The organism is Pleurocapsa sp. FMAR1, assembly GCF_963665995.1.
GTDB lineage: Bacteria > Cyanobacteriota > Cyanobacteriia > Cyanobacteriales > Xenococcaceae > Waterburya.
Map to the genome: position 1 here is coordinate 4,381,099 of NZ_OY762512.1, position 922,746 is coordinate 5,303,844.

General features: G+C 39.4%; 821 protein-coding genes, 11 tRNA genes, 3 rRNA genes, 39 pseudogenes and 2 riboswitches (1 of these 876 only partly in view). Of the genes and pseudogenes, 445 read left to right on the forward strand and 429 right to left on the reverse strand.

What is annotated here, in order from left to right:
* Positions 1-87: 87 nt before the first annotated feature.
* Positions 88-863, reverse strand: a protein-coding gene (locus SLP02_RS21370; RefSeq protein ID WP_319422736.1) for an IS1 family transposase whose coding sequence is annotated in 2 segments (ribosomal slippage) — positions 88-563 and positions 563-863 — 777 coding nt in all. Because the reading frame shifts where the segments join, the coding sequence is not laid out codon by codon here.
* A gap of 775 nt (positions 864-1,638) precedes the next feature.
* Between SLP02_RS21370 and SLP02_RS21375 the strand changes: the two genes are divergently transcribed.
* From SLP02_RS21375 to SLP02_RS21390, 4 genes are all read left to right on the forward strand, one after another.
* On the forward strand, positions 1,639-2,379 hold the full coding sequence (locus SLP02_RS21375; protein ID WP_319422737.1) for a hypothetical protein: 741 nt from the start codon (positions 1,639-1,641) through the stop codon (positions 2,377-2,379).
* A gap of 123 nt (positions 2,380-2,502) precedes the next feature.
* On the forward strand, positions 2,503-3,327 hold the full coding sequence (locus SLP02_RS21380; protein ID WP_319422738.1) for a hypothetical protein: 825 nt from the start codon (positions 2,503-2,505) through the stop codon (positions 3,325-3,327).
* 375 nt (positions 3,328-3,702) lie between these two features.
* Positions 3,703-5,112 carry a site-specific integrase gene (locus SLP02_RS21385; protein WP_319422739.1) on the forward strand — a complete coding sequence of 470 codons (1,410 nt, stop codon included), beginning with the start codon at positions 3,703-3,705 and terminating at the stop codon, positions 5,110-5,112.
* 425 nt (positions 5,113-5,537) lie between these two features.
* Positions 5,538-6,023, forward strand: a complete 486-nt coding sequence (locus SLP02_RS21390) for a hypothetical protein (RefSeq protein ID WP_319422740.1) — start codon at positions 5,538-5,540, stop codon at positions 6,021-6,023.
* A gap of 83 nt (positions 6,024-6,106) precedes the next feature.
* On the opposite strand, the gene SLP02_RS21395 is transcribed toward SLP02_RS21390, so the two are convergent.
* Genes SLP02_RS21395 through SLP02_RS21405 form a run of 3 tightly spaced genes read right to left on the reverse strand, consistent with a single transcriptional unit; the run spans position 6,107 to position 9,622 of the window.
* The gene (locus tag SLP02_RS21395; RefSeq protein ID WP_319422741.1) at positions 6,107-8,488 is read right to left on the reverse strand and encodes a hypothetical protein; all 2,382 of its coding nucleotides are present in this window, start codon (positions 8,486-8,488) and stop codon (positions 6,107-6,109) included.
* A gap of 12 nt (positions 8,489-8,500) precedes the next feature.
* Positions 8,501-9,247, reverse strand: coding sequence for a hypothetical protein (locus SLP02_RS21400; RefSeq protein ID WP_319422742.1), 747 nt, complete (start codon positions 9,245-9,247; stop codon positions 8,501-8,503).
* A complete protein-coding gene (locus SLP02_RS21405; RefSeq protein WP_319422743.1) occupies positions 9,248-9,622 on the reverse strand; it encodes a hypothetical protein in 375 nt (124 codons plus the stop codon).
* Positions 9,623-9,675: 53 nt separating this feature from the next.
* On the opposite strand from SLP02_RS21405, the gene SLP02_RS21410 reads away from it, so the two are divergent.
* From SLP02_RS21410 to SLP02_RS21485, 16 genes are all read left to right on the forward strand, one after another.
* On the forward strand, positions 9,676-10,479 hold the full coding sequence (locus tag SLP02_RS21410) for a hypothetical protein (protein ID WP_319422744.1): 804 nt from the start codon (positions 9,676-9,678) through the stop codon (positions 10,477-10,479).
* A gap of 116 nt (positions 10,480-10,595) precedes the next feature.
* The gene (locus SLP02_RS21415; RefSeq protein ID WP_319422745.1) at positions 10,596-11,159 is read left to right on the forward strand and encodes a hypothetical protein; all 564 of its coding nucleotides are present in this window, start codon (positions 10,596-10,598) and stop codon (positions 11,157-11,159) included.
* A gap of 2 nt (positions 11,160-11,161) precedes the next feature.
* The gene (locus SLP02_RS21420; protein WP_319422746.1) at positions 11,162-11,398 is read left to right on the forward strand and encodes a hypothetical protein; all 237 of its coding nucleotides are present in this window, start codon (positions 11,162-11,164) and stop codon (positions 11,396-11,398) included.
* A gap of 6 nt (positions 11,399-11,404) precedes the next feature.
* A complete protein-coding gene (locus SLP02_RS21425; RefSeq protein WP_319422747.1) occupies positions 11,405-12,139 on the forward strand; it encodes a hypothetical protein in 735 nt (244 codons plus the stop codon).
* Positions 12,136-12,636 (forward strand): hypothetical protein, encoded by a 501-nt coding sequence (locus SLP02_RS21430; RefSeq protein WP_319422748.1) that lies wholly within the window; start codon positions 12,136-12,138, stop codon positions 12,634-12,636. The genes SLP02_RS21425 and SLP02_RS21430 overlap by 4 nt, the downstream gene beginning before the upstream one ends.
* The gene (locus SLP02_RS21435; RefSeq protein ID WP_319422749.1) at positions 12,617-12,970 is read left to right on the forward strand and encodes a lysozyme; all 354 of its coding nucleotides are present in this window, start codon (positions 12,617-12,619) and stop codon (positions 12,968-12,970) included. Before SLP02_RS21430 ends, SLP02_RS21435 begins: the two co-directional genes overlap by 20 nt.
* Positions 12,963-13,268 carry a lysozyme gene (locus SLP02_RS21440; protein ID WP_319422750.1) on the forward strand — a complete coding sequence of 102 codons (306 nt, stop codon included), beginning with the start codon at positions 12,963-12,965 and terminating at the stop codon, positions 13,266-13,268. Before SLP02_RS21435 ends, SLP02_RS21440 begins: the two co-directional genes overlap by 8 nt.
* Entirely contained in the window at positions 13,265-13,666 is a 402-nt protein-coding gene (locus SLP02_RS21445; protein WP_319422751.1) for a hypothetical protein, read from the forward strand. Before SLP02_RS21440 ends, SLP02_RS21445 begins: the two co-directional genes overlap by 4 nt.
* A 402-nt stretch (positions 13,667-14,068) precedes the next feature.
* On the forward strand, positions 14,069-14,380 hold the full coding sequence (locus SLP02_RS21450) for a hypothetical protein (RefSeq protein ID WP_319422752.1): 312 nt from the start codon (positions 14,069-14,071) through the stop codon (positions 14,378-14,380).
* On the forward strand, positions 14,380-14,904 hold the full coding sequence (locus SLP02_RS21455) for a hypothetical protein (protein WP_319422753.1): 525 nt from the start codon (positions 14,380-14,382) through the stop codon (positions 14,902-14,904). The genes SLP02_RS21450 and SLP02_RS21455 overlap by 1 nt, the downstream gene beginning before the upstream one ends.
* 251 nt (positions 14,905-15,155) lie before the next feature.
* On the forward strand, positions 15,156-15,875 hold the full coding sequence (locus tag SLP02_RS21460) for a hypothetical protein (protein ID WP_319422754.1): 720 nt from the start codon (positions 15,156-15,158) through the stop codon (positions 15,873-15,875).
* Positions 15,876-15,877: 2 nt separating this feature from the next.
* Entirely contained in the window at positions 15,878-17,071 is a 1,194-nt protein-coding gene (locus SLP02_RS21465) for a hypothetical protein (protein WP_319422755.1), read from the forward strand.
* A gap of 7 nt (positions 17,072-17,078) precedes the next feature.
* Positions 17,079-17,411 (forward strand): hypothetical protein, encoded by a 333-nt coding sequence (locus SLP02_RS21470; protein WP_319422756.1) that lies wholly within the window; start codon positions 17,079-17,081, stop codon positions 17,409-17,411.
* On the forward strand, positions 17,389-17,640 hold the full coding sequence (locus tag SLP02_RS21475) for a hypothetical protein (protein ID WP_319422757.1): 252 nt from the start codon (positions 17,389-17,391) through the stop codon (positions 17,638-17,640). Before SLP02_RS21470 ends, SLP02_RS21475 begins: the two co-directional genes overlap by 23 nt.
* A gap of 57 nt (positions 17,641-17,697) precedes the next feature.
* Positions 17,698-18,006: a hypothetical protein gene (locus SLP02_RS21480; protein WP_319422758.1), complete on the forward strand. Its 309-nt coding sequence runs from the start codon at positions 17,698-17,700 to the stop codon at positions 18,004-18,006.
* A gap of 153 nt (positions 18,007-18,159) precedes the next feature.
* Positions 18,160-18,423, forward strand: coding sequence for a hypothetical protein (locus tag SLP02_RS21485; protein WP_319422759.1), 264 nt, complete (start codon positions 18,160-18,162; stop codon positions 18,421-18,423).
* Positions 18,424-18,749: 326 nt separating this feature from the next.
* Here SLP02_RS21485 and SLP02_RS21490 read toward each other — a convergent pair.
* Together SLP02_RS21490 and SLP02_RS21495 are read right to left on the reverse strand one after the other, a co-directional pair.
* Positions 18,750-18,835 (reverse strand) — tRNA-Leu (locus SLP02_RS21490).
* A 259-nt stretch (positions 18,836-19,094) separates the two neighbouring features.
* Positions 19,095-20,294, reverse strand: coding sequence for an HhoA/HhoB/HtrA family serine endopeptidase (locus SLP02_RS21495; protein ID WP_319422760.1), 1,200 nt, complete (start codon positions 20,292-20,294; stop codon positions 19,095-19,097).
* 386 nt (positions 20,295-20,680) lie between these two features.
* On the opposite strand from SLP02_RS21495, the gene SLP02_RS21500 reads away from it, so the two are divergent.
* Positions 20,681-24,613, forward strand: coding sequence for a hypothetical protein (locus SLP02_RS21500; RefSeq protein ID WP_319422761.1), 3,933 nt, complete (start codon positions 20,681-20,683; stop codon positions 24,611-24,613).
* Between the two features lie 245 nt (positions 24,614-24,858).
* Here the strand turns inward: SLP02_RS21500 and SLP02_RS21505 are convergent, their stop codons facing one another.
* A complete protein-coding gene (locus SLP02_RS21505; protein ID WP_319422762.1) occupies positions 24,859-25,011 on the reverse strand; it encodes a hypothetical protein in 153 nt (50 codons plus the stop codon).
* 665 nt (positions 25,012-25,676) lie between these two features.
* Positions 25,677-26,159 carry a glutathione peroxidase gene (locus tag SLP02_RS21510; RefSeq protein ID WP_319422763.1) on the reverse strand — a complete coding sequence of 161 codons (483 nt, stop codon included), beginning with the start codon at positions 26,157-26,159 and terminating at the stop codon, positions 25,677-25,679.
* Positions 26,160-26,188: 29 nt separating this feature from the next.
* On the opposite strand from SLP02_RS21510, the gene SLP02_RS21515 reads away from it, so the two are divergent.
* The 4 genes from SLP02_RS21515 to hppD all read left to right on the forward strand — a co-directional run bounded on the left by SLP02_RS21515 (position 26,189) and on the right by hppD (position 30,054).
* Positions 26,189-26,989 carry a glucosamine-6-phosphate deaminase gene (locus tag SLP02_RS21515; protein WP_319422764.1) on the forward strand — a complete coding sequence of 267 codons (801 nt, stop codon included), beginning with the start codon at positions 26,189-26,191 and terminating at the stop codon, positions 26,987-26,989.
* Positions 26,990-27,121: 132 nt separating this feature from the next.
* On the forward strand, positions 27,122-27,982 hold the full coding sequence (locus tag SLP02_RS21520; protein WP_319422765.1) for an alpha/beta fold hydrolase: 861 nt from the start codon (positions 27,122-27,124) through the stop codon (positions 27,980-27,982).
* Between the two features lie 111 nt (positions 27,983-28,093).
* On the forward strand, positions 28,094-28,951 hold the full coding sequence (locus SLP02_RS21525) for a methyltransferase domain-containing protein (RefSeq protein ID WP_319422766.1): 858 nt from the start codon (positions 28,094-28,096) through the stop codon (positions 28,949-28,951).
* Between the two features lie 32 nt (positions 28,952-28,983).
* Entirely contained in the window at positions 28,984-30,054 is a 1,071-nt protein-coding gene (gene hppD / locus SLP02_RS21530) for a 4-hydroxyphenylpyruvate dioxygenase (protein ID WP_319422767.1), read from the forward strand.
* A gap of 238 nt (positions 30,055-30,292) precedes the next feature.
* On the opposite strand, the gene SLP02_RS21535 is transcribed toward hppD, so the two are convergent.
* Positions 30,293-30,646, reverse strand: coding sequence for a hypothetical protein (locus tag SLP02_RS21535; protein WP_319422768.1), 354 nt, complete (start codon positions 30,644-30,646; stop codon positions 30,293-30,295).
* Positions 30,647-30,703: 57 nt separating this feature from the next.
* Here SLP02_RS21535 and rppA (SLP02_RS21540) point away from each other — a divergent pair, with 57 nt between their 5' ends.
* The 8 genes from rppA (SLP02_RS21540) to SLP02_RS21575 all read left to right on the forward strand — a co-directional run bounded on the left by rppA (SLP02_RS21540) (position 30,704) and on the right by SLP02_RS21575 (position 40,284).
* Positions 30,704-31,378 carry a two-component system response regulator RppA gene (rppA, locus tag SLP02_RS21540; protein ID WP_319422769.1) on the forward strand — a complete coding sequence of 225 codons (675 nt, stop codon included), beginning with the start codon at positions 30,704-30,706 and terminating at the stop codon, positions 31,376-31,378.
* Positions 31,365-31,727 carry a Type 1 glutamine amidotransferase-like domain-containing protein gene (locus SLP02_RS21545; RefSeq protein WP_319422770.1) on the forward strand — a complete coding sequence of 121 codons (363 nt, stop codon included), beginning with the start codon at positions 31,365-31,367 and terminating at the stop codon, positions 31,725-31,727. Before rppA (SLP02_RS21540) ends, SLP02_RS21545 begins: the two co-directional genes overlap by 14 nt.
* 203 nt (positions 31,728-31,930) lie before the next feature.
* On the forward strand, positions 31,931-33,286 hold the full coding sequence (locus tag SLP02_RS21550) for an efflux RND transporter periplasmic adaptor subunit (protein WP_319422771.1): 1,356 nt from the start codon (positions 31,931-31,933) through the stop codon (positions 33,284-33,286).
* Between the two features lie 82 nt (positions 33,287-33,368).
* The gene (locus tag SLP02_RS21555; protein ID WP_319422772.1) at positions 33,369-33,836 is read left to right on the forward strand and encodes a DoxX family protein; all 468 of its coding nucleotides are present in this window, start codon (positions 33,369-33,371) and stop codon (positions 33,834-33,836) included.
* Between the two features lie 66 nt (positions 33,837-33,902).
* Positions 33,903-35,276: an APC family permease gene (locus SLP02_RS21560; protein ID WP_319422773.1), complete on the forward strand. Its 1,374-nt coding sequence runs from the start codon at positions 33,903-33,905 to the stop codon at positions 35,274-35,276.
* Between the two features lie 93 nt (positions 35,277-35,369).
* Positions 35,370-36,035: an SAM-dependent methyltransferase gene (locus SLP02_RS21565; protein WP_413467412.1), complete on the forward strand. Its 666-nt coding sequence runs from the start codon at positions 35,370-35,372 to the stop codon at positions 36,033-36,035.
* 292 nt (positions 36,036-36,327) lie between these two features.
* Positions 36,328-39,510, forward strand: coding sequence for an efflux RND transporter permease subunit (locus SLP02_RS21570; protein ID WP_319422775.1), 3,183 nt, complete (start codon positions 36,328-36,330; stop codon positions 39,508-39,510).
* A gap of 57 nt (positions 39,511-39,567) precedes the next feature.
* Positions 39,568-40,284 (forward strand): aspartate/glutamate racemase family protein, encoded by a 717-nt coding sequence (locus SLP02_RS21575; RefSeq protein WP_319422776.1) that lies wholly within the window; start codon positions 39,568-39,570, stop codon positions 40,282-40,284.
* 175 nt (positions 40,285-40,459) lie between these two features.
* Here the strand turns inward: SLP02_RS21575 and SLP02_RS21580 are convergent, their stop codons facing one another.
* Complete coding sequence (locus tag SLP02_RS21580) at positions 40,460-40,933, reverse strand: hypothetical protein (RefSeq protein WP_319422777.1); 474 nt, start codon at positions 40,931-40,933, stop codon at positions 40,460-40,462.
* A gap of 110 nt (positions 40,934-41,043) precedes the next feature.
* On the opposite strand from SLP02_RS21580, the gene SLP02_RS21585 reads away from it, so the two are divergent.
* On the forward strand, positions 41,044-42,324 hold the full coding sequence (locus SLP02_RS21585; protein ID WP_319422778.1) for a sensor histidine kinase: 1,281 nt from the start codon (positions 41,044-41,046) through the stop codon (positions 42,322-42,324).
* A gap of 159 nt (positions 42,325-42,483) precedes the next feature.
* Positions 42,484-42,657, forward strand: a complete 174-nt coding sequence (locus SLP02_RS21590) for a hypothetical protein (RefSeq protein WP_319422779.1) — start codon at positions 42,484-42,486, stop codon at positions 42,655-42,657.
* Positions 42,658-42,709: 52 nt separating this feature from the next.
* Here the strand turns inward: SLP02_RS21590 and SLP02_RS21595 are convergent, their stop codons facing one another.
* The 3 genes from SLP02_RS21595 to SLP02_RS21605 all read right to left on the reverse strand — a co-directional run bounded on the left by SLP02_RS21595 (position 42,710) and on the right by SLP02_RS21605 (position 44,380).
* The gene (locus SLP02_RS21595; protein WP_319422780.1) at positions 42,710-42,898 is read right to left on the reverse strand and encodes a hypothetical protein; all 189 of its coding nucleotides are present in this window, start codon (positions 42,896-42,898) and stop codon (positions 42,710-42,712) included.
* Between the two features lie 125 nt (positions 42,899-43,023).
* Positions 43,024-43,431: a hypothetical protein gene (locus SLP02_RS21600; protein ID WP_319422781.1), complete on the reverse strand. Its 408-nt coding sequence runs from the start codon at positions 43,429-43,431 to the stop codon at positions 43,024-43,026.
* A 58-nt stretch (positions 43,432-43,489) separates the two neighbouring features.
* Complete coding sequence (locus SLP02_RS21605; RefSeq protein WP_319422782.1) at positions 43,490-44,380, reverse strand: alpha/beta fold hydrolase; 891 nt, start codon at positions 44,378-44,380, stop codon at positions 43,490-43,492.
* A gap of 85 nt (positions 44,381-44,465) precedes the next feature.
* Between SLP02_RS21605 and speB the strand changes: the two genes are divergently transcribed.
* The 4 genes from speB to SLP02_RS21625 all read left to right on the forward strand — a co-directional run bounded on the left by speB (position 44,466) and on the right by SLP02_RS21625 (position 50,171).
* Positions 44,466-45,350, forward strand: a complete 885-nt coding sequence (gene speB, locus SLP02_RS21610) for an agmatinase (protein ID WP_319422783.1) — start codon at positions 44,466-44,468, stop codon at positions 45,348-45,350.
* 173 nt (positions 45,351-45,523) lie between these two features.
* A complete protein-coding gene (locus tag SLP02_RS21615; RefSeq protein ID WP_319422784.1) occupies positions 45,524-46,060 on the forward strand; it encodes a redoxin domain-containing protein in 537 nt (178 codons plus the stop codon).
* Positions 46,061-46,373: 313 nt separating this feature from the next.
* Entirely contained in the window at positions 46,374-48,581 is a 2,208-nt protein-coding gene (locus SLP02_RS21620) for a phosphoketolase family protein (RefSeq protein ID WP_319422785.1), read from the forward strand.
* A gap of 183 nt (positions 48,582-48,764) precedes the next feature.
* Complete coding sequence (locus SLP02_RS21625; RefSeq protein WP_319422786.1) at positions 48,765-50,171, forward strand: S1C family serine protease; 1,407 nt, start codon at positions 48,765-48,767, stop codon at positions 50,169-50,171.
* Between the two features lie 111 nt (positions 50,172-50,282).
* Here the strand turns inward: SLP02_RS21625 and SLP02_RS21630 are convergent, their stop codons facing one another.
* Entirely contained in the window at positions 50,283-51,290 is a 1,008-nt protein-coding gene (locus tag SLP02_RS21630; protein ID WP_319422787.1) for a sll0787 family AIR synthase-like protein, read from the reverse strand.
* Positions 51,291-51,588: 298 nt separating this feature from the next.
* Between SLP02_RS21630 and SLP02_RS21635 the strand changes: the two genes are divergently transcribed.
* On the forward strand, positions 51,589-52,329 hold the full coding sequence (locus SLP02_RS21635) for an LmeA family phospholipid-binding protein (RefSeq protein ID WP_319422788.1): 741 nt from the start codon (positions 51,589-51,591) through the stop codon (positions 52,327-52,329).
* A gap of 122 nt (positions 52,330-52,451) precedes the next feature.
* Here SLP02_RS21635 and SLP02_RS21640 read toward each other — a convergent pair whose 3' ends face one another.
* From SLP02_RS21640 to SLP02_RS21665, 6 genes are all read right to left on the reverse strand, one after another.
* The gene (locus SLP02_RS21640; RefSeq protein WP_319422789.1) at positions 52,452-54,212 is read right to left on the reverse strand and encodes a putative 2-aminoethylphosphonate ABC transporter permease subunit; all 1,761 of its coding nucleotides are present in this window, start codon (positions 54,210-54,212) and stop codon (positions 52,452-52,454) included.
* A gap of 63 nt (positions 54,213-54,275) precedes the next feature.
* Positions 54,276-55,445: a putative 2-aminoethylphosphonate ABC transporter ATP-binding protein gene (locus tag SLP02_RS21645; protein ID WP_319422790.1), complete on the reverse strand. Its 1,170-nt coding sequence runs from the start codon at positions 55,443-55,445 to the stop codon at positions 54,276-54,278.
* 78 nt (positions 55,446-55,523) lie between these two features.
* Positions 55,524-56,645, reverse strand: a complete 1,122-nt coding sequence (locus tag SLP02_RS21650) for a putative 2-aminoethylphosphonate ABC transporter substrate-binding protein (RefSeq protein WP_319422791.1) — start codon at positions 56,643-56,645, stop codon at positions 55,524-55,526.
* 179 nt (positions 56,646-56,824) lie between these two features.
* Positions 56,825-57,544, reverse strand: a complete 720-nt coding sequence (gene phnF, locus SLP02_RS21655; RefSeq protein WP_319422792.1) for a phosphonate metabolism transcriptional regulator PhnF — start codon at positions 57,542-57,544, stop codon at positions 56,825-56,827.
* Positions 57,545-57,757: 213 nt separating this feature from the next.
* Positions 57,758-58,609, reverse strand: coding sequence for a NotI family restriction endonuclease (locus tag SLP02_RS21660; protein ID WP_319422793.1), 852 nt, complete (start codon positions 58,607-58,609; stop codon positions 57,758-57,760).
* Positions 58,602-59,702 carry a DNA-methyltransferase gene (locus SLP02_RS21665; RefSeq protein WP_319422794.1) on the reverse strand — a complete coding sequence of 367 codons (1,101 nt, stop codon included), beginning with the start codon at positions 59,700-59,702 and terminating at the stop codon, positions 58,602-58,604. Before SLP02_RS21665 ends, SLP02_RS21660 begins: the two co-directional genes overlap by 8 nt.
* Positions 59,703-60,171: 469 nt before the next feature.
* Here SLP02_RS21665 and SLP02_RS21670 point away from each other — a divergent pair, with 469 nt between their 5' ends.
* The 3 genes from SLP02_RS21670 to SLP02_RS21680 are packed head-to-tail and all read left to right on the forward strand — an operon-like array spanning position 60,172 to position 62,710.
* A complete protein-coding gene (locus SLP02_RS21670; protein WP_319422795.1) occupies positions 60,172-60,897 on the forward strand; it encodes an HAD family hydrolase in 726 nt (241 codons plus the stop codon).
* A 30-nt stretch (positions 60,898-60,927) separates the two neighbouring features.
* Positions 60,928-61,536: an HD domain-containing protein gene (locus tag SLP02_RS21675; protein ID WP_319422796.1), complete on the forward strand. Its 609-nt coding sequence runs from the start codon at positions 60,928-60,930 to the stop codon at positions 61,534-61,536.
* Between the two features lie 10 nt (positions 61,537-61,546).
* Positions 61,547-62,710 (forward strand): TIGR03364 family FAD-dependent oxidoreductase, encoded by a 1,164-nt coding sequence (locus SLP02_RS21680; RefSeq protein WP_319422797.1) that lies wholly within the window; start codon positions 61,547-61,549, stop codon positions 62,708-62,710.
* A 95-nt stretch (positions 62,711-62,805) separates the two neighbouring features.
* Here SLP02_RS21680 and SLP02_RS21685 read toward each other — a convergent pair whose 3' ends face one another.
* The 5 genes from SLP02_RS21685 to SLP02_RS21705 form a co-directional block, all read right to left on the reverse strand.
* Positions 62,806-64,032, reverse strand: a complete 1,227-nt coding sequence (locus tag SLP02_RS21685; RefSeq protein WP_319422798.1) for an SUMF1/EgtB/PvdO family nonheme iron enzyme — start codon at positions 64,030-64,032, stop codon at positions 62,806-62,808.
* Positions 64,004-64,795 carry an ergothioneine biosynthesis protein EgtC gene (gene egtC / locus SLP02_RS21690; protein ID WP_319422799.1) on the reverse strand — a complete coding sequence of 264 codons (792 nt, stop codon included), beginning with the start codon at positions 64,793-64,795 and terminating at the stop codon, positions 64,004-64,006. The genes SLP02_RS21685 and egtC overlap by 29 nt, the downstream gene beginning before the upstream one ends.
* A gap of 344 nt (positions 64,796-65,139) precedes the next feature.
* Entirely contained in the window at positions 65,140-66,480 is a 1,341-nt protein-coding gene (locus SLP02_RS21695) for an FAD-dependent oxidoreductase (RefSeq protein ID WP_319422800.1), read from the reverse strand.
* A 170-nt stretch (positions 66,481-66,650) separates the two neighbouring features.
* Entirely contained in the window at positions 66,651-67,979 is a 1,329-nt protein-coding gene (locus tag SLP02_RS21700) for an AAA-like domain-containing protein (RefSeq protein ID WP_319422801.1), read from the reverse strand.
* 401 nt (positions 67,980-68,380) lie between these two features.
* Entirely contained in the window at positions 68,381-69,598 is a 1,218-nt protein-coding gene (locus SLP02_RS21705) for a DUF4336 domain-containing protein (protein WP_319422802.1), read from the reverse strand.
* A gap of 356 nt (positions 69,599-69,954) precedes the next feature.
* On the opposite strand from SLP02_RS21705, the gene SLP02_RS21710 reads away from it, so the two are divergent.
* Positions 69,955-72,462, forward strand: coding sequence for an ATP-binding protein (locus tag SLP02_RS21710; protein ID WP_319422803.1), 2,508 nt, complete (start codon positions 69,955-69,957; stop codon positions 72,460-72,462).
* A gap of 230 nt (positions 72,463-72,692) precedes the next feature.
* A complete protein-coding gene (locus SLP02_RS21715) occupies positions 72,693-74,510 on the forward strand; it encodes a putative bifunctional diguanylate cyclase/phosphodiesterase (protein ID WP_319422804.1) in 1,818 nt (605 codons plus the stop codon).
* A 280-nt stretch (positions 74,511-74,790) separates the two neighbouring features.
* Here SLP02_RS21715 and SLP02_RS21720 read toward each other — a convergent pair whose 3' ends face one another.
* The 3 genes from SLP02_RS21720 to SLP02_RS21730 form a co-directional block, all read right to left on the reverse strand.
* Positions 74,791-75,075: a hypothetical protein gene (locus tag SLP02_RS21720; RefSeq protein ID WP_319422805.1), complete on the reverse strand. Its 285-nt coding sequence runs from the start codon at positions 75,073-75,075 to the stop codon at positions 74,791-74,793.
* An 87-nt stretch (positions 75,076-75,162) separates the two neighbouring features.
* Positions 75,163-76,212, reverse strand: a complete 1,050-nt coding sequence (locus tag SLP02_RS21725; RefSeq protein ID WP_319422806.1) for an ABC transporter permease — start codon at positions 76,210-76,212, stop codon at positions 75,163-75,165.
* Positions 76,213-76,256: 44 nt separating this feature from the next.
* Complete coding sequence (locus SLP02_RS21730) at positions 76,257-76,928, reverse strand: DUF3120 domain-containing protein (RefSeq protein ID WP_413467413.1); 672 nt, start codon at positions 76,926-76,928, stop codon at positions 76,257-76,259.
* Positions 76,929-77,216: 288 nt separating this feature from the next.
* Between SLP02_RS21730 and SLP02_RS21735 the strand changes: the two genes are divergently transcribed.
* Positions 77,217-77,501: an RNA recognition motif domain-containing protein gene (locus tag SLP02_RS21735; RefSeq protein WP_319422808.1), complete on the forward strand. Its 285-nt coding sequence runs from the start codon at positions 77,217-77,219 to the stop codon at positions 77,499-77,501.
* 247 nt (positions 77,502-77,748) lie between these two features.
* Here SLP02_RS21735 and SLP02_RS21740 read toward each other — a convergent pair whose 3' ends face one another.
* Positions 77,749-77,961 carry a hypothetical protein gene (locus tag SLP02_RS21740; RefSeq protein WP_319422809.1) on the reverse strand — a complete coding sequence of 71 codons (213 nt, stop codon included), beginning with the start codon at positions 77,959-77,961 and terminating at the stop codon, positions 77,749-77,751.
* 208 nt (positions 77,962-78,169) lie between these two features.
* A complete protein-coding gene (egtD, locus tag SLP02_RS21745; protein ID WP_319422810.1) occupies positions 78,170-79,228 on the reverse strand; it encodes an L-histidine N(alpha)-methyltransferase in 1,059 nt (352 codons plus the stop codon).
* Between the two features lie 162 nt (positions 79,229-79,390).
* Between egtD and SLP02_RS21750 the strand changes: the two genes are divergently transcribed.
* From SLP02_RS21750 to SLP02_RS21760, 3 genes are all read left to right on the forward strand, one after another.
* Positions 79,391-80,500 (forward strand): S-(hydroxymethyl)glutathione dehydrogenase/class III alcohol dehydrogenase, encoded by a 1,110-nt coding sequence (locus tag SLP02_RS21750; RefSeq protein WP_319422811.1) that lies wholly within the window; start codon positions 79,391-79,393, stop codon positions 80,498-80,500.
* Between the two features lie 485 nt (positions 80,501-80,985).
* On the forward strand, positions 80,986-82,419 hold the full coding sequence (locus SLP02_RS21755; RefSeq protein ID WP_319422812.1) for a 2-succinylbenzoate--CoA ligase: 1,434 nt from the start codon (positions 80,986-80,988) through the stop codon (positions 82,417-82,419).
* A 54-nt stretch (positions 82,420-82,473) separates the two neighbouring features.
* Positions 82,474-83,322 (forward strand): Tab2/Atab2 family RNA-binding protein, encoded by an 849-nt coding sequence (locus SLP02_RS21760; RefSeq protein WP_319422813.1) that lies wholly within the window; start codon positions 82,474-82,476, stop codon positions 83,320-83,322.
* A 15-nt stretch (positions 83,323-83,337) separates the two neighbouring features.
* On the opposite strand, the gene SLP02_RS21765 is transcribed toward SLP02_RS21760, so the two are convergent.
* A complete protein-coding gene (locus SLP02_RS21765) occupies positions 83,338-84,519 on the reverse strand; it encodes an aldo/keto reductase (RefSeq protein WP_319422814.1) in 1,182 nt (393 codons plus the stop codon).
* Positions 84,520-84,601: 82 nt separating this feature from the next.
* Between SLP02_RS21765 and rppA (SLP02_RS21770) the strand changes: the two genes are divergently transcribed.
* Positions 84,602-85,291, forward strand: coding sequence for a two-component system response regulator RppA (gene rppA, locus SLP02_RS21770; RefSeq protein ID WP_319422815.1), 690 nt, complete (start codon positions 84,602-84,604; stop codon positions 85,289-85,291).
* A gap of 93 nt (positions 85,292-85,384) precedes the next feature.
* Here the strand turns inward: rppA (SLP02_RS21770) and SLP02_RS21775 are convergent, their stop codons facing one another.
* From SLP02_RS21775 to SLP02_RS21785, 3 genes are all read right to left on the reverse strand, one after another.
* Entirely contained in the window at positions 85,385-87,592 is a 2,208-nt protein-coding gene (locus SLP02_RS21775) for a two-component system response regulator (RefSeq protein ID WP_319422816.1), read from the reverse strand.
* Positions 87,592-88,284 carry a response regulator gene (locus tag SLP02_RS21780; RefSeq protein ID WP_319422817.1) on the reverse strand — a complete coding sequence of 231 codons (693 nt, stop codon included), beginning with the start codon at positions 88,282-88,284 and terminating at the stop codon, positions 87,592-87,594. The genes SLP02_RS21775 and SLP02_RS21780 overlap by 1 nt, the downstream gene beginning before the upstream one ends.
* A 130-nt stretch (positions 88,285-88,414) precedes the next feature.
* Positions 88,415-90,517, reverse strand: coding sequence for a lytic transglycosylase domain-containing protein (locus SLP02_RS21785; RefSeq protein WP_319422818.1), 2,103 nt, complete (start codon positions 90,515-90,517; stop codon positions 88,415-88,417).
* A 289-nt stretch (positions 90,518-90,806) separates the two neighbouring features.
* Between SLP02_RS21785 and SLP02_RS21790 the strand changes: the two genes are divergently transcribed.
* Positions 90,807-92,060 (forward strand): Zn-dependent hydrolase, encoded by a 1,254-nt coding sequence (locus SLP02_RS21790; RefSeq protein WP_319422819.1) that lies wholly within the window; start codon positions 90,807-90,809, stop codon positions 92,058-92,060.
* 11 nt (positions 92,061-92,071) lie between these two features.
* Here the strand turns inward: SLP02_RS21790 and asnB are convergent, their stop codons facing one another.
* The 3 genes from asnB to SLP02_RS21805 form a co-directional block, all read right to left on the reverse strand.
* Entirely contained in the window at positions 92,072-94,081 is a 2,010-nt protein-coding gene (gene asnB, locus SLP02_RS21795; protein ID WP_319422820.1) for an asparagine synthase (glutamine-hydrolyzing), read from the reverse strand.
* A gap of 164 nt (positions 94,082-94,245) precedes the next feature.
* A complete protein-coding gene (locus SLP02_RS21800) occupies positions 94,246-94,644 on the reverse strand; it encodes a type II toxin-antitoxin system VapC family toxin (protein ID WP_319422821.1) in 399 nt (132 codons plus the stop codon).
* The gene (locus SLP02_RS21805; protein ID WP_319422822.1) at positions 94,644-94,835 is read right to left on the reverse strand and encodes a type II toxin-antitoxin system VapB family antitoxin; all 192 of its coding nucleotides are present in this window, start codon (positions 94,833-94,835) and stop codon (positions 94,644-94,646) included. Before SLP02_RS21805 ends, SLP02_RS21800 begins: the two co-directional genes overlap by 1 nt.
* A gap of 238 nt (positions 94,836-95,073) precedes the next feature.
* Between SLP02_RS21805 and SLP02_RS21810 the strand changes: the two genes are divergently transcribed.
* Positions 95,074-95,805: a DUF1028 domain-containing protein gene (locus SLP02_RS21810; RefSeq protein WP_319422823.1), complete on the forward strand. Its 732-nt coding sequence runs from the start codon at positions 95,074-95,076 to the stop codon at positions 95,803-95,805.
* Between the two features lie 32 nt (positions 95,806-95,837).
* Here SLP02_RS21810 and SLP02_RS21815 read toward each other — a convergent pair whose 3' ends face one another.
* Positions 95,838-96,248, reverse strand: a complete 411-nt coding sequence (locus SLP02_RS21815; protein WP_319422824.1) for an allophanate hydrolase-related protein — start codon at positions 96,246-96,248, stop codon at positions 95,838-95,840.
* A gap of 8 nt (positions 96,249-96,256) precedes the next feature.
* Positions 96,257-96,946 carry a GntR family transcriptional regulator gene (locus tag SLP02_RS21820; RefSeq protein WP_319422825.1) on the reverse strand — a complete coding sequence of 230 codons (690 nt, stop codon included), beginning with the start codon at positions 96,944-96,946 and terminating at the stop codon, positions 96,257-96,259.
* 251 nt (positions 96,947-97,197) lie between these two features.
* Between SLP02_RS21820 and SLP02_RS21825 the strand changes: the two genes are divergently transcribed.
* Both SLP02_RS21825 and SLP02_RS21830 read left to right on the forward strand, forming a co-directional pair.
* The gene (locus SLP02_RS21825; protein ID WP_319422826.1) at positions 97,198-97,779 is read left to right on the forward strand and encodes a thioredoxin family protein; all 582 of its coding nucleotides are present in this window, start codon (positions 97,198-97,200) and stop codon (positions 97,777-97,779) included.
* A 148-nt stretch (positions 97,780-97,927) separates the two neighbouring features.
* Positions 97,928-99,307, forward strand: a complete 1,380-nt coding sequence (locus SLP02_RS21830; protein WP_319422827.1) for a M10 family metallopeptidase C-terminal domain-containing protein — start codon at positions 97,928-97,930, stop codon at positions 99,305-99,307.
* A 271-nt stretch (positions 99,308-99,578) separates the two neighbouring features.
* Here the strand turns inward: SLP02_RS21830 and SLP02_RS21835 are convergent, their stop codons facing one another.
* The gene (locus SLP02_RS21835) at positions 99,579-100,859 is read right to left on the reverse strand and encodes a serine/threonine protein kinase (protein ID WP_319422828.1); all 1,281 of its coding nucleotides are present in this window, start codon (positions 100,857-100,859) and stop codon (positions 99,579-99,581) included.
* 452 nt (positions 100,860-101,311) lie between these two features.
* Between SLP02_RS21835 and SLP02_RS21840 the strand changes: the two genes are divergently transcribed.
* Positions 101,312-101,788, forward strand: coding sequence for a response regulator (locus SLP02_RS21840; RefSeq protein ID WP_319422829.1), 477 nt, complete (start codon positions 101,312-101,314; stop codon positions 101,786-101,788).
* Positions 101,781-103,529, forward strand: a complete 1,749-nt coding sequence (locus SLP02_RS21845) for a GGDEF domain-containing response regulator (RefSeq protein WP_319422830.1) — start codon at positions 101,781-101,783, stop codon at positions 103,527-103,529. The genes SLP02_RS21840 and SLP02_RS21845 overlap by 8 nt, the downstream gene beginning before the upstream one ends.
* Before the next feature lie 154 nt (positions 103,530-103,683).
* Here the strand turns inward: SLP02_RS21845 and SLP02_RS21850 are convergent, their stop codons facing one another.
* The gene (locus SLP02_RS21850) at positions 103,684-105,216 is read right to left on the reverse strand and encodes a hypothetical protein (RefSeq protein WP_319422831.1); all 1,533 of its coding nucleotides are present in this window, start codon (positions 105,214-105,216) and stop codon (positions 103,684-103,686) included.
* A 130-nt stretch (positions 105,217-105,346) separates the two neighbouring features.
* The gene (locus SLP02_RS21855; RefSeq protein WP_319422832.1) at positions 105,347-105,985 is read right to left on the reverse strand and encodes a TetR/AcrR family transcriptional regulator; all 639 of its coding nucleotides are present in this window, start codon (positions 105,983-105,985) and stop codon (positions 105,347-105,349) included.
* A 319-nt stretch (positions 105,986-106,304) separates the two neighbouring features.
* Between SLP02_RS21855 and SLP02_RS21860 the strand changes: the two are divergent.
* Positions 106,305-107,833: pseudogene (locus tag SLP02_RS21860) on the forward strand (M16 family metallopeptidase).
* Positions 107,834-108,002: 169 nt separating this feature from the next.
* On the opposite strand, the gene SLP02_RS21870 reads toward SLP02_RS21860, so the two are convergent.
* Together SLP02_RS21870 and SLP02_RS21875 are read right to left on the reverse strand one after the other, a co-directional pair.
* The gene (locus SLP02_RS21870) at positions 108,003-110,180 is read right to left on the reverse strand and encodes a tetratricopeptide repeat protein (RefSeq protein ID WP_319422835.1); all 2,178 of its coding nucleotides are present in this window, start codon (positions 110,178-110,180) and stop codon (positions 108,003-108,005) included.
* Positions 110,181-110,638: 458 nt separating this feature from the next.
* Positions 110,639-111,673: a ribonucleotide-diphosphate reductase subunit beta gene (locus SLP02_RS21875; protein WP_413467414.1), complete on the reverse strand. Its 1,035-nt coding sequence runs from the start codon at positions 111,671-111,673 to the stop codon at positions 110,639-110,641.
* 334 nt (positions 111,674-112,007) lie between these two features.
* Here SLP02_RS21875 and SLP02_RS21880 point away from each other — a divergent pair, with 334 nt between their 5' ends.
* Entirely contained in the window at positions 112,008-112,700 is a 693-nt protein-coding gene (locus tag SLP02_RS21880) for a DUF4230 domain-containing protein (RefSeq protein WP_319422837.1), read from the forward strand.
* A gap of 122 nt (positions 112,701-112,822) precedes the next feature.
* Here SLP02_RS21880 and SLP02_RS21885 read toward each other — a convergent pair whose 3' ends face one another.
* Complete coding sequence (locus SLP02_RS21885; RefSeq protein ID WP_319422838.1) at positions 112,823-113,557, reverse strand: 2-phosphosulfolactate phosphatase family protein; 735 nt, start codon at positions 113,555-113,557, stop codon at positions 112,823-112,825.
* Between the two features lie 197 nt (positions 113,558-113,754).
* Between SLP02_RS21885 and SLP02_RS21890 the strand changes: the two genes are divergently transcribed.
* The 4 genes from SLP02_RS21890 (at position 113,755) to pheT (ending at position 118,794) form a co-directional block, all read left to right on the forward strand.
* On the forward strand, positions 113,755-115,329 hold the full coding sequence (locus tag SLP02_RS21890; RefSeq protein WP_319422839.1) for a DUF1565 domain-containing protein: 1,575 nt from the start codon (positions 113,755-113,757) through the stop codon (positions 115,327-115,329).
* 158 nt (positions 115,330-115,487) lie between these two features.
* Complete coding sequence (locus SLP02_RS21895) at positions 115,488-115,787, forward strand: type II toxin-antitoxin system HigB family toxin (RefSeq protein ID WP_319422840.1); 300 nt, start codon at positions 115,488-115,490, stop codon at positions 115,785-115,787.
* Positions 115,771-116,169 carry a helix-turn-helix domain-containing protein gene (locus tag SLP02_RS21900; RefSeq protein WP_319422841.1) on the forward strand — a complete coding sequence of 133 codons (399 nt, stop codon included), beginning with the start codon at positions 115,771-115,773 and terminating at the stop codon, positions 116,167-116,169. Before SLP02_RS21895 ends, SLP02_RS21900 begins: the two co-directional genes overlap by 17 nt.
* Before the next feature lie 192 nt (positions 116,170-116,361).
* Positions 116,362-118,794 carry a phenylalanine--tRNA ligase subunit beta gene (gene pheT, locus SLP02_RS21905; RefSeq protein ID WP_319422842.1) on the forward strand — a complete coding sequence of 811 codons (2,433 nt, stop codon included), beginning with the start codon at positions 116,362-116,364 and terminating at the stop codon, positions 118,792-118,794.
* 9 nt (positions 118,795-118,803) lie between these two features.
* On the opposite strand, the gene SLP02_RS21910 is transcribed toward pheT, so the two are convergent.
* The 3 genes from SLP02_RS21910 to SLP02_RS21920 form a co-directional block, all read right to left on the reverse strand.
* Entirely contained in the window at positions 118,804-119,190 is a 387-nt protein-coding gene (locus tag SLP02_RS21910; RefSeq protein WP_319422843.1) for a type II toxin-antitoxin system PemK/MazF family toxin, read from the reverse strand.
* Positions 119,168-119,431 carry a DUF2281 domain-containing protein gene (locus tag SLP02_RS21915; protein ID WP_319422844.1) on the reverse strand — a complete coding sequence of 88 codons (264 nt, stop codon included), beginning with the start codon at positions 119,429-119,431 and terminating at the stop codon, positions 119,168-119,170. Before SLP02_RS21915 ends, SLP02_RS21910 begins: the two co-directional genes overlap by 23 nt.
* A 246-nt stretch (positions 119,432-119,677) precedes the next feature.
* The gene (locus SLP02_RS21920; protein ID WP_319422845.1) at positions 119,678-120,016 is read right to left on the reverse strand and encodes a cupin domain-containing protein; all 339 of its coding nucleotides are present in this window, start codon (positions 120,014-120,016) and stop codon (positions 119,678-119,680) included.
* 221 nt (positions 120,017-120,237) lie between these two features.
* Between SLP02_RS21920 and SLP02_RS21925 the strand changes: the two genes are divergently transcribed.
* A complete protein-coding gene (locus tag SLP02_RS21925; protein ID WP_319422846.1) occupies positions 120,238-120,543 on the forward strand; it encodes a hypothetical protein in 306 nt (101 codons plus the stop codon).
* Positions 120,544-120,636: 93 nt separating this feature from the next.
* Positions 120,637-120,951, forward strand: a complete 315-nt coding sequence (locus tag SLP02_RS21930; protein ID WP_319422847.1) for a hypothetical protein — start codon at positions 120,637-120,639, stop codon at positions 120,949-120,951.
* A 39-nt stretch (positions 120,952-120,990) separates the two neighbouring features.
* Here the strand turns inward: SLP02_RS21930 and SLP02_RS21935 are convergent, their stop codons facing one another.
* From SLP02_RS21935 to SLP02_RS21945, 3 genes are all read right to left on the reverse strand, one after another.
* Positions 120,991-121,188 carry a hypothetical protein gene (locus SLP02_RS21935; protein ID WP_319422848.1) on the reverse strand — a complete coding sequence of 66 codons (198 nt, stop codon included), beginning with the start codon at positions 121,186-121,188 and terminating at the stop codon, positions 120,991-120,993.
* A 91-nt stretch (positions 121,189-121,279) separates the two neighbouring features.
* A complete protein-coding gene (locus tag SLP02_RS21940) occupies positions 121,280-121,591 on the reverse strand; it encodes a hypothetical protein (RefSeq protein WP_319422849.1) in 312 nt (103 codons plus the stop codon).
* Positions 121,557-121,793 (reverse strand): GNAT family N-acetyltransferase, encoded by a 237-nt coding sequence (locus tag SLP02_RS21945; protein ID WP_319422850.1) that lies wholly within the window; start codon positions 121,791-121,793, stop codon positions 121,557-121,559. The genes SLP02_RS21940 and SLP02_RS21945 overlap by 35 nt, the downstream gene beginning before the upstream one ends.
* Before the next feature lie 145 nt (positions 121,794-121,938).
* Here SLP02_RS21945 and crtO point away from each other — a divergent pair, with 145 nt between their 5' ends.
* Together crtO and SLP02_RS21955 are read left to right on the forward strand one after the other, a co-directional pair.
* Positions 121,939-123,633: a beta-carotene ketolase CrtO gene (gene crtO / locus SLP02_RS21950; protein ID WP_319422851.1), complete on the forward strand. Its 1,695-nt coding sequence runs from the start codon at positions 121,939-121,941 to the stop codon at positions 123,631-123,633.
* Between the two features lie 308 nt (positions 123,634-123,941).
* Positions 123,942-124,145, forward strand: a complete 204-nt coding sequence (locus SLP02_RS21955) for an alpha-amylase family glycosyl hydrolase (protein WP_319422852.1) — start codon at positions 123,942-123,944, stop codon at positions 124,143-124,145.
* 159 nt (positions 124,146-124,304) lie between these two features.
* On the opposite strand, the gene SLP02_RS21960 is transcribed toward SLP02_RS21955, so the two are convergent.
* The 6 genes from SLP02_RS21960 to SLP02_RS21985 all read right to left on the reverse strand — a co-directional run bounded on the left by SLP02_RS21960 (position 124,305) and on the right by SLP02_RS21985 (position 129,500).
* Positions 124,305-124,526 carry a hypothetical protein gene (locus SLP02_RS21960; protein WP_319422853.1) on the reverse strand — a complete coding sequence of 74 codons (222 nt, stop codon included), beginning with the start codon at positions 124,524-124,526 and terminating at the stop codon, positions 124,305-124,307.
* A 399-nt stretch (positions 124,527-124,925) separates the two neighbouring features.
* Positions 124,926-125,375, reverse strand: coding sequence for an SRPBCC family protein (locus SLP02_RS21965; RefSeq protein WP_319422854.1), 450 nt, complete (start codon positions 125,373-125,375; stop codon positions 124,926-124,928).
* 37 nt (positions 125,376-125,412) lie between these two features.
* Positions 125,413-126,870, reverse strand: a complete 1,458-nt coding sequence (gene zds / locus SLP02_RS21970) for a 9,9'-di-cis-zeta-carotene desaturase (protein ID WP_319422855.1) — start codon at positions 126,868-126,870, stop codon at positions 125,413-125,415.
* 51 nt (positions 126,871-126,921) lie between these two features.
* Entirely contained in the window at positions 126,922-127,620 is a 699-nt protein-coding gene (locus tag SLP02_RS21975; RefSeq protein ID WP_319422856.1) for a hypothetical protein, read from the reverse strand.
* Between the two features lie 255 nt (positions 127,621-127,875).
* The gene (locus tag SLP02_RS21980) at positions 127,876-128,406 is read right to left on the reverse strand and encodes a DOMON-like domain-containing protein (protein ID WP_319422857.1); all 531 of its coding nucleotides are present in this window, start codon (positions 128,404-128,406) and stop codon (positions 127,876-127,878) included.
* A complete protein-coding gene (locus tag SLP02_RS21985) occupies positions 128,403-129,500 on the reverse strand; it encodes a phosphotransferase enzyme family protein (protein WP_319422858.1) in 1,098 nt (365 codons plus the stop codon). The genes SLP02_RS21980 and SLP02_RS21985 overlap by 4 nt, the downstream gene beginning before the upstream one ends.
* Before the next feature lie 1,165 nt (positions 129,501-130,665).
* On the opposite strand from SLP02_RS21985, the gene SLP02_RS21990 reads away from it, so the two are divergent.
* The 4 genes from SLP02_RS21990 to SLP02_RS22005 all read left to right on the forward strand — a co-directional run bounded on the left by SLP02_RS21990 (position 130,666) and on the right by SLP02_RS22005 (position 136,912).
* Positions 130,666-131,670, forward strand: a complete 1,005-nt coding sequence (locus SLP02_RS21990; RefSeq protein ID WP_319422859.1) for a serine/threonine protein kinase — start codon at positions 130,666-130,668, stop codon at positions 131,668-131,670.
* Positions 131,661-132,653, forward strand: coding sequence for a hypothetical protein (locus SLP02_RS21995; protein ID WP_319422860.1), 993 nt, complete (start codon positions 131,661-131,663; stop codon positions 132,651-132,653). The genes SLP02_RS21990 and SLP02_RS21995 overlap by 10 nt, the downstream gene beginning before the upstream one ends.
* On the forward strand, positions 132,646-133,896 hold the full coding sequence (locus SLP02_RS22000) for a hypothetical protein (protein WP_319422861.1): 1,251 nt from the start codon (positions 132,646-132,648) through the stop codon (positions 133,894-133,896). Before SLP02_RS21995 ends, SLP02_RS22000 begins: the two co-directional genes overlap by 8 nt.
* A 505-nt stretch (positions 133,897-134,401) precedes the next feature.
* Positions 134,402-136,912 carry a diguanylate cyclase domain-containing protein gene (locus SLP02_RS22005; RefSeq protein ID WP_319422862.1) on the forward strand — a complete coding sequence of 837 codons (2,511 nt, stop codon included), beginning with the start codon at positions 134,402-134,404 and terminating at the stop codon, positions 136,910-136,912.
* 327 nt (positions 136,913-137,239) lie between these two features.
* Here the strand turns inward: SLP02_RS22005 and SLP02_RS22010 are convergent, their stop codons facing one another.
* From SLP02_RS22010 to SLP02_RS22020, 3 genes are all read right to left on the reverse strand, one after another.
* Positions 137,240-138,193 (reverse strand): glycerate kinase, encoded by a 954-nt coding sequence (locus tag SLP02_RS22010; RefSeq protein WP_319422863.1) that lies wholly within the window; start codon positions 138,191-138,193, stop codon positions 137,240-137,242.
* Between the two features lie 390 nt (positions 138,194-138,583).
* On the reverse strand, positions 138,584-139,339 hold the full coding sequence (locus SLP02_RS22015; protein ID WP_319422864.1) for a DUF1995 family protein: 756 nt from the start codon (positions 139,337-139,339) through the stop codon (positions 138,584-138,586).
* A 94-nt stretch (positions 139,340-139,433) separates the two neighbouring features.
* Complete coding sequence (locus SLP02_RS22020) at positions 139,434-140,522, reverse strand: ATP-grasp domain-containing protein (protein WP_319422865.1); 1,089 nt, start codon at positions 140,520-140,522, stop codon at positions 139,434-139,436.
* A gap of 124 nt (positions 140,523-140,646) precedes the next feature.
* On the opposite strand from SLP02_RS22020, the gene SLP02_RS22025 reads away from it, so the two are divergent.
* From SLP02_RS22025 to SLP02_RS22035, 3 genes are all read left to right on the forward strand, one after another.
* Positions 140,647-141,177, forward strand: coding sequence for a YraN family protein (locus tag SLP02_RS22025; RefSeq protein WP_319422866.1), 531 nt, complete (start codon positions 140,647-140,649; stop codon positions 141,175-141,177).
* Positions 141,178-141,330: 153 nt separating this feature from the next.
* The gene (locus SLP02_RS22030) at positions 141,331-141,525 is read left to right on the forward strand and encodes a pentapeptide repeat-containing protein (protein WP_319422867.1); all 195 of its coding nucleotides are present in this window, start codon (positions 141,331-141,333) and stop codon (positions 141,523-141,525) included.
* A 39-nt stretch (positions 141,526-141,564) separates the two neighbouring features.
* Entirely contained in the window at positions 141,565-141,690 is a 126-nt protein-coding gene (locus SLP02_RS22035) for a hypothetical protein (protein WP_319422868.1), read from the forward strand.
* Positions 141,691-141,709: 19 nt separating this feature from the next.
* On the opposite strand, the gene ltrA (SLP02_RS22040) is transcribed toward SLP02_RS22035, so the two are convergent.
* The 3 genes from ltrA (SLP02_RS22040) to SLP02_RS22050 form a co-directional block, all read right to left on the reverse strand.
* The gene (gene ltrA / locus SLP02_RS22040; protein WP_319422869.1) at positions 141,710-143,491 is read right to left on the reverse strand and encodes a group II intron reverse transcriptase/maturase; all 1,782 of its coding nucleotides are present in this window, start codon (positions 143,489-143,491) and stop codon (positions 141,710-141,712) included.
* A 581-nt stretch (positions 143,492-144,072) separates the two neighbouring features.
* The gene (locus SLP02_RS22045; protein WP_319422870.1) at positions 144,073-144,654 is read right to left on the reverse strand and encodes a single-stranded DNA-binding protein; all 582 of its coding nucleotides are present in this window, start codon (positions 144,652-144,654) and stop codon (positions 144,073-144,075) included.
* Between the two features lie 112 nt (positions 144,655-144,766).
* Positions 144,767-147,283 (reverse strand): mannose-1-phosphate guanyltransferase, encoded by a 2,517-nt coding sequence (locus SLP02_RS22050; protein WP_319422871.1) that lies wholly within the window; start codon positions 147,281-147,283, stop codon positions 144,767-144,769.
* A 325-nt stretch (positions 147,284-147,608) separates the two neighbouring features.
* Between SLP02_RS22050 and SLP02_RS22055 the strand changes: the two genes are divergently transcribed.
* Positions 147,609-147,803, forward strand: a complete 195-nt coding sequence (locus SLP02_RS22055; protein ID WP_319422872.1) for a hypothetical protein — start codon at positions 147,609-147,611, stop codon at positions 147,801-147,803.
* Between the two features lie 93 nt (positions 147,804-147,896).
* Positions 147,897-148,667: a cobalt-precorrin-6A reductase gene (locus SLP02_RS22060; protein WP_319422873.1), complete on the forward strand. Its 771-nt coding sequence runs from the start codon at positions 147,897-147,899 to the stop codon at positions 148,665-148,667.
* Between the two features lie 207 nt (positions 148,668-148,874).
* Here the strand turns inward: SLP02_RS22060 and SLP02_RS22065 are convergent, their stop codons facing one another.
* A complete protein-coding gene (locus SLP02_RS22065; RefSeq protein WP_319422874.1) occupies positions 148,875-150,107 on the reverse strand; it encodes a DHH family phosphoesterase in 1,233 nt (410 codons plus the stop codon).
* Positions 150,108-150,278: 171 nt separating this feature from the next.
* Positions 150,279-150,776: an HNH endonuclease gene (locus SLP02_RS22070; RefSeq protein WP_319422875.1), complete on the reverse strand. Its 498-nt coding sequence runs from the start codon at positions 150,774-150,776 to the stop codon at positions 150,279-150,281.
* 349 nt (positions 150,777-151,125) lie between these two features.
* Here SLP02_RS22070 and alr point away from each other — a divergent pair, with 349 nt between their 5' ends.
* The 4 genes from alr (at position 151,126) to SLP02_RS22090 (ending at position 154,756) form a co-directional block, all read left to right on the forward strand.
* The gene (alr, locus tag SLP02_RS22075; protein ID WP_319422876.1) at positions 151,126-152,316 is read left to right on the forward strand and encodes an alanine racemase; all 1,191 of its coding nucleotides are present in this window, start codon (positions 151,126-151,128) and stop codon (positions 152,314-152,316) included.
* A 24-nt stretch (positions 152,317-152,340) separates the two neighbouring features.
* Positions 152,341-152,859, forward strand: coding sequence for a hypothetical protein (locus SLP02_RS22080; protein WP_319422877.1), 519 nt, complete (start codon positions 152,341-152,343; stop codon positions 152,857-152,859).
* 157 nt (positions 152,860-153,016) lie between these two features.
* A complete protein-coding gene (locus SLP02_RS22085; RefSeq protein WP_319422878.1) occupies positions 153,017-153,892 on the forward strand; it encodes a 6-carboxytetrahydropterin synthase in 876 nt (291 codons plus the stop codon).
* Positions 153,893-154,321: 429 nt separating this feature from the next.
* Complete coding sequence (locus SLP02_RS22090; RefSeq protein WP_319422879.1) at positions 154,322-154,756, forward strand: CAAD domain-containing protein; 435 nt, start codon at positions 154,322-154,324, stop codon at positions 154,754-154,756.
* A 71-nt stretch (positions 154,757-154,827) separates the two neighbouring features.
* Here the strand turns inward: SLP02_RS22090 and SLP02_RS22095 are convergent, their stop codons facing one another.
* Together SLP02_RS22095 and SLP02_RS22100 are read right to left on the reverse strand one after the other, a co-directional pair.
* Positions 154,828-156,132 (reverse strand): GspE/PulE/PilB domain-containing protein, encoded by a 1,305-nt coding sequence (locus SLP02_RS22095; RefSeq protein ID WP_319422880.1) that lies wholly within the window; start codon positions 156,130-156,132, stop codon positions 154,828-154,830.
* Between the two features lie 161 nt (positions 156,133-156,293).
* Positions 156,294-156,857 carry a Uma2 family endonuclease gene (locus tag SLP02_RS22100; protein ID WP_319422881.1) on the reverse strand — a complete coding sequence of 188 codons (564 nt, stop codon included), beginning with the start codon at positions 156,855-156,857 and terminating at the stop codon, positions 156,294-156,296.
* Between the two features lie 111 nt (positions 156,858-156,968).
* Here SLP02_RS22100 and dapB point away from each other — a divergent pair, with 111 nt between their 5' ends.
* Both dapB and SLP02_RS22110 read left to right on the forward strand, forming a co-directional pair.
* Positions 156,969-157,796, forward strand: coding sequence for a 4-hydroxy-tetrahydrodipicolinate reductase (gene dapB, locus SLP02_RS22105; RefSeq protein ID WP_319422882.1), 828 nt, complete (start codon positions 156,969-156,971; stop codon positions 157,794-157,796).
* 30 nt (positions 157,797-157,826) lie between these two features.
* Positions 157,827-158,528, forward strand: coding sequence for a phosphate ABC transporter permease (locus tag SLP02_RS22110; RefSeq protein ID WP_413467274.1), 702 nt, complete (start codon positions 157,827-157,829; stop codon positions 158,526-158,528).
* A 32-nt stretch (positions 158,529-158,560) separates the two neighbouring features.
* On the opposite strand, the gene SLP02_RS22115 is transcribed toward SLP02_RS22110, so the two are convergent.
* The 5 genes from SLP02_RS22115 to SLP02_RS22135 form a co-directional block, all read right to left on the reverse strand.
* Positions 158,561-159,178, reverse strand: coding sequence for a precorrin-8X methylmutase (locus SLP02_RS22115; protein ID WP_319422884.1), 618 nt, complete (start codon positions 159,176-159,178; stop codon positions 158,561-158,563).
* Positions 159,179-159,404: 226 nt separating this feature from the next.
* Positions 159,405-159,902, reverse strand: coding sequence for a DUF29 family protein (locus SLP02_RS22120; RefSeq protein ID WP_319422885.1), 498 nt, complete (start codon positions 159,900-159,902; stop codon positions 159,405-159,407).
* 255 nt (positions 159,903-160,157) lie between these two features.
* Complete coding sequence (locus SLP02_RS22125; RefSeq protein ID WP_319422886.1) at positions 160,158-161,141, reverse strand: phosphotransferase; 984 nt, start codon at positions 161,139-161,141, stop codon at positions 160,158-160,160.
* 356 nt (positions 161,142-161,497) lie between these two features.
* Entirely contained in the window at positions 161,498-161,725 is a 228-nt protein-coding gene (locus tag SLP02_RS22130; protein WP_319422887.1) for an indolepyruvate ferredoxin oxidoreductase subunit alpha, read from the reverse strand.
* Between the two features lie 44 nt (positions 161,726-161,769).
* Positions 161,770-162,720: a S66 peptidase family protein gene (locus tag SLP02_RS22135; protein ID WP_413467415.1), complete on the reverse strand. Its 951-nt coding sequence runs from the start codon at positions 162,718-162,720 to the stop codon at positions 161,770-161,772.
* 229 nt (positions 162,721-162,949) lie between these two features.
* On the opposite strand from SLP02_RS22135, the gene SLP02_RS22140 reads away from it, so the two are divergent.
* From SLP02_RS22140 to SLP02_RS22160, 5 genes are all read left to right on the forward strand, one after another.
* A complete protein-coding gene (locus tag SLP02_RS22140) occupies positions 162,950-163,429 on the forward strand; it encodes a DUF4079 domain-containing protein (RefSeq protein WP_319422889.1) in 480 nt (159 codons plus the stop codon).
* A 179-nt stretch (positions 163,430-163,608) separates the two neighbouring features.
* The gene (gene hemE / locus SLP02_RS22145; RefSeq protein WP_319422890.1) at positions 163,609-164,670 is read left to right on the forward strand and encodes a uroporphyrinogen decarboxylase; all 1,062 of its coding nucleotides are present in this window, start codon (positions 163,609-163,611) and stop codon (positions 164,668-164,670) included.
* 835 nt (positions 164,671-165,505) lie between these two features.
* The gene (gene katG, locus SLP02_RS22150) at positions 165,506-167,794 is read left to right on the forward strand and encodes a catalase/peroxidase HPI (protein WP_319422891.1); all 2,289 of its coding nucleotides are present in this window, start codon (positions 165,506-165,508) and stop codon (positions 167,792-167,794) included.
* A 41-nt stretch (positions 167,795-167,835) separates the two neighbouring features.
* Positions 167,836-168,903, forward strand: coding sequence for a two pore domain potassium channel family protein (locus SLP02_RS22155; protein WP_319422892.1), 1,068 nt, complete (start codon positions 167,836-167,838; stop codon positions 168,901-168,903).
* A 28-nt stretch (positions 168,904-168,931) separates the two neighbouring features.
* The gene (locus SLP02_RS22160; protein WP_319422893.1) at positions 168,932-169,573 is read left to right on the forward strand and encodes a cyclase family protein; all 642 of its coding nucleotides are present in this window, start codon (positions 168,932-168,934) and stop codon (positions 169,571-169,573) included.
* Between the two features lie 83 nt (positions 169,574-169,656).
* Here SLP02_RS22160 and SLP02_RS22165 read toward each other — a convergent pair whose 3' ends face one another.
* Positions 169,657-173,415: a beta strand repeat-containing protein gene (locus tag SLP02_RS22165; RefSeq protein WP_319422894.1), complete on the reverse strand. Its 3,759-nt coding sequence runs from the start codon at positions 173,413-173,415 to the stop codon at positions 169,657-169,659.
* Positions 173,416-173,704: 289 nt separating this feature from the next.
* On the opposite strand from SLP02_RS22165, the gene SLP02_RS22170 reads away from it, so the two are divergent.
* On the forward strand, positions 173,705-174,325 hold the full coding sequence (locus SLP02_RS22170; RefSeq protein ID WP_319422895.1) for an alpha/beta hydrolase: 621 nt from the start codon (positions 173,705-173,707) through the stop codon (positions 174,323-174,325).
* Between the two features lies 1 nt (position 174,326).
* Here the strand turns inward: SLP02_RS22170 and SLP02_RS22175 are convergent, their stop codons facing one another.
* Positions 174,327-174,668 carry a hypothetical protein gene (locus tag SLP02_RS22175; RefSeq protein ID WP_319422896.1) on the reverse strand — a complete coding sequence of 114 codons (342 nt, stop codon included), beginning with the start codon at positions 174,666-174,668 and terminating at the stop codon, positions 174,327-174,329.
* 306 nt (positions 174,669-174,974) lie between these two features.
* Here SLP02_RS22175 and SLP02_RS22180 point away from each other — a divergent pair, with 306 nt between their 5' ends.
* From SLP02_RS22180 to SLP02_RS22190, 3 genes are all read left to right on the forward strand, one after another.
* Complete coding sequence (locus SLP02_RS22180; protein WP_319422648.1) at positions 174,975-175,391, forward strand: four helix bundle protein; 417 nt, start codon at positions 174,975-174,977, stop codon at positions 175,389-175,391.
* Positions 175,392-175,622: 231 nt separating this feature from the next.
* Positions 175,623-176,555 (forward strand): tRNA epoxyqueuosine(34) reductase QueG, encoded by a 933-nt coding sequence (queG, locus tag SLP02_RS22185; protein WP_319422897.1) that lies wholly within the window; start codon positions 175,623-175,625, stop codon positions 176,553-176,555.
* Positions 176,556-176,606: 51 nt separating this feature from the next.
* Positions 176,607-177,272, forward strand: coding sequence for an HAD-IA family hydrolase (locus SLP02_RS22190; protein ID WP_319422898.1), 666 nt, complete (start codon positions 176,607-176,609; stop codon positions 177,270-177,272).
* Positions 177,273-177,292: 20 nt separating this feature from the next.
* Here the strand turns inward: SLP02_RS22190 and SLP02_RS22195 are convergent, their stop codons facing one another.
* Entirely contained in the window at positions 177,293-177,697 is a 405-nt protein-coding gene (locus tag SLP02_RS22195) for an NIL domain-containing protein (protein WP_319422899.1), read from the reverse strand.
* Between the two features lie 62 nt (positions 177,698-177,759).
* Here SLP02_RS22195 and SLP02_RS22200 point away from each other — a divergent pair, with 62 nt between their 5' ends.
* From SLP02_RS22200 to SLP02_RS22235, 8 genes are all read left to right on the forward strand, one after another.
* Complete coding sequence (locus SLP02_RS22200) at positions 177,760-178,323, forward strand: thioredoxin family protein (protein WP_319422900.1); 564 nt, start codon at positions 177,760-177,762, stop codon at positions 178,321-178,323.
* A 115-nt stretch (positions 178,324-178,438) separates the two neighbouring features.
* Positions 178,439-178,873: a hypothetical protein gene (locus SLP02_RS22205; RefSeq protein WP_319422901.1), complete on the forward strand. Its 435-nt coding sequence runs from the start codon at positions 178,439-178,441 to the stop codon at positions 178,871-178,873.
* Positions 178,874-179,198: 325 nt separating this feature from the next.
* Positions 179,199-179,519 carry a dynamin family protein gene (locus tag SLP02_RS22210; RefSeq protein WP_319422902.1) on the forward strand — a complete coding sequence of 107 codons (321 nt, stop codon included), beginning with the start codon at positions 179,199-179,201 and terminating at the stop codon, positions 179,517-179,519.
* Positions 179,520-180,361: 842 nt separating this feature from the next.
* Complete coding sequence (locus SLP02_RS22215; RefSeq protein WP_319418706.1) at positions 180,362-180,955, forward strand: hypothetical protein; 594 nt, start codon at positions 180,362-180,364, stop codon at positions 180,953-180,955.
* 630 nt (positions 180,956-181,585) lie between these two features.
* Positions 181,586-182,065: a hypothetical protein gene (locus SLP02_RS22220; RefSeq protein WP_319418707.1), complete on the forward strand. Its 480-nt coding sequence runs from the start codon at positions 181,586-181,588 to the stop codon at positions 182,063-182,065.
* Between the two features lie 5 nt (positions 182,066-182,070).
* Positions 182,071-184,209, forward strand: a complete 2,139-nt coding sequence (locus SLP02_RS22225; RefSeq protein ID WP_319422903.1) for a hypothetical protein — start codon at positions 182,071-182,073, stop codon at positions 184,207-184,209.
* Positions 184,210-184,211: 2 nt separating this feature from the next.
* Positions 184,212-185,105, forward strand: coding sequence for a hypothetical protein (locus SLP02_RS22230; RefSeq protein WP_319422904.1), 894 nt, complete (start codon positions 184,212-184,214; stop codon positions 185,103-185,105).
* 15 nt (positions 185,106-185,120) lie between these two features.
* On the forward strand, positions 185,121-186,353 hold the full coding sequence (locus SLP02_RS22235) for a hypothetical protein (RefSeq protein ID WP_319422905.1): 1,233 nt from the start codon (positions 185,121-185,123) through the stop codon (positions 186,351-186,353).
* 113 nt (positions 186,354-186,466) lie between these two features.
* On the opposite strand, the gene SLP02_RS22240 is transcribed toward SLP02_RS22235, so the two are convergent.
* Together SLP02_RS22240 and SLP02_RS22245 are read right to left on the reverse strand one after the other, a co-directional pair.
* Positions 186,467-186,538 (reverse strand) — tRNA-Val (locus tag SLP02_RS22240).
* Positions 186,539-186,706: 168 nt separating this feature from the next.
* On the reverse strand, positions 186,707-187,888 hold the full coding sequence (locus tag SLP02_RS22245) for a hypothetical protein (protein ID WP_319422906.1): 1,182 nt from the start codon (positions 187,886-187,888) through the stop codon (positions 186,707-186,709).
* A 507-nt stretch (positions 187,889-188,395) separates the two neighbouring features.
* On the opposite strand from SLP02_RS22245, the gene SLP02_RS22250 reads away from it, so the two are divergent.
* Entirely contained in the window at positions 188,396-188,821 is a 426-nt protein-coding gene (locus SLP02_RS22250; protein ID WP_319422907.1) for a hypothetical protein, read from the forward strand.
* Positions 188,822-189,010: 189 nt separating this feature from the next.
* Positions 189,011-190,039: a type 2 isopentenyl-diphosphate Delta-isomerase gene (gene fni, locus SLP02_RS22255; protein ID WP_319422908.1), complete on the forward strand. Its 1,029-nt coding sequence runs from the start codon at positions 189,011-189,013 to the stop codon at positions 190,037-190,039.
* 17 nt (positions 190,040-190,056) lie between these two features.
* Here fni and SLP02_RS22260 read toward each other — a convergent pair whose 3' ends face one another.
* Positions 190,057-192,033 (reverse strand): HpaII family restriction endonuclease, encoded by a 1,977-nt coding sequence (locus tag SLP02_RS22260; protein ID WP_319422909.1) that lies wholly within the window; start codon positions 192,031-192,033, stop codon positions 190,057-190,059.
* Between the two features lie 30 nt (positions 192,034-192,063).
* Complete coding sequence (locus tag SLP02_RS22265) at positions 192,064-192,534, reverse strand: YchJ family protein (RefSeq protein WP_319422910.1); 471 nt, start codon at positions 192,532-192,534, stop codon at positions 192,064-192,066.
* Between the two features lie 145 nt (positions 192,535-192,679).
* On the opposite strand from SLP02_RS22265, the gene ileS reads away from it, so the two are divergent.
* Together ileS and SLP02_RS22275 are read left to right on the forward strand one after the other, a co-directional pair.
* Positions 192,680-195,598: an isoleucine--tRNA ligase gene (gene ileS / locus SLP02_RS22270; protein ID WP_319422911.1), complete on the forward strand. Its 2,919-nt coding sequence runs from the start codon at positions 192,680-192,682 to the stop codon at positions 195,596-195,598.
* A gap of 129 nt (positions 195,599-195,727) precedes the next feature.
* Positions 195,728-195,931, forward strand: coding sequence for a hypothetical protein (locus SLP02_RS22275; protein ID WP_319422912.1), 204 nt, complete (start codon positions 195,728-195,730; stop codon positions 195,929-195,931).
* Positions 195,932-196,177: 246 nt separating this feature from the next.
* Here SLP02_RS22275 and SLP02_RS22280 read toward each other — a convergent pair whose 3' ends face one another.
* A complete protein-coding gene (locus SLP02_RS22280; protein WP_319422913.1) occupies positions 196,178-196,663 on the reverse strand; it encodes a hypothetical protein in 486 nt (161 codons plus the stop codon).
* 300 nt (positions 196,664-196,963) lie between these two features.
* Here SLP02_RS22280 and SLP02_RS22285 point away from each other — a divergent pair, with 300 nt between their 5' ends.
* The 4 genes from SLP02_RS22285 (at position 196,964) to SLP02_RS22300 (ending at position 200,252) form a co-directional block, all read left to right on the forward strand.
* Positions 196,964-197,419, forward strand: a complete 456-nt coding sequence (locus tag SLP02_RS22285) for a hypothetical protein (RefSeq protein WP_319422914.1) — start codon at positions 196,964-196,966, stop codon at positions 197,417-197,419.
* A gap of 272 nt (positions 197,420-197,691) precedes the next feature.
* Entirely contained in the window at positions 197,692-199,413 is a 1,722-nt protein-coding gene (locus SLP02_RS22290; protein WP_319422915.1) for a DUF6909 family protein, read from the forward strand.
* Between the two features lie 55 nt (positions 199,414-199,468).
* Positions 199,469-199,825 carry a hypothetical protein gene (locus SLP02_RS22295; protein WP_319422916.1) on the forward strand — a complete coding sequence of 119 codons (357 nt, stop codon included), beginning with the start codon at positions 199,469-199,471 and terminating at the stop codon, positions 199,823-199,825.
* Between the two features lies 1 nt (position 199,826).
* Complete coding sequence (locus tag SLP02_RS22300) at positions 199,827-200,252, forward strand: HNH endonuclease (RefSeq protein ID WP_319422917.1); 426 nt, start codon at positions 199,827-199,829, stop codon at positions 200,250-200,252.
* A gap of 51 nt (positions 200,253-200,303) precedes the next feature.
* Here SLP02_RS22300 and SLP02_RS22305 read toward each other — a convergent pair whose 3' ends face one another.
* Both SLP02_RS22305 and SLP02_RS22310 read right to left on the reverse strand, forming a co-directional pair.
* Entirely contained in the window at positions 200,304-201,812 is a 1,509-nt protein-coding gene (locus tag SLP02_RS22305; protein WP_319422918.1) for a UbiD family decarboxylase, read from the reverse strand.
* Between the two features lie 67 nt (positions 201,813-201,879).
* Positions 201,880-202,047, reverse strand: a complete 168-nt coding sequence (locus SLP02_RS22310; RefSeq protein ID WP_319422919.1) for a hypothetical protein — start codon at positions 202,045-202,047, stop codon at positions 201,880-201,882.
* A gap of 530 nt (positions 202,048-202,577) precedes the next feature.
* On the opposite strand from SLP02_RS22310, the gene SLP02_RS22315 reads away from it, so the two are divergent.
* Positions 202,578-203,627: a TIGR00341 family protein gene (locus SLP02_RS22315; protein WP_319422920.1), complete on the forward strand. Its 1,050-nt coding sequence runs from the start codon at positions 202,578-202,580 to the stop codon at positions 203,625-203,627.
* Positions 203,628-203,836: 209 nt separating this feature from the next.
* Here SLP02_RS22315 and SLP02_RS22320 read toward each other — a convergent pair whose 3' ends face one another.
* Positions 203,837-204,622, reverse strand: a complete 786-nt coding sequence (locus SLP02_RS22320; RefSeq protein ID WP_319422921.1) for a carbonic anhydrase — start codon at positions 204,620-204,622, stop codon at positions 203,837-203,839.
* 160 nt (positions 204,623-204,782) lie between these two features.
* Here SLP02_RS22320 and SLP02_RS22325 point away from each other — a divergent pair.
* Positions 204,783-206,174: pseudogene (locus SLP02_RS22325) on the forward strand (Rieske 2Fe-2S domain-containing protein).
* A gap of 21 nt (positions 206,175-206,195) precedes the next feature.
* Here the strand turns inward: SLP02_RS22325 and SLP02_RS22335 are convergent.
* Positions 206,196-207,230 (reverse strand): DnaJ C-terminal domain-containing protein, encoded by a 1,035-nt coding sequence (locus tag SLP02_RS22335; protein ID WP_319422924.1) that lies wholly within the window; start codon positions 207,228-207,230, stop codon positions 206,196-206,198.
* 239 nt (positions 207,231-207,469) lie between these two features.
* Positions 207,470-208,759 (reverse strand): glucose-1-phosphate adenylyltransferase, encoded by a 1,290-nt coding sequence (locus SLP02_RS22340; RefSeq protein ID WP_319422925.1) that lies wholly within the window; start codon positions 208,757-208,759, stop codon positions 207,470-207,472.
* Positions 208,760-209,001: 242 nt separating this feature from the next.
* Here SLP02_RS22340 and SLP02_RS22345 point away from each other — a divergent pair, with 242 nt between their 5' ends.
* Positions 209,002-209,445: a SufE family protein gene (locus SLP02_RS22345; RefSeq protein WP_319422926.1), complete on the forward strand. Its 444-nt coding sequence runs from the start codon at positions 209,002-209,004 to the stop codon at positions 209,443-209,445.
* 35 nt (positions 209,446-209,480) lie between these two features.
* Here the strand turns inward: SLP02_RS22345 and SLP02_RS22350 are convergent, their stop codons facing one another.
* Positions 209,481-210,014, reverse strand: coding sequence for a transcriptional repressor (locus SLP02_RS22350; protein WP_319422927.1), 534 nt, complete (start codon positions 210,012-210,014; stop codon positions 209,481-209,483).
* Positions 210,015-210,182: 168 nt separating this feature from the next.
* Positions 210,183-211,490, reverse strand: a complete 1,308-nt coding sequence (locus SLP02_RS22355; protein ID WP_319422928.1) for an ABC transporter substrate-binding protein — start codon at positions 211,488-211,490, stop codon at positions 210,183-210,185.
* A 342-nt stretch (positions 211,491-211,832) separates the two neighbouring features.
* On the opposite strand from SLP02_RS22355, the gene pilM reads away from it, so the two are divergent.
* The 8 genes from pilM to tmk all read left to right on the forward strand — a co-directional run bounded on the left by pilM (position 211,833) and on the right by tmk (position 222,177).
* Positions 211,833-212,933, forward strand: a complete 1,101-nt coding sequence (gene pilM, locus SLP02_RS22360; RefSeq protein WP_319422929.1) for a type IV pilus assembly protein PilM — start codon at positions 211,833-211,835, stop codon at positions 212,931-212,933.
* 88 nt (positions 212,934-213,021) lie between these two features.
* Positions 213,022-213,852: a PilN domain-containing protein gene (locus SLP02_RS22365; RefSeq protein WP_319422930.1), complete on the forward strand. Its 831-nt coding sequence runs from the start codon at positions 213,022-213,024 to the stop codon at positions 213,850-213,852.
* Positions 213,849-214,670 carry a type II and III secretion system protein gene (locus tag SLP02_RS22370; protein WP_319422931.1) on the forward strand — a complete coding sequence of 274 codons (822 nt, stop codon included), beginning with the start codon at positions 213,849-213,851 and terminating at the stop codon, positions 214,668-214,670. The genes SLP02_RS22365 and SLP02_RS22370 overlap by 4 nt, the downstream gene beginning before the upstream one ends.
* Before the next feature lie 49 nt (positions 214,671-214,719).
* Positions 214,720-217,443, forward strand: coding sequence for a secretin N-terminal domain-containing protein (locus SLP02_RS22375; RefSeq protein ID WP_319422932.1), 2,724 nt, complete (start codon positions 214,720-214,722; stop codon positions 217,441-217,443).
* A gap of 809 nt (positions 217,444-218,252) precedes the next feature.
* Entirely contained in the window at positions 218,253-218,537 is a 285-nt protein-coding gene (locus SLP02_RS22380) for an HU family DNA-binding protein (protein ID WP_319422933.1), read from the forward strand.
* Between the two features lie 21 nt (positions 218,538-218,558).
* On the forward strand, positions 218,559-219,698 hold the full coding sequence (cobD, locus tag SLP02_RS22385; RefSeq protein WP_319422934.1) for a threonine-phosphate decarboxylase CobD: 1,140 nt from the start codon (positions 218,559-218,561) through the stop codon (positions 219,696-219,698).
* Positions 219,699-219,940: 242 nt separating this feature from the next.
* The gene (locus SLP02_RS22390; protein ID WP_319422935.1) at positions 219,941-221,389 is read left to right on the forward strand and encodes a dihydrolipoyl dehydrogenase family protein; all 1,449 of its coding nucleotides are present in this window, start codon (positions 219,941-219,943) and stop codon (positions 221,387-221,389) included.
* Positions 221,390-221,550: 161 nt separating this feature from the next.
* Complete coding sequence (gene tmk / locus SLP02_RS22395; protein WP_319422936.1) at positions 221,551-222,177, forward strand: dTMP kinase; 627 nt, start codon at positions 221,551-221,553, stop codon at positions 222,175-222,177.
* 73 nt (positions 222,178-222,250) lie between these two features.
* Here tmk and SLP02_RS22400 read toward each other — a convergent pair whose 3' ends face one another.
* A complete protein-coding gene (locus tag SLP02_RS22400) occupies positions 222,251-222,469 on the reverse strand; it encodes a DUF167 domain-containing protein (RefSeq protein ID WP_319422937.1) in 219 nt (72 codons plus the stop codon).
* Positions 222,470-222,687: 218 nt separating this feature from the next.
* On the opposite strand from SLP02_RS22400, the gene SLP02_RS22405 reads away from it, so the two are divergent.
* Positions 222,688-228,276: a translocation/assembly module TamB domain-containing protein gene (locus SLP02_RS22405; RefSeq protein WP_319422938.1), complete on the forward strand. Its 5,589-nt coding sequence runs from the start codon at positions 222,688-222,690 to the stop codon at positions 228,274-228,276.
* 132 nt (positions 228,277-228,408) lie between these two features.
* On the opposite strand, the gene SLP02_RS22410 is transcribed toward SLP02_RS22405, so the two are convergent.
* Positions 228,409-228,744: a winged helix-turn-helix transcriptional regulator gene (locus SLP02_RS22410; RefSeq protein ID WP_319422939.1), complete on the reverse strand. Its 336-nt coding sequence runs from the start codon at positions 228,742-228,744 to the stop codon at positions 228,409-228,411.
* A gap of 108 nt (positions 228,745-228,852) precedes the next feature.
* On the opposite strand from SLP02_RS22410, the gene SLP02_RS22415 reads away from it, so the two are divergent.
* From SLP02_RS22415 to SLP02_RS22430, 4 genes are all read left to right on the forward strand, one after another.
* Complete coding sequence (locus tag SLP02_RS22415) at positions 228,853-229,038, forward strand: CDGSH iron-sulfur domain-containing protein (RefSeq protein WP_319422940.1); 186 nt, start codon at positions 228,853-228,855, stop codon at positions 229,036-229,038.
* Positions 229,039-229,484: 446 nt separating this feature from the next.
* Positions 229,485-230,120 carry a glutathione S-transferase family protein gene (locus SLP02_RS22420; protein WP_319422941.1) on the forward strand — a complete coding sequence of 212 codons (636 nt, stop codon included), beginning with the start codon at positions 229,485-229,487 and terminating at the stop codon, positions 230,118-230,120.
* A gap of 107 nt (positions 230,121-230,227) precedes the next feature.
* Positions 230,228-230,692, forward strand: a complete 465-nt coding sequence (locus SLP02_RS22425; protein ID WP_319422942.1) for a YbhB/YbcL family Raf kinase inhibitor-like protein — start codon at positions 230,228-230,230, stop codon at positions 230,690-230,692.
* A 43-nt stretch (positions 230,693-230,735) separates the two neighbouring features.
* Positions 230,736-231,860 carry an alkene reductase gene (locus SLP02_RS22430; RefSeq protein ID WP_319422943.1) on the forward strand — a complete coding sequence of 375 codons (1,125 nt, stop codon included), beginning with the start codon at positions 230,736-230,738 and terminating at the stop codon, positions 231,858-231,860.
* A 559-nt stretch (positions 231,861-232,419) separates the two neighbouring features.
* Here SLP02_RS22430 and SLP02_RS22435 read toward each other — a convergent pair.
* Positions 232,420-232,971 carry a PadR family transcriptional regulator gene (locus SLP02_RS22435; RefSeq protein ID WP_319422944.1) on the reverse strand — a complete coding sequence of 184 codons (552 nt, stop codon included), beginning with the start codon at positions 232,969-232,971 and terminating at the stop codon, positions 232,420-232,422.
* 210 nt (positions 232,972-233,181) lie between these two features.
* Between SLP02_RS22435 and SLP02_RS22440 the strand changes: the two genes are divergently transcribed.
* From SLP02_RS22440 to SLP02_RS22460, 5 genes are all read left to right on the forward strand, one after another.
* Positions 233,182-234,489, forward strand: a complete 1,308-nt coding sequence (locus SLP02_RS22440) for an efflux RND transporter periplasmic adaptor subunit (protein ID WP_319422945.1) — start codon at positions 233,182-233,184, stop codon at positions 234,487-234,489.
* A 52-nt stretch (positions 234,490-234,541) separates the two neighbouring features.
* Positions 234,542-237,754 (forward strand): efflux RND transporter permease subunit, encoded by a 3,213-nt coding sequence (locus SLP02_RS22445; RefSeq protein WP_319422946.1) that lies wholly within the window; start codon positions 234,542-234,544, stop codon positions 237,752-237,754.
* Between the two features lie 326 nt (positions 237,755-238,080).
* A complete protein-coding gene (locus SLP02_RS22450; protein WP_319422947.1) occupies positions 238,081-238,404 on the forward strand; it encodes a DUF6883 domain-containing protein in 324 nt (107 codons plus the stop codon).
* 7 nt (positions 238,405-238,411) lie between these two features.
* Complete coding sequence (locus SLP02_RS22455) at positions 238,412-238,660, forward strand: DUF4926 domain-containing protein (RefSeq protein WP_319422948.1); 249 nt, start codon at positions 238,412-238,414, stop codon at positions 238,658-238,660.
* Between the two features lie 185 nt (positions 238,661-238,845).
* Positions 238,846-239,826, forward strand: a complete 981-nt coding sequence (locus SLP02_RS22460) for an MBL fold metallo-hydrolase (protein ID WP_319422949.1) — start codon at positions 238,846-238,848, stop codon at positions 239,824-239,826.
* Positions 239,827-240,093: 267 nt separating this feature from the next.
* Here the strand turns inward: SLP02_RS22460 and SLP02_RS22465 are convergent, their stop codons facing one another.
* Complete coding sequence (locus SLP02_RS22465; RefSeq protein WP_319422950.1) at positions 240,094-241,518, reverse strand: cation:proton antiporter; 1,425 nt, start codon at positions 241,516-241,518, stop codon at positions 240,094-240,096.
* 350 nt (positions 241,519-241,868) lie between these two features.
* On the opposite strand from SLP02_RS22465, the gene SLP02_RS22470 reads away from it, so the two are divergent.
* Together SLP02_RS22470 and SLP02_RS22475 are read left to right on the forward strand one after the other, a co-directional pair.
* The gene (locus SLP02_RS22470) at positions 241,869-242,069 is read left to right on the forward strand and encodes a hypothetical protein (RefSeq protein ID WP_319422951.1); all 201 of its coding nucleotides are present in this window, start codon (positions 241,869-241,871) and stop codon (positions 242,067-242,069) included.
* Between the two features lie 74 nt (positions 242,070-242,143).
* Positions 242,144-242,211, forward strand: a riboswitch (Glutamine riboswitch).
* A 30-nt stretch (positions 242,212-242,241) separates the two neighbouring features.
* Positions 242,242-242,379: a hypothetical protein gene (locus tag SLP02_RS22475; protein ID WP_319422952.1), complete on the forward strand. Its 138-nt coding sequence runs from the start codon at positions 242,242-242,244 to the stop codon at positions 242,377-242,379.
* Between the two features lie 126 nt (positions 242,380-242,505).
* Here SLP02_RS22475 and SLP02_RS22480 read toward each other — a convergent pair whose 3' ends face one another.
* The 7 genes from SLP02_RS22480 to SLP02_RS22510 form a co-directional block, all read right to left on the reverse strand.
* Positions 242,506-243,294, reverse strand: a complete 789-nt coding sequence (locus tag SLP02_RS22480; RefSeq protein ID WP_319422953.1) for an amino acid ABC transporter ATP-binding protein — start codon at positions 243,292-243,294, stop codon at positions 242,506-242,508.
* 41 nt (positions 243,295-243,335) lie between these two features.
* On the reverse strand, positions 243,336-244,100 hold the full coding sequence (locus SLP02_RS22485; protein ID WP_319422954.1) for a sulfite exporter TauE/SafE family protein: 765 nt from the start codon (positions 244,098-244,100) through the stop codon (positions 243,336-243,338).
* 179 nt (positions 244,101-244,279) lie between these two features.
* A complete protein-coding gene (locus SLP02_RS22490) occupies positions 244,280-245,821 on the reverse strand; it encodes a dicarboxylate/amino acid:cation symporter (RefSeq protein WP_319422955.1) in 1,542 nt (513 codons plus the stop codon).
* A gap of 435 nt (positions 245,822-246,256) precedes the next feature.
* Complete coding sequence (locus tag SLP02_RS22495) at positions 246,257-247,159, reverse strand: transporter substrate-binding domain-containing protein (protein ID WP_319422956.1); 903 nt, start codon at positions 247,157-247,159, stop codon at positions 246,257-246,259.
* Positions 247,160-247,170: 11 nt separating this feature from the next.
* Entirely contained in the window at positions 247,171-247,824 is a 654-nt protein-coding gene (locus tag SLP02_RS22500) for an amino acid ABC transporter permease (protein WP_319422957.1), read from the reverse strand.
* 5 nt (positions 247,825-247,829) lie between these two features.
* The gene (locus SLP02_RS22505; protein ID WP_319422958.1) at positions 247,830-248,504 is read right to left on the reverse strand and encodes an amino acid ABC transporter permease; all 675 of its coding nucleotides are present in this window, start codon (positions 248,502-248,504) and stop codon (positions 247,830-247,832) included.
* 607 nt (positions 248,505-249,111) lie between these two features.
* Positions 249,112-250,080 carry a DMT family transporter gene (locus SLP02_RS22510; RefSeq protein WP_319422959.1) on the reverse strand — a complete coding sequence of 323 codons (969 nt, stop codon included), beginning with the start codon at positions 250,078-250,080 and terminating at the stop codon, positions 249,112-249,114.
* A gap of 550 nt (positions 250,081-250,630) precedes the next feature.
* Here SLP02_RS22510 and SLP02_RS22515 point away from each other — a divergent pair.
* From SLP02_RS22515 to SLP02_RS22525, 3 genes are read left to right on the forward strand one after another with little or no spacing between them, the layout of a single operon-like run.
* The gene (locus tag SLP02_RS22515) at positions 250,631-251,749 is read left to right on the forward strand and encodes a DUF1611 domain-containing protein (RefSeq protein WP_319422960.1); all 1,119 of its coding nucleotides are present in this window, start codon (positions 250,631-250,633) and stop codon (positions 251,747-251,749) included.
* Between the two features lie 35 nt (positions 251,750-251,784).
* Positions 251,785-252,849: an alanine/ornithine racemase family PLP-dependent enzyme gene (locus SLP02_RS22520; protein ID WP_319422961.1), complete on the forward strand. Its 1,065-nt coding sequence runs from the start codon at positions 251,785-251,787 to the stop codon at positions 252,847-252,849.
* Positions 252,850-252,869: 20 nt separating this feature from the next.
* Positions 252,870-253,085 (forward strand): DUF3134 family protein, encoded by a 216-nt coding sequence (locus SLP02_RS22525; RefSeq protein ID WP_319422962.1) that lies wholly within the window; start codon positions 252,870-252,872, stop codon positions 253,083-253,085.
* A gap of 129 nt (positions 253,086-253,214) precedes the next feature.
* Here the strand turns inward: SLP02_RS22525 and SLP02_RS22530 are convergent, their stop codons facing one another.
* Positions 253,215-253,370 (reverse strand): hypothetical protein, encoded by a 156-nt coding sequence (locus SLP02_RS22530; RefSeq protein ID WP_319422963.1) that lies wholly within the window; start codon positions 253,368-253,370, stop codon positions 253,215-253,217.
* Positions 253,371-253,515: 145 nt separating this feature from the next.
* On the opposite strand from SLP02_RS22530, the gene SLP02_RS22535 reads away from it, so the two are divergent.
* Positions 253,516-254,940, forward strand: coding sequence for a circularly permuted type 2 ATP-grasp protein (locus SLP02_RS22535; RefSeq protein WP_319422964.1), 1,425 nt, complete (start codon positions 253,516-253,518; stop codon positions 254,938-254,940).
* Between the two features lie 126 nt (positions 254,941-255,066).
* Positions 255,067-256,491 (forward strand): uracil-xanthine permease family protein, encoded by a 1,425-nt coding sequence (locus tag SLP02_RS22540; RefSeq protein WP_319422965.1) that lies wholly within the window; start codon positions 255,067-255,069, stop codon positions 256,489-256,491.
* A 178-nt stretch (positions 256,492-256,669) separates the two neighbouring features.
* Here SLP02_RS22540 and SLP02_RS22545 read toward each other — a convergent pair whose 3' ends face one another.
* From SLP02_RS22545 to SLP02_RS22560, 4 genes are all read right to left on the reverse strand, one after another.
* Positions 256,670-257,098: a hypothetical protein gene (locus SLP02_RS22545; protein WP_319422966.1), complete on the reverse strand. Its 429-nt coding sequence runs from the start codon at positions 257,096-257,098 to the stop codon at positions 256,670-256,672.
* Between the two features lie 143 nt (positions 257,099-257,241).
* Positions 257,242-258,342, reverse strand: coding sequence for a peptidase M42 (locus tag SLP02_RS22550; RefSeq protein ID WP_319422967.1), 1,101 nt, complete (start codon positions 258,340-258,342; stop codon positions 257,242-257,244).
* Between the two features lie 140 nt (positions 258,343-258,482).
* Positions 258,483-259,019 (reverse strand): GrpB family protein, encoded by a 537-nt coding sequence (locus SLP02_RS22555; RefSeq protein ID WP_319422968.1) that lies wholly within the window; start codon positions 259,017-259,019, stop codon positions 258,483-258,485.
* Between the two features lie 52 nt (positions 259,020-259,071).
* Positions 259,072-259,644, reverse strand: a complete 573-nt coding sequence (locus tag SLP02_RS22560; RefSeq protein ID WP_319422969.1) for an antibiotic biosynthesis monooxygenase — start codon at positions 259,642-259,644, stop codon at positions 259,072-259,074.
* 179 nt (positions 259,645-259,823) lie between these two features.
* On the opposite strand from SLP02_RS22560, the gene SLP02_RS22565 reads away from it, so the two are divergent.
* The 5 genes from SLP02_RS22565 to uraH all read left to right on the forward strand — a co-directional run bounded on the left by SLP02_RS22565 (position 259,824) and on the right by uraH (position 265,590).
* Positions 259,824-260,816 (forward strand): aromatic ring-hydroxylating dioxygenase subunit alpha, encoded by a 993-nt coding sequence (locus SLP02_RS22565; protein ID WP_319422970.1) that lies wholly within the window; start codon positions 259,824-259,826, stop codon positions 260,814-260,816.
* Between the two features lie 35 nt (positions 260,817-260,851).
* Positions 260,852-262,291, forward strand: a complete 1,440-nt coding sequence (locus SLP02_RS22570) for an NCS2 family permease (RefSeq protein ID WP_413467416.1) — start codon at positions 260,852-260,854, stop codon at positions 262,289-262,291.
* Between the two features lie 86 nt (positions 262,292-262,377).
* Positions 262,378-263,778: a uracil-xanthine permease family protein gene (locus SLP02_RS22575; protein WP_319422972.1), complete on the forward strand. Its 1,401-nt coding sequence runs from the start codon at positions 262,378-262,380 to the stop codon at positions 263,776-263,778.
* A gap of 161 nt (positions 263,779-263,939) precedes the next feature.
* Positions 263,940-265,103 (forward strand): FAD-dependent urate hydroxylase HpxO, encoded by a 1,164-nt coding sequence (hpxO, locus tag SLP02_RS22580; RefSeq protein WP_319422973.1) that lies wholly within the window; start codon positions 263,940-263,942, stop codon positions 265,101-265,103.
* A 127-nt stretch (positions 265,104-265,230) separates the two neighbouring features.
* Positions 265,231-265,590, forward strand: coding sequence for a hydroxyisourate hydrolase (gene uraH, locus SLP02_RS22585; protein WP_319422974.1), 360 nt, complete (start codon positions 265,231-265,233; stop codon positions 265,588-265,590).
* A gap of 51 nt (positions 265,591-265,641) precedes the next feature.
* Here uraH and SLP02_RS22590 read toward each other — a convergent pair whose 3' ends face one another.
* The 5 genes from SLP02_RS22590 to SLP02_RS22610 form a co-directional block, all read right to left on the reverse strand.
* Entirely contained in the window at positions 265,642-265,980 is a 339-nt protein-coding gene (locus SLP02_RS22590) for a type II toxin-antitoxin system PemK/MazF family toxin (protein WP_319422975.1), read from the reverse strand.
* Positions 265,967-266,176 (reverse strand): hypothetical protein, encoded by a 210-nt coding sequence (locus SLP02_RS22595; protein WP_319422976.1) that lies wholly within the window; start codon positions 266,174-266,176, stop codon positions 265,967-265,969. Before SLP02_RS22595 ends, SLP02_RS22590 begins: the two co-directional genes overlap by 14 nt.
* A gap of 146 nt (positions 266,177-266,322) precedes the next feature.
* On the reverse strand, positions 266,323-267,360 hold the full coding sequence (locus tag SLP02_RS22600; protein WP_319422977.1) for a threonine aldolase family protein: 1,038 nt from the start codon (positions 267,358-267,360) through the stop codon (positions 266,323-266,325).
* A 243-nt stretch (positions 267,361-267,603) separates the two neighbouring features.
* On the reverse strand, positions 267,604-268,584 hold the full coding sequence (locus SLP02_RS22605) for an NmrA family NAD(P)-binding protein (protein WP_319422978.1): 981 nt from the start codon (positions 268,582-268,584) through the stop codon (positions 267,604-267,606).
* Between the two features lie 100 nt (positions 268,585-268,684).
* Complete coding sequence (locus tag SLP02_RS22610) at positions 268,685-269,341, reverse strand: HEAT repeat domain-containing protein (RefSeq protein WP_319422979.1); 657 nt, start codon at positions 269,339-269,341, stop codon at positions 268,685-268,687.
* 106 nt (positions 269,342-269,447) lie between these two features.
* Here SLP02_RS22610 and SLP02_RS22615 point away from each other — a divergent pair, with 106 nt between their 5' ends.
* The 3 genes from SLP02_RS22615 to SLP02_RS22625 all read left to right on the forward strand — a co-directional run bounded on the left by SLP02_RS22615 (position 269,448) and on the right by SLP02_RS22625 (position 271,370).
* Positions 269,448-270,023 (forward strand): phycobilisome protein, encoded by a 576-nt coding sequence (locus tag SLP02_RS22615; RefSeq protein ID WP_319422980.1) that lies wholly within the window; start codon positions 269,448-269,450, stop codon positions 270,021-270,023.
* A gap of 376 nt (positions 270,024-270,399) precedes the next feature.
* On the forward strand, positions 270,400-270,801 hold the full coding sequence (gene queF, locus SLP02_RS22620; RefSeq protein ID WP_319422981.1) for a preQ(1) synthase: 402 nt from the start codon (positions 270,400-270,402) through the stop codon (positions 270,799-270,801).
* Between the two features lie 392 nt (positions 270,802-271,193).
* Positions 271,194-271,370, forward strand: a complete 177-nt coding sequence (locus tag SLP02_RS22625; RefSeq protein WP_319422982.1) for a hypothetical protein — start codon at positions 271,194-271,196, stop codon at positions 271,368-271,370.
* A gap of 75 nt (positions 271,371-271,445) precedes the next feature.
* Here SLP02_RS22625 and hemF read toward each other — a convergent pair whose 3' ends face one another.
* The 3 genes from hemF to SLP02_RS22640 all read right to left on the reverse strand — a co-directional run bounded on the left by hemF (position 271,446) and on the right by SLP02_RS22640 (position 275,392).
* Complete coding sequence (hemF, locus tag SLP02_RS22630) at positions 271,446-272,480, reverse strand: oxygen-dependent coproporphyrinogen oxidase (protein WP_319422983.1); 1,035 nt, start codon at positions 272,478-272,480, stop codon at positions 271,446-271,448.
* A gap of 560 nt (positions 272,481-273,040) precedes the next feature.
* On the reverse strand, positions 273,041-274,771 hold the full coding sequence (locus SLP02_RS22635) for an ABC transporter ATP-binding protein (protein WP_319422984.1): 1,731 nt from the start codon (positions 274,769-274,771) through the stop codon (positions 273,041-273,043).
* A gap of 312 nt (positions 274,772-275,083) precedes the next feature.
* Positions 275,084-275,392 carry a hypothetical protein gene (locus SLP02_RS22640; RefSeq protein WP_319422985.1) on the reverse strand — a complete coding sequence of 103 codons (309 nt, stop codon included), beginning with the start codon at positions 275,390-275,392 and terminating at the stop codon, positions 275,084-275,086.
* Positions 275,393-275,583: 191 nt separating this feature from the next.
* Here SLP02_RS22640 and SLP02_RS22645 point away from each other — a divergent pair, with 191 nt between their 5' ends.
* Positions 275,584-276,645 carry a hypothetical protein gene (locus tag SLP02_RS22645; RefSeq protein WP_319422986.1) on the forward strand — a complete coding sequence of 354 codons (1,062 nt, stop codon included), beginning with the start codon at positions 275,584-275,586 and terminating at the stop codon, positions 276,643-276,645.
* Between the two features lie 19 nt (positions 276,646-276,664).
* Here SLP02_RS22645 and SLP02_RS22650 read toward each other — a convergent pair whose 3' ends face one another.
* From SLP02_RS22650 to SLP02_RS22660, 3 genes are all read right to left on the reverse strand, one after another.
* Positions 276,665-278,839: a tetratricopeptide repeat protein gene (locus tag SLP02_RS22650; protein ID WP_319422987.1), complete on the reverse strand. Its 2,175-nt coding sequence runs from the start codon at positions 278,837-278,839 to the stop codon at positions 276,665-276,667.
* A gap of 63 nt (positions 278,840-278,902) precedes the next feature.
* Positions 278,903-280,366: a tetratricopeptide repeat protein gene (locus SLP02_RS22655; protein WP_319422988.1), complete on the reverse strand. Its 1,464-nt coding sequence runs from the start codon at positions 280,364-280,366 to the stop codon at positions 278,903-278,905.
* 156 nt (positions 280,367-280,522) lie between these two features.
* Complete coding sequence (locus SLP02_RS22660) at positions 280,523-283,222, reverse strand: tetratricopeptide repeat protein (RefSeq protein ID WP_319422989.1); 2,700 nt, start codon at positions 283,220-283,222, stop codon at positions 280,523-280,525.
* A gap of 471 nt (positions 283,223-283,693) precedes the next feature.
* Between SLP02_RS22660 and SLP02_RS22665 the strand changes: the two genes are divergently transcribed.
* The 3 genes from SLP02_RS22665 to SLP02_RS22675 all read left to right on the forward strand — a co-directional run bounded on the left by SLP02_RS22665 (position 283,694) and on the right by SLP02_RS22675 (position 286,913).
* Entirely contained in the window at positions 283,694-284,704 is a 1,011-nt protein-coding gene (locus SLP02_RS22665) for a glycosyltransferase family 2 protein (protein ID WP_413467417.1), read from the forward strand.
* Positions 284,705-284,790: 86 nt separating this feature from the next.
* A complete protein-coding gene (locus SLP02_RS22670; protein WP_319422991.1) occupies positions 284,791-286,128 on the forward strand; it encodes a TrkH family potassium uptake protein in 1,338 nt (445 codons plus the stop codon).
* Between the two features lie 95 nt (positions 286,129-286,223).
* Positions 286,224-286,913: a potassium channel family protein gene (locus SLP02_RS22675; protein WP_319422992.1), complete on the forward strand. Its 690-nt coding sequence runs from the start codon at positions 286,224-286,226 to the stop codon at positions 286,911-286,913.
* A 115-nt stretch (positions 286,914-287,028) separates the two neighbouring features.
* Here the strand turns inward: SLP02_RS22675 and SLP02_RS22680 are convergent, their stop codons facing one another.
* Entirely contained in the window at positions 287,029-287,811 is a 783-nt protein-coding gene (locus tag SLP02_RS22680; protein ID WP_319422993.1) for an ABC transporter permease, read from the reverse strand.
* A gap of 166 nt (positions 287,812-287,977) precedes the next feature.
* On the opposite strand from SLP02_RS22680, the gene SLP02_RS22685 reads away from it, so the two are divergent.
* The 4 genes from SLP02_RS22685 to SLP02_RS22700 all read left to right on the forward strand — a co-directional run bounded on the left by SLP02_RS22685 (position 287,978) and on the right by SLP02_RS22700 (position 290,160).
* A complete protein-coding gene (locus tag SLP02_RS22685) occupies positions 287,978-288,352 on the forward strand; it encodes a hypothetical protein (protein ID WP_319422994.1) in 375 nt (124 codons plus the stop codon).
* A gap of 133 nt (positions 288,353-288,485) precedes the next feature.
* Positions 288,486-289,046 (forward strand): hypothetical protein, encoded by a 561-nt coding sequence (locus tag SLP02_RS22690; protein ID WP_319422995.1) that lies wholly within the window; start codon positions 288,486-288,488, stop codon positions 289,044-289,046.
* Positions 289,027-289,398, forward strand: coding sequence for a hypothetical protein (locus SLP02_RS22695; protein ID WP_319422996.1), 372 nt, complete (start codon positions 289,027-289,029; stop codon positions 289,396-289,398). The genes SLP02_RS22690 and SLP02_RS22695 overlap by 20 nt, the downstream gene beginning before the upstream one ends.
* A gap of 9 nt (positions 289,399-289,407) precedes the next feature.
* Positions 289,408-290,160 (forward strand): hypothetical protein, encoded by a 753-nt coding sequence (locus SLP02_RS22700; RefSeq protein ID WP_319422997.1) that lies wholly within the window; start codon positions 289,408-289,410, stop codon positions 290,158-290,160.
* Positions 290,161-290,188: 28 nt separating this feature from the next.
* Here SLP02_RS22700 and SLP02_RS22705 read toward each other — a convergent pair whose 3' ends face one another.
* From SLP02_RS22705 to SLP02_RS22720, 4 genes are all read right to left on the reverse strand, one after another.
* Positions 290,189-291,859, reverse strand: a complete 1,671-nt coding sequence (locus SLP02_RS22705; protein WP_413467418.1) for a peptide ABC transporter substrate-binding protein — start codon at positions 291,857-291,859, stop codon at positions 290,189-290,191.
* A 470-nt stretch (positions 291,860-292,329) separates the two neighbouring features.
* Positions 292,330-293,562 (reverse strand): BaiN/RdsA family NAD(P)/FAD-dependent oxidoreductase, encoded by a 1,233-nt coding sequence (locus tag SLP02_RS22710; protein ID WP_319422999.1) that lies wholly within the window; start codon positions 293,560-293,562, stop codon positions 292,330-292,332.
* A 458-nt stretch (positions 293,563-294,020) separates the two neighbouring features.
* Positions 294,021-294,905 (reverse strand): YHYH protein, encoded by an 885-nt coding sequence (locus SLP02_RS22715; protein ID WP_319423000.1) that lies wholly within the window; start codon positions 294,903-294,905, stop codon positions 294,021-294,023.
* A gap of 92 nt (positions 294,906-294,997) precedes the next feature.
* Positions 294,998-295,492, reverse strand: a complete 495-nt coding sequence (locus SLP02_RS22720) for a Spy/CpxP family protein refolding chaperone (RefSeq protein WP_319423001.1) — start codon at positions 295,490-295,492, stop codon at positions 294,998-295,000.
* A 163-nt stretch (positions 295,493-295,655) separates the two neighbouring features.
* On the opposite strand from SLP02_RS22720, the gene SLP02_RS22725 reads away from it, so the two are divergent.
* The 5 genes from SLP02_RS22725 to SLP02_RS22745 all read left to right on the forward strand — a co-directional run bounded on the left by SLP02_RS22725 (position 295,656) and on the right by SLP02_RS22745 (position 301,029).
* Positions 295,656-296,933 carry a sensor histidine kinase gene (locus tag SLP02_RS22725; RefSeq protein ID WP_319423002.1) on the forward strand — a complete coding sequence of 426 codons (1,278 nt, stop codon included), beginning with the start codon at positions 295,656-295,658 and terminating at the stop codon, positions 296,931-296,933.
* A gap of 15 nt (positions 296,934-296,948) precedes the next feature.
* Complete coding sequence (locus SLP02_RS22730) at positions 296,949-297,596, forward strand: response regulator transcription factor (protein WP_319423003.1); 648 nt, start codon at positions 296,949-296,951, stop codon at positions 297,594-297,596.
* Between the two features lie 553 nt (positions 297,597-298,149).
* Entirely contained in the window at positions 298,150-299,022 is an 873-nt protein-coding gene (gene bchL, locus SLP02_RS22735) for a ferredoxin:protochlorophyllide reductase (ATP-dependent) iron-sulfur ATP-binding protein (protein WP_413467277.1), read from the forward strand.
* 181 nt (positions 299,023-299,203) lie between these two features.
* On the forward strand, positions 299,204-299,626 hold the full coding sequence (locus tag SLP02_RS22740; RefSeq protein WP_319423004.1) for a DUF5331 domain-containing protein: 423 nt from the start codon (positions 299,204-299,206) through the stop codon (positions 299,624-299,626).
* Positions 299,623-301,029, forward strand: coding sequence for a ferredoxin:protochlorophyllide reductase (ATP-dependent) subunit N (locus SLP02_RS22745; RefSeq protein WP_319423005.1), 1,407 nt, complete (start codon positions 299,623-299,625; stop codon positions 301,027-301,029). Before SLP02_RS22740 ends, SLP02_RS22745 begins: the two co-directional genes overlap by 4 nt.
* Positions 301,030-301,082: 53 nt before the next feature.
* On the opposite strand, the gene SLP02_RS22750 is transcribed toward SLP02_RS22745, so the two are convergent.
* The 4 genes from SLP02_RS22750 to cimA form a co-directional block, all read right to left on the reverse strand.
* Positions 301,083-301,451: a hypothetical protein gene (locus SLP02_RS22750; protein ID WP_319423006.1), complete on the reverse strand. Its 369-nt coding sequence runs from the start codon at positions 301,449-301,451 to the stop codon at positions 301,083-301,085.
* A gap of 29 nt (positions 301,452-301,480) precedes the next feature.
* Positions 301,481-302,626: a GIY-YIG nuclease family protein gene (locus tag SLP02_RS22755; protein WP_319423007.1), complete on the reverse strand. Its 1,146-nt coding sequence runs from the start codon at positions 302,624-302,626 to the stop codon at positions 301,481-301,483.
* Between the two features lie 331 nt (positions 302,627-302,957).
* Complete coding sequence (locus SLP02_RS22760) at positions 302,958-304,562, reverse strand: DUF6930 domain-containing protein (protein WP_319423008.1); 1,605 nt, start codon at positions 304,560-304,562, stop codon at positions 302,958-302,960.
* A 21-nt stretch (positions 304,563-304,583) separates the two neighbouring features.
* Positions 304,584-306,212 (reverse strand): citramalate synthase, encoded by a 1,629-nt coding sequence (cimA, locus tag SLP02_RS22765; RefSeq protein WP_319423009.1) that lies wholly within the window; start codon positions 306,210-306,212, stop codon positions 304,584-304,586.
* 70 nt (positions 306,213-306,282) lie between these two features.
* Here cimA and SLP02_RS22770 point away from each other — a divergent pair, with 70 nt between their 5' ends.
* Positions 306,283-306,828, forward strand: a complete 546-nt coding sequence (locus tag SLP02_RS22770; RefSeq protein ID WP_319423010.1) for a hypothetical protein — start codon at positions 306,283-306,285, stop codon at positions 306,826-306,828.
* 191 nt (positions 306,829-307,019) lie between these two features.
* Here the strand turns inward: SLP02_RS22770 and SLP02_RS22775 are convergent, their stop codons facing one another.
* Both SLP02_RS22775 and SLP02_RS22780 read right to left on the reverse strand, forming a co-directional pair.
* Entirely contained in the window at positions 307,020-308,054 is a 1,035-nt protein-coding gene (locus SLP02_RS22775; RefSeq protein WP_413467419.1) for an aldo/keto reductase, read from the reverse strand.
* Between the two features lie 206 nt (positions 308,055-308,260).
* On the reverse strand, positions 308,261-308,908 hold the full coding sequence (locus SLP02_RS22780) for a DUF2834 domain-containing protein (RefSeq protein ID WP_319423012.1): 648 nt from the start codon (positions 308,906-308,908) through the stop codon (positions 308,261-308,263).
* A 392-nt stretch (positions 308,909-309,300) separates the two neighbouring features.
* Here SLP02_RS22780 and SLP02_RS22785 point away from each other — a divergent pair, with 392 nt between their 5' ends.
* The 3 genes from SLP02_RS22785 (at position 309,301) to SLP02_RS22795 (ending at position 313,602) form a co-directional block, all read left to right on the forward strand.
* Positions 309,301-311,292: a type I polyketide synthase gene (locus SLP02_RS22785; RefSeq protein ID WP_319423013.1), complete on the forward strand. Its 1,992-nt coding sequence runs from the start codon at positions 309,301-309,303 to the stop codon at positions 311,290-311,292.
* 61 nt (positions 311,293-311,353) lie between these two features.
* Positions 311,354-312,805 carry a DNA phosphorothioation system restriction enzyme gene (locus tag SLP02_RS22790; RefSeq protein ID WP_319423014.1) on the forward strand — a complete coding sequence of 484 codons (1,452 nt, stop codon included), beginning with the start codon at positions 311,354-311,356 and terminating at the stop codon, positions 312,803-312,805.
* A gap of 248 nt (positions 312,806-313,053) precedes the next feature.
* Complete coding sequence (locus tag SLP02_RS22795; RefSeq protein ID WP_319423015.1) at positions 313,054-313,602, forward strand: Uma2 family endonuclease; 549 nt, start codon at positions 313,054-313,056, stop codon at positions 313,600-313,602.
* Positions 313,603-314,295: 693 nt separating this feature from the next.
* Here the strand turns inward: SLP02_RS22795 and SLP02_RS22800 are convergent.
* The gene (locus SLP02_RS22800) at positions 314,296-314,541 is read right to left on the reverse strand and encodes a hypothetical protein (RefSeq protein ID WP_319423016.1); all 246 of its coding nucleotides are present in this window, start codon (positions 314,539-314,541) and stop codon (positions 314,296-314,298) included.
* Between the two features lie 287 nt (positions 314,542-314,828).
* Between SLP02_RS22800 and SLP02_RS22805 the strand changes: the two genes are divergently transcribed.
* On the forward strand, positions 314,829-315,791 hold the full coding sequence (locus tag SLP02_RS22805) for an NAD-dependent epimerase/dehydratase family protein (RefSeq protein ID WP_319423017.1): 963 nt from the start codon (positions 314,829-314,831) through the stop codon (positions 315,789-315,791).
* 34 nt (positions 315,792-315,825) lie between these two features.
* Here SLP02_RS22805 and SLP02_RS22810 read toward each other — a convergent pair whose 3' ends face one another.
* Complete coding sequence (locus tag SLP02_RS22810; RefSeq protein ID WP_319423018.1) at positions 315,826-316,512, reverse strand: hypothetical protein; 687 nt, start codon at positions 316,510-316,512, stop codon at positions 315,826-315,828.
* Positions 316,513-316,834: 322 nt separating this feature from the next.
* On the opposite strand from SLP02_RS22810, the gene SLP02_RS22815 reads away from it, so the two are divergent.
* Both SLP02_RS22815 and SLP02_RS22820 read left to right on the forward strand, forming a co-directional pair.
* Positions 316,835-317,803, forward strand: a complete 969-nt coding sequence (locus SLP02_RS22815) for a lysylphosphatidylglycerol synthase transmembrane domain-containing protein (RefSeq protein WP_319423019.1) — start codon at positions 316,835-316,837, stop codon at positions 317,801-317,803.
* A gap of 1,024 nt (positions 317,804-318,827) precedes the next feature.
* A complete protein-coding gene (locus SLP02_RS22820; protein ID WP_319423020.1) occupies positions 318,828-319,814 on the forward strand; it encodes a DMT family transporter in 987 nt (328 codons plus the stop codon).
* Positions 319,815-319,857: 43 nt separating this feature from the next.
* Here the strand turns inward: SLP02_RS22820 and SLP02_RS22825 are convergent, their stop codons facing one another.
* A complete protein-coding gene (locus SLP02_RS22825) occupies positions 319,858-320,730 on the reverse strand; it encodes a YihY/virulence factor BrkB family protein (RefSeq protein ID WP_319423021.1) in 873 nt (290 codons plus the stop codon).
* Between the two features lie 389 nt (positions 320,731-321,119).
* Between SLP02_RS22825 and SLP02_RS22830 the strand changes: the two genes are divergently transcribed.
* Complete coding sequence (locus SLP02_RS22830) at positions 321,120-321,803, forward strand: hypothetical protein (RefSeq protein WP_319423022.1); 684 nt, start codon at positions 321,120-321,122, stop codon at positions 321,801-321,803.
* 294 nt (positions 321,804-322,097) lie between these two features.
* On the opposite strand, the gene SLP02_RS22835 is transcribed toward SLP02_RS22830, so the two are convergent.
* Positions 322,098-323,825 carry a diflavin flavoprotein gene (locus tag SLP02_RS22835; RefSeq protein WP_319423023.1) on the reverse strand — a complete coding sequence of 576 codons (1,728 nt, stop codon included), beginning with the start codon at positions 323,823-323,825 and terminating at the stop codon, positions 322,098-322,100.
* A gap of 410 nt (positions 323,826-324,235) precedes the next feature.
* On the opposite strand from SLP02_RS22835, the gene SLP02_RS22840 reads away from it, so the two are divergent.
* Both SLP02_RS22840 and SLP02_RS22845 read left to right on the forward strand, forming a co-directional pair.
* Positions 324,236-324,985 carry a YebC/PmpR family DNA-binding transcriptional regulator gene (locus tag SLP02_RS22840; protein ID WP_319423024.1) on the forward strand — a complete coding sequence of 250 codons (750 nt, stop codon included), beginning with the start codon at positions 324,236-324,238 and terminating at the stop codon, positions 324,983-324,985.
* A gap of 76 nt (positions 324,986-325,061) precedes the next feature.
* Entirely contained in the window at positions 325,062-325,343 is a 282-nt protein-coding gene (locus SLP02_RS22845) for a hypothetical protein (RefSeq protein WP_319423025.1), read from the forward strand.
* Positions 325,344-325,485: 142 nt separating this feature from the next.
* Here SLP02_RS22845 and SLP02_RS22850 read toward each other — a convergent pair whose 3' ends face one another.
* The 3 genes from SLP02_RS22850 to SLP02_RS22860 all read right to left on the reverse strand — a co-directional run bounded on the left by SLP02_RS22850 (position 325,486) and on the right by SLP02_RS22860 (position 328,194).
* Positions 325,486-326,229, reverse strand: a complete 744-nt coding sequence (locus SLP02_RS22850; protein WP_319423026.1) for a type 1 glutamine amidotransferase — start codon at positions 326,227-326,229, stop codon at positions 325,486-325,488.
* A 121-nt stretch (positions 326,230-326,350) separates the two neighbouring features.
* Entirely contained in the window at positions 326,351-326,752 is a 402-nt protein-coding gene (locus tag SLP02_RS22855) for a hypothetical protein (RefSeq protein WP_319423027.1), read from the reverse strand.
* Between the two features lie 44 nt (positions 326,753-326,796).
* Positions 326,797-328,194, reverse strand: coding sequence for an ammonium transporter (locus SLP02_RS22860; protein ID WP_319423028.1), 1,398 nt, complete (start codon positions 328,192-328,194; stop codon positions 326,797-326,799).
* A gap of 244 nt (positions 328,195-328,438) precedes the next feature.
* Between SLP02_RS22860 and SLP02_RS22865 the strand changes: the two genes are divergently transcribed.
* A complete protein-coding gene (locus tag SLP02_RS22865) occupies positions 328,439-328,954 on the forward strand; it encodes a pentapeptide repeat-containing protein (RefSeq protein WP_319423029.1) in 516 nt (171 codons plus the stop codon).
* Between the two features lie 286 nt (positions 328,955-329,240).
* Here the strand turns inward: SLP02_RS22865 and SLP02_RS22870 are convergent, their stop codons facing one another.
* On the reverse strand, positions 329,241-329,906 hold the full coding sequence (locus tag SLP02_RS22870; protein WP_319423030.1) for an urea carboxylase-associated family protein: 666 nt from the start codon (positions 329,904-329,906) through the stop codon (positions 329,241-329,243).
* A 260-nt stretch (positions 329,907-330,166) separates the two neighbouring features.
* Here SLP02_RS22870 and SLP02_RS22875 point away from each other — a divergent pair, with 260 nt between their 5' ends.
* Positions 330,167-330,337, forward strand: a complete 171-nt coding sequence (locus tag SLP02_RS22875) for a hypothetical protein (RefSeq protein WP_319423031.1) — start codon at positions 330,167-330,169, stop codon at positions 330,335-330,337.
* A gap of 27 nt (positions 330,338-330,364) precedes the next feature.
* Positions 330,365-331,264, forward strand: coding sequence for a metallophosphoesterase (locus tag SLP02_RS22880; RefSeq protein WP_319423032.1), 900 nt, complete (start codon positions 330,365-330,367; stop codon positions 331,262-331,264).
* On the opposite strand, the gene SLP02_RS22885 is transcribed toward SLP02_RS22880, so the two are convergent.
* From SLP02_RS22885 to SLP02_RS22895, 3 genes are all read right to left on the reverse strand, one after another.
* Positions 331,261-331,830, reverse strand: coding sequence for a DUF3611 family protein (locus SLP02_RS22885; RefSeq protein WP_319423033.1), 570 nt, complete (start codon positions 331,828-331,830; stop codon positions 331,261-331,263). The two genes, SLP02_RS22880 and SLP02_RS22885, sit on opposite strands and share 4 nt — an antisense overlap.
* Before the next feature lie 112 nt (positions 331,831-331,942).
* On the reverse strand, positions 331,943-332,347 hold the full coding sequence (locus tag SLP02_RS22890; RefSeq protein ID WP_319423034.1) for a hypothetical protein: 405 nt from the start codon (positions 332,345-332,347) through the stop codon (positions 331,943-331,945).
* A gap of 550 nt (positions 332,348-332,897) precedes the next feature.
* Positions 332,898-334,340, reverse strand: coding sequence for an acyl-CoA dehydrogenase family protein (locus tag SLP02_RS22895; RefSeq protein ID WP_319423035.1), 1,443 nt, complete (start codon positions 334,338-334,340; stop codon positions 332,898-332,900).
* A gap of 334 nt (positions 334,341-334,674) precedes the next feature.
* On the opposite strand from SLP02_RS22895, the gene SLP02_RS22900 reads away from it, so the two are divergent.
* Complete coding sequence (locus tag SLP02_RS22900; RefSeq protein WP_319423036.1) at positions 334,675-335,472, forward strand: MOSC domain-containing protein; 798 nt, start codon at positions 334,675-334,677, stop codon at positions 335,470-335,472.
* Here the strand turns inward: SLP02_RS22900 and SLP02_RS22905 are convergent.
* A complete protein-coding gene (locus SLP02_RS22905; RefSeq protein WP_319423037.1) occupies positions 335,456-335,953 on the reverse strand; it encodes a hypothetical protein in 498 nt (165 codons plus the stop codon). The two genes, SLP02_RS22900 and SLP02_RS22905, sit on opposite strands and share 17 nt — an antisense overlap.
* A gap of 1,123 nt (positions 335,954-337,076) precedes the next feature.
* On the opposite strand from SLP02_RS22905, the gene SLP02_RS22910 reads away from it, so the two are divergent.
* Both SLP02_RS22910 and SLP02_RS22915 read left to right on the forward strand, forming a co-directional pair.
* The gene (locus tag SLP02_RS22910) at positions 337,077-337,865 is read left to right on the forward strand and encodes an AzlC family ABC transporter permease (protein ID WP_319423038.1); all 789 of its coding nucleotides are present in this window, start codon (positions 337,077-337,079) and stop codon (positions 337,863-337,865) included.
* 104 nt (positions 337,866-337,969) lie between these two features.
* On the forward strand, positions 337,970-338,302 hold the full coding sequence (locus tag SLP02_RS22915) for an AzlD domain-containing protein (protein ID WP_319423039.1): 333 nt from the start codon (positions 337,970-337,972) through the stop codon (positions 338,300-338,302).
* Positions 338,303-338,320: 18 nt separating this feature from the next.
* Here SLP02_RS22915 and SLP02_RS22920 read toward each other — a convergent pair whose 3' ends face one another.
* The gene (locus SLP02_RS22920; protein ID WP_319423040.1) at positions 338,321-339,721 is read right to left on the reverse strand and encodes a pyridoxal phosphate-dependent decarboxylase family protein; all 1,401 of its coding nucleotides are present in this window, start codon (positions 339,719-339,721) and stop codon (positions 338,321-338,323) included.
* 96 nt (positions 339,722-339,817) lie between these two features.
* Here SLP02_RS22920 and SLP02_RS22925 point away from each other — a divergent pair, with 96 nt between their 5' ends.
* Positions 339,818-340,579 (forward strand): FadR/GntR family transcriptional regulator, encoded by a 762-nt coding sequence (locus SLP02_RS22925; protein ID WP_319423041.1) that lies wholly within the window; start codon positions 339,818-339,820, stop codon positions 340,577-340,579.
* Positions 340,580-340,588: 9 nt separating this feature from the next.
* On the opposite strand, the pseudogene SLP02_RS22930 reads toward SLP02_RS22925, so the two are convergent.
* The 6 genes and pseudogenes from SLP02_RS22930 to SLP02_RS22955 all read right to left on the reverse strand — a co-directional run bounded on the left by SLP02_RS22930 (position 340,589) and on the right by SLP02_RS22955 (position 345,992).
* Positions 340,589-341,527, reverse strand: a pseudogene (locus SLP02_RS22930) (carbon-nitrogen hydrolase family protein).
* Between the two features lie 43 nt (positions 341,528-341,570).
* Complete coding sequence (locus tag SLP02_RS22935; protein WP_319423042.1) at positions 341,571-343,028, reverse strand: glutamine synthetase family protein; 1,458 nt, start codon at positions 343,026-343,028, stop codon at positions 341,571-341,573.
* 231 nt (positions 343,029-343,259) lie between these two features.
* Positions 343,260-343,772, reverse strand: coding sequence for a RidA family protein (locus SLP02_RS22940; protein WP_319423043.1), 513 nt, complete (start codon positions 343,770-343,772; stop codon positions 343,260-343,262).
* 18 nt (positions 343,773-343,790) lie between these two features.
* Positions 343,791-344,540, reverse strand: coding sequence for a flavin monoamine oxidase family protein (locus SLP02_RS22945; protein ID WP_319423044.1), 750 nt, complete (start codon positions 344,538-344,540; stop codon positions 343,791-343,793).
* 12 nt (positions 344,541-344,552) lie between these two features.
* Positions 344,553-345,374, reverse strand: a complete 822-nt coding sequence (locus SLP02_RS22950) for a flavin monoamine oxidase family protein (RefSeq protein ID WP_319423045.1) — start codon at positions 345,372-345,374, stop codon at positions 344,553-344,555.
* 402 nt (positions 345,375-345,776) lie between these two features.
* A complete protein-coding gene (locus SLP02_RS22955; RefSeq protein ID WP_319423046.1) occupies positions 345,777-345,992 on the reverse strand; it encodes a helix-turn-helix transcriptional regulator in 216 nt (71 codons plus the stop codon).
* A 20-nt stretch (positions 345,993-346,012) separates the two neighbouring features.
* Here SLP02_RS22955 and SLP02_RS22960 point away from each other — a divergent pair, with 20 nt between their 5' ends.
* Positions 346,013-346,303, forward strand: a complete 291-nt coding sequence (locus SLP02_RS22960) for a hypothetical protein (RefSeq protein ID WP_319423047.1) — start codon at positions 346,013-346,015, stop codon at positions 346,301-346,303.
* Between the two features lie 220 nt (positions 346,304-346,523).
* Here SLP02_RS22960 and SLP02_RS26845 read toward each other — a convergent pair.
* Positions 346,524-347,089 (reverse strand): annotated as a pseudogene (locus tag SLP02_RS26845) (NAD-dependent epimerase/dehydratase family protein); the annotation flags it as partial.
* Here SLP02_RS26845 and SLP02_RS22975 point away from each other — a divergent pair.
* The 6 genes from SLP02_RS22975 (at position 347,088) to SLP02_RS23000 (ending at position 353,366) form a co-directional block, all read left to right on the forward strand.
* Entirely contained in the window at positions 347,088-347,405 is a 318-nt protein-coding gene (locus SLP02_RS22975) for a hypothetical protein (RefSeq protein WP_319423050.1), read from the forward strand. The pseudogene SLP02_RS26845 and the gene SLP02_RS22975 sit on opposite strands and share 2 nt — an antisense overlap.
* A 257-nt stretch (positions 347,406-347,662) precedes the next feature.
* A riboswitch (TPP riboswitch) is annotated at positions 347,663-347,759 on the forward strand.
* 8 nt (positions 347,760-347,767) lie between these two features.
* Complete coding sequence (thiC, locus tag SLP02_RS22980; protein ID WP_319423051.1) at positions 347,768-349,150, forward strand: phosphomethylpyrimidine synthase; 1,383 nt, start codon at positions 347,768-347,770, stop codon at positions 349,148-349,150.
* 285 nt (positions 349,151-349,435) lie between these two features.
* Positions 349,436-350,752 (forward strand): RNA ligase family protein, encoded by a 1,317-nt coding sequence (locus tag SLP02_RS22985; protein ID WP_319423052.1) that lies wholly within the window; start codon positions 349,436-349,438, stop codon positions 350,750-350,752.
* Between the two features lie 177 nt (positions 350,753-350,929).
* A protein-coding gene (locus SLP02_RS22990) for an IS1 family transposase (RefSeq protein WP_319423053.1) occupies positions 350,930-351,648 on the forward strand; the annotation gives its coding sequence in 2 pieces (ribosomal slippage) (positions 350,930-351,218 and positions 351,218-351,648; 720 coding nt in all).
* Entirely contained in the window at positions 351,606-352,571 is a 966-nt protein-coding gene (locus tag SLP02_RS22995) for a nucleotidyltransferase domain-containing protein (RefSeq protein ID WP_413467420.1), read from the forward strand. Before SLP02_RS22990 ends, SLP02_RS22995 begins: the two co-directional genes overlap by 43 nt.
* Positions 352,572-352,601: 30 nt before the next feature.
* Positions 352,602-353,366: a nucleotidyltransferase domain-containing protein gene (locus SLP02_RS23000; RefSeq protein WP_319423055.1), complete on the forward strand. Its 765-nt coding sequence runs from the start codon at positions 352,602-352,604 to the stop codon at positions 353,364-353,366.
* Between the two features lie 92 nt (positions 353,367-353,458).
* On the opposite strand, the gene SLP02_RS23005 is transcribed toward SLP02_RS23000, so the two are convergent.
* A complete protein-coding gene (locus tag SLP02_RS23005) occupies positions 353,459-354,400 on the reverse strand; it encodes an aldo/keto reductase (protein ID WP_319423056.1) in 942 nt (313 codons plus the stop codon).
* A 268-nt stretch (positions 354,401-354,668) separates the two neighbouring features.
* Here SLP02_RS23005 and SLP02_RS23010 point away from each other — a divergent pair, with 268 nt between their 5' ends.
* Together SLP02_RS23010 and SLP02_RS23015 are read left to right on the forward strand one after the other, a co-directional pair.
* Positions 354,669-355,877 carry an HhoA/HhoB/HtrA family serine endopeptidase gene (locus SLP02_RS23010; protein ID WP_319423057.1) on the forward strand — a complete coding sequence of 403 codons (1,209 nt, stop codon included), beginning with the start codon at positions 354,669-354,671 and terminating at the stop codon, positions 355,875-355,877.
* Between the two features lie 43 nt (positions 355,878-355,920).
* Positions 355,921-357,426, forward strand: coding sequence for a helicase C-terminal domain-containing protein (locus SLP02_RS23015; RefSeq protein ID WP_319423058.1), 1,506 nt, complete (start codon positions 355,921-355,923; stop codon positions 357,424-357,426).
* Between the two features lie 6 nt (positions 357,427-357,432).
* On the opposite strand, the gene SLP02_RS23020 is transcribed toward SLP02_RS23015, so the two are convergent.
* The 7 genes from SLP02_RS23020 to SLP02_RS23050 all read right to left on the reverse strand — a co-directional run bounded on the left by SLP02_RS23020 (position 357,433) and on the right by SLP02_RS23050 (position 363,236).
* Positions 357,433-357,873, reverse strand: a complete 441-nt coding sequence (locus tag SLP02_RS23020; RefSeq protein WP_319423059.1) for a DUF29 domain-containing protein — start codon at positions 357,871-357,873, stop codon at positions 357,433-357,435.
* Between the two features lie 6 nt (positions 357,874-357,879).
* Entirely contained in the window at positions 357,880-358,674 is a 795-nt protein-coding gene (gene trpA, locus SLP02_RS23025; RefSeq protein WP_319423060.1) for a tryptophan synthase subunit alpha, read from the reverse strand.
* A 161-nt stretch (positions 358,675-358,835) separates the two neighbouring features.
* Positions 358,836-359,141, reverse strand: coding sequence for a DUF3007 family protein (locus tag SLP02_RS23030; RefSeq protein WP_319423061.1), 306 nt, complete (start codon positions 359,139-359,141; stop codon positions 358,836-358,838).
* Positions 359,142-359,151: 10 nt separating this feature from the next.
* Entirely contained in the window at positions 359,152-359,382 is a 231-nt protein-coding gene (gene ndhL / locus SLP02_RS23035) for an NAD(P)H-quinone oxidoreductase subunit L (protein ID WP_319423062.1), read from the reverse strand.
* Positions 359,383-359,734: 352 nt separating this feature from the next.
* On the reverse strand, positions 359,735-361,822 hold the full coding sequence (locus SLP02_RS23040; RefSeq protein ID WP_319423063.1) for a glycoside hydrolase family 10 protein: 2,088 nt from the start codon (positions 361,820-361,822) through the stop codon (positions 359,735-359,737).
* Between the two features lie 194 nt (positions 361,823-362,016).
* Positions 362,017-362,169 carry a hypothetical protein gene (locus SLP02_RS23045; RefSeq protein ID WP_319423064.1) on the reverse strand — a complete coding sequence of 51 codons (153 nt, stop codon included), beginning with the start codon at positions 362,167-362,169 and terminating at the stop codon, positions 362,017-362,019.
* A gap of 410 nt (positions 362,170-362,579) precedes the next feature.
* Positions 362,580-363,236 (reverse strand): pentapeptide repeat-containing protein, encoded by a 657-nt coding sequence (locus tag SLP02_RS23050; RefSeq protein WP_319423065.1) that lies wholly within the window; start codon positions 363,234-363,236, stop codon positions 362,580-362,582.
* A gap of 285 nt (positions 363,237-363,521) precedes the next feature.
* Between SLP02_RS23050 and SLP02_RS23055 the strand changes: the two genes are divergently transcribed.
* The 7 genes from SLP02_RS23055 to SLP02_RS23085 all read left to right on the forward strand — a co-directional run bounded on the left by SLP02_RS23055 (position 363,522) and on the right by SLP02_RS23085 (position 370,366).
* Positions 363,522-364,814, forward strand: a complete 1,293-nt coding sequence (locus tag SLP02_RS23055) for a homoserine dehydrogenase (RefSeq protein ID WP_319423066.1) — start codon at positions 363,522-363,524, stop codon at positions 364,812-364,814.
* A gap of 42 nt (positions 364,815-364,856) precedes the next feature.
* Positions 364,857-365,867, forward strand: coding sequence for an NAD(P)/FAD-dependent oxidoreductase (locus SLP02_RS23060; protein WP_319423067.1), 1,011 nt, complete (start codon positions 364,857-364,859; stop codon positions 365,865-365,867).
* 239 nt (positions 365,868-366,106) lie between these two features.
* Positions 366,107-367,450: a cytochrome P450 gene (locus SLP02_RS23065; protein WP_319423068.1), complete on the forward strand. Its 1,344-nt coding sequence runs from the start codon at positions 366,107-366,109 to the stop codon at positions 367,448-367,450.
* A gap of 36 nt (positions 367,451-367,486) precedes the next feature.
* Positions 367,487-367,771: a ribbon-helix-helix domain-containing protein gene (locus SLP02_RS23070; protein WP_319423069.1), complete on the forward strand. Its 285-nt coding sequence runs from the start codon at positions 367,487-367,489 to the stop codon at positions 367,769-367,771.
* Between the two features lie 12 nt (positions 367,772-367,783).
* Complete coding sequence (locus SLP02_RS23075) at positions 367,784-368,065, forward strand: type II toxin-antitoxin system RelE/ParE family toxin (RefSeq protein ID WP_319423720.1); 282 nt, start codon at positions 367,784-367,786, stop codon at positions 368,063-368,065.
* 138 nt (positions 368,066-368,203) lie between these two features.
* A complete protein-coding gene (locus SLP02_RS23080) occupies positions 368,204-370,054 on the forward strand; it encodes an ABC transporter ATP-binding protein (protein WP_319423070.1) in 1,851 nt (616 codons plus the stop codon).
* Positions 370,055-370,162: 108 nt separating this feature from the next.
* Entirely contained in the window at positions 370,163-370,366 is a 204-nt protein-coding gene (locus SLP02_RS23085) for a hypothetical protein (protein ID WP_319423071.1), read from the forward strand.
* Between the two features lie 2 nt (positions 370,367-370,368).
* Here SLP02_RS23085 and hrcA read toward each other — a convergent pair whose 3' ends face one another.
* Positions 370,369-371,445 carry a heat-inducible transcriptional repressor HrcA gene (gene hrcA, locus SLP02_RS23090; RefSeq protein ID WP_319423072.1) on the reverse strand — a complete coding sequence of 359 codons (1,077 nt, stop codon included), beginning with the start codon at positions 371,443-371,445 and terminating at the stop codon, positions 370,369-370,371.
* A 287-nt stretch (positions 371,446-371,732) separates the two neighbouring features.
* Positions 371,733-372,083 carry a rhodanese-like domain-containing protein gene (locus SLP02_RS23095; RefSeq protein ID WP_319423073.1) on the reverse strand — a complete coding sequence of 117 codons (351 nt, stop codon included), beginning with the start codon at positions 372,081-372,083 and terminating at the stop codon, positions 371,733-371,735.
* Positions 372,084-372,217: 134 nt separating this feature from the next.
* On the opposite strand from SLP02_RS23095, the gene SLP02_RS23100 reads away from it, so the two are divergent.
* Both SLP02_RS23100 and SLP02_RS23105 read left to right on the forward strand, forming a co-directional pair.
* Complete coding sequence (locus SLP02_RS23100) at positions 372,218-373,360, forward strand: DUF3352 domain-containing protein (protein WP_319423074.1); 1,143 nt, start codon at positions 372,218-372,220, stop codon at positions 373,358-373,360.
* A gap of 54 nt (positions 373,361-373,414) precedes the next feature.
* Positions 373,415-374,797 (forward strand): sensor histidine kinase, encoded by a 1,383-nt coding sequence (locus SLP02_RS23105; protein ID WP_319423075.1) that lies wholly within the window; start codon positions 373,415-373,417, stop codon positions 374,795-374,797.
* A 24-nt stretch (positions 374,798-374,821) separates the two neighbouring features.
* Here SLP02_RS23105 and SLP02_RS23110 read toward each other — a convergent pair whose 3' ends face one another.
* On the reverse strand, positions 374,822-375,343 hold the full coding sequence (locus SLP02_RS23110) for a hypothetical protein (protein WP_319423076.1): 522 nt from the start codon (positions 375,341-375,343) through the stop codon (positions 374,822-374,824).
* 257 nt (positions 375,344-375,600) lie between these two features.
* Positions 375,601-376,683, reverse strand: a complete 1,083-nt coding sequence (psbA, locus tag SLP02_RS23115; RefSeq protein ID WP_319420297.1) for a photosystem II q(b) protein — start codon at positions 376,681-376,683, stop codon at positions 375,601-375,603.
* A 654-nt stretch (positions 376,684-377,337) separates the two neighbouring features.
* Here psbA and SLP02_RS23120 point away from each other — a divergent pair.
* Together SLP02_RS23120 and acs are read left to right on the forward strand one after the other, a co-directional pair.
* Positions 377,338-377,799 (forward strand): PPC domain-containing protein, encoded by a 462-nt coding sequence (locus tag SLP02_RS23120; RefSeq protein WP_413467421.1) that lies wholly within the window; start codon positions 377,338-377,340, stop codon positions 377,797-377,799.
* Positions 377,800-377,897: 98 nt separating this feature from the next.
* Positions 377,898-379,862 (forward strand): acetate--CoA ligase, encoded by a 1,965-nt coding sequence (acs, locus tag SLP02_RS23125; protein ID WP_319423078.1) that lies wholly within the window; start codon positions 377,898-377,900, stop codon positions 379,860-379,862.
* 103 nt (positions 379,863-379,965) lie between these two features.
* Here the strand turns inward: acs and SLP02_RS23130 are convergent, their stop codons facing one another.
* Complete coding sequence (locus SLP02_RS23130) at positions 379,966-380,814, reverse strand: universal stress protein (RefSeq protein WP_319423079.1); 849 nt, start codon at positions 380,812-380,814, stop codon at positions 379,966-379,968.
* Positions 380,815-381,400: 586 nt separating this feature from the next.
* On the opposite strand from SLP02_RS23130, the gene SLP02_RS23135 reads away from it, so the two are divergent.
* Positions 381,401-383,026, forward strand: a complete 1,626-nt coding sequence (locus SLP02_RS23135; RefSeq protein WP_319423080.1) for a peptide ligase PGM1-related protein — start codon at positions 381,401-381,403, stop codon at positions 383,024-383,026.
* A 14-nt stretch (positions 383,027-383,040) separates the two neighbouring features.
* Here the strand turns inward: SLP02_RS23135 and SLP02_RS23140 are convergent, their stop codons facing one another.
* Positions 383,041-383,742, reverse strand: a complete 702-nt coding sequence (locus tag SLP02_RS23140; RefSeq protein ID WP_319423081.1) for an ROK family protein — start codon at positions 383,740-383,742, stop codon at positions 383,041-383,043.
* A 278-nt stretch (positions 383,743-384,020) separates the two neighbouring features.
* Here SLP02_RS23140 and SLP02_RS23145 point away from each other — a divergent pair, with 278 nt between their 5' ends.
* The gene (locus SLP02_RS23145) at positions 384,021-384,608 is read left to right on the forward strand and encodes an alpha/beta hydrolase (RefSeq protein ID WP_319423082.1); all 588 of its coding nucleotides are present in this window, start codon (positions 384,021-384,023) and stop codon (positions 384,606-384,608) included.
* 35 nt (positions 384,609-384,643) lie between these two features.
* Here SLP02_RS23145 and SLP02_RS23150 read toward each other — a convergent pair whose 3' ends face one another.
* A complete protein-coding gene (locus SLP02_RS23150; RefSeq protein WP_413467422.1) occupies positions 384,644-385,324 on the reverse strand; it encodes a cupin domain-containing protein in 681 nt (226 codons plus the stop codon).
* Positions 385,325-385,515: 191 nt separating this feature from the next.
* Positions 385,516-386,595 carry a class I fructose-bisphosphate aldolase gene (locus SLP02_RS23155; protein WP_319423084.1) on the reverse strand — a complete coding sequence of 360 codons (1,080 nt, stop codon included), beginning with the start codon at positions 386,593-386,595 and terminating at the stop codon, positions 385,516-385,518.
* A gap of 324 nt (positions 386,596-386,919) precedes the next feature.
* Between SLP02_RS23155 and SLP02_RS23160 the strand changes: the two genes are divergently transcribed.
* The gene (locus SLP02_RS23160; RefSeq protein ID WP_319423085.1) at positions 386,920-387,996 is read left to right on the forward strand and encodes a glycoside hydrolase family 10 protein; all 1,077 of its coding nucleotides are present in this window, start codon (positions 386,920-386,922) and stop codon (positions 387,994-387,996) included.
* Between the two features lie 321 nt (positions 387,997-388,317).
* On the opposite strand, the gene SLP02_RS23165 is transcribed toward SLP02_RS23160, so the two are convergent.
* On the reverse strand, positions 388,318-389,253 hold the full coding sequence (locus SLP02_RS23165; RefSeq protein ID WP_319423086.1) for a hypothetical protein: 936 nt from the start codon (positions 389,251-389,253) through the stop codon (positions 388,318-388,320).
* A gap of 634 nt (positions 389,254-389,887) precedes the next feature.
* On the opposite strand from SLP02_RS23165, the gene dacB reads away from it, so the two are divergent.
* The 4 genes from dacB to SLP02_RS23185 all read left to right on the forward strand — a co-directional run bounded on the left by dacB (position 389,888) and on the right by SLP02_RS23185 (position 393,308).
* Positions 389,888-390,772, forward strand: a complete 885-nt coding sequence (gene dacB / locus SLP02_RS23170) for a D-alanyl-D-alanine carboxypeptidase/D-alanyl-D-alanine endopeptidase (RefSeq protein ID WP_319423087.1) — start codon at positions 389,888-389,890, stop codon at positions 390,770-390,772.
* Positions 390,773-390,900: 128 nt separating this feature from the next.
* A complete protein-coding gene (locus SLP02_RS23175) occupies positions 390,901-391,248 on the forward strand; it encodes a hypothetical protein (RefSeq protein WP_319423088.1) in 348 nt (115 codons plus the stop codon).
* Between the two features lie 63 nt (positions 391,249-391,311).
* On the forward strand, positions 391,312-392,823 hold the full coding sequence (locus tag SLP02_RS23180) for a stress-responsive protein Ycf46 (RefSeq protein WP_319423089.1): 1,512 nt from the start codon (positions 391,312-391,314) through the stop codon (positions 392,821-392,823).
* Between the two features lie 134 nt (positions 392,824-392,957).
* Complete coding sequence (locus tag SLP02_RS23185) at positions 392,958-393,308, forward strand: DUF1257 domain-containing protein (RefSeq protein WP_319423090.1); 351 nt, start codon at positions 392,958-392,960, stop codon at positions 393,306-393,308.
* A gap of 74 nt (positions 393,309-393,382) precedes the next feature.
* Here the strand turns inward: SLP02_RS23185 and SLP02_RS23190 are convergent, their stop codons facing one another.
* Positions 393,383-393,739 (reverse strand): phage holin family protein, encoded by a 357-nt coding sequence (locus SLP02_RS23190; protein ID WP_319423091.1) that lies wholly within the window; start codon positions 393,737-393,739, stop codon positions 393,383-393,385.
* Between the two features lie 527 nt (positions 393,740-394,266).
* On the opposite strand from SLP02_RS23190, the gene SLP02_RS23195 reads away from it, so the two are divergent.
* Complete coding sequence (locus tag SLP02_RS23195; RefSeq protein ID WP_319423092.1) at positions 394,267-395,709, forward strand: cytochrome ubiquinol oxidase subunit I; 1,443 nt, start codon at positions 394,267-394,269, stop codon at positions 395,707-395,709.
* A 190-nt stretch (positions 395,710-395,899) separates the two neighbouring features.
* Here the strand turns inward: SLP02_RS23195 and SLP02_RS23200 are convergent.
* Positions 395,900-395,971, reverse strand: a tRNA-Asn gene (locus tag SLP02_RS23200).
* Positions 395,972-396,116: 145 nt separating this feature from the next.
* Here SLP02_RS23200 and SLP02_RS23205 point away from each other — a divergent pair.
* A complete protein-coding gene (locus tag SLP02_RS23205; RefSeq protein ID WP_319423093.1) occupies positions 396,117-396,593 on the forward strand; it encodes a hypothetical protein in 477 nt (158 codons plus the stop codon).
* A gap of 45 nt (positions 396,594-396,638) precedes the next feature.
* On the opposite strand, the gene lysS is transcribed toward SLP02_RS23205, so the two are convergent.
* Complete coding sequence (gene lysS, locus SLP02_RS23210) at positions 396,639-398,366, reverse strand: lysine--tRNA ligase (RefSeq protein WP_319423094.1); 1,728 nt, start codon at positions 398,364-398,366, stop codon at positions 396,639-396,641.
* A gap of 280 nt (positions 398,367-398,646) precedes the next feature.
* The gene (locus tag SLP02_RS23215; protein WP_319423095.1) at positions 398,647-400,572 is read right to left on the reverse strand and encodes an ABC-F family ATP-binding cassette domain-containing protein; all 1,926 of its coding nucleotides are present in this window, start codon (positions 400,570-400,572) and stop codon (positions 398,647-398,649) included.
* Between the two features lie 132 nt (positions 400,573-400,704).
* Between SLP02_RS23215 and SLP02_RS23220 the strand changes: the two genes are divergently transcribed.
* Positions 400,705-401,379: a glycerophosphodiester phosphodiesterase gene (locus SLP02_RS23220; RefSeq protein WP_319423096.1), complete on the forward strand. Its 675-nt coding sequence runs from the start codon at positions 400,705-400,707 to the stop codon at positions 401,377-401,379.
* A gap of 235 nt (positions 401,380-401,614) precedes the next feature.
* On the opposite strand, the pseudogene SLP02_RS23225 reads toward SLP02_RS23220, so the two are convergent.
* The 11 genes and pseudogenes from SLP02_RS23225 to SLP02_RS23275 all read right to left on the reverse strand — a co-directional run bounded on the left by SLP02_RS23225 (position 401,615) and on the right by SLP02_RS23275 (position 415,082).
* A pseudogene (locus SLP02_RS23225) lies at positions 401,615-402,566 on the reverse strand (IS630 family transposase).
* A 407-nt stretch (positions 402,567-402,973) separates the two neighbouring features.
* A complete protein-coding gene (locus tag SLP02_RS23230) occupies positions 402,974-404,299 on the reverse strand; it encodes an MFS transporter (RefSeq protein ID WP_319423097.1) in 1,326 nt (441 codons plus the stop codon).
* A 177-nt stretch (positions 404,300-404,476) separates the two neighbouring features.
* Positions 404,477-405,283 carry an alpha/beta fold hydrolase gene (locus SLP02_RS23235; protein ID WP_319423098.1) on the reverse strand — a complete coding sequence of 269 codons (807 nt, stop codon included), beginning with the start codon at positions 405,281-405,283 and terminating at the stop codon, positions 404,477-404,479.
* Between the two features lie 157 nt (positions 405,284-405,440).
* Entirely contained in the window at positions 405,441-406,625 is a 1,185-nt protein-coding gene (locus SLP02_RS23240; RefSeq protein ID WP_319423099.1) for an aspartate aminotransferase, read from the reverse strand.
* 85 nt (positions 406,626-406,710) lie between these two features.
* Positions 406,711-408,159, reverse strand: a complete 1,449-nt coding sequence (locus tag SLP02_RS23245) for a folate/biopterin family MFS transporter (RefSeq protein ID WP_319423100.1) — start codon at positions 408,157-408,159, stop codon at positions 406,711-406,713.
* Between the two features lie 253 nt (positions 408,160-408,412).
* Complete coding sequence (locus tag SLP02_RS23250; RefSeq protein WP_319423101.1) at positions 408,413-410,440, reverse strand: NAD(P)H-quinone oxidoreductase subunit 5; 2,028 nt, start codon at positions 410,438-410,440, stop codon at positions 408,413-408,415.
* Positions 410,441-410,614: 174 nt separating this feature from the next.
* Positions 410,615-411,445, reverse strand: coding sequence for a class I SAM-dependent methyltransferase (locus SLP02_RS23255; RefSeq protein WP_319423102.1), 831 nt, complete (start codon positions 411,443-411,445; stop codon positions 410,615-410,617).
* A 58-nt stretch (positions 411,446-411,503) separates the two neighbouring features.
* A complete protein-coding gene (locus SLP02_RS23260) occupies positions 411,504-412,511 on the reverse strand; it encodes a hypothetical protein (RefSeq protein WP_319423103.1) in 1,008 nt (335 codons plus the stop codon).
* A 220-nt stretch (positions 412,512-412,731) separates the two neighbouring features.
* The gene (gene tsf / locus SLP02_RS23265; protein WP_319423104.1) at positions 412,732-413,391 is read right to left on the reverse strand and encodes a translation elongation factor Ts; all 660 of its coding nucleotides are present in this window, start codon (positions 413,389-413,391) and stop codon (positions 412,732-412,734) included.
* 112 nt (positions 413,392-413,503) lie between these two features.
* Positions 413,504-414,316, reverse strand: a complete 813-nt coding sequence (rpsB, locus tag SLP02_RS23270; protein WP_319423105.1) for a 30S ribosomal protein S2 — start codon at positions 414,314-414,316, stop codon at positions 413,504-413,506.
* Positions 414,317-414,488: 172 nt separating this feature from the next.
* On the reverse strand, positions 414,489-415,082 hold the full coding sequence (locus SLP02_RS23275; protein ID WP_319423106.1) for a DUF2808 domain-containing protein: 594 nt from the start codon (positions 415,080-415,082) through the stop codon (positions 414,489-414,491).
* A gap of 174 nt (positions 415,083-415,256) precedes the next feature.
* Here SLP02_RS23275 and SLP02_RS23280 point away from each other — a divergent pair, with 174 nt between their 5' ends.
* The 3 genes from SLP02_RS23280 to SLP02_RS23290 all read left to right on the forward strand — a co-directional run bounded on the left by SLP02_RS23280 (position 415,257) and on the right by SLP02_RS23290 (position 416,871).
* A complete protein-coding gene (locus SLP02_RS23280; protein ID WP_319423107.1) occupies positions 415,257-415,544 on the forward strand; it encodes an RNA recognition motif domain-containing protein in 288 nt (95 codons plus the stop codon).
* A 95-nt stretch (positions 415,545-415,639) separates the two neighbouring features.
* The gene (locus SLP02_RS23285; RefSeq protein ID WP_319423108.1) at positions 415,640-415,876 is read left to right on the forward strand and encodes a hypothetical protein; all 237 of its coding nucleotides are present in this window, start codon (positions 415,640-415,642) and stop codon (positions 415,874-415,876) included.
* Positions 415,877-416,076: 200 nt separating this feature from the next.
* Positions 416,077-416,871 carry a YdcF family protein gene (locus tag SLP02_RS23290; RefSeq protein ID WP_319423109.1) on the forward strand — a complete coding sequence of 265 codons (795 nt, stop codon included), beginning with the start codon at positions 416,077-416,079 and terminating at the stop codon, positions 416,869-416,871.
* A 63-nt stretch (positions 416,872-416,934) separates the two neighbouring features.
* On the opposite strand, the gene SLP02_RS23295 is transcribed toward SLP02_RS23290, so the two are convergent.
* Positions 416,935-417,165, reverse strand: coding sequence for a DUF4327 family protein (locus SLP02_RS23295; protein WP_319423110.1), 231 nt, complete (start codon positions 417,163-417,165; stop codon positions 416,935-416,937).
* Positions 417,166-417,407: 242 nt separating this feature from the next.
* A complete protein-coding gene (locus SLP02_RS23300) occupies positions 417,408-418,526 on the reverse strand; it encodes a Gfo/Idh/MocA family protein (RefSeq protein WP_319423111.1) in 1,119 nt (372 codons plus the stop codon).
* A gap of 257 nt (positions 418,527-418,783) precedes the next feature.
* Between SLP02_RS23300 and SLP02_RS23305 the strand changes: the two genes are divergently transcribed.
* On the forward strand, positions 418,784-419,332 hold the full coding sequence (locus SLP02_RS23305; protein ID WP_319423112.1) for a (2Fe-2S) ferredoxin domain-containing protein: 549 nt from the start codon (positions 418,784-418,786) through the stop codon (positions 419,330-419,332).
* A 158-nt stretch (positions 419,333-419,490) separates the two neighbouring features.
* Here SLP02_RS23305 and SLP02_RS23310 read toward each other — a convergent pair whose 3' ends face one another.
* Positions 419,491-419,760: a YciI family protein gene (locus SLP02_RS23310; protein WP_319423113.1), complete on the reverse strand. Its 270-nt coding sequence runs from the start codon at positions 419,758-419,760 to the stop codon at positions 419,491-419,493.
* 231 nt (positions 419,761-419,991) lie between these two features.
* Positions 419,992-420,456 carry a PFE-CTERM domain-containing protein gene (locus SLP02_RS23315; RefSeq protein ID WP_319423114.1) on the reverse strand — a complete coding sequence of 155 codons (465 nt, stop codon included), beginning with the start codon at positions 420,454-420,456 and terminating at the stop codon, positions 419,992-419,994.
* Positions 420,457-420,804: 348 nt separating this feature from the next.
* Here SLP02_RS23315 and SLP02_RS23320 point away from each other — a divergent pair, with 348 nt between their 5' ends.
* Genes SLP02_RS23320 through SLP02_RS23330 form a run of 3 tightly spaced genes read left to right on the forward strand, consistent with a single transcriptional unit; the run spans position 420,805 to position 423,034 of the window.
* Positions 420,805-421,575: an HpsJ-like protein, cyanoexosortase A-associated gene (locus SLP02_RS23320; RefSeq protein ID WP_319423115.1), complete on the forward strand. Its 771-nt coding sequence runs from the start codon at positions 420,805-420,807 to the stop codon at positions 421,573-421,575.
* A gap of 2 nt (positions 421,576-421,577) precedes the next feature.
* A complete protein-coding gene (gene crtA / locus SLP02_RS23325) occupies positions 421,578-422,417 on the forward strand; it encodes a cyanoexosortase A (RefSeq protein ID WP_319423116.1) in 840 nt (279 codons plus the stop codon).
* On the forward strand, positions 422,414-423,034 hold the full coding sequence (locus tag SLP02_RS23330; RefSeq protein ID WP_319423117.1) for a hypothetical protein: 621 nt from the start codon (positions 422,414-422,416) through the stop codon (positions 423,032-423,034). The genes crtA and SLP02_RS23330 overlap by 4 nt, the downstream gene beginning before the upstream one ends.
* Positions 423,035-423,342: 308 nt before the next feature.
* Here the strand turns inward: SLP02_RS23330 and leuD are convergent, their stop codons facing one another.
* The 4 genes from leuD to SLP02_RS23350 all read right to left on the reverse strand — a co-directional run bounded on the left by leuD (position 423,343) and on the right by SLP02_RS23350 (position 426,457).
* Complete coding sequence (gene leuD, locus SLP02_RS23335; protein WP_319423118.1) at positions 423,343-423,939, reverse strand: 3-isopropylmalate dehydratase small subunit; 597 nt, start codon at positions 423,937-423,939, stop codon at positions 423,343-423,345.
* Positions 423,940-424,060: 121 nt separating this feature from the next.
* A complete protein-coding gene (locus tag SLP02_RS23340) occupies positions 424,061-425,368 on the reverse strand; it encodes a hypothetical protein (RefSeq protein ID WP_319423119.1) in 1,308 nt (435 codons plus the stop codon).
* Positions 425,369-425,549: 181 nt separating this feature from the next.
* Complete coding sequence (locus SLP02_RS23345; RefSeq protein WP_319423120.1) at positions 425,550-426,176, reverse strand: CPP1-like family protein; 627 nt, start codon at positions 426,174-426,176, stop codon at positions 425,550-425,552.
* Between the two features lie 65 nt (positions 426,177-426,241).
* A complete protein-coding gene (locus SLP02_RS23350; protein ID WP_319423121.1) occupies positions 426,242-426,457 on the reverse strand; it encodes a DUF2839 domain-containing protein in 216 nt (71 codons plus the stop codon).
* Between the two features lie 100 nt (positions 426,458-426,557).
* On the opposite strand from SLP02_RS23350, the gene SLP02_RS23355 reads away from it, so the two are divergent.
* The 6 genes from SLP02_RS23355 (at position 426,558) to SLP02_RS23380 (ending at position 433,387) form a co-directional block, all read left to right on the forward strand.
* Positions 426,558-427,208: an HAD-IB family phosphatase gene (locus SLP02_RS23355; RefSeq protein WP_319423122.1), complete on the forward strand. Its 651-nt coding sequence runs from the start codon at positions 426,558-426,560 to the stop codon at positions 427,206-427,208.
* A gap of 178 nt (positions 427,209-427,386) precedes the next feature.
* Positions 427,387-429,045, forward strand: coding sequence for a CTP synthase (locus SLP02_RS23360; protein WP_319423123.1), 1,659 nt, complete (start codon positions 427,387-427,389; stop codon positions 429,043-429,045).
* A 203-nt stretch (positions 429,046-429,248) separates the two neighbouring features.
* Complete coding sequence (locus SLP02_RS23365) at positions 429,249-430,925, forward strand: acetolactate synthase large subunit (protein WP_319423721.1); 1,677 nt, start codon at positions 429,249-429,251, stop codon at positions 430,923-430,925.
* Between the two features lie 260 nt (positions 430,926-431,185).
* On the forward strand, positions 431,186-431,707 hold the full coding sequence (locus tag SLP02_RS23370) for a photosystem I assembly protein Ycf3 (protein ID WP_319423124.1): 522 nt from the start codon (positions 431,186-431,188) through the stop codon (positions 431,705-431,707).
* A gap of 105 nt (positions 431,708-431,812) precedes the next feature.
* Complete coding sequence (gatC, locus tag SLP02_RS23375; protein WP_319423125.1) at positions 431,813-432,109, forward strand: Asp-tRNA(Asn)/Glu-tRNA(Gln) amidotransferase subunit GatC; 297 nt, start codon at positions 431,813-431,815, stop codon at positions 432,107-432,109.
* A 483-nt stretch (positions 432,110-432,592) separates the two neighbouring features.
* A complete protein-coding gene (locus SLP02_RS23380; RefSeq protein WP_319423126.1) occupies positions 432,593-433,387 on the forward strand; it encodes a hypothetical protein in 795 nt (264 codons plus the stop codon).
* 17 nt (positions 433,388-433,404) lie between these two features.
* Here the strand turns inward: SLP02_RS23380 and pruA are convergent, their stop codons facing one another.
* Positions 433,405-436,404 carry an L-glutamate gamma-semialdehyde dehydrogenase gene (pruA, locus tag SLP02_RS23385; RefSeq protein ID WP_319423127.1) on the reverse strand — a complete coding sequence of 1,000 codons (3,000 nt, stop codon included), beginning with the start codon at positions 436,402-436,404 and terminating at the stop codon, positions 433,405-433,407.
* 248 nt (positions 436,405-436,652) lie between these two features.
* On the opposite strand from pruA, the gene SLP02_RS23390 reads away from it, so the two are divergent.
* From SLP02_RS23390 to SLP02_RS23405, 4 genes are all read left to right on the forward strand, one after another.
* Positions 436,653-438,050 carry a glycoside hydrolase 100 family protein gene (locus SLP02_RS23390; protein ID WP_319423128.1) on the forward strand — a complete coding sequence of 466 codons (1,398 nt, stop codon included), beginning with the start codon at positions 436,653-436,655 and terminating at the stop codon, positions 438,048-438,050.
* A gap of 444 nt (positions 438,051-438,494) precedes the next feature.
* Complete coding sequence (locus SLP02_RS23395) at positions 438,495-439,025, forward strand: LabA-like NYN domain-containing protein (RefSeq protein WP_319423129.1); 531 nt, start codon at positions 438,495-438,497, stop codon at positions 439,023-439,025.
* Positions 439,026-439,429: 404 nt separating this feature from the next.
* The gene (gene dprA / locus SLP02_RS23400) at positions 439,430-440,536 is read left to right on the forward strand and encodes a DNA-processing protein DprA (protein WP_319423130.1); all 1,107 of its coding nucleotides are present in this window, start codon (positions 439,430-439,432) and stop codon (positions 440,534-440,536) included.
* 236 nt (positions 440,537-440,772) lie between these two features.
* Positions 440,773-442,485 (forward strand): ShlB/FhaC/HecB family hemolysin secretion/activation protein, encoded by a 1,713-nt coding sequence (locus tag SLP02_RS23405; protein ID WP_319423131.1) that lies wholly within the window; start codon positions 440,773-440,775, stop codon positions 442,483-442,485.
* A 122-nt stretch (positions 442,486-442,607) separates the two neighbouring features.
* Here the strand turns inward: SLP02_RS23405 and SLP02_RS23410 are convergent, their stop codons facing one another.
* Positions 442,608-443,210, reverse strand: a complete 603-nt coding sequence (locus SLP02_RS23410) for a peroxiredoxin (RefSeq protein WP_319423132.1) — start codon at positions 443,208-443,210, stop codon at positions 442,608-442,610.
* Between the two features lie 158 nt (positions 443,211-443,368).
* Positions 443,369-444,154, reverse strand: coding sequence for a TIGR01548 family HAD-type hydrolase (locus SLP02_RS23415; RefSeq protein ID WP_319423133.1), 786 nt, complete (start codon positions 444,152-444,154; stop codon positions 443,369-443,371).
* Positions 444,155-444,227: 73 nt separating this feature from the next.
* Here SLP02_RS23415 and SLP02_RS23420 point away from each other — a divergent pair, with 73 nt between their 5' ends.
* On the forward strand, positions 444,228-444,536 hold the full coding sequence (locus SLP02_RS23420; protein WP_319423134.1) for a 30S ribosomal protein PSRP-3: 309 nt from the start codon (positions 444,228-444,230) through the stop codon (positions 444,534-444,536).
* A 265-nt stretch (positions 444,537-444,801) separates the two neighbouring features.
* On the opposite strand, the gene atpC is transcribed toward SLP02_RS23420, so the two are convergent.
* The 3 genes from atpC to SLP02_RS23435 form a co-directional block, all read right to left on the reverse strand.
* Positions 444,802-445,212 (reverse strand): ATP synthase F1 subunit epsilon, encoded by a 411-nt coding sequence (gene atpC, locus SLP02_RS23425; RefSeq protein ID WP_319423135.1) that lies wholly within the window; start codon positions 445,210-445,212, stop codon positions 444,802-444,804.
* 145 nt (positions 445,213-445,357) lie between these two features.
* Positions 445,358-446,812, reverse strand: coding sequence for a F0F1 ATP synthase subunit beta (gene atpD / locus SLP02_RS23430; RefSeq protein ID WP_319423136.1), 1,455 nt, complete (start codon positions 446,810-446,812; stop codon positions 445,358-445,360).
* A 219-nt stretch (positions 446,813-447,031) separates the two neighbouring features.
* Complete coding sequence (locus tag SLP02_RS23435) at positions 447,032-447,811, reverse strand: PD-(D/E)XK nuclease family protein (protein WP_319423137.1); 780 nt, start codon at positions 447,809-447,811, stop codon at positions 447,032-447,034.
* 76 nt (positions 447,812-447,887) lie between these two features.
* Here SLP02_RS23435 and SLP02_RS23440 point away from each other — a divergent pair, with 76 nt between their 5' ends.
* The 6 genes and pseudogenes from SLP02_RS23440 to lhgO all read left to right on the forward strand — a co-directional run bounded on the left by SLP02_RS23440 (position 447,888) and on the right by lhgO (position 454,825).
* The gene (locus tag SLP02_RS23440) at positions 447,888-448,664 is read left to right on the forward strand and encodes a DUF1350 family protein (protein ID WP_319423138.1); all 777 of its coding nucleotides are present in this window, start codon (positions 447,888-447,890) and stop codon (positions 448,662-448,664) included.
* Positions 448,665-448,932: 268 nt separating this feature from the next.
* Positions 448,933-449,787 (forward strand): glucose-1-phosphate cytidylyltransferase, encoded by an 855-nt coding sequence (rfbF, locus tag SLP02_RS23445; RefSeq protein ID WP_319423139.1) that lies wholly within the window; start codon positions 448,933-448,935, stop codon positions 449,785-449,787.
* The gene (locus tag SLP02_RS23450; protein WP_319423140.1) at positions 449,765-450,757 is read left to right on the forward strand and encodes an NAD-dependent epimerase/dehydratase family protein; all 993 of its coding nucleotides are present in this window, start codon (positions 449,765-449,767) and stop codon (positions 450,755-450,757) included. The genes rfbF and SLP02_RS23450 overlap by 23 nt, the downstream gene beginning before the upstream one ends.
* 152 nt (positions 450,758-450,909) lie before the next feature.
* Positions 450,910-452,139 (forward strand): class I SAM-dependent methyltransferase, encoded by a 1,230-nt coding sequence (locus tag SLP02_RS23455; protein WP_319423141.1) that lies wholly within the window; start codon positions 450,910-450,912, stop codon positions 452,137-452,139.
* 147 nt (positions 452,140-452,286) lie between these two features.
* Complete coding sequence (locus SLP02_RS23460) at positions 452,287-453,513, forward strand: class I SAM-dependent methyltransferase (protein WP_319423142.1); 1,227 nt, start codon at positions 452,287-452,289, stop codon at positions 453,511-453,513.
* 122 nt (positions 453,514-453,635) lie between these two features.
* Positions 453,636-454,825 (forward strand): annotated as a pseudogene (gene lhgO, locus SLP02_RS23465) (L-2-hydroxyglutarate oxidase).
* A gap of 127 nt (positions 454,826-454,952) precedes the next feature.
* On the opposite strand, the gene SLP02_RS23475 reads toward lhgO, so the two are convergent.
* The 5 genes from SLP02_RS23475 to SLP02_RS23495 form a co-directional block, all read right to left on the reverse strand.
* A complete protein-coding gene (locus tag SLP02_RS23475; RefSeq protein ID WP_319423145.1) occupies positions 454,953-455,405 on the reverse strand; it encodes a DUF3531 family protein in 453 nt (150 codons plus the stop codon).
* A gap of 72 nt (positions 455,406-455,477) precedes the next feature.
* The gene (locus tag SLP02_RS23480; protein ID WP_319423146.1) at positions 455,478-455,741 is read right to left on the reverse strand and encodes a DUF3146 family protein; all 264 of its coding nucleotides are present in this window, start codon (positions 455,739-455,741) and stop codon (positions 455,478-455,480) included.
* A 234-nt stretch (positions 455,742-455,975) separates the two neighbouring features.
* Positions 455,976-456,704 carry a response regulator gene (locus tag SLP02_RS23485; protein WP_319423147.1) on the reverse strand — a complete coding sequence of 243 codons (729 nt, stop codon included), beginning with the start codon at positions 456,702-456,704 and terminating at the stop codon, positions 455,976-455,978.
* A 178-nt stretch (positions 456,705-456,882) separates the two neighbouring features.
* Positions 456,883-457,032, reverse strand: coding sequence for a hypothetical protein (locus SLP02_RS23490; protein WP_319423148.1), 150 nt, complete (start codon positions 457,030-457,032; stop codon positions 456,883-456,885).
* An 18-nt stretch (positions 457,033-457,050) separates the two neighbouring features.
* The gene (locus SLP02_RS23495; protein ID WP_319423149.1) at positions 457,051-457,386 is read right to left on the reverse strand and encodes a cupin domain-containing protein; all 336 of its coding nucleotides are present in this window, start codon (positions 457,384-457,386) and stop codon (positions 457,051-457,053) included.
* Between the two features lie 111 nt (positions 457,387-457,497).
* Here SLP02_RS23495 and SLP02_RS23500 point away from each other — a divergent pair, with 111 nt between their 5' ends.
* From SLP02_RS23500 to smc, 3 genes are all read left to right on the forward strand, one after another.
* Positions 457,498-458,103 (forward strand): TetR/AcrR family transcriptional regulator, encoded by a 606-nt coding sequence (locus SLP02_RS23500; protein WP_319423150.1) that lies wholly within the window; start codon positions 457,498-457,500, stop codon positions 458,101-458,103.
* Positions 458,104-458,118: 15 nt separating this feature from the next.
* Complete coding sequence (locus tag SLP02_RS23505; protein WP_319423151.1) at positions 458,119-459,510, forward strand: VanZ family protein; 1,392 nt, start codon at positions 458,119-458,121, stop codon at positions 459,508-459,510.
* 242 nt (positions 459,511-459,752) lie between these two features.
* Positions 459,753-463,523: a chromosome segregation protein SMC gene (gene smc, locus SLP02_RS23510; RefSeq protein ID WP_319423152.1), complete on the forward strand. Its 3,771-nt coding sequence runs from the start codon at positions 459,753-459,755 to the stop codon at positions 463,521-463,523.
* Between the two features lie 85 nt (positions 463,524-463,608).
* Here the strand turns inward: smc and SLP02_RS23515 are convergent, their stop codons facing one another.
* Positions 463,609-464,094, reverse strand: coding sequence for a hypothetical protein (locus SLP02_RS23515; RefSeq protein ID WP_319423153.1), 486 nt, complete (start codon positions 464,092-464,094; stop codon positions 463,609-463,611).
* Between the two features lie 545 nt (positions 464,095-464,639).
* Positions 464,640-464,713 (reverse strand) — tRNA-Val (locus SLP02_RS23520).
* A 272-nt stretch (positions 464,714-464,985) separates the two neighbouring features.
* Here SLP02_RS23520 and SLP02_RS23525 point away from each other — a divergent pair.
* Positions 464,986-465,852 (forward strand): alpha/beta fold hydrolase, encoded by an 867-nt coding sequence (locus tag SLP02_RS23525; protein WP_319423154.1) that lies wholly within the window; start codon positions 464,986-464,988, stop codon positions 465,850-465,852.
* A 176-nt stretch (positions 465,853-466,028) separates the two neighbouring features.
* On the opposite strand, the gene cysE is transcribed toward SLP02_RS23525, so the two are convergent.
* Both cysE and SLP02_RS23535 read right to left on the reverse strand, forming a co-directional pair.
* The gene (gene cysE, locus SLP02_RS23530) at positions 466,029-466,802 is read right to left on the reverse strand and encodes a serine O-acetyltransferase (RefSeq protein WP_319423155.1); all 774 of its coding nucleotides are present in this window, start codon (positions 466,800-466,802) and stop codon (positions 466,029-466,031) included.
* 145 nt (positions 466,803-466,947) lie between these two features.
* Complete coding sequence (locus tag SLP02_RS23535; RefSeq protein ID WP_319423156.1) at positions 466,948-469,281, reverse strand: IMS domain-containing protein; 2,334 nt, start codon at positions 469,279-469,281, stop codon at positions 466,948-466,950.
* Between the two features lie 72 nt (positions 469,282-469,353).
* Between SLP02_RS23535 and SLP02_RS23540 the strand changes: the two genes are divergently transcribed.
* From SLP02_RS23540 to SLP02_RS23580, 8 genes and pseudogenes are all read left to right on the forward strand, one after another.
* Positions 469,354-469,479, forward strand: coding sequence for a hypothetical protein (locus SLP02_RS23540; protein WP_319423157.1), 126 nt, complete (start codon positions 469,354-469,356; stop codon positions 469,477-469,479).
* A 36-nt stretch (positions 469,480-469,515) separates the two neighbouring features.
* Positions 469,516-470,854, forward strand: a pseudogene (locus SLP02_RS26850) (four-carbon acid sugar kinase family protein).
* An 83-nt stretch (positions 470,855-470,937) separates the two neighbouring features.
* Positions 470,938-471,777: a septum site-determining protein MinC gene (minC, locus tag SLP02_RS23555; protein WP_319423160.1), complete on the forward strand. Its 840-nt coding sequence runs from the start codon at positions 470,938-470,940 to the stop codon at positions 471,775-471,777.
* A 30-nt stretch (positions 471,778-471,807) separates the two neighbouring features.
* On the forward strand, positions 471,808-472,605 hold the full coding sequence (gene minD / locus SLP02_RS23560; RefSeq protein ID WP_319423161.1) for a septum site-determining protein MinD: 798 nt from the start codon (positions 471,808-471,810) through the stop codon (positions 472,603-472,605).
* A gap of 52 nt (positions 472,606-472,657) precedes the next feature.
* Positions 472,658-473,059: a cell division topological specificity factor MinE gene (minE, locus tag SLP02_RS23565; protein WP_319423162.1), complete on the forward strand. Its 402-nt coding sequence runs from the start codon at positions 472,658-472,660 to the stop codon at positions 473,057-473,059.
* Between the two features lie 312 nt (positions 473,060-473,371).
* Complete coding sequence (locus SLP02_RS23570; protein ID WP_319423163.1) at positions 473,372-473,947, forward strand: Uma2 family endonuclease; 576 nt, start codon at positions 473,372-473,374, stop codon at positions 473,945-473,947.
* Between the two features lie 56 nt (positions 473,948-474,003).
* Positions 474,004-474,612, forward strand: coding sequence for a thylakoid membrane photosystem I accumulation factor (locus SLP02_RS23575; RefSeq protein WP_413467282.1), 609 nt, complete (start codon positions 474,004-474,006; stop codon positions 474,610-474,612).
* A gap of 169 nt (positions 474,613-474,781) precedes the next feature.
* Positions 474,782-474,925: a hypothetical protein gene (locus tag SLP02_RS23580; protein WP_319423165.1), complete on the forward strand. Its 144-nt coding sequence runs from the start codon at positions 474,782-474,784 to the stop codon at positions 474,923-474,925.
* A gap of 169 nt (positions 474,926-475,094) precedes the next feature.
* Here SLP02_RS23580 and SLP02_RS23585 read toward each other — a convergent pair whose 3' ends face one another.
* Positions 475,095-475,448 carry a hypothetical protein gene (locus tag SLP02_RS23585; RefSeq protein WP_319423166.1) on the reverse strand — a complete coding sequence of 118 codons (354 nt, stop codon included), beginning with the start codon at positions 475,446-475,448 and terminating at the stop codon, positions 475,095-475,097.
* A 255-nt stretch (positions 475,449-475,703) separates the two neighbouring features.
* Between SLP02_RS23585 and SLP02_RS23590 the strand changes: the two genes are divergently transcribed.
* From SLP02_RS23590 to SLP02_RS23600, 3 genes are all read left to right on the forward strand, one after another.
* Positions 475,704-475,868 carry a hypothetical protein gene (locus SLP02_RS23590; RefSeq protein WP_319423167.1) on the forward strand — a complete coding sequence of 55 codons (165 nt, stop codon included), beginning with the start codon at positions 475,704-475,706 and terminating at the stop codon, positions 475,866-475,868.
* A complete protein-coding gene (locus SLP02_RS23595) occupies positions 475,859-476,035 on the forward strand; it encodes a hypothetical protein (protein WP_319423168.1) in 177 nt (58 codons plus the stop codon). Before SLP02_RS23590 ends, SLP02_RS23595 begins: the two co-directional genes overlap by 10 nt.
* A 222-nt stretch (positions 476,036-476,257) precedes the next feature.
* Positions 476,258-476,803, forward strand: a complete 546-nt coding sequence (locus tag SLP02_RS23600; protein WP_319423169.1) for a DUF2231 domain-containing protein — start codon at positions 476,258-476,260, stop codon at positions 476,801-476,803.
* A 62-nt stretch (positions 476,804-476,865) separates the two neighbouring features.
* Here SLP02_RS23600 and SLP02_RS23605 read toward each other — a convergent pair whose 3' ends face one another.
* Complete coding sequence (locus SLP02_RS23605; protein ID WP_319423170.1) at positions 476,866-477,810, reverse strand: SDR family oxidoreductase; 945 nt, start codon at positions 477,808-477,810, stop codon at positions 476,866-476,868.
* A gap of 276 nt (positions 477,811-478,086) precedes the next feature.
* On the opposite strand from SLP02_RS23605, the gene SLP02_RS23610 reads away from it, so the two are divergent.
* On the forward strand, positions 478,087-478,596 hold the full coding sequence (locus SLP02_RS23610) for a four helix bundle protein (protein WP_319423171.1): 510 nt from the start codon (positions 478,087-478,089) through the stop codon (positions 478,594-478,596).
* 76 nt (positions 478,597-478,672) lie between these two features.
* On the opposite strand, the gene SLP02_RS23615 is transcribed toward SLP02_RS23610, so the two are convergent.
* The 3 genes from SLP02_RS23615 to pstS form a co-directional block, all read right to left on the reverse strand.
* Positions 478,673-479,371 (reverse strand): Crp/Fnr family transcriptional regulator, encoded by a 699-nt coding sequence (locus tag SLP02_RS23615; protein WP_319423172.1) that lies wholly within the window; start codon positions 479,369-479,371, stop codon positions 478,673-478,675.
* 275 nt (positions 479,372-479,646) lie between these two features.
* Positions 479,647-480,624: an endonuclease/exonuclease/phosphatase family protein gene (locus SLP02_RS23620; RefSeq protein WP_319423173.1), complete on the reverse strand. Its 978-nt coding sequence runs from the start codon at positions 480,622-480,624 to the stop codon at positions 479,647-479,649.
* Between the two features lie 710 nt (positions 480,625-481,334).
* Positions 481,335-482,411, reverse strand: coding sequence for a phosphate ABC transporter substrate-binding protein PstS (gene pstS / locus SLP02_RS23625; RefSeq protein WP_413467283.1), 1,077 nt, complete (start codon positions 482,409-482,411; stop codon positions 481,335-481,337).
* 599 nt (positions 482,412-483,010) lie between these two features.
* On the opposite strand from pstS, the gene SLP02_RS23630 reads away from it, so the two are divergent.
* Positions 483,011-484,315, forward strand: coding sequence for a Glu/Leu/Phe/Val family dehydrogenase (locus tag SLP02_RS23630; RefSeq protein ID WP_319423175.1), 1,305 nt, complete (start codon positions 483,011-483,013; stop codon positions 484,313-484,315).
* Positions 484,316-484,721: 406 nt separating this feature from the next.
* On the opposite strand, the gene SLP02_RS23635 is transcribed toward SLP02_RS23630, so the two are convergent.
* Together SLP02_RS23635 and SLP02_RS23640 are read right to left on the reverse strand one after the other, a co-directional pair.
* On the reverse strand, positions 484,722-486,695 hold the full coding sequence (locus SLP02_RS23635) for a DUF6745 domain-containing protein (protein WP_319423176.1): 1,974 nt from the start codon (positions 486,693-486,695) through the stop codon (positions 484,722-484,724).
* Positions 486,696-486,712: 17 nt separating this feature from the next.
* The gene (locus SLP02_RS23640) at positions 486,713-487,261 is read right to left on the reverse strand and encodes a Uma2 family endonuclease (protein WP_319423177.1); all 549 of its coding nucleotides are present in this window, start codon (positions 487,259-487,261) and stop codon (positions 486,713-486,715) included.
* 189 nt (positions 487,262-487,450) lie between these two features.
* Here SLP02_RS23640 and SLP02_RS23645 point away from each other — a divergent pair, with 189 nt between their 5' ends.
* The gene (locus tag SLP02_RS23645) at positions 487,451-488,026 is read left to right on the forward strand and encodes a DsbA family protein (RefSeq protein WP_319423178.1); all 576 of its coding nucleotides are present in this window, start codon (positions 487,451-487,453) and stop codon (positions 488,024-488,026) included.
* Positions 488,027-488,084: 58 nt separating this feature from the next.
* Entirely contained in the window at positions 488,085-489,425 is a 1,341-nt protein-coding gene (gene gorA, locus SLP02_RS23650) for a glutathione-disulfide reductase (RefSeq protein ID WP_319423179.1), read from the forward strand.
* A 339-nt stretch (positions 489,426-489,764) separates the two neighbouring features.
* On the opposite strand, the pseudogene SLP02_RS23655 reads toward gorA, so the two are convergent.
* From SLP02_RS23655 to SLP02_RS23690, 8 genes and pseudogenes are all read right to left on the reverse strand, one after another.
* Positions 489,765-490,716 (reverse strand): annotated as a pseudogene (locus tag SLP02_RS23655) (IS630 family transposase).
* 227 nt (positions 490,717-490,943) lie between these two features.
* A complete protein-coding gene (locus SLP02_RS23660; protein ID WP_319423180.1) occupies positions 490,944-492,545 on the reverse strand; it encodes an NAD(P)H-quinone oxidoreductase subunit 4 in 1,602 nt (533 codons plus the stop codon).
* 225 nt (positions 492,546-492,770) lie between these two features.
* Positions 492,771-493,613, reverse strand: coding sequence for a YaaW family protein (locus SLP02_RS23665; RefSeq protein ID WP_413467423.1), 843 nt, complete (start codon positions 493,611-493,613; stop codon positions 492,771-492,773).
* Between the two features lie 264 nt (positions 493,614-493,877).
* Entirely contained in the window at positions 493,878-494,276 is a 399-nt protein-coding gene (locus SLP02_RS23670) for a HaeII family restriction endonuclease (protein ID WP_319423182.1), read from the reverse strand.
* Between the two features lie 16 nt (positions 494,277-494,292).
* Positions 494,293-495,360, reverse strand: a complete 1,068-nt coding sequence (locus tag SLP02_RS23675) for a DNA cytosine methyltransferase (protein WP_319423183.1) — start codon at positions 495,358-495,360, stop codon at positions 494,293-494,295.
* 101 nt (positions 495,361-495,461) lie between these two features.
* Positions 495,462-498,473: an efflux RND transporter permease subunit gene (locus tag SLP02_RS23680; protein ID WP_413467284.1), complete on the reverse strand. Its 3,012-nt coding sequence runs from the start codon at positions 498,471-498,473 to the stop codon at positions 495,462-495,464.
* A 33-nt stretch (positions 498,474-498,506) separates the two neighbouring features.
* On the reverse strand, positions 498,507-498,665 hold the full coding sequence (locus tag SLP02_RS23685) for a hypothetical protein (RefSeq protein WP_319423184.1): 159 nt from the start codon (positions 498,663-498,665) through the stop codon (positions 498,507-498,509).
* Positions 498,666-498,946: 281 nt separating this feature from the next.
* Positions 498,947-499,020: transfer RNA gene (locus tag SLP02_RS23690), tRNA-Arg, on the reverse strand.
* A gap of 70 nt (positions 499,021-499,090) precedes the next feature.
* Between SLP02_RS23690 and moaC the strand changes: the two genes are divergently transcribed.
* From moaC to SLP02_RS23705, 3 genes are read left to right on the forward strand one after another with little or no spacing between them, the layout of a single operon-like run.
* On the forward strand, positions 499,091-499,594 hold the full coding sequence (moaC, locus tag SLP02_RS23695; RefSeq protein ID WP_319423185.1) for a cyclic pyranopterin monophosphate synthase MoaC: 504 nt from the start codon (positions 499,091-499,093) through the stop codon (positions 499,592-499,594).
* A 55-nt stretch (positions 499,595-499,649) separates the two neighbouring features.
* A complete protein-coding gene (locus SLP02_RS23700; RefSeq protein ID WP_319423186.1) occupies positions 499,650-499,901 on the forward strand; it encodes a 2TM domain-containing protein in 252 nt (83 codons plus the stop codon).
* Positions 499,901-500,200 carry a DUF3181 family protein gene (locus tag SLP02_RS23705; RefSeq protein WP_319423187.1) on the forward strand — a complete coding sequence of 100 codons (300 nt, stop codon included), beginning with the start codon at positions 499,901-499,903 and terminating at the stop codon, positions 500,198-500,200. Before SLP02_RS23700 ends, SLP02_RS23705 begins: the two co-directional genes overlap by 1 nt.
* Positions 500,201-500,235: 35 nt before the next feature.
* On the opposite strand, the gene SLP02_RS23710 is transcribed toward SLP02_RS23705, so the two are convergent.
* The 3 genes from SLP02_RS23710 to psaA form a co-directional block, all read right to left on the reverse strand.
* A complete protein-coding gene (locus SLP02_RS23710) occupies positions 500,236-502,041 on the reverse strand; it encodes an ABC transporter ATP-binding protein (protein ID WP_319423188.1) in 1,806 nt (601 codons plus the stop codon).
* 152 nt (positions 502,042-502,193) lie between these two features.
* A complete protein-coding gene (gene psaB, locus SLP02_RS23715) occupies positions 502,194-504,392 on the reverse strand; it encodes a photosystem I core protein PsaB (protein ID WP_319423189.1) in 2,199 nt (732 codons plus the stop codon).
* A gap of 303 nt (positions 504,393-504,695) precedes the next feature.
* On the reverse strand, positions 504,696-506,957 hold the full coding sequence (gene psaA / locus SLP02_RS23720) for a photosystem I core protein PsaA (protein ID WP_319423190.1): 2,262 nt from the start codon (positions 506,955-506,957) through the stop codon (positions 504,696-504,698).
* A 429-nt stretch (positions 506,958-507,386) separates the two neighbouring features.
* Here psaA and SLP02_RS23725 point away from each other — a divergent pair, with 429 nt between their 5' ends.
* The 3 genes from SLP02_RS23725 (at position 507,387) to prmA (ending at position 512,176) form a co-directional block, all read left to right on the forward strand.
* Entirely contained in the window at positions 507,387-508,925 is a 1,539-nt protein-coding gene (locus SLP02_RS23725) for a hypothetical protein (protein ID WP_319423191.1), read from the forward strand.
* Between the two features lie 282 nt (positions 508,926-509,207).
* The gene (serA, locus tag SLP02_RS23730) at positions 509,208-510,797 is read left to right on the forward strand and encodes a phosphoglycerate dehydrogenase (RefSeq protein WP_319423722.1); all 1,590 of its coding nucleotides are present in this window, start codon (positions 509,208-509,210) and stop codon (positions 510,795-510,797) included.
* Positions 510,798-511,240: 443 nt separating this feature from the next.
* Positions 511,241-512,176 carry a 50S ribosomal protein L11 methyltransferase gene (prmA, locus tag SLP02_RS23735; protein ID WP_319423192.1) on the forward strand — a complete coding sequence of 312 codons (936 nt, stop codon included), beginning with the start codon at positions 511,241-511,243 and terminating at the stop codon, positions 512,174-512,176.
* On the opposite strand, the gene map is transcribed toward prmA, so the two are convergent.
* Both map and SLP02_RS23745 read right to left on the reverse strand, forming a co-directional pair.
* Positions 512,173-512,949 (reverse strand): type I methionyl aminopeptidase, encoded by a 777-nt coding sequence (gene map / locus SLP02_RS23740; RefSeq protein ID WP_319423193.1) that lies wholly within the window; start codon positions 512,947-512,949, stop codon positions 512,173-512,175. The two genes, prmA and map, sit on opposite strands and share 4 nt — an antisense overlap.
* 152 nt (positions 512,950-513,101) lie before the next feature.
* Positions 513,102-515,336: a hypothetical protein gene (locus SLP02_RS23745; protein ID WP_319423194.1), complete on the reverse strand. Its 2,235-nt coding sequence runs from the start codon at positions 515,334-515,336 to the stop codon at positions 513,102-513,104.
* A gap of 430 nt (positions 515,337-515,766) precedes the next feature.
* On the opposite strand from SLP02_RS23745, the gene grxC reads away from it, so the two are divergent.
* From grxC to SLP02_RS23765, 4 genes are all read left to right on the forward strand, one after another.
* On the forward strand, positions 515,767-516,021 hold the full coding sequence (gene grxC, locus SLP02_RS23750; protein WP_319423195.1) for a glutaredoxin 3: 255 nt from the start codon (positions 515,767-515,769) through the stop codon (positions 516,019-516,021).
* Positions 516,022-516,087: 66 nt separating this feature from the next.
* Positions 516,088-517,056: a glutathione synthase gene (gshB, locus tag SLP02_RS23755; RefSeq protein ID WP_319423196.1), complete on the forward strand. Its 969-nt coding sequence runs from the start codon at positions 516,088-516,090 to the stop codon at positions 517,054-517,056.
* A 56-nt stretch (positions 517,057-517,112) separates the two neighbouring features.
* The gene (locus tag SLP02_RS23760; protein WP_319423197.1) at positions 517,113-517,454 is read left to right on the forward strand and encodes a DUF2499 domain-containing protein; all 342 of its coding nucleotides are present in this window, start codon (positions 517,113-517,115) and stop codon (positions 517,452-517,454) included.
* The gene (locus SLP02_RS23765) at positions 517,447-517,737 is read left to right on the forward strand and encodes a DUF3593 domain-containing protein (protein ID WP_319423198.1); all 291 of its coding nucleotides are present in this window, start codon (positions 517,447-517,449) and stop codon (positions 517,735-517,737) included. Before SLP02_RS23760 ends, SLP02_RS23765 begins: the two co-directional genes overlap by 8 nt.
* Positions 517,738-517,972: 235 nt before the next feature.
* Here SLP02_RS23765 and SLP02_RS23770 read toward each other — a convergent pair whose 3' ends face one another.
* A complete protein-coding gene (locus SLP02_RS23770) occupies positions 517,973-518,737 on the reverse strand; it encodes a ferritin-like domain-containing protein (protein ID WP_319423199.1) in 765 nt (254 codons plus the stop codon).
* A 91-nt stretch (positions 518,738-518,828) separates the two neighbouring features.
* Positions 518,829-519,479, reverse strand: coding sequence for a PD-(D/E)XK nuclease family protein (locus SLP02_RS23775; protein ID WP_319423200.1), 651 nt, complete (start codon positions 519,477-519,479; stop codon positions 518,829-518,831).
* Positions 519,480-519,905: 426 nt separating this feature from the next.
* Here SLP02_RS23775 and SLP02_RS23780 point away from each other — a divergent pair, with 426 nt between their 5' ends.
* From SLP02_RS23780 to SLP02_RS23800, 5 genes are all read left to right on the forward strand, one after another.
* Entirely contained in the window at positions 519,906-521,105 is a 1,200-nt protein-coding gene (locus tag SLP02_RS23780) for a response regulator (protein WP_319423201.1), read from the forward strand.
* Positions 521,106-521,183: 78 nt separating this feature from the next.
* Positions 521,184-521,849: a sigma-70 family RNA polymerase sigma factor gene (locus SLP02_RS23785; protein ID WP_319423202.1), complete on the forward strand. Its 666-nt coding sequence runs from the start codon at positions 521,184-521,186 to the stop codon at positions 521,847-521,849.
* Between the two features lie 16 nt (positions 521,850-521,865).
* Positions 521,866-522,252, forward strand: coding sequence for a hypothetical protein (locus tag SLP02_RS23790; RefSeq protein WP_319423203.1), 387 nt, complete (start codon positions 521,866-521,868; stop codon positions 522,250-522,252).
* Between the two features lie 61 nt (positions 522,253-522,313).
* Positions 522,314-522,799 (forward strand): Spy/CpxP family protein refolding chaperone, encoded by a 486-nt coding sequence (locus SLP02_RS23795; protein ID WP_319423204.1) that lies wholly within the window; start codon positions 522,314-522,316, stop codon positions 522,797-522,799.
* A gap of 51 nt (positions 522,800-522,850) precedes the next feature.
* Positions 522,851-522,932 (forward strand) — tRNA-Leu (locus SLP02_RS23800).
* Between the two features lie 936 nt (positions 522,933-523,868).
* Here the strand turns inward: SLP02_RS23800 and SLP02_RS23805 are convergent.
* The 4 genes from SLP02_RS23805 to SLP02_RS23820 form a co-directional block, all read right to left on the reverse strand.
* Complete coding sequence (locus SLP02_RS23805) at positions 523,869-524,048, reverse strand: hypothetical protein (protein ID WP_319423205.1); 180 nt, start codon at positions 524,046-524,048, stop codon at positions 523,869-523,871.
* Positions 524,030-525,877: a biosynthetic-type acetolactate synthase large subunit gene (gene ilvB / locus SLP02_RS23810; RefSeq protein ID WP_319423206.1), complete on the reverse strand. Its 1,848-nt coding sequence runs from the start codon at positions 525,875-525,877 to the stop codon at positions 524,030-524,032. Before ilvB ends, SLP02_RS23805 begins: the two co-directional genes overlap by 19 nt.
* A 261-nt stretch (positions 525,878-526,138) precedes the next feature.
* Positions 526,139-526,690 carry a hypothetical protein gene (locus SLP02_RS23815; protein ID WP_319423207.1) on the reverse strand — a complete coding sequence of 184 codons (552 nt, stop codon included), beginning with the start codon at positions 526,688-526,690 and terminating at the stop codon, positions 526,139-526,141.
* A gap of 29 nt (positions 526,691-526,719) precedes the next feature.
* Entirely contained in the window at positions 526,720-527,346 is a 627-nt protein-coding gene (locus SLP02_RS23820) for a TetR/AcrR family transcriptional regulator (protein WP_319423208.1), read from the reverse strand.
* A 109-nt stretch (positions 527,347-527,455) separates the two neighbouring features.
* Between SLP02_RS23820 and SLP02_RS23825 the strand changes: the two genes are divergently transcribed.
* The 5 genes from SLP02_RS23825 to SLP02_RS23845 all read left to right on the forward strand — a co-directional run bounded on the left by SLP02_RS23825 (position 527,456) and on the right by SLP02_RS23845 (position 531,562).
* Complete coding sequence (locus SLP02_RS23825; RefSeq protein ID WP_319423209.1) at positions 527,456-528,661, forward strand: ABC exporter membrane fusion protein; 1,206 nt, start codon at positions 527,456-527,458, stop codon at positions 528,659-528,661.
* 72 nt (positions 528,662-528,733) lie between these two features.
* Positions 528,734-529,900: an ABC transporter permease DevC gene (devC, locus tag SLP02_RS23830; RefSeq protein WP_319423210.1), complete on the forward strand. Its 1,167-nt coding sequence runs from the start codon at positions 528,734-528,736 to the stop codon at positions 529,898-529,900.
* A gap of 49 nt (positions 529,901-529,949) precedes the next feature.
* Complete coding sequence (locus SLP02_RS23835; protein WP_319423211.1) at positions 529,950-530,357, forward strand: PIN domain-containing protein; 408 nt, start codon at positions 529,950-529,952, stop codon at positions 530,355-530,357.
* An 11-nt stretch (positions 530,358-530,368) separates the two neighbouring features.
* Positions 530,369-530,695 carry a toxin-antitoxin system HicB family antitoxin gene (locus tag SLP02_RS23840; RefSeq protein WP_319423212.1) on the forward strand — a complete coding sequence of 109 codons (327 nt, stop codon included), beginning with the start codon at positions 530,369-530,371 and terminating at the stop codon, positions 530,693-530,695.
* A gap of 117 nt (positions 530,696-530,812) precedes the next feature.
* The gene (locus SLP02_RS23845; RefSeq protein ID WP_319423213.1) at positions 530,813-531,562 is read left to right on the forward strand and encodes a DevA family ABC transporter ATP-binding protein; all 750 of its coding nucleotides are present in this window, start codon (positions 530,813-530,815) and stop codon (positions 531,560-531,562) included.
* A gap of 323 nt (positions 531,563-531,885) precedes the next feature.
* Here the strand turns inward: SLP02_RS23845 and SLP02_RS23850 are convergent, their stop codons facing one another.
* From SLP02_RS23850 to SLP02_RS23900, 11 genes are all read right to left on the reverse strand, one after another.
* Positions 531,886-533,781, reverse strand: coding sequence for a pentapeptide repeat-containing protein (locus tag SLP02_RS23850; RefSeq protein ID WP_319423214.1), 1,896 nt, complete (start codon positions 533,779-533,781; stop codon positions 531,886-531,888).
* 119 nt (positions 533,782-533,900) lie between these two features.
* A complete protein-coding gene (locus SLP02_RS23855; RefSeq protein WP_319423215.1) occupies positions 533,901-534,662 on the reverse strand; it encodes a sucrose-phosphate phosphatase in 762 nt (253 codons plus the stop codon).
* Positions 534,663-534,804: 142 nt separating this feature from the next.
* Positions 534,805-535,590 (reverse strand): ABC transporter ATP-binding protein, encoded by a 786-nt coding sequence (locus SLP02_RS23860; RefSeq protein ID WP_319423216.1) that lies wholly within the window; start codon positions 535,588-535,590, stop codon positions 534,805-534,807.
* 35 nt (positions 535,591-535,625) lie between these two features.
* Positions 535,626-536,453 (reverse strand): ABC transporter permease, encoded by an 828-nt coding sequence (locus SLP02_RS23865; RefSeq protein WP_319423217.1) that lies wholly within the window; start codon positions 536,451-536,453, stop codon positions 535,626-535,628.
* A 204-nt stretch (positions 536,454-536,657) separates the two neighbouring features.
* The gene (locus tag SLP02_RS23870) at positions 536,658-537,695 is read right to left on the reverse strand and encodes an ABC transporter substrate-binding protein (RefSeq protein WP_319423218.1); all 1,038 of its coding nucleotides are present in this window, start codon (positions 537,693-537,695) and stop codon (positions 536,658-536,660) included.
* Positions 537,696-537,872: 177 nt separating this feature from the next.
* Positions 537,873-538,481 carry a glutathione S-transferase family protein gene (locus SLP02_RS23875; RefSeq protein WP_319423219.1) on the reverse strand — a complete coding sequence of 203 codons (609 nt, stop codon included), beginning with the start codon at positions 538,479-538,481 and terminating at the stop codon, positions 537,873-537,875.
* Positions 538,482-538,499: 18 nt separating this feature from the next.
* Positions 538,500-540,314: a signal peptide peptidase SppA gene (sppA, locus tag SLP02_RS23880; RefSeq protein WP_319423220.1), complete on the reverse strand. Its 1,815-nt coding sequence runs from the start codon at positions 540,312-540,314 to the stop codon at positions 538,500-538,502.
* 377 nt (positions 540,315-540,691) lie between these two features.
* Positions 540,692-541,999, reverse strand: coding sequence for an aromatic ring-hydroxylating dioxygenase subunit alpha (locus SLP02_RS23885; protein ID WP_319423221.1), 1,308 nt, complete (start codon positions 541,997-541,999; stop codon positions 540,692-540,694).
* Positions 542,000-542,027: 28 nt separating this feature from the next.
* Positions 542,028-544,982 carry a DNA polymerase I gene (polA, locus tag SLP02_RS23890; protein ID WP_319423222.1) on the reverse strand — a complete coding sequence of 985 codons (2,955 nt, stop codon included), beginning with the start codon at positions 544,980-544,982 and terminating at the stop codon, positions 542,028-542,030.
* A 1,120-nt stretch (positions 544,983-546,102) separates the two neighbouring features.
* Complete coding sequence (locus SLP02_RS23895; RefSeq protein ID WP_319423223.1) at positions 546,103-546,387, reverse strand: RNA recognition motif domain-containing protein; 285 nt, start codon at positions 546,385-546,387, stop codon at positions 546,103-546,105.
* Positions 546,388-546,770: 383 nt separating this feature from the next.
* On the reverse strand, positions 546,771-547,814 hold the full coding sequence (locus tag SLP02_RS23900) for a response regulator (RefSeq protein ID WP_319423224.1): 1,044 nt from the start codon (positions 547,812-547,814) through the stop codon (positions 546,771-546,773).
* Between the two features lie 464 nt (positions 547,815-548,278).
* Between SLP02_RS23900 and SLP02_RS23905 the strand changes: the two genes are divergently transcribed.
* The 6 genes from SLP02_RS23905 (at position 548,279) to SLP02_RS23925 (ending at position 552,260) form a co-directional block, all read left to right on the forward strand.
* Complete coding sequence (locus SLP02_RS23905; RefSeq protein ID WP_319423225.1) at positions 548,279-549,862, forward strand: cation:proton antiporter; 1,584 nt, start codon at positions 548,279-548,281, stop codon at positions 549,860-549,862.
* Between the two features lie 498 nt (positions 549,863-550,360).
* On the forward strand, positions 550,361-550,561 hold the full coding sequence (locus SLP02_RS23910) for a type II toxin-antitoxin system HicB family antitoxin (protein WP_319423226.1): 201 nt from the start codon (positions 550,361-550,363) through the stop codon (positions 550,559-550,561).
* A gap of 337 nt (positions 550,562-550,898) precedes the next feature.
* Positions 550,899-551,252 (forward strand): nucleotidyltransferase family protein, encoded by a 354-nt coding sequence (locus tag SLP02_RS23915; protein ID WP_319423227.1) that lies wholly within the window; start codon positions 550,899-550,901, stop codon positions 551,250-551,252.
* Positions 551,215-551,541, forward strand: a complete 327-nt coding sequence (locus SLP02_RS23920) for a HepT-like ribonuclease domain-containing protein (RefSeq protein ID WP_319423228.1) — start codon at positions 551,215-551,217, stop codon at positions 551,539-551,541. The genes SLP02_RS23915 and SLP02_RS23920 overlap by 38 nt, the downstream gene beginning before the upstream one ends.
* Positions 551,542-551,692: 151 nt before the next feature.
* The gene (locus tag SLP02_RS26855) at positions 551,693-552,025 is read left to right on the forward strand and encodes a DUF6883 domain-containing protein (protein ID WP_413467424.1); all 333 of its coding nucleotides are present in this window, start codon (positions 551,693-551,695) and stop codon (positions 552,023-552,025) included.
* A 13-nt stretch (positions 552,026-552,038) separates the two neighbouring features.
* On the forward strand, positions 552,039-552,260 hold the full coding sequence (locus SLP02_RS23925; protein WP_319423229.1) for a DUF4926 domain-containing protein: 222 nt from the start codon (positions 552,039-552,041) through the stop codon (positions 552,258-552,260).
* 130 nt (positions 552,261-552,390) lie between these two features.
* Here SLP02_RS23925 and SLP02_RS23930 read toward each other — a convergent pair whose 3' ends face one another.
* Positions 552,391-553,833 (reverse strand): O-antigen ligase family protein, encoded by a 1,443-nt coding sequence (locus SLP02_RS23930; RefSeq protein WP_319423230.1) that lies wholly within the window; start codon positions 553,831-553,833, stop codon positions 552,391-552,393.
* A gap of 150 nt (positions 553,834-553,983) precedes the next feature.
* Complete coding sequence (locus tag SLP02_RS23935; RefSeq protein ID WP_319423231.1) at positions 553,984-554,352, reverse strand: endonuclease domain-containing protein; 369 nt, start codon at positions 554,350-554,352, stop codon at positions 553,984-553,986.
* 2,261 nt (positions 554,353-556,613) lie between these two features.
* Here SLP02_RS23935 and SLP02_RS26860 point away from each other — a divergent pair.
* The 6 genes and pseudogenes from SLP02_RS26860 (at position 556,614) to SLP02_RS23960 (ending at position 559,434) form a co-directional block, all read left to right on the forward strand.
* Positions 556,614-557,192 (forward strand): annotated as a pseudogene (locus SLP02_RS26860) (type IV pilin protein).
* A gap of 110 nt (positions 557,193-557,302) precedes the next feature.
* A pseudogene (locus tag SLP02_RS26865) lies at positions 557,303-557,531 on the forward strand (prepilin-type N-terminal cleavage/methylation domain-containing protein); the annotation flags it as partial.
* 566 nt (positions 557,532-558,097) lie between these two features.
* Positions 558,098-558,457, forward strand: a complete 360-nt coding sequence (locus SLP02_RS23945; RefSeq protein ID WP_319423233.1) for a hypothetical protein — start codon at positions 558,098-558,100, stop codon at positions 558,455-558,457.
* Positions 558,441-558,656, forward strand: coding sequence for a hypothetical protein (locus SLP02_RS23950; protein WP_319423234.1), 216 nt, complete (start codon positions 558,441-558,443; stop codon positions 558,654-558,656). Before SLP02_RS23945 ends, SLP02_RS23950 begins: the two co-directional genes overlap by 17 nt.
* A gap of 182 nt (positions 558,657-558,838) precedes the next feature.
* Positions 558,839-559,084, forward strand: coding sequence for a ribbon-helix-helix domain-containing protein (locus SLP02_RS23955; protein ID WP_319423235.1), 246 nt, complete (start codon positions 558,839-558,841; stop codon positions 559,082-559,084).
* A complete protein-coding gene (locus tag SLP02_RS23960; protein WP_319423236.1) occupies positions 559,084-559,434 on the forward strand; it encodes a type II toxin-antitoxin system PemK/MazF family toxin in 351 nt (116 codons plus the stop codon). The genes SLP02_RS23955 and SLP02_RS23960 overlap by 1 nt, the downstream gene beginning before the upstream one ends.
* A 94-nt stretch (positions 559,435-559,528) precedes the next feature.
* Here SLP02_RS23960 and SLP02_RS23965 read toward each other — a convergent pair whose 3' ends face one another.
* Positions 559,529-559,657 carry a hypothetical protein gene (locus tag SLP02_RS23965; protein ID WP_319423237.1) on the reverse strand — a complete coding sequence of 43 codons (129 nt, stop codon included), beginning with the start codon at positions 559,655-559,657 and terminating at the stop codon, positions 559,529-559,531.
* A 218-nt stretch (positions 559,658-559,875) separates the two neighbouring features.
* Positions 559,876-560,442, reverse strand: a complete 567-nt coding sequence (locus SLP02_RS23970; protein WP_319423238.1) for a Uma2 family endonuclease — start codon at positions 560,440-560,442, stop codon at positions 559,876-559,878.
* 156 nt (positions 560,443-560,598) lie between these two features.
* Between SLP02_RS23970 and SLP02_RS23975 the strand changes: the two genes are divergently transcribed.
* On the forward strand, positions 560,599-561,069 hold the full coding sequence (locus tag SLP02_RS23975; protein ID WP_319423239.1) for a DUF29 domain-containing protein: 471 nt from the start codon (positions 560,599-560,601) through the stop codon (positions 561,067-561,069).
* 69 nt (positions 561,070-561,138) lie between these two features.
* Here SLP02_RS23975 and SLP02_RS23980 read toward each other — a convergent pair whose 3' ends face one another.
* A complete protein-coding gene (locus SLP02_RS23980) occupies positions 561,139-561,957 on the reverse strand; it encodes an alpha/beta fold hydrolase (RefSeq protein WP_319423240.1) in 819 nt (272 codons plus the stop codon).
* A gap of 526 nt (positions 561,958-562,483) precedes the next feature.
* Between SLP02_RS23980 and SLP02_RS23985 the strand changes: the two genes are divergently transcribed.
* The 3 genes from SLP02_RS23985 (at position 562,484) to SLP02_RS23995 (ending at position 566,369) form a co-directional block, all read left to right on the forward strand.
* Entirely contained in the window at positions 562,484-563,758 is a 1,275-nt protein-coding gene (locus SLP02_RS23985) for an O-antigen ligase family protein (protein WP_319423241.1), read from the forward strand.
* Positions 563,759-563,785: 27 nt separating this feature from the next.
* Complete coding sequence (locus SLP02_RS23990) at positions 563,786-565,894, forward strand: nucleotide-binding protein (RefSeq protein ID WP_319423242.1); 2,109 nt, start codon at positions 563,786-563,788, stop codon at positions 565,892-565,894.
* Between the two features lie 121 nt (positions 565,895-566,015).
* The gene (locus SLP02_RS23995) at positions 566,016-566,369 is read left to right on the forward strand and encodes a hypothetical protein (RefSeq protein ID WP_319423243.1); all 354 of its coding nucleotides are present in this window, start codon (positions 566,016-566,018) and stop codon (positions 566,367-566,369) included.
* Positions 566,370-566,391: 22 nt separating this feature from the next.
* Here SLP02_RS23995 and SLP02_RS24000 read toward each other — a convergent pair whose 3' ends face one another.
* Positions 566,392-567,666 (reverse strand): flippase, encoded by a 1,275-nt coding sequence (locus tag SLP02_RS24000; protein ID WP_319423244.1) that lies wholly within the window; start codon positions 567,664-567,666, stop codon positions 566,392-566,394.
* 477 nt (positions 567,667-568,143) lie between these two features.
* Between SLP02_RS24000 and SLP02_RS24005 the strand changes: the two genes are divergently transcribed.
* The 3 genes from SLP02_RS24005 to SLP02_RS24015 are packed head-to-tail and all read left to right on the forward strand — an operon-like array spanning position 568,144 to position 571,063.
* Entirely contained in the window at positions 568,144-569,460 is a 1,317-nt protein-coding gene (locus SLP02_RS24005; protein ID WP_319423245.1) for a glycosyltransferase family 4 protein, read from the forward strand.
* The gene (locus SLP02_RS24010; protein WP_319423246.1) at positions 569,414-570,220 is read left to right on the forward strand and encodes a PIG-L deacetylase family protein; all 807 of its coding nucleotides are present in this window, start codon (positions 569,414-569,416) and stop codon (positions 570,218-570,220) included. The genes SLP02_RS24005 and SLP02_RS24010 overlap by 47 nt, the downstream gene beginning before the upstream one ends.
* Before the next feature lie 12 nt (positions 570,221-570,232).
* Entirely contained in the window at positions 570,233-571,063 is an 831-nt protein-coding gene (locus SLP02_RS24015) for an FkbM family methyltransferase (protein WP_319423247.1), read from the forward strand.
* Positions 571,064-571,306: 243 nt separating this feature from the next.
* On the opposite strand, the gene SLP02_RS26870 is transcribed toward SLP02_RS24015, so the two are convergent.
* Complete coding sequence (locus SLP02_RS26870; protein ID WP_413467425.1) at positions 571,307-572,443, reverse strand: sensor histidine kinase; 1,137 nt, start codon at positions 572,441-572,443, stop codon at positions 571,307-571,309.
* Between SLP02_RS26870 and SLP02_RS26875 the strand changes: the two genes are divergently transcribed.
* Positions 572,425-572,493 carry a hypothetical protein gene (locus SLP02_RS26875; protein WP_413467426.1) on the forward strand — a complete coding sequence of 23 codons (69 nt, stop codon included), beginning with the start codon at positions 572,425-572,427 and terminating at the stop codon, positions 572,491-572,493. The genes SLP02_RS26870 and SLP02_RS26875 overlap by 19 nt on opposite strands.
* A gap of 55 nt (positions 572,494-572,548) precedes the next feature.
* On the opposite strand, the pseudogene SLP02_RS26880 reads toward SLP02_RS26875, so the two are convergent.
* The 7 genes and pseudogenes from SLP02_RS26880 to SLP02_RS24050 all read right to left on the reverse strand — a co-directional run.
* Positions 572,549-573,397, reverse strand: a pseudogene (locus tag SLP02_RS26880) (response regulator); the annotation flags it as partial.
* Positions 573,398-573,441: 44 nt separating this feature from the next.
* Complete coding sequence (locus SLP02_RS24025; RefSeq protein WP_319423249.1) at positions 573,442-574,338, reverse strand: YihY/virulence factor BrkB family protein; 897 nt, start codon at positions 574,336-574,338, stop codon at positions 573,442-573,444.
* 116 nt (positions 574,339-574,454) lie between these two features.
* Positions 574,455-574,676: a hypervirulence associated TUDOR domain-containing protein gene (locus SLP02_RS24030; protein ID WP_319423250.1), complete on the reverse strand. Its 222-nt coding sequence runs from the start codon at positions 574,674-574,676 to the stop codon at positions 574,455-574,457.
* The gene (locus tag SLP02_RS24035) at positions 574,657-575,181 is read right to left on the reverse strand and encodes a DUF4385 domain-containing protein (RefSeq protein ID WP_319423251.1); all 525 of its coding nucleotides are present in this window, start codon (positions 575,179-575,181) and stop codon (positions 574,657-574,659) included. Before SLP02_RS24035 ends, SLP02_RS24030 begins: the two co-directional genes overlap by 20 nt.
* Before the next feature lie 81 nt (positions 575,182-575,262).
* Positions 575,263-575,817 (reverse strand): DUF6658 family protein, encoded by a 555-nt coding sequence (locus SLP02_RS24040; protein ID WP_319423252.1) that lies wholly within the window; start codon positions 575,815-575,817, stop codon positions 575,263-575,265.
* Between the two features lie 105 nt (positions 575,818-575,922).
* Positions 575,923-577,629 (reverse strand): mechanosensitive ion channel family protein, encoded by a 1,707-nt coding sequence (locus tag SLP02_RS24045; RefSeq protein WP_319423253.1) that lies wholly within the window; start codon positions 577,627-577,629, stop codon positions 575,923-575,925.
* A gap of 160 nt (positions 577,630-577,789) precedes the next feature.
* On the reverse strand, positions 577,790-579,058 hold the full coding sequence (locus SLP02_RS24050; protein WP_319423254.1) for an aspartate aminotransferase family protein: 1,269 nt from the start codon (positions 579,056-579,058) through the stop codon (positions 577,790-577,792).
* 159 nt (positions 579,059-579,217) lie between these two features.
* Here SLP02_RS24050 and SLP02_RS24055 point away from each other — a divergent pair, with 159 nt between their 5' ends.
* From SLP02_RS24055 to ccsB, 3 genes are all read left to right on the forward strand, one after another.
* A complete protein-coding gene (locus tag SLP02_RS24055) occupies positions 579,218-580,288 on the forward strand; it encodes a potassium channel family protein (RefSeq protein WP_319423255.1) in 1,071 nt (356 codons plus the stop codon).
* Positions 580,289-580,304: 16 nt separating this feature from the next.
* On the forward strand, positions 580,305-580,979 hold the full coding sequence (locus tag SLP02_RS24060) for a response regulator transcription factor (protein ID WP_319423256.1): 675 nt from the start codon (positions 580,305-580,307) through the stop codon (positions 580,977-580,979).
* Positions 580,980-581,288: 309 nt separating this feature from the next.
* A complete protein-coding gene (ccsB, locus tag SLP02_RS24065; RefSeq protein ID WP_319423257.1) occupies positions 581,289-582,278 on the forward strand; it encodes a c-type cytochrome biogenesis protein CcsB in 990 nt (329 codons plus the stop codon).
* 32 nt (positions 582,279-582,310) lie between these two features.
* On the opposite strand, the gene SLP02_RS24070 is transcribed toward ccsB, so the two are convergent.
* On the reverse strand, positions 582,311-582,796 hold the full coding sequence (locus SLP02_RS24070) for a DUF4347 domain-containing protein (RefSeq protein WP_319423258.1): 486 nt from the start codon (positions 582,794-582,796) through the stop codon (positions 582,311-582,313).
* A 283-nt stretch (positions 582,797-583,079) separates the two neighbouring features.
* Complete coding sequence (locus SLP02_RS24075; protein WP_319423259.1) at positions 583,080-584,078, reverse strand: adenosine kinase; 999 nt, start codon at positions 584,076-584,078, stop codon at positions 583,080-583,082.
* 201 nt (positions 584,079-584,279) lie between these two features.
* On the opposite strand from SLP02_RS24075, the gene phnM reads away from it, so the two are divergent.
* From phnM to SLP02_RS24090, 3 genes are all read left to right on the forward strand, one after another.
* The gene (phnM, locus tag SLP02_RS24080) at positions 584,280-585,422 is read left to right on the forward strand and encodes a phosphonate metabolism protein PhnM (protein WP_319423260.1); all 1,143 of its coding nucleotides are present in this window, start codon (positions 584,280-584,282) and stop codon (positions 585,420-585,422) included.
* 16 nt (positions 585,423-585,438) lie between these two features.
* A complete protein-coding gene (locus SLP02_RS24085) occupies positions 585,439-585,987 on the forward strand; it encodes a hypothetical protein (RefSeq protein ID WP_319423261.1) in 549 nt (182 codons plus the stop codon).
* Between the two features lie 443 nt (positions 585,988-586,430).
* Positions 586,431-587,417 carry a tyrosine-type recombinase/integrase gene (locus SLP02_RS24090; RefSeq protein ID WP_319423262.1) on the forward strand — a complete coding sequence of 329 codons (987 nt, stop codon included), beginning with the start codon at positions 586,431-586,433 and terminating at the stop codon, positions 587,415-587,417.
* Positions 587,418-587,438: 21 nt separating this feature from the next.
* Here SLP02_RS24090 and SLP02_RS24095 read toward each other — a convergent pair whose 3' ends face one another.
* The 3 genes from SLP02_RS24095 to sbcD form a co-directional block, all read right to left on the reverse strand.
* The gene (locus SLP02_RS24095) at positions 587,439-588,788 is read right to left on the reverse strand and encodes a metallophosphoesterase (RefSeq protein WP_319423263.1); all 1,350 of its coding nucleotides are present in this window, start codon (positions 588,786-588,788) and stop codon (positions 587,439-587,441) included.
* A gap of 71 nt (positions 588,789-588,859) precedes the next feature.
* Positions 588,860-589,105 carry a hypothetical protein gene (locus SLP02_RS24100; protein WP_319423264.1) on the reverse strand — a complete coding sequence of 82 codons (246 nt, stop codon included), beginning with the start codon at positions 589,103-589,105 and terminating at the stop codon, positions 588,860-588,862.
* A 146-nt stretch (positions 589,106-589,251) separates the two neighbouring features.
* Positions 589,252-590,469: an exonuclease subunit SbcD gene (gene sbcD / locus SLP02_RS24105; protein WP_319423265.1), complete on the reverse strand. Its 1,218-nt coding sequence runs from the start codon at positions 590,467-590,469 to the stop codon at positions 589,252-589,254.
* A gap of 175 nt (positions 590,470-590,644) precedes the next feature.
* Between sbcD and SLP02_RS24110 the strand changes: the two genes are divergently transcribed.
* Entirely contained in the window at positions 590,645-591,037 is a 393-nt protein-coding gene (locus SLP02_RS24110) for a LemA family protein (protein ID WP_319423266.1), read from the forward strand.
* Positions 591,038-591,108: 71 nt separating this feature from the next.
* On the opposite strand, the gene SLP02_RS24115 is transcribed toward SLP02_RS24110, so the two are convergent.
* The 3 genes from SLP02_RS24115 to SLP02_RS24125 form a co-directional block, all read right to left on the reverse strand.
* Positions 591,109-592,344 (reverse strand): LL-diaminopimelate aminotransferase, encoded by a 1,236-nt coding sequence (locus SLP02_RS24115; RefSeq protein WP_319423267.1) that lies wholly within the window; start codon positions 592,342-592,344, stop codon positions 591,109-591,111.
* A gap of 692 nt (positions 592,345-593,036) precedes the next feature.
* A complete protein-coding gene (locus tag SLP02_RS24120) occupies positions 593,037-594,047 on the reverse strand; it encodes an alpha/beta fold hydrolase (protein WP_319423268.1) in 1,011 nt (336 codons plus the stop codon).
* Between the two features lie 64 nt (positions 594,048-594,111).
* Positions 594,112-595,206 carry an aliphatic amidase gene (locus SLP02_RS24125; RefSeq protein WP_319423269.1) on the reverse strand — a complete coding sequence of 365 codons (1,095 nt, stop codon included), beginning with the start codon at positions 595,204-595,206 and terminating at the stop codon, positions 594,112-594,114.
* A 276-nt stretch (positions 595,207-595,482) separates the two neighbouring features.
* On the opposite strand from SLP02_RS24125, the gene SLP02_RS24130 reads away from it, so the two are divergent.
* Positions 595,483-596,274 carry an SAM hydrolase/SAM-dependent halogenase family protein gene (locus SLP02_RS24130; protein ID WP_319423270.1) on the forward strand — a complete coding sequence of 264 codons (792 nt, stop codon included), beginning with the start codon at positions 595,483-595,485 and terminating at the stop codon, positions 596,272-596,274.
* A gap of 2 nt (positions 596,275-596,276) precedes the next feature.
* Positions 596,277-596,921: a DUF2301 domain-containing membrane protein gene (locus SLP02_RS24135; RefSeq protein WP_319423271.1), complete on the forward strand. Its 645-nt coding sequence runs from the start codon at positions 596,277-596,279 to the stop codon at positions 596,919-596,921.
* Positions 596,922-596,929: 8 nt separating this feature from the next.
* Here the strand turns inward: SLP02_RS24135 and uppS are convergent, their stop codons facing one another.
* The 3 genes from uppS to lysA all read right to left on the reverse strand — a co-directional run bounded on the left by uppS (position 596,930) and on the right by lysA (position 600,272).
* Complete coding sequence (gene uppS, locus SLP02_RS24140) at positions 596,930-597,685, reverse strand: polyprenyl diphosphate synthase (protein WP_319423272.1); 756 nt, start codon at positions 597,683-597,685, stop codon at positions 596,930-596,932.
* Between the two features lie 117 nt (positions 597,686-597,802).
* The gene (gene cdaA, locus SLP02_RS24145) at positions 597,803-598,717 is read right to left on the reverse strand and encodes a diadenylate cyclase CdaA (protein ID WP_319423273.1); all 915 of its coding nucleotides are present in this window, start codon (positions 598,715-598,717) and stop codon (positions 597,803-597,805) included.
* Between the two features lie 145 nt (positions 598,718-598,862).
* Complete coding sequence (gene lysA / locus SLP02_RS24150; RefSeq protein ID WP_319423274.1) at positions 598,863-600,272, reverse strand: diaminopimelate decarboxylase; 1,410 nt, start codon at positions 600,270-600,272, stop codon at positions 598,863-598,865.
* Positions 600,273-600,400: 128 nt separating this feature from the next.
* On the opposite strand from lysA, the gene rimI reads away from it, so the two are divergent.
* Both rimI and SLP02_RS24160 read left to right on the forward strand, forming a co-directional pair.
* A complete protein-coding gene (rimI, locus tag SLP02_RS24155; RefSeq protein ID WP_319423275.1) occupies positions 600,401-600,955 on the forward strand; it encodes a ribosomal protein S18-alanine N-acetyltransferase in 555 nt (184 codons plus the stop codon).
* 119 nt (positions 600,956-601,074) lie between these two features.
* Positions 601,075-603,546, forward strand: coding sequence for an ATP-dependent Clp protease ATP-binding subunit (locus SLP02_RS24160; protein WP_319423276.1), 2,472 nt, complete (start codon positions 601,075-601,077; stop codon positions 603,544-603,546).
* Between the two features lie 273 nt (positions 603,547-603,819).
* On the opposite strand, the gene hflX is transcribed toward SLP02_RS24160, so the two are convergent.
* Complete coding sequence (gene hflX, locus SLP02_RS24165; protein WP_413467427.1) at positions 603,820-605,526, reverse strand: GTPase HflX; 1,707 nt, start codon at positions 605,524-605,526, stop codon at positions 603,820-603,822.
* A 300-nt stretch (positions 605,527-605,826) separates the two neighbouring features.
* Here hflX and SLP02_RS24170 point away from each other — a divergent pair, with 300 nt between their 5' ends.
* On the forward strand, positions 605,827-607,167 hold the full coding sequence (locus SLP02_RS24170) for a helix-hairpin-helix domain-containing protein (protein WP_319423278.1): 1,341 nt from the start codon (positions 605,827-605,829) through the stop codon (positions 607,165-607,167).
* A 283-nt stretch (positions 607,168-607,450) separates the two neighbouring features.
* Positions 607,451-607,972, forward strand: coding sequence for an FHA domain-containing protein (locus tag SLP02_RS24175; protein WP_319423279.1), 522 nt, complete (start codon positions 607,451-607,453; stop codon positions 607,970-607,972).
* A gap of 36 nt (positions 607,973-608,008) precedes the next feature.
* Here the strand turns inward: SLP02_RS24175 and SLP02_RS24180 are convergent, their stop codons facing one another.
* Positions 608,009-608,473: an ATP-binding protein gene (locus SLP02_RS24180; protein ID WP_413467285.1), complete on the reverse strand. Its 465-nt coding sequence runs from the start codon at positions 608,471-608,473 to the stop codon at positions 608,009-608,011.
* A 703-nt stretch (positions 608,474-609,176) separates the two neighbouring features.
* Here SLP02_RS24180 and SLP02_RS24185 point away from each other — a divergent pair.
* The 3 genes from SLP02_RS24185 (at position 609,177) to SLP02_RS24195 (ending at position 612,025) form a co-directional block, all read left to right on the forward strand.
* Positions 609,177-610,310, forward strand: coding sequence for a PP2C family protein-serine/threonine phosphatase (locus SLP02_RS24185; RefSeq protein ID WP_319423281.1), 1,134 nt, complete (start codon positions 609,177-609,179; stop codon positions 610,308-610,310).
* Between the two features lie 161 nt (positions 610,311-610,471).
* Positions 610,472-611,332 (forward strand): M48 family metallopeptidase, encoded by an 861-nt coding sequence (locus SLP02_RS24190; protein WP_319423282.1) that lies wholly within the window; start codon positions 610,472-610,474, stop codon positions 611,330-611,332.
* Positions 611,333-611,359: 27 nt separating this feature from the next.
* Positions 611,360-612,025 carry a bifunctional 4-hydroxy-2-oxoglutarate aldolase/2-dehydro-3-deoxy-phosphogluconate aldolase gene (locus SLP02_RS24195; RefSeq protein ID WP_319423283.1) on the forward strand — a complete coding sequence of 222 codons (666 nt, stop codon included), beginning with the start codon at positions 611,360-611,362 and terminating at the stop codon, positions 612,023-612,025.
* A 58-nt stretch (positions 612,026-612,083) separates the two neighbouring features.
* Here the strand turns inward: SLP02_RS24195 and psb30 are convergent, their stop codons facing one another.
* On the reverse strand, positions 612,084-612,224 hold the full coding sequence (gene psb30 / locus SLP02_RS24200; protein WP_319423284.1) for a photosystem II reaction center protein Ycf12/Psb30: 141 nt from the start codon (positions 612,222-612,224) through the stop codon (positions 612,084-612,086).
* A 410-nt stretch (positions 612,225-612,634) separates the two neighbouring features.
* Positions 612,635-613,129, reverse strand: a pseudogene (locus SLP02_RS24205) (ABC transporter ATP-binding protein); the annotation flags it as partial.
* 438 nt (positions 613,130-613,567) lie between these two features.
* Between SLP02_RS24205 and SLP02_RS24210 the strand changes: the two are divergent.
* The 4 genes from SLP02_RS24210 (at position 613,568) to SLP02_RS24225 (ending at position 616,457) form a co-directional block, all read left to right on the forward strand.
* A complete protein-coding gene (locus SLP02_RS24210; protein WP_319423286.1) occupies positions 613,568-614,128 on the forward strand; it encodes a COP23 domain-containing protein in 561 nt (186 codons plus the stop codon).
* A 422-nt stretch (positions 614,129-614,550) separates the two neighbouring features.
* On the forward strand, positions 614,551-615,129 hold the full coding sequence (locus SLP02_RS24215) for a TerD family protein (protein ID WP_319423287.1): 579 nt from the start codon (positions 614,551-614,553) through the stop codon (positions 615,127-615,129).
* A gap of 122 nt (positions 615,130-615,251) precedes the next feature.
* Positions 615,252-615,827, forward strand: coding sequence for a TerD family protein (locus SLP02_RS24220; protein ID WP_319423288.1), 576 nt, complete (start codon positions 615,252-615,254; stop codon positions 615,825-615,827).
* Between the two features lie 39 nt (positions 615,828-615,866).
* Positions 615,867-616,457 carry a TerD family protein gene (locus SLP02_RS24225; protein ID WP_319423289.1) on the forward strand — a complete coding sequence of 197 codons (591 nt, stop codon included), beginning with the start codon at positions 615,867-615,869 and terminating at the stop codon, positions 616,455-616,457.
* Between the two features lie 79 nt (positions 616,458-616,536).
* On the opposite strand, the gene SLP02_RS24230 is transcribed toward SLP02_RS24225, so the two are convergent.
* Entirely contained in the window at positions 616,537-618,153 is a 1,617-nt protein-coding gene (locus SLP02_RS24230) for a dynamin family protein (protein WP_319423290.1), read from the reverse strand.
* 692 nt (positions 618,154-618,845) lie between these two features.
* Positions 618,846-624,458 carry a HEAT repeat domain-containing protein gene (locus SLP02_RS24235; protein ID WP_319423291.1) on the reverse strand — a complete coding sequence of 1,871 codons (5,613 nt, stop codon included), beginning with the start codon at positions 624,456-624,458 and terminating at the stop codon, positions 618,846-618,848.
* A gap of 385 nt (positions 624,459-624,843) precedes the next feature.
* Here SLP02_RS24235 and SLP02_RS24240 point away from each other — a divergent pair, with 385 nt between their 5' ends.
* A complete protein-coding gene (locus tag SLP02_RS24240; RefSeq protein ID WP_319423292.1) occupies positions 624,844-626,868 on the forward strand; it encodes a hydantoinase/oxoprolinase family protein in 2,025 nt (674 codons plus the stop codon).
* Positions 626,869-626,930: 62 nt separating this feature from the next.
* On the opposite strand, the gene SLP02_RS24245 is transcribed toward SLP02_RS24240, so the two are convergent.
* The gene (locus SLP02_RS24245) at positions 626,931-627,554 is read right to left on the reverse strand and encodes a DNA-3-methyladenine glycosylase family protein (RefSeq protein ID WP_319423293.1); all 624 of its coding nucleotides are present in this window, start codon (positions 627,552-627,554) and stop codon (positions 626,931-626,933) included.
* A 65-nt stretch (positions 627,555-627,619) separates the two neighbouring features.
* Between SLP02_RS24245 and SLP02_RS24250 the strand changes: the two genes are divergently transcribed.
* Positions 627,620-629,308, forward strand: a complete 1,689-nt coding sequence (locus tag SLP02_RS24250) for a M3 family oligoendopeptidase (protein WP_319423294.1) — start codon at positions 627,620-627,622, stop codon at positions 629,306-629,308.
* Between the two features lie 599 nt (positions 629,309-629,907).
* On the opposite strand, the gene SLP02_RS24255 is transcribed toward SLP02_RS24250, so the two are convergent.
* Complete coding sequence (locus SLP02_RS24255; protein WP_319423295.1) at positions 629,908-631,593, reverse strand: transglutaminase family protein; 1,686 nt, start codon at positions 631,591-631,593, stop codon at positions 629,908-629,910.
* A gap of 210 nt (positions 631,594-631,803) precedes the next feature.
* On the opposite strand from SLP02_RS24255, the gene mazG reads away from it, so the two are divergent.
* Positions 631,804-632,628, forward strand: a complete 825-nt coding sequence (gene mazG, locus SLP02_RS24260) for a nucleoside triphosphate pyrophosphohydrolase (protein ID WP_319423296.1) — start codon at positions 631,804-631,806, stop codon at positions 632,626-632,628.
* Positions 632,629-633,798 carry an NAD(P)/FAD-dependent oxidoreductase gene (locus tag SLP02_RS24265; protein WP_319423297.1) on the forward strand — a complete coding sequence of 390 codons (1,170 nt, stop codon included), beginning with the start codon at positions 632,629-632,631 and terminating at the stop codon, positions 633,796-633,798.
* Between the two features lie 220 nt (positions 633,799-634,018).
* Here the strand turns inward: SLP02_RS24265 and SLP02_RS24270 are convergent, their stop codons facing one another.
* The 3 genes from SLP02_RS24270 to SLP02_RS24280 all read right to left on the reverse strand — a co-directional run bounded on the left by SLP02_RS24270 (position 634,019) and on the right by SLP02_RS24280 (position 636,047).
* A complete protein-coding gene (locus SLP02_RS24270) occupies positions 634,019-634,315 on the reverse strand; it encodes a DUF2288 family protein (protein WP_319423298.1) in 297 nt (98 codons plus the stop codon).
* A gap of 108 nt (positions 634,316-634,423) precedes the next feature.
* A complete protein-coding gene (locus SLP02_RS24275) occupies positions 634,424-635,302 on the reverse strand; it encodes a metal ABC transporter permease (RefSeq protein WP_319423299.1) in 879 nt (292 codons plus the stop codon).
* Positions 635,283-636,047, reverse strand: a complete 765-nt coding sequence (locus tag SLP02_RS24280) for a metal ABC transporter ATP-binding protein (protein WP_319423300.1) — start codon at positions 636,045-636,047, stop codon at positions 635,283-635,285. Before SLP02_RS24280 ends, SLP02_RS24275 begins: the two co-directional genes overlap by 20 nt.
* 139 nt (positions 636,048-636,186) lie before the next feature.
* On the opposite strand from SLP02_RS24280, the gene SLP02_RS24285 reads away from it, so the two are divergent.
* Both SLP02_RS24285 and SLP02_RS24290 read left to right on the forward strand, forming a co-directional pair.
* Positions 636,187-636,375: a hypothetical protein gene (locus SLP02_RS24285; RefSeq protein WP_319423301.1), complete on the forward strand. Its 189-nt coding sequence runs from the start codon at positions 636,187-636,189 to the stop codon at positions 636,373-636,375.
* A gap of 52 nt (positions 636,376-636,427) precedes the next feature.
* Entirely contained in the window at positions 636,428-637,408 is a 981-nt protein-coding gene (locus tag SLP02_RS24290; RefSeq protein WP_319423302.1) for a metal ABC transporter substrate-binding protein, read from the forward strand.
* A gap of 53 nt (positions 637,409-637,461) precedes the next feature.
* Here the strand turns inward: SLP02_RS24290 and SLP02_RS24295 are convergent, their stop codons facing one another.
* Together SLP02_RS24295 and SLP02_RS24300 are read right to left on the reverse strand one after the other, a co-directional pair.
* Complete coding sequence (locus SLP02_RS24295) at positions 637,462-639,393, reverse strand: hypothetical protein (RefSeq protein ID WP_319423303.1); 1,932 nt, start codon at positions 639,391-639,393, stop codon at positions 637,462-637,464.
* Positions 639,394-639,871: 478 nt separating this feature from the next.
* Positions 639,872-640,267, reverse strand: a complete 396-nt coding sequence (locus SLP02_RS24300; protein ID WP_319423304.1) for a hypothetical protein — start codon at positions 640,265-640,267, stop codon at positions 639,872-639,874.
* Between the two features lie 227 nt (positions 640,268-640,494).
* Between SLP02_RS24300 and SLP02_RS24305 the strand changes: the two genes are divergently transcribed.
* A complete protein-coding gene (locus tag SLP02_RS24305; protein WP_319423305.1) occupies positions 640,495-641,274 on the forward strand; it encodes a photosystem II S4 domain protein in 780 nt (259 codons plus the stop codon).
* Positions 641,275-641,305: 31 nt separating this feature from the next.
* Positions 641,306-641,968, forward strand: a complete 663-nt coding sequence (locus SLP02_RS24310; RefSeq protein WP_319423306.1) for an HAD-IA family hydrolase — start codon at positions 641,306-641,308, stop codon at positions 641,966-641,968.
* A 9-nt stretch (positions 641,969-641,977) separates the two neighbouring features.
* Here SLP02_RS24310 and SLP02_RS24315 read toward each other — a convergent pair whose 3' ends face one another.
* The 6 genes from SLP02_RS24315 to SLP02_RS24340 all read right to left on the reverse strand — a co-directional run bounded on the left by SLP02_RS24315 (position 641,978) and on the right by SLP02_RS24340 (position 645,344).
* Positions 641,978-642,244, reverse strand: coding sequence for a DUF7219 family protein (locus SLP02_RS24315; RefSeq protein WP_319423307.1), 267 nt, complete (start codon positions 642,242-642,244; stop codon positions 641,978-641,980).
* Positions 642,245-642,654: 410 nt separating this feature from the next.
* Positions 642,655-642,834 (reverse strand): hypothetical protein, encoded by a 180-nt coding sequence (locus SLP02_RS24320; protein WP_319423308.1) that lies wholly within the window; start codon positions 642,832-642,834, stop codon positions 642,655-642,657.
* Positions 642,835-642,957: 123 nt separating this feature from the next.
* On the reverse strand, positions 642,958-643,539 hold the full coding sequence (locus SLP02_RS24325) for a hypothetical protein (RefSeq protein ID WP_319423309.1): 582 nt from the start codon (positions 643,537-643,539) through the stop codon (positions 642,958-642,960).
* Between the two features lie 88 nt (positions 643,540-643,627).
* Positions 643,628-644,068 (reverse strand): CsbD family protein, encoded by a 441-nt coding sequence (locus SLP02_RS24330; protein ID WP_319423310.1) that lies wholly within the window; start codon positions 644,066-644,068, stop codon positions 643,628-643,630.
* A 96-nt stretch (positions 644,069-644,164) separates the two neighbouring features.
* On the reverse strand, positions 644,165-645,001 hold the full coding sequence (locus SLP02_RS24335; RefSeq protein ID WP_319423311.1) for a carbohydrate ABC transporter permease: 837 nt from the start codon (positions 644,999-645,001) through the stop codon (positions 644,165-644,167).
* 91 nt (positions 645,002-645,092) lie between these two features.
* Positions 645,093-645,344 carry a TIGR03643 family protein gene (locus SLP02_RS24340; protein WP_319423312.1) on the reverse strand — a complete coding sequence of 84 codons (252 nt, stop codon included), beginning with the start codon at positions 645,342-645,344 and terminating at the stop codon, positions 645,093-645,095.
* Between the two features lie 142 nt (positions 645,345-645,486).
* Here SLP02_RS24340 and SLP02_RS24345 point away from each other — a divergent pair, with 142 nt between their 5' ends.
* Both SLP02_RS24345 and SLP02_RS24350 read left to right on the forward strand, forming a co-directional pair.
* Complete coding sequence (locus tag SLP02_RS24345; protein WP_319423313.1) at positions 645,487-646,350, forward strand: ABC transporter permease; 864 nt, start codon at positions 645,487-645,489, stop codon at positions 646,348-646,350.
* Between the two features lie 91 nt (positions 646,351-646,441).
* Positions 646,442-647,803 carry a nicotinate phosphoribosyltransferase gene (locus tag SLP02_RS24350; protein WP_319423314.1) on the forward strand — a complete coding sequence of 454 codons (1,362 nt, stop codon included), beginning with the start codon at positions 646,442-646,444 and terminating at the stop codon, positions 647,801-647,803.
* 50 nt (positions 647,804-647,853) lie between these two features.
* Here SLP02_RS24350 and SLP02_RS24355 read toward each other — a convergent pair whose 3' ends face one another.
* The 3 genes from SLP02_RS24355 to SLP02_RS24365 all read right to left on the reverse strand — a co-directional run bounded on the left by SLP02_RS24355 (position 647,854) and on the right by SLP02_RS24365 (position 650,072).
* Positions 647,854-648,093 (reverse strand): 2Fe-2S iron-sulfur cluster binding domain-containing protein, encoded by a 240-nt coding sequence (locus SLP02_RS24355; protein ID WP_319423315.1) that lies wholly within the window; start codon positions 648,091-648,093, stop codon positions 647,854-647,856.
* Between the two features lie 19 nt (positions 648,094-648,112).
* On the reverse strand, positions 648,113-649,606 hold the full coding sequence (cobQ, locus tag SLP02_RS24360) for a cobyric acid synthase CobQ (protein ID WP_319423316.1): 1,494 nt from the start codon (positions 649,604-649,606) through the stop codon (positions 648,113-648,115).
* A gap of 70 nt (positions 649,607-649,676) precedes the next feature.
* Entirely contained in the window at positions 649,677-650,072 is a 396-nt protein-coding gene (locus SLP02_RS24365; RefSeq protein ID WP_319423317.1) for an Npun_F0494 family protein, read from the reverse strand.
* 114 nt (positions 650,073-650,186) lie between these two features.
* Between SLP02_RS24365 and SLP02_RS24370 the strand changes: the two genes are divergently transcribed.
* The 3 genes from SLP02_RS24370 to SLP02_RS24380 all read left to right on the forward strand — a co-directional run bounded on the left by SLP02_RS24370 (position 650,187) and on the right by SLP02_RS24380 (position 652,034).
* Complete coding sequence (locus tag SLP02_RS24370) at positions 650,187-650,504, forward strand: ArsR/SmtB family transcription factor (protein ID WP_319423318.1); 318 nt, start codon at positions 650,187-650,189, stop codon at positions 650,502-650,504.
* A 126-nt stretch (positions 650,505-650,630) separates the two neighbouring features.
* The gene (locus tag SLP02_RS24375; protein WP_319423319.1) at positions 650,631-651,179 is read left to right on the forward strand and encodes a CAP domain-containing protein; all 549 of its coding nucleotides are present in this window, start codon (positions 650,631-650,633) and stop codon (positions 651,177-651,179) included.
* A 108-nt stretch (positions 651,180-651,287) separates the two neighbouring features.
* Positions 651,288-652,034 carry a DUF429 domain-containing protein gene (locus tag SLP02_RS24380; RefSeq protein WP_319423320.1) on the forward strand — a complete coding sequence of 249 codons (747 nt, stop codon included), beginning with the start codon at positions 651,288-651,290 and terminating at the stop codon, positions 652,032-652,034.
* Between the two features lie 94 nt (positions 652,035-652,128).
* Here the strand turns inward: SLP02_RS24380 and SLP02_RS24385 are convergent, their stop codons facing one another.
* The 3 genes from SLP02_RS24385 to speD form a co-directional block, all read right to left on the reverse strand.
* Entirely contained in the window at positions 652,129-653,007 is an 879-nt protein-coding gene (locus SLP02_RS24385) for a branched-chain amino acid ABC transporter permease (protein WP_319423321.1), read from the reverse strand.
* A gap of 146 nt (positions 653,008-653,153) precedes the next feature.
* Positions 653,154-653,522, reverse strand: a complete 369-nt coding sequence (locus SLP02_RS24390; protein ID WP_319423322.1) for a DUF6464 family protein — start codon at positions 653,520-653,522, stop codon at positions 653,154-653,156.
* Positions 653,523-653,692: 170 nt separating this feature from the next.
* A complete protein-coding gene (speD, locus tag SLP02_RS24395; RefSeq protein WP_319423323.1) occupies positions 653,693-654,073 on the reverse strand; it encodes an adenosylmethionine decarboxylase in 381 nt (126 codons plus the stop codon).
* Positions 654,074-654,131: 58 nt separating this feature from the next.
* Between speD and SLP02_RS24400 the strand changes: the two genes are divergently transcribed.
* From SLP02_RS24400 to sodN, 4 genes are all read left to right on the forward strand, one after another.
* Positions 654,132-654,263 (forward strand): hypothetical protein, encoded by a 132-nt coding sequence (locus SLP02_RS24400; RefSeq protein ID WP_319423324.1) that lies wholly within the window; start codon positions 654,132-654,134, stop codon positions 654,261-654,263.
* Between the two features lie 84 nt (positions 654,264-654,347).
* Positions 654,348-654,436, forward strand: a tRNA-Ser gene (locus tag SLP02_RS24405).
* Positions 654,437-654,559: 123 nt separating this feature from the next.
* Entirely contained in the window at positions 654,560-655,873 is a 1,314-nt protein-coding gene (locus tag SLP02_RS24410; protein ID WP_319423325.1) for an ABC transporter substrate-binding protein, read from the forward strand.
* 195 nt (positions 655,874-656,068) lie between these two features.
* The gene (gene sodN / locus SLP02_RS24415; RefSeq protein ID WP_413467428.1) at positions 656,069-656,542 is read left to right on the forward strand and encodes a superoxide dismutase, Ni; all 474 of its coding nucleotides are present in this window, start codon (positions 656,069-656,071) and stop codon (positions 656,540-656,542) included.
* Between the two features lie 137 nt (positions 656,543-656,679).
* On the opposite strand, the gene SLP02_RS24420 is transcribed toward sodN, so the two are convergent.
* Positions 656,680-657,876: a GNAT family N-acetyltransferase gene (locus tag SLP02_RS24420; protein ID WP_319423327.1), complete on the reverse strand. Its 1,197-nt coding sequence runs from the start codon at positions 657,874-657,876 to the stop codon at positions 656,680-656,682.
* Between the two features lie 910 nt (positions 657,877-658,786).
* Here SLP02_RS24420 and SLP02_RS24425 point away from each other — a divergent pair.
* Positions 658,787-658,996, forward strand: a complete 210-nt coding sequence (locus SLP02_RS24425; RefSeq protein ID WP_413467429.1) for a hypothetical protein — start codon at positions 658,787-658,789, stop codon at positions 658,994-658,996.
* Positions 658,997-659,130: 134 nt separating this feature from the next.
* On the opposite strand, the gene ftsH is transcribed toward SLP02_RS24425, so the two are convergent.
* Positions 659,131-660,888: an ATP-dependent zinc metalloprotease FtsH gene (ftsH, locus tag SLP02_RS24430; RefSeq protein ID WP_413467430.1), complete on the reverse strand. Its 1,758-nt coding sequence runs from the start codon at positions 660,886-660,888 to the stop codon at positions 659,131-659,133.
* A gap of 427 nt (positions 660,889-661,315) precedes the next feature.
* Between ftsH and SLP02_RS24435 the strand changes: the two genes are divergently transcribed.
* Together SLP02_RS24435 and SLP02_RS24440 are read left to right on the forward strand one after the other, a co-directional pair.
* The gene (locus SLP02_RS24435) at positions 661,316-661,801 is read left to right on the forward strand and encodes a sterol desaturase family protein (RefSeq protein ID WP_319423330.1); all 486 of its coding nucleotides are present in this window, start codon (positions 661,316-661,318) and stop codon (positions 661,799-661,801) included.
* 82 nt (positions 661,802-661,883) lie between these two features.
* Positions 661,884-662,300: a hypothetical protein gene (locus SLP02_RS24440; RefSeq protein ID WP_319423331.1), complete on the forward strand. Its 417-nt coding sequence runs from the start codon at positions 661,884-661,886 to the stop codon at positions 662,298-662,300.
* A gap of 147 nt (positions 662,301-662,447) precedes the next feature.
* Here the strand turns inward: SLP02_RS24440 and SLP02_RS24445 are convergent, their stop codons facing one another.
* On the reverse strand, positions 662,448-662,765 hold the full coding sequence (locus SLP02_RS24445; protein ID WP_319423332.1) for a DUF1825 family protein: 318 nt from the start codon (positions 662,763-662,765) through the stop codon (positions 662,448-662,450).
* Positions 662,766-663,026: 261 nt separating this feature from the next.
* On the opposite strand from SLP02_RS24445, the gene SLP02_RS24450 reads away from it, so the two are divergent.
* Positions 663,027-663,692 carry a hypothetical protein gene (locus tag SLP02_RS24450; protein WP_319423333.1) on the forward strand — a complete coding sequence of 222 codons (666 nt, stop codon included), beginning with the start codon at positions 663,027-663,029 and terminating at the stop codon, positions 663,690-663,692.
* Between the two features lie 9 nt (positions 663,693-663,701).
* Here SLP02_RS24450 and SLP02_RS24455 read toward each other — a convergent pair whose 3' ends face one another.
* The 8 genes from SLP02_RS24455 to SLP02_RS24490 all read right to left on the reverse strand — a co-directional run bounded on the left by SLP02_RS24455 (position 663,702) and on the right by SLP02_RS24490 (position 668,132).
* Positions 663,702-664,364 carry a Na(+)/H(+) antiporter subunit B gene (locus tag SLP02_RS24455; protein ID WP_319423334.1) on the reverse strand — a complete coding sequence of 221 codons (663 nt, stop codon included), beginning with the start codon at positions 664,362-664,364 and terminating at the stop codon, positions 663,702-663,704.
* Entirely contained in the window at positions 664,361-664,921 is a 561-nt protein-coding gene (locus SLP02_RS24460; RefSeq protein WP_319423335.1) for a DUF4040 domain-containing protein, read from the reverse strand. The genes SLP02_RS24455 and SLP02_RS24460 overlap by 4 nt, the downstream gene beginning before the upstream one ends.
* Positions 664,914-665,192 carry a monovalent cation/H(+) antiporter subunit G gene (locus SLP02_RS24465; RefSeq protein WP_319423336.1) on the reverse strand — a complete coding sequence of 93 codons (279 nt, stop codon included), beginning with the start codon at positions 665,190-665,192 and terminating at the stop codon, positions 664,914-664,916. Before SLP02_RS24465 ends, SLP02_RS24460 begins: the two co-directional genes overlap by 8 nt.
* A gap of 67 nt (positions 665,193-665,259) precedes the next feature.
* Positions 665,260-665,511 (reverse strand): hypothetical protein, encoded by a 252-nt coding sequence (locus SLP02_RS24470; RefSeq protein WP_319423337.1) that lies wholly within the window; start codon positions 665,509-665,511, stop codon positions 665,260-665,262.
* Between the two features lie 172 nt (positions 665,512-665,683).
* Positions 665,684-666,097, reverse strand: a complete 414-nt coding sequence (locus tag SLP02_RS24475) for a Na+/H+ antiporter subunit E (protein ID WP_319423338.1) — start codon at positions 666,095-666,097, stop codon at positions 665,684-665,686.
* Positions 666,070-667,557 (reverse strand): cation:proton antiporter, encoded by a 1,488-nt coding sequence (locus SLP02_RS24480; RefSeq protein WP_319423339.1) that lies wholly within the window; start codon positions 667,555-667,557, stop codon positions 666,070-666,072. The genes SLP02_RS24475 and SLP02_RS24480 overlap by 28 nt, the downstream gene beginning before the upstream one ends.
* Positions 667,554-667,889: a cation:proton antiporter subunit C gene (locus SLP02_RS24485; protein WP_319423340.1), complete on the reverse strand. Its 336-nt coding sequence runs from the start codon at positions 667,887-667,889 to the stop codon at positions 667,554-667,556. Before SLP02_RS24485 ends, SLP02_RS24480 begins: the two co-directional genes overlap by 4 nt.
* A gap of 30 nt (positions 667,890-667,919) precedes the next feature.
* On the reverse strand, positions 667,920-668,132 hold the full coding sequence (locus SLP02_RS24490; protein WP_319423341.1) for a hypothetical protein: 213 nt from the start codon (positions 668,130-668,132) through the stop codon (positions 667,920-667,922).
* Positions 668,133-668,554: 422 nt separating this feature from the next.
* Between SLP02_RS24490 and SLP02_RS24495 the strand changes: the two genes are divergently transcribed.
* Positions 668,555-669,535 (forward strand): ABC transporter ATP-binding protein, encoded by a 981-nt coding sequence (locus tag SLP02_RS24495; RefSeq protein ID WP_319423342.1) that lies wholly within the window; start codon positions 668,555-668,557, stop codon positions 669,533-669,535.
* A gap of 150 nt (positions 669,536-669,685) precedes the next feature.
* Positions 669,686-670,606 (forward strand): ornithine carbamoyltransferase, encoded by a 921-nt coding sequence (gene argF, locus SLP02_RS24500; protein WP_319423343.1) that lies wholly within the window; start codon positions 669,686-669,688, stop codon positions 670,604-670,606.
* A 60-nt stretch (positions 670,607-670,666) separates the two neighbouring features.
* On the opposite strand, the gene SLP02_RS24505 is transcribed toward argF, so the two are convergent.
* Positions 670,667-671,506, reverse strand: coding sequence for a prohibitin family protein (locus tag SLP02_RS24505; RefSeq protein WP_319423344.1), 840 nt, complete (start codon positions 671,504-671,506; stop codon positions 670,667-670,669).
* Positions 671,507-671,815: 309 nt separating this feature from the next.
* Complete coding sequence (locus tag SLP02_RS24510) at positions 671,816-672,082, reverse strand: YciI family protein (RefSeq protein ID WP_319423345.1); 267 nt, start codon at positions 672,080-672,082, stop codon at positions 671,816-671,818.
* A 223-nt stretch (positions 672,083-672,305) separates the two neighbouring features.
* Between SLP02_RS24510 and SLP02_RS24515 the strand changes: the two genes are divergently transcribed.
* The gene (locus tag SLP02_RS24515; RefSeq protein ID WP_319423346.1) at positions 672,306-673,469 is read left to right on the forward strand and encodes a hypothetical protein; all 1,164 of its coding nucleotides are present in this window, start codon (positions 672,306-672,308) and stop codon (positions 673,467-673,469) included.
* 214 nt (positions 673,470-673,683) lie between these two features.
* Complete coding sequence (locus SLP02_RS24520) at positions 673,684-673,905, forward strand: hypothetical protein (RefSeq protein WP_319423347.1); 222 nt, start codon at positions 673,684-673,686, stop codon at positions 673,903-673,905.
* A gap of 110 nt (positions 673,906-674,015) precedes the next feature.
* On the opposite strand, the gene SLP02_RS24525 is transcribed toward SLP02_RS24520, so the two are convergent.
* Positions 674,016-674,948 carry a VOC family protein gene (locus SLP02_RS24525; protein WP_319423348.1) on the reverse strand — a complete coding sequence of 311 codons (933 nt, stop codon included), beginning with the start codon at positions 674,946-674,948 and terminating at the stop codon, positions 674,016-674,018.
* Between the two features lie 584 nt (positions 674,949-675,532).
* A complete protein-coding gene (gene lepB / locus SLP02_RS24530) occupies positions 675,533-676,129 on the reverse strand; it encodes a signal peptidase I (protein WP_319423349.1) in 597 nt (198 codons plus the stop codon).
* 188 nt (positions 676,130-676,317) lie between these two features.
* Here lepB and SLP02_RS24535 point away from each other — a divergent pair, with 188 nt between their 5' ends.
* Entirely contained in the window at positions 676,318-676,533 is a 216-nt protein-coding gene (locus tag SLP02_RS24535; protein WP_319423350.1) for a cold shock domain-containing protein, read from the forward strand.
* Positions 676,534-676,585: 52 nt separating this feature from the next.
* On the opposite strand, the gene SLP02_RS24540 is transcribed toward SLP02_RS24535, so the two are convergent.
* Together SLP02_RS24540 and SLP02_RS24545 are read right to left on the reverse strand one after the other, a co-directional pair.
* Entirely contained in the window at positions 676,586-676,915 is a 330-nt protein-coding gene (locus SLP02_RS24540; protein ID WP_319423351.1) for an HPP family protein, read from the reverse strand.
* A complete protein-coding gene (locus tag SLP02_RS24545) occupies positions 676,902-677,153 on the reverse strand; it encodes an HPP family protein (protein ID WP_319423352.1) in 252 nt (83 codons plus the stop codon). Before SLP02_RS24545 ends, SLP02_RS24540 begins: the two co-directional genes overlap by 14 nt.
* A 379-nt stretch (positions 677,154-677,532) precedes the next feature.
* Here SLP02_RS24545 and SLP02_RS24550 point away from each other — a divergent pair, with 379 nt between their 5' ends.
* Positions 677,533-677,808 carry a cyclic nucleotide-binding domain-containing protein gene (locus SLP02_RS24550; RefSeq protein WP_319423353.1) on the forward strand — a complete coding sequence of 92 codons (276 nt, stop codon included), beginning with the start codon at positions 677,533-677,535 and terminating at the stop codon, positions 677,806-677,808.
* 231 nt (positions 677,809-678,039) lie between these two features.
* Here the strand turns inward: SLP02_RS24550 and SLP02_RS24555 are convergent, their stop codons facing one another.
* The gene (locus SLP02_RS24555) at positions 678,040-678,297 is read right to left on the reverse strand and encodes a hypothetical protein (protein ID WP_319423354.1); all 258 of its coding nucleotides are present in this window, start codon (positions 678,295-678,297) and stop codon (positions 678,040-678,042) included.
* Between the two features lie 64 nt (positions 678,298-678,361).
* Between SLP02_RS24555 and SLP02_RS24560 the strand changes: the two genes are divergently transcribed.
* A complete protein-coding gene (locus tag SLP02_RS24560) occupies positions 678,362-679,051 on the forward strand; it encodes an IS1 family transposase (RefSeq protein WP_319423355.1) in 690 nt (229 codons plus the stop codon).
* A gap of 241 nt (positions 679,052-679,292) precedes the next feature.
* Here SLP02_RS24560 and SLP02_RS26885 read toward each other — a convergent pair whose 3' ends face one another.
* The 6 genes from SLP02_RS26885 to SLP02_RS24585 all read right to left on the reverse strand — a co-directional run bounded on the left by SLP02_RS26885 (position 679,293) and on the right by SLP02_RS24585 (position 684,927).
* Positions 679,293-679,427: an IS1 family transposase gene (locus SLP02_RS26885; RefSeq protein WP_413467286.1), complete on the reverse strand. Its 135-nt coding sequence runs from the start codon at positions 679,425-679,427 to the stop codon at positions 679,293-679,295.
* A 202-nt stretch (positions 679,428-679,629) separates the two neighbouring features.
* Positions 679,630-679,747: ribosomal RNA gene (gene rrf, locus SLP02_RS24565) — 5S ribosomal RNA — on the reverse strand.
* 114 nt (positions 679,748-679,861) lie between these two features.
* Positions 679,862-682,692: ribosomal RNA gene (locus SLP02_RS24570) — 23S ribosomal RNA — on the reverse strand.
* A gap of 399 nt (positions 682,693-683,091) precedes the next feature.
* Positions 683,092-683,167 (reverse strand) — tRNA-Ala (locus tag SLP02_RS24575).
* Positions 683,168-683,197: 30 nt separating this feature from the next.
* A tRNA-Ile gene (locus SLP02_RS24580) sits at positions 683,198-683,274 on the reverse strand.
* Between the two features lie 159 nt (positions 683,275-683,433).
* Positions 683,434-684,927: ribosomal RNA gene (locus SLP02_RS24585) — 16S ribosomal RNA — on the reverse strand.
* Together the 16S, 23S and 5S rRNA genes with 2 tRNA genes alongside form the textbook arrangement of a ribosomal RNA operon.
* 348 nt (positions 684,928-685,275) lie before the next feature.
* Here SLP02_RS24585 and glyQ point away from each other — a divergent pair.
* The 3 genes from glyQ to SLP02_RS24600 all read left to right on the forward strand — a co-directional run bounded on the left by glyQ (position 685,276) and on the right by SLP02_RS24600 (position 689,224).
* Positions 685,276-686,154 (forward strand): glycine--tRNA ligase subunit alpha, encoded by an 879-nt coding sequence (gene glyQ, locus SLP02_RS24590; protein WP_319423356.1) that lies wholly within the window; start codon positions 685,276-685,278, stop codon positions 686,152-686,154.
* Between the two features lie 128 nt (positions 686,155-686,282).
* Positions 686,283-687,356, forward strand: coding sequence for a Fe(3+) ABC transporter substrate-binding protein (locus SLP02_RS24595; protein WP_319423357.1), 1,074 nt, complete (start codon positions 686,283-686,285; stop codon positions 687,354-687,356).
* Positions 687,357-687,379: 23 nt separating this feature from the next.
* Positions 687,380-689,224, forward strand: coding sequence for an N-acetylmuramoyl-L-alanine amidase (locus SLP02_RS24600; RefSeq protein ID WP_319423358.1), 1,845 nt, complete (start codon positions 687,380-687,382; stop codon positions 689,222-689,224).
* 63 nt (positions 689,225-689,287) lie between these two features.
* Here the strand turns inward: SLP02_RS24600 and leuS are convergent, their stop codons facing one another.
* Entirely contained in the window at positions 689,288-691,855 is a 2,568-nt protein-coding gene (gene leuS / locus SLP02_RS24605; RefSeq protein WP_319423359.1) for a leucine--tRNA ligase, read from the reverse strand.
* Between the two features lie 135 nt (positions 691,856-691,990).
* Between leuS and SLP02_RS24610 the strand changes: the two genes are divergently transcribed.
* Both SLP02_RS24610 and SLP02_RS24615 read left to right on the forward strand, forming a co-directional pair.
* Positions 691,991-692,281, forward strand: coding sequence for a hypothetical protein (locus SLP02_RS24610; protein ID WP_319423360.1), 291 nt, complete (start codon positions 691,991-691,993; stop codon positions 692,279-692,281).
* Positions 692,282-692,354: 73 nt separating this feature from the next.
* The gene (locus tag SLP02_RS24615; RefSeq protein WP_413467287.1) at positions 692,355-693,143 is read left to right on the forward strand and encodes an MOSC domain-containing protein; all 789 of its coding nucleotides are present in this window, start codon (positions 692,355-692,357) and stop codon (positions 693,141-693,143) included.
* Between the two features lie 99 nt (positions 693,144-693,242).
* On the opposite strand, the gene SLP02_RS24620 is transcribed toward SLP02_RS24615, so the two are convergent.
* Positions 693,243-693,611, reverse strand: a complete 369-nt coding sequence (locus SLP02_RS24620; RefSeq protein ID WP_319423361.1) for a VanZ family protein — start codon at positions 693,609-693,611, stop codon at positions 693,243-693,245.
* A gap of 301 nt (positions 693,612-693,912) precedes the next feature.
* On the opposite strand from SLP02_RS24620, the gene SLP02_RS24625 reads away from it, so the two are divergent.
* From SLP02_RS24625 to SLP02_RS24640, 5 genes and pseudogenes are all read left to right on the forward strand, one after another.
* Entirely contained in the window at positions 693,913-695,118 is a 1,206-nt protein-coding gene (locus tag SLP02_RS24625) for a glutathione S-transferase family protein (RefSeq protein WP_319423362.1), read from the forward strand.
* A 311-nt stretch (positions 695,119-695,429) separates the two neighbouring features.
* Positions 695,430-695,597 carry a hypothetical protein gene (locus tag SLP02_RS24630; RefSeq protein ID WP_319423363.1) on the forward strand — a complete coding sequence of 56 codons (168 nt, stop codon included), beginning with the start codon at positions 695,430-695,432 and terminating at the stop codon, positions 695,595-695,597.
* A gap of 3 nt (positions 695,598-695,600) precedes the next feature.
* The gene (locus SLP02_RS24635) at positions 695,601-695,954 is read left to right on the forward strand and encodes a type II toxin-antitoxin system PemK/MazF family toxin (protein WP_319423364.1); all 354 of its coding nucleotides are present in this window, start codon (positions 695,601-695,603) and stop codon (positions 695,952-695,954) included.
* A 14-nt stretch (positions 695,955-695,968) separates the two neighbouring features.
* A pseudogene (locus SLP02_RS26890) lies at positions 695,969-696,115 on the forward strand (four helix bundle protein); the annotation flags it as partial.
* 501 nt (positions 696,116-696,616) lie between these two features.
* Complete coding sequence (locus tag SLP02_RS24640) at positions 696,617-697,003, forward strand: four helix bundle protein (protein ID WP_319423365.1); 387 nt, start codon at positions 696,617-696,619, stop codon at positions 697,001-697,003.
* Between the two features lie 502 nt (positions 697,004-697,505).
* On the opposite strand, the gene SLP02_RS24645 is transcribed toward SLP02_RS24640, so the two are convergent.
* The 7 genes and pseudogenes from SLP02_RS24645 to nuoH form a co-directional block, all read right to left on the reverse strand.
* Positions 697,506-697,742: an IS1-like element transposase gene (locus tag SLP02_RS24645; protein WP_319423366.1), complete on the reverse strand. Its 237-nt coding sequence runs from the start codon at positions 697,740-697,742 to the stop codon at positions 697,506-697,508.
* 304 nt (positions 697,743-698,046) lie between these two features.
* Positions 698,047-698,119, reverse strand: a tRNA-Arg gene (locus SLP02_RS24650).
* Positions 698,120-698,216: 97 nt separating this feature from the next.
* Positions 698,217-699,331 (reverse strand): annotated as a pseudogene (locus SLP02_RS24655) (IS4 family transposase).
* A gap of 243 nt (positions 699,332-699,574) precedes the next feature.
* Positions 699,575-699,880, reverse strand: a complete 306-nt coding sequence (gene nuoK / locus SLP02_RS24660; protein WP_319423367.1) for an NADH-quinone oxidoreductase subunit NuoK — start codon at positions 699,878-699,880, stop codon at positions 699,575-699,577.
* 173 nt (positions 699,881-700,053) lie between these two features.
* Positions 700,054-700,671, reverse strand: coding sequence for an NADH-quinone oxidoreductase subunit J (locus SLP02_RS24665; protein ID WP_319423368.1), 618 nt, complete (start codon positions 700,669-700,671; stop codon positions 700,054-700,056).
* A 108-nt stretch (positions 700,672-700,779) separates the two neighbouring features.
* On the reverse strand, positions 700,780-701,397 hold the full coding sequence (ndhI, locus tag SLP02_RS24670; protein WP_319423369.1) for an NAD(P)H-quinone oxidoreductase subunit I: 618 nt from the start codon (positions 701,395-701,397) through the stop codon (positions 700,780-700,782).
* Between the two features lie 84 nt (positions 701,398-701,481).
* Complete coding sequence (gene nuoH, locus SLP02_RS24675) at positions 701,482-702,600, reverse strand: NADH-quinone oxidoreductase subunit NuoH (RefSeq protein WP_319423370.1); 1,119 nt, start codon at positions 702,598-702,600, stop codon at positions 701,482-701,484.
* A 140-nt stretch (positions 702,601-702,740) separates the two neighbouring features.
* Between nuoH and SLP02_RS24680 the strand changes: the two genes are divergently transcribed.
* A complete protein-coding gene (locus SLP02_RS24680) occupies positions 702,741-704,165 on the forward strand; it encodes a carotenoid oxygenase family protein (protein WP_319423371.1) in 1,425 nt (474 codons plus the stop codon).
* A gap of 8 nt (positions 704,166-704,173) precedes the next feature.
* Here the strand turns inward: SLP02_RS24680 and SLP02_RS26895 are convergent.
* The 4 genes and pseudogenes from SLP02_RS26895 to SLP02_RS24705 all read right to left on the reverse strand — a co-directional run bounded on the left by SLP02_RS26895 (position 704,174) and on the right by SLP02_RS24705 (position 706,278).
* A pseudogene (locus tag SLP02_RS26895) lies at positions 704,174-705,020 on the reverse strand (IS630 family transposase).
* Positions 705,021-705,099: 79 nt separating this feature from the next.
* The gene (locus SLP02_RS24695) at positions 705,100-705,789 is read right to left on the reverse strand and encodes a class I SAM-dependent methyltransferase (protein WP_319423372.1); all 690 of its coding nucleotides are present in this window, start codon (positions 705,787-705,789) and stop codon (positions 705,100-705,102) included.
* Between the two features lie 82 nt (positions 705,790-705,871).
* Positions 705,872-706,075 carry a type II toxin-antitoxin system HicB family antitoxin gene (locus SLP02_RS24700; protein WP_319423373.1) on the reverse strand — a complete coding sequence of 68 codons (204 nt, stop codon included), beginning with the start codon at positions 706,073-706,075 and terminating at the stop codon, positions 705,872-705,874.
* On the reverse strand, positions 706,072-706,278 hold the full coding sequence (locus SLP02_RS24705; RefSeq protein ID WP_319423724.1) for a type II toxin-antitoxin system HicA family toxin: 207 nt from the start codon (positions 706,276-706,278) through the stop codon (positions 706,072-706,074). Before SLP02_RS24705 ends, SLP02_RS24700 begins: the two co-directional genes overlap by 4 nt.
* Before the next feature lie 332 nt (positions 706,279-706,610).
* Here SLP02_RS24705 and SLP02_RS24710 point away from each other — a divergent pair, with 332 nt between their 5' ends.
* Positions 706,611-707,498, forward strand: a complete 888-nt coding sequence (locus SLP02_RS24710; RefSeq protein WP_319423374.1) for a LysR family transcriptional regulator — start codon at positions 706,611-706,613, stop codon at positions 707,496-707,498.
* A 201-nt stretch (positions 707,499-707,699) separates the two neighbouring features.
* Positions 707,700-708,905, forward strand: a complete 1,206-nt coding sequence (locus SLP02_RS24715) for a 4-hydroxy-3-methylbut-2-enyl diphosphate reductase (protein ID WP_319423375.1) — start codon at positions 707,700-707,702, stop codon at positions 708,903-708,905.
* A gap of 42 nt (positions 708,906-708,947) precedes the next feature.
* On the opposite strand, the gene SLP02_RS24720 is transcribed toward SLP02_RS24715, so the two are convergent.
* The gene (locus tag SLP02_RS24720; protein WP_319423376.1) at positions 708,948-711,554 is read right to left on the reverse strand and encodes a GumC family protein; all 2,607 of its coding nucleotides are present in this window, start codon (positions 711,552-711,554) and stop codon (positions 708,948-708,950) included.
* A gap of 383 nt (positions 711,555-711,937) precedes the next feature.
* On the opposite strand from SLP02_RS24720, the gene SLP02_RS24725 reads away from it, so the two are divergent.
* Both SLP02_RS24725 and SLP02_RS24730 read left to right on the forward strand, forming a co-directional pair.
* Positions 711,938-712,072, forward strand: a complete 135-nt coding sequence (locus tag SLP02_RS24725) for a hypothetical protein (protein ID WP_319423377.1) — start codon at positions 711,938-711,940, stop codon at positions 712,070-712,072.
* 181 nt (positions 712,073-712,253) lie between these two features.
* Complete coding sequence (locus tag SLP02_RS24730; protein WP_319423378.1) at positions 712,254-713,231, forward strand: ABC transporter ATP-binding protein; 978 nt, start codon at positions 712,254-712,256, stop codon at positions 713,229-713,231.
* Between the two features lie 119 nt (positions 713,232-713,350).
* On the opposite strand, the gene SLP02_RS24735 is transcribed toward SLP02_RS24730, so the two are convergent.
* Both SLP02_RS24735 and SLP02_RS24740 read right to left on the reverse strand, forming a co-directional pair.
* Entirely contained in the window at positions 713,351-713,713 is a 363-nt protein-coding gene (locus tag SLP02_RS24735) for a DUF1815 family protein (RefSeq protein ID WP_319423379.1), read from the reverse strand.
* Between the two features lie 130 nt (positions 713,714-713,843).
* A complete protein-coding gene (locus SLP02_RS24740; protein ID WP_319423380.1) occupies positions 713,844-714,620 on the reverse strand; it encodes a hypothetical protein in 777 nt (258 codons plus the stop codon).
* 189 nt (positions 714,621-714,809) lie between these two features.
* Here SLP02_RS24740 and SLP02_RS24745 point away from each other — a divergent pair, with 189 nt between their 5' ends.
* The gene (locus SLP02_RS24745; RefSeq protein WP_319423381.1) at positions 714,810-715,568 is read left to right on the forward strand and encodes an ABC transporter ATP-binding protein; all 759 of its coding nucleotides are present in this window, start codon (positions 714,810-714,812) and stop codon (positions 715,566-715,568) included.
* 335 nt (positions 715,569-715,903) lie between these two features.
* Here SLP02_RS24745 and SLP02_RS24750 read toward each other — a convergent pair whose 3' ends face one another.
* Positions 715,904-719,086 (reverse strand): aminotransferase class I/II-fold pyridoxal phosphate-dependent enzyme, encoded by a 3,183-nt coding sequence (locus SLP02_RS24750; protein ID WP_319423382.1) that lies wholly within the window; start codon positions 719,084-719,086, stop codon positions 715,904-715,906.
* Between the two features lie 232 nt (positions 719,087-719,318).
* On the opposite strand from SLP02_RS24750, the gene SLP02_RS24755 reads away from it, so the two are divergent.
* Positions 719,319-720,122, forward strand: coding sequence for a response regulator (locus tag SLP02_RS24755; protein ID WP_319423383.1), 804 nt, complete (start codon positions 719,319-719,321; stop codon positions 720,120-720,122).
* A gap of 43 nt (positions 720,123-720,165) precedes the next feature.
* On the opposite strand, the gene SLP02_RS24760 is transcribed toward SLP02_RS24755, so the two are convergent.
* The 3 genes from SLP02_RS24760 to SLP02_RS24770 form a co-directional block, all read right to left on the reverse strand.
* A complete protein-coding gene (locus SLP02_RS24760) occupies positions 720,166-722,223 on the reverse strand; it encodes a DUF3769 domain-containing protein (protein ID WP_319423384.1) in 2,058 nt (685 codons plus the stop codon).
* A 240-nt stretch (positions 722,224-722,463) separates the two neighbouring features.
* On the reverse strand, positions 722,464-723,180 hold the full coding sequence (locus SLP02_RS24765) for a Crp/Fnr family transcriptional regulator (protein WP_319423385.1): 717 nt from the start codon (positions 723,178-723,180) through the stop codon (positions 722,464-722,466).
* Between the two features lie 266 nt (positions 723,181-723,446).
* Complete coding sequence (locus SLP02_RS24770; protein WP_319423386.1) at positions 723,447-723,719, reverse strand: hypothetical protein; 273 nt, start codon at positions 723,717-723,719, stop codon at positions 723,447-723,449.
* 282 nt (positions 723,720-724,001) lie between these two features.
* On the opposite strand from SLP02_RS24770, the gene SLP02_RS24775 reads away from it, so the two are divergent.
* From SLP02_RS24775 to SLP02_RS24785, 3 genes are all read left to right on the forward strand, one after another.
* Entirely contained in the window at positions 724,002-724,124 is a 123-nt protein-coding gene (locus tag SLP02_RS24775; RefSeq protein ID WP_319423387.1) for a hypothetical protein, read from the forward strand.
* Between the two features lie 348 nt (positions 724,125-724,472).
* Positions 724,473-726,041, forward strand: a complete 1,569-nt coding sequence (locus SLP02_RS24780; protein WP_413467431.1) for an ISL3 family transposase — start codon at positions 724,473-724,475, stop codon at positions 726,039-726,041.
* 167 nt (positions 726,042-726,208) lie between these two features.
* On the forward strand, positions 726,209-727,858 hold the full coding sequence (locus tag SLP02_RS24785; protein WP_319423388.1) for an MBL fold metallo-hydrolase: 1,650 nt from the start codon (positions 726,209-726,211) through the stop codon (positions 727,856-727,858).
* Positions 727,859-728,165: 307 nt separating this feature from the next.
* Here the strand turns inward: SLP02_RS24785 and SLP02_RS24790 are convergent, their stop codons facing one another.
* Both SLP02_RS24790 and SLP02_RS24795 read right to left on the reverse strand, forming a co-directional pair.
* Complete coding sequence (locus SLP02_RS24790) at positions 728,166-728,477, reverse strand: DUF6679 family protein (protein WP_319423389.1); 312 nt, start codon at positions 728,475-728,477, stop codon at positions 728,166-728,168.
* A 128-nt stretch (positions 728,478-728,605) separates the two neighbouring features.
* On the reverse strand, positions 728,606-729,421 hold the full coding sequence (locus SLP02_RS24795; RefSeq protein ID WP_319423390.1) for a hypothetical protein: 816 nt from the start codon (positions 729,419-729,421) through the stop codon (positions 728,606-728,608).
* 748 nt (positions 729,422-730,169) lie between these two features.
* On the opposite strand from SLP02_RS24795, the gene SLP02_RS24800 reads away from it, so the two are divergent.
* From SLP02_RS24800 to SLP02_RS24820, 5 genes are all read left to right on the forward strand, one after another.
* The gene (locus SLP02_RS24800) at positions 730,170-731,699 is read left to right on the forward strand and encodes a group II intron reverse transcriptase/maturase (RefSeq protein WP_413467320.1); all 1,530 of its coding nucleotides are present in this window, start codon (positions 730,170-730,172) and stop codon (positions 731,697-731,699) included.
* A gap of 478 nt (positions 731,700-732,177) precedes the next feature.
* Entirely contained in the window at positions 732,178-734,436 is a 2,259-nt protein-coding gene (locus SLP02_RS24805) for a ribonuclease R family protein (protein ID WP_319423391.1), read from the forward strand.
* A 359-nt stretch (positions 734,437-734,795) separates the two neighbouring features.
* Positions 734,796-736,097, forward strand: a complete 1,302-nt coding sequence (locus SLP02_RS24810) for a TldD/PmbA family protein (protein WP_319423392.1) — start codon at positions 734,796-734,798, stop codon at positions 736,095-736,097.
* Between the two features lie 46 nt (positions 736,098-736,143).
* Complete coding sequence (locus SLP02_RS24815; RefSeq protein ID WP_319423393.1) at positions 736,144-736,896, forward strand: DUF3153 domain-containing protein; 753 nt, start codon at positions 736,144-736,146, stop codon at positions 736,894-736,896.
* Between the two features lie 34 nt (positions 736,897-736,930).
* Positions 736,931-738,004, forward strand: coding sequence for a RuBisCO accumulation factor 1 (locus SLP02_RS24820; protein WP_319423394.1), 1,074 nt, complete (start codon positions 736,931-736,933; stop codon positions 738,002-738,004).
* A 272-nt stretch (positions 738,005-738,276) separates the two neighbouring features.
* Here SLP02_RS24820 and sufU read toward each other — a convergent pair whose 3' ends face one another.
* The 3 genes from sufU to SLP02_RS24835 are packed head-to-tail and all read right to left on the reverse strand — an operon-like array spanning position 738,277 to position 740,478.
* A complete protein-coding gene (gene sufU, locus SLP02_RS24825; RefSeq protein WP_319423395.1) occupies positions 738,277-738,708 on the reverse strand; it encodes a Fe-S cluster assembly sulfur transfer protein SufU in 432 nt (143 codons plus the stop codon).
* Positions 738,705-739,301: a nucleotidyltransferase family protein gene (locus SLP02_RS24830; RefSeq protein WP_319423396.1), complete on the reverse strand. Its 597-nt coding sequence runs from the start codon at positions 739,299-739,301 to the stop codon at positions 738,705-738,707. Before SLP02_RS24830 ends, sufU begins: the two co-directional genes overlap by 4 nt.
* A 37-nt stretch (positions 739,302-739,338) precedes the next feature.
* The gene (locus SLP02_RS24835; protein WP_319423397.1) at positions 739,339-740,478 is read right to left on the reverse strand and encodes an XdhC family protein; all 1,140 of its coding nucleotides are present in this window, start codon (positions 740,476-740,478) and stop codon (positions 739,339-739,341) included.
* 105 nt (positions 740,479-740,583) lie between these two features.
* Between SLP02_RS24835 and SLP02_RS24840 the strand changes: the two genes are divergently transcribed.
* Complete coding sequence (locus tag SLP02_RS24840) at positions 740,584-740,865, forward strand: helix-turn-helix domain-containing protein (protein WP_319423398.1); 282 nt, start codon at positions 740,584-740,586, stop codon at positions 740,863-740,865.
* 312 nt (positions 740,866-741,177) lie between these two features.
* On the opposite strand, the gene SLP02_RS24845 is transcribed toward SLP02_RS24840, so the two are convergent.
* From SLP02_RS24845 to SLP02_RS24860, 4 genes are all read right to left on the reverse strand, one after another.
* Positions 741,178-741,250, reverse strand: a tRNA-Glu gene (locus tag SLP02_RS24845).
* A gap of 115 nt (positions 741,251-741,365) precedes the next feature.
* Positions 741,366-741,923, reverse strand: a complete 558-nt coding sequence (locus tag SLP02_RS24850; RefSeq protein ID WP_319423399.1) for an NYN domain-containing protein — start codon at positions 741,921-741,923, stop codon at positions 741,366-741,368.
* Positions 741,924-742,142: 219 nt separating this feature from the next.
* The gene (locus SLP02_RS24855) at positions 742,143-742,838 is read right to left on the reverse strand and encodes an energy-coupling factor ABC transporter ATP-binding protein (protein WP_319423400.1); all 696 of its coding nucleotides are present in this window, start codon (positions 742,836-742,838) and stop codon (positions 742,143-742,145) included.
* Positions 742,838-743,113, reverse strand: a complete 276-nt coding sequence (locus tag SLP02_RS24860) for a hypothetical protein (protein WP_319423401.1) — start codon at positions 743,111-743,113, stop codon at positions 742,838-742,840. The genes SLP02_RS24855 and SLP02_RS24860 overlap by 1 nt, the downstream gene beginning before the upstream one ends.
* A gap of 268 nt (positions 743,114-743,381) precedes the next feature.
* Between SLP02_RS24860 and psbD the strand changes: the two genes are divergently transcribed.
* From psbD to SLP02_RS24905, 9 genes and pseudogenes are all read left to right on the forward strand, one after another.
* A complete protein-coding gene (psbD, locus tag SLP02_RS24865; protein ID WP_319420893.1) occupies positions 743,382-744,440 on the forward strand; it encodes a photosystem II D2 protein (photosystem q(a) protein) in 1,059 nt (352 codons plus the stop codon).
* A 252-nt stretch (positions 744,441-744,692) separates the two neighbouring features.
* A complete protein-coding gene (locus SLP02_RS24870) occupies positions 744,693-745,625 on the forward strand; it encodes a phosphate/phosphite/phosphonate ABC transporter substrate-binding protein (RefSeq protein WP_319423402.1) in 933 nt (310 codons plus the stop codon).
* Positions 745,622-746,467, forward strand: a complete 846-nt coding sequence (gene phnE / locus SLP02_RS24875; RefSeq protein WP_319423403.1) for a phosphonate ABC transporter, permease protein PhnE — start codon at positions 745,622-745,624, stop codon at positions 746,465-746,467. The genes SLP02_RS24870 and phnE overlap by 4 nt, the downstream gene beginning before the upstream one ends.
* Before the next feature lie 134 nt (positions 746,468-746,601).
* The gene (gene phnC, locus SLP02_RS24880; protein WP_319423404.1) at positions 746,602-747,330 is read left to right on the forward strand and encodes a phosphonate ABC transporter ATP-binding protein; all 729 of its coding nucleotides are present in this window, start codon (positions 746,602-746,604) and stop codon (positions 747,328-747,330) included.
* Between the two features lie 414 nt (positions 747,331-747,744).
* Positions 747,745-748,668: an NAD(+) kinase gene (locus SLP02_RS24885; protein WP_319423405.1), complete on the forward strand. Its 924-nt coding sequence runs from the start codon at positions 747,745-747,747 to the stop codon at positions 748,666-748,668.
* Between the two features lie 111 nt (positions 748,669-748,779).
* Positions 748,780-749,463, forward strand: a complete 684-nt coding sequence (nblR, locus tag SLP02_RS24890; protein WP_319423406.1) for a response regulator transcription factor NblR — start codon at positions 748,780-748,782, stop codon at positions 749,461-749,463.
* The gene (locus tag SLP02_RS24895) at positions 749,464-749,958 is read left to right on the forward strand and encodes a DUF192 domain-containing protein (protein WP_319423407.1); all 495 of its coding nucleotides are present in this window, start codon (positions 749,464-749,466) and stop codon (positions 749,956-749,958) included. It abuts the gene before it with no gap.
* A gap of 708 nt (positions 749,959-750,666) precedes the next feature.
* Positions 750,667-750,876, forward strand: coding sequence for a DUF2949 domain-containing protein (locus tag SLP02_RS24900; protein WP_319423408.1), 210 nt, complete (start codon positions 750,667-750,669; stop codon positions 750,874-750,876).
* A 281-nt stretch (positions 750,877-751,157) separates the two neighbouring features.
* Positions 751,158-751,400 (forward strand): annotated as a pseudogene (locus tag SLP02_RS24905) (DUF4158 domain-containing protein); the annotation flags it as partial.
* 9 nt (positions 751,401-751,409) lie between these two features.
* Here the strand turns inward: SLP02_RS24905 and SLP02_RS24910 are convergent.
* Complete coding sequence (locus SLP02_RS24910) at positions 751,410-752,687, reverse strand: ISAs1 family transposase (RefSeq protein WP_319423409.1); 1,278 nt, start codon at positions 752,685-752,687, stop codon at positions 751,410-751,412.
* Between the two features lie 236 nt (positions 752,688-752,923).
* Between SLP02_RS24910 and SLP02_RS24915 the strand changes: the two genes are divergently transcribed.
* Both SLP02_RS24915 and SLP02_RS24920 read left to right on the forward strand, forming a co-directional pair.
* Positions 752,924-753,262 carry a hypothetical protein gene (locus SLP02_RS24915; RefSeq protein WP_319423410.1) on the forward strand — a complete coding sequence of 113 codons (339 nt, stop codon included), beginning with the start codon at positions 752,924-752,926 and terminating at the stop codon, positions 753,260-753,262.
* A 164-nt stretch (positions 753,263-753,426) separates the two neighbouring features.
* Positions 753,427-754,767: pseudogene (locus SLP02_RS24920) on the forward strand (transposase); the annotation flags it as partial.
* Between the two features lie 30 nt (positions 754,768-754,797).
* Here SLP02_RS24920 and SLP02_RS26900 read toward each other — a convergent pair.
* The 4 genes and pseudogenes from SLP02_RS26900 to SLP02_RS24935 all read right to left on the reverse strand — a co-directional run bounded on the left by SLP02_RS26900 (position 754,798) and on the right by SLP02_RS24935 (position 757,385).
* A complete protein-coding gene (locus SLP02_RS26900) occupies positions 754,798-755,082 on the reverse strand; it encodes a GNAT family N-acetyltransferase (protein WP_413467432.1) in 285 nt (94 codons plus the stop codon).
* A protein-coding gene (locus SLP02_RS24925) for an IS1 family transposase (protein WP_319418853.1) occupies positions 755,040-755,758 on the reverse strand; the annotation gives its coding sequence in 2 pieces (ribosomal slippage) (positions 755,040-755,470 and positions 755,470-755,758; 720 coding nt in all). Before SLP02_RS24925 ends, SLP02_RS26900 begins: the two co-directional genes overlap by 43 nt.
* 150 nt (positions 755,759-755,908) lie before the next feature.
* Positions 755,909-756,618 (reverse strand): annotated as a pseudogene (locus SLP02_RS24930) (IS1 family transposase).
* A 299-nt stretch (positions 756,619-756,917) separates the two neighbouring features.
* Positions 756,918-757,385, reverse strand: a complete 468-nt coding sequence (locus SLP02_RS24935; RefSeq protein WP_319423411.1) for a tyrosine-type recombinase/integrase — start codon at positions 757,383-757,385, stop codon at positions 756,918-756,920.
* On the opposite strand from SLP02_RS24935, the gene SLP02_RS24940 reads away from it, so the two are divergent.
* Positions 757,385-757,627 (forward strand): hypothetical protein, encoded by a 243-nt coding sequence (locus SLP02_RS24940; RefSeq protein ID WP_319423412.1) that lies wholly within the window; start codon positions 757,385-757,387, stop codon positions 757,625-757,627. The genes SLP02_RS24935 and SLP02_RS24940 overlap by 1 nt on opposite strands.
* Before the next feature lie 250 nt (positions 757,628-757,877).
* On the opposite strand, the gene SLP02_RS24945 is transcribed toward SLP02_RS24940, so the two are convergent.
* Positions 757,878-758,105, reverse strand: coding sequence for a hypothetical protein (locus SLP02_RS24945; protein ID WP_319420020.1), 228 nt, complete (start codon positions 758,103-758,105; stop codon positions 757,878-757,880).
* A 318-nt stretch (positions 758,106-758,423) separates the two neighbouring features.
* Here SLP02_RS24945 and ltrA (SLP02_RS24950) point away from each other — a divergent pair, with 318 nt between their 5' ends.
* Positions 758,424-760,196 carry a group II intron reverse transcriptase/maturase gene (gene ltrA / locus SLP02_RS24950; protein WP_319420019.1) on the forward strand — a complete coding sequence of 591 codons (1,773 nt, stop codon included), beginning with the start codon at positions 758,424-758,426 and terminating at the stop codon, positions 760,194-760,196.
* A gap of 282 nt (positions 760,197-760,478) precedes the next feature.
* The gene (locus tag SLP02_RS24955) at positions 760,479-761,393 is read left to right on the forward strand and encodes a competence protein CoiA family protein (protein WP_319423413.1); all 915 of its coding nucleotides are present in this window, start codon (positions 760,479-760,481) and stop codon (positions 761,391-761,393) included.
* A gap of 526 nt (positions 761,394-761,919) precedes the next feature.
* Here the strand turns inward: SLP02_RS24955 and SLP02_RS24960 are convergent.
* From SLP02_RS24960 to SLP02_RS24975, 5 genes and pseudogenes are all read right to left on the reverse strand, one after another.
* Positions 761,920-763,433 (reverse strand): annotated as a pseudogene (locus SLP02_RS24960) (reverse transcriptase domain-containing protein).
* Between the two features lie 681 nt (positions 763,434-764,114).
* Complete coding sequence (locus SLP02_RS26905; RefSeq protein WP_413467288.1) at positions 764,115-764,297, reverse strand: helix-turn-helix domain-containing protein; 183 nt, start codon at positions 764,295-764,297, stop codon at positions 764,115-764,117.
* 45 nt (positions 764,298-764,342) lie between these two features.
* Complete coding sequence (locus tag SLP02_RS24965) at positions 764,343-764,576, reverse strand: hypothetical protein (protein ID WP_319423414.1); 234 nt, start codon at positions 764,574-764,576, stop codon at positions 764,343-764,345.
* A complete protein-coding gene (locus tag SLP02_RS24970; RefSeq protein ID WP_319423415.1) occupies positions 764,573-764,986 on the reverse strand; it encodes a hypothetical protein in 414 nt (137 codons plus the stop codon). Before SLP02_RS24970 ends, SLP02_RS24965 begins: the two co-directional genes overlap by 4 nt.
* Positions 764,987-765,163, reverse strand: a complete 177-nt coding sequence (locus tag SLP02_RS24975; RefSeq protein ID WP_319423416.1) for a hypothetical protein — start codon at positions 765,161-765,163, stop codon at positions 764,987-764,989.
* 1,363 nt (positions 765,164-766,526) lie between these two features.
* Here SLP02_RS24975 and SLP02_RS24980 point away from each other — a divergent pair.
* The 5 genes from SLP02_RS24980 (at position 766,527) to SLP02_RS25000 (ending at position 772,163) form a co-directional block, all read left to right on the forward strand.
* Entirely contained in the window at positions 766,527-768,305 is a 1,779-nt protein-coding gene (locus SLP02_RS24980) for a CHAT domain-containing protein (protein ID WP_319423417.1), read from the forward strand.
* Between the two features lie 84 nt (positions 768,306-768,389).
* A complete protein-coding gene (locus SLP02_RS24985) occupies positions 768,390-769,307 on the forward strand; it encodes a c-type heme family protein (protein ID WP_319423418.1) in 918 nt (305 codons plus the stop codon).
* 127 nt (positions 769,308-769,434) lie between these two features.
* Positions 769,435-770,859 (forward strand): hypothetical protein, encoded by a 1,425-nt coding sequence (locus tag SLP02_RS24990; protein ID WP_319423419.1) that lies wholly within the window; start codon positions 769,435-769,437, stop codon positions 770,857-770,859.
* Positions 770,860-770,886: 27 nt separating this feature from the next.
* Positions 770,887-771,933, forward strand: a complete 1,047-nt coding sequence (locus tag SLP02_RS24995) for a DUF1822 family protein (RefSeq protein ID WP_319423420.1) — start codon at positions 770,887-770,889, stop codon at positions 771,931-771,933.
* Positions 771,934-772,037: 104 nt separating this feature from the next.
* Positions 772,038-772,163: a hypothetical protein gene (locus tag SLP02_RS25000; protein WP_319423421.1), complete on the forward strand. Its 126-nt coding sequence runs from the start codon at positions 772,038-772,040 to the stop codon at positions 772,161-772,163.
* Between the two features lie 354 nt (positions 772,164-772,517).
* On the opposite strand, the gene SLP02_RS25005 is transcribed toward SLP02_RS25000, so the two are convergent.
* The 5 genes and pseudogenes from SLP02_RS25005 to SLP02_RS25025 all read right to left on the reverse strand — a co-directional run bounded on the left by SLP02_RS25005 (position 772,518) and on the right by SLP02_RS25025 (position 775,165).
* Positions 772,518-772,751: a winged helix-turn-helix transcriptional regulator gene (locus SLP02_RS25005; protein WP_319423726.1), complete on the reverse strand. Its 234-nt coding sequence runs from the start codon at positions 772,749-772,751 to the stop codon at positions 772,518-772,520.
* A pseudogene (locus SLP02_RS25010) lies at positions 772,745-773,542 on the reverse strand (IS4 family transposase); the annotation flags it as partial. The pseudogene SLP02_RS25010 and the gene SLP02_RS25005, both read right to left, overlap by 7 nt.
* A 21-nt stretch (positions 773,543-773,563) precedes the next feature.
* Entirely contained in the window at positions 773,564-773,935 is a 372-nt protein-coding gene (locus SLP02_RS25015) for a hypothetical protein (protein ID WP_319423422.1), read from the reverse strand.
* A gap of 163 nt (positions 773,936-774,098) precedes the next feature.
* Positions 774,099-774,755: a transposase gene (locus SLP02_RS25020; protein ID WP_319423423.1), complete on the reverse strand. Its 657-nt coding sequence runs from the start codon at positions 774,753-774,755 to the stop codon at positions 774,099-774,101.
* The gene (locus SLP02_RS25025; protein ID WP_319423424.1) at positions 774,734-775,165 is read right to left on the reverse strand and encodes a helix-turn-helix domain-containing protein; all 432 of its coding nucleotides are present in this window, start codon (positions 775,163-775,165) and stop codon (positions 774,734-774,736) included. The genes SLP02_RS25020 and SLP02_RS25025 overlap by 22 nt, the downstream gene beginning before the upstream one ends.
* Before the next feature lie 297 nt (positions 775,166-775,462).
* Here SLP02_RS25025 and SLP02_RS25030 point away from each other — a divergent pair, with 297 nt between their 5' ends.
* Positions 775,463-775,621, forward strand: a complete 159-nt coding sequence (locus SLP02_RS25030; protein WP_319423425.1) for a hypothetical protein — start codon at positions 775,463-775,465, stop codon at positions 775,619-775,621.
* A gap of 437 nt (positions 775,622-776,058) precedes the next feature.
* On the opposite strand, the gene SLP02_RS26910 is transcribed toward SLP02_RS25030, so the two are convergent.
* The 3 genes from SLP02_RS26910 to SLP02_RS25040 all read right to left on the reverse strand — a co-directional run bounded on the left by SLP02_RS26910 (position 776,059) and on the right by SLP02_RS25040 (position 776,818).
* The gene (locus SLP02_RS26910) at positions 776,059-776,238 is read right to left on the reverse strand and encodes a GIY-YIG nuclease family protein (RefSeq protein ID WP_413467433.1); all 180 of its coding nucleotides are present in this window, start codon (positions 776,236-776,238) and stop codon (positions 776,059-776,061) included.
* Positions 776,239-776,482: 244 nt separating this feature from the next.
* Positions 776,483-776,617 (reverse strand): hypothetical protein, encoded by a 135-nt coding sequence (locus SLP02_RS25035; RefSeq protein WP_319423426.1) that lies wholly within the window; start codon positions 776,615-776,617, stop codon positions 776,483-776,485.
* A 12-nt stretch (positions 776,618-776,629) separates the two neighbouring features.
* Positions 776,630-776,818, reverse strand: coding sequence for a hypothetical protein (locus SLP02_RS25040; RefSeq protein WP_319423427.1), 189 nt, complete (start codon positions 776,816-776,818; stop codon positions 776,630-776,632).
* Between the two features lie 1,112 nt (positions 776,819-777,930).
* Between SLP02_RS25040 and SLP02_RS25045 the strand changes: the two genes are divergently transcribed.
* The 3 genes and pseudogenes from SLP02_RS25045 to SLP02_RS25055 form a co-directional block, all read left to right on the forward strand.
* Positions 777,931-778,278, forward strand: a complete 348-nt coding sequence (locus SLP02_RS25045; RefSeq protein ID WP_319423428.1) for a hypothetical protein — start codon at positions 777,931-777,933, stop codon at positions 778,276-778,278.
* Positions 778,279-778,432: 154 nt separating this feature from the next.
* A pseudogene (locus SLP02_RS25050) lies at positions 778,433-778,549 on the forward strand (IS1 family transposase); the annotation flags it as partial.
* Positions 778,550-778,575: 26 nt separating this feature from the next.
* Positions 778,576-778,902: pseudogene (locus SLP02_RS25055) on the forward strand (hypothetical protein); the annotation flags it as partial.
* On the opposite strand, the gene SLP02_RS25060 reads toward SLP02_RS25055, so the two are convergent.
* The 11 genes from SLP02_RS25060 to SLP02_RS25110 form a co-directional block, all read right to left on the reverse strand.
* Entirely contained in the window at positions 778,862-780,124 is a 1,263-nt protein-coding gene (locus SLP02_RS25060) for a lipopolysaccharide biosynthesis protein (RefSeq protein WP_319423429.1), read from the reverse strand. The pseudogene SLP02_RS25055 and the gene SLP02_RS25060 sit on opposite strands and share 41 nt — an antisense overlap.
* 57 nt (positions 780,125-780,181) lie before the next feature.
* Positions 780,182-781,138, reverse strand: coding sequence for a glycosyltransferase family 2 protein (locus SLP02_RS25065; protein ID WP_319423430.1), 957 nt, complete (start codon positions 781,136-781,138; stop codon positions 780,182-780,184).
* A gap of 125 nt (positions 781,139-781,263) precedes the next feature.
* The gene (locus SLP02_RS25070) at positions 781,264-782,247 is read right to left on the reverse strand and encodes a glycosyltransferase family 2 protein (protein WP_319423431.1); all 984 of its coding nucleotides are present in this window, start codon (positions 782,245-782,247) and stop codon (positions 781,264-781,266) included.
* 69 nt (positions 782,248-782,316) lie between these two features.
* Positions 782,317-783,429, reverse strand: a complete 1,113-nt coding sequence (locus SLP02_RS25075; protein WP_319423432.1) for a glycosyltransferase family 4 protein — start codon at positions 783,427-783,429, stop codon at positions 782,317-782,319.
* A gap of 180 nt (positions 783,430-783,609) precedes the next feature.
* Complete coding sequence (locus tag SLP02_RS25080; protein ID WP_319423433.1) at positions 783,610-784,719, reverse strand: hypothetical protein; 1,110 nt, start codon at positions 784,717-784,719, stop codon at positions 783,610-783,612.
* A gap of 72 nt (positions 784,720-784,791) precedes the next feature.
* On the reverse strand, positions 784,792-785,754 hold the full coding sequence (locus tag SLP02_RS25085) for a sulfotransferase (RefSeq protein WP_319423434.1): 963 nt from the start codon (positions 785,752-785,754) through the stop codon (positions 784,792-784,794).
* A gap of 50 nt (positions 785,755-785,804) precedes the next feature.
* Positions 785,805-787,241: an O-antigen ligase family protein gene (locus SLP02_RS25090; RefSeq protein ID WP_319423435.1), complete on the reverse strand. Its 1,437-nt coding sequence runs from the start codon at positions 787,239-787,241 to the stop codon at positions 785,805-785,807.
* The gene (locus SLP02_RS25095) at positions 787,238-789,952 is read right to left on the reverse strand and encodes a polysaccharide biosynthesis tyrosine autokinase (RefSeq protein ID WP_319423436.1); all 2,715 of its coding nucleotides are present in this window, start codon (positions 789,950-789,952) and stop codon (positions 787,238-787,240) included. Before SLP02_RS25095 ends, SLP02_RS25090 begins: the two co-directional genes overlap by 4 nt.
* 52 nt (positions 789,953-790,004) lie before the next feature.
* On the reverse strand, positions 790,005-791,171 hold the full coding sequence (locus SLP02_RS25100) for a glycosyltransferase family 4 protein (protein WP_319423437.1): 1,167 nt from the start codon (positions 791,169-791,171) through the stop codon (positions 790,005-790,007).
* A gap of 30 nt (positions 791,172-791,201) precedes the next feature.
* On the reverse strand, positions 791,202-792,425 hold the full coding sequence (locus SLP02_RS25105) for a glycosyltransferase family 4 protein (protein WP_413467289.1): 1,224 nt from the start codon (positions 792,423-792,425) through the stop codon (positions 791,202-791,204).
* Positions 792,426-792,541: 116 nt separating this feature from the next.
* Positions 792,542-792,670 (reverse strand): hypothetical protein, encoded by a 129-nt coding sequence (locus SLP02_RS25110; protein ID WP_319423439.1) that lies wholly within the window; start codon positions 792,668-792,670, stop codon positions 792,542-792,544.
* Between the two features lie 102 nt (positions 792,671-792,772).
* On the opposite strand from SLP02_RS25110, the gene SLP02_RS25115 reads away from it, so the two are divergent.
* Complete coding sequence (locus tag SLP02_RS25115; protein WP_319423440.1) at positions 792,773-795,001, forward strand: VPS10 domain-containing protein; 2,229 nt, start codon at positions 792,773-792,775, stop codon at positions 794,999-795,001.
* 151 nt (positions 795,002-795,152) lie between these two features.
* On the opposite strand, the gene SLP02_RS26915 is transcribed toward SLP02_RS25115, so the two are convergent.
* Positions 795,153-795,398, reverse strand: coding sequence for a DDE-type integrase/transposase/recombinase (locus tag SLP02_RS26915; RefSeq protein WP_413467290.1), 246 nt, complete (start codon positions 795,396-795,398; stop codon positions 795,153-795,155).
* 214 nt (positions 795,399-795,612) lie between these two features.
* On the opposite strand from SLP02_RS26915, the gene SLP02_RS25120 reads away from it, so the two are divergent.
* On the forward strand, positions 795,613-795,825 hold the full coding sequence (locus SLP02_RS25120; RefSeq protein ID WP_319423441.1) for a hypothetical protein: 213 nt from the start codon (positions 795,613-795,615) through the stop codon (positions 795,823-795,825).
* 321 nt (positions 795,826-796,146) lie between these two features.
* On the opposite strand, the gene SLP02_RS25125 is transcribed toward SLP02_RS25120, so the two are convergent.
* From SLP02_RS25125 to SLP02_RS25135, 3 genes are all read right to left on the reverse strand, one after another.
* Positions 796,147-801,057, reverse strand: a complete 4,911-nt coding sequence (locus SLP02_RS25125) for an AAA family ATPase (RefSeq protein WP_319423442.1) — start codon at positions 801,055-801,057, stop codon at positions 796,147-796,149.
* Positions 801,058-801,068: 11 nt separating this feature from the next.
* Entirely contained in the window at positions 801,069-802,274 is a 1,206-nt protein-coding gene (locus SLP02_RS25130; RefSeq protein ID WP_319423443.1) for a hypothetical protein, read from the reverse strand.
* A 110-nt stretch (positions 802,275-802,384) separates the two neighbouring features.
* Positions 802,385-803,740: a serine/threonine protein kinase gene (locus tag SLP02_RS25135; protein WP_319423444.1), complete on the reverse strand. Its 1,356-nt coding sequence runs from the start codon at positions 803,738-803,740 to the stop codon at positions 802,385-802,387.
* 554 nt (positions 803,741-804,294) lie between these two features.
* On the opposite strand from SLP02_RS25135, the gene SLP02_RS25140 reads away from it, so the two are divergent.
* Positions 804,295-806,190: a tetratricopeptide repeat protein gene (locus tag SLP02_RS25140; protein WP_319423445.1), complete on the forward strand. Its 1,896-nt coding sequence runs from the start codon at positions 804,295-804,297 to the stop codon at positions 806,188-806,190.
* 124 nt (positions 806,191-806,314) lie between these two features.
* Here the strand turns inward: SLP02_RS25140 and SLP02_RS25145 are convergent, their stop codons facing one another.
* The 8 genes and pseudogenes from SLP02_RS25145 to SLP02_RS25180 all read right to left on the reverse strand — a co-directional run bounded on the left by SLP02_RS25145 (position 806,315) and on the right by SLP02_RS25180 (position 811,772).
* Complete coding sequence (locus SLP02_RS25145; RefSeq protein ID WP_319423446.1) at positions 806,315-806,542, reverse strand: DDE-type integrase/transposase/recombinase; 228 nt, start codon at positions 806,540-806,542, stop codon at positions 806,315-806,317.
* A 950-nt stretch (positions 806,543-807,492) separates the two neighbouring features.
* Positions 807,493-807,838, reverse strand: a pseudogene (locus SLP02_RS25150) (IS1 family transposase); the annotation flags it as partial.
* A 526-nt stretch (positions 807,839-808,364) separates the two neighbouring features.
* A pseudogene (locus SLP02_RS26920) lies at positions 808,365-808,661 on the reverse strand (IS1 family transposase); the annotation flags it as partial.
* Between the two features lie 560 nt (positions 808,662-809,221).
* A pseudogene (locus tag SLP02_RS25160) lies at positions 809,222-809,596 on the reverse strand (IS630 family transposase); the annotation flags it as partial.
* A gap of 148 nt (positions 809,597-809,744) precedes the next feature.
* On the reverse strand, positions 809,745-809,921 hold the full coding sequence (locus SLP02_RS25165; RefSeq protein WP_319423448.1) for a hypothetical protein: 177 nt from the start codon (positions 809,919-809,921) through the stop codon (positions 809,745-809,747).
* Between the two features lie 50 nt (positions 809,922-809,971).
* Positions 809,972-810,175, reverse strand: a complete 204-nt coding sequence (locus SLP02_RS25170; RefSeq protein ID WP_319423449.1) for a helix-turn-helix domain-containing protein — start codon at positions 810,173-810,175, stop codon at positions 809,972-809,974.
* The gene (locus SLP02_RS25175; RefSeq protein ID WP_413467291.1) at positions 810,159-810,320 is read right to left on the reverse strand and encodes a hypothetical protein; all 162 of its coding nucleotides are present in this window, start codon (positions 810,318-810,320) and stop codon (positions 810,159-810,161) included. Before SLP02_RS25175 ends, SLP02_RS25170 begins: the two co-directional genes overlap by 17 nt.
* Before the next feature lie 733 nt (positions 810,321-811,053).
* Positions 811,054-811,772, reverse strand: a protein-coding gene (locus tag SLP02_RS25180) for an IS1 family transposase (RefSeq protein ID WP_319418853.1) whose coding sequence is annotated in 2 segments (ribosomal slippage) — positions 811,054-811,484 and positions 811,484-811,772 — 720 coding nt in all. Because the reading frame shifts where the segments join, the coding sequence is not laid out codon by codon here.
* Positions 811,773-811,878: 106 nt separating this feature from the next.
* Here SLP02_RS25180 and SLP02_RS25185 point away from each other — a divergent pair.
* The 3 genes from SLP02_RS25185 (at position 811,879) to SLP02_RS25195 (ending at position 812,964) form a co-directional block, all read left to right on the forward strand.
* Complete coding sequence (locus tag SLP02_RS25185; protein WP_319423450.1) at positions 811,879-812,112, forward strand: hypothetical protein; 234 nt, start codon at positions 811,879-811,881, stop codon at positions 812,110-812,112.
* 99 nt (positions 812,113-812,211) lie between these two features.
* Complete coding sequence (locus tag SLP02_RS25190) at positions 812,212-812,373, forward strand: hypothetical protein (protein ID WP_319423451.1); 162 nt, start codon at positions 812,212-812,214, stop codon at positions 812,371-812,373.
* A 198-nt stretch (positions 812,374-812,571) separates the two neighbouring features.
* The gene (locus tag SLP02_RS25195) at positions 812,572-812,964 is read left to right on the forward strand and encodes a hypothetical protein (protein WP_319423452.1); all 393 of its coding nucleotides are present in this window, start codon (positions 812,572-812,574) and stop codon (positions 812,962-812,964) included.
* Between the two features lie 24 nt (positions 812,965-812,988).
* Here SLP02_RS25195 and SLP02_RS25200 read toward each other — a convergent pair whose 3' ends face one another.
* Positions 812,989-813,912, reverse strand: a complete 924-nt coding sequence (locus SLP02_RS25200) for an AraC family transcriptional regulator (protein WP_319423453.1) — start codon at positions 813,910-813,912, stop codon at positions 812,989-812,991.
* A 174-nt stretch (positions 813,913-814,086) separates the two neighbouring features.
* Here SLP02_RS25200 and SLP02_RS25205 point away from each other — a divergent pair, with 174 nt between their 5' ends.
* From SLP02_RS25205 to SLP02_RS25240, 8 genes and pseudogenes are all read left to right on the forward strand, one after another.
* Positions 814,087-814,941: an oxidoreductase gene (locus SLP02_RS25205; RefSeq protein WP_319423454.1), complete on the forward strand. Its 855-nt coding sequence runs from the start codon at positions 814,087-814,089 to the stop codon at positions 814,939-814,941.
* Between the two features lie 21 nt (positions 814,942-814,962).
* Positions 814,963-815,124, forward strand: a pseudogene (locus tag SLP02_RS25210) (3-oxoacyl-ACP reductase); the annotation flags it as partial.
* Between the two features lie 41 nt (positions 815,125-815,165).
* Positions 815,166-815,894: an SDR family oxidoreductase gene (locus tag SLP02_RS25215; RefSeq protein ID WP_319423455.1), complete on the forward strand. Its 729-nt coding sequence runs from the start codon at positions 815,166-815,168 to the stop codon at positions 815,892-815,894.
* Between the two features lie 358 nt (positions 815,895-816,252).
* Positions 816,253-816,987 carry an SDR family oxidoreductase gene (locus SLP02_RS25220; RefSeq protein WP_319423456.1) on the forward strand — a complete coding sequence of 245 codons (735 nt, stop codon included), beginning with the start codon at positions 816,253-816,255 and terminating at the stop codon, positions 816,985-816,987.
* A 96-nt stretch (positions 816,988-817,083) separates the two neighbouring features.
* Positions 817,084-818,073: an aldo/keto reductase gene (locus SLP02_RS25225; RefSeq protein WP_319423457.1), complete on the forward strand. Its 990-nt coding sequence runs from the start codon at positions 817,084-817,086 to the stop codon at positions 818,071-818,073.
* Positions 818,074-818,112: 39 nt separating this feature from the next.
* Positions 818,113-819,462, forward strand: coding sequence for an MFS transporter (locus SLP02_RS25230; protein ID WP_319423458.1), 1,350 nt, complete (start codon positions 818,113-818,115; stop codon positions 819,460-819,462).
* 277 nt (positions 819,463-819,739) lie between these two features.
* A complete protein-coding gene (locus tag SLP02_RS25235) occupies positions 819,740-820,231 on the forward strand; it encodes a nuclear transport factor 2 family protein (RefSeq protein WP_319423459.1) in 492 nt (163 codons plus the stop codon).
* Positions 820,232-820,589: 358 nt separating this feature from the next.
* A complete protein-coding gene (locus tag SLP02_RS25240; RefSeq protein WP_319423460.1) occupies positions 820,590-820,739 on the forward strand; it encodes a hypothetical protein in 150 nt (49 codons plus the stop codon).
* Between the two features lie 660 nt (positions 820,740-821,399).
* Here the strand turns inward: SLP02_RS25240 and SLP02_RS25245 are convergent.
* The 5 genes and pseudogenes from SLP02_RS25245 to SLP02_RS25265 all read right to left on the reverse strand — a co-directional run bounded on the left by SLP02_RS25245 (position 821,400) and on the right by SLP02_RS25265 (position 826,117).
* Positions 821,400-822,351: pseudogene (locus SLP02_RS25245) on the reverse strand (IS630 family transposase).
* A 733-nt stretch (positions 822,352-823,084) separates the two neighbouring features.
* Positions 823,085-823,803 (reverse strand): IS1 family transposase gene (locus SLP02_RS25250; RefSeq protein WP_319418853.1). Its coding sequence is split into 2 segments (ribosomal slippage): positions 823,085-823,515 and positions 823,515-823,803, totalling 720 coding nucleotides; the frame shifts between segments, so codons are not numbered across the junction.
* Between the two features lie 230 nt (positions 823,804-824,033).
* Positions 824,034-824,606, reverse strand: a complete 573-nt coding sequence (locus SLP02_RS25255; RefSeq protein WP_319423461.1) for an HAD family hydrolase — start codon at positions 824,604-824,606, stop codon at positions 824,034-824,036.
* A gap of 374 nt (positions 824,607-824,980) precedes the next feature.
* Positions 824,981-825,511, reverse strand: a complete 531-nt coding sequence (locus SLP02_RS25260) for an NAD(P)/FAD-dependent oxidoreductase (protein WP_319423462.1) — start codon at positions 825,509-825,511, stop codon at positions 824,981-824,983.
* Between the two features lie 153 nt (positions 825,512-825,664).
* On the reverse strand, positions 825,665-826,117 hold the full coding sequence (locus SLP02_RS25265) for an HdeD family acid-resistance protein (protein ID WP_319423463.1): 453 nt from the start codon (positions 826,115-826,117) through the stop codon (positions 825,665-825,667).
* A 670-nt stretch (positions 826,118-826,787) separates the two neighbouring features.
* Between SLP02_RS25265 and SLP02_RS25270 the strand changes: the two are divergent.
* The 3 genes and pseudogenes from SLP02_RS25270 to SLP02_RS25285 all read left to right on the forward strand — a co-directional run bounded on the left by SLP02_RS25270 (position 826,788) and on the right by SLP02_RS25285 (position 829,486).
* Positions 826,788-827,612, forward strand: a pseudogene (locus SLP02_RS25270) (SDR family oxidoreductase).
* A gap of 353 nt (positions 827,613-827,965) precedes the next feature.
* Complete coding sequence (locus tag SLP02_RS25280) at positions 827,966-828,742, forward strand: ISL3 family transposase (RefSeq protein WP_319423727.1); 777 nt, start codon at positions 827,966-827,968, stop codon at positions 828,740-828,742.
* A gap of 330 nt (positions 828,743-829,072) precedes the next feature.
* Positions 829,073-829,486: a transposase gene (locus SLP02_RS25285; protein ID WP_319423728.1), complete on the forward strand. Its 414-nt coding sequence runs from the start codon at positions 829,073-829,075 to the stop codon at positions 829,484-829,486.
* Between the two features lie 14 nt (positions 829,487-829,500).
* On the opposite strand, the gene SLP02_RS25290 is transcribed toward SLP02_RS25285, so the two are convergent.
* The 10 genes and pseudogenes from SLP02_RS25290 to SLP02_RS25330 form a co-directional block, all read right to left on the reverse strand.
* A complete protein-coding gene (locus tag SLP02_RS25290) occupies positions 829,501-830,193 on the reverse strand; it encodes a YncE family protein (protein WP_319423466.1) in 693 nt (230 codons plus the stop codon).
* Positions 830,177-832,531 carry an Ig-like domain-containing protein gene (locus SLP02_RS25295; protein ID WP_413467292.1) on the reverse strand — a complete coding sequence of 785 codons (2,355 nt, stop codon included), beginning with the start codon at positions 832,529-832,531 and terminating at the stop codon, positions 830,177-830,179. Before SLP02_RS25295 ends, SLP02_RS25290 begins: the two co-directional genes overlap by 17 nt.
* Positions 832,532-832,633: 102 nt before the next feature.
* Positions 832,634-832,828, reverse strand: a pseudogene (locus SLP02_RS26925) (Ig domain-containing protein); the annotation flags it as partial.
* Positions 832,825-833,223, reverse strand: a complete 399-nt coding sequence (locus tag SLP02_RS25300; RefSeq protein ID WP_319423467.1) for a hypothetical protein — start codon at positions 833,221-833,223, stop codon at positions 832,825-832,827. The gene SLP02_RS25300 and the pseudogene SLP02_RS26925, both read right to left, overlap by 4 nt.
* A gap of 183 nt (positions 833,224-833,406) precedes the next feature.
* The gene (locus tag SLP02_RS25305; RefSeq protein WP_319423730.1) at positions 833,407-835,557 is read right to left on the reverse strand and encodes a CARDB domain-containing protein; all 2,151 of its coding nucleotides are present in this window, start codon (positions 835,555-835,557) and stop codon (positions 833,407-833,409) included.
* Positions 835,541-835,984 (reverse strand): hypothetical protein, encoded by a 444-nt coding sequence (locus SLP02_RS25310; RefSeq protein ID WP_319423468.1) that lies wholly within the window; start codon positions 835,982-835,984, stop codon positions 835,541-835,543. The genes SLP02_RS25305 and SLP02_RS25310 overlap by 17 nt, the downstream gene beginning before the upstream one ends.
* Positions 835,985-836,052: 68 nt before the next feature.
* Positions 836,053-836,934, reverse strand: a complete 882-nt coding sequence (locus SLP02_RS25315) for a CARDB domain-containing protein (protein ID WP_319423731.1) — start codon at positions 836,932-836,934, stop codon at positions 836,053-836,055.
* 63 nt (positions 836,935-836,997) lie between these two features.
* Positions 836,998-837,744, reverse strand: a complete 747-nt coding sequence (locus SLP02_RS25320) for a CARDB domain-containing protein (RefSeq protein ID WP_319423469.1) — start codon at positions 837,742-837,744, stop codon at positions 836,998-837,000.
* Positions 837,745-837,828: 84 nt separating this feature from the next.
* Positions 837,829-838,068: a hypothetical protein gene (locus tag SLP02_RS25325; RefSeq protein WP_319423470.1), complete on the reverse strand. Its 240-nt coding sequence runs from the start codon at positions 838,066-838,068 to the stop codon at positions 837,829-837,831.
* Positions 838,029-838,202 (reverse strand): hypothetical protein, encoded by a 174-nt coding sequence (locus SLP02_RS25330; RefSeq protein ID WP_319423471.1) that lies wholly within the window; start codon positions 838,200-838,202, stop codon positions 838,029-838,031. Before SLP02_RS25330 ends, SLP02_RS25325 begins: the two co-directional genes overlap by 40 nt.
* A gap of 13 nt (positions 838,203-838,215) precedes the next feature.
* Between SLP02_RS25330 and SLP02_RS25335 the strand changes: the two genes are divergently transcribed.
* Positions 838,216-838,557, forward strand: coding sequence for a hypothetical protein (locus SLP02_RS25335; protein ID WP_319423472.1), 342 nt, complete (start codon positions 838,216-838,218; stop codon positions 838,555-838,557).
* A 334-nt stretch (positions 838,558-838,891) separates the two neighbouring features.
* On the opposite strand, the gene SLP02_RS25340 is transcribed toward SLP02_RS25335, so the two are convergent.
* The 5 genes and pseudogenes from SLP02_RS25340 to SLP02_RS25360 form a co-directional block, all read right to left on the reverse strand.
* Positions 838,892-839,230 carry a YybH family protein gene (locus tag SLP02_RS25340; RefSeq protein WP_319423473.1) on the reverse strand — a complete coding sequence of 113 codons (339 nt, stop codon included), beginning with the start codon at positions 839,228-839,230 and terminating at the stop codon, positions 838,892-838,894.
* Between the two features lie 311 nt (positions 839,231-839,541).
* A pseudogene (locus SLP02_RS25345) lies at positions 839,542-839,850 on the reverse strand (ATP-binding domain-containing protein); the annotation flags it as partial.
* A 123-nt stretch (positions 839,851-839,973) separates the two neighbouring features.
* Positions 839,974-840,925 (reverse strand): annotated as a pseudogene (locus tag SLP02_RS25350) (IS630 family transposase).
* 63 nt (positions 840,926-840,988) lie between these two features.
* Positions 840,989-841,288 (reverse strand): hypothetical protein, encoded by a 300-nt coding sequence (locus tag SLP02_RS25355; protein WP_319423475.1) that lies wholly within the window; start codon positions 841,286-841,288, stop codon positions 840,989-840,991.
* Between the two features lie 110 nt (positions 841,289-841,398).
* Positions 841,399-842,622 (reverse strand): annotated as a pseudogene (locus tag SLP02_RS25360) (helix-hairpin-helix domain-containing protein); the annotation flags it as partial.
* A 270-nt stretch (positions 842,623-842,892) separates the two neighbouring features.
* Between SLP02_RS25360 and SLP02_RS25365 the strand changes: the two are divergent.
* The 3 genes and pseudogenes from SLP02_RS25365 to SLP02_RS25375 all read left to right on the forward strand — a co-directional run bounded on the left by SLP02_RS25365 (position 842,893) and on the right by SLP02_RS25375 (position 845,222).
* Entirely contained in the window at positions 842,893-843,384 is a 492-nt protein-coding gene (locus tag SLP02_RS25365; RefSeq protein WP_319423477.1) for a DoxX family protein, read from the forward strand.
* Between the two features lie 977 nt (positions 843,385-844,361).
* Positions 844,362-844,923 (forward strand): annotated as a pseudogene (locus SLP02_RS25370) (IS1 family transposase); the annotation flags it as partial.
* A gap of 158 nt (positions 844,924-845,081) precedes the next feature.
* Positions 845,082-845,222, forward strand: a complete 141-nt coding sequence (locus SLP02_RS25375; protein WP_319423478.1) for a hypothetical protein — start codon at positions 845,082-845,084, stop codon at positions 845,220-845,222.
* 144 nt (positions 845,223-845,366) lie between these two features.
* On the opposite strand, the gene SLP02_RS25380 is transcribed toward SLP02_RS25375, so the two are convergent.
* Complete coding sequence (locus SLP02_RS25380) at positions 845,367-846,407, reverse strand: expansin EXLX1 family cellulose-binding protein (RefSeq protein ID WP_319423479.1); 1,041 nt, start codon at positions 846,405-846,407, stop codon at positions 845,367-845,369.
* Between the two features lie 476 nt (positions 846,408-846,883).
* Here SLP02_RS25380 and SLP02_RS25385 point away from each other — a divergent pair, with 476 nt between their 5' ends.
* Positions 846,884-847,141: a hypothetical protein gene (locus SLP02_RS25385; RefSeq protein ID WP_319423480.1), complete on the forward strand. Its 258-nt coding sequence runs from the start codon at positions 846,884-846,886 to the stop codon at positions 847,139-847,141.
* A gap of 1,877 nt (positions 847,142-849,018) precedes the next feature.
* Here SLP02_RS25385 and SLP02_RS25390 read toward each other — a convergent pair.
* Positions 849,019-849,243, reverse strand: coding sequence for a tyrosine-type recombinase/integrase (locus SLP02_RS25390; protein WP_319423481.1), 225 nt, complete (start codon positions 849,241-849,243; stop codon positions 849,019-849,021).
* Between the two features lie 97 nt (positions 849,244-849,340).
* Here SLP02_RS25390 and SLP02_RS26930 point away from each other — a divergent pair.
* Both SLP02_RS26930 and SLP02_RS25400 read left to right on the forward strand, forming a co-directional pair.
* A pseudogene (locus SLP02_RS26930) lies at positions 849,341-849,777 on the forward strand (ParA family protein).
* Positions 849,774-849,926 carry a hypothetical protein gene (locus tag SLP02_RS25400; RefSeq protein ID WP_319423483.1) on the forward strand — a complete coding sequence of 51 codons (153 nt, stop codon included), beginning with the start codon at positions 849,774-849,776 and terminating at the stop codon, positions 849,924-849,926. The pseudogene SLP02_RS26930 and the gene SLP02_RS25400 overlap by 4 nt, the downstream one beginning before the upstream one ends.
* Here the strand turns inward: SLP02_RS25400 and SLP02_RS25405 are convergent.
* A pseudogene (locus SLP02_RS25405) lies at positions 849,923-850,659 on the reverse strand (IS1 family transposase); the annotation flags it as partial. The gene SLP02_RS25400 and the pseudogene SLP02_RS25405 overlap by 4 nt on opposite strands.
* Before the next feature lie 1,324 nt (positions 850,660-851,983).
* Here SLP02_RS25405 and SLP02_RS25410 point away from each other — a divergent pair.
* The 6 genes and pseudogenes from SLP02_RS25410 to SLP02_RS25435 all read left to right on the forward strand — a co-directional run bounded on the left by SLP02_RS25410 (position 851,984) and on the right by SLP02_RS25435 (position 859,467).
* Positions 851,984-852,313 carry a DUF3854 domain-containing protein gene (locus tag SLP02_RS25410; RefSeq protein WP_319423484.1) on the forward strand — a complete coding sequence of 110 codons (330 nt, stop codon included), beginning with the start codon at positions 851,984-851,986 and terminating at the stop codon, positions 852,311-852,313.
* Positions 852,314-853,878: 1,565 nt separating this feature from the next.
* Positions 853,879-854,316: pseudogene (locus SLP02_RS26935) on the forward strand (transposase); the annotation flags it as partial.
* A 96-nt stretch (positions 854,317-854,412) separates the two neighbouring features.
* The gene (locus tag SLP02_RS25420) at positions 854,413-854,838 is read left to right on the forward strand and encodes a GPW/gp25 family protein (protein ID WP_319423486.1); all 426 of its coding nucleotides are present in this window, start codon (positions 854,413-854,415) and stop codon (positions 854,836-854,838) included.
* A complete protein-coding gene (locus SLP02_RS25425) occupies positions 854,828-857,038 on the forward strand; it encodes a putative baseplate assembly protein (protein ID WP_319423487.1) in 2,211 nt (736 codons plus the stop codon). The genes SLP02_RS25420 and SLP02_RS25425 overlap by 11 nt, the downstream gene beginning before the upstream one ends.
* A 3-nt stretch (positions 857,039-857,041) precedes the next feature.
* A complete protein-coding gene (locus tag SLP02_RS25430; protein ID WP_319423488.1) occupies positions 857,042-858,163 on the forward strand; it encodes a phage tail protein in 1,122 nt (373 codons plus the stop codon).
* Positions 858,164-858,282: 119 nt separating this feature from the next.
* Entirely contained in the window at positions 858,283-859,467 is a 1,185-nt protein-coding gene (locus SLP02_RS25435) for a DUF4159 domain-containing protein (protein WP_319423489.1), read from the forward strand.
* A 149-nt stretch (positions 859,468-859,616) separates the two neighbouring features.
* Here the strand turns inward: SLP02_RS25435 and SLP02_RS25440 are convergent.
* Together SLP02_RS25440 and SLP02_RS25445 are read right to left on the reverse strand one after the other, a co-directional pair.
* Positions 859,617-859,883, reverse strand: a pseudogene (locus tag SLP02_RS25440) (hypothetical protein); the annotation flags it as partial.
* Positions 859,884-860,172: 289 nt separating this feature from the next.
* A pseudogene (locus tag SLP02_RS25445) lies at positions 860,173-860,307 on the reverse strand (IS982 family transposase); the annotation flags it as partial.
* Between the two features lie 97 nt (positions 860,308-860,404).
* On the opposite strand from SLP02_RS25445, the gene SLP02_RS25450 reads away from it, so the two are divergent.
* On the forward strand, positions 860,405-861,268 hold the full coding sequence (locus SLP02_RS25450; protein ID WP_319423490.1) for a DUF928 domain-containing protein: 864 nt from the start codon (positions 860,405-860,407) through the stop codon (positions 861,266-861,268).
* Positions 861,269-861,347: 79 nt separating this feature from the next.
* Here SLP02_RS25450 and SLP02_RS25455 read toward each other — a convergent pair whose 3' ends face one another.
* The 4 genes from SLP02_RS25455 to SLP02_RS25470 all read right to left on the reverse strand — a co-directional run bounded on the left by SLP02_RS25455 (position 861,348) and on the right by SLP02_RS25470 (position 867,732).
* Positions 861,348-863,954, reverse strand: coding sequence for a CHAT domain-containing protein (locus SLP02_RS25455; RefSeq protein ID WP_319423491.1), 2,607 nt, complete (start codon positions 863,952-863,954; stop codon positions 861,348-861,350).
* Between the two features lie 481 nt (positions 863,955-864,435).
* Positions 864,436-866,331 carry a sensor histidine kinase gene (locus SLP02_RS25460; protein ID WP_319423492.1) on the reverse strand — a complete coding sequence of 632 codons (1,896 nt, stop codon included), beginning with the start codon at positions 866,329-866,331 and terminating at the stop codon, positions 864,436-864,438.
* Between the two features lie 54 nt (positions 866,332-866,385).
* Entirely contained in the window at positions 866,386-867,051 is a 666-nt protein-coding gene (locus SLP02_RS25465; protein ID WP_319423493.1) for a response regulator transcription factor, read from the reverse strand.
* A gap of 51 nt (positions 867,052-867,102) precedes the next feature.
* Positions 867,103-867,732 carry a hypothetical protein gene (locus SLP02_RS25470; protein WP_319423494.1) on the reverse strand — a complete coding sequence of 210 codons (630 nt, stop codon included), beginning with the start codon at positions 867,730-867,732 and terminating at the stop codon, positions 867,103-867,105.
* Between the two features lie 391 nt (positions 867,733-868,123).
* On the opposite strand from SLP02_RS25470, the gene SLP02_RS25475 reads away from it, so the two are divergent.
* The 6 genes from SLP02_RS25475 (at position 868,124) to SLP02_RS25500 (ending at position 874,658) form a co-directional block, all read left to right on the forward strand.
* On the forward strand, positions 868,124-868,303 hold the full coding sequence (locus tag SLP02_RS25475) for a DDE-type integrase/transposase/recombinase (RefSeq protein WP_319423732.1): 180 nt from the start codon (positions 868,124-868,126) through the stop codon (positions 868,301-868,303).
* Between the two features lie 501 nt (positions 868,304-868,804).
* Positions 868,805-869,602, forward strand: coding sequence for a ShlB/FhaC/HecB family hemolysin secretion/activation protein (locus SLP02_RS25480; protein ID WP_413467293.1), 798 nt, complete (start codon positions 868,805-868,807; stop codon positions 869,600-869,602).
* Entirely contained in the window at positions 869,559-870,233 is a 675-nt protein-coding gene (locus tag SLP02_RS25485) for a ShlB/FhaC/HecB family hemolysin secretion/activation protein (protein ID WP_319423495.1), read from the forward strand. Before SLP02_RS25480 ends, SLP02_RS25485 begins: the two co-directional genes overlap by 44 nt.
* A 157-nt stretch (positions 870,234-870,390) precedes the next feature.
* Positions 870,391-872,307, forward strand: a complete 1,917-nt coding sequence (locus tag SLP02_RS25490; protein WP_319423496.1) for a pre-peptidase C-terminal domain-containing protein — start codon at positions 870,391-870,393, stop codon at positions 872,305-872,307.
* Positions 872,308-872,503: 196 nt separating this feature from the next.
* Positions 872,504-873,436, forward strand: coding sequence for a filamentous hemagglutinin N-terminal domain-containing protein (locus tag SLP02_RS25495; RefSeq protein ID WP_319423497.1), 933 nt, complete (start codon positions 872,504-872,506; stop codon positions 873,434-873,436).
* 532 nt (positions 873,437-873,968) lie between these two features.
* Positions 873,969-874,658: a hypothetical protein gene (locus SLP02_RS25500; protein WP_319423498.1), complete on the forward strand. Its 690-nt coding sequence runs from the start codon at positions 873,969-873,971 to the stop codon at positions 874,656-874,658.
* A gap of 163 nt (positions 874,659-874,821) precedes the next feature.
* Here SLP02_RS25500 and SLP02_RS25505 read toward each other — a convergent pair whose 3' ends face one another.
* On the reverse strand, positions 874,822-875,082 hold the full coding sequence (locus tag SLP02_RS25505) for a hypothetical protein (RefSeq protein ID WP_319423499.1): 261 nt from the start codon (positions 875,080-875,082) through the stop codon (positions 874,822-874,824).
* A 124-nt stretch (positions 875,083-875,206) separates the two neighbouring features.
* Here SLP02_RS25505 and SLP02_RS25510 point away from each other — a divergent pair, with 124 nt between their 5' ends.
* Together SLP02_RS25510 and SLP02_RS25515 are read left to right on the forward strand one after the other, a co-directional pair.
* Positions 875,207-875,590, forward strand: coding sequence for a hypothetical protein (locus SLP02_RS25510; protein ID WP_319423500.1), 384 nt, complete (start codon positions 875,207-875,209; stop codon positions 875,588-875,590).
* 721 nt (positions 875,591-876,311) lie between these two features.
* On the forward strand, positions 876,312-876,617 hold the full coding sequence (locus SLP02_RS25515; RefSeq protein WP_319423501.1) for a hypothetical protein: 306 nt from the start codon (positions 876,312-876,314) through the stop codon (positions 876,615-876,617).
* 17 nt (positions 876,618-876,634) lie between these two features.
* On the opposite strand, the gene SLP02_RS25520 is transcribed toward SLP02_RS25515, so the two are convergent.
* Positions 876,635-877,012: a hypothetical protein gene (locus SLP02_RS25520; protein ID WP_319423502.1), complete on the reverse strand. Its 378-nt coding sequence runs from the start codon at positions 877,010-877,012 to the stop codon at positions 876,635-876,637.
* A gap of 211 nt (positions 877,013-877,223) precedes the next feature.
* On the opposite strand from SLP02_RS25520, the gene SLP02_RS25525 reads away from it, so the two are divergent.
* A complete protein-coding gene (locus tag SLP02_RS25525) occupies positions 877,224-881,039 on the forward strand; it encodes a two-partner secretion domain-containing protein (protein WP_319423503.1) in 3,816 nt (1,271 codons plus the stop codon).
* A gap of 17 nt (positions 881,040-881,056) precedes the next feature.
* On the opposite strand, the gene SLP02_RS25530 is transcribed toward SLP02_RS25525, so the two are convergent.
* A complete protein-coding gene (locus tag SLP02_RS25530; RefSeq protein WP_319423502.1) occupies positions 881,057-881,434 on the reverse strand; it encodes a hypothetical protein in 378 nt (125 codons plus the stop codon).
* Positions 881,435-881,645: 211 nt separating this feature from the next.
* On the opposite strand from SLP02_RS25530, the gene SLP02_RS25535 reads away from it, so the two are divergent.
* Positions 881,646-885,443 carry a two-partner secretion domain-containing protein gene (locus SLP02_RS25535; protein WP_319423504.1) on the forward strand — a complete coding sequence of 1,266 codons (3,798 nt, stop codon included), beginning with the start codon at positions 881,646-881,648 and terminating at the stop codon, positions 885,441-885,443.
* Between the two features lie 342 nt (positions 885,444-885,785).
* On the opposite strand, the gene SLP02_RS25540 is transcribed toward SLP02_RS25535, so the two are convergent.
* Positions 885,786-886,504, reverse strand: a protein-coding gene (locus tag SLP02_RS25540; protein WP_319423053.1) for an IS1 family transposase whose coding sequence is annotated in 2 segments (ribosomal slippage) — positions 885,786-886,216 and positions 886,216-886,504 — 720 coding nt in all. Because the reading frame shifts where the segments join, the coding sequence is not laid out codon by codon here.
* A 206-nt stretch (positions 886,505-886,710) separates the two neighbouring features.
* On the opposite strand from SLP02_RS25540, the gene SLP02_RS25545 reads away from it, so the two are divergent.
* The 5 genes from SLP02_RS25545 to SLP02_RS25565 all read left to right on the forward strand — a co-directional run bounded on the left by SLP02_RS25545 (position 886,711) and on the right by SLP02_RS25565 (position 891,868).
* The gene (locus SLP02_RS25545; RefSeq protein ID WP_319423505.1) at positions 886,711-886,884 is read left to right on the forward strand and encodes a hypothetical protein; all 174 of its coding nucleotides are present in this window, start codon (positions 886,711-886,713) and stop codon (positions 886,882-886,884) included.
* Positions 886,885-887,243: 359 nt separating this feature from the next.
* Positions 887,244-888,443: a sensor histidine kinase gene (locus SLP02_RS25550; RefSeq protein WP_319423506.1), complete on the forward strand. Its 1,200-nt coding sequence runs from the start codon at positions 887,244-887,246 to the stop codon at positions 888,441-888,443.
* Entirely contained in the window at positions 888,437-889,129 is a 693-nt protein-coding gene (locus SLP02_RS25555) for a response regulator transcription factor (RefSeq protein ID WP_319423507.1), read from the forward strand. The genes SLP02_RS25550 and SLP02_RS25555 overlap by 7 nt, the downstream gene beginning before the upstream one ends.
* Positions 889,130-889,181: 52 nt before the next feature.
* Entirely contained in the window at positions 889,182-891,311 is a 2,130-nt protein-coding gene (locus tag SLP02_RS25560) for a substrate-binding domain-containing protein (protein WP_319423508.1), read from the forward strand.
* Between the two features lie 14 nt (positions 891,312-891,325).
* On the forward strand, positions 891,326-891,868 hold the full coding sequence (locus tag SLP02_RS25565; RefSeq protein ID WP_319423509.1) for an FHA domain-containing protein: 543 nt from the start codon (positions 891,326-891,328) through the stop codon (positions 891,866-891,868).
* A 410-nt stretch (positions 891,869-892,278) separates the two neighbouring features.
* On the opposite strand, the gene SLP02_RS25570 is transcribed toward SLP02_RS25565, so the two are convergent.
* On the reverse strand, positions 892,279-892,470 hold the full coding sequence (locus SLP02_RS25570) for a hypothetical protein (RefSeq protein WP_319423510.1): 192 nt from the start codon (positions 892,468-892,470) through the stop codon (positions 892,279-892,281).
* Positions 892,471-892,817: 347 nt separating this feature from the next.
* Here SLP02_RS25570 and SLP02_RS25575 point away from each other — a divergent pair, with 347 nt between their 5' ends.
* The 3 genes and pseudogenes from SLP02_RS25575 to SLP02_RS25585 all read left to right on the forward strand — a co-directional run.
* Entirely contained in the window at positions 892,818-893,657 is an 840-nt protein-coding gene (locus SLP02_RS25575) for a hypothetical protein (protein WP_319423511.1), read from the forward strand.
* 194 nt (positions 893,658-893,851) lie between these two features.
* A complete protein-coding gene (locus SLP02_RS25580) occupies positions 893,852-894,223 on the forward strand; it encodes a hypothetical protein (RefSeq protein ID WP_319423512.1) in 372 nt (123 codons plus the stop codon).
* Positions 894,224-894,244: 21 nt separating this feature from the next.
* Positions 894,245-895,042, forward strand: a pseudogene (locus tag SLP02_RS25585) (IS4 family transposase); the annotation flags it as partial.
* Positions 895,043-895,112: 70 nt separating this feature from the next.
* On the opposite strand, the gene SLP02_RS25590 reads toward SLP02_RS25585, so the two are convergent.
* From SLP02_RS25590 to SLP02_RS25620, 7 genes are all read right to left on the reverse strand, one after another.
* On the reverse strand, positions 895,113-895,361 hold the full coding sequence (locus tag SLP02_RS25590) for a hypothetical protein (protein ID WP_319423513.1): 249 nt from the start codon (positions 895,359-895,361) through the stop codon (positions 895,113-895,115).
* A gap of 600 nt (positions 895,362-895,961) precedes the next feature.
* The gene (locus tag SLP02_RS25595; protein ID WP_319423514.1) at positions 895,962-898,010 is read right to left on the reverse strand and encodes a VgrG-related protein; all 2,049 of its coding nucleotides are present in this window, start codon (positions 898,008-898,010) and stop codon (positions 895,962-895,964) included.
* 100 nt (positions 898,011-898,110) lie between these two features.
* The gene (locus tag SLP02_RS25600; protein ID WP_319423515.1) at positions 898,111-898,611 is read right to left on the reverse strand and encodes a CIS tube protein; all 501 of its coding nucleotides are present in this window, start codon (positions 898,609-898,611) and stop codon (positions 898,111-898,113) included.
* Between the two features lie 36 nt (positions 898,612-898,647).
* Positions 898,648-898,791, reverse strand: a complete 144-nt coding sequence (locus tag SLP02_RS25605; RefSeq protein WP_319423516.1) for a hypothetical protein — start codon at positions 898,789-898,791, stop codon at positions 898,648-898,650.
* 23 nt (positions 898,792-898,814) lie between these two features.
* Positions 898,815-899,348: a phage tail protein gene (locus SLP02_RS25610; protein WP_319423517.1), complete on the reverse strand. Its 534-nt coding sequence runs from the start codon at positions 899,346-899,348 to the stop codon at positions 898,815-898,817.
* 1 nt (position 899,349) lies between these two features.
* Positions 899,350-899,571 carry a hypothetical protein gene (locus SLP02_RS25615; protein WP_319423518.1) on the reverse strand — a complete coding sequence of 74 codons (222 nt, stop codon included), beginning with the start codon at positions 899,569-899,571 and terminating at the stop codon, positions 899,350-899,352.
* An 11-nt stretch (positions 899,572-899,582) separates the two neighbouring features.
* Positions 899,583-900,671, reverse strand: coding sequence for a hypothetical protein (locus SLP02_RS25620; protein WP_319423519.1), 1,089 nt, complete (start codon positions 900,669-900,671; stop codon positions 899,583-899,585).
* A 615-nt stretch (positions 900,672-901,286) separates the two neighbouring features.
* Here SLP02_RS25620 and SLP02_RS25625 point away from each other — a divergent pair.
* Together SLP02_RS25625 and SLP02_RS25630 are read left to right on the forward strand one after the other, a co-directional pair.
* Positions 901,287-903,488, forward strand: a complete 2,202-nt coding sequence (locus SLP02_RS25625) for a hypothetical protein (RefSeq protein ID WP_319423520.1) — start codon at positions 901,287-901,289, stop codon at positions 903,486-903,488.
* Between the two features lie 327 nt (positions 903,489-903,815).
* A complete protein-coding gene (locus tag SLP02_RS25630) occupies positions 903,816-906,050 on the forward strand; it encodes a COG1470 family protein (RefSeq protein ID WP_319423521.1) in 2,235 nt (744 codons plus the stop codon).
* 231 nt (positions 906,051-906,281) lie between these two features.
* Here the strand turns inward: SLP02_RS25630 and SLP02_RS25635 are convergent, their stop codons facing one another.
* The gene (locus SLP02_RS25635; RefSeq protein ID WP_319423522.1) at positions 906,282-908,435 is read right to left on the reverse strand and encodes a CHASE2 domain-containing protein; all 2,154 of its coding nucleotides are present in this window, start codon (positions 908,433-908,435) and stop codon (positions 906,282-906,284) included.
* Positions 908,432-910,072, reverse strand: coding sequence for an NB-ARC domain-containing protein (locus tag SLP02_RS25640; protein WP_319423523.1), 1,641 nt, complete (start codon positions 910,070-910,072; stop codon positions 908,432-908,434). Before SLP02_RS25640 ends, SLP02_RS25635 begins: the two co-directional genes overlap by 4 nt.
* A gap of 254 nt (positions 910,073-910,326) precedes the next feature.
* Between SLP02_RS25640 and SLP02_RS25645 the strand changes: the two genes are divergently transcribed.
* The 3 genes from SLP02_RS25645 (at position 910,327) to SLP02_RS25655 (ending at position 912,920) form a co-directional block, all read left to right on the forward strand.
* Entirely contained in the window at positions 910,327-911,529 is a 1,203-nt protein-coding gene (locus SLP02_RS25645; protein ID WP_319423524.1) for a PAS domain-containing sensor histidine kinase, read from the forward strand.
* A gap of 182 nt (positions 911,530-911,711) precedes the next feature.
* The gene (locus tag SLP02_RS25650) at positions 911,712-912,095 is read left to right on the forward strand and encodes a response regulator (RefSeq protein WP_319423525.1); all 384 of its coding nucleotides are present in this window, start codon (positions 911,712-911,714) and stop codon (positions 912,093-912,095) included.
* 45 nt (positions 912,096-912,140) lie between these two features.
* A complete protein-coding gene (locus tag SLP02_RS25655; RefSeq protein ID WP_319423526.1) occupies positions 912,141-912,920 on the forward strand; it encodes a response regulator transcription factor in 780 nt (259 codons plus the stop codon).
* Between the two features lie 112 nt (positions 912,921-913,032).
* Here SLP02_RS25655 and SLP02_RS25660 read toward each other — a convergent pair whose 3' ends face one another.
* The gene (locus SLP02_RS25660; RefSeq protein ID WP_319423527.1) at positions 913,033-913,320 is read right to left on the reverse strand and encodes a hypothetical protein; all 288 of its coding nucleotides are present in this window, start codon (positions 913,318-913,320) and stop codon (positions 913,033-913,035) included.
* Between the two features lie 348 nt (positions 913,321-913,668).
* On the opposite strand from SLP02_RS25660, the gene SLP02_RS25665 reads away from it, so the two are divergent.
* Positions 913,669-913,860, forward strand: coding sequence for a hypothetical protein (locus SLP02_RS25665; RefSeq protein ID WP_319423528.1), 192 nt, complete (start codon positions 913,669-913,671; stop codon positions 913,858-913,860).
* Between the two features lie 160 nt (positions 913,861-914,020).
* Here SLP02_RS25665 and SLP02_RS25670 read toward each other — a convergent pair whose 3' ends face one another.
* The gene (locus SLP02_RS25670) at positions 914,021-914,632 is read right to left on the reverse strand and encodes a Uma2 family endonuclease (protein WP_319423529.1); all 612 of its coding nucleotides are present in this window, start codon (positions 914,630-914,632) and stop codon (positions 914,021-914,023) included.
* Positions 914,633-914,964: 332 nt separating this feature from the next.
* Between SLP02_RS25670 and SLP02_RS25675 the strand changes: the two genes are divergently transcribed.
* A complete protein-coding gene (locus tag SLP02_RS25675) occupies positions 914,965-915,243 on the forward strand; it encodes a Nif11-like leader peptide family RiPP precursor (RefSeq protein WP_319423530.1) in 279 nt (92 codons plus the stop codon).
* A 123-nt stretch (positions 915,244-915,366) separates the two neighbouring features.
* Here SLP02_RS25675 and SLP02_RS25680 read toward each other — a convergent pair whose 3' ends face one another.
* Positions 915,367-917,760: a S8 family serine peptidase gene (locus SLP02_RS25680; protein ID WP_319423531.1), complete on the reverse strand. Its 2,394-nt coding sequence runs from the start codon at positions 917,758-917,760 to the stop codon at positions 915,367-915,369.
* A gap of 274 nt (positions 917,761-918,034) precedes the next feature.
* On the opposite strand from SLP02_RS25680, the gene SLP02_RS25685 reads away from it, so the two are divergent.
* The 7 genes from SLP02_RS25685 to SLP02_RS25715 form a co-directional block, all read left to right on the forward strand.
* Entirely contained in the window at positions 918,035-918,307 is a 273-nt protein-coding gene (locus SLP02_RS25685) for a Nif11-like leader peptide family natural product precursor (protein ID WP_319423532.1), read from the forward strand.
* A 149-nt stretch (positions 918,308-918,456) separates the two neighbouring features.
* Positions 918,457-919,503, forward strand: a complete 1,047-nt coding sequence (locus SLP02_RS25690) for a hypothetical protein (RefSeq protein ID WP_319423533.1) — start codon at positions 918,457-918,459, stop codon at positions 919,501-919,503.
* Between the two features lie 96 nt (positions 919,504-919,599).
* The gene (locus SLP02_RS25695) at positions 919,600-920,673 is read left to right on the forward strand and encodes a radical SAM protein (RefSeq protein WP_319423534.1); all 1,074 of its coding nucleotides are present in this window, start codon (positions 919,600-919,602) and stop codon (positions 920,671-920,673) included.
* Positions 920,674-920,806: 133 nt separating this feature from the next.
* A complete protein-coding gene (locus SLP02_RS25700; protein WP_319423535.1) occupies positions 920,807-921,319 on the forward strand; it encodes a hypothetical protein in 513 nt (170 codons plus the stop codon).
* 227 nt (positions 921,320-921,546) lie between these two features.
* Positions 921,547-921,741, forward strand: a complete 195-nt coding sequence (locus SLP02_RS25705) for a hypothetical protein (RefSeq protein ID WP_319423536.1) — start codon at positions 921,547-921,549, stop codon at positions 921,739-921,741.
* A 192-nt stretch (positions 921,742-921,933) separates the two neighbouring features.
* Complete coding sequence (locus SLP02_RS25710) at positions 921,934-922,440, forward strand: NHLP leader peptide family RiPP precursor (RefSeq protein ID WP_319423537.1); 507 nt, start codon at positions 921,934-921,936, stop codon at positions 922,438-922,440.
* Positions 922,441-922,471: 31 nt separating this feature from the next.
* On the forward strand, positions 922,472-922,746 hold the start of the coding sequence (locus SLP02_RS25715; protein WP_319423538.1) for a hypothetical protein. The gene runs 409 nt beyond the window's last position; 275 of the gene's 684 nt are visible here — the first part of the coding sequence; the start codon lies at positions 922,472-922,474; its stop codon lies off the right edge, out of view.

Sequence of the window (922,746 nt, forward strand, 5' to 3'; positions counted from 1 at the left end):
AAATTTATTGAAATAGTAGGAACACGAGATAGACTTTTATTGCTAATGGTTGCTTTTAGCCTTTATGTACATTAACAAATGGTAGTCCTAAACAGGTAAGGACGCATTATAGTGATGAACAAAATTCCAAATAGCACCAACATGATTTTCTATCTTTTTAGAAAATGAAAGAGTTTTCCTAACTAATCGAGAAACTCTTTGACGTAGAGTGCAATTAAATCTCTCAATGTAGTTAGTTTTTCCTGTTTCTTCTTGGTGCGCATTCCCTTGCGCCTTGCGTCGACGCGGGGTCGCATCCGCTTTTCCTACTGCTCGATGGCGTTTCGAGGGAATTACCTGTTCATATGCTTCCCAGAAATCACTATAACAAACGGCGCATTGTCGATAGACTGGTGGCAAAGACTGCCAGAGCTTTTTTGCTCCATGACGACTGCGATCGCCAATATAAACACCGACGATTTCTCTAGTTTTGGCATCTAAAGCTAGCCAAATCCATTGTTTATTAGCTTTCTTAGTTACAAATGACCACATTTCATCACATTGAATTGTCAATTTGCCTTTTTTTTAGTTCTCACTTGAACTTGTTGCGAAATTGATTCATATTTAGTGTTAACGTAACTTTGAAGCCACGGTTCTGAAACTTCGGTAACTCTAGCGATACCAGCTAAAGGTATTTTCTCTAGCAACAACTTGTCAACTAAATCTTTGGTCTGTTGACTGATAATTTTATTTTGTGGATCTTGTACAAATTGTCTCCTACAACTTCGGCACTTATAGTTTTGTTTACCGTTGTGGATGCGACCGTTTTTGACAATTCGATTTGAATCACATGATGGACATGAAGGCAATACAGTTGCTGACATATAAACTAAATAATCTGCTTATTTATTTTATATCCTTACCTGTTTAGGACTACCTAACAAATTACTTGTCATCTTAACAAAATAATGTCATTAGCTATTCAATAGCTGGTTGACTGACAAAAGATGAAGAGAAAAACCTGAGAATAGAGATTCAGTAAAGAGTTGAGGGATTGACACAAAGCAAGGGGAGTCAGCACTCTGAGATTAGATACCACTCATAATTTCAGAATACTGTGAATCAAAACTCCCGTCTCTACAATGCCTTGAATCAATGGATGAGTCAATAGAAGTTTGAAGACAGAAGTATGAAGGCGCGAAGTTTCAAGTTTGTTCGAGGGCTTGTACCTCATACGAAGTCCTTCGGACGAAGTTTGAAGTTTGAAGGAAGAAGGAATGTAGGAGGAATTCGGGAAGGATTTTTTGTAGCTCATACCTCACACCTCATACTTCGCGCCTTCATACCTCATACACAGGGCTATCGCCCAGATCGTCCGTCCTTCGGACGACTTCGATGCTTCGCATCGTGTAGGGCGAAGCCCTGGTACCTCTACCAAACTAAGAGCGATCGTGAACGACGGGGCTTGCAACGATCGTGAACGACGGGGCTTGCAACTATAGTGGAACAAAGGACTTGTCCGCATGTAGGAGGAAGTAGCTGTTTACGAAGTTTGAAGGAAGAAGTTTGAAGGAAGAAGGAAGAAAGATTTTTTGTACCTCATACGAAGGAAGAAGTAGCTGTTTTACTTCATACTTCATACCTCATACTTCATACTTCATGCAGCTGTTTTACTTCATACACGGACTCTCTGTCCGTCGCCGTTCCCGGAAGGAGACGTCGGAACGCAGAGAGCGTTCACCTCACACTTCGCGCCACAGGGCTATCGCCCAGATCGTCCGTCCTTCGGACGACTTCGATGCTTCGCATCGTGTAGGGCGAAGCCCTGGTCAACCTAAAAACTTTCACTTTCATTTAGCAGAGGCAATTTGCTTACACAACGTACAGATTCACAAAGGTGAATTTTCTGGCAAAGTTCATGTGATTCTTGGTCGCAACAACGTTAACGGCGAACTATGGGCAATTGTCAGTAATGAAAAAACTACTCTACAAACCTTTGCTGAATATGGATTACGTTTTGATATCGAAGCGAATTTTTTAGATGACCAATCTGGTGGTTGGAATGTTCAACGCTCGATGATTCGAGATGTATGCGCTTTGTCCCGTTTGTGGTTTATCTTATCTGTGGCTACTCTCTACGTTAGTGCCCAAGGTGTTGAGGTAGTTCGTATTGGCAAACGAAGATGGGTTGATACTCATTGGTTTCGTGGTAATAGCTATTTTAGGATTGGTTGGGATTGGGTCAAAGCTGCACTCATTAATGGTTGGAATTTACTTCATTGCGTGACTTTCTCTAGTAATCAAGATCCCTCACCTGCAATGGCATCACGATCGCAATATCAAAAACGAGCAGATCAGTTGGAGTTCAAAGTTTTAACTTATTCCTACAATATTTCTTGAAAGTTTTGTCAGTCAATCAGATATGAGCCTCTTATTTGGTCTATAAACGTAGTAGAAACTTGTTCCCTACACCAAACTCCTCTCGCAAATCTTTGTCATTATTGCGCTCGAGAACTTTCTCCCTTGGCTTCAAACTCCAGAGTAGGTTTTTGTTTAAAATGTGGGAAATGGCTTGGTAACGGTTTAAAAAAGAGAACTCAAAATCAGCAAAGCTCAAACAAATATAAAACACAATGGCATATATACGTTAATGAAAATATTGAAAAGCTGATTTCAATCTCACATAGTTTAGACAAACCAATATCTAGAAACTTAGTTTCAAATTCTTTTAATTTGTGCATCAATCAAGTTACACAAGGTAATATTGCTGATTTTGCCAAAATATTCCAGATTCCGAAGAACACTGTATGGATGTGGTCTAAAGGCAAATCGATTCCACAAATAGATACTTTGCTGAGTATTTCTTATCATCTCAATCTTTCTGTTATAGAATTTTTGGCAATTGATAAATCGCATCTAATCTGTTCAAGGCTCATAAATTATGATGAGGTTTTTCATAGACATTTAGCTCGATCAAGTAAAAATAAAGCCAAAATAGACTCTCAGTTTGTAGACAAATATTTACTAGATATTTTGATTGACAAAACAAGAACTCCTCCTGTGACCGAAATAGCAAATGAACTTGGATATGACAGACGAGTCCTCACCAGAAAGTTTCCCGAACTATGCCAAAAAATTTCTCAAAGATATATTGCCAACAAAAAACAATATTCTCAAGAAAAAATTAAATCCTACTGCCTTGAGGTTGAAGCCATTGCCAAAAAATTGTACTTACAAGGCATATACCCCAGTGAAATGAGTGTTTCACAACATTTAGATAAGCCTGGATATTTTAGATATAAAGAAGTAAGAAATGTTTTAAAGCATTTTCAGAATAATCATGTTTAGTATTATGTGAATTTACTTAAAAATATTTTCTTGTATTTTTGATTTATGATTACGCTCCTCCACTGAGAACAAATCGCAATTGACGTATTACATTCTATTTTGCTAAATGTTTAAAGCTTGCTGCATATACAGAAGACTTTTACTATTCCATCCCTATAAAGTTTGTTTTTCAAGCATAAGCTTGCCAAAGTCATTTTCAAGCATAAGCTTGCCGAGGTGGCAAAGTTATGGTTTAAGTCACAAAAGTCTTTTGAAGACTGAGCGATAGCGAAGTGGGGGTAGGGAGACTTGAACTCCCACTAGACCGTCCAACCAACCTATTAACATTGGCTCAACCCCTTATTTATTAACCATTAGAACTAAAGTGAGCAAAAAGTGAGCAAAGATTATAACTTTGAAGTTGGTTACGAAACTTTACGAAAAGACTGGGAAGTCTATAAGAAGCAAACGCCTAGAGGGGTAACGCTTGTCAAAGGTAGTAACAATATCTATCTTCAGTTCAAGACTCCTAACACACCTAGAAGCAAGCATAAGTGCAATTGTACTTTTAGTATCGACGGGATGAACGATGCCGTTAGGAAGGCTAATAAAGTCAAAGAGAAATTAGATAGTCTTAAAAGCGAGACTGAGTTTTGGGACTGGTATAAAAAAGAAGTAGAACAAGAGTCTCAATTGATTGACGACAGGCTAACTTTTGAAGAAGCTATAAAAAAAGTAGAAAATGACTTTTGGGAGAGGCTGAGTAGAACCAAACGCAAGAGAGACAAAAGTAATCACAGTGACCAAACTAGCTGGAATGATACTTACTATCGCTTTTACAAAAAGCTTCCTTTAGGCAAGCCTTTTGAGCTAAATAGTATTGAAACCGCTTTGAGTAGTTGGGAAAAAGGCAGCAAAACTTATGAAGGAGCGGTTTCGGCTATGAAGCATCTTTCTAGAACAATTCGCAGAACGGATATTTACGATTGTTTGTGTGAAATAAACGCTGTTCAAACTAAGTTTAAAGAACTACAAAACGCTGACTTAGAAAGTTTTCTTGTCTGGAGAGACGAAATACTTGGTGTAACCAAAGAGTTAAGCAAATTGTCAAATACAGATGCTCGAGAAGCTTGGATGTGGGTGTTCTCTATGCAGGTAACCTATGGCTTGAGAATAAGTGAAGTCTTTGCTATCAAGAATCTATTTGAGGCTTACATTACTAAGGACGGTGTATCTATACCTGCTCTTAATGATGCTAGTAATATCAAAAACCTAATTTACATAGGAGATAAAACAGCGATTGATACTACTGTTAAAACAGGAAACCGTATCGCTCGTCCAATGATTCCACCTAAGTATCCTGACTTGATAGATAAACTGAACCTTAAATCTCCTGTTGTACCAACAAACAAGCCTAAAAGCAATAACTCGAAATCCATAAGCAACTTTTACAATAAGACCGCCTACAAATGCTTAACGAGATGGAATGGTACAACCACAGAAACACACGCTTTTAGGCATCTAGCTAACATTAACGGGATGCAAGCGGGTATTTCAAAAGAGGTTAGGTCACAATCCCTTGGTCATACAGAAGCAATGAATGATGGCACGTACAAGAAGCGTCAATCTACACAGACGACTATCGATTTACTACTCGATTCAAACGTACAGGCAATTGACTTTGTTACCGCTCTAGCGTCCGTTAAGAGGCTCTGTACCTCTTCCCCTGAAGACAAAGAGATATCAGCTAAGATACTCTCAATCATCTATCAGAAAGACAAAGACGAAATTATTACGCTACTATAAGCATATTACTGGACTAGGTATATATTTACTCAATATGCTTATCAAAAAGGGACTCTGTAACAGGAGTCCTTTTTATTGTTTATAAACAAGCAAAAAAAAGGAAGCCCTGGCATGCAGGACTAACTCTTCTTACACAAAAGCAATGGTAAAACCAAATAATCAAAACGTCAACAAGAAACCTACAGGTCTTGAGTCAGCCCTAATCAGCAAGCCCTGGTATTATACCTCTTCACCTGCGAACGTAAACTGTTTTTACTGCGTAAAAAACCTTCGGTCAAGCAGTTGACATTCTTCGGCTTCGAGCCATTTTGTAACCATCGCTGATTAGGGTGTTCTGTGACTGTTTTTGTGAGCAATGGAAACAGAAGACAGGCTAGTAAAGTTAGTACAAAAATACTTAACAGCAAAGGCTGAGGAACGAAGCTATGACAGAAGATAAAACAGCAATTACGGGGTATTTCGATATTACGGAAGAGGAACTGATAACGGCTTACGCAGACAAGCATCGGGTAACTGAGTCAAGAGTGGTGGAGGCTATGACAAAGAAAGGGATAAGACATGATAAAGAGGCATCGAAAGGAATTGCTAACAGTTCTCTATTAGAAGAAAGATTAAAGAGGTTGGAAAGGGCATTAGATGACTGGGTGGATATTCATTTTAGATGCGCTGAGAAGACAGAGAAACTAGAAGAACAAATAGCTCGCTTAGAGCAGGAGTTAGAAGAACTCAATAAGACCATAAAGATGGAAGAACCGCAGAAGCTGACAGATGAGATGATGGCAGCCGTTACAGGTCAAAGTGAATGGAAAGTTAAGCTGTGGAGGCATGGCATCCAAAAGCCTAGAGGGAAAATAATCAAGCAAAAGCTAGAGGCTTACAAAATAGTTGATGGTGTTTGGATGAAGAGGTAGGTAGGCGTATTCTAAAAGTGTGCCACAGAACGTGGCACACTCTCTGGAAATGCCTATAAACTCGTTGATTTAATTTAGCTAATTTAGCTGTTTTCAGACGGAGCGGGGTCAAAATCAATATTATTGACTTCCGTTTTAGCGAGAACATCTTTTTTCGCTAAGTCTTTTTCTTCTTTTTTCAGGTCTAGGGCTAACTTAACCTCATGTTCAAGTACTTGTCTTTCTGACTGAAGTTCTGCATAGCTCTCCTTGATTTCTATAACCCCTCCACTCATTTCTCCTATTCTATCTGCTTTCTCTGCAAAATCCTGTACGTTCTCGGTAAGTCCTGATAGCTTGCGCATGGCTTTATTTTGAGGACTGTACTTTTCAGACATCTCTCCGTAAGCATCTTCATAGACTGCTCCTGCCTCTCTTAAAGCGTTGCCTATCTTACCCGTGTTAACGGCAGAAGATTCAGCGATGTTTCTAGCCGAATCAAACAGACTAAAGGTTAAGTCTGCTAGGTTAGCTGCCGACTGGTAAACACGGCTGTAAGAAGCTATTTTATCCGTCAGTGCTTTGTGCTTTTCTTCCCCTATAGCAAAGTCTATTAATTGAGTCAACTTAGCACTAAGTATCGACTGAACATCGAACGGCTTATCGTCCGAGTCGTGTACTCCCATAGCTTGAAATGTGATAGTGGCGACATCGGCTAGAGTATTGCCTAGTCCCCTGGACAACATTACACCATTGTGAATAACTACGGCCGTAGTAATAGCATTAAGTATCTTGTCCCCATGTGTAGCCTTCCAAGCGGTAGAAGCAAAACTTTGTACTTTCTTTAGTCCATAATCACGATGACTAACAATGTCGTTAGTGCTTTGGGCAATGGTTCTTAGCCCGTTGTTTTGAGTAATTATTGTAGCGTTTAAACCTGCATTTAGCACATCTTGCCCCCCTAAAAGCTTGCTCATCATCGCCCCTAGTCCTTGAGTGGGGTTAAGATTACCTGGAGAGACGGGACAACCACCTCCATTAAGACTGTTACAAATACCTGACTGTGCGCCTTGACTAAGAGCCTGTGGCGTAGTTTGGTTTTGAATAGTAACTAGCCCTGGTAGTAATAAAGTTCCAATAGCTAGACCGAGTTCTTTTTTAAAGTCTGTACTAATATCTGTTTTCAGTTCTTCTATTTGTTGTTTTTGCACTTTCGGGCTCTCTATGTTGGGTAATAAATCTTCAAATTGCTGTTTGAACTTTTGAGAATTGTTGTCTAGGTCATAGTCATGAATAGTTTCTGGCTCTGTTTGTGTACCTGTAAGTCGATTAGCAAGCTCAAGCAAGCCGTTTTGAGTAGAAGCTACTTCTTGTTTGACAGAAGCAGAAGTTCCTCCACCACTTTTGACGCTGTTTCTGTGTTCAAGAATAATTAACCTTGCTTCTGTCAATTTAGCCTTAGCATTAGCTAACTCCTTATCTTCAGTTAAATCTTGCTTTAGCTGGTCGAACTCAAACTGTAGAATATGTAATCGCGCATCTAATACGCCTACTGTAAAACCAAGGTCGGCTACTACCGTTTCTAGTGCCTCTATTCTGGTTTCAAGCTCCGTAATCGTTACCTTTTGCTCAGCAATAATTGCTGCTGCTTCAAGCAACTGAGTTTCGATAATTGTTACGGTATTGTCTAGACTAACTATTGCCTCGGTAACTTCTGGCTTAAAATTACTAAGTTCATCTCTGAGAGATTGGGTTTGTTGCTGTAAATCTGCTATAGAAAAGTTTGCCTCTTGTAGCTTCTCAGAAACACTTTCAATAGCAAACCTGTTTCTTCGTACGTCTGCTTCTACGGCAGAAACCTTGTTTTGATTTGTAGTTAAATCAGCACGAACACCGTCTATTTCAGCGTTAGCAGCATTAATATCACCTTGGTTTTTTTGGTACAGCCTAAGCATTCCAGCGTTAACACTATCTACTGCCACTTGAGTTCCTTTTGCTTCAGCGTCGATTCTAGCGTCTAAAACGTTGATGGTTGCAATGTTTAAACCTAGTGATGCAGCTATATTTGCTAAGTTAGACAATAACAGAACGCCAGCCGACGCAGTTACGGCTGTCTTAGCTGCTAATTCGGTAGCTACCGCTCCTTCTGTTGCTACTTTGCTGACCTTCGTCAGGTCAGGCAGGGGAAGCTTAGTACCATTGCCTCTAACATTAAACCAGTTAACCTTAGACGGGACAGACTGCAAAGGAGGCGCAGTACTAGTAACAGGTTCGGCTATAAGATTGGTTATAGCTTCTGCTGCTCTAAATCTAGTTGAACCTAAAAAAGTTCCTCCTATTAAAGTTGCTGATACTAAAGGGTTTTTACCTGCTTCAAAGATGGATACAGACCCCCCTTCTTCTTTCTCTCCTATCACTGCATTTAGCTGGTCGCGCAACTCTTGTAATTCTGCTTTAGTTACCAAGTCTTCACATGGCGTTGGCATACTTTTGTCCTCCTACGGCTTTGGATAATTAAAAACTGATATTCCTTTTGAGTTGTAACAGCAAATAGTGTCACCACACATAACGTCGCAAGTATTTTCTGGACAAGCTTGGTTTATACACGAAACTATTGGACAATTGCCACTTATCTGTCTGTAAATTTGTGAATTGTTTTTATACGCTGTAAACGTACAATTCCTTACACAGTCAGATGGCTCTGGACTCAAAGGAATACAAGTGTCAAGCACAACAGAATTATTTAAAAAAAGTCTAGCGTTATATCTCTTCCCAGATACAGTATCATAGTCCGCTTGAGACTGAGAAGGGATATAGAAATCAGTAGTTCTATTAACACCTTTTGAACTTCCCGTTGAAGTAACTCCTGTCATTGCAATAGAGTACGAACCTTTCCAGTCGGCTAAGGTTTTTATAGAACCGTCAAGACGTTGAACGGTCGGTTGATGCGAACTGACGTTAAACGGGAATTGAGAAATTTTAAATTTTCCTGAAATGGTTAAACTACCAGATACAGTCTTGTCTTTGTAAGCTCTGATAAAATAATCAGTAACACAGTCTCCTTTGCTATCACGGTCACAATCTATAAGATATTCTCTGATTACAATCATAAAATTTACTTGGTAGCCGACAAAACATTGTCCTGAGAGGTAACCTACCTCGTAAGAATCAGCGTCAAGCAATGTCCATGAATCTGATTCGTTATACTTAAACTGAACTCCACTTGGACAGTTTTCAATTGTCATTTACAAGTTGCCCACTAAGTTTTTTGGATTGAAACTACTATTGTCCTGCGTGTAAACAGAAAAGGTAAAATCATGCTTTACTTGAGTTTCGTTGCCTCTAGTCACCAAAACTCTTCTTATGGTGTCTAAATTTGATACGAAAGGTATGTTTTTATCTACAGACAATCTTGTGCCAGTTGCGTTATCAATATAATTATTTTTATGCCAGTAAGCCAACAATGCCGTAACTATTCCTTCTGGTGGCATACTAGCAACGTTGTAACTTTGATACGAATCTGTCGCAAACGCCATAACTTCAGAAACGTCAATAGTCAAAAGATTGTCACTTGCAACATGGTTGTTACCAAAAAAATCAGTCAGTGTTTTTTGAGACATAGTTATTTAAATTAGTATACTTGTACTTAATAAGATAACAGGTAGTTAATCAAATGAGTAAACCAGATGTAGAAACGTTTCAAAGTTACTGTAGAACCTACTTTAATAGGGCTATAAACAAGCATTTTAGAGACGTTGACGGTAGTGATGACGCTAGCCTTAGTACGGCTGCGCCTAGACAACTAATTAAACGGATTTGTCTGCATAAGGATACGGATACGATGACTCTTACTTTAGCTAGGATGTTGACTTGGTGGGTAGAAGCGGGGAACTTGTTAGATGAATATATCTATGGTATTCCTAGTACTGACTTTGAGATATCCAACACCTATTATCCTCAAGTAAAGCTTCACTTCAGAGAAGATAAATACGAGGCTTCTGATAATAGTAGAAGACCCGCTAGAAGCGAGGTAAGTTTTCGCTGGAGGGAAGAAGATTATACGACTACAAACATCAATCTATTGGCTACAAAAATACTAAATGACTTTGCCAAGCCAGTATTTTTTTATCGCAAAGGAAGAAAAGCTTTTACTTATTGGGATAAAGAAAAAACGTATAGATTTACGGTTTATACAGACGATGAAACAGATGCAAAAAAAATAATTGAACAAGTGATTAGAATACAGGACGATAGCGAGCCAGACTGGGATACAAATCTAAGAGAACATATTGACGGGAAAAATTACAACGTACCTGGAACAGTTAGAGTTATGGGACAATTGATTCAAAAACCAAAGAAAAGACCACTGGCAACGGTTAAATTTTCTTATGCAGAATTATTTATCCCTGGTATTACCAAACCACTGGTTTTAGTAGACAGAACGGGAACTAAAGCAAGAGCTTTTAAAATTGCTTAAAAAAGTGTGCGCCCCATAGGTCGAATCTCTAAAGAATGCGCCTTAAAAGCTGATTTTGTGCGCTACAAAGGAAACACGAATCATTATCAAAAACACATATTCAAAGTTAAATAAACATGGCTAAAAGATTTAGTAGGCTAAAGTACGGACTAGAAATGCTTCGTGCGCCTAATTCCACAGCACCAACTCCTGATGCACCGACGGGGACGGTAGCCAAAAAGTTTCAAGACTTCGTTGGGAAGAAAACTAGACTTGTTTACCCTAGAGCAGCCGATAGCAAGCCTGGGGAAATTAACAAAGTGAGTGTACTGCCTTTTTATTTTAATGGTGCAGCGGGGAAAGAAACTATTGTTGCTCAGTCAAAACGTGCCGATGAGGCTGCTCCTTTAGCAGGAGTACAGACTCAGTGCAATCAGATAACCGTTGATTTTGAAAATCACGTTAAGTTAGCTGGGTTTATTCCTGCTAAGGTAACTGTGTTTGACTACGGAACAGCTTCAACGTCAACATTGAGTCAAATTACAGGTGAAAGATACGACAAGAAAAACGGGAAATCCTATACTTTCCCTTATGGTGCGTCGGCTACTGAAAAGGCAGAGGCAGAAGTACGCAAAGGGATAAGTGCTGCTGTTGTCACTTTAGGAACAGCTTCAGTTAGTTTTTCCAGGGAAAAGTATTAAAAATGCTTGATAGGGCATTAGAGCTAGTTATCCCTAGTGGAAGTACTAGGGACATGAACGATAGTGATTTAGATGGACTAATGAAGACTTACTCTATTGTCGAAATAGCCAAAGATGATTTTTTAGCTCAAAAAATTAGCTTTCAGGAGTACATCGATTTACTTGAAACGGCTCAGGTGAATATTGACGGCTATTTAGAAACTGTTGAAGGTAACCTAGAAGAAATGAGGCTAACATAGTCAGCTATGCCAGCAGGTCAAGACTTAATATTCTTTGATAACTCTGAAGATTGGCAGGTCGTAGCGAATATTAACAGAACAGCTACTATTGTCAATGAAAACTCTCATACCCCTATACTTCCTATCGACCTCGGAGTTAGTCTGTTTTCCGACTACATAGCCGTTATAGCAGGAACAACAAGAGGCAAGCCTAGCTGGCAGTTTGCAGGGGATATCAGACAGGTTTACAACTTTGCTCCTGGGGGGAACAATCCTGTTACAGGAGTTCTTCAAAGTCTACCGACACGCTTGTTTATTAATAGGTTACAGATAGTTGAAACAAATCGGATTAGTCCCGATAGGTTTAGACTTAGATACACTCCACCGTTTTGGTTTAAAGACTGTAGCGTACGGGTCTACGAGTATACAGGAGATACGCTTAACTTTGTTAAAGATGCTCTTTTTAGTATTGGCAATGCACTAGGCGTTGACCCAAATCAACCGAGTGGCTTAATAGAGGCTCAGTTAACAATCATTGAAGAGTTGATAACCGATAAGTTTGCAGAATTGCAAACTAGAGAAAGCTCTCAGGTACAACTTGATGACTTTAGAGAATCGCAACTCAGTACTCGCATCAGCCAGACAAATGCTGGGGTTTACACCTTAGCTGAGGGACTGGCTGCGATACTGCCACCTGAACAAGGAGAAGCTTTGAGACGAGCGGTAAGTAACAGATTACAATTAGATTTAGGATTTTTATGATGGAAAGTTCAATAAAAAAAGATATTATTTTAAACGGTACAGATTCGATTGCCGTATTTAAAGAAGATGGCTTAGTTTACAGGGCAAAGGATTTAGAAAGCTATACACCAATAGTACTTGGAAAAATTGAACCTAACACATCTCGCGAGTTTAAATTGCTCTCGGCTATTTCTAAAGATTATCTTGTTTTAGAAATGAATACCGATGTTGTAGCCGACGACAATCCGAACGCTATGGACGAAAATACGGCAAACAATTATAACTACGCAAACGTCAATTTTACAATTTTAAGAGAAGGAAAAAGAGTTTTAAGCCAGATAATATCTCTTAACGCTGGGAACATTTCTACGAGGACTTTTTTGATTTCACCCTTAGACACTTTGAAAATTACCTCAAGTCAAGCTCTAAATTCGATTACACTTATTTGTCAACCTGTTTACTTAGAAAAAACAATATTTGTACCAGAGGTGATAACAGATGAGCCTGTCATTTCATAAGGCGAGAGAACGAGCGATACAAATAATATCTAGTAAAAAGAATGAGGATGGGTATCTGGATGTAGATTATTTAATCGATGATGAAGCAAGAAAAGTCTTAAACCTGCCTTCTAGACCAAAAGATGCGTTACCTTACGTTGGCTGGATGACTCAACCCAAAGAAGTCAAAAATGAACAAATGCGAACATCTAAAGTTGGCTTTATGTTGATAAAGAAGTACGAGGGATTGAGGACTAATGCTTACCTGTGTCCTGCGGATGTCTGGACGATTGGCTATGGGCATACCAAGGGAGTTAAGCAAGAAAAACTACAATTCACAAAGACAAATGATTAGCCATAGCCATCTTGAAGCAGAGAGATTACTAAAAGAGGATTTAAGTATTTTTGAAAAAGCTGTAACTCGATTTGTAACTGTGCCACTGAATCAGAATCAGTTTGACGCGCTAGTCAGTTTTACTTTTAACGTAGGCGTTGGTGCGTTTAGTAAGTCCACTTTACTTAAATTGCTTAATTACAAAGACTATCAAAAAGCAGCTAACGAGTTTAGTCGTTGGACACGTGGTGGGGGAAGAATTTTACCAGGGCTAATTAACCGCAGGAAAGACGAACACGAGTTATTTGTAAAACAATGATTACTAGGAATTTTTCTAGATTGCCTCCACTATCGTTAAACTTACTTTCTGGAGGTGCTTTTGTGTTTATTGTTTGTTTGGGTATACGAGTTGCCCGTGCGCCTGAAGTTGGCTTAAGAGTAGCTAATACGCAGTTAATTATCGGTAGCAGTGCAAACAAGCTTTCTGAAGTAGCCGTTAAGTTAGATACTCAAGCTGAGATTATCAAACAAAAAGATGAAGCTTACGAAAATTTAAGAGCAATATACGAAGAGTCTTTGAAAGGACAAGAAGGATACGGAAGACTTCAAGGAGCGATAGAAGAGATTCAAGATTTACCAGAAGTTAAAGACACAAGAGAACTGCAAACAGAAATATCGGCTACCAAGAAAATTATCAAGCAAGTGACTAGTGAGTAGATGTGTATCTGAAAAGTGTGGCACAGAACGTGGCACGCTTTTAGAAGATGCTCTTAGAAGAGAGAACAAGTAAAGCTTTTATATAAGTACTTATTTCCCTGTGGCTACGCCCACCCACCCCTAGTATACTTTCCTTGGAGCGTAGCGGAATAGGGTTATTAATATAATTGCTTTTGAAATCGCTAACGTCAATAGTTAGTAAACAATTATTTACATTTAAAATATTAATTTCAAGTATTCAACAAATAAACTAATTTTTATCTAAAATTTACGTATTTTCGCTGATGCTAAAGAAAAAAAAGGATAGTAGATGAAGTTTAAAAAGTCAAATTTACTCACCTTTAGATTAAAGCTCTGAGAGATTACTTTTGAAACTTTGATTAACAATTTAACAGGAAAATTATGCCTGATATAGAAACTATTAGCTGGCAAGAAATGACGGGCAATAAGTATGCTAAAGCTTTACACCCAGCGATGGTTAGCAAAGCTGGATACGAGACAGTTAGAAGTATTCGACGAATTGGCGACGCTGTACCAACCGTATTTAGGGTTATCTATGACCGTCAGTATGTTCTCGACTACGTAGGCAATGGAATATGCAAGACACTTTTTGTTTTAGGGAAACAGGGTGTACTAAATCTTGTCAGTGAGGCATGGGACAATTACTACGGAGTTTTGGATATTAAAGAGTCTTCTTCTGAGGAGTCTGTTTAATGTCAGTGAGACCAAAGTACAAAGCAAAGCCTGTTGTCTGGAACTCAAATACTTGTTCCGTGGAGTCTCCTGAAACAATAGAGCAATTTCGAGTAAGAGAAAGATTTAAGCTACCTTCTCATATCTGGAGATTTGATTCCCAGCATGAGTTTAAAGTTTATCTAGAACTCAAAAGAATGTATGGCGAACACAAGATTTCAAGGCAAGTCCCTGTATTGGTAATTGCACCTGGGTTTTCTTATCCAAAAGGCAAAACATGGAAGGTTGACTTTGTAATCTCTAGTGGCGCTGAAGGGGTTAAGCCTTTTCTTTACGTAGAGGCTAAGGGTGCATTCTTAACCGAGTTTGCTCTAATTTTAGGCATTTTAGAAGAATACCAGTTTGACGTTTTTCGTAAGCTTAAAATTATTTTTCCTGAAAGGCTGCCAGTCGGCAACAAGGTAGTAAAAGCACTGCTTGAGTCAGATTTTAGAAAGAACTTGCTTACGTTAAAAGAATTAGAGAAATTTAGAGTATTGCCATGACACCAATAGAATCACCTTACGATGTTTGACTTGTTACCTTAATCGGTTTAGCTATCAACGCAGTTGAAACGTTAGCACTCGAACAGGATAGAGACCCAGAGACAATCATAGCAGAGTTGCTATATGTAACGAACAAGAGGCTACACGAAACAGGAGAAAAAGACTATCTGAGAAAACTATCTTCTCATTATTCTATCCTCTCAGAAGCAATCTATTAATCGTTTTAACGCAAACATATACCGAGAACAGTAATGACAGTAAAGTATTTAGACCCCTACAAAGACGACCCCTATGGCAAACTCAGAGGAGACAAAGCAGAAGCTTACTTTAAAATCTCGTTTGACGAGGCTAAGGTTTACTCTACAGATGATGCTTACATTGTGGCTGCTTTTATCACTAATTATTCTGGGGTCGTTAGGAGCTTCAAAGCAAGCGACGCGCTACTGCCAGGACTATGCGCCATCCCTATCTACGGACGAGAATACGAGATAAGAGGAAAAGATGCTAACGGTAACTGGCAGGGAGTTAAACATCAACCCTCTGTGTTTGAGAAGGCTTTGTATGACCATATTAAGGTGCATGAAGCTTTCTTTATTCCTCCTTCTGGTGGTATTAAAGGGGAACTTACTTTTGTACCTAACGGGATATGTGCGTCGATGGACGAGGCTGCTTTAAATGCCTTGGTGGCAACAAATGTAAGCACTCAGGTCATTGACTTAAGCGGAAAACTACCAGAGTACTCAGTGCCGTTTAGTGGGGGTTTCAAGAAGGGTGGTAGCGATAGCAAAGTAATATCTATTGAGGATAAACTTGCTTTTCTTAAAAAACAAATGGCTGTTGATATTAACGATACCTCTTTCACAGAAGAAAGTTCCTTGTTTAGTCTTACGAGACAAATACACTGTAAAGACGAAGAAGGTGACGGGTTTGCTGAAATCTACTTTGAAATGTTAATGGCAATTATTAGATAACTATGGCGTACGATTATTCGGAATTATTCAAGTCTGAAGACGGGATAGGCGACACCTGGGAAAGTTTCTATAACGACGAATTAACTTTAGCTCAAAACCTGTTAGTCGTTTTAAAGCAAACAATATTTCTGCCTTATGACTTTTACGATATTATCGCTGCTTACTTCATGCTGCCTTCTGCTTTGTGTAAGGTTGTGCCTTATCTATTCCTCAATGGACAATCGGGAAGCGGTAAGTCAACAGTTGCTAAAGTGGCTAGCTATTTACATGGCAGTCCAATTAATTCTAGTAGTGATACTTTTGCTGCAATAAGAAATAGTCTCTCAGGAAGGAAAAAAGCATGGGCATACAGGCAAGGAGCAGAACCAGGAGAAGTAGGTAGCGCGGTAGCCGTCGAAAGTAACATTTGTATGGTTTGGGACGACGTTAGCGCGAGTACTTTTACTAATAGCCCTGAACTTTATAATATGTTCAAGTTTGGCTATGACAAAAGTACAGACAAGATAATTGTTTCTTCTAGGGAAACAGGGATAAACATAGAGTTTAGATGCTTTTGTCCAAAGATATTCTCTAGCATTACACCACTACACCTAGATGACCGTTTTAAAGAGCTAAAAAGACGATTGATAGTAATCCCTTGTAAACGAGTAGAGGAACTTACGGATGAGCGTAAAAGCGAGCTAGGGATAACTGATGGCAATTGGCAGAGTAAACTACTAGATTTACACGGTCTTAATTGGAAGGGCTTCTCTAAGCTGTTTGAGGATTTCTGGGATGTTGAGCTAGCCCATAGCTTTATTACGACCAGAGGCATCTTGAGTAAATCGGTACAAGGGCTAGGTTCTCAGTACAGAACTATTAGCCTTGACCTGATGGCTTGTGGGATTGCCTCTGGTGTCTGGAGCGATGACGCAGAAGCGGTTAGCAGAATGAAGGACTATTGGGATTGGTTCAAGAAGGAAACAGAAAAAAGCGCGGGACTTAGTAACTTGCTTAGAGACTTTGTAAATACTGAAGCTAGGAACGCTAAAAGTGCGGGGATAGGTCTGCAACTTTATACCGCACAGATACGTAGTCAAGTAGATATATGGGTACAACAAGAATGGCTGTTTGAAGCACCTAGACCAAAAGATATCAAAGAGTGCCTGCTTGATTTGGGACTGAGATTGCAAAAAGGAAAATGGAGCAAAGGGTAGGAAAGCTATGGAACTTACGGAACTTGAAGCTATAAATTGCTATAACGCTTTAGCTGTTTATGCAACTCGTGAATTTGAAGCGTTTGAATATTTTCAAAACAAATATCCCGAAAACGATACCTTTTTCAAAAAACACAAAAAAACATTGCCTAAGTGGATAGGAAACCAAAAAGCAATGTACACTGCTCAGTTTAAAATCTTATCTAGTCTAAAACCAAAAAAATGGATAAAAAAACACACAGTTCAGATTGCAAGCAATCTTGCTGAACTAGACTTGCTGGAACACGATATGTCTGTTCTTTTGGCGGCTACATCTGATGAAACAACAAGATGCGATTAAGTTCTGGGAACTTAAGCACGCGATAGATGACGAGGTGGCTATTCTAGGTTGGTCTGTTACAGCCTGTAGGAATGTTATCAATAAACGCTATCAGAAGCGTTCTAGGTTGCTTTTGAGCGATGAGCAGCTAGAAGACTTGTTGGCTTATTTACAGGGTTTGAATGCTGGGACAGATGCTCAAGAATTAGCTGCCAGAAAAGAGAAGCGTAGAAAGCGTAGGCGTAAGTAGAAAACGTGCAACGAAACGTGCCACGTTTTTAGAATATACAGACATTAAAGGAGGCTTATGAAGAGATCGTTTAGGCAACAGAAGGGCTTTAGCTTGGATATTAATACAGTAGAGATAATAGAGGCTAAAGCTTTAGAAGATAAAACCAGCTATAGCAGAGCCTTAGACGTAATCGTACAGGACTGGGAAAAATACGAAACGGTAGTAGTAGACCCAAAGGACGGAACAGTAACCATGCACGAAGCGACAGAGCTAATGTGGGCAAAAATACTAGGTTTTATTTGTGCTTTTGACGATGAGATGCTTGAGGTACTGCTCAAAGTCAGAATTAAAAAAAGAAAAGAGATGGGAGAAGAGGCTAATTAGCCTCTATTATACATTGCTTGGCTGCAATTCAACTAAGCGACCCTAAGGTCAAAAAGGGGTAGTAGAAACAGACGCTTTAATATTCCGCTTGAATTAAGCGGTTTTGGGTAGTTTTGGGGATTTGGGGAATTATTGAAAATACAGGAGAATTTCATGGATAGAGATAAGGTACTAGACTTGATTGCTCTTTCACTTGAAAGAGACGTGTTGAAGGTTGAAGAACTAGCAACCGAATGTGATGTAAATTTTGATTGGGCTTTGAGGTTAGTTGTAAAAAACTGGTTTGACTACCAAGAAAAAAAGAAACTAGAAGACGAAACAATAATAGCTAGTTTGAGGGAAGTAATAAAGTCTCAAAAAATGACAAGAGTACTAGTAGATAGAATATTAGAAAAGCTAGAAAGCGATAGAAAATAGGCTAATAGAGACAAGGGAAAATAGAAATAATAAGGTACTCGCATGACAGGATGCGATTTTAGTCTTATGCACATCCTGTCATGCGAGTAGATGTTAGAGTAAATTTCAATTAATAGATTTGACAGTTTGACGGTGTTGTGATATTTTACAGCCCGTCTTTTTTGTGTCTTTGATTAACCGCTCGATAAATTGGGGTACATAAGTACTCGTTGCACTCATCACAAACTTGTTGCTATATTCAGTTTTGAGCAGGATTTGAGCAAAAAACGGCTGATTGTAAAAGGTCGTTGCGATGAAAGTCGGTTGAGATGAGGCTTTGAGCCGAATGGGGGTAGGGAGACTTGAACTCCCACGACCTTTTACGGTCAACGGATTTTAAATCCGCAGCGTCTACCAATTCCGCCATACCCCCTGGCATGGATTATGTTAAAAAGTAGCTTTTTTCAACAAAGACTAATATATCATACAGTGTTGAGATATTGAGCGCAATTTAGGCTTTTAAATAATTAGATCGGCATAAAAGCTAAAGTTTACTAGCGTTTTCGAGTAAATTTCAAGAATTGAAGGGTTTGAAATTAGCAAAAAAAAAGCAATGAGCTAGAAATATAATGTAATCTAACTTATTGCTTTGGTGGTGTGAGTAAACTTATAAATCTAATTGAAATAAGAAGTTATCGACTAGCTTTATGAGGTTCAGGTAATACGCCAACTTTTACCTCAATTTGTCGCTGTTTGCCGTTGCTCTGTAGAGTTAAAGGTAGTCGATCGCCTACTTGAGTTTTGGCAACTATCTGCTGCACTTCATCAGCTTTGCTGACAGGGCGATCGCCAATCTTTTGAATTATGTCTCCCGATCGCAATCCTGCATTATCTGCGGGAGAATTGGGGACGACACCTACAATTAAAATGCCTTTGTTTGCGCCTATGTCTATATTTCTTTGGCTTTTAAGCTGTTTTCTTAGGTCAGGGGTAATTTCTGCCATTTGGATGCCTAAAAATGGATGATCTGCTTTGCCTTTAGCAATTAATTCTTCAGCTATATCTCTGGCGGTATTGATAGGAATCGCAAAACCAATTCCCTGGGCGTTTTGAATAATAGCGGTATTGACCCCAATCACTTCACCTTGGGCATTGAGCAATGGTCCTCCAGAGTTACCAGGGTTAATGGCAGCATCAGTTTGGATAAAGCTAACCTGTTTGTCAGCAACTCCGATTTGCGCGCTGGTTCTACCTGTAGCGCTGACAATACCAGTAGTGACGGTGTTATCTAAGCCTAAAGGATTACCGATCGCGATCGCCCATTCTCCAGGCTGTAACCGATCGGAATCTGCAAAAGTAACGGCGGGTAAACCGTCTGCCTCTATTTTGATTACCGCTACATCAGTCAAGGAGTCTGTCCCCATAACTTTTCCTTTGAATGTGCGACCATCTTTGAGCGTCACCTCTACTTTGTCACTACCGTCTACCACATGAGCATTAGTAACAATCAAACCATCAGAGCTAACTACAAATCCAGAGCCAACGCCTCTTTGAACCTGTTGACTGGGTATATTGGGTATCTGCGAGCCAAAAAATTGACGGAAGACGGGATCTTTGAGCAGAGGAGAGGCATTTGTTGGGACAGTACGAGATGCGTCAATACGCACGACTGAATCTCCTACCTGTTGTACTACATTACTGACGTAATTTTGGGGTAGAGCGATCGCTGCTTGACCAGATTCATCTTTAGTGACTGTCGAAGATTCTGCTGATTCGTTAGCAACACTGTGAGGAGAATTGATTAAATAATTGCCACCCAGGGCTATTCCACCGCCTAACAGAAGTAGAGAAGCAGAAGCCGTTGCTGTTTGCCAAGGTGATAGTTTTGTCATTAATTAATTTAGCTTTATGTTTAGTGTTTAATTTAGTTATTGATTAGATATAAATAAAATTAAATGTTGATTTCTGAATTAAACTATAATGTCTATCTTTCTAATTTAGATAGATGATGTGTCTTTGGTGTGACAATGTTTTGAATTTTGAATGATATTTTACGCTTAATGTGAATTAATAATCGTTTAGATTTGTTGGTTTTTAGCTCTTAGCTTTTAGCTTTTAGCTTTTAGCTTTTAGCTCTTAGCCACTAAGAACAAATATAAAGTCAGACTTTTTTTCCGTCTACTTTTAAAATCTTGAAGCTACCAAGCCTAAACATATGCTCAACCGAACTAGCGTTAATTAAGATATAAAAGGAGCGTAAGTTGATTGTGCTAGTTTTATGTCCCACAACGATGACTACATTGACGCAGTGAATCCTCAAGCTAATTCTTGGTTGAGCTTAGAAATATACGTTCAAGCTAATCAGCCTAATTTATTGCAGGGTTTAGATCAATGGTTGCAGTTGGATTTGATTAGCGAAGCACAAGTTAAAAAGATATGTCGCCATCATTTAAGCTGTCCTTTACCTGAGATAGAAGTTGCCAGTAATTTAGCAGCAACTCAATCAGATTCTTTAGTAGCTGCCAAAACTTTAGTTAAAGCTGCACCCCAGCCTAATATTATTACGCAAGTATGGCTAAGGTTCTTAGATGAATTAAGTATTCGCTGGCTATTATTTTTAGGTATATTTTTGGTTGTTATTTCTTCTGGTGTGCTAGCAGCAAGTCAGTGGAATAATTTTCCTAAGTTTGGACAATATTTAATTCTTTTAGCCTATACTCTCTGCTTCTGGGGTTTTGGATTTTGGTCAAGTAAACAGAATAATTTAAAGTTAACTTCCCAAACATTAAGGGCGAGCGCAACTTTATTAATTCCGATTAACTTCTGGGCTATTAATCACTTTGGTTTGGGTAGTAATATCTGGGAATGGATAACTATTGCTATTGCTTTTGTTACCTTGACAGCTACGATTTATTTTAAGTTTCAACTAAGAAAAACAGACACAAACAAGTTTTTTGCACCGTTCTTTTTAATACTTAGCTATCTACATTTAGGCTGGAAGTTGCCTATTTTGCCACTGATTGCGGTATATAGCGGTATTATTGCCATTAGTTTAATTCACTACAAATTCTTCTTACCACGACCAAAATATCCTAGAAATAATTTATTATTTTTATTTGCTGCATGGTCATTACTATTAGCTAGAGGATTAATAGATAGCACCTATACAAACTATAACTTAGCGATCGCTTTATTCGCTTGGCTACTAGGGACAATTTATTTAACTCAAGATCGAACTAAGTTAGAAATAATAAATACTACAGCAATATTTCTAAGCCGTATCTGGCAGTTTATTAGTCTGCTTATCTTAAGCTTGGCTTGGATAATGTCCATTGTCTCAGGAGTTACGGGGGCAAATTCTTTTTACTGGCAAACTATTGGGATAAGCGTTTTGGCTATTCATTTATTTAATCAAAGGCTAACTCTTTATTGGCGTAAACGAGATTTAACCGCCATTTTTCTAGTTGGCTTGCAGACTTTATATATCTCTAAAGAATTAATCCCTAGTAGTTTACGCAGCCAGGCTTTAGATCTGTCTGTGGCGGTTAGCAAAACTGAATATTTTCCTGAGTCAGTATTTGGGATAACTCTTTTTCCCTATGTAATTCTGTTTGTTTTTATTGCCAGTTGGTTGTATCGTCGGCAAAAGCTTCAGTTAGCTTTATACGCTGAATGGCTTACCTTAATTTTAGGTATGGTCTTAACCTGTCTTAGCTTATCTAATCCTACTTGGCGATCGCTAAATTTACTTTTGTCTACGGCTACTTTAGGCTATGTCGCTTATATTCGTCAGCCTTTGAGAAACTCGCTAGTTTACCTAACTCACCTGTTGGGTTTAGTTACCGTAATTAACGCAATTGCCGTTAATTTACCTAATTTGAGTCAGTCAGCGTGGGGCAGTATTTTAGTTTTACTCCTGGTTGGCGAGTGGGGGATATATCTGCGTCAAATAAAGCAGCCAAGAATTATTACTTTTACTTTTAGATCTCGACTACAGCAAAGCTTTTGGTATTTTGGTTTGTTATTAGCTGCTGTTAGCTACACCTGTTTTTTGTCGTCAGTAAAAGGGTTAGCGACTCCTACAACTTCTTACTGGGGTTTAGTTTGGTTAATTATCCCTGGGATGTTGACTCTAATTGCCAAATATACTCGCAATATTCAACAGCGTCGGTTAGCAACTTCTCTTAGCTGCATAGCTTTAATCTTGGCTCAATTATTATTTGGGCAAGGCGAAACTAGATTTATTGCCTTGGCGATCGCGATTTGCTTAATGTACATTAATACCTTTAACCTGCGTCGCACTATAATTACCGCAATTCATTTAGGTTTTGTTTTAAGTCTGACTGCCAACTTACTGAGTAGTTTTGTAAGCAATTGGAATTGGCTACCAGTAGGTGTAGTCATTCTCTTTTGCGTATATCAGTTTCGACTATATCTAAAAAAAGCGCTCGCCACTCCCAAATTCGACTATATCTCTCAACGTAATGCCCACGGAATTTTGGGAGTCGGGGTGGAAGCCAAAAACTATAAGCTGATGGGTAAATATATCCAGGCAGCAGACTATTGGGCGATCGCTTTAATTGCTACCGAATTAGCTGTTGTTAGCATTATCTACCTCAATTTACAAGATTTTGGGCAATATTCTCAATATTTGCTCACCACTATTTTACTTATAGGGGCTATTTTTTGGCGTTATCGTCAGCAACCTAATAACCTAGTTTTATATACTCTGGTTTGGTTAGGGGAATTATTAACGGTAGGTGTAGCTGGGCTTTTGGGAGGTAATGGTTTAGTCTGGGCGATCGCTAATGTTATTCTCGGATTATTATGTTTAATTATTATTGCTTGGTTAGCTCAAACCGATTCACCCTGGGCAAGATTGAATTTAGCCTACGTGCCTTTGGTTTATGCTGCTTTGGGCATAATCTGGCGACTTACCTACTTTGACTCTTATACAGGATTATTAACTCTGGGGGCAGCCTTGACTCTAGTTAATACTCGCCAGAATAATAATCAAATTAATAAACTAATTAACTATCTCGGTTTGGCAGGGATTTCTGTTGGGATCTATGAATTAGTTATTTATCGACTGTTGCAGTCATCAGGAGGAAGTGTAGCCGATGGCTTAACTGTATTAGCTTTAGTAGCTGCTGCGATCGCCTTTACTTATCGTTTAATGGCCTGGTGGTATCGTCAACGCCGTCAAACAACGATGTTTAATCTTAGCTTGTCTAAGGTTATTTTGATTGCTCATCTGCACTGGGCAATGAGCAGTATCTTTAAAATTATGGCTGCGGGTATTGCTCTAGAAAGTGCTGCACCTCGTTTAACTTTTATTAGTATTGCCACTAGCTTTTGTCTTGGCGCTTATGCTCTTATTCAGGGTAGACGCGATAAAGCAACAGCAAATAAAGCAAACGACTGGTGGGTATATATAGGCTTGGTAGAAATAGTGGCTACTTTAGTTTACAGCCGTCTAATTATCACTCGCTTAAGCTTATTCGATCCTTGGCGAGTTATATTTACCTGTGCCGTTGCCCTTTTGATTTATCAAATACCCTGGCAAAACTTGGGCTGGCGTAAAACTCCTTGGCAACGCACGGCTTTGATTATTCCTGCGCTGATGACTCTAATTACAGCCGAGGATGTTTCCTATCTCAGCTTGATAATTGTGGCAGCTTTTTATCTACGCATTGTCTACTACCAAAAGAACTTACGCTGGAGCTATATTAGCTTAGGATTTATTAACTGGGGCATCATTAGACTGGTTTGGCAATACAACACGGAATTGATTTGGATTGCAGGAATTATTAGTCTGTCTATTCTTTACGTTGCCCAGTTCGATCCTTATTTTAAGTCTTATCGCCGACAACGCCATTATTTACGTATAGCAGGCAGTAGCTTTGTTTGTGTAACTGCCTTATTTTACCCAGATTGGGGGCTTATTCCTGGCGTTATTAGCTTTAGCTTAATTTTCGTCGGTTTAGGATTTAAGATTAGAGCCTTTTTATTTGTGGGTACAGTTACTTTAATATTGACGACTATTTATCAGTTAATTATTTTGGTTTTAACTTATTCTTTTTTAAAGTGGATTGTGGGCTTAGTAACAGGAATTTGCTCAATTATAATTGCAGCAGGCTTTGAGCAAAAGCGCGATCGCCTAAACAATCAATTAAAAAGCTATGAAGATAAATTAAAAACTTGGCAATAAAAGTAAACAGCGATGCCTACTGCTAGCTGAATCTAAAAAACATTATCCCACGAAGATAAGAATTGCTTGGCGATCGCATATTTGCCAAAGTTACTGATGATTAATTCCCATTCCTTAGCAACTGTGAACTAACAATTAATCGGTACACGGGCAGAAACAAATACTGTATTTAATAGTTTCCAACTCTTGATTATCTAAAAACATGACAAATCGCCTCAAGACTTCTCTAGAGACTAACTGTTTAGCTAGGGATTTAAAAAGGCAACGCGATGCAAAAATGTTGGAACTGTCTCTTTTTGGGCATCAAAAGATGGTGTCTTAGATGATTTGCCACCCAAATTTAAAAACAAATAAATGCAGCACGTTATGACTGCTGCTAACATTATTCTTTCCAACATCGTTAATTCCTCTACCGCCTATCCCTACAAATATTAGTATGTCTTATTATGCTCGAATCATCTAGAGACAAATATATAAATTAGCAATTCTAAATCAAAACTTTAAAATTGCTTCATAAAAACAAAATAAATTTTATACATTGGTTAAAATAGAATATGTATTATCAAGTTCTTAACCGAGTTTTAAGTATGTAAGTTAATTCATAAACATTCATATATTTCATTTTCTATCGATCTAGATTTTAGATAACCTTGGAACAAAAATACATAAAAGCTGGGATTATTAATTTTAGCGTCAAGATAAAGTTAATCTCTAATGGAGAAAAGAATATGCTCCTAAATCTGGATCAAAAACTCCGCCGACTATAGGTACAAGCAAGAGAAAGGAGTTTCCAGCTTTTTTTTATTGCCAAGCTTAGAGCTTTTTGAATAGAAAAGCGATCGCCTAAAAAACATTTATTCTAATAGCGGCGTTGCACAATCGGACGATGATCTATAAAAAGTCTCAAATCACAAGTAAGTTTGAAAAGCTGATAGCTAACAGCTAATAGCTAATAGCTACGAACAGAAACACTTTGAGCAAGGAAGCCCGCGTCGCCGAAGGGCGCAAGGGCAAGTCTTGCTGTTGTACGTCATACGTTAAATTAGCAACGCCCTAATAACATTTACTTTGCCAATTCTGCTTCAATAGCTTGAATCAATTCAGAAGAAGTAGGAGTAACGCCACTACCAAATCTCGCCACTACCTCACCATCTTTATTAATCAAAAACTTTTCAAAGTTCCAGGCGACATCTCCTTGAGGTTCAACAGAATTAGTTAGAATTTGGTATAGAGGATGTTGCTTAGAACCCTGGGCATGAACTTTATCAAACATATCGAAGCTGACACCATATTTAGTTTCACAAAATTCGGCAATCTCTTCGTTTGAACCTGGTTCTTGAGAGCCAAAATCATTACAGGGAAAACCCATAACTCGCAAACCTTTATCGCCATATTCTTGATTCAACTCTTCCAGTCCTTGATATTGAGGAGTATAACCACAGTAGGAAGCAACGTTAACAATTAACAACACCATGCCTTTATAGTCGGCAAATTTTTCCTGATCGCCATCGATGTTTTTTATAGCTATATCGGATATATTACTCATGTTCTGCTTTGGAATCAGATTTACTAAATATGACAGATCGTACTGTACCATCTCTCCAAAACACTCAGGTTATTAAAGTTGATGATTTATCTGTCAGAATCGCTGCTTCTACTGCTGAGTTTACTCAAGATGCAGCTAATCAAGCTCAAAATTATCTGCGATCGCTGTTGGCACAACAAGAAACAGTAAGTATTATTTTAGCAACGGGTAACTCTCAGCTACAGTTTTTGAGTGAAATAGCTGTTCAAGATAAATTAGACTGGTCACGGATAATTCTGTTTCATCTGGATGAATATTTAGGCATTACAGCAGATCATCCTGGAAGTTTTCGTTATTATTTGCGCCATAAGGTAGAACAGCAAGTTCAGCCTTATATGTTTCACTATATTCAAGGTGATGCACCAGAACCCTTAAGCGAATGTCTGCGTTATGCTAATTTATTACAGCAGCAGGAAATTGACCTTTGCTTGTTAGGCATTGGCGACAATGGACACATTGCTTTTAATGAGCCTAACGTTGCCGATTTTAACGATCCTTATGTAGTCAAGCTAGCCCAGCTAGAAACCAAAACCCGTCAGCAACAGGTTAACGGTGGTTATTTTGCCAATTTAGATGCTGTACCAAGTTATGCCTATACTCTGACTATGCCGACAATTTGTGCGGCTAAGAAGATCTTTTGTTTAGCGGGGGGAAGTCATAAAGCAGGAGTAGTTGAGAAAACTTTAACCAAAGCGATCGCGCCTAATTTTCCTGCAACTATTTTACGCCAACAACCCCAGGCAACTTTATTTTGTGATTTGGATTCAATTAGTTTGTTTAAATTACAATAATTGCTAAAAGCCTATTTTTTGTAGTTCCCATGTTTAATATCTTTAATGTTAAGACAATTAAAACAACTAGAAATATCCTGACCCTAAGTCATAGACTAAATATCAAGCAGCCAAAAGTTTATTAATAATCATATGCCTACAGTAGTCGTTCGTGGAGTAAGTCATCATTATGAATGGATTCGTCACCAGCAAGCTAACTCTAAGCCAGTAATGGTGTTTGTTCATGGCTGGGGAGGTTCGGCAAGATATTGGCGTAGCACCGCCGAGGCTTTAGCAGATGATTTTGATTGTCTACTTTACGATCTGCGTGGTTTTGGTCGTTCTTCTTTACCTCCAGAACCTGTATTGGGTTACGATATGGAGGACTATGCAGCAGATTTGGCAGCTTTATTAGATGCTTTAGGACTTGAGCGGGTATATATCAACGCTCACTCTATGGGAGCATCGATCGCCACTCTGTTTCTCAATCGTTATGGCGATCGCGTCCAGGCAGCAATTCTTACCTGTAACGGTATTTTTGAATATGATGCCAAAGCCTTTGCTGCTTTTCATAAATTTGGCGGATACGTGGTTAAGTTTCGCTATAATTGGTTTCTGAAATTTCCTTTTGCCGATCAAATGTTTATGGCGCGATTTCTTCATCGTCCGATTAACAAAAGCGATCGCCTAGCATTTTTAGAAGATTTCCTGTTGGCTGATTATGATGCAGCAGCAGGAACAATCTACACCTCCGTCAGCCAAAAGGCTGTAGAAATTATGCCCCAAGAGTTTGCTCAAATCAGCGTACCAACTCTGATGGTGTCTGGAGAAAAGGATATTATCATTCCTGCAAAAATGGGTAAACAGGCAGCAGCCTTAAACGACAACATTAAATATGTCGAACTACCTAAAACTTCTCATTTCCCCATGCTAGAAGATCCCGCAGCATATCTAAAAACCGTCAGAGAATTTTTACAGCCTCATAATAACCTTTCTTTAACAACTAATAACTAAAAGCTGCGCTCCTTTATTGATGGTTTTTTACTTAATGCCATTATTTTTAGCGAAAAACAAGAGATTCAGGTAGAGTGTAACAAGCCCGATCGCATAGCTGTACCAGAATTAATGAGTAACAACTTATATCAAGATATTCGAGAATTTTATGATGCCTCTAGTGGACTGTGGGAAGAAATCTGGGGAGAACATATGCACCATGGTTACTATGGTAAAAATGGTAACTACAAATTAGATCGTCGTCAGGCGCAAATAGAATTAATTGAAGAGCTATTAATTTGGGCTGGTTATGCTGAAAACAATGCGCCAGAGAACATAATTGATGTCGGCTGCGGTATTGGTGGCAGTACCTTGCATTTGGCACAGAAGTTTGGCAGCAAAGCGACTGGGATTACTTTATCTCCTGTGCAGGCATTTAGAGCCAGGGAAAGAGCAGCAGAAGCAGATTTAGAAGATCGCGTTAGGTTTGAAGTGGCAAACGCTTTAGAGATGCCTTTTGAGGACAATACTTTTGATTTGGTATGGTCATTAGAAAGCGGTGAACATATGCCCGATAAGACTAAGTTTTTGGCAGAATGTTATCGTGTCTTAAAGCCAGGCGGAAAAATAATTTTGGCTACCTGGTGTCATCGGGAAACTGACTCTTTAGCTGGGAATCTAACTGTTAATGAAATTGCTCACCTCAAAGAAATTTATCGTGTATACTGCCTACCCTATGTTATCTCTTTGTCCGAGTATAGAGCGATCGCCTTTGAATGTGGCTTCAATGAGCTTAAATCAGATGATTGGTCGATAGCGGTTGCACCTTTTTGGGATGTAGTAATCGACTCGGCTATTACACCCCAGGCAATTGTGGGTTTATTTCAAGCAGGTTGGCAAACAGTTCAAGGAGCATTATCTTTGAATCTGATGAGTCGCGGTTATGCTAGAGGATTGATTCGCTTTGGGTTAATTTGTGCTACGAAATAGATAGGCTTAACAGTTACGTCAGTAATAACTTTATGAAGATCGATCATGTTCATTTCTACACTAGGAATGCAGCAAGAACTAGAGACTGGTTTATCCACAATGTCGGCTTTCAAGCGATCGCCAGAAGTATTAATAAACACACTCATACTGAGGTAATTGGCTTAAATTCGGCTTTTTTGGTAATTTCTTCGCCCTTAAATACTACTAGTTCAGTTGCCAAGTATCTTGAGTTTCATCCTTCGGGAATAGTAGATATTGCCTTTAGAGTAGATGATCTTAAATCAGTTGTTAGTCAGGCAAAGCACTTAGGAGTAAAAATATTACAGCATCCTCAAACTTATCAATCGTTACCAGGGAAATTTAAAGCTGCCAAAATTACTGGCTGGAATTTTATCCAACATACTTTAATTGAAGCGACTTCAGATAAATTTGATTATTGCTTACCAGATATAGATCTTGAGCCATGTTCGCTCAAGGCTAATTTCAAGACAAATATTACTCACATCGATCACGTTGTTCTCAACGTTGCTGCGGGTAAATTAGACTCGGCTGTAAGTCTATATCAGTCTCTATTTGGATTTAAAATACAGCAGAGTTTTAATATTCAGACTGAAAAATCGGGATTAAGCAGTCAGGCTTTAATCGATGATAGCGGTGAAGTGCAGTTTAATATTAATCAGCCAACTTCAACTAATTCTCAGATTCAAGAATTTATCAATCTTAATGGTGGATCGGGTATTCAACACCTAGCATTGCGATCGCAAAACTTGATTGCTGACGTGGCTTTGATGCAGCCTCATCTTAAATTTTTAACCGTACCCCAGTCCTATTACAGTCTGCTAAAGCATAAATCATGGTTAAGTACGCAAGAGTGGCAAGCGATCGCCAATAACCAAATTTTGGTCGATAGCGATCAAGGAAATTTAAAACATCAGCCTGTTGCTAAATCTTTGCTGATGCAGATTTTTACTCAGCCCATTTTTGAGCAACCAACTTTTTTTCTTGAATTTATTGAACGTAGACAAGAAGCAAAAGGTTTTGGTCAAGGCAACTTTAAAGCCTTGTTTGAAGCAGTGGAAAGGGAACAAGTTAAGCGAGTTTGAGAATTGACCAACGGTGACAGCAGCGCGAAACGCGCCTTGGCTTTCCCCCATAAGCGACACAGAGCCTATCGGCTCAAAGTCCCTTCTTACGAAGTTTGCTCAACGGAGGAAACCTCCGCAACGCAACTTCGCGCTTCGGGACGCTGGCGCGAATGCGCCGTTCAAGACAATGTTTAGAGATTTAAAATTTGGTGGCTATAATCTAGAAATTACTCAGGTTAGCGATCGCTAATCTGTTCTATTCTTTAATCTGATAGCGTAGTAGTTGACTAAGTTGTTCAGCAGGCAAACCGAGCTTTTGAGCGATCTCTGTTTCTATTTGGGACAAATCAGCACTATCTAACTCAAACTCTTGTTTTTGATAAACTTGAGTTGCCTGTTTTACTTTCACTCTTGAAGTATTGCGGTCGCGGTTGACTATAACTTTGATATATAGAATTTTATTACCCGATAGTGCTTCGTTGGCAGTAATTTCATAAGACTTTACAGACTGGTGAGAGTATTTTAAACTATGGTCGGTTATTAATCCGCTCATCAGCCAAAAAGCTAGTCCCAATAGAGGTAAAGGCAACCAAAACTCTAAGCGCAACATTTATTGTTTACCATTGATCGTTTATCATTTATCTATCTTATTCAATGCCTAATAAAGATGTTGATTTTGTTAGTCGAAGATGACCCCGCGCAGCTAGAGCCTTTACAGGCAGCCTTATCACAAGTGGGACATATTGTTGATGCGGTAGAAGAAGGGGCAACGGCACAATGGCTAATTAAAGAAAAAGGCTATGACCTACTAATCTTAGACTGGATGTTACCTCAAGTTAATGGGGTTGAACTTTGCCGACAGTATCGTAACCTGGGTAATACTTCACCAGTGCTAATGCTAACTGCCAAAGATACTACAGTGGATAAGGTTGATGGTTTAGATGCTGGTGCGGATGACTATATTGTCAAACCCGTAGATGTTTTAGAGTTATTAGCAAGAGTAAGAGCTTTAGGCAGGCGATCGCCTTTATGGACGGGAGACACACTAACTTTAGCAGATCTACAGTTAGATTTAACCAGCCTGAACCTAGAAAAAGGAGAACAGAAAATACAGCTTTCCGTCAGAGAATTTCAACTGATGGAATATTTGATGCGTCATCCTCAACAAGTATTATCTCGCGATCAAATCGAGCAGGCACTTTGGAGTTGGGGTAGCGAGCCTGAAAGCAATGCGGTAACAACTTTAGTTAGAAGATTGCGACAGCGGATGGCAGCAATTGGCGCAAAAGATTGGTTAGAGACGGTTTACGGCATGGGTTATCGTTTGGATGTTCGAGATTAAATTTGTTTTCTTTCTCAAGCAAAGAGTTATACCATTCATTCACCAAAAAAGTCGGAGTTCTTTCTACTGTGGTAAATTGAGTCCCTTGCTAAGTTTAGGTTTAATTTATGGTAGCTGTACGCCACACTACGACGGCGAATTAAATCGTAGACCTAATTTTCACTCGTTAATAAAAAATGGTCAGCTTCCCCCAGGAATTGGGATTGATGACGGAGCAGCAGTACTTTTTGAAGGACAAAAAATTGTTGAGGTTGTTGCTTCCAGACCACAAGCAAAGGCTTATAAAGTCAAGTTAAATAATGAAGAAATAGTTGAAGAACCTATATCAGCAAGGTATTTAGGTCAATAGACTTGCTGGTAAAAGGCATCGGCACTAAAAAATAGTTCTGTCATTTCTGTGTCATATTTGCGAGTTAAGAATAAATATAAGAAGGTTAATTCAAACAAATAAAACAAACAGCCCAAATAGCAAATAAATATACTCAATAAAGTGTAATTAAATTTTTTGTTCTTCTCCAAGAGAATTCTCGACCGATAAACCCATGTAAAATCATGAAATCAGCTAACATTCCACCTAATCAGCCTTCAGAATTAGAATACAAGCCAGAAGAACAGCAGGCAGAAAAATTCCCAAAATCCAGCAAAAAAAAGATTACACTACCTAGATGGTTATGGGCAATTCTGCTTTTAGGAGGAGTTGCAGCTTTGTGGCAAGTATCTACGCTTTCCCCCGCACCAACAGTAGAATCTAGTACCCAAGAACCACCACCTAAATCCGTTAAAACCATAGCCCTAAAAACAGGTACAGGTAACAGGGAGATTGAATTATTAGGACAAGTAGAAGCAGGAGAAAGGGCAACTTTAAGTCCCCAAATAGATGGCAGAGTACAACAAGTTTTGGTGAGAGAGGGCGATCGCGTAAGGACTGGAATGACGGTAGCAATTCTTGATGATGCCGATTCTAGATTGGCTCTAGCCGAAGCACAGGCAAGACTGGCTCAGGAAAGAGGCAATTTGGCTAGGTTGCAGGTAGGTACTCGCCCCGAAATTATGGCTCAAAGACAGGCAGAGTTAAATGCAGCTAAAGCCAGAGAATTAGAAGCACAAGATAATTTATCAAGAGTGTCAGGTTTAACTGAAGAAGGGGCGTTATCCCAAAGAGCTTTGGTAGAAGCCAAAGCGGAAGCTGACACTGCAACCAGCGAGAAATTCCGCGTTCAAGCCTTTTTATCCGAAGCACAAGCAGGCCCGACTCAAGAAGAAATCGACGCACAGCAAGGTTTAGTAGCTGCTGCTCAAGCTGCCGTAGAGCAAGCAGAACTGGGGATGCAGCGCACCCAAATCAAGGCAGTTTTTTCAGGAATAGTGCAATCGCGGGATGTCGATCCTGGAGATTATGTGGAGATAAGTGACCCTGTATTGAGTTTAGTAGGCGATCGCTCCTTGGATATCTTTTTAGAAGTGCCAGAAAGTTTAAGCGGACAAGTTGCACCAGGAATGAAAGTAACCCTAAATGCTAGAGCATTACCTAATTGGCAACAAGAGACTGAAATTACCGCAGTAGTACCCACCGCTAATACGGCTTCTCGCCGACAATTAGTTAGGGTTAGCTTGGATAATCCATCTCAAGAATTGTTACCAGGGATGGCAATTCAAGCAAATCTAGCCGTACCAGTAGAAAATACTGATACCTTTATTGTGCCTCGCGATGCTTTAACCAGACGCAGAAATGAATGGTTATTGTTTGCTGTTAATGATAATCGAGCAGAACAGCATCAAGTAGAGATGGTTGGAGATTTGGGAAAGGAAGTAGTTATTGCCAATCCAGAATTAGAAGCAGGACAGGCAATCGTCGTCACAGGTGGGGATGGACTTACAAATAGTGCTGCGGTGCAGGTGGTTGAGTAAAGAGTAATTTTAAAAGACTCACTTCCCATCGCAGTAGTGAGAAGCTATCGATTGTATATACGCACTGAACTATGTCTTAACTATGCTGGAAAATAAACCCAATATTAAAAATCAAACTAATCTTAGTTTAAAAACCAGAGATATTGTTGCTGCTTATACTCTACTGCGAATCGTAGTTGGGATTAATTACTTCAATCACGGCGCAACTAGAATTTTCAATATTCCTGGCTTTATAGATTCGATGGTAAGTACTATGCAGGGTTCTTGGATTCCCGAATTTCTAGTCAGAGTCAATGCAGCTTTAGTACCACCAGTCGAACTAATAGTCGGAATTTTGATAACTATTGGTTTGTTTACGCGCTCGGCATTAATCGCCTGTTTTATTTTGATGGCTGTTTTGATGTACGGCATTACTATCATTCAAAACTGGGACGGAGCTAGCGGTCAACTGGCTTATAACATTGTTTTATTTATTCTTCTGGCAGGATTGAGTTTTAATCGCATTTCTGTAGATGCTTGGTTAAAAAATAAACGCGATCGCTCTGACTAAAAATCATACTTTAATACCAATGCCAAAATTATCAGCTTTAACATTGCAAATTATAGGAGAAGCATTTTGAAATTAGCTGTTCGTTCGACAATCGCCCTAAAGCCTACTCTATCTCTGATTGATACTGTTGCCATAATTGTCGGCATAGTAGTCGGGGCAAGCATTTTTGAAACGCCTTCGTTGGTAGCTGCCAACGCGGGTAGTACAGCTAATGTCTTATTGACTTGGGGACTGGGCGGAGTGATATCTTTGATAGGTGCGTTGTGCTATGCCGAATTAGCCACCAACTATCCCCATCCTGGTGGTACTTACTACTATCTCAAACGTTCTTTTGGCAAGGCGATCGCCTTTTTATTTGCCTGGACGCGCCTGAGCGTGATTCAGACAGGTTCAATTGCTCTACTTGCATTCGTCTTTGGGGATTATGCCTCGCAGTTATGGCGGTGGGGAGATTTTTCTTCTGTCATCTATGCGGCGATCGCCATTGTCTTTTTAACTGGATTGAATTTACTGGGAGTTCGACAGGGTAAGCAGACACAAACTTTATTAGCTTTTCTTCAGGTTACAGGACTAATTGTCATTTCGGCGATCGCCCTCGCTATTTCTTTCTCCTTGATTTCGGTTTCAACAGTCGAACCGACTGTTATTACTACCAATCTCATTCAGTCTGATTCAGCAATTCCCCGTAATTTTGGTCTGATGATGGTGTTTATATTGCTCAGTTATGGCGGATGGAATGAAGCAGCCTATATCTCTGCCGAAGTCCGCAATGGTCGGCAAAACATTGTCAAAGCTTTAGTTTGGAGTATTGGTATCATTACTACACTCTATTTACTGATCAACTGGGCATTAATCAGAGGATTAGGACTGACCCAAATGGCAGAATCTCAAGCAGTCGTCGCCGATCTGATGCGATTAAGTCTGGGAGAAACAGGAGCAGTATTAACCAGTCTTTTGGTAGCGATCGCTACAATCTGCTCTCTCAATGCCACCATTATTACAGGGGCAAGAGCCAATTACGCTTTAGGGCAAGATGTGACTATTTTTGCCTTTTTAAAGCGCGGACATGGAAATACTCCAGCCAATGCCCTAATTTTACAGGCTGCGATCGCACTTCTACTAGTGGGAGTGGGAACATTTACCCGTCAGGGTTTTGAGACGATGGTAGATTTTACCGCGCCAGCCTTTTGGTTTTTCTTTTTACTGAGTGGAATATCGCTTTTTATCCTGCGAAGGCGCGATCGAAACGTCGAGCGTTATTTTAGCGTGCCTTTTTATCCCCTGACCCCCCTAATGTTTTGTGGCATTTGTGCTTATATGCTGAGGGCGAGTTTAGTTTATACCGGTTGGGGCGGTTTGCTTGGTGCGATCGTCCCGCTACTGGGACTGCCTTTGCTGTGGTGGAATTTGAGGCAGTCAGAAAAGGTAACGATTAAGTAGTTTACTCCCTACCTATCACTTTCAAGTCACTGATTACTAGACAACCCCTAATTATCTATCGCTAACTTTAATTAATTTTTTTAGGAGATTATGATGATTCCATTTCAACGTACTATTGCTTTATTGGCGATCGCCCTTAGCTCGATTGCCACTGGATGCGCTTCAACTATTGGTGCATCAACCAAAGCAGATTCCATAGCTACCGAATCTCAAACATCTGCTTCCACTACGGCACAGTCTCCAGCATTAAAAGAACCAGATGTAATTTATGTTCCAACTCCATCAGAAGTGGTAGAGCGAATGTTAGCCTTAGCTAATATCGACCAAAACGATGTCCTTTACGATCTCGGCAGTGGAGATGGACGCATTCCCATCACAGCAATTCAAAATTACGGTATCAGTCGTGCTGTGGGTATAGATATAGATCCGCAGCGCATTCAAGAAGCTAATACCAATGCCAAAGAAGCTGGAGTTAGCGATCGCGTTCGTTTCCTCAACCAAGATTTGTTTCAAAGTAATTTTAGCGATGCTACTGTCGTGACGCTATACCTTTTGCCCACCTTGAATGTTCAACTTAGACCACAGTTACTCAGCCAATTAAAACCTGGAACGCGCATCGTTTCTCATGATTTTGATATGGGTGAATGGCAACCTGAACGAACAGAACAGATAGAAGTCGATGGTCAAACGCATACAGTTTACTTGTGGACTGTACCTGAAAAACCCCCCGCTAATTTAGTTGACCCGAATTCGATTTAAGCAGAAGTAGTAAGGCGAACAAGAAAATCTGGCACTCTTTCAACAAGTGTATGACATACAAAGTATTTTTGTTCGTCCTAAAGGATTCCTAAAGAATTAGCTTCGTGTCCGTCACCGCTACGCATATAGCTATAATCTCTAAGCCATAAGCTATAAGCTTTTTAAAGAGTATAAAATATAACACAACTTCAGGCAATCATACCTCGATTCACCAAAGCCGAAAACCTTACAGGTAAGGGTGAACGACCCTTCGCCCCTACCAATTCGATAACAACTAAGCACTAAGCATACAATGAGTTTAATTAGAACCGCCGTTCGCTGGCGACATGGTACGGGTGTTTTATTTTGTCTACTGGCATTATTTGGGGTTTTGGCACTATTTCAATTACCGCTAGAATTACAGCCTGGAGGCGATCGCCCTGAAATAAGTATTACTACTCCCTATTTGGGGGCTTCTCCTGCCGAAGTAGAAGATTTGGTAACTCGTCCGATTGAAGAAAGATTAGAAGAAGTTCAAGGGATACAAGAAATTACCAGCACCAGTAGTTCGGGAGTTAGTACTATTAATGTTGAGTTTAACTGGAATAGCGATATCGATCGCTCTTTGGTGGATGTTCTCAATAAACTACAGCAGGTTGAAGCGTTGCCGACAGAAGCCGATGAATCGGATGTGGAAGTGGTAAGCGGTAGCAGCGACCCTATGATGTGGGTTATTTTGACACCCAAAGAAGGTTTTACTGCCGATGATTATCGCTATCGGGATTTGGTTGATGATGTAATTGTGCCTCGCTTCCGACAGGTGCAGGGTGTGGGACAGTTTTTAGTCTCTGGCGGTAGAGAACGAGAAGTAGAAGTAATTGTAAATCCTAAAGCTTTAGCCGATCGCAATCTTACCATTGGCGATGTCGCTAACACTCTCCGCAACAATAACCAAGATATTCGCGGTGGTCCTTTAGTGTTGGAACGCAGAGAGTATCGGGTTAGAACCGTTAGTCGGATCGAAGATGTCGAACAACTAGAAGGATTTGTGCTGCGTCGGGATGAGTCGGGGATAGTTTATCTAGGGGATGTAGCTCAAGCCCGCATGGGTCGGGCTATCCAAGACCGAGCCTTAATTAGGGAAAACGAACCAGCCGTAGCTACGGGAATTATTCGTCAGATAGGTGGTAATGTACCCGAAATTTCGGCAGGAATCAGGGAAGCTTTACTAGAACTAGAAGCGAGATTCGATCGCGAAGGGGAAGGTATTGCCTTTGACATTACCTATGATGAAAATGACTATATTAATGAATCGATTTCTTTTGTCCAGAGTAATCTAATTATCGGTGCGATACTCGCAGCTTTAGTATTACTGTTGTTCCTCGGTTCGTTAAGGACAGTTGGCGTAATTGCGATCGCCATTCCCACGACTTTAATTACCGTCTTTATTGTCTTCTACTTATTAGGTCGTACCCTAAACGTAATTAGTTTGGCGGGGTTAGCCTTTGCGGTGGGGATGGTAGTAGATAATGCGATCGTCGTCTTAGAAAACGTCTTTACCCATATGCAGCAGGGTAAAACTCCTATGAAAGCTGCGATCGATGGTACACAGGAAGTAGGTGGTGCGATGCTAGCTTCTACCCTAACCACCGTTGCCGTATTTGCGCCTATCGTATTAGTTACAGGGGAAGCGGGACAACTATTCTTTGATATTGGGATTGCCCTTTCGGCTTCGGTACTATTTTCCCTATTTGCAGCCCTAACTCTAATTCCCATGTTAGCGGGACTGTTTCTCAAGCGGACAGAAGCAGAACAAATGCTTGCAGGGGCAGAATATAGAGGTGGTAATTGGCTAGAGCGTTCTGTTGCCAAAATTTCGGCGATTTTTCGTCTAGGAGAGAGTAAATTAGAGAACTTTCTTTTAAAAACCGTTCGCTGGTCGTTGGGCAGAGGTAAATTAAAACGTCGGCTATTGGTTCTCGCACTCCCCATAGTTTTGTTACTCGTCAGTTTCCCACTATTACCCCCCGCCGATTATCTACCAGAAGGAAACCGCAACCAAGTTTTGTGGCTGGCTGAACCCTTTCCAGGTACGAGTATTCCCGAAGCAATAGAACTTTCTCAAGCACCTAGAGATTTTGTCAGCAAACAACCAGAGGTAATGCGTACTGTTTACGTACATCGTCCAGGGCTAAGGGTGATTGCTGCTTTTATTAAATCTGAAGAAGCTACGGGTAATAATTTAAATGGTCTAGTCAACCGTCTGCGAGAAGCCAGCGCGAATTTCCCTGGTTATCGTTTTCTCATACCCAGACGCGCTTCTATTTTCCAAGATCCTGGTAAAGAATTTGAGGTGCAGGTAATTGGAGAAAACTTACCAGAAATAGACGGATTACAACAACAAATTTCTCAACAAATAAGCGAGTTACCAGGAATTCAAAATGTTCGTGCCGATTTTGTGACGGGTGCGCCAGAATTACAGGTAATTCCCAACCGCGAACGGCTAGCAGAAGCAGGATTATCAGAAGGGGAAATAGGGGAAATGGTACAGGCTGCTTTGGGCGGTGTTAGAGCCTCGGAATTTGTCGATGGTAAACGCGAACTAGATGTTAGCGTTGAATTGCAAGATACCTTTGTCGAAACTCCCGAACAACTACGCCAACTAGCTATCTTTAACGGTGATGGTCAAAGGGTGCAGCTAGCCGATGTGGCAGAAGTATTAGAAACCACAGGCGCAGATACGATTAACCACGTCGATTTAGAAAGGTCGATTACCCTAACTGCTAGTGTGGCTAGTGACGCTCCTTTAGGTGCATTAATCGATCGCACCGAACAAGAAATTCTCGCTCCCCTACGTCAAGAATTACCCCCAGGCGTGCGAGTTGAGTTAGCAGGATCGGCAGATATTTTAGCTGAAACTTTACTTCAGTTAGGCTCTACTTTCTTACTGTCTTTAGTAATTACCTATTTACTGTTAGTCGCTTTGTATCGCTCTTTCATCTACCCATTATTAATCATGGCAACGGTACCAATGGGAATGACTGGCGGATTATTATCTCTATTAATTGCTAATGTTATCCCTGGTGTAGTTGTTCCTCTAGATATGATTACAGGTTTGGGTTTTGTCATCCTCACAGGGGTAGTAGTAAACAATGCTATTCTTTTGGTCGACCGCGCTTTACAACTTCAGTCAGAAGGGATGGAATACGATGCTTCTCTTTATTCTGCCGTCGGCGATCGCTTGCGTCCTATTTTTATGTCCGCAGGAACTAGCGTACTGGGTATGCTACCATTAGCGATTCTTCCAGGAAAAGGTGCAGAACTCTATCAGGGTTTAGGTATTGTCTTAACGGGTGGTTTGGCTCTCTCTACTTTCTTAACTCCCACAGTAATTCCTGCTTTGATGGGATTGTTAGAGGATTTTCAACCTAGAAGAAGTAAACAAGAGCATGAGGGTGAGGTAAAATCAAGGAAATTGGTAAAGGATAAAAGTTAGAAAACAATAGCAATCAGCAAAAACAAGTATTTACTAAATTATTACTAAATTATTTTTATGACCAATCATCAAGTCATTCCTCTGAAAACTATCGGCATTTTAGGTGGTATGAGTAATATAGCTACCGTCAATTATTATAAAGGAATTAATCAACGTGTGAATGAGTTAATGGGTGGCTACAATATTGCTGAAATTGTTATGCACAGTGTTAATTTTGCTAATATTGAAGCCTTTGTACGAAGTAACCAATGGGATGATTCAGCAGATTATCTTGTTGATAAAGCTTTGAAACTAGAACGAGCAGGTGCAGACTTTATACTTTGCGTTTCTAATACAATGCATCGGGTTGCACCTCAAATTGAAGCAGCTATCAAAGTACCTTTTTTGCATATCGCCGAACCGACAATAGAAGCAATTAAATCTGCAAAAATTGATACTATTGGGTTGCTAGGTACATTACCTATCATGGAAGCTAACTATATGCGCGATTACTATATTCAGCGTGGCATTGATGTCGTTGTACCGAAGAAGGAAGACATGAATCTGGTTGATCGCATTATCTTCGATGAGTTGGTCAAGAATATCATCAAAGACACATCTAAACAACAATATGTCAGGATTGCTCGCCAGCTAGAAGCTTTGGGCGCACAAGGCATTGTTTTAGGTTGTACTGAAATTGAAACGTTGCTCAAGCCAGGTGATGTCTCAGAATTACCATTATTTGATACTACTGCGCTACACGTTGACAAAGCCGCAAAGTTGGCTGTTTGTTAATATGAGTACGGATATTTATTTTAGTAGTTATTCTTTAGGCGATCGCTATTTTAAAATTATGCGGTGAAGTGCTATCGCTCAACAAATAGGATGGTAAGTTTGCTTTTCATTGAGATAAAGACATTACTACCGATCTCTTGGTTAAGACAGCTAACTCATTTATCGATTTTAAGAACTAGCGATCGCGTTTGAGATCGTAAATGACTTTTTCGGCTAACCAATTGGCAGAACGATCTCGATGACTGTTAAAAGTACCAGACAACAGGCGATCTGCTGTCTGCTGATTATGCACTAACCTCAATAATTCTCGACGTAGTTTGGGACTGACGCGGGTAAGCAAAGAGGTACTGCTGTTATTTACAGTAGGTAATGAGTTAGCCAAAGAAAGCTTGTAGGCGCGGGTTAAATGATAGCCCACAACACCAGTACCTATTGCTAAACCAGTCAAACCAATGATGTTTTTAAAATTATAATTATCTGAAGGTTCAGTATAATTACGTTCTCCATCAGAAACTTGGCTTAAAATTAAGTTGCTTGTTGGTTCAATCAAATTATCCTCGCTAGCGCGAACGGGTAAAGCTACTAAACTACCTACAATACCTGTACCAATCAGAGTTGTGACGATGGTTTTTAAGGAAAATTTGTTCATATCGTTATTTAATTCGTTTTAATATTTATTGTGACGCTTAAATATGACAAAGAAGTGTCAAGAAGACAATCGATGCTTTGCCTCAAAATTCTTCAATCATATTTTACTAAATGTTCGATCTCTCTCGTCGTCGTCTGGCTTATTGGTTTACTCTCTCAATGGGAAGTATTCTAATTTTGTTTGCCTTCACGGTTTATCAACGTCAGGTAACAGAACAAATGCGAGAATTTGACAAAGAAGTATACGCTCAAGCCAAGGAAATTGCCTCTCTCACCAGCTATGAACAACAAGGAAAAAGCTGGCAGATAAACACCGAAAACGTATCTTTACCAAGTCGTGTAGTTGCTACTGAATCAAAAATAATCTGTACTCGCTGGTATGACGCTCAAAAACACCTGAGCGAGTTTATTGGTAAATGTCCTGGTAGTCAAACTTTAGTGTCACGTCAATGGCAGACTATAGAATACGATTGCAACCATCAGGATATGACTTATCAAACAAAGCTGCGTATTTTATCTCTGCCTTTAAAGAAAAACAAATCTTTAATTGGCTATTTACAGGTTGCGGTGTCCTTAGAAGCTGTTAATAATTCTTTAGCGCGATCGCGTTTACTCTTATCTCTGGGTATCCCAATTACTCTCGGCTTTACAGGTATAGTAGGCTGGTTGCTAGCTGGCTTGGCGATGCAGCCCGCAAGACAATCCTACGAACAATTACAGCGTTTTACTGCCGATGCTTCCCATGAGCTACGCGCCCCCGTAGCAGCAATTCTTAGTAACGCTCAAGTCGGTTTACTTACACCCGCAGAAGATACGATTCAACCCCGTCAGCGTCTAGCAAATGTAGTCACTCAGAGTAAATACATGAGCGATTTAATTACTAATTTACTATTTCTAGCTCGTCATCAAGGCAAGTTGAAGCCCCAAGACGTTGGTAAGTTCGATGTTGCAAAATTATTAAATTCTCTGGCTATTGAATACCAGACTTTTGCCATAGACAAAGGGATCGTGTTTAATTCGGATATACCAACAAAACCTGTAGAGATATACGGCGATCTCGATTTACTACAGCAAGCTGTTCGTAACTTATTAGATAACGCTATTAAATATACTCATAGTGGGGGCATGGTTGCATTGTCGCTGCTTGTTAAACACCGCCAGATTTTTTTGATTACGGTCAAAGACACAGGTATTGGCATTCCCGCCTCCGATTTGCCTTATATCTTCGATCGCTTTTACCGCGTAGATAAAGCCCGTACCAGACAAACAGGTGGGTTTGGTTTGGGACTAGCGATCGCACAACAAATTATTCAGGCTCATGATGGCAAGATTACTGTTGAAAGTGAGCTAGGACAGGGAACAGCATTTCAAATTTGCCTCCCAAATAATTGAGAAAGGCGTGAATTTGCGAGCCAAATTCACATCAGACGTATCGATTTAGAGCTAGCTGGAGGTTTCTTGGCTAAGACACGAATTGCTGTCATGTCTGTGTCATATTTATTTTTCATACTGATTAATGACAATACAATTAACAATATCAAGAGGTAATAAATGAAGCTCAAATCTACATCAATTTTCGCAGGTATTCTAACTCTAGCTTTGATTGCTGCTCCTTTAACAGCGCAGGCTTGTGGTGGCAATAAAGACAAAGATACTTCTGGGTCTAATGCGCCCGATCGAAATGAAACCAGCTTAACTGTAGAAGAAAATAGTTTTTCCTCTTAGTTATTTGCGATCGAGATCACTAAAATATTTGTTATTACCGACTTTTTGGTAATTAAAGAACGAGGGGAAGAAAACTTATTTGTTTAGGTTTCTTCCCTTTCCAGGTGGGCAAATTAAAGACATTATAAGTCATGCTAATTATTGATTTTTTGCCCACCTGGAAAGGGCGATCGCCTTGATAATTTAGAGTGGCGATCGCAATTAAAGAAAATTTCTCCTGGAATTTATTAAGCGTAGACAAGAAGCAAGTTTTGCTCAAAACAACTTTAGAGCTTTGTTTGAGGCAGTAGAGCAGTCTAGAGGAGTTTAGGCATTACCAAGTAATTATTGATTACTTCTTCGTATACTACCCAAAAAGAATAGCCATTATTTATAATGTTGAGGATGAATAATTTCTCGTCTTTGACGGTTTATTTCTTGCTGTCTTCTAAAGTCGTTTTCCTGGCGAACTCTTTCTAGATTTTGTCTTTGTTGATTTTCTAGCTGTTGAATTCTGTTTTTATTTTTCCATTCTTGCTGTCGTTGATTCCATTGTTGTTGATACCGTTCTTGGAATTGCTGTTGTCTGTCTCTTAATAATTGTTCTTGTGTTTCAAATTGTTGATTTTGTGCCTGTTGTAGCACGGGATTAACTTGAGGTTCGGTGCTTGATAATACTTGTGCGATCGCAAAATTACTCTTCGAGCTTTGAAAGGTTAAATTACTAAAACAGGTAAATATGAATAGATAAGAGAATATTTTGCTCATTGAGCAAATCCAGATATTTTCACGCATATTAGGCTTATTTTCTGTTGATTAATGTTCGATCTAGCGGTTTGTTCAAAATTAATTGTTACTGATGCTGTTGAATCCATTTTAATAAAATAGGATTAACTATTTCTGGGGCTTCATCTTGAGGGCAATGACCTAAGCCTTCTAAGGCAACAAACTCATCTACTGTGGATATTGCAGCTAATTCTCTACCCATAGCCACAGGTTCCCAAGGATCTTCTGTTCCCCATAATAAAACCGTAGGACAAGTAAGACGGGGAAGCAAATCTTCTGGTAAAGGACCTTGTGAATAACGAGTAAATGCCAGAAAAACAGAGGCTGCACCTTTGTCTTGGGCAGGTTTCATCAAAATATCTATTAGTTCATCGGTGACTGCTTCAGGGTGACGATAAGCCTGTAATAAAATCTTGCGTACTACCTTGGGTTTAGCAATCTGCTTAAAAAAGAAGCTACCAATTTGCCTATTACCCAGTACTTGCTGCATAACTAATGAACCATAGTTACGATACCAGGGCAAGGTAACTCGTTTGCGATCGTGTAAAAGCCTAACCGAACAATTAATCGCTGCCACACCTAAAGCTAATTCAGGATGATCTACCGCCGTTTGCATGACTACAATACAGCCAATAGAATTACCAATTAAAAAGGCAGGGCTACCAACCACTTCACGACAAAAATCAGCTAGCTGTTCTCCCCAGGTTTCAAAGGTGTATTTAATTTCTGCACTTGGTTGAGGCTTATCAGAACCACCAAAGCCAATCAGATCGATCGCATAACAACGAAAAGATTCTCCCAACACGGGCAAATTTTTGCGCCAGTGTCCCCAAGATGCCCCAAAACCATGTACCAAAACTACTGCTGCGCCAGTTTCTCCTGCTTGCTGATAAGTAATATTGTGTCCTTTCCAGTTCCAGGTTTTAGGTGTTTGAGTTATTGCGATCGCCGATATCATAAGCTTAAATATAAAAGTTGTATCTTTAATTGTCTTTCTTAAATTTTAGCTTTTTCCTTGTCCCTCATCGCTTATCCCTTAAAAAATGATTGCCAAACAGTTTATTGGTTCAGAAGCGCAAACAACCTACGAGGAAGCAAAAGTAGTCATTTTGCCTATTCCTTATGAAAAAACCACTACCTACCGTAAAGGATGTCAAAATGGTGCAGCAGCAATTATCAAAGCCTCAGATCAGCTTGAAGCTTATGATATTGAGTTTGAACAAGAAATATGTCACGAAGTGGGAATTTTTACTGTAAATGCGATCGCCAGTACCATAACAAATCCCGATTTAACTCCAGAAGCGATGATGGATCTTGTTACTGCTAGAGTATCTAAGTTAATTGCCAATGGTAAATTTGTCATTGCTTTAGGAGGAGAACACAGTATTACCGCAGGTATAGTTAAGGCTTATCGACAGCTTTTGAGTGAGCCGTTTACGGTGATTCAAATTGATGCCCATGGAGATCTGCGCCATAGCTACGAAGACTCAATCTATAATCATGCTTGTGTCATGCGCCGAGTGTTAGATATGGGGTTGCCGACTTTGCCTGTGGGTATCCGCAGCATCTGTTTAGAAGAAGCGCAGTTAATTAAAGAAAAGCAAATTCCTGTAGTTTGGGCAAAAGATATCTATCAAAATTTAGACTGGATTGACAAAGCACTTTCTCACATCACTACTGAAAAAGTATTTATTACCATCGATCTTGATGGACTAGATCCTAGTTTAATGCCTGGAGTAGGAACTCCAGAACCTGGAGGATTAAACTGGTTTGAATTAACTAAATTTCTGCGAACGGTATTTAGCAAGCATCAAGTGATAGGCTGCGATGTCATGGAGCTTGCACCGACTTCAGATTCTGTAGTATCGGAGTTTACTGCTGCAAAACTAGTTTACAAATTAGTTAGCTACATTACATTATCTTGCTAAAATAATCGAGTTCAAAAGAGAAAGCATTTTTATTTAAGCGATTAAATTCTTGCTTATTTTCGATGCAGCCCAAAATATTGCCAAAAAGACCTAGCTCACACTCAGATTCAAAATAAAATTGATAAAATTAGGTATTTGCAAAATATGTAAGACTTTTATAGGAAATAGTATTTATGAACACAATAGGTAATTATGCTCCTGATTTTGAAATCCCAGGCATCGATCGAGAAGTTTATCATCTTGGTAGCTACCGCAAAAAATTAAAAGCGATCGCCGTGGTTTTCATGAACAGCGAAAGTCCTGAAGTTGAGCAATATCTCGAACGTCTTAAACAGCTTCAAGCTGACTTTAGCAGCCAGGGTTTTACAGTCATGGGCATCGACTCTAACCATCGCTCAGAAGCGATCGCCGACAGCATGGAAGGCATGAAGCAATATGCTCATGGGCATGAGCTTAATTTTCCTTACCTACGCGATACCACTCAAGATGTGGCAAAAGCTTTTAAAGTCAAAGTTATGCCGACTGTATATTTATTAGATAGTGATGCTGTCATTCGTTATCAGGGCAGAATTGATGATTGTGCAGAATCAATAGATCGAGTTAATCATCATTATCTTCGTGATAGTATTTCTACAATGCTTTCAGGCAGAAAAATTGCTAAAGATTACGTTGAACCCGCAGGTACTTCTATTAAGTGGCGCAATTTTTAGTACTACTTTGCTCTTTGTAATAAGTTAAATATTGTTACTAGTTTCAAGTTGGAATGATACGTTTATTTACGTTCAAGTCTACTAAATAGTTTTTACATGACTGAACAATGGGAAAAACCAGAGCAAAGAAAGAAGAGCAAATAATTATTGAAGTTTTTTTCTTACGCTTCTTTTACTATTTTTGCTCTCGATCGATTAACTTAAGCTTTTAGCATCAGTTAGAATTACTGATATATATTGTCGTTTTCAGACCGCTTAAAATTGTAAGATTTACCTACATACTTGCAGTTTGATAAACGAAGGATATATTTTTATGACCGTTGCCACTAATATTCCCGCTTTTTGTCAAGGGATTAAACACTTTAAAGAACAGTTGCCTGGTTTTGAGCAATACGGGCAGTCATCAGCAATTGCAGAAGGACAAACTGCGATCGCCTCGCCTACAGATAAGACAGCAGTATATCAAACTATATTGGCAGCAGATGCTTTACGCTATCTAACTCTACACATTACTGCCAGTAAGCAGTCAGGACACCCAGGCGGTTTTGCTAGTATCGCTGATACTATTGCTGCTTTGGTAATGTTAGGACATAAAAATATTGTTACCGAAGTCGGTCATCATGCCCCAGGATTTTATAGCAATGTCTTTTTAGATACTTCTCTAGAAACAATGGACATTAATAATGTTCAAGATCTCGGCGATCGCTTTCGAGAAATGCACGGGCTTTTAGGACATCTTTCAGGACAAATCCCTGGCTTACTTAGCCCCGCAGGACCTCTAGGACAAGGACAGCACTTTGCCATGGCAGGGGCAAAACTCCATCCTGGGGTCTTGTTTCCTGTAACTATTGGTGATGGTGGTTTGGGTGAACCCTATATCATGAGTAGCTTTGGGCATTTTAATACCGCCTTTCCCAAAGTGACTAACTTCTTACCTATTTTAGTTTGGAATGGTTATTCTCAAGAACATCACAGCATGGTTTCTACCAAAACCAATGAAGAGATGATTGCCTACTGGAAAGGTAACGGTTTTGCAGAAGTGATTTTCGTTAACGCCAAAGATTACGACGACACAAATCAGCCAGGAGACTATGTAAACAGCACTAGATTTTCTTTTGAAGCTAGAATGGCTTTTACTCAGGCAATCCTAGAGGCAACAGACAAAGCTGCCAAGTCGGCACTAGGCGGTAAGCTAACAGTTCTAATTGTCAAACAGCTTAAAGGTTCAGGAGTGCATAAAGATGGCGCACAGTCTCATAATCTTTACCCAGGAGATCATGTAGACAAAGATTATATTATGGCTGCCCTCCAACAAAGGGCTTTAACTCCCGAAGCCTGGCAGCTTGTACGTAATAATTATCTTCGTTCTAATGGTGGCGCAGCAGCCCATACAGCCGTTACCGAACAAGAATACTCTATACCAGATTTAAGTAATATTCCCTTAGAAGAATATGCCGTTGGTGGCGATAAACAGGTTGCCACTACAGCCATGGGGGCGATCGCTGTTTATGTCGGGCAACAAGACAAAAACTTCATTGTGGCAAATGCTGACGGGAATGCAGCCTCAGGCATCAAAAATATCAATACTGCTTTAAAAATTATTCACCCCACCACCGACGAAATCTATTTTCAACAGCCCGAAGGACAGGTTTACGAACCTCTTAGTGAAGATGCTTGTGCTGGATTGGCAGCAGCACAGGCTTTATTTGGGGCGCGGACTCTTTGGTGTTCCTATGAATCCTTTGCTGTTAATGGTTTACCTATCTGGCAGACGGTTACCCAAGCGATGACCGAATTACGCCGTACCACTCCCTCTACTATTACTTTATTTACAGCAGGGGCATTAGAACAAGGACGCAACGGCTGGACACACCAACGTCCTGAAATTGAGAACTACTTTGCAGGCATGATGCGTAATGGTAATATTTTTCCTCTTTTTCCCTGTGATGCTAACAGTATCCAAGCCTGTTATGAATGGGCATTAGGAACAAAAAACAAAGGTATAACTATCACTGCCAGCAAGTCTCCCTTAGCCATTCGCACGACTTTAGAACAAACACGGGAAGGATTAGCTAAAGGTGGCATTGTTCTCCAAGAAATAGATCCTCCCGAAGGTAAATGCGTTGTCTTTGCAGTAATTGGCGACATGACTTTAATTCCTACCTTTGAGGCTGCCGAACAGCTAAAATCTCAGGGTATTGGTTCAAGAATTATCTCTATAATTAATCCTCGTCGTCTATATCGTCCTACTGATGTGGCTTGGGACACTTGCACTCGTGAACAGGATGGTGATTTTCTCAATGATGCTGAATTTTCGGCGATGTTTGCTGGTAATGCCCTGATCGGGGTAACTGGTGGTTCGAGTGCCATGCTAGAACCTGTAATGTTGCGTAGTAATAGTAAACGAGACGTTTTTGCTTGGAAACGAGGAGAAACTGCTTCTAGTGCAACTCAAATTATGGAATTTAACGGCATTACTGCTGATAATTTTGTTAAACGAGCAATAGAGTTGATCGGCTAAATCGTAATATGGAAAAGGTGGGCATTTGCCCATCTCATAGCTATATACAACTTGAGAGAAATTAATAAATTGATGAATTTTGTTGAACATTAGAAGTGACTTAGATCAACAAAAGAAATATTTACGCTAACTAAGATTGTAGAGTAAATATTTATAGTGATTTGTCTAAATTACTCATCATACATGAATTTATATAAGAAAACTTTCACTATTTTTGGAGTAGTAAATATTGTACTTTTATTATCTCAATCTATTTCTAACTCTCAGGAAGTAAATAATTATGATGATTACAAACTATATTGTAGTCCAGGAGCATATCAGTATAAAGTTCAGAGTCCTGAATGTGATGTAAATCAATCCAAATATTCACACAGACTTGAAGATGAGCTATTGCCCAAAAAAAACATCAATTTTACTGATTTTAAGTCAGTTTCTATAAACGACTGGAGAAACCCTGACCCGAAAGTTCCTTGGTCAGAGCCAGTTTTTGTTGAATCAAAGTTTGGCAATTATCTTGCAGTATTTGATAAAAATTATAAAAAATATGGAGATGGTTTTTTTAGTCGGTTTGATGAAGAAGGAATTATATCTAAATGGACTGGTGAAGAATTATCAATTTTCTCTTATGAAAAATTAGCTTGTGATGCACTTTTAGGGTGTAAAAGAAAAAATATAACTCCTGTAGGAGATTCAATTGAAGTATTAGTGGATGGTTTGGCATTCAAAATATATGGAGACAATGGTATTTTTCCTATTCCAGGTGATTTAATACTCGCTTTACAAAAAGCAAGTGTTAATACAGATATTACACTTCGTATTAATGGTTCAGTTATTAGCGATATTGGAAAAAAAACCTCAAATAGTTTAAAGGTGCTTTATTCTGTTGAAAATAATAATGAAAAATCAAATAGTTTAATTGAAGAAAAAATATCCGCAGTTGAATCTTTAGATGAAAATAGCAATGTTCAAAAAATTGTAAGTTCAACAACTCCTGGAGTAGTTAAAATTCAAACCAATTCTGGCTCTGGTACTGGATTTATTATCAGCAAAACAGGTTTGATATTGACAAATAGGCACGTAGTAAGCGGTAACGATAAAGTCACTGTAAGTTTTTATGATGGAACAATTAAAGAAGCACAAATCTTAAAAAGAGATCGAATGGCTGATATTGCTATACTAAGAATCAATAATTACTCTGCTAATCTAAAACCACTACCTCTTTGTCATGCACAATATCCTATTGTTGGAGAAGATGTAGTAGCAATAGGAAATCCTTTATCGCTCAACTTTACAGTCACTAGAGGCATTGTAAGTGGTATTCGCCAAACTGAAAATCAATCATTAATTCAAACCGATGCTCCTATAAATCCTGGAAATAGCGGAGGACCATTATTAAATCAATATGGTGAGGTTATAGGAATCATAAACGCTAAAAAATTTGCAATGGGAATCGAAGGATTAGGTTTTGCTATACCAATAATTGAAGTGTTGAATAATCTAGGATTAGAAGTTGAAACTCATATTGATAATCACTTAAATCGTTGTGGCAATCCTATTCAACTATCCTCTAAAAGTGAATTTTTAAATTGAATATCACCCTATCTAAAGTTAAAAGGCGATCGCCCGATTAATTATTTTCCTAGTTTTTTAAAGCGATCGCCTTTTTTTTTACGATAAACTGATACCAACGCCAAAACAAAATTAGCTGAGGATAAAGTTATCTGTCTTAAAATCCCAAAATAGATGAGATTGCTGTTGTGACTTAAGGATTAATTGAGAGCCTTTGATAATTTCTCCAACTAAATTACATGAAATGTTTCTTTCGTTAAATTGTCTTTTGACTACATCTAAATTTTGGGGCTTAATTGATAGTAAAAATCCGTAACTAGGAAAGCAGAGTAACCAGGTTTCTAGATCTACATTGACGGGACAGACAATATTATCTAAATTTAAAACCGCACCACACTTAGAAGCTTCAATTAACATCAATAGAGTCCCGACAATTCCCCCCATGCTAATATCTTTACCAGCATTGCAGAGGTTATTCTCCGCTAAATAAGGAAAAATGGTCAAATTCTCTTGTAATTGACTTGCTTTGGCTTTGGTAGCAGCATTCCAAAAGGGAAATTTAGAGTGCATTTCCCCCTGCAAATCTATTGCCACAACTAGCAAATCTCCAGGTTGGGCTGCAAAACTACTAATCAACTTTTTTGCCCGTCCTAAAATAGACACGCCTAAAGCATTATAGACGCTGTGAAAATTAGTATGTCCGCCAACAATGGGGACATTAAAAGCTTCAGCAGCAGCCTTCATTCCTTCCAGCATTGGTATGGCTTTAGCGGTATCTTCTGTCCAGATCGTATCAACAATGGCGATCGCTTTTCCACCCATGGCTGCAATGTCGCTCACGTTGACCATAACTGCACACCAACCTGCAAACCAAGGATCTGTCTCTACTAATACGTGCCATATTCCTTCAGCAGCTAAAAGTAAATAACCATCGCCGTCGGGGATAGCAGCGCAATCATCACCAACCTGTATCTGATTATCTGTTTGTAAACCTAATATTTGGCTGACAACCTGAATATCTTGCTTTTGGATTATACCAAGTGACTGTTTGAGTTTTGCTGCTAGCTGTTCGAGATTTAGAGAAGAGAAATTGCTCATATAGAATAATATCTGCGATCGCCTAACTATAGTTACAGACATTTGTATTAAAGCAAAATGTATTTTGATAGCGAATGCCATGCGCCCCTACATTAGAAATTACGTCTTAACACTCTTGACCATTGCTATAATTAACGGCGATCGCCATAAACTAGTTCTTTCTAACTATACTGAATAAGCGAATTATTGAATAATCATTTGCTATTTTGCTCGATTCATTTTCTTTTCTGTTGAGAGCGTGCAAATTGTATTTCTGTCATCTGACAGAGACATAGCTTAAAGTTTCTTAATATATTTAAAGAGAGTAAAATGAGTCCACCAATAGCGATACGCAATAAATATGTTTGGAACAGAAAATCTTGGGGAGCAAGCACTCAACAAAATTGCCGAATTAGCTTTATCTTCTCAACTAGAAGATGCAGAGCGTCTAGAAGTCAAAGTTAATACTGCTCCAGAAAAACTAGCCAATGGCGAGTTAGAATCGCTTTTAATCAAAGAGGAAGGATTGATTATTGAAACCGATTTGCGGGTGGAAGCGCTAGAAATTGAGACAAAGGCGATCGCTGTCAATCCTTTGAAAGCTTTAACAGGCAATATCGAGCTTACCCAACCCACCGAAGGAACTGCCCGTTTAGTTTTAACCGAAACCGATCTTAACTGCGCTTTGAACTCACCAGAACTTAGAGCCAAAATTGATGTTTTAGACACATATTTAACAACAGGACAGGGAAAGCTGACAGTTCCCCAAAAAAAATGCCAGTTTCGCAAAGATGGAACAGTAGCGGTAGAAGCTCTAGTTGAGTTACAACCATCGGGCGAGACTAAAGAGGTGGCATTTACGGCAACCCCCAAAATTGCGCCAGGAAATAGAAGCGTCGTGCTAGAGGATATTCGATACGAGCCAGGGAAAGAGATATCAGAAGACTTAACCCAAGCGTTTCTAGATAAAGCTGAAAAAATGTTAGACTTGCGTAACTTTGAGAAACAAGGACTCGCTCTACGCATTCATCGCCTTACTGTAGAAGCTGGTCGGATAAAGCTTTTGGCGGTAGCGGATATTACTCAATTTCCCACCCTCTAATTCGTCTTGACAATCTTAAGTTTAAAACTGTTCGGGCGATCGCCTAAATCATGATAATTCAGCAACGCCCTACCTTTTCCCTTAAAAGTTTATTTTTATCTGCTACGATTTAAATTTAAAAATTATCTTTTAAGCCAAGCTTGAGTATTTTGCTGTAGCTTTTGAGTTAGCAACCAGTAAATAATCCTTACTCCAATGCTGGTAAATACAAGTAAAGTTGACATAGCTGCTGCTGGTGCAATATCTCCTGCATCATCCATATTCACGATCGCCACTGCTGCTAGAGGTAAATCCGAAGGGTAGATGAAAATGATTGCCGAAATGGTAATCAGAGCGTTAACAAAGTAATAAATGCCAATTTCTAAAATTGCGGGGAGAGACATCGGTACTGTAACTCGCCAGAAGGTTTTATAAAAGGGAACAGATAGAGATGCCGAAGCTGCTTCAAATTCGGGATCTAACTGTTTGAGGGCGGTATTGGCAGTTAGGAAACAAACTGTATAAAAGTGAACTACGTTACATAGTACCAAGATGCCCATCGTACCGTACAAAAAGTTGAAGGGATTGAGAAAAGCAAATTTAGTTATGGGAATGGGAATTAATTTTTGATTAAAGAAGAATACATAAGCAAGACCTAATACTAATCCTGGTAATGCGAGGGGAAGAGTAGATAGAAAATAGTTTATTCCTCTTAGCCACGCTACGCCTTTACCTTTTTCGACTAAATATGCACCGATAAATACGGCGACTGTTCCCACAACTGCCGTATAGAATGCCATGCGAATACTGTTCCAATAGGCTGCATAACCGCCACCGCCAACTCCACTAAAATCGTAATGGCGCAGACTAAGACTAAAGTTATAGGGCCATACTTTTATAACAGAGGCAAAAATAATTGTGCCAAAAACTGTTAAAGCTGCTGCAACCAATAGAGAGCAAAAAGCAAACATCGTCCAGTCGAGGAAAGCATTAGGTTTAGGTTTTAGAGGTACAGCTTTGGCAGTTACTAAGGCTGTTTGTTTTCTTTGAATAATGCGCTCGACCACAAAGGCAATTACCGTAGGTACTAACAAGAACACACTGATAGTTGCACCCATAGAAAAGTTTTGCTGTCCAATTACCTGTTTATAGATATCCGTTGCTAAAACGTTAAAATCTCCCCCGACAACTTTGGGAACGCCAAAATCGGTAAAAGCTAAAGTGAAACAGACAAATATCGCGCTAATTAAGCCATACTTAACGCCAGGAATAGTAACGGTGAGGAAGGTACGCCATTTGGGGGTACGTAAAACTTCGGCTGCTTCATACAGACGAGCATCAGTGAGGCTTAAAGCGGTAATTAGAATTACTAAGGCTTGAGGAAAACAGTAAAGCACCTCGCCAATAATAATGCCGTGTGAACCATAGAGATTGATGTCCCAACCAGTCAGGCGATCAAAAAACCCCGTGGTAACAATACCCTGATTACCAAATAGATAAATTAAGCCGATCGCATGAGCTAATGGGGGAATATAAAGAGGTAACATTGCCAAGGTACGAAATAAACCTGTGACTGGCATTGCCGTTCTAGTAATTCCATAGGCAAAGATAAATGCCAGCAATACTGCAATTAAAGTAGATGCGATCGCAATATATAAACTATTGGTAAATGATTGAGCCAGTGAAGGGGTAGTCAAATATTTGACGTAGTTTGCTAAACCAATAATATCGCCATTGCGGTTTTGAAAACTGCGAATCAGCATCGGGTAGAGAGGAAAAACCACCCCAACCAATAGAAATAGAGTGCCTAAAGCAATGAAGGCTCTCATGATCCAGTCTTCAGAGGTGATAGTATGACCCTTTTTCTGGGGTTTTACCGTTCTTGAATTAGTTACAGTAGTCATAATTACATTCTTTAGAGACGCAATATGGCGGTAGGGGCGATTCGCAAATCGCCCTTACAAAATTTATTCGGGAAATATTTGAATCAATTCTGGTGGAAGCTGAATCGTTAGAGTATTGCCAACGTTTAAATCTAAGTTTCTTACTTGATTGATCGATAAATTGATCGATAATTTTTCTTGAGAACTTCCTGCTAAATGTAGAATTACTAAATAAGAAGAACCTAAGAACTCTGACCCCTCAATTGTTGCTTGATACACATTTGGTAAATTAGCCATATTTTCATCACTTAGAGGCAAAATATCTTCTGGGCGAATGGCTACAGTTATATTGTCGCCAACATTGATGCCTCTTTGGGGTACATCAAAACTCAACGTGCCACAGCGCACCTTTCCAGGTTCAACTACTTGTCCTGGCAAAAAGTTCATCGTGCCAATAAAATCAGCTACAAAAGCAGTATTAGGCTGTTGATAAATAGCGTGAGGCGTACCTACTTGAGCAATATACCCCTTGTCCATGACCACAACGCGATCGCCCATTGCCAGGGCTTCTTCTTGGTCGTGAGTTACCATTACCGTAGTAATTCCCAGTCTTTTTTGTAGTTGAGCAATTTCTGTCCGCAGTCTGACTCTAACTTTGGCATCTAATGCTGACAAAGGTTCGTCTAGTAATAACAAACCTGGAGACTGTGCCAAAGCCCTTGCTAATGCTACTCGTTGTTGCTGTCCTCCAGACATTTGGGCAGGATATTTCTTCTCTAAGCCTCCCATGCCTACCATGTCTAATAATTCGCTAACTCTAGCTTTGATTTGTGGTTTAGACTGCTTGGCATTTTCTAAACCATAGGCAATATTTTGAGCAGCAGTCAAATTGGGAAATAAGGCATAAGATTGAAAGACAATGCCAAAATCCCTTTTTGAAGGTGGCAAATTAGATACATCTTTACCATCTTGAATAATACGTCCGCTACTATGTTCTTCTAAACCGGCGATAATTTTCAATAATGTGGTTTTACCACAGCCTGAAGGACCAAGCATACAGACAAATTCACCAGGATAAACATCTAAAAAGATTTCTTTAAGGGCGGTGAAGTTGCCAAAATTTTTGTAAACGTTTTCTACCTGTAAATAAGGTTGTGATAGATGCCTATTTTGAATTGCTACAGCAGAATGATGCGCTGTTTGGATATCGCTTTGCGTTCTAAAAGTTCTCTTTTTTTCTGAAGGATAAGTCATAGTTTTGAAGGATGAGGGATGAAGTAAGAACCAGTTATTAGTTATTAGTCCCTGCGGCGAGTACCCCTTGGCTAGTTATTACTCTTCTTTCGGTTCGGACTTGGAATCGTAACGGCTAGTCCATTCTTCAAGGATGCGATCGCGATTTTGAGCAGCCCAATTAAAATCATTTTTGATTAACTGGGCTGTAGGATCGGCTGGATACCCTTCTGGTGCTTTGACGTTAGTTTTTGTTCCTGTAATGGCAAAGTTTTCGGCGTATTTTTCGCTAACTTCAGGAGAAATTGCCCAGTTTAAGAACTGTTTCGCTTCAGGCTTAACGTTATCTTTTTTAACTAGGGCATTAGCTTCAATATCCCAACCCGAACCTTCTTTAGGAAATACTGCTTCAATAGGTTCGCCATCATTCTTTTGCTTGACTGCACGATAGTCAAAAGAAACGCCAATCGGATATTCTCCTGCACCTGCTGCTTTACAAGGTTTAGAGCCAGAGTGCATATATTGGGCTACATTTTGATTCAAAGCATCCAGATATTGCCAGCCTTTTTCTTCTCCTTTGAGTTGCAATATAGCCGATACGGAAAGAAAACCCGTTCCCGATGAGGCGGGATTAGACATGACTATCATGTTTTTATATTCAGGCTTGGTTAAGTCATCCCAAGATTGAGGAACGGGTACACCTTTTTTCTTTAACTCCACTGTATTCGCGCAGAAGGCAGACATCCAGGCATCAATTCCTACCCAGTGAGGCGGAGTGCGGTCGTCTTTCATTTTGGGTAATACTGTATCAACACCTTTTGGTGCATAAGGTTGCAGCATTCCCTCTTCGTCGGCAACTAGCAAACTAGAAGCTGCTAAACCCCAAACTACATCCGCTTGAGGATTACCTTTTTCTGCTATCAATTTAGCAGTGACAATTCCTGTAGAATCGCGCACGATATTGACATTGACATCAGGATTTTCTTGCTTAAATAATGGTAAATATTCAGAGATTTGATCGTCTTCCAAGGCAGTATAAACAGTAATTGAATCTTTACCTGCTTTGTCGCTTACTGCGGTGGCATCACTATTCCCCTCAGCTAAATCGGGCGTATTAGTTGATGCTTGCGGCTGTTGAACGCAACTAGTTATACCTACAGATAAGAATAAGGTCGTACTAGAAACAATACCTAAAATTACTTTTCTTCTATTACTAAACATAAATCAAGTTGAGATAAAGACCTTTTTTGTATAGTTGTCTAAACAGGATTATCTTAAGCCTGAATTATTAAGTAGGTTTTATTATTGAGTTAAGAGAGGTTTAATCTTTAAAAGAGATTTTTTTAACTTTTAAATATTAAAGAAAATACCTTTCAGTAATGCGGAATCAAAGATTATATTTAGCTAGTTAGTACCAGTTTCATATCATCACCACGAAACCGAGTTATACCGTACTCAATTACTCGTCCTTGTTGATCTTCATTGATAGATTCAACTAACAAAATCGATTGGTTTAATGCTATCTGTAACGTCCTGGCATCTTGTGGTCTAACTTGTCTGGCGGAAACATAAGTACTGCGACGAATATGTTCGCAGCCGTAAACTTCTTGCATTAATTTAGAAACAGACTCGATCGCCTCTAAATGCTGTAATAGATCGGGAAAAATAGTTAGAGGAAAATAGCTTGTAGTCAGAAGAAGAGGATGCTTGTCCGCAAATCCTAGCATTTGGACTATTGCTACTGGTGCGCCGATCGCTATTTCTAATTTTTTGGCAATGTCTGGTTCTGCTGGTATTTTAGCCGTCTTGAGTAGTTCGTAACTGCCTTTTTTCCCCTGTGCTTCTAAAGCTTCGTTATAACGTACCCGTTTACCAATAGGATACTCTAAAGGTGGAGTAGCAACGAAAATACCTCGTCCTTTGTCAGTTCTTAATAAGCCTTCATCTTTTAGTAAGGCGATCGCCCTTCGTAGAGTATGACGATTTACGCCAAAGCGATCGCTTAACTGATGTTCGCTAGGTAGTTTTTCTTCAGCTTGATACACTCCCTGCTGAATACTTTCTCTTAGCTTCTGAGAAATTTGAATATAAAGGGGTAAAGCCTCATAGTTCATTACCATTTTTGCTTTTTGAGTTCTTGACTAAAAACTAGATTTGTTGTCTAAATTAACTACTTTTGCTACGACTGATGTTTAGTATACCTATATAGACATCTAGATAGCAATTTCTATACAAATTTTTCTTATTGACCATTGATGATTGTTTGATCGAGCGTGGGAAGAGCGATTACTTTTTTCTGCTATCTTGGGGAAGATATCAAGCTGATGATATTTCTACACGATTGTTAAAAGTGTATTGTTTGAAAGTTTCGCTTCTATGCTTTTGATAATTTCAGCAAATTCGACTTTAGCTTCGGCTTGAAGACCTAAACAAGTAGAGATCCCCTGAGAATCGGTACTGAGTATTTCTGAAAGATTGAGTTTGAGATAGTCACTCTCTTTTCTGAGAGAGTAAGAATGTATATGCATAGAATCACCTAATTTACTTGGTTTTGATAAGTGACTAAAATTAAATTCTTTCTTCATATAGTCAAAAAAACAATCTTGAACAATAAGTACAAGATGCTTGCCTATATGCTCAAAAGTATCAATCTTGTGATGCAGTTGAACTAAAATAGTTTTTGCTGTCATTTTCCAGTTCATCCCAAATTTTTTCTTTGAGGCAACATCTTTTTCAGCAACATCAATTCCAAAAGATTTCAAGAGTCTTTGTCTTTCGGGATAGACAGTTCCAGTTGTGTCTAATGTTTGAAACTCAATGCCTACAAAACCTTTTACTTTGTTGTCTCTAGCAGATACTAAAAAATAATCAATACATCCACCAGGTATATTCACTTCAGAAACTACATGAAATTCATTTCCAGGCTCATGCTTAGTCAATAAGTGAACGCAATCAGTAAAAACTTGTTTTTTTTGTAGCAAACGCTTGGGACAAATAATAATGTCTCGTTTTTCTTTTCCATAATTTACAGTACAAGTTCCAATCGAAATCTCTGGCTCACTTTTTCTAACTTTAAAACACTTAGTGTTTGTGTAAACGCAAATCTGTTCCTCAACAATTTCCTTCCATTGTTCTTGTGGAACTGATGGAATATTATGTCCGAATAATTCAACAATTTTACTCATCAGCGATTTCTGCAAAATAACGTTCTTTTGATATTCCAATATATTCTTGAGATATATCAATACCAATGGACTTTCTTCCCAACCGTTTCGCTACCAGCATAGTAGTTCCTGTTCCTGCGAAGGGATCGATAATAATTCCGTCTTCTGGACAAGTCGCCAATATAGGAATCTTACAAATATCTTCAGGATAAGCCGCATAATGTTTTCTACGCTTTTGTGTATCCTCTGGAAGAATATCCCATACATCTCTTGGTTTACTTCCTTTCGGATGATATTTCAGAAAATAGTATCCTTGATCGCGTAGCTCTTTTGCTCTCCCTGATATCCGCTCTGATTCTGAATGCGTAGTACGCTGCTGACCTCTAATAATCATTCTAAAATCAGACAATTTATCTCGACGAATTTTGTTGAGAATTACTTCTAATGCTTTCAATGCATTTTCTTTTTCTTGTAGTGTTAACTCAGTTGATAATTCGATTTGCCGTTTATAGCGAACACCACTAACACCAGTAGCAGATATGACTTTTCCATTTACCACTTTGGACTCTGACGGTTTAGACCTTATAGCATCTGCATTGTAATAGTAGCCTTTGGGCTTTTTAACAAAGTGAAAAAGTTGCTCATGGACATTACCCAATCTATCTTTTGTGTTGTCTTGACCTCCTTTAACTTTGTTCCATATAATTTCGTTGCGAAGAATCCAGCCTTGATGGTCGATCATTTCAAGGGCTACTCTCCAAGGAATTCCTAACAAATGTTTAGCTTTGTAGGAATCACCAATATTAAGCCAGAATGAACCAGAATCTTTTAACACCCTTTGTACTTCGGCAAAGATGTAACAAAGATTCTTGATATAATCTCGATAATCTTTTTCAAGACCTATCCCGCCATTGGCATATTGTCTTTTTCCCCAATAAGGAGGCGAGGTCATAACAAAATCAATTGATTGATCGGGTAGCATACTAAGAACTTTCAAAGCATCTCCTTGCAACCATAGTGGATCAATACTGTCCGAAGTTAAATAAGAACAAAATAAGTTTTGAACATCTACCTCATCCACTAAATTGTTTAATTCGTATTTTTCTTTGAGCATTTCGACAGATAAATTTGACCCCCTAAAATAATAACTCTGTTAGAGCTTAAAAATTTTAAGACTACTTTCATATCCTGATAGAGATCGCCAATGAAGATTTTGTTAGTTGAAGATGAATCAGACTTAAAAGCTGCTTTAAAATAAAGTATAAAGACGTGAAGCAAAATCGGCTTTTCTCGCGATCACTACTGCTGACAATTTCTTTGGATTCAGAAATTTGATTGATTTTAAAAATTTATTTTGCTAATCTGTAAGAAAAGCTATCTAGACAACTAGACAAATATTTAATTCATAAGTTGGCGTTGCTGAATCGAGGTATGATTCTACAATTTTCACTACTGAGTAAATTAATTAAAAGCTAAGAGCTAAAAGCTGATGGCTAAGAGCTACGAACAGATTACTTTTTGGTTTCATACTTCAAATCAGCAACGCCAAGTTTTCATACCCATTAGATACAAAAATAATATCCATGTCTCCAATTCAGTTAGTCGTGTTTGATATGGCAGGTACAACGGTCAGAGATGAAAATGAGGTCTTTGACTGTTTTATGCAAGCTACCCAAAAGAGTGGTCTAAAAGCAGATCGAGATCGCCTTAACTCCATGATGGGATGGGCGAAAAAAAGAGTATTTGACACTTTGTGGACAGAACAAATTGGTCAAGATCATCCAGACTTGGAAACGAAAGTAGATGATACATACGCTGAATTTAAAAGAGTTTTAGAAAATCACTACCATACTCAACCAGTACAACCCACAGAAGGATGTTGGGAATTATTTGCTTGGCTTAAGTCTCAAGGGATTAATATCGCTCTTAATACGGGCTTTTATCGCGAAGTTACCGATATCATTTTGCAGCGACTTGGTTGGGATAAAGGTTTAGACAGTAACTATGTCGGTTCATCCGAATCGATTATTCAAGCGACCGTAACTCCATCCGAGATTTACAACAACGAAGGTCGTCCCGCACCCTATATGATTCAAAAAGCGATGTATAAATTGGGTATCAAAGATCCACAAAAGGTAATTGTCATTGGTGATACTCCTTCAGATATTCAAGCAGGAGTTAATGCTAATTGTGGTTGGTCTTTGGGAGTGACTAACGGTACGCATACAAGAGAACAACTGGAAACATCGCCTCATAATGGTTTATTGAATTCTTTGGCAGATCTAAAGCCACTCATAGCTAGTTTGTAATACCTATCTCAGTATTTTGCTCACAAGACCATGAATCTAACTATGCGAAGCGGTATTCCGTGGGACTCGCTTGTTGAAGATATCGTTACTATTTTTGAAAAAAAAGGCGATTGCCAGTATGGAGGCGAGTCCATTAGTCAACTAGAACACGCTTTGCAGTGTGCAACTTTAGCTGAAGCAGAAGGTTCAAGCCAAGAGTTAATTGTAGCTAGCTTATTACACGATCTGGGTCATCTTCTTTCAGACACGGAGGAAACTAGCCAGAATGACTTTCACGGGGCGTACAAGCCTCGCCCTTCGAGGACGAGGTCAGCCCCTCATGAATATAAAGCAATTCCCCAATTAAAGAAGCTTTTTGGCTTTGCTGTTAGTGAACCAGTCCGTCTTCATGTAGAAGCAAAAAGATATCTTTGTGCGATCGATTCTAACTACTGGGAATCTCTTTCGCCCGCTTCCAAACAAAGTTTAAAGTGGCAAGGTAGAATTTTTTCCGAAAAAGAAGCAAAAGCGTTTATCGCTCTACCTTTTGCCCAACAAGCTGTGCAATTAAGACATTGGGATGACGAAGCAAAAGTTGTTGACTTATCAACTCGCGATCTAAATTATTTTGTTCCTTTTTTAACTGCTTGTATCAAATAATTAATTAACTATGAATACAATTAATCAGACAGATATTATTGTTGTTGGGGCGGGTATTGTGGGTATGGCTCACGCTCTAGCTGCTGCTAAACGAGGCTATAAAGTAACTGTGTTTGAGCGCAATTCCTATGCTGTAGGTGCGTCAATCCGTAACTTTGGCATGATTTGGCCCATAGGACAACCCCAAAGTAAACTGCGTCAAAGAGCCTTAAAATCCAGGGAAATTTGGAAACAAGTAGCACCAAAAGCTGGTTTTCATCTCAACCAATGTGGTTCGCTGCACCTTGCTTATCGAGAAGATGAACTAGCTGTTTTGCAAGAATTTGTTAAGAGTGAAAAAGATAATTCTGATGTTGCTTTACTTTCCCCTAGTGAAGTAACTGCTAAAAGCCATGCGTTAAAGAGTGATGGCTTGTTAGGTGGGTTGTGGAGTGCCACAGAAATGATTGTCGATCCCAGAGAGGCAGTAAAAAAATTACCTAGCTTATTAAATCGAGAATACGGCATTGAATTTCATTTTAGTACTGTAGTTACTAATATTGAATATTCCAACCTCATTGCAGCAGGGGAAAAATGGAAGGCAAACAAGCATATTTTTGTCTGTAGTGGTGCAGACTTTGAAACTTTATATCCAGATGTTTATCAGAAAAGCAATATTACTAAAGTTAAGCTACAGATGATGCGGACTATACCCCAACCAGATAATTTTCGGATTGGTACATCTCTTTGTGGCGGACTAACCTTAACTCATTACAGTGCATTTAATGATTGTCCTTCTTTACCTGCCTTAAAAGACCGAATTTCGATAGAAACACCTCACTTTCCAGAATGGGGCATTCACGTCATGGTGTCACAAAATTCAGCAGGTGAATTAATTATTGGTGATTCCCATGAACATGGATTGAATCCAGAACCTTTTGATAAAGCAGAAATAAATCAATATATCCTCGATTACCTTAAAACCTTTGTTCGCGTCCCCTCATTAGAAATTGCTGAGACTTGGCATGGAGTTTACGCTAAATTACCAGGAAAAACCGAATTTATCGCTCATCCAGAATCAGGAGTAACTATTGTTAATGCTCTTAGTGGTGCAGGTATGACTCTTTCTTTTGGATTAGCTGAAGAAGTAGTAACTAATTTGCAAGAATCTATGAACTTGGTGGCTGTTGGTTAATTGTGAAGATTGAGCTACCAACGGTTAAAAAATCTGTTATGGATCGAGAAAAACGAGTGGCTTGTTGACTTTTTTTAGGTTACAGCAGGCTTTAATTATCGATCTTTGACACATCTAAATCCAGCAAAAATCTGTCTTACCTCTGGATAATACCAATTGCGAAAAGTAGTTCTTAGCACTGAATTATTAGTAGCCCAACTACCGCCCCGCAATACTCGGTGTTGATTGTCAAAATAAACTTCTGAATAACCAGGATAAGGATAATTATTAAAGTTTGGATAAGCAGCAAACCAAGAAGCTGTCCACTCCCAAACATTACCTAGCATATCTCGACAGCCATATTTACTTGAATCTAGATAAGCATCTACCGAGCTAGTATGTCCAATTATACGGTGATGATTTGAGTTTAAAGATGCTCCTGTTGCCGCTTTTTCCCATTCCGCCTCCGTAGGTAGTCTTTTGTCGATAAATTTTGCATAGGCTTCGGCTTCGTAATAGCTAACCCCACATACAGGATGATCGATCCAATCTAGGTTATCTGACCAAAATAAAGGCTGAGAAACGGGGTTTTGCTGTAGCCATTGCCAACCTTGTTCACTCCAATAATGACGCTTTTGATATCCTCCCGCAGCTATGAATTGATAGTATTGTCCACAGGTTACGGGATAACGATCGATCCAGTAGTCATCTAGGTGTACCAGATGAGCAGGATATTCATTGTCTAGAGCTTGAATAGCATTACTACCCATAACAAACTCCCCCGCTTTAACTTTGACCATTGCGTCTAATTTAGCCGTCTTGTCAGTCAAGCTTTGAGAGCCAAATTGGGAGGTTGAGTGACTAAAATTAATTATGTTGTGGCGCAAATCGTGGGCTTGCTGATGCAGTTGCCAAATAAAAGTAATAGTCTCGCTGTGTTGGCTTTCGTGTTGAATTAGCCACCGCCAAAGACGCTCTTGTTTGGCTACGGGGGCAATTTTTAAATAGTCAAATACTTTGGCTCTAACAGCTTGCAAATAGTCCTTAATGACCATCATGCTAGGTAAATGTTGACGCTCTTGTTTTGGTAGTCCATCGGCAGAGAATAAACGTTGATACTCAGGAAATAAAGGAGCGTATCCGCCAAGGTATTCTAAAATCCAGTAGGCTTCAATAAAAGCTATATGACCAAAGTGCCAGCCAATAGGACTAAACTCTGGATGAGCCTGATGAGAAAAAAAAGAATGATCGATTATGGACAGCAGATCTAAAGTATTCTGGCGAGTCTGGTATAGTTCTGTAGCAATAGATTGTTTATGAAAGGGAATTGAGGCTAATTTCAAGATTTTCTCCTACACCAATAATGCTATGTTCTGGGAAGCTAATCCAATTACCCTCAAACATAGGCTCTGAGGCGATAATTACTGCTTCTGGATAAGCTGAATCGTTTTTTATATAGTATAAGCTAGGACTAGTCTCACGGTTAGAATAGCGACAGGCTGCTAATTCTTTGCCATTACTCAAAACTATGTTGGCAGAAAAGCATATTTCATCTGGTTGGGCTAGTTTTGCTAAATGAGTAATAGTATTAGTTAAAGCCTGTTGAAGAGTAGTGTTTTGGTTATTGTCTAGCTCATTAACTACCAGGGCAAAAATATGTTCTGAATCTGTAGTGCCTTCAATACGTTGATAGGCAAAATCGTCTAGGCTATTGCGGATAGGTCGGTAAAGGGTTTTACGAAAATGATCGATAAAGCCATTGTGAACAAACAAAAGATTTTGATGGTTAAAAGGCTGACAATTTATCATATCTACCGAAAGATTGGAAGTCGCACTCCGCACATATCCTAAGTAACATTTAGATTCGATGTAGTTTGCCAACTGAGGTAAATTAGCATCATTCCAAATAGGTAAGATGTTTTTATAAGTGTATGGTCGATTTTGTTTTGACTGGTTGTACCAACCTATGCCAAAACCATCAGCATTTAATAACCCCGCAGTCATTTCGCGGGGTTGATAGCTTTGGACAATCAAAGAATGGTTTGGCTTAATTAATATACGGTCTAACTGAATCGATGAACCTAAATAGCCTAATAATCGACACATTAAATTTGTAAATACTCGGTTTTCTGTCTGTTATATTCAATCATGGCGTTGGAGATCTTGAGCTATAAAAGTTAGCTGGATTAGTTCAGCCCAATCAAATACATATAGAACTAATTCTAATTTAGCTTGAATAAATATTGGCACAAAACAACGAGGCTAGATTAATTTATCTACCCTCATTGCAAGGTCAAATTAATTGGGGGAATAGAATTAAAGCTTGATATGACAGATTGTCTTCTGTTACTATAATACTATTAATTCCCCTTAATAGTTTCAGAGGGTTGCAAACAAATTAAGGTTTATATTATTAGAATAATAACATATTTCCTGAATAAGATTAATATTTAAGCGATCGCCCTGTCAGAAGCTAAGTCTGTTAAAAACTGTTGACGATCAAACTGGTAGCCTTCAGCTAAAAAGTCAACTATTCTGGCTGTATCTTCTAAGGCGTTTTGCAAACAAGTAGAAGCTCCTGGGGAAGGAGTAATGTTAAAGATAATTTTATCGCCAATAATTTTGGCTTCTCCCATTTCTAAAGCCTGAGTATTAAGATTTACTACCTGTGGTCGAACGCCACCATATCCCTTAGCATAGCTAAGATCATTTAGCTTGATTGCGGGAATTATTTTCTTTACTTCTTTGATAAATAGTCTTTTGCCAATAACAGGAAAATCATAAATAAAATTAAGGGCAATATAGTTACGAATAACTGGATCTGCCAAGATTTTTAAAAAGCTAATCGCTGCTTTCATACTCATGCCTGCGGTTTGAAAATATTCCAGTATGCTGGAGTAATTATGACGTTCTAATAGTGGCAATACTTTGGCTGTTGGTCCAAAACGGGCGATCGCGCTATTATGGACTTCTGGATCGCCGTGAATTGCTGCAAAGGGTAGCTTTTGACGCTGTACAGTGTATACTTTGCCATTAAGTACCCCAGGCGCAAAGTAAAAACTTCCCGCCACACTAAGCAAAGCGTAATTTAGACCATAGCCCAAGGATTTGGCAAATAATAGACTATGCGCCCCTGCTGCTATGGCAACAGTTTTGGCTTGAATAATTTTATCTGCAATTTTGATTTGATATAGATCGTTTTTTTTAGTTATTTGCTTGACTTTAGTATTTAACAACAGGCTAATATTCTTATCTGATTTGTGCTGAGAATTAACTAAAAAAGAGCGAGCCAAAAGATTAAAGTCTACTGTATAACCTTCATCGGTAAATAGAGCTATAATCTCTTCTTCTGTAGACCTGTTTTCCAGAACTTTTGGTTCTTTGGCTGCTATATCTGCCTGATTCAACAATCTTAGATCAGGAAAAAGTTGTTTAAACTCTTGATATCTATCTTTTAATTTTTGGCACTGCTCTAGACCAACTCCTAAGACCATTTTATGATATTTGGTATAAATATCCTGCTGGCTATCGGTTTTTAATAAATAGTTTTTAACCAAGCTAGCTCCAGCATTAACCTTCTTAGCTTTGGCTAAAGTATAGTTAGTTTCAATATCACCAAAGTGAAGAGTTTGGCTATTACTATTAGTATAAGAATTAACTAAAGCAATATCAGATTCTTTTTCGATTAAAGCAATATTCTTAATATTGGTATAGTTGCTTAGGGTATATAGTAAAGCTGTGCCACAAATACCACCACCGATGATCGCAACTTCGTAGGTTTGATTATTCATAAAAATAAACTAGGGCAGCAGTTCGTTAGCTACAGAATACTTTTTCTTGGTTTAGTCAAATTTTGAGGCAAATTAATCACACTAATATCTTAACCTTAGCCATAGCCTAGAAAATAACATTTACAATTTTTTTTAGAACTAACTAGTACTGTTTCGCTCTTTGTAGCAACTTAGAAAATATCTTGAAGGCGATCGCGGAAGTAAAGACGATACAATTCACACAAAGGAGTGGTTTCATTTCCCTTTAACTTTACCAAACCTATACTTTCTAATTCATAAGCAGCGATCGGGTTTAAGATTACCGCCTCATCAGATTGAACTACCTGTTTATAAGCTGTAGCTAACTCAGGATGTTTTCCCAAAGCAGCTAAATGACTTCGTAAATGACCTCGATAGATTCCTGTATCGGTTGTAGCTTCTGCAATTAGTTTTTCTATATCGTTATTTTGAGTCACCAAATGGCAAAAAGCCAAATTGAGTAAATAAGGATGACCATCCACAATTTCTCTTAAAGACTTAAGTTGTTCTGGAAGTAAAGGAGGATTAATGCTATCTAAACCGTAGCGTTTGGCTAATTCTTGTACTTGTTCCCAATTAAAATCACTCAGCTTAAGAGCCAACCCAACGTTGAAGGATGATTGATTAAGATTAAGAAAAACACAAATTTCGGTAGAATAGGTAACAATCAGGCGAAATCTTTGCCATATAGGCACATTATTAGCCTCTTCGTGCCAAAAGCGTAATAAAGGCAGAAATTCCTGAGCAACTTGAGGATAGCGAAAAAGATGGTGAACTTCATCTAAAGCAACTACCAAAGGGCTATCTAGTTGACTTAAAATATATCCCTGTAGGTAGGTAGTACAGCTAACTTTAAAACCCAAATCCTCATCCCAGTAATCGTTGAGCCTGGATTCTACACCTAGCTGAAGGCTAATATTGGCACAAAACCAACGCAATAAACGTTCTAAATTGCTAATTACACTATCTTCTGCCTGTAAAAAATTTAATCTAACGGTATGATAACCACGAGACTGTGCCTGAGCTAGAATCCTCATCACCAGAGAAGTTTTTCCCATATGTTTGGCAGCTTTAATTCTAATTAAGGCTCCTGGTTTGACAATTTCTTCATAAGCTTGCTCCTCTATGGGAGGACGCTGAACATATAAGGCAGAATCTAAAGGAATAGGAGTTTGAGGTAGTTCTAAGGCTGTAATATATCCTTTGGTGCTGTCTTTCTCTTCTACTCTGCCAACTTGCTGTCGTAAAATTGAGCGAAAGTTATTTTTAGTAATCTTTTCTCCAAAAGAGTATGATAGAAGCTGCCAAAGTCTAGAACCAACTACTCTAATATAGTCAGGATCGTATCCTGAAGCATCAGCAATTTCTTGATAAGTTTTGCCAGACCAGCATTGAGTTAAAATAAGCTCCTGTACAGAGTTTAGCCTTTCAGGATTAATGCCATTATCGACCAAATGCAAAGCTTCTTCAATGGTTATCATATTATGTAGCTACTGTAGATAAAAAAGATATCTCTTAACTTAATTGTTACTTTTTTTTTGAAAATAACCAAATGCTAGATTGTCAATCTATTTCTTCAAACTAGCTTCTAACATTACTTACACTCAATGTCTACGAATTGAATTATTCGCTTTAGGCGCATATTAGTTAAAAAGGCTAGTCTGGGCAAGATTTTAGCAGTTGATTTAATGCTTTTGACTATAAATTACCTCGTAATTAGAAACAAGGTCTTTTTGTAACATAATCAAGTTGTTATTTGAGTTTTAATTTCAATGTTAATAAATAGATTAAGTTTGGCTAATGTTTAAATTTCTTGACTTAATCGACTTTAGAGCTTATTTATCAAAAGTTTTTACTTATTTATTGTTAATGGTTAACTTAGCTAAATTTTAGGAGGGGGAATAATACCTGGTTTGTATAGTAAAGCATCAATATTTTTCAAGGTTTGTAGGTCAGCCTTAGGAAACCGTGGAGAATTAGCAATATTGGATTCTAAAAAAGAAAATGCTTGGCGAAATTCTTGGGGAGTTGTGCTAATAGGTGCATCAAAGTGACAGGGAATAATTTGGGTAAAATTCCAAAGCGCGATCGCATCTGCCCAGGCTAAAGTTTCTTTAGGAGCGCGATTAAGAATTAGCGTCTGTAAAATCGGCGCAACTAGCAAACGTCCATCGCTACGTAAAGTATAAAATGCTTCCTCCCAGTTGACCTGCCATTGAAAAGGATACAGCCCCCAGTATGCTTGTGTCGACTTATTTGGCGATCGCACCGCATCAGTAACTGTTTTGCCTATACTGGGTATGTCTAGGACGCTAGAGCGAAAATACATGGCAAATAAACAGATTCTATGCCAACCTCGAAGACGATTGCCTTGAGTATCGGATATTGCTTCAATTGCACTGTCTCTGGCGTGAAACAGCAAAGGATAAAGATCCTGCTCAACAATTTCAGGAGGCTTTGCGGGGATAGAAACAATCGAGTCTGTGACTAAAAGAGTCTGCGATCGCTTGTGTAAAAAAGCAACTTCGGCAAATTGACCCAACCTTAAATCAATATCTCCTAAAATCGCGTAATCAAATTCATCACTAAAAGGAGTTTGGCTACTGTCTTGGGGCAATACCTTAGTCCGTTTACCAGGAAAACCCAGCCAGCTTAAGGGCAAATCGACAGGAAAACTCCATTGCTTAGGAGCAACATATACCGTCGCCTGGGGAAACTTACGGGCAAAAGGACCAACAACGTATTTATGTTCTAAACCTGAAATGGTCGGCAAAATAATATATTTGACATCTCCATGGTGTGCCACCAATTCTTGGACTAAACGAATACATTCAGGGGTAGGTGCAACAGGTGCGTATACTAATAGTCCGCCAGATTTTAGCTTAATGATGGTCATCCGAATGGGGACAACAACATAAAAAATGCCCTGGAGTTGGTCAAAAGTCCAAATAGTATCTTTGAGTATTTCTTTGCGGATAGTGCGCCGTTTGCTGTAAGGATAAATTGGTACGGTCGCCCAAAATCGCCAACGATGATCCTGAGAATTTTTTGGTTGACGAGGCAACTTTTGGCTTACTGTAATTTCGTCTTCTTTGTACATTTCATTTAATTTTCTCTCTTCACCTAATTTACTTTATGTTCTTCAGGAAAACCCTTAATTTTGATCTTTCTACCTTGAGCTAATTCTTTGTCGCTCCACTTCAAACTGTCTACTCTTTGATCTGAATTAACACCAGCAGATTCACTTGACGGTTATTTTTAAGAGGACAGTAGTATTGTTTATTTAGTGTTGTATAACTTAACTTCGCGAAGACTAAGAGTGCGGGCTAATTTTTGTTCAAAAACGGGAATACTAAGAATAAAATCAGTCCATAAGTTTTTGCTAAATGAACACAACTAAAAATTAGATTAGATTATCAATCTTTAACTTGCTTTAAAACTTGGCAAAAAAAAAGTATGAGTGATGTTTTAAGTAAACTTCTTTTTCCCAAATCTTACATACCACATGGTCACTGTTATTTGTGGCAAACCCCTTTAGTCGCGCTGCATGTAGTCAGCGACTTGCTAATTGCGCTCGCCTATTTTTCCATTCCCATCATGCTACTTTACTTTGTCTTCAAACGTAGTGATGTGCCTTTTCAAAGCTTTTTCATAATGTTTGGCGGGTTTATCGTTCTCTGCGGTACTGGGCATTTATTAGAAATTTGGACGCTGTGGCATCCTGCTTATTGGTTATCGGGAACCGAACAGGCATTTACCGCTCTAATCTCTTGCTACACGGCTGTAGAAATGGCAACTTTACTACCCCGTTTTTTATCCCTAAAAACCCCCGAACAACTAGAGCTGATTAATCAAGAATTGCAAAAAGAAATCGTCGAACGCCAAAAAGTAGAAGCCAAACTGCGTTTGGTTAATGAAAAATTGGAAATTAGAGTACAAAAACGCACTAACGAGCTACAACAGTCAATCGAAAGTAAGCAAGCGGTTAGCAGAATTGTCCAGCGCATGAGACAGACTCTGGATTTAAAAGTAATCTTCTCTGATACTACTGAAGAATTAAGACAGTCAATTAACTGCGATCGCGTCTTAATTTATCAATTTAACCCTGATTGGAGCGGTCAACTAGTGGCAGAATCGGTTGCCAAAGGATGGTCTAAGCTAGTTTCTCAAGTTGATAATCAAGCAGTAACTCAAATAGCCATTGAGCGAGACGACTGCGCGATCAAAATAATTCAAGATACATATTTGCAAGAATCTCAAAGCAACATTTTTAATCAGAAAAACAGCTATCGTGCCGTTGCTGACGTTTACGAAGCTAACTTTGACGAATGCTACCTAAAATTATTAGAAGAAGTACAAGCGCAAGCTTACGTAGTTGTACCAATTTTTTGCAACGATCATCTTTGGGGATTACTATTTGCCTATCAGCTTTCTACTCCCCGTCAATGGCAGTCAGGAATCATTCAAATTATGATTCAGGTGGGCAATCAACTAGGTGTAGCTGTACAGCAAGCAGAATTATTAGCACGGACTCAACAACAAGCACAGGAATTAAACTTAGCCAAAAATGAAGCAGAAAGAGCTAACCGAGCTAAAAGTGAATTTTTGGCAAACATGAGTCACGAACTCAGGACTCCCCTAAATGCCATTCTCGGCTATGCCCAAATCTTGCAAAGGTCTAAGCAACTTGCTCTGGAGCATCAATCATATATTAATATCATCGATTCTAGTGGCGAACATCTGTTGAGTCTGATTAATGATGTTTTAGAGATGTCCAAAATTGAAGCAGGGTATACTTTTTTCAACGAAACCAGTTTCGATTTATATAACTTGTTTACCGAGCTTGAAGATTTACTAAAACTCAAAGCACAAATTAAACAAATAGAATTATTGATTGAGTATGACAACGATGTTCCTCAATGTATCAAAAGCGATCGCCAAAAGCTCCGTCAGGTATTAATCAATATCCTGGGTAACGCGATTAAGTTCACCGAACAAGGCTCGGTTCAATTAAGGATATGGATCGAAGCAGAAACAATTTACTTTAGCGTTGAAGATACAGGGGTAGGAATTAGTCCCGAAGCAATAGAGCGTATATTTGTCGCCTTTGGACAAGCAGAAGCAGGATGGCAAACACCTGAAGGCACGGGATTAGGATTATCGATTAGTCGCGAGTTTATTCGATTAATGGGGGGCGAAATTACCGTGAGCAGTCAACTTGGGCAGGGAACAGCTTTTACTTTTACGATCCCTTTAATTACAGCACCAATATTATCGGAAAAATCATCAACATTTTCTGGTACGCCAATTGCGATCGCTGACGAGCAACCATTTCGGATTTTAGTAGTAGATGATAAAGTCAGCAATCGCGAGTTGATGGTTAAAATTATGAGTTCTGTTGGCTTTCAGGTTCGAGAAGCAACCAATGGTTCAGAAGCGATCGCAATTTGGGAAAGTTGGTCACCTCATTTGATCTGGATGGATATGCAAATGCCCGTTATGAATGGCTACGAAGCAACTAAACATATCAAGAAATCCTTACGGGGACAGGCAACGGTAATTATTGCCCTAACCGCTAGTGTCTTTGAAGAAGAACGTCGGAAAATTTTAGCATTTGGCTGCGATGACTTTGTGCGTAAGCCCTTTCGCATCCAGGAATTATTTGTCAAAATGGCTCAATATTTGGGAGTGGAATATATCTACCAAGAAGAAGAGCAGACCAAAAAATCAGCCCAAAACCACTCAACAGATTTTATCCTTAACAAGGAAAGCCTCCAAGTCATGTCTCCTAAATGGATTGATGAAGTTTGTCAGCGGGCTTCTGAAGGAGATGATTTACGTTTATTAGAACTGATCGAGCAAATTCCCACAGAACAAGAACAGCTAGCTACCATTTTAACTACTTTAATTGAAAGCTTTAAATTCGATGATATTATCAATTTAATTGCAATTACTGATATCTAAAGCTCAAATTATTCAATAGACTTCTTGTATGAATCGAGTGAAAATAAGAAAAATTAAGGTAATGATGCGATCGCGAACAAAAACATGACCTACGAACAAATCAAAAATTTGAGAGACAAAGGGCTTGCACGCATGTAAAGATTTAAGCATTTATGTGGGAGCAAATCACAAATATTTGAGGAGATGGTGAGTATCTTAGAGCAATAGTTACCCGCATCAGTTAAAAACCAATGAATGATCGCAATTTAAATACCAAATCAGCAATTAATCAAGATTTAGTATTAGAAGCCTTTTTACTGCAAGATATCTTAATTGTCGATGATACTTTAGAAAATTTGCGCTTACTTTCCAATATGCTTACCGAGCAGGGTTATAAGGTGCGTAAAGCAGTTAACGGGCAAATGACTTTAAAAATAGTACAAACTCTGCCACCAGATTTAATTCTGTTAGATATTATGATGCCCGACATGAATGGTTATGAAGTCTGCCAAAAACTCAAGGAAAATCCTGCAACCGCTGCTATTCCAATTATTTTTCTTAGTGCTTTAGGTGATGTCCTGGACAAAGTTAGAGCCTTTACAGTGGGAGGAGCAGACTATATTAGCAAACCGTTTCAGATTGAAGAAGTGCTGGTACGGGTGCAAAATCAATTGGCTTTAAAAGCAGCGCAACAAGAAATTCATCAATTAAACTCCCAGTTAGAAACTAGGGTCGCTGAACGCACTCAACAACTAGCAACTGCTAACGAAAGACTGCGAGAAATGGCGATCTATGATGGTCTAACAGGATCGATCAATCGCTCCGAGTTTATGGAGCAATTAGAAAAATCTCTCTATCGTGCCAAAATAGATTCTGCTTACCAGTTTGCCGTGTTGTTTCTCGATTGCGATCGCTTTAAAATCGTCAACGATTCTCTCGGTCATTTGGTAGGGGATGAACTTTTAAAAAAAGTTGCCGAACGTTTGCGCGCTATTGTCCGAGGAAAGGACATTTTAGCACGTTTGGGTGGAGATGAATTTGCTGTTCTTTTAGCTGCTATGGACAATATCGAGAAAGCGATCGAGGTAGCAGAACGCATTATAGATATTTTAAAACAGCAATTTTGTTGTAATGGTTATGAGATTTTTATTAATGTCAGCATTGGAATTGTCTTGAGCAACCCCGACTACGAACAACCAGAACATATTTTAAGAGATGCAGATACCGCCATGTATCGCGCTAAAAATTTAGGTAGGGGACAATATCAGATTTTTACTCCCACAATGTATCAAGCTGCTCATCAGTTGTTAAAGCTGGAAACAGATTTACATCGAGCCGTTCAACAACAGGAGTTTGTAGTTTACTATCAACCAATTGTCGATTTAAGTACGGAAAAAATTTCTGGTTTTGAAGCTTTGGTACGCTGGTTACATCCCCAACACGGATTAATTCCTCCCAATTCATTTCTTCCCGTCGCTGAAGAAACTGGTTTAATCTGTTCGATTGGTAACTCAGTCATGCAGCAAGCCTGTTATCAGCTTGCTCAGTGGCAACAGCAAGGATTTACTGACCTCAAAATTTATCTTAATTTGGCAGCGCAACAGCTAAATCAAGCTACTCTGGTTGAGGAAATCGATCACATCTTAGCCAAAACTCAAATACATCCCACATCGATCAAATTGGAAATTACCGAAAGTTCGATGATGCAAAACTTACAATTGACCAAAATTTTACTCCAACAATTACGAGAGCGGGGAATACAATTTAGTATTGATGATTTTGGCACGGGTTACTCTTCTTTAAGCCAACTACAAACCTTCCCTGTCAATACACTAAAAATAGATCGGTGTTTTATTCAAAACCTTGATGGAACGAAAAGTAATCTAGGTTTAGTTCCCGTAATTCTCAGTATTGCCCAAGTAATGAATTTAGATGTAGTAGCTGAAGGTATTGAAACTAAAGAACAATCTACTCAACTTCGAGAATTAGGTTGCCATTTTGGACAAGGATTTCTGTTTTCCAAACCTCTAACTGCTGAGGATGCGGGTGTTCTGCTGCTGGCTGCCTGACACATCTCATTAACTTTTACTGAGAATGACATTTAATTTCTTGAATACGGCTAAACCAAATAGCATCGTAGTAGTGTTCTTTCGCTTTTCGAGAAGCAAAGCAAGGTTGAACATCTTAAGAAAATAAAGTGGAAGGAAAGAGTAAAGTACGACCTTCTTTTTAGCTACTTCGTCTGGCAAAAATGAATTTTCTTACCATTGACACTCGTACAATTAACTTTAGACTCCTATTTTGTCATCTAAACAGTTAAATAGTCGGCTAAAGTTTGATTTTTAAGCTTTAAACAACGAATTGAATTTCTGGTAATAATGGATCTTTGACAATGCCAAAACCAGAATAGCCCCAACGTTGCCTTAATCCTTTAAGCTGAGTTGGAGATGCTGTTTCTACGGCAAGGTAATCCTTGTATTCTTGACCATGGGAGTTTATATAGCTAAGTGCGTCATAGTCTCGATTAAAAACTAGCAGATAGCTAACCTCCGTTCCATTTTGGTCTGGTAAACGAGCGACCAAATATTTACCATCTTTTTTTGAACGAATTAAATAATTTACTTGTAATAACATTCTCACTACTCGCTACAATAGCCCTCTCAAATAAAAACTAGGTAAATAAGTAAGAGCCAAAACAATTCACCTCTGACCTTTTACTTCTTACTTCAAGTCTGCCAGTTTTATTTTGGGATCTACGGCTTTTAAAAGTAAGTCTGCTAATAAATTACCAATAATTAACATAGCTGCTCCCATCATTAAACTCGCCATTACTAAATACTTATCTTGAGCCTGAACCGCCTGTAAAGTCAAGCGACCTAAACCAGGCCAGTTGAAGAAAAACTCGGCAATAAATGAACCACTCAGTAAACTGGCAAATTCAAAGCCAATGAGGGTAATTAGAGGGTTAATGGCGTTTCGCAGCGCATGAACATAAATAACCTTATTTTCTGGCAAACCTTTAGCGCGAGCCGTCTGAATATAGTCCTGTCGCAGCACGTCTAATAGCTGTCCTCTGGTTAAACGCTGTAGTCCAGCAAAACTAGTGATGCTCAAGGCAATAGTAGGTAAGATCATGTGCCAGCCAATATCGAGAATCTTGCCTACAAAAGATAGTTGGTCATGATTGATACTGGTCATGCCGCCTACGGGAAATAAAGGAGACAAAAACTGAGCAATAATCAAAAATATTAGGGCTGTGATAAAGCTAGGAAACCCTTGCCCAAAGTAACTTAATACCCGTAGCACCTTGTCGATCGCCGTATTTTGCTTGACCGCACTCAAAATTCCTAAAGGAATGGCGATCGCCCAGGTGACAATAATTGATGCCACGGCTAATAAAAGAGTGGCAGGTATACGTTCAAATAATAAAGATTTAACCGAACGAAAATAGACAAAGCTTTCACCAAAATCAAACTGAGTAACCACCCGCCACAGCCAACGACCATACTGAACTATGGCTGGCTTGTCTAACCCAAACTGCCGAGTAAGTTCAGCAATACGCTCTTGAGTAATTTGGGGATCTTGCTTGAGAATATCTAAATAGTCTCCTGGTGCTAACTCTGTAATTGCAAAGCAGAGAGCAGAAGCCAGAAGTAAAGTTAACACTGCTTGCAGCAGCCTTTTAAGTATATATAGGCTGGTTTCGCTATAGATAAAATTTTGGAATAAAGCTAATGGCGATCGCCTAGAGACATTATTACTTTGAGCCATAGATTTTTAATTAACTCATCAATGCAACAATAGCTGGTTAGCAACTAAGCTAAATAGGCTGCAATCCAAAATAAGCTGTCAACTAAAATGGTGCTTAAAACTGCTCCAGCAAATGCCCACCAGTGTAGCTCCATTTTCTTTAGAGACCACCAACTAACTGCCAGAAGGATGTTAACCAGCACTATTGCCCAACTGATTCCCCAGGGGGTTTGCACCTGAGTTAAGGCAGCCTTAAATATGGGTGAAGCTAAAGCTGGATCTAAATCTACGGTCATTAGCTCGCGCCAGTAAGGAATGACGTTAACCAGATAAAAATACAGGTCAGTGATAGCTGTACCTAACAAAGAGCCTAGATAGAAAAAATTACCAATTTTTCCCCAGCCTCGCCAAACACACCACAGAGCAAAAGGCAAACCAATAGCTTCAACAGGAAGATGAATTAATGGCTCAGACCGAAGCCAACCCCAATAAATTGACCCGGCTAACCAACTCCAGCTAAAGCCAAGAATAATATCCCCCCACCAGCGACTTTGGGGACGCTGATAGAGAAACCAACCTAACCCAACCCAGAAAAAAGTTAGCAGTAAACTAATTTCAGGAAATAGTCTCACAATTGGAGCTTGAAAAAAAACTGGTACTGAAACTAAAAACGAAGCGGTAAAAAATACTCGCCATGCTCTACGCTCTTGGTTGTGTTGAAGAGTTAAGCCGAGAATATTAGATGAGTTTAAGGAGGAGCGATCTGAACTAGAGGATGTCACAAGTAAAAAAATAAGTTGCTGGAGTGGACTATTTCTGGTTTTTGTTAAGTATCTTTACTTTTATTAAAATAACACAGTTCTTAATAAAAATGCTGGGGGGGGGGATTAAATTTGAACAAATTGAAGCTTGAATATAATGTTAGTATTGACGTCAGAAACTAATGTCAACCATTGGGATGAGCAAGGTAATCTAAGTAACTTTGCTCTCGATTTCTAAATTATTCAACACAGGAAGCAAGAGAAATGTCGATTTATGTCGGTAATCTTAATTATGAGGTTACACCAGAAGACTTACAGTCAGTTTTTGGCGAATATGGCTCTGTTAAGCGTGTCCATCTTCCCTCTGATCGCGAAACAGGTCGCAAACGAGGTTTTGGCTTTGTAGAGATGGAGACAGACGCTCAAGAAACAGCAGCTATTAACACTCTTGATGGGGCAGAATGGATGGGGCGTACTTTAAAGGTGAATAAGGCTAGACCTAGAGAATCTAGCGGGAATGATGGTGGTACTCGCAGATTTTCCAATTAAAGTTTTGGGCTTTTTTGTGTCTATGTAGCTAGATATAGAAAATCCTCAAATAACCAGCAATAAATACGGCGATGCTTAACGGCTAGTTAGGCGATCGCGAAGCTAGTCAAGCGCAAAGTTCCGTTGCGCGGGTTTCTCGCGTTGAGAAAACTTTGTAAAAAGACATCGCTCTTTTTTATTTTCTAGAGCATTACTCTTAGTTTTTCTTGGCATTTTTGCCTTAAATTAATTATTGAGCCGTTCAGCTTTAACCACGATTAGAAGCATCATGACGGCAATAATCGAGATTTTGAATTACAGACTTTCCTCTGTCTATAGCAATTTGCAACGTAGCATAAATTCCTTCAAAATTAATAATTGTTCGATCTTGCTCAATGATACTCAATTGATATGAATTTCCTGAACAATGACAGACAATCAAACTATAGCCATTAATACCCAATAACGCTTGAATTTTCATGACAATTATAGATATACTTTCACAGTTATACTTCCTAACTAATCGTCTTTTATAACTCTATTTTGTTATTTGTTCAACTTAAATTTATTAAATTAGCTTTTTACATTAATTAAGAAGTGTTATAAAATTACGCTGCTTAAGATGGCACTGACCGCGGAAGGCGGTCAGAGAGTTAGTTCAATTTTAATTTGCTATTCGCCGTTTTGAATTATGGGTTAGGCAACTGTTTTTGGCACAACAATAAGCCAAACCATTGTTGCTCATCAGTGTATGTTTGAATCAGATTTAAATTTTGTCCCTCAGCCTCTTTATCAGAAATATTACCTAGATACTGCTTCATTTGTTCTAGATTAAATTTACGGGATATCTCTGTTAAGATCTTTTCTCCTTTGTTTACTTTTAGAGTGAGATTGAGATCTTTTAAACTTATCAATTGATCTTGTTGAGCGATCAAATACATTTCAATTTGATGTTCATTTGAATTATATATAGCCTGATGTCTGAATAAATCCAGGTTAAAATTTCCTTGAAAGCGATGATTGAGATGTTGCAGCATATTGAGATTAAACGCTGCTGTAACTCCTTGAGAATCATTATATGCTGCTTCTAAAATTTTCTTAGGTTTTTGTAAGTCTATACCTAGTAAAAAATAGTCACCTGGATTTAAAACTGCGGTAACTTGGTTTATAAAGCGATCGCATTCTGAGTCCTTAAAATTGCCAATACTACTGCCCAAAAAGATAATTGTTCGTCTGCCTAACACATAAGAACTCATTTGTTCTAATGCTCGATCATAGGTGGCAACTTTTCCCTGTATTTTTAATTGAGGATAATCAGCTAATAATTTATAAGCACTATCTTTCAAGATGGTATCACTAACGTCAACAGGGCTGTAATATAAGGGAGTATGTAAATCTTGATAAGCGTCTAATAAATAGCGAGTTTTAGTTGAGCTACCGCTACCTAACTCAATCAATTCAATAGCTTTTGTTTGCTCAACAATTTCAGCAGCATACTGTTTTAAAATACTGGCTTCGGTACGGGTAGGATAATATTCTGGTAGCTGGCAAATTTGCTCAAACAATTGAGAGCCTTGGCTATCATAAAAATAACGAACAGGAATAGATTTGGGTGTATTTTGCAAGCCAGAAATTAAATCTTGAATATCGTTTTTTTCTGCTGTTTTTGCATCTAGTAGATAATCAATTTTTAATCTATCTTCAATAGAATTTGACTCGTGATTGGTCGAAGGGTAAACAGTTGACATTAATTTTCTAAAATTTAATAAATTCTGGAATTTGAGCGATAGTTTGACAATACAAATGAACTAATACTCAAATTTATTTATACGCTGTAACTTGAAAGAATTACCCTATCTTTAATAAGATAAACTTCTTAGACTATACACAATAAAGAGTAAAAAACAAGCATGGATGTCAAAGCAGCTATAGCTTTTGGTGCAAATAAACCTCTAAGTATTGAAACTGTTCAGTTAGAAGCACCCCAAAAAGGTGAAGTTTTAATCGAAATCAAAGCAACGGGCGTTTGTCATACAGATGCTTACACTCTAGGGGGTGCAGATCCCGAAGGTTTGTTCCCTACTATTCTAGGACACGAGGGGGGGGGGATTGTAGCAGAAGTTGGAGAAGGAGTTACTAGTGTTAAACCTGGAGATAAGGTGATTCCCCTTTACACCCCAGAATGTCGGCAATGTGAATATTGTCTCAGCCAAAAAACAAATTTGTGTCAGGCGATCCGCTCGACTCAAGGAAAAGGAGTTATGCCCAATGGTACAAGTAGATTTTCTTTTAACGGCGAAAAACTTTATCACTACATGGGTACATCTACCTTTGCTAATTATACTGTGTTGCCAGAAATCGCCGTAGCTAAAATTCGCGATGATGCTCCTTTAGATAAAGTGTGTTTGATTGGCTGCGGGGTAACTACAGGGTTGGGTGCGGTGATCAATACGGCTAAAGTTGAACCTGGATCTAATGTAGTGGTGTTTGGCTTAGGTGGTATTGGCTTGAGCGTCATTCAAGGCGCAAAAATGGTAGGTGCAAGTAAAATCATTGGCGTGGATATTAACCCTGATAAACAATCTCTGGCAGAGCTTTATGGTATGACTGATTTTGTCAACCCTAAAGAGATTGAGGGAGATTTGGTCGCTCACTTGGTAGAATTGACGGGTGGCGGCGCAGACTACAGCTTTGAGTGTATTGGCAATGTCAAAGTTATGCGACAGGCTCTTGAATGCTGTCATAAAGGCTGGGGAGTTTCTACCGTAATTGGTGTTGCGAGTGCGGGAGAAGAAATCAGTACTCGTCCTTTTCAATTAGTTACAGGAAGAGTCTGGCAAGGCTCTGCTTTTGGTGGTGCAAGAGGACGTACAGATGTTCCTAAAATTGTTGATTGGTACATGGAAGGAAAGATCAATATCGATGATCTTATTACTCATACTATGCCTATTGAGCAAATTAATGAAGCCTTTGATTTGATGCACCAAGGAAAATCGATCCGCAGTGTAGTTACGTTTTAAATTGTGCCTGATAAATTTTGTTGAGGGTGAATCATCAATAAAAAGAGCTTGATATTTACAGCCTTTAAAATATCAAACCCAAAAAATAATTAGCATTTTCAGACAATAGTTATCTAGTTTAAATTAGGTGACTATTGTTTTGTAAACGATGCCAAAGGAGCTTGGCTTTTTGATTCCATAAATTGATAGTATTTATGACCTATAGCACTAAATACTATAAACATAAAGATAGCCGAGAATATAGTGGCACGCTCAAACATAGTCTCAAACAATTTGTTTAGCAATATCAGTCGTTATATTTAACTATCAGCTATTTTCTATAGTTTGCCATTAGTCTTTTTACATAACTTTTTTAGCTGCTATTTTAGTTATTCTCGGTATTTATATGTATTAATAGTTATTTTCTCGTAATTATATTTATCATGATAATTAATTTAATTGTTTTTAAATTAAACGCTTAAAAAACATGATTTGATATATAAAAAATGAAACACGATTTATTGAAGCAATTAAAAAAGTACACTGAATCTCAATGGATACAACAGTATTTAATAGAATCAAACGGTAATATTTATATCAATAACAAAAAGAATATCGGTAGAAATTTATATCAGTTAACCGAGGCTAGATTAGCGGAAATATCGTCTTTATTAATTGAGCCAAAAAAGTTAAAAATATTTATTGTTGAAACTGAGCCAATCAAGTTTTTGGCTGCTTTTTTAGCAGGTGTAATTGCCGAGGTGGATATATTTCTCTGCGATCCTGCTTGGCAGCAGCAGGAATGGCAACAGGTATTAAGTTTAGTTAGTCCTGACTTAATATTTAGCGATCGCCATACGCATGATTTAATTGTTCAAGTGACAGCTAAGGTACAAAATTTAGCAGCTCAAAAATCTGATTTCCCTAAGCAGCCTTTAATTATGATTCCGACTGGAGGAACATCTGGTAAAGTTCGTTTTGCTATGCACACATGGTCAACTTTAACAGCTTCGGTAAATGCGTTTCAAAATTATTTTAACTGTCAAGAAATAAATTCTTTCTGTACTTTACCTCTATATCATGTCAGTGGTTTAATGCAGTTTATGCGCTCGTTTATTACTCAAGGAAAGTTATTGATATTTCCTTATAAAGCAGTTAAAACTCAACCAATTGCCGTAATTAATCAATCAGAATATTTCATTTCTTTAGTTGCAACTCAACTACAGTTTTTAATTGAATCTATTCCTGATTGGTTAAATCAGTTTAAAACAGTATTATTGGGTGGCGCACCAACCAGGCGATCGCTTTTAGAACAGGCTAGAATCTACAATATTCCAGTGGCACTCACCTACGGCATGACAGAAACCGCCTCTGGAATTGTAATCCTAAAGCCCGAAGACTTTCTAGCTGGAAATAACAGCAGCGGTCAAGTTTTACCCCACGCTCAAGTTACTATTGAACCTGAAAACAACCAGTCTTTTAATAATATTGGTTTGGTAAAAATAAACTGTGCTTCTCTTTGTTTGGGATACTATCCCCAGGTTTTCACTCAAGAGTTTATTACCGACGATCTAGGTTATTTTGATAGCAATAATTATTTATATCTAGTAGGCAGAAATAGCCAGAAAATTATTACGGGAGGAGAAAATGTTTTTCCCGCCGAAATTGAAGCTGTGATTTTGGCAACCAAATTAGTCAAAGATGTATGTGTGATTGGCATACAAGATCATCAATGGGGAGAGGTGGTGACGGCTATGTATATTCCCGTAAATTTAGATCATGACCTAAAGATAATTAAGCAGCAAGTCCAGTCACAATTGGCTAAATATAAACAACCTAAAAACTGGATTGCCGTTGATAGTTTATTCCGTAACGATAGAGGGAAAATTAACTATAAAAAAATAAAAGCGATCGCTGAATCAACGATTAATCAACAATAACCAATTTCACTTAAGCTATAAAGTAGCAACTAAGTAAGCTCTACAGCATTTTTCATGAATATTTGGCAGGCTGATTTTTATCATCTTCCGTCTCCAGCAGGACAAGATAGACAATGGGAATTAGTCATTTGCCAGTCTGGTATTGTTGTTTCAGATAGCTATAAAGAACAAATAATTCATACAGCACAATGTTTTTCAGCAGATGCCAATGCTGACTGGGTAGAAAAACAAATATTGCTAGCAGCAAACGGGAAGCTACCAGAAATAATTCAAATCTTTCGCCCTCAATCTCTTGGTCTAATAACTACTGCAAGCTCAAAGTTGGGTATCAAAGTAGAGGCTACTAGAAACACTGATGTTTTGAAACAAGTATTAACCCAGAGACATAAAAACATTCCCAACTATAATCCTCTAGCGTTAGATAAACCACCACCTCAAGCATTGCCTGAGAGTATTTGGGGAGATCAATGGCAAATAGCCAATATAGCTGCGGGACAAATAGTCGAGCTATTTGGCGATCGCCCTATCCCGATTCGTAGTTTACCAGAATCATTAACGCCAATCAATTTGGGGATTTCATCTAATATTCCTATCCCTGGCATAGTTGTTTATGGTGGCAGGAAATCAATGCAGCTTGCTCGTTGGATAGATCGACAAGTACCCGCTTTTGTCAACTACATTCCTACTGAAGTTGGTCAATCTGGAGGCTTTATTTTAGAAACTGGCTTAGTAGATCGTTGGATATTTAATACTTTTGAATCAGCACAGGCTGCATCCATTGCTAAAGCTTATGAACAAAAAAAGCTAGCTAGCAAAGGACTACATTTTTTACTGATTCAACCCGATGACTCTGGAATGACAACTACTGCTTTTTGGTTGTTACGTGAATATAGACAGCTATAAAAACCAAAATTAGCATTAGCTTTGAGAAAGACGCTTGACTGGCGCGCCTCCAAGTAGTTCGTCTGTTTCCATTAAAAGGTCAGGAATTTCTTGAGCATAGGGACTTGATGCTAAACAGGATTGCAAATTTACCTGCTTTACTCGATCTGCTTTTGCCCCAGGAAACCAATGACCCCCATTAGTAAGCAAATTATATCGCGCCTGACCATATTCAGTCATGTCGTAAGCCAAAGCCAAATTACGCAACCACAAAATTATCGGCAGATTAATATTGCCTGGAGTCTCTTCGTAACTAGGTAAACCAACCTGCCAATTATCTAGCCAATCTTTGCCCAATACGGCGATCGCTTCCTGTTCTAAACGCTCTAAAATAGGTGGTAATATTTCATCTGCCTTGTCAAGTAAAGGTAAAACTTTGAGGTGTTCATCAAAATCCTCTGGTTTTGCTGCACCCAAGCTTAGGGTATGCACTTGAGAATGGGATAGGCAAAACAAGTCATTAAAGACCATCGGGCTAAGAGGTTGGCACAATTCGACTAGCTTGGGCGGTGGGTTATAAAGATGCCCTCCCTTATCTGATGGGGAAATAATAAATACCCCCATATCTTGCCCTTGTGCTGCTTCTATGGCTGACCAATTCCATTGATTGATGTAATACCAGTGCAGATTAACATAGTCAAATTCACCAGTTTCAATCGCTTTAGTGATTATTTCTGTAGACCCGTGGGTAGAAAAGCCAATGTGTCTAACTTGACCTTCGGCCTTCAGTTTTTTGGCTTCGTCAAGACAGCCTCCAGGACGTACAGCTTGTTGAAATGTTTCTTCATTATTAATCCCGTGGATGCCCAAAAGATCTACATATTCCAATTGGCAAAAGTTAAGAGACTGCTGAAATTGACGACGAAATTCTAAAGGATCGCGATTTGGGGATACTTTGGTTTGAAAAATTAATTTTTCCCGTGAGAGCTGGGGTAGTATTTGACCCAACTGCATCTCAGAGCTACCATAACCCCTAGCCGTTTCTATATGATTAATCCCTAGCTCAAATGAACGCTGAATCGTCGCTTCAAGATTGCGCTGATTAGCTGCGGGTATTTGGGACTGGGGCAAATCTTGCCACTTATATTGATATCTCATGCCTCCACAGGAGAAAATGGGCATCTGTAACTCTGTACGACCAAATCGTCGATATTGCATAATCAAATCTTTATTCTTTTAACCTCTATCACTATTATTTTAGATATTATTTGCTGATGGCAGAAGTAATCAAGGAAGAGAAATGAAAATATTGTTGGTGGATGACGAAACTGAATTAAGCGATCCTTTAAGTAAAATCTTATTACAGGAAGGATATGAGGTAGATATAGCCAATGATGGTGCGGTGGGAATGAAGCTAGCATTGCAACATCAGTATGATTTGTTAATTTTAGATTGGATGCTGCCTGCTAAATCAGGGTTAGAAATTTGTCGTGAAGTGCGATCGCAATTTTTAGCAACTCCTGTACTATTTTTGACGGCTAAAGATACAGTAGACGATCGCGTTGCAGGCTTAGATGCAGGGGCAGATGATTATCTAATGAAGCCTTTTGAGCTTCGGGAATTACTGGCTAGAGTCCGCGCCTTGCTGCGTCGCTCAACTTTAGAAGGTTTTAGTAGCGATTTGTCTAGCGATCGCCTAAAAGTAGCAGATTTAGAATTAGACATTGTCAATCAGGTAGCATATCGTCAAGGCAAGGCGATCAATCTTTCGGAAAAAGAAATTGAACTGCTTAAATACTTTATGCAGCACCCCGATCGGTTATTAACCCACACAGAAATCTATAGTTATCTCTGGCAAACAGAAGAAGAACCGAGCAGCAATGTCCTGGCTGCTTTAGTGCGACTATTACGACGAAAAATTGAAATTAAAGGACAGGCACAGTTAATTCATACCGTTTATGGCAAGGGTTATCGTTTTGGTGTTAGCTGAAATTTGCAGCAAGATCATTTAACAATAGTTCAGACAAAATTTGAATGATGTACAAGCTTGAAAGGCTAAAAATTTTCAATTCTAACTGTTGGTCTAAGACTGACTAATTAATTGCTCGGCAGATTTACTATCTAATGCTTCAGAGAAAAGATATCCTTGTCCCAACTGACAATTAAAGGTTTGTAAAATTTTTAATTGCTTTAAATTTTCAACTCCCTCAGCAATTACGTCAATTTTTAAAGTTCTGGCTAAAGAAATAATCATCTTGACAATTTCAAAATTTTCCTTGTCTTTCAACATTCCTTCAATAAAGGAACGATCGATTTTAAGGGTGCTAATGGGAAAACGATTTAGGTACTGCAAAGATGAATAGCCAGTTCCAAAATCATCAATATTAAAATTAATTCCTCTAGCTTTGATTTGATTAAATAAAGCAATTGTTTCTGGCTGATGATCCATCAGGGTACTTTCGGTAATTTCTAAATTTAGACAATCGCCAGACAAGCGATTTTTCTTTAAAACTGCCTTTAACTGAGCTAAAAAATTAGGATTTTTGATTTGTTGATTAGTCACATTAACGCTCATTTTCAAATCTGCTGCACCAGAGTGTTTAAGCTGCCATCTGTACATTTGACGACAAGCTTCTTCTAAGACCCATTCGCCAATATTATTAATTAGTCCCGTTTCCTCGGCAATATGAATAAATTTGTCAGGAAACAAGCAACCTTTTGTCGGATGATTCCAGCGCAATAAAGCCTCAAAACCATATAAAGTGTTGTTGTCAAAAGAAACAATAGGTTGATAATGGAGAGTTAATTCATTTTGCGATAATGCTTGTCGTAAATCATTTTCAATCTCCAAAAGTTCTTTAGTCTCTGCATACATTTCTTGGTCAAATACTTCATGTCTTGCCTTACCTAAAGACTTAGCGCGATACATAGCAAGATCTGAATCACGCAAAATTTCGGAACTATCCTGATATTGATTATTGCCTATGACAATCCCAATACTGGCACTAGTAAAGACAGTATGACCTTGAAGACAAAAAGAGTAATTTAGCTTGGTTTGGATTCTAGCAGCGATAATACTGCCTGACTCTATGGTTTCAACTTGGTCTAGGAGGATAGTAAACTCATCTCCTCCCAAACGAGCAACAAAATCTTGAGAACGAGAACACTCAAGTAAAATTTCAGCCACAGTTATCAATAATTCATCCCCAACCAAATGTCCCAAACTATCGTTGACAATTTTAAAGCGGTCTAAATCAATAAATAAAACGGCAAACAGATAATTGGGATCTCTTTTAGATTGTGTTAAAGCTTCTTCAACTCGTTCAATAAAAGCTGCACGATTAGGCAATTTAGTTAAAGAGTCGTGTTTGGCTTCGTAACTTAATTCAGATTCAACCTGTTTTCTTTGAGTAATGTCACAGATAATTCCATCTCGGCGATGAGCCTTGCCAGTTTTATCAAAGATTAAGCGACTGCGTTCCCATACCCAGCGCACTTCGCCATTAGGTTGAATAATTCTGTATTCAAGATCGTTGCTAGGATTAAAAGAGCTAGCTAAAGACAACTCAACGCGATCGCGATCTTCAGGGTGAATTGACTCTAGGCGTAAATCAGGATTATTTAGTAATTCTGCCACTGAGCGACCATATACCTGCCTTGCTGCGGGATTGAGAAAAAGCAAATTACTAGTAGTCGCATCCGCCGACCAAACTACTTCTTCTAAAGAATTAAGAATACTTTCTAATCTGGCTTCACTTGCTTGGAAAAGCTGAGTAATTTGCTCGCGCTCTTTGATTTCGTGTTTTAATTCTTGATTGGCTTGTTCTAATTGTGCCGTACGCTCTTGAATCCGCTGCTCTAATTCTGCGTTGAGCTTTTGTATTTCTTGTTGAGCAAACTTAAGTTTTAGCTGATTATTGATCCGCAATAATACTTCATCGATTTGAAACGGCTTGTCAATAAAGTCTACTCCACCAGCACACAAGGCTTTGACGCGATCAACAGGATCGTTGCTGGCACTCAAGAAAATAATCGGAATATCTTGAGTAATGCTATTGGCTTTAAGCTGTTCACAAACTTGATAGCCATTTAGTCCTGGCATCATCAAATCTAACAAGATTAAATCGGGAATTACCGAATTAGCCACCCTCAATGCCATTTCACCACTAATTACTCCTTTAGCTTCGTAGTTTTCTTTAGTCAAAGCCTCTGACAGTAAATGAAGATTTTCAGGCTTGTCATCAACGATTAAAATCTTGGCTCTAGTCTGCTTTAAAGTGGAAACGCTCATTAGTTAACAGATTTAGCTAAATCAATAATTTTGTCACAGCGAAAATGCTCCACTAAAGTTTCTAATCCTTGAGCAAGGGATTCATATTCAGCGGGAATTTCTGCTAGTAGCTGGTAGATTTCCTGATTATTTACCTTCGTAGCTGCTTCATATAGTTGCGATCGCCATTTTAACGTCATTACCGTTAAATCTTCAGCGGTTAAATCCCGAAGTGATGACTGCTCATAGGTGGAAATTCCTTTGCCATCTTCATAAAGATACTCAACTTTTAGATACTGTCCTATTTTTGTTAATAATTCATGGTCATGAAATGGTTTACGCATAAAATCATCACATCCAGACGATAAAACTTCGACTTTTTCTTCTTCAAAAGCACTGGCAGTCAAAGCGATAATAATCGTTTTTTTGCCTAAAGGCTGGGATTTGATTTGTTTGGTTGCTTCATAGCCATCTATTACGGGCATTCTCATATCCATTAAAATTAGCTCTGGATGCCACTCCTGCCATTTTGCGATCGCTTCTTGACCATTGCTAGCTTTTTGGACAGCATAGCCAAAAATTTCAATTTTATTTAAAGATTGTTGACATTGAGCTAAATAATATTCTTCTATTGACTGTAGTTTTTCACTAAGATTAATTGATTCTATTTGGCTGTGACCGTTGGTCAGTTTTTTACTATCGAAAAATAGCAATTTTTAAATATGTTAAATCTAGTACTAAGAAAATATACTTTGATTTATGGGTGATCTACAAAATAACCTTTGCTATTAACAAGTGTAAATACGGGAATTCTCTGAAATTAAAACCATATTGCTTTACCAGTTATTCAGTAGGTAAATTCTTGAATAATTTTCCTACTTCTGGGTTATAAACCAGCATATAGTTCCAATAATTTTCAAATACAGATTCTACATAGCCTTTGGTTTCTGGGTAAGGAATCTTCTCTACAAATTCGTCCTCATCTTTCAAACCATAGCGATTAACCCATTTTGCTACTGCATTTGGTCCCGCGTTGTAGCTAGCAACTGCCAGCATCGAGTTGTTGCCGTATTTTTTATGGGTAAAATCGAGATAGTAAGTGCCAATATTGACGTTATCTTCGGGGTTGGTCATGGAGTAACTTGTTAAGCCAATATTCTTGGCTGCGCTTTTGGCAGTAGTCGGAATTACCTGCATTAAGCCTAATGCCCCGGCGGTAGACTCAATTTCTGGTTCAAAACGGGATTCTTGACGAATCAAAGAAGTTACCAATAAAGGATTAAGCCCACGATTTTTAGACCATTTAAGAATTGTTGATTCAAAGGGAAAGGGATATAAAGCCTGCCAATATTCAGGGGTTTGTCGTAGCTGATGCCATTGTTGTTTATCTTCTGGTTTATTTCTATCTTTTAAATACCAAATTTGATTGATACCTCGCAGATTTTTTCCTTGATATAGTTCGAGTAAACCATTGGTAAATTCATCAGCGATAGTCAACTCAGTTTTACCGCTAACTTCTGTCTGGAATTGCGCCCAGGCTTCTGGTTCTAAACCCAGTTTATATAGTTCTTGAAAGGTTTCTGAACCTCCTGGAGGAGTAATACGATTCACTTTGACTACTTCAGGCATTTTGTGCCGCACGGTGGTAAAGTCCCCCACATCCCAACCTAAAGCCACCGCAGATCGCCAAGCATAATATGAGCGAGGAAAACGAGCTAAAACAGATTGATAAGCTTTGGTTGCGTCTTGAGGGCGATTGAGCTTTGCTGCCCACTTGGCAATCCAAAAACCTGCTTTGGGTGCAATGGGGCTGTCTGGATTATCCGTCACAATAGGTTGCGCCCATTGCCAGGCTGTAATTAAATCTCCAGCTTCAGCTTTTTTGTTGGCAAAATTCCAACGGTATTCCGCAGCAGCTTCAGAATGTTGATATTTAGCTAAAAGGGTTTGTAGGGCTTGGCTGGCGGATTGTGGACTTTTAAGCGCGTCCAAAAATTCGGCTTTTTCTAATAGTGCTTCTGGTGCTTGTTCGGGAAATCTCTCAATTGTCATATTAAGATAAGCCAAACCTTCTCTTTGGCTGACAATCATTGCTAAACGACGCAAGCCCAAACCTGTGTCTGAACTATTTGGGTATTGCTTAATTAGCTGTAGATAATATTGTTTTGCCGTAACTTTATCATTGCCAATATCATATCCCCTAGCAGCACGATAGAGATTACGGGAAGTATTGGGGGATTTAGCGTAAGCTTTGCCTGCTTTATCGTAGTCCCATTTTGCCCAGTAGCTGTCGGCGATCGCCTCCCAGTCTTGAGGAGTTAACCCAGGGGCATATTCTGTGGCTAAACGATCTCTCATTTTGTCTACCCCTGGTGCATCGGGGGCATATTTGACCAAAATTGCCATTAGCTTTGGCTGATTGGGATTTTGACTTAACTGCTGGCGGATTATTTCTTGGGTACGAGGATGAGCGGGAAATCTGGCGATCGCCTGTTGCCAGTAAGCAGGATTTGATTTACCCAACAGATATAGTGCTTCTGCCGTAGCGGGGGAATTAGGATATTTATTTGCTAATTCCTGCCAAGTCGTTATGGCTTGGGGTTGATTTTGCTCTAGCTCATAAGCCTTTCCTTGAGCCAGCAAAACATAAGCAGCGAGTAAAGGATATTCTCGATCCAATCCCTGTAGTTTTGCTAATGCTTCTTTACCCTGTTGGCGATCTATTAAATCTGCTGCTAATAAAAAATTGTTACGAGTATTTTCTGAAGAATTGTGAAAATCAACTACAGGTTTGGTACCAAAAGTTTGCTGATTATGTAAAGAATCTAATGAGTTGTTAGTCTGGGGATCTTCTTGAGATATCAGAGCTGGTGATTTACAGCTTACTGTTAATATTAAACCAACACTAATCAATAAAAAACTTTTGTAATTAAATGATTTTTGCATATTAATTAATCAGTGAGATGAGTGTGGGCTGGTACTCTAATTATTCCCCTGAAATATTTTTTCTTAACATCTAAAAACTAACTCAGGAAAATTATTCATTGACATATATGCAAGCAACAGTAATTTTAGATACTTAAATAAAGTACGGAGATATTAATATTAATATTAATATTTTAGTTCCTGGAATTTCCTAACTGTACGTAGAGATACTAATGCCTTGAAAATCATGTGTTAGCTTTAAAATATTGTATACAGTATACTTACTTATTTACCTTCGGCTGCTTAATCTATGAAATCGACAACTACGGCTCAACTACAGGTAAATGGCGATCGCCTGAATCAAAGTATTACTAGTTTGGCGAGCATTGGTCAACTAGCTAACGGTGGTGTAAAACGTATTGCCTATAGTCAGCAAGACATTGAAGCCCGAAATTTAGTCCAGCACTGGATGAGGAAGCTCAAGATGCAGGTAAAAATTGATGCAGCAGGCAATATTATTGGTAGATATCCTGGTAAAAATATTAATATACCAGCTTTAGCCACAGGTTCGCATATTGATACTGTTCCCTGTGGTGGACATTATGATGGTGCTTATGGAGTCTTGGCGGGATTAGAAGTAGTACAAGTGCTTCTAGAAAATCAAATTAGGCTGGATCGCTCAATAGAAGTGATTGTCTTTACTGATGAAGAAGGCAGTATGATCGGCTCTAAATCAATTTCAGGCAGGACAATTCAAGATCCCCAATACTATCGTCGTCCTGAAGGTACAGATATTCAAACCTGTTTAGCCAGAGTTGGTGGTAACTGGGAGAATATTACTCAAGCTCGTCGTAATAACCAAGATATAGCTGCATTTGTCGAACTTCACGTAGAACAAGGACCTGTTTTAGAGTCTATGGGCAAAAAAATCGGCGTAGTTAAGGGAATAGTTGGACAAAGGCGTTTTAATATCACTGTTAAAGGTAGTGCTAATCATGCTGGGACTACGCCAATGCAGATGCGCTGTGATGCATTGGTTGCTGCTTCTCAGGTTGTTTTGGCTGTCAACAAAATTGGCAATACTCCTGGTCAACAAGTAGCTACCGTTGGCAAAATGGAGGTACTGCCCAATGCTGCCAATGTTGTCCCTGGCTGGGTAGAAATGAGCTTGGATATTCGCGACTTATCTAGTTTGCATATAAATAGTCTACTAGAACAGCTACGCACCCACCTAGAAGAAATTGCCGTTGCTACTAATACCCAAATTCGCTTAAATCCCTGTCTTCACAACGAACCAGCGTTAGCCGAACCCTATATTCAAAGAGCGATCGCCTTAAGCTGCGAAAATCTTGAGCTAAATTATACTTATTTACCTAGTCGTGCCAGCCACGATGCTCAAGAATTAGCTCAAATTACCGATATGGGGATGATCTTTGTTCCTAGCAGAATGGGAGTTTCTCACGATGCCAGCGAATACACCTCTCCTGAACTATGTACCCAGGGTGCAAATGTATTATTACAGACGCTGATCCAGTTAGATTTAGAACTATCATCAAAAAAATAAGAGCTTTTATACTAAATCCAACCAAGCTCGACGGCGAGATCGCGTGCTAATTGAGGAATATTGGTAGCAACAAAATGTTCGTGCATCATTTGTACACTCAAAAGATGATTAATTACCGCGTCTAGCTGCACCCGTTGGGAAATTGGCGTATTTTCATTTTCATGACGCAGTAGAATCTGATTTACCCCTTCACTATCTAGTAAACCACTGTCGGCGATCGCGCTTTTTGATAGATAAGTATCCGCTAGTCCTCGCATTGCCTTTTGCTTCTTAATATCGGTATGGGAAGGAGGAGCCATAAAAGCAAACTTTTGTCTTTCGTATAGTGATTTGGGCAGCAGGGGACGCATCATTTCTCGGAGAATATATTTATCCTGACGACCCCGCAAACGCATATTTATCGGTAGGGTAACGGCAAATTCTGCTAAAGGATGGTCTAAAAAGGCAGGACGAGCTTCAAGAGAGTTTGCCATGTCCACACGATCGCCTGCCCAACCAAGCACCTGAGACTCAAACTGGGTTTTGATCCAGACATACTGAGCTTTATCAAGAGGATGACGATTTTCTAATTGCTCTTTGTCTAAAGTTTGTGCGATCGCCGAACCTGGAGAGTAATCTTTAGTAGCTGCCCGATGTTCTGGATGCAGCAAGTTAGAGACGAGTGGTGCAGCAGATAGCCAAGATTGTAAACAACTAGGAGTAAAACCAATTTGCTTAGTTAGGGCGGGATCGTCTAGGGTATTTTCCGCTAGTAAGTTGCCTTTGAATAAACTATTGCTTTGCTGTAGCCAGGCTTGTAAATCTGCTTTTTCTTGGGGTGGTGCATCTTCCATGCCGTGCAGTATATAGTCAAGACGCAGTTGAGGATAGCCAGCAAAGAGTTCGTCCGAACCTTCTCCAGTAACTACCACCTTGTAACCAGAGTTATGCACATATTCGCTCATTAACATCTTGGCAACGGTAAAAGTATTATAAATACTGCGTTCAGTATGCCAAATAGCCTGCTTAAAGTGTTCGTAAAGCTGTCCACCTTTGACAGTCAAAATGTCTTGATCTGCGGACACCGCCTGAGCCATCTCTCTAGCGATCGCCGTCTCATCGTAATCTTGGTCGTCAAAGCCAATGGTAAAAGCCTTGACGGGCGACTGCTGACAGGCTGCTGCTACTCCCATAATCGAGCAGGAATCTATGCCTCCTGAAAGGTAACAGGCAACGGGTACATCTGCTTCTAGACGTAACTGAATTGCTTCGACAAAATGATGGCGTAACTGCTCGATATAAGCTTCATCCGACAAGGATTTACCCCGTTCTCTACGAAGAGGAAAATTTAAATCCCAATACTTTTGCTTACGAATTTGTAAGCGTCCGTCTCGACGCTCAAAAGCGATCGTTTGTCCTGGTTCTACGGCATATATACCCTCAAAAGCAGTTGTTCCAGGCACCATTAACTGCATCAGTTGGTGATAGAGTCCTTGGGAAGAAAAACGACACTTCACGTCTGGATGAGCCAACAAGACCTTGATCTCTGAGCCAAAAACTAAGCCTTCTGGGGTTAATGTCCAATATAACGGCTTAACTCCAAAGCGATCGCGCACCAGAGTCAGACGATCTGCTGAACGTTCATAAAGAGCAAAGGCAAATTCTCCGCGTAGATGGGGTAAAGCACCTTCTAACCCCAATCTATCGGTTAAGTGCAGCACTAGTTCAGAATCGCACTTACTGGCAAAGCGATAACCCCGCGAAGTTAAATCCGCCCGAATATATTTATAATCATAAAATTCCCCGTTGTGAATTAGAGCATACTGATTGTCAGCCGAGATAAAGGGCTGCTGCGCTCGATCGGGATCGAGGTCGATAATTGCCAGACGCGCCTGCCCAAAACCAACTCCACGGTCTTCAATCACCTTCCAGCCAGCTTTATCGGGCCCTCGATGGGATTGAATTGCTGCCATGGCGATCAGCGTTTCAGGAGCGACTGGTCGAGATGAATCATGATACATTACCCCAGCGATCCCACACATAGATTTTATACCTTTGATTCAAAACAACTTTAGAAGCAGTATAGTAGATTAGCTGGTGGGGTTTCTAAGATTGTCAGGCGATCGTCATTTTTTTCGCCCTTACAAGATGTGTCGCCTTCTATTTTATTATGATATCCAGCCATTTTCCATCTGCCGTTAGCAATTTAAAGTAATAGAGCAGATTTTAGTCCGAGGTATTCGGTAAACGGTTCAAAATCTTTGTCTGAGTAGAGTAAAGGCAAATTATTTTCGATACAATACGTTGCAATAATACAGTCAATAGTTTTCCGAATTGTAATTCCCTGCTTGCGAAGTTGGCGATAATTATCGGCAGATTTCATCCCGTAGGAAATATTGCATAAAGAAATAAGTTCGAGTTCTTGTAATAATTGTTTAGCTAGCCGATAATCTTTATCTGTTCTGAATCCTTGTAAAATTTCGGCAAGTACCAAATCGCCAACAATGACAATGGTTGAGGAAAGTAGAATATCTAATCTCTCAGTCTCTGGGGTAGTTGTTCCGTTAAAGAAATCAATCCAAACGCTAGTATCAACAAGCACCATTAATTAATTCTCATCTGTTCGAGATCCCCTGACCATTGAAGCTTACCTTTGTAATTTTTAAGCTTTTCTTGTTTTCTCAATTGAATCAAAGTTTTAAGTCCGAGTTCTACAGCCTCTTTCTTAGTCTTTAGTCCAGTTAGTGCCAAAGCTTCTTTCATTAATTGATCATCAATGACTATGTTGGTACGCATAAAGTTTATCTAATGTGTATTGTAAATATATATTATACACACAAAAATTTAAATTTAATATAGAAAGATTGTCAACAAAATAATCTGCTTCGTAAACACATTCTCAAATACACGCTCTAACCAAGAGCATCCCTCGCGGTAAAATCCATCACAATCGATCTATGTTTTTCTATGCTATACAAGAAGAACAAATACTTGTATACACAAGCTACATCAATAAATAAATTTAGCAAAATCTATGACATTCTCAATTGTGGCTTGGGATCCAACTACAAAAATGACTGGAGTTGCAGTGGCAACAAAGCATCTAGCCGTGGGCGCATTAGTGCCTCATGCTAAAGCTAATGTAGGTGCGATCGCAACTCAAGCACAAACTAATCCACTTTTGGGAATTAGAGGGCTTAAACTGTTAGCCAAACATAATTTAGGCAAAAATCAGACAGAAGCAATTACTACAGAAGCTATCATTACTAATTTGCTCGAAGAAGACGAAGATCGTCATTATCGTCAACTTCACCTTGTTGATCGCCAAGGTAGGACTGCTGCTTGGACTGGTTCTGAATGTATCGATTGGGCGGGACATCTAACTTTTGCTGATTTTTCCGTTGCGGGTAATATGCTAGTGGGTGAACGAACTTTAACCGCTATGGCAGATGCCTATCAGGAGAAAGAAGGCATGGAGTTCTGCGAAAGATTATTGCAGGCATTAGAAGCAGGAGAAGCTGCTGGAGGCGATAAGCGTGGTCGTCAGTCTGCTGCTTTATACGTAGTTCACCATGATGATTATCCTCATCTGGATTTACGAATCGATCACCATGACGATCCTATTGCTCAACTTCGCTATATATTTGAAGAGTCTCGTAAAGACTACTATCAATCTTTCCGTAAGTCTATGCCTACCAGAAGTCTACAAGATAAAATTAAAAACTTCCCCGTTACAACTGTGGTCAGGTCAGCAAAAAGTGCTTAATAATTACCGATATAATGATTAGTAGCGATTGTTCATTGTTCATTGCTAATTGATAATTGTTTATAAGCTGCCCAGCCTCCGAGATCAGAGATATCGGGCCAGTTATGCTTCTCGATTAACTCTTGAGGATAGAGCATAGCGATCGCCGTTTCTTTTTCTTCAAGATTTACCGTATCAGGATACATATGGGGAGGTTCGTTTGCCAACAGATATTCATACTGTTCGGTTGTCATTTCATAAATCTCACCAGGAATGCTAATTCCCCCTGTTTGGGTAGCATAAATAGCAGGATGCCAGCCGTCTTCCGCTGCATGAAGACGATATTGAGGAAGGGTTTTAGTCGTCTTGATAAACTTTGCCGATTGGAGATTTTGATGGTCTGGTTGTCCTTTTAAAGCTGAACCACAGATAAAAACTCGCTTGATACCTGATGCTGTTGTCATGATCTTATTTAAATGGATGTAATTTCTGGGTTGTTGATCGCCTCTAATTCACGCACTACCCTGGCTTTGCTGGCAATTAAATGTTCTTTAATAGTTGCTTGGGCTAAATCTGAGTTCTTTTCGGCGATCGCATTATAAACTTGTCTATGTTCTAAGCGAATTTCTAAAACTTGAGGATTGTGTTTGGTAGTTTGCACTCTTAAAAGTGACATTTGATCAAAAACCTGTTCCAGCAAGGTTAGCAGCCATTTATTACCCGAACTTTCGGCGATGAGATGATGAAATTGATAATCTATTTCCAGAAGTTTCAAGCTATCAGATTTACTAGACGGATGTGCTAACTTTTCTGCCAACAGCACATATTTTTCAAGCTGCTTTAGCTGCTTTGGGCTAATTTGCTCGCAAGCACTCACAATGGCAGGTTGTTCTAAAGCTAGACGACAATCATAAAGCTGAACTGCGTCTTGAACAGAAAGGGTAGTAACTCTTAAGCCACCTGTAGAATTAGCTACTATTAATTTTTCCTGCTGCAATTGACCAATTGCTTCGCGAATAGGAGTACGGCTAACCTGTAATTGTTTGGCTAACGTTGTTTCAACTATTCGTTCTCCTGAAGCCAAATCTCCTTTGAGGATAATTTGTCTCAGGGCTTGATATACTTGCTGCCGTAAGGACTGGTTTTTTTCAATAGCAATCATAGTTTGAGTTTTAACTCATGAGAGACTACTAATTATTTCGATGAATTACAAAATACAAGTATACAGTATACGATATTAAACTATAAATTTATGGCTTGAAATTACGAAAAATAGCTTTTTTGTTTTGATACAGACGCATAATATTATTTAATGAACGTACTATAAGAGTTTTGGCAGCAGCGACTATTTTAGGTTGGTTTTTGTCTTAAAATTAATTTTAATAAGATCTAAACATCAACCCGATTTTGATTATGGTAAAAACTGCTTCGACAATGCTAGCTCTAGGGACTGCTGCACCTGAGTTTGAGCTTCAGGATGTAGTGTCTGGTAAAACTGTTTCTTTAGCCGACTTTAGCGATCGCCAAGCTTTACTATTGATGTTTATTTGTCAGCATTGTCCTTTTGTTAAGCACGTACAGAATGAATTAGCGAGCATTGGTCAAGACTATGACCAGCAACCTTTAGGCATTGTAGCAATTAGTGCTAATGATGTAGCAAATTATCCTCAAGATGCTCCTGAAAAGTTAAAGCAAATGGCGCAAGAATTAAACTTCAACTTTCCTGTTTGCTACGACGAAAGCCAAGAGGTAAGTAAAGTTTATACTGCTGCCTGTACTCCTGACTTCTTTTTATTTGATGCAGACGCTAAACTGGCATATCGTGGTCAATTAGATGATAGTCGCCCTAGCACAAATATTCCCGTTACAGGCAAGGATTTACGTCAGGCGATCGATGCCTTGCTACAGGGTAAGACGGTCGATTTTGAACAAAAACCCAGCATTGGCTGCAATATCAAATGGAAACCAGGTAACGAGCCAAAGTACTTTGGCTAGAATAAACCAGACATTTTACGTAGTTTATATAGTTATTTTGACTCTATCTTTGTAGCATTTTTGAAGTAATCTTGTGTTAAATAAATTACTTAAGTGTTTTCAAAAACTGAAAATCTATTTTCTAGCTATCTAAAGACTTAAAATCTATATGGAAGATACAGAAACTCAAAACACTTTGTTTGTTCCTTTTTTGGGTCAGTCTAACGCTCAGCAAATGAGCTATATTTACGATCCATATCAGCCAGGAATGATCGCTAATGATACCTCTGGAGCGATTATTTTAGATCGAAATTTGACAGCCTTGATTGAAGGCAATGTGGTGACTAGCGATACGAGAGAAACCAATTTTGCCGTGGGCGGAAGTAAGGTCGACGGCAATGGTTATTTTCAAGATGATAGTACGGTCTGGTGGTATCCAGATTGGGGTCAACCAGGGGGAGCTTTACGCCAGGCTGAACAAGGTTTACAAGACTGGTTATCTGTCCAAGGAGCGCAGCCAACAGACGAGATTGCCATTGTTTGGTCTCAAGGAGAATCTGACGTAGGAGATATTTTGGAAGGAGATCCTATTGCTAGAGAAAAATATAAACAGTCTACTTTGGCAGTTTTTGATAATTTGCGCAGTCAGCTAAATTATGCTGATGTTAAGTTTTATCTTGTGCCAACGGGACGTTTTCAGGCAGATGGAGCAACTAATGCCGGTCTTTCTCCTCTAAACATTGAAACAATCAATGGTGGGTTAAAAGTAGTCCGTGAAGTCCAAGAGGAAATAGCTACCCAACGAGATGATGTCTTATTGGCAACAGATTATTCAGATCTTAATATGGTCTACGAAGAAGGTACATTATATGGTGCAAGCTACGATCTCGACTATAGTGAATGGTCTACTGATTTTTGGCATTTAGGTCATGATGGACTAAAGATTAATGGCGATCGCCTGGCGCAATATATAGCCTTGGATCGGGGAGAAAACAACGTTATTAGCTTTACTGATTCTTTTGGGAATCCTGCCCAGTCTACCTCGCTTGCTCGTGCTGGACTATTAGATATCAACGTTTCAGGCAACCCCAGCCTGGGGGTTATTCAAGGAACAAATAATCCTGATGTGATAGTCGGCACTTTGGCAGCCGATGTAATTATCGGAGGAGAAGGGAATGACATAATTATGGCTAGTCAAGGAGTAGATACTTTGACAGGATCTGCGGGAAATGATGTTTTTTTCTTTGACCCTTTAATATATCCTGGGGTGGCTAATAACTCTGATACGATCGCTGATTTTGAACTTGGCAGCGATCGCCTGGACGTATCGGAGCTTTTAAAGCTTACTGGCAACCCGCTTGCTGATACTATTGCTACTCAATACATTACTGTTAATCCCCTCAGCGAAACTAGTTTGGAGATTAAGTTTGATGTTGATGCCATAGGAGAACAGTCTGCTGAAACTTTGGCTATCTTAGAAAACGTCAGTCCTGGGGAATTTATCGCCGAAATTGGCACTCAGTTAATTGTTACGCCAACTGAATTTTGAATACTAAAGGAAAAAATTTCTAAAATCTTGACGAGCGATCGCCAAATGTGATTTAATTGAAATTGAAGCTTTCATAATGGGAACATTAGCAGTCAAGCGTTGAAGTCACCACTCCCATTATAAAAAAATTTTAGCATAAAGCGCGATCGCCAAGCAAATTTAAAAATTCTAAATTTTTAGTAATTTTGTACTTAAAAAAGTTTAATACAACTTCTTTCTTCTTTCTAAAGATCGCGATTGTTGCTATAAGGACATAACTATACTTTGTTGGTTAGATTAACTTTAACCCCAAACTAATTCCTAAAGCGATCGCACTTAATAAATAACCAATTTTTGCTAAAGGGCTATTTGTTTTGCCAATGGGTATTTGCCACCAAAAGTAAGCAAAAAGCACAATCTCCCCAACTGTAATCGCTGCTGCTATGCTTACCGCTTCTTGTATGCCCCAGAATATACCACTGAGGGTAACTAGCAAGGCGGGAGTGATTATGGCAAGAATAGCCCCCTGGGTTTTTGCCTGAGGGTCTATTTTGGCAATCTCAACTGCTCCCAATTCGGTAATACCAATGGCGATCGCGGCAACAGTGGCGATCGCTATGTTGACTAAAGTTGGTTCTGTAGAGCGATCGACAAAGCTCAAACTCCATGTGGCTGCGGTACTTAAACCAAAAATTCCTAATGTACCGATAATAATTGGCTTAGACTGGGTATTTAATTGAGAGTCATTAACTGCTAAAATACTACTAGATGTGGACATTAAATGTGATAACGCATCTTGAGCAGTTAAAGCATTGGGAAAACGCTTGCTTACTTTGGCATTAGTCATTTTTGCTAACCACTGCCTAAACTGTCGCTCTAACTCTGGCAATAAAGATTTTAAGCTCAATTGATAAGGGTCATCTGCCGATGTAAAGTCGCGAATCTCGGTAATACTTTTGTCTGATATCAGACAAACAAGAGTAACTCCTAAGCTATAAAGATCCGAAGCCAGAGTTGGTTTAATAATTTGCTCAGGAGCAATAAATCCAGGAGTTCCCTTAAAAACGCTGCTACCAGATGCTTCAATGCTACCTAAGCAAGCAAATCCAAAGTCGATTAAATACACCTGTAGATTTTCAGACAGCAAAATATTTTCAGGCTTAAGATCGCGATGTATTACAGAAGGATTTTGTTGCTGTAAATAAACCAAAATTTCAAGAATTTTACCAGCAATTTGCTGGATTTCAAATAATGATAATTGCCTAAAATTGTCCAAATTAGAGGCTGAAATGTATTCTTGGACTAAGCAGAAACCATCATCTGTTTCTATACTGCCTAAATATTTAGGAATCCCAGGATAATCTAGTTTTTCTAATACTTTGATTTCCTGTTCATAAGCTTTATATCCTGACCAAGTTGAGCCAGTCGTTGCAAAGCAAAATTGCTTGATCACTACTGAGCGTTGATTATTTAGAGCAACTCCTTTCCAGGTTATGCGCCCTCCTTCACGATTGCGCCCTAATTCGGCGTTAATTTTATATCCGTAAGGTATCAAATTAGGATAATCATTCATTTTTAGTTTTTAATACCCATAGTTGCTAATAATCTTAGTAAATTTTTGACACCAAATTGAAATATCTTGAGTAAAATTATTTATAGTAATTATTAGCCTGAGAACTTTAGGCTAGAGTAGCAAAAATAAAATAACTCTTAATAATATAAATTAACAATAGTTTGAGTTATCTTAGTTTTTCATAACCAGTTCCAAGAAAATATAATGTTCAAAATAAGATCGAGTTTTGGCAAACTTAACTGTAATAAATAAGACATCTATATCCCTTAGATATGCTGTGTTTTTATGTTACTAAAATATACAAAAATAATAAAGCTATAAACTAGAAATACTTGCACTTGCGTTCAAAAAATTTTATTTATTTTTAATTTATAAGCAGCATTAATCTTAATAATCAGTCAACCAAATAAATCAGTGGTTGACTGCCAAGAAGTATCGGCAGCATATATATAATGTCAATTAAAACTATCTTATTAGTAGAAGATAATCCTGATGATCGCGAGTTAATGACCCTTGCTTTCTCTCAAGGAGAAATCCCCCACAATTTGGTTGTCGTGTCCAACGGAATTGAGGCTTTAAACTATTTATTAGGGAATAATTCTAATAATGAGCCATCTGCATCGTTAAACGAGGAAAATTTACCTTCCATGCCAGCCTTAATCATGCTGGATCTCAATTTACCAAAAATGGATGGAATTGAAGTTTTAAAGCGTATTCGCGCTCATCCACAGACAAAATTAATCCCAACAGTCATTTTAAGCTCTTCAAATGAGCGACAAGACCTCATAGACAGTTATATTAATGGTTGTAACAGTTATATTCAAAAACCGATACACTTTACACAACTACAAAATTTTGTTAGAGAAATAAGTACGTATTGGTTGACTGTTAATCAGTTACCACCTGTTTTTGGAGTCCCAAATGAGTAAACTTCTGCGAGTCTTAATTGTTGAAGATTCAGAAGATGATGCCGAACTACTAGCCATTGAACTTGAACGAGGTAATTATGAAATAACTTATCAAAGAGTTGACACCAAAGCGGATATGCAGGCTGCTTTACAAAAATCCCAATCTTGGGATATTGTGCTGGCTGATTATTCTATGCCTCAGTTTAGCGCGATCGCTGCTTTAGAACTATTAAAAGAATGTGATCTAGATCTACCCTTTGTCATTGTGTCAGGCAAGATTGGCGAAGATACGGCAGTAGCAGCCATGAAAGCAGGCGCTCACGACTATTTAATCAAAGGTAAGCTATCTCGCCTAATTCCTGCCGTTGAAAGAGAGTTAAGAGAAGCAATACTGAGAGAAGAATATCGCGCTGCTCAAAAAAGACTTAAGTATCTTGCCTTTTACGATAAGTTAACCGATTTACCCAACAGGACTTTATTTTTTGAACACCTCAGCCGTGAAATAACTCGTCAGCAAGAACAAAAACAAGCCGATAATCAAAGTTTGAGCGGGCATAGATCATCAAGTACTTTAGCTGTTTTATTATTGAGTATCGATCGCTTTCGGTGTATAAAACATAGCTTAGGTTACGAAATTAGTGAGCAGCTACTAATCTCGGTGGCTCGTCGCCTAGAGGAATATATTAGCGAAAATGATTTTAATCTTGTTGCCAAAATTGGTGAGGACGAATTTGCCTTACTAATTACAAATATTATCGATCCTCAGGATATTATAAATCGGGCAGAACATCTTTATCGTCAGCTTATTAAGCCCTTTCAAATCAAAAGCAGCCTAATCTGCTCTACAGTCAGTATTGGTATTGCTCTTAATCAAGATCGCAACCAAAATCCTGCCCAGCTTTTGCAGTCGGCTGATACAGCTATGCAGTATGCCAAAGTAAACTTTGTCAAAACTTCGGTCTTATTTAATGACAGAATGCAGAGTAAGGCAGTCGAAAAGCTGCGGTTAGAAAACGATTTACAAAAGGCGATCGAAAACAAGCAGCTATATCTTAACTATCAACCTATAGTTTCTTTAGATACAGGAAAAATTAGTTGTTTGGAAGCCTTAGTCAGGTGGAAACATAGTTCTCTTGGCTCAATTCCTCCAGACAAATTTATTCCTATTTGCGAAGAAACTGGTCAGATTATTGCTTTAGGTCAGTGGGTGCTTTCTGAAGCTTGTTGTCAATTGGTAGCTTGGCAAAAGTTATTTATTGCCGACTCATCTTTGACAATGAGTATTAATTTGTCCCGCATCCAAGTTTATCATCCTGAGTTGATTCCTCAAATAGACGGTCTTTTGGATTCATTGAATTTAAAGGGCGAAGATCTAAAGCTAGAAATTACCGAAAGTACCCTGATGGAAAACACCTCATCAGTAAGAAAAGTTTTAAAGCAGTTAAAAGAACGAGATATCAAAATATGTTTGGATGACTTTGGGACTGGTTATTCTTCTTTGAGCTATTTACGCTATTTACCTGTAGATACGGTAAAAATAGACCGCTCATTTATTGGAGCAGAGATCAATGGTACTAATTACGATATTATCAAGGCAATTATTAACCTAGCTCATAGTTTAGGTTTAGATGTTGTTGCCGAAGGTATTGAAACCAAAGCTCAACTAGAAATATTGCGAGGTTTAGGCTGTGAATATGGACAAGGATATTTCTTTGCTTATCCTCTCGATAGTAAAGATGTTTTAAACTTAGTGCAGCAATAATCAATTATCAATTATCAATTAATAAAAAGGTTATCTACGCCTGAGTTGACCGAGCTTTAGACTTTTTCATAGTGGCTAAAAGCTAAGAGCTAAGAGCTAAGAGCTAAAAGCTAGAAACCAGTTAGTTTGAACGGAAGATAATTTACATTAAGCGTTATTTATGAGCTATATTACGTAAACTTCGGGTTTGTTCGAGAATATCTTCAATATCTTCTTGAGATAGGCGTTCAACATAATTAATTTTGATTTCTTCTAGTAAGTCTATTAGTAAAAGCTCAATTTTGTTCATGCTTTGTTGTGCCTGTAGCTCACTAGAAACCGATTTACCGATGTTATCTACCAGAGTTTCTAGTAAACGGTCAAACTGTTCATCTTCTGCCAGTGCTGCTTGTAAGGTACTGCTAAAGGCGCTGTAGATTTGGGAGACTAGCTGATGACTGAGGGTAGTCATAGTGCGATCGCCTCCAGGAAGCATTTTGATGCCTTGGTATGCTGGGCTTTGTCTTAAAGCTTTATCGATGCTGTATTTTAGTAGAGTTTCTGCTTCTGGTTGAATGGCAGGTAATACGCGATCGGCAAAGACTTTTGCTAAGATCCTGATAATTTCTGCGGTTTCATTAGTGTCATTGATGTCAATGTAGGGGTTAGCTGTTTGTTGAGATAGCAATCTGCTAAGACCACCGTTACGAATTGAAGCTTGTGTTTGATTGATTAGGCGAATAATTACTACTTCTGTCACGTCTTCGGCTATGCCTGCTACTAATCCTTGGCTTAACTGTTTCTGAATAGAATTAAGGTTAATAATTTGTGCCTGACTTAAACGAACCGTAACGGGAATGACCCGCAGCCAACGCCAAAAGGGAAGCAGAAAAAATATATCATACCAACGCCAAAGCATAGCATCTAGCCAGCTTACACCCACTCGACGACGGCTAATAAACCAAGTGCGTCCCAAAAATTCTAGGGCAAAAAGTACCCCAAAAGGGAAATCAATCACGCCAAAATAATCTATATAGCCACCATTATCGCCAACAGCGCGATAGTAGTTAGTCGCCATTAAAGGTTTGATTTCGCTATCAAAAAAGTTTAGTTCCTCAGTGACTTTGCCCTGAAAATTATTGGGAGTCCAATATCGCCAAAATGCTGCCTTAGCTGAATTATCTCGGCTAGGAAGATGCGATCGCATTCTATTTTTAATCCGTTCTAAATTCCCTGTTTTGTTTGCCTCAGAAAAGGCATTGGTTTGAATAATTTCAATACTGCGACGACGGAGATCTCCGAAAAGATTTTTGACAACAGGAGAATCAACGCTATTGACAGCTAATTCTTTTCTTAACTGCTCTACCTTGGCTAAATACTCTTGGGTGTCTCGGTTAGAAATTATGCCCTTAATGGCATCATAGCGAGTAATAAATGCAGATATATTCGCAGGAATCAGATCTAACTTTATGCCATCGTATTTGATGTAAGCCGTCTTAATACCGCCCAATGTAACTTGACCAGATAGCCAAAAATCTCTTAAAGGAATATAGCTAAGATCGAAAGCCACAATGGTTATGTTAATTACAGCCACTAAAGCCATTAACCTCTCAAACCAGAGATTAGGTCGATATTTTCTAGTTCTTCTTTTAGGTAATCTAGTGACGATAGTCATTTCATTTAACATTGACCATCGATCATTGTTCATTGTTCATTGTTCATTACTCATTTCAAGTACGGCACTTAGGGTAATGTAATAATTTTCTTAGCTTTAAGCTTTTATAAAGCAAAGATTAAATAGCAAGCTATATTTTCATTTTTTGATAAATGTTCAATGCTCAATGCTCAATGTTTAAGACTCCCCGTAAAAAGATATCAGAAATCCCTTCAGCCATTTCCTGCATAGCTTGAGGTGATGAATCAGGGTCAAGAATTGTTTCTTCAGAAAAACCAGCGATCGCAAATATACCTAAAAATACCTTGGCAACTATTTTAGGATTCATCTGACGATAAATTCCCTTTTCCATCGCGGTTTCAAAAAAAGCTTCTGCCACATCGGTCATCTTGTCAATTACTTCTGCTTGAATACTCTCTCTTAATTCTGGATGATATTGAGCCTCAATGAAGCAAACTCGCATCAAATCGCTATTTTTACGCATATTCAGCATTCTACGACGCATCACTTGCGATACTGCTTTATAGCTACCCATTTCGCTAAGTTCCATTAGTAAATCTGTCAGAATGTCAACCCATCCCGCAGTAGCCACTTCAATTAAAATTGCTTTTTTGTTAGTAAAGTGACGAAACACAGTTCCCTCAGCTACTTGTGCTGACTTGGCTAAATCTTTAGTGGTTGTGCCATCATAGCCTTGACGAGCAAATAGTTTTAGTGCAGCCTGTAAAATTTTAGTGCGGGTGTCCTTCTCTGTAGCAGGAGTTTGACGCATCTTCCAGGTTTGCTGAGAAAAAACTGGCATAGTAATTGTGATTGATTAGTAACTGTGATGGGCTTAATAATATAGCAATATTGCAAATATCTAGTTTTAGCTTATATTTTCAGTGGAATTGCTTAATATTCCACAATAATTTTCTTTGATTGCAATCAAGCATTATTTACTAAATTCTTAACAGAGACAGTAAGCATTAAAATCCAAGTAAAATATAACCGCAGTAAGATTGTACATAGCTAAATTGAGACACTTTTGGGTATATTGGATGAAATTAAGCAGATTAAATCGATTTTTTGCCCATTTAGATTACTTTTGTAACTATATAAAAGGGCGATGGGTGAGTCTAATGGCGACTCGTATAAGCGTATGCTTAATCGCTTTATTGTTCTGGAATTTTGCGGGGATGTCTGCTTTGGCTGCACCCCAAGCAAGCAAATCAAGTGCTTCAATTAAGCCTTACCTGAATCGGGTAATAGAACAGATAACGGAATTTACCCTAGATAATGGTTTAAAGTTTATTGTCTTAGAAAACCACGAAGCTCCAGTTATTTCTTTTGTCACCTATGCTAATGTTGGTGGTGTTGATGAACCTGATGGTAAAACGGGAGTGGCTCACTTTTTAGAACATTTAGCATTTAAGGGTACTAAAAAGATTGGCACAACTAATTACGCTGCTGAAGCTGAAGAATTAAATAAGTTAGATCGTTTATTTGCCGACATCAAACAGGCACAAAAGTCGGGAAATAATGCTAAGTTAGCTAAACTCACAGATGAGTTTATCGTCACTCAGGAAAAAGCCAGTAAGTACGTCAAGCAAAATGAATATGGCGAAATTGTCGATACAGCAGGTGGAGTAGGCTTAAATGCAGCGACTTCGGCTGACAGTACCACTTATTTTTATAGTTTCCCTGCTAATAAGCTAGAACTATGGATGTCTTTAGAATCAGAAAGATTTTTAGATCCCGTATACCGAGAATTTTATAAAGAAAAGCAGGTAATTTTGGAGGAAAGACGGTTGCGCACTGATAATTCCCCCATCGGTAAGATGATCGAGGAATTTTTAGATACTGCCTTCACGATTCATCCTTATAAACGTCCCGTAATTGGCTATCAAGAGGACATCGAAAATTTGAGTAGAGAGGATGTTCAAAAGTTTTTCCAGGCTTACTATGTACCTAAAAATTTAACTATGGCGATCGCTGGAGATGTCGATCCTGTTAAAGTTAAAGAATTAGCTCAAACTTATTTTGGACGCTTCAAATCTAAGCCTCAACCAAATAAAGTAGCTAAAGTTGAACCTCCCCAAGAGCAAACCAGAGAAGTTACCGTTAATTTTCCTTCCCAGCCTTTGTATTTAGAAGGCTACCATATCCCCGCCTTAAATGATCCTGACTATATAGTGTATGAAGTTATTTCTGAACTACTTAGCAGTGGTAGAACTTCTCGTCTCTATAAGTCTTTGGTAGAAGAAAAACAGGTAGCTTTATCGGCACAAGGGTTTTTAATGGTTTTCCTGGAGATAAATATCCTAATTTAATGTTAGTCTATGCCTTAACTGCTCCAGGTACAAGCATTGAACAATTAGCAACTGCTTTGCAAGCCGAGATCGAACGTTTAAAAACAGAAGCGGTCAAACCTGCGGAGTTAGAACAGGTGAAAACTCAACTCAAGGCTGGTTTGTTGCGAACTCTTGATTCTAATATGGGAATGGCAAGTATATTGGCAGAATACGACGCTAAAACAGGTAGCTGGCGCAATATTTTTGATGAGCTAACCAAATTAGAACAAATCACTCCCCAAGATATTCAGCGAGTAGCTCAAACTACTTTCACAGCCGAGAATCGCACCATTGGACGTTTATTAGCCTCTAGTTAAATAGGTATACCGTCTTCATTGCCTTTTAGCTAACAGTCTAACGAGGCAATGAAGCTATCTCTTTCTTCAATCGCGATCGCCAATTAGTCAGGTTTTTAAACAAATAGCGATCGCAAAATACAATCAACCAATAACCAAGTTAATCAGGTTCTTATTTTTTGTCAGAAGTTTACTCTTTTAAGGATGAGCTTGTTTTAGCAGGGTTGTCTGGGGATTTGTAATTTAGCTTTAATTTATTGGCTAAAGCGTGATTTAATTTTTCAGATGCACCAGGGTATTGTGCTTCTATCTGTAGCAATTTGCTATAAATTTTTACTGCGCCGTCCCAATTATCAACTAATTCTAACTGTTGACCTAAGCAAAAATAGGACTCTGCATTGTTGGGGTTATTGCTAATTTCCAGCTTTAAAAAATCTATTGCCTCTTGATGTTTGCCCTGATTACTTAAAATTTCACTCAGGCGATAATAAGACTGAGAAAATAGAGGATTTAAGATGATCGCTTGATAATAAAAGCTTAGAGCCTGTTGTAATTGACCCTTATCTGCTAAGGCATTGGCCAAATGAAAGCGATCCATAGCTGTACCGATTTCTGGTTCAAGAGCCAAAGCCAACTGCATTTCTTGGATAAATTCTTGTTGCTTACCTATTTTAAATAAGGTTCTAGCTAGATTTAGATGAGCCTTAGAATACTGAGGATTAAGGTCTATAGCTTGACGATAACAGGCGATCGCATATTGCCACTTTCTTTTTCTGCCATACAGGTTTCCCAAATCAGTATGAACTTTGGGGGAGTTAGGTTGCAGCTTAGATTGCTTATAATAGCGTTCGATTGCCTTATCTAGCTGGGTTGTAGAAGTATTAGTTTTGGTTTCCTGATAATCATGCTTTAATTGTTTTGACCAACGGTCAGACCCGCTAAAGAGTTCAACAGTTCCTATAACGGGACGGGGTGGCTTATGAACTGCCGAACCTGCGTCGTCAGATAGCCCCTTGCAAACCCGCGCAACGGACTGTCTCGCAATGGGGGAAACCTCCACAACGCGCTGACTCGCAACGGACTCAGATGCGGACGAAGCGTCCTTTCTCACCGCGTCGTTGTACGGCGGAGTAATCTCTAACTCTTGCTGAGAAAGCTTTGGCTGACTTGGTTTTGGTTTCATAGCTGCTGGTAGTGCAGGTTGAGCCATGCTTAAGTCTAAAGCTTTTCGATAGTATAATGCTGACTGTTTCCATTGATTTTGCTGCTCTAATTTTTCAGCGAGGAGACAGTATGTTTCTACTGAGGGTTTTGCATCAAATAAAGCCTTATCGTCTAAATCTGAACTAGCTGCTTGAGAAACTGTTTCTAATTCTCTTGCTCGATAAAGATTTAACTGAGCTTTATCAGAGTTCCCCAACTGCTGCCAAACTTCAGCTAAGTTGCGATAGATGGTTGCACTAGGTCTAATGATGATAGCTTTTTGATAATGTTTGACTGCCTGGTGCCATTTTTCTTGCTGAGTATAAATATCGGCAATTCCAGCATAAACTTCAGCTAGATTAGGTTCTATCTCTACCGCCTTGGCATAGCATGACATCGCCTCCCCAGTTTTGCCCATTCTTTGTAAAGCATTGCCCCAAACTTTGTAAGCCTCTGCCATATTAGGCATAATTTGGACTGCTTGTTTACAAGCTAGTGCTGAACCTTCCCATTCCTGCTTTTCTGAATGTTCTAATGCTTTTTGGAGATAAACCTGCGCTGTTTCCCAGTCAATGTCCCTAGATTGCTGTGGATTAATGGTTTTGAGAGGTTTTAAAAAAGAAGGAGATATATTATTACTTAGCTCAACTTCAACTTTAGAAAGAGGCGGTTGAGAGTCAGAAGTTTTGGTTAAGGCAGAATTGATCTTAGTTAGAGGCTGAAAAGAAAATGCTGTTTCTTTGAGAGTAGAAGTGGGAATAGGAGAGCTAGGAAGACTAGCTATGTTCGCTCTAAATAGCTGTTTTTTTGTATTCTCCGTCAAAGCTTTGAGATGAATAGCCTGACGATAGTAGTTAGCTGCTTGTTGGACGTTGCCATGATTTTTCAACCCTGTTGCTAGTTTTTCATAGGCAACTGCCAAATCTCCCTGTTGTTTTAAACGTTCTGCTAAACGTTGCTGAATCTCTATTAGATGAGGATATTGTTCTATTGCTAAACCGTAGATTGCTAAAGCTTCGCTTAATTTGCCTTGTTCCCAAAGAAGATCAGCCTGAGCAATTTGTGTTGACCATGAATCATTAACATTAAAGTCTGAAGAAACTGCTGAGTCAGATTGTTTTTTTCCAGTTTCAGATGGAAGCAGGTTTTGAAATAGCTTAAACATTAGCAAATTAAAATAGTATATATAGTATATAAATATTTTTACTTAGATCAATTTGATGCTAAGGAAAACCTACCACTGCAAACAGCCTGTATTCCGAAGTCACAGATTACTTTTTTTTGACCATCTCATATTTACAATAAAAAAAGATCAGTATTTATACATAGGTGTTTACTAAATTTTAAACCCATTATCAAAAAATTTACTTAATCTTTAATTTGTTAGGTATTTACATTTTATTTTTTTTAAGAAAAAATAGGCTTATATTTGTTAAATTCTGAGATTTGAGTGGGCGCAAGCACGAATTTATCTCGCGTTGATAACTGCCTAGTGTTTTTACACAAAAAAAGAGTGCCTTAACACTCAATATAAAATCTATATTTGCTTATTATTAAGCAAATATTGCTACGCATTTGGTCATTATTCCGCTAGATGAAACAACTGAACTTATTAAATTTAAGTTATATCTCGTCCCAACCACCAACTCCACTGGACATCACATAGCTAGTTACCCCAGCCTCAAAAAAATTAGCTTTAGTATGACCTTCTTTTTTGGTATCAGAAAATCTTTCTAGATGTCGGTAAGGACTTTTCTTGTATTGTTCATCGACATATAAAGCTTCTAAGCCAATCGATCGCAGACGCATATTAGCCATATACTTAGTGTATTGTTCGGTACTCGCTTCTGTAATGCCCAAAACGTTATCCCCGACTATATGATTTGTCCAAAGACATTCATGCTGTACTGCCGTGTCAAACATTTCGTAGATTTGTTCAACTGAATGGGGAAACAACTGCATTGCTTCGGGAAGTAGTTTTTGATAAAGTCGAACATGAGAAAGTTCATCACGGTTGATCATTTTAAAAATGTCAGCACTTCCTGGCATTAGCATTCGTGAAGCCAGATTATAAAAGTAAATAAAACCGTTATAAAAATAAATTCCCTCTAACAGATAATCGGCTAAAAGCGAAACAAAATAGTTTTCTGGGGTAGGATTATCGACATATTTTTGATAAATAGAGGCGATAAATTCACAACGGTCTGATAGTATTTTGTCCGTGCGCCAAAAATCGTATACTGTGCTACGGCGATCGCTAGGAATTACGGTTTCAATAATGTACTGATAGCTTTGATTGTGCATTCCCTCTTGAGCTATTTGTTCTGCCATACAAATGCTTACTTCTGGTGCAGTGACGCAACTTTTGATGTGGGGAATATTGCAGGTTTGGACTGAATCTAGGAAAGTTAAATAGCTTAAAATACCATCATAAGCACGACGTTCTTTGCTAGTCAGGTTCCAATAATCGGTTACATCTTGAGTAAGATCGAGTTTTTGGGGAATCCAAAAGTTCTCTCGCATCTGTTGATACAAGCCAATTGCCCAAGAATAACGCACATCATTTAGCTGCATTAAATTGGTAGTGTTACCAAACCAAATGGAGCGATTTTCTACCTTGTCATCTCCACTCTTATTAAAAATGCGGTTAGAAGACATAACATCGTCGGGTTTGGCTAAGAATGAAGTCATAAAATTTTATTTAAAGCTTAACGCTATATACGGTGTTATAGCCTAACAAAATTTATCGTAAAACACTAGTATTTTTACTTATAAGTTAAATGTCAGAATATTTGTACTAAATTTAAGATAGTATTTGACTGCTCACCGTCTTAAAAGGGTCGGTGATTCTAGTTATTAGTTATTAGTACTACGCACAAAGGGGATCTAATTATAAGTCTCGCATCGGGCGGTTTTCAACAAAACTAACGACTAAAGAAGTTGCTCTTTAGGGCAAGGCTTTAAACCCAGAACTTTGGTAATTTTAAATTTTATGAAAGCATCTAAATCCTACCCATTTTGGCAGCGTGTAATATTTTGGAGTGCTGGCGGTATTAATCTAGCCATTTTACTTATTTTATTGAGTATTTGGCGTACAGGCGATCGCGCCTTAAATTTCATGGGCAATATGTTTAAATTTCAGCCAGTTCAACCCAGGATTGAAAGCTCAAGTACAGTTGTGCAGCAGATTAGAAATATTCAAGAGTTAACCACCACTGTACAAACAATGGAAACTATTATGCCAGCCACCGCCGAGCGCAAATTAGGACAGATCCCCTTAGCGACAACCCGCTTATTGTATATCGCCAGAGGAGAAATTAGAGCGGGAGTTGATTTGAGCAAGCTTACGGATAGCAATATTAAAATCAGCGATAATATTATTGAAATTGATTTACCGCCAGCCAAAATATTAGATAGCAAAATCGACGTAAACAACTCTCGCGTCTATGATTATGATCGCGGATTTCTTAATTTAGGTCCCGATGTTGCCCCGCAGCTACAAACGCTGGCGCAAAGAGAAACCCTGACAGAAATTGTTGACACTGCCTGTAATGAAGGGATTTTAAATACGGCTAATGAGCGAGCAAAAACTAGCATTACTCAACTCTTAAACAGTACTACTAATAGTTATCAAAAAGTAAAGATAAATACAACCCCGCCTGATTCTTGTGGAACACTTAAGTAAGTAGGCAGAATTAAATATGAAACCAAATAAGCAAGATTTTATTCCCTACTTACTACTTACTTACTAAGACTATCTTCTAATTAATTTGTCCTACCTACTTACTTATTACCTATTACCTATTTTTAACGCTTAACCAAAACCCCTGGCTCTTTCTGAATTGGCAAAACATCCAAAATATCGGTTTGCGAACAGTACCTAAGATCTTCGTCTCCATCAAGCTTGAGAAGACGCTGCCCATGACTGCATAGACGGAAAAGATTTAACAGATTATCTTGCCATTGCGCGTAAAGTGCGATCGCGCCAATCACTTCATCATTACCAAATAGCTTAAGCTTAGATACATCACTTTGCTGTAAAATCGACTGAGCGATCGCTCCAGCGCAGGCTGTATCTTCTACAGAATAATCTCCCTGCCAGCCTGAACCTACCATCCACACTGTTTCTGGTTGAGTTTCGAGTAAATAATTAACTGCTGCTTGACGATTAATTTGGGCTGCGGTAATCACTTGGGGAACTTGTTCCACCCTTTGCAAAGCACGAGTGCCGTTGGTAGTGGTGAGAAATAATCGTTTATTTTTTACCACTTTAGGAGTGCAGGCAAGAGGAGAATTGCCCATATCAAAGCCTTTTACCATTTCCCCCCCACGCTCACCCGCTAGTAAACGCTTATCTGCTGACCATGAATTAGATTGACGCTTCAATTCTTCTATGTTACTAAATGCTTGGACAGCCTCTGCACCTGCATCAAGAGCAGTGGCAATTGTAGTGGTTGCTCGTAAAACGTCAATAACTACGGCACAGTCTGGCAATAGGTCGGTAGGAGTACTTTCAGGAGTATGATAAACAAATAATTTCACGCTCAGACAAATATTATATGTAGGGTCAATAAATTTAAACTTAGGCAATTATACGTTATTTACTATGTGCAGTCTTAAATTACTAAATAATTGAACAAAACTACTAAAAGCCAATTTATTATTGCTCAGATATAAGCACTCATATTTATTTTAATACTTCAACTCATAAGCAATATCCATTATTAAGGAGCTAGATTATGGAAAGCAGCGATCGCCAAAAAAGTTACCGAGACAGTTTGAGAAAACTAAAGCAATTTAGCAAGAATAAACGTTTTACTTGGATATTAGCGGTATTGACCTTTACTTTGCCTGTAAATGTTGTGCTGCAAGCTCAACCAAGTCTAGCTCAAGTTGTAACTGCTCAAATACCTGCTTTAGACAAAAATATCATTTACGTTAATCCTAAAACAGGAGATGACTCGCAAACAGGTGAAAAATTCGCCCCCTTCAAAACTATTACTCAAGCCTTAAAAGTAGCTACTTCTGGCAGCACGATTAAGCTGGCATCGGGGACATATAGCCAAGAGACAGGAGAAACTTTTCCCTTAGTTATTCAAGCTAAAATTACTCTCAAAGGTGATGCTGATAACCAAGGCTACAATACTGTTATTCAAGGCGGTGGCTATTTTATTAGCCCTACAGGTGCAGGACAGAATGTAGCGATCGCAGCTTTAAAAGATGCAGCAGGTATTACAGGAGTCACTGTAACTAATATCCAGTCGCGGGGACATGGTTTATGGCTTGAGTCTTCTAGCCCAGAAATAGTTAGCAATACTTTTACCCGCAATGGTAATACTGGAGTTTCAGTTAACGGAAATAGTTCTCCCGTCATCGCCAATAATTACTTTTATAATAATTCTGGCAACGGTTTACTTGTTTATGGCACTTCTCAACCGCAAGTTACAGATAACACTTTTAAAAACACAGGCTTTGCGGTTAGTGTCGTACAGAATGCTGGTGCTACTCTAACCAAAAACACCTTTGACGGCAATCGAATTGGTATTATTTTAGAAGGCAATTCTCAAGCTGTCTTGCGAGATAATGAGATCATCAATTCTATGGACTCTGGCTTAACGGCGATCGCCGATTCTCAAGTTGATTTAGGTACTAGTTCTGAACCTGGAAATAATGCTTTCCGTAGCAATAGAAAACTAGACATTCAAAACGCTACTAAAAATGAGATTGTAGCAGTCGGTACACAAACCAGTGGGCAAACCGAAGGTGACATCAATTTTGAGAGTGGCGAATTTACCGCCCTTAGTAACTCAACTCAAGACTTATCTCCTCTTTCACCCTTACCTAGTGCGGATAAACCCTCTGTTGCCCAGTTAGAGCTACCCGCACCTGTACCTGTATCCGCACCTGCACCTGTATCCGCACCTGCACCTCTACCTATTCCAACAATAGGTACTACCGCCAATCCTTCTTTACCTGCACCACCTCCTGTAACTGAGCCAAATACGGGCAACAAAGAATTGGTGTTTACTGCTGCTTCTTCTGTGCCGACTGCTGAAACTGCTCAACCTCAACCAGTACCATTCCCGCCGACAATCAGTAGTTCGTATAGCAACCCAGTTAAATATAAAGTTTTAGTTGAAGCCTTAGATAGCCATGAAGAAACCGAAGTGCGATCGCTCTATCCCGAAGCTTTTGAGACTGTATTCGAGGGACAATCTTTATTACAAATAGGAGCGTTTAATAATCGGGATAAAGCCAAACAAGCAGAGCGATCGCTGGCAAAAATAGGTTTAGCAACCTATTTTTTGGAATAGATTTGAGTTGAGTAATAATAAAGGCGATCGCTTCATTATATTAAAGCCTATTATTGGGAAAGCGAGATCGCACCAGCTCAAATCAAAAATAGTCTTGACATTTTGTTCTCAAATGGAGAATATATAAAAATAACCCTTTCTTAGTAAATAAAATAAATTTGCGTGTCATCAGCCGAAAGATTCTCCGCGATTATTGCCAATCTCATGCTGATGTCTGTGAATCTCTTTATAACTGGTATAAAGTCGCCAGCAAAGCCCAATGGAAAAATTTAACCGAAGTCCAAGCTACCTACAAAAATGCTGAAGCGGTAGGTAATTTTACCGTTTTTAACATTAAAGGTAATCGCTACCGTTTAATTGTCGATATTATCTACCACAGTCAGAGAATTTATCTCAAATACATTTTGACTCACGCTGAATACGATAAGGATAAATGGAAAAATGACCCTTACTACTAATCCCGAATCTTATGCTCAGTTATTAGCTAAGTATCAACCCAAAGTAATCGAAACAGAAGCAGAAAATGATCGTGCTATTGCTTTAGCCCAAGAATTAGAATATAGAGCAGATCGCACTCCCCAAGAAGATGCGCTCCTCGAATTATTGGTTACTTTGATTGAAAAATTTGAAGATGAGCAATATCCGATTCCATCAGGTACACCTCATTCAATGTTGCTACATTTAATGGAATCAGGTGATCTTAAACAAGAAAACCTAATCGGCGTAATAGGTTCAAGAGGAGTAGTGTCTGAAGTAGTGAATGGCAAACGCAGTATTAGTAAAGCCCAGGCAAAAGCTTTAGCTGAATTTTTCTCCGTTGATGTTGGATTATTTATTTGAAGCTATACCAAGACACACAGAAATTAAAGAACTTTTGGCGAAAAAAAATCCTCAAAAACTTAAATGCCAAATAGTAAAATAATTTTGGGAATGTGATGAAAACTCTGTTAAAGTGCGATCGCTCTATCAGCAATCAACGATTTAACGATAAAATACTTTAGCGGAATATATAAATCATCAACAAGGGCTTCGATGCGCGTCTCTCTAAACTGGTTAAAAGAATTAGTCGATATCAATATGTCTCCAGAAGAGTTAGGCAGAGTCCTAACCATTGCAGGATTTGAACTAGAAGAATTAATCGACCTGCGCGCCAACGCTGATGGGGTGGTAGTGGGGAAAGTAATAGAGCGATCGCAACATCCCAATGCTGATAAACTAAGCGTCTGTAAAGTAGATATAGGTGCGGACGAGCTTTTAGACATTGTCTGTGGTGCATCTAATGTCAAAGCCGATATATTTGTGACTGTAGCTACGGTAGGGACTTTTTTACCCGCAATTAATTTAAAACTTAAGCCGACTAAACTGCGGGGTGAACCTTCGGAGGGAATGATTTGTTCTTTAACGGAGTTGGGTTTGGAAAAAGAGTCCGACGGGATATATATATTTGCAGAAGAAGATATCAAGCCTGGAGATGATGTTCGTCCTTTGTTGGGTTTAGATGATGTAATTCTGGATTTGGCGACTACTGCTAATCGCGCTGATGCTTTGAGTATGGTAGGTATTGCACGAGAAGTTGCAGCTTTGACGGGTGTAGAGGCAAGATTACCTGAGATCAAAGAACAGGATATTGCTTCTAATAGTTCTCTGGTAATTGAGATTCAAGAACCAGCAGCCTGTATGGCATATATCAGTACAGTAATTGAAGGGGTAAAAGTTGCGCCTTCTCCTGACTGGTTGAAGTGGCGACTAGAAGCAGCAGGAACACGCCCGATAAATAACGTAGTAGATATTACTAACTATGTTTTATTGGAATGGGGACAACCACTTCATGCTTTTGATCGCGAGAAACTTCAGCAGGTTGCAGCAAACAACGATCTAACTATCGGCGTGCGTTTTGCTCAATCAGGTGAAAAATTAAAAACGCTAGATGAACAAGAGCGAAATTTATCTACTCAGAATTTATTAATTACCGCCAATAACAAACCTGTTGCATTGGGGGGAGTTATGGGAGGAGAATCAACAGAAGTTGACGAAAATACGAGCAATATTGTTTTAGAAGCAGCCCTATTCGATCCTGTGGCTATTCGTCGTTCATCTCGCGCCCAAAGTCTCCGCAGCGAAGCCTCTACCCGTTATGAAAGGGGCGTAAACCAAGTAGAATTAGAATCTGCCTGTAAAAGAGCGATCGCACTATTACAAGAATTAGCTAGCGGTACTCCTGTTGCTCAAGCTATGTCCGATCATCGTCTCGATTTTTCTAAGCTTGATGCTATTGAATTACGTCTGAGTAGAATTAATCAGATCCTAGGTACGGTAAACAATGAAGACGGTATTGGTTACATCAAAGCTGCTGACGTGGAATCAATTTTAGGTGCATTAGGCTGTAATTTACAACCAGTGACAGAGAAAGAAAATACTTGGCTGGTGAAAGTTCCTCCCTATCGTTATCGCGATTTAGAGCGAGAAATTGACTTAATTGAAGAAGTTGCCCGTTTGTATGGTTATGATCGCTTTTGTGATACTCTCCCTAACAAAACCGAACCTGGTTATCTTTCAACGGAATACGCAATTAAAAACAAACTCCGCGCTATTTTACGTGGTGTTGGCTTAACTGAAGTGGTGCAGTATTCCCTAGTAAAACCTACAGGTAAAGAAGTTACCTTAGCTAATCCTTTATTTGCGGAATATTCGGCATTGCGTAGTGAATTATTTTCTGGTTTATTGGATGCTTTTGTTTATAATCAGTCTCAGGGTAATGGCGCGCTCAATGCTTTTGAAATTGAGCGCGTATTCTATCAAGAAGATCGCTTACAAGAAAGAGATTCCGTTGCGGGAATTATGGGCGGTAATATTACCTCTCAGGGTATGTGGGTTGATGGTGGCAAAGGTACACCGATGACTTGGTATCAGGCGAAAGGAGTTTTAGAAAACGTCTTTAATAATTTGGGTGTTAGCGTTGAATACCGCCCAGCCAGCCATGAAGAAAGACTACATCCAGGGCGTACTGCTGCTTTATGGATGCAAGGCAAACGTTTAGGTGTCTTTGGACAAATTCACCCTCAACTGGCACAGAAGCGAGATTTGGCTAACGAAGTGTATTTGTTTGAACTGGATTTTAGCATTTTGCTGACAGCCTTAGATAGAGATGCCATTACCACACCCAAATTTAAAACTTATTCTACCTATCCAGGTTCAGCTAGAGACTTGGCTTTCTTTGCCCCACTAGATTTATCTGTAGCAACTATTGAAAAAGCAATGAGTAAAGCGGGTGGTAAATTACTACAACGGGTAGAAGTGTTTGATGAATACAAAGGTAAAAATGTCCCCGAAGGACAGCGCAGTTTAGCTTTTAACTTAGTTTATCAAGCAGGCGATCGCACTTTAACTGACAAAGATGTCGATCCTGTGCATCAAAAAGTTCGCGATACCTTAGTTAAAAAGTTTGATGTGACGTTGCGGAGTTAATTTTTAGCATCAATTTAGGATATCAATGATTTTATTGGTTACTTTCTTCATCTTATTTACTTTTAATTGACCTGCTGTGTAGAGAACTATTGCTTTATCGGCTGTGAACAATCGATTAGGGCGAATATTGCTATTAAGATTTAGTCCGCCACTAATAAAGTCGGCGTTAGTGACTGCAATAGCATAATTATCAGATTTAGCTTGACTGGTAATTTGACATAGAATTAAATCATCTCCTTGTAATTTAGCAGCAACTAAAGCTGGACGGCGTTTTGCTTGGCTCAGATCGGAGAAGCGGTCAGACCCCGCGTCGGCGAAAGACGCAAGGGAATGCTGACCAAGACAGGGAAGGGAACAATTACTACATCTCCCTTTACAAATGCTGCCACGCCTCATCCTCTTCTGGAGTTGACCAATCTTTGCTAAGTGCGGATTCACTCAGAGAGATAGTTTCTATTTTTTCATTTTGATTCGGGAGATCGGATAGTGTTGCTTCGGCAGCAATAACAGATTCAACACCTTTCTGATTTATTAATTTGTGTTTGTATTTAAGATATTGAACAAAATTTAGCGCTTCTGGAATTAGTGATTCTGGGATGCTGTCAATTTCATTCAAAAGAGACTTTTTAGCATTCATAACTGAGTGGTACTAAGTAACATTTTAATATTATTTTTATTACATAATTTGCATAACGCTACTTATAATGTATCTACTATCCTAATTAGATATTGTCAAAGTTGAAATGCGATCGCACTTTAACTGACAAAGATGATGTCTTGCTGCGGGGTTAATTTTTCCCAATCGAAAATTAAAGCGATCGCCCTGTACATGATGTTAACAGTTGAGATCGCCTTAATCTTGCCAATTAGTATTTATTGTTTATTACTCGTCGCGATCATCAACCCTGGCTGGAGGACTGGTAGCTTCAACAGCAGTAAAAGATTCGGTAATTTTATAGGTATGTGATGCATCTTTAGGTACTAACCAAGAATCTCCAGGTTCTAACTTGATTACCTGTTCCTCTATATGTAGTTCTGCTTTCCCAGCAATAACATAACCTACTGTTTCATATTCTCTAGATTGTTTGGGCTTGGGTTCTCCTGGCTGCTCCTGCTCCCAAAGACGCATAGCCATAGTTTTACCCGCAACTAGGTATTTTTGACCCATTTCACCTTTTGGTGAACTGTCAGAACTAACTTTTTTAACAGTAGTATCGCTCATAAGATTTTTGATAAATTTGAATGCTACTCGATGACTAGTTCTACTGTAGTACTATAGGCACGATCATTACTTCTGCTCAAAGATAGAGAAAATAAAGTGAATTGATTTACTGTTTTCTTAAGATATAAAAAGAAATAAAAAAATATATTTTGTTACTAAAGATAGATGTTTCTGACTATTGAGCCTACTAATCTGGTAAAAAACAAAGGAAAAAAACTAACATGGAAAATCAAGACAATCAAGACAAAAAAGTAGTCGCTAAAACCAATCCCGAAAAAGCAGAGCCAGGAAAAGGCGCACCAGGCAATCAAATTGGGGTACAGACAGCGCAGTCTACAGACGTTAATCCACCTGACATGATTATTCCTTCTGGTGTAGACGAAGAATTGAATAAAGAGCAAATTCAAGCAATGAAAGAGCAGGAAGCAGAAACTGGAGTCAGTACTACAGATGGCTACATCATTGATGAAGCTGGAAAAATGGATAATTTTGCCGTAGAACCAGAAATGTATATAGAAGACAAGTAAAAATTGATTAATTAAGAGAAAGTTAAAATCTTATTCCTCTTTAGATTAAGCAAATTATTAGCTTTTTTTAGTAGTAATCGACTTAAAAATATCATGCAGAAAAAAATTAATGTATTCAATTTGTTGCGTTCGTTTGCGATCGCCTTTATTTTTGGACTGGGAGTTATCATTCTAAATGTACAAACAACTTCACCAGCCTATGCAGGAGATAATTACAGCGCGCAAACAGATACTTATCAAGAAACTCGTAATCCTAATCGAGTTGACACCACCACTGAAGAGTTGTCTAACAGTAAATTAAATGAACCAGAAGAGAAAGGTAAATCTATTTACGAAAATTTGATCGATAAGGTAGATCAGCAAAAAGAATCTGCATTACAAGGTAAAAAAAGTAAAGATCTTCGTTGAATCAAAAAAGCGATCGCTTGATCGCTTTTTTGATTCATTTTAATTATCATGCTGGGTTGTCTGGCGATCGTTTTCTTCTGGTTCGCCAAAAACTAGTATTTGCACCATAGAACTTGAAAACCAGTAAACACTAGCAATCAAAATTGTTAGAAATAAAGGTGCAAAGCCAGCAAAGGGAGCTAAAACAAAAGTTAATACGAATCCTAAAAGGGCTATTTTGTACCAAATATTATTCATTTTTATATATCAGTTAACCTATATTTCTAACTTAGCCATAACTTAGTTTGTAATCACCTATCTTTAGCAATAGCTTTTGGCTTGTCTCAAATTAGAGAACAGAAATGGCAGTATCAAAAGCTAAATTATAATAATTATTGTTGTTAAATTCAAAGCGATCGATTACCGTCATCTTCAATTTTCGAGTGTGAGCTTCATAAGAACGTCGATTGGCACTGTTGATAAAAGTAATCCCCGTTGTGAACTTAGTTAAAAATTCTTGACGCATTACTTCAAATAGTTGTGAAAGTAAATTAGTACCTCTTTGGCACTTTTCAATACAAATTAGTCCGTATTGAAAAGTGCGATCGCGCTGTATTATTCGTCCTTTAAAACTGAGAAAAAAAATGCCAATCGCCAGCAAAAATATATCCTAACATTACGCTGTTGTCTTTGGCTACAAACACTCCTTTTTGATTTAGTAACTCTTTAATTTGTTGCTCATTAAACGGAGTTGTAACAAATCCAGCCCGCTGTTCGGTTGTTAAATTGTTATACAGGTTTTTCTCTTGCAAAGCCAATATACCTGATATATCTTCTACCTTTCCTAACCTTAATTCCATCATGTTATTAATAACATCTTAGTATTCAATCTTTTACCTCAATTTATTCTCATTCCTATCAAATATTATTTATAACTATCGACAGATAAACTAAATCGCCAAGTAATTTTAAGCTTTATAAAGCAATTATTAAATAAAATATCAAACAATGCCGACATACGATGTGGTAATTATCGGAGCGGGTCATAATGGGTTAGTATGTGCTGCATATCTACTCAAGGCTGGTTATAGCGTAGCTTTACTAGAAAAAAGAGCTATTCCTGGCGGTGGTGCAACTACAGAAGAGGCAATGCCAGAATCAGCACCAGGATTTAAATTTAATCTCTGCGCGATCGACCATGAGTTTATCCACTTAGGACCTGTAGTTGAAGAATTAGAATTAAATAAATATGGTTTAGAGTATCTTTATTGCGACCCTGTAACCTTTTGTCCCCATCCTGACGGTAAATATTTCTTAGCGCACAAATCTGTCGAGAAAACCTGTGCAGAAATCGCTCGCTTCAACAAAAGAGATGCTGAGAAATACGGTGAATTTATAGATTTTTGGCAACGTCTAACCAAAGGCATTACTCCTATATTTAATGCACCACCAAAATCCGTACTAAATATTGCGGGTAACTATGGTCTAAAAAACGTTCAGGATTTACTTTCTACTATAGGCGGTATAGATAAAACCCTAGACCTAATTCGTACTATGCTGACATCTCCTCAAGATAGTCTTCAGTATTGGTTCGACTCAGAGTTTCTTAAAGCACCTTTAGCTAGGTTAGCATCGGAATTTGGTGCGCCTCCTTCCCAAAAAACTATTGGCATTGGTTCAATGATGATGTCTATGCGTCATAACCCTGGTATGGCAAGACCTCGCGGTGGAACAGGAGCATTAACTCAAGCTTTGCTCGATTTAGTGAAAGAAAAAGGCGGGGTTGTCTTGTGCGATCGCGCTGTAGAAAGTGTTTTAATTGGTAATAATGGCAAGGCAGAAGGTGTAAGAACCAGCAACGGTGAAGAATATCGCGCCAATACCGCCGTAATTTCTAACATTGATGCCCGTCGTCTATTTTTGAATATGATTCCGATTGAAGCGAGTAATGCAGCCGATCCTAATTTACGAGAAAGACTAGATAGACGTATTGTTAATAATAATGAAACTATTCTCAAAATTGATTGCGCTCTTTCTGAAGCACCTCGTTTTGAATATCATAATCATAGAGAAGAGTTTAATATCGGTTCAATTTTAATTGCCGACTCTGTACACCATGTAGAAGAGGCTCACGCTCTACCCTCTATGGGTAAAATACCCGATGAAAATCCTTCTATGTATCTTGATGTACCCACCGTACTCGATCCGTCCCTTGCCCCAGAAAACAAGCATACACTATGGATCGAATTCTTTGCTCCATATCAGATTCACGGCAAAGAAGGAACAGGTTTAAACGGTACTGGCTGGACGGATGAACTCAAAAATCAAGTTGCAGATAGGGTAATTAATAAGCTGGCTGACTACGCACCCAATGTAAAAAACTCAATCATTGCTCGTCGTGTTGAAAGTCCTGCCGAATTAGGGGAACGTTTGGGGGCATACAAAGGCAACTACTATCATATTGATATGACCCTAGATCAGATGGTATTTTTCCGTCCTCTCCCAGAAATAGCTAACTACACTACGCCTATCGAAGGATTATATCTTACAGGGGCAGGAACTCACCCAGGAGGTTCAATTTCAGGGATGCCTGGACGTAACTGCGCCCGCGTTTTTCTTCAGCAGCAACAGCCTATTAAGCAACTGATCGAAGATACGAAAGGCACTATAAAATCTACTATTAAATCTACATTTGATAAGTGAGATTGTTGCCGAAAACAAAACAACCTTATAACTTGAGATAGATGCTATGAGAATGTGATTTTGTTAATGTTGTCAGGAGTATCTAAAAAATTTAGGAGTATTTATTTTATTCGCTAGTTAATAGATATTGGCTAAATTCTTCAGGAAAATTAAATTTAAAATGAAAACTAAAGTTGAGTAATGGCAAAACGCTCTAATTTGTTAAATTTGTCCTTCAAGCTTTCTAGATACCAATGGTGATGCTTTAGGCGATCTAAATGGGATTGTTGACAAACTTGATTGTATTACTGCTTTGGGGTAGATGTTATTTGATTTTCAAATCACCGATGAAAGACTTGGGATATGACATTACGGATATGCAGGCGATCAAGCCGATGTTTGGCAATATGGGAGACTTCGATCGCCTGTTGGCTTTTTGTCATGCTAGAGAATTAAAAGTAATGCTCGATTGGGTTTGGAATTATACCTTAAGGCATTATCATATTATCCCTGCGGGATGCAACGCCAAATGAGTCAAACTTCAAAAGTGAAATTAACAACAAATACCTAGTCACAGATTACTCCGCCCTAAACGGACGAAGCCTGCTGTGACCGTTGGTCAATCTAATCAACTTAGGCTCTATTATTAATTGACTACGAAGAGTAAACTCCGTAGCCAAAACAATCTATGATTACATTTTTCCTTTTTGCATTACTTTTATCAAATGCTCTTTAATCTTTTGCATTTGTTCTGAATCAGATTGCTTTAAATTTTCCAACAATTCAACACAGGGTTGAGAATCTGCTGTTTTTGCATCTTCAATATACTTATCGTATGCTTCTACAGCTTTGCCTTTCTCATGTAGCACAGTTACCCAATCATACTCTAGATCGCTAACGCCTTGAATAGACATAATTTTTGCTCCTTTTAAATTTGAATGTTTAATTTAATATCACGCAATTTCAAAGTAATAAACATCTATCAATATTCGTAAAAATAAATACGGTTTTTATATACTAAGTCGGATGTTCGATCGCCTCTATTGTGCAACATTAAACTCCTTCCACATTGAAAAGAGTTTTAATAAAAACGAAATAGTGTTAAATCAAAACTTGCTATATGCGAAGCGGTATCTTTTGGAACGCCCTAGATGCGGTTTAATAGATGCTTGACATTAAATCTTGGTAGTTTTGCAAAAAAGAAGAGCAAATCGCCGTGAAGGTTCATGCTTGAGAGATTTAACTCTCTATGTAAAAGGTAGGTTGAGCGAATATTCGAGAAATCAAAAATATGCAGAGCGTCTTGCTGAATCCTACTCAGATTCTGCATAAGCTTTAATAGCATATTCCTTAAAACGCTCAAGATCCGCCATAACGGTAGACTCAACAATGTTACCGATTAAGCTATCCATTAGTTTGCCAATAATGCCAGGTACAGCATAAGCAAAAGTCATTTTGACAATGCTAGTGTTATCTTTGCGAGCATAAAAACGAATAGCTCCTTTGTTCGGTAAACCATCAACAGATTGCCATTCGATAATCTGCTGTGGGACAACCTGAACAATACGAGACAGCCAAGTAAAATTGAAGTTTCCACTAGCTAATTTCCAACGAGATAGCTCAGGATTATCTTCTAAAATTTTAACTGACTCAATCCACTTCATCCAAATAGTCATCTGTTCGAGATCTGACCAGAGACTCCATACAAATTCTATGGATACGGGAACTTCTATTTGTACAGTGTGTTCTAGCCAGTCTGCCATTGTTTTGATTAAGTGTTTTTAACAGATTAAACTATGACTATACCATTACTGCCTTTAGCTGTTCTGCATTGGCTAAAATTGCCTTAGCTGCTTGCTTTCCTGATAAAGTCGCTCCTTCCATACTATCGATATAATCCTGTTGAGTATAGCTACCAGCAAGAAAGAAATTGGCTACAGGAGTTTGCTGAGGTGGACGATAAGGATCCATTCCTGGTGCTTCACGATAAAGAGATTCAGCTAGCTTGACCACACTATACCAGGTCATATTAAGTTCTCTAGAAGAAGGAAAAAGCTGATGTACCTGTTCTAAAATATGCTGGGCAATATCTTCATTCTTGGCTTTAATAAAAGGATCTCCTGGAGTTAAAACTAATTGCAGTAAAGAACCTTCTCCTGGTTTATAGTAATTTGCTGGACTTGTTAAAGCCAGATCCGCAAAACAAGAGAAGTCAGCATCAGGAGTATAAAGTAAATTATCAATGCCCACAGCTTGCTCTAGCTGCTGGCGATTAGCTGCATCGTTAAGCTCTGTAACCCAGCCATCAAAACGTAGCTGTACTGTCGCTACAGGCACGGCATCAAGCTTATAAATATTGTCAAACTCAGACCATTTACGCCACTGCGGGGGAATTACTTTTTTAATTCCTGGAACATCACAAGCGCAAACATAAGCATCAGCACGAATTGTTTCTTCTGTTTCTCCATTAGCCACCACAATTCCTGTAACTTGCGTGGTGTCTTGGGAATCTTCAAATAAAATCTCTCTCACCCGACGACGAGTGTGAATCTTAGCACCCCGTGCTTCTAAATAATCAACAATCGGCTTGTGTAAATATTCACTAGGAGAACCTTCTAACATTCGCAAAACGGAGGCTTCAGTTTTGGTAGCGAAAAACTGAAAAATAGTCAGCATACAGCGCGCCGAAATGTTTTCTGTATCAATGAAACCTAAAGCATAGGCAATAGGATCCCACATCTTTCTCAAGCTGCCGTTGTTTCCTCCATGACTACGAAACCAATCAGCAAAGCTAATTGAGTCCAAACCGCGAATAGTATTCATTGCGCCTTCAGAGTCAATTAAAGCTCGTACAATGGGACTTGTTCCTAGTGCCAAAGAGTTTGCCACTTTATCTGCTGCGGAAAGCTGAGAAGTAGTGAAAAAAGCTTTTAGACCATTGAAGGGTGCGCCTGTAAGGAAGCGAAAATCTAGCTCGCCGAGTCTACCACCTTTATTAATAAAGGTATGAGTATGTTGTTTAAGACGAAGATTATCGATCGCACCTACTTTTTCCATTAAGCCAAACAGATTGTAGTAGCAGCCAAAAAAAACGTGCAAACCCATTTCTAGGTGATTGCCATCTTTGTCAATCCAACTGCCAACTTTTCCGCCGACAAAAGGACGAGATTCAAAGATCTCTACTTCAGCACCTGCATCAACTAAATCTATAGCTGTTGCCATGCCTGCTAACCCTGCACCAACGATTGCTACACGCATCAAATTTATATTCCCGAAAAGCAGATTTGTCTTTACATATTGTAATATAAATTACTGCCCTTCTAACTTTTCTTCGCCAAATGTTTTTAGCTTGTTAAAAAAGGAAGACACATCTGGTAAAGGAATAAACTGGTGAATCATCTTATTGCCAATAGCAAATTCACGCCAATCAGATTTGCCAGGAAGTCTTAAAGTTGAAATTAGAGGAATATTGCTTGGCGAAGTATCTAAGCTATCTAAATCTCCAACAGCTTTTTTTGGGTTTAGAGTATCGTTGGTGAAAGTAGCGTTTTCTGGTTGGCTAATTTCTGGTTGAGTCGGCTTAACCTCAGTCAAAGATATAATTTGTTGGCGATTTAATTCTTTAGCGTCAGAAACAAGCTTGTCGTTAGCGGAAAAAGTGATTTTTGGCTGTTGGTCGCTGGTCTTAGTTTCGCCATCGATTATATCTCCTAGATCGCTTAAATGCTTTGGTAACTTACGGCAAATTAGTCTTTCAAATTCAAAGGTGAAGTGAGTATTAGGATTACCAATACGCAGCCAAACGTTTAAAATATGTTCGATAGAAATTGCTTTATAGCGTCCCAGATATAAAGCTTCAATAGTTGCCAATCTGATCCAGCTTGCATGATATATCTCTAACCAATACCCTAGCAGTTGTTCAGCATCATCACCTCCCAAATCAAAAGCGTAGCTATCAATTAAAGAGTGTGCTTGGGCTAAAGATAAATCTTGAGTTGGTTCAGTCATCGACCTTAATTGTTATATAACTATATTCTAAGTATGTATGTATTGCTTTTTTGCCAAAATAGCGACTGTTATATTCTAACGGCTAAATTTAGATGAATCTAGTTTTTTGTTATGACAGTAAAACTATTATGCAGTCTTGAAAATTAAGTGCGGTCTTATTCTGCCCAAAACTTTAAATAAAATTGCTGTATTTAATTTTTTTGCTCAAAAAACTTTTTATCTTCATCTATTTTTCTAATTTTTACCAAACATAAACTACAAATCAACAGCAAAACTAGCTCGAGCGTGAAAATCTGCTTTAGAGGCTGGATGATTTAATGCCCAATAACTAAGCTGATCATCTTGATTTTCAATTACGGCAGTAATACCAACCTCTAAAGCTTGTTTGGGGTCAATGATTTGATTAAGATTAACTTCTAGATCTAACTTTAATATGTTTATCTGTTGTAAGTTGGAAGGTAATGAATTAAAAACCGTCTCTTCAGCTATATTGTGGCGGTACTTCAAAAAGCGAAATACATTCCAATCTCCTGAAGGCGAGAGATTAAATTCCCAATACTTGTCAGTATCTTTTAGTCCTAAAAAAAACTCAAAACAAGTATGTTCCCAAAGATCGTATTGTCGAGTGGGATTCGCTTTCGAGACTGGAATTACAATTGTTGCCAAATTGCTTACAAGATATTTAATATTTAACTGATTATGATGCCGTGAGATATTGCCAGTGATGTCAATATTAGGTGCGGTATTTGCCGAAAATGGGATTAAAGAAAAACTAGACTTTTTCATCGCAAATGTTCAATTATGTTCCGTATTGCGGTTGCTTGAGTTTCTATACTCTCAGTAAGCTTAAACTGAACCAAAGCTCTAGCTAAATTGTGTTCTGCGTGTCTGACATTAAAATAAACGTTGCCTTCCAGGTAATCTGTAAAAAATCGCAACCCCAATTCAAAAGCCAGTAAACGAATTGAATCGTAAATATATTCATAATCATGGGCGGTAAGAAAATTCTGTGCCACCTTTAGATAGCCTCTTAAAATAGCCTCTGCCAAATCTGGATCAAATAATACCTTTTCCCAGTTATCGGTTTCTTCTCCCAATCGATTGCAGCCTGAGCGCAAACAGTCCCCAATATCATAATGAATCAAACCAGGTTTGACCGTATCTAAATCGATCATGGCTACTGATTGTTTGGTAGAACAGTCGAGCATAATATTGTTTATTTTAGGATCGCCATGGATTATCCTCAGCTTTAATTTTGCTGCTGCTTTAGCTTGTTCGAGAATATGAGGCAGAGTAGGGCGATCGCGAATAAATTTTAAGCAATAATTAATCTCAGGAGACTGTTTGACTTTAGCCGTAGCCAGCACAGAATTGTAATGTTCGAGATATCCAGGGGTAATGTGAAATCCTTCTAAAGTATCGGCTAATTGTTCTACTGGTAAGCTACTAACTATATGGTGAAACATACCTAACCCATAACCAATTTCTTGTGCGTGTTGAAGATCTTGAATGGTGTCAAAAGACTGGGAATTATCAACAAAGCTCATGGCACGCCAAAAAGAACCATCTGCTGCTTGCCAATGATTTTTTTGCTCTTTGGTTAACAAGACTTGAGGAAATAACCAACGGCGATTTTGGAGAATATTGTCAGGGTTTAATCTTTGACGAACATAGTCCGACAAAATACAAATATTGTCCATGACTAATTTCGGCTGAGTAAATACTGTAGTGTTCAACCGTTGGAGAATAAATGGTTTTTGGCTATTAAAGGTAACTAAAAAGGTACTGTTGATATTGCCACTACCATACTGCTGAATGTCTTTAATTGTACCTTTGGGCTTAAATTGATTGGCGGCAACCGTAATCAGATTATCTGTCATATCCTCCCCAGCCTTGATAAACAACCGTTGCTACGAGTCTCTTCCACAATTAGAACATCTTAGTGCCTGGGAGTAGGGTAGGTCAGGAGTATTACTACTCCCTTCCCCCCGTAGAACCGAACGTACAGGTTTCCAAGTATTCGGCTCAAGCATTTACTACGATTTTGTTGTAATACTAATTGACTATACATAGCTCTTTTTTATTTTCCTTTATTGTTAGGAGGTTTCTATATTCCATTTACTCCTTCAACCTTACTTCCAGGATATATATCAAGCTCTAAGTTACGTTTGGATTAAAAGGCAACCATCTAACTTTTCCTTAGATTTAATCTTTCGTATACTTCAAAATATAGTAGTTAACACCTGTGTTCACGTCAGCATCCTTTCAGATCGGGTATATACCCTATTCACCGAGTTATTGATTCCTCTTATCTTTCGATATAGTGACATTAGCTTTTTGAAGGTGAGGGGTGGCTCTGTTTAAGAGCCATACCCAATCACCTTGTTGAACTATCCTACTCCCTCTCAAGAATTACACCTTCCTTACGGTTGGTTTACTCCGAAGAGACTTGATAGGGTTTTTCCTGTTCCGCATTTTTGAGATACGACATATTTAGATTCCTGCTTTACTCCTATTAATCGATATTCGCGGTAGTCTATAATTTCCAAGTTCAGGGAAAATTATGTAAATTCAAATCAAAGGGTTGAATTTCTGAATATCTACACCCTAAACATCGTCATTGGGTGTTCTGTATTGTAGAAGCCTCATCACAGATTCACAAATGTTAATCATATATGTCTTACCCTAGCCCATAAACCAATAGATGTTTTATTGATATTGGTACATTTAACCTTCTAGCTGTGAGACATTTCTGTTACCAGTAATGCCCCTTCAGGCGGGTACAGCCTTGACTACTAGGCTGGAGTCTTTCTGAGGGACTCACTCTTAAATGCGACTTTCAGGTCGCACTGAACTTAATACACTGTAACTATAAAAAATTAAATATATTTGCAGTTATATGTAATCTTTAGCATAAATAGGTATTTATATTTAGATATAGACTAATCAAAAAACTAACTAGATTAGCTTTATGATGAAAAATTAAGTGTAAGCACTGATTTGGTCTACCAAAAAAATTGTGTAAGTGTTAGGGAGTAGGATTTTATGGCTGTATCTACCAGGGTTAATGGAGTGCTAAGTCCTGGTGCTTGTTTGGCAAGTGGTGAATATAGAATCAACAAACCTTTGGGACAAGGAGGCTTTGGCATTACTTACCAAGGCATCGACACCAGATTAAATCGCGCCGTAGCGGTAAAAGAATTTTTTCCCGAAGGCTGCTGGCGAGAGGGTCAAACGGTAGTATCCGCAGGTAAGTGGAACTATGATACTTACAGCAATGCTAAACAAAAATTTCTCCTGGAAGGTCAAACTTTAGGACAGTTTAATCATTCGGGAATTGTTCAGGTTTTCTATTATTTCGAGGAGAATAACACTGCCTACATGGTAATGGAGTATCTTCAGGGAAAAACTCTGGCGCAACTGCTCAAACAACGTCAGGGTAAACTACCCCAAGCAGAAGCTTTGAAATATATCGCCAAAATTAGCGCAGCCTTAGAAGTTTTACATCAGGCTCAATTTTTACATCGGGATATCAAGCCAGATAATATTATGCTGGCAAATGATGGCAGGGTCGTATTGATTGATTTTGGCGCAGCTAGGGACTTTACCGCCAGCAGCACCGATAAATATTCGACAATGTTGACTCCTGGTTATGCACCCCTAGAACAGTATGGGCGTAAGCTTAAGTATGGGGCATTTACAGATATGTATGCCCTAGGTTCAACTTTATACCATCTATTAACTGGAAAAGCTCCCGTTTCCGCCATTGAAAGAGCAGCAGGAGTTAAACTAAAAACTGTTAAAGAGATTGCCCCCCAGGTTAATTCTCATGTAAGTGAAGCGATCGCCAAAGCTATGATTATGGATGTAACTAAAAGATTACAGTCGGTTAGCGAATTTTTAGATTTATTATGTTTAGATAGTAAACTACCTGTAAAAATCAACTCCAACAATTTTTATCGTGCAGTAACAGATCCCTGGAACGCTTTTAATCATGCAGAGGCTGTTTATGCTCGGCAAGCTTATGCCAAAACCAGTAAATGGTTTTAGAGAATATGGAACTCGAAAATATCAAGATTGCAATGTTAGGCACTAGTGGTGCAGGAAAAACCAGCTATTTGCTGGGAATGTATGCGGTAATGCAAACGGGAATTCAAGGATTTACCCTTGCAGCCCAAGACATGGACTCAGATTTAGAACTAACCCAAAGATGGGAAAAATTAATTTCTCTTGAGGGAGAAGACCGTTGGCCCACACCTAATGCAGCGACCATAGAATACTATAAGTTTGACTTTAGCTACGGCTATCGTCCTTTGATGGGATTTGAATGGCTAGATTATCGGGGTTTAGCATTAAGCGATCGCTCTACAGAGCAAGATGTATCAGACTTGGTTCAGTATATAACTGAATCCGAGTGTTTATTTCTGTGCCTCTCAGGGGAACATCTAGTCAATGAAATTACTCCTAACACCGTGCGGGAATTAAAAAGCGATCGCCTGAATCAGTTTATTCAGCAATATGTGAGCGTCAAAAAAAATCCTAGCCTCCAAAAACCTTTTCCGATAGCGATCATCATCACTAAATACGATCTTTGCCATCATCGAGAAAGAGATGACATTATTAGCGACGTTAAAAAACTGTTCCAAGCACTATTTACTCCCAACTCAGGCTGGCTAGTTATGATTTGCCCTGTAAGTTTGGGACGAGAATTGTGTGACGATCCCAATGGGGGAAAAATTATTCCTGTCAATGCTCATCTGCCAATTGTCTTTGCTATTTATGCCCAGCTAAGAGCTAATAATTTAAAGTTAAAAGCACAGCTAGAGCATCAAACTGTAGCTGTTAACGCCCTCAAGCAGACAAACCCGATTGTCCAGCTATTAAAAGCCTCAGAATTAGAAGAACAGACTACCCAACTGCAAACCTTTGAAAGCGAAATTATTGCTATTGAAGAGAATATGAAGCTTTTGTCTCAGGAATTACAGCAGGCTTCTTTGTACTTTAACGGCAGCGAGGTAACAGCCGATGTCTAGACAAAATTGGGCAGCAATTGTTTATGGACGTAGTTTTCATCTAGATTTTCGCTATATTACTGTTCCCCATGATTTTACCGACCAAGACATCACCTGGGCATCAGCCTATATCTTAGCCACAACTCATCAGGCTCGTAACCTTGCCAATCACCCTCGTTGGTCATTATTCAAAAATAATTCTTACTGCATTGTTGGTGTTACCTGCATGGTAAGAGATTTGATGGAATTTGGACAAGATTCAGTCGAAGTGATGGCAAAAGATGACCAGGGTAGACCACTATATGTATTTGTTGGTTATGTTACTCCGTTGAGTAAGGGAAAAAATATCCTTAATTTTCCTGCCTATACAGAAAAACACCTGGGGGGTTTTAAACCTCTTTATCAACAAATGGAAAAGGTGTGGTTGGTTAAAGATTATGACCAGAAAAGTAGACAACCTCTGCTGAGTCAATATCAATCATTGAACTCTTCTGTAGAATTGATTCAGGTAGATACAAAAATTGATTCCATTCCCAGAATAAATAGTCTTCTAAAACAGCCTGACAAAATATATTCCTGGTGCAACTCAAACCAGCAAAATAATCAGCTATGGATGGCTGCTGCTAAATGTTCAGTTGAAACTTCTCTATGTTTAAACATCAAAGCAAAAGTTATTTCTAATAGTCCTTTTTTAAATCAGACTATCACTCAACTAGATGGTTTTACTATCAGCGATCGCTATCTTGATGCGCATTCCCTTGCGAGGCAGCGCGGTCTTGTTGGTTTCCGACAAAGAGCGACTGCCGAGGGCGCGCCTAACGGCGACGCGGTGAAGCAGTCCGTTGCGAGTCAGCGCGTTGTGGGGGTTCCCCCCATTGTAGCGACTGACGAGGGCGCGGAGGTTCCCTCCGTTGTAGGAACTGCTGAACCCTCTAGGGGGTCGCATCGCATTTCCACCCAAAAACTCCGTTTAGCTTCGACGCAAGCGAATCATCACAAGCAAACATTAAAGCCTAAACATCCTCAGACTCATCAGTCGTTGCCCCAGATAATTTCAACCAGGGCAAAAAAAGATTTTGACCTAACTTTAAAACAGGCTGCTAAAGTAACAACCGCAAGCCAGGAATTAATTAATAACTTTACCAATCAATTTGACCAACCCTCAGAGATTATTCCCAAAATAGATAAATCTAGTGATATAGAGAATTTTGGCTTCAAAACTAAAATACACTCACCCACTACAGTTAAGAAAGATTGGTTTTAATAACCTGAGTTCGACCAGAATAATCATGAGTGTTAACACGAGCCAACGTCTCACGGTTTTTCAGTATTTCTGATCTCTGACCTCTGACCTCTGACCCCCCATAATTAAGGTATTCATCGAACTCACATTTAATACTTAAATTCAGGGTAAGAAAAAATCTTGACAAATGAAGTCGTCGTTAATCATAGTCCGCGATCGCTATCTAAGCTAGAAGATTTACTGGTAATTCGGTGTCAAAAATTGTCAAAACAACAATATTTGGTGAAAGGATGAACTTATTATCATTGGTGAGCGATGACTAGAGCAATTTAATTTAACTATTCATCCGTACTTGATATTGGATCTAAATCACAGCTTTTTTATCAATCTGCTTTTAATTTATAAATACCGTATTAATTATTTGAGCAGTTGGATAAATTCCATTAAATGAAATTTATCCAGCTTAATAAAATCGCCCTATTTAATAAATTGTTAAACCAACTGCATATTGATTGGTAATTATAAAATGTTCTATGAAATGCAATTTAAGCCAGGGAAAATAGTTCAGCTAACTGAAAATAATTGTGACTCTAGCTCTATACTTTTATTAGAAAAAATATATGATGCAGCTATTATTTTTGATGATAGCCGTAATTGTATCTTCTTAAATCCTGCTGCTGAACAAGTATTAGGCGATCGCGCTGATATTTCTCTTATAGGAGACTGGATTCGCTCTAAAACTCAAGATCTCGTGCAGCAAGTTTTAAGTTTTAAGGTGGAAGAATTACCATTAAGAATTACTGCCCTTGAAGATAATCAGCATAATAAATTAGAGGTGAGTCTAAGTAAGCTAGATGTGTCAGAGGAGTTTTTGCAAGAGTTAAATCAGCAAAAATCTTTAGCTATTCGCGAACCAAAGGTAAAGCCTGAGTATGCACCGATAGAAGATATTATCGACTTGACCGCCACCAAAAGTGTCAGTTACGATCGCCTGACGGGCTTGCCTAGCTATAATTTATTATTAGAAAATATTGAACAAGAAATCTGTTTTGCTCAAGAAAAGCTGGGGTATGAGTTTGTAATTTTATTTGTTGATATTAATCGTTTCAAAGTAATTAATAGCAGCTTGGGGAGAATATTGGGCGATCGCCTGTTAATTGCCATTTCTGAAAGATTACAAGCTTGTTTACGTTCTCACGATTTTATTGCCCGTATGGGGAATGACGAATTTGCTATTTTACTGAGTAATGTTGAACATTTGAACTATGCTACTAATGTAGCAGAAAGAATCCAGCAAGAGCTAGGTGTACCTTTTAATCTGGATGGCTATGAAGTTTTTATTGAAGCTAGTATTGGTATTGCTCCAGGAAATAAAGATTATACTAAACCCGAATATTTATTAAGAGATGCTGAATTAGCGGTGTCTGATGCCAAAAGGCATAGTAAATCTCATTATCAAATATTTAATCAGTCAATGCGCGGTAAAGCGTTGACTTTGCTACAGCTTGAACATGATTTAAGAAGAGCAATTAAAGGAAAAGAATTCATTCTGCACTATCAGCCCATAATATCTTTGGGCAGCAATCAAATAAAGGGTTTTGAAGTACTGGTGCGCTGGCGACATCCAGAAAAAGGATTGATTCCCCCTGGCAAGTTTATTCCTCTAGCAGAAGACACGGGATTAATTGTTCCCCTTGGTTTTTGGGTACTAGAAGAAGCTTGCAGACAAATGTATGACTGGCAAGTTATGTTTGGTGGTTTAGCTGATTGGAAAGTTAGCGTCAACATATCAAGTAAACAGCTAGCTTTATCCAATTTTGTTGCCCAGGTTAAGCAGGTTTTACAAGAAACTAAGTTAAATCCTCATAACCTTAAGTTAGAAATTACCGAAAGCTCTTTAGTAGAAGACACTCAGCATACTATTGCCATCCTGAGAGAGTTAAAAGCGATTGGCATTGAATTTTCCTTGGATGATTTTGGCACAGGTTATTCTTCTTTGAGTTATTTACATCAGTTTCCCTTCGATACTTTAAAGATTGACCGTTCTTTTGTTAATAGTATTGGTGATAATGTTGAGAAATTAGGCATTGTGCGCGCAATTGTCACTTTAGCTCGTAATTTGGGCATGGATACTATAGCAGAAGGTATTGAAACAGTTAATCAATTGGCTCAATTAAAAGCTTTAAAATGTGAGTATGGCCAAGGATTTTATTTATCTAAACCTTTAGATAAAGATATCTTAGAAAGCATCATTGCTGCTGAAGTTACTAGTCCAACCCAAACAGAGATAGATGATTATAATTCGCTTTTAGATGAACAAGTAGCTAGAGAGCAATTATTCTTTCAAATTGAACACCTGCGTCAAGAGTTAGCCGAAGCTAAGTTAGAAAAGGCAGATCTAGAAATCATGTTGGAAACAACTACCGAACACGCAGACTTGGTAGAGGCACAGCTACATAATGAAATCTGCGATCGCCAAAAAGCACAAGCTGCCTTAAGTTTGGCAAATAGAGAATTAGAGAAACTAAGCGTTCTTGATAGCTTAACTCAGGTGGCAAATCGTCGTCGATTTGATGATTATTTAATTACTGAATGGCAGAAGCTCAAACAAGAAAAAGCTCCTTTGGCACTGATTTTAGGCGATATAGACTATTTCAAATTCTACAATGATACTTATGGTCATCCCATTGGTGACTACTGTTTGCAACAGGTAGCATTAGCGATTGAATGTGTAATTGAATCTACTCCTGGTTTGGTAGCTCGTTATGGTGGGGAAGAATTTGGAATTATTTTGCCTAATGCTAATAAGCAACAAGCCCTAAGAGTAGCTCAAAAGATCGCCGTTAGCGTTAGCCAACTGCATATTGCTCATCAAAATTCTTTGGTTAGTGAATATGTGACTATTAGTCTAGGTGTACATAGCCTAATACCTAACTTTGATACTGCACCCGATCTTATAGTTGCTTTGGCAGATAAAGCACTTTATGAAGCAAAAGAGCAAGGAAGAAATCAGGCTTGTTTGTATACTGCCGAATGATTTTACTAATTACTTAATTACGGTATTTGAGTAGCAAGTGTACAGATATGTCGTACCAAGTTAAATTAGCGGTGCGACCCCGCGTCGCCGACAGGCGCAAGGGAACGCTCGAATCAGAGTAATGAGTAACGAGTTTTAAGAAATGTCTTAACGTTTACTCGTTACTCATTAATTTTCTAAGGCTGAAAGTCTTTTTTTGTAAGCGTTATAGAACTATAGTCATTCTAATTAGTTGGCGTATAGTAGTTTTGTATTGATAACTAGGTTAAATACTAATCGTTACTCGTTACTCATTACTCGTTACTTTTTCCCAAAACCACTCGGTTGCTATTTAAAATAACTATATATTTTGCGATCGCTTTTGATCTCAACCCATAGATCGGCGGTATTTTTTAAAGGCTTAATAAACAATTCTGGATGAAGAGATTGCCAAAAATATTCTACAAAGCGATCTATTTCTGCATCACTCATGCCTGTTTTTCCTCTGGCAATCATTTTATGTTCTGCTTCCGTGCGCCACTGTTTGCTAAGACGATAATCTTCTGGATACAAGACAATTAGATAATCAAGTTTATCCCACAAAGGTAAATAAGCCTGTAGACGCTGATTACTATCTAAAGCAAACTGTTTATCTGTTGGGGTGATAATTGGTGCAGGAGAAAGATCGAAGCAACTTTCGGCAATCGGCTTCACGCCCACAAACCAGCCCTCAAATAGCAAAATATCTGGTTTGGTTATAGCTTCAGGAGTCGTGCTATCGCCTGAACCATTAAACGCCGATTTGTCAAAACGAGGCATTAAAATTGGCTCATCACTCGCCTGTAAACACTGTTCAATTATCTGTAACCCCAGGTTAACATCGTGAGTTCCAGGAGGTCCGCGCCAGATTAAACGAGGATCTTGCTGCTGTAATGCTTGTCTCTCAAGATAGGTAAGATACAGGTCATCAATAGAGAGATTGGCTACAGAAAAATCTAAAGCATTAAGAATAAATTTTAAGATGATGCAGAGAGTACTTTTGCCTGTTCCTTGACTTCCTAAAATGCCTGGAATTAATGTTCTGCCTAACTTCTGTCTGGCGATCGCTAAATTTAGTGCCAAAGGCAACCATAGTTTAGCTAGATTATCTAAAACCCGGTTTTTGTCTGTTAATCCCAAACCTTGACATAAAGAAATTACTTTAGAAGCTAAATCTTCTAAAAACGATGACTGCATTTCTTGAGATATAAAATCTGCTAATTTTTGGTTGTCAACCTGTAAGGATAAATTAAACTCAGACATTAATAATATTGTGCCTAAAAACAGCTTTGGTTAGCCAACTTACTTGCCACCTGATTTAAATATAATTTGCGTTGTCCACTGACAATATAAGGTTTAGTTGCCCCTTGGGTAAATTAAGAGTGTAAGGATCTTGGCTGTCATTAAGTTGACGTAGAAAGTCAGTCAGAAATACCACAGGGCGATCGCTATTCCCATAATTTTCTAATTCTGTCAAAAAGTATGGCGATCGCTATACCATCAACTAAAGCAATTACGATTCTCCAGCTATGTTGAGAATAACGGCTAGGTAAATGTAGCTTGAATAATAACAGGCGAGCTAAAAAAATAAGAAGCTAATAGCTTAAAGCTTAAAACTAATAAATTTGAAGGTTGCCAATTTATCTTGAACATTTATTGACTCAAAGCCTTTAAAAACTTTTGTAAATTACCTAGTAAGCTGGGCTTTTTTTGTTGCTGGGTAGCGTTACTATTTTCATCACCTTTAGGGCTAGTTAACTGTATCATCAGGCGGTCTAAATCTTCTCCCATCGGCTTAGTAGAAAGCTCTGTCGCCAATTCATAATTCAACTCTGCCGACTCATTTTCTAACCATACTTGCCAAGCAGAAGGATGACAGCGCAAAATTGCGCCATCGGCAATTGGACGCAGATAATAGCAAGTATAAATATTTTTAATAAAGCGATCGCGCAACTGTCTGGCTGCTAAACCAATTCCCACTACGGCTACATCTTCTAGCTGGGGAATGAGAAAGATTACAGGGCGATCGCCAGCTAGATTACTTAGCTTCTCCGCCCTCTCAACCTCTACCGAGGAAGGACAGGCAACGATGTAAATTTGATCTTCTGGGGACATTTGCGTTTCGATTGAGGTAAAACGACTACCCATATCCGTCACCTGAAATGGCTGTTCGCCCCAGTTGCGTTTTGCTAAAGCTGCTGCACCTGTATCAGGAAACATCACTTTTATCCCTGAATAGGTAGCAGTAAAGAGATTAGCAAATTCCAAAGCCAAAGCTTCAGACTGAAGGGCAATTTCGGGTACAACTAATTCTACCTGAATTAATTTATAGCCATCATTAAGGGCAGCTTGAGTAGCTTCTTTTGCTTGTTCTACTGCTGCATCTAAAGTTTCGGGAAAAGTATTCATTAATTATAATTTGCTTTCTTTAACCAGTATTGGGGATTAAATTCATTTTAGCGACGGATGTTCGCCTCAATTGCTAAATGTTTTTACGTTTTGATTATTTCAATCTTTGTTTTAAAAGCTGTCTAAGCTCATCTTGCTCGGCAATTGAGCCGGCAAGTAACACTCCAAGTTTGCCGACCAAGACGCTACCCCAGTTATAGATAATCGCTCCTGTTTGAGTAGCTGGGTTGTATTCCAATTCACCTAAATCAATCTCATCTAACGAGCGATATTTGGTGATAAAATTGTCGCTCGACCAACTTTCGATCTCAAGCTTTTGAGCTATTCCTGTAGGATAGGAAGCACCATTAAATCTAGGATTGCACTCGATCGCAAAATAATTTACTCGATCATCCGTATCTACCACCGCCACATCAAATGCAAAGATTTCTTTCATTCCCTTTTTAGCCATCCACTGTGCCATAGGCTCAACTAATTCCCAAGGTTGATAGGCAGTTGGATAACGATTACCCTGGTGAGCAAAACCATCTAATATTTGTTCTGTAGCTGCCAGAGATTGAGCTTGTTCATCTTTGATCTCATACTGCAAGTTAAGAAATTTATCAGCAATTATTTCTTGCTGTACCTGTACAGGTGTATGGTCATCTAACTTAGTTAGGGCATTATATAACTCTGCTTGATTTGCACAGCGATAAATGCCTACACCGTCTACTGAAACCGCAGGTTTAAGATAGCAAGGATAGGGAATATTATCATGCTTTTTAAGCTGTGACTGATTTTCAGCACAAAGGGTTCGAGGAATATTAACATTTAGCTCTTCTGCCAGGCTGATAAAGTTATTCTTGGAATTGATAAACTCAACAACATCTTGCCAATCTTGATGGAGATCGGCTTCTCCAGACTCATTAATAGCTTCGCTAAAAATAAACACTGATGGCTCATAATCTGGATATTGTTTCAATTTGCCAAAAGAGACATCCCAAATTGGATTTTGGCTATGACTCAAACCAATATTGCTATAGTGAGCCGTAATTGCCGTCCATTGAGATTTAAGCTCAGGATGTAGTTGAATTAGGTCATTGGGTTCACTTATGCCCAATACCCTACCAGAATAGAGGTAATTACCAATCACCGCATCATGGGTACAGTGCATGATATCGTGATTAAAAATTTTGTCAATCATGTTTAGCTCAGAGTCGCCGCTGTTAAATTACTATTTCAACTTCCCTCAAATATTTGCTTTAAACTGTAGCTAAACGAACATCTTTAAAAGACAAAAGCTGCGGGTAAACAATAAGATTGAATGAATGAAAGAAATTGGAATATGGGGTGAAAAACTAGTCGGGCGATGGTTGCAGATTCAAGACTATGAGCTATTACAGCAGAATTGGCGTTGTCGCTGGGGAGAAATCGATTTGATTGCTCAAGAACGAGTAAGTAAGGCGATCGCTTTTGTGGAAGTAAAAACCCGCAGCAAAAACAACTGGGACGAAAACGGGTTACTAGCTATTGATTCTGCTAAACAAGAGAAAATTATCAAAACAGCATCTTTATTTTTAGCTAAATACCCTCAACTAGCAGAATTACCCTGTCGCTTTGACGTGGCTTTAGTTAGTTATCAGAAATGTCTCGCGCTAAGAGGTCAGACCCCGCGTCGCCGTCAGGCGCAAACGAAGGCTTTAGACGCACGTAATGCTGACCTAGCCGAAGGCGCAAAGGAAAGAAAAAAGATAGATGTAAAAGAAATTGCTCGACTAACTATAGGTCAAGCAGTAGATATTGAGCAATGGCAGGTAACTATTGAAAATTATTTACAGTCTGCTTTTGATTTGTCTTAATTTTTGATAACAATAAGTAGCAGCGATCGCTTTTAGCTACCTAAATCTTAATTCATCATTAATTTAAGTATTTAGACTTATAATATCTGCTGGTTTTGTAAAGCAATGTAAAGAAAACTTTTCTGGCTTTATAGTCATTTACCATAATAATTAATGAATGCAAAAGAACTTTTGAGGCAATATCAAGCTGGAGAAAGAAATTTTCAACAGGTTAATCTTACTCAAGTAATTCTTAAAAACACCAGTTTACCTGAAATAAATTTTAGTCAGGCAATACTAGCCGAGGCTGACTTTAGCGACGGCAACCTTAAACAAGCAATTTTTTATCAAGCTTCCCTAAATCCCTAAATCCCTAAATCCCAACTTCCCTATTCTTAAAATAAGAGAATGAAACAGCCCCGCCTTACCTTTGCAGGAGGGCTTGCCACGCCCGAAAAAAAGTTTATATCGCCCTTCAAACTGCTGTGGTATTTTAGTGGCAGTATTCTTTCACTCCTAGATAAGCTTGATTAAGCATGGCTTTTTAGTTAACCTAAGCCTGAGAGTCACCTCTCAGACTCGGCTTCAAAACCGTGCGTGTTCCTTTCAAATCACACGGCTCCTCAATTGCTTGATGCTTGTCATGCAGACCTCTACTTCTATGGGCATTGTCATGGCAATGTCCATGAATTAACCGAAGATTTGTTTTGTCGTTGTTATCATGGTTTTTATCCGCATGATGTACCTCCAAAACTTCACCAGGCATAAAATAGTTTAAACATTGAGAACATTTTCCTTTCTGGATTTTCAGTAGCATTGCTACTTTATTTCTAACCATTGGGTGTTTTCCCATGCGTTGTGACCAGTATAGATAGTCTCCGTCGTATGGACTTTTGTCTCCTCGAACTTTTACATGATTTTTGATTTTGAGGTCACTATGGCGATACAAAAAATAACCATCGGAGTCCATAAATCTCCAATTATCATTTCCATGTCGTTTAAAGTATTTACTCTTAATCCACGTTAGTCCTTTATGAGCATGACGAAACTTTGCCCATTGCCATAGTTTTTGGTGAGTCTGATGGGCTGCTTTTGCAAAGACTTTTCGGGAAATAGCGGTACAGAAGTATTGACTCCAACCTCGAATGATTGGATTCAATTTTGATATTACTGCTGCTTGATTCGCTCCTCGCAATTTCCGCAAGCTTTCCTTAATGACTTTGAGATGTTTTTTCAAAGAATTGGAACTTGGTTTAATCAGGGTTTTGAAGCCTATTCGACTTTTTCCACAGTTATGTAGGCTGACATTTTGTTGACGTACATTAAACCCTAGAAAATCAAATCCAGGTTTGTCTCCATCAGATGTATGACAAATTCTAGTTTTGGAGTCTTTGAGTTCCAATCCTATATTTTGTAACCAGTGTTCGATGTATTCCTTACTTCTTTCGACAATATGTTTGTCCTCGTGTAATACAACAAAATCATCGGCATACCTGATGATGCTCATATTGGAAAGGAGAACTTTACGACTACTTGGATAATCTTTTGTTTTCTTCCAATGAGCTTTTAGCAGAGGTAACATAGCTTCCTTGGTATCTGTTTCCAGACCGTGAAGGGCTATGTTTGCCAATAATGGCGATATTACCCCGCCTTGTGGTGTTCCTGATTCAGTGTTGTAAAAGGCATTTTTATCGATTACTCCTGCTTTCAGCCAATTCCGTATTAATCTACGAAATGTTGGAAAGGTCTGAAGTTTTTCCAGTAGGGCATTGTGATTGATATTATCAAAGCATCCTGAGATATCTGCATCCAGAACATATGCTCTTTTCCTGCAAATAGCTTTAAAGATTGCTTCGATTGCATCGTGACAACTTCTTCCTGGTCTAAATCCGTAGGAATTTCCTTCAAATTTTGCTTCCCATTCAGGCTCAAAAGCCATTTTACCTAGAGCTTGTACAACTCTATCTGCAATTGTTGGTATACCCAGCGGACGTTTTTCCTTCTTTCCTGGTTTGGGAATCCAAACCCTTCTAGTTGGTTGTGGCTTCTTAGTTATATTTAGCTCTTGGGCTAGTTTTAATCTATCCTTTGGTTCAATGGCAACTTTGCCATCAATACCTGGGGTTTTTTTGCCACGATTGTCTTGGGTTACTCTTCTAATTGCCAGTAGTTTGGCACTATGGGATTTGAGTACTAGTCTTTGTAGTCTATGTACGAGTTGATTCTCACCATTTAAAGAGGCTTGATAGATTCGTTTTTGCAGCTTAAAAACTGTTTTCTCTAGCTTTCGCCAGGGAATAGTTTCCCATTCATACCTAAGCATTGCTTGGTTCATAACTTATTGACTGCTAATTACAACTCTATCTTTCAAATAACCGTACCTCTGTCTGCATATCCTTGACATTACTTAAGGCATTGGCTTCTGAGGTAATCCTGCTTCCTAGTAGCATACGGTTGACTCCCTACTTAGAAAATTTCTAAGAGCATACTAAGAAGTTACTCCGTTCCAGATTATCGTTTTACGCTGGACTTAGACTCCTACTTTCCACCGAGGCTAATTGTGTGACATCGATACCAACCCATTCAAATTGATATCTTACATTTCACCTAATACCATTTTGGTACAGGGCGAATGCCCAGATCGTCGTCTTACGACGACTGGCGACGCTACCGCGTCGCGTGTGTGTCATCCCATTTTCACTACGTCGAAATAACGATGGGTCAGATGTAGGTTTCTCGCGTAGTCATATCCAGCTATGCTTGGCGGGGTTCTAATTAGGGCTATCAGTTACCGCCTTTTATCCCATGCTGTACACTTTTTTTTGATAGTCAGTCTTAAAGTGTGGGATATGCTGTTACTCTGATGTCGAGAGAGGTAGAATTTCAATACCACAATAATCCAGTTAAACAATTTGATTAAACAAACTGTTTTACTCCGTCCCAATATCTGTTAGCTTGTAATTCCCAAGAGTCACATAGCTGTGAACCGAAATTGGTTCTGGAGTAAACGGGTCGCACGAAAGGAATTTCGTCCCAATCTTCATTTTCACTGCTTGCATCAGGTGCAGAACTAACTGGGGCAGGTTCAGAAGCAACGGTTGCAGCTTGAGGTTGAGGAGTGGGAGCAAAATTGACAAGATTATCAGAGTTACTGCCAGATGCTTGATAATTTTGATTGCTGGAGGAATCTAAGCTACTTCCACCCACAGGATAAATTTTAGAAGCAACAAGCTTGGCACGCTTTTCCTTGTAGCCTTCAGGCATTTCAAAGAGGTTCATCGACAACCTTCCTTCAATAATAATGCGATCGCCTGTGCTGTATGTATTTTTAATTTCTTCGGCTAAGTTTCCCCACCCTTCAACCTGTACTTTGCCTGGTTCTTCCCCTTCTCTAGTAGATTCAAACTCAACTATCATCGAAGATACGCTCTTTTGATCTTGAGTAGAACGTAATTCAGGATCGCTAACTATCTGCGCCATCAAAATACAGCTATTCATTTTACTACTCCTTAGATAATCAGATTATTAAATATGTGAACAATTGTACTATTTATTACTTGGACTTTCATCGATGACTAATTTTAAGCGCAATTTTAGATTAATCTCCAGATTAATCTGGCTCGCGGTCAACAAAACTTTGGATTCGTAGACGATATTCGGTTAACTGTTCCTCGACCCAGTTGCGATCGCTACTATTAGCATAGATATGAACTAAAGGTTCTCCAGCATCGGGTAAAATTAGCACCCAATTGTCATTTTGGTTATTAATTATTTTTACGCCGTCAATTAGCTCTAAATTTTCCGCAGGATGAGTTTCTACCAAATAACGCATCAAAGAGCCTTTAACCTTCCACGGACAGCGAACAGAACAGGATTTGTGACAGATATTGGGTAAATCACTACGAATATCAGCCAGCGATCGCTCTTGGATAGTTAACATTTCAATTAATTTGGCAATGCTAAACATTGCATCAAAGCCTGGATGGAGTTGGGGAAAAATAAATCCCATATCGCTATTACCTCCCAACACTACATTAGGATTATCTTGAGAAGCTTCCATCAGGGCGGTAGGACTAACTTTTGTCCGAATTACGTTACCGTCATGACGACGGGCAATTTCCTCCACTGCACTAGACGCATGAACAGGCACAACTACCGTACTTCGAGGATTGGCAGTAAAAATCGTGTTGACCATTAAAGCAGTCAAAGTTTCTCCGCGAATGGGCAAACCTGCTTCATCCACCAAAATAAACTGCTCTCCATTGGCTGATACCTGGACTCCAAAATTAGCTTTAAGAGCCTCTACCACCTGACCAAGCTGATCGATTAGCACTTCTTTTTGGTCAGCAACAACGGCGGTTTCCTTAAGACTGGCATTAAGCACTACCGCATCACAGCCAAACTTAATTAAAAGCTGGGGTAAGATTGCTCCTGATACGGCATAGACATAATCAATAATAATTTTTGAACTGCTATTTCGCACCGCCTCAATATTAATGTATCTTTCAAAGGTGCGACTGTAGGTATCTAAAATTCCACTAGGATAACTAACGCTGCCAATTTCTTGAATGCCAACTCGTCGCAAGTCTTCCTTAAAATAAGCCCCCTCAATTTTCTTTTCTTGAGACTTAGAAATACTAATTCCTTTTCGATCAAAAAACTCAATTAATAAATAATCTGGTTTATCTGGTTCAAGACGAATATGAATTCCCCCTGCTACATCCATAAGATTTGTCACCATCATGGTGCGGGCGATAGGAATAGCAGTCGCCTCTAGGTTTTGCACATGAACTCCCGCTGACATCAACCCCGCGATCATGGCTCGACCAATCATCCGCGAAACGCTACGCTGATCGCGAGAGACAATTACAGTTGAACCTAGCTTTAAGGTTGAGCCATAGGAAGCACCTAACTTAACTACAAATTCGGGAGTAAGGTCAACGTTTGCTAATCCTGTGACTCCTCTTTGCCCAAAAAGATTGCGTTGGGCAGTATTTCCCCAGATTAGATTGATATTAAGAATTGCACCAGATTCAATCCTTTTACTGGGCCAAACCCTAACCCCAGGAGAAATTTGAGCTTCTTCGCCTACAATAGATAAAGACCCCACTACCGAACCTTCTAAAGCCTGCGCCCGACGCTCTATTCTTGTCCCGCGAGAGATAATACAGGCACGTAAATGAGCTTCGTCTCCTATCGTAGCCCCATTCCATATAATAGGGCGTTTAAGGTCGGCATCTGCGCCAATGGTTACGTTGTCGCCAATAACCGTTCCCGCTTCAATTTTTACCCGCGCCCCGATGCGACAGTTATCACCAATTAAGGCTGGTGATTCAATTACCGCGCTAGAGTCAATATGAGTGTTGTTGCCGATCCAAATTCCCGCGGACTTTTCCTGATAAGGAAAATTTAGCTCAACTTTCTTATCTAATCCGTCGTATTGTGCTTCTCGATAGGCTTCTAGATGACCAACATCGCACCAATAAGCATCAGCAACATAGCCATACATTGGTTCTCCTTTGGCTAGCAGCAGAGGAAACAAATCCTTGGAAAAATCAGACTCTTCGTTTTCTGGCAGGTAATCTAAAATTTCTGGTTCAAGAATATATGTACCTGTATTAACCGTATCCGAAAAAATTTCGCTTAGAGAAGGTTTTTCTAAAAAGCGTTTAATCTTGCCGTCCTTATCGGTAATTACCACCCCAAACTCAACTGGATTAGGCACACGAGTTAAAATTAGAGTAGCTTTAGATTTTTTCTCGCGGTGAAAAGCGATCGCAGCTTGCAAATCAAAATCTGTAATTGCATCACCGCTAATGGTCACAAAAGTGTCGTCTAACCACTGTTGAATATTTTTAACACAGCCCGCTGTGCCTAATGGTTGTTCTTCTTCTACAGCATAGGTCATCTGTACTCCAAAATCGCTACCATCCTGAAAATAGTCACGCATAACGTCAGGAAGATAATACAAAGTAGCGATAATTTCAGTAATATGATGGCGTTTTAAAAGATTAATAATATGTTCGGCGATGGGACGATTGAGCATCGGCACCATCGGCTTAGGCAAATCGCAGGTTAAAGGACGTAATCTCGTCCCTGACCCGCCAGCCATTAGCACTGCACGCATGACACCTCCTTGCTTGTTAGTTGATTTTATGTTGACGGAAGGAAACGCGCCTTCGCAAGGCTCATGTTCCACTCTCGTGGCGTTTATATTTTTTGTATCTGGTAATTATTTAGTCTGCTAATCTTAACTTAAGTAGAAAGAAGCAGTTAATTAATATGACAGCAATATTATTTAGGTCACTCTCTCTGAGTATTCTAGAACAATGATCGGACAATTATATTACTAATCATCAAAATCTAAGATTTGAGGGACGAAATTTTTACAATTGTTACAATCAATAATATAGTTTGATATTAATTTAGTTGTTTAATTAACGGGTATTAAGATGCTACAGTTGATTGGTTTAATTTTAGTTGTAGTTTACGCTGGTGGGATTTGGAAGTTTTGGTCTGGTTATCGCCGTACAAACTTCGATTCTAGTTTACCTGGAAAAGTTGGTCTAGCTTTATTATGGCCAGTGTTATTGGTAAGTAATAAATCCTATCGTCGTAACTTTCAAAAAGCCTTAAAAGGAAGATAATTATTGGTTACTTGGTGGGCATTGATTGAGTATATTTTTGGTAATGAACAAAATTTTATTTTCTGCCCACCCTACTAAGATCTTGTAGAGTCTATGGTAGGGAAGGTTTGGCTGATTGGTGGAACAAGCGATAGTGCAGCGATCGCCAAAATCCTAATTACCTCTGAAATAGTATTTATTGTTACTGTTGTCACCCAGGTTGCTTTATCCTTATATTCTGTTGATTGTGAAACGGCAGTGGGATGTATGGATCGAGAAAAAATGCAGTCTTTTTGTCATGCAAATCAAGTAAAAGCCATTGTTGATGCTTCTCATCCTTATGCTGTAGAGGTTTCTCATCAGGCGATCGCCATATCTAATCAACTAAATATTCCCTATCTACGCTACGAAAGAAATAACTATCAAGCACAACCTGATGCGTTTACTAACACATCTGTAATTGAACTTGATAGCTTTGAAACTTTGCTGGCGACAGACTATTTAAAACAACAGCAAGTATTGTTGACGGTGGGATGTAAAGCTTTGCCTTTATTTCAATCTTGGCACAATCGAGCTACCTTGTTTGCGAGAATTTTACCTAAAGTTGCTTCTATAGATACAGCTTTGGTGGCTGGATTTACCAGCGATCGCTTAATTGCTATTCGTCCACCTTTTAACCTAGCTTGGGAAAAAGCCTTATGGCAACAATGGAATATATCTATGGTAGTAACCAAAGCTTCAGGAAAAGCGGGAGGAGAAGATATTAAACGTCAGGTTGCAGCGGATTTGAACGTTCCTTTAATTATAATTACTCGTCCTCAAGTCGCTTATCCTCAACAAACACACTTAATATCAGAGGTGTTATCTTTTTGCCAGCAGCTTTAGGCACTTGCTGTATTTATTTGAAAACAGTCAGGCTGGAATATTCAGAATAGAACAGATAATCAAAACGGCTGCGCTAACAAAACTTCGTAAAAAGTCCCATAATAACAACTGGTTAGAAAAGAGCGAACCTGTGAACTAGACTCTAGTAATCAACTCCGCTTCACCGTTTCTAACCTCAGTTAATTTCGCAAATCTTAAACGAGATTATTAATCGGCAGAAATTACGTTACCTTCTGGCTCAACTAAGCGCATTAATTTTTGTTTGATTTGAGTATCAAATACTTCCCATTTGAGCTTGGTGAATTCTGAATGATCGTTAAAGCCGTTAAGAAATCCTACAGGAATTTCAAATCCTCCCGCCATGTAACGACCACCACCAAAGAATCTTCCTTGAGCATCTTGACCCAATGTTTCTTTGATAAATTCGTCGGGGTCTAGAGTTATCTTGGTTGTTCTCAATGAGCCAATCACTAATTCTTTGTCATTGTCTTCATTATGGACAACGCCATAAACTACGGCAGTGTGAATATCTTCTTCGGTAACTAAGAAATCTGCTGCTTGAGGGATAGCGTCGCGGTCATCATAGCGCAAATAGCCAACTCCTGCGATGGAGAAGTTCTTTTTGATGATCCGGTTTCTCAGCGCACGTTCAATTACATCCATAACACGACGCGATCGCGCTGACTGTAATACGGCATTTAGTAGCTGAGAATCATAAAAACGACTTAAATAGGCAGCAGCAACAAAGTCTTCTTCTTTTGCCTGCATCAAGCGATTAGTATCAGAGCGCAAACCGTGCATCAAAGCAGTAGCGCATTTGACATGAACATCGCTGCTATTATCTAAGTCTAACATTCCCGCCTGAATATACTGAGTTAGAATAGTTGCAGTTGCTCTAGTCTGGGGACGTAAATCAATAAATTCAGCGTTTAGCTCTTTTTGTTTTGTGTGGTGATCGATCACTACAGCTAAGGGAATACCAGCCTCTTCTACCACAGGATAAAGCTGGCTGTTTGTTCCTTGACTATCAACCAAAACACACCCTTGATATGCAGATAAATCTTTTTCCTTTAAGGTTTGTTCGGTCAATCTTTGGGCTGATAAACCTGTTAATCTAACTAAAGCAATATTTTCTTGGTGGGATAGAGTGCCACCATAGACAATTTCGCAGCTAATATCATATTCAGCAGCAATGAGTTCATAAGCCCACGCACTTGATAGAGCATCGGGATCGGGAAAATCCTGAATGACTATGATTTGGTTTTCGCCCCTATGTTGGTCTAAAGTTTGACGTAACTTCTGTACTTTATTTTCTAAAACACTGTCCTTCTTATTTTCTGGCTGAAACTCAGTTTTTGTGACTGCTTCTAGCTGCTGTTTATTAGCTACCTGTTTATCAGCGAGACGACGTTCTAGAGAAGTATTAAGGTTTGAGGACATATTTTTGTGTTTATGGTAACTACGAAATCACCAAGTAAAAGAATATATATATTTCTTTGTATCCAGAGTTTTGAGTTTATCATCAACCGATATATTTAGCGATTGACCAACGGTCACAGCCAGCTCGATCCGTTTATATCGGACGTGGCGAAGTAATCTGTGACTTAAGAACTATATGCCAATCACATATTTTTTCCATTCTTGATTTGATTCGCCTCTGGTATACTTAACTAACTCAAAATGTAGGCTACTGTAGGGACGGCGAGGCTTAGTTTGTAGTAGCATATCTGCCTCCTTGGGGGTTCGGCTGCCTTTTTTGACATTACATCTAACACAGGCTGCTACTAGGTTTTCCCAGGTATCTACTCCGCCACGAGACTTAGGAATTACATGATCAATAGTTAATTGATCTCCTTTGGCTTTACAGTATTGACAAGTCTGACAATCTCTTTCTAGAATGTTACGGCGGGTTAAAGGAATCTCTTTATAAGGTACTCTTACATAGTAGCGTAGGCGAATCACCGTGGGTAAAGGAAAGTCTGCATAGATAACCGTACCCTTGTGTTCAAGCTGCTCTGCTTTGCCTTTGATCAGTAATACTACTGCTCTACGCCAACTAGTAATATTTAGGGGTTCGTAGGAGGCATTAAGTACTAAAACCTTACCCATAATAACAACTGATATTATTTATTAAGAAATAGTAACACAGACAAACTAATTAGTGTAGTTTGGTAATGATTATTTAATCCTTAGTGTTAATTAGGCTAGCTGATATTTCAGTTAGAAACTGTTTGTAAAGTAAACATTAAGGACAGGGGAGATGATGGAGATGGTGGAGATTGATTATTAACCTACTTTAAATACATCACTACCCTAAATACCCCAATATCTATAATCAATAGAAGAATTTTGTCCTTTGTTTCACCAACAATCTCTTAAAGTCTTGACCTTATCTATTTTTCGACTAACATTTGTGCATTATAGCAAGCAATAATTAGGTTTTAAAACCAATTTAAATATGGTGGGTTGGCAACAGCAAAGCAAAGCTTATTCGGCAGAAAAACAATTTAATTCCTTATCTCTGTTGGTAAGTCGTCAACGTGCCTGGATCGAGATAAATTTGTCAGCCTTAGCTCATAATGTCAGGACTCTAAAAGACTTTCTTGCTCCTCAGACAAGATTAATGGCGGTGGTAAAAGCCGATGCCTATGGTCATGGTGCGGTTACCGTGGCTAAAACAGCATTAGCCAACGGCGCAGATTGTCTAGCGATCGCCACTCTCTCTGAAGGTGTGGAATTACGCCAGGCAGGAATTACATCTCCTATTTTAATTTTAGGTGCAGTTAACGCCCCCGAAGATATTAAAGCGATCGCCGCCTGGGAATTAGAGCCTACTATTTGTAACCCAGAACAGGCACTAGCATTTGCTTCGACGATGACTGGCTTAGGTAAGTCTTTATTGGTTCATCTCAAGCTAGATACAGGGATGTCTCGTTTGGGTACTAACTGGCAAGAAGCAACCCCCTTTGTGCAGTTTGTACAAAAATTACCTAATCTAGAGATAGCCAGTATCTATTCTCATTTTGCCACGGCTGAAGAAAGCGATCGCAGGATCATGAACTTGCAGCATCAACGTTTTCGTCAGGTGATTGAACAATTAAAGGTAGAAGGTTTTGTGTCACCCTCAATCCACCTAGCCAATTCCGCAGCCACTTTAAGCGATCGCACTACCCATTACGATCGGGTTCGAGTAGGACTTGCTCTTTATGGTTTGTATCCTGCCGATCATTTACAGCAGGTGATTGAGCTTAAACCAGTTTTGCAGCTAAAAGCCAAAATTGCTCAGGTAAAAACGATTCCCGCAGGCGAAGGAGTAAGTTATGGTCGTAAATTTATAACGCAAAAAGATACTAAAGTGGCGGTTGTCGGTATTGGTTATGCTGATGGCATTCCTCGTAATTTATCTAATCGTTTACGGGCAATTGTATCTGGTCAATTAGTCTCACAAATCGGCTCAATTACGATGGATCAGCTAATGCTAAACGTCGATCATCTCACCGATGTTCAGCCAGGAGACACTGTTACTTTAATTGGACAACAAAACAAATTAAGCATTACAGCAGACGATTGGGCAAATGCTTTAGATACTATATCTTGGGAAATTCTTTGTGGTTTTAAACATCGATTGCCTAGAATAAATGTAAATTGAACTTATTCAACTCTTTAAATTACTATGCTCTCAAGACAGCTAGTTGCATTTGCTTTTCAGGATGCTATGGACAAAGTAACTTCTTGGGATGATCGCCTAGTAAATAACCTTGGCAGATCTGTAACCTCTTCTGTAAATAGCTGGTTAGTCAATCATCCTTTTTTTTACTGGCTGGTTAATCATCCTCTAATTAGCTTGCTCATTACTTTGGTCAGCATTGTCCTAATTGTTCGCTTAGCGATCACCATTTATCGAGCGATCGCCTCGATGATAGATCGGATGTGGTTATGGATTCTGCGATCGCCTTTTCTCTTGCTAAAGTTTCTATTTGGTTGGGAAGTAAAACCTAAAAACGTTCCCGTTAACTCTACTATCACTAATTACGAAATAACTAATAATCCCGAACAGCTACAGGAGATTATGACTCGTTTGGATACAATCCAGCAGCAACAGCAACAGATATTAGAGGATATTGCTCAACTCAAAGATTCTCAGGCTATTCCTAAACAGATTAAGTTAGTCGATCAAAAGCTAATAAGTTAGGACTTATTAAAGAGGCAAAATTTCTCCTAGGTGTTTAAAATAGGATTGGTTGGATATGCGATCGCCCAGTTCTCTTTACATTTTGAACAAACCTACCTTGCTATAATAGGATAATAATTTACTAAACTTTACATTTTAAGAGTATTAACTCAGTAGTATGAAATGCACTATTAATCGTCGCGCTCAGTTTTCCGCGAGTCATCGCTACTGGTTGCCAGAATTAGACGAAGCAGAAAACCAACGCCTTTTTGGTGCTTGTAGCCGTTTTCCTGGACACGGACATAATTATGTTTTATACGTATCTTTAGAGGGCGATTTAGACAGGTACGGCATGGTAGAAAACTTGTCCGTAGTTAAACAGGTAATCAAACGAGAAGTTACTAGCCAGCTACAATACTCTCATCTAAATGATGCCTGGTCAGAAGAATTTAAGCAAACATTACCTACCACAGAAAATATTGCTAGGGTAATTTGGAATAAGCTTAAGCCTCATCTACCTTTAGTTAATATTCAATTATTTGAACATCCAGAACTTTGGGCAGATTATCAAGGAAATAATATGGAAGCAACTTTAACAGTCAAAACTCACTTTAGCGCAGCGCATCGTTTAGCAATTCCTAGCCTCAGCTTTGAAGAAAACCAGGAAATTTATGGAAAATGCGCTCGTCCCAATGGACACGGACACAATTATCATTTAGAAGTTACCGTAGCAGGTGAGATTGATAATCGCACTGGGATGTTAGTGGATTTAGGTGCGCTACAGAATGCCATTGATGAATATGTAGTTGAACCTTTTGACCACACGTTCTTAAATAAAGATATTCCTTATTTTGCTGAAGTTGTCCCAACTGCGGAGAATATTGCCGTAAGAATTGCGGATTTATTGCGATCGCCGATTAAAGAACTTGGTGCCGAATTAGACAAAATAAAATTAATCGAAAGTCCTAACAACTCTTGTGAGATCGATTGTCGTTCAAGCAAAGAAGATGCTGAAACGACTAAATCAAAAAAGCCAGCAATGGTTTCACAGTAAGCAGTAGTTTTTGAGAAAATATTTAAATAGTTCTTTTGACTGATTTAAGCCGAAATCAAAATCGATATATTGTTTCTTAAGGTGAGGTATCCTTTTTAGATTAAAGTTAAACACTGGGCGGAGAGATACTGGTTTCGACTAAGTTATTATAAGCTCAATCTAAAGCGGGTGATTAAGATTAACCGAGCAGGTTGGGCTAAATAATCCTCGTAATCTGTTTAAAACCTGAAATATATCCTATTAATGCCTATAGACTGACCTAATATTAGGAATGATACTGTGTGAAGATTGTCGGGACTGTTAATTGCCTACGTAGTTTTTAGCTCAAGACTAAAAGCGTTTGGTACTATTAGCAGAAGTATAGTCATCACAGCAAATCTAAAGTAATAACAGACCAATACTCATTTAAACCTTAGGAGAGCATAAAATATGGAATCTAATACTACTCCAGAAGTTACAACCGATCCTCAGACAGCTACAGTAGATTTAAGAAGCGAAACCCCTGGTAAAATAACCGCGACCAAAACACCTCCAGCAGATGGACAGGTTCAAGAATATTTGAATGTAGGCTCAAAATTCTTAAGCAGAATTTTTGAATATATCAAAGAGTTTGTAGATAATAATCAAAAATCTCTAGTTAATCTGTTGCTGATTTTTCTAGGCATTATAGCAGTAAAAGTAACTTTAGCGGTTATTGCAGCTGTTAATGATATTCCTTTGCTCGCACCTACGTTTGAATTGGTAGGGTTGAGCTATAGTGGCTGGTTTGTTTATCGCTATTTACTAACGAAATCATCTCGCCAAGAATTGGTACAGGAGTTTGAATCTCTCAAGACTCAAGTTGTTGGTCAAGATGAATCATAGTTTTAATTAATTTGGTTCGTTAAATTCCTCAGAATAATCTTCTGGGGAATTTTATTTACAATTATTAGGTTTTAAATTTTATCCAATAGTCTTAGCTGATGATTAATTCTGCTTTGGACTGTTTGCAATTCTCTGAGGTTAGTTAATTCGGCAGAATCAAAACAAGCCTGAATTTTTCTGAGGGTTTTTTCCAACTGTTGGGCAAGCTGTAAAGCCTGTTCACTAATTCGATCCATCTGCTTTTGCTCATAGATTTGTAAAGAGCGATCGCGTAAAATTTGGACTATAATTATTTCGTCTTCACCTTCAACTAGAAACTCTAAGCGTAGCAAAATGCGCTCTTCTTCATAGATTCTTTCTAGGACAACTTTTTGGGGATGACTAGATGTATTTTGCGGCAGTCTTGCCATCCGTTTTATTTCGTCGATTAAAGAGCAAAAAGTTGGCAGGGGTAGCCGCTTGATACTAGATTGAGTCTTTTCATCTTTTTGAGCTACAATACCACCGCGATCGCTATGGCGAGTCAATTTAAGGCGATCGCTGTAGTGTCGAAAAGCTGACTCCAACAATTTTTGCCATGATAGCTGAGACTGTAACTGCGGTAGAAAATCAACGGTTTCTGGTGCTGCTCTTTCAATATCTTCAATTAAATCGGCAATTTCTATTTCAGCATCAGCAATTTGAGCCTGAGATTTTTCTAATGCTGATTGAGCCAAAAGTTCGGCGGGATTACCGTCGATAATGGTAGGTCGATCGTCAAGACGATTAGAAGTTTTTTGCTGGAGAAACTCTGGAGGAATTTCATAAAGAGTTGCTGCTAAATCCACCTGTGATTTTGCTGGTTTAGCTGGTGATGGAGACTCTAAATCTAAGTCTCTCAAAAAGTCTAAATCTGGAGGTAAATCTTCTAATCCAGCAGGCATATTTGATTTGGGAGAAAATGAATCTGATTCAGAATCGGCAAGTTTTCTTCTGTTAAGCTGCGCCTCATTCAAAGGGATTGCTCCGCCACTAAAATTAGTATCAATCACAGTCTTGTTTTGATCTTGTGGTGATTGCGACTGTTGCTGAGAATTTTGAGGATAGCTATTTAGAATTATTTCATGGGTTTGTATATCAATTACATTAAGAGTGAGATTGTAATGAAAAACCTTGGCGATCGACTTGACAAACTGTAATGATTCCTCGTCGCTAGGGTCTAACATACCCAAAGTTAAGTTATTATCTTCTAACTTTAAGGGTAAGACTTGGTAGTGCCGACATGAATCTACGGGAAACACGGTATCTATTAGCTGAAAAATTTCTTTACTATTGGCAAGACAATCAGCAAACATTGCTGCTTGAATATCATTAGAGAAGTAGGAATCATTATTCATAGGTGAGAGCCTGCCTAGCTTAAAAATTTGTTTAAATAATATTGTGTGTATTTAAAAATCCTAATAATCTTAAGTTACCCAAATCAGCCAGCAAGATTAGCAAAAACGATCAATTTACTGACCTCTGACCTCATTCGGTTTTCTGATTCGTGCAGGAGGTCTTATGAATCCATCTTCAACCAACTAAAAACTGTAGTCACCTCAAGTTGCAAATCAATATTTTCTAAGACAGACAGGCGATCTCTTTCGTACAACAAAACAGGTTGTCGATTAGGAAAGAAGATGAGAATTGAACGATCTTCTGGATCGATTAACCAACCTAACTGACAACCATGCTGTAAACAATAGAGAATATTACCTGTTACTCTATTTGCTCTTTGTTTGGGAGAAAGAATTTCAATTGTCCAATCTGGAGAAAGTAGAAAATCATTTGGTATTTCTCCATCAGCATCAAAGGGGATTCGCGACCAGAGAAATATTGCTATGTCAGGGACAAGGGAAGGATTATCAAAACTACAGCGTAGCTTTGGCAAAGCATAGGCTACTTTTGCGCTTTCTACCGCTTGATTAATACGATTACAAAGCTTTAGCTGCAATCGACTATGTTTGCCTTTTGGCATTGGCTTACAGATAATTTTGCCATCAATATATTCCTGAACAGGCTTTCCTTCTGGCAACAAAAGAAATTCATCTAGACTTATCGCTTTATTAGGAGAAGTAGTCATAATCTTTAAATCCTGCTTGGCGGGATAATTTCAGTGTAACAAAACGATTTTATTGTCCTTGATTTGATCTAAAATTACTTTTCTGAGGACTTTTGCTAAAAATAAATACAAATGACAGATAAATCGCCGATTCCCGTAGTTGTTAATGGTGCTTTGGGTCAAATGGGCAGAGAGGTAATCAAAGCTATATCTCAGGCTGAGGACATGATGTTAGTCGGCGCAGTAGATCTCAATCCTGATTATTTTGGTCAAGATATAGGAGAAATCATTGGTGTTGGGGCGTTAGAAGTTCCTATTTTGAATGATTTGCAGAGTGTTTTGGTCTTAGCCACTCAAGAAAAAGTACAGGGGGTAATGGTAGACTTTACCCATCCCGATAGCGTTTATGAAAATACTCGCAGCGCGATCGCCTATGGAGTGCGTCCAGTTGTGGGGACTACAGGTTTAACGGATAAACAATTACAAGATCTCACCGAATTCGCCGACAAAGCCAGTACAGGCGCACTAATTATTCCTAATTTTTCGATTGGCATGGTGTTGCTTCAACAAGCAGCCATTACCGCCTCTAAATATTTTGACCACGTAGAAATTATTGAACTGCATCACGATCGCAAAGCCGATGCCCCTAGTGGTACAGCAATCAAAACCGCTCAAATGATGGGGGAAATGGGTAAAGCCTATAATCCCCCAAAAGTTGAATCAAAAGAGACTATGGCTGGTGCTAGAGGTGGCACAGCAGAAGGTAATATTCCCATTCACAGCATTCGTTTACCTGGCTTAATTGCTCATCAAGAGGTGTTATTTGGTGCGCCTGGTGAACTTTATACCCTACGTCATGATACCAGCGATCGCTCTTGCTATATGCCAGGGGTGTTACTTGCCATTCGCAAGGTGACTGAACTGGCTTCTTTGGTATATGGTTTAGAAAAAATAGTGTAGCGTTGATTTAGATCTAGTTGAAAATTCCTTATGCTTAAGCCTATAACCAGGGAAAAAATGGAACAGTTAATTCCCTTGATTGCTACAGGAGAACAATATAAATATTATTGGGGTAAATGGTCAGATGTCTTAAATCGGCTACTAATTTCGGTGGTGGCTGTAGTTGTAGTTTTGATTTTAGGCTTGCTATTGGGAGATCAGGGACAAGCCTTGGTTTTGCTATTGGGTGGTGCTGCTTCTATATATTGGTTATGGTTTCCTGTATATCAGGCAAGTTTGCGTAATTCTGCCAACCGACGCTTCAAATACGCTGGTTTTTGGCGTGGTAAAGTTCTAGATGTTTTTTTGACGGAGGAATTAATTGGTGAAGAGGAAACAGTTAACAAAAGAGGCGAACTAGTAATTATTGAAAATCGCGAACGCTGGATAAACCTGATCTTGGGGGATAAAACAGGGTTTGAAGTCGCAGTTCAAGCACCTTTACAGCGGATTTACAAAGGCATAAAACCTGGAGAAACAGTTGAGTTATTACTGCTGTCCAATCAGCCAGATTTAGGTCGTATCAATAAGATTTCTGATGCCTATATTCCTAGACAAAATCTTTGGGTAGGACAATATCCTTATATCCAAAGAGATGTTTTTACTGAGGTTAGCCGTCAGTTGGGCGGTGTAACTCCCACAAGAGTAGATAAAAGAAACCGCAGTCGCAATATTAAACGTCGCGATCGCTAAAATGAGTACTCCCTGCGGGGGATACCCCTTGGCTACTTATCCTGCCCATATGCCCGCCAAGTCAGATCGACTAAGCTATTTAAAATTGCTGAAGCTACTGTAGCACTACCTTTAGAACCATCAACGTAAATACGAGGAAAAGAAGAGCCTGAGAACTTTTTCCTCTCTGGTTTAGTAAATACTGGCGCAGTTGCGATCGCTAAACTAGGATTAATTGTTTTACTCTCGATCAAATTTATTAAGGTTGTCAAAGCAATTTCACTTTGTCCGATGATAAAAATACCCTGGGGATGTTGTCTAGCTAATGCTTCTAATCCAGAAGCAATTTGGCTTTTATCATTTCGAGTTTCGCTGTTGATAGTGGCACAGCAATAAACAGGATTATAAAAAGTTTTCTGTAGCTCAGGAACAATACTAACTTGAATCTCTGGAACATCCACCACAATTGGAGTAGAAACTTTTAATGATGCTGCCCCTTTTGATAGTGCATCTTCAGAAAACTTCAATAAGGAAATATACTCAAAATCAGCCGTGTGGTAAATAACCTGACGAATTATTTCATATTGAGCAGGTGAAATATTTTGGTTATTACCGTTAACTTGGCGATCGATGGCTGCCAAAGAAGAAGCTTCTGTAAAATGTGGATTCATTTGTTTTGAGTTAGTTTTCAGTCAGCGCTACACTGCCGTGAAACGACGAAACCTACTGTAACGGTTGGTCAATACTTTAATCTAAAAAGTATTTTAAGTAGAATATTCTATTAGATTAGCTGAATTAAACTGTAAACAGCTAAATTTTATATTCAAACGACTCTGCTAAATTACAAAATAAACGCTACCAGGAAAAACAGACGATCGCAATATGTTGTTTTTTAGCTTATAGTTTTTCTCCCCCTGGAAGCTTTTGTAGCAAAGTATTCACTTTTTCCGACAACTGTTTTCCCGACACATCATAAGTCAATTCAAGTAAGTCAAGTACGATTGCTGAGATTTGTTCTTGATTCACCCTAGCTGAGACTGTTGAAGGCTTTAATGTACCGCCAAAAACCTCAATAGCTGCATCGTCAATAGCTGCCTCTAGTGCCTCTTCTAAATATTGCTGCCAATCTTGTTTCTTGATGTAGTAAGAGTTTTTGCTCATTAGATTGAGCTTTCTTATTTGTCTAATTGAGTCGCGAATTGAGGCAATCCAAGAATTAGTCAACTTTTCTTCCAACTGATTCTTAATTAAATGAGCAATTAGACGTACTAAGTAAGACTCTATTTTTCTAATTACATCTCGTCTGCTTATTTCTTCAAGTTCATCGATTATTGTTAACGCATCACTGTATTTACCTGTAATGATGTTATTTCTCAATTCGGTTAACTCTTCCATAGAGGTCTTATGCTCACTTGGTGTAACAATGCCAAGAAAAACCGATCAATCGGCTAGAGATAAGCCTAATCATAATCACTTTGTTTATTCTAGTTTAGCTACTCGTGAATATCTCGAAACACTTTTTTAATCGAAGCCTTCTGCTAAATTAGCATGATCATGATAGAAAAACGCGATCGCCAGAGGATTAAAAGGAAAATTTTTGAGCTTTGTTAAAAAAAAGGAAGAATATAAATAAAGCGTCGGATGTAAATCTTAGAACAATTGCCATTCGCCACTACCCAATCTTTTTAACTGATGCAGACGTTTATTCGTATAGAAATCATCTAGTCTAGACCAATTATGAATTGCAGCAGCATTAATACTGATTGCCCAATTCCATATATGAGCCATTTGAGTCAAAGCTTGCAAAGAAAACATTTCTGCATCAGTAAGCTCTTGCACTGACTGGTATCCCTTAAAAAAGGCATCTCTTACCTGGCAATTGATGCCCGCATTTAGAGAAACCTGTAAAAATTTAGCCAGATCGAAGACTCGCCACCCATAACCACACTGATCGAAATCAAATAGAGTTATCTGATTGTCCGCAGTAAAATGAACGTTGCCACTATGAGGATCGCCCCAGCAAACGCTCCAAAGAGGTGGCACTTGTTCAAGACAAGTCAACTGTTGTTTAATTTTATAGATCGCCTTGTTTAAGTAATGCAAATCGCTTACTCTATGACGTAAGTAAGGGCTTATTACAGCTAGTGAATCATTCAGCAAATATTTAATATCTAGAGGCTGACGAGGAGTCGAGTTATGAAAGTGTAAAGATGTTTGATGTATTTTGCCTAAAGTTTGACCTAAGATTTGGCTTTGAGCTAAATTTAGATCTCCTTGAGGCACTTCTCCTGGAGCGTAGGGAAAAAGAGCCGCATAGCGATCGCCTTCAACGGCATGAATAGTAACAAAGAGCTTGCCATCTGTAGTCTTCAAAGGATTAGCAACAGGAATTTCCTGCTCATGGAGAAAATCAAGAAACTCAAGCTCAAATTGAATTTCAGACTGAGAACGCCAATGATGGTGAGAAATTTTGAGGATATAGGATTGATTTTTAGCGTCTATCAAATAGATATCGCTTAAACCACGATTCCAAAATAAACACCGCTCAACCGCTCCTAACTCATATCTAGCTAGCACTTCCTCTATCAAAGCTTCAGGAGAAAGAGTAGAGTAGATAGCTGGAAAAACACCCATCGCTACCATTAGGAATTATGCCTTTTACTGAGTATAAGTTGACCTATCCTCAGTAGTGGTTGATTCAGGAGACAAAAGATTAAAAGTATGCGCTTTTTATCTAGCTAGATTCCTGCTGTTTACCAAAACTTTGTGGACAGATATACTAAGATTATCTGCTATCTGCCATGGTTTAAGTAGCCTTTGATACCAAAAGCTACAAATTACGAGCAGCGCAAATTGCATTAATGCACTCAGAAAATTACAGTCACCCCTATTTAAAATAGAAATACATTTTGGTTATTTTTAGCAAAAGAGAAAAGAGTCAGGGGAAAGATAAGCTTTTTACCCGCTCTTCTCTCCTCATCCCTCATCTCTTACTGCGGTGTTTTTTGGAGTTCTGGTCGTTCTTCAGGCAGTATTGCACCCTCAATGGGACAGACTTGTAAACAGATACCACAGTCGATACAGGTGGCAAAATCTATCCAATACCAGTCCGATCCTTGGCTATTTTTGCCAGGACCATCGTGAATACAGGCAACAGGGCAAGCGTCAACGCAATCAGCAACCCCTTCGCAAATTTCTGTAACTATAGTATGAGACAAAATGAATTCTCCTTTGAGTTCTGTTACATATTAGATTAGTCTGTTTATTTTGTGTCGGAAATTTCAGCCGAATTTATTTTCCAGCTTAAGACACCCGTATCGCCATCTATTTCGACAGGCTGTCCTACTGGCAAGGCTGCATTTGCCCCATCATGTCCAAACGGCAAATCATAAATCAAAGGAATATTTAAGTCTCCCAGGCGATCGCGCAATACTTCTTCAACTGTCCAACTACTAGCCCCTGGATAAGGTTCACAACGGCTAAAGCGACCTAAAGCAATGCCGCCAATTTTCTTTAGCACTCCCATCATGCGCCATTGGGTTAACATTCTATCAATACGATAAGGATACTCAGTAACATCTTCCAAGGCTAATATAGCCCCAGCAAAGTCTGGCTGAAGAGGCGTTTGAAGTAGATGGGTGGCTACGGTTAAATTTGCTGGCAGTAATCTGCCTAAAGCCTTGCCTCCCACATATCCTTTGCCCTGTAACTCATCAAGCTGACCTGTTTCTAGATAATCAAACATCCTAGCGATCGCCCATTCTGGTTCGCTTGCCAAACTTGTCAGTACTGGTGCATGAAGACCAGAAATACCTACTGTAGCTAAACTCCATAACAGGGTAGTAACGTCGGAAAATCCAATCAGCCACTTAATTTTTGATTGTGATTGTTGCCAACTCCAATCTTCTAATAATCTTGCCCCACCATAGCCACCTCTTATACAAAGAATGGCTTTACATTCAGGATTATGCCAAGCTGCTTTTAAATCTTCTCGACGTTGGCGATCGCTTCCTGCTAAATAACCAGAATAAGATTGATAATTGCTGCCTAATTCTACTCGATAACCGCGCTGTTGCCAGATTTCGATACCTTTGGCTAAAGCATCGGTTGTTTTTAGCGCACCAGAAGGCGCGATCGCCATAACTAAATCTCCAGGCTTAAGTAAGGGTGGTAGCTGACAGGATTTAATCAATGACTTTGGTGATGTTTCCATGACTAAACTAAACACATCTGCTTTAGTTTTAGCTTGCAAGATGTAAAACAAATTAGCCAAGCCAAGATATTTTGTAGTATTTTTATCCCTCATGCCTCTTGCAGAGCATTTTATGATCTAAGCAAATTCAGCCAAATAACTTTTAGTAGTCAATAGCTTTATAAAGTTACTATATGTTAAGTTGAATTTTATTAAAATTGAAGCTTATTTGAGTTAAAAGGAGAACACAATGGCATTAGAAGCTATTCCTGATGGGATTAAAACCTGGTCGCAGTTCGGTCATCCTATACTAATGTGGGTGTTGTTGGGTACTAGTGTTTACGCTTTGTACTTAGGAGTTCAAAGTTCTAAAATTCGTAGTGCTGACAAAGAAGTTAGAAAAGAATTAGTCAAGAAAAACTTTACTCAACGACACCACAGAATGGGGTCGATTCTTCTGGCTTTCATGATTTTGGGCAGTTTAGGTGCTATGGCAGTCACCTATATCAATAATGGCAAACTGTTTGTTGGTCCTCATCTGCTAACAGGATTGGGTATGACTGGCTTGATTGCTGTGTCTGCATCACTAGTTCCCTATATGCAAAAGGGTAATAGTCTGGCTCGCAATACCCATGTTTCGCTTAATATTGTGCTGTTGGGATTATTTGGTTGGCAAGCCATTAGCGGAATGCAAATTGTCCAAAAGATTTTAGACCGTATGATGTCATAAATAAAGCAGTAAATATTACTTCCGAGACGTAGAATTTATTTTACGTCTATTTTTTATTTAATAAAAGAATTTGATTGAAGGTAAAGATAGTTTAGCAGTATATTTTTCAAGGTAGCCCCAATGTTATTCTACGATCTAGCCAAAGAAATTTTAGTAAAAGATTAGAGAGAATTTATAAAATGAGCGAAGTAAATGAAACGCCATTGTTGTTAAGGGCAGCCCGTGGCGAAGTATTAGAACGTCCGCCTGTATGGATGATGCGTCAGGCGGGTAGATATATGAAAGCATATCGAGATATTAGAGAAAAATATCCCAGCTTTCGCGATCGCTCAGAAATTCCTGAAGTAGCCATTGAAATTTCTTTACAACCTTGGAAAGCTTTTCAGCCTGACGGGGTAATTATGTTTTCAGATATTGTTACTCCTTTGCCAGGCTTAGGGATCGATATGGATATTGCTGAAGGCAAAGGTCCAATTATAACTTCGCCGATTCGTAGCCAGAAACAGATAGATGAGCTACATCCTTTGCAGCCAGAAGAATCGTTACCTTTTATCAAAACTATCCTAGAAAGTTTGCGCTCTGAAGTAGGTAACAAATCCACTGTACTTGGCTTTGTTGGCGCGCCCTGGACGCTGGCTGCCTATACCGTAGAAGGGAAAGGTTCTAAAACATACTCCAACATTAAGGGGATGGCGTTTTCCGACCCGACTATTTTGCATCAACTATTGAGCAAGCTGGCTGATGCGATCGCTACTTATATCTGCTATCAAATTGACTGTGGCGCCCAGGCAGTACAAATGTTTGACTCTTGGGCTGGTCAACTATGTCCTCAAGACTATGAAATCTTTGCGCTGCCTTATCAACAGCAGGTATTTCGTAAGGTGAAAGAAACTCATCCTGACACCCCTTTGATTCTTTTAGTCAGCGGTAGTGCTGGTTTATTAGAGCGCATGACCAATTCTGGTGCAGATATCATTAGCGTTGACTGGACAGTAGATATGGCAGAAGCCAGACAAAGACTAGGAAAAGATATGAAGGTGCAGGGCAATATTGACCCTGGGGTGCTATATGGTTCTCACGATCTGATTCGCGATCGCATTTTAGACACTATCCGTAAAGCAGGCAACCAAGGACACATTCTAAATTTGGGACATGGTGTACTAGTTGGCACACCTGAAGATAATGTGCGTCATTTCTTTGAAACAGCTAAACAAGCAGATCAATTACTAACTCATGCTTAGTAGTTATCAGCGATCGGCATAAATTATTAGAAGTATTAGATTAGACAAAGACAGGCAAGAGAAATCTTTTAATTATAAAGACTCTTGCTTGTTTTAATTTTTAGCACTGAGTCTTATTTCTAACTGCTCCCCTCGCGCATTCCCTTGCTAGGTCAGCATTCCCTTGCGGAAAAGTGTGGTCTTTGTGAGAGGAAACGCCCCCGTTTAGGGGGCTTGTTCCACTCTCACGGCGGGGGTTTCCCCCATGAACAACTTTTTCAAGACGCGCCTTGCGTCGACGCGGGGTCTTCTCTCATTTCCGTGCAGCAAAGACCGCCTCGCTTCGCTCTTCGCGCTTGCCCGCATGTATCGCGCTGTTGAAACAAAGGGCCTGTCCGCATGTACTGTCGAACCATGCGCGGGGGTCGCTCGTCTAACTGTCCCAACTGCCCTGAGTGTTCCAACTATACTAAATTCTATTCTCAAAGAGAGCGCACTAAAAAGTCTCTATCTATTTGGAGTTAGACGCTTTCACTTAGGTTATTTAATTAGTATTTAGATAGAATAGTAAGCAAGACGATCGCTTTTAGAGAGAAAAATTTATCGCAGTAGATAATAATCAAGAAACATTGACCGATTAAGTCGATTCTAATTTGAATTACTCCTGGGAGTAATTCTTACGACGAACCGCAGACGATAAATACGCCCGAAAAATGTGTCCTTAGAAAGGAGTAGCAGCAGATCTAGCGATTGCTAAGACTTTAGCTATGAAGGCGCACTCGCCGTTCAAACCGGCGCAAATGGCGGCGCTCAATGCAATTTGACTAAAGAAAACTATTAGAAAGGATTGAACCTAATGAATAATGACCCTTCCACCGCTTCTGAACAATGTCCCTTCCGTGGAACCCGCATTGGCGGTGCGCTAGGCTCCAAGCCGCAAACTGATGATTGGTGGCCGAACCGACTTCAGGTCGAGCTGCTTCACCAAAATTCGCCCCAAGCCAACCCGCTGCAAGATTTTGATGGCAAGGAAGCCTTCAAGAAGATTGACTTCAAACAGCTAAAGAGCGACATTAAAGCGTTGCTAACCGATTCAAAGGAATGGTGGCCAGCCGACTATGGCAACTATGGACCTCAGATGGTTCGCATGGCGTGGCACGCCGCAGGCACCTACCGAATCGCAGACGGTCGTGGTGGCGCAGCGCGGGGTATGCAGCGTTTCGCACCTATTAATTCCTGGTGGGATAACGGCAACACCGATAAATCACGACGGTTGCTTTGGCCCATCAAGCAGAAATACGGTGCGGCACTAAGCTGGGCTGATTTAATGGTTCTAACTGGCAACTGCGCGCTTGAGATCATGGGTCTGAAGACCTTCGGCTTTGGCGGCGGTCGCATTGATGCTTGGGAAGCAGATCGCTCTACCTACTGGGGATCCGAGTTCTGGAACGGCAAGCCGATTGAAGAAGTTAAAGAACTGGTACATGCTGGTCATCCCGATCAGATGGTCACTCGCGAGATTCGCTGGGTTGGAAAGCCCGACGAAGAATACTACGACCTCGAGAACCCTCTAGCGGCCTCGCACCAAGCACTAATTTACGTCAATCCAGAAGGACCAAACGGCGAAGGTGACCCTCACGGTTCGGCGCGAGATATTCGCGAGACGTTTGCGCGGATGGCTATGAATGACGAGGAAACGGTAGCGTTAATCGCAGGCGGTCATGCCTTTGGTAAAAGTCACGGCATGGTTTCGTCGGACAAGATCGGTCCAGCACCAGAAGGTGCGCCAATTCAGGCGATGGGCATGGGGTGGCAAAACCCCGAAGGCACTGGGTTTGCCGAATATACGATGACGAATGGGATTGAAGGATCGTGGACGCCAAACCCAACCCAGTGGGATAACAATTACCTGATAAATCTTTTTAAATACGACTGGAAACAGACAAAGAGTCCATCTGGTGCTGTTCAGTGGACGCCGAGCAATCTTGATGCGCCGAAGACGCCAGACGCTCACAAGCCAGGCGTTGAACACGCATTAATGATGATGACTTCGGACATTGCGCTAAAAGTCGATTCAGCCTACAACGAGGTCTGTCAGCGTTTTTTAAATGACTTTGATTACTTTGGCGATGCCTTCTCTCGCGCCTGGTATAAGCTGACCCATCGAGACATGGGACCAAAAACGCGCTATCTTGGCCCGGAAGTCGCAGCGGAAGATCTGCCCTGGCAAGATCCGATTCCGGCGCTCGACCACGACGTCGTTGACGACGCTGATATCAAGTCTCTTAAGGACAAGATTTTGGCGAGTGGGCTTTCTGTTTCGGCGTTCGTATCGGCTGCTTGGGCATCGGCATCGAACTACCGCGACTCCGACAAGCGTGGTGGTGCAAATGGGGCGCGCGTTGGCTTAGATCCTCAGAAAGACTGGAAGGTGAACCGCCCGCAGGAACTTGGCGAAGTTCTATCGACCCTCGAGCAAATTCAGGCGGACTTTAACGGCGCTCAGTCAGGCAGCAAAAAAGTCTCGATGGCGGATCTGATTATCCTTGGAGGCTGTGCTGCGATTGAGAAAGCCGCGCAAGACGCTGGGCTTTCTGTTGCTGTCCCCTTCACTCCGGGTCGGATGGATACAACTCAAGAGCTAACAGATGTTGAAAGCTTTGAATGGCTGAAGCCAGTCTCGGACGGCTTCAGAAATTATCACAATGAGGCCGTTGGCTATAAAGTAAAGGCGGAGCGTATCTTCCTCGATCGCGCGCAGCTCCTCACGCTGACCGCGCCTGAATGGACAGTTCTTGTCGGCGGACTTCGCGCTCTCGATCAGAATTGGGATCATTCAAAGCACGGTATCTTCACCGATCGCCCTGGTGTCTTGACCAACGATTTTTTCCGTGTCCTGACTAGCATGGACTACGAGTGGAAGCCGATTGACAATCGCGAGATGCTCTTTGACATCTGCGATCGCCAAACGGGCGAAACGAAGTTCACGGCGACACGCTGCGATCTCATCTTCGGTTCGAACGCGGAGCTTCGTCAAGTCGCTGAAGTCTATGGCGCTGATGACGGTCACGAGCTTATGGTCAAGGACTTCGTTGCAGCCTGGAACAAGGTGATGATGCTCGATCGCTTCGACGTTCGCGGTTAAGCTGCGATTGTTGTATTGGTTGTTACATTAAGGGAAGTATCATGTCAGTTTTGCTGTTAATTTTGGGTTTTGCTTTATTAGCAGTTACATCTTCAGATGTATTATTAACCACCCTTACTTTAAAGGGTGGTGGTTTTTTGACTAATCGCTTTTCTTCTTGGATATGGCATTGGGCAATTAAGCTGCACAAAGCTAAACAAAATCACAAGTTATTAGCAGGGGTTGGATTGCTAATAATTGTTGGTATGGCTGTTTCCTGGTTCTTCTTGACTTGGGTATCTTGGTCGCTAGTTTTTTGTTCTTTTGACAATGCTGTACTCACTTCCTCGAACAAAGAACCAGCAAGTACTTGGGGTAGGATTTATTTTACTATTTATACTATTACTACTTTGGGACGAGGGGACTACCTGGCTGGAGGTTTAGTCTGGCATCTTTTTACAGGTTTGGCAGCAGCTAACGGATTTTTCTTAGTAACTCTATCGATCGCCTATTTCTTCCCTGTAGTTTCGGCTTTGACTGAGCAAAGAACTTTAGCAGTTTACATTTCCTCTTTAGGAGGTACAGCAGATGAAATACTGACTAAAGCCTGGAATGGTAGTGATTTTGGAAATTTAGATCAACATCTGATTTCTCTTACGCCCATGATTGCTGAAATGGGAGAAAAACATCTAACCTACCCAATTTTATATTATTTTCACACCAGTGAGCGATCGCGCTGTCTTCCTTTGAGTATTGCAGCTTTTGATGAGGCGATGACCTTGTTGCAGTATGCTTTACCAGCCAATTGTAAACCAGATCCCGCAGCGTTAAGCCCTGCTCGTCGTGCTAGTGCAGCTTTCCTAAACACCCTAAAGTCGGCATATCTCGAACCCAGTAACCACGAACCTGCTTCAACTCCTCTAGAATTACTCCGAGATCGAGGTATTCCTACGGTGAGCGATCGCAATTTTATCGAAGCTACTAGCCATATCAATCATCGACGTAGATTACTGGTGGCTTTAATCAAAAATGATGGCTGGACTTGGGATGCTATAGCTTCTAGTCTTACAACCAATAGAGCTACAAACTTAGATGATGAAACCGAAATGAATGATTTAGTTTTACATTAAATGATAACTCTCAAACATAAACCAAACTATGAGCAAATCAAATAGCTGGATTGATATTTCTTTAAGCATTCATCCAGGAATGCCTTACTGGCCCGACAATCCGCCTATAAATATTGAACCTAGCCAATGTTTGGCTCATGGAGATGTATGCAATGTTTCTAAGCTGACGATTGGGACGCATACAGGAACGCACGTAGACGGTATTAATCACTTCATTAAAGGCGGGATGGGTATCGATCAAATGCCTCTGGACGCTACCATTGGTAAAGCCAGAGTGATTGAGATTAAAGATCCTCAACAAATTAAGGTAGCAGAAATCGAGCCTCACAATATTCAGGCGGGAGAAAGAATATTATTTAAAACTATAAATAGCGATCGCGCTCTCAAATCCGATCGATTTGTAGAAGACTTTGTGCATATCTCCACGGGCGCAGCACAATATTTAGCTGAGAAAAAAGTTCGCACTGTTGGAGTAGACTATCTTTCTGTTGGTGGCTATCAAGGTAATGTAATTGAGGTGCATCACGCTTTATTAGGTTCTGGTATCTGGGCAATTGAAGGGCTGGATTTATCTCAGGTAGAACCTGGAGAATATGAGCTTATTTGTTTACCTATTAAGCTAAAAGATGGGGATGGTGGTTTGGCTAGGGCAATCTTGCGACCCATATGAACATTTAAAAATTTTTAATGTTAAAAAAAAAGCGATCGCTAGTTAGTTTTAAGCGATCGCTTTTTCTATTCAATCATTCTTACCTAAAAAACAAGCAAATCGCTGTTATAAGCAACTTCAGCAATGCTACTTTGAACGTCAAAGTTATTTGAGGAAAACAGATCTTGACCATAGTTTTCCAAAAAAGAACCAATTTGTTGTCCGTTGATTAGCATCCCATCCTTCAAATTATCGATAATAATATCTTTTCCTGAGCTATCAACAATTGTGTTGTTACCGCCTCCTCCAAAAATAATATCTTTACCTGCGCCACCGTCGATAGTGTCGTTTCCTTCTCCACCAAAGAGCAAATCACTGCCGTTACCACCACAAATTAAGTCATCTCCCCCGTCCCCAAAAATAATATCTTTACCATCATTACCATTAAGAGAATCATGACCATCCTTGCCAAGAATTAAATCGTCTCCTCCTAAACCACTAATAAGATCGTTGCCATCTGTACCTATGAGAGTATCGTTACCCTCGGTTGCAGAATTGTCTACTACCTCTTGAACTTCATAAGCACCAATATCAGTACCGTTGCCGACAGTGCGATTAAAGCCTTCTCCCCGCTGATCGGTTTCTAGATTATTAGGATTACTACCTGCATCAATTGCAGAACTACCATTTAGTAAAGCAAAAGTCTCAGTTGCACCGCCGTTATTTTGTAGTTCTCCTAATTGTGGATTGATAGGGTTATCGAGAGTACCTACAATATCGCTATCAACAAAACCTGTGGCATCATCACCGTTGCTAATTAAATTATTGCCACCACTAGTAAACTTTCCATTGCCAGATACATCTCCAATAGGAGTACTCTTAAGATTGCTGTTGCCGATAATACTACTAGTTACCGTAGCATTAGCATCATTGAAGTTAATCAAACCCCCTGCTCCTAAACCACCAGTATTGTTGGCTATAGTAGTGTTGGAAATCTCAGCCGTACCAGCATTCTCGATACCTGCGTTAGATCTGCCTTGGTTGTTGGCAATTGTACTGTTGCTAACATTTACCGTGGCATCACTACGAACAATAATTCCTGATTGAGCTTGAACGGCTTGATTATTAGCAATTGTACTGCGTTCAATGTTAGTTGTTCCTGATTCAACCAAAATGCCGACATTACCACCGCCATTATTATCACTTATAGTAGAGTCGCTGATAGTGGTTGTGCCTCGACTAATAATCGCGCTATTGTCTGAAGAACCAGGACGGCTAATTGTATGACTAATAGTGCTGTCAGCCAGAGTTAAATTACCAGAGCTGTCAATTTTACCGCCAGTGAGATTTAAACCATCAATAGCAACATTAGTATCAGCATTAGCAATATCAAAGATAAAGCCACCGTCTAAAGTTAGATTATCTTGACCCAAACCGTCAATGGAAACCGAGTCACTGATATTTAGATCGCGCTCTTGAGATTCTGCCAAAGCAATTGTGCCACCGCTTAATCCTGAGTCAAAGATAATCGTATCTTTGCCTTCTTGTTTATTGGATAATGCGATTGCTTCTCTTAAAGATAGATCTCCTGCGCTAAAATCCCCATCGTTTTCATCGACTAAGGTTGAGACAACTAGATCTGTAGGAGTTTGTCCACCATTACCATCTTGCACTTCATAAGCACCAATGTCAGTACCGTTGCCGACAGTACGGTTAAAGCCTTCTCCTCGCTGATCTGTTTCTAAGTTGTTAGGATTACTACCTGCATCAATAGCTGGAGAACCTTTTTGCAGTGCTTGAGTGGGAGTAGCACCACCATTGTTTTGTAATTCTCCGAGTTGTGGATCGATGGAATTATCTGCTGTACCTACAATGTCGCTATCTTCAATATTAGCTAAACCTCCCACCTGACCAATATCCAGGGATGATGTAGCTTCGCCACCAATCAGGTTATTACCACCACTGATAATATCGTCTCCTTGTAGATCGCTATTATTAGAATTACCTGCAACTATAGTACTGACAAGTGTAGCTTCACCATTATTGTCAATACCATCGCTATTACCACTAACAGTACTGTTACTAACAGTCAAATTTCCTTCATTACAGATTCCACCGCCAGGTGAACGCGCGTCAACATTATTATTGGCGATCGTGCTTTGAACGATCGTTGCCGTACCAGCGTTGGCAATTCCTCCACCAGGAGCACCACGACGTTGAGCAGAGTTATTATAGATAGCAGAGTTCTTAACGGTTAGTGTACCTTCAGAGAAGATTCCTCCGCCCCTAAGATCGGCAGTATTATCACGGATAATAGCGTTGTTAATTTCTAAATTTTCCGTATTATATATACCAGCACCAGATGGTTTATCAGTTCTACCTACAAAAGCACCACCTCCCGTGATGGTCAAGTCGTTAATCACAACTTGTGACTCAGCATCAGAATTATCATTGATGTTAAAGACGCGAATACCATCAAAAAAATTGTCAGAACCGCCTCCATCAATAATGATGTTCTCTGCACCCAAACCATTAATAGTTAGGCTTTTATCGATCGCCAATTCACCCTGGGTTAAGGTAATTGTGCCACCGCTTAGACTTTGATCGAAGGTAATAGTATTACCTAATTTAGCTTGCGCGATCGCTTCTCTTAAAGATAGATCGCCCGCGCTAAAATCTCCATCGTTCTCATCGACTAAGGTTGAAACAACTAAATCGATAGGAACTTCTCCGCCATCGTTTTCTTGAACTTCAAAAGCACCAATATCAGGACTACTGCCTACTCTGCGTGGAAAACCCCCTCCTCGCTGATCTGTGCTTAAATTAGTCGGGTCGCTGCCTGCATCGAGCGCAGGAGAACCATCAAGTAGTGCCAGTGTTTCAGTTGAACCGCCGTTGTCTTGTAGTTCGCCTAGTTGTGGGTCGATTAATAACTCGGTTTGTGGGTTACCAGGATCGTCACCGTTACTACCAACCAGATCGCCATTGACTCCATCGACAAAACCAGTAGCGTCATCGCCATTACTAATTAAGTTATTACCGCCACTGATGAATTCACCATCACCAAAAATATCGCCAATAAAACCACCACCAGTATTATTAGCCAGGACGGTGCTGGTTACGGTGACTGTACCTGAAGAATTCTGGATGCCTCCACTACCCAAACCGCCATTATTATCGGTTATGGTACTGCTAAGAATATTAACTCTGTCACTACCACCAGCATTAGCAATACCGCCCACAAATCTGTTTTGATTGTTAACAATCGTGCTATTTCTAATGTTTACCGTATCGTCGGTAAGTATGAGAATTCCCGAACCGCCTAATACGCCCTCATTGTTAGCGATCGTACTACGTTCGATGTTGGCTATTCCCGATTCAATCAAAATTCCAATGTTGTCACCACCACTATTATCTTTAATAGTAGAATCGCTAATAAATAGTGTTCCTCTACTTATAATCGAACTATTGTCCGAAGAACCCGAACGAGCAATGGTTTGACTAATAGCGCTATCGGTCAAACTTAAGTCGCCAAAGCTGTCTATTTTGCCTCCAACTAAGTTCAATCCATCAATTTCTAGATCGATATCTGATTCGGCAACGTCAAAGATAAAGCCACCGTTTAGAGTCAAGCTGTCTTGACCCAAGCCATCGATCGTAACCGAATCATTTATATTTAAATCACGTTCTAAAGATTCATCGATCGCAATTGTGCCACCGCTTAAACTAGAGTCGAAAGAGATCGTGTCTTCACCTTCATTGTCATTAGCTCGTGCGATCGCTTCTCTTAAGGACAGATCACCCGCGCTAAAATCACCATCATTTTCATCGACTAAGGTTGAAACTATAAAATCTTGATTCATGGCTTTTATTCTCCAAAAATTCAACAGTAAACTTGCCTATTGAAGTATCAATAGAGCAAGGAAAAGTAATCGAACTCACTAAATAGCAAATAGAAACGGCATTATTATTTGTTCCCTATGCTATCAATTTAAGCGTAATTCGATTGTAGCGCAAACTAATCTTAAAGACATGAAGTTTTAATGAAGTACAATTTGATTTATCAAGTTTTGATGAAGCATTAGAGAAGGAAAAGTTATATGCTGAAAGTTGTCGAGATAATAATTATGTGCAGCTCTGCCACTATTCATAATGCCAAACATCGAAGCTATTTCTGCCATGCCCAATGGCGAAAGACCAATTTATCTACTAGTTGTGCTGCACGGCTGGGGAGCTAATTATCAAGATTTTGTTCCTTTTGCCAAAGTGCTTAATTTGCCTGATTTTGGCTATATGTTTCCCAATGCTCCTTTCGATCATTTTCAAGTGCCTGGAGGGAAATCTTGGTATGCCTTAGAAAATAAAGAATTTACTGGTTTAGCTGAAAGTAGAAAGCTATTGCGTGAATGGCTTCTGTCTCTAGAAGTTTCTACGGGAGTACCTTTAAATAGAACAATTCTGGCGGGCTTTTCTCAAGGAGGAGCAATGACTTTAGATGTGGGCTTAACTCTTCCTTTTGCTGCCTTGTGTAGCTTTAGCGGTTATTTACACTATCAGCCTCAACCTCAAGAAAACAAGATTTTTCCGCCAACGATGATTATTCACGGCAGTCAAGATCTTGTTGTCCCAGTTGAAGCCGCCATAAAAGCTAAGGAGGAGTTAACTAAGATTGGTGTTTTGGTGCAGTATCAAGAGTTTGATATGGCTCACGAAGTTAAAGATGAGGCGATCGCTTTATTTAAACAGTTCATTACTAACGAGGTTTTAAAATAAACTACTGTTGCTCATATAAAATCTTTTCAAAACAAAGTTGTCCAACCTCAACCAAAGCAGTCTCTGCGGTTTGATCCTTTGCCGAGTTGTTAGTCAACTGTATAAACTCTGCTTGGCTATACTGTCGCTGAAACTCCTTGATGGTGCAGTTGCAAAGTTGTTTGGCTTCTGGCTTTTCTAATCCTTGTCCTTGAGAAGTTTGCAGACATTCCTGATTATAATTCTGGATAAATTCAGGGGAATATTTATTTTCTGGTTGAGGAGATATCTTGCCATAGGCAACTGCCACATTGCCTATGGCAAGTAAAGATAAGGTTAATAAAGAGGAGTAAAAATACTGCATAGCGATCGCGATATGATTAGATAAGACTGCAAGAGAAATAATAGATGTTTTTTGTCTTAAATATGTTCCTTTTTGAGCAAGTTTAAATATTTAATTTGTAGTTCGTAGTTCAATACCGTTCGGTTAAGCCCCCCAGCCCCCAACAGCAAGACTTGCTTTAGGCGAGGAAACCTCGCCAAGCTTCCTTGCTCAACTTTGGGGGAGCTAGATTTGTGAAAGTCCCCCAGAATTGGTAGGGCTGTTTCATTCTCAGAATTATTCTAAAATAATGGGGAATTGGGGAGATAGGGGAATAGGGAAATAAAAATGCAGCAAAATAAACCAAGATTCATTAGTAATCATGAAGATTTAGAAGTCTATAAAATTGCTTTCGATGCTGCTATGGAAATATTTAAGCTATCTAAAAATTTCCCCAAAGGGGAGAAATATTCTCTAATCGATCAAATTCGACGTTCTTCTCGTTCAGTATGTGCCAATTTAGCCGAAGCATGGACAAAGGGCTTGCCCGCATGTAGGAGACGCTATAAAGGTTCTTTTTTATCTAAACTCAATGATGCCGAAGCTGAAGCAGCCGAAACTCAAGTCTGGCTGAAGTTTGCGGTTAAATGCCAATACTTGGATTTAGATAAGGGAAGAGAACTTTATAGCCAATATAATCAGATTTTAGGATTAATTGTCGTTATGACGAATAGTGCTGATAAATGGTTATTAAAGAAGAACTAAATTATTAGTATTTTCTCTTTTCCCCAATCCCCTATTTCCCTAACTCCCTATTTCTCTTTATTTAACAAGAATGAAACAGCCCTACCCCAAAGTTGGGGGATTTAGGGGGCGGATGAAATAACTTAAAAGACTGACCGAACAGTATTGGTTCGTAGTTAGTCGTTTGTAGTCAAAGAAAACTACCCACCACCTAATAGTTAAGTAATCTACTTGAACAGGATTTAGTATGAAATGCCCTTAGATAGCTCCCAAATTAAAGCTGCCGCCATGGAGATCGGATTTCATTTGGTGGGTATTGCCTCGATAGACAACCATCAAGATAATGCGGTGGCACATCTTAAAAACTGGTTAGATTTGGGCTATCAAGCTGACATGGCATGGATGGCAAGCCCAAAAAGAGAAGATATTCGTTGCTGTCTGCCCCAGGTAAAATCGCTTATTGCTGTTGCTCTTAATTACTATACTCCTCATCAACACTCTAACGATCCACAGGTAGGCAAGATTTCTCGCTATGGCTGGGGTCGAGACTATCACAAGGTTATGGGCAAAAAGCTTAAGGCTTTAAACAACTGGTTGCGATCGCAAGATGAGTCGATTATTACTCGCTACTATGTAGATACTGCCCCTGTACAGGATAAGGTTTGGGCGCAACGGGCGGGCTTGGGTTGGATTGCTAAAAATGGTAATCTAATCAGCCCAAAATACGGTAGCTGGATGTTTTTGGGTGAAGTGTTAACTAATTTAGAATTAACTCCAGATACAGCCCATACCAATCATTGTGGTACCTGTACTCGCTGCTTAGAAGCTTGTCCCACTCAGGCTATTGTTACACCTTATGTAGTAGACGCTAATCGCTGTATTGCTTATCATACAATTGAAAACCGTGAGCCAGAATTACCTCAGGCGATCGCTAATAATTTATCAGGTTGGGTAGCTGGTTGTGATATCTGTCAAGATGTTTGTCCCTGGAATCAGCGTTTTGCTCAGTCAACAAACATTAATGATTTTCAGCCTTATCCTGATAATATTCGACCTCAATTAAATGAATTAGCATCTATTTCTGAAGTAGAATGGGATCGGCGATTTCGTGCTTCTGCCTTGAGAAGAATTAAGCCTAATATGTGGCGACGGAATGCCCGTGCTAATCTAAATGAAGAAAGTTAATTGTTTCTTGAAAATCACCTAATACAATATATTTTTAATAATTTTAATTTAATGTCTGCTAAGGTAATTTTATTTGATTTTGACGGTACGATCGCTGATACATATCAGGCAATTGTTGATATTACCAACAACTTGTCTACGGAATTTGGTTATAAAGCTTTAGCTCAAGAAGAGTTGTTATTAATTAAAAACTTAAGCTCTCGCGAAATAGTTAAGCGTTCAGAAATATCTATATTTAAACTACCTTTTTTGGTTAGAAGAATTAGAGCCGAATTAAGCAAAGAAATTGCCGAACTATTGCCAATTACCGATATGACCCAGACATTATTTGAACTACAAGACAGAGGATATATTTTAGGTATTGTAACTTCAAATATCAAAGAAAATGTCGAGACGTTTTTAGACAAGAACAAATTAAATTCTCTTTTTAGCTATATTTATTCCAGCACCTCTATCTTTGGTAAACATCGAATAATTAACCAAGTAATTAAAGCTAATAATTTGGATAGATCTAAGGTGATTTATGTGGGAGATGAAACCAGAGATATTAGATCGGCTCGCAAAAGTCATATTGGTATAATATCTGTTGGTTGGGGCTTTAATTCTAGAGAAATACTTCTAGACTATCAACCTGACTGTTTAGTCGATAGCCCTCAAGAATTGCTTAAAGCGATCGAGCTATATCATTTTCAAGGTACAAAAATTATTGCTAAATAGCTGTTGTGGGCAAGAATAACTTAAAGATTAGTGGAGATGGCAGCTACAGGACAAGTAGGAATGCACTGTTCACAAACGATGCAGCGCGATCGCTTGAATTCTAATCTAAATGTCTCTGGATTTAATACCAAAGCCTGGGTAGGACATACTCCCGTACATAAACCACAGTCTACACAGCTTTTTTCATCTATTATAATCTCGCCAATGGCAGAAAATACATTGATGTCTCGCATTCTCATCCACTCGATGGCAGCGTCAATTTGGTCGATGTCTCCCTGCAATTCAACAACTAACTTACCCATTTGGTTAGGGGCAACCTGAGCGCGGATAATATTGGCAGCCACATTAAAGTCCTTGGCTAAACGATAGGTAATGGGAATTTGCACCGCCGTTTTAGGAAAAGTTATCGTTACCCGTTTTTTCATGGAGAGTTATAGATTATAGATAGAATAAGAAACGCGAATATATAATATCTCTGAGTTTAATAATGAGCGAAACACAGCTAGAACCAAATACTAACAATTCTGTCAGAAATATAGTCATAGCGATCGCAGCAGTGGTCTTGAGCGTTGCTTTGTTCTTCGGTTTGCAAACTGAAACTAGTTCTTTATCTTTAGAGTCCCAGGTGAAAAAATCTACTTCTTTAGACGTGGCTCTAAACAATAATAAACCTACCCTGACGGAGTTTTACGCAGATTGGTGTACTAGTTGTCAGGCGATGGCCTCGGATTTGGGACAAATAAAACAGGCTTATGGCGATCGCGTTAATTTTGTGATGCTTAATGTAGATAATACCAAATGGCTGCCAGAAATGCTCCGTTACCGAATTGATGGTATTCCTCACTTTGTATTTATGGATAATGAGGGAAAAGCGATCGCCGAATCTATAGGAGAACAACCCCGCGGAATTTTAGAGGCTGATTTAGATGCTCTAATTGCTAACAATCCTATTCCTTACGCTAATAACCGAGGTCAAATTTCGCAAGTAGAATCAAAAGTTACGGTTACCGACAATAGCGATCCTCGCAGTCATGGTGCGGATGTTAAATAGGTAGCCAAGGGGTACCCCCCGCAGGGAGTAATAAGTAGATATTTAAAAGCTCAGAGCCTAGAGCCTAGAAATAATCTCAACTCAGATTTTAATAATAATAATAATTGCCAAAAAAATGACCACAATTGTTAAGCATAGAAGAACAGGAAATGAGTATATTTTGTTGGGCATAAATGGGGAAGTTGATAAAGTTAATCCGTCTCGTTTTATTAGTGAACTATTTGCCCAAGAAAAATCCAAATCTGAGGTATCCTGTTCAGCAACGGTTTGTGATGTTCAAGGGAATATCTTCTTGACTTATATTGACGATTTGACTGTTGTGGAAATAGACGGCAATAAGCCAGCAGATCTACTGCCAGAGCCTACTTTTAAGTCAGTTGATAATGATGTATATCAGCAGCAAACAGATGATTTTGATGATGAAGATTTAGAAGCAGAAAACTTTGATAACCCTGAAGATACATCGGCACAAACCCCAATATCTTCTACCTACAGTCAAAGTTCATCTCAACAAAGCGATCTTGATAATGACGATGAGGATTGGATCTAAAAGTTGGCTAGTAGCGTTTGTGTGACTAGAAGGATAACTTTGCCATAAGCGGAAGCATAACTCTGCCACAATAAGCTCGGAGAATGCCTATTATTACGTTGAGCAATTTTTATGACTTCACTTCATGAGGAAGCATAATATTGCCGTGAGTAATTCATAATGTTTTGTTTGCTGTAAGCACTGCTGTTGCATAGTTATATAATTATTACTTTTTGCCATATCTTCACTATCTAACAATGTAGCTTTTAATTTTCACTAGTTGTTTGGGAAGAATATAAATATAGCCTTTGGGTAAGGCTGTGTTCAATTCTCGCACCATAAATACATGACAACAGAAATTAACGGTATTTTTGAGCAAGTTCGCGATCGCTTGAAACAATTAGGCAACGGTATTGCTGACTTGGCTCAAAATCACGCAGATATTTTAGAGAGTCCGAATATTCAAGATTCTTTATCAAAGTTTAGACAGGCTTACGAAGAATCAGTAACTAGATTAGCCAATCCTAATTTTACTATTGCAACTATTGGTACAATTTCTTCGGGCAAATCAACCATTGTTAATGCTCTAATTGGACGTAAAATTGCCCCTATTGAAGCAGGAGAAATGAGTGGGGGAATACTAACTATTAGGCATCTGGTTGACTGACAAAAGATGAAGAGAAAAACCTGAGAATAGAGATTCAGTAAAGAGTTGAGGGATTGACACAAAGCAAGGGGAGTCAGCACTCTGAGATTAGATACCACTCATAATTTCAGAATACTGTGAATCAAAACTCCCGTCTCTACAATGCCTTGAATCAATGGATGAGTCAATAGAAGTTTGAAGACAGAAGTATGAAGGCGCGAAGTTTCAAGTTTGTTCGAGGGCTTGTACCTCATACGAAGTTTGAAGTTTGAAGTTTGAAGGAAGAAGGAAGAATTCGGAATTCGGGAAGGATTTTTTGTAGCTCATACCTCACACCTCATACTTCGCGCCTTCATACCTCATACACAGGGCTATCGCCCAGATCGTCCGTCCTTCGGACGACTTCGATGCTTCGCATCGTGTAGGGCGAAGCCCTGGTACCTCTACCAAACTAAGAGCGATCGTGAACGACGGGGCTTGCAACTATAGTGGAACAAAGGACTTGTCCGCATGTAGGAGGAAGTAGCTGTTTACGAAGTTTGAAGGAAGAAGTTTGAAGGAAGAAGGAAGAAAGATTTTTTGTACCTCATACGAAGGAAGAAGTAGCTGTTTTACTTCATACTTCATACCTCATACTTCATACTTCATGCAGCTGTTTTACTTCATACACGGACTCTCTGTCCGTCGCCGTTCCCGAGGAGACGTCGGAACGCAGAGAGCGTTCACCTCACACTTCGCGCCACAGGGCTATCGCCCAGATCGTCCGTCCTTCGGACGACTTCGATGCTTCGCATCGTGTAGGGCGAAGCCCTGGTCAAGCTACTGACTGGTTACATTTATGTCATCTTCAAACTTGTATTTGGATGATAATTGCTTTAATACACACGGGCAATGTCAACCTGACAAAATGGTCGATGTACATCCCTGGTCGAGGGAAGTTGGCTGGGGGTAGACAGAGACGTATTCAGCGTTGGCTAAACAATCCTCGAATCAATGTCCATCGAATCAGAAAGTCCTTGGTCAAAGCAGCACTTGATGATTGGTCAGAATCAAAAATATTTTTGGCATTAGACACTTCACTGTTCTGGGATGAGTATTGCCTTGTGCGGCTTTGGGTTATTCATCGAGGGAGAGCTTTACCGTTGGTGTGGAGAGTGATGAACCATGAAAGTGCTAGTATTTCAGTTACCGATTATCGAGAGATGATTAAGCAGGCACAAGTTAGGCTACGAGAATCAGTTAAGGTAATTTTACTCGCGGAGCGAGGATTTATACATACCGAATTGATGACCATGCTGACAACTCAACTAGGATGGCATTATCGTCTCCGAATTAAGAGTAATACCTGGATTTGGCGTGGAAGTTGGTGTCAACAGAAGTTTGAAGACAGAAGTATGAAGGCGCGAAGTTTCAAGTTTGTTCGAGGGCTTGTACCTCATACGAAGGAAGAAGTTTGAAGTTTGAAGGAAGAAGGAATTCGGAATTCGGGAAGGATTTTTTGTAGCTCATACCTCACACCTCATACTTCGCGCCTTCATACCTCATACACAGGGCTATCGCCCAGATCGTCCGTCCTTCGGACGACTTCGATGCTTCGCATCGTGTAGGGCGAAGCCCTGGTACCTCTACCAAACTAAGAGCGATCGTGAACGACGGGGCTTGCAACTATAGTGGAACAAAGGACTTGTCCGCATGTAGGAGGAAGTAGCTGTTTACGAAGTTTGAAGGAAGAAGTTTGAAGGAAGAAGGAAGAAAGATTTTTTGTACCTCATACGAAGGAAGAAGTAGCTGTTTTACTTCATACTTCATACCTCATACTTCATACTTCATGCAGCTGTTTTACTTCATACACGGACTCTCTGTCCGTCGCCGTTCCCGAGGAGACGTCGGAACGCAGAGAGCGTTCACCTCACACTTCGCGCCACAGGGCTATCGCCCAGATCGTCCGTCCTTCGGACGACTTCGATGCTTCGCATCGTGTAGGGCGAAGCCCTGGTCAACCTAAAAACTTTCACTTTCATTTAGCAGAGGCAATTTGCTTACACAACGTACAGATTCACAAAGGTGAATTTTCTGGCAAAGTTCATGTGATTCTTGGTCGCAACAACGTTAACGGCGAACTATGGGCAATTGTCAGTAATGAAAAAACTACTCTACAAACCTTTGCTGAATATGGATTACGTTTTGATATCGAAGCGAATTTTTTAGATGACCAATCTGGTGGTTGGAATGTTCAACGCTCGATGATTCGAGATGTATGCGCTTTGTCCCGTTTGTGGTTTATCTTATCTGTGGCTACTCTCTACGTTAGTGCCCAAGGTGTTGAGGTAGTTCGTATTGGCAAACGAAGATGGGTTGATACTCATTGGTTTCGTGGTAATAGCTATTTTAGGATTGGTTGGGATTGGGTCAAAGCTGCACTCATTAATGGTTGGAATTTACTTCATTGCGTGACTTTCTCTAGTAATCAAGATCCCTCACCTGCAATGGCATCACGATCGCAATATCAAAAACGAGCAGATCAGTTGGAGTTCAAAGTTTTAACTTATTCCTACAATATTTCTTGAAAGTTTTGTCAGTCAATCAGATTAGGCATTCCAAAGAGTTCAAATTATTAATAGAAGAAACAGAGGGAGCGCAATGGTTAGCGGGAGAGTGGAATAATATAGGTGAAAAGGAAATATACGCTCGTATTCGTAACGGGGTGATGTTTCCCTATCATCAAGCTCGACAAAAACAAGAATTGATTGCGCCACAAGTTACGGCTTATGTGCCGATTTTACCAGCCGAAGATTCTAGTTTATTAGGCTTACCCAAAGGGATAGGTATTGAATTTATCGATCTACCAGGATTAAAGTCGATTCAAGATCGAGACAATCTTAAGGTTATTCAACAACAGGTTCATAAAGCTTTTAGTTTAGTTGCCTTAGATTATTTACAAGTTGACGACCGCCATCGTAAGTGTCTGTTAGAAGAATTGAAAAAAGTAGTCGAGTATTTACAAGGACGTACTGACTCGATGATATTTATTTTAAATCGAGTAGATTCAAGGGGACAAGACGATATTACGCTCGCCGAAAGAATTGAACAATTGCAGTTAGAGATACAGGCAACTTTAAACTTAGATCGTTTACCTGACATTATTCCCTTAAGCGGCAGATTTCTTTATTATGCTCAGTGTGCTTGGGGAACAAATGCTAACAGCAGCAATTCTGCTGTAGATGCTGCTACTCGCCGTCATTACTTAAGCGGAATGCTTAAAGATTGTTCTAATTTGATTCACTCTCATGTTTGCGAAGATAAAACGTTAAAAAAGCGGTTTAGAGATATAGAAGATCGGGTGGGTAATGGCGAAACTATCGATGACGAAACTATGCGAAAAATTCTCTATCACGTCAATGATTGGAGTGGTGGCGATCGCCTTTGGAAGTGTATGCGCGATCGCGTCCAAGAGTCTTTTTCAGAATTGGTTATATTACCCGCACTATTCGATGTCCTCGAAAGCTACAGGTTGTTAGTCAACACAATCGATGTAGAAGTCAACATCAAAAAGATTGGTAAGAAAGAAGAACTAAAAAGCAAACAGCAAAACATTATCGATGGTAGCGAAAGACTAGCCAGAGAGGTTGAAAATATCCGCGATCGGTTTCAGCAAGAAATAAGAACAATTATCAACCTGCTAAAACAAGATAGTCAAAGCGATCGCAACAATCTCGATCAAATGGGTATTGAAAGCTTTGATTCTTTTTACGATACTGTCAGACAAGTTGAAGAAGATTTAGTAGTAGAACTCATTTTCCCTGTGACAAATGCTTTTGAACAAGATAAAGGAACTTACGAACTAGAAGAAGAATTAACTGAAGTTATTACTCCCCCTAAAGCTAAAGCGATCGCCAAAGCTTATGACTTAGTTAATCGTAAATTGAATGAATTTAAGCTAGATGATTCTGGTTATTTTATTAGACAAGTTCGCCACGACGATAAAGAAGAATTGCGTAGTACGGAACACGCTGAAAAAGCGATTCGTTCCCTCTACTATGCAATGCGTAAAGCCATTACCACTAGAGCAGAATTTACTTTACAAGGACAAACTAAACAATTTGAAACAGGACTGTTATCGTTGGTCAATAAATTAATTAAAGAACTAAAAATTGCTTGTGAGCAAGAACTTCCCGCTCTCGATCTCGATAAAGTAATCATCTCTGATTTTGAAAATCATATTGCTCAAAATCCGCCTCAATTACCAAAAGAACTATTTAACTTCTCAGATACTATTAAACAAAATACTACCAGCAAACGGGAAGTAGTAGGCAAGAAAAAAGAAACCCAACATTACACAGAAGGTAGTTGTTTTAAGCAGGAAAAAACTAGAACTGTTACTAAAAATGTCTATGAAGATATTGAGTATCAAGAATTAAAGCTACCAGATTACAAAAATATGGCGCGACAATGGGCAGAGGGAATTACCCAAGAAAAGCAAAAACTTTGGGATATTCTTGATCGTTGGATTAGTAATTATTTGGAGCAAATCGTTAAAGAGTGCGATCGCGCTATCGATAAGGCAACTAAGTCTACAGAACGAGCTTTTGATAAACAATTACAAGAGATTGAAAAAGATGGGGTTAAGCAAGAAGAATATTGGCAGCAATTTGAAAGAGAACTAAATGCTGTTACAGAAACTCATCAGCAATTACAACAGGAGTCTACCTAAAGATGAATCCTATTAATCGCCAAAATCCATTGACTCTTATAGATGAATTCATTCAAAGTTTAGACGAACTTGCAGGAAATGAAAATAATCGAGATCTAAATTGTGCTATTGATTCTTGGTGTAGGGAACTGTCTATTAATCAACACTTTCCTCAAGCATCTACAGAAATAATCAAAAATAAGAATCAATGGATACAAGATAATCGAATTTATCGCGAATTTCTGCCACTGTACCAAAATCTTCTAGTAACAACAGATAAAAAAATAATGGGAGGAATAGGAAATTCGTTTAACAGGCTGAAGAATATTTCCAATAAAGACTTTTATCACAATGTTCAGGAGACTAAAGAAGAAATGAATGTTAAATCAATCGTATTAATTGCATTTGTACTCACAGGAATAGGTTTATTACTTTATTTATTCAATAAAAAAGAAGATAGCAATAAATCTCAATATAATAATCAGTTAAATAATGATTTAGCTTATCAACCTTCGGTTGAAGAAAAGCAGGTCTTAGCTTTGTTAATTAAAAGCGATCGCTATCAAGAGTTAATTCATTCCTTAAACAAAAACAATGAGAAATTCTGGCAAACAGAAGATGCTTCTAAACTATATGGCGCAACTCAAGGTTTATGGATTGGAGCAAAAAGTAAGTTCGATCAGTCGAGAATCAAGCAAAAACTAAACAATTGCAATCCAGTTACCTCTACATCTGAATACGATGTTCATTTTGTCAAAATAGAACTAGATAAAAACGATTCTAGATTCCATTCTGATGTTAATCCAATGGATCGTCGGGATGCTTTTATGGAATTAGGAAATAAGTCGCCTCAAATCACAGTCTCTCCTAGATTGTCATGTAAAGCTTATGAAAATACAGAGTTTTACAGTCGCTAATTTGAGATAATTCCTATGATTATTAATCCTACTTTTTTAATTAAAGACCCTGCAATAATTCAAGGTTTAATTAATGCTACGATGACACGACATGGTGGTGTAATTAGGGAGGCTGCAACGGGTCAAATTGTCCGTCACTTAGTAGAATCTCCCGCACTAACGAGTAATTTAATGACTTTTGCTGCAAACCCATTATTAGGCGCAGTAAAAGTTGTTTCGGATACTGCTGGTCACGGTATTACTATTCACAAGCTGAATCAAGTCCAACAAATGCTGTCTCCTATATTAGGATTATCTCAGATAGCAGCAGGTGCTAGCGTACTTAATGTCGGTATTAGCCTCGCTGGGTTTGCTTATATGGGTTATAAACTCAATCAAATCCAAACTTCCTTGGGTAAAATGCAGCAGTCAATGGAAGCTGGTTTTAAAAATATTGACGAACGTTTTGATGTCTTATCTGGACAATTAGCATACCTGCATTTATTAGTGCAAGCAAATCGTCAAGGACAAATTCATCTCGCGGATGCGATTAATCAACTTCATCGGACAATTCTAATTAAAGAAATAGCCGAACTACGCGCCGAATTAATAGCGAAAGATCGCTTCCCAGATACATCCATTCAATCTGCTTTAAAAGTTGCTTCTAAAGTTCGGATGATAATGTCTGACCAAGTATTACAAATCACCCCTGAATTAGAACCTCAGAAGATGCTGTTAGCCGATGTTGCTACTCAAGGATGGGCGGTAGCTACAGCGACCGAAGCATATTTATTATTAGAAGTTGGGATGTTTGAGGAAGCACAAGAATTACTCAGTTTAGAAGTTCCCAAATTCAAACAAAATGCCGAACAATGGACAGACAACTTGTTAAATACTGAACGTCCCGAACTAAACACAGGTTATCGATTTACAGCACCAGTATTCAAACAGCACATTAGTCCAGAGAGAGTAGAGAGAATCGTTAATGTTTCTTCAGGCGATCGCAATTTATCTCTAGAGAAAAAACAAGAAAAGCAGGATGATATTGCTGTTGAGTTTCAGATGTCCTATACTTCACAGTATGATCGCAGTTGGATTTATCAGCAAGTAGCAGTAGCAGAATATCTAGATGCTTTTAGCGAATTATCTGCCAGATTAGAAACCTTACAAAATTTTGCTACCCTGTGCCAAGAAACTGGAGTCAAAAGTAGTCTTGAGCTACTATCGAGTGAACAAGAAGAGAATACTTGGTATACACTACCTTGTTGAGCAAAAAAAATAAGATCGAGTCAATACTGTTAGTTTTTACAGACTTTAAAGCTGATTAGCCATAAATATCATCATTGGTGGAAAGTCCTTTTAGACTGACACGTTAGTGGAAGTGGGCGATACTGGACTTGAACCAGTGACGTCCTGCTTGTAAGGCAGGCGCTCTACCACTGAGCTAATCGCCCTCAGTTACCTAATTTACAGATGCCCTTGAGAAAAGCTTTAAAATACCTGAAAACTCAGTACTTAGAAAATATAACAGTCTTTTGGTTTTTTAGCAAACTTTCAATTAAATCAATACAGCAACAAATTATAAATAACAATGCACCTCAGCCTATTCTTGTCTTGATAAGTTAAAAAGGAATTTCTAGACCAATTTTAGATTTAAAACTGCCATCTTGTTGAAGATCGGCATTTAAACCAATCGAACCCAATTTTGTCTGGGCTTTCCAGAAAGCACTGCCACCAGTAAAAGCAGTTTCTCGATCAACATTAGCTTTAACTCCCAGCAAACCCAAAGCTGTTTTAGCTGCAATTTTAATACTGCCACCAGCAAAAGTAGTATCATCATCAAACTCTCCACTTACTCCAACTCCAATATCAGAACCCAATAAACGATTTGTATTCCAAGAAGCATTGCCACCATTAAATCTAGATTGCTCATCAATTTTGACATTGGCAGTTAAAGAGCCAATCAAGGTATTGGTAGCAACATTAACGTTACCGCCAGCAAAGGTAGTATGGTTAAATTTACCCTTGACTGCTAGTGAACCTAACTTGGTTTTGGCATTCCAGGCAGCGTTTGCACCGCTAAATTGAGTTTGATCGTTAAAGTTGCTTTGTACTGCTAGTGAACCTAACTTGGTTTTGGCATTCCAAGCAGCGTTTGCACCGCTAAATTGAGTTCGATTATTAAAGTTGCTCTGTACTGCTATTGAACCTAACTTGGTTTTGGCATTCCAGGCAGCGTTTGCACCGCTAAATTGAGTTCGAGCGTTAAAGTTGCTTTGTACTGCCAACGAACCTAATTTGGTCTTAGTCTGCCAAGCAACAGTACTTTTAATCGGTTTAATTTGATTACTAATATTGATAGCTAAATTTATTGAGCCTAAATCTGTTTTAGTTTGCCAAAAAGCTTTGCCTTTTCTTAAATTTGCTTGAGAATCAAAATTGCCGTCGAATTTCAAAGAACCAATCTTGGTATCTGTTTTCCAAGATGCTACACCAGATTTAAAAGCAGATGCTCGATCCTCAGAAAAATCATCCTGAACTTCATTTAAATCAATACTATTTTTATTTACAGTGAAAGTACTGACGGCAGCAGGGAAAGTATTGTTTGCCTTTTTTTCAGCATTCAATACATAATTAGAAGATATTTTGCTAGTTCCTAAAATTTTAGCAGCCGAAAAAAGCTCTAAATTGCCTCGCATTACTTTGTTGTTAGTTGATGATTGTTTAAAATCACTTGGAAGTACAATTGGCTCTAAAAAATTGATCGATGTGACTAAAAACATCCCTGCTGCGGTTAACCACATAAATATATCTCTGAAATTTAAAAGGTTTTACGGCTGATCTCTAGTTTAAATTTCAGAGATATGAAAAGGGTGTGATCTGCAAACGAAGTTTTGATAAAATTCTTGTTTTGCGCTTAATATAGATTGTTTGGGACTTTTTGTGGCGATTGTAATTCTAATTGTAATTTTAAAATTGATTCTCTAAATATAAAAAAGAAGATGCGATCGCTCACAGCAGCGGACAGACCCCCGCGCATGGTTCAGCATCGGTTTAGGGCGGAGTAATTTGTGACTATTTTTTAATAATTGAAACAATTTCAAATAATTACAGTTAGGTTCAATGTTGATTTTTGCTTCAATTATTTCCGCATTTTCATTGACTATTAGCATTACTTATGTGTAAGATGATACTTATATATAATTAATCTTTAGTTATTTTCCGTAATCTAGTGCAGCGGAATTTTAATCTAAAAGTAATTATCAACATCATTAAATAATTATCAATAGAACAGGAGATATTTAAATATCATGGGAGATAAAGATTTTTTCTTAAGTACTGATGATGCTCAGAGTATGGGCGACATCAACTACATGAGAACTAGCAAAAGAACCAGAAGAACTTTCCCTAAAACCCTCAAGAACAAAGATGGTTTTTCGTTTGACAACGACGTTTCTTCGATGGATAACAGAAACAAACTTCCTAAAAATAGCAATACTAATCAGAATATAACTGAAAATACCGTTTTTAATCCTACTCCTAGCTCTCAGAATCAGGCTGGAACTGGCGTTTCAGCAGCTATCCAAAATAGTCAGGATAAGACTCAGTATGATTTTAAACCATCTCTATCCGCACCTGCACCTGCACCAACTCAACAATCTCCTGAGAAGCGTCGTCAGTCAGATAGTAGTATGGATATGTTCCGTAACATGGCTAAGAACATCGGTAAAAGATAGTAAATTAGTTCAAAACTAAAAGTTCCAGTTTAGATAACAAGAATACTTGAGGTAAATTATTACAGCTTACCTCAAGTATTCTGTTTTTTACTGTAAGATAATATTGCAAAAAGTAAATTACGATGTGTCTGGGACAGGCAAGAATAAGCCTACTAAACGTAAATTTATTTATTAGGGAGTTAAAAATTGATGACCAATACGCAAACTAGGAAAGCCGATCATCTGCGTATTTGTCTGGAGGACGACGTTCAGTTTCGTAATTTAACTAATGGATTAGATAAATATCGTTTTGAACACTCCTGTTTACCTGAAATCAACCTAAGTGAAGTTGATTTAAATATAAAGTTTCTTGATAAAACTTTAAATGCACCCATACTAATTTCTTCCATGACGGGAGGAACAGAACAAGCAAAAATGATTAACTCTCGTTTAGCTGTAGCAGCCCAAAAGCACGGTTTGGCGATGGGGGTAGGTTCACAACGGATTGCAGTAGAAAATCCTGATGTAGCGCATACTTTCGACGTGCGATCGCTTGCTCCTGATGCTATATTGTTCGCTAATCTGGGGGCGGTACAGCTCAACTATACCTATGGCATTGAGCAGTGTTTAAGAGTTGTAGATATTTTAAAAGCCGATGCTTTAATTTTGCATCTTAACCCTTTACAAGAATGTATCCAACCCAACGGCGATACAAAATTCAAAGGTTTGTTAGCTAAAATCAAACAGCTATGTCAGCAAATAAATGTACCTGTAATTGCTAAAGAAGTCGGCAACGGTATATCTGCAACCATGACAACTAAGCTAATCGAAGCAGGGGTAAATGTCATTGATGTAGCAGGTGCAGGAGGAACATCCTGGGCAAAAGTAGAAAGCGAAAGGGCAGAAACCAATTTACAGCGTAGATTAGGCAAAACTTTTGCAGATTGGGGAATTTCTACAGCCGATTGTATTGTCCAAATTCGCCAACAATATCCAGACTTACCTTTAATTGCATCTGGAGGCTTACGGGATGGTATGGAAGTGGCAAAAGCGATCGCCCTAGGTGCAGATTTAGCAGGATTGGCTTTTCCTTTTCTTCAGGCTGCATCAGAATCAGAATCAGCCATAGACGAGTTGATTGAGTTACTAATAGCCGAAATTAAAACAGTTATGTTTTGTACGGGAAATGTTAATTTATCCCAGTTAAAGCGATCGTCTTCTTTGCTCAAGGTTAAGTAAGGTGATTAGGTAAAAACTCAAAACCTTAACTGTAAATTGAGTTTGAAATATAGTTTATTATTACTTTCCATAATTATCTTGCCATATCTATGTCTAGTCGTAGAAGGAGTATCTAGTTTAATATTATTAAACAAGTATGACTTTAAACTTTCTATATCTATAATATGGAATGCAACTTGATCGCCAGATTGTTTAACTACTATAATTCCATTAGCTTCGTAAGTACCATCCCATTTGCTACCTGCAAAAAATCCTAATAAAACATCTACCAAAAGCTTCTTAACTTTACTAACCAGAAAAATTTTATCTTCATACTTTATTTGCTCGATTAAATCAGTATTATTATGAATATAATCAATAATATCTGAGATAGAATTTTTTCTATGTTTGTAAAAAGTAAGTAAAATACTACCGATAATTTCGGGCATCAAAGAGTCAACCATTTTCAAGTTATATTCCATAGTTTTCTTTTCTGGAGCAACATATTTAAATATTCCTCCATATTGTTCAATCAACTTAATACGATCTGTTAATTTAGTTCTAGTATCAATAGCATTTATTTCATCTACTTTATCTTTAGCTAGATTTTTGATTTCAAATATAAAATTGGTATTTCCCGAAGCATTGAGCAAGGTTGGTTTACTTCCCAAATAAGACTTTATACCAAAGCCTTCATTCTCTTTTGCTAAAATGTTATTTTGAATATTTAAAATAATATCAGCTTTTTGAAAGCTGGTTCCACCTTTAACAATAGTCAAACCTAAAATATCTTGAATAACTTGAAAGTCACCAATTATAAAAGTACCTTTTCCTGCTTTGATTTTAGCAACCAAACTTTTTATTGTATTACTATTTATTAGTTCGTTTATCTCAACTATTTTAATTGTATTATTATCTTTATTTAATACTTCTATTTGATTTTTGTTTTTTAATAAAAACTCTAAGTTAATATTTTGACCAGTGACTTTTGTGACTCGAAAATAATCACCCGTAGGATTAAGATTTTCATCTGATAGTAAAATTTGTTGCTCTGCTAAAATTTTGACAAAGGTTAATAGTTCTGACCATTCCCCTTTATTTTTAGTTTTTTTCATTGTTATTTTTTTACTATCTAAAGTGTTCATGTAGGCAATAATGTTTCTACCAACAGCTTTCACTGCATTAACTGCTACGCTATTACCTAATTGCTTGATAGCCTGGGTAGGACTTACTGGAAATTCAAAATTATCGGGAAATCCCTGCATTTTCTTTGCTTGAATATAAGTTAGTTGCCTAACTTCTCCGTTAACCAAATACGAATCCCAGTTACGACGATCATTAATATTTGAACCACGACCACCAACTCTCAAAGTAAACCCTATTTCACGACTACAAACCCCGCCCCAAACATCACTCATGTTAAATCTTAAGGGTAGTTTTTCAGGAAAATTAAATCCTTTGAAAAAATTTTCATCGCGAAATCCTACCATAAATATTCTTGGTCTTAATTGGGGTAAACCATAATCTGATGCTTTGACAACCTGATAATAGAATGAGTAGTCTAAATCTAGTTCTAAGATTTCTCGAATTACTTTAAAAGTTTTACCTTGGTCATGATTGACTAAACCTCTAACATTTTCTAAAAAAAAAGCTTTTGGTCGCTTAACTTTTATAATGTCGGCAATATTAAAAAACAAGTTACCTCGTTCTGAGTTATGAAAGTCATTAAATCCTCTTTTATAACCTGCTTGACTAAAAGGTTGGCAAGGAAAACCTGCACATAATAAATCAAAATCTGGAATTTCGTCGGCAACAATATGTCTTATGTCACTATTAAAAAGATCTTCTTGAAATAATTGAGGAGAAATATTTTTGAAGTTATGAATATATGTTTTTCTCGCATATGAATCAATTTCCGAAGCAAAAATGCATTTTCCCCCAAGCTCATGCATTGCCAGGTGAAATCCGCCAATTCCTGCAAATAGGTCAATGAATGTAAATCTTTTTTGCTCCATATCACTCTACCCATCCTACTTATTAAACCATCAAACTTGGTGGCAATCTTTATACTTTTTGCCACTACCACACCAACAAGCTTCGTTACGCTTGGGTACTGTTCCTGGTAAGATATCCCCTTCTACATAAAACCATTGACCATCAGTTTTAATAAACCTTGAACGTTCGTGGAGTTGTCCTGGTTCATTTACCTGATAAATTGCTTCAAACTCAACATACCCAGTCACGTCATTCTTTTTGCCTTTCTGGGTATCAATAACGGTCAAGCTTAACCACTGGGTATTGTTGATACTTTTGGTTAATTCTTGCTTGTCGCCAAGTTTTCTTTTGTCTGGATGCAGAGTAGCAAGGAGATAATCAACCTTACCTTGACTAAAAGCAGTATAGCGCGATCGCATTAATTTCTCAGCCGTCTCTGGTTTCTTTTTCCCAGATAGATACACCCCACAACAGTATGAATATTGCTTTTTGCTTCCACAAGGACATAGTTCTTTGGACATTTTGAAGTTAGCAAACCTTTTGTAGCTAAATATATTAGATATTATCTCAGATGGAAAAAATCTGAAATTGGTGGTGCGATCGGGTAATAATATACAGATGAGAAGATGAGCAAACCTCTAACTAAATTTAGATAGTTATATTACTGTGACAGAAGCAAAAAGCTACAAAGAAACCGTAAATCTGCCCCAAACAGCATTTAATATGCGGGCGAATGCCGTGCAGCGTGAACCAGAATTACAGCAATTTTGGGCGGAAAACAAAATTTACGAGCAACTGTCACAGAATAATCCCCAAGACTCTTTTATTCTCCACGATGGCCCTCCCTACGCTAATGGTGCATTGCACATGGGTCATGCGCTGAATAAAGTGTTAAAAGACATAATCAATAAATATAAGTTATTGCAAGGACACAAGATAGACTATATCCCTGGCTGGGATTGTCACGGGCTACCGATTGAGCTAAAAGTTTTACAGAAAATTAAGTCTAAAGAGAGACAAGAGTTAACTCCGCTTAAACTGCGCCAAAAAGCTAAAGAATTTGCACTCCAGGCGCAACAAGAACAGTGTGAAAGTTTTAAACGTTATGGCATCTGGGGAGATTGGTCACATCCTTATTTAACTCTCAAGCCTGAATACGAAGCAGCACAAATCGATGTTTTTGGACAAATGGTGCTTAAAGGGCATATTTATCGAGGTTTAAAGCCCGTTCACTGGAGTCCTAGTTCTCGAACTGCGTTAGCTGAGGCAGAATTGGAATATCCTGAAGGACATACTTCTCCTAGTATCTATGTGGCTTTTCCTGTAACTAAATTAGGCGAGGGCGCAGCAGAATTAGAAGAATATTTGCCTAACTTAAGCGTAGCTATCTGGACAACTACTCCCTGGACTATTCCTGGTAACTTAGCAGTGGCTGTTAACGGAGAATTAGAATATGCGGTGGTGGGGATAGATCCCCCCGCCTTCGGAACCCCCCTTGATAAGGGGGGTTGGGGGGTATCTAATTTAATAGTTGCTAAAGATTTAGTCGAGAAACTATCAACAACTTTAGGAGTAGAGTTAAAGGTTAAAACTACCCTGACAGGTAAAGCTTTAGAAAATACTGTTTATCGCCATTCTCTATACGATCGCGAAAGCAAAGTAGTAATTGGTGGTGACTATATTACGACCGAATCTGGTACAGGATTAGTACATACTGCCCCTGGACATGGACAGGAAGACTATATCACAGGACAAAAGTATGGTTTGCCAATTCTTTCGCCTGTGGATGATGGAGGAAAGTTTACCGAGGAAGCTGGTAAGTTTGCAGGGTTGCAGGTAGTAGCAAAAGGCAATGAAAAAGTAAGCGCAGGTAATCAGGCGATTATTGATGCGTTAACAGAAGCAGGTTCATTACTCAAGCATGAGGAATATGCTCATAAATATCCCTATGACTGGCGTACAGGAAAGCCTACTATTTTCCGCGCCACCGAACAATGGTTTGCTTCGGTAGAAGGCTTCCGCGATCAGGCATTAAAGGCTATTTCTGATGTAACTTGGATTCCTGCACAGGGAGAAAAACGTATTACGCCGATGGTGAGCGATCGCTCTGACTGGTGTATTTCTCGTCAACGGGCTTGGGGTGTACCAATTCCTGCCTTTTTTGATGAGGAAACAAACGAGCCTCTATTAACCGAAGAGACTATTAATCATGTTAAGGCGATCGTTGCTGAAAAAGGTTCTGATGCTTGGTGGGAATTATCGGTAGAAGAGTTATTACCCGAACAATATCGCCATAACGGACGCACCTATCGCAAAGGTACAGATACGATGGATGTCTGGTTTGATTCTGGTTCGTCTTGGGCTGCGGTAGCCAAGGGAAGATTGAAATATCCCGTAGATATGTACCTAGAAGGCAGCGATCAGCATCGAGGCTGGTTTCAATCTAGCTTACTTACCAGCGTGGCGACTAACGGTATTGCACCCTACAAGACTGTTCTCACTCACGGCTATGTGGTAGATGAAAAAGGCTTTAAGATGAGTAAGTCTAAGGGTAATGGTATCGCCCCCGAATTGATTATTGAAGGAGGCAATAACCAAAAACAAGAACCCGCTTATGGTGCTGATGTGCTGCGTCTTTGGGTGTCTTCAGTTGATTATACTTCAGATGTTCGTGTCGGCAAAAATATCATCAAGCAGACTTCTGATATGTACCGTAAGGTGCGCAATACGGCTCGTTTCTTGCTGGGTAACTTACACGATTTCGAGCCGAAAAAAGATGCAATTCCTTATGCAGACTTACCAGAATTGGATAAGTATATGCTGCACCGCATGACCGAAGTATTTGCTGAAGTTACCGAAGCTTATGAAAGTTATCAATTCTTCCGCTTCTTCCAAGCAATTCAAAACTTTTGTGTCGTGGATCTATCTAACTTCTATTTAGATATTGCTAAAGATAGACTTTATATCAGCAGCCTTGATTCTTTCCGTCGTCGTAGCTGTCAGACAGTATTGTCAATTGCCATTGAAAACATTGCCAAAGCGATCGCACCTGTACTGTGTCACATGGCAGAAGATATCTGGCAAGCCTTGCCTTACGATACGGGTTATAAATCTGTGTTTGAATCTGGTTGGGTGGAAACTAAAGAAGAATGGCGCGTAGGGGCAAACGGTCGTTCGCCCCTACAATGGGATACGATCCGTAACCTGCGGGATGAAGTAAACAAGGTAATGGAACAGGCAAGAACAGCCAAAGCGATCGGTTCTTCTCTTGATGCTAAAGTGTTGCTTAATGTTCCTGATGCAGAATTAAAAAACAAACTGGCTTCTTATAATTCATCTGATACTTTAAGTGAGAAAAACGTTGACGAACTACGTTATTTCTTTTTAGCTTCTCAAGTTGAGTTAGTCGATTCTCTTCCTGATGCGGAATATAAGAGTGAATCAAATATTGCCAATATTGCTGTAGTCAAAGCTGACGGTGAAAAGTGCGAAAGATGTTGGAATTATTCTTTGTCTGTTGGTAGTTTTGCCGAAGATCCGACAATATGCGATCGCTGTAACGCTGCGTTAAAAGGCAAGTTTTAATTCTTATTAGCTGTAGGGGTAATTAGTTTTATCCCTAGAATTATTGTATCGAGCAATTGAACAAGCCGATTTAACTATTAATGCTTTAGAAGTAAGTATTAAAAAGATTAAGAATAACTGGAATCTATCATGAATAGTAGAATACCTGACATTAAGACTAGAGAAAAATCAGTATCACGACTTAAAGAAGCTTGTTTGATGTTAGATGCACTTAACATGACCTTAGATGAAGCGATCGCTAGTGCTGAGTTTGATATTCGCAACAATGATATCAATCGTCGTCGTCAAAAAGCAGAAAATTTGTTTGCTAATTATAAAAAAGAAATTAGTTAAATAATGCGATCGCAGTTGGAATTATTCTCTTTCTGTTATTAGTTTTACTAACTCTAGATAAAGCGATCGCTTTTGGTTTACTAAGCTTCGTTTGTATAATAAGACAGCTTTTGATCTAGTCTTTGTTGAGCTTCTATCAACGACTCAAAAACTTCACATCCATTCACATTGCGATCGCCGGTCTACGAAAATTTATTCAAGGTGAGCAAGATTAAAATTGTCGTTTCTAAAGCAAATCAGGAGTTATTAAAACTTCTTATTTCGTTTATTATTCTTACTCCAATTACATACCTCTCTAGCAATAGCTTCTCCTGTTTTAGCTGCTTCTTTAGCTTGATATAAAAATAAGTCAATAGATTGAGTGGGTTCACTTGGTTTTGATTTAACTATGGCGTGTATGATTTGGTTTCTTGAAAGTCTCCATTGATCTACTTCATCTATCAGATTAGAATAATTACCTGATGACAGTCCACTGGAAAATTTTGAACGCCATTTTTTAATTAGTTTATTGAATGAAGGAAAGTTTTTATCATGTACCGAAAAGGTTGCTTCTTGTTTACTGTGTAAATAGCTTATAAGGCGGTCTGAAATAATACTCTCCTGAATTGCAATAGCCTCCAAATAGAAACCATGTTCTTGAGCCAATTTAATTCGTGACCATGCTTCACGATATGAATTATACTTTTCTGTATTTCCAGCTACTTCTTTTTGTAAGACTTGGCTTTTTCTCATAATCATGAGTTGTTGAATCTAATTTATTTCAAAATATTTAAAGTTAGAATAACTATTTGTTTAAGAATTGAGTGTGATTGTAGTCACACTCAATTCCTAGAGTAATTTTACTTTCGTAGCAATCAGCTTAACTTTTAAATTATCTATTACAAACATAAGCAAAATACAAATCGCAATCGTTACTTTAGTTTATTAGGCTTGCTTAAATGTGTTGTTTTAATGTGACATGAATCATAGTCAATAAAAATTTTCAATGTTAACTTAGTTACTTAATCATTTTACCGAACTTAATATATTATAATGAAAATTTTATTAACGGTTTTGAGTCTCATTTCTTTAGGCTTAGTAAGCTGTGGTCATAAAAAAATTACTAATAAAGACGTAATCCTTGCTAAGGAGAACCTTGAAGTGGCACAAAGCCTAGTTGAAGGATCTTTGTTCACCCCTCAAACTCTAAAACCTGGCTATTTAAAAAAATCTGAAAAATTATTGGCTTTATATGAGGAAAATGACTGTTATATTGATAGCTTAGGTGGATTTGAAAAGATTCATGAAAATGTAGATTGTCAAAAATTAGTTCCACAAATGGTTAAAGCTGATAAAGAGCTATGGAACATTTCTAAGAAATACCATAACGAAAAAAATATATGTAACAATCATTTGGACACAATAGGTGTAAAAACTAAAAAAGAGTGCAAAACTTATCTTAAGCAAAAAGAAGAAGGAATGAAAGAAGGGTTGAATAAAACAGACTAATTAATTAAAAGATTAAAGAAATAGATAATAAATGATCGCTGCGACTTTGATTGTTTAAATAGTGTCTTTTTCAATTTAGAACAGAAAAAACTAAACGAAACAGTCTTATTTTGCCGATATTCCAATTACTTTATAATTAGCTACTTATGAAAAAATTAGTGTAAGGATAAAATTGCTTTTTTGCTCAAATCGAGTTCGCATTATTAAATTGTTTAAATTAAAATTGAGTCTAATTTTAAAGCAATTATCTTGAGTTACTATTTATATAACCGATGACTATATCAGTGCCTTCTCGCACTCGCGCCCAAGAATCTAGAGCAGCGATCGAGCGAATTTATGTAATTATGCGCCATTTGTTTGTGCGTGGACACTATAAGCCTGGTGGTGTTTCGGGTTCGGCTTTGAGTGAGGCTTTACTAACTTTGCAGCCCGAAATTTATGGATCAATGGCTGACGGGGAAAAAGTAGAGCTAGACGGACTGGCTTATGTAACTGCTCGTTTACCAAAAGGGATTGAAAGGTGTCGTTTCATTAAGCTAATTGCAGCCGAAGGCTATAACAATTCCAGTTTTGAAAAAATTGTTCCTGCTAAACGTCGTCGCAACTGCTATCAAGTCGATGAAGAAACAATGTTGATTGAGGTGACTAGAGGGCGTAGCGAGATTTATGATATTCTTACTCATCTTACTTTTATTTATATCGAAGCCGACAAAATTAGGGCGCACGCTTTAGATGATGGTCATCCTACTCAAGAGTGGCTCAAGTTAGAAAAAATAGTTTTAGAGCATTCAGCAGGTTCTTCTATTGAGGAGGCTGAAATTAGAGAACAGGCTATTTCTTACACCAGCACTTTATTAGGTCGCACTTTTGAAGAGACGCTAGCAGCAGAGCGTCGGTTTTTTCAAGGCGAACCCTATAATAATAGTTTATTTCAAATAGTTTACTGGTTGGGAAGAGTCGCGATTGAAGAAATGCAGCATAATTGCGATCGCCAAGTTACCTTTAGTTCAGCATTACGAGAACGAATTGGTAATCATATCCATGGCGAAAAATGGGCAACGGAGGTAAAGAAGTTTCTCTGGTTACATAATTTATGGCAGCGTCCTTTACATATTATTAGTGCTAATTTGCACAGTATTCTTAATTGTCTTTATGCCTTTCCCGCATTAAAATACAGGCTAGAAAAGGAAGAAACCATCGAAAAAATTGCTCGTGAGCTTAGTCTGCCCGAAAATGCTACTCTCAATCAAGAAGTACTGGAATTTGCGCTACAGAAGGGAATGTATTTTCTTGAAGATCGAGCGGGGACAAATATTCATGTGCAGATTTTTGATATTTCTTTATTACCTCTAGATCTGCTTTCCCCTGAATTAAAAGTAAATCGAGCCTTGGTAGAAGCAGAACCAGTAATTCTAGTGATGGATTATGCTTTTGGCGAACAAGCCTTTGAGCTTTTTGATGAGTTGCTTAAGCCTTATAAAACTGAGGGAATATCTCAAAAACTAAATCTTTACTCAATTTCCGTGATGGGTAAAGCAGGAACTTTAGTCGGCAACAGGGGAGATTTAATGTTGCCAACAGCTCATATTTTTGAAGGTACAGCCGACAATTATCCTTTTAATAATGACATGAGCCAGTCAGACTTTGAACAAGTAGAAATCCCTGTTCACGAAGGAGCTTTGTTGACCGTTTTGGGAACTTCCCTGCAAAATGCCGATGTCTTAGAATATTTTAGAAGTTCTTCTTGGAATGTTGTCGGCTTGGAAATGGAAGGAGCGCATTTACAAAAGGCAATTCAAGCAGCAGCAAAAATTCGTAAGAGCATTAATGAAAATGTCATCTTGCGCTATGTTTACTATGCTTCGGATAATCCCTTGATGACTAACGCTACATTAGCATCAGGAAGCCTGGGACAAAGCGGAGTCAAGCCGACTTATGCGATCGCTCTAAAATTCCTGCAAAAGATTTTAGGTCATTCAAAGTCATGTTTATGAACTAGCTATTGTGAGAAAAGATTAATATAATAATATCCAAGTCAAACACTTTTCCATGCAGATAACTCTCGATCTCTCAGAAGAATTAGTATCTCGTCTTAATTTTATTGAAGATAAACTACCACAGGTCATAGAATTAGGATTGCGAGAGCTAAATGCCAGTTCACGAGATGGATTTAATGGTATTGCTGAAGTTTTAGAGTTTTTGGCTACTTTACCTACGCCAGAAGAAATCATTGCTTTACGTCCTTCAAAAGCATTGCAAACTCAAATTACTAGCTTATTAGAAAAGCATCGCGATCATGATCTTACTAGTGCAGAAGTTCAAATTTGGGAGCAATATCAATATCTCGAACATTTGATGCGAAAAGCTAAAGCTAAAGCTTATCTAAAACTCAAAACGCAATCATAAAATGAGCAGTAATTATATTCCTGCTGGATTAAAACGGGAGGTATGTAAGCGAGCTAATCATAGTTGCGAATATTGTTTGATTCCTGAAGCCTTTTCTTTTGCAGCCCACGAAATCGATCATATCATTGCCAAAAAGCATGGGGGTCAAACTACCTTAGAAAACTTGGCTCTTTCTTGCTCAATTTGTAATAAACATAAAGGAAGCGATCTAGCTTCTATCGATCCAGCCACAAATAAACTTACTGCTCTTTATAATCCCCGTAAAAATGAGTGGCAGAAACATTTTCATCTACAAGATATCAAAATAACCCCTTTAACTCCTCAAGCTAGAGTAACAGTTCGTTTACTACAGTTGAATCGCCAGGAAAGAATTGAAGAACGTAAATTATTGATAGAAGCAGGAATTTTAAAATCATTAGGAATCTAAAAGGGCGATCGCTCTAAAATTTCTGCAAAAGATCTTGGGTCAGAAAAATAATCACTTCATGTCGTAACCAAATAAATTAGCATCCACTTCTGTTAAATCAATATCTCCTAAACCGTATTCTTGCCAGCGTCTAGTTACCATCGCTCCCGTATCGGCATCAGATTCAAGTGGTTCACCCCATTCATGGTCAGTTTCAGGAGGAATTTTAGTAGTGGCATCTATACCCATGCGTCCGCCTAAACCTATTTTTTCACTGGCAAAATCTAGGGTGTCAAAGGGGGTATCTGGCAAAATAAAGACATCGCGGACAGGATCGACTTTAGAACTAATTGCCCAAACTACCTGACGAGGATCGCGGACATTAATATCTTTATCGACCACAATCACAAACTTAGTATAGGTAAATTGAGGCAAGGCACTCCAGAATGCTAGGGCTGCCCTGCGGGCTTGTCCTGGATATGCTTTATCAATAGAGATAATCGCTGCTTTGTAGCTTAAAGCCTCCATGGGTAGAAAGAAATCTACTATTTCTGAGACTTGCTGGCGCAAAATAGGAGTATAAATCCGATTAAGCGCGATCGCCATCATTGCTTCTTCTTTGGGGGGACGACCACTAAAGGTTGTTAAATAGATCGGATCTTTACGGTGAGTCATACAGTGGAAACGCACCAGGGGCGAATCTTCCACACCGCCGTAATAGCCCATGTGATCGCCAAAAGGACCATCAGGCAACATTTCTCCTGGGGTAATTGTGCCTTCTAAGACAAATTCTGAATCTGCTGGCACTTCTAAATCGACAGTTTTACATTTAGCTAGCTTGACCCCGCTACCGCCATACAACCCTGCAAACAACCACTCAGATAGATCGACAGGAATGGGTGTGGCTGCTGCCATGATAATCATCGGATCGACTCCCAAGGCGATCGCAACTTCTAATTTTTTACCTGCTTCGGCTGCTTTACGCAGGTGTCTTGCCCCACCCCGCACCGATAGCCAATGAACCGTCATGGTAGTTTTAGACTGTAGCTGGAGTCGATACACGCCCACGTTAGGCGTACCAGTTTCTATATCTTTGGTAATTACCAACCCCAAGGTGATAATTTTGCCTCCATCTCCACTATAAGGACGGATCATCGGCACTTTATTTAGGTCTACTTCTTCTCCTTCTAAAACTACCTGATGGCAGGGAGGAAAGAAATCTCGTCCTGGTTTAGCTTTTAAAACATCGAACAGCACCTTGCCAAAATCCACGGCTTGTTTAATTTTCTTAGGTGGCTTGGGTTGCTGTAGCATGGCTAGTTTTGACCCCAAAGTTTCTAATTCTTCTGGGGCTTCCATATTCATTGACCAGCAGATTCGCTCTACTGTACCCATAAGGTTTACTGCTACGGGAAAGGGAGAGCCTTTCACATTCTCGAACAGTAATCCAGGTCCACCAGCCTGTAACATTCGATTAGAAATCTCGGCAATTTCTAAATCTGGATCGACCAACGCTGAGATGCGTCTAAGCTGTCCTTTCGATTCTAAAATTTTAATAAATCCCCGTAAGTCTCTAGCCATGTTAAGAAATATAAAGTATTTACTATTAGTCTAGAAGAGTTAGGGATTAATCTCCAATTTCTTTGGGCTAGAGATTGGGTGCTATTTCTTTATTCATCGCATCAATGATGTTGTGTAGAGCTTCAATAAAAATTCGTTCAGATTTAGAATTCAAAGCGTTGAGTAAATAAATTCTGCCACCTTTAGGCTTGCAGAGAAACTGAAGCACTTGTTTTTCATTGCTTTGCTTGTGCATGAGAAAAGTTAACTTTAGTAAATGTTATTAATAATTTAGATAGTCTCAAATTATCTACTTTTATGAGTCATATTTCGTCAGCCATTTGGCTGAAATAAATCTCCAGTCAAAGCTACATTTTTTTATGTTATCTAACCCATAATAGGTGTTTAAACGAGCATTTTGCAATTTTGATTTAGCTGGCTTAATAAATTTATTAATGCTGCAAGATAATATCTGAATAATTTACTATAAATATGTGTCTTTAAGTTATAAATAAATACTATCGTTTGTTTTTAATAATGATTAATAGTATCTTAATCAAAAAAAAGCGATCGCAGCTTGCCTTCTAAAGCTTGATATTAAATAGATTGAGGCGACGATTCCTTTTAAGGCGATCGCTCTAATCATGGATACATTTTTGCCTCATTGGTATTGTCTTGCTAATATAAGAAACGCTATGGTGCAATAAAATCTAGTCTTTATATTCATTTTTAGCCAAACATACCTTATAACTACTTAATTATGGATACAATTTGATTTTGACGTTAATGAATCTGCGCTTAATTAAATTTTTCTTGCCCTTAGCTGAAGAAAAAAATATAAAACAATTGCTGTCTTCTTATCCTTGGTTAGAAACAGAATCTATTTTTAGATCGCAACATCAACTTTTGGTCAACATCTTGCTTGAGGAAGAACAGGTTGAGACGGTAGTTGCCGATTTGAAGCAAAAATTAGCACACCTTCCAGACCTTGAACTACTTCTATTGCCAGCAGAAACCATACCAAGTCAAGCAAATATTCAATCGCCGAAATCCTCCGACAAACATCAAGACAAGCCTATCTATCAGCACGAAGTTTACACTCAAATATTTGAAAGCACTTATCTTAACAGCACCGAAGTTTCACTAGTTATTCTGTCTACGGCGATCGCTGCTATCGGTTTAGTGGAGGGAAATCAAGTAGTAATTATTGGGGCTATGGTCATCGCCCCTTTGCTCAAACCCAACATGGCATTAGGCGTAGCTACTACTTTTGGCGATTTATCCTTGGCAGTTAGAACCATACGAGTTGGTTTGACACAAATTCTAATATCTCTGGTACTGTCAATTTTATTAGGTATGTTTGTGTCAGTGGATCTGGGGATGGAGGAAATTGCCATCAGAACTAGCGTAAATCTTTCTGATGTTGTTTTAGCTTTTGCTTCAGGAGTAGCTGGAGCAATTTCTTTGACAGCAGGAGAGCAAAAAGCAGTAGTAGGAGTTATGGTTTCAGTAGCACTGTTGCCTCCTCTAGTAGTTTTAGGAATGCTAATTGGCTCTGGGCTATGGGGATCTGCTATTGAAACATTTGTTTTGGTGTCTACTAATATTGTTTGTCTAAATTTAGCTGCGATCGCAACTTTTTGGGTACGGGATGTTCGTCCCCAGCAATGGTGGCAAAAATTTCAGGCTAATAAAATAACTGGAATTGCTACTGCTTTTTGGTTAATTATTCTAGCTTTATTAATTAGCGTTATTTTTATGTTTCAGTTTAACGAAGTAAATGCAAGTTCTTTTTTTTCTGAGCAAAGTACTGTTTACTATACGAACATTAAGTAGAAATTTATGAATTTATTTAATGCAATTTCTCAGCAAGACAAACTCGATCTTGAGAGTTGCTAACTTTTGCAATAAACAGACGATTTAGTCTACAAAATCATTGACAATCACCTACGGCATTACACAGTTACATAAATTGTGGGAATGATAGGGTGTGTTTTAGTCTAATAATATTTGTTAGTTACTAAAACACACCCTGCATATACTACTTAATCCTCATGTAGTTCTACTGAACGACCATTCAACGGTTGAATAGGTCTGGCATTGTAGGAATAAATGCTTTCAAAAGTTTCGATTTGTTCTGACGAAACTTCTATAGGCTTTGACAATATATTCCAGCTTACCTGTTCACTACAGGGGGGAGTTGTTAGCGAACCAGAATAACTGACAAAGGTTTTATCTTTTGGCAAGAGTTTGGCAGCATCAAGGGTGATTTTATTGCCTTTTTCTGCTTTATTATCGGTAGGTATGTCATCCCAAACGCTGGCAATTAGAGGATTTTCTGCTCCTGCATCCATCATTACACCGACTACAGCCAGTTTTCCCGCTTTATTTTTATGGACAAAGTGCAGTTCCATAGCAGCAGACTTGCCTTCAATTTCGTGTTCACTAGGAGTATGGAAATGAAACTGTAGTAAGTCGTAAACTTGTCCGTCGATTTTAACAGTACTACCAGGTTCGTAGTTGGCTTGAATAGTATGACCATTATTAATTACTTCTACAGTACTGGGGTGATAGTCAAATTCAATTGCAGCAGCTTTTCCTTTTTGAGTCGTGGTTATATTAATAGGAGACTGATTGCTACCTAATTCACAAGATTTGAATTCAGATGATAGTTCACTCCAGTGGGTTGGGTTATTAGATCCTCCGTATTCCCAATCTGGTTTATTTTCGTCTGCTAATGATAAACCAGGATTGACAATAATCATTAATGTAGCAGTTAGAAATATCGCACCAGCCAAAAGCTGACGTTGCCACAATTTACTCTTTTTCATCAGCTTACTTAATAGATTTGAATTAGTATTGACAATAATTTTTAAGTCAAAAATATCATAAAAAGTAGCATCAGAATCAATCGGTATTTCCTAGCCTTTGAGATACAGCTATTTCTAAAACTTATGTAACAATTATTTACAAGGCTAAATTATTAATAATATGCAGACGAGCGAAAATTTCAACATAGCAAAATTATTACCTGGTGGTAGTGACTCTACTGTTTTTGATCCGCAAGAAGCATGGTATCCCATTTACTATGGTTCAGATTTGGATAAGCATAAACTCACTCGATTTACTTTGCTAGAAAAAGATCTAGTAATTTGGTGGGATAAGTCGGCGCAGACATGGCAGGTATTTGAAGATAAATGTCCTCATCGTCTTGCACCGTTGAGTGAAGGGAGAGTAAATGAACAGGGACTACTAGAATGTCCTTATCATGGCTGGGCATTTGCGGGAGATGGTGAATGTAAAGTGATTCCGCAACAGCAGCCAAGAGGAGAGGCACATACTTCTGCTAGAGCTTGCGTTAGATCTTATCCTAGTGCGATCGCCCAAGGATTATTGTTTGTTTATCCTGGCATCAAAGAAAATGCACTTCATACCCCCGTACCAATTATCGAACCTATAGAAGAAGATAAAGATGATTGGGTTTGCTTAAATATTTTCCGCGATCTTTTCTATGATGCTCTAACTCTGCTAGAAAACGTAATTGATGCCAGTCATATTCCCTATACTCATCATAAAACCGTTGGCAATCGTTCTAATGTTGCGCCTGTGGAATTAGAGGTGACTGAATCGGGCAAACAGGGTTTTAAAGGTGTTTGGCAAGAAGGACCTCGTAAGGGTAAGTTAGGCACGCAATATACAACTTTTACTGCACCCTGCTTAATATGGCACGATCTTACTTCAAAACAGTTTGGACGTACTCTAACGGTAGTTTATGCAACACCAATTAGTAAGGGTAAATGTCGTCTGTTTGCTCGTTTTCCGTTCAAGTTTGCTTCTCCTTTTCCTCGCTTTTTTATTAAGCTTGCGCCTCAGTGGTATTCTCACATTAATCAAAATGGAGTTTTGGAAGACGATCAGATTTTTCTGCATCATCAGGAGCGTTATTTAGCAGCCTTGGGTGGGGTTGAAAAATATAGTCAGGCTTTTTATCTCCCTACCAAAGCAGACTTATACGTCTCGGAATTGCGTCAGTGAGTTAACTTATATCATAGCGATCCTTTTCCCAATCAAGATTTAGCGATCGCCTTATCAAAAGAACAATTACTAGACCGTTATTATTCCCACACTAAAAACTGCGCTAGCTGTAGTCAGGCTTTGAAGAATATCAAAAAGATTAAAATAATTGCGATCGCACTTGTCATATTAATTTGGGCAACTATTCCCCCGATCTCTTTATTTGTTGAGATACCTTCAACTTGGAGCGCAATAAGTTTATCTGCAAGCTTACTTATCTCCAGCCTAGCTTGGTGGCAACTCAATAAGTTGGAAAACAAATTTTATCATGGCGTAGAAACTCCACCACGTAATTTACCAGGAAGTTAACAATTGTTCATTGTTAATCGTTTAAAGGCTGATTCCTCGTAGACTGTCACGGGGTTTGTCGCTACGAATATCGCGAATTTTTTGATAATATTCTCTTTCTTGGTTAGTAATTTGTTTTGGAGTAGCAATAACAATACGTACTAGCTGATCGGTACGACTGCCTTGAGGAGAAGACCAACCCTTGCCTTTTAGTCGCAATACCTGACCTGAACGAATTCCCGCAGGAACTTTCATCCTGACTATGCCATCGGGGGTAGGAATGCTAATAGATGCACCTAAAACTGCCTCATCGGGGGCAATAGGTACTTCGCAAACTAAGTTATCGCCCTCAAAGCCAAAGAAGGGATGGGAATTTAACTTAACGTTGAGATACAAATCTCCTCTTTGTTGACCATAAGTACTCTTTTGTCCTTTTCCCGCTAAACGTATACGAGTACCTGGTTTAACACCAGCAGGAATCCGAGCCTCTAAAGACTCTGTGCCTAAGTTTAGACGTTTAATAGTACCTCTAAATGCTTCAGAGAAGGTTAGATTAATACTAGCTTCGCTATTGACTGGTTTAGATTGCTGATTGAAATCGTTAATGTCTTGATAAGTGCTATCAAAATTGCTGTTGGAATATGACCCCGTGGTATTACTTTTGTTAGAAGTTCGATAAGAATAAGTTTGATTGCCATTGTCTGTACCAGGAGTAGAAAAACGTCCCAAAAGCTCATTAATAAACTCTTCAAAGTTACCGTATTGGCTAAAATCTGTGCCACCAAAGTCAACTTGAGTATTAGTAGTGGATGTAGTGTTGCTAGAATACCCTGTAGCCGCACTATGTTCCCAATACTTGCCAAAGCGATCGTATTTGGCGCGTTTATCAGCATCAGAAAGCACTTCATAAGCTTCGCTGACTTCCTTGAATTTAGCTTCGGCTACTTTGTTTCCTTGATTGCGATCGGGATGATATTTTAAAGCTAGCTTACGAAACTTTTTTTTGATTTCATCTGCACTTGCTGTTTTTTGGATTCCCAAAATAGCATAGTAATCTTTAAATTCAGTGGAAGACATTAATGGCTATCTCCTGATAAAACTTTCTAGTCTGAATATCCTGGGCAATATATAGAAAAATAGTAATTTCAAATGATCTTACTTTAAAAGTTTAGCTTTATAATTACACATCAAAAAAAGAGTGTAGCTAATATAACTACACCCTCGCCAATATTTTAAAATTTTGCTAGCAGACTAATTACAGCAATTGTTGATTTCAAAACTAACTTTTCAAAAGTTGATGACTGCATTTTAAGTTCTTAGATAACCGTGTTATCTGCGATCGTTGCATTTTTGAGAATGACAACAATACCGCTACGAATATAAAAGCCTTCATCTTCTTTTTGAGATTCTTCAACCCGATCTTTGTTGATAATCTGCACATTACGACCAATACGTGCGTTCTTATCGACGATCGCATGACGCACCGTTGTTCCTTCGCCAATTCCTACAGGAACTCCTCCGCTTTGCAAACCAGAATTTCTTTCTGCAAAAGGCTCATAAAAATCAGCCCCCATAATCAGAGTATCTTCAATGGTGCAATTGCCCTCAATCCTAGTTCTCACACCAATTACAGAATGGTTAACATGACAGTTTTTAAGGATACATCCTTCGCCAATCATGGATTCGCTAATTTGACAATCAAGGAGCTTAGTTGGTGGCAAATAGCGAGAACGGGTGTAGATAGGATATTTCTCATCATAAAAGCTAAAATCAGGATGAGGCTGCTTGGTAAGAGCCAAATTAGCTTCGTAAAAAGATTCAATTGTTCCAATATCTTCCCAATATCCCTTAAATAAGTAAGCCTGAAGATTGTGGTCTTTAGCTGCACCAGGAATAATTTCGTTACCAAAGTCAGTTTGGTCTAAGTTACTTTCTAATAAATCGATTAAAACGTCTTTTTTGAAGACATAAATCCCCATAGAAGCAATATAAGGACTTTGTTTAGCTTTTTCAGATGTCAGACCTAATACGGTTGTATCTACCTGCATTTTTTTGAGGTCTTCCCCTTTGGGTTTCTCGGCAAAATCGATAATCCTACCCTGATCATCGATTTTCATCAAACCAAAACTAGAAGCTCTGCGATCGTCTATTGGCACTACGGATAAGGTAATATCCGCTTTGGTTTGCCGATGATGCTGGATAAAATGGCTGTAGTCCATACGATAGAGATGATCGCCTGAAAGAATGATTATTTCGTCAACATCCCAAGCCTTGATCGAATCAATATATTGACGAACAGCATCAGCAGTACCTTGAAACCAACCAGAATTGTCTTTGGTTTGTTGTGCTGATAATACCTCTACAAAGCCTTCTCTAAACCCAGAAACATTATAACTGCGGTTTAAATGTCGATTAAGAGAAGCTGAATTAAATTGAGTCAGAACATAAATTTTGAGAATCTCTGAATTTATACAGTTACTGACGGGAATGTCGATTAAACGATATTTACTGGCTAGAGGTACTGCTGGTTTTGCCCTTAACTTGGTCAGGGGATATAAACGAGTACCTGCACCGCCTCCAAGAATAATACCTAATACTCTTTTCACTTCTTATAACCTCTTGACTGCCTGTGCCTATCCAAATAAAGTTTATCCGAATGGGGGACAAATTCGGCAAAATGAAGTGGAAAACGATCTGTTTTGCTAAAGTAATAAGTGAATGTAATATAAGCGATGCCGACAGTTAACTACGTGACTTCAAGGCTAGGGTCGCTAATCCCCTGCCTTTGCAGCTAGAATTGTCAACTTATATTTTTATTTTTAAAAATATTTATTTACGAATAATGTCAATGTCATCAGCAGAAACATCATTACCTCCCAAGCTAGAGAAAATAGTTGAACGCTTTAAACGTCGCTCAAACCCCAAACAAAAATATGAGCAATTGCTTTGGTATGCTAAAAAGCTGCCAGCAATGCCTGAGGCAGCCAAAACAGATAACAATAAGGTCAAAGGGTGTGTATCACAGGTATATATCACTGCCAGCCTGGAAAATGGCAGGGTGTGTTATCAGGGTGATTCTGATGCTCAACTGGTTAAAGGTTTGGTAGCTTTCTTAATTGAAGGGCTAAATGATTTACCCCCCGAAGAGATTATGCAGGTAGAACCTGATTTTATTGAAGATACAGGGTTAAAGGTCAGTCTTACCCCTTCTCGCGCTAATGGTTTCTTTAACATTTTTCAAATGATGAAGAAAAAAGCTCTTGGTTTTAGTTTAGGCACCCTCGAACATTAAATTAAACAGTAGCTAAGAATATTCAGGGTGGCTAACTACTGAGTTAACTTTCTTGTCTCTTCTTTAGCTTCTCTTTCAGAAATTACACGAGTACAGCACCAGTCTGTAGGCAAAGCAGATGGCCATCCTTTGCGAATAGCTTCTGGGCAAATAGTCATCACCGTTAACTGACAATCAATAAGTTGAAATCCTTCTTTCTTACACTGCTTTAAACTGTGTTTTAAAATCGTATCGTCTCTAAATTCAATAGTGTTATTACATTGGATGCAGACAACGTGATGGTGATGATGAGGATAAGGTTGATTCAGTTCATAATGTTTGTGTCCTTCTGCTAGTTCTAATTCTCGCAGAATACCCATGCGCGCCATTAGCTTTACGCTGCGATAAATTGTAGATAAGCTAATAGACTCACTTCGCTGTTCTAGAAGAGCGTGTAACTCTTCTGCGCTCAAGTGATCGCCTTTAGGAAGATTTTGAAACAGATGGAGAATTTTTTCCCTTTGTGGAGTCATGCGCCAGCCTTTAGAGTTGAGTTCTGCTTTTAGGGAATCTGCCGTGTAGTAAGCCATACCAATCTTTTATCATTTATTTGTTGCTTATTGACAATGATAATGTTCTCACGCAAGCTTTGCAATAAAGTTTAGTTACAGTGATTTTCCTGAGAAAAGTTAGCAATTCAACCAAAATAAAAACGATTATTAGTATTTACCTCAGTCTTTGGCATTTGATCATCAACGCTAAAGACTTGATTGATTGTTCCATTCCTCAGCAGCATCTTTAACTGCTTGTTCTACAGTTTTGTCTTCGAGCATTGCTGCTTGAAGGTTTTCGTAAATTGTTTTTTGTAATATTTGAATATTTTTTCTCACGGGAATCAGCACTTCTGCATTTTTAAGTTGGGCTGCACTGACCTTTTTTGCCTGTTCTATTAAGGTGGTCTTTTGCTGTTCGATGTCATTTATATATTGATCAACGCCCTCAACTGTAGAGGGAAGAGTATTAGATGCCTGAGCAAAAGCTAACTGATTTTTGGTATTAGTTACAAACAAAGCATATTTAAGTGCCTGAGCAGATTTTTCGCTGTCGCGAGGAATGACCAAATTCATAATCGCAACACTTTTTTTGCCAGTTTTACCAGTAATTTGAGAGGTAGCTTGAGAAACTTCAGCAATACTAGGTGCATTATTAGTAATGCTTTCAATAAATTCGGCACCAGAAGATAATAAGGCTATTTCTCCCGCTTGATATAGCTCAATTCCGTAACGATGACCTTGAGTTAGTACTTCTGGAGGTAATAATTTTTGTTGATATAAATCTACCCAGTACTGAAAAGCAGCTTCCCCTGTGGGTGTATCAAAGGCTGCTTTGCCTGATTCATCAACCAACTCTACACCCATCTTGACAAAAGACTCTAATACGTCCCCTGAATCATTGGGTACAAAGCTGATAAAAAAAGCATATTTGCCCGTTTTTTCTTTGATAGTTTTGGCTGCTTCAGCTAGCTCTTGATATGTTTGAGGCGGATTTTTAATCTTGGCTGCTGTCAAAAGTTGTTGATTGTAGATGGTAATTGTAGTTGTCAGATACCAAGGAATTCCAAAAGCCAGATCTTTACAGTTGTCTTGTTGGCAGACTTCAATTGTGCTTGCCTGCCAAATTTTTGGTAAATAGGCTGCTTTAGCTTCAGGGGTAACTACTTCATTCAAATCTAACCAAGCGTTGCGAGTTGCTAATTGTGAAGCAAATTTAGGATTTAAATTGACTAAATCTGGTGCTGTTTTAGCAGAAATAGATGTCAGAATTTTACTTTCCATAGCAGACCAAGGAATATCTACCCAATCTATCTCTACTGGATTGTTTTGAGCTTCAAAAGTGGTATTTAAATCTTCAAAGTATTGGGTAAAGTTTGGTTTAAGCTGCATTGTCCAAAATTCAAGCTGGGAAGAATCATTATTTGCACTAGGATTACATCCCCATAGCCAGCTTATAATCACTCCTGTTAATAACCATAGGCAAAATCTGGTAATAAAAGTAGCTTTTTTCATTGTTTTGTCAAAAGTAAGGCAACAAAATAAACAATATTACTTATAAGTAAATATGGCAATGTTATGTACGTATTTATAACTATTTACTTATATATACATTCTGCTTTTTTCGGTAAAAGCACTTATCTATATATCTATTTATAGCAGCTACAATATCCAATGTGTCCAGCGTATTATAAAATCAAATCAAATATTTATTAACTGATACTTGGCTATTTGACAAGTTATTAATAAATGAAATGAAGGATAAATCTTAAAATGCTTTTGCTGGACAGCAATTAAATTATATCGTCATGTCCAAGAATGAGGTACAAGTTTGGAAATACTACTTAGGAAAAGGGTATGCTGAACACTTTAACTAATATCTTTGCCAAGAATGGCGACAGTGTAGGAATTGAAATAAATACCCAAAAAATTAACATTGCTCAAATAGTCAAACAAGGACAGCAATACAAATTGATGAAAAATGTCTCAGCAGATATTCCTGAAGGAGTATTTGAAGAAGGACAAATTGTTGATTCCTTGATTCTATCAGAACTAATTAAGGATACTCTTAAAGCCAATAAGATTAGTGCTACAAAAGTATTTACGGCAGTGCCGATGCGAGAGGCTATTATTCGTGTTATTCCTGTTCCCGCAGAACTAGATGAAGCAGAATTAAAAGATATGGTAATGGTACATGAAGCTGGAATGTATCTGCCTTATCCGCGAGAAGAGGTAGATTTAGATTATGTCAAACTTGGCTATTTTATGGATGAAGATGGTATAGAAAAGGTTAACGTTTTATTGGTAGCAACTAAGAAAGAAGTAACCGATCTTTATACTGAAGTTTTTGAGCAAGCACAACTAAAGTTAAGCGTTTTAGAAATTAATAGTTTTGCTTTAATTAGAACTATCAGGGAACAGCTACGACAGTTTGGTTCAAAAGAAGCTGTGGTATTAGTAGATTTAGAGTTTGATAGTACTGAAATTGCGATCGTAGTTGAAGGAGTACCTCAGTTTTCGAGAACGGTACCTATCGGTACTTATCAAATGTATACAGCATTCTCCCAGGCTATGAGCTTACCAGCTACAGGGTCAGCAGAAATGCTCTATGACATAGATATATTAAGCAGTAGAGATTCAACGGGCGTAGATTCATCGCAAATTGAGTCGGGAAAAGCAGCGTTGATTAAGATTTTGGGGGAATTAAGTGATGAATTAAGTCGCTCAATTAACTTTTATATTAATCAAAGTGAAGACTTAGAAATAGTTCAGTTATTATTAGCTGGTCCAGGAGCAGGTATTCGTCAATTGGATGAATTTTTTACTCAAAAACTAAATTTGCCCACCATAAAAGTCGATCCCATTGCAACTTTAGGACTCGATATAAATGAAGATATTGCGTCAGATAGTCGTCCAGGTTTAGGAATTGTCTTGGGACTAGGAATGCGGGATCTTTAAGTTTGCTTGAATATTGTTTATTTGGTGTTTATTGAGTTAAATAACGATTGTTTAATCTATTAATTATTATTGAAATTAGCGCGACTTTATGTATAACTTAGATATTAATTTTCTTAGAGATAGAGAGGGAGAACAATCTACTGACATGAGCAGTAGTATTGCTCAAAAAAGAGAACCCGCCATTGAAGACAAAGTCCCCATTGTGGTGGGAATAGCCTTGGCACTGATAGCACCAGCAATTACCTTTGGCTATTTACAAAGTGTTAAGGCTAAAACCGCTACCGTAGAAGAGGAAGTCACACAAATTGAAAGCGAAATTGCCGATTTGGGCAACCAAAACAAAAAGATTGAGGCAGCAAACGCTGAAATTCAGCAGACACAGCAAGAAACTGCTGCTTTGGTAGGTGTATTTGAGAAAATCAAGCCCTGGGCAGCGATTATGCAGGAAATTAGCGATCGCACTCCCCCAGGAGTTCAGGTAGATTCAATTCAGCAAACTAGTTCCGCTCCAGCAACTCCACCTGCGCCTCCACCAACTGAAGCCAAAGAAGGGGAAGCAGAAGCAACTCCACCACCTGTACCTAGTCCATCCATCGGGGTTAATTTAGCAGGGGTGGCACGTTCTTATGATGATGTGAATGACTTTGTTTTATTCTTACAGAGATCGCCATTTTTTGATAGCAAACAGGTTAAATTAAATGGTGCTAGCACCAGTGATTTTCCAGTCGAAGTAGAAAACACTGAAGATTTGCCAGAAAACGCTTCTTTGGAAATTCCCAAAGGAGTTAAATACGCAATTTCGGCACAGCTAAATAATGCTCCTTCCTCGCAATTAATTCAGGAAATAGCCAAAAAAGGTTCGATTGGGTTAGCAACCAGACTAAAAACATTAGAACGTAAAGGAGCGGTATTGAAATGACCTTTGCTGATGATTTCGCCACGGAAAAAGGGTTAGCCGAAGATTATCCCGTTGCCTTTGGGATTACCTTTACGCCTATGGTTACGGGAATTGCGATCGCCGTTGCAGGGATTGCTTTAGCTGCTTATGGCTATATTAATTTTGTCAATCCTGCTCAAGCAAAGTACAAAGAGGCATTAACCAAAAAAGTTGAGCTTCAAGGACAGTTAGAGAAAATCCAGACAGGGGATCTGCAATTAAAACTGATTGAATTAGAAGCAGACTTAGCTGACCAGAAAGTATTGAAAGCTCGTGTTCTAACGATGTTTACTAGCGAGGATGATCTCGAAACACTGCTAATTGACTTAAATAATTTTGTTGCTTCCAATCAAGGGACTTTAATTGATTACCAGCCTGAAGGGGATATTAGTACGATTGAGGATGCTTCTTTGGGTGCTGAAGTACAGGGAAAACTGAAGCGGAAAACCATTTCTCTGAGTATTAAGGGAACTTTCACTGAAACTAAACAAATTTTGCAGGATCTAGAACGATTGCAACCTTTATTAATGGTACAAACCATTAGCTCAACCGTAGAGGATAAACCCACAGCAATTTTGACTAGTAATAGAAGCGAGATTGTTCCTAAAGACCAAGCAGAGTTAAAAACTCAAATCAAGCTAGACGCTATATTGCCTCCGAGTCAACAAGAGCTAGAACAAGCTCAAAAAACCGACGAGGAAGCAGAGCTTACTGAGAGAGAAAAACGCCAAATCAGACGGGAAAGTAGAAAAAACAAAGATAGTGATAGTCAGTCACAACCTGATGCTACTAAAAAATAATAGTTCTACAAAAAATATATTTACTAATTATAGGTTGAGGATTAAAAGAGTGAAAAATTATTGCGATCGCCTGGGATTTTTGACAGCATTAACAGTTATGCTAATGGCTGCACCAGCTAATGCTGCGGAGCGAAACATTACCGATATTGAGCTTGATAAAGATAATAATCAACTAGAGTTAAAACTATCCGCAAATAAGAGGTCGTCTGAGAAGTCAAATTTACTACACAAAAGCCCCCTAAATTCCCCGCCCCTCCCTACCCCTCCCCAATTCTGGGGAGGGAACGATTGGTCTCCCCCAAGTTTGGGGGAGATTAGAGGGGGCTGGGACTTTAAATCACTCTCCCCCCAAGCTTGGGGGGCTGGGGGGGCAAAAGCTAGTGCGGATGCTTCTTTCTTCACGCTGCGTAAAGACAATCTTATTGAAGCAAATCTACTCAACACAAACTTAGATTTGCCCGCAGGAAATTCTTTTAAACAAGATAATCCGATTGCGGGGATTAAATCAATAGATGTTCATCAGGTTGACCGCGAACATACTCAGATTCTCATCTCTACCGAGCCAGATGTGCCTATTGAGCATTTACTAGAGCAACAGGGAGATAATCTTGTTCTTAGCCTCAACCGCGTTACCAAAGCTCAGTCTTTTCAAAGAGAGTTATCACAATTTGGCGATAAGACAGTTAAACAGATTAAGCAAACCTATAAATCTGCACTAGGTCAAAAGAAGACGAAAGACAATGAAAAACCGACTCTAGTTGCTCAAAAAACTGACTTAAAAAAACCTGATGTTTTAATTCCCAATCCTGAAATTGATATTGAGAACAATGGTTCTAATAATACCAAAGAACGGGTATATAAAGCCCAGGATGATCCAAGTTCCGCAGCCGATGCAACCCTTCCCAGAGCCGTTGCGCCTCCCGTAGGCGATATGGCGGTTTCCAATATTAATACTATGCCCGACATGGTAGATTTAGGCTCATCAGCCTCAGTTCCGCGCTTAGTGTTGCGGGATGCTCCAGTCAGAGAAGTACTTTCTCTCCTGGCTAAATCTGCTAACTTAAGCCTAGTATTTGCTGACAGTAATGCACAGGCACAAGGCGATCAAGGAAATCAAGGTGGTAATGGCGAAGAAACAGGTCCGACTATTTCTTTAGATCTAGAAAATCAGCCTTTACAGGAAGCATTTAATTCAGTTCTGCTTGTTTCTGGTTTAGATGCCAACCGTCGAGGCAATATTATCTATGTCGGTGAGCAACTACCCGCCCAAGCTCGTAACTTAGTCAGCCGTACTATTCGCTTGAACCAGGTTACTGTTGAAAACGCAGCTTTGTATCTAGCCAGTCAGGGTGCAACAGGAAAGAGACTAACTAACGATGTAGAAGAAATCATCGATCCTGAAACTGGTAGAGTCGTTCAAAGAAAAGAGGCAAGTCCAACATTAACCGATTTAGATGGCGGTAACGAAAACGATACTGGTTCTAAAGCACTAATGCTTAAAGGTCTACAGGTTTCTACTGATGGCAGATTAAACGCCATCACTCTTGTAGGTGAACCTCGCAAGGTAGAAGTTGCTACCACTTTTCTAACTCAGCTAGATGCCCGTCGTCGTCAGGTATCAGTCAACGTCAAGGTGATTGATGTGAACTTGCTTAATCAAGATGTCGTGAATAGTAGCTTTTCCTTTGGGATAAATGACAGTTTCTTTTCGCAAGATAATGGTTCTGCTAGCCTAAGATTTGGTGACTCTGCGCCACCAACAAGTGCTGAACTAAATAGTCCTACTGGTCGTTTGTCTAATCCGCCTATAGTCAATAATCCTTTTGCTGGTGCGAATACATTTCTTAATTTTGACGAAGGAACTATTGTTCCTGGTACTAGTAGTGGTATCGTTGATGCAGCAACTGGTTTTTTCGTTCCTGGACTTGAAAGAGGAGTAGGAATTTTTCCTGGTCGAGAAGCAGCTATTAGTTCTGACCCTTTTACGGCTGGTATAACTGATTTTACTCAAGCAACTGACGGTATAAGAACTGCAACTATAGATGGCAATAATGGTATTACAAATTTTACAACTACCCAGGGAACAGATGGTACAGCAACCTCGGCGCTGCCTAGTCTATTCCAATATCCTGATAAGTTTCTCGCATTACTGGAAGCACGCGTAACTAGTGGTAACGCCAAAGTTCTCACCGATCCAACTTTAACAGTGCAAGAAGGGCAACAAGCAACTGTACGCTTGGTACAAAAAATTGTAGAAAGTGTAAAAACCGAGATTGATGGGGAGTCGGGGACAAGAACTGTCACTCCAGAAATAGGTGAAGCTGGATTAGTACTAACCGTTAATGTAGAAGGGATTGACGATAATGGCTTTGTTTCGATGTCCGTCAGTCCTTCCGTTAGCTCTGTTGGGGCAACGCAAGCGTTTGATAGTGGGAATGGTGCAACTAATACACTTAATTTATTAAGTACGCGACAAGTAAGTTCTGGTTTGGTACGGATGCGGGATGGTCAAACTTTAATTTTGTCAGGGATTATTCAAGACCAAGAAAGAACTACTGTTTCTAAAGTACCTATTTTGGGTGATATTCCTTTGCTTGGTGCTTTATTTAGAAGTACCGACAAGACTAATGAACGAGCAGAAGTAATAGTTTTGTTAACTCCTAATATCGTGGATGAGGATGCAGGGCTGGCAAGCAACTTTATGCCTAGTAAAGAAAGCCGTGAAATGATTGAAAAATCTGGGGTTGACCCACTTGGAGAACCAGGTAAGTAGCCTGTTTTGGGACTCGATTTCGGTGGTTAAAATGGAAAAAATTGTTGAAATCTATGTTAAATAACGCTTTCAACGATCCATATTTGTCTTGTAGAGCTTAGAATAAGGCAGTGAAAAAACTGTAGCCTATGAAATACTGTGAGTTTTTAGAACTCAGATGCTATAAATTAGGCTGGTGAACTGTACTCCGTCTGATGAAGAGGATATCTAAAGACTAATATTGGCTAAATTTATAATGGTTTTTGCCCCCCTAGCCCCCCAACTCGCGCGTTCCTTGGCTGCTGAAACAGCAGCAGGGTCGCTCGTCAATTCTGGGGGGAAAAGATTTTAAAGTCCCAGCCCCCTCTAATCTCCCCCAAACTTGGGGGAGACTAATCGTTCCCTCCCCAGAATTGGGGAGGGGTAGGGAGGGGCGAGGGATTTAGGGGGCTTTTATCAAACTAATTAGGCTTCTCAGATAACCTTTTCAAACGACAGGACTTATGTTCACTTTATGTTGATTCATTTTCTAACTCTAAGAGGACATTTAAAAGGTTAATTCCTGCTATGTCTTTCCTGACTTTTGCCCCCCTAGCCCCCCAAAATTGGGGGGAAGAAGATTTTAAAGTCCCAGCCCCCTCTAATCTCCCCCAAACTTGGGGGAGACTAATCGTTCCCTCCCCAATTCTGGGGAGGGGTAGGGAGGGGCGGGGGATTATAGGGGGCTTCGATATAGCAAATTAAACTTTGAAGATAACCTCTAAGTTCTTAGATACCGAGAACTACATGACACACAAACCACAAATTCATATAAGAAGGAGACCACTAAAATGAATAAAGGTGAACTAGTCGATCGCATTTCGCAAAAAGCGACTGTAACTAAAAAACAGGCTGACGCTGTATTGTCCGCAGCCGTCGAAACTATTATGGAAGCTGTATCTGATGGAGATAAAGTAACCCTAGTTGGTTTTGGTTCTTTTGAGCGTCGCGATCGCAAGGAAAGAGAAGGACGTAACCCCAAAACTGGAGAAAAAATGTCCATTCCTGCTACTAAAGTTCCTGCTTTTTCGGCTGGTAAGCTATTCAAAGAAAAAGTAGCCCCTGCTAAAAAGTAGTTTTAAGATAGTTAATTTATCTTGAACAGACCACAACACGGTGGAAATTTGAATTGGGCAGCCAGCATTGCTGGTTGTCCAGTTTCTGCTTTAATCGATTTTTCCGCCAGCATTAACCCCCTAGGAACTCCCCCCAGCGCGATCGCTGCCATAGTTAATAGTACCAGTCAGTTAAATGCCTATCCCGACCCTGAATATCCAGAATTGCGATCGCATTTAGCCGAACATCATCAGATTGACCCTAAATTTATCCTGCCTGGAAATGGTTCGGCTGAGTTATTGACCTGGGCAGGCAGAGAACTAGCGCAACAAAATTTTACATATTTAATTACCCCCGCCTTTAGCGATTATGCCAGGGCTTTAAATGCTTTTGGTGGGAAAATATTATCCTGTCCTTTATCTTTAATAAGACTGACGCAGTGTGATAGAACTAGCCCCCCAAGCCCCCCAAATCTGGGGGGAAGAAGAATTAAAAGTCCCCCACTTGCACCAAGACACGCCCCTACGTTGCCAATTCCTGTAGATGTTCATCCCCAATCTGGACTCTTGCTCAACAATCCCCACAATCCAACGGGCAAATTATGGACGAGAGAGGAGATATTGCCCTATCTTGAGCAATTTAGCCTAGTGGTGATTGATGAAGCCTTTATGGACTTTTTAACGCCCTCTCAGGAGCAAAGCTTAATTCCACTAATTGAGGATTATCCCAATCTAGTTATTTTGCGTTCCTTAACTAAATTTTACTGTCTACCTGGATTAAGAATCGGCTATGCGATCGCCCATCCTGAAAGATTACAAAAATGGCAAAAGTGGCGCGATCCTTGGTCAGTCAATACCCTAGCAGCAGCAGCAACCGCAGCAGCACTACAGGATAAAAAGTTTCAGCAACAGACTTGGAACTGGTTGCAACCAGCGCGATCGCAATTATTTGAACAGCTAGAAGCCATACCAGGCATCCAGCCTTTAGCCAGCGCGGTTAATTATCTGCTGGTTAAAACAGAGTCGGCGACGGAATTACAGCAGAAGTTGCTAGTCAATTATCAAATTGTAATTCGAGACTGTATCAGCTTTCCTGAGTTGGGCGATCGCTATTTTCGCATTGCGGTACGTTTACCCGCAGAGAATGATCGCTTAGTCCAAGCCATTGCTGCTATGGTTTAATTTGGGTCATGACTTGTGACTTCCGATTCTTGTAAGGGCGATTTGTGAGGTAGCTATTTCATTCTTACTAGCCAGAGAATAAATTCTCTGTCTCATACCTTAAGTCCGTTTAAACGGACTTGACATCTTAGCCAAGCTCGCGCGTTCCCTAGATGAGTAAAACTCATCGGGGTCGCTCGCCAAATTGATTTCTTGGTGCATGATAATTTAGCATGAAATAGCCCTGCTTCTAACTTGACAACATGGCAGTAGACTATGATTTGGTAATAATTGGTAGTAGTTGGGCGGGTATATATGCTGCCCAAATTGCTGTGCAGCTTCAGGCACGTGTTGCTTTGGTGACTCAGGGTGCTACAAATTATTTACCTAATGACACTTTAGTCAATCAAAATCTGAGTGAGGTAGGACGTTTAAACTATCAACTGGCTAATAATCCCTTTGCCACGGCATCAGAAACGCAATTCCCTTATGTTTCTCTCGCTGAAGCTAGTAACTGGGCAAAAGGAATTAATCAAGTCCAAACCAGCAATTCGCTATCTAGCCTGTCTGCTTTAGGAGTTGATGTAATCCAAGGCAAAGGGGAATTTTGCCGTTTACCAAATTTGGCGTTTAATGTGGGTAAGAGAAAATTGCGATCGCGTAATTTTTTACTGGCTACAGGTTCTAATTTTGTCCCTCAATCCTCAGAAGCTAACATTATTAATGACTGTTTGACTCTACGAGACTTAGGCAATCAGGATTTATCTGAATTACCTGACAAGATAATTATTATTGGTAGCGATCCGACTGCTTTAGAGTTGACTCAAGCTTTAGCCCGATTTAAAAAGCAGATTACTTTAGTTGTTCAGCAGCCAAGAATATTACCTCAAGAAGATTTAGATATTGCCATCTTGATTCAGGCGCAGTTAGAAGCCGAAGGAGTTGAGATCTATACTAATTCTAAAATTAGCCAGATTAAGGTAATTAATGGGCAAAAATGGATACAGGCAGGCGATCGCGCTTTGTCAGCCAATGAGATAATTATGGCTGATTACCGTCAGCCTAATATTGCAGGTTTGAATCTAGCGGGAGTAAATGTTAAATATGATTTACAAAAGGTTTATGTCAATCAGAAGCTACAAACTACTAATCCCCATATTTATGCCTGTGGTGATTTAATTGGTGGTTATAGTTTACCTAATGTTGCCCAATATGAAGTTAATTTAGTTCTCAAAAATACTTTATTTTTTCCTTGGTATAAAACCAATTACAACTCTGTTCCTTGGGCTGTTTTAACCCAGCCTAATTTGGCTAGGGTGGGCTTGAACGAAAGTCAGGCAAAACAAGAATACGGAGAAGATATTTATGTAGTCAGAGAATATTTCAATAACCTGACTCAGGCGCAAATATTAGATAAGACCACAGGATTGTGTAAACTACTCGTAAGAGCCAATGGAGAAATATTAGGCTGTAGTTTAGTTGGCGATCGCGCTGCCGAATTGATTGCGATCGTTGCCTTAATGATCCAAAACAAAATAAGACTAGACTGTAATCCGATGCGAGGATTGACTTCAGTATCTATTCCCACTATTTATCCAACTATGTCTGAAATATTACATCAGGCAAGTAACAATTTTTATCTGCAAAAGTTACAGCGTCATCCTAAACTATTAAATCGTCTACGAACTTGGTTTTCTATCCGTAAACAGTAGACCTCTTGCACGAATCAGAAATTATCGGTTGACAATGAGGTCAGAGGTCAGAGGTCAGAGGTCAGAGGTCAGGAATTTAAAACCAGTATTGAATGAAAAAATACATTTATGCAAGAGGTCTATTAGGGGCGATTCGCGAATCGCCCCTAAATTAATTAATAATGAATAAAAGGCTTTTTATTGTTTTTGAGGGAATCGATAGTTCGGGTAAATCTACTCAAGCCCAAATGTTGAAGAGTTATTTTTTAGCTACAGAAGAAAAAGCTGAAATTAGTTCTGAACCTTCTAATGGCATTATTGGAAATATGATTCGCCAAGCATTAAAACAAAGAATTGTCTTTAATCGCGATCGCAATTTATTTGATGAACAAATGGCTTATCTCTTTGCTGCCGATCGCCACGATCATTTATATAATGAAATCGACGGCGTATTTAAGTTAATTCAAGATAACTATCACGTTATTAGTACTAGATACTATTTTTCTTCTTTGGCATATAATTGTGAAACTGTAGACAAGTTTAACTTTATCCAACAACTTAATGCTCGTTTTCCTAATCCCGATTTAACTATATATATTGATATTCCTATCGAAATTTCGGTAAAAAGATTGCAAGAACGTTCTCTAAAAGAAATATATGAAACTAAAAATAAATTAACTAAAGTTCGCTCACAATATCAGCAGATATTTTCTAAATATAAGGGAAGAGCGATCGCTGTTGATGGAACCAAAGAACCTGAGCAAATTTATCAACAAATAGTGGAGTTTATCCAGGCTAATTTTAATTAGTTAATGTTAGTTATTAATACTTATATTAGTATAAAAAGCAATTTTAGCGACTACAAACTGTTTAGATTCTGAATTATTCAATTTCAATCAGCTTTCGCTTGCTGAATAAACCAGATTTAATTGCAACTTGTGATTGAGTAACCTGATATTTTTTTGCCAGAACTTTAATTAGCTCTTGGTTAGCCTTGCCTTTTACTGGGGAAGATTTAAGGTGAACTACTAAACTACCGTCTTCTAACTGCTCTATTTCTTGCTTGCCAGAATTAGGTTTTACTTTGACCTTAATTTTCATTTTTATAAGCTTTAATTAGAAAAGTAATTGTATTGCCAAAAAAACAATATGATTTAAGGTTGGCTATACTTGTTCTTATTAAAAAAACTAATATTGTGCAACTAATTAGGAAGATTCATTTTCTATATTCATAGATTTAAAAAACCAACCTCACGGCATATTTATTCAAAATATAGCTTTCGCTATTGGCATCTTCAGCCAGAGAATATAACCATAAAATGAAGCAAAATTCAGATAAACCAGTCAATCTGAGCAATGGTACAGCAAACTCTCCTAATCGGTGGCGTAAAATAGTTATAATTACAGCTATTTTGCTTTTAGGTGGTGCAGGTGGTGGCTTAGTTTATGGTTGGTATTTTGTGCAGCGCAAGCTAATACCTTTAGTAGAAAAAGAAACAGGAAATTATCTTCATCGTCCCCTCGAACTAGGAAATCTAAAAAGCATATCCTTTGTAGGTGCCAATTTTGGCAATAGCGCACTTCCTGCAACAGAGGATAATCCTGATTTTGTCACGGTCAAAACAGTAAAGGTTAATCTTGCGCCACTTTATTTTTTACGTAAGCGCAAGCTAAAGCTAGACATTATTTTACAAAAGCCTAATGTCTATATTGAGCAGGATAAATCAAAACTATGGACTCCTACAGATTTTGGTTCAGATGACAATTCAAACAAGCAAATTGTTGAAGTACAGTCTATTCAACTTCAAGGTGGTCAACTTTCTTTAGCTGCTTACAATACAGAAAAAGCAGCCTTAAATCCAACTGTTACTGCCGACATAGATAATATTACCGTTCGCCCTATTAATGAGGTAATTCAGTTTAATGCTGTGGCGCAGTTGGTAAAAGGGGGAAGGTTTACTGTTGATGGTCAAGGAAATAATCAAACAGGAATTATTAATCTATCTGTATTAGCGCAGCACCTAAATGCTTCTGAAGCAAGCAATTTATTGGCTTTACCGATTGAATTAAATCAAGGAAATATTGACGGTAAAATTGACGTAACATTATCTAAAGCTCCTATTCCTGAATTACAAGGAAAGCTAGATTTAAATAATGTAAGTCTGCAAATCCCTAATTTGGTTAAACCTTTTAGTCATAGTAACGGTCAGGTTTCTTTTGCAGGTACAAAAATTGAATTAGATAATATTGCCACTAAGTTTGGTCAAGTATCAGGGAAAGCTTCTGGTTCACTCGATTTAGCAGATAAGGGAAATTATCAAATTAATACCAAGATCGAACCTGTAAAAGCCAAAAAGGTAATTGATGCTTTAGAGTTAGATACACCAGTACCAATCAAAGGCAAAATAAAAGGCAACGCTAGGGTTAGAGGAACATTAGACAACCCTGTAGTGCAGTTTGATATCGCTACTGCTAGTCCTAGTCGTATCGACAAAGTAGATTTTAAAAAGATTGATGCCAATCTAGAAATAGTCGGTACAACCCTATCAGTAAAGCAATTTACTAGCTTACCCAAAACTGGAGGCAAAATTGAGGGCAATGGCAATTTACAGCTAGACGGCTTACAAAACCTAGCTTTTAATATTTCGGCAAAAAACGTTTCAGGTAAAGCGATCGCCAAAGCCTATAATAATAAACTACCTGTAGATATTGGCTTAATTTCAGGTACAACCAAAATATCTGCTCAAGCAGGATTATCCACTCTGCAATTTCGAGATGGCAAGACTAATTTTACTTTGGGTAATGGTGTAGTTCAAGTAGATAACTTAGATTATGACCAGGGTAAGTGGACATCTAAGCTAAGAACATTGGGGGTAGAATTTGGCAGCTTACCGTTCGGTAAAGGTAGCGCAACTACGATTGCTAAAGGAAAGATTGATGGCGTGTTTGAAGTTTCAGGCACAAAGGATCTGGGTAATTTGAGTCAAGTTAAAGCCCAAGGTAAGGCTAATTTAACTACCGTTGGTGGTACGGTTGCTCTACCTAAAATTGCGATCGCTGATAATAGTTGGCAAGCAGACGCTAAAACTAAGAATTTAAAACTACGGCGTTTATTTCCTGATTTGCCCAACGAGTTTAATGACAATCTTAGCGGTGACTTTTCTCTGACAGGCAATATACCCGATCGCTCTCAACCTCAGACCTTAATCAATGGCTTTGGCGATTTAGCTTTAGCTAAAGGTCAAGTCAAGGTGGATGCCTTAAAAATAGTCGATCGAGATTGGACAGCCAACGTTCGAGGAATTGACCTCAAGCTTAAACAGTTGAGTTCTACTACCCCAGATCAGTTTGCCGGCTTAGTTAATGGCAAGCTTAAGTTAGCAGGGACTACGGATAATATTACTCCAGAAGGAATTAGAGCCAACGGCAAAGGTAGTTTAACCCTGCCTCAAGGAGTTTTTGAGGCGGACAAACTAGCGATCGCCAATGGTAAATTCAAAGCCTCTGTACTGCCCCTGGGAGTAGATCTAAGCCTTTTTGCCGATCCAAAGTCGGATGATTTAAAGCTCACTGGACAACTGGGAGGACAGCTAGTAGTAACGGGCAAAGTAGATAATCTCAGTCCTACCGCCGTCGCAGCCAAAGGAAATTTGACCTTTAGCCAAGGAATCGATTTTTTAGAACAACCTTTGGGGGCAGATATAGCTTGGGATGGCAAACGGTTAGACGTGCTACAGGCAAAAGGAGATGGTTTAGATGCCAAAGGGTATATCGTACTAGACAAGTCATTTTTTAGCGATATTGCCGATAAATTGGCAGCAGTAAATTATTTTGAATTTAAAATTCCCCAAGCGCGATGGATTAACATCAAAAAGTTACGCTTGCCCCTGCCTAGCTGGGCAGCTAATTTAGACTACTCAGGAAGGGGTGAGTTTTCAGGACAAATTAGCGGGACTCCCACCGCTATAAATATTGCTGGTGATTTGGGTTTAAGAAACTTTAAAGTAGAAAATGTAGAGTTCGATCCTTTTTTAGCAGGAAATATTCAGGTATCTCCTAAAACAGGAGTCAACTTAAAGCTAGATGAAGTTTTAACTACACCTTTATTGCCGAGTGGAGAAGACTTTGGTTCTGAACCTCAGGCTTTAGATAAGATTGAGCTAGTTCTAGATCGCAATTTTTCGCCTCAAGCTTTTGCGATCGCCCATGACGGCATATCCGTTAAAGGAGAAGGTAACCAAGAAACCTTAAAATTTACCACCCAAAATATTCCTTTAAAACTGCTTAAAGCCGCAGCCCTTAAAAGCAAAGATTTTAAAATCCCAGACAGTATAGCGACTCAACCTGTAGATGGCAAATTATCAGGAGATTTTAGCTTAAATCTTGCTACCCTGGCGACTTCAGGCAAAAATGTCGTCATCGATAACCCCGCTTTAGCAAGTATCAGAGGCGATCGCCTTCAGGGAAATTTTCAATATGCAGATAATTATTTTGCCATCCAAGATGCTGAATTTCAGCAAAGAAACAGCGTCTATAAGCTCAAAGGCAATCTGATTCAAAAGCCTGATGATATTGATGTTGATGGTCAAGTCTCAATTGACGGGGGACAGATTCAGGATATTCTAGTGGCACTGCAAATTTTTGAATTAACAGATTTTAGCCGTATTTTTAGCGATCGCCTTTATGGCGACGCAGCAGATTTATACCAGCCTACTATGCCACCTAATCAGCAACCAATATTTGACGTTGGCTTAAAAGATGCGTCTGTATTTGAACAGCTACAGTTACTATCAGCCATTCAAGCTTGGCTGGCTGATTTACAAAAACAACAGCAAAGTGCTTTGATTCCTCCCATTAGAAATCTCAAAGGGACTTTCGATGGCAAGATTAATGTGTCAGGCTCTTTAAGTAATGGCTTAGATTCTCAGTTTGAATTTTTAGGTGAAAAATGGCGATGGGGTAATTTAGTTGGTGAAAAAGTTATTGCCAAGGGTAACCTTAAACAAGGAATATTGACCCTACTACCGATTTCAATTCAGCTTGAAGACAATATCGTCAAAGACAAAGCTAAAAACAAAAATAGAACATCCACCCCTACTCTCTTATTCACAGGTACGTTTGGGGGAAAAACTCAATCAGGACAGTTTAAACTAGTAGAAGTTCCCGTTAAATTAATCGAGCAGTTATTTTCCTTACCTCCAGAATTAGAATTTAACGGCTTAATCAACGCCAGTGCCAGTATCGCCGGGACTACCGATGACCCTCAAGCAAGGGGTGAAATCACCATTGATAATGCTTCTTTGAAAGACACTTCAATTCAAACTACCAAAGGCAGTTTTAACTATCAAAATGCTCGTTTAAACTTTTTTGCCAGCAGTATTATTGCCGAAGATGCCGATCCTGTAACCGTTAAAGGAAACATTCCTTATAAGCTACCGTTTGCCAAAACTGAACCAGATAGCGATCGCCTTGAACTACAGTTAAACGTCAAAGACAAAGGTTTGGCTTTATTAGATATATTTTCTGGGGGAGAATTAAAGTGGATTGATGGTCAGGGAGAAATTGCCCTAGACATTTCGGGAATTCTCGATGCCCAACAAAACCTGCCCAGAAAATTAGTCGCTCAAGGCACGGCTACTATTAATAATGCTACTGTTGCTGCCAAAAGCTTACCTAAAAACTTAATTACTAATATTAATAGTAAAATCTTTTTTGATTTAGATAATATTCGCGTTAATAGTTTTGAAGGAGATTTTGGTGGAGGCGAAATTCTCGCTGCGGGAACAATTCCTTTTAACAAGGATGTTTCCAAAAATCCGCTCACCATTGATTTTAACAATATCAAAATAGATGTACCTAAGCTATACAACGGAGGAGTGAAGGGAAAACTACAAATATTGGGTAAAGCTACAGAACCAAATATTGCTGGCGATGTAACTTTATTTGACGGTACGATTTTTTTAGGTGGTGAAGATGAGCAAAACAAGACGGTAGATAATATAGAAAATATAAATAATCTCGATCAAAAACTTAATGCCATCAATCAACGTGCAGCAGCTGCGCAAAGTATGGCAGCCGTAACTCAATACAAGAATCTCAAGCTACAATTAGGAGAAGATATTCAAATTAGCCAACCGCCAATCTTTACTTTTCTTGTCACAGGAAATCTGAATATTAACGGCACTTTTCTAGAGCCTAGTCCCGAAGGCACGATTAATTTAAAACGTGGTCAGGTTAATTTATTTACGACTCAACTCAACCTTTCTAGAGACTATCAAAACACGGCTCGTTTTTCTAATAACAATGGTCTCGATCCTTTTGTAGATGTATTACTTATTGGTTCAGCCCTAGAAACCAGACAAAGACAAGTTCCTAGCGAAGTATTGCCGACAGAAATTCCTGAAGCTTTTAATGTGGGAACGCTAGAAACCGTAAGAATTTCTGCCCAGGTCAAAGGGCTTGCTAGTCAAATCAGCAATAATAAAATTGAACTTACTAGTAGTCCTCCCCGTAGCCAAGCAGAAATTGCTGCTTTGTTAGGCGGTGGAGTTGTCGAAGCTTTGGGAAATAGCAACGGTACTTTAGGGTTAGCTACCTTGGCTGGTTCAGCCCTTTTTGGTAGCCTCAATGGAGAATTTAACAATATTTTTCCCATTGGCGAATTGCGTCTTTTTCCCACTCAAATTATTGATGAAAATAGAGATAACGATCGCAATGATGCCCTAGCAGGAGAACTTGCTTTTGACTTAATTGATAATTTTTCCTTTTCTGTACTAAAAGTTCTCAATACCGATATTCGCGCTCAGTATGGTTTTCGCTATCGCCTTGACAATAATTTTGTGCTTCGGGGTTCGAGTAATTTCCAAGATAATAGTAGGGTCTTAATTGAATTTGAATCTCGTTTTTAGGCGTTGTTGATTTTATGTGTGACTTACAAAAGAAGGCGTTGCTGAAAAATAATGATAAATCTTGCAAGATAAAGTTGAAGTTATCTGCGCCGAAGCAACACTAAAATTGAAAAGAAAATTTAACAATAAATTCTAAGTAGGAACCTTTTGCCATTTCTGAGCAACTTTATCTATCAGCATTACCACTTGGGTAAGATCTTTTCCTTTATCTGCCAAACCATAGGTTACTTGTGGAGGAATAGTTGCTTTGTAGTCTCGATAAATAATCTCCTCTCCTTCTAACTTCCGCAATCGTTCCGTTAAAACTTTCGCCGATATACCATCAATTCTGCGTCTCAACTTTCCAAAGCGAGTCGGACCGTTGTTACTCAAAACCCACAAAATTTTTAGTGTCCATTGACCCGCTAACAAGACGAGAAGTTTCTCTGATGGACACTCTAAACACTCTAAATGTTCTTCTAATAACATAGCTAGTTCATTGATAGTTATCTAGTTACTTTAAAGTACCTAGTTGACTTTTAATAGTAGTAACTTATAGTAAGTAGTGCAAGCATTTATCACTATAAAGAAAACACAATGGCTGAAACTACAAAAATTACAACTTTAGATAACGGTCCATTTCTGGTTAATGGCTCAGTTGTCCTTACTGATGCTGAGGGAAATCAATTTGACTTAACAAACAAACCTGAAGCACCTGTAGCACTTTGTCGCTGTGGTGAAGCAGTGCGGTCTTGTTGGTTTCCAGCAAAGAGCAACTGCTGAACCCGAAGGGAGGTTCTGGCTCAAGTCCTTTTTGTGACGGCTCTCACGGGAAAATTGGCTTCTCCTCAGCAGAACGAGCAGGTCAGTAACATCTAAAATTAACTTCAATTGCTAAAGTAGTTTGGTAATTAAACAAAGCAGTTGTCACAGCTAATTCAATACAGGATAAAACTTTGTAACCTGGATTTTGTATGAAGTATGTACAACCGCAACCAAGGAGAAAATAACCAATGCAGTCAGCAAATGGAGAAAGGTTAGTCAAACAACTTCATCGCATTCAACCTAGCGTAAGCCGTCATTGGGGAGGAGACAAAAATTTTAGCCAGCGTTAAAAAGATTTGCTCATCAAAGCAACGTAGAAAAATAGCAATATTTATTACTTATTTCTTAAAATAAATATGTTTTCTTGCTATTACTGACCCCACTACTTATAGATTTTATCAACTATGCCCAGTCTAATTTTTTACGGTACGCCCCAAAGTACCTATGTCCGAACCGTGCGACTGTTGCTAGCAGAAGCTAATATCAATGACTATGAATTGAAAGATATTGGTATTTTTAATGGCGATAACAAAACAGAAGCATATCTGGCTAAACATCCCTTTGGCAAAGTGCCTACGGTAGAAATAGACGGTATAACAATCTACGAAACCACAGCGATTACCTATTACATTAACCAAAAGCTAGCTAAAGGTAAGTTTGCGCCCCCCGACCTTTTGATGCAAACTAGAATGTTGCAAATTATGGCAATCATTGATAACTATCTCTATACTCCTGCTGTTGGCACAATTGTAATTCAAAACCTGATTGTTCCTAGTCAGGGAGGTGAAACAGACCAAGAAGCAGTACAAAAAGCGATCGCGCCAACTCAAAAAGCTTTAGAGGCAATTGAAGACTTATGTGTCGGTAGTCCTTTCCTCGTAGGCAGCATGATTAGCATTGCTGATTTTTATTTAATTCCAATTTTTGTTTATCTCGAACAAACACCACAGTTTGCAGCCGTTACAGTTAACACGCCCAAGTTAAAAGCCTGGTGGGAGGAGACAAAAATTTTAGCCAGCGTTAAAAAGATTTGCGCCTAGAGTCAGTAAGTAGGGTGGGCAAACTAAAGTCGAACCCTTTAGGGGGTCTTCTCTCATTTTTGCCGACTAAATTTGCCCACCGTATTAAGTAATCAGTAATCAGTAAAATGAAATTAAGACTCAAAGATTTAGAGATCACCAGCCCTGTATTTTCGACTTTATCAGCTATCCCCAAACTTTATACCAGTGATGGAGAGAATGTTTCCCCTGCTTTGCAGTGGAGCAAAATACCGCCAGAAACTAAACAGCTTGCATTGATTTGTCACGATCCTGATGCACCTTTACCTTGGGGATTTACTCACTGGATTGTTTACAATATTCCCGCCGACATTACCGAAATAGAAGAAGCTGGGGGAGATCTATTTACCGCAGGGGTTAACAGTTCTGGCAGCAAAGGTTATACAGGGCCTGCACCTCCATCGGGACACGGTGTTCATCACTATTATTTCTGGCTTTATGCTTTGGATAAATCTTTAGACCTCAAGGCTGGATTAAATCGAGAAGAATTACTAGATGCGATCGCCGATTCAATAACAGCACAAGCCAGATTAGTCGGAATTTACGAACGTTAAACTATTCAATTTTGAAACCATTCACTAGACTTTATCGTTAATTATGACTTCAACAATAAACATTACTAATCTTCTCAGTCCTCTAAATGTAAATAAAGGTCTATCCCTAAAAAATCGAGTGGTAATGGCTCCCATGACTCGCTCGCGTGCTGGTGCAGAAAGAATGCCTAATGCTTTAATGGCAGAATATTATGCTCAAAGAGCAGGTGCGGGTTTGATTGTTACTGAAGCTACCAGCATTTCCCCACAGGCAGAGGGTTGGCAACATAGCCCTGGTATCTATACAGCAGAGCAAACTGAAGCTTGGAAACAAGTCGTCGATGCGGTACACGCTAAAGGTACGCCAATCTTTTTGCAGCTTTGGCATACAGGAAGATCCTCTCACAGCAGTTTCCAAGAAAATAACCAGCTTCCCGTAGCACCTTCGGCAATTAAAATTGAAGGGGATGGAACTCATACAGCAAAAGGCAAACAGCCTTATGAAACCCCTAGAGCTTTGGAGACTGGCGAAATTCCTCAAGTCGTAGAAGATTACCGCAAAGCAGCCGCTAATGCCAAAGAAGCTGGTTTTGATGGAGTAGAAATTCATAGTGCTAATGGCTATCTAATCGATGAGTTTTTGCAATCTAAAACCAATCATCGTACTGATAAATATGGTGGAAGTATAGCCAATCGCTATCAGTTTTTAAAAGAAATTGTGGAAGCTATTTTAACCGTATGGGATGCAGAACAAGTAGGAGTCAGACTTTCCCCCAATGGTGTCTATAACGATATGGGATCACCCGATTTCCGTGAGACTTTTACTTATGTTGCTCAACAATTAAACAGCTATGATTTGGCATATATACATTTATTAGATGGTTTAGCTTTTGGTTTCCACGAACTAGGAGAACCAATGACCCTAGCAGAATTTAGAAAGGTATATGATGGGGTGCTAATGGGTAACTGTGGTTACGATCGCAACTCGGCAGAAAAAGCGATCGCTTCTGGCGATGCTGACTTGATTGCCTTTGGTAGACCATACATTAGCAATCCCGATTTGGTTGCTCGTTTTGCTAACAATTGGGAGCTTAATCCTGATGCAGAGATGGCTATCTGGTATTCTTTTGATGCCGAAGGTTATACCGATTTTCCCACATATCAAGAGTCTAATTTTGTTTCAAGTTAATATAGGAACGTCTAATGTGAATTAGCGGTCAGACCCCCTAAAGGGTTTAGCAGTTCCTTCGCCCTCAGCAGTCGCTCTTTGTTGGAAACCAACAAGACCGCGCTGCTTCGCAAGTCGGGAAACCCGCCCAACGGACTGCTTCACCGCGTCGCCGTCAGAAGTCAGACCCCGCGTCGCTCGCCTGTTGGGGACGTGACGACCCTCCCCAAAGCCGAGGCAACGTGGGGCGAACCTCTTCGCCCCTTTAAGTGCCGTCTTCCGTAAACATTAATCATGATTTCACTCATCAGTTGATTTCTAATTATTTAGACGAAGAATTGAATCTGCTTGAGTTAAATTCTCAAAAAAATCTTTATTTCTCTTGAAATATTGGACTTTTTATAAGCTGATAGTCAAAAAGTCAATTCACATTAGGCGTATAGCAAGAGTATTGAACCTACATTCGGCTGTTTCTAGAACATCAGAAACAATTAAAAGTCTGGCGCAGGGATAAGATAGTAGCGACGGCAAGACTTGCTGAAAACTGCAAAATATGTCGTCCTAATTTATAGTTCGATTGCTATAAATAATTTACAGTAGAGTTTTCATTCGATTGTGTAGTGGGCTGTTCTTTGAGAATTTGTGCTTTTAACCATTCGATTTCAAAGCGGAGATTGGCTAGATGACGTTGTAAAGCGATCGCTTGATAGGGGTCTTCGGTATCTTGCTCAACCAATTGTGATTCGCGTTTTTCAAGCCGTAATTTACAGGTCATTAAACGAAACTGCATCAACTTAATTCGCTCCTTTGGTTCTAGTTGACTAAAGAAAAAGAATTTGATGATAAAACGAGAACGACTGTTAACCCAGCTTTCACGGGGATGCGCCAGCATTGCTTGTCGCCAGCGATCGCGTCCTGACTCAGTTATTTGATATACTTTACGATTTGAGTCACCATCTACCAATTTTTGAGTTTGAATATATCCCTGTTTTTCCAGTCGCTTAAGCAGTGGATAAATAGCACCGTAATTGACGCTGATACAGCCACTCATAAATCTTTCTAACTGTTGTTTTAAAAGATATCCGTGTAAAGGTTTTTTGAGTAATAGACCAAGCGCAGCTAATTCCAACATTTTTGGTTACTGTCAATACAAACAATACTTAATATAAAATTGATATAATTGCTAAGAATATCACTTTGATATAGTTTGATTCAACGATAACGAAATTGAATCGCTACTGCCTGCTTCAGTTTCGTAAAATTTATGTCTCTCAGATTTTCCGCAATTAAATATACTTATCAATTGCCATATTGGTCGATCTTGATACCTGGAATACTATTATTGCCTTCAAGTTGTGGTTTATTACCTCCTGGAGATGCCCAAATTGAATCTTCTAGTCCTCAAGAAAAATCTGCATCTGTTGATGTGGCGGTAGCTCGTCAAGGCTCATTAGAAAAAGATACCGAGTATGTGGGTACGACTTTTCCAGTACGAGAAGTTTCCTTGCGATCGCGCATTGAAGGACAAATATTAGATATGACAGCAGACGTAGGCGATCGAGTAGAGCAAGGTCAAGTAATGGTACGAATCGACGATTCAATTTCAGCATCTACGGTAGTGGAGGCAGAAGCCCAGGTTGCTGCCCTCCAGTCGGAAGTAGCCAGTTTAGAAGCAAATGTAAACGATGCCCGCGCCCAGGTCGAACAAGCACGACTAGAGCTAAAACAGACGCAGTCTGATGCTGCTAGAACCAGCCAGCTTTTTCAACAAGGGGCGATTTCCGAGCAAGAAGCAGAACTAGATAGAACAGCGGTAGGTACGGCAGAACAAGCATTACGCTCTGTCCAACAGCAAGTAGCCAATCGCTCATCTGCCGTAGTAGCTGCTCAACGTCGCGTGGCGGCACAGGAGGCATTAGTTGCCCAGGAGCAAAAAAGACAGTCATTTACCGTGTTGACTTCTCCTGTAACTGGTTCGGTATTGGAAAGAGTTTTAGAACCAGGAGATTTGGCACAGATAGGTGATGAAATACTGAGATTAGGAGACTTTAGCCAGATTCAGGTACAGGTACAGATTTCCGAATTAGAATTAGCAGAGATTCGGGCGGGACAGACGGCGCAGGTACAGTTAGATGCCTTTCCCAAACAATCGTTTAAGGGAAAAGTGACGCAGATTTCTTTGGCTGCCGATGCTACTGCCCGTTTGATTCCTGTGGAAGTGACTATCCCCAACAGCGATCGCCGTATTGGTAGGGGGTTACTGGCGCGGGTTAATTTTGGTCAACAGAGCGATAAAAGGGTAGTTGTTCCCGAAACAGCAGTTGCGAGACAGTCCGTTGCGGTGAAGCAGTTCGTTGGCGGGGTTTCCCCGCTTAAAGAAACTGTCGAGGGTCAGGTAGCCTCAGAAAAGGTAAAACAAAATAATTCCGACTCAGATACTGCAACCATGTTTATTCTCCAGCGAGAGGGAGAAAAAGCTATAGTTACAGCCCGCAAGGTAAAACTAGGCGATCGCGCTAATTCACGGATAGAAATTCTCTCTGGACTAGAACCAGGAGAAGAATTTGTTGTCCGTAGCAGTGGCGATTTACAGAATGGCGATCGGGTTCGTCTTAGCTTTATATCCGAATCACCACAATCTGAATTATAAGATTCCAGCTTCTAATTTTATGTACGGGCGAACGGTCGTTCGCCCCTTCGTTATGAAAACTTCTCCTCCCTCCAATGTTAGTATCAGTGCCGTTGCCATTCGCCAACACATCGGCACTCTGATGTTAACTCTAGCGGTAATTGTGGTTGGCGTATTTTTTATATTTAATCTTCAAGTAGACTTACTACCGTCTATTACTTACCCACGCATTGGCTTGAGAGTTAATGTACCTGGGGTTTCTCCCGAAGTTGCAGTAGATGAAGTAACTCGACCTTTAGAAGAAGGACTAGCTGCTACTGAAGGTGTAGTACAAATTTTTTCGCAAACTCGCGAAGGGCAGGTAAGTATAAACCTTTACTTTCAACCAGGGGGGAATATCGATCGCGCTTTAAACGATGCTACTGCTGCTTTTAATCGGGCGCGATCTAACTTACCAGATACAGTTGAAGAACCAAGGCTGTATAAAGTCGATCCTTCTCAATTACCTGTTTACGAACTGGCATTGACCTCTAAATCTTTAGATCCTTTACAATTACGTGTGTTTGCTGATGAAGAACTGGCGCGGGAACTGGGAGTCGTTGAGGGTGTAGCCGTGGTTGATGTCTCAGGAGGTGTAGAAGAAGAAGTAAGGGTTTTAATCGATCTCAGTCGGCTTCAGGCTTTGGGCGTAGGGTTAAATGATGTTCTCACCGAATTAGAAGAAACTAATCAAGATATATCTGGCGGACGAATTCTGGGAGGGCTTAACGAACCTTTGACTCGTGTAGTGGGAAGGTTTGAGGATGCCCAGGAAATTCTCGATCTCTCTTTTGAAGTGGATGATTCGACAGCAGCAGAGACGGACAATAACTCAATCTCTCCCCAGCGCGTATATCTACGGGATTTTGCCCAGGTTATTGATGGTCAAGCCGACCAGCGAATTTTTGTGTTTCTCAACGAACAGCCTGCCGTGAAACTCAGCATTCAAAAGCAGCCTGAAGCCAATACGATTCAGGTCGTAGAGGGAATCAAACAGCGAATTGAACAGTTACGACAAACGGGGATAGTTCCCGAAGATATGGAATTGGTTGCTACCCTCGACGAATCGGTCTTTATTCGTAATGCCATTAGCAATGTCGCAGGTGCTGGTTTGATTGGTGCGGGGCTAGCAGCGATCGCCGTTTTGCTGTTCCTCGGTTCACTCCGTCAAACGGTGATCGTCGTTTCGGCAATTCCTCTAGCAGCACTAGCAGCAATTATTTTGATGAAGCTGTTTGGCTTGTCTCTCAATGTGTTTAGCCTGGGCGGATTGGCAGTAGGAGTCGGTATTGTGGTCGATAACTCTATTGTCATGTTAGAAAACATCGCCGAGGGTGCGGGGATGACCCCAGGTAAAGATGCCAAGACGCGACTCAATTCTCAGCAGTTGATCGAGCAATCAATCTCTAGCAGTCAGGAGGTTGAATCGGCTTTGGTTGCTTCTACCAGTACTAACTTAGTTTCCGTTTTGCCTTTTTTGCTCATTGGTGGTTTTATTTCCCTGCTGTTTAATGAATTGGTGCTTACCGTTAGTTTTGCAGTGGCTGCCTCAATTTTGGTAGCAATAACAGTAGTCCCAATGCTTGCTTCTCGTTTGCTGGGGATTCGCAAATCGAGTAAAATTGGGCGTTTTTGGTTACTACAAGCCTTTAATCGTCAATTTGAGGCTGCTACCAGACGCTACGGCATAATGCTTAAACAAGTTTTGCAACGGCGGTTGCTAGTAATTGGCTTAACTTTCTTACTGCTGGGTGGCAGTAGTTTTTTAATTATCGGTCAAGTTCCTCAAGAGATTTTGCCTCGGATCGATACGGGACAGGCGAGATTGTTTGCCCAATTTCCTCCAGGAACTCCCCTAGCCACAAATCGCCGAGTTATGGCAAAAGTAGATCGGATTTTACTAGCGCAGCCAGAAACAGAATATGTCTTTACTACATCTGGGGGCTTTTTATTTGGTAGCAACACCAGCGAAAACTCCTTGCGCGGTTCTAGCACCATTACTCTCAAACCCGATACAGATGTCGAAGCTTATGTCTCGCGGGTATCAGCCGAATTTGACAAGCTCAACTTAGTTGATATTCGCCTGCGGGTTAGTCCTGGTGAAGTACGGGGCTTGATTTTAAGCAACTCTCCAGTTCGGGGTGATGTCGATATTATCCTTCAAGGAGACAATACTCAAGTTCTTGAAGGGGCAGGACAGCAGGTATTAAATACCTTAGAACAACGAGCAACCTTATCTAGCTTTCGTCCCGATGCCGATCCCCGCCAGCCCGAAATTCAAATTCGCCTAAATCGCGATCGCGCTGCCGAGCTTAACTTAAATGTTCAAGACATTGGTAATACTTTAGAAACGGCGATCGCTGGTTCTGTACCTACTCAACTGCAACGGGGTAATCGTCTGGTAGACGTACGAGTCGAGCTTGAAGAGGTTTTTATTCGTCGCCCTTCTCAACTGGCGCAAATCCCTTTATTTATCGAGGATAGTAGTAGCTTAGTTCGTTTAGGAGATGTTGCCCGCATTGAATTTGGACAAGCCCCTGGAGAAATTCAGCGCATCAATCAACGACAGGTATATTTAATTACAGGTAGCCTTAATGAAGATGCAGATTTGAGTCAAGCCCTGGCTGAACTAGAGCAAATTTTTCAAGCGATCGATCTACCAGAAGGAGTTAGTCGTCTGCCGAGTTCTGCTGCCCAAAGCAATCAAGAAATTCAGTCTTCTTTCGCTGTTTTAGGCGGACTGGCGGCATTTTTAGTGTTTGTAGTAATGGCAGTACTGTATAATTCCCTGGTCGATCCTCTGGTAATTATGTTTACTCTTCCTCTAGCATTAGCGGGAGGAATTTGGGGACTGTTTCTTACCCAAACGGCAATCGGCATAACTGTAATTGTAGGTGCAGTTTTATTAGTCGGCATTGTGGTTAACAACGCAATTATCCTAGTAGAGTTAGCCAATCAAATTCGAGAACGAGAACAATGCGATCGCGCTACGGCAATTTTACAAGCAGCACCACAAAGATTGCGCCCTATTCTGATGACGACTATCACCACTGTAGTCGGGATGTTTCCCTTGGCGTTAGGGCTGGGACAGGGAGGAGAATTTTTGCAACCATTAGGTATTGTGGTCTTTTCGGGATTGGCATTAGCAACCCTACTGACTTTGTTTATTATTCCCTGTTTTTATATACTGCTACACGATTTGGTGGACAGAATTTCGGGTAAAAAGCGATCGCCTATCAAATTTTAAGCCAGTGAATGTAAATAACGCTACTTTCGGGTTATGAACATGAAATGGTTGGGCTGTAACCTATAATCTATAAGCTATAAGGGAAAAGACTTTGAAAGATTTGTTGATCTTCCTAACTTAAAATTTTATCATCGAAAAACGGTTTTTCAATTATCTCTGTTTGCAATAGCTCTACTCTTCCACGCGAACTCACGTTAAATATCAAAAGCCAGAAACTATCGCGCAAAAGAAGTTTCTAACTCGAAGAAACCATTTATAGTTCTAGCAAAAGCGATCGCTTTTGGTAGTTACGACTTTTCCTTGTTCAACTTGTAAGAAATTCGAGAATGAAGATTCCTGTTGATGCCATTATTCCCGAAGCAAAACTAACTAAATACTTGCTTGTATTTAAACCCAGAAACGATAAATCTCAATTTTTAGCTCAAGCTGGCTTTACCTTAGACAACTGGCAAACATTAAAAACAGCCCTTCAACAACTCAATCAATTTGTAGAAGCAATAGCAGATAGAAGTAGCGAATACGGAACTTTCTATAATGTGAGAGGAGAGATACAGGGGGACAATGGGATTAATTTATCTGTAGTTACAATTTGGTTAGAACAAAAAAGCGATGGTAAATTTCAATTTATAACTTTGATACCAGGAGATTAAAATCGAGATGACCCTAGAACTATACTCAGAAGTAGCCCTGACTCAAAACATAGCCGAACACAATCTAAAAATTGGAGATGTCGCTACTATAGTTGATTTTGTTCCCCATCCCCAAGGTGGCGAAGAAGGATGCGTATTAGAAATTTTTAACGCCGTAGGAGAATCGATTGCAGTGGTTACTGTTCCTATCTCTGCGATTAAATCTTTGTCAGCCAGCGAAATATTAACTACTCGTCCATTGAAACAAGCCATTTGAAAAAATTTTTGTACTTAACTGGCGATCGCGCAAAAGAAGTTTCTAACGCAAATAAACCATCTACAGTTCTAGCAAAAGCGATCGCTTTTGGTAGTTATAACTTTTGCCTATTTTTATATACTGTTTCACTTAATGATATTTTATAGGTAATTTGCCAATACTCAATTAATGTAGATCGAATAAACATGAAAAAATGCTTATCAGGGTTAGTTACGTTGGCAATTGCTATTTTCACCACCTCTGCCAGTTATGCTTCTGAGGTAAAGATTACACCAGTAGGTAGTCATGATGGAGAATTTTGCGCTCGCGATCGCGCCTTAATCTTTGAAGATCCTAATGGTACGCGCCTCCTGTTCGATGCAGGGCAAACCGTTGCTGGAGGTCAGGATAAGCGTTTGGGCAATATAAATGTGGTTTTATTAAGTCACGTCCACGGAGATCATTTAGGCGATCGCCGTATCTCAACAGTCAATGCAGGTAAATGTGCCAAACCAGAAGCCAATGAAGATGTCACCCCTAGTTCTAATACCGTCGATATTGCCGTAGCCAAGCAAGCTAAAATTGTCGTCGGTAGTGAGATGGCTAGTTTTTTGGCGCATAAAGTTGAAGCTTCAGGCGGAAACCCTGATTCTGTAAAGCTTGTCCGTTTTGGTGCTTCTGTAGATGTTGGCGGGGTAAAAATTACCACTGTCCCCGCAGTTCACTCGAATGGATTGAGTGGTGAATTTATTGAAGGCGAGTTGGGAGAAAATTTAGAAACTGCTGGTCTTACTGCCTATGTTGGACCACCGACTGGTTATATACTCACATTTAGTAATGGTCTAGTAGTGTATTTATCAGGCGATACTGGTGTTACCGCAGAGCAAGAAACAGTGGTGCGGAATCAATATAGTGCTTCGTTGGCAGTAATTAATATTGGTGATACGTATACCACAGGACCAAAAGAAGCGGCATATGTAATTAATGAATTGATTCAACCGACTTCTGCGATCGCTTCTCATGCCAATGAAGCTGCTACACAAGATGGAATAGTTGTTCCAGGTACAAAGACAGATTTGTTTATCCAAGCTACCGATGTGCCTGTCTATGTTCCTTTAAGCGGTAAAACAATGGAGTTTGATGAAGTAGGACAATGTATCGCTGGATGCCAGGAATTAGCAAAGTGAGGAATTTACTACGCAAATATGCAATAAGCTATCAATTTTATCGGCAAAAACTGCTAGAAGTAAAACAGATATTATTCATGTTGTTTGAGATGATGGTAAGGATTGAGGGAAAAGGATATCTCTATTGAGTAAAATAATTACGGACAACTTTAAAGATGGCGATCGCCTCTGCGGAACGATTCTTCTAAAATAAACAGGGGATGGGAGTACTGAATTAGATATATTTTCAGCTTACTACTCCCTCTTCTTATCCCCAACTCAGGTTAATTACGAAGTAGTCTCAGCAACAGAAGGTATCTCTGACGAAGCTTCTACTGTCTCTTCATTCGACTTAAAGACAACCCGCAGCAAAGCAGGTGCTATAAAGGTAGTGGCAATTACCATGACCACAATTCCCGCTTCTAAAGCTGGAGATAAAACACCGCTAGATGCACCAACCGCCACAAACACTAAACCCACTTCTCCTCTGGGAATCATACCAACACCGATCGCCAACTTGTCTAAATCTGGCTGACCAAATACAGTAAATCCTGCCAAAACCTTACCAATAATAGCGACAGTAATTAGAAAAGCAGCGATAATTAAGCCTTCTCTATTCTCAGGGTTGATTGGATTCAACACGCCTAAGTTGGTTTTGGCACCCACCGCAATAAAAAAGATTGGCACGAGCATATCCGATACAGGCTCAACTAGACGCTGTAATTCTTTCCGTCTATCGGTTTCATCCAAAACCAGTCCCGCAGCAAATGCTCCCAAAATCGCTTCTAAATGAATTGCAGTTGCCAAGTATGCCATCACAAAAGCAAAGGTAATAGCAGGAACTATTAAACCTCCACGAGTTTTCAATAGCTCGACTATTTTGACAAAGCTTCTATTAAAGACATTACCTAATAAAATCGCCCCGACTAAAAATCCAGTGGCACTAATGATCAAATAAATAACGTTACCAACATCAACTTCTCCTGTTTTTGCTAAACTTGCTGCTACGGCTAAAACAATTACCCCCAAGACATCATCAATTACCGCAGCACCTAAAATTATTTGCCCTTCTTTAGAAGTTAGCTGTCCCATTTCCGAGAGTACTCTAGAAGTAATGCCGATGCTAGTGGCTGTAAGGGCAGCACCCGCAAAAATTGCAGGAATAGCAGGAATGTTAAAAATAATCATCAATCCCGCAGTACCCGCAGCAAAAGGAGCAATTACGCCAATAATAGCTACTGTAAGAGCCTGAGTACCTACCTCCATCAACTCTTTGAGGTTGGATTCTAAACCAATTTCAAACAACAGCACAATAACTCCAATCTCAGCCAGCAAAGAAATCACTTCAGACTGGAGATGAAAAGTAACAGCCACGTTTTCTGGACTTAAGTCCGTGGTCATTTGCAAAAACTGCATAATTAGGGAATCACCCGCTTCAATTCCACCTTCGGGAAACACCAAAAAATGTAAAACAGAAACACCGACAATGACACCAGCGATTAGTTCTCCCAAAACGGAAGGAAAATCAAAAGCAGCGCAAATTTCCCCACCCAGTTTGGCAGCAAAATAGATAGTAACGGCACTAAGCAACACCCCCGCCAAGACAATTGAAGGATCGGCTTGGGCGATTTCAGTTGTTAGCAACAGATGAGAATTTGACAATTGAAATATATCGGTGAATGCTAGTAAATCAATCGAATTTAGCAAAATCATCTGAATAGATTTGAACCGTAGTTAATATTTAATTAACTACAGGTTAATGAACCTGAAAAGACTATTTCAGTGTATTTAACTACCTTGTTGGTAATTAAAACAACATCAATATCAATAATAAATTAGTATTGACGACAATTCTAATTTATTATTTGGCGATCGCCACAGGTAGTTAACTTATAGCTTATAGCTTTTTAGCAAATGCCGACAAACCATACTGAGTAACCTTTAAACACTTAACAATATCTTGTACGGATGTTACCACCTTGGCTTTTAGATCTAGCTCAAGCTATTATTTAAATATATACAAAAGGTATATTTAGCTACAGAAAACAAAAAGGAGATCAGTTATGACTATCAACCGCAACGCAACATCTAACAATCAAGCTTGGAACAGCAAAAAATTGATCGAGCTTAGTGATAACCTAGGCAAAGCCTATAATCCAGGGCTAAATTCCGCCAAATCTGACAAAAAAGCAGATGTTTGGACTACAGAAAAATTCATCAACATGAGTAGACATTTAAGTTCTGCTTATGGTGTAGACTTCTAAGACTGGTTCATAATTAAGGCAAAAAAAGCGATAGGTATTAATCTTATCGATTAGTTACAAAATACAGAAACTAAAACGTTCATCCTCAAATTAAGTCAAGTAAATTAGGACGGAAGTAAGGAATAGCCCGAAGGAACGCGCCTCAAATCATTTCAGCTAAGGAGGCAATACAATGAGATTGTTTAAATCGTTTTCTAATCACAAAAATAAAACTGCTGCTGAGTCAGTTAATCCACAAACCGCAGCAATTCTAATGTCCTACGGATTTTCTGGCACTAAAAATTCCGCTCGACAAAAAAGCGCAAACTAGTTAGGGCGATTCGCGAATCGCCCCCAATACCGTTCGTTTAAGCCCCCCATCCCCCAACTTTGGGGGATTTAGGGGGCGGATGAAATAACTTAAGAGACTAACCGAACAGTATTGGAATCGCCCCTACTAATGCAAAATTTGAGAGAGAAACTTTTGTAAACGTTCTTCCTTTGGATTATTAAAAAATTCATCGGGCGTGGTGTCAGCAACCAGAGTACCATCTGCTAGAAAGATAATGCGATCGGCTACTTCGCGGGCAAAGCCAACCTCATGAGTGACGCAAACCATAGTCATCCCCGATTCTGCCAGACTCCGCATAACATCTAATACTTCTCTGACCATTTCTGGATCGAGTGCGCTGGTAGGTTCGTCAAACAGCATCACTTTAGGCTGCATGGCTAAAGCACGAGCGATCGCAACTCTTTGTTGTTGACCCCCAGAAAGTTGACCTGGATATTTATTGGCTTGATGGGCAATACCAACTTTTTCTAATAGTTCCATAGCACTTGCCTTGGCTTGGGATTTGGATAAGCCTCGCAGGTGAATTGGTCCTAAAGTAATGTTATTAAGCACCGTCAAATGGGGAAACAAATTAAACTGTTGGAATACCATGCCCACTTCTCGGCGTAATAGTTCGATTCCTTTATTATTGTGAGCGATCGCAGTACCATCAATGGCGATACTGCCTTTTTGATAGGGTTCTAAACCGTTAAAGGTGCGAATGAAGGTAGATTTACCCGAACCAGAAGGGCCCATTAGCACGACAACCTCACCTTGATTGATGGTTGTGCTTACGCCTTTGAGTACGTGAAAACCATTGTCATACCATTTCTCTACGTCACGGGCGAGAATAATTGGTTTTGTTTCTAAGGTAGCCGTATTTGATAGGTTTGATTGCGGTTGAAAGTTAGTCATTTTTTTACCTTCGATATTGAAAGTTATTTTTGAAATCTTGGTTAACGATAAAAATATTCCCACAGTAATTTGCCGACCAAAACTGTAGTAACGGTAATAAAAATCGGTTTAATAAACTTAGCTCCTTTTTTGGTAGCGAATGTCGAGCCAAAATAAGCACCAATAGCAACTCCAACCGCGCCAAAAATACCTTCGGGAAAACTAATTGCACCCAAAATCCAAAAAGATATGAGTGCAATAAGATTAGTCATAAGATTGATAACCTTAGCCGAACCAGTGCCACGCAGAAAATCTAATGACCAGATAGACACTAAGGCAAAGACTAAAAAAGTACCTGCCCCTGGCCCAAAAAAACCATCATGAAAACCAATAATTAAGCCGAAGAACGCTAATTTTATAATCTGGATTGAATCATGGGTTTTGGCGATCGCCATATCGGCTTTTTCTAAGCCAAAGTTAGGTTTAAAGACAACAAATAAAGTAATTGCCACCATCAATAAAATTACGATTGGTTCTGCCCAAGCTTTAGGTAAAAAACCAATCGAAAGACTACCAAACCAAGAACCAAAAACCGCAGGAATACCCATATAAATACAGGCTTGCCAATCAACCTGCTTGGCTTGAGCAAATTTAAAAGAGCTAGTCAGCACACCACAAGTTCCGCAGAGTTTGTTAGTGGCGATCGCCGTTGTTACAGGTAAGCCACTAAAGATTAAGCCTGGAATCATAATCATGCCTCCACCACCAGCGATCGCATCTACAAAGCCAGCTATAATTCCTGTGAAAAAGATAACGATTAGTATCATTTATAGTTCTTGGCTTGTTTTTATCGAGAATAGGCTACTTAAATTGGCGTTGCATAGCTGCGAGATGATTATGAACAAAAAAGATTAATGATTCTCCCAGTCCCCTAGTCCCCTAGTCCCCTAGTCCCCCAGTCCCCAAGTCAGCCTCTACCATCCCATGAAGGTGCAACGCCCTTAAATTAGATAGCAGTAGGGACTACTACTGGCTCTTCTACAGTAGCTGGTGTGCCTTTGCCTTTCTCCAGGCGATCGACTACGCCAGCACCGACACAATCGCCCCAGACATTAACCGTCGTGCGACAGCGATCGAGAAACCAGTCAATTACTAAAATTAGAGAAACACCTTCAATGGGAATATTAACCGCCCGTAGCACGATTACCATCGTCACTAAGCCCGCTTCAGGAATTCCTGCTGCACCGATAGCTGCTAAAGTCGCTGTCAAGAAAATAACCACTATTTGACCAAAACTTAATTCAATGCCGTAAATTTGGGCGATAAATACAGCAGCAACGGCTTCATAGAGAGCAGTTCCATCCATATTAATCGTCGCCCCCAAAGGCAAGACAAAATTAGCAATTCTAGAGGAAACATGGTTTTTTTCGATGACGCACTCCATCGATAAAGGCAGGGTGGCAGAACTAGAAGCGGTAGAAAAAGCCGTAGTTAAAGCGGGTAGCATCCTTTTGATATACGAAAAAGGATTGCGTTTGCCAACGAATTTTAAGATTAAAGGTAAAACTACCAAACCGTGAATTAACAAAGCAATAATCACCGTAAAGGCATATTTACCCAAACTGGCAAACTCGCTAGCAAAGCCAGTAAATCCCCCAGCTTCGCCCAAACGTCCTGCAATCAATGCACCGATGCCGAAAGGGGCGGTTAATAAAACCAAATCGATAATTCTCATTATCGCTTCGTTTAGCCCTTCTACCAGACGAATCACTCGTTCACCCATTTCCCCCAAGGTAGTTAAAACACCGCCAAATAGTAGAGAGAAAATAATTAATGGTAGTACATCATTATCGACCATTGCTCCAAAAAGATTTTGGGGTAATAAACCAACAATGACTTCTTTGAGAACTTCGCCAATAGAGCTTTGTTCTTTCCCTTTTACTTTGTCGGCAATTGCCAAATCTATTTGTATTCCCTGACCTGTAGCTTTTGGCGTTACTGTTTTTCCTGCTGGATTAGTCCAGCCAGTTACCGTTAGGCTATTGTTTTGAAATTTATCCTGGGGGGCAATTGTACCGCGAATATCGTTTTGATCTTTGAGAATCGCCATATAGCGATCGTCAAACGGTTTTTTGGCAGTTGCGCCATCAAGATTAATCGTGTTATTGCTTATGCTATAGTCAACATTTTCTAAAACTTGACCGCCTCTAAGAGCAATTCGATCTGCTTCAGTATTGGCAATTCCTGGCTGAATAATATTAACCAAAAGTAAACCTAATAAAACAGCTAACCCTGTGGTTATAGTGTAAAAAATGATTGTTTTACCGCCAATTCCTCCTATTTGACGAACATCTCCCAAACCTGTAATGCTAGTAATCATTGAGGTCATTACTAAAGGAATTACTAACATCAATAAGGCGTTAATAAATAGTTCCCCAATAAAAGAAACAGAAGTTCCCACTGCGGGAATTAATCCACCAATTAAGATACCGACAATGATTCCAATCAATATCGGTATTAATAATGATTTTTGTTGTGTTTGAGTCATTTTATGTAGTCAGTCAAATATTTTATAAACTGATTATCTAAGCAAAATACAGACTATGCAGTAGCTTTTGTTGCAATTCACCATAGATATAAATTATTGTTTATTATTTGTGTTCATTTAGTTTATGCACAGAAAAAAAACTTAACTGATTTAAACTGAAACAATTGATAATATAAAAACTTACTAACTGACGTTACGCAATACAACGAAAGATCGATACTTTCAACAAGCACGTGGAAGCAGAAAAATAAATACTACCTACTCTTCACAGATTAATTAGTGCGTAACATCAGCGACCGAAAAATTTTGATTCTTAACGTCAGAGAGAAACAATTTAATCTTTTCCCTTTTCCCCTTAACCCTTTCCCAGTCTCAACCGATTAATTTGCTTCTTAGGAGTAGAAGTTACTACAATTTTTGTTTACTTATATTTTGCTAAGTAGTAGCAGTAGCAAAATCTTTGGGCAGAGGTTCGCCAAACCACTCTATAGACAATTGATTTAATTTCCCAGATTGTTTGAGATTGGCAATAATATTATTTACCTGCTGTAAAAGTTTTGTATCCCCTTTACGAATGCCAACATAACAAGGAGAATTTTTGAGGATAAATTTATTCTCAATTTTTTGGTCGGGATTGTCTTGAATTAATTTGGCTGCTACTGCATTTGCTGTGGCAATCAAATCTACCTGTCCCGATACCAATGCCGAAGCTGTCAAACTATTGTTGGCATAGCGTTTTATGTCTACCTTACCTGGAGGCAGCTTAGAGATTTCCAGATCTTCTAAAGAACCTTGCGCCACACCTATAGTCTGCCCTTTAAGATCGTCAAGAGAACTAATTTCAATATTAGGTCTGCCGTAAACCCCAGAGAAAAAAGGTGCATAGGGTTGGGAAAAGTCAATAATTGCTGCTCTTTCTTCGTTTTTGCCTAAACTAGAAATTACTAGATCGACCCGATCTGTTTGTAGAAAAGGAATGCGGTAATTTCCGACCACCGTGACAAGTTCTGCTTTTACCCCCAATCCTTTAGCAATTTGATTTGCTACGTCGATATCATATCCCTGAGGCTGCATATTGACTCCTACCCCCCCAAAGGGAGGAAAGTCAGCAGGTACGGCAATATTGATTTCTCCCGACTTTTGGATTTCTTCTAAAGTCTTTCCTGTCGATATCTGGGCAATATTTTTGGGAGAGATATTTGCTTGGGATTTAACTGCATCTGAATCTCCTCCCGAACACGAAGCAATACCCACAGTCAGAAAAAAACTGGCAAAGAATAATGCTAAAGCTCTTTTAAAGCCATTGGGAAATAGTGCTTTGAGAAAATCTAAGGTCATGGCGATCGCTCTTAAGCCTCATAAGATAATTTCTTTTCTAAATGCTGACTCCAGATGGATAGGGGATAGCAGACTATAAAATAAATCAAACCTGCCAAACCAAATATCAGCAAAGATTGCAAAGTCACGTTATTAATCAAAGCTGCTGCCCTCGATAGTTCGGTAAAGCCAATAATTGAAGCTAGAGAAGTCCCTTTAATTACCTGCACTAAAAAGCCAACGGTAGGTGCGATCGCACTTCTTACTGCTTGGGGTAGGATAATTAGCTGCATTTGTTTTACGTAGCCAAATCCAATTGCCGAACCCGCTTCCCACTGTCCTTGGGGTAAAGATTCAATCGAACCACGCCAAATATCAGCCAAAAAGGCACTAGTAAATCCTGTCAAAGCCAAACTAGCTGCTGCTAAAGGAGATAAGTTGATGCCAAACACTACCGAAAGACCAAAGAACGCCAAAAATAGCTGTAGCAGTAAGGGTGTTCCCTGAAAGAACTCGACGTAGACAAAGCTAATACCTCTTAGCCATTTACTAGCAGAGATCCGCATTAGCATAACGATAAAACCGACAATGCCACCCCCAATAAAGGCGATCGCGCTTAGAATTAGTGTCCACTTAGTAGCAATGACCAAGTTAATAAATATACGCGAAAGTGTAAATCCGTCCATAGCAATTAACGTCTATATTTAGCAAACTTAAATGCCCGATCTTCAATTAGAAAAGCCACCCCTTTTATCAGCCAGACAATTACTAGATAAAGCAATGCCAGGGTAAAATAAATCTCAAAGCTGCGGAAGGTGCGAGAGTTTAAATAATCTCCTGCATAGGTTAAATCTTCGGCTGCAATTTGTGAGACAACGCTGGTAAACAGTACAGCTAGAATTACTTGACCGATTAAGGCTCGATATATATTGGCTAAAGCTGGCGGAATAATGATGTAGCGAAATATTGCCAGTTTCTTAAAGCCAATCGCCATCCCCGCTTCCCATTGTCCTTTGGGAATGCTTTCGACTCCAGCCCGCACTATTTCTGTAGAATATGCCCCAAAATTAACCGCCAAAGAAAGAATTGCCGCTTGTTCTGCCGATAGCTTGATGCCTAGATTGGGCAGACCAAAAAAGATAAAAAATAACTGAATTAAATAGGGTGTGTTGCGAATCACCTCTACATAAGCCAAAGCGATCGCATTAAGAATTTTATTGTCAGAAGTCCGACATAGTGAACCTAAAATACCAATAATCAGCCCAAAGGCGATCGCCAGGAACGAGATCTTTATAGTCAGCCAAGCTCCAGCCAGCAAGACATCGATATTTTCCCAGATTACGGAAAAATCAAATGTGTAGTTCATTTTTATGCCAAAAGATATAACTTCTGTTTGCCTGAATTACCTGTGTACCATATACATTAATTTGAATAAATACTGTATGGAAAAATACAAAGTGGCTGTAATCATTTGTAAGGGCGAACGGTGAGGTAGTAAAAACCATTTAAAGCCTAATGTGAATTAGCGGTCAGACCCCCTAAAGGGTTTAACAGTTTGCTCAACGGGTCACAGACCCGCAACGCAACTGTCTCACCGCGTCGCCGTCAGAGGTCAGACCCCGCGTCGACGCAAGGCGCAAGGGAATGCTGACCTAGCAAGGGAATGCTTATTCACGCTTTTAAATAAAATTGGTCTGTAAAGCCACAATTTGTTCCTGGGGGAACTTTCCCCCAGACCCCCAGCTGGGGACGTGACGACCCTCCCCAGACCCCTTCCGTAAACATTGACATCGATTCTTCCTATAATTTATTAGAGTCTAAATCAGCATAATACAGTTAAATTCGCCTCAGTTTAATTTAAACAAGAAATCTCTCTACTTACCGAGATATATAGGTTTTCTCTAAAATAAAAAAAGAAAGTTAATTCACATTAAACGTATTTAATTTGTTATTAAATCCTAATTCTGGGAAATCTATTTTTCGGCAATTAATTCTGAATTATTATTCTTTGCCGATACTGCTAAATAAATACCAAATAAAACTACGGCAAACGCCAACCAATTTAATAAGCTTAACTGTTCGGCAAAGATTACCATAGCTAAAATTGCTGCAATTAAAGGAATTGCTAACATTGATACTGCCACAAATCCTGAAGAAAATTTAGCCAAACTGTAGGTTAAAAGCCCTTGTCCCATCGCCTGAGAAATTAAACCCAAACCAACAATTGCTAACCAGCCAGTACTAGAAATCGGTAGTAATCGATCTTCTGTGAGCAACACCAGAGGTAACAGAAATAATCCCCCCGCCAAACTCGTCCACTGCATAATTATTGGGGTAGAAAACTGCACTCTTAATCGTTCTAAGCTCAAAATACTAATTGCAGAAAACATGGCTGCGGTTAAGGCTGCCCCATCTCCAATTAGACCACTATCTGCTACTTGCAAGTCCTCAATACCAATAGCTACTGCGCCGACTATTGCAACTGCCATGCCGACTAAAAACCGTGGCGAAAATTGCTGACGCAAGATTAGCCAGCCAAATAAAGTAGTAAAAATTGGCATCATGTTGTTGAGTAAAGTCGAATTAGCAATGCTAGTTTGACTTAAAGACCATGCCCAAAGTGAAAGCGAAATAGCAAAACTAATGCCTGCTATTAATAATAAAGAAATCGCCCTACTCGTATATACAGGTACAGGTTCAGACGGCAAATCTGGATCGAGATTGCTGGTTTTTTTTAAGTTATTCCAAGTTCCAAAGGCGATCGCAGCAATCAGCAAACGATCGCAAGTGATGGCATTGGGCTTAATTTCTGTAGAGGCGATCGCAATTAAAATAGAAGCAGAAGCAATTCCTAGTAGAGCGATACACAAAGCTATAGGTGCAATCCAATTCGCTCCTGATTCTAGTTCTTTGCCAATTTTACCGAGTCGAAATTGGTACATTTCTTAAGGTGTTGAGGAATTTAAGCATACTGTATTTAGTTAAAAGTTAAATTCTTAAAATTGATGCGATCGATGATACATTTTCTGACTAGTTTTCTCCACGGCGGTAAGTAGTCAATTTATTGATTCGATTATATTTGCGGCGAATGCGAGCGCAAGCCCTATAAGTCATTAAGTAAAATCTGTGATTAATAAGAGTTGTGTCTCAAGCTTATTTGTATCAAATTATACGTTATGCTATAAAAGTGTTAAGAAATATTTTCGGAATCTTGACTAAATTATAAAATTTCTCTCCGATTTTAAATCTTTATGCTCTTTCTCTCGAAGAGGTCTTATATTAATTTGTCTAAATAATATCTACGGATAGAAAATAATATTTACTGGCGTTGTAGCTACTCTTATCAAGAAATGCCAGCTTTTTAACCGATTACTCAAAGTTCCATTAGAACCTTCTGGTGGTGGTTGCTTTGAACAAGCTCAACTTATTTTAAATATGCAAATATCTCTAAATTGAGCATAATTTCCAAATTAACTAAGAAAAATAATTTTAATGTCGATTACAAAAAAAACAGCTTTGATTTACTGTGAAAAGCAATTTGGCTTAATGGACGGTAAAACCGCAGCAGGTTTAGTTAGACACTCCCAAACTTATAACATTGTGGGGGTGATTGATAGTTCCTTAGCAGGCAAAGATGCAGGAGAACAATTAGATAATAAGAAAAACAATATTCCCATCTTTGCTAACCTAAAGTCAGCTTTAGATAAACTACCAAACATTCCCGATTGCTATATTTATGGCAAAGCACCCTTAGACGCTTCTATACCTATTGCTGAAAGAGTCTTAGTCTTGGAAGCAATGACTAAAGGGATGGATATCATTAATGGTCTTCATGAGTTCTTTTCTGAAGATCCTGAATTTAGCGAGATGGCTATTCGGTGCGGGGTTAAAATTCAAGACATTAGAAAACCGCCGAAATTAGAAGACCTCCATGTCTTTACGGGGCAAATTGCTAAAGTTAATATTCCTGTGATTGCTGTCTTAGGTACTGACTGCGCCTGCGGAAAAATGACTACCGCAGTGGAATTAAATAAAGCCTTGAATAATTCAGGGATCAAATCAGTGTTGGTTGCCACAGGTCAAACAGGCTTAATGCAAGGAGCAACCTATGGTGTATCCATAGACGCGCTCGTGTCTCAATTTGTGGTTGGAGAAATAGAAAATGCCGTTGTCCAGGCCTTTGAACAAGAAAATCCCGATATTATTCTCGTAGAAGGTCAAAGTGCCGTCTCTCATCCCGCCTTTATGAGTTCTGTAGGTATTTTAAAAGGATGTATGCCTGACGGGGTTATTTTGCAACATCCTCCTAGCAGGAAATTTCGCTGTGATTTTCCCCTGTTACCAATGCCCAGCATTGTTAGTGAAATTCGTCTAATTAAAGCAATTTGCCAAACTCAGGTAATTGCGATCGCTTTAAGCCATGAAAATTTAACTGATATAGAAGTTCTAGAAACTATTAAAAGCTATGAAGACCGTCTTTTGTTACCAACTACAGATGTCTTGACCTATGGCTGTGCAAAACTTATTCGCGCTTTATATAATCTTTTCCCCTCTCTCGTACGGCAAAACAAACAAAATTCTCAGATGCCTCCTTTATTAATAAAAGGGTAAATGCTAAATGTTGCCCTAGATGTTGCCTTAAAAATATGAAAGCGTTTCTGCCAAGAATAGAAATTACTCTATCTAAAATAGAGCATAATGCTCGGATGTTATGCGAACTTTACGGACAAGGGGGTATTTCTTTGATGGGAGTCTCTAAAGCAGTATTGGGAGAACCTTTAATTGCCTCGGCGATGATTCGAGGAGGTGTCAAATTTATTGCCGACTCTCGTTTGGAAAATATTCAAAGGATGAGAAATGCCAGAATATCCGCTCAGTTTGTATTACTCCGCACTGCCCCAAGTCAAGCAGAATCGATTGTGGAAGATGTAGATATTAGCCTTAATACAGAAATTGAGACCCTTGAGAAGCTTAATTATTACGCATCCTTGCATAACAAAATTCACCAAATTATTTTAATGGTAGAAATGGGGGATTTGCGAGAAGGGATACTTGCCGACGATATTTTCTTGTTTATAGAAAAGATTATTCCCTTAGATCATCTCAAAATTATCGGACTCGGCTGTAATTTGGCTTGTTATGGAGGTATTAAGCCTGACAATCAAAAAATGAATCAATTATCAGCACTAACCGACGCGGTGGAAAGGAAATTTCAAATTAAATTACCCTTAATCTCTGGGGGAAACTCGGCTAACTATGAATGGTATAAATCCACCAAAAACGTCGGGCGAATTAACAATCTGCGCGTGGGAGAATCGATTCTTTTGGGCTGTGGAACGGTTAACCGCAAAGCCATTCCTCAATTACATACTAATGCTTTTAAATTGATTGGGGAAGTTATTGAATCGAAAATCAAACCTTCTCTGCCTTTTGGAGAAACTGGTCAGGATGCCTTTGGTAATATTCCCGTATTTCGCGATCGCGGTAGGCACACAAGAGCAATTATTGCTTTGGGAAAACAGGACACCCTGATATCTGGCTTAAGTCCAGATCGAGATTTAGAAATTTTAGGATCTAGTAGCGATCATCTGGTTCTCGACTGCAAAAACTCTTATTTAAAGGTGGGAGGGGGAGTAAATTTTAACCTGGATTATGGAAGTCTTTTGACAGCAATGACTTCGCCTTTTATCAAAAAGCAATTTATTAAATGAAGCCTGAAGCAATAACCAAAATGACCAAAAAATACAAAAATCCTGCACTACAAGAAGAACCGATAGACGAACCAGCATCGATTATTGCCCCTAGAGAAAATGAATCTCTTTTTAGATGGATTAAAAGTACTGGTCGGTTTATGCCTTATCAATCAGATAAATTTCACGATCATAAAAGAACGGATGAACTAGAAGATATCTTAAACGAAGATACACAAAAAGATGAAGAAGAATAGCTACTATCGCAATCTATCAAAAGCGATCTCAGATGTAGCAAAGTTATATTTGCAGGCAATAGAAAATGCTTTTGCTGGTTCGTTTTTCTATTTTGTCAATACTTAGACTGTGGGGTTTTAAATAAACAGTCATTTATGAAGATAAATAGCAAGTAAATGTATTGCTAAAACTCTGTCCTTGGTGGCTACAAGATTGGGCAATAAAGAGTTAAAGCTATAGGGAGATATGCGCGTTTTATTATCTTTGTCTCTAAGCGATCGCGCCAATACTAAATAAATGTTCATCTAGAACAAATTTTATATTTGACAAAGATCGAGAATAGATAGCAGGGATGTTTTCTTAGATATTCAACTTAGGTTATCTCAAGAAAGACACAACTTTTTCTATCCTCCGCTCTCAAAATAGTTTAACTAAGGCTTGTCTAAAATAATGAAACTAAGTCAGTACGATACCAAGGATTGCTATGACGAATATATTCTTGCTTCTGGAGAGCCGCGATCGCAAGTAACTCCTATAGTAGAGTGGTTGCAAGGACTGGCTGATGGAGAACTTCAACATCTGCAAGAAACTGCCCAGGAGCTTCTTGCACAGAGAGATGTTACTTTTAGAGTGGGAGAGGAAGAGAGAGTGTTTCCCTTCGATCTGATTCCGCGCGTTATTCCCGCAGCCGAATGGCACAAACTTGAAAGAGGACTCAAGCAACGAGCAACAGCACTTAATCTATTCTGTGCTGATATTTACGATCGCCAGCTTATAGTTGAAGACGGTAAAATTCCCCGTGAAATTATTGATTCTGCCGTCAATTTTATTCCTGAATGTCGGGGGATAAAACCACCAGGAGGAATCTGGTGTCACATCAGCGGGACGGATTTGGTACGCGATCGCTCTGGAGAATGGTATGTCTTAGAAGATAACCTGCGAGTTCCTTCTGGAGTATCCTATACGATGGAAAATCGTCAGATAATGCAAAAATTGCTGCCCCAACTCTTAGAAAAATTGGCGATCGCTCCTGTAGATGATTACCCTCAGCAGTTTTTGAAAGCTTTACTAAATTCTGCACCTAATGGAGTGAGTAAGCCTAATATAGCCATTCTTACCCCAGGAGAAAAGTCTTCTGCCTATTTTGAACACGCTTATTTAGCTAAACAAATGGAAGTTTCTCTAGTAGAAGCTAAGGATCTTATGCTGGAAGATGGCTATTTGCAAATGCATACTGACCAAGGACTAAAGAGAGTTGACGTTATTTACCGACGAGGAGATAAAGAACTGTTTGATTCTTTAGAATTGGGGGGAAACTATGCTTCTGGAACTGCGGCGATCGCCGATCTCTGTCAACAGGGAAAACTTGCCTTAGCTAATGCTCTTGGTACGGGAGTGGCAGACGACAAGGTCATCTATGCCTATGTTCCTGAGATGATTAATTACTATTTAGGTGAAGAACCAGTTTTACCCAATGTGCCTACCTATTTATGTTGGCAAGAAAAAGATCGCAACTATGTCCTCGAACATTTGGATGAATTAGTAGTAAAAGCAGCTAGCGAAGAAGGTGGACATGGAATGTTGATCGGTACTAATTCTAGTAAATCAGAACGAGAAGCATTTGCCGAAAAAATTAAATCCCAACCTCGCAGCTACATGGCGCAACCGACAATTTATCTTTCTACCATTCCTACTATATTTGGCGATCGCTTAGAAGGGCGACATACGGATTTACGTCCTTATATTGTTCATCAAGGGGAAGATATTTATGTCTATCCTGGTGGACTAACAAGAGTAGCAATGGAGGAAGGACAATTAGTAGTTAACTCTTCTCAAGGTGGTGGTAGCAAAGATACTTGGGTAGAAACTGAATAATCGAGGCTGAGTAAAGATGAGGTATTAGATACTAAACCAACAATGTATATCTAGGTACAGTAATTCGATCATCTTATTGAAATTATTGAAACAATAAACAGTATATTTTGATTGGGAAATAAAGTGATGAGCAACACCGAACTCACCAATTCAAACCAAAGTAACTTGATTTTGGGATTAGAAGATAATCCACCGTTTCAAACCGCTTTTTTGGTTTCTCTACAGCACGTCTGCGTGGTTTTTGTCCCTAGTGTAACCCCAGCCATTTTGATCGGTCGCGCCCTAAACTTAGATGCTGCAAGTATTAGCTATATCATTGGCATGACTTTATTGGTGGCTGGATTTGCCACCTTTGTTCAAGCAAGACGCATCGGTCCAATTGGTTCGGGTTTACTGAGTATTCAAGGACCAAGCTTTGCTTTTTTGCCACCTATTTTTAGCATTATTGCAGCAGGTAACGCAGCAGGAAAAACACCAGAAGAAACTCTAGCATTGATTCTGGGTGTAGGATTTTTTGGTTCGTTTATCCAGATTATTTTGAGTCGCTTTCTGCAATTTGCTCAACTTATTTTTCCCCCACTTGTGACGGGAACAGCCGTAACTCTAATCGGTTTGACTTTGATTCGTTTTGGAATGTACGATATGGCGGGCGGAGATGCAGCCAAGGAACTGGGTGATTATGGCAGCCTTCGTTATTGGGCAATTTCGATTCCCGTGTTTTTTACGGTAGCTGTTTGTAGTGCAACTTCAAATCGTTATCTTAGAATGGGTTCAGTGATTATCGGTTTAATTGTTGGTTCTATTATCTCCGTCTTTATGGGTATGACTGACTTTAGCCAGTTAGGAAGTATACCTGCTTTTAATATACCTATCCCGTTTCGGTTTGGTTTAGATTTTAATTTTGCTACCTTTATTCCCTTTGCGATTATCTACTTTGCTACATCTCTAGAAGTTATTGGCGATATTACTGCAACTTCGATGGTAACGGGAGAGCCAATTAGTGGTTCAAAATATATTAGACGGCTTAAAGGTGGACTGTTGGGAGATGGCTTTAATTCCTTTATTGCCTCTTGCTGTAGCACCTTACCTACAGTGACATTATCCCAAAATAATGGAATTATTCAGCTTACAGGGGTAGGCAGTCGCTATATCGGCTTTTATGTCGGGGGAATTTTGGCTTTTTTAGGATTATTTCCGATCATCGGCGGAATTTTAACCGCTATTCCTGCTCCTGTATTTGGTGCAGCGATCATGCTGATGTTTGGTACGGTTGCGGTGGCAGGGTTTAGTATTCTAGGTGAAATTGAGATGACCAATCGTTCTTTAATAATTGTCGGGGCATCATTAGCAGCAGGATTGGGAGTAACTTATGTCCCCGAAGCACTGGCGGGATTTCCCGAACAGCTACGTGGTGTCTTAGAATCAGGTATTTCTGTCGGTTCTCTTTGCGCCTTGATTCTCAATCTTGTCTTGCCCAAGTCAGCAAAAGATCGGATGGTTGAAGAGCCAGCGTCTTTAGAACCAGAAACAAGTCTTACAAAAAATAGCTGATTTAGATAACAATACAGAGCATTTGATGTAACTGGACGCTGATGTTACGCACTTGAGATCTGAAACTACTGGTATTTTGTTCTTAACCAACCAATGAAATTATTAAAATCTCTTTTAACTGCGTAACGTCAGTAATATATTTAAAGCATAACTACAATTCATCGAGCTTATTCGTACTCTATCTATATTCTTCGGCAACTGAGCTAAAAATGTTTTTACAGCTATCAGTATCGTTTGTAGATTCTGCAATTGCAATATAGTAATCTAAAACTTCTAAAACCGAATAATCAAAATCAGCTTGTTTGTATTTTTCAGAAGAGGTAAGGGCTAAAATTGCGATTTCTTTGCGACCTTCAAAACATTCTTTTTCAAGTTCATCAAGTAACTTTGAAGAGGATTCCTGGTTATCTAAATTTCCGTTATCTCGAAAAGCCAACAATTCTTCAGGAGGATCGTCTCCAAAGGTTTCTTCAGCTACCTTTAGGATCTGAGATTGTTTGTTAGATATAGTGACAGCCTTAAGCCCAATAGTACACCCTTTTAGAAGTACGATAGCTACAAAAGCAACCATACAGTATTTTTGAAGAAAAACAGTAAACTTATTCACTATGGTTATTTAACAAAAATGACTTTTCTAAAATGTCACAGTGAAAGAATGACTGGTGTGATCTAAATTTTAAGAAGTGAAGTTTAATGATGACCAGGGACAATAGAAACTGCTGTTTTGTCTTGAATAAAACTTATATCTCCTCAGACTACATAAGACATCAATAGCCTAATTACTGCATCTATCGATGACAAAGCAGCAGTTTCGTTAGGAGTATGGTATTCAGTGGAGGGAATTTGCAGAGTAGTGCCGTTGATCTTTCCTTCTGTTGCGGTGGCTAGTCGTCCTAACTCGGTTCTCCCCAAAGAATAGGATGTATTATTTATTTTGTTTTGAGCTTGGATGTAAGCATCTTTATAAGAATAAGAGATTCCCATTTCTTCGCACCTTTGCGCTAATTCGGCAGTTATTTCGTTAGCAAAAAAACCGCTGGCATCTTGATGACGCAATGTAATTTCTTGTGCTTCTGCTGCTTCGCGAGTTGGATAGGGACTGGTATCTAAAATTATCAAACGCTGTGTAGTTAGCCGTTGGCGTTGAAACCAAGAAAGAGCATAACGCCAGCTTTTTCCTGCTTCCTCTTGGGCGGTAAACATTGCTGTGCCTTGGAAACCCTGTCTAAACAGGTAGATTATCATAGCTGCGCTGACTACATTATCTATTTGAGCAGAAATACAGCCATTGTCTACTCTAAGGCGATCGAGAAAAGATATTGGTGTACCTGGCTGCACAAAATCTAAGCCGTCTAACTCAAAAATAAGGTTGTTTCTGGTAGGACAAATATAAGAGTTGACAATAGATCCCTGACCTAAATACGTTCCCACATAAGGTAGATGCGCCTGTACCTGCTGTCCTTGAAAGCGATTTTCAATGGTGTGCATCATCTGTTCGGAAACAGAATCTCCTGTCAAATCGCTGCGATTGCTGGCAATAAAAGCAGCATACTGAAACTCATTAGCTCCAGTACACAATAAGCCGTGGCGATCGATATGTGCCGAGAGAATCAAGTCATGAGGTTTGCTACCTTGTGCCACCAGAACACCATGATAGTATTCTACCTTAACCCCAATTTCTTCTAACTCTCGACTAAGTACCCGAAAAAAAGAGTCTTCGCAGCCAGTGACTGAAGGTTCGCGAATTAACAGGCGCAAGATATTTAAGAAACTATCTAGCTGAGGATAGGCTGGTGTAACTGGCTTGACCTGAGAAAGATCTTCTATAGCAGTTAGATTAGAAGCGTTCATAAGTTCAGACTTTGGCGCATCCTAAAGAACGAGATTAGATTGTGTCTTTAAGTATACAATTTTAGTTATTTGCTTTTCAGTACCGTTTGATACCAGATTGATAAATTAAATTCTTTTTATAATCTTATGGGCTTGTAATATTATAGGCGATCGCTTTGGTTCATGAAAGTCTGCGATCGCATCGCTTTTTTTTCCATTCTTTTGACAAACTCATTTTTGCCGTCCATGTAGCCTTCAATATTATATGGATGTTTTTGGGCTAATTCTTGCTTTAATTGACTGTATTGCTCTGCATTCTCAGGATGAGCAATCATGTAATCTCTAAACGCCAAATGACGTTTTATCTCTGGAGAATTGGTTTCGTATATGTGAACGTGATGAGTTCTAATTCCTGATGGATTTTCTTTACGGAAATAGCGACGACCACTAAGCCCAAACTCTCCCATTGCTTCGTAACCTAATTTTTCTATTGCCGACGTTTGCTCTGTTATCAAATCAATATTTTTAACCTCTATTAAAAAATCAATAATAGGTTTAGCGTGAATATTTGGTATGGCAGTACTACCAATATGGTGAATAAATACTAAGTTTTCAGCTAAAGCTGCTATTAATTTCTCAGACTCGGCATTAAATGCTTTTTTCCATTGTGGATTATAAGGAACAACTTCTACAAACATTGAATTATCAATTGAGGTTGAACTTAAGTATCTACTTCTTCTATACCAAATTTTATTTTCTTTTCGGATACAACCATCTTGAAAACAACCTAGTCATTCTGGGCATGGCTACATAGGTCATTAACAATACGAGTATAGCGGTAGTAATCAAACTTCGTAGCAATAAAGGTAAAGGAAATAATGCTAATAAACGTACAAGGGTTAAATTCGCCAGTTGGATTAAGGGAAAAAGAGTTAGCAAAGTTACCGTTGCCATCTTGTAGCGTGGCGGGGGAATGATTCGCCTGGGAAAAGGCAAGGTAAACCAAGTCTCTAAGCCTGTAATCATTTTAATTTTAGCTGGTTCTAGGCGCAAACTTTCTGCACGGGCTAACCACTGACGGCGACATTCTGATTCCTGCCAAATTTGCAAATTACTGACATGATCGAATTTAAAAATAATTTGATATTCGTTGTCTTCAGAACTACTCGGACGAAAAACATTAGCACCTAAATGTCCTTCAAAAGTCATAGCGGTCGCGGTAATACCAGAGACAAACTTCTCAAATGCCTCTTCACATCCTGGTTTAACTCGTCGTGAAATAACAACGGTGACTGGCGGATCGACTGAGTAATCGTGACTCATTCCCTTGTTTTTAAACTTTTAGATTAAGTGAAATCGGGATCAAAATCGTAGTTGTATGACCAATAGTAATTTTATGAAAAATAATTAATTAGTAGCTGAGGATACATCTTTATTGATTTTAACTGTATACAGTATGCAATATTAAGCAAAAAATTATTAATGACTAGGTTTTTACCTTTATGCTAGTCACAAAAGAAGAAATATTCAAAAGGTTTTGGTATCCTGTGATGCCAACCTCACAAATGTCAGAGCAACCTCAAGGATTTGAGTTATTAGGTCAAAAAATTGTCTTGTGGTTAGATGATTTGGGTCAACCAGCAGTGGCAAGCGATCGCTGTTGTCATCGTTCGGCACAGCTATCTAAAGGCAAAGTTATCGACGGCAATCTTGTCTGTCCCTATCACGGCTGGCGGTTTGACGGCTCGGGAGTCTGCGTTAAAGTTCCTCAGCTAGAAGACAATAGCCAGATACCTAAAACATATCAAATAAATACCTTTTTGGCTCAAGAACGTTACGGATATGTGTGGGTATGCCTGGGTGAACCTCTAAATGGAATTCCTGAAATAGCTGAAGCCAAAGATCCTAGTTTTCGTTTGATTCCCGAATTTTATGAAACTTGGCACTGTGCAGGCTTAAGAGTGATGGAAAACGAATTCGATCTAGCTCATCCTACCTTTGTCCACACTACGACTTTTGGGAGTGAAGCTCATCCTGTTCCTGACGCAATAGAAGTAAGGGAAACTGAATACGGTATTACTGGTACAGCTACTTTGGGGGTGGTTAACCCCGAACAGCAGCAGAAAAATCTCAAAATGGATGAAGGAATAACTACCAGAGTTTTAGATTTAGACTGGTATTTACCCTTTACCTGCAAGCTGAGGATCAATTATCTCAACGGCTTAGTCCATATCATAGTTAATACCACGACCCCAATTAACGATTCAGCTTCGCAAATTGTGCAGTTTTGTTTGCGAAATGATACCGAAGCTGACGTGAAAGCAAAAGACGTGGTGGCATTCGATCGGGCAGTAACCTTAGAAGACAAAGCTGTATTAGAGACTACTGATTATGATGTGCCTCTGGATATAAAAATAGAACAACACATGATGACAGATAAGCCAGGGATTTTGATGCGACGAAAGTTGAGCAAGCTTTTGGCAAGTAACAAGTAAAAGATAGGGGTGAACGAATGTTCGCCTGTACAGCAATGAATATTGACCAAGATGTTATAGATCGCCAGGACATAAATCGACCTAAAGGTGAACCGCCTCGTGGGGGTTGGCAAGGTGCGATCGCCAATTATTTTGAATTCGATTACTATCGCACTAACTTTCGCACTGAGATCGTAGCTGGTGTGACTACCTTTATGACCATGGCGTACATTTTGGTAGTTAACCCGTTGATCCTTTCTGATGCCATCTTTCTGAACGAACCAAAAGATTTATTTGCCGAGTTAGTAGTTGCCACAGCAGTATCGGCAGGTATTGGCACGCTGATTATGGGTTTATTAGCGAAATATCCCTTTGCCCTGGCACCAGGTATGGGAATCAATGCTTTTTTTGCCTATTCGGTGGTGCTGGGTTTGGGTATCGATTGGCGTCTAGCTTTGGCTTGTGTCTTTGTTGAAGGTTTAGTCTTTATTCTGCTCACTGTTACCGATATTCGTCGCCATCTAATTACTGCCGTACCTACTTCAATCAAATCAGCAACGACGGTGGGAATTGGCTTATTTTTAGCTTATATCGGCTTAGGTGGGGCAACAGCCACAGGCGGTGCGGGGCTAATTGTGGCTAATGAAGTTACCAAAACCAATTTTGGTAGTTTGGCACAGCCCCAAAGCTTGATGGCAATATTTGGTATTTTTCTGACGGCTTTTTTTATGGTGCGACGCATCAAAGGAGCATTACTTTGGGGAATTATCGGCACTGCTATTTTGGGCTGGGTATTTGGCGTAGCTAACGCACCTCAGGGATTTGCCTCGATTCCTGCCTTTCCCAAAGATTTATTTGGGGCAGCATTTATCGGCTTAGGAGGAATTAACGGTAGTAACTGGATTGACTTTCTGGCTGTACTGCTGGTATTTCTCTTTGTCGATATGTTCGATACCATCGGCACATTGGCTGGGGTGGGAATGCAGGCAGGATATATCGATGAGAATGGCGAATTACCAAGGGCTAATCGAGCTTTAACCGCAGATGCGATCGCAACTACGGCGGGGGCAGTCATGGGAACATCTAGCGTTACCACCTTTGTGGAGTCGGCTTCAGGGGTAGCCGAGGGAGGACGTACTGGCTTTACATCGGTAATAGTTGCGGGGTTATTCTTTATTTCCTTAATATTTACACCGATTTTTGAAGCTATACCAGCCTTTGCCACTACTCCAGCCCTAACTATTGTCGGCGTATTGATGATGGCAAGTATTACCAGTATTAACTGGGAGGATTTAACCGAAGCTATACCAGCGTTTCTGACTATCTTTTTTATTCCCTTTGCTTTTTCAATTGCAGCAGGCTTATCTATTGGCTTAATTGCCTATCCTCTATTAAAAACCTTTAAAGGTAAAGCTGAAGATGTTCCCATAGTCACCTGGATTCTGGCAGCTATATTTATCGCTCGCTTTATTTTTATGACCCTGCGCTTTGGATAACTGTAAGGGCTGTTCGCAAACAACCCCCACAAATTAATGCTTTGGCGAAATGCCTCTTTTGATAACTAACAACTAATAACTAAATTATGGTACAACCTACAAATCAAGAATTAACTTTAGAAGAAGATATTAAAACACAAGCACCTGCTTCGATTGAGTCCGATTTAATTTATGGTCTAGAAGCGCGTCCACCGTTTGTGGAATCAATCTTTGTAGCGTTGCAGCACGTATTTGCCTGTTTTGTCGGTATCATTACCCCTGGGCTGATTATCTGCGGTGCGTTAGAAGTGCCTCCTGCCGATACTACCTTTATTCTCAGTATGTCTTTGTTTGTCTCAGGTATTGCTACCTTTATCCAAGCCAAAAGATTTGGACCAGTAGGTTCAGGCTTATTAAGCATTCAGGGGACAAGCTTTGCTTTTCTCGGTCCAATTATCGGCGCGGGATTGGCAGTAAAAGGCTCTGGCGGTACTGTTGAAGATGCTTTAGGATTGATTTTTGGTCTTTGCTTTTTTGGTGCATTTATCGAAATATTTATCAGTCGCTTTTTACATTTAGCCAATAAAATTATTACGCCAATGGTGACAGGAGTAGTGGTCACTTTAATTGGTTTGACTCTGATTAAAGTCGGCATTACTTCCATGGGCGGTGGTGTAGTAGCCCAAAATAATGAAACTTTTGGTAATCCTGTTTATTTGGGAGTGTCACTCCTAGTCTTGGCGGTAATCGTTGGTTTAAACTGCACGACTAACAACTATCTACGGATGTCATCTATTGTCATTGGTTTAGTTGTCGGTTATGTAGTGTCAATACCTTTGGGACTAGTGGATTTTAGCAATTTAGCTGGCTTACCTGCAATTGCCTTGCCAATTCCATTTCGCTATGGCTTTAGCTTTAACTTCGGGGCATTTATTCCTTTTGCCTTTTTGTATGTAATTACCTCTATCGAAACTATTGGCGATCTTACCGCAACCTCGGCTATTTCGGGAGAGCCAATAGAAGGACCTGTATACTTTCGCAGAATTAAAGGAGGAGTCTTAGGAGACGGGGTTAACTCAATTCTTGCTGCCTGCTTTAATACCTTTCCCAATACTAGCTTTAGCCAAAACAACGGCGTAATTCAGCTTACGGGTGTAGGCAGTCGTTATGTAGGTTATTTTATCTCGGTAATTTTTGTCATTCTTGGTTTATTTCCGATTATTGCAGGAACTTTCCAAGCTTTACCCCAGCCAGTATTAGGCGGTGCAACTATTGTCATGTTTGGGACGGTAGCAGTAGCAGGAATTAAAATTATCTCCTGCGTTAATCTTACTAAGCGTAACTCAATTATTCTTGCCACTGCTTTAGGTTTGGGCTTGGGCGTTACCTTTGTGCCTGAAATTTTAGATAAGTTGCCAGCCTTGATCAAAAGTCTTTTCGCTTCTGGGATCTCTACAGGCGGACTCACAGCGTTAGTTCTTAATTTGATTTTGCCAGGCAGAGAATAATTTCATTGAGCATTAAACATTTATCAGATTTAGAAGTAGGGTGGGTTAGAGAGCTAATTTAAGATATCTAGCCAAGTCTTGAAACCTATCGTAACCTACCATCAAAAACTACTTATTTGATTAATTGACGATTAACTACTAGCAATCAAAAAATATTCAAAATGTATCAATTAAAAGCAATTGTGATTGGCGCGGGAATGGCTGGATTAGCTACAGGTATTGCCTTACGTCAGGCGGGATACGAGGTAGAAATCTATGAGAAGACTACAAAACTTCGTCCTGCGGGGGCGGGAATTTCTCTGTGGTCGAATGGAATTAAAGTTCTAAATAAATTAGGACTGGGTAAGGAAGTTGCTGCCATTGGCGGACAGATGAACCGCATGGAATACCGTAATCTTCAAGGAGAGGTTCTAAATGATGTCAACTTGATTCCTTTAATGGAACAGGTAGGACAAAGACCTTATCCTGTATCCCGTACTGATTTACAGCAGATGATGCTCGACGCCTTTGGCGAGTCTGATGTAAAAATGGGTATGCGCTGTGTAGAAGTTAAGCAAGATGTAGATAGTGCCACCGCTATCTTTGAAGATGGTAGTACTGCCACAGGAGATGTGGTTATTGGTGCTGATGGGATTCATTCAGTAGTGCGTACTTATCTTGCTGGTGGAAAAATAGAATCTCGCTATGCGGGTTATGTTAACTGGAATGGTTTGGTAGAAGCTAGTCCCGATTTAGCTGAAAATGATGTTTGGGTAATTTATGTTGGCGATGGCAAAAGGGCATCGATGATGCCTATAGGAGGCGGACGTTTTTACTATTTTATGGGTTGTCCAAAACCCCAAGGAACAAAAACCCCTCCTGAAGAAATTCGCGCTGAATTAAAAGAAACCTTTGCAGGATGGGCGCAACCAGTGCAAAACCTGATTGAAAAGCTCGACCCCGAACAGGTTAACCGCCTTGAAATTAGCGATATCGATCCTCTTCCTAGCTTAGTTGAAGGTAGAATTGCCTTAGTAGGAGATTCTGCCCATGCTACCACACCGACTTTGGGACAAGGAGGCTGTCAGGCGATGGAGGATGCGGAAGTGCTATGTCGCTATTTGATAACAACTAACATCAGCGTCGAAGATGCCCTCAAGCGTTATCAAGCAGAACGAAAAGAACGGGTAGCTAAGTTGGTTTTAAAAGCCCGCAAGCGCACCGACACTATTTATAATAAAGAACCAGATTTGACCAAGCAATGGTATGAGCAGTTAAAACAAGAACAAGCCGAGGATGTTACAGGTGCGATCGCCAAAATAATTCTTGGTGGACCATTGCATTAACGAGCAACCCCCTAAAGTAGTATGGTGGGCAAAAAATAAATTTGTTAGTAATTGAAAATCAATTATTTTTGCCCACCGCAATAACCAGTCTCATCTTCGCGGGATCTAAATAATTAGTAATCAATTTATGTCAGGTAAATTAACAACTCACGTTTTAGATACGGCAAATGGTTGTCCTGGTTCGGGAATTGCGATCGCACTTTGGAAGCTCGATCTAAACATAGATTCCAAAACCTTATTAAAAACCGTCAAAACCAATCATGACGGACGTACTGACGAACCGTTGTTAGTAGGGGATGAATTAGAAACTGGGGTATATGAGCTAATTTTCACTGTTGGTAACTATTTTGCACGCTATGGAGACTATCCTAATCCCTCTTTTTTAGATGAAATTCCCCTTCGTTTCGGCGTTAACGATATCAAGGCTCACTATCACGTTCCCTTGCTAGTTTCTCCTTGGTCTTATAGTACCTATCGTGGAAGTTAAATAAAAATCAAGGAACAATAGGCGATCGCACATAGGTTACAAAACTAACCTTTAACCCAAAACTAAGTCCATTAATTCTTCAAGTTTGTTGCGATCGCTTTTTTTCAATTTACCTAATTTTCTGATTATCAAGCTTTTCTCTGTAGTAGTGATTACAGGCTTGATAACAGAAGGTTTGAGCAAACCAGCACTCTTCCAATCAGCAATTATCATTTCTCCGAAATTAATAGAGGTATTAAACTGACTGGTAATTGCCATAATAATTAAGTCAGGCTTCTGAATATTGTATTTATCCGAACTAATGATAACAGTAGGTCTTTTCTTTACTAAAGTTTGATCTGTGAACGGAAAAGGGACAAGTAAAATATCGCCAAAACTATAAATTGTCATATTCCGCGTCTTCAGGGTTGTTCCAAACTCGCTCGAATGAATATTCGGCTAACTTTGATGAAGCAAATACTAATCCGTCATCTAAATTATCTGCTTGTAGCGAATCAATAAATTGTTCTACCTGCTGAATTTGCTCTACAGATAATTGATTTACCTTTTTGATAACCCTGTTTTCTAAATTACTTTTTACTTCCATTGAGATAAACGCATTGTTTAATTTTTTCTATAGCAATCGAGAGACTTATTATCTTATATATTACGCTTAGTGTGAATTAGCGGTGAGAAAAGGGTACTAGATGCGGACAAGTCCTTTCTCGCATCTGCCCCTAAAGAATTCAAAATTCATGAAAAATTAGCGATCGCATCTTTGATATCGCCGACTAATTCATCAATTCGAGATTTGGTAGTATCCCAAGCACAGACAAAACGAACTCCTTCAACACCAATAAAGGTGTAAAAATTCCAGCCTTTAGCTCTTAAGGCTTTAATCACTGTTTCAGGCATTTTAAGAAAAACACTATTTACTTCCCTAGGAAACATAAGCTCAAGTTGCGGTATTACGGATAATCTTTGTGACAAATACTCGGCGCATTCATTGGCATGACGAGCATTTCTTAGCCAAGCGCCTGTCTCTAATAAACCTAAAAAAGGTGCAGCAATAAAGCGCATCTTAGAGGCTAGTTGTCCAGCTTGCTTACAACGATAGGCAAAATCTTCGGCTAATTCTTTATTAAAGAAAATAATCGCTTCACCTAATGCCATGCCGTTTTTAGTGCCACAAAAACACAATACATCTACGCCACATTTCCAGGTTATTTCTGCTGGAGTTTTGTTCATCGCTACCAGCGCATTAGCAAACCTCGCACCATCCAAATGAATTTTTAATTGATATTTTTGGGCAACTTCCTTAATTGCCATTAATTCTTCAATTGTGTACAAAGTTCCTAATTCTGTTGCCTGAGTTAGGCTGATAACTTTAGGTTTGGGATAGTGAATATCCGTTCTTTTATTAATAATTGAAATAATAGCTTCGGTGGTTAATTTGCCATTTATTCCTTGACCCAACAATAATTTAGAACCATTGGAAGCAAATTCTGGCGCACCACATTCATCAGTTTCAATATGAGCTAATTCATGACAAATCACACTATGATAGGACTGGCAAAGAGCAGCCAAGGATAAAGAATTGGCGGCTGTACCGTTAAAGACAAAAAAGACTTCACACTCAGTTTCAAAAACATTGCGAAAATAATCGGTTGCTTTTTGAGTCCATTCGTCGTTACCGTAAGCCAAGGCACTTCCTTGGTTTGCCCTAATCATATACTCCATTGCTTCTGGGCAAATGCCAGAGTAATTATCACTGGTAAATTGTTCTAACATTGGCTAATAAGTCTCGGTATTTGATTAAAGGCAATGACTCTAGGCTAAGTTAAACATTCCTGAAAATATTCATTTGATTTAATTCCCCAAACCCTTCATAGTCCTAAACTTAAACTAGTTGAACATTTGTGGGATTGGTATCAAGTCCGTTTAAACGGACTTTGTTTGTTAGACAGAGAATTTATTCTCTGGAAGGGCGAGAATGAAACAGCCCTGCCCAACGAAAGTGTTTCTTTGTTCTGCTTAAAACTGATTACGATAAGGTATTTTGCCTTTCTTTTTCTTACCTTTATTTTTCTCGTAATCAATCTCTTTGAGCTTCTTCATGATGCGAGCGAAGTACTCTTTCATATATTCTTCTAAAGTAGTTGTTTCTTTTTCGTCTAAACCAAAGGTAGCGTAAACTTCTTCCATTGGTGCATTTAAAGGTTCTCCATTTGCTAATACTTCAGCAAAGGTTAAGCGGTCTGCGGTGTTTTGTCCCCATTCGCAAAAGCGCGTAATACGACGCATTAAACTTAATACACCTAAAGATACACGGGATATTTTTGACCTTTTATCACCCAGATTTTCACACAGGTTCATAATTTCCAAAGCAGTCCAGGCTTTAGATCCCACCACTGGAAAAGTCTTGTTTTCTGTGGCAGGTACGGATAAAGCGCGAACAGCAAACTTAGCAATATCTTGAGTATTCATATAGGCAATAGGAGTACTTTCTCCTGTAACCCAAACAACCTGATCTTCTAAAATCGGAATTGCATATTGACTAATTAAACCCTGCATAAAACCAGCAAGCTTTAAAACTGTATAGTCTAAGCCAGATTCAGCTAAAAAAAGTTCCGTACAGTGCTTAATGTTCATCAAAGGAACTTCAGGGTGCTTTTGGGCATTAATAATAGAGAAAAAGATATATCTATTAACACCAGCAGCTTTAGTTGCCTGGATTAAATTAACTTTGCCTTGCCAGTCAACTTCTTTCACGCTGAGATTATCGGTAATTCTGGCGGTAGCAGCATCGATAACAGCATCTACCCCTTCCAAAGCTGGAATCAGAGTCGATTTATCACATAGATTGCCTTTAACTAATTCTGCTCCCCATTCTTTGAGGAAAATCGCTTTGTTGGGGTTACGTACTAAACAGCGTACCTCATGATCTTCATCTAAAGCCTGACGAGCCACCTGTCTGCCCAAAGTGCCTGTCGCGCCAACTACCAATAATTTCATTTAAGGAATTTTGTAATATTATTTAATGTTTCTCTAATGATTTTATCAAAGAGTCCCTTATTTGTTTATTTTGATTAGGAAAATGCGTATTCTTTAAAGATTACAGTAGACTGTCTAATACTGCTCCCACTACCCGATGATCCCGATCCTGCTTGAGCTTATTTAAAGTCGTGATGGCTGTTTGAGCCTCAAATTGCTTCAAAGAAGTGGCTACCTGAAGCCGAATCCGCCAGGACTCATCGTCGGCTAATGATAAAAGTAATTTTAATGCTTCTGTTTGTTGTTCGGTTTTGGCTAAAAGACCTAAACCGCTAATACAAGATGACCTTACAGGTTCATCATCTCCTGATAAACCAATGGCACAGATTTCTAATAGCTCTTGGGGAGAATTTAAATCGGCGATCGCTGCAATGATACTTCGGCGTACTAGCCAATGATCGTCCTCTTCATACATTTTTCTTAAATGAGTTACTGCGCGATCGCCGTAAAATGATAAAGAATTGGCTGCTTCGGCTCTTACATTAGGATCTTTGTCTGATTTCATCATTTTTAATAAGGCGGTAAAAGCATCATCGCTTTTTTTTCTGCCTAATCCCATAGCTACAGAAGAGCGCACCAAAAATTCTTGATCGCCAACATGAGCCAAAAGTAAAGGAGCAGCAATGTCTGCTTCATAGTTGCGTAACTCTCTAATCCCTTTCATTCTTTGCTGAGGATTGGAGTCGTCTAAAGCGTCCTTAATTTGTTCTATATCCATAAACAAAAATCTAAATTACATCTTAACTTTACTTTACATTATGTTTAATAGTTGGCTATCAAAAGAAAGATATATATAGGTAAGTTATTATCCCTTGAATTTAAAAATGCTCAGTGACAAAGTAAAAGAACTAATCAAAAAATCTCGCATCGTTAACTTCGATAGTTGGCAAAATTATCCTACCGAAGTAGTTGAGATTTTTAAACAGGCGGATGATGAAGGGCGATATTTGACGGATGAAGACATAAAGCAGGTTCAAAAGGTACTACCAAACTTATCTACAAGTTTGGCACAGGGAAAACTATTACGGGACAATGTTGAAGAAATAGTTTCTCAAGCCAGAGGCGTGGTTTTGGCAGCAAATCCCCAAATTACTGAGCCTGGAGGTGGTTTGTATCCCCCTATGCGTGCTGAGGCTTGCTGGCGGGATTTTTGGCACTTTCTACGCTGCATTACCTATGGCATTAGTGGTCAATCAGTAGATTATACAAGCGATCGCGGTTTGAAATACATGGAGCAACTTTATCAAGAATTAGAAGTTCCTTTAGATGCCATGATTTTAGGCTTAGAGCAGTTAAAATTGTTTAGTCTGCAAAAAATTGCACCACCACAGCAAAATGAGCTTGAACCCTATTTTGATCGTCTGATTAATTCCATGAGTCAGTTTTCTCCTGTAGGTTAATTTTGATGTTATGAGTATTAGAATTAAATAACGTTCAATGTGAATTAAAAAATCTTAAAATCCATTACATTACGTTCTTTCTTATTAGATTTTTCTGTCTATCTAGCTAAAAAACTTAAATTTCTGAGTTTTCTTAAAAGCGACACAAAGCGAAGCAGCGCGGTCTTTGCAAGCGGAAATGCCCTGAGTTAAAGGGCATATTCCACGCTTGCGGTGAAGGTTTCCTTCTTAGAGCGACTGCTTCAAGAAGCGGTCTTGAGGGTTTCCCTCATAGAGCTATTGTGTCAAGAAGCTAAAAGCTAAGAGCTAAAAGCTAGTAAACTAGAACGAAGCTTATCCACATCAGGCGTAAATAAGATTTACTTAACAGTTTTTTATGACAACTTCTCCAGAATCAATCACCGTAGACGAAATGAAATATGGGGAAAGAGCGATCGCCGAAGGCGAATTAATTACTTTTCCCAACCCTAGAATCGGTCGTAAATACGATATAAATATTACTTTGCCAGAATTTACCTGTAAGTGTCCTTTTTCTGGCTATCCTGATTTTGCGACGATTCATCTTACCTACTCCCCCGATCAAACAGTAGTAGAACTAAAGGGCTTAAAGCTTTATATCAACAGCTATCGCGATCGCTATATTCCCCATGAGGAAGTAGTAAATCAAATTTTGGATGATTTTGTGGCTGCTTGCGATCCCTTAGAAGCAACTGTTAAAGGAGACTTTACTCCCAGAGGCAATGTCCATACTGTAATTGAAGTGCATCACCAAAAATAGCAAAAAGCTTGATGTAAATTAACCTTTGTACTGTAAATTAACTGAAGCTACTGATATTTTAGTGAATAAAAAGATTTTTTTTACAAGTTGAATTTGGGCAGATTTTACAATTTATTGTAGATAATGAGACTCCAGTTAATAGTACAGAATATCAAGGTTAATGTTTACGTCAGGGGTTTGGGGAGGGCGTAACGTCCCCAACAGGGGGTTTGGGGGAAAGTTCCCCCAGCATTAAATTATGGTTTTACAGATAAATTTCATTTAGAAGAGAGAGAATAAGCCTATTTCAATTCGCATTAGGCGTAGAAAAATCAAACTTGTTGCCTAGTTTATCTAAAGAAAAACTACTACAATACAAAGGTAAAGATTTGTTAACTGAATAAAACCAAGCAATGAAAACCGAAGATATTACACCTAGCGTAACACCTGAGTTAGAAGAGCCTAAATTTGGCTTCAACTCCTATGCTGAACGCTTAAATTCTCGTGCTGCCATGGTTGGGTTTGCAGCAATTATTATTATTGAATACGTAACAGGAAAAGGTCTTTTAGCCTGGCTTGGTTTGATGTAAGCTTTAATAGCTTAAAGCTTAGAGCTTAAAGCTTTAAGCTACCTCAACTTCTAATTATTTTCACCCAAATTGACGTTAAGAAGCTTGCCAATTTACCCAGTCTTGAGGCTTAAGAAAAGTTTCGTATAGTTCTGCTTCAGGACTATTTGGTTCAGGCTGATAGTTATATTGCCAACGAACCAAAGGAGGTAAAGACATAAGAATTGACTCAGTACGCCCATTGGTTTGTAGTCCAAAAATAGTACCGCGATCGTAGACTAAATTAAACTCCACATAACGTCCACGACGGTATAGCTGAAAGTTTCTTTCTCTCTCTCCGTATTCTAGATCTTTACGCTTTTTGATAATTGGAATGTAAGCAGGTAAAAAGCTTTTACCGCAGTCCTGAATAAAGCTAAAAATGTCATCCCAACTGCGATGTTTTATCTCTCCTAAGTTGTTGCTGTAGTCTGCTGCTGCCTTATCAGGATGAGGTCCTTTATAAAGTTCGCCTGTACCATCTTGATAATCAAAAAATAATCCGCCGACACCTCTGGTTTCTTGACGATGCTTTAAATAAAAATATTCGTCACACCAATATTTAAATACGGGATGATATTCAGGATGATGGCGATCGCAACTTGCTTTTAGGGTACGATGGAAGTGTGCCGCATCTTCGGCGAAAGGATAGTAAGGGGTTAAATCGACACCGCCACCAAACCACCAAACTGGACCAGCTTCAAAGTAACGAAAATTCAGGTGAACCGTTGGAATATAGGGGCTGCGGGGATGCAATACCATTGACGTTCCTGTAGCATAGAAACCGTGTCCTTCTGCTTCAGGTCGTTGTTTGAGAATGGAAGGGGGTAAATGGCTTCCCCATACCTCAGAAAAATTTACTCCGCCCTGTTCTAAAATACCTCCATCAGTCAAAACACGAGATCGCCCGCCACCGCCTTCTTCTCTTAACCAGCTATCTTCTTTAAATTTTCCTTTCCCATCAACTTCTTCTAAGCCAGCACAAATTTCATCCTGTAGCTGTTTCATAAAATGGCTAACTTGTTCTTTGGAGTCAGCAGGAGGGTTTGAAGGTTGAGATTTATTTGTTGAATTAGTATTTATAGCGGTCATCAGCTTATTAAAAAATAGAAAAAAACTGTCTTACTCAGACTATCTCAATTAGGTGTAATCGCACCACAAGTAGGTCGATGTAACAATAATATCTTGCTGAATCGGCAAAATTTATTAATAATGATTTAGGGCGTGTCATCAATTAGAAAAAAGTTTAGACCTCTTACATGAATAGACTTCTTGCATGAATATATTTTTTCAATACTAGTTTTAAATTCCTGACCTCTTTCGAGACCCCCTAAAGGGTTCAACAGTTTGACGGGCGGTATAAACGTCGCAGCAAAGCTACGACGACACGCCCTCCTCAACGGGGGAAACCCCCGCAACGCAACTGTCTCACCACGTCGCCGTCAGAGCGGGTGGAAACGGCTCTGTTCAAGAGCCTTGTTCCACACCCGCTAGCAAGGGAATGCTCGAATTGACCTCTGACCTCATTCTCAATCGATATTTCTGATTCGTAAAAGAGGTCTAATAAAGTATTAGATTCCTGATTACCTATTGGCAAAATAGTCTATAGTAATTTGTGCAAGAGGTCTGTAGACTGAGATGGATAACCATACTTACTTTTCGTAAAACTGTCGCGCATAAAACCGAGCATAAGCGCCATTTTGAGCGAGTAATTCTTGGTGATTACCCGTCTCCACTATTTGCCCTTTTTCTAATACCAAAATTCGATCTGCCCGTCGCACAGTAGCTAAACGATGAGCAATTACAAACACAGTGCGATCCTGCATAATTCTTTCTAAGGCTTCCTGTACCAATGCTTCAGATTCTGAATCTAATGCCGAAGTTGCTTCATCCAAAATTAGTATACGAGGATTGAGTAAAATAGCACGAGCGATCGCAATTCTTTGCCGTTGTCCACCCGACAGGTTAACTCCCCTTTCTCCCACATAGGTAAAATAACCTTGGGATAGCTCACTAATAAATTGATGAGCATTAGCAATCTTAGCAGCAGTTTCTATATCTTTTAGCTCAAAATTGGTTTTTCCAAAGGCAATGTTTTGAGCAATAGTACCAGAAAACAGAGTGTTTTCTTGAGGGACAATACCTATTTGTTGACGTAGGCTTTTGAGGGTAACATCTTGAATATTTACGCCATCAACCAGTATTTCTCCGCTATCAACATTATAAAAGCGAGGTAGCAAATTAACTAAAGTAGACTTTCCAGCCCCAGAAGAGCCAACTAGAGCAATAGTTTCCCCAGGGTAAGCTAGTAAACTCAAGCAATTAATTACGGGGATACCACTTTTATAGCTAAAGCTAACGGCACTATATTCAACTTTACCAGTTACTGCCTGTAAAGCGATCGCCTTTTCTTTTTCAATTACGGCAGGCTGAATTGCTAATAGTTCAAATATTTTATCTGCTGATGCCTGTCCTTCTTTAAATCTGTTGTAGTTACTAGTAGTATGGGTAATCGGGTCGATCAATAATGCTACTCCTGTAATGTAGCTAACAAAGTCTTTTCCTGTTAGATTACCCAGAGAAATCTGCCAACCTCCTAGAAAAAAAATAAATAAGACTGTCATTACCAACAAAAAACCTACCACCACAAACTGAAATGCTTTGGCTTTCTCTGCCTGATATTTAGCTTGCCTATTGGCTTCTGCTTCATAACTAAAACGCTTTAGTTCATAATTTTCGGCTGCAAAAGCCTGAACTAAACGAATCCCTCCTAACACTTCTGTTAATAAAGCAGACAGATTGGAGATGCGGTTTTGGCTACGCCGTGAATACTGTAAGAGTTTTTCACCAAATGCGCCAATAACCAAAGCCATTACGGGAGCTAATACCAACGTAGCTAGAGTCAATTGCCAATTAAGCCAAAGCATATAGCCTAGAACTACAATCAACTGTAGAATACAGGGAATAAAATCATGAAAAAACTGATTAATCACCTCGCCGATGCGATCTATATCTTCTGTTAAGCGATAAGTTAAATCTCCTGTTTTTGCTACTTCAAAATAATTTAAACTCAACCTTTGCAGATGACTATAAACAAACTTGCGCACATCCAAAGCAACATTTAAGGCAGCTTTTGCCATCAAAGAATCTTGCCCATATTGAGCAATACCCTGTAATAAAAAAACCAGCGCAACTAATCCCGCTAGCTTGGCAATACTGCTAGGATCTCCTTTGCCAATATATTGACTGACTTCTCCTGCCAACCAGGCTTTAATTGGCCAAAAAACGGTAAAAACCAAAGTACAAATAAAAGCCAACAGGATAGTCTGACTTTGAGGGCGAATAAAAGGAATAAGCTGCCAGTAGCTAGAGCGATTTTTCAAGTCAATCTTGGGGGTTGAATAATAGTCATTAGTCTACACCAGCCCCTATCGCTGTCAATTTATTTGAGGCTGACAAACATAAATCGGCAAAATCGACAAAAAAAGGGTGCGTTATGTTCAAACGCACCCTTCAAGATTGGTAAATAATAATGAATATCTAGTCTTATTTTTATTATTCCACAGCTTTTTGAGAATCAAGATCTGTTCATCTAATCTTGTTCAAATAGTAGCTATCTTCATCTAAACTTTAAACAGACTCTAAAGTAGCTCAATTTAGTCGATCGCTATGCCGATATCCAATATTTTCAGATTTTAAAAATCAGATTTGTCAATCCAACGTAAAGCTAAGTATACTAACCCAACAAATAGAGCCAAACCTATTAAAATCGATCCAACTAGAACATTGCCTGCTTGAATTACAGCTATAACTGCAATCAAGTAGGGAATAGTCAAAGCAGCTATAACTAAACCCAATTTTTTAGGAGTCCAGTTAATATCCTGTAAGTTGGTCATGATTGAGCCACTTGCACCAATCGTTTGAGGAGGTTTAGCTTCTTGAGATCTGTTAACTTTGCCCTGCCGCAGCATTTTTGGAAGATGACGATGATTGTTATCTGGCATGACCAATAAATTTCAATTAGTAAAAGTTGTCACCATAATAGTTTAGGACTTTTAATTGAGCCAGAAAATTTCGCTTTAAAGTCAGCTATATTCGGTTTTATTTACACTCTTTACTGTTTTGAACAGTCTCCAAAGCGCGGATAGATAGAATTAGCCACACTTGTAAACTAGATTTTTATCAATTATTTTATTTGGAGAATCGAAGCCAGATGGATAAAGATGCGATCGCTTTAGCTAAAAAAATCCAAATTCAGTTTGAAATATTCAAGCAGCAAAAGCAATATCAGCATATTGCTAAATTGATTAGTTATGCTTGGCAAGTAAACCCTAGTCATTTTAATCACCAGATTTTTGGCTATCTTCCTGGTATTTTTCGAGAGATTGAGCTTTTTCCTGCAAGCCAACCAATACAGCCAAAAGATTTATGTATTGGCGAACCAGTGATTTACAAAATCTATTATCCCCAAGCACAAAAACTATACAATATTCCTTTTTTTTATATCTTCTGCTATCTTAAAGAAAATTCTGATAATTTAAACGTTTATTTTCAAAGCGCACATCCTCAACATAAAAAATTAGCTCCTGATGACTACGATTTAAAACAAAAAAAGATTGCTTTTGAGGGGTGCGTATCGTCTTTTAATCAGGATGATATCTCAGTAATTAGCATCAGCGATCCTGGTCAATTTATTCCAGGTATTACCTCTAGTTATTATGTAGGTTCAGTCGAGTTTAATTTTGTCAAGTTTATTGCCCAAGTGCTAGAAAATATATGTGAAGCATCAGGAATAGACTGCAACAATACTATGCTTTTTGGTTCGTCAGCAGGAACATTTGGCGCATTACTTAGCAGCACCTATTTTAAACAAAAAGTTAATGTTTTAGCAGTAAACAGCCAAATATTATTACAGTATAGAAAGCAACTTATGACATTGTTCTTTGATACTAGCGAGCCAAAAAAACTATTAGAAAAATTTGGAGAACAAATTTCCTGTGTTTACAGATTTCAACAAGAACTAACTAGCATTCCCAATATCTATATTCTCGCTAATATTAATGACAACTTACATACACTAAATTGGAACTTCTATCAGCTTTATCTTGAAAACTTTACCCAAGCAGGAGCTAACAATCAGTCAGTTTTTGATAGCTATTATGGAGTAGAAGGTCATGGTCGTCCTGAGCAGTCTTCTCTCAAAACTAAAATTAGAATTGCTAGAGAAGTCTTAACAATGAAATCAAATTCAGAATAAACTAACGCAAAAACGGCTTCTATCGCCAATTAAACTTCATTCCCAGATATTTCTCTAGCTCTAGATTATGAGGAGCAAAATATTCAACCAAAGTTTCTCTGAGTTTAGAATCTATTTGGCTATAAGTTCCAGGATTAACTTGAGGATATTCTTTTAAGGAATAGTTTGGTAAACCTAAAAAATCAAATGTCTTAGCCATATTATCATGAGGATTGTCATAAAAGTCTTCGCTTTTAATAATTAAAAACTGTTCTCTACCTAAAAGTTCTATCCAAGGCTTGACCTTGTAAAGATAGAGGCTACTCAAAATATTATCTGGTTCGCAAAAGCCAGTGTTGACAATTTTCTCTTCACTGAGAGTAGCTATTTTTTTTATTTCCTCGGCTATAGCCGTTTCCAGGTTTTCATTGCTCAAGCCAGTATTTAATTTATGATAATGCCAAGAAATTGCTCTGTCAGCAGGATTTCTTAAAAGAATAATAATTTTAGTTTTAGGAAAAGTATCCTTAATTCTTTGAGCTACCTGGGGAAAACGCAGATAGTTGGGAGTAGCCTCTCCTGTAAGAAAATCTGGACTATCAGTAATAGTGGGAAAATTAGCTAAATACCAATCAATTCCTCTTTCAAAATGTTGCCAATAAAAATCTATTTCTTTCTTATGAGAAAGCAGAATTTGCGGGTGATGACCAAGATAATAATGGATAGAAGATGTTCCACTTTTAGATGCGCCAGCAATAATAAAATCAGGGCCACCTTTTTTTTTCTCCTGCCAATTTAATCTAGCCAAAGAGGGACGGCTTTTAATAGCTTGTTGGTAACAACCAGTACGATAACAATCAATAGCTTCATCAATACGATTTTGCTGGGTCAGAGCATCTCCCAAATTGCCCCAAGCAATAGTAATTTTAGGATGTTGAGCTACTATTTGACGATAAAATTCTATTAACTGAACTAATTGTTCTGAGCCAGTGGGGGTATATTGTAATTCAATGTAGGGAAATTGGTAATTAGGCTCTAGCTTAATAGACTTTTGATAGGCAGTAATTGCCTCTGGAAAGAAACTTCTAGCTCTCATGAATTTAGCAAATTGATAATACAAAGTTGCCAAATCTGCTCGAGAATATTTATTTGAGGTTTCTAAGTTTGCCAAGGTTTCCTGATAATCTGCAATCACCTCAGTTTCCAAGGCTGATTTTTCAGGATTACTCTTTATTGCTCGACGATAACAAGAAATAGCCAGCTCATAATGCCGTAAATTGCGGTTAACCAGTCCTAATTTAAACAAAACGGGAGAAAACTGCGGATTAATAGCTATGACTTTTTGATAAGTTGCGATCGCTTTTTGCCATTGCTGTTGCTCTTGCCACAACATACCTAGTTGATAATAAGCTTCCCAATATTCTGTTTGCATAGCGATCGCTTTTTGCCAGCATTCTTGCGCCTGAGAATCTTCTTGCAGTTTGTGTAGCGTTAGAGCCAAATGATAATAAATTTGCGAGTCGGACTTTAAATCTAGAGCTTGTTCAAAATGCTTTTGAGCTTGAACATATTCTTGAAGTTGATACAGTGCCAAACCCCAGTGATAATAAACTTTAGCTGACGGGTCTAATTTGGCTGCTTTTTTATAGTTTCTAGTTGCCCAAAGCCATTTTTCTTGAGCAGCTAAAGCCTGTGCCAGAGCGTAGTAATACTGGGCATTGTCAGGATTATTTCTGACTCCTAGACGGTATACTTCCAAGACAGGTTCGTATTTTTTTTGAACAGTTAAAAGTTCACCCAAAGCCTGATATGCCTCAAAAAAATCTGTTTGGGAATCGATCGCACTACGGTAACAGGAGATCGCTTTATCTGGCACTTGAGCAGCTAAAGTCTGACCAAGCTGATAAAGTTGTTCGGGGGTAAAAGAATCGGCTTTTAATTTAAATAATTTAAATAAATGATCAGCAGCTTGGCGATCCTTGCCTAATCGAGTCAGCGTTTGCGCCAGAGCGCGATGTAATCGGGCAGAATTAGGTTGCAGAGTCACCGCCTCTCGATAAGATTTTAGAGCCTTTTGCCACTGCCTTTGTTGAATATACAAATCTCCTAAATTAGCGCGATCTTCTGCCGATTCAGGATTGGCGGTTATTTTTTGACAACATTGGGCGATCGCCTGCTGAATTTGCTCGGCAGTTAATTGAGAAAGTTCTTTCATTGGCAGCTAGGGAATGCTTGATAAATACTTTTTTTTACTAACAGTCACAGCACAAAGGCTTACCTATAGTTTGCGGATAAATAATTGAAATGTTTGGGGCGATCGATAAACCTGTTGCCATCGATCTTTAACAGAGTTGAGAAATCGATCGATACCGACTTTAGGGTTTTGTTGAGCATTATGAGGATTACGCCAGCCATAAGAATTAAAAATCAGTAATCCGCCTGATTTTACTAACTTCCAGGCGAGAATGGCATTTTTCTCCGTGTGTTGACTCAATTTATTGCGATCCTGAAGATTAATTAAGTCAAAACTATTGGGAGTACAGTCTGCTAATAATTTACAGGTATCTCCTTCTAAAAAAGTTACTTTTGATTCTGAACCAGATTTAGCGATGTTTTCTTTAAAAGGAAGTTCAAACTTAGTGTCAATACAGGTAAGCTTATCTGACTCGTGGACTAAAATTTTATCTAGCATCCAACAAGAAGACATTCCTTGATAACATCCTACTTCTATGGCATTAACTCCTGGTGCGGTAATCAATGACTGTAAATGTTCTTCCCAGACAGAAATACGATAGCTAAAAATATCGCGAGTGAAAAAATAGTTATTGGCGACACATTGTTCCCAACCGCGATGTTTACAAGCCTGTTGAAAATTAGCCACTGCTTCGGGTAATCTGCCTTTTTCCCGTAGAGCATCTCCTAAATGTCCATATACCCAGGGATATTCTTCAACTAGATTTAAAATCGCGTAGCAGGTAGAAATAGCTTCATCCCATTTTTGCAGCATCAAAAAAGTTTTGACTAAATCTCGATAAGCCCAAGGGAAATCTGGAGCATTTTTAATGGTTTGATGAAAAGAGATAATTGCCTCTTCAAAATACTGCTTTTGCAGATAAATAGTGCCTAGTTTGTATTGCGCCCTAGATTCTGTGGGCTGCACGCTTAAAATTTTCTCGTAGATAGCCTGAGCTTTGTCTAACTGATGCTGCCGTTGATAAATATCTCCCAAATCATAAAAAGCCGCAATCAAGCCCTGCTCTCCGGCGATCGCCTTTTCATAACAGGCGATCGCCTCCTCTACTCTTCCTCTTTGTTCTAAGGCTTTGGCTAGCTTATAATAACCACTATTATTGACCAAATTAGGATTAATTTTAATTGCTTGATACCAGCAATCCACTTCCGCATCTTTACGCTGGAGGTAGCTATTGATCTGCGCCAGAGATGAATAGATGCGGTCAGAATTGGGGACAAGTTCTAAAGCTTTTTCAAAAGAGGCTAAAGCAGCCTGCCAATTTTTTTCTAAAATATAAAGTTCTCCTAATTGGCAATATACCTCCCCAAGATTAGTTTGGGCTTCTACAGCCAAAGAATGCCAAATAATAGCTCGATCAAATTCCCCCATACCCTGAAGCAAATTGCCCAGGTTCTTAAAGGCAGATTGCCGTTGTTCCTGGTTATTGTTGTCTGTTTTTACTGCCTGCTCGCACTCAACAATTGCCTGAATTAAATAGCTAGAATCCACGGGTAAAATTTAGTTAATTAATTGGTTTACTCCATCACCGACGGTCTATAAAATAGACTTCCAAGTCTCAGACTGTTTAATTATTGTCTATATATTCATTATTGTCCTACCTACTTTTATTATGGCTGGGAGATTTACTGGGATGGGGATATTTTCCTATTGAATGTACTTTAAAATTTGCTTAAGAGCATCAATATTAACCAAAATATCTTCGGTGAGGGCATTTTGATACATTAAGTTGCGCAAAGACAGACAATCAAAACTTTTTCCAACTAAATAATAATGCTCCAACTCTAACTGCTGACTAATCATCCAGTAATCAGTTCTCACATAATTAGGCGAGAAAAGCTCAATGACCTTAGTATCGGGAGAACAAAAAACTAAATTAGTTAAACCCGAACCATGACTAGCAACAATGATTTCAGCATTAGCAAATACTGCAACCTGCTCTAAGACTGACATTTCTTCGAGGAATATAGTTTTAAAACCTTCGCTATAAAGCAGTTCGCTTACATCTAATTCATTAACTAACTGTCTATTTTTTGCTTTTGCCCTGCTAACGTAAATTTTTTGCCCAATAGCAGTCTTTGATAAATTAATTTTGGGAATAAAAGCCTGGCGTAAAAATTTGATTGTTCCCTGGGGAATCCAGTCTAGATAGCCTGGAAAAGAAGGAACGATCAATTCTGTAGCCTGAATATGATTATGGCGATCGCTTTCGAGGATTTTTGCTTCAGGAATACCTAAAATTTGCAAAGTTTCTTTTTGGTAGGGTTTAGCAATGCTGTTGACCACAAACCAATCAATCTCCTCTAGCTCAATACCACTGTTTCTGATTAGTTCTAATCGCGGAATAATATCAAACATCCAATGATAATAAACATGACCAGCCAAACTAGATAGCAAAGCTACTTTGCCCTCTATTTTTTCGCTGGGCAGAATGCTATCTTGGGCAAAAATTTTGTGTTCGGCTCGTTCTTGATAGGGACATCCTGGTAAGAACCAGGGATAGTCTCTAGATAAATCTCCTAACAAATAATTATCAGGAGTAATAACCGCCACGGCATTACAAATAATCCATGAGTTTTTTTGTCCTGCAACCCAAGTTCTACCTTCGGGAATAGTAACAACAAAGGGCAATTTAGCCTTAACTGGGTTTGTTGACTCAAAAGAACATTTATAAGCATCTTTATCAATCTGCAACGGCTTAAAGTGTGTAATTAACTTTGCCATACAGCTATTGCAGTTGACTCCTCCGCAATCAGGATAAGATGTCTGACCAGGAGCGTTAATTTTAATTGTCTCTGGTTGTCTTGTGCCAGCTACTCTTTCAGGAGTATGATCGGTATTTCCCCACAATACCTGAATGTAGCTAAAATTTTTTAACTGACAATCCCTCGCCCAGTCTTGAGTGTAATGATAAATTTCTCTAGGCAGGGCGGATAATTGCTCTTCAACCGCAAATAAACCAGGCAAATTTTGCCAGCCAGTTGTGTAATCTATTTCTTGACTGAGAACGGCTTCATAATAATTTATTGCCTCTTCAGCAACTTGACTACGCTCTAAAACTTTACCTAACTGAAAGCAGATTTGCGCATGTTCTGGTTCAAGGCTCAAGCCAATCTGGTAAATAGCTACCGCAGCATCTAACTTTTTTTGCTTGGCAAGACAATTGCCAAGTTTTAGATATAGTTCTGCTTCTTTGGGTCTAATTTGTAAGGCTCTCTGATAGTAAAATTCTGCTTGATAAACACCCCCAAACTCAAACAGCACATCTCCCATCTGGCTATAGGTTAGCCATAGATAATGATAAGCATCTGCTCTTTGATTATCTTGAAGAGCTTGCAGAAATCGAGCGCAAGCCACCTTAGCCATTTCTAATAAATCTGCGGGTTGGGTTGCTAATATTCTCTGACAATAAGCAGTAACAAAATGAGGCTCTAGCTCAATTATTTGTCGCCAACAGTCTAAAGTAGTTTCCCAATTACCCATCTGTAGCTGTAGGTCAGCATAGTTGCTCAAAGCCAGAACATTTGTTGGCTCTAATTTAGTAACTTTGAGAAGACACTCTATTGCTTGGGGGTAATTAGCTTGCTGTTGCCATAGCTTACCTAAATTATGATGAGCTAAAGACATTTTTGGCTCTAAGGTGATGGCAGTTTGGAAACTACTATAGGCAAGCTTGTGCTGTTGATTAAACCAGTAAACCTGTCCTAAGTTATTGTGCAAAGTTGCCCAAGTAGGGTCAATATAAAGCCCTTTTCTAAAAATAGCGATCGCCCGAGCGTATTTTTTTTGTCTGGCAAAGATGCTGCCCAAATTACTATATGCTCTGGTAAAATTGGGCTGAATGGCAATAGCCTGCTCGTAGCTGGCGATCGCTGTCTCTAGTTCTCCTTTTTGATCGTAAAGGACTCCCAAGTTAAAATAAGCAGCAGCATAGTCAGGCTTGGCTTCAATGGCTTTATTGTAGGCAGCAATTGCTTCACTCCAGTTACCTAATTGGTGCAATACTACTGCCAGATTATATTTTAATTCTGCCCAATCAGGTTTAAAAACTAGAGCCTGTTCATAATTCCAGGTCGCTTTTTGATAATTATTTTGCTTGCTAAACAATAAACCCAACTCTGCGTATATTTCTGCTTGGTCAACTGGAGTACCCAGCAATTTTTTATAAGCATCAATGGCTTCGGGTATTTTTCCTAGTTGGGTATAGGCTCTTGCCAAATAGGGATAAAAGTTAATATCGTCAGGATCGAGGGAGATCTCTTTTTGACAGATATCTACAACCTGCTCCCAATCTTGGTTAGCTAGGAAAGATTTAAGATTTTTGATTGAAGATTCGCCTCTTCTCATTGATGTTAACGGGAATGACCCAAACTCAAATTACAAAATGACCCAAATAATCTGACGATTCAATCTAGAGCGTGTCATTAACATGGCGATCGCACTTCGGTGCTTGGCTTGACAGCGTGCCTCACTCTTAATTAGAAAAAAAGTACTATTTCCTCCCAAATAATGGCACGCCCTAATTCAATAATGAGAATTATAAGTTACTCTGTCTATAGGTGAGTCTACGTTAATTAAGCTTGGTTTGAGTACTCTTAACGAACGCGACAAAAACCTTATAGATCTTTGATGAATCTTGGATTTACCTACATTAGCCCATATTTCGCTAAATTTCATCTAATCTAAATTTTAAGCTGACTTTTTAAATACTAACTAAAACTAGTTTATCGTCATCAAGTTACAGCCTAATATGTAGAGAGTATGCTTAGACTGCCTTAAAATAAATAGCTGAGATTAAAATCTAACCGATTCTAAATGATGGAATTTGCTAAAGCAGAACCAACCGTCGGCGTAATTATTCCTGCCTATAATTGCGATCGCTATATTGCTCAAGCTATTGAAAGCGTTCTCCAACAAGAAGGCTGTACTTATGAAATAATCGTCATTGATGATGGCTCAACTGATTCGACTGAGCAGGTATTAAAGCCATACCGCGATCGCCTTCGCTATGTAAAGCAGAAAAATCAAGGTGTAGCAGCAGCCCGCAATCATGGTATTGCGATCGCTCAAGCCAATCTGATCGCCTTTCTAGATGCAGATGATTATTTTTTACCAGGAAAATTAGCATCTCAGGCAGAAATTTTAATCAAGCGTCCTGACCTAGGTATTGTCCATAGTGGCTGGCAAAGGGTAGACATAGAAGGCAACAAGCTATTAGATGTATGTCCTTGGAAGCAAATTCCTGAATTAGATTTAGAGAGTTGGCTACGTTGGAAACCAGTGCTACCGAGCGCGATGATGTTTCGTCGAGAATGGCTTCAATATGTTGGTGGTTTTGATCCTCGCTTTCCACCCGCAGAAGATACCAATTTAGTCCTTAAACTGGCTTTAAAAGGCTGTAAAACTGCATGGTTACGACAAATAACCGTGTGTTATCGTCAGCACGGAGAAAGTGCTATGCATAAAGGCTTGCCCCAAGCTCGCTCTTTAATGGCAGTTACCAACGATTTTTTTTCTCAACCAAATCTACCTCCAGAAGTTAAGCTAATGGAGCAGTCGGTTCGCTATGGTACATTGGTTTGGATTGCTTGGTATCTCCACTACACGGGACATCCACTAGAAACAACTCAATATCTTCAACAGGCTTGGTCATATCGCTCTAATTCAGGTATAGAAACTATAGTCACCTGGATTGAAAGCTTTGCCGAATTTTCTCGCAATTGGGGAGTGCAATTTAATGTCAGCAGCCTAACTAGTTCGAGAGAATGGCAGGAGCTAGTTCAATGGATCATTCAGACAACGAGTAAAATTGGATCACAAACATCTTAAAGCTTCCTCTTTTGGAGAGATCTATTAAACACCCTAATTAGGGTATGCTCCAGTAGAGATAGTTTTTCTTCAAGTAAATCAGACTTATGACTATTGCTCGTACAATTTGTCTAGGGTTTCTTGCTCTAATTGCGATTGGAACTCTTCTGTTGATGATGCCCTTCGCTACCGTTACGGGAACTTGGAACAGTTTTATTGTGGCTTTATTTACTTCTACTTCTGCCGTTTGTGTTACAGGCTTGGCGGTGGTAGATACAGGCACTTATTTTTCCTTTTGGGGACAGTTAACAATTCTATTGTTAGCTCAAGTTGGTGGTTTGGGCTATATGACCATGACTACTTTTTTACTGCTGCTTTTAGGCAGAAAGTTTGACCTAAGACAAAAATTTGCTATCCAAGAATCTTTTGATCGTCCTTTTTTGCAGGGTAGTAGCAGTAATTTAATGCGCTCAATTATTGCTACTACTATGATTTGTGAAATTAGCGGCATATTTTTATTACTGCTAGTTTTTGTTCCTGAACACGGTTGGTCAAAAGGTTTATGGTATTCTATTTTTCATAGTATCAGTGCCTGGAATAACGCAGGTTTTAGTCTTTTCTCTGATAGCTTGGTTGGCTATCATTCCTCTGGGGCAGTTAATTTAATTATTCCTGGTTTGATTATTTTTGGTGGCATTGGCTATCAGGTAATTATTGAAATGTATCTTTGGTTAACCAATAAAATTAAAAACAAGCAAGAAAGATTTTGCTTTTCCCTCAACTTTAAAGTTGTAGTCGGCACGACTATTTTGTTGTTAATATTAGGTACGATCGCTTTTTTATTGACCGAGTTAAACAACCCAGAAATCTTAGCACCTTTTAGCTTCAAAGATAAGCTTTTGGCTGCTTGGTTTCAGTCGGTGACTACTAGAACAGCAGGCTTTAATAGTATTGATGTAGGCAGTATGACCACGGCGGGTTTATTTATTACCATGGGCTTTATGTTCATTGGTGCTAGCCCTAGTGGTACAGGAGGAGGCATCAAAACCACAACCTTTAGAATTTTATACAACGCCACCAAATCAGTCTTACGAGGAAAAGATGAAGTGGTTCTCTATCAAAGGGAAGTTCCCAGTACTCTTATTTTAAAGGCAGTTGCAGTAGTATTCGGTACCGCAACGTCAATTATTCTAATGACCATCTCAATTTCTTCTTTTGATCCTGAATTGGATTTTCTACGTATTTTATTTGAGGTTATTTCTGCTTTTGCAACAGTTGGTTTATCTACAGGTATTACATCTAGTGTTTCAGTTGCTTCCAAAATAATTTTAGTATTATCTATGTATATTGGCAGAGTCAGTATTTTAATTTTAATAGCGGCAATTATTGGCGACCCTAGCCCCAGCAGTCTTAACTATCCAGAGGAAAATTTGCTGGTCGGTTAATTTATATTAGGATTGAATAAATAAAAAATAAAAGATAACTAATCTCCGATAGATTAAAATACTAGTAGTTAGTATATCTAGGTTAAGAAGTAAGATTGAAATCTCTCAATTTTTTAGCTAACTCCAATACTAAAAATCGGCAGTTTGCTGTAATTGGTCTAGGACGTTTCGGTAGAGCAGTCTGTGCTTCTCTACACAAAATGGGATATGAAGTTTTGGGAACAGATATTGACGAGAGACTAGTTAATCAAGCTTTAACTCAAAGAATTGCCTCCCATGCTATTCAATTAGATTCTACCGAGCCTGAATCTCTAAAAGAGGCTGGTATTTTTGAAATGGATACGGTAATTGTGGCTATTGGCAATTATCTTCAGGAAAGCATTATAACCACTCTCAATGTTAAAGAAGCTGGAGTTGAGCAAGTAGTCTCTAAAGCCTCCTCAGAAATTCATGGTAAAGTTCTGCGACGAGTAGGGGCAGATCGAGTTGTCTTTCCTGAATACGAAGCAGGTTGCGCCTTAGCTAGTAACCTGACTCAACCTGCTTTTCTAGACCGTTTTGAACTGGACATAGAAAATAGCATTGTAGAAGTGCTAGTGCCAAGAGAGTTTCACAATCAAACTTTATCTCAGCTAGATTTGCGCAAACGTTTTGGTTTAAATGTATTGGCAATCGGCAATGGAGAAAAGTTTATAACCAATCCTAATCCTTCACAAGTGTTAAAAGAAGGATTAGTAATGGTTGTTATTGGCAGTAACAAAAATCTTCAGCGTTTGCCGCTTTAATGATTATCTAGAGCCGACCAAGATGGAACTAATTAACCTAGTTGCTGGGCATTATCTAAATAGTCGTTGATGTTAGTTTCTGATGATGCCCACCCTACATCTGATTAACTTTAAGCTAACTTGAGGCACTGGTATAAAAACGGAGGGCAAACCGCCAAAAAAAGATTGAGAAACTAAACAAGATAAGAGCCAAAATAACTGCGCCAAAAGTCCAGATTATTTCACTCCGATTTAACATTGTTTGAGCAGGAATAGTAGTTAAAAATGCTACAGGAACTACAAAAGTAAAAAAGAAGCGATAAACGGCAGGATAAGCTACTATCGGATAGCGTCCCGCTTCTAGTAATCCTCGCAAAACTTCTGTGACGTTATAGACTTTGACAAACCAAATGCTGGTTGCACCCAAAATAAACCACAGGCTATAGAGAATGACAATGCCAAAGCTAAGAGGAATCAAACTAGCCAAGTAGTCATGCCAAGTCAAGCCTAGTTTGTTCCCTGCATAGACAATTAAAATTGTGCCAAAAAACAGATCGGGTAAACCCCAAGGAGAGATAGTTTTGGTAGATAGCCAAAATTGACTGCTAATGGGCTTGAGCAAGACAAAATCTAATGTTCCTTGTTCGACTTGTTTGACAATGCTATTGAGATTTGGCACTAAAAAAGTAGCAGAAAATCCTTGCAAGAGAGTAAACAGACCCAAAACAATAGTCGCTTCTGACCAACTCCAGCCTTCAAAAGTATAGCCAGTACGATAAAACAAGAATAGTCCAAATAAACTGCCAACTAAATTGGCAATGCTGGTTATAGTGGCAATAAGGAAATTAAGGCGATATTCTAGCTCTGTGGCGATCGCCGTACTCCAAAACAAGCGTAGAATTTTAAAATAACGCTGCATAGTTTATTAACAAGAAAAAAGATTATTATGAATATGGAAATTTGAGACTAACTACGAAAAAGTCTTGAAAATTTTCTGTTTTTAATTCTAGTTGTGAAAATATCTTTAATATCATTATTTTCTAATTTCATAACTTTACACTGTTCAATTAAATAAATATATCTTTATGGGTAGCAGGGCATTTATCGATAATAATTTTTCTAAAGGTAAAGAATTTCTTATACATTTTTTAGATAGTCCCGAATTTACCCTTGATACTCTGCGTCAAATAATGCCTTCAGGTTCAAGTAAAAGAAAAAAATTTGAACTAGCTCAAGATATTGCGATAGCTTTTGAAGAAGGTAAGTTGTCTTCTGAGCAAATTTTATTGCCCTATGTAAAACGTTCGAGACAATGGTTGAGCTTTAAATTAGGACAAGTAAAAGTTATACCCAAACAACGAGAAGCTCAATTGTTGCTTAATGAGTTTGGTGATGATGGATGGTACGGATCAATAGAAGATAATCAGGATCAAAGTAAATACTGTATTAGAACACTTTGAATTACTGATTACCATGGCAATAATATTAGATGGACTGTAATTGCAAAGATAGACTCTGACTGTATCGCTTTATCTTGGAACGGGTTTACACTAATTCCTGCAACAGATGAGAGAGTAGAAAGACAGGTTGCATTTGGTTGCTGGAAATTTATTCCTAGCTATTTTCAGGAAATTGCACTATTTTGCCAATCTAAATGGATTGAACCAGATCTACACACTTATTTTGCATGATATGTGGGATAAATACATTAGAAATAGTCAGTACCAATGGCATCACATAAGAATTCGGGCAGAGTCTTCAGGAGTAGCTTTGAATGCCCATAGTTCTGAAGTCAAAGAAATTAACGTTAAAGGGCTTAAAGCGTTATCTGGTAAGCTTGCTGAGTCTATTTTAGAGTCAGTAGGAATTACAGATGATTTGAATAAATCATTGGCAGAAGTTGCTGCACTTAGAACTTTGATAAAAGAATGGGGTACAAAATCTTATGAATTTAGTTTAGAAAAAGAGGACTTGAATAAAAAGTCAAGATACAATAGATTAATTAAAGCCCATTGTTATTTCGGGCTTAAACCTAATTCTTCTACTCAAGATTCTCTCCAACACCTAAAATGCGATTGTGGTGGCAGCACAGGCGCACTAAAATTTTTACTAGGGGAACTTGAGTCCTATAGTAATGAAAATATTGAGTTTTGATTACAAAAAACAGTTGCATTTTTTATCTGGCAGACAAAAAGCTGATTTGAGTCGGCATTTTAGTAAGCCAGGTGTAACTGCTATGCCACACCAACTTGCAGTTAGACTAGGAATAAATCTCCCAGAAGCTTTAGCAATTATTGCGATTCTTGAGGCACATGGTTTATCTAAAAATAAGCTGTTAATCTATCACGCCTGTGAACCTGAAGTGCCAGCGGGGGCAATATCTTATGGAGAGGGATTTCCTAATCTGCCATGGAAGTGTCCCCATTGCGGAGAGACAGTTGACAGCTATGATGAACTGGATTTTGACGTTATGGCAATAGCTCAAGACAGAATAGAATTTATTTAGTTAGGTGCAGTGCCGAGTCAAGAAGAGTTAGTCAATACAATTATTAAAGCCTCAGAACTTTTGGATAGTAACAGTTCTGCATTAGAAAAACTAGCTTCATATTTATATATTGCAGATCCTAGAATCCATAATTACTTAAATAAGTTTAACCAACTCTTAAAAATTGAAAGCCCAAAAAGTAGTCAATTGCAGGAGCGAGGCAAAATCTTAGAGCAAATTGTTTACTTAGTTTTCAATAGTTTCAAAGGAATTACAAGCTTTAAAAGTTTTCAATCTGCTAGTTCTCAATACGATTTAATTGTTAGTGGAGATGATGTAAATTGGCATCCAGTTTGCAAACATTTATACATGGATATTTCTCAGAGAGATATAATCATAGAAGCGAAAGCCAAAAATAGTAAATTGCCTGATAAAGACTTTGCAAGACTTTGTAGCATCATGCACGAAAATATTACTGGTGCAGGTTTAGGAATATTTTTCACACTCAAAGGAGCAACAGGTTTTCCAGATAGAAATTCTTCCTCCAGACAAAGAAAAATTAGCGATTGTAGACTGCGCCAAGCTTTATTTCAGGCAAAAACTGGCAAACATATTATTGTGTTGGACAAAGAAGATATTTTTGAGTTGGGAAAAAATGGTACTTTGCTTCAAATATTAACAAGAAAAATTCGAGATTTGAAAGAACTTAGTGGACTTCCTACAGTTCCTATAGAAAGATTTGTAGAGATAGATTTACCACCTCATTTAGAAGAACTAGTGTAGTTTGCGATCGCCGTACTCCAAAAATTGATTACTGTTCTTGACGTTTCCAGTTCATAATGTCCCAAGTTCGCATATCCCAGGCAGTCAAATGATAGCCAGTCAGACTATTACTAAAGGCAGCAACATCAGCCCGATGAACTAAGGGAATAACTGCTGCATCTTTAATCAACAGATCATTCATGGCAATAAATAATTGAGTACGCTTTTGAGGATCTAACTCCTGACTGGCTTCTTGCCACAGTTGATCGTATTCAGGATTACAGTAGCGAGAATTGTTGTCTCCTGACCAATTGTTAGCTTTTTGAGGAATTTGTTTACAGGTCATAAAATTCATATAGGCACCAGGATCGGGACTGGTATTGCCCGTAGTAAACATCTGTAAATCAGCATAAAAATGTTCTACCGTGTCGTTATTACTAGGATCGCTGGAAAAATAAACGCCAGGGTCAATGCTTTTTAGTTCGACTCCTACGCCGATAGACTGTAAACCTTGCTTGACTACCGTTTGTGTTTTTTGCCGTAGAGGATTGACGGAAGTTTGGAACACCATCTGCATCTCAGCACCATTTTTATCGCGGATGCCGTTACCGTTGGTGTCTTTCCAGCCTGCTTGGTCTAATAGTTTTTTCGCTTTTTCTGGATTATATTCATAGCTGGTATTGGCTGAAACATATTCTGGTGGGGCGACTAAAAAGTTAGGAGTGGCTTTACCCGTAACGCCATATAGCTGTTCGGCAATAATATCCCTGTCTATTGCTAAGTTTAAAGCTTGACGGACTTTGCGATCGCTTAAAAAAGGATGGGGAAACTTGATGCTTGAACGTTCTCCCGATGGGGCTACTTTATTAGGATCGCTGTGGTTAATAATAATTCGTTCCATCAGCGCGCCATAGTTGGAGACTACTGCCCCTTGTCCTGCTGCTTCAAGTTCTTTTAGTATGGGGGCTTCAACCTGGAGATTATAGGCAAAATCTGCATCACCTGTTTGCAGTACAGCCCTAGCTGCGGATGTGGCATCACCACCACCTTTAAGCTCAATTTTCTTGAAGCCTAGCCGATCTACCTGTCGAAATTCAGGATTAGGTTCATAAATCACCATATCCCCTGGTCTAAAGTCTACAACGCGATAAGCACCTGTCCCAACAGGCTTAAGATTGGCTGGTGCTTCCCTAGCGTTTGCACCATTGTAAGCTTGATAAATATGTTTAGGTAAGATCATTCCTTCTCCACCAACAAAAGCTAGTGACCAAGCGGGATTCACTTGCTTGAAGTTTACTTTAACCGTATAGTCGTCAACTGCTTCAACGCTTTTTACCACATCATAAGTACCAGAAGTGACTGCCCCCACCTTGGGGTTACTAAGAAATTGATAGGTAAAAACTACATCCTGAGCGGTAAAAGGTTGACCATCAGACCATTTGACATTTTGTTTAAGTTTCCAGGTAACAGACTTGCCATCAGCAGCCACTCCACCATTCTCAGTACTAGGTATCTCAGCAGCTAAAAAAGGAATTAAGTTGCCCTTATTATCAAAACTGGCTAGAGGCTCAAGGGTAATACGACTAGCTTCTGCGTCTTTAAACCCTGTGGAGAGATGGGGATTGAGAATAGTGGGCGCTTGCCAGTAAAGTAATTTGAGGGTGCTGCTTTGCTGAGTGCTAGATGAATTGGGGCGATTGCCACAGGCAGTAACAGCAATTGTTAAACCTAAAAATAAGCAAAATTGAGAAATAAACTTGGCAACCACAGACCACTCCTTAACCAGTTTTGATTATGGATGATATTGTATCGCAGTACGTTGATCGGTTAGGACAGAAGAATTGACCAACGGTCACAGCAGCGCGAGAAGCCGTTGCGGGGATTCCCTCCGTTGAAGCTATTGCTGAGGGCGAGGCTCCATACGCAAGAAGGCTTCGTCCGTTTAGAAGTCCCCGTGCTGTTCCGTTTAGGAACAGCTTCATGCGGGACGTGGCGGAGTAATCTATGACTGCTCGTAAGTAGCCAAGGGGTACCCCCCGCAGGGAGTAATAAGTTATAAGTGTCTTGATGCAAGTACGTATTGCTGTAGTCGGTATTTCTCCTCGCGCGCGACCTCTTTTTATTTATAGCAGTTTTTATTTAGGCGATCGCTCTTAGGCAAGCAAGAAGATTAAAATATTATAGAGTGAATTAAATAGTTGCGATCGCTTGACCTGCTAACCAAGAAGTCGTCCAGGCACTTTGAAAATTAAACCCTCCTGTCACGCCATCAATATCTAATACTTCTCCTGCAAAATATAGCCCAGGACATTTTTTGCTTTCCATAGTCTTAAAATTTACTTCTTTAAGACTTACTCCACCACAGGTAACAAATTCTTCTTTGAATACTCCTTTACCCTTAACCTCATACTGTCCTTGCACTATCTCCAACACTAGTTTATTTAATTCTTTTTTACTAATCTCTGACCAAATTTTGTCGGGTTTAATTTCTATATAGCTAACAAAGCTTTGCCAAAGGCGTTTGGGCAATTCTACAGGACAGTAATTAACTATTTTTTTCTTAGGATTAGTTTCTTTTACTGTGATTAACTTCTGCTTTAAAGTTTCTTGGTTATATTCAGGCAGCCAATTAATTTGTAAGCCAGAATCATATTTAAGATCGTATAAAAATCTGGCACTCCAAGCGGATAATTTGAGGATAGCAGGGCCACTTACGCCCCAATGGGTAATCAATAACGCCCCTGCTTGTTCTATTTTATGCTTGCCTGTACCCAGCTTAACTTGAGCATTGCTAACGCTGACTCCCGCTAGACCTTGCAAACGAGGATCTCTAACATTCAAGGTAAATAATGATGGGACTGCCGACTCAATTTTGTGTCCTAAGTTTTTTGCCCAACGATATCCTAAAGGATTACTACCTGTAGCGATTAGCAGGCGATCGCATTTTAATTCTTTGCCGTTTTTTAATTCAACCTGAAAATAACTTTTGTTTTCTTCGTCATGAAACTGCTTAACTGTCTTTACCCCAGTTCCAGTTAACAACTTCACATTTGCCTTATCTGCTGCTTGCATCAGGCAATTAATAATTGTTTGTGAATCATCAGTAACAGGAAACATTCTGCCGTCGGCTTCGGTTTTTAACTTTACCCCGCGTGACTCATACCACTGCACCGTATCTTTGGGTTGAAAACGGGTAAATGCACCCCGTAAAGCTTTTCCGCCTCTAGGATAATGCTCAACCAAACGAACAGGATCGAAACAGTTATGAGTTACATTACATCTGCCACCACCAGATATGCGAACTTTAGCTAAAGGCTTTTGTCCAGCTTCTAATAAAGTTACTTTAAGTTGGGGATTGGCTTCAGCACAGGCGATCGCACCAAAAAAACCTGCTGCACCACCACCAATAACTATTACCTTCAAATTATTCTTTTAATATTGTCAAATTAGACTATGAAAATAGTTTATCAAATACTGCTTAGAGCTTTTTCAATATCTTCTAGTTTTTGCAATACCCCATATCAAGCCAGATATAATCGCAGTCAGTAACAATATCATAATCACTCCTCCTGGTAGGAAGGTAATAAAACCGATTCCTCTGAGGATATATAGGGCAATAAAACCCATCAGGGAAATAAAGAATATGTTAAGTAACATGGCTTTTAAGCTTCCAATGATAAATTTAAACAACCATCATAGATTTCCCTCAAATATATAACACAATAGTTCGGACAAAATTTAGCTTGAAAGGCTAACTGATTACTAATTAGGGAATGGTGGGCATGACAAAGCAATACCAAACAAACCGAACGTCATTTTAGATCATGCCCACCCTACAATTTGCTGATTACTGCCCAACTGTCCTAGCTGATTATAAAGATTCATGGGGTGGTGGGGTGAGTGTCGGAGGATGACCTCTTTAGATCGCGCCTTGGTGGCATTCGATGCTGCTTAATAAAATCAGACATCTCTATACTCACTTTTCCCGTAAAGCAGCCAATCGATGAATTGACATCCTTGATATCTGGTAACACGTAGTGATAAATGCCCTGCGGAAATTCAGGGGTTGCGCTAGTTATGCCGTTACAGGCATCAAGCTGATCTACTGTAATCTTGCTGCCGTCTAAGGCGCGATCGCCATAAATAGGGAAGCCATCAAATGCCACACCAATAATATGTGAAGCCTCCCCCTCTGCATCCACTGTACGAGTAATACATTTGGGCAAACCGTGGTAATGATAGTCTCCCATCGGCGTGGGATGACCATTACAACTATCGAGGAAAGCTACATCCTGACCATTGGCAGACTTCATCGTAAAGTTGTCGCGTAGGGCAACAGTCTGGTTATCGCCTTCATATGGATTGAACATCGCCGCACCAGAGATCATCACTCCAATCGCTCCCAAATTAGTGCGGGTGGGCTTATCACTCTTCACAGGTTGCAGTGGAATAGTGAAATCATAATTCTGGGCAATCGTCGGATCGGAAACCACTTGAGCGGTACTCGGATCGGGAAGTATCATGCCAGCATTAGGCACGATATATTCTGCTTCGCGCTTATGGTTAGGAATACCATTCGAGACAAACCTAAAAGACTTATCTATGTAACTTATGGTGACATTATTGCCCCACTTTGCAGCCTGGACACCAGCAAGCGTAGAAGGTATTGACAATGATGAAACTAAATAGGTAGGCAATATGACCGCTAAAATAGTCAGCATTAAGGCGATCGCCAGCCAGAGATATTTGCGAAAAGAGCGATTCATGATCATATTCGTTTGTAAGGGCGAACGGCTGTTCGCCTTTACGAGATATTTGTAGTAAGAACTATTTAATTTGATGTTATCAGAAAGGTCTGTTAGCGAGCAGATCTTTTGCCTTTATGTTGTTCCATCAATGTAGCCATTTTTGCTCTTTGTTCGCTGGTTAATATTTCCCTTGTCCGCAGCATAGTCTCAAAGCGATTATTATCTGCTTGCTGATGGAGTTTTTCAGTTTTTTGGTGTTGTTGTCGTAATTGTTCGGTACTAGCATCACTGGCTAATAGCGATCGCATGGATTGGCGTTGTGACTGCATTTGCTCCCGCAAAGCCTCTTTGTCAGTTTTAGACTGGTTTTGTATTGCTTCGATTCTTTGCTTTTGTTCTGTACTGAGATCTAGCTGTTCGAGCAGTTTGTTCATTCTTTCACCGCGATCGCCTCTTTTTCCTCGTTGGTCGTGATTTTGTGCTATTTTTCCCATAGTTGTCATTGATTCTTGAGCGTTATTGTCTTGGTTTAAAGTCGCTGCATAAGTACCCAGAGGTAAAATTAATAAAGCTGCTGTTATTGCGGAAAAAGTTTTCTGGTTCATCAATTGAAATCTCCTCAAATAGCGAGAATTATTTAGTTATTACAATCCTAAGAAACCAAGTATTAAACCACCTCGATCTAAACTCCTAAATCTTTTTGGTACTTTAGGACTATTGCCATAACTCATACTAAGTAGATAAATTGAAAAATCATCCTGGTAATCAATGGCTAACTTCAAACATAAACACCCTTTTCGATTACTGCTCTATCTAGAATGGATCTTGTTGGGAATTGCCTTAATAACTTCATTTAGTGGATTAATTTCTCATCCTCATCCTCGGCATCTTTCGGGACTTCAGCCAACTTGGTTTAGTTTTTTGGGAATTTTCTGTATCGCCATTTTGGGCTTAATGGGTTGGAAATTGCCACGCAACTCTCAACTATTAAAACAAGTTCATATTATGTGTGGGTTTGTTCTCTGTTGGTTAATAACTTTGTTGGCAATCAGCGGAGAGAGAATTTTACCAGTTTTACTTTTAATAGTGGCAATTCGCGCCTGTTTATTATTTTCTTGGAGTGGCAGAGTTTGTGTTGCGATCTTTGCTTATATTTCGTTTTTAACCGTACAAATAATGTCTTTGATGAGAATTAGTCTGTGGGGCATGAGTTTGGGTAGACCATTACCTCCTATTCTCAGACGTTTACCACCAGATGAATTACGGCGAGTAATGTTTGGCTTGGTTTTTAATTCGGCATTGTTATTCGCTTTTGTCTTAGCATTTGTACTTTTATTAGTTGGTGCGCTATTGGCAGAGTATGAGAGTAGAGCTAAGTTAGTTCAAGCCAACCGTCGTTTAAGAGAATATGCGCTACAAATCGAAAATCAGGCAACCTTACAAGAAAGAAATCGCATTGCCAGAGAAATCCACGATTCAGTTGGTCATTATTTAACCGCTCAAAGTATTCAGTTGGAAAATACAGCGGTGTTTTTAACTCAAGATCCGCTCAAAGCCGCTAGTCATTTGGCAAAAGCCAGACAGTTAGGCAAAGATGCTTTGGCTAATATTCGTGCTTCTATAGCGACTTTAAGAAATGACCCAATCAAAGAGCGATCGCTCTTGACAACCATAGAAAAATTAATCCTAGAGTTTCAGTCTAATACCAATATCGCGATCGCTTCAGAAATTGATTTGATTTCTACATTACCCACTGAGGTTAATACCGCCTTGTACCGTATTGTTCAAGAAGCACTAACTAACATTAGCAAACATAGTCAAGCAACCAAAGTACACTTATCCTTAAAAGAAACGGCTGAGAAGATTTTGCTCTCCATACAAGATAATGGCTGTGGCTTTAATCCAAGCGATAATACTACTGGCTTTGGTTTACAAGGAATGAAAGAGCGTACCGCAGCGTTACCAGGAAAAATTGCGATTATAAGTAAATACGGTCAAGGATGTCTAATCGATGTGGAAATTCCCTTGTCTAAGCTTAATTATTAATAATTCATTAAAATTATGATTCGCGTGTTGTTGGTAGACGATCAAAGTATTGTGCGTGAAGGGTTATCCAGCCTTTTGCAGACTCATCCTGATTTGGAAGTTGTCGGTGAAGCAGAAAATGGTCAAATAGCAATAGAGCGATCGCTTTCTCTTCAACCTGATGTAGTATTAATGGATATCCGAATGCCAATTATGGACGGAGTAGCAGCAATTCGTATTCTTCAAGAACAAGCACCAGAAATTAAGATTTTAGTCTTAACTACTTTTGATGACGATGAATATGTTACTCAAGCAATAGCCTATGGCGCGCAAGGCTATTTACTCAAGGATACTCCTTCAGCAGAATTAGCTCAGGCAATTCGTTTGCTCAATAAAGGCTATAGTCAAATGGGACCAGGGTTGTTGGCTAAAGCAATGAATAACTCTTCTATTCAACAAAAACCTGATGCTATTGCCAATATCCCCGCAGAATTTGCCCTCTTAACCACCAGAGAAAAAGAAGTACTGCAACTAATTGCTACAGGACATAGTAACAAAGAAATTGCGGTTAAATTGTACATTACAGAGCGTACTGTAAAAAACCATGTTAATAGTATTTTACGCTCTTTAGATTTACGCGATCGCACTCAGGCTGCTATCTTTGCCAATAGTTTTCGACCCTAATTTTTAGCAAACTTTATATATGTTGATATTTAATGCCTAATTGCTAAAAAATTAACTCTTCGTTACTTAAAAAAAATCTCGATCTTTAATCAACCAGAAATTAGTGGGTATTTACCGAGATTACTAGTATTGCGATCGCTATAACTGCTCTATACTCAACAGCTTATTGAAGACTATAGGCTATATTTATCAAGGCTTTGAGCTAATTCTTATTTTAAAGCTGCTTTAGTTAGGGAGTTTGCCAATAATCTAGCTTTTTATTTAATAATTGGCTTTTTTGTCTTTTGTCTTTATTTATTATAAATAAGATCACAAAATATGCTTTTTAGTTTTTATTAGGTTTCTAATAAAGATTGAACTTATTAAAAACGAACATACAGGTATATAATCTTAAATACCCTTTACAAAGCCAGTTTTCAAAGAGAAACAGCCTTTATTTTCTGGTTCAATTAGCTCATAATGCAGACATGGACGTAAAACCAGATACAAAAATTACGCCAAGGGCGATCGAGCTTAAATAAACTCTTATATTAAAAAGCAAGGAGAAACAAACGTGGGTCAGATAAGATTAGCAGTTTACGGCAAAGGCGGAATCGGTAAATCTACAACTAGCTGCAACATTTCCGCAGCCTTGGCAAAGAGAGGCAAAAAAGTATTACAAATTGGCTGCGATCCTAAACACGACAGCACATTTACCCTGACAGGATTTCTCATTCCTACTATTATTGATACCCTTCAAGAAAAAGACTTTCACTATGAAGACATTTGGCCTGAAGACGTAATCTATGAAGGTTATGGCGGAGTAAGCTGTGTAGAAGCGGGTGGACCTCCTGCGGGTGCTGGTTGTGGTGGCTATGTAGTTGGCGAAACCGTCAAGCTACTTAAGGAATTAAATGCTTTTGATGAGTATGACGTTATTTTGTTTGATGTCTTAGGTGACGTCGTATGTGGTGGCTTTGCTGCACCGCTTAACTATGCTGACTACTGCATGATTGTGACTGATAATGGTTTTGATGCCTTGTTTGCAGCTAACCGCATTGCAGCCTCCGTTAGAGAAAAAGCTCGTACGCATTCATTGCGTCTGGCAGGTTTGATTGGTAATCGAACTTCCAAGCGGGATTTGATTGATAAGTATATTGAAAGCGTACCTATGCCTGTGTTGGAGATTCTTCCTTTAATTGAAGACATTCGCGTATCTCGTGTTAAGGGTAAAACCTTGTTTGAAATGGCAGAAAGCGATCCTTCCCTAGCTTATGTGTGTGACTACTATCTCAACATTGCCGATCAGCTTTTGGCTGCACCAGAAGGAGTTGTCCCCAACGAAGCACAAGATAGAGATGTATTCTCCTTGTTGTCTGACTACTACCTAAATCCTCCCGCAGCTAAAGCAGACAAAGAGGAAGAATTAGACATGATGATGGTTTAAATCAATGATCAATGAACAATTATCAATGAACAATGGATAATTAGCGATCGCAATTTAACTTAGAGATGCAATTTGTTGTGTCTCTAATAAGGATTAATAATAAATTAAGCCAGTTTTCAACTTCAAAGTCAATTCTGGGAAAAATAGATTTATCAACAAATTTATTTGGACTAGAAAAATCATGTCAGACATTCTTGCACAACCAGAAAAATTTAAAACTGAATTAAAAGAAAAGTGGTTGAATTACTACCAAGCAAACCGCAGTTGGCTACAGCACTATATGGATAATGATAGTGGCTGGAGTGATGATGTTGAATATGACAAAAAAGAGTTGAAAAGCTTGGAACTTGATAGAGATTATGATCCTCGTCGTCCAGAATGTTATTTCATTCTAGGCGTTGTTAGTGTCCTAGAGCCATCAATTCAGGGCTTATTGTCCTTTGCGGGAGGTTTGACTACCGAATCAGAACAATTAGTTGAAGCTTTGGGACTAAATTTTGACCCTGAATTGGAATTAAAAAAGCGATCGCAAAAAACAACAAATCAACAATTAAATTTAGATTCACAATATTTAGACCAAGTTAGAGAGGAAACCAAAACATGACCGTTGCCCAAGATCAACCCAGTGCATTAAATTTTGAATGTGAAACTGGGAATTATCATACCTTTTGCCCGATTAGCTGTGTAGCTTGGCTATACCAAAAGATTGAAGATAGTTTCTTTCTTGTCATAGGCACAAAAACCTGTGGCTACTTCCTGCAAAATGCTATGGGAGTAATGATTTTTGCCGAACCTCGCTATGCGATGGCGGAATTGGAAGAAGGAGATATTTCCGCTAAGTTAAACGATTACGAAGAATTAAAAAGATTGTGTGTGCAGATCAAACGCGATCGCAATCCTAGTGTAATCGTCTGGATTGGTACTTGCACCACCGAAATCATCAAAATGGATTTGGAAGGTTTAGCACCCAGATTGGAAGCGGAAATCGGAATTCCGATCGTTACCGCCCGTGCTAATGGTTTAGACTATGCCTTTACTCAAGGGGAAGATACCGTCCTTGCTTCCATGGCGCATAAGTGTCCTACCAAACCACCTAAATTAGAAGAAGAGAAAAAAGAGCGCAATGCTGTTTCTAGCCTACTCAACTTCGGGCGCAAAAAAGAGGATGTCACTCAGCAAGAATCTGAGTATAAAGACCATCAGCCTTTAGTATTGTTTGGTTCATTACCCGATCCTGTTGTAACCAACCTCACTTTAGAACTTAAAAAGCAAGGAGTCAAAGTATCTGGTTGGCTACCCTCCAAACGCTTTACCGAACTACCTGTAATTGAAGAAGGATATTATGTAGCAGGAGTAAATCCTTTTCTTTCTCGTACTGCTACTACCCTGATGCGTCGCCGTAAAACTAAGCTTATCGGCGCACCTTTCCCTATTGGTCCTGATGGTACAAGGGCATGGATTGAAAAGATTTGTTCTGTATTAAACATTGAACCTCAAGGATTAGATGAAAGAGAAGCTAAGATCTGGGAGGGTCTAGAAGACTACATCAAGTTAATTCGCGGTAAGTCTGTCTTCTTTATGGGGGACAACCTGTTAGAAGTATCTTTAGCACGTTTTCTTATTCGTTGCGGTATGACCTGTCCTGAAATTGGTATTCCCTACATGGACAAACGTTACCAAAAAGCGGAACTAGAATTACTAGAAAAAACCTGTAATGACATGGGTGTTCCTTTACCTACTATCGTTGAAAAACCTGATAACTATAACCAAATTCAACGCATTTACAACCTCAAACCAGATTTAGTCATTACTGGTATGGCACACGCCAACCCTCTAGAAGCCAGGGGTATTAATACAAAGTGGTCAGTTGAATTTACCTTTGCCCAAATTCACGGCTTTACTAACGCCCGCGATATTCTTGAGTTGGCAACTCGTCCCCTACGTCGTAATACTAACTTGAAAGAATTGGGTTGGGATAAGTTAGTTCAAGAAGAAGCAAAAGTTTAAGTAATAATTAAACAGTTTAATTCTAGGGGTATTTAATTCAATTACCCCTATTTTTATTTGGTGATATTTTCCTTTATGAACGTCAATTTCAATCCTGGTAAATCGGCTTCATTAAGTCTCCTTGTTATCTCTTGTTTTGCAGCTTCAAAAGTAGAATATTGCTCACTCATTCCAAAGGGAATCCAAACGCTATATTTCATTTTCTCCAGTTTAATATTAACTTTCGCTGGGGAAATAAATTTTCGTGGCGATACATAAAATTTTTCAACAGCACTTTCATCATTGTTTAAGCCCGTAGATGCTTTGGCAAAACCTTTTAAATATTCTTCTACTAATAACCAACCTTTTTTATCTACTCCAGCTAATAAATAAATAGTATCAAATTGGTCAAATGAAGTATTGATGATTTTACCGTTAACCATTCCATAGATAGAATTTTGACTAAAAAAAGTTAATTATCAATGGTTTGTTGAAATAAATATATTGCTTTTGTGCTAATATTAAAGCATCGAAGATATAGACCTATACGATTTTCATACCTCTGTTTATTATATATAATATTTCCTCTGTCGTATTTATTATTATCAATTCCTCTACTTATTAGCAATTCATCAATTGTAGTGAAATCAGAATCAATTGGTCTTGATTTGATTGGGCGAGAACGACTGCCTACTCCTCTTTTTCCTGTTTTATGATCTTCGCTAAATTTATAGAATTTTTGTTTTACAGCTTTAGTATCTACCGATTCATTAAACAGTAAAGGAATTAAATCTAAGGTGTAAGGTTTAATTCTTTGTAATCTTATTTTGTTTGATTGTTGTTCTGAATTGCAATTTTGAATTGTAAAAAGTGATTCTGGAGTTACAACTTTGAATGATTCTTTCGCAATTTTGGTATCATTATATTTTTGAGTATTTTCCTTTCCTAGCCAAACACTCAAATCATTCACTTCGATAACATGACCATTGACATTTAGACGAAACATAAAAGGATAGCCTTTAGGAAAACCTTCCCATTTACTTGCGTAAGCTTTGCGAGTACTAAATGCTTTTTTGATTAATGCTTGATGTTCGTTGACCGATTGAGGATTTAATGTGGTTTTAAAAGCATTTAAATCCAAACAGATATGAATAATTGGTAAATCTAATATTTGCTCTTGTATCAGCCATGCTATGCCGATTCTATCCTTTATTTCTCTTCGAGGTGGTTCAACTCCTAAGATGAAAGCGAAGTCAGATATAGTAGCAATTGTTTCTCTCAGTAAAGTTTCTGTAGGACGAACTTTTTTACTTTTAACAGGACTATTGTTGAGATGTGGATTATATTTTTTTATTTGTTGTTTTTCTCTTCGATCTAGTTCAGAGAAATTAATTTGTTCGTAATAAATATTAAAGTACTTATGTTTTAGATGTTTTAACTGATAAATTCGATGATGGGCTTTACCTTGCCAACGTTTACATATATTCTTAGCTTTTCCTATGTACCAAACTATTTGCTTTTCATCAACAACATAGTATATCCCCGAATATTCTGGTAATAACTCTTTCGTTTCCAAACTTACTTTCGGAAGATTTAAAATTTTAGAATCAGCAAGCAATATATTTTACTCCTACAAGCTCTGATTTACTAATTCTATTTTTTCATGTTATGTTCATTAAAATAAGCCATAAACTAAGCTGTTTATATAGTAGATAAAGGTAAAAATTAAGGATAAAACTAATTATTAGAAGAATTGAAGGAAGTACAAAGAGAATAATAGTAAATAAGTCAATATAGTATGGTTATTTAATGGTCGGATTAAGATCGATTATTTTTAGTCACAATACCAAAGTTGAGCGATCGCTTAGGTTATGTAGAATATCCAGACAACATGGCTAGCACTCAAATATCATTATTGATAAATAAATATATCAAGGTTAAAAAACAGACTATAATTCAAAATTAGGCATCAATTGTAAAACTCCCATGCCCAATTCTGAACCTTTAATGGACTTCAATTCAAATAAAGCCAATATATCTTTTGCTTGAGGATTACCACGGTTGACTCCCGTCACTCCCATGGCAATTACCAAACTACAGTATCCTTTTGTTTGTTGGCAGCGTTGATGCCATTTTTCTAGGGCTTTAACCTGCTGCGCTACATCATGAGAATATTCGGCAAATATAAATAGCTCATCACTTCCTGTTTGTAACATACCCAAATCATAAATTTCTCCGCTAAAAGGATCGTTACCAGGATTGAAGCAAACTGCTTTCAAGCCTCCAGCAGCGTGAATTTTGGTGATTAGTTCTTTGGCTTTAGGACGGGTAGTTTGAATAAAAATTGTCGGCAATGTTTTACCTTTAGATACAATTCCCAAAGATTGATAGTAAGTTTTTGACTGATGTTTTGCTTGTTCAATTAGCTCCCCAGAAATACTAGCAAGGCTAATCAAAGCACCATCAGGGATTAAATCTTCTTGGATAGGAATATCTATTTCTTGGGTTTGGTCGCGATCGCTCGTACCCAGATTTAATAATTCTTCTGCTAGTTCTGGCAAGGTAGAAACTGTAGTCGAGATGGTTTTCTTGTCCTTGGCAAATTCTGGTAAAGATATGCGATAGGATTTTGATATCGCCTTAATTGGCTCTGTCTCTAGTGCTTGACGATTGTTTCTACAAAAGCGCAACAAAGATTCTAGAGCAATATAAACTATTTTTGCTTCTTCCTCGTCCAAGAAAGGACGCATTCCCTCAAAAGGATGAAGGCTACCAAAAAAAGGTTCAATTTGAGTGATGTTTAATAAGTCTTCTTCTTCTAACTCTACCTCTTCGTAATTCAGAAACCAGCAGTCTTGAGCTAAGAAAGCCCGTTCTAATTCGGCTGCTGACTTGTTTTCTCCTAAAGCAGCAGAGCGAAAATTTTTCAGAGAATCTAAAGAGCGATATAGCAATACCCCATATTCTGCTGACATCATGCCCATAACGCACAAATATACCTGCTCGATTTCACAATCTTTAAATTCAATCTGCACAATATCGCTATCGGCTAGTAACTCCCAAGGAGAATTTTGCCAAATTTTGTCAGCTACCTCTTTAATCGGTTCTTCGTATAGTTTTGGCAAAGTAGATAGTTGACTATCATCCATCTCTGAAAATCCCTCAAACAGCCGATCGATTAAGGGAAGCTGAGGAGAATATTCAATATTTATCTCTAAATCCTGTAATACACCCCGCAAGAAAAACTGAAGTTCGCGATCGCGCACGATAATTTTTTGGGGACGATGGGGTTGTCCAGGATGATGAGGAGATTCAATGGCTCGTAATAAGGTTCTGGCGATCGCTTCAATACCTGTCTCTTCAGAAACGACATCCATTGCCCTAACTGCTCCTTCAGAGCCATCTACCCAAATTACGCACTCTTCATCGGCATTTTGATCGTTGTCTAAATGAAATGCCATATTTCCTAATGGACGACGATCGCCTTCCCAAACGCCTGGAACTTGGGCAATTTTTATTAGTCTACTTTTAGTTGTGGGAGGGAGAGTCGTCATAAATATTTTAAATTACCTTGCTTAATTAGTAATACCTACTTTATTTTTCTGGGCAGCCTGCAATAATAAACCATACTCTATACCTTCGACTAGTGCCTGATAAGAAGCATCTAGAATATTTACCGACACGCCGATAGTTGTCCACCGTTCTACCCCATTACTTGATTCTACTAATACACGGGTTTTAGCTGCTGTGCCTGCATTACCGTCCAAAATACGCACTTTATAATCTGCTAAATAGCAGTCGGCAATCTGAGGATAAAACTTAACTAATGCTTTGCGTAAAGCACTATCTAAAGCAGCCACAGGACCATTTCCTTCTGCCACCTCTAATAATTTTTTACTATCTACTTCTACTTTTATGGTAGCTAAAGCTTTGCTGGCTAAGTTATCTTCTTGATGAATATTGCAGTGAACTTGGAAACCCTTTAGCTGAAAAAGCTGTTTATGAGGATAAAGTATCGAACGCATTAGTAATTCAAAACTAGCCTCAGCAGCCTCAAACTGATATCCCTGGTTTTCTAAAGTTTTTAGCTTCTCTAAAATTTGACGGCAGGTAACGTCTTGTTTACTCAGGTTAATGCCAAACTTAGCAGCATAATGTAAAACATTACTTAAGCCTGATTGATCGGAAATAACAATACGTCTTTGATTACCAATTAATTCGGGTTGAATATGTTCGTAAGTTAAGGGATTTTTCTCAACGGCTGAAACATGAACCCCCGCCTTATGAGCAAATGCCGATCGCCCGACAAACGGCGCACAATCATCAGGAGCAAGATTGACTATTTCGCTAATATAACGACTGTTAGGACTTAGCTGTTCTAGCTGCTGCTCTCCCAAGCACTGATAGCCTAACTTTAGCTGTAGATTGGGAATTAGAGTGCAAAGATTAGCATTTCCGCATCTTTCACCATAACCGTTGATAGTTCCTTGTACCATCGTTGCCCCTGCTCTGACAGCAGCGATCGCATTGGCTACCGCCGTTCCTGAGTCATTGTGGGTATGAATACCAAGCTGCCCTACTTCACTGTTCTTTAATTCGGGAATTGCGCCTATTACCTCAGTTACAGTTTGACTAATTTCGTGAGGTAAAGTGCCGCCGTTAGTATCGCACAAAACTAGCCATTTTGCCCCAGTTTCCAAAGCTGTTCTCAGAGTTTTAAGAGCATATTCAGGGTTATGCTTATAGCCATCAAACCAGTGTTCAGCGTCGTATATTACTTTTCTACCTTGGCTACGAAGATACTCAATTGTATCGGCGATCATAGCTAGATTTTCTTCAAGGCTAGTTTTCAAAGTTTCTTGGACATGGAGATCCCATGACTTACCAAAAATAGTTACCCAAGAAGTTCCCGCAGCTAAAATCGCCTGAAGCATCTTATCTTCTACTGCATCCAAATTAGGACGACGAGTAGAACAAAAAGCCACCACCTGCGAGTTTTTTAGTGGTTCTTCTTTTAATCGCCAAAAAAACTGCACATCTTTAGGATTTGCTCCCGGCCATCCCCCTTCAATAAAGGGAACTCTCATTTGATCGAGCCTGTGGGCAATTTTGAGCTTATCATCTAAGGACAGAGAAATTCCCTCTCCTTGAGAACCGTCTCTTAAGGTGGTGTCGTAAATCCAAATTGGTGATTTTTGATTCATGAAGTCAATTATTACTCCAATCAGAGTTAAGAAATGTTAAATTACTCGCAGATAATCAGTAATTATATAAATGCACATTTTTAAAATTTCTCCTATTATTCGCATTACTCTTTCGTGTCTTTATATCGCTTTGACAGTTCCCCTACCTTTTTTAGCAGACTTTACTAATGCCCCTATTCCATCAAATGTCCTATGGATTGGTATTTTTATAGGTGCGATCGCTGTCTATGCTGCTCTTAGTGAAAGAGTAATTTTAGATGATGAGCAAATCAAAGTTGCTTATCCTCAGTGGGTACCCAGATTTTTTCGTAAGGGTTGGTCATTGACCTGGCAGGAAATTGACAATTTAAAAATGCGGACTACAGGACAAGGGGGGTTAGTTTATTATTTCACCACTAGTTCAGCAGAAAAAGCCTATCTTCTGCCCATGCGGATTGCTGGATTTAATAAAATGGTTAATTTAGTTGCCGAGAAAACGGGTATTAATACCGCTGATGTTCGTCCTCTAGCTCAACCCTGGATGTACCTGATTTTGTTCGTCTGCACTATGTTTTTATGGCTCATTGATGGTTGGACAATCTGGACTGCAACTCATTTTACTAGACCTCTTGCATGAATATATTTTTTCAACAACTCGATTGCCAGAGGGGGCAGTCTTAGCGGCAGATGCGAAAGTGCGCCTTTTTCGACAGTTGCTAATTTTAAATTTTTGACCTCTGACCTTTGACCTCTGACCTCTGACCTCTGACCTCATTCTCAACCGATATTTCTGATTTGTGCAAGTCTACTTGACGTAGCTCAATTTTCTCATCCCAACCACTGAGGATTTTGAGCCGTACCGTCAAATTTGCTAGTCGTTTTAAATAGTTCATACCGACCTGTTGCTGCTGCTTGGCGAGTGCGATCGAGCAGTGCATTGACTTGTTCTTCGCTCATGGGTTGAAAAGTCTTGACTGCTTTAAATGCTTGGTCTAAAATCGGCATTTTTTCAATGCCCGTAATTACGGTTGAGGTGGGTAAATTCATCGTGTAATGAAGGCATTCAATCGGAGTAACAGTTTTACTCTTAAGAATATAAGGATCGCCCATTGTTTTCATGCCTAATACGCCGATTTCGTTCTCGACGAGAACGGGTAAAACTTGACGTTCAAAACTTCTAAAATGAGCGTCCATTACATTTAAAGGCATTTGCACCGCATCAAAGCGGAAGTTGTTTTGTTTAGCAATGTCTAACATTCTCAGGTGAACCAAGGGATCTTTATGACCAGTAAAGCCGATGTAACGAACTTTGCCAGCTTTTTGAGCTTCTAGTACTGCTTCCATCGACCCACCTGGTGCAAAGACGCGGTCGGGGTCTTCTAAACGAATAATTTCATGATGTTGTAACAAATCGATGCGGTCGGTTCGTAAGCGTTGGAGGGACTCATCGATTTGTTTGGCAGCAGATTCTTTGGTTCGACCATCAATTTTAGTCATCAGGAATACGCGATCGCGATAACCATTTTGCAAGGCTTTGCCCATTCTCAATTCGCTACCGCCATCGTGATAATCCCAACAATTATCCATAAAATTAATACCGCGATCGATTGCCGTTTGAATAAGCTCGATCGCGAATTGTTCATTTTTAGGTCTGCCAATATGATGACCGCCCAAACCAATTACAGATACTTTTTCTCCAGTACGTCCTAGCTGACGATAAAGCATTTCCCCTTCAATTACTTCACTAGCTGGTGCATCTTGTGCCAAAAGAGGTTTAATAATTGGCTTTGAAGCTGCAAGACCCGCAGCAACTAAACCCGATGCAGAAGCTAACTTAAATACATCTCGTCTGCTAATATCCATAATTTCTGCTAATAAAAGTGAACTTTCAACAACTTTACTCATTCCATCATTGATAGAGCAATCAGTCTAAAGGTATAGCTAGGCTTATTGTTGACGACAATTCCTGCCAAATCTTTAACATAGTAATTTTGAATTAGTTAAGTAACAATCTATACATGGAATGATTTTTATACAAGAAAGTGCGATCGCGATCGAGTTAAGTGTGTTTATGATGTTGCCCTAATTGGCGGTCGCCAGCAAAGGTAAGCAAGAGAACCTAGTAACGGTATCAGTGCAATGAACCAAAACAATTGAGAATTTCTCAAGTAACCCCGACGAGCCATGTCATCTCCTAAAGCACTTGGAAATACCAAGCAAAATAAACCAAAAGCTAAACTCATCCCGTTGATAAAGCGATCGCTAGTGAAGAGTTGCCAGAATTCTCTCCAGTCTCCAGCAATCAGGGCATAAACGAGTAAGCCAAGAGTAAACAGCATCAACACTATCCCAGTCAAGCGAGAGTCTAATATAGATAGCCACGCATCTTTTGAACCAGAAAACTCGGTATTTGGTTCTCGTAAAGCTAGATAAGGAATCAACCCAACTATCCCCGAACCAAGAGAAGCCAAAGCAAATGGATAAAAAGGAATAGACTGCATTCTGCCATCGAAAAACAATAGGCTACTGTAAATTAGTATCCAAACTCCAACTAGACAAAATAAAGAAAAGATAACTGGATTAATAGCGTTCCATTGCAAAGTTAATAACTTGATAATTAGCGATTTGGTTGAGTCCCAGTGAAAAGGAGGAGCAAAAAACAATAGATAGACGATAAAGCTTGCTTTGATTAGCCAGAGGAGCAATTTTTGGCTCATGATAGTTTGGTTCACGTTCGATTTAAGGAGTCTTAAATTAAGGTAGACATAGATGAAGCCAGTCCCATCTGTCAGACGACCTAAATCTGCTTATTAATTGAACTGAAGACTAAATACTAAAAACTTTTTTAAAGGAGTGTTTGACAACTAACATATATAAAACATATAAAAGTAGGCTGTGATGAAAAAACCACCAAAGAATACGCTGGATATTGATGCGGGAACGATAGTCTTAATTGTCTCTGCCTTAATTTTATTACCTTTGCTATTAACGGGCTTTATTTCTCACTAGAAAATCATTTTTAACAAAAAACCCAGTTGCGAATAATCGTGACTGGGCTGAACTATTAATCCAACCTTACAAAAAAGGTGAATCGCAGTTGACGAGTGGAATGGAATTATCTCCCACAAAAAAAGCTTTACTGGCATTGAAACAAATGCAGGGCAAATTAGAAGCTCTCGAACAGGCTAAACATGAGCCGATCGCTATAGTAGGAATAGGGTGTCGTTTTCCTGGCGCAGATAATCCAGAAGAGTTTTGGCAGTTATTACAAAATGGTAAAGATGCGATTGTCGAGACTCCAGCAGAACGTTGGGATAAGTCTGATTATTATGCCCAACCAAGTACACTAGGTAAAATCTGCACTACCTATGGCGGATTTGTTCCCCATCTAAAGGAGTTTGATGCTAGTTTTTTTCGCATTGCACCAAGAGAAGCAGCTAGCCTCGATCCTCAACAAAGATTATTACTAGGGGTTAGTTGGGAAGCGTTGGAAAATGCTGCTATTCCCGCCGACAAAGTTCGAGGAAGTCGGACAGGAGTGTTTATAGGTGTCTCGGCTATAGACTATTGGCATCAGCTATTAAGCAGAAACAATACAGAAATTGATGCCTACCTGACTACTGGCAATACTCACAGCTTGGCATCGGGACGAATATCGCACTTTTTTGATTTTACTGGTACGAGCATCTCTTTAGACACGGCTTGTTCATCATCTTTAGTAGCAGTACATTTAGCTATCAAAAGTTTACGCGATCGCGAGTGTAATATGGCTCTTGCAGGAGGAGTTAACCGCCTAATTTCTCCTAAAATTAGCATTAATTTTTCTCAGGCAAAAATGCTTTCCCCTGATGGACGCTGCAAGACTTTTGATACGGGTGCAAATGGTTTTGTTAGATCCGAAGGTTGCGGAGTAGTAGTCTTAAAAAGACTGAGTGATGCGATCGCCGATCGAGATAATATTAGAGCTATCCTATTAGGTTCGGCTACAAATCAAGATGGACGCACCAGCAGCATTACTACTCCTAATAGCCTTTCTCAGCAAGCAGTAATTAAACAGGCTTTAGCTAATAGTCAAGTTGAACCCAGCCAAATTAGTTATTTAGAAACCCATGGTACAGGTACATCTTTAGGAGATGCGATCGAACTTGAGGCTTTGAGCAAAGTTTTTCAAGATAACGAGCAATTAATCTTAGGTGCGGTTAAAACTAATATTGGTCACTTGGAATCGGCAGCAGGGATAGCAAGTCTGATTAAAACTGTTTTAGCTTTAGAAAATAAGTTTATTCCCCCCAATTTACATCTTAATCAGCCTAATTCTAATGTAGAGTGGCAAAATTTACCTTTCAAACTGCCAGAGAAACCAATCAACTGGAATAAATCAGCGCAACCTCGCATTGCTGGAGTTAGTAGCTTTGGTTTTAGTGGCACTAATGCTCATGTTGTTGTTAAAGAGGCTGATGTATTGGTTAAGGAAGAAAGGGAAAAAGGGAGAGAGGGAGATGGAAAAAAATTGCATCTGTTTACTTTATCTGCCAGAAACCAAAAAGCTCTATTTCAACTAGCTGCAAATTACGTTGATTATCTAGAATTACACCCCAATCTTTTAATTGAAGATATTTGTTATACGGTTAATGTAGGGCGATCGCATTTTAATCATAGAATAGCTCTTACTGTTACTTCTATTGCGCAATTGCAAGCCGAGTTAGTCCAATACACTGCTCAAGAAACATCATCAAAATTGTGGCAAAGTAAGGTTAGTTTTAATCATAATCCTAAACTTGCTTTAATAGTTTCGACTCAAGTTAGTAGCGAGTTGAAAGAGTTAGCTGAATCTTTGATCGATAATCCCTTTGTTTCAAGCGATACAGCTAATATTTATTGGAAGATAGACAACTCTCAAACAATACCAAATAATAACCAAAAAACTATTGTTTCTCAAATAAAGCCAGATTTAAATAATTGGCAAATAATTATTTCTGAACTAGCTCAACTATATGTATTAGGAGTAAATATAAACTGGAAAGCATTAAGTAAAAATAGTGGTAAAAAAATTAGTCTTCCTACCTATCCATTTCAGCGACAAAAATATTGGTTAGACTAATAACTAATAACTAATAACTACGGCGCAGCCGTTTATTTTCTCATAAGACAAATTATATTTAATGTATTTATTAAACAACATACAATGGCAAGAATTAGCCTATATATACCGTCAAAAACACAGGCTTAATCGCTTAAAAGAAAGCAGCAAAAACTATCAATATAACTATAAAAATATAGGTGTTCCTGTATTACCTACTAGTTTAAAGCTGAGAGATTATCAACATCAGGCTGTAGGCAATTGGTTAGAAAACAAAGGCAGAGGAACTCTAAAGATGGCGACGGGTAGCGGTAAAACTATTATTGCTCTGGCGATCGCCGTAGAACTTTATCAACAAATAGGACTTCAGGCACTAATTATAGTCTGCCCATATCGGCATTTAGTAACTCAATGGTCGAGAGAATGTCAAAAGTTTAATCTCCAGCCAGTTATTGCCATGACGCGGGTAGACAATTGGCAAAGCGAACTATCTAATCAGCTATACAATTTAACAAACAATCCTCAATCTTTTCTAACAATTATTACTACCAACTCCACTTTAATAAGTGCAGGATTTCAATCTCAGCTTAAATATTTTCCTCCCAAAACTTTAATTATTGGCGATGAGGCACATAATTTAGGTTCAACTCGCATCGAGTCTAGTTTACCCAGAAATATTGGCTTACGTTTGGCTCTTTCTGCTACTCCAGAAAGACAATATGATGAACTAGGAACAGAAGCTTTACTAAGCTATTTTGGCTCAATAATTAAACCAGAATTTACCTTAGCTGATGCGATCGAACAAGAAGCACTAGTTCACTATTTATACTATCCTGTCTTTGTTGAATTAACTGCTACAGAAGCATCTGCCTACGCCAAGCTAACCAAGCGTATTGGCTGGAGTTTGAGCAAGAATCATAGTTTTGCCAACAACGATACTTTAACCTCTTTACTAACAAAGCGATCGCGTTTAATTGCCACAGCAGCTAATAAGTTAACTTGCCTTCAAGAATTAATGGCATCTAGACTTAATACTAGCCATACGCTGTTTTATTGCGGTGATGGATATTTAGATAGTGGTGTACGTCAAATTGATGCGGTGACTCATTTATTAGGCAAAAAGCTAGGCTATCGCGTCAATACCTATACTACCGAAACATCCTTAGAAGAAAGAGAGCTTTTATGCCGTCAGTTTGAAGCGGGAGAGTTACAAGGTTTGGTCGCCATTCGCTGTCTAGACGAAGGAATAGATATACCTGCAATCAAAACCGCAATTATTCTCGCCAGCAGCAGTAACCCCCGTCAGTTTATTCAGCGTCGCGGTCGAATTTTGCGTCCTCACCCTGGCAAAAAACAGGCAACTTTGTTTGACACTATTGTTATACCTCCAGATTTAGATCGCGAAACCTGGGAGGTTGAAAGAAACTTATTACGCAAAGAATTACTCAGATTTATTACTTTTGCTGAATTGGCAGATAACGCTGATGAGGCTACAAAGAAATTATTAAGATTGCAAGAACGATATGAACTTTAGTAGACCTCTTGCACGAATCATAAATATTGGTTAGGTATGAAGTCAGAGGTCAGAGGTCAGAGGTCAGAGGTCAGGAATTAAAAACTAACATCGAAAATATCTAAAAAAAATATTTATACAAGAAGTCTAGTCTTTAGTCGGTTAACAGTTAATAATAGTTAAAATCAGTAGCATTTTGATGAGCTAAAATTATTTTGTCTAGGTATGCGAACTATTAAAATTTGGTGATAGAAAAAAGATAAATTAATATGGCTTCAACTATTTACAAGTGGTCTATAGATGAATGGCACGAGTTAGTGGACTCAGGTGTATTAGAAGGAAAGCCTGTCGAACTTCTAGAAGGAAATATAGTTGAAATGAGTCCCGAAGGAGTTGAGCATAGCTATACGAATCAATCAGTCAGCGATTACCTTAGAAACTTGCTTAAGGGAAAAGCATCTATTAGAGATGCTCATCCAATCACCTTAGATAATAGTGAACCAGAACCCGATATTGCGATCGTTCAACTGCCAACAACTATTTATCGTCAACATCATCCTTTTGCAGAAAATATCTATCTGCTGATTGAGGTATCTAATAGAAGTTTGAAAAAAGATCTCGAAGAAAAAATCATCACTTATGCTCGTAACGGCATACCTGAATATTGGGTGATAGATTTAAAGAACAAAAAGCTGATCGCTCATACTCAACCACAAAAGGGTATCTATTCACAAATTATTGAATACCAATCGGGAACGATTACGCTTCAAGCCTTTCCTAATGTTAATGTCGATTTGAGTAAACTGCTGCTGTATTAATATTTTATTCTTGGCAAAATAGTTAATAAGTATTCCATTAATGTTTAGATCTCACGCAGAGAGGTCAGACCCCCTAAAGGGTTCGACATCGGAAAGCATTCCCTTGCGCCCTTCGGCGACGCGGGGTCTTTCCTCAGTTTGCTTATGCCGACGGGGCTTATAAAGGGCAAGGAAGCTCGGTCGGGTTCCCCGACCAAGAGCAGGTCTTGCCTGGGCGGACGCAGGTTCCGCCCACAGCCCCTTGGAAACCCGTCCACCGCAACTGTCTCACCGCGTCGTCCGAAGGCGCAAAGAAAGGCGCATAGTTCGCCGCATCTAATGCTGACAAGCGCAAAGACGCAAAAGAGTTAAATCTTATTTAGTGCATTGCATTGTCATAGAGAAGTGGTATCAGTAGAAAGAACAAGACATAGGATAATGGTGAACCACAAACATTAAGACATTGATTTAAAAATGATTACTAGTAACGAATTGGATTGGTTAGCAGTATGCGGTTATTTGGGTGTGACATTATTTGTGATGTGGCGCATTTTTACCAGCAAATAAAAATTAAGTCAGATAATATTAACTCGATTGAGATTATTGCAATCAACAATTAAGAGTATTTAGTTTTTTATAATCGGATGATTTTCACACAAGCTATCATTTCTTTATTGATAAGTAAAAAATAACATATTTTATAGTAAACAATAGCTATTTAGCTACATCGTAAAGCTGTCGGTTTAGCTTGGCAACGGCTTGCTCACAATACCATTCAATAGACTTGTTAGGGCTATAATACATTATCTGTTTGATGATTGCCATTGCTTTATTGCTATCATCGTTAACTAAAATCAATAACTCTGAAGCTAATTCTTGAGTTGCTTTGCTAGTAGGAGGGTTATCTCTTCTTGGCTGTGCTGATAAACAATTTTGAAAATCAGTATCCTGGTTGGGCATTTCTAATTTAATACATATATATATTCAAAATTATTTTAGTATGGCAAAATAGAGTGTGATTTTGATCATATTTTTAGCACTTTCTTACATATTCCTATAGTGGCATTCATCTTCCAGTTAACCACTAACAACCAAACCATAAACAGAAATATCAGTAGCTTTCAAGTAAACTGCTAAATGTTCTAAATTTCTTTGCAAAAATAAAAAAGTAAAGTAACCTGATTGTGAATTTAAAGACAATAGCAACAGTTGTCTGATAAGCTTCTTGGTAAGGAATTTATATGTATATGAAACGGATTTTTATTACTGGCGCAAGTGGTTGTATTGGTCACTATATAAGCGAAGCACTAATTCAAAATACTAACCATGAACTATATTTGCTAGTAAGAAATCCTGATAAGCTTCAGTTTGATTATCAAGCTCGCCCAGGAATCCATATCCTACAGGGAGATATGTATCGTATTGAAGACTATAGCGATTTGCTACTTAAAGAAATTAACGTGGCAATTTTAGCTGCTACTGCATGGGGAGGAGAAAGCGAGACTTACGATATTAATGTAGTTAAAACTTTGGAGTTAATCAATTTACTCAATCCCAAAGTTTGTGAACGAATTATTTATTTTTCTACCGCCAGTATATTAGATCAAAATAACCAGTTATTATTACAAGCCAATCAATTTGGTCATGATTACATTCGCACTAAGTATCAATGTTTTGCTCAACTTGCTCAACAAGCGATCGCCGATAAGATTATAGTCGTCTTTCCCACTCTAGTTTTTGGAGGTGATCGAGACAAACCTTATTCTCATTTGAGCGCGGGTATTACCGACGTAACTAAATGGATTGGCTTGATTCGCTGGTTTAGCGTCGATGGTAGCTTTCATTTTATCCACGCCCAGGATATAGCTGGAGTAATTAGCTATTTGGTAGAGCATCCTGAGTTTTCTCCATCACAAAAAGAAGACGCAGAAGTAGACTGCTTGGTAATCGGTAATCCAGCCATCACCGTAGATCGGGTGATCGCTGATATAGCTAAATATTTTGGTAAAAGAACTTATATCCGCTTCCCTCTATACATTTGGCTTGCTAATATTTTTATTCAAATTTTTCAGATTCAGATGGACTCCTGGAGTCGTTTTTCGCTTGACTATCGCCACTTTACTTATACTAATCCCGTCACTCCTGCCAGCTTTGGTATGACTAATTACTGTTCTACCGTAGAAGAATTAATGGATGTTTCAGGGGTTTAAAATTAACTAGCAATGGATTTGTGCAGAAATCTTTTTATAATTTTTGTTCAATATTTTTTTTGATTTCTTGCTGGCAAATCCACCAAAAGTAAATCGTCAGGTTAATTAAACCAATCAGCTTCGTCCCATCTTCTAACATGGCATGAATACCCCGACTGCTAATAGGCGCAATATCGATCGCGCTAGAAAAGCCAAATAAACAAAAAGATACTAGTAAGGGAATATAAGGAGTTCGACTAATGGTACGACGAAACCCCCGACCGTAGGTAATGAGCAACAAACCGTAGAGAAGATATACGCTTAACTTAACTAGTTTGCAAGTACCAAAAAAGGCACACAAAATCAAGGTTAAACGAAAGCGATCGTCAATGTAGAGTAATAACATTAATAACGCACTAGCACACAAAAAAATTTGAAAGCGTCGGTTTGCAGGAGGCAATAAAACTGCGGTAAAAAGGCTTATGGCGATCGCAGTACACCACATAAACTCAGAAACGCTGGTTAACCAGCCTAGATAGAAAATCCCAAAATAAAAAGGATCGCTAAACAGATTGTCTATTCCTGCCCCTTTGCTTTTAAGCTTGGCATAGATACTAAGTAAGCTCAAAATCACAATAGTGATGGCATTTAACCAAATTAAAACGGGAATGCTGTTAAAGTGCTGCTTGCTCTTACTTAGCCAAGATCTGAAAAATGGTAAAGAAGTAGATTTATTTTCCATAAATAGTAAATATAAAATTTTTGAGCTTACTTAAACAAACCAATATTATTCATCTCCATACTACAAAAAGAAAAACAAGTAATAGTAAATTGCGGTTGCGAAGCTAGAGCGGGTGGAAACGCCGAATTCAGTTCGGCTTGTCTTGGTCAGCGTTCCCTTGCGCCTGTCGGCGGCGCGGGGTCTGACCGCTGTTCCACATCCGTTAGCAGACATCGCTAGGCACAACTAGCAATAATCAAATATGAATTTAATTTATTATCTTTTCCTATACACTTTTAAAAGCTTACGGCTTAGAGCATAAAGCTACGAGCAAAAATCATCTATGAATTTCAAACGCTTTATATCCCTGGTAATTAGCGTCGCTATTTTGCTTTATATCTATACTCAAATTGATTTTGCTAATCTTTTGAAGGTTTTTCAGAATTGCGATCGCCTGATGTTATTGATTAGTTTAGCAATGGTGATTCCCATTACTTTGATTACCTCATGGCGGTTACAGCAGCTAGTACCACGGCGTACTTTGGGTTTTTTGGAGGCTAATCGTTTGATTTTGGGTGCTAGCGTGCTGAATATGATTTTACCCTCAAAGATGGGAGATCTTGCCAAGTCCTATTTTATGGCTGAACGTTCTAATATAAGTGGTAGCTTGGCTTTGTCTATTTCTATTTTTGAGAAGGCTTGTGACTTGCTTTCCCTGCTGCTGTGGTGCGTTTTTGGCTTAATTTTATATCCAGCCAAAGATAGCTTATTTTGGATCATGACCGCAGGTGTGGCGATCGGCTTAATTATGGGAATATTGCTATTAAGCTCGCAACAATTTGCCGAGTTATTTTTCAAATTAGGTATTAGAATTGCACCCAAATCTATCAAAACCAAGCTCCAAAAAATGCAGGCTGCTTGGGGAGAAATGCACGATTATTTTTGGCACAATAAGCAACAGCTATTGCTAATTACTAGCACTTCTATTTTTATCTGGTTTTTGCACTTATTACAAATTTGGCTGTTTATCTTAGCTCTTAAAGCCGTTACTCCTTTTATTATTAGTTTGGCTCTTTCTCCCCTGGCGATCCTGGCAGGATTACTCCCCTTAACCTTTGCAGGAATTGGTACTCGTGATGCAGCCATAATTTATTTTTACCAAGATTACTTTAGTCAAGCAACGGGGGCAGCATTAGGCTTGTTGTGTACTTCTCGCTACTTTATTCCTGCTTTAATTGGACTGCCTTTTTTAAGTCAAATGCTGGGCGCGGTTAATCAAAAAACAAAGGATAATTATACTAAATCCGATTGATAAAGGTAGTTGTCAACTTCCTGACTAGCTGCGGTGGGTACACCTTGCTGACCTCTTTCGAGACCCCCTAAAGGGTTCAACAGTTTGCTCGCCCTCGACAACCAAGGGGTACCCCCCGCAGGTACCTCAACGGGGGGAACCCCCCTTCGGGTTCAGCAGTTTCTTTAAGCGGGGTTTCCCCGCCAACGAACTGCTTCACCGCAACGCAACTGTCTCACCGCGTCGCCGTCAGAGCGGGTGGAAACGGCTCTGTTCAAGAGCCTTGTTCCACACCCGCTAGCAAGGGAATGCTCGAATTGACCTCTGAAATAAATAACGTCTGATGTGAATTAACTTTTTTTTTGTTTAATATAAAACTTTTACACTGCGATAAATAGAGAAATTTATTGTTTAAATTAAACCTGGACGAATTTAACTATAATTATGCCGACTCAGACTCTAGATAACTATAAAAAAAACTGAGGTTAATGTTTACGGAAGGGGTCTGGGGAGGGTCGTCACGTCCCCAGCAGGCGAGCGACCCCCTAAAGGGTTCAACAGTTTGCTCGCCCTCGACAATAACCTCAACGGGGGGAACCCCCGCAACGGTTTTGTCTCGCAACGGGGGGAACCCCCCTTCGGGTTCAGCAGTTTCTTTAAGCGGGGTTCCCCCGCCAACGAACTGCTTCACCGCAACGCAACTGTCTCACCGCGTCGCCGTCAGAGCGGGTGGAAACGGCTCTGTTCAAGAGCCTTGTTCCACACCCGCTAGCAAGGGAATGCGCGAGAGCGGGGTCTGGGGGAAAGTTCCCCCAGGAATAAATTCTGGTTTTTACAAACCAATTTCATTTAGAAGCGAGAATAAGCATTTTTTAATTCACATTAGGCGTAAATTACTCAATTTATACAAAGATTTAGTATAAATTGAGTAATTTTTCATAAAAACCAGAGAATTATTTATTTTTACCCAAGGTCTAACATGACAAAATGTTATGTTTAACATTAAGTTAAGTTACGATCAAGATATTGTTAAAATTCCATCAGCTTGAATAAGAATAGTTTACTAATCCCAGATAACCAAACTGAACAGATTTCCGCCAGGGATCTCTCTTCTGGGGAAAAAATAATTGCTAGTAGCATAAGCCTAGGAATTTTATTTATAGCGATAGTTGCTTTAGCTTTTTCGCCTATATTTACCAAACTCAGCGAAATAGAACTTCTTACCCCAACAGCAATTGTCTTTAATCGCCTATGGATTGCAACTATTATTATTAGTTGTTGGCAAATTATCAAGACTCCTCCAGAATTTAAGCAGATTCAATTTCTGGACAATATTCCTAATTACAAAGAGCGAAGTTTACTAATTCTGGCTAGCGTTGCGGCTACAGTTTCATCTTTGTTATGGGCAATGTCTTTAACTCAGACAAGCGTTGCTAGTTCTACAGTTTTGCGAAGTCTAACACCTTTATTTATTAGTTTAGGTGCATGGCTAATCTTAAAACAGCAGTTTAACCGTCAGTTTGTTACGGGTATGGCAATATCCATAGCTGGTGGGATGATAATTGGCTGGGATGATTTACAGTTAGGGACGGAGTATTTATCTGGTGACAGCCTTGCCTTACTGTCGGCTGCACTGCACGGAGTAAACTTACTTACGGTGGGCTATTTGCGCGATCGCGACTGTAATACGGCTAAAGTACTATTTTGGCGATGTGGTTTTGGTGCTTTAATTATTTTGCCCATAGTTTACTTAACGGACACCCCAATGTTTCCTACATCAACTCAAGGCTGGTTAACAGTTATTGCCCTGGCGGTTATTTGTCAGACTTTTGGACAGGGTTTGTTGGTCTATAGTTTAAAGCAATTCTCTTCAAGCTTTGTAGGCATATTTACTTTGCTCAAACCAATAATTACCGCCTTTCTTGCCTGGGTGATTTTTGCCGAAAATTTGAATTTAACTAGCTGTATTGCTGTAATTTTAATTCTATGTGGCATTTATCTAGCAAAGTCTAGTAATTCAGCTATAAACTAATGACTAGCAAGCGTGGTAATCCTCGCAGGGACTAAAAACTTTTTTAGTCAATTTGTGAATGTTTACGTGGTCGTATTTTTGAACCATACATTCGAGTATAAACATGAGTAAATTCTGCCCCAAATAAAATAATTTGAGCAGAATAGTATACCCATGCCAAAAAGACAATCAGCGAACCTGCTGCACCGTAAGCTGAACCCAAGCTGCCTTTACTGATATATAAACCTAACAAATACTTGCCAAACAGAAATAACAGTGCCGTAATTATTGAGCCGATAAAAACATCTTTCCAAGCAATTTTTATATCGGGAACATATTTAAACATCAGGCAAAACAGAAAGGTAATCAGCCCAAAAGAGACAATGAAGTCTAGGTTTTCCCAGAGAATCGCTGAACCAGGCAGAAAATCTGTTCTATAACGGCTTAGAGTAGCAACAACAGCACTTAATACCAAAGATAAAATCAATAATAGCCCGATCGCCAGCACCATTAGAAATGATGATAAACGTTTGCGTAGAAACAGCATAACTCCTTGCCCTGGTTGGGGTTTTACCTTCCAAACTGTATTAAGAGCATCCTGTAGCTGGGCAAAAATACCTGATGCGCCGATTATTAATACTCCAATACTAATTAAAGAGGCAAACCCCCTAATTTTAGGCTGGCTGATGTTGTTGAGTGCCTGCAAAATCGGTTTAACTCCATCTTGTCCTACCAAAGCAATTAGCTGATCTGTAATCTCTTTTTGAGCCGTCTGATCGCCAAAAATTGTCCCCGCAATCGCGATCGCAATTACTAGTAAAGGTGAGATCGAAAAAACCGTGTAATATGCCAAGGCTGCTGCAATCAGAGGTGCTTTATCTGCTTGCCATTCTGTAAAGGTTTCTTGAAACAATCGCCCGATTTTACGTAAATTCATTGATTTTAAGTTTCATTTACCAAAAGTTTTTGCTGCCCTTCAATTGAGCATTTTGTAAAGAATGTATCATCGCGCATCTAGTTTTTATCAAGACTTGGCTAATTTAGGGTAAGTATAATCTCTTAGGCAAAAATACGTAATAGCATAGATGTACATAAAAAGTTTCGGACAGCTATTTTGTAATGCAATTCCAGAATTCATTAAAAACTTTTACTTTTAGTGCTTTATTATCTACATTTGCGTCAACTACAGTTGGTATTTGCCAAACTAGCAAGGATTCCCCAATTAGTCACCAAGAATCTTTAGCAACGCTAACTCGCAGCACTCGAAACCATTCTTGCTCCGTCCCTAAGCTTCCTGAACGGAAGCCAGGGCGGTGCGCTTTTCGAGTGACCGAGTTAGTCGCCATAGATAATCTAGATTTTTTTTACAGTCAAGCAATCAAGCACAGGCTTGTTGGTTCAAGTATTATTACTCAGTTTGCTCCCAAAAACAGTCAAGGAAACAACATAAAACTCAGTCAATTAGCGATCGCTTTAGGCTACGATCATTTTAACTGGGTAAATTATGTGGAAAAAGATCCTTATGGCATACGGGATAATCAAGGACAACCTATGGTTACTCCCTACAATGATCCGCCAATAGGAGGTTATCAATACGACGGGGCAGACAATCTTCCTTTCTATTGGGATTTAGTCAAATGCAGTCTTTGTCAACAACGCTATTACTTCCAAGATCCAAATAACTCTGGGGAATTTGCCATAACCTTTCAAGACTCTCCCACTGATTATCGCCTCAAACCAGGGGAAGCAGTTGAGTTTATTACTAACTTAGTAGGGGTCAAAAATTATGACTCACAACAACAGAAGGCAGAATGGGAAGTTCTTTATACTTTTCGTTGGCAGCTAACCAATACTCGTAGCAACTACAGCCAGGTTTCTCTGATTGATGCTAATGTTAATTTGAGTAAAATAGCTCCTTCTCTCTTAACGAGAATGCAGCTAGATGGGGCAGTATTTCCCGCCTCTAGTTCGGTAGCCAACTTTACGCCCGATCTAAAATTAGCAAATTAACGGTGAGAAAGACGCAGAATGCGATCGAGGAGATTAAACATTTTTAATTCACATCAAACTTTTAAATACAGGTTGATTTGTTTGAGAAAATTATGCAGCCAGCAAAGGTTTGATTTCAGCGACTAAACGCTTGATTATTAGAAATATTAAAACTTAATATTTTATTTACGCAAGAAGTCTTTAAACAGAAATATTGTCCATATAAAGGGTTTTCAAATACTTTCGAGCGATTAAATATTCTACCCTAATTATTTAACTGATGTTACGCAGTTAAATAATTAGAATTAACAAAATTTAGTAATGATTACCTACTTTGCGATGATGGACTGCGGTTAAACCATCGGGGTTAGAAACTCGACCGAGATCGACGTGACTATAAACAATCCAGTGATCGTTACATTCCATCCTACTAGACACTTGACACTCTAGATATGCTAAAGCGTCTGTCAATATAGGTGAACCATTAGCTGCGGTTTGAGTTTTGATTCCTGCAAAACGATCTGCACCTGGCTTAAATCGTTTGAGAAAATGCTTCATCAATGGCTGATATTTGCCTTCTTCAAGTATATTTAAGACAAAGCGATCGCCTACCTGCATCAAGGACTCAATTGCCCGATCTTTGGCGACGGCGATCGTTAATCCAGGTGGTTCAAAGCTGGCTTGAGATACCCAAGAAGCTAACATAGCACTGCTCACATCTCCTTTAGTGGCAGTAATGATGTAAAGTCCACCGCTTAAACGACCAATTGCTTTATCTAAGTCAGTATCGAGGGCTTTCATCTGCTGGATCAGTTCTTTGCGGGTTAGAAGCTGTCCTAAATCTGTTCCAGACTCTTCGCATAGCTGATAGTCAGCCTCAGTAGGAGTGTCCTTAAGTTTAATTACAGGGAAAGCGGGTTTTAAGCCTGCTTCACGGAATTTAGTTAACATCGGATCGATGGGTTCGTCATCGTCACCATAGGATTCAAACATACCAACTAGCTGCTTTTCTGTGGCTGCTGCTAAGACTGTTCCTAAGTTAGTCGTAATCTCTGCTTGGTTTTTACTATTTAAGGGAGGCATTCCTAAAACAATACCTACAGAACGATTAACTATCTCCTGAATTTCGGTGTTGTCAGCCGAGCGCAAATCGACCATTTCCACTTCTACTCCTGTTTTGGTAATTCCTTTGGCGATCGCTTGACTCAGGCGATCGCTAAAGCCATAATCAGCAACATAAAATACGGCAACGTTCTTACCTGTCTTAGTCTGTGCCTTACTCCAGGTTCGATAGCGGTCTAATAGTTCCTCAAGGTTATGACGCAACAGAGGACCATGACCGTTAGCAACGATATTAATTTCACCTAACTTGTCCATGCGCTTCATAGCCGAAAGCACAGAACGGGCATTGGGACCCATGAGACAATCATAGTAAAAACGATAGTCTTTGGCGATCGCCTTTAAGTTTTCGTCATAGGTAGCATCAGAACAGTAGTGCATCCCGAAGGCATCGCAGGTAAACAAAATACCTGTTTTATGGTCGTAGCTAAAAATGGTGTCGGGCCAGTGTAGGTTAGGCGCGTTAACAAACTCGATTACATGACCTTGACCTAAATCAATCGTCTCACCGCTTTTAATTATTTGCTGCTTGAAAGGTTGATGAACTAAATCTTCTAAGAACTTAATCGCCATCTTAGATGCCACAACCGTTGCCTGGGGTGCAAGTTCTAAAAAGTCTTTTACTAATCCACTGTGGTCGGGTTCGGTATGACTGACAATTAGATAATCAATCTCCTTGGGATCGATCTCGCCTTGTAAAGTATCTAGATATAGCTGACGAAACTTAGCGTGGGAAGTATCAACTAAAGCAGTCTTATCGCCACGAATTAAATAAGAATTATAGGTTGTGCCGTTTTGTAGACCGAATTCAATGTCAAAGCGATCGCGTTCCCAGTCTAGAGAACGAATTGCTGTAGTATCAGCAGTTATTGCAGCAGTCTGAATAGTTAACCTTGGTTGGGTTTTGATTGGTGTTGCGACCATAGCCCCTCTTTTAACTTTTATTAAATTTTTTTACTCTTCTTTCATTGTGACACGACTTCTAGTTCTGTAATTTTTTAGTTATTTATGAGACTGTTTGACTTGATTAATAGTTGGTCAAAATTTGAGTATAGTTAGTTTAGCTAGACTTAGCCAAACTATTGTTAACCATCATGTTGCTATGAAAATAACCAATATTCATCAAGCTAAATCACAACTATCCAAGCTGATTGAAGCTGCCCTAGCAGGCGAAGAAATTTATTTGATCAATGTTAAATGCTAAATGTTAAATGTTAAATGCTAAATGCTAAATGCTAAATGAGTTGACTATTATTACTCGCGATCGCAAGTTTAATATTTATGATATTAATTTACTAAAGTGTTAGATAAATCTTTGAAATCTTGGCAAGATTATGGCAGGACATAGTAAGTGGGCAAATATCAAAAGGCAAAAAGCGAGAGTGGATGCTAAAAAGGGCAAAACATTCACTCAACTGTCACGGGCGATTATTGTTGCTGCCCGCAATGGTGTAGCCGATCCTGATGGTAATTTCCAGCTTCGCACCGCTATCGATAAAGCCAAAGCTGCGGGGGTTGCTAATGACAGTATAGAGCGATCGCTAGCCAAAGGAGCAGGAACATATCAAGATGACGATGCTACCCTCGAAGAAGTACGCTATGAAGGTTATGGTGCAGGCGGTGTAGCTGTGCTAATTGAAGCCTTGACGGATAATCGCAACCGTACTGCTGCCTATCTTCGCTCGGCATTTACCAAAAACGGCGGTAATCTAGGAGAAACGGGTTGTGTTAGCTGGATGTTCGCTCAAAAAGGAGTAGTTACTCTAGAAACTGCCGACGAAGAAAAGTTGTTAGAAGCTTCTATAGAAGCAGAGGCAGATACTTACGAAATATACGATGACGATAGCGTAGAAGTGTATACGATCGCGACTAACTTAGACAATTTAAATCAGACTTTGCTGCGGTATAACTTGGTGGTCAAAGATATGGAGTTACGCTGGATACCTAACAGTGATATTGAGATTACCGATGCAGAGCAAGGGCGATCGCTTTTAAAATTAATCGATACTTTAGAATCACTAGATGACGTGCAAAATGTTACCGCTAATTTTGTGGCTGAAGAATTAATGACTGTCATGAGCTAAAGACTGGTTGACACTTCTATTTTTTTAGGCTAAAACACTATGCAAAATAGCAAAATAAGAGTGAGATATCCTGAAGATGCGAAACTGTGGAGCAACCTGTAATATTTATCAACAGCCTATGCTGCCGTTCTTTGAGCCATTAGATTACAGACGACTCCAATCAGTAGATCCTCTACCCATCGGTCTCAAAATTAAATCTTATAAGCTCAAAGACATTAATATTTCTGGTTCATCTGCTGAAAAAACTTTAACCAGAACAAGTATCGAGCTACCTAACTTTGTCCATTTAAATTCAGGCTTACCAAACGCCAAAATGGAACAAGCAAATATATCTAATTGTCGAGCGTCGCGCAGCTAAAGGAAACTTTTCAGAAGCAATGGCAGCAGCATTAGTCCCTCAAGATTCTCCTTATTATCAAGCAGCCAAAATATCGATGAATATTTGGAAAAATCAGGCAAAAATAGTCAAATCTAGTTCAAGTAGTTAAGCTAATCTGTATTTACTCAATCATCTCATAGGCTTGCAACTTAACGAGATCTAACCAAGCATGGATAACTTTATGGCAAAAGAGATTCGATTGACTGAGGTAAAGATCGGCTTGATTTGCTAGTTGTTCTGGAAAGTTAGGATGATTGCTTTGCAGATAGTCTCTACCATTGGCTAACCAACCTTGTAAAATTGCTCGGTTCACTTCAAAGTGACATTGAAATCCATAAATATTATCGTCAAGACGATACGCTTGGTTTTGGCAATTGTCTCCCGTCATCAACAATTTTGCTTGGTCTGGTAAATCAAAAGTATCAAAGTGCCATTCCATTATGTGAACCGTCTCAGAATCAGATGGCAGTACCGATTTTAACAAAGGATCGTCAGCGATCGCCGTAGGAATTAGACGTAGTGGTGTAAATCCCAGTTCAACAACATCATGTTGATATACTCGACTGCCAAAGGCTCTAGCAATTAACTGCGCTCCCAAACAAATGCCGAGAATTGGCTTATGCTCTGTCGCAAACAGTTGCACTAGACGAACCACGTCCATTAGGTGAGGATATTGTGCATCATCTTCAGCATTCATCGGTCCACCTAAGATAATCAAACCATTATAAGCAGTAGAAATAGGCAGTCTTTCACCAGCTAAGGGAGTCAAAATTTCTACTGAAATATCGCGATCGCAAATAGATTGATTTAAAACACCCAGAGGTGCAGTAGGAGAGTTTTGAATTATTAAAAGCCTGTTAGTCATTAATTACTTTTTGGTTAAAATCTACTCTCTAGGGCAATAGTTAAAACAAATAATAAAAGCGATCGCGCGATCGCTTTTATTATTTAGAATTTAAGTTTAACTTGATTAATTAACGGTTTATTTAACCTCTACGAATTGTTTCGTCTCGATAACGAGATGAATAATAGTTTTGTCTAGTGCTATTGCTTCTCCTGGCTACTTTTCTTATCGGAGTATCTGTTTTTCGTCCCCAAGATACATTAGATTTGTTATTCTGCAAATAAGCCTCGACCGCAGTTGTCCCAGAAACATAAGCCGACTGAGCCAAAGAGATAAAGCCAGTCAAAATTAAAACACTCATGACCGCAGGATCGGAATGTGAGGACTCGCTGCTTTTAATTTTGTAGCTAGCGTAAATAAACCAAAGAAAAATTAAAACAGTAAAAACCAGAAAAAGTATTAGCCAAAAAGGACTGTTGGCAAAAGTATACATTGGACCTTTGACCTCTAAAAATTCTTGTGGCGTTTTGAAAGGACTGCTCATTTTATTGCTCCCTATTAATTAATAGTTGTCTTAAATGTATTAAGTTATGGGTAATTTACAGGACTACTCACTGAAGTTGTATTGTGAGTGTTTAAATTTGTTGATTGCCAAGCTGTGTTGTATTCTGGATAGCCTTCTACACCCATGTCAGCTATATCTAAACCTTCTATTTCTTCGGCACGAGAAACCCGCAATAAACCTAATTTTTTCAAGACAAAACTCGTTCCATATCCAGGAATAAAGCCCAGAATAATAATACAAATTAAGGTAGGAATAATCTGACCAATAGGATTGATTACGGGTATTCCTTCAGCTTGAGGATAACCGTAGGCAAAAAATCCTGGTAGGATAGCTCCGAGCATACCGCAAAAACCGTGTACCGCAAATGCTCCCACCGCATCATCAATTCCTGCTCTTTCCACAGCAGCAGCAACTTTAGGTATCATAAAAGCTCCTGAAAACGCCAAGGGAATGACAATCAGGGGATGATACAAATCTAAGCCTCCGCCGACGGTAATAATACCCGCTAAACCACCTGAAATTGTAAAAAAGGGTTCGGATTTACTAGAAATGTAAGCTCCAATAATCCCCGCAGCTAGAGCTAAAGTAGTGTTAACTCCAATCGAGGATAGAGTCATGGGTGTGCCATAAATGCTTGTCTCTACAGTTTGACCAGGAACAAAGATGACGCAAGCGGCTAAAAAGGCATAGAAGCCGACGAAAATCAGCATCAAACCCAACATAGTCAGAGGCAGATTATGAGGCAAAATTGCTCTGGGTTTACGATTTTCGTCAAACTTGCCTACTCTTGGTCCTAAGTTAATTAATACTCCTAGAGCAAAAAAGCCAGAAACTCCATGAACTACTGCCGAACAGCCAAAGTCATGATATCCAAAAGATGTTAAAAACCAGCCTTTATAATGCCATCCCCAAGCTGCTGCTACTACCCAGGTAAATGAGCCTAGAACAATAGAAAGAACAACGTAAGCTCCTACTTTAATCCGCTCTATGACCGCACCAGAAAGAATTGATGCAGTGGTCATGGCAAATAGAGCAAAGGCAAAGAAAAACACCCCTGTTAAATTATCGGCGGTATTGGGTCCCATAGCTGCCGACCAAGGATAAGAAGCGTCTGCCAAAGTTTTCAATTCGCCAATTAGTTCGCTCGTCTGGGGGTTAGTCCAAGGAAAAATTATTCCTCCCTCCACAGGAAACAAGGGAAAGGCATTGTAAACCCACCAGCCAAATAGAAAAAAGGAAATCCCGACGCTGGATAAGGTAAGCAAATTCTTGACCATTGTTGCCAGCACGTTTTTACAGCGAGACGCACCTCCCTCGTATGCCAGAAAACCAGCGTGAATAAGGAGCATGAACACAGATGCCCAATAGTAATAGGTTTCTGTGACAAATGTTCCTAAAAATTCTTGTGCTTCAGGGTTCATTAATTTAAGTTTGGTAATGTTTAAATTCTAAATTTGTTCCCTAAAAGATTTGCGATTGAAAACTTAATGTTTGCAGGGAATTTTACTTAATATGACAAGTTTGCAATTTATTATCATTTTCTTTTGTAATCTCAGCTACAAATCGATCGAGTTATTAAAAAAAATTTAAAAAGCTAGTACTATTAATGGTTAATCAAAAAGTTTTTTATAACTTAAATAGAATTATTCTGCTTATTTACGAATTATGTTCGATGACGTTAACGAAATCTTGAGAAGATACGCTGCTGGAGAGAGAGAATTCCCCAACGCCGACATTTGTGACTCCGAACTCGAAGGGGTCGATTTGAGTGGAATCAATTTGAGCGGGGCTGAGTTGGCTGATTCGGATCTTACTGGAATTAATTTGAGTGGGGCTAACTTGCATGATGCCAACATCAGTCAAGGCTCCCTCAGCGAAGCCAATTTGAGTGGGACTAATTTGAGTGAAGCTTTTCTCTGTCAAACTGGTTTCCAAAAAGCCAACCTTCGTGGGGCTAATTTGAGTGGGGCTAATTTAAGTGGAGTTCATTTTGGAGATGCCGACCTCACTGATGCCGACCTCACTGGTGCCGACCTTACTGGTGCCGTTCTTCGTCTTGCTAATCTTACCAACGCTGATCTCACTAATGCTGTTTTGGAAGAAGTTTCTTTAAGTTATAAGCCCCCCATCTTCTGCAATACTATTATGCCCGATGGAAGCATTAAAAACAGTGGTAGCTGATGCAGTACCCGTAAAATTATCGATATCTATATCGGCTAATAGAAAAGCATCAAACTGACATTAAGTACACTCCACCAAGATAAACTATTCTCATTCCGTCCGTTCACTTGATATGTAGGAGAGGGCGCGTGTCTTGAATTCATTTAGCAGAAGACAGGAAATTAATACCCAGAAAAACTAAGCAGAGGACTTACAAAGGTTCATTGATTGAAAGTAAAGCCATCAGAGGAGAGATTTTTGATGATTAGCTTGGTAACTGTCATTTTCTGTCTTTTCCTAATTCACATCAGACGTTATTTATTTGCTGATAAATACGAACGTGAATGGGAGTTAATTTATCTCCGTTGATCGAACTGATGTCGTCAGCACAAGATGAAGTAGCACAAAGTAAATCGTCACAAGAGCGCAAAACAACGTAGTCACCCGATCGCGATCGCGACTTTTGAGCCGTAATTACACCTTTAGGGTCTACACTGGTGTTATAAAAAAAATTAACCGCAGCCCATCCCTTTCTGGGTTTAATATTATAGGGTTTGAGTACCTGATTAAAATTTTCGCTACAGCTTGGATGTTGAGCATAGCCCAAAGCTTCGTAATAGCTACTGGTACAGGCAAGAAGCAAGCTGTCATGATAACCACAAGTATCAACAACCACCTGAGCTAGCGATCGCATTTTAGACGAGTAAAAATAACTGTTGTTGCCAACTTTGGGGACTGTAGTTTGATTAATCGTTCGAGTTACGGTGTTGTCTATTTCCTCTGTCAAATCTGAATTGTTGAAGGCGATCCAGTCGGCGCATTGAGAACCGTTTACATCAATAATCTGAATGTAGTGGTTCTTTTTTACTTGAAAAGCGATCGCGCTACCTGGCTTAATGCGATATTCGGCGATCGCATTTCCTAAAGCTGGCGGTAAATCCGCATATTTTTCGGTTTTAACAAAAGTTTTCATGGCTATCGAATTTAACAATTATTAATGATGGATTGAGTTATTTATCACGAACAGTTATTTCGAGCTTCGCTTTTCAGTATCCCTTAATTTTTTAGTATGCGTTTGCCTGAGCAGATTAATATAAACTGTGTTGTTAGTGCTACTTGGCATTAGTGTCATCTTGATTGCCGAGATATGCCCTAGCTTTGCTATTTGCAGCTACAACCATGCTTCTCAGCTTTGGCTTGTATAGAGTTAGTCGAAACTGGTATCGTTATAGTATGGGAACTGCAATTGTTTGGACAGTTTTAGCACCAATCTTTTTTTTTGTTCCTACTAATATAGATAGTGCTTATGAACGTTTCATTTCTCTAATTGCGATCGCCTGGCTCGCTGCTATGTCTTGGCTCTTGATTAGGAGGGGAAAAAGGCAATTGTTTATACGTCAGTAATGTATAGTTTATCAAGCTTTTCAACCTGTGAACAACATCTCCAATAAATTAAAATATACGACTCTGGGATTATTAGGCGCGATCGCACTGCTCGCAATTTGGAGCTTCATTGAACCAAAGGTTCTCAATACAGAAACCGAAACTGCCAAAATCCCCAATCTTCCCGCCTCCTGGCAGGGCAAACAAATCGGTCAAATCTCTGACTTTCAGATTGGAATGTGGGCTGGTAATCCCGACACTGCTCGTCGCAGCGTTAATAAGTTAATAGCGGTCAAACCTGCCGCAGTCTTAATCAGTGGCGACTTTATTTACCACGCCACTCCCAATCCCGAACCAAAAATCGAAACAGCTGTCAATTTAGTCAGTCCCCTCGTCGAAGCAGGTATTCCTACTTATGCAGTGCTGGGCAATCATGATTACGGTATGAGCAGTAAGTCCGCACAACCTAATACTGAATTAGCTGAACGTGTGGAAACAGCTTTAGAGTCTGCTGGTATACAAGTATTAAAAAATGAAGCGGTTAAACTGCAACTACCAGACAATGACGAGCCTTTATACTTGGTCGGAGTTGGTTCGCTGTGGGCAAATCAAGATGATGTACAGCAGGCTTTGAGTAATGTACCCGACAGCAGCTCTAGAATTGTGATGATGCACAATCCAGACTCATTTGAGAAACTTCCAGCCAACTCAGCCCCCTTAGCAGTATCAGGACACACTCACGGAGGACAGGTGCGTGTCCCAGGTATGCCTCAATGGTCGTGGTTGCGGTTTGTGGAAAAAGATAAAGTTTATGCCGATGGTTGGGCAAAAGGTTTTGGCAAACCTAATAATCAGCTTTATGTCAACCCGGGCATAGGCATGAGCATTGCACCTATACGTCTATTTTGCCCGCCAGAATTAACTTTTTTTACTCTTGAACTGGACTAAACTTCCTCTTTTGAGATCCAATTGAGTAATCCTAAAGAGTTTGCGCCACCAAAAAAATGTGCGCCCAGGATGTTGAGTTGCGCTAAGACTAATAATAAGTCAGCGATTTTGATTACCTGTTCCCTTTCATATACAGCAACCCCTTGTGGTCGGGCAATCGCACCTGCAACCAAAGAAATTAAGCTAATTTCAGTGGCGATCAAGGCTAACAGCAGTCCCCCAAAACTAACTAATAAGCCGATACGGAGCATCTGAATAATCTCCGTTCTACTAGGTTGAACACCAGGGTTAACTCGCTGTAATTTTTTGGCTAAACGACTATATCGCCAAGCCCAGTAGACTCTAAAACCTAAAGCCAGCAGGCTAAACATGGCGATAAAAATACCTGCCCCAGTACCGCTGTTAGTCGCGCCACGACTAAATACCACCAGTAATAATGTCACTCCCGATATAGTACCCAAAATTAGATGAATCCAGTAGCTAATACGGCTCAATATGCGAAAGGTACGGGCAAATTTTTGTTTGTTGGGTAGTTGTTTATTTGTTGATTCTACTGGCTCATACATATTTTTACACTAATCAAAAAGCGATCGCTCTTTTAGCCATTACTTTAAAAGACCTTCATTTTTGGCAGCAGGACAAATGCTATCCACCACTAAAACAGGCTTTTCATTATATTCAGCTTCTATTTGTTGCTGTACATCCAAATCCCAGGTCTAGTTCATAATCACGCTCGACATCAGCTAGGACTAAAGTTCTTAGTTTTCTGACCTGTAGCTGGAGATCGTCTGCATTTTCTGGAACAACTCGATCCCAGACATTGATAACTAGAACTTGATCGCCTTCCAAAAACCCTTCTTTTTCAATAACAAAAGATACTCTAGGATCGACCTTTTCTACTTCACCTCTGACGGTTACTTCTTCACCTGAAGTATTATTTTTATCCTCTGATATCTCTTCAATCGTTGTGTTTGCGTCTGTTTCCTGCGCTTTTAATTCTTTAGATTCGACAGTAGTAAAAATTGCAGCAGAAGCTGATAATAATACTGAACTTCTACTAATTAATAAATCAAATTTTGACATTTATTTCTTTATTCTTTATCAGCAAATATTAGCTACCTTATTAGATAATAAATAACCAATTTATAGAGTATATTCTCTTATTTCTGGATTTTATTTCTCTGCCTATTGATGGATATTATGCTGTTTCTCTAAAATAGCGAAAGACTTCGGTTGTGTTATGTTTCGGGGTTAGGGTGTTGGATATAGGTGTGATAAGAGGTATAGAGATTTTTACTAATTATAATGTATATTTTTATTTCTCTTACTTTTGAGAATTGGTATTAGTCTCATTTTTTCCAATATTTTTAACCAATATTCTAATTTTTGTTACTGTAATTGCATTAAGTTAGTTTATCCGCTAAACTAATTTGCATTTAAATTACATATATTGAGTATTTAGGGCGTGTCATCATTTGGGGGGCAAGATGCTTGACTTATGGCGATCGCTTTTTTAAATTTGAACTTTATTCTATTATTTTTAACCTTAAAGCTTTAAGCTCTGAGCTAAAGATTTAATCTTCTTGCTTATAAACATTTATTTCAAGTTTTATTTTTGGTATTCCTCAATTTTTTAGTATGCTTTTGCCCTGGAAGTTACAGCGACTTTTGGTGCTGACTCTTTTTCAGCAACTTCTGCTAGCAATTCTTCGGCTAACTGTTTTTTAGCTGCTGCATCCATTTTCTTAATCTCATTATGCAGGACTCGCTCATTTACTGATTGATTCCAGTAGTCGAGAGCTTCATAGCCATCAAACAGAGCAAACTTGCCCACAAATTGCCGTAAAACCTCATTGGTAGGACCCATAACCCAGCCAGCTTTGCCATCACGCAGATATCTTTCAATGCCTAATTCTTTTTTAAAACCCGTTCCGCCACAAGCATGAAGCATTTTATCCGTAACCTGAGCTACGTTTTTCGCTGCAATAAATTTAATCTGCCAATACCAGTGCAGATAAGCTGAACGAGGGTTAACAGAAGCATTCTGATGAAGTGTCCAATCACAGTTATCAGTCAAGTCATCCATCAGCTTTGCCATAGAGAATACAAAACTACGAGAGGCATTACTATCCATAATCGCTTCGCCAAAGTAGTCCTGAATTGTGGGATAGTCAGCCACGCGCATTCCCACATCAATATGCTTCTTCTTGGTTGTGTGACGTTTAGCAATATCGATCGCTCCCATGGCAATGCCATTCCAACAAGCCGAAGAACAAAGCAGGAAAAACGGATCGACTATTTCATCATTGGCGATCGCACCTTCTCCTATTTCACCGATCATTCTTTCTTGGGGAATTTTTACATTATCAACTAATAAAGTTCCCGACTGATTACCCCGCAAACCAAGAGCATCCCATTTTTTAGGTTCGGCTTGTACTTCGTCTGCATAAACCAAGAAACAAGATAAATCGGAGTAGTCACCATCAAAGTCGGGGCTAGTAGTTTGCACCACATACCAATCAGCAAAGCCCGCAGATGTCGTCCAGGAAGCTTTTTTCAAAACTTCCCATCCTCCAGCTACTTTTTTGGCTTTAGAAGAGAAGGGATACCAAAAGTGAGAACCAGTTTCAGGATCGGAAAAAGAAAGCGTGCCAATAAATACATCCGAGTCTAAACGCTTTAAAACCTGCTGTAGTTCCAAGTTGCGATTGGCACGAAACAAAGCCGTTGCTACTGCTGCCAAGTGCATCGTATAGCACATTGCCGTACTCGGACAACCATAGCGGGCGATCGTTTCAACCACCATTGCAGCACAAGTATGATTTTCGCCTAAACCGCCCCATTTTTTAGGTACTAAAAGCCCTAGTAAACCAAGTGATGCAAGAGCCTCAAAATTCTTACGGGGATAAATTAAAGCAGCATCGGATTCAATGGCGTTGGGACGTAAAGTAGTGGCGCAAAGCTCGATTAACTTGGTCTGTAATTCTTTTTGAGATGGAGTTAAAAGCCACTGCGGATCGAGATCGTAGCTTAAACCCCAAAACGGTTCTTTATTCCAGGTTTTGGTAGCAGACATAATATACTTTCTCTCTTAAAAGTTTTTTCGAGGCTGTATTTTGCACTTTGTTTTAATATAAAGGCGATCTAATTTGGCAAAAGTATAACTTGGCACACTTGTTATATCAAGTCCTGATAATCGCTATGAATAAAATATGCGTCCACGAAATATTAAAGCCGTGTCTAAAAAACTTGCGACTCGCTTGTTAGTCAGCTTCAGTTTTTGATAAATAGTTTTAAAAACTTCCTCTCAAGATTAGCGATCTATAGCGGGAAAGTAACACTGCTTACTATTGAACAAAGCCATTTCTACTATGCTGTGATGCAATATCTCTTGTAAATGAGGTCAGAAAATGTCCCCAATCGGTGAAATCGAAAGCATCTGGCGTTACCCAGTTAAGAGTATGAGGGGGGAAACCCTTGATGAAATCTTTGTCTCTTTCGCTGGCGTAATGGGCGATCGCCTATACGGAATTATTAACGGCGACGGTAATCGGGCTTTTCCTTGGTACACTATCCGAGACTATGAAGCACTTTTGCTATATCAGCCTCGCTATAAAAACCATAGTGCTACTCTACAACCAGAAAACTTAGCAGCAGCACAAAAAATGCCTCCAGGCATCAATTCTCTCTACCCCGATCAAAATCAGTTTAGCGTTGAAGTTGAAACTCCAGATAGTGATGTTTATAGCCTTGAGAACAATGATTTTTTAGACCATCTAAAATCTCTGACGGGTAATCAAAATCTCAGCCTGCACTTTAGCCAAAGAAGTCAGTATGATTGCCGACCATTATCTATATTTTCTGTGGAAATGCGAGATCTTTTGGTAGAAGAGCTTGGGATGAACATTGATAAACGGCAGTTTCGAGCCAATTTTTATGTCAAGTGGGATGACCAATCGATAGATGAAAATGACTTAGTTGGTCATCGCTTAAAGATTGGCGATCGCTTAGAAATCAACGTACTCGAACGCGATCCAAGATGCAAAGTAATCACCGTCAATCCAGATACAGCAGCAGTAGATTCTAAACTAATTAAGCATATTGCTCAGTCCCATGAAGGTTATGCAGGGGTGTATGGGGCTGTACTTGTCGAAGGCATGGTTAAAGCAGGCGATCGCATTGAACTTTTATCTAGATACCGTTTTTAACATATAAACCGCCACCAGAAGATGCTCCTTGATCGACTACAACAATTTTGTTGCTGTGAATGCTAGAGTTTACTACGTTCAGGTTTGCTCCTTCTACGTAAACTGCGCCACCACGTTTTGCAGTGTTGTTACCATAAAGTTGGCTATCAATAATAAATAGGTTTTCATAGCTGAAGATTGCTCCACCAGTCTCAACGGGTGAACCACCAGTTAATTTGAGGCTATTTAGAGTTACGTCGATATCTATTGCATCATTATTATCATTGATGTTGAAGATGCGATCGCGTCCAGTCTGAGTAATAACAGTACCTGCACCAGTAATATTTACTGAATCAGAGATTGTTAAAGCAGAGTTTAAAAATATGTTTCCTACTTCGATAGAAATATTGTCAAAACCTGGGTTTTCATTCGCTGCTAAGATAGCTGCACTTAAAGAACCGTTACCTGAAGCGTTCGAGTTTGTAACTGTAAAATTTTTCATAATTATTGTTGGCTTTTAATTTTTAGTAATTAATTTTTCATCAATTTGTGTAGCAAATAAGCCTTTTTATAAGAATTTTTTGCTACTTACTGCACTGTGAACCTTGATATTGCACAGACAGAAGGTTATTAAATTAAGGTAGTAATTTAGACTACTTAAATACTTTTAGGTGTTTCTACTTTGATAACACCAGCAAATTTCGATGTCTATGTTTTTGAAACGGCTTCATAGACTTTTCATTTGAAATTAAGCTTTATATAAAGCAACTATTAAATCTGAATATACCTGTGATTTAGAACAACATAACTGTTTGAGCAATACAGCGGTTTGCATATCGATATGAAACAATGATCTTCATGAATACAATCTAGTGTATTTGATAGCGATCGCGAGAGCAGAAAATTAGGCAAACAGTTCAAGGTAAGCAAAGGAATGGTATGAAATTTAATTAAACTTAAAAGAGAGAGAAATATTGGATTGCCAATTTCTGTTGCATAATACGTTCAGTTGACTGGGAAAAAAGTGTAGCATCGGCACGAGTGGAAATCGAAAACTGGCACGACCATACATATACAGATTTATTCACGCTTCTTGAACGGCGCATTCGCAAGGGGCTGTGGGCAGAAGCTGCGTCTGCCCTTTATAAGCCCCGCGCCAGCGTCCCGAAGCGCGAAAGTGTGGTCTTTGCCAGTGGAAATGCTCCCGTCTAGGGAGCTTATTCCACGCTGGCGGTGGGGGTCTCCCCCATGAACAACTTTCGTAAGAAGGGACTTTGAGGCGTTAGCCTCTGTGTCGCTACAACGGGTTACGAACCCGCAACGCGCTGCATCGCTTTTAAAAATTGAAGAACAGTGGCAAATTACTGGCAAAATCTTCGTGCAACATTGATGAAATTAAGTGGAGTTTGTATTTTAAAAATGAATAGTCTTTGACGAATGAAGTTCTAGAAGGCGATCGCACTTACATCTCCAACTTTTTCCAGAACTAATACAGCAAGTGAAAAAGATAGCTGGTAGTGATGAGTATGTTTCATTATGATGCAACTGCAAAAACGTACAAGAAATATAATTTAGGCTTCTCTAAACTTGAGTTTAGGTTAATTTCTAAATGTTGAGGAGCAAAATTGAATCAAAACCAGGTTGATCGCCATTCGCCATCAAAAGAGTTTATTTCTGGGGCAAAAGCTATTATACCTTTGGTTATTGGCGCAATTCCCTTTGGCATTATTTTCGGCACTCTGGCTCAAAGTAGTGGTTTGTCTTTTGGTGGTGCGATCGCTATGTCCGCCTTGGTTTTTGCTGGTTCGGCTCAGTTTATTGCGTTGGGGTTGTTAGCTACGGGAACACCTTTGCCGATAATTATCTTGACTACTTTTGTGGTTAATTTGCGCCATTTACTTTATTCTCTTAGCTTAGTGAGGTACGTTCAAGATTTATTGCCGATTTGGAAAATCATCCTCGGTTTCTGGCTTACTGATGAAGTATTTGCTGTAGTAATTAATCGTTATGCTGAAGGCGATTGCGAAGCTAGAGCGGGTGGAAACGCTTCTGTTCAAGAAGCTTGTTCCACACCCGCTAGTAGGCATCGCTCTAGGCACAAGCACTGGTATTACTTTGGTGCAGCTATATTTATGTACACCAACTGGCAGATTTGCACTCTGCTTGGTTTAACTATCGGTCATCTTATCCCAGATGCTACCAGTTGGGGTTTGGATTTTGCCATGTCGGTTACTTTCATTGGTATGGTTATGCCATATATCCGAAATAAACCAATTGCGATCGCCGTTGTTGTCTCAGGAATTACAGCTTTACTGACTCAGAATTTTCCCTATCAGTCAGGTTTAATGGTGGCAGCTACAGCAGGAATCATGGCTGGTATGGTTGCTAAAAAGATGGGCATTGCATCAGTATAGGATGGTTGAGTTTGACGGGGAGACTGGGAGATTTGGAGACTGGGGGAAAGATCGATCTTTATTTGTTCTAGCTTAATCCATAACGAAACAAAGCTAAAAAATTTATGTCTAAACAAGAATTTTATTTAATTGGGGCGATGGCGGTGGTTACGTTCCTGATTCGCTATCCTTTCTTAGCTTTTAGCAATCGAATCAAACTTCCCGCTCAACTAATTGACGCACTGGAGTTTCTTCCTCCTGCTATTCTTACGGCAATTATAGTTCCTGCGGTATTAATGCCAACGGGAGATAAAATTTTATTGAGTTATACTAACGCTAAACTAGTCGGCGCGATCGCAGCTATCCTCATTAGCTGGCGTACTAAAAATCTTCTCGCTACTATTATTGGCGGAATGCTAACGTTTTTAATTTGGCAATGGTTATTGAGTGTTGCCTGAATAAATCAAATTCGATAATTATGGTTCTGTAACACTGTCTCTAGCGGCGACAAAAGCCCGAACAGAACGGGTAATATCCTCCTCCGTCGTCGCCCACGAGCAAACGCTAACCCGAATGGCAGCTTTGTCGTCCCATTTTGTCCCACCTACCCAACATTCGCCAGATTTTTGAATATGGTGCATAGTCAGATTGGTCACTTCGTTGGTATCGCAAGCAACCAGCACCTGATTAAAAACAACATCATTTAAAATATGAAAGCCTTCTGCACTGAGTTCGCGACTCATTTGAACAGCTTTTTGATGAAGACCAAACACTAATTGATCGACACCCGTTTTACCCAGGTATTTCAAGCTCGCCCAAAGTTCTATGACCCGCGCGCGCCTAGACATCTCAAGCGTGTAGAGCATCCCGTCGCGATTTTCATTATAGGCAAGGTATGAGCCAGAAGCCTGTAGGGCATGACTCAAAGCATCTTGATCGCTGCACATTACAATACCGCTATCATAAGGCGTATTAAGGGTTTTATGACCGTCAACAGACCAAGAATTTGCCTTTTCTATTCCTTTTGTCAGGTGGCGGAGTTTCTTTGAGCTAGCTGCCCAAAGACCAAAAGCTCCATCAATATGAACCCAAGCATTTGCATTAATAGCGCGATCGCAAATTTCATCTATAGGGTCGAACGCGCCAGAATTTACGTGTCCTGTTTGTAGAGTAACAATAGTGCTTTTGTCTAGTTTAGGAACCTGAGATAGAACAATTTTACCTTGGCTATCAGTGTCTACCCATTCCACGTTGTCTGTGCCAAAGCCTAACAGTGCAACCGCTTTAGCGACCGTTGCATGAGCTTGGCGACCAGCGACTATTCTAATTTTGGGCGCATTATTTAGTCCTTGCTTGTTAATGTCCCAGTGGTTGTTTTGCAAGACTCGATATCGAGCCGCCGCTAAACCACAGAAGGTTGCTAAGGAAGATCCACTAACAAAACCAGCTACGGTCTGATTGGGCAAGCCCAGTAATTCTCTCAACCACGACTCAACAACTTCCTCAAGCTTTGAAGCAATGGGGGACATGACATAGAGTGCTGAATTTTGATCCCAAAAATCAGCCAGCCAGCGAACAGCCAGAGCCACTGGTAAAACCCCTCCGCAGACAAATCCAAAGTAACGTCCACCTATTTGTGAGGTCGTCGCAGGCGATCCATATTTGTGTAGCTGCTTTAAAATCTCAACGGTTTCTCCGACACTATTAGGTAAGTCTTCAGTGAAGTTCTCTAAGTTTGCGATCGACTCATCTGTGGGAAAAACCGTTCGCTCACAGGCGTTGTCTGCGTATTCAAAAGCATAGTTTTGGGCTTGGTTAAATATCTCTTTGCGTTCCATCTCTTGGAACATTTTTTTTTGAAAGGTATCAGTCATCATACTTTATCTTTATTTAAAACTATTCAATCAGGCTCATTTTATAAAGCAAACGCCATATACTAACAAGTGTTAGGTTCAAAACCGAAGTTTAGCTATATGGTAAACAATCTCGAGAACATTATCCTTTCGGCTAGCCAGCCTCTAAACTCTGCTGAAGCTCTTCTCAGAGGTTTAAAGCCGACCAGCAATATGTTTGAAGTCACAGTAGAGCGTTTAGGATCTACCATTAAGTTAGGACTTTATGAACCAGGCGATCGCTTACCCACTGAGCGTAGAATTGCCGAAATCATGAGGGTCAGCCGTGCGACTATTCGCGAGGCCATTCGGTTGCTGACAGAACAGGGCGTTCTGGTCGTCAAAAGAGGACGTTCGGGCGGTACATTTGTCTCAAAAGACTTAGCTTCTTCTAAAGTTCTGAGCATGAGACGTCGGATACAGGATACAGGCTTTTCTCTTTCTGAAGTTCTAGATCATCGCTTAGTTATTGAACTCGGAACTATTGAGTTAGCGGCTCAGAGGGCTAAACCTGCTCATATTGGCGAGATGCAAGGCTTGATCGATAAAATGAAGCAGGCGAGTAATGACTACAGTGCATATCGTCAGTTAGATGCTCAGTTCCATCTGGCGATCGCCAGAGCGACACAAACGAATAGACTCCCTATTGTAATGGCCGATATCCAGGCTGAATCATCAGATTTGCTATCTAGCGTTCCTCCCAGTAACAAGGCTCTTTTTAATTCAACTGACCAGCATCAAGATATGCTCAATTCAATCAAGGATGGCGATTCAGAGCTAGCTAGAGCCATCATGACAGAACACATCTTAGCCACAAAAAGCTACCTAATTGGGCTGCTTTAGCTTATCAAATCAGTCTTTAAACGATAGTGCTTCAAGACGCTGGCGATTTACCGTAAGCTCGAATACATCGGGTCTATTGTAATGCCCAGTTGGGTCGAAGTTGGTTCGTTCTTGTCTAACTATGTTGAGATCGATATCTGCGGTCAGTAGTTGTTCTTTGTGAAGCACGGGCGCGATAACATATTCTCCTGTCGGTGATATAACTGACGATCCACCATTGAATATAGTCGTGACTCCACGCTCGTGCAGAACATCTAACACAGGAAAGTCGGCGGGAATATCTTCAATTGAAAGAAGCCCATGAACGGCTATAGACCAGACCCGACCTTCCAGCGCAATCATCCGAGCGATGTCTGCCGAAATAGATGCATTTCCTGGCCATACGCTGACATGAACGTCTTCACCACCGCCATACATGGCAAAGCGCGCCAGCGGCATCCAGTTTTCCCAGCAGTTCAGTCCTCCAACTTTAGCACCGCAGATGTTATGCACTTTAAGTCCATTGCCATCACCTATCCCCCACACCAACCGCTCGTCCCATGTTGGCATGAGCTTGCGATGTGTACTGACGATACCTTTTTGAGGATCGATTGCAACTAGCGTACAGTACACGGTGCCTCTCGTCGCGCCTGCGCCTCTTTCTGTTATGCCTAAATAAACAAAAAGACCAAAATCTCTAGCTGCTTCTTCAATCAGTTGAAGCTCTGACCCTTTCGCCTCGATCGCCGCGTCCAGGTAATAGGCGTAGGCTTGCTTTTGCGAGATTTCGTTGAATTGAACCGCGTCTGTGCGTCAGATCCAAAAGGGATAGCCCGATAGAAAAGTTTCTGGAAACGCAACTAAATCAACGCTTTGCCCAGAGGCTTCCTTCATCAGTTGCAAAACCTTTTGGGTGGTTTTGACTTTGTTTAGCCAGATCGGTCTAGCCTGTGCGATCGCAATCTTCATGAAACCACCATTGAACAACCAGGATAATTTTACTTGTCAACCATCAATACATTTCAAAATACTCTTTTTGTTCCCAATCTGTAACAGTCGATAGAAAACGCCCCAGCTCATGCTCCTTAAGCTTTATGAAGTAATCCACAAAGATATCTCCAAGCTCTTCACGGAATAGATCGTCTGCTTTAAAAGCTGCGATCGCTGCCATCAGATTAGAAGGCAGCTTCTCTTTATCCGAGGTATAAGCGGCTTGAACAGGCGAAGCAGGATCGAGCTGATTGCGGATACCCTCTCGACCACTGATTATTTGAGAAACTAAGTATAAATATGGGTTGGCGGTGGGTTCTCTCACTCTATTTTCAATCCGAGAACTCGGCTCTTTTGGAGCTGCAATCACCCGTAGCATAGAGCCTCTATTTTCAATTCCCCAGCAGATGTTGTTGGGTGCAAAAGAGTCTGGACGATATCGCTTGTAGCCGTTGACTGTTGGCGTAGTCAGCAGCGAAGCTCCAGCAGCGTGCTTAAGCAATCCACCCATGTAGTTCATTCCAACGGGAGATAAAATACTAGAATCGTCTTCAGCAGTAAAGACATTCGTTTGACTGCTGGTTGACGTGACCGATTGATGCAGGTGCCATCCACTCGGAAAGAGATTGGGAATCCCTGGAATAGCCATAAAGGTTGCATGATAGCCATGCCGACGACAGATTTGCTTGACGGCACTGCGAAATAACAGCACCGTATCTGCGGCTTCGAGCGCTGACATCGGGTCAAACGTAAATTCGCACTGACCAGGCCCCCACTCATCTTCAACTGTTGCCAACGGTAAACCCAGCTCGAGAATGCTATCTTCTAAAAGGCGTAAAACATCGTCAACTTCGTCGCTGTGGTTGTCAGTTAGGTATTGGTAACCGTGGCTAAGAATCTTTACTTTGGGGGGTTCGGGTGGGTAGCCACAGTGTTCTGGCTCTAGCATAGGATCTTCAAGGCGAGTCACGTAAAACTCCATTTCCAGCCCTGCTACCAGTTCGTATCCATCCTGACGAAACGCTTCTACTTTGTCTTTTAAGAGCCTGCGGGTAGAGAAGGGTACGGGTTGCCCATTACTCAAATAGGCATCACTCAAAATCCAGCCCGTATCTTTAGCCCAAGGAAGAATTCGGAAAGTATTGGGGTCGGGAATGAGTATACCGTCTGGTAATCCTGTCATCTCAGGCACACCCAGGCTATCGACTGCAAAGGGAGAAACAATTGGATGATTAGTTGTATCAAATAGGGCAGTAACCATTTGAAAGTCTTTACCCTCTTTAAGCGTGCGGACAAACTCTGGAACAAAGATTGTCTTACTTCGCACAATACCGTGCTGATCTCCCCATCCCACGCGGATTCGGCGGATTCCTTTTTCTTCTATCATCGCCAGCACTTCCTGCGCTTTATCGATTTGTTGAGGTGTCCAAAGATTGTGACGTTTAATGAATGGAGACTTGATCGGATAAGTAGTAGCCATATAGTGCCTATTCAATCAGTATGCGTTTATTTAAAAGGTATGATTTCATACCTTTTAAATTATATTATCTATAAATTCAGTTCTGTAGCTAGCAACACAAATAGTTTTCAGAACAAGAGACTTTTGGGCGCTAGCTCTATTAAAAGTAGAGCTAGCGAGGATATTGTTGGCAAACGTTTTTTGTATGGCAGTGATTGTTGACCGTGCTTTAGAACGTTTTTAATCCCAACATCAAGACTTTACAGCCACTACTTCGATTTCTACCAACCAGCCTGGGTTGACTAAACCAGCAACCTGCATTGCCGATCTCGCTGGTAAATTTGGCTGTGTTTTTGTCCCAAAAAATTGCGTATAACCTTCCATAAATCCACCAAAATCCATTTGTCCCTCATTATCAGGATCGCCAACAATAAACGCCTGCATTTTTACCACATCACCCATAGTTAAATTGAGAGATTCGAGAATGCTTTGAATTTCTTTTAAAACATTAACGGTTTGAGTTTTCGTATTTCCGTAAGCTGCAATTGAGTCTGGTTTGGCACTCTCATCAACTACGGACGGAACTTGACCGCTTACATATATTAAAGTGGTTTCAGGTGGTACTTCCACTGATTGAGCGATGGGGAAATCTGAATCAGGAATGGGATTTCTGATTACTTGGGCGGAAGTAACCTTAAGACTGCCAATAAACAATCCTATTACTAGAATGAAAATTAAAGCTGCTTTTTGCCAAAATCGAAACATTTATTTTTTCCTTAGATGTTACGCTTGAGTCGCTTTTACTTTTTCGGTAATCTTGGCGATCGCTTGATATGCCGAAAACACTGCACCTTCTTGCCAACCCGTTAAATAGCTCAAATGTTCTCCAGCTAGGTAAATCGATCCTGACACCTCATTAAGTGTACGATAAGCGCGATCGCGATCTTCTTCTGACCATTCTGCCCAACCACCTAGACTGTAGGGCATTTTTTCCCAAGCGATAGTTACACCCATTGCAGGCTCGATAAACTCTCTGTAATTGGGGTGAATTTTTGAGCCATTAGCGATCTCTTTAGCAATGCGCTGGGCTGGCATCATTTTCCCCCAAGGATTACCAATCGGATTATCCCAGATATATGCACCGACTATAACACCTGTTTCCTGATGAAATCCGCTTGAAGGATACCAAATTTGAGTGATATCTTGATCTGTCCAGGAAATTCCGCCATAAATGTGGTCTTGTTGTTCCCAAAAGCGTTGGTTAGCTTGAAAACCGACTTTAACTGCATTGGTGTAATTCGTTCCTTTGGCGATCGCCTGCTTTATTTGTGGTGACAAGTTGGTATCGATCTTGTTTAAGACAGGTAAGGGAAAGGTGCAGATGGCATAATCTGCGGTCAACTCCTGTTGTCCATCCTGGTCTTGATAGACAATGCTGACTCCATTTCCAGTTTGGCGCATCTGCTTAACTACGGCGTTGTATTGAATGCGATCGCCCACTTTATTTTCAAACGCTTTAGCAATTCGATCCATACCGCCGACAGGTTAGAGCATTGTCGCTGCTTGATTGTAGCCTTCGGCGAAATTTAATTTGTATTCCCAAAAATCTGACTTGAGTAGCTCAGAAAAATCTAGTGGTTTGTAAAGCTTTCCTGAGGTTAACCCAGCCCCTGGTGGTGAAATGTATCCAGCAGAATCCGTTCCTTTGTAGCGATAGTCTTCACCGAGACTACCATAGCTACTGACAAACTCTAACAATCGTTCTCGATCTTCAGCCTGTATCTCTGTATCTAGAGCTTTTTGGTTAATTGCCTTTGCCAACAACTCCGCCATATATCCTCGACTGTCATTGACGACACGCCGATTGAGAATAGCTTGACCGCCAAAAGCCCGATCGTCCTGAAAATAAGCTGCTCTGTTTTCATTGATCCGTACCTGTAAGGGTACGCCAAATTCCCGACAATAACCTAAAATTTCTCGATGGTGGTAAGGAATTCGGGCAGGGCCAGGATTAAAATACAAATGTTCTTCAGAATCGAAAGGACAGGTTTGTTTGCTTTCTAGTTCTGCAATTTCTGTCCCAGCACGGATCGTCCAGCATCTACCACCAGCGCGATCGCGTGCTTCGAGAATTGTACAATTATATCCAGCTTTTCCTAACTCATAAGCAGCAGTCATTCCCGCAATTCCTGCCCCTAAAATTGCCACTTTGACCCCTTCTCCTGCTTCAGCAGTTAATTTGGGCTTAGTGATTGCTTGTGCTGGCGAATGGAGCAAATTCAAAGCTTTCATGGTGCTGTATACTGCTGCTACACCTCCTGCTCTTCCAACCAATTTCAACAGTTTGCGTCGTGTAAATTGACTCACAAAAAACTCCTTTGCACTTTAGCTTTATTGGTTCAATCAACAAGGTCTTTGCGAAATTTTCCCTAGATATGAAATTAGCTTTTATATCAAAAGTAGGATGTATTATTGGCTACTTTAACTTGCATCAGAGATCTGATGTTTCCTTTTCTTAAGTGTTCTGCGGTGGATAAGGCTTGGCAAAGGTGTCGGTTGGTTAAATCGCTACCGTCGTTTGAGCAAAGATTATGAAATGTATGTAGAGAACAGCGAAGCGATGATTTATGGCTCTCTAATTTGCTTGATGATTCCGTCGAATTGCTATTTAATATTTACTTTAGGAATTAGCTCTTAGTTCGCTTCTTGTTGGGTCATATTTTTTAATCTCGCCTTCAAACCATCATCTGAAGTAGCTAAAAATTGAGGCTAGTTTGTCTTGAATGATATTGACATTTGACGATAATAACCAGGCGTAATCCCGAACATTCTCTTAAAATGGCTCTGATCTGACATCCCTACCGCGATCGCTGTATCGGCAATCGACATTCCTTGACTCAGAAATTGCTTGGCTTTTCGCATCCGAATTTGGTTTAAATAAGTGTAAGGTGGCATCCCTACTGCTTGACGAAAGACGCGAATCAAATAACAACGATAGTGTTAAATTGAAAACACTCAAAAGAGGTAGACCCAAAAAAAGAGTTAAAGTTTTAGCAGCAGACAAAGGCTATGATTCAAAAGGACAGCGGGCTGCTCTTTTGAAAAATCGAGGCAGACCAATCAAAGTATCTGTTCCCAGATTTCAACAAGAGAGATGTTTTGCTTGGTATCAACGCAAATATCGCCGTCTCGTTATTCGATGGGAACGCCAAAAAACTAATTTTGATGCTTTTTTGTCTTTGGCTACCGTTCACATCTGGATTAATAAAATGTGGCGTTGCACAGTTGTGGGATGATTTAACAAAACCAAAGATTAATTACTCCCCAGTCTCCTAGTCTCCTAGTCCCCAAGTCCCTAGGTCATCCCATTATGATGCAACACCTAAAATGTTATTAGTGGGATAGGTTCATGTATGCGTTAAAACGGTTACTTAATTGCTTCTGATAGAATAGTGTAATGATCGTCTAGCTTGGTTATACATACCTCTTCTCCTATCTCGTGTAGTCTTTCATTAGTCAGGTGGTGCTTAAAATAATTTCTAAGTTGTTGTATTTAGGCTGCCAACCTAGGACTTGACAAAGGCGATCGCCACTGGAAATGACACAGGCAGGATCTCCTGCTCGTCTAGGAGACTCAACTACAGGGAAGTCTATCTCCGTAATTTTTTGGAGCTTGTTAAGTACTTTCCTAACGCTACAACCTTGACCATAGCCACAGTTAAGTATTTCGCTTTCTCCACCGTTGGCTAGATAGCCCAACGCCTTTATATGGGCTGCCGCTAAATCTTCGACGTGGATATAATCGCGGATTCCTGTACCATCAGGAGTATCAAAATCTGTACCAAATAACCCACCGCAGGAATGTTACCCAAAGCTGCATCACAGGCAACTCTCATTAAGTGGCTGGCTTTAGGAGAAGATTGACCAATTCTACCCACCAGATCTGCACCAGCTACATTGAAGTAGCGTAGAATCACATATTTAAAATCAGAACTAAATCCATAGTCACGAATCATGCGTTCGCTCATTAATTTTGACCAACCACAAAGATTAATAGGGTTGGTAGGACAAGCTTCACTTATGAACCAAAGATTCAGTGACTACCTAACAAATTTAATAATTAAACAAGGAATAGGATTTATAGCAATATTAACAATAGTTTTGGCATTTACCCTACTGCTGCGATGGGAACATCCTTTATTAGAACCAGGTGTAATCTTTATCCTACTGGGTTTGGGTTATTGTTTTGATGCCGACCAGCAGCGAAAAACTACTGTTTTCAAAGTTAGTCTTGTCCGTAGCATTTTTTTAATCGGAATGTCTACTCCACCGCTATTAATTTTAATGGCGATCGCACCTACGATTATTATCGCTCTGCTTCAGGACGAGCTAGTTTAGAGTTTGAAGCGTTACAAATGTGCCAAGCAGATCGCCAAAACCACCCAAAGAGCGAAGTTTATTTTGAAAATAATGAGCTGAGGATATATTGTTTTCCAGCAGTCTAAGTACTGCAAAATACGCACGCGGACGACTCTTTTTTATAGGTCATCTCGTCATTCTGTCAATGCGTAAGTCAGACAAACAATAGTTTGGATAAAGAAATAATTAATTTATCAGGGTCTAGAGCAATTATAACCAGAAAAAATGATATATTCTCAAATAGCTAGGGGTGCCTAATAAGGTAAGGCTGAGATATACCCTAAGAACCTGAGACTGGTTAGCACCAGCGGAGGGAAGCTGTTTATTAAGGAAAAAAAAATATGAGAACGGAATGGATTGCCAAGCGACAAGGACAGGGCAATGTATCTCAGATGCACTATGCGCGTCAAGGAATCATTACCGAAGAGATGCACTATGTAGCCACCAGGGAACGTTTACCAGTAGATTTGATTCGCGATGAAGTGGCTAGAGGCAGAATGATTATTCCTGCCAACATTAACCACGCCAACTTAGAGCCAATGTGTATTGGTATTGCTTCTAGCTGTAAAGTGAATGCTAATATTGGTGCTTCGCCTAACTCTTCTGACATCAATGAAGAAGTCGCCAAGCTCGATTTGGCTGTTAAATATGGCGCAGATACCCTGATGGACTTATCCACAGGAGGCGGTAATCTAGATGAAATTCGTACGGCGATAATTAATGCCTCGCCTATTCCCATTGGTACAGTACCAATTTATCAAGCACTGGAAAGTGTACATGGGGACATAGAAAAACTTTGTGCCGATGACTTTTTGCAGATCATCGAAAAACACGCCCAACAAGGTGTAGACTACATGACTATCCATGCAGGTATCTTAATTGAACATCTGCCCTTGGTTAAAAACCGTCTGACAGGCATTGTCTCTCGTGGCGGGGGAATTATTGCGCGCTGGATGCTGCATCATCACAAGCAAAATCCTCTGTATACTCATTTTGACGACATCATTGAAATCTTTAAAAGATATGATGTTTCCTTTAGCTTGGGAGATTCTTTACGTCCTGGTTGTACCCATGACGCTAGTGATAAGGCTCAGTTAGCGGAATTAAAAACTCTGGGACAGTTAACTCGCCGTGCTTGGGAACATGATGTTCAGGTAATGGTAGAAGGTCCTGGTCATGTACCAATGGATCAGATTGAATTTAACGTCAAAAAACAAATGGAAGAGTGTAGCGAAGCACCTTTCTATGTTTTGGGACCATTAGTAACTGATATTGCTCCTGGTTACGACCATATCACTAGTGCGATCGGTGCAGCAATGGCTGGCTGGTATGGAACTGCCATGCTTTGCTATGTAACTCCTAAAGAACATTTAGGCTTGCCTAATGCTGAAGACGTGCGTAATGGCTTAATTGCTTACAAAATAGCTGCTCATGCAGCCGATATTGCTCGTCATCGTCCTGGTGCTAGAGACAGAGACGACCAGCTTTCTAATGCTCGCTATAATTTTGATTGGGAGAAGCAGTTTGAACTTTCTCTCGACCCAGAAAGAGCCAAGGAATATCATGACGAAACTTTACCCGCAGATATCTACAAAACAGCCGAATTCTGTTCTATGTGTGGTCCCAAATTCTGCCCGATGCAGACTAAAGTTGATGCAGATGCGATAACTGAATTAGAAAAATTCTTAGCACAGGAAGAAAAAAAGGAAACTGTTAAAAGTTAACGGGCAATGATCTGGATAAATAACTGACAATAACGGCTCATTGTAATTATGGAGTAAGTAGTAATTAACTTGCTCTTTTTTATTGACAGAAATATTGTTTGCTATCAAAAATATCATTATCAATACTAATACCTATTCTCAAAAGTAACTAAAAACTCGTAATCCTATATTTATCCATACCCTACATCCTGACACAATCCAAGTCTCTCGCTATATTCGAGAATTGGTATTATTAATATTGCAACTTGCATAGTATTTTGTGCTACATTATATTTCCTAATTAATATGACAGGAGATATAAAATTCATGACCGTTATGGCAATGGAAGTTATTAGCGCGGAGAAACATCCCAACGCTGATGCTTTACGCCTATACACAATAAAAGCAGCAGAAAAAGAAGTAGAAATTATCGCTAACCTAGATTGTATCTATGAATTAGGAGATATTGTGGCGATCGCCTTAGTTGGTTCAACTTTAAAAGATAGTACAAAAATAAAGCCAACTAAGCTACGGGGAGTATATTCCTACGGCATGGCATTGGGCAAGGTTGAGGCAAAAATAGGACAGGATTTAGCCGATATTTATTGTCAGCCAGAAACTCCATCTACGACAAAGCAGTTACCCTTTATTAAGTGGACGAGTATCGAGCTGCTGCATAACGTTAAACGTGAGTTAGATGCAAGAAATCAAGCATTCCAACTTACTTATCGTGCAAAGGTCAAACTTCATGGTACCAATGCAGGGGTACAGATTACTCCTACGGGCGAAGTTGCTGCCCAAAAAAAGACTCAAATCATTACCTACGAAGCTGATAATGCTGATTTTGCTGCCTGGGTAGAACAAAATACTAAATATTTTAGTCAGTTAAAAGGAAATTCTAACATCACCATTTTTGGTGAGTGGTGCGGAAGCGGTATTCAAAGAGGAGTAGCAATCTCTCAAATAGAACGTAAAGTGTTTGCTGTCTTTGCCATCCAATATGGTGGTGTAGGAGAGGAAATTGCTGAATTAGAGATACGTCCCGAAGTAATCAGAGCAATATTGGCACCCAACGAAGATATCTTTGTGTTGCCTTATTATGGGCAACCAGTCAATCTTAATTTCGGCGATGCTAAACAACTACAGGCTGCTGCGGATACTATCAATCAAATGGTAGAAGCAGTAGAAAAAATAGATCCTTGGGTCAAAGATAACTTTGGTATTGAAGGAGTGGGAGAAGGATTAGTTATGTATCCCCAAGTTGAAGATATCGTGGCAAGGGATAGATATACACAATTAATTTTTAAAGCCAAAGGTGAAAAACACCAGGTAGTTAAAACTAAAAAAGCAGTCCAAATAGAGCCTGAAATAGCTCAGAATATTGCAGAATTTGTGGATTTATTTGTGACTGAAGCTAGATTACAACAGGCATTGACCGAAGCCTGTAGTGGTGAGCTAGACATGAAGCAAATGGGTCAATTCCTTCAGTGGATTTCGGTTGATATCCATAAAGAAAGCGAGGCAGAATTGGCAGTAGCAGACCTAACTTGGAAACAGGTTAATAAGTTTGTCAATAGTGCTGCTAGAAAATGGTACACCAACAAAGTGACCAACGTTTTTTAGTTAAAACTTTGAATTAGTCTCCTGTTTAGCGACGTGGAGGCTATTTTTTTGATTGCGAAAAAAGCAATACAATTTATTTAAAATACAAGTCGAGAATCTGACAACTCCATGAACCCTAATTGGTAGTCCTAAAGATGTAAGGATATAAAATAGGAAATTGTAGATCATTTGATTTCCATGCCAGTAGATTTGCCATCTTGTCCATCATGTAATTCAGAACAAATTGTTAAAAACGGTCACATTCACAATGGCAAGCAAAATTATAAATGTCGCGACTGTGGTAGACAATATGTGGAAAATCCACAGAATAAAATGATCGACCAACCAACCAAAAACTTGATTGACAAATTACTCTTAGAGAAGATTCCTTTAGCTGGAATTGCCCGAGTTACAGAAGTTTCAGAACCTTGGTTACAGAGTTATGTCAATGCTAAATACGAATCAGTTTCTCAGCAAGTTAAAGTGAGAACAAAAGAAAAGGAAAATTAACGATTCAGTGTGATGAAATGTGGTCATTTGTCGGTAATAAAGCCAATAAACAATGGATTTGGTTGGCTTTGGCTGCAAAAACTAAAGAAATAGTCGGGGTTCATATCGGCGATCGCCGTCGTCATGGAGCGAGAAAGCTATGGCAATCTTTGCCCTCAGTCTATCGACAGTGTGCCGTTTGTTATAGTGACTTCTGGGAAGCCTATGAACAGGTAATTCCTTCAAAACGCCATCAAGCGGTGGGAAAAGAGAGAAAAACCAATTACATAGAACGATTTAATTGCACAATGCGACAAAGAGTTTCTCGATTAGTCAGGAAGACTCTATCGTTCTCTAAGAAAATCGAAAATCAGATCGGGGCAATCTGGTATTTTGTCCATCATTACAACACGTCCTTACATCTTTAGGACTACCCCCTAATTTAATTATCCCAATTGGCACGCAGGTTGTTAGTCGAATTGAAGTTAAAAATAAACAGAACGAATCTGTCTGTCTTCAAGGAGAAGTCGGAGTAATTATTTATTCTCCTACAGATAATTCTCATGCTTACAAGATTCGTTTGACCAACGATTCAGAAATAATTTTGAATCGTCATGAGTTTAGTATTCGCAAGCACTATCAAAAACAAGAACTACAAGATGCTCGCGATATGTTGGACGAGTACAATCTTTATGATTATGTTATCTATCGTTGTGTAGTTGGTTCGAGAGCTTATGGTCTTGACAATAAAAATTCTGATACGGATTTGAGAGGAATCTATTTACCTCCTGCAAATTTGCATTGGTCTTTATATGGTATTCCCGAACAATTGGAAAATCATGATAGCCAGGAGTGTTATTGGGAATTGCAAAAGTTCATTCTTTTGGCATTAAAAGCTAATCCAAATATTTTGGAATGTTTGTATACTCCAATGATTAAAGATATAAATCCTGTTGCTGAAAACTTATTAGCTAAAAAAGAGATATTTTTATCACAATTAGTTTATCAGACCTACAATGGCTATGTTATGTCTCAGTTTAAAAAAATGGAGCAAGACTTACGCAATAAAGGAGAAATTAAATTAAAACACGCAATGCACTTAATTCGATTGCTATTATCTGGTATCACAATTTTGCAGTCAGGATTTGTCCCAGTAAAAGTTTCCCAGTACAGAGAAGAATTGCTGGCAATTCGTAATGGAGATATGCCTTGGCTGGAGGTGAATAAATGGCGATTAGATTTGCATCAGAAATTTAATCGTAGTTTCAACCAGACTTTTTTACCTAAACGTCCAGATTATGAACAGGCAAATACTTTATTAATAGAAGCCCGAAAAGGAATGGTTGAGTAATAACTATGCTTAAATTTTAAAGTCTTTATAATGGAAGTTAATCAAGAACTATTAGTAACAATAGCTCATTCACAACCTTATCCACTTCTATTTACAACTATTAGTGGCGCACATTTGTATGGATTTCCTTCGCCAGATTCCGATTATGATCTGCGCGGTATTCATATTTTGCCGACCAAAGAGGTAATTGGCTTGTATTCTGCGGCAGAAACTATTGAAGTTTCCGAGGTTAAATCAGGTCTACAAATTGATTTAGTAACTCATGATCTTAAAAAGTTTTTTATTTTATTACTCAAAAGAAATGGTTATGTTTTAGAGCAGTTATATTCCCCTTTAATAGTTCAGACTACTCCAGAACATAAGCAATTAAAAGCGATCGCGTCTAACTGTATTACTCGCAATCATTATTATCATTATTTAGGATTTGCAAAGAGTCAATGGCGATTATTTACGAAAGGAAATATTTATCAAATAAAGCCACTACTCTATATTTATCGAGTTTTGCTTACAGGAATTTATTTGATGAATACTGGAAGAGTTGAAGCTAATTTGCTCAATTTGAATCAAGAGTTTAGCTTACCTTATATTGGCGATCTAGTCGCCCAAAAATGTACAGAATCGGAAAAATCAATCTTAAAAGAAACTGATATAGAACACCATTTCCAAGAATATCAAAGATTGCAGCGTGAATTAGAAGCAGCTTTTGGCAATAGTCATTTACCAGATGACTCGTCTGCAAAACTAGAGTTAAATAGTTTATTAATAGATACAAGACAAAAGCTAACTAATTCTTAACTCTCTTCTTGTATGATTAGGTTAAGGCGATCGCAATAACTCAAAAATCACTTTCAAGGATTGTTAAGCTAATAAACTTTGCCAAAAGATTGTTAACTGCCTACTGATAAACCAAGCTGTTCAACATCTTCTGAACTCAGTTGCCAACCTATAGATCCTGCATTTTCCAGGGCTTGTTTAGCATTTTTTGCTCCAGGAATAGGAATTACGTTTCCTTGGGCTATTAACCAATTAAGAGCTACTTGTGCAGGTGTTTTTTGGTACTTTTCCCCAAGCTGTTTTAACTGGCTAATAACTGGTTCAATCTTACTTAATCCCTGAGTCGAAAATTTAGGATCTAGTTTTCTTGCTCCCTGTACTTTTTCAGTGTTCTCTGGAGTATACTTACCAGTTAGTAATCCTTGATCTAAGGGGCTATATGCCAGTATGGTAACTCCCAATTGACGAGCAGTAGCTAAAATACCATTTTGTTCAATCTTGCGAGTCAACAGAGAATAGCGAACTTGATTTACTGCCAGAGGCACATCATACTTTGCCAACAAATCATGAGCCTGCTGCATTTGTGTGGCGGAGTAATTGCTAACTCCCACCGTAAGAATGCGTCCTTGTTTTACCTCTTCTGCCAAAGCCTCCATTAAAGTTTCTTGCCCCATAAAAAAGTCAAAGGGCGAATGAACCTGATAAAGAGCAACTTGTTCAACCTGGAGTCGCTTAAGACTTTTACTCAAAGCATCGGCTACCGCCTGTTTATTAAATCGCCAGGGTAAAGGAAAATATTTAGTAGCTATTTGTACTGGCTGACTAGTTTGCTGGAGAAATTGCCCAATTAGCTTTTCTGAGTCCCCCAAACCATAAACTTCGGCAGTATCAAAAAAAGCTGCGCCATTGTCTACGGCTGTTTCAAAGGCTTGTTTTACTTCTGTCTCTCCGTAGTTTGAGCCATAACCCCAAAATAAACTATCACCCCAAGCCCATGTACCAATACCTAGAGGGGGAAAAGAAATATTGCCGACTGAAATCTTTGTTGCTTCCATGAGATAGACTGCCTTTTAAATGCTTTATGTTATTTTACAAAATTAACGTGAGCGTCCCCAGAAAATAGATTTTGTTCGTATTGAAGCTACTAAAATTAATAACAGTTTTCTTCTTGACAATGCCTTAAAATAAGATAGTAAAGTTTTGCATCAAGATTTGGATCTGATCGAGACAATGAGCTTATTGTGAATTTTAAGAAAGCTTTATTGATTGGTGTCTACGATAATTTGAATTAGGGATTTAGCCCAGCATAATTAAATAAACGATATGAAACTTTTATCTAATAAACTAGGTGTTTATTTGGGCGTACTTGCAGTTGGCGGTAGTTTGGGCTTTCTTGGAAGTCGTCAGTTTCAACAACCAACAGCAAGGAAACAAACTCAAGTTTATCCTACCGCCATACCAACTGAGGCTAATCCTGTTAATAGAAGCAACAACGATCGAGACGTTAATTTTATTGCCACGGCTGCACAAAAAGTTGGTCCTGCGGTAGTTAGAATTGATGCTTCGCGTCACATTTCGGCATCACCAGAAAATCTCAGAAATCCTTTACTAAAGCGTTTTTTTGGCGGTGATAAGAGTAAAAAATCTTCAAACTCCTTGCCTGAGCAGATAGAACGAGGAACAGGCTCTGGCTTTATTATTGGCTCTGATGGTCGTCTGATTACTAATGCTCATGTGGTAGATGGAGCAGAAAAAGTACAGGTGACCCTTAAAGATGGCAAAAGTTACCCAGGAAAAGTGTTAGGAACAGACCCTTTTACTGATGTAGCAGTAATCAAAATTAAGGCGGAAAACTTACCCACAGTTAGTTTTGGGGATGCAAAAAACTTGATGCCTGGGGAATGGGCGATCGCCATTGGTAATCCGTTAGGTTTAGATAATACCGTAACTGTGGGTATTATTAGTGCTATGGGTAGATCGAGTTCCCAAGTTGGCGTGCCAGATAAGCGAGTTAAATTTATCCAAACTGATGCAGCTATTAATCCTGGTAACTCTGGAGGACCTTTGTTAAATTCCCAAGGAGAAGTTATTGGGATTAATACAGCAATTCGCGCTGACGCTCAAGGATTGGGCTTTGCTATTCCCATTGAAACGGCTAACCGCATCGCTAATCAGTTATTTACCAAGGGACAGGCAGATCATCCTTATTTAGGGGTTCACATGATTAACCTAAATGAAGAAATTAAAAGCGAAATTAACTCTAGCCAAGAATTTGATTTTAAAATTCCTGAAGATAAGGGCGTGGTTGTAGTCAAAGTAATTCCTCGCTCTCCTGCTGCTAAAGGTGGTTTTGAGCCAGGAGACATGATTAATAAAGTAGGTCGTAGCCCTGTAAAAACCTCTGTTCAAGTACAAGAACAAGTTGACCTGAGTAAAATTGGTTCAGAATTAGAGGTGGAAGTTTTGCGAGATGGTAAGCTTAAAATCCTTAAAGTTCAACCAACTGCTTTTCCTAAAGGCGAATTTGAGTAATAGTGGAAACTACGGCAGTTTTTTTTAGTGGGATCATCTAAATTTGATTGAAGTAGAAGTTCATTCATCCCTGCGGGATTTTTTACGAGCGAATGGGGAGCGAAATTTTCCCCATCATTTAACCATGGCAAGGTTAATCGCTAGAGCTTTACGCCTAGGTCGCCCTGCGTTGATGCAAACTGGTAGTAGCGTCAGCAAGTATTGTCTTAGTTATTTAATGCCGATACTGATAGGAGATTGGTCGGTTGTTATAGTTGCCCCCCTGACAACGCAGCAATATTTAATCGATGTCGAAATTCCTAAATTACAAGCATGGTTAAAAACTAACAAAAAAGTCAGAATTGGCGATCGCTGGCAAGACGACGATCAGCTATTGCTCACTTCTCCTGCAAGCTGGTTAGGCGATCGCTTGGGAGGGCAAGGAAAATTTCCCCTGGCGATACCGACCATTATCGAACGAGCCGAAAGTCTCGAAGAATGGACAAGACAGCAACTAACTATTAGTATTACCGCTTCAGACTGGGAGGAGTTATTAGAGAATATTCCTGAGCATCAGGAATTGATTCGCGACACAAGAATCAAGTTAACCAAATCTATCTTTACTCGTCCTGAAAATCCTTATGGTAATTACATATTACTTAATTCAGAATTAAATATAATCAAGCAATTATGGGCAGTCTTAGCCGACCAAAAGCTGCTCAAAGGTAAATTTGAACAATTTGGGCAATACTTAGCTTCAGAACTAACTATAGCTTGGATATCTCGCGATCGCGATCGCGGTTTATTTACCGTTAATCTTGCCCCTGCTGAAGTTGGTACGAGGCTCAAACCAATTTGGCAAAAACAGCCAGTTGTAATAATTGGTGGCTTTTTAGATATTGAAGCCAAAGCAACCACTTATCGACAACAGTTAGGCTTAGACTCACAAATGTTAAGTTTAAAATTTACTCCCAACCGACAAAACAATCATATCCAGCTTTATATTCCAGATCGCTTTCCTTTGCCCAACACACCCGAATTTCAGCCAGCTTTAATCGAACAAAGTCTATTATTAGTCAGTCTTAGCAGTAGGCTTAATCGCCTAATTGTTTTGATTGTCGATGATGTACCGCTTCAAGGGCAGGTAGGTTCAGCATTGGCAGCCGAATTTGGTTCGCGGGTTAAAGTAGAAAAAACCAAGGTAAGCGATCGCAGTATCTTAATTTGTGGTTGGTCATTTTGGCAACAACATCAAGAAAAGCTACCAATTCCCAGTCTGTTGATTATTGCCACTCTCCCCATACCATCTTTAGAAAACCCCTTAGTTGCTAACCGCGTTGCTTACTACAAAAATCAGCGTCAAGATTGGTTTCGGGCTTACTTATTGCCGACAGCCTTAAAAACTCTCGAACAAACCGTAGTACCGTTGCGAGAATCACAAAGCATCATGGCTTTATTGGATAACCGCGTCAATTTCCGTAGCTATGGCAAAGAAATTTTATTAACTCTCGAACCCTGCGCTCGCATCAATTATATTGACCCTACCTGGTTTGGTTATCCTAATTCGTGAGTCATGCTAAATCTCTCCAAAATAATCATCTTGCATCAACTGCTCTAGCTCTATCTGCTCAGATGAAGGCATATCAAAGAGAATACCTTTTTGATATTTTTGGTAAGACTGTTCGTACCATTTACTATAGTTGTCTGCTAAATAATTCTTTAGACTAGGAGAGTCTTCTAAGATATTCATGATTTGAGTGCGAAAGTTGATCACTTCAACTTTCCAGCCGTTTAAAGCTCGCTTACGCTCACTTTCCCAGTACTTGATTTTAAATATATGCTCAATCAATCGCTGAGAATAGCTACGTAAAGCCCGTTTATCCGACTTGCCCATGTCATCAATTTCATCTAGCAAATTATCCCAGTCCATATTTTCTAGATTTCGATTGGCGATCGCTTTTTTAATTTCTTCTATCCAAAGGTTATAATCGCGCTCATGCAATAGTTTGATATCCATGATTTTTTAAGAAATCGCTTGTTTTAAAGCAGCACAAAATTCAGCGATCGCTTTTAGTCCCGCTTCTGGAGTTCCTTCTGCCAAGCGTTTAACTATAGCACTACCGACGATTACGCCATCTGCCCCCCAGTCCTTAATTTGTTTTGCCTGTTCGGGGTTAGAAATACCAAAACCAACGCCGATGGGTTTATCCGTCGTGCTGTGTAACTCTGCCAAGATATCTTTGACTCCTGCTGCCATTTCTGACCGTATCCCCGTTACGCCTGTTACGGATACTAAGTAAATAAAGCCTTGAGACTTAGTGGCGATCGCTTTTATTCTGGCGGTCGAACTAGTAGGTGCAACTAATAAGATTACCTCAATTCCTATTTCTGCTGCGGGCTTAAGCAGCACATCTGCTTCTTCTAGGGGTAGGTCAGGAACAACTAAACCTCTGACTCCTGCCTCTTTTACCTGTTTAAGAAAAGACTCGATGCCCCGATAGTGAATTGGATTGTAGTAAGTAAATAAAACAATCGGCACATCTATTTTTGGTGCAACTTGCTTAACTATCTCCAAAACAGCTTCTAACTTAACTCCTTTCTGTAAGGCTCTTGTAGCTGCTGCGTGAATTGTCGGACCATCTGCTAAAGGATCGGAATAGGGAACACCTAGTTCAATCAAATCTGCACCGTTTTCAGCCAAAACTTCGATTGCTTTAGCTGTTGTTTCTAAATCAGGATCGCCAGCGGTGATAAAGGGAATTAGAGCACATTGAGAATTTTGTTTTAGTTGTTGAAGACGATGGGCAACGGAGTTCATTTGGCTAAAGTTAATTTTAAGTTTTAAATTTAATGCTGAATAATTCAATAAAAGTTGCCACGATAAGTAGAGCGATATAATTAAACTGAAAATAGAATTTTCCTAGTCTCCCAGTCTCCCAGTCAATCTATACCAAGGTTTATTGTTTCCTGCCTACTTAGTTAAGCTTCTTTTTGTTGCTCAATCTCTTGCTGAAGCTTCTCTAGCTCTTCTGGAGACATCTCTTCAAGACGCTTTTGCATTACTGCTTCTTCATAATCTTTAAGCTGCTGGTTGTAAGTCATCTTCTTATTACCGACACGCAAAAAATAGGTTAGCGACCAACCTACCAAACCAATAACCAATAGGGTTTGAGTCCAAATTCCTGCATTGATACCGTCTAAGCCAACTATCTGCAAAATAAAATAGACTAGTCCAGCAGCTACAAATACACCGAGACTAATTGCGATCGCATCGATTCTCCGCATATAACTTATCCTAAGCTTTTAGATCGCGACGTTTGGGGCGAAAATTAAGAAACGGACTGAGTAAGATCATCCCAGGAAAGCTGAGAAACACAAATAAATACATAATTAACCGCTCGATAGAGCTAGCAACATACCAACGATTCTTGAGATAAAAATAAACTATTGCTGGTAGCACTACAAGATATGTGCCACTTAAAACTAGATATAACAAGGCAACTAAATTAGTCTCTGTAAGCAACATAATGTCTTCAATAGTTGGCTAATTCACGACACTGTTATTTTAGCAGGGCATACGTCCAGCTTTACTGATATTTAAGTTAGAACGGAAATTAATATTTAACGTCTGATGTGAATTGAAATTTGCTTTTGGAATAGCTTATGTTATAAAAATACTAGGTTTTTCGAGTTATGAGAGAGTAATCACTACGCTACGCTATTCGAGTTTTGCGTTTTTGCGTAGTTTCCAAAAGCTAAGAGCGCACACAGCAAAGCTGTGAAGTCGTCTTACGACGATCTGCGCGTTCGCGCTGCAGCTAACAGCTAAGAGCTAAAAACTAGTAAATCAGAACGAAGCATATTCACATCAAGCATATTTACCTGACCACCGTTTTCTGATGAGGACTAAGAATTTTGTTTTCTCCATAGCTCAACAAGCGATCTAGAGTATTCAAACGATTTTGCCAAACCGTTGCTTGATATGTATCAACGCTTTTTGTTTCTGCCATCCAATAGGGAAATTGACGACGTAAAGAATTCAAAGCTACTTGAGTCGAGAAAAAGTTACGATTCGAGGGTTCATCCACTAATGTTTGTAATTCCATCGCTACTCTGTCTGCTTGTTCTCCCCATGCTTGTAAAGTGGCATCATCAATCCCATACTCATTATTGGTTAGAAAAAAGTTCCACTCTCGCTGTAAATTTTGATATCGAGATAAAGTCACCTCAAAAGGTTGTCTCTGGGGTAGAGGTTGTTTGGGTTTAGCGATCGTACTGCCTTGAGTATTATGAAAAACGGTAGCGAAATCAGAATTTAAATTGTCGGCTGCAAAAAGAGCGTAACCTTCAGTAGACATACCTCGCAATAGCTGTATTTGGTCTAACGCTGCTACTTCAGATATGTTTAAAAGTCTAATTCCTGGCAAAAGTAAAGCTTGACCGCGATCGAATTCACTGAGTAGAGGATTAGCAATAATATTAAGTTGATCGCTATTTTGAGCGTAGGTCATCGGCACCAGCATATCAATCCATTCTTTATTCACCCATTTTTCCCAGTGCTGCTGAATTTTTGACAAACGATCTTTTTCTGGCATGGGAAATACGGCAGTCGAAAGAGTCAATTCAGGTCTTAGCTGCTTGAGATTTTGAGAAGCAGCAGCTACAAAATTGTCTATCTGTTCAATACGAAAGTTCGTCCATTTAGACCACAAGTAATGATTGGGATTAAGCGTGATCGGATCGAATCCTGTCTGTTCTTTAAACTGTTCTCTAGCAGCCTTACCATAGCCATAGGTTATTTTACCCGAAAGACTTTCGAACGGATAGCGAATATAGTCTAAATGAATACCGTCTACTTTGTAATTAGTAGCAATTTCTGTTAATAAAGATAAAAGATAACGCTGGACATCGGGATTAGCAGGATCTAAAAAAACCTTTCCCGAACTATAGTGAAAGCGACTACCTTCGTTATCTGTAGCTACCCAATCAGGATGTTTGGCTAAAACAGGACCTAAATAGTTACGAGGTAAATTGAGAATTTCATTATGACGTTGATTGACCGCAGCAAAAGTCCATACCCAAGCGTGTAATTCCATGCCTCTTTCATGAGCTAGTTTGACTGCTGCCTTCAGAGGATCCCAACCTTTGGTCAGAGGGTTTTGTTGAGGCGCAATCTTACTAGGATAGATAGTGTAGCCAGAATTAAGCGTTTCAAAGAAAATAGTATTTATACCCGCCTCAGCCATGCGGTCAAAAACTTTAGCCAAATCTGCTTCTGATTTAGCTTGGACAATTGTGCCGCGATCGAGCCACATTGCTCGTATTTCTGATTGTGCAATGGGTCTATCCATAGGATAGTTGTTCCACAGGGTTTGTTTAGCTACCGACCATTCTGCTTGGGCGAGATCGTATTGATTTTGCTCTATTAGATAAGCAAATTTCTTTAATCCCTCCTTCGCCTGTTTTAAAGCTAAGTGAGCATTTTGATATTCAAATTTTAGACTTGGCTTTTGAACTTGTTTTTTGGCTGTATTTTGCTGATTGAGTAAATGTTTAATTACTTCCCCTGTGGAAATGTCTAAATTACTATCCTGTGCCTCAGCAGTAAGTAAAGTTGTTTCAAAACGACCAATCAGTCCTTCTAATTCCTCCGTCATCAATCTAGCTTCCCCTGGAGAAATTTTTTGTTCAGATTGCAGCTTAAGGTCAGACGGTAAGGGAGGATGAATAGGCTTTAAAACGGGAAAAAAACTAGGTTTGGATAAATTATTGATTTCTGATTTTTGCACAGCATTCTCAGAGTCTTGTATAGCATCTGATTCTGGCTCGATCGCCATTACTGGCAAGGCAATTAAAGTACAAGGTAGTAAAGAGATAATTAATTTGGCAGCTATTTGAATTCTTAATTTAAGATCGATATTTTTTTGAAGGGCAAGCTGTTGCCAATGCCTGACATTTCTTAGCACAAAAATCTCCTAATTACTTTATATTTATCTTGTAAATAACTTATTAATTTTAAAATATCAATTAGTCTTTAATCAACCATTATAATCTTGATATTTTCTGCCACGTATCGGTAATAGTGACGATTAAATATGTTTTACTTTAAAAGCTATGCTAGATATTACGGCAGAGAAAATACTTTTACGGCAAAGTAACTTTAAGTAAAGATGGCATATATTTCGAGATAAACTGTTCTTAAATAAGTGTTAGCGATCGCTTTATCAATCTTGGCTAACTGAACATATTTTTTGATAATTTCGACGGTATTCTTTCTTACTATGCAGCACACTGTTGAATTGCTGCCAAACATAAGATTAAATTATAAAGTAATTTTTTTCTCACTATGGAAACTATCCTTTAAATGACGCACAAGACCTACTAGTTACAGATATTTTTGGTCAACAAGTAACTTTAGATGATGTCAATATCACCAATGGTTCTGATGCGGATATCGTTACGGGAGAACAGTTTTCTATGCTGCAATCTTTTGGCAATCTGATGTCAAGCTGGGGGGAATTTCAACTATATCTTCTCCCAGAAATAAGCATTGCTCATAGATCGCCGATCCTGTTTTGGTGGGCAAAGATCTTTACCTGAAACGCTTGTCGATCTCAATTATGTTCTGCCCACCCTACAAGGCTGGTATGGAATAAGTTGATAGTTTCGATAGTTTTTGGGTTTCGTCCCTCAACCCAACCGACAAGATCTTTTGACCCAGATTCAATCTCCCCAGAATTTCAAACCTTTTTGAAGAGTTCCATCGGGCATGATAGTGTCTTTAAACATAACAAAACGAACATCACTCAAAAAGTCGAAAAATCTGATACCAGTAAGATTGGCTTCAGTAAAATTAGTCCGATCAACTCTAGCCGCATAAAGGTTAGCCCCCATCAACTTAGCCTCAGTAAAGTTGACCTCAAAGAGATTGGCTCTCTCCAAATTGGCTCTTTCCAAAATAGCCCACTCCATGACAGCACATTTGAAATTGGCTTTGGTGAGATTGGCATCTCTAAATCTAGCACCTCTCAAAATAGCACCAATACAAATAGCTTCAGTGAGATTAGCTTTACTGAAGTCAGTAGCGTAGCTATCAACACCAATCAAGATAGCTTTAACAAGATCGACATTTCTCAAAATGGCGTTCATCAAGTTGGCATCTCGCAAATTAGCCCCACTCAAATCAGCTCCGCTCAAGTCAGCCCCACTCAAACTGGCATCTCGCAAATTAGCCCCACTCAAATCAGCGCAGATCAACTTAGCATCCCGCAATTTGATTCCAGTCAGTTGAGCATCGATCAAGTCAGTCCCACTCAAATCAACTTTGGTAAAATCTCTTTCGCCAGCAGCATATCTCCTGAGCAATTCTTCAGCAGTCATAATTCAACCCCCGAAATTACTAATGTATTAAATAATACCGCAACCAATATCTAGTCAGACTTACTCCAATCTAAAACCCAACTAAACATCGATTTCCAAATAATCGACCTTCCCAAAGGACAACTCTGGCAAACCCAACACAGAAACAATTCTCATCGACCACGATACAAATGATGTCGGTTGGTTCATTGATAAAACTCCTCTCGATAACAGCAAAAAAATTTAGCCAATATAACCTATTGCCGTTAATCTAGATAAGGTAAAGTTACGCTCAGGACAAAAGTTGTGGCTTTCAAAATTGGTTTATTAGGATACGGTACTGTAGGTACAGGCACAGCAGAAATTATTCTCGATCCAGCGGGAAGAAATAATTTGCTGAGGGAAATAGAAATAGCGAAGGTTGGGGTAAGATCCCTTGATAAACCACGATCGCCTGAGCTACCAGCAGGAGTTTTGACGACGGATTTAGAAGCTATTGTCAGCGATCCTGAAATTGATATTATAGTTGAACTTTTAGGCGGATTAGAACCCTCGCGATCGCTAATTCTCCAAGCCATAGCCAACGGTAAACATATTGTTACAGCTAATAAAGCCGTAATTGCTCGTCATGGCGCAGAAATATATACCGCAGCTAACAAGGCTGGAGTGTATGTTCTGTTAGAAGCAGCCGTAGGTGGAGGAATACCAGTAATAAAACCCCTGAAGCAGTCTTTGGGAGTCAACCGCATCCAGACTGTAACAGGAATTATTAACGGTACAACCAACTACATCTTGACCCAGATGACTCAAGAGGAAGCAGATTTTGCCGATGTCCTAGCTGAAGCACAAAAACTAGGCTACGCAGAAGCCGATCCCACTGCGGACGTAGATGGTTACGATGCTGCGGATAAAATTGCTATTCTGGCTGCGATCGCTTTTGGAGGCAGAATTAAACGGGAAGATATTCCCTGTGAAGGTATTCGTCAGATAAACGCTACAGATATTAGCTACGCTGACGATTTAGGCTTTGTAATCAAGCTACTGGCGATCGCTAAAGCAAGTCAAGATAACGATTCTCTACAGGTTAGGGTTAATCCTACTTTAGTACCCAAAGATCATCCTCTAGCCAACGTCAACGATGTTTATAACGCTATTCTGGTAGAAGGTGAACCTCTGGGACAAGTAATGTTTTTTGGTCCTGGGGCGGGCAAAGGAGCGACTGCTAGCGCGGTAGTATCGGATATTGTTAATATTGTTAGCATTTTGCAAACTAACGGTACTAATCAGAAACTAGATCCTTTGTTGCGTTGTTCCCACGAAGATTTTAAAGATCTTACTCCTATTGCAGACATTGAAACTCGTTTTTATGCCCGTTTTCTCTGCGAAGATGTTTCTGGAGTGATCGGTCATTTAGGTACTAGCTTTGGCAATCATAATGTCAGTCTAGAATCAGTAGTGCAGATTGGCTTCCGTGACGCTTTAGCAGAAATCGTCGTTGTTACTCATAATGTTCAAGAAGGCAACTTTCGTCAGGCATTAGAAGAAATTAAAAATTTAGAAGCGATTAACAGCATTCCTAGCATTCTTAGAGTATTGTAATCTTAATAAGCGACTGTTATTGAAATCTAGAAAGCCTAAAAAATGTTACAAAAAGGCGATCGGCAAAATAAAAGCAATGCAACCTGTATCGTTATTGGTGGTGGAATTTCAGGATTAATTACCGCTACAGTTTTGCAGCGTCAGGGAATTGAAGTAACGGTATTAGATAAAGGCAGAGGAATTGGTGGACGATTAGCAACTCGGCGAATTAAGTACTCAGAATCTATAGTTGGAGTATTTGATTATGGTACGCAGTATTTCAACGTTGAGCAGCCAGAGTTTCAAATTTGGGTAGATGATTGGTTACAGCAGGGAGTAATTAAAAAATGGTGTGAGGGGTTTGGTGAGGCAGACGGGAAACCACGCTATTGTGGTGTAAATGGCACTCGTGGCATTGCTAAATATTTAGCACAGGATTTAGATGTTCATGTGAATACGAAGGTAGTAAAGGTTAGTTATGATAAGCATTGGCTTGTGGAAACAGAAAATAAGCATTATCAGGCAGATATGTTGCTGATGAGTGTTCCTGTACCCCAAGCTCTAGAGTTATTAGATGCTTCTCTGATAGTTCTACCATTAGAAATTAGATTCTCTTTAGAAAGTATTAGTTATCATCGCTGTATTACTGTTTTAGCTCTGCTAGAAAAACCCAGCAATATACCCGCACCAGGGGGTATAACTTTAGAAGATGATTATTTAGTTTGGTTGGCTGATAATTATCAAAAAGGCATTTCTCCCCATGGTTATGCCGTGACGCTCCATGCTACCTCTAGTTTCAGTGATGACTATTGGAATAGTGACGATGCTGAAATTGCCTATAAATTGCTCAGCGCAGCAGCAGATTACTTGGATTCAGCTGTAATCACATATCAGATACATCGTTGGCGTTACAGCTTACCCAAGACTTTTTATTTTGAACCTTGCTTGGCTTTATTAGAATTACCTTTGGTATTTGCAGGAGATGGCTTCGTTGCGCCCAAAATAGAAGGTGCAGTCTTGTCAGGTATGGCAGCGGGGAAGTTAATTAGTCAACGGTTTGGCTTAAAGAGCTAGAAACTAATGATTAATGATTGATGTTATGCACTCATTGATCTGTGAGACTAGGAGAAAGATGAAGATTAAAACTCATGAGGATTTAGAAGTTTATCAAACAGCATTTAAGGCTGCTATGGAAATTTTTGAAAAGTAAATTTGCCCAGCTTATTTACACGACATTTACGCGACATACAAACTCGAAGAGAAAATTACTAGACTATAAACAATAGCTAGCTTAATCTTTCTTAATTGAGGTCATGAAATTAATTCCCAGGCTGAAACAATCATCTATTCAACAAAAATTTCAATGGGTTGCCAAACCAGATAAATATATGGACTCGGCAGTTAAACAAGCTCCTGATATGTTTATTGCAGATATTGCTGGCGAGGATGGCTATGTGTTTGTAAATCATCCTGAAGCGATGCGCCAGATAGTAACGAGCGATCGCCATAAGTTTTTTGCTTCGAGTAAGAATAACGATCTTTTAAGACCTTTAGTGGGAGATAATTCGCTAATTTTGATTGAAGGCGATCGCCACAAACAACGCCGTAAGTTACTTTTGCCACCCTTTCACGGCGAAAGAATGCAAACTTATAGCAAGTTAATTTGCGATCTTACCCATAATATAATTAGTCAGCTTGAACCCAATCAGCCTTTTATTGCTCGACAGGTAACTCAAGAAATATCTTTACAGGTAATCTTAGAGGCAGTTTATGGCTTACAGGACAATCAAAGATCGGCTGAATTAAAGCAGCGTATTGCTAAACTGGCAAACATATTTGAATCAACTCTTACTTCAGCTTTCTTATTTTTTCCCTGGTTACAGCAAGACTTGGGTGCATGGAGTCCCTGGGGAAACTTTGTCCGTCAACAAAAAGCCATTGATGAAGCGATTTATCAAGAACTTGCTACTAGAAGAACTCAGGATAATAGTCAACGTCAAGATATTCTATCTCTAATGATGTCGGCAAAAGATGAAGCAGGAGAAGGTCTAAAAGATATTGAATTGCGAGATGAACTAATGACCTTAATGCTGGCGGGACATGAAACAACAGCTACGGCGATCGCTTGGGCATTATATTGGGTTCATCGTCATCCAGAAATCAAGACAAAATTAGAGGCAGAAATAGCTAGTTTAGGTGCAGATCCCGCTCCTATGGAAATTGCTAAACTGCCCTATCTAGATGCTGTCTGTAAAGAAACTCTGCGAATTTACCCTGTGGCTATGCTTACTTTTCCCAGAGTGGTACAAGAACCCACAGAACTAATGGACTACAAGTTAGAAACTGGGCAAGTATTGATGGGCTGTATTTATCTTCTTCATCAACGAGAAGACGTATATCCTGAACCTCTTAAATTTAAGCCAGAACGCTTTTTGGAGCGGGAATTTGACCCTTATGAGTTCTTTCCTTTTGGTGGTGGCAAGCGTCGCTGCATTGGTGAAGCTTTAGCAAAACTAGAAATGAAGCTAGTTGTAGCTACAATTATTGCTCAATACGACCTAGAGCTAATTGACAGTAAGCCAGAAGTACCTGTCCGCAGAGGCGTTACTCTCGCACCCAAAACAGGGGTCAGAATGATGTTTAAAGGAAAGCGATAATAGATTAGCAATGGAAATAAAATAAGAATTAAAGAATTGAGTGAAAGTGAAGTGATGACAATTCAATTAAAACCAGAACAAGAAAAATTTATTCAAGCGCAAGTAACTAATGGAAAATACAATTCTTCAGAAGAAGCAGTTGATAAAATGTTTCAGGTTTTTGAAAGATTGCAGCTTGAATATGATGAATGGGTGAAAGAAACCCGTGACAAAATAGAAGCAGGTATTGAATCATTGGAAAAAGGTGAAGGCGTTGATGGAAAAGTGGTTCTTTCTAGGCTACAAGATAAGTTACATGAGAGCCGAAAAAATCGATTGTGAATTATATATATTATTTCTCAACTGGCAATAAAAGGTTTAGAAGAAATTATTGATTATTTTTCTGAGCATAATATTGAAGCTGGAGAAAAATTTCTTAGCGAATTTGAAAAGAAATGTAAGTATTTAGTTGATTTTCCTAGCATTGGGCGTGGTTATGACGATATCAAACCATCTCTACGAGGTTTACCATTGGCTAGCTACATAATTTTTTATCGTTCTATCAATGATGGAATTGAAATCGTTAGAGTGATTAGTGGATATAGAGATTTAGAATCTCTATTTTTAGAAGACTAATACATTTTTGCTAAATCGTAAAATGGAGAAGCGCAAAGTGAGGCAATAATCAATCCAGCAATTTTGTTGTATATTGACTAACTCTCGTTTAGCGATGTATCGGTTAAAATTTTGTTAACCTTTGACCAAAGCTGAAATATGTCTGAACCTGTTCTTGATGTTCGTCATCTCCAAGTCCAATTTACCACTGAGACTAAACCTGTTGTGGCAGTTGAGAATCTAAGTTTTCAACTGCGAAAAGGAGAAAAATTGGGCATTGTCGGGGAATCAGGTTCAGGGAAATCGGTTACATCTTTGGCAATTATGGGCTTAGTTCCCACTCCTGGACAAATTACGGCAGGAGAGGTTTATTTTACCCCTGAAGGTAAATCTAAAGTTGACTTGTTGCGGATAAATGAAGCAGAGCGCAGAAGCTATCGTGGCGGGGAAATTGCCATGATTTTTCAAGAGCCAATGAGCGCGCTCAATCCTGTATACAATATTGGTTTTCAGCTTACAGAGGCAATTTTACTACATCAAAAGGTATCATCTGCTGAAGCGAGAAGAAAAGCGATCGCACTATTACAAGAGGTTCAGCTTTTACCTGCCGATGAAGTCTTCAAACACCAGTATCTCACAGAAAATCCTGGTGCAGCTTTAGGAGAAAGGGAATTAGCCAGTCACATCAACCAGCGTAAGCAGGAAATTCTCAAACGTTATCCCCACGAGCTTTCAGGGGGACAACTGCAAAGAGTAACAATTGCTATGGCGATTTCTTGCAACCCTAGTGTTTTAATCGCTGATGAACCGACAACAGCCTTAGATGTCACAGTTCAGGCTACTATCCTCGATCTGTTGCGAGATCTTTGTCAAGAACGAGGCATGGCGTTGATTTTTATTACCCATGATTTGGGGGTAATTGCCGAATTAGTCGATTCTGTTGCCGTGATGTATCGTGGCAAGGTAGTAGAATCTGGAGATATTAAAACCGTCTTTACGAATCCTAGTCATCCCTATACTAGAGGCTTGTTGGCTTGTCGTCCTAGCTTGAAACGTCAGCTCAAGATTTTACCCACGGTGGCAGATTTTATGAATGAAGCTACCACTGAGTCTGGAGAAATTGAGATTAGCGAAAAACAAACAGATCTTGACCATAAGCTAAGTGAAGTTGTCACCGAAGCAGAACAGCAAGAAAGGCTAGATAAGCTACTTCAGCAACAGCCTATCATGACGGTTAAACAATTGCGTGTGGGTTTTCCCCAGAAGGGAATGTTTGGCACAACTAAAAAATATATGATGGCGGTAAATGATGTTTCTTTTGAGGTGTATCCAGGAGAAACCTTGGGCTTGGTGGGGGAGTCTGGCTGTGGTAAATCGACTTTAGCCAGAACCTTGTTACGGCTAATTCAACCCATGCAGGGAGATGTGATTTTTGATGGCGACAACATTACCAATTTATCTTTAAGAAGCCAAAAATTGCGATCGCTCCGTCGGCAAATGCAGATTGTCTTTCAAAACCCCTACAATTCTCTTAATCCTCGCATCAATATTGGCAAAGCGATCGCCGAACCTTTAGTCGTTCACAAGATCAAATGCGATCGCCAGAAGAAAGTCGCTGAATTGTTAGAGCGAGTTGGTTTAAACCCCAACATGAGAAACCGTTACCCTCACGAGTTTTCTGGTGGACAAAGACAACGGGTATGTATTGCTCGCGCCTTGGCTTTAGAACCTCAGTTTATTATCTGTGACGAGTCGGTTTCGGCTTTAGATGTTTCGGTACAGGCGCAGGTATTAAACCTTTTAAAGAAGCTCCAGGCAGAAATGGGATTGACCTACATCTTTATTTCCCACGATCTGAGCGTAGTTAAGTTTATGAGCGATCGCATTATTGTGATGAACCAGGGCAAGATTGAAGAGATTGATACCGCCGAAGAAATTTACCGCCATCCAAAAACAGACTATACGCGCAAATTAATTGAGTCTATTCCTACAGGGAACATAGCAAGTTGATCTAAGTTTATCGACAATCAGATGATATCGAGGCTTTAATAGGATAACTCTGTCTATAGAGCAATCAAATTAAGATTGATAAGCCAAAAATTAAGGAGAATATTTTCTGTGAATAGAATGTCAAATACAAGCTTGAAGCAAGCCCTAGGATTTTTTACGGCAGCAATAGTTGCAGCTTTTGTGTATAAATTTAGTTTAGATATATCTGACGTTAGGTTATTTGTTTTAAAAATATTATTAACTCTTTTTATTAGTGCGGGGGTTTGGCTAATAATTTGCTACGTAATCGACAAAATTGATACTGGTAAATAAATCTAAACCTGAAAAGGATTAGAAAGATAATCGGCGGTGTTTTCTACCAGGGCAATCGCATTTTCGTATAGCATTCTCTTAGGACCGAGAATACCTACGCTTCCCACTGCTACATCATCTCGATAGTAGTTAGCCGAAACTAAAGTGCAGGTACGCATGGGTTCTAAATGATTTTCCATGCCAATTTTAATACTCACTCGCTTGAGGGAATCTTCGATTGCGGGAAAAGTGAAAATAGCTGGCAAAAGCTGCTCTTGTTGTTCTTCTAATAAAGATAAAAGAGTTTGCACCTGCTGAAGCTGAGTAAACTCTGGCTGACGCAAAAATTCGGCTACACCATGAATGAATATTGGACTTGAGTAGCTAGTTTGCAAAGCCAGCTTAAGCTGCTTGAGCAATATACCCAAAAAACCTGCATATTGGGCAAAATCACGGTCTATTTCTGCCCAATCTAAAGTAACAATTTCTGTTAAAGAACGTCCCTTTAGTTCATGGTCAAGAAAATTAGACAATAATTGCAGTTCATGGTCAATAATTGACTCATCTGCTTCTTTATCTAGTATAGGAGATTCCATTAGGATTGATTGGGTTTGATAGGAATCTGTAACCACAATCAACATAACCTGATTGTCAGCCACCCGTACAAGCTGCAAATGGCGCAAAGTACTATTTTGGTTTTGAGGAAAGGTAATTAGAGCAATATAGCCACTTAAGGCAGCGAGAATTTTGGCAGATTGCTGCAATAAAGCCTCAAAACTGGCTCTTACTAACTGCAACTCTTGCTGAAGCAATTTCTGCACCATTGTATTAATTTTGTCGTCGGGAATGAGCAAATGATCGACGTAGGTACGATAACCTGAATCAGAAGGAACTCTCCCCGCAGATACATGAGGCTGGTAAAGTAGCCCTGCTTCCTCTAAACGCCCCATGATATTACGAATAGTTGCCGAACTGACGTTGAAGTCATATTCTTGCGCCAAAGTTTTAGAAGCTACTGGCTCTGCTGTGGCAATGTAATGTTTAATCGTCGCTTTTAATATATTTTGATATCTTGCACTCAGTTTAGATTGATGTGCCATTAAAGATAATTAATTATTGGGTTAACTATAATTTTCGCTAAAGTATAGCCTGTAAGTCAGACTCTTAAAAGTTAGGGCTGTACTAAATCCTATTCAAGTAGGTTATTTGACCGCGGAAGGCGGTCAACGCAGGCACCGTCGTTTTACGGCGGTGTATCGTTGACTTTTGGGTAGTAGATAACTGTTAATAGGTTTTAAATTTTAAGCTGCTTTTTCCAATCGCATTTAGGGTTATTTTGTCTTCAAATAAAAAAAGTCTGTGCCGATTATATTCGGCGATAAAAAGATCAGTAGCGGTAAACAGTCGAATCTATAGCAAGTGAATACGCATCTATACCTCCCATTACATTATAGATGTTGCTAAAACCTCTGATGGCTAGCCATTGACAGAGTTGAGCCGATCGCATTCCATGATGACACAGAACTATAGTTTCTGCTTCTGGCTGAAGGCTGGTTAGCATTTCTTCTGACCATTGTTCAAATTCACTCAAAGGATATAAATCAAATCCTTCAATCTTTGCCAAATCTGCCTCTGACCTTTCTCTCACATCAATCAATTGTAATGGTTGGTTGGCTTGTGCCAAACGCAGTGCCAATTGCTGAACATCGATTTCAGATATGGATAAATTATAATACACTTTTACTAATAATAATTTTACTATATTTTGATTTTCCCTTAAGTTCAAGGAAATTTATTGTTAATTTTTTTACCAACCGACAATACCTATAATATTAAACACAGTCATGATTGCTATTTATTAGCTTCTAGATAATGAAATTTCGTTCTTTTTTTTGGGTTTTAATTACAGGAGCAGTGGTCATATTTGCGATCGCTATAGGTAGTTTGGGTTGGATTGTCACTCAAAGCTCAATCAATTTGGCAAAAGGTGGAGTTAATAGTTTTCCCCAGGCAGCAATGTTTATGCCCAGACAAGCTCCAGCAATGGTTTCATTATTAACCAATCCAGAAAAATTATATGCTTGGAGAGAAGTTTCTTTACCTTTAAAAAATCGGATTAGCGATCGCCAGCAATGGCATGAATGGGAAACAAGCTTGCTAAATAAAATCGGCTTTGATTACCAGCAAGATTTTAAACCTTGGTTAGGAGATGAAATTACTTTTGGGATTACTAGTTTAGATTATGACCGTAATTCTACTAACGGCACACAACCTGGATATCTTTTAGCAGCAGCAACCAGAAATACCAATTTAGCTCAAGAATCTTTACGCAACTTCTACAGTCAGAAAAGTAACGTTAGCACCGAGCAGTATAAAGGAGCGAATATTATCTCTTTTCAGTCATCTGCCAAGCTTAAATCTAATAATACCCCGTGGGCAGGCGTGGTGGTGGGTAATTTTGTCTTGTTTGCTAACCAGCCTCAAATACTTAGAGAAGCTATCAATCAAGCTCAAGCAGTTAACTTAAATTTAGCCAACACAGATTATTATCAAACGGCTTTAAGTCAAGTCAAAAAGCCCCATGTAGGAGTAGCTTATCTAAATATATTGGGGACATCAGCATGGCTAGATAAATCATCAGCATTAACTAAGCCTAGTCCCGAACAAGTATTGAGCGTATCTTTAGCGATCGCTCGATCGGGATTAGCAGCCGAAACTGCCTTGATTGCTACAGATAAGCCTGGTACAAATCCTCAGACAGCCCAAACCTTTTTAGACAACCCTGAATTACAAAAGATTTTTGCTTCTCTTCCCTTCGATCGGCGAAATTTTGCCTATATAGACTTGCAGGAGAGAACATCGCTGTTAGAAGAACAAATCCCACTCTATAAAGTAACCAAGCTGGCAATTCAATCCTTGTTTCCGCGTTTGAAAGCGATCGCCATTCAGAATTTAGGTAATCAAGAAGATGTGAGTATCAGTCGCACCAATCTTGATTTAATTTTTAGAAAGTGAGAGAAAAGGGACATATTCACTAGTCCAGCAAAAAAGTTCTAATTATATTAGTAGATGAACTTACTATTTCAATCAACTCGTCGTCGTCTTGCCCTCTGGTATACGGCCGTCACGGCCGTTTTGCTGCTCATTTTTGCCACTGGAGTATATTTTTATGTCCGCAATACCTTAGTAGATCGCATAGACGACACTCTTAAACACGTTGTTGAGGTAGTAGATCGTTCTTTGGTTATTCAGCCATTAGCAGAAACCACAGGTAGATACGGAGTGAATGTTGATGCTAGCTTTAATCAAAATGTAGGTAGCCTAGAAGACGATCATATTGACTTAGAATGGTTCAATCCCCAACAAAATTTGCTTTGGTCTACTTTTGAGCAACCAATAGATTATCCTCTACATCCTAACCGCAGTGGGGAAACTGTTTATTTGAGTGGCGATCGCGTTCTGCGACAAATTGTTCAAAAAGTGGAGTTAGAACATCGTGTCTTAGGCTATTTACGGGTAAGCCATCCTTGGTTTGAGGTCACAAAACCGATTAACCAGCTAACTAGAGATCTGATTATTGGCATCAGCTTAATGATACTTTCTGTTGGTGGCATCGGCTGGTTTTTGTCGGGAATCGCAATCAAGCCTGTTCAAGTTTCTTATTCTAGCTTGAAACAGTTTACTGCTGATGCTTCCCATGAGTTACGCAATCCGATTGCCACGATTCAAACCAACGTCCAGATGGCATTAGCCTATCCTGAAGCTGAACCACAGCTACAGCAAAGGCAGTTGCAGATTATTGAACGCCTAACCCAAAAGCTAGGACGTTTGGTTAACGATCTCTTGTTTTTAGCTCGCGCCGATAGTGGTATGGCTCAGTTAGATTGGCAAACAGTACCTTTAGATGCTCTTTTGATTGATGTCATTGAAGAACAAAGGCTTGCTGCTACCCAAAAAGGCTTGTTTCTTTGCTTACGTATTGTTGAGCCTGAAATTGAAGCAGAATTTAATGAAGAAGACGTTTTTACTGTTAGGGGAGACTGGGACTATTTATCTCGCCTTTTTACTAACTTGATTGCTAATGCGATCGAACATACAGAACCGTCAGAAGAATCAACGGAAGCTTCGGTTGAAGTAGAGTTAGCGTTAATTAAACCTATCCCCAAAACTATCAGAGTTAGAGAATCTCATCGTCAATACGAGCTACAGGTAAAAGTTACAGACAATGGTAAAGGTATTGCTGAATCTTCTCTTCCCTATATCTTCGATCGCTTTTATCGTGGCGATCCTGCTCGCTCTTTTCAACGCCACGTTGACACACCTACAGGTGCGGGTTTAGGACTGGCGATCGCTAAAGCCATTGTCGAAAATCATCAAGGGCAAATTACGGTAGAGAGCATTCTAGAACAAGGTACGACCTTTACAATTATTCTTCCTCAACATACAGAATGACTTTAGAGATATCTATACTGAAACTTACTCAATTATATCTTTATGGATGTATTTATTAATTTTATTAGCTAGTACAATATTTTCTTCATTAGTAAATATACAGCTTATATCGTTTTCTTCTTCTTTTGTTACTATATAAAGCCTGGGATACATATTGTCTGGCTTGTTATTAGATTTTGAAATTCTCAAACTGACAATATCTTCAGTTTGGAACGAAAGAGGCTTTGTCGATTCTTTTTTAAAAGTATGAGAAATATTGATTTTTTCCGAGTTTACACTAATCAAAGTTTTATCTATAAACAATGCAATTAAAATGATATTGATTATTACACCAAATCCTAGCCAAGGTATGGAAAAAATTAATAAAGCTATTTTGTAAACCAGTTCTGCATAATAAAATCCATAAGCGATTAATAACAGAGGGAATAACAAAATAAGGTCGCATACTATACAAACAATAGTCATATGACTATGAAACCTTGGTGGTGGAATAATTATTTCAATACTTTCATCTGTTTCTGTGATAATTAATCTGCTTTTTTTCACTGTAAAAAATAGACTTGGAAACTTCTAATCAATTATAGTTACAGACACTTTTATTAGGACAAAATGTATTTTAATGGCGAATGCCATTCGCCCCTACATTAGAAAATACGTCTTAACACTCTTGACCATTACTATATATTAGGAGAAGTACAGGAAAATACATAATGTATCTAATAAAAAATAGCCAATAAAAAACGCCCTCCAGTAATGGAGAGCGTTCTTTATTCAATACCTACAAGATAGTAAGTAATCAATTCTTAACCGTTGATCGCAGGTGCAGTCAGTGCAACTGGTGCAATGTCGCCACTAGCTAAGTCAAGAGGGAAGTTGTGTGCATTACGTTCGTGCATTACTTCAAAACCTAGGTTGGCTCGGTTTAAGATGTCTGCCCAAGTGTTGACTACACGTCCTTGTGAATCCATTACCGACTGGTTGAAGTTGAATCCATTTAGGTTGAACGCCATGGTGGATATTCCCATTGCTGTTAACCAGATTCCAATCACTGGCCATGCTCCTAAGAAGAAGTGCAAAGCTCTGGAGTTGTTAAAGGACGCATATTGGAAGATTAGACGACCGAAGTAGCCGTGGGCTGCGACGATGTTGTATGTTTCTTCTTCTTGTCCGAATTTGTATCCGTAGTTTTGTGATTCGGTTTCGGTTGTTTCACGTACTAAGGACGATGTTACTAGTGAACCGTGCATGGCAGAGAATAATGCTCCACCGAATACTCCTGCTACTCCTAACATATGGAAGGGGTGCATCAGAATATTGTGTTCTGCTTGGAATACCAACATGAAGTTGAATGTTCCAGAGATACCCAGAGGCATTCCATCACTAAAGCTTCCTTGTCCTAGTGGATAGATTAGAAATACTGCTGTGGCTGCTGATACTGGTGCTGAGTAGGCTACACATATCCAAGGACGCATTCCTAAACGGAATGATAGTTCCCACTGACGACCGAGGTATGAGAATACGCCGATTAGGAAGTGAAAGACAATCAGTTGGTATGGTCCACCGTTATACAGCCACTCGTCAAGTGAGGCTGCTTCCCAAATTGGGTAGAAGTGAAGTCCAATGGCGTTAGAACTAGGTACTACTGCACCAGAAATTATGTTGTTTCCGTAAAGCAAGGAACCTGCTACAGGCTCTCTGATACCATCGATGTCTACTGGTGGTGCTGCGACGAAGGCGATTAGGAAACAGGTTGTTGCTGCAAGTAGTGTAGGAATCATCAAGACGCCGAACCAACCGACATAAATGCGGTTGTTGGTGCTGGTGATCCACTGACAGAACCTTTCCCAGCTATTCTGGGTTTGGGTTTGTTGTAGAGTGGTTGTCATTTGTTTTATGATTGCGTGTGTATATATATTAGTGTTCTATTTCTAGAACCAGACTTAGAAACGAGGTAAAAAATAATGTGTCTCTTTTATCTATGTAATCAATATAGCTAAGTATTAATACTTTATCAAGGTATTTTGCATTGTATTTGGTAATGTTAACCATAAGTTTTCTTTATATAAATTTATTCTTGGAGAAAAAAGGCGATCGCTTATGTATGTTTAAGAATTAATCTTAGTAGCCAATGAGCTTTTCGGGAAAACACTGTTTTTTTACTTTTTTAAACTATTTTGCTTAACTACCTACCTGTGTGTGAGCAATATATGCTCGAATTAATTAATCGCGTTCGTTTAAATCCCTAAGCAGAAGCAGATTTATCTAGAATTAATTTAAATGAATGATCAACTTCCAACACTATCTCTAATAGTGCCAAACAGCCTTTAGCTTTTAACTTATTATCGACAGATGCAGCTAATTCCTATAGCCAGTGGATACTAGATTCAGATACTTTCTCGCATACTGGAGTAGGAGGAAGCAGTCCAGGCGAGCGCCTTAAAAAGGCTGGTTATCAATAGGTGGTCAAGAAGAAATTTCATTCTTACCTCATCTGCCTATATATAATGTAAAAATTGAAGCTATCTAGATTACAGTTCGGTATGGTTATTAAGTTTGTTTTTTCTCATTGGTCAAACATATTAGCTGCTGCAACCGCTCTGGCTACATTGGGACTACAAACTCTGTCTGTTCAAGCCGAATCTAAGATATACGATCCACCTTCAATTACTTCAGACAAAGAAATATCTGATACACTCACGGAAAATGACATTCCTACAGGAGAAGGAGGTTTTGCCCGTGATTATAATGTGCAGCTAGAAAAAGGAGATCAGGTGGCGATCGATCTTACCTCGGATAACTTTGATTCGATGGTGATGTTAATTGCTGCTGATGGATCAACTGTTGCTGAAAACGATGATGGTCCTGATGGTACGACTAATTCTTTGCTTTTTTCGCGCATCACCGAAGCAGGAAAATATATTGTGCGAGTTAGAGCTTTTGGAGAAACTAGCGGCGGGAAGTTTACTCTTAAAGTTACCCGACTCGAACCCAACTCTAAATAATCGTTAAGAATTTACCTTAACTTTGCAAATATTAAGGTTACTCTGGCAAAATCGACGGTACAAATAACTGTAAGAAAGTTATACAGTTAAGAAAAATTATGTCAGAAGTAACTATAGAATCAATATTACAAGAGAAAAGAGTATTTAATCCCCCCGCAGAATTTGCTGCCAACGCATCTATTAAGAGTATGGCAGAGTATAAAAAACTCTATGCTCTGGCAGAACAAGACCCTTGTGGATTTTGGGAAAAATTAGCCGAAAAAGAACTGCATTGGTTTGAAAGATGGGGCAAAACTTTAGACTGGCAACCACCTTTTGCTAAATGGTTTGTCGATGGCAAAATTAATATTGCCTACAACTGTTTAGACAGGCATCTGACTACTCATCGCCGAGATAAACCAGCTTTGATATGGGAAGGAGAACCAGGAGACTCAAGAACTTTAACCTACTCTCAACTGCATCAGGAAGTTTGTCAGATGGCGAATGTAATTAAAGATTTGGGCGTAAAAAAAGGCGATCGCGTCGGCATATATATGCCCATGATACCCGAAGCTGCGATCGCTATGTTAGCCTGTGCCAGAATTGGTGCAGCACACAGCGTTGTTTTTGGTGGCTTTAGTGCCGAAGCTTTAAAAGCCCGTCTTCAAGATGCAGAAGCTAAGTTGGTTATTACCGCTGATGGTGGCTGGCGCAAAGATAAAATAGTGCCTCTTAAAGATGCAGTAGATCAGGCGATCGCTACTAATGTTCCCAGCGTGCAAAATGTCTTAGTGGTACAGCGCACTAAGCAGGATCTTGCCATGCAGCCAGGACGCGACCATTGGTGGCATGAACTTAAAGCTAATGCTTCTGATGATTGTCCCGCAGAACAGATGGACAGTGAAGATTTGCTGTTTATTCTTTATACCAGCGGTACTACAGGACAACCCAAGGGCGTAGTCCATACTACAGCAGGTTACAATCTTTACACTCACATGACCTTTAAGTGGACATTTGATATTAAAGACAATGATGTCTACTGGTGTACTGCTGATGTCGGCTGGATTACGGGACACAGCTATATTGTCTATGGGCCTCTTTCTAATGGTGCAACTACCGTAATGTACGAAGGCGCACCTCGTCCCTCTAATCCTGGCTGTTTTTGGGATGTAGTCGAAAAATACGGTGTAACTATTTTTTACACAGCCCCCACTGCCATTCGGGCGTTTATCAAGATGGGTGATAAACATCCCAATGGTCGCGATCTTTCTTCTTTGCGTATTCTTGGTACAGTAGGCGAACCTATCAATCCCGAAGCCTGGATCTGGTATCATCAAGTCATTGGCGGCGAACGTTGTCCGATTGTCGATACCTGGTGGCAAACCGAAACAGGTGGCTTTATGCTAACGCCTTTACCTGGGGCAACTCCTACTAAACCTGGATCGGCAACTTTACCTTTCCCTGGCATTATTGCTGACGTGGTGAATTTAGAAGGTAATCCCGTCGGTGAAAACGAGGGTGGCTATTTAGTCATCAAGCACCCTTGGCCCAGCATGATGCGAACTGTATATAAAAATGACGATCGCTTTCGCCGCACCTATTGGGAACATATTCCTCCTAAAGATGGCAAGTATGTCTATTTTGCTGGGGATGGCGCACGCAAAGACGAAGATGGCTATTTCTGGGTCATGGGTCGAGTTGATGACGTGATGAACATTGCGGGACACCGTTTGGGGACAATGGAAGTAGAATCAGCCTTGGTATCTCATCCTGCCGTTGCCGAAGCTGCGGTGGTATCTCGTCCCGATGAGGTTAAAGGAGAAGAAGTCTATGCCTTTGTTACCTTAGAAGATACTTATGCAGAAAGTGAGGAACTAAAGCAAGAGTTAAAACAGCACGTAGTTAAAGAAATTGGCGCGATCGCTCGTCCTGGAGAAATTCGCTTTGCTGATGCTCTGCCTAAAACCCGTTCTGGCAAAATTATTCGCCGTTTCTTGCGTAATTTGGCAGCAGGAGAAGAATTAGTTGGAGATATCTCCACTATGGAAGATCTCAGCGTTTTAGATAAGTTGCGTCAGGGTTGACCGCAGAAGGCGGTCACAGATTACTTCACCCGCTTATGCAGAACGTGGTGGAGTAATCGGCGATCGCAGAAACAAAACTCATCCTAAATTTTGTGTAAGAAGTCTAATCATATTCTTGTCTGGCTAATAACACAGGACAAGGAGCTTTAATCCGAATGTAATCAGATAAAGAACTACCTAATAAACGTTCTATATCAGGGAGATTTTTGGCAATTGAAGGACGGCGTTCGGGAGAGCCTAAAACCAGCAAATCAATATTTCTAGCTTCTGCCAAACTACAAATTTTCTGAGCGGGTCTACCTCCTGTAACTAAGCATCGATAATCAAGTCCCATTCTTTTGACTTTGGCGATCGCGGGAGCTAAGATAGGATTGTTTTCCATATCTTCTTTTGATAAATTGAGATTAGGATCGAGATCTGGATTAACGCGGGTTAAAAATATCTCTGCGTCTTTATAGCCTTGCAACAAAGATAAAGTAACGTCCAAGGCATATTGTGCGGCAGGGGATTTATCGATGGCGATCATTACCCGCTTGAGCTTTTTGATGTAGATGTCGTCTTTTACCAACAGCATAGAGCGATCGGTTAGTTGAAAAACATACTGGCTTACAGAGTTACTCAAGATAGACTGTAGTTTACCTAAACCCCGCGATCCCATAATTATTAGGTCGGCATCTATTTCCTGAGCTACCTTGAGAACGGTAGTTTTTGCCTCTCCTTCTTCAACCCTAATATTTACTTGACTATGATCTATGCCTAATTTGGCGATCAAATTATCTATTTTAGATTTAGCTTGCTCCTGTGCGTCAGACTCTTCTTGACTTGTTTTAGAAGAAACTACCCGCAATATTGATACTTGAGAACTTTTTGCAGTGGGAAGCTCTAACAATATCTTGAGCATATCTTGAGCGTTTTCTGCACCAGAGTCGGCATATAAAATTTTGTTAAGCATGGGAAAACTCTAATCTGCATCTAATTTCTAATGCTTCTAGATTACTGCTAATTTATACCCTCAATAATGTCAAAGCTTATAAAACTTAATGACTAAAGCTTAGAACAATAATTTATTCTAAAATTTGTTGATTTATTTTAAATCTAACCAACTGTTTTACTAGCCATACGTAAAGTTTCTTTAAGACAGAGAAAATATTTTGAGCAGTAAGTTAAACAGCAATTTTGAGCTTTTACCTTGAGAAAATATGTGTAGTGAATCTACATATATTAAACTCATGCTAGTTAATTTTATAATCCGCATCAAGCAAAAATATCAGATTATGTATCAGATTATGCCATTACAAGTGAGGTATATTTTGTTATCAAATTCTTTCAAGCATGGTTAAAAAGTGTCTATTTATACTTACTACGTGCTAATAAGTAAAATAGAACAGGCTACTTAATATCTAATGTTTTAGTCAAATAATTAGAAAACTAGGTTTAGGAGTTGTTAATTCTTAAAAACAGATTGAAAATTATTATTCTTAGCTTGCTACTATAATCCTTAGAGTTTTTTTCCGAAAGTATAGCTACTTGCAGTAAATATGGTAGACACATCTCATCCTGAATCAGCCGCGAGGTTTAGAAGGCTACAGAATCAGCTACGAGAATGGACAAAATCTCATGTAGAAGGTGAACTTTGGCAAAGTGTTGATATTTTCGATCAGGATGACTACGATATTTTAGTTATTCCTTCTTTTAGCGTCGATCAGCAGGTTGGGGATAAGATAGCAGGGTTTTTGCACTACGAAGAAAGACTACTTTTTTCTTTGATCCGCTTACGCAATCCTTTAACGCGGGTAATTTATATTACAGCATTACCCTTGTGTCCTATAGTCATTGACTATTATTTGCAACTACTACCAGGAATACCATTTTCCCATGCTCGCGATCGCCTGTTGTTAATTAGCACCTATGATGGTTCGCTCAAACCCCTAACCCAGAAGATTTTAGAGCGTCCTCGTCTAGTAGCCAAAATAGGGCGTGCCTTACGTCCTAATAAATCTTACATGGTTTGCTATAACTCTACGGATTTAGAACAGCAACTATCTTTAAAGTTAGGTATTCCTCTGCTGGCAGCTTCTCCAGAGGTACTTAGCTGGGGTTCAAAAAACGGCAGCCGTAAAATCTTTGCCGAAGCGGGTATTCCCCATCCAGACGGTAGCTACACTGTCACCAATGTAGCAGATTTGGTTGAGGAACTATTTGGTTTGTGGCAGAGACAACCAGACTTAAAACGAATTGTAGTCAAGCTAAACGAAGGCTTTTCAGGAGAGGGTAATGCTTTACTAGATCTTAGACCAATTCAAGATTACGCTCCCGATCGAGGCGATCGCCCTAAAACTATTGATGTTTTAACTAAACAGTTAGCCAGTATGAAATTTCAGGGTGTAGGAGAAACCTGGTCAACTTTTTCGGCGCGTATTCCTGAATTAGGCGCAATTGTCGAGGCTTTTGTCGAAGGAGAAGTAAAGCGATCGCCTAGCGTTCAAGGTTACATTAGACCATCGGGGGAAGTAGAAATTGTCTCTACCCACGATCAGATTTTGGGTGGTGAGCATGGACAGGCATATGAAGGGTGTTATTTTCCCGCTGATGCCGACTATCGCTGTGAATTACAAGAGCTAGGCTTAAGGGTGGGAGAAGCTTTGGCAGCCAAGGGAGCGATAGAACGCTACAGTGTAGATTTTATTGCCGTACAGCACCCTGAAACAAAAAAATGGGATATCGAGGCGATCGAAATTAATCTACGCAAAGGCGGTACAACTCATCCCTTTATGACTCTAAGATTATTAACCAACGGTGCTTTTGATTACGATACAGGAAAATTTTTAAGCCAGCAAAATCAAGAAAAATATTATATTGCCACGGATAACCTGCAAAAAGAGCAGTATCGAGGATTATTACCCGATGACTTGATGGATATTATTGCTCAAAAAAGACTCCATTTTGATAGCAGTAGTCGCACTGGGACAGTGTTTCATCTCATGGGCGCATTATCTGAGTATGGCAAACTCGGCTTAACAAGTATTGGCAATTCCTTAGAAGAAGCTCAGGAAATATACGATCGCGTCGAAGCGGTATTGGATCAAGAAACCGAAGTTCATCTTAATAGCGATAATGATGTCCAGGATACATCTTTACCTATCAATTGGAGTAGTAATCAATGATCGACGATCATTGTTCAATTCCAAAGTTTAATACCTCCAAGTAACCCCAGTATATTAGGAATAATCTTGGCGTTGCTAGGTAAATCAAACTTGATGTTGTCTGTTTCTCCTCCACCGATATAGAGAATGTCATAGTTAAAAAGATGACCTAAATGGGCGATCGCTTTTTGTAAACGATTATTCCATTTCTTTACACCTTCTTTGTCCAAAGTTGCTCTACCCAACTGTTCTTCGTAGGTTTCTCCTTTACGAAAAGGATGATGTCCCATCTCTAAATTAGGTACTAGTCTGCCATTAATAAACAAAGCTGAACCAAATCCTGTTCCCAAGGTAATTACTAGCTCTACACCCTGACCTGAAATTGCTCCAAACCCTTGAATATCCGCATCATTAGCTACTTTTACGGGCTTAGTTAGTAATTGAGTCAAGCTGGTAGCCAAATCATACTGTAGCCAGTCATCGTCTAGATTAACAGCAGTTTTAATCAAACCATTTTGCACAACTCCAGGAAAACCCACTGAAACACGGTCAAATTCTTGCTCTTTTGCCAGAGTCAGGATTGTATCGATCACATCTTTAGGTTTAGCAGGATTGGGTGTTTTTAGGCGCTGGCGATCGCTTATGGGATTACCTTTTGTGTCCAATACCATTACTTTAATTCCGCTACCACCGATGTCTACAGCCAGGGTACGCAGGGATTCATTGGATTGGTTCATAGTGCTTCTCGAAATTAGGTCTATCCAGATTATAGGAGTTTCCAGGGGTTTAACAAATTAAACAATTGTCAAGTGTTTATTGACACCCGCTTTTAATAGTTCCTGTTTTATAAACTACAAATATTTACTTACAAAGTATAAGTAAAGATCTTATAAAACGTAATTTCAACTATCGTTAATCGAAATAAAAACTGTTATAAAAGGACTACTGAACAGCTAAAAATAGATGTTTTTAACTGTTTATAATCAACTGATATTATTATTTTCAAAAAATACAGATGCCATTAAACTGCTTAATTAGTCATTCATATATTTCCAAAAACTTAATTAGTATTAGTTTGGGTCTATCAAGTCTCATATTAATAGCACAACCTGCCTTCAGTGCTGAAAAGGTAAAATTAATTTATGGTCCTTTTAACGGCAAAATATCCGTAGAATCTTTAGAAAAATATGCCGCCACAGGAGAAATGACCCAAGAGCTTCGTATGTATTCTAAGTTTTTAAAGAAAGAGGATTTAATCCAGCTAAAATACTGGTTGAGCAATCGTTTCGAGAGCGATCGCGTTGAAATGTATCAGTTTACCAATACTCCTGAAGGCGAAAAGTTTTTGCAAGAACTTGGTACAGCAATTAAAACTCATCCTCAACGAAATGGTTTTTATGCGATTCGTTCTTCTTTGATTGGAGCAGCAGATAACCCCGACCAATCTGATGGTTGGACAGTGATTGAGGCTATGTATAAATTTCCCACAGAAGATTTACAAATAAATACCAAGGAATTATTTGAATTGAGTAAGTTTTGGTCAGCCGACAAGCAAAAAAATCAGGCAGCTTTGGATATGTTTGCTCCCAAAGCAAAAAAATAATTTACCTATTAAAAATTTACTATTATTAACTTTATTTAAGTAGCTTTTGGCGCAGATACAAAAGGTAAGTGTCCTGTTTTTAGCCAAACTTTTGCGCCATTTGCACCTGCTTTAGCAACTATCTGACTGTTGATTGGAACTCGTAACCAAGATTGAGGGTGAAAATTATCTTTACCCTCGCTTATACTTCCTTCTAGCACAAATAACTCTGCACCATTAGGAGCATCAATCACAACTTCCGTGTCAGTTTGCCATTCTTCGATACGAACCTCTTCCCGTTTATCTTTAAACAGTGGCGTTACTAAAACACCAGGACGTTGAGGATCACTTATGGCAGACATTTGATGAACATCAATTCTTACACTTGTACGATCTTGTAAATCAAACTGCCACAGTTTTACAAAAATCGTACAGCCTGGTTCAGAACCAGGAGTATGATTAGACTGAGGCGGGTTACGAATATACGAACCTGCGGGATAATTTCCCTGCTCATCTTGAAATACCCCCTCTAAAACGATAAATTCTTCTCCTCCACCATGTATGTGAGATGAGAACTTACTATGAGGTGCATAGCGGACAATAGAGGTCGCTCTGGCTACTTCCTCGCCAATGCGGTCAAGCATTCGGCGTTCAACTCCTGCCATTGGCGAAGGCTGCCATGGTAACTGTTCGCCATGTAGCACAACTCGTTTAGTAAAATCGCTGTTTAGTTCCATGACTAGATGTAGGGTGGGCAAAAAATAACTCAAAGCTAGAAACATTACTAGAAAAGCCTTTTGCCCACCAAATTATAGATAATTAAATTATTTTACCTTTAGAATTGCGGTGGGCATGGCGATGATCATCTGTAGCGCGCGATCGCGCTACGGCAATGCCCACCCTACGATACTATTTAGATCGACAACGCCTAAGCAATAGTTACCTCATCAGACAAATAAACATCCTGTATAGCATGAAACAACTTGATCCCTTCTGCCATAGGACGTTGAAAAGTTTTTCTGCCAGAAATCAAACCACAACCGCCAGCCCGCTTGTTAATTACCGCAGTACGCACGGCATCAGCAAAGTCACTATCTCCAGAAGAACCTCCAGAATTGATCAAACCACTGCGCCCTGCATAACAATTAAGTACTTGATAGCGAGTCAAATCAATCGGATGATCGCTGGATAATTTACTGTAGACTAAATCATCAGTACGACCGTATTTTTCGCCTGTAGCTTTGGCAACTGCGGCATAACCACCGTTACATTCAGGCAGTTTTTGCTTAATAATATCGGCTTCGATGGTTACACCTAGGTGATTTGCTTGTCCTGTAAGGTCTGCTGCTAAATGATAGTCTTTATCCTGTTTGAAAGCGTCATTGCGCAGATAACACCAGAGAATAGTTGCCATACCTAATTTATGTGCCTGAGCAAAGGCTTTGCTGACTTCTTGTATCTGGCGAGATGATTCTGGCGAACCAAAATAAATAGTTGCACCTACAGCAACAGCACCCAAATTCCATGCTTGCTCAACGCTACCAAACATAATTTCATCTGACGGGTTGGGGTAGGTAAGCAACTCGTTATGGTTGAGTTTGGCGATAAAAGGAATACGGTGGGCGTATTTGCGGGACATCATGCCTAATACCCCTAAAGTAGTGGCAACAGCATTACAGCCACTTTCTAGAGCCAATTTAACGATGTTTTCGGGGTCGAAATAGATTGGGTTGGGGGCAAAGGAAGCTGCCGCAGAATGCTCTATTCCCTGGTCTACAGGTAAAATAGACATATAGCCAGTATTCGCTAGCCTCCCACTAGAATATAGCTGTTGCAGACTGCGAAGCACTTGAGAGTTGCGATCGCTATTGATAAAAATGCGCTCAACAAAGTCACCTCCAGGCAGGTGCAGCATATCTTGAGACACTTTTGCCTTATAAGTTAGTAAGTCGTCGGTTTCGTTACCTAATATAGACTCAAGATTGGAAGGAGAAAAAGTGGTAGTCATAGCTTTTTTTAAAATATTTACTTACTTACAGCTTATTGTTACTACTGCTGATAGTTTTTTTGTTCCTTCGTAAGATAGTTTTACGATTGTTGACTGCGTTTTTTTGCTATCGGCTTACAAAAGGGATGGCTTGAATATCAATTTAACTCTCGCCAATAAATTTAGTTTACGATCGAGTTATTAAAATATCTACTATCTAAAAAGTATTCAAAATGTCTAACTTACTTAATAGCATGACATCTTTATGAGCGACCCTCTCATAGTACCCTTATTTTTATTAGGCTTAATAGTAATTTCAGCTATATATTTTGCTAATCAAACCTAATGTCAGAAATACGCGGAGTTTGGATTGCTAATCGTCCTCATAGTCGAGTTTTAGAGTCACGGGAAAATATTGCCAAGGCGATGGATTTTTTACAAGCCTATGGATTTAATTTAATTTTTCCTGTGGTTTGGAATCGGGGTTACACTCTTTATCCAAGTCAGGTAATGAGTAAATATAATTTACCCGCCATCGAGCCTTTTTACGAACAACAGCAACGAGATCCTTTAGCAGAAATCATTATAGAGGCTCATCAGCGCAACATTAAAGTTATTCCCTGGCTAGAATATGGCTTTGCTGCTTCTCATCTGATCGACGGAGGGCATATTTTAAAACAATACCCTCAATGGCAAGCTATAGATAAAGATGGCGCAGGGGTAAGACAGGGTGGCTTAACCTGGATGAATGCTTTTAACCCCCAAGTGCAGCAGTTTATGCTGTCAATCATCACTGAAATTGTCAGTAATTATAGTGTAGATGGAATCCAAGGATGCGATCGCCTTCCTGCTTCCCCTGTAAATTCTGGCTACGATCGCGATACTATCAAGCAATATCAAACAGCCTTTAATAAACAACCACCCAGCAATTTTCAAGATCGACTTTGGCTAAAGTGGCGTGCAGATAAACTTACTGACTTTTTGGCTAATGTATATCAAGAAGTTAAAGCAATTAAACCCCAAGTAATTGTCTCTTTATCTCCTGCGGTATATCCTTTTTGTTTGAGCAACTTGCTGCAAGATTCTCCAGCTTGGATAGCCAAGGGTTTGGTTGACATTATTCATCCCCAGATATATCGCCCTAATTTCTTGGGCTACAGTCAAGAAGTAAAAAAAATATGTCAGACTTTTAAGGGCGATTCATTAGCCAAATTTGCCCCAGGAATTGCCTTTACTGCTAATGGCAAAGATGTTAGCACTAAAGATTTAATTAAGTGTATCAAAGCTAATCGCGATCGCCATTTAAGTGGACAAGTATTCTTTCATTATGAAGGCTTGAGGAAAAATAATGACCGAGTTGCGATCGCTTTATCTAATGCTGGTTATGATTCCATAACCAGTTTACCAAAATACTTTAGCTAAAGGTTCGTATACCTGTAAATTTGGGGGATCTAGGGTGGGTGGAAATGAGAAAAAACCTCGCGCCGAAGCAAAGCGCAAGACAAAGGCGCATTGACGCTGACCTAGCAAGAGAATGCTTTTTGATGTCTAACCCTTTAGAGAGACTATTTCATTCTGAATCTAATGTACCAAGAAATCAACTCGCGAGTTGGCTGAAATCTTAAGTCCGTTTAAACGGATTTTTTCTGTTAGACAGAGAATTTATTCTCTGCTTTAGGGAGTCTATTTTTGATAAAGATCTTACTATAGTTGTTCGCAAAAACAGATCTAAAACATCAGCGTTTACATAAACTTAGCCAGGCGTTTTTGATCTAAGCAGTTTTTTTGTCTTTGATTGATAGTGCTATCAATAATCTCCCACTGTTCTGGAGAGATTTCTCTACCATTCCAAACTACTTGAGGATTAGTGGATGTATAGCAGAAAGTTATTGAAAAACGTTCGTCCAAGGTAGGAGGTTGAGCGCGATGAAAAACACTAGCAGTATCACTAATGATGACAGTTCCTTTTTTAGCTAAACAAGTAGTCCAATCTGATTTTGCTACTGCCGTTGCCATTTTTTCATCAGATACATAGCCTGAATTATCATAATTTAGTTTCTTAACTGCTTGGGTGGTTAAGCTGCGACTAATGTATTCATAAGGGCCACCTCCAGCAACTACATCATTAAGATAAATAATTATTTTGATAGTGCAACGATCTTCAAAATCAATATGCCATCGTCTAACACCTGAGGGTTTACCATCGGCAATGCTTCTACGCATCGCAAAAAACTGATACAGTATCGGCAATCCAACATAATTTTCAATTATATTCAGTAGTTTCGGCTCTAATGCCCAAAATAATATTTCCAGAAATTCTCTTAAATCTTCTTGACTAGAGCCAACTTCACAGCTATTGCTCGAATGTGCATTAGATAGTGGATTTTGAAGATTGTTTGCCAAAGACAATGCTGTTCGCATCATTTCCTCTGTTGAAGGCAATGCTAAATCCTCTAAATGAATCATGCAAGAGCCTTCTTCCCGCAAAGTTTTCACAATTGAAAGACCTTGGTCATCAAGTTCAGGTAAAAACTGAGCATAAGTTTTAAGGGCATTTTGATATGCTTGTTCCTGTATCGTCTGTAAGAGAGGTAATTTATAAAATTCTCGCTTTAGCTTGCGAGGAATGTTTTTTACCTTATCAGAAATATAAGACAAGTTATTAGCAGATGTTTTCATGAGCATAAGTCAAGAATAAAAATAAATCTACGGGCTAATAGTTTGTGTTTTTTGGACTGTAATTAGTAACCATAAGCTGTTTAAGTAATTACAATACTATATTTTATATTTGAAAGATTTGCTTGATTTAGCTAATGCTTTACCAATTAATCTTGAAATAGTATTATTACCGTCCAGCTTTTTATCTCGATTGTTACATATTTTGTTTTGTAACAACTGCGACATCTCAAATATACAAATATTTCCCCTAATTTGTGAACCCTTTTACAAAAGCTTTGCCAACATCTTCATCAAGCCTATAAATTTGATTTTGATTTGATTGCTTGTATTTATGGTCAAGTAAATGTCTAAATCAGAAAATACAGGTACATTGTCTTGACGAATCTATTATTGATCGATTAAAACCTGGAAAAGAAGATGTTCTCGACTTTCACAATCAGTCTATTCTCCGAAGTGACAACTTGCTTGCCAAACAAGATAATCGATCTTTAAAACTGGATTTACATTGCTATTCAATTATTTAGAGTATCAAAATAACTAGTCGAATCAAGCAGCACTACAATACCACACCTTCTGAGATTTGGCGGTTATTTAAACTGCTTTTTTAGGTTTAACAAAGTTTAACAATCAATCTATGAAATTTATATCTTTGTCTCAATGCGCCTTCTTCTCCGCCAGCTTTCTTAGTTTGACTACTATTTTTTCACTGTTACCTGTTTTTGCTGATACAGCCATTAGTCGTGATAGTTTGAATTCAATTGAGATTCCTGTTACTCTGCCTAGAAATGATACTTCAGGTATTTGCTCTAATCAAATTGAGCCAGTAATCAACCAAATTATTGAACGTCCAGACATTGATAAGGGCAAATGGGCTATTTTAGTTCAATCTTTAGGAGGAACAAATATATATAGTCATAATCCCGATTCTTATATGGTTCCTGCTTCAAATATTAAGCTACTGGTTACTGCTGCTGCTTTACAGAAATTTAGTCTTAACGAGCAAATTGAATCTACGTCCATTCGGGATTGGATTACTGTTACTAACCAGAAAAGTAATAATGCTTATGCAAATGTGCTACTGGCTCACGTAGGTGGCTTCTCTTCGGTTGAGCAAGCTTTAACAAATTTAGGGATTGATGCTAATGGCTATCGTCTGCGGGACGGGTCTGGCTTATCCCATAATAATTTGGCAACCCCCAGAACTCTAGTGTCTACTTTAAGAGCCATGTCTTATGCACGAGGTAATGATGTTTTTTTGGCTTCTCTCCCTGTGGCAGGAATTAGCGGCACTTTAAAAAATCGCTTGCGCCATACTACCGCAGAAGGCACAGTAAGGGCAAAAACTGGAACTCTTAGAGGAGTAAGAGCTTTGTCTGGTTATATCGATCACCCAGAATATGGCACTCTCGTTTTTAGCATCATTACTAATCAATCAACTAGTCAACCTAGTTCTCCTGTTGTTCAAGCGATTGATGATATTGTTTTGAGCTTGAGTACTCTAACTAATTGCCAAGATTAATTTGAGCGAAAGTAGCCTTTATTAAGTTGTGTAACAATATTACCGTCAAACCGTCTTAGCATCTTGACAGAATAATTCTAAGTAGGTAAATTGACATATATACCTGGGTAATTATTAAACATAATGATATGCAAAGTAAGCAGAAAGTAACTCTATATATACCTCCAGAACTGCACAAAAAGTTAAAGATCAAGGCAGCTATAGACACAGAGTCTATGTCGGCTCTTGTAGAGAAGGCGCTCGCTTTTTATATGCAGTATCCTGACAAGATAGAGGAGATAGAAGCTTCAAGCCAGGGAAAAACCCACCAGGTTCATTTTTGTCCAGAATGCGAAGAGCCAATGGTAATGCGAAATGGAAAAGTGATGTCTTTAAATAATCAAGAAGCGGTAGTAAATGATGAAATCGCTCTTAAGGTAACTGGTAAAGCAAAAAGTGCTGACGAATCTAATGAAGAGCTAGTCTCCTGTTTGTAGAGAAGACTAGTTGGTAGCAGTAGGGAAAGGCTATTAAGGAATAAATTTCAGCAGGGTCGAATTATGAAAGAAGAGCTAAATATTCTCGTACAGGCTCAATATCCGTTAATCTACCTCATCACGCCCGAAGAAGAGCGTGCGGAGCAAGCGGTTTCTAAGATCGCAAAGGACAATGCTGAATACAGAAAGGTGTTTGTTTGGACTGTAACTCGCGGAATGGTTGAATATGGTCAGTCGCGTCAGGCAACGCAGCACAATACAGTTTCTCCCGAAGCAGCCATTGAATGGACAATCAGACAAAAAGAGGCAGGGGTTTATATATTTAAAGATTTGCATCCATTTATAGATGGACCAGTTATTACTAGATGGCTAAGAGACGCGATCGCCGATTTTAAAGATTCAGATAAAGTTATTATCTTAATGTCTCCCGTACAGACACTGCCAATAGAATTGGAGAAAGAGGCTGTAGTATTAGACTATCCTTTGCCTAACTTAGCAGAACTTAATCAGGTACTTTCTGCTAGATTGTCTAAAGGCAAGAAAAGCAATATAGATACTGAAACCAGAGAAAAGTTACTCAAAGCTGCCTTGGGTTTGACCAAAGATGAAGCTGAAAAAGTGTACCGTAAGGCACAGGTGAAGGCTGGTCGTTTAACAGAAAGTGAAGTTGACATTGTTCTTTCTGAGAAGAAGCAGTTAATTCGTCGTAACGGAATTTTAGAATATATTGAAGAAGACGAAACTATAAATTCTGTTGGTGGCTTAGAAGAGCTTAAAGGTTGGCTGAGACAACGTTCTAATGCCTTTACAGAAAGAGCTAGAGAATATGGTCTTCCTCAACCCAAAGGAATGCTAATTCTTGGTATTCCTGGCTGTGGTAAATCTTTAATTGCCAAAACTACGTCCCGTCTTTGGGGTCTACCCTTACTACGTTTAGACATGGGTAGAGTTTATGATGGTTCAACGGTTGGTCGCTCTGAAGCTAACCTCCGTAACGCACTTAAGACCGCAGAATCTATTTCTCCTGTAATTTTATTTATTGACGAACTAGATAAAGCTTTTTCAGGCGGTGGAGGTTCAGGCGATTCCGATGGCGGTACTTCTGGGCGCATATTTGGCTCTTTTCTAACCTGGATGCAGGAGAAGAAATCTCCTGTATTTGTTATGGCTACGGCAAATAGGGTAGAAAGATTGCCTGGAGAGTTTTTAAGAAAAGGAAGATTTGACGAAATATTTTTTGTAGATTTACCTAATTCCGCTGAAAGACAAGATATTTTTCAAATTCATCTTGGAAAAAGACGTTCAGATATCACTCGCTTCGATATTGAACAGTTAACCAAGGTATCAGATGGTTTTTCGGGTGCAGAGATTGAGCAAGGGATCATCGCCGCGATGTACGATGCTTTTGCTCAAGACAGGGAGTTTACGCAGTTAGATATTATCGCTGCCATAAAAGCTACCTTACCTCTGTCTCGAACAATGACTGAGCAGGTAACAGCCCTAAGAGATTGGGCTGGGCAAAGAGCCAGACCTGCATCAGCCTCCGTTGCTGAATATCAGCGACTGGAGTTCTAACAGGCTTTCTTCTATGGGTTATTCAAATCCATAGAAGCAGAGGCTAGCAATTGCTAGCAGTTTATAATAATCCGTCAGTGACGGTTATCGATTTTAAAGTTGTTGTTTACTTCTTTTCTACTGGAGAAAATCTTATGTCTCACTTTAGCACTTTACGCACTAAAATCAGCGATGCTGAAATTCTAGTTAGTTCTCTTCGTGATTTAGGTGTTAGTGTTCAAACTAACGCTGACGTTCGCGGTTACAACGGTCAAAGACTACGTGCCGATATCGTTGCTACCCTAGATGGTGAATATGATTTAGGTTGGTCTGAGAATAGTGATGGTACTTTTGATTTGATTGCTGACCTTTGGGGTGTTGCTAAAAAGCACAACCAAACCGAGCTAATCAACTCAATTAACCAAAAGTATGCTGTCAACAAGACTTTGGCTGAAGTAAAACAGCGTGGTTTACAGAATGCAAACGTTAAGTTAGTTCTTCAATAATAATAAGAATTTAATTTAAAGCGCGTTCCCAAGCATTGAGGGTTGACAACACTGTTCAACCCTTTTTTTTGTGCTTAGTTAGATGATTCCGTATTTAAAAAAAGCTGATGAATAATGCTAGATACCACAGTTAAAACAATTGAACCAAATACAGCAGGAAAAAACCCAGCTATGGTCAAGCCTGGAGTTAAATAACTGACTAACCCTAAAGCGATCGCATTTACTACCAGAAGGAACAATCCCAGAGTCAAAATTGTTAGAGGTAGGGTTAGCAAAACCAGTATCGGTTTGACAATGGCATTCACTAATCCTAGTATCGCTGCTCCAAATATCGCCGAGGAAAAGCTTACTACAGCAAAGCCAGGGACAACAAACGCGGTAATAATCAGTGAAACGGCTGTCGCTAGCCACGTTAGCAGAAATTGCAACATTTGTTTAATTGTCTAAAATAGTAAAGGTATTAAATCACCTCAATATTAATAAATTCTGGTTATCTATTTCCACCAGTAATAGTTCGGTATTTCAGGGCAACTTTGGTGCGAAAACTCACATTGACATCCCCAGCGTGTTGTTCTAGTTGCAAGAAAGGCGTTGGTTTTGCTTTTCAAAAATAACTAAGTACTTAGTATTTTTAAGATTTTACTTTTAATTAAAATTAATTTGACAACTACGGTAATTAGCGATCGCCTTTACTATTATCGAGCTTGTTATTCTTTAAATAACTCTGAAGCGAATTTTTTAGCAAATTTAAACAGACTCAATGTTTTCGATTGTCGATAAAATGTCTGTAAAACTAATGCTACACAGCTTTTTAAGACAAAAGGGAAAAGACATAATAGCAAAGCTCAACACGACTCGCTACACTAAAACAGATGATTGAAAATCCTGATCGTAATTAAAATTGATGACATCATTTCGTCACAAATTATTAGCTTAATCTATACAAACTAAAGTACTGATGGAATTTTTATCTGATACGGTAGTGTTGTCTCGTTTACAATTTGCTCTCACCGCAATTTTTCATATGTTGTGGCCAGTTTTGACTACAGGTATGGCAATCTACTTAATTGTAGTCGAGGGACTATGGCTAAAAACCCGCAACGAAAACTACTATTATCACGCCCGTTTTTGGTCAAAGCTTTACGTCCTCAATTTTGGCATTGGCGTAGCATCAGGATTGCCAATGGAGTTTGAATTTGGTACTAACTGGGCTCCTTTTTCCCAAGCTGTAGGCGATTTTTTTGGCAGTGTTTTGGGTTTTGAGGCTTCTATGGCATTTGCCTTAGAAGCTGGCTTTTTAGGCATTATGCTGTTTGGCTGGGAACGAGTTCCTCCAGTCATGCACTATTTTGCCACCATTATGGTTGCTATTGGCGCGAATTTATCTATTTTCTGGATTTTGAGCGCGAATTCTTGGCTACAAACCCCAGCAGGGGGAGAGTTTATCGATGGCAATTTTGTAGTCAGCGATTACTTTCAGGCAATTTTTAACCCTTTTATGCTCAATAGTGTTCTCCATATGTTTTTTGCAACGATGGAAACTTCTTTGTTTGTAATTGGGGGCATAAGTGCTTGGTATATTTTAAATCAGCGCAATTCGGAATTTTTTACCCTGTCTTTTAAAATTGTTTTGGCGATCGCCATTGCCGTTACCCCACTGCAACTCTACATTGGACATCTAAGTGGCGAACAAGTTTATCATTATCAGCCTACAAAGCTGGCTGCAATGGAGGCACAGTGGGAAACTATTCCTGCGGGCGAGTCTCCTTCTTGGAGTGCGATCGCCTTACCTAATGATAAGTCAGAACAAAACGACTGGGAAATCTCCATCCCTGGGTTATTGAGCTACATCCTCGAAATTAAACCTCAGCTATCTGAACCTGTTATCGGTTTAAAGGAATATGCCCCAGAAGATCGACCCCACCAAATTGGGTTGATTTATTATGCTTTTCGAGTCATGATTGCGATCGGCTTTCTTTTAGCTGGTTTAATGGCACTGACGGTTTTACAGTGGTTGCGAGGTAAACTGTCCGCCAAGAATATTACCCAACAAAGTTGGTTGCTTAGAAGCTGGGTATTGGCTGCACCTTTGGGCTACATTGCGGTAGAATCGGGCTGGATTGTACGTTGTGTAGGTAGACAACCCTGGACGGTTTATGGAGAGATTCGCACTGTGGATGCAGCTTCTCAAATACCTGCTAGTAATGTTTTAACTTCTTTGATTGCTTTTGCGATCGTCTACAGCATTTTATTTGTTTTTGCTCTTTACTCCGCTAGTCGTATCATTCGTACTGGTCCTAATTTAGACTTATCCATACCAGGAGAGCAAACAACTGGGCAATTAGACACTACCCCTGCCGAATCTATCCCTGATAGTCGTCCCGCAGAAGCACAACAATAAAGGAGCAAAGCTCCTAGCTGTAAGCTATAAGCCAATCAGACAATATTAGACCTCGCCTGATTGCATTATAAGTACATGGACAGAAAGAAGTACAGTTAATTATTACTGACTTTTGACCTCTGACCTCTGACCTCTGACCTCTGACTTTAAGTATCGACGTTGAATTTAATTTTGTCCAACTACTTATATACTCCCCAGGTAGGATTTGAACCTACGACCAATCGATTAACAGTCGACCGCTCTGCCACTGAGCTACTGAGGATTGCTTTAGTAACCATTAGCAATGATAACGAATACTCTTACAATTAGCAAGTTTTCCCAGCAAACTGATTTTGAGTCTACCGATTTGCTTAAGATTGGGTATATCCTAGAAACAAAGTGAGCTTTAGCTACTAGATATTCTCCTCATGCAAGTTAACCGCTACCAAACTGTTTCTCTTTCTCTAATTTCAACAGATTTACCAATCTGGAATGTAATTGAAGCAACTGCATCGTTATATCAAAAAGATCGAGAAAGATTTCATTTATTATTAAACCAGCAAAAACTGCCTCATTCCACTTCGCCTTTTGTTAATCATCAAAGTGAATCTGATCGAGGATTGTTTTGGCTAGAAATATCTCCTTATCGAGTAGTGATGACAATGCAGAGTAGAGGAAAGTTGAGCTATCGACACTTTTGGGAAAGAGGAGTGTATGGCGTGAGTCGATACTGTTTGAATACCGATCTTGAGCAACCAAGTCAATCCTTACGTTTTCGTAATTTTACACGTTACTTGAAAGTAAATAACGATCCTTTTCCTAAAAATTTACGCATTGAATACGAAATATGGTCGGTAAAAGTTCAGTTAGGTTCTTATATTCTGCATCTAGATATTCAGGCTTAGTTTTTTTAGCCATCTCCGCTAGATAAAATTCGCTCTTTACTACAATTAAACTTCACGGTCAAAGCCAAACTTATCTCGAATTTGAGAATTAAAGTATTGACCAACAGAGCTAGTTTCTTTTAGCTCCTTATAAACTGACTCAGGAACATCAGAATACTTATAAACGCTTCCGTTACCAAAGGTAATGCGGAGACTTTGCTTATCTGTATCATAATCAAAGTCTTTGACTACCGTACTTTGATTCTTCAGCAGCGGAAAGGCAATCACATCGCGAATACTGGGAGAGTCGGTAAGCAGCATAACTAAGCGATCTATACCAATGCCTAAACCAGCAGTAGGAGGCATTCCATATTCTAGTGCTGCTAAAAAGTCCTCATCGATATCATTTGCTTCTAAATCCCCTGCTGCTTTCTTGGCTGCTTGAGCCTCTAGTCTCGCTCTTTGATCTAAAGGATCGGTCAACTCCGAGAAGCTATTAGCGGTTTCTCTGCCCACCATAAATAGTTCAAACCTTTCTACCAGCCCAGGCTTATCGCGGTGAGGTTTGGCTAGAGGAGATATTTCTACAGGATAATCGATGACAAAAGTAGGCTGAATTAAAGTGGTTTCTACTTTTTGTTCAAAGGCTTCGTTGAGCAACTTGCCAATGGTTTGACAGTCTGCGGGTACTTCAATTCCTGCGTCTTTGGCTGCGGTTTTAGCTGAGTCAAAATCGGGAAACTGAGCAAAATCTACTCCAGTAGCATCTTCAACAACTTCGTGCATAGTTACTCTGCGCCAAGGAGGAGTTAAATCTATGTCTTGACCTTGATAAGTAACTTTAGTTGTGCCGAGAACTTCTTGCGCTACATCACTAATCATGTTTTCTGTTAACGCCATCATGTCATAATAGTCGGCGTAAGCCTGATAGACCTCAATAGAAGTAAATTCAGGATTATGACGGGTAGACACACCCTCATTGCGAAAGATTCTGCCCATTTCAAACACGCGCTCAAATCCACCTACAATTAGCCTTTTGAGGTGTAATTCTGTAGCGATGCGGAGATATAAATCCATCTCCAAAGTATTGTGATAGGTGATAAAAGGACGAGCTTCTGCACCACCTGCTTCGCTTTGTAAAACTGGGGTTTCAATTTCTAAAAAGTCTCTGGTTTCCAAATAACGACGAATTGCAGCGGTAATCTTGGCTCGAATGCGGAACGTTTGTCTTACCTGGGGGTTAACAATCAGATCTACATAACGCTGACGATAACGCTTCTCTGTATCCGTTAAGCCATGCCATTTATCGGGAAGGGGTAACAAAGATTTAGTCAGAATTTGAAACTCGCTGACATAAACTGAAAGTTCGCCTTTTTCAGTTCTTTTGATTGTACCTTTGACTCCTAAAATATCTCCCGTATCAGACAGCTTTTTTAGATGATTAAATGCCCCCACCAAGTCTTCTGACATGGTGTTGTTGATTCTTTTCTTGTCGAGATAAAGCTGAATTTTGCCTGTTTCGTCTTGCAGTTCAAAAAATGCTAGCTTACCAAAGACACGACGAGCCATAATTCTACCAGCGATCGCAACTCGATCTTCTATTTCCTCTCCACTGGCAAGATCCACATACTTTGACTGTAACTGGGCAGCATGATGACTTGATTCCCATTTATAAGCATAGGGATTTAGTCCTAACTCCTTTATCTGATCTACCTTCTCAATTCTGGTAGCACGAATTTCTTCTAAGTTAGAGGCACTCTGAGGCTTATTGCGGGAATTGTCTTCACTGTTCATCTTTAATACACTGCTTGTTTAATAATCGGTATAGCCATCTAGCTGCCTACCCTGTTGTCTTGCCAATAATTAACTTACCAAACTTTCGCTTCACCTGATACTTATTAAGTGACGTTACGTATTTAATCTGATTGCTGTGACGGAGTGACAGGGTGACGGAGTGACGAGGAGCGTAGTCTAGTTGAACCGTCCCCAAGTCCCCAAGTCCCTAAGTCCCTAAGTCCTTACAAATCGATGAGTGCGTAACATCAGTTATTAAGTGAACCGACACTAACGTTATTTATACTGCTCTTTCGGCTAATTCCAGCCAACGTTCGGTATTAGTATCAATTTCTTCGTTTAAGGTTGCCAATTTCTCTGATAGTTCTTGCACCAAATTAGAATTACTACAGTTAAGAGCTAGATCTTTTTCTAGTTTTTCCTTGTCTGTTTCCATCTGAACAATTTTAGCCTCTAGCTTTTCGTATTCTCTTTTTTCATAATTAGATAGAGATTTGGTTTTTTTATCGCTGGATGTCTTGCTGCTGGTATCTTGAGTTTTATTTACCTGGGGTTTTTCCTGATTTTTTGCTTGTTTTGCTTGTTTTTCTGCTTTCTTTTTATGCTCTAAATAGACAGAATAATTACCAGGATAGTTACGCACTTCTCCCCCAGCCTCGATCGCAAAAATAAATTCTACGGTACGATCTAAAAAGTAGCGATCGTGAGAAACTATAATTACACAACCATTAAAGTTTTCTAAATAGTCTTCTAAGATAGCTAAAGTCTGCACGTCTAGATCGTTAGTTGGTTCATCTAGAATTAAGACGTTGGGAGCTTCCATTAATACCTGTAATAAAAACAGACGACGCTTTTCACCCCCAGAAAGCTTATGTATGGGCGCGTACTGTTGAGCAGGGGGAAAGAGAAACTTCTCTAGCATCATAGACGCGCTGATTTGATCCCCGTTAGCAGTAGTAACGACCTCGGCTACGTCTTTGATATATTCAATGACTCTTTGTTCTTGATTGAGGGCATCCAAGATATTATCTGAATGCTGATCGAAATAGCCAATGTGAATTGTTTTACCAATCTCTATTTTTCCCCGATCTGGCTCAATACGTCCTGTAATAATATTTATTAGGGTAGTCTTGCCTGTACCATTACCGCCGATGATGCCAATGCGATCGCGCGGGGTAAATTCGTAGCTAAAATCTTTAATTAGGGTGCGCCCGTTGTAACCTTTGGTAATATTTTCTAGCTCAATAACTTTTTTGCCGATACGTCTACCAGGAGTATCAATGTCCACTTTGCCTTGAGCTTGTTTAAACTCTTTGTCCTGCATATCGCCAACGCGATCAATGCGAGCTTTTTGCTTAGTGCTGCGAGCTTTTGGACCTTTTTTAAGCCATTCTAGTTCGCGTCTTAATACCCCTTGATGTTTGCGATCGCTGCTGGCAGCAGATTCTTCTTGCAAAGCTTTCTTTTCTAGGTAATAAGAATAATTACCCGCATAGGTAAATAAATCAGCACGGTCGATTTCTAGGATACGAGTAGTAACATTATCCAAGAAATAGCGATCGTGAGTAATTAATAAAATAGCACCACCAAAACGACTCAAGTATTCTTGCAACCACTCTACTGACTCTGCATCAAGATGGTTTGTCGGCTCGTCCATCATCAATAGATCTGGTTCATTAAGCAATGCCGTAGCTAAGGCAATGCGCTTACGATATCCTCCAGAAAGATCTCCTACCCTAGCATCAAAATCTTCAATGCCTAATTTGCTGAGAATAATTTTGGCTTTAGTTTCTAGTTCCCAAGCTCCAAGGGACTCCATTTTCTCGTTGACCGTAGCCAAACGAGCCATTAGCGCATCTAGGTCATTTCCCTTGGCTTGAGCAATCTTGTGGGACAAATCTTCGTATTCCCGTACCAAGCTCATTTGTTCACTGCTATCAGCAAAAATCTGGTCGATCACGCTCAGGTTTTCGTCTACTTCTGGCTGTTGGGGTAAATAAATAATTCTGGCACCGCTTTTCACTAAACGTTGACCACCATCGGTAGGCTCAAATCCTGCAATCATTTTGAGTAAAGTAGACTTACCAGAGCCATTAACCCCAATTAACCCTACTTTGTCATTTGGTTCAATGCTAAAGCTAGCATCCCGCAGTATTTCTTTAATACCGAAATCTTTTTTGATGTTCTGTAGAGTTAAAATGCTCATTTATAATGCTTTTTGTAAAGTAACGACCTTGAGATTTACTAGTTTTGAGCTTTTTAGCTTTAGGTTGGACATCATGTAGCTAGTTTTTAAAGTAGATGCTAACTATTTATTATCCATCATTAATTATCAATCATGCTGTGTATTGGACATCGAGGAGCAATGGGACATGAGCCAGAAAATACGCTGCTGTCTATTAGAAAAGCTTTGGCTTTAGGAGTTGATGCTGTAGAAATCGATGTATATAACGTTGAGGATAACTTAATTGTAATTCACGATCGCACTTTATCAAGGACAACCAACGGCACTGGTTACTTAGAAGAATATAGCTTTGAGCAATTGCGATCGCTTGATGCTGGCAAAGGGGAAAAAATTCCGACTCTACAAGAAGTCTTTGACACCGTAAATCAACAAGCTATTATCAATATTGAATTAAAAGGAAGTAATACCGCCAGGCTAGTTAGCAACTTAATTAGAAAATACATTAACCAGGGATGGAGTGAAACAGACTTTGTAGTTTCCTCTTTCAATCATTATGAATTAATAAAAGCAAAAACGCTTTATCCTGCTCTGAAAACTGGGATGTTAATTTATGGTTTGCCTTGGGAATATCTAAAAATTGCTCAAAAGTTACAGACTGATATAGTTATTGCTGGTTTGGATTTTGTGACCCCAGACTTAGTAAACTCTATACATCAGCAAAACTTGTTGGCTTGGGTTTACACTGTTAATGAGCCTACTGATATTAGTCGTATGCAGGAATTAAAAGTAGATGGCATATTTACTAATTATCCTGAACAAGTTGTTTAAAAGTTTCTAGTTGAATACTTTATCGGCTCTTCTCTAGTGAAGCGATCGCTTCATAAATGCAGTCACTTCAACAGCGTGGTTGGACAAAAGGCTTCTTGCTACTTAAAACAGTTAACTGAAGAACTACAGGTTTCAACAAGTGCGGGGAATAGCGCAACAGCCTTGCAGGAGTGTCAGTTGCGGCTCACGCCTTACTCTCCGCAGACGAACGAAGGACTTGTCCTCACGTATAGCATTACGCATATACGTTAGGACATTTTTTGAAAGCTGTATCAACACATTCTCTAACAGTCTCAAATTCTTTAACTCTCTGCTTCATCCAAGTTTTGAGAACCGACCACCAACGCTCTATCTTGTTTAGATCGGCAGAATAAGAGGGCAAATACCAAATCTGGCACCCTGCTTCTTCTACTATTTCTTGAATACTTTGTCCTTTATGAAAAGTAGCATTATCAATAATAATGATATTTCCAGGTTGAAGTTGAGGAATCAAACTTTCTTTAAGCCATGTCTCAAATAAATCTCGATTACATGACCCTTCAAAAGTTAACGGAGCAAACACTTTTCCTTCTTTGAATGCAGCAATCCAACTTACTCTCTCATTTCTTTTACCAGATTTGAGTGCCTAACATCTTTCTCCTTTGGGGCTATAACCATAGGGATAATCGTCTCGGTTATCGAATCCTGCTTCATCCACATAAACTAGGTTATTTGCCTGTTGATGTTTTAGTTGCTCTTGAAATTCTTTTCTTTTCTCTTCATCTGTTTCTTGATATCCGTAAGTTTGTCTTGGTCAGCGTACATGCGGGCAAGCCCTTTGTCTTGCGCCTGTCGGCGACGCGGGGTCTGACCGCTTTTTTTCTGGTTATGCCTAACTTTTTAATTCCATCACTAATATTTTGCTGGGTAAGATTCTCTCCCCACAAATCTGCCATTTGCTGTTGTGTCTTATCTTTATGTTGTTTAACAAACTGTTTGAATCTCTCTAAATCCTGAATTTTTCGCTCTTCTCTGGTGGGACGCTCGGCGACCGCTTTAAAGTCTCCTGTTTCTTGTTCTCTTTTCAGCCATAGGTCTAAGGTGTTACGGCTTATTTTCATCAATCGACAAATAGTTCTCTTCTTTTCACCTCTAGAACAGGCATCTACGGCTTTTTTTCTTAAATCGTAGCTATAGGGAGCAGGCATTATTTTTCGGTTTTGGCGAGCGCTTTGATTTTAGCTAATTTTGTCCTAACCTAGCCACGTATTGCTATATAATGCAGGGTTCGCGACTCAGTATCAGTTGAAAATGTCCTAACATTTTCGCGTATTGCTATATAATGCAGGGTTTCAAGAACAGGGGTACTAAGACAGTTACGTTATACCCGTTGTCTCAGTGAAGCGATCGTGACTTGATCCCAGACAGAAACCGCCAAAATCTTCACCTAAAGTAGTTTAAGTTAAAGAGATATTTACTGACTGTACGTCAAGCAGTATGGCTTATTTTACAAAGCAAAGTGAATCTGAAATTAAGATAATTGAACTGTTAAAGAAACAACATCTTGAACTAAATACTGGGATTGAGTCATCAAAGTAGAAATTAGCTGAAATAGCTAGGCTATTGTGGTGTTTGTATTCGCAAATTGATTGCGATCGGGTAATTCTGTTTCTAAATGTCGTAGACGGGGTTGACGATAGGCGATCGCAACTATAAGCACATTAACAATTCCCAACAAGACCAATAATAACGTCACTCCTTGACCCATACCTGTGTTGACAAATTTGCCAAGTATTTGGGCAAACACTCCGCCTTTAGCCATCAACGGATTGAAAACATTATCTACTAAAGGCCCTGCCAATAAATAAGCACCAATAGCCAGGGATCTTTCTAAAGTCTGCTGCAAAGCAAAGACCCTCCCTTGCAAACGACTAGGAACTTTACTCTGCCAAATTGCCTGATTACAGCTAACGATAATTGGCTGAGAGAATAAATAGCCAAAAATACCAATTGCCAGAACAAAAGGCGATATTTTCATCCCGCCAATTAAAATAATTACGCTTTGTAATCCTGCAAAACAGATAATTGCTCTAACGCGGTTCTTAGGACCAGACCAAACGCTCATCAACACGCTGCCCAAAAGCATCCCGCAACCCCCAATAGAAAGCACAAACCCCAATTCATCAGTAGAATTTGGTTGGTAGAGCAAAGGCCAGAGAACAACTTCTAAGATTCCCATACTAAAGTAGCTAATGGAAATAAAACTAACCAAACGGATTAAACCAGGTCTGAGAACGATATAGTTCCAGCCAGCTAGGGCATCAGAAATTACTTGATGGACAACTTTTCTTTTAGCTTTAGTGCGTCGTTTGAATTCGGGAAATTTAACGCTAATTAGAGTGATGATGGCAATTATAAATGTAACAATATCTATAGATAAAATTGTTTTTAGACTAAAAAACTTCATCAGCAAACCAGCGATCGCTGGAGCTGCAATTTTGGCGATCGCAAAAGATGCCTGAACCATACCATTGGCACGACTCAAATTTTTAGCTGGTACTAGCTGGGTAATTGAGGCTGTATAAGCAGGCTGCTGAAAAGCACTCAGACTAGAAGAAATTATCAGAACAAGATAGATCTGCCAAATCGCCAAGGAATTTGACCAAACTAATAAAAGCACCCCCAAGGTTACTATTCCCGTTCCCAAATCACTCATGATCATAGCGTAACGACGATTCCAGCGGTCGACTAAAACCCCCGCCAAGGGAGAAATAATCACCTTGGGAAGATACATGAAAAATATAGTTAGGGCGAATTGAGTGATTGTCCCTGTATCTTGATAGGTCTGATCGAGGATCCAAAATGCTAAAGCAAACTCGGTTAATTTAGAACCTAGTAATGAGATAACTTGACCAATCCAGATTACGAAAAAAGTTTGCATATAATATTAAACATAGGATTACAACGGTATTCAGTCGATATAAGCAAATTTAATAAACTTACGCTAGTAATGATAAATGCTAGCAGCTAATAATTACGTTTATAGAAAGTTTAAATAGTATACCTTAGCTATCTTTGTGTAACAAAAGCTAGTCAAATCAAAACAGCAATACAGCTATTAAGTAAAGTTTTGCCCCAGCCATTGCTGAATATCTTTTAAAACTAGGTCTGGGATTTCCCAGGGGAAAAGATGAGCAACCTGGGGATAGTTTATATAGTGACAGTTTTGGAGATACTGGGCAGTTTTTTGACTAGCGTTGGCGGTAATATGGCGATCGCCTTCTCCTGATAGCATTAAACAAGGAACTTCTATTTGGTGTATGTCTTCTAGGCGATTGTAACCCTGTCGAATTGCGGTAGACAAAGCTATATCTGCTGCTTTTGATGTTTGAAAGTAAGCTGGTACTGCTTCGGTGGCTAAATAATAGTACGATTCTGGAGCATGATTACTAATTAAATAACGAAAAAGCGATCGCTTGCAAAAGGTATCTATATTCCATTGCCAACCTGGTTTGATGTAGTTGACGATTCCTCCAATACCAGTAAATAGCTGATCTTGCCAAGTAGGTTGAGGATGGCTGCTAAGGGGATGTGCAGCAGTAGCAATGAGAATTATGCCCTTAAACCTTTCGGGCATAGCTAAAGCCAATTCCAGAGCCAGAATACCTCCAAGAGACCAACCTAAGAGTAAACAGCTATCTATATTATATTTGTCTAGTAAGGCAGTGAGATCTATTATGTGATCCTGCATCTTAAAGCTTTGTTTACAGCGGCTTTTGCCATAGCCACGCAGATCGGGAGCAATTGTTTGATACTGCCGAGAAAGATAATTGGTAAATACAGACATACTAGCAGATGAACCAGGATGACCGTGTAAACAAAGAATAGGAGTTCCTTTTCCTTTAATTTCTGTATTTAAATCCATTTAAAATCCATAATAAGCTGGAGATAAATTAATTTTGATAAAATTGTTAATTGCGAGACAGTTACGTTGCGGGTCTGTGACCCGTTGCGAGACAAAACCGTTGCGGGGGTTCCCCCCGTTGAGGTTATTGTCGAGGGCGAGTAAACTGTCGAGGTTGTTAATTGTAAGTAATTCCTGCTTTTTTAAAGCGATTCAAGACTTCTCCCAGGCGATCGCAATCGGCAATTAGACTAATTCTAACGTAGCCTTCCCCTCCGTCTCCAAAGGCGTTGCCAGGAGTAATAACTACACCTGTTTGCTGCAATACATCAAGAGCAAATTCCGTTGAACCTTTGCCTACAGGCGTTTTTATCCAAAGATACATGGTTGCCTTAGAAGGAGGAATTTGCCAGCCTAATTCTCCTAGTCCTTTGATTAGAAAATCGCGTCTAGTACTATAACGATGCTGCACATTTTTGATATATTCATCGGGTAACTGAAGAGCGGTTTCTGCTGCCTTTTGGACTGCGGAGAAGATACCGTAGTCGAGATTTGTTTTAAGAGTTCGTAAACCCTGAATAATATCGGAGTTACCCACTACAAAACCTACACGCCAACCAGCCATATTGTAGGTTTTAGATAAAGTATGAAACTCAACCCCAATCTCTTTTGCTCCTGGTATTTCTAATAGCGACGTAGGCTGATAACCATCAAAAGCTAATTCGGCATAGCAAAGATCGTGAACTAATAATATCTCGTAGTGACGCGCAAACTTGACTACTTCCTCAAAAAATTCCCGTGGTGCAGTAGCGGTAGTTGGATTATTAGGATAGTTAAAATAAAGAATTTTGGCTTTTTGAGCGACATCTTCAGGAATAGAATTCAAATCAATTAGCCAATCTTGCTCTGCTGACAATTGTATTTGCTGAATCTTGGCTCCTGCAATTAATGGCCCGCGAAAATGTGCAGGATAGGAAGGACTGGGAACCAGGATAATATCTCCAGGATTGACGTAAGCCATTGCTAAATGACCTAAACCCTCTTTTGAACCAATTAAAGGCAGTGCTTCGCTATCGGGACTTAGTTCGACTCCATAGCAACGGTGATACCAATCCGTAATTGCTTGACGGAAACTAGCCGTACCTTCAAAAGGTGGATAGCCGTGATTGAGTGGATCTTGCAAAGCAGCGATCGCAGCATCAATTATAGGTTGAGGTGCTGCACCATCAGGATTACCCATGCCTAAATCGATTAAGTCTAGTCCTTGTTCTCTAGCACGGACTTTTAATTCGTCTAAACGGGCAAATACATAAGGAGGTAAGGCACTTAAACGCTCGGCTCGGCTAATCCAATCTAAACTCATATTCACAGCTAACAGTTGATTTAGCTTTTTATTCTCTCATTAATTGTTAGACACAACTTGGAAGGTTTTAAAATTTAGCAGATATTTAATCGTGTTTTTTTTCTAAACCTTGATCTATTGCAAATTCAGGTACAAGATTGGGTGTAATGCCAGATTCGGCTAACCCTCCTGCGCTATGAATAGGAGCTTCCCCAGGAGCTAGTTTTTTGGCTGATTCTGCTTGAGGATCTCCTGAAGGTAGCCAACCTAAAAACGGCAGTGGCAGCAGGGTAGACAGATTGGTAATAGTTACTAATAACCAAAGCTGATCGAAGTTGTTTTCTGTAATTCCTAGCCAAGCGGTAAGTAATGCACCTAATTCATGGGATAACAACCCCGATAAATTCCAAATAGACATCAAAAGAGCAAATAAAGTTGCTTCAACTCCTTCAGGACAAAGACGAGCCGATAATACTAATACAGGCATCCAGGTAATTTGCCCAACAACGGTTAAAATCAGACTATCTCCTAGACTAAACCAGCGATCGTCGATGCCTAAAGCACGATTAGTATGAGTTACGAGCAATAGGGTTGTCATTCCCAAAACTGCTGCAATAACTGTACTCCAACCCAAAATCTTTCTAAAGGGTACGGTTTTTAAATAACGTTGAAACAGAAAAATGCCGATTAGAGAAGCAAAGCTGGTGACTAGACGTATTCTACCGAGAAATTCTGGCTCAAATCCTAATTCGTTGGTGCTAAAAAAGAAAAATGCTGAATCAGCAGTAGGAGTGGCTTGCCAACAAAATAGAAAAGCAATGGGTAGCCATATTTGCTTTTGTTTAATTGCACCCCATAGCTGTGTGATTTGCTCTTTTACAGGAGAGATTTTTGGCTCAGAATCATCTTTGGTAATCTTTTCTTCTGCAATGAGCCAGGCTACGGAAGAAATAATTAAGGGAAAACTGGCGGTAATTTCAAATATTTGATTGCTGCTGAGATGCTGTAATAATAATCCACTAAAATAAGCTGTTAACAACCCTCCTAAAGCAGAAAATCCCCAGGACAGTGACTGTAGCGATCCTGATTTAGATAAAGATTCTTCTCTAGCTCTCTCAACGATTAAGGAATCGACGATCACATCACTGATTGCTACAGAAAGAGAGGTTAATAAAATTACTATAGTTGCTGTCCAAGCACTATCAACTAAAGTAGCTAAAGCCAACCAGGATATAGTGCCTAAAAATCCTGATAGTATTAGGTAGGGGCGACGACGATAGCCCAAAATGGGTAAACCATCAGATATAAAGCCAAACAGTGGTTTGATAATCCAAGGTAGAGAGGCAATACCCGTTAAGGCTGCAACTTCAGCAGGGGTTAAACCCAAATCGTCCTTGAGAAAAAAGCTAACGGCTAAACGAGCTAATCCCAATATTCCTTGAACAAAGTAAACCGTAAGGATGGCAAATAATTCTGGAGTTGGTTCATTGCCAAACAGAATTTTCTCTTTTAGTAGTTTCTTTAAGCTCTTGAATTCAGAGGAATCAGCAATCATGTATTTTATTAAAGTTTTATAACTACAGTTTAATAATAAGCAATAATACTTGCAACAATCGTTTCTCTTTGAGGCTGAATTCTAAAAATAGTGTTCAAACATCAGAAAAAAATTAGTCGAATATACATAGCTGGTATGGCTATAGTCATAAGTGTAAGTTAACTCAACATATTAAAAAAGCGATCGCTCTTCTCAAAAAAAAGCGATCGCTTTACACTAAGACTTGCCAAATTAATTAGAGGCTAAAAGCTAATTAGGCAACACTAAAAACAATAACAAATCCTAAAACTGCGCCAAAAACAATCAGGGCGTAGAATTGAGCGCGACCATTTTCTAGGTACTTTAAGCCCTCTCCACTGAGGACAGCAGCTAAACCAGTTAGGTTAACAGCACCATCAACTACGCGGTAATCTACCTCCATAATTTGTCTGGCTAGACGACGGATACCCATAACAAAGACTTTGTGATAAAGGTCATCGAAATACCATTTATTGAGGGAGAAACGATAGAGGGTAGGAACTTTTTTGGCGATCGCACTAGGATCGATTTTTTTCGTACGATACATTAACAGTGCCACGATAATTCCCGTTACGGCGATCGCCACAGACAACCCTGCCATAATCAGAAATTCATTCCAGTCAAAAGCGTGTTCGGCTGCGCCTGCTACTATTTCGCTTGGGGCGTGAATAAACTCTTCAAAGTAATTCTCCCAAGGGCGACCAAGCAAACCTATACCAATCGAAGGTATGGCTAAAACCAGCAGAGGTAATGCCATCGTTAGAGGAGATTCATGGGGATATTCACTATGTCCATGACTGTCGCCTTCTTTGGTATCCATTGCCCCAGGACCAAAAGCCATTCCTGCTTCAGACATCAACTGTTGTTTGACAGCATCATCGTTACCACGAAACTCACCTTCAAAGGTCATAAAGTACATACGGAACATATAAAAGGCAGTTAAACCAGCCGTAGCCCAACCGATAAACCAGAGGGCGGGATTGGCTTCAAAAGCCTGTCCTAAGATTTCGTCTTTTGACCAAAAACCTGCAAAAGGAGGAATCCCGCAGATAGCTAAATTACCGACGAAAAAAGCACCAGCGGTGATGGGCATATACTTTCTTAAGCCACCCATAAGACGCATATCTTGAGCCAGCAAAGGATTATGTCCTACTACATCTTCCATGCCGTGAATTACCGAACCAGAACAAAGGAACAGCATGGCTTTAAAATAAGCATGAGTCATTAGGTGGAATAAACCAGCACTATATGAACCGATACCCATTGCCATAACCATGTAGCCTAACTGAGAAACGGTGGAGTATGCCAAACCCTTTTTAATATCGTTTTGGCTTAAAGCAATACTTGCGCCAAGGAATGCCGTAAATGCCCCAGTCCAGGCGATAACTTCCATAGCTACAGGCACATTTTCAAAAACGGGATACATCCGCGCAATTAAAAACACTCCCGCAGCAACCATAGTGGCAGCGTGAATCAGTGCCGAGATGGGAGTAGGTCCTTCCATCGCGTCTGGTAGCCAAACGTGAAGGGGAAACTGAGCCGATTTAGCTACGGGACCTAAAAAGACCAAGATGGCAAATAAGGTGGCAAGGAACGCGCTAATAGCCCCAGAAGAAACCAATTCTCCCAGGCGATCGCCCATTAGGCCAAATTCAAAGCTGCCTGTTGCCCAATATAAGCCCAGCATTCCTAGCAATAAGCCAAAGTCACCGACGCGGTTAGTTACAAATGCTTTTTGACAGGCATCCGCTGCGGGTTGCTTTTCAAACCAAAAACCAATCAGGAGATAAGAACACATCCCCACTAGTTCCCAGAAGATGTATATTTGGACTAAGTTAGGACTAATCACTAATCCCAGCATAGAAGAGCTAAATATACTCAAATAGGCGTAAAAGCGCACGTAGCCAGGATCGTGAGCCATATAGCCATCGGTATAAATCATCACCAGAAAAGCTACGGTGGTCACGATTACCAGCATCAAAGCACTGAGATGATCGATGGTATAACCCATTGAAAGATGAAAATCTCCCGCCGAAGCCCACTCAATAGTGCGAGTAAAGGCTTCATGTCCATGAATTTGACTCCAGAGAATGGCAAAAGACAATACCATTGTTGCTCCAAGGATGGAGACAATAAAGACGGCAACTATCTGACGCAGATTGTTAGTTGCCTTGTTTAGGGAAATTAAACCAATCCCTACCAACATCGCCCCCAATAGAGGCAGTACGGGAATTAGCCAGGCATATTGATAAAGCGGTTCCATGTTTAGATCTAAGTGTAAATTGCTTAACTACTTTGATGAGTAACGCTAATTATTGTTACACACACGATTCTTTTAGGATATGTTTATAGATTACTTATTACTGCTTACTAAGTACATACAAGTCCCTTCTAATTACTTAATGAGCATTGGAATATTGCTAATAATATCTATAATTTATTTATCCATCCTACGGGCGATCGCCGATCTGCGTGCTTTAACATACAAATTTGTAGCAACTTGCCACTCTCCATGTTCTGCAATCAATTGGTCAACAGCTTTTTTGTATTCAGCCTGTAATAATTCTTTTTGTTCTGCGGATAAATTTGATAAAGGATTACCTTTGGGGTAAAATTCTTGCTCAATCCTTACAGAATCGTAATTTTTGTCAAGCTTATATTTGTTGTATTGGTGACTTTCAATCTCAATATTTTGAAAACCAGACTGTTGTAATAATAAACGGCATTTTTCAGAAGTCCACAGAGGTAGAATTAAATGAGGTAAATTGATGCCAAATAAATCTTGACAGACTTTAACTTTAATTTCTGCCAAGTAAGATGTTCGATCGGGAGTGTTAAAAGCAAGGCATCCTCTAGGCTTGAGCCAGTTATAGCACTTATTAACAATTGCCGAAATATCGTTAAAATAAACAATTGCCGAAGAGCAGAAAATAGTGTCAAACTGTTCTGCTTGAAAATTAATTGACTCTACATCCGCTTCAATTAATTCCAAATTGTATATTCTCTCGGCTGCAATTTTCTTTTTAGCTTGAGCTAACATACCTGATGATATATCAACACCAATCACAGAGCCTTGAGCTACTTTATTAGCAGCAGGAATTGCAACCAAACCTGTCCCCGTAGCAAGATCGAGAATAGTCTGTCCAGATTTGGGAGGCATATATGCTAATAAACGCTCTGCTTCTTTTGAATGAATATCTCCTTCATCATCGTATGTGGTTCGCTGATTAAAAGAATCAATTACCTTTTGCTTATAATCTTCTGCCATTACTTTTCTGGTTGCCAGTTGCTACGATATGAAAATTTCTTAACCCTAGCATGAGCAATTAATCTTCATACCAACTCGAACGCCATGCAGCTTGGGCTTCTGCGACATCAGATTCTTGCTTAATTATTTGATACTGGCTATTTAGTTTACTAATTTCGCCCATTAAATTACGCAGTTTTCCTCTTTGAGCATTGAGTAAAGGATCGCCAAACTCAAGTTCAGCTATACGCAAACGTAATAGGCTTACCTGAGCTATATTCTTAGGAGATTTAGACTTATTCTTGTCTTGCTCACTTTCAATTGCCAAGTGAATAATATTAGGAGAATTTTTTTGTTTGTTGCTGCCTCTTCCTCCATTGTTACTATCTGCCTGAATTGCCACATCAATAATTTTGCTGGGTATGCGATCGGGTATAATTCCTGAATCCTGCAAACATCGATTAGCTTTTTGAGAAGTGTAGTCTAATGTCTTTTTTACAGTTCGTTCAATTTGCTTATGCCACAAGACGAGATGTTCTGGATTTTTAAGGTCAATCTCTTGCTTCGGTAGTTTTTGTGAAGAAGTATTTTCTGGCTCTAATTCGTCTTCTGAAGAAGCTTCTAATTCAATAAACTCAATTTTCTCTAATTCAGCCTTGATTGAGGCAAAATCGACTTCTGCTGTCTTGTTTTCGTTTTCTTCACTAACGCTGTCTTCTTTTTCTTCTTTTCTGCGTTTAGGTTTAGGCAATTTTTTAATTAATTCTGCCATCAAATTTAACTCTTGTGGCTGTGGGTCTAGTTCTTTTTGCTCAATAATAAGAGACACAGCCGGTTCAATCTCAATGCCAATTTTTCTCAAAACTTGCTGTAGGTTTTGTCGATTGCTTAAAGATAGCCCTAGAAATGATTGAGGATAAAACTGAGTACAAATTTGATAGCTTGCCAAGACTAGCTGCTGTTTGGCTGAATGGCTAAGGGAATTTAAGTAATTTTGGTATAGATTTTCAAGTTCAACCGCTATTTTGGCTGTAGTTGATTCTAAATTGTTGAGGTCTTGTTTAATTTGCTGAATCGATTTTGTCATCCTATATTCAGTTATCCGTTGGGAGATTGGCTTAGGACTTAGGGAAAATCTCCTAGCACTTAGTTAGTTCATCTTAATTCTATCTTTTTAAAAAAGCAAAAATTATCAAGCAAGAAGATTATTAAAAAAGCCATAGATGCACTTGTTAAACTTTAGCAATCTAGCTGTTAAGTTATAGTGCAATCTACGACTAATCTAGTTTCTAATCTATTGAGCAAGGCTATTTTTGACCTGTTTGAGCAGCTACTTCATCAGCAAAGTTAGATTCTTCTTTCTCGATTCCCTCTCCGAGAACAAAGCGCACAAAACGGCGAACCTGAATATTTTCTCCCAGTTTGGCAATGCTTTCTTTTACTAGGTCTTCAACGGTGATAGTTTGATCGCGGATATAAGGTTGAGGTAGCAAAGCTATTTCATTTAAACGCTTGTCAATTCTACCAGAAACAATTTTTTCCTTGATGTTGTCTGGTTTACCTTCCAGGTCGTCTCGACCCATTTCAATCTCTTTTTCCTTAGCAGTTGTTGCTTCGGGGATATCTTTTACCCTAACAAATTCTACGTTGGGGCAAGCTGCAATCTGCATGGCAATGTTTTTTACCAATTCTTGAAACTCTTCGCGACGAGCTACAAAATCCGTTTCGCAGTTTACTTCAACCAATACTCCAATACGCCCACCAGTGTGTATGTAGCTTTCAACTAATCCTTCTGCTGCTACTCGACCTTGTTTCTTGTCAGCAGAAATAGTTCCTTTTTGGCGCAGCCATTCTGTGGCTTTAGTCATGTCGCCATCATTTTCTGTCAAAGCTTTTTTACAATCCATCATCCCCGCGCCAGTTTTTTCGCGGAGTTCCTTGACTAATTTTGCCGATATACCTGCCATATTCTTTTCGTTTTAATTTTGATTAACTTAGTGACGACAAAATAATTTAAAATTATGTTTGCGAGGGCTTAAAACTTTGCCCCCGACTTATAGTATCTAGCAAAGCAAGATTCTATTCTTCGCTATCGTCTCCAGATTCAGATTCAGGAACTTCTTCGGCTACTGCTTCTTCTTCAGCGGCAGGATAATCGTCCCCTTCAATGCCTTCATCTAGTTCATCATAGTCATTTTGATTATCTGGTTGACCATGACGACCTTCATAGATTGCATCAGCTAGCTTACCCACAATCAGCTTGATTGAACGAATAGCATCATCATTTGCAGGAATTGGTACATCAGCAACCAAAGGATCGCAATTAGTATCTAAGATAGAAACTACAATAATGCCTAATTTCTGACATTCGGCGATCGCATTATGTTCGCGTTTTTGATCGATAATGACTACAATATCAGGCACTTTACGCATTGATTTAATGCCACCTAGATATTTTTGCAGTTTACTCATCTCGCGACGTAGTACTGAACCTTCTTTTTTTGGTCTTTTGTCAAGCGCACCACTTTCTTCTAAATGCTCAAGTTCTTTGAGTCTTTCTACTCTAGTTTTAATGGTTTCCCAATTGGTTAGCATACCGCCCAACCATCTTTGGTTAACGTAGAAAGCTCCACAGCGAGAGGCTTCTTGAGCTATAATTCCTGCTGCTTGGCGTTTTGTACCTACAAACAATACTCGTCTGCCTTGCTCGGAAGAAGAACGCATATATTCATAAGCTTCTTCCATCAACTGTGCTGTTTGCACTAGGTCGATGATATGAACACCGTTACGAGCGGTATAAATGTACTGGGACATTCTGGGATTCCAACGGCGCGTTTGGTGTCCAAAGTGAACCCCAGATTCTAAAAGTTCTGCGAGAGAAACTACTGGCATATTATTTTTACTCCTTGTTTCGGGTTAATCCTCCATCCAGGGACATTTTCTCGATGCGAAAACACCCGAAATCCTGAATGTGTGAATTTTTAAAGCCTATATAGTGTAGCACTATTAGCCGTTAGGTTTTTTAAGTTTTTGGTCGGTACTTGGTCGGGAATTACCCTCTTTTTCAAAATAGAGAATCGCTATTCTGATAGAACTGTAACCTTCCTGCACCCAGATATAAACCTTGTGGCTTTGCGCCAGCGGGAAAAGCCGTAACGCCAAATAAATATGCTCCAGCAAAGTCAGGATTTTTTTTGGGCTTTAAGCCAATAGTTAGCTTGTTGCCAGGTTGGATAGCTTGCTTTAAGTTGACTGTAATTGCCCCTGTTGTTTCATCTTGGGAAGTAGTCACTTCCAGTTGTTCTTGCTTATCATTATGATTTCCGAGATAAGCTTTGGTTTTATCCAGCCTAAATCTTATCTCATCGCTCCCTGTTCGCTGTTTGATTTCTACCTTTTGCAGCGATTCTCCTGCATTCTTGGGTAATTCGAGATCAAAATAGTAAACTGCCTGTCTAATCCTAACGCCACTAAAAGTAGTATGACTATCTACTAGTAGAACAGCGGATTCAAATCCTACCGTTCCATTGGGAGATTGAGCAGCTTGAACTTGAGGATTAATTTTATTGGTAATAGCTATAGTAACTAAGCAAGCTAATAAGAATTGCCAGAAATATGCTATTTTTCGGTTTGAAATGTTTGGCGATCGCTTGTACATAACTTAATTATGTTAATACAAAAATTTATAAAGGTGTTAGTATAAATGCTGAGAAAAAGATATGAAAGATAGAATTTGTATTCAGTATTGCAGGGTTTAGCCACAATGTATTGATTTAGCTCTCTTCTAATTATCGTCTCTCAGCGCAACATCTAACAAGGAGACAATCAATTTATGTCAATTTATGTGGGCAATTTATCCTACGAGATTAACCAAGAAGACTTGAGTGAAGTCTTTGCAGAATATGGAACCGTAAAACGAGTTCACATTCCCACTGACCGTGAAACAGGACGGGTTCGCGGTTTTGCCTTTGTAGAAATGGAATCAGAATCAGACGAAGATAAAGCTATTGAAGCTTTAGATGGTGCTGAATGGATGGAAAGAAATCTCAAGGTCAACAAAGCAAGACCTCGTGAGAACAGAAATTCTTTTAGTGGTGGCGGTCGTAATAATCGTTTTTAAGCTTTAGTAGCATTGGGCTTAAACTGAAATTTAATTACGCTTCTGGGAGAGGATTAATTCCACAGGCTTTTCCTTGAGGCGTTTTTGTTGTTTAAATGGAGATTATTATACAGATGGCAAAACGCCGTAACGCTAAGAAAGAAAAAGCTGCTCGTAATAAAATTAACGCTCGCAAGTATCGCAAGCCAACGTCTCGGTACTCCAAAAAAGGCGGCAGAAGATGGTCTAATCAGAATAATCAAGATTCTGAGAAAAAGACTGATGAAAATAATTCTAGTCAAACTGGAGCTTCTGACATCAATTCCAGTGGAGATCGAGCTAGAGATCAATAGTTTTGATTTCTATTGTAATTGGTAAAAGGCGATGTTATTGAGGCATCGAGGAGATAAATCAATAATGCTGTTTATAGCTTCAGGCTGTTATGAAAGATCCAGAAGGTTGACCACTAAATTTTCTGGCTTTCATTCAGCAACATCATTATCTAAAGATGCTAGCCTCGTAGCTAATTGTTTTTCTGATTACTTGATGTTCGATGAGTTTTTTATTTTTATCTAAATTATTACCTTTATTTATTTATCCTTTAGGATTTTCCTGTCTTTTATTATTAGTAGCCTTATGGCTTTATTTTAAACGTTCTCGCTGGTCTTTTATTCCTGTTCTACTGGCTTTTTTAATTTTAGTTATCGCTAGTAATGTCAGAGTTAGCAATAATTTGACTAGATCCCTAGAAAGACAGTATCTACCCCAGAAAAATATGCCTTCGGCAGGGGCAATTGTGGTTTTGGGTGGAGCTACCAGAAACAATGAACCACCAAGAATATTGCCAGATATGAGCGATCGCGGCGATCGCCTGCTATATGCAGTTAAACTATATAAAGATGGGGTTGCTCCGTTGATTATCCTGACTGGAGGACGGATTCAATGGTATGGAGGCGAATCCTCCGAAGCTGAAAGTATGGCGACGATTTTAGAACTGATGGGTATTCCTCGCGATGTCATGCTCTTAGAGTCAAGAGCCTTAAATACCTACGAAAATGCTGTTTATACCAAAGAAATTTTAGAGCGTCGAAACATTAAGAAAATTATTCTTGTTACCTCTGCTGCTCATATGCCACGCTCTATGGGTATTTTTAAAAAGCAGGGTATGAATCCCATTGCTGCACCCACAGATTTTCTGATTAGCGATCGCAATTTAGTTGAGCATACATTTTCTGCCGAATCGCAAATACTGAGTTTTTTTCCCAATACAGAAAGCCTTGACCGCACCACTCAAGTTTTAAAAGAATACATTGGTATTGCTATTTATCGTTTGAGAAGATGGATGTAGTAAAGGATGAGATTTCCTTAAAAACCTTATCCTTCTGTTGAGTAAAAAAATAGTAATTAAGTTTTAATCACTTTCCCATTTCAGTTTACCAACCAGATCGATAATGCGATCGCGTAAAAGATAGTCGTGTTTTTCTAGTTCACATTCAATGTTCTTCCACTGTTGCGCTGGTAAATAATCGTACAAAATTTTTAGCGGCTGATTCTGGGTAATAATGCCACTCTCGATCAAGCTATGGACTTCTTCTTTAATCGTTTCTATGGAGTAGCGTTTAATTGATGTTACAAATGCCATGAGTGATATTTCACCTCGTAATACAATTTTACTGAAAATAAGAATAAATTGTTTTAAAGGAGTTATAAAAAGACCGAAACACCAGTCACTTTTTTTAGCAGAAAACAGTTTTGCTTTGCCAAAGCAAGTGGATAGTTAAAATTATTTGTTTCTTATACACAAATCATAATGGTTTTAGCAACGATTACTTGTTACTAAATGTTAAGAAAATGTCCTTATTTAGACATAATCATAAAATGTAATCAAGACTTCAAAAATGCTTCAATATCAGGTACGTCTACCCAACTCTGCTGTCGATCGGACTGATGAGTTAGATCCATTAATAATTGAGAGTATACTCCTTCTTTTAAAGAGGGAACAAGAGATGTGCCAGAATCAATAGCTGCTACTAAGCGATCTACGACGCGAATAAAAGGAGCTATTCTACCATCAGTAAATACCTGAGTAAAATCCAATTCCTTGGGAATAGATACTTTTTTTAAAGACTTTCCAGCAGGCGCAGCAAACAGTTCAAAGCCATGAACGTAATCTTTGAGGTTACTACTGCCTAAGACCAATGTTCCTTTTTCACCATATATTTCTACCCAGTGTCCTCTTCCTGCATAGGTAACCGAGCTAATAGATAGCTGTACGGGTGTTCCGTCTGTCAATTCCAGCATAATCAAGCAAGTATCGTCAGCATCAACAGGCTTCATTTTGCCATGATCATGGCGATCGCGACGTTCGGGAATTGCACAATTGAGATAGCCACTTAGGCGAGATACTGAACCAAATAGCCAGCTAATATAGTCAAAAGCATGGGAAGCTACAGCACCTAATGCGCCTCCGCCAGCCTCTTTTTGCGAATACCAGTTCCATTCCCGTTGCGGATCGGCGCGACTAGTTACTAGCCAATCAATTTTAATTAATCTTTTCTTACCTACATAGTCATCTTGCAGATGTTCGGCTAACAGTTGCCAAGCTGGTACATAACGAAATTCAAAATCAGCGATCGCGCAAACTCCTTGAGCCTCTGCTAAATGATATAGTTCTTTGACTTGAGTGGCATTCATTGCCATGGGTTTTTCTAGCAGCAGATGCTTTTTCGCTGCCAATACTTTTTTTGCCATTTCATAATGTAAAAATGGCGGAGTCGAGATACTTACTGCATCTACTTCAGGTAAAGAAAGAATTTTATCTAAATTATTGTAGGCATAATGAATTTTATTCGCGTCAGCAATTTCTTTGGCTTTATTCAAATCGCGATTATATACAGCTACTAATTCAGTGCGGGGATGATGCTTAAATCCTGGAATATGTATTTTTTGTCCAAACCCTGTACCAACTACGGCTACGCCAATCTGATCGGGAGTAGATGTCATATCAAAAAAATCTCTTGCTCAAAAATAACCCTACTTAAAAATATCAAATTTTTGCCAAACTACCATTTACTGTCATTCTTATACCAAATAGAAAATAGAATGCAACACATCTTGTAAGGGCGAACGGCTGTTCGCCCCTATCTAAATATCATCTGTCGCCAACTTTATTTCATCTGGTATTAGTTTACCTCAAGACAAGTAAACTCTTTTTGACAATTAAAATCAATTAGAATAAATTTAGTTTAGTAGAGATTTATATGATGGCATCAGTGCAGCCTCTAGTATCTGAGTTTACTATTGTGGGCAGGTTAGAAGATTTTGTAGTCAATTCTCATGGTTGCGTCAAACATCTCTATTTATCTACCCCAGAAGAAGACTATTCAATGGTCGTAGCTAAAGAACAAAAAAATGTTCTTAATAAATATCTCAAACCTGGCTGCTATTTAAAAGTAACTGGAATGCGTAAAAACAAGTTACATCAAGAAAAGGTTGAATACAAAGCTTACAGAATAGAGTTACTATCTAAACAAGCTATCACTAATACAATTTCCACAATCACTAAACCAAAAGTCAAGGTGCTAATTTGTCAAAGCTCAACCTGTTGGCAAAAAGGCGGAAAAGCAGCTTATGAAATGTTGCAGGCATTACAAGCTAAAGACATGACCAAGGAAGTAGAAATTATAACTACTGGTTGTTTGAAGCAATGTAAGCAAGCTCCCAATCTAGTGATTATGCCAGGCAGAAATCGCTACAGTAGAGTGCAGCCCAAACAAGTATCACAGTTAATCGCCAAACATTTGCTATAAAACCGATTAGTTAGGATCTTTTTGTCTCTTAGTTTTTCTGAGCTTATTTCTTTCTAACATTAAGAATTTAAGTTCTTTGAACGTTCACGTTACTTATTATCGGTAGAAGCGAAGATTTTTGGGAGCAGAATATATTCTGCTCCTGATTTTTTAGCTATCTAAAAAGCTTGAATCCATTCTTTTATTTGATACTCAGTCCAGATACCATTTTGCCAATAGGGGTCAGATTCTACTAACTGGCGAACAGTTTCTTGATTGTCGGCTTCGTAGATACCAAAAACCTGAGTATTGTCTTTGGTTGGTCCTAAAGTAACTAGTATTCCCTGTTCTTTTTGACTGCCAAGACCATCCAAATGTGCTTGACGGTGAGGACTACGCTTTTCTAAGGCGTTTTCGCAATAGCTTCCCCACATAATATATTTGGGCATAGTAGTTTCAATTTGATATTTCTATCCAGGGTAATACTCTACGCTGATTTTGTAAGGGCGTTTCGCGAAAGCGGTGAGACCCCGCGTCGCCGATAGGCGCAAGGGAATGCTCACCAAGACGCGCCCTTACGTTAAATGCACTGTCATAATCTATAGTTCGGTTGCTATACAATCTACAGAGATATTTTTCAAAGAAATAAAATATCCTCATAGCCTATAGATTTAGACCATTTACGTTGCTCGATCGCTATTAATAAGCTTGCGAGCAGCTATTTTATTGCGTAAGCGAGAAGCTCCAAACATTCCACCTAGAATTAAGATTCCCATATTAGGAGCAACACCAAAAGGAACGGGAGTCGCCCCACCTGTAACCTGAGAAAAAGTTACTGGAGTAATAAAAACAGGTTGGCTAGTTCCGCGATAAGAACCCTGTATATTGTCTGATGTATCAATAAATCGCAAATTAGGAATCGTCCCAGAGCGGTAAGTAACCCCAGTAATTGCTCCATTAGCTACGGTAAATGAATTAAGGTTTGGAGAATTAAAAGTTAGATTGCTAGGTGTGCTAAGAGATACTGATGATGAGCTTTGGCTGCTAGTATCATCATTCAAACCAAAAATAGTTCCCGATACATTACTGCCATTATCATTGAAAGAAAAATTGAAATCTAAAGCACTAGCGCTTTTGGCAAACATAGTTGACGATAGAAGAGCAGCTATAGTTACACCTGCTACTTGAAAATACTTATTAAGCATAAAGAAAAAATATAAAGTACATATAAAGGCTATCTTTTTTATCTAAAGATGACTTCAGTGAGATCTCTGTTTTTCCTTTCAGTATATTCTCGCATTGTCATATTTTTTAAATTTATTCCCCCAAATTTATTTCACGAAATAAGCTATTCATAATCTGACAGAAGAGAGATAGTCGTCGGTTTGCTGATGAATTAAGACTTAAAGCGATCGCGTATCTAAACGATTGCCATTAATAGTTTTCTAAGTTATAAAAAAACATAACTATCTCCTAACAATAGCTAAATCTGTATGCTGAAATATCGTCTTCGGCGACTACGTAAAAGCTTTCAGTCTAAACCTCGAACTAGTAGTCTTACCTATAAAAAAATTAATATAGCAGTTGAACAAAAATCTACACATATTATTAATCTAGTCGGCTACGTTATGTTATTTTTGGTATTATTAGATTATGCCTTTTTATTAGCCTCCAAACAAGTATTTGAGCCTGGTTTTGCCTACAGTACGGGAGGTAACTTGGTTGAGAAGGTTTGGGGTCTTTTGTTAGGATTTTTACTCATCTTTTATCGCCGCGACCAAGATTTGATTAAACCAGCTGAATTTAGGCTGTTGTCTTTTTTGTCATGGTTTGTTTTGGTTATTGGTATTAGTTACTTTTTAATTATTCCGATAATTGTTGGTAATGCCGTTCGCATTCATCGCCTAGAGCAAGCTCAAATGATGAATCAAGTTAATGTACAAAAGTCTCAGGTTCAACAATATTCTCAACAACTAAACCAAGCTAGCCCTAAACAACTCGATGATTTATTACAAAACTATCAACAGACTACCGATCTTAAAGTTACTTCAGTACAGCAATTAAAAAGTAATTTATTAGATCAAGCCAAACAAAAACAAGCAGCCACAAAACAAGAACTTCTAACTAAGTTTAGTCAGCAAAAAACTAGTCTTTTTAAAACTACGGTGAAGTGGTCAATTGGAGCAATTATTTCTGGTGTATGTTTTATTTTGATTTGGAAACATACAAACTGGACAAGAGCAAAGAGCAAGATATTAAACTAAAAATGATTCAGTTAAGAAATAAGCTTAGTTTTGACGATCATCGTTTTTGGCTTTTAACTATTGCTGGTTTATTAATCGCCTTCAATTTGTGTTTGGTAGATTATAGTTCGGTATATTTATTGTTTTGGTGTGCAGCACTATCAATTACTTGGCGCAGAAGAAATTGGCTTGATTTTGAGAGTGACTTTATTTCTACAGCTATTGGTTTGAGTTTAATTACCTGGCTGCTATTTCGAGGAGTTGTCAACAATCATTCAATTGATGTCATTACGCGAATGTATCCTATATTCTCAGCTGTAGCAATATATTTAGTCGCATCTAAAGCTAGCAAAATAAGTCAGTACTGGCGGGAAATTGTTATTGTCAGCTTAACTGGTATTCCTTGGGAGCATATCGCTGCGGTACTGTCCCCTATAGACAAAATTTCTATCCTAGATGCGAAGATTTCTTGGCTAATACTATGGTATCTCGGCTTTGATGTATCTCAAACCGATAACTTAGTTATTTTACCCACAGGAGCAATTAAAATTGCTGGGGCTTGTTCCAGCTTTGATTTGTTGGGATTGTTATGGCAATCATGTTTGGTAATGTGCCTCTACTTTACAATTCAGAAAAAACAGCAATTATTTCTGTGCTTATGCTCTACCTTTATTGCTTTAGGAGTTAATGGGATGCGCCTTTGTTTGATGGCTTTTTTGGTAGCTAGCAATCATAAATCAGCTTTTCATTACTGGCATGGTGGCGCAGGGGCAGAAATTTTTACGACACTGGCAATTTTATTATTAGCTTTGGTTTATTGGTTGCTAATTGAAAGAAAAAGGGAAGCTATAAACGAAGTATGATTCAATTAAATTGGCAAAAGTCACGACTGTTAATTCTGGGTAGCTATAGCTTTGCTATTTTGATATCAGCTATATTTGTCTTAATTAAACCCAATCAGAATAAATTTCCCAAAAGTATTGCCTTGAATCGTTGGGAGACAATTAAAACGGATAAATTGACTTATGAATATGAATTGACTGAAGGGAGAAAATATAAGGAAGAGAAACACAATTTGGGGATGGAGATATATTTTATTCCTAATAGTCGGGGAGAAACTTTGAGCTTAATGAATCAGTATCTAGAATTGCAGCTAAAGCCTGAAGATATAGCAGTTAAGTTAGATAGTCAGATTGGCTCTTATGGTTTGCTGAATAAAAACAATCAAACTTATCTTGATACCTGTATACATTCCAGTGGAAAAACAGCCTTTACTTCTCAACAGTTTAGCGAATTAGCCAACAATAATCTTTCTTCTCGTTTATTACCTTGGATTTTCGGCTTATCGGATTTAAGAGACTGGAGTTGTTTGTGGGTAAATATGTCTGTTTCAACGGATGATGTCACGGAAGAGGAAGCTGCTGGATTGTTAAAGCAAAAGTTGTTTACTCTATTGAGTGAAATTAAGTTTGACAAGTAGCTGGCTAAAATTAAATATGCTGATGTGAATTTGATTTTAGCCAGGAGTTACAGATTGAAAAGTTCAAACATCAATTTCAAGACATCTCGATCGCTATGACTGATTATAGTTGCACCATCTCTAACAACAGATTCAAGAACGCGATTGGTAGTATAGCCACAGGGTTACGTACCCCAAAAGCCGAAATAGCACTACTAGCACTATCGTTAAATTGATCGAGGGAACTAATATAGTAGTATCGGCAAAGTCAAAAGCAATCCCGCCAAAACCCTTTAAGACGAAGGTAGTGCGATCGCTAACAATCGAATCTACGCATTTTTCCAGTTAATATAGGGCAATTTTGCTGCTGTAGCTTTAATGCCTTGGGCATTACCAACCAACTGTCCACAATTATCCCATGTGCCTTCTAGAAACATTTGTTTTGAGCCTTTATTCATCTCAACTGGAACGGAAAAATTATCGCTCTTGACTTCCATTGTTTCTAAACTAAGAGTTAAATTAGCTTGAGGATTTTCGCTAATCAATGTCTGCAACCGTTTTATTTCTTTGGGGTAAGCGATCGCACAAGGAACACCTATCGCTACGCAGTTACCAAAAAAAATCTCGGCAAAACTTTGACCGACGATCGCCTTAATCCCCCATTTAGCTAAGGCTTGGGGAGCGTGTTCACGGGACGATCCGCAGCCGAAGTTATTATTTACGACTAAAATAGTAGCATCTTGATAATGAGGCTGATCGAACGGATGTTTGCCCTCAGTCTGGGCGCGATCGTCAGCAAATGCGTGTTCTCCCAAACCATCAAAAGTTACACAACGCAGAAAACGAGCGGGAATTATCCGATCTGTATCTATATCATCTCCTATCACCGCGATCGCTTTACCAGATATTTCTTTAATTTTATTCATGTTTTGATTATTAATTACTGTACGGGCCTTTCGTGAGGCACTTGCGTTGCGGAGGTATCCTCCGTTGAGCAAAGTGCCGAACCCGAAGGGCAAAACGCCCCTAACTGGCTATTGATTACTCCTATGAGCCTGATTCTAATTCTTTTTGCCAATCTCGATCTATTTTGTCAGCATTTCTAATATTTTGATCGAGAAGATCGTCTTCGGTAGTGTATGCCAGATCGCGATCGCTAATTACTTTTTGTTGAGCAAACTGACTAGCATAGGCTAGTTTCTGACGTAGAGATTGATCGGGCTGGTTGAGAGCGATCGCTCTTTGTTGTCGAGATTGATTGCGCTCAATAATCTTCGGGTTGCGCCCCTGAATCCAGAAATAGCGCACCAGAGGAACTAATAAATACAACACGCCGTAGCCAAACAGTAGCACTAGAATTGACTGTACAAATGCTACTATGCCACCTAATTCTGCTGCGATCGTACCATCCTGTAAAAGATTACCTAAGACTAAAGCCAAAACAATGTTTAACACACCCAAACCAGCAGCCATCGTAATTTGACCACTATTAGCCTGACTAAAACGCCAAGGTTTTTCCTCAAGATACCCCGCAGCCGAGATTTGTTCTGATTGTCTATCTTTTGCCGTTACTTGAAGTTCAGGGAAATAATAGATTATTTCTCCTTGAGGTGAAACTTCAGGATAGCCATTAAAGCGACTCAGTACAGGAAGCATATAGTCTTCATCTTGATCCATCTTGTCCACGTAAGGCGCAATTTGTTCTCCTGCTACTGCACCTCTTTGGCTACGAATTACCGAACCAATAGTTTGCCAGCGATGTTCTTCTAGATCGGCATTGGGGTTTCCATCTCCAAACAAAAAGGAAAAAACTGATTCTAGAAAATTCATCTGATAATTACTTGTCTGTCTTCTGCGCTGGCGACGACGACGATTGTAGCCAGGATCGAACAACCAAAAAATATCGCCAAACCAAAAATGAGGTACAAAAAAGCCTCCTCCGAAACCTCCGCCATAGCTTCTATTACTACCACCTTCTCTATCGTCATTACTCGAATTTGCAGCGACTATAATGGCAATGATTGCCACTGCCATCAATAAAATTGAAGCAATTAAAATAATTCCAAAAGAAATCCGAATTATATAAAACAAAACCCGCCAGATTTTCGACCAAGTTTTTTGCCAGCGCAGTCGCCAGTACTTATTCCGCAGAATTCCTTGAAAGTTTTTAGGAAACAGATAAACTACGTCTCCTGATTCTGCTACCTGGAGATGTCCCCCAGCCTCACTTGCCAGGGCTAATAATCCCTGCTGGGCAAAATTTAGTTCTAACCCTGCCTGTGCTGCTACATCGCCAACGGTAACACGATAATCTAGCTTTTCAATTGATTGAACAATTTTAGGGTTGGGGGTCATTATTGGTCACGAGAATAAAAATACTTACTTTTTCTATATTTTATCGTTTAAATTTTCTCTCTTGGATAAGTTTTGAGCAAAAGACAGCAAAAAGGCTAAATGCTATTTTTCAAGTATCAAAAACATTTAGCCCAAGATGAATTTTGTTTAACCCGTGCTGGTGTTGTCAAAAAATGAAAAGCTAGCGTAAAAAACAGCTTACTAGCCAAAATAGACATAAAGTTACCGCAGAAGCAAATTGATCTACACCTAAAACAGTTACACCACCCTGACCGAAAAGCAGGTTAGCCAAGCCAGTACCAAGAGCAATACCGACAAATAGAGCAATAAAACTGATTAAAAATGCGCGCCCTGAACGTCCCTCTTTACGATTGAGAAAATAGATATTGGCAATAAAGCCTAAAGCCATTAGGAGAGGAACGATAGAAGCTGCTGAATTTTGAGAAAAAACGGCGATCGCTGATAGAGTCAAGAAAATGCCTGTAGGCCAAAGAATATCAGCTTGAGAAGGGGTGTCTATTAGCTCTTGTAGCCAAACAGCAGAGTCTTCCTTAACAATTTGCGGTACTTTAAATGCTTTTTCTACACTGCGCTCAGGAAAGCGAATTTTTTCGGGTACTTTGATTTTACCTTCTTGACGTAAACGTAAGCGATCCATAATGATTGAGTCGTAAGCAATTTCTACTTGTTCGACGACATTACTATCATTGCTATGCTGCTCAAACAGGCGTTTTTTAGCAGCCTGTATTTCTTCAAAAGAAGAATTTTCTGTGACCCCAAGTTGTTCGTAGGGATTTTGTTCGCTCATCTCTTAACCTGCTCTTTATTTGTCTATCTTAATTTTAGTTCTTAAAATTTTACCCGAGGCTTTTTCTAATAAACTTCCCAGAAACCAAATGCTGGTCCAATAAATCTAACGGTAAACCAGACAGCAGCCATTATAGCTATACCTATCCAAGCACCTTTACTAGTTAGTTTAAGAAATTTTTCTGATTGAGCTTTGGTAATTGGTATCCAAGGCAAAATTCTTTCCGAGTTTTGCCCATATTGTTTTCCTAGCGATTCTTTACGACGTTTTGATTCTCCCATAATATTAACTATTGATTGTTAATTAGTCAGTCATGGGTCGATCATAACGTTTTCTGGTCAAGCAAGAAACCAGTTTAAGTTCTACTTTTTGTTAATAATAATGAAATCTTCTAGAGTTGTTTTCTGTGATTTTGATGGCACAATTACCACTGAGGATACTTTTGTCAGAATACTGGAAAAATTTGCCCCCGAAGTAGCTGCCGAACTTCTGCCTATAATATACAGCCGTAAAATGACTCTAATCGAGGGAATACGGCAAACTTTAGGCTCAATTTCTGCCATACATTATCCCCAAATTATTGAATATATTGCTTACCGTCCAGTGCGTCCTGGACTGAAAGAATTGATAGATTTTCTTAATAATTGTGAAGTGCCTTTTGTAGTCGTTTCAGGTGGACTAACAGATATAGTCAAAGCAGTATTAAAACATCAGCAGCTAATTGATGGCGTATCAGCAATCTATGCAGGAGATGTTGACGTTACAGGCGAATATCTGCAAGTTTATTCGGCAATTGGCAGTAAAACTGAATTAGTTGCCAAAGCAGAGGTAATGAAAAAATATCCAGCAGCAGAAAAAATTGCCATTGGTGATTCGGTCACGGATATTAATATGTCATTAGCTGCGGATTTAGTTTTTGCTCGCGATCGCCTACCAGCATATTTAGATGAAGAAAATAAGCCCTACGTTCAGTGGCAAGATTTCTTTGAGGTGCGCGACTACTTAGCTGCTCGTTGGCAAATTGATATTTAAGCAAAACTTGAGCCAAAAAACTTGTATTTGCTGTCCTTTTCCAGTATCATTATAAGTTTGTTATTTTTTACTTGATTACCTTAATCTACATCAAAATAAGCGAGTAAGCCTTAATACTTTGACTATCAAATTAATTTAGAACTCAAAAACCATTAGGCAGAGGATATGGGAAATTATTATGGCTAAATTTGTATTTATTACTGGTGGTGTCGTCTCCAGTATTGGTAAGGGAATTGTAGCAGCTAGTCTAGGCAGATTATTAAAGTCGCGGGACTATTCTGTATCTATTTTAAAATTAGATCCTTATATCAATGTTGACCCTGGCACCATGAGTCCCTATCAACATGGGGAAGTATTTGTAACTGATGATGGTGCAGAAACAGATCTAGATCTAGGACACTATGAGCGTTTTACTGATACTTCTATGTCTCGCCTCAATAGCGTAACCACGGGATCGATCTATCAGGCGGTAATTAACAAGGAAAGACGAGGCGACTATGAAGGAGGTACAGTTCAGGTAATTCCCCATATTACTAACGAGATTAAACAAAGAATCCATCGTGTCGCTAATAATACTAATTCAGACGTGGTGATTATTGAAATTGGCGGTACGGTAGGAGATATTGAATCGTTGCCGTTTATGGAGGCAATTAGACAGTTTCGTAAGGATGTCGGCAGAAATAATGCTATCTATATGCACGTTACCCTTATTCCCTGGATCGGCGCAGCAGGGGAAATGAAAACCAAACCTACCCAACACTCCGTCAAAGAATTACGCTCAATTGGGATTCAACCAGATGTCTTAGTCTGTCGTAGCGATCGCCCGTTGATCCCAGGAATAAAAGAAAAAATAGCCGAATTTTGCGATGTTGACGTAAATTCTGTGGTTACTTCCCTTGATGCCAGCACCATCTATGAAGTTCCTTTGATTCTCGAAAAAGAAGGGTTGGCACAACAGACTTTAGAATTATTGCACCTAGAACAACGTCAGCCCGATCTCCGAAAATGGCGTGATTTAGTTACTAAACTGAACTCTACGCGCCCGAAGATTAATATTGCTATTGTGGGTAAATACATTCAATTGAGTGACGCTTATTTGTCCGTAGTTGAAGCTTTGGGACATAGTGCGATCGCTGCTGATTGTGAAGTTAATATACGTTGGGTAAGTGCTGAAGATATCGAAACTCATGACGCAGCCAAATATTTACATGACGTTAATGGGGTAATTGTCCCTGGTGGCTTTGGTATTCGTGGCGTAGACGGTAAGGTGGCGGCGATTGAATATGCTCGTACTACGAATATTCCCTTTTTGGGCTTATGTTTAGGAATGCAGTGTAGTGCGATCGAATGGGCGCGCAACGTCGCTAAATTAAAGGATGCTAATAGTTCAGAATTCGATCCAAACAGTCCTAATCCAATTATTAATATCTTGCCAGAACAACAGGATGTAATTGACTTGGGAGGTACGATGCGCCTAGGAACTTATCCTTGTCGCTTACAATCTGGCACTGTAGCCTTTTCTTTATATGACAATGAGGTGATTTACGAGCGTCATCGTCACCGCTATGAATTTAACAATGCCTATCGTAGTTTGTTGCTAGAAACAGGTTACGAGATTAGCGGCACTTCTCCTGATGGACGTTTGGTAGAAATTATTGAATTGCCAAATCATCCCTTCTTTGTTGCTACTCAATTTCATCCTGAATTTCGTTCTCGTCCCAACAATCCTCATCCATTATTTTTAGGATTTGTTCGTGCAGCTTTTAAAAAGACTAATCCATTTACAGACAAATCTATTCCTGTTGCTTCTACACAATCTAAATTTCAAGATAACTAAATCCTAAACTAGCACGATCGTAATCAAAGCGATCGCATCAACATATTCCTAATCAAAATAAATCCCCAAATTCCCCCTTAAGGCATAAAGTTCAACTTACTGACATAGATCGAGGTATTGACCGTACCTTATTTAGAGTCAGAATAGCTATAGTTTGGTAAGAACAGAAAATTCTATATAGCGATAAGTTGGAAAGAGGCATGATGGGCGAATCAAATGTAGCAGAAGTTTTAGTTAGATGTTTAGAAAATGAAGAGGTAGAATACGTCTTTGGTTTACCAGGAGAAGAAAATCTGCATATCCTAGAAGCTTTAAGAGATTCTCCAATCCAGTTTATTACTACTCGTCATGAACAGGGTGCTGCGTTTATGGCAGACGTTTATGGTCGTTTGACAGGTAAAGCAGGTGTCTGCCTGTCTACTCTAGGACCTGGAGCAACAAACCTCATGACAGGTGTAGCCGATGCTAATCTTGATGGTGCGCCCCTAGTAGCAATTACAGGACAAGTGGGTACAGATAGAATGCACATTGATTCCCATCAGTATCTCGATTTAGTTGCATTGTTCGCCCCAATAACTAAATGGAATGCGCAAATTGTCCGCCCTGATACTACCCCCGAAATTATTCGCAAAGCCTTTAAAGTCGCTCAATCCGAAAAGCCTGGTGCAGTTCATATTGATTTACCAGAAAATATTGCTGCCATGCCTCTTAAAGGCAAACCTCTTCATCGTGATAACCGAGAAAAAACCTATGCCTCAACCCGTAGCCTGAATGCTGCTGCCGTTGCTATATCTAAAGCTAAAAATCCTTTGATCCTGGCGGGAAATGGTGTAATTCGTGGTCATGCAAGTGAGGCATTAACTGAATTTGCTACTCGGCTAAGTATTCCCGTTGCTAACACCTTTATGGGCAAAGGAGCAATTCCTTATACTCATCCTTTATCTTTATGGACAGTTGGACTACAACAGCGAGATTTAATTAGCTGTGCTTTTGATGAAGCGGATCTAGTCATTGCTGTGGGTTATGACCTAGTGGAATATTCCCCGAAAAAATGGAATCCTGATGGCGACACCACAATTATTCACGTCGACGAAAGCAGATCCGAAATTGATAGCAGCTATATTCCTTTAGTAGAAGTATTTGGCGATATCTCTGATTCACTTAATGATATCGTTAAACGTTGCGATCGCGAGGCATATCCTGGAAGTAATCGCAACGGCAAAGAAGCTACTTCGGCGGTAAGCTTGCGACATCAAATCAAAGAAGATTACGAACAGTATGCCAATGACGATGGTTTTCCCATAAAACCCCAAAAAATTATCTATGACCTTCGTCAGGTAATGGATCCAGAAGATATAGTCATTTCCGATGTGGGAGCGCATAAAATGTGGATGGCGCGTCACTATCACTCTGACTGCCCTAATACCTGTATTATTTCTAATGGCTTTGCCGCTATGGGCATTGCTATTCCTGGGGCAATGGCGGCTAAATTAGTCCACCCAGATCGCAAAGTTGTGGCAGTGACAGGGGACGGCGGTTTTATGATGAACTGTCAAGAGTTAGAAACCGCCTTAAGAGTCAACACTCCTTTTGTTACTCTGATTTTCAATGACAACGGCTATGGCTTAATTGAGTGGAAGCAAATTAGTCAATTTGGTCACTCTACTTCGGTTGATTTTGGAAATCCAGACTTTGTTAAATTTGCTGAGAGTATGGGACTAAAAGGTTATCGAGTCGAATCAGCAGCAGACTTGATTCCCACCTTGAAAAAAGCTCTGGCTGATGATGTACCAGCAGTTATTGATTGTCCTGTAGATTACAAGGAAAACTTACGCTTTTCGCAAAAATCAGGAGATCTAAGTTGTAAGATTACTATCTAGCTCAAGAAAAGCAGAGAATTGGCTGCTTGTTACTAAAAACTCTGGCTATAGGCTACAACGGCGTTGCTGAATTAGAATGTGCATCACAATAATTAATTTGAGGTGTCTTGTGAACAAGCTAAAAGCTAGCAACCTTACCGTTATGAGTTTTATATTTCAATTTAGCAACGCTGTTAAAACTATATTTAACTTATAGTTTTTAATTGGCATTTAGAGTTAATATCGAAAATAACTATGATTAATTAATTTTAAAATTTCCTATGCCACGTACCCAAAGAAACGATAACTTTGTAGATAAGACCTTTACTGTCATGGCAGACATCATCCTCAAAGCTCTGCCTACTAACAAAAAAGCCAAAGAAGCTTTTGCCTATTATCGTGATGGTATGTCTGCTCAAGGTGATGGAGAATATGCAGAAGCTTTAGAAAACTATGAAGAGGCATTAACCCTCGAAGAAGATCCTAACGATCGCAGCTATATCCTCTATAATATGGGCTTGATCTATGCCAGCAATGGAAATATCGATAAGGCGATGGAGCTTTATAATGAATCTATCGATCTTAACCCTAGAATGCCCCAAGCATTGAATAACATTGCTGTTATCTATCACTATGAAGGGGAAAAAGCCAAGGAAGTAGGCGACGTAGAAAAAGCAGAATCTTATTACGATAAGGCTGCTGAGTATTGGAAGCAAGCGATTAGAATTGCACCTAACAACTACATGGAAGCTCAAAATTGGCTCAAAATTACGGGACGTTCGGAAATGGATGTATTCTTTTAACAATAATCATCGATTAATTGTAGGGTGGGCATAAAACACAATTTTGTTCATTACCAAAAAATATTTATTAATGCCCACCAAATGAACAGTACACAGTAATCAAATATGATTGATCGCCAAGAAGTAAGAAAAGTTGCCAATTTAGCCAGACTAAATATTACTGAAGCAGAAGAAGAAGAATTTACCACCCAGCTTAATAGTATTCTTGAATACTTCGATCAGTTGAGTGAGCTAGATACTACTGGTGTTCCGCCAACTACCAGAGCTATTGAGACTAGTAATATTACTCGCGCTGATGAGCTTAGTCCTTTCCCCGCTAAAAAAGAGTTATTAAAGGCTGCTCCTGAACAACAGGGAGAATTTTTTAGAGTACCCAAAATCATTAGTACAGATGAAGGCTAGAAAAAATAGTTCAGCTTTGATTTAAGAAATGTCTTTCATCTTTGAGAGGCAATTTTTTTATGTTGTTTTAGTTTTTATAGCATTACGTATAAACATAATAGACATTTCTTAAAACTTATTAGTTATAGCATTACGGATTTACGCTCTTGACTGTTACTATCTACTACCTATTTATACGGCTATAAATGGCGATCGCTAAAGAAAAGTTATATTGAGAAACTTGAATTTGTCTAACCTCATTAGTAAATTTTCAAATAACTTTTTAGATAATCAATAAAGTTTTGATGAACTTGAAATATATAGTTTTATATCTACTAAATCTAAAAACGTTGATGTCAAAAGAAACGTAGTTTTTTAGACTACTTTTATTAATTTTTTTTGCCAAAGCGATGAGTTGCTATTGATGAGGTAAATGTATAGTATAAGTGTAATCTCTTAAGAGAATATACTGAATATCATATATTTTTTCCTGCTCAATTGAATATGTCGTTTACTTTTATCAAAAAAACTCTTAATTTACTGCCTGCATTTTTGCCCTTTATCTGTTTAGCAGGAATTGTAATCTTACAAGCTCAAGAATATAAACAATCAGTCCAAAAACTAAATCGTGTTAATTACCTTAGTCAAGAACAAGAACAAGCAAAACTAATTGAATTTCAAAAAGAAACGCCCCTTCTTGGCTTTGATAACATGGCTGCTGATTGGTCATATTTAAATTTTGTGCAGTATTTTGGCGATCGCCATGCCAGAGAAACAATTGGTTATAAATTAGTTCCCAATTATTTTGAAACCATTAGTCAGCTCGATCCTCGCTTTACTCAAGCATATCTTAGGCTATCAATTGCTAATTCCATGTATGCGGGATATCCCGAACAAACTATTACTTTGATGGAACAAGTTTTAGCTTCTGTAGAGCCAGATTCCGAACAGGCTGCATTACTTTGGACTTCTAAAGGTTTGGATGAACTATTATTTTTGGGAGATAAAGAAGCGGCGATTAAATCTTATAAAATAGCAGCCAAATGGGCAGCTTTAGAACCAAGTATTCCTGATAGTTTAACGATTAAAGACTTAGAAACATCTTTAAAATCAACCGATGAAATAGATTTAAAAGAAGCGCAAATTAGAGCCTGGTCTAGTGTTTTGGTTTATATTAAAGATAATCAGCGATCGCAAGAGATTGTTGCTAAAATTAATCGTCTTCAAGCAGAAGTTTTGACCTTAGAACAAAAAGCAAAACTACCAGCACAGTCAATTACCCCACCTGCAAAGGAATAGGGTAATTAACCTTTCAATTATTCAGCCCCTTCAATAGGAGCAAAGCCCTGACGCTGAATATTTTCTGTTACCACTCGCGGATCTAAAAACTGGACTAGATAATCTGGTCCTCCTGCTTTTGAGCCAACTCCAGAAAGCTTAAAGCCTCCAAAGGGTTGACGAGCAACGATCGCGCCAGTAATGTTGCGATTGATATAAAGGTTTCCTACTTCAAACTCTTTTGATGCCTGTTGGATATGACTAGGAGTACGGGAGTATAAGCCGCCTGTAAGAGCATAATCTGTACCATTAGCAATAGCTAAAGCCTCGTCAAAGCTATTAGACTTAATTATCGCTAAAACAGGACCAAAGATTTCCTCTTGGGCAATAGTATGATCTGCTGCCACATTGCTAAAGATAGTAGGGGAAATGTAATAACCACCATCGGGAATAGGCATTTCTAAAGCTAGTTCGCTTTGTTGTTTGCCTTGAGCAATATATTCTAAAATGCGATCGCGTGCTTGGAGATCGATTACTGGACCCATTTGGATATTAGGATCGTCCGTAGCACCAATATTCAAAGACTTAGTGGCTTCAACTAATCTATCTAGAAAAGCGTCATAAACAGGGGCTGCAACGATTACCCGCGAACAAGCCGAACACTTTTGTCCGCTATAGCCAAAAGCTGACTGCACTACCCCAACTACTGCCTGATCTAAATCAGCACTTTCATCGACGATGATGGCGTTTTTGCCTCCCATTTCGGCAATGACGCGCTTGAGGTGTTTTTGCCCAGGCTGTAGCTTGGCTGCGTCCGCATATATTTGACAGCCTACTTCTCTTGAGCCAGTAAAGGCAATTACGTGAGTGTCTTTGTGTTCGACTAAATATGAGCCGACTTCCGAACCTTTACCAGGAACATATTGAAATACCCCTTTGGGAATACCCGCTTCAACTAAAATTTCCGTCAACTTAGCAGCAATTATTGAAGATGTAGCAGCGGGTTTTAAGAGAGTACAGTTACCCGTAACTAGGGCAGCTACAGTCATGCCAGTGGCGATCGCAAACGGAAAATTCCAGGGAGATATTACTACCGCAATACCCTTTGGCTGATAGAAATAGCGGTTGTTTTCTCCAGCAATATCATAGGTTTTGCCAGTAGCAAGTCTTTCCATTTCCGAGGCGTAGTAGCGACAAAAATCGATCGCCTCAGAAACTTCCCCATCAGCCTGGGGAATAATTTTACCTACCTCTAAACAGATCCAAGCATTTAATTCATGTCGTCGCTGTTCCATAATATCGGCAGCTTTACGGAGGATATTTGCTCTGTCTGTTGCCGAAGTAGCTTTCCAAGAGTTAAAAGCCTCTTTAGCAGCGTTCATTGCTTGCTCTGCATGTTCGACAGATATTTGTCCTACTTTGCCGACTAACTCATTGGCTCTAGAAGGATTAAGGGAGTCGAGATAGTTGGATGTTTCAATATATTCACCGTTAATCAGAGGTAAATAAGTTTTGCCCAATTCTTGCTTGACTTTAGCTAATGCCTGTTCTGCTTTAGTCCGCTTGTCAGTGTCAGCGTAATCTGTATCGGGTGCATATTGAAAATTATTACCTGTAGGGGCGGACAGCCGTTCGCCCCTAGCACGATCATCGTTAGCAACAGGAGGAGCAATTAATTCGGCAATGGGTTTTTCTTCTTGATTTTGCTTGATAAAAGAGCTATTTGCCGTATTTTCCAATAGTCTACGAATTAGATAAGCCATTCCTGGTAGTAACTTACCGTAGGGAGAATACACTCGCACCCGATGACCCCGCTTGACCAAAGCCTGCGCCAATTTATCTCCCATGCCGTATAGTACCTGCATTTCAAAGCGACGAGGGGGAATATCTAAAGTTTCAGCGATCGCACAAGCCAAAGCCTGGGAGCGCACATTATGACTACCAATAGCAGCATATAGATATTCATGATTTTCCAGCAGCAGTTGCGTCATGCGCTCGTAGTTTAAATCTGTTGCTGCTTTTTTGTTGTATACGGGCTGCTGCCAATGATTTTGCTCAGATTTGATCGTTTCTTGATCCCAGTATGCCCCTTTAACTAATCGCACCGTCAAAGGATGACCACGTTCTTTTACCCACTCAATAATTCCCTGCAAGTCTTGATAAGAATCTCTTAGGTAAGCTTGAAGGGTAATGCCCAAATCTGTACGACTACGAAATTCCTCTTCTATTAGTAACTCTTTAAGGATCTGTAGCGTTAAATCCTTATAGCGATATTGTTCCATATCAAAATGGATTGCTGCCCCTACTTCTGCTGCCTTACGTAGTAAAATTCTCAGGCGATCGCATACTTGTTTTTTACTGCCTACAGGATTTAAAGGGTCAAACTGAGAATAAAAGGCAGTAAGTTTTACTGATACCTGTACCTGAGGTAATTCGATCCCATCAGCTAGATCGATACCCTCTTTCCTTTGCCAAGTTTGAGCTTTTTGAGAAAGCTGCTCAATTAAATTAATGTAGCGTTGTAGATAATCTTCTGCCTCAACTTCGGTAATTACTGCTTCACCTAAAAGATCGATAGTGAAGTTCATACCTTCTTTACGCAGGCGATCGATAGTTTTGATCACCTCGGCTATATTTTCTCCTGCAATATATTTATATGCCAGAGTTTCTACTGCCTTAGTAATGGTAGCTGCTGCGGTTTGTGCAGGAAAAGAATCAGCATCACTAAAGTTCAAAATGCCTTTGAGAGCATTTGGTAACTCGACTTCCTCCGTACTCATATATTGCTGAAAGTGGTTGGCAATTTCAGTTTTACTCTGAAGGGCAGGAATAGTATCAATAAAGCGAAACATCTGTACCCGCAGCCCTGGGTTAGCCATAGTCCAGTCCAAAACTTTATCATCCCAGCGCATCTGATCCCGCATCCGATTAAAGATGTTGTTCTTTTGTCTAGTACTTTTGATCAACTCTTGGGCAATAGACTGGGTTTTAGATTCGTAGCGGGTATCTAAGGTAATTTTATCTGCTTGAGCTACCACTGTGTAACAAACTCCTAAATACTGGGCGATAAATTTTAAACTGCTTATTATAATCTTTATTCTAGTTTTAAAGATTGTTTTTTGTAACAGCTTGACTGGCAAAACTAGACATACTTAAGAGTTTAGTAAAGTTTGAACTCAAAATAAACAAATATCAAGATACGATTACATAGTAAATTAGTCTCATTCATATATTTGGATTAAATATTCACCTTAGTTTTTATTTTTGTTTTAAAAGTTAGTTTTTTATGGTATTGATAGCAAAAGAAAGTATCGAACAACAGGCAAATCGGCTTCTAGAAGAATCGATTATTTATTACAATCAACAGCCTGTGGGAGCAGTAGCAGCTACAGACTCAGAAAGGGAAGCACTTAATTACGATCAGTGTTTTATTCGCGATTTTATCCCCGCAGCCTTGGTATTTCTGATTCAAGGCAAAACAGAGATTGTTTATAATTTTCTGATTGAAACTGTCGGTTTGCAAAAGCAAAAGAGGCGGGTTGACTGTTATCAGCCAGCCACAGGCTTAATGCCAGCTAGCTTTAAGGTCGAATCTCAGGGAAATAGTCAATACCTTCATGCCGACTTTGGTGATAAGGCAATTGGTCGAGTCACTCCAATTGATTCTTGTTTGTGGTGGATTATATTATTGCGGGCTTATGTCAAAGCAACAGGAGACAAAACTTTAGCACACAGCAGCAGTTTTCAGGAGGCTTTGACCTTTATTTTAGAAATTTGCCTGGGTCCTCAATTTGAAATGACTCCTACTCTTCTTGTTCCTGATGGTGCGTGCATGATTGATCGCCCGCTGGGACTAAGTGGTCATCCTCTAGAGATACAGTCTCTATTTTATATGGCTCTGCGGGCTGCCCGTGAAATGCTGGTTAAAAACGCAGCAGGTCGGGCTTTAGTTGACAGTATTAATAATCGTCTCGGCAGCTTGAATTTTCATCTGCGAGATTATTATTGGCTCGATCTTAAAAAACTAAATCAAATTCACCGTTATCGTGCAGAGCAGTTTGGTGAGTCGGTAGTTAATAAATTTAATATCTACCCTGAATCAATTCCTTATTGGTTAACAGAATGGATGCCCGACCAAGGAGGCTACTTAGCAGGTAATTTGGGACCAGGAAAAATGGATTTTCGCTTTTTTGCTCTGGGAAACTTGGCAGCAATTATGGGATCGCTGACTACCGAACATCAATCCCAAGAAATTTTGACCTTAATTGAACATCGCTGGTCTGATTTAGTGAGTAAAATGCCCATAAAACTTTGTTATCCTGCCATAGAAGGGCTAAGTTGGAAAATCATTACTGGCTGCGATCCCAAAAATACTCCATGGTCTTATCACAATGGCGGTAGCTGGCCTGTATTGTTGTGGATGATGATGGCTGCCTGTCAAAAAATGGGTCGGGAAGATCTGGCAGACCGAGCAATGGCGATCGCGGAAATTCGCCTGATGAATGATCAATGGCCTGAATATTATGATGGTAAAAATGGTCGTTTAATTGGTAAATCTTCCCGCAAATTTCAAACTTGGACGGTTGCAGGATGGCTACTAGCAAAATTATTAAGAGAGAATCCTCACTGTCTAAATTATGTTTGTTTTGAAGAAGATACAGAAGCGATCGCCTGCACTATATAACTATCACTATCACCCTGAAAAATACATCTTTTTTTAATTTGTTGATAATTAGGCGATCGTTATTAAGTAGAACGTTAACACTACTTTTTCTTATCAGATTTAATAAATTTATCTCAATCGCCTGCTCAGAAATTCACTTTTTGTTAGCTAGATTACAATCGGCGTATGTAAAAAAATCTTGCGCCAGCAAATTAAGTTGTTATCCAGGTTTTTTTTGTTTTAAACTGGTATGTGTGTGAAATATACCTAAATTAAATTTTATTCGGGTAATACCCTGTAGAAATCAACGCTTATTGCCAGATTTCTATTTAATAATATTTGGTCGTAGTTATTGCTACTGGTTTATTCATTTAATTGTTATGGCGTAATTTAATGTTATGGCTGTTGGTTGCGCTGCCAATTTGAGCCATTAAATATATTTAAGTTTTTATAGGTAAAAATTATATGGAATCTCATAACAAGTACTTGAGAGACCGTCTATCCATATTTGTAGACGGCAACAATATGTTCTATGCTCAACAGAAAAATGGCTGGTTTTTTGATCCTAGAAGAGTATTAGAATACTTCATTAAAGATCCTACTGTGGTTTTAATTAACGCCTTTTGGTACACAGGGCTAAAAGATGCCCAAGATCAACGTGGCTTTAGAGATGCTTTAATTAGTTTGGGCTATACGGTTAGAACTAAAATTCTCAAGGAATATTATGATGATGCCTCTGGTCGTTATTCTCAAAAAGCCAATCTGGATATCGAAATTGTGGTCGATATGTTTAACACCGTAGAACAATACGATCGCGTAATCTTATTTAGTGGTGATGGAGATTTTGAACGGGCGATCGAACTTTTGCGCTCAAAAAGTACTCACATTACCGTAGTCTCAACAGAAGGCATGATCGCCAGAGAACTACGCAATGCTACAGACCGCTATATAGACCTTAATGACGTTCGTGGTTATATAGAAAAAAGCGATTTTTGAAGGGATAAGGGACAAGGAAATAATACTAACTGATGTTACGCCATTTAATCTAACTGCGGTGACGGGGTGACGGGGTGACGAGGAGCGTATTCTAGTTAGACAGTCCCCAAGTCCCAAGTTTCCAAAGTCTCAAAGCCCTTACAGATCGATGAGTGCATAACGTCAGATACTAAATTAAACAGCCTTGTAGGGTGCGTTACATTATCATTAACGCACCCTACTTTACTTTTATCAACGGTCACAGAAGTAATCTGTGACTATTCAACAATGCCTAGTTTTATCCGTCAGGATGCTATTTAAAACCTGACTGATAAATTGACAATCAAAAAAAGGCGATTAATAATAATCTGTGACCGTTGGTCAATAATTGCAAAAGCGATCGCATCAGTAAACTTCAAAACTTTATGGAACAAGAACAAGCTTACTGGTTAGCATGGTCGCAAATTAAGGGTATTGGGGCGGTTTCTTTAAAAAAGGTCTATCAGCATTTTGGTTCTCTCAAAGAGGCTTGGCACGCCCCAGCGATCGCTTTTGGCGAGATTGACGGCTTGAGTAGTCAGTTTTTTAATGCTTTAAATCAGGGACGAGCAAAATTTGATTCAGCAGAACTTATATCTGAACATAAGAAGCAAAATCCTCAGTTTTGGATACCAGCAGAAGCAGCATATCCCAGACTGCTTTTAGAAACTCCTAGTCCACCACCATTACTATATTATTTAGGCGTAGTTGATTCTACCGAAAACCAAGGCATTAAGCCAACGATCGCTATTGTCGGCACTCGTAATCCGACTGAATACGGTAAACGCTGGACTAATAAAATTACCCAAGCTTTAGTAAATCATGGTTTTGGTATTGTTTCAGGTATGGCAGCAGGGATTGACGCAGTGGCTCATCATAGTTGCTTGGAAGTCAACGGCAGAACTATCGCTGTCTTAGGTACAGGAGTGGATACAATTTATCCTTACAGTAATCGCTCTTTATATCAACGTTTAAAAACTCAAGGCTTGATTGTTAGTGAATATCCAGCCCAAACTAAGCCAGATCGCAACCATTTTCCTGCACGCAATCGCATCATTGCAGGTTTATGTCGGGCTGTAATCATCATTGAAGCTCCTCAACGTTCTGGAGCATTGATTACGGCTCGCTTTGCTAATGATTTTGGTCGTGATGTATATGTATTACCAGGCTCTTTAGATAATAGCCAATCTTTAGGCTGCTTAGGTTTACTTAATTCTGGGGCGCACGTCATTTTGAGCATCGAACATCTGCTAGAAATGCTGGGGACAATGCCCTGTTTAGATCGTATCTCGTCCATGCCCAAATCAATACCTAATTTAGAACCAGAGCTAAAACAAATCTATAGTTTGCTCACTCATGAATCAATATCGTTAGATGCGATCGTTGAACAAACAGAACTAGACACCAGTAAAATTTTGGCAATTTTGTCTCAGTTAGAAATAATGGATCTCGTTTCTCAGCTACCAGGAATGCGCTATCAGATTAAACAGTAAGTATTTGCAACCATAACTTTTGCTCACTTCTCCGTGTATTCAACAACTTTTTTGTTTTTTACGTTATTTGCTACGTATTTTTGGGAATGTTAGGGCAACGGCTCTATTAAAACATACTTATAAATATGTTTACTCCAGGTACTTTTTGGTGTTTAGCATTAAATCTATTTAATCTCAGGAATATAAATCGATATACGTCTTATTTATTAGTTTTGCTACTAATTTCAATAGCAACCTTGACAGGATTACGCTCGGCAAATGCGGTTGAAATTGGCTCGACTCCAAAAGTCACAAAAGATAATTCAGAACTTCTAACAGTCTCTTTACCAGGGCTACAAACAACCAAGACTTTAGAAAGCGATCCCCAAAAAACTGCTGGTGATTTATCCTCTTTGCTATCTCAAGTTCAGACACCATCTGAAGTTAATAATCAGAAATCCTTTATCGCCAAACAATCTAATGTTCCAAAACAAATTGTCGTCAAGAAATTTCAGGTAGTTGGCAGTAGTATATTTAGTCAACAAGAGCTAAATAAAGCAATTAAATCTTATCGCGATCGCCCTTTAACCTTGCCAGAGCTATTTCAAGCCCGCAGTACAATTACCAAGCTTTATACTGACCAAGGGTACGTCAACTCAGGTGCTTATATTCCGCCTCAAGAACTAAATAATGGCACGGTAAAAATTGCAGTTTTAGAAGGAAAATTAGAAGGAATCAACGTCTCTGGTACAAAACATCTGTCGGACAAATATATTTCTTCTCGAATTGAAACCGCTGCTGGTACGCCAGTTAATGTGGAGTCTCTTTTGTCTGCTTTACAGCTACTCCGTCTCGATCCTTTAATCAAAAATGTTTCAGCCGAACTATCGGCAGGAATTCGTCCAGGAACAAGTTTGCTAGATATTCAGGTAACAGAAGCAGACGTATTTAATATTTCCACTAGTTTTAATAATAATAGATCTCCAAGCGTCGGCTCAAACCAACGTTCGGTAGGTTTGAACTACGGTAATTTGTTAGGATTTGGCGATCGCTTTAACTTTAACTACACCAATACTAGCGGTAGCGATAGTTTTGATGTGGCTTATGCCCTACCCATAAACTCCAAAAACGGGACGATTAAGGCAGGATTTAGTACTAACTCTAATGATGTTATTGAAGAACCTTTCAATGTCTTGGATATTCAGTCAAAATCTCGTTACTACGAGTTAAATTTGCGCCAGCCTTTAATACTTAAACCTAACCAAGAATTTGCCATTGGCGTGAGTCTTGCCCGTACTGAAAGTGAGACTTCTTTACGGGAAAATGATTTTCAGCTATCTCGTGGTGCCAATAAGGATGGAGAAACAAAAATCAGTGCGATTAGATTATTTCAAGAGTATGTCAATCGCAATGACAAAAAAGTTTTAGCGTTGCGATCGCAATTTAGCTTTGGCGTAGGTGCTCTTAATGCCACAATTAATAATGATGGTGAACCCGACAGTACCTTTTTTGCTTGGCGTGGGCAAAGCCAATGGGTAAGAAAACTTGGTGAAGATTTTCTATTTCTGTTGCGAGGGGATATTCAGTTATCAGGAGGTGCTTTAGTACCTCTTGAGCAATTTCGAGTAGGTGGTGTCAATAGTGCCAGAGGCTATCGCCAAGACTTGATTTTAGGGGACAATGGTATATTTACTTCCGCCGAGTTAAGAATACCCGTATTACGATTTAAAAAGATTGATGGTTTAGTTCAAATTGCCCCTTTCTTTGACTTTGGCACGGTTTGGAACAGTGATGATCTTGAGGTTAGCAATTCTGCTTTACCTTCTATAGGAGTTGGCTTAAACTTTTCTACTGGCACTAACTTTAATGCCCGTTTAGACTGGGGTATTCCTTTAGTTGATGTGAAGACTGAAGGAGATTCTCTACAGGAAGATGGGATTTATTTTTCTCTAGACTATAATTTTCTTTGATTTGACTGCTATTAGGGTCGAGGTGAGTGTTACCACTGCACCTCGACCGTCCGAAACCGAGCGTGAACCTTTTGACTTACTCGGCTACTCAACATATTTCCCATTTTGTCCTGACTGTTATTCTAGCCAACTGAAGAGAAATAAACTTTGGATTTTACTGGATCAGGATTCATGGTTTGATCTCCTTCTTGCCATCCCGCAGGGCAAACTTCATCAGGATTATTCTGTACGTGCTGAATTGCTTTTAGGGTACGTAATGTTTCATCGACGCTGCGTCCAAAGGAAAGGTTGTTAATCGTTGCGTGTTGAATTATGCCTTCTTTATCAATAATGAATAGACCTCTTAGGGCTACTCCAGCTTCAGGGTCTAAAACATTGTAAGCATTGCTAATTTCTTTTTTAATATCAGAAACCAAAGGATAAGCAATATCACCAATACCGCCTTGTTTGCGCTCAGTTTGAATCCAGGCTAGGTGAGAAAATTCACTATCTACGGATACGCCTAAAATTTCTGTATTTAAAGATTCAAACTCTGCATGGCGATCGCTAAAAGCGATAATTTCAGTAGGACAAACAAAAGTAAAATCTAAAGGATAGAAAAACAAGACAGTATACTGACCACGATAATCAGAAAGCTTTACAGTCTTAAATTCTTGATCGAATACAGCCGTAGCCATGAATTCAGGTGCTTCTTGCCCTACTCTTAAACATCCTTCTGTAGTCATATTTTTCATCTCCCTAAATACCAAGCAGGATTGGTTTACGATTTATATATTTTACGAATCTTAATCAATATACCATAGTCATACTTTAGACATCTTCTAGATACTTAAAGAAATTATTAACTAGTTCTAGGCAATTATTGCTTCACACAGTTGAGATTTTAATTACTCAAATCTTCAATCATTTGTAGCGTTAATTTTTCAACGTTACTTAAGACAATTTCCGCACCTGCTGCCATTAATTTTTGGGCATAATCAGCTTGTCTGTCGGCAGTTTGCACATGAGGCGGGAGTATCCCTACTCCAATCCATTTACGTTCTGGGGCAATCTCTCTGGCTTTTGCTACGGTGTACATATCAGCTACCGTGTCACCTAAATAAAATGCAGGAACAGTGCTTGGATTTGTTTCCACTTGAGATATAGCATCAAACATCCCTGTAGGATCGGGTTTGCTTGGCGCGTCTTCCATTGCTACCAAAATTGGATAATCTAGCTTCAATCGCTGTTTTAAAATATATTCTGCCGAACCTCTAGTTGCACCGCTAAAAAATCCCCAGCCAATTTGCTTGTCGCTCAACTGTTGCAAATATCTTTGGGATACGAGTAAAGGTTCGTGAGCAATGTAGCCATCGAAAACTTCTGGATTGTTACCTCGATAACGAGATTGGAAAAACTCAACAAGATGATCATAGTCTAACTGAACTTCTTGGCGGGTTTTATCCATCGCTTCAAAATAACGATAGGTTAATTCTTGAGATGCTTCCCAATCATTATTCCAAATTCCCTCTGATTTTAAATTGTCCAAGTCTTCCATGGTTGGTCGCCAACCACCATCAGTAAACTCTTCTACGGTATCGGCGATCGCTTTTCGATAAGAATTACCGACATCCCTAATTACCCCATCAATATCGAAAATAACAATTGCCTTGAATTGATTTTTATTCATGTTCGCAATCTTGTATAATTATCATTGGCTAAATATGTAAAATATTTTTTAATATAATTATTCGGAGGTTTAATTGGAGTCAGAGACAAGGTTTAAATTAAAAGTTTTGTGGTTAGATAAGAACGTGGCGATCGCAGTAGACCAGATAGTAGGCAAAGGTACAAGCCCTTTAACAGCTTATTATTTCTGGCCTCGTAACGATGCATGGCAACAGTTAAAAGACGAAATAGAATCAAAACACTGGATTGAGGAAGCAGAAAGCATTGAAATTCTCAACCAAGCTACCGAAGTAATCAACTTTTGGACAGAAAGGGGCAAGACTACTCCTATGACCCAAGCGCAGACTAAGTTCCCTCACATTGAATTTACTGGAACTAATTAATTAAATAGTTCTAAGCTTTAAGCCTGAGTTGTTTTGATGTTACGGCGATTCGCATCAAAAAAGCAAAATAATGAGATTACGTTTCGACTTCAAAATTTAACATTGTCGCTTCTTTTCTTTTCAATTAAATAAATCAGGGCAGAAAACCGATTTCTGCCCTTTTTTTACCTGCAAATTTTCCAAAATTATGAATTGTACAAACAGAGTTAGCTACATAATTATTGGCGTAGCTACTCATCCCTTACCTTTTATCATTCATCTCTTCCTAGACCTTGCCCCCAGCAGCTTGAAGACGCGCTCTAGCTTTTCGCATTGAGCTTTCAGCCTGAATTCTCTCCTGACGGTCTTCGCTATTTTCTACCTTCTGAAAACGAGACTGTGCCTGCTCATATTCAGAACGAGCAGTGTCTCGATCAATGTTATCTCCTAATTCTGCACCGTTAACTAAGATTTTGATTTCATCGTTTTCCACTTCGGCAAATCCACCCATCAGGGCAATGGATTTCCATTCTTTTCCAGGGCGAACACGCATTACACCAACTTCTAATGCAGTAAGTAGAGGCGCGTGACCTGAAAGAATTCCTAATTGTCCTGTGGTACTAGGTAGAATAATTTCGTCTACACTATCGTCCCAGACTGTTTTATCTGGAGTAATTACTTTTACAGTTAACGCCATTTTATCAATTATCGATTATCAATTATCAGTATCTAACTAGTACTAACCAGCAATCAATAAAAGCAAAGTGTTTAACGCTCAACTAGACCTTGGCAAGTTAATTCGCGTTCACTAATCACTGATTACTGGTTATTGATAGCTAAATTTATGCAGCAGCCTTTAGTTTTTCAGCTTTTGCTTTTGCTTCGTCAATGTTCCCTACTAGATAGAACGCTTGTTCTGGCAGATCATCTAATTCACCTTTTAAAATAGCTTGGAAACCTTGAATGGTTTGCTCAAGGCTTACATATTTACCAGGCGAACCTGTAAATACCTCAGCTACGAAGAAAGGCTGAGATAAGAAACGTTCGATTTTACGAGCGCGGTCTACTATGATTCTGTCGTCTTCTGATAGTTCGTCTAAGCCAAGAATGGCAATAATATCCTGTAGCTCTTTGTAACGTTGCAAAGTAGACTGCACAGAGCGAGCAGTGTTGTAGTGTTCTTCTCCAACAATATTTGCTTGCAGCATCGTACTAGTAGAAGCAAGCGGATCTACCGCTGGATAAATACCTTTGGATGCTAAACCACGAGATAGTACGGTAGTTCCGTCTAGGTGAGCAAAAGTTGTGGCAGGAGCAGGGTCTGTAAAGTCATCCGCAGGTACATACACTGCCTGAATAGAAGTAATCGAACCTTCCTTAGTAGAAGTAATGCGTTCTTGTAAGTCTCCTACGTCAGTACCTAGAGTAGGTTGATATCCTACCGCTGAAGGCATACGACCTAATAGTGCAGATACTTCAGAACCAGCTTGAATAAAGCGGAATATATTATCAATAAACAATAATACATCTTGCTTACTAACGTCACGGAAGTATTCAGCCATGGTTAGTGCTGATAGACCAACGCGCATTCTGGCTCCAGGCGGCTCGTTCATTTGACCATACACCAGAGCAATTTTCGACTCTTCAGGGTTGTCAGCATTAATTACGTTAGATTCGATCATCTCGTTATAAAGGTCATTTCCTTCACGAGTACGTTCGCCCACACCGCCAAACACGGATACACCACCGTGCTGAATGGCAATATTATTGATCAATTCCATCATAATAACGGTTTTACCCACGCCCGCACCGCCGAATAGACCAATTTTTCCGCCCTGGCGATAGGGAGTTAGCAAGTCTACAACTTTAATCCCAGTTTCAAATACTGTGGGTGCAGTTTGTAACTCAGTTAACTTAGGGGCAGATCTATGAATGGGAGAAGTATCTTCTGTGTTAACTGGACCTTTTTCGTCTACAGGCTCGCCAAGAACATTAAAAATTCTACCTAAAGTTGCTTTGCCAACAGGTACGCTTATAGGCGCGCCACTATCGACAATATCCATACCTCTGACTAATCCATCAGTACCACTCATGGCAACAGCACGAACCTGGTTGTCACCAAGCAGTTGTTGCACTTCGCAGGTAACTGAGACATCTTGTCCAGCAGGATTTTTACCTTCTACTTTTAAGGCATTATAAATACGGGGCATATTACCGCTGGGAAACTCAGCATCGAGTACAGGACCGATAATTTGAGTAATTTTACCAGTGTTTGTTTTATCTGTGGTGGCTACCATTTTCTAATATCTATTTGGTGGTTAGCTGTTTTATATGGCAGGTAAAATCTTAAAAAAAGTGTAAAATTTTGCCAACTTTAAGATTATCACTTTATCGATTCATCTGAAAACTTTCCTCTCATAGCTGTTGGGGCTTGTTTGATTAATATCTGTTCTTTTGAGTATTTAAACTGAAGCTAAATAAAACAATATTGCGATCGCCATTCTCTGAGATACTAATTAAATAGAAATTTCTTCAATCTCCTTAATCGATTTACTTAACTCTTGATGGCTATATTCGTTAGTCTCGTTTGCCAATAAAAATTGATGATAAGGACATTTTTGCTCGCAATTAGCTCTATGAGGCAACTTAGAGCCTAATTGTCGATAATCAGACAACCATGTTTTCAACTCATTAAGCAAATCTGCCAAATCTTGTTCTGTTTGCTGATGTTGCTGTTCACTATAGTCTAAAGTAACGCTTTGAGGTTTACCAGATTTGACAAACCAATAAACCATTTGAATTTGTTCGGGAGCATATTCAGAAGTTTCGGCTAAAACATAAAGATAGAGTCGCGTTTGCCAATTGTTAACTAAGTTTTTAGAGTCACGTGGTTGACGATATGTTTTCCAGTCGAGAATTATTGCTCTATCTATTTTAGCAATCAGCAAATCATAAATGACCGTGAGTAAAAAGCTACCCGAAGTGATGGTGCGACAATGTTCAGCTTCTCGCCAAATATCAGAATTTTGTTCTTGAAGATCGCGATTAGCTTGAACTAGAGCTTTAAAAGCGAGATCTAGCTCTGGATCAGTTGTTAGCAATGAATCAATAGGTAAAGTTAGCTCTCTTTGCTGCATCAATAAGTGAAATCGACTTCCCCACTGCATACTTTCCTGTTGCTCAGGTTCAGGTAGAGAAGTCAAGCCATCTAGATAAACTTGCTGAAACTTCGGAGGACAGATACTAAGAAGATTAAGATGACTTTGTGATAGTCGAATAAGATCTTTTTCAAACATTGGAGTACAGATTAGATTATTGCTAATCTAAAATTAATATACTGCGCACTAATAAATAACAAGAACTATAAAAGATATGGAGTGGCAAGAAATTTCTGGTAACTGGGTTTATCTTCCTCGTCAAGAAATAGTAGGAATCATTCATTTTTTAGGTGGAGCATTTGTGGCTACTGCGCCTCAAGTTTCGTACCGTTCAATACTAGAGCAGTTAGGCAAAGCAGGATATGGAATTATTGCCACTCCTTTTTTAAATACTCTAGATCATTTTGCGATCGCTCGTGATGTTTTGAATCGTTTTGAAACAGTTTTAGAAAGACTGCAAAAAAATAACAAATTGGGTAAAAGCTATTTACCGATATACGGTGTAGGACACAGTATGGGCTGCAAACTCCATCTGATGATCGGCAGCATATATGATATTGAAAGAGCAGGTAATATTCTTATTTCGTTTAATAATTATCCTGTCAACAAGGCAATTCCCTTTATGGAACAGCTTAATCTTGCTCCCATGCTGGAGGTGGAGTTTACCCCTTCTCCCTTGGAAACAACTAAATTAATTGCTGAAAATTATTGTATTCGCCGTAATTTGCTGCTGAAATTCAACCAAGATAACCTCGATCAGACAATTAATTTAAATTCTGTTTTAAGCGATCGCTTTCCTGATATGATCACCATGAAAACCATGACTGGAAATCATTTAACCCCCCTCAATCAAAAAGTTAAGTGGCAATCAAGCAGTTTTTTTACTCCAGTAGATGCGATCGGACAGTGGTTTAGTCAGGAAATGTCGCGAAATTTACAAAGTTTGCAGCAAGAATTAATCATTTGGCTCAATCCTCTGTCAGCTTTTTAAAGTTTTCATCAAGATGCCAAATTTATAATTACCAAGGCTTTGAGAGCAATAATGTATTTTTCTTGACCAATAAAATTCATCTAAAGCGGTTTACTCAAAACAACTTCACTAAATCTTCAAACCAAAGTCTCTACGGTATATTTACAATGAAGGTAATTAAAAGCTAACTTTTACACAATCAATAGTAAAAACTCATTTAGCTTATTAATAAAATTACAGATTACTCAATTTTATATAAGCCTCTATACGCTCAAAGCGGAGAAAAATTATGAAGGTAGCCTTTCTTGCTGGTGGATTAGGAACTCGAATTTCAGAAGAAACCGAAAATAAACCCAAGCCAATGGTCGAAATTGGTGGACAGCCTATTTTGTGGCATATCATGATGCACTATCATCAATATGGTTTTAAAGACTTTGCTGTTGCTCTAGGGTACAAAGGTGCAGTTATCAAAAAATATATGGTTGATTACTGTGCTTTAAATAGTAACCTTACTGTCGGTTTCCGTAACGGAGAAGTAAAGCCTCACGGTGGTTCTAAACTTGATTGGAACGTAGATCTTATTGATACTGGACTTACAACCAATACAGGAGGACGTATCAAACGTCTTGCTCCCTATGTCGGTCGAGAAACATTCATGTTAACTTGGGGTGATGGAGTTTCTAACATCGACCTGCACGAGCTTCTAGCTTTTCACCGTTCTCACGGCAAGCTAGCTACTCTCACTGCTGTTCGACCCCCTGCCCGTTTTGGTCACTTAGATTTGAAAGGGAATCAAATTTCTGAATTTTCAGAAAAACCCCAAACCAAAGAAGGTTGGATTAATGGTGCTTTCTTTGTTTTAGAACCTGAGATCTTTGACTATATAGATGGTGACGAAACCCAATGGGAAAAAGAGCCATTAGAAAGGCTTGCTAGGGATGGTCAGTTGATGGCTTACAAGCACGATGGTTTCTGGCAGTGTATGGACACTTTAAGAGACAAAAATCGTTTAGAAACTCTCTGGGCTAGTGGAAACGCACCTTGGAAAACATGGGAGGATCAAACATATGAAAATACTGGTGACTGGTCACAAGGGTTACATCGGAACGTTAATGATTCCAATGTTGCTAGACAAAGGGTATGATGTCGTCGGTTTAGATACTGATTTATATGCCAGAAGTACATTTGGAGCAGGGATTGTTGAAATCCCTGAAATCAAAAAAGATCTTCGGGACGTAGAACTTCAGGACTTGGAAGGATTTGAAGCAGTTTTACACTTAGCTGGTCTTTCCAATGATCCTTTAGGAAATCTTAATCCCAAACTAACAGAAGAGATTAATTATTTAGCTTCTGTAAAACTTGCCAAATTATCTAAACAGGCTGGGGTTAGTCGTTTTATCTTTTCCTCATCCTGTAGTAATTATGGTGCAGGGGGAGAAGATTTGCTCAACGAAGAGTCTGCTTTTAACCCTGTTACTCCTTATGGAGTTTCTAAAGTAAAAGTAGAGCAAGATGTTAGCCAATTGGCTGACGATAATTTTAGTCCTACTTTTTTACGTAATGCTACTGCCTACGGGGTATCACCTAGATTGAGATTTGATTTAGTACTCAATAATTTAGTTGCTTGGGCATTTACTAAGGGGTTAGTCTATATTAAGAGTGATGGCACTCCTTGGCGACCTATCATTCATATTGAAGATATTTCCAGAGCTTTTCTGGCTGTATTAGAAGCACCTAGAGAACTAATTCATAATGAGGCATTTAATGTAGGTCGCAATGAGGACAACTATCAGATTAAGGATCTGGCGGAAATTGTGATAGATACAGTTCCCAATTCCCGTATAGAATACGCTCCTGATGCTGGTCCTGATAAACGCTGTTACCGAGTTGACTGTAGCAAAATAACCAGAGTACTGCCGAGCTTTAAGCCTCAATGGGATGCCCAAAAAGGAGCAGTAGAGCTATACGAAATATATCAAAAAGTTGGCTTGACTTTAGAGGAATTTGAAGGTTCTAAATACCAAAGAATTGCTCATATTAAGTATTTAATTAGCAACGAACTGCTAAATGGGGAATTACGTTGGCAAAAAGAACAGCTTGCAACTATTGAATAACCTGCATGAAAAAACTTTGCTTGACATATATATAAATATAAGGCGAAGTTGATTTCAAAATGTTTAAATAGGAAAAAATTGGGGCAATCATTTGATGGTTGCCTCGATTAGTAGAGCCAACAATGTAAATTAAATAATAGATAAGCAATATTATGAATGCTTCTCAGCCAAGCTGTCTTTCATGCGGAAATTCTGACTTAAAGTCAATTATTTCCTTCGGTTATACTCCCCTTGCTGACAACCTTTTAACTAAAGAACAGTTAGCTTCTCCCGAATATACTGCTCCATTGGATCTAGCTTTTTGCCCTGACTGTAGTCTAGTACAAATTACGGAAATAGTTCCCCCAGAAATACTATTTTGTCGGGATTATCCTTATTTTTCTTCTGTCTCACCATCTCTATTAAAGCACTTTGGGGATAGTGCCAAAAATTTAATTAAAACTAGAAATCTAGATAATAATAGTTTTGTGATTGAAGCAGCTAGCAATGATGGCTATATGCTCAAAAACTTTGTAGAACGACAAATTCCTGTTTTGGGAATAGATCCTGCTTCGGGACAAGTAGAAGCTGCCAACAATGCGGGGATCTATTCCATCTGTACTTTCTTTGGTAAAGAGCTAGCGCAAAAATTGAAAGGCGAAGGAAAACAAGCTGATGTCTTTTTGGCAAATAATGTTTTGGCTCACGTACCAGATTTAAATGGCTTTGTGGCTGGCTTTTCCATCCTTTTAAAAGATACAGGGGTAGCAGTGATTGAAGCTCCTTATCTAGTTGATTTAGTGCAACACCGTGAATTTGATACTATCTATCATCAACATCTGTGTTATTTCTCTGTCACGGCTTTAGACAAGTTGTTTAGACAGCATTCTTTGTATCTAAACCATATTGAGCGCACCAAAATACATGGTGGTTCTTTGCGCCTATACATAGAGAAAACTGAAGCAGTTCAAGATTCAGTTAAGTCTTTGCTAAAAGAAGAGCAAGAATCTCAGGTGGATAACTTCAGCTACTATCAAGATTTCGCTGATAATGTAGCTGCCTTTAAATCTGCTTTGATGGATATCTTATGGGATTTGAAAAAGCAAGGAAAAAGAGTTGTGGGTTATGGTGCTGCTGCTAAAGCTACAACTATGCTGAGTTATTTGGGCATAGATAAAACTCTTCTAGACTACATAGTCGATCTGAATGAATTTAAACAAGGTCGCTTTATGAGCGTTAATCATTTACCTATTTTTCCTCCCAGCAAGCTTTTAGAAGACAAACCAGACTATGTGCTAATTTTAGCCTGGAACTTTGCTAAAGAAATTATGGAGCAACAGCAAGAATATCGAGCATCTGGAGGACAATTTATTGTTCCTATTCCCGATCCCAAAATTGTTTAGTTTTTGGATGGCAATAGTTAAACTGCCTCAATTTTAGAGGTTAATAAACCTAAAATTCTCTCTACTGCTATTGGCGAAGTGGAGAGAATTAAGTTATCACTAAGGAATTAATAATAGTCAAATAAATTTTTATAGGAGTATTTAATCATGTTGCAAAATTTAAGTTCTACTGATAAGCATTTAAAGTCAGAGCCTAAGAAAATAAAGCATTCTTGTCCTAACTGTGGACATCATGAACTGTCAGTTTTTTACGAAGTTCGCCAAGTTCCTGTACATAGTTGCCTGATGATTTCTAGCCAAGAAGAGGCTCAAGATTTCCCTTGCGGTGATGTTGTCCTGGGTTTTTGCGATCGCTGTGGCTTTATTACTAACACAGTATTTGATGCCAAATGGTCTGCTTATGCGCCTAACTACGAAGATCAGCAGAGTTATTCCCCTACTTTTAATAAGTTTTCCCTTAAGCTTGCTAATCATCTAATTGATAAATACGATTTACATAATAAAGATATTATTGAAATTGGCTGTAGCAAGGGTGATTTTCTTTTATTATTGTGCGAACTAGGCAATAATCGTGGCGTGGGTATAGATCCTAGCGTAGTTCCTGGAAGAGTAAACAGTGAAGCAGCAGACCGCGTTACTTTTATTCAAGATTACTATTCTGAAAAACACTCTGAGTATGTAGGCGATTTTATCTGTTGTCGTCATACTTTAGAACATGTTCAACCAACTTCTGAGTTTATCAAAACTGTCCGTAAGTCTATTGGCGATCGCGATACTGTAGTAGTATTTGAAATCCCAGATAATACTAGAGTCTTGAAAGAACAGGCTTTTGAAGATATTTATTACGAACATTGTTCCTACTTTAGCCCTGGTACCCTAGCTCGTTTATTCCGCGATAGTGGTTTTGAAGTAACCGATTTATATTGTGACTATGGCGATCAGTATCTTTTAATTGAAGCTAAACCCGTGGAAATGCCTTCAGACAAGGTTCATCCTTTTGAAGAGACTGTAGCCGATGTTGCTCAAGATGTGCAGCTATTTACGGACAAGATCACAGGCAAGCTAGAGTACTGGAAAAAGTATCTAGATGATGCTCAGGCGAAAGGCGAAAAAGTCGTAGTGTGGGGTTCTGGTTCAAAATGCGTAGCTTTCTTAACTACCCTGAAAACCATCGATAAAATTCAATATGCTGTCGATATTAACCCCCACCGTCACGGCAAATATATTCCTGGAGTAGGCAAGGAAATTATGTCTCCCGAATTTCTTAAAACCTATCAGCCAGATAAAGTAATTGTGATGAATGCTATCTATACAGAAGAAATCAGCAAAATGCTGAAAGATATGGGTGTATCGACTGAAGTTGTAGCACTTTAACATTCAACATTTATTATTTATCATTGGCTTTTTGTTGCCTTTGAATTAGGGGGGCGAAAACTTTCGCCTCCTTTATTATTTTTACTTTGAGAGATAAGGCTTGTATAAATTGAGTATATATTATGTATAACTATATTATTATTGGTGGTGGTATTGTTGGCTTGTCTACGGCAATGGCTCTTAGTCAGAAATTTCCTAACGCTAAAACTGCTTTATTAGAAAAGGAAGCGTCTTGGGCTGCTCATCAAACAGGACATAATAGCGGAGTGATCCATTCTGGTATCTACTACAAACCAGGTAGTTTTAAAGCCAAGCTTTGTCGTCAAGGCAATCGTTCAATGGTGAATTTCTGCGATAAATACGATATCAACTATCAAATATGCGGTAAGGTCATTGTCGCAACCGAGCCTCATGAACTACCGCTTTTAGATGAGCTTTATCAAAGAGGTTTGGCTAATGAGCTTGAGGTAACAAAGGTTACTCAAGAGCAGGTAAAAGAAATTGAGCCTCACGTAAATTGTTTAGCAGGAATTAGGGTCAAATCCACAGGAATTGTTGATTATAAGCAAGTATGTCAGAAATACGCCGCTCTTGCCCAAGAACATGGTGTAGAGTTACACAACAATACTCGTGTTCAGGGCATTAAATCCACCGCCGAAGGTCATGTTTTAGAAACTAACAATGGTGAATATCAAACCAAGTTTATAATTAACTGTGCTGGATTATATAGCGATCGCATTACAGAATTAGCTCAAGAAAAAGCACCAGCCAAGATAGTACCCTTTAGAGGCGAATATTACGAGTTAACCCCTGAAAAACGTTATTTAGTCAATGGAGCTATTTATCCTGTTCCCAATCCCAATTTTCCTTTCCTAGGCGTACATTTTACCCCTGGTATTGATGGCAGCGTTCATGCTGGCCCCAATGCAGTATTGGGCTTTAAACGGGAAGCTTACCGAAAATTTGATTTTGACTAAGAGACTTTATGGATACCATGACCTATCCTGGCTTTTGGAAATTGGTAGCTAAGTATTCTAAAGAAGGGATTGAAGAGATGATTCGTTCTTACAATAAAGCCATTTTTGTCCGTAGCTTACAAAGATTAATTCCCGAAGTCCAGGCTCAAGATGTTGTACCAACTCCCGCAGGAGTTAGAGCGCAGGCTTTGAAAAGCGATGGAAAAATGGTTGATGACTTTTTAATTCTTAATGGCAACAAAGCCATGCACGTATGTAATGCGCCTTCCCCTGCTGCAACAGCTTCAATCGAAATTGGGAAGCACATTGTGGCTCAATTGCCTAATCTAGTGTGAAAATTATCATAAACTCATGATAATTTGAGCGAAAAGGCGATCGCATGACTAAATGTTAAAAATATACTATTGACCCACTCCCCGAATAGCTGTTAATTTGATTAACGCGATTACGCTACACATAGCCTTATCGTTGTTCACTATAAAATTTTGAGGTGTTATTTTCGTTGATTGACCAATCTTCGTTTTCACCACCAATTATTAGTTTGTCGATTTGCACAAATTCTCTACTAAGCTGATTCATGGCATTGATCAAAATGTCGACCGCGATTAAATCACTTGTGCCAAGATCGAACCAACATCGACCCCATACTCCTAAATATTCAATTTCTCCCATGTTGTGCATGGGCGACATCAGAGCATTATCTAAACTTTCTTGGTCGTATTCCATATAGCTGATCTCTACACCCACATCCTGGACGAGCAAATTCTCAGCATTATAGCCTCCCAGCTTACCAAGATAAAACCAAGAATCAAATAGCTCTTCTATGTATTGTTGTTCCCTTCTCGAAGGCACTGTAGGAAACTCTAACCAAATCCATAAATCGAAAGGGTTGAATTCCCGAAATTGTATTTCCATGATTTTTAAGTAATAAAGAATTTTTTAGTAGAGTTGATTTGTTTCCATTTCCCAATTACTTTATATTTAACGCTACATTTTTGTCCGAACCGTAAAAGTATAGTCGCTACCTGCTTCAAGCTGGTAATCGCAACGCTCTAAAAATCTTTCCAAGGGTTCTCGAATCAAAGCTCTTCCCAAAGAAGGTTGAACAGATAGCCGACGTTGACGAAATCGCCAGCGAAATTGCCATTCGTATTCAGCAGCTTTGACCTCTCCTTCAATTTTTCCCATCGGTAAAGATTGTTGAGTAATTCGGACGTGAGCAATTGTTTCTGGTAAATAACTACAGTTCACAGTTTCTGACGGGAGAATTCAATTAGTAGATAATTTTTATAATTAATATAGCGACTCTTTGGTGAATAGGGTATAAATTTAGGCTTAATTAAGGTTACTTAGTGTTTACCGATACCAATTTTAATCGCTTTATTGATCGTTTATCCCTGCTAAAAATTAAAATTAGTATAGCTTTCTTGAATTTAAAAACATTAAGCTTATCGAACCGAAATTAAAACTATTATAACAACGTGATTATGAGTTAATAAGCCAATAAAATAGTATTATGAATAAAATAATTGCTTGGAAGAATAGCAATAAATAAAGTCTAAATTCTACCTTTCTGACATAGGCAAATAGCTGATTTTGTCTTTTTTTAGAGCTAAGTATTTTAAGCTCCATGTCCTGTTCAAAGTGTTGATTAATTTTTAATAATTTCGTTTCAACCAATTCATCCAACTGCTTATTAGTATCCTGCTTAAATTTTTTGAAGGCAACAATTAACTTTTGCTCTAAAGATTTATCATTAGCATCAGCCGAATTGCTCATAGAAATAACAAGTTTTTCCATTAAACCTGGTCCAAGCTGAAAATAACCTTTACTAAGGCTACGAACTGCATTGGCTAATTCTTGAGCAGGAGTTCCTTTGACTAAATATCCTTTCGCGCCAGCTTCAATTGCTTGATTAATATGTTGTCGATCGTCGTGGCTACTAAGAATTAAAATTTTAGTCTGTATAAAGCGATCGCGAATGATTTGAATCGTAGTCAAACCATCCATATCAGGCATTTCTAGGTCTACTATGGCTATATCAGGCTCTAGTATTTCAATTTGTTTTAAAGCTTCTGTTCCGTTTTCTGCATAGCCAATAATTTCTAGATCTGACTCTTGTTCTAAGTACATTTGTATAGTCTGACGAATTAGAGCTTGATCGTCAACTATTAAAATACGAACTGTAGTTAATTGAGTTTCAATAGTAGACATAAAAAAATTAAAAGTAATTCAATTTTCAATCAATAGAAAAGCAAGCGGTTAGCAAAAATTTACCACGGTTATGCCACAATTTAACTTAAAAATACGATAGTCTTTAAAGTTTTCGTGAGGATTGTGTATGAAGATAATTCGATTCCCAATCTAGATCGATTTTAATAGAAGTAAACTTTTAACAACTTTTTTTAAATATATCCGCAGGATCGGCTGATTGAAGTTTGCGAGTGGCGATCGCTGCTGAAATTCCGCTTTTTTTGTTATCTGGTTCATGGCTATCAAGTTCGCATATGACTAAACCGTTTAGTTTAGCTATTAAAATCACAACCAAGCTAGTATTTGATCAATTCTCAAATTTGCCCATTTTTCCTAAACGTATCGTCATCAGTTCAACATCGGTAATTGCTTTATGTTCTCCTTGGCGGGTATTGGCTGGTGTAATCCAAAATGTTCCCATACTATAGCGTTGTCCACTAGTTTCAATTTCTCCTTTTAAAACATAAACATATTCGTCACAAGGATGAGTATGAAACGGAATTATTGTACCTGCTTTCATCCGTAATCGATGAATTGAACCATGTTCTATAGGTTCAGCTAAAGGTAAAAATTGTGTTCCTGGAAACTGTTCTAAATCTTGCCACGGTTCATGGTTTGTCTGAATAAAAATTTGCGAAGTCATAATAAATAAAATAGATGCTTTGATTTGATAGTCTAAATGCAAAAATGAATAATATTCACTCGTTTAGCATATCATCGAAAAAGCTATTCTTGCCAAATCTAAATTTAAGCTATGAACAAAACTCAACCTAGATATAATGTGGCGCAAAGATATGCTGCTTTATTAAATGCGGGAGAAATATTATTTTGTCAGGGATACGATCAAGCACAGCCAAAGCTGATCGCCGAAAAAGCAAATGTATCTGTCGGTTTGTTTTATCGACATTTTAAAAATAAAAGAGAAATGCTGACTGAAATTATGGTGAAGCATTTAGACAAGCTGCATCGGCAAATTGCTGAAGCATTAGAACAAAACCTAGAGGTAGAAGCAGCACTACATCTGGTTCTGCTACAGACTCTGCGCTATTTCCATCAGCATCAGCAGATTATCAAACTTTTTTTCCTGCAAATTGGCTACGGAGATTTTGCCGCCACTACCAAACTTAGTCAGGCTAGACAAACTTACCGTAGTTTTTTAAGCAACATTATTCAAGCAGGAATTGAAGAAAAGATTTTTTTGGATTCTGAATTACTCGATCTTGAATTGGCTATAAATAGTATTATCGGCACAATTAACTGGTCTATTTATGATTCTTTGGTAGTTAAAAATAAACCTTTAGAACCTGAACTATTTATCAAGAAGCTGTTACCCCATGTACTTAGAAGTCTACAAAGATAAGATCTTTTAAATAAAATGAATTATATTTTTGGCTATAAAAGTTGGAGCTACCTGTTATTAGTTGCTAGCCTATTTTGTATATTTATCGCTACTATATCTCCCTTCGAGTTTATTACTCCAGAGGGGTTTTCTATAAATTATATTGTTGAAAAATTTAATTTTGGCAGCAGTCTCAAAGACTATTGGCAAAATATTCTGTTATTTATTCCTCTAGGAATTAGCTTATTTATAATTACTGCTAACAAGCACCGCAATATCTGGTTGATTTTGATTATTTGCTGTTTAGTTAGTGCCGTAATATCTACTGCGGTAGAGTTTACTCAGCTATTTCTCCCCACGCGTGTATCTAACCTAACTGATATTATTTTTAATACCTGTGGTGGATGTGTGGGTGGAATTTTATACCTTTGGCGTAAGAATATTATTCAGTTTTTGGCTGGTATTCTAACTGGTAATCGTCATAAGCTTAGTTTAAAGTCTTTACTTACGGCGATCGCAATTTATTGTTTCATTGTTATTTTAGGAATCGGGATATTATTAAACAGTATTAATTTATCAAATTGGGATGATGATTATTATTTAGCAATTGGAAATGAGGTTACAGGCGATCGCCCTTGGCATGGCTATATAAATAGTTTATATATTTGCGATCGCGCTTTAAATCAGTCAGAAGTAATTCAGGCTTTTGAAGATAATAATTTTCTACCTCAACTGTCTGGTTTAATCGCATCTTTTGTATTTACAGATCTGCAAAAATCTTATCAAGATAAAAGTCAAAATATCCCAGACTTAAAATTATCTAAATCTCTTCAAGCTAAAACAAAAGAAAATGAAAATAAGGAAATCAAAGATAATAGAGTATATCAATACTTGGGAATCTTATTAAATAAGAATCAGTGGTTAAAAACAAGAGACCGTGCAGTTTTCTTAAACAAAAAACTAAAGCAAACTAATGAATTTAGTTTTTTCCTGACGATTGCCTCTAGAGATTTTCAGCAAAATGGACCAGCTAGGATTATTTCTATAGCCGATGGCATAGTTGCTCAAAATATTATAATTGGTCAATCAGAAAAAAACTTAAGCTTACGTTTGCGAACACCGACAACAGGAAGCAGCGCGAATCAGCCTGAGTTTTTAGTTCCCAATGTTTTTGATAATTATGGTTTTCATCAAATATTGGTTACTTTTGCTCAAAAGAAACTATCTGTTTACATTGATTATCCTAAAAATTTATACTCTTTCAAATTTGATGTTTATAATAGTTCCTTGAGCTATTTACCCTGGGGTAAACTAGGATGGATTGTTAATTTGGCAGAATTTAATGATTTAAAATATAAGCTGGGTTTTTGTATAGTTGTCTTTTCACCCTTAGCCATTTTAATTTATTATTTGATATCTAAAATTTAACTTAGTTTAGGGAAATAATTTTTTATAAGTAGCATATTTACTAACATTTTTAATATTTCGAGTTTTACACTATTTGGCATTTTCTCAAGATTTCAGATAACGAAATATTACTAAGTGTAAAAAAATACGGGTTTTTCAACACATCTTGGCAGATTGTAGGTACAACCATTAGTGTTCCCGATAGTGTGACTGTCAACTAGTATAAAAATACTATCTATCTTACCAAGTCGAAACTGTAGTTCATGGTTCACATAAAGCGCATCGAACTGTCTCACTTTAAATCTTTTGGTGGTATAACCAAAGTACCCATCTTACCTGGTTTCACGGTAGTCTCTGGACCAAATGGTTCAGGAAAGTCCAATATTTTAGATGCGCTGCTATTTTGCTTGGGTTTAGCTAGTTCTAAGGGTATGCGTGCCGATCGCCTGCCCGATTTAGTTAATAATAAACACATTGGTAGTGGCAAAGCAGCAGAAGCAATTGTTTCTGTAACCTTTGACTTGACTGATTTAGGTGACTTAGAAGATGTGGTGACAACGGTAACCGATGCTCATGATTTGATACCTATTGACTCTTCACAAGATTTAGCAGCAATAGGAAATAGTGATAAGAATATTGGTAACGGTAATGGTCATGTAGAAGAGTCAGAACAAGCAGTCACTACAGTAGATGAAGACGATAAAAAAATTGTCGCGATCGCCAACGGAAATAGTTTAGAGTGGAAGGTAACCCGCAGGCTAAGAGTGGCAAAAAAAGGTAACTACACTTCAACGTTTTATGTCAACGGCGAAGTTGCCACCGCCACAGACGTTCATGAACAGCTACAAAAACTAAGAGTATACCCCGAAGGTTATAACGTGGTGTTGCAGGGTGACGTTACCAGCATCATTACGATGAACTCTAAAGAAAGACGAGAAATTATTGATGAGTTGGCGGGTGTAGCAGCTTTTGATCGCAAGATTCAGCAGACACGGAAAACCCTTGATAAAGTACAGGAGAGGGAAGAAAAGTGTCATATAATTGCTCAAGAATTGATTGCCAACCGCGATCGCCTGGCAGCAGATCGGGTAAAAGCGGAAAAGTACCGTAAGCTTAAAGAAAAAGTACAGGAAAAGAAAAACCAAGAAAAAGTTTTAGTCTGGCGATCGCTTAACCAACAGCAAGCAGAATTACAAGAAAAGTTGACGGCAGGGGAAACTGAGAAGGTACAGTTAACTGAGAGTATTGCCAAGCTAAATATCGAGGTAAAGGAATACAGCGAAAAGCTAGAAGTTCTTAATGCCCAGGTAAAAGCCTTGGGTGAGGATGAACAGCTATCGGTAGCATCAGATCTGGCCACTCAAAAAGCCAAGCAGCATCAGCTAAAGCAAAAGCAAGAAGAGTTAATTAATACCAGCCAGCAAAAAAGATTGATGTTGGTGCAAACGCAACAAAACTTAGAACAATATCAGCAGGAAATTAAACGGCTTGAACAAGAAAAAAACCAGCTAGAAAGTGAAACTATTCCTCATCTAACTCAAGAGGCTGTAGCAGCCAGAGAAATAGTTACCCAGAGTAAAGAAGATGCCAATGCGATCGCCGAAGCCTCCGAAGCTTGGGTACAGGAACAAGCTACTATTACCCGTCAAGCATCAGCTATTCAAGATGTTCTTAATCCTCAACGTACTGAACAAGCTAGAATTAGCGAGAGATTTAACCAGTTAGATAGCACTATCACTGAGCAAGCTGAGTCTTTAGAGGCGGTTGAAGCAGAATTAAAAGACAAACAAACAGAATATAATTCCCTATCTAGTCAGGTAACAAAAGAACAAGGTCATGTACAGATAATTGCCCAACAGCTAGCAGAAGCGGAAAGCGATCGCGCTTTGCAACAAGAAACCCAACAGCGTCTTTTAATCGAGCAACGAGAGAAACAACGGGAATTAGATAAGCTAGAAGCTACCACTCAAGCACAACAAGAAGTCCAGGGTACTTATGCTAGCAAGATCATTTTAAACTCCAACCTAACAGGGGTAGAAGGACTAGTTGTGCAGCTAGGACAGGTAGAACAGCGTTACCGCTTGGCGTTAGAAACCGCAGCAGGAGGAAGATTAGGCTTTATCGTCGTCGAAAGCGATCGCGTTGCTGCACAGGGTATTGAGCTATTAAAAAGAGAAAGGGGAGGCAGAGCAACATTTTTACCCTTAAATAAAATTCAAGCACCGCGGTTAGGAAACATTGCCACCATGCGTTTTGGTCGAGGTTTTGTTGATTTAGCGATTAATTTAGTTAATTGTGACTCTCGCTATGACGAAATCTTTGCCTATGTGTTTGGCGGTACTATTGTCTTTGATACCCTTGATAATGCCCGTTCTCAATTGGGTAAACATCGCATTGTTACCTTAGAAGGAGAAATTTTAGAAGTCAGTGGGGCTATGACTGGAGGAAGTAAATCTAGTCGTTCTAGTTTGCATTTTGGTGGTGCTGCAAACCGTGAATCAGGACAAGTAGAAGCATTAAAAGAGCGTTTGGCAGAAATAGACCACATCTTATCTAGCTATGACCAAAGAATAGCAAATCAGATTGCACAAATCAAGGATTTAGTAGAAGAATTAACCGAGGCAAGACAGCTAGGTAGAGATAAAAAAATGCTCTCTGAACAGCTAGAGAAAGAAATTAAGCGTCTTACTGGTCAAAAAGAATTATTAATTAATCAGCTAAACAATAATCGCCAGGAAAGAACAACAATTCAAACTCGCCTGAAAATATTAAACGCATCTATACCCGAACAGGAAACCAAATTACAAGGCTTACAACAACAGCTACAAGACCTAGAAGAATCTCACTCCCAAAGTGAATGGCAACAGGTACAGGCAATAATTAACAGTCAAGAAGAACAGCTACAGCTACATGAAAGAAACTTAAGACAGGCAGAAACGCAACTATTAGATTTAAGCAACAAATATCAACGCCTGAGTGAAAAAATCTCTGAAGCAGAACAATACAATGAACAATTAAACAATGAACAATTAACAATTAGCAATCAACAATTAACAATTAACAATCAGCTAATAGAAATAGAAGTAAAAATAACTGAAACCGAAACACAATTAGAACAACTAACAGCAAAAGTAGGAGAAACAAAAGAAGAACGCGATCGCAGCGAAAATAATCTTAAAGAGTCGCGCGATCGCCATCAAAAACAAGTCTGGCAATTAGAAAAACTCGCGATATCTCAGCAAGAAAGGCAAGCCAGCCTACAAACTCTCCAGCAACAAATAGCCGAACAAGAGTTAGAACTGCCCGATCCTATTCCTGAAATTTCACAGTTGGTAAATGAAGACGGTACTGAAGCAGGAGAATTAATTACCTTTGCCAATCTGCACGAACACGTAGAACAACTTCAAAAACAAATTCGTAACGGAGAAAAACGACTTGAGGCAATGGAACCCGTCAATATGTTAGCGTTAGAAGAATACGAAAAAACCGAAGCCAGATTACAAGAACTTTCCCATAAGTTAGATACTATTGAAGCGGAAAGAACAGAATTATTGCTAAGAGTCGAGAAATTTACTACCCTACGTTTACGAGCATTCAAAGAGTCTTATGATGCGGTAAACGAAAACTTTCAAAAGATATATGCTGAACTTTCTGATGGTGATGGACATCTACAGTTAGAAGACGAAGCAGATCCTTTTAATGGTGGTTTAAATCTAGTTGCTCACCCCAAAGGTAAGGCGGTACAAAAACTAAGTTCCATGTCTGGAGGCGAGAAATCTTTAACCGCATTAGGCTTTATCTTTTCCCTACAAAAATATCGCCCTTCCCCCTTCTATGCCTTTGATGAGGTAGATATGTTCCTCGATGGTGCAAATGTCGAAAAACTATCCCGCATGGTCAAAAAACAAGCACGCTTAGCACAGTTTATCGTTGTAAGTCTGCGTCGTCCGATGATTGAGGCTTCTGAAAGAACTATCGGCGTGACTCAAGCCAGAGGCGCACATACACAAGTATTAGGAATTAAAATGAAGTAGTTTTTAGTTTCGCGCACCAGACGCACCAGACGCAAAAGTAGAAGATAGGCAATAGGATTTTGAAATGAACAATTTTAAATTAAACTTAATGAATGAATGAATGATAGACTTGAAATTCACCTCCAAAATATAATACCTTGATATCTATACTACTAATATCTTTACTAATATTGTTTAGTTCACAAATAGGGTAATTGTTTTTGCCTTTTTTTAAAGAAAATTCACGTGCTAATATCTCTTTTTTATCTAAATCTTCAAAAATCATTTTTGCTCTTACGCTAGATACTTTAATATAACTAGCAACCGATGAATATTTTTCATGAAGATAGTGTTTGATAATTGGAATCTCTTCAAAATTTTCATTTAATGTAAAATCTATAATGGCATATCCAGTAGCTCCTTTTAAACTAGATAAATCCATTTTATTTCCAGTTTCTACAGTAGCTCCAGACTTCTTTTCATAGGATATAATCATGTTTTTAAAAGATGCGGTATCGGCAATATCTAAAGATTTAACTGGAACAGGAATTTCGTTAACTAATATTTTTTTTAAGCTATCATTTAATTCCATATATTTTCCCCGATTACTAGTACATGAAGCAGCAATTGCATTGTTGCTTATGCTTAAAATTAGAACTATAGAAACACAAATTGTTTTGATTGTTTTTATTATCATTTTCGTTAAGCAATTCTCTTTTTATTCAATTGTTGCTTATTAAAAGATGAATGTAACGAGTAATATCACTGATAAAAAAACAGGTTATGTGTTCAAATAGTAATTTAAATTATTTTGATAACGCAGCTTGTAAAGTATTTTTAAAGGAATAAAAAAGACAAATAAGTAAAACCACCTTTACTTATTAACAAAACTGGTATAACTTAGTTCATTGATTTTGTTCCACTCAGAAACTCCCTGACGGAATTGATTCCACTGGTCATGTACCTTCTTAAAGCCAGGGCTTTTAGCAGATTGTGATTCATATAATATACAAAGGCTGCTTTTTGTGCAGCTTGCAATATTTATGCGGGATATGGAGTAAGTTTGGTGCCACCGTCTACCAGAGTTTTTAAAGCTTCTTGATTTGACGAACAACTAATACATTTGCTAACGAGGAGTTGGGCTAGGCGGACTCGAACCGCCGACTTCCACAATGTCAATGTGACACTCTAACCAACTGAGTTATAGCCCATTGTTAAATCTTGATTGATTGTATCAAAATAATCTCAAAAAAGCTAGATTTGCCCTCAAAGCGAGAGTTAAGGATTGAAGTACGGCTAATTCCCCCTCTTCTGTCAATTTGCGATCGCGATCTCCTAATTTCTTTGCTGATGAACCTGTTAATAAGTATTATCCTGTTAATAAACTCACGTAATTTCTTGTCGCAGTATTTACTATTTAAAGCTATCAAACCTTTCGAGTTCACATCAAACATCAAATAAATAGCAAGCAATTAGTTAAACCATGTCTATTACAAACTACGGGGAACATCGTTTCATCAAAACTAACGGCATTCAATTACACTATGTCAGTAAAGGAGAAGGAAAGCTGATGCTGATGCTTCATGGATTTCCTGAATTCTGGTATTCGTGGCGACATCAAATTACAGAATTTGCCCAGGAATATCATACCGTTGCTGTTGACTTGCGGGGTTATAACGATAGCGACAAACCAGAGAAATTAGAGGCATATAAAATGTCTGAGTTGATAGAAGACGTTAAAGGCATTATCAGCGGTTTGGGCTATGAAGATTGTATCTTAGTTGCCCATGATTGGGGTGGCGCGATCGCCTGGAATTTTGCCTACGCTTATCCTGAGATGATAGAAAAGCTAATTGTGCTTAATATTCCTCACCCAGCTAAATTCGCCGCTGGCTTGCAAACTCCTCAACAGCTACTTAAAAGCTGGTATATTTTTGGGTTTCAAATACCTTGGCTGCCAGAATTTATTCTACAGTTAAATGACTATCAGGCGATCGCTGATGCCTTTAGTGAGATGGCGATCGATAAAACAGCCTTTAGTCCAGCAGATCTTCAGGCGTATAAAGACGCTGCTGCTAAACCTGGCGCACTCACTGCCATGATCAACTATTATCGCTGTATTTTCCAATCTTTGTTTAAAAGCGATCGCCCTCAATGGCGAGTTTTAGATGTTCCTACTTTAACTATTTGGGGCGAAAATGATACTGCATTAGGGAAAGAATTAACCTATGGCACAGAAGCTTATGTCAGAGATTGGCAGATTAAATATATTCCTAACTGTAGTCATTGGGTGCAACAAGAACAACCAGTGTTAGTTAATAGATATATGCGCGAATTTTTAAATAGTTGAAATAAAGCTTGTCTGGAGCAAATAATTGTGTCTAAATATACTTAAATTAACCGCGAGAGAGGCTTTCGGTCAGAAAGCATCTCTAATCGCGGTGTTGACCAAACAAAGCCCCTAGTCCCCTAGTCCCCTAGTCCCCCAGTCAGCCTTTACCATCTCATCATGATGCAACGCCTACATTAGTTATCAAAGCTACTTTCCCCTAAAAATTCTCTAATTTCTTTATCTCGCAATAAACAACTATTATTGACTTTAGAACAGTTTTCCAGTTCGTTAGATTCAGACAATACTGCTGCAACCAAAGATTTACTCTCAGATTCAGACTTTCTTAGCTGCTTTACCTGTTGTTCTAAAGATTCAATGCGATCGACTAAAGTGCGTATAACTGCTGCTTCAGAATCGGGTAAATTTCCATGCTCTAAGGGATCTACTTTAACTCCAGAGCGATAGACTATTCGTCCTGGAATACCAACTACGGTGCAGTTAGAGGGAACGTCTTTTAGGACTACCGAACCCGCGCCGATACGGACGTTATTGCCAACTTGAATGTTACCTAATACTTTTGCGCCACCACCAACTACGACATTTTCTCCCAAAGTGGGGTGACGTTTGCCTAATTCTTTACCTGTTCCTCCTAAAGTGACCCCTTGATAAATCAAAGAGTAATCACCAACAATCGCTGTTTCCCCAATTACAACTCCCATGCCGTGGTCAATAAAAACTCCTTTACCGATTTGCGCTCCTGGGTGAATTTCTATCCCCGTTAAAAAACGAGCAAGATGAGAAATAAACCGAGGCAAGAAAGGAATACCAATTTTACACAACCAATGAGCAAAGCGATGAAAAAAAAGAGCTTGTAAACCTGGATAACATACTAAAACCTCAAACCAATTGCGGGCTGCGGGGTCGCGTTCAAATATGATGCGAAAGTCAGCAACTAGTGAGGAAAGCATCAGGTATTGTCCTTTATTGACTAAGTGTTTGCTAGTAACGAAACTATTTTATCGTTTTCGAGTTAATTCTGAACTCTATAATTTGGAGTAATCTTACGCCGATATATCACTAATCTAAAGTATTTCGATCATCCTTATCCCTTTATTAGAGGGTTTTCAACACTTCCGTATTTTGGATTAGCCAGTTTTCTCCTTGAAATATTAGCTGATAACGCACCAGCAAATTATCGTCATAGGATTGAGCGTTATCTAATTTTCCAGCTTGATAATGTTTAGCAATCTCTTTAACCTCTGCATCTACCGTTGCTTTCTGGGGATTGTTGGGATCTATTTTTGCCGAGCGCACGGTAATATTATGTTCATATTCTCGATAGGAATTGCTCTTTTGGTAATAGAGGGCGCGCTTTCGCCAGGTAGCTAGTAAAGGCTCTGCCAAAATATTATTTAGCTGGTCAATTTTATGCTCTTTACCAAAGGCTGCTGACTTACTAGTTAGCCAGGTTTGAATCACCTGCTGGGATTGCTCGGTAAAGCTTACCAGAGGTTTGACCGCAACTTTAGGCTTAACGTCAGGTAACTCAACCATAGGCTGAGAAATTGCGGTCGCCAAAGATGCCTGATTGGCATTCTTAGCAGGATTCAAGAACAGCTTCATAGCCACAAATGCTAATGTTCCCGTTCCCAAAATAAGACCCAAGATAAATAACCGGCCCTTCCTAACGGTAGCTGAACTTAACTTTTTCTTACGAGCAATTCGCTTTTGCCTGGCTTTGCCCTGAGCTTTTTGGATTACCTCTGGGGGAACTGCCCTTTGTTGATGCTGTAGAGGTAAAGAGGGTGATTTTGCTGTTGCTGGGGGAGAATAATTAACCTGAGTAGAATTTTGGGGAACTGTTTGACGAAACCTTGGTTTACTATTAGTCTTAGAAGCAGCATGATTGTTTTGCGGGGCTGAAGTAGTTGAAGTACCTACTGTTACGGTAATTAACTCTCTTTCAGGCTGAGAAACCTTGTTAGATGCTGTGGTTGATGTCTTTTCAAACGCCAATAGATTACGCCAGCGAGAGAAAAAACCTACATTATTGACCGACTTATTCTTTTGATTATTAGCGGTATCTTGTTGATGAGAATTAAAAGAAGCATTGGGCATCTTCGATAACAATGCCGGGGGAGCAAGCTCTTCGAGATATGCCTGAACTTCTTGATCGGCAAAATATTCTCTGATGGTTAAGCTTATGTTCGCTAAATCAGAAAACTGGGCTATTACATCTTCTTGTAACCACTGTTCGCTATAAAAACAGATTCCAGGCAATAGATCTGTAGTGTCTAAAGAGTGTCTCTGAACTTGTTCTAGCTTTGTTTTGTCTGGACTGTTTTGGAGCTTATAAATCGCTTTTTCCGTATGTCCCAGAAGCAAAGCAGATACCGTTTGCTCCCAAGCAACATCTTGCTTTTCGCTGAGATAATCGAGCTTTCTTTGGGCGCGTAAGACTAATTCGGGCTGCTTGAAGCAAAATCCTCTGGCTAAAAGAGCATAAACGGCTAAATAACTGGCGATCGCCGAATCATTTTGAGCCTCGCGATCGAATAGCTGCTGTTGTTCAGTGGAAGTTAAGTAGGTTCTTAGCTGCTGTATAAAGCACAAAAACTGATCGAAGTTCAAGCCAGAACGATCTTGTCCTTTGCCCTCTATTCCCTGACGTTGCAGCAGCATTTCTCTGAGCAATTCAAATCCTTTTGCTCTTTCGGGTGAATTTGCTTGATTTTGCGAAATTAATTCGAGAACCCGATAAGGACGAAGCTTATATAAATCTAGCTCTAATTCTGCTTTAATCTGAGGAAATAAGTTTTCGCGATTAAGTAAATCGACTCCCATTTGACCAGAAACGGCAGCATTTTCATATTCTCGCCGATGCCACTGTTCTCGCCCCAGCTCTAAGTAAGCTAGAGTCAAGGAAAGAATAATGTTTTCTTGAGCATCGGTTCTTACTTTTACTTCTTGCTCAGATGATAGTTTGTCAAAATCTTGACTGTTGAAATAATCTACACCTAGTCGTAGAGCTAATTCATATTCCCCTAATTCGTGCAAAATTAGCAGTGCGCCAATCAGTTGTGAAGGAGCAACTTCTATGGTGGGATTTATCACACGAACATCTAGCGGAAGATCTTCTTGAATCAAAGATTCTGTAGCTGATTCTCTTGACTCCTCGTTTTCTTCTGATACTATTGCCTCAGGAATGGAAAACTCAACTGGCTGCATATTGACCAAGAATTGAGCATCATAATTAGCCCTTTGCTTAGGATCGGCTAAAACTTGATAGGCGTGCTTGATCAATTCTTGACGAGACTGAATTGCCTGATCGTTATATTCTCGGCGGGGCTGCTGCCTTATGCGATCGCTATATGCTTGCTCAAGCTGGCTTGAGGTAGCTTTAACAGGAACGCTTAAGATTTGATAATAGTCTAAAGGTATACGCACGATAATAATTTCCTCTGAACGGCTTTAACGTCCTGGTAAGTGACTTGATAAGTGAAAAAATATAGATGAACTATGGCTAAGATCAATACCTTGAGTAGTGGCAACGGTCTAACTAACCTCAAGACTGATACTTCACTTTTTGCCATGAATTCTAACGTAGTTTTGATAAACTGCATAAGAAATTTAGAATTTAGTTAAAGAAAATATAAACAACTGCAAATTTTATTAGCAACTATGAATCCAGCACAGCCGAAGATTATTGTTCTCGATGACGATCCTACTGGTTCACAGACAGTACATAGCTGTTTGTTACTCATGGATTGGGATGTAGCTACCCTAAAACTTGGTTTGCACGATGATGTACCAATTGTATTTATTTTAAGCAATACTAGGGCGATGAGTCCTGAACAGGCAGCAGCAACCACGCAACAAATTTGTCGAAATCTTAAAATTGCGATCGCTCAAGCAGAAATTAAAGACTTTTTAGTAGTCAGCCGTAGTGATTCCACTCTTCGAGGACATTACCCCGTAGAAACTGACATTATTGCTCAAGAATTAGGGGGGTTTGATGCTCATTTTCTGACTCCTGCTTTTTTTGAAGGAGGCAGAATCACCACAGATAGCACTCACTATCTTTTAATCGATGGGGTAAAAACTCCTGTAGCGGAGACAGAATTTGCTCGTGACTCTGTGTTTGGCTATAGTCATAGCTATTTACCCGACTATGTTGCCCAAAAAACTGCGGGCAAAATTCCTGCTACAGAAGTAGTTAATTTTTCTTTAGAAGATATTCGCAAGGATCAAATTGAGCGACGCTTATTAGAACTTAATAATAATCAATGTGTTGTTGTTGATGGCGAAACTCAAGCAGATTTTGATCTATTTGCCAAAGCAATTTTAAAAGCCACTGCTAAGAGGAAAACGCTTTCTGTTTCGCTCTGCTGCCAGCTTGTTGACCTCTCTAGCTCAGTTAGGAGAACAGCCAACCGCTGCTGAAAACATGGGTGATTATAAGCCTACAGATAAACCTGGGGTAGTTTTGGTTGGCTCTCATGTGCAGAAAACCACTCAACAGCTACATCGGCTACTGAAAGAAGATGGTGTAGTCGGCATTGAAGTTGATGTAGTGCGTTTGCGCGATCGCCCCCAAGAAAAAAACATCATTTTGCAACAGACTTTAGATGAAGTTAAACAAGCATTTACTCAGGGTAAAACCCCCGTAGTTTATACCAGCCGACAAGAGTTAAGTTTTGCAAATACTCAACAGCGACTTCGCTTTGGTACCGAAGTTTCGGCACTGCTAATGGAGATCGTCCAGGGTTTGCCCCAGGAAATTAGTTTTTTGATTAGTAAAGGCGGAATTACCTCTAACGATGTTCTTAGTGTCGGTCTAAATTTAACCGCTGCCAGACTTTTAGGACAAATTTTACCAGGATGTTCCGTAATTAGGACTGAGGCAGATCATCCCCAGTTTCCTAATTTACCAGTAGTTTTATTCCCTGGAAACGTTGGCAATCAAGATAGTTTGGCTGCTGCGGTGGCATCGCTTAAGAATTTTCTAATTTTCTCTTAAGAGCAACTTACGTTAGTATGTGAAGCGTGAAAACTACCTAAAAAGTAGATATACGTAGATATACGGATGATCAGGATGGTTGCATGACTGTTGAGCGTACTATCTCCCTAGACAAAGTTGACGATCAGCTTGATTCGTCTCCCTTAGTTAATCGCTATTCCCAGATCTGCCTGAAAAATGATGGCGAGCGACTTTCGCTAGTATTACCGACTCAGGCAGAGATTAATTCTGATTTACCTTGGTCAGAAACTTGGCAAGAATTGAAACATCTGTTACAAACCAAAGAGCAGTCTTGGCAAGTAGGAACAAAAGTATGTTTGGTTGCCAAAGATCGCTTACTCGATTCTCGGCAACTGCAAACTATTGCCGAAACTCTAGATGAGGTTCAGCTATCTCTGACAACCATTAGCACTAATCGTCGGCAAACGGCGGTAGCAGCAGCTACTAGTGGCTATTCTGTTGAGCAGAAAACTATTGCTGAATCTTTAGCAGATAATCTGACTAACCCGACTCAGGAATCTTCTCTTCCTTTGGCAGAGCCATTATACTTACAAAATACGGTACGCTCTGGGGTGGAAATACGCCACCCAGGAACAATCGTGATTTGTGGAGATTTAAACCCAGGCGGAAAAGCGATCGCCGCTGGGGATATTTTAGTCTGGGGACGTTTAAAGGGTATTGCCCATGCGGGAGCGCAGGGAAACCATCAGTGTCGCATTGCTGCACTACAGATGGAATTTACGCAACTGCGTATTGCCAATGCCGTGGCAAGAGCGCCCAAGATAAGACCAAGAAGTTTATCGCCAGAGTTGGCTTTTATGACTACAGAGGGAATTCGTTTGGCTCAAAACTCAGAGTTTGCCAAAAACTATGTTTTCTCCCCGTCAAAAAAGGCATGGGTTGATAAGCATCAAGCAAAATAATTACAGCTACATAAATCGTAAGTAAACAATATGAGTCGAATAATTGTTGTTACTTCTGGCAAAGGAGGAGTGGGTAAAACCACTACCACATCAAATTTGGGAGCCGCAATAGCCAAACAAAATCGTTCTGTAGCTCTCATTGATGCTGACTTTGGATTGAGAAACTTAGACCTACTATTAGGATTAGAAGAACGAGTAGTTTACACGGCGATCGATGTGCTGGCTGGCGAATGTCGTCTGGCACAGGCATTAGTCAAAGATAAACGTCTCAAAGGTTTAGTGCTGCTTCCTGCTGCGCAAAATCGCAATAAGGAATCGGTAAAACCAGAACAGATGCAAAAAATAGCTACCGCCTTAGCCAAAGGCTATGATTATATCTTGATTGATTGCCCTGCGGGTATTGAATTAGGTTTTAGGAATGCTATTGCCGCAGCCCAAGAAGCTTTAATTGTCACAACTCCCGAAGTTGCTGCGGTACGAGATGCCGATCGCGTGATTGGACTCTTAGAAGCAGAAGGAGTAAATAAAATTAACCTAATCGTCAATCGAGTTAAGCCTCGTATGGTTGAGGAAAACAAAATGATGAGCGTTGAAGACGTTTTGGAATTGTTAGGAGTACCATTGATTGGTGTTGTTCCTGATGATGAAAAAGTGATTGAAGCTACCAACCGAGGGGAACCTCTCGTATTAGCAGACTATGAATCTGTCCCAGGGACAGCATATACTAATATTGCTCGACGTTTAGAAGGAGAAGAAGTACCATTCCTTGATTTAATGGCAAATCAAGGCAATCTCTTGTCTCGTCTACGCCGAATGTTTGGTGGCTAATCAGCACAATAAAGTTTACGGACAACACCATTAATTGTGTTCGTTTTTGACCATGCAAACAATCTTAAACATGATTCACGGATTTGTGGAAATGCTTTTTCCCTGGAATAAGAACGCTAATAGTCGATCTCACGCTAAGAGCCGTTTAAAGCTAATTATTGCCCATGACCGCGCTAGTATCAATCCAGAGATGCTGACGGCAATGCGGGAAGAAATTTTAGACGTAGTTGCTCGCTATGTTGAAGTCGATCGTGAGGAAATGGAATTTTCTCTTTCTAACGATCAACGAATGACTTCTTTGACCGCTAATTTACCTATTCGCCAAGTTAAAAGAATGGGTGAATTGCGAGAACAAATAAACAAGATAAACAAAAATAGTTCCCTTGATGTTCAAACCCTAGAAGTAGTGGAAGTCAACCAAGGAAATGAAAACACTGATGCTAAACCACAGTGAAATAAATTCGGGTTGACCACAAGCAACTAAGATACGTTCAATGTTAATTGATAAGTACTTAGAACCATAGCTAGTGGTCAATTTGAAGAACGATCGTGAACAACAAAGTTATCAAGTAAGCGATGGCAATTCGGCTCGATACTATAAATCGTATCCGATCTGCTTAAAGTAGCATTTTTTACCATTGCTCCTTGTCATAGCCGCTGTTTTCTAGCTGTCTATGTAGGTTTGTTGTTCATATTTTTTTGGCTGCTAATTATAATATTTGAATAATACTTTCGATTAAAATCCTCTGATTTTAAGGTTAGAAAAATGACTCACACCATTAATATTAAAGCCTTTACTGATTCGATTAGCGATCGCGCCTTAGAGCAGTTATGTCGAGAAAATCCCGATCTTAGATTTGAAACCGATGCCAATGGAAAACTAATTATTATGTCTCCTACAGGAAGCGAAAGCGGTAAGAAAAATTCTGATTTACTGGCTCAAGTTTGGTACTGGAATAATCGCCATAAATTAGGAGTAGTGTTTGATTCTTCCACAGGGTTTAAGTTATCAAATGGTGCTACTCGATCGCCTGATGTTAGTTGGATTGCCATTGAACGCTGGAATAGTTTAAATGACAAGCAAAAAAGAGGCTTTGCACCCATCGATCCTGATTTTGTGATCGAATTGATGTCTCCTACTGACAACCTGTTAGAAACTCATCAGAAGATGATGGAATATATTGGTTGTGGTGTCAAGCTAGGTTGGTTAATTAATCCCGATCAAAAAGAAGTAGAAATTTATCGTTTTGGTAGAGATAAAGAGATACTCAGCAATCCTCATAGTTTATCTGGTGAAGATATGTTGTCAGGATTAAATGTAGATTTGTCCGCTATTTTTTAGACAAGTACACTTTCAATGTTTAATGATAAATGATAAATGTTAAATGATAAAAACGAATGATATTGCTGCGATTATTAAAATCCCTACTTTCTAAGCATAAAAATCAGTTTCAATTGAGGCAGTTTGTTACGAGAATTGCAACTGTGTGCCTATTAATAACTATTTTTTCTTTTTCTTGGATATCTCCCGCTCTAGCCACCATAGATGACGATCGCTATGAAGGCAATATTTTTCTTCTGTTTGGTGGCAATGGTTCTTTAGTTCCGCCTCGTATGAATTTACCAACCTCTTTAAAACGGGAAAAACCAGCTATTTTAGTATTCTATGTCGATGATAGTAGTGACTGTAAACAGTTTTCTATTTTGGTAACTCGCCTCCAAGCGTTTTATGGACAAGCAGCAAGTGTTATTCCTGTGACAGTTGATTCTTTTATCGATCGGCAGCAATATTCCCCTAAAGATCCAGCTTATTATTACAGTGGCGTAGTGCCTGAAACGGTTATCTTGAATCAGCAGGGTAAGGTGGTTTATGACGGTAAAGGACAAGTTCCCTATGAAGAAATGGACGATGCTTTAAGAGAGGTTTTTAATTTATTACCCCGCTCAAAATCTGAAGTTCTAAAACGCCGTTCCTTTAATGAATTTAATTCAGGGATGACTCGCTGATTACTGATTAACACTAGTTTAGGTTAAGAAAATTAAACGGTTAGGAAAGTATAAAGATGAAAAAAATTTTATCTCAAATCACAAATCTTAATAACTAGAGCGCGTCATCAATTAGAAAATACAGTTTTCGCGCTGCTCTGAGCGTTGGTCAAATTGAGCAGATTGAGAGATGGTGCGATCGCCTGATGCCAGGAGAAATCTGGCAACAAACTCAACTCGTTCTGCTTTTACTGGCTTAATTCATAATCGCGGCTTTATAGCGATCGCAACTATGATTCTGGTCAGACAAATTCTCATCCCAGTTTTGCGGTAGCGCCTTCGGTACTATCTCTTTATCTCTAACTGATTAGATAGCCATTACCGTACTTACTTCCGTCGTGCTTTGGGTCGGAGAGTTAGGGCGTTTCTTCAAGCGCAATCAAAAATATTCGATAGTAAATCTAAGTTTAATTAGATTTACTATCTGAATAAGCAAATATTGATTATTTTATCTCGTCAGGAAAAGTACTTTCAGCCACATCTGGATAAAGTTTGCCCAAATCTTTTAATGCTTCTCCTGTTTCCTTTCCAATCTCTTTGACTTTTTCCAAGGGAGCATCTTCGGTTCGGCGAGCTTGTTGTCTCCACTCGCGAGTTGTTGTCGGTCTTTCGGGATTATTTCCTACGACATCGCCACCAACAACATCAGCGGCAGTCTTGCTATTTATGGCAGAACTGCTAACACCATTGGTTAATAAAACCGCTCCTAATAAAACAGCAGTCAGAAAACTTTTGACTTGGATTTTTTTTAGAAGAGAACTGATGCGATTTATGGCTAAAGAAATTAAATGTATCATAGTTAGTTTTGTTGATAAATGTGTTTTTTTTGGTGTCAATAGCTTAAAATCAAAGTAAATTTATTTGTAATTTACTCAATTGTGGTCAAATAAACTAAACAACAAATTTATTTGGCTATTATACACACATTTAGGTTAACTAACTTCTAAACATTAATTCCTCCAACTAAAGTTATAATTTGTTGTGAATATGCTATTAAGCTATTAATGATTAAATACTTCTAATATCCGCCAGAATTTTTGGATTATGCGGGAGTGGAATTAATTTTGATCGGTGCATCGGCTAATATTGAACAAGAATTGGGAATCGAACTTCATCCAGTCAACGAGATAAAAGACACCGCAGAAATACTCAATGACTTACGGATGAGGAAAAGCAGACATCCAATTGAACCTCTTTTTACTGGAGAATGGCGTTAAGAGTAATTATAAAGTGCAGTTATAGTTTTCTTAACAATGAAAATAGATTAAAGGCGATCGCATTAGCTAGGCGATCGCCTGAAACACAGTATTCTAAAAACATCGGCAGTTTATCGCCCGAACAATTTTTTAGCCAACCTTTTATAAAAAAGCGATCGCACCTATAAATAACTTTGCAATTTATCTCGATCTATCAATAGAAATACTAATTTGATTTTCATTAATTAGATTCTCTATTTCTTTGGTGAGATGTTGGTATGAAGCGATCGGTTTATTAATTAAAGTATCAGCTAACCCAACTAGACACTGATTGCAGCGCAAATATTTAATTAATAACCCAATTAATCACAAAGTGACCTTTTTTAGCTGTCGCTTTGAGGAGAAATCTTATGACCAACACAGAATTTGATTCAGAACAATACGCACAAAATCCTTATCCCAATATTCCGCCGATTATTGAAAGCTTAGAGAGCGAGTATTTAGGCAATGGTGTTACTAGCTCTGTAGCAATTGCTGGACATCCTATCCATCCGATTATCGTTGTTTTTCCCGTGGCTTTTTTAACTGCTGCTGCTGGTACCGATCTTGGCTATTGGCTGACAAAAGACTTTTTTTGGGCGCGTGCTTCAAGCTGGTTAATCGGACTGGGTTTAGTAGCGGGTGTCTTGGCAGCTTTGATAGGAATGTCGGACTTTTTAAAAGTTCCTAGAGTTCGTAAGCGTACTGCTGGTTGGGCGCACATGGCACTAAACGTTACTGCTTTAATCCTAACCGCAATTAATTTTGGGTTAAGACTAGTTGGCACAGATTTTATCGTTCCTGTTGGTTTAATTGTCTCGTTGTTAGTAGCCACACTCCTCGGAGTTGGTGGTTGGTATGGTGGAGAACTTTCTTTTCGGCACAAAATTGGGGTTATTGGCCCCAATGAGATTTAAACTTTAACAGGTAGCTTTTCGCTTAGAGAGCGAGTATTAATATTTAATACAACAAAGTTACCTTACTTGAACCTGAATTTTTTGACCAGCCAGTCCGAAATACTAGGAATAGTTAAGTCATTAAAATCGCCTTCAACTTGGGTATAGCCATCCATGGGCGCAAACAAATTGTTAGCACCATCGGCAGATTTTGGTTCTGAAGTACGCTGTCCTTTAAAACCAATAGCTAATAATATAGCATCCATCAGTTCTGGCGAAAGTCGTTGACCTAGATCTAATATCCTACCCACATCACCGACAATAAAGTCGCGGGTAGGATGTTCGGCTGTATGAAGAATAGCTTCAGCTACCAGCTTAGGCGAATAGTAAGGTGGTAAACCTGTGGGTTTGACTCCTATCTTGGTAAGTACATGATTGTAAAAGGGCGTATTAATTACTGCTGGCTTGATGCTAGTAACGCTAACGGGTATTTTTTCATGTTGCAGTTCTACTCGCAGAGATTCGAGAAAGCCTTCAAGACCATGTTTGGCAGTCGAATAAGGGCTTTGCAGAGGTAAGGCTCGCCTTCCTTCCATGGAAGAAATATGAATCATTGCTCCTCTTCCTTCTCGTTTGAGATAGGGTAGTGCTGCCATTGCTCCATATACTTGTCCCATTAAAGTAACATCAATCACTCGCTTAAATTCTTCTGGCGTAATTTGCTCAAAGGGAGCAAGAATACCAGTAGCAGCGCAATGCACCCATGTATCCAATCTGCCATACTGCTCGACAGTATAATCGGCGATCGCCTTAACGCCTGCAAAGTCTGCTACATCACAAGTAATTGCCTTAGCATCGCCTCCAGAAGCCTGAATTTCTGCCACTAGAGAATTTAGTCCCAGTTCATTTCGGGCTGCGACGACTACTTTTGCTCCCTTGAGGGCAAACTGTAATGCTGTTTCGCGTCCAATACCACTAGAAGCACCAATAATAGCGACTACTTGTTGGGAAATTAATTTTAGCTGCATGAGGATCTTTCCTAAAAGTGTGGATAAAACTATATAAGATTAGTGTTTACAATCTATTCTTTGTTTACCGCTTAAATCCTCTGTCAAAAGAAGTGGAAGGAATAATGATCGAGAGCGAAAGAGCGATCGCTCTAACCAGCAACGCCGTAATTGTAAAGTGCAGTTATTGAAGTTTGAAGTATTACTTCTTACTCCCTACGGTAGGGCTGTTTCATTCCCAGGAAAATCTTAGAATAGTAGGGAATTTAGGGAGATAGGGAATTAGGGAAAGCTAAAATGCAGCAAAATAAACCAAAATTTATTAGCAACCACGAAGATTTAGAAGTCTACAAAATTGCCTTCGATGCTGCTATGGAAATATTTAAGCTTTCTAAAAATTTCCCCAAAGAAGAGAAATATTCTTTAATCGATCAAATTCGACGTTCTTCTCGTTCAGTATGTGCCAATCTAGCCGAAGCATGGCGAAGCGGTGGAAGCCCGCGTCGGCGTAAGACGCAAGGGAACGTCCACCAAGACAGAAGACGCTACAAGGGTTCTTTTTTACTAAGGTTGAATGATGCGGAGGCTGAGGCAGCAGAGACTCAGGTTTGGCTAAAGTTTGCGGTAAAATGTCACTATTTAGCTGTAAATTCGGGAAGAAAGCTTTATAGCCAAGCAGCCCCAAGGGGGCAGATTCTCGCAAAGCGAGAACTGGACGCTTTGCGTCCGCATCAGATTTTGGGATTAATTGTCATCATGACTAATAGTGCTGATAAATGGTTGTTAAAAAGCAAGGAAAATAAGTGAATATTTCCTCAATTCCCGAATTCCCCAAGTCCCTAACTCCCTGCGGGGGGTACCCCTTGGCTACTTCTGCCTTCATTCAATGGCGATAAAAATTATCATGGAAAAGTTCATAGCATTCACAGGCAGCGTTTTCTAGACCTGAGCGAGTTAAAACAGTGATTTTGCCACGGGAATAACTTATTAACCCTGCTCTTTGAAGAACCCCTGCTGCTATGGTTACCCCCGAACGACGAACCCCTAGCATCTGACCAATAAATTCCTGAGTCAGAGGCAACTCGTTGGATTGAGTTAAGTCTTGAGCCGTCAGCAGCCAACGAGCCAAACGTTCTTCAATTGTGTGATGTCCATTGCAAACTGATAGTTGGGCAGTTTCATTTAGTCTGGTTTGAGCGTAGTTTAACAATATTCTTTGTAACTTTCCTCCTCGGTTGAACTCCCGTTTTAAAACTAGAGCAGAAATCTTTAGAGCATGATCTGGCACTTGAACAATGGCGCGCTGACTACTATAACCATTGCTGAGGACAACTGGAAGACCGACCATTCCCGTACCGCCAACTAGAGCAATTTCAGTGCTAGTGCCGTTACTCAGTATAGAAACCAAAGAAATCAGCGCAGTATTGGGAAAATAGACGGTTTCGATCTTTTCTGAACCTTCGTGCAAAACAGTTCCCACTGGAAGAGAGACAGGCGTTAAGTAAGGTTCTAAACGCTGGTATTCAATTTCTGGCAAAGCTGCCAAAAGACGATTAGCTGAATGTGTATGGTCTTGAGACACAGGAAAACACCTTTTATATTGTGCTGCTGCTAAAAAAAGCTAACGGCACAAAAAGGAAACCCATGTTTAAATTCTTATGTCGCCAAATTTTACAGGCATAATGATCGTAACTCGATTCCGTTGAGTTATATCAGTTTTAGAGATAAGAAAATATAGTACGTCTGGTGTAAATTAAAAATCAGGGTGATTTGTTTGAAGCTACAAGCTATAAGCCTTAAGAGAAGGTTTGAATAAGTAATATTGGCGATCGCCAGTAATGATCGAAACAATTATCATCATGGCGAATCTGGTAATTGAGGAATTAAGAGTTCAGCTATAATTGGCAGATGATCTGAACCAATAGCCCGACCTAATTTAAAGTTTTTAACCTGAATATCGGCACTTACTAAGCAATGGTCTATGGGTGCAGATAGAGCAGCAACTTGAGGAGCAACTATCGAATGAGTGGGTAAGATTCCAAATCCTTGACGGGCATTGTGTAAACCAGAAAGCTTAATCATAGAGTAATAAAAAGGTGACCACATCGAAACATTTAGATCGCCAATTACGATAACTGGCTGGGTTAGGGTTTTTACATATTCGCCAATACCAATTTCCAAATGCTGATTCCGAATCTCCCATCCTGGACGACCATAATATAGCTGGGGGTAGGCATGAGTGGCAACAAACCTCACCAAGCGATCGCCCACTTTAATATCGGCAATAATTAAGCCACGATAAGTACCATAAAGCTTTAGTTGAGGATTAGCCAGTGGCAGTTTACTGTAAACCTCCATTTCCATCTTTTCTGAGCGAACATGGTAAGGATAACTTGAGCTTAATGCTGCCAGATGAGGATGCCAGTGGGGGATGGCTTCTAGAAAAACCGCTATATCTGGCTGTTCTTGATTAACTAAAGCGATCGCCTTATCGTAGTTTTTATTTGACCACAAAACATTATAAGAAAATACCTTTAGTGCTTGGTATTGCTCAGGGTTGGTAATCTTTGGTTGATTAAAATACCAGGGTAAGATTTCCGCTAAATTGAGCAAGACGCAAAACAAACTAGCAGCAATCCAAAGTTTTTCGTGGGTTAGCAAGAAATAAACCAAGCTACATAAAGCCATGAGCAAAAATTGCAGCTTATAGCCTGAAGCAAACTCAAAATAAAGATTGAACCTGCCTAAGTATCCTGCCAAAGATAAAGCGATCGCGCTTATGCTCAAGCAAGCAAATAAATAGTAGTTAACATTGATACACTTCTTGTTAAACACCGATTAGGATTAGGCAATTATCATGTTAGAGGCTATAGCCTAACAGATACATAGTCTACTGACTATCTTTTCATCTCATTCAAAACTGTGCTAGGTAACGTGAATTTAGAATAAGCCAGAAAACTCGGCGTTGCTGATTTAGCGGACGAGCGCGGTCTTTGCTGCACGGAAATGCCCTGAGTTAAAGGGCTGTCAGGCGCGAGCATTCCCTTGCGCCTGACGGCGACGCGGGGTCTCACCGCTATTCCACTCTCGCGGTGTTGGTTTCGGTCATGCGGCTTTTGAGACAGAGTATTCTTTCTCAACCTCGACAGTTTGCTCAACGGGGGAAACCCCCGCAACGCAACTGTCTCGCAACGGGCGAGTGGAATATGCTCTCTAGCCGAGAGCATTTCCTCGCCCCAAAACGCGCCGTACAAAGAGCGACTCGTTCAAGACAGGTATGAAATCCGAAGTAATACTGCTCGTAGTTATTGGTTATTGGTAGTTAATTTAAGCTAAAAACTAACGACTAAAAACTTTAAGGGTAATAGTTGTACAAATCATACCCGTATTCAGCAACGCCAAAACTCACATTACGCCGATAAGTAAAATTAGAAGCCACGTAGCATAATTCCCCATCATTGTTGACAGGGAATAATTAGTAAGCGGTTGCTAGTTATCAATTAGTGATGCTGAACTTTTAAAAAGATAGGTCACTAAAAGTTGTTTTACTTGGCTTGAATTGTATCTAGCTTTGCCTGAACTTTCTGGACTACGTTATCAGGTAAAGGAACATAGCCTAATTCTTTGGCATAAGCCTGTCCATCAGTTAATGACCAGTTAACTACATCCTTCAAACCTTGTAATTTATTGGGATCATCATAATTTTGATATGCCAAAATCCAGGTATAGGTAACAATAGGATAAGAACTTTCTCCTTCTGGGTCGGTAACAAACGCCCGTAGATTTTCTGGTAAAGTTGTAGCACTTAAAGCTCCAGCAGCAGATTCATCAGAGGCTGCAACATACTTTCCAGATTTGTTTTCTAAAGTGGCAAAAGGAATCTCCTGTTGCTTGGCATAACCATACTCAACGTAGCCAAGCGCGCCTTCGGTTTGCAGAATTTGAGCCGTCACCCCTTCATTTCCTTTTGCACCTATACCTGTTGGCCATTCTACGGTTTTACCGTCGCCAACTTTTTGTTTCCATTCAGGACTAATTGCGCTTAGATGTTTGGTAAATACTCCAGTAGTACCACTACCGTCTGAACGATGAACCACGGTAATTTTGCTGTCGGGAAGCTTGGCATCAGGATTAAGAGAGGCGATCGCAGTATCGTTCCATTGAGTAATCTTACCCAGTAAAATATCTACATATACTTGACGAGAAAATTTTAATTGAGCAACATCAGGTAAGTTATACGCTAGTACAATACTACCAGCAGTCATAGGCAACAACGCCACTCCCTGCTTCACCGCGGCAATTTCCTCGTCTGTCATTGCTACATCACTCGCACCGAAATCCACTGTTCCTTGGGTAAACTGCTCAACCCCAGCACCACTGCCAACGGACTGATAAGATACCTGAACATTAGGATTCTGCTTATTGTATTCAGAAAACCAGCGTTGATATAAAGGTGCAGGGAAAGATGCACCAGCACCAGTCAAACTGACACTTTGTGCATTAGCAACGGGGGTAGAAAGATTAACTTTATTAGCAGAAATATCTATATTTTGCGCGACAAGTCCTAAAGACACCGCTGATATAAGAGTTAAGCAAAAATTTTGTTTAGTTTTAAAAACCATCTGATTTTAGTAAATTAGTTTGTCAACAGTTAACAATATTTGATTGAGGTAAAGAGAAAATTAAGGATTAAAAATATGTTATTTTAACCAGCATTTGGATATTCATAGCTTAGATACTTTCATTCTGAATCTGCATCAAATAATAAATAGATTTAAAAATAATCGAATTTACGAGCAATTGCTAATCATACTAGTTTGTATATTATGGGCGATTAATTTATAGTTAAAACCATGTAAATTAGGCTTAATAAAGCTATTTTAAATGTTCTAAATAAAAAATTTAGCTAATAAATACCAACATATAACTTACGCAAGAATTATTTCGAGATCGGGATTTTCTAGCTGCTGAATCAAATAATCTTGAAAAAGAACATTTTTCAGTTGGTAAACACTAAAATTATTCGCGATCGCTAAATACTCTAAACGCACCCAAACAAATAAAGAAGTGACAGCGTACCTATAACTCAAGCTAAAAGCTATTGAAAAACGAAAAACAAAGAGTTGTGAACAAAGATTAAAAAATAAGTATCATCTCAGAAACTAGACACCTTCAAAACATAAGTTATAAGAATAGTTATCAATAAATTTGAAGAACAGCAATGCCAGACAAAAGCAATCGAGCTTCTTTATTAGCTGATGCTAGTAAAAGATTAGAAGAGGCTTTAAAGCACGTGACGATTTCTGAAGATGCGATCGCTCGCTTGCAGCACCCCAAGACAAGCTTGAGCGTATCTATTCCCGTGCGGATGGACGATGGCAAATTAAAGGTATTCTCTGGCTATCGAGTGCGCTACGACGACACCAGAGGCGCAGGTAAAGGAGGCGTTCGCTATCATCCTCATGTCACTCTAGACGAGGTGCAGTCACTAGCTTTCTGGATGACCTTTAAGTGTGCCTTATTGGATTTACCCTTTGGTGGTGCAAAAGGAGGCATTATCGTTAATCCCAAAGAATTATCCAAGGCAGAGTTAGAAAGATTAAGTCGCGGTTATATAGATGCGATCGCCGATGCTGTCGGTATAGATATTGATATTCTTGCTCCTGATGTATATACCAACGCCACCATCATGGGTTGGATGATGGATCAATACAGCACGATTCGACGGCAGCTATGTCGGGGAGTAGTTACAGGCAAACCATTAGCTCTGGGAGGAAGCCAAGGCAGAGATACCGCTACAGCAATGGGCGCATTTACCGTAATTCAAACTATGCTGCCCAAATTTAAGCTTATTCCCTCAGAAACTACCGTTGCGGTTCAGGGTTTTGGTAATGCAGGTGCAACTATAGCAGATTTGCTCGCTGAGGCGGGGTACAAAGTAGTGGCTGTTAGTGATTCCCAAGGCGGCATTTATGCACCTCAAGGTTTGGATATTACTAGCGTTAAAAAACACAAAAATCAGAGTCGCGAAATGAAGGCAGTATATTGTCATGATAGTGTATGCAGCATTGTCGAACATCAGGTTATATCGAATCAAGAGTTATTGGCTTTAGATGTAGATGTCTTAATTCCTGCTGCTTTAGAAAATCAAATTACCGCTAGTAATGCAGCAGATATTAAAGCTAAATATATCTTTGAGGTGGCTAATGGCCCAATTAACTCTGATGCTGATAAAATTCTTGCAGCCAAAGGCATTTACGTTTTTCCTGATATTTTAGTTAATGCGGGGGGAGTTACCGTAAGTTATTTCGAGTGGGTACAAAATCGTAGTGGTTGGTACTGGACATTAGCAGAAGTAAATCAACGCCTTCAAGACAAAATGCTCATAGAAGCCGAGAAAACCTGGAGTATTAGCCAAGATTTAACCATTGATATTCGTACCGCAGCTTATGTTCATGCACTAAACCGCTTGGGAACAGCTTTAGATGCTAAAGGAACCAAAAGTTATTTTACTTCTGGTGTGTAATTAAAGGTGTTGGTGATTTAGCAAATAAGGCACAAAGTACGTTTATTCATAGCTATTAAACGCTAGTTCAATGAAATAATTTTCCGAATCAATTTTAAAGCGGAGTAGAGATAAAGAGCGATCGCATCCTATACAGATTCAGACGAGAGAATTATGAGATATCGTAATTTATCGCTTATCTCAAAAATTCCACGAAACATTAACAACTGGGAATTGACAATAATCGAGCTAAATCAACTATCCTGAACGTTTATTGGCTACGAGGGAAAACCGTCCTTTCTTCCAGTAAACACAACTGCTACCAGCAAAGCCATTAAGTAGGAATGAAAGGCGATCTCGCTTATGAACTTGTCAAACCACAATACAATGCGATCTTAACTATTATCGTTCGATCCAATCTCTACTATTAAAAGGGTATAATCTCCCAAGGACGAGAGATTAAAGCAGTTTTTACTGTATTAATATTAGAGTCTATGACCGTAAAACTAGATGTTACATCGTCATTATTAATATCTACTAAAAGATTAAATGATGAACTAAAAGGACTATTTTTAGGTTGTATATTTAATAGTTCGTGTCTTTCTTGTTTGTCTATAATTTGAATATCACATTCTCGAACAATACGCTTCCAACCTATTTCTTTTATTAACAATTGTTTTAAGTGATCGGTTGATTCCCTTGAAATCCATTCAATACTCCATTGGCTAGGATCTATTTTTCCATATCTCTGAGGAATTATTTCGCCATGATGAGCGTAAAAATGATAGCCATCAAGAAATTCTATTGCGGGAGAACCAATATTATGAATGCGTTTTCGCTCGTCTAAAAAGATTTTGTTTGGGCGATCGCAAACAATGCACAAGTTTTCAAAACAAAAAAGCCAGCCACAATTATCGACTAAATCCTCAAGTAAAGAAATTCTTTCTATGAATTGAGGTTCAAGATTAGTATTAAGCTCTTGAAGATAAAACTTAAACAAAGTCAATTCAAAAGATAAATCTTCAGGATTGAGAAATATTTCATGATTTAATATTTTAGTCTCATTTTTTTCATTCAATAACTTTTTTATACTATTAAAAATACTATTCTTCTCTATTTTTGAATATTTATTTATTTCTCTTTTATAAATTTTCAGATTGAATTGTTTTTCAAGCTCACCAAATATTTTTTCTGGCTTTGTTCTTATATGATTAAGCACTCTACCTATAAGACAACTAACTATATAGTTGTTCATTAACTTGTGTATAAATCCTTTTTTATATAAGTTGATAATTATTTGGTAAGCTGCAAGAGGACTAGAGCAAATATGTGTATATGGTATTTTTTGGTCAGTAAAGTAATTATTTTTTAGAACTAAAGAATATGCAGCTTTTATTACTTGAAATGCTTTTCTTCTATTTATTCTAGCTGAAGAATAAGCAGCAATTTCATATTTATTTTTATATTCTGGTATTTTAGCAAATATTTTCTCTTTCTCTATTTCTATTTTTCTATCTAATTCTTGCTCTTTGATATTTGTTTCTTTAACTAAAATATCTTTAATGTAAGGTGCTGGAGAGATAGCTAACCATTTAAATTGCCAATCTTTAGGTTCTAATTGTCCGTATTTTTCAGAAAGCTTTTTACCATGATGGTAGTATAGATTATAGTTTTCAAAAATTACTGCTGGCTTGCCTATATTATGTAATCTTTGTTCTAAATCTAAATTAATTTCAGGTCTGATAACTAATTTAGCTGTATCTTTAAATTGCCATTGCCAAGAATTTTGAGCTAATATCAGCCATTCTTTTATATTAGGTATTGGTAAGTCTATAAAATCCAAATAATCGTAATAAGCAAATATACCAAATAAATAATTTGATAGATAGTAATCGTAAAAATGAAAAAACCCAGATTCACCATCTCCCACACATCTAAGATCTGAATCGTCAAGACTTGCCTCAAAATTATATTCTACTTCATCCATTACTCTCAATATTATCGATGACCAGAGTGAATTATGAACTGCTTCATTAACTGGCTTAGTAATCAAATTATATAAATTAATCTGTAGATTTTTATCCAAAAATTTATCAATAGTTTCTTTGATTGCATAAATTATCTTAAAATTATAATAGTTGGCATTTATAGGACTATCTTGTTCGGGATAGTAGGTAAAATTAAAATACATTGACTGTCTAAGTATTGTTTTAGGATCGAGCCATTCTATTTTTGCTGGTGGCTGTAATCCTAAATTAGAGTAAATGGAAATGATTGCTGAAATGATTGCTTCTTTATTTCCAGATTTGGTATCTAAACCAATTTTAATCCATTCTTTTTTAGTAATAGAAATAATTTCTTCTTGTTCTGGAGTAAGTTTGGTTATTTTGGATTTATTCATACAAGATAATCGCTGACTCAATACAACAGTAACTTATCGATCGCAATCTCAATATTGGGAAAGGCTTGAGGCGTTACTGTTCCCGATTGATATTCAACTACTTGCAAGTATTTATCTTGACGGGGTTGAGTGTGAATAATTAACTTCTTATTTTTTAGATCGATTACCCAATATTCAGAGATACTATTACGGGCATAAATAGTAACTTTCTGTTGCAGATCTTTATTAAGTGTTCGTTGAGACACCTCAATTAACCAATAAATATCTTCTACATAGGGATGACGAGTACGATAAATAGTTAAAGGCAATCTAACAATAGCAATATCTGGTTCGGGTTCGGAGTTGTCTAAAGTGATAGGATGGGATTCTTTAACATGAGCTAATTGAGATAGCTTGTTTCGCAAATAAATAACTATACTCTCATTAGTAAAACTATGCTCGACACCTTCGGGACTCATCTCAACTATATCTCCTTCCAACAACTCCACCCTTTGTCCTTCCAACACTCCAGAGTCCACTAGTTCGTGCCATCTATCTATCGACCATTTATAAGTTGTTGAAACCATATTATTAAGCTCATCACTAACTATAAGCTGATTTTAGCCAATCGCTTCCCAGACCATCGAGGGATAAAGTTAATCATTTTAATTAACCAAAAATTTCCTCATAAGTTCCTCAAATCATTTGCCTAATCTTGGTAATATCACAAATAATATAATTTATTCGAGAATAAACACCTATTACCAATTATAATCATGTCTATTCCCATTCCTCGAAGATCCAGTGGCTATAAGCTGGGTGATGCTAATGCACCTATCACTGTAGAAATGTTTTTCGATCTTGAGTGTCCTTTTTCTAAAAAAGGTTGGCAGACATTCTTGCAGGTAATTGCCGCTTATTCTGCTGAACAGGTACACTTCATATTTCAGCCAATGACATTGAGCAATCATCGCCAGAGTTGGGATGTAACCAAAGCAGCGATCGGCGTGGCAGAAAATAACACTCAGAAATTTATTGATTTTGTCAACTATGTTTTTGACCATCAAAAAGAATTTGCAGGGGATGCTTTTAAAGATAAAACCCAAACAGACTTGCATTATCTTTTAGCCGATTATGCCCTCGATGCTACAGAATGGTCAGACAAAGACAAGTTTATTGAACTATTAAACAGCAAAGAAATATATAACCAAGCAAGGACACCTGCACGATATGCAGCATTCAGAGGAGTTTGGTCTACCCCGACTTTTTTTATTAATGGTGCGCCAGCAACCGATCTATCATCTCAAACAAATTTACAGGAGTGGCAAAAGGCGATCGATTCACTCTTATGAAAGATGAAAAACATAATTGTAAGTACAATAATGTAAAGAAACATTAAGTAATTTAATCATGGCTAACTTCGATTTTCTAATTATTGGTGCAGGTACAGGGGGAATGGCAGCAGCTCAAAAAGCTGCGGAATATGGGGCAAAAGTAGCGGTAATAGAAAAAGAAAAAGTAGGTGGAACTTGTCTTAATCGTGGCTGCACTCCTAAAAAGTTGATGGTGTATGCTGCCGATTTTGCGCTTCAGGAATCATTGGCGGTTAGTTATGGCTGGCAGGAATGTCAGCGTCAGCTTGATTGGTCTTTATTGATGCAAAAGATCCATCAGCGACTTGATAGTATTAGCAATTCTTTTACCAAGACATTTGCAGAAAAAGGAATTGAGCTAATTTATGGAGAAGCAAAGTTTATTGATAGTCGCACTGTAAAAGTAAACGACCAAGAAATTAGTGCCGATAAAATTTTAATCGCTGTAGGTGGACATCCTATCAAGCCAGACATTCCAGGAAAAGATTTAGCTATTACTTCTAGAGAAATGTTTCAGCTAAAAGAAATACCCCAAAAGCTAGCAATTGTTGGCGGTGGCTATATTGGCGTAGAGTTTGCCAGCATGATGAATGCCTTTGGTGCAGAAGTTGTGTTTATGGACACTAGTGAACTTATCTTATCTGGATTTGACAAAGATCTAAGAACAACAGTACAGCAGGGATTAATTGAGCGTGGGATCGAATTTATTGGTGAAACTACTGCCGAGAAAATAGAACAGGCTGGAAATAGATTACAACTTCACTTATCTGACGAGCAAACCATTACCGCAGATCGGGTATTGCTGGCAACAGGACGCGCACCAAATACTAAAAGCCTCGATCTAGATAAGGCAGGAGTCAAAGTAGGAGATAAAGGAGAAATTAAGGTAGATGAATTTTGTCGTACTGAAAACCAGCATATTTATGCTGTAGGAGACTGTATAGATCGTGTTCCTCTGACTCCTGTTGCCAAAGCCGAAGCTTTAGCAGTGGTAGAAACTCTATACGGTAAACAACCAAAGTCCATTGACTATACTTACGTCACTTCGGCAGTGTTTTCTCGCCCCGAAGCTGCTACTGTTGGCATGAATGAGGCAGAGGCTAGAGATAAATATGGAGATCGGATCAACTGCCATTGCGATCGCACTACTCCCATGCTTTATAGTCTAGCGGATGAGGCAAACCAAGAAACGGTAACGATTAAATTAATTACGGTGGGTAAGGAAGAGAAAGTTGTTGGCGTACACATGGTAGGAGAACACGCAGCAGATATTATTCAGTGTATTGGTGTGGCTGTGCGTCAAGGAATCACTAAACAAGACTTGGACGATTCTTTTGGTATTCATCCTACTATTGGTGAAGAGTTTATGAGTATGTAGGGCTTACTGAAAAACTTAGATTTGATAAGATATCTGCTCAAAAGCTCTTAGCTATTAGCTGCACACAGCAAAACTGTGAAGCCCGCTTAGGGCGGACTGCGCGTACGCGCTGCGCTCTTAGCTTTTGAAAAATCGGCTTATCTATAGCAATCAAATCATTGATTAGGACATCTTTTAATTTCTTTGCGCCTCTGCTAGGTCAGCATTACGTGCGTCTAAAGCCTTCGTTTGCGCCTTCGGACGACGCGGTGAGACAGTTGCGGTGGACGGGTTCCCCGGCATAAGCAAACTGTTGAACCCTTTAGGGGGTCTGACCTCTTTGCGCGAGATTTTATAGCATTACGCATATACGTTAGGACATTTTTTGAAAGCTGTATCAACACATTCTCTAACAGTCTCAAATTCTTTAACTCTCTGCTTCATCCAAGTTTTGAGAACCGACCACCAACGCTCTATCTTGTTTAGATCGGCAGAATAAGAGGGCAAATACCAAATCTGGCACCCTGCTTCTTCTACTATTTCTTGAATACTTTGTCCTTTATGAAAAGTAGCATTATCAATAATAATGATATTTCCAGGTTGAAGTTGAGGAATCAAACTTTCTTTAAGCCATGTCTCAAATAAATCTCGATTACATGACCCTTCAAAAGTTAACGGAGCAAACACTTTTCCTTCTTTGAATGCAGCAATCCAACTTACTCTCTCATTTCTTTTACCAGATTTGAGTGCCTAACATCTTTCTCCTTTGGGGCTATAACCATAGGGATAATCGTCTCGGTTATCGAATCCTGCTTCATCCACATAAACTAGGTTATTTGCCTGTTGATGTTTTAGTTGCTCTTGAAATTCTTTTCTTTTCTCTTCATCTGTTTCTTGATACCCGTAAGTTTGTCTTGGTCAGCGTACATGCGGGCAAGCCCTTTGTCTTGCGCCTGTCGGCGACGCGGGGTCTGACCGCTTTTTTTCTGGTTATGCCTAACTTTTTAATTCCATCACTAATATTTTGCTGGGTAAGATTCTCTCCCCACAAATCTGCCATTTGCTGTTGTGTCTTATCTTTATGTTGTTTAACAAACTGTTTGAATCTCTCTAAATCCTGAATTTTTCGCTCTTCTCTGGTGGGACGCTCGGCGACCGCTTTAAAGTCTCCTGTTTCTTGTTCTCTTTTCAGCCATAGGTCTAAGGTGTTACGGCTTATTTTCATCAATCGACAAATAGTTCTCTTCTTTTCACCTCTAGAACAGGCATCTACGGCTTTTTTTCTTAAATCGTAGCTATAGGGAGCAGGCATTATTTTTCGGTTTTGGCGAGCGCTTTGATTTTAGCTAATTTTGTCCTAACCTAGCCACGTATTGCTATATTATAGTCTCAACCTTTACTTCGATTGCTATATCTCGTGGTTGTGCAATAAAATTCCCTCAATTAATTCAAAAATTTTGCACTTTTAGATTTTAATAAAAACTAAAATAAGGGTTTAGCATTGCCAAACCCTTATCTAAAGATTGATTTGTATTTAATCTATTTACTACTTAGTGCTTCAATTTCGGGTGCAGTTAACGACACCATCGAATAGAAGCTAGCTGGTGCTTTAGCCTTGGCTTCCTGAGTCAAGCTTGGTACAGAAGCACGCAATCTGGCAGTTAGTTGAGTGATGCTAGAATCATAAATCTGGGTAACTAACTTAGGATACAAACCAATACCAATAATGGGTATTAAAAGACAAGCAATAATAAATACTTCTCTAGGTTCAGCATCTACCAAGTTAGCGTGATTGACTAATTCTTTGTTTTCTGGACCATAAAGCATTTCTCGCAGCATAGAAAGCAAGTAGATGGGAGTTAAAATTACCCCTACCGCAGCTAAGAAAATAATACATACTTTAAAGGTAGAGTTATAAGCATCACTGGTAGCAAAACCAACAAACACCATCAGCTCAGCTACAAAACCGCTCATTCCTGGTAATGCCAAAGAGGCAAAAGAACAGGTCGTCCACATGGCAAAGATTTTTTTCATCTTTTGACCCACACCGCCCATTTCATCCAGCATCAAGGTATGGCTGCGGTCATAGGTAGCCCCAACCATAAAGAAAAGACTTGCCCCAATTAGACCATGAGAAATCATCTGTAGCATTGCCCCACTTGTTCCCAAGTCTGTAAAGGAGGCTATGCCAATTAATACAAAACCCATGTGAGAAATAGACGAGTAGGCAATTTTGCGCTTAAGGTTACGTTGGGCAAAAGAGGTTAAGGCTGCATAGACAATGTTGACTACCCCTAAAATGACCAAGACAGGGGCAAAGAAAGCGTGGGCATCGGGCAGCATTCCCGCATTCATCCGTAATAGAGCATATCCCCCCATTTTCAGAAGAATACCAGCCAGCAACATATGGGCAGGGGCAGTTGCTTCACCGTGGGCATCGGGAAGCCAAGTATGAAGAGGAAAGATTGGCAATTTTACACCATAGGCAATCAGGAAGCCAGCGTATAAAAATAATTGCAGATTAAAGGCATAATCTTTAGCTGCGATCGCACTCATGTTAAAAGTAACTGTATCGCCATAGAATGCCATAGTCAAAGCTCCAACCAAGATAAACAGCGATCCTCCTGCGGTATAGAGAATAAACTTGGTCGCTGCATAGAGGCGTTTTTTTCCACCCCAAATAGACAAAATGAGATAGACGGGAACTAATTCTAGTTCCCAGACTAAGAAAAACAGCAGCATATCCTGTACGGCAAAAACAGCAATTTGTCCGCCATACATTGCCAGCATTAGAAAATAAAACAGCTTGGGCTTATAGGTGACTGGCCAAGCTGCCATCATTGCCAGGGTAGTAATAAAACCCGTTAGCAAAATCAAGGGCATGGATAAACCATCTGCACCAACTGACCAATTAAGATCTAGCTGGGGTATCCAAGCATAGCTTTCGACTAGCTGTAGATTAGGATTACTAAAGTCATAGTCTTGATAAAAAGCGTAAACTATAATGGCAAAATCAATTAAGCCGATGATTAGAGCGTACCAACGAACAGTCTTACCTTCCTTGTCAGGAATTATCGGCAAAAATAGAGAGGCAGCGATGGGAAATAGGATGCACGTAGTTAACCAAGGAAAGTGTGTCATATATTGAAATTTTACTGATAATTTCCTTTCTCTCTTATATGTTCTAGGGTATTTAGGTAACTCTGGGCATTCTTAACAAATTGTTTATGCCCTGCTGATTTATGAGAAAGAATCAGGTTAATTGTCTAAGAGCTTAATAGAAGTAAATACCTCATAGATAAAAGCTAACAGCTTATTTTAGCTAAGTGAGTTTTATGAGAAAAAGCGATTAATTATCTAAAATACTTAACTTATTGCCAGATAGTCTCCACGAATTAGACGAATTTGTGCAAGAGTAAAAACAATGGGAATTACTCGACCATAGTTAGTGGCGATCGCTTTCCAGCCTAAATCGGCGACAAAATAGCCCCAAATCACAGGCCCTAATAAACCAAAAACGCCTCTGGTTGCTCCATAGCGCGCTGCATTTACCGCCATACCTTTTTTTGCTGCCTGAAGTGCTAGTTGATTGCCTAAACCTGCAACTGCGGTTGTTCCCCCTTTAATGATGGCTGACTTAGCTGCCTGATAAGTAGCAAGGTGAATCGCAAACTGTTGAGCAATATGTTTAAGTAACCAAGATTTTAAAATCGTGCTGACTGCGACGATGCTACCGCCTTGGGCAAGTATTTTGATTGGGCTATGCTGTAATTGAACTGGCAAAGGTTCAGGCGGATTTGCTGCTGCTAAGGAATTACCAATTTGTGCTTTGAGTGAGTTTTGTTCCTGAGTCGGTAGCTTGTCCCAGGCTTTACTAACTAAATGCAGGAAGATTTCCGCTTCAATATCTACCGCATTCATCCTTACAGAATAGGGAATCTTCAGATAGTGACAGACTTTGATCAATATTTCTCGATAGGATATTTCTTGAGTGCGCCCTCGCAATACGGTCATGCCATCTGCTGCCAGGTAACGAAACCTTTGATCCAACGAATCTATCCACACATTCCAATCTTGACTTTGAATCTGCAAAGGTTCGGGGGTTTGCCAATAATCGAGGGGGTTAAAGCGGCGATGAAATAATATTTGCGTGATCTGCTGTAGTTCTTCTTCTGTCGCTAATCCTAATCCTGCCTTTAGTTCGTCCAATGTCGTCTCCTCCACAACATCGTTATTTAGTAAAGCTGTTCTTTTGTACATCTATACATTGGATTATAACGAAAAGGTAATATTTCCTACTGTATCAATTATCAACTATTGAAAAATATTCTTCTGCTTGTTGTCTGTTTATTTAATTACGCCGTGTGCAACTATTTTTAAATTGTTGATTTTATTAGGTTTCAGAAATATAGATTCGCTCTAAATCGGCTGGAAGCACTATTATTTCGTAGAAAGTCGCACACAGCGTTTTAATTACTCAATATAAAAAGATTTCCAATTATCACATTGAATTTGGTCATATCCTCTCTCTTTGACAAACTCATTAAATTCCTTGTTACCAACTGAAGGGAATTCTAGCTGAATTTGTTCTCTAATATTTTCTAATAGATTGTTTCCTAGCAAAAGATGATATTTTCCTGTTAAGGCTCTATTGTACCAATCTGATAATTCTTCAATGGTAATAATACTTTGAATGCGCGATCGCCATCCTATCTGAGTCAGTAATGAATTGATGATTTTTGCTTCAGCATTTTTACATACAATTACAATTTTATTGGCTGTAATTGTTTCAGTGATTCCTTCTGCTATTTCTTCAGATAAATTCAAGTGCTTGACCTGCACCACAGCACCAAAGTTAGCAAAAATATCCAATCCGCGATCGGCAGCATTAGTAACTCCTACTCGATGATTTATATTGATTTTGAAGTCGAGAGAGGCTTTCGGTTAGAAAGCATCTCTCCCCTCGACAATAGCTCTTTGTTGGAAACCAACAAGACCGCTTTGTCTCGCAATCGACTTGTTGAATACATTCGGGTGCAGCAGGAGATTTTAATTCGATACTCGTAATCATTTTTTGAGCAACAGTTTTTATTACAGGGACAGTTACACTATTACCTGTTTGTTTGCGAATTTGAGTGTAAGGCACAACAATTTTAAAGTTATCAGGAAAACCTTGGAGTCGAAGTAATTCTTTTGGGGTTAGTCTTCTGATTCCATTCACTAAAAGATAATTATAAGATGCTCCTGCTCTCAAAGCACAAGAGTATTCAAGAGCGGAAATATTACCACTTTTATTTTCATGCCAAATAGAAGGAATTGGATAGTTTGGTTTAACCTTTAGTATTCTTTTTTTTCTTATTTCTGGAGAAACGAAATATTTTGAATCAACGTCACAATCATTTTCTAAAATTGTTGATAAATTAGGTTTAATATTAATTGGGTTAGGAAAAGAAAATTTTATGTTATCTCTAAAGCCAACAATAATAGTTCGTTCTCTTTTCTGAGGAATGCCAAAATCTAAAGAGTTTAAAATTGTATGATGAACATGATAATCTAAAGCTTCTAAACGTTCAATTATAGTTTTAAACGTTTGTCCTCGATCATGAGATCTTAAATTTTTTACATTTTCTAGTAAAAAAGCATAAGGACGTTTAGTTTTAAGAATTTCTTCGATATTAAAAAATAAAGTTCCCCTTGTATCTAAAAAACCTTGTCGATCGCCACAAATGCTAAATGCTTGACAAGGAAATCCTGCTAATAAAATATCGTGTTCTGGAATTGTTTCAAGTTTTATTTGGGTGATATCACCTTGAGGACGTTCGCCAAAATTAGCTTCATAAGTATCTTGAGCATATTTATCCCATTCAGATGAAAAAACGCATTTTCCGCCAACACTCTCAAAACCTAGCCTAATTCCGCCTATACCAGCAAATAGATCGATAAATCGAAACTTCATTAATTAATTTTTAAACTGTCTGTGTTTAAGTCTTACCTATTTAAAACATTCCCAATTATACCGAATTCGATTAGCTGCGTTATCATTTTTGATATTTTAGTTTATTTATTGCCTACAGTTAATTGAGTGCTAGATTGTTGTTCACGGCGAGATCCTAAAAACTTGCCCAGCCAACGTAGAAAGCTATCGACATAGGTAAATAGTACAGGTACAACTACTAAAGTCAAAAGGGTAGAAGTCGTAAAACCGCCAATAACGGCGATCGCCATTGGGCTGCGAACTTCACCATCTGCACCAAGTTCTAGGGCAATTGGCATCATTCCCGCTACCGTAGAAATAGAGGTCATCAAAATTGGACGTAAGCGCGATACCCCAGCAGCAACAACCGCTTTACGCAAAGGCTTCCCTTCTTTGAGTCCTGCTAAGGCAAAGTCTACCAGTAGAATCGCGTTTTTGGTGACTAACCCCATTAATAAGACAATGCCGATTAGGGCATATAGTCCTAGTTCTTTTTGGGCGCTCAACAGTCCTAGAAGCGCGCCACCAACGGATAAAGGTAATGCTACCAAAATTGCGAAAGGATAAAGGAAATTATTATACAGCAGTACCAAAATGGCATAGATACATAAAATAGCTAAACCTAATGCTTCGCCAAAACGACCAAAGATATCCCGCATAATTTCTGCGTCTCCCGATGGTTCTTCTTTTACTTCGGGAGGTAAAGACTTCATTGCGGGTAAAGCACGAATTTGAGCGATCGCATCGCCCAAAGCTAATCCCTGTAAGTTTCCTTCAACCGTTACCTGACGATTGCGATTAAATCTTTCGATAGTAGCTGGACTACTTCCTAAGCTAATTGTGGCTACTGATTTGAGTGGCACTAATGTCCCATCACGGCTGGGTATACGCAGATTATTGAGAGTTTCTATATCTTGGCGTTTGTCAGGGTTTATCTGCACTCTGATCGGTATCTGGCGATCGCTTAGATTAAACTTTGCTAGGTTAAAGTCACTATTGCCAATTGAGGCTAAAGAAGCAGTACTGGCGATCGCCTGGACGGAAACTCCCAAGTCTGCTGCCCTACGAGGATCGGGTTGGATAATAACTTCAGGTTCAACTAAGCTAATACTAGAGGTCACTTCTACTAGTCCTGGTATTTCACGGGCTTGCTTTTCCAACTCATCGGCAGTTTTGACTAAGATCTCTGGATTGTTGCTGCGTAGAATCAGGGAAACATCTTTATTACTGCCACCCGCCCCTTGACTCTGAAAACTAATTCTTGCCCCAGGAATTTTTGCAAAGGCTTTTCTCATTTGGTCTTGAAACTCTTGTTGAGAAAGCGATCGTTCGGTTTTTGGCAGCAGCTTAACTGAGATCGTGGCTTTATTAATCTGATCATCTTCCCCCACCTCTGACAAGACACTTCTGATTACCGATTGTTTATCTAATAATTGCTCTAGCTGTTTAACAACGGCTGCGGTGCTTTCTAGTCTTGAACCAGGAGGTAACTCTACCTGAATAGTACTAAGTCCAGTGTCTCCAGCGTCAAATAAGCCTTTGGGTATATAAGGAATTAGCTGCAAACTAGCAAAGAAAAATGCTCCTGCCAAAATTAAAGTAGTAATCCGATTTCTTAAAGCCAAATTAAGTACAAAACGGTAGGGCTGAAATTTTGCTCCCGCATTTGTGTCTAAATCTTGAGAAGAAGCAAATAAATTCGGTGCAGCTTGGGGAATTATTTCTCTATTCTCTCTGCCGTAGGGAGTAATGTCATAACTCACCGCATTAAAAGCCCGAAAGCGAGGATATTTAAACGCTTGCTTCCTGGGTTTAAGTAGATAAGCACTCAACATCGGCGTGACAGTACAGGCTACTAAGGTAGAAAACATGGTAGACACCGCCACCGTCACTCCAAAGGGTTGAAAATATTGACCAGGAATGCCACCTATAAACGCCACAGGAATAAACACCGCCACAATTGTTGCAGTGGTAGCGACTACAGCCAAACCGATCTCCCTAGCTGCATCTAAAGCTGCCTGAAATGGTTGCTTGTTCATTTGCAGGTGGCGATCTATATTCTCGATCATACAGATTGCATCATCCACCAGATTACCAACAGCCAAAGCCAAAGCTAATAAACTCATGCTGTTGAGGGTATAGCCGAGAGTTTTCATTACCCAGAAGGTAGGAATGATAGATAGAGGTAAAGCTGTAGCGGTAATTAGAGTAACTCGCCAGTCCCGCAGGAATATACCTACGGTCATAACCGTTAGCAAACAGCCTAAGATTAGGGCGTTAATTGTTCCTTGATAAGATGCCCGAATTTCATCAGCACGGGTAAAGATTAGCTGAAGCTTGATGTCTTTGGGAAGAGTATTTTTTAACTCCGCAACTTCTTTGGTCACTGCTTTTTCTACCGAAACTACAGTAGTACCTGAACTTCTTTTAACCGCAAAGCCGACTACTGGCTGTCCATTAAGAAATGCTTTTTGTCTCGATTCTTCAAAGTCATCGGCAACTTCCCCAAAGTTAGACAGAGGAACAGTATCTCCATTACTTAGTTCAATCGGATAAGCTCGCAGATCATTAACGGTTTTGGCACTACCTAAAGTACGCACACTTTGCTCTCTGTCCCCAACTTCCGATCGCCCTCCCGATAGATTAAGATTAAACTGGGCAATCTGCTCATCAATATCTGTGGCGGTAATACCATAAGCCTGTAATCGTTGAGGGTCAAGATTTATCCTAATTTCTCGATCTACTCCCCCCAAGCGGTCTACTTGTCCTACTCCCTCAACGTTGAGTATTTCGGGAATAATGGTCAGGTCTACTAGGTTACTAACCTCTTCCACCGAACGTTGAGCAGAAGAAACAGCATAAGTAACTACCGTACCCCCCGTAAACTGTAGCTTGTTTACCCTTGGTTCATCTATATCCTGGGGTAAATCAGGACGTACTTGAGAAACAGCATTACGGACTTCATTAACGGCGCGATCGCTATCTATCCCCAAATCAAATTTAATTACGGTATTAGAGCTACCATCGGTAATAGTTGAGCTTAGTTCATCAATCCCATCTAAATTAGCGACCGCATCCTCAATTTTTTTGGTCACCTGAGTCTCTAATTCCGTTGGGCTAACGCCCCTTTATGTAACATTAATAGTTACAATCGGCACATCAATATTAGGCGAATCATCAATTCCCAATGCCATAAACGAACTAATGCCCACCACACCCAAAATTAAAAATGTAACCACAGTAGGAACAAGGTTTTTAATCGACCAGGATGAAAAGTGGAAAGACATACTTTAAAGGGATGAAGGAAAAAGGATTCCTACACCATTGTATTTCAGGACGTAGAATGTTTTCCAAACCATATAAACGAGCTGGGCGATCGCTATACATAGCGATCGCCTGAATTCTACAATACCCTAGCAGTTTTTAATAGTTTAAAAGCTGCTACCGACTAATAAGTTATTCTTATAAGTATAGAATCAAGAAATAATTTATTTAATAATCAACTAGATAGAGTAAAATCGCTATTCTATAGGAAATTACTACAAAAAATGAGATTAGTTTAGAAAAATGAGCGAGAAGGGATTTGAACCCCTGACCTTTTGGTTCGTAGCCAAATGCTCTAATCCACTGAGCTACTCGCCCTTAGTTAAGCAATCAGTAACTTACTGAACAAACCCAACAGCTTTTAATAGTAGCAGAACTTTAGATACCAATGCAAGAAAATAATAATTTTGAGTCTTTATCCCATTTAAATCATCGCGGAGAGGCTCAAATGGTAGATGTTTCAGCCAAAAAAGTGACTCGTCGTCAGGCTGTAGCCAAAGGCAAAATTAAAATGTCTTTGGCTACATTGAAAACTATTGAAGCAGGAAATGCTCCCAAAGGTGATGTATTGGGTACAGCTAAAATCGCTGGGATTATGGCAGCCAAGCAAACTGCCAATTTGATACCTCTTTGTCATCCTTTACCTATTCATAAAATTGAGGTAGACATTACCCCTGATTACAATTTGCCTGGATACGAAATCACGGCTAAGGTAGCTGTCAAAGGTTCAACAGGAGTAGAAATGGAGGCATTGACTGCTGTGTCGGTTACTGCCCTGACATTGTATGATATGGCAAAAGCACTGGAGAAATCAATGGAGATCTCCGAAATTTGTTTGCTAAGTAAAACAGGGGGGAAGTCAGGAGACTATTTTGCTGAAGAAAGCAGCTAAACCGATACAATAAAGCTAAGATCAGATAACTATATTCAATTTAAAAAAGTAATTTATGCCTCCTCGTTGGCCTCGCGAACCTGACCGCAAAACAGATCCAGAATATCGCCGTTTAGATGATCTCATAAACTTTGCGATTCATGTAGGAGTTTATACTGCTACTAACTCTGGCTTATGGTTTGTGCATAATCTCAAATCAGCAGAGTGGCCCTGGTTACTGTGGGTAAACGGTATTTGGTTTGGCATATTAGCATTACACTTTGTATATATAAAAGCGATCGCAGACTACACTACAATTAAAACCTAATGGCTAGTACACAACAAATAGAAAACTTAGCAGCCCAAATTGGCGAGAACGTTTATATTGATGTAGCTAAATGGCATCTGTATTTAAACGATGCTCATCTACATACTGTTGTTGCCGAAAAAGTATATTCTCTTTTGGAAGAGGACTCTTTGGATGAAGATTCAGTTACCGCCATTTTGCAAGGTATTCCCGTTCAATTAGGCGGAGGAAAAACTGAATTATCCTTAAATGACTTATTGCCGAAGCAGTGCCAGGCTAATCTTTTAGATTTGCTAGAAGAGTATCAAAAAGATATGTAAAATATTTTCTACATACTGGATTGGATTTTTCCAGCTTATGTGATTAGTTGTTTGCCCTTCCTAGAGCCAGTTTGTACCTGCCAAAGGTTAGTATATACGCCCTCTTTAGCTAATAATTCTTCGTGGGTTCCCTGTTCAATCAGTTGACCGTATTCCATTACATAAATACAGTCAGAATGTCTGATGGTAGATAAACGATGGGCGATCGCAATTGTCGTACGATTTTGAGTGATTTTCTCTAAGGAACGAGCGATCGCTGCTTCTGTTTCGTTATCTACAGCCGAAGTTGCCTCATCCAAAATTAAGATTGGTGGATCTTTTAAAATGGCTCTGGCGATCGCAATTCTCTGTTTTTGTCCTCCAGAGAGCTTTTGCCCCCTTTCCCCCACAACGGTGTCATAACCTTGGGGCAATTCTCGAATAAATCGATCTGCTTCGGCAATTTTAGCTGCTTCAATAATTTTGTTTGTGCTGGCATCAGCAGAACCATAGCTAATATTTTCTCTGACAGTACCGTGAAACAAAAATACATCCTGGCTAACTAAACCAATTGCGCGACGCAGATCCCATAGCACTATGTCTTTAATATTTTTACCATCTACAGTAATATTGCCTGAGCGTATTTCATAGAGTCGTAACAGTAATTTAACTAAGGTACTTTTCCCCGAACCCGTGGCACCAACTATGGCAATAGTTTGACCTGCCCGAATATGCAGGGAAAGATTTTCGATTACAGGCTGTCTTTGATTATAAGCAAAGGTAATATTGTTGATGCTTACCTCTCCTCTAATGGTTGATAGTGGTAGAGCAATATCTCCTGAATGAATGGCAATAGGCGTATCCAATAAATCCATGACGCGAGTAATAGATGCCATTGCTCTTTGATAGAGGTCAAAGGTTTGTCCCAGACGGGTTAGGGGCCATAATAATCTCTGAGTTAGAAACACAAGTACGCTATATGTACTCACTGCCAATGTTCCTGATGCGGCTTGAAGACCACCATAAAGTAAAATTGCCGTAAAACCAGCTAAAATAACCAGACGAATTAAAGGAATAAAGGCTGCGGATAAGCGAATAGCCTTTTGATTGCTCTTCCTGTAGGCGTTGCTGTCCTGTCTTAAACGATCTATCTCATAAGTTTCTGTAGTAAAACTTTTGATTGTCGTAATTCCACTAAGATTATTAGATAATCGGGAGTTGAGTAAGCTTACCTTTTCTCTTACCTCTGCATATCTAGGTGCAAGCCATTTCTGAAACGCCACGGATCCCCAGATAATAAGCGGAATAGGAACGATTGCCATCCAGGCAATGTCGGGAGTCAAGATAAAGAATGAACCACCGATAACTAGTGCTGTAGTAATTACCTGAATAATTTCATTAGCACCAACGTCTAAGAATCTTTCTAGCTGATTGATATCATCATTAAGAACAGACAATAATGCCCCCGTGCTGTTTTCTTCAAAATAAGCCAACTCCAGGTCTTGAACATGGCTATAGGCATCTAAACGTATGTCATGTTGAACATCCTGTGCCAGATTACGCCATAGTCTTGTATAGGCATATTCAAATACTGACTCTAAGCCCCAGACAATTGCCGACAGTAAAGATAACACTACAAGCTGAGTAAAAATATCAGTAATACCAAAGCGAGCCATAATCGAGTCTTGCTTTTTTACTACCACATCCAGCGCAGCCCCAATGATGGCAGGGGGAGCAAGATCAAAAAGTTGGTTGAGGATAGAACATATTACAGCTTGCCAAATAATAGCTTTATATTTATCTCCATAGCGTAGCAATCGAGATAGAGGATGGTTCGGCGGTTCGGCTTTATTGCGGGGCATATTTAATCTGTAGTGTTTCACTTATGATTGAAAATTTAACAGATTTTAGTAACTCTTGGTAAGCTACGAATGTGTAATTAAACCATAAAAAATTCCCCCACCCAAAGGCAGGGGAACTAATTACTTAGTTACAAAGTAAATTGCGAATATCGCTAACCTACCCTACTACTTGTAGAAGCGATCAGGAATGCCGCATAGGTCAGAATATAACCCACCGTAAAGTGAGCTAAACCAATTACACGACCTTGAACGATAGACATAGCAACGGGCTTGTCTTTCCAGCGAACTAAGTTAGCTAGAGGAGTACGCTCGTGCGCCCAAACAATTGTTTCGATCAACTCTTGCCAATAACCACGCCAAGAGATGAGGAACATAAAACCAGTTGCCCAAACTAGGTGTCCAAAGAGGAACATCCAAGCCCAAACAGAAAGATTGTTTACACCGTAAGGGTTATAACCATTAATCAAAGAAGCTGAATAGCCCCATAAATAATCACGGAACCAACCCATAAGGTAGGTAGAGTTTTCGTTGAACTGAGCAACGTTACCCTGCCAGATACCAAGATGTTTCCAATGCCAGTAGAAGGTTACCCAACCCAAGGTATTGAGCATCCAGAATACGGCTAAGTAGAAGGAATCCCAAGCAGAGATATCACAAGTACCGCCACGTCCAGGGCCATCACAAGGGAAAGCAAAACCGAAGTCTTTTTTGTCTGGCATTAGTTTTGAACCGCGAGCATCTAAAGCACCTTTGACCAAGATCAAAGTAGTTGTGTGTAGACCCAGCGCGATCGCATGGTGAACCAAGAAATCTCCAGGTCCAATTGTTAAGAACAAAGAGTTGGTGCCACTGTTGATAGCATCCAACCAACCAGGCAGCCAAGCTGCACCAGTTTGAGCAATACTATCGGGGTTAGACAGTAAGGTATCAAAACCATAGAGAGCTTTACCAGAAGCAGCTTGAACAAACTGAGCGAATACAGGTTCGATCAAGATTTGCTTTTCAGGCGTACCAAAAGCTACTACCACATCATTGTGTACATACAAACTCAAGGTATGGAAACCAAGGAAGAGAGATACCCAGCTTAAGTGGGAAATAATCGCTTCTTTGTGATCCAAGACTCTTGACAGCACGTTATTTTTGTTTGCTTCAGGGTCATAATCTCTGACGAGGAAGATTGCACCATGAGCAAACGCACCAACCAACAAGAAACCAGCAATATATTGGTGGTGAGTATATAAAGCTGCTTGAGTGGTGTAGTCTCTGGCAATAAATGCGTAAGAGGGTAGGGAATACATATGTTGAGCTACCAAAGAAGTAACCGTTCCCAAACTAGCCAGGGCTAAAGCCAACTGGAAGTGGAGAGAGTTATTCAAGGTATCGTATATTCCCTTGTGTCCTTCACCTAAACCGCCTTGAGGTGGCTTGTGAGTTTCTAAAATCTCTTTGATACTATGACCAATACCGAAGTTAGTACGGTACATATGTCCAGCAATGATGAAGATTACTGCGATCGCCAAATGGTGATGAGCAATATCTGTCAACCAGAGAGACTCAGTTTGAGGATGGAAACCACCTAAGAAAGTTAAGATAGCTGTTCCTGCTCCCTCAGAAGTACCAAATATATGATTAGCACTATCAGGATTCTGAGCATACACGCCCCAGTTAAGACTAAAGAAAGGTCCTAAACCATCCGGATGAGGAGGAGTCGAAAGGAAGTTATCCCAACCTACGTGCTGTCCGCGAGATTCGGGGATAGCAACGTGAACTAGGTGTCCAGTCCATGCCAAAGAACTTACCCCAAACAAACCAGCTAGGTGATGGTTAAGGCGAGACTCAGCATTTTTAAACCAAGCTAGGCTAGGACGGAACTTGGGCTGTAAATGCAACCAACCAGCAAACAAGAAGACAGAAGAAAGAATCAATAAGAAAATCGATCCTTGATATAACTCTTGGTTGGTAGTCATCCCAATGGTATAAAACCAGTGGTATACACCAGAATAGGCAATGTTTACTGGATTAGAAGCACCACCTTGAGTAAAAGCATCAATTGCGCCTTTACCAAAGTGAGGATCCCAAATCGCATGGGCGATCGGGCTAGTGTTTAAAGGATCTTTTATCCACTGTTCAAAGTTACCTTGCCAAGCCACATGGAACAGAGTACCGGAAGTCCACAGAAAGATGATGGCGATATGACCAAAATGGGAGGCAAAAATCTTCTGGTAAAGATTTTCCTCGGTCATACCATCATGAAGCTCAAAGTCATGAGCAGTTGCAATTCCGTACCAGAGCCGACGAGTAGTCGGATCTTGGGCGAGATCCTGGCTAAATTTCGGGAATTTAGTTGCCATAGGTTATGGGTAGAATTCTCCTGTAGGGTGAAAAATGAGTTTAATATTGCTATTTTTTGCCACTCATTTTTGGCTTTTGGTTACCACCTTCAATATTAAATATTATCAGGCAGTAATTTTGTTAAAACACGGTTGTTAATACAAGTTATTAAACTTAAATTTTTCACCGTTAAGTTCTCTTTACTATTTATAATTTTGAACCAATAGTTCAAAGTTATAGTTAGACTGACCAATCATTCAAGACAACCTCAACTGAAAGCTTTAGCTATCCTGTCTGATTGGCACAATCAACACAAGACTCGTTTACAACGAGAGCGTCCTTGCTAAGAAGAATGCCCAAGTAGTAACAATTCCTCCTAAAAGATAGTGAGTTACACCCACAGCACGACCTTGAATAATACTCAAAGCGCGGGGTTGAATAGCTGGGGACACTTTTAGCTTGTTGTGAGCCCAAACAATAGACTCAATCAACTCTTGCCAGTAGCCACGTCCACTAAAGAGGAACATGAGACTAAAAGCAAAGACAAAGTGACCTGCTAAGAACATAAGTCCATAAGCAGATAAAGCCGAACCATAGCTATTGATAACTTGAGAAGCCTGCGCCCACAAGAAATCACGTAACCAGCCGTTAATACAAATTGCACTTTGAGCAAAGTTACCCGCCGTAATATGAGAGACTGTACCATCTGGTGCTACCGTTCCCCATACATCCGACTGCATCTTCCAACTAAAGTGGAAAATCACTACAGAGATGGAGTTATACATCCAGAACAAGCCTAGGAATACATGATCCCAAGCTGATACTTGACAAGTACCACCACGACCAGGTCCGTCACAAGGGAAGCGGAAACCAAGGTTGCCTTTATCTGGAACCAAGCGAGAACTACGAGCGTAGAGAACGCCTTTTAACAGAATCAAAGCAGTTACATGGATAGTAAATGCGTGGATGTGGTGAACCATAAAGTCAGCAGTACCCAAAGCAATAGGCATCATTGCTACTTTGCCACCAACTGCAACTACACCACCGCCAAAAGCATAGCTAACTGGCTCAAGAGCTGTAGGAGCAGTGTTCCCAGGAGCAAGAGTATGAATATTCTGTATCCACTGGGCAAAAATTGGCTGTAGCTGAATCGCCGTATCTGAGAACATATCTTGGGGACGACCCAAAGCTCTCATGGTGTCATTATGAATATATAAACCAAAGCTATGGAAGCCAAGGAAAATACAAACCCAATTAAGGTGAGAAATAATTGCATCGCGAACGCGAAGTACGCGGTCAACTACGTTATTTACATTCTTGGCTGGGTCGTAGTCACGCACCATATAAATAGCGGCGTGCGCTCCCGCACCAACAATGAAGAAGGCACCAATCCACATATGGTGAGTAAACAGCGATATTTGAGTAGCATAGTCGATCGCCATATAGGGATATGGAGGCATCGCGTACATATGCTGGGCGACAATGATTGTCACAGAACCTAGCATAGCTAAGTTAACTGCCAACTGAGCGTGCCAAGAAGTAGTCAAGATTTCATATAGACCTCTATGACCTTCTCCACCAAACAATAAGGGATCGCCTTTATGTCCGTCTAAAATTTCTTTCATGCTGTGACCAATACCAAAGTTGGTACGGTACATATGACCAGCAATAATAAACAGGACAGCAAGTGCCAAATGGTGGTGTGCCGTATCAGATAACCATAAACCACCAGTTACGGGGTTCAAACCACCTTTAAAGGTTAAGAAGTCAGAATATACGCCCCAGTTAAGGGTAAAGAAAGGTCGCAACCCTTCGGCAAAACTTGGGTATAATTCCGTCATCAAAGCTCTATTTAAGATGAATTCGTGTGGCAGAGGAATATCTGCTGGAGCAACTCCCGCATCTAATAGTTTGTTGATTGGCAGTGATACATGGATCTGGTGTCCAGCCCAGCTCAAACAGCCCAAGCCTAATAAACCAGCCAAGTGGTGATTCATCATTGATTCCACGTTTTGGAACCATTCCAGCTTAGGAGCTCTTTTATGGTAATGAAACCAACCAGCAAAGATCATCAAGCCAGCCATGACTAAACCGCCCATGGCAGTAGCATATAGCTGAGTTGTGTTGGTAAAGCCAGAAGCTCTCCAAAGATAAAAGAAACCAGACGTGATCTGAATTCCGTGGAATCCACCGCCAACGTCGGCGTTCAGAATATCCTGACCAACAATTGGCCAGACTACCTGCGCACTAGGCTTAATAGCGGTTGGATCGAGAAGCCATGCTTCGTAGTTAGAAAAGCGGGCTCCGTGGAAATACATTCCGCTCAACCAGACAAAAACCACCGCGAGGTGACCAAAGTGTGCGCTAAATATTTTTCGCGAAATATCTTCTAAGTCACTGGTATGACTGTCAAAATCGTGAGCATCAGCATGAAGATTCCAGATCCAGGTTGTAGTCTTAGGACCTCTGGCTAAAGTTCGGTCAAAGTGACCTGGCTTACCCCACTTCTCGAAAGAAGTAGGAACTGGATCTACATCAACTGTTACCTTGACTTTCGCCTCTTCTTTTTGAGGGCTGATTGTCATGAGGATTCTCCTCTCAGAGCAATAGATTTTAGATTTAGATTTTCTTGCTCCGAAGAACAAGTTTTTTATTATGTAAAAAGAGCGAAAATCACTGCTTTTTATATAACCTTAGCTTGCTTTCTCCTAATAGTTTTAGGTTTCGAGCTACAGGCATTACTGTATCTGATCATAAGACTTAGAATTCAGCAACCGGTGTAAAGCTTAACAAAATTTTAAATGGACGCGACTATTGAACTGACTAGGTTTGCACCTCAGACATTTTCAGGCAAAAGTATACAAAAAAAAAAATATCTTTACAAAAGACAATATAACCCCCTGACTCAAAATCGCTACTATCCTGATGTAACTTAGTAATAGGGGGAAAGGCTGGCATGGGTCAGTTAAAAAATTTCTCAAACTTTTTATGAATAAATTATAGATAAGGTATCGATGAATACTATTAGACTTTGTTTATTGCTAGCCTGTTTAGGTTGTTTAATAGGTTGTGGACAAGTAAATGTAGACAATTCTTTTAGCGATCGCTTGAGCAACACCATATTTGTAGATGCTACTAGCAGTAATCTAGCTGAAACAGCCACGCCTAAAATCATCAAGGAGTTAAACCAAGACTTAGAAAAATTTACTCCTCAAGTAAGGATTATTGCTCCTCAAGCCGAAAAGGTGTTTAAGCAAACAGACATTGATGTTCAGCTACAGATAAAGGATTTACCAATCTTTCAAGACGAAAAATTAAAACTAGGAAATCATTTAGATTTGATTTTAGATAATCAGCCATCTCAATCAATATATGATCTAGGAAAACCTATTCTTCTCAAGGATTTAAGCCCAGGAACTCATACTTTAAGAGTATTTGCCTCTCGTCCCTGGGGAGAAAGTTTCAAAAACGATGGTGCTTATGCTCAAGTTACCTTTAGTGTAATAACAGAAACCAACAACAACCGTACCGATTCTAATTTGCCTTTGCTGACCTATAGCACCCCCACAGGAACTTATGGTGCAGAACCCTTTTTACTTGATTATTATCTAACTAATGCCCCTTTACACGCCGTGGCACAAAGTGATCCTAATCTTAAAAATTGGCGCATTAAAGCAACGGTAAATGGAGAAAGCTTTATGCTCAAAAATTGGCAGCCTGTTTATTTGACAGGACTAAAATTAGGTGAAAATTGGATTCAGCTAGAATTAATTGATGAAGCTGGTAATGACATTGAAAATAGTTTTAATAATACTGTGAGGGTAATTAATTACGATCCCCAGCAACAAAATACTTTAGACTTGTTAGTAACTAATCAAATATCTTTAGCTGAAGCCCTATTCATAGTAGAGCAGAAGGATCGTATTAAACCTGTAAAAATACCAGAGGTTATACAAATACCAGTCGAAGAATCAATTAAATTAGAAGATGATTCTAACGAATCAGCAAACATTATTAAACTTAAACCAGCAATAAAAAACGAAGAACAGTTAAGTAATCAATCTGATTCAATCAGCACGATTGCTCATAATCCAAACAGTGAATATTCAAAATTAATGCCTGGAAATAGTGACGAGGTAAAAACAACTATTGAGCCAACAACTAACATTGATAATCAAGTAATTACCCAAGAAAAACAAACGGATAATATTAACTATTCTTCTGGCGACAAAGACCTTGAACTAAAAATAGAGAAGGTCAATACAGACGAAAGAAAAAAAGCAGAAGCAACAAAATCTGAAACAACAGAAGTGATTGAGATTACTAAAATTAACTCAGATCGAGCAGAGCCATTAGCAAAAATTGAAATACCTCAACCCGAATCCGTAGAAATAACTGAACAGCAGATTGCCATCAAAATTCCAGAAACTAAATTACCCGATACATTAGAATCAGAGCCAAAATCGTCAACACCCTTATGGCTCAAAAAAATATTAGTGGGTCTACGCCAAAAAATTGAAGCCTTAGCAAAGCTCTTGCCGCAAGCAGTATAGCTATTAACCATTTTTAATCTCAAAAAAGCTTAAGTTTTTTTGAGATTAATCAATATAATAAAGCAACAGCAAATCCAAAATCTTCTTAACAAAAAGAAGCTCCAAGCTACTTTTACCTTTACAATGATCTACTGCACAGACTCAAGCAATAACCAAAACCTAAAGCAAGAGGTTGGAAAATATTGGTGAGAGTGGCGAATGTTTTGCTACTCTCTAGCACAAAGAATTGAGTTTACAGGTGAAAAAACAAGACGCAAGGGAATTAGACTACAATTCATGACTATGGCAAAAGTTCTCGTCTCCGATCCTATCGATCAAGCTGGTATCGATATTATCTCTCAAGTCGCCGAAGTAGACGTAAAAACCAAGTTACCTTTAGAAGAACTAATCAAAATAATTCCCGAATATGATGCTTTAATGTTGCGATCGGGTACTAAAGTTACAGCAGAGGTTATTGAGGCTGGTACGAACCTCAAAATTATTGGACGCGCAGGAGTAGGAGTAGACAACATTGATGTCAAAGCTGCTACGCGTCAAGGTATTGTCGTGGTCAACTCTCCAGAGGGTAATACTATTGCTGCTGCCGAACACGCTTTAGCAATGATGCTAGCTTTATCTCGCCAAATTCCTGATGCCAACCAATCCGTCAAAAGCGGTAAGTGGGAGCGTAAGAAATTCGTTGGTAATGAAGTTTACAAGAAAACTCTTGGTGTAGTTGGTTTAGGGAAAATTGGCGCGCACGTTGCTAAGGTGGCACGGGCAATGGACATGAAATTATTGGCTTACGATCCATTTGTTTCGGCAGAAAGAGCCGAGAGGATCGGCTGTAGCTTAGTAGATTTAGATTTACTGTTTAAAGAAGCAGATTATATTACTCTGCACATTCCCAAAACTCCAGAAACTGCCAATTTGATTAATGCTGAAGCACTAGCTAAAATGAAGCCCAATGCGCGTATTATTAACTGCGCTCGTGGTGGCATCATTGATGAAGCTGCCTTAGCAGAAGCACTTCAAGCAGGAAAAATCGGTGGTGCTGCTTTAGATGTTTATGCCAATGAGCCTTTAGAAGAATCACCATTAACGGTCGTTGGTTCAAATCTAGTTCTGACTCCTCATTTAGGAGCTTCTACAGCCGAAGCTCAGGTAAATGTGGCGATCGATGTCGCAGAGCAGATAAGAGATGTCTTATTGGGTCTTCCTGCTCGTTCAGCAGTCAACATTCCTGGTTTAAACCCAGATGTAATGGAAAAACTACGACCATACCTAAGATTAGCAGAAACTTTAGGCACGATGGCTGGTCAGTTAGCTGGAGGACGAATTAATGAGTTGAATATACGTTTACAGGGAGAATTGGCTAACAACGATAGTCAACCACTAATTGTTGCTGCTTTAAAAGGATTGCTATCTGAGGCTTTGAGAGAGAGGGTTAATTATGTCAATGCAGCCATAGAGGCGACTGAAAGAGGCATTAGAGTTATTGAAACCAAAGATAGCTCAACCCGCGACTATTCTGGAGGTTCACTGCATATAGAAGCCCAAGGAGCCAATGGCAAGCATTCAGTTACAGGAGCATTATTGAGCGAAGGAGAAATACGAATTACTAGCTTAGATGAGTTTCCCATTAATGTTCCACCCAACGATCATATGTTGTTTACTCTTCATAGAGATATGCCAGGAATTATCGGCAAAATTGGCTCTTTATTAGGTAGTTATAACGTTAATATTGCCAGTATGCAGGTTGGTCGTAAGATTGTCAGAGGTGAAGCAGTAATGGTTCTGAGCTTGGATGATCCCCTACCTGAAGGCATTTTGCAAGAAATTACCAAGGTAGATGGAATTAGAGATGCTTATACTGTGAAGTTATCTGCATAATTAATCATCACGTCAAGATGATGCCTAGGTAATGTTTATTGGTGAAATCTACTATTTTTAAGTTAATAGTAAATTTCACCAATTTTGTTGTTAGACGAATAAGATTTAAACAACTTGCCGACTTAAATTCTTTAGTATTGATGAATTGTTTAACAATATTGGGAAAACTATCAACAGAACGATAAAAAGTGGGTAAAGCTGAAATCTTGGCATACAGTGGTGAGGAAAAAACTGTATTTTGCTTATTTCGCTCTGAGATCACTAAAATAACTAAGTTAAAAAATGCCTAATCACATTATAAGCCTTGATAGCCATAGATTACTCTGCTGTCTTGAGCAAGATCAAACTTAAATAGCGAAAACGACCTATAGTCGTTGGTTAAAAAATACCATTCAGGTTCAACGTTAGATAATCCCTATAAAATTTATAATCTAAGAAAATTCATGTCTAATCGCTGGTGGGAGATCGTCATAAAATGCGAGCCAATACTGGAAGAATCAGTCTTTTGGAGACTTGAAAAGTTTGGTTGTTCTGGAACAGCTACCGAAGTCAAAATTTTAGACAACGAAAAGAACTCAGAGTCGGAACTAATTACAGATCAACAGATTTTGATTAAAACGTATATTCCTGAAATAAAAACTCAGTTACTAGATTTGGCAGCCTTATCTTCTTGGCTAGAGCAAGATGCCAAATTATTAGAAGTGTCAGTTCCAGAAGCTCAATGGCATTTAATAAATGAAGAAGACTGGGCAAGTAGCTGGAAGCAACACTGGCAACCTATGGAAATTGGCGATCGCTTTTTGATTTATCCAGCTTGGGAAACTCCTCCAGAGAAATCTGATAGATTGATTTTGCGTCTCGATCCTGGCGCAGCTTTTGGAACAGGAACTCATCCTACTACACAATTGTGTCTTGAATCTCTAGAAATGCGACTGTATGAAAAGGCTGAAAGCAAAATCATAGCGGATATAGGTTGTGGATCGGGAATTTTGTCTATAGGTTCAATTCTGCTTGGTGCAAAGCAAGTTTATGCAGTTGATACTGATGAATTAGCTACCAAAACTTGCCGAAGTAATTGTCAATTAAACCATGTTAATCGAGATAATCTGATTGTCCATGATGGCAGCATTGAACAATTAATTAAAGTAGATAAAAAATTTGATGGCATTATTTGTAATATTTTGGCTGATACCATAGTCGATTTGGTTATTCATTTTAACAACATCACCCATGAAAAAAGCTGGGCAATTTTAAGTGGAATTTTATTAACTCAAGCCGATCGGGTCGCTGATGTTGTAGAACAGCAGGGGTGGACTGTTGCAGCACTGTGGAAAAGAAAAGACTGGTGCTGTTTTAATATTCGTCGCTCAGAATATTAATTCGGTAAAGTTAAAATGTCTACCCCATCTTTGGTAACTGCAATAGTATGTTCAAATTGAGCAGAAAGCTTACCATCTTTGGTAACTGCTGTCCAACCATCATCGAGCATCACAGCTTCCCAAGTCCCTTCGTTAATCATTGGTTCAATAGTAAATACCATTCCTGGTTTAAATTTCCGTTTCTGTCTTGGATCATGATAGTGGGGAATTTGAGGTGCGGTATGAAAAATATGGCTAACCCCATGCCCTACAAAATCTCTGACTACAGAAAAACCTTGCGACTCAGCATACTGTTGAATTGCTATGCCGATATCATAAATTCTCGCACCTGGTTTGACTGCCGCAATTCCTCTTTTTAAACATTCCTCTGTGACTTCAACAAGTTTTTTAGCTGTATCCGAAGGAGTACCAACAAAAAAAGTTCTAGAAGTGTCGCCATGATAGCCATCTAAAATCGGGGTTACATCAATATTAATAATGTCGCCATTTTTTAAGATTTGTTTAGCGTTAGGAATGCCATGACAAATCACTTCATTAACGCTGGTGCAAACTGAAGCAGTAAAAGGATTATCTGTAGGACCATATCCCAAAGGTGCGCTAATTGCGCCTCTTTTCTGTGTCCATTTCTCGGCAGCATCATTGATTTCTAGGGTACTTACTCCAGGTTTAACCATTGATGCCAAGAAATCTAGTAGTTCTGCGGCTAAAGCTCCTGCTCGACGCATCTTTTCAATTTCTCGACTAGAGAGTAAAGTAATTTGTTCGCTTCCCATATTTGTCTCTACTATGCTCGTTAATTGCTTTGTGTAATATTTAGTTTATCAATTCTTCATGTTTGAATTACAGAGCGATAAAAAAAGACCCAGGTTTTTCTGAGTCTTTGTGCAGAATGTTTGATGAACAAAAGCATGATTAGAAATTAGGTTTAATCTTCTCGATATATTTCATGTAATTTTTGATTTTTTTCTTCAGTATCGTCCACTTTGACAGAATCTAATAAATCGTTTAATTCTCCTAATGATTCATCAGACATTTGAGTCAACATATCAATTTGTTCTTCAACTGACTCTAAAGAACTTAAATCATTTAATTTTTCTGAAGAGTTGTCATCATCATCAAATCCCATCATCAATTCATTAGACTCGGCTTCGAAAGATTCATCAAAGCTCATTTCCTCTGAAGAATTGTCATCATCTTCAAATTCCATCATTAATTCATCAGATTCAGCTTCAGCAGACTCATCAAAGCTTAATTCTTCGGACTCTGACTCTAGGCTAAATACTTCTGAAGAGTTGTCATCATCTTCAAATTCCATCATCAATTCATTAGACTCGGCTTCGAGAGATTCATTTAAGCTTAATTCTTCGGACTCTGATTGATTTTCAGACTCAAATCCCATCATCAATTCATTAGACTCGGCTTCGAGAGATTCATCAAAGCTCATTTCCTCTGAAGAGTTGTCATCATCTTCAAATCCCATCATCAATTCATCAGATTCAGCTTGGGGAGATTCATCAAAGCTCATTTCCTCTGACTCAGACTCTAGACTAAATACTTCTGAAGAGTTGTCATCATCTTCAAGTCCCATTATCAATTCATCAGACTCGGCTTGGGGAGACTCATCAAAGCTCATTTCCTCTGATTGATTTTCATCTTCAAGTCCCATCATTAATTCATCAGACTCGGCTTGGGGAGATTGATCAAAGCTCATTTCTTCGGACTCTAACTCTAGACTAAATACTTCTGAAGAGTTGTCATCATCTTCAAGTCCCATTATCAATTCATCGGCTTCGGCTTGGGGAGATTCATCAAAGCTCATTTCTTCGGACTCTGACTCTAGACTAAATACTTCTGAAGAGTTGTCATCATCTTCAAGTCCCATTATCAATTCATCAGATTCAGCTTCGGGAGATTCATCAAAGCTCATTTCCTCTGACTCTGACTCTAGACTAAATACTTCTGAAGAGTTGTCATCATCTTCAAGTCCCATTATCAATTCATCAGATTCAGCTTCGGGAGATTCGTCAAAGTTCATTTCCTCTGACTCTGACTTTAGGCTAAATGCCTCGGACTCTGATTGATTTTCAGACTCAAATCCCATCATCAATTCATCAGATTCGGCTTCGGGAGATTCATCAAAGCTTAGTTTTTGCGTGGAGTTGTCGTCTTCAAATTCTCCGCTCAAGTCGTCAGATTCAACTTCAGCCAAAGATTCCTCTTTATCTGATTGATAAAAATTTTCATACACATCTGAATTGGAAGTTTCTTCTTCTAATTCAAAATTAGACTCTTCAATTACATTTTCTATTGTTGATGATACGTCATCAGATGATTGAAGCTCAGATTCATCAAATGAGCCAAGTAGTTGATCTGCTAATTCTAGCTCTGAATTATTTTCAGTTATGCTTGTTGTCGATTCCTCAGAAAAGTTAGCAAATGGATTCATCTCTGTTTGCAGATTTTCTCCTGATTCATCTTCCTCTTCGAGAAATTCATCAGAATCAAATAGTGCTTCTGGTTCTTGTTCAATTTCTACATTGGTAGGAGTTTCTTCAATGGGGGATATTAGATTATCCAGTTGTCGCATAGATGAAGGTTTTTCTGCTTCTGCTTGCAGGCTACCTTTTTCTAATTCTATATTTTGCTTATGACTTTCTAAGTCAGCTATATTTTTATCTAACTCTTCTTTCTGTCTTTGACTTGCTATAAGCTGACTACTTGTTGCCTCTAATTCCTGTTTTTTCGAATAAATTTTCTCATTCCAATTATTTGATTCTGCTTCTAGTTGTTCCTTTTGATTATTTAAATTGGAAATTATACTTAATAGCTGATTATGTTCGGTTTGTAGAGAGTTAATTTCAATTTCTACCGCTTCCATTTTTGCAGTAGATTCGTTTAAAGATTGCTCTAGTTGAGATTTTTGACTATTAAGTTCGGATAGCTGAATATTTGATACGTTATCATTTTGAATTTCTTGAGAATTTTTTTTACCGTTAGCTGTCAAAGCGATCGCTACGCAAGCCATAGATCCTACTGCACCACTACCCATCAGGGCATTTTTAAGTTTTCCATTCTCTACTACTAACATTCCAACACCAAAGGTTACACCAAAAGCAAGGGAAGCTAGCAGAATTTTATTAACAACTTTAGCTGATTCCATTTTATGTAAGTTCGATATAAGTTAATTTATCCAAGAAGTTGTGTTTTCAGGCTAGTAGCTTGTTATGACTACTGTACTTTGGCAAATTGAGCAACCAAGGGTTGATTGATTCTGAAATACGAGAACTTCCTTAGTCTTATTTTTAAGAGTTCCCAAATATATAGTGAAAACTAACAGATAGACCTACAAGCACTCAAAATACTGAATAAAATCATTAAAACTTGTTGAATTAAAGCAGCTTATTGAGGACAACAAAATGGAAAGATAACTATAAATATTAAATTTATAGACTAAAAATACCTACCAAAATCTTACTGAATTATAAGTAGAAATTATCATTAGCTAAGATATCTACCGAAAAAGTTTCACTCAGTTAACAAATCAGTTTAAGATGGGGAAGGCGTAATAATACTTAATATTTACTATAACTATGGCAGTAAAAGTAGAAATATATACCTGGAGTCGTTGTCCGTTTTGTATTCGTGCCAAAGGTCTATTGGACGAAAAAGGAGTTGAATATAGTGAATATTGTATTGATGGAGATGAAGATGCCAGGGATAAGATGAGAGCAAGAGCTAATGGCAAATCTAGCTTACCGCAAATATTTATTAACGATCGCCATATTGGCGGATGCGATAATCTTTATGCTTTAGAAGGCAATGGAGAATTAGACCCTCTATTGTAGAGATGTATTCTGAAACTGTACCTTATTAAATTAGGAGTGCAGAGAAATTAACTTAAAGGTAACAGCGTGAAACTGGCATTTATCATTGATCCTATAGCCAAACTAGATCCTGGACACGATAGTAGTGTTGCCATGATGGAAGCAGCGCAGTTATTAGGTCATCAAGTTTGGATTACGGTCGCCAATCAACTGAGCATTATTGAGGGAAAGGCTTGGGGATACTTACAAGCCGTCAATCTTAAACCGGTAAAGTTGGTTGATGAACATTGGCAGGCAGAAACAGATTGGTATCAGATTCAGGGCAAAATTTTAACTTGTCTGGAGGAAATGGACGCTGTATTTATGCGCACCGATCCTCCTGTTACTGTTCCTTATTTGTATACGACGTACATATTAGATCTAATTGATCGCCGTAAAACTTTAGTAGTTAATTCTCCTCAAGGATTAAGAACTGCTAACGAAAAAGTATATGCCCTACAATTTACCTCTGTAATCCCTGAAACTATCGTCAGCCAAGATAAGTTAGTAATTGCCAAATTTATAGATGAGAAAAAATCTGCTGTCTTAAAACCTTTGGGTGGTAAAGGAGGAGAGGGAATCTTATTTTTAGAAGCGGGCGATCGCAATTTTAATTCTATAATTGAAGTTAGCACTTACCGAGGGCGCGAACCCGTAATGGTTCAAGAATATTTATCTGCTGCTAAAGAAGGTGATAAAAGAATCATTATGCTAGATGGTGAACCCATTGGCGCAGTTAATCGTGTTCCTAGTGGTAATGATTTTAGAGGCAATATGGCAGTAGGGGGCAAAGCAGCAAAGATAGATATTACCGATAGAGAACAAGAAATTTGCGCGCTGGTTGCGCCCCAATTAAAAGCTGATGAGCTTTATTTTGTAGGCATTGATGTAATTGGTGGATATTTAACGGAAGTTAACGTTACTAGTCCAACAGGAATCAGAGAAATAGATCGCCTTAATAATGTCAGCTTAGGTGAGAAAGTTATTAAATGGGTAGAAAACAAGCTATCTAGATAGTGCTATTAAATTAGTAATCAGTTAGGGGCGAACGGCCGTTCGCCCGTACATCAGTAATGCACGCATTATCAATTCCAACCTGGATAGTTCATGTCTCTAGCGTCCTTGAATGGGCTGCTGCTATTTACTACATTTGGCAGTATGGAGAGGTTACAGGCGATCGCTCTTGGTATAATTTATCATTTGCTATGTTGCCTGCCTTAGTTAGTGCTATGTGTGCCTGTACCTGGCACTTTTTTGATAATACTCAATCTCTTGACTGGCTGGTTATCTTGCAGGCATCAATGACTGTAGTAGGAAATACTACAGTCTGTATTGCTGCTTGGGGAATTTGGAAAGCTTCTCGTCAGAACAGAATTAATACTCCTAATTCTCAATCAACGGTAAATCATGAATAAAGAAAGTTTATTTGCCATCTCTTTGTTTCCCTATCTTGGTTTTTTGTGGTTTATGACTCGCTCAGGAAAAACACCACGCTTGGCTTTAATTGGCTTTTATGTTCTATTAATTTTTGTGATAGTTACAATTCCTGCGGGCATCTATGCTCAAGCCCATTACGGAAAAGAATTAGCTAATGTCGATTGGCTTCATGGCAGCGCAGAATTGTTTTTAACTCTTTCCAATATTTTAGTGGTTTTGGGTTTTCGTCAGGCAATTATCAAACTGAAAAAGACTGAATAATACTGAACCCAGACAAGTTTTACTTTATCTGGGTTCGATTGCTATATGCTGACCTTTTATATTGGTTGGTCAGCGTTATTTATAGCCTATAGTCTAAGCTGCTTACCTGGCTTAACACTGTGATCCGAATCACGAAGTTCGCGAACTTAACAAAAGCCTGGTTATTTGTCGATGCGATCGCCAAATAAAAATTAGATTTAATTAATCACCTAAATTAAGCTTGCTCTAACCTCATTTAATTATTAGAAGTCAGAGGAATGGAAATAGATGCTGCTGCGGGCTGTTCGATTTCCGTAGGTGCGTCGTCTTTGACCAAAGAACGAGAATTATCGCCAGCCGTAAACATATTGCCAACCATGGCAAACATGGCATCAATTTTGCGTTTGCGCCATTCGGCAACTAAAGCATCTACCTGTGTATTCGATAATCTCCGCTGCATTGCTTCATAGAGGTAGGCTGCGTGTCTGGTTTCGTCTTCGGCGACGCTGAGGATACTCTGCTGTAGATTACGGCTTTTAGGTTCGTGTTCGGGTAAGGCTCTTGCCATCCGTGCAAAATCTTTACTGGCATCTAGCTCTAGGATATAAGTGCTAGCCATAAACACCTGCCAATCTATTTTGTCAGCTTTGAGTGATGCTGGATCATAATCACGATAATACTTACCAAAGAAAGGACTAGGCTTTTCTGTTTTTTTGCTCTGCTGTTTTCTTTCCTCAAAAGTCATTACCTGTTTTCCTAGCTGCTTGAGTCCATGAGCAAAGATTTGACCATGGCGTTTTTCATCGGCAGCATGGATCGTTAGCTTCTCGGCTAGCCAGGTATCTCCTTCTGTAGAGGCTCTTGCTGCTAGATTACTCAAAAAAGGTACTGCTCCAGATTCGGCTAGTTGAAAACCTGCTAGGGTGTTAGGACGAGTTTGCGGATCTCGTAATCTGTTCGCCAAAATGTAGGCTGTAGCACCTGAACCAATAGCGTTGAGAATGTTGGTAAAAAAGTCCATTGCGATTTAATTATTTATGTGGGGCTAGTTCTATTGTATTCAAGATAATTATTTAAATCTAAATTTCGGTGATGGATTCAACCTAAATCGATTAAGCTTGCTGTTGCTCCCACAGTCTCAGTCTGATTAGAAACTGCTGCCAGTATTCGCTGAGAGCTTCGGCATTGAGGCGAAAGATTTGCGCGGGCTGATCTTGTAGGGCGATCGCAATAATTGCTCGATCTATTTGCACCTTGTAAAGATGGTTAATTGCTGCGGTATAAGCAGTTAATTGTAGACAATAATCAGCGACCCATTCATTTTTTTTGGGTTTAGAGGCTGTTTTCCAATCAAAAACACAAAGTTCTCTCTCCCATGACCCCAAACAGTCAAAACGTCCTGCATACTTGTATTCTGTATGATATACTGCCGATTCAATTAAATGAACCTCGCCAACCGATTCTAAAACTGGTTCAATAGAATGCCAGTAAGGATTGTTTGGCACATCATCAGGTAAATCTTGACCAGCCAAAAAATAATTGATTGCTGTATGAATAGAAGTACCTCGACGGCAAGCATCGGTACTAATTTTTTGTGCTTGTTTAACTCCAACTCGCTTACGCCATCTTTGTAAAGCCAGACGGTCTTTTTCGGGTTTAGTGGCAGCTAAAATTGTGCTAACAGAAGGATAAGCCTGTCCGTTAAAACTTAATCTGCGTTTGCGATCGACAGTTACGTACTTGACTGGAATGTAAGTGAACATTAAGTATTGCTGACTAAAAATATGTTTATCTTAATTGGAAAGTATGATTTTATACATTTACTTTGGGCAATATTCAGCTAATTGTTTCTATGGGGGATTTAATTTTGCACAGCTATTTACAATAGTTGTTTCTGTCTACGTGCTTAGATTATATACTTCTGCTCTAAAATTTTACTATCTTATTAGAAAAAAACTATCCTTCAATCTCATTGAGAAGAAGACTTCTTACGCTTTTTACTTCGTAAAAACAGAGTAACAAAATAACTCAAAATTTATTTTATTTTGTAATATTTAACTCACAAAAGCATCTTTGTAATAAACTAATTTTTAAGTGTTCAAACATATCGACAATATTCCTCAAGAATGATTTGAAAAAATTCTTTAGGGAATAATACTACTATTATAAAAGCTTAATTTGAATATACAATGATCCGTATTTTATTGGTAGATGATCAAAACCTAGTCCAACAGGGAATAAAATCGCTGTTGGATCAAGATCGAGAATTAAAAGTGATTGGAACAGTCAAAGATGGTCAAAGTGCAATTAAGCAAATCAATCTCTTGCGTCCTGATATTGTATTGCTTGATATTGAAATGCCAGGCATGAATGGTATTTCTGTCACAAAATATATTACTCATTTCTTTCCCCAAACAAAAGTTATTATTCTTAGTAGTCACGAAGAAAAAAAATATTTAGTTCAAGCATTGGTAGCTGGAGCAAATGCATACATATTAAAAAACAGTCTGATGAAGGATTTGAAACAGGCTATTTTGGCTGTTGATAATGGATACTTTCAAATAGAGTCTAGACTACTTGCAAAGGTGCTTTATTCTAGTAAGATAAAGCCTCCTCTTGCTAAACACAGTTCTTCTAGATCACAGAGCGTTAGTAATTACAATATAAATGATCATAAATCTTTAGACACTAAAAAAACTAATCAAATAAAGTTAGAAAATAAGAATAGCTTGCAAAATACTTCCACAAAACTTGAGAATACAGATTCTAGTGATTCGGTAGTGCTAGAACAAAAGTTTTCTCAAACTAATATCCTGAATTCAGTTGAGGTAAATCAAGAAAACTCCTCTTCCCAAACATCTGATTATGCAAAATCAGAACAAATAAATAAAATTCAAGTTGCTAACATAGAAGAAAAAGCTAAAATAGCTGAAGCTAATTTAGCCGAATCGGTGGTTTCTGCCAATAAAACTACCCAAAGTAAATCTGCTTCAAATCAATTCGATCATTCTCAGCCATTAAGCGATCGCGGTTATAGCCCTATAAACGTAACCTCTGTGAGCCAAAATGCTTTGCTCCGAGTTTCAAAACCATCTTTGACTCAACAGCAAATACTGCTCAATTCTCACCAAAATAGGAGAGAGTTGGGCAGACACTCTGGAATTAAAAATTACTGGCGGCAATTAGGCAATCGATCGCAAATACGTCCATACAAATCCAAAATTTTGGCATATTCTCGACCGATAGTAGCTAAATATAAGCCCGTATTTGAGAAACATAAATCACAATTATTGTTGTTGATTAATCATAAAAAAACGCGAAAATGCTTGTGTAACATAGGACTAATATTTTTGGGAGCAGCTATAGTTTTGATTTTGCATAGCTTATAATTAAAGAATTGATTTTAAATTGAACCAACATTAGCTATATTCAGTCTAAAAAAAAGTACTGAAAACTATTTCTGGAAAATGAGCGAAATATTTGCTAGTCAGAGAATAATATTTGCTCTGAGTAACGACGGTGAAGAAGCAAGTACAGCAGATGCAAAATCAGAGAACCGAGTGCAGACAGAACAAGAATTGATATGGCTGTGTCAAAAAGGCGATCGCCAGAGTTTTCGACTGCTTTACCAACGCTACCAGCAGCGAGTGCGCTCAACTCTTTATCAGCTTTGTGGAACTCCTCTATTAGATGATTTGGTACAAGAAGTTTTTTTAAAAGCCTGGAAAGGATTACCCAAGTTAAAAACAGCAAAACATTTTTCTACCTGGCTGTATCGCATTAGCTGGAACGTGGCAACGGATCAAAGACGAAAATTAGCCAAAGGTCGCGAAAAAATAGATTCCCATGAGAAATCTTGGGAAAAGGAACAGCTAAACTATGGTAAAGATCTTTCTAGCCTTCAGGATACGCCAGATTTAATGCACCTGCACTATCAAGATCTAGTACAAAGAGGTTTAGATAGCCTAAGCTACGAACATCGTACAGTCTTGGTTCTCCATGACTTAGAAGACCTACCTCAAAAACAAGTAGCTGAAATTCTAGATATACCAGTAGGAACGGTAAAATCTCGTCTATTTCATGCCAGAAATTCATTAAAAAACTTTTTAGATCAACAAGGAATATCTTTTTAATTTAAGATTACTCATCATGAATAAGTTTCATAACGATAACCGAAATAATCTCGTCAGTTTTTTACGGCACAATAAGTCAACTCCTTCAAACGCACATTCTGATTTAGAACAAAGAATCATTGATTCTCTTGAGCCGCGAGTCAAAGAACGAAAACGACATCTAAAAGCTACCTGGACTATTCCTAGTGCTATTGCTACAGGCTTTTTATTCACCTCTGTCAGTTTTGGTCTAAAAACTGCTCGTATTGCTATTGAACCAAAAGATTTAGAGAACTTTATGGTTAAAAATTGGCAAGACACTCTTAATTCTGCTGATTATGCCGTTGCTGAAGAAACTGAGGCATATTGGTTATTGCCAGATATTATTGAACCTCAGCCAGCTTTATCAGTCTCGGCTCAATAATAGATAATAGTTTTAGCATCACAACCTAATTTATTTTTTGATTTTATTACTGATTTTTGATATGCCAATAATTCAGTGGCAATGCTTATTATTTTTGGCTGCCATATCAATTTTTATAGCCAATAGTCGTTTTGGATTAGCCGTTTCGCCATTATCTTTTTCACCTAATAATCAACATTCTTCTACAGCGAAAAGTATCATTGTCAATAATGATGTGACTAAAGCCAAACAACAGCCCCAAAGTCTTATACAGCAATTAAATTTGACTGATGAACAAAGACAAAAAATCAAACAGATACATTATCGATATAAGCAGCAAATACTCAAGAAAAAAAACAATCTTGCAGTGTTACAGCAACAATTATCCGACATGATGATTGGCACAGAATCAGTTGAATTAATTAGAACTAAAAACCAAGAGCTAGTAATTTTGCGTCAGGAAATAGGAGCATTACGTTTTGAAAGTATGTTAGCCACCAGAGAAATACTTACTCCCCAACAGCGTCAGAAATTCAAAAAAATATTAGAATCTCGACTTTCTCGGTAACTTGAAAAACAATTTAGTTGAATATATGGTAGATTAGTTATTGCTTATTATGCGGATGTGGTGGAATTGGTAGACACGCACGCTTGAGGGGCGTGTGGCTAACGCCTTGCGAGTTCGAGTCTCGCCATCCGCATCGCTTGCTCTTTTAAAAGCAGGTGTGCAACTTTCACTTGAAAGGCGTAAGTTACACACCTGTTTTTTACCCAAAATGTAGCCAAAAGTAACTATAGCGATCGCTTTTGTTGTTTCTACTTGACTACTTTTCAGCCAGTATAATGTCTGTACTCTTTCTTTAACCTCTTTAGTCTCAGTTGATTAGAGCAGTTGTCTTAATTCATCAACTATTTCTAAAATTTCTATTTTGATTACACCACTCACGACTGTTCTCAATTTATTTTTTCCTCTCCTTTATTTCTAACGTTCTTTTGGATTTCATATTAATATAAGCAGCTAAAAAAGAGTCTGGCATTACATCACTGCTTAAGCATTCTTTCAAATATCCGTTTTACGCTGACTACTGAGCTAGTTCATCAGCTTTTCTCATCTTGTTCAACCCTTCAGTCCATCTCACCCTCTGTGACTGATTTTGTTTCTTAGGAGAGGGCTATATATGGACTGGTAATAATCGGTATTGCGTAAAGTTGCCATGCCGTTAGGCTTATCACCATTATCTCTACTAATGTCTTTTCTTTACGTGTTGAAGGAAGAGAATCTTCATAACCAAGATAATGAATTAGCAAGTGACCAAAAAAGGTGGTCAAGGGCTTGCGCTTGACTTTTATTGCCGACGGCGGAGATACAGTCAGAAGTCAGGAAGTTGATAACTACCTTTGTCAATCGGATTTAGTATGAGTAATCAGTTAGGGGCATTCGCCCGTACAGTTAGGATAGTTGATACATCCCAATTTTAGTTTTTCTGGTTTTACAGTTATTTACGCCTACCTACTTAGCAATAAGTTTTTAGGTTATAACATCAGATTTGTGTAGGGGCGAATCGCAATTAGCCCCTACAGTCGATCAACGCTCAGAGACTACTCCGTCCGTTTAGAGCGGGTGGAAACGGCTTCGTTTAGAAGCCTGTCTTGAGACAGTTGTTCATGGGGGAAACCCCCAAGACCACACTGTCTCGCTGTTCCACACCCGCTAGTCCCCGTGCTGTTCCGTTTAGGAACAGCTTCATGCGGGACGTGGCAGAGTAGTCTCTGACATTTTCGCGATCGCCATATTTTTTTAAAGTTGGCTGCCGCATTCAGGGCAAAAATTATTGGCAGCAGGATTAGTTACGCCACAGTTGCTACAGTTTTTGTGTTCAGTAGCTTTAATTTCCTTCTGAGGTAAACCCAACATTTGAGCGTTACTTTTACCAGGAGCGATCATCGGGTAGCAGTTCTCATCCTTAGTTACTCGTACATCCATTAGTACTGGGCCATTGTGTGCCAGCATCTCGGCAACTGCATCTGCTAATTTAGAGCGATCGCGCACAATCATCCCTTTGATACCATAAGCTTGAGCCAGAATTTTAAAGTCTGGCGCACCTATTTCCATATTAGAGGAAGAATATCTTTCTCCAAAAAAGTTTTGCTGCCATTGACGCACCATTCCCTGCCAGCCGTTATTGATAATTACGGTTTTAACGTTAATATCAAATTGCGCTAGCGTTCCTAATTCTTGAGGATTCATTTGGAAACTAGCATCACCACTAATACAGATTGTTTCTTCATGGGGTACAGCTACTTTCGCGCCCATGGCAGCCGCTAAACCATAGCCCATTGTGCCTAAACCTGCACTAGAAATCCAGCGACGGGGACCGTTTTTAAGAAATTGAGCAGCCCACATTTGATGTTGACCAACATCAGTGGTATAAAAGGCTAGAGGAGCTTGCTTGTTCAATTCGACAATTACTTCTTGAGGAGACAAACCCTCTTCTGGATGGGGGACAGGTAGAGGATATTCTGCGCGCCAGTGATTGATTTTATCCAGCCAAGGCTTAGTTGTAACAGAATCATAATCAGCCTCTTTTGCCCTGTCTAAGATCTGCTCTAATACTTTACGCACATCGCCGACAATTGGCACTTCAGGCAAGCGATTTTTACCTACTTCAGCAGGATCGATATCGATGTGAATTACCTTGGCACGGTTGGCAAACTCGTCTAGCTTACCCGTAACGCGATCGTCGAACCTGGCGCCAACAGCAATTAGCAGATCGCATTCGCTAACGGCAAAATTAGCATAAGCTGTACCGTGCATTCCCAACATTCCTACCGCCAGAGGATTATGTTCATTAAAAGAACCCAGTCCCATTAAAGTAGTAGTTACTGGTATTTGAAATTTCTCTGCCAGTTCTTTAATTTGAGCATGGGCATCGGCAGCCACAGCACCACCACCCACATACATTAGAGGCTTTTCTGCTTGTGCAATTAGCTTCAAGGCAGCATTAATTTGACGAATATTTCCCCTAACCGTAGGTTTATATCCTCTGAGGTTTACTTTGCCTGGCTGCACAGGTACATAGTCAAACTCTTCGTTACCAACATCTTTGGGTATATCAATTAAAACTGGTCCTGGACGACCCGTACTGGCTATGTGAAAAGCCTCGGCAACAATTCTTGCCATATCTTTGGCATGGCGCACCACATAAGAATTTTTGACGATAGGAGTGGTGATCCCAAAAATGTCTATTTCTTGGAAAGCATCAGTACCAATTGCTGCACGAGATACTTGTCCTGTAATTGCCACCATCGGAATCGAATCGAGATGTGCCGTAGCAATACCTGTAACTAGGTTGGTTGCCCCTGGTCCAGAAGTTGCCAAGCAAACTCCTACTTTACCTGTGGCACGAGCATAACCATCTGCTGCATGAGAGGCTGCTTGCTCATGGCGTACTAAAATGTGCTGAACTTCTCCTCTGGCTTCGGCACGATATAGTTCATCATAGATTGGCAGTATTGCCCCTCCAGGATAGCCAAATATGTGCTTTACGCCATGACGACGCAAACTGTCCATTAGGGCAAATGCGCCTGTCTGACGTTGGGAGGTTTGAATTGATTGTGAGCTTTTAGGAATACTTGTAGATACCACGCTTGCTATCCGTTATTTAACTTGCTTATTATTTTATTGTAAAATCTATTGTCTGCTATGTAACAAAAATCAGCTTAATTTATACCTTTATATCTATAAACATTAAGTTATAGTCATTCCAATTAATTTTAGAGATAGTAATTTTGTATTTAAAGAAGTTTAATACAACTCCCTACTCCCTACTCCCTACTTCTTTACTAAAGATCGCGATTGCTATAGGGACATGACTATAGTTTGTCCTCCAAGTCGAGAAATAGCTAATTAAAAAATGTAAATGTTCGGAGGTTGGAAATTTAAAATGCTTTCTAAATATCTTGTTAAAGAGCAATAAGTTTTGCAACCTGGACTAATTATTTGCCATCCATAACAGTTATCAGGCGATCGCCATAAGTCTAAATGCTCCACTTGAGGATCGGCATAAAAGCCTTTATTTCCTCCACCTAGAATAGCAGAACTCCAGTGAGTAAAGTAATCGTGACTAAAACGATAAATAGGAAAACTAGCAACTAAAGGCATTCCCCAACCATCCCCAGCGACAAAGCTTTTAACTTTGCCTCCTTGCAACTGCCAAGCCAAAGCTGCGCCAAACCCTCCTACTACTCCTGCACTAAAAGCAATAAAAGTTAATGGTTGAGTTTCTAAAGGAGATAACTGTTGCTTTAACCATCGATACACATCTACGGCAGAGTAGGGCAGGTATTTATTGGTAGGTAAAATCAAGCACTGATGTTGCTCCATAAGCCTTTTGGTTGCTTGAATAAACTGCTCGCTTAACTGAGAAGAATGAATACCTGGGCAAATAATGATCGGCATATAGCACAAGTCTATGAAATAGTACTTTATTAATCTTGGTTTCTAGTAATAAGATCGGTCAAGGTTTTAATTACGCGATCGCCTTCTAATGGCACAATATCCTTACCGTGCATCATTTCTTGGAGCATCACAAAATAAACCATTGTTCCCATCATTACTCTAACCGTGGCTTCTGGATCTGCTAATTCTAGTGCGGGATGAGATTTTAAATACTTGGTCAGGATTTCAATAGTAGGTTTAGCCACGCCATTGACATAAGCCTTAGCTAATTCTGGGAAACGCCCTGATTCGCCAACAATGATTCGCATAAAATCTTGGAAAGAGCGATTGTTTTGGAAATTGGCAAGCATTTTAGTTGTCATTGCTGACAACACTATTTTCGGATCTTGTTCTAAAGATTGAGGTTTCTCCAAACCCATAAACTGTTGAAATTCATCTTTAACCAAATCTTGTATCACTACATTAAATAGATTTTCTTTATCTCCAAAATGACTATACACCGTCGCTTTGGAAACTCCTGCTGACTTAGCTACTTTATCCATACTGGTGCCAGCGTAGCCATTTTGCAGAAACTCTTTCATAGCCCCTTTTAATACAGCTGCCGTCTTGGCTTCTGATTTTGTCCGTTCGGAAATTCTTTGCTTAATTTCAGTCATTTTTTTTAGGAATAAAAAAGCGTTGCAAAACTATTTAGTTTAGTTTGGCATAGGGGAAATAAAGCTAAACTAAACAGTTCGGTTGGATAATAAAAATGCCCTAACAACTATGGAATATACAGTAGACAATAAAACAAAATCTGGCAAACCGCTAGTAAAAAAAATACCCGCGTTAATTATTGGCTTGGCTTTACTAGTCGGTGGTGTAACAGTTTATCGCTTGAGCCTAGCAAATACTTCTGAGTCGGAAATACCAGTCCAGACAATGCCAGAAATCAAAACCGTAACCGCATTAGGCAGACTAGAACCTAGTGGGGAAATAATTCAAATCTCAGTTTCTTCGGCTGCGTCAGGAAATCGCATTAATGAATTATTGGTCAACGAAGGAGATGAAATTAAAAAGGGTCAGGTAATTGCTGTATTAGATAGTCGCGATCGCTCTTTAGCAGCCTTAAATCAGTTCCAAGAACAGGTAAGAGTGGCACAGGCAAATCTAGATTTAGTTAAGGCGGGGGCAAAAACTGGAGAAATTCAGGCACAAGAAGCTGCGATCGCTCGTATCGAGGCAGAAAGAAGTAACAATATTATGGCGCAAACTGCTACTGTATCGCGGGTAAAAGCAGAATTAAATAATGCCCAGGTGGAGTACCAACGTTACGAACAACTATATAAAGATGGAGCAATTTCCGCTTCCGAACGAGATAGTAAGTATTTGACATTGGCTACGGCAAAAGAGCAGGTAGCAGAAGCTCAAGCCAACCTAAACCGCATTCAATCTTCTCAACAGCAACAGTTAGCCGAAGCCAAAGCTACTTTAAACAAAATCGCTGAAGTTCGTCCTGTAGATATGGCGGTAGCAGAGGCAGAAGTTAGACAGGCTCAAGCAGCAGTCAAAACTGCTCAAGCCGAATTAGATCGCGCCTACATTAAATCACCCCAAGCAGGAACGGTAATCAAAACTATGATTCGTCCAGGAGAGATAGTAAAGAGCGATGAAGGTATCGCCAGGATTGGACAAACCAAAGAAATGTATGCAGTAGCCGAAGTATACGAAAGCGACGTTAACAAGGTCAAGCTAGGACAACCAGTGACAGTTACTAGTAGTGCTATAGACGGAAAACTACAGGGAACAGTAGAAAGAATTGGCTTGGAAATTGAAAGACAAAACGTAGTCAACACCGACCCCACTAGCAATATAGATGCCAGAGTTGTGGAGGTCAAAGTCAAGCTAGACCAAGCATCCAGTCAGAAAGTAGCAGGACTGACTAATTTACAGGTGAACGTGAGAATTGAAGTAGGAAGTAGGAAGTTTTGAGAACTGAGGATCGACAAACAGCTATTAATTGCCCGTTGTTAATTATCAATTGTCCTGATCAATTTAAAAATCATGTTCAAATCATTAAAAAATCGTACCCCACTAGGTTTGTTACAGCTTAAGCACAACAAGATAAAAATGTTTACAGCATTAGCGGGAATTGCCTTTGCAGATATCTTAATGTTTATGCAGTTGGGATTTAAAGATGCTTTGTTTACCAGTAATACCCAATATTCCAGGATGCTTAATGGGGACATTGTTTTACTCAGTACCCAAGCAACTAATTTCAACGAGCTATATACCTTTCCGCGACGGCGACTTTATCAAGCGATGGATGTGCCTGGGGTAGAATCAGCCGAACCTGTTTATATTGGTTCTCTTGCTTGGCGTAATCCCCAGACCAAAGAAAAGACCTCGATGATGGTAATTGGTTTCGATCCAGAACGTCCCGCATTTGATTTACCCGATGTTAATAGTCAGCTAGATAAAGTCAAAATTCCCGACACAGTACTATTCGATCGCGCCTCCAGAGGAAAATATGACGAGGTAATTGCTCAAGTAGAACAGGGACAAACTGTAGCTACCGAAAGCGATCGCACTACCGTAACCATTACTGGTCTATTCGAATTAGGTGCTTCTTTTGCTGATGATGGGGCATTAATGACAAGCGACCAAAACTTTCTGCGTTTATTTCCGAGAAAGGAACAGGGAACACCTAGTTTGGGTCTTATTGACCTTGAGCCAGGACAAGATCCAGTAGCAGTAAGACAGGCTTTAAATATTCATCTGACTGAAGATGTTCGGGCATATACCCATGAGGAGTATGTTGAGAAAGAAGTAGCTTACGTTCAAAAACGTACTCCTATTGGTTTTATATTTACCTTGGGGACAACAATGGGCTTTATTGTCGGTATTGTCATTGTTTATCAGGTTCTCTCCACCGATGTCAACGACCACATCGCAGAATACGCCACTTTCAAAGCAATGGGCTATAAAAATTCTTATCTTCTATTTGTGGTGCTTGAGGAGGCTCTAATTTTATCTTTTGCAGGTTTTCTTCCCAGTGTGGGACTGGCGATAGGATTATATCAATTAACAGCAGCAGCAACTGCTTTACCCATTTTCATGCCTGTATCTAGAGCAATTACAGTTTTGATTATGACGCTCGTTATGTGCGGTATTTCAGGAGCGATCGCCACTCGTAAGCTTCAATCAGCCGATCCTGCCGATATATTCTGAGTGACACTATATACGGTGCTATATTGATGTCGCAGCTATAATTATTTTAATGCGAATTGTCGTAGATACAAACGTTGTTTTTGAAGGTTTGACTAAACAAGGAGGTGCATCGGGTTTATTAATTGATATTTGGCTTGCGGGTTTATTAGAGGTACATATTTCTAACGCTTTAGCTTATGAATATGTAGATGTCTTATTCCGTAAGCTTTCTCAATCCCGTTGGCTAAAATTGCAGCCAGTTTTAACAACATTAATTAGCAAAGCTAAGTTTGCTCCTATTTACTATTCTTGGAGACCTACTTCACCAGATCCAGGAGACGATTTAGTAATTGATTGTGGAATGAATGCAGCAGCAATAGTAGTGACATTAAATATCAAAGATTTTCGTAGAGCGCAAGAATCATTAGATTTACAGATAATGACTCCCACAGAATTAATCATTGAGTTAGCAAAGTAAATAAGGAAGATATGAGTAGATTGACATTGAGATTACCAGAAACATTACATAAACAGTTGTCAAATTTGGCAGAAGGAGAAGGAATTTCTTTAAATCAGTATATTGTTTACGCATTAACCCGCCAAGTAAGTTCTGCTTACACAGTGAAAACTATCTCAAAAGAAAATATAGAGAAACAGCAAGAGAATTTTAATAAACTATTAACACAGCTAAAAGAAGTCGATGCAGAAGAGATTGAAAAGGTATTATCTCAAAGAGAGGTTGTTAATCCTGAACCAGAATTGACTTTAGATACAATTCATAGACTCAAGGCAAAAATTCAAAATAAAGGACTATAAAGCGATCGCCACGAGAAAGCTGCAATCAGCCGATTCCGCAGACATCATTTGATAAAAGCTCTTAGCTCTTAGCTTTTAGCCATCAGCTTTAAGATACTTACCATCCAACAACCAATCATGAACAATCAGCAAGTAACAAATAAAGCAGTAATAGACATCCATAATTTAGATTACTATTTTGGTAAGGGTGAACTCCGCAAACAGGTATTATTTGACATTAATTTAGAAATAGATCGCGGTGAAATAGTTTTAATGACTGGCCCTTCGGGTTCGGGTAAAACTACTTTATTGACCTTAGTTAGTGGATTGCGATCCGCAGGCTGCGCGACAGCGCAATCGCCCCAGTCGGGAAGCTGCAAAATTCTCGGCAAAGAACTTTGTGGCGCGAGTTCAATTGAATTGGTACAAGCTAGACGCAATAACGGTTATATCTTTCAGGCGCATAACTTACACAACAGCTTAACCGCTAGCCAAAATGTGCAGATGGGTCTAGAGGTACACGGTAAGTATTCTAAAGTGGAAATGCGCGATCGCGCATCAGCCATGCTAGAAGAGGTGGGTTTGGGCGAGCGAATAGATTACTACCCCGATGAATTATCTGGGGGTCAAAAACAACGTGTGGCGATCGCACGGGCTTTGGTTGCTCGTCCTGCGATCGTTCTGGCTGATGAACCTACAGCAGCATTAGATAGTAAATCGGGTCGAGATGTAGTGAATATCATGCAAAAGCTGGCAAGAGAACAGGGCAGCACAATCCTTTTAGTTACCCACGACGATCGCATCCTTGATGTTGCCGATCGCATTGTTCACATGGAAGACGGCAAATTAATCAACAATTTGGTCAAAGAAGTAGTAAGTAGAAAGTAGTAAGTGGCAAGTAAAAAGTTATTTTCGCTAAAAAAGGAGTGAAGAGTGATACAAGAAAAGCAGCTTATCCAAGCTTTTTGTATGGGTATAGCTATTGCAATAGGCGCAACCATAGCCCAGGCATTAAATTCGACAAGGGACATTATAAACCCTCTCAAAAATCAATCCCTGACACAACCAATCTCAATCCCAGTCCAAATTACTTATTGTTGCCAACACAAGCTAAGGAAGTTGAGGTCAATATTCAAGAGCCAATTAAATGCTCAGTAAGCATTAGCTATAAAGTTTATAGTTTATCCATTGCAATTAATTCTCACTCATTGTTAAAAGTAAATCAAAAGATTCAAGCCAGGAATTGTTCGAGAAAGAGTCCACAGCAGCAGAATAATATATAAAACTCCCAAACACCATTGATACCAGACTAAGGTAGAGATTAGTCCAGGAAGATGTCGATCTCGTAGACGAATATCATAAAATCCTAGCTTGAAAATATTATTTAAACTAAAGTTGTAATAGATTAGCCAACTCCAACGTCTACACCATAAGATAGGCTGGTAGCGATCGCGAAAAAAGGGAAATCGAGGCATAATTGGTAAACGCCCTAACAAGAGCCTAAATTCTCTAAACGAGCCATCTTCGACAAAATATGTAGTATTTAACAGATTATGATATCTCCCCTGTTTATAAATCAAACTTGTAATCAATGCTGGTATTGGTAAGAAGATAATGCCAATACATAGTAAAGTTAGCCAAGGTCGTTCCGTCATGATAAAAATGTTAACTATACTCAGACAAGTCAAGCTGAGATAGCTGATAGCCATAACTATAATTTCGTAGCGATTGGGTATAATTGGCTGGGAAATATGAGGACGATAGCGATCGATAAACCAGAATAAAACGCTAAAAAAAGCGATCGCCATCATGCCAAGACTGAATAGCAAATTTATATTTGTGCCGTAGTCTCCTAAGAGCAATAATAAATTTAAGCCCAACCACTGTGGAATTAAACTAAGCCAACTCCAGGTTAATATTTTTTGCCACGATGTTTTAGTTATTAGCTCACTTAATTGTTTGGCTCGCAGTTTTTCTCTTTTATATTCAAGCCGATTAGCATCAGTTATTTGTTCTAAACTACGAAAGTTACGAATTAAGTTTCGCAAGACAGTTTCATTACCTTCTAAACGATTTACATTGATATATTTGCCAATAATGTTGGTTTCGCCAATCAATTTGGCTTCTGCACTGTCAAAGGCTAGTCCAGAGGTATTAATAGTCGCTCTCGGTGTAAAAAAAGCGTTACTAAAGTCTATACGCTCAAGTAAATGAGCATCTTGTAGGTCGATCAGAAAATTGGCGTAACTATTACGAAAGGTAATATTTTTTTCAAAAGTCGTATTAATAAAAAGTAGTGAATCTAAAAATTTGCTTTTAGCAAAAATTAGGCGATCGCGATAAATGTTATTGCTAAAGTTAGCTGTTTTAATAAACACACTACGGGTAAAATCAGTAAGCTGATTAAACAGTGAATCGTTAAATTCAATTAGTTCTTCAAATTGACTATTACTAAAATCAGTAATTCCCTGAAACTCTACTTGTTGAAATTTGGCGACCGCAAAAAAATGACAAAGATTAAAATTAATATTTTGACTAAAAACAACTTGGCTAAAGTTTACCTCTTTACCAAAAAATGAATGATTGTATTTGACTATGTTTTGAAACTTTGCACCAGTGGCTATTACCTGTTGTAAGAATAAACTATTAGAGGCATCTACTTCTCCTGTAAAAATAGCGTCATTAAACTTGAGACTGCCACGAAATATATTGATTCTCGGCACCTGCTGGTTTAGATTATTTTGGACAGGATAATATCGATTAATTTTTGCTTTTTCTAATATAGTTAAAACAGAGGATAAGGCACTGCCTATATAGCTATTGATTCCTAGCTGATTAAGTTGAAAATTACCCTGAATAATTGAATTACTAAAATTTAGACTAAGAGGATTACCAGCACGGCTAATAATATTATTTATTTTTTGATAGAATTGCAGATTAAAATCGCTATCAGGATTCGCTAGATCGATGATGTAATTGCTTAAATCGATAGTATCTCTGCCTTCTTGCTGAACCAGATGATCTATTCGATCTTGCAGTATCTCTAATGTTAAATAGCTGCGCTGTTCTGTTTGGGCATTGGCTGGTAATGGCAATAAAGTAAACATATATAAGTAAAAGCAAACAAGCAAAACTCTGAGAACTTTAGCCATAACATCTACAATTATTTCTTCTAGATGATGTTTTTTTTGCTCAGAATCTTCATCGACAGTTATAAGCCTATAATTTACAAAAAATCAAAATGCTTTAAGCCTTCTAAAATGCCTCCAGCACAAGCAGATTGTGCTAAATACAGGCTGTCATTTTTATTCGCTTCATACCACTGAAGTAGTTCATCTTTAGCATTACTGACAATTAAACCTTTTTCTTGTCCTTTAAACATAGAAATATCATTACCAGAATCTCCGCAAACTATAGTTGTCGAGGCAGAAAAATCCCATTTTTGACGTAAAAACTGTACCGCTAAACCTTTATCACCGTTTTTGGGTAACAAGTCCAAATCTTGACCAGCACTGTAAATCAATTTTATGTCGTAACCTTTCTCGCTTAAAGCAGATGTTAAACTGGCAATAGTTTGTTTTGCCACCGCCTGAGCTAAATAATAGCTTATTTTAAAAGGATTTTGCTCTGATTTAGGCTGAGACTGTAACTCGCTGAACTGACTAGCGATCGCCGTTATTTCTTGCCGATTCCAGCCTTGAGACAGAATATTTGCCCACTCAGGATCGTGTTGTTTATGATCTCGATCAAAATACATTTCCGTCCCCACAGAGGTAATCAAGGCATCTGGAGGAATGAGAGACTTTGCTTCTGCCAGAAGACGGTATAAATAAAGCGATCGCCCTGTAGCATAGACAATTTTACTGCTGTATTGCTGGCGATGACTAGCTAATTGCTGATTGAGTTTAAGCAGTGCAGCATCGTCACCAACTAAAGTATTGTCTAAATCAGTGACAAATAAAAAAGGACGCATAATTGGGACTCTCATAAAAAATATTTAAACTGAAAAATAGCAATATGTTATTTCATTTACACATAATTACATAAACATTCAGGTAAGTAAATTTGGGTGAGAATTTGCTAAATATTAGAGAATATTTTTGGTTCAGTTTAAACCAAACTGACGTTATTTAGATGTTTCTCAATAAGTCCATGATCTCGTCTACTTGTTGATGAAAAATCGGCTGGCGTTTTATTTGATAATTGCGTAGCGTTGCCGAGGGCGTGTCGCCTGTAGGTTTATCGCTGGGGAAGTTAATCTTAAACTCTTGTTTAACTGTTCCTGGTCTGGCAGAGAGAACATAAATCCTTTGAGACAAAAATACTGCCTCTCTTACATCATGAGTAATCATTAAAATAGTGCAGCCTGTTTTGCGCCAAATTTCTAAGAGAAACTGCTGCATACTTTCTTTAGTTTGTATATCTAACGCCCCAAAAGGTTCGTCCATCAAGAGAATTTTAGGCTTAGTTGCTAAAGCTCGTGCGATCGCCACCCGCTGCTTCATTCCTCCTGAAAGCTCTTTAGGCAATGATTGGGCAAATTTTGCCAAACCTACTATATCTAAATAATAAGAAGCCAACTCTCGTCTTTTACGAGGGGTCATTCCCAGAAGTTTTAGACCAAACTCGACGTTTTTTTGAACGGACATCCAGGGGTAAAGGGTATATTTTTGAAACACCATGCCTCGATCGGCCCCTGGTCCAATAACAGGCTCATTATCTACCGTAATTGTTCCCGAAGTAGGAAGATCCAAACCAGCAATTAGCCTCAAAAGGGTAGACTTTCCCGAACCTGATGCTCCAACTACGCATACAAATTCTCCTGTCTCAACGTGCATATTAATATCTTTGAGAGCAACAAGAGGTTCTTTCTTAACCAGAAATTGTTTATATAACTGAGATATTTCTAAGTGCATTGCTATTTACTAATTTCTAATTACTGATTACTGATTTAGAACGCCCATTTGCAGGTGAATCTAAGCAATAAACGAAAAAACAAATCGATCGCAAAACCAATTAAGCCTAAGATAATTAAACAGGCAAAAATTTCATCTGTTCTCAAAAACTTTTGAGCTAATAAAATCCTTTTACCTAAACCTTCATTTGCTGCTAGAAGTTCAGCTACTACTACCAAATTCCAGGAAGCAGCCATATTTACCCGAAATGTATCAATAATACGCGGAATAATATAAGGAGTGATTACTTGTGATAATACTTGCCAGCGTTTGCCGCCTAAAGTGTAGGTTGTTTCGATTAAGTCTTGTGGGACAAATTTCACGCTGTCCATAATCATTAAAATATTAAAAAACACCGTACCAATAAATATTAAAGCAATTTTTGGAGATTCACCAATACCAAGATAAATAATCAAAAGGGGAATAAAAGCAGGTGCTGGCATATAGCGAACAATGCCAATAATTGGTTCAAATAAAGCTCGAATGCTAGGAAAGGTTCCCATCAAAATACCTAAAGGAACCGCAACTACAGCCGACAAAAGAAAGCCGATGCTTACCCTAGCAAAGCTGCTGAAAGAATCAGTAGCTAAATATCCTTTTGACCAAAGTTCGTCTACAGCTTCAATTACATCTTTTGGAGATGGTAAAAAGATTGATTCTATTCCCGAATATTTAGATATTAATAACCAAACTAACAAAGGAATTGCAATTGATAAACTAGTTAAAACCCAAAATAATGACTGAGGAATATTTTCAGCTATACGCCAAATAATAGTTGGTTTCAAGCTAGATTTTACGACTTTGGCTGAATCGCTTTCAGACACTACATTAGACATTGTATATGCGGTATATATGTGTTTTAATTTTAGTTGCTCTAATTAATATTCATAGAATTAGATATCAATGATTTTCGCCTTTTTAGACTATTTAAGATAGCATAAGCAGCTAAAGTTTCAATTAGAATGCTTTAGCTACTTATCGCTGAAATTGTACTTAAAAAAAAACACAACAGTTAACTTTAAAAATATCTATTTAGCAGCTTTATAAGACTGAACAAACTGGTTATCTAATATCTTAGTTAAATCTGGTGCTTCAGGAATAAAATCAACATCTACCATAAATTTAGACATTTTCTTGGCAGCAAAAGGCATATGTTTCATATCTTCTCCATCACTAAAGGCTTCTAAATTTTCTTCAATGGTAAATATTTTTGTTCCTTTTTTAAACATCTGAAGTTCTTCTACTGTGACATCTGCCCTGGCTGCCAGAATTTCATCAGCTTTTTGGGGATTTTGGGCTATAAAGTCTAGGATATCAAACCAAGTATTGACTAGTGCTTGTGCCTGATCTGGTTTTTCATCAATCAGCTTTTGAGTAACTACTAACAAATCGGGAATTGCTCCAGGAAACGCTTTAGAGGAAATTAATTCTTTAGAACCTTCCCGCTTGAGTGCAGTCAGCCAAAATGGCGGAAAAGCACCCACTGCATCAGTTTTTCCCGAAGCAAAAGCAGCAGCAGCAGCCCCAGTTTCTAAAGGCACAATTTCTACATCACTTCGTTTCATGCCTTTAGATTCTAAAGCTAAAGTTAATAAGAAATCGTCTACCACCCCTTCTTCAACGGCAACTTTTTTACCTTTTAAATCTTCGATTTTATTAATATCTTTGGTAACGATAATTTTGTCATTACCTGCTGAATTATCATTAACCAAAATTGCCACCTCTCCATTGACTGCATCCGCAGCAAAAGAAATTGTATCGTTGAGAGTCTGACAATTACCATCTAATTGACCAGCAGCAAGAGCCTCCATTGATTCTATGTAGCCGTCAAACCACTTCATTTGGACGTTCGCATTATTTTTAGCAAACAACCCTTCTTGTTCGGCGATCGCCCAGGGCCACCAGCCAGCCCAGTTACTATAGCCGATAACAATAGCATCCCCTTTAGGTGTACTCGGGACAGTAGTACCCGAATCAGAAGATTTAGGAGCTTGAGAGCAGCTAATAGTTAAAACTAAACTGAGAATAAATACGCTCAGTGTTGATAATAATTTTCTTCTATTCATCTAGGTTAATAATTATTTAGAAAATACCAGCATAAGTTAGGAACTACAAAATTACTATAGCCTGAAAGATAAATATTTCATCTGTATATTAGGCTGAAATAACCTTACCTCGATATGTAACTTTTAAAATTATTGTTTTGGTGAAGAATGTCGTCTAAAAAATCAAGTAGAGATGTTCTAGCAAATGTCTGTAATCAAGATATGTTTTGGATGCGCTTCGATACGTTTGAACCAAGCCAGGATGGCTGGATATTTATTTAAGTCAAATCCTCCTTCATCAGCAACATGAGTATAGGCATATAAACCAATATCAGCAATGGTATAAGTGTCGCCGACAAAAAAATTATGCAGCACTAAATATTGTTCCATGACATTTAGTGCTGCATAACCTAGTTTTTGTTTATGCTTTAGTTGCTCTTGATATTTCTCTGATTGCTTGAGAATACTAATCCAATAACGAGCAGTGGCAATATTAGGTTCATGGCTGTATTGCTCGAAAAAAAGCCATTGCATTATCTGGGCTTGAGCATAATTATTTTGTGGGAAATATTTTGTCTCCTGGCTGAGATAGTACAAAATTGCATTCGATTCTGCCAGAAATTTATCTGAGTCAATTTCCAGCAGAGGTATCTTGCCATTAGTATTTTTTGCTAAAAATTCAGGTGTTCTGGTTTCTCCATTCAGAATATTGACATCAATTCTTTCAAAAGGAATTTCCAATAAACTCAATAGTAAACGAATTTTATAGCTATTGCCTGATGGCAGAAAATCATACAGTTTGTACATTATTTGGCACTGATATTTTTAATCAATCTCAAAATTAAAAGGCAGGCGGGCATAAACGCCACTGGGATCGTTAAATCCTTGCAAGAGGGATAATTCCTGTTTGATTTTTAAAAACTCGGCAGTCAGTGGGTCAATTGTTGCTTGGGATTCGAGATATTTTACAGCAAACAAACGTTGGAGTATTTCAGTTTCAAAGCGATTTTGCTGAGGATATTCTTCTAGCTGCCAATTGGTGCCTAGTTCAGCCTTTTTCGCAGCATAGGCGATCGCACTTTCTAAGCCGCCAATCTGATCTACTAAGCCAATTTTTACTGCTTCTTTGCCTGACCATACTCTACCTTGAGCGATCTGGTTAACTTTTTTTTCGGGAAGATTACGGTAGCTGGCTACTTTGTTCACAAAGAGTTGATAGGTTCTATTGACAGATTTTTGATAAATAGCAAGCTCTGCCTTAGTTTTGGGTCGCACATTTGAATCAATATCGGCAAATTTGCCTGTTTTAACCACGTCCCAGGTGACACCATTTTTGTTCGCAATTTCTTGAATATTTGACAGTAAACCAAAAACCCCAATTGACCCTGTAATGGTATTTTCTTCAGCAAATATCTCATTTGCGCCCGAAGCAATCCAGTAGCCTCCAGAAGCAGCCACATTACCCATAGAGACGATGATGGGCTTTTTCTCTTTGGTTAGCAGTATTTCTCGTAAAATTACATCTGAAGCTGTCGCCCCACCACCAGGACTATTTACCCGCAACACGATCGCCTTGACGCTATTATCTTGCCTTAGTTGACGCAAATCCTCTGCAAAGCGATCGCCGCCAATGGTTTCAATGCTACCTTCCCCATCGACAATTGTTCCTTCTGCATAAATTACGGCAATTTTTTGCCCAGCATTGGAAGTGGCTTCATTCGGGCGAATAGTGCGATCGGCATACTCACTAAGCTCAACCTGCCTAAAGCTTTCTTCTTTCTCAGTCGCTTCAGTCTCGCCTGTAAATTCTCGCAGCTTGGAGGCTACATTGTCGTAATAACCTACCCGATCGATCAAGCCAATTTTTTTAGCTTCTTCAGGCTCAAGATATCCTTGCTGGTTGACAACTTTTTGTAGTTTATCTGCGTTTAAACCTCTACTGTCAGCTATGGTATTTAAGAACTTACCCCATAAATCTGTTAATAAGGCTTTAGTTTGTTCTCGATTTGCTTCACTAAGATTGGTACGAATATAAGGTTCAACCGCAGATTTATAATCACCAACTCGAATTACCTGCACGCCTACGCCATATTTGTCTAGCGCGCCTTTGAAAAACATTTGCTGGGAACTTAGACCATTTAGTTCTATCATGCCCATGGGATTGACAATCACTTCATCAGCCAGAGAAGATAAATAATATTCTTGCTCGCTTAAGGTTACATCGTAAGCAATAATTTTTTTACCCGCAGCCTTAAACTTATTTAAAGCTGCTCTCACTTCTTCGATGGTGGCATAACCGCTAAGACTACTACCCTTTCTACCATCCAATAATAAAGCTACAATGCGATCGTCCTTAGTTGCCTGGTCTATTGATTGCAGCACTCGACGCAGAGTAATAGTATCTTGCTCCTTGCTAGAAAAAGCCTGAGCTATGTTGATAGGAGGTTTTGAATCTCTTAATTGGGTTGATAGATCGAAAACTAATACTGACTTATCTTTAATTCCTGGGGAATCTTCATCTCTAGCAACTACGGTCAAGAAAATAAAAACTAATCCGCCTGCACCCAGAGTAATAAAAAGAAATAAGCCAATCATGCTACCAAGAGTGCTAGCGAAAGTCTGTTTAATAAATTGACGCATTGTAGTGATTTGATTTATATATGTTGATATTTGTCAGATAAATTGCAGCAAATTTTGCTCTATTCCTATACTGCCCTCAAACTTCTCGATCTTTACTATTAATAAATAATAATCTGATTCAGATTGTCAAACTGTACCAATCTCTACGCATATAGATTATAAAAATCAGACTGTCATTAAAAATTCATTTCTTTGTCACAGGAAAGCCATGACCCTTAGATAAGTTATACATTGTCAGTCCTACATATGATTTCACTCATAAGCTCCTTCAGGCTTTTAGGACTGACTTTACTATTTTATTTAGTTTATGATGTGGATTTTCTAAGCGCGCACCAGAAATGAATGTACCCTACAGATCGCTAATAGCTCGATAACGCTTATCTTTCTGCATGAACATAGTTCACAAAGTAAAACTTAGGTTGCAGCCAATACCTCAACCAACTCCAGATACCTAAACCTGATAGAGCAACGATCGTTAACGGTAAACCAAAGCTACTCCTAAGATCGTTGTTCATTACTGCCACCGAAGAAATAGTCAGAATAAAATTAACAATTAGAATTACTTTCAGGCGTTGAATATTTTTTACAGCTTGGCGACAGCTACTACAGTGTTGAGTATGCTGGCTGTAACGATCTAATAATTTATGGCGATCGATATTGATAGGCGCAAAAGTTGTTTCTAATTCTAGCTGCTGCCAAGGCAAATTCCCCTGGCAATAGCGATCAAACCAACGACGAAACTCAATTACTAAACGATCTGCGCTGGTGGGTAGTTTATATGCTTCTTGCCAACTACCACGCTGTTGTAATAAATGCTCCTGTAAACTTAAGAGGATCATATCCCCATCTAAGACCCGATTGCGTACCTTGATATGTTCCCACCAGCGGGGTGTGAAACGCTGAAGATTTTGAGCAAAATTGCGGCTAAATTGGGCAACGATTCGAGATTTGCCAGGAGCAACAGGGATAGAGTAAGTAATTAAACCTATCTGTTTTTCTTCTCCAAAGGATATGGCATATTCCAAGCGACAGGGTGGTTGAAAAGTAATAGTAGTTTTAAAAGGTGTGCCTGTAGTTGCTTCAATTAAATCTGCTCTAGACTGGGTAATTGTGAGAGGCAAGGGTTTAGCATTTTCTCTTTTTCCCTGCACTCCATGATGAGCAAACGGTACATGACTAGGATCGGCAACGTTTTCAACTAAAGTTTGCCAGTCGTATGCTAAATCGCGCACAAAAGAAGACCAAACAAAGCCTTTCTCGGCATCGATTTGAGGAGATAGGGGTAATGGAGTCTTAGCTGCAATATCTGGCGATTCGGCATCCATCCAGACCCACAATAAATCATTAGCTTGGCGCGCAGGAAAGACAGTGGCGCATAGCTGTTGATTGTCAACCAACTGATTATCCGCTTGAGGTATGCGAGTACAGTTTCCCTGACTGTCAAATTGCCAACCATGATAACTACACATGATATTCCCCGTAGCTTCGTCTATCTTGCCTTCGCTTAAAGGTGCTAACCGATGAGGACAGCGATCTAAAAATACTTGATAACTATCAGCATTTTGAGGTTTCCAGATAACTAATTGAATTCCTAATACAGTTACCGTTGTCGGTAGTTGGGGATTTAAATCTTCAACAGGAGAAAGGGGATACCATTGTTGCCAAAAATTAAACTCTGTTTTCATTTATCAATTACCATTTACCATTGAACAATTACTTTGCTTCCATCCAGTTTTTGCCTGCACTGATATCGACTGCCAGAGGAATACTTAACTTCACCGCATCTTCCATCGTTGACTTAATAATCGGCTGTAATTCTGACCATTCTTCGGGGGGTACTTCTAAGACTAGTTCGTCATGTACCTGAAGCAATAACCGCGCCTGATAATTTTGTAGAATGCGATCGAGTTCGATCATAGCAATTTTGATGATATCTGCACTTGAACCTTGAATTGGGGAATTAGCTGCTGCACGTAAAGTTTGCACATCGATATAGCTCATGTTAAGGCTGTCTAAAGCGATCGCCTCTGGTGCAATTCCTTTTAGTTCTTTAAGGCGATCGCTAATTAAATTAATATAGCGTCTTCTACCCAGGATAGTATTAACATAGCCCAAAGCGATCGCCTGTTTTTTTACTTCTTCTAGGTATTTAAAAACCTGGGCATACTCTTGACGGTATTTATCGATAAACTGTTTACCTATTTCAGCCTTAAAACCTAACTCTCTAGAGAATCTTTGCGCTCCCATGCCATAGATAACGCCAAAGTTAATTATCTTACCTAAACGTCTTTCTTCTGAGGTGATATTATCTTTTTCAAATAAAAGTTTAGCGGTGACGCTATGAACATCTCGATTATGACGATAGGCATCAATTAGTACTGGCTCTTGACTAAGATGAGCCAGAATTCTTAACTCTATTTGTGAATAATCTGCTGCTACTAAAAGCCAACCTTCTTGAGGAATAAAAGCCTGGCGAATTTGACGCGAAAATTCAGTCCGAATGGGAATATTTTGCAGGTTAGGATTAGAAGAAGATAATCTGCCAGTAGCAACTACGGTCTGGTTGAAGTCACTGTGTAACCTTTTGGTAGACTTTCTAACTAAAGCAGGTAAAGCATCAACGTAAGTAGATTTTAGCTTGGCTAAGGTACGATATTCCAGCATATTGTCAATTACAGGATGATCTCCCTTTAGCTTTTCTAATACTGCTTGATTTGTCGAATAACCTGTTTTAGTTTTGCGCGATTTTTTGCGATCTAGCTCAAGTTTGTCAAACAAAATTACGCTTAACTGTTTGGGAGAGCTTAAGTTAAATTCTTCTCCTGCTGCTTGATAAGTTTCTTGTTCAAGTTTTAATAGATCTCGGTCTAGTTTTTGAGCAAATTTGTGCAAATATTTAGTATCTAAATTTATTCCCGTATTTTCCATCTTTGCTAATACAGGCTCCAATGGTTGCTCTACTTCTAACAGCAATTTACTTAGCTCAGGAAACTTAGTTAATTCTGTCTTCAGCTTACCCACCAAATAATAAGTAGCGTAGCAATCTAGTCCGCAATAATCTGCTACAACTTCAATATTTAAATCAGCAATAGTTTTTCCTTTTGGTATTCCCAAGTCTTTATAACTTTTAGCATTAATTTCTAATCCGTAACGCTCAGATAAATCTCCCAGGTTATGAGTCATTTCGGGATTGATTACATAGCTAGCAAGCATAGTATCAAAAACTACTCCTGCCAAGTTAATTCCTTGATGATGTAAAACTTGGCGGTCGAACTTGGCATTTTGTAGAGCTTTAGGATATTTATCACTTTCGAGTATTGGCTTTAAGGTAGACAGAACTAATTCTTTATCTAACTGGCTTCCCTCAGTATGAGTCAAAGGAATATAGGCAATATCTGTATCTTTATCTCCCCAACAACAGCCAATTCCAGCTAACTTAGCAAGATGGGTTTCTAAAGATGTAGTTTCTGTATCCCAAGCAACAGGTTTCTCAGAATTGGTATGTTTTTTGAGAATTTCAACTAATTGTTTTAATTTTACTTCTGTATCAATAATTTGTGTATTAAGCTGAGGCTTAAAAAGCTCTACGGGTTCTATCTCTGGCTCATTTTCAACCTCAGAGCGATCAGCAAACAAAGATAGTTGACCATTATTATCTGAAGTTTGTTTCTTTATTTGAGGCTGAACCTCAATAGCTTCTATTTCTGTTTCACCACCAAGTTTTAGCTGTAATTTATTTAAGTTGCTAATAACTTTTTTTAACTCCAATTCTTTGAGCTTTGGTAAGACAAGATCTTGATTGAAACCAACTAACTTACAGTCATTTAATTCTACTTCAACAGGTGAACCTAAATGAATTTGTGCCATAAATTGAGAGTGAATTGCATCTTCTTTTCCCGTTTCTAATTTATTTTTGGTTGCTCCTTTGATGTTTTCTATATTGTCATAAATTTCTTCCAAAGTTGAATAGTCACTTAAGAGTTTGACTGCCGTTTTCTCTCCAATCCCCTTGACCCCAGGAATACAGTCAGACTTATCACCACAAAGAGCTTTAAAATCTACAATTTGTTCGGGTGTAACTCCCATTTTCTCAACTACCATCGCCCGATCAAACTCAGTGTAACTGTGAGCCGTTTTCTTAAAGGTTTGATTGTGCAAATATAAAACGCTAATTGCGCGTTCATCATCTACTAGCTGAAACAAATCGCGATCGCCACTAACAATTTTGACCCGATAACCTTCATCACTGGCTTTAGTAGCAATAGTCCCTAATACATCATCTGCCTCGTATCCTGGTGCTGTGGTGATGGACAGATTAAACGCAGTTAATAACTCCTGCAAATTTAAGATATCAGGGATAAAGTCTGCTGGAGTTTCTGTGCGATCGCTTTTATAGTTTAGATCAGCTTCATGGCGGAAAGTGGGCTGCGCTAAGTCAAATGCGATCGCCATAAATTGAGGATTTTCTGTTTCTAATACCTGCAATAAAGAATTAATAAATCCAAAACAGATACTGGTGGGAATTCCTGTCGAAGTCATCAAAGGACCTCGACGAGAATTACTAAGAGCATAATAGGCACGAAAGGCTAAAGAGTGACCATCGACTAAAATTAACAAGGGTTTTGTATTATTTGAAGTGGCAAAATTAGTTACGGCAGCAGAGGACATAATGTTTGTTTTATTTAGAGCAAAAAGTAAATCAAAATTAAAACAATGTTGCAGTATTTTGAATACTGTAAACATTGGTGAACACATCTTGTTTTTGACAATTGATGATGTTAGGTTATGGACAGGTACTAAAGAAGCACACCAATCTTCTTTTTAAGGCAGATTCTAGCAAGTACCCCCCGCTAAGAATCTACACAGTAACTTTCAATTAGATCTTAGGTAAATTATAGGTGAATTATTTATAGTTATTATGCCGTTCTATATGGGCAAGTAGCACAGTAAAAATTCGCAATCTTAACCAGAATTGGTTTTTATCAAGTCTAAGCATTAACATTAGTTATTGTGCAATATCGTATAACTCTAGTTAAAATTTTTGTACACTACACTATTAAATTTAACTCGACAAAATACTTCATTGGGAAGTCTGACTAAGTTTGCTAAAAAACACGAGAGAGGATATTTTTAAAGGCTAGTTCATTATGTAATTAAGGTCTTTAAAGTTAAACGTAAGGAGGTTTGTCCGACGCTAGCTATATCCTCTCTATCCATCAATTTATAACAGATAAAACTAATAGCTGCGATCGGGTTTTATCAATTTAATAGATAAATTGAAAACCTTATGCTTAAAACAACCTTTACTTTTTAGAAAGGTAGCTCTTGAGTATTTTATTATTTATCAATAATTTTGTTAACCACAGTTAGTTATTTAACTGTGGTTTTTTAATTAATTACTTGAGTTCGAGATAATTTAGATGGGCTTATAATGAACAAAAAAACAGAAATACCTTTGGCAAACCTTAATAAAGCTGAATATCTTCGATATTCGCGATCGCTGGAGTGATTTTTTTGAGATTCGGCAAATTGTCACCAAAGGAGTTGCTAACTTTCAAGATTTAGTTATCTGTTCTAATAAGTAAACAATACTCCCCTGAACGCCAAAATAAAACCAGAGCAAGACAAATAATTTCTTTTGCTCTGGTTTATAAAGCGAATGCTTTAAATTTTAATTTTCAACACTTTGCTATTACTGATTTAAAAACAAATTGTCTCCAAATAAAGTAACTTAGAACTAATTTGCTTAATTCCTAAAAGTGTTGGTTTCTTAATTTAGCAAATATGCTTAGAAACGGTTGTTACGACGACCACCGCTATTTCTATTATCTTCACGGGGTCTAGCTTTATTGACTTTAAGCTGACGATCCATCCATTCTGCTCCGTCTAAAGCTTCGATAGCTTTATCTTCATTAGCTTCTGACTCCATTTCTACAAAAGCAAATCCTCTAGGACGATCTGTTTCGCGGTCGGTAGGAATATGAACCCGTTTAACAGTTCCATATTCTGTAAAGACTTCGCTTAAATCTTCTTGATTTACTTCGTAAGATAGGTTGCCTACGTAAATTGACATACTTTTAATTGTCTACTCAATGAGTGTTGTGTGTTAGAGAGACAAGATTATAGGAAAAGAAATAGCGCAATACTCTACGGAAAAGACCTTTAGATACTGGATACAAACTTAATCGTTAATCTCTTGATTCTCAGTCTAAATTTTAACACTAATATCTCAAATAAGAGTAAAATTGCTCTGTTTCTTTTTTTATGGGCGATCGCCTTTTTAATACTTCTAACTTCCAAACCTACTTCTACACTGGTTTACATCCATTTTGACCCTGTGCGCCAATCTGATTAATTATTTTCAAGACCGCGGTGAAATCATAAAATTCATCACGATGCTCAAACAAATTTATTCATTATGTTTATTGCTAAATACATTGCACTAATTGCACTGGTTTATTTAAGAATCTTGTCAATAGAAGAAACTCCTGAGTTATTAAATATAGTTTGAGAGAATAAAAGATAGCCAGAAAGACCTAAAGCAATAACCGCGGCTAATCCGCTGATAATTGCCCAACGTCTAGCGGTTGTTATCTGTTTCTCTACATCCCTCAAAGAAGATCTTATCGGATTAACAGCAGACATTAGCTCGTGGCGATTTTTGGCTTCATATTCTTCCATTGAAGGGCGCATTTCATCTCGTTGTACTGCCCATTCTTGTAAGGCTGCTCTTTGACGAGACCAATCATCTAGTGCGCTAGACAGCTTATTATCTAAATCTTGCTTAAGGTTGTTAATTTGTTGATTAAACTGCGCACTCAAATTATGATTTGCTTGATTAAATTGACCGTTAACATTAATAAGCTCTTTGCGTACCGATTGCCAGCTAGATTGATTTTTATGTTCTAGTTCGCCAATTTTGTTAGTTTGGTTAGTATTAAACTTGTCTTCAAGTTCAGCAATACGTTGTTCAAACTTTTGTTCTAGCTGTTGTAAAAAATTAGTATTATCTAAAGACTGTTCATGTTCTTGAATTTGATTTTGAAGTTTACGACGATAAGTTTCTAACAATTCATCTAGCTGAACTTGTAAAAAATCTAAATCAACATTCTCAGCAACAGGTTCAAGTAAATTAATATTATTATAAACTGAGCGAATTTTAAGAACTAGTTCTTCGGCTGTAGTGCTTTTTAGTAAATAACTCTTTGCTCCCGCTTGCATGGATTTTCCTAGATAAGCAGCATCATCATGACCACTTAAAACAATTATTTTGGTATTGGGAAAACGCTGGCGAATAATGCTGGTTGCGTTTAGGCCGTCCATTTTAGGCATATCAATATCCATCAAGACGATATTAGGTCGCAACTCCTCTACTTGAGCGATCGCTTCTTGACCATTATGAGCAACTCCTATCACGTGAAGGTCTTGCTCAACGTCAAGCCAAGTTTTTAAAACTTCACATAAAAGAGCCTGGTCGTCTACTAATAAAATACTAATCATTAAATATACCTATGTAACTTAAATTACTGCAAAAACACAATTTAAATTTAGATTTCAAATTATATTAATTGATAACTTGATCAAAAAATTAATGTATATTTTTTAATCGATTGTAAAAATTAGTTGATTAAAATGTAATTAAACTATTTTATATTGCTGATGTAGGCAAATTAAATTTCAGTATCGATTGCTAAAGTTACTAATTTATGCTGTTTTTAAACGATGAGAAAATATTTAGTTATCCGATTGCTCAAAAGATAGTCTACATTACGTTGCTAATTGAATCAATTAAGACTCAACCTATAAGTATGTAACTCAAGTCATGATTTGGAAGTATGCAAGAAGATAGGGAAGATACAATTCAAAATATAAACTGAGATAGTTTGGGTATTCCGCCTTTGTCATATTATATAAATCTACGACAATGATGTGGAACATATTTAGAACCGTATTTTGCTGAGTTTATGGAAACAATTTTTTTATCTGTAGAACCGAGCGTAGCTGAAATTTCCATCAAAGGAAATTTGGAGCAATTTTTAATAGTTTTGTCTGTATCCTTGAGCGTAGCAACGATTTCCAGAATTTTTAGCTGGTTTCGACAAATACCCTATACGTTGCTTCTAGTAATTGTCGGACTAGGTTTAGCTTTTGTGGATATTCGCTTAGTAACTCTTTCTCCAGAGCTAATTCTAGAGATTTTCTTACCCCCTCTGCTATTTGAAGCAGCTTGGAATATCCGTTGGCGAAGTTTAAAAGATAGTTTATTTCCAGTTAGTTTGTTTGCCATTGTCGGAGTAGTTATCTCTGTGGTTGGGGTAGCCTTCCCTTTGAGCTATTTTACAGATATGTCTTTGGCTACAGCACTTTTGGTTGGTGCAAGCTTGTCTGCTACCGATCCTGTCTCAGTGGTGGCATTGTTTCGAGAATTGGGAGCAAGCAAACGCCTAACTATCATTATGGAAGGAGAAAGTCTTTTTAATGATGGCGTAGCGGTAGTTGCCTTTTTGCTCTTGGTTGATATTCCTTTGGGCAATGGCGAGTTTGGTATCTCAACTATTATGATTCGCTTCTTAACCTTTGTGGGTATTGGCTTGGGAATTGGCAGCCTAATTGGTTTTGGAATTTCTTATCTAACTCAAAGATTCGATTTGCCCTTGGTAGAGCAGTCTTTAACCTTAGTTTCAGCTTATGGTACATATTTAATTACCGAAGAACTAGGCGGTTCTGGAGTAATTGGGGTTGTTACAGTGGGAATTATCCTGGGTAATTTTGGCTCACGAATTGGCATGAATCCTCGTACAAGGCTTTTGGTTTCCGAGTTTTGGGATTTTCTGGCATTTTTTGTTAATTCTATTGTTTTCTTGCTGATTGGCGATCAAATAAACTTTGCCAGCCTGCGTAATAATTTTGATCTAATTATCGTGGCGATCGCCTCAGTATTAATTACCAGAGCGATCGTTATTTTTGGCTTGGGCAATCTTAGTAATTTAGTCAGCAAAACTAAAACCAATCTACGAGAACAAACTGTCCTTTGGTGGGGTGGCTTAAGGGGTTCGGTTTCTATTGCCGTGGCTTTAAGTGTCCCTGTAGTCCTTACGGGAAGACAAGAAATTATTACTACAGTTTTTGGAGTGGTTTTATTTACGCTGTTGGTACAAGGGTTGAGTACTAAGTGGTTGTTAAGCACCCTAAATCTCATTGGCGATCAGCCTTTGCGTCAGGAATACTCAGAATTACTGGCTAGAAAAGTAGCCATGAATCGCGTTCTTGACTATTTAAACAATAATGAACTCGCCTCAGAAATCGATCCTGAATACTATCGTTATCAACAGGGACTAGTAAAAGGACAACTGCAAAATATTGAAGACAAAATTGATAAAATGCAGCAAGTAAATGACGACCTCCGCGCTTTAACTATGGAACAGCTAAACGAACAGCTTTTAGATATTGAAGCTGATACCTACGCTGAGTTTATTCGTGCAGGAAAATTAAACGAAAATCTCTCTCCTGTTTTGCAAGAAATTATTGCCAAAGCTGGAGATACATAGTCAGGACTTACTCACCAATTCTTGATCTACAAAAAAAGGCGATGCCTACGGCGCGGCTCGCGCAATCGCTTTACATTGCATCACACACATCATGTAGGGGCAACAGATTCGTAGGGTGGGCAGAGAACAACCGTGATGAAGACAATAAATAATATTCATGCTTATGCCCACCAAAACCAAACTATTGATTGTCTGGTTTTTAAATTTGGTGGGCAAGCTTTTTTCCCAAAACGCTTTTGTATCTTCTAGCTTTTGCCCACCCTACAGGGCTTCGCGATCGCAAAAACTATACTTAACTAACTCTGTTTTTTTTTACTTTGAAATAACTTTGTACATCCCAAGCCAACACTCAAACCCCACCAACCTAAATGGCTAAATTGACCTGATTCATACCAAGTAAAGTGCGATCGCACCTCCCCAATTCTCTACATAACCAAGGCGATCGCAAATTATAGTACTAGAGATGTAATCTCATTTGATGGCAGAACAGTAGATGAGTTGAAACAGTCTTTTGAAGCTGTGATTGATGAATATTTAGAAGACTGTAAAAAAGAAGGCAAAGAGCCAGACAAGCCATTCTCTGGTCAATTCAACTTACGTATTACACCTGAATTGCATCGTCAAATAACTCTCAAAGCAAAAAAACAAAATGTCAGCCTCAACACTTTTGTTGAGCAAGCATTAGAAAGAATAGTTTAATATTATGCCAGAGGCGCGATAAGCCCAAGGCTTCGCTACGCATCTTGCTTAATTTTTCTAAAAACAGCAGCGCGAAAATTTTCTAAAATTAAAGTTTCTTTGGCGAGCGCACTTTATGGTAAAATTATTTTTATGATGGGAGTGGTGACTTAAATAGATAGGTGCAAATCTTCCCATTATGAAAGCTTCAATTTCAATTAAATCACGTTTGGCGATCTCTAGTCAAGACTTTTGGCGTTTTTTTTAAGAAGTGCGATCGCACTTTACTCAATTTCTTTAAACAACAACAGCGCGAAATTCTCTAAAATACTGCTTGATACTTAGCTAAAATTCTGGAATGAAGATAATCGATCTCAATCAGCGTTTTGAAATTCAACCAATTCAATTGCAGAAAATTTGTCAGCAATGGCAAATTACCGAACTTGCTCTATTTGGATCGGTGTTGAGAGATGATTTTAAGCCTCAAAGCGATATAGACCTTTTGGTAAGCTTTGCCGAAGATGCGAAGATTACTTTTTTCGATCTCGACACGATTGAAGCGCAATTTAGCAGGCTGTTTAATCGACAGGTCGATCTTGTTACTAAGCGATCGATAGAACAAAGTCACAATTGGATACGTAAACAAAACATTCTCAATCACGCCAAGATTATCTATGAACAAAGATCGAGAAATACTTCTAGATCTTATTAGAGCTTGTCAACTAAGTATTCAATTTTGTGCAGATTTAGATTGGCAAGCTTTTGCACAAGATCTTAAGACTCAATCATCAGTACTGTATCAAATTGTGATTATTGGTGAAGCGGTAAATAGACTATCTTCAGGCTTTATTGCTAACAATCCACAGATTCCTATTCGGCAAATTAAAGGAATGCGTAATCGGATTGTTCATAAATATAAAGAAGTAGATTTAAAAGTTCTTTGGGAAGCTATGCAGACAAGTATTCCTGAATTACTCAAAGAACTAGAAAGAATAAATTAGTATTGGCGATCGCACCTCCCCAATTCTCTAAATGACAAAGGCGATCGCATCTTTCCAATTCTCGATATACAAAAAAGGCGATAAGCTTACGGCATGGCTTCGCTATGCACTTTCCATTAACACAGAGTAATTTGGATGTACAATCAAAAATATAAAACTTCCCAATCCTGAACGGGCGGTTGTCAGCGAACAAAAACTAGCAGGATACTGTCTTAATTTCAATCATTCTGATGGGCAGCATAAAGCTCGTGTATTTAAATCTGCATTAGGCTTAGATCTTGACGATCTAGAAGAACTTAAGACTGCTTTACTAAATGCCGTTAAAGACTATGAAGCAACTGCCGATCGCCAAAATCAATATGGTCAAAAATATATTATTGATTTTCCTTTAAATCGTGAGAACAAAACTGCAACAATTCATAGCGTTTGGATAGTTAAAAATGGCGAAGACTTTTCTCGTTTAGTTACTTGTTATGTACTTTAATCCAGAACACAGTATGAAATTACTTGATACAGTTGCCTTGCTCGAAGATTTACCACAATTAAAATTGTATCGTGGTCAAGTAGGAACAATTGTGGAACAATACGAACCTGAAGTTTTTGAAGTTGAGTTTAGCAATACTACAGGATGCGCTTATGCTTTAGAAACTTTAAAAGCAGATCAATTGATGTTATTGCATCATCATCCTTTACAAGCGAGTAATTTAACTTCAGTATAGAGTTTATTAAGATAAAAGAGCGATCGCCTTATCTAAAATACATACAAATGCGATCGCACCATTTCAAATCCTATACATACATCAACATCGCATCACCACACATCTTGTAGGGGCGAACGGCGATTCGCCCCTACTCCTTCTTGCCTTTAAATAATCTCGTACAGCCTAAACCGACGCTTAACCCCCACCAACCAAGGTGACTAAACTGACCTGATTCATACCAGGTAAGAGTATAAACTAGATAAGTTATGGCTACTGCCTCAATACCCAATAACGTTGATTTGAAAGCGCAAATAAGAAAGAACATCAACAGGGAAATATAAGATATAAGACCAAAAATTCCGACGGAGATAGCAGTATCTATAATTAAGTTATGGGCTTTCTGAACCATGATCACTCCTACATGAACCATGCCATCGACCCCTAAATATGTGAAGAGAAACTCTTTTAAACTTAAAATCTCAGCTACGTCCACCTTATCGAACAAATAACCTTGATGTTGTCCCGTCCAATCAGCAATGAAGGGAAAGGCAATACCAAGACCATCAAAGCCCCAGCCAAATAAAGGTCGTTTGGCGATGCCTTGTAATGATAGTTTCCATAAATCCATGCGAATGCCGAAGGAAGTAAAATCATTAAGCTTGATGCCATGCTTGACAGATTCGGACGAAGCAGATGATGTTAATTCTGGCGTAAGCAACGTTGCTGAAGTTTTAAATATTAGATAACTAACTAAAAATAAACCTACTCCGTAGCAAATTACTATTTTCCGCTTTTTCGAGTCAGAACGAAAGCGTACAAGTAAACAGGTCAACGCTACAAGTAGAGCTAATAATGCAGTTCGGCACTTGGTATGGAAGAGAGCAGTACATACAAGCAAATAAACTACTCCTGCAAGAGGGGGATAGATCCAGCCCCAAAGTAATCCCAACAGAGTTAATACTACTTCTATAGCTAAAGGAAAAGCAACTTCCCCACGATTGGTATAAAAGCCAATAGGCATTTGTCCCTTCCAGATCTTGCTTTTGAGCATTTCTGGATTTATCTTGCTAATTTGTCCAGAGGTAGTAGTATAGTCGATGCGCCAATCATAAACTTGAATAAAAATACTAAGAGCTAAAATTACTCCTCCCATCAGAAGACCGTAAACTTGATAACGAATAAGTTTGGGCTTTAAATGCAGCAACAAAGCGTTACTAACCACAAAAGCTGCTACAAAAAACCAGTAAAATAAACCGTCACCTAGCGATGGTAGACCCCAAAAGGAACGTAAGGGAAAGGGACTTAAGAAAGTTGAAGTTACTCCAAAACCTAGAAATAATAACCAAAGACCAAATCCTATCTTCCAGGCGGAGGGTATCACTAAGGCATAACGACTTACATGATGTAAGACTACTAATAAGTTCAGGATAATAAGTAGTTGAATAACCAATAATTTAGGTTCAATCCAAATTTTTCCCCAATCCTCTCCACCCCAAGGATTAATTAATATAATGCTTAGGGCAAAGAGAAAGCCGTACAGATAAGGTATGACTGTTTTATTCTTATAAAAGTTAAAGTTACTAATTTCCATAGTTTGAAATGCTATCAATCCCAAAAAGATAACAGCAATTTTTTATTATGGCTTGAGTATTATTAAGCTAAGTTAGCAATACCAACCGAAATTGACTTTTCCATTTATCAACACCAAATACCATTCAATAAGTTCCCCCCAAGTGGGGGGCTAGGGGGGCGAAATAATCGCCTTAATCTGTTCCAAAACCCAAGGCAAATCATTCAATACTTGTTTATTACTGAATCTCAATACTTTATAACCGTGTTCTTCTAATTTATCGGTTCTAGCGCGATCGCGATCTGTTTGTTGATTGTGAATTTCTCCGTCAACTTCCACAACCAATTTACAAGAAGCGCAATAAAAATCTAAGATAAAATTTCCTACAGGATGCTGGCGACGAAACCGTAACCCTTCTAGCTGTTTGTTTTTCAAGGCTGACCATAAATGTGTCTCTGCGGTCGTTAAGTTCTTTCTTAATCTCCGCGCAGCCTCTTCTATTTCGGGAGTTGTCCCACGAATTCTTGGTTTGTAGTTCATAAATAAATAGCCCCCTAAATCCCCCAAGCATGGGGGACTTTTAGTTTAACTTCTGACTCGATAATTAAGGCGATCGCATCACCCATCAACTAACATCAAGCACCATTCAACCTATTCCCCCCAAACTTGGGGGGCTAGGGGGGCGAAATACCGATGTGTATATTTAACCGCCCCCTAAATCCCCCACGCTTGGGGGACTTTCAGTTTAACTTCTGACTCGATAATTAAGGCGATCGCATCACCCATCAACTAACATCAAGCACCATTCAACCTATTCCCCCCAAACTTGGGGGGCTAGGGGGGCGAAATACCGATGTGTATATTTAACCGCCCCCTAAATCCCCCACGCTTGGGGGACTTTCAGTTTAACTTCTGACTCGATAATTAAGGCGATCGCACCACCCATCAATTAACATCAAACACCATTCAACCTATTCCCCCCATACTAGGGGGGCTTGGGGGGCAAAATGATTTAACCGCCCCCTAAATCCCCCACGCTTGGGGGACTTTTAGTTTAACTTCTGACTCGATAATTAAGGCGATCGCATTACCCATCAATTAACATCAAACACCATTCAATCGTTCCCCCCAAACTTGGGGGGCTAGGGGGGCGAAATGCCGATGTGCATATTTAACCGCCCCCTAAATCCCCCACGCTTGGGGGACTTTCAGTTTAACTTCTGACTCGATAATTAAGGCGATCGCACCATCCATTCATCAACATCAAACATCATTCAATCGTTCCCCCCATACTTGGGGGGCTAGGGGGGCGGAATGCCGATGTGCATATTTAACCGCCCCCTAAATCCCCCACGCTTGGGGGACTTTTAATTTAACTTCTTTCTCTGAGAATTAAGGCGATCGCATCACCCATCAACTAACATCAAGCACCATTCAACCTATTCCCCCCATACTTGGGGGCTTGGGGGGCGAAATGCCGATGTGCATATTTAACCGCCCCCTAAATCCCCCACGCTTGGGGGACTTTTAATTTAACTGTTGACCCGAAAATGACCAAACGCGATCGCACCATCCATTCATCAACATCAAACACCATTCAATCGTTCCCCCCATACTTGGGGGGCTAGGGGGGCGGAATGCCGATGTGCATATTTAACCGCCCCCTAAATCCCCCAAGCCTGGGGGACTTTTAATTTAACTTCTGACTTGATAATTAAAGCGATCGCACCACCCATCAATTAACATCAAACACCATTCAATCGTTCCCCCCATACTTGGGGGGCTTGGGGGGCAAAATGATTTAACTGCCCCCTAAATCCCCCAAGCATGGGGGACTTTCAGTTTAACTGTTGACCCGAAAATGACCAAACGCGATCGCACCACCCATCAATTAACATCAAACACCATTCAATCGTTCCCCCCAAACTTGGGGGGCTAGGGGGGCGGAATGCCGATGTGCATATTTAACCGCCCCCTAAATCCCCCAAACCTGGGGGACTTTTAATTTAACTGTTGACCCGAAAACCATCAAGCGCGATCGCACCACCCATCAATTAACATCAAACACCATTCAATCGTTCCCCCCAAACTTGGGGGGCTAGGGGGGCGGAATGCCGATGTGCATATTTAACCGCCCCCTAAATCCCCCAAACCTGGGGGACTTTTAATTTAACTGTTGACCCGAAAACCATCAAGCGCGATCGCACCATCCATTCATCAACATCAAACACCATTCAATCGTTCCCCCCATACTTGGGGGGCTTGGGGGGCAAAATGATTTAACTGCCCCCTAAATCCCCCAAACCTGGGGGACTTTTAATTTAACTATTGACCCGAAAATGACCAAACGCGATCGCACCACCCATCAATTAACATCAAACACCATTCAATCGTTCCCCCCAAACTTGGGGGGCTAGGGGGGCGGAATGCCGATGTGCATATTTAACTGCCCCCTAAATCCCCCAAACCTGGGGGACTTTTAATTTAACTATTGACCCGAAAACCATCAAGCGCGATCGCACCACCCATCAATCAACATCAAACACCATTCAATCTGTTCCCCCCATACTTGGGGGGCTAGGGGGGCAAACAAAACCATTAATTTAATCTTCTTCAAAGATACATAATAAATGTGATTTAGATCGCTGTTAATACTATTAGTTATTACTAGCAAACATTCCTAAAAAAACTTTTTTAATGATGATATGTTTTGTTGATCGCCTGGGTAATTTCTAAGTAGGAAAGAAAAACCTAAAACAAACACACAAAACACAAACTCTTATTAATTGAAGGATATAACCATGAATAACGTATTTACTGCTAAATTATTACAAAACCTACGTAACAAAAAAGGCAAAAAGGTTTTACATTAATCGAACTATTAGTTGTTGTAATCATTATCGGTGTATTGGCTGCTGTTGCTCTACCTAACCTACTAGGTCAAGTTGCTAAAGGAAGACAAGCTGAAGCGAAAAACAACCTCGGTGCAATTAACCGCGCTCAACAAGCTCATCGTTTAGAAACTGGAAATTTTGGAGTGATTCAACTTGTTAACGTGGCTGCTGCTGTTGCTCCTATTGGTACTCCCCCTACTGGTGGATCTCCTGCTAGGTACTTATGGGTATTACTGGTAGTAACTATACTTACACCGATTTAGGCTACTTCAACTTCAGTCCAAGCTTAGCTCAAGGAGCAACCGCTAAGCCACTTATGAAAACGACATCTTAGACTACACTGCTGCTGTAGGTCAACAAAGCGATGGTACATTTCGGTCAATTGTTGTGAATCAAACGCAGTCAACGGTGCTACTGACCTATTGCAGCAAGCCAGGTACTGCTACTGCTGCTCCTGCCTGTCTTGGTGCCTCCACTGCACTATAATTAGCTTGATACTAAATAGTTTAATAAAAGAGCATTTTATATAAATAAAATGCTCTTTTTTTTTACTTAAAAACTTTATATAAAATACAATTAAAATATAAGATGAACTTATGTTCAAATTATTAAAAAACTATTTGATAACTCCAGACTTAAAAAAACCAGGGTTTACTTTAATTGAATTATTAGTTGTAGTAATTATTATTGGTGTTTTGGTGCTATTGCCTTACCAAATCTTCTCGACAAGTAGAAAAAAGTAGGCAAGCCGAAGCAAAAATAAATTTCGGTGCTATTAATAGAGTTCAACAAGGTTATCGTTTTGAAAATGGAACTTTTACTACTTTAAACTAATTTGCCAGCTCGTCTTTACAGGTAAATATTACACTTATGCTGATATCGGAACTCCAAATGCTCAAGGAGCAGTTAATATAGCAACAGTCATAGGTTCTTTGAAAATGAGATCAAAGATTATTCTTCTGCTGTAGGTCAAACTACATCTGGTGCTTATATAGGAATAGTCTGCGAACAAAATACTGTTGATGGTGCAATCGCACCAATTCCTGCTACTGTTACTGCTGGTGTTCCTGCTTGCACTTCTGGCACTACTCAAATTTTTTAACTAAAATTAAATTATTTAACTTTTTTTTTATTGTTTATTCAAATTTGTTTTTATCAAAACCAATGATTAAAAAGCTCTAAATTTCGATTAACTAACCAAGTTGTATTATTAGGAGCAATACTATTTATTATCTATAATCGCAATTTACAATTTGCTCAGATTGATAAAATATCAAAAAAAACCTTAACAAAGAAACCTATTTAAAACAGAAAATCGGCAGAATTTAAAACTATCTTTTCTGAAAAAAATGCCAACCTTTGGCTTAGATAATCTAATTGCAGATTGGACAATGCTGCAGTTCATCCAATATTTTGGCGATGGCGAAGCTAGAAACGCAACTGGTTATTCATTAAGTGCTGATTATCTTAGAAGTAATTGCCCAAAACGATCCTTCTTTAGTCGTGCCTATATAATTATTTCTCCTGCCTCTTCTATGTTTGCGGGTACGCCAGAACGTACTGTGGCAATAATGAATAAAGGTTTAGCTCAAATGTCAGCTAGTACTCCTGATGCTTATTATGTTTGGCTATATAAAGGTGTAGATGAAATTCTATTTTTAGGAGATCTGCAAGCAGCTAAAAATTCTTATCAAATGTCAGCAGAGTGGGCTAATCAAGCTGGAAATCAAAAAATTGCCAAAGTCTGCTAAAAATACAGCCGAATTTTTAGCAAGTAACCCTGATACAAAACAAGCACAAGTAGGTGTCTGGTTTATGGTTTGGAATAATGCAAAAGACGAACGCATCCGTCAGATAGCAGAAGCAAAAATTGAGAGTATTGGTGGTGAATTAAAAGTTTATCCTGATGGCAGAGTTGAAGCTATCCCGCCCAAGACAAGCAAATCTTAAATTGAAATAATTAAATAATTAATCGCAATTACCGATCGTGTTCACATCATTACGATGAATGGCGATCGCTCTTGTACGAAGACCGCCAAACCCTGTAGGGGCGATCGCGCGATTATTTTTGCTAGATTAAATCTACACACCAATAATGTGTATTAAAAATACTTATTGAAACAAGATAGAGAATGAATCGTCGCATTAATATCACTTTGCCAAACGAAACTATTGAATTACTCAATCACATAGTTCCCAAAGGCGATCGCAGTCGTTTTATCAACGATGCAGTCAAATATTATATTACTGAAGTTGAAAAGAAAAAACTAAGAGAACAGTTAAGACAGGGAGCTATTGAAAGATCGCAAAGAGACTTAAATCTTGCTGAAACTTGGTTCGATCTCGAAGAAGAGGTATGGCTCGAAAACCAAAAATAATGTTACCGAAACGTAGTGAAGTGTATTTAGTCAATTTCGACCCTACTATTGGTTCAGAAATCAGAAAAACTCGTCCTGCTTTAATTCTCCAAAACGACATCGGCAATGAATTTAGCCCTATTACAATTGTTGCAGCTATTACTTCTCAGTATGATGACAATCTCTATCCTACTGAAGTTTTCATTGAACCTCCCGAAGGCGGACTTAGTAATAATTCTGTAGTATTGCTCAATCAAATTCGCTCTATAGATAAAAAACGACTTATTAAACGGTTAGGTAAACTTACTTTGACATCAATGAAACAAGTCGAACGAGCAATTCAAATTAGTTTTGAATTAATAAAATTATAAGAGCGAAGCGATAAAGTATTAGTGTCAAATTGCCAGAGTCAAGTTGATTTTTCTAAATTGATTTGCAGCGATGAATTGTCATATTGATGTGGATCTATTTTTTGCGATCGCTTTTGTCTCTCTGTTCTATAGTTAGATTAACTGTCTGCTCTGATGATAATCCCAGCTTAGATATTAAATTAGGAATTTCTTTTACCTTCACGTCTTTAAAAATCTCTTTCATTCGTTATTCTTTAGCTTAAAGCGATCGCATTACAATTTCTTAAATTATAATGTTTAACTTTCATCGAAGGTTATCCGTATCTGCATCTGGAATAATTAGTACCTGCATCCTAATCGATCGCCATTACCGATCGATCGCCTCGTATGAACACCGTCAAACCCCGTAACGGCGCTCGCGCGATCGCCGAATAAAAGCAAAACAAAAAAAGCGATCGCTCTTTATTCAGCAATAAAAATTTGTTTGGGAGTTAACTTAATTTCTGTAAAAGTAGGTGAAACCAATTCCTGCTCAAATGTAAAAATAGTTTCCTCATATAAACCTTCATCTAATACTAAAATTGTGACCTGTTGTTCTATGGGATCGACAATCCAGTATTCATCGATTTCTATCGCTGCATATTCAGATCGCTTATAGCGATAATCTCTTTTGATCGATTCAGGACTAACTACTTCTACAACTAATAAAGGGGAAGTTTTTAATACTCCAGATTCATCTAACAAATCCATGACTTGCTCTTTTTGAACCACATACACATCGGCAATGCGTGATTTACGCCATCCTGTCCTAATTCCCCCTTCTCTAATTGCCAACCACGGGAGTTTAAGGCGATTTATTTCTGCTTTAAAAGCATCCTGAATAAAGTCGCTAATCAGAATATGGCGAAAAGTTGGAGGGTTCATTAATTCTAGTTTGCCGTCTACCAGTTCGTAACGACTATCAGGATCTTGGTCGTACTGTAAATATTCCTCAAAGGAGAATATTTTTGTTGTAGTTGTGGCAGTCATTGAAGTTAACAGCAAGAATACTGTAATTTGAGTGTATTGATATTATAACTAAACTAGTTTTCGCGATTATTGATTGAATTGACTGCATCGGTTGTAATGCCTAATTATCCCTGCAAAGTATAATTGAACTATAAATATTCCTATTAGAGTATCAACATGGCTACTCAACTGTCCTCAATTACAGATACGAAGAATCTTTATAACCGTGATTATTATCTTTGGTTATCCTATACTGCTCAATTAATCAAAGATGGGAATTTTTCTGAAATTGATGCAGCTAACTTGATTGAAGAAATCGAAGATATGGGCAGAAGTGAAAAACGGGCAGTAAAAAGTAATTTAATTATTTTGCTGTTACATCTGCTCAAATATAAATATCAACCAGCAAAGAAAACTAATAGTTGGAAAGCTAGCATCAGAGAACATCGACGTAGATTAAGAGATGATTTTAAAGTTAGTCCTAGCTTAAAACGCTATTTCCAGGAAGTATTTGAAGAATCTTATCAAGATAGCAGAGAACAGGTTGCTGATGAGACTGGATTACCTATCGATACTTTTCCAACTCTTTGTCCTTTTACGATCGCTGAAGTCCTCGATTCTAATTACTTACCGCCAGAAACCATTTAATTACGGTAATTAAATGAAATATAGCCCCAATAAAAACTATGGCGATCGCTCAAAAATGAATTAGAGAATTCAATCTACACTATTTACTCGGTCGATAAAATTGGCGATCGCTTGATTCACCACTTGCGGATATTCGGCAATCAATAGATGTCCCGCTTCTGGTAAATGTAAATGTTGTCCTAGCTGAAAACTATTTGCCAACTCTTGTCCCATCTGTTTTGTAAACATTGAGTCTTGACCAGCACTAATTACTAAGATAGGTATTTTCTTTTTCATCGGGGTTTGGCGACGTTGCCAAAAATTGTAGCCCCAAAAAATTTCTAACGCTTCGTAAGGATGGGGTTCGAGAGGAACAGGGCTTTCTGCCAAAAACTGTTCTATTTTTTTGCCTTGATGATTGCTAGATAAACGGTTTGTCAAAGACTGCACTTTGGGAAAGCGATAAAGGTGTCTGCCTCCCCAAGCTAAAAACTTGATTAGGGGAATTTCCCACCAAGGTGCAAGATCGTGAGTGCCACCTGCGATCAAAACTAGGGCTGTAGCTGAATTATATCTTGCCCACTCTAAACCCAAAGGGACACCATAACTATGACAACAAAGAATTGGTGATTTTATCTGATAGCGTTGGAGTAAGCGAGTTAAATCACGGCAATGTCTGCCCACAGAATAGCGATCGTAAGCACTAGACTGTCCGTGTCCCGCCAAATCATAAGCCAATACTTGTCTATGGCGATCGCTAAAAAATTCATATTGCGATCGCCAGTTAAATCGATTTCCCAATCCTCCATGCAAAAAAACTAATCCTGGCTTAGTTCCAGCATGATAGCTAACCTGTAAATCTACTTTACGGCGCAGGTTGATTAATTCACCCTTGAGATAGTCTGTCAAGACTCAATTGTTATTTATTTGGAATTTATACTTACATTATTAACTAAAGCCAGACAATAAAACATTTAATTGCTTATGTGCCAAAGGGTAAAAATGCGATCGCCAACGGGATTATTTAAAACCAGAAGCTTAAATAATTATTGTAGCTACTTAAATTTTAAGAAAATTAATACCAACTAAAGTGTTTAGTCTTAATTCACCAACATAAATAAATCCAATTGTTTCACAGTTGAACACTTAAACAGCTATCAAACATAGTCATGTCATTATTAATGCCAAAATCCTGTCAGCGCAGGATATGTTTGATATGATTGAAATCAAGTCACCGCTACCATAAACGCAAGTTAGTTAGCGATACACATAACCTTTTAAACGACTTAAGAATTTATTTTATGAGTAAAAAATTAATCTTGATTGCTTAAGCATTTTAGTTGGCAAGGTGTGCCAATTCAAACTTTAGGATTTATTATATTATCTATCTTTATATCGAAACTTTTTATCAGTAAATTAAGCTAAATGAACAGCTATGATGACGAATAATACTAGCAAAACGTTTAGAATTTTTGAATTTGTTTTTTCAATAGCCGCTTTATTTCATCTATCCGAAGCTATTACTCCCCTATTTTTGACCAAAGGAGCAAATGAAGGTGACGGTATAGCACTAAGTGCTTACGATTTGTCTCTTAACGCCAAAATGTCTTTGCTGGTTTACTTTGTGACTTTTGTTCTTTTGGCAATGAGATGGAAAAGAGTTCTCCCTGTACTTTCTAGCAATAAGTTGCTCTTTATCTTAATGGCAATTGTTTGTTTTTCCTATTTCTGGTCTATTAACCCACCCCAAACTTTTAGATTTGCTGTTTACGCCCTCGGTACTACTGCTTTTGGACTTTATCTGGCAACCCGTTATACTTTGTCCGAACAGATGAATTTGCTGACTTGGACTTATGGATTGTTATTGATCTTAAGTATTTTGTTTGTAGTGGCAATACCTAAATATGGTCTGATGGGTGGAGTGCATGAAGGGGCTGTTCGCGGTGTATTTACTCATAAAAATCAGTTTGGTGCATTTATGGCTCCTTCTGGGGTAATTTTCTTTTTAAGTGCCTTGAGTAATCAAAAAAATAGCTGGATTTATTGGTTTTTGCTGGTTCTTAGCTGCGGTACGATGGTAATGTCGCGGTCTACAACAGCTTTAGGGACATTTCTAGTCATGTTGATGCTGTGCATAGTTTATCGTATCTTTCGCTGGCGATATGAGGTAATGGTTTCGGCAATTTTAGCTGTAATTATTGTCGGTGTCGGTGTTCTGGTTTATTTGGCTGGATACGTAGGCGAGGATGCACTCACTAGTTCTGTAGGTAAAGATACAACATTATCGGGCAGAACCCTAATCTGGAAATATGTTTGGGATCAAATTCAGCTACATCCCTGGTTGGGTTATGGACTCTCAGCATTTTGGAATGGTTTTGAGGGCCCTTCTGGCTATATACAATTAGCAACGGGGATAGGCGTAATTTATGCTCACAATGGATTTTTAGATATTTGGTTGTCTATAGGGATTATCGGCTTGGGTGTTTTTTTAATCGGCTTTGTGATTACAATATCCCAATCTTTAGCTTTATTAAGAAGAACTAACAGCCCAGAAGGGTTTTGGCCTCTTTTGTTTTTAAGCTACGTTCTGTTGTCTAATTTGACTGAGGGAACAATAAATAGTATGAGTAGTTCTTTTTGGGCGCTCTATGCAGCAATATCTTATTCCCTAATCATAGCTAAGAACAACAATTACAAAATTTACGATTAATCTAACAGTAGAGACAGTTGGAGTTGAATGAATGAATTTTTTTCTGATAATTTTCCAGATGATCTTGCCAGTGGTAAGACTATTGGGAGTAAAACTGCTGCTGGTATTGAAAGAAAAGGAATAGATCGAGAAAAGGCGATCGCCATTGACAATCATGCTCTGCGTTTCAAGCCTTTGATTCAACCTGGTTGGGGTAGACAGGGTATTGCCTACGGCAAATATCAGCGAGCCAACGGATTGACTATGGCGGTATTGCTGCTTAATGGTCATAATACTTCTCAGGCTGAGACGATTGAATGGCTTTATAAAAGGATTCCTCGCTGGTTAAAAGGTAGCGAAACTGAATCAATATTGAAACGGGTTACTACCTGGTTAGGAAGCCAGCACAAATCAGCAACACCAAGACGTTTACTTAGTTGGTTTCGCATGGCAGCAGAGGTAACTAAGTTTTTTCCCCTACCTAAAATTAACGATAATTTGGCAGTGGGTTGGTTTACTGATGCCGTACCTAGTAACCTACCTGAAAACGCCAATAATTTTGTTATTCGCGCCACGGGAGCAGAAAACGGCGAGTTACTAGCTAAAGTAGGTACAAAACTACTCTCGATTTTACGGGGACTACAGAATGTGCCTGTATGTTATGTGGTGATTTTAAGAGAGCAGGGGGCAGCTTACTATGCAGCCTCTATACCGCAGGTTTATGGCTTACCGAGTTTTCCGCAGCTTCGTCCAGTAGCCATTGATACTGTTAATCTTGAACCAACTCTTTATGCAGGTGTTTATCAAAGCGTCCTCGGTCAAATTGGCTTTCGTGCCGATACTAGAGTGTATGGGGTAAAGGTAGAAACCATTTCGGCACTAGCTACTTGGTACGGTACGGCTCATGGTGCAGATGCCTTAATAGGAACAGGAAATCTTGCCTCTGTTCCTGCCGAAGCAGGAGGAGCTTGGCAGATTATTATTGGTAGTTTTGAGCGCACCAAACAAGGTTTGATAGCCACGCAAAGTGATAGTCTGGCGATTTTAAAGCCTCAGACCACTTCTGGACTATTACACGCTAAAATTTGCTTTAGCAATAAGGAGAGTGCGATCGCCCCAGAAGATAAATCAGCTACCATTGGCATAGTCTGGAGATTTCAAGATCGCCATAATTACTGGTGTTGTGAGATCGACAATCATAGAATATGTCTTCAGTTGATTGAGGCTGGACAAAAAGAAGTATTGGTCTGTGCTGAAGACTTTTTAATTGCCGATGGAGTGGGTCATCTACAAATATTAGATGATGGACAAGAAGTAAAAATCTATTTTGATGGTCAGTTAATTGGCAATTATACCGACGAACGATTAGCAACTGCTACAGGTGTAGGCATAGCTATATCTAACGAAAATTCTGATTTGTATTTACAGAATTTTGAAGCTCATCCCCGTACTGTAACTCTTCCCACTCTCGATTTTGATTTGCCCTGGTGGCAAGAAGGCAAAGATATTGTCATTGAAGATGATTTTAACAACTGGGAGGGAGATCTAAGCGGCAAGACTACCTTGTTGGGCAACCAAGTCTGGCAAAAAACTATCGGCAAAGGTGTCTTTGAAATTTTACAATCTGGCATTGCCAAAGTAAAAGCCGACGTTGCTAATCCTAATCCAGATCGCACTGCCTATACTGTGGCGGTAGATAATTCTAGCTTTGCTGATGTGTCAGTAACCATTGTTCCTCCTGGAAAAGAACGAGGTCAAGGAGAAAAAGGGCGAGGCGGTCTAATTTTTTGGCAGGATAAAGATAATTACATCATTATCAATACCTGGCTGGATGACTTTTATGAAGGAGAGTCAATTTCCTGTTTTTTCCGTATTGCTGGCTTTGAAGAAATTTATGATGCGGTGTGGTCAAATATTGGTCGGGCGATCGCTTTTGGGCAACCTTATACTCTTAGGATAGTCTTTGATGGTAATCATTATTCGGTACGAGTAAACAATCAAACCGTTTTATATCGCGCTCTTACTGATGTTTATCCCTGGGCTAATGCTTTAAAGATCAATCGCGTTGGCATCGTAGCTAATTGGGAATGGGGAAATGATACTGGCAGTGGCTTTAGTAATTTTATCGTCAGAAAATCTGACCAGCATAACCAATAAATTTACAGTTAACAACTAAGGTAAACTCAAAATTTAATCTGGCAATAATGTAAAAAAAGTGCCAGATTTAGAGTAATAATAACAGTTATTATCGGCGTAAATACATTACACTTATTTCCCCATGAATACTCACACACCTACAGCACTTACTTTAGAAAAAATTCAACTACTTTTATCCTTTAAACAAGATATTTATGATTGGTTTCACAGACAAGACTATTTTTTAGATGCTGCTCAACTCCGCTCTCGAATCAAACAAAATACTCAGCAGGTTCGTAGTATAGCCATGGAAAATAACTGTCTTAAGCTTGTGTCAACTGCTCCTCCGACTCAAAATGGATTAACAATCAGAGATTACGATCCTTTTAATAGTGTTTTAGATACTCCTTATTATGGAGTTTCTTTTATTCCCACAATTATCGAGATGATTGATGAAGCTATTGGCGTTTTAGAGAGTCCTAGATATTCTAAATAATGCCAAAGAAGATCGAGCTTTTCTAAGCTGCTTTTTGTTTCTGATAAAACCAAGCTACAGCGATCGCCAAACAAACAACTCGAAAACTATCAGAACTTAATGTTGCCCAGGCTGCTCCTTTCCAAGAATACAGGGGAATTAACCAGAAGTTCAAACCCACGTTGGCTAAAGCCGTTGTGACTTGAATAGCACTGCGGGTTTTTTGAAATCCAGCCCCCGTGAGGGTGTCAGCTAATAGTAACTGGATTGAACCAATAATCGGGATAGGTGCCAACCAGCGAACTGTGGCGATCGCATTGTGGTATTCATCTCCTAAAATATAGGTTATCCAGGGAGCAAACAACAAAAATCCAGTTAGGGAAATAACGCTATATATTGCCACAAAAGGTAATAAACGTTTTGCTAAACTTAAACAGCCTTTAATTCCTTTGGCACCCTCCAGGAAAAATCTAGGATAAGAGGCTCCCAGCACGGCATAAATAGGAATACTACCAACTTCGATCAGCCGATACGCTGCACCATAGATTCCTGTTGCTTCTAAAGTTGCCATACTTGCCAACATTGTCTTGTCTATATTGGAGTTGATATTGTATGCCGATTCACCAATCGAAAAGTACAATCCTTGGTGAGCCATAGTAGGTAGGATTTTAGGGGCTAATTTGGGTTTGGCTAAAGTTTTGTTGATCCAGATAATGCCGATTAATGCCGTAGTTAATGAACTCAATAAGTATAAATATGACCACTGCAACAAGCTTGGTTGACTAAAGCAGGTTGCTAACACTATAGCCGCTAAAAACTTAGTGATTGTACCGATAATTTGTAGCAGAGAAGAATTTTTAAGCAAATCATAAGACATAAATGCCTTGGCACTGACAACAAAGATAGCTAAACCGCCTAAATCTGCTAACAAAATTGCCAGGATCGCGGGTAAATTATCTATGTTAGAAAAAACGGTTGGCGAGATAAAGTAAGCAACAAGGGTCAAAGATAGACTAGCCAAAAAAACAATTAGTAAAGCATTCCCCCAATAAGTAGGAAACACTTTTTTGTCTTTCGATACCTGTTGAATTAAAACGTCTCCGCTGCCTAAATTAGCAAAAGGAAAAATCAAAGCAGCAAAGGCAGTAATTCCCACAAAAGCACCATAATTCTCTGTACCCAGGACACGGACAATCAGGGTGAAGTATGCTGCTTGGCAACCTAAATTAATCGCTTTTGCTAATAGTTCCCAAAGACTGTTTTTAACTAAAGGTTTTTGCGATATATTCTTTATTTTTCGGCTTAAATTCTTCAACACTAAGTAGGTGGGCAAATTATAACGGCTCAGACCTTATATAATTATACTATTGATTTTTTAGAGTTTATTATTAATTTCAAAGTTGGTTTTATTTCCTGTAAATTGCTTTATTTGGTAATATATTTTATATATAAATATATTACATAGATATAAGATTCTAAATATAAAGCTTGTATAAAGAGACTCTCAAAATTTCAGCAAGTAAAAAAATTAAATATAAAGTTTGAGTAAATATAAAGACAATCAAAGAGATTACGGTTAAACTTGTAAATAAGCTATTTGTCTCGGTCAATAGCTAATAAAAAACATTGGCTTATTAATATTTTTTAGATACTTCCAAAGACATATTTAGACACTTCTAAAAACATATTTAGATACTTCTAAAGACATATTTACAATTCCAAAAAAAACGGGATATTCTTAGTTTAATTTATTTATTAACTTTAATTTATTACTTAGATAGGGGATAGAATTAGTTTGAAATTATCTCTAGTAAATCAACCTTGGACAATAGCTGCTCCCCCTGAAGGTAGCGACTCAACAGGAATATGGAGTTATCAGGTTAGTCGTCGTCTAGTAAAGTATTGCCAGATAACTTATTACGGCTGCAAAAGTAAGTTAAATCCTTCTCAAGAATCAGATTCAAACTTATCTTCCGATAAAATAGAATACAGAGGAATTTCTCATCGGCTAGATAGTTTACTGAAAATACCCAGAGCGATCGCAAAAAGGCTTAATACCAGCTCTCTGCTGCCTTATTTTGCCTCTACTTGGTTTCATTACGGTTATGGTAGGCAGGTTGCACGGGATGCTGCTCAAAGAGGTAGTGACATTATTCATATTCACAATCATTCTCAGTTTGTGCCGATAGTTCGCAAGTATAACCCCAATGCCAAAATAGTTTTACATCTTCATTGCGAATGGGTAAATCGTCTGAGCCAAGAAGCGATCGCCAAAAGGCTGGCAAAGCTAGACTTAATTATTAGCTGTAGCGACTACATAACTAACAAAATTGCAACTCGCTTTCCTGAATACGCGGGAATTTGTCGCACGGTCAATAATGGAGTTGATGCCGATTATTTTGTTCCAGCCGCTACTCGTCCACAAAATAGCCAAGATGCGCCACAAATGCTTTTTGTTGGTCGTATTTCACCAGAAAAGGGAGTTCACGATCTAATAGATGCTTTCATCGAAGTAACAGCTACATACCCTGATGCTGTCTTAACTATTATCGGACCTCATATTATAGTTGCTAAAGAAATGCTGTTCGATCTACAGCATGAACCAGAGGTGCAGGCTCTAGAACCTTATTATGGAGTTAATTACCTGGAATATATTAAGAGTAAAATTCCTCCTCACCTGTCTGACCAAATAATTTTTGCCGGTTCCCTACCTCAAGAACAAGTATTACCTTACTACCAACAAGCAGATGTAGTAATCAATCCATCTTTAAGCGAAGCCTTTGGCATGAGCTTGGTAGAGGCGATGGCGACTCAAACACCAGTAGTGGCGACCAAAATTGGTGGCATGACAGAAATTGTTAATGACGGTGTGACTGGTTTGTTGAGCGATCCAGGAGATATCCAGGCTTTAGCTAATGCCATTACAGCCATAATTTCTGAACCAGAGACAGCCAGAAAAATGGGAGAAGCTGGCAGAGAAAGGGTTTTGCAGTATTATACTTGGGAACAGATCGCTAAAAGCTTAGTCTTTAATTACGCAACTATGGGGGTAAATATCAAAGCAGATGACTCTAAGAAAGAAGTTGCGCGATCGCTATCTCCAGCAAATTGACCAAATAAAACCCCTGCCTGCCAAAGAGTTGTCAGCCTCGGCGATCGTTTTTTCTCCCCATCAGGATGATGAGACTTTAGGCTGTGGTGGCACAATCATTCGTAAACGGGAGGCGGGGGCAGAGGTCAAGGTAGTTTTTATGACTGATGGCAGTCGTTCTCATAATCATCTTATACCTGAAGACAAGTTGATTACGCTGCGTCAACAGGAGGCAATTAAAGCTGCTGAATGCTTAGGATTATCCTCAGATGATGTGGAGTTTTTTGGCTTTCGTGATGGAGAACTAGAGCCGAAAACGGCAATTGCAGTCGAACGGGTTGAGCAACTACTTTTACAAGACCAACCTCAACAGATATTTATCCCTTATGCTCGCGAAACCCATCCAGACCATAAAGCTACCACGAACATAGTCTTAGCAGCGTTGGCAAACCATCCTCAAATTATTGTTTATGAATATCCCGTTTGGTACTGGCATCATTTTCCCTGGACAAATAGATCGGGCGATCGCACTTCTCAAATAGGATATTTTAAGGCTAGTATTAAGGCTGGCTTAGGTCGGCAGCTACTACAAGAATTTAATTATCGCGTGGAAATTGAGTCAGTCAAAGCCCAAAAACAGCTTGCTTTAGCTCAACACCAAACCCAAATGGAGCGTTTAGTTGATGATCCAAATTGGGGACTGCTTGAAGATGTTTCCAATGGAGAGTGGCTAGAATGTTTCTTTCAAACTCAAGAAATCTTTCGTCGTACTATTATTTAACTTCTTAAAATCATGATTAAACAAGCAATATTTCGCGTTTTACCGTTGTTTCCCGTCAACGTTCTCGAAAAGCTAGCAGCATCTAATCCAGGTTCATTGGGCTATCGTCTGGCTACGGCTGGTTTGCGCCAGCGAGATGTAACCGTCAGAAACGGCATTGCCAAAGAATTAAAATTTAATACAGGAGAATCTTGTCCAGAATTGGCATTAGGAACTTATGAAGTACCGATTCAAAATATTTTTGCCCAACATCTAAAGGATGGAGACGTTTTTTATGATATTGGCGCAAATGTCGGCTTTTTTACGGTTATTGCTGCCAAATTAGTTGGCAATACTGGCAAAGTCTATGCTTTTGAGCCAGGTAAAGGAAACGCTAAGAGCGTGCGTCATAATGCCCAACTAAATAATTTTAGTCAGGTTGAAGTCATCGAAAAAGCTGTTTCCCATACATCAGGGTCAGGGCAGCTACTATTAGCTCAATATTCTGGAGGACACGCCCTAGCTACGGCAGATGCGCCACCCGATCTGGCAGGAGAAGTAACCGTAGATCTAGTGTCAATTGACGATCTGATTGCTCAAAACCAGATTCAGCCACCCAATTTTGTCAAGGTGGATGTTGAGGGAGCAGAATTAGATGTGTTAAAAGGCATGACCGAAACCATGAAAACTCATAAACCCACTGTTATTTATGAAATTGATGATGGCGATCGCACTGCTTACGATCACAAGTATAAAGAATTAGAGTCGTTTCTTCAGGGTTTGGGCTATAAAGTTACCCCAACTGAAAACTCTTACGACACAATTGATTGGTGTGTCGGTCATGCGATCGCTACTCCTGTATAACGGGAATTCGGTTTAAACAAAAGCAGACAAATCAAAGCGATCGCCGCCAATTAAGACTCAGGCGATCGCTTTGCTTTAATAGATATTAGCTATAGTCATTCCAATTAATTTCCTCGTGATTGACTGGTTTTAAGTTAGAGGTCAGAGGTCAGAGGTCAGAGGTCAGAAGTCAGAAGTCAGAAGAATTTGAGGTACTTACAAAATTTTTCTTTCGTATGGTTTTTATCTGGAATGACTATAAAATTAATCGCCGTTTTGACTCTGTTTGCGCCAAGTAAAGAAAAAAGTAGATCCCTCACCTAGTTTAGATTCAACTCTCACCATACCGCCTCGATCTTCGACAATTTTTTTGACAATAGATAAGCCAATGCCTGTACTTTCAAAGGTGTCTCTAGCCTGTAATGTCTGAAAAATAGTAAAGATTCGCTCATGATATTGGGGATCTATACCTTGTCCATCATCAGATACGGCAAATTCGTAAAAGTCATTTTTATTTTGGGCGGAGATAGTTATCTTGCCTGATTTTTGGGGATGATATTTAATGGCATTATCAATTAAATTAGCAAATACCTGTCGTAGTAATACTACTTCGGTCTTGATGGTGGGCAAATCAGCCGCGACAAATATGCTAAATTCTGGAGGTGGTGACAAAGAATCAATTACCTCTTTGACTAAATTACCCACGTCTATAGTTTTGACTAGGTTATTTTTTCGCCCCACACGAGAATACTCTAATAATCCTTGAATCAATCCTTCTAAACGCTGAACACGAGACTGCATTAGCTGAAGTTGCTGTTGGTTTTCTTCAGGAATTTCTCCTGCTAAATCTTCCCCTAGCCAAGTAGCTAAATTGGCGATCGCCCGTAACGGTGCTTTGAGATCGTGAGAGGTAACGTAGGCAAAATGATCTAATTCTTGGTTACGTTTTTTTAATAGGGCGGTGGTTTTAAGCAGTTCTCGATTGACCCATTTAAGCTCCAGAACTCTTTCCTGTAAGGATTTTTCCGTCTGCTTCTGCTTAGTTAAGTCCCGCATTACCGTAGAAATATACTCAATGCCATCAGCAGATTTGTGAGCCAATATTAGCTGAGATACGGGTATTTCTTGCCCTTCTCGATCTAGAATTGCAGTCTCCCCTAGCCAACTACCTTGAGCAATAGCCGTAGGAATTCCTTCTTCCTGAATAATCTTATATGCCCAATCAGGATAGTAGTTGACAATAGATAGGTAGGCAGGTTTGTCATCAGTAATCCCTCTTATGTGCTTCATTTGCGGATTATTCCAGATAACTTTGCCTGCTGTATCGACCAATCCTATATAATCTTGAGAAGCTTCTAATACCTGAACCAGCCGTTCTAATTCTGTTTCTAGCTGCTTTATGGTTTTTAATTCACTTTGCAGATTATCAATCAACTCTGCCTGTTGAATAGCGATCGCTAGCTGTACCGACAATTTATCTAGTAGTTCAATTTCATCTTTTTGCCAATGACGACTATAGCTACACTGATGGGCAATTAATAAGCCCCAAATAGATCTATTTACTTGGGAAGGAGCAAGTAAAATCGGCACAATCACATTTGCCTTGACCTGAAATTCTTCTAGTAACTGAAGATGACACTGAGAAAATCCCGCTTTATACACATCATTTATGGCTAATATTTCTCCTCGTTCATATTTATCTAATCCTTTTTCTTGGAAGCAAGTATCAATTATGTTTGCTCCCAAAGACGGTTTCTGACCTGATATAACCGACTCGGCAACAATATTACCAGTCAGATCTGGGGCAAAACGATAGACTACAACGCGATCGCAATTGAGCAATATTTGAACTTCTTTGACTGCGGTATCGAGAATTGATGATATGTCTAAAGTTTGACGGATGCGTAAAGAAGTTTCGGCGATTAACTGTTGTTTCTCTATGTTCTTGGTCAACAAAGATTGTAAATGATGCTGCTGTAAAACTCTTTGGACTGAAGTAGTTAAAATTTCAGGAGTTAATTTGTCTTTAACTAAGTAATCTTTTACACCGCTTTTCATCGCTTCTACGGCGACCATTTCATTCCCCCGTCCAGTAATCATAATAGTTGGGGGAATTACGTCCAATTGTCGTTTTAATCTGGTCAAAAATTCTAAACCATCAAAATCTGGCAGAAGATAACCGAGCAAAATCAAATCTGGCTGTATCGATTCTAGAAGCGACAAACCTTTTTCTCCAGATTCAGCTTCAACAAGCTGATATACAGACAATTTTTCTTGATTTAAGTAGCGACGATAAACTGCCCTCTCTTCAGTGGAGTCGTCAACTATTAAAATTGTGTATTGACCAGAAATCATTTGAACCTATATAGATTTTGGGCGTTTGATAAATTAACAACCTTTTAAAATGTTTCATTTAATTCTGCATGACTATCGGGGCGGATTTTTTGACCGTACTTGCGAGCATAAACCTGGGTAAATTCTGCTCCAAACAAAAGAATTTGAGCCGAGTAAAACACCCAAGCCAGAAAAACGATTAAAGAACCCGCAGCACCATAAGCCGAGCCTAAACTACCTTGACCTAAATATAGACCAATTAAATATTTACCGATAGTAAATAAGAAGGCAGTAATTGTTGCCCCTACCCAAACGTCTTTCCAGCGGATTTTGACATCAGGCAGATATTTATATATCAGGGCAAACAGTAAGGAGATGAAGCCAAAGGAAACTCCAAAATTGAGTAGTTGCCAGAAAAAAGTAAAGCCAGGCAGCAAATCAATTGGTAATTTACCAATGCCTGACAACATGGCACTAGTAATGAGAGACACTAAAAGTAAAAAGCCAATAGCCAACACCATTCCGAAAGACAGCAGACGTTTGCGAATAAATTCCCAGATGCTACCCTTCCCCTTTCTTGGTTTAGCTTTAACGTCCCATACGGTGTTTAATGCTTCTTGTAGCTGAGCAAACACCCCTGATGCGCCAACAAGCAAGACAATAACACTAATAATTGAAGCAATACTACTTATTTTTGGCTGATCGGCATTAGCCAAACCCGTTTCAATTATCTGTGCGCCTTGTTTCCCAACTAGACTGTTAATTTGTTCAATGATTTCCCCTCTAGCGGCATCTTGACCAAAAACAGCACCAGCAATTGCGATCGCAATTACCAAAAGAGGAGTTATAGAAAACACCGTATAGTAAGCAAGAGCAGCAGCCAGAAGTGTAACCTTATCTTCTTGCCATTCTACAAACGCCTCTTTAAAAAGCTGGAATACCGTTTTAATTCGTATTTGCATCTATAAAAATAAAAAACCACTGATCTTGCCATGATTTTGCTATTTTATAGTGGCGATCGCATCTAGCTAAAGAGAGATAATCTAAGGGATGAAGGATAAGGAAACAAAGATAACTGTTAATTGTTGTTCAACTCACTTCTAAGCTTTAAAACTTCTGTACCATCTTCTTGTTTAATCAAGTAAGCAGGGTTGTCATCAGTGCCGTGACGAGTAATCTTACTTCCCTTTATGTTCCTGGTTATATCTTGATGGTGAATCTCTTTTACTTTTCCTTCTGCTGTGCCATTGCCCCAATTCCAAGAAACGCGAGAGCCTGTTCTAATTTGTTTTTGTCCCATTTTTAGCTTGGTTATTAGCGTATTTCTGCTGGTGTTGCTCTAATAGCTGTTGATATTTGCTATTTACTTTTGCTTCTTGCCACTTTGCCTTAAAAATTTCTGCTGACTTGGCTTTGACAGGATCTATATCTAGGGGCAATATCTCTTGACGAGCTTCTTTTTCTGCTGCTTGAGAGCCTGCTTTTTGAGGATTGCTGCGATATTTCTTACCACTTTTGTGATTAGCGTAGCGTCTCGATCTAGTGTAGCCCATTTGCAAAAATTTACGCGCCATGTCTGCACCAACAAAATCATCTTGCTCTAAATATTCTAAGAACATCTGGTAGATTTTTTCGCTGGAGTTGGTGGCTATTTCAGGGTTTTTAAATCGCCAACTGGGTAATATTTCTGATTTGTATGGCTCTACTAATAAAACTCCCTGCTCTCCCTTGCCTACCTGATAAAGATCGGGGCGATCGCGAAGGTTCAAATTAGCGTAGTCTAAAGAGTAATCGAATTTTGCCATAATTAAAGACGCGAATAAATCGCGCCTCGAAAGACTTACCAGTTTAGATCACATTTTTATCAAAATTATTTTTTATTTCTTTTAGTTGTTTTTAGGTAGCGCGACTCGATCATCTATTGCTTGTTTAGCAGTATTTCCAGCTTCATCTATGACTTTCTTAGTTTCACCAGGAAGTCTTTCAAGATTGCCTTTTAACTTGTCAGATTTGTCGTCAATGTACTCTAAAGCTTTATCTTTGTTGTTTTCCAATTTACGAGAAAACGCTTTTGTGGCTTTTTCGTTGACATCTTCATTAAGTACTGAGCGTTCTCCCACGTTATCTACAAATTCGCCCAAGTTGTCGGCTTGGCGACGTTTGGCAGTATCAACCAATTCTTTCGCTTTAGCTGCTGTTCCAGCATCATATCGGCGATCGTCATTGTAGCCATTCATGCCACCTTCAAATGATTGGTTATCGTTGCGTTCATCATAGGTATCAGCCGTAGGTTCTGCTGCCTGTGTATAGCCTTTGCCTTCTGATTGAGCAACATCGCCTTTGTTACAGGCAGTGCTAACAAATACAAGAGAACTTGCTAAAAATACTGTTAGTATCTGCTTGATTGGTAAGTTTTTAATAATTTGAATTAGTTTTTTCATTATCGTCTCCTTGCTTTTAGTATTATACGACTGTAGACAAGATTGAAAATTATCGCTTCTATCAAAAGTATAATTGTTTGACAGTGTATCAATAGTGATAGGTTGTTAATTATTAAGATTTTGTTGATTGCTAATTATCTTTTTCTTATCAAACAATATCTGCTGTTGAGGAATGGGTATGGGTATTCCTGCTTGGTCAAAGGCAATTTTGATCCGACGGCGAAATTCTCTAGCTACATCCCACTGTTGTAATGGTTCAGTTTTGATCCAGACACGAATTAAAATTCCGCGATCGCTAAATTGCTCTATGCCTAAAATATTAGGAAACTCCCAAATGCGCTCCTGCCAATCAGGATTTTGAGTCATAACTTTGGCTACCTGATCGATTACATCGAGGGCGTGATCGATATCGGTTTGGTAAGCTACGGGGATAGTAATATCGGCTCTAGACCAGAGACTAGAACGATTTGCCACAATTTCGACGACGCTATTAGGCACAGTAATTAACCTGCCTTCAGCATCCCTTAACTGAGTAATCCGCAGATTAATATTTTCGACTAAACCGCTGACTCCGCCGATATCCACAATATCGCCTACGGCATAGCGATCGTCCCAAATGATAATAAAGCCGTTGATTGCATCCTTAATTAGATTTTGTGAGGCTAAAGATAGACCTAAACCCAAAATACCCGCACCAGCTAAAATTGGCGCCAGGTTAACTCCATTAATCCAAAAGGCTGATAAGATGCCAATTACTGACCATAGAATGGTTATAGTACTGCGTAAAATTCTCGTCGTGGTATTGATGCGTAATTTACCTCGTTGATTGACCGTTACGGCAGCAGATTGGCTGGCGATCGCAACTGCACTTAGCTTGGCAATTAAGAAGTAGCTGAGGCGGATCAAAATATAGGTAGCTAAAACAATCAGACCAATACGCAAAGGAATTCTTAAAGCAGCAATTAGCAAAAAAGCAGCAATTCGCGTTTGGGGAAATAAATTCAAAACATATAAAGTCCCACCACCCCAAAGTGCCACTTGAACTAGTTGCAATAAGCGAAATTGAATTTCGGTTATATTCCATTTTTGACGGTGCGCTAGCTGAGTTGCCAGGGGTAAAGTTTTAGAAAAGGCTTTTGGTGCTAGCCTCCGCGCCAACTTACCTAGTTTTCTAATTTCTGAGGTCAAGGGAAAATTACCGACCCAGATAAAGGCAAGGATTAATAAGCCGATGATTAGTTTTTTGCGGAGATATTGAGGCGATCGCTCTTTTTTCGCTATCTCTAAACCCTGCTCAATTTCCGAACTAAGCTGTCGCGCTCTAATTGGTACGCTAACATCATTGGCTGTGGCATCAGAATTGGTTACGGTAAATAAACGCTCCTGTTGGTCGCCCAAAACCAGATAGATATCCTGCAAATTACCATTTGGCTTGACAATGACTTTGGGTTGATTGTCGTCATCAGCTAAATAGCTTGCCGTTGCTTCTGCAAAGCGTTTTTGAATCTCATCAATTCTGTCAGATAGAAGTTCAGAATCTATAGCAGATAGTTTAAATAAGCAGCGTCCATCTAAACGAATACAGGCAGAATTAAAAGATTTTTCCTGTACCTGGCGTAAAAACCTTGAATAAGCTGCTATATCTTGGATATAGGGTAATTGCGCTACGGCTGGGGGCGTAATGCCAACGATAATAACTGTAAATAGGGCGAATAAAGTTACTAAGAACTTCTTGCTAATCATGAGATTGGGAGGAGCGTTCTTGTTGTTAGGCAAGTTTAGCTTAATCTGGGGTCTGTAAACTACCCGCATTACTTAACTGATGTTACGCGCGTTCTCGATCTGTAAGACCTTGGGACGTAGGGGCTTGGGGACGATTCAACTAGACTACGCTCCTCGTCACCCCGTCACCTCGTCGCCAACCACACTAGTTAGATTAAATGCGTAACACCAGTTAAACAAGGATAATTACTCAAGCTACTTTGGCGATCGCTCTTTCTAAAATGTTGACAGCCTCGTCAACTTCGGCGGTTGAGACTATTAAAGGAGGTACAAAACGCAATACTTTTGTACCTGCGGGGGCAAGGAGTAAACCCTCTTCCATTGCTGCTTTGACTAAATTAATCGAGGTCAAATCAATATCGGCACGTAATTCAATGCCGTTGATCAAGCCCCAACCCCGCACCTCGGTAAATAAGGAGGGATACTTTTTGGCGATCGCTCTTAGCCTAACTCTTAACTGTTCGCCTCTTGCCTGAACATTGTGCAAAATGCCTTCAGTTTCTATAGTCTGCAATACGGCTAAAGCAGAAGCACAGACAAAAGGATTGCCCCCAAAGGTACTAGCGTGATTACCAGGTTCAAATGCTGCACAGGAATCCTTACAGAGCATTGCACCGATGGGAATGCCTCCTGCTAAACCTTTGGCACTAGTCAAAATATCTGGCTCTACTCCTAACTTTTCGTAACCCCAAAGCTTGCCACTTCTGCCAACCCCTACTTGGACTTCATCAAAAACCAAGAGGATATTATTTTCGTCACAGATTTTGCGTAGCTTAAGGAAATATTCTAAATCTCCTGGACGCACCCCGCCTTCACCCTGCAAAGGTTCGATCATAATCCCGACTACGCGACTTAAAGTACCTTCATCGAGATCGGCGATCGCATTTTCCACCGCCGTAATATCGTTATAAGGAACATAGGCAAATCCAGTAGGTAATGGCGTAAAGCCCTTTTGATATTTTTCTTGTCCTGTGGCGGTAACGGTTGCTAAAGTACGTCCGTGAAAACTAGCTTTTGCCGTGAGGATAATTGGCTGTTCGACTTTATCTAAAACAGTGTGGGCATACTTTCTGACTAACTTAATTGCTGCCTCGTTAGCTTCTGCCCCAGAATTGCAGAAAAATACCTTATCCATACAGGAATTGTTAACTAACCATTCTGCAAGCTGTCCCTGTTCGGGGATATAATAAAGATTAGAAACGTGGTGCAGCTTTTTGATTTGCTCGCTGACCGCAGCAATCAAAGCAGGATGAGCATGACCCAAAGTACAGGTAGCAATCCCTGCCACAAAATCAAGATACTCTTTCCCTTCTGTATCCCAAAGACGACAGCCCTCTCCTCGCTCAATCGCAATGGGAAAACGACCATAGGTTGGCATCACGCTTTGATCGAAGCGATCGCGGTCGAATTCGGTCTTCTGGGAGATAGTTAGATTGTCTATAGGCGGGGATTGAACCATTAGGTTGCTCCTGGATAAAGTTTATCTTTTCAGAAAAATACATTTAAAATGGCAGTTGTTATCTGATATCACGAGGATTTTGTTCAAATAATCAGACCTACATCTTAATGTAATCAATTTTAGGCACAACTGTTGTCAAAAAACAGCAGCCAATTTTACATGTATAGTTATACATTTGAAGAAAAGTATGGTCGTTTACGAAAAGAGTTAATACGGGGAGGTGTCGTATTAGCGAGCATTATCTTAATTGGTACTCTTTGGTACTGGAAAGTCGAGAAGTGGACTTTTATTGAATCAGCCTATATGACCGTAATTACCCTATCCACGGTGGGGTATTCTGAGACTCATCCATTAGGAGAAAGAGGGCAATTATTCACCATTACTTTAATCTTAATGGGGTTATTCACCATTGCTTACATTGTCAATCGTTTTACCGAAGCTCTAATTCAGGGCTATTTTCAAGAAGGCATCAAACTAAGACAGGAGAAGAGTTTGATTGAATCTCTAGATCAACATTACATTGTTTGCGGTTTTGGGCGTACTGGTCGTCATGTCGCCCGTGAATTTTTCGCTGAAGGTATTCCCTTTATTATTATTGACGATAACCCAGAAGAAGTAGAAGAAATTAAACAGTTAGGATACACGGTAATTTTAGGTGACGCTACTTTAGATGAATCTTTGGTACGTGCCAAAATTGAGCGAGCAACTTGTATGGTAACGGCACTGCCTTCAGATGCTGAAAATCTCTATACAGTTTTGTCAGCCAAAACCCTTAATCCACGTATAAGAGCGATCGCTCGTGCCAGTAACGAAGAGGCGGTACAAAAGTTACAGAGGGCAGGGGCAGATGCGGTAGTTTCCCCTTATATTACAGGGGGAAGAAGACTGGCAGCAGCAGCATTAAGACCTCAGGTAATGGACTTTGTTGATGGTATTATTACAGGGTCTAATCGTTCTTACTATCTCGAAGAATTTTTAATTGATTCTGAAGCCTGTCCTTTTGTGGGTCAAAGTTTGCGAGAGGCTAAATTGCGATCGCAGACAGGGGCGTTAGTATTGGCAATTCGCCGTTTTGATGGCAACTTGATTGCAGGTCCTACGGGAGATTCTCTTATTTTAGAACGAGACGCATTAATCTGTATGGGAACAGCAGATCAGCTAAGGAATCTCAACAAAATTTTAGGTCCAATAAATTCAACCAATGCTCCCAGACTTCCTAAAAATCAATAAAACCAATTATTTAGTTATGAAGGCGCATATTTTGGTGGTAGAAGATGAACCTAAGCTGGCTCAGTTTATTAAGATGGAATTGGAGTTTGAAGACTATCAGGTAACTCATGCAGCCGATGGCTTTGCAGGCCTGTCTGCTGCTAGGGAAATTCAGCCTGATTTGATTTTGCTTGATTGGATGTTACCTGGAATCTCAGGACCTGAAATTTGCCGTCGTCTACGCCAGACAGGAGACAAAGTAGCAATTATTATTCTTACTGCCAAAGATGAAGTAAGCGATCGCGTTTTGGGTTTGGACGCTGGGGCTGATGATTATGTAGTTAAGCCTTTTAGCATTGAGGAGTTACTTGCCAGAGTTAGAGCTAATTTACGTCGTGAGCAAGAAGAGGAAACAGATTTAATCCAGTTTAGCAATCTTACTCTCAATCGTTCTACTCGTGAAGTATTTCGCGATCGACGCTCTATCGAATTAACCGCTAAAGAGTTTGATTTATTAGAGTATTTGCTTTCCCATCCTCGTCAAGTATTAACCCGCGATCAAATTTTAGAAAGAGTTTGGGGTTACGATTTTATGGGGGACTCTAACATCATTGAAGTTTATATTCGCTATCTGCGCCTGAAGTTAGAAGAACAACAAGAACAGCGTCTGATTCAAACAGTTCGTGGCGTAGGTTATGTTCTGCGTGAGTAGGGGCGATTCGCCCTTCGGGTTCGGCATCGGAAAGCATTCCCTTGCGCCTAACGGCGACGCGGGGTCTTTCCTCAGTTTGCTTATGTCGGTGAAACCGCAAGTCGAGCGTTCCCTTGCGCCTGACGGCGACGCGGGGTCTCGACCCACCGCAACTGTCTCACGAATCGCCCCTACCTGATTACTAATTTAGTTACCTGGACTACCGAATTGTCTTTAAACTATAAAAAGAGATGATCAATTGGGTTTCCTAGACAATAAGCTGTAATAAGACGGCGAGAAACCAATTTAAAAACGATTATAAAAAAAACTATGGATTTAATTACACTTGAAAGTATTTTAGACAACGCCTCCTTTGGGGTATTGTTAGTCACCATGTTGATCTATTGGACTGGGGCAGCTTTTCCCAATCTTCCTTATTTAAATACTTTGGGAACTACAGGGATGGCGGTTGCTAACTTGTGTATGGCAACTTTACTAGGTTCTCGCTGGCTAGAGGCAGGTTATTTTCCTCTGAGCAATCTTTATGAATCCTTGTTCTTTCTGGCTTGGGGTGTAACCACAATCCACTTTATTGCCGAAAAAATGAGTCGTAGCCGTTTAGTTGGGGTCGTTACTAGCCCTGTAGCAATGGGTATTACCGCATTTGCAGCCCTAAGTTTGCCTTTAGAAATGCAAGCATCTGCACCGTTAGTACCTGCCTTAAAATCTAATTGGCTGATGATGCACGTCAGCGTGATGATGCTCAGTTATTCTACTTTAATGGTAGGCAGTGCGATCGCCATCGGCTTTTTAATTATTACTCGTGGACAAAAAGTTGAACTTAAAGGTAGTTCGGTTGGTACTGGTAGTTTTCGCGAGAGAGTAAAGCACAAAACTGTTAATACTCCTGATACAGATAATGTTTTCGCTAGTACTACTGGTAATACAGCAGTGCTTGATTTACCAAAGACAGAAACAGCCACTCTTTCTCCAGAACGTCTCACTTTGGCTGATACCTTAGACAATATTAGTTATCGCGTCATTGGTTTAGGGTTTCCCTTGTTGACTATTGGCATTATTGCTGGGGGAGTATGGGCAAACGAAGCCTGGGGTTCATACTGGAGTTGGGACCCTAAAGAAACTTGGGCGTTCATTACCTGGTTAGTTTTTGCGGCATATCTCCACGCGAGAATTACCCGTGGCTGGCAAGGAAGAAAGCCTGCAATTTTGGCCGCTGTGGGCTTTGTCGTCGTCTGGGTATGCTATTTGGGAGTTAATTTGCTAGGTCAAGGATTACATTCCTATGGTTGGTTTTTTTGAAGCAGCAATGAACAGACAGTTTTAATCGACCTTTAATAATTACTAAAAATTTCCTGGTCAACTGTATTTATCGAGGCAACTATTTTAGCTGTTGTAATCTGGCTTAACTTGGTTATAAATTCTTCTCCCACATCTCCTGAGGCTAAATTGCAGCCATACAGTGAAAGCCTGGGCGAAATATCTAAGTTGGACTTATGATCGATAAACCAGCTTTGAAGCTCTAAAGCATATTGAATTAAAGTGTTTATGCTTAATTCACTATTTCCCAAATATAGGCATCCTGGGTAACCTTGAGCAACAATATAGACTTCTTGACAATTACTGTTTACTAGTATTTGAGTTATTGCTTTGATTCCATCGGTTTGGGAGCCAATTAGAATAGCTCTAGCTTCTGGTATAACCTTTTGCACCAAAGTATCGTAGTTGGGAACTCCTGAATCGATAAAAACTATAGCTCTATTATCTTCGTTTTTAAATGGTATTCTGCTATTTTGAAACAGATAAGCTGAAAAAGACATAATAACCTGCCTAAATTAAATTTATGCTGCATAAATTGTTCGCAATCCACGAATAATCGCTCAAAATCTATTCAGACTAATTTCTTGAACAATTAGCAACTTAGTAAAAAGATTACACTTTTTTGAATTGTAGAAGTCCAGGCAAGACTCTTCTTAATTAAAACTTTAATGAGATTCGGCTATTTGTAAAGTGAAGATAAAGCAAAAATATTTTAGTTATTAAATTAGTTATGAGCGATCGCCTTGATGATCTAACAGGCGATCGCTGTTTTATTATCAGTTATCAAGCAGCTTTTGACTCATTTAAAAGAGCCTGAACTTCTTCTGTTTTTAAGCGTGCGCCCAAACTAGTAACTATTTTTGAGGAAGCCAGAGAAGCTAAACGCCCTGCTTCTGCATAGCTCATGCCGTTAGTAATACCATACAAAAATGCTCCTGCATACATATCTCCTGCACCAACAGTATCGATCGCCTTGACAGGAAAAGGGGCAATTTCGATTAAGCGATCGCCATCAAAGATAATTGAACCTGATGCACCGCGAGTAATAGCAAAACCTTTAGCCAAAGTTTTAAGATGGTCAACCGCAACCTCAAAATCTTCAGTATCCGCCATCAACATCGCTTCGCCCTCGTTGGCAAAAAGAAAATCTACCCCCGAACCAATTATTTCTAACAAACCTGGCTTAAAGAATTTCACCATATTAAAATCAGCTAAGGTGAAAGCTACCTTGTTTCCCGCAGCTTGAGCAATTTCTTTAGCTTTGATCGCTGCCTGTTTGCTACTTTCACCACTAACCAAATAACCTTCAATGTAGGTAAATTCGGCATTTTTAATCGCTTCTGGCATTAATTCTGCATCACTAAACTCGCCTGAAATACCCAGAAAAGTATTCATAGTGCGATCGGCATCGGGGGTAACAAACACCAAACACTTACCTGTCACTCCTGATTCAGCAGTCTGATTTTCTAAATTAGTAGTAACTCCGCAATCAATTAAATCTTGGGTATAAAAGTTTCCTGGTTCATCATTAGCAACCTTGCAAGAATAAAAAGATTTACCGCCAAATTGACTTACCGCAATCAGGGTATTGGCTGCTGAACCTCCGCAAGAACGTTTTTGAGAGTACTCTGCTAAGTTACTAACTATTTTGTCCTGACTATCTCGATCTAATAAAGTCATGACACCTTTTTCTATGCCCAGATTTTGTAGTGCTTCGACTGATATCTCAAACTCAATATCCAACAAAGCATTACCAAGAGCGTACACATCGTATTTTGTCATAAATTACCTCAGTGGATATATAAACCTGATTCAATCTAACTTATTAGTTTTCAATCGAATTAATCTTATGCAAGATATCATTATTCGAGCCTTGGCATACACATATATTTTTACTAATGAAGATAGCGCTCGCCTGTTCTGAATTTGTATTTAGCAACAGATGTTTTAAACTGCAAGTTAATCTAAATAAAGCTACACAAGATGCAGTCACAAATTTACACTAATTATCGCTTGCTCTTACCCCATGAAGAAATATTAGGTACGATCGCCGTTCGAGAAGGAATTATTGTTGATATTCAACCAGGAGTAGTATCTCAGGGGCAAAATGGAGACGGTAATTATCTTTTGCCTGGATTAATTGAACTCCACACTGATAATCTGGAAAAGTGTATCTCGCCTCGTCCTAAAGCTAGGTTTCCCTTGGAATTAGCAGCAGTTAACCACGATCGCGATTTAATAAGTGCTGGAATTACTACAGTCTGTGATGCGATCGCCATTGGTGACGTTACCCCAAAAGATGATTCTTTACGCATACATCATTATGCAGCGATGATTGATACTATTGTCCAAGGGCAAGCAGCAGGTAGATTTAGCACAGATCATTTATTACACTTACGTTGCGAACTAGGCTACGAACATCTCTACGATGTTATCGAACCTTATTCAGAACATCCATTGTTAGCCTTACTATCTTTAATGGATCATACTCCTGGGCAACGTCAATTTGTCAATATCAATAAGTACAAGTCATACTACACAAGTAGACATGGTGTACCCGAAGCTAAGATGGACGAGTTTATTGCCATGCGTTTAGATAACCAACGTCAACACGCCTTAGCCAACCGTCAGGCTTTAGTTAAACTAAGTCAAGCAAAAAACATTTCTTTGGCTAGTCACGATGATGCCACAGTCGATCATGTTAGGGACGCGATCGCCGAAGGAGTAGTTTTAGCAGAATTTCCCACTACCCTTGATGCTGCCAAAGAAGCTCATAATCATGGTTTACTAGTCCTTATGGGTGCGCCAAATGTGATTTTAGGCGGTTCACATTCTGGCAACGTTTCAGCGATGGAATTAATGAAATTAGATTTGGTTGATATTATTTCTTCTGATTATGTACCTAGAAGTTTATTACAGTCAGTATTTATTATTAGTCAAGAAGCCAATCAACCACTATATGAAGTAATTAAATACATTACCTTAAATCCAGCTAAAGCAATTAATTTAGATCGGCAAATAGGCAGTTTGTCAATAGGAAAAAAAGCCGACTTTATCACAGTTCATGATGATGGTGTTGTTCCCAGAATTTTAGAGGTTTATAAACAAGGTGATCGTGTAGCTTAAAAGGAGTAATTGTTCATTGTCAATTATCAATCATCAATTTATTATCTACGCTTGTCCTGTAGGAGAATTGAATCATCAGATCGAAAATTATTTGCATAGAAGCCGTGAATTAGATCGAGAGAATAAGGCGCATAAATATATGCCTCATTGTACCTTGACTGGATTTTTTACGGCTAAATTAGATTCAATTCCTATTTATATTCAGGCTTTGGATAAAGCATACGCTGGAGCAAAGAATACAAATTTATCTCTTAATGTAAAAATAAAACGATTAGCTTTTAACAAAAATTGGCATGGTTTAGAATTGCAAGCTGATAGTCTTAAAATGCTAATTACTAACTTTGCTCAAACAAAAACCCTTTTAAACTATCCAGAAAAACTAAGATTAAAAGATTGGCTACATCTCAGCTTGGCTTATGATTTTAATCCTGAAGATGAAGCTGAATTAAAGAAATTAGCAATGGTAATGATTGACATAAAAGCTAATGTTAATTGGGAACTACGTTTTTATCAAAAAAATCCAGATTGGTCTTGGAAATGTTTACAATCTTGGCAGATAGACTAAGCAGCAATTTGCTCATTAAGATAAGCACATCGCCATCGCTTTTTTTGGGAGTGTCGAATATAGAGTTACGAGATGTTCGCGTTTTAATAACTGACGTTACGCAATGAAGACAAAAATCTTGAGCCACATAAACGATACAAACAGATAAGTTACTACCTACTATCTAGGCTTCATAAATTAATTACTGCGTAACATCAGTTACTGCGCTTTTCAATTGAGTAAAACACACAAGTTTAATCTGAAAAGCGACACAATAGCTCTATGAGGGAAACCCTCATAGAGCTATTGTGTCAAGAAGCTAAAAGCTAAAAGCTAATAGCTAAAAACTAGTTAATCCCGAACATAGTCTATCCAATTGAAAACTGCTGTAATAACTGATGCCCAATATATAGCCAAATCAAATGGCTATGTTATGATCGTGCCAAATTAGGCGCACCCAACTAATGCTAGCTACTACTAACCCAACCCAATTTAGCCCCATTACCACCAATAATTTATTAGTAGTTTTTGCTGAATTTCTGGATATAGACGTGAGTGCGGGAGATGCCTCTACAGATACCCTCAAGACGTACACTCGGCAGCTACAGCAGTTTTTAAATTGGTGCGATCGCCGTCAGTTAAATCCAGTAATGGTAACAAAAGAAGACATTAAAAAGTATCGTCACTGGATGATTAAGCAAAAAGAATATAAACCAGCCACTATTGCCTTAAAGCTTGCCGTAGTGCGTCGTTTTTATCAGGCTGCGCTAGAAAAAGGCTTAATTTCCCTTAATCCTGCCACGGGAGTTAAACCACCACGAGAAAAACGCGATCCAGCCGAGAAAATTACTTATTTAGAGCAAACAGAAGTAGAAAGCCTTTTAGGTATTATTCCCAATGATGGCACTCTAAAATCTGCTAGGGATAAAGCCATGTTAGCAATTATGGCTTTAGAAGGACCTCGCACTGTTGAACTCCACCGTGCCGATATTGCCAGCTTGGTTAGACAGGGAGGAAATTTGGGTATTAGGGTAGAAGGTAAAAGAAGCATTCGCGTTGTTCCTCTTACTCCTGATATTGCCGATCTTTTGGTTGATTATCTACATCAACGAGAAACAAGAGGAGAAATCTTAAAACCTACTAGACCATTATTTATTGCCACAGGTACTAATTCCATCGGCAATAGGATCTCCCGCCGTGGTATTAGGTTAGTAGTTGATAAATATTTAGAGCAAGCTTCTCTCAAGCATACTCCTGGAAGAACGGTTTCTGCCCATAGCCTCAGACATACGGCAGGTACATTAGCACTGCGATCGGGAGCCGAATTGCGCCAAGTACAGGATTTATTAGGACATAGCGATCCGCGAACTACCTGTATTTACGCTCACGTAGCCGATCGCTGGGAGAATAATCCTGCATTAAAATTAAAGATTAACATTCCTTCTATTTGAATTTTTGAATTTTAAGACGAACTAAACTTTGCTGTGTTCAGACTGTTGAATAATAGTTCGTGGCGGAATTGAAATTGGTTTTTGTTTTTTTCGACCTATTATTGCTAGCTTTTCTAAAGGCGTTAAACCAGACTCAACCTGTTTGGGTATACACTCGTATAAAATTTCAATCTGGTCATTGTTAACAAAAATCTTAAAATAATTAAGTTGAAAAGAAGGATAGTAAACTGCTGGCAGAAATCGAAAAATAGAAGAAATCCGCTTCAGTTTTTTGAGCCAGCTACCAGTATTGAGGACATAGCGATCGCCTGAATCAGAGTCTTTACCGTCTATCTTAGTTAACGAAGGTTGATGAGTATGTCCGTATACAAAAGCAAAAACATCTTTGTCTTGTTCAAAAACCTGCTGTGCAGCTTGAAGATAGTAGCTTTGTTTGTGAATTTTTAGACCTTTTTTACCTTTATAGCCATATCGACGCAAAGTTTTTTTGATATCTCTAAACACAAACGATAAAGGAATTAATACTAAAATTAAGCTTCCAAGAAATAGCGTATCAATAAATAAAACTAGGTTTACCGTAAAATCTAAAGCTTTACCTGCAAAACCAAAATTGTGTAAAAATGCTAGCCAGGGTTTGGAGAAAAAGCCACTGGTAACAATTCCTGCTCGTTCTAAGATGGCACTAATTAATATAAAAGCACTGACGCTGAGCAATAGCAAAAAAGGTAATAAAATCCAGCGCAACCAAAGACTCATCTCTTTGTAAAAATAATTAGAAAAAAACCAGTAGGGAATTTGCTCATTGGGATATACTGATTCGATATCTTTGAGCCAGCGATATTTGCCCAAGCGTGACCTTTCTACTAACCCATCTACAATTTGGCTAACAATATAGTAACCAATAGGAGTAACATGAGGATTACCGAAATCAGCAATTCGATTAAAGCTATCGTGCTGATTACCATGTTCGAGCCAGATGGTTTTTCCCTGTATCTGGCGAGTAATAACTTCTTTGGCTTCTAAATTAATATTGTACGCTTGAAGCGTTTGTTTAAATTCAGCATAACAAGCGAGTTCGTAATCATGATTTCCTGGCAACAGAGTAATTTTGATGCTTTCACCTGTACGTTTAAACTGCTCAAACAATCTCGGATGTTGCTCAATAATAATTTCTAGTTTTTCTGTGGGTGAAGTGCGCGTCATCTCCCAAAAGCTAAAGGCATCACCGACGATAATTAACTCGGTAGAATTGGTTTTGCTTTCTAAAAGCTGCAAAAAATCAATTAATTCGGTTTCAAAATCACAAACTGTTAAATTTCCCTCACCACCAATGTGAAGGTCACTGATAAAATAATATTCTGGACTAATCATTTAGATGATTATGACTGACTATACTTAATTTGTTAACAAATTTCTCACTCTTTAGTTATGTCATAAAAAGACTATATATTCCACAGAATAATAATTAAAAAAGTAGACAACGCCAAAGCAAAAAGAAGTGCCTTTGCTGTTTGCTTACTAATCATGCCAATAATGATAATGAGCGTGAAGGCAATCAAAACAACGCCAAAATCGATTAGATGTTCCGCTCCATAATCAATCATAGAATCTTGTGGCGATCGTTGGGGCTGTTCTACCTGAGCAATAATTAATTGCGGTTGTAATTGAAAAGACGTTATTTTAGTCAATTGATTACACTTTGTTTTTGAGTGTACTGTTGCTGAGGCGAAGGCGGAGTTGTTTGCCATACTGCTATTGAACCAGTAATTAAGGCGATCGCATTTATTTTGATCAACGGTCAATTACTCCTTTCTTTGGCGATCGCGAATTTAGGTTACGCATTGAGCAAAGTTGAGGCTGCCTCTAATAAATCTTGTCGAATATCTTGAAGATCCTCGCGATTATTTAGATAGGTAGTCAATGCCTCTATCGGGTCAAGAGTATTGCCTACGCCTAATTCTGGCAAACGAGGGCGGGCTAGCTGGCTAACTAATTCTGGACGAATACTGTGGCTATGGGCAGCTTGTAAAGCTCGATCTATAGCAGAAGTGTTGATTACGTCCAACTGTTGCGATCGCAATTTATAGATCAGACGCACCACTTTATCGGTAATTTCTTGTTTGGCGATCGCACTTAAAACGGCTTCTAAAGGATCTTCTGTCTTAGAAACATCTATTTCAATAGTCAAAAAAGGGCGCGCTGGGAGGGTACAAAATTGCCAGTCTACTTTTTCTGGTTCAATTTCTAGTAAGACATAGCCCTTGTCTTCTTTCTCTTCACTAAAATCAACTCGCTCAATACTGCCAGGATAGACAACAGGAGGATCGTTACTGGGGTTTAGATTTTGATGTTTGTGAACATGACCTAAAGCTACGTAGTCAAATTCTGGACGAATTAACATCGACATGGGAATTGTAAAGCCTTTACCCACTGCTAAAAATTTCTCCGCCCCTAAATTTGCCCTATCTGCCATTAAGTGAGCAAGTAAAATAGTTGGTAGCTGCGGATCTAAACCGCGTATTTCCCCTTCTAAGACTGGCTGCAATTTTTGGATCAGCATTTCATTCACTTCAGCTAGTGCTAATCCTTCTGTTTCGGGGCGAGTTAGTAAAGTAGAACGATTTAACCAAGGAAGAGTAATGATTTGAATTTCGCCACTGCGAGTAGCCAGACGATGAGTAGTAATGGTATCACCAACAATAAACCCTGGCACTACCAAAGTACGATAAATCGATAAGCTAGCACCACCACTACCTTGAGAATGCTGATCGTGATTGCCTACTAATAAAACTGCGGGTATTTGAGCATCAGCCAAACGTCTAAACTGACTAGCAAAAGCCTCATGAACATAAGGCGGAGGCGTAGCATCAGGAAAAGCATCGCCACCAAACAATACTATGTCTACAGGCTCTTGTATGGCTCTGTCTATGCAGATACGAAGAGTATTTACAAAGTCTTCTAATCTGGTATTGATTCCTGTTTCGGGGTTGATTTTGCCATGAGAAAAACCACTGCCGATATGAATATCTGATAAGTGAAGAACTTTAACCATAAGAACAAAATTATTTGTCTGTTAGACATTTTGCTTTAGTTTAGGATAATACCTTTTATTTCGCCATAGCTATTAATTCAATTTAATCGCTCATATTCTTCTGAGATAATTCTCAACTTTTTTGGGAATTATAGATACAAAAACAATTATCTTTAAATTAGATTAATTACTATTTTTGGCGTTTTTTAGCAGGACTATTTTATTCTCGCAAGTCAAAAATCATCTGGAATTTAAACAGCAAACTTTAGCGGAAATTACCAGATTGCGATCGCGTGCTATGTCTGGAGAAGTCGGCACAGAGCGACGACTAAGTATAAAAAATCAAATCTCCCGCAGCATCGGTAATATTATGGCGTTGATTAAAAATCACCCCAAATTAAAATTTAATCAGCACGTTACTCAACTACTAGAATCATTAAACGAAACCGAAGAACAAATTTCTGCTGCTAGACTTCATAATGCTGCGATGACTGATTATAACAATGCCTTAGAAATGTTTCTTAGTAATATTGTGGCAAGCTATATGAGATATCAATTCTTTCACCTGGGTAGTTATGGCAATTCTTAAATATCTTTGATATAAGTAGCTAAGTTTAATCAGCTAAATACAAAACTATCTAGCTGATTTAATAAATCTAACTAAGCTTTAAATTTTTCGGTAATTCTTTTCATTGCCTCGTTAACGTTTTCTCGGCTGTTAAATGCAGAGATCCGAAAATAGCCTTCACCTGCTGCACCAAAACCAGATCCAGGTGTACCGACTACGTTGCAGTTCAATAGTAATTTATCAAAGAAATCCCAGCTAGACAATCCGTCGGGAGTTTTTACCCATACATAGGGGGCATTTATGCCGCCATATACTTCAATTCCTGCTGCGGTTAGCTTTTCGCGAATGATTTTGCCATTTTCTAAATAGAAGCTGATTAATTCTTTAATTTGTTCTTGTCCAGCTTGAGAATAAACTGCCTCCGCGCCTCTTTGAACAATATAAGAAACACCGTTAAACTTAGTTGCCTGACGACGATTCCAAAGTTGCCAAAGTTTAACCTCAGTACCATCAGCAGCCTTGCCTATTAGGTTTTGGGGAACAACCGTAAAGGCGCAACGAGTACCAGTAAAACCAGCATTTTTAGAAAAAGAACGAAACTCGATCGCGCAGTCTTTTGCCCCTTCTATTTCATAAATGGAGTGGGGTAAATCTGGATCGATAATATATGCTTCGTAGGCTGCGTCAAATAAAATCAACGAGTCATGCTTTTTGGCATAATCTACCCAAGCTTTGAGGTGTTCTTTGGTAGCGGTTGCGCCAGTAGGATTATTGGGAAAACAAAGATAGATTAAGTCTACTTTTTCTGTGGGAATCTCAGCCGTAAAGTTATTATCAGCACTAATAGGCAAGTAAACTAAGCCTTCATACTTGCCGTCTTCGCTGACTTCTCCTGTATGTCCTGCCATAACGTTAGTGTCAACGTATACGGGATATACAGGATCGGTAACGGCAATTTTGTTATCGTTGCCAAAAATATCAAGAATATTACCGCAATCGCATTTAGAACCGTCTGAGATAAAGATTTCGGACGCATCTATATCACAACCGCGTGATTGAAAGTCATGTTCAGCGATTTTGTCTCTTAACCAAAGATATCCCTGTTCTGGACCATAACCTTGGAAGGTGGCGCGATCGCCCATTTCATGAGTTGCTTTAATAATTGCATCCCGACAGGCTGCGGGCAAAGGTTCGGTAACGTCTCCAATACCTAGCTTGATAATCGGTGCATCGGGATTATCTGCTGCATAAGCACTAACTCTTCTTGCAATTTCTGGGAATAAATATCCTGCTTTGAGCTTGAGGTAATTATCGTTAATTGTTGCCATTGATTTTTTTGCTACAAACGCCACTTAATCAAGCTTACTGTTATCTGGTAAGTTAATGAATACCTTATTTAACAAAAGCTTTTAGCTGTTAGCTAAACAGGTTTAAGTCCCTTTTTGTGTCTTAAAGAGACGAATTTTAAACAGCACAACAAATATATGTCAGAGGTCTAATCTGTGACTTTTGAAAAATTATAAATAAAAAAGGGTTCAGCTTGCTAAACCCTCTCAATACTTAAATTATAATTTTAGTTGCTTAAAGATTCTTAATCTCCAGCGATCGGGCTTTTGTCTAGAGATGAAGATATTTTGCTTCTGCTTCTAGCTGTTTGACTAATTTTTCGTTTCCGTTAGCTCTAGCAGCTTCTAAGTCGTACATCTAAGCTTTTTCTCATGCTCTCGCGGTGGCTGCGACTAGCGTTCTTTTAGTATGTCTTGACGTTTATTGTTCATCGTGGACTTTATATCTGATAAAAAATCGTGTACGCTAAATGGTTGGATATATAAGATAGCATTTTTGCCAGCATAAACACTACCAATCATTAAATCTTTATAGACTATTAACAAATTGGTATTGCTTACTATGAGGAATGGAAGAAAAGCGATCGCACATTAGAAGATTTTGCTAAAAGTGTCGATCAAATCGTTTGCCTACAAGAATAAGTATTAGCACGATAGCCACAGACACTACGTAACTATCGTGCTAGTAATTCTTTGATGTTGCGATCGATAAACTCAGTATCAACCGAATTAATACCGCCGCCAGCAAAATGACCCCAAATCGAAGGAATAGCGATAAACTCGGCATTCGGCATCTGCTTTACTTCATATTCATTATCTTCTGGGGGAAAGTAGAGGTCGGTTTCCCCTGGCATCACGGTCGCTTTAGCTTTAATGGCTGCCAATGCTCGCTCAAAATTGCCTTCAAATCCTGGCGTGTTGCCAATATTGCCGTTTTGCCAAGTCCATAGCATAGCTAAAAGATTGTTGGCATCCTTACGCAGAAAAAAGCCTTCCCAAAAAGCTACCAAAAAATCTTCAAGGGATGAATATCCCATCTGAAGATACACCTTTTGGCGATAGAAAGCCTGGGATAACCCCCAACCAGCATAAACTCGACCGACAGCCCTCAATCCTTTATTGGGTTGTTGCTCGTACCATCCTTCTTGCCAAGCTACATCAGTTTGAATCGCAACTTTTACCCCTTCTAAAAAGACAATATTATGCAAGCTAGTTTTAGCAGAACCACAAAAAGGAAAGATGCGTTCGACCATTTCTGGATAGCTGACTCCCCACTGGTAGGTTTGTCCTGCTCCCATCGACCAGCCAGTAACTAAAGCAATCTTCTCGATGCCAAACTCTTCTGTAACTAAACGCTGTTGTGCCACAACGTTGTCATAGAAAGTTACGTGAGGAAATCTAGCGCGGTCATAAGGAGGGGGAGTATTACTAGGTGAAGAAGATAAACCATTCCCGAACATATTAGGAATAATAATAAAGTATTTTTGAGGATCGAGTGCCATACCCTCCCCAATCAGCCATTCGTTGTCGTAATGTTGCCCAGAATACCAAGTCGGATAAACAATAACGTTGCTTTTATCGGCGTTAAGAGTACCATAAGTTTTGTATGCCAATTTGGCATCTCGTAACGTCGCTCCCGACTGAAGAGTAACCTGTTCAAGATCGAAGATTTTATAATCAAGCATTGGTTGACTCTCCATTGGTCGCAAAATATTTAGCCGACTGGAATTTTGTCTAAATAGTGAGGCTCTAGACTAAGCTGGGTTCTGATTTTGTTTCTAGCTGTGGCATTGGCTCTAACTGTGCTGGAGCTTCTGTAGCTGCTGTTGGTATTCCTTCGATGGGACATTCCTCTGTACCGACGGTAGAGCGTGTAATATTCTCTGCCGTTTCTTTGGCTTTTTGGGGGTCTAGTACCCAATCGCGATAAAAATCAAAGGGACAGGTTTGTACGCCTTCTGAACCTTCTCCAGAGTTAATCAAACCAGTGTAGCCACGGTGCATTAACTTAAATATATGGTTTTGGGATTGAGCATTAGCGCGGAAGTCGCGGATAGAAAATTTAGAAAGAGTGGCATACTGTACGCCGTTTTCTTCTTCGCCACATTCCCCTAAAGTACGTCCGTCAAAACCGACAATTGCCGAGTGTCCGAAATAGCTATATACCCCGTCAAAGCCAGAAGCATTAGCAACCGCTACGTAGGTATTATTCATCCATGCCATCGCTTTGGACACAATAATCTGCTGTTCTTTAGCTGGATACATATACCCCTGACAGCGTACAATCAGTTCTGCACCCTTCATGGTACAATCGCGCCAAATTTCAGGATAATTGCCGTCGTCGCAAATAATCAAGCTGATTTTTAGTCCTTTTGGTCCCTCTGAAACATAAGTATTATTTCCTGGATACCAGCCTTCAATGGGACACCAAGGCATAATCTTACGATACTTTTGGACGATTTCGCCCTCGTCGTTCATTAAGATTAAAGTGTTATAAGGAACTTTTGTTGGATGCTCTTCGTGTCTTTCCCCTGTCAGGGAAAAAACTCCCCAAACCTTATTTCGCTTACAGGCTGCTGCAAAAATTGCGGTTTCTTCTCCAGGAATAACGGCAGCTGTATCCATCATTTCCTGGCGATCGTACATAATACCGTGAGTTGAATATTCGGGAAAGATAACCAAGTCCATTCCTGGTAATCCTACTTTCATCCCGTCAATCATTTCGGCAATTTTATGACAGTTGGCTGTGACCTCTGTTTTAGTGTGGAGACGAGGCATTTTATAGTTAACAACTGCTACGCCAACAGCATCTTTACTAGAAGAAATATCTCCGTGAAAAGCCATTTTTATTAACTCCTAATTTTTATTTAATTAATTTTTGAGCAAAATTTACTTTTTACAACCAATACAAAACATTCATTATTGCGATCGCCCGTTAAACCCTGGCTTTGTCAATCGCACTCAAAACTAAATTGATATTTGGTGATAATGAACTTAATCTTTTCCCCTAGTAAGAGAATATCAACCATTGCCTAATAATCCTGTAACTTCAGATACGAGATTGAAGAGTGTCAATAAATCGCAATAATAGACTAAAACCAAAATAAAAATTCCAAAATTATGGCTTCAGGTAGCATTGTGACTTTGTTAACCGACTTTGGCGATCGCGATGTTTATGTCGGAGTTATGAAAGGAGCGATCGCAGCAGTCAACTCTCAACTGCAGGTAATCGATCTAACCCACCAAATTCCGCCACAAAATTTACTTGCAGCCAGATTTGCTTTATTAAATGCCTATCCCTATTTTCCATCTCAGACAGTTCACGTAGTGGTAGTCGATCCAGGAGTTGGTAGCAGTAGAAGAGGCGTAGCTATTGAACTAAGCAAAGGATATGTAATTTGTCCTGACAATGGTATCTGTAGCGGTATTTTAGAACTTGATCGAGTTATTTCTGCTGTAGAGTTAACCAATCCTCAGTATTGGCGAGTATCAGATCCCAGCCACACTTTTCACGGCAGAGATATTTTTGCTCCTGTTGGCGCACACCTAGCTAATGGGGTTAAGATTCAAGAATTAGGTCAGGCAATCGATTCAGCTAGTTTAACTAAGCTAGATTTACCAACGCTAAGACAAACTCCTGAGCAAATTACTGGCTGTATTCAATATATAGATCATTTTGGCAATCTGATTACTAATATTCCTGGCAGTTTAGTTTTAGGAAAAACATGGCAGGTAGTTATCCAGAATATTACGATTCATAAGGGCAAGACTTATAGCGATGTCAACCTAGGCGAAAATATAGCTATAGTTGGTAGTCATGGCTGGATAGAAATTGCGGTCAATGGCGCAAACGCTCAAGCAAAATTACAGCTTACCTGGCAAGATATAGTTCAAGTAAAAATAAGTTTTTAATTATGATTGCTCTTTTAGACAAAGAACCCCAAACCTATAAAGGACAATTTGGCGATTATACTATTACCAAAAGCGATCGCCTAGAAGTAATTATCTATCGTGCAGGACTAGTTTTAGCAGCAGCTAGCTTTGCGATCGCCTCTAATCTTTTTTTTGCTCAAGGTAAGGCTGCTTTACCAGCTATCACACCCTTATTTGCCCTCTTTTCTTTAGGATTGGGTGTTAGCCTATTTTATATTCATATTTACATGAAGGCTTTGCATCAAGTCTTACAAGGATTTTGGCTAATTGGTACAGTTGCCACAATTGCGATCGCCACCCAGACCAATGAACCTTTGGCACTATACATTTACAATCATCCTCTTACCCTATTTGGTACAGGCTTTACTTTTGCTGCTTTAACAGGAATCTTTTTTAAAGAAGCTTTTTGCTTTAATCGTCTGGAAACAAAGATTTTAACTCCTATTGTCCCCTTGTTGCTATTGGGACATATAGCAGGAATTATTCCTGTAGAAATGGAACAGACATTACTAGGAGTCTGGTCAATCGGCTTTAGTGTCTTCGCTATTAGAAAAATGATTCAGGCGATCGACCCTGATATTGGCGACAAGTCTGTATTTGCATATCTCAAGCAACAAAACAGTTAGTCGCTTGCTTAAGATTTTACTTTGCCAAAACGTCTATCTCTTTGCTGATAGGTGGCTAAAGCCTTATGAAACTCAGTTCTATCAAAATCTGGCCAGAGAGTAGAAGTAACATAAATTTCCGCATAAGCTACTTGCCAAAGTAAAAAATTACTAATTCGCATTTCACCACTGGTACGAATCAAAAGATCTGGATGAGGGATTCCCTGAGTATATAAATGTTGTTCAAATAAATCTTCGTTGACTTGATTTGCTTTTAAGTACCCTTGTTCTACTTTTTTAGCGATCGCCTGACAGGCTTGAATAATTTCATGTCGACCGCCATAGTTAGTCGCCACGGTAAACTGAGTTCCTTGATTATTCTTAGTGTCTTCCATCGAGCGATCTATTTCTTGGCGTAGAGAGGTAGGCAAATCTTCTAAATTACCTACAAAGCGAATCTTGACATTTTCTTCTTTCATCTCCTGTAATTCTCGCCTTAACACCCGCTCGAATAAAGTCATCAAAAACTGTACTTCCCCACGAGGTCTGCCCCAGTTTTCCGTCGAAAAAGCATAGGCAGTTAAGGCGGGAATGCCCCAGTCTTTGCAGCAGCGTAGCAGATCTTTTAACGTATCGACACCTTTTTGATGACCTACAATGCGAGGCTTGCCTTGATTTTTTGCCCAGCGACCATTGCCGTCCATAATTACTGCTACGTGCTGGGGCAAAAGGTCAGAGATTAAATCTGTAGGAAGTTGTTGCAAAGTGACTGGCTCTAGGCTCATCTTTTAACATTGAACAGGGAACATTTATCATTAAACATTAACTATAAATTTATGAACGACTAATATTTTTAATCTAAAATTACAATAAATAGGATTCTTGCGGAAACTGCAATAATTTTAATTTTTTTTGCGAGAATCAGGCGATCGCCAACGCTGAATACGCTCCAATAAAACTTTTCCCTGAAACCCAAGTTTACGACTAAGACGCACTGCATCCCGATCTACTACCGGGGCAAATCTAGCCTGTAATAGCTCTTTTAGTTTACTACTGGTTAGGGGTCTATTTAACGTTCCTTTTTCAGCCAAGGAGATTGAACCAGTTTCTTCTGAGACAACAATACACAGACACTTGTCTATTCTTTCGGTGATTCCCATTGCTGCACGGTGACGAGTGCCTAACTGTCGAGATGCGGTTCTTTCTGAAAGCGGTAAGATTACTGCTGCTGCGAGGATGCGCGAACCACTAATTAATACAGCACCATCGTGTAACAAAGTGCTGGTTTGAAAAATAGTTTGCAAAAGTTCTTTAGAAACTTCTGCATTCAAATCCACTCCTGGAGACACAAAATCTTCTTCCTCTAAAGAGCCAGTGGTTTCCATTAGCACCAGTGCGCCTGTACGGTTTTGGGATAGTTCTTTAACTGCTTCTACAATACGCTCAACTACGCTGTCTGATTGGGTTTTTGGTCTACCTGAGCCTTTAAATAACTCTAAAACTTCTCCTCTGCCAATCTGTTCTAAAAAACGGCGAAATTGCGACTGAAAAATTACTGCCATAGCTACGGCAGAACCCAGGACTAGTTTTTCTAAGAGAAATTTGAGTAAGTTTAGCTCCAGTTGTCCACTGACTACCGTTGCCAACATCAAGACGATAAAGCCTCTTACCATCCAAAGACTACGACGTTCTCCCTCGCCAATAATTAGCAGTAGGGCATAACTTAAAGCTAAAACTAAGCCTAGATCGATGATATTGATTAGATCTGGCAACCAGGAAACCCGATTTAAGTCAGGAACAAAACCCGACAATGACATTATTTTAATTAATTTGCTGTGAATGGTTAGCGGGACAAAAACCTCGGAATTCAAGGTATCAAATTACATTTGGTAAAAGCTTCTAGGCTTTCGTAAATACTAATACCAGCAACTAAAACAAAGTACGCTGGCTTTTATACTAAGTCTACTTTTTATGTTTTACCAGTCTTTCGGGAAGGCGATCGCGTTCGATTAAATTTTGATAAGATTCTCGTTCAATAATTAAGTTTGCCTCCCCTTCGTAAACTACTACTGCTGCTGGTCTACCAATACGATTGTAATTAGATGCCATACTGTAATTGTATGCTCCCGTATCCATTACCACTAAAACATCTCCTGGTTCAGTTTCGGGTAAAGCGGCATCTTTAATAATTATATCTCCAGATTCGCAGTGCTTACCTGCTACTGTAACCTCTTCTGTGATGGGGGCAGACATTTTATTGGCTACCACTGCACGATAAACCGATTGATAGGTAATTGGACGGGGATTATCGGACATCCCGCCATCTACCGCGACATAAGTATGAAAATTGGGAATTTCTTTGCGACTGCCAACAGTATAGGCAGTAACACAGGCAGAACCAATCAGGGAGCGTCCAGGTTCAGCCATTAATTTGGGTAAAGCCAAGCCAACTTTGTTACAGGCATTTTCCACGGCAGTACTAACCGCTTTTACCCATTCAGAAATGCTTGGAGGATCATCAGATTCGGTGTAGCAAATACCTAAACCACCACCAACGTTAAGAGTTGTTACTGGTAAGCCATATCCTTGAGCTTTTTGCATCCAGTCTACCAAAACTTCCCCTAAGTCTTGATGAGGTTGACGCTCAAAAATTTGTGAGCCAATGTGAGCGTGTAAGCCAATGCAGCTAAGACTAGCTTGCTGACTTAAATAAGTAAATACTTCATCTAATTGATTTGGATCGAAGCCAAATTTACTGTCTAAATGCCCTGTGCGAATATATTCATGGGTGTGGCATTCAATTCCTGGTGTGAGTCGTACCATAATCGGTACGGGCTGCCCACTTTTATCTGAGGCAATCTGAGTTAAAGTTTTTAATTCTAGCCAGTTATCTACCATAACTGTGCAGCCAGTTTCTACGGCAAATTCAAGTTCCGCAGTCGATTTATTATTGCCGTGGAAATAAATTTTTTCTTTGCCAACTCCTGCTTCAATGGTAGTGAAAAGCTCTCCTCCAGAAACTACATCAAAACCCAAGTCTTCACTATCAATAATACGACATACTCCAATACAACTCCAGGCTTTGGAAGCGTAGATTACCTGAGATTCACCACTGTAGTAAGTATTAAAGCTATCTCGATATTGGCGACAGGCTGTTCTGAGGGTAAATTCATCCAGTATGTATAGAGGGGAATCATACTGTTGAACTAACTGTTGAATTTCACAGCCACCAATTGACAAATTATCTTTACTGTTGACCTTGGCAGTTAGAGGTAGTAATTCTTGGTTAGGGGAGGGAGGAATGTCTAAGCTGGTGATTTGAGGAACATAACGATGTCCAGTATTCGGTAAACTGCGATCGCTCGAAAGCATAATTTCTTTTTGGGTGGCTAGTAAAGTTATATTATTTCTTGTTTTCTAGTTTACAGTCTAGTTGATGTCAAAAAACAGGTAAAAGCTATTGGCTATTGGCTTACTACCCCAACCAAAAGTATTTTTTAGTGAAGATTTTAAAAATTGCAGCAATAACCGTACCTCAAGTGCCTAAGATAGTTAATTTAGATCGGCTTTGTTTAGGTGGCTTATGGACAGCAGAAGCTTATCTTAGAGAAATTGATAGTCCAAACAGCGATTTAATTGCTTTACATCTTGCTGAGGATGAAGCAGAAACTACCCACAGCAAAATCATTGGTCTGGCTTGCTTGTGGGCAATTGTTGAAGAAGCTCATATTACCTCACTGGGAGTCGATCCTGAGTATCGTCGCCAAGGATTCGGGCAGTTACTCTTATTAACTTTACTAGCAAAAGCGATCTCCCTAAAGTTGGAACGAGCAACTTTAGAAGTCAATGTTAATAATTCTCAAGCAATTAACCTCTATCAAAAATTTGGTTTTCAAGTTGCTGGAAAACGTAAAAATTATTATCAAAAAACTGGAGACGATGCTTTGATCCTGTGGAGAAATAAAATACAGTCAGACAATTTTCAGCTTAGTTTGTCTCAATGGCAGCAAAATCTAGGCGATCGCTTACGTCACAATCAATGCCAATTGAATTAAAATAATAAATGTTAACTTTTATACCGCAATTCCCCAACTTATAGGCAGAGTCAGGAAACTAAAAGGCTGTGCTAAAATCACCATAACAAGGGCAAGCAGCAGGTGGATGGAAATAAGTCATGTTTGAACGCTTCACAGAAAAGGCAATAAAAGTAATTATGTTAGCCCAAGAGGAAGCACGCCGCTTGGGTCATAATTTTGTAGGCACAGAACAAATCCTCTTAGGTTTAATCGGAGAGGGAACCGGAGTCGCTGCCAAAGTTCTCAAGTCGATGGGAGTTAATCTTAAAGATGCTCGGATCGAAGTTGAGAAAATTATCGGGCGCGGTTCTGGTTTTGTCGCCGTGGAAATTCCTTTTACTCCCAGAGCTAAAAGAGTTCTGGAATTATCTTTAGAAGAGGCACGCCAGTTAGGTCATAACTATATTGGTACAGAACATCTTCTTTTAGGATTGATTAGAGAAGGAGAAGGAGTTGCAGCGCGAGTCCTCGAAAACCTAGGCGTAGACTTGTCGAAAGTCCGCACTCAAGTAATTAGAATGTTAGGAGAAACTGCCGAAGTGGCTGCTGGTTCTGGTGGCACACCAGGCAGAAACAAAACTCCTACCCTCGATGAATTCGGCTCCAATTTAACCCAAATGGCAGCAGAAGGTAAACTCGATCCTGTTGTGGGTAGACAAAAAGAAATTGAGCGCGTAATTCAAATTTTGGGTCGTCGTACCAAAAATAATCCCGTTCTAATTGGTGAACCTGGGGTGGGTAAAACAGCGATCGCCGAGGGACTGGCACAACGTATTACTAATAGAGATATTCCCGATATTTTAGAAGAAAAACGGGTTGTTACTCTCGATATTGGTTTATTAGTAGCTGGTACAAAGTACCGTGGTGAATTTGAGGAACGCCTCAAGAAAATCATGGACGAAATTCGTCAGGCTGGAAACGTAATTCTGGTAATTGACGAGGTTCATACTTTAATTGGTGCTGGTGCTGCCGAAGGCGCGATCGATGCTGCCAATATCCTCAAGCCAGCCTTGGCGAGGGGAGAATTGCAGTGTATTGGTGCTACTACCATCGACGAATATCGTAAGCATATTGAACGAGATGCTGCCTTAGAACGTCGTTTCCAACCCGTACAGGTTGGTGAACCAACGGTAGAAGAAACCATCGAAATACTCCATGGTTTGCGCGAGCGTTATGAGCAACACCATAAATTAAAAATATTAGATGAAGCATTAGAAGCAGCAGCCAAGCTGTCAGATCGCTATATTAGCGATCGCTATTTACCAGACAAGGCGATCGATTTAATTGATGAAGCAGGTTCTCGCGTCCGCTTAATTAATTCTCAGCTTCCTCCAGCAGCCAAAGAGCTAGACAAGGAACTAAGAGAAATTCTTAAGCAAAAAGACGACGCGGTAAGATCCCAAGACTTCGATCAGGCAGGAGAACTGCGCGATCGCGAAATGGAAATTAAAGAGCAAATTCGCAATATTGCTTCAACCAAGAAAAACGAAGAAGATGGCACAGATGAATCTCCCTTCGTCGATGAAGAGGAAATCGCTCACATTGTCGCTTCTTGGACGGGAGTTCCAGTCAACAAAATCACTGAATCTGAGTCCGAAAAACTAATGCACATGGAGGACACCCTTCATCAGCGCATTATCGGGCAGGAAGATGCGGTTAAAGCTACTTCTCGCGCCATTAGAAGAGCTAGAGTTGGTCTGAAAAATCCTAACCGTCCTATTGCCAGCTTTATCTTCTCTGGTCCGACTGGTGTAGGTAAAACTGAATTAACCAAAGCTTTAGCAACTTACTTCTTTGGTTCGGAAGACGCGATGATTCGCCTTGATATGTCTGAATACATGGAACGCCATACAGTTTCTAAACTGATTGGTTCGCCTCCAGGATATGTCGGCTACAACGAAGGTGGACAGCTAACCGAAGCAGTTCGTCGTCGTCCTTATACAGTCGTGTTATTCGATGAGATTGAAAAAGCACACCCCGATATCTTCAATATGCTCTTGCAGATACTTGAGGATGGTCGCCTAACTGATGCCAAAGGTAGAACAGTAGACTTTAAGAATACCCTCTTAATTTTGACCTCTAACATTGGTTCTAAGGTGATTGAAAAAGGTGGCGGCGGTCTTGGTTTTGAGTTTGCTGACGACCAAGCAGAATCTCAATACAACCGTATCCGTTCTTTGGTTAATGAAGAGCTAAAAAGCTACTTCCGTCCTGAGTTCCTCAATCGTCTTGATGAAATTATTGTCTTCCGTCAGTTAAACAAAGACGAAGTCAAAGAAATCAGCGAACTCTTACTCAAAGAAGTGTTCCAACGCTTAACTGAAAAAGACATTACTCTAGAAGTTACCGACAAATTTAAAGATCGACTTGTAGATGAAGGTTACAATCCTTCCTACGGTGCGCGTCCTTTACGTCGGGCAATTATGCGTCTTCTAGAAGATGTTTTAGCTGAAGAAATACTTACTGGTCGTTTAGGCGAGGGAGATTCTGCAACGGTAGATATCGACGAAGAAAACAAGGTAGCAATCATACCGCAAAAAGAGAAGATTGAATTACTTCCCTCTTCGTAAGCGATAAATAATCGTTAAATTAGTTTAATAGTTTAAAAAGGTAGAGATTTAAAAGTTTCTACCTTTTTTATTACTTACTGACGTTACGCATTTAATCTAACTGCTGTGACGGGGTGACGGGGTGACGGGGTGACGGGGGAAGCGGAAGACGAGGTGACGGAGAGAACAGGAGACGAGGGGCAACTACGCAGGTAGCAAATTCTTTCCCCAAGTCCCCAAGTCCCCAAGTCCCCAAGCCTTACAGATCGATGAGTGCGTAACATCAGTTACTTATTAATTTCCTACTCCTGCAAAATCAACCAATAAAGATAGCTTTTGCCGAAGAGTTTCCAGTCCCAGGCGATCGCTGGCTGAGATAAATAAAGCCAAGGGAAATTCATCTTGTGCCTTAGCTAAAGCCTCACTATCTACCTGGTCTAACTTATTGAATACTAGTAATATTGGACCTGGTGCGATCGCCATTTGCCCTAAGATTTCCATCACCGAACGGATTTGATTTTCCCAGGTAGGATGGGATAAATCCACAACATGAATCAAAGCATCGGCCTCGGTGACTTCTTCCAGGGTGGCGCGGAAAGCATCTACTAGTGCCGGTGGTAGCTGTTGGATAAAGCCCACTGTATCAGTCAAGAGCATATTTCTTGGTTCACCCGTATCGGCATCGGGAATAGATAAGCGACGGGTAGTAGGATCGAGGGTGGCAAATAGTTGATTGGCTACATACACTTCAGAGTTGGTTAAAGCATTAATTAGCGTGGATTTACCCGCATTAGTATAACCAACGATCGCAATACTAGGAACATCTTGTTTTTGACGTTGTTGGCGCATCCGCGAACGATGAGCCTGTAATTCATTTACTTCTCCCTGCAAACGGGCAATTCGCTTTTGAATACTCCGTCTTTCGGTTTCTAGCTTGGTTTCCCCAGGACCTCTTGTCCCAATACCGCCCCCTAGACGAGACATTGCCTGTCCTCTACCTACAAGGCGGGGTAACATATACTCCAGTTGCGCTAACTCCACCTGTAGCTTCCCTGCACGAGATTGAGCGCGTTGAGCAAAGATATCGAGAATAATTTCGGTGCGATCGACCACCCGTATGCCAAATTGAGCCTCTAAATTGCGAATTTGAGCAGGAGAAAGGGAGCGATCAAATGCCACTAAATTTGCCCCTAAAGTTTGCACCCGCAGGGCAATTTCCTGTACCTTACCTTCCCCGACTAAGGTTTGAGGATGGGGACGCGATCGCTTTTGACGAACTGTTTCTAAAACTTCTCCCCCTGCGGTGTCCACCAGCCCCACAAGCTCATTTAAGCGATCTTCAAATTCTCGCTCGGAAGTTTTGTCTACCTGCAAGCCAACCATAACTACGCGATCGTGGTTGATATCTACCTGCTGTGCTACATATTCTCGTTCAAATTCAGCCTCTAAGCCTTCGACTAAATCTAAAAAGTCTTGTCCAGTTAGAGCATCTAAATTCATCGGCTTAGATACCGACCAATACTCTTGTTCTGTTTGATTTATTGCCGATTGAGGTAACAAATGAGCCAGATAAGTATCTTGAATATAGCCAGTGGCACCTCCACCTCTCTTTAATTTACCTGCACCAGTTAGGGTCAATACAGCCAAGGCATCTAGCCTTTGACATACCATTGCCGTCAGGCTAGATTCTTTGGGTGGCTCTGGCTTGAGCTTAGTGACAATACAGCGAATCCCTGAAAGACGCTTGGCACCATAACGAGGCAATTCTAGAGGCGGAATTTGTGTCTGATTGGCATTCCCTACGCCGACTCTAATTGCCTGTCCACGACGATTAAAATAGGTGCAGACTGGTTGATTGATGTCTGTGCTAATAGCAGCCAACCTTTGAGCAAACTCGGTCGTAACAATAATATCTCCAGGCAACTTCTGATGATAAAGTTTTTTTAGCTGCTTGAGTTGACTTGATTTTAATCCTTTATATTTACCGTATATAGTGTCGATAGGCGTTGCCCCAAATTTAATAAAAGTATTTCAATAAACTATAATTTTAGCGATCCTAAGTCCTGTCTGTCTCTGCAGATTGACTGTGATTTATAACTTGTAACCTAAATACTGGTTCTCTATCATCTTGAAACGGGGTCATACTAAATCTTGTTCAAGTAAGTTACTTAACTGTTGGGTTAGTTAGTAAGTAGTAGGTAGTAGATAATTGTTTAATAAGTTGAAAATTTTAAGATACTTTTCTTAATCGGATTTAGTGTCAGTTGTCAATGATAAATGCTCAATGATCAATGAAAAGTCATGGTAAAAATTGTCAGTCGTCAATCATTAGGTAAACAAACCGTATACGATCTAGGTGTAGCCCAAGATCATAATTTTTTGCTTGCCAATGGCATGGTGGCATCTAATTGCTTCAATAAATCTCATTCCACTGCTTATGCTTATGTAACTTATCAAACTGCCTACCTCAAAGCCAACTATCCCGTAGAGTATATGTCGGCTTTGCTTACCGCTAGTAGCGGAAATCAGGAGAAAGTTGACAAATATCGGGAAAATTCCCAGAAAATGGGAATCAAGATTTTACCTCCTGATATTAATCGCTCACAAGAAGACTTTACCCCTTTGGATGATCATCATATTCTTTTTGGTTTGTCGGCAGTCAAGAATTTAGGACAGGGTGCGATCGAGAATATTCTGATGGCAAGGAGTAGCGGTGAGTTTAAATCCTTGGCAGATTTTTGTGAGAGAGTAGAATTACGTACTGTTAATCGTCGAGCATTGGAAACTTTAATTTACTGTGGTGCTTTTGATTTAGTACAGTCTAATCGTCGGCAGTTGATTAATGATATTGATGTATTGACATCTTGGGCGCAAAAACGCCACAAAGAAAAAGCCAGTGGTCAACTTAATCTATTTGACATGATGAATAGTGGTGGCGAGTCAAAGTCTCAAGCTGCTTTTGAACAAGCACCTAGCACTTCTAAAGTTGAAGATTATCCGCTACAGGAGAAACTACGTTTAGAAAAAGAATATATTGGTTTTTATATTAGCGATCATCCCCTCCAGGCAGTTTACCAAGCAGCACAAATTCTATCTCCTATAAGTCTAAGCGAATTATCGGAACAAAAAGCAAAAGAAAAAATTAGTGCAGTAGTCATGTTAAATTCTGTCCGCAAAATTACAACTAAAAAAGGCGATCGCATGGCTTTTGTACAGATGGAAGACATTACAGGGGAAGCAGAGGGAACAATTTTTCCCAGTACTTACCAGGATTTAGAACCCTTATTAGCAGAAGGTAAGCAATTAATTGTTTGGGGGAAAGCACAACAGCGAAATGATAAATATCAGCTAATTATTGATGATGCTGAAGAAATAGAACAAGTTAGAATGATTATGTTAGAAATTACTCCAGAGCAGGCTTTAGATCGGCTAAAAAGTAATTATTTAAAAAGAATCTTAGCAGAACAGACTCAAGAACAAAATAAGTTTAAAATCCCTGTAATTGCTGCGATCGGTCAAGGAGAACAAAGGCAGTTTATTCGCTTTGGACAGAAATTTTGGGTGCAAAATGAATCCCAAGCTATGGCATCTTTACAAGAGGCAGGGTTCAAAGTTCACTGTACGCCCTTAGTTTCTCATTAATTATACTTATAGGTTTAAAAATTACATAGTTTTACCGATGACATTTTCTAGGTAAATCAAGTTCACTTTTGAAAGAGCAAATACTCTTGCCGATCAATTTTTTTAGACTAAAATAAAGAAAATAAGTAAATTATCATAATTCTATATTCAAATATTTTTTTTGCTAAATATCAGCATATTATTTTATTTTTTCCCTAACTAACAGATATTTATACTTAAAATATCTTTAATGCTGCCTTACTTAAATATCAATGTTAGATATAAAAGTATCTATTTCAACCAGATGGCTGATAAAAAACCCAAACTTACTTTAGTCAAGTTAAATAAAGCCGATTTAGCAAAAGGCAGACACGTTTTAATTGTCGAGTCTCCAGAATCGAGAAGGGCTGTCTCTCTCAACGTCAATGTATTTTCTGTAGGTCGTCACCCTAATAATGATCTAGTAATCAATGATGCCTTAGCATCAAGACATCATGCTACTGTGGCTTGGATGAGATATTCAGAGGGAGGAGACAAAAGCGACTACTCATACTGGATTATTGATGGTAAAGGCAAAAGACAAAGAAGCCGTAACGGTATTTCGATTAATGGCAGCAAGAAATCTCTACACCGACTAGTTTCTGGAGATATTATTCACATTGGTAACAGCATCAAAATTGCCTATAGCTATATTACATATTCTACAGATAGCAGCCAATTTTTACGCTATTGTGATGAAGAAAAAGCAGCCTATAAACCGATTAACCCTATTGATAAATCATCTAAAGAAACGGTAGTTATTGAAAACACTATTATGAAAGAATAGACATGGCTGATTCGTTTTTATTAATCGGATTTACTATTAGTTAGTGTCCTGCGAATTAGAATTATTATCAGGTTGATGATTGTCAAAGAGTTTGACAATCAGTAAGCAATTTTCCTGTTTTTCTGTGCGGTAATAATTTAGGCGATCGCAAATTTTGTTCATAATCGGAATTCCACGACCACTTCCAAGCCAATCATTATTTTTTTGAGCATTTTCGGCAATAAAATTCTGTAGATCAAAAGCAGAACCATAATCCCATATTTTAATTTTTATGTCTGTTTGACTGAGAAATACTTCGATTCTAATCGAGACATCTGGGGGTAAATTTTTGTGAGCGTGTCGCACTGCATTAGTGAATCCTTCAGCCAAAGCTAATCTACACTGTAGCCAATCTCGAAGGGGAATAAAATCCTGATAGATTTGATTGAATTCAGCTAACACTTTATCAAGTGATTGTAAATTGCTAGGGACTTTGATTTTAATAGTTCGTAAGACTTTCAACTTATTATATGCCTCGTTCAAACATAACAGGCAAAAATATGGCTACAGTATTTGTTTTATGATGACTATCTAACTTGAGTTTGGGATAAGCTAAAAACCTTACTCTTTAGTTGGCTGAAAATACTATTTTTTAGTAAAATCACCGTCAAAATTGTCTCGACTCAACTAACGTTATCCATATAAACATATGGTAATAATAGTAATTTAATTCTCATATCTCTTGTATTTTCTCTTGCTTTTAGCACACTTAAAGTTATAGAAATGTGGATAATTATTGGTTAGTAATTATAGTTTAACAAGGCAACTTGATGTTTTGCTTAGAGACAAATTCATCGGCTTTTAACAAGTAGCCAAATGAGACGTGTGGTTGCATCACTATCAAGCACAAGGCAAAAGCTTCAGCCAGATGTACGCGCATCAAGATAGCGATCGCCTTTTTGCCAAAAATTTAACGCTCAAATTGCTTTTTTATCCTCTATAGTTGAGTACACCGTTTAATTCACCACTAAGTTTCTGTTTAAAGCGCCATAGCCTAAACTTAAGACACGCCCTCGGATGATTTTCCTAGCTAATGGAAATAAAGCTTCTTTGAGGCAGGAGCGTCACAGTTGACATAAGCCCTAAAAGTTTTACTGCTTTGTAGCTCAGTAGGCAATGACTGCCATTACCTTCGGTCATCAGATAAGAAAACTATCAATTTACTATGGCTCAAATTCTGATTATTGACGATGATTTTACAACTCAACTACTTTTAGAGAGAACTCTTAGTATGCAGGGTTATGATATCACCTTGGCAAGTGATGGTGAAGAAGGACTAATCAAAGCCAAAACAATTCGTCCTGCCCTAATTATTTGTGATTGGATTATGCCTCGCAAAAACGGTTTAGAGGTGTGTAGTCAAATAAAATCTACTCCTGAATTGTCCACTACCTTTTTTATTCTGCTTACATCTCTAGATTCAGTAGAAGATCGAGTTAAAGGTTTGGATGCTGGGGCAGATGATTTTTTATGTAAGCCAATCGAGATGAATGAGCTAAAAGCCAGAGTTAGAGCAGGATTGCGTCTACATCAACTAAGCAAAGATCTCCAAATTCAAAAACAGCTACTAGAAGCTGAATTAGCTGAAGCAGCCGAGTATGTTAGTACTATATTACCAGAGCCTCTCCATCATCCGTCTTTAAGTATTGATGTGTGTTTTATTCCTTCACGACAATTGGGAGGAGATAGTTTTGATTATTTTTGGTTAGACGATCGCCATTTGGTCTTTTATCTTTTAGACGTTTCAGGACATGGCTTGAGGGCTTCTTTGCCTTCTTTGGCGGTAGTCAACCTACTGAGATCCCGTGGATTGAGCAACGTCGATTATTATCAACCAGACTCAGTGTTAAAAGGCTTGAACCAGGCTTTTCAGATGAGCGATCGCAACGATAAATATTTTACTATCTGGTATGGTGTTTATGATCGCCAAAACCGTAGCTTAACTTACTCTAGTGCTGGGCATCCTCCTGCAATTTTACTAACCCCAAGCTTGAGAGCTACAGAGCAGCGTCTGAAGACTCCAGGAGTACCTGTAGGGATGTTTCCTAATATTCAGTATGTAAATGCTTCGTGCCAAATTGAGGCACACTCTAGCCTGTACATATTTAGCGATGGAATTTATGAAGTTGAACAACAGTTTAATTCCCATTGGGGTTTAGATCGATTAATTAATTTACTCAAAAAATATCAGCAGACACCCGAACGAGATTTAAAACGTTTACTACAGTACGTTAGAAGTTGGCATCCTAATTTTCAATTTGAAGATGATTTATCCATTTTACAAATAGATTTTTCTTAAATCACTAATTAATTTAATTTGAACAAGCAAAGTTCTGTGGCTTTCTTCAGTAACTTTGCCAAGACGCAGTGCAACTTTATTAGTTTATACACCGTCATATTTTTTGCAAGGTAGTCACTTATAACACTTGTTTTCTTTAAATTAATTGTTATTCAACCCCAATGTTCCAGCAATATTTTAGCTTTTCTAATCGTTTTTATCGTCGTTTAGCCTTAGGTTCAATTACTTTTATAATTACCGTTGGTATTGGCTTGGGAAATGTTCAACCTAGCTATGCTATTTCCTGGCTAGAGCTAATGATTCGGGGAGTGCAAATAGTTCAGATATCAAATATTTCTAATGCTCAAGAGGAAGAGATAGGTAAAGGCATCAATCAAGAGCTAATAAGTTCTGGTCAAGTCAAACTATACCGCAACTCCTCAATCAACAGCTATATAAATGAGATTGGACAGCAACTAGCTAAAACTAGCCAACGTCCAAATATTCCCTACACTTTCCAAGTAGTTGATGATAACAACATTAATGCCTTCGCGACGATGGGTGGCTATGTATACGTCAATAAGGGCTTGATAGCAACAGCAGATAATGAGGCAGAATTAGCCAGCGTCATTGGTCATGAAATTGGTCATATTGCTGCTCGTCATGCTATACAAAAAATGCGCGATCGCGCAATTTCTCAGGGGTTGCTTTCCGCAGCAGGAGTAGACCGCAACAATGCTATTCAAATTGGGGTAGAATTAGCCGTTAGTCGTCCTAATAGTCGTGCTGACGAGCTACAGGCAGATCACTTAGGGCTAGAAGATATAACTAAGGCTAACTACGCCCCCGCAGGTATGTTAGGCTTTATGCAGAAGTTGTTAAGCAAAGGTGGCTCTCCTCCTACTTTTTTAAGTACTCATCCTGCTACCTCAGATCGCCTTAAAATTTTGCAGCAAGACATTAATCCTCAAACCGCCAATGTCGGCAATGGTTTAGACAATCAAGCATATAAAAATCGTATTCGTTCCCTGTATGTTAATTGATATCAACTGATATTAATATAATGCCGAATGTTGGATCAATGGTTACAAGTTTTAGAGCAAAATAGAGCGATCGCCATAATTCGTTGTCCTCAAATAAGCCTCGCTTACAAAATGGCAGTAGCAGTAGCAGCAGGAGGAATGAACCTAATAGAAATTGCCTGGAATAGCGAATCAGAGGGCAAAGTTGACCAAAGTTCTGAAGATTTAATTACTCAGTTACGAACAGAATTACCCGACTGTACTATTGGTGCAGGAACAATTCTCAACTCAGAGCAATTACAGGCTGCGGTCAACGCTGGAGCGCAATTTGCTTTCTCTCCTTATTTTAGTCAAGAGTTGCTTGATGTTTCTCAGTCTCGTTATCAAATACCCTTTGTGCCTGGAGTCTTTTCGCCAACGGAAATAGTCAATGCTTGGCAAAGTGGTGCTAAGGCGGTTAAGGTTTTTCCAATCAAATCCCTTGGTGGTGCAGAATATATTAGATGTCTGCAAGGTCCATTAAGTCAGATTCCCTTAATTCCTACTGGCGGCATAACCCTAGAAAATGCTTCAAAAATGATTGAAGCAGGAGCGATCGCCGTAGGGATTTCTAGTAGTCTTTTTCCCACCCAGGCGATCGCCAATCGAGACTGGTCAAGTATTTCTCTCAGGACTAAATATTTACTTGATAAATTACAGGGTATTAAAAAATAAATCTGCTCATCTAGACAACTAAAAGAGCAGTTATGAAAAGATCTCATCTAAAATTTTTTTAAAGATCGCCACCACGCAATGCTAATAAAAATATCACTACAGGTCCAGAGATCACAATCAAAGCTAGACAAAGCAGTTGAAAGATTACAGTAAAGTTGATATTACCAAAAACACTAAAAAGGTTGGTTACAAAGTCCATGTTTACTCCTAAAAGTTTATCAAAACCAAATCTATAAAGGTGGCTAAATCTTGTAAGCCATCATCTATAATACCTGGGAACTATCTGCTATTTCTGAGTAACGATACAAAAATACATAAACTTTTATTGCGCTGTAAAAACATTAAAACCACACTGGTTAAAATGCAGTTTGATTCAGATTAGCTTTTATAAGCAGCACCTAAATATAATTCTCCTACCCTAGGATTATTTAGTAAATCTTTTCCTGTTCCTTCAAAACGCTCTTTACCATTTTCGAGAACATAGCCTCTATTTGCCATCGCCAAAGCTTTTTTCGCATTTTGCTCTACTAATACAATAGCTGTACCCGTTTGATTGATGGCTTTTACCTGTTCTAGCACCGAGTTAACCAAAATCGGTGATAAAGCTGCTGAAGGTTCATCTAAAAGCAAAAGTTCAGGCTCAAGCATCAATGCTTTGCCCATTGCCAGCATCTGTCTCTCTCCTCCCGATAAAGTTCCTGCTTTTTGACGACGACGAGAACCTAATCGGGGAAACATCGTATAAATCTTGTCCTTAAGGGACTTGAGAGAGCCACTGCGAATAAACGCCCCCATCTCCAAATTTTCTTCAATTGAAAGAGAAGCGAATACATTAGTTAGTTGAGGAACGTAACACATCCCGCGTTTGACAATTTTGTCTGATTTGAGTCTGGCGATATTTTCTCCTTTAAAAATGATTTGACCTTTGGCGGGAGTGAGCAAGCCAAAAATAGCTTTAGCTAAGGTGGATTTTCCCGCACCGTTAGGACCAATCACCGCCACTAATTCTCCTGGAGCAATTTGGAAGTTGATTCCCTGTAATATATGTAGATCTTTTACATAGCCAGCGTAAACATTTTTTACTTCTAAAAGATTTGTTGTCATAAATATTGTGGGCTGAAAATGAATTTTCTAGAGAAAAGTGGAGCAAAGAAGAACAACACGTTTTAAATATTAATTATTAAGAGCTTGTTTTTTTTCTGCATATAGATAAATTTTGCTAAAAGCAGTTTGCAGATAATTTACCTTATAACAAAAATAAATGTGAAGAGCGTATAAAGTTTATATTTTAATTGTTTAAAGTTTACCAAAGCCAAACTTTACTTTTTATACTTGAAGTATGAAATAAAACTAAAAAGTTTTACTCTAGAGTGTTCTTTTTATTTTGAATAACAGTTTATTTGAATCAATTTGGATATTTAGTTAAAAACCATAAGACTGCTGATGTTTTAAGATCAAAGTATAGTAAAAATTCAAAATATTAGCACCTCAACTTAACAATGGCTAGAGAATTTTAACTGCAAGGAAGCTTATCTACAAGAAATGAAAACTAAATATTTATCGGCGTTGATGGTAATGGGAGTGATGTCATCAGTCAGCATACCTGCGATCGCCGAATCATCAGATGCTCCTAAATTCAAATTTTCCTGCAAAGTAATTAAAGGAATACCTACTACCCTAGCACAAGCTGTTGCTAGCAAAGCTACTCAGCCGATCTTTCACTGGAAGAGTGATGCAACTGCCTTTAAATCTTCGGCTACTCCCCAACAATTATGTAACAATGTTTCTACCCAGCTAGAAGAATATTCTGCAAGTGGTTACGATTTATCACAAATCAGCTTTGTTGGCACGGAAGAAAAAGGAATTCCCTTGATTTGCGCCAATACTTCAGGTGGATTAGATTGCAGCAAAGTTTTGGTAACTTTGAGTGCTGCTAATAATCCTGCTGGTGTAGCTAGCGAAGTTGTGGACTCTATCTTAGATAAAGATCTACAGCCAAAAGTAATCAAATCTAATGTCAGAGGTGTACAGTCTACATCCTACCAGGTTAATTTTTGGAGTTTGTTAGGTTTAGGGCTAGACCATAAGTTTCTTAGTAAGTAACGTGAGCGAGAACACGAATTTGGATTCGTAACCTCTACAAGAAACAATTTTTTGCTTAGGAGTTTGTATTGAAGCTAAAGCCCTCACTATTTAGTCTTGCCAAACTTTTCCAACCGTGGCGCGATCGCTGATTTATACCAATTCTCTAAATTACCACTACACATAAATCTCCGTGTCTTCGTGTCTCCCAGTCCTCCAGTCAATTATAGTCACGCCAATTTAAAGAGAAACGGTATTATTAGTTAGCTGTTTTAATCATGGCGATCGCCATGATTAAAATAGACTTAGCAGCAGCTAATCCAGCTTCAATAGTTATAAATAGTTATAAATTGCCTCTTTAGCTAAATGATTCTTTTAAGATAGAAACATAGCTATTGCTTGTACATAATTTAAAACCGAGCAAGAAATCATAGAGGTAAATAATGACAATTAATTTGAGTAAAGGAGAAAGAATCTCCTTAGAAAAAGTTTCTCCAGGACTAAAAGAAATTTTTATCGGCTTAGGCTGGGATATCAATCCGACTGATACTGGTGGTGATTTTGATATTGATGCGTCAATCTTCCTCTTAGACAGTAGTGAAAAGCTGATCTCTGATAAACACTTCATTTTTTACAATAACCTTTCTAGTCCAGACTCAGAAAAGTCTGTGCAGCAAAGGGGCGATAATCGAACTGGCGCAGGGGAAGGAGATGATGAAATCATTGACATGAAGCTGAAGACTGTTCCTCCAGAAGTTGATAAAGTTGCGATCGCTGTAACCATTCATGAAGCGGATAAACGTCAGCAAAACTTTGGTCAGGTAAGTAACGCCTTTGTACGTATTGTAAACTATGAAAACGAAGAGGAAATCATTCGCTACGATTTGACTGAAGATTTTTCTGTGGAAACAGCCTTAATTATGGCAGAAATGTACCGTAAAGACGGCGAATGGCGTATGAATGCCGTTGGTGCAGGATATGAAGGCGGATTACAAGCTTTAGTAGAAAGATATCAAAAGTAGTATTTCAAGGACGAAAAGATGAAGGATGAAGAAATACTAGAAAAATTACTTCGTCTTTCTTCTTCTCTGTTTCTATCTGGTAGAGCAACTAATAACTAACAACTAATAACTAACAACTAAATATGGCAGTAAATCTTAGTAAAGGACAGCGTATATCTTTAGAAAAAGTCGCCCCAGGCTTAAGCGAAATTTTTGTGGGCTTGGGTTGGGATACTAATATTACCGACACGGGAAATGACTTTGATATTGATGCGTCAGTTTTTTTGGTAAACAGTAATGAAAAATTAATTTCTGACAATCACTTTATTTTTTATAACAATCTTGCCAGTCCTGATGCAAATAAGTCTGTAGAGCATTTAGGAGATAATCGAACAGGTGCAGGTGAAGGAGACGATGAAGTAGTCAAGGTTAAACTCAAGCAAGTTCCTGAAGACATAAATAAAATAGTGATGACCGTTACGATTCACGAAGCGGAAAAGCGTCAACAGAATTTTGGTCAGGTACAAAATGCTTTTGTAAGAGTCGTAAATGCAGAAAATCAAGAAGAGGTGATACGTTATGACCTCTCAGAAGATTTTTCTGTAGAAACTGCCCTGATTATGGCAGAACTTTATCGCAAGGATGGTGAGTGGCGCGTTAATGCTGTAGGTGCTGGTTATCAGGGTGGTTTAGAAGCATTGCTAAATCGTTATCAATAAATAATTGAAAACTTACAACTAACAATTAATAATTAAATAATGGCAATCAATCTTACAAAAGGACAACGTATCTCTCTTACCAAAGAAGACCCCAGCCTCAAGCAAATGATGTGTGGTCTTGGTTGGGATGTTGCGCCAAAATCTGGCGGTTTTTTTGGAGGGAATAAACAATTCGATCTTGATTCTTCGGTTCTTTGTTTAGATACAGACAAGAAGTTGACCGATGTTAAAAATATAGTTTACTTTGGTAATTTAAGACATAGCTCTAGCGCGATCGCACATCAGGGAGACAACCTAACTGGTGCAGGGGAAGGAGACGACGAGGTAATTAATATCGATCTACCTTTAGTTCCCGCTAACATTGCTTATTTGGTATTTGCCATCAACATCTATAAATGCGAACAGCGCAAGCAAGATTTTAGTATGGTAGATAATGCCTTTGTGCGTTTAGTCAACCGCCAAAGTAATCAAGAATTAGCTCGCTATAATCTTTCTGGTTCAGAATATCAAGGCATGACGGGAATGATTCTCGCTGAAGTCTATCGCAAAGACGAAGAGTGGAAAATGGCAGCAGTGGGCAACGGGTTTAAGGTGTCTACTTTAGCTGATATTGCTAAAATTTATACTTGAGTTGGTTAGTGGCGATCGCCCACGATAATTAGAGCGATCGCATTATCTTTAGATACTTTTGACTAAGGTTCACAGCAGACTAACTTGTTACAGACACTTGCTCATTACTCTGTGAAAGTTGTTCAACTTCGGTAGTAATCTTCTTGATTTCTGCTTTGATAGTCTCTACTTCAGTGGCAATTGATTCGCTGGTAGTTATTTTTTGGGCAATCTCTTCCTGCTTCGGTCGAATTACATCAGCAAACTGCTGTAAACACTTATTCAACTCTGCTGCCAAGGTATCTTTTAAGGTGTTGGTGTAATTTTCTTGGAGATTACGGTAGGTTTGTTCTAGTTCCGCTTTGACCTGCTTGCGCTTGCGAGGTAGAGCATTAAAGCTCATCAAGGCAAATAGACCAGCAACAAAAAATGCCGTTACATCAGCAGAGGCTGCAGTAAACAGAAGCTGTCCGCCAAACCCTGTCGCAGCAGCAGTGATGCCCAGCCGCCAAACGCTATCTAATCCTTCTTCGGCTGCTTCTTTGATTCTGGCTGCAAATTCATTAACCTCTAGCTGACTAGTATTAATCGGCGGTAATGCCAAATCTGCCTCAGATACGGTGATAGCGGTAGATAAATCTTCTTTTGCTTCTCTGACAATACGCTCTCGATATTTAAGGAAAGTAGATGTGGCTTCTTTGAATATCTCTTGCAGATTTTTATCTAGCTGCACATCTTTAATTGTTTTAGCTAGTCTTTCTTCGACAAAATCTTCTTCTTTGGTAATTCTTCTTTTGAGGACGGTCAAAAAGCCAGTATTGCTATCAATTAGTTTGTTCGTCTCTTGAATTAGGTTGGTAAATAAATCGTCGATGTTATCGCCAAAGATACCAAATAAAAGATTATACTCTTCTAATCTTTCTTCAATGCGTCGAGAAGTGCGATCAAAAATAACTTTTTCTGACTGTAATTTAGACTGTATGGACTGATTTTGCTTCTCCAATTGATTTAAATAAACCAGCAATGAATTTTGTGGTCCCTGTAGCTTTAATTTAACTTTTTCTCCACCTGCCAAAAATGCCAGTAAAAAGCTTTTTAACTCGTCAATTCCTGCCCCCGTTTGCGCTGAAATAGAAAATATAGGCGGCATTTCGGCTAAAATCTTGCCCAAGCCTTCGCTGACATATTCACGGATTTGTCTGGCTTGATCATCATTAACTAGATCTGTTTTGTTGATGGCAACAATAATTTTACGCGCCCAAGTTTGATCGACCAAAGTAAGAAAGTCCTGTTCCGATTTACTTAAAGGGCGTTCAACTGAGGTCACAAACAAGATAATATCTGCCTGCTGTAAATAATTTTCGGTTAATTCTTGGTGTTGCTCAATAATGGAGTTGGTACCAGGACTATCAATAAATGCCAAGCCACCAAAGCCTTCAGGGTTGTAAGATTCAATTTCTTGGGTAGTAGGCAAAAAACCAACCTTAGCAATTTCCTGGTTATTAAGCTGATTGAGCAAGCTAGATTTACCTGCGTTAAACTCACCACAGATAAAGATAGAGAAAGGATTAGCTAGCTGTTTTTTGAGGACTTCGGTGTCGGGATGAAACTCAGGAAAGAGTACTTTTGCCTCCACAAAAAGACCTTCAACCTTTTGAATGGTGTTTAGGCTGCGATCGAAAAGTTGCTGTTGTTCTCCTGAAAGAGTTAGAGGCATTATATTCTCTTCCTTAATCTTAGATTAGGTACATTCTTCATATTAGTAGAAGTTTTTGAGTTAATCGACCTCAGACTTTAAGATTAACTAAGATTATGAAGAAAAAATTAAAATACGTCTGCTGTGAATTAAAAAGCCTGCAAATGCTGAGGTTGAATGTTTTATTAGCGAATTTTGTTACTTGCCTCATAGAAATACAGCGCGATCGCTACTTTCACAAGAGGTCTACTGAAGAAAACTTTAACTGACGTTACGCATTTAATCTAACTGCTGTGACAGAGTGACGGGGTGACGGGGTGACGGGGTGACGGGGAGAAGATTTGCTCTTTAACCGAAGGTTCTCCAAGTCCCCAAGTCCCCAAGTCCCCAAGTCCCCAAGTCTTCAAGTCCCCAAGTCTCCAAGCCTTACAGATCGATGAGTGCGTAACATCAGACCTTAATATTAAACAGCAACAACATCTAGCACCAGCAAAGCTATTGAGTTGGAATAAAAGGCGATTACTCATTATCCTAGTAAAGGAATGATCGAAACTTCAATTTTAAATTACACGAAATTAGCATTTTGTGTAACTTTAGATACAGGCTTGAAAATGCCGTAAAGCAGCCACAATTACTCGAAAAGTGAATAACAGGGAATAAAGAGCGAAATTACCTATCCTCTCTAATTTATCCTTCATCCTTGGCTATTAATCCTAACTTAAATCACTATTAGTTAATGTAATATAACGAACTATGGAGTTCGGATCATTAATTAATTTTTGTTGGATATCATTCGGAGTATTAGGATTAGTTGCGACTGCATATCTTTCTAACCAATAAAGCGATCGCGATTTTTTAACTAATATTTTAGCTGGTATTTGAGGCTGTAATAAAGTAAGTAGTCGAGCAATATTTGGTTGGGAGTTTTTACTATATAAAGCCAGTACTTCTGATAAGCCTTGGGGATATTTTTTAAGATAGTTTTCGATTGCTATTTTGCGTACTCTTTTATCGCTATCCTTAATTAATTTAGCTAGTAAAACAAGCGAGATATTTTGATGGTTGGCTACAGTCGATCTGATTATGTAGTCTTTATTATTAGAAAGGCAATTGAGTATATTTTCTGAAGCATTATTATGAGATGCAATCGCTTGCAACGTTTTGGCGTGATTGATGTTAGTTTTATATTGTTGAATTCTGATAGTTTTGATTTGCTTTATAACCTCAGATACTTCATCTTTATTTGTTAGTAATGTTAGTAACTGCTCTAAAATATGCTGGGTAGCGTTGAGATTATTTGCTAAAGAGCTTATTATCGGAAGAGTCTGCAAACAGCGATATCTTAAATTATCACAATCTTCAGTTAGATAAGATATTTTGTTAGTAGTAATTTGTTCTAAAGCAGAAATGGGAGTATTGATATTACTAGCAACAGCAGCACTAACATAATGCCAATCTGTATTTGCTAGCTGCGCTAGCTCTTTTGCTGAAGTAGAATAACAAGCATTGTAATAAGCTTCTTTTACTTCTTCAATTAAAGAGGTTGGTATATTGGAATTTTCTCTTACTGTTTGACGTATTATATTATTAATATCTCCTATAAGCTCGGATAAAACATCTAAAGAAATATTAGGATGTTTTGCTACTTCTTTGCGCACTTCGCCACTAGGATTAAAGGCTAAATTTTTTAAAACGCTTTGAGGAGTATGGGGATTATCGTAAATAGTCGTTCTTTTACTTCTATCGTTTTTATCTCGTGCTATTTTTTTTGCAATTTGTGGAGGTAGATTAGGATTTTGCAATAAATACCAATATAAATTAGAGTCTGTAGATAGCTGTTTTAAAATATTAATGGGAGTTCTAGGGTTTTGCGCTACACTCCCTCTAATCTGCTCACCTTTGTCTTCTCGTGCAAAGTATTCTAGAAAGTGTAAAGGTAAATTAGGATTTTCTACTAAAGCGATCGCTAATTCTACGGCTATTTGACGACCTTGTATAATTGGAACATGATTAGCTTGTATCCATTTGTTTTTTTTGTCTTCAGTCATCCCAGCTAATTTTTCTAGCAAATAAACGGGAGTGTTGGGGTTTTTAGCTATGGAGACGGGTACAGAATCATTAGTAATACCTTCTTGAGTGGAATAGTTAATTAATTCCTCTAACATTTCTACGGTAGTGTTAGGATTTACCGCAATTCCATCCCAAGCACCTGAGTAACCATATCCCATAATATTTTTGAGAATACTAACAGGTGTTTTCGGATTTTTCGTTACACCCCTTTGTACTAACGCATATTGACTAGTACTCAATTCCTCTAAAATACTCAAAGGCATATTAGGTTGTTGTGCTATTTCTTCTAGAGCATACATTCCACAATTCTTTATTTCTTCTGACAGTTGCTCTAAAATGTGTTCGGGCGTATTGGAGTTTTTAATTACAGCTATATAAATAGCCCGAATAGTTTTTGTTGCTAAATACTCTAAAGTAGAGATAGACGTATTAGGATGAGCAGCAATTTCTTGTAGGATTTTACTATCCGACACCTTAGCTATTTGTTCTAAAATATTAGCTGAAATATCAGGTTTTCTTACTATTTTTTGTAGAGTAGATGTATCGAGATTAATAATTTCTGTTGATAATTGCTCTAAAATATTTTTGGGAGTATTAGGATTGCCAAGAAGATTAATAAAAATATTGCGATCGCCTTCAGTAGCCAAATCTTCTAAGATACGAACTGGTGTATTGGGATTACCAGCGATCGCACTCATGATTTTAGTATTTGGAATTGTTGCCAAATCTTCCACAATATTTACGGGCGTGTTCGAGTTTTTGGCAATATTTTCTAGTTGAAAAATAGCAAGGTTGCGAGTTTTACTATTTTTATCTTTGGCTAAAATTAATAGTTTTTCTGTCGGAATATCTAAGTTAACGATCGCAGAATTAGATTGCTTGAGTAAATTTAGTTTTTCTTTGATTTTTTGTGGAGTGTTAGGATTTTGGATCAGTGCTTCTTGTACTTCGGGATTATCTTTTGTTGCTAAAATCTCCAATGTACTGATGGGAGTATTAGGATTAGCTGCAACCGCACTTAAAACATTATATTGATAATAATCAGAGCGTTGTGATAAATGTTTTAGCAGATCACTAGGAGTATAGGAATTTTTAGCAATAAATAAACAGATATATTCATCAGTATCTCTAGCTAATTGTTTGAGAATATCTATTGGAATATTAGATGCAGATACAGCAAGATCGACTTCATAAATAGAATTATTTTCTTGCACTAATCTTTCTATAATAGATTCGGGTATTAAGCCTAATTGAGCTATATTTCTACGAACATCGAAATCGGTAGATCGAATTAAATTGATAATTTCTTTTTCGACAATATTCTCCCAGTCTTTAGGAATTTTATCGTCATAATTAATATGCAAGCTAGCAGCCTGAGATATTTTGCAATTGTTATGTCGAACTAATTTATCTAAAATACTTTTAGGGGTATGGGGATGATTAGCTACAGCTAGTAAGACTTTATTATTCGATCGCGTTGCAGCAATTTCTAATGCTTCTGGGGATAAGTCATCTCCGCGAAACAAACTAGTGAATATATCTTTAATCTTGTCTTCTGTGTCATCTTCCGTGAGGTTATTTTGTTCTAAATTATTAACCGCAGCATCCCTAACTATTTGATTACCATCGCGGGTTAGTTGTTCTACAATTTGACGAGGAGTATTACTATTTTGGGCGATCGCATATCTTTCTAACCAAATATGAGAAGCATTATTTTTAATTAAAAACTGTTTGGGTGTTAGGGGATGGAAGAAAGCTATTAAACGACTCCAAGTAGGTGTAGAATGTCGGGCGTATTTGGTTAAATATATCGATGCAGTTTTAATATCGCGATCTAATAAGCTTTTAATTGCCAGTTTTCTCAGGCGAGAAGTTTTATCTGCTGCTAATTCTTCTAATCTCTCAATTGGGAAACTAGGATTATTGATCGCAACTTTAACTACCTTTGTCTCTTCATCCCTTAATAAATTATCTAATAAAGCAACGGGAGTATTAATATTACTAGCAACAGCAACCCTAATTGCGATCGCATTTTCTTCTAAAAGCTGTTCTAAAATATTTGGAGAAGTATTTTTATGGGAAGCAACAGCAAGTTTAATTACTAACCACTGACTGTCAACCAAACTATCTATAGTAGCTGTATCGCTATCAGGGTTATTAACTAAATTCCACTGATAAATAAAATCTGTAACTACTGGATCGTTTCTTTGTATCAGGCGATCAACTGCAAGATTGCGAATGCAACCATTATTATCTTGAATTAGTATTTCTAAAGCCTTCAAAGAGACGTTATGATTTTTAGCAACTAGTTCTTTTACCTGCCAATATTGGCTAGTTGCTAATTGCTCTAATATATGTGCTGAAAGATTTTTCAATCTTGCTAAAGTGGCTTGTATTTCTAATTTATCTATTTCTGCCAATAAAGAAAGTAACTCTTCAGTACAGTAAAACTCTGTAAGTAGTTTTTGAGCTATCTGATAGCTTGATTCATTGTTTAAATTAGTTATATCTTCTTTAACAACTCTTTCTAAAATATCTAGAGAAATATTAGGATTACAGATTACAGCATTTTTTACTTGCTGTAACTCGTCAACAGCTAAAATGTTTAAAATCTCTTCATTGCTATTAATATTTCTCCCAACATTAATACGTACTTGTGTAGATTTATCTGTGGCCAATTGTTTTAAAATACTTATAGGTATAAAAGATTGGCAAGCTACCCGACTTCGAGCGTAGTCATCTTCACTACCAGCTAATTTTTGAAGAATTTCAACTGGAGTATTTTCGTTCAAAACATAAAGACGATAACTCCAATTATTACGGCTAATATTTTGAACTACATCATCTAACTTTTCTATCTTCAGACTATTCAAATAAGAATTATATACAACTCCCATTTCTGTAGATAAAATTCTCATTCTATAAATACCGTCAGGTGCATTTTTGCGATGGGGAATTATATTATTAGCAATGATAATATCTGAGTTTTTGTTGGCTGCTTCGGAAGTATCTTCTAAACGTCTCTCTGCAACATCTCTAATTTCAGCATCTTTATCTTTAAGTAACTCATGTAAAATATTTTCGGAAGTACTAAAATTTTGCGCCACAGCCCAACGTACTTCCCAATAACTATCTTTAACTAACTCTTGCAAAGTATCGATGGAAGTCTTCAAATTAAAAGCAATAGCTAACCTTAACTGCCATTCCGAAGCCTTAGCAAAACTAGCCAAAATGTCTTCAGGAGTTTTACTATTTCGCGCTATCTGCAAGCGAATTTCTAAATCCTTACTTGTTGCTAACTCTCTTAAATTCTCTACGTCAATATCTAATTTATTGACTGCTTGATGTTGGCGATAATGTTCTTGAATAGTATCAATTGATGTTCTAGGATGACTTAGGGCTAATAACCTCACCTCCTCCGATTCATAGCCTATTAACTGTTCCAAAATATGACTTGGTGTATTGGGATGTTGAACAGCAAGCTTATAAAAATTATCGCGATCGCATTTATCTTCTAGATCTATGTACTGGCATAATTGAGCTAAAACTTCGGAAGAAGTATCATTATTATTCGCCAATTTAAATTTAGTATCTGTATGAAAAATAGGAAGAATCCAATCTGGGACTATATCCAAAAATAGTAGTTGTTTTAGTAACTCTCTCTCTCCATAACTATATTCATATCTATCTTTTTCTATATCTGCAACAACAACAGCATTAAATAATATCTCTTCTAGGGATTTATTATTTTTATCTCGCCCATTAATATGAAGTTTCACCCCTTCCACCACTTCGGGAAACTTACTTTTACTCAGCTTTTCTAAAACAGCGGTAGGAATATTCTCGTGTCTCAAAATTGCCAACAAAGCTTTTTTATCTTGACTCCCTGCCACCCATTCCAAAAAACAAATAGGTAGTCGATCTTGTTTCAATAAATGTAATAAAGACCTAGAAGAAAGCTGTAATAAAAAATTAGGATTATGTTTAATCGAATCTACAAATCCACTATTATTCAATACCGTCTGGGGGAACTGCCTAATTAATTTTAATAATATCTGGAACGGCGTATTAAAATTACTGGCAATATTCCGACGAGTAATATAATCTCCCGTTACAACCAAATCCCTCAACAAATTCCCATCTATACTAGGATTAGTCGCCACAACTCTAGCTAATTCAATACTTTCCGATGCTAAGGCACGTAAAGTCTCAATTGACGTATCTACTTCTCTAGCTTGTTGCGAGGGATTATTCATCTGTACACTCGAAATTAACAATAAAACTATTGTACTAATGTATTTATCAAATCGCATTCATAGAGGGAAGGTTAAACTAAGCAACATTTTTTAGGTAGAAGTGTTACATTTGTCATTCTAGGTATTTGCTATTTTTAAGATAGTTCAGTAAAACGTCCGATAAAATAAATCTTGCCTGACAACTACTAAATCAGATTGATCGCATTAATAAACAGGGACTGTCTAACAAACGATTTAAGAGTCTGTTTTGAGCCATCAAATTCTTTAATGTTCGTAGAGAAAATTAAAATTATTGCTGCATTTCCATCTTATGTGTCAACCAACAGCAAAAAACCAATAAACTTAAACAAAATAATATATATCAGGCGTAGAATATAACTTGGCTATGAGTTCACGTTGGCAATTTTGGATTGATCGCGGTGGCACATTTACCGATATTGTTGCCCAAAACCCCGCAGGAGAAATTGTAATTCATAAGTTGTTATCAGAAAATTCTGAACAATACGAGGATGCACCGATTCAGGGAATTAGAGACGTGATGGGCATCGATCGCCATCAGCCCATTCCTACAGCCGAGATAGAAGCGATCAAAATGGGAACAACAGTGGCAACTAACGCCCTTCTAGAGAGAAAAGGCGATCGCACTGTTTTAGCCATCACTCAAGGATTTAAAGATGCTCTGCGTATTGGCTATCAAAACCGTCCTGATATTTTTGCCTTAGAGATTATTCTGCCCCAAATGCTTTACGAACAGGTAGTAGAAATCAACGAACGTTATGATGCCCAGGGCAATGAACTAATTCCTGTAGATACATCAAAAGCAAAACAAGATCTACAGGCTGCATACAACTCAGGAATACGCAGTTGCGCCATTGTTTTGCTGCACAGCTATCGCTTTCCTCACCATGAGTTAGAAGTTGCCAGTATTGCCCGTGAAGTTGGCTTTACTCAAATATCTATTTCCCATCAGGTTAGCCCGTTAATTAAATTTATCTCGCGGGGAGACACTACCGTTGTCGATGCCTATCTTTCGCCTATTTTGCGTCGTTATGTAGATCGCTTTACCCAACACTTAGATACAGCTCAAAACCCAGTTAAACTAATGTTTATGCAGTCCAATGGTGGACTAGTAGATGCAGATTTGTTTCAAGGCAAAGATAGCATTCTTTCTGGTCCTGCGGGGGGCATTGTGGGGGCAGTCAAAACCTGTGCTTTGGCTGGCTATGACAAGATAATTGGCTTTGATATGGGGGGAACGTCCACCGATGTCAGTCATTATGCAGGAGAGTATGAACGTAGCTTAGAAACAGAAGTGGCGGGAGTGCGATTGCGATCGCCGATGATGTCCATCCATACCGTAGCAGCGGGAGGCGGTTCAATTCTTTACTTTGATGGTAGTCGCTATCGGGTAGGTCCTGAATCAGCAGGGGCGAATCCTGGGGCTGCTGCCTATGGCAAGGGTGGTGATTTAACCGTTACTGATTGCAACGTAATGGTAGGGAAACTTCAGCCAGAGTTTTTTCCAAAAGTATTTGGGATCGAAGGTAATGCACCTTTAGATCGGCAGATTGCCCAAGAAAAATTTCAAACTTTAGCTAACCAAATTCAAGACGGTAAAACTCCCGAACAAATTGCCTCTGGGTTTTTAGCGATCGCAGTAGCGAATATGGCAAATGCTATTAAAAAGATATCTTTACAAAAAGGTTACGATGTTTCTACCTACACTCTTTGTTGCTTTGGTGGCGCGGGGGGACAGCACGCCTGTCTAATTGCCGATGTGTTGGGCATCAAGCGAATTTTTATTCATCCCTACGCGGGAGTGTTATCTGCCTATGGTATCGGGCTAGCGGAGATGAGAATTATGAAAGAGAAATCTATTGAAGCAGAATTAAAACCAGAGTTACTAGCAACTTTAGAACAGGCTTTCCAAACATTAACCACTCAAGCCGAAACAGAATTGGTAGTTGAAACACCAGAAGCCCAAATTTTAGCGAAGGTACATCTCAAATATAGCGGGGTAGACTCTAGCCTGATTGTAGATTTTGCTGATATTCCAGCAATGCGATCGCAGTTTGAACAACAATATACTCAACGCTATGGCTTTGTAATGGCTGGCAAAGATCTTGTGGTAGAAACCATCTCTATCGAATTAATTTGCCCGACCTATAGTCCCGAATTCAACCTGATTAAACGGCAAAATAATAATTCACCTCAAGCAGTTACATCCGTTCCTATCTACACTGCTGATGCTTGGCATGATGCCTCTGTATATCAAAGAGAAAGTCTTCAACCAGGAGATATAATAGATTCCCCAGCAATTATTACTGAACCTACAGGCACAAATATTATTGAACCAGGTTGGCAGGGGAGAATTAGCGATCGTCTTAATTTAATTCTCGAAAAAATTTAGCAAAAATCGGCGTTACTAATAATTTTAAGGTTGTGCAAGTCAGAGGTCAGAGATTGCCAAAATCACTTGGCTTTTTTTAGGGGTTGACGATTAAGATAATAGTGCCACAGAATTTGCGTAGCAACGGCTCTATAGGGTTGCCAAGATTGAGTAATCGACTCTAATTCTGCTGCTTTGGGACGAGTTGTAAGGTTTTTGATTTCTTTGACGGCGATCGCCACAGCTAAATCCTTAGAGGGAAATACATCCAGGCGTTGCAAAGCCATCATTAAGTACATATCTACAGTCCAGTCACCAATACCTTTGATTGCGGTTAGTTTCTTTCTAATGGTTAAGTCATCTAGTTCGTGCAAACTTGCTAAATCTAAGGTGCGATCGGCGATCGCTTGAGACAATTCACGACCATATCTGGTTTTCTGGCGACTAAAGCCAATCGCTTTAAGTTCAATATCATCCAAAGCTAAAAAGCTGTCTGGAGTTAATTCTCCTACAAAGTTCTTCAGACGCTCAAAAGCTGCCTTAGCCGAAGCGAGTGAAACCTGCTGTTCTAAAATAATCTGAATTAGAGTCGCAAAACCAGGATCTCTTTTCCACTGAGGCGGATAGCCATAAGCTTCAACTATTTTAGCCAAATCGCGATCGCGTTCGATCAGCTTTTGTATATTGGTAATAAATGTTCGATCCATACTTGGAAGCAGCAAACTTCGCTAAAATTTTAGGTGTAATTGTAACTGTTTATTTTTAGTTAATCATGAGCCAGACGACGCTTAATTTTGCCGATATTCAAGCCCAAACGCCTACTATAGAAGATGTTAGCGCAGAGTATGAGAGTATTAATGCTGCTTTAGATGAGGCAGATACTACAGAGGCAAAAAAACAGGCTTTACAACAGTGGGATAACTTACGTCGTCGCTTAGATAATTGGTCTGCTTTGACCTCCCTCCATTTTAGTCAAGATACAACCAACAAAGATTATAAACAGGCGCAGGAATATAGTGATGAACTACAGCCAAAACTAACTGCATTGGCGATCGCCATGAAGCAAAGATTATTAGATAGTCCCGATCGAGAAGAATTTGAGTCGATTTTAGGCAAGCAAGCTTTTAGTCTCTGGTCAGCAGATGTTACCACTTTTGAACCCGCAATTGAAGCTGATTTGGTTCAAGAGTCTAAACTCGTTAATCAGTATGTAGAACTTTTAGCCTCGGCTGAAATCGAGTTTCAAGGAGAGACAGTAAACCTGTCGGGGATTCGTAAATATACTCAAGATAGCGATCGCCATATCCGTTATCAAGCAGAAAAAGCCCGCTGGGATTTCTTTACTCAGCATCAATCTCAGCTAGACAGTATTTTTGATCGGCTAGTTAAGTTACGTCATGGTATGGCGCAGAAGTTAGGTTACGACAACTATATCGGTTTAGGCTACAAGCGGATGCAGCGCATCGACTACACGGAAGCTGACGTGGAAAATTATCGTCAAGGAGTAGTAGATAATGTCGTTCCCTTAGCGCAAAAAATCATTGCCAAAAAAGCCGAAAAGCTCAACTTAGATGCAGTTAACTTTTGGGATGAGTCGGTATTCGATCTACAGGGAAACCCAAAACCCCAGGGAGATCATGACTGGATGCTAAACCAGGCACAATCGATGTTTGATAATCTGCACCCAGAGTTAGGCAGCTTTTTTAAGCTGATGAACCAAGGCAACTTTCTCGATCTCAAAACTCGCCCTGGTAAAGCTGGTGGTGGCTTCTGTACTGGTTTTCCTCAAGAGGGTGTTCCCTATATCTTTGCCAATTTCAACGGCACCCAAGGGGATGTTGAAGTTTTCACTCACGAAATGGGTCATGCTTTTCAGGCTTGGAAAAGCCGTAATCTTCCTACCGACTATCTTTGGCCTACCTATGAATCCTGCGAAATTCATTCTATGAGTTTGGAGTTTTTAACTTGGTCACAGATGGATAAGTTCTTTGGTGATGATGCAGACCGTTTTCGAGAAATTCATTTGGCACAATCAATCTTATTTCTGCCCTATGGCTGTGCGGTTGACCATTTTCAGCATTTAGTCTATGCTAACCCCGAAGCCACGCCTCAAGCAAGAAACCAAATGTGGCAACAAATGGAGGCGCGTTATCTTCCCTGGCGACAGTATGGCGATTTAGCATACCCTGCCCAAGGTGGTTTGTGGCAAGAAAAACTGCATATTTATTGCTATCCTTTTTACTACATCGATTACACCCTTGCTTTGTGCTGTGCGATGCAGTTTTGGGTCAAAGCGGAATCTGATTTTGAACAAACCCTAACTGACTATATTGCCCTATGTCAACGGGGTGGAAAAGCTCCGTTTCAGGAGTTGGTAAGTTCGGCTAACTTGGTTTCTCCTTTCAAACCTGATTCTCTGGCTAATGTGGTCAATAAAGCTCAAGAATTTTTGCATCTATAGAAGGTACTTTGGTACGCCTGATGTGAATTAAACCGCGTCCACATAGAAAACTGTAGTTTTATTTTTAGGAACAACTTGTATTCCTAATTCCTAGTCCCCAGTCCCTAATCCCTCGAACAGTATATGCCGACAAGTCCTTTATCTTAAAAACTATGGGTTTCAAATTAGACGCGGTTTAAATGAGGCTTATTCTCTCTCTTATACATGAAATTTATCTGTAAAACCATAATTCAATGCTGGGGCGAATGTATTCGCCCCTTTATAAGCGCCGTCCTGTTGGGGAGGACACGAGGGGCGAACCTCTTCGCCCCCTTGTGATGTCCGTTGACGTTACGCCCTCCCCAAACCCCTGACGTAAACATTAACCTTAATTTTCTGCCCTATTAACTAGAGTCTCATTATCTACAATAAATTGTAAAATTTATTCAAATTCAACTTGTAAAAAAAATCTTTTTATTTACTGACGTTACGCGGAATAACGAAAAATCCATACTTTCATAAAGCGCGTGGAAGCAAAAAAATAAAATCCCTGACGGGCGTGGAACAAGCTCCTTAAACGGGAGCGTTTCCGCCCGCCCTACCTACTCTTCACAGGTTAATTAGTGCGTAACATCAGCGTCCAAAGAATGTTCGGGATTTAATTCTTCTAAAATTACAAAGCGTATATGATTTAAAGCTAACGCGCCGATTGAAACCTTTTCCTTTTCTACTCTTACTCCCTCACTGGTAATCATTTCAAAAGTTGTATCTTTTGCCATCTCTGCATGATACCAAGCCAATCCCATAAAAAAGCGGGTGGGATAGGGACCCCCCTCAAAGAGATCGTCGGGATTAGATTCCATTGGTAGCCAGCCATAGTTAGGAAGATAGAACTCCATCCAAACATGGTTAAAATCAGGCTGTAAAGGCATATTTAGCTTGAGAGGATCGCCAGGACATTTGTATCTACCAACGGTACGACAGGCTATACCGTTAAGACGACATAAAGCTAGAAGTAAGCCCAGATATTCTCCACAAGAACCTACACCGCGCTTCAGCACAATATCGGGAGTATCAATATGGGGTTTGATGCCGTAAGCCAATTTATCATAGACATAGTTGCGGATACTATAGACTTGACGCAAAATATTCGTTTCTGAGCCGATCGCGCTAAGGGCAGCTTGACGAATAATCTCCGTATCCATAGCTAAATTATCATTATCTGTTAGATATTTTTGCTGATATTCCTCCTTAAGTTCGGAAGTGTTTTCGCACTGGTTGGGTTTGATTTGATATTTGATACTCCAGACTTCTAAAATTGCTTTCCAGCCAAAGATATAACGCTGTTCAGAATTAAAATCATTAAACTTAAATACGGCAATTCGTTGCCCATCCTTAACCTCTTCTGTAAACGGTAAGCCGATCGCCCTAACTTCTCTGATTTTCTGTCTGTTTGTCTCAGCAGGTAAAGCCATACGCCACTCTAAGTTTTTAAACTCGATGGGATCGAGAGGAGAAACCTCCTCTGCATAAGACATTTCCACTAGATAGCCGTTGGAAAGAGCATATTTTTGCTCGTGATTGTAATGAAAATAAAGCGGATGAATAAAGGTGCGATCGCGATACTGCAATTCGTAATTGGGTTCTGCGTTGGGGTTGTCGCGGATATAGACCTCGCGATCGGCATAGGCTATATATAAAGTCTCTTTTTCTGTTTCTCGATCGAGATCGAAAGCCAACCCTGTAGGCGAGGTGAAGGGAGTCAAAACACTAAAGATAGTTTCTCCTGTTGCCCGATCGAGACAGTAAACAGTTTGTTCTAAAGTATCACTCAGCCAAATCTCTTCATCTTTAATGGTAATGTTTTCTACCCCAATTCCAGGAGCATAAAAGTGGGTTATTTTAGTACGGCGATCGCGATCGTAAATTAAGATCTTGCCTTGTTTTTGACTGGTAAGATAAATAGTCGATTCCCAAACAGCAATCCCTTCAATGTCACAATCTAAGCGCAAAAATAACTGAGGTTCAAAATCTTGAGTGATCAACGAACAGCAGTAAACACATTCTCGGTTAGTAAACCAAAGAACGTCATCAGTAATGGCTAAACCTGTTGCGCCCAAAAAATCTGACCAGTAATGAGTATTTAAAACTTTAGTGTTGTTAGTCTCTGGTTCGATCTCTAGTAAATATCCGCTTTGAGAATCGATCGCCCAAAGAAAGCCTTTGTGGAACACAATACCGTAAATAGAACTAGCCGCGATCGGTCTTATGGTTTTACTAGTCTCAGCAGCCTTCTTGGAGATCATATACTCAGTCAAAATTTTTTATTTATTTAGATTTTATATTTGTTTGGTCAATCAAAGTGTCGATGTTGAACAATGTTATGTAAAACAACCATGCAAGATAAGAACGAATCGCTCTTTAAGATTTATAATTTTTGAATTCTGCACAATGCCACTGTGTTGTTATACAGTTATGAAAGAATAAAGTAATTAGCTCAGTTAGCTATTGTTTGCATGAGTTTTCATTCGTCAACTAGCCAATCTATTTTAGATGCTCTACAACGTTTAATTGAAGTGGTTGCTCAATTGCGATCGCCTGAGGGAGGATGTCCATGGGATTTAGCACAGACTCCTCAAACCCTAATTCCCTATGTGATTGAAGAGGCGTATGAAGTAGTAGATGCAATTCAGGGCGGAGATAAAAAGGCGATCGCCGAAGAGTTGGGAGATTTACTGTTACAGGTGGTGTTACAAACTCAGATAGCTAGTGAACAGCAAGACTTTACTTTAGAAGAAGTCGCTACAGGCATCACCGAAAAGCTCATTCGTCGTCATCCTCATGTATTTGGTGATCTAGAAGTTAACAGCGCAGCCGAGGTAAATCAAAACTGGGAGCAAATTAAAGCTATTGAAAAAGGTGAAACCCCAGAAGAAGCCAAGTTACTCAGCCGTAAACTGGAACGTTATGCCCGCAGTTTGCCCCCTTTGATGGCAGGGATGAAAATATCTACCAAGGCAGCCTCAGCAGGTTTTGAATGGTCAAATGTGCAGGGAGTTTGGGATAAATTTGATGAGGAGTTAGCAGAGTTGAAAGAAGCTTTGGCAACTGAAAATAAAGTTCATCAGCAAGAAGAATTAGGCGATTTGCTGTTTACTATAATCAATATTGCTCGCTGGTATGACTTAAATCCTTTTGATGGCTTACAGGGAACAAACCGTCGCTTTATTCAACGTTTGACAATAATGGAAAAGTTAGCTTCTGGTTCGCTTACAGACTACGATATCAATGAGTTAGAATCTCTTTGGCAACAGGCTAAGGCGCAACTAAACAACAAATAAATGGCGACATACGATTGGATTGTAATTGGTGCAGGGATAACTGGTGCTTGTCTTGCTTATGAGCTTAGTCAACAGGGATTTACGGTACTTTTATTAGAAAAAGACCCCAAGCCTGATAACGCTACTGTATATAGCTATGGGGGTTTACCTTATTGGTCAGGTGTAGATGATTTGACTCGCATTTTAGGGAAAGAGGGAATCGAGCTACATCGCAACTTGACAGAAGAATTAGGAGGAGAAACAGAGTTTAGAGAGCTAGATTTGGTACTAACCATAGATCGCCAAGACGATCCCGAAGTCATTGCTCAAAATTACGCTCGCTTTGCCATTACTCCAGAATTATTAAGTGTTCAAGATGCCTGTATCTTAGAACCCTTACTTAATCCTAATGCGATCGCAGGAGTATTAAAGCTACCTCATGGTCATATTCACCCCCAAAAGACTACCGATGCCTATTTGCAAGCATTCAAACGTAACGGTGGCGAAATAGTTTATCAGGAGGTAGTAGATTTACTGCGTCAAAAAGATTGTGTTACGGGAGTGCAAACCCTAAATGATTTCTATCATGCTGCAAACACCGTAGTTTGTGCGGGGGGACTATCGCGATCGCTTTTACAACAGGCAAACATTACTATAGGCAACTATTTCACCCATGCTCAACTAATTACCACCCCTCCCGTAGATTTAGAATTAGCAACGGTGGTCATGCCAGCCGTGCAGCAAAGATTTAGCTTACAAGCCAAAGCCCAAGAATTAGAGCCAGAAACCGCCTGGAATCCTCCTGACGATCAGCTTGCTAAACTAATCCTCGATCCTGGGGCAGTGCAGTTTCAAGACGGTAGCTTATGTATAGGGCAAATTAGCGCGATCGCTCCTAACCCAAACACCAAGCTCGATCCTTTGGCAGCAGAAGCACAAATCCGCGAACAGGTGGGTAATGTTCTACCTCTATTGGAAGATATTCCTGGTACTTGCCACAGTTGTTTGGTAGCGTTTAACAATCAAGCGATCGCTCTAGTAGGTAATTTAGCTAATATCAAGGGAATTTATTTGTTTTCAGGCTTTACCAGCACTTTGGTATTTGCCCCTGTACTAGCTAGGCGTTTTGCTTATTGGGCTTCAGGCACTGAAGACAAGATTATTGAGCAATTACAGTTGGCTATTAAGTAATTGTGACAAGTTAAAATACTTCGTTGTTTGTCAATCGGTTTTTAGCTATTAGCTCTTAGCTATTAGCTTTTAAGATATTTTTCATGAATTTTAACTCCTTAAATAACGATCACCGTATAAATTTCTTTCAATCCAGATTTCGCATTGACTAAAACTGCTTTTTCTTAACTTGTCACCAATGGCTAACAAGTAACTCCTAAAAAAAACTGTCCTAACTACCCTAACTGTGGCTTACTTCTTTGATGACAACAAAAGGTTGTACTATCAAAGCTGCAAATTCCTTTTCTAAATGACTGTTCCACTCCGTTAACTGTTCGACAGTCGGCTTGGCAATTAATTGATTAGTGATCCAATTTTGAACTGAAGCGGCATTATCTTGAGCGATCGCTGCTGCTACTTCAGGTAGATCCAATTTATCTTGGATCACAATTATGGCATCTCTTTTAGCGTGAGGCTGCAAATCCTTCCAGCTGATCTCTGCAACGTCCTGGCTTAGTTTTTTTTGTAGATCGGACATGATAAATTAAATTTCGTTCAAGCTGAAATTATCTTAAAGCGATCTGAGGAAATTTAGCAAATTTAGTCTTGGTGATTGCTACGGTTGATTTAATGGATCTATAAAAAGTTATCTATTAAAAAAGCCTTTAAACCAACTTTGAATTTTGTTTTTAAATTTGGGTTCGGTCAAGATTCCCTGACTTGGGCTAAAGGTAAATGCTAATAAGAAAAAAGCAAATATTACCATGACAATCGCAGCACCAGAAGGTAAATCGAAATAATAACTACAGTACATTCCTGTAATGCTGGAAGCTACGCCGATTAATGCTCCAAGGAACATCATTTGCGATAGTTCTTTGACTATTAGATAGGAAGTAATTGCAGGGCCAACTAATAGAGACATCACCAGCAATACCCCTACGGTTTGCATACTGGCAACAATTGTGAGGGTGATAGCGCAAATTAAGCCAAAATAAAGCAGATTAACTGGTAAACCAGAGGCTTTTGCCCCTAAAGGATCGAAGGTGTAAAATTCTAATTCTTTGTAAAATAACCTAGTTAATAGCAAAATAATGGCTGTAATGATTACCGTGCGCCAAACATCACTGCTGGTTACTCCTAAAATATCCCCGAATAAAATCTCGTCTAAGTTGACCTGATTTGTTTTTAAGGAAGTAATTAAAATTACTCCCAGGGCTAAAAAACTGGTTAGGGTTAACGCCATGGCTGCATCAACCTTAATTCGCGATCGCTTTTGGATACCCATGACCACTAAAGCACTTAATATTCCTGCCACAAATGCGCCAATTGCTAAATTTATTTCCAAGAAAAAGGCAATAGAAATTCCTGGTAGCACGGCATGGGAAATCACTCCACTCATCATGCCCATCTGCTGCAAAATCAAATAGCTACCCACCACCGCACCTAAGATACCCAAGGATATGCCAATGGCGATCGCCTGACGCATAAATTCAAATTCTAGGGGTTCAACTAACCAAGTTAACATTTGCAGGCTGCTGGTTAATTGTTAGTGATTGATAGCTAGGCTTAAAGTATCTGTCGTATGCCTGATTAATGTTTTCATTGGTTAACACTTCGGCTTGAGTTCCAGATGCCACTAAGGTTTTATTTAATAATAATAGCTGGTCATAATTGTTTAGAGTTTCGCCTAAATCGTGACTGATAACTAAAAGTGTTTTTTGTTGGGCTTTTAATTCGCCAAAGACATCAAAAATAATTGCTTCTGTCTGTCGATCTACATTGTTAAATGGTTCGTCCAATAATAACAAATCTGCTGATTGAGCGATCGCTCTAGCCAAAAAAACCCGCTGCTGTTGTCCCCCTGAAAGTTCCCTGATCTGATGCTGGCGATACTGCCACATTCCTACTCTTTTTAAAGCATTTCTAACTATCGATCTCGACTGACGACTGTAGTTGCGAAACCAGCCTGTAGAAACTATTCGCCCCATCATCACTACTTTCTCGACGGTTACGGGATAGTCCCAGTCAATTTGCGATCGCTGAGGAACATAAGCCACTTTATGTAATTGTTGACAGACAGGTTTACCTTTCCATTCCACGACTCCCTCAGCTATAGGTACCAAATCTAAGATCGCTTTGATCAAAGTGCTTTTTCCTGCTCCATTTGGACCCAACAAACCAGCTAGCTGTCCTGGCTGTAGCCAAAAGGAGACGTTTTCAACTGCCCAAGTGTGGCGATAATTTACGCTTAGGTTACGAATTTCTAACATTAACGATCAATAATGAGATTCGTTATCATTTTACCTTAAAATAATTAGAATCATTATCATTATTATGCTTTCTACGAATTAGCAAGATTCAGATTTGTTAGTTTAAAGCTCTTAGCTTCTTACGACACTTGCTCAAGTTATGGAAACCAACACCGCGAGAGTGGATTCGGGCGGTCAACATTGGGCGCGAAACCCCACAAGCGCGATTGTTCAAGCGGACGCACCTTGGCGCGAATCTCGCGCTCAGAATTACGCCCTCAGAATATGCGCCGTGAGACGACGCATTTCCGTGCAGCAAAGACCGCAGTGTCGCGCTATTAGCTATTAGCTACTAGGGAAAAAGCTCAAAATCGAAATGTTTTATTTAATTGATCGCCATTATGTTAAAAAATATCAGAATCAAAAATATAATTAATCTTGCTGTTTTAAGTATTGCAGCTAGCTTAGTCGGATATGGTGCTAACGCAGTACAAGCCGAAACAAAGCCAAAAGTCGTAGCCTCCCATAATGTTATTTGCGATCTGGTTAAAACCATTGCCCAAGATACTGTTGATTTAACCTGTCTAATTGATGGAAATCAAGATCCTCATACTTTTCGCCCTACCCCTTCCCAACGTAAAGCGATAGAAGAAGCACAAATAATTTTTTATGGAGGTTATCAGCTAGAACCGCAAGTAATTAAGCTGCTAAATGCCACAAAAACTCCCGCACCTAAGATAGCAGTATATGAACAGGCAGTTACTAAGCCAATTCTAGCTGAACATGATGAACACGAGGAGACAGAAGAGAAAAAACCAAATACAAACAAACAAGCAGATTTAGAACCAGATCCTCACGTCTGGAACAACGTAGAAAATACCGTGGCAATGGTGGAACTACTTAAGGGAATATTTCTGCAAGCAAATCCCGCAGCAGCAGATGTATATCTAAAAAATAGCGTGGATTTAACCCAAAAGCTTTGGCAGCTTGACGCTTGGATTAAAGACCAAATTGCCACTATTCCCGAAAATCAAAGAGTTTTGGTGACAACTCACGATTCTTTTAACTACTATGTCCAGGCATATCGCTTAAAAAACTATGACAGCCTGCAAGGATTAAGTACAAATACTTCTCCCACTGCTTCCCAAGTGCGAGAATTGGCGACAGAAATCAGGCAAACAGGAGTACCCACTATTTTTGCCGAATCAACAGCTAACGATCGCGTTATCAATAATGTTGCCCGTGCTGCTAATGCCAAGCTATCAAAGGAAAAACTGTATGCTGATGGTTTGGGAGGTAGCAATAATTATATCGAAATGATGTCTCATAATACCTGTGCGATCGTCGATGGTTTGGGTGGTAAATGTCAGCCTTTTAAGTAAAATACCCAATGTGAATTAAATCCTACACAAATTAAAGCGATCGCGATGCTATCCTATCCAAAGACAAAAGATAATAAGCCCATAAATAGAAAAGAAAATAAAGTTCTTAATAAAATTAGAAGTAATGCCGTGACAGCTACAAACGGGTAGCCAGAAATCCAATCTATTGTGAATCCTTTAACACAACCGCTCGTAATGCCTAAAGCTAAACATTCCATAGGAACAAGAATCGACAAACCTATTGCTGGAAAAAAACTCAAAATAGATTTAGTCATACCTAAAATAAATGATGCTTGATATAAAGTATCAAGAGAATCTACCCTAATTGCCATACCAGATATAGCTATAAGATAAATTGCGATCGCCGTAAAAAATGTATGTATGCCAAAAATGCTCAAAAAACTGTAGGTGCGTACAGTCTTATTTAATGTATGCAAGGATTTAATCTTTTCTGTCGGTTCATAGGCTACTGTTGGCCATTCAACGTCTATTTGATCCATTGCTAAGAATTTGATGTCATCTGGTTTAGATGTTTTTTTGACTTTGTAGAAGAAACAGGCAGTTCTTACTGTGGGATTTCCCGCTTTCAAATTAGTTTGCTCTACATCGGCAACATAAAAATCTGGCAGTATTTCTTTTGTAGATGAAGATAATGGAGCTATTTTGGATGATGCTGCTTCTTTAAAAGGAACTCCCGCTGCAATATTGCCATAAAGTTCACAATTCAATAGACCTTTTTGCATCATAGATTCTGGTACTAAATTTTCCTCTTCTTTTAAAGGTTCAGGTAGGTTATTAATTACAGCATTTAACGATTCTTCTCCTACAATTTTCGCAGCCAAAGAACAGTAAGCTTGGTTTTCTGCTGCAATATTTTCACAGGCAACAGGCAGAGAAATTAGAGGCTTATGAAGATCAATAATTGCGAAAGATAAGGTGAGGAATAGCCAAATGATAGGCACAAGTAATTTTTTTTTAGATGAAGCACCTTTTTTTGACTTTGCTTTTAAATTTCTGTTTGTATTGTCGTCTTTATTTCTACTATTAGAAGGCGATACTCGCTCATCTTGCTTTAGTAGCTTCTGAGAATATTCTGTTGAAGAATGAATATTTTCTTCTTCTGGTGTTTCTTTTTTAGCTTTTTCTATAGAAGCTTTAGTTATAAAAACTGATTCTATGATTGAAAGAGTTTCTTCTGAATTAAAACAATACCGACTTAACCAAATTGCTGTTTTTCGCTGTTCTTCTGAGCTTAATTCCAGAATTTTATCCCACCATAGTTTTACCTCTGGATTAAAATTAGCTGTACTAGGATTACAAGATTTTTGAAAATAATCATTTAAGATTGGTAATTGTTTTTCTTTAACAGATCTTGCAAATTCATGAAAAGTTTTAGTTAATTGAGCAATATTGAACTTAGGAGCAATAAGTTCACTAGATAAAAGAGTTTGGTTACGAATAAAACAATATGACTTTAAATCTATTTCTGTCTCCGCCAAAATTTTGTTTTCTTTTGAATCATCATCAATATCACTTGATATTTCGTAATTTTGAAGTACTTGTGACTCGTAAGGTAAATCAAATGCAGATATCTTTTTTGCTTCGCTTCTATCTCGATTGGCAAAAGAATTTGGTACTTCAAAGTCTAATTTATTATCAATTCTTTTAATTCCAGATTCCGTATTATCTTGTTTATAATCAATAGTTTCATCTAAATTACTTGGCTTTAAGTCAAAAGTTATTTGCCAATCTGGTTCTATGTTTCTTGATATACGGCTATACAAATAAACTTCTCTTATATCTAAATTATCTAAATTAGATATTGCTGAAAGTACATTGTTTTTTAGGTTTTTATAGTCTATACTATCTTCAGTTTCTCGATTAATATAAATATAAAGTTTGGTATCTTGAGTAATTATCTGAAAAACAATATTGTCATCTTGGCAATAATTCGTAATTGCATTGAGTATTTGTTCTTCACTCATATCTGACTAGTAACAACAATAATTATATAATTCCCAAAACCTATAACCAACTAACATCAACCAAGTTTTTGTTTTTGCCTCAAAAAAACTCATTAGCAATATAGAGCGAAATTTAAGCTCTGTATTGGTCGGAGATCAAAAAAAGCTACTCTCTTACAATTAGGTCAGGTTTTGATAATCTAAGTAAGTAGGCAGAATTAAAACGAGCGACCCCCTAAAGGGTTCGACAGTTCCTTCAACAGCGCGATTATTCAAGCGGAACTAAATTCCGCGAATCTCGCGCTCAAGTCGGGGAACGCGCCCAACGGACTGTCTCACCGCGTCGCCGTCAGAGGTCAGACCCCGCGTCGCCGTTAGGCGTAAGGGAATGCTTACCTAGCAAGGGAAGGCGCGAGGTATAAAACTGAACAAGCAAGATTTTACTTCCTACTTCCTATATAGGAAAAACTAAAAAATCATAGATTTAAACTAACGGTATTTAAAATTTATATATGGGTATAGACACAGAATATTCCTCTCCACTTCCAAACTTGTCCCAAGTCCTCTGTGTGTTTATATTTCTTTGATCTTGTTCCGTAGAAATATCAAACTGACCTAATTGATTTAAATTGTTGTCTAGAGATTTAGATTCTGATGCGCTAGAAAAACCCCAGGGACTATCCCCAGCTTCTATACCCTTAAGATAATCAGAATCATCACTAGAAATGGGGTCAGCAACGGGTGTAGATGAATCTTTGGTATATTGTCTGGGATTGCTCTGAGCATTTGCCTGGACGCTATAAAAGCCAGTTAATAAGAAGCTTAAGGCGATCGCCAAGCTACTATAAATTGCACTATATTTATTAAAAAATCTTGTTTTATTGGCAATAGTCATAGAAAAGTCTTAAATTCCATTATTTAGAACCTTAGAAATTTTTTGGGGCTACGACATCCCTACAAAGGCATATTTTGCTATCTATCAAAAGTATTAAAGGCTTAATAAAATTGCTAAAAGGAAAAATTGTATGTCGATGGTTTGCAAGGCAGTTATAGTCATACGGAAGTGAAAATCCTACCAGTATTCTCGCTAAGATATAGTATAAATCAGAGAATCATAACTAAATGCTGCCAAAAGAAGACTTACTTAAGCGCGTCGAGAATAAAAAGGAAATTACTCGCGTTATAGATAAAGCTGACCAAGCAATAAACAACTGGGAAGTAGTCGTAACAGATTTTTTATCTCCGCCAGTGGTTGCCGAAGTGGAGGCTATCTTGCAAAATCTTACGGAAATTAAAGCTTTGCCTTGGGGAGGATATGCTCAAGCAGAAAGAAGGCGTATTGCTTTGTCTCGCCCAGACATTCCCTTGGATGAATTACAGGTTGAATTAGCAGCATTAGACATTGCAGGGAATTTTTTGTTTGACCCTGCTACCCATCGAGATTTTTTGGGTTCAATATTAGGTACAGGTATTGTTAGAGAAAAAGTAGGCGATATTCTAGTACTGGGAGAGAGAGGCGCACAGGCTATAGTTGTCCCAGAAATGGTTGATTTTTTGACAGCTTCTTTGACTCAAGTGCGCTCTGTGGCAGTCAAAACTCAGCAGATAGAATTTAGTGAATTAAAAATCCGTCCACCGAAGAAAAAAGAAATGACTACAGTAGAAGCATCTATGCGTTTAGATGCGATCGCTTCCGCTGGCTTTGGAATATCCCGTAGTAAAATGGCAAGTGCCATTTCTAGCAATGATGTTAGAGTTAATTGGAAAGAAATAACTCAAGCTAGTCACAACGTTAAGGCAGGGGATTTGATTGCAGTCAGGGGTAAGGGAAGATTAGAGGTAGGAGATGTTTCAGTCACTAAAAAACAACGCTACCGTGTCAATTTAGTCCGCTATAAGTAGGACTTACTAAAAAACCAAAATCTGAGAAGTTATGATTACTCATATTATTTATGATCTGGATGGATTACTGTTGGACACAGAATCTCTCCATGAGCGAGTAAATAAAGAAGTTGCTCAACGCTACGGTAAAACTTTTAATCAAGAGCTTAAAATGGCGATCGCTGGTAGACCGACTTTAGATTCTGCCAAAATATTAGTTGAGACTCTTGGACTTCCTATTACCCCCAAAGAGTATTTAGTTGAACGCAATAAGTTACTGTATCCTCTTTATCAGACAGCAGAGGCTTTACCAGGTACACAAAAACTAACTCAGCATTTATTTAACCATAATATTCCGCAAGCGATCGCCTCTAGCTCTACCCGTCATCATTTTGAGATGAAAACCATTAGGCATCAGCAGTGGTTAAAGCATTTTCAAATAACCACCCTGGGAGATGATGCAGAAATTGCCCAGGGAAAACCTGCGCCAGATATCTTTCTGTTGGCAGCCAAAAGATTAAATGTTGCGCCCCAAAACTGCTTGGTGTTTGAAGATTCTCTAGCAGGAATGGAAGCTGCGATCGCAGCGGGAATGTCTGTAGTGGTAATTCCTGACTCAGTATTTGATAAAAAGCTGTTTCAAAAGGCACATCAAGTATTTAATTCCATGACAGAATTTAAGCCTGAAGCGTGGAGTTTACCGAAATTTAAATAATTCTTGCAACTATGTAGATTCTTCGTCTTGACGGTCTAATAGTTCTTTTTTAGAGGTTTTTAACTGATGCCATAGCTGTTTAATTTGCTTATAAGCCTCATCAGAAGATACTTTACCATTGGTTTCCAATCCGCAAATATAAACCACTTTTTGAGCGAATTCTTGCAAATTGGCGTTAAATACTAAATTGTTAGGATTACTAGGCGTTAGTTCACCCCGATAATTTACCTTGGGATACAAAAAGTTCTTTTTACTATTGTCTGATTCCTGACTCATTTTTGATTTGCCATTCTGTGATTCATCTTTACTTAAGAATTAAAGCATTAAGGTTAACAAGACAAGAAGTAATGATTAACTTTAGATTAACAAGAGCAAATGCTATGTACTTGACTCCTTTTTTTATCTGTGGCATTGGTGAATCGAGGCATGATAACGACAATAATTAATAATTATCTATGTTAAAGATAATTAAAACTAAGAGCTAAGACCTGGTAGCCCTTCGGATTTCAGCAGTTGCTTCAACAGCGTGGCTAAACAAAGGGCTTGTATAACCACGCTTAAGTCAATACATTTGTCTAACCTACTGCCTCACCACGAACAATACTACTTTCTATCCCAGATACTTGTTGAATATTGTTTATTTATCAACTAGCTGGATATAGGTAGTGCATATAGCCATGATTTAATTATTTTTCTTCTGCTTCTTGTCTTAAATCATCTGCTTTCTCTTGTTTTTCCTGACCATGTTCAACTGCTTGTTGATCGTCAGAAAAATCTCCTAACTTTTCTCTGATTGTACCTTCAATATCTTCACTTCTAGCTTCTGCTTTAAGCTTTAGTTCTTCTGCTTTATCTTTAATACCCATATATATTCTCCAAATTTTAGTTGTATAATTAAAGGTACTATTTTTACTCTCAAATATCTTCTATCTTCAGATTGATTATTTATTTATAAACTAGCTTTCAATATTTTGAAAAATAAATAGTTTTCAATTGTTTCTAGTTATAGGTCGTTCTCCATCAATATCTAAAGTATCGACAACTTCGTATTCATTAGCCATAATGGGACGTTCCCCATCTGCTTCAAAAGTATCAACAACCTTTAGATCATGATTATTTGTAGTCTGCTTATTATCTATTTTTGATACGCTATTTACCTTATTTTTTTCTTCTGGCTGCTTCTGAGATTCGTTTGATTCGGAATTATTTACTAAAAAATCAGGACTTTTAGCAATTGGTCGTTCCCCATCAATATCTAAGGTATCGACAACTTCGTATTCATTAGCCATAATCGGACGTTCTCCATCTGCCTCAAAAGTATCGACAACCTTTAGATCATGATTATTTGTAGTCTGCTTATTATCTATTTTTGATACGCTATTTACCTTATCTTTTTCTTCTGGATGCTTCTGAGGTTCATTTGATTCGGAATTATTTACTAAAAAATCACGACCTTTAGCAATTGGTCGTTCCCCATCTTCTTGAAAAGAATCTACTACATCAATCTCACCTTTATCAATCGGACGAATACCATCTTCTTGAAAAGTTTTGTTTTCTTGTTGTTCGCTCATGGTAAATACTTGCTGATAGATATAGGGTTATAAGTTAAACAATTCAATGGCTATATAAGATAGCCATTGAATTGTTATTTAGCTTTTTTTAGTCAAAGAAGTCTTTAACTGAATCTACAAAACTTTCTGATTTGTCGCCTACAGTATCTTTGGCATCATCTAATTTGTTTTTAGCAGTGCCGATACCTTGCTTTACATTACCTTTTGCTTCGTTTAATGCACCTTCTGCCTTGTTGTCTATGTCGCTTGATGCTTTACGCTTGACTGTACCCATTCCCTCTTGCATAGAGCCTTCAACCCGATCGCCAATTCCCGATGCTGTTGCTGCTAGTACAGAAGGATTATTAAAAGCTTCTATATTTACTGAGGCATTAGCCGAAGCAGTAAAAGAATTAAAACCTACAAAGATAGTAAAGGCGATCGCGCTTAGAGCGATCGTTAATTTACCTGCATATATCTTGAATTTAGTGATCATTTTTTGTCCTTTATCTAAAACGCAATGTTTATTGCTTTGTTCTTTAGCTTCCATACTGTAGTTGGTATTTTTTTCAATTTAATCTTTCTGGAGTTAGAGATTAAGAAAAATTAAATCCTAACTGCTTTAACTGTCGATAGCCCTACTTTACTATCCTTTAACTCCACTGCCAACGTCCGTCGGAATTATATATCGCTGAATCAATAAAAATAAAATTAAAATTGGGGCAATAGAAATAACTGAACCTGCTGCTACCAATCTCCAATCTAAGGAAAAAGAACCAGCTAAATTTTCTACCGCTAGGGGTAAAGTGTAATAATCTGGATCATCTAAAACAATTAAAGGCCAGATAAAATCACTCCAAGAGCCAATAAATACAAAGATAGCTAGAGTGAATAAAGCAGGACGAATTGCGGGTATCATTATATTCCACCAAATACCCAGTTCAGAACAGCCATCGATACGTGCAGCTTCTTCCAACTCCAAAGGAACAGCTTTTAGTGCTTGTCTGAGCAAAAATATCCCAAATGCTGAGGTGAGATTGGGCAAAATAATTCCCATATAGGTATTTCTCAAGCCTAAATTTACCGCCAAGATATATAGAGGAATCATGACGATCTGAAAGGGAATCATAATGGTTGCCAAAATAAGAGCAAAAAGCAACTCTCGTCCCCGAAAAGACAAACGAGCTAAGGGATAGGCAGCTAATGAGCAGAAGATTAGATTTGAACCTACGGTGGAGACAGCAACAACTGTACTGTTAATTAGATATTGTCCAAAAGGATAACTTTGCCAAACCGTGACAAAATTTTTAAAGGTAGGTTGAGTTGGCAATATTTGCGGTGGAAAAGCAAAAATATCTTCGGTGGGAGATTTAAAAGACGTGCCAATTAACCACATTAGAGGGAACAGCATCAAAAAAGCGATCGCACTAAGAATTAGATACGTGACTATGGTTTTGGTTATTGACCGCTGATTTATTGTCATTTTTAATCGTAATTCAGTTTTTGGTTTCTAGAATAATCAGTAATAAATTATCAATGAACAATAAAAGTTTGTCTTGCTTAGTAATCAGCGATCATTTCTGTTCTTTACAGCGGAATCTTCCCTCAATAAAATCTCTTTTGGCTAAATGTTTGGTTTTTCTCCCTGTGACTCGCTTACGCCACATTTTGAAGCTCGAATGTTTCATTTCCTTTCTCATCAAAGCTATGACTTCTTTTTCTTGTAAGCCAAACTGAGTTTCTATCGCCCCAAAAGGGGTACGATCTTCCCAAGCCATTTCTACAATGCGATCGATACTTCTTACGTCTAAATCAGATAGTTTCATAATGTTTAATTAAATTGAATTATCTAAGCTTTGATTTAACAATTTATTATATTTCGACAATTATCGCTTCTATAGCCAGATAGAAAAATCAAAATTTTAGCTATAATGCCCACCAGATTAAGCTATTATCTCTTACCGAGTTATGACATCCACAATTAAACTACCTCGTCGATTTCGTTTTACTCTCTCCCAAAGTTTAACTATTATCGGCTTAGTTATTACTCTAGGCTGTATTGCGATCGCTTTATTTGCTCCCACATTACAGGACATTGGCTGGTTACAAGACCCCACAGAAGGGTTAGCTAATCCAGTTGATGAAGCACCAGGGGCGGATTATTGGTTTGGGACTACTCGTCAAGGATATGATGTCTTTTCTCGCACTCTTTTTGGTACTCAAGCTGCTTTAAAAGTAGTGGTGTTGGCGACAACCATTAGTTTGATATTAGGCGTTCCTCTTGGCTTAGTAAGTGGCTATCTGGGTGGCAAAATTGATAAGGTTCTGATCTTCTTTATGGACACAATTTATACTTTACCTGGATTATTGTTGTCTGTAACTTTGGCTTTTGTGGTTGGACAAGGAGTGTTAAACGCAGCTTTAGCTCTTAGTATTGCTTATATTCCTCAATATTATCGAATTGTTCGCAACCATACTACTAGTGTTAAAACCGAGTTGTTTATTGAAGCTGCCCAGGCGATGGGCGCACCTACTAGCAGAATTTTATCTCGCTATTTGTTTTTTAATGTGATTCAAAGCGTTCCTGTTCTGTTTACCTTAAATGCCGCCGATGCAATTTTAATTCTTGGTGGCTTAGGTTTTTTGGGCTTAGGTCTACCTCCTGAAGTTCCAGAATGGGGTCACGATCTTCGTTTGGCTCTAGATGCTTTGCCTACGGGTGTCTGGTGGTCTGCTACTTTCCCTGGTTTGGCAATGACAACTATGGTTACAGGCTTGTCTTTGGTTGGGGAAGGACTGGGAGATATGTTGAATTCAGGAATACGCAAGTAAGGGCGAACGGTTGTTCGCCCCTACTTGACAAACAAAAACGATTTTGCAATAGTTATAGTAATAATTACCAAAATTTATTTAGATTTCCAGTATGAAAACAATTTTAGCAAAAGATACGCTAAATATAAACTCCCAAGATTACTCGTTATTAACAGATTTATACCAGTTAACCATGATTGCCTGCTATGCAGGAGAAGGCATCGCCACAAAAAGAGCCAGCTTTGAATTGTTTACACGGCATTTACCTCAAGATTTTGGCTATCTAATTGCCATGGGACTAACTCAGGTACTGGAGTATCTAGAAGCATTTAGCTTTAATTCTGAGCAAATTCAATTATTAAAAGATACAGGAATATTCGCTCATGCACCTAAAGCATTTTGGCAATTATTATCTGGAGGTTTTACGGGAGATGTTTGGGCAGTACCAGAAGGCACGGCAGTATTTGCTAACGAACCGATCTTAAGAATTGAAGCTCAACTCTGGCAGGCACAGCTAGTAGAGACTTATCTGCTGAACACAATCAATTATCAAACTATAGTTGCTACTAAAGCAGCAAGAATCAGAGACGTTGCTGGAAAACAAGCGACTATTCTTGAATTTGGCACAAGAAGGGCATTTAGTCCCCAAGGATCGCTTTGGGCAGCTAGAGCAGCCTTGGCAGCAGGACTTGACGGCACATCGAATGTATTAGCGGCATTAAAGCTAGGAGAAAAACCACGAGGCACAATGGCTCATGCTTTAGTTATGGCAATTGAGGCGATCGCTGGTAGTGAAGACGAGGCTTTTAAAGCTTTTCAGAATTACTTTCCTGACGCAACTTTACTTATTGATACATTCGACACTGTAGCAGCAGCACAGCGTCTACAAGCCCAAAGGGATGCAGGAGAAATCAGCGTCAGGGGAGTACGAATAGATTCAGGAAATTTGGCAGAATTATCACAAAAAGTACGCCACTATTTACCAGAGACTAAAATTTTTGCTAGTGGTGATTTAGATGAATGGGAAATCAGCAAACTACAACAACAGGGTGCATCTTTAGACGGCTATGGCATTGGTACTAAATTAGTCACGGGTGTACCAGTCAACGGGGTATATAAGCTAGTAGAAATAGATACTATTGCGACTATGAAACAATCTAGCCACAAGCTTACATATCCAGGTTGCAAACAGATATTCCGTAAAGTAACTGATGGTCACATAAGTTCAGACAGACTGGGTTTAAAAGATGAAATACCTGATGATGAACAAGGTTTGTTAGAAATAGTTATGCAGTCTGGGAAAAGACTACAATCATCTGAAAGCTTGGATACAATTCGTCAGCGCACTGCCAGTTCTGTAGCCAGTCTTCCTGCTAAGGTTCGTCAAATTAGCCAGCCTTTAGCATTTGAAGTTGATATTTCTGATGCTTTAGAGTCTCTGCAATATGAAGTAGCTGGAAGAAATAATAAGTAATAAGTAATAAGTCAGGATAATCAATACAGCCAATTTGACCTGGAAAAAATCTACCAAGTCGGATCATCGTATATATTTACCGTTAATTCTGATATGTTTCCAGGAACAGAACTAATACAGGCACAAATAGCTTCCCCATCCCCTAGTTCCACTTCACAAGCATGACAAGAACCCATTAAACATCCTGTGGCAATAAACACTCCTGCTCGTTCTGCCACCTGTAACATTGGTTCTCCTGGTTCTGCTTCGACTGTAATATTGTCTGGCAGAAAACAAACCTTAATACTCATTTACTTTTATAGATAACCTTTAATAATAATTAGACAAAATTTTCTTTAAATCTAAATGTTTTTCTACAATGTCTGCCAGGGTATTCAAAGTAGTCTCTCTTTGATCTCGGTAATTAGAAATCCCTGTAGCCAAAGACGACATTCCCCTTTGCTTACGTAAGTGATTAATCCAAGAGCGTCGCCAAGCACCGTTATCAAATAGCCCATGAATATAGCAACCCCAAACAGACTGATTTTTGTCTACTAATCCTAAGCCAACATCATCAAAAATTGGTCGATAATCTTCTTCTCCTCCTTCTTTAAGACGACGACTAAGACGAGTGCGCCCTTGGTGAATTTCATAGCCGTCTACGGGTAATCCAGGTTGGGGAAAGTGGGAAATTATTTGTCTTTGACGAGCGATTTTGTTAGGGGAAAGCATAGTTGTAATTGGCAATAGATCCAGAGCGTTGTATTCTCCTGCTTCTCCTTCAAAGCCCTCTGGATCGATTATACGCTGTCCTAAAATCTGATATCCGCCACAAATACCTAATACCGTACCTCCCGCAGCAGCATAGTTTTTAATCTGTTCTGCCATACCGCTTCTTTCCATTGCTAATAAATCGGCAATAGTGGTTTTAGTTCCAGGAATAATTACTGCATCAGGATGTCCTAGAGAATCTTGAATATCTATATAGTTAACAGCTACGGAAGATTCTGCCTCTAAAGGGTCAAAATCAGTAAAGTTGGCAATTCTCGGTAGTCTAATAACGTGAATATTAATATCTTGACTATTACGACGGCAATTTCTTTCTAACAAATCGAGGGAATCCTCGGCGGGAAACTGCTCATTACTCCAGGGAATTACACCCAAGACAGGTACTTGGGTTTTTTCCTCTAACCATTCGATACCTGAGTCGAGAAGCTCTTTCTGTCCGCGAAATTTATTAATTACCACCCCTTTGACAAGCGATCGCTCTTGGGGGTCTAATAGTTCTAGTGTGCCTACTACGTGAGCAAACGCGCCACCACGCTCAATATCTACAATCAAAATAGTTGGCGCATTGAGATGTTTAGCAACTCTCATGTTAGTCAAATCTCGGTGCTTGAGATTGATTTCAGCGGGGCTTCCTGCCCCTTCACAGACAACCAGATCAAATTCTAAAGATAGTTTATACAAAGACTCTTGAATTACTTCCCAGCCCAAATCAAAATATTTCTCATAATATTCGCTGGCTTTAACCGTACCTACAGCCTTGCCCTTAATAATTATCTGAGAAGTCATATCCCCTTGAGGCTTTAATAAAATGGGGTTCATTTCTACTCTGGGGGCAACTCCTGCTGCCCAAGCCTGAACTGCCTGAGCGTGTCCTATTTCTCCTCCAGTCGATGTTACATAAGCATTTAGTGCCATATTTTGCCCTTTGAAGGGGGCAACTCGCCAACCTTTTCTTGCCAAAATACGGCATAGTGCAGCAGTCAGAAAGGATTTTCCTGCATGAGATGTTGTCCCGACCACCATAATCGCTTTCATCGATCGCTCCTGTGCTGGAATATATACTCTGTTATAACAGCTAGATCAGCAGTTCATATTCTTAAAGCGTTTATTTTAACCAACGATTAAGCCAATTGAAAACTGGATCTATCAAAGAGGCAGGAGGAATCTGATTTTGTTCTTGTTCCCATTGGGTCACAATCTTTCTACCCAAAGGGGTTAAACGAAAACTATCGGTTAATCCCTGTCCGTCTACTTCCCGTCTTAACAAGCCTACACTAATTAGCCAAACTAATTTGGCTTCAGTTTTTGGTTCACTAAAAGCTTGGGTGGCATAACCCAGTTTAATCCCCGTTTCGCCAGCAATTTGCTGAATTGGTACGCTTTGATTACGCATCTCTTTAAATAGCTTGAGGCAAAAGGGAGAACAGGATAAAGCTCTTTTTGCTCTATTAATTATTCTGGGAGCATAATCAAATGCTTCACTATTTAAATCAGTAATCATTTTTAATTAATTACGCCTACCTACTTATTTGTTCTTTGCTGCTTAAATTGAGCAACGTTATTGATGATCTAATTTGCTAAACTAATTAATAAGAATTTAGTTCAAGAAAACTTGATGCAAGTTTCTAATCCTGCAAATATTTATATTATGACAGGGTTTCATGCCCTATCTGATTCTTTACGCCTCAAAATTGTTCAACTGCTACAAGAGCAAGAACTATGCGTTTGTGATTTGTGCGATCGCCTTGAGGTTAACCAATCTAAATTATCCTTTCATCTTAAAACCCTGAAAGAAGCAAAATTAATTTCTCCTAGACAGTCAGGACGCTGGATTTACTATAGTCTTAATTTGTCTCAGTTTGCATTGCTAGAGCAATATTTAGGCGACTTGTGCAGTAGCGCAACTATATTTCCTCGTCAAGATTGCGATTAGCTGGTTTTTTGAATTAGGAAGATTGCCAGAAAACATTTATTAGCAATGGTTTAATTTATGTCAATATGAATTATTAATATACTACAAAACAGCTAGAAATCACTTTTCTTGCTGAATTTAAGAATCATGTTTAAATCCCGAATTTCTTTACAAACTGCTTTACCAGCCAAAATATTTCTATCTACTGCTGTGATTACAATGTTTACATGGACAGTATCTAGCAAAGTTTATAGTCAAGAATATACTCAAAAAAGCAATTCTGTAGCAGCGACTCAACGAGATGAAGAATTAAGCAATTTAGCACAACAGGTTCATCAGCAAGTGAATAAATATCGCGCATCTGTCGATCTTGCACCTTTGAAACTAAATACTCAAATAAGCAATCAAGCTCAAATTCACAGCCAGAATATGGCGCAACAAAAAGTAGAGTTTGGTCATCAAGGTTTTGACTCTAGAATAGAAGCTTTAAAAAATAATATTGCCTATAGTCGCGCAGCAGAGAACGTAGCTTACAATCAAGGATATGGCGATCCTGCTAGTGAAGCAGTTAAAGGGTGGATAAAAAGCGAGGGTCATAGACAAAACATGGTGGGAAACTACAATTTAACAGGTATTGGAGTAGCAAAAAATCAACAAGGAGAATACTATTTTACTCAGATTTTTATTTTAGAATAGAGCAATATTTGGCTGATTTGTGCTGCGGTGCAATCATGATACTTCGACATGATTGCGATTGATTTTTTTTGTCGTTAAAAACTGCCCAGTGAAAATAGAGCGTTGCTGATGAAATTTATTGGTATTGATTTTGGCTGGACATCTGGCGCAAGTGGTCTATGTTGTCTGGCTTGGCAAGATAATACCCTAAAACTTTTGGACATCACTACTAGCCTAGAAATTAATGCCATACTAGCCTGGATAGATACCTGGGTATCAGCCGACGCACCAGCTTTAATTGCGATAGATGCACCTACGGTTATTAATAATCCAACGGGAATGAGATTAGCCGATAAATTAACCCATAAACATTTTGGTCGTTATCATGCAGGATGTTATCCAGCTAATCTTAATAGTAGTTTTGCCGATCGCACTGTAGGCTTGAGCTTAAGTTTGGCTGCTAGAAACTTTCAACACGCGCCAACCATTAAGGCGCAGCAGCCAGGCAGATATCAGATAGAAGTTTTTCCTCATCCAGCCACGGTCAATTTATTTGGTTTGGATAGAATTTTAAAGTATAAAAAAGGTAAAATTGCCCAACGTCAACAAGAGTTAAATAAGTTACGAGACTATATTGTTAATGTTTTACCCAAATTAGAACCCCCTTTGCATACTTCTAGTTTAGACAGCATACCTGAAATAAGTTCAGGCAATACTTCTAATCTAACTGGCAAAGAATTAAAATCTATAGAAGATCGACTCGACAGCTTGTTATGTGCTTATATAGCTGCTTACTGGTGGTATTGGGGAGAAGCCAAAAATCTGATTTTAGGAGATTTAGAAACTGGTTATATTGTTATTCCTATACGGACTTGAAAACTAAAGATTTTCTGCACCAATCTTTAGGCTATAAGCGACTCAAACCTTATTAAATTCTGACCTCTGACCCCTGACCTCATTATCATCTTGCTTATCCCTTAAATAGCCCTTGAGGACGCACTAAAAGAATAATGATCATAAGTGCCAAAGCTACGGCTAACTTGTACTCTGAACCCAATATAGGAACGCTTAACTCTTGGGCAATGCCAATTATAAAAGCACCGACGATCGCACCATAAGGATTGCCAATTCCCCCTAAAATTACCGAGGCAAACATCGGCAAAATTAGAAACCAGCCCATATTGGGGCGTATTACCGCAATCAAGCCATACATTCCCCCCGCCAAAGCAGTTAATATTCCTGTAATTATCCACGTCCACAGTACAACTCTCTCAACATTGATGCCCGAAACTCTAGCTAGATCGATGTTATCGGCAACAGCCCGCATCGCTTTGCCAATTTTAGTGTTTTGTAAAATCAGATGGAGAGCAACAATAGCGGCGATCGCCAAACCCACAACCACTATACGATAATAGGCAATACGCAGATCGCCAAATTCCAGGGCGGGAATTATGGGCAAGAGATATAGCTGGTTACTACCACCATAAAGCAATAAAATTCCGTTGCGAATAAACAAAGCTAGCCCAATCGAAATAATAATTAAAGTGGTATCACTAGCACGGCGATCGCGCATTGGTTTCCAAAGCAAATATTCAGCAATCAGCATAGCTACAATTGTGCCTATTGCGCCTAAGACCATTGCCAGCCAAATATTTAAACCACTGTCATTAGCCAGCCAGGTTAAATAAGCCCCTAGAGTCATAAAATCTCCATGGGCAAAATTAGAAAGATTGAGAATGCCATAGGTCAGCGTCAAACCAATTGCAGCCAGGGCGAGGATGCTACCAATGGCAATACCATTAAAAATAAGCTGAGGATCAAAATTATATTCTGAAATTAATGACCACATTCTTGTTTAGTAGCTCCAATAAATTAAGCAGGAAAAGATTCATCTGACAGTAGATAACAGCCAATAATTCTACGTTATCTGCTGCTGATTGAAAAATCCCGTTATTTGGTCTAGATTAAGCTACTTTCAAAACTATTAATTTAAATTTAATTTGAATTTTGATCGCGTTTTTCATAATGAGAGCAGTCATCACATGGTCCGCTAGGATTGATTGCACAACGAATATAGGGTGAACGAGCGTTGTTAGCACAGGTTGTATCACCAATAAAATATTTGGTTATTGGTCTACGGCGATCGCTTATAATATAAGAATCGCGATCGTAATAATAAGCATTATTACGAAAACTCTCTCGATGGCGATCGGAGTAGGTAGTTAAAATTTGAGCGCGTCTTAACCTCATTTGCCAGCGTTCTTTAGCTTTGCGGAAGATAGCTAAGTAAACTAAGGAAGGTAGAATACTTAGTAAGAGGATAAGAGCTAGCTTGATGACAAAATCGATAGAGTAGTTAGTCATATTGAGCTAGATAAGTCTGCGGAAGTGCTAGTTGTGGTTGCTGTAACCTAATTTCTATTATGGCTGCTTAACTGGATACATATCCGTTAATTGGTAGATAATTTTAGATTTGACTATTTTCGACTTTAATTAGCTTAAAAATAACAACCACTGCTTAACTAAATAATAGATTAAAGTTCAAAAGAACCGACGGGATTTAAGAGGCTAGGGACAAATCCTCTTTCAAGCTCGCGCATTCTCACTCGTTTTGCCTGTAGTGCTGTTTGCAAAATTTTTATGGCTACTTTGGGTTTTCCTGCACCACAAAAAAATAAATCTGCTGCAAAATAACCATATTCGGGCCAGGTATGAATAGCAATATGAGACTCGGCCAGGGTTGCTGTAGCGGTTACACCATGAGGACTAAATTGATGAACACACAGATCGATTAAAGTCGCTTCTCCTGCTTTAATAGCTTCTAATAATCCTTGTTTGATAGCTTCGGGATTGTTGAGTAATTCAGCTGGTGCTTGCCAAGCATCTACAACCAGATGAGTTCCCATTTTTTCCATTCGTTTAACCTTAATCAATAAATTAAATTTTTAGATTGAGCGTTTTACCTAATACATTATGCTATATGTTTTAATTTTATGGCGGTATACAGCAGAATTACTTATTTGTCGGCAATTGCCAGCTTTTTCTGCTTTAAAAGTTGCTAAAGCTGCCAAAGTAAAAGCAGCAGTCGATAATTCTGCATCTTAAATAATAATTTAATTCGAGCAACCTAATTTATATTTATTTTCTAGCTCAAATAAATCTGTTATAATTTTAAATCGATACGTTTAAGGAGAGGTGGCTGAGCGGTTGAAAGCGGCTCCCTGCTAAGGAGTTATGGGGTGTAAACTTCATCGGGGGTTCGAATCCCCCCCTCTCCGTATTAGTTTAAGAAGAATATTTTTTTAATGTTTTCTTAATCTCTCCAAGAAAAAGATTGCGAAGAGATCGAGTACAATTCCAGTCTATTGAACCTGTACGGGATTAGAATTGGGACTTTGAATATGAAATATCTCAACTTAGCTTATTTAAGAAAATATCGCCTTACTTCTAAAACATTATTAACTTTGGTCTGTTTGAGTGCTGGTATATTAGCAACTTCTTGTCAAGGAGGAGGATCTGATGGAAAACAGTCTAGTGCAAAAGATAACGGTCTTAAATTAGGTTCTTTGTCTCCGACTACGGGAGATTTATCCTCAATTGGACAGAACTGGCCTATCGCCGTTAAATTAGCCGTGGACACAATTAATGAGTGTGGTGGGGTTAATGAAGCCCCCGTCAGTCTAGTTACCGAAGACACTCAAACCGATCCTAGTGCGGGAAGCAGCGCCATGACCAAACTAGCCGAAGTAGACAAAGTTGGTGGAGTTGTAGGAGCTTTTGCCAGTAGCGTTTCTGGTGCAGCAGTAGATATTGCAGTAAGAGACAAAGTGATGATGGTGTCTCCTGGCAGCACAAGTCCTGTATTTACTGAAAGAGCGAAAAAAGGTGAATTTAATGGATTTTGGGCGCGCACTGCTCCACCAGATACTTACCAATCCCAGGCATTAGCAGCATTGGCAGAAAAAAAGGGGTTTAAAAATGTTTCCATCGTCGACATTAACAATGACTATGGTGTGGGATTTGAACAGCAGTTTGCCAAAGCATTTAAAGAAAAAGGCGGTAACATTGTCGGCAAGCCAGTACGTTACGATCCTAAAGCAGCAACCTTGGATAGTGAAGCAAAAGCAGCTTTTGGAAGTAAACCTGATGCTGTGGCAGCGATTCTTTACGCCGAGACAGGTAGCGTGTTGCTAAAATCTGCTTTTGAGCAGGGTTTAACTGACGGGGTAACTATTCTACTAACAGACGGTGTTTATTCCGATGATTTTATCCGCCAAGTGGGTAAAACTGCCGATGGTAAATCTATTATTGCTGGAGCTTTGGGAACTGTACCAGGGGCAGATGGTAAGGCTTTAAAATCTTTTACGGCCTTGTGGAAGGAGAAAACTGGCAAAGAGCTAACTGCTTATGTCCCTCATAATTGGGATGCCACAGTTTTAATGATGTTGGCAGCAGAAGCTAGCGATGCCAATACTGGAGAAGGCATTAAAAGCAAAATATTAGATGTGGCAAATGCTCCTGGTACAGAAGTTAGCGATGCCTGCGAGGCGATGAAGCTAGTTCGCCAGGGAGAAAACATTAATTTCCAGGGCGCAAGTGGTAACGTTGATATCGATCAAAATGGCGATGTTGTCGGCAGTTATGATGTTTGGCAAGTAGGAGAAGATGGTAGCCTGAGCGTAATTGATAAAGTTAATCCTGTCAGCAATAAATAGTCTGACCAACAATCACAGATTTCTCTTGCAAACTAACCCTGAATCAAACTAAGCTTAAGTTGAGATAGGAACAAGATATATAATTGCGATCTATATCTTTTGTGCATCCCATAACCCTCATCTAAAATCATTCCTGTTTTAAATAACTCAGATCGCACTTATCGCATTCTAGAATAAAGAACACCATAAATTATGATACTGAAACAAGTAATTGCCCTGGTCAAAAGTCTCTCTCCTGCACCCGCAGTTCATGCTCATTGTGATGGTCCTTGTGGCGTATACGATCCCGCTTCGGCTCGTATTACGGCTGAGGCTGTGGTTTCTATGACCAAGAAAATTATGGATATGGAAGCCCCTCCTCATGAGGATAAAGCTGCTAATATTGCTTACCACAATACTCTTTCTCGCTATGTAACAATCAAAGAAGAGCAGGCTCAAAAAACCAAAGAAGATTTATTAATTCTCTGGACAGACTATTTTAAGCCTGTGCATTTGGAGAAATATCCCGATCTTCACGATACTTTTTGGAAAGCTGCTAAACTTTGTTCTGCTTGTAAAGTAGAAGTAAGTACAGAACACGCTAATGAATTAATGGAAGCAGTTCAGAAAATTCATAATATGTTTTGGGCAACTAAAGAACGTGACGTTAGCTTTGTCAAAGCCAGCTAGAATTTATTAAATTCCCCTAGGAAAGTTACTAAGGTGAGTTATTTAGATATAGCTCACCATTTTTTATAAATGAGATTTTAGCAAGCATCTCAAAAAATAGTTCAGTTGTTTTTAGTACCCGATCTTGTTAATTTTGATTAATTTACCTCAAAACTTAAAGGCAGTTGTTTGTTGAAGGGCAAATCTTCATTAATAGCAGTAATTTCCGCTTGTGAACCACGATTCACCTCACCGATGTAATTATGAAGAATTTTAGCCATACGACCGTTGTAAAAACGGTGCAAACTACGGTTAGCTGTTGCGGGAAAACCTCTTCTTTTTTTGTGCCTGCCTCCTGCACCTGGATCGTACATTTGAATACCGTTGGCTATTGCCCATTCAATAGGTTTATAATAACAGGCTTCAAAATGGAGACAATCATATTCCTCGTCACATCCCCAATAGCGTCCATATAAATTTTCACCTTTGCGCAGGCAAAACGACATACCTACGGGTTTTTGAGCGTCATGCTCAGTATATGCCACAATTAATACAAGGCGATCGCTGTAGTTGGGATAAAGCTGTTCAAAAAACTGACGGGTTAAATATTTGCTTCCCCAGTAGAATTTATTGCAGGTACTACTATAAAAGCGATATATCTCAGAATACAAGTGACGTGGAATTTCTGAACCGACATAAGTTTTAGTATGCAAACCAGCTTTAACGACGGCTTTTCTCTCTCGCTTAATGTTTTTGCGCTGATTACTATTAAACATTTTGAGATAGTCGTCAAAGCTTTGAAAATCGCGATTTGACCAAATATAGCCATGGTGTAGCCAGCTATGAAAACCGTTTTTTTCCATCATTGCGCCCCAGTCAGGATCGACAAACAAGAAATTACAGCCCGAAAGATGATTGCGATCGCAAAAATTATCAATTGCTGCTACCATAATCTCCGTCAGTATCTCTTCATCTTCTCCAGGGGCAATCAAGAAGCGATAGCCGACGGCTGGAGTAAAAGGGGTCATACCCAGTAATTTTGGATAATACTCAATACCCAAGCGATGAGATAAATCTGCCCACTGATGGTCAAAGATAAATTCACCATAGCTATGACCTTTAATATACAGTGGTGCTGCGCCAATTAGCTGAGCGTCGCGCCACAGTGCTAAATGGCATGGCTGCCAACCTGTACGGGCAGTAGCACTACCAGAAGTTTCAATGTTGTTTAGCCATTCCCATTCAAGAAAGGGAGTATTCAAAGGTTTTGCCAACTCATCCCAGTCTGGTTGAGGAATTTCGGCAATTTGAGAAACCCAAGCTATAGAATATTGAGATTTAATCTGCTCAACCATAAGGTATTTTTATTTTCAGGGCGGGAGGACAAACTTAAGTAAATTAGTTCACTAATTAGCCTAATAAATATTGCCCAAGATTGCAGCATCAATTTTATCTTTTTCTTGCTTGAATGATCTTAATTAACAAATGGGTAAATAGAGGAGCGTTAATTCTTTAAGCAGCCTCAATCAAGATGTCCCACTCAGGTTGAGAGTCTGCTTGGGTTTGGAATATTTGGGAAACAGTAACTAAAAGAGCAAGATGACTAATTAAACGATCGCGATTTTCTCTCAGGCGCGATCATTTAGCACATAATATTCTTACTGTACGGCGTATAGAACGCTCTCTTTCAACTCTAATAACAAATTATCTCTGTTTGACAGCTCACACTAAATCCGATTGATAAAGGTAACGATTAATTTACTGACCTCTGACTTGAAAAACCGATAAATTACCTACACGAACAGGATTTAGTATCACTCATTGTTACTATGCCTCTAAATAAGGTCTAGATAAAATAATCTTTCCTAAAATAAGGCTAAAAAATTGCTACCGTAACCAGCAAAAACCCATATTTGCATTAAAAAATATGACCTCGTTGATTTTTAATTATTAAGCTAGTGAATTACATTTAATCAATTAGACACGCTACAATTTTGAAGATAACTTTTAAATTTTTATAAATTTAGCAGCTTATCGTCTTTGGGTTTATGTTCTTAAGCGAACTCACGCCTGCCTCACAAAAATTTATTCAACAGCCAATTGCCTTGGCTGGCGGTTTTGCCTCTGGTATTTTGCATTTGAACTTTAAATGAAGAATTTTTGTCCAAATGGTTAGAAGCTTAAGAATATAACCAAGTGAACTATAATTCTGCGACTCTAAATAATAGCGACAAACCACATTCAACTAATATCATCATTACTTTTATGTTTTTAAGCGAACTCACACCTGCCTTACAAAAATTTATTCAACAGCCAATTGCCTTTGCTGGTGGTTTTGCCTCTGGTATTTTGCATTTGAACTTAAACGAAGAGCCTTTATCCAAATGGTTAGAGGCTCAAGGATATGACCAAGTCAACTATAATCCTGCGACTCTAAATAATAGGGATAAACCAAATTCAATTGATATTGATTAATAAGGCTTGAGTTCATTGGATTTTATACTCAATTATAAAAGTCATCAAAACAGTAAGGCACGCAGATGCTTGTCTGTGTGCCTGTATATTAGCTAACCAAATCCGATAATCAGATACGGAAAAGCTTTAAAACCCTATCCCTGCAAGAAGGTTTTTAGTTCCTCTGGTGCTTTGACCAAAGATAAAATTGTCTGTAATTGCTCGCCTTCTAAAACTTCATTTTTAAGTAGAGTTTGGGTGGTTGAATCTAACAAATCGCGGTTAAATTCGATAATTTTTAAAGCTATTTCATAGCCTTGCTCAATATTTTGCTTGACTAGGCGATCTATTTCACCTGCCACTTCGACCCCTACAGTTCTTCTAGAAGTGAAACCCTCAAGAAATTGCCCTTCGTTTTTAGCAAAAGCAACTGGACCTAAATCTTTACTCATGCCATACTCGGTTACGGCTTTTTCAGCCAGTTCGGTTGCCTTTTGAATATCATCACTCGCCCCCGTAGAGACTTTGTTAAAAACTGCTTTCTCTGCTGCCCGTCCTCCTAGTAAGGTAGCAATTTTGCCTCTAAGCTCATCCTCTAGCATCAAGAAGCGATCTGACTCTGGAGTTTGTAAGGTATAGCCCAAGGCACCTAGTCCGCGAGGGACGATAGAAATTTTGGCAACTTTATTGCCTCCAGGCATCAAGGCACCGACAAAAGCATGACCAACCTCATGATATGCCACGGTTTGACGCTCTATAGGGGTTAGTACGCGCGATCGCTTTTCTAAACCTGCCACAACTCGTTCAAAGGCTTCGTTAAAGTCTGTCATTAATACTGTCTGACCGTTGTTACGGGCAGCTAGCAGGGCAGCTTCGTTGACCAGGTTAGCTAAATCGGCCCCTGCAAATCCCCCAGTTTGGGACGCAATTTCGGTTAAGTCTACATTTTCCCCCAGCACTACCTTACGAGAATGGACTTTGAGTATTTCTATTCTGCCACTTTTATCAGGGCGATCGACTAATACCTGTCGGTCAAATCTACCAGGGCGACGCAAAGCAGGATCTAAAATCTCTGGTCGGTTGGTAGCAGCTATTAAGATTACGCCTTCGTTGCCATCAAAGCCATCCATTTCCGTTAGCAACTGATTTAAAGTTTGCTCTCGTTCATCATTACCGCCATTAGGGTTGTTACCACGAGATTTACCAATAGCATCTAGTTCATCAATAAAAATAATACAGGGTGCTTGGCGTTTTGCCTGACTAAATAAATCTCTGACCCTAGAAGCACCTACACCAACGTACAACTCGACAAATTCCGAACCAGACATACTCAAAAAAGGAACGCCTGCTTCCCCTGCTACGGCTTTTGCCAGTAAAGTCTTGCCTGTTCCTGGAGAACCAACTAATAATACTCCTTTGGGAATTTTCGCCCCAATCTGACGATATTTAGCACCATTCTGGAGAAAATCAACAACTTCTTGCAGTTCTTGTTTTGCCTCATCTACCCCTGCAACGTCAGCAAAGCTAATGCCAGTCTTACTCTTTTTATAGACTCGTGCATTGCTTTTGCCCATCCTCATACCAACACCGATACCGCCGTTTTCAGTGCTTAATTTAGCTAGCCAAGCAAAAGCACCTATTAATAGTCCTGAAGAAAGAAGCATCGCCACCAAACTATTGGTAGACTCTGAATTATCATTAACAAGACTAAACTCAATGTTTTGGCGACTCAGCACGCTAATCAAATTTTCATCAGAATCATGCTTTTGAGTTCGATAGCGTTGACCACCAAATTCTGCCTTGAGTTGATATTCAATCCAGCGAGATTTAATCGTCACCTGCTGAATTTTATTGGCTCTAATCTCATTAATAAATGTATTGTAGGTTGCTTGCGAAATGGTTTGAGTTTTCATTTCAGAGGTATTTGGAACAACATCAAGAAGCAAAATAGTGTTGCCATCTACTTTTTTGGGACTTCTCACTCATTGCATTGTCTGTTAGTTTTTATAGTTGGAAAAGCAGGGATTTCTACACTAATTTTTAGGGTCTTCCGTTAGCTGCAAGCTTTTGATACGGTTGTTACGATAATTCTTTTCGGTTTACCTGCAAAATATACTACAGCCAGACCATTGCTTAGGGCGGTATAAATCATAGGGGCTTGTCTTGGTCAGCATACCTGCGGAAGTGCGCCTTTGTCTTGCGAGGCAGCGCGATCGCGAAAAGCCCACCAACCTGATGTCATAATCAAAAAACGTAACGCTATAGTGAATTTATATTTATTTAAAAAGAACAAGATATAATTTTATTTCTTGCACATCAACCAATAATAAAATTTAGCTTATGCTTCTTTTAACTGCTTTTGTAGCAGCTTTTATTTTTGCAAGCTTTGTGGAATATTGGCTACATCGTTGGATGCACATAGATCCTCGCTTGGGTAGAGATATTATTCCTCATTATGAACATCATCGAGCCAATACGGCTAACGGGGTTTTATTAGAGTTCAAAGATTATGCGCTGGTAGTTCCTTTAAGCTTTTTGGCGTTTTTGATCTCAATACCAATAGGAATTAGTGCTGTGGCAGGCAGTATTGTCTATGCTGCTTTTTCTGCCTATGCTCATCAATTACAACATGAATGTCCAACCAAGTGTGTTTGGCTAAAAATGCCTGTCCATTATGTACATCATAAATATAATCAGTGGGACTGTAATTTTGGCTTGGCAGTAGACTGGTGGGATAAAATATTTGGTACTTATAAAGCAATGGATTGGTTAACCCCAGAAGAATTGGAAAAACCAGCCAAAGGCTATTTACAAATTAAATGGTAGTTATTAAATATCTGTAAATCTTCCTTAAATAAAAATCATAAGCATGATCCAAAATTTTCTTTTCACAGCTTTTATAATATGTTTGGGACTTTGGCTAATCTCTTCTTTTGGTGGATGGCAAGAACTATCAAAAAAGTATCAGACTGAAAACAGTCCGCCAACTGCATTTTACAAAAATATAAATCAAAGAGTATCTTTTAGACATGAGCAAAAGAGTGGTTCTTTGTCTTTAAGTAATTTGTGTATTGGTGTATCCGATGAAGGGCTTTATCTTGCCGTAACCTCTCCTTTCAATATTTTGTATCCTTCCTTGTTAGTTTCCTGGAATGATATTGCTTATCGTCAGGGAACTAACAGTAATTCTTCTGATAATTATTTTACTTTTTATTTAGGAAATCCTTATATAACCAGTTTTCCTCTAGGGTTAGATGTTATTGAAAAATTATCAGAAGATTATGGAGAACCCATTTTTCTCAATAAGTTAGGAGAACCTAGTTAGCAGATAAGATAAGAATGTTTACAGATTATCGCATTGCCAAACTGGTAATTTGCGTAGCGAAGCCATGCCGTTGAGCTTAGCGCTTTTGATTGTGTAGCAAAAGACTAAGCTGCTAAAACAGCCAAATGCAATAAGTTTTTCGCAAAATTATGGTTGAATTTCAGCCTTCATTCTTTTAAGGGTCACTTCCATTTGGTCGAACATTTGCTGGGGAGTCATGCCAAATTGATTTAGCTGTGTTTTCAATTGCTGCACAGTCATCTGTGCCATAAAATCTTCTGATAGCTCAAACCGCTTCATAAAAATGCGATAGCGTTCCATTAATTGCTCCATTTGATCGATAAACATTTTTTTGCCTTCTCGGTCAAATTTGCCGTATTCGCTACCTAATGTCATCAGAGATTGATAGTCCTCAAAAAGCTTTTTGGCTTCTTCTTGTACTACTTGAGAGTCAAAAAATCCCATAATATTTATCTAACCTGAATTTAACTTACATCTCGCTAAGAGAAAAATAAATAAAATATATTTATTGTTTTAAAACCTATATTTCTATTGTAGAGCAGTAAATAAAGACCAGTAAAATACGGTTTACCGACTGATTGCCAATTTGACTTAAGAAACTTAGGATACAAAAACTATTTTGACTTGAGCTATGTTCTTTGGTTTAGTGGGTAATATTAAGAAGGGCAAGAATTGCGAATCAGCATTATGATAAAAAAATTAAATATGAAGACAACAGTTATTGCTACAACGACGGTTGCTATCATTGTTAATTTTCTAGCGGTTGATGTCTTTGCTTCGACCGATGCAGACTACTCCTTTAGGCTCACTTCAGACTGGCACGACTGTCAGCAAATAGGAGCAGCATACCAAGAAGTTTACGCTTTTGAGACGGACAGCTTTTATGTCAATATCTGCCAAAAAGACAACGCTTATTTTTACTCAGGAGAAGCCAAACAAAGTGACCATAGCTCCATCTTTATTCCTGCGTATCTCCTAAAGAATGGTCAAGGTTTTCAGGCTAAAAATGGTAATCTATCTTATTTAGTCTTGTTACCTTTTGGCAAGCAAAATAACGGCAACCAAGTTCCAACTCGTAAACAAGCAGAAGCTATTTTAACTATCAAGCGTAATGGGCATTTAGTTTCGGTAGAATCTTCTTTAAATAAATATTGTCATCAATCAGCGGATGAGATTGCCTTTGATACTATTAAAATCCAGCCACAAAAGTCCAATCAAATAGCTACGATTCCCGCTCAACAAGACTTTGACTTAGATATATCTTTTGCTAACCAAGAACAACTTTTACCACCAGAAATTTTTCGGTCTAATTCTAGATTTGATTTTTATCGAGTCGGCGGGGAACTACATCGCTTAACTACTTGTAATTAAGATTTTAGATCATAATAACCCTCGATAGCGAATAAACAGTAAAATCACTGCCCACGAGCCTAATGCCACTTTTACAGCAACTAAAATATTGAGTAAAGGAATAATTCCTCCACTAAAAAGCGTGCCTAATTCTCCTGGCGGTAATTTCCAACCGATTAAAGTTACCACCGCTAAGGAAATAAAAATCAGCACTGAAAGCTTTTCCCAGGTAGCAGCATGATATTTTTGATAGATTGCTTCCATTTGTTGAGATGATAAGGTAATGGCAAGTAAACCGATCGCTGTTCCTCCTGCAACCCCCGCAGCAAAACCGCCACCAGGACTAAGATGTCCGCGAATTGCTAATTCGATACTTACCAAGGCAGCAATGGTTGCACCCAGGCGTGCAAGAATCATAGACGGGCGATCGCTAAATTGATAGACTGTTTCGGTAGGTTGTTCGTCTGCTAGCAAAAATTTCGTCCCCAAGATGGCGATCGAAAATACTACCACCTCAAAAATTGTGTCATAAAGACGATTGCGAAAAATTATGCCCGAAACTGCATTAGGTACACCAGTATCTTCTACTATCGAACCAACAATGGAAACTTCTTGCCATTGGGCTGCTGGATTGGGCATAATCAGCATTTTGACGAAGAATGCTAATCCTGCTGCAAGATAAAGCCACTTCATGAATGATCCTCCTCTTTGTTTACGGTTACGTAGGTCAAAGTAGTTTCTGGTGCGATTAATTCGGTTTGCATAATTTCAAACAGACGCTGCACTCTGATTGCAGTTTGATACATTGGGCTATTATTTGATGCCGATTTACTACAAATAGCGTGAACTTCTTTAGCCATCAGTGCTTTTTCTAGGGCTTTTGAGTTGGAATATTCGACTATTTCAAGACGTAAATGATATTGAGTAATAACTTTTTGAAGATTGGTTATTAGTTCTCTTAAATAAATATCTTTAATATCTTTGCGTGCCTTCATTTCTGAAAGTACCCCAAGACGCATTACCAAGGAGGAACGGACGGCAACGACATAAAGAGTAATTGCCAACATTGTCCCTACTAAAGCTTCAGTTAAAGCCACGTCTGCTGCGCCTAAAACTGCATAGATCAATGCTGCGATCGCTCCTAAAATGCCTCGGATAACCAACGCGTGATAAGGATTAACTTGGAATACCAACATCAAAGCCGCTAATGGCATTAAGGCAACAATGGCATAGATGTAATTATCAATCATTGCTTTTTCCACTACTAGAACAATACGCCAAAACATAGCCCAGTACTGTATTCCAAATTGCTAAGGAAATAATTGCCAAGAGCAACAACGACCATTCATTGGGTATTTTAAGTAGTAACCCGAAAATAATAGTCATAGAACCAAGGGTATCGGCGACAGAAAGACTATGAAGCTTAAATAGTACGGATCTGTTGCCAATTAAGGGCAATGTTCCCCAAAACCAGAATATAATGCCGATAATCAACAGACTGTAACTTAAAATGTCAATCATAAAATACTTTTCCTCAATAAATTTTTATTCAAGCCAAACGCTCTTATCCAGATACCATCTATATAATCTATGCTTCGTTTAACCGTTTAATTAAATGTGCCAAGAGCATTAATCCCGCATTGCCTACACTCAAAATGAGGACTGCGACAACTCCAATTGACCAATCATCCCGTAGAACAGAAATAAATAGCATCATAATTGAGGTTTTTGTGGCAATACTGGCAAATGCCAGCATTTTTTGCCAAATATCGTCATCCTGCCAAGCTTCGTAGATTGGGATTAATAAAGCTAAAATCATCGCTATCAAAATTGAATCCATTGTTTCATTTATCAGTTATTAAAGTTAATAGACCTCTTGCATGAATAGAAAATTAATCATTTTTCCCTTTAAATTCGAGACCCCGCGTCGCCGTTAGGCGCAAGGGAATGCTCGAATTACTTTCCCCTTTTGCCTCCTAAATAAGTAGTTCATAGTGATTCGTGCAAGAGGTCTAATCTCTATTGGCTTCTCTACTCCTTACCTTCGGTTTAACTCGATGCACCTCATACCAGCCAGCTTCGTCATATTTCACGACAATAGTTTTAGGGGTAAAGGTAATCAAAAATATATCGAGAAATATTAGTCCTGGTGTCCGTCGAGATTTAACTCTTTTCCTGACGATATCCTCTTCATTGTGGGGTCGAAGCATAATTTGGATTGCCTCAATATAAGCTTGAGGAATAGCAACGACGATTTCCCACAACACCCGTAGCCAATCATTTAACGCTTCTGGAGATGTATAGCTACGAGGCAATAGCAGCGCGATCGCCACGCCGATAATAATATTAGCCAGACTATAATCAGCAGTGAGTAAAAACCAAATTGTTAGTCGTAGTATTATATTGAGAATTGCGATCGCCTCCATACTATCCAGAAAAGTAAAACTAACGTTACTGCCATGACCCCAATCAAATGATCGAATTGCTCAAAATCACGGGGTATTTTAATTGCTAGTTTCTTGAAGATTAAAAGATAAGCCAACCAACCTAAAGCAATAGTGGCTAAAGGTTTAATTGTATTTTGTAAGCTATAGGCTTGATAGTAAAAAACATTTGCACCAATTAATCCCCCTAGTAAAATTACCATCGCCCACCAAAATCCAGGTTGGATCTTCTTCTGCGCCCGCTCTTCATGTCCCCCAGTATCTCCCTCTCCTAGTCGCCTTCCGTGTGGCAGAAAAATAAATTTAGCAAAAGAAATTGCTGTTCCCAGTGCAGCAAGATTCATGCCAATCACCTGCCAGGGTAAGAGATTTTTGCTAGTTAAGACTTTTGCCCCAAAACCAGACAGTAAAGGAAATCCAGAAATTGAAAAACTAGCGATCGCTAAAGCCAGCCAAATCTTATTATCGATAGGTTGCTGTTGCAGTTGTTTAAAGTTGCGACTAGGTAAAACCCCCGCAATTAAAAACAATGCAGACTTGACCAAACCGTGAGTTAGGGCATAAAAACCACCTACAACTGGCGCAGCAAGGACAAAACCTAACTGAGAAATAGTGTGAAACGCTAACATCCGCTTGGTATCTTTTTCCAAAACCGCAAAACCTACTCCAAAAAGTGCTGTAGCCACGCCAAAAAACCTGACAATAGGATCGATTTCTGCCAACAGCAGCGCGCAACGTACTAAGGGGAAGACACCCGCTTTAACTACTACTCCCGAAAGCATTGCCGAGACAGGACTTTCTGATTCGGAGTGAGTTAAGGGCAACCACAAGCCTGAAACAAAAATACCGCCTTTAACTAATAGTCCGAGAAAAATTAGGGCGATCGCTTCTGGGGGAGAACCACGTAAACCTGCATAATTAAAGGAATGATGCGCTTGATATACCAGCACTGCCCCCACCAAATAAAACAGCATGGCTACATTGCTGACGAAAAGATAGCGCAATCCTACCCAAATCGATCTGTCAGTGCGGGGATAAGCAATTAGCAGAAAGGATGCAATGCTAATTACTTCTAGTGCCACATAGAGACTAATAAAATCAGCACAGATAAAAGTAGCGTTAACACTTCCATGCAAAATAATTAGCTGCGTATAGAAAAAAGCTGTTTTGCCAGTTTGCCAACAGTAAAGAATAACTGCTGCTGTCACCAGTGCATTAGTAAGAATAAAAAAGCCACTTAATTGGTCAATGATTAAAGTAACGCCAAAATTATCTAGTAACTGAATATCTAAAGGTGAACCGAGTAAAAATATCACCACGGCGTAAGCAGTCGAAACTAGAGCAATTCCTAATGCTAGAATCCGATCTAGCTTGGGAAACAGATAAATAACAAAGCCGATAAAAAATGGTATAGCTAGCCAGGCGATCGTCATCTTGATCATGGCGTATTATTCTCTTCGATCGCACTCGTTTCTAAAGTCGGATTATCTTTTGCTAACTTCATTACTCCCACCAGCATTAAAGCCTGGATTGAAAAGCCAATCACAATCGCCGTTAAAATAACCGCCTGGGGAACAGGATCGGCATAAGCAATATTATCTTTATTGCTCACAATGGGCGTATACAAACCATCCCGTGATGCTACCAGCACATAATAGGCAATGACTCCTGTACTCATAATGTCCATCGAGATAATTTTCATGACTAGATTTTGTTTAAAGATAATGCCAAAAAATCCACATAACATAGTGGCTAAAATACAAGCTTCTAACATTTCTCAATCACCAATAAAAAACGACTAATATCAAACAGCATTTTTGAGTAAAAAAAGCATCGGTAAAGTTAAGGCAATACGAAAAATAAATTTAGAAGCAAATTCTAATACTTGTTGATTAGAGATATCTGGGTTTTGGGAACTAAATTCGAGCATATTAGGTAATAAAAAAACCGCTGTAAAGACATAGACAGTAAAACAAAACCAAACTAAAGTGTTTCGAGCTGAAACTAAATAATTCATAATGTTTATTAAAATTTATAGATTAAAATCTATGTAAAAAAAAAACTCATAGTAAATATACTATACATATTGGTAAATAAAAACAAGCACAGAATGCAATACTTCTTGTTTAAGCCCTGTTATTAATTGGTTGAGTAATAGGTAGCGGGTATTGGGTAGTAGGTTATCGTTACCCAACTTAAGATCTACCGTAGCGATCGCCAAAAAAACAGTCAAGCAGGTTTAATAATTGAAAGGTAGTCTAATGTAAATAGAGAGTTAGCAAATTAGCTATATAGTCATTCTAATTAGTTGGCGTATAGTAGTTTTGTATTGATAACTAGGTTAATCGTTACTCATTACTCGTTACTTTTTCCCAAAACCAACTGGTTGCTATTTAAAGTGACTATACTTCTTATCCCTTATCCCTCATCCCTTAAACCGTGTCTATCATTGCCGTCGAAAACCTCAGTAAAATATACCCTGTAGCGATCAAAAAGCCAGGACTCAAGGGAACTTTAACCCACTTTTTTCGCCGTACCTATCGCGAAATCAAAGCTGTGCAAAATGTAACTTTCCAGATTCAGCCAGGGGAAGTGGTCGGATTTTTGGGTGCTAATGGTGCAGGCAAAACTACCACTCTAAAAATGTTAACGGGTTTAATCCATCCTTCTGAGGGAGAGGTAATGGTGGCAGATCATATTCCTTTTCGCCGTCAGCCTCAGTTTTTACACAAAACCAGCCTAGTGATGGGACAAAAGCAGCAATTACTTTGGGACTTACCTGCTCTAGATTCTTTACGCATTAATGCTGCTGTTTACAATATTCCCGACAAGATTTTCAAACAGCGTCTGGGCGAATTGGCGACTATGTTAGATGTTACCGATAAGCTTAATCAGCCAGTGCGAAAGCTTTCTTTAGGAGAAAGAATGAAGGCTGAGTTGTTAGCTGCTTTGCTACATCATCCTCAGATATTGTTTCTCGATGAGCCGACTTTGGGTTTAGACGTTAATGCTCAAGTAGCAGTCAGAAAGTTTCTGCAAGAATATAATCAACGCTATGGAGCAACAATTTTGCTGACTAGCCACTATATGGCAGACATTACGGCATTGTGCGATCGCGTTTTGTTAATTCATCAGGGACAACTTATCTATGACGGCTTACTTGATGGTTTACTTGACCGCTTTGCCCCCTATCGTCAAGTAAAAGTGGTATTGGCACAGCCAGTCTCAGAGACAGAATTGAAAGAATTTGGCGAGATTGAATCTATCCAAGGACAAGAAGTTAAATTTTTAATCCCCAGAGAAAAACTAACCTCCACTATTTCTCAGATTTTGGCTCAATTACAAATACAAGATTTAAACGTCAACGATCCACCAATTGAAGAAATTATTGGTCGTTTGTTTCAAGCAGGAATTTCTTGACCAGCGATCGCAGATTATCTCTCCCCAGCGCGATCGATAGCTTAAACCAAAAAAATGTAGTTGATTAAGTTCAGGTTTAATTTTAGAATTAACTCTTCTCATCTCAGCCTAAATCTTACACTTTCTTACTCACCATTAAATTTTGGCAATATGAAAAAGCTTAAAGGAAGAGATCTGCTTGGCACTGCCGATTTGAACGCCGAAGAAACTCTGAGTTTATTAGAATTAGCTCGTAAACTAAAAAATCAAGAACTAGTTATTCAATGCAATAAAGTTTTAGGTTTACTATTTTATAAAGCCTCAACCCGTACCAGAGTATCTTTTAGCGTGGCAATGTATCAGCTAGGGGGACAGGTCATCGATCTTAATCCTAGCTTGACTCAGGTTGGTCGTGGTGAACCAATTGAAGACACTGCTAGGGTATTAGACCGCTACCTTGATATCTTGGCTATACGCACCTTTGCCCAAGCAGATCTCCAAACCTTTGCTAATTATGCTCAAATTCCGATTATTAATGCTTTGACTGATTTAGAGCATCCCTGTCAGATTTTGGCTGATTTATTAACGGTACAAGAGTGTTTTGGTTCATTAGCGGGCAAAACCCTAACTTATTTAGGAGATGGAAATAATATGGCTAACTCTCTACTCCTGGGAGGTGCTTTGACTGGTTTAAATATCAGGGTTGCTGCTCCTCAAGGTTATGAACCAGACCCCGATATTGTGCAGCGCGCTCAAAAAATTGCTGCGGGTAAGTCTGAGATTGTTGTTACCCAAGATCCCATTGCTGCTGTAGAAGGAGCGCAGGTAGTTTATACAGATGTTTGGGCAAGTATGGGACAAGAAGACTCCGCAGATCAAAGGATTCCTATTTTTAAACCCTATCAGGTAAACCAGCAGCTTATTAATCATGCCGATCCTCAGGCTATTATTCTCCATTGCTTACCTGCCCATCGAGGAGAAGAAATTACCAATGAGGCGATCGAGAGTGAGCGATCGCGTGTATGGGATCAGGCAGAAAATAGAATGCACGCCCAAAAAGCCCTATTGGCTAGCTTATTAGGTTGGGAATAGTTGGAAAATAGGAGGGGAAAAGGAAATGCTTTTATTCCTCATCCTTTATCCCTTCAAAAGCTACTCCGCTTCACTTAAATTAAATAAGAAGGGAATACCGCCTTGAGAATCACCACTAGTAACTAATACTCTGGGCATCTGCGCTCCACCTTCTCGCCAAGCTTCGATCGCTTCTTTTTTCAATACTAGTTCTCCACCCTGAGCTTTAAGCGTTTCTGCTAATAGTCTTTGAGCCTCAGCTTTACCTTTGGCACGGTTAATATCTGCCTGAGCCTGCTGCTCTGCCTCTCTAGCTACATATACTGCTCTTTGGGATTTTTGTTCGGCAATTTGCTTCTCTTCAACTGCTCTAGCAAATTCAGGAGAGAAATTAAGGTCAACGACGCTGGTATCTAAGATAATGATGCCGTATTTGTCTAAACGCTCTCCCAGAGCATTATCAAAGTCTTGTTTTAATTCATTCCTCTTAGTAATTGCTTCTTCAACCGTTCTTCTGGCTGCTGCGATTTTAAATGATTCTTGGGTTTGAGGAGCAATAATTTTTGAGACAATATTTTGCAATGTTCCCTGTTTTCTTCTAATTTCAACTACTTGAATCGGATCGAGACGGAAGTTAATTGCAAAGCTAGCTTTAAGATCTTGTAAATCTTTAGTAGAGCTTTCGGCAGGTACTTCAAATTTTTGTACCGTTAAATCGTAAATATCTACATTAGATACTAATGGTGGACGAAAATGGAGTCCTTCAAGCAATACGCCATCTTGAGCCTTGCCTAAAATACTTAAAACTCCAGCCTGACCTGGATTAAGAATGACAAATGAATTGAAAGCAAGCAAAGCTACTAAAGCAGCAACAATACCACCCAGCAAAGGCTGCCAACTATTTGATGACTGAGTATTCAAACTAGTATCTCCTCTATTATATACAGAATAAATTTGTGATCGGTATTTGAAAGTCTATCGTAATTTAAAGGTTTAGCACTAATTAAGAGTATCAGAGATTATTGTCAAATCGATTAACGCCTTATAGATTAAAGTCGAGCAACTTCTAAGATAACTTAATTGCTATGCAGCAGATTTCGTTCAAAATAGTCTATTTTTTGAGTTAATGCAGGATGTTGCTTGTGACTTTTACTTTATTTATGGCAACTTTCAGTCATCATGTCTTTGACAATAAAGTTTTAAAAAGCTCAAATTACTGTATACAACGAGTTATTCAACCACTATGCACCATTCATAAAGCTCAAAATCTACGCACTTGTTAGCAATCAAGGGATCTTGAGCGACTATAGTTTGTGCTTCTTGAAGAGAACTTGCTTCAAAAATCAGCATTCCTCCTCCTAATCCTTTCCAATAGCCTGTTCTCGCTTTGTGTCCTTGAGCAATTAGTTGGCGTACATATTTTTTGTGTGCAGGAACATATTGATCAAAAGCAATTTTGTTGACTATTCCCTTTTCTATTTTGACGAAAGTAGGCATAAGCAAAAATTAGATTTATTCGAAAAAGATAACGATACTAAATATTACAATAACGTTATATTTATGGCGGTTCTCAAATTAGTCAGATATAAATTGAATTGTTTTAAGGCAAAAGCCATAAAGGATTTAGCCGCAAGCGTACGGAAGCAAAAGTTCAATGTATCTCGATAAACCGAGAAACGCTTTATTTACAGCTAATTAAGCATTTTCATTATTAAAATAAATGATGATCAAAAAAATACTAGGAAGAAAAAATATTAAGGTAAATATTTCTATTGTTGGCGGTTCTAATTCAGTAATGCGAAATGGTTATGCTAAATATTTAAATGCTTACATTAAAAAAGAAATCTCTTTAGAAACATCGTTGAAATATTATTCTTTGGGTGGCGTACCTAACATTTTTGCTACTATTCAAGAATCTAGATACGACATAGGTGCAAATAGCGATATTATATTTTTTGAATGTTGTGTAAATGACCGCCATGCTATTGAAACAGACCATTATTCTCTAGAGTTAGCAGAAAAAGCTTTAGAGGGATTTGTTAGAAAAGTAAACAAATCAAATCCTAACTGCTTAATAGTTATCCTAATTTTCGGCATTAATTTAGATAATTTTTATAATACTCATTGTTATTTATCAGAGCTTTATCAAAAAACAGGTTATCATTACGGTTTGCCAACAATTAATATTACTAAACTATTAAGCAATACTTATAATTTAGAGTACGTTAAATCTTTATATAATGATAAAGACCATGCTCACTACTCTAGACCTCAAGGAGTGCAAATCGTTTCTCAGACTATCGTAAACGAACTAAAAAGGCTCGGAACAATAAATAATCTACAGACAATTAAAACCAGCCTAAAAAAGAAAGATAAGCAGTTAAAAATATTTCCTACTTATCGTGATAACCTTGAAGAGTTGGCTTTCCTTGAATCTTTTGAGAATGGCAATTACTTTTTCAAGCCTCCCAAAATATCAGTTTACCAAAACACAGTTTTTAGGGAAAAAAATTTTACTATTTATCAAGGTAATTTATTAAAGTTTCTTTTAAAAGGGAAGCTGATGGCAATTTTTATTAAATCCGATCTTAATGATGGTTTTATTACCATCGAATTTAACAAACAACGTATTGTTACTAGCTCCTATTCTTCTTGGGTCAATAATATTAAACCTCAAAACGTTATTAATTTAATTACTTTACCTTGGCGACGATTTTTAACATCTCAGGACTTTGCGATCGCATCTATCTGTTTATGTCCAGAATATCCCAATGATTTTGAGTTAGATTTCAATAAAGCTGTTCCGACTAAAAAAGATCCTAAAAAATGGAAACTGAGTATTATTGGTATTGCATATATTGGTGAGATAAAACCGTTAAATTAATTAACCCGAACTGATACCAAATCAATAAATGTTTGCCACAGATAGAGCATCGAGAATAAAAGAGTATCCACAGACAGAGGCAATACTACATCAATAACCAACCTTTTCTCAGAGTGAAAGCTAGTCTATAAACAAACAATCAATCTCAAGATAAAATATATTTGAGAGTAAAAATAATATCCTCAATCAAACAACTAAAATTTGGATAATATGTATGAGTATTCAAAATAAAGCAGAAGAACTAAAGCTTAAAGCAGAAGCTAGAAGTGAAGATATTGAAGCTACAATCAGAGAAAAGTTAGGAGATTTTTCTGACGATCGACAAGCAGTTGAACGCGGTCAAGAAAAGCAAGAAAAAGCAGATAAATTAAGCCAAGAAGCAGAAGAAAAACAATTAAATCATGGCTATACGCACTATCTACGTAAAGCTAGTTGACAAACAAATTAATAATCAAAAAATTAATACATAAACATATTAGTAGGCATTAATTTCATCGTGCCTACTAATTTCTCTTACAACTTAACCTACTGCAAATCTAGCAAGATTTATTCTTCTACCAAATGAAGAACATGACCGTCTAAATCTTTAATAGCTAAAGCTTTAGCAAAGCCTAATTCGTTAACAGACATTTCTACTATGCCAGGAGAAATAAAGCTACAGGGTGCGGTACGCAATTGCTGTGCCATAGTTTCCAGATTAGATACAGTAATAGTCGTCTGACAATGCCAAAGGTCATTAGCTTTACTATCTATCGGCATATCCTTACCGTTTGTAGGGGCAATATATTCTAATAATTCAAAGCCAATGCCTAAGGAAGGTTTCATACTATTAACTTGGACTCTTGCCCCAAAGATGCCGCTAATATGTTCATATTCAGTGCCATAGTTTTCCGCCTGTAACATCAATTCTAAGCCAAAAAGATCGCCATAAAGCGGAAAACTTGCTTGAGCATTTTTGACTACTATTGCACTATGATCGATACCCAGAAATAATTCATCTGTAGTTTGCAACCATTTATCATCGGCTTTATCTGGCGGAAATTCAATCAATTCCAAATTATGTCCATCAGGATCTTTAAAATAAAAAGCTTTTACCCCGCCTAGCTTCTTGTTCCATTCAGGTAGCTGCTGCGGACTAGTAGAAGAGTGTCTGACTCTATACTGACGTAAATGCTCGTAAGCTCGATCCATATCTTTAACTACAATAGCAATATGCTGAAAGATGCGATCGTTACTGCCAGAATCCACAGGAAGCGGTTTACCTTCGGACGTTAGATATTCCATAAGCGAAATTATTTCATCCCCAAGCTGCATCTGGACTATCCGCATTCGTAAACCAAAAACTCCCTGTAGCTTTTCCCAATCTTCTCCCCAAACTTCAGTATCTTTAGTTACTCGAAAAGATAATACCTGGGAATAAAATTCTATTGATTTTTCTAGATTCGCGACGGTCATTCCCACATACTTAATATTCGACATAAAACCTCTAATTTCTTACCTTATTTAATTAAACTTATTAAGTGCAGAATTAGTTTACAACTATAGATACAAAGAAGATAGCAAATCCTTGTCACTCATGACTGCTCTCGATGGCGAGTTCATATTTAAGAGATTAAACATCATCCCAGAATTTCTGGGATGCTATCTTCAAAATTATCCGTTAAAATTTGCAGCTACACCGATAACACCATTAACATGATCGTTGCTAAAGGCTATCGTAGTTAACGCTAGCATTGGCAGTTAGGCTTTTGTTAATCGGGTAATCAGCACCAGCAGTAAACATTCCGCAGTGTCAATCAAATTTCGATTTGATGATAGAGTACAAACTAACTAAAATCAGTCTTGAGGTTTGGTCTAAATGCTCTTGTTTTTGATGTTCAATTTTGTCCAACTAGTTAATAAATCTGCGATCGCTCTAAAAAGTATTAAGCCAATGTGCATAGAAAGCTGCACCTGATAGTTGTTTAAAAGAAATCCTTTTGTCTACTTAATCTAAACTAACAAGGAGGAAAAACCCCCGCGCATGGTTCGACATCGGTAACAGCCTACAAGAATTCATAAAACTATTTGTTATCTGTGTTTTTCAAAACATAAACAGGACGCTCGATATCGCCAATACGATTAAAAGGCCAAAAACGAAACATTGCCTTACCGATAATATTTTGACGGGGGACGAAACCCCAGTAATGACTGTCATAGCTATTGTTGCGATTATCCCCCAGAACTAAATAGGAGTTAGTAGGAACGACTACTGGTCCCCATTGATAATCAGGTCGTGCTTCGAGGTAATTTTCTTTGATAGGAAGATTATTGACATATACTTTGCCGTTTTTGACCTCAACTTTGTCTCCAGGTAAACCGATAAGCCTTTTTATAAAAGCCTCATGAAAATTTTCTGCTTCTAAAGTTTTGGTGGGATTAAAAACTACAATATCTCCTCTTTTAGGATTGCTAAAATCATAGCTAATCTTGTCAATGATCAGGCGGTCATTTATTTGCAGTGTCGGTAACATTGAGCCTGAGGGAATATAACGAGCTTCGGCAATAAAAGTCCGAATCCCAAATGCCAGAAATAAGCTAAGACCCAGAGTTTTAACACTTTCAAGCCAAAAATTTTCTGGTTTTGCCTGGCGAGATGGCTGTTTTTTAATTGTGGACATATAAGAAACTAAATAATTCTATTTTTTAGTGTAAATAAAACATTTGTCACTGTAATGTCAATTTGATAATAATTTCGTGGCAAGCTAAGGAAAATCAACTTAAGTCGTTAAATCTCGATCATTGGCGATCGCCTTTTTTTCATTCAATTTGGGAAAACTATTAAAAAGCATTTATATGAAAGTATTTTATGAAACCTGTTCTAAACAAAGGAGAATTAATAACCTGGAAAGATGATAGAGGTTTTGGCTTTATTAAACCGAATGGTGGCGGTAAAAAAGTTTGTTTGCACATTTCTCAACTTAAAGACTTGACCAACCCTCACCCGCAGGCACCTTCGTGTCTTGGTCAGCATTCCCTTGAACTTCGGGCTAAATATTTTATGAGTTTTTTGGACTCAACCTAGGCAATTTAGTGCGATCGCAATTTACTAAAATTACATAAGTTCCTATAAAAGTTTACAGCCAATGCTTAGGATAAGGTCTACCCTCAACTAAATTACTAAAGATTACAGTAACTAAAACGATAATAATTGACCCCCCTAAGGCTGGAGTAAAAATAAAGTGCCAATCTGCATTACTCAAAACTCCGACTAAAGCGACTGCTCCTGCTGGTGGATGTACTGTTCTGGTTAATTGGGTTAATTTAATGGTGGTAGCTACCGCCAGAGCCATGACCCAAGGGGCTGTACCAAATAGATGTACTAAAATTACGCAAGTCAATGCACCTATTGTATTACCTACAATAACATTGCGTGGTTGAGCCAGAGGACTATCACCGAACCCCAAAAACCAAGACCGCCGTTGCTCCAAAAGGTGCAGCAATCAAAGGGTAAGAACTATAAACTGAAAGATAAGCTAAAATGGCGATGCCGATAAAACTACCAAGATAAGAAAGCCCAATATGTTGCCAGGAAAATTTTGGTTGGTGTTTGTGGCTCTGTTGTAAAGTATAAAATTTACGTCTCCAACGCCTTAGAACACCCCGATTAATGTATTTTCGATGGAAGTTTTTTTTAAACAGCATTGATTATAAAAGCGACTACGCATTCGCGATCGCTGGTCAAAATAATCTCGAATCAGGCAATTATTTGCTGTTGTCAATATATCATGACAAAAGTGTATAAGGTAGTCAAAGATACAGAAATACTCAATAATTTACTAAATGTTTGCTTATAGACTTGATTAGCGACCTTAGAGCAAAGCCGATCGTTTATCCTTTAGGTTTCTAATTTTTGGCTTAAATAAATTAACTGGGACTATTTTGCAATAAATGCTGACTAAAGGTTACTTGTTAATCGCTCAATTACAATAAATCTCGCTCTTTCAAGATAAGCGCGATCTCACAATTAGAAAGTCTCGTTCGGTGTAGTCACGTTAGAGAATATCAACAAGATCAAATAGTAATGCACGAAGGCGATCGCCTGGAGCAACGGCTTCATGCTTTAATTAGAAAATTAGAAATTAAAAAGACTGCTGCTAATGGTAAGAAAACACTAGTGCGCCTAATTCCCCCAGGAGAACTTTTTGCTGCGCCTGCTGTTTTTGGTAACGGAATTTCTTCCGCAACGATAATCTGTAAAATGGAGTCGCAAGTATTTACTATCGATCACTGCGCTTTATTATATGTAATTTCTCAGTCGCCAGAAATTAGCGTTAGTGTAGCAAAGATGTTGAATTAATCAAATATCTCCGCCCAACTCATACTTATTAATATACAAACCAATCACTAAATCGTGCATCTGAGTAATCTTAGGAAAGCAGATTGTTTTTCTCTGTAATATGAGTAATTCTAGTCCTCAAAGTCAGATGCTTTCTCTCAACAGCGCGATTACAGATGGCTAACTAAATTCGCCGTGTCTGGCACTCAATCTGGAAGCATTTTATCTTTACTGACAGTTCTTTCTTCTTTATCAGGATGACGCTCGTATGTCTTTAGTTTGTCGGCGTAAAATTTGCTGATTCCAAATGATTGAAGTAGCTTTTTCAACTTGAAAAACATTCGAGCTTGTCTTTTTGCCAACACAAAAGCGTGCGTTTGTTCCTGTTTGGTGCTCAATCCTATGCCAAGGCCATTTTTGGTAAATTTTCTGGCCGACATAGCTTTCTATTTCATCCACTTCTACTTTTTGGATTATTACTGTCAATTTTTGTGCTTTTGTCTGCTTCAACCATTTAAGATTAACTTTTTCGGCGTTGCTGGATAAGTAATGGTAAGTTGGGTAAAATAAAGAGATGAAATGTCCTAAGTGTCAATCAAATAGAACTATTAAAAATGGTCATCGCCGCGGAAAGCAATGCTACAAGTGTCACGATTGCGGTCGTCAGTATGTTGAATCGCCTGTAATACGTAGCTATCCACTAGAAGTAAAACAACTATGTCTCAAAATGTATTTAAATGGCATGGGGTTACGTGGAATTGAACGAGTTACAGAAATTCATCATACAACCATCATGGATTGGGTTAGGCAAGCAGGATTAAAGCTACCCGATGCACCAGAAGAGTCAGAAATTCCTGAAATAACCGAAATTGATGAATTACAAACTTTTATCGGAAATAAACGCAATAAAATATGGGTTTGGACAATCGTTAATTATTGGAAACCAGGCATTATTCTTTGGACAGTAGGCGATCGCAGTAGCTCTAGTTTTCATACCCTTTGGTTAATCATTAAATGCTGGCATAGTTTCTGTTACGTCACTGACGGATGGAAAGTATATCCTGGATTTATTGCCCCTGAAGATCATTTGGTTTGTAAGACCTATATGACCAGAGTTGAGGGGGAGAATACAAGACTTCGACACTATTTAGCTCGTTTACATCGCAAGACTCTCTGTTATTCTAAATCTTTAGATATGCTGAAATGTCCGATCCGCTTCTTACTTCACTATCTCAAGTTTCATACAGTTGAAACTATTTTCTGAAACATTACTCACCCAGCAACGCCACTTTTTCTAATTTTGGCTCTTTTTCTTGGTGCGCGTGTATGCGGGCAAGCTCTTTGTCTTGCTGATTAAAAGTTAGCGGGGTCGCACCGCTTTTTTCAGCTCTTTCATCACTGTATGAGTACTAATTGAAGGGACTCTTGCAGTATCTTTAATTCCACTGCCATTTCAATAATCTTTTGTTTTACTTCAGGTTTATAGGCATGATTCGTATAATTAGCTATGAAAGTGCCACGAAGACATTTTTGATTTTGGCAACGAAGCGCGTTGCGTTGCTTGACCTATTTATTTTTCCATTTCTTACCAAATCCGTAGATTTACAACTAGGACAACTCACCGCCATCCAAACCGTCATTCAATCAACATCCTTGATTAATATTTTAGGAATCAACTACTTTTACATATCTATCTATAGTTGAGCAACACTTTGACTACACTATAAATAGATATTTTGGCGCTATTTCTTTTAAGCTGCTTGAGTATGCGTCTGCCCTGATGAATTATAAGCTATAAAAGAAGCCTCTTGATTAACCAAGAAGCTTCTTCAGTAATATAGAACCTGGCACTGAGCTATTTTTCCAGGGGGCTACCCCCCAAGTATCTTCGCCGCTACAGAGTTTAACTATCGAGTTCGGGATGGGGTCGAAGTGGTTCCACTGCGCTAAAAGCACCAGGAATTCTTTTTGGAATCTACATTCCCTCAAGACTGCATAAATCTAGAATTGTGTGAGTTGAGCCAAAATACTAAGTAAACTAGACAAGTCTTTTAGCTGTTTTTTTGCTTGAATTAAGGTCAAGCCCTCGGTCTGTTAGCACGCCTTGGCTACAAACATTGCTGCTCTTCCACCTAGCGCCTATCAACGGGTGTTCTTCCCGTGACCTTACTGGCTATTGCCATGAGAGTACTCATCTTGAGGTGGGCTTCCCACTTAGATGCTTTCAGCGGTTATCCTCTCCGCACTTGGCTACCCAGCGTTTACCGTTGGCACGATAACTGGTACACCAGCGGTGCGTTCTTCCCGGTCCTCTCGTACTAAGGAAGACTCCTCTCAATACTCTTGCGCCTACACCGGATATGGACCGAACTGTCTCACGACGTTCTGAACCCAGCTCACGTACCGCTTTAATGGGCGAACAGCCCAACCCTTGGGACCTACTTCAGCCCCAGGTTGCGATGAGCCGACATCGAGGTGCCAAACCTCCCCGTCGATGTGAACTCTTGGGGGAGATCAGCCTGTTATCCCTAGAGTAACTTTTATCCGTTGAGCGACGGCCTTTCCACGCAGCACCGTCGGATCACTAAGACCATGTTTCCATCCTGCTTGAGTTGTCTCTCTCGCAGTCAAGCTCCCTTCTGCCTTTGCACTCTTGGGCTGATTTCCATCCAGCCTGAGGGAACCTTTGTGCGCCTCCGTTACTTTTTTGGAGGCGACCGCCCCAGTCAAACTACCCACCTGAAACTGTTCTTCTCCCGGATTACGGGAGCAAGTTAGAATTCTAGCCTCCCTAGAGTGGTATCTCACATTTCGACTCCAGCAATCCCACAAGACTGCTCTCAACGTCTCCCACCTATTCTGCGCAAGGGAAGCCCGAACCCAATTCCAGGCTATAGTAAAGCTTCATAGGGTCTTTCTGTCCAAGTGTAGGTAGTCCGTATCTTCACAGACATTCCTATTTCGCCGAGCCTCTCTCCGAGACAGCGCCCAGATCGTTACGCCTTTCGTGCGGGTCGGAACTTACCCGACAAGGAATTTCGCTACCTTAGGACCGTTATAGTTACGGCCGCCGTTCACTGGGGCTTCAGTCGTTAGCTTTACCTCCTAAGAGGCTGACCAACTTCCTTAACCTTCCAGCACTGGGCAGGCGTCAGCCCCTATACATCCTCTTTCGAGTTAGCAGAGACCTATGTTTTTGGTAAACAGTCGCCTGGGCCTCTTTATTGCAACCACCTCTCGATGGCACCCCTTCTCCCGAAGTTACGGGGTCATTTTGCCGAGTTCCTTAGAGAGAGTTATCTCGCGCCCCTTAGTATTCTCTACCTGCCCACCTGTGTCGGTTTCGGGTACGGGTACTATATCTTCAACGTTTAGATAGCTTTTCTTGGCACTAGCTTTACCACACGTTCTCCGTAGAAAACTCCCAATCCATTCAGGGCGTGGTTATTTTTCATGCGTCCCTATCTAAACTCCCATATAATAGTCAAGGAATATTCACCTTGTGTCCATCGACTACGCCTTTCGGCCTCGCCTTAGGTCCCGACTAACTCTTCGCGGACGAGCCTTCCGAAGAAACCCTTGGGCTTTCGGGGTATATGATTCTCACATATATTTTCGCTACTTAAGCCGACATTCTCACTTCTGTACTGTCCACATCTGCTTGCCGCTAATGCTTCTCCCTATACAGAACGCTCCTCTACCACTTACATAAATGCAAGTCCACAGCTTCGGTGACACACTTAGCCCCGTTCATTTTCGGCGCAGGAGCGCTAGACCAGTGAGCTATTACGCACTCTTTCAAGGGTTGCTGCTTCTAAGCAAACCTCCTGGTTGTCTATGCACTCCCACCTCCTTTCTCACTTAGTGTGTACTTGGGGACCTTAGCTGGTGGTCTGGGCTGTTTCCCTTTCGACGATGAAGCTTATCCCCCACCGTCTCACTGGCTAAATTTGATTGGGTATTCTGAGTTTGTCTCACTTTGGTACCGCTCTCGCAGCCCGCAGCGAAACAGTGCTTTACCCCCCAATCAATTCTTTAACCGCTGCGCCTAAACGCATTTCGAGGAGAACCAGCTAGCTCCGGGTTCGATTGGCATTTCACCCCTAACCACACCTCATCCGCTGGCTTTTCAACGCCAGTCGGTTCGGACCTCCACTTAGCTTTACCCAAGCTTCATCCTGGACATGGTTAGATCACCCGGGTTCGGGTCTACAAATTGTGACATCACTTTGCCCTAATTCAGGCTCGCTTTCACTTTGGCTTCGGGTATTACCCCTTAACCTGCCACAACCTGTAAGTCGCCGGCTCATTCTTCAACAGGCACACTATCACACGTTCAATCGTGCTCTAATTGCTTGTAGGCTAACGGTTTCATATTCTATTTCACTCCCCTCGCCGGGGTTCTTTTCACCTTTCCCTCGCGGTACTGTTCTCTATCGGTTACACAGGAGTATTTAGCCTTACGAGGTGGTCCTCGTTGATTCACACGGAATTCCACGGGCTCCGTGCTACTCGGGATTCAGTCTGGTTACTTCCAATTTCGACTACAGGACTTTCACCCCCTCTGGTGCAGCTTTCAACTGCTTCGTCTATCTTTCATAATCCGTTGTGACTGTCCCACAACCCCACCAACCTTAGTCGATGGTTTGGGCTGTTTCCGCTTCGCTCGCCGCTACTAGGGAAATCGCTTTTGCTTTCTCTTCCTTCAGCTACTAAGATGTTTCAGTTCGCTGAGTTCGCTCGCTCCTGCCTATATATTCAGCAGGTCGTTCATTTGGGTTGCCCCATTCGGACACCCTCGGATCAATGCTTGTTTCCAACTCCCCGAGGCATTTCGTCGGTCACCACGTCCTTCTTCGCCTTTGTGTACCTAGGTATCCACCGTTAGCCCTTTGTAGCTTGACCTTTTTGACTGTTGGTTGTTTGTACCTAAGTACTTACTTCCAACACTCTGTTTGTTCTTCGCTCAATAGGTTTTATTGACGAGCATTCCTTTTCGCCTTGCGGCGACGCAGGGTCTCGTCCCTACTTGGACTAATTTTTGATAGTTCTTACACTATCGCCTTAGTTTTTATGACCTAAATTGTTACTTAGTTCTTTTATTGGCTCTATCACCAGTAAACTTTCCTTCCTATCTCTCGATAATCGGGTTCATTTACTAATTCTAGATATTATGCAGTTTTCAAGGTTCGCTTGCTAGAGTTTAAAACTCCAGCATCCTCATTCTACCTTTTTGCTTGGTAGCCATGACAGTGCTGAATTTATTCTCTTTATTTTTTTATGGCTTTTATTTCTTTGGTCTTTTGGTGGAGATAAGCGGACTCGAACCGCTGACATCCTGCTTGCAAAGCAGGCGCTCTACCAACTGAGCTATACCCCCATTTCTCTTGTTCATTGAACATTGTAAGAGTGGTGGGCCATCCTGGACTTGAACCAGGGACCTCACCCTTATCAGGGGTGCGCTCTAACCACCTGAGCTAATAGCCCGCATCTTGGTTAGACTCATTTGACTGAGTTGAAACCAGAACACAATTAGTTTGACAGTTGCTTAATTCACCAATTTGTTGTTTCTTAGACCGACCTTGGTTTGACCTGTGATGTACGAGACATAATTGTTTGTCTTCGACTCACGGTTAGGTCTCCCTTTAAGGAGGTGATCCAGCCACACCTTCCGGTACGGCTACCTTGTTACGACTTCACCCTAGTCACCAGCCCTGCCTTCGGCATCCCCCTCCTGTAAACAGGTTAGGGTAATGACTTCGGGCGTGGCCAACTTCCATGGTGTGACGGGCGGTGTGTACAAGGCCCGGGAACGAATTCACCGCAGTATGCTGACCTGCGATTACTAGCGATTCCTCCTTCATGCAGGCGAGTTGCAGCCTGCAATCTGAACTGAGGCTGGGTTTGATGAGATTCGCTTACTTTTGCAAGTTTGCTGCCCTTTGTCCCAACCATTGTAGTACGTGTGTAGCCCAGAACGTAAGGGGCATGCTGACTTGACGTCATCCCCACCTTCCTCCGGTTTGTCACCGGCAGTCTTCCTAAAGTGCCCAACTTAATGCTGGCAACTAAGAACGAGGGTTGCGCTCGTTGCGGGACTTAACCCAACATCTCACGACACGAGCTGACGACAGCCATGCACCACCTGTGTTCGAGTCCCCGAAGGTACATTCGCTATGAAGCGAACTTCTCGACATGTCAAGTCCTGGTAAGGTTCTTCGCGTTGCATCGAATTAAACCACATACTCCACCGCTTGTGCGGGCCCCCGTCAATTCCTTTGAGTTTCACACTTGCGTGCGTACTCCCCAGGCGGAACACTTAACGCGTTGGCTACGGCACTGCTCGGGTCGATACAAGCAACGCCTAGTGTTCATCGTTTACAGCTAGGACTACAGGGGTATCTAATCCCTTTCGCTACCCTAGCTTTCGTCCCTGAGTGTCAGTTATGGCCCAGTTGAGCGCCTTCGCCACTGGTGTTCTTCCCAATATCTACGCATTTCACCGCTACACTGGGAATTCCCTCAACCCCTACCATACTCTAGCTATCCAGTTTCCACTGCCTATCAGAAGTTGAGCTTCTGTCTTTAACAGCAGACTTGAATCGCCACCTGCGGACGCTTTACGCCCAATGATTCCGGATAACGCTTGCATCCTCCGTATTACCGCGGCTGCTGGCACGGAGTTAGCCGATGCTTATTCTTTAAGTACCGTCACTTTCTTCTTCCTTAATAAAAGAGGTTTACAACCCAAGAGCCTTCCTCCCTCACGCGGTATTGCTCCGTCAGGCTTTCGCCCATTGCGGAAAATTCCCCACTGCTGCCTCCCGTAGGAGTCTGGGCCGTGTCTCAGTCCCAGTGTGGCTGCTCATCCTCTCAGACCAGCTACCGATCGCTGCCTTGGTAGGCTTTTACCCCACCAACTAACTAATCGGACGCGAGCTCCTCTTCTGGCTATAAATATTTCACCTTGCGGCATATTGGGTTTTAGCAGCGATTTCTCACTGTTGTCCCCATCCAGAAGGCAGATTCTCACGCGTTACTCACCCGTCCGCCACTAAGTACCGAAGTACTCCGTTCGACTTGCATGTGTTAGGCATACCGCCAGCGTTCATCCTGAGCCAGGATCAAACTCTCCATGATGAACATTCATTCATCAAGAGTTAACTTGATTTTCTGCTCTTTATCTTTGTTTATCCTTAATAATTGACTTCTAAGATGTATATCTCGAAGTCACTAAATTTGGGGATGGAATTTAATGTTTTTAATCCAAAAAACTTGGTGTTTTTAAAACTGTCAAACTATTGCTTTGTCTAGGTTCTGGGCGTTGTCTTCAGGCGTTTGCCTTTCAACCGCGCATTTACCAATATAGGTAATCTCACTCTATAAGTCAACCCCTTTTGAGAACTTTTTTTGAAATCATTTCTGTCTATCTTCTCAAAGACTGTCATGCTATGGTGTTTGGGCAGATAAATAAAAAGTATTTTTCTTATGTCTTTGTCCTTTCAAGAAATTATTGCTACATTGAACGGTTTTTGGAGCGATCGCGGTTGTGTTATTGTCCAGCCTTATGACACGGAAAAAGGAGCAGGGACAATGAGTCCTCAAACTTTTCTACGGGCAATCGGTCCAGAACCTTGGTCTGTGGCATATACAGAACCTTGTCGTCGTCCCACTGATGGACGTTATGGTGAAAATCCCAATCGAGTTCAACATTTTTATCAGTACCAAGTTTTAATTAAGCCATCTCCAGATAACATTCAGGACATTTATTTGGAATCACTCCAAGCTTTAGGAATTCATCTAGAAAATCATGATGTTCGTTTTGTAGAAGATAATTGGGAATCTCCCACTCTGGGTGCTTGGGGTGTAGGCTGGGAAGTCTGGTTAGATGGCATGGAAGTGACTCAGTTTACTTATTTTCAGCAATGTGGAGGGATTGATTGCCGTCCTGTTTCAATTGAAATTACTTATGGTCTTGAGAGATTAGCTATGTATCTACAAGATGTGGATGCTATCACCAAAATTAGATGGAACGATCTCCTGAGCTACGGAGACATTTTCTTACAGGCCGAAATAGAGCAGTGTACTTACAACTTTGAAGCCTCTGACCCTGACCTACTGTTCAGTTTATTTAATCTTTATGAGCAAGAAGCTAAACAATTAATTGAGCGAGGTTTAGTTATTCCTAGTTTAGACTACGTTCTTAAATGTTCTCATAGCTTTAATTTATTAGATGCTAGAGGAGTGATCGCCGTTACCGAAAGAACTCGCTATATAGGTAGAATTCGCAATATGGCTAGGCAAGTCGCCCAACTGTACTTAGAACAGAGAGAAAGTCTTGGTTTTCCTTTGCAAAAGATTAGTTAGTATCTAGCTTCTTTTTGTACTGCTTGTCGAACATTTATTGAAAGCTTATTGAGAATTGATAGCAAAAGCTGTATGATTGGAAATCTGAAAATATTCTCTTTTCTAAAAAAATAGCTTTATAAATTTGTATGAATAATCAAATAAATAGGTTTTCTCGGCGTTTTTTTTTGGGTGCTAGTACAGCAGCCATAGTTGTTGCCTGTAGCCAAACTCAGCCAGAACAGCCTCAAAGTGAAACCAAAACAGAAGAAACGCCAAAACAAGCTGGACAAGTAAATATTTACTCTGCCCGTCACTACAATACCGACGATCAGCTATATGACGGTTTTACTAAGAAGACGGGTATCAAAGTCAACCTAATTGAAGGTAAAGATGATGAACTGATTGAAAGGATCAAAAGCGAAGGTGCAAATAGTCCCGCAGACATTTTGATGACCGTTGATGGAGGAAGGTTATGGCGTGCTGAACAAGCTGGTGTTTTTGCTCCAGTAAATTCAGAACTCTTGAATGAAAAAATTCCTGCTAATTTACGAGATCCTAATAATCTTTGGTTTGCTTTCAGTAAACGGGCGCGGGTAATTATGTATAACAAGGATAAAGTAAAACCTACGGATTTAGCTACTTATGAAGATTTAGCCGATCCTAAATGGAAAGGCAAAATTTTAATGCGTTCTTCAAGTAATATTTATAATCAGTCTTTAGTTGCTGGAATGATTGAAGCAAAAGGAGAGGAAGCAACTTCAGAATGGATCAAAGGGTTAGTAGCTAATTTTGCTCGTCCTCCCCAGAGTACTGACACAGGTAATATTGAGGCGGTAGCTGCGGGACTCGGAGATGTTACTCTTGCCAATACTTACTATTTAGCTAGATATGAAGATAAGCCAGAAATATTTGCAAAAATTGGCGTGATATTTCCTAATCAAGAGAATCGAGGAACTCATGTCAATATTAGTGGTGCAGGATTATTAAAAAATGCTTCCGACAGAGAAAATGCGATCGCCTTTCTCGAATATCTTGCTAGCCCCGAAGCTCAAGAATTTTTTGCAGTGAAAAATAATGAGTATCCTGTAGTACAAGGAACACCGCTCAGGGAAGTAGTAAAAAGCTTTGGCGAGTTTAAGGACGATACTACTAATGTTGCTGCATACGGCAAAAATAATGCTGCTGCTGTTAAGATTATGGATCGCTCAGGATGGAAATAATCTAATAGCTAGGTGGTAAACAAATGAAACAATTTCTTGGTCTGGCAGCTATGACTATTGTTCTGCTGGTAGGTGGTCTATTGGCTACCCCTTCCTCTGCCCAGGTGAAATCGCCATCGTCTCTATTCATTGTTTATCCACCACTAGAACATCAAACTGTCGCCGAGAAAATGTTTTTTATTGGTACAGCACCTCCGCAGGATCGAGTTTTCATTAACGATAAACTAGTTAAAAATCGTAGTAATGCAGGACATTTTGCTCCTACTCTGCCTCTGAAAATGGGAGAAAACATTTTCAAAATTCGCGATCGCGATCGCGAAATAAAAATAAAAGTTACCCGTATTAGTAGCCAACCAAAAATCCCCTTAGGATTAGCTTTTGAAAATGATTCTTTATTACCAGGAGTAGATATTGCTCGTTTAGTCGATGAACCAATCTGTTTTAGTGCAGTTGCGACCCCAGATGCTAATGTGTCGGTACGGCTAGGTAATAGTAAGATTATGCTTTTACCTCAAGTAAATTCTGTTGAGTTGCCACTAAATTCTGCGGTATTAACAGAAGCAAATGAACCTGAACAAAGTCTAAATATTGGTAAATATGCAGGATGCACTACGTTGGATTATCCGTTTAATTATGGTAAGCCCATTTTTGAATTAGAACAAAATAATAAGCAGGTAATTCGCCAAGGTAAAGGAGAAATTACAATTCTTTCTCCTCAAGACATTAAAGTAGTGGAAGTTATTGCCGATGAGGGAGTTGCCAGGACAGGGGCGAGCAGTGATTATTCTCGTTTAACTCCTCTACCCAAAGGAACAAGAGCCAGAGTAACAGGCAAAGAAGGAGAATGGTTTCGGTTAGATTATGGTGGCTGGATTGAAGAGTCGGAAACAAAGACCGTGTTGGGTAATATACCGCCTCTATCTTTGATTCGAGGCATTACTTCTAGACAAGTAAATTCGGCAACTGAAATTGTTTTTCCTTTGCAAGTGCCTGTGCCAGTGGAGGTTAAACAAAAAGAAGATAGTATTACTCTGACCTTGCACAATACTACTGCCCAAACTGATACTATTCGTCTAAATGCTGACCCCATAATTAAACGTCTTGACTGGCAACAAGTATCCCCTACTCAGCTTGATTATACTTTTGTACTTCATACGCAACAGCAGTGGGGTTATGACTTGCGTTATAAAGGGTCAAGCTTAATATTCTCGATACGTCACTCTCCTATAGCATCACTATTACCTATTGCTGGCTCAATGTTGTCTGAAGATGGTCGGACTACAGGTAAAGCCATTAAAACCAATTCAGAAAGATTAGACAATATCAAAATACTTTTGGATCCTGGACACGGAGGTAAAGAATCTGGTTCAAAAGGTCCAACAGGCTATCCTGAAAAAGATGTTAACTTACTAACGTCTAAATTAGTAGAGCAAGAGCTAACCAAATTAGGTGCCACGGTTTATGTGACTAGGAATAAAGATATTGACGTTTCTCTCGAAGAAAGAGTAGCGATGATTGATAAAATAAAACCCGATTTAGCTCTTTCGATTCACTACAATGCTCTGCCAGATGGTGGAGATGCCGAGAAAACAAAAGGAATAAGTAGCTATTGGTACAACACCCAAGCTCATGCTCCTGCAATGTTTTTACAAAATTATCTGGTTACTAACTTAAATCGTCCTGACTATGGCACTTTTTGGAATAACCTCGCCCTGACTCGTCCTTATACTGCACCCTCAATTTTATTGGAGTTGGGTTTTATGATCAACCCTGAAGAATTTGAATGGATTACAAACAGTAAAGAACAGCAAAAATTAGCCATAACCCTTGCTCAAGGAATTAGAGAGTGGTTTGCGACGTTGGAATAATTTACATTGAAATCACTGAAAATGCGATCGCAGTGCCTAACCACCCATATCGCCATAGTCGACCTATTTCGCTACTACAAAATTAACCAGCTTGTTAGGTACAACAATTACTTTTCTAATTTCTTTTCCTTCTATATAACGCTGGGCAATCTCTGATTCTGTGGCATATTTTTCTAGGGCTACTTTATCAGAGCCAGCAGGCACTTGAATTGTACCGCGAGTTTTACCCATAATCTGCACCACCAAAGTAATTTCATCTACTTCTAAAGCAGAAGAATCTACCTCGCGCCACTGTTGCTTGTGGACAGATTCAATATTACCTAAGTGACTCCATAATTCCTCGGCGATATGAGGCGCAAAAGGAGCAAGCAAGAGAACTAAGGTTTCAATTCCCTCTTGATAAACTGGAGAAGTATTGCATTTGGCATCTTTCAAAGCATTGCTCAACTTCATCAACTCCGAAACCGCTGTATTAAACTGGTAATCTCCAGTTAAATCTTCAGAAATCTCTTTGATGGCAGTATGAATAGCTCGGCGTAAGTCTTTTTCGGTTTGAGTTAGTTCTGCCGATATCTCAGTAACGCTGCCAGAATCATAGCTAGTCACCAAAGACCAAACCCGATTTAAAAAGCGAAATTGCCCTTCAACATCAGCCTCATCCCATTCTAAATCTTTCTCTGGTGGAGCTTTAAATAGAGCAAACATCCGCGCCGTATCTACACCATATTGGGCAATCACATCTTCTGGTGCTACACCGTTATATTTAGATTTAGACATCTTTTCAAAGAAAGGCTCTAGCTTATCTCCTGTCTCTGGATCTTGAGGATTGTTGGGATCGATATTTGCTGAGGGAATATACTTATTAGTCTGAGGATTTTTGTAAGTTAATCCCTGCACCATTCCCTGAGTGAGCAAGCGTTTAAACGGCTCATCAAAATTAAGTAAACCCCTGTCTCGCAATACCTTTGTAAAGAAGCGAGAATAAAGTAGGTGCAAAATTGCGTGTTCAATACCGCCTACATATTGATCCACAGGCAGCCAATCATTAACCTTATCTTGAGCAAACGCTGTGTTTGAATTATTGGCATCACTATAGCGGAGGAAGTACCAGGAAGAATCAATAAAAGTATCCATGGTGTCCGTTTCCCGTTTTGCAGGTTGACCACAACAAGGACAATTTACATTAATCCAGCTATCCAACTGAGCCAAAGGAGAACCACCACGCCCCGACAATTCAACAGATTCAGGTAATTCAACAGGAAGATCGCTATCAGGCACAGGTACAGTACCACAGACTTCGCAATGAATAACTGGTATGGGACAACCCCAATATCTTTGGCGAGAAATCAACCAATCCCGCAGACGATATTGCACTCTGGCTTTACCGTAACCCTGTTGTTCTGCATATTCAATAATTTTGGTTTTCCCTTCAATAGATGGCATACCATCAAACTGCCCCGAATTAACTATGATGCCAGGTTCAGTATATGCTTCAGGTAAGGGCGATTGGCTAATTGCCTCTACGTCGGTATCTTTAGGAACAACTACAGTTTTAATTGGTAAACTCTTCTCAGTGGCAAATTTAAAATCCCTCACATCGTGAGCAGGAACACCCATCACTGCCCCTGTACCATATTCATAGAGAACATAGTCAGCGATTAAAATTGGCACTTCTTGTTCATTAAAAGGATTGATTGCACTTCCTCCCGTTAGAATGCCTCTTTTTGGTTTATCCTCTGCTGTTCTTTCAATTTCACTTTGCTGTTTAATCTCTTCGATAAACGCTTCTACTGCCTCTTTCTGTTCGGTCGTAGTCACTTCAGGAGTTAAAGGATGTTCGGGCGCAAGAACTAAATAAGTTACGCCATAAACTGTATCTGGGCGAGTAGTAAATACAGCAATTTTGTCGTCACGACCAACGATAGGAAATTCTAAATAAGCTCCGACAGACTTACCAATCCAGTTGGCTTGCATAGTTTTGACTCTTTCTGGCCAACCTTCTAGCTGATCTAAATCTTGCAACAATTTTTCAGCGTAGTCAGTGATCTTAAAAAACCATTGCTTGAGCAGTTTACGTTCGACTATTGCTCCAGAACGCCAAGAACGCCCTTCATTATCTACCTGTTCGTTAGCAAGCACAGTTTGATCGATAGGATCCCAGTTAACGGCAGCCTCTTTTTGATAAGCCAATCCCCCATCAAGAAACTGAAGAAACAGCCATTGTGTCCATCGATAATAGTCAGGACAACAAGTTGCAACTTCTCGATCCCAGTCAATTGAAAGCCCTAGTTGCTTTAGCTGTTCGCGCATTTGAGCAATGTTTTGCAATGTCCATTTTGCAGGCGGAATACCGCGATCGATGGCTGCATTTTCGGCAGGTAAACCAAAGGCATCCCAACCCATAGGATGCAGCACTCGATAACCCTGCATTCTCTTAAGACGAGCAATCACATCAGTAATTACATAGTTACGGACATGACCCATATGTAAGTTTCCCGAAGGATAGGGAAACATAGAAAGAGCATAAAATTTAGGTTGCTCATTGCGCTCAGGGGTTTTGTCAATTGCCGATTCTTGCCATTGGTGTTGCCACTTCTGTTCTATTTCGGCTGCGTTGTATCGTGACTCCACAACTGGGTTACTCCTGAATTAAACTACTATTACTATTATAAAAATTTGCTAACTCTTAAATAGTATATGTAAACTTGGCTATTACTTTAACGTGGCTTTAATAACTAGTGCTTCCTTATTCTTCATCCCTTAAAAATGTCTCTAGAACCTTGTAAAGTTTGTGGTACGCTCAACGCAGCCGAAACAGAAATATGTCTTAGCTGTGGTTATCCTACCCAGGGAAATAAAAGACCTGCCATTTTTCGCTGGATTGCGATCGCTTTAATTATTTGTTTTGCCTTACCTTTTTTATCTGGGCTAATTAACTGGGTTTTACTCCAGTTAAATCCTAAGTCGCCAAGTCAGCCTTCACCGAAGGTTTCTATCATTCCCATGACTCAAAATCTTTCAGCCGACTCATTCAATTTACAAAGTAAAAAGCTATGAGATAAGGCTAGAGTGAAGTTAAGGTTAAAGGGTTTAGATATAAAATGGTATTTCGAGTAGTTGTTTAAAAGTTTTGTCTTCTGTGAATCCCTACGTCGCTAGATTATTTATTTACCCAATTAAATCTTTAGATTCTGTAGCGGTCGATCACGTTACTGTTTTGAAGTCTGGAGCTTTAAAAGGCGATCGCACATGGGCAATATTCGATCAAAATGACAATTTTGTCAACGGCAAACGTAACCAGAAAATTCACGCCTTACGTTCAGAATTCGATTTAGCAACTAATGTCTTATCGTTACGAATACGGGGAACACAAACAGTAACTTTTAATTTACAACAAGAACCAGAGGCGGTTTGTAGCTGGCTAGAAAAGTACTTTGCTTTTCCTGTCAAAATAAAGCAGAATTTAAGCATGGGGTTTCCCGATGATACAGTTTCTCCTGGGGCAACTATAGTTAGTACTGCAACCTTAGAAGCGATCGCCTCTTGGTATCCTGAACTAAATACAGAAGATATTCGTCGTCGCTTTCGCGCCAACATTGAAATTGCTGGTGTACCTGCTTTTTGGGAAGATAGACTGTTTACCACCCCAGAACAAACGGTTAAGTTTAAAGTCGGTAATGTAGAGTTTATGGGCGTAAATCCCTGTCAACGCTGTGTTGTTATTACCCGCGATCCCGAAACGGGAAAATCATATCCAAAATTTCAAAAGACCTTTATCGATCAAAGGAAAAAAACTTTACCTGAATGGGCAGAGCGATCGCATTTTAATCATTTTTTTCGTTTAGCAATTAATACTAGGCTACCTGCAACTGAAGCGGGAAAGGTAATTGAGATAGGAGATATAGCCGTACAAAGTTAAATAATAGACAAGCCTAGTTAACCGTTCTTAGGTAATAGGTAATAAGTGTCCTAACTGAAATATGTATTGCTATATCGTATTTTTGCAGCTATAAAAAATTCATTTTGAATCTAAGCTATTAGGCAAAAGCCATTTTATCAGCTTGGCTACTAGCAAACCAGAAATTAAACCTATAACATTAGCTACTAAATCTTTAAATTCACAGTAGCGGTTGACATATGGTTGCAACAACTCAATAACGCCACTCCAACAAACGAAAAAAACGCCAATCATCAGCCAATATTTGGGTTTCCTCAACGCCGTAGGCAACATTAACACCCCATAAGCAATAAAATGGTGAATCTTATCACTACCTGGTACAGCAGGCAGTTGGGATAGTGGACGAAGAGATAAAACAGTTATGATTGTCAGAATAAAAAGTGTGGTAGATATCCAGTATCTTCTAATAAAGTTTAATAGTGCAATCATTAGCAATAACTCGGAATCTAGTTTAAACAAGTTTCAAGAGTAACATTCGGACTACTAAAAATAGTCTATTAATACTTTTTCTGTTGGATTTTGTAAGGGTTCATTTTTGATGGATAATTAGAGATAGAATAAAAAGCCTGAAAGCATAATGCTGATGGCTTTTATAATCCAAACTAGAGCTATTTCATTCTCACGCTTCTCTAACAAACAAAATCCGTTTAAACGGACTTGAGATTTTTCGGTACATTCGATTCAGAATGAAATAGTCCTGAAACCAAACTGATCCTGGCTAGATATTTTTATGACCACTACACCCCTTACTTGGCAACAACTATCAGAACTTACAGATTTCAAGCTAGATACGGTCAACGGCTTGACTAATTCTCAAGCTACCCTGCGTCTATTTTGTCAGACAGAAGCGGATATTCGCGTCACTTTATATCGGGATAATCATGCTTGGTGTCCTTACTGCCAAAAGATTTGGCTGTGGCTAGAAGAAAAGCGCATACCTTACCGTATCAAAAAGATAACTATGTTTTGTTATGGCAAAAAAGAAAGCTGGTATAAGCAGCAAGTACCATCGGGAATGTTACCTGCTCTTGAACTAGACGGACAAATAATTACCGAAAGCGATGATATTCTAATTGCTCTAGAACAAGCTTTTGGGGTTTTGTATTTGGGTATGCAAGATCCAAAGGTTTTGCCGTTAAGACGTTTGGAAAGATTATTATTTAGAGCTTGGTGTAGTTGGCTATGTCAGCGAGCCATATTTCCTGGACAAGAAAAAAATAGCCGTCAACAATTTATTGAAGCAATTGGTCTAGTAGAAGAAGCTATAGCTAACACTCCATCTCCATACTTTTTAGCAGAGTTTAGTACCGCCGACGTAATTTTTACTCCTTATGTAGAAAGAATGAATGCTAGTCTTTACTACTATAAAGGCTATTCAATCAGAGATGAAAATTCGCGTATGTCTGCGTGGTTTGAGGCAATGGAAAGCCGAACTACCTACCGTGGTACGCAAAGTGATTTTCATACCCATGTTCATGACCTACCGCCACAGATGGGAGGATGTTATGCTAACTGTGAATCTCAAACTCTGCTTAACCAAGAAAAAGTAGACCGTGGTTCTTGGTTTGGACTACCTGATGTGACTTACCCTGAACCTGAAACCTCAAGGGCTGAGGCTTTGCAACGAGTAATCAAACATCGCCATAATATTATCAAAGTCAATCCTGCTGACGATCGCCTGTTTGATGAGGCTCTGCGGTGTGCTTTAACCAACATGATGACAGGGAAAACCTGCACTCCACCTTTAGGCTCGGATGTAGCTTTAAGATACCTAAGAGATAGAATCAATGTCCCTAGAGATATGTCTATCTACGCTGCCAAAAGACTGCGCTCGGCATTAGAAGATACTGCTGCCTTAGTAGGCGATCGCCAGCCAGAACTCATTCCCGTTAGACATCGTTACGATCAAAATCCTGTTAATTTTGCTTTTGGCTAACCACAAGTATATAAACAGAATTTGGTCGGTAGTGTTGCAAAAACTTGGAAGAAAGTTGTAGTATAATTAAACTTTAATTTACTACCAAATTAGACGAACTCAGAGAAACCATTCAAATGGCATCACTTTCAAGGAGAGATTATTTTACTCTGCCTCAGATGGTATCTCGGTCATCCCTTAAGTTATTGCACCCTCGTCAGAGATGATAGCAGAAAGAGGATTGTCAATTGAGCAGACGACTATTTACCGATGGGTAGTAGCCTACTCAACTGAAATAAATCAACGTTGTCGAAAATATTTACGCCCGACAAATGATTCAACCGAAGGTATTGCGCAAACAACAAATCGAAGAACAGTTGAGAAATTTCTATCAAAACCGTTCCCAGGCTGATATTGAATTTGAAAAAGAGTGGGTAGAGGAAACGCAAGAACAAGCGATCGCTGCTTGGGAAGAATTTCCTTGGGATGAATCTAAATAAAATATGAGTAGTGAAGATTTCCCCCGTCAGCGACAGGTTTATTTATCCAAGACTCTAAAACAGTTTGGGGATATAAAGAAACGTCCTGTGGTAGTGGTTTCGATAGATATCCGCAATCAATATAGTTTTACTGTCTTGGTTGTCTCTTTCTCTAGCGATACTTCTGATGCAGCTAATCCTAGCCGTGTCTTAATTGACCAAGCAGAAGGGGGGCTAAATGCTAAATCGGTAGCGATGTGCGATGTTATGACCAATATAAAGAAACGCTATCTCGAACGTAGACCTCATGGCGAAATGACCCCTAGCTCATTCGCCCGTATTCAAAGGGCAATTCAAATTGCGATCGGGATTTATTAACTGAAGTATGAGGCATGATCTACAAAGAGCAGTTTATTTGGAAAAAAGCAGTTGACTTATCGGTACGTTGTTACAAGTTAACTGAGTATTTTCCTAAAAGCGAAATATATGGAATGACCAGTCAAATCCGAAGAAGTTCTGTTTCTATTGCTAGCACCCTCGTCAATCGCATCTAAGCGACTAAAGCCTTAGATGCGGACAAGCGCGAAAAGCCGTTGGGGGGGGTACCTCTTTCTCACCGCTATTCCACTCTCGCGGTGTTGGTTTCGGTCATGCGGCTTTTTTAAGGCGGCTTTCCTGTGACCAAGGACTTGTCCGCAGGTAGCTTCCCACCCAACCTCGACAGTTCCTTCAACGCGGGGAAGCCGCGCAACGGACTCAGATGCGGACGAAGCGTTTTTTCTCGCAACGGGGGGAACCCCAAGGGTTCAGCAGTTTCGCAGGGCGGGGTACCGCCCAAGTCGCGTCTAGCGACAGGCTCTGGAGAGCCTCGCCTAACGGGAGGAAAGTCGGCACGTTCCAACGTGCGCTGCTTTGCAGCCTGCAGCGGGGGAACCCCGCCACCCTCAGCAATAGCGCTACTCGGAGGGAACCTCCGCAACGCTTTGCTTCGCAACGAACTGCTTCACCGCAACGCAACTGTCTCGCAAAACGCGCCGTGTGTGAATCTTCATACAACGGGTGAGTGGAATATGCTTCCGCGGACGCTTCGTCCGCCGCCTTCCCAAAGGGAAGTCGAAGCTCTCCAGAGCTTGAAGCATTTCCTCACCCCAAAACGCGCCGTACAAAGAGCGACTGCTGAAACCTTTAGGGGTTCTCGACCCACCGCGCTGACTCGCAATATCGCCGAGGGATATGGAAGACAAAACCAAAAAGAATATTTAAGATTTTTACGAATAGCTCTGGGTTCTGCAAGAGAATTAAACACTCAATTAATTATTTCCCTAAGAGTAGAATTAACAAAAAGCAATTATATAGAATCCGTTTTAAAAGATTCAGACGAAATTCAAAGATTGTTAGTTACAACAATTAGTAAAGTATCAAATTAAACTTCTTCCTTCATACCTCATACTTCGTACTTCACCATGAATAAAACTATAAAACTATAGAATTACCGACTGGCAAAATTATCGATTTAAATCGCTTCGTTGCTTTAGTACCTGATGAGAAAACAGAAAATAAGCAATATCATTTAGTTTTAGAAGGTTGAGCAAACTGTTGAACCCTTTAGGGGCAGATGCGGGGGGTACCCCTTTCTCACCGCTATTCCACTCTCGCGGTGGGGGTCAGGTGCGGCTCACGCCTTCCTCCCATGAGCCATCGCTTCAACAAAGGCGTGAGCCGCATGTAGCCGTTGCGAGTCAGCGCGTTGGGGAGGGGCTGTTCCTGTGGGTCAGTTGCGGCTAAAGCCTTACTCGCAGGATTTATAAGCCCCGTCGGGTTCCCCGACTTGAGCAAAGGCACGAACCCGAAGGGGGGTTCCCCCCGTCTTCTGCGACTGACGAGGGCGAGGCATCTCGGCAAGAAGCTCTTTGTCTTGCTGATTAAAAGTCAGCGGGGTCGCACCGCTTTTTTCAGCTCTTTCATCAATGTGTGAGTACTAATTGAAAGGACTCTTGCAGTATTTCTAATTTCACTGCCATTAACTGCCATTTCAATAATCTTTTGTTTCACTTCAGGTTTATAGCCATGATTCGTATAATCAGCTATAAAAGTGCCACGAAGACATTCTTGATTTTGGCGAAGATAGAGTTGCTTTGCTTGACCTGTTTTTCCATTTCTTACCACATCCGTAGATTTACCACTAGGACAACTCACCGCCATTCAAACCGTCATTCAACCAACATCCTTAATTAATATTTTAGGGAGCAACTACTTTTACATATCTATCTATAGTTTATCGACACTTTGACTACACTACCAAAAGCGACTACTAAACCCGAAGGGTTGTTCGCCCTGACAAGATGTGTCGTATTCTATTTTTTATTTGGTATTAGATAGTAAAGCAGATTAGTATCAGCTTTACAAAGAGAAAGAGTTGCAGTAATGATAATACCATTCAAAACCCTTATGTTATAAGCTTTATACAGTATGAGCGCGGGGTGACTCGAACACCCGACCTACAGGACCGGAACCTGTTGCTCTATCCACTGAGCCACGCGCCCCTAATCAATTTAACGGAAAAACTATTTTTCAAAAACAGGCTTCCATAAAAAATTAATAGCACTTCAATTCATTCTAACTTTATTCTATGTCTAAGACCTAAGTACAGGACAAAAACTTTAAGGATTGAAGAAATTCAGATTGTTTTAAATCTAAATCAGTAACAATTGACCGTAAGTAATCCAAACCGTAACGAAAAATGCTCTTAGCCAATCTTCCATGTTTTTTTACTTTTATTGGTTGATGTTGATGTAACCATTCACCTGTTTTAATCGCCCAACATAAAGCGAGAGACATCAAAGCGACGAGCTTACTCAATCGCTTTGAATCTGTAAAATGAGTAGATTCAAGACAAAATCCTCTAGTTTTAAACATTCCAAATAAAGTTTCAATTCCCCATCGTTTTCCATAGTCAGAGATAGCTGTTGAGGAAGAATCTGGAGAGACAATAATCAGTAACTCACCATCGTCTAGACGTAGAGCAGAAACATAAACAGAACGTCCCCAAAACCATTTACGACCAGATAGAACTTGACTCTGACCTGGTTTTAAGTTGGCAAAGATAATTGAGGCTCTCAATTGTTTGTTTCCATCACAAAGGCGATCGCTTCTTGATTCAGTCGCTATAACGGGTTACAAACCCGCAACGCGCTGAATCGCTTTTTCGGATTCTCAATCGAAAAGCAATAGTCGGTTCAATTAGGAGATAAGTCAACCATTGCTTGCCTACAAATTCGCGCTCGCCAGTTAAATAAGCTACTTGAGCATGAGGAAATATTTGATAAAATTTGTCGAGTAAATCCATCCGTTCATCGCTGTTAGAGTTGCCTTTTTTATCCAACATTTTCCAAACTACTGGATATGCCACGCCTTCACGAACCACCCCCAGCATCAAAATATTAAATCTAGTTTTTCCAAATGACCACTCAGTTCTGTCTGTGCTGAGAATCCAAGGTTGGGGTATGTTCATAATACCGATTATTGTTTTGGCAATCACAGCATAATCTAGAGCGAAATTGCGAAAGAATCTTTGTAAACGCTTATAGCTAGAGTCTGTTTGTGCCTTACTACGAAAACCTGTTGCTAGCTCAGTTAGATTAATGGTTTTTACTCTCAGCAGAGCAACGCCGAACAAAGCGAGGAAATTTAGTCTTGCCCCATGCCATCCTAAATGAGGCAAAGAGAGCTTGTCGAAGTAAGTTAATCTGATTCATAGGGTTCGATTTTAGTGTAGTTACTTTTAATCAAACCCTTTTCCTGTTTACTTTTGCAAGTTTGTCATCTCTTTTTTGTCCCTTACAGAGGTCTAAGACAGGCTTCGTCCGTTTAGGAGTACGTATCGCCAGGGGTTTCCCCTGGCGTTTATGAGCGTGGGCTAGGTGGAACTTAGTTCCACATCTAGAAGCACGCGCTTTGTCGGACGTGGCGGAGTAATCCGTTACAAGAAAAAGCTTAAACTACCATTTCAACAAATTAAATTGTTCCATGTCGATAGTATCACGGTTGCGATAAATAGCCAGCACAATTGCCAAACCAACAGCAGCTTCTGCGGCTGCTACCGTAATGACAAATACTGAAAATACCTGACCTCTAATGTTGCTAGGGTCTAAATAGTTAGAGAATCCCACTAAATTTAGATTAACGGCATTAAGCATCAATTCAATTGACATCAAAACTCTTACCGCATTACGGCTGGTAATCAAACCATAAATGCCTATACAAAACAAGGCTGCTGCCACTAGCAAAAAATATTCTAACTGCATTACTTTAATTACTGATTACTAATGTACGGGCGAACGACCCTTCGGGTTCTACAGTTTGCTTATGTCGGTGAGACCGCAAGTCGAGCATTCCCTTGCGCCTAACGGCGACGCGGGGTCTCGACCCACCGCAACTGTCTCACCCTTCGCCCCTAACTGATTAATAATTAACATTACTAATCTTGTTTATCGCTATCACTACTCAGAATTGCTAATTCACGGGGGCGTTCTGGCAAGGTGAAGCTAGTTGTAACAGTTTCTTTTGTTGCCAAGTATTCGGGAATCATATCACGACGAGCCAGAATAATTGCACCTACCATTGCCATCAAAAGCAGAACTGAAGCCAATTCAAAAGGCAATAAATAGTCACTAAAGAAATGCTCACCCAAAGCTACAACTGTATCAGTTACTTGAGGAGAGGTTGTGTCTAATGACCATGGCGTTACCAAAACCATTGTTCCCAAAAGCGCAAATAAGCCAAAGCAAACCACGGCAGTTGCTACTTTGCGAATTAAACGACCAGGAAGTTCGACATAGTCTTCTTGTTTATTCACTAGCATGATAGCGAACAAGATTAAAACGTTTACCGCGCCTACATAAACCAAAATTTGAGCGGCAGCTACAAAATCGGCATTTAGCAGGAGATATAAACCAGCAATGCTGATAAACACCCCAGCTAGCAAAAAAGCAGAATGAACGATTTTGGGTAAAAGAACAACTCCTAAAGCTGTCCCAATCATCATTACTGCCAAGATGCCAAAAGAAACTATCTGTACTCCTTCAGCTAAATTCACTTTTATCTCCTCTTTTTATAATTACTCGATCAACAAAAAAAATCCATGGTCAAAGACAAGGAAGAAATAATAACTTATTGGCTGTACATTTCTCTTATCCTTTATCCCTTATCCTTCCGTCTTAGCTTCCTCTTTGGGTTTTGCTGCTTCAATTTCCTTGAGGATATCTTCTGGACGTTTACCAGCCCGTTGCGCTCCTTTAGGTAACCCGTGAGGGTCAACTTCGCCTTTTGGTAGGTAAGCGAACTCTTTAAGAGGAGTTACCATCGGATCTTGAGTGACTTTATAGGGCAATCGTCCTAAAGCAACATTATCATAGTTAAGCTCGTGGCGATCGTAGGATGCTAGTTCATACTCTTCGGTCATAGAAAGACAGTTAGTAGGGCAGTATTCGACGCAGTTACCGCAGAAAATACAGACACCAAAATCAATACTGTAATGATCGAGCTTTTTCTTCTTGGCTTTTTTATCAAACTCCCAATCAACTACAGGAAGGTTTATAGGACAGACACGAACGCAAACCTCACAGGCAATACATTTATCAAATTCAAAGTGAATTCTGCCCCGATAGCGTTCGGAAGGAACTAGTTTTTCATAAGGATACTGAACTGTAACAGGACGACGCTGCATATGGTCGAAGGTAACAGATAGACCTTGACCAATATACTTTGCTGCTTGCCAACTTTCATTGGCGTAATCCTGTACTTGTTTGAGGACTTTAAACATAATTGTTTTAACTTTGCTCTAATATTTTTAGTTTAACTAACGCTCACAAATTGCTCTTCCCTAAATGGGCGGAGTAATCTATGACTAACCGCCAAATGCTATAGGAAAAGACAATTTTAAAGCAGCAGTAATCAAGAGATTAGCTAGAGAAACTGGTAATAAGAACTTCCAACCCAAATCTAATAGTTGGTCAATACGAACACGAGGTACAGTCCAGCGTAATAGGATGGCGATAAATACTAGGAAGTATGCTTTACTTAAGGTCATGATAATACCCAAAGAAGCAGTTAATACCTGTAGCCAGGGAGTAGTATCGGCAACACCAATCCAATCTGCCAAACGATCTAAAGGAACAAAAAATTCCCACCCACCTAAATAGAGAACAGCAAAAACTAATGCTGATAATACTAAGTTAACGTAAGAGCCTAGATAAAAGAGGGCAAATTTCATGCCTGAATATTCGGTTTGATAACCAGCAACTAATTCTTCTTCTGCTTCGGGTAAATCGAAAGGTAGACGTTCACACTCAGCCAAGGCTGCAATCCAAAAGATAATAAAGCCAACAGGTTGTCTCCAGATATTCCAGCCCAAAATACCATAGCCTGTCTGCTGATTTACAATATCTATTGTACTAAGACTATTAGACATCATAACGATCGCAAGTACAGATAAAGCCAAAGGAATTTCATAGCTAATAGACTGTGCTGCTGCTCTTAAGCCACCTAATAGTGAATACTTATTGTTAGAAGCATAACCAGCCATCAATAAGCCGATAGGGGCAATACTAGATAAAGAGATCCAGATAAAAATACCCACGTTTAGATCTGTAACCACCAAGTTTTGTCCAAAAGGAACGATAAGATAGGACAAAAACACAGGAATAACTACCAATATGGGTCCTATGGTAAATAACCAGGGGTCTGCTTTAGCAGGAATAACATCTTCTTTAAAAACTAATTTGATTCCGTCGGCGACTGGTTGTAATACTCCCAAAGGCCCTGCATATTCAGGCCCTATTCTTTGCTGGGCAGCAGCCGAAATTTTTCGCTCAAGCCAGACAACTACCAAAACTCCAACTGTTGCGCCGATTATCATTAAGATCATAGGCAAAGGTAGCCAAACAGCTTTAGCTAAACCAGCCGAAAGACCAAAATCTTGTAGAGTTTGCACAAAACTTCCTTGTAAATCGATTCCTGAGTTCATGTTTGTATATGATATTTAGATTAAGCTAATCTCAAACTATACTTATGAGCTTACGCAATTTTTAACGTTATCATTGATAGTATACCGTTGTCCGCTGGTCTATACCTTTTGTATTAGTTATAAAAACATAAAAGCAGCTAATGATCACCTCATCTAAACAAAAAGCTTGGTCAAAAGCGATCGCCACACCCGCTACGGAATTTGATTCTACTTTTCTATCAATCATTGAAGGAGAAATTCCCACCGACCTAAGAGGCACACTATATCGTAACGGTCCTGCTAGGTTGTCTAGAGGGCAACAACAAGTTGGACATTGGTTTGATGGCGATGGAGCTATTCTCAAGGTCGATTTTACTGATTCTGGAGCGACAGGGATGTATCGTTATGTACAAACCCAAGGTTATTCAAATGAGCAAAAAGAAGATGCTTTTATTTATCCTAACTATGGCATGACCGCAGCAGGTGCATTTTGGAATAATTGGTTCAAGCCACTTAAAAATGCTGCTAATACCTCAGTTTTGGCACTACCCGACCGTTTATTAGCTCTTTGGGAAGGTGGCAAGCCTCATGCTCTAGATTTAAATACTTTAGCTACTATTGGCACGGATACTCTATCGGGTCTAGAAAAGAAACAACCTTTTTCGGCACACCCAAAAGTTGACCCCGTGACAGGCAAAATATTTAATCACGGAGTTAGTGGAGGAGCAAACAGCACTCTCAATCTTTATCGTTGCGACTCTACAGGTAAACTTGAGCAGCAAAATTCTCACACTCTGTCTGGACTGCCTTTAATCCATGACTTTTGTTTTGCAGGTGAGTATTTGGTCTTTTTAGTTTCTCCTGTAAGAGCTAATCTTATGCCTGTTGCCCTAGGACAAAAAAGCTATAGTGATTCCCTTGAATGGAAACCTGAATTAGGCACAGAGATTTTAATTTTTGCCAAAGACGATTTATCTTTAGTCAGTCAGGGTAAAACCGATCCCTGGTTTCAGTGGCACTTTGCCAACGGCTATGTCAACAATGAAGGAAATATCGTCACTGAATTTACCCGCTTTGAAAACCTAGACACCAACCAGTATCTAAAGGAAGTAGCATCTGGCTACACCGAAACTCCCTCCAAAGGAACTTTATGGTCACTTACTATCCATCCTCAAACTGCCGAGGTAATTAATAATAAACAGATATCGGATGCTGCGGGAGAATTTCCCTTAGTTGCACCATCAAAGATAGGGCAAGATTGGCGTTATACCTATTTAAACGTCCATCGTTATGGCGTAAAACCTGGTCAAGAGCTATTTAATGCGATCGCCTGTTTTGATCGTTATACTGGAAATATGGCGATCACCGATATGGGCGATAACTGTTATCCTTCTGAACCAATTTTGGTTTCGCGTCAAGATGATTCAGAACATGGTTGGTTAATAACCGTTGTCTTTGACGGCAACACAGATCGAAGTGAAGTCCGAATCTATCAAAGCGATCGCTTGTTTGAACTGCCAGTGTGTCGTCTTGCTTTGCCATCCGTAATTCCCCATAGTTTTCACGGCACTTGGAGACAAAAATAAATATATAGTCATTCTAAATAATTTGCGTATGATTTAAGGATGTCATCCAAAGAAGTACCAGGAGCGGAATAAATACGTCTTTTTTTGAGGATGGCAAAGTCTTGTTCGATACGATTAAAATCGGCTGAATAGGGCGGTAAAAACAAAACTTTATGACCCGCTTGTTCGGCAATACGAAATACATCATTTTGCCGATGAAATGCTGCATTATCAAGAATAAGAGTAGAGTTCGGATTCAATTCGGGAATGAGATGCTCTTCAAGCCACTGATTAAACCATAAAGCGTTAGTACTTCCTTTAAAAAGAACTGGTGCTAATAATTCTTTGCCTCTTTTTCCTGCTATTAAGCTTGTTCTCGTTCCTCTTTTGCCATTGCGCTCGCCATAGGTTTTTTGTCCTCGTTTTGACCATCCATATGGGCGATAAACATATTCTTCAAAGCCCGATTCATCCAAGTAAACTAAGTTATTTGAACCATCTAAAACAACAATCTCACGCAAATTTCTCAGAAAAGCGATTCGTTGACCATGCTTACGTTCACTATATTTCAGAGTTTTTTTTACGAGTCAATTTCATTTGTTTTTGAGCAGATCCAATCGCACTCGTATGGACTCCAAAATGTTGCGCCCGCTCTCTCAAAAGAGCGTCTGGATTTTCTTGAATATGTTGGATAAGTGCTTTCCAATCTAGTTTTCGCTTTCTTCCTAGTTGTGGTGTTGGAGTTAAATTCTTTCTTTGACACCAATCATTCACACACCACAAACTTACCTCATATCTTCTTGATGCTTCTGCCTTTGAGCCTCCCGTCGCTACAAAGTCAACTACTCGTTTTCGTAAATCTACACTATAAGTCATCTAATAGGATTGATTTTTCAACTCAATCCTATTATTCCATACGTTTCCTATTTAGAATGACTATATTTACAATTTCCATTTAGTTTTGGGTAGTGGGTTTATGCCAAACTACTGAATAACGCCAAAATAAATGCTTTCTTACTTTTGCTGTTGTCAGTAAGCTTAGATAAATTTCTTTTACTTGCGACAAAGTTAAATATTCATCTGTTAGCAAATGTTGTCTCATGGCTTCTGCTGCTTCTGGATTGGGTTTAATATGCCTATTTTTGGTCTTCAAAAACCACCAGTTTAGGGGAACAGCAATACAATCACTCAAACTATCTTTGATACCTTGATACTTTAATAAATCTAGAATTATCAGCACCCCTCCTGGCTTTAAAGCAGCCTGCAATTGAGGCAGTAATTTCTCTAAAGATAAATGATGTACTGTCGCAATTGAGGTAATTACATCAAAACGTTCTACAGGGAATCTCCACTGTGAAATATCGGCAACTTGATAATCAATATTGTTAAATTGCCGCGATCTGTGTTTTGCTATCTGGATACTGTTGGGGGATAAATCTATTGCTATAACTTGATCGGTATAATTAGCCAAAAGAAGAGAAAATTTTCCTGTGCCACAGCCAATATCTAAGATTGTCTGACTATGGTTAGGTATTTGCTCAAGTAAAAATTGATGGTAGTAATTATTATGATCCCATTCATCGCCATCGTATGAGGCAAGAAGATCAAAATCATGTTTTATTTTTTGCGTCAGATTTTCATTCATTTTGTATGTCAAGCAAGATAAAAGAAGCGACGGCGCAGGAACTTTACTAGTGAAAAAATTTAAGTTTATTTAGCAAATAAATTTAAGTTTGAAACAAGTTGGGTGCTGGCAACGCTACATTATCTTGAAGTAACATTTCTAAGACTTCTTGAGCATTTTTCAAAGCTTCTTCATAAGTTTCGCCGTGAGTTACTGGCTGATAATAATCACTAAACTCTGGAATTGAAACAACGTAACATTGATCTTCTTCTGACCATTGAATAAGAATGCTATAAGGTAAATTCATAACTCAGCCTTTTTTATGTCTTTTAACAACTGCATAACTTCTTTTTCTTGGTAACGTTTTGCATCTGCACCATCTCTACCAGATAGAACAATTTTACGATTGATTAAGGGATGTTTCCATTTTATATGACTTCCTTTTCCTGGTTCGCTTATGCAACCCGCTTTTAATAACAATGTTTTCAACTCCCGAATCTTTTTGGGTATTTATTTTAAATATTTTGATAAATATTTTGAGAACATTTGTTAATTTAATTTTTGCTACCATTTTATATTTTATTATCAAGATAACAAGTTATTATTGCCTGGATATAATTAATTGTAAAAAGCAAAAAGTAGCATTCTGAACCTGCTTAAAATTTGTTATTTCCCAGGCTGTAATCGAAAATAATTAGAACTTAAGTTACTCTGAAGATAGCAACCGAGACACAATTGAAACTTTTTTTAATCTTCTTGGCTCGATGTGACGCAATCCATCATCAGTTGACAAGACAAATAAGCGATCGCCAATATTCTGTAAAAGGTGAAAAATTTCTCTGATGAAACTTTCTCAAATCAGGTCGTTTGTTGCAGTAGCTAAATGTGGCAAATTTAGTCAGGCAGCGGTGGAATTAGATTTAACTCAGCCTACAGTAAGTCATGCGATCGCAACTTTGGAAAATGATTTAGGGGTACAGTTACTGTTTAGAAGCCAAAAAGGTGTCAATCTTACTCCTGTTGGTGAAAGCGTTTTAGCTCATTGCGATCGCATTTTAAAATCAGTTGAAGATATTAAGCAAGAAGCTAATCGTTATAAAAGCCTTGAGGGAGGTACGGTTAGAATCTCGGCTTTTCGTGGTGCAGCATCTCAACTATTACCCAAAATAAAAGCCCACTTTAAAATTAAATATCCTCAGATCGAGATTAAAATCACGGAAGAAAAAGACTGTCCTCAAGTAGAACAAATGGTATGCTCAGGCAAAGCAGACCTTGGTTTTACTATTTTACCCACCGCTAAAGAACTTGAAGCTATAGAGGTGTTGCGAGATGACTATATTGTCTTACTACCGCCTAATAAATCTTCTTTGGTTAATAGTAAAATTAGCTGGACAGAGTTATTAGCCTTGCCGATTATTTCTTATCCGAATCAAAATACCTGTTTTAGGCAAATTAAAAATTACTTTGAAGCTAAAAATTACCAGTTTCAACCATCAGAACAAGTTCGAGAAAGTGACACAATCGTTAATTTAGTAGCAGCAGGTTCGGGTGCAGCCATTTTACCTCAGCTATCTGTGTTTCATATTCCCCAGGGTGTAACTGTCTGCCAGCTTCCTAAACCCTTACAGCGCATCGTGGTTATGGCTACTCCTAAAGACGCAGATTTATCCCATGCAGTCTGGGCATTTATTGATTTTCTCAAGCAAACTGATTTAACAGCGATTTCTTAAGCACTAAGCCAATTTAACAAATGATATTGGTAGCAATCTAGGTAGGTAGGTAAAATTAAGTAAATAATGGTTTGGGTAATTAATAATTGATAATTAATTATTGATTGTCGCGTTTTACAGATAAATTAAGCTTAGAGCTAGATGCGGTGAGTACACCTTTCTGGCTTAGAGCTATTGAATTAAAATATAACTGATCTAAAAATGGATACTAAAGCTTTTAAACGTTCTTTGCAACAGTCCCAAAACTATCATCGTCGGGGATTTGGACACGATGAAGAAGTGGCTGGAACAATGAATACGGAGTATCAAAGTGATTTAATTCAAACTATTCGCGATCGCAACTATCGTCTACAAAGAGGAGATGTTACCATCCTTCTAGCCGAATCTTTTGGCTTTTGTTGGGGAGTAGAAAGAGCCGTGGCTATGGCTTACGAAACTCGTCAGCATTTCCCTACCGCCAAAATTTGGATTACCAACGAGATTATTCACAATCCTTCAGTTAATCAACGTCTGAGAGAAATGAACGTTGACTTTATTGAATTGGTTAATGGTGAAAAAGACTTTAGCGTTGTAGGTCACCAAGACGTAGTTATTTTACCTGCTTTTGGTGCAAGCGTTTCAGAAATGCAGCTACTGAATGATAAAGGCTGCACTATCGTCGATACTACCTGTCCTTGGGTATCAAAAGTCTGGAATTCGGTAGAAAAGCATAAAAAACGGGACTACACTTCAATTATTCACGGCAAATATGCCCACGAAGAAACCGTAGCAACTAGTTCGTTTGCCGATCGCTATCTAGTTGTCTTAAATTTGGAACAGGCTGAATATGTGACTAACTATATTCTTGATGGTGGCGATCGCCAAGAATTTTTGACTAAGTTTAAAAACGCTTATTCTGATGGTTTTGATCCTGACCGAGATTTGATTAGAGTCGGTATTGCTAATCAAACTACAATGCTCAAAAGTGAAACCGAGCAAATTGGAAGGCTTTTAGAGCAAACAATGCTGAAAAAGTATGGTCCTACTGAGTTAACGCAGCACTTTATGAGCTTTAATACTATCTGCGATGCTACTCAAGAAAGACAAGATGCCATGTTCGATTTGGTTGAGAAGGACTTGTCTTTGATGGTGGTGATTGGAGGGTTTAATTCTTCTAATACTACTCATTTACAAGAAATTGCCGTTGAGCATCATATTCCCTCTTATCATATTGACTGTGTTGAGCGAATTTTAAGTCGCGATCGCCTAGAATATAAGCCTTTAGATGGAGAAATTACTATAGTCGAAAACTGGCTACCAGAAGGGGAAATTATTGTAGGCATAACTTCTGGTGCTTCTACCCCTGATAAAGTCGTAGCAGATGTAATTGAGAAAATCTTTGATTTAAAAGCTGTGGCGATCGCCTAAACGGAGTTCTATTTATAGCAGTAAGTTAACACAAATCAATAACTAGACTCTAAAACTAGCATTTTGTCTGCTTTCTAGCACTTGCTGATACTGGAAAAGCATTTCTCGACGCTTTTGCAGATTTCGCCTTTGTCCCACAAGAGTTTCATCCAGCATCCGTTTTCTTTCTTGCTCCTGATTTAATTGATTTTCTAAATAGAATTCATTTTCATTAGAAACATTGGCTCGTCGTTGCAGTTTTTTGACTTTTTGACGCTGCAATAAAAGTTCTTCTTCTTGTTCTTTAACCACTCTACTTAAATCTACTAGATCTTGCTGTAAATGAAATACCATTGACTCTAGCTTATTCAATGGTGCTGATTGCAGCTGATCTTCATTAAGGTTGGCATCTAATCTATCTTTTTTAGACTCTATTACCATAAGCGAAATAGTATCCCAAAGCTCTTCATTCTCTACAGGGCTAATACCTGGGAGTTTGTTATAGGAAAACATAATTGGTGACTCTTCAAGAGCATTGTAGTAGTAAGAGCGGGAATCAAATTGAGGCTCAACTCCATTGAAGACAATTCCCAACATATTGAGTCCTGATTGCTCTAAAATTTCTTTGGTGAATTTTGCCTGCGATCGCTCTACTAAACCAGGTCTGACTACCAATAAAACCCCGTCAGCCATACGACCCATTATGGGAGCATCGGCAGTTAAATCTAAAGAAGGAGTATCAAAAATAACAAAATCATAGCTTTCTGACCAGTAATCTATCAACATTCTCATTCTTTGAGAATCAAGTAAAGTTGCAGGAGAGGGATTTAAACTTCCTGAAGTAAGCAAATCTAAATTTGGCATAACTTCATTAATAGACATTCTAGGATCTAGGCGATCGGCAATTACATTACTTAAGCCATTGTCGTTATAAGTATTCCAGATACGATCTTGAATAGGATCGTATAAATTAGCATCAACTAGCAAAACTCTATTGCCTACTTGAGCCATTGCTGCTGCTAAATTAGCAGCTACAGTAGATTTGCCCTCCTGCACGCCAGAACTGGTAATAACAATAGTTTTTACCTTTCTATCAGTCTTTAAAGACCTGATATTAGACTGTAACATCCTATAAGACTCACCGAGTGCTAAGAAAGGATAGTCTCGGACTATTAATTTAGGAATGGAGGGGTCTTGATCTTTTAATTCTGGTAAAGCTAATAGCTTGATTCTATCTGTGCTTGGAATTATCCCTAAAGACGTATAACCATATAGCTGTTTAGCTTCGTCAATGGTTTTAATCGATCTATCACTAATTTCTAGAAGATAAATAACTCCAGCTGCGGATAATAAAGCTAAAGAGCCAGCAGCTAAAAAGCCTACTGCACGAGAAGAGACTGGCTGAGCGGGGACATCGGCATTAGAAATCACCCTAACGTTGCCAGGATCTTGAACTTCAGCAATTTTTATAGTTTGTAGCTTTTGCCACAAAGCATCGTAGGTTGACTGAAACGAAGCTCGCTGTCTTTCAAGCTGACTTAACTTTTGCTCTAACTCTGGTACTTTCTGGATTCTAGCACGGCGATCGCCTTCAACTCTGCTCAAGCTGTCAATTTGCTTTTGCAGACCAGATTTAAGAGCTTCTAGCTGAATTAAATCAGTGGTAAGTTCTTCTTGAATTACTCCTGTCTTATTTCTCTGTACTAAATCTCGTGCTGTCTCTGCGCCAACAGAGGCGGTTTGTCGATAGAGTAATTTTGATAAAGAATCTACTTGTTGTTGTAGTTCAACTACATTGGGACTATTACCTGTAAAACGGGCTTTGGCGATCGCTAGCTCGGATTCTGCATTTTGCAGTTTAGATATCGTCTCTTTAACTGCTGGAGATTGGCTAATCGTAGTTGAAACTACCGCCTGTTCTGCGATTAAACCAAGCTTTTTTCTGATATAGTCAGCCTGAGATTCAGCATTAGCCATTTCTCCACGAGCTTGGGCTATGTCAGCCTGTAGCTGCCGCATTCCCTGAATCAAAGAGCTAGTATTTTCATCAGGGTCAACAAATCCATTTGATTCTTTTAATTCCCGTATTTTTGCTTCAGTTTTGTGTAGGGAATCTTCTGCTCTTGGTAGTTGTTCTTCTAAAAACTTTCTAGCAGTTTCTGCTTCTGCTTTGTTAACTATTAAATTGTTATCTAAATAATTTTTGACCAAAGTGTTAACAGTTAGGGCAGCTTGCTCTGGGTTATGACTAGCATAGGAAATCTTAAGAATATCTGTAGCAGTTATCGAGGAAACTTTTAAGTTTTCTAGAAAATCTTCAACTTTAAGCTTTTTGCCTTCTCGATCTTTTAACTGTAGTTTGGGGTCATTAATAGTTTTTTTAACTAAAGGAACTGAACGTAAAACCTCTGTTTCTGTGTCAATAAAGTTTCCTTTCTCCGCGATCGTTGAAAAGCCTTCTAAAGCTTTACCAACTTCTGTCAGAGAAGAACTAACGGTGTTACTTTTAAATTTTAGTCTTGCTTCAGCCTCGTAAACGTTTTTCTTTAAAGTAGTAGCAACAATACCCAAAGTTAATATAATTAGAAAAACAATCGATCCAGGCAGCCAGCGCCTTTTAATCATTTGCCAATAGTATTGATTATCTAAGGGCGTTTGTGAGAGATTCATACTTAATATTTAATAGCAACATTCAAAATATTTAAAGAAAAAATACATATGTAAAACTAATAAAATTATGATAACGAAATAATAAGTAAGATTTCATAAAGTTTCATCAAGAAGTGAACATACTTTTAATTTCAATAATTACTCGTTCTGGGTCTGACTCGGTTAGGTTAGAGCCAAAGGGTAAACACAAACCTTGTTGAAATAGTTCTTCAGCTACTTCATTATTAATACATTCACAATCTGCAAATACTGGCTATAGGTGGATGGGCTTTCAAACTGGTCTAGTTTCTATCTGTTTGTCTAACAGTTGTAGACGTATTTGTTCTCGATTGGTGCCTGAAGTTTAAAGATTAATTGTTAAGCAACTAAGCCAACGTGTACTCATGCCAAAATTTGCTTTGGGCATAAATTTAATTCCTGGTAAATCTGCCAAATTCCGTCCACTAGCAGCAACTCTATCTTTTAATACTGCTAATTGTCCTCTACCAATACCAGCCGAAATGTTGCTTAATCAGTAATTAAAACCGATCTCGGTATGTTAATAGTGGGGGTGGGGATCTTTCGCCTGGGTTGCTAAAAAATTGGCTTTTTAAATTGTTCGATTTTGAGCTTAATCAAAACACTTTGATTAAAATGTTAAAAAATGGTTGATTTTAGGGAACTATAAAGGCAAATATACTTTGTAACTGACGGTTATTTATGCCTTCTACTGCTGATTTTTCATCAATTTCCCCTAGTGATTCTATGCCAGTGGTACAAACTTGGAGTTTGGGCAAGGTTTATCGTACTGGCTTTTGGATGAATCAAAAAATAGAATCGCTAAAAAATTGTTCTTTGAGCATTCATCAAGGAGAAACTTTTGGTCTACTTGGTCCTAATGGGGCAGGGAAAACAACGCTGCTCAAAACTTTATTGGGAATTACCCGTCCAACTACAGGCAGGGCAGTAATTTTAGGAAAACCAATTGGAGATCGCACCGTTAAGCAAAAGATTGGTTACTTACCTGAAAACGCCTTTCTTTACGATTTTCTTACCGCCTGGGAGTTTTTAGAATTTATTGCTGGGTTATTCCAAATTCCTAAAAAAATCCAGCGTCAACGTATTGCCGAATTACTAGATTTAGTCGGTTTAGCTAAGTCTACAGCCCGCAAGAAGAAATTAAAGCAGTATTCTAAGGGTATGCTGCAAAGAGTAGGCATGGCACAGGCTTTGATCAACGATCCTGAAATTGTGTTTTTGGATGAGCCGATGTCAGGATTAGATCCCATGGGACGCTATCGAATGCGCGAAATTGTTTCGTCTCTAAAACAGCAGGGTAAAACCATCTTTTTTAATTCCCATGTTTTGTCAGATATTGAGCAAATTTGCGATCGCATTGCCTTTCTTGCTCTGGGAGAATTAATCTGCCAGGGATCTCTTGATGAATTATTAGGTACTAGCAATGCCTATCAGGCAATTGTTATTGGTGGAAGTTCGGAGGCTTTAACTCCCTGGATGACCAATCTTACCCAAGAGAATAACCGTTGGCATGGTCAATTAAAAGTTGAACCAAATCAATTTGTATCTCACCTAGAAAATGTCGAAGCTCAATTAGTCAGTATTCACCAGGCAAGACCTTCTTTAGAAGAATTTTTTATGCAGCAGTTAAGGTCTAGAGGTATTGAAATAAGCCGTTAGTGATTGCGGATGCCTGGTACGGCGCTTACAAGGGCTGGACACATAATTCTAGCCACAGCCCCTCTGCTTCGTCGTAAATCGCCCCTAATAGCTGGATATCGATCATTTGAGATTAACTGCTAAACAGATTGTAATGTCTGTGGCTTCTCTGATTTAACCTCTTTAGATTTAGGCGGTTGGGTTTGATATTTAATTAGGTCTGCTAAATCCTGTAATTGATTAATCGCTTCTGCCCCTTCTAACTTCATTAGTTCACGGTCATCTCTCATTTCAGTCCAGGTAATTCCATAATCTGAAACTAAAAAACGAATTAGATGCTCATCTTTTAAACTAACCATAAAAGAGGCACTATTCATTTCACCACCACAGGTATAGCAGGATGCTAAGTAACCTTGATTTTCAAAAGCGATCGCCAGGGCTTGAAGAGTCATTACTAGATCCTGTACGAATCGACGATGCTGTTGCGCGAGTCTTGTAAACACTTTGTTCCTCCGAACACCTCAAATTTTATTGTAAACGTTTTAGTATTTTTTTATATTTTCTTTATAGTTATTATCATCCTGTTTATGGGGTGATTAATTTTTATCAGTCTAACTGAGTTTCGGAAAAAGTTTATGTGTCATTTAATTCAATTTGTGCAGATTTTAGAATAAAATCACATAGAGGAACAATAGTTTTGTCCTCTAAAAGAGCTTCCAGCTTGAATTTTGCCGATTCTGGTATTCCTGCCACAGAGATAGAAAATTCAAACCCGCTACTATTGGCTGTAGGAATATCTGGATACCTTTGCATCACTGTCGGACGAGAATGCTTAATGGGGGTTTCTAATAAAATATCCGTCTGATAAATGACCCGAAGAGTTTTGGCGATCGATTTTTTGCCCAAAACCCAACCTTTAACTAATATTGCCCCAGCGATGGACATGGATTGAGGTTGGGGGGTAATGATTCCAAATCCCCAAAGAGTATTAAAATTTTGTTTGGGAAGAGTTTTTTGAATATCAACAATTTGAATCGGTGTTTTCAATAGCTCTAGCCAATTTTGAGATCTAGCTAAGGCTTGCTGTGTATGTTTTAATTGAGACTGAGTGAGGTTAAACTGTTTTTGCTGTTCAAATAATGCTTTTTTATAGAGTTTTGCTTCACCATCAACTTTTTGTAATCTCAGCTGAGTTTCTCCAAGCTCAATTTGAAAACCTTGGTTAATCTGAAGTTGAGCTTGGGTTTGCCCTAATTGCTTTTGAGTTTGCTGGAGTTTTGCATTGAGGCTTTCTAACTCAGATTCCATCTGTTGCCACTTTGACTGCTCTTGTTGAGCTTGCTGAGCCTGTTGTTTATATCGCTCTAAATCTCCATTAGATAGCCAATTAGCAAGTTTTAGAAGCTTCAAATCTTTACTCCTCAAGCAGTGGTAATAAGTCAGTTAGATTTTACTCTAAGATTTTAGATTATTCTGAAGATTGGCCAGTGTCCTTGAATTGATCCCCAGGCGCACACAAAACTAAGCTTTACAAAAGCTAAATCACAGTCGTAACCGCGCATTTTATAGTCAAGTATACTATCCCCAAACTATTAGCGTATGAGCGATCGCCATCTTCCATCAATTCTGCGTTTGGAACAGGTCAATCTACAGGCTTCTTTAGGATCTAGTTATTTATTACAGGACATCTCTTTTAATATTCCTCCAGTCGCAAAAGTAGCTGTGGTTGGGGCATCTGGTGCAGGCAAAACATCTTTACTCAAACTGCTTAATCATTTGGTTTCACCTAGCCAGGGAGAAATTTATTTTAATGATCTACCGATCGAACAATTAGGAATAATTCAACTGCGTCGTTTAATCGTCTTAGTTCCTCAAGAACCTAAGTTATTGGGCATGAAAGTAGCGGATGCCCTAAGCTATCCCTTACAGCTACAAAAATTACCAGAGTCAGAAATTCGCCAGAGGCTAGACACCTGGACAAATTTACTGCGTATACCGACTCAATGGTTAGATAGAACTGAATTACAGCTTTCTTTAGGGCAGAGACAATTAATTGCGATCGCTCGCGCTTTGGTAATGCAGCCCCAAGTATTACTCTTAGACGAACCGACATCAGCTTTAGACATCGGTACGGCGAATCATCTTTTGAGCGTTTTAGAAGAGTTAAACCAAAATCAAAACTTAACTATAATCATGGTTAACCATCAGTTGGGATTGATTGAAAATTTTTGCGATCGCCTTCTTTACTTAAATGCAGGCAAGCTAGAATTAGATATTCCAGGTACCCCAGGCAATTGGCAAAAAATCGAGCAAAAACTAATTCAGCTAAAGACCGAACAAGAACAAGAATGGAGCTAGCTAGCACCACTGTGCAGAGGTAAGTAGGTAATAATTGAACGAAGGCAGAATTGGACTCTATAAAAGTATTTAATTCTTCCACTTTTAGTTTTCAGCCTTTTATTTTTACTTTCTCATATTTGATTCCTGATTGCCATATCTTTTTATCCATGTTAAAAATTTAGGTTTTTACTAAGGCATCTATCAACTTAATATTGTTCATTTGTATGCTTATAATTATTGATGCCATAAGAAATCAATAATTTTCTAAAATACGATTTAGTCATATCCTATACTATTTACTTCAATTTAGCTAAATAAAATCTAATTTCTGAAACTAGATAGAACAACTTAATTCAAACTTCAAATGAACTGTAAAACTCTTTAATTCGCTGCAAAGCCTCCTGAAACTCCGATTCGGAAACTGATAATACAAAACGGCAATAGTTTGGCAACCCAGTCCAGGTAGCACCATTGATCGTTAATCCGACACTTGAAAACAAAACGGTAGTAATAGAATCTCCATCAATGACTGTTTCATATTTAACATTATCTTGTTCGTAAGATACTGTTTTGCTCAAGAAGAAACTCGGTTTTGCTACTAAAAATAATCCGCCTTGTGGGTCAATGGCTATCCAACCAGATTGCTGCAATACTGCCGTTAGCTGTATGGCTCTTTGTTGTAGAAGTTGACTTTGAGCTTCTCGATGTCGGATAAGTTCGGCATCGCCTTTGACCACCCCCTCAAAAAATCGACGCATAGCATACATAGTAGTCTGGGGAAGCTGACCAGGAATAAATTCTGCTATTTGCCTAACTATAGTGGCACTAGGAGAATATAAATAGCCAAAACGTATCCCTGCTGCGGAAAATTCCTTGGAAATGCCACCGAGTAAAATTAAGTTACTAGAATTGCTTTGACGGCGATCTTGCAGCCATGATAAATCAGTTTTGGGCTGAGACTGGTCAAATTCTAAACCAGAAAAAATTGTGTCTAAGACAACTTTTGCTTTATATTGCCAAGCTAATTGAATAATTTCCTGTAATTCTTGAGCAGAGTATAACGCTCCTGTAGGATTAGAAATGGGTGCATTAAGATAAAGCCAAGGATTAGCGGTAGTTTTGAGTATCTGCTCTAGGTTAGATACATTGATTTTAAAACCTTGGGCTGGGTGTCCCAATACTGTTTGTACTCTAACTCCATAAAAATCTAGGGTTGCTCGGAAATAACCGTAAGCACCTTGGGGAAAGATAAAAGATCCTTGCTCTTGACGACATTTCTGCACCACCGCACTAAATAAGGATGCTACTCCAGAGCCATAGATAAAATTAGCCCGATCGCCGTATTTAATTCCGTATTTTTGAGAACAGATAGCAGACAAGGGCTTATATACTTCACATTCTTCTGAGGTGATATCCTGTCTGGCAAAGGCTTCGGCGATCGCTTTATTAAGTGCTTCAGGACTTGGTAAACAGTTTTCGCCATAGTCCAGGCGAATAGTTGATGGTTTAAAGGGCAATTCGCTTTCTTTGATTGCAGGATGAGCAAAGGCTTTTGTGGCATTGGCTGAACGATCTAAGGTAAAAGAAGCTTGAGTCTTATCAAGCTTACTATTAGCTGGCTGCGCTCTGGTAGTCTGGAAGTGTAATAACTGTTCTAAAAGCTGCTGATAGAAATATTGGGTAATCAAGCAAACGCGACTGTAGCTCAACTCTGCTGCTCTGATTAAGTCTTTTTGGATTGGCTCTGGATTAATTATGCAGATACATAAAGATAAGCTCGGATAAAGTCTATTTTTGATTAAATCTGCCAGCAAAATTACATGATTTGGCAGACCGCGATCTGCTAGATATTCAAACAAACCATTGTCTACAGGGTTGCTAGAAAGATTTAAATTATCAGAAATATCCACTACTAGTAGTGCGCCAATTTCTTTGGCTGTATTGACTAAAGCTTCAAAAGGCTCTTGAGCAGTCATTTCAAAAGCTTTGAGTCCTGTAATTACTAGCTGGGGATGTAGCTTGGTCATTAATTTGCCAACTAAAGGAATGCGTCGCGGTGCTTCAATTACCTGCTGACTGCCATGGTAACTTACAGGTAGTAACTGCTGTAATCCTTCATCAATAACAATTAACGATGGCTCATAAATTGTTAATAGATTAGCGATCGCTTCTTTCCTAGAGGGGGTAATAATTAAATCATCAGGCTGCCAAAGAATTGAATGATAGTTGCGAAAGTAAGCCGTAAGGCGATCGCGTAATCCTGGTTCTCCTGCTGTCAGTCCATAGGGAAAATGGCTCTGGTTATTGAGGTAATTAAATAAGGATGCTAGCCAGTAAAATCTTTCTTCTGCCACATCTGCATCATTTTCCGTCAGATCTAGCGCGCTTTTTACCCCTTGCAAACTGGGATGCTGTAGTACAGCGAAAATTTGCTTGAGCCAGTTAGGATAAGCCAAAACCCCTTCGTATACGGAGACTGAATGATATATTCTGCCTCCATGCTGGCTATATACCTGGGCGGTAGCAGCACCAATTGGCACATTACTACGGGAAGTCATAAAAAACTCAAACCGATGACCTGTAGCCTGTTCGATCTCTACTAAGCCAGAAATATCTGTATCAGGATCTTGCTCAACCCTAGTTTGCCAAATATGGCGAATTTCTAACCCTCTTCTGGTCATTAATCGCTCTAGTACGGATGCACCTGGTCTGCCTCCAAAGTTAAAGATAACTTTACCCGTAGGTCTGAGTAATTGAATTGACTGCTCGATCGCCTTAGCGAGTAGACCTAAGCCAAACTGATCCTCTACATAGCCCTGTTTTTCGCAATAATTGCTCAAAGAATGGAGAAATTCGTCATTAGCTCCTTGATTAACCAAATCTCGCATTACTTCCAATTCTGGATTGAGTACTTGAGGAATACAGCCCACAATGCGATCAAGGGGATGGGGATAATCGTTAAAAAACTCTAGTAAATCTGATTGAGCAAATTTAACGCGGTCAATTAAAGTTTTTTGTTCCCTATCTAAAATAGGATTTCCCTGTTCATCTAAAGCGTTCAAATATAGATTTAATTGCGAACAGACGATCGCCCGTGGATTGATATCAACTCCATAGATAACCTCAGGCAAAGAATTCAAGGCGATCGCCAAAGTGATCCAGCCACTACCACAGCCCAACTCTACCACCCGACGAGTATAAAACTCTTCGGCAGGATAGCGTAATATGCCTTCGTAAAAGGTAAATGACCATTCTTCAGGAGCAAAAATACTGGGAAACAATAAAAGCAAAAGCTCTTGGCGATCGCCAGTATAGGTTTTAACCGTTTGAGTAACAAAAGAAAAGTAATAATCTTGCTGATTTTTCGACTGCCAAGTCTGATAAATTAAACCAAAAAATCGCCGACTTTGAGCTTGTGTCTCAGGAGATTTCAAACTATTTAAAAGTTCGCTAAAGGCAGAAAAAGCATTGGCACTAGAATGGCTGCAATATTCTAAAAATTGTTCAACATTAGATAACAAGGATAGTGAAGTCACAATTGTTATTTATTCTGATATATAAAGATTACCGCCGATAAAAGCTTATTTAAGATTGTTTTTGTCATTTTAGGTGTATAGTAATCAGGTTAACATTCAATTGCTCTATGCCGTTTGCGATCTTGTGTCAACGATTTAAAGCTCAAAAGCAAACTTATTTTCAAGATGTAGCTTGCTAATAATTGGTTAATACTTCAAGAATCGATTTATACATTATAATTTTGTCAGTTTTTTGAAAAACTATCAAAACTCGTTATTTGCTATTGATTTACCAAAAATAAAGATGAAGATGGCGATGATTAATGTTCTTATAGCTGACGATCAAAATTTTGTCCGCAAAACTTTAGCAGCATATTTAGAACCAGAAATAGACCTGAATGTAGTTGGTTTTGCTGAAAACGGAAAAATCGCGATCGCTCAAGTGGCAAAACTCAGGCCAGACGTAGTTTTGATGGATATTGAGATGCCAATTATGGATGGTTTTGCAGCTACAAAAGCCATTGTCCAAAAATTTGCCGATACCAAAGTTTTAATGCTTAGTATCCATGACCGAAAGCAGGATATTGCTGATGCTCTGGAGTTGGGGGCAAAAGGCTATTGGCTAAAAAACACCACTGCCCAAGAATTAGCCGATGCAATTAGACACGTTCACAATGGCTATTTCCAATTAGCGTTGAAATTGGTAGAAAAACACTTTAGTAAATCTACAGCAGAAAACTCTTTGCCACAAGATCCTGCCTTAAGTCATAAATTAGATGTTGTTGATAAAGTTTTGGCTAAAATCGAACAAAAAGTTAGTATATTTGAACAATTAACTCCCCAAAGCTTAAACGAAACTGTAGAAAGCATTGTTAAACAAGAAATGCATTTTCGCAGAGAACGAGATGCCAATCTGCAATTCAGTCTGGATCGTTTAAAACATCAAATAAATCAGTTTGAAAAAAATACTAGTTTGGCTATCAAAGTACAGCTTATTGTTAATCTATTTTTGATTGTCGCTGTGTGCGTTTTAAGCTACATGGTCTTTTACCCCTAGTTGACATCCTCTTAAACAGACAGTTTTTACTGCCCTAACTGCATCATTGTTTAACTCCCTGAATAACTGGGCTAATCCCCTCATTGTCAAAAGGTTGAGGATTTCCTTGCCAGTTAAAGTCGCTGATGCGGAGGCTAAAAGAACCAACTTGTAACACAGGATTATAGCGCAGAGTAATATTGTGAGTTCGACGACTGTATTCTACAAGGTAATCTGTACTGATTTCCTGATTATTATTTAAATCAATAGATGTCTGAACCCCCAAACGAATTGGTCCATAAACTTGTTGAGTAATACCCAGATCCAGGATTTGACGATCCACTAAACGATCGAAGAGAAAAGGCGATTCATCCCCACGAAGATTTTGCGAGTAGCCAAGCTTAAATCCTGTATAGTCGAGCCAAGAACGAGAAAAGTGACCTATTTGTCCTTGAATACCGATAGTTCCCTCTAAAGATAGCTGAGTATCACTATTGCTATAAAAACTACCTACCCCTGAAACTCCTGTATATATTTGTAAATAGGGAACTACAGGCACGGGAGTATAGCGCAATCCTTGGTATTGAGTACTTGGCAACGCTGTTCCCGACCAGATAGGAAAGTTTTTATTAATAAACAACGCTCCTTGATAACGAGTCAGGTTGATGCGGTCATTGTTTCTATCTGCCTCAAGAAGGTCTTGTCTATCGGTATCGGCACTGATGTTTTGAATTGAAGCCTGATATCTTAAATTAACACCAGTATTAGCGATCGCAATATTCGGCGAAGTCAGCACCCCACCAATACTACTTCTAACTGTTTGAAAGCCCAAAGAACCATTAAAAAGGCGATCGCGATAATTGTATGCCAGAGCGAATGTATAGGGATTAGCTACATTACCTAGAGTTTGCTGTAGCCCAACCCTGGCTCGTAAATTGTCTTCTATATTGTTAAAATTAAAGCTGGTTAAGGAAACATTTGCTCCAAAATTGCTGCGAGGGGTCAAATTTGCCTGAAAATTGCTTCTCAAGCCCAATGTTGCTAAATCAAATCCCCCATCCTCAGAATTGCTAAAGCTAAAAGCAGTAGGAAATAAAGCTCGCTCCAAAAAGTATTGTGGAGTAATATTTAAGCTATATTTTGTCCCGTTGAGAAGACGCAAAGTTTTCTCAATATACAAACCACCTCTATCTTGCCCATCAAATCCTAGACTAAACAATCCAGCACCTCGACCAGGACGACCATCAAAGGCATAAGAACTAGCTAAAAGCGGTAAAGCTAAACTATCATCAATTACCACACGAGACTTGGTAGTAGTCAGCTTATTTACTAAGGGAGAAACCTGTTCAAAAGTAGCGGTTTTGGCGCGTAATTCTAGTTCTGGCGGAGAAAAAGGATCGTTAGTCAGACGTAGATTGCTTGCTGTCCAGTTAGTTCCACTAAAGTCTAGCCGATTAGCTTGAAAGCGCAGACGATTAATTGTCCCACCTACGGAATTATTGCTATTATTTATATCTCTGCTGCTGCCTATAGTTGCCCCAATACCCTCGCCAGCAGTTATGTCTGTTAAGGGTTGGGCATTAATCAAGCGATCGCTCAAAGCCCGATCGAAGATTGTTTGTTCTGGTGCTAATCTCTGGTTAACGTTAGTATCTTGACTTAAACTAGGCTGATAAATTTCGCCTCTGGCATTAAAAATCATCCCGCGATCGCTAACTAGATAGTATTCAAACTTTGCTCCCCGTAATACCTGTTGACCTCGTTTGAGAACGACATTACCCTTAGCAACTGCTAGGCGATCGCTTAAATTTATTTCCAGGCGATCGCTAGTCATCACAGATTGAGCAAAACGCATGACCACATTACCTTGAGCCGTAATTACTTTTCTTTGTTCGTCATATTCTTGGCGATCGGCAATTACCTCAATTACTTCAATTTCTTCAATGGGAATTGATGGTTGAAACTCTTGATTAGTCGGTATTTGAAATTTTCTTTGCTCACCTTGACGTTCTTGAGTAATTAAATAACGAGGAGAATTTGTTGTAATCTCTGAATCTGGCTGCGTGGTTAATAAATTTAGTTTACTAGGCAGAAAACTTGCTTTTGTTTTAACTTCAGACAATTGCGAAGCTAAACAAGATGTTTGTAGAAAACACGCCCATAGAGTTATTCCAGCGCAATATCGCAACAAGTCAACCATAGACATTTTTTAACAACAAAACAACAACTGAGTAGTATAACTCTTTCGATGTTGCTGATTTAAGTAATGATGTACAGAATATTACTGTTCATAACCATACCTTTCTATTTTGTCAATGCCTGAGTTCTAGACTGTTGACTTTCAACTTTGCTAGGAAGTGAATCAATCGAGCAAGCTTGAAAACTCTTTAGCAATTAGCCAGTAACATTCGCAGGCATGAGCCTCTAGCTTTTCATGAGAGACAATACGTATCAAGCCACGTTTATAGTTAATAATGCCTGCTTTTTGAAATTTGCTAGCTACTTCGGTTACACCAGTACGGCGCACCCCCAGCATTTGGGAGATAAATTCTTGAGTTAACTGGAATTCGTCTTGTTGAATATTATCTCGTAGCGTGAGCAACCAACGAGCAAATCGCTGCTCAAGGTTGTGATAGCGATTACAGGCAGCAGTTTGACCAAGCTCGATGATGCGAGCCTGAATGTAGCGCATCAGCAGACGATTTAACGCTCCTTGACGATTAAACTCTTCTTTTAGTTGCTTAGCAGTGATTCGATAGCCATTGTCAGCCACCTGAACTATAGCTGTAGAGTTTGTGCAACTAGTATTCAAGATGATTGGCAGCCCGACCATGCCTTCATTGCCGATAACTCCAATCTCTGTTGTTGAACCGTTTTCCATAGTCACTATGGTAGAGACAATTGAGTGAGAAGGAAAGTAAGCATATTTGTATTCTTCTCCAGCATAAAATAGAACTTGATGCTGAGTCAGCTTTATTGGCTCTAAATGAGGTGAAAGGCTTTGATAGTCTTCGGTTGGTAGAGCGGCTAATAGCCGATTGACTGGCTTGTTTAAAATTGGTGAGGACAATTTGTACATACTTCAAGATTTTAGATTTTACTACAGTTAGCTAGGCAACCTATACCAAATCATTTTGGACAAAATGATTTGGTATTTTTTATTTTGATTAAAATTATTAGCGTAACTATATTTTGAAGTACAATATGTTATATTGTAAGTTTGCAGCGAGTTGTAGGTGAAGCAGTCAGTATAAAACAAAAAGCAAATAAAATGACTATTTTGTTGTTTTGCTATTTGCTACCATGTTCGGGCTAATGACTAATAGCTTTTTCGATAAATGCTTTTTATGACATTTCGTCTGGTTTTACCTCTCCAGCTTTTTCTTCTTCCATTGCCTCGACGATAAACAGTTTAGCTAACTTATCGTAAATACCTGCGCCAATATATTGAGGATATTTATGCGATCGACTGTAAAGCCAAATTAAATTATCTCCATAATAAATACGCACATCTTTGAATAAACCTTTGCAGCTTGGTATCAAAGAATTAGCTTTATTTAAAGCATCTGTCCAACGAGTATACTGTGCCACAAAACCAGGAGTTATAACTCGAAACATTTTAATCTAATTAATTATGAAAAAATGTAAATAGTATTACTGATTATTCTATCTTCAATTTAGGAAAGCAAATGGAAAGCAGTTGGATGGATTTGACATTTGGTGTTGTGGCATTATTTATTGTCATTAGTGGTTTATTTCTGCTGTTTCAAGGCGTTGGTGCTATGAATAAAAAAGATTAGGGCTACACATAGGCATAATTTGATAGATTTTTTGCAGAATTGCTTCTAAAACATCGCACTATCATATAGGAAGAGCTTTAGTAAACAAGATTTTATAATCATGGATGTTAAATTAATTCTGCTAGTTTTAACTGGAATTTTTACCGTTAGCTGTTTGTTCTTTGGTACTAAGGGCGGTTATTATGACACCGATAAATATGATGGTAACGGTTCAGCCCATTAATTGTTAAACTAATTGGTAATTATCAAATGCTTGCTCAATCATTTAAATTGGGGTCTTGCACACTTTTGGTGAACCGAAAATAAGGCGATCGCTAAGAAATGCAGCATGGTTTCAAAATTTATAATGTCTATCAGACAAGCATTTTATGAGTAAATAGGAAGAGAAATTAAAAGCATGATGATTTATGTTAGAAGTTCAGCCCTTGGATAATTCTGGTTTATTACAACATTTACTGCCTGATTTTTTTGTCTCAAGATAACATCTTGGTCAATCAGTGAAACAGAAAATAAATTAACGATACAAGTTAAAACTCAGAGCATACAGGCAGTTTGTCCGATTTGTAATTCAATAAGCAATCGCGTCCATAGTAATTATCAGCGATCGCTATTAGATGTATCTTGGGGGAACTATCAAGTCTGTTTGAAGCTTTCAACCCGAAAATTATTTTGTTCAAACTCAAATTGTGAGCGTCGAATTTTCACACAGAGATTACCCAAAATAGCAGCACCTTGGGCGAGACGAACAGAGCGATTGAATATTCAACTTATTAAAGTAGGTTTAGCACAGGGAGGATTACCAGGGTCACGTTTGACTCAACACTTAGGAGTAAAAATTAGCCGTCAAACCCTACTCAGGTTAGTAATGAAAATGCCATTACCATCTCACCCTGTCCCAAAAGTCTTAGGAGTTGATGACTGGGCTTATCGTAAACGCCACACCTACGGTACTATTTTGGTAGATTTGGAAACTCGTCAGCCAATAGACTTGTTATCTGACCGCACAGCTACAACTTTAGCCGAATGGCTACAAGAGCATCCTGGGGTTGAAATCATCTCCAGAGATAGAGCCAAAGCTTATAAAGAAGGAGCGTCAAGAGGATGTCCAGAAGCCATTCAAATAGCAGACCGCTTCCACTTACTACAAAATTTAGCTCAAATGTTAGAAGTAGTGTTGAATCAACACCGAACATTACTGAAGAATGTGGAAGATGAGACCAATAATTGTCCGATTATTGAAGATCAAAAAGTTGTAGCTCAACCAATTCAGCCTCCTCCGAATCCTGTAAAAGCTCTCAAACTTGCCGAAGTAAGACGGGAGCAAAGAAAAGAAAAATACGACCAAGTATGGGCTTTACACAAAAAAGGTTATGGAGGAAAAGCAATTGCTCACCACTTAGGGATTGGCAAAAGTACTGTTTTTCGTTATCTTCGCAGCCCAACTTTTCCTGAAAGAAAAGGACGAAGTGATAAAGGACGAGGTAAAGTTTCTCCTTACAAAAAGTATCTTCAGTCACGATGGAATTCTGGTTTTCACGATACTCAGAAACTTTATGCTGAAATTAAATTACAGGGTTATGAAGGAAGCTATGTCACTTTAGCTCGATATACTCACCGTCTGCGTGAAGCACAGGGACTTAAACCAAGAGAAAAACTTAATAAACCATTACCGATAGTGTTTGAACCGAAAAAATCGCTGATGACTGTACGTCAAGCAGTATGGCTAATTCTACGTCATAGCATCAACCAAAACAAAGCCGAAACGGAAGCCATTGAATTATTGAAAAAACAACATCCAGATCTTAATACGGGAATTTCTTTAGCAATGGATTTTGCCGATTTAGTTCGTCGAAAAGCGGTGCGACCCCGCGTCGCCGACAGGCGCAAGGGAACGCGCACCAAGAAACAAAATAAATTAGCAGAATGGTTGAAAAACGCCGAGGAAAGTAAGATAAGAGCCATTAGTGGTTTTGCGAACAAACTAAAAGATGATTTAGATGCAGTCACAAATGGAGTGACTTATCAATGGAGCAATGGGCAAGTAGAAGGACAAGTTAATCGACTCAAGATGTTAAAAAGGCAAATGTATGGACGTGCCAGTCACGAACTACTCAAGAAAAGATTTTTGTGTCCTGTCTAGTAGGCTAGCGATCGCTAGTTCTTGAGTTCACCAAAAGTGTGCAAGACCCTTAAATTGAGCTTAACTTATCTTTAAATATCGAACTTTGTGACTGTCATAACCTAAGATCTTAAACAAAGCAGTATATTCCACGCCCAGTGGTTTATCAGTTGTCAGGAGCTATTTGTATGAGTAAAAGTCAGGGAAAAGCTTTATCTAGCTCCCTGCCTTTATCCTGTTTTGTGTATGGAGCAGGTCACGGAGATGAAGGCATCTGTTTGCTGTTGCAGATTGGTAATTATCGCATTTTATTAGATTGCGGTCTGGAAAATTTGCAGGCACTACTTGAACAGAATCAGCCTCCAGTAGATCTTATTTTTTGCTCTCATGCTCACGACGATCATTGTCGGGGATTATTACAACTTCATCAGGCTTTTCCGCAACTGCCAATTTACACTAGTGAAGTTACGTCAAGATTACTGGCTGTTCATTGGCATGATAAAAATAGTCTTGAACAGCTAAATTGGTGTACGACAGTATCCTGGCGATCGCCAGTAAACATTAGCCAAGACTTACAGATAGAATTAGTACCTGCGGGACATTTGCCTGGTGCTGCTGCTATTGTCATTACCTACACTACCCCCGAACGTAGCTACAGAGTGATGTATACGGGAGATTTTTCTGTTTCTAACTTTCAGCTAGTAGAAGGAATGTCCATTGATAGTTTGCGGGGGCTATCTCCTGACATTCTAATTATAGAGGGCAGTTATGGTACTGTGCGCCATCCTCATCGTCGCCTCCAAGAAAAGCAGTTAATGGAGCGTATTTACCAAGCCTTGATGCAGGATAAAAATGTGTTACTTCCCGTGCCTCCAATCGGCTTAGGGCAAGAAATACTCAAATTATTACGTTCCCACCATCAGTTTACAGGCAAAAATGTTGATATTTGGGTGGATGATTCTGTCGCTGTTGCCTGTGATATTTATCTAGATTTATTGTCTGAATTTCCTGTATCTGTCCGCAATTTTGCCAAGCATCAATCCTTGTTTTGGGATGAACGTATCTCTCCCAAAATGCGTCGTCTAGATCCTCTGGGAAATATAGCTTCTGACCAAACTGGGGTATTTTTGGTAGATTATCGCAGTGACTTATGGGAATATCCGGCTACAGAGACAAAAGAATGGCTGATCTTGTTACCAGAACATCCTCAGAACTACATTCACCCAGATTCATCACAGCTAGAGTTGCTTCATAGCCTATCTTCGGTGTCTATTGAGACTTATTTATTGGCTGAACATAGTGATGGGCGCAACACTACTCAGTTGATTCATAATTTACGACCCCAGCACGTTATTTTTGTCCACGGCTCGTTAAACTATTTACTGGAGCTTGCTAGTCTAGAAGAATTGCGTAACCGCTATCAGATTCACGCTCCTGTTGATGAAATGTTAGTAGAGTTGCCCATTGGCGATCGCTTTTTACAGCCAAAAGCACCTCAGCCTATTTTTTATGAAGGAGAGCTAAATGAGGTTGGTTCGGCGATCGCCATGATTTTACCCGATCATATTAGTAACGACTCTAGATGGAAAAACATCGCCGATACAGGCATTATCCAGGCACGTTGGCAGGGAGATGAACTAGTAGTTCGGGGAGTATCTCAAAGAGAACTACTTAGTTCTAATAGCCAAGCTCGAATATCATCAGATTTAGACTGCTGCGATCGCTGTTTACACTATGGTAATCAACGTTGCTGGAATCAAATGTCGCCTCTTTACGGCTTTAAGGTAGTTCCAGAAGGCTACTGTCCAGTTTTTGAAGCCAAAAAAGAAGCTAATTAAGTAGGTAGGACAAATTAATTAGAAGATAGTCTCAGCAACGAGTAACTAGTAAAGAAAATAGACCATAATGTATTGCTTACGCTTGTTTTGCGTTTAATTCACCCCTCCTACTTATAGTCATTTCAAATAGGAAGCGTATTAGACAAGATAACTTTGATGAAAGCCTTAAACTTTTCTGACTCCAAACCTCTGACCTCTTTCGAGACCCCGCGTCGCCGTTAGGCGCAAGGGAATGCTCGAATTGACCTTTAAGCAGTTAACTATTAGGAAAATAATTGAAATAACTATAAGATCTTTATCCCAATAGTTAATCTTGATTATGTTCTGGTGAGGGAGGATGGATTTGCTCTGCTTCAGGACAGTCATCGGAAACTATAATTTCACTGTTGGTTTTTGATACCGAAGCCAGCTTTTGGGTAACAGCACCGATACTTTCTAGACGCACCATTTCCTCCCAGGAGCTAATTTCGTCTTCTTCCTCTGTCTCATAGCGGATCGTCACAATATCTCCCTCGAAATCAACAATACATCCGCCTTCAATCCAGCGTTGCTGATCCCGCAAGAAAATACAAACTTCACGACCATCTTGACAGAGTTGATAAATCTTGCGGTGTAACATAGGTTTTTCCTCTGTGAGTAACTCCTATTTTAGTGGACTTTATTGTCTTTATTATTGCTATTTTGACACGATGATACAAAATTCATGATTTAGTATTTGATGGTAACAAATCTTTGATAACTTCTGGGTTATTTTACTGGCGTTGGTTCTTTTTCTAGGTAACGCAGAAATTCTAATAGCTGTTCATCAGTCAAGTGAAGACGACTGCGTTTGCCGTAACGAGTCTTTAAAAATTCTCGTCCGTCATCTTTTGTCCAGCCCAATCTTTTTATTTCAATATCAGTTTTTTGCTTAATTTCATTAAAGTCGATGGTTTCTGTTGCTTCAGACTCTGGATTTAGATTAACATTAGAAATTGGCAGTTGAGAAGTAATATTATTATTTTCAGCTAGAAGATTGCTGTATTGATCCTTGGCAGCCGTCCCCTCGAATAGATTACCAGAATTAATTACTGGCTCAGGATTTAAGTTGATTTCTGGATTGTTAGGTTCGAGAAAAGGTTCTGGTGTTGGCGGTTCAGAAACTATAGCTGGTTCTATTTTTGCCGTAGCAGTTTTAGGCTCAATAGCTTGGGGAGGTTTTGATAGAGTCTCAAGGCGATCGTTATTGTTGCTAATGTTGTTAGTTGTATTTACTGGGACTGAAGGCATCTGTTCAGAGTTACTAAGCTTAGAGTCTAACAAGGTAGAGTTGGCGGCTGATTTTTCTGTTTTCAGATTAGAAACAGGAGTTTGATGCAGATCTAAAGCCAAAGTGGCGATCGCTCTTTCCCTGGCTTTGTCTTCTGCCACTTCGATTTTGTCTGCTGCTGCCAAACCAGTAGCTAAAACAATACTGTCTATCTCAACTGAAGCTTTGACAATGTAAACTCCTCGGTCTATTTTCACCAATTCACTGACCAAACTTCCTTGAGGATATCGTTCACGAAATTTAGTTAGCATCATGTCCTTAGATTTATCTTTAGTTTGTTAGTATTAATTTACTATTTATTGCTCTAGGGAAAAAAGAAGTTTGCCAATCAGCATTGAGAATTTACAATAGATACTGAATTGACCAACGCTCACAAATCAAATCATGTGCGATTCGTTGAAGCCGCGAAACTCTAGAAATTAGAGAAATAGAAGCTTCCAGGTGATGACAGGGAGAAAACTGTATGTAACCTGAACTGATAGTTGGATGGAGGTTAAAGTCCCCCCATCTAAGAGATAGATGAACTCCTTATCTGGCACTACTGAGTAGGCTCGGAATCCTACAGGGTAAAGCGTGCAGCAGGGCGGAATTAGAGGCAAAACAGATAGCCACACTACCGCTAATAGGGAGATGTCATGGGTAAACAGGTTCTAGGAAAATGTCTTAATTTGGAGCCATAATCTGAACAACAAATATGGACTTTATTACCGCCTATTCTCGTAGCGTTTGTGGTTGACAAGCTACTTCTCTGAGAAGGTAATAGACAAATTGAACCGCCCTAAAACATCAGTCAATCTAACCATCGGAACGAATAAAAACTCTGATACTTGGTTTCAGGAATCGAAAACCTGAATAGGCTAGACGAGTAGCGGAAAACCAAGCAGAGGGTAGGATGAGGCGTGCAGAGTGCGAAGCACTCAGATCGTCGTCTTCGACGACTGGGAAAGCTTTGCTTTCCGCGCCTCAAGGATATCAGAACAATGTTCAACTAAGAAGGTAATAATTATGACGCATAGCATAAGTTATAGCGATAACTGGAAATTTGCCGACTGGAAGGGATTTCAGAAAGTATTATTTCGCCTCCAAAGGAGAATATACAAAGCAACTAGAGAAGGAGACAAAGCTAAGGCTAAAAGTCTACAGAAGTTGATTCTATCTTCTCGTTCAGCAAGGATGCTAGCAATTAGACAAGTAACTCAACTAAACACAGGAAAGAAAACGGCTGGAATTGATGGCAAGAAATTATTGTCATTCAAGGAAAGGTTTGACTTAGAGGAAACTCTAAGAAAGAACTACAAAACTTGGGTACACCAGGGACTTCGCGAGATACCCATTCCTAAAAAGGATGGCAGCAAGCGAATACTGAAAATACCAACAATAGCCGATAGAGCATATCAATGTTTACTGAAATATGCTCTAGAACCAGCACACGAAGCAACGTTCCATGCTCGAAGCTACGGGTTTAGACCAGGACGAGGCACACATGACGCCCAAAAAAACCTGTTCAACAATCTAAGAAGCAAAAGCAACGGAATTAAAAAGAGAGTTCTAGAAATAGACATCTCTAAATGCTTTGACCGCATAAGTCATAAATCCATCTTAGACATAGTTATTGCTCCCGATTTTATTATAGACGGAATACGTCGATGTCTTAAAATCGGAGTTAACCCACAGTTTCCCAATCAAGGTACACCGCAAGGTGGAGTTGTAAGCCCATTATTGGCTAACATTGCTTTGAACGGCATAGAACTAATTGGGGAACAAAGGACATCTAAGTGTACTCGTTATGCGGATGACATGGTTTTCATACTAAAACCAGAAGATAGTGCAGAACAAATACTTGCCAAAGTTGAAGAATTTCTTGCCAAACGAGGAATGGAAGTTAACCAAAAGAAGACCAAAGTAACGGCTTCGACAGATGGTTTTGACTTTCTTGGATGGAAATTTTACGTCCAAAAAAACGGCAAGTTTAGGAGCATCCCATCAGTGGACAACTTCAAAGCTTTTCGTAACAAAGTTAAATACATCGTCAACAACTCTAACTATGATGCGGAAACAAAAGTGTCAAAGCTAGCGCCTGTCGTTAGGGGATGGCGCAATTACCATAAATTCTGCAAGATGGACGGTTCAAGATTCAATTTAGGGAGATTATCCCAAAGAACATTCAAAGTGTTCTTAAAACAAAAATCTATAAACCGCTATAAAGCAGTCAAAATGGTCAAAAACGCCTTCCCAACTGTTAGTTACTCAGAGAACAAATTTGTCAACGTCAAAGGAGAAAAGACTCCTTTTGATGGAGACATAAACTACTGGGCAAAGAGAAACAGTAAATATTACGACGGAGCAATAGCAAGCACGCTTAGAAAACAAAATCATTCATGTGGATATTGTGGATTGAAATTTCTCTACGGAGAAAAAGTAGAATTACATCATATTGATGGTAATCACAACAACTGGGACAGGGAGAATCTAATCGCCAATCACAGAAGCTGTCACCACTATACACACATGGGCAAAGGTCGGAAAGACTAAAGATATTCGGGAGCCGTATGCGGTGAAAGTCGCACGTACAGATCTAAAAGAGAGGGGCGGAGCGTAATAGCTCCCCTCGACTCTACCAGTCTTTGTGATTGAGATTCATATTATGATCGATTTATTGGCGATCGCAAGCTAAAACTATTAGCTGTAGAAAGTGTAAATTGGGTAGATAATAAATCTCACCATAACTTTTAAAACCATTATTTAAGTGAGGAGAATATTAGCCAATAACTCTCTCAAACTCTATAAAAATGCAGGCTAACAACCCAACAACCTACATTTTGATATCTTAACCTCTTGTTGTGTATGTAAAGAGAGATTTCCTGTTCAGGGAAATCCAAACCGTGAAACAGGTAGTTTCCGTCTCAGAAAACCCTGGCATGAGTTACAGACTATAGGGTACGAGTTAACATAGTCATCTTCGCTCGCTTTTGTAGTTACTAAATTACTATTGGATAAGGATAATTTTTAGATGGAATTTTCAATCGCTACATTATTAGCCCAGTTCGTTGATGAAAAATTAGTCGCGGGCAAAAATTTAGAAAAAAAACTTGGTTGTGAAGACGAGGAGGGAATTCAAAAACTACAGATAACTCTTGATGCTTTAGAAAAAATTAGCGTCTTGACCAAAGAAAGAGGCAAATATCGTCGTCTGTATGAAGATGACGTGGTCGAAGCAAAATTAAGATGCTCTAGTAAAGGATTTTGCTTTGCCATCCAAGATCAGGAAAATGCCGATGACATTTATGTGCGAGAAAGCCACTTAAGTAATGCCTGGAATGGCGATCGCGTTTTCGTCAAAATTATTAAAGAAGGCAGTCGTCGTCGCTCTCCTGAAGGTGAAGTTAAGTTAATTTTAGAACGCTCTAATCCTTCGCTGTTAGCCACGGTTACGACAAAAGAAGAAAAATATCGGGCGATACCCCTTGATGACCGCTTATTATTTGAACTTGACCTCAAAGACAATGGTCAAGACCTCCAGGCAGCTATAGAACACCTAGTTCACGTGTCAGTCCTGCGCTATCCTCTAGGGCAGCATCCCCCATTAGGTCAGGTGACCAAGGTGCTGGGCAGTGATGCTGAAGAAGCTGCCGATGTAGATATTGTTTCTTGTAAACATGATTTACCCCAGGATTTTCCTGAAAAAGCGATCGCTGCTACTGCAAAATTACCTAGTGCGCGTATACCCGCAGCCGAAACTAAAAGTCGTTTAGATTTAAAAGACAAGCTAACTTTTACCATCGAATCTGAGTCTAACCTGGCAAATAGTGACTGGATTGAGAATGCTTTTACCTTAGAAAAAACCGCAGCCGACAACTGGCAGCTAGGAATCCACATTGCCGATGTAGCTCACTACATAGAACAGGATACGATCTTAGATCGCATAGCCAGAAAACGGGGTATTGCCGTGAATCTTCGCAAGCAAGTTTTGCCTTTGTTTCCTGAAAAAGTTAGTAAGCTTTGCTCTTTAATTCCAGGCAAAAACCGTCTGGCAATTTCGGTAATGATTACTCTAGATGCTCAAGGCAATATTGTTGAATATCAAATTGCACCGACCGTAATTTCTGTAGATCATCAGCTTACCTATCAAGAAACTCAAGAATTAATCAGTGGCGAGTCAAAACCAGACAAAAAGCTAGCATCTCTTGTGCCGATGTTATCAGATTTGTTTTTTACTCTAAGTCCATTAGTTAAAGCTCAACGTTTGCAGAGAGGAGGTTTAGAAGTAAGCACACCAGAAATTCATAGTCTTTTTAAAGATGAGGGAAGAGTGGGAACAATTTTGGGAGTGTCCGCCTTACCTGTGCATTCGATGCTAACAGAATTAACAATTCTGGCAGGAAAAGTAGTTGCCGAACATTTACAGGCATTGGAACTACCAGGAGTTTACTGTACTCAAGCAGAGCCAGACATAGAAGAACTAGAAGATTTAATCAAGCTGGGTAATAACCTGGGCTTAGAGCTTAATATTAATGTAGAAGACACTGTATCTTCCCAAGACTATCAAAGACTTACGGAGCAGTTTAATACATCTTCAGCAACAATGGTATTGAATTACCTGTTGCAAACCACCTTTAAACCAGTCAAGTATCTGACTAAACCAGGAAAACACTTTGGCTTGGCTTATGAAGATGGTTATGCTCACTGCATTTCCCCTGGTCAGAGATACGTCGATTTGATCATTCAGCGGATTTTGAAGGCAGTATTTGAGCATGGACGCGATCGCCGTCACAGTCGTACCAAAGAGGGTGTAGACCTGAATAGCAGCAGTTGTCATGGACAAATCAACTGGAAAGTATTGCCTCCGACTATCCAAGAGCAGATTGAAACCGATATTCAAACTACGCTACCATTTTTAAATGACCGCGAAAAACAGGCAGAAGATGCAGAAAAAGATCTGGCGGGACTGAAGAAAGCCGAACAAATGAAAGAACGTACAGGTAAAATCTTTGAAGGCTTAATCACAGGAGTACAGTCCTATGGTTTCTTTGTCGAAATCGAAGATTTACTAGTAGAAGGTTTAGTTCACGTTAGTTCTTTAAAAGACGACTGGTACGAATATCGCTCTCGTAATAGCTGTTTGGTGGGTAGAAAAAATCAGACTGCTTATCGTTTGGGCGATCGTGTTGAAGTAGAAGTCAAAAGTGTAGACTACTATCGTCAGCAAATCGATCTAGTTACCGTTGGCGGTGGCAGCGAGGCACAGAATGCTGATTGGGAAGAAGAATGATTTTAAAGGGATCAATTATGAAGGATAAGGAAGAAAAATTGTAGGGGCGAACGGTGAGGCAGTTGCGGTGGGTCGAGACCCCCTAAAGGGTTCAGCAGTTTGCTCGCCCTCGACAATAACCTCAACGGGGGGAACCCCCGCAACGGTTTTGTCTCGCAACGGGGGAAACCCCCGCAACGCAACTGCTTCACCGCGTCGCCGTCAGGCGCAAGGGAACGCTCGACTTGCGGTTTCACCGACATAAGCAAACTGCCGAACCCAAAGGGCTGTTCGCCTTCACCGAGACAATACATTTGCTTTCTTCCTTTTCCTTTTTCCACCATAAAAAATAAATTAGTTTGACAGAGTTTAATAAAGAAATGAAGGATCAGATAATTGAGCAGGTAATTGAACTTGCGAAGAAAAAAGGTATTAAAGCTGAGGTTTATTATGCTTCTAGTCGGGATACGCCGATTGAATTTGCGAACAATCGCTTAAAATCTTTAGAAACAAAAGCATCTGAAGGTATTGCTCTAAGGGTAATTGCCGATAATAAATTGGGTTTTGCTAGCTCTACGGATTTGACTCGTTTATCGGATCTAGTAGATGCAGCAGTTGCGACTGCGGAGATTGGCGATCCTGTAGAGTTTGATTTTACTCAAGACGTTAATTATGTTGAACCCCAAGATGATTATCAATTTCCTAACACCGAAAAGCTAGTAAACGTAGGCGAAGATTTAATCAGCAAAGTTCATCAATATAACCAAGATATATTGGTTGATGTCAGCTTTCATAGTCGTTCAGGTATTGAAAAGCTAGCTACTACTACCGATGTTTATACCGAGCAAAATGGTCAAAGCCTTAGTGCAGTCATCTCAGGTAATTTGGTAAGAGGCGAAGACTTTTTACAGGCTTATGCTTATGAAGTTAGCGATCGCCAGCCTGATTATGAGGCAATTTTACACAAGCTAATTCAAAAATATCAGCACGCAGAAGGCAAAGCAAGTATTACCAGCGGGACATATCCTGTATTGTTTACACCTAGTGCAGCTAGTAGTACTATGGGCAGAATGTTCGGCACAATTTTTTCTGGTCAATCAATAGTGCAAAAAGCTTCTCCCTTAACTGACAAGTTGGGCGAAAAAATATTTGATGAGCGCATTAATGTATTTGAAGATCCTAGCCTTGGAGTTTCTGCCTGTAAGTTTGATGATGAAGGAGTAGAAACCAGCAAAAAACATTTAATTGATCGGGGTGTTGTCAAGCAGTTTTACTGGGATAGACGCTGGGCTGCCCGCCAAGGTATAAAATCTAGTGGCAATGGTTTTCGGGGTGGTATATCCCGTCCTAGCCCCAGTCTAGTCAATGTTTGTATTGACCCAGGCAAAACTAGCGTCGATGAGCTTATTGCTGGTATGGAGGAAGGTATTATTGTCGATCAGGTTTTGGGTGCAGGACAATCTAATGTTTTGGCAGGGGAATTTTCCGTCAATATAGATTTAGGTTACAAAGTCGAACAGGGAAAAATTGTCGGCAGAGTAAAAGATACAATGGTGGCAGGAAACATTTTTGAAGCCTTCAATAATGTAGTGGATATGAGCGATCGCCCTGAATGGGTAGGTAGTAGTTCTTATGTTCCCCATATCCTGTTTGCCAAATTGGGAGTGGCAGCTAGACAGTAAGTAGTTAGCAGTTAGGGGCGAACGGCCGTTCGCCCGTACAGTAATAATGAAAAGAAGCAGTTTTGTGAAATTTTTGTTGCCGATTGTTTTGTGTTTAACAACCTTGTTAACTGGCTGTGTTGATTACGAAGTAGGAGTAAATTTTAAAACTCCCTACAGTGGCGAGATTACGCAGCATATTAAAGTCGACGACAAGCTGACTAGCCTTGCCCCAGCAGATACTAGACAATGGTTAAATAGCCTAGAAAAGCGATCGCGCACCTTCAAAGGAAGCGTCAAAAAGCTTAATTCTCAAGAACTTTTGCTGACGATACCCTTTGGTAACGGTGCAGAATTGGCACAAAAATTTAATCAGCTTTTTCAAACTACTATTGTTCCCAACGCGACTATCCCTCAAGATAAAGTTGAGTTGATTGAGCTTAATTCTCAGGTGGATTTACATCAAAGCAATCTAGTTTTTGTTGAACGTAACAGCATCGATCTAGCTATAGACTTGAGAGCGTTGGGAATTTTAAGTAGACAAGAAAATATCGTCATCGATCAAGATTCTCTGGCTGACTTGAAGTTTCAGTTAAACACACCTTGGATTGCTCACAGCATCTCAGACTCAAACAACCTTCAGCCAATCAAAAACACCCTTAAAAAAGGTTTAGTTTGGCAACTCCATCCAGGAGAGGTAAATCATATTAAAGCCGTATTTTGGCTACCTAGCCCCATTGGTATCGGTACAGCAATTATCATTTTGCTAATGATTGCTGGTTTCTTGCTCAAATATCGTCGTTTTCCTGGTGTAGCTTAATTACTGACGTTAGGAAAGAGTAAACTTAAAAGCTATGAATAATATTCCAGATAGTCAGACTCAAATATCAGCAGCAGAAGGACAAGAATTAGTGCGATCGCTCTTGCACAAGGAGGGTACTTGGGTAGAGTGGGGGCAAATTTGCCAAAAGCTACAAAAAGCTGGATATGATAACCAAAAAATCTTTGAAGATACTGGATTTCAAAATAGCCAGCAAAATTTGGTCATTGTGGCTGCTCAAGTTTTTGATAATTTAGTTCAGGGTGATGTTGCATCAGAGATATTAGAATACTTTAGAGGACCCCGCAGCGATGTATTATATGAGTTTCGGGTATTAAACCAGAAACAGCGAGTTAACGCTAGCCTGCTTGCTTATGAAAAACGCCTTGATGTAGACGGGGCGCATATAGTAGCCAAAGCGGTACAGGACGTGTCGCGGATGTCTCAACTACCAGATGCCTTTACTAATCATCCTGGAGATTGGGTAGCATATATATCTTGGAAAAGAGCCAAAAGCAAAAGAGATCTTCAAGAGCGATCGCGTTTAATTGCTCAAGGATTAAAATTTGCCCATTCAAATACGGCTAGAGACGAAATTACCAAGCTTTTAAGTGACTTTACCGTAGTCAAAAGTGCCACTGCACCGTTGTTGCCCTTATATCGCTTAGAATCAGAAGAAGAGTTGCCCCGTATTGTCCCTTTGGCTGGCTCATATCCCCTTGGTGATCAAGAAATACAGGCAATAGACAAAGTTGAAATTAAACAGCCTTTTGGCAACATACAGGCTAAGGGCGGTACTTATATACCTGTTCCTGGTTGGCAAACAGTTCTCAAAGCAGATGATCCTGTAGCCTATTTATGTCCAAGTAATCTGCTGCCAAAATATCTTGGTGGCAATATCGAAGAAGTTTTGGTCATCTTAGATCGAACTAATACAACCTGGGATGTTGGCAGCTATTTTGTAGCCGAAATAGAAGGAAAACTAGAGTTACGTTGGTTTGAAACTGAACCAAATGTACCAATTGTTGGTCAACTAGTCCTGATTCTGCGTCCTAAGAAAATATTAGATGAGGGCAATCTTACTCAACCTTGGCAAATGGACGATTAAGCCCATTTCAATAGTTTTTGTTTAAGAATTAATAGGATTGATTACAGCTTGGGCGAGAAAATTAACCGTCAGAGGAATCTGGTCAGTTGCTATAGAGCAATGGTGCTTCGATTTCTAATTTAGGCGTTGGTGAATCCAGGTATGATTGCTAAAATTAGCACTTTAAATTTGAGACTTAAAAACTAATAACTACGAATAAATTACTTTAGATTTCATACATCAAATCACCAACGCCCTAATTCAGTAAGGTTCATACAAGAATCATCCTCAGATTAATCGATAATTGCCGCTTTTAGAGTATGCCAAGCAAGAGTTACACATTTAACTTTAATTGGGTAACGACTGACGCCCTCGATCGCTTTTAAACGAGCGTAGTCAGAATCTAGCTTGGTCTTACCTAACATTACTTGATGGAAATGCTCGATTGTTTCTTGCACTTGCTCGATGGTTTTACCTTTAACTGTCTCGATCATTAAATCGGCAGAAGCCAAACATAAAGCACAACCCGAACCCGTAAACTTTAAGTCATTAATAGTGCCTGTTTCGTCCACAGCCATAGTTATTTTAATGCGATCGCCACAATAAGGATTCTCAAGTTTTTTAGCTCGATTAACGGGATTAGCTATACCAAAGTGGCGGGGATTTTTAGCACGATCTAAAATAGTTTGCTGATATAAACGGCGTTCTTTTAAAGTAATAGTCATATTTTTAGTAATTTTTGATAATCTGCTGGAGTATCTATATCAACCGCAGCTTCGGGTAAATCTAAATTAAAAGCGCGATCGCTGTATTGATTTAATATTTGTTTAGCACCGCCTTTTTGCTTCATTTTAAGTAACTCAGGTATAAGAGTGCGATCGAATAAAGCAGGTACGCCAAGAGTGTCACTATAGTTAGATGCCACTGCTTTTAGTTGATTCTGACAATAACGCTCTATTAAGCGATTGTAAACTTGGGCGTTAATAAAAGGTTGATCTGCTAAAGCAATTATTATTGCTTCAGAATTGACCTTCATTTGTAGTAAGGCTTTGATTCCTGTCGCTATCGAAGTACTCATACCCTGTTGCCATTGAGTATTATAAGTAACACATATTGGTAAATCGCTTATTTCGCCAGAGATGCGATCGCAGTTTGCGCCAAGCACGACTATAATGCGATCGCAGTTACTCTTGACTGCTTCTGTGACAGCATGACGAATGAGACTATTACCTTTGTAAGATAATAATTGCTTGGGAGTTCCCATTCTTCTAGATTCACCAGCAGCCAATAAAATTAAAGGAACTTGAGGATAGTTCATGGATAAAAGGAGACTGGAAGACTTGGGGATATACTTACTACTTGCTACTTACAAGCCGAGGTTGTTCAGCATGAATTGGGGCATTACGATCTTTAAGAAATCCACTGGGACGATTTTTAATTACAGCTTGAATCTCGGCAATAATTGATAAAGCAATTTCTTCTGGATTATCTGCACCTATATCTAATCCTACAGGACTGTTTAATTCTTGTTCTGGTGGAAAAATACAGTCTTCAGCTTTCAAATCTTGAAGCAGTCGGTTAGTTCTTTTTTTTGGTCCAAGTATGCCGAGATATTTTAAGGGAGTGGTACTTAGCATCTGCAAGAACTCTAGATCGTAAAGATAGTTATGGCTCATTGTCACGGCTACGGTTTGTTCGTCAAATTCCATTTGTGAAGTGGATTCATCGGCAGTTCCCAGGATAAGGCGATCGCTTTCTTGAAAACGTTCTTTTGTCTGGATACGTGCTTGAGGATCGATTACAGTAACGTACCAGCCTAATGCTTTAGCAAAATGAACTACAGGTAGGGCATCAAAACCCGCACCAAAGATCACTAAATTAATTGGTGGAACAATTACCTCTAGAAAAACCTCTGCTATCCCCTCTGTTAAGACATAAGCTTGAGATCTAGACTTTTTCTGTTGTAAAACCGATTGAATATTCTGCTTAACAATTGCTTCTAATTCTGGATTATCGATGCTAGAAACCATCCTACCGTCTGGATAAAGCAAGACTCTCTCTCTACTTTTTTTTGTTTCGGTTGTCGTTTCAGTTTTAAATACTGTTGCCACAGCACCAGCTTGCCTAGTAGACAAACACTGTTCGACAACGCTCAAAGCATTTAGTTGTTCTGTATTCAATCGCTCAATGAGAATATAAGCTACACCTTGACAGCCCAAGCCCAGACCCCAAATCAGGTCATCTTCGCTGGTTGTGTCATATTTAACTAGACTAGGTATGCCAGTTTTAAGAACGACCTGCGATCGCTTGACGACATCACTTTCCAAACAGCCACCACTAATTGTACCTACCTGTTGACCATCGGACGTTATCAACATTCTCGCTCCAGGACGACGATAAGCAGAACCTTCTACCTTAACTAAAGTAGCCAAAGCGGCCGTTTGTCTCTCTTGAATCTGTTTCCAGGCTGTAATAATATCTTGTAGTTCTTTCATAAGCTTTAACGTCGATAGTTTAGCGATTGGACATGAAGTTTTTGACCTAAGTTTTGTATATGAGTAATTCTTTTGTCGCTCAACTGTGTCCTTGTCGTTTAATTCGTGAAAATATCAGAAGCCTGCGAATTGAATCAAAAAGCCTTTGGGTCATTATTGCCAACATTTGAACAGCAGTATCAGCAATCTTTACAATCAGAATCAAGAAAACGAGCAGTAAAAGGGGGGAAGAAAGCCGAGCTTAAAACAATCACTGCCAAATTATTCTTCATACTGTTTTATTTTAAATGCTATCCCACATTTGATTTGGCTGGATTCATCTTTGGCATTCATCGCTCTCAAACAGATTACTGGGTACACAAATTGCAACTTTTAGAAAAAGCTTGAGGAGCAAAAATGGTTTTACCGTGACGTGAAAAATGATTAGTGTTGAAGAATTTATCGCCAGATATCCGACAGTTAAGAAAGTAATGATTGACTGTATAAAAAGACCAATTTCTAGTTTGATTTACTTTCTTTTTTTTTATTTCCCGACAACTTTATTGCTAAATTTGACGTTCCCTTTGTTGCTTTAGCTCAAATTTGAAAGATGCTACGTCCTAACTCTCTTGACTGTAGCTATAAAAGCAGTCTCATCTGAAGTAAACAAAAAAAAGAGCCGAGTTAATAAACTTGACTCTTTGATCTTTTTTTTTTCAGTACCCCCAAGGGAATTTGAATCCCTGTCGCCTCCGTGAAAGGGAGGTGTCCTAGGCCACTAGACGATGGGGGCTTAGAGTTGTTGCTTGCTTTTGCACAGCGCAACTGGCAACGTTTCTAAATATATCGAATATTTTTATAGCTGTCAATGTTTTTTGAAAAAATAGTTGTTCAAATCAAAGAAAGGATTATTGTATACCCCGCTGCATTTGCCTGAGACGTTTTTGCGCTGCGGGATCGAGGGTATTAAATAAAAAACGACCAGAAGGTTTGTTCTTGGTCTGTTTTTTATTTCTGCTTTTGATTTGGCAGTCGGCTCGTTTTACTTCTTTTGCTAACATGGGAGCGGACAAACATTCTGCACCGTATCCAACTACCGTAAGCTGTTGAGCGCGATCGCTCGTGGCAACAATCAACCGAGTAGACTCTTGCTGATATTTTTTTCTGCCAAATGTGGCGCAGAATTTTTCAATGTAGGTATCAGCGGTTTCAGCAAACGCTGTGTAATGGACTGATAAAGCAGCGGTATGATCTTCTACACTGCGGGGAGTATCTTGATAGTGAGCGTCGAAAACTATTTTAGTGCGGTAAGCAACCGCAGCAGTATAGTTAATTAAACATTCAACTAATTCATAACGGGCTGCTTCTAAACCGTGGCGATCGCGACTTTCTTTTAAGTCCGACCAGTCGCCGATCATATTGTAACCATCGACGAGTAGTATCGCCTGGTATGAGTGAGGTAACATTGTAGTAAATGGTTTTATAGGAGAGTAGGTTTTGATCTAAATCCTATCTTAAGCAAAATTGTTAACAAAAAGTTAAACAAAATGAATATTGTTGCTGACTTGAACTCTTAAACAGTCAGAATTATTATTCATAGCTCTTAGCTTTTAGCCATCAACCATCAGCTTTTTGAAGAAATTTATCTCAACAAAGATAACTAACCTAAAATTAGCATCAGTTTATTATCTTTCTGTTGCCAGCAACTTTTCCTTAAGGCGTTGAGGATCTCCTTTTGCCATCACTTTTCCTCTCTCTAGCAAAAAAGCTCCGTCACAATAATCTAATTCTTCTAGGCGATGAGTTACCCACAGAGCAGTAAGATTGCGCTGCTTAACCAAATTTTTCACCTGAGCTACCAATTCTAGTTGCGTATCAGGGTCTAGTAAAGCCGTGGGTTCGTCAAACAAAATTGTCTCACAGTTACGGGCAAGCGCACCAGCGATCGCAATTCTTTGTTTTTGTCCCCCACTCAGCGCATGAATTGGTCGCCTTTCTAAATTCAATAGATTGACTGCATCTAGAGCTTCTCTAACTCTTTCTCTAACCTGAACTATAGACAATTTTTCACTCACCAAACCAAACGCAATATCTGCCCCGACAGTGGGCATAACTAGCTGATGGTCTGGGTTCTGGAAAACAAATCCTGTCTTATAAGGCATGACGATAGAGCCAGTATCAGGAATTAGCAACCCTGCTAATAGTCTTAATAAGGTAGATTTTCCGCTACCGTTATTACCCAGCAACATCCAAAATTCCCCTTTAGGAACTTCTAAAGAGCAATCATTTAGCACCATGGCTTCAGGCGACCAGCAAAAACACAAGTTGTTAACCTTAATAACTGATGTTTTGTCTAACGCTTGCTCAGTGGGGTAGGTCATTATTCGCTAACGGCAGTAGCAGCGAAGAAACCAGGCACTCGACCTTCTGCCATCCCGCCCGACCTTTTATTAATGTTGACAGCGCAGATCATATTACCTTTGACCGCTACTTTTTTCTCCTCATCTTTATCACAGGTAAGTTCGACGAGGTCTGAACTACCAGAACGCATTACCTGAAGTATCTCTTGATAAAGACTGTTGGCTGCTTCAGATTCTTTGCGATGTACGGAAATAGGTAAGGGAATGTCTTGTAGAACAATATCAATAGTGAACATAGAGCTTTAAAAAAGATTGCAACAGTTAAATTATGGTCTAAATTCACAAAAATTCCCATCTTTAACTTGGTCCAATTTTCAGAAAAACTTTAACTTTTCTTTGGATTTGAGCTGGAAATTTTCTTTACTTTCTCTTATTATGTATAATATTAAGTAAAGAAAAGTTAATTTTTCTCACAATCGACTTGATGTATTTTCGTGTCAGGTCGCTGAAAATTGTAATTATTCCAACGATCCTAATAAGCATAATTTCGGAGATCTAATCTATATGACAATAGCAGTAGGACGCGCGCCGTCACAACAGGGCATCTTTGATGCAGTTGATGACTGGCTAAAACGCGATCGCTTTGTATTCGTAGGCTGGTCGGGTATTCTTCTATTCCCCTGTGCCTACATGGCAATAGGTGGCTGGCTGACCTGCACCACTTTCGTTACTAGTTGGTACACCCACGGTTTAGCTTCTTCATACCTAGAAGGATGCAACTTCCTAACCGTAGCCGCATCAACCCCAGCAGACAGCATGGGTCACTCCCTGTTGTTCCTTTGGGGGCCAGAAGCAGGCTGGAGCTTTACCCGCTGGTGTCAAATCGGTGGTTTGTGGGCATTTGTCGCCCTCCATGGTGCATTTGCCCTAATCGGCTTTATGCTGCGTCAGTTTGAGATATCGCGTCTAGTAGGGATTCGTCCTTACAATGCGATCGCTTTCTCTGGCCCCATCGCCGTATTCGTTTCAGTATTCTTGCTCTATCCTTTAGGACAGTCAAGCTGGTTCTTTGCACCCAGTTTAGGCGTAGCGGGAATCTTCCGTTTCATCCTGTTTGTTCAAGGATTCCACAACTTCACCCTTAATCCCTTCCACATGATGGGAGTAGCAGGTGTACTTGGTGGAGCATTACTCTGTGCAATTCACGGAGCAACAGTCGAAAACACCCTGTTTGATGACGGTGGCGAAGCTGACACCTTTAGAGCCTTTGAACCTACCCAAGCAGAAGAAACCTACAGTATGGTTACAGCCAACCGATTCTGGTCACAGATATTCGGGATTGCTTTTTCCAACAAACGTTGGTTGCACTTCTTTATGTTATTCGTACCCGTAACAGGGCTATGGATGGCAAGTATCGGCATCATCGGTATTGCTTTGAACTTAAGAGCTTATGACTTCGTCTCTCAAGAGTTGAGAGCAGCCGAAGATCCTGAGTTTGAAACGTTCTACACTAAAAACATCTTGCTCAACGAAGGTCTAAGAGCATGGATGGCATCACAAGACCAACCACATCAAAACTTCGAGTTTCCTGAAGAAGTATTGCCTCGTGGTAACGCGCTGTAAAAAACGTCAGAAAATTTGTGCAGGTGAGGATAATATCATTCTCACTTGTTAATGTGAACTATATTTGGTTCCAGGTAAACCCCTCGCTTTTGAGGGGTTTATTTTGTAGATAGCTATGATGATTATCTAAATAATTGGATCCTGTTAAGGTCTTAAAGTCCAGCAAGGTTAGGCTTTAAAACCTCAATATTTTTGTTTTGTACATTCAGCCTAAATTTATCTTGCTTTCAGTCTAAATTCATCTGATTAAATATGATAATTAATACTCGCTGGGTCAAAGCAATTCTTCTGGGAGTTCTAACCCTGATTACCATCATTGCCTGTAGTAGTCAGCCAGAGGTTGAGACGAACCAAAATGCAGCTAATGCACCTGTGGCAGACCTAAAACAATTGGAGTTCGGCGTTGGGCCTTATTTTCCAACTCCCAATGAGAACCGCAAGCAATTCGATCCTCTATTTAAAGAACTAGCACAACAGGTTAATCTTCCAGCTAAGGTAATAGTTACGGATGACTGGATTGGAATTTCTGAAGCCTTGCGATCGCGTACCTTAGATGCAGCTTGGTTAGGACCGTGGGGATATGTGCTTGCTAATAATAATGAGCCTTCAATTCAGGCGATCGCTACAGTTAAATATAAAGATAAACCCACTTACTATTCTGTTTTAATGGCTTGTGCTGATGCCCCATTCGACACTCTAGATGAGGCAATTGCTCAAAGTAAAGCAGGGTCAAAGCTAAAGCTAAGTCTAGCTGATGTTGGTTCTACCTCTGGTTGGTTAATTCCTACTGGCGAATTTAAGCGTCGCGGTATCGACCCCAAGGAGGTCTTTGACTATAGTGAGGGAGCTAGTCATGCAGCCCAGGCGATCGCAGTCATTAGCGACCAAGTGGATATTGCTTCAGATTATGACCGCAACCTAGACGTGTTAGAAAGTGAGGGACGGATTGATAAATCCAAGCTTAAGATTATTTGGCAATCTGAACCTTTACCCAACGACCCGATTGCGATTCGGGGCGGTTTGCCAAAAGAGATTGAAACTCAGTTACAGCAAGCTTTAGTGAATCTGTCGCCAGAACAAGCGCAGAAATTATTACCAGAGAATTACACGGGCTTTGTGGCATCTGATGGCAGCAATTACGAATCAATTCGAGAAACTGGTAAGTTGGTGGGCAAATTAAAATGACGGAACAAACACCGTCAAGTGAAAAGCTCTACCCGCCTAAGTACGAGGATATTTTACAAGCCGAACGCAATCGACGTGGAGGGCTAGGGCGCGTATTAAAACAAGGATTTTGGGGACTACTAGCTTTGGCTGTTCTGGTCGCCAGTATCCAAACTGCCGAAGTCTCGGTTGAGAAACTCTGGAACGGATTACCTCGCCTGGGGGACTGGCTGACAAGACTGTGGCCCCCAGATTTCTCGGAATTACCGTTCTTTCTAGCAGCTACTTGGGAAACTTTGGCGATCGCCATTCTTGGTACGGTCGCAGCGATTATAGTGGCAATTCCCTTAGCTGTTCTGGTTGCCAGAAACATTACTCCTTTCGCGTTATTAGCAACTCCACTGAGATTTTTTTTAAATCTGTTACGAGGAATTGATACGGCAATTTTCGCCCTGTTCTTCGTATCTATTGTCGGCTTAGGACCTTTTGCTGGCTTACTGGGAGTAGCATTTCACTCCACTGGTTCGATGGCAAAACTCTATGGAGAAGTCCTGGAAACCATCACCCCTGAACCAATTGAAGCGATTGAGGCCACAGGAACTGACCGCATCCGCACCTTTGCCTTTGCTGTCTTGCCAGAAGCAATGCCTGGACTGATTAGCATTAGCTTATATTTGTGGGAATTTAACGTTCGTTCTTCGGTAATTTTAGGTATTGTCGGGGCTGGCGGTATTGGTTACGAACTACTAGTTAGTTTAAAACTACTAGACTTTCCCCGTCTGGCTACCATTTTGATTTTGATTTTAGCTATGGTTAGTTTAATTGATGCCCTCAGTGCTTACCTGCGAAAAAGATTAGCTTAATACCGTTTCTATTTATGTTGGCTACAAGACTGACTGAGAGACTAGGGGACTAGGGGACGGGGAGAAAGATTTGTAGCAGCGATTTTGAGAGTTTGTATAAAAGAGAAAGATTTCTAAATGCCCTAACTGTTATTATGCTGACTGTCGAACATCTTACAAAGTCCTATGGCAAGACATTCGCCCTCAAAGATATTAACTTTGGGATCGAACCCCATACATTTACAGCAATTCTTGGCTCTTCTGGTGCGGGAAAAACCACGCTGCTGCGCTGTATTCTCCAACTGGTAAGACCCGACCGAGGGCGCGTCTGGTTTCAGGGACAGGATTTAACCAATTGTTCTCCCCAAGAATTACGTAACAGTCGCACCCAAATTGCTACAGTAGCCCAACAATTTAACTTGGTACGCCGTCGCAGTGCTTTAGAAAATTGCTTGGGAGGACGCTTGCAGGAGTTGCCTTTATGGCGTTGTCTACTGGGAATTTTTCCCCTCAGCTTGTTAAACGAAGCAATGACTGCACTAGAGCGAGTACAATTACTAAATGTAGCATTTCAACGCGCCGATCGCCTGTCAGGGGGTCAGAAACAGCGGGTGGCGATCGCTCGTGCTTTAACCCAAAGGGCGCGTCTAATTCTAGCAGATGAACCGATTGCCAGCCTCGACCCAGAAACGGCTCACGTTGTTTTGAGTTTATTGCGATCGCTGTGCATTCAAGAAGGGCTAACGGTTATCTGCAATCTCCATCAGGTAGAATTAGCAACTCAATATAGCGATCGCCTTCTGGGTATTAAAGGCGGAAAACTCGTGCTGGATCTGCCGACCAGTAAATTGAGTACCGCAGATATTAATCGCATTTATCGGTAAAAAATAACAACGGCTAACTAACTTACTAGACTTCTTGCACGAATTTCCCGCGTTGTAGGAACTGTCGAGGGCGTAGCTATTGCCGAGGGTGCTGGGGTTTCCCCCGTTATAGGAACTGTCGAGGGTACGCCCTTAGAAAACACTAGCTGAAAATGAGGTCAGAGGTCAGTCCTAAAAGATTCCTAAAGGATTAACTCGAAGATCGGCAAACTAGACTATGATTTTTAGCTGCCCCACGATAGGCTAGATAATAGTAATTTAAGAATTGATTATTATTAGCTTCAAATTTATTTTATAAAATTTAAGGGTTATCTAATTTCAGTTTATGGTAATTGTAAATTTGCTATTGACCGTTAATTTTAAGCTCATAGCTTTGTTTAATTACGACCAGATTATTACACAGGATAGTTAGTTGTGCCAAAGCCAAAAGCCGGCATTGTTTATAACGATATCAAGCCAGTAGCTTGCAAAATTGCCTCGGAAATAGAAGAAAAACTCACTGCTGCTGGCTGGGATGTACGTATGACCACAGGAGTAGGAGGCATACTGGAGTATTCAACTCCAGGTGATCCTGTCTGTCATACTAAAATTGAGCAATTGACCCCATCTAACTTTGATCGAGATGTCAAATTTGCTGTAGTCTTAGGTGGAGATGGCACAGTCTTGTCTGCCTGTAGGCAGCTTGCACCCTGTGGAATACCTTTGCTAACTGTAAATACAGGTCACATGGGTTTTCTGACCGAAACCTTTCTTAGTCATTTAGACGAAGCCATAGAAAAGCTTTTAGCTCAAGACTACAAGATAGAGGAGCGTTCTATGCTTACGGTCAGAGTATTTCGTAATAATGCTTTATTATGGGAAGCATTAAGCCTTAACGAGATGGTTTTGCATCGAGAACCACTTACTAGTATGTGCCATTTTGAAATACAAATTGGTGAACACGCACCAGTAGATGTAGCAGCAGACGGCATTATAATTTCTACTCCTACAGGCTCTACCGCCTATTCCTTGAGTGCAGGAGGACCTGTAGTCACTCCTGAAGTTCCTGTATTGCAGCTTGCGCCAATTTGCCCTCATTCCCTGGCTTCTAGAGCATTGGTATTTAGCGATCGCGAACCTGTTAAAATATTTCCTGCCACTGCTAATCGGATGGTAATGGTGGTGGATGGTAACGGTGGATGCTATATTTTGCCTGACGATCGTATTCAAATCGAAAAATCAGTTTATCCTGCTCGTTTTATTCGTCTCCAATCCCCTGAGTTTTTCCGTGTCCTGAGAGAGAAGCTAGGTTGGGGACTGCCCCATATTGCCAAACCAACTTCGGTTGAGCTTCCTTAAACAAGCTTGATTACAGTTGTTTGATAGTGTCTTTAAACAAACAGCGAGAAAAATATATTGCTAGCTGCTAAATGATTACCGATGATTCTCTCAACCTAGAATGGTAAACATATGACTACTAATATAGATCCATCGTTAATTCTCCTACTTACCGACAGTACTTTTGCTCAGGCAGCTAGTCAGGATATTCAAGCTGTTGGTTATTCTGTCGTTGTTGAAAAGGTCACTAAAGGATGGTCAAAGCTGAGTCAGTACAAACCAGCTATGGTCATTTTTGATCAGGTTTTTACAGGACAACTAGGACTCGATTTGTGTCGTCAATTAAGAAATGCCCAAGAGCGAATACCTGTCTTGATGTTAGTCGAACAAGAAACCGTTGCCGAAAGAGTAGCTTGTTTAGAGGCTGGAGCAGATGATTACTTGCTCAAACCCTATCAACGAGACAAACTGTTAGAGCAGATTAATCTTTATCTCCAGCCAGAAGTTAATAGCTCTAACCAGTTGAGGTTTGGAGAATTAGTCTTGGATTTGAGTACTCGTCAGGTAGTTAGAAGCGATAGACTGATTGATTTAACCATGAAAGAGTTTGAACTACTCAAATACCTAATGTCAAATCCTCAGCAGGTGATGACCAGAGAAGAAATAATTGAAAACGTTTGGGGATACAATTATCGCGGAGAATCTAACGTCATTGAAGTGTATATTCGCTATTTACGACTTAAAATAGAAAGCCAAAACCATAAAAGATTAATCCAAACAGTCAGAGGTATTGGTTATGTTTTGCGAGAGTTTTAAATGATTAAACTAAAAATTAGCCTTGTATTCTTGATTTTATTATCTGGTTGTTCTTCCTTGGCTAATACCCAAAAAACTATTGCCAATGCCTCAGAGGAGATTCAACAAGGACAGATGTTACCTATTACTGCTGCTGCTGAGATGGCAGGAAAAACTATTCAATTAGAGGTCGCCCAAACTCCAGAACAACAGGCTATAGGCTTAATGTATCGCGAGTCTTTAGCTGATGATCGGGGAATGTTATTTCCTTTTGCCCAAGAGCGACTAGCCAGCTTTTGGATGAAAAATGTATCTATATCTTTAGATATGATTTTCTTAAATGGCAACCAGATTGTGAGCATTGCTGCTGATGTACCTCCTTGCAAAGCTGAACCATGCCCTATATACGGACCTGGTGCTTTGGTAAATAAAGTAATTGAATTGAGAGGCGGAAGAGCCAAAGAGCTAGGAATCAAGGCAGGGGATAAGATAACGATTCGCAAATCTGATTCTTGAAAGATCTAAATCTAAAGCAAATCTGGTATTACCGTTTAATAGATGGGTTTAAAGCCCCGTCGTTCTTGCGTATGGAGCCTCAACGGGGGGAACCCCCGCAACGAACTGTTTTGCTTTTCGCGCTTTACGACGATTGGGACTGGGGAACAGGGACTGGGGGAGTTATTTGACTGCGTAGTCAGACCCAACGGGGGAGTGGAATATGGCTCTTAAACAGAGCCATTTCCTCGCCTCAATCCCTAATCCCTAGTCACACGAATCACCGACCGTTCACGGCGGTGAGGAGTCAAAGGGCGATCGCCAGATTCTAAGCTACTGTTGAGCAACTTAATTGTTGGCAAGGCAATATTGTCTAATAACGATTGATTTTGCTGGCAAGTTTATCATTTTAGACCCGATTTCTATCGATAGGTAGAGTGCAAAGAAGAGGATTAAATATTATCTTTTTTGTACTTGCTGAAATTAAGTGATCTTACTGACCAATATATGTCATTATAGAAATTCTTAATTTGTTGAACCGCCAAGAATTAATTGCTAAGAAAATTGAAGTTTCAAGCGACTGTGATTTGAAACACAGGCAAAGTTTTATTTATTTTCAACAATAGTAAGAATTCAGACTTAGTGCAGCATAAGCTTAATTTTTGCTATTCAAGCAATACGTTATATCTACGAATCAATCTGAGAAATTAAAATAAAAGGTCAATAGTCATGAAACCAGCCATGTACAAGAATTTTGTTAAGTTTTTGAAAGAAGAATTATCTCTTTCTACCGATTCTATTAATATTGTCCAACGTGCTGTGGAAGATCAGCCGGCGCCTATTCCCATGATTTTGTGGCAGTATGGTTTAGTTACCTTAGAAGAGCTAGACCGTATTTATGATTGGCTGTACAGCAAAACTAAATTTGATATCAGCTAAAGGTATCAAATGATTGAGACGTTGAGCCAGCATTTAGCAAGCTAGATAACTCTTTACATGACTTGTTTTATTTAGGCGGAAATAAAAGGTTAGTGCGACGAAGTGCAGCCTACGCCTGAAACCAATTTCCTGAAAGCATTGTAGATAACGAAGTACTCTCCTTCACTCAACCCTATTTTTCGACTGATTAATAAGTTTACCAAATTTTGACAGGTAGTTTTGAATCTGCATTCATGATGAACTTTAAACGAGAACGCTAACCAAACTGGGATACAGAAGAACTCATAGAAAATTGGACGCTATTACCCCAAGAGTTAGAACTAACCAAAAAAAAAGTAGGTGGTAATCAAATAGGCTTTGCACTTCTACTCAAGCATTTTCAACTGTTCGCCTATTTTCCCGAAGATAAATCTTCCATTTCTCAAGTTGTTATTTCCTACATTGCTTCGCAGGTTAATCTCCCAGAAAGTTCTTACTCTGATTACGATTGGCAAGGGCGTTCGGCAAAAGTTTATCGGGTTTAAATTCGTAGTTTATTCAACTTTAGAGTCAGGGTAAGCGCAAGAAAATTTAGGCATCAGACAGGTTAGATTGTAAGGGAATCGAAGCAGCGAGAACTTTGAGCAAATAGCCCTTGTCCATGCTGCTCGCCTCGCTTTCTGACGAGTGCTGCGCTTGAAACTCGTTTCTTGATTAAGTAGATTAATACTCCATCGCTTTAGTAAAGCAATGTTTTCAGGAGCATTACCTGTACGGATGCGACAGGCATCTTCCCCAAACGTCACGTCTAATACCCAGTGTAGTTGATTTTCTATCGACCAATGCTGTCGGATAGCTTTACCTAATGGTTGAGCGTTAGGTGGCAAAGAACTGAGATAGAACATCACCTCTTGGGTCGTCTTATTCCAGAGATGGCGTGTGCGTATAACTCGAACTATAGTTTGTAAACCAGACCATTGAGCTTGTTTATATAAACCCCCCATTTGATTGAGTGCCACGGCTGTGACCTTCCGTTTTTCACGACGGTGGTGTCCCGATTCGACGCGGACATCATGACTGTATTTAATGCCTTCAAAGCTAGACCCTTGGGCGGTTTCAAACCATTGCTTTACCTCAAGGTGCAAGGTAGGATGATTCTTTTTCAGTGCCAGCACATATTCTGCACCTTGAGCCTGAATCCGATGAGCAATTTCTGTCTGAGTTCCCATTGCATCAATGGTAATTATGCATCCAGAAATATCTAAAAGTTCTAAAAGAGCTGGAATAGCAGTAATTTCGTTACTTTTCTGCTGAACTCTGACTTGACCGAGAAATAAACGATTCTTGCTTGCCCAAGCACTAACTAGATGTAATGCTCTTTGTTCACCATTACGGTCATAAGAACCTCTAACTGTTTTTCCATCAATGGGAATGACTTGCCCACCCAAATCTTTCACTACACTGCTCAACCAACTATTAAAGCTCTGCTCCATCGCAGTAGGAGATATCTTCTCGAATAGCCTTCTATATGTATCCGCCTTGGGAATTCCGCAAGGTAGGTGTAAGACACTAGACAACCAAGGCTCATGGCTCACTCCATAAATTTCGATATCCTCCCATCCTTTTGCTCCCCCAATCGTAGCGAGTAAAGCAATCATGACAATACTCATAAATGGATGAAGAACACCTTGCTTCCCTCTGGGGTCTGTTAAGTCTTCAAAATGCTCGAATAGTTTCTTCTCTACTTGCTCGCAATCGAGTGCTGGCAGTAGTGACGAGGATTTGCTATTTTTCTTGAGAGAGACAGACGTTTCACCAAAACCTTTAGCCATTTGTAATCCTCATTATAAGCGGGATTTTCCTAGCATATTACGGTTTCATTTTTCTTGCGCTTACCCTGGGGGGGTACCCCTTGGTTGTCGAGGGCGAGCAAACTGAGTCAAGACCCCGCGTGCGCGAACTGTCGGCGCGTTTTGGGTGGGAAGCTTCCTACCCAAAAGCCGCCGAGGAGTTCGTCGCCGTTGCGAAGCGCGAAAAAGCGTTGCGGGTCTGCGACCCGTTGAGCTTATTGAGCAAGAAGCAACGTCGAGCCGCATTTTGCGGCTGGCGCAAGGGAATGCTAACGGGTGTTGAACCCCATGCGCGGGGGTCGCACCGCTTCCTCAAAACCGATTTAGGAGCAGTTGGACTGGGCAGTTTCCTGACTGAAATAGAAAAACTCAAACGCATTCGCGCTGTTGGTTTACCAACCAATTTGTTGGAAGCCAGATCGTCCAAACTGGTCAAAACCTATCGTCATCGAGCAGAATCGCGAAACTCCCTATCTCCTCAGACAACATCCCCCTGCTATTCGCTACACTTTGATGGCAGCCTTTTGTATTCAACGCAGCCAGGAGATTACGGATAGTCTGCCATACGATACTAACGACTATCATCAAACGGATTGATAACAGAGCCGAAAAACGTATCAATCAGGACGCGCTCCAGTGCGCGTCGCCAGCGAAGCTGTCGGAGCAACGTAGTTGCTCGATTGAAGAGTTCAAAAAGGTTTCAGGTAAAACAAACTTACTGTATCGCGAACTGGAGTTCGCCGACATTCTCGAAGAAACTGACTTGAGAGTAGATTTTACCCGTGGCTTTAAAAGTAGGGGAACTAGAAAAATACTAGACAGAGAAACCTTACAGAAGCGGTTGTTGCTTTGTCTGTTTGGTATGGGGACGAATACGGGATTGAAGAGAATTAATACAGGAATTGATGGTGAAAACTACCAAGATTTAATTTACGTTCGCCGTAGATACATCCATAAAGACCAGTTACGCAGTGCGATCGCCGAGATAGTTAATGCCACCTTTGAAATTCGACTGCCTCATATCTGGGGAGAAGGAACTACTACCGGTGCAAGCGACAGCAAACACTTTCCCGCAGGGGAACAGAATTTAATGACCCAGTATCATCTCCGCTATGGCGGACGGGGAGTAATGATTTATTGGCACGCCAGTGAAGAATTCCACCTGTATCTATTCTCAACTCAAAACCTGCTCTAGTAGTGAAGTATCGGCAATGATTGACGGGGTTTTACGGCACTGTACCAGTATGGAGGTAAAGAAGAATGATGTGGACAGTCACGGTCAAAGCGAAGTAGCTTGTGCCTTTACCCACCTATTAGGTTTTCAGTTAATGCCCAGGCTCAAAAGAATTAAGGTGCAGAAGCTAGATCGTCCTCATGCTGGTCAAGCAGATGCTTATCCTAACTTAGAACCAGTGATGACTCGTCCGATAAACTGGGATTTGATACGCGACTCTGTACGACCAGATGGTAAGGCGGCTTTTGTGTGGGAAGCTTCCCACACAAAACGCGCCGTTAAATATGCCACTGCTTTAAGGTTAGGGACGGCAGAAACTGAAGCTATCTTGAAAAGATTTAGTAAGAATCCCTTTAAGCATCCTACCTATCTAGCTTTGATGGAATTGGGCAGAGCCATTAAGACTATTTTCTTATGTCAGTATCTTGACTCAGAAGCTATACGCAGAGAGATTAATGAGGGTTTGAATGTGGTAGAAAGATGGAATGAGGTCAATGAATTTATCTTCTACGGTAAGGGTGGTGAGTTTGCTTCTAATCGCTGGAGCGATTCGCCGTTGCCAAGCAACGTCGGATTCCCGTAGGGAATCGCTTGGAGAGTCAGGAATTATCGGTGTTATCTTTGCATTTGTTACAGATTTGTCTGGTGTATGTGAACACCTTGATGATTCAGAGCGTGCTGACGCAGAAGCATTGGCAGAAAAGGCTGACTGCAAGAGATTTACAAGCAATTACACCTTTGATATTTGGTCATGTTAATCCTTATGGGTTGTTCAAGCTGGATATGAAAGAGAGGATAGAGAGGTTATTGCAACCATTAGTGGCTTAGAAATGAGCAATAAACATTTTATTGTTAAAATCAAAACTCTTTATTAAGTAACTCTAATTTTTCGTTTATTTGATAGTCTTTATGCAAATAAAAAGATTCTGCTTCGCTATCTTTAGCTGTCAGTAACGTAATGAAATTGTAGCCATTTGCTTTTAATTCATACTCAAGTCTATGAAGTAATTTAGAGCCAATGCCTTGTTTTTGATATTTATGAGAAACGAAAAATTCTAGTATTTCAAATCCTTTTGCACCTTTAAAAGGAATAAAATGTCCTAAAGATGTAAGGACGTGTTGTAATGATGGACAAAATACCAGATTGCCCCGATCTGATTTTCGATTTTCTTAGAGAACGATAGAGTCTTCCTGACTAATCGAGAAACTCTTTGTCGCATTGTGCAATTAAATCGTTCTATGTAATTGGTTTTTCTCTCTTTCCCCACCGCTTGATGGCGTTTTGAAGGAATTACCTGTTCATAGGCTTCCCAGAAGTCACTATAACAAACGGCACACTGTCGATAGACTGAGGGCAAAGATTGCCATAGCTTTCTCGCTCCATGACGACGGCGATCGCCGATATGAACCCCGACTATTTCTTTAGTTTTTGCAGCCAAAGCCAACCAAATCCATTGTTTATTGGCTTTATTACCGACAAATGACCACATTTCATCACACTGAATCGTTAATTTTCCTTTTTTTTTGTTCTCACTTTAACTTGCTGAGAAACTGATTCGTATTTAGCATTGACATAACTCTGTAACCAAGGTTCTGAAACTTCTGTAACTCGGGCAATTCCAGCTAAAGGAATCTTCTCTAAGAGTAATTTGTCAATCAAGTTTTTGGTTGGTTGGTCGATCATTTTATTCTGTGGATTTTCCACATATTGTCTACCACAGTCGCGACATTTATAATTTTGCTTGCCATTGTGAATGTGACCGTTTTTAACAATTTGTTCTGAATTACATGATGGACAAGATGGCAAATCTACTGGCATGGAAATCAAATGATCTACAATTTCCTATTTTATATCCTTACATCTTTAGGACTACCCAAGAAAGAAATGTCCTAATATTGCTCCAATTATTTCGCCATTTATCGTAGCAAGATACCCACAAGAACTTTGAGAGTTAAATATCCGGTAGTGCTAAAGATGTAATGATGAGTTGTAGTGATGTACGAAATACCAGATAGCACCTATGTGATTCTCTAGGGATTTAGAAAAGGATAAGGTTTTCCTAACTAGCCGAGATACCCGTTGTCTAAGTGTGTTGTTAAATCGTTCAATATAACTCGTTTGACCAGTCTCTTTTCCTACTGATCTATGTCGTTGACGGGGAAATACTGCCCCATAAGATGACCAGAAGTCAGTGTAAGCAACTGCACATTGACGATAGACCGAAGGTAACGAATCCCAGAGTTTTCTAGCTGCTAATTCATCGCGATCGCGCCTCATAAACTCCCACAATTTCCTTAGTATCTGCATCTAACCCTAACCAGACCCATTGTTTGTTGCCTTTATTATCTACAAATGACCAGAGTTCATCACCTTGAATAGTCAACTTTCCTTTTTTTTTGTGTTACTTGTATTGTTCTTGCTACCAGAGCATATTTATTATTGACGTATGTTTGTAGCCATCTCTCAGAAACCATTGCCACACGTGCAATACCAGCCAAGGAAATTCTTTCTAATAAGAGCCTGTCAATTAGCTCGCGCTTGTCTTGGCTAATCATGATTTTCTGAGGATTTTCAATAAATTGGCGCTCGCACTCATTACATTTAAATCTTTGTTTTCCGTTGTGAATGTGACCGTTTTTAACAGTTTCCTCAGAAGAACAATTTGGGCAAGTTGGCATTGGTCTAGCTTTTTAAATGTCAAGGCTCATTCTAGATCATTACTTCTGCAGGACTACCAAATATCCAAGTTAATCGCTCCTCTGCCCAATCACACTCCCAATATTCATTCCAAGGTGGAATACTAAATACCGATATATATAGCTCTGAAAGATATTTTAAATCTTTTGTTTCAATCCTTCTTATTTTTATCAAAACACAAAATAGAAACAACAAACTATATTAATCCATCCAGAAATTTTCAAACCTTTGGGGCGACATTTGAGTATAGCGGACACAAATCTTTGATTTGTCCATGCTTTCAGCATGGGACGAACAGAGTTCGTCGGTGAATGTTTTTATGACCTAAGTAATCCTGAATCGCTCTCGTATCATGACCTTGAGCAGCTAAATAGTATCCGCACGCATGGCGCAGTTGATGGGGATGAACCTTAAAGGCAATACCTGCTAGTTCCCCTGCTCTAGCTACAATGTGGCGGATTGAGCGAGTTGAAAGAGGAGCTTTGCGTCCGCAGACAAAAACATAGCTCGTACCAGTATAATCTCTTTGGATTTGGCGTAAGGCTCTCAATTCGGGAGAGCGTAAGGGATAAATACTATCATGACCATGTTTCACCCGATGTACCTCAATGTAACCACCAGCTAAATCTATTTGTGTCCATTTGAGAGCTACTAATTCAGCAGTTCTGAGTCCGTGACGGAACATCAGTAGAATGATTGCCTCATCCCTCACGCGATGACGACCTGATTTTTTAGCGGCCTGAATCATTGCTTTTACTACATGCGGGCATAGCCCTTTGTGACGATCGCAGGTATTCTCTTTCCCTCGTCGATGGTTTTTTCGGTGGAGGAGAAAACTTTGCCGAAAATAGAACTTGGGCGGTTGTTTGTAGCATGGGTAAAGTCCTCATGAGAAGCGTTTATATCTTTATGGTACTTTGCCTAGAAAAAGACAAACTAGGCAATGTTATCATTTGTATTTCTTATCAATCAGCTAAAAAAATGGTATAAATAATCACAAAATTTTCGAGGCTGCACTTCGTCGCACGAACCCTATATTTAAGTGCGACTCGTTTAGTCGAAACAAGGAGTAAAAACCCTTGGTATGACTAGCTTGGATAAGACTCAATCATGAGTATCTGAACCATGACAACTGAATATTTCGTGTAGGTGAGAGAGCCTGTAATAAGGTGCTAAATATTAACAAAAGCTCAAATCATCAAGTCCTACTCTCTCGGTGTTGGGAGTAAAAGTATAACCCCTACGGTAGCGACTGGTCATCAATCCGTAAAGCGGGGTTAAATGTAGCTCTAACTGGTAGTCTGAACTGGTTCTCTGCTAGCAAGAAGTCTATGGATAAGATTAATTCTGAAGTAAAAGGAATAATCTTCCCGTCATAACCATCGTTAAGGGTAAACAGCCAAATCAGGTCTGACAGGCACGCGACGCGGTAGCGTCGCCAGTCGTCGTTAGACGACGATCTGGGCATTCGCCCTGTGCCAAAAGGCATCAGCGCATCTGGTTAATTGTCAGTGTGAATATGACAATCACAACACTAACCGCGCTCGGTGGACAGACACATCCTAAAGATTCATACCAACGAAATATTCGGAACGAGGAAATCCCTCTATAGCTCTCAGGCTATTGGTCGAAATACCTGAGTAATCAACCAAGACGTAAACTCTCCGATATCAGGAGGCTATAGAGGGCGAAGGATTGAGGAAAAAGCTAAGGCTTATTTGTAATGAATAAGATATGCCCACGTCCTCACTGTTTTCAGTCAAGTAGTGATTAAGTAGCAATAGATATGTCTAAAACAGATTCAAATCAGAATACTGTGGAATGGAAACAGCTTGATTGGCGTAAAATCCAGAAGGCTGTTTGGAAGTTGCAAAAGAGAATCTACCGAGCCTACATCAATGGTGATGTCAAACAAGGAAGAAGGCTACAAAAAACCCTCATCAAATCCTATTACAACCGACTTTTATCCGTAAGACTGGTCACACAGGATAATTCAGGAAAGAAAACTGCGGGAGTGGATCAGGTGAAATCCTTGACCCCAAAGCAGCGATTTCAACTCGCAAACGGTTTAAAACTAGAGGATAAATCCCAACCCATTAGAAGAGTTTGGATTCCCAAGCCTGGAAGAAACGAAAAGCGACCTCTAGGTATTCCTGTGATGCGCGACAGAGCAACACAAGCTTTAGTTAAAGCTGCTCTAGAACCAGAATGGGAGTCAAGATTTGAAAATAATTCTTATGGCTTTCGACCTGGAAGAAGCGCACATGACGCTGTGGAAGCCATCTTCAACCAGATTAGATATAAATCAAAATTTGTGTTGGATGCAGATATAGCGAAATGTTTTGACCGAATTAACCACCATCACCTCCTAGCCAAGCTCAATACATTTCCTACCATTAGGAGACAAATCCGAGCCTGGTTGAGAGCCGACATTTGTGACTTTGAGAAGAATCAAAAGACTCCAAACCGTCAGGGAACGCCACAGGGAGGCGTAATTTCCCCGCTTTTAAGCAATATAGCCCTACACGGAATGGAAAATAGGATTAAACAAATTAAGGGTGCATCTTTAATCAGATATGCTGACGATTTCGTAATCTTTTATAAAAATTTGGATACTCTCAAGGTTTGTCAAAATGTCATAAGTGAATGGTTATCCCACTACGACCTTGAATTAAAATTTAGCAAAACCAAAGTTGTTCACACTCAACTTGAACTGGATAAACATCAACCAGGATTCGATTTTCTGGGATTCAATATACGCCAATATAAAGTTGGCAAATACCAGTCAGGGAAGAACGGACAGGGTAAATTATTGGGGTTCAAAACAATTATAAGACCATCATCCGATAGTGTTAGGAGGCACTATGAAAAACTTTCCCTTAAAATCGGAAGGTTAAAAGCTGCACCCCAAGAAAAAATCATCAGTGAGTTGAATCCGATTATTAGAGGATGGTGTAACTATTACAGAACAGTGTGTAGTCAAGAAACTTACTCAAAAGTTGGTCATTTAACTCACAAAAGGCTACGTAGATGGGCGGATAGAAGACATCCCAACAAAAGTAAATACTGGGTGGGAGATAAATACTGGGTAACTATAGGAGAAGATAATTGGGTTTTTGGTAAGGAATATAAGGATGATTTTATTACCTTAGAAAGACATACTAAAACAGCAATTGTACGCCATGTCAAAGTTAGAGGAAATAAAACCCCCTATGACGGAGACACCATTTACTGGGCAAAAAGAAAGGGTTCGCATCCTGAATTGAAGCCTTCAACAGCTAAATTGTTGAAAAAACAAATGGGTTTATGTAATTGGTGTAATCTTAACTTCCTTGATGGAGATTTGATAGAAACTGACCATATCATCCCCAAAAAGGCGGGTGGTAGCAATAGTAGAGATAATCTCCAGCTACTACACAAACATTGCCATGATGCCAAAACGTACAGTGACCAATTGGTTATAAAGCTCCATCAAGCGAAAAAGTCAGGAGAGAAGACTCAAAAATGGTTCAATAACTTGGACTGGCTATGGGTCAACGATATTCCTACCTTACTGTAATTGGGTACTCACGTATGAGTCTGAAAAGAGAGGAGCGCAGTGAGGTTAAAGTCTCATGCTGCGTTCATTTGACGAGTCGGGTTGGTGACAACCTGGCTTAGTCTAACGCCGTCTAATAGCCATACGTATAGTTAGTTACTTGTAAATGAATCTGATGCTGCCTGCAAAAGAGACATTTCTAAATTGCTATTGGCTAATTTTAATGCTGCTGAAGTCATAGTGATTTGATATTTAAATCATAGGACGATCTAGACAAAAAATGTATCAATTAAAGGGTAGGTAATGTGGTTACAATACGCTTTAGGCAAAGATAATAATTTAGTTTCAGTTCATGACTGCCCAAGAGGTAGAAGCGAGATTAGATGTCCCTACTGCCAAGGTGAATTAACAGCAAAGAAGGGTAAAGTCAAAGCACATCACTTTGCCCATATAAATGAAACTTGTAATCGCGTTTCATTTTCAACAAGCGAGTGGAAGCACCCCGCAATGCGGGGAGTCGCGTCAAGCGACGCTCTGGGCGCACAGCCCTGCGTCGGGAAACCCGACCGTTTCCTCGCTTCAAAATCGCCCGAACTACCTTTATACGATCGCTTTGACTTAGGAGTCGAACCCAAAATTCTCAAGATATTGATTGATATTTGGGAGAAAAAAACTAACAAAAATCCGTCGCTCAATATTAGAGGAAGAGGTGAGCATTTAGAAGAACTGGGCGTTGTAAACTACAATAGTTATCGCAATAATGGTAGGGGTAGTTACGAATTTTCCAAGCTAGGATTATTAGCAGTTGGAGGTTTGTCTTTGATGTTATTCAATCAGGTTCAAGATTCGCTAATAATCGCCAAACTGGATGAGATTGAAGAAAACCTGTTAGATCAAAAAGATTTTTTACCTGAATCGGGTAAGCCAGCTTACGGCACTTCAATTGAGACAGAGAAGCAAATACTTCAGGAAATAACTATAGATTATCAAATTTATTTGCTTACACTACGGCGAATTTTGAGCAATAGCCTATATTTTCTAGAGATTAAAGCCGATGGTGAAATTTATCATAAGATTGGCATAACTACTAGAGATATAGCAGCGCGAATATTGGAAATTAAGCAGGACTTAGGCAAACATTTTAGCACTGTATCAATTAAAGGGTTGGGATTCTGGTTGCATCGAGGCAACGTAGAATATTATTTTAAATATCGCTAGAAATTCAATTCCCAAATAGGTAGTTTAACGGAGTACTTTAAGTTTGATGATGTTAAACCAGTTCTTCGGGATTTACGACGGATGAAACCCAAATAATTAAGCGATCGCGAACAAGAAATACTCTTTAACAAACCTTTTGATAAGCGACTGTTTTCTCTCTATATCCGTCATGGAATGCAAAAAAAGCGCGATTGTAAGATTCACATCGGAAGACCCAAAGGCGAAACTGGATCACAAGCACAATTTTTAGCCAAACCCAAACAATTAAGCGATCGCGGCACGGTTTAAAAAAGGGCTGTCTCTGCGTCAAACAGCAAAGGAGACGGGAACGTCGGTCAACACTGTAAGAAAAGTCCAAGCTGCTTTGTCACAAAAAAATATCCTCTAGAAGCTATATACAGAAAAAAAATTAGCCTTAGAGTAAATTTTTGGATCAGTTGGTTAGAGTCGAGGGAAGTTATTACACTTCGCCCCTCTCTGTGAAATCTGGACGTGCCTGTTTCCATGCATCCAGCTTCCGAAAATCTTAGCTTTTACTTTTGCCCATGTGGATATAATCGTGGCAGCTTTCATGTATTGCTAGAAGATTGCTCTTGTCCCAGTTTCCATGATTTCCATCATAGTGATGTAAATGTACTCTTTCACCTGAGATGAATTTTAATTTACATCTTCCACATGAATGGTTTTGTTCCTTCAAAGCTATAGCTGTTGCTCCATTGTATAGTCGGCTATTCCTTTGACTCCAGTAAATCACATCACCGTCATAGGGAGATTTTTCACCCTTGACGGGAATAAATTTGCTCTCTTTGTATCCAACTTTTGGAAAAGCTCTTCTAACCAATGCTTCTGCACTATACTTAGTTTGCTTCTTTTCTTTGTTGAATACTTTGAAAGTTCGATGATTTATGAACCAAAGGGAGTCTCTAGTACTACTCAGATCGCAGTAGCGATGGTAGTTACGCCATCCTCGTATAATGGGGGCTAGCTTGTCAGCTTTTTCAGTTGCACCATAATTTGAACTATTGACGACTTTTTTGACTTTTTGTTGAAATGCCTTAAAATTCTCCTCGCTAGGGGTAATTTTAAACTTTCCATGGCTTTGCACTTTGAAATGCCAACCTAAAAAATCAAATCCGTCTGTCGTGGCTGTCAGCTTGGTTTTCCTTTCACTGATCTTCATTCCTCTTTCTGCTAAGAATGTTTTGATCTTTTCTAGTAGTTTGTCAGCATCTTCATTGGGTTTGAGAATAAACACCATATCATCAGCATATCTAACGCTTTTGCCTAAATCCTCTATCCCATTTAAGGCTACATTGGCTAAAAGTGGTGAACACACTCCGCCCTGGGGTGTTCCTTGTTCGGGAAATTGAGGATTTATCCCAGCTTTGAGACAGAGCCATATTCCTTGTTTAATAAACTGAGGCGCTATAACTCTTTTTATGATTGCTTTGTGGCTTATTCTATCGAAGCATTTTTCGATATCGAGTTCCAGTACTCTTTTATCTTTTCCGTTGCAGTTACTTCTGAGATTACAAAACAAAAACTTCTGGGCATCGTGTGCCGAACGTCCAGTTCTAAATCCGTAGCTTCTAGCATGAAATTGTGCTTCGTGAGCTGGTTCTAGAGCATATTTGACAAGACATTGCCATGCTCTATCTGCGATAGTAGGCACTTTCAACATCCGCATTGTTCCATCCTTTTTAGGGATAGGAATTTCTCTCAACTTTTCGTGTTTCCACTCACTAGCTGATTTTTTGAGCGTAGATTCAAGCTCAAATCTTTCTTCAAATGTTAGTTTTGCCGAGCCATCTACTCCAGCAGTTTTTTTCCCTTGATTTAACTGTGTTACTTGTCTGATAGCTAACATTCTTGATGAATGAGATTTCAGAATCAGCTTTTGGATGTTCTTAGCTTTCGCCATGTCTCCAGTTCTAACTGCTTTGTCCTTACACGGTGTTGTAGGCGGAATAGTACCTTCTGGAATTGCTTCCAATCGGCTCTTTCCCATAGTTCGCTATAGTTTTCTATGCGTCCAACCATACTCTACTCAACAATGTTTGTTCTGATTTCCTTTTGGCGCGGAAAGCAAAGCTTTCCCAGTCGTCGAAGACGACGATCTGAGTGCTTCGCACTCTGCACGCCTCATCCTACCCGTAGCCAGGGTTTCTGATGCTCGTCCATCCTACTGAAGTTTCGACCCCCAGACCTGGTGCTACGTTTTTATTCGTTCCGATACTTAGATTTGTCTGACAGTTTAGGACGGTTCACTTTGCCTATTACCAACTCGGAGAGTACGGCTATGGAGTAGAAATGCCGTGAGTTTAGGTAATGAAATCCACATTGTTTATTCAGATTGTGGTTCGCGTTTAAGACACTTTTTAAGAACCTATTTTATCCATGCTGTCTCCCCGTTAACGCGGCTTGTGCCTATCTGTTTTGGCTCTGATTGCGTCCTGTTCCCAGCTTCACTCTGTAAGATTCCGAGCTTACTCGATGTGGGCAGATTGGGAGTCACTTTTCTCCTTAAGGGAAGGGTTTTCACCTCCATCTATGTATCAGTTCAGGGTACTTATAGTTTTCTCTCTATCATCCCCTGGATGTCCATACCCTCCTATTTTCTAGAAGTTCCTGACATCAACGAATCGCACTTACTCAAACCCCATTATAGACAACGTCAAGCTATCTTCGTTCTTAGGTCTAAGATTTAGTATTGAAAAGAGATTAATTTACTTGGGTTACGCAATCCTCCAAATCTAGCCCGTGAGATGCAGCCAATTTTTTTAGAGCATCTAGGGTTGGATGTTGTCCTTCGTTCTCAATTCTTTTAAGGTGTCTGTCGGAGATGCCCTTGATTGCATCTAGATTTAGTAGGTGGGCTTTTCTCACAGTTAGCGATCGCCACACACTAAAAGAATAATTTTAATCACGGCGTATGAGTCATAACTGATCCTAAAATTTCTTATAATCACCATTCTGTAGAATAGGATTAAAATATCCAATAATACAGTTAGGATTGACAATACATAATTGGATATGATTCTGGGATAAAAACCCCGCGCCAGGATAAACTTCATCCCCTTCAGGAAACATACCCCTAACAGAATCAATAAAGTTAGGATGGCGTTGTATCAGTTTCTTATTTTCACCTTCGGTGTCAGGTAGGTTAAAACTATCGGCGATCACTTCATTATTAAATCTGTGTATTCTTTGGATGACTTCACAATTTCTCTGTTAAAGCTAATACCGTTACGAAAACTTTTATTCTTGGGTAAAGCTTTTCCCAAACTAGCAACTTCTTTTTCAAGTATTTCGTAACCTAGTTTGAGATAATCTATTTTGGCAGTATCCAGTAAATCGAGGCAGTTACCTAATCGGATAAATGCACCTATTACAGTGGGTTCGGAAACTTTATTACTGTTTTTTGCCCATAAGTAAGCTCTTTCATAGCTGCCTGACCAAAAGTAAATACCGTGTCCCAGCCAATCGTATTTATTTTCGCTATTAGAAAGATGGGTATTTTGCTGTATGACCCGAGCGGATGTAGAGCGATCGCAGCCATGAAAACCAACAACTATCTGTGGAGAGACGTACACTTATGCTGATATCTTGAGATCGCGAATTTCACCTTGCTCGTTTAAAATACCCGCTTGCATCAAGGTATGAGTAATATATTCTTTTGAGGTATTAGTAATAGCCTTATTTTGCGACTTAGTTGGTACACCATTAAGCACAGCAAGTCTTTGTTGTAGAGCCTCTTTTAGTTCCAACATAGTTTCTACCTCAACACATTATTTGTGTACACTATTATACCTTTCATTAAAGAGATTAAGTGCAAGGTCAGGTAATAGAGATATTCCGACATTATGGTACTTAGTACAGCAACTAAATTGTGTTGTCCATATAATAAAACTTGTTAATTCAGATAAAGCAGGTAACTATTATTGAATCATAATAAAAATTTTATCCAAACTATTTATTTAATCTAGTATTAATTTCAATACGGCAAATTAATTTTACAATAACAATAGTTATTTGAATTGAAACGTAACTTGATATAGAGCCAAATATAGAAATGAACAAAGGAAAAGCACTTTCATAACTAAACATTAAATACAAGCCAGATATTATACAAACATTCTAGTGCGACCTGAAAGTCGCATTCGAGAGTAAGTCCCTCAGAAAGACTTCAGCTTAATAGTCAAGCCTGTACCCGCCCGAAGGGGCATCTCTAGTAATAGAGATGTCTCAGAGCTAGAAGGTTAAATGTCTTAACATAGCTGAAACATCCAGTCTATTAGAGGCTAGGGTAAGACGTACAAGACTAATGAAAATGAACCTGTGATGAGGCTTCTATATTATAGAATACCCTTTAAAGATGTTTAGGGTATAGGGATTTAGGGAATTCACCGGTTTACTGAATTCTAAATAATTTATTCTAGAATTATAAATTATTAGACTATCAACAATCCCGAATAACAGGAGTAGAGCAGGAGTCTAAATACGTCGCATCTCAACAATGTGGAACAGGAAAACCCCTATCAAGTCTCTTCTGAGTAAGCCAACCGCAAGGAAAGTCTAATTCTTGAGAGGGAGCAGGATAGTTCAACAAGGTGATTGGGTATGGCTCTTAAACAGAGCCACCCCTCACCTTCAAAAAGCTAATGTCACCAGATCGAAAGATAAGAGTAATAAATAACTCGGTGAATAGGGAATATACCCAATCTGAAAGGATGCTGACGTGAACACAGGTGTTAACTACAATATTTTGGAGTATACGAAAGATTAAATCTAAGGAAAAGTTAGATGGTTGCCTTTTAATCCAAACGTAACTTAGAGCTTGATATATTTCCTGGAAGTAAGGTTGAAGGAGTAAATGGAATATAGAAACCTCCTAATAATAAAGGGAAATAAAAAGAGCTATGTATAGTCAATTAGTAATCAACAAAATCGTAGTAAATGCTTGAGCCGAATACTTGGAAACCTGTACGTTCGGTTCTACGGGGGGAAAGGAGTAGCAATACTCCTGACCTACCCTACATGAGAATAAATAAATTAGTATGTAAAGTAGAGTCCGAGCATCTAGAGTGCTAGGCTATTAGATTAAATGGTTTCTATATTTTAGAAAATTACTCGATGAGTACGCTGGTCATCTTAAATCTAGGAAGCGGTGACCTTCTGACTGGGTTTCCTCAAGTAACTGTTCGGCTCTGGACGGCAGAAAGTAGCTTGCCCGAACAGTCTGTAGGTAGTTTACCACCTGCGCCCAAATTAATCGAACTATATCGGACTTGGCAGTCAATCTACCACTGTCTGTGTAGTTCCCAATTGCCTCGTTCTGCGGTACTAGCAGTTGAAGAAGACGATCTGCTAGAAATCGACGAAGTGGGGATTACCAATGTTTCTCAGAATAATTTTGATTGGGTGAGCCAGCAGCTATGTAAAGAGCTAAATATTTGGCTGAGTACGACAGATTTTTTAAAAATAGAGCGACGTATGCGATCGCGACTTAATCTAACAGAAGAAATTCGCATCATTTTAGAAACTGACAATGAGTTGCTACGGCACCTACCCTGGCATAAATGGGAATTTTTCCAAGATTATCGAAAAGCAAATATCGCTCTAAGTCAATCAGATTACAAACACCGCCAATTTCGACATACTCAAATTCTGAGAAACAAAATTAGAATTTTAGCAATTATAGGCGATAGCAGAAATATTGATGTTAGGGCAGAAAGGGAATTTCTCCAAAATTTACCCGATGCCGAAACCACATTTCTTGTCAATCCTTCTCGTCAAGAATTTAATACAGAACTTTGGAATCCTCTTGGTTGGGATATCCTTTTTTTCGCAGGACACAGCCAAACCGAAGCAAAAACTGGTCGACTATACATTAACGAAAATCCCACGAATAATAGCATCACCATTGAAAAATTAGAGGAGGCACTTAAAGCTTCCATCGAACGGGGACTAATGCTGACTATCTTCAATTCCTGTGATGGATTGGGATTGGCTTCAGCACTGGAGAGATTAGATATTCCTGTGGTAGTGGTGATGCGAGAACCAGTACCCAATCGAGTAGCACAGGAGTTTCTAAAGTACTTTTTAGAAGCATTTGCCATCGATAGGCTTTCTTTCAATCAAGCGATGCGACGCTCGTGCAGAAAATTGCAAGGGTTGGAAGAAGATTTTCCTGGAGCCTCTTGGTTGCCTATAAGTTGCCAAAATCCGACCCTTGAATTGCCTACTTGGTTACAGTTAGATGGCGTTGTGCATCGCTCCTCACTATTTAATTTGGAATCAAAAACAAATACCGATAACTTGATTCGAGCTTCCAAGATGGTTCTAAAACTGAAACCAAAACTAGAGTCCGATGCTGAAGCTGATATTACTATTGAAGCAAATAGTCAAATAGCTTCCATTGTTACGAAGTCGGAGCAGGCCCCGTTGTCTCATGGCAAAGCTTGCCTAACTTTAGAGCAATATTCCCATGTAGAAAAAATCTTGTTAGATCTAATAGGACCGATCGCCTCTGCCTCAATCCAACAGTTTAAGACACAGTCATTTACTCTCGAACAGTTATTAGAAGAGTTGTCGGCTTACCTTTGTGTCTCTCAAATAACCGAGTTTAAACGGCAGATAATACCTTTGCTGCAAGAGGTTCAGCGCAGCACCCAAGTGCAAACAGATGCTTATATTATCTCTCAAGAACCAGAAATTAGCGAGTTTTTAATCTGTGAATACGAACGAGCACTCGCAGAAATTATCGGACCGATCGCCACCTTTTTAGTTAGAGATACTCTAGCTTCCTTTCCTCAAATTTCCCAGGTAGAATTTATTGAAACACTATCGGCTGGCATTTTAGAGCCTCAACAAGCTGCTGAATTCAAACGGTGGTTTATGGACTCAACTTAAATAGCGATCGCAAGAAGCTTAATATATTGCTCTAATTTAGAAAAACAACAATTACTTAAAAAAAACTAGGCTCAAGAATAAGTTATGTTTTTCAGGACTCGCTTCGAGAATATCAAAATCGGCACTAAATTTAATTCGTTTGTAATTATTATTTTCACTATAGGAATTTTACTCAGTGGATTAACATTTTGGAAGGCACTTGAGCATCGGGCAGAAACTGAAGTTAGCTCTAAAGGTTTAGTCCTCATGGAGACAGTAAATGCAGTTAGAAACTATACTCAAGATCGAATTAATCCTCTTCTAAAAGAGAGAATAGAAACTGAATTTGAATTTACTCCAGAGGCAATTCCAACCTTCGCTGCCAGAGAAGTCTTTGAGTATTTTCGTAAAAATCCAGATTATGCACAGTTTATTTATAAAGATGCCGCACCTAATCCAATAAACTTACGAGATCGGGCAGACGAGTTTGAAACTAAGCTGGTAGAAGAGTTTAAAGAGCAAGGTTCCTTGCAAAAAAGTGGATGGCGTGAGTTTTCTGAAGGAGAGGTATTTTACGTAGCACGACCATTTACCCTAAAAAAACAAAGTTGCCTCGAATGCCACTCTAGTCCAAGCAAAGCTCCTCAGAGCTTGTTAACGACTTATGGTACCGAAAACGGTTTTGGATGGGAACTGAATCAAATCGTCGCAGCTCAGGTTATCTACGTTCCAGCTAAAGAAATTTTGACCAGTGTTCGTCGTTCATTTGTGACTACGATGACAATTTTGGCTGCTACTTTTATTGTGATTATTTTTTCGCTTAATCTCCTCTTGAAACGCTTCGTAATTCAGCGGATTCAAAAAATAGCTAGAACCGCACAAGCCATAAGCCGCGGAGATCTCAAAGCTAATTTTCAAGAAGATTCCCAAGATGAAATTGGTCTTCTGGTGATTGCCTTTAATCGAATGAGATCCAGCGTAGAAGTAGCAATGAAACTGCTGAATCAAAAAAAGATAAACTGATTTAAATTTAAATCGTGTCAATGGTCTGGTTGTGTTGTAAAAACTGCATCAGTTCAAAACTTTGGCAACTATGAATCTATGCACTTTAGAAATAGAAGATTAATCAATATGAGGTAAAGCAATATTTATGACTGTGTCACAAAGATACTGGAAAATTTGGCGCATCAATCCTGCTGGGTCAAGGTTGGGATATAAACAGGTTGTAGCACCCTTGGCACGAGAGTTTGTCGAGCAAAAATTAGTCAAAACTCAGAATAATGACCTAAAATCGAATTTGATTTCGTATTTTCACCATAAAGATCCGGCGGTAGATCTCGCAAGTCTTGCCCAAGCCGGTCTTTGTTTGAGGTGTTATGTTTCCGAACCTATTCTCAAAGCCTGCTGCAAGCTGGATAGTCTTTTCGCTGGTGACAAGCAGTTTAGCTACCAAGATTTACTGACGTTTGTTCTCAATGATGACGGAGAAACTCTGGTAATCTTAAGTCGCGATCGCAAAACTCAAATGATTTTAGATAAAAAGGGTAAAGTCAAACCAACTGCTTACCAATTTTTTACCGTCAAAGTTTTGCAAACCTATGATGCCGATTCTCTCTCGAGAATGAGCTTGGATAATTGGGCATATTTGCAAACCAAACAACATCCCGAAATCAAAAAATTCTTATCCGAATTTGGTTTTAGACACCTTAGTGATTGGGCACTGTTGAATAGAGCTAGACCCAAACAAATTGAGCGATTGGCAGAACGCGATCGCCATCTCGTAGAAGTCTATCATTTAGTCTACCGTCGCGACAGAGTTCGGCAGCGAAAACCAGCAGCAAAAAGATGTCCCGACCCCTCAACCGTTCAATTAGAGGAAATGCTTGCCTGTTTGCAAGCGAGAGTCGCTATTAAAACTACGGCAAAGTTGCTCAAAGAACTAAAGCAGGTAGCATTGCAGCTAAGACAATATGATGTATGGAGTAATAGAGAATCTTTGGAGATTCAAGATCCCAATACTGGCGATTATACAACCAGAACGGATTTACCCAATGAATCTACAGACAAATCAGATGTCGAACAACAGGAACTTGTGGAATTTATACACGAACAACTCACAATAGCTTTAACTCAGACGATAGAGCAAGAAGTTCGCGGTTGGATAACTAAATTAGAAAAAAGCAAAACATATGCAACCTATGCCCAACAATTTATTCCTGGATTACAACTGTATTATGGTCGCGGTTTGAGTTTAAAAGATATTGCACCTAAACTGGGAATGGCAAATTGGGATCGAGCCAGACGAATATTAAATCCTGGGGAACTACTTAATAAAGTGCGTGTTGTCTGCGTGCAAAAACTGCTGGTAAATATCTTGGAAAAAGCGCGCTCGAAGGGTTTAATCGAAAATCCTCCAAAACTAGAATATCTTCAAAGCGTAACCGAACAAATTGAAGCTTTTGCCGATGCAGAAATTTTTGTGGAAGCAGCAAAAGAAATTAAGGCAGGAAAAAACCGCAAAATGGAGAGCGTATACTCTCAACAGCTTTGTCTGATTTTAAACAATATAACTTAATTAATCCAAAAATATTTAGAGGTAAAAATGCACAAATACCCAAACACCCCAACTGATTTTAGACTTTTATTACCAGAATCTATTTGGTTAGAGTCAGAAGATTTGGATCGAGCTAAAAATATTAGCAAACTAGCAAGTCATGAATCGAACCAATGGCAAATATATTTAAATACATTGGCATTGTTTGCCTTAGAGAAATGGCTCAAAGAGAGAATGCCAGAGCAATCTATTAGCAAGAGCGATCGCATAATTGAGAATACGGGTAGGCTTAACATCGGTGAATTTAAGGTTTGTGCGATCGCTACTGAGAATCTGCTAGATGAACTAGTCGAGCTGCCAAGAAACGTTGTAGAGTCTTCCGAACTAACAACTCATTTTTACGTAATTTTGGAAGTATTAGAAGAGCAAGAAGAAGCTATTTTTAGAGGTTGTCTTAACTATGACCAATTGATTAATTATCGCGAGGACATAAATTCACAACCCCAAGATAATTTTTACCAGTTACCACTATCTTTATTCGATCCAGAGCCAAATCACCTGTTATTCTATTGCCGTTTTTTGAAACCAACCAGCATTTCTCTTCCTGTAGAAGCAGTAAACATCACAACAGCAACATCAAAAGAATACATTCAAAAAAGCACGACTAAATTAAGTCAGTGGTTGCAAAATGTATTTGATGGAACTTGGCAGACAATTGACTCGCTTATCAACCTAGAAGCAAATTTAGAGTACGGTCTTAGAAATGCCGATGAAGAAGTGAAGCGAGCTAAACTCATTAACTTGGGTGTGCAGTTGGGAGAACGAAATGTAGCATTATTAGTAAAAATCAAAGCGGAATCCAATGGAAAATTAGTTGTTTCAATCCAACTACATCCTGGCGGTGAAGCGAGACATTTGCCACCCAATTTAAAACTGATTTTGTTGTCAAAAGCAGGAAAAGTTCTCCAAGAAGTGCAATCGAGAACTCAAGATAACTACATTCAACTTAAACCCTTTAGAGGAGAAAGAGGAAAACGATTTCAAATTCAGGTGAGCTTGGGAAGTTTGAGCATTACGGAAAATTTTGAACTATAAGATAAAGAGAATATCTATTGTTTGTCAAACTGAGTCAAAACCTTAATTTTTCGTCTTTGTTCGATCTCTTGTTTTAGGCGGAAATAGAAGGTTGATGTCACCACTTGAATTGGATTGATTACACCTTGGGCAAGAAAACTCAGCGCCAAGAATTGGGTGGTCGTGTATTTGAGGATAAATATGATTTGGCAAAAGCAATTATTAAAGGCATCGAGAATCGAGGTCAATAGGGAAATTATGCTGTAAAACGTTTAATGTTTAATTGAGTGGAGCTACTTACAATCTCGCGAGTCGTTGCATCAGTTATTCTAAATTTGTCATTACTTTTCAGCAATGCTCCTGAGATTAATAACGAAGTTAGTGAGATTGCTTTTTTTAGTGATACAGAAATTTCCAACGAACTATCAGAATCGAGAGTTAAAAAATCACAACTACTTAAGTTTTTTGAGTATTACAGATCACCAGATTTACCAACAGATTTTGAATAAAAAATTAATTTAAGATTATGGTTAACTTAAACGGCAACATAGCAATTATTACAGGTTCATCTCGCATTATTGGTAAAGCGAGCGTCAACTTCTCAATCAACTGTTATCGGGAATTTTTTTCAGATGCTTTTCTCCCCAATTACAAAAAACTTCTAAGACTGGTTTGAAACTCTCAGCATAGTCGATAGAAGAATACTCTACTTTTGGAGGAACTTGAGAGTAAACCTGACGATGGACTAAACCATCTCTTTCTAACTTTCTTAATTGTTGGATTAACATCTTTTCCGAGATTGCGGGGATGAGCTGACGGGGTGACGACTGCGCTAAAATATACTCTGTATGCGTTTCATAGCGTTAAGACCTTGAAGATAAAATGGGAGTTTATTGATAGCTGTTAGCATTAACTTTTCGACCCATGACCAACATATATCCATAGACAACACCCATGTTGTACCGTATATTCCTGTCCAAAAACAACTATGTCTTGGTCTGTTTTTACCTTCAAATTTGAGACGATTAATGTATTCTTGATATCCAGTATTTCTAATTTTCAATCCTACTAAACAACTAGCCGTATAAGAGATCGCTATAAGCAGAATTAAATTAGTAAGACGTTGTTCATTAGCTTGAGAATCTTCGAGATTATAACCGCCAGATTTACAATCACGGAACATAGCTTCTATCCCACCACGAGACGCAAATATCTTAATAATTTGCTCTTTATTTTTCAAGTTGGTAAGCAAGTACCAAGGATTGGGCAGTTGTTTATTACTATATTTTCTGCGCCAATAAACTACTACATTAAATCTATTTTTTTGATTATTTTCTGTAACTAAAACACTATCATATAAGACTTTATCGCCTGGTTTTATATTTAAAGAATCAAGGGATTGATATTTCTGATAACCAGGTTTTATTTTAGTATTCTTATTTAATCTAAGAACAAAATCTATTTTCTTTTTAGTAAGCCAAAGCGCAAAAGCTGTACTCCTGTATTCTCTATCACCTATTACTAGTAAATTGTACTCTTTTAGTAAACGAAGCACAGGTCTAATTGTAGCGGTTTGCTCATAAAAATTACTACTTCCTTTCTTTGATAAGAGTAACCAGTAAATTGGTAAGGCTCTCTGCTTGCTCCGTCTTTACGCTGAGGAAACCTCAGCGCAGGCGGTGCGCTTTTTCCAAATAACACTTACCATTGAAATATTATTAGCTTTCCATTGGGTTCGGTCGATAGTTATAATTAAGCGATCGCCTTTTTTGAATTGACTAGAAATTATCTTTTTTATTAAAGGAAACCAAAGTAATGACAAGCTTAATCTAGGTAAAGCTAAAAATATTTGTATCTTTTTTCTTCTGCTTTCACATTTGATAAGATAGGGGAAACTAGATGCTAATCTCTCAATCCTAACCTGCCGATTAACTTGCAAAAGCCAAACTGGAATTTGTAATGTTAATAATTCTGATGAGGGCAGATAAGTTTTGAGATAATCGAGATAAAATAAAGGTAACATTTTAAATTTCCTAACTGTCTTCTATTCAACCAGACAGTTATTTTTATTTATCTCCAGTCCCATAACCTAAAATGAGCGTAATTATTTAAGAATTTTACTAGTTTTGGAGATTTTCTCCTTGATTATTAAGTCAATTACACTGATATTTTTATCTATAGCAATCCTAAGTGATACTAGAGAGGGCATTGTATTTATTCAGGTCTGGTAAGACAAACAATTGATACTTGACTAACATCTCCAACAATTTTTTAGTTAATTGAAATGAGCGACACAAAAAACAAAGCGAGCGCAACATTTGTTTAAGTTGTCCCCAAACGTTTTCGATGGGATTTTCTTCAGGTGCATAGGGAGCAACCTCGACAGTCGCTACAACGGGCGGAACACCCGCAACGCGCTGTCTCGCAAAACGAAGACAATGGACATTCCACTCTTGTCCTTGATTATTTTGAGCAAGAAAATCTCGAAATTCGCGACAACGATGATGACTTGCACCATCCCAAATTAAGGCAATTTTGCTTTCTGGATTTTGAGACTGTAGTTCTTTGACAAACTCAATCGTCGATTTAGTATTGGCTGTAGAGTAAGAACGTAGAATCATTTCACCTGTCAGACAATTCATTGCTCCGTAATAGGTTTGAGAATCACGATAGTTTTTGACTGGAATTTCTAATCTTTCTTGACGATTTCCCCATCCATATCCGCAAATGTCTCCTCCTTTGAGATGACATTCATCTTGGACAAATACTTTGATTTTTCCTGCCTTAATTTGTTCGATGTGTTCGCTCAACCAAGCATTAATCATCTGATTGTGTTGCCGCACCAAACATTCATTGTATCGGGGACTTTTTTTCTCCCCCTGTGCCAGCTCATTTCTGCCCCTTTTAATAAGTCGTAATAGCTTTGCATCGAGCGATACACTACTTTGTAGTTCTGCTCGATATATTCAATTACATCCCATAAGGTTCTCTGTTTTTTCTCTTGAATCCACTTCTCGACTGCCATTCTCTCTTCTTGATTCAAATAGCTACAACTGCCTTTGTGCTTTAAAAGTATCCCTTCTATTCCTTGCTCTTGATAGCTCTTCGACCAACGGCTGATATAGCTAGAATGTACTCCCAAGATTCCCTGTATCTCTCGATGCTTCATTCGTTTAATTCTCATTTTTACTACCAAGGCTCTTTTTAATTCTCTTGAGTCAGGTTGGCTAGCAATTAATTCTTCTAAAGTCATCGGTTTTTGCTTACATTATACCCAAGCTTTTCTCTAAAATGATTTGGGATTGCTATAGTTACTAAACTCTCTAAATCCTTGGTCATATCTGAATTGTAAAGGTTGTCTCCCAGTCTGAAATTCCACACCATTCCTTTGCTTACTCTAAACTGATTGGCTAATTTTCGTATTGATACTCCTACATGCGGAAGTGCGCCTTTGTTCATGACTAGCAATTATCTTTTTTCTTAGATCTGATGAGTAAGGTTTCACGCTTTTTAAAATATTAGCGATCGCACTTTGGATATTTTAGAGTTATTGTCTCACATTGATATGCAAACCGCTGTATTCTATCAAGATAAGCTAAACCAAAACCAAAATCTCTTGGCTAGATATACGGGTGATGGCTGGCAAGATATCGGCAGCAATATTAGTAAAGAAAAAGAAGAACACTTTGAAAACTTGCGCCACAAGTAGATAGGTTCTATCAAAAGCACCTCCGAAATCAAAATAAAGATCTAAAGCAAGAATCGAATCCGATTATTCTATTTCTCAACGGCAATAACTCTTGAGGGTAGTGTTGCAAAAAGTTGAGATAAAAGCAAAAAAGAAGAGTTAATCTTTAAATTGACTTATTTTTCTGGCAATTTTACACAGCTATCCCAAAAAGAGAATGAATAAATCTAATTTGACTTACAACATCATCTCTTTTTACATTCTTGATTTGACCTTTACAGATCGTGTTCATCGATTCATATCTCTCGATTGTGCGATTAGCACTCCAGAAATTTCTGAAGTTTTGACTGGTTACAACCCTTATTTTTGTGTAACGATGATCTGGTTATGTCGCAAAAAATGAGAACAGCCATATAGTATGCTACAAACTAACGAACATACAAGAACTTTAACTCTCTCTAATGAATTCCCAAGAACCTTTTAAGTGGCGACATTTTCAAACAAAAATTATCTTGCTCAGCGTTTTTATCCCTTCTGAGGAGTTGTTTATGTCGATGATGACCGTTCCATCTAGACTTAATATTTTTACTTTTTCCTACATATAGAACAAAGTCTGTTTGGTTTGCAACTATATATATTCCAGAATACTCAGGTAATAATTCCTTATTTTTTAGAAAAACTTTCTTCTAAGTTCTCCAGTCATCTTTATCTATAAATCAATTTAAAGAGTCATATTACTTACATATAACATTTTAACTACTCTTTATTTAAAGAAAATTGATCGCTCTACTTCCCACCCCTAATATCCATGCCTCACCTCAGCAGTAATTAACTTCTCATTCTGTCCGAGAATCTTCGCTCTTCTTACTTTTCCCCAACTAACTACAATAATTTCCGCACCGACTCATCTTTTTCAATCTCAACCTTAGTCAACTGTTCGGTCATGCAATCGCCTTTATTTTCCATACCTAATATCTGATTTATACTGGCCTGTCCAAACTTATAGCTAATCCTCATTACTTTCCTTTGCTATTCTAAAGTTTCTAACTGAAAAGTAAGTAAGTCACGTTTGCGGTTGGCTGCTTCGTAATCTAAGAGAAGACTTAACACTTTATCTTCTATTTTTAGTTTCTTTGACTCCTGCTGCCGTTTTAACTCGGCCTTAGCTGCTAATAAATCTGTAGTTCTGATTTCCGAGCCAGCGATCGCTATTGCCATGAAGCCTTAATACCAATTCTGGAAAAGAAAGCTATAGATAGAGGATAATTTCTTTAGTTGAATTTTTTGAAGAATTATGGCAGGAGTCTATCACTTAGATATTCTAGAAACCGAAGCAGAAAAGCAACTATTAGAAAAAGAAAAAACAGGCTCGGGAAAAGAAAGAATCCAACTACTTTATCTGTAGTCAACATTTAGAGAATTGGTATAAGACACTATCCTGGTTGACTGACAAAAGATGAAGAGAAAAACCTGAGAATAGAGATTCAGTAAAGAGTTGAGGGATTGACACAAAGCAAGGGGAGTCAGCACTCTGAGATTAGATACCACTCATAATTTCAGAATACTGTGAATCAAAACTCCCGTCTCTACAATGCCTTGAATCAATGGATGAGTCAATAGAAGTTTGAAGACAGAAGTATGAAGGCGCGAAGTTTCAAGTTTGTTCGAGGGCTTGTACCTCATACGAAGGAAGAAGTTTGAAGTTTGAAGTTTGAAGGAATTCGGAATTCGGGAAGGATTTTTTGTAGCTCATACCTCACACCTCATACTTCGCGCCTTCATACCTCATACACAGGGCTATCGCCCAGATCGTCCGTCCTTCGGACGACTTCGATGCTTCGCATCGTGTAGGGCGAAGCCCTGGTACCTCTACCAAACCTCTTCCGTCGTGAACGACGGGGCTTGCAACTATAGTGGAACAAAGGACTTGTCCGCATGTAGGAGGAAGTAGCTGTTTACGAAGTTTGAAGGAAGAAGTTTGAAGGAAGAAGGAAGAAAGATTTTTTGTACCTCATACGAAGGAAGAAGTAGCTGTTTTACTTCATACTTCATACCTCATACTTCATACTTCATGCAGCTGTTTTACTTCATACACGGACTCTCTGTCCGTCGCCGTTCCCGAGGAGACGTCGGAACGCAGAGAGCGTTCACCTCACACTTCGCGCCACAGGGCTATCGCCCAGATCGTCCGTCCTTCGGACGACTTCGATGCTTCGCATCGTGTAGGGCGAAGCCCTGGTCAACCTAAAAACTTTCACTTTCATTTAGCAGAGGCAATTTGCTTACACAACGTACAGATTCACAAAGGTGAATTTTCTGGCAAAGTTCATGTGATCCTTGGTCGCAACAACGTTAACGGCGAACTATGGGCAATTGTCAGTAATGAAAAAACTACTCTACAAACCTTTGCTGAATATGGATTACGTTTTGATATCGAAGCGAATTTTTTAGATGACCAATCTGGTGGTTGGAATGTTCAACGCTCGATGATTCGAGATGTATGCGCTTTGTCCCGTTTGTGGTTTATCTTATCTGTGGCTACTCTCTACGTTAGTGCCCAAGGTGTTGAGGTAGTTCGTATTGGCAAACGAAGATGGGTTGATACTCATTGGTTTCGTGGTAATAGCTATTTTAGGATTGGTTGGGATTGGGTCAAAGCTGCACTCATTAATGGTTGAAATTTACTTCATTGCGTGACTTTCTCTAGTAATCAAGATCCCTCACCTGCAATGGCATCACGATCGCAATATCAAAAACGAGCAGATCAGTTGGAGTTCAAAGTTTTAACTTATTCCTACAATATTTCTTGAAAGTTTTGTCAGTCAATCAGGACACTATCTAGCTCGTCTCAAAAGGAAAACTCTTTGTTATTCTAAGTGCCAAGAGATGCTTCGAGCATTAATCAAACTTTTACTCCACTATCTTCATTTTGATACCATTCCTCTTTAGATCATCCCTGCGGGATGCAACGCCGTTATTTCTACATAACAGATGGTTGGACAGTCTATCCCGGCTTTATTCCTGATGGAGACCAAATTGTTTGTAAAACCAAAACCTATATGACATAAGTTAAAGGTGAGAATACTCGACTCAGACACTGTGCGCTCTCTGCGCACCGCCGTTGCTTTGCAACGTCGAATCGACGTATGTCGATTGCTCGATTACATCGTAAGACTCTTTGCTACTCTAAGTCCGAAAAAATGTTGAAGCACTCAATCAGATTATTAATTCATTACTTGAAGTTTAAAGATTTACTCTTCCCTACCGATTCATCCCCTGATTCGGCAGCGCCAAATTTTTAAGTACCCAAAAGCTAAATATCAACGTTAGTCCCTGACAAAATAACACTGTTATTGCCACCCATAAAACTCCCCATCTAACAGACACCAACAATGCCAAAGCAAACACTAACGTATAAATTATATTCCATTGCAATGTCAGTTTAATCTTGCCTATTGCATTAAGTAGCTGGTAAGTAGCTGATGCAAATGCTAGGGGAATTGCCGATAGACAAATAATTACCAAAATAGGAACAGCCGAACTCCACTTAGAGCCAAACACAATTGGTACATATAGCGGTGCTAAACTTGATTGTAGTAGTACCAAAGGCACAATAATTATTGTCATAGTTTTGAGGCTGCTAAGGTAGCGTTTTTTTAGCAGCTTCATATCATCCCCTACCTCACACAAATATGGAAATAGGGCTGAGATAATAGCTCTGATAACGTTTTGACTTATACCTAATCCCGCACTAAAGGCAAAAAAGTATATTCCCAGAGCTTCGACACTTAAAAAACGCCCGACTATTAAGTAGTCTAAATTCAGTCTTATTTTATCGAGCAATTCAATCCCCAGCATACTACTACCAAATTTGGTAATATCTCGCCAGCGTTTAAGCGTAAATGCTTTTGAAGGTCGCCAAGGATGATTAAGATTAGTGATTATGATCCAGACTGGAGTAGATAAAACCATCCCCCAAACAATCGCCCATACCCCAAAACCCAGCAGGGCTAGACAAATAATCGCGATGTTGTTAACAACTGCTTGGGTAGAAGTACACAAAGCCTTTATTTTGAGTCTATTTTCGCGATCAATTAAAGCTGACTGCACCATGAATACGGGAAACATTAAGTACATTAAGCCAAGAGCGCAAACAAGCAAAGTTAATTCGCTTTCCTTATAAAATAGCGCAATCGGATAAGCTATAATACATTGGATTACAAATAATGATATGCAGAGCAGCCAGTTTAGCCAGTAAGCAGTCTGGCATATTGATTCTAATTCTCGTTCATCAGCTTGAATAATCTTGGCGCCAATTCCAGCCTTCATAGTAAAGACCTCGGCAAATCCTTGAACAGTGTAGATAATAGCCACTAGTCCATAATCATGGGGGCTAAACAAACGGGCAAGAGTAACCGTTGTACCGAGGCGAAAGACACGAGTAACTAGCTCAGCTATTCCTAGCCAACCAATGTTACGTGCAAACTTACTTGAAAATTGCTGTTTTAATTTATTAATTACCATCAAGATTATGAAGCTCAATAAAATAAGTAGATACTATTACTTGTAAATAAAAAGTAATCAGGTAATCTTCGCCAAAGATCTACGGATAAAATATATTTGCTCTAGCAATTTTTTATACCTGGATGAACCTAGCAGTTGAAGTAGTCTAATAGCCAAACCTAGACGCAGAGTATCTCGGCAATATTTTCGTTGAGGGGCATAGGCGATAGCTTGCTTTTGAAAGCAATTTGCTTGTTCGTAATCTCCATTTCTAATTGCTAACCAACTCAAGTAAAAATATAGAGAACTATATGTCTGACTTTTTAGATTTAGTAAATTGTTGGGAATAGATTGAAAAGCTTTTTCAATCACTTTGCAAGAAAATTCCCACATTAATAAATGAGATTTTGACAAACTGGTTGGATTTGCTCTATAGAAAACTAAAGGTTCTTTAATCACAGCAAAGTGGTAGCTCGTTGCAATTCTTAGCCACATATCCCAATCTTCAGTAGCAGCTAATTCAACATCAAACAACCCAACCATTTCAAAGCATTCTTGACGGATCAAAGGTGTACTGCCACAGCCAATGAAGTTTAATTCGGTTAATAATTGTTCCGAGACATCCCCTTCTGCATCAGAAACGATTAAACGACCAGTAGGTTTACAGTTTTGATCTGCCAGAGCCGTCCAAGTATAAACCAAGCCAACTTCAGATCTCTCTTCTAAACAACGAACCTGTTTGGCTAATTTGGTTGGTTTCCAAAGATCGTCAGCATCTAAAAAAGCAATATATTCTCCTTGGGCATTGGTAATACCTGTGTTGCGAGCACCAGAGAGACCTTGGTTAGTCTGATTAATCAGCTTCAAGCGGGGATCGTTTAATGAAGAAACATATTTTTCTGTTTCATCAGTGCTACCATCATTAACTACTATTACTTCAAAATCAGTAAAGGTTTGTTGAAAAACGCTTTCCAAGGTTGCTGGGAGATATGACAGGGAATTGTAGGCAGGGATAACTATGGTAACTTGAGGCATTTTTGAATCTCTATTGTTTAAATATTTACTGAGGCTTTAATCTCCGAGGTGCGTAGAATAGCGATTTAATTTTGGCGTAACCATCGGGTTTGAGCGATCGCAACTCAGGTGACAATATTCAAACCTTAAGAGGTAGTAAATTGTCGTGAAATCTGCAAGATATTATCCTTGGAGGTATAAATTAAACTTCTTAGCTTGTTGTACCTACTCAAACCTAGCAATTTGACTAACATTATGGCAAAGCTTAAGCGCAGGTAATTCTTTGACTTACGTATTTGAGGATGCCAGCTAACTGCTTGGTGGCGATATTGGACTAGTCTTTGATAATTTTCACCAGGGGTTTGGAGAATTTTCCAACAGACATTAAGATAAGCAAAACTATAGCAACGCCCTTTAAGATGCTGTAAGTTTTGTGGTGCATTAGCAAAAGCCTTTTCAATGACAATCTGATAGCTTTGTTCCGTGACTCGCCAGTTTTTGGACAAACTGCTGGGAGTATCGCGATAATAAACTAGAGGTTCTAGAATCACCTGGAAGTGATATTGAGCAGCGATTCGTAACCACATATCCCAGTCTTCAGCATAGGAAGAAGGAAGGGTACAGTCATATAATCCTACAGATTGGTAACAGCTATGACGAACCATAGCCACGCTACCAGATTCGACAATATTATGTTCTAAAAGTTTTTTCCAAACATTACCTTCTTCGCTGTTACACCAAATTCGTCCTCTAGGTTTGCCGTCACTATCGATTAAGCTTACCCAGGTATAAACCAAACCAACTTCTGGATTTTCATCTAAAACATTAACCTGTTTTTCTAGCTTAGTTGACTCCCAAAGATCGTCATCATCTAGAAAAGCAATATATTCTCCTTGAGCGTGACCAATTCCAGTATTTCGCGCTCCCGCCAAACCTTTATTTTCCTGAGAAACGAGGTTGACTCGCGGATCTTCAATCTGAGAAACCCACTGTTCAGTTTCATCAGTGCTACCATCATTAACAACAATCACTTCAAAATCTTGATAAGTTTGATTGAAAACGCTGTTCAAGGCTTCTGGAAGAAAAGCCATTGCATTATATGCAGGAATGATGACTGTTACTTTTGGCATGATTTTTCTCCATAAAAAATAATAGTAATTGAGAGTTTGAATGGCAATCGCAGAAGTAAAAAGATATACCTAAAGACTTTCCAAGATCTGCGACATTTTAAAACCAATTGTTTTCCAGTTAAGCTGGTTTTCTACTTTAGATCTGGCATTTTTTGACATTTTCTCCAAAATGTCGAGATCGCTTAGTAAATTAATAATTTTGCTAGCTAATAGATTGAGATTTTGCGGCTCTAAAACAATGCCATTTTCTTGTTGTTCGATAATTTCTGGCATTCCATCCTGAGCTGTGACTATACAGGGAATTCCATAATTCATTGCCTCAATCAAAAATTGTCCTAATGGTTCGCAGCGGGCGGGGGAAACTACTAAATCAGTTTCTAGAAAAAGTCTTTCCATTTCTAAAGGCCACGACACATAACCCAGACTTGAAACGCCGTCTTCAAGAGTCGGCAATTTATTACCTACTATCACTAATTTAGCCTCAGGAATAGCCTGCCTGACTATTTTGAAGGCACTTAAGAGAATATCTCCACCTTTTCTTTCAAAATGAGAGCCGTTAAACAGAATTTGTTTGCTACCAAAGCTTTTTTTTCCGTGATAGGGTTCTCGAAACTGACCAGAGGGGGTTACAACTGATATATTTTGTGATTCGATGCCGTAGTCTTCGATTAAAGAGGACTTGACGCAGCTACTATAAGTAAAAAGATGTCGGGCATTTTGGTAAGCTTTACGTTCGCAGTCTATCCACAAAAAATATTCTGATTGCGATTTAAAAGGTGCCCAAGAAGACCAATTTCTCTTGGCTAAAGCCATAGTATAGTCGAGGTAATGCAAATAAGGAATGTCATATTTTTGCCAAAAAGGACAATACATTCCAAAAAGTTGAAAAACTAAATCTGGAGTATAGTTTGATTTTCTAATTTTCTGCTCTACAAGACATGATTGCTCAATATATTTGCGATGATTTTTGCGGAATGAGCTTGCTGGTTTAATTGGAAGTAATGGAAACTTGGTATAAATATTCTTGACAAAATTTTTGAGTATATTTAAGTTAAGTATGCTGTTGTGGTCAACTGGCAAATAATCTATAGTTTCGTAATAAGAAGCTAATGCTTCAAACAAAAAATGATGGCGGGAAAACATATCTCTATCGCCAGTCACCAAGATTTTATTTATTTTCATATTTTTGAGTTTTGAGAGAATGAAAAAATTTATTAGATTAATCCTTTACCGCAAAGCGATGCGATCGTCTAGTAAAATGAAAATTAGAAAAAGCTTGACTGACTCCCTCTGTGAAGAGTCATTAATTTGCGGTCTGAAAATATGCTATTGCTCTTTCTACCTATAAAATAATATCCAGTATTATCTGTTTGTGTTAGAAACAAAAGGAGGAGCCAGAGGAGCTAGCCTGTCTGTTTCTCCTTCATATGAAGTGGGATTATTATTGGTAACCAGATGCAAACTTTTGACTAAAGTATAATATTCTTGGAACCATTGACTATTATTCTTTTGGTTGGTTTCAAATTGATACCCATAAGTTTGCTCAAATTCTTCTGGGACTCCTTGTTGTAAGCTAAATGCGGTTACATCCCATGCTGTATCATCAGCTACGTATGCTCCATAATTTTGCAGAGCATAAAACAGCTTCAATGCTGGTAAAGTTTTCAGACCAAGGCTTTCTGGATTAACATCTGGAGGTATTGCTAATAATGAACCCATCTCAAAATTCGGATTCCTCCCGCCGTATTTATCAGCAGCGTAACTATCTGCATTTGAGGCGGGCCAGCGATATCCAGGTTTTTTATCTGTCGCTTCATAGTAGAGGTATTTGCTAGCCCAGACATTAATCCTTAAAGCATGACGAATTGGTTCGCCGTTAGTTAACTCTTCAGATCGAATCGTGCCTCCCAGAGTGGAAAGTCCTGAACCTCCGCTACTACCAGTAATTCCAGTTCCATAAATATTTTCTTTTCCTGCATACCATCCATGGACTGAACTTCCTGGTTTGCATCGGGCAGCAGAACCAATGCTTACTATCGTTTTGCCGTCTGGCTGTAAGATAGCAACACTGTTATTAGGAGTTATGGGTGGATTAACATTAGGGATAAGTTTATTTTTAGGAAAACGAAGGTAAATTTTATCTACGGGATTACCAGTAGGACTTTTAACGCCATCACAGCGATTTGTCCAACTGCCTGGAGCATGCAATCGGATGAGAGGGTCATTTTCTGAAACTTGGTAAAGTAATTCCAATTCAGCCGATGTATAAAGACCTGATTTGATGTTTGCTGGTTCATAAACAGCATTACTGGAGAGGGGTAAATTCCAAATTGATTGAGAGGAAAACGGCCACTGCCATGCTTTTCTTGTTTTCGGAAAAGGAGCCGAAGATGGATGCCAATTTGATAACTTTACAGAACTTGCTTTATTTAGATTACTTTTACCGTAGTAAATCATTGAAAAATATGTCAAAAAAACATACGTTAACAATAACAATTTGCTCATTTGCTCATTAAATAATTAATCATTGAATATTACTTTGTATTAATCTATAGCAAAACTTTCTCTAGAGTAAATTGGCGAAGCTACATCCTGAACTATTTCAAAAACTGCTTTCCGTTCTTCTATAGACAAAGATTCTATGCTGGCTTTAAAAATTTCTGAGCTATTTCTTCGAAGACTATGAACTTTTCCTGATGTCACCTTTTTCGAGTCTTTTACCCCTGTCATCTCAATAATTTTGCGTTCTATTGAATTTGACCAGGGCAATTCAAGTGATCGGTAAAGCTTTTTAAAGACTACAATAGGTTTTTGGCTCATGTCTTCATGTTTAATAATGTGCCAATCAGGATAGTTTTTATTCTGACTATATAGAACTTTATGCACCACTCTCCAATAAGCAGCACTAGTCTCAATAGGACTTTTCCATTCTCTGTCCAAAAAATTGGGCTCCTCTGCAAAGAAATCCTCGACTAAATCTTGTTTATTAATAAATCTAGGAGGCGCACGAAACCAATTTTTTCGTTTTATGCTGGCTACGAATGATATTGGATGTTTGACGAGGATAACTGGTTTAACATGAAAATGCGTATAAAGATATTCAGTTAGGAAAAAAGCAAGAGGATCTTTGATAATCGCAGCTTTCTGAAAAATATTTGCTTTTGCCAGTCGCAGATAAAAAGGCCCTCGACTTCCAAAAATGCGTTTAGCCACCTGCTTAAACAAAGGATCGTTTTCAGGAATGTAGTTAGGCAAGGTTATATTGTAGCTAAATAAACGTTTAGTAAACTCATGATATTCCTGCATATCTTTGGTATTTATACTGGGACGCACATATGGGTGAGCTGCTGTATTTTTATAGGTCAAATGGGTCTGATTATATGGTTCATGAATATAATCCACCTCTAGTGGAAGACTTAGAACCCGACCAGTGAATGTCGTTCCACTACGGACTGCTCCAGACACGAAAATCCAATTCTTAATCTTATCTGTCGTTGCTAGTTTCATAAGTTTTACGTATATATTAAGGTGTTGATATTGAGAAGTTGGTAAGAAATTTACCTGCTTTCCTGCTCGATGAACGTCTGCTCCGACCAGTCCCAACCCACTACTGCCATCAAGGTAAACCAGTAGAAAAAAAGCGTTGTCTGACTAATAACATTAGCGGCAAACATGGCTACACAAATAGCAGTTAATAAAGCTATTAAAACCGAACATAAATAGAGCTGAGAGTTTGTCGGCCTGGGAGATGTTCTAGCCATAATATTAATTAAATGAGCAAATTGAGCATATAAAAATGTAATAAAGACAAAAAGCCCAATAATACCTTGCTCCACCAGTACCGCAATATAATCGTTGTGCGCATAGTTCTTGTATACACCAATACTGCTGGCTGTTTTTAATCCATAACCCATAATCGGAAATTTCTTCCAAAAATCGAGCAAATATGTCCATTGAGCAATTCGCCAATTAAGACTATTGCCATCGCGCTGTGCGAGTAAAAGTGTGTTTGATAAACTTATATCTTGATTAAAGATAGGGGTTTCATAGAGAGAAGCTAAACGCTCTCGTCCAAAATCGCTGCTTGTAAAGAGAAATAATATTAGACCAACAAGAAGTACTGCTCCAACAAGATTTAATAAGTTGAGTCGAGTAACAATATACGCTGAACTAAATGTAGTAATTAGAACTATACCACCCAAAGATTGCGTAGTTGTTAATACAAAAGCAAGTAATCCAATTAACATCAACCAGGGTAAATGCTTGTTAGAATTTTTTAATTTCCACAAGGATAATGCTATAAATAAAACTGTAAAACTCGCAAGAGAATTAGGATGCCCTAATGTCCCATTGATACGCGATCCCGCTTCAATTTCATTGGTAGAAAAGGTCAGGAATGAAGGCAGGAAAGAAGGTGGGAAGATAATTTGCAGCATTGCTATGCTCAATGGGGCGACAAGGCTGAGAAATAACCAATTTATAACTTTTTTCGGATTGATATAGCTTTTTAACTGCATGATTAGGAAATAAACCATAGCCCAGGAAAATAGTCTTACCCATTCTTCAATAGCATTGATCGACAGTTGTGAATCATACTCAGAAACTCTTGAAAAGATCAAACCTACCCATAATCCTTGGCAGGCAATCCATGCGATAAGAAACCACCAAAATTTGTCTGTGTAAATCTTTTTCTTCAGAAGCAGTGATATGAATACATATAATATGGTTAAGGCATCAAGACCAACGGCAAAAACAGCAGGAATTTGTTGAGCCGAGAACATATCCAGAGAACTCCGTAGAATTAATAATCCTAGTACTGACTGTTCAAAATAGGTAAAAAAACAAATAACAAAAATAACTGTAAAAACTGCTAAAGACAATAAAAGAGGTTGAAGTCCGGCTAGTATGCCAAGAATCAAGCCAAAGCCAGCACTAATAATGCCAACAATTAAAGTTAAATAGGAAGCAGGATACCAAGAATTATTAATCTTCATAATTTATGAATCTCCTCAGCATCTTTACGAGAATTTTTAGTTGGCTTTGAACTAGGTAAAACTAGCAACTCACGAGCATTAACTTGAAGACTGTCATCTAACTTTTGCGGTTGCTTGGCTGCATTGTTAATCACAAAGCCAATAATTGCAGCATTGCTTTTTTGTAAATCGATTACGGTCTTTTCCAAAGCATTTTTAATAGTGTGAAAAGGTCGCGTTACCATCACTATTCCATTGCTATATTTACTTAATGTATAAGCATCACAACTGCTGCTCACTGCTGGCGTATCAATAATTACCAAATCGTATTGCTCCGCAGCCTCTTGTAAAATATTTTTAATTGCTGCTGACTCTAGAATTGTCCAGCAATTAGCAGTGGGAGTTCCAGAAGCTAAAACTGAAAGATTTTTAATCTTAGTCGGCTGTACTGTGGTCGCCAGACTTGAACTATGCTCTACTATCTCTCTTAATCCAGGCTGAAGTTGGAGCTCGAATAAACTATGCTGTGTTGGTTGATGTAGATGAGCATCAATAATTAAAGTTCTTTTAGATAGCATTGCTGATACTACACCTAAATGACAGGCAATCTCTGATTTACCCTCATCGGCGATCGCACTAGTGACAACAACTACTTTCAATTGATTTTGCCTTCGAGATTCTAGGCTTTTAAGCAGAAAACGATAGGGTTCATAGAGATTGCTATCGTTCAAAAATGCTCTAATTCGGCTTAAATTTTGGGTGCTATGGGGAAGATAGGGTAAAGTAGCCAAAAAAGGAATATGTAGTTTCTGCTCTACTTCTTTGCCATCGTACAAAGTGCGGTCAATCTTTTCTAACAGCAAAATAATTCCCGCCATCAAAATAGTAGCAATGACTATGGCGATCGCTAATACCACAGGAATATTAGGAGAACTAGGAGCATCTGGCTGGCTGGCTGGCTCGACAATTTGAAAGTTACTAATTAACTGTGCTTCAGCAATTCTAGCTTCTTCTAGTTTACGCTGGAGAAACTGAAGACTTTCATTGGCTTGTTCTTGCTGACGGACTAATTCTGTAAGTGATTGAACTTTGTCAGGTAATAAAGAAATTTGTTTATTTATTTTCTCTTTTTCAGTTTGTATAGCTGCGAGTTTATCTTTATTTGCCTCTAGTTGAGTTTGATTAGTAATTAGCTCACTGAAAACTTCTTGACCCAAGCCATTTTCTGTTTGACCCAGACTATTTCCGTTAGCCACAGATGAAGGTGTTGTTCCTGCTTCACCTGAAACTTCACCAACTTTTTTTTGATAGAGTGCCAGAATTTTTTCTTTTTTTTCTTGAAGAGCAATTACTGTAGGATTATTGTCGGTAAAATTAGATTTAGCAGCAGCTAATTGTGCCTCAACATCTGTTAACTGATTTCTCAAGGTTCCTAGCTGCTGATCTTGACCAATTCTACCTGCAACATAAGCAGATTTAGCATCATCTACGTTTGCTAGTTGTTGAAGGTTATTAATTTTCGCTTCTTCTTCTTTTATTTGAGTTGATATATTTTGCTCCTGAGTTGCTAGGTTATTTAAGCTGTTTACTAGATTAGCAGTCTGACTATCAAGAGAAACAAGACCTTGCTGTTGGCGATAACTATTTTCTGCTTTTTCTGCCTGAGCGACTTTATCTGTCCGTTCTCTTACTTTAGTTTCTAAAAATTGCCTAACTGAGCTAGCTTCAGAACGGATATTGTTAGTATTGTTAGCGATAACTGCATCCACAATTTTATTTAATAAAGCAGATGCAAACTCTGGATCGGAATTTACATAGCTTATTTTGATGATATTAGTATTAGGAAGGATTGTTATGTTTAAATTTTCCTTGATTTGCTCGGCAGAGATATTTTCTAGGGAATAGCCTTTTTTTTCTTGGGCAATATTTTTAAGGGTGCTGTTTAAAACCGATTTTGATTTAATCAACTCGACTTGACTAGCCAGAGGACTATATTCGTTGCTACCGACAATACTGCTCAAATCCTTGCCCAATTCTGAAATACTTTCTTGACGATCTTGCAAAATCATTGAGGCAGTAGCCTGATAAGTTCTTTTGACAAAGGTCAAATATAAAACTGCACCTAACAAAACGCCAAAAAATCCCATCAAAGCAGGAGGATAACGACGCTTTAGAATAAAAAGTAAAGTAGAAAAGTTAAATTCTGGCTGCGCTCTAGCCGTTTGATTGCTTCTTTTTTGAAAATAAGCATCATTTTCTGTCACTTCATTGACATTTGTTAGCTTAGGAAGCGCGAATTTTGCTCGCTCATTGTTATTCTCAATACCACTGCCGTTTAGCCTGTGAGTCTGATGTTTGGCAAACTTATTACCTTCGTAAACTAAATGAATTGTGTTGACAATTTCTTGGACATCAGCGTTTTTGAGCAAATAGCCTTTAGCACCTGCATTTAGAGCCTGAAGCAATAGTCGATCTCGGTCTTGAATAGCTAAGATTATTACATTCAAGTCTGGATTTTGCTGACTTATTATTTTAGTTGCAGCCAAGCCATCTAGCTTAGGCATTTCTAAATCCATTAGAACAACATCAGGATCTAAAGTTGCTGCCAGCTTAATTCCCCCATAACCATCTTGAGCAACCCCGACTATTTCCAAGTCTGGTTCTGCTTCTAATCTTAACTTCATATTTTCTCTGACACTTTTTTGATCGTCTACGATTAAAATACGAATCATTTTAAATGGGTTTGTAATAGTATTTCTAATTATTCTTTGTAGTTATTTCTTGTTACTTATGGCGATCGCTATTCCCGCTTTTTGGTGATTGATTGTTTAAGAGTTTAGACAACTTAGTGTACAAAACCAAATTTTCATAACTAACCTTTTTCCAGCTGTAGTTGGCTTGGACATATTCCTGAGCCTTTTTTGCTTTAACTCGTGACTCTGTTGGTTGAGATAAAACTTGTTCTAGATTGGCTATCAAAGATTGTAGATTTCCTGCTTTGAATAGCGTACCTCTATCTTGACCAATTAGTTGCTGATGGGGAGGAATGTCACTGGCTAACACAGGAATTCCTTCTCGCATAGCTTCTAAGACTACTAACGGCAATCCTTCTAAATCAGAAGGTAGTACAAACAAGCCAGCGTTGCGAACAATGTCTGATAATTTAGTTCCTGTAAGTATATTAGTAAAAATGATTTTGTCGTTTTTAGCTTCGAGCAACTCAGATTTGAAATTATCAGTTCCGCTAGTATCGCCAACAAAAACTAATTTCCATCTCTGAGAATTAAGTAACTTAAACGCCTCTAATAATAGCTCTGGGCGTTTTTCTGGTACAAGTCTGCCCAGAAAAATAATATAGTGTTTCGGTTCTAATCCCAGAGAATTAACATAATCAGAATTTGCTTCTGAATCAGAGTACTCTGCTGGTGCAGTGGGTATATAAGTAGGATCCATTGCGTATTTTTTTTGAAAATAAGTTTGCAGATCTTGAGAAACCACGATCAGTTTATCAGCATTGGCAACTGCCGTTTGCTCGCCTCGATAAATAATCGAGCTGGCAAATTTGCTCCATTTAGATCTTTGCCAATCTAATCCATGACAAGTAACAACTATTTTTGCCGAAGATAATGAACGAGGTATCCAGCAAAATAAGGATGGTCCTAAGGCGTGAAAATGAATGATATCGTATTTTTTAAGACTAGCAACAAAAGCTGCAAAAAAGGAATTAACAAAGGCATCGCCTCTTTTTAAGGGTATAGATGGCAGAGAAATGACTTGTACTCCATTGCACATATGGCGCGAAAAGCCATCTACTTTGGTATAGTCTGAACGAGCATACAAGTCGACGCTATGACCTTGCCTCGTAATATCTTTGTAAAGTTCTTGACAATAATGTTCGATTCCACCTTGTTTAGCAGGTATACCTTTTACACCTATTACGGCTATTTTCATTGCTTTTTACCGAGTTTTTTAAGCTAAAATTTAAGTCTGGGTCATGGAAACAGATAAAGAAGAATTTTGCTGTGACCAATGTTGCCACATTTGCTCAAAAACATTTTCCACAATTGTTCTGGCTGCATAAGGTTGAGCAACACGAATGCAGGCTTCTCTCGAATAGTTTTGTGGTTGGGCTAATATTTTCTGAATAGCATTAGCGATCGCTTCTGGGGTTCGATCATGAGTGACAACGCCACTATTAGCAGTTAAAAAGTTAGGCGTATCTCCTGCTTTGGTAGTTACTATCGGTATGCCACAAGCAAGAGCTTCTAAAACAGCTAAGGGCAGACCTTCATAAATACTTGTGAGGATAAACGCGCTCGATATTCGATATAGTGTTGCCAGCTTTTGCCGATCTACTGAACCGAGCATCGTTACCTGCTGTGATAGCCCCAGAGAGTCAATTTCAGTCTGTACCTCCTCGGCTAGTTCTCCATTTCCTGCTATTAACAAATGAACATTGTCAGTTTTTAAAGCAGCAAAAGAACGAATTAATAAAATTGGGTCTTTTTGGGGATGTAGACGACCAGCAAAAAGGATAAATTGCGTATTTTCTGATAAACCTTGCTGTTTGGCGAAATGTTTTCGTTTTTCTTGTTTCTGCTGAGAAGTTAAAGGGTTAAAGAAATCAAGGTCTACAGCGTTGGTTATATATTTAATGCGGTCAGCTATTTCTGAATATCGCTGTTGATAGAATTTAAACGATTCAATATTGACAACATAAATTTGACTGCACTTTTTAAAAGCCATATTCTCTACAGCAAAATAGCCAGCAGGAAAATATTTCCAAAGAATAGCATTTTTGTGGGAATCACTAATTTGTTTTTGAATATCGTTATGAACAAATAAAGTTTTTTCTCCAGACCAGTTTAATGCTGTGATCATTGGTTCTAATCGATGAAAGTGCATAAAGTCAGAAGCTAAGTTACGACCTAGAAGTGCAGTCGTGTATTTTACGCTGGTGGGTATTAAACCCCTCACATCATCATTTTCAATAGCAATTAGAGGCATGAAATCAATTTCTTTGTCTGCATAATTTGCTGATTGCCATGTTCCTATAGAAGAGCCTGGCTTTCCGGTTCCAACTAGTCTGACTCTAAACTCATCAGGGGCATATTTAATGAAATATTTGATTACAGATTGTATTCCCCCTATACTGCTTTGCCAGGGATTAAATTGGTAAAAGAGCGTTAAAACAGGCTTACGCATTATTAGTTGGATAGTGAAATGTACTAAATTAACGGCCTCTTATAAAGTACAACAATTTCACCAAACGTAGTGTTATTTAACATACAACCATAGCAATTTAAAATATGTTAAGCACCTTATTTAGGTTGAGAGATTATTGACATATCAATGATTCTATAAAGCGATCGCTCTAACTGAACTGCTGAAATATTCTCAACGATCAAATCAAAGCATTCTGTTCTCAAAATTGTGCTAAAACCTTTCATAATGAGTTACTACGATTGTGATAGCTGCTTTACTAACTTTTTAAATTTGCTATTTTAAATGTTTTATGTGGTGTCAAAAAATAATCGTAAAATATTTAACTCATGTTTAGTCTACTTAGTCTGCTCATCAGCATATTCAATCTGGGATTCAACTCAGCAATTATTCAAAAGGCTAATCTGAACCTATCTGGGGTGTTCTGGGTCAATAATCCTCAAAATACTCCTAATTTAGAAGTGCAAACAATAGCCGAAGCAAATACCAAAAAACCAGAAAAAGAATTTTGGCAACCTCTTAAAGAACCTGGTGTTGGTGGCTGGATTTCATCAGTGGCAATAAGCCCCCACGATCGCAATTTACTAGTAGTTGGTGGCGATATGTTAGGGGTAACAGTTTCCTATGATGGTGGCAAGAACTGGATTAATGGACGGGGTCTAAAAAGCTGGGAAATTGAGGAAATTACCTTCGATCCCAAGTTGCCGAACAAGATCTGGCTGGCTACTAAAAGTGGCCCTTACGTCTCTTTAGATTATGGTCAAACCTGGCAGGAAAAACGTAGCGGTTTTCCCAACTTTGAATGGGGAAAATATGCTGCACCAGTTCAGCAAATTTTAATCGATCCTGCAAAACCCAAACGCCTACTGGCGTTTACAGGTAATCAAAGAATGTCTGATTCAACTAATTCTCATCAAGGAGAAGTTTATGAAAGTGTCGATGATGGAGAAAGCTGGAAGCAAATTTCTAGCATTGGCACAAACAAAGACGATGGAAATAACATTTTGGATGTAAGTTTTGCTGGGACATCTTCTACTCGGCTTTTTGCTGCCACCGAACAGGGACTTTTTCGCAGTGACGATTCTGGCCATACTTGGCATACTCCAATCGGTAACCTGCCATTAGGAAATCAAAAGACTGTGGCAACCCATCCGACAAATCCAGATATTGTTTTGGCAACGGTAGAAGGGCATGGAATATACCGCTCTATGGATGGAGGTAAAACATTTAATTTAAGCGTTAAGGGTATTGATGGGATATCTAACGAGACATCTTTTGACAATATACGATTTGCTCCTTCTAATCCCGATCTTGTTTTGGTTGGTGTTTCCCGTCCCAACGACACCTTTATGAGTCATGATGGAGGAAAAACCTGGAGTAAGACAACAGGATATCAAGATACCGCTTATCCTATGCAAACCAGATCTTTTCGAGCTTTGGCAATCGATCCCCACGATTCTGCACACATAGTGGGCGGAACAGGGGTTTCTCTCTGGCAAAGCCGTAATGGAGGAAGCAAGTGGCAGGACATTTCCAGTACCCAGCTTTATAATGGTACCTGGAAGGGTAATGGTTACTCTGGTTTGGTGGTTATCAATATTCGTTGGAATACCTATAAACTAAAACAGTCTGCTGTAGCTGCTATGGATTCTGGTAAGTGGATCAGTCGCAACGACATGAAAAGCTGGTGGTGGGCTGGAAGCCAAAAAGGTAATGGTATGTCTGATTGGGGTGGATGGGGAGATGTTTCTTTCACCAATACTCCAGCTAAGAGACAAGTGATCTATGCTACTGAAGGTCAATATGAATATTCTAAAGGCAAGGGAGTCTATCGTTCAGCAGATGGAGGGAAAACCTGGGAGTTTAAGGGACATCCAGATGCCGAGGGAGCCCAGCCCTTTCGGATTATTGCTCATCCAAAACAGACCAACAAAGTTTGGTTGATTTGGGGTAATAAACTTTATTTTTCTCAAGACTCTGGTGACACTTGGACTCGTAAACTAAATAATGCTGGTGAAATCTACGAATTAATTGAAAATGATAAAACTCCAGAATTCGATCTTTATGTAGGATCTCAAAAGGGCTTGTGGTTATCTAAAGATTTAAAAGGTAACGATTATTCTCTAATACTAGGCTCAGATACTGCTCCCCGTGCCATTACGAGAATGGATTTTGTAGACGGCGATACATTCTATAGCGTTAACCAGAAAAACGATAATTATTCTGAGAAGGGCCTTTGGATGTATGATGCCAAAAAGTGGATTCAATTAACTAATAATAAAAATGATGGCTCGACTCCCTTTCATTGGGTATCAGATATTGCAGTTGACCCTCGTAATCCCCAGAGATTAATGGCTGCAACCGACCAGGATCCGTTTTTATCCGTGTCAGAAGCTACTGGTGTTTGGAAATCAGAAGATGGCGGTAAAACTTGGCATCAATTCAATAATGGTTTAGCTATGCAGCGGGTTGATAATATTCAGTTTAAGCCAGATTCTTCTGGCACGATAGTGATTGGGACTAGTGGCGGAGGTAGCTACATCGGTCACTTGCCTTGAAGTGTACTGTCAAGTTAACGATGAACAATATGAAATAATATGGCAGTGTTGCAAAAAGTTGAGATAAGAGTAGAAAAGAAGAGACAATTCTCAAATTAACTCACCCTTTTTTTTATTTCACACAGCTATCCCAAATAGAGAATGAATAAACCTAATTTGACTCTTGGTGCGCGTTCCTTAGCTGCTTAAAAAGCAGCAGGTCGCACCGCAAACCAGCTTCTCTCTTCACATTTTTGCTCTGACCTTTTGGGATCATATTCATTAATTCATAGCCAGAAGTTGTTTTGTACGCACTCCAGAAATTCCTGAAATTTTGACTGGTTGTAACTCGAAGTTCGATCAAGCGATGGTCCTGTTCGATTGAATTGTTCAAATATTTAACAGTTCTAGTTGGCATTGTTGCATAAATAGGTGTTGCGGAGGGTAAAACTTCAAAAATGCTAGATTAAATTTACCACAACCAAATCTATGCAATGAAGAATCAATACCGTATCTGCAACTGGTCTAAGTATAATGCAGGGTTCTGTCGCCAAAAGTTTTAAAAGACAAAATATCCCTGTAGTTATCTAAGGTATATCTGGTCAGAGCTTGAAGTTTCTGACAATGTCATTTTGTTGTTCCAATCTCCCTATAGTCCTCAAGTTAATCCCATTGAGCGACTCTGGAAAGAAATCAAAAAGCATCTCAAATGGGAACTGTTTGATAATCTCGATCGCCTTGGACAAAAAATTTTCCAAGTATTATCGCAACTAACTTCATCGACTATCGCATCTGTTACAGGATGGGACTTTATTTTAGATGCTCTGTTTGTAGCAAACATTTAAGTATTTCATATAGCAATTATTAGAAGAAAAGCTATTAGCACTTCTAGAATTAGAATGTGGGATTGTTCAAGAGAATAGTAGCCCTAATTAGGTGTAGCGAAAATTGCTGCTAGGTTTAAGTCAAATTCGCTTCCACCATCCGAGGCACAAGCCATTGTCAACCGAGTCTTGAGAACTTCGCAGTTAAAGCCCGATTTAGATTGTGAGATAGATTAGGATGATATCCCTATTCCACTATCCTGGCAAAGAGATAATGACGAAGAAATTACCACAGTAACTTGAGAATATACTGACTAAATTTCCGCCGACTCAAAGACAATTCTAGGTGACGATCATGCTATTAAAAGCTTGCTGAAAATGACTATTGCTCAAAATTAAAGCACCTTCTGTCCAGTCGTCAAAAGCTAGCTGTGCTGCGGTTTCTATTCCCGTAGCAATATCTCGTCCCGAACGACCAATTAGGAACGAGATATACGCGGCTAGATCGACATCCTCAGCTAAGATCCAATTCGGATGAATTTTACGCTTTAAGATCTGCTCGATTTCTACTGTTCCAGGAAGGGGGATGGTGATTTTCTTTTGTAAACGAGAGCGTACAGCAGCATCTATATTCTCTAGGTAATTGGTTGCACCTAAGACAAACACGTAACCCCCTTGAGCTTTCACTCCGTCTACTTCCTGAAGAAATTGATTGACTAGGTTTTGATTTTCTAAATCTGCATCACCACTGCCCATACCGCCACGATGGGGAAACAAGGACTCTAATTCGTCAAAAAAGATAATGGCGGGGGATTGCTGGCGAGCTTGGTTGAAGACATCGGCTAAATTGCGAGAACTTTGTCCTACCCATTTGCTTCTGATGTCTGCGGGGGTATAACTTTTGAAATATAGTTGTCCTACTGAAGCCATTACTCTGGCGATTTGAGTTTTACCAGTTCCAGATTCTCCATATAGTAATGCTCCCTTGGGGGGATTAATTCCCAGAGGTAGATTGGCGTAGTTAGCGACTAGCTTAATCAAACGCTTGAGTTCTTCCTTAATCTGCATTGGTAGGATAATATCATCCCAGGTTAATTCGCCTTGAGGTGCTTTTGCCTGAATTACTGTGAGAAAATCATCTATATCCAAAGTCAAAGATTCTTCGTCAGATGAGCGATCGCTAGCGTACTGACCTACCTCATTGACTACCTGTCGAATATCTCGCCCCGACTTTCCTTGTAGCAGGCGAGCAATGCGCGTCCAGTCTAGATCGCTAGCAGTCGGCATTTCTCGGGCAAACAGGCGTAACATAGCTATTCGTTCGGGCTGGGCGGGTAAGGGGATTTCTACCAGCTTATTCAGACGAGAACGTACTGCATTATCTACTCGTTCGGCGTAATTAGTCGCCCCTATGACAAATACTCCTGTCGCTCCTCCCCGAAAGCCATCAAGCTCCTGTAAAAGCTGATTGATTAGTTCGACCTCATACTGAGAAACATTGCTTTCTCGTTGGGGAAATAAAGCGTCAATCTCATCGATAAAAAGGATCGTTGGTGCTTCTCGTTTAGCTCGTTCAAAAGTTTGGGTCAGTCTTTTACTCGCTTCTCCCACATACTGCGATCGCATTTCGGCAATAGATAAGTCGATAAAGCGACAGCCAGCAGCTTGAGCTAACACCCTAGCCACCTGAGTTTTTCCCGTCCCTGGTGGACCATATAGCAGCATTCCTTGGGGGGGAGTAACGCCACGAATTGGATCGCGGAAAAAGCGCAAAAAACGTTCGAGAGTTTGTTGCAGGGTTTGTTTTAGTTCGGGACTGAGGATTAATTCATCCCAGGCGGACTGGTCGATTTCGACGGCGGGAAGCAATCCTTTTTCAAAGTCAGCCCGATTAAGTATCACCTGTTGGCTCGACCAACCCTGTCTTTGGATATAAGCCTGTCCTATCTTGGTTAAGACACCTTGAATATCCCGCCCCGATCTTCCTTGCAGTTGACGACTAACGGTTTCTAGTTCGACATCATCTGCAAGCTGCCAGTTTTTCTGCTGTAGGGCGTGTTCGAGCATAATTCGTCGCTCCCCGACCCCTGGTAACGGGACTTCCAATGTTTGTTGCAGACGAGAAACCACGGCTGGATCTACTGTATCGGCACGATTGGTTGCTCCCAATAAAAAGATTCCTGGGGCTGAGAGGGCTGCACCATCTACCTGCTGTAAAAATTCATTGACTAATTCTACTTCGGGGCTGTTGCCAGTGTTTTCGCGACGGGGGAACAGAGAATCTATTTCATCAAAAAAGAGAATGCAGGGAGAGCGATCGCGAGCATCGGCAAATATTGCCTGCAAATTTTTTAAGTTTCCGCCCTGATAGGTGCTTTTGATTTCACTAAGAGAAATCGCTCGAAAGAACCAGCCCGCCTTGGCAGAAAGATAGCGGGCAATCTGTGTTTTTCCCGTACCAGGCGCACCTGTTAACAGCATTCCCTTTGGCAGCGGTAGCCCCAAACTAAGAGCCTGAGGTAAATTTTTGAGAGTTATCAGAGTTTGCTCTACCCGTTCCATAATTACAGGCGGTAGAACTAAGTCGGGAACGTTGCTATTATCTCCCGTCCACAAAATAGCCCGTTGAAAATGCTCGAGCGTTATGTCGCCTACTTCAGAATCTTGACAAGCTAGATAATAGGTTTCTTCTACTTTGGCTTTAATTGCCCGTCCAGATTTTCCTGCGAGTAACAGGGCTACAGCCGACAAGTCTAAATCGGCAGCGACAGGGCGAGCGCCAACAAATAGTTTGAGCATTGCTACCCGTTCGTCAAGTTCGGGTAGGGGAATGGCGATCGTCTTCGACAGGCGATCTCGCACCGCCGCATCAACATTTTCCGCCCTGTTAGTAGCTCCCAGAATAAAAATACCCCGTCCGCTGTTGCCGACTCCATCTACCTCCTGTAAAAATTGATTGACCAGTTCGATTTCATGCTGGACGCTCTGCTCGTCGCGACTGGGAAACAAACCATCAATTTCATCAAAAAACAAGATTGTGGGGGCGTTACGACGAGCCTGAGCAAAAATCCGCGCTAATTTACGGTTGCTTTCGCCAATATATTTATCGCGCACCTCCCCCGAACTTACTGACTGAAACTGAATTCCTCCCAGACGCGCCATCGCTCTGGCAATCTCGGTTTTTCCCGTCCCAGGAAAGCCAGATAACAGTACACCTACTGGTGGAGTTAGTTGGGGGTTGGCAAAAGCCTGAAGAAACTGTGCCAGAGTGCGAGTCAATTCTACGCTCAGGCGTTGGGGCAAAATTACTCCCGTTAGCTCCCCCGTTATTTTAGGAATCAAAACTGAATCTAAGTCTTGTCGATAGAGGCTCAGGCTCGATTTTGGTAACTGAGCGACGATTCGATTGGCGATCGCTTCTATATCCCGACCCGATTTGCCCGTCAGGAGTTGAGCGTAATAGTCTAAATCGATATCCCTACCAAGTTCTAAAGTGCGCGTCGAGCTTTTGGTCAGGAAATACTCCAGCATTTGCAATCGCTGTGTCACCTTTGGCAGCGGGAGGTCAATACGCGCAGTAAGTCGAGATAATACGGCAGGGTCGATCTGTTCTACTCGGTTACTAGTGCCGATAACTATTACTCCTGCGGAGTCGCTCAGGCGATCGAACTCCTGTAAAAACTGGTTAACTACCTCTACAGTAGTTGGATCGCCTACTTGTTCTTCTCTTCTGGGTAAAATAGCTTCAATTTCATCCAGTAGAATTATTGCAGGAGCTTTGGCACGGGCATCGATAAAGATATCCTGGAGGTTTTGTACGCTCTGACCTACTAGGGGACTCTTGATCTTACCTGGGGTGACGCTAATTAATTCGCAGTTAGCATCTTTGGCTAATAGCTGGGCAAGGGTAGTTTTTCCCGTCCCCGATGCCCCTGTAAAAATGATTCCCTGTGGTACCTCTGATAGTTGAGGATTCGATAATTCCCAGCCTCGCAAACTTTCAGCCCACTTTGGCAGCGGTCGAACAATATCCTCGTCCAGAAAAATATGCTGCCAAATTGCTGCTGATGCAAGGGGCAGGAATGGTTCAAAATCTTGCCACTGTAGGCAAATTTCTCCTCTTTTATAGCGATGTTCCTCTGCGCCCTTAACAGCCTGCTCGATTTGGTGAGCGTTGATTCGACCGAATTTCTGAGCTAAAGCAGTTAAATTTAATTTGACATCCAGAGGCGTACCTGTTTGATGGAGATACTTATTAAGAATTGCTACTCTACCTTCTAGACTTGCCAGGGGAACTGAAAGTACAAAGCTAAAAACCGTACCAGGCTGCTGTACTTCATCGGGAATCTGAGCTACATTACCTGCCGAAGCGATGATAATTGTTTTTTGCTCTTGATGCTTTGGATCGGAATTCCACTGCCAGTAAATTTCTAGGTTGTCGTCGTGTTTTTCCTTAAGCTGACGTGCTTTTTCGCTTTCCGATGCTATATCCGCTATGCCAAGCTTACCCCAAAAGCGATTCCACCAGGTTGTCTGTCCCGTATCGCTGCGCTCGAAGTCTCGATCTTGAGCCTTTTCTAGGTAGCGATAGAAAACATCAAAATTTTGCAGCAAAAGTACTGCTGGCGAGTTTTTACTAGTCTCCTTGAGCCACTTGCGAATTAGTTTGCTAGCTTGGTAGAGGTTGTTCGCCTCTGCCAGATCTCGACTGATAAAGTTAAAGGTGCGATCGCGCTCTTTGCTCAATCGTTCGCTCAGACAACGACATAAAAAGCGGATACCGCGACCTTTTGCGCCCAGCAGCAGAATTCCTTGAACTGGCTGATTGAGATTAGCATCAAGAATCAAATTAGCGTGGTCTACCAGTTGACTTCGCATCTGGTCATGTCCCTGAAAGCTCGACCAGTCAAACGATGAGTCAGGCGGCTCTAGATAATAGAAATCTTCTTTAACTAAAGCCCGAGATTCCAGTTGGGGTAACAGACGTAGCATTACCCCCGATTTCTGACCCAAGCTAAACCACTGATGGGGATATAGCTGCTGCTGGCTAATTTGTTCTGCTTCAATATAAGTTCCATGAACGCTATCGCAGTCACGCAAACACCAGGCTTCGCCATCCCAAAAAAGCTCGGCATGTAGACGAGAAATATCGGGAAGATCGAAGCGAATATCCCGATCGGGATTGCGACCTAATTGGTAAACTCGATCTCGATGCAGTCGCCAGACTTTTCCCGATCGCTCTTCTAAGAACATAGTTTACTCCCCTATTCTCTATTGATGATAAACGATGCAGCAGAACCTTCTGGTATGGGTCGGTTGTTGACGTTACCAACCCCAGCCACGTTAACTTCTAGAGTGATTCCGCCACCACCATCTTTAATCCCTTCAATTTCGACTTTGTTTTCACCAGGCTTTAGGTCTACCATAAATATCTTGCCGTGATTAAAGATCATCTGGTTGCTGGTATAAACCTCGCCATTGACCCTCAAGCTCACGAAATCTCCATCTTCTTCAACATTGTCTCGCAACTGAATGGCTACAGTTGGCGCAGTAGCCACCAAATTGTTAAAGCCGTAACTATCAGGACGTTTACCCAAGTTTCCCAGAGCAACCGTCGGGGTTGTCGTCGCTTTCGCCTGTATCTGAGGAATACTTGCTTGAGGAATCTGAAGATTTAGATAGGGATCGTTGGCGGTCGATTGTTTTGGAGTCCCAGCATTTGGTCTTTTAACTGCTGCTTGTGACTGTGTACTTTGCGTGCTGATTGGTGTCTGGGTTGCGGTTGCTACCTGTGGTGCGGTAGCAGTTAATGGCGGTGGTGGGGGAACTGAAATTGCTGGTGGTAAGGGAATGGGGCGAGATGCTTCTGCTAGGTTGGTGGCAAACTCTTGCTGCTGCGCTTGTGTCTGCTGTTGTTGCCACTGCTGAATTTGCTGTTGCGCCTGCTGGTGTTGCGCGCTTTTAGCTGGGATTAAATTGGCGATCGCGATCGCCTCGCTAATTTTCCCCGTACCCGCTTCGCTATTGGCTCGCTCCATAATCTGCTGCAACCAAGTTGCCGAAAGGGATTGAGCTTCAGAACTGACCGAAACGTTAGCAGGCAGTTTTTGAATCATAGCGATCGCTTGGGCTAGCTGTTGGGGTTCACCCTGACGAGCTAACAACTTAGCTTGCCCCAGCAACATTTGTGCCGATTGTTCTTGCTGGGGACTTACCGCAGCACTAGGAGCAGCCTGGGGAACTGTTTTATCCTCCGACTTGAACTGCGAACCAATTCCCACCGCCGAAGCGATCAAAACTCCCGCTAGGGCAATTCCCGCAATCGACCATTTTTTAGGACTCTGCTTGACGGTATCGATGCTTTCGGTGCGAGTAGTGCGAGTCTGTTTTTGCTCCGTTTGCTTGAGTCGTTGGGGCGAGCGATTAATTAAGCGTTGTTGCTGACGATTTAAGCGTTCTTCTTTAGCCATTTTATTCCTCCAGGATTAGGTTCGATTGAGTAGTTGGATTTGTTTTTAAAATTAAAAAAGTGATATTGACAGTAATTATTAATTATCTGTACTCGACCTTGATGGCTCTTTTACTTAGCTATGGGAGTTTTTGCATTCAACTCACAGACAACCTGTATCGCCCCAACATTTCCCAAATAAGCAATGGGAAAATCAGGATCGAGAGTCACTTCTTTTTCGTAAGGCAAACTTTTAGGTACCGTGATTCGCATGGTGTAGTTTCCTGTCGGAAAATTACTGCCATCAGCCAAAGACTTAACCCAAATAAAACCTGGAACTTCGTCTGTAGCCTGAGCTACTAAGTTGCCCGACTGTAAAATTTCGAGAGTCGAATTTCCCGCTACAGAATTTTCTGGATAGTAAAACCTAGCTGCAAAACCGCGATCGGGTACTGGTAGCTTTAGCTCGTTTTTGACATAGTTGGGACATTGAGGCACAAAAGGAACCCGTACATTTTTAAATAGACTACTTATAGGTTCGGGCGCGAAAACATAAATTCCTCCTGTCAGAGCTACTATGGCAGTTACCAATCCGCCTAAAACCAGCCATTTTCTGTTTTTACGCCTACCTTTGCGAACCGTTCTCGTCGCCGAAACCGCAACTGGTTGATTTGATTCTAAATCTAGGGCGATCGCGTCACAAGCATCGATTAGCTGACATCCTTCTGTCTTGAGCATCTCCTCAAGCAGCTGAGTCATCTGCTGTGAAAAGCCTAATTCTTCTACTGATATGGGCTGATTCCAAGGTGGATTCTTGCCCAGGCGCAAAGCGAGAATAGTTTTAGCTAAAGCATAAAGATCCCATTGCGGAGTGGCGGTTGCCATGCCGTCTCGCTGCTCTGGATGAGCGTAGCCTGGAGTATAAATCCGCGTGTATCCTAGCTGTTCGTTCGTACCGATGCTTGTTTCCACCGCATTTAAAGTACTTAGATCGCAGGCAGAACCAAAATCGATAATTACCGTCGAGTTGTCTGTGTGTCGGCGCATCAAATTGCTCGGCTTAATATCTCGATGGACAATTTTTTTGCTGTGAAGTTGAGCCAAACCATCTAATACCGACCAAAAAACTGTTTCAACTTCAGCGATGCTTAAAGCAGGATTTTCACCATCTAGGTACTTGCTATAATTAGTTCCGTGGATAAATTCCTGAACTAGATAAAGTTTCCCATCACTCTCAAACAAAGCGTGAACTTTAGGGATGCTGTAATGACTGACTTTATCGAGTATTTCCGCCGTTCGTTTAAAAGTGCGCTTTCTTAACTTCTTTTCTTCATTATCTCCCTTGATTATCAGTTCTAATAAAGCTCTTACTGGCTGGCGAAGATCGAAATTATCTTTCACAGCATAAACCAGAGCAAAACTACCTTGCCCAACAAGCTGCTCTACTTGATAGCTAGCTATTCTCTTTGGCTTAGACGCTTGATTCATATCTTAGACTGCAAAGCGGATTGTTAATAAATAATATAGCGATCGCCTCGTTTCAATTATCAAATCGTTCAAATAAAAAATCTTAATTTTAGTCGCACGACTGATAGTTAACGCCTGTAACTATTCAATAATAAGTTATTGTTCTTAATTCTAGAATTAACCGCAGTCGATATATCTAACGGTTAATCGTTTCAAATCAATTAATATAGGTTTAAACTCTATTTTTTTTGATTTTACTAAGTAATATTACATAAAATTGTTTACAATTATCACCATAGCAAAATTTTAGCTACGTCATGCGTGATAAGATTTTAAGCACCTATTTTGGTATCTATATATACAATTTTTTGATTTTGTCGAGCTTGGTTAAATTATGATACTTTTAAACTTTTATTGAGCGTTAATAGCTGTTGCCAAGACAAATAGTGCTTCTAGATCTAAATGTGCTATAGGTAAGCTATTGCCTAAAAAATATTAAACTTACAAATAGTTTTAGTCAGCTTTTATTACTTTTAAAACCTGCAATTTTTTTGAATTGTCCGCTTCTTACTATAATGATAAAACCTAATTTTAGTCAAAACGAGCGCCTGTCTTTAGACCCAAAGGATTCTTCTAATAGCTTAAAAGTTGTACGTTGGAAGACATCTTTGTTTTTGTTGTCTACTGCCGCACTGCTAGTTCCCAGCTTGCCCCTCAGAGCCGAGATCGTTCGGGGCATTATCAAAAATTATAGTCCTCAGAACCAGCAGGCTACTATTAGTCTGGGCGAGGAGGATGATGTAGGTAAATACGATCGCGGCAAAATTCAACTAACCAGTCTTGATAGCCCAAATACCAAATTTATCGGTGCAAATGTTACCGTAATTAGCGTTGAAGAAAATTCAGCCGTCGTTAGCGTTCGCGAAGTTCCTGGGATACAGGTGCCTATTCAAGCAGGAACAGAGGTGGTTTTAGATACTGATTCGGGTTTGGCTCAACGGGAAGAAGAAGCAAAAGTTATTGCCACACAACAGGCAGAAGAAGCCCGTCGTCAGCAACAGCTAGAAGAAGCTCGCGCCGAACAAGCCCGTCGCCAACGAGAAGCCGAACAAGCCCGTGCAGAGGAAGCCCGTCGCCAGCGTGAAGCCGAAGAAGCTCGTATTATAGAAGCTCGTCGTCAGCAACAGCTAGAAGCAGAGCGTACCGAACAGGCTCGTCAACAACAGCAACAAGCAGAGGCAGAAGCCGCCACAACAGCACAGCCCGATATTGCCTCACAACCCGATCTACCCAGTCAAGCTCAGCCAGATAAAATCAAACTAGAAGAAGCCGAAGATTTGTGGAACTCTGAAGCTAAAGCTGAGGATGTTGACAAATTACCTTCAGATTATCTTCTTGCCTATACTAGCGCCAGAGAGCAACCTAGTCCGGAAAGCTACTATAAATTTGCTCAAGTTCTAATTAACTACGAAATTTTTGATAAAGCATCAGAATGGCTAGAAGAAACTAAGGTACGTTTTCCTGAGACTGCGACAGTCAACAACCTCTATCGTGCGGTAGCTTTAATCGAACAGGGCGATATCGAAGCAGGGTCAAAGATTTTGGCAACTACCAATCTGCCTCAAGATCCCTTAACCAACGACTTTAAAACTTACTCATATATTAATCAGGGTCAGTGGGATAAAGTTTTATCTCTGTCTAACACCAAAACAGCGGCTAGCTACAACAACAATCTCATCGCTCTTTACTGTAGACAGCCGTTTACTTTTGATCGCGAGACAAATTTACCTCCAGGTAACTGCCCTCTGCCTCATCAATCTTTTGAAATTAAAGAACAAGACTATAATAACGATGAAGAATTTACGGAGGTCGAGCAAAACGAGCGACACAAACAAGCCGTTGCTAAACTAGCACGAGAAGCGATCGCTGCCTATCCAGAAGATCCTTATATTCTAAATACTCTGGGCTTTATTGCCCTTCAGTCTGAAGATTATGAAACTGCCTACGACCGCTACCAGGAGCTATCAAAACTACTGGCTCTTGGCTCAAAAATACCGCCTCGCTTTCAAATCTTCAAGGCAAATGCCGAGAAATATGCTGCCAACTACAGTCAAAACCACGACTTTTTAGCCAGAAATACTAGCGACCTCGCATCCCAGCGTTCGGAACAAGACTCCGTAACTGATGCCGTTATTATTGGTGGAGTAGGAAGTACTGTTCTTGGAGTCCTTAATGATGCTGGTCCAGTTGGTATTGCTGGGGGACTTTTATCTGCATTTTTAGGTATGAACAAGTCAAAGTCAAAGTCTAAAAGTATTGAGGAAGAACGAAACTCAGTTCTCGACCAGATGCAGGTTACATTTACCGAAGATATGAACCTAGTGCCAACACCACCAGAACTTGAAGCAAATTTGTTGTTAAAACTAACCTCCAGACAAGCAGACCAAAGAGTAAATCTTAACAATAACTGAGACACGAAAAATTGTTTGAGGGATTAAACTTTGTTGCGTAGCTTTTACGGTAGTGTTGCAAGAAGCTAAGACAAAAGTAGAAAATAAGAGGTAAAGCTCGAATCAACCGCGCTTTATCTCAATTTCACTTAGCAATCCCAAATAGAGAAAGAACAAACCTGATTTGACCTACAATATCATCTCGTTTTACGTTTTTGATTTGACCCTTACGGATCATATTCATCGATTCGTAACTAGAAATGGTTCTCTTGGCACTCCAAAAATTACAAAAATTCTGGCTAGTTGTAACTCGCAGCTTCGTATAACGGTGGTCTTGTTCGGGCGAATTATTCAAGTATTTCACTCCAGACATTTGAGCGGATGGTTAAAATAGTAGAAAATTACGAAAGGTTGAAGAAAAAAACTGGGGGACTATCAAAATTAAGTCTAGAAAATTAAGTTTTAATGAATGCACGAATATTTGAGAGAATACAAAACTTATTTTCAACAACTCGATTGCGAGACAAAGCGTTGGCGGGGTTTCCCCGCTTAAAGCTATTGTCGAGGGTGGGTATGCTGGGGAAACCCCAGCACTCCTCTGGTCCATATTGGACAATCTTGAGGATTAGATGAATCAAATGTTGCTCGGACAATTAAGAAGATAGAAAATGTTTTGGTTCAAGAGAAAGATTTTAGACTGCGGGCGCAAAAAAGAATTATTAAAAGAAAATAAAAACCAAGAAATATTGTAATTGATGTTACAGAAACACCAATTGAGCATCCCAAAAAAAACAAAAGCAATTTTACAGTAGTAAGAAGAAAAAGCATACTTTAAAATCTCAAATAGTAGTTGAGCAAGAAAGCAAAAAAATCCTGTGTACTGCACATGGTAGAAAACAACATAACTTCAAGTTGTTTAAGAGAATTGACTGCTCACCGCCTTAAAAGGGTCGGTGATTGAGGCGAGGAAATGAGGAGCGACCCCGCGTCGCCGAAGGGCGCAAGGGAACGCGCTCCGATGCCTCCGTCTAGGAGGCATATTCCACTCGCCTCTAAAGTTTTTAGTTTTTGGTTTTTAGTTTTTAGTTCCAATTAACTACTAATAACAATCGCGTGGAGCAAGCCCTGGAGGGCTTCGCCTTCGCTCTGCGAAGTCGGCACGTTCCAACGTGCGCCTGCCAAAGGCAGTCGGCGAACTCCAGTTCGCACTAATAACTCAATCGTGAATTGCGCACGGGGCTTTAAACCCATTCATTAAACGGTAAAATTCGTTTACCAGAACCAGCTATTTGTTTAGGGGGCGTTGCATCCCTGCGGGATAATCTAAAGAGGAATGGTATCAAAATGAAGATAGTGGAGTAAAAGTTTGATTGATGCTCGAAGCATCTCTTCGCACTTAGAATAACAAAGAGTTTTCCTTTTGAGGCGAGCTAGATAGTGTCTTAGTCGTGTATTTTCTCCTTCGACTCTCGTCATGTACGTCTTCAATAGCAAATGGTCGCAATCATTGATCAAGCAAGGATAGACCAACCAGCCATCAGTAACATACAGAAATGATTCCCAACCTCTGATTATTTTCGCGCTTTGGCTCGAATGTTTGAGCATAGCGATCGCCTAATACCCAGGATAAGACTCCTGGTTGCCAGTGATTTACTACCGTCCACAACCACTTCTTATTTTGTCTTGGTGCGCGTTCGCGATTCGTCTTGAAAAGACGCGGTGAAGCAGTTGCGGTGGACAGGTTCCCTGGCATAAGCAAAGGCACGAACCCGAAGGGAGGTTCCCTCCGTTGCGAGACACCCTCGACAGTACGTGCGTACAAGTACGTGCGTACAAGTCCTTCGTTCGTCTGCGGAGGGAAAGCCAAGGCGCGTTTTGAGTGGGAAGCTTCTCACTCAAAAGCCGCCGTTCCTGCAAGGCTGTCTCGCAAAACCGTTGCGGGGGGTACCCCTTGGTTGTCGAGGGCGAGCAAACTGAGTCAAGACCCCGCGTGCGCGAACTGTCGGCGCGTTTTGGGTGGGAAGCTTCCTACCCAAAAGCCGCCGAGGAGTTCGCCGCCGTTGCGAAGCGCGAAAAAGCGTTGCGGGTCTGCGACCCGTTGAGCTTATTGAGCAAGAAGCAACGTCGAGCCGCAAAATGCGGCTGGCGCAAGGGAATGCTAACGGGTGTTGAACCATGCGCGGGGGTCGCACCGCTTTTTTACCTACGAAGGTTTGTAGTTCATCAATTTCTGTAATTTCGGGCATTTCTTCAACAGATGGTGCATTAGGTAGCTTATTAGCAGCTGCTTTAACCCATCTAATTATTGTATTGTGGTTGACTCGTGATACTCTTTCAATGGCGCGAAAGCCTAACCCATTAACGTACATTTTGAGCGTGGTTGGATAACTTTCTTTGACCGATAGAGGATATCCGATTTTGGTATACTCTTCAATAAATTGACGCTGACATTCTTTACACTGATAGTTTTGCTTTCCGTATGGGATGACCATTTTATACTTACTTTGGTAATCGGATTTGGTATCAGATGCGGACGAAGCGTCCTTTCTCGCAACGGGGGTTCCCCCCTGCGCATGGTTCAGCAGTTTCGCAGGGCGCGGTACCGCCCAAGTCGCGTCTAGCGACAGGCTCTGGAGAGCCTCGCCTAACGGGAGGAAAGTCGGCACGTTCCAACGTGCGCTGCTTTGCAGCCTGCAGCGGGGAACCCCCGCCACCCTCAGCAATAGCGCTACTCGGAGGGAACCTCCGCAACGCTTTGCTTCGCAACGCAACTGTCTCGCAACGGGCGAGTGGAATATGCTCTCAGGCTCTATCGAGCCTCGACGTTGCTTCTTGCTCAACCAAGGCTTTAGCCGCAGGTAGCTCGCCCTCGACAGTCGCTCTTTGTTGGAAACCAACAAGATCGCGCTGTCTCGCAACGGGGGAAACCCTTTCAGCATTTGCTCATGGGGGTTTCCCCCATGAGCAAATGCTTCACCGCAACGCTATCGGAAAGCATTACATGCGGACAAGTCCTTTGTTTGCGCAGTAGCGGCGAACGGCACGTATAGCATTACGCATATACGTCAGGACATTTTTTGAAAGCTGTATCAACACATTCTCTAACAGTCTCAAATTCTTTAACTCTCTGCTTCATCCAAGTTTTGAGAACCGACCACCAACGCTCTATCTTGTTTAGATCGGCAGAATAAGAGGGCAAATACCAAATCTGGCACCCTGCTTCTTCTACTATTTCTTGAATACTTTGTCCTTTATGAAAAGTAGCATTATCAATAATAATGATATTTCCAGGTTGAAGTTGAGGAATCAAACTTTCTTTAAGCCATGTCTCAAATAAATCTCGATTACATGACCCTTCAAAAGTTAACGGAGCAAACACTTTTCCTTCTTTGAATGCAGCAATCCAACTTACTCTCTCATTTCTTTTACCAGATTTGAGTGCCTAACATCTTTCTCCTTTGGGGCTATAACCATAGGGATAATCGTCTCGGTTATCGAATCCTGCTTCATCCACATAAACTAGGTTATTTGCCTGTTGATGTTTTAGTTGCTCTTGAAATTCTTTTCTTTTCTCTTCATCTGTTTCTTGATATCCGTAAGTTTGTCTTGGTCAGCGTACATGCGGGCAAGCCCTTTGTCTTGCGCCTGTCGGCGACGCGGGGTCTGACCGCTTTTTTTCTGGTTATGCCTAACTTTTTAATTCCATCACTAATATTTTGCTGGGTAAGATTCTCTCCCCACAAATCTGCCATTTGCTGTTGTGTCTTATCTTTATGTTGTTTAACAAACTGTTTGAATCTCTCTAAATCCTGAATTTTTCGCTCTTCTCTGGTGGGACGCTCGGCGACCGCTTTAAAGAGTCTCCTGTTTCTTGTTCTCTTTTCAGCCATAGGTCTAAGGTGTTACGGCTTATTTTCATCAATCGACAAATAGTTCTCTTCTTTTCACCTCTAGAACAGGCATCTACGGCTTTTTTTCTTAAATCGTAGCTATAGGGAGCAGGCATTATTTTTCGGTTTTGGCGAGCGGATTTTAGCTAATAAGGTGTTACGGCTTATTTTCATCAATCGACAAATAGTTCTCTTCTTTTCACCTCTAGAACAGGCATCTACGGCTTTTTTTCTTAAATCGTAGCTATAGGGAGCAGGCATTATTTTTCGGTTTTGGCGAGCGCTTTTATTTTAGCTAATTTTGTCCTAACCTAGCCACGTATTGCTATATGTGCCATCGTCATGCTTTCGCATGACTTTGCTTCTGTCCGAAGCTGTGGGTCTTCTCTCATTTCCTCGCCCCAAAACGCGCCTTCTCTGTCCAAGAGCCTGTCTTGAGACAGTTGTTCATGGGACAAAGGCGCACTTCCGCATGTGACCCCACCGCGAGAGTGGAATAGCGCTTGGGTCTGTTGCAAACGGCTGTTTTTGGGACAGAATACTCTGACCCAACCTCGACAGTTCCTTTAAGCGGGGTTCCCCCGCCAACGGACTGTCTCGCAAAACACGCCTTGGCTTCCCCCCGTTGAAGAACTGAACCAAGACAGCCCTTTAATTCAGGGCATTTCCGTGCAGCAAAGACCACACTGTCTCGCTGTTCCACACCCGAAGTTCAAAGGAACGCGCGAGTTTACGAATTTGCTTTGATTGACAATTAGGACATTTCATTCTTTAGTGTTATCAAATCATCCCGCAAGTATGCAACGCCAATTTTTAAATATAAATAAGATTAGAGAGAAACATTTTAAACTATGATTCCTCTCTTTTTTTTGCTTAAATTTAAAGTTATTATCCAATTAAAAATTTATTGCCTAAACTATAAATGTTTGATCGCTTCGTCGCCACTTGGCTTATTGGTTTACCCTCTCCATGAGAAGTATTTTAATTGGTAGTCCTAAAGATGTAAGGACGTGTTGTAATGATGGACAAAATACCAGATTGCCCCGATCTGATTTTCGATTTTCTTAGAGAACGATAGAGTCTTCCTGACTAATCGAGAAACTCTTTGTCGCATTGTGCAATTAAATCGTTCTATGTAATTGGTTTTTCTCTCTTTCCCCACCGCTTGATGGCGTTTTGAAGGAATTACCTGTTCATAGGCTTCCCAGAAGTCACTATAACAAACGGCACACTGTCGATAGACTGAGGGCAAAGATTGCCATAGCTTTCTCGCTCCATGACGACGGCGATCGCCGATATGAACCCCGACTATTTCTTTAGTTTTTGCAGCCAAAGCCAACCAAATCCATTGTTTATTGGCTTTATTACCGACAAATGACCACATTTCATCACACTGAATCGTTAATTTTCCTTTTTTTTTGTTCTCACTTTAACTTGCTGAGAAACTGATTCGTATTTAGCATTGACATAACTCTGTAACCAAGGTTCTGAAACTTCTGTAACTCGGGCAATTCCAGCTAAAGGAATCTTCTCTAAGAGTAATTTGTCAATCAAGTTTTTGGTTGGTTGGTCGATCATTTTATTCTGTGGATTTTCCACATATTGTCTACCACAGTCGCGACATTTATAATTTTGCTTGCCATTGTGAATGTGACCGTTTTTAACAATTTGTTCTGAATTACATGATGGACAAGATGGCAAATCTACTGGCATGGAAATCAAATGATCTACAATTTCCTATTTTATATCCTTACATCTTTAGGACTACCTTTTAATTTTATTTGCTTTTACGGTTTATCATCGTCAAGTAAAAGAGCAAATGCGAGAATTTGATCCTCAAGTTTATGCGCAAACTAAAAAAATTGCCTCACTGACAACCTATCAGCAACGAGAGAAAAGCTGGCAGATGGATACGGATAGTGTATCTTTGTCAAATCTGCAAATCACCAATGAATCGAAAATAGTTTATGTTGGTTGGTATGATTCTCAGAAAAATATTTTACAGTTTATTGGGAATTGTCTTCCCCAACAGTCTTTAGTGACAACCCGATAGCAAACCATACAATACAACTGCAACTTTAATTCAAATAGTGAGATTAAGCCGAAAAATCTGCGTAAGCTAACCCTTCCTCTGAAATACGAACAATCTTTAGTGGGTTATTTACAGGTTGCTGTTTGTATTGAACCTCTTCAAAATTCTCTAGCACAATCGCGTCTATTTTTTGGTTTAGGAGTGCCAATTGCGCTTGTTTTTACGGGAATAGTGGGCTGGATTCTCGATGACTTGGCAATGCAGCCTGTTAGACGTTTTTAAGAACAACTACAACGTTTTACTGCTGATGCTTCCCACGAGTTACGCGCCCCCGTAGCAGCAATTCTTAGTATAGCATTACGTGTAAACGTGATAGACATTTCCTAAAACTCGTTACTCGTTACTCATTACTTGTTACTTGCGAGCAAATAACTTTAAATATGTCCTAATTCAACTTGGTACGGCTATACATATCGTGGCATGATGATTGCGAGACAGCGCGTTGCGCGGGTTAGATACGGACAAAGGCGCTTTTCCACATGTAGTCCTTCAGATGCGGCAAAGCGCCTTTCTGGCGTTGTAGCGACTGTCGAGGGTGCTATTCCTCTCCAAAAATGGCAAGTTTTTAATCTGATTAATCTGATTGATTTGACCAAAATCCTGAAACAGTTGGCAGCTTCAGTTAATTTAGCTGTTTTTTTGTCTCATCCCCGCTCTACGAAAAAAACTAAAAAGTGGGTCAAGAAAACTCGCCCTACTGACAAGCCTCATGTTTTTACAGCTACAATTTTATCCCAAAATAAGACGCAAAAACAGACACCTTGGAAGGGACTGGTTTCATATTCATCTAAATGCACTCCTAAAACTACTTAAGAAAACAACTGTCGCTCGATCGCCTCAAACAGTAGCAACTCGTAAACGTTCAATATCCTTGATTGGAGGCGCACCAAACATACGAGAATACTCGCGACTAAACTGCGAAGTGCTTTCATAACCCACCTGATAAGCAGTACTGGCTGCATCAGCATTTTCTGCCAGCATTAGTTGACGCGCTTTTAATAATCTTAATTGTTTTTGATATTGTAGTGGACTCATAGAAGTAACTGCCTTGAAATGGCGATAAAAAGAAGAAGAAGACATATTGGCATATTCGGCAAGATTTTCAATCCGCATTGGTTTAGTGAAATCAGCCTTAATTAATTTGATTGTCTCGGCAATACGCTGCATATTACTACCAGATGTCGCCACCTGACGAACAGCTTCGCTTTGTTCGCCCATCAAAAGACGGTAGTAAATTTCACGGATAATCGCTGGTGCTAAAAAAGCAATATCCTGTGGTGTATCCAAAAGTTGAGTTAGCTTGATGGCACAATCAATTAAGGGTGGCTGGGCATTACTGATAAACCAGCCTGGAACTGAATCTTTCTTGAGCAAGTTAGAACGAGTTTGAGTAATAATCTCACAGAGTTGAACGGGATCTAAAGTCAGCTTAAATCCTAAATACGGTCGCTCTGGTGTGGCTTCGGTGGCATATCCACAAAGGGGTAAATCAACTGAAACAACTAGATACTGAGCCGTACCATAGTGATAAGTAGACTCATTGAGCAATACTTTTTTTTGACCTTGAACCACAATAGCTAAAATCGGTCCGCTAACGCTCGCTAGTGTTTTCAGAGTATCGGATTGGCGACTAAACTCAAGATGAGCGATTTCTGTGGCGTGGATACCATCGCCTTTGCCTTCGGTGTGCTTGGAAATTAATATCGCCATCTGTTTGCATTTGTCAATAGTCGTCTCATGCTCCAATGTTTTAATGGTCATGTTTAATTCTCAACAAGTTTAGCTACATAGCCCATTATAAAAAAAATATATCCTTATAGATGGCGTATTTGAGAGAATTAGGCAATGAGCTGCGAGTTTTATGTATTTAAAAAACAGTTATTCAAACCTACGATGAACATAGATTGAAAATAAATAGAAGAGAGGAAAATCAGTATGTCTAATGCAAAAAGTGAAAGTAAAAAAATCTGGTTAATCACAGGCGTTTCTCGTGGTCTTGGAAAAGCACTGGCTCAAGCTGTGCTAGATCAAGGTGACATTGTGATTGGAACAACAAGGAGCGGGAAAGCAGATATTAAGGGAGATTCTGACCAGCTAAAAATTTTGGGACTTGAGTTAACCGATACAGCGCAAATTAGCCAAACGGTAGAAGCTGCTTATCAATTACATGGGCGCTTAGATGTGATTGTCAATAATGCTGGGTACGGTTTGCTAGGCGCGATCGAAGAATCTAGCGATGAAGAAATGAAGCATCTGTTTGATGTGAATTTCTTCGGCGTAGTTCAGCTCATTAAAGCTGCACTTCCCCGTCTAAGACAACAGCGTAGCGGTCACATTATCAATATTTCTTCGATCGCAGGACTAGCCCCAATGGCAGGTTCGGGTCTTTATGCCGCCGCTAAATTTGCCGTAGAGGGGGTTTCACAATCACTGGCACAGGAAGTTGAGCCATTGGGCATTAAAGTCACATTGGTAGAACCCGGTGCATTTAGAACAGATTTTCTCAGCGATCGCTCCATCAGTAACAGCCCAGCAAAAATTGCTGATTATCTGCCAACAAGTGGCGAAGCCTTGCAGCATCTAGCTGATATAACTGGCAAACAGCTTGGCGATCCGACGTTGGGCGCACAGGCAATCATTAAAGTCGTTGAGGCTGACAATCCACCTTTACACTTAGTGATGGGATCGGATGCACTAGAGCGGACGCGAGCCAACATTCAATCTCTGACAGGAATTTTGAATGACTGGCAGGAAGTGTCTAAAAGCACAGACTTTCGAGAAATGTCATGAAGTTTACCATAATTCAGCAGCAAGGAAAATCAAACCAATAATGACTTCATCGCCTCGCAAACGGCGTTAGGTCGTGTTGGCGTGCCAGATGACATTGGAGGTGCGATCGCAGCGTTACTCTCTGAAGACAACCGCTGGGTTAATGCTCAAAGAATTGAAGTCTCCAGCGGTCAGTCTATTTAATTCAAACTAATTTAAGCAATAAATTAAGAGTCAAAACCATAATGACGAAAAAAGTTGTTCTCATCACAGGTGCAAACAAAGGAATTGGGTACGAGGTTGCACGACAACTTGCAGACAATGGGTTTATTGTCCTACTGGGAGCGCGTGACCCAGAGCGAGGGGAAGCAGCAGCAAAAAAACTACGTACAGGAAGCTCTGATGTCCACTTTGTGCCGCTTAATACTATAGATGAGCAGTCGATTCAATCTGCTGCTGAGATGGTTACTAAAAAGTGGGAAAAAGTCGATGTTCTAGTTAATAATGCCGGGATCTTTCCTGAGTATTCATTAGGGATTCGACCCTCCTTACTGGAGGTTAGCATGCTCAAGGATACATTTGAGACGAATGTATTTGGGTCATTTGGAGTCATTCATTATTTTCTACCACTGTTGAAAAAGGCGGTAGTAGGTCAGATTGTGAACGTTTCATCGACACTGGGTTCATTAGGCTCAATGACCAACCCAGACAGTATGTACTCTGAAACCAATACATCTGCTTATAACGCTTCAAAAAGTGCACTCAATGCTTTAACGGTCGCTCTAGCTAAAGACCTTTTGCCCGAGCAGATCCGCATCAATTCAATCTGTCCTGGCTGGGTTCAGACAGATCTAGGCACAGACGCAGCACCTCGGACAGTTGAACAAGGAGCGACAATTATCGTTAAGCTTGCCATGATGGAGCATCCACCTACTGGTAAATTCCTCGATGATGATGGAGAAATTCCCTGGTAACTGGTTGGCAAAGGTGCTGAACAGTTAAAACTATTTAGTAGCGTTAAACAAGAAACCCTTCAACAGATAAATTCATAAGGTCATCAGTGAATAAGAGGTCATTAAAATGCCGAATCCTTCAAATACCTCAGCCTAGCAGCCAGAACCAGAGGTTGCACTGGAAGTTAACCCAAGCCCCCTATACGTCAGCAGGCGAGCATGAGATTGTCTTCACACTCGAATAATCTTAAATATATGCGATCGCATCTTTACTCTCTTCAGACAACCAATGGGTCAACGCTCAAAGAATAGAAATTTCTGGCGGTATGTTTCGTTAATCTAAACCAACAAAAACAATTAGCAAAATTATAAATTATATATGTCAAACGTAGAAAACAAAGTTATTGCCATCACTGGAGCTAGCAGCGGCATCGGTGAAGCTACCGCTAAGTTGCTCGCCCAAAACAATGCCAAGGTAGTTGTGGGCGCACGGCGCACCCGAAAGCTAGAAAAGATTGTCGAAGCGATTCGTAACGAAGGTGGCACAGCAGAATCTAAAGCTGTAGATGTTACCAGTCTTGAAGATGTAAAAGCCTTTGTGGAATTTGCCAAAGATAAGTTTGGTCGCATTGATGTCATGGTCAATAATGCAGGCTTGATGCCGCTCTCCAAGTTGGAGGCATTGAAGATTGACGAATGGAACCGCATGATCGATGTAAATATTCGTGGCGTCCTTCACGGCATCGCCGCTGCCCTACCTACATTCAAGCAGCAGCACTCTGGGCAATTTATTAACCTGTCATCGATCGGGGGACATGCCGTTTCTCCTACGGCGGCGGTGTACTGTGCAACCAAGTACGCAGTCTGGGCGATTTCCGAGGGATTGCGGCAGGAATCGCCGGATATTCGGGTCACTATTATCTCACCCGGAAATACCGAATCTGAACTCACCAGCACGATCAGCGATACTCAGGCAGCGCAGTGGGTGGAGAAATTCCGCGCGGCGGTTATCCCGGCGGATGCGATCGCTCGTGCAATTGCCTTTGCGATCGAGCAGCCAGCCGATGTGGATGTAAATGAGATTATCGTCCGACCGATCGGACAAAGCGGCTAAGCGGCAGCCGACACCGAATATGTGCAAATCGTGCTGAAGTCGGTGGAAGCCGTGAATCAAGACTGAATGAAACCTACAATTTTTTGGAGAGAATTTATGAAGACTCGAACACTTGGAACCCAAGGCTTAACCGTCTCAGACCTAGGTCTCGGATGCATGGGGCTGACGAATTACGCCTACGGTAAAGCTGATGAGCAGGAATCGATCGCCGTGATTCACCGCGCCATTGAGCTTGGCGTCACATTTTTCGATACCGCAGAGGTTTATGGCCCATTCACCAGTGAGCAGCTTGTCGGTCGTGCTATTCAAGGGCGACGCGATCGGGTTGTGATTGCCACTAAGTTTGGCTTTGATATCTCCGGCAGCGTAAGATGGGGACTCAACAGCAAACCTGAACACGTTCGCAAAGTCTGTGACGAATCACTTAAGCGTCTAGGCACTGACTACATTGATTTGTTCTATCAACATCGGGTTGATCCAGCAGTCCCGATCGAAGAAACCGTAGGAGCAATGGCTGAACTGGTTCAGCAAGGCAAAGTTCGATATCTGGGACTTTCCGAAGCAAGCCCAAACACGATTCGCCGCGCTCATGCAGTCCATCCAATCAGTGCGCTTCAATCCGAGTATTCACTTTGGGAACGCGGGTCGGAAGCTCAAGTATTACCTACCGTGCGAGAGCTTGGAATCGGGTTTGTTCCCTATAGTCCCATTGGACGAGGCTTTCTTACAGGTCAGATCAAGCGCTTTGAAGACTTTGCTGAGGACGATTACCGCCGCAGCGATCCACGTTTTCAAGGGGAGAACTTCAACCTCAACCTGAAGCTGGTCGATCGCGTCAAACAAATCGCCCAGGAAAAGAACGCATCGCCCAGCCAGATTGCCTTGTCCTGGTTGCTGCACCAAGGAAATGACATTGCCCCGATTCCAGGAACAAAACGGATCGCTTACCTGGAAGAAAACGCGGCGGCGGCTGAGATTGAGTTGAGTCGTGAGATGCTCGACCAACTCAATCAGATAGCACCTGTAGGAGTGGCATCTGGCGATCGCTACAGCGAAAAGATGATGAACACCATCGATCAATCGTAGGTGAAACGACACCGCGATTGCAGTTTGTAACTTCTTCTTTTGAAGTTAGGAGTGTATTTAGAGTTCAGCTATGTCAGACCTACTGATGAACTCATTCAAGAACTAAGCGGGTGTAAAGCCATCAGTGACTACTTTAAGTTGACCCTGATTAACTCAGAACAAATTCAAAAATTCGGAGCCGACCTTATGGAAGCAAAACGCTCAGATAGTCAGCAGTTTTTTTTACTGGCGATTATGGCAATCGCCGGTGGCATTACAGTCGCTAACCTCTACTACAATCAGCCCCTGCTCACCCTGATAGCCAAGGACTTCAACACCTCAGCTAGCGCAGTGAGCCTCATTCCTACCCTGACTCAGGTCGGCTATGCTCTGGGTATTTTGCTGCTCGTCCCGATGGGCGATCTGCTAGAGCGGCGCAGGCTAATTGTGATTATGATGGGCCTGACGGCTGTGGCGCTGGCCCTGGCTGCTGTTTCGCCAAGCTTGACCTGGCTCGTTGTCGCCAGCTTGGCGATTGGCGTCACCACGATTGCCGCGCAGGTGATCGTTCCTTTTGCAACTCAGCTGGTAAAGCCCCATAAGCGGGGTAAAGCTGTAGGTACGATGATGAGTGGGCTGCTTATTGGCATTTTGCTGGCGCGGACGGTGAGCGGATTTGTGGGCGCCAGCTTGGGTTGGCGAGCGATGTATTGGATAGCCAGCGGCCTGATGCTGATGCTGGCAGTGGTGATGGCAAAGGTGCTGCCGCTCAGCCAGCCGTCGCTGCAAACGTCCTATATTCGGCTGATGCGATCGCTCATTCACTTAATGCAAACCCAGCCCAGACTTCAGCAGGCTTCACTAATTGGAGCCATGACGTTTGGAGCCTTCAGCGCCTTCTGGAGTACCTTAGCTTTTTTGTTGGAGCAGCCGCCCTACCATTACGGTAGCGACGTTGTGGGTTTATTTGGGCTGGTCGGTGTAGTCGGCGCGGCGGCGGCCCCAGTTGCAGGTAGATTCGCCGACCGTCGCAGCCCTCGGCTCACGCTTGGGTTTGGGATTGTGACTACCGCCTTTTCCTTTATCCTATTTTGGACGTTGGGCTATCAAATCTGGGGATTGGTGGTGGGAGTTATCCTACTTGATTTAGGCGTACAAGTCACCCAAATTTCCAATCAAACCAGCATCTATAAGCTGCCCAAAGAGATCCACAGTCGCTTGAATGCCGTCTATGTTACGTTCTATTTTGTTGGCGGTGCGCTCGGTTCATTTTTAGGGGCTTATGGCTGGAGCCACTGGGGCTGGGCTGGGGTTTGCGGATTGAGCCTGGGACTGATGGCGATCGCGACTATTTACTTTTTTAAAAACCGAGGCGATAGTCAGCGACCCATTGAACAGGATTCTGATTAATTAAACGATTTGAATATAGGCAGATGCGATCTTGCTAGCTTTTGCTCACTAAACTCGTTGAGTAGCTAGGCGCGATCAAGTAGAAAACTGTCTAGTACTAAGCCACAGTGATTATGATAGAGTAGGGTTGGAATAAAAATGAAGTTACTGTTCGAGCGACGGCCAGTGCATTCTAAAGAGAACCAGTCAAATTATGAGGCATTTTTCACAATGGAGCGAGCTTACCTATTCTACTGATATCTCTGAATAACTCCGATAAACAAGAAAGGACATTATAATGATTAAACTATTTCGTTTCTTAGCGGTTATGGTGCTTGTTTTTACGCTAAGCTGTAGCGTTACGGGACAAACTTCTGTTCAAAATGAAATGACGGCGCAAAGTAAAAAGGCTATTGTCGAGAAGAGTTTTCAGCAATGGCAAGAGGGTACTAGCTCCCCTTTCGAGCTTTTGTCAGAGGATATGCGCTGGACGATTAGTGGCTTTAATAAATATGCAGGCACCTACACGCGCAAGCCTTTTGAAGAAAAGCTTATTAAGCCTTTTAATGAGCGCCTAGAAGGGCCTATAAAACCAACGCAGTGGAAGGTTTATGAAGACGGTGACGTTGTTATTATTCATTTTGACGCTGAAGCGACTTTAATTAACGGTGAACAGTACAAAAACAGCTATGCCTGGTTTTTTACTTTCGAGGGTGAAAAAGTAACGGAGGTTGTTGCGTTCTTGGATATGCCAGCTTTTGAAAAAGTTCTGGAGATAGAAGTTGAATAACATAGCGCTTACTAACCTCACAGTGCGATCACCTGCTTTCGGTGGCAATGACGAATTATCAGACGATAAGTTTCAATCTTGTTCACACTATCGTAATTGCGGTCGCAGTTAACTGCGCCGATACCTCGAATAAAGTAGCACTGCCGTTGCGATCGCTGAAGTCGTTCTGGGGGCGTGACGAACTCAAAAGCTAGAAAAGATTAGACCTATTGCATAATTAAACTATGCTATCGTAGAAAGCTTTCAAGCAGAGAGCGAAAGTTTTTGATTTTGACTGCTCACCCGCATGAATGACGGGTGATTCTGGCTATAAGCTATAAGGGCAAGGCTTTAAACCCAGAGCGACGGTAAGGTAATAATGGGGCGATCTGAATCAACAATACATTATTGGTTACAGTTAGATCGTGACGGTGGAATAGAAAAACTTTTAGAAGAGCCACCGAAAACAGTCAGACAGAAAAAGCGCGTGGGGGATGCTTGGGTTTCCCACGCTTATCCAACCACGTAAGACATTAGATCTTGAAACTGTAGCCAAAATTCGTGCCGTAACTAGCCCAAGCCGAAGGATTTGTTAGTTACCAAGAAATCCCAACATGGCTTTTAATTTGTCAAGCTCTTGAGATTAGTTATTCTACAATACATAGAATTGTTAGATCTGAACTGAAAAGCAAATTAAAAGTAGCTCGTCCCCAACCTGAAAAACAAGCTCCAGGTGTAATTGAAGCGTTTAAGGAACATTTACCACCAACAATTAAGGGAATAGTCAAGCAGATAAACAATCAAGAAACTAGCAATAAAGATATAGTTTATTGGTGTCGTAGCCTGAAACAAGAGTAGGCTTTAGAACGCAAACAGGTAGAAAAATAACCTTAAAAGGAGTAAAACCACAACAAACATGACAATGGCATTATGATTACTATTATATTTATGGATTAATCGAGCCTATTACTGGTAGAAGTTTCTTCTATGAATTTTCTCATTTTAATTTAGCTGTTATGGGAATATTTTTCGAAAAGTTCTGCCGAGAAAACCCAAACGAGATACATATAATTCAGTTGGATAATGCGACTATCCACACAGCTAAGAAACTGAAGGTACCAGATAATATTATTCTATTATTTCAACCCCCTACATGCGGACAAGTCCTTTGTTGTCCAGAGATATAGCATTACGCATATACGTTAGGACATTTTTTGAAAGCTGTATCAACACATTCTCTAACAGTCTCAAATTCTTTAACTCTCTGCTTCATCCAAGTTTTGAGAACCGACCACCAACGCTCTATCTTGTTTAGATCGGCAGAATAAGAGGGCAAATACCAAATCTGGCACCCTGCTTCTTCTACTATTTCTTGAATACTTTGTCCTTTATGAAAAGTAGCATTATCAATAATAATGATATTTCCAGGTTGAAGTTGAGGAATCAAACTTTCTTTAAGCCATGTCTCAAATAAATCTCGATTACATGACCCTTCAAAAGTTAACGGAGCAAACACTTTTCCTTCTTTGAATGCAGCAATCCAACTTACTCTCTCATTTCTTTTACCAGATTTGAGTGCCTAACATCTTTCTCCTTTGGGGCTATAACCATAGGGATAATCGTCTCGGTTATCGAATCCTGCTTCATCCACATAAACTAGGTTATTTGCCTGTTGATGTTTTAGTTGCTCTTGAAATTCTTTTCTTTTCTCTTCATCTGTTTCTTGATATCCGTAAGTTTGTCTTGGTCAGCGTACATGCGGGCAAGCCCTTTGTCTTGCGCCTGTCGGCGACGCGGGGTCTGACCGCTTTTTTTCTGGTTATGCCTAACTTTTTAATTCCATCACTAATATTTTGCTGGGTAAGATTCTCTCCCCACAAATCTGCCATTTGCTGTTGTGTCTTATCTTTATGTTGTTTAACAAACTGTTTGAATCTCTCTAAATCCTGAATTTTTCGCTCTTCTCTGGTGGGACGCTCGGCGACCGCTTTAAAGTCTCCTGTTTCTTGTTCTCTTTTCAGCCATAGGTCTAAGGTGTTACGGCTTATTTTCATCAATCGACAAATAGTTCTCTTCTTTTCACCTCTAGAACAGGCATCTACGGCTTTTTTTCTTAAATCGTAGCTATAGGGAGCAGGCATTATTTTTCGGTTTTGGCGAGCGCTTTTATTTTAGCTAATTTTGTCCTAACCTAGCCACGTATTGCTATATGTGCCATCGTCATGCTTTCGCATGACTTTGCTTCTGTCCGAAGCTGTGGGTCTTCTCTCATTTCCTCGCCCCAAAACGCGCCTTCTCTGTCCAAGAGCCTGTCTTGAGACAGTTGTTCATGGGACAAAGGCGCACTTCCGCATGTGACCCCACCGCGAGAGTGGAATAGCGCTTGGGTCTGTTGCAAACGGCTGTTTTTGGGACAGAATACTCTGACCCAACCTCGACAGTTCCTTTAAGCGGGGTTCCCCCGCCAACGGACTGTCTCGCAAAACACGCCTTGGCTTCCCCCCGTTGAAGAACTGAACCAAGACAGCCCTTTAATTCAGGGCATTTCCGTGCAGCAAAGACCACACTGTCTCGCTGTTCCACACCCGAAGTTCAAAGGAACGCGCGAGTTTACGAATTTGCTTTGATTGACAATTAGGACATTTCATTCTTTAGTGTTATCAAATCATCCCGCAAGTATGCAACGCCAATTTTTAAATATAAATAAGATTAGAGAGAAACATTTTAAACTATGATTCCTCTCTTTTTTTTGCTTAAATTTAAAGTTATTATCCAATTAAAAATTTATTGCCTAAACTATAAATGTTTGATCGCTTCGTCGCCACTTGGCTTATTGGTTTACCCTCTCCATGAGAAGTATTTTAATTGGTAGTCCTAAAGATGTAAGGACGTGTTGTAATGATGGACAAAATACCAGATTGCCCCGATCTGATTTTCGATTTTCTTAGAGAACGATAGAGTCTTCCTGACTAATCGAGAAACTCTTTGTCGCATTGTGCAATTAAATCGTTCTATGTAATTGGTTTTTCTCTCTTTCCCCACCGCTTGATGGCGTTTTGAAGGAATTACCTGTTCATAGGCTTCCCAGAAGTCACTATAACAAACGGCACACTGTCGATAGACTGAGGGCAAAGATTGCCATAGCTTTCTCGCTCCATGACGACGGCGATCGCCGATATGAACCCCGACTATTTCTTTAGTTTTTGCAGCCAAAGCCAACCAAATCCATTGTTTATTGGCTTTATTACCGACAAATGACCACATTTCATCACACTGAATCGTTAATTTTCCTTTTTTTTTGTTCTCACTTTAACTTGCTGAGAAACTGATTCGTATTTAGCATTGACATAACTCTGTAACCAAGGTTCTGAAACTTCTGTAACTCGGGCAATTCCAGCTAAAGGAATCTTCTCTAAGAGTAATTTGTCAATCAAGTTTTTGGTTGGTTGGTCGATCATTTTATTCTGTGGATTTTCCACATATTGTCTACCACAGTCGCGACATTTATAATTTTGCTTGCCATTGTGAATGTGACCGTTTTTAACAATTTGTTCTGAATTACATGATGGACAAGATGGCAAATCTACTGGCATGGAAATCAAATGATCTACAATTTCCTATTTTATATCCTTACATCTTTAGGACTACCAATAATGCTATTAAAAGATCGCCCTTGATTATAGATAAAATCGCTAGCCCGATAACCAGAAATCGTGGTAATTTCATCACTGAGGAATTCCATCGTCCAATAAATATCGTTCGCACAACGGTATATTGCACCTGGAACATTGGCAACCAGAGTCTTGAATCCTTCTTTTATATACTAGTAGTCTTGTTCTATTTTGCTGGTGCTCATCTTTGACCGCCATCCCCGCTTCTCGATCTGGCGTACATTATCAACTTTGGCCAAGACAGAAAGATATTGCTGTAAATGTATTAGTTCATCATCTGGTAACAATCCTTCAAATGGAAAAACGCGCACTAGATTTCCATACTGTCGATAAAGTTTCTCTGGCGAATCATCGACCATGATCATCTTTTCTAATGGGTATCCACGTCTTTTTACCTTCTTCAAATCTTTGATCCAATAGGTCGCATAGCGTTTGTAATCGAATTTACGGACACATCGCTCTTGTGACCAGATAAACGCCAAATCTTCTTTTCTGTCTCCAAATAAATTCAAGCTTATCTCCTCAGCATAGTCTTTTGAAGAAGATGTCCAAACAGCTACCGCAGAAAAGGATGCAAAACAAAAATCGATAAACGAATAAGCATGAGGACGCACGTATACAAAATATGAACCCACCATAAAGTCTTGGACTCGCTTTAGGGGCTTCTTTGTTGCATAGATAAGTGTTTCATCGAGATCTAAAATTATTATTTTGTCAAATATCATTACAGCCGTTTTCAGTTGAATAGACTCCGCTTTTAATTAGTTAGCTTTTAGCTGTCAGCTATTAGCTTTTCTAATTTAATATTAGGTATTTAATGTTTAAGAAATATACTCTGATTCACTACAACGCCCATTGAATTAGAATCGCATAATTTATCTCGCTCTTAAGTTTGATATTTAACAGAATTTTTTCCCAAGCGAGCGCATTTTTCTAATTGATGACACGCCCTAACTAATTGGTAGTACTGCTTCGGTTATCATAAACGCTCAAATTCCATAACAAAATTTAGCTGTGCGATTAATTATGAAATTCTTTCTGGGTGTAGCATCGATGAAAAGCTATGAGCTATTAGCTTTTCACAAAGCGGTTTCAAAATCTACTTTGATGAATGATGATAACGATTGAAGATTTCGTCAGTAAGCCACTCTGAACTTGCTTTGAAGTTATGCATAGGAATTGGCAGCATATTCAAGTAAGTCTGGTTGCGAATTAGATTTCCTGGTCTTCCTTGGATCAACATTTTGTCAAATAACTTGGCAACTGCATCGTTTAGTCCTAATTTTATTAAAGTTCTCCGCATATTCGCGTCAACCGAATGAGGTTCTTTATTTTTAGATAGGGCAATCAGATTATCAGCAATCCCCTTTCCTTGTTGATAGGCAATTTGCGACACTGGGGGTAAGGAATGGTCTTTAACGGTCGCACAGTCTCCTGCTGCAAACACTTCGGGAAAATCGACTAATTGCAGAGTGGGAGTCACCAAAAAAGAACCATGTTCATCTTTGCTTTCATCCTCGATCTGCGTCAGAGATTCAATTAGAGGATTGTTAGCTCTACCAGCAGTCCAAATTGTAGTTTTAGTCGATAGGGTTTCAGTTTCGTCTCGATATACTAATTGATACTGCACGATGAAAATTGTTGTTTTTTGCAATAAAAAATGTGTAGCGATTTTCGAGTCATAGATCTATTGCTGGCAGTGATGTTGAAGCTGGAAATATTATTGCTTCAATACCGTTGATAATTAGACTAACACCTACATATACTCCTAGTAACCAAGTTGCTACTTGTTGGCCATTTGTGACCAAATGAGAATGCCGAGAATAATGCTCACGATGCCGTTGAACAAAATCCAATCCCATTTGGGCAAAGGACGTAATTGGAAAGCACGAACTACACGAAAAACGCCATCGAGAAAAATATAAAACCCCAAAACAAGAGTTAATGTAAACACTCCCGCTAGTGGGTAAACTAATAAAAAGATTGCAGCGACTATAGAAATAATACTAAATAGCAGCTTGAATAGAATTCTTCCTCTATTTCCCGATTTAAGGGCATAAATAAACTGAACGATGCCATAAATAAGTAAAAGCCAAGCGTACATTAGCTCTACAGCTATAGAAGTCAAGAAGCAAGGGCTAGTGAGGGCAATAATTCCTAACATGAGCATGATAATGCCCATCGTCAAGATCAATCCAGAATTTTGCTGATTCCTTTTACGTTCCTGAGTTCTCATTTTATCTCCTTTTTTAATTCAGTCTTTGTCTTCAGGTCTTATCAAAAGTTGCGTTCTGACTGGCTATTTAAATCGCGATTGCGGTTGCCAATCACGGACTAACTGCGTGTCGCGGAGCAAGTCCTTTGGACTCAGCTAGCGGTCGGCATCGCAACAAGAAATTGGATCGATGCTGTCTTGGCAAATTAAGAGATGCTTGTTAGCCCCACTCATTAACAGATAAAAGAATAGATAAAAGTTATGAGGAATTTATGAGTAGTGCTTATTTTTGGGGGTAAAGCGATCGCACTAACTGTGTTTGAAAAATACTCAATCGGCTTTAAGAAAAAGGATTCATGCACCGTGATCGAGCTATAAGAGTTTACAGTCAACTAAAAAGAAATATGGTCAGAAGAGAGAAGATAAATTATTTGACCTTGCCTTATCGCCGAGATCGCCACGTACATCAATACAAGTTAAAAAGAGCGAAAGACTTTCAGACATTGCAATCTAGCATTTATCAATTTTCCTCATAAGTCCTTCATAACTATTGCTTAGCTTGAACAGCACAAGCAACCGATGGATATTTTTGTATTGCTTAAGAGGTGTAATCTAGCTTTCGTTTGTCATGCCTGACTCACTCAAAATTGGCAGAGCAGTATAAATACCACTATTACAAGGAACAGATTTAATGACTCAACAGTTTAATGCTTTTGCAGATTTCCGCATGAATGACCACCATGTCATTATCACAGGTGGCGCACAAAATATCGGGGCAGGAATAGCCAAGACGCTTGCCAGTGCTGGAGCGAACGTGATGATTGCCGATCTTCAAGGCGATAAAGTCAAAGAAACGGCAGCAAGTATCGCAGCAGAAACAGATAGCCATTGCATTGGTATGGCTTGCGACGTAACGAAGTCCGAAGACATAAATGCGGTTGTCGCAGCGACCGTAGAGGCGTTCGGGGGAATATCGACCCTTATTAATAATGTGGGTTGGGGCGATCGCCATGACTATCCGACAGCGATTTCTGACCAAGCGTTTATTGATTCTTACAAGCTCAACACAATCAGCGCCTACCGTATGTCCATGGAGTGTCTACCGCATTTGCTCAAGGCAAAGAATCCGAGCATTAGCAATTCTGGCTCATTTTCATCAGCCGTGCCTACTTATGACATTCTAGCCTATGGCACATCAAAGGCAGCCCTAGACCAGATGATGATTTCGATTGCACATATGCTGGCTCAAAAGGTTCGCGTAAACTCTATCCTCATCGGCACTGTAATGACGGCTGGCTATGGTGATGCTGGAATCGATCTTGCCGTAGAAAAGCTGTTCCACCCCGACAATCTAACTGGTCGAACAGGTCAGCCTAGGGATATTGCAAACGCGATGCTTTGATTATGCTCGCCAGCAGGTAGTTGGGTTAGTGGTCAGATGCTTAAAGTTCATGGCGGTGGCTCGGTCGTCCGCCTATTCGACAGACGATCGCAGGTATTCTCTTTCTCTAGTTGATAATTGTTTTGGTGGAGGAGAGGTCGATGAAAATAACTTTGCCGAAAACGGAACTTGAGCGGTTATTTGTAGCTCGGAGTAAGTCTGTAACTTTCAAAAATAAGTGGGGTCTTGCACACTTTTGGTGAACCGAAAATAAGGCGATCGCTAAGAAATGCAGCATGGTTTCAAAATTTATAATGTCTATCAGACAAGCATTTTATGAGTAAATAGGAAGAGAAATTAAAAGCATGATGATTTATGTTAGAAGTTCAGCCCTTGGATAATTCTGGTTTATTACAACATTTACTGCCTGATTTTTTTGTCTCAAGATAACATCTTGGTCAATCAGTGAAACAGAAAATAAATTAACGATACAAGTTAAAACTCAGAGCATACAGGCAGTTTGTCCGATTTGTAATTCAATAAGCGATCGCGTCCATAGTAATTATCAGCGATCGCTATTAGATGTATCTTGGGGGAACTATCAAGTCTGTTTGAAGCTTTCAACCCGAAAATTATTTTGTTCAAACTCAAATTGTGAGCGTCGAATTTTCACACAGAGATTACCCAAAATAGCAGCACCTTGGGCAAGACGAACAGAGCGATTGAATATTCAACTTATTAAAGTAGGTTTAGCACAGGGAGGATTACCAGGGTCACGTTTGACTCAACACTTAGGAGTAAAAATTAGCCGTCAAACCCTACTCAGGTTAGTAATGAAAATGCCATTACCATCTCACCCTGTCCCAAAAATCTTAGGAGTTGATGACTGGGCTTATCGTAAACGCCACACCTACGGTACTATTTTGGTAGATTTGGAAACTCGTCAGCCAATAGACTTGTTATCTGACCGCACAGCTACAACTTTAGCCGAATGGCTACAAGAGCATCCTGGGGTTGAAATCATCTCCAAAGATAGAGCCAAAGCTTATAAAGAAGGAGCGTCAAGAGGATGTCCAGAAGCCATTCAAATAGCAGACCGCTTCCACTTACTACAAAATTTAGCTCAAATGTTAGAAGTAGTGTTGAATCAACACCGAACATTACTGAAGAATGTGGAAGATGAGACCAATAATTGTCCGATTATTGAAGATCAAAAAGTTGCTCAACCAATTAGCTCGAACCAAAAGCTCTCAAACTTGCCGTAAGAACGGAAGCCAGTTGAAGGTTATGGAGGAAAAGCAATTGCTCACCACTTAGGGATTGGCAAAAACTGTTTTTCGTTAACATCCTGAAAGAGGACGAAGTGATAAAGGACGAGGAAGTTTCTCCTTACAAAAAGTATCTTCAGTCAATGGAATTCTGGTTTTCACGATTCAGAAACTTTATGCTGAAATTAAATTACATTATGAAGGAAGCTATGTCACTTTAGCTCGAAAAGTCTGCGTGAAGCACAGGGCAAGAGAAAAACTTAATAAACCATTACCGATAGTGTTTGAACCGAAAAAATCGCTGATGACTGTACGTCAGTATGGCTAATTCTACGTCATAGCATCAACCAAAACAAAGCCGAAACGGAAGCCATTGAATTATTGAAAAAACAACATCCAGATCTTAATACGGGAATTTCTTTAGCAATGGATTTTGCCGATTTAGTTCGTCGAAAAGCGGTGCGACCCCGCGTCGCCGACAGGCGCAAGGGAACGCGCACCAAGAAACAAAATAAATTAACGGAATGGTTGAAAAACGCCGAGGAAAGTAAGATAAGAGCCATTAGTGGTTTTGCGAACAAACTAAAAGATGATTTAGATGCAGTCACAAATGGAGTGACTTATCAATGGAGCAATGGGCAAGTAGAAGGACAAGTTAATCGACTCAAGATGTTAAAAAGGCAAATGTATGGACGTGCCAGTCACGAACTACTCAAGAAAAGATTTTTGTGTCCTGTCTAGTAGGCTAGCGATCGCTAGTTCTTGAGTTCACCAAAAGTGTGCAAGACCCTATTTACTGTGACACTGCCAATAATTTGATTTTGCGTATCGCTTCCAGAAGCTACATCAAAAGCAATAATTTTCTCATTAGTCGTTGCAAATAATCTTGTTCCATCACTGTTTAGAGCTAATTGACGAATAGCACCTGAACTAGGGATATTAAGATTTGAATGAGTATGATAATCCTTGGAGTCGGGATCGATATTTAAAATATAAATAGTTCCAGTATTACGATCTCCTATGTAGGCATATCGGTCATCAGAACTGATAACAATTGAAGATGGAGTCGCTCCTGCACCAAGATTAATTGGGTTTATTCCCGATGTTTCAAGATTAGTATCTAAATTACGAAATCCAATGCCATCCACTACGGCGACTGAATGAGTTTTTTCCAGAGGAACATAAATACGAGAAGCATCACTCGTAGCTGCTAGTTCTTTTGGTAAATCAGGTTGCGTCGGATCGCCAATAGGAACTTTGGCTAGAATTAGGTCTGAACTACCAACAGCCGAGTTGTTAATAGTAGCTTTGGGATCTGAAGTGTCAATAAAATAAATTTCATCAGAAAGACGTTGTACCGTGACAGCTCTTTCAATATTTTCGTCAATATTTAGAGAAATATTACGGCTAGATAGCTCTCCCTTCGATATATTAAATCTTATCCACAATAGAAGCATCGCTTACCGCATAACCATCATCGGCAAAAAGCTTAAAGGATGCAGTACCTGTATAGCCTACCTCTGGTTTAAAGATGGCAGTCTGACCATCAGCACTAAAGGATACCTGACCGTGTTCTACATCCCTGGTTCTAAAGAAAGTGCGATCGCCTTCGGGGTCTTTTGCCAAATCCTTTAAGGGAATCTCAACGCTTAAATCCTCATGGGTTATCGCTTCACTATCTTTGACCACAGGAGCTTGGTTATAACGGAAACCGTAGTTACTACCGAGTATTTGCACATCTTTTGAGTTAATAGTGCGATCGCGATTTACATCCAAGGCTGCATCATAACCAGCATCACCAATCGATGTACCAAGGGCATTTTTGACTAACTGACTATCAACCCCGTCCACTGCATTATCGCGATTTACATCCCCTGCAATACCCAGTTGCAGTTCATAATCTCCTGCATCGTTAACAGAGAGTAAATTCAAGCCTTCTTTATCAATCGTATAAAGAGCAAAGCTACTATCGGCAGTTGTTTGGGTACTAAGGAGTGTTAAGCCTTCAATAGTTGGCAGTTCATCAGTACCAGTTAAATCTACTCCTAATAGGACAGAACCAGTATTTGTAGAGAGGATTTCCGAATCTCTAAAGCCAAAGCTATACAGACCCTCTCCCGTACCCGTAGTAGTTGACCCAGTAAAGGAACTAGCCGTACTCAAATCACCAGTAAGCGGTTTAACTACAGGAGTATCAAAGTATTCAATTGCCTCTCCCGTATCACCCGCAATCAGATTCAATCCTTGATCGCCATAGCTGTAGCGGACAGAATCACCAAGGGCTAGGTTTCTGGCACTAACTAGATTACCCGCCTTGTCATAGTCATAAACAACCGCCGTGCCGTTAGGTGCAGTTACCTGAGTCAAACGACCAGCCTTATCGGTTTCAAACCTAACCATCTCACCCGTAGCAGGATTCAAGATACCACTATCGCTGTAAATTAACCGCGTACCATCTGCTGTAACTTGCTCTTGTAAATTACCCGTAGCATCTAAGGTGTAAACTACATTTTCTGGTGTGGTTAGGGTGTAGGGATTTGGGGAATTGGGGGTTTGGGGGAAAGAAGGATTATACGGCTTGGCTGTTTGCAGATCGTAAAATCTGTTGCCTGCCTTACTCAACAGTACATCAGTAGAGTCTAGGGTATAATTAACCCCATCATCAGCTACCCACGCGGGACGATAGTAAGTCAAGCCTGTAATCTTTTCGGCTACTGGTTGGAAGGTAAAGCCGACTCTTTCGCCGTCGGGAGTAGTGAGGTAGAGTCTTGTACCAGATTCAAAAGGTTTTAACCCCTCATTCCCCTTACCGCGAATCTCAACATCAGTCTCCAGGTCAAAGTCCCAACTACTTGCCCAGCCATTACCAAAGCTGCCAGATTCTTGACGCTGCACCGAATCATAACGACGAGTCAGATCTATACTAGTACCGCCAAAGTCAATACTCAGATCGTTATCAATCCTTTGATACTGCGCTTTCTTATCATTACCCTCAACTTCTACAACAATTTCAGTAGTAGAGGTACGACCTTTAATATCAGTAGCGGTTAGCTCAAGAGTGTAGAAACCATTACTATATATAGCAGGATCTAAAGATGCGATCGCGCCATTATTAACATTGCCATAACCAGTTGCTACTACACCCCCTTCACCTTTACCCTTCAAAGATAAAGTCCATTCATCAAGATTGCGATCGCTAACCGTCGCCTTAATCTCGGTAGCACTGTCAAAAGCCTGACCATTCAAGCCCAAGCCAAATGCCACCACAGGGGCTGCCTTGTCTTCGGGGTCGCGTACCTTGAGTATTTCTGTCTTAGTAGCAGTACGTCCTGCTGCATCGGTAGCGGTAACTTCTACCTCCACTCTGCCTGTAGTATCGGCAATAAATTCAGCTCGGTTACGCTTATCTAAGGTCAGCTTTTTACCGTTAACCGAAACTGAGATCGTTTTAATCTCGGTAAAGCTATCGGCTAAGGCATTAATAACAACTTTCTGCCCTGGAATAGCCGGAAAACTGGGAGTGAATTCTAAATTAACTACGGGAAGTGTTGGTTTGGCTTCAACGCGAATTAGAGCATTGCGTTCGGCTATGTCTTCGCCATCAGATACCTGATAGGTAACAACATAATCTCCTACCTGTCCTGGAGCTGGCTGCCATTTGACTAGTCCTGTATCTTTATCTAGAGTTGCACCTAGGGGTAAGTTTTCAACGCTATAGGTCAACGTCGCCCCTGCATCGGGGTCAGAACTAGAGAGAGTAAATTCTAATTCTTCTCCTAAAGCCACTATCTGCGGCTTAACCTCAATACTAGGAGTGCGGTTGACGTTGGTAACGGCAATCTCAAACTCCTTAAGATCCCGACTACCATTGCTATCGGTAACGGCAAACTCTAATTTGTAGTCTCCTGCCTGTCCGTAGTTGGGCTTCCACTTAAACTCTCCCGTGCGACTATCTAGTTTTGCTCCAGATGGTAGTTCGGAAACAGCCGAGTAGAGTAAAGGATCGCCGTCGATATCATTACCCTTGAGGTTAAAGACCAGCTCGGTATTCTCCCTTGTAGACTGGAGGGGTAGTTGAGTCAGAACAGGAGCGCGATCGCTAGTGGAGCAATATTAGCATGGCTGCCCTGAATTTCTGTAGCAAAAGCAATGGCTTTAAAGGGTCGTAATACCGAATCAAATTCCGATGGGCTAGCTGTATTAGTTGTATTGGGAAGGGCAGCTTTGGCTTCAGTAAAGAGAGGGTTGGTTTTGTAGTTGGGATTGGGTGGACTAGCAGGGGCGGGAGTTGGTTCGCTGCTGCGGACTACATCGGCTAGTGAACCCAAGTTAGTGCCACTGCCATCATCGGGTAGGGTGACTCCTAAGTTGGCTACTTCTCTATTACCTGCGTTATCTGTGGCTAGAGCCAGGAATTCATAAGTTTTACCTGCAAAGGCAATGGTGTAGGGAAGAGTCTGTATCAAATCTTGCGCCATAGATATGTGCGGTTACATATTTGCTGTCTCCCCCCTGGTCGGCAATAACGTCGGTAATGCTAGAGGGAAGAGCTTCTGCCAGGATACGGGTTTTAGTGTTTTTGCTTGGTTGAGAGAAACCTTTGACTAGGACGTAGTAAGTTCCAGGTTCGGTGGTGGGAAGGATAACGTTTTGGTCTGCTTCTAAACCGCCCTTGTAGGCATAGTCATAATCTGTGCCTGTGGGAATAGTTCCTTGTTTGATAAAGACTTCATAGCATTATTGACGGCAGAGTCTACATTAACCCGTAAGGTTTCTCCCTCACCCACCTCAACTTGATAGAGACGAGACTGCCCCGTACTGAGAGTAGTTTCTTTAGCTACACCCAAGTTTAATTCCTCTACCGTAACGTTAAGAGGATTAGGGGAAGCGGTACAGTTATTGACCTCATTCTCCGTCTCATAGACCTGATTCAAGATATCAGGACGGACGATGATGCGGTACTGCCCTGGTGCAGCAGGAGGTAAGATTGTGTCTAGATTTTGCGTATAGGATTCTCCAGGTTCAATTATGCCATTATGCTTGACCTTACCTAAAGGACGGTCTTCAATATCCCAAATAGCATCGGTGGAAAGGTACAGCGCATCACTCCACTCACCTTTAGCTGCATTTGGTCCTGCGTTAGTCACAGTCCATCGCAAACTGATATTGTCGCCTGAGAGGGCAGTATTGGGAACTTTAATATCTTCAACCTGAAGATCGGCAGGAGGTGGGAAGTCTAAAGATAATGGTTGCGTACTGGGACGGGAATTATTAAAGTCAAGTCCGCCTTCAAATATTTCTGCTTTAGTTCCTTTGCTGGCAGGGTCGCTAATGACGAAGACATAATATGGCCCCGATAAATCTGTAGGCAGATTGACAGTTTGATCGACGGTATAGCTGGCACCTGCATTTAAGCCTCCAGAGTGACCAAAAGAAGTCAAATAGCGATCGCTCTGTAGATCTAAGAACTTGTCACGAGAAAGATAAACGCGATCTTGCCAGCTAGTTTGAGTAGGATTACCTGTTCCCTGGTTGGTTACGGTGTAGCTAAGGTTGAAGCTCTGTCCTACTGTCGCCCGTTGGGGAATATCTACCGAAGTTATCGCTTCTGGGGCAACTATATTGGTTACTGTAAGATCTGGTGGAGCGGTAAAGGTAACATTAAAAGGATCGGAAACTAAAGAGTTGTTATTGTTATAGATAAATTCAAATGGACCACCAGTTTTAGCAACTATGTAGTGTTCACCTGAAATGCATTCAGGTAGAATCACCTGTCCCGAACGATTGTAGTTTTTACCTACGGCTAAAGCTCCTGCCCTGTCAAACGAACCTAAATCGGCAACTATATTTTTACCTTGAGGATCTGTAGCTAGGTACAGAGAGTCTGACCATTCGCTAGTATTGGTTAAACCGATACCGTCGTTAGTTACCGTCCAGTTTACCGTTATAGGCTGTCCGCTATTGGCTGCACCAGTCGTGTCCAGTTCGGTGATTTGCAAATCGGCATAGGGGATGGTCATCACATCGAAGAAGCCATCTTTGCCACCGACGTTATTTTCTTCTAAACCGTTTTCAAATACCTTTGTCTTGGCATCTGTCTTGATAAAGAGGTTGTAGCGGCCAGTAAAGGCGGGAGGCAGCAGTATATTTTCGCTTCTGTCGTAAAATTCACTTTCTGCTAAAAAGCCTGTATGGGTATACTCGCCAATGACAAGATCGTCACTATTGCCAACAGTCCCATCCTTTGAGGCAATAACTCGATCTACCCAGGTATCGCTGTAGCCAGTTCCCGTACCCTGATTGGTTACCCTCCAGCTAACCTTGACTTTAGCTGGGTCATCAATGGTTAAGTTAGGCGCAGTGACGTTGGAAACGGCTAAGTCGGCGTAGGGAGCTAGGGTAATATCTATGGGATTAGCAATAACGTTGTTGTTTTCGCCGATAGCTTCAATTAGATTATCGTCTGCATCGCTGACAATCAATACATACTTATTACCAATAATGTCTTCACGAAGGTTGGTATTAATGGAGATTTCTTTAGTTTCCCCTACCGTCAAACTTTCCCTATGTTCAAATTCTCCAAAAACCCGATCGAGATCTGCTTCAAAAGTCGCGTTATCACAAATATATACCTTATCTTTCCAGCTACTAATGGTGGCGGACGTTCCTTGGTTGGTTATAGACCAACTGAGATCGACATTTGACCCAGATAGAGAGGTGGCGGGGGCAGATATCAAAGTAGGAACTATATCTGCGTGGGATACTTTAGTTATGTTATCTGCTGCCCCTAGGTTATTACCGACGCTCTGGATTTAAATTTAAGCCATCGATGTCGAGAACATACTCACCTGCTGGTAACTTTAAGATGGGATCGGCAATGTTTTTTCCATCCGACTGTGTAAAATTGCGATTGTAGTAAGTCTTGCCGTCTGTATCTTTAATTGTCCAGTTAAAGTTACTGTTGTTAGTTAAAGCATCAGAGTATAGTGAAGAATCTTCGTTGAGAGTGAAACTATACTGGTCTTGCTGTAGTACATTGGAGGTAACTGTTTCTCCTAATGTCAAATCATCAGGCTCTTTCGTCAACGAGCGCACATTAAAGCTGTAGTTACCATTGTAAGAAGAATAAAGATATTCAAAAATCGCTCCTTCCATTAATAGGCTATAAGTTCCTGTTTTGGCTAAGGTTAATTCACCCCCATCAGAGTTGAAAGGACGATCGAATACTATAATTGCCATCAGGATCGACTAAACTCCAATAAGTACTTCCCGTTCCATAAGGATAAGTCCCTGCATAACTGAAATAGTCAAACAGAAAGCGATCGCTCCTTTGCTGCATCAAATTTGTATAGATCGGTTTGATTGCCAGGGTCAAGCTGGTCACTAACTGAGGTGTCTGGAGTCAGGATGCTGGCTGTTTTAAGGTCGGATAGACGGAAAGAATAGGTAATATTTGTGTTTGGATAGTCGCTGCTTGCGAGATAGCTACCAGCTTTTAAGTTGAGGACTGGATTGTTAATTTGATAGCCATCGGATGCAGCAAAGGAGCGACTATCAACTACCTTTCCATCTGCTCCTGTTAAACTCCATTTGAAATTGCCATTATTGGTTAAAGCATCGAAATAAAGCAAAGAATCGGTATCGAGGTTGACATTAAAATATTTGTTTTGGGCGATGGTACTCGTGATAGTCTGACCGAGATTTAATGAAGGTGCGATGAGATTTATAGCGACAGCTTTGAGATTATTGGTCTCGTCAGTTTCACCTTGAGAGTTATCGCGATCAGTTACGAACAAAAGATAACGATTACCTAGTAAACGAGATGGAAGGGCTACATTTTGGGAAATCGTGTAATTGTCCCTCGCTGCTAATGGTGTTTGTGCATCTATCAATTCTTCGGTGACGTAAATATCTGAGTTATCAAATGCTGTATCGCTAGAAATATAAACTTGATCGTACCAATTATTTAGTGCAGTAACTTTTCCAGAGTTAGTAACTGTCCAAGACAATGGAATTGTTTCTCCTAATGCAGCATTTGATGGTGCGGTGGCATTAGATACAACTAAATCGGGCGGAGTTATTTCAATTGGAACTGCACGAACATTATCTGTCTCGTTAGTTTCGCTTTGGTCATTATCATCATCGGTAACAAATAGTAAAAAGCGATTGCCTAATTCTGTATAGGGGATAGAAAAGCTAGCTTCAGTAGTATAAGAATCTAAACTTTCTAATGAATCCTGATTATTTCTTAATTAAGAATAAATAGGTTCATCTTCAGAAAAGTAGACGCTATCATACCAACGAGCATTGGCATTTGCTTCTCCAGTGTTATCTACCGTCCATGAAATATTGTAAACATCACCACCATAAAGAGGAGTATCCAGCCCACCAGTTTCGGAAATCTTGAGATTTGGCTCTTTTATTTCAATGGGTGCAGCATAAACATTATTAGTTTCGTTACTCTCTCCTTGCTGGTTATCGTCATCGGTCACAAATAAAAGATAGCGAGATCCAGGTTGAATATAATTGGAAATTATAATATTTTCCTGATTGCTATAGCTATCTCCTGGCGCTAAAGGAGTATTATCATCTGTATATTGAGACGAAATATAGGTGTCATTGTCGTCAAATACGGGATCGTCAGAAATGTAAATGCGATCGCTCCAATTAGCATTGGCTGGATCTGAACCATCATTGCTAACTGTCCAAGCAATATCAATACTCTCTCCTAAAGAAACGGTTGAAGGATCAGTTACCGTAATACTTAAATCTGCTTTTGCGAAAAGCTCAATTGGGACAGCATAGGTATTGTTAGTTTCGCTACTTTCTCCTTGGTTGTTGTAGTTATCAACAGCAAAAATTAGATATTTGAAACCAGAAGATGTATTGGGAAGATTAATATCTTTGGTAATTGTGTAGCTATCGGATGGAACGAGTGAAATGTAGCCAGAATTTAAAGTTGGTGAATTTTGCTCTTCTTCTTCTCCTTGAGCGGACAAAAGTAAGGCTGATTCTTCTTCCCCTTCATTAAAACTTTCAGAAATATAAACATCATCAATGTAAATATCATCATTACCGTCTAGCTATTCATCATCAGAAAGATAAACCGAATCATACCAATTAGCAGGTGCAGCCACATCGCCGATATTTTCTACAGTCCAATTTGTTGTAATAGTATCATTGACCGAAGCTGATGTAAGAGCTTGTGCATCAGTAATGGTGATGTCAGCAGCTACTAACTGTATAGTCACAGCAGTTAGATTGTTATCTTCATTTGCTTCTGTCAGATTATTGTATCCATCGGTAGCAAATAAAAGTGCCAAACCCCATCTAAACTATCTTCGCTACCGTAACCATAACCATATCCATTACCATCCCCGTAAGCATTTCCTATACCGTTTCCGCTACCATAACCGTTTGTTTCCGCTATTATAGAGGAAAAATGGCGTAAACCCATTTCAATAAAGACAGTGAAAAAGATTATTACCTTACCAACTTTACTCCTACTATTATCTTTGGCTTCTCCAGGCATTCTTCAGGCTCAAGAAAATAAACATCAAATACAGCAGCTTGAAAATACCGAAAGAATAAATGCCTTTAACCTAGTTAGTGCTGCTTATAGAGGTAGATTTAAAGAGTTGGGCATTCCCAGCTATGCCAGACTCGACCAAGCATATCGAGGCGGACAAATAACCGCATTGGATTTGGTTAAAGCAGCAGTTGAAGCCAATCAATTATCGGCAATTGCTTTGGAAGATAAAAATTATGTTAATGCAGTTGATACTAGTCTTCATGGTCTGGTAACGAGATAAACACACTCGACTATTGAAAAATAAAAAATCATGAATTCAAACAATTTTCCATGAAGTTAAAAAAGCTAGGTTGAGCTTGAAAACAAAGGCTTAAAACCTTTTGGCAGTGAGTAATGTGATGAGTGTTTAAAATTGATTGCCGCGTGGCGATACAGTGTTACCTAGAAACAACACATAGAGGTTGCGCTCGCATGAATTAGGGGGATATGACAGTAAAATTTACGAATCGTTGCCATCTCCTGACCTGCTTAACGGCGATCGCACTTTTGACTAAAAACTAGCGGATGATAGGACTACCATGATGTTGAACCAGATACCATTTTTGTGCCATTTTCTAAAAAATGTTGGTTGCTATTGATTGTGCTTTTAGTTTTCTGCCTCGGCTCGACTGTAACACGGTTTCGCGAACTACTATATAAGCAATAGCCCAATCAACTTTGACCTTAACAACTTCTACATCAATTTCTATTGAATCAGTGTTGTTAAAAATAGATTTCCAAGAAGCTTGAATTGTATCCCATCCCACCAGCACCTTACCCCCAGGATGAATACACAAACTGGACGAACCTTGCCACGACAAACGGTTCATGTTTCCCAGATCTTTACTGGAAGAAGCATCATAAAAAGCTTGATTAGTAGCTAAAACTTTTTCTCGATCCAATGAATCAGTCATAAGAGGATTTTATAAACAATTTTAGTCAAACTACTATTTTTTGCTTAAATTGAATTCTTCAAGGTAATAAGATTCATCGACCTCCACCAACCGCTTTTTGGCTTTTTTTTGCTCCAAGGTTTTTTTGGGTTCTGGTGGTTTGGGAGTATCGGGTCATCATTACGGAAGTCATCACCACCGTTGCTATCATTAAACGACGAGAATAACCAAGCCACCAATAAACCAAATAGGTAAGCGAATGCTAGAAGGATAACAAGTCTAAATGCTATCAAAAACATGGTTTTTTGAGGGGTTTGGGGAGTTTTCGTGCCTTAATTATACGGTAATCTCGATTGTAGAAACTTACTTTCCAACCTCTCCTTCAATCTCGTATACCTCTGCTGCTGCTTGACCTGCTTTACGGCGATCGCAATAGCCTTTTGTGAACCTACAATCAACGCTAGTTTCTTAGCTCTAGTAAGACCAGTGTAAAACAGATTACGAGAAAGCATAACGTAGTGCTGAGTATAAAGGGGTAAAATAACTACGGGATATTCCGAACCTTGACTTTTATAAATACTCGTCGCCCCAGCGAGAGTAATTTCATTCAAATCGGCATAGTCATAAACTACATCACGACCGTCACGATGAGGCGCGTTCCTTTGCGCCGTAAAACGACGTGGTGAGACACTTGCGTTGCGGCACATGCGGAAGTGCGCCTTTGTATGACCCGTTGCGGGGGTTTCCCCCGTTGAGGTATAGCATTACGCGAAGACATTAGGACATTGCGCGAAAGCAGAATCAACACACTCTCGGATAGTTTCAAAATCGTAAATTCTTTGTTTCATCCAAGTTTTGAGAACCGACCACCAACGCTCTATTTTGTTTAAATCAGGGGAATACGGGGGCAAATACCAAATTTCACATCCTGCATGATGAACGATTTCAAGAATGCTTTGTCCTTTGTGAAAGGTTGCATTGTCAATCACGATAATGTCGCCAGACTTCAATTGAGGAAGCAAACTTTTTTCTAACCAAGTCTCAAATACTTGACGATTACAACATCCCTCATATGTCAACGGTGCAAAAACTTTTCCTGATTTTAACGCTGCAATCCAACTAACCCTGTCTACTCTTCGACCCGATTTTAATCCATAACATCTTGTTCCTTTCGGGCTATATCCGTATGGATAATCGTCTCGATTGTCGAATCCTGCTTCATCTACATAGACGATTTTGCTTCGATCTATTTGACCGATACGTTCAAGAAATTGTTGCCTTTTTTCTTCATTTCTCTCTCGATACCCATAAGTTTGTCTTGGTCAGCGTACATGCGGGCAAGCCCTTTGTCTTGCGCCTGTCGGCGACGCGGGGTCTGACCGCTTTTTTTCTAGTTATGCCCAGCTTTCTTATCGCATCGCTGACATTTTGCTGAGTTAGATTCTTCCCCCATAATTGAGCTATTCGTTGCTGTGTTTTGTTGTTGTGTTGCAACACAAATTCTTGAAAACGCAGGAGGTTTTTAATCTTGGGCTTTTTTCCTTTTTGATGAAGAGCGATCGCTTTGAAGTCACCCTGAACTTGTTCTCTTTTGAGCCACAAGTTCAGTGTGTTACGACTGATAGCGAACATTCGGCATACATTGACTTTCTTCTCGCCACTTTTTACTGCTTTAATTGCCTTCGCTCGCAAATCGTAACTGTAAGGGGATGCCATTAATCCTATTCTCTTTCGTTTCTTGATTTATTCAGTATAGCGTCCTAACCTTATAACGTATTGCTATACCTGCGGGGGGCACCCCTTGGTTGTCGAGGGCGAGCAAAATGTTGAACCATGCGCGGGGGTCGCCTCATCAAAATCAATCGTGATTTCCTTTTCGGTTTTATCAATCGCCCTAACTATTCCTAGATCGCCATTAAACACCTCCCTGCTGTAGTCGTTTTTGAGCTGCATTACGCGATCGCTTACTCTCAAAATACTATCTCCTCTGACTAACTCGGCTTTATCTTCGGCAGGAGGATTGATTAGCTGTTGTAGCACTTTGTTTAAATTACGAGTACCAATTAAACCCTTAGTCATGGGACACAGCACCTGTACATCGGTAGCAGGGTCAAAACCAGCATGAGGAATGTAATGCTCGATTAGTTCACAAATAGTTTGTACGCCATAGCTTCTGTGCCTCCTGAATGCCAGAGACAGTCAGATGTAGCTTTCATGCTAATTGGTTCGAGTTTGGGTATCTGACCGTGATTGATTTGATGGGCGGTACGAATAATCGCACTTTCTGCTGCCTGACGAAATACTTGAGTCAGACGCACGACGGGGATTTTCTCTGAGGCAATTAGGTCTTTGAGAACATTTCCAGGTCTCACAGAGGGTAACTGATCGATATCTCCTACCATCAGCAGTAAACAATCTTTAGGTATGGCTTTGAGCAGAGAATGAGCCATGAATAAATCGACTATGCTAGATTCATCTACTACAATCGCACTGCAATTAAGCTGATTATCCAAGTCTCGTTTAAAGCCCATCTTGCTTGGGTCAAATTCCAACAGACGATGCAGGGTTTTTGCCTCAATTAACTGTTCTTCAGTTATCATTTCTTTAAGTATTGCAGCGATCGCTTCTTCTTTTGCTTTATATTCTTCAGTGGTCAGTAACTCCTTGGTAAAAGGTACGATCTTAGATTCGGGTAGATAACAATGTCCGTCTTCACTGGCTTTATCTAGAACATGAAGCACTCCCGCCCGATAGCGAAACTTAGACCAGGGTGATACTTCTACATTGACTGCAATGCGATCGGCAGTTAAAAACCCAATCCCAAAGATATCTATTGCTAGCTGGTATGGATTTGTTGTTACCGTCGAGATCGCACTATCACCATACTGTTTGTATATCTTCACGGCATAGGTAGTAAATACCCCGTGTCCTGAAAGAAAAATCATTACTTCTTTAATTGATTTCTGTTCCTCCCAAGTGCTAGAAATCATAGTGATTCGTTTTTTAGCTATCCCTGGCACTTCCGAGAGGCGATAAATTTGGTTTTCGATGATCTCTAAAGTATCCAGCCCAAAATGCTTGACGATGAGTTTAGCAGTAACAGGTCCTACTCCTTTAATCAAACCACTGCCTAAATATTTCTCAATTCCCGTCAGCGTCGCTGGTTTAGTCTCTTGATACTGAACAACCTGAAACTGCGAACCATACTGAAGGTGTTCTATGCAAATTCCCTGTAGCTGTAGCGTCTGTCCTGCTTGGATGTTGGCAAAGCTACCTACTACCGCAATTAACTGTTTGACATTACCCGTGTTCAACCGCGCAATAGTATAACCCGACTCTTCGGAGTGAAACGTAATTCGCTCAATAACTCCAGTCAGTGATGATAGCTGTGTTGTCGCAATTGATGAGGTCATAAAGCAAATGTTCTATTGCTCAAATTAATGGTTTATTAATGTTCCCTAATATTAAAAGATAAATAATATATAGCAATATGTGGTCGTCGAATGAATCAAACGTGATTGGTCATTGACCTTGGACTAGCGATAATAGGTTGAGCGTTTTTGTCAGGGGTTCGAGCTGAAGATGTGCGGTTACTATGATATGGCACGATTTAAAGTCTCTGCTTTGAGTCACCTTACAAGTGAGATAGTAGATGTTGACAACTGATAAGTAACTAATAACGTATGTTAAAATCAATCATAGATCTGTTCGCTTCACTCTACATTTCATTTCCTATTGGTGTTCAGGGGTCGACGTTATTGGCTTTGCGAGTCGGCGTAGGAGTATTGTTTGTCCTGCATGGCTATCCGAAACTAAATCATCTTCAAATCTGGTCTAATGCTTTAAAAATGCCAATTTATCTCTGCTTTCTATCGGCTTTATCGATGTTTATCGGTGGTTTTTGCCTAATTGTAGGCTTGTTGACTCCTCTTGCTTGTGTGACTATTTCGGGTTCGATGGTATTTGCGCTGGTTCTAGAAATTATTCAAGGATTACCTTTTGTAGCACCAGACCCCTATCTAATTCCCGAAGGAGAGTATGAAGGTGCGAACGGGAAAGGCGAACCTCCCAGCCAAGAGAAAGCATTCATTTTCATTCTAATGTTAACTGTACTCTTGGTTTTTGGTCCTGGAGGATTTTCAATTGATGCCTGGTTATTTGGCGTTGCTCGATGAGCAATGGATTAAGCAAAGACCTAAATTTCTAAAAACACACGCCTCAAAAAAGGTCACACCGCTTTTTCTTATTACCTGGTGAATAGCTTCACTATATTTTTTCTTTCTATTTTTGGTAGTCCTAAAGAGGTAAGGATATAAGATTTAGAATGTAGAGCATTTAAGCTATATGTCAGCCGATTTACCCCTTTTTCCATCTTGTGACTCAAACCAAATTGTTAAGAATGGCAAGATCCATAATGGTAAGCAGAATTACAAATGTCAAGATTACGGAAGACAATTTGTAAAAGATCCCGAAAACAAAATTATCGATCAAGACACAAAAGATTCAATTGATAAGCTGCTGTTATAAAAGATTCCTCTAGCTGGTATTGCCAGGGTTACCTAGGTTTCAGAACCTTGGCTACAAAATTATGTTAACGACAAATATGAATCAGTTTCTAAACAAGTTCAAGTGAGAGCTAAAAAAAAGCGGTGCGACCCCCGCGCATGGTTCAACACCCGTTAGCATTCCCTTGCGCCAGCCGCAAAATGCGGCTCGACGTTGCTTCTTGCTCAATAAGCTCAACGGGTCGCAGACCCGCAACGCTTTTTCGCGCACGCGGGGTCTTGACTCAGTTTGCTCGCCCTCGACAACCAAGGGGTACCCCCCGCAGGTACCTCGCCCTCGACAGTTCCAGAAGACGCGGGGAACCCGCGCAACGGACTCACCTGCGGACGAAGCGTCCTTGGTCGCAACGGGGGAGACCCCCGCAACGGTTTTGCGAGACAGCCTTGCAGGAACGGCGGCTTTTGAGTGAGAAGCTTCCCACTCAAAACGCGCCTTGGCTTTCCCTCCGCAGACGAACGAAGGACTTGTACGCACGTACTTGTACGCACGTACTGTCGAGGGTGTCTCGCAACGGAGGGAACCTCCGCAACGCAACTGTCTCACCGCGTCTTTTTAAGACGAATCGCGAACCCTCACCAAGACAGGGAAATTAACCATTCAGGGCGATGAAATGTGGTCATTTGTAGCCAACAAAGACAATAAACAATGGATTTGGCTAGCTCTAGATGCAAAAACCAAAGAGATTGTTGGGGTTCAGGTCGGCGATCGCAGTAGAGAAGAAGCCAGAGAACTCTGGCAGTCACTCCCAGGAATATATCGTCAATGTGCAGTTCGCGAAGAGTGATTTCTGGGAAGCGTATGAACAAGTAATACCCTCGAAGCATCATAAAGCTGTAGGCAAAGCGGATGCGACCCCGCGTCGACGCAAGGCACAAGCGTCCGACACGAGGGCATCTCTAGACGGGAAGCCACGCGGACTTGGGAATGCGCACCAATAAGAAACAGGTAAAACAATTATGTTGAGAGATTCAACTGCACTTGGGAGACAAAGAGTGTCTCGTCTGGTCAGGCAAACGCTATCATTCTCCAAAAAAACGGAAAATCAGATTAGGGCAATTTGGGGGGAGGAAATGGCTCTGTTTAAGAGCCATATTCCACTGGCCCGTTGGTATTTCATCCACCACTACAATGCATCTTTACCTCTTTAGGACTACCAAAACTTTATTACCGCAGTAAATCTTTTATGGATTTATTAATTTTAGGTAATGAATTATTTTAAATTCTGCTGTATCTAAATTTCTATTTAGTTGGCAACTTTATTTTAGGTACTTGGAATACAAATTTATGGCAACTAACTATAATTTGTTTGCCCATCTATCTATTGAAGCAAGCAACCAACGTTTTGCAATTACAAAATGCTGCTAGAGAAATAGCGAATATAGATTTAATCAATAGTAGTCAAAGCGATCGCTTAACTAATAAATCATCTGAAGTCAAGCAAAGCTAAAATAGTGCAATAAAACTATCTGGTCAACAAAAAAATTATCGGCGTTCATCTGTGGACTAATATATCAAACCAATATTGACGGCTTAGTAGGGCGAGGTACAGTACACCTCACCCTGTATTCTAATTAAACTGCCAGACTATGACCTAAATCATGTCGAACTGTTCGCCTGTAACCTGATCGGCAGTATCGCCACCAGTAATATTAATATTGTCTAGAGTAACTTGCTGACCGAAAATATCTGTCACCAACAAATCTTGTGGTCCAGATATGCCAGAGCTACTATTAAACACAAAACGGTTATCAGCCCCGCGTGTCATTGATGTAGTACCACCACCATCTTTCAATATATCCACGCTTTCAACTGGATAGCGATGGTTATTTAATCTGATTGCAGCATACCAAGGATTAGATCCAGAAATACCTTCAGCTACAACCCCCTGACCAATTGTGTTGCCATAAGGGGTTTTGAAGCCGTCTCCAGGCCCAATTAGTTCATAATCAATATTTACTACGCCATCAACAGGATCGGCAACCTTAGCAAAAGCTTCGGCACTCAAATCCAAACCATCGGCACGTTCGTACAGGTAATCGGCAATCTGAACTACAATGGGATCTGCACCTTCTCTTTGTTTTGGCCCAGACACTTTCAAGAAACCACCACTGGCTTCTGAGTTATTCCACTGCACATTATTGATGGCAGTAATTCCCGCCAAAGCACCTCCAGAAAGATTGTCATAACCAGAAGCAACTTTCCCACCAGCAGGGTTAGCTGCATCGTAGAAGGTTGCCCGTCCTTGATAAGTCTCATCCAACGACAAATCAGAACTTATGCTGGCATTAGAAGTGCTATAGAGACTATCGCTGGTACTAGGACTATCAAAGCTCGACCCTTGTATATCAAAATTCTGCGGTTTACCATCGCCATTACCAGTAAAACCAAAGGTTATTGTTTCGCCAGCAGCAATTTCACGATTCCACGAAGCATTTTCAATGGTGTAATGCCCGTTGTCTTTTCCTGTTATTTCAGCATCCCAAATATTGGTAATTTCAGCGGGTAAATCAAACTCAAGATCCCAATTAGCTAGGCTGCTATTACCTTTGTTAGCGATCGATATTTCTCCCTGAAAAACATCGCCCCAGTCTTGTACCTGGGAATAGCTGACGTCTATAGATTCATTCGGCATTTAGTCAAACTCCTATGGTGAAGTAAGCCGATACACTCTAAGCACTTAAGAAACGGCCAAGTAACCTTAAGTCGTTAGCTGTGGATCGAACAACTTTATTTTGTTTTCTGTTAACGGTTTGCACCGTAACAAGGATATGTAAATTTCTTGTAAAGCTACAAAATAAAATATTTTATCTAGGTGAGAGACCCCGTCGTTTTACGACGGGGCTTCCTCACCGTTGGTGAATGCTATTATTGCCGAACAAAATAGCTCAAACACTTTGAAAACTGGGTCTGCCTGATGGTTGTGAAGCTACTAGATCGGGTTGATTCCTGGCAATTGGCGAAGCCTTCGGCTAGGCATTGCTAGATAAAAATCCACATAATATAAAAGCGAATCTTATTAAAACAAGCGAAATATTCTTGCAAGAGTACGAACAAGGTATATAGGCAGGTAGATATCAGCCACAAGAATTACTTAACCTAGATTTTGCCTTGTGTTCTCATTATTTTTTTACGGCGATCGCCGACCTGGAAATCAGAACTACAGATTTATTGGCAGCTAAGGCAGAGTTAGAAAGGCAACAAGAAGAAGAGAAGCTAAAGATTGAAGATAAAGTGTTAAGCCGAATCTTAGATTACGAAGCTGCCCAACGCCAACATGATTTACTAACTTCGAGCCTAGAAAATCTAGAACAGCAAAGGAAAGTAATGATGATTGGCTATAAGTTTGGACAGGGCAGTACAAATTAGATATTAGGTATGGAGGTAAGACACGATCGCACTATTGAGCAGTTGACTGATGTATCTATTAATAGAGATGAGTCTGTACGGAAGTTAATGCATTTGGTTGGGGAACAATGAAGATTCTCGGATAGAGCGATCGCAGTATTAATATTGAGGTGACGAGCGGATATTCGGTCTGGGAGGCAGGGCAATAGTTATTACTGATTTTGTTTAAAATCCAATGGAGAGTAAAAAAGTGTAATATCTCATGGACTTTATTAAATTTAATCCCTTGTTAGCCAGTTCTACTTATCACAAACTAGGATTGAGAGCCAAATAATATTTACAATATCTCAATGCTGGAGGTGAAAAACAATATTTAGCCGAAGTAACCATGTATAACTGTATGGTTAGCTTTCTCAAAGATTTGAGCATGAAACAACAGTAAGCCGAAGAGTATTGTGAGAAGCACGATAAATTAATCGAACTGGCTCAATAGATTAACTCTATACTCGGATGAGCAAATAGTTAAACAGTTTATCAAAAAAAAACTAATCTCAAAGCTTTTTGATACGACGAGCGATAGTCTTTCCCAAGTAGTGCGATCGCTTTGTTTTATCAGTAGGTGTTCTGGGTCTTGATGCGCGTACATGCGGCAAAGCGCCTTTGTCTTGCGCCTGACGGCGGATGGCACTATTCGTGCCATCGTCCTGCTTCGCAGGACTTTGCTTGCTTCGCAAGCTGTGGGTCGCATCGCTTTTCCTGGTATCCAATTAAGAGGGTAGGGTTCGGTCATGGCTATCCGCGAATTAATTATATCCGTCCACGATGATACACTCTTTCTCTATAGGTATCAAAACAAGCGTTCAGACCCCCGCGCATGGTTCGTGCCTTTGCTTATGCCAGGGAACCTTTTCGACACTTTGCTCGCCCTCGACAACCAAGGGGTACCCCCCGCAACGGTTTTGCGAAACAGCCTTGCAGGAGGGTTTCCCTCCGCAGAGGACTGTTGAGGGTGTCTCGCAACGGGTCATAGACGAGGCGTGTTTTGCGAGACAGTCCGTTGGCGGGGTTCCCCCGAGGCGTGTTTCCCAAAAACTGCCGTCCGCAACGCAAGTGTCTCACCACCGCAACTGCTTCACCGCGTCGCCGTCAGAGCTAGAAACGGATGGCGGCTTTTGAGTAAGAATACTCTTACTCAACCTCGACAGTTTGCTCGCCCTGACAGTTCCTTCAACGCGGGCAACCCGCGCAACGGACTTGTCCTTTCTCGCAACGGGGGTTCCCCCCCGCGCATGGTTCAGCAGTTTCGCAGGGCGGGGTACCGCCCAAGTCGCGTCTAGCGACAGGCTCTGGAGAGCCTCGCCTAACGGGAGGAAAGTCGGCACGTTCCAACGTGCGCTGCTTTGCAGCCTGCAGCGGGGGAACCCCGCCACCCTCAGCAATAGCGCTACTCGGAGGGAACCTCCGCAACGCTTTGCTTCGCAACGAACTGCTTCACCGCAACGCAACTGTCTCGCAACGGGCGAGTGGAATATGCTCTCGCGGACGCTTCGTCCGCCGCCGTTGCAAAGCAAAGCGTTGCGGCTCGATAGAGCCTGAGAGCATCGGGAAGCATTCCCTTGCGCCCTACGGCGACGCTTTAGGGGGTCTTCCCTCATTTCCTCGCCCCAAAACGCGCCTTCTCTGTTCAAGAGCCTGTCTTGAGACAGTTGTTCATGGGGGAAACCCCCGCCCTCGACAGTTCCTTCAACGCGGGAAACCCGCGCAACGGACTCACCTGCGGACGAAGCGTCCTTGGTCGCAAGACCACACTGTCTCGCTGTTCCACACCCGAAGTTCAAGGGAATGCTGAACAAGAAAGGGTCAATCTTTGGTAGTAGAACCATTTTCTAGAGCAGCTTTTACTTTCCTGACAGTATGAACTGAAACTCCAAATTTTGATGCTGTTTGACTCGATGATATTTCTCAAACTCCTTCACCTGTTGCCATAACCGATCAAGAATCAAAATAATTCTAGTCTTAGAACCTTTGTCAAAGACAGTGCATTTACCGCCATCGCCGTGTTTCTTAAAGTCATCCCAAGTCAAACCAATTACCTCACTAACCCTTAGTCCACAGCCGTACACAAGAGATAATAAAAGGCGATCGCGCTACTCAACTCTCCCGTTATCGACTCATGAACGGCTAGGGCAAAGTCACCTTTACCCGTTCCCGCCTCACCTAATACCAGAACTGACAGCAGATTATGAATATCTAATTGTGGATGGACCCGCCAGTTTATCTGAAGCTACCAGGGCAATTCTATTTAGGTCGAATTTAGCTTTTATTCCCGTACAGCCTACAGGAGTAAATCTGCGTTCGGCTTATCTATTGCCATGCTACTTGTCAAACAGGCTCAATCAGTTCGGGGTGGATTGCCCAAGGCAGTAATGTTTCTCAGTCGGGCAGTGAAGGGTACAAAGCTCAAAGATGAGGGGATCGCTTTACTAGGCAGAAATCTAGAGGCGATTTTATTGGATACAGTAATTCATCAAAAATAAGCGATCGCTGACACTTCAGGACAATCGGCTACAGTCTGGGACATACCAGGAAGACCAGCTAGTGAATCTGCATCAGAATACGAAAAATTATTTAAAGAATTAATCGAGCAACTACCATGACCAAAAAACCAAGAAAGTCTCTTAATGATTCTCTAGCTTCAGAATTTGTATTTGGTGGAGACAAACCCCAAACAAAAGCAGCACCCACACCAGATGTTGAACCAGAATCAGAAGAAGAAGTGGCGTTGCATCAGAGCGGGATGATTTAAAGAGGGATACTTTTAAAGTGAAGGTAGTGAAGCAATAGCTTAATTGATAATTGAAGCATTTCGTCGCACTTGGAATAACACAAAGTGTCTTGGCAAGCGTTCCCTTGCGCCTGTCGGCGATGCGGGGTCTTGCTGCTTTTTCTTTTTAAACGAGCCAAACAATGTCTTAGTCTGGTGTTCTCACCCTCAACACGAGTCATGTAGGTTTTGAGAACTAAATGAGCGCAATCGTTGATTAAACAAGGATAAACTAGCCATCCGTCGGTAACATAGAAAAAAGATTTCCCACCTTTAATTATTTGCCATAGAGGTTTAAATGTTTGGACAGAGCGAGAGCCTAGTACCCAAGCTAAGATTCCAGGTGAAAAATGGTTGACGACTGTCCACAACCATCGTTTATTTTGTCTTGGTGCGCGTTCGCGATTCGTCTTAAAAAGACGCGGGGTCGCACCGCTTTTTAACCAACGTAAGTCTGTAATTCATCGAGCTCAGTGATCTCTGGTATTTCTGACATCGCTGGTGCATTTGGTAACACTCTAGCAGAAACTCTTACCCATCGAATTACCGTATTATGATTAACTCCTGTTACTCTTTCTAGCGCCCGAAATCCTAGGTCATTTACATACATCCGAAGACAGTTTTGCTTAACTTCATTCGGATATCCGCGCTCTGTATATTCATTGATAAATTGACGCTCGCACTGCTGGCAATGATAATTTTGCGAGACACTCCGTTGGGAAGCCGCCTTAAAAAAGCCGCCTTTTCTGGGGGAAGCTTCCTACCCAACCTCGACAGTTCTTACCGTTTAATAGATGGGTTTAAAGCTCCGTCGTTCTTGCGTATGGAGCCTCAACGGGGGTTCCCCCCGCAACGAACTGTTTCGCTTTTCGCGCTTTACGACGATTGGGACTGAGGACTGGGGAGGGCGCGAACAGGGACTGGGGGAGTTATTTGACTGCGTAGTCAGACCCAACGGGGGAGTGGAATATGGCTCTTAAACAGAGCCATATCCTCGCCTCAATCCCTAATCCCTAGTCACACGAATCACCGACCGTTCACGGCGGTGAGGAGTCAAGAAAGTTGCTCATGGGGGAAACCCCCACCGCGAGAGTGGAATATGCTGCCGCGGACGCTTCGTCCGCCGCCTTCCCTTTGGGAAGTCGAAGCTCTCGCCTTGCTTGCAGCATTTCCTCTCGCAAAGACCGCACTTTCGCGCTTTGCTCGCCCTCGACAGTACATGCGGCTTAAGCCTTTGTTTCAACGCGACGGGGCTACATGCGGGCAAGCCCTTTGTAAAGGGCAAGGAAGCTCGGCACGAATTTATTTCAGCATACGCAAGTCTTGTCTAAGCGCGATGCAATCACGCCCACAGCCCCGAACCGAACCCGCGCAACGGACTCAGATGCGGACGAAGCGTCCTTTCTCGCAACGGGGGTTTCCCCCCGCGCATGGTTCAGCAGTTTCGCAGGGCGGGGTACCGCCCAAGTCGCGTCTAGCGACAGGCTCTCCAGAGCCTCGCCTAACGGGAGGAAAGTCGGCACGTTCCAACGTGCGCTGCTTTGCAGCCTGCAGCGGGGGAACCCCCGTTGCGAGACAGCGCGATCTTGTTGGAAACCAACAAGATCGCGCTGTCGAGGGCGAGCTACCTGCGGCTAAAGCCTTGGTTGAGCAAGAAGCAACGGCGGCGGACTCCAGTCCGCGAGAGCATCGGGAAGCATTACATGCGGACAAGTCCTTTGTTTGCGCAGTAGCGGCGAACGGCACGTATGTGCCATCGTCATGCGAAAGCATGACTTTGCTTCTGTCCGAAGCTGTGGGTCTTCCCTCATTTCCTCGACCCAAAACGCGCCGTGTGTGAATATTCATCCAAAAAACGCGTCATCGGTTTCACCGACCTAAGGGAAGTGTCGAGGGTGTTTTCCTCTACGATGACCATTCTTACGAGCGACCCTGCGTCGCCGATAGAGCGGGTGGAAATGCTACATGCGGACAAGTCCTTTGTGTTCAAGAAGCTTATTCCACACCCGAAGTTCAAAGGAACGCGCGAGTTTACGGATTTGACTCGACTGACAATTAGGACATTTCATATCTTCACTTTTATCAGATCATCCCGCAGGGATGCAACGCCCTATTTTGCCTTTGATAGAGATACTAAAGCTAGTATCATCGCCAATGTCAATACAGCGATCGCCAAAACAGACAAACTTTTTACTAAAACTGATGTCGATGTCAGAGTAATTCGTTGGCATGAATCAGCAAAAGGAGTTGACGATCTTATTGTACAGAAAGGAGCAGAGGCTTTTCATCAAGCTTATAGTAAGGCGTTATCTCTAAAAACTTGGTTGGTCCGCACCTCAGTTCAGTTGACCTACAAAGCCAATATTTAGATCAATAGAAAATATTTGGGGTCATTGTCATCGGTGAAGACTGAGAGTAGTGCGATTCGTTGGAGCAAAGAGCTTCCAGAAAATAGAGGGGGAAAGGCTTCTAGGGGATGACGGAGAGAAAACCGTATGTAGCCTGAACTGATAGATGAATATGGGTTAAAGTCCCACCATTTAGGAGAAAAAATGACTCCCTACCTGCCCACGATAACCCGACTCGGAATTCGGGAGGTCGAAGCTGGGAACAGGAAGCAACCAGAGGTGAAACAGATCAACCACACCACCGCAACTGCTTCACCGCAACGGGTCGCAGACCCGCAACGGCTATATGCGGAAGTGCGCCTTTGTTGGAAGCGATGGCTCATGGGAGGAAGGCGTGAGCCGCACCTGACCCCCACCGCGAGAGTGGAATAGCGCTTGGGTCTGTTGCGGGGGTTCCCCCCGTTGAAGAACTGAACCAAGACAGCCCTTGAACTCAGGGCACCCGTTAGCATTCCCTTGCGCAGTAGCGGCGACGCGGGGTCTTCTCTCATTTCCGTGCAGCAAAGACCGCCTCGCTTCGCTCTTCGCGCTTGCCCGCATGTATCGCGTTGTTGAAACAAAGGACTTGTCCGCATGTACTGTCGAACCATGGGCGGGGGTCGCTCGTTAATATTATGGGAGTTGGGGAAGAGGAAAAAAAATTTGAGTATACATTGAAGGTCGCAACGAACAGAAGCAAAAAGTTATCTTCGTTTTATGAACTGGCAAGCTCTAGAAGCAATGAAAAGATTCTTTGATACAGGGAAGCTAACAGTAATAATTCATGACAATGATTCAACAAGGTGATTCAGCGCGTTGGGCGGGTCAGATGTGGGGAGTACCCATTCCTCGACTTGAAGCGACTGAATCAAGACAACATCAAATTTGGTCAAAACAAGGATTGAGTATATTTTTCCTGACTCTTACATGTGGACAAGCGCGAAGAGCCGTTGCGGGTCTGCGACCCGTTGAGGCTACTGAGCAAGAAGTCCTTTGTTCACCTGAAATGAATCGTATTGAAGCGAGTGGAACATGGTCGGGTTTCCCGACCATGTTCCACTCGCTTGTTGAAAATACTTGGCGCAGAGTGTACCCGCTCATGTCGCTTGGCGTTCGCTCTCAAACGCCAAGAATAGGGTGGTCGTGTATTTGAGGATGAATATGATTTGGCAAAAGCAATTATTAAAGGCATCGAGAATCGAGGTCAACAGGAAAATTATGCTGTAAAACGTTTAATGTTTAATTGAGTGGAGCTACTTATTGAAAGTAAAGGGTTTTGTTTCTACAAATCCACGCTTGGGAATTAAAAGACACATAGCAGTTGATAGCTTAGGCTTTCCCCGCTTGGTGCGCGTTCCCTTGAACTTCGGGTGTGGAACAGCGAGACAGTGTGGTCTTGGGGGTTTCCCCCATGAACAACTGTCTCAAGACAGGCTCTTAAACAGGAGCGTTTCCACCCGCTCTATCGGCGGCGCGGTGAGTCCAGTCCTGCGGACGGGTTTCCCTCCGCAGGGAACTGGCGAACCATGCGCGGGGGTCGCATCCGCTTCTTCACTCACTGCACTAAGGCTAATTTATCTGATGATTGGGGATTAATTGAAATGTTGTTTGACAACATTTCAATTATTTTAGGTTAAAACCGATGAACATACCCAAAATCACCATTCTCTTGGATCGTGGATATCATCCCGATAAAATCATTTATGAGCTAGAAAAAATTTATCCAGCGATCGCGAAAAAAGTTAAGTTGAAATTGTCTCCTAAACCATCACTCATCTCAGAAAAAAGCACAAAGGACTTGTCCGCATGTAGAAAAATCAGGGTTTGTAGCTGTCAAAGCTCGATGGGTTATCGAAAGATCGAATGCCTGGATGGAAAGGTGCAAGAGCTTGGTAAAAAATTATGAGCGCACTCTTGACCATGCAAATACTAAGCTCAATCTTTGTTTCCTTCGACTAATGCTCAAAAGGTTGGCTCGTACTTAAAAATATCTCAAATGGGTTCTATAGACCTTCGGCTGATAAAATTTGGGCGATCACCAGATACTCTAGATCTTGTAATCAAAGCTTGAGGTCGATGAAATGGTAAATCCTAAAAATGAGTCGTCATATCAACATTTAGGTACAGGCTTATCTTTTCCATTGCAAACCAATGTACAGGGAGGACTTAAGCTAAGTGCTGAAGCTCAAAAAGTCAAAGAATCAATCTGGTTAATTTTGCGTACCGACCTAGGCGAACGCGTTTATCGCCCTGACTTTGGCTGTCGCTTGTCAGAACTAGCTTTTGCCCCCTTAAATAACGATACTTTACTCAAAATTCGGCTCTACGTGCTCGAAGCACTACAGACATGGGAGCCTCGAATTGAGGTTGATGAAGTTCGTGCAGATCCCGACACTGCTGGACGCGTTAACATTGTCGTTAACTACCATCTCAAGTCTTGTCCCGACCCCTACAGTTTTGTCTACCCGTTCTATTTAGTCTCAAAGGTGGAAAATAATGAACTTTGACTTTTTACCTCGGCTTCCCAGTTCTCGGCTGGACGACCGCAACTTTGATGATTTAGTAGAAGAATGCCTGTTGCGTATTCCCCGCTATTGTCCAGAGTGGACTGACCACAATGTTAGCGATCCTGGCATTACCCTGGTCGAGCTATTTGCTTGGCTCACCGACCAAATGCTGATGCGGTTTAATCAGATTCCCCGCAAAAACTATGTAGCTTTTCTAGAACTGTTGGGAATTCGTCTACAGCCGCCGATTCCGGCTCAAGTCAGGCTGACTTTTTACCTCAGCACTCATTTACTAGAAAACTACACCATCCCACGCGGAACAGAGGTGGCAACAGAGCGCACTGAAACTCAGGAGGCCATCATTTTCACTACCGATCAAGACTTGGTAATCGGTCAACCAACCATAAAACATATATTATCCGCACCAGATGCAGGCAATACTCCTCAATCGCTCCTCGATCGTTCCGAGCAATGGCATCGTCAACATAACGGTCTTACAGTGACTCACGAATTTGAACTATTTCCACAAAAGCCGCAGTCTGGCAATAGCTTTTATCTTGTAATTGAACCTGATACCAGTTTAGAAGGAAATGTGTTAGCGATCGCCTTTACAGGAGCACCAGGAACATCTACAGGCATAGATCCAAAGCATCCTCCCCGCAGTTGGGAAGCCTGGGACGGCGAGTCATGGATAAAGGTACTTTTGCAGGAAGCAGACGACACTACCAATGGCTTTAGCTTTGATGAGAATACGGCAGATAACGATAGCTTCGAGCAGAGTGGCGATGTAATTTTACATCTGCCCGAACGCTGGCCTACAGACGGTTTTAATGGCTATAAAGGTCATTGGATTCGCTGCATTCTCAGCGAATCTAGTCACCGCCAGCCAGGATATGCAAATTCTCCTCGGATTAAAACAATAGCGATGCGTTCGGTTGGCGGAGCGGTGCAGGCTAGTCAATGCGTTCTGGTAGAAGAGGAAATATTAGGGATCAGCAACGGGAAACCAGGGCAGAGCTTTGAAGTTGAGACTGCGCCCATTCTAGAGGGACGGGGAGGGGAGCAACTGCTTGTTCTTCCTCTGGGGAGGCCTCCCGAAAGCTGGCAGAAGGTTGAAGACTTTGCTGAATCAAAACCCCACGATCGGCATTATGTCGTTGATGCATTGGCGGGTACTATTCAGTTTGGACCATTGATTCGCGAACCGCAGACGCTGAAGAAGCAAACTCAAGCTCGTGCCTCTTTACAGCAGGTGCTGCCAGCAGAGCAATCGCCCAGTCAAAACCTTCACGAGCAAATAATTGAGCAACAGTATGGGGCAATTCCTCCCCGTGGTGCTGAAATTACGTTTACCTATCGTACTGGGGGAGGTAAACAGGGAAACGTGCAGGCGAACACGCTGAGATTTATGAAGACGGCAATTCCTTATGTAGACAGCGCGACCAATCATCATGCTGCCGTTAACGGTGCCGATGCCGAATCTCTCGAACGAGCCGTATTGAGAGTGCCACAGATACTGCGATCGCACGATCGAGCCGTCACTGCGGCAGATTTTGAGGCCTTAACTCTCAAGGGCAGCGGCGGGGCAATTGCCCGTGCATTGACTTTACCGATGTCCGCCAACCAAGCTGCTGGGAGCGTCAGCGTGTGCGTTGTGCCTCAAGCTAATACCGATCTCATCGATCTCGGACGCGGGATTACTCCAGATAACTTCAATTTAAATTCGGCTCTACGCGATCGAGTCTTGCACTATCTAAACGAAAGACGTTTGCTGGGTGTTCAGGTGCAGCTACAGCAGCCCAACTATGTTGGCGTATCGGTTCAAGCCGAAGTTACTTTGGAGCCTGCTTACAACAACCTAAGCGCTCAGGCCGAGATTATCCACAAACTCAAAGTTGCCCTTTATCGCTACCTTAACCCTCTAACTGGCGGTCCAGAAATGACGGGCTGGCCCTTTGGTCGCCCCCTTTATCCGTCAGACATAATGGTCATCCTTCAGCAAATAGCAGGAATTCAATACTTGGGGGCTATCCTACTGTTTCCTCTTCAAAAAAATGGGGAATCTTGGCACAGACAAACAACGCCTGTAAACTACATAGATCCTGGCCCTTTGGGTTTACTCTGCTCCTGGGCAGATCCACAGGCGCGTACAGGACATAGTGTGAATGTTCTGACAGACCAATCTGCAGTGAGGATTTAGGATATGGGGTCAACATCTACCTCCAAATCAGCCAGTCTTCATATCTCTCCTATGCACATTTCTGGAACCAATGCTCATGGAGGAGATCGAATGCTTGGGGAAGCCACAGAAGGCTTGCAACAGCAACCTAAAATTGTGGTTCATCCAGGAGAACTCTGTCGAGTTGCCCTTGAGATTAAAAACTGGGAGTCTCAACCTCAGCACCTCACTTTAAAGCTGGAGGGAGCATTCCCTTTAAAATGGTGTCAGCTACAGACGGATGTTGAAAGCGCACCTCAATTAGGGATAGCCCTACAAAACTCAGTGGCGCAAACGTCAGACACTTCGATGGAGGCTGCGATCGATAGTGTAACCCTAGAAGTGGCTGCCAAGAAAAGCAGATATGCTGACTTATGGTTTCTGATTCCTGACGATTTTTTTGAGGGGCAAGATGCCCTTCAGGAGAGCAAGGGAAATGAGCTCAACTTTCGAGGTTGCCTGTCGATTTATGCTAATCAAAGCCTGAGTCAGGGGTTAAGTCCACATCCAATTCAAGAATCAAATTTTGAGCTAAACGTTCGACCGAGGAGTACCTATACTACTTTTCTGCCAACAGTTTATCAAGAAGTTGATTACATTCATCGCTTCATCAACATTTTTGAGCAAGCGTTCGATCCAGTAGTGAATAGCTTCACTTCGATGTGGGCGCATCTAGATCCGCTGACTGCACCTCAAGCGCTCCTGCCGTTTCTAGCTCACTGGGTAGACTGGCCAATTGATGTAGAGCTAGATTTAACTTATCAAAGGCGGCTAATTCGACGCGCCGTAGAAATTTATCGGTGTCGCGGAACCCGTAAAGGACTTCGATTTTATCTACATTTATATACAGGTTTACCGCTCGACGAACACATTGACCGGGAAGCAGATAAATCAATCAGCATTACCGAACCCTTTGGTCAAGGATGTTTATTTGGATTAGCCTATGTAGGAGAAGATGCAATTATCGGTGGTGGTAAGCCTTATCACTTCGACGTGCGCTTACGCGCCCAGTTAAACAGCCCCCTTGATGAGCAGCTCGTACGGCGAATAATCGACCAGGAGAAGCCTGCATTTTGCTCCTACAGCCTTCGGATAGAGACAAACTAAATAAAAACAAACCTTTGTTGGGCATTCACCAACGGTGAGGAAGCCCCGTCGTTTTACGGCGGGGTCTCTCACCTAAAACTTATTTAACCGAATTAGCGTATCTAATTGGAGATATCTTTATGACCCATTCTTTTCCAAATCCAGCGATCGCCCCCATGCAGCGCCAACAAGTTAGAGATGGCTTGCTTTTAACTGCCGAGCGTTGGCAACGCGCCCATGACTATCAGCGCAAACGCCAAAATCTTCACTATCAGTCAATCAATCAGCCAGGGATTGTTTGCGGGTTGGGAGTATGGGTAATTCCAGCCCCAGAAGATGTTGCTGCTCAATATCGAGACAATCGCTGGGTGCAAATTCAGCCAGGAATTGCCATTGATTTAGAAGGAAATCCGATTATCGTACCTCATCAAATCAATTTTCGGATTGCAACTGAGTTAAAGGAGTCGGAACCTGTGACTGTTTATTTGGTAGCTCAGTATCGAGATCCCGATCACTTAGGGGCAAGCCCCGATCAAGAGGTTGTACAGGAAACTTTTAGAATTGACGAGAGAAGTCGTCCCCCTGAGCGGTCAGAGGTGGAGCTTTGTCGCGTCCTGCTGCGATCATCACAGCAGGAATTGCTCTGCACACCTGCCGATGTTTTTTTTCCAGGATATGGCGACTTAGACTTGCGTTATCGTCGTCAAGCACAGGCAAGACCCCAAGGCTTGGTTCAAATTGCCGAAATCAACTCAGATGATGAAGACTGTAGCCAAAATTTTTTTAATCTCACATATTTACTGCGCGCTGTTGAAGATATCTATCCATCCTTAAAAGGTGCAGAAACCGTTGATCGAGTCACTTGGGATGAAGATCTGCATCTTTACGAACTGTTATATTTGACTGGGCAACAGGATTTATCGCTGAATAACCATCAATTCTCGAAGCTTTCAAGCTACCTGAAGTCGGGGGGGACTTTGCTGGTCGATGCCCCCGTCAAGAGTACAGAACTGATTCAATCAGTCCAGGCAATAGCTCAAAAGTTGCAAACACCACTAAAGTCTCTACAAGAAGCCCGTCGTGACCATCCCTTGCGAATAAAGCCGTTTCTGTTTTCTGCGTTACCAATAATCGATGGAATCAAAATCCAACTCTTGTTTGGTGGGGGAATTATTCTAGCAATCGGCAATATAGGCGGATCGTGGGGATTAGATGAACAATTACAGCGATCGCGAACTGAGATTAGAACCGCTCAAGAGTTAGGGATAAATATTCTACATTTTGCTTGGAAACGCAAGCAGATGATCGATTTGCAATCTGAGTAGTGCTAAACAAGTAATGAAGCATTGTAGTAATGTTACAATTTCAAATAGCACCAATATAATTTTCTAGCAATTTTGAAAACGATAAAGTGTCTTGGCGAGCATTCCCTTGCGCCGACGCGGGCAGATGCGGACAAGTCCTTTCTCGCTGCTCTCCGTACCAAACGTGACACTCTTTGTCTTAACGTACGGTTGAATCGTTCAATATAGCTCGTTTGACTTTCTTGTTGAAACAGTCGCTCATGGAAGTTTCCCCCATGAGCGACTGTTTCGCTTTGACCACTGCCCGATGCCGTTTGTTAGATATTATTATTCCATAAGCTGCCCAAAAATTGGTGTGGGCAACTGCACACTGTCGATACACGCTTTGGTAAAGATGACCACAATTCTCTGGCTGCCTGTTCGTCGCGATCGCCAACGCGAGAGTCGAATAAGCCGAGGAAACCTCGGCATTTCGGTAGTGAAACAAAAATCTGTGGGGAGAGTCTAAAGACATTAGTAATCAAACCCTCGAAGGAAATGTGGTCGTTTATAAAAAAAACAGAAGAAAGGCTTTAGCCGCATCTACTGTCAAACAGATGATATTCAGATGGGAGATTGCTCGATTGGAGTCAGTTTAGATGCTTTAAGCGGATTAATCATAGCAGCTCGTGTCGGAAAACATAGCGATAGATTTCTCGAAGAACTAATCCTAAATACAAAGGGGAAAATTGTGATTACTTCACTGTCGCTCAAAGACGGAGCAAACCCTCTTTTTCTAATTTTTCTGCCTTGGCTAATTTGATTCCATTGGTCATCGACACAATAGAAGACAGCAATGATAAAATCTTCAGTATTAAACATTGTCCCATCGAGATTCAAAACATTATCATCTCAGATGGGATTTTCTTTTTCAAATTGAAAGTCGCACACGGCGTATTAGTTGTTTAATAATTTAATTATGACTAGAAATCAACTTACTTCAATGCTTAATACTCTATACAATTTATACAGATTTAACAATAGTTACTTTCTAGCTATTTGCTTATTGTGTTTATCTCTGGGAATGACTAATCCTGCTCAAGCAGAATATAAAAAACCCAAAACGCAAACAAGAAATGATGCGCCTAATTCTCAGACAACTAGTATTGCTGCTACTAGAGGAGTTTGTAATCTAACCTCTGATAGCCCTAAGCAAAAGGCTAATTTAGCTACCTTCACAGCTTTAGCCCCTTATAGTCATGTGGGACAATCTAGTGCTTCTCATCCTACTTTCACCTGGTATATTGGCGATCGCGAATCTTATCCCATAGAGTTTTGGCTTTATGAATTTGACCCTGCTAGTTATGACGGTAAAGGAAAACAAGTATATCAAGCTAAACTACCTAGTTCTGCGGGAATTATGACCCATACTCTACCCAAACAACAAGTTGGTTTAAGCCCAGGCAAAACTTATGTTTGGCAAGTTGCGGTTATTTGTAATCCCAACAGTCCTTCTCAATCGTTGGTAGTTGATAATCAGGTAAAAATAGTGGCAGCCGATCCTACTATCACAGCTCAATTAAATAATAGTCAGGATGCAAATCCTGTTACTAAAGCCAATATCTATGCTCAAGCTGGTTTATGGTACGATGCTCTAGCCGAAGTCGCAACTTTGCCCAACGATCCACAAGCTCAAGATTTTACCCTAAAGTTAATCTCTCAGCTAGCAGCTATAGAACAACCAAATAATAGTTCATCGGCAGAAAACGCCAAAGAAACCAAGCTAATCGAAACCCACCAACAAAACCTCAAACAAATCGTTGAGGCTTTACAAACAAAATAATCTAACGCTGCTGGAGCGAGATTCTTAAAAAGCTAATAGCTGATAGCTACTAACAGAATACATCAACGTCTATTAACTTCTATAACCAATTGCCAATTAGAATAAAGGGCGACCAAAAAGCAGGAGAAATATCTTTTTTGATTAAAGCTAACTGTGCTTTTTGTAAGGCTTGTGCTTTATTGAGATTTTCATCTTGCAAACCAAGATAAAAGTCTTTAACGACTATAGGAGTTATTTCATCGCTAATCGACCATAAAGAAGCTAAAGCACTACTCGCCCCAGCTTGAATGGCTACTCCTGCTAAACCTAGTGCTGCTCGTTCGTCGCCGACGGCGGTTTGACAAGCTGTGAGGGTAATTAGGTTAACAAGTTCGTTTTTCGTTGCCGTACTGCGAATGATGCGGTCTAGTTCGGGAATAGTAAGTTTTTCATTGTTTCCCGTAACCAGGAAAGTATCTTTTGGTTCAGAACTAAATTGACCGTGGGTGGCAATATGGATAATAGGATAAGATGTCTGGGCTAATTCCTGCTGCACTCGCTCTGGAGTAAAGTTAGCATTCAATAGTCCCTTACTCTCGGCAAAAAAACTTTCAACTTCGCTAATTTCCTGTTTGACATTGGGCAAGGGAGGAAAGGATTCATTATCTATTTTTGATGCTTGACTAAGACCAAGAGCTAGAGCTTTTAAGTCTTTCCTGTTTAAAGTAGCGGAACTGGTGAGATTTAAACTGGGAGTAGTGGCGATCGCATATTTTTCAATTAAAAATTGTTTGCCATCATGTAATGCAGCCATCGGTACGCTTCTGAGTAAACCATCTTGGATAAATACCAAAGTGGTTATTTGTTCTTGGTTTAAGTCTGCTGCAAAAGGTTGAATCAGCCAGCTATAAATATTCTGTCCCAAGGTCACATCGAATTGGGTGTAAAAATTCTCTAATCCTCGCCGAAATTGATTGATTTCTTGGGTAATAGCAGTTTTTCCTTTATTGCCATGCCAAACTATTTTAGTTTTACGTCCAGGAAAGCTAACAATTACCGCAGTACGGTCATCTAAAATAATGGTGCTGAAGTATGCCGTGTGAGGATTAGGGTCTAGCAGATCTACTTTATTGATGGTAGCAACATCATTAATAGCGCAGTCATTGCCAAAATAATTTTGTAGTTCAGCCAGTCTTAAAGAATCGACTGTAGTTAAAATTGAACTGACGTTTTTTATTTGTTGGGTTTGGCTTGGTTCGACTACTAAGACATTATCGGCGGTATTTAATCTTTGAGCGATTAAGCCACGATAGATCGGTTCGACAGTATCGCGGAAGTCAAATTGAACATCTCGATTAGCAGTTAGAATATTGTCGCGAATACTTTCTAGGGTAGCGATCGCCGTTTCATAGGCAGCGATCGCAGCCTCTGGCTTATCCTGAGCGAGTAAAATTCTGCCTGTTTGCCATTCCCAAAGGTAAAGACTATCTCTTTCTTTTTCTGCCGTTAAACGAGCTTTTTCGGTTAATTTCAGGGCTTGTTGATAGTCTTGAGAACATTCATAGGTATGTCCTAATTCCCCCAAAGCAAAAGAGGTTGCTCTGCTATCCTGCAACTGTTGGGCTATATCTACCCCCTGCTGTAATAAGGCTTGGGCTTTGGGTAAGATGTCTGCACCATAACAACTGGTAAAACTGACTTTTTCTGGTTGTAATAATCTAGCTAAATCAATAGTGGCATAAACAGTAGTTGATTCTGGGGGGAGGGTAGAAATTAAATTCAACGCCTGTTGTTTACTCTTTGCTGCTGCGGTGGAGTCTGATAAACGATAGTATAGAGGCAGAGAACTAATCAAACTCCGCACCTGTTCTAAAGAGTTTTGTTGTTGTGTCGCTAAATCCAGGCTAGTTTGAAAATAATCCAAAGCTATTTTGTCTTGTTGTTTGCCGTCTGCTCGTAGCTTCATCACAGGGCTATCAGGAGCATTTTCTACCCCCCTGCTGCCATAAATATCTCCTCTGCTGGCTGCTGATTCTGCTTGACGATAACTAACCTGTGCCAAACTGCTATAGGTGTTACCCAAACTATTTAACGCAGACATCTGTAATATTTGATTATCAGTGGCTTGAGCAATTTTTAAACTGGCTTTTAAATAATCAACTGCTTTGGCATAATCACCCCGCAGACGATAAGCCTCACCCAAACTTCCTTGAGCAGCAACTTCTCCTAAAGAATCTTTTATTTCTTGGGCAATAGCGATCGCCGAATTTTCAGAACATTGATTTTCACCACATAATAGCGCGATCGCCTGACGATGTTGCCCCATACTAGTATAAGCTTGAGCCAGTTCGGTAAGACTTCTACCTAATTGTTGCTTATTTCCTCTTTTTTGGTACTCATTTACTGCTTGTGACCAAAAGGCGATCGCTTGTTCGGTCTGTCCGATTTGCTGATAGACTCTAGCTAAATTTTCTAAAACTATAGCTGTATTGGGGTTATCCTTTGTTGCTTGGTAACTAGATAAAGCCTGTTGCCAAGATGCGATCGCTATTTGATATTTTCCTTGTTGATATGCGGTAACTCCCTGTTTTACTAAATCGCGATCAAGGACTTGAGCTTTAATCGGCGAAACTTGTCCTAGTGCCAGAGATATCGCCAAAGCGATCGTAAACAGAGTTGACCAAAAATGAAAAGAGCGACGCGCCATACAACTAATTTTTTAAACATTCGATGATATCTAAGATTATGCCGAAAATTGGCACTTTAATAGTAGGAAATAATAAAGGAATTAACCAAAGAGAAATCAGATTAAAATTATAATTCATTATTCAGCGATTTTTTCAGCCAAAAAATAAAAAGAAGTATCGACTAAGCGATGCTTCTTTCGTGCAAAATTAAGATTATTTTAAAAATCTAAATCTGATAAATCACTGTCAATAATGTGTATGACCACGAGCAACAGAACCAAAATTAATCAAGTCATTTGTAGTTTTAGCAACTTCGGATGTAGATATTATGAGTACGTAATTATACGCTTAGTCAGTCAAAACTCGACGTAAAAGTTTACTTATACACATAGTTACAGTTTAAAATTCATTAAATTAAGTTGAATAATTCTGATTATACGAGAGAGCGTTGTTTTTTGTCCGTTTGCTGTGGCAACGCCAGCTAGGAGATAAAGGCTTTGCTTAAAAATGCCAAAACCAACCTTTATTTGCCATCCAGGTAAGTTCACAAATCGTACCTTTAGGTTCACGAGGATAACGTTTAAACTCTCCTCTTAGTTGCTTGGCTAAATCATTTGCTTGTTTAGTTCCGCCACCTGAGTTTTTGTTCTTACTATCTAAACCAATGCCATTATCTTCAACCCGAATGATGCTTTTATTATCTTTTTGCTGACAGATTACTTTCAAACGAGTCACACCTTCAGCATATTTGCCAACATTGATAATTGCTTCTTCTAAAAATCGACATAAGCTACGTTTTTGTTCTAGTGTTAACTTATTTGCATCAATACTATCTTCAAAATTGTTTATTTTAAACTTGATAGTTTTAAAATGAGGGTAATCAAGGATTATAGTATTGCTATATACCTGATAGAGAATTTCTTTTAATGGACATTGCAGCTCGACTTCAGATTTTCCGATGTGAATACTATTGCCGTCAACAACGGTTTCTTTTTCAATTAAGTTGCCAACATCCCGTAGTTCTTCATTTAAGATATGTAATTCTTTGACCAGCCAATCTTCTGCTAGCTCTTTTGAATAGGCATCGCGTAAAATCTTTTTAAGAGTCTGTATGGGGCGATTGTGAATGGTAGAAGACATATATTCAATCATATATTGTCGCTCTTTTAGTTGAAATTTTAAGTTTTGGCGATCGCGATAAAACATTGAAGCTGTTAAACCTAAACCGTTCAGAAATAGCACCAATACAGCAGGAACTACTGGCAACCATAAACCATATTCTAATAACAATAAATAGCAAATCAAAGCAGCTAAAATACTGCTGATCAAAATTACCGTTGCTAATTTCCAAGGGGATTCGTTTAATAGCCTTGCCAAAGCAATTCCTAAAAATCCCCAGGCAAAAATCCAGAGATATTCCCCACCATCATGCCAAACCCACAGTAACGGTCTATTATTCAAGACTGCATTAATAATTTGACTAACAGCATGAGCTTGGATTTCTACACCGTAGATAAAGCCAGTATTATCAGAACGTACAGCATTAGTACTAACATCATCTCTAGCACTCAAGGCAGTAATGCCAATTAAGACAATCCGATTTTTAATCCAATCAGGCTGAACCTTACCCTGCTTAATGTCTGCTAGTGAAACAATCCGAAATGGATGCTTACCACGGCGAAAGTTCAGTAGAATTTGATTTCCCCTCGCATCTGTCCTAATGTATCCCCCTGTCTGGGGATTAACTCTAGTCAATTTAACTTGACCCACCTGCATGGTTTCAGGATCGTCGGAGGCATTTTCCAAAGAAATATTTTTAGTGGCTAAATACTGTTCGACTAAGCGAATTGGTAGAGAAAATTTAAGCTCATTGTTATTTACTACGGTTAATAAATTACGGCGTAAATTTCCATCTTTATCTAATAAAACATCGACAAATCCAATTTGTTCTGGGGTCAAAGCATCAGGTGGTTTGATCACATCAATACGTGAATTTTCTTGGCTTGATAATACTTTTTCAATCCCAATAATGTTCTTTTGCGCAAATACTTTGTTTAATTCAGCATGACCAGGCTCTTGGGGTTTATCTCTAACTATATCGATACCAATGACCGCAGGATTGTAACTTTCAAGAGTAGTGATTAAATTAGCTAATTCTCGATCTGATAGAGGATATGTGTCTAAATTGTTAATATCTTGCTCATTAATACCAACAATCAAAATTTGGTTATCAACAGGTTCTGGGCTTCTTAATCTTAGAAAAGTATCTAACGCAGCTAGTTCCAAAAATTCTAAACCACCTAAAGCCCTTACTAAAAAAACTAAAAAGATTACGGCAATACCTGGCATTGCTCCAGTACGCCAAATAGCTATTTCCTTTTTTACTTTTTGCCACATTTAATTACCAAAAAATTGGTTTTAGACAAATATTTTAAAATAAGATAGTTTAATTTAATCAATTAAGCCTATTTCTCTAGCTTGCTTTTCAGTTTGTAACCGTAAGTTTTTATCGTCTTCTGGATAAACTTCTAAAGCATCTTGAATCTTAGTCCAGTAATTTCTGACGGTTCTTTCGGCAATACTCATTTTTTTAGCAATTTCTTTATCAGTTAAAGATTGATTAAAAGCTAATTCTAATAAATTATGCCATTCTTCTTTTAATTCTAATCCTGTACGCATTTCTTTGGGGGTAAAATTGATTCCCTGTAGTGACCATTCAACTTTAGTCAACATCTGGTCTATTGGTTCACTTTTATCTGCTACTGTAAAACCACCTTCGTGTTCGTTAATCTGAGGACGCAAACGAATTAAAGCCCTCGCATCAGCACTTTGAACCACAAGATTGAGGGAAGGGTATTTCTCCATGATGGTTCTCAGCAGTTTTATGCCTGTTTCTGGCTGAGGTTTATTACCTAATTTTTCAGGTAGTGAAAGATCGCTAATCACTACGTCTCGATCGGGAAAACTATTTAGCTTTTCTAAAGCTTCTTGAGTTGTTTTTGCTTTGATAATATCAGCACTAGAATATTTACTAAAAATTGCGTCTATAGTTCCATTAATTACGGCATCGTGATCGTCAATGACTAATATTTTAGTAATCTTATTGATTGTGTTCATTTCTATTTGTTATTACAATATTTGTCAACTGGAGTTTAAATGCTAATAGCTTTACCATTTAAAATACCAAATATTACTAACTTTGCTCAATATGTTTTGACAACTACCAAAGGTTAAACATTCAAAGGATTTTTGAAGATACTTCAACTCTTGTTGGTGTTTTTTGGGCAACTGTTTATTTGCTCCTGGCTCGACAAAAGTAATTTTTAGCTGATTATGATGATTAATTTGATTTTGTTTCAAGTCAATAACAGTTAAATTATAAGAATGATTTTCTGCTAGTTGAATACTTAATAGTTCCGCTAAAGTATTGAATGTGATCGAGTCGTGGGCTGGAGATTTTTGTCGCCAGTTTAGAGGTGAGTTTAATTCAAATTGACGTAAAGGAAATTGTTCTCGCCATTTAGTTACCAAATATTGTAAGGCAAAAGGTAATCCTTCATTAATATATGGAGGAGAAAGGCGATCGCTTAATTCTTTGAGAGTAGAATGAAAATGTTCTAGTTGTGCCACACATTTTTGACGAGACGAGCTAGCTAATTCATTTGGCTTGAGCGAAGATAGTTCTAAATTACGGCGTATGGCAAAAGATTCTTGTAGTAATTGCTCGCGAATCAAGTTTGCCTCAGACTCCAATTGTTTTAATACCTTTTGATACCACCATTGCAATGCTTTGTCCACTCCATACCTCAACTAGATAATTCCCTATAAAACTATTTTTAACCGTAGAATTATAGTTTCTCTATCGTTTTCGATAGTAAATAATATTTTATTAATTATTAAATGAGATGTAATGCCTAAAAGTGCCAAGTTTTCCCCAATATCTGTTCTATCAATATTTTTGGCAGTGTTGCAAAAAGCGGAGATAAAAGTAAAAGAGAATAGATAAACCTCAAATTAACTTGTCTTTTTTCCACTTTTACACAGCTATCCCGAATAGAGAGTGAATAAACTTAATTTGACCTAGAATATCTTCTTTCTCTACATTCTTGATTTTACCTTTACAAATTATGTTTATCGATTCACATCTAGAAATAGTGCGATCGCTTCAAGACGATTCCTCTCCAAAGCTATTGAGCAAGAACATTTAGATGTAGTCAGAGTGATTAATATAGATAAAGCAAAAGCTTGTCCCAAGGCGATGGAAGAGAAGGAGTCTGGATTATTGCCCGAATCTGTTGAACATCGAGCAGTTAAATACTTGAATAATTTGAGCGAACAAGATCATCGTTACACGAAGGTGTTACAATAGATTTACTCAGAAAATACGTCAAAAACCTACGATTTTCCCCCGCTAAACCCTGTTCAAAATTCAGCCTATCACTCTTCTGTGAGGGTCTTCTTTTGAAAGAAAAATAATAATTTTCGGTTGAGGTATTTTATATATTTACCGCAACCGTGGATTAATTTTTAGTTACATCAAGCAAATAAGATATTTGAATGGAGAAAGTCTATTTATCGTCTGGCTTTACAGTTTCTATTTTCAGCCTATTGTCTAGTTAAATTCTCTCTTTCTTTAAATGCCCAACCAGCACCCGACGAGCTTCCGCCACGAGAAACGCTGCAACAAACAATTCCCCCCAATACACAACCCATTCCCGAAACCAATCCTGTTTCTGAAAAGGATAAACCAACAATTTCTATACCTAGTGGTTTAAATTCTTCTCAATGTGAGCTATCAGTTAATCAACCTAATAAAGACTATGCAGATCGGTTTTTAATTAGAGACATCAAAGTAGTCGGCAATACAGTATTGCAGTCGGAGATAGATCAGATAGTTAAAAACTCCCAACTAAAATATCGCACTGCTACCTTTGAAGATTTAGTATGTTTGCGCTCTCGCATTACCCAGCTTTATCTAGCCAAAGGTTATGTAACTTCTGGGGCATTTTTGGCGAATAATCAAGACCTAAGTAATGGTATTGTCACAATCCAGGTAGTAGAAGGAGAGTTAGAAGATATCGTGATTACTGGATTAGAGCGTCTTCAAGAAAGTTATCTTCGTAGTCGCCTCGAACTAGCTGCTCAAAAACCTTTAAACAAAAATGATTTAGAAACAGGATTACAACTTTTAGTAATCAATCCCTTGTTTAAGACTGTGGATGCAGAATTAACCGCAGGGCAAAAAACTGGCAGTAATGTTTTGCTTATTAATGTCAAACAAGCTAGAAGTTTTACAGCAGGTATTGGAGTCAATAACTATCGCGCACCCAGTATTGGCGAGTTTCAAGGCAGCGTTAATTTGGCTCATGGTAATTTTTTAGGATTTGGCGATCGCCTATCTGCCGAATATGGTGTGACAGAAGGTTTGGATATTTACAATGTTGGCTATACCATTCCTTGGAATGCTTATGATGGAACGATTGGCTTTAGCTATAACAATAGTGATAGTGGCATTATTGAAGCGCAATTTCGCGATTTAGATATCAAAAGTGAAACTGAATCCTATGCTGTTGATTTGCGCCAACCCCTAACTCGTTCTCCTAATCAAGAATTTACCCTTGGTTTTGGTTTGGACATCCGTCGCCGTCGTACCTTTTTTAGGAGATGAACCTTATTCTTTTTCTGTAGGAGTGGAAAACGGTAAATCCAACACGACAGTGCTGCGTTTTTCCCAAGATTGGGTAAAGCGCGATGCCAAAAGCGTTTTAGCAGCGCGATCGCAATTTAATATCGGCATTGATGCTTTTGATGCCACGATTAATGATACGGGGACAGACGGTCAATTTTTGGTTTGGCAGGGACAATTTCAGTGGGTAAAGCAATTATCTCCCAGAGTGTTATTTATAGCTAGAGTTGGCGGTCAGTTTACAGGAGATTCTTTACTTTCCCTAGAAAAATTTAGCCTTGGGGGAGTTAGTACGGTGCGTGGTTATGAAGAAAACCAACTGGTGACAGATAGCGGGGTGTTAGGTACTTTAGAACTGCGTATTCCCGTCACGAAAAACCCTAGTACCTTAAATTTGAATCCATTTGTTGAATTTGGTACGGGCTGGAATAATGACGAACCAAATCCTGAAAATTCTACCATTGCTAGTATCGGGCTGGGAATGGATTGGGCAATTGGTGGCGGATTATTATTTAATGTTGATTATGGTATTCCCTTAATTGATGTGAATAATCAGGGGAATTCTTTACAAGAAAATGGTTTTCATGTTTCTTTTAGGTATCAACCTTTTTAAATTGTAAATTCACTGAGTACGTACTTAATAACATGGCAGTTTTGTGCAACAGTCCGCGCCAAATAAGGAAAAAAAGCAGACATAAAAGGTGAATGTAATTCCTGACTATAAATCTTATTCTTCAAATTAAGCAATCAAGCCAAATGAGGAAAAAAAGATGACATTGCAGACACGGGAATTCAGCAATTTTTCGCTCAATAACAGTCAAGAACCAGGAGATAACTTTAACACTGCGCTAAATTTAGGAACACTTAATAGCGGTTTGACCGTTCGAGAGTTTGTCGGTTCTATTGACACCACAGATTTGTATCAATTTACATTAGATCGAACTGGAGAAATTAACCTTGATTTGGAAGGATTGAGTGCAGATGCAGATCTAGGAATTTTTGATAGTAACGATATTTTAATTGGTTTATCTGAAAACTCTGATTCTGCTTCAGAAACTCTTAGTGGTATTCTTGATGCTGGCACTTATTATGCCTCTGTAGTTTCTTATGATGGCGACGATACCGACTATAACTTAAACTTCGCTCTTTCTAATTCGTCTTCCGCGACACCAGACCCTGGTGAAACCTTTGATACAGCACTAAATCTAGGTGCGATCAATGGCAACACAACAATTCTCGAAAGTGTGGGTAGCAGCGATACAGCAGATTTTTATCAGTTTGAAATCGCACAACCTAGTGATTTTAGTCTTTTTCTCGATGGTTTAAATGGTGATGCTGATGTCAAATTATACGATCGCAATGGTGAATTGCTAGATGTATCTCAAAACTATGGTACAGAAGCAGAATCTTTCGGTAACACGATACAACCTGGTACTTATTTTGTTAGCGTCAATTCCTATGACGGGGTTGAAACTGATTACACTCTCAATCTTTCTACTACTGGAACTTCTGAGCCTCGCGATAATCCTACAGCACAAGACCCTGGTAATAGTCTTGATACAGCTTTACAACTAGGAAATCTCAATGCTAATTTTAGCGCACAAGAAACCGTCGGAATTAATGACAACGTTGACTACTATGAATTTAGCGTTAGCGAATCAGGTATTTTTACGGCGGATTTATCGGGATTAGCTGCCGATGCCGATATTCGTTTGATTAATGATGTTAACGCTAATGGTGTGATCGATCAAGGAGAAGTCACAGCGTGGCAATGGGAAATAGGTAACAATAGCGAGTCAATTCGTTCTTTTTTAGATTCAGGAGACTATTTTTTAGAAGTTGGTACTCGCGATAATCAAACCACAAACTATACTGTAGAAACTGATTTTACTGCTGCCGTTAGCGATCCTCTGGCTTTCAATATAGAAATTGCTTGGGGACAGGGTTCTGAAGGCTTGAGTCAAGGAATGGTTGATGGAATATATGAAGCAGCAGATTTTTGGGAAAACGTAATTTCTCACAGCAGCTTTGATAGTAATCAAACTTTAACTATCGAAGTAGGTGGAGAGGTTCAAGAGTGGGGAACCGATGGCGGAGTTTTAGCTTCCGCAGCACCTTACACAAATGAAACTGACCTAAACGGAAATATTATGCCTGTCTATGGCATTTCCTCTATTAATACCGATCCTAATGCTATAGAAGCTCTCAGTTCCGATCTCGAACGCTTTACTCGTGTCATGATTCATGAATTTGGTCATGTGATGGGTATTGGTACTCTATGGGATGACCTAATCGATCCCCTTACTGGCACATACAATGCCGATACCTATGCAGGAATTGCTTACGGTCAATTGTCCGATAATCTTGCACCTACAGCAATTCCTCTGACTACTGGAGTAGGATCAGGTTCGGATCTAGCTCATTGGCGTGAAGAAGTTTTTGGCAATGAATTAATGACTCACTCAGCAGAATATCCTGGTGAATCTATGCCTTTGAGCCAAATGACAATCGCTTCTTTACGGGATATCGGTTGGAACGTTAACTATGGTGCAGCAGAATATTATCCTGATAGCTTTACCCAGCAAGCTACTCAATCTTTAATCAGCACTACTGATGCTTCGAGTACTATTACTCAAAACATTATAGAAACAGTGGGTATTTATGAAGAAAATACTCTCTTTGGTTAGAGAGAAATCGTTCAATATAGATGTTGCCACTTAGCCTGGCATATTATTGCTAATTTCTCGGTCATTTGTTGTATATATCTATGCAAATGAATTTGCGCTTTATCTCCAACAAACACATATTAACAAAAAGCTTAATAATTAGAGTACGTGAAGAGTTTTCAGGTATTCTGAAAAGAAAACTGCTGCTATCTTCTCTATGAAACCTGCTTTTCTCGCCTCTGCTTTACAACTTTCTTCTTTAATTCTGGTTGCTACTCTGTTTAGCAAAGCCAACCCCGCTTTATCTCAAATAATACCAGACGATATGGGTACAGAAAGTTCGGTTGTTAATCCCAGAGATGCCAACAGTGAAAGCATTGATGGTGGTGCGGTACGGGGACAAAATCTCTTTCACAGTTTTACTGAATTTAATGTCGGCGAGGATAGAGGAGTTTATTTTGCCAACCCCGATGCTGTAACTAACATCTTCTCTCGTGTTACTGGTAATGATGTTTCTAATATTTTAGGAACTTTAGGCGTAGATGGTGCTGCTAATTTATATTTGATTAATCCTAATGGAATTGTCTTTGGCGAAGGTGCTTCTTTAGATGTACAGGGTTCTTTTACTGCCACAACTGCCGATGGGATTGAATTTGGCGAACAAGGTTCTTTCAGTGCTATTAATGCAGAATCACCGAATTTATTAACAATAAATCCTTCTGCTTATTTATTTAATCAGGTTGCTCCTGGTGCGATCGCCAACAATTCTCAAGCTTCTGCCGATTTTAATCCTTCACCATCTTTCGATGATAGTTACTTTGGTTTGAGAGTACCAGATGGTCAGAATTTATTACTACTTGGTGGCAATGTTGAAGCGGATGGTGGCGGACTAACAGCAAGTGGTGGTCGAATTGATATTAGTGCAATAGCAGGAGAAGGAGTTATTGGACTAAACAACAATGGGAGTTTGAATATTTCAGATAATATTTCTAGAGGAGATGTCTCGTTAACTAACGGTGCAAAATTTTCAGTTACTGGAGATGGCGGTGGAGATATAGCGATCGCCGCCAAAAATATTAGAATTGATTCAGCAAGTACTATCACAACTGGCATTTATAGCAGTTTGAGTTCGCCTGATTTGACAATATAACAGTAGATAACAGTTCAAATGAAGCCTGATGCCCAAGCGGGAGATATTTCGGACATTGATGCGACTGACAATATAACTAGTAGATAACGGTAGAGTTAACACGCAAATGAAGTTTAGCGATTTAGAAGCAGTCAAGGCAATGCAGGAGATATTTTCAATTAATGCTATATTCTCAATAATGTCCAAGTTGGCGATTGGCAAAATGGTAGTCAAATAGAATCTCTTACTTTCTCGCGGACGAGGAGATCAAGAGGAAATGTAACTGTTCGCGCTTCTAATATAGAATTGTCAGGGACTAGCAGACAACTTTCAATGTAGTTTATTTACTAGGTATTGGATCTCAAGCACAAGGTAATGGCGGTAATGCAGGAGATTGACCATTAACACAGATAATCTAAGTCAGTGGTTTATTTAGAGCGATCGCGCTCAAGTATCAGCTTCTACTTTTGGTGTAGGGAATGCAGGAAATCTCGCCATTACAGCCAATAATTCAATTTCTCTCGATGCCAGTTCCTATATTTTCAACAATGTTTTGATTCGTGATGCAGTTGGCGATGCTGGCAAAATAGATATTACAACTGGTTCACTTTCTGCTACTAATGGCTCTCAAATTAATTCCTTTACTCGCGGACAAGGTGATGCAGGAGATATAAGCATTAATGCTACCGATTCAGTTACTTTTGATGGAGTCGATGGTAATGGCAATTCCAGTGGTTTATATAGCAGCGTTGAAGCTGGTGGTGTAGGAGTCGGTGGAAATATTAAACTTGAGGCAGGTTCATTATCTCTAACTAATGGTGGGCTATTAAACGCTAGCGTTCGTGGAGCTTCTGATTCTCTTCCAAGTGGCAGAGGTAAAGGTGGCAATATTAATATTCAAACAGGAAATCTAGTTGCCAGAAACGACGGACTAATTAGTTCTAGTACTTCTGGTCAGGGAGATTCGGGTAATATTGCCATTACAGCCAATAATTCAATTTTTCTTGATGCTTTGGATATTGTCAATAATGTGAATAGTGATGCGGTTGGCGATGCTGGCAAAATAGATATTACAACTGGTTCACTTTCCGCTACCAATGGCTCTCAGATTAATTCCTTTACTCGCGGACAAGGTAATGCAGGAGATATTACATTCAAGCTACCGACGCAGTTACTTTTGATGGAGTCGATAGTAATGGCAATTCCAGTGGTTTATCTAGCAGCGTTGAAGCTGGTGGTGTAGGAGTCGGTGGCAATATTAATCTTGAGGCAGGTTCATTATCTTTAACTAATGGTGGGCTATTAAACGCTAGCGTTCGTGAGGCTTTTGATTCTCTTCCAAGTGGCAGAGGTAATGGTGGCAATATTAATATTCAAACAGGTTCACTTTCTGCTACTAATGGCTCTCAGATTAATTCCTTTACTCGCGGACAAGGTGATGCAGGAGATATAAGCATTAATGCTACCGATTCCGTTACTTTTGATGGAGTCGATAGTAATGGCAATTCCAGTGGTTTATATAGCAGCGTTGAAGCTGGTGGTGTAGGAGTCGGTGGCAATATTAATCTTGAGGCAGGTTCATTATCTTTAACTAATGGTGCGCTATTAAACGCTAGCGTTCGTGAGGCTTCTGATTCTCTTCCAAGTGGCAGAGGTAAAGGTGGCAATATTAATATTCAAACAGGAAATCTAGTTGCCAGAAACGACGGACTAATTAGTTCTAGTACTTCTGGTCAGGGAGATTCGGGTAATATTGCCATTACAGCCAATAATTCAATTTTTCTTGATGCTTTGGATATTGTCAACAGTGTCGAGAGTATTGACGCGGTGGGCGATGCTGGCAAAATAGATATTACTACTGGTTCACTTTCCGCTACCAATGGCTCTCAGATTAATTCCTTTACTCGCGGACAAGGTAATGCAGGAGATATAAGCATTAATGCTACCGATTCCGTTACTTTTGATGGAGTCAATAGTAATGGCAATCCCAGTGGTTTATCTAGCAGCGTTGAAGCTGGTGGTGTAGGCAATGCCAGAAACGGGGGAAATATTAATCTTGAGGCAGGTTCATTATCTTTAACTAATGGGGGAAGATTAAACGCTAGCGTTCGTGCTAGGCTTTTGATTCTCTTCCAAGTGGCAGAGGTCAGGGCGGTAGTATTAATATTAATGTAGATAATACTTTGACAATTGTTGACGGAAGCGAAATCAATGTTGCTACTTCTGGTCAAGGTAATGCTGGAGAAGTGAATATCAATGCTGATTTTCTTCATTATCTTTAACTAATGAAGAAAATTAAACGCTAGCGTTCGTAAGGCTTTTGATTCTCTTCCAGTGGCAGAGGTCAGGGCGGTAGTATTAATATTAATGTAGATAATACTTTGACAATTGTTGACGGAAGCGAAATCATGTTGCTACTTCTGGTCAAGGTAATGCTAATTTTAACCTAGATAATAATACATTCATTTCTAGTGTCAGCACAACTAATTTTAATGCAGGAAACATTAATCTTAATGTAACCGATTCTCTACAAGCAACTGATAGCTTCATCTCTACTAGTTCAACTCAATCTTCAGGAGGTAACTTAAATATCTTCTCTGGAGATATTCAACTTCGTGGCAACAGCGATCTTACGACTAATATTTTTGTAGGAAAAGGAAGCGGGGGAAATATAGCTATTGAAGCTGATTCGGTTATTGCTTTTGACGACAGCGATATCTTTGCTTCTGCACCAGAAGGACAAGGAGGCAATGTTACCTTAGATACTCCTGCTTATTTTGGAGAAAACTTTACTCTCAATTCTTTAACTGCTAATCCCGATACTCTAGACAATAACTCTCGCGCTGATGTCAACGCTACAGGTGCAGTATCATCTGGTACAGTTTCTATTCCTAATGTGAGTTTTATTCAAAACAGTCTTAATGATTTACCAAATAACTCGATTAATACCGATGAATTAGTCGCAAATAGTTGCGTTGTGCCAGTAGGTGATAGAAGCCAGGGTAAATTTATTATTACTGGGACTGAAAGCTTACCAGTACGTCCTGGAGATAATCTACCTTCTAAATATCCGACAGGAGAAGTACGGAATGTACCTGAAAAGCCAAGTGGTTGGCAACCAGGCGACCCTATTATTGAACCCCAAGGGGCTTATCGTTTAGCCAATGGCAAGTTAGTGTTGAGTCGCCAGTGTTCCCGATAAACTAGCTTCTTTTAATTTTAAACAAAAGAATTATCGGCGCTCGCGACAAAAGAGTCGTGGTCTGACCATGTATTCATAAAGTCATTGTATTCAACAACTGATGAGCAGCCATTAGGAGTTCCACTGTCATTCAGAATAATGTCCACCGAGCCATCAAATTCGTAGTTAATACCAGTTACCCAAACAGCATGATCCGCGTCTTTTTGCTCTAAGCTATTACCGTACTGGTCATATTGAGGCTGCCAAATTTTATTACCATCTAGCCCAACGATGGGTTTATCTCCCATTGACAAAGCATCTTGCAAAGTAGCAAAAGAGGTATTATATGACCTATATGTTTCAATTGCCAGACTTTTAAGGCTTTGTAAAGTAGTAGAACTATAAGTTAAATCCATCGATCTCGCTCCCTTAATAAGTTATTCGATTAAGCTTCGATCTTGGAATAAAACTAATAGTTAGGGATTACATTGCCCTTTTAGGAGAATTGCCAATGCTTTTGCTTTGCTGGATAAATTTTGACAAAGACTTGACACGCTCGCCTAAAAAACTAGAGGATTTAGTAAAACTATTAAAAACGGCATCAAAAAAATTCTGGAGATGTGGCAGATGCGATCGCTCTTATTTTATAGTCTTGTAGTTAGTGGAATATTAATCTTTAAATGCGAGCGCGCCTTTTCCCAGATTACCCCCGACAATACTTTAGGTGCTGAAAGTTCGGTAGTTAATACTAGAGATGCTACCAGCGAAAGTATAGATGGTGGTGCAGTACGGGGACAAAACCTCTTTCACAGTTTCCAAGAGTTTAATGTGGATGCAGGCAGAGGGGCATATTTTGCTAATCCTGATGCTGTAACTAATATCTTCTCTCGCGTTACAGGGGGAAATCCTTCAAATATCTTAGGCACATTAGGCGTAGATGGTGCAGCTAATTTGTTTTTGATTAATCCCAATGGCATTATTTTTGGTCAAGGTGCGAGTTTAGATGTGCAGGGATCTTTTACTGCCACTACTGCCGATGGGGTTGAGTTTGGCGAACAAGGTTTTTTTAGTGCGGTTAATCCAGAATCACCGAAGTTATTAACGATTAATCCGTCTGCTTATTTCTTTAATCAGCTTTCTCCAGGTGCGATCGCTAATAATTCCATTGGATTGAGAGTACCAGATGGTCAGAATTTATTACTACTTGGTGGCGATGTTAACGTCGATGGTGGTGGTATAGTCGCAAGTGGTGGTCGAATCGATCTTGGTGCAATAGCAGGACAAGGGGTTATTGGACTAAATAGCAATGGGAGTTTGAATATTCCCGATAGTATTGCCAGAGGAGATGTTTCGTTAACTAATGGTGCTGCATTTTTAGTTTATGGAGATGGAGGTGGAGATATTGCGATCGCCGCTAAAAATATTAATATTCTTTCACGAAGTAATTTGAATGCTGGTGTTTTCAGTAATTCTAGTTTACCTGATGCTCAAGCGGGAGATATTACAATTGATGCGACTGACAATATAATAGTAGATAACGGTAGAGTCGCAAATGAAGTTTCTTTAGAAGCAGTCGGCAATGCTGGAGATATTTTCATTAATGCTAATTCTCTTCAAGTTTTAAATGGTAGTCTAATAGAATCTCTTACTTCTGGACAAGGAGATAGCGGAAATGTAACTGTTCGCGCTTCTAATATAGAATTGGCAGGGACTAGCAGTGATGGACAACTTTCAAGTAGTTTATTTACTAATATTGGATCTCAAGCACAAGGTAATGGCGGTAATTTAACCATTAACACAGATAATCTAAGTCTGAGCGATCGCGCTGAAATATCAGCTTCTACTTTTGGACAAGGAGATACGGGGAATATTTCCATTACCGCCGATAATTCAATTTCTCTTGATGCTAGCTCATATATTCTCAATAACGTCCAAAGTATTGATGCAGTTGGCGATGCTGGCAAAATTGAGATTACAACTGGTTCGCTTTCAGCAACCAATGGTAGTCAAATTGATTCCTTTACTCGCGGACGAGGAAATGCGGGGAATATTTCTATTACCGCCGATAATTCAGTTTCTCTCGATACTAGTTCATATATTCTCAACAATGTCGAGAGTAGTGATGCAGTTGGCAATGCTGGCAAAATTGAGATTACAACTGGTTCACTTTCAGCAACCAATGGTAGTCAAATTGATTCCGCTACTCGCGGACGGGGCAATGCTGGAGATATAACTATTCAAGCCTCAAATGCCGTTACTTTTGATGGATTCGATAATAATGGATTTCCCAGTGCTTCATTTAGTAGTGTCGAAGCAGGTAGTGAAGGCGATGGTGGCAATATCAACATTCAAACAGGAAATTTAGTTGCAAGAAACGGTGGACAAATTAATGCTGGTACTTTAGGCAAAGGAGATACGGGGAATATTTCCATTACCGCCGATAATTCAGTTTCTCTCGATACTAGTTCATCTATTGTCAATAACGTCCAAGGTATTGATGCAGTTGGCGATGCAGGTAAAATTGAGATTACGACTGGTTCTCTTTCAGCAACCAATGGTAGTCAAATTGATTCCTTTACTCGTGGACGAGGCAATGCTGGAGATATAACTATTCAAGCAAGAAATGCCGTTACTTTTGATGGATTCGATAATAATGGATTACCCAGTGCTTCATTTAGTAGTGTCGAAGCAGGTAGTGAAGGCGATGGTGGCAATATCAACATTCAAACAAGAAATTTAGTTGTTAGAAACGGTGGAGAAATTAATGCTAGTACTTTAGGAAAAGGAGATACGGGGAATATTTTCATTACCGCCGATAATTCAATTTCTCTCGATGTTGGCTCAAGGATTGTCAATAACGTCCAAGGTATTGATGCAGTTGGCGATGCTGGCAAAATTGAGATTACGACTGGTTCTCTTTCAGCAACCAATGGTAGTCAAATTGATTCCTTTACACGCGGACGAGGAAATGCGGGAAATATAACTATTCAAGCAAGAAATGACGTTATTTTTGATGGATTAGATAATAATGGATTAGCCACTGGTTCATTTAGTAGTGTCGAAGCAGGTGGCAAAGGCGACGGTGGCGATATCAACATTCAAACAGGAAATTTAGTTGTTAGAAACGGTGGACAAATTATTGCTGGTACTTCAGGCAAAGGAGATACGGGGAATATTTTCATTACAGCCGATAATTCAATCTCTCTTGATGCTAGCTCATATATTTTCAACAATGTCGAGAGTATTGACGCGGTGGGCGATGCTGGCAAAATTGAGATTAATACTGGTTCACTTTTAGCAACCAATGGTAGTCAAATAGATTCCTTTACTCGCGGACAGGGTAATGCGGGAAATATAACTATTCAAGCCTCCAATGACGTTACTTTTGATGGATTCGGTAACAATGGATTATTCAGTGCTGCATTTAGTAGTGTCGAAGCAGGTGGCAAAGGCGATGGAGGAAATATCAATCTTACAGCTCGTTCTTTATCTCTAACTAATGGAGGAAAATTAGACGTTGGCGTTCGTCAGGCTTCAGCGTCTCTTCCAAGTGGCAGAGGTAAAGGTGGTAATATCAATATTGATGTGGATGATGCTCTAACAATTGCTGACGGAAGCAGAATTAATGCTATTACTTTTGGTCAAGGTAATGCTGGAAAACTAGAAATTAAGGCAAATTCTCTCAATCTAGATAATAATGCATTTATTTCAAGTGTTAGCGAAACTAATTTTGATGCAGGAGATATTACTCTTAATATAGCCAATTCTATACAAGCAACAGATAGCTCAATCTCTACTAGTTCAACCCAATCTTCAGGGGGTAATTTAACTATTAATGCAGGAGACATAAAGCTTCGAGGCAACAGCGATCTCACTACCGATATTGCTTCTGGGCAAGGCAGTGGCGGAAATATCAATATAACTGCTGATTCGGTTATTGCTTTTGACGACAGCGATATCTTTGCTTCTGCACCAGAAGGACAAGGAGGCAATGTTACCTTAGATACTCCTGCTTATTTTGGAGAAAACTTTACTCTCAATTCTTTAACTGCTAATCCCGATACTCTAGACAATAACTCTCGCGCTGATGTCAACGCTACAGGTGCAGTATCATCTGGTACAGTTTCTATTCCTAATGTGAGTTTTATTCAAAACAGTCTTAATGATTTACCAAATAACTCGATTAATACCGATGAATTAGTCGCAAATAGTTGCGTTGTGCCAGTAGGTGATAGAAGCCAGGGTAAATTTATTATTACTGGGACTGAAAGCTTACCAGTACGTCCTGGAGATAATCTACCTTCTAAATATCCGACAGGAGAAGTACGGAATGTACCTGAAAAGCCAAGTGGTTGGCAACCAGGCGACCCTATTATTGAACCCCAAGGGGCTTATCGTTTAGCCAATGGCAAGTTAGTGTTGAGTCGCCAGTGTTCCCGATAAACTAGCTTCTTTTAATTTTAAACAAAAGAATTATCGGCGCTCGCGACAAAAGAGTCGTGGTCTGACCATGTATTCATAAAGTCATTGTATTCAACAACTGATGAGCAGCCATTAGGAGTTCCACTGTCATTCAGAATAATGTCCACCGAGCCATCAAATTCGTAGTTAATACCAGTTACCCAAACAGCATGATCCGCGTCTTTTTGCTCTAAGCTATTACCGTACTGGTCATATTGAGGCTGCCAAATTTTATTACCATCTAGCCCAACGATGGGTTTATCTCCCATTGACAAAGCATCTTGCAAAGTAGCAAAAGAGGTATTATATGACCTATATGTTTCAATTGCCAGACTTTTAAGGCTTTGTAAAGTAGTAGAACTATAAGTTAAATCCATCGATCTCGCTCCCTTAATAAGTTATTCGATTAAGCTTCGATCTTGGAATAAAACTAATAGTTAGGGATTACATTGCCCTTTTAGGAGAATTGCCAATGCTTTTGCTTTGCTGGATAAATTTTGACAAAGACTTGACACGCTCGCCTAAAAAACTAGAGGATTTAGTAAAACTATTAAAAACGGCATCAAAAAAATTCTGGAGATGTGGCAGATGCGATCTCTCTTATTTTATAGTCTTGTAGTTAGTGGAATATTAATCTTTAAATGCGAGCGCGCCTTTTCCCAGATTACCCCCGACAATACTTTAGGTGCTGAAAGTTCGGTAGTTAATACTAGAGATGCTACCAGCGAAAGTATAGATGGTGGTGCAGTACGGGGACAAAACCTCTTTCACAGTTTCCAAGAGTTTAATGTGGATGCAGGCAGAGGGGCATATTTTGCTAATCCTGATGCTGTAACTAATATCTTCTCTCGCGTTACAGGGGGAAATCCTTCAAATATCTTAGGTACGTTAGGAGTTGATGGTGCAGCTAATTTGTTTTTGATTAATCCTAATGGCATTATTTTTGGTCAAGGTGCGAGTTTAGATGTGCAGGGATCTTTTACTGCCACTACTGCCGATGGGGTTGAGTTTGGCGAACAAGGTTTTTTTAGTGCGGTTAATCCAGAATCACCGAATTTATTAACAATAAATCCGTCTGCTTATTTCTTTAATCAGCTTTCTCCAGGTGCGATCGCTAATAATTCCATTGGATTGAGAGTACCAGATGGTCAGAATTTATCACTACTTGGTGGCGATGTTAACGTTGATGGTGGTGTTTTAGTCGCAAGTGGTGGTCGCATCGATATTGCTGCAATAGCAGGACAAGGTATTGTCGAATTAAATAGCAATGGGAGTTTTAATATTCCCGATAGTATTGCCAGAGGAGATGTCTCGTTAACTAATGGTGCTGGATTTTTTGTTATTGGAAATGGAGGTGGAGATATTGCGATCGCGGCTAAAAATATTGATATTTTTTCAGGAAGTGGTCTCTATGCTGGTATTTCCAGTAATTCGGGTTTACCTGATGCTCAAGCGGGAGATATTACAATTAATGCAACTGACAATATAGCAGTAGATGAAAGCTTTATTCTAAATCAAATACGTTCAGAAGCAGTCGGCAATGCTGGAGATATTTTCATTAATGCTAATTCTCTTCAAGTTTTCAATGGTAGTCAAATAGCATCTTCTACTTTTGGACAAGGAGATGGCGGAGATGTTACTGTTCGCGTTTCTAATATAGAATTGGCAGCGACTAGCAGTGATGGACAATTTGCTAGTGGTTTGTTTACTACTGTTCTATCTCAAGCACAAGGTAATGGCGGTAATTTAACCATTAACACAGATAATCTAAGTCTGAGCGATCGCGCTAAAATATCAGCTAGTACTTTTGGCAAAGGAGATGCTGGGGATATTTCCATTACCGCCGATAATTCAATCACTCTCGATACTAGCTCATATATTTTCAACAATGTAGAGAGGAGTGAGACGGTGGGCGATGCTGGCAAAATTGAGATTAATACTGGTTCACTTTCGGTAACCAATGGTAGTCAAATTGATTCCTTTACTCGCGGACAGGGTAATGCAGGAAATATAACTATTCAAGCAAGAAATGCCGTTACTTTTGATGGAAGTGCTTCATTTAGTAGTGTCGAAGCAGGTGCTATAGGTGATGGTGGCGATATTAATATTCAAACAGGAAATTTAGTTGCAAGAAACGGTGGAACAATTGCTGCTAGTACTTTAGGCAAAGGAGATACGGGTAATCTTTCCATTACCGCCGATAATTCAATCACTCTCGATACTAGCTCATATATTTTCAACAATGTAGAGAGGAGTGAGACGGTGGGCGATGCTGGCAAAATTGAGATTAATACTGGTTCACTTTCGGTAACCAATGGTAGTCAAATTGATTCCTTTACTCGCGGACAGGGTAATGCAGGAAATATAACTATTCAAGCAAGAAATGCCGTTACTTTTGATGGAAGTGCTTTACTTAGTAGTGTCGAAGCAGGTGCTATAGGTGATGGTGGCAATATAACTATCAAAGCGGGTTCTTTATCTTTAACTAATGGAGGACTAAACGTTGGCGTTCGTCAGGCTTCAGACTCCCTTCCAAGTGGCAAAGGTGATGGTGGCAATATCAACATTCAAACAGGAAATTTAGTTGCAAGAAACGGTGGAACAATTGCTGCTAGTACTTTTGGCAAAGGAGATACGGGGAATCTTTCCATTACAGCCGATAATTCAATTACTCTCGATACTAGTTCATATATTTTCAACAACGTTGAGAGTATTGACGCGGTGGGCGATGCAGGTAAAATTGAGATTAATACTGGTTCTCTTTCGGTAACCAATGGTAGTCAAATTGATTCCTTTACTCGCGGACAGGGTAATGCGGGAGATATAACTATTCAAGCCTCAAATGCCGTTACTTTTGATGGATTCGATAATAATGGATTGCTTAGTGCTTCAGCTAGTAGTGTCGAAGCAGGTGGCAAAGGCGACGGTGGCGATATAACTATCAAAGCGGGTTCTTTATCTCTAACTAATGGAGGACTAGACGTTGGCGTTCGTCAGGCTTCAGACTCCCTTCCAAGTGGCAAAGGCGACGGTGGCGATATCAACATTCAAACAGGAAATTTAGTTGCAAGAAACGGTGGAACAATTGCTGCTAGTACTTTAGGCAAAGGAAATTCAGGTAATCTTTCCATTACCGCCGATAATTCAATTTCTCTCGATACTAGTTCATCTATTCTCAACAATGTCGGGAGTGGTGATGCGGTTGGCAATGCTGGTCAAATCGAGATTACGACTGGTTCGCTGTCGGTGGCTAATGGCTCTCAAATTAATTCCTTGACTCGCGGACGGGGTGATGCTGGAGATATAACTATTCAAGCAAGAAATGACGTTACTTTTGATGGATTAGAGAATAATGGATTACGCAGTGCTTCATTTAGTAGTGTGGAAGCTGGTGGCAAAGGCGACGGTGGCGATATAACTATCAAAGCGGGTTCTTTATCTCTAACTAATGGAGGACTATTAGACGTTAGAGTTCGTCAGGCTTCAGACTCCCTTCCAAGTGGCAGAGGTGAAGGTGGCGATATTAATATTCAAACAGGAAATTTAGTTGCAAGAAACGGTGGAACAATTGCTGCTAGTACTTTTGGTCAAGGGAATGCTGGAAAACTAGAAATTAAGGCAAATTCTCTCAATCTAGATAATAATGCATTTATTTCAAGTGTTAGCGAAACTAATTTTGATGCAGGAGATATTACTCTCAATATAGCCAATTCTATACAAGCAACAGATAGCTCAATCTCTACTAGTTCAACCCAATCTTCAGGGGGTAATTTAACTATTAATGCAGGGGACATAAAGCTTCGAGGCAACAGCGATCTCACTAGCGATATTGCTTCTGGGCAAGGTAGTGGCGGAAATATCAATATAACTGCTGATTCGGTTATTGCTTTTGACGATAGCGATATCTTTGCTTCTGCACCAGAAGGAAAAGGAGGCAATATTACCTTAAATACTCCTGCTTACTTTGGGGAGAACTTTACTCTCAATTCTCTAACTGCCGATCCTAGTACTCTAGACAATAACTCTCGCGCTGATGTCAATGCGACAGGAGCAGTATCGGGTTCGGTTGCTATTCCCGATGTGAGTTTTATTCAAAACAGTCTTAATGATTTACCAAATAACTCGATTAATACCGATGAATTAGTGGCTAATAGTTGCGTTGTGCCAGTAGGTAATAGAAGCCAGGGTAAATTTATTATTACTGGGACTGAAAGCTTACCAGTACGTCCTGGAGATAATCTACCTTTTAAATATCCGACAGGAGAAGTGCGGAATGTACCTGAAAAGCCAACTGGTTGGCAACCAGGCAACCCTATTATTGAACCCCAAGGGGCTTATCGTTTAGCTAATGGCAAGTTAGTGTTGAGTCGCCAGTGTTCCCGATAAACTAACTTCTTTTAATTTTAAACGAAAGGATTATCGGCGCTCGCGACAAAAGAGTCGTGGTCTGACCATGTATTCATAAAGTCATTGTATTCAACAACTGATGAGCAGCCATTAGGAGTTCCACTGTCATTCAGAATAATGTCCATATTTAAATAGAGTAAATGCTTAAAGGCGATCGCTATTTGGCAGAAAACTGCAAGATTGCCTAAAGCTATAAATATAGAGGAAGCAGGTCAAACAATTTGTATTATTCTTTACATTGGGATTTTTTTAAATAAAGCATTCACTTTTTGTGGGCTTGAGCGTTCTGCTTCGCTTTTTAAAAATACATATTGGGTAGTCCTAAAGATGTAAGGACGTGTTGTAATGATGGACAAAATACCAGATTGCCCCGATCTGATTTTCGATTTTCTTAGAGAACGATAGAGTCTTCCTGACTAATCGAGAAACTCTTTGTCGCATTGTGCAATTAAATCGTTCTATGTAATTGGTTTTTCTCTCTTTCCCCACCGCTTGATGGCGTTTTGAAGGAATTACCTGTTCATAGGCTTCCCAGAAGTCACTATAACAAACGGCACACTGTCGATAGACTGAGGGCAAAGATTGCCATAGCTTTCTCGCTCCATGACGACGGCGATCGCCGATATGAACCCCGACTATTTCTTTAGTTTTTGCAGCCAAAGCCAACCAAATCCATTGTTTATTGGCTTTATTACCGACAAATGACCACATTTCATCACACTGAATCGTTAATTTTCCTTTTCTTTTGTTCTCACTTTAACTTGCTGAGAAACTGATTCGTATTTAGCATTGACATAACTCTGTAACCAAGGTTCTGAAACTTCTGTAACTCGGGCAATTCCAGCTAAAGGAATCTTCTCTAAGAGTAATTTGTCAATCAAGTTTTTGGTTGGTTGGTCGATCATTTTATTCTGTGGATTTTCCACATATTGTCTACCACAGTCGCGACATTTATAATTTTGCTTGCCATTGTGAATGTGACCGTTTTTAACAATTTGTTCTGAATTACATGATGGACAAGATGGCAAATCTACTGGCATGGAAATCAAATGATCTACAATTTCCTATTTTATATCCTTACATCTTTAGGACTACCTAAAAATTGATAACCACTGTGGCATTTTTCTGCCAGCTTCAAGGAATAAAACAGCAAGTGATTACACAGAAAAGGTAGTTTATTCATCTTTTTAGATTAGGTAAATTGTAATTAACAAACGAATCGCCTATTTAATGAAGGGGCAAGAAGATGTTAAATAAACTACAAATTCATTCTTTAGTTACATCAGTTTTATTACTACCCACGTTAGTTCTTACTGCCCAAAAAGCAGATGCCCATCCACTAGATTTTATTTCCACTAATTTAACTAATTATCCTATTTACGAATTGTATGTATCTTCTGGTAATACGGACAATTGGTAAAAAGTCGTTTTAGCGAAAGATGTACTGCCTAGTAACTAGTCAAGCCAGATTGATTTTCAGGGGTTTTAACGTCCAAAGTCTAACCAACCCATTTTTATTACCTTTGTGATTTACGAATGACTACAATTCATCACATGGGGGCGTTAATTTGCCTGTCTTGGTGCGCGTACATGCGGCTAAAGCCTTTGTCTTGCGCCTTACGTCGACGCGGTGAGTCCAGTCCTGCGGACGGGTTTCCCTCCGCAGGGAACTGGCGAACCATGCGCGGGGGTCGCAACGCTTTTTTTAGCCATAAGTGCATAAGTCCATCTTTGCTACATCTATTAAGAAGACAACACGAATCATTTAGGAGAAAACCAATGCAACTCGTTGATCGCAGTATTTCTGATCGAACTCCTTCCATACATATAAAACTCTTAAAAAATCTAAGTCCTCAATCCGAAAAGGGAACTCCCCAGTATTTCACCCAGAAACTAAAGCATTTTTTGCAGCTACAAATCGATCAATTGGCAGCTCAATTACAGATTCAATGGACGAAAGTGGTTTATCAAGATCCGCAGATGCCCGATTGCCAACAAGTTCTTGAAGCCTCTCAAATGCCTTTCCCTTTTGCAAAAGAGAGCTTGGATTACTTACAAACCGAAGGTTGGTTAGCTAATGCTTCATCCGCCCTCTCGCCAAAGCCGATTGATTCAGAGATACTAGAAAAAGGCTTTTATTACTGTCATTTTGGTGAAATAAGGCAGCCTAATCAATACTTACTACTATTTGCCAATAGACCTTTGTCATATACTCATCGGCAATTTATCAAGCGAACTGCTGCCAGTATAGGTGAATATTTAGACGAACATCAACAAAACTGGCAACATCGCCAGAAGATTCAAATTTTAGAAGATCTTGTTCAACGAGTAGGGCACCAGTTACGTCATCCTTTGGCTTTAATTAATCTCTATGCTCATAACCTTAGTCAGCTTCTGCCTAAGAGTAAGGAGCAAAAACAAGCTTCAGTTATTTGCAAGACTGCTCAGGACTTAGATCGAACTCTCACTGAGATCGTGCAGTCTGCAAGTAGTGAAAAGTTGCAGCTTGTACCACAAGATATCTGCAGTCTCGTTCATAAAACCGTGGAAGAATTTCAAGGGTGGATTTTGGAAAAAGATCTGCAAATTTGTTGTGCCGATCGTCCACTTACTTTAAAAATCGATCCGCTTCAAATTAAACAGGCTATTAGTAATTTATTAAGTAACGCCATTCATTTTAGCCCCCAAGGGGCAAAGATTTTTATTAATTGGCAAGAGCAGCAGGGCGATGTTTTGCTGACCTTGAGAGATGAAGGTCTTGGTCTATCCTCAGAGGATTTACAAAAGCTATTCAAGCCTTTTTATACCCGCCGTTCGGAGGGAACAGGTTTAGGATTAGCCATTGCCCAGAAAATTGTACTCGATCACGGAGGCAAACTATGGGCAAAAAATGCACCTAGAAAAGGAGCAGAATTTTTCATTACTCTACCTCGATTAATTCCATTCATTAACTTATCAGAGGACAATACCGCATGTTAACCCAAGTGACACAAACAAAAGAAACCAAAACCATATCAGTGCTTTTAGTCGATGACGATCACCAATTCCGGGCTGGAGTCAGAACTTTCCTAGGCTGCTCCCAAATTCAGGATCGAGCCATTGAAGTGATTGGGGCAGCGGATTATCCAGCTTTGGCTTTGTCCCTTGCCAAGCAGTATAGTCCCGACCTAATTCTAATTGATATGGAATTAATTGAGGGGGATGGTCTTTCCCTCTTACAGCAACTTCGAGACAGTAATATATCGAGTAGAACCCTTGTTCTATCGGGTCATCAAGAAGACTACTGGATTTATCAGGCTATGCAGTTGGGGGCAAATGGCTATGTATTTAAGGGTCAGGTTTCACAGCAGTTGCTAGATGCGATCGCCACTGTTATGCAAAACCAAATCTATTTACCGCCTGAAGTTGCCACTGGCTTCTTTAGAAAATTCGAAAAAAACCAAGCTTCATTACCCTTACAGCTTGGTCAGTCCTGCAATCTGTCCAACAGAGAAAACGAAGTTTTATACTGGCTTGTTCAAGGAGCCTCAAACGATCAAATTGCAAAGCAACTCTACATTTCAGTGGCTACTGTTAAGGCTCATCTCACTAATATTTTTTTGAAACTACAGGTAACAAGTCGGACACAAGCCATTGTGGCAGCCATCAGAATGAATCTAATTTAGTCGTAATTTCATTCAACTATTTTGGTTAAGTTTTAACTACTGAGAAGATTTTATGCCTATTGTTAATACTACTACGCTAGCTAAATTCTACCAATGTACAGAAAATGCGCCTCTGAGCTGTCGCAAGCCGATAGAAACTACTGAGAAGATACCAGGTGCCAAGTTTTGTCTAGAATGCGGATTTCCCACGACCTTGCCAGTTTCAACTGAACTTCGGGGCAGCTTAGGCACCTATCGCATTTCTAAACTAATTAGGTCTCAGGGAATGGGACGGCTTTACAGAGGAACTCAGACCAGCAATGGTCAATCTGTTGTAATGAAGGAGTATTTACTGCCTAAGCAATATTTTAATGCTGTGGAAGCACAACAGCGCAGAATAGCCTTGGGTCAAGTTACCCTGGGCAATTTAACCACCCCAAAGAGTCAGGAGTTTCGGTTGGTCACTCGATCAGATACCATTGCCGATCCATCAAGCGATCGCGTCTATCTAATTTTTTCAGGCGAAATTGCGGCACTTCCTACCCTGAAGCAGGTTTTGACAGAGACAGGAGCATTTTCTGCATCGCGAGTACGACAAGTCCTCAATCAAATATTGCAATCGTTACATTTCCTCCACACTCAGCCATCGAGATTAGCCTCTGAAACCACAGGAACTGCCCACGGTAATTTGGGGCTTGACAGCCTGGTCGTCAGTGATAACGGCTACGTCTATGTTTGCGATCTGGCATCCTGGGAACAGCTTTTTGTCCCTGTCCCACCCCAGATGGTATTACCGCAACAAGACTTAATCGATCTCGGAGCAGTCGCGTTTGCTCTCTGGACGAATCGAGAGATTCATTCTAGTTCTGACGCACCACTAAATTCGCGTGAGGCTCAACATTGGCCCCAAGACGATCCGCCCCTGAGAGATTTTCTGCTTCGTTTGCTAGGGTTAGAAACCCCGTTCAACTCGGTGGCAGAGGCGCGTCAGGCTTTGATTAAACTACCTCAACCTGAAACGGCTGCTAATTTTCAGGGAAATCTCAGCCCAGAGTCTTCGGCAAAACAGAAATCTCGATATTGGCTTTTGAGTTTACTCGCTTTGCCTCTATTAGGATGGCTGTTATGGTTGCTATTGCCCCGATTTATGTCAAATTCTGATGCACAGATGAATAGCTTTAAGCAGCTTTTACCATCGTTTGCAGATGTGAATGCTATTCAGCCAGGACAGTATCCCTATACCGGAGAAGCACTTGGAACTTGGACAACCGTTTTGGACAAAAAGCCTGTGAGCGATCGCCAAGTTAGAGAGTTTTTGACCCAACCCAAGTTGGATACAGCAGCTATTTTTAACTACCGAACTTATGCCCCTCAACGTTCTCCCCTCAATGAAGTTCTCAAAGCAAACGCCAAGGCAAATTTTGCAATCGCCAGTTTATCAACCCAACTACCCGAAGGGTTAATTCAGGAAACGATTGCCTATGATGGTCTTTTAGTCTATGTACCTGCATACAAAAGTCAAAATCTACCAAGTGCGTTGCAAGGCAAGATTAGCCTTGCCCAATTGCAGCAGATTTTTACAGGGCAACTTACTAATTGGAAACAGCTAGGTGCAAATTTTCCCGATCTGCCGCTCAAACCCTATCGACCGATGGAACCTGAATCGTTAAGCCTGTTCCAACAAAAAGTTTTAGGCAACGATCCGAGTCTGATTGCCCAATTTAGTAAGATTGAGCAACGTTCAACCTTTGATACCTTGCGCTCCATTGCCACTGGAGAAAAGCAGGTGCAAAAACCTGAAGCTGGCTCAATTAGTTTCGGACTATTAACCCAAACCTGGGATCAATGCAAGATTTACCCTCTAGCAATTGCCTCAAAAAGTGTAGACCCAGTGCAGCCACTGCTGAGAGAAACCAGCAACGGTGCAATGCAGCCTATTTCTCCATCCGACAATCTTTGTCTAGAAAAACCTAATATAAAACCTAATATATCGGTTTTTCAGGCAGCAACTTATCCACTCAGCACGCCGTTGATTGTTGCGTATCCTAGAGATAATAATTTGCCTGGGAATGTATCAGGACCGCTTTTCGCTAATTTTCTCAAAACTCAAGATGGACAGTATCTCCTTCAGCAAGCAAACCTTGTGCCGCTGCAAGCTGTACCTAAAAACTACACATTATCGTCATCTACTCGCAATCGTTAGGGAGCGCAATTACTATGAGCCAAATTCCTCGTTGTCCAGAACCAAGCTGCTCTTTCTTTAATCAAGTACTACCACACACAGCCAAAATTTGTCCAATGTGCGGTACTTCCTTGGCACAAGCAGTACAACCGCCTATTAAGGCAGCTTCGACAGATCACTATGCTCAAACTCCCACTCCTTCGCCCCAGCGTTCATCAACAATTAATAATCAGGAACGTCCTCAGCTAAAATTGCATCATCCGAGCCAACAAAGTTTTGTATTGCTTAGGAAGTCTGGCGTAATTGGTCGTCAAAGTATAGCTGATGGTATGCGTCCTGACATCGATTTAACAGGACTGCCCCATGCAGGTATCATCTCTCGCGCCCATGCTCATCTCTACTGGGAGATTGCTCAAAAAGCTTACATGATTGTTGATGATAGCCGAAACGGTAGCTACCTCAATGATAAATTATTACCTCGTGGAGCGCCCCATTCATTGAATAATGGTGATAAATTACAGTTTGGTCAGGATGGGTTGATTTGCTTGCAGGTTGAATTGATTGGTGATTCAACTTAAATTGCGATGCATGAAACTTATTTTTGTTTGGTTAGCAAGTAAATCTAGAGTTAAAACATTATTGTAACCTTCTTCTTAAATAAAACATAAACCAGAACACTTAAAATATTATTATACGGCAAAAAACAGAGCGATCGCTCTGTTTTTTGCTACAATTTTGTAATCCCAGAAACCGCGAGCAAAACCAGTAGTAAAACTAACGTAGTTGAGGGATTTAACCGTACTTTACGTCAAAGAGTCTAACGTTTGGTTAGAGAAACTCTGTCATTCTCCAAAAAGTTAAAAAAATAGATCGGAGCTATCTGGTATTTCATCCATTGCTACAGTAAGTTACTACAAATTTAGGGCTATCTACCTTACCATTTAAAACTACTAAACAGTTTCATTTTAAGGAAGAGAGTTACTCTCAATTAATATTTATTATTTCGCTCCTGGCGAGTTGTTGTTTGCTGGTCATTTTCTGCTCTTTGATTAAATGGGTTTTCGACTGTTTCTTTAATCTTAGAGTCAGCAATATTGGTTATTTTGTATCTTATTTGATAGGATAGCCTATCAATAATTCCGTCAAACATTCTACGAAAAAAGTATCCAATTGATTCCATAATTTTTACCTTGTAATTGAGAGGATATTAGAGATTAATCTTGATTAAGTTCATCTTAGTTTAGCAGACTATGAAATGAGACTATACTTATGTCTAGTTTGTTAATAAGTTTAAAAAAAAATTTAGCAGATAATATTTTAAATAAATAACTAGCTTTTACTAACAAACAAAAATAATAAAGCGACTACTCTATTGTTTTAAATGCCTTAAAATCAGATAAAAGTATTATTTAATCTCTGAGTTTGCTCGTATAGTGAACAGAAATTAAAGAGAAGTTAAAGCAGAGGATTTCTCCGTTCAATAAGCATCTCTGCAAGAGATTCCAAACTTCGGAAGAAGACGTTCAAATGGGAGAAGAGGCGGATTTCCGTCGAGATCCTGGCAATCGAGCATTAGATAAGTACAGTCGAATGCTTCATAAGGAAGTTCTGAAGGGGAAAAGTAAAACTCCACACGTTGCTATGGTTGAGCTTGATGGAAATATACACGCAGCAGGTAACTCAGGAAAAAGACGTGTAACGGAGGATGATTCTATTGAAGCTCAAGAACGAATATTAAAGATTACCGAACCAGAAGCAACACAGGATTCACAGGAACATAATGATGATGAGCGAATGAAAAAAGATATTTCAAAATTATCAGCCTTGAGAGAAGGCACGTACCATTCAGATGAAAATGAAAGTGTTAATTTACGTGGAATCAAGGAGGCGATAGAAAATAACTCAATACAATGGCATCAATTAGATAAGCGGGAACAAAAAAATGGAAGCAAGCACGGCGAGATGGCTTTACATGAGGAAATATCGGAACATGCAGGGAGAAATAAACGGCCTCAAAACAAAAAAAAGGAAGACATATATGTTGGAGGAGTGAAAAAAGACTGTTTATTCTGTCAATGGGCTCATGCAATTCTAAATGAATATGTCTATGCTGAACTTGGATATCAGGTTTTGACATCAGGGACTCATGGTGAGGCATTTTCTAACTGGATAGCCCCGCAAGAACTTCTTGACAATGAAAAGGCACTGGCGGCTTTTAAGGAAAAGTTAGAAAAGCTCGACCATACCGATGATAGTGGAACTTGGGAAATGGAGAACGGAAAAGTAGATAAAAAGCCAAAAGGCAACTATCAAAAGACAAAAGGAAATTCGCACAGCCCTTACGAGCTGACGGGGAGACAACCTTGATAATTAAGATAGGACAAAGGCTTTAGAGGATTTAGTAACCAGATACAAATACTAGTGTAATTGACTTAATAATCAAGGTAGAAATCCCCAAAACTAGTAAAATTATTAAATAATTACGCTCATTTTAGATTATGGGACTGGAGACCAATAAAAATAACTGTCTAGTTAAATAGAAGACAGTTATAAAATTTAAAATGTTGCCTTTATTTTATCTCGATTATCTCAAAACTTATCTTCCAGACTCGGAATTATTGACATTACAAATTTTAGTTTGGCTCTTGCAGGCTCATCGACAAGTAAGAATTGAAAGATTAGCATCGAGCTTCCCCTATCCAATAAAATGTGAAAGCAGAAGAAAAAAGATTCAAAGATTCTTAATTATTCCTAGATTAAGTTTATCTTTACTTTGGTTTCCCTTAATCAAAAAGATAATTTCAACTCAGTTTAGTCAAGGCGATCGCTTAATCATAACTATCGACCGAACACAATGGAAAGCCAATAATATTTCAATGGCAAGTGTTATTTGGAAAAAGCGCACCGCCTGCGCTGAGGTTTCCTCAGCGTAAAGACGGAGCAAGCAGAGAGCCTTACCAATTTATTGGTTACTCTTATCAAAGAAGGGTAGTAGTAATTTCTACGAGCAAGTAGCTACAATTAGACCTGTACTTAAGTTACTTAAAGAGTATGATTTAGTAGTCATTGGGGATAGGGAATACAGAAGTACGGCTTTAGCACTCTGGCTAAGTAAAAAGAAAATAAACTTTGTTTTAAGATTAAATAAAAATACTTTAATCAAGCCCAGATATCAGAAATATCAATCTCTCAGTACTTTGAATGTTCAACCAGGAGAACGTACTTTGTATTCTAAAGTATTAGTTACAGAATCGGTTAGAAAAGAACGATTTAATGTCGTAGTTTATTGGCGCAGAAAATATAAAAATAAACAATTACCCCATCCTTGGTATTTACTGACAAGTCTAGAAAACAAGCAGGAAGTCATTAAAATATTTGCTGCTAGTGGTGGAATAGAAGCAATGTTCCGTGATTGTAAGAGTGGTGGTTATAATCTCGAAGGAAGCCAAGCCAATTCTCAACGTCTCACTAATTTAATTCTTTTAATAGCGATTGCATATACTGCTAGTTGTTTAGCGGGATTAAAGATTAGGAATACTGGATATCAAGAATATATCAATCGCCTAAAGATTGAAGGTAGAAATAGACCAAGACATAGTTATTTCTGGACGGGATTATATGGCACTACATGGGTATTGAGCATGGATATCTGTTGGCAATGGGTCGAAAAATTAATGAGAACTGCTATCAATAAATTGCCATTTTATCTTCAAGGTCTGGCAGCTATGAAGCGCATACAGAGTATAGTCTAGCTTGGTTGTCCCCCCGTCAGCCTTACGAGTCCGATTCGGAATGAGATTACTTAGCATTAAGTAATCGTGGTTAAACTAGAATGGCATTAAAAAAAGCTCTAAGGCTTTGTGCTTTGAGAAATTTGCAATTGCTTGTGTAATTCATGCCGAAGCTTTGTAATAAAAGGGTATGCTTTTGGGTGGCATTTCTCGATTCGTGCTTCATTCCTACTAGAGAGATCGCTCTGTTGTTTGCTACAATTTTGTAATCCCAGAAACCGCGAGCAAAACCAGTAGTAAAATTAACGTAGTTGAGAGATTTAACTGTACTTTGCGTCAAAGAGTCTAACGTTTGGTTAGAGAAACTGGGAAATTAAAATATCTCGCTCGTGCCATTGATAGTCAGGGTCAGACAATTGATTTTCTCCACTTCTGCTAAAAGAGATGTTCAAGCTGCAAAACGATTCCTCGATAAAGCTCTTAAGCAATGAGATTCAGATGTAGCCTGAGTAATAAAGAAAGACAAAGCAAAAGCTTATCTAAAAGCGATTGGAGAGCTTAAAGAGTCTAGTTTACTAGCTGAATCTATTGAACACTACCGCAGTTAAATACTTGAATAATTTGCTCGAACAAGACCATCGTTATACAAGGCTGCGAATTAATTATTAACCAGTCAAATCAAAAATGTGAAACGAGATGATCTTATGGGTCAAATTAAGTTTATTCATTACAATCGAAGTTTTAACTATGATTTTTTTAGGAAAGGTAAATTGCTTTGGTTCTCGATTTTTTCGTCCATCAACATCGTGTTGTAATTCAATACCAATAGTGTATTATCCCCTCAGCAATTTAAGGTATATTTATGATATACAAATAGCGATCGCTGCTCACTTTTAGTACAAACTTCGCCAACATTTTTATGAGTGTATACTTGGTTTTGCTACCCTGGCAGTGGAGTAACGTTAACACTTGTCCCCCCTGGCACTGATAGCATTGAAATCTTTGGAGCCTTAATGGTGATTGCGGAAACTGACGTTAAATCAATTGGAGCGACTGAAAATGCTGAAATTGGTCCACCTGCCTTTATGCTAGCAGCGCCTACTGCATTAACACTGGCAAGACCACCAGCATTAACGTTAACAGCACCAGCACTAGTAACCGTAACGCCTGCCGTTCCATTTACATTAACCGTTCCTGTGGTATTAAGGGCAACATTCATGCCGAGGTCGCGGAAGGTGAGGGATTGTCCCGCTCTAGTTCTAACGCTAATGAAAGATCTCGTATCATTTAAGATCACTTGATTTCTACCTGACGTTTTAATTTCAATCTTTTTTGAACTACTTTTGTCGTCCATGCGAATGGTATGCCTACCAGCAGTTTTAATTTCTATAAATTTCTGACTATCGTTGATGTCGATACGATGTCCGTCCTTAGTTTTAATATAGATTCCTGCTTTAGATTTTTTATGGTCTTCCTCGACAAATTGAATTTCATGTCCTGTACGGGTTTTAATGGTGCGTAGTCTTACTTTGCCATTCTTGACGGTATCAGCAACCGGTTCCACCGTTTTGTCTTTGCCATTCCAGACACCCCCCACTATGTAGGGTCGATGAATATCGCCGTGTTCAAAACCGACAAGCACTTCATCATTAATTTCTGGCAAACAATAAAATCCTCTTTTATTAGCTGCTCCTAAACCCACTACCCTAGCCCAATGGCTTTCATGATCCATGGTTAAAGTGGGAAATTTTACTTTAACGCGACCCCAACCTTTTGGATCTTTATTATTAGTTACTAAACCTACCAAGAGAGTTTGACCAGGTTGCAAATGTGTTTTAGGCGGCAATGTAGAAAGTAAGCTGCCTTCTCTAAGCCCTCGAACTGCAAAATTAGTTGTGTAGTTCCCACGGATGTAATGGTGACAAGTTCCTGTTACATAGTATTTACCGCTATAGCGAGTTCCCAGTTTTGCAAGTTCAATCACTTTGCCTGGTCGAATTCTAGGGTCTCCTATAGCTTTGGCATCAGCAGTCACAAAATCTCCGCCTAGCACATTACAAATCGCCTGAGCCATCTGTTTTGCTTCTTTTGCAGTATCTACAGGTTGGTCAACCACAATCATCTTAGGAGGTTGTTTCATTTTAAACTTTTGAGCGATGCTGCTCCCATTGCCATTTCCCGTCTCTGTGACCAATTGTTCCTTCGAGACAGTTTCTGAGATCAACTTTTTCTGACTATAATCCCAGCTATTAACCTGGACTGAACTAACTTGTTTGGCACTGGTAACTCTTACATCAAAGCTCGTAACCTCCTCAAGCCACTCCAGCTTGAAAGAACCTTCACTTTTGGGCTTGCGAAAGAAAATCTTGTTGTTCTGTACAAAGAGTTCAAACCCTATTTTTGCGGCGCGCTCCCGTAGAAACTCCATATTGGTCTGATTTTCTTGAAAAACATATTCGTGGGGGATACCACTTGCATCTAATTGACCGATTTTAATCCTCGCTTCTTGAGCGACACGTCGTACAATATCAGTATCTGTACAGTTTAGAAAAGACCGATTGTTGCGACCCCGATGCAGTCGATGGGAAACGTCATAGCCACGTACGATAATATGGGCTTCAGATGTATGGGAAAATTCGACTTCAATGCCTGTAATTTCGCCATCGATCAACCGCTCCTCTATTTCGGCCTCCTGAAAATCAACATCTTCTGTCGTACTAGCCTCAAATCCAATCGAAATTTGATCGCCAATATTAAAGTACTTTTCGTGTTGCCAAGGTTTACTGTTCTCGCTCGCGCTAACATAGACATTATGGATTTTAATAACAAACATACTCGGCATGTGTAAACTTTCATCCACAACAATTTCCAAAGTGTCATTTATTAGTTCTTCTGGTGCTTTCGTACCATTTAGTTTGATTATAGGCTTGTTTAAATAAAGGTTTGGACTATTGTTAGTAGACGTTGTTCGATTAATTTTGGTAGGCATTGGCAAGATACGCTCTGTGTTGTTGAATAAAAATTTAGAGGTTATTCCTTTGAGTAGGATATATTCTTAGATTGAGATAACCTTTAGCAGGTTTTAGAATTTAGGCAAGTCTTTTATCAGGGACTCCTATTGCTGGTGGCTTTCCTCCTGGCAGATTTTCAGGATCGACTTCTTGAAGTCCAATATTAACGATCGCTTTAACAGGAGTGCCATCAGGTAGAAAGAGGGTGAGTCGATAGTTCAAACTCGTCATGACGCAGTGAAAATAACTATCGTGCCAAGTTAAAATATAGACTGGCGGGCGAGTACGAGTATTACTACGAGCCGTCGCACCCTTTTTAATATTGTCAATATATCCCTTGAGAACAGATTTCTTTGTCTCGTAAGTATCGAATAATAAATTCTGTAAGGTAAATGAATAGGGTTCTACTCCAGAGAAATTAACCTTTGGCAATAAAGTGGTTCCTCGATTGCCTACGTCATAATCCCAATTTATCTGCCGAGTAAAATCAAGTTCTGATGGATTAAACATGAACTCAATATCTTTGGCTTGTCCGCTAGGGTCACTATGAACCATCAGCTTTGCTTTTTCAAGTTTCATTGCGTTTTCCTCAGTCCTTTGAATACAGTAAAGTTACTAAGCTAAAAAGCCTACAGACCGTCCCCGTCGCTCGCGATCGCACGCTAAACGGTGGTACAAAAGCTGCTCGATTTCCTCAGCTAAAGATGCACCGTTAGAGCGTTTTGATTTGAACTCGATAGGGCGGTTAATCTTGGTCACGATCGAGTTCTACTTAACGTCGATCAAGCTCCAGTTGACATTGATTTCCAAGCACTTTCAGCAAAATATCCCTTCGCATCCCTAGAGACTGCATCGCCACCAGCAGACTGCTTGCCGATTTTTAAACCTTCAAAGGCTAAAGTCAATTCCTCAACTGCAACCATATTGCCATCAGCCTCTAAACTAGGGAGTTTCCATCCCACTGGAATAGCACCAATCAAGCACCAGCTCTTCATGATATCCCCAGCTTGATTGAATGTCAGAATATTAACGTTGCGTCGCTGTGTTATTCCTTCAAATAATTCGCCTAACCATTTTGAAAAGGTATAATCGTCAGTCATTCCCCGCTTTAGTGTGATATCTGAAAAACGAGTTTGTCCTAAACTGATTCTTTGCTGCTCGTTTACGCCACCCTCGTGATATACCTCCTTTTCCACTTCAATACTGATGCCCGAACATTCTGAAAATGAGGCAACTATATTTGTGCCGATTTCTATATAGAATCGGTTAGTTGTGACGTAGTTTTTGACGTTAGAATTGGATTGTTGCGTAGTCATTTTATTGTTTTCCTATACAAGAGTTACCGATTCTCTCTTTTTGAATTTTGAGATTTCTGTAAAGTCGTTCGTGAACGCGATCGCATAATTGATGTATTAGCACCAGATTGTTAAGATACTGTTGAGCTAACTGTGTCAGGCGGTTATGCTCAACTGTGTAAGCTAAGCTTGTATGACTAGAATTTTGGGACATGGAGATCACCGCATCATTAATGAGCGTCAATTTCTTAAAAATTACTTCCAACTCTGAATCAGCATCTGGGCATCTTTAAAAAAGTAGCTCGTCTCAGAAATTTGTTTAGCTTCAAAGATCGCACCACGAAATCTACCATTTCTAGCCAATTCTTTTGCCAAACAAAGTCTACAAAGATCTAACTCCCGCAGTTTTTTCTGATACTGTTCCAAGCTAGGCTGCTCACCTGAAGCGATCGCATTATGAGTAGAATAATTGAGGGGGGTTGAAGATGGCAGTTCTAAAATCTTCCCCATAGCTGGCTGCCTGCCTAGATGAAAAAGAGATTGTGGTTGCTTTAGGGCAATCTTTCTCCAGAACGAGCCTAATGTCCGAAACATATTCCGAATACTTGGATGGAATAGTTGAATATGCGCTCGATTTTTTGGCACAGTCGTCAGTGTTGATAAGTGCGGAGATTTTGGCATTCTCGATTGGATAAGTGTTTGATTCAGATTGGTAGACAAAGGCGGCGTTGCTTGATAAACTCTTTGCTCCGCTGGATTATAAATAGCTGAGTCCGAGTATTGGATGATAGTCCGCTCTGTAAGGTTTTGAACAACAGAATCTGAGTGCTGGACAATGGTGTTGTTGTGATTTTGAACTACAGTAGCCTCAGCAGCATTAAGATTTTTAGAATCATCCTCTAAGGAAAATTGAGCAAAAGGATCTTGCGTACGGTTTATTGCCTCAAAGGTTTGGGTAGGTTGAGATGAAGAGCCGCTCTGTTGTGCCACTCTAGGTTTTTGTGGCAAAGATACGTCATCGACTAATACTACTGAAGGAGTAGAATCTTGGGGTTTTGGGTTTTGCAAGATGGTTTTGTCGTTTCCTGCTTCTGCTTTTGAAAGAGGACGTGCGACTTGCACAATGGTTATCTGTTTAGAGATTTGTGCTGATAATGGTTCTGCGTTGATGTTGGTGTTCATTACGTTCTGAGAAGGTCTGAGCGATGGAGTTTTAACTGAGTTCCCGACCGATTTAGACTGGGATGATATGCGATCGTTTACTTCTACCTGTTTGAGTGTTTCCTCTAATGTTTGCTTAGCAGGGTCGAGATCGTTGGGTAAATTCTGCATAGACTGTTTCATAATCTTTGAGTGTATAGGTTCAAACATCAATAGACATTTATCTTTAAGGCAACAATTCTTTTAAAATTGTACCAATTGGATTTAGCAGCGAAGTAGCTTAAAGCGCCAAGATAAAGGCACAAAAAGCAAAAGCGTTAATCAAGTCTTTTATTAGTTTTTCCAGTTGGTATAAATTTTGTATCTACTTCTAAGCAACTACTTAGAGCTAGACTATCTAAAATATAGGCAAGTTTGAGGTAGAAGAGATCCGACTTCTGTCTAATAAAGCAGTGTTGCAAAAACTTGAAACTGTTGTGTAGTAGTGTTCAACTACTGTATATTGTGACTATTTGATGAATTTAAGTTCCCCTTCTTTGGAATAGATGGGTAAATTTGGAAATAAAAAAGCTGAATATGGAGCTTACCTTTATCTTATTGGTTTTATCTCAACTTTTTGCCACATTACCCAGGAAAGCATCCCCTGGGGCAGGGATAGAGATTTTGGCACTCCGCCAGTGCCATTCACTTCGCCAACAGTATCGCTAGCCCAGATCTAGACCTAATTAGACAGAAGTCGGATCTATTCTAATTAAAGTTGTTATTCAATATAAAGCAGCCCAAATATTTTTCTTTACTATGCTTACCAGCTCAGTTATCGATGCCAGTTTGACTACGCAAAATGTAACCTTTCGCCCTGGTGGATCGTCAGTTTCTTTTGGTGTTTCAGTCATCAATCGTAGCGATCGCTTTGCGTCATTTCAACTTGAAATTCAAGCGGCAGGAGCAGGTAAGCAGAGTAACTGGTATCACCTCTCACCAGATGTCTCAACAGCCAAACCACCTGGCGATCGCACTAATTTTCAGGTCGAGATTTTAGATTCTCCACTCCCAAATTTTGTCGGGGTTGTCAATCTAACGGTACGGGTTTCTTCGCCCCAGCTCCCTGAGGAACGACGATTAGTTCTGCGGTTGATGATAGAACCGAGCGGTGAATTAAACCTACTGAGGGTAAGATTACCTACCGAGCGGTTTCAAGTCTATCCTCGTAACATTGTAGATATTCCCGTGATTGTCAAGAATATTGGATCGCAGCCTTTAGAAGTGCACTTGCAGTGTACACTTGAGACGACTTGGCTACCAGGTAGCTCTGAGCGGCGTATACAAATTCCAGCAAATGAAGAGATAACAGCAACTTTCCCATGTCAACCCCTTGGCGTAGATCGAGTTGTAAGTCGTGATTATCCCTTCGTTATCATCGCCAAAAGTCTTATAGGTTCTGCTGTTGAAGCACATGGTATTTTAGAAGTTCTGCCTGTTGGGTTCATGCGGTTTGAAGTCCAGCCTCAGAAGCAACGCATCCCAGCGAAAAGACCCTGGTTTCCCAATTGGCGATCGCGTAGCAGCACCTTCCAACTGTTGTTTAAAAATAACAGTAATCTGTTGCAAACACTCGATCTTGAAGTACGAGGTCGAGACGCGAAACGATGCAAAATTCAGGTTAATCCAGAGAACCTCGTTCTGCCATTGGGAGAGACAACTTTTGCGAACCTAAATATTTCCCCCCGTCGTTCCTGGGTCGGTTGGCCACAAAAACTAAAATTTGAGGTCAAGCCTTGGCTATCAGATCCAAGATTAGGGAGTTGCGATCCTGCAACCCAAATTTTGTTCTTGAAGGTTTTCCCAATTGTACCCCTATGGTTATTACTGGCATTGCTCTCAATGATTGTAGCCATTGTATTTAGACCAATACCCATCACTCATCTAGCTGGTGTTAATGCTGTACAATTCAGCGGCACGAGTGGCAGATTGCCGCTGGTAATGAGTACCTCAGATGACTGTTCAATTCGGACTTGGGGGGTAACGAATTGGGGAACGCCAAAACCTCTAGGTGCTTTGAGTAAGGGAACGTTAGCCAAAACTTGCACCGATGCTCAACCTAAATCTTCCCAGGGACTGCTTGCAATTTCTGACCAGGCAATCCGATCCCTAGCACTAACTCCAGTGAAAAATAATCAGGTCTTTGCAGGTTTAGAGAATGGTATCGTTCAAGTTTGGGATATCAACACTGGGAAGGAACTTTATACGCTCAAAGATCCCAAAGACCCGACAAGCGATCGTATTCTGGATTTGATGTTTACTCGCAACTCTTTAACGCTATACGCCAGCTATGGCAGCGGAATCATTCGGAGTTGGCAAAGACCGAGAGATGTCCGTTTTGATTCAAAGCCTGCTAAGGTTTTAGAGGTGCCCGATCGCTACGCATATCAAGCCTGGACTTTAGCACTTAGTCCAGATGAAAAGACCCTTGTAAGTGCTGGACAGTTTAAGCGACTTGTTTTGTGGAATGTTGCAACCTCGGAACCTCGCCAGCTAAGGCTCTTAGATCGTGATCAAAATCGTGGAGAAAACGACTTTTTCTGGGATGTAAGCTTTGCGCCCAATTCTTCTATCCTAGCAGCTTCTGATTCTGATGGTTATATTACTTTTTGGAACCTAAATCAATGTCAAAAGACACCACAAAAGTTGGCGAAAGAACAGCTTCCTCAGCAAAGCTGTGTACAACTGGCGAGGTGGCAAGCCTCAAAAACATCGGTTCGTAGCATTTTATTTACTCCAGATCGACGATGGCTCGTGAGTGCAGGCGATGATGGTCAAATCCTCGCTTGGCATCTGACCACAAAAGGCACTCCCGAGCCTACTCAAAAACCGAAGCGAATCGCAACTGTGCATAGTAAGATTACTTCTTTAGATGCAATCGATACAGAGGAGGGAGTTTGGATTGCCAGCGGCTCCGATGACGCACGAGTCCGCCTTTATCGCTTTGACATAGACGAATAAGGCAAAAGAACTGAGACCTCTTTGAGAGGAATTTACTACCAAAAGCGGGGTATAGTTACCACTCAATTATTTCCCTAAAGCCCATTTGGCAGTTATCTGTGTAGAAATAGCATTTGACTGAGGAAGCCCGCGTCGCGCGAACTGGAGTTCGCCGCCGTTCGGTCAGAACGTCGAAGCTCTCGCCTTGCTTGGCGCAAGGGCAAGTCTCAGTGTTGGCAAAAAGTGTTTCCTAAATCCCGCTCTCACTAGCAATAATATTTTGGTTCGCCTGCGTTGACCGCCGCTATTAATATACTCGGCTAGTCCTTTACTGAAGAAGCTGTAAAAATGTTAAATACGACCACACCACTCAAAGTTATACTGAATCCGCCCACTCGTCTAGAGGGATTTTCAGGGGAGAGCGTTACCCTTCACATTAGTCTGATTAATCAAGGCGACCAGGGAGCCATAATTGATGTGTTTATCGATCCCGTAGCTCAGGACATATTGCCATGGTGTCCATCCTCAAGAAAGCGGGTTGCCCTCGATCCCCAACAGGCTTGTGAAGTCAGCCTACTCTTTAAGATTCCTTCAGAAGCTCTACCAGGAAGTTATCCCTACACGGTAGTAGTAGATGCTCCAGAACATTATCCAGAAGAAACTCCGATTCATTACCCAGGTTCTCTTGAAGTTCTAGTCAAAGAGCAGATTGCTGTACGATCGCAAAAGCCCACCTTTTCACTTTGCCCAGCAACTAGTCCGACCCAACCCTTACTAATTGAGCCCAGTCAGCACCAGTCTCTATTAGTAGTCGTGAACAACCACTCCAGTCGAGTGGATCGGTTTCGGCTTTGTTGTTTTGACTTGGATAAAACATGGTTCACGATTCGATATCCTCACAATGAGCTTAATGATTTAGGTCTCGTTTCTAGTACCGATGGTTTGGAGCTTAATCCTGGGAGTGAAGGCAAAATTATCATTGATTTCCATTATCCAGTAGATATACCCGCTGGTCGCTATTCGCCGACTCTACAACTCATTTCTGATAATTCCCCAGAGCAGGTCTTTTTGGATCTGGTTTACCTAGAGGTAAAACCAAAACTTCATTTGAGTGTTGAACTGGAGACCATTCAGGGAAAAGTTAGTCACAATCCAGGTCAGTATCGACTTAGATTAACAAATTATGGAAATTCGATCCGAGAATTGGCTGTAAGTGCTAGCAGCCAAAATGAAACGGAGTTGTGCGACTATGTCTGCATTCCGTCTTCTATCAATTTGTTGATTGGCGAAACAGCAACGATTAATTTAACTGTTTATCCTAAGCAGAAATGGCAACGTCCCTTTTTTGGGTATGGCTCAGAGCTACCGTTTCAAATTAATCTTCAAGATCTTCAGGAATTACCAACGCCAGAGAAATTGCCAATGGGGTTATTAATCTGGAAAGCACGCCCTTGGTGGCAACTGCTACTGTGGCTACTAGCAGGTGTTGGCGTATTATCGGGACTTGGCTTGTTGATTTGGTTTGCATTCTTTAAACCCGCTCCCCCGCCAATCCTGGCAAAATTCAAACCAGATAGCGCTAGCTATATAGAGGGAGGTAGGATACGTTTGAATTGGACGATCGCAAATTCAGATCGGCTCGAGCAGTTGGTGATTTTTTCAAAAAAAGATGGAACGGCAACCAGTCCCCAAGTTTACGACTTTCGTCAAGGCTTACCGACGGAACTAGATCGTTACTGCCAAATTCGCGATCGCGATTTAACCTGCGCCAACGTTGATACAGGTGCCCGACTAGCAGGAAAATACACCTTTCAACTTCAGCTCAAAGCAAAATCAGTACAACAGCCTATCAAAAAACAACTCGATGTTGCAATTCAACCTAAGCCGCTGACGCAGGTAGTTAGTTTTGGGTCGAGTCAGTCCCAACTCGAAAAAGGAGAGCCTGCAACCCTTAGTTGGAACATCAAGAACTTTAGTCAGCTTGATCGGCTTCAGGTTATAGGTCAACTTGAAGAAGGCAAACGCGAACTTCTCAAGACTTATAATTTTCAAAAGCAAATTCCTTCAGAACTAACGAAGCAATGTCAACCGCCAGTCAACGAGACGTTAATTTGTTCTAACGTATATCTAAAGCTTCCAGCTAAATCAGGTAATTACGCGATTAACCTTCAACCGGTGTCTAGTGACCAAAAACAATCGCCACTCTCCAAAGCAATTCAAGTCCAGGTAAAGGCAACGCCGTTGCGAATTACGAACTTTTCTCTTAACAATCAAAGTTCAGAGGTAAATCCCTCAGTGTTCTTGAAAGTTGGACAAGTCGTCACTCTTAACTGGCAGGTACAAGGGGATGATCTCAAAGTTAAACTCGAACCTTTAGGCGATGTTCCTGCTAGCGGTTCTCGGACACTGAAAGCGACTTCTGGTCTCTCGGAAATCACCCTCATGGCTGAAACCGAACAAGGTCAATCAGTCAAACGCACCTTTTTGATCCAAGTTGATACACCAAAACCAATCCAGAGGCCGACCAACTTGTTGCTCCCAATCAATCCTGGAGCATCGCCAATCAGCAAACCTCACCCATGAGCGATCGCCGATTCTCCTGAAAAAGCGAGCGAAACTGCAAACAGAGCAAGATTGCTAATTCGTCTCCATTTTTTAGACCAACCGTGAGACAATTTCATTGCTTAACAATCTTCAGCATCATATAGTTAACTATTGTATGGCATAGACCTCTACAAATAAATAATATAATTGTCATAGCTGACAAATATTAATCTTATCGAGCGAAATATTACTAGATAATTAAAAAACTACCTACTTAATTGGTAAATTTTGGTAAAGAAAAGCGGTTGTAGCTGAAGCTAGCATCAGAGCGATCGCAGGTGGTAATAAAGGAATCCAACCTGCTTGTAAAAAGACCGCCCAGCAGCTTGTAAACAGGATTAGTAAAGAAAAAGTCACCGCACTTGCCAACCATAGCGGACGACGCAGATACCATCCCAGCATTCCTCCTATTAAAGACCAGACTGCGATCCAAATGATTGACCAAAAGTTAGACCACCACCAAATAAGAGGACGGTTATCGGCAACGGCACTAATTATCTGACTAGTCATCTGTGCTTGAACGAAAACTCCTGGTATTTGTTTTTGAAGGGATGAACTTTGTTGACTATAGGGAGTTTGCCAGTCGTCAGTACTGCTAGAGGCGGTAACGCCAATGATAATCAGACGGTCTTTGATTAAATCTTTTAATTGAGAAGCCATGAGATCGCTTAAAATATCCCGTAGAGAGATTTGCTGGGCTATATTTGTTGGAGAATTTAAAGAGCGATAATTAAGCAATATTTGGTATCCTGCTGCATCTACGTTTTGATATCCACCTGAATAGTTGCTTATCGGTGTGAAGGTAGTTGTCCCAATTTGCAAATATCCTTTGGGAGTAACATCTGATTCTATTCCTTCTTTACTTAAATAATCGAGTGCTAGCTGGAGGCTAAAAGCATATTCTGCCGTACACGAAGCAGCAGTGGGGGGAGTTAAATGTAGAAGCTGGCGACGAATAATATCCCCACTATCGGCTACGAAATCACTAAAACCCAAGCGAGAAGCTGGAACTTCAGGAGGAGGAGGCGTACCTTCGGGTGTGCCGTCTTGCGGAGAAGGAACTTTACATACAGCGTAAAGGCGATCGCTCGTTTGTAGTTCTCTAGCTAAATTAGGATAGTCAGAATCTACAGCAAAATCGCGATAGATGTCGATTCCAATAGTACGGGGCTTATAGGGCTGGATTTTTGCCAGTAATTGAGCCAAAGCCTCATCCGAAAGCGACCAACGCAGGGACATATTCTGCTGATTTTGATATTGAATATCGGCTTCATCTATAGTAATTAAAAGCAAACGGGAGTCTGGACTTTCTATTGGTCTTAGCTGCATTAAGCGATCGAATGCCTGTAATTCTACAGGTTGCAGCCACCCCAAATATCTTATTCCTATTACCAAAAAAGCGATCGCCATGCTAGAAATAAAAATTATGACAGCACTGCGTTGCCAACTTTTAAGGGGACGATTGTGCCATATTCTAGTAGGTTGGTCGCTGACTTGGTTGAGCTGTTCTAAAATTACCGATGCGTGAAGTCTATCTGAGAGAGATAAGGCGATTAGGCGATCGATTAAATCTTTCAAAGAACTAGAAATTTGCGGGGCTAGATCGTGCCAAATCAACTGGTTAGTTTGAGTTTTAGGCAGATCGTCAGGATAAATACCAGTCATTAAATGAACGAAAGTACGTCCTAAAGCAAAGAAATCTGATCGAGCCACTGCTTGACCTTGAAGCTGTTCTGGGGCAGTATAGCCAGGAGAATATACTCTAGTAATGTCAGAGTCTTCTAGTTTCTCAACATAAGTATTGGTCAGTTTTCGTGCCGTCCCAAAATCAATCAAAATTAACTTGCCATCGGGACGAATCATAATGTTAGATGGTTTGAGATCTCTATGCAAAATCTGCTGCTGGTGAACCCGTGCTAATATTGCCAAAAGTTGTTGCAGCCAGTCAATCGCCTCAATTTCAGTTAATTTACCATTAATTTTGAGCCACTGTTTTAGATTCTCTCCCTCAACCTTTTCCATCACCAAACAGCGTAGTTTTTGCCTACTGTTTTTAGGTACAAAAGTAAAATGGCTATCTAGGCGAGAAATTGGCAAATATGACAACTGTGCTAGCACTTTACTCTCTTGCTCAAATAGTTCTACTAAGCGACGACGATTGCTAGTTAAAACCTTAAGAATTTTTAGTGTACCGCCATCATCAATTTCAAAAACTTCAGTATGATGTTGTCCGTCTAATTCCCGTAATGGCTTGATAATGCGGTAGCGATCGCGAATTATCAAATTAGAGCCACAACCCTGACAATATTGTAAATTATCTGGGTTACAGCGCTCGCCACATTGGGGATTGATACAGTAACTCATGGCGATACAGATACTTGATTGTCTAAATCCGAATGCAACTCCTTAAGCAAAGTCTCAATATTTCGTTTGACATAACCAACTGCTAAAGGAGTTTTTTCTCTCAGCGACAGCAAAATTTCCTGTAGACAAGCCTTAAGCAAGCTTTCATCTTGAAAAATTCTGTACAGTTTGTTTTTAATCGGAGTTACAATCTGATTTATTTGCCGTTGGTGAATCTCTGCATCATCGCTTGTCAAGGCATAATTCCTCAAAAATTTGAGTTCACCGAAATCTTGGCTATTGTTTACTTCAGTTATCTCTTCGCAAACCCAATCTATAGAACGACTAATTACATACTGAGCTACTACAGGCTGATGCAAAGAAAACCATGTTGACCCGTTGACAATGGTTCTAACAATAAGCGATCGCCGAACCAAAGATTCCAAAGCCTCAATTAATTCCGCTGTACTGAAAGGCAAGAGAATATTTGACTGTAAGTGAATTAAAGATAAAGGCTGACAAGCGATCGCCAACCAGTTAAGAATTTCTTGTTCTGAATTAGACAGACGCTCAAACTGCTCGTCTAAAAGATCGTAAATATCACCATAAACAATGGTGTCCTGTTGCAAGAAAGCAGATACACTACCGCTAAATAGCTCTTGAATCGTAGTGGCGACTATCTTCAGAGCCAAAGGATTGCCACGATATAGCTGAATTAATTCATCCCACCTCTGTGTGTCCGATAATCCTTTGTCTCGAAAGATATACTGAGCTTGGGTCGCCAAACCATTGAGATGCAAAGAATAAACGGGAACTTTTTTACCTTCCAATAGAGCAATTTCCCTGGGTTTTTCGCGGGTACACAATAACAAACAGCTTTGATGAGATTCTGCACCCAGTCGTCGTAGCAGTTCGCCATAACCTTTATACTGTTGACGATAATGCCCTGCCAAGTCGCCACTTTGCCAAATTTCTGCTGCCGTATCTAAAACAATTAGGCATTTATCTCGGCGTAGATGTTCGATTAAAGACGAAATTTTACCATCCAGATTTTCTTCTATTATTCGCTCTGGCTGGGAATTAAAGGATTTTAGTAAGTCGTCAACTAGTTCTGCTGCTCCTGGGACATAATGAAGACTGCGCCAAATTACACAATCGAATTGAGCCTGTATTTGCTGGGCAAAACGAATGGAGAGAGCAGTTTTACCAATCCCTCCCATCCCAAAAATAGTTACCAAACGGCAGCGATCTTTAACGATCCACTGGTTGAGTAATTTCAAGTCGCGATCGCGCCCATAAAGTGCAGGAATTACGGGTGCTTCTCCCCAATCTTGCTTTTGAGTGGCTTTATTTTTGGCTAATAGTTCGACCTGAATTTTAGAACTAGCTGGCTGTTGCTTACTCCATCGCTCTAAGACTACCCGAAAATTGGTTTTACCAATATCTTCTCCCAACACTTCTGATAATAGCTTCCATAGTCTAGGCCCTGCTGCTTGTTTTAGATAGCTAAGACTGTATTGGCAAGTTTCTTCCATTTGCTCGTAAGTTTTACCTTGCCACGTCCCTTGCAGCACAATACTTTCCACCTCTTTTAGGTGTCTTTCCGTTTTGTTAAAAACTTCTGTTTCTATAACTTTGACAATTTCATTCCAGTTCATTAATCGCTATAGGTATACGAATACAAATATTTTGATAAAAGTTAACTTTTTGTGGTCAATTAGAAAAATTAGCTGAAGCGTACTCAAAAAATGGTAAACATGAACTATTTTTAAGTTAACAAAGTTAGGTAAAACTACTTAAATAGAGTATATTACTTAGCAACAGCTTTTAAAAGATTAACTTAGTTAATCAAGGCAACCGAATTGAGGATCGCAATTATCTGCTTGTATGTAAGGATACAGGTCTAATAATAATGGCTTTTGATAAAAATATACCAGAGCAATATAATTCTAAACTGCAACTGCAACAGCAAAATCCGCCACAGTTCGGCTTTGATTTGGTTTCTCAGAGGGAAGTTACAGCCAAAATCCCCCGAAAACCAGAAAATCAATTTCAAACTTTAATTGAAAAAACTTCAGTTGCGATCTTGGTTATTCAAGAAGAGAAAATTTGCTACGCTAATCCTATTGCCGAGTTAACTATGGGCTACTCGCGATCGCAACTATCCATTGATTCGGATTTTTATCATCAGTTAAACCCCAAGGCGTATAAACCAGATAACCTAAAGCAAAACTATTCTGAAGAACTAAAAATTGAAGTCAAAGGCGATCGCGAATGCTGGTTAAAGTGCTGGTGGGAGACAATAGAATGGGAATGCCAGCCAGCCGTTATGATTACGGCGTTCGACGTTACTGAGTACAAACAGAAAGAAGCTAAGACTCAACAAGCTTTAACAGCGGAGAAAGAACTCAATCATAACCAGGGAAAATTTGTTTCCATGGTTTCTCATGAATTCCGTACTCCACTGAATATTATTTCTTTTTCTACCAGCCTTTTAAAACGTCATCTCAACCAATGGAATGAAGCCAAACAGCTTAAATATCTCAATCGTCTACAAACCGCTGTAGAACATTTGAGCCATTTAATGGATGAAGTCTTGATAATTGGTAGAGCAGAAGCGGGAAAATTAAACTTTAACCCTCAACTATTAAATTTGAATTCATTCTGTCACAGTTTATTGGCGGAAATAAATTTAAGCCAGCCTAATCACCAAAAAATTGACTTTGTTAACTTGTCAAAGCGTAAAACTATTTTGGCAGATAAGAAATTACTCAAGCTAGTTTTAGTAAATTTGCTGGGTAACGCAATTAAGTATTCCCCTGCTGATAGCACGATTAAGTTTAGCGTCTCGTGGGATAACGAACAAATAGTTTTTGAAATAGCAGATTGCGGCATTGGGATTTCTCCTGACGAACAGCCCAAAATCTTTGAGCCTTTTCATCGCAGTAACAATGTTGGTGATTTACCTGGTCATGGTTTAGGTCTGGCGATCGCCAAGAAACTTGTCGAATTGCAAGGCGGGCAAATTTCTTTAGAAAGCCAAGTAGACCTGGGCAGTACGTTTGTAGTCAAAATACCTTTAAAATCACCACAAATATTAGTAAGTCGAGAATAAAAGCACAAATCAGCGAAAATAGTCATTTTACTCGATTTATCAGCCGAAAATCTAAATAAGCGGTAGTCTTGGCTAAAGATTATGTACTGTAATCTTATTAGGCATCAATTAAGGTAAAAGTTGAATTACCATTGTTTGTGCCAAAGACACTTCAAACTGATAATAAGCTGTCGAGAAGACTAATGAACAAAATTTTAATAATCGAAGATGAACGAGAAACCAGAGATATGTTCATAGAAGCACTGACAGAAGAAGGGTTTGAAACGATTGGCGCGAAAAATGGTCGAGTGGGAATTCAAAAAACACAAAAATATCTTCCAGATTTAATTATTTGTGATGTGACTATGCCTGAACTGAACGGTTATCAAGTTTTGACTACTTTACGTCAAAATCCTCGCACGGCAGCGATTCCTTTCATTTTTATGTCCGCTTTATCTGACGAAGCAGAACGTCATGAAGCAATGCGACTGGGAGCAAATGACTATTTAACCAAACCCTGTACGGTAGAGAAATTACTACAGGCGATTGCCAAATTTTTTAATTCCATTGACAGACAACGAATCTAAGTATTCCCTAACCAAATAAATACCTAAAATATTGGAGCAAGAATAATGAGTAAGGTTTTAGTAATCGAAGATGAAGCCCAAACCAGAGAAATCTTTTTAGACTGCTTAGAAGCAGAAGGTTTTGAAGGGATTGAAGCAAAAAATGGTCGCATTGGAGTGGAAAAAGCACGAGAACAATCACCTGATTTGGTAGTTTGCGATATTCTTCTACCCGAACTAAACGGTTATGAGGTGCTTAAAACCTTACGTCAAAATCCCATAACTGCAACTATTCCCTTTATTTTTTTAACGGGTAAAGCTGGCAAAGCCGAACTAAGACAGGGGATGCAAATGGGTGCAGACGACTATCTAACTAAACCCTCTACCGCCGAAGAATTTTTAGACGCGATCGCCACCCAGCTAGCCAAGCGCGAAGCACTTAAACAATTATACGCTGCCCAATTTCAACAGTTAACCTCCGAAGTTGAAGCTGACTCTAACTCGATTCTGCCATCTACACCCAATCCACAACTGCAAGAAATTTTTGATTATATCGAAGCTCATTATCATGAATCTATTAGCTTGATTGATGTAGCGACATCGGTGGGTTACTCTTCAGCCTATTTAACCGATTTAGTTAAACGCCAGACAGGAACATCCATCAACCGCTGGATCATCAAGCGTCGTCTCGCTGCTGCCGAAGCTTTACTTCAAGAAACCAACTATTCAATCGAACAAATTGCTGAAGAAATTGGTTATCTCAATCCTGGTCACTTTTTCCGCCAGTTTCGTAAATATGTCGGAACTACACCGAAAGTTTGGCGTAAAGCTCATCGGGGTTATTGAAAATTACTTTAAGGATGAGGAGTTATGGCAAGAATCGTGATGACTCCTTTTCCACGACCATAATGCCAAAAGATTCCAAAAGCTTCTAGCAGAAATTTCAGCTTAAACTGCACTAATCTTCAATCTCCAAATCTACATATTGAGAAAAATCACCCAAATCGCGACCTTTTTCGGTGGAGGCTTGTTTAATTCCGCGTTTGACTGAAGCTAAAGCATTAGGATTTTGCCATAACCATAGCTCCCTTTCGGGTATGCTCACTACAGGATCTAGCAAAATTTGTCCCTCGTCATTTATCATGACACGATAGCTTTTACCTTTGACTACTCGACCTAAAGTCAAGCGTCCTCTACTATCCGATTGAGTAACTTCTTTTACTACTCGAAAGTCTTGTTCCTGCATATATATTTAATTAATACCAAAAAACAGTTTTTGAACTATTTATATACGAATCCCAGAGTTTTCTAGCTGTTTTTGTAGTGGTGGGTAAATGGGCAACATTTATCTACTAGAAAAATAATTTTGCAATGCAACCATAGCAATTAATATCAAGGGTTCAGAAACAGAAAGCGATCGCACTACCTATTACAAAAAAGGCGATCGCATTTAGTATCGGTAATTTCTTGGCGATCGCCTAAATATTGTCTTGATTTTAGGGAGATGCGATCGCACTAAGTTATTTTTTGCCTAAAGTACTCTTTTTAAGGCTACTATTACAGAAATTAGGAGGGATTTTGACTTATCATGAGCATGGAAATTCCGAACGAAGAAACCAGAGTGCGTCATCTTGCCAAAATGCGAGAACTCAACAGACGCATGGACAAACATATTATTGATTTGGATGAATTAAATGCTCGTCTGGAAGAGAATTTACGAGAACAACGCCGAAGAATTTTTAATGGTGGTGAAACCCAACAGATAACAGCATCATCGAATGAATAAGGAAAGTGGTTGTTAAACAGAGATCGCATTTGGTATATATGATTCTAGTGCGATCGCCTGAATATTGACTGGATTTTTAGGAGATGCGATCGCACTGAGCTATTTTTTGCCTAAAGTTCACTTTTTTTCGTTCTTTAGAAGTTTGAATTTATTTATCCTATTACGCAGTCCAAATTTGCTCGACAGTAAGATTTAATTCTGGAAAAGTACGAGAAACAATTTTATCAGTACCTCGGTAAGCCTTTGATTGATAAACCTTATTATTATCAAGCAGATAAACAAACACCGTAGGCTGTTTAGGATTACCAAGATAACTACGACTGGCGATCGCTAAATAATCAACAACCCAATATTCAGCAATACCAAGACGCTGATATTCATCCAGTTTATCCACGTAATCATCTTCCCAGTTAGTAGATACTACCTCCACAGCTAATTGAAGTGGTTCGAGTAGAGCAGAATGAGCAGAAAGATTTGAATCCCATAAAGTCTTATCCACTACACTAACATCAGGATGACGACCTTGTTCATTTTCCTCAGCATTTAGAGTCCTTACCATAATTCTACCTGAGACTCTATAGTTAAGGTTTAATCGCCTGACTTCTGCTTTTAATGAGTCGCTAATAAACTCTGCAACATTTTCATGCATCCTGGTGGGTAATATTCTCATTATTTCGCCATCGACTAACTCATAACGTCCTTCGTCAGGGAGCTGTTCTAAAAATTGAGCAAAAGTAAGCTTTTGTTGGGGTTGATTAGTGGTTAATGTCATGACGAGTTTTCTTGACAAGTCTTGATGAAGTTAATTTTAGTTTAGCTTTTCGCGATATTTAAGAACAGTCTTTTATGTGTGGCATAGTTTATCGTTTTCTGGCGCGATCGCATTTGATATCTACGATGTCTTGGCGATCGCCTAAATATTGTCTTAATTTTAGGGAGATGCGATCTCCGAATTTCGTTATTTAATATTTGCAGTTTTTCAAAAAGAAAAATAAGTGACAAATCATCTAAATATAAATCGTTGGAATTAATGTAGCTATTATTTAAAGTTGTGACTAGAGCTAAATAAAGCTCAATACCACCAAGTTATTAGGAAATTTAATTATGTCACAACAAAATGCTTTGGCATTCTTCACTCATGTAGAGCAAAATCCAACTTTAAAGCAAAAAGTACAGACAGCACCTAGCAAGGAAGAACTATTTAATATTGCTCAAGAAGCTGGTTATAGTTTTTCTGCTGATGACCTTAAAGCAATCTCTCAAGAATCTGAATCGGAGGAATTAAATGAACAAGAATTAGAAGCAGTAGCTGGAGGTACTGTAAAAGATATTGCAAGCGCAATTGTAGATACCGCCAAAGACGTTTTTGACGCACTTTGGTAATGATTATTGATAATAATTTCGTATTTTTCAAGATATTTATATCTTAAAAAGTGCAAAAAGCGATCGCCCTAATTATAAAAAAAGGCGATCGCTATTAATAGCTATAATCTAAATTTAATTGGGCTAGATTATTTCGTTATTGTTGGCAAATGTTTCTAGAGCAAGATCGGCTTGAATTAAGCCATAGCCACTTCCCTCATCATATCCAACACCAGATTGATTTGAAGCAGTAGGATACTCTATGTCGACTGCTGTTTGTTCTAAGGCTTGATAAATTTCTTCTGGTGTAGCTTCAGGATTAGCTTCTAATAGTAAAGCTGCTACCCCTGCTGCGTGTGGAGAAGCTGCTGATGTGCCAAAGAAATTAGGCGATCCATCTTCTTCTATATCTTGACCAAAGAAAGTCGTATTTATGCCGTCAGGAGCAACAAGATCTGGTTTTTGGCGGAATTCTGGCTCTGTCAAGCGATTTCCTTCACTGTCGAATAAAATTGGTGTTGTGCCTACAGAAGAAAAGAATTCTAATTCTTCAGGGGTTTGATACAAAGATGCTCCTACTGTTTCCACACCAGATACATTACGATGTGAGAAAATTGTAGAACCTTGAGTAGCATATTCAGCTTCAGCAGTTCCGAAAGCAAAATCAACATATTTAATCCGATTTGGCGGAGAACCTCCTGCAATAGTATTTTGACCGATCGCAAGTTTATATTCTCCTGGTTGTTCTGTAGAGTTAGTAAAGTCAATTATCTCTACTGCATCACTACCTATATTCGACTCTGCACCAAAAGCGACAATATTGTTTTCAGCATCTAAAACAAAAACATCTAGATCTCCGTTTGCACCTTTACCCCCCGCAGAAGCAAAAGGTTCATCCCATTGGAAAGAAAGAGAAGTTGATGCTCCAGGATCTAGAGTAAAGTCTTGAAAAACGTCTATTTCTGCATCTGGATTGAAATCATGAAATGTATAATTCTCAAGTCCTTTAATAGATTGCTCGGACGATTGTACGGGTCGAAATTCAGCTTCATAGGAGCTATCACCATAATTACCTGCTGATGCAAAGTAAGCAACTCCAGATTCAACTGCTCGCTCTGCTGCTTGAGCTACTACTCCATTTTGAAAGAAAGGTTCTTCTGTATAAATAACATCATCAATAATAATGTCCGCATCAGCAGCTACTAATTCATCAATCCCTTGAGCGAAATCATCTGCTCCATTAAAGCCTGTTCTAAAAATAATATTTGCCCCTGGTGCAACGTCATGAACTAGCTGGATCATTGCCCTACCTTCATCATTTAAAGCAAGGCTTGGCGCACTCAAAGCCAAAGAATTATCAGCCGAATCGTCTAATATATGGACTGTATCATTGTATCCATCAGGGTTTTGTTCTCCTGGTAAGTCTCCTGAAATCACATCGTCATCGGCAGTAATCTCAGTATCAAAAAAGCGATCGTAGCTATTAGACGATAGACCAACAGTAACTCCGCTGCCGTCTACACCAAATTTATTTCTGGCTTCTTCAACATTCATTACTTCTACACCCTGGCTCGTAACCGAGACAACAGATTCACTATCTGTATCTGCTTCAGGTATAGATTGTTCTTCAGCTACCGATTCATTTTGTTCTTCGGAAGCTGACGACGGTAAGCCTGTAGTAGTATCTTCGTTGAGAATATTGAATTGGTTTTCTATTTCTGATGAATTAATAAAATCGTCCTTATTAATTTTGTCTGCTGATACATTTTTAACTGTTGCTAATATCTCATTTGTATCTGCTAAGGAAATAATAGTTCCTTCATCTCCCTGAGTTATACTTAGCTGTTCAAAAGAAAACTGTTCGCCAAATCTGGGAGTAGGAGTCAATACAAATCGATCTTTACCATCTTCAAAATCTAAAACAGTATCCTGTCCAGTATTAGGAACAAGGGCAAAGTAATCATTTCCTTCGTCTCCGGTAAGATTATCATTACCTTCTAAACCTCTGAGCAAGTCGCTACCCGTACCGCCAAAAAGCAGATCGTTATCGTCACCGCCTTCTACTTGGTCATTCCCTTCTCCACCATTAAGATAATCGTTACCTTTACCGCCGTTTAATCCGTCATTACCATTACCGCCTTCAATATTATCGTTGCCACCATAGCCCAGAACAATATCTTTGCCAGCTTCTCCTGCTAGAAGATCGTTACCATCACCACTAGAAAGCCAATCGTCGCCTTCTCCTCCATTGAGAGTATTGTTCCCAGCTTGTTCTTGACGAGAAACACTGACTACTAAATGGTCGCTACCTTCGTTACCGAGAAGCAAATTATTACCTCGACCACTTGCGAGACTATCATTACCTGCTCCGCCAAAGAGAGAATCATTACCATCTTTGCCAATTAGAATATCATCACCAGCAAACCCCAGAACAGGATCGTCATTTGAGGTGGCAATCTTTGTTTCAGCTTCTGAAGTACCAAGAATAACTGAATCTGTATTAGAGAAGTTGGTATTGTCTATATTTTCATTACTCATAATTGTCGATCACTTAGCTTTTAATTTAAATAAATTAAGTAGTTTGTCAGTCTAAATAATTTACCAACAGTATTTATGGAAATATGCTCATGAGCAATGATTTTTTTTTAGGTATATCTCCAGTTTATTTATGTAGAGATTAGAAGCAAAAAACGTTAATAGTAACCAAAAATAAGAGATTGTTTTAAATATTGCTCCATCGTAGATTTATAAATGTCAGCTAGATTTTGAACTAACGAAAATAATAAACACAAAAACTAAAGGAGAAACACAAATGTCTAAAGCTAACTTAGAACAATTACGTCAAGAAGTAGCACAATATCCTGCTTTGCAAGAACGATTAAACCAAGCAAGTGATAATGATAGCTTGATTGCTCTAATTACTGAAGTAGGTCAAGAAAAAGGATACAGCTTCACTCGACAAGAGGTCGAAGAGTATATTAATGAAATGAATACTTCCCAAGAAATTAGTGAAGAGCAATTAGAAGCTATTGCTGGAGGAGCAGCGAAAGCTGATGGCTGGGTTAATGTTATTGCTTGTTTTTAGTTAGATATGAATAAAAAGGTTTGCTAGCATTAGCAAACCTTTTTGGTTAACCATCAAAGCTAGCTATTAACAATTCTGTAAATTTAATAGCTAGCCTTAAATATTGATTTTTTATTACTGTGTTGTCAAATTGAATACTATTCAAGCTTATGAATTATCCAATAAAATCATGCATAAAATCTTTTGTTCCTGATTCACAGTATAGTTTAGTTTCTCATAAATCATTCTCTTTTATTGATTCTATAACCAATATTTTGCCTGCTTTCACAACTGCTATATTAGAATGCCGTTTGCAAGATAATCAACCCAGGGTAGATTTGGAAGTAAATTTATCGAGTAAATCTTATATAAATTTATCAGAAGAGTTATTAAAATATCCTGAATGGCAATTTTGCAACAATATATATCACGATTGGGTCAAAAATAATGATTTATTAGCTGAAAAAGTAAAACATATTTGGCTTGAATTTGATATTGAAGAAAACTCATCTTTAATTCCGTTACCGTGTATTTTTTTAGGCTTAAACCGAAATAAGTTCAATCATAAAATTCTAATTGAAATAAGTTTTAGACTATTAAACCGCCAATTATCCTTTGCTTTTAAATCGAATCTTAAACATTGCGTCAATTGTTTACCATCAAAAACTTGCGTATTCTACTTAGGAGCAATGTTATCTCGTTCAGAACAGACAATAAGATTTGTCAGCCTAATACCCTCAGATCAAATATCGGACTATTTGAAACGAATTGGTTGGTCTGGTTCTCAAGAAAAGATTAAATCTTTACTTTCAAAATTATCTGAATTTACGGATTATATGTGTTTAAGCTATGACGTAGGAGAAATTGTTATGTCTAGAATTGGATTAGAATGTTATTTGCCAGAGCAACCAAAATATGAGTCTCGATGGAAATTATTTTTAGATTATTTGGTAAAGTTAAATTTATGCAGCGAATTTAAACGAAATACACTTTTAGAATGGTCTGGATACTCTAAAAAAGTATCAAAATCAGCATCATTATTTCAGGATAATAATAAATTAAAGTGGGAAAATATTTTCTTAGAGCAAAGAGAACCTGTTGCTTTTATAAGAAAAATTAGTCATGTGAAGATTGTTTGCAATTCTGATGGCACATTAGAAGCTAAAGCTTATTTACATCTTTGTCATGAGCCTATAAATTTAAAGTTGGATAGGTAATAAGTTGGATATTGAAATACGGACAACTAAAAGCTAATGTCAACACAATAAATTGTTTGCTCGATTGTTTTAATAATTAGTTAATGAGAACAAGTAATGCTTACTTCAGAAAAAAATCCTGGTTTTGTTTCCTTCGCAAATGAAAAAATATCAATAGATACCGTCGGAAAAACAATAGTTAAAAATGGTGCTAACAAAAACTTATCAAAAATAGCAAAAACATCAAACAAGCATTTCGAGCTTATTATAATGCCAACAGAAAAATGTAATTTTCGTTGTACTTACTGCTACGAAGATTTTACAGCAGGACGAATGAAGCCCGAAATAATTTCAGCAATTAAAAAACTTCTAAAGAGAAGAGCTGGCGATTTAGAAACTTTGCATATTTCTTGGTTTGGTGGTGAGCCTCTAGTAGCCAAAAACATTGTTTTAGAAATCTCTGAATATAGTAAGCATCTAGCCTCACAGAATCCTCAACTGAGTTATTCAGGCGGAATGACAACTAATGCATACTTGTTGGATTATCAGACAGCCAAGGCTTTGGCAAATGTTGGAGTTAAACGTTATCAAATTTCTTTAGATGGACCTCGTGAGATTCATAATAAAAGCAGACTCCGTGCTGACGGCAAAGGTACTTATGATAAGATATGGTCTAATCTACTAGCTATCCGCGATAGCTCCCTACCAGTTTCTATTTTGCTGCGTATCCACTTTTCTGCCGATACTTTTCAACTGTTAGATCCACTTATCGAAGATATTAAAAAAGAATTTTTACCCGATCCAAGATTTTTGTTTGTTTTCAAAGCAATTGGACGCTGGGGGGGCGAAAATGACAACGCCATTAAAGTATTATCTTTGAAAAAGAAAGAGCAAGCAGTTCAATCTCTACAGACTAAATTGTTCGGTGAAAATATTGATTCACCCCAAAATTTGCCAGATCCAGAAAATTATGTTTGCTATGCCTCGCGATCTAACTCTTTAGTTATTCGCTCTAATGGTGATGTAGCAAAGTGTACGGTAGCTCTTTATGACGATCGCAATAAGGTTGCTACGCTACAACCTGATGGGACACTTAAGTTAATACCAGGTCGTATCGCTCCTTGGCTTCGCGGTATGGAAACGCTGGACTTTGATACGTTAGGTTGTCCTCTTGTTAAACTTCCAGGTTGAGATGTAAGGGCGAACGGCGGTTCGCCCCTGCGGTTTGACATTCTGCCTTAATTCATAGTTCGACAACTATAACTTCTTTTATGCGAACGTTGAAAATTTCAATATTTGCTATTAGCAAAATATACAAATATGCTTGAGCAAAGTATACCCACAATCTCAACTAATATTACTTACTCCACACGATCGCCCGATTAAACTTCCTTTGCAAAAGTGGACACAAATAGTTAGCGATCGCCTTATATATCTCAAATCGATAACAGAAAATTCGCCATCTAAATATATAAAAATTGCAAGCTGTTTTAATTTAGCTGCACTGATTGAAGCTTATGCAGGTAGAGTAGATAACGCTGCACAACTTTGTCATGCTCAACTGCATTGGCTATTTCGCATTTTTGAAACTACTAGCTCATTAGAAGCATTAGTAAGTTCTTTACAACCGTGGATAAATCTCGAACAAACAGCAAAAGCAAAGGAACGCCAGCAAATTATTCAAGCTGCTGGTTACGACTTTAATATCGAAGAATGGGAAATAGCTAAAGAACAAATCTTAGCAGCATCTGACTTAAATGAAGGTGAACTAAGCGATACTGAATTAACCGTGGTAAATGGAGGGTTACTCCCATTTCCTTCAATTTCAATTGAATGATTCGCTGTACTTTACGAGCGATTGCATTAATTAGATATTGTTGAAATTAGTAATTTTTTGGATTGAATTCACTCATTGTGGCAATCAATTACATAGCTTACGGATTGCCTTGTTTGAATTTGCAACAAAATAGAAAGATTTGTTATCTACACACAAAAGATGTTGATTGTTCTCCAAAGCAATTAATTCTAAGCTACAAACTATAGAATAAACAAAGAGGATTTCCAATGAATAATAATCAAATCGATCCAAATCAAGAACCAAATAATAATCAATTATCCGAAGAACAACTAGAAGAAGTTGCTGGTGGCGGATTATTCAGTGACATAGCAGAGGCTGGAAAAGAATTTATTAACGATGTTGTTGATACTGGAAAAGAATTTATTTCTGATGTAGGTAATGCTTGGGACAAACTTAAGTAAGTAAACTATTAGGTATTTATTTTACTTGTTGCGATCGGGTGTAGGGGATAGGGTGTAGTAATGTTCTAAAATGCAGTTCAAATGCGTAATAGCTTAACCAGCCAAAATTAAATAGAAAAATCACGCTTATTGTTAATAGTAATTATTAACAAAGTAACGAAGTAAATAAGTCAAAAAAGAGGAGTATTACCTATGAGTGGGCAAACTGAAATTTATCAGCAAGTTTCACACAGATTACAAAGCGAAGATTTTAAAAATCGATTTGTGAGTCAGCCAAAATTAATATTGACTGAGATGGGTATTAACATTCCTGATGCAGTTCAAGTAGATGTTCACGAAGATACAGCTACAGTAAGAAATTTTGTAATTCCTGTTAAATTTGCTGATGAGGATGAATCAGTTGCTTCTAACCCCTTATTTAGAAAAGCGATCGCTCTTGCTCATAGAGATGCAAATTTTAAAGCTGAGTTAATCAATAATCCTAAAAGCGCGATCGCCCAATTGACTGGTGAAAGTTTACCAGCAGATTTAGATATCTGCGTTTATGAAAATACGCCTACTCTCAAACACTTAGTCATTTTTGTTGATTCTGCTAGCGAAGAATTAGGCGAAAAAGGACTGAAAACTGTTGCTGGAGGAGTATCTTCAATTAAGCTTCCTGGTCCAACGCTAGGGTTAGTAGCTCCACTAATATTTTAATCGCCGAAACAGACTAACAAAAAGTTGAGTCATGGGACAATCGATATCTTCAAAAATGCAGCATAGTTCAATTGAGTCAGAAAAAACTGCCTATAATGCAGTAATGATGGCACAAAAAAGGGCTGTAAAGGTACGGCAGAAAGCTAGCTTTGGAAATTCTAGCTCTGGTTATGAATTATGGGGATGGAAAAGTTTGCTTGAAGATTCAAAAGCTAGTTCTAAATCTCTATCTCCCACTTACTCGCTAAAGTCAGATTTCAATTGGAAAAAAGCAGCCAGAAAAACTTCTGAAACTACTCTTTGTCC

Excerpts from the sequence above, each read along its gene's own strand:
- SLP02_RS21375 (WP_319422737.1), top strand. The coding sequence starts at position 1,639 with ATGCAGCTGTTTTACTTCATACACGGACTCTCTGTCCGTCGCCGTTCC.
- SLP02_RS21390 (WP_319422740.1), top strand. The coding sequence starts at position 5,538 with ATGACAGAAGATAAAACAGCAATTACGGGGTATTTCGATATTACGGAA.
- SLP02_RS21395 (WP_319422741.1), bottom strand. The coding sequence starts at position 8,488 with ATGCCAACGCCATGTGAAGACTTGGTAACTAAAGCAGAATTACAAGAG.
- SLP02_RS21400 (WP_319422742.1), bottom strand. The coding sequence starts at position 9,247 with ATGACAATTGAAAACTGTCCAAGTGGAGTTCAGTTTAAGTATAACGAA.
- SLP02_RS21405 (WP_319422743.1), bottom strand. The coding sequence starts at position 9,622 with ATGTCTCAAAAAACACTGACTGATTTTTTTGGTAACAACCATGTTGCA.
- SLP02_RS21410 (WP_319422744.1), top strand. The coding sequence starts at position 9,676 with ATGAGTAAACCAGATGTAGAAACGTTTCAAAGTTACTGTAGAACCTAC.
- SLP02_RS21415 (WP_319422745.1), top strand. The coding sequence starts at position 10,596 with ATGGCTAAAAGATTTAGTAGGCTAAAGTACGGACTAGAAATGCTTCGT.
- SLP02_RS21420 (WP_319422746.1), top strand. The coding sequence starts at position 11,162 with ATGCTTGATAGGGCATTAGAGCTAGTTATCCCTAGTGGAAGTACTAGG.
- SLP02_RS21425 (WP_319422747.1), top strand. The coding sequence starts at position 11,405 with ATGCCAGCAGGTCAAGACTTAATATTCTTTGATAACTCTGAAGATTGG.
- SLP02_RS21430 (WP_319422748.1), top strand. The coding sequence starts at position 12,136 with ATGATGGAAAGTTCAATAAAAAAAGATATTATTTTAAACGGTACAGAT.
- SLP02_RS21435 (WP_319422749.1), top strand. The coding sequence starts at position 12,617 with ATGAGCCTGTCATTTCATAAGGCGAGAGAACGAGCGATACAAATAATA.
- SLP02_RS21440 (WP_319422750.1), top strand. The coding sequence starts at position 12,963 with ATGATTAGCCATAGCCATCTTGAAGCAGAGAGATTACTAAAAGAGGAT.
- SLP02_RS21445 (WP_319422751.1), top strand. The coding sequence starts at position 13,265 with ATGATTACTAGGAATTTTTCTAGATTGCCTCCACTATCGTTAAACTTA.
- SLP02_RS21450 (WP_319422752.1), top strand. The coding sequence starts at position 14,069 with ATGCCTGATATAGAAACTATTAGCTGGCAAGAAATGACGGGCAATAAG.
- SLP02_RS21455 (WP_319422753.1), top strand. The coding sequence starts at position 14,380 with ATGTCAGTGAGACCAAAGTACAAAGCAAAGCCTGTTGTCTGGAACTCA.
- SLP02_RS21460 (WP_319422754.1), top strand. The coding sequence starts at position 15,156 with ATGACAGTAAAGTATTTAGACCCCTACAAAGACGACCCCTATGGCAAA.
- SLP02_RS21465 (WP_319422755.1), top strand. The coding sequence starts at position 15,878 with ATGGCGTACGATTATTCGGAATTATTCAAGTCTGAAGACGGGATAGGC.
- SLP02_RS21470 (WP_319422756.1), top strand. The coding sequence starts at position 17,079 with ATGGAACTTACGGAACTTGAAGCTATAAATTGCTATAACGCTTTAGCT.
- SLP02_RS21475 (WP_319422757.1), top strand. The coding sequence starts at position 17,389 with ATGAAACAACAAGATGCGATTAAGTTCTGGGAACTTAAGCACGCGATA.
- SLP02_RS21480 (WP_319422758.1), top strand. The coding sequence starts at position 17,698 with ATGAAGAGATCGTTTAGGCAACAGAAGGGCTTTAGCTTGGATATTAAT.
- SLP02_RS21485 (WP_319422759.1), top strand. The coding sequence starts at position 18,160 with ATGGATAGAGATAAGGTACTAGACTTGATTGCTCTTTCACTTGAAAGA.
- SLP02_RS21495 (WP_319422760.1), bottom strand. The coding sequence starts at position 20,294 with ATGACAAAACTATCACCTTGGCAAACAGCAACGGCTTCTGCTTCTCTA.
- SLP02_RS21500 (WP_319422761.1), top strand. The coding sequence starts at position 20,681 with ATGTCCCACAACGATGACTACATTGACGCAGTGAATCCTCAAGCTAAT.
- SLP02_RS21505 (WP_319422762.1), bottom strand. The coding sequence starts at position 25,011 with ATGTTGGAAAGAATAATGTTAGCAGCAGTCATAACGTGCTGCATTTAT.
- SLP02_RS21510 (WP_319422763.1), bottom strand. The coding sequence starts at position 26,159 with ATGAGTAATATATCCGATATAGCTATAAAAAACATCGATGGCGATCAG.
- SLP02_RS21515 (WP_319422764.1), top strand. The coding sequence starts at position 26,189 with ATGACAGATCGTACTGTACCATCTCTCCAAAACACTCAGGTTATTAAA.
- SLP02_RS21520 (WP_319422765.1), top strand. The coding sequence starts at position 27,122 with ATGCCTACAGTAGTCGTTCGTGGAGTAAGTCATCATTATGAATGGATT.
- SLP02_RS21525 (WP_319422766.1), top strand. The coding sequence starts at position 28,094 with ATGAGTAACAACTTATATCAAGATATTCGAGAATTTTATGATGCCTCT.
- hppD (WP_319422767.1), top strand. The coding sequence starts at position 28,984 with ATGAAGATCGATCATGTTCATTTCTACACTAGGAATGCAGCAAGAACT.
- SLP02_RS21535 (WP_319422768.1), bottom strand. The coding sequence starts at position 30,646 with ATGTTGCGCTTAGAGTTTTGGTTGCCTTTACCTCTATTGGGACTAGCT.
- rppA (WP_319422769.1), top strand. The coding sequence starts at position 30,704 with ATGTTGATTTTGTTAGTCGAAGATGACCCCGCGCAGCTAGAGCCTTTA.
- SLP02_RS21545 (WP_319422770.1), top strand. The coding sequence starts at position 31,365 with ATGTTCGAGATTAAATTTGTTTTCTTTCTCAAGCAAAGAGTTATACCA.
- SLP02_RS21550 (WP_319422771.1), top strand. The coding sequence starts at position 31,931 with ATGAAATCAGCTAACATTCCACCTAATCAGCCTTCAGAATTAGAATAC.
- SLP02_RS21555 (WP_319422772.1), top strand. The coding sequence starts at position 33,369 with ATGCTGGAAAATAAACCCAATATTAAAAATCAAACTAATCTTAGTTTA.
- SLP02_RS21565 (WP_413467412.1), top strand. The coding sequence starts at position 35,370 with ATGATTCCATTTCAACGTACTATTGCTTTATTGGCGATCGCCCTTAGC.
- SLP02_RS21570 (WP_319422775.1), top strand. The coding sequence starts at position 36,328 with ATGAGTTTAATTAGAACCGCCGTTCGCTGGCGACATGGTACGGGTGTT.
- SLP02_RS21575 (WP_319422776.1), top strand. The coding sequence starts at position 39,568 with ATGACCAATCATCAAGTCATTCCTCTGAAAACTATCGGCATTTTAGGT.
- SLP02_RS21580 (WP_319422777.1), bottom strand. The coding sequence starts at position 40,933 with ATGAACAAATTTTCCTTAAAAACCATCGTCACAACTCTGATTGGTACA.
- SLP02_RS21585 (WP_319422778.1), top strand. The coding sequence starts at position 41,044 with ATGTTCGATCTCTCTCGTCGTCGTCTGGCTTATTGGTTTACTCTCTCA.
- SLP02_RS21590 (WP_319422779.1), top strand. The coding sequence starts at position 42,484 with ATGAAGCTCAAATCTACATCAATTTTCGCAGGTATTCTAACTCTAGCT.
- SLP02_RS21600 (WP_319422781.1), bottom strand. The coding sequence starts at position 43,431 with ATGCGTGAAAATATCTGGATTTGCTCAATGAGCAAAATATTCTCTTAT.
- SLP02_RS21605 (WP_319422782.1), bottom strand. The coding sequence starts at position 44,380 with ATGATATCGGCGATCGCAATAACTCAAACACCTAAAACCTGGAACTGG.
- speB (WP_319422783.1), top strand. The coding sequence starts at position 44,466 with ATGATTGCCAAACAGTTTATTGGTTCAGAAGCGCAAACAACCTACGAG.
- SLP02_RS21615 (WP_319422784.1), top strand. The coding sequence starts at position 45,524 with ATGAACACAATAGGTAATTATGCTCCTGATTTTGAAATCCCAGGCATC.
- SLP02_RS21620 (WP_319422785.1), top strand. The coding sequence starts at position 46,374 with ATGACCGTTGCCACTAATATTCCCGCTTTTTGTCAAGGGATTAAACAC.
- SLP02_RS21625 (WP_319422786.1), top strand. The coding sequence starts at position 48,765 with ATGAATTTATATAAGAAAACTTTCACTATTTTTGGAGTAGTAAATATT.
- SLP02_RS21630 (WP_319422787.1), bottom strand. The coding sequence starts at position 51,290 with ATGTCTGTAACTATAGTTAGGCGATCGCAGATATTATTCTATATGAGC.
- SLP02_RS21635 (WP_319422788.1), top strand. The coding sequence starts at position 51,589 with ATGTTTGGAACAGAAAATCTTGGGGAGCAAGCACTCAACAAAATTGCC.
- SLP02_RS21640 (WP_319422789.1), bottom strand. The coding sequence starts at position 54,212 with ATGACTACTGTAACTAATTCAAGAACGGTAAAACCCCAGAAAAAGGGT.
- SLP02_RS21645 (WP_319422790.1), bottom strand. The coding sequence starts at position 55,445 with ATGACTTATCCTTCAGAAAAAAAGAGAACTTTTAGAACGCAAAGCGAT.
- SLP02_RS21650 (WP_319422791.1), bottom strand. The coding sequence starts at position 56,645 with ATGTTTAGTAATAGAAGAAAAGTAATTTTAGGTATTGTTTCTAGTACG.
- phnF (WP_319422792.1), bottom strand. The coding sequence starts at position 57,544 with ATGGTAATGAACTATGAGGCTTTACCCCTTTATATTCAAATTTCTCAG.
- SLP02_RS21660 (WP_319422793.1), bottom strand. The coding sequence starts at position 58,609 with ATGAGTAAAATTGTTGAATTATTCGGACATAATATTCCATCAGTTCCA.
- SLP02_RS21665 (WP_319422794.1), bottom strand. The coding sequence starts at position 59,702 with ATGCTCAAAGAAAAATACGAATTAAACAATTTAGTGGATGAGGTAGAT.
- SLP02_RS21670 (WP_319422795.1), top strand. The coding sequence starts at position 60,172 with ATGTCTCCAATTCAGTTAGTCGTGTTTGATATGGCAGGTACAACGGTC.
- SLP02_RS21675 (WP_319422796.1), top strand. The coding sequence starts at position 60,928 with ATGAATCTAACTATGCGAAGCGGTATTCCGTGGGACTCGCTTGTTGAA.
- SLP02_RS21680 (WP_319422797.1), top strand. The coding sequence starts at position 61,547 with ATGAATACAATTAATCAGACAGATATTATTGTTGTTGGGGCGGGTATT.
- egtC (WP_319422799.1), bottom strand. The coding sequence starts at position 64,795 with ATGTGTCGATTATTAGGCTATTTAGGTTCATCGATTCAGTTAGACCGT.
- SLP02_RS21695 (WP_319422800.1), bottom strand. The coding sequence starts at position 66,480 with ATGAATAATCAAACCTACGAAGTTGCGATCATCGGTGGTGGTATTTGT.
- SLP02_RS21700 (WP_319422801.1), bottom strand. The coding sequence starts at position 67,979 with ATGATAACCATTGAAGAAGCTTTGCATTTGGTCGATAATGGCATTAAT.
- SLP02_RS21705 (WP_319422802.1), bottom strand. The coding sequence starts at position 69,598 with ATGTACAAAGAAGACGAAATTACAGTAAGCCAAAAGTTGCCTCGTCAA.
- SLP02_RS21710 (WP_319422803.1), top strand. The coding sequence starts at position 69,955 with ATGAGTGATGTTTTAAGTAAACTTCTTTTTCCCAAATCTTACATACCA.
- SLP02_RS21715 (WP_319422804.1), top strand. The coding sequence starts at position 72,693 with ATGAATGATCGCAATTTAAATACCAAATCAGCAATTAATCAAGATTTA.
- SLP02_RS21720 (WP_319422805.1), bottom strand. The coding sequence starts at position 75,075 with ATGTTATTACAAGTAAATTATTTAATTCGTTCAAAAAAAGATGGTAAA.
- SLP02_RS21725 (WP_319422806.1), bottom strand. The coding sequence starts at position 76,212 with ATGGCTCAAAGTAATAATGTCTCTAGGCGATCGCCATTAGCTTTATTC.
- SLP02_RS21735 (WP_319422808.1), top strand. The coding sequence starts at position 77,217 with ATGTCGATTTATGTCGGTAATCTTAATTATGAGGTTACACCAGAAGAC.
- SLP02_RS21740 (WP_319422809.1), bottom strand. The coding sequence starts at position 77,961 with ATGAAAATTCAAGCGTTATTGGGTATTAATGGCTATAGTTTGATTGTC.
- egtD (WP_319422810.1), bottom strand. The coding sequence starts at position 79,228 with ATGTCAACTGTTTACCCTTCGACCAATCACGAGTCAAATTCTATTGAA.
- SLP02_RS21750 (WP_319422811.1), top strand. The coding sequence starts at position 79,391 with ATGGATGTCAAAGCAGCTATAGCTTTTGGTGCAAATAAACCTCTAAGT.
- SLP02_RS21755 (WP_319422812.1), top strand. The coding sequence starts at position 80,986 with ATGAAACACGATTTATTGAAGCAATTAAAAAAGTACACTGAATCTCAA.
- SLP02_RS21760 (WP_319422813.1), top strand. The coding sequence starts at position 82,474 with ATGAATATTTGGCAGGCTGATTTTTATCATCTTCCGTCTCCAGCAGGA.
- SLP02_RS21765 (WP_319422814.1), bottom strand. The coding sequence starts at position 84,519 with ATGCAATATCGACGATTTGGTCGTACAGAGTTACAGATGCCCATTTTC.
- rppA (WP_319422815.1), top strand. The coding sequence starts at position 84,602 with ATGAAAATATTGTTGGTGGATGACGAAACTGAATTAAGCGATCCTTTA.
- SLP02_RS21775 (WP_319422816.1), bottom strand. The coding sequence starts at position 87,592 with ATGAGCGTTTCCACTTTAAAGCAGACTAGAGCCAAGATTTTAATCGTT.
- SLP02_RS21785 (WP_319422818.1), bottom strand. The coding sequence starts at position 90,517 with ATGCAAAAATCATTTAATTACAAAAGTTTTTTATTGATTAGTGTTGGT.
- SLP02_RS21790 (WP_319422819.1), top strand. The coding sequence starts at position 90,807 with ATGAAATCGACAACTACGGCTCAACTACAGGTAAATGGCGATCGCCTG.
- asnB (WP_319422820.1), bottom strand. The coding sequence starts at position 94,081 with ATGTGTGGGATCGCTGGGGTAATGTATCATGATTCATCTCGACCAGTC.
- SLP02_RS21800 (WP_319422821.1), bottom strand. The coding sequence starts at position 94,644 with ATGGTGCTTGTTGATACTAGCGTTTGGATTGATTTCTTTAACGGAACA.
- SLP02_RS21805 (WP_319422822.1), bottom strand. The coding sequence starts at position 94,835 with ATGCGTACCAACATAGTCATTGATGATCAATTAATGAAAGAAGCTTTG.
- SLP02_RS21810 (WP_319422823.1), top strand. The coding sequence starts at position 95,074 with ATGACATTCTCAATTGTGGCTTGGGATCCAACTACAAAAATGACTGGA.
- SLP02_RS21815 (WP_319422824.1), bottom strand. The coding sequence starts at position 96,248 with ATGACAACAGCATCAGGTATCAAGCGAGTTTTTATCTGTGGTTCAGCT.
- SLP02_RS21820 (WP_319422825.1), bottom strand. The coding sequence starts at position 96,946 with ATGATTGCTATTGAAAAAAACCAGTCCTTACGGCAGCAAGTATATCAA.
- SLP02_RS21825 (WP_319422826.1), top strand. The coding sequence starts at position 97,198 with ATGGTAAAAACTGCTTCGACAATGCTAGCTCTAGGGACTGCTGCACCT.
- SLP02_RS21830 (WP_319422827.1), top strand. The coding sequence starts at position 97,928 with ATGGAAGATACAGAAACTCAAAACACTTTGTTTGTTCCTTTTTTGGGT.
- SLP02_RS21835 (WP_319422828.1), bottom strand. The coding sequence starts at position 100,859 with ATGAATGATTATCCTAATTTGATACCTTACGGATATAAAATTAACGCC.
- SLP02_RS21840 (WP_319422829.1), top strand. The coding sequence starts at position 101,312 with ATGTCAATTAAAACTATCTTATTAGTAGAAGATAATCCTGATGATCGC.
- SLP02_RS21845 (WP_319422830.1), top strand. The coding sequence starts at position 101,781 with ATGAGTAAACTTCTGCGAGTCTTAATTGTTGAAGATTCAGAAGATGAT.
- SLP02_RS21850 (WP_319422831.1), bottom strand. The coding sequence starts at position 105,216 with ATGAACAATGATCGATGGTCAATGTTAAATGAAATGACTATCGTCACT.
- SLP02_RS21855 (WP_319422832.1), bottom strand. The coding sequence starts at position 105,985 with ATGCCAGTTTTTTCTCAGCAAACCTGGAAGATGCGTCAAACTCCTGCT.
- SLP02_RS21870 (WP_319422835.1), bottom strand. The coding sequence starts at position 110,180 with ATGTTTAAGCTATTTCAAAACCTGCTTCCATCTGAAACTGGAAAAAAA.
- SLP02_RS21875 (WP_413467414.1), bottom strand. The coding sequence starts at position 111,673 with ATGTCTTCTAACCGCATTTTTAATAAGAGTGGAGATGACAAGGTAGAA.
- SLP02_RS21880 (WP_319422837.1), top strand. The coding sequence starts at position 112,008 with ATGAAAGCATCTAAATCCTACCCATTTTGGCAGCGTGTAATATTTTGG.
- SLP02_RS21890 (WP_319422839.1), top strand. The coding sequence starts at position 113,755 with ATGGAAAGCAGCGATCGCCAAAAAAGTTACCGAGACAGTTTGAGAAAA.
- SLP02_RS21900 (WP_319422841.1), top strand. The coding sequence starts at position 115,771 with ATGACCCTTACTACTAATCCCGAATCTTATGCTCAGTTATTAGCTAAG.
- pheT (WP_319422842.1), top strand. The coding sequence starts at position 116,362 with ATGCGCGTCTCTCTAAACTGGTTAAAAGAATTAGTCGATATCAATATG.
- SLP02_RS21910 (WP_319422843.1), bottom strand. The coding sequence starts at position 119,190 with ATGAGGCGTGGCAGCATTTGTAAAGGGAGATGTAGTAATTGTTCCCTT.
- SLP02_RS21915 (WP_319422844.1), bottom strand. The coding sequence starts at position 119,431 with ATGAATGCTAAAAAGTCTCTTTTGAATGAAATTGACAGCATCCCAGAA.
- SLP02_RS21920 (WP_319422845.1), bottom strand. The coding sequence starts at position 120,016 with ATGAGCGATACTACTGTTAAAAAAGTTAGTTCTGACAGTTCACCAAAA.
- SLP02_RS21925 (WP_319422846.1), top strand. The coding sequence starts at position 120,238 with ATGGAAAATCAAGACAATCAAGACAAAAAAGTAGTCGCTAAAACCAAT.
- SLP02_RS21930 (WP_319422847.1), top strand. The coding sequence starts at position 120,637 with ATGCAGAAAAAAATTAATGTATTCAATTTGTTGCGTTCGTTTGCGATC.
- SLP02_RS21935 (WP_319422848.1), bottom strand. The coding sequence starts at position 121,188 with ATGAATAATATTTGGTACAAAATAGCCCTTTTAGGATTCGTATTAACT.
- SLP02_RS21945 (WP_319422850.1), bottom strand. The coding sequence starts at position 121,793 with ATGATGGAATTAAGGTTAGGAAAGGTAGAAGATATATCAGGTATATTG.
- crtO (WP_319422851.1), top strand. The coding sequence starts at position 121,939 with ATGCCGACATACGATGTGGTAATTATCGGAGCGGGTCATAATGGGTTA.
- SLP02_RS21960 (WP_319422853.1), bottom strand. The coding sequence starts at position 124,526 with ATGTCTATTCAAGGCGTTAGCGATCTAGAGTATGATTGGGTAACTGTG.
- SLP02_RS21965 (WP_319422854.1), bottom strand. The coding sequence starts at position 125,375 with ATGGCAGACTGGCTAGAACACACTGTACAAATAGAAGTTCCCGTATCC.
- zds (WP_319422855.1), bottom strand. The coding sequence starts at position 126,870 with ATGCGTGTAGCAATCGTTGGTGCAGGGTTAGCAGGCATGGCAACAGCT.
- SLP02_RS21975 (WP_319422856.1), bottom strand. The coding sequence starts at position 127,620 with ATGACTGAACCAACTCAAGATTTATCTTTAGCCCAAGCACACTCTTTA.
- SLP02_RS21980 (WP_319422857.1), bottom strand. The coding sequence starts at position 128,406 with ATGAAAAAGTCTAGTTTTTCTTTAATCCCATTTTCGGCAAATACCGCA.
- SLP02_RS21985 (WP_319422858.1), bottom strand. The coding sequence starts at position 129,500 with ATGACAGATAATCTGATTACGGTTGCCGCCAATCAATTTAAGCCCAAA.
- SLP02_RS21990 (WP_319422859.1), top strand. The coding sequence starts at position 130,666 with ATGGCTGTATCTACCAGGGTTAATGGAGTGCTAAGTCCTGGTGCTTGT.
- SLP02_RS21995 (WP_319422860.1), top strand. The coding sequence starts at position 131,661 with ATGGTTTTAGAGAATATGGAACTCGAAAATATCAAGATTGCAATGTTA.
- SLP02_RS22000 (WP_319422861.1), top strand. The coding sequence starts at position 132,646 with ATGTCTAGACAAAATTGGGCAGCAATTGTTTATGGACGTAGTTTTCAT.
- SLP02_RS22005 (WP_319422862.1), top strand. The coding sequence starts at position 134,402 with ATGTTCTATGAAATGCAATTTAAGCCAGGGAAAATAGTTCAGCTAACT.
- SLP02_RS22010 (WP_319422863.1), bottom strand. The coding sequence starts at position 138,193 with ATGTCTGAGTTTAATTTATCCTTACAGGTTGACAACCAAAAATTAGCA.
- SLP02_RS22015 (WP_319422864.1), bottom strand. The coding sequence starts at position 139,339 with ATGAATACTTTTCCCGAAACTTTAGATGCAGCAGTAGAACAAGCAAAA.
- SLP02_RS22020 (WP_319422865.1), bottom strand. The coding sequence starts at position 140,522 with ATGATTGACAAAATTTTTAATCACGATATCATGCACTGTACCCATGAT.
- SLP02_RS22025 (WP_319422866.1), top strand. The coding sequence starts at position 140,647 with ATGAAAGAAATTGGAATATGGGGTGAAAAACTAGTCGGGCGATGGTTG.
- SLP02_RS22030 (WP_319422867.1), top strand. The coding sequence starts at position 141,331 with ATGAATGCAAAAGAACTTTTGAGGCAATATCAAGCTGGAGAAAGAAAT.
- SLP02_RS22035 (WP_319422868.1), top strand. The coding sequence starts at position 141,565 with ATGAAACAGCCCCGCCTTACCTTTGCAGGAGGGCTTGCCACGCCCGAA.
- ltrA (WP_319422869.1), bottom strand. The coding sequence starts at position 143,491 with ATGAACCAAGCAATGCTTAGGTATGAATGGGAAACTATTCCCTGGCGA.
- SLP02_RS22045 (WP_319422870.1), bottom strand. The coding sequence starts at position 144,654 with ATGAATAGCTGTATTTTGATGGCGCAGATAGTTAGCGATCCTGAATTA.
- SLP02_RS22050 (WP_319422871.1), bottom strand. The coding sequence starts at position 147,283 with ATGCGTGCAGTGCTAATGGCTGGCGGGTCAGGGACGAGATTACGTCCT.
- SLP02_RS22055 (WP_319422872.1), top strand. The coding sequence starts at position 147,609 with ATGCTACAGTTGATTGGTTTAATTTTAGTTGTAGTTTACGCTGGTGGG.
- SLP02_RS22060 (WP_319422873.1), top strand. The coding sequence starts at position 147,897 with ATGGTAGGGAAGGTTTGGCTGATTGGTGGAACAAGCGATAGTGCAGCG.
- SLP02_RS22065 (WP_319422874.1), bottom strand. The coding sequence starts at position 150,107 with ATGTCCTCAAACCTTAATACTTCTCTAGAACGTCGTCTCGCTGATAAA.
- SLP02_RS22070 (WP_319422875.1), bottom strand. The coding sequence starts at position 150,776 with ATGGGTAAGGTTTTAGTACTTAATGCCTCCTACGAACCCCTAAATATT.
- alr (WP_319422876.1), top strand. The coding sequence starts at position 151,126 with ATGGTGGGTTGGCAACAGCAAAGCAAAGCTTATTCGGCAGAAAAACAA.
- SLP02_RS22080 (WP_319422877.1), top strand. The coding sequence starts at position 152,341 with ATGCTCTCAAGACAGCTAGTTGCATTTGCTTTTCAGGATGCTATGGAC.
- SLP02_RS22085 (WP_319422878.1), top strand. The coding sequence starts at position 153,017 with ATGAAATGCACTATTAATCGTCGCGCTCAGTTTTCCGCGAGTCATCGC.
- SLP02_RS22090 (WP_319422879.1), top strand. The coding sequence starts at position 154,322 with ATGGAATCTAATACTACTCCAGAAGTTACAACCGATCCTCAGACAGCT.
- SLP02_RS22095 (WP_319422880.1), bottom strand. The coding sequence starts at position 156,132 with ATGAATAATGATTCCTACTTCTCTAATGATATTCAAGCAGCAATGTTT.
- SLP02_RS22100 (WP_319422881.1), bottom strand. The coding sequence starts at position 156,857 with ATGACTACTTCTCCTAATAAAGCGATAAGTCTAGATGAATTTCTTTTG.
- dapB (WP_319422882.1), top strand. The coding sequence starts at position 156,969 with ATGACAGATAAATCGCCGATTCCCGTAGTTGTTAATGGTGCTTTGGGT.
- SLP02_RS22110 (WP_413467274.1), top strand. The coding sequence starts at position 157,827 with ATGCTTAAGCCTATAACCAGGGAAAAAATGGAACAGTTAATTCCCTTG.
- SLP02_RS22115 (WP_319422884.1), bottom strand. The coding sequence starts at position 159,178 with ATGAATCCACATTTTACAGAAGCTTCTTCTTTGGCAGCCATCGATCGC.
- SLP02_RS22120 (WP_319422885.1), bottom strand. The coding sequence starts at position 159,902 with ATGGAAGAGTTAACCGAATTGAGAAATAACATCATTACAGGTAAATAC.
- SLP02_RS22125 (WP_319422886.1), bottom strand. The coding sequence starts at position 161,141 with ATGGGTGTTTTTCCAGCTATCTACTCTACTCTTTCTCCTGAAGCTTTG.
- SLP02_RS22135 (WP_413467415.1), bottom strand. The coding sequence starts at position 162,720 with ATGGAAACATCACCAAAGTCATTGATTAAATCCTGTCAGCTACCACCC.
- SLP02_RS22140 (WP_319422889.1), top strand. The coding sequence starts at position 162,950 with ATGGCATTAGAAGCTATTCCTGATGGGATTAAAACCTGGTCGCAGTTC.
- hemE (WP_319422890.1), top strand. The coding sequence starts at position 163,609 with ATGAGCGAAGTAAATGAAACGCCATTGTTGTTAAGGGCAGCCCGTGGC.
- katG (WP_319422891.1), top strand. The coding sequence starts at position 165,506 with ATGAATAATGACCCTTCCACCGCTTCTGAACAATGTCCCTTCCGTGGA.
- SLP02_RS22155 (WP_319422892.1), top strand. The coding sequence starts at position 167,836 with ATGTCAGTTTTGCTGTTAATTTTGGGTTTTGCTTTATTAGCAGTTACA.
- SLP02_RS22160 (WP_319422893.1), top strand. The coding sequence starts at position 168,932 with ATGAGCAAATCAAATAGCTGGATTGATATTTCTTTAAGCATTCATCCA.
- SLP02_RS22165 (WP_319422894.1), bottom strand. The coding sequence starts at position 173,415 with ATGAATCAAGATTTTATAGTTTCAACCTTAGTCGATGAAAATGATGGT.
- SLP02_RS22170 (WP_319422895.1), top strand. The coding sequence starts at position 173,705 with ATGCCAAACATCGAAGCTATTTCTGCCATGCCCAATGGCGAAAGACCA.
- SLP02_RS22175 (WP_319422896.1), bottom strand. The coding sequence starts at position 174,668 with ATGCAGTATTTTTACTCCTCTTTATTAACCTTATCTTTACTTGCCATA.
- SLP02_RS22180 (WP_319422648.1), top strand. The coding sequence starts at position 174,975 with ATGCAGCAAAATAAACCAAGATTCATTAGTAATCATGAAGATTTAGAA.
- queG (WP_319422897.1), top strand. The coding sequence starts at position 175,623 with ATGCCCTTAGATAGCTCCCAAATTAAAGCTGCCGCCATGGAGATCGGA.
- SLP02_RS22190 (WP_319422898.1), top strand. The coding sequence starts at position 176,607 with ATGTCTGCTAAGGTAATTTTATTTGATTTTGACGGTACGATCGCTGAT.
- SLP02_RS22195 (WP_319422899.1), bottom strand. The coding sequence starts at position 177,697 with ATGAAAAAACGGGTAACGATAACTTTTCCTAAAACGGCGGTGCAAATT.
- SLP02_RS22200 (WP_319422900.1), top strand. The coding sequence starts at position 177,760 with ATGAGCGAAACACAGCTAGAACCAAATACTAACAATTCTGTCAGAAAT.
- SLP02_RS22205 (WP_319422901.1), top strand. The coding sequence starts at position 178,439 with ATGACCACAATTGTTAAGCATAGAAGAACAGGAAATGAGTATATTTTG.
- SLP02_RS22210 (WP_319422902.1), top strand. The coding sequence starts at position 179,199 with ATGACAACAGAAATTAACGGTATTTTTGAGCAAGTTCGCGATCGCTTG.
- SLP02_RS22215 (WP_319418706.1), top strand. The coding sequence starts at position 180,362 with ATGATAATTGCTTTAATACACACGGGCAATGTCAACCTGACAAAATGG.
- SLP02_RS22230 (WP_319422904.1), top strand. The coding sequence starts at position 184,212 with ATGAATCCTATTAATCGCCAAAATCCATTGACTCTTATAGATGAATTC.
- SLP02_RS22235 (WP_319422905.1), top strand. The coding sequence starts at position 185,121 with ATGATTATTAATCCTACTTTTTTAATTAAAGACCCTGCAATAATTCAA.
- SLP02_RS22245 (WP_319422906.1), bottom strand. The coding sequence starts at position 187,888 with ATGTGGTTAACCGCAGCAGGGATGTTTTTAGTCACATCGATCAATTTT.
- SLP02_RS22250 (WP_319422907.1), top strand. The coding sequence starts at position 188,396 with ATGGGAGATAAAGATTTTTTCTTAAGTACTGATGATGCTCAGAGTATG.
- fni (WP_319422908.1), top strand. The coding sequence starts at position 189,011 with ATGACCAATACGCAAACTAGGAAAGCCGATCATCTGCGTATTTGTCTG.
- SLP02_RS22260 (WP_319422909.1), bottom strand. The coding sequence starts at position 192,033 with ATGGAGCAAAAAAGATTTACATTCATTGACCTATTTGCAGGAATTGGC.
- SLP02_RS22265 (WP_319422910.1), bottom strand. The coding sequence starts at position 192,534 with ATGTCCAAAGAACTATGTCCTTGTGGAAGCAAAAAGCAATATTCATAC.
- SLP02_RS22275 (WP_319422912.1), top strand. The coding sequence starts at position 195,728 with ATGAATAGTAGAATACCTGACATTAAGACTAGAGAAAAATCAGTATCA.
- SLP02_RS22280 (WP_319422913.1), bottom strand. The coding sequence starts at position 196,663 with ATGAGAAAAAGCCAAGTCTTACAAAAAGAAGTAGCTGGAAATACAGAA.
- SLP02_RS22285 (WP_319422914.1), top strand. The coding sequence starts at position 196,964 with ATGAAAATTTTATTAACGGTTTTGAGTCTCATTTCTTTAGGCTTAGTA.
- SLP02_RS22290 (WP_319422915.1), top strand. The coding sequence starts at position 197,692 with ATGACTATATCAGTGCCTTCTCGCACTCGCGCCCAAGAATCTAGAGCA.
- SLP02_RS22295 (WP_319422916.1), top strand. The coding sequence starts at position 199,469 with ATGCAGATAACTCTCGATCTCTCAGAAGAATTAGTATCTCGTCTTAAT.
- SLP02_RS22300 (WP_319422917.1), top strand. The coding sequence starts at position 199,827 with ATGAGCAGTAATTATATTCCTGCTGGATTAAAACGGGAGGTATGTAAG.
- SLP02_RS22305 (WP_319422918.1), bottom strand. The coding sequence starts at position 201,812 with ATGGCTAGAGACTTACGGGGATTTATTAAAATTTTAGAATCGAAAGGA.
- SLP02_RS22310 (WP_319422919.1), bottom strand. The coding sequence starts at position 202,047 with ATGCACAAGCAAAGCAATGAAAAACAAGTGCTTCAGTTTCTCTGCAAG.
- SLP02_RS22315 (WP_319422920.1), top strand. The coding sequence starts at position 202,578 with ATGAATCTGCGCTTAATTAAATTTTTCTTGCCCTTAGCTGAAGAAAAA.
- SLP02_RS22320 (WP_319422921.1), bottom strand. The coding sequence starts at position 204,622 with ATGAAAAAGAGTAAATTGTGGCAACGTCAGCTTTTGGCTGGTGCGATA.
- SLP02_RS22335 (WP_319422924.1), bottom strand. The coding sequence starts at position 207,230 with ATGTCTTCCACTGAATTTAAAGATTACTATGCTATTTTGGGAATCCAA.
- SLP02_RS22345 (WP_319422926.1), top strand. The coding sequence starts at position 209,002 with ATGTCATCAGCAGAAACATCATTACCTCCCAAGCTAGAGAAAATAGTT.
- SLP02_RS22350 (WP_319422927.1), bottom strand. The coding sequence starts at position 210,014 with ATGGCTTACTACACGGCAGATTCCCTAAAAGCAGAACTCAACTCTAAA.
- SLP02_RS22355 (WP_319422928.1), bottom strand. The coding sequence starts at position 211,490 with ATGAAAAAAGCTACTTTTATTACCAGATTTTGCCTATGGTTATTAACA.
- pilM (WP_319422929.1), top strand. The coding sequence starts at position 211,833 with ATGCTGAACACTTTAACTAATATCTTTGCCAAGAATGGCGACAGTGTA.
- SLP02_RS22365 (WP_319422930.1), top strand. The coding sequence starts at position 213,022 with ATGTATAACTTAGATATTAATTTTCTTAGAGATAGAGAGGGAGAACAA.
- SLP02_RS22370 (WP_319422931.1), top strand. The coding sequence starts at position 213,849 with ATGACCTTTGCTGATGATTTCGCCACGGAAAAAGGGTTAGCCGAAGAT.
- SLP02_RS22380 (WP_319422933.1), top strand. The coding sequence starts at position 218,253 with ATGAATAAAGGTGAACTAGTCGATCGCATTTCGCAAAAAGCGACTGTA.
- SLP02_RS22390 (WP_319422935.1), top strand. The coding sequence starts at position 219,941 with ATGGCAGTAGACTATGATTTGGTAATAATTGGTAGTAGTTGGGCGGGT.
- tmk (WP_319422936.1), top strand. The coding sequence starts at position 221,551 with ATGAATAAAAGGCTTTTTATTGTTTTTGAGGGAATCGATAGTTCGGGT.
- SLP02_RS22400 (WP_319422937.1), bottom strand. The coding sequence starts at position 222,469 with ATGAAAATTAAGGTCAAAGTAAAACCTAATTCTGGCAAGCAAGAAATA.
- SLP02_RS22405 (WP_319422938.1), top strand. The coding sequence starts at position 222,688 with ATGAAGCAAAATTCAGATAAACCAGTCAATCTGAGCAATGGTACAGCA.
- SLP02_RS22410 (WP_319422939.1), bottom strand. The coding sequence starts at position 228,744 with ATGTTATTAGAAGAACATTTAGAGTGTTTAGAGTGTCCATCAGAGAAA.
- SLP02_RS22415 (WP_319422940.1), top strand. The coding sequence starts at position 228,853 with ATGGCTGAAACTACAAAAATTACAACTTTAGATAACGGTCCATTTCTG.
- SLP02_RS22420 (WP_319422941.1), top strand. The coding sequence starts at position 229,485 with ATGCCCAGTCTAATTTTTTACGGTACGCCCCAAAGTACCTATGTCCGA.
- SLP02_RS22425 (WP_319422942.1), top strand. The coding sequence starts at position 230,228 with ATGAAATTAAGACTCAAAGATTTAGAGATCACCAGCCCTGTATTTTCG.
- SLP02_RS22430 (WP_319422943.1), top strand. The coding sequence starts at position 230,736 with ATGACTTCAACAATAAACATTACTAATCTTCTCAGTCCTCTAAATGTA.
- SLP02_RS22435 (WP_319422944.1), bottom strand. The coding sequence starts at position 232,971 with ATGTTGGAATTAGCTGCGCTTGGTCTATTACTCAAAAAACCTTTACAC.
- SLP02_RS22445 (WP_319422946.1), top strand. The coding sequence starts at position 234,542 with ATGAAAACTTCTCCTCCCTCCAATGTTAGTATCAGTGCCGTTGCCATT.
- SLP02_RS22450 (WP_319422947.1), top strand. The coding sequence starts at position 238,081 with ATGAAGATTCCTGTTGATGCCATTATTCCCGAAGCAAAACTAACTAAA.
- SLP02_RS22455 (WP_319422948.1), top strand. The coding sequence starts at position 238,412 with ATGACCCTAGAACTATACTCAGAAGTAGCCCTGACTCAAAACATAGCC.
- SLP02_RS22460 (WP_319422949.1), top strand. The coding sequence starts at position 238,846 with ATGAAAAAATGCTTATCAGGGTTAGTTACGTTGGCAATTGCTATTTTC.
- SLP02_RS22465 (WP_319422950.1), bottom strand. The coding sequence starts at position 241,518 with ATGATTTTGCTAAATTCGATTGATTTACTAGCATTCACCGATATATTT.
- SLP02_RS22470 (WP_319422951.1), top strand. The coding sequence starts at position 241,869 with ATGACTATCAACCGCAACGCAACATCTAACAATCAAGCTTGGAACAGC.
- SLP02_RS22475 (WP_319422952.1), top strand. The coding sequence starts at position 242,242 with ATGAGATTGTTTAAATCGTTTTCTAATCACAAAAATAAAACTGCTGCT.
- SLP02_RS22480 (WP_319422953.1), bottom strand. The coding sequence starts at position 243,294 with ATGACTAACTTTCAACCGCAATCAAACCTATCAAATACGGCTACCTTA.
- SLP02_RS22485 (WP_319422954.1), bottom strand. The coding sequence starts at position 244,100 with ATGATACTAATCGTTATCTTTTTCACAGGAATTATAGCTGGCTTTGTA.
- SLP02_RS22490 (WP_319422955.1), bottom strand. The coding sequence starts at position 245,821 with ATGACTCAAACACAACAAAAATCATTATTAATACCGATATTGATTGGA.
- SLP02_RS22495 (WP_319422956.1), bottom strand. The coding sequence starts at position 247,159 with ATGACCTTAGATTTTCTCAAAGCACTATTTCCCAATGGCTTTAAAAGA.
- SLP02_RS22500 (WP_319422957.1), bottom strand. The coding sequence starts at position 247,824 with ATGGACGGATTTACACTTTCGCGTATATTTATTAACTTGGTCATTGCT.
- SLP02_RS22505 (WP_319422958.1), bottom strand. The coding sequence starts at position 248,504 with ATGAACTACACATTTGATTTTTCCGTAATCTGGGAAAATATCGATGTC.
- SLP02_RS22510 (WP_319422959.1), bottom strand. The coding sequence starts at position 250,080 with ATGTACCAATTTCGACTCGGTAAAATTGGCAAAGAACTAGAATCAGGA.
- SLP02_RS22515 (WP_319422960.1), top strand. The coding sequence starts at position 250,631 with ATGTCGATTACAAAAAAAACAGCTTTGATTTACTGTGAAAAGCAATTT.
- SLP02_RS22520 (WP_319422961.1), top strand. The coding sequence starts at position 251,785 with ATGAAAGCGTTTCTGCCAAGAATAGAAATTACTCTATCTAAAATAGAG.
- SLP02_RS22525 (WP_319422962.1), top strand. The coding sequence starts at position 252,870 with ATGACCAAAAAATACAAAAATCCTGCACTACAAGAAGAACCGATAGAC.
- SLP02_RS22530 (WP_319422963.1), bottom strand. The coding sequence starts at position 253,370 with ATGAACATTTATTTAGTATTGGCGCGATCGCTTAGAGACAAAGATAAT.
- SLP02_RS22535 (WP_319422964.1), top strand. The coding sequence starts at position 253,516 with ATGAAACTAAGTCAGTACGATACCAAGGATTGCTATGACGAATATATT.
- SLP02_RS22540 (WP_319422965.1), top strand. The coding sequence starts at position 255,067 with ATGAGCAACACCGAACTCACCAATTCAAACCAAAGTAACTTGATTTTG.
- SLP02_RS22550 (WP_319422967.1), bottom strand. The coding sequence starts at position 258,342 with ATGAACGCTTCTAATCTAACTGCTATAGAAGATCTTTCTCAGGTCAAG.
- SLP02_RS22555 (WP_319422968.1), bottom strand. The coding sequence starts at position 259,019 with ATGTTTGTAGAAGTTGTTCCTTATAATCCACAATGGAAAAAAGCATTT.
- SLP02_RS22560 (WP_319422969.1), bottom strand. The coding sequence starts at position 259,644 with ATGAGTCACGATTACTCAGTCGATCCGCCAGTCACCGTTGTTATTTCA.
- SLP02_RS22565 (WP_319422970.1), top strand. The coding sequence starts at position 259,824 with ATGCTAGTCACAAAAGAAGAAATATTCAAAAGGTTTTGGTATCCTGTG.
- SLP02_RS22570 (WP_413467416.1), top strand. The coding sequence starts at position 260,852 with ATGAATATTGACCAAGATGTTATAGATCGCCAGGACATAAATCGACCT.
- SLP02_RS22575 (WP_319422972.1), top strand. The coding sequence starts at position 262,378 with ATGGTACAACCTACAAATCAAGAATTAACTTTAGAAGAAGATATTAAA.
- hpxO (WP_319422973.1), top strand. The coding sequence starts at position 263,940 with ATGTATCAATTAAAAGCAATTGTGATTGGCGCGGGAATGGCTGGATTA.
- uraH (WP_319422974.1), top strand. The coding sequence starts at position 265,231 with ATGTCAGGTAAATTAACAACTCACGTTTTAGATACGGCAAATGGTTGT.
- SLP02_RS22590 (WP_319422975.1), bottom strand. The coding sequence starts at position 265,980 with ATGACAATTTATAGTTTTGGCGATATTTTACTTGTCCCTTTTCCGTTC.
- SLP02_RS22595 (WP_319422976.1), bottom strand. The coding sequence starts at position 266,176 with ATGGAAGTAAAAAGTAATTTAGAAAACAGGGTTATCAAAAAGGTAAAT.
- SLP02_RS22600 (WP_319422977.1), bottom strand. The coding sequence starts at position 267,360 with ATGTTAGAACAATTTACCAGTGATAATTACTCTGGCATTTGCCCAGAA.
- SLP02_RS22605 (WP_319422978.1), bottom strand. The coding sequence starts at position 268,584 with ATGAAATTATTGGTAGTTGGCGCGACAGGCACTTTGGGCAGACAGGTG.
- SLP02_RS22610 (WP_319422979.1), bottom strand. The coding sequence starts at position 269,341 with ATGGATATAGAACAAATTAAGGACGCTTTAGACGACTCCAATCCTCAG.
- SLP02_RS22615 (WP_319422980.1), top strand. The coding sequence starts at position 269,448 with ATGCTCAGTGACAAAGTAAAAGAACTAATCAAAAAATCTCGCATCGTT.
- queF (WP_319422981.1), top strand. The coding sequence starts at position 270,400 with ATGACAACTTCTCCAGAATCAATCACCGTAGACGAAATGAAATATGGG.
- SLP02_RS22625 (WP_319422982.1), top strand. The coding sequence starts at position 271,194 with ATGAAAACCGAAGATATTACACCTAGCGTAACACCTGAGTTAGAAGAG.
- hemF (WP_319422983.1), bottom strand. The coding sequence starts at position 272,480 with ATGACCGCTATAAATACTAATTCAACAAATAAATCTCAACCTTCAAAC.
- SLP02_RS22640 (WP_319422985.1), bottom strand. The coding sequence starts at position 275,392 with ATGCCAGATAACAATCATCGTCATCTTCCAAAAATGCTGCGGCAGGGC.
- SLP02_RS22650 (WP_319422987.1), bottom strand. The coding sequence starts at position 278,839 with ATGAAAGAACTTTCTCAATTAACTGCCGAGCAAATTCAGCAGGCGATC.
- SLP02_RS22660 (WP_319422989.1), bottom strand. The coding sequence starts at position 283,222 with ATGAGAAGAGGCGAATCTTCAATCAAAAATCTTAAATCTTTCCTAGCT.
- SLP02_RS22665 (WP_413467417.1), top strand. The coding sequence starts at position 283,694 with ATGGAATTTGCTAAAGCAGAACCAACCGTCGGCGTAATTATTCCTGCC.
- SLP02_RS22670 (WP_319422991.1), top strand. The coding sequence starts at position 284,791 with ATGACTATTGCTCGTACAATTTGTCTAGGGTTTCTTGCTCTAATTGCG.
- SLP02_RS22680 (WP_319422993.1), bottom strand. The coding sequence starts at position 287,811 with ATGCAGCGTTATTTTAAAATTCTACGCTTGTTTTGGAGTACGGCGATC.
- SLP02_RS22685 (WP_319422994.1), top strand. The coding sequence starts at position 287,978 with ATGGGTAGCAGGGCATTTATCGATAATAATTTTTCTAAAGGTAAAGAA.
- SLP02_RS22695 (WP_319422996.1), top strand. The coding sequence starts at position 289,027 with ATGAAAATATTGAGTTTTGATTACAAAAAACAGTTGCATTTTTTATCT.
- SLP02_RS22715 (WP_319423000.1), bottom strand. The coding sequence starts at position 294,905 with ATGAATCGCTCTTTTCGCAAATATCTCTGGCTGGCGATCGCCTTAATG.
- SLP02_RS22720 (WP_319423001.1), bottom strand. The coding sequence starts at position 295,492 with ATGAACCAGAAAACTTTTTCCGCAATAACAGCAGCTTTATTAATTTTA.
- SLP02_RS22725 (WP_319423002.1), top strand. The coding sequence starts at position 295,656 with ATGGCTAACTTCAAACATAAACACCCTTTTCGATTACTGCTCTATCTA.
- SLP02_RS22730 (WP_319423003.1), top strand. The coding sequence starts at position 296,949 with ATGATTCGCGTGTTGTTGGTAGACGATCAAAGTATTGTGCGTGAAGGG.
- SLP02_RS22740 (WP_319423004.1), top strand. The coding sequence starts at position 299,204 with ATGTCAGACATTCTTGCACAACCAGAAAAATTTAAAACTGAATTAAAA.
- SLP02_RS22745 (WP_319423005.1), top strand. The coding sequence starts at position 299,623 with ATGACCGTTGCCCAAGATCAACCCAGTGCATTAAATTTTGAATGTGAA.
- SLP02_RS22750 (WP_319423006.1), bottom strand. The coding sequence starts at position 301,451 with ATGGTTAACGGTAAAATCATCAATACTTCATTTGACCAATTTGATACT.
- SLP02_RS22760 (WP_319423008.1), bottom strand. The coding sequence starts at position 304,562 with ATGACGACTCTCCCTCCCACAACTAAAAGTAGACTAATAAAAATTGCC.
- cimA (WP_319423009.1), bottom strand. The coding sequence starts at position 306,212 with ATGAATCAAAAATCACCAATTTGGATTTACGACACCACCTTAAGAGAC.
- SLP02_RS22770 (WP_319423010.1), top strand. The coding sequence starts at position 306,283 with ATGCACATTTTTAAAATTTCTCCTATTATTCGCATTACTCTTTCGTGT.
- SLP02_RS22775 (WP_413467419.1), bottom strand. The coding sequence starts at position 308,054 with ATGGATATTAGCAGACGAGATGTATTTAAGTTAGCTTCTGCATCGGGT.
- SLP02_RS22780 (WP_319423012.1), bottom strand. The coding sequence starts at position 308,908 with ATGAGCCAAAAATTGCTCCTCTGGCTAATCAAAGCAAGCTTTATCGTC.
- SLP02_RS22785 (WP_319423013.1), top strand. The coding sequence starts at position 309,301 with ATGGAATTATCTCCCACAAAAAAAGCTTTACTGGCATTGAAACAAATG.
- SLP02_RS22790 (WP_319423014.1), top strand. The coding sequence starts at position 311,354 with ATGTATTTATTAAACAACATACAATGGCAAGAATTAGCCTATATATAC.
- SLP02_RS22795 (WP_319423015.1), top strand. The coding sequence starts at position 313,054 with ATGGCTTCAACTATTTACAAGTGGTCTATAGATGAATGGCACGAGTTA.
- SLP02_RS22800 (WP_319423016.1), bottom strand. The coding sequence starts at position 314,541 with ATGCCCAACCAGGATACTGATTTTCAAAATTGTTTATCAGCACAGCCA.
- SLP02_RS22805 (WP_319423017.1), top strand. The coding sequence starts at position 314,829 with ATGAAACGGATTTTTATTACTGGCGCAAGTGGTTGTATTGGTCACTAT.
- SLP02_RS22810 (WP_319423018.1), bottom strand. The coding sequence starts at position 316,512 with ATGGAAAATAAATCTACTTCTTTACCATTTTTCAGATCTTGGCTAAGT.
- SLP02_RS22815 (WP_319423019.1), top strand. The coding sequence starts at position 316,835 with ATGAATTTCAAACGCTTTATATCCCTGGTAATTAGCGTCGCTATTTTG.
- SLP02_RS22825 (WP_319423021.1), bottom strand. The coding sequence starts at position 320,730 with ATGAATTTACGTAAAATCGGGCGATTGTTTCAAGAAACCTTTACAGAA.
- SLP02_RS22835 (WP_319423023.1), bottom strand. The coding sequence starts at position 323,825 with ATGGTCGCAACACCAATCAAAACCCAACCAAGGTTAACTATTCAGACT.
- SLP02_RS22840 (WP_319423024.1), top strand. The coding sequence starts at position 324,236 with ATGGCAGGACATAGTAAGTGGGCAAATATCAAAAGGCAAAAAGCGAGA.
- SLP02_RS22845 (WP_319423025.1), top strand. The coding sequence starts at position 325,062 with ATGCGAAACTGTGGAGCAACCTGTAATATTTATCAACAGCCTATGCTG.
- SLP02_RS22850 (WP_319423026.1), bottom strand. The coding sequence starts at position 326,229 with ATGACTAACAGGCTTTTAATAATTCAAAACTCTCCTACTGCACCTCTG.
- SLP02_RS22855 (WP_319423027.1), bottom strand. The coding sequence starts at position 326,752 with ATGAGCAGTCCTTTCAAAACGCCACAAGAATTTTTAGAGGTCAAAGGT.
- SLP02_RS22860 (WP_319423028.1), bottom strand. The coding sequence starts at position 328,194 with ATGAACCCTGAAGCACAAGAATTTTTAGGAACATTTGTCACAGAAACC.
- SLP02_RS22865 (WP_319423029.1), top strand. The coding sequence starts at position 328,439 with ATGTTCGATGACGTTAACGAAATCTTGAGAAGATACGCTGCTGGAGAG.
- SLP02_RS22870 (WP_319423030.1), bottom strand. The coding sequence starts at position 329,906 with ATGAAAACTTTTGTTAAAACCGAAAAATATGCGGATTTACCGCCAGCT.
- SLP02_RS22875 (WP_319423031.1), top strand. The coding sequence starts at position 330,167 with ATGGGAACTGCAATTGTTTGGACAGTTTTAGCACCAATCTTTTTTTTT.
- SLP02_RS22885 (WP_319423033.1), bottom strand. The coding sequence starts at position 331,830 with ATGTATGAGCCAGTAGAATCAACAAATAAACAACTACCCAACAAACAA.
- SLP02_RS22890 (WP_319423034.1), bottom strand. The coding sequence starts at position 332,347 with ATGTCAAAATTTGATTTATTAATTAGTAGAAGTTCAGTATTATTATCA.
- SLP02_RS22895 (WP_319423035.1), bottom strand. The coding sequence starts at position 334,340 with ATGTCTGCTACCAAAACCTGGAATAAAGAACCGTTTTGGGGTTTAAGC.
- SLP02_RS22900 (WP_319423036.1), top strand. The coding sequence starts at position 334,675 with ATGTCCCCAATCGGTGAAATCGAAAGCATCTGGCGTTACCCAGTTAAG.
- SLP02_RS22905 (WP_319423037.1), bottom strand. The coding sequence starts at position 335,953 with ATGAAAAATTTTACAGTTACAAACTCGAACGCTTCAGGTAACGGTTCT.
- SLP02_RS22915 (WP_319423039.1), top strand. The coding sequence starts at position 337,970 with ATGTCTAAACAAGAATTTTATTTAATTGGGGCGATGGCGGTGGTTACG.
- SLP02_RS22920 (WP_319423040.1), bottom strand. The coding sequence starts at position 339,721 with ATGATGACTGATACCTTTCAAAAAAAAATGTTCCAAGAGATGGAACGC.
- SLP02_RS22925 (WP_319423041.1), top strand. The coding sequence starts at position 339,818 with ATGGTAAACAATCTCGAGAACATTATCCTTTCGGCTAGCCAGCCTCTA.
- SLP02_RS22935 (WP_319423042.1), bottom strand. The coding sequence starts at position 343,028 with ATGGCTACTACTTATCCGATCAAGTCTCCATTCATTAAACGTCACAAT.
- SLP02_RS22940 (WP_319423043.1), bottom strand. The coding sequence starts at position 343,772 with ATGTTTCGATTTTGGCAAAAAGCAGCTTTAATTTTCATTCTAGTAATA.
- SLP02_RS22945 (WP_319423044.1), bottom strand. The coding sequence starts at position 344,540 with ATGGATCGAATTGCTAAAGCGTTTGAAAATAAAGTGGGCGATCGCATT.
- SLP02_RS22975 (WP_319423050.1), top strand. The coding sequence starts at position 347,088 with ATGAACCAAAGATTCAGTGACTACCTAACAAATTTAATAATTAAACAA.
- thiC (WP_319423051.1), top strand. The coding sequence starts at position 347,768 with ATGAGAACGGAATGGATTGCCAAGCGACAAGGACAGGGCAATGTATCT.
- SLP02_RS22985 (WP_319423052.1), top strand. The coding sequence starts at position 349,436 with ATGACAGGAGATATAAAATTCATGACCGTTATGGCAATGGAAGTTATT.
- SLP02_RS23000 (WP_319423055.1), top strand. The coding sequence starts at position 352,602 with ATGGAAGTTAATCAAGAACTATTAGTAACAATAGCTCATTCACAACCT.
- SLP02_RS23005 (WP_319423056.1), bottom strand. The coding sequence starts at position 354,400 with ATGGAAGCAACAAAGATTTCAGTCGGCAATATTTCTTTTCCCCCTCTA.
- SLP02_RS23010 (WP_319423057.1), top strand. The coding sequence starts at position 354,669 with ATGAAACTTTTATCTAATAAACTAGGTGTTTATTTGGGCGTACTTGCA.
- SLP02_RS23020 (WP_319423059.1), bottom strand. The coding sequence starts at position 357,873 with ATGGATATCAAACTATTGCATGAGCGCGATTATAACCTTTGGATAGAA.
- trpA (WP_319423060.1), bottom strand. The coding sequence starts at position 358,674 with ATGAACTCCGTTGCCCATCGTCTTCAACAACTAAAACAAAATTCTCAA.
- SLP02_RS23030 (WP_319423061.1), bottom strand. The coding sequence starts at position 359,141 with ATGCGGAGAATCGATGCGATCGCAATTAGTCTCGGTGTATTTGTAGCT.
- ndhL (WP_319423062.1), bottom strand. The coding sequence starts at position 359,382 with ATGTTGCTTACAGAGACTAATTTAGTTGCCTTGTTATATCTAGTTTTA.
- SLP02_RS23045 (WP_319423064.1), bottom strand. The coding sequence starts at position 362,169 with ATGTTTGGCAGCAATTCAACAGTGTGCTGCATAGTAAGAAAGAATACC.
- SLP02_RS23050 (WP_319423065.1), bottom strand. The coding sequence starts at position 363,236 with ATGACTGCTGAAGAATTGCTCAGGAGATATGCTGCTGGCGAAAGAGAT.
- SLP02_RS23060 (WP_319423067.1), top strand. The coding sequence starts at position 364,857 with ATGTTACAAAAAGGCGATCGGCAAAATAAAAGCAATGCAACCTGTATC.
- SLP02_RS23065 (WP_319423068.1), top strand. The coding sequence starts at position 366,107 with ATGAAATTAATTCCCAGGCTGAAACAATCATCTATTCAACAAAAATTT.
- SLP02_RS23080 (WP_319423070.1), top strand. The coding sequence starts at position 368,204 with ATGTCTGAACCTGTTCTTGATGTTCGTCATCTCCAAGTCCAATTTACC.
- hrcA (WP_319423072.1), bottom strand. The coding sequence starts at position 371,445 with ATGGCACATCAATCTAAACTGAGTGCAAGATATCAAAATATATTAAAA.
- SLP02_RS23100 (WP_319423074.1), top strand. The coding sequence starts at position 372,218 with ATGAAATTTCGTTCTTTTTTTTGGGTTTTAATTACAGGAGCAGTGGTC.
- SLP02_RS23105 (WP_319423075.1), top strand. The coding sequence starts at position 373,415 with ATGAACTTACTATTTCAATCAACTCGTCGTCGTCTTGCCCTCTGGTAT.
- psbA (WP_319420297.1), bottom strand. The coding sequence starts at position 376,683 with ATGACAACCACTCTACAACAAACCCAAACCCAGAATAGCTGGGAAAGG.
- SLP02_RS23120 (WP_413467421.1), top strand. The coding sequence starts at position 377,338 with ATGGTTATTAAGTTTGTTTTTTCTCATTGGTCAAACATATTAGCTGCT.
- acs (WP_319423078.1), top strand. The coding sequence starts at position 377,898 with ATGTCAGAAGTAACTATAGAATCAATATTACAAGAGAAAAGAGTATTT.
- SLP02_RS23130 (WP_319423079.1), bottom strand. The coding sequence starts at position 380,814 with ATGCTTAACAAAATTTTATATGCCGACTCTGGTGCAGAAAACGCTCAA.
- SLP02_RS23135 (WP_319423080.1), top strand. The coding sequence starts at position 381,401 with ATGGTAGACACATCTCATCCTGAATCAGCCGCGAGGTTTAGAAGGCTA.
- SLP02_RS23140 (WP_319423081.1), bottom strand. The coding sequence starts at position 383,742 with ATGAACCAATCCAATGAATCCCTGCGTACCCTGGCTGTAGACATCGGT.
- SLP02_RS23145 (WP_319423082.1), top strand. The coding sequence starts at position 384,021 with ATGCCATTAAACTGCTTAATTAGTCATTCATATATTTCCAAAAACTTA.
- SLP02_RS23150 (WP_413467422.1), bottom strand. The coding sequence starts at position 385,324 with ATGGAACTAAACAGCGATTTTACTAAACGAGTTGTGCTACATGGCGAA.
- SLP02_RS23155 (WP_319423084.1), bottom strand. The coding sequence starts at position 386,595 with ATGACTACCACTTTTTCTCCTTCCAATCTTGAGTCTATATTAGGTAAC.
- SLP02_RS23160 (WP_319423085.1), top strand. The coding sequence starts at position 386,920 with ATGTCAGAAATACGCGGAGTTTGGATTGCTAATCGTCCTCATAGTCGA.
- SLP02_RS23165 (WP_319423086.1), bottom strand. The coding sequence starts at position 389,253 with ATGAAAACATCTGCTAATAACTTGTCTTATATTTCTGATAAGGTAAAA.
- dacB (WP_319423087.1), top strand. The coding sequence starts at position 389,888 with ATGAAATTTATATCTTTGTCTCAATGCGCCTTCTTCTCCGCCAGCTTT.
- SLP02_RS23175 (WP_319423088.1), top strand. The coding sequence starts at position 390,901 with ATGCAAAGTAAGCAGAAAGTAACTCTATATATACCTCCAGAACTGCAC.
- SLP02_RS23180 (WP_319423089.1), top strand. The coding sequence starts at position 391,312 with ATGAAAGAAGAGCTAAATATTCTCGTACAGGCTCAATATCCGTTAATC.
- SLP02_RS23185 (WP_319423090.1), top strand. The coding sequence starts at position 392,958 with ATGTCTCACTTTAGCACTTTACGCACTAAAATCAGCGATGCTGAAATT.
- SLP02_RS23190 (WP_319423091.1), bottom strand. The coding sequence starts at position 393,739 with ATGTTGCAATTTCTGCTAACGTGGCTAGCGACAGCCGTTTCACTGATT.
- SLP02_RS23195 (WP_319423092.1), top strand. The coding sequence starts at position 394,267 with ATGGAATTTTTATCTGATACGGTAGTGTTGTCTCGTTTACAATTTGCT.
- SLP02_RS23205 (WP_319423093.1), top strand. The coding sequence starts at position 396,117 with ATGCAAGTTAACCGCTACCAAACTGTTTCTCTTTCTCTAATTTCAACA.
- lysS (WP_319423094.1), bottom strand. The coding sequence starts at position 398,366 with ATGAACAGTGAAGACAATTCCCGCAATAAGCCTCAGAGTGCCTCTAAC.
- SLP02_RS23215 (WP_319423095.1), bottom strand. The coding sequence starts at position 400,572 with ATGAGCATTTTAACTCTACAGAACATCAAAAAAGATTTCGGTATTAAA.
- SLP02_RS23220 (WP_319423096.1), top strand. The coding sequence starts at position 400,705 with ATGCTGTGTATTGGACATCGAGGAGCAATGGGACATGAGCCAGAAAAT.
- SLP02_RS23230 (WP_319423097.1), bottom strand. The coding sequence starts at position 404,299 with ATGCAAACTTTTTTCGTAATCTGGATTGGTCAAGTTATCTCATTACTA.
- SLP02_RS23235 (WP_319423098.1), bottom strand. The coding sequence starts at position 405,283 with ATGGATTTAAATACAGAAATTAAAGGAAAAGGAACTCCTATTCTTTGT.
- SLP02_RS23240 (WP_319423099.1), bottom strand. The coding sequence starts at position 406,625 with ATGAGTTTAGATTGGATTAGCCGAGCCGAGCGTTTAAGTGCCTTACCT.
- SLP02_RS23245 (WP_319423100.1), bottom strand. The coding sequence starts at position 408,159 with ATGATTGCTGATTCCTCTGAATTCAAGAGCTTAAAGAAACTACTAAAA.
- SLP02_RS23250 (WP_319423101.1), bottom strand. The coding sequence starts at position 410,440 with ATGGAACCGCTTTATCAATATGCCTGGCTAATTCCCGTACTGCCTCTA.
- SLP02_RS23255 (WP_319423102.1), bottom strand. The coding sequence starts at position 411,445 with ATGGCAGAAGATTATAAGCAAAAGGTAATTGATTCTTTTAATCAGCGA.
- SLP02_RS23260 (WP_319423103.1), bottom strand. The coding sequence starts at position 412,511 with ATGACAAAATCGATTCAGCAAATTAAACAAGACCTCAACAATTTAGAA.
- tsf (WP_319423104.1), bottom strand. The coding sequence starts at position 413,391 with ATGGCAGGTATATCGGCAAAATTAGTCAAGGAACTCCGCGAAAAAACT.
- rpsB (WP_319423105.1), bottom strand. The coding sequence starts at position 414,316 with ATGCCAGTAGTTTCTCTCGCAGAACTTTTAGAATCTGGGGTTCACTTT.
- SLP02_RS23275 (WP_319423106.1), bottom strand. The coding sequence starts at position 415,082 with ATGTACAAGCGATCGCCAAACATTTCAAACCGAAAAATAGCATATTTC.
- SLP02_RS23280 (WP_319423107.1), top strand. The coding sequence starts at position 415,257 with ATGTCAATTTATGTGGGCAATTTATCCTACGAGATTAACCAAGAAGAC.
- SLP02_RS23285 (WP_319423108.1), top strand. The coding sequence starts at position 415,640 with ATGGAGATTATTATACAGATGGCAAAACGCCGTAACGCTAAGAAAGAA.
- SLP02_RS23290 (WP_319423109.1), top strand. The coding sequence starts at position 416,077 with ATGAGTTTTTTATTTTTATCTAAATTATTACCTTTATTTATTTATCCT.
- SLP02_RS23295 (WP_319423110.1), bottom strand. The coding sequence starts at position 417,165 with ATGGCATTTGTAACATCAATTAAACGCTACTCCATAGAAACGATTAAA.
- SLP02_RS23300 (WP_319423111.1), bottom strand. The coding sequence starts at position 418,526 with ATGACATCTACTCCCGATCAGATTGGCGTAGCCGTAGTTGGTACAGGG.
- SLP02_RS23305 (WP_319423112.1), top strand. The coding sequence starts at position 418,784 with ATGATGGCATCAGTGCAGCCTCTAGTATCTGAGTTTACTATTGTGGGC.
- SLP02_RS23310 (WP_319423113.1), bottom strand. The coding sequence starts at position 419,760 with ATGCCCAAATATATTATGTGGGGAAGCTATTGCGAAAACGCCTTAGAA.
- SLP02_RS23315 (WP_319423114.1), bottom strand. The coding sequence starts at position 420,456 with ATGTTTGCCAAAAGCGCTAGTGCTTTAGATTTCAATTTTTCTTTCAAT.
- SLP02_RS23320 (WP_319423115.1), top strand. The coding sequence starts at position 420,805 with ATGCTGAAATATCGTCTTCGGCGACTACGTAAAAGCTTTCAGTCTAAA.
- crtA (WP_319423116.1), top strand. The coding sequence starts at position 421,578 with ATGATTCAGTTAAGAAATAAGCTTAGTTTTGACGATCATCGTTTTTGG.
- SLP02_RS23330 (WP_319423117.1), top strand. The coding sequence starts at position 422,414 with ATGATTCAATTAAATTGGCAAAAGTCACGACTGTTAATTCTGGGTAGC.
- leuD (WP_319423118.1), bottom strand. The coding sequence starts at position 423,939 with ATGAATAAAATTAAAGAAATATCTGGTAAAGCGATCGCGGTGATAGGA.
- SLP02_RS23340 (WP_319423119.1), bottom strand. The coding sequence starts at position 425,368 with ATGACCCCCAACCCTAAAATTGTTCAATCAATTGAAAAGCTAGATTAT.
- SLP02_RS23345 (WP_319423120.1), bottom strand. The coding sequence starts at position 426,176 with ATGAGCGAACAAAATCCCTACGAACAACTTGGGGTCACAGAAAATTCT.
- SLP02_RS23350 (WP_319423121.1), bottom strand. The coding sequence starts at position 426,457 with ATGGGAGAATCAAAACGTCGTAAAGAATCGCTAGGAAAACAATATGGG.
- SLP02_RS23355 (WP_319423122.1), top strand. The coding sequence starts at position 426,558 with ATGAAATCTTCTAGAGTTGTTTTCTGTGATTTTGATGGCACAATTACC.
- SLP02_RS23360 (WP_319423123.1), top strand. The coding sequence starts at position 427,387 with ATGGCTAAATTTGTATTTATTACTGGTGGTGTCGTCTCCAGTATTGGT.
- SLP02_RS23365 (WP_319423721.1), top strand. The coding sequence starts at position 429,249 with ATGGGCGAATCAAATGTAGCAGAAGTTTTAGTTAGATGTTTAGAAAAT.
- SLP02_RS23370 (WP_319423124.1), top strand. The coding sequence starts at position 431,186 with ATGCCACGTACCCAAAGAAACGATAACTTTGTAGATAAGACCTTTACT.
- gatC (WP_319423125.1), top strand. The coding sequence starts at position 431,813 with ATGATTGATCGCCAAGAAGTAAGAAAAGTTGCCAATTTAGCCAGACTA.
- SLP02_RS23380 (WP_319423126.1), top strand. The coding sequence starts at position 432,593 with ATGTCGTTTACTTTTATCAAAAAAACTCTTAATTTACTGCCTGCATTT.
- SLP02_RS23390 (WP_319423128.1), top strand. The coding sequence starts at position 436,653 with ATGGTATTGATAGCAAAAGAAAGTATCGAACAACAGGCAAATCGGCTT.
- SLP02_RS23395 (WP_319423129.1), top strand. The coding sequence starts at position 438,495 with ATGGAATCTCATAACAAGTACTTGAGAGACCGTCTATCCATATTTGTA.
- dprA (WP_319423130.1), top strand. The coding sequence starts at position 439,430 with ATGGAACAAGAACAAGCTTACTGGTTAGCATGGTCGCAAATTAAGGGT.
- SLP02_RS23410 (WP_319423132.1), bottom strand. The coding sequence starts at position 443,210 with ATGACTACAGAAGGATGTTTAAGAGTAGGGCAAGAAGCACCTGAATTC.
- SLP02_RS23415 (WP_319423133.1), bottom strand. The coding sequence starts at position 444,154 with ATGAATAAAAATCAATTCAAGGCAATTGTTATTTTCGATATTGATGGG.
- atpC (WP_319423135.1), bottom strand. The coding sequence starts at position 445,212 with ATGGCGTTAACTGTAAAAGTAATTACTCCAGATAAAACAGTCTGGGAC.
- atpD (WP_319423136.1), bottom strand. The coding sequence starts at position 446,812 with ATGGTAGCCACCACAGATAAAACAAACACTGGTAAAATTACTCAAATT.
- SLP02_RS23435 (WP_319423137.1), bottom strand. The coding sequence starts at position 447,811 with ATGTTTGAAAAAGATCTTATTCGACTATCACAAAGTCATCTTAATCTT.
- SLP02_RS23440 (WP_319423138.1), top strand. The coding sequence starts at position 447,888 with ATGGAGTGGCAAGAAATTTCTGGTAACTGGGTTTATCTTCCTCGTCAA.
- rfbF (WP_319423139.1), top strand. The coding sequence starts at position 448,933 with ATGAAGGTAGCCTTTCTTGCTGGTGGATTAGGAACTCGAATTTCAGAA.
- SLP02_RS23450 (WP_319423140.1), top strand. The coding sequence starts at position 449,765 with ATGTTGCTAGACAAAGGGTATGATGTCGTCGGTTTAGATACTGATTTA.
- SLP02_RS23455 (WP_319423141.1), top strand. The coding sequence starts at position 450,910 with ATGAATGCTTCTCAGCCAAGCTGTCTTTCATGCGGAAATTCTGACTTA.
- SLP02_RS23460 (WP_319423142.1), top strand. The coding sequence starts at position 452,287 with ATGTTGCAAAATTTAAGTTCTACTGATAAGCATTTAAAGTCAGAGCCT.
- SLP02_RS23475 (WP_319423145.1), bottom strand. The coding sequence starts at position 455,405 with ATGGAAATACAATTTCGGGAATTCAACCCTTTCGATTTATGGATTTGG.
- SLP02_RS23485 (WP_319423147.1), bottom strand. The coding sequence starts at position 456,704 with ATGTCTACTATTGAAACTCAATTAACTACAGTTCGTATTTTAATAGTT.
- SLP02_RS23495 (WP_319423149.1), bottom strand. The coding sequence starts at position 457,386 with ATGACTTCGCAAATTTTTATTCAGACAAACCATGAACCGTGGCAAGAT.
- SLP02_RS23500 (WP_319423150.1), top strand. The coding sequence starts at position 457,498 with ATGAACAAAACTCAACCTAGATATAATGTGGCGCAAAGATATGCTGCT.
- SLP02_RS23505 (WP_319423151.1), top strand. The coding sequence starts at position 458,119 with ATGAATTATATTTTTGGCTATAAAAGTTGGAGCTACCTGTTATTAGTT.
- smc (WP_319423152.1), top strand. The coding sequence starts at position 459,753 with ATGGTTCACATAAAGCGCATCGAACTGTCTCACTTTAAATCTTTTGGT.
- SLP02_RS23515 (WP_319423153.1), bottom strand. The coding sequence starts at position 464,094 with ATGGAATTAAATGATAGCTTAAAAAAAATATTAGTTAACGAAATTCCT.
- SLP02_RS23525 (WP_319423154.1), top strand. The coding sequence starts at position 464,986 with ATGTCTATTACAAACTACGGGGAACATCGTTTCATCAAAACTAACGGC.
- cysE (WP_319423155.1), bottom strand. The coding sequence starts at position 466,802 with ATGCTTTCCTCACTAGTTGCTGACTTTCGCATCATATTTGAACGCGAC.
- SLP02_RS23540 (WP_319423157.1), top strand. The coding sequence starts at position 469,354 with ATGGCTAAGATCAATACCTTGAGTAGTGGCAACGGTCTAACTAACCTC.
- minC (WP_319423160.1), top strand. The coding sequence starts at position 470,938 with ATGACTGTTGAGCGTACTATCTCCCTAGACAAAGTTGACGATCAGCTT.
- minD (WP_319423161.1), top strand. The coding sequence starts at position 471,808 with ATGAGTCGAATAATTGTTGTTACTTCTGGCAAAGGAGGAGTGGGTAAA.
- minE (WP_319423162.1), top strand. The coding sequence starts at position 472,658 with ATGCAAACAATCTTAAACATGATTCACGGATTTGTGGAAATGCTTTTT.
- SLP02_RS23570 (WP_319423163.1), top strand. The coding sequence starts at position 473,372 with ATGACTCACACCATTAATATTAAAGCCTTTACTGATTCGATTAGCGAT.
- SLP02_RS23575 (WP_413467282.1), top strand. The coding sequence starts at position 474,004 with ATGATATTGCTGCGATTATTAAAATCCCTACTTTCTAAGCATAAAAAT.
- SLP02_RS23580 (WP_319423165.1), top strand. The coding sequence starts at position 474,782 with ATGGTGCGATCGCCTGATGCCAGGAGAAATCTGGCAACAAACTCAACT.
- SLP02_RS23585 (WP_319423166.1), bottom strand. The coding sequence starts at position 475,448 with ATGATACATTTAATTTCTTTAGCCATAAATCGCATCAGTTCTCTTCTA.
- SLP02_RS23595 (WP_319423168.1), top strand. The coding sequence starts at position 475,859 with ATGGCGTTAAGAGTAATTATAAAGTGCAGTTATAGTTTTCTTAACAAT.
- SLP02_RS23600 (WP_319423169.1), top strand. The coding sequence starts at position 476,258 with ATGACCAACACAGAATTTGATTCAGAACAATACGCACAAAATCCTTAT.
- SLP02_RS23605 (WP_319423170.1), bottom strand. The coding sequence starts at position 477,810 with ATGCAGCTAAAATTAATTTCCCAACAAGTAGTCGCTATTATTGGTGCT.
- SLP02_RS23610 (WP_319423171.1), top strand. The coding sequence starts at position 478,087 with ATGCAGCAAAATAAACCAAAATTTATTAGCAACCACGAAGATTTAGAA.
- pstS (WP_413467283.1), bottom strand. The coding sequence starts at position 482,411 with ATGGTTTTTAAAACTAAACAAAATTTTTGCTTAACTCTTATATCAGCG.
- SLP02_RS23630 (WP_319423175.1), top strand. The coding sequence starts at position 483,011 with ATGCCAGACAAAAGCAATCGAGCTTCTTTATTAGCTGATGCTAGTAAA.
- SLP02_RS23635 (WP_319423176.1), bottom strand. The coding sequence starts at position 486,695 with ATGAATAAATCCAAAATAACCAAACTTACTCCAGAACAAGAAGAAATT.
- SLP02_RS23640 (WP_319423177.1), bottom strand. The coding sequence starts at position 487,261 with ATGGTTTCAACAACTTATAAATGGTCGATAGATAGATGGCACGAACTA.
- SLP02_RS23645 (WP_319423178.1), top strand. The coding sequence starts at position 487,451 with ATGTCTATTCCCATTCCTCGAAGATCCAGTGGCTATAAGCTGGGTGAT.
- gorA (WP_319423179.1), top strand. The coding sequence starts at position 488,085 with ATGGCTAACTTCGATTTTCTAATTATTGGTGCAGGTACAGGGGGAATG.
- SLP02_RS23660 (WP_319423180.1), bottom strand. The coding sequence starts at position 492,545 with ATGACACACTTTCCTTGGTTAACTACGTGCATCCTATTTCCCATCGCT.
- SLP02_RS23675 (WP_319423183.1), bottom strand. The coding sequence starts at position 495,360 with ATGAAGTTTCGATTTATCGATCTATTTGCTGGTATAGGCGGAATTAGG.
- SLP02_RS23685 (WP_319423184.1), bottom strand. The coding sequence starts at position 498,665 with ATGTCTTTCCACTTTTCATCCTGGTCGATTAAAAACCTTGTTCCTACT.
- moaC (WP_319423185.1), top strand. The coding sequence starts at position 499,091 with ATGCAAGAAAATAATAATTTTGAGTCTTTATCCCATTTAAATCATCGC.
- SLP02_RS23700 (WP_319423186.1), top strand. The coding sequence starts at position 499,650 with ATGCCTCCTCGTTGGCCTCGCGAACCTGACCGCAAAACAGATCCAGAA.
- SLP02_RS23705 (WP_319423187.1), top strand. The coding sequence starts at position 499,901 with ATGGCTAGTACACAACAAATAGAAAACTTAGCAGCCCAAATTGGCGAG.
- SLP02_RS23710 (WP_319423188.1), bottom strand. The coding sequence starts at position 502,041 with ATGCCCCGCAATAAAGCCGAACCGCCGAACCATCCTCTATCTCGATTG.
- psaB (WP_319423189.1), bottom strand. The coding sequence starts at position 504,392 with ATGGCAACTAAATTCCCGAAATTTAGCCAGGATCTCGCCCAAGATCCG.
- psaA (WP_319423190.1), bottom strand. The coding sequence starts at position 506,957 with ATGACAATCAGCCCTCAAAAAGAAGAGGCGAAAGTCAAGGTAACAGTT.
- SLP02_RS23725 (WP_319423191.1), top strand. The coding sequence starts at position 507,387 with ATGAATACTATTAGACTTTGTTTATTGCTAGCCTGTTTAGGTTGTTTA.
- serA (WP_319423722.1), top strand. The coding sequence starts at position 509,208 with ATGGCAAAAGTTCTCGTCTCCGATCCTATCGATCAAGCTGGTATCGAT.
- prmA (WP_319423192.1), top strand. The coding sequence starts at position 511,241 with ATGTCTAATCGCTGGTGGGAGATCGTCATAAAATGCGAGCCAATACTG.
- map (WP_319423193.1), bottom strand. The coding sequence starts at position 512,949 with ATGGGAAGCGAACAAATTACTTTACTCTCTAGTCGAGAAATTGAAAAG.
- SLP02_RS23745 (WP_319423194.1), bottom strand. The coding sequence starts at position 515,336 with ATGGAATCAGCTAAAGTTGTTAATAAAATTCTGCTAGCTTCCCTTGCT.
- grxC (WP_319423195.1), top strand. The coding sequence starts at position 515,767 with ATGGCAGTAAAAGTAGAAATATATACCTGGAGTCGTTGTCCGTTTTGT.
- SLP02_RS23760 (WP_319423197.1), top strand. The coding sequence starts at position 517,113 with ATGCACGCATTATCAATTCCAACCTGGATAGTTCATGTCTCTAGCGTC.
- SLP02_RS23765 (WP_319423198.1), top strand. The coding sequence starts at position 517,447 with ATGAATAAAGAAAGTTTATTTGCCATCTCTTTGTTTCCCTATCTTGGT.
- SLP02_RS23770 (WP_319423199.1), bottom strand. The coding sequence starts at position 518,737 with ATGGACTTTTTTACCAACATTCTCAACGCTATTGGTTCAGGTGCTACA.
- SLP02_RS23775 (WP_319423200.1), bottom strand. The coding sequence starts at position 519,479 with ATGTTCACTTACATTCCAGTCAAGTACGTAACTGTCGATCGCAAACGC.
- SLP02_RS23780 (WP_319423201.1), top strand. The coding sequence starts at position 519,906 with ATGATCCGTATTTTATTGGTAGATGATCAAAACCTAGTCCAACAGGGA.
- SLP02_RS23785 (WP_319423202.1), top strand. The coding sequence starts at position 521,184 with ATGAGCGAAATATTTGCTAGTCAGAGAATAATATTTGCTCTGAGTAAC.
- SLP02_RS23790 (WP_319423203.1), top strand. The coding sequence starts at position 521,866 with ATGAATAAGTTTCATAACGATAACCGAAATAATCTCGTCAGTTTTTTA.
- SLP02_RS23795 (WP_319423204.1), top strand. The coding sequence starts at position 522,314 with ATGCCAATAATTCAGTGGCAATGCTTATTATTTTTGGCTGCCATATCA.
- SLP02_RS23805 (WP_319423205.1), bottom strand. The coding sequence starts at position 524,048 with ATGCGGCAGCCAACTTTAAAAAAATATGGCGATCGCGAAAATGTCAGA.
- SLP02_RS23815 (WP_319423207.1), bottom strand. The coding sequence starts at position 526,690 with ATGCCGATCATTATTTGCCCAGGTATTCATTCTTCTCAGTTAAGCGAG.
- SLP02_RS23820 (WP_319423208.1), bottom strand. The coding sequence starts at position 527,346 with ATGACTGAAATTAAGCAAAGAATTTCCGAACGGACAAAATCAGAAGCC.
- SLP02_RS23825 (WP_319423209.1), top strand. The coding sequence starts at position 527,456 with ATGGAATATACAGTAGACAATAAAACAAAATCTGGCAAACCGCTAGTA.
- devC (WP_319423210.1), top strand. The coding sequence starts at position 528,734 with ATGTTCAAATCATTAAAAAATCGTACCCCACTAGGTTTGTTACAGCTT.
- SLP02_RS23835 (WP_319423211.1), top strand. The coding sequence starts at position 529,950 with ATGCGAATTGTCGTAGATACAAACGTTGTTTTTGAAGGTTTGACTAAA.
- SLP02_RS23840 (WP_319423212.1), top strand. The coding sequence starts at position 530,369 with ATGAGTAGATTGACATTGAGATTACCAGAAACATTACATAAACAGTTG.
- SLP02_RS23845 (WP_319423213.1), top strand. The coding sequence starts at position 530,813 with ATGAACAATCAGCAAGTAACAAATAAAGCAGTAATAGACATCCATAAT.
- SLP02_RS23850 (WP_319423214.1), bottom strand. The coding sequence starts at position 533,781 with ATGTTTACTTTATTGCCATTACCAGCCAATGCCCAAACAGAACAGCGC.
- SLP02_RS23855 (WP_319423215.1), bottom strand. The coding sequence starts at position 534,662 with ATGAGAGTCCCAATTATGCGTCCTTTTTTATTTGTCACTGATTTAGAC.
- SLP02_RS23860 (WP_319423216.1), bottom strand. The coding sequence starts at position 535,590 with ATGCACTTAGAAATATCTCAGTTATATAAACAATTTCTGGTTAAGAAA.
- SLP02_RS23870 (WP_319423218.1), bottom strand. The coding sequence starts at position 537,695 with ATGAATAGAAGAAAATTATTATCAACACTGAGCGTATTTATTCTCAGT.
- SLP02_RS23875 (WP_319423219.1), bottom strand. The coding sequence starts at position 538,481 with ATGTACAAACTGTATGATTTTCTGCCATCAGGCAATAGCTATAAAATT.
- sppA (WP_319423220.1), bottom strand. The coding sequence starts at position 540,314 with ATGCGTCAATTTATTAAACAGACTTTCGCTAGCACTCTTGGTAGCATG.
- SLP02_RS23885 (WP_319423221.1), bottom strand. The coding sequence starts at position 541,999 with ATGAAAACAGAGTTTAATTTTTGGCAACAATGGTATCCCCTTTCTCCT.
- polA (WP_319423222.1), bottom strand. The coding sequence starts at position 544,982 with ATGTCCTCTGCTGCCGTAACTAATTTTGCCACTTCAAATAATACAAAA.
- SLP02_RS23895 (WP_319423223.1), bottom strand. The coding sequence starts at position 546,387 with ATGTCAATTTACGTAGGCAACCTATCTTACGAAGTAAATCAAGAAGAT.
- SLP02_RS23900 (WP_319423224.1), bottom strand. The coding sequence starts at position 547,814 with ATGATTAGTATTTTATTAGTAGACGACCAGGCTCTTTTATGTGAAGTT.
- SLP02_RS23905 (WP_319423225.1), top strand. The coding sequence starts at position 548,279 with ATGGAAACAATTTTTTTATCTGTAGAACCGAGCGTAGCTGAAATTTCC.
- SLP02_RS23915 (WP_319423227.1), top strand. The coding sequence starts at position 550,899 with ATGAAGATAATCGATCTCAATCAGCGTTTTGAAATTCAACCAATTCAA.
- SLP02_RS23920 (WP_319423228.1), top strand. The coding sequence starts at position 551,215 with ATGAACAAAGATCGAGAAATACTTCTAGATCTTATTAGAGCTTGTCAA.
- SLP02_RS23925 (WP_319423229.1), top strand. The coding sequence starts at position 552,039 with ATGAAATTACTTGATACAGTTGCCTTGCTCGAAGATTTACCACAATTA.
- SLP02_RS23930 (WP_319423230.1), bottom strand. The coding sequence starts at position 553,833 with ATGGAAATTAGTAACTTTAACTTTTATAAGAATAAAACAGTCATACCT.
- SLP02_RS23935 (WP_319423231.1), bottom strand. The coding sequence starts at position 554,352 with ATGAACTACAAACCAAGAATTCGTGGGACAACTCCCGAAATAGAAGAG.
- SLP02_RS23945 (WP_319423233.1), top strand. The coding sequence starts at position 558,098 with ATGCTGCAGTTCATCCAATATTTTGGCGATGGCGAAGCTAGAAACGCA.
- SLP02_RS23955 (WP_319423235.1), top strand. The coding sequence starts at position 558,839 with ATGAATCGTCGCATTAATATCACTTTGCCAAACGAAACTATTGAATTA.
- SLP02_RS23960 (WP_319423236.1), top strand. The coding sequence starts at position 559,084 with ATGTTACCGAAACGTAGTGAAGTGTATTTAGTCAATTTCGACCCTACT.
- SLP02_RS23965 (WP_319423237.1), bottom strand. The coding sequence starts at position 559,657 with ATGAAAGAGATTTTTAAAGACGTGAAGGTAAAAGAAATTCCTAATTTA.
- SLP02_RS23970 (WP_319423238.1), bottom strand. The coding sequence starts at position 560,442 with ATGACTGCCACAACTACAACAAAAATATTCTCCTTTGAGGAATATTTA.
- SLP02_RS23975 (WP_319423239.1), top strand. The coding sequence starts at position 560,599 with ATGGCTACTCAACTGTCCTCAATTACAGATACGAAGAATCTTTATAAC.
- SLP02_RS23985 (WP_319423241.1), top strand. The coding sequence starts at position 562,484 with ATGATGACGAATAATACTAGCAAAACGTTTAGAATTTTTGAATTTGTT.
- SLP02_RS23990 (WP_319423242.1), top strand. The coding sequence starts at position 563,786 with ATGAATGAATTTTTTTCTGATAATTTTCCAGATGATCTTGCCAGTGGT.
- SLP02_RS23995 (WP_319423243.1), top strand. The coding sequence starts at position 566,016 with ATGAATACTCACACACCTACAGCACTTACTTTAGAAAAAATTCAACTA.
- SLP02_RS24010 (WP_319423246.1), top strand. The coding sequence starts at position 569,414 with ATGACTCTAAGAAAGAAGTTGCGCGATCGCTATCTCCAGCAAATTGAC.
- SLP02_RS24015 (WP_319423247.1), top strand. The coding sequence starts at position 570,233 with ATGATTAAACAAGCAATATTTCGCGTTTTACCGTTGTTTCCCGTCAAC.
- SLP02_RS24025 (WP_319423249.1), bottom strand. The coding sequence starts at position 574,338 with ATGCAAATACGAATTAAAACGGTATTCCAGCTTTTTAAAGAGGCGTTT.
- SLP02_RS24030 (WP_319423250.1), bottom strand. The coding sequence starts at position 574,676 with ATGGGACAAAAACAAATTAGAACAGGCTCTCGCGTTTCTTGGAATTGG.
- SLP02_RS24035 (WP_319423251.1), bottom strand. The coding sequence starts at position 575,181 with ATGGCAAAATTCGATTACTCTTTAGACTACGCTAATTTGAACCTTCGC.
- SLP02_RS24040 (WP_319423252.1), bottom strand. The coding sequence starts at position 575,817 with ATGAAAAAACTAATTCAAATTATTAAAAACTTACCAATCAAGCAGATA.
- SLP02_RS24045 (WP_319423253.1), bottom strand. The coding sequence starts at position 577,629 with ATGCGGGTAGTTTACAGACCCCAGATTAAGCTAAACTTGCCTAACAAC.
- SLP02_RS24050 (WP_319423254.1), bottom strand. The coding sequence starts at position 579,058 with ATGGTTCAATCCCCGCCTATAGACAATCTAACTATCTCCCAGAAGACC.
- SLP02_RS24055 (WP_319423255.1), top strand. The coding sequence starts at position 579,218 with ATGTATAGTTATACATTTGAAGAAAAGTATGGTCGTTTACGAAAAGAG.
- SLP02_RS24060 (WP_319423256.1), top strand. The coding sequence starts at position 580,305 with ATGAAGGCGCATATTTTGGTGGTAGAAGATGAACCTAAGCTGGCTCAG.
- ccsB (WP_319423257.1), top strand. The coding sequence starts at position 581,289 with ATGGATTTAATTACACTTGAAAGTATTTTAGACAACGCCTCCTTTGGG.
- SLP02_RS24070 (WP_319423258.1), bottom strand. The coding sequence starts at position 582,796 with ATGTCTTTTTCAGCTTATCTGTTTCAAAATAGCAGAATACCATTTAAA.
- SLP02_RS24075 (WP_319423259.1), bottom strand. The coding sequence starts at position 584,078 with ATGACAAAATACGATGTGTACGCTCTTGGTAATGCTTTGTTGGATATT.
- phnM (WP_319423260.1), top strand. The coding sequence starts at position 584,280 with ATGCAGTCACAAATTTACACTAATTATCGCTTGCTCTTACCCCATGAA.
- SLP02_RS24090 (WP_319423262.1), top strand. The coding sequence starts at position 586,431 with ATGCTAGCTACTACTAACCCAACCCAATTTAGCCCCATTACCACCAAT.
- SLP02_RS24095 (WP_319423263.1), bottom strand. The coding sequence starts at position 588,788 with ATGATTAGTCCAGAATATTATTTTATCAGTGACCTTCACATTGGTGGT.
- sbcD (WP_319423265.1), bottom strand. The coding sequence starts at position 590,469 with ATGGTTAAAGTTCTTCACTTATCAGATATTCATATCGGCAGTGGTTTT.
- SLP02_RS24115 (WP_319423267.1), bottom strand. The coding sequence starts at position 592,344 with ATGGCAACAATTAACGATAATTACCTCAAGCTCAAAGCAGGATATTTA.
- SLP02_RS24120 (WP_319423268.1), bottom strand. The coding sequence starts at position 594,047 with ATGCTTGATTATAAAATCTTCGATCTTGAACAGGTTACTCTTCAGTCG.
- SLP02_RS24125 (WP_319423269.1), bottom strand. The coding sequence starts at position 595,206 with ATGGCTTTTCACGGAGATATTTCTTCTAGTAAAGATGCTGTTGGCGTA.
- SLP02_RS24130 (WP_319423270.1), top strand. The coding sequence starts at position 595,483 with ATGGCTTCAGGTAGCATTGTGACTTTGTTAACCGACTTTGGCGATCGC.
- SLP02_RS24135 (WP_319423271.1), top strand. The coding sequence starts at position 596,277 with ATGATTGCTCTTTTAGACAAAGAACCCCAAACCTATAAAGGACAATTT.
- uppS (WP_319423272.1), bottom strand. The coding sequence starts at position 597,685 with ATGAGCCTAGAGCCAGTCACTTTGCAACAACTTCCTACAGATTTAATC.
- cdaA (WP_319423273.1), bottom strand. The coding sequence starts at position 598,717 with ATGTCATTGTCGGGTTTTGTTCCTGACTTAAATCGGGTTTCCTGGTTG.
- lysA (WP_319423274.1), bottom strand. The coding sequence starts at position 600,272 with ATGCTTTCGAGCGATCGCAGTTTACCGAATACTGGACATCGTTATGTT.
- SLP02_RS24160 (WP_319423276.1), top strand. The coding sequence starts at position 601,075 with ATGTTTGAACGCTTCACAGAAAAGGCAATAAAAGTAATTATGTTAGCC.
- SLP02_RS24170 (WP_319423278.1), top strand. The coding sequence starts at position 605,827 with ATGGTAAAAATTGTCAGTCGTCAATCATTAGGTAAACAAACCGTATAC.
- SLP02_RS24175 (WP_319423279.1), top strand. The coding sequence starts at position 607,451 with ATGGCTGATAAAAAACCCAAACTTACTTTAGTCAAGTTAAATAAAGCC.
- SLP02_RS24185 (WP_319423281.1), top strand. The coding sequence starts at position 609,177 with ATGGCTCAAATTCTGATTATTGACGATGATTTTACAACTCAACTACTT.
- SLP02_RS24190 (WP_319423282.1), top strand. The coding sequence starts at position 610,472 with ATGTTCCAGCAATATTTTAGCTTTTCTAATCGTTTTTATCGTCGTTTA.
- SLP02_RS24195 (WP_319423283.1), top strand. The coding sequence starts at position 611,360 with ATGTTGGATCAATGGTTACAAGTTTTAGAGCAAAATAGAGCGATCGCC.
- psb30 (WP_319423284.1), bottom strand. The coding sequence starts at position 612,224 with ATGGACTTTGTAACCAACCTTTTTAGTGTTTTTGGTAATATCAACTTT.
- SLP02_RS24210 (WP_319423286.1), top strand. The coding sequence starts at position 613,568 with ATGAAAACTAAATATTTATCGGCGTTGATGGTAATGGGAGTGATGTCA.
- SLP02_RS24215 (WP_319423287.1), top strand. The coding sequence starts at position 614,551 with ATGACAATTAATTTGAGTAAAGGAGAAAGAATCTCCTTAGAAAAAGTT.
- SLP02_RS24220 (WP_319423288.1), top strand. The coding sequence starts at position 615,252 with ATGGCAGTAAATCTTAGTAAAGGACAGCGTATATCTTTAGAAAAAGTC.
- SLP02_RS24225 (WP_319423289.1), top strand. The coding sequence starts at position 615,867 with ATGGCAATCAATCTTACAAAAGGACAACGTATCTCTCTTACCAAAGAA.
- SLP02_RS24230 (WP_319423290.1), bottom strand. The coding sequence starts at position 618,153 with ATGCCTCTAACTCTTTCAGGAGAACAACAGCAACTTTTCGATCGCAGC.
- SLP02_RS24235 (WP_319423291.1), bottom strand. The coding sequence starts at position 624,458 with ATGAATAATCCCTCGCAACAAGCTAGAGAAGTAGATACGTCAATTGAG.
- SLP02_RS24240 (WP_319423292.1), top strand. The coding sequence starts at position 624,844 with ATGAGTTCACGTTGGCAATTTTGGATTGATCGCGGTGGCACATTTACC.
- SLP02_RS24245 (WP_319423293.1), bottom strand. The coding sequence starts at position 627,554 with ATGGATCGAACATTTATTACCAATATACAAAAGCTGATCGAACGCGAT.
- SLP02_RS24250 (WP_319423294.1), top strand. The coding sequence starts at position 627,620 with ATGAGCCAGACGACGCTTAATTTTGCCGATATTCAAGCCCAAACGCCT.
- SLP02_RS24255 (WP_319423295.1), bottom strand. The coding sequence starts at position 631,593 with ATGATCTCCAAGAAGGCTGCTGAGACTAGTAAAACCATAAGACCGATC.
- mazG (WP_319423296.1), top strand. The coding sequence starts at position 631,804 with ATGAGTTTTCATTCGTCAACTAGCCAATCTATTTTAGATGCTCTACAA.
- SLP02_RS24265 (WP_319423297.1), top strand. The coding sequence starts at position 632,629 with ATGGCGACATACGATTGGATTGTAATTGGTGCAGGGATAACTGGTGCT.
- SLP02_RS24270 (WP_319423298.1), bottom strand. The coding sequence starts at position 634,315 with ATGTCCGATCTACAAAAAAAACTAAGCCAGGACGTTGCAGAGATCAGC.
- SLP02_RS24275 (WP_319423299.1), bottom strand. The coding sequence starts at position 635,302 with ATGTTAACTTGGTTAGTTGAACCCCTAGAATTTGAATTTATGCGTCAG.
- SLP02_RS24280 (WP_319423300.1), bottom strand. The coding sequence starts at position 636,047 with ATGTTAGAAATTCGTAACCTAAGCGTAAATTATCGCCACACTTGGGCA.
- SLP02_RS24285 (WP_319423301.1), top strand. The coding sequence starts at position 636,187 with ATGGAAACCAACACCGCGAGAGTGGATTCGGGCGGTCAACATTGGGCG.
- SLP02_RS24290 (WP_319423302.1), top strand. The coding sequence starts at position 636,428 with ATGTTAAAAAATATCAGAATCAAAAATATAATTAATCTTGCTGTTTTA.
- SLP02_RS24295 (WP_319423303.1), bottom strand. The coding sequence starts at position 639,393 with ATGAGTGAAGAACAAATACTCAATGCAATTACGAATTATTGCCAAGAT.
- SLP02_RS24300 (WP_319423304.1), bottom strand. The coding sequence starts at position 640,267 with ATGACTATTGCCAATAAAACAAGATTTTTTAATAAATATAGTGCAATT.
- SLP02_RS24305 (WP_319423305.1), top strand. The coding sequence starts at position 640,495 with ATGCTGCCAAAAGAAGACTTACTTAAGCGCGTCGAGAATAAAAAGGAA.
- SLP02_RS24310 (WP_319423306.1), top strand. The coding sequence starts at position 641,306 with ATGATTACTCATATTATTTATGATCTGGATGGATTACTGTTGGACACA.
- SLP02_RS24315 (WP_319423307.1), bottom strand. The coding sequence starts at position 642,244 with ATGAGTCAGGAATCAGACAATAGTAAAAAGAACTTTTTGTATCCCAAG.
- SLP02_RS24320 (WP_319423308.1), bottom strand. The coding sequence starts at position 642,834 with ATGGGTATTAAAGATAAAGCAGAAGAACTAAAGCTTAAAGCAGAAGCT.
- SLP02_RS24325 (WP_319423309.1), bottom strand. The coding sequence starts at position 643,539 with ATGAGCGAACAACAAGAAAACAAAACTTTTCAAGAAGATGGTATTCGT.
- SLP02_RS24330 (WP_319423310.1), bottom strand. The coding sequence starts at position 644,068 with ATGGAAGCTAAAGAACAAAGCAATAAACATTGCGTTTTAGATAAAGGA.
- SLP02_RS24335 (WP_319423311.1), bottom strand. The coding sequence starts at position 645,001 with ATGACAATAAATCAGCGGTCAATAACCAAAACCATAGTCACGTATCTA.
- SLP02_RS24340 (WP_319423312.1), bottom strand. The coding sequence starts at position 645,344 with ATGAAACTATCTGATTTAGACGTAAGAAGTATCGATCGCATTGTAGAA.
- SLP02_RS24345 (WP_319423313.1), top strand. The coding sequence starts at position 645,487 with ATGACATCCACAATTAAACTACCTCGTCGATTTCGTTTTACTCTCTCC.
- SLP02_RS24350 (WP_319423314.1), top strand. The coding sequence starts at position 646,442 with ATGAAAACAATTTTAGCAAAAGATACGCTAAATATAAACTCCCAAGAT.
- SLP02_RS24355 (WP_319423315.1), bottom strand. The coding sequence starts at position 648,093 with ATGAGTATTAAGGTTTGTTTTCTGCCAGACAATATTACAGTCGAAGCA.
- cobQ (WP_319423316.1), bottom strand. The coding sequence starts at position 649,606 with ATGAAAGCGATTATGGTGGTCGGGACAACATCTCATGCAGGAAAATCC.
- SLP02_RS24365 (WP_319423317.1), bottom strand. The coding sequence starts at position 650,072 with ATGATTACTGATTTAAATAGTGAAGCATTTGATTATGCTCCCAGAATA.
- SLP02_RS24370 (WP_319423318.1), top strand. The coding sequence starts at position 650,187 with ATGCAAGTTTCTAATCCTGCAAATATTTATATTATGACAGGGTTTCAT.
- SLP02_RS24375 (WP_319423319.1), top strand. The coding sequence starts at position 650,631 with ATGTTTAAATCCCGAATTTCTTTACAAACTGCTTTACCAGCCAAAATA.
- SLP02_RS24380 (WP_319423320.1), top strand. The coding sequence starts at position 651,288 with ATGAAATTTATTGGTATTGATTTTGGCTGGACATCTGGCGCAAGTGGT.
- SLP02_RS24385 (WP_319423321.1), bottom strand. The coding sequence starts at position 653,007 with ATGTGGTCATTAATTTCAGAATATAATTTTGATCCTCAGCTTATTTTT.
- SLP02_RS24390 (WP_319423322.1), bottom strand. The coding sequence starts at position 653,522 with ATGACTAACTACTCTATCGATTTTGTCATCAAGCTAGCTCTTATCCTC.
- speD (WP_319423323.1), bottom strand. The coding sequence starts at position 654,073 with ATGGAAAAAATGGGAACTCATCTGGTTGTAGATGCTTGGCAAGCACCA.
- SLP02_RS24400 (WP_319423324.1), top strand. The coding sequence starts at position 654,132 with ATGCTATATGTTTTAATTTTATGGCGGTATACAGCAGAATTACTTATT.
- SLP02_RS24410 (WP_319423325.1), top strand. The coding sequence starts at position 654,560 with ATGAAATATCTCAACTTAGCTTATTTAAGAAAATATCGCCTTACTTCT.
- SLP02_RS24420 (WP_319423327.1), bottom strand. The coding sequence starts at position 657,876 with ATGGTTGAGCAGATTAAATCTCAATATTCTATAGCTTGGGTTTCTCAA.
- SLP02_RS24425 (WP_413467429.1), top strand. The coding sequence starts at position 658,787 with ATGTTTTTAAGCGAACTCACACCTGCCTTACAAAAATTTATTCAACAG.
- ftsH (WP_413467430.1), bottom strand. The coding sequence starts at position 660,888 with ATGAAAACTCAAACCATTTCGCAAGCAACCTACAATACATTTATTAAT.
- SLP02_RS24435 (WP_319423330.1), top strand. The coding sequence starts at position 661,316 with ATGCTTCTTTTAACTGCTTTTGTAGCAGCTTTTATTTTTGCAAGCTTT.
- SLP02_RS24445 (WP_319423332.1), bottom strand. The coding sequence starts at position 662,765 with ATGGGATTTTTTGACTCTCAAGTAGTACAAGAAGAAGCCAAAAAGCTT.
- SLP02_RS24450 (WP_319423333.1), top strand. The coding sequence starts at position 663,027 with ATGAAGACAACAGTTATTGCTACAACGACGGTTGCTATCATTGTTAAT.
- SLP02_RS24455 (WP_319423334.1), bottom strand. The coding sequence starts at position 664,364 with ATGAAGTGGCTTTATCTTGCAGCAGGATTAGCATTCTTCGTCAAAATG.
- SLP02_RS24460 (WP_319423335.1), bottom strand. The coding sequence starts at position 664,921 with ATGATTGATAATTACATCTATGCCATTGTTGCCTTAATGCCATTAGCG.
- SLP02_RS24465 (WP_319423336.1), bottom strand. The coding sequence starts at position 665,192 with ATGATTGACATTTTAAGTTACAGTCTGTTGATTATCGGCATTATATTC.
- SLP02_RS24470 (WP_319423337.1), bottom strand. The coding sequence starts at position 665,511 with ATGGATTCAATTTTGATAGCGATGATTTTAGCTTTATTAATCCCAATC.
- SLP02_RS24475 (WP_319423338.1), bottom strand. The coding sequence starts at position 666,097 with ATGGAGGCGATCGCAATTCTCAATATAATACTACGACTAACAATTTGG.
- SLP02_RS24480 (WP_319423339.1), bottom strand. The coding sequence starts at position 667,557 with ATGATCAAGATGACGATCGCCTGGCTAGCTATACCATTTTTTATCGGC.
- SLP02_RS24485 (WP_319423340.1), bottom strand. The coding sequence starts at position 667,889 with ATGTTAGAAGCTTGTATTTTAGCCACTATGTTATGTGGATTTTTTGGC.
- SLP02_RS24490 (WP_319423341.1), bottom strand. The coding sequence starts at position 668,132 with ATGAATTATTTAGTTTCAGCTCGAAACACTTTAGTTTGGTTTTGTTTT.
- argF (WP_319423343.1), top strand. The coding sequence starts at position 669,686 with ATGAAAAAGCTTAAAGGAAGAGATCTGCTTGGCACTGCCGATTTGAAC.
- SLP02_RS24510 (WP_319423345.1), bottom strand. The coding sequence starts at position 672,082 with ATGCCTACTTTCGTCAAAATAGAAAAGGGAATAGTCAACAAAATTGCT.
- SLP02_RS24515 (WP_319423346.1), top strand. The coding sequence starts at position 672,306 with ATGATGATCAAAAAAATACTAGGAAGAAAAAATATTAAGGTAAATATT.
- SLP02_RS24520 (WP_319423347.1), top strand. The coding sequence starts at position 673,684 with ATGAGTATTCAAAATAAAGCAGAAGAACTAAAGCTTAAAGCAGAAGCT.
- SLP02_RS24525 (WP_319423348.1), bottom strand. The coding sequence starts at position 674,948 with ATGTCGAATATTAAGTATGTGGGAATGACCGTCGCGAATCTAGAAAAA.
- lepB (WP_319423349.1), bottom strand. The coding sequence starts at position 676,129 with ATGTCCACAATTAAAAAACAGCCATCTCGCCAGGCAAAACCAGAAAAT.
- SLP02_RS24535 (WP_319423350.1), top strand. The coding sequence starts at position 676,318 with ATGAAACCTGTTCTAAACAAAGGAGAATTAATAACCTGGAAAGATGAT.
- SLP02_RS24545 (WP_319423352.1), bottom strand. The coding sequence starts at position 677,153 with ATGCTGTTTAAAAAAAACTTCCATCGAAAATACATTAATCGGGGTGTT.
- SLP02_RS24550 (WP_319423353.1), top strand. The coding sequence starts at position 677,533 with ATGCACGAAGGCGATCGCCTGGAGCAACGGCTTCATGCTTTAATTAGA.
- SLP02_RS24560 (WP_319423355.1), top strand. The coding sequence starts at position 678,362 with ATGAAATGTCCTAAGTGTCAATCAAATAGAACTATTAAAAATGGTCAT.
- SLP02_RS26885 (WP_413467286.1), bottom strand. The coding sequence starts at position 679,427 with ATGACGGTTTGGATGGCGGTGAGTTGTCCTAGTTGTAAATCTACGGAT.
- glyQ (WP_319423356.1), top strand. The coding sequence starts at position 685,276 with ATGTCTTTGTCCTTTCAAGAAATTATTGCTACATTGAACGGTTTTTGG.
- SLP02_RS24595 (WP_319423357.1), top strand. The coding sequence starts at position 686,283 with ATGAATAATCAAATAAATAGGTTTTCTCGGCGTTTTTTTTTGGGTGCT.
- SLP02_RS24600 (WP_319423358.1), top strand. The coding sequence starts at position 687,380 with ATGAAACAATTTCTTGGTCTGGCAGCTATGACTATTGTTCTGCTGGTA.
- SLP02_RS24610 (WP_319423360.1), top strand. The coding sequence starts at position 691,991 with ATGTCTCTAGAACCTTGTAAAGTTTGTGGTACGCTCAACGCAGCCGAA.
- SLP02_RS24620 (WP_319423361.1), bottom strand. The coding sequence starts at position 693,611 with ATGATTGCACTATTAAACTTTATTAGAAGATACTGGATATCTACCACA.
- SLP02_RS24625 (WP_319423362.1), top strand. The coding sequence starts at position 693,913 with ATGACCACTACACCCCTTACTTGGCAACAACTATCAGAACTTACAGAT.
- SLP02_RS24630 (WP_319423363.1), top strand. The coding sequence starts at position 695,430 with ATGATTCAACCGAAGGTATTGCGCAAACAACAAATCGAAGAACAGTTG.
- SLP02_RS24635 (WP_319423364.1), top strand. The coding sequence starts at position 695,601 with ATGAGTAGTGAAGATTTCCCCCGTCAGCGACAGGTTTATTTATCCAAG.
- nuoK (WP_319423367.1), bottom strand. The coding sequence starts at position 699,880 with ATGCAGTTAGAATATTTTTTGCTAGTGGCAGCAGCCTTGTTTTGTATA.
- ndhI (WP_319423369.1), bottom strand. The coding sequence starts at position 701,397 with ATGTTTAAAGTCCTCAAACAAGTACAGGATTACGCCAATGAAAGTTGG.
- nuoH (WP_319423370.1), bottom strand. The coding sequence starts at position 702,600 with ATGAACTCAGGAATCGATTTACAAGGAAGTTTTGTGCAAACTCTACAA.
- SLP02_RS24680 (WP_319423371.1), top strand. The coding sequence starts at position 702,741 with ATGATCACCTCATCTAAACAAAAAGCTTGGTCAAAAGCGATCGCCACA.
- SLP02_RS24695 (WP_319423372.1), bottom strand. The coding sequence starts at position 705,789 with ATGAATGAAAATCTGACGCAAAAAATAAAACATGATTTTGATCTTCTT.
- SLP02_RS24700 (WP_319423373.1), bottom strand. The coding sequence starts at position 706,075 with ATGAATTTACCTTATAGCATTCTTATTCAATGGTCAGAAGAAGATCAA.
- SLP02_RS24710 (WP_319423374.1), top strand. The coding sequence starts at position 706,611 with ATGAAACTTTCTCAAATCAGGTCGTTTGTTGCAGTAGCTAAATGTGGC.
- SLP02_RS24715 (WP_319423375.1), top strand. The coding sequence starts at position 707,700 with ATGGATACTAAAGCTTTTAAACGTTCTTTGCAACAGTCCCAAAACTAT.
- SLP02_RS24720 (WP_319423376.1), bottom strand. The coding sequence starts at position 711,554 with ATGAATCTCTCACAAACGCCCTTAGATAATCAATACTATTGGCAAATG.
- SLP02_RS24725 (WP_319423377.1), top strand. The coding sequence starts at position 711,938 with ATGCCAAAATTTGCTTTGGGCATAAATTTAATTCCTGGTAAATCTGCC.
- SLP02_RS24730 (WP_319423378.1), top strand. The coding sequence starts at position 712,254 with ATGCCTTCTACTGCTGATTTTTCATCAATTTCCCCTAGTGATTCTATG.
- SLP02_RS24745 (WP_319423381.1), top strand. The coding sequence starts at position 714,810 with ATGAGCGATCGCCATCTTCCATCAATTCTGCGTTTGGAACAGGTCAAT.
- SLP02_RS24765 (WP_319423385.1), bottom strand. The coding sequence starts at position 723,180 with ATGTACAAATTGTCCTCACCAATTTTAAACAAGCCAGTCAATCGGCTA.
- SLP02_RS24770 (WP_319423386.1), bottom strand. The coding sequence starts at position 723,719 with ATGTTTCGAGTTATAACTCCTGGTTTTGTGGCACAGTATACTCGTTGG.
- SLP02_RS24775 (WP_319423387.1), top strand. The coding sequence starts at position 724,002 with ATGGATGTTAAATTAATTCTGCTAGTTTTAACTGGAATTTTTACCGTT.
- SLP02_RS24785 (WP_319423388.1), top strand. The coding sequence starts at position 726,209 with ATGAGTAAAAGTCAGGGAAAAGCTTTATCTAGCTCCCTGCCTTTATCC.
- SLP02_RS24790 (WP_319423389.1), bottom strand. The coding sequence starts at position 728,477 with ATGTTACACCGCAAGATTTATCAACTCTGTCAAGATGGTCGTGAAGTT.
- SLP02_RS24795 (WP_319423390.1), bottom strand. The coding sequence starts at position 729,421 with ATGATGCTAACTAAATTTCGTGAACGATATCCTCAAGGAAGTTTGGTC.
- SLP02_RS24805 (WP_319423391.1), top strand. The coding sequence starts at position 732,178 with ATGGAATTTTCAATCGCTACATTATTAGCCCAGTTCGTTGATGAAAAA.
- SLP02_RS24810 (WP_319423392.1), top strand. The coding sequence starts at position 734,796 with ATGAAGGATCAGATAATTGAGCAGGTAATTGAACTTGCGAAGAAAAAA.
- SLP02_RS24815 (WP_319423393.1), top strand. The coding sequence starts at position 736,144 with ATGAAAAGAAGCAGTTTTGTGAAATTTTTGTTGCCGATTGTTTTGTGT.
- SLP02_RS24820 (WP_319423394.1), top strand. The coding sequence starts at position 736,931 with ATGAATAATATTCCAGATAGTCAGACTCAAATATCAGCAGCAGAAGGA.
- sufU (WP_319423395.1), bottom strand. The coding sequence starts at position 738,708 with ATGACTATTACTTTAAAAGAACGCCGTTTATATCAGCAAACTATTTTA.
- SLP02_RS24830 (WP_319423396.1), bottom strand. The coding sequence starts at position 739,301 with ATGAACTATCCTCAAGTTCCTTTAATTTTATTGGCTGCTGGTGAATCT.
- SLP02_RS24835 (WP_319423397.1), bottom strand. The coding sequence starts at position 740,478 with ATGAAAGAACTACAAGATATTATTACAGCCTGGAAACAGATTCAAGAG.
- SLP02_RS24850 (WP_319423399.1), bottom strand. The coding sequence starts at position 741,923 with ATGTTACCTCACTCATACCAGGCGATACTACTCGTCGATGGTTACAAT.
- SLP02_RS24855 (WP_319423400.1), bottom strand. The coding sequence starts at position 742,838 with ATGACCTACCCCACTGAGCAAGCGTTAGACAAAACATCAGTTATTAAG.
- SLP02_RS24860 (WP_319423401.1), bottom strand. The coding sequence starts at position 743,113 with ATGTTCACTATTGATATTGTTCTACAAGACATTCCCTTACCTATTTCC.
- psbD (WP_319420893.1), top strand. The coding sequence starts at position 743,382 with ATGACAATAGCAGTAGGACGCGCGCCGTCACAACAGGGCATCTTTGAT.
- SLP02_RS24870 (WP_319423402.1), top strand. The coding sequence starts at position 744,693 with ATGATAATTAATACTCGCTGGGTCAAAGCAATTCTTCTGGGAGTTCTA.
- phnE (WP_319423403.1), top strand. The coding sequence starts at position 745,622 with ATGACGGAACAAACACCGTCAAGTGAAAAGCTCTACCCGCCTAAGTAC.
- phnC (WP_319423404.1), top strand. The coding sequence starts at position 746,602 with ATGCTGACTGTCGAACATCTTACAAAGTCCTATGGCAAGACATTCGCC.
- nblR (WP_319423406.1), top strand. The coding sequence starts at position 748,780 with ATGACTACTAATATAGATCCATCGTTAATTCTCCTACTTACCGACAGT.
- SLP02_RS24895 (WP_319423407.1), top strand. The coding sequence starts at position 749,464 with ATGATTAAACTAAAAATTAGCCTTGTATTCTTGATTTTATTATCTGGT.
- SLP02_RS24900 (WP_319423408.1), top strand. The coding sequence starts at position 750,667 with ATGAAACCAGCCATGTACAAGAATTTTGTTAAGTTTTTGAAAGAAGAA.
- SLP02_RS24910 (WP_319423409.1), bottom strand. The coding sequence starts at position 752,687 with ATGGCTAAAGGTTTTGGTGAAACGTCTGTCTCTCTCAAGAAAAATAGC.
- SLP02_RS24935 (WP_319423411.1), bottom strand. The coding sequence starts at position 757,385 with ATGATTCAGGCCGCTAAAAAATCAGGTCGTCATCGCGTGAGGGATGAG.
- SLP02_RS24945 (WP_319420020.1), bottom strand. The coding sequence starts at position 758,105 with ATGCCCAGATCGTCGTCTAACGACGACTGGCGACGCTACCGCGTCGCG.
- ltrA (WP_319420019.1), top strand. The coding sequence starts at position 758,424 with ATGTCTAAAACAGATTCAAATCAGAATACTGTGGAATGGAAACAGCTT.
- SLP02_RS24955 (WP_319423413.1), top strand. The coding sequence starts at position 760,479 with ATGTGGTTACAATACGCTTTAGGCAAAGATAATAATTTAGTTTCAGTT.
- SLP02_RS24975 (WP_319423416.1), bottom strand. The coding sequence starts at position 765,163 with ATGTTGGAACTAAAAGAGGCTCTACAACAAAGACTTGCTGTGCTTAAT.
- SLP02_RS24980 (WP_319423417.1), top strand. The coding sequence starts at position 766,527 with ATGAGTACGCTGGTCATCTTAAATCTAGGAAGCGGTGACCTTCTGACT.
- SLP02_RS24985 (WP_319423418.1), top strand. The coding sequence starts at position 768,390 with ATGTTTTTCAGGACTCGCTTCGAGAATATCAAAATCGGCACTAAATTT.
- SLP02_RS24990 (WP_319423419.1), top strand. The coding sequence starts at position 769,435 with ATGACTGTGTCACAAAGATACTGGAAAATTTGGCGCATCAATCCTGCT.
- SLP02_RS24995 (WP_319423420.1), top strand. The coding sequence starts at position 770,887 with ATGCACAAATACCCAAACACCCCAACTGATTTTAGACTTTTATTACCA.
- SLP02_RS25015 (WP_319423422.1), bottom strand. The coding sequence starts at position 773,935 with ATGTTACCTTTATTTTATCTCGATTATCTCAAAACTTATCTGCCCTCA.
- SLP02_RS25025 (WP_319423424.1), bottom strand. The coding sequence starts at position 775,165 with ATGACTTTAGAAGAATTAATTGCTAGCCAACCTGACTCAAGAGAATTA.
- SLP02_RS25035 (WP_319423426.1), bottom strand. The coding sequence starts at position 776,617 with ATGAGGATTAGCTATAAGTTTGGACAGGCCAGTATAAATCAGATATTA.
- SLP02_RS25040 (WP_319423427.1), bottom strand. The coding sequence starts at position 776,818 with ATGGCAATAGCGATCGCTGGCTCGGAAATCAGAACTACAGATTTATTA.
- SLP02_RS25060 (WP_319423429.1), bottom strand. The coding sequence starts at position 780,124 with ATGGTAATTAATAAATTAAAACAGCAATTTTCAAGTAAGTTTGCACGT.
- SLP02_RS25065 (WP_319423430.1), bottom strand. The coding sequence starts at position 781,138 with ATGCCTCAAGTTACCATAGTTATCCCTGCCTACAATTCCCTGTCATAT.
- SLP02_RS25070 (WP_319423431.1), bottom strand. The coding sequence starts at position 782,247 with ATGCCAAAAGTAACAGTCATCATTCCTGCATATAATGCAATGGCTTTT.
- SLP02_RS25075 (WP_319423432.1), bottom strand. The coding sequence starts at position 783,429 with ATGAAAATAAATAAAATCTTGGTGACTGGCGATAGAGATATGTTTTCC.
- SLP02_RS25085 (WP_319423434.1), bottom strand. The coding sequence starts at position 785,754 with ATGAAACTAGCAACGACAGATAAGATTAAGAATTGGATTTTCGTGTCT.
- SLP02_RS25090 (WP_319423435.1), bottom strand. The coding sequence starts at position 787,241 with ATGAAGATTAATAATTCTTGGTATCCTGCTTCCTATTTAACTTTAATT.
- SLP02_RS25095 (WP_319423436.1), bottom strand. The coding sequence starts at position 789,952 with ATGATTCGTATTTTAATCGTAGACGATCAAAAAAGTGTCAGAGAAAAT.
- SLP02_RS25100 (WP_319423437.1), bottom strand. The coding sequence starts at position 791,171 with ATGAAAATAGCCGTAATAGGTGTAAAAGGTATACCTGCTAAACAAGGT.
- SLP02_RS25105 (WP_413467289.1), bottom strand. The coding sequence starts at position 792,425 with ATGCGTAAGCCTGTTTTAACGCTCTTTTACCAATTTAATCCCTGGCAA.
- SLP02_RS25110 (WP_319423439.1), bottom strand. The coding sequence starts at position 792,670 with ATGAAAGGTTTTAGCACAATTTTGAGAACAGAATGCTTTGATTTGATC.
- SLP02_RS25115 (WP_319423440.1), top strand. The coding sequence starts at position 792,773 with ATGTTTAGTCTACTTAGTCTGCTCATCAGCATATTCAATCTGGGATTC.
- SLP02_RS26915 (WP_413467290.1), bottom strand. The coding sequence starts at position 795,398 with ATGCCAACTAGAACTGTTAAATATTTGAACAATTCAATCGAACAGGAC.
- SLP02_RS25125 (WP_319423442.1), bottom strand. The coding sequence starts at position 801,057 with ATGTTCTTAGAAGAGCGATCGGGAAAAGTCTGGCGACTGCATCGAGAT.
- SLP02_RS25130 (WP_319423443.1), bottom strand. The coding sequence starts at position 802,274 with ATGGCTAAAGAAGAACGCTTAAATCGTCAGCAACAACGCTTAATTAAT.
- SLP02_RS25135 (WP_319423444.1), bottom strand. The coding sequence starts at position 803,740 with ATGAATCAAGCGTCTAAGCCAAAGAGAATAGCTAGCTATCAAGTAGAG.
- SLP02_RS25140 (WP_319423445.1), top strand. The coding sequence starts at position 804,295 with ATGATAAAACCTAATTTTAGTCAAAACGAGCGCCTGTCTTTAGACCCA.
- SLP02_RS25145 (WP_319423446.1), bottom strand. The coding sequence starts at position 806,542 with ATGTCTGGAGTGAAATACTTGAATAATTCGCCCGAACAAGACCACCGT.
- SLP02_RS25165 (WP_319423448.1), bottom strand. The coding sequence starts at position 809,921 with ATGGCAGATTTGTGGGGAGAGAATCTTACCCAGCAAAATATTAGTGAT.
- SLP02_RS25170 (WP_319423449.1), bottom strand. The coding sequence starts at position 810,175 with ATGCCTGCTCCCTATAGCTACGATTTAAGAAAAAAAGCCGTAGATGCC.
- SLP02_RS25175 (WP_413467291.1), bottom strand. The coding sequence starts at position 810,320 with ATGCCTGCTCCCTATAGCTACGATTTAAGAAAAAAAGCCGTAGATGCC.
- SLP02_RS25185 (WP_319423450.1), top strand. The coding sequence starts at position 811,879 with ATGCGAGAATTTGATCCTCAAGTTTATGCGCAAACTAAAAAAATTGCC.
- SLP02_RS25195 (WP_319423452.1), top strand. The coding sequence starts at position 812,572 with ATGATGATTGCGAGACAGCGCGTTGCGCGGGTTAGATACGGACAAAGG.
- SLP02_RS25200 (WP_319423453.1), bottom strand. The coding sequence starts at position 813,912 with ATGACCATTAAAACATTGGAGCATGAGACGACTATTGACAAATGCAAA.
- SLP02_RS25205 (WP_319423454.1), top strand. The coding sequence starts at position 814,087 with ATGTCTAATGCAAAAAGTGAAAGTAAAAAAATCTGGTTAATCACAGGC.
- SLP02_RS25215 (WP_319423455.1), top strand. The coding sequence starts at position 815,166 with ATGACGAAAAAAGTTGTTCTCATCACAGGTGCAAACAAAGGAATTGGG.
- SLP02_RS25220 (WP_319423456.1), top strand. The coding sequence starts at position 816,253 with ATGTCAAACGTAGAAAACAAAGTTATTGCCATCACTGGAGCTAGCAGC.
- SLP02_RS25225 (WP_319423457.1), top strand. The coding sequence starts at position 817,084 with ATGAAGACTCGAACACTTGGAACCCAAGGCTTAACCGTCTCAGACCTA.
- SLP02_RS25235 (WP_319423459.1), top strand. The coding sequence starts at position 819,740 with ATGATTAAACTATTTCGTTTCTTAGCGGTTATGGTGCTTGTTTTTACG.
- SLP02_RS25240 (WP_319423460.1), top strand. The coding sequence starts at position 820,590 with ATGGGGCGATCTGAATCAACAATACATTATTGGTTACAGTTAGATCGT.
- SLP02_RS25255 (WP_319423461.1), bottom strand. The coding sequence starts at position 824,606 with ATGATATTTGACAAAATAATAATTTTAGATCTCGATGAAACACTTATC.
- SLP02_RS25265 (WP_319423463.1), bottom strand. The coding sequence starts at position 826,117 with ATGAGAACTCAGGAACGTAAAAGGAATCAGCAAAATTCTGGATTGATC.
- SLP02_RS25300 (WP_319423467.1), bottom strand. The coding sequence starts at position 833,223 with ATGGCGCAAGATTTGATACAGACTCTTCCCTACACCATTGCCTTTGCA.
- SLP02_RS25310 (WP_319423468.1), bottom strand. The coding sequence starts at position 835,984 with ATGGCAATTATAGTATTCGATCGTCCTTTCAACTCTGATGGGGGTGAA.
- SLP02_RS25330 (WP_319423471.1), bottom strand. The coding sequence starts at position 838,202 with ATGGGTTTACGCCATTTTTCCTCTATAATAGCGGAAACAAACGGTTAT.
- SLP02_RS25340 (WP_319423473.1), bottom strand. The coding sequence starts at position 839,230 with ATGACTGATTCATTGGATCGAGAAAAAGTTTTAGCTACTAATCAAGCT.
- SLP02_RS25355 (WP_319423475.1), bottom strand. The coding sequence starts at position 841,288 with ATGACTAAGGGTTTAATTGGTACTCGTAATTTAAACAAAGTGCTACAA.
- SLP02_RS25365 (WP_319423477.1), top strand. The coding sequence starts at position 842,893 with ATGTTAAAATCAATCATAGATCTGTTCGCTTCACTCTACATTTCATTT.
- SLP02_RS25380 (WP_319423479.1), bottom strand. The coding sequence starts at position 846,407 with ATGCCGAATGAATCTATAGACGTCAGCTATTCCCAGGTACAAGACTGG.
- SLP02_RS25400 (WP_319423483.1), top strand. The coding sequence starts at position 849,774 with ATGACCAAAAAACCAAGAAAGTCTCTTAATGATTCTCTAGCTTCAGAA.
- SLP02_RS25420 (WP_319423486.1), top strand. The coding sequence starts at position 854,413 with ATGGTAAATCCTAAAAATGAGTCGTCATATCAACATTTAGGTACAGGC.
- SLP02_RS25425 (WP_319423487.1), top strand. The coding sequence starts at position 854,828 with ATGAACTTTGACTTTTTACCTCGGCTTCCCAGTTCTCGGCTGGACGAC.
- SLP02_RS25430 (WP_319423488.1), top strand. The coding sequence starts at position 857,042 with ATGGGGTCAACATCTACCTCCAAATCAGCCAGTCTTCATATCTCTCCT.
- SLP02_RS25435 (WP_319423489.1), top strand. The coding sequence starts at position 858,283 with ATGACCCATTCTTTTCCAAATCCAGCGATCGCCCCCATGCAGCGCCAA.
- SLP02_RS25450 (WP_319423490.1), top strand. The coding sequence starts at position 860,405 with ATGACTAGAAATCAACTTACTTCAATGCTTAATACTCTATACAATTTA.
- SLP02_RS25455 (WP_319423491.1), bottom strand. The coding sequence starts at position 863,954 with ATGGCGCGTCGCTCTTTTCATTTTTGGTCAACTCTGTTTACGATCGCT.
- SLP02_RS25460 (WP_319423492.1), bottom strand. The coding sequence starts at position 866,331 with ATGTGGCAAAAAGTAAAAAAGGAAATAGCTATTTGGCGTACTGGAGCA.
- SLP02_RS25465 (WP_319423493.1), bottom strand. The coding sequence starts at position 867,051 with ATGAACACAATCAATAAGATTACTAAAATATTAGTCATTGACGATCAC.
- SLP02_RS25490 (WP_319423496.1), top strand. The coding sequence starts at position 870,391 with ATGACATTGCAGACACGGGAATTCAGCAATTTTTCGCTCAATAACAGT.
- SLP02_RS25495 (WP_319423497.1), top strand. The coding sequence starts at position 872,504 with ATGAAACCTGCTTTTCTCGCCTCTGCTTTACAACTTTCTTCTTTAATT.
- SLP02_RS25520 (WP_319423502.1), bottom strand. The coding sequence starts at position 877,012 with ATGGATTTAACTTATAGTTCTACTACTTTACAAAGCCTTAAAAGTCTG.
- SLP02_RS25525 (WP_319423503.1), top strand. The coding sequence starts at position 877,224 with ATGCGATCGCTCTTATTTTATAGTCTTGTAGTTAGTGGAATATTAATC.
- SLP02_RS25530 (WP_319423502.1), bottom strand. The coding sequence starts at position 881,434 with ATGGATTTAACTTATAGTTCTACTACTTTACAAAGCCTTAAAAGTCTG.
- SLP02_RS25535 (WP_319423504.1), top strand. The coding sequence starts at position 881,646 with ATGCGATCTCTCTTATTTTATAGTCTTGTAGTTAGTGGAATATTAATC.
- SLP02_RS25545 (WP_319423505.1), top strand. The coding sequence starts at position 886,711 with ATGTTAAATAAACTACAAATTCATTCTTTAGTTACATCAGTTTTATTA.
- SLP02_RS25550 (WP_319423506.1), top strand. The coding sequence starts at position 887,244 with ATGCAACTCGTTGATCGCAGTATTTCTGATCGAACTCCTTCCATACAT.
- SLP02_RS25555 (WP_319423507.1), top strand. The coding sequence starts at position 888,437 with ATGTTAACCCAAGTGACACAAACAAAAGAAACCAAAACCATATCAGTG.
- SLP02_RS25560 (WP_319423508.1), top strand. The coding sequence starts at position 889,182 with ATGCCTATTGTTAATACTACTACGCTAGCTAAATTCTACCAATGTACA.
- SLP02_RS25565 (WP_319423509.1), top strand. The coding sequence starts at position 891,326 with ATGAGCCAAATTCCTCGTTGTCCAGAACCAAGCTGCTCTTTCTTTAAT.
- SLP02_RS25570 (WP_319423510.1), bottom strand. The coding sequence starts at position 892,470 with ATGGAATCAATTGGATACTTTTTTCGTAGAATGTTTGACGGAATTATT.
- SLP02_RS25575 (WP_319423511.1), top strand. The coding sequence starts at position 892,818 with ATGGGAGAAGAGGCGGATTTCCGTCGAGATCCTGGCAATCGAGCATTA.
- SLP02_RS25580 (WP_319423512.1), top strand. The coding sequence starts at position 893,852 with ATGTTGCCTTTATTTTATCTCGATTATCTCAAAACTTATCTTCCAGAC.
- SLP02_RS25595 (WP_319423514.1), bottom strand. The coding sequence starts at position 898,010 with ATGCCTACCAAAATTAATCGAACAACGTCTACTAACAATAGTCCAAAC.
- SLP02_RS25600 (WP_319423515.1), bottom strand. The coding sequence starts at position 898,611 with ATGAAACTTGAAAAAGCAAAGCTGATGGTTCATAGTGACCCTAGCGGA.
- SLP02_RS25610 (WP_319423517.1), bottom strand. The coding sequence starts at position 899,348 with ATGACTACGCAACAATCCAATTCTAACGTCAAAAACTACGTCACAACT.
- SLP02_RS25620 (WP_319423519.1), bottom strand. The coding sequence starts at position 900,671 with ATGAAACAGTCTATGCAGAATTTACCCAACGATCTCGACCCTGCTAAG.
- SLP02_RS25625 (WP_319423520.1), top strand. The coding sequence starts at position 901,287 with ATGCTTACCAGCTCAGTTATCGATGCCAGTTTGACTACGCAAAATGTA.
- SLP02_RS25630 (WP_319423521.1), top strand. The coding sequence starts at position 903,816 with ATGTTAAATACGACCACACCACTCAAAGTTATACTGAATCCGCCCACT.
- SLP02_RS25635 (WP_319423522.1), bottom strand. The coding sequence starts at position 908,435 with ATGAGTTACTGTATCAATCCCCAATGTGGCGAGCGCTGTAACCCAGAT.
- SLP02_RS25640 (WP_319423523.1), bottom strand. The coding sequence starts at position 910,072 with ATGAACTGGAATGAAATTGTCAAAGTTATAGAAACAGAAGTTTTTAAC.
- SLP02_RS25645 (WP_319423524.1), top strand. The coding sequence starts at position 910,327 with ATGGCTTTTGATAAAAATATACCAGAGCAATATAATTCTAAACTGCAA.
- SLP02_RS25650 (WP_319423525.1), top strand. The coding sequence starts at position 911,712 with ATGAACAAAATTTTAATAATCGAAGATGAACGAGAAACCAGAGATATG.
- SLP02_RS25655 (WP_319423526.1), top strand. The coding sequence starts at position 912,141 with ATGAGTAAGGTTTTAGTAATCGAAGATGAAGCCCAAACCAGAGAAATC.
- SLP02_RS25660 (WP_319423527.1), bottom strand. The coding sequence starts at position 913,320 with ATGCAGGAACAAGACTTTCGAGTAGTAAAAGAAGTTACTCAATCGGAT.
- SLP02_RS25665 (WP_319423528.1), top strand. The coding sequence starts at position 913,669 with ATGGAAATTCCGAACGAAGAAACCAGAGTGCGTCATCTTGCCAAAATG.
- SLP02_RS25670 (WP_319423529.1), bottom strand. The coding sequence starts at position 914,632 with ATGACATTAACCACTAATCAACCCCAACAAAAGCTTACTTTTGCTCAA.
- SLP02_RS25675 (WP_319423530.1), top strand. The coding sequence starts at position 914,965 with ATGTCACAACAAAATGCTTTGGCATTCTTCACTCATGTAGAGCAAAAT.
- SLP02_RS25680 (WP_319423531.1), bottom strand. The coding sequence starts at position 917,760 with ATGAGTAATGAAAATATAGACAATACCAACTTCTCTAATACAGATTCA.
- SLP02_RS25685 (WP_319423532.1), top strand. The coding sequence starts at position 918,035 with ATGTCTAAAGCTAACTTAGAACAATTACGTCAAGAAGTAGCACAATAT.
- SLP02_RS25690 (WP_319423533.1), top strand. The coding sequence starts at position 918,457 with ATGAATTATCCAATAAAATCATGCATAAAATCTTTTGTTCCTGATTCA.
- SLP02_RS25695 (WP_319423534.1), top strand. The coding sequence starts at position 919,600 with ATGCTTACTTCAGAAAAAAATCCTGGTTTTGTTTCCTTCGCAAATGAA.
- SLP02_RS25705 (WP_319423536.1), top strand. The coding sequence starts at position 921,547 with ATGAATAATAATCAAATCGATCCAAATCAAGAACCAAATAATAATCAA.
- SLP02_RS25710 (WP_319423537.1), top strand. The coding sequence starts at position 921,934 with ATGAGTGGGCAAACTGAAATTTATCAGCAAGTTTCACACAGATTACAA.